We start from the raw sequence: 922,746 nt of genomic DNA, 5'->3' as shown, positions 1-922,746 counted from the left end.
GCTGCCCCCGAGGCCCGGGAGCGGCCGGACGGCGTGGAGTTCACGTACCGCCGCGGCGAGGGGTGGCTGTCCCGTACGACGGTGAGGTGCGACCCGCCGCCGGACGAGGTGACGCCGGAGGACCGTCCCGGGGACGGCGCCGGCACCGCCCGGCGGCTCGGGTGGACGCTGACCCTCCCGCCGCACGGCACCGCGGAACTGGCACTGCGCGTCGAAGCCCGCCCGCACGGCGCACCCGCCGTCGCGGACACCGCGACCCCGGCACGGGCCGCCGCCGAACTCCGCGCCGAAGTCGACGCGTTCACCCACCCGCCGGCGGAAGCGGACACCGCCCCCCTCTCCCCCGCCGAGCGCGCCGCGCTCCACGCCGCCTGCACGCACGGGCTCGCCGACCTCGCGCTGCTGCGCGTGCCCGCCGCCGGGCCCCGCGGCGAAGCGCTCTCCGTGCCGGGCGCGGGGATTCCGTGGTTCCTCACGCTCTTCGGCCGCGACTCGGTGCTGACCTCCCTCTTCGCGCTGCCCTACCGTCCCGCCCTCGCCCGCGACACCCTCCTGGCGCTCGCCGCCACCCAGGGCACCCGGCACGACGCCTTCTCCGCCGAGCAGCCGGGCCGCATCGCGCACGAGGTGCGCCACGGGGAGCTGGCCGCCTTCCGGCAGGTGCCGTACGGGCGTTACTACGGCTCCGTCGACGTCACCCCCCTCTTCCTCGTGCTGCTCCAGGCGTACGCCGAGGCCACCGACGACACCGCACTCGCCGCGCGGCTGGAGCCGCAGGCGCGGGCCGCCGCGGAGTGGATGCTGGGCGACGGCGGGCTGGCCGAGCGGGGCTGGCTGGTCTACACGCCCGATCCCGGCGGTCTCGTCAACCAGAACTGGAAGGACTCCGCGGGCGCGATCTGCTTCGCGGACGGCACCCAGGCCGAGGGGCCCGTCGCCGTCGCGGAGGCGCAGGGCTACGCGTACGACGCCCTCGTCCGCACCGCGCGGCTCGCCCGCGGCGTCTGGGGCGACGCCCCGTACGCCGACCGTCTCGACGCCCTCGCCGCCGGGCTGCGCGACCGCTTCCACCGCGACTTCTGGCTGCCCGCCCAGGACTTCCCGGCGCTCGCGCTCGACGGCCGCGGTCGGCAGGTGGACGCGCTCGCCTCGGACGCCGGCCACCTGCTGTGGTCCGGGATCCTGGACCGGGAACGCGGGGAGCGCACCGGGCGGCGGCTGCTCACCGGCGACTTCTTCTCCGGCTGGGCCGTGCGCACGCTGGCGGCCGGTCAACGGCCGTACCACCCGCTGTCGTACCATCGCGGGAGCTGCTGGCCGCATGACAACGCCGTCATCGCCCTCGGCCTGGCCCGCTACGGGCTCGGCGCCGAGGTCCGCGCGCTGACCCGGGGGCTGCTGGCCACCGCGGAGTCGCACGGCTGGCGGCTGCCGGAGGTGCTGGCCGGTTACGCACGCAGCGACCACCCGGCACCCGTACCGTATCCACACGCCTGCTCCCCGCAGGCGTGGGCGGCTGCCACGCCGCTGGCGCTGCTCACCGCAGTCTCCGGGGGCGGCGGAACCTGACGCCCGCCGCCTCCGGTCCCCCCACTTCCGCGTCCCGCACCGAGCCGACCCGCGGCCGGCCCACCGGCGGGGCGCGGCGACGCTGACCGGCCGGTCGCCGCGGCGCTCAGCGCCCGGCGGTCACTCCGCGTCCTCCGCGTCCTCCTCCGCCAGCATCGCCCGCGCCCGCGCGACCCGTACCGCGGCCGAGAGACTGGCGATGTCGTACGCGCCGTGGTGGCGACGCCCGTTGACGAAGAACGTCGGCGTGCCCGCGACCCCGCTGAGGTCCGCGGACTCGGTGTCCGCCGTGACCCGGCCCGCGCCGCTGCCGGCGTACAGGGACCGGCGGAACCGCTCGACATCCAGCCCCAGGTCCGCCGCGTGCTCCAGCAGGTCCCGCGGCGTCAGCCGGTCCTGTGCGGCGAGGAGCCGGTCGTGCATGGGCCAGAACGCGTCCTGCTCGGCCGCCGCCTCCGCGGCCTCGGCGGCGAGCTGGGCCCGCGGGTGCACGTCGGTGAGCGGCAGATGCCGCCAGACGTAGCGGACGTCGCCGAAGTCGGCGAGGAGTTCGCGTACGACGGGCTCGGCCCTGCCGCAGTACGGGCACTCGAAGTCGCCGTACTCGACGACCGTGACGGGCGCCTCCCGCGGGCCGCGGATGTGGTCGCGCTCGTGGTCGACGGGCACGGCGAGGTCCACGACGACGGGCGTGGTGCCCAGGAGCGCGCGGATGCGCCGCGGCTTCGGCAGCCGGGCGGTGGCGAAGGCGACGAGCGCGGTCACGGCGCCCGAGCAGACGACGGCGGTGAGGATCCCGATCTTCGCCTGGGCGAGCTGCTCACCGTGGAACGCCTTCGTGGCGATCAGCAGCGCGACCGTGAACCCGACGCCGGCGATCGTGCCCCCGCCGGCGACCGCCGCCCAGCCGACCGGCGGGCGCGTCCGGCCGCGGCTCAGCCGCGCCGTCATCGCGGTGGCGCCGAGGATGCCCAGCGGCTTGCCCAGCACGTACGCCGCCAGGATGCCCAGCGTCACGGGCGAGGTGAATGCGCGTGACAGCAGCTCGCCGCCGAGCTGGATGCCGGTGTTGGCCAGGGCGAACAGCGGCACGATCAGATAGCTGCTCCACGGGTGGTAGATCCGCTGCAGCCGCTCGTTCGGGGAGATCGCCGAGGCGATGCCCTGCCGCGCCTCCCGCTCCAGCTCCGAGGTGGGCTGCTCCCGGAACGAGCGGAACAGCCCGCTGGCCCGCTCCAGCTCGCTGCGCGGCGCGGGGTAGGCGTACGTGGCGAGCCCGATGAGCAGCCCGACGACGACCGGGTCGATGCCGGACTCCACGAAGGCGACCCACATGGCGACGCCGAGCAGCGCGTAGACGGCGCCGCGCCTGCTGCCGGCGGTGCGCAGGACCACGATCGCCGCGAAGAACACCACGCCGGCGAGCAGCGCGGGCCACGTCACGGAGCTGCTGTACACGAAGGCGATGACGGCCAGGGCGACGAAGTCGTCGACGACGGTGATGGTGAGGACGAAGGTGTACAGCCGCCGCGGGAACCGCTTGCCGAGGAGGGCCAGCACGCCGAGGGCGAAGGCGGTGTCGGTGGACATCGCGACACCCCAGCCGGAGGCGGAGGAGTCGCCGGCGTTGATGCTCAGGTAGATGAGCACCGGTACGAGCATCCCGGCGACGCCGGCGACGAACGGCAGCGTCATCCGGTGCCGTTCCCGCAGCTCCCCCATGTCGAACTCGCGCCGCGCCTCCAACCCGACGACCAGGAAGAACAGCGTCATCAACCCGGTGTTGACCCACTCGCGCAGGTCCATGCCGAGACTGCGGTCGCCCAGTTCGACGGACAGGTGGGTGTGCCAGAAGTCCGCGTAGCTGCCGGGTGCGGCATTCGCCCAGACGAGGGCGATGACGGCGGCGGCGACGAGGAAGGTGGCGCTGCCGCTCTCGGTGCGGATGAACGTCCAGCGGGCCGAGGTGGTCGGACCGTCCGTCGTCCGGTCGGCGGGTGGGGCGGCGTCCGGCTGCGGCATGTGCTCGGTCTCCCTCGTCTCGCGAACCATGGTCGGCGGGAGGAAGGGGGTGCCGCCGTGGCCGATAGTACGCGCCGCGCACCAGTGCCGGGAGTACGCACTTTCGGCACGGCGCCGAGGTCACGGCAGGTCCGGGGCCCGGGTATCCTCGGTCCAGCCCATGGTGCGCTGGACTGCTTTGAGCCAGTTGTTGTATTCGCGGTCGCGGGTTTCGGTGTCCATGCGGGGGGTCCATTCGGCGGCGCGGCGCCAGTTGGCGCGCAGGGCGTCGGTGTCGGGCCAGTAGCCGACGGCGAGTCCGGCCGCGTAGGCGGCTCCCAGGCAGGTGGTCTCGGCGACCAGGGGGCGGACGACGGGGGCGTCGAGGACGTCGGCGAGGGTTTGCATGAGGAGGTTGTTGGCGGTCATGCCGCCGTCGACCTTCAGGGAGGTCAGCTCGACCCCGGAGTCTTTGGTCATCGCGTCGACGATCTCGCGGGTCTGCCACGCGGTGGCTTCCAGCACCGCCCGGGCGAGGTGTGCCTTGGTGACGTAGCGGGTGAGGCCGGCGATGACGCCGCGGGCGTCGTCGCGCCAGTAGGGGGCGAACAGGCCGGAGAAGGCGGGTACGAAGTAGGCGCCGCCGTTGTCTTCGACGCTCAGGGCGAGGGTTTCGATTTCGGCGGCGGTGGAGATGATGCCCATCTGGTCGCGCATCCACTGCACCAGCGCGCCGGTGATGGCGATGGATCCTTCCAGGGCGTAGACGGCGGGTTCGTCGCCGATGCGGTAGCCGACGGTGGTGAGCAGGCCGTTTTCGGAGTGGACGGGTTCGCCGGCGGTGTTCATCAGCAGGAAGGTGCCGGTGCCGTAGGTGGATTTGGCTTCGCCCTGGGCGAAGCAGGTCTGTCCGAAGAGTGCGGCTTGCTGGTCGCCCAGTGCGGAGGCGACGGGGATGCCGGTCAGGGTGCCGGAGGCGGCGTGGCCGTAGACCTCGGCGGAGGAGCGGATCTGGGGGAGTACGGCTTGGGGGATGCCCATGGCCTGGCAGATGCCGGGGTCCCAGTCGAGGGTTTCGAGGTTCATGAGCATGGTGCGGGAGGCGTTGGTGACGTCGGTGACGTGGACGCCGCGGCCGGGGCCTCCGGTGAGGTTCCAGATGACCCAGGAGTCCATGGTGCCGAAGAGGATGTCGCCTGCCTGGGCGCGGGCGAGGAGGCCGGGGGTGTTGTCGAGGAGCCAGCGGATTTTGGGGCCGGCGAAGTAGGAGGCAAGGGGCAGGCCGGTGGCGGTGCGGAAGCGGTCTTGTCCTTCGGTGCCGCCGAGTTGGCGGCAGAGTTCTGCGGTGCGGGTGTCCTGCCAGACGATGGCGTTGGCGACGGGTTCGCCGGTGTTCTTGTCCCAGAGCAGGGTGGTTTCGCGTTGGTTGGTGATGCCGATGGCTTTGACGTCGGCGCGGGTGATGCCGGCTTTGGCGACGGCGCCGTCGACGACTTGCTGGACGTTGCGCCAGATCTCGGTGGCGTTGTGCTCGACCCAGCCGGGCCTGGGGAAGATCTGCTGGTGTTCCTTCTGGTCCACCGACACGATCCGGCCATCGGTGTCGAACACGATGCACCGGCTCGAAGTCGTCCCCTGATCGATAGCCGCAATGAACGGGCCGGGGCGCTGCGGGGAGGGGGCGCTGAAATCGTCGGTCACGGTCTGCTCCTGCTCCGAAACGTCGCATCGGTCGCCGGGACCGTGCCGCTGCGCCGGCACCCCGGCCCGTGGTGAGTACATGACCAGCGCGGAATCCCGCCGTCAACGACGCCCTGCCGACATTGTCGAACGAATCTGCTGCACCCCGCTTTCACCGGCGGGGCGCGGAGGCTTATGGTCGGCGCGTGCCAGGTCCGGTTCAGTCGGTTGAACGCGCGGCGGCGATACTGCACTTGCTGGCGCGCGGTTCCGGCCGCCTCGGAGTCAGCGAGCTGGCCGGATCGCTGGGCCTGGCGAAGGGCACGGTGCACGGGCTGCTGCGGACACTGCAGCAGGTGGGGTTCGTCGAGCAGGACCACGGCACCGGCAAGTACCGGATCGGCGACACGCTCCGCGACCTCCGCTCCGGCCACGTCGACGCCAACGAGCTCCGCTCCCGCGCCCTGAACTGGGCCGACGGGCTGGCCGCCAGAAGCCGCGAGGCGGTGCGCATCGGCGTCCCGGCCGACGGCCGGGTCCTCGTCGTCCACCACGTCTTCCGGCCCGGCGACCCGCAGCAGACCCTCGACGTGGCCGCGACGCTGCCGGCGCACGCGACCGCGCTGGGCAAGGTGCTGCTCGCGTACGACGTGAACGCCCCGGCGGCGGCGGGCGGCGAGCCCCCGGCCGCGTACACGCCCAGGACGCTGACCGCGCCCGCGGCGATCCTGGCGGAACTGCGGCGGGTGCGCGAGGCGGGCTGGGCCGGCGAGCACGGCGAACGGCGCCTGGAGGAGGCGGGGATCGCGGCGCCGCTGCGCGGCCCGGGCGGTCTCGTCGTCGGCGCGCTCGGCATCTCGGGACCGGCCGAGCGGCTCTGCGAGCGCTCCGGCATGCTGCGCGAGGACCTGGTGGGGCTGGTGCTCGGCACGGCCAGGTCGGTGTCGCGGGACCTGGGCGCGTCCCGCCGGTGACGGCCGCGCGGGACCGGGGAGACGAGACGGGCTGTCCGGGCGGGGCAGCCGGTACGGAGCGGGGGCGGCGTGGTGCAGCGGTACGTGATGTCGGTGGACCAGGGCACGACGTCCACCCGGTGCATCCTCTTCGACGCCCAGGGCCGGCTGGTCTCCGTGGTGCAGCGCGAGCACAAGCAGTACTTCCCGCGGCCCGGCTGGGTCGAGCACGACGCCGTGGAGATCTGGCGGAACCTGCGCCGGATCGTGCCGCGGACCCTGGCGGAGGCGGGCGCCGACGCCGGCCAGGTCGTCGCGCTGGGCATCGCCAACCAGCGGGAGACGACGGTGCTGTGGGACCGGCACACCGGCCGCCCGGCCGCCCGCGCCGTCGTCTGGCAGGACACCCGTACCGACGAGCTGGCCGACCGGCTCGCCCGGGACCCGCGCGCGGACCGGGTGCGCGCGCTCTGCGGGCTGCCGCTGGCCACGTACTTCTCCGCGCCGCGGATCCGCTGGCTGCTGGACTCCACCCCCGGGCTCCGGGAGCGGGCGGAGCGCGGTGACGTGCTGTTCGGCACGATGGAGAGCTGGCTGATCTGGAACCTGACCGGCGGGCCCGCGGGCGGGCTGCACATCACCGACGTCACCAACGCCAGCCGCACGATGCTGATGAACCTGCGCACGCTGTCGTGGGACGACGAGCTGCTGGACTTCTTCGGCGTGCCGAAGGCGATGCTGCCGGAGATCCGCTCCTCCACGCAGACGTACGGCACGACCACCACCGTCGTCCCCGGCATCCGCATCGCCGCGGCCCTCGGCGACCAGCAGGCGGCCCTCTTCGGCCAGACCTGCTTCGCTCCCGGCGAGGCCAAGTGCACGTACGGCACGGGCAGTTTCCTGCTGCTCAACACCGGCGAGACCCCGGCGGCCTCCCGGCACGGGCTGCTGACGACCGTCGGCTTCAAGATCGGGGACGAGCCGGCGGTGTACGCGCTGGAGGGCTCGATCGCGGTGACGGGGTCGCTGGTGCAGTGGTTCCGCGACGGGCTGCAGCTGATCGGCAGCGCGCCGGAGATCGAGACGCTGGCGCAGACCGTCGACGACAACGGCGGCTGCTACATCGTGCCGGCGTTCTCGGGGCTGTTCGCGCCGCACTGGCACAGCGAGGCGCGGGGCGTGATCGCCGGGCTCACCTCGTACATCACCAAGGGGCATCTGGCGCGGGCGGTGCTGGAGGCGACGGGCTGGCAGACGCGGGAGGTGGTGGACGCGATGAACGCCGACTCGGGTCTGGCGCTCTCCGGCCTGCGCGTCGACGGGGGCATGACGGCGGACAACCTGCTGATGCAGTTCGTCGCCGACGTCCTGGACGTGCCCGTCGTCCGGCCGATGATGGCGGAGACGGTCTCGCTGGGCGCGGCGTACGCGGCGGGGCTCGCGGTCGGCTACTGGCCGGACCTGGAGGGGCTGCGGCGCAACTGGCACCGGGCGGCCGAGTGGCTGCCGCGGATGCCGGAGAGCCGCAGGACCGCGGAGTACGCCAACTGGCGCCACGCGGTGGGCCTGACGTTCGGCTGGACCCGTCCTGCGGAGAGCCCGCCGCCGTCGGGGGCCGACGTGGTCGACCTGGTGCTGGCCGACCACCGCAGGGTGGAGCACCTGCTCAGCGCGCTGCGCAGCGAGGAGGCGGACCGGCGCGCGGTGCTGCACGAGCTGGCGGGGCTGCTGGTGGCGCACGTGGAGGCGGGCCGGGCGGCGGCGCGCTCCGGCGCCGGCTCGGCGGGATACGCGCTCTGCCCCGACGACGCCGGCCACGGCCCGGCGGCGGTCGCACGCGCCCTGCTGGCGCTGCTGCGCCTGGACGAGCCCGCGGGGCCGGAGTTCGACGCCGCACTGGACCGTCTGGGCACCGTCGCCGCCGGGCACATCGCCGCCGGGGAGCGCGTCCACCTCAACGCGCTGCGCCGCGGCGCCTCCGTGCAGGAGCGCGCCGTCCTGGGCCGCGCGTACGCCGTGGCGCGCGGGCGACTGCGCGCCTCCGGCTGCGAGAGCGCGGCCCGGGTCGCGGCGCTGGCGGGCGAGTCCGTGACGTAGCCGCGCACCTCCGTGGCGCTCCGGTCAGGCGCCGGCGGTGCCGCGGCCGGTGACGAGGTCGTCGAAGTCCCCTTCCTTGGCGGCCCGCAGGAACGCGGCAAGACCCGCGGTCCCGTAGACCAGCGCGGGGCCCTGCGGGTCCCGCGAGTTGCGGACCGCGACCTCCCCGCCGGACAGCCCGGCCAGCTCCACGCACTCGCCGTTGGGGTTGCTGTGGTGGCTCTTGCGCCACTCGACGTTCCCCAGCCGGCCCGCGGGCACACCGTTCTCGACCTGCATGGCTGCTCCTTCCCACTGATCTTTTGCGTACTGTACTTGCGTCTGTGCTTGCGGATGCACTTACAGATGAAATTTCATCCGGCGGTCACCGAGCGCTCGGAGCACAGTGGCGCACGGTGATCGAATCCGGCCGAACTGCCGTACGGGAGCAGGGAAAAGCCCCGCGGGCCGCGGGGTCCGGGGGGCTGCGAAGGAGGTGCGGGCGGGGGCCCGTCAGGTGGCGTGCAGGAGCTGCCGCAGGAACGTGTCGGTGTTCGTCAGCTCCGTGGCCGGCGCCGCCAGCCGGTCGACGGCCAGGCGGTGCCGCTCGACGTCGTCGGCGTCGTCGAGGTAGAGCGCGCCGGTGAGCTGTTCCAGGTACGCGATGTCAGGCAGGTCCGCCTCGGCGAAGCGCAGCAGCGTCACCGAGCCGGCCAGCACCGTCGCGGCGGAGGTGTGCAGCGGCACGACGTGCACCGCGATCTCCGGGAACTCCGCGCTGTGCAGCCGGATCAGATGGCGTATCTGCTCGCGCATCACCGCGGGGCCGCCCACGCTGCGGCGCAGCGCGCCCTCGTCGATGAGCTGCCAGCAGCGCGGCGGGTCGGACCTGGCGAGGAGCTGCTGGCGCCGCTCCAGCAGGTCGACGCGGCGGGCCACGGCGCCGGCGCTGTCGTCGGGGTACGTCAGCCGCGCGAGCGCGGCGGCGTAGGCGGGGGTCTGGAGCAGGTCCGGCACGCGGTGCGACTGGTAGCCGCGGATGAGCGTCGCGCCCTCTTCGAGCCCGAAGTACGTTTCCAGCCAGCGCGGCGTCAGATCGCCGTACTGCTGCCACCAGCCGGGGGTGTTGGCGCCGCGGGCCAGCGCGAGGTACGTTTCGCGCTCCCGGATGTCGGTGACCGCGTAGAGCGTCAGCAGGTCCGCGATGTCGCGCTCCTTGCAGCCGCCCTGGCCGCGCTCCAGCCGGCTCATCTTGGGCACCGAGGCCCGGATCGCCTGCGCCGCCGCGTCGAGTCCGACGCCGCGCCTGACGCGCAGCCTGCGCAGCCGGGAGCCGAGGACGATCCGCCGGATCGTGGGCCCGCCCCGGCCGGGGTCCACGCCGCCCCCGGGCAGCCGGCGCCCACCGGCCACCGGTAGTACTGACCCCGCCATCTCCCCTCCCCCGCCGGTCGGTTCACCATCCCGTCGCCAGCGCGGAATCATACCCGTCCGGGGCGTCTTTCCCGAACCTTCGTCCGGTTTTCGCCTACCGGATCGGACGTACGGACCCGTTGCGCCGAGCGGGCGGCGTACCGGAGGGGATCAGCTCTTCGCGCCCGGTTCGTCCACCGACTCGTGCCAGCCCCCGACGACGATCCGGGCGAGCCAGCCGAAGAACCAGAAGACCAGCACGCCGAAGAGCGAGGAGACCAGCACCGCCGCGAGCAACTGCTCGGACTGCAGCCGCGACTGGTAGAGGTCGATGAGCACCCCGATGCCGGGCTGCCCCTGGCGGAAGAAGAAGTCGCCGACGATGGCGCCGACCACGGACATCCCGGCGGCGATCCGCAGCCCGGTGAAGATGTGCGGCAGCGCGGCGGGCAGTTGGAGCTTCCACAGCCGGGTCAGCCGGCCCGCGTTCTGGAGCCTGAACAGGTCGTGGTACGAGGAGTCGGCGGAGCGGATGCCGAAGAGCGTGCTGGTGAGGATGGGGAAGAAGGCGATGATGACGCAGACGAGCACCCGGGTGGAGAACCCGTAGCCCCACCAGAAGCCGAAGAGCGGGACCAGGGCGAGGATCGGCGTCACCTGCAGCACGACGAAGTACGGGAAGAGGGAACGTTCCAGCCACCGGGCCTGGCTCATCAGGATCGCCATCGCGATCGCCCCGGCCGCCGAGATGAGCAGCCCGAGCGAGGCGACCTGCGCGGACAGCAGCAGGGCGTCGAGGAGTTCGGCCCGGTTGTCGCCGTCGAGGAACCCCACCCGCACCACGTCGTGCGGCGGCGGGAAGAGGAAGCGCCGGTCCTCGGCCAGCACCACCATGCTGATCAGGTACCACACGCCCACGGCGATACCGGCCACCAGCACGGCGGGCAGCCTCCGGAGCAACGGGCGCAGGTTCATGGCTTGACGGCCACCAGCGTGTAGGCGTTTCCCTCGGTACGGTCCGGGTGCCGGGGGCGCCAGCGGTGCGCGACCACCACGCCGGGGTCGACCGGCTCCCAGCCGTCGATGATCCGCTTCAGCTCGGCGCGGCTGCGCTCCACCATCGGCGTCGCGCCGCACGCCCACGCCTTGGTGAGCCGGCTCACCCGGGAGTCGAGTTCGGCGGATATCTGGGACGCGGCGAGGTAACTCCCCGAGACCACCCCGCGGCGGACGCGTGCCACCAGGTCCGCCGGGTCGTCCTCGTCGAGCAGGAAGTGGAGCAGCCCGACCATGAGCACGGCCACGGGCCGGTCGAGGTCCAGCACGGCGCGGGTGTCCGGGTGGGTGAGGATCAGCTCGGGCCGCCGGACGTCGCCGGCGAAGGCGGCGGTCAGGATCCCGTCGGTGTGCAGGGCCTGCATGTGCGCCACGGCGACGGGGTTGTAGTCGACGTAGACGATCCGGGTGTCGGGGGCGATGCCGTGCGCGATCTCGTGGACGTTGGGCATGCGCCGCTGCGGCAGGCCGCAGCCGATGTCGAGGATCTGGCGGATGCCCGCCTCCCCGACCAGGTAGCGCACGGCCCGTTCCAGGAAGAGCCGCTGGGCGCGTACGCGCATCTTCACGTCCGGCATGAAGGTGGCCTCGACCTCGTCCACCAGCGCGCGGTCCGGGCCGAGGTTGTCGCTGCCGCCGAGGTGGTAGTCGTACGTGCGGGAGGCGTGGGGGGCCGTGGGATCGGGCAGGGGCGACGTGCCGTGGGGCCCGTCGGCTATGCCGTTGTCGCTCATGTTCCTCTCCGCGTCGGCCGCGTACGGCCGTGGCTGTGCCGGCCCGCACCGCGGTGCGGGCCGGGAGGGCAGCGTACTCCACCGCGCCGCCGGGGCCCGCGGTGCGCGGTCCCGGCGGTCGGGCAGCCGGTCATCCGCCGTGTCCGATGGCGGTGTCGAGGAACTCGTTGGTCACGACGTCCGCGGGCTTCAGACCGTCCTTCACGGGCTTCTTCTGCTCGGCGAAGATCGGCTCGCCGATGTCGATGATCTCCTGGACCCGCCTGGTCTCGAAGTTCCCGACGGTGGTGTCCTCGCCCTCGGCGTCGTCCGAGGCGATCCCGAGCTTCTTCATCTCGCCGATCCCGTACTTCGCGATGCCCTCGGTGAGCACGTCGCCGCCCTTGTACTGCTCGGCGATGTCCACGATGGTGGCGATGGCCGCGTCCGGGTCGCGGAGGTAGTCGACCTGCGACTGCTGGATTACCGGGATCAGCTTCTCCAGGCAGGGCGCCAGTCCGGCCTTCGCCTCGGGGCGGACGACGAGGGAGGGCCCGTAGATCGGGTAGCCGGCCTCGTAGACGAGCTGGCCCTTGACGGGCTTCATCCAGTCGTCGATCTCGTTCTCGAACATGTACGGGTCCTCGGCCGCGTACCCGGAGGAGGCGAGCTTGCCGCCGGAGGCCACGAAGCGCGCGGGCGAGCCGTCGAAGGAGCCGTCCACCTGGTCCTTCTTGAGGATCCCGGTGCCGGTCAGATACTCCATGTACGTGTCGCCGCCGGAGTACAGCACGGTGGTATCGGACTTGCCGACGTCCTCGATGGTCTCGAACTCCGGGTAGGTCTCCGGGTCCCAGTAGATCATCGTCGGGTCCTTCTCCAGCAGCGCCAGCACCGCGGTGGTGGGCTGGGTGGCCGAGAGCTGGACGATCTCGTCGAAGCCGCCGACCACGCCGAGGTCGATGTCCTCGTCCGTGTACATCTGCGCGGAGGTGGCGGCGAAGCCGATCGCCGGGCCGCCGGCGCGCAGTTCGAGCGAGATGCCGGTGTCCTTGCCGCCTGCGACCAGCGGTGCGGTGGCCCGTTTGCGGTCCGCGTCCACCTCGGGTTCGTCGCCGAGGAGCGCGTACAGCGGGCCGAAGGCGGTGGCGTTCGGCAGCCACGACGTCTGCACGGTCACGGTCTCGGGGCACACACCGGCCAGGGAGCCCGCGCCGCTCTTCGCCGCGGGCGACGGCTCCTTGCCGCCGGCGTCGTCATCCCCGTCGTCTCCGCAGGCGGCGGTGGTCAGCAGCACGCCGGCGACGAGGGGCACGGCTAAGGAGCGCAGGTGACTCTTCAGGCGCATCGGGGGTTCCTCCGGTGGGGGTCGGGGGCCGATCGGTTCTTCGTACGGTGCTCAGCGGGCGGAGGCGCGCATGCAGGCGGACACCTCGGCCGCGATGCGGTTCAGCTCGGGGTCGTAGCGCAGGCTCTCGGTCCGCGGATAGCCGAACGGGACGGCGAACTCGCCGCAGACGCGCCCCGGCCGGGGGGACATCACCAGGACCCTGGTGGACAGGTAGACCGCCTCCAGCACGGAGTGCGTGACGAAGACGGCCGCGAACCGCTCGGCGGCGAAGAGCCGCAGCAGGTCGTCGTCCAGCCGCTCGCGGGTGATCTCGTCCAGGGTGCCGAACGGCTCGTCCAGCAGGAACAGCTCCGGCCGCAGCGTGAGGGAGCGGGCCAGGGAGACGCGCATGCGCATGCCGCCCGACAGCGCTCGGGGCCGGTGGCCGGCGAAGTCGGTGAGGCCGACCAGCTCCAGCGCGGCGTCGGCACGCTGGCGCCGCTCGGCGCGCGGGACGCCGCGCAGTTCGCCGAAGAGCTCGACGTTCGTGCGCACCGAGCGCCAGGGCAGCAGCGTCGGGTCCTGGAAGACGTAGCCGAGGCGGTCGGCGCGGGCGGCCACGGCGCCGGCGGTGGGCTCGACGAGGCCGGCGGCGATGCGCAGCAGGGTGGTCTTGCCGCAGCCGGAGGGGCCGACGATGGACACGAACTCGCCGGCGCCGACGTCGAGGTCGACGGGGTCGAGCGCGCGGGTGCCGTCGGGGAACTGCTTCTCGACGGCACCGAGGGAGAGGACGGGTCCCGTACCGGACACGGGTGCGGCCTCGTCGGCGTCGGCGACGGTCATGGGCCCACCTCCCGGCGCCCCGGCGGGTGGTCGGGCCGCCGGGCAGATTCCTGCACCGCGGCGGGCGCCGCGGGCTCGGGGCCACAGAGGCTACGGGATGGGAACGCGACCCGGTACGCGGGGTGCCCTCCGGGCGGCCGGCGGTGAAGAGGGCACCCCGGGATCCGGGTCAGCGCTTGTCGTGCGGGTGGCCCGGATGGGCGGTGTGCCGCCAGACGTCCAGCAGGCGGGCGGCCGAGCCGCCGATCGGGCCGACGGCGTCGGCGAGGACGTCCGGTGCGGGCAGCCGCGCGGAGGTGACGGCCGGCACCGCCTCCGCCGGGTCGTCGATGGTCGAGGAGCACACAGCCAGCAGGTAGTCCGGCACCGTCAGCCCGGCGCCGGTGACGCCGACCAGCGGCACGCCGACCGCCGCGACCAGCGGGAAGACCGTGCCCGGGATGCCGACCGCCGCCTCCGCCCGCGCCGACGCCTGGAGCGACGGCACGTCGCTGATCTCGTACGCGTCCCACAGCTTGGGGTTCTCGCGCGGGTGCAGGCCGACCAGGATCCGCTTGCCCGCGGCCCGCAGCTTCTCGGCCGCCGCGAGCAGCAGTTCGGTGCCGGGCGCGGCGCCGCCGGTGCCGTCGGGGTGCGTGACGCTGGTCAGGACGAGTACGAGGCCGGGCTCAGGACGGTGCTCCGGCAGCGTGTCGGTCTGCGGCGAGCCGACCGCCCGGATCCGGCGCCGGACGCCCAGGTAGCTCCCGAACGCACGCGCCTCGGCCGGCGAGGAGGAGGTGACGGCGCGCAGCCGGGGCCGCAGCAGCCCTGCGCCCGGGGCCTGCTGGGGCCCGAGGTAGGCCAGCGAGCCGGCCGCCACCGGCAGCCGCGGGAAGCGCGCGACGCACTCCAGCGGCCAGTCACCGGCGCCGGTGACGACCAGCAGATCGGCGCGCGGCGCGGCCTGCGGCGTGGTGACGGGCACGGGGTCGCCGGGCTGGACCCCCGAGGTGTCGGGGACGAGTTGGGTGATCCGCACGCCGCGCCGCGCGGCCTCCGCGAGCAGCGGCTTGACGTGGTACGTACCCCACGGCTCGTTCGTCGCGACGAGCACCCGCAACGGGCGCCCGGGGCCCCCGCGGCCGCCCGCGGCCGGCGCGGGACCGGCGCCGAGCGCGGCGAGCCCGGCGGCGCCGGCCGTCGCGGTGAGCCCGCGCAGCACCCGGCGGCGCGACGGCGCGGTCAGGGGCCCGGCGGAAGCGGCCGATCCGGCCGCGGCGGCGGGGACTTCGGGGACGTCCGGGGCTGCGGGGACTCCCGCGTCGTACAGGGTGGGCATGGGCGGCACGCTAGGCAACGCTGCGAACTCGCAGGTGAACGCGGCACGAACAGCTTCCCCGTGGCCCACCCCGCGACCTTTGGTCCAGACCTCTTGGCGAAAGGTCTGGACCAACTTACCTTGTGCCGCAAGCAGGCCCCCGGCCTGCCCGCGCAGCCCGGCGCGGGCGGCGGCCACATGACGCCGGGGCTGGTGTCGCAGGCGTGGAGCCACTTCGGCGGCGCCCTCAAGGGCCTGATGACCTGGTCGATCAACTGGGACGGCGCGCGCGGCTGGTCCTTCGGCGACAACGTCAAGTCGCTCCAGGGCCGCTGACCGACGCGCCCCGGCCGCTCGTCCCCCACGGCGAGCGGCCGGGGCGGCACAGAAGTCCAACCGGTGTCCGAAAAGTCCAATGGCTCTGCGCGCGGCGTCTGTTGTGCCGCGCCCCCCGGCGGGATCAGATGGATCTCATGCACGATCCGGCTCTCCCCGCCCACGAAGACCCCGCACCCGGCACCGGCACCCTGCCGCCGCGCGCGTGGTACGCCCGCTCCGACGCCGCCCGGCTGCCGCTGAACGGGGCCTGGCGCTTCCGGCTCTCCCCCACCGCCACCACCCACGACACGTCCTTCGCGGAACCCGGCCACGACACCTCCGGCTGGGACGAGATCGCCGTCCCCGGGCACTGGGTGCTCCAGGGCGGCGGCCGGCACGGCACGCCCGCGTACACCAACACCCCGTACCCCTTCCCGGTCGACCCGCCGCGGGTGCCGGACGGGAACCCGACCGGCGACCACCTGCACACCTTCGACCTGCCCGGCGGCTGGCCCGCCGCCCCGCTGCCCGCGGACGAGGCCGTGCTGCGCTTCGACGGGGTGGACTCGCACGCGCGGGTCTGGCTCAACGGCACGGAGCTGGGCGAGTTCAAGGGCTCCCGGCTGCCGCACGAGTTCGCCGTCGGCGCGCTGCTGCGCCCCGCGGGCAACGTGCTGGCCGTCCGCGTCCACCAGTGGTCGGCCGGCTCGTACCTGGAGGACCAGGACCAGTGGTGGCTGCCCGGCATCTTCCGCGACGTCACGCTGCTGCACCGGCCCGCGGGCGCCGTCCGCGACTTCTTCGTGCACGCCTCGTACGACCATGTGACCGGCACCGGCACCCTGCGCGTGGACTGCGCTCCCGGCGGCCGGGTCACCCTGCCGGAACTGGGCGTCGACATCGCCACCGGCGAGTCCGTCACGGTGCCGGCCGAGCCGTGGACCGCGGAGCTGCCGCGGCTGTACGCGGCCGAGCTGGCCACCGCGGGGGAGCGGATCCCGCTGCGGGTGGGCTTCCGCACCGTGGCCGTCGAGGGCGGCGTGCTCAGGGTCAACGGCCGCCGCATCCTGCTGCGCGGCGTGAACCGGCACGAGTTCCACCCCGAGCACGGCCGCGCCGTCGACGAGGCGACGATGCGCGCGGACGTGCTGCTGATGAAGCGGCACAACGTCAACGCCGTACGCACCAGCCACTACCCGCCGCACCCCGCGTTCCTCGACCTCTGCGACGAGCTGGGGCTGTGGGTGATCGACGAGTGCGACCTGGAGACGCACGGCTTCGGCGCCCTCGGCTGGCGCGGCAACCCCGTCGACGACGAGCGCTGGACCCCGGCGCTGCTGGACCGCGCCGCGCGCATGGTCGAGCGGGACAAGAACCATCCGTCGGTCATCATGTGGTCGCTGGGCAACGAGTGCGGCTCCGGCGCGGGACTGACCGCCATGGCCGACTGGATCCGCGGCCGTGACCCCGGCCGGCTCCTGCACTACGAGGGCGACCCGACCAGCCGCGACACCGACGTCTACTCCCGGATGTACGCCGACCACGACGAGGTCCGCCGCATCGGCGAGCGCACCGAGGACCCCCTCGAAGAACCGGCGCTGGACGCGCGCCGCCGGGCGCAGCCGTTCGTGCTCTGCGAGTACGCGCACGCCATGGGCAACGGCCCCGGCGGACTGGCGGACTACCAGCGGCTGTTCGAGACGTACGAGCGCTGCCAGGGCGGCTTCGTCTGGGAGTGGATCGACCACGGCATCGCCCACCCCGAGCTGGGCTTCGCCTACGGCGGGGACTTCGGCGAGGAGCTGCACGACGGCGCCTTCGTCTGCGACGGCCTGGTCTTCCCGGACCGCACGCCGTCGCCGGGGCTCACCGAGTTCGGCCACGTCATCCAGCCGGTGCGCATCGGTCCCGGGGACTCCCCGGGGCAGGCCGTCGTCACCAACCTGCACGACTTCGCCGGCCTGGACCACCTCGCGTTCTCCTGGTCGTACGCCGTGGACGGCGCGGAGACGGAGAGCGGGCCGGTGGCGGTGCCGCCGCTGGCGCCGGGCGAGAGCGCGAAGGTCGAGCTGCCCGCGCCCGGCGCCCCGCCCGCGGGCGAGGCGCAGTGGACCGTCACCGCGCGGCTCGCCGCGGACACCGCGTGGGCGCCGGCGGGGCACGTCGTGGCGCGCGGGCAGTGGTCCGCCGCGCCGCGCCCGCCGCTCGCGCGGCCCGCGGGGGCGGCGCCCGTACGCGACGACGCGCTGATCAGGCTCGGCCCGGCGGTATTCGACGCGCGGACGGGCGAGCCGCGGACCCTGGCCGGGGTGCCGGTGGAGGGGCTGCGGCTGGAGGTGTGGCGGGCGCCGACCGACAACGACCTCGGCGCCGACTGGCTGCCCGAGACGGAGCTGGCGCGGCGCTGGCGCAAGGCGGGGCTGCACCGGATGCGGCACCGGACGGACGCGGTGGAGACCGCGGACGGCGGGCTGACGGTCCGTACCCGGGTGGCGCCGGCGGCCACCGACCTGGGCCTTGCCGCCGAGTTCCGCTGGACCGCGGACGGGGACCGGGTGGCGCTGACCGTGTCGGTGACGCCGGAGGGCGACTGGCGGGTGCCGCTGCCGCGGCTGGGGATCCGCTTCGCGCTTCCCGCCGCGTACGGCGCGGTGCGCTGGTACGGCGGCGGTCCCGGCGAGGCGTACCCGGACACGGGCACGGCGGCGCTGCTGGGGCGCTGGTCGGCGAGCGTCGACGAGTTGCAGACGCCGTACGTGCGCCCGCAGGAGAACGGCGCGCGGGCCCGGGTGCGCTGGGCGGAGCTGACGGGCGCCGGGGCCGGTGCGGGGCTGCGGGTCGAGGGCGAGCCGGAGTTCGCGCTGACGGCCAGGCGCTGGACCACCGCGGAACTGGACGCCGCGACGCACCGCCCCGACCTGGTACCGGGCGACCGGGTGCACGTGACACTCGACCACGCCCGCCACGGCATCGGCTCGGCGTCCTGCGGTCCCGGCGTGCTGCCGCAGTACGAACTGGCGGCGCGCCCGGCGGCGTTCACGTTCGTCTTCTCCGCCGCGGAAGGACGCTGACGCGCGGGGCCCGCCCCGCCCGGATCCTCCCGGGCGGGGCGGGCCGGGGCGCCCGTCTTCAGGCCGGCGCCGCCGGCATCGCCGGCGGATCCGTCACCGCCGGCGGAGCCGTCACGGCTGTCAGAACAGCGAGTAGAGCAGCCGGTTCGGCGAACCGGTGCGCGGGTCCTGCACCTTGTTCGGCGTGGTGCCGTTCACGATGGCCTGGCTGACCTGGGCGGGGCTGGCAGAGGGGTTGCCCTGGAGGTACAGCGCGGCGACGCCCGCGGTGTGCGGGGTGGCCATCGAGGTGCCGGAGATGGTGTTCGTGGCCGTGTCCGAGGTGTACCAGCCGGAGGTGATGCTCACGCCGGGCGCGAACAGGTCCAGGCAGGTGCCGAAGTTGGACCACGAGGCGCGCCGGTCGGTGCTGTCCGTGGCGCCGACCGTGATGGCCTCGGGCACCCGCGCCGGCGAGTAGTTGCAGGCGTTCTGCGGGGTGCCGAAGATGTCGCCGTTGCCGGCGGCGATCGCGTACGTGACGCCGGCGGCCACCGACCGCTTGACGGCGTTGTCGAGTGTGGTGCTGGCGCCGCCGCCGAGGCTCATGTTGGCCACGGACGGGCTGGTGGCGTTGGCGGTCACCCAGTCGATGCCGGCGACGACGCCGGCGGTGGTGCCGGAGCCGCTGCAGTTCAGGACGCGTACGGCGACGAGCTTCGCCTGCTTGGCGACGCCGTACGTCTTGCCGCCGACGGTGCCCGCGACGTGGGTGCCGTGGCCGTTGCAGTCCTGGCCGTTCTGGCCGCCGCCGACGGTGTCGGTGCCGACCGAGGCGCGGCCGCCGAACTCGCCGTGCGTGGTGCGGATGCCGGTGTCGATGATGTAGGCGGTGACGTTCGCCGCGGTGGTGTTGTACGTGTACGTGGTGCTCAGCGGCAGGTCGCGCTGGTCGATGCGGTCCAGGCCCCAGGTGGCGTTGGTCTGGGTCTCCGCGGTCCGTACGACGGCGTCCTGCTCGACGTACGCCACTCGCGGGTCGCGGGCCACCTCGGCCGCCTCTGCCTTGCTCATCTCGGCGGAGAAGCCGCGCAGCGCGGTGCGGTAGACGTGCTCGGGCCTGACGTCCGCGGTGCCGGCCAGGTCGCGGGCCACGGAGCGGGTGTCGAGCTTGGCGACCTCGCCGTTCTTCAGCACGACGATCCACTGGCCGTCGACGGCCGTGGCGGCCGGGGCGAGCCGGAGGTCGCCGTCGGCGGGTGCGCTGTTCGCGCCGGTGCCGGCGGCCAGTTGGAAGCCGGCGGCGAGGCCGAGCGCGGTGAGCACGGTGGCCGCGCGGCGCAGGGGTGTGGGGGTGAGTCTCATCTCGTGCACCAGAACCTTTCGTTGACCGGATTACGGGCAATGAGGCGTAGTGCGGTGCGGGTGGCCCGCCCGGATACGGGCGGTGCCCCGGCAGCGTCTCGCACGCCGGACGCTGCCACAAGTGGCAGGTTCACGCCAAATAAAGGCGGAAGATCCTGGTGGCGGGCGTTGCGTGGGACGACCCGCGGGACTGACGGGGCCTCAGGTCGGTCGGCGGCCGGGCTCAGGCCGGTACGGGCCCGGCCGCCGCGGCGGCGGTGGCGAGGGCGTCGTGCAGTGCACGGGCGGCGGGCGGGATGGCCCGGGTACGGCTGCGCCAGAGCATCAGGTGCACGGCGGGGACGGCGGCGCCGGCGAGGGGCCGCCAGGTGACCGCGCCGTGCCGCTCCAGCGGATCGCCGACGACCCCGAAGTCCGGCAGCACCGTCGCCCCCAGCCCTTCGGCCACGAGGTGCTTCGCCGCGTCGGGGGTGTCGGCCGCGTACGCGGGCAGCGGCGGGCGGGCGGCCCCGAGGCGGTGCAGCAGCCGGTGCACGAGGCAACCGGAGCGCACCCCGATCAGCGGCTCGGCGAGCAGTTCCACGGCGCCGATCTCGTCCAGCTCCGCGAGCGGACTGCCGGGGCTCAGGCATACCACCGGACGGCCACGCAGCAGTTCGGTGTCGTGCAGGTCGGGGTACGGCTCCTCGCCCGCGAGCCGGACGACGAGCCCCAGGTCGAGCCCGCCCTCGACGAGCCCGCGGCGTACGGCGTCCTCGGCGCCCGCGACGATCTCCACCCCGGTCTGCGGATGGCCGGCCCGGAACTCCCGTACGGCCGGCGCCAGCAGCGGCGCGGCGACCGCGCCGCCGGTGCCGAGCCGGATCGACCGGCTGACCCGGTGCTGCTCGTCGGCGGCCCGCCGCAGCCGGTCCACGGCGTCGAGCACGGCGGCGATGTGCGGCAGCAACTCGCGCCCGGCGTCGCTGATCCGGGCCCCGGAGCGGCGCCGGTCCAGCAGGTCGACGCCGAGTTCCCGCTCCAGATTCCGTACGGTCTCACTGAGCGCCGGCTGCGACAGGTGCAGCGCTTCCGCGGCCCGCCGCAGAGAACCGAACCGGGTCACCGCGGCCACGTATTCCAGTTGCTGTATGCGCACCCCGACTCCCTGCTCCGCCGCAGGTCGAACACCCTAGCGCGGGCGGCGGGCGGGAATTCGGGCCGCGGCGGAGGCCGTGACCGTAAATCGGCGTATGGGGTTTCGGAAATAGGCCCGCGGGCGGCGGAAATGCCTTGTCACGAAGATTTGTGAACGAGGTATTTCGAGTCCGTGTCACCTCGGAACCGCGCACCCGCGATCCGCCCATCGGCCCGATTCCCCTGCCGGGGAACGGCCGCTGACCCACGGCGGGTTCCCCTTCTCGTGCGCTCCCGGGCCCGGCCCGGAGCGGAAAAGTGCAGTGGTACAGACCCCTTGACGCATTGGTCTAGTCCTTTTAACCTGCTCCGCAGCCTCAGAGGTGCCTGCCCGGGCGTGCACGCCCGGGCGGACGCGCACGTGCCCGCTCGATCGACACACCTCTACGGGAGGAATGATCGTGCCGTTCCCCAGTCGCGCGAGACGCACCCTGGCGGGCGTCGCCGCCGGGCTGGCCGGGCTCCTGCTCGGCCTCTTCCTCCGGCTATCTGCTGCGCCGCATGGAGACCTGCGACACGGCCGGGTACCTCGACTACGTCAACATCATGTCGTACGACCTGCACGGCCCCTGGAGCGAGTTCGTCGGGCCCAACGCCGCGCTCTACGACGACGGCAAGGAGTCCCCCGCCGGGTTCAACCCGATGTGGCACGCCAAGAACCTGGAGCGCGGCACCACGCCCACCCACCCGGGCGGCGGCGGGGGCGGCCCCGGCACCTGCACCGTGGCCGCCTGGGCGGGCGGGACGGTGTACAACTCCGGTGCCGAGGTCTCCCTCAAGGGCCGCGTCTGGCGGGCGAAGTGGTGGACGCAGGACCAGGAGCCCGGCCCCACCGCCGGTGAGTGGGGCGTCTGGCAGGACGTCAGGGCCTGCTGACCCCGGTCCCCCGCGGACCGCGGAAGGCCCGGCCCCCTCCGCCCGGGCCTTCCGCTCCGGCCGCGGCGGGCGCGTCACCCACCCCGCCACGCGCCCGCCGCCCCCGCTGCCGCCCGCGCCGTCACCGCGGGCGGCAGCGCCGTTCCCGCCGGGGGTCCCCGGCCCCGGTCCGCGCCCGTATTCCCGGATCCCGTGAATACGGGAATACGGGAATACGGGAATACGGAGCCCTCCTCCTGTTGTCGGCATGGGGAGCACCACACACACCGGAGACCAGGAGGACCACGTGGCGGCAGCGGACGTGACGGCACCCGACGCGCAGGACGAGATACGGGGCCGGGTGGGCGGCTCCGCCCCCGTGCCGCTGTCCGTGCTGGACCTGGCCACCGTGGGCGCCGGGTACACCGCGACCGACGCGCTGCGCACCGGGGTCGCGCTGGCCAGGATCGCCGAGGCGCGCGGCTTCCACCGCTACTGGGTCGCCGAGCACCACTCGATGCCCGGCGTCGCCTCCTCTTCGCCCGCCGTGATCCTGGCGCACCTGGCCGCGCACACGACGACCATCCGGCTCGGCTCCGGAGGCGTGATGCTGCCCAACCACGCGCCGCTCGTCGTCGCCGAGCAGTTCGGCACGCTGGAGGCGCTGGCCCCGGGCCGCGTCGACCTGGGCCTGGGCCGCGCGCCGGGCACGGACGGCGCGACGGCGGCGGCGCTGCGCCGCACAGACCGGCTGCGCGAGGGCGCAGAGGAGTTCCCGCAGCAGTTGGCGGAGCTGATCCGGTTCCTCGACGACGACTTCCCCGACGGGCATCCGTACCGCAGGATCCACGCGGTGCCGGGCCCGGTGCAGGGCACGGCGGCCGGCGGGGTGCAGTCGCTGCACCGGCCGCCGGTGTGGCTGCTGGGCTCGTCGATGTTCAGCGCGCGGCTCGCCGCGGAGCTGGGGCTGCCGTTCGCGTTCGCGCACCACTTCGCCGGGCAGCACACGGGGCCCGCGCTGGAGCTGTACCGCGAGGCGTTCCAGCCGTCGGCCGTGCTCTCGTCCCCGTACGCCCTGATCGGCGTCTCGGTCATGGCCGCGGAGGACGACCGGGAGGCGCGCCGGCAGGTCATGGCCGGAGCGCTGAACATGCTGCGGCTGCGCACCGGCAGGCCCGGTCTGGTGCCCTCGCCCGAGGAGGCGGAGTCCTACGGGTTCAGCCCGCTGGAGCGGGAGTTCGCCGACTCCTGGATCGGCAACGTGGTGCACGGCACCCCGGACGAGGTGACCTCCGGTCTCGACGACCTGCGCAAGCGCACGGGCGCCGACGAGCTGATGCTCACCACGAACGTGCACGGTCCCGCGGCGCGGCTGCGCTCGTACGAGCTGATCGCCGACGCCTACGGCATGCCCGCCACCGCGGCAGGGGAGAAGTAGCAGCGGCGGCGGAGAAGTAGCCGGGGCGGTGCCCGGAGCCCGGCCCCGTACGGGCTCCGGGCACCGCTCTCAGACGCCTTCGCCGAGCAGCGCGCCGGGGCGTTCCCGGCCGGCGGTGACGTCCACGCGCTCGCCGGTCTCCTCGTCCACGGCGCCGACGCGGATCACCGGCGGGCGCGGGCTGTCGAGACCGGCCTTCGCGTCCATCGCGAAGACCACGGACACCGGGCGGCCGGCGCCCTCGGCGCCGTCAGCACCGGTGTCGTGCAGGCCGGTGTAGCGCAGGAAGCGCCAGCCCTCGTCGTCCCAGTGCTCGCGCAGCCCGGAGCGGACGACGTGGGTCACCGTCTGCCACGCCAGCGAGCGTTCCAGCAGCTCGACGGAGCCCTCGACGGGCACCGCCTCGGGGTCGCCGCCAGGTCCCGCCCCGCCGTGCAGCGGGTGCCCGAAGAGCCGCAGCCGTAGCCGGCGCAGCGGCAGCCGGACGGCCCGGTCGGGGTCGCCGAAGAGCAGCCAGGCCAGCGCGGAGCCCGCGGCCAGCAGGCCGAGCGCGGCGCCCGGCCGGTCCCGTAGCGCCTCCCACCAGGGCCCGCCGGCCGGCGCCGGCAGACCGGCGGCCGCGAGTCCGTCGGCCAGCACGACCGCCCCGCCGGCCAGGACGAACCCGGCTCTGGCGAAGGCCCGTACGCCGATGGGCGCCTTGTCCCGCGCGGTGCAGCCGCAGGACGAGTCGGGCGCGGTGGCCCTGGCGTAGCCGAGGTACGCCGCGAAGCCCGCGCCCGCGAGCGCCGCGAGCGCCCCGGTGACCAGCGGCACCGGCAGCGCCACCAGCGCGAGCGCGACGAGCAGTTCCGCCGCCCCGACCGCGCGCAGCGCGGCCGTGGCGCGCGGCAGCCCGCCGAGCTTGCGCTCCAGCACGGTGCCCGACGCCTGCACGGGGGTGTTGCGTCCGAACAGCTTGGTGCTCCCGCTCCAGCCGAGCACGCCGCCGACCAGCAGTGCGATCATGCTGCCTCCGTCCTCGAAGTGGCCGCGGCGGTCAGTGCCCGACCGTGATCCTGGCGATGTCGACCGCCCCGTCCTTCGGCCGCCAGGCGCCGAGCACCAGCGCGTGCTGGCCCATCCGCACGCCCGACAGGTCGTCGGTGAGCGCGGCGCCCGCGTACGAGGCGGTGGAGCGGCCCGGGACGATGCGGCCGATCAGCTCGCCGCCGTGGTAGCCGAGCGCGAGCCGGTCCTTGCCGATGCCGCGGACGGTGACGTCGAGGTTGACGATGTTCACCCAGACCGCGTCGGCGGCGATGGTGCCGTCGGGCATCTCCAGGCCGCGGGCGTAGAGGCCGTCACCGGTCTCGACGTCGTCGGCGGTGGTGGGGTGGAGCTTCCAGATACTCGTGGCGTTGGTGAGCTGGATGCGGTGCCGTTCGCCGTAGGAGCCCTTGACGTGCAGCAGGGTGCCGCCGTCGATGCCGGTGATCAGGCCCTCGGCGAACGAGGTGGCGGCGACCGCCGGGTCGAGCGGCGGGGTGGGCGCCGCGAAGGCGGCGTCGGGGTCCACCGCGCCGAGCGCCGTGGCGCCGACGACGGTGGCGCCGCCGAGTGCGCTGGCGGACAGGAAGCGCCGCCGGTCGAACGTCGAGCCCGTTGCGTCGTTCATGGCCGCGCCTCCGTTCACTCGTAGATCCAGACGCCGGTCTTGCCGGAGCTGAGGCTGGCGATCTGGGAGTACGCCGCGGGCGTCAGGTCCAGGATGCGGTTGGTGCGGCAGACGCCGTTGCAGCAGGACGCCTCGCCGCAGAAGCTCTTGGTCCGCGGGCCGCAGTCGGTGATGGTGATGCAGACCGCCGCCTTGGAGCACTCCTGGACGACGCGCATGACGGAGCCGCAGCCGCGCCGCGGGATGCCGCCCTCGCCGCACAGGTCGGGCCGGGTGATGTCCCAGCACGCCGCGGAGGCGTTCGGCCAGGCGCCGTGGTTCGAGGCGGAGCGGCAGTTGCCGCAGGCGCCGCCGCCGGCGGAGCCGCAGGGGCCCCAGGCGGCGCCGCAGCAGAACCAGGTGGCCTCGCCGCGCCAGAGGTAGTTCGTACTGCAAGCCATGTGTTCGAGCTCCCTTCAGATTGGCCCGTACATGACAGTCCGAAGTGCCATGTGGGGGTGGCGTACGGGTACCGAGAGCCCGCCGGTCGGACATGGGTGGCGGACGGCCCGAGCGTGACGCGCCGCACACGGACCGTCAATCGGGCGCCGCGGCGCCAGTGGACCGGTCCTCTGGTGTAACCGCCGCGCAAGGCGCTCCGCACGGCCCCGGGCACTGCCCGTACGGCCCCCTGGCGCGCCCCCGCGGCGCGGGCCGCTCCCGCCCCCGCGTGCCGCCCCGCGCTCCCCGCGCGCCGCTCCCCCGCGCGGTGGGACGTGACACGATAGGGGCAACCGGCGGACCGAGCCGGGCAGTTGTGCCAGGAGCACGCAGGAGTACGGGAGAGGGGAGCCCGGTGACCGGTCTCAACAGGGGTGTCGGCAAGGTGGAGATCGCGCTGAAGTGGGACCCCAGCCCCCTCGGCGCGCCGCCCCACGACCTGGACCTGATCGCGGCGACGTACCGCGCCGACGACCCGCGGGGCGAGCCGGCCTACCTGGTCCACTTCGACAGCCGCTCCCCCGACGGCACGATCACCCTGCAGCGGCAGAGCCAGACCGGCCAGGGCTTCGGCGCCGACGAGGTGATGACGCTGGAGTTCGCGCGGATCGCCCCCGCCTACGGGCGCGTGGTCGTCGGCGTCGCGATCCAGCAGGGCGCCGGCCGGCGGACGTTCGGCGAGGTGGCGAGCACCGGCGTGCAGGTTCGCGAGGGCTACTCCGAGCTGGCCGCCGACGACTTCGCCGGGGTGGCGGACGCGACCGCGGCCACCGTCGCGGAGTTCGTCCGCGAGTCCGCCGGCACCTGGCGGTTCCGCCCGGTGGTGCAGGGCTTCGACACCGACCCCGCGTCGTTCTCGGCCCTCATGGGGACCGTGGCCGGCAGTTGACCGCCGGCGTCCGCCCCGGGGGATGCCACCGCGCCACGCAAGGCCGACGGTGGCACCCCCCGGGGCAGGCCCTAGTGCCGCCAGGTGCTGAGCGAGCCGGACAGCTCCGCCGCGGCGGCCACGACGCGCTCCGTGATGTGCTCGGCGCGCTCGTCGTCGATGCGGAAGTGCGGGCCCGCGACCGTCACCGCGGCGACGACCTTCCCGCCGACCCCGATCGGTGCGGCCACCGCCCACACGCCCTCGTCGACCTCCGCCTCGCTCTTGGACCACCCCTGCGCGGCCACGGCCTGCACCTCGGCCAGCACCGCGTCCCGCTCGGCGGCCGACGGCGCGGGGCGCAGCCGGTCGAAGTAGCGCTGAGCCCACGCCTCGCCCATCGCGGCGAGCAGCACCTTGGGCCCGGCGCCGCGGTGCAGGCTCATGATCTGCCCCGGCTCGAACGACAGCCGGATCGTGTGCTCGGGGTGGCTCATCTCCACGCAGGTCGCGAAGTCGCCCACGCGCCGGATCACCAGCGCCGCCTCGCCGGTGTCCTTGGACAGCCGCTCGACGAGCGGGCGGAGCACCTTGGAGACGGGGAACGCCTGCTCCGCGCTGCGGGCCAGCAGGAAGATCCGCGGTGAGAGCACGTACGTGCCGCCGCCGTTGTCCTCCACCATGTCCATCTCGCGCAGCAGCGAGACGAACCGGTACGCGGAGGGCACCGAGATGCCGACGGAGTGCGCGATCTCCTCCACGCTCAGCTCCGGCCCCTTCTCCGTGAAGAGGAGAAGGATCTTCAGCACCCTCCTGGCGCTGTCCACGCCGGGGGTCCGCTCCCGCCCTTCAGACACGATGCGCTCGCCCTTCTGTGCTCGTGGTGTGGCCCCGGGGGTGCGTCAGGCGGAGTACGTGCCGACGAGCCGGTTCTGCTCGATGACGCGATCGCCGTACGCGCTGAGGAACTCCTCACGCGACGGTTCGCCCGCGACCGGGGTGTCGAGGGCGTACACCCAGAAATAGTAGTGATGGGTGCCGTGCCCCGGCGGCGGCTGGGGGCCTGTATACGCCTTGTCGCCAAGGGAGTTGGGGCCTTCCCGTACGGTGCCCGCGGGCCCGGGGGCGGCCACCGCGGGTGCGGCCGGGTCGATGCCGTAGACCACCCAGTGGGTGAAGCCGTGCGGCAGCGGCGCGTCGGGGTCGTGGAGGATCAGCGCGAGTTCCGCCGTGCCGGCGGGCACTCCGGTGATCTCGACCTCGGGGGCGGCGTTGCCGTGGTCCGCGGCGTGCCGGTCCGGGATCCGCTCGCCGGGGGCGACGCCGCGGACGGCGACGGCGAGGTCCTTGATGTTCAGGGGCATGGGTCTGAACTCCTCTCGGTGGCGGGACGCGGGCGGGGTCGGCCCGTCGTCCGGTCGAGCATGCGGACGATCTCGTCCGCGACGGTCCGCGGGTCCTCCTCGGGCACGTAGTGGTCGAGCCCGGGGAGTTCGACGGCGCGGAAGTCGGGGCGCAGGGCCCGGGTGGCGGCGAAGGCGCGCGGGGAGACGATCGCGCTGTGCTCGCCGCGCAGCAGGGTGACGGGGACGCCGACGGCCCGGGTCTCGTCGGCGAAGTCGCGGCGCAGCCCGTCGACGGTGCGGACCATGGCCGCGGGGTCGGCGAGCGGGCGCAGCGTCCGGTCAGGGCCTGCCGGGGCGTAGCCGTAGCGGCGCCGGCGGCGTACGGCGTCGGCGGGCAGCAGGGGGTAGCGCTCGTGCAGGTACGTCTCGACGTCCGTGCCGGAGGCGAAGGTGCGGTCGCCGCCGCGTACCCGGGTCTCCAGGGCGTCGAGCACGGCGGGCTCGACGTACGGGGTGTAGTCGACGGCGACGACGCCGGCGACCACGTCGGGGTGCGCGGCGGCGAGCACGACGGCGTTGCGGGCGCCGAGGGAGTGCCCGGCGACGACCACCGGGCCGATCCCCAGCGCCCGGACCAGCGCGAGCACGTCGGCGGTGTACGCGGCGGCACCGTACCCGGCGGCGGGCTTGCCGCTGCGGCCGTGGCCGCGCTGGTCGACGGCCACGGTCCGTACCGTCCCGCCCAGGTGCTCGACCACCGGGTCCCAGACGCCCAGGCTGGCGGTCGTGCCGTGCAGCAGCACGACCGCAGGACCGGCGCCCGCGTCGCGTACGCACAACTCGACCTCCCCGGCGGCCACGAACGCCAGACCCGGCGGCGCGTCAGGGGGCGCGGCGGGGGTGGCGTGCGGCCCCGGCTCGGCCGGCTGCGGTGCGCGGTTCACGGTCGGCTCCCGTCCGCTCAGACCGGCTTGATCGCGGAGAGCGCCTTGCGGACGCTCACCAGTCCGTCGACGATGTCGGCGCGCTTGGAGGCGACTTCGCCCTCGCCGTACTCGTACAGGCCGCCGCCGGTCTTCATGCCGAGCTTGCCCTCGGCGGTCAGCTCGGTGACCAGGGAGGAGACACCGGTCTCGATGGACAGGTCACGGTTCAGGTAGGAGCCGACGGCCTGGTAGATGTCCAGGCCCGCCATGTCGACCAGCCGCATCGGGCCGATGACGGCGAGCTTGTAGCCGACGCCCCACTTCACGACGGTGTCCAGGTCGCGCTGGGAGACCACGCCCTCCTCGACGAGGGCCATGCACTCGCGCAGCACGGCGTACAGCACCCGGTTCTCGACGAAGCCGGGCACCTCCTTCTCGACCACGGCCTCGTAGCCGAACGCCTCGACGATGCCGACGAGGCGGTCCTCGACGGCGGCGCCGGTGCGCGCGCCCCTGACGATCTCGATCATCGGGATGAGGTGCGGCGGGTTGGACCAGTGCATGCCGATCAGGCGCTCGGGGTGGGCCATGTCCACCGCCATGTCGGAGATCGGGATGCCGGAGGTGTTGGTCGCGATGATCGCGTCGTCCCGCACCGCGGCCTCGACCTGGGCGAGCACCGTCTTCTTCAGCTCCAGTTGCTCCGGCACCGCCTCGATCACGAGGTCGGCGCCCGCCAGCGCCTTGGCCTGGTCGCGTTCGAAGGTGACGGAGCCGCCGGGGGTGACCGGCACGTCGAGGCGGTCGAGGTGCGCGACGACGCCGGCGCAGACCCCCTCCGCCCGCGCCAGGGCCTCCTCGCTCACGTCGAAGAGCCGTACGTCGGATCCGTAACGGGCGAGCAGCGCGGCGATACCGGGCCCCATGCTCCCCGAGCCGAGGACGGCGCTGGTGGTGGGAATGCTCACGATGGTTCCTTTCGTGCCGTGCCGCGGCGGCTGCTGCGGCCGCGGGGCGGGCTCAGCGGACTGCTCAGCGGGCGGCTTCGAGCCGGTCGAGCTTGCGGTTGAAGTACATCCAGTAGTTCTCGCGGGCGCGTTCGGGATAGATGCGGCGGTTCTTCTCGACGCTCTCGGCCGCGTCCGGCGGGTCGTACGGCAGGCCGGAGCCGGCCAGGGCGAGCTGGAAGGCGGCGGCCTTCTCCAGGAAGATCCCGGCGAGCGTCGCGTCGCGGACGTTGCGGCCGGTGAAGGAGGCGCCGTGGTTGGCCTGGAGCACGGCGTCGGCCTCGCCGAGCACGCGGGCGAGGTCCCGGCCCAGCTCCTGGGTGGTGATGATGTGGCTGGTGGCGTCGAAGCGCGGGACGCCGTGCTCGGCGAACCACACGCCGTGGTTGTTCACCGGCTCGATCCGGGCCCGGCCGGCGCCGAGGACGGTGGCCTGGAACGGGTGCGAGTGGCCGACGACGTTGACGTCGGGCCGGGCGAGCATGATCTCGGCGTGCAGCGGCCATTCGAGGTGGCGCAGACCCTGGCCTTCGAGGACGGTGCCGTCGAAGTCGATGAGGATGTAGTCGCCGGCCCGGACCTCCTCCATGCCGAGGTTGCCGCGCTTGAGCCACAGCCCGCGGCCGTGCGGGTCGCGGTAGGACAGATGGCCCATGGACATGTCGCCGTGGCCCTCCATCTCCAGGATCCGGTGGGCCCTGGCGAGGTTGTCGAGCACGTTGGCGACGGAGTCGTCCTGGGAGTACAGCGCATCGCTGGTCTGCATCGGGTTTGCTCCTTCTCAGCGGGCCTGGCCGGCCGCGGCCTGCTCACGCGCCTCGGCGGCGGTCAGGCCGCCGACGCGCTCGTGGACCCGGCCCCCGCTGGCGACGGCCACGCAGACGAACAGCTCGTCGGGGCGCGGCACATCGGGTACGGAGACGGTGACGGCGTCGTAGTGGGAGCGGACGTACACCTCGTCCTTGTACGCCAGCGGGATGTCCAGGGAGGCGCCCGCGGCGGCGGTCTTGGTCGCCGAGGAGATCCATGCCTCGCCGCCGCCGATCGCCTCGCGCAGCGCGTTGCCGAAGACGGTGGTGACGCAGGCGACGACGTGCTCCTGCTCGCCGGCGAGACCGGCGAGACCGCCCTTGCCGTAGCTCTCCACCGGGGCGCCGAGGAGGGCCGCGGCCCGCCGGCCGAGCGCCGTCCCCAACGCGGCGCTCGGCGCGGTGAGCGCGGACAGGTCGTCGGCGTACCGGCCGGCGAACGGGTTCCTGACGACGACGCCGCAGACCGCCTTGCGCAGCGGCACGGCCGCGACGGGGCCGTTCTCGTGCAGCGTCTCCTCGACCAGGCCGACCCACCGCCGTACCTGGTAGTCCTTCGTCACCTGCTCCTCGGGGGTCATCAGGGTCATCTCCTCTAGCTCCGCACGACGGACAGGGCGTGGCGGTTGGGGTTGGTCGGGTCGTACAGGGCGGTTTCGAGGTTCTCCAGCGTGAACTGGTTGCCCTCGGACATCGCGCGGGTGGCGGCGAAGTCGGCGGAACGGCGCTGGCAGCGGTCGGTGAACGGCCGCTCCAGCTCCTCCCACCGGGCCAGGGCCGCCTCGAGTTCGCCGTCGGCGGCCTCGGTGGCGGCGACCGCGAGGGTGTAGGCGTTGGCCATCGCGCAGCCGGCGCCCTGCGCCAGAGCGGGCGGCATGGCGTGGGCGGCGTCGCCGACGAGGGCGACGGCGCCGCGGCGCCACTCGGCGACGGCGGTGGTCTCGTAGCCGTAGTAGCGGGGGTCGGCGGCGGTGGCCGCGGCCTGGAGCACGGGGGTCAGCTCGGGGTACGCGGACGTCCACAGGTCCAGGTCGATGGGGGTGCGGCTGCCCTGTTCGTCCGCGCGGGGCGCGCCGAGGGCGAGGTACAGCTCGCGGTCGTTGCAGGGCACGTAGAGCACCCGCAGGTAACGGGGTTCGAGGTTCCAGAAGTCGATGACGTTGTCCCACTCGCCGGGGCCGAGTTCGGCCTTGTGGCGCGGCACGAGGAACCGGGTGATCCCGTCGCGGGACTTCCAGCGCTCCTGCTCGAAGCCTATGGAGTCGCGGACCTTCGACTTCACCCCGTCGGCGCCGACGACGAGGTCGGCGTAGAGCGTCTCGCCGGAGGCGAGGGTGAGCCGGCCGCGCGGGTCCGCGGCGACCACCTCGGAGCCGGTGCGGATCTCCACGCCGGCCGCGAGCGCGGCGTCCAGCAGGCACTTGTGCAGGTAGGGCCGGGTCATGGTGCGCCAGGGCAGGCCGCCGAAGTCCTCGTGGGACACGCTGGCGTGCTGGAAGCGGGTCTCGTAGTACGGGGGTGTCATCGAGTCGGCCATCACCGCCTCGTACGCGCCGATGGCCTTCAGCACCTTGAGGCTGTTGTGCCACAGGACGATGCCCGCCCCCTGCTCGCGCAGCTCCGCCCCCTTCTCGTGCACCCGCACCGACCACCCGCGCCGGGCGAGCGCCGCGGCGGCGGTCAGCCCCGCGAACCCGGCGCCTGACACCTCCGCGTGGCGCTTCCGCCTGTCAACCGTGGTTTCCATAGCTCCGCTCTCACTCGTCGTGCCGGCCGCCCGGGGGCGGCCGGCCGCGCCTTCAGTTGCCGGCGTCGTTCCCGGCACCGGATCCGGCGCCGGCCTTCGCGGCCTTCTCGACGAACTTCTCCTGGTGGACGTCCGCGACGCTGGGCGTGCTGCCCTTGAGCACGTCCTGGTCGGCGAGGGCGTCGATGGTCGCCTGCCACGCCTGCTTGTCCATGGCGCCCAGGCCGTGCTTCTCGGTGACGGCGCTGGTGAAGGTGTGGTCGATGTCCGCCTGGATCTGCCGCTCGAACAGGTCGGCCTTGTCGCGGGTCTCCGGGGAGGACTCGGCGAGGATCTGGGCCGTCTTGTCCGGGTTCTTCATCACGTAGCCGAACGCCTTGATGTAGGCGTTGGTGAAGCGCTGCACCAGATCGGGGTCGTTCTTGACCATGTCGTCGCTGGTGAACAGGCCGGAGCCGTAGGCATCGTAGCCGTGCTCGGAGCCGAGCAGGACGTCGAGCGAGCCCTTGCCGCCGGCCGCGTCCTCCAGTTGCGGCACCTCAGCGTCGATGTAGCAGGGGACGGTGTCGACCTTGCCCTGGATCAGGTAGTTCTCGTACGGCGGGGTGACGCTGACCTCCTTGAGGTCCCCGCGGTCGAGACCGTTGGCCGCGAGCAGCGCCTGATAGAAGAGGAAGGTGGAGCCGGCGGCGTGGATACCGACCGTCATGCCCTTCAGATCGTCGATCGACGTCAGCTTGTTCTTGTCCTTTACCGTGCACATCGCCAGCGGCGAGGTCTGGTTGACCGCCGCCAGGGTGGTGACGGGCACCTCCTGGGAGCGCGCGGTGACGAGTGACGGCAGGTCGGCGAAGCCGAAGTCGGCGCCTCCGGTGCCGACGATACGCAGCGCGTCGGGCGAGCCGGTGCCGGTCTTGATGCTGTCGACGTCGATGCCTTCGTCCTTGAAGTAGCCGAGCTTGTCGGCGACGTAGAACATGCCGTGGTTGCCGCGGAGTTGGTAGTCGAGCTGGATGGTGACCTTGTCGAGTCCGCCGGCGGCGGAGTCGCCTCCCGAGTCGCCGCCGCAGGCGGCGAGAAGAAGTGCCGCGGTCGTCGCGCCCGCGATACCGGCGACGGTTTTCCTACTCTTCCTGATTTTCTTTCCGGAGGGGAACATGATGGGCTCCTAGTGCAGGAGAGAATGCAAAGCCGGATTCAACGGGTGGTGTCGGCCGTGATGTGCGGGAATCGCTTGCGGAGCAGGAACTCAAGCAGCGACATCCCGTAATAGAGGATCAGGCCGAGCAGGGACACGAGGGTCAGGGCCGCAAACATGAGCGGGGTGTCCAGTTGCGTCGAGGCGAACTGGATGAGATAGCCGAGGCCGTTCTGGGCGCCGGAGAACTCCGCCACCACTGCGCCGATGACCGCGAGGGTGATCGCGATACGCATGCCGGCGAAGAGGTACGGCAGCGAGGTGGGGATCTGGATACGGGTGAGGATCTGGTTCCGCGACGAGCCCACGGACCGCATGAGCAGCAGCAGGTCCTGGTCGATGGCCTTGAGCCCGACGATCGTGTTCAGGGTGATCGGGAAGAACGTGATCACCACGATGAGCAGCAGCTTCGGCGCGAGACCGTAGCCGAACCAGAGGATGAAGATCGGCGCCAGGGCGACCTTGGGGACGACCTGGAAGAGCACGATCAGCGGGTAGAGGGCGCGCTCCAGCCAGCCGAAGCGGACGATGAGCACGGCGAGCAGCACGCCGATGGCGAAGCTGAGCAGGAAGCCGTACAGGATCTCCTGGGTGGTGACCCAGGCGGCGTCCCACAGCATGTCGCGCGAGCGCCACATCTCGGCCAGGAACTCGCTCGGCTTGGCCAGCTCGAAGCTGGAGATGCCGAAGACCTCGACGGCCAGCTCCCAGAGCAGGAAGGCGGCGACGAACACGGCGAGGCTGGGCCACGCCCGCCAGATCCAGGCGCGCACCGCGCCGCCGCGCCCGGGCCCGCCGCCGGGGCGGCGCCCGGCCGGCTTCTTCACGTCGTCCTGTGCGAGCACCATGTCAGACCGTCGCTTTCGGTTCCAGGTGGCCGCGCAACCGCCCCGTGTACTCGGTGAACACGGGGTCGTCGAGCACCTCGCGGGTACGGGGCCGGGGCAGGGCGACGTCGAGCGTCTCCAGGAAGCGCCCCCGGTCCAGGCCCATCACGTGCACGGTGTCGGAGAGGAAGACCGCCTCGGAGATGGAGTGGGTGACGAAGACGACGGTCTTGCCGGTCGTCGCCCAGATCTCGGCGAGCTTCAGGTTCATCTCGTCCCTGGTGATGGCGTCGAGGGCGCCGAACGGCTCGTCCATCAGCAGGATGGCCGGGTCCATGGCCAGCGCGCGGGCGATGGACACGCGCTGCGCCATGCCGCCGGACAGTTCGTGCGGCAGCTTGTCCTCCGCCGCGGCGAGGCCGACCAGCTCCAGCGCCCGGCGGGCCGCGGGGGCGGCCTCGGCGGCACGCTCGCCGGCGGCGATCTGCCGCAGCATGCTCGCGTTCTGCAGCGCGGACTTCCAGGGCAGCAGCGCGGGCCGCTGCGGTACCAGCCCGATGACGCGGTCCCTGACCGCGTCCCCGGCCGGCTGCCCGCCGATCCGCACGGTGCCCTCCGTGGGTTCGAGAATGCCGCCCAGAATTTTCAGCAGCGTGCTCTTGCCGCAGCCGGAAGGGCCGAGCAGCGTGACAAAGCTGCCGGGGGTGATGTCGAGGTCCAGGTCCTCCAGAACCGTCTGTTCCTGCTCGCGCCGAGCAAAACTCATCGCGATACCCTGCGCTGAAATCCCCATGGATTCCATGGAAAGCTCCTCTCCGCGCATCAGAGCGACACCGGAGTTGGCCGATCGGGTTATCACTATCTAAGAATGTGTTATCAAGCACGTTAGGCACGTCGCCCCGGGGCCGTCAAGAGAGGAAACATGGATTTCCCTCGGACGACCCAGCGCGGACACACGAAGGGGCGGCCGGTGCACCGGTGGTCACTCGGTGCACCGGCCGCCCCTCCGGCGCGGACGGCTCTGTACGGGCGGGTCTAGAGCGGGGTTTCCCGTACGTACCGCAGCCGCAGCCGCGCGTACGCGCCGTCGGCCGCGGACAGTTCCGTGTCGTCGTGCGGCCAGAGCCGGCGCGGCGTGCCGCCGGCCGGGCGGCAGGCCGCGGGGAGGGTGACGACGGCGCCGTCGCCGGCGGCGAACCGGCGCTCGGCGTCGTCCACCGCCGCGGTCAGCGCCGCGCCGCGCAGCCCGGCGGCGCGCAGCCGCGCCACGGTGGCGGCGCGGGTCTCGACGGTGCCCTTCCAGCCGCCGTCGAGGAGGGCGGCGAGGCTGGCGAGCGGGCGGGGTTCGAGGCGTTCGCAGGCGTGGACGACGAGGGTGGAGTCGCCGGCCACCTCGCTGAGGTGCTCGCCGAGCCAGCGCACCGGCAGGTCGCTGGTGGGCAGGGCCGGATCGACCCCGGGGTGCTCCGGGCAGGGCACGACCCTGAGCCGCACGTCGGGCAGTTCCTCGGGCGCGGGGGCGAGCAGGAGGCGGGCCTCGCGGCGCGCCATCCGCTCCACCGCGGCGTGTGGGGCGGGAGCCGTCGCCGCGGGGCCCGTGCGCTCGTACGCGACGGGTGCGCTCCCGTACGCCGCGGGCCTCTCTTCGTCCGGCGCCGGTACGCCCGCTCCGTACGCCGCCGTCCGCTCCCGCGCCGTCCGCTCCCGCGCCGACCGGCCCGCGGCGACCGCGCGCGCGGCCCACTCCGCCGCCGCCGCGCACCCCTCCTCGCCGAGGGCCGCCAGGTCGCCGGGGCGCAGCCCCGCGGTGATCCAGCTCCGCAGCGCCGCCGCGCGGGCGTCCTCGCGGACGCGCCGGTGCTCCGCCCGCTCGTCGCCGCCGTCCGGGGTGAGCGCGCCGAGGAGGTAGCCCGCGGCCCACACCTCCCCGGCGGGCTCCGCGGGCAGCGCCCGCGGCGCGGGTCCGGCCGCGCGGGCGGCGGCGGCGATCGTCTCGTGCGCCACGCCGAGCAGCGCCGACCAGGGACGCCACGGCCAGGTGAACGGCTGCTCCGCCGCCTCCTGTTCGCCGCTGCGCCGGATCCGTACGTGGCAGCGGGACCCGACGAGTTCGACGGCGTAGCCGAGGCCGCCGTGGCGCGCCGGGTCGGTCAGCTCCGGGCCGTCCCAGTGGGCGGTGGCGACGGGCCCGGCCGCGTGGGCGACGGCGAGCCGGATGCCGTGGTGGTCGTTGCCCGCGACGGACGGCCCGACGCCGTGGTCGAGCACGTGCGGCACCGGCGCCACCACGGGGATACCGCGCTCGGCGCAGAACACCGCGATGTGCTCGTCGTCGTCGCGGGTGTCGTCGGGGAACTCCGCGAGGTACGCGGCGAGTTCGCGCGCGGTGTCCGCGGGCAGCGCCAGGGCCAGCGACGGGACCCACTCCCACGGCGCCAGCCGCACCGAGGCGTAGCCGCCCACGGCCCCCTGCCGCACCCGGTAGGAGTTGTACGGCGACACCCACAGCACGCTCAGCGACACGGCCCGGTCCGGGTGCCGTTCGAGGAGCGCGGTGACGTGTCCGGCGAAGCCGGGGGCGAGACGGGCGTCGTCCTGCACCACCAGGTGGTGGGTGGCGCCGGGCGCGACCGCCGCCCACGCGACTTTCGCGGTGCGCAGCGGGCTCGGGAAGCCGCCGGGCTCGGGGTCCCGGACGATACGGGCCGGCAGCGGCGCGCACTCGGCGGCGACCCGCTCGGCGCCGGCGAGGCGCGAGGGGTGGCACATGACGACGGTGCTGAGCCGGACGAGCGGTCGCGTCATGCGAGCGCCGCCCGGCTCCGGCCCGTGGCACCCGCGTCGGCGGCCGATCCGGCGCGCGGTTCCGCCACCTCCGCCACGTCCGCCGCCTCCGCCGCCTCCGCCGCCTCCGCCGCCTCCGCCGCGCGGGCCGCGTCGGTGATCAGCGCCTCGAAACCCGTCAGCATCGCCTCCGCGGCCGGCTCGTCGATCAGACTGGTGTCCACGGTCAGCGACACCGGCATGAAGTACCGGCTGCTGTAGACGTGCCAGGCCACCGACGTCTCCGACTGCCGGCCGAGCGTCTGCCACTCGATGACCGACTTCTCCGGCCGCACACCCTCGTGTTCGCGCCGGTCCACCGACCGCGCCTCGGTGATCATGTCCCGCAGGTCGTTGTACCAGCAGGTGCGGTCCGTCGGCCGGCCGCGCCGCTCGTCCAGCCCGCGCAGGTCGGCCAGGAGCGCCGACTTGTCGTAGTACGCGTGGTAGTACGTCTTCATCGCCGCCTGCGCCGCCCGCCGGGCCAGCGCCTCGAACGCCGCGGGCCCCGCGCCGGGTTCGAGCCCCGCGTCGAGCGTGAACAGGCCCTCCAGCGTCACCGTGCTCACCGCCTCCCGCAGCGCGGGCTGGAACCGGTTGCTCACCATCACCTGGAACACGGCGCGGTCGTGCCGCGACTGCCGGGCCACCACCGCGGAGGCGGCGGCGAGCAGGACCGCCGAGGAGCTGATCCGCCAGCGCTCGCCGAGGGCCCGCAGCGCCCCCGGCAGGCTCGGCGAGGCGAGCACCGCCTGCCGGAACCGCGGGCGCGCCCCGGGCCGGCGCACGAACAGCCGCTCGGGCGCGTCGCGCAGGGACTCCACCCAGTGCCGCCGGGCCGCCGCGTCGCGCCGCCGGCCCTTCTCCGACGCCTGGAACCCCGCCTCCGCCAGCGGCTGGTGGCCGTGGCTCGCGGCGCGCAGCGCCGCGGGATCCGCGCCGCGCAGCAGCTCGGTCAGCGCCCGGTGCAGCAGGGCCAGGCCCATCGCGTCGGTGGCGACGTGCGCGAGGACGAGCACGGCGCGCACCGCCTTGCCGTCGACGCACACCAGCGCGGCGCGCACCGGCCACTCGCGGTCGTACGCGAACCGCACGGCGCGCCACCGGCGTTCCACGGCGTCGGCGAGCGCGGTGGCCGCCGTGTCGGCGTCCTCGGCGTCGAAGAGGTGCACGTCGAACGTGCCGCCGCCGTCGAGCTCCTGGTGCATCGCGCCGTCGCCGCCGACGCGGACGCGGGTGCGCAGCGCGTCGTACACGGTGAGCAGCCCGCGTACGGCCTCGACCGCGCGGGCAGCGGGGACGGCGGGCTCGACGGGCACCAGCACCTTGACGTTGGTGCCGTGGTCGTCGGGCTCGGTGTCGAGCATCGCCCGCCGGATGGCCCACTGGCCCCAGGTCACGGGCCCGCGGCCCGCGGGCGCTCCGGCGATGCCGACGGTGACGGCGCGGGCGGTGTGGCCCGCCACCTCGCTCAGTTCGGTACGCACAGGTCCCTCCAGTCACAACTGCGGTAGTCGATGCGGCCGGTCGTGCGGCCGGTGGTGGCGACCGCGGCGGCGTACCCCGGTCCGATCGGGAGGTCGGCGACGGCGTACCCGGCGCCCCCCACCGGCCGGGGCGCGCCGTACGCCGCCGGCGCGGCGCCGACGTCGCGGCGCAGGAAGTCCAGCAGCCGCCCGCCGGCGGCCTTCGCCCACGCCTCCTTGCGGGCCAGCAGCAGGCACAGCCGCCGCACCCGGGCGCCGCCCGCGGGCAGCGCGGCGAGCTGCGCCGCCTCGGCGGGGGCGAAGAACCGCCGGGCCAGCGCGAGCGGGTCGCCGTGCGGGTGCTCCGCCTGAAGGTCGACGCCGACGGGCACGGCGCCGCCGACGGCGACGAGGGCGCGCAGCCCCGAACGGGACAGGTTCCACTCGCAGCCGCGGCCCGCGCCGGTCAGCGCCGGCTTGCCGTACGGGCCCGCGGTCCAGCCGATCTCCTCGGGCGGCAGCCGCAGGTGGCCGGCGAGGAGCCGGCGGGCGGCGGCGTGCGAACGGAGCAGCGCCGTGCGGCGTACGGGGTCGGCGAGCCGTGCGGCGCGGGCCCGTTCGGCGTCGGTGAGCAGCACCGCGGCGGGGCCCGCCGTACCCGTGTCGCCGGACAGGTCGACGTCCCAGACCCGTACCGCCTCCCCTCCCCCGAACCCGCCCACCTAGGCCGCCTGCGCGGCGCGGCCGAAGCGCTGCCAGGCCGTGGCGAGCAGCAGCCCGCCGATGACGACGTTGCCGACGGCCAGGGCGGCGAAGTACGCCTCCGCGTGGTCCACGGCGCGCGCGAGCAGCCCGCCGCCGACGTTGACGGCGCCGAGATAGACGATGTCGTAGGCGAGGGTGATGTGCCCGTTGCGTACCTGCTGCAGGCTCATCGTCACCATGTTGAGCAGCCCGAACGCCAGCCAGCTCGGCGCGACGACCGTCAGGTAGTCGTCGGTGAACGCGGCCGTGCCGGCGTCGTCGCTCATCAGCCTGCCGAGCGGCCCGGCGAGCGCGAAACCGGCGGCGGCCAGGACCGCGTACACCATCAGCACGTACCGCACGCCCTCGCGCAGGACCGGCCGCAGCAGGTGGCTCTCGCCCGCTCCGAGGGACTGGTTCATGGTGATGGCGACGGCCGAGCCGAGCGCGATCGCGGGCGACAGGGACAGCACCTGGACGGCGTGCGCGCCGCCGTAGCCGGCCACGGCGTCGGAGCCGAAGTCCGAGAGCACCCACAGCGAGGTGTAGTTCATGCCGGCGATGAAGAGGTACGAGACCGCCACCGGCACCCCGACGGTGACCAGGATCCCCACCGTCTGCCTCGGCGGCTCGGCGGGACCGCCGAAGCGCAGCAGTCCGGTACGCGCCAGCAGCACCAGCCCCGACGTGAGGCCCACGACCGAGGCACCGGCGATGGACGCGGGCACGGCGAAGACGCCCATGTCCGCGTAGAAGCCGAGGAGCCACACCCCGAGGACCTGCATTCCGGCGACGGCGATGGTGATGACAGACGCCGACCGCGCGCTGCCCCAGCCGCGCAGCGTGCCCGCGACCACCGAGGTGAGGACGGCCAGCAGGAACGACGCGGCGACCAGCCGGGCGAAGAGCACGAAGTCGTCGTGCGAGGCGGCGTCGACGTCGAGCGTCTCGGCCATCTGCGGTGCGGCCAGCGCGATGACCGCGGCGGCGACGGCGAAGCAGCCGAGCGCGATGGCGCCGATGCGTACCAGCGGCGGCTGCGAGTCGTCTCCCGCGTCGGCGCCGCGGCGGCGGGCGGAGACGACCTGGCTGCTGATCTCGATCCCCTCCTCCAGCGCCAGGAAGAAGAAGGAGACGGGGATGAAGAGGGCGCGGATGTAGAGCGCGTCGCCGCCCATGTTGCCGAGCAGCGCCGAGATGGCGAACTGGGCGCCGAGGCCGGTGACGACGCCGAGGCAGATGGGGACGGCCAGACCGCGCAGCCTGGCGCGCAGGTCGCCGGGCGGGGCCGGGGCGGCGCCCGGGGCCGGGTCGCCGTGCTCCTTGACGTCAGTCATCGAGGATCCTGCCTTTCCGGTGGCCCAGGGCGAGGTTGAGCCGCTGCATGGTGCCGGTGCCCTCCATGAACTCGAAGGCCCGGGCGTCGCGGTGCAGCTTGTCGAGCAGCGGGTGTTCGAGCCGGGCGCCGGGGCCGAGGAGCCCGAGGGCGTACTCGGCGGTCTCCAGGGCGAGTTCGGCGGCCCGGTACTTGGCGGCCGAGGCGACGGTGCCGTCGCCGGGGTCGCGGTCGGCCTGCTCCGCGGCGGCCAGCACCAGCCGCCGGGTGCCGGCCAGCCGGCGCCGGAGCGCGTCCATGGCGTACGACTCGTCGGCGCGCAGCGTGCGGCGGTGGTCGGCGGCGTAGTCCCAGGCGGCCTGGGCGATGCCGAGGGCCATGGCGGCGACGACGGGGCGGGCGCGGTTGAAGGTGCGCATCGCGCCGACGATGCCGCGGCGGGTGGCCGACAGGTGCATGCCGAGGATGTCGGAGCGGGCCACGGGCACGCCGTCGAGGCGGATCTCGCTGAGCCCGATGGCGCGCATCCCGGTGGTGGGCAGCGCGGTGGCGGTGAAGCCGGGCCTGGTGGGCTCGACCAGCACGGCGACGACGCCGACGGGACCCGGCTTGATGCGGGCGAAAACGACGCCGAGGCCGGCGCGGACGGCGTTGCCGATGTACTTCTTGACGCCGCTGAGCCGGTACGGGGCCGGGGTGCCGGTCCCGGTCCCTGTCCCTGCCCCGGTCTCGGTCTCGGTGAGGGCGGTCGTCAGCGCCGTGGCGTCGGAGCCGGCGTGCGGCTCGGTGAGCGCGAAGAACGTCCAGGTGGGGCGGGCGGCGAGGGTGGTGTAGTAGCGCTCCTTCTGGTCGTCGTCGCCCAGTTCCTCGGTGAGCACGCCGGAGAGGGAGGGCCCGGGGGCGGCGACCATCAGCGCGGCGTCGCCCCAGGCGAGGCGTTCGTAGACGACGACGCGCTCGACGCAGGAGTGGAGGTGGCAGGGGCGGCCGTCGACGATCAGCGGGTCGGGGTTGTACGCGGGCGGGAGGCCGAGGAGGACGGGGAAGTAGGCGTCGTGGACGACGGGGTTGAGGGTCCGCGGGTCGGCGCCGGGCTCGTCCATGGCGAGGGCGGTGGCGCGGAACGCCCGCGCGTACTCCTCGACGGCGGCGCGGAGCCGCGCGGGATCGGGGGGCGGCGGCCGGTGCCTGGCAGGCGGCGGGGTGCGGGTCGGGGTCGTGGTCATGGGCTCACCTCGGTGGCGTGGTGGCAGGGCGCAGGCTCCGCGGCGACGGGATGGACGTCGGCCAGCAGGTCGACGGCGCGGGCGAGCCGCCCGGGCCCGGCGTCGAGATACCCGGCGGCACCGAGCAGCCGCAGCACGGCACGCTGCGCCCGTACGAGCGCTTCGGACGCGCGGGAGGCGCCTTCGGGCCCGGACGCCGGTCGGCGGTCAGGCCCGGCCGCGGATTCGCCGGGCGGTGCGGACCCCGCGGTCCCGGGTACGCCGTCGTCCGGGCCGTGTTCCAGCAGGAGGCGGGCCTCCAGGAGGTCCGCGGCGGCTTCGCCGAGCGTCGTGCGTACGGACGCGATGTCGGCCAGCACCTCGCCGCCCACCCGGCGGCCCGCCAGGTAGTCGGCCGCCGTGCGCAGCAGTTGCTCCGTGAGGCCGAGCCGGATCCACAGCACGCCCGTGGCCCAGGGTCCTGTGGTGCCGTCGCGGTGGCGCGCGTCGCGCCACACGCCGAGGTCGCCGGAGGCGAACTCCAGGGTGGCGACCGGCGCGCCGCCCGGCGCCTCGGCGGCGGCCAGCGGCAGCACGGCGTGCCCGCCGGGGCCCCAGGCTCGGGCGTCGGGGCCGAGTCCCGCGCGGAGTTCGGCGAGGGCCGGGGCCGGGCCCTCGGCCTTGGCGCGGGCGCGGCAGCGCAGCCCGAGCGCGGTGTCGAGCACCGGTCCCTGCTGCCGGGTCGGTCGTACGGTCACGTCCGCGCCTCCAGTGCGCTCTGCTGCGGGAACGGGGTGGCGGGCCGGCCGCCGGCGGGCACCGGCGTGAACAGCGCCCGGCAGTCGTAGCCCAGGGCCTCGTCCCGGTCGGCGACGGCGAGCGCGCCGCCCGGGTCGGCGGCGTACCGCAGCGCGGCCTCGTACCACGGCCGCAGCCAGCCGCCGGACCGCCGGCCGGGACGCCGGGCCGCGGCGGGCAGGCGGCGTACGGTCAGCCCGGCGAGGTGCGGCCCGGTGCCGGTGCCGAGCACGAGGACGGCCGCGCCGCTGCCCGGCGGCAGCGCGTACCCGGGCTCGGGAGGCAGCGTCGACTGCTCCATGACGACGATCGCGGCCCGCCGCGCCTCGCCGCCCGCGATCCGGCCGCGTGCGAGGCGCAGCGCGGTGAACGCCCCGGCCGCGCCCTGGTCGTTGACGCCGACGACCTGCGGCCGGCCGCCCAGCAGTTCGGCCAGCAGGCAGCCGGGCAGCACCCGCGCCTGGCAGTCCGGCACGGGGGTGACGGTGAGCAGCAGGTCCACGCCGCTGTCCCGGCCGCCGAGCACGCCGGCGGCGGCCGTCACGAGGTCCGGGTACGAGACCCGCTCGCCGTGCTCCAGCCAGGTGCGGTCGGGCAGCGGGCCGTAGACCGTCTCCAGGTCATCGGCGTACTCCCCCAGGTCCGCGGCCGTGGTGCCGCCGTGTCCTGCCGGCGGCGGGCCGACGGCGGTCAGCCGCTCCAGTGCGACGGGCATCGCCACCGCCTAGTACTACAGGGCTAGATTTTGATCATCTGGAGTGGCAATCGCCTCCGAAAATGATGGCGACGAGCTTCGGCCTGATGCTCACGACGCCAGATCGACCAGCGAAGCCCGAGGTCAACCAGGGTGCGAGCGGAACCGATCAAGTTGAACAACCGTCGAACCTCGGCGATGGTCAAGGCTGCGAGTCGGCGTGCGTGCACTCGTGGCCTCCTGGGCTCGTCCGGTCTTGCGGAGCCCTTTTTTCGCGACCCGCGCCATCGCCGCCAAGAATGCCAACGCCAGCATGGACATGGTGATGTGGCGATACCAGGCGTCGTACTTGCGCACCTGGTAGTTGTCCAGCCCGGCCTGCTGTTTCGCGGCCTCAAAGCACTCCTCGACCGGCCAGCGCAGTCCGATGACCGCGACCAATTCCGACAGCGATTCCTGGCGCGGGTTGTGGCAGTGGAAGTAGGAGATCTCTCCGTTGTCGATGTTGCGCCGGATCACATACAGGTGTCTCTCGCGCCCGGCGATCACGGCCCAGTCGTAGGTCCGAAACCCCTTCGCGCCGATACCGCAGGCGCGGCGCGTGAAGTCCCCCGGCCGCAAGCCGGCCGCCAGGACGTCCAAGCGGGTCGGGCAATCAGGGTTGGTGGTGACGCCCCCGGTGTTGATGTCGGTGGACTTCGGAACGGCCATGCAGTACGCGGTGCCGCCTTCTTCCAGGAATCTGCGCAGCCCGCGGTTCTGACCGAACTCCTCGTCCGCCGTGAACCACGAGAACGGCACCCCAGCCGCCACCGCGCGCTCGATCATGGCCTGGACCTGCTGCGGACGGGTACGGAAGACCACCTCGTCATCGATTCCCGCCTCGCGGCGGCGCTCGAAGTCAGCGCACCAGGACTCCTGCGGCAAATACAGCTCCCGATCGATCAGGACGCGGTCGCCGCTGCGGTTTGCGTAGGCCAGGAATGTCCCGATCTGGCAGTTATCGATACGCCCGAGGGAGCCGGAGTACTGGCGCTGGACCCCGGCCGACTTCCTCCTTTCTTGGCGAATCCGGTGGGATCGGCGATGAGCACGCCCCGGGGGTCCGCGAAATGTTCCATGGCGTAGTCGCGGGTCAGGTCCCGCAGCAGGTCCGCGCTCCAGGGGGTGAGATTCAAGAACCGCTGGAGCGCCTTGGGTTCCTTGGCGCCAGCGAACTCGGCAATGGTCCAGCCGTTCTTCCGCTGGAGCGGCGAAAGGAGCCCACGCAGGTACTGGTGGGCGTGCTCGCGGGATTCAGGGCGGTAGAACAGCGGACTGATCCGCTCGCGCAGCGCAGTGAACTCGCGCTTCCACACGGCTAATTCAGCACGGGTTACCGCGCCTTGCGGGAGATCTTGATCACGGGCTTGCGTCGCTGCCATGGACGAAGTCTCTCCCAACCCCATGATCAAGATCTAGCCCTGTAGTACTAGCCCGCCGCGCCCGGTCCCGCGGACGCCTCGATGAAGGCGCACACGGCGCCGACCGTCTCCAGGTGCTCGGGCTCCAGGGTCTCGGGGTCGATCTCGATGCCGTGGTCGTCCTCCAGCGTCATGAGGAGTTCGAGGACGCTGGTGGAGTCCAGGCCCAGCTCCTCGAAGAGCTTCGTCTGCGCGGTGGCCTCGCCGAGGTCCTTGCGCAGCACGACCTCCAGCGACTTGATGACTGTGGCCGCAAGGTCGGCCCGGGCCTCGTCGACGTGCGTGGTCATGCTCTGCCTCCTGAGGGGGAACGGTGGTGCACGCGTGCTTCAAACGGTGGTCGGGGCGGGGGGCTACGGCGCGGGGTCCGACTGCCGCTCCAGCAGGTCGTCGACGGTGTCGCGGCGCCGTACGAGACGCGCGCGCCCGCCGGCGACCAGCACCTCTGCGGGGTGGCCGTGGCTGAGGAACAGCACAGGCGACGCGCTCGGCCCGTACGCGCCGGAGCGGGCGACGGCGACGAGGTCGCCGGGCGCCAGGTCTGCGGGCAGGTCGACGGCCTTGCCGAGGGTGTCGTTGGGGGTGCACAGCGGCCCGGTGACGTTCCACGGAACGAGGGGTCCGCCGCCGCCGACGCGGTGCATGGGGAAGTTGCGGCGGAAGGGCGAGCCGATGCCGACGGCGGCCATGTGGTGGTTGGTGCCGCCGTCGCAGACGGCGAAGCGCTCGCCGCGCGACTCCTTGGTGTAGCGGACGCGGGTGAGGTACGTCCCGGCGGGCGCGGCGAGGTAGCGGCCCAGCTCCATCACCAGCCGGGTGTCCGGGTGCGCGGCGTGGAAGGCGGCGACGACGGGGGTGAGGCCCGCGGTCAGCTCGCCGGCGTCGAGGTCGCTCTCCGCCGCGTGGTACGCCACACCGAGGCCGCCGCCGACGTCGACCGTGCCGAGGACGAACCCGAGCCGCCCGGCGAGCCGTTCCGCCAGCTCCAGGATGCGCCGGGTGTTCTCCACGATCGCGGCGGCGGCGAGGATGCGGGTGCCCATGTACGCGTGCACGCCGGTCACCCGGACGTTCCCGTACCGCCGCAGGTCGGCCGGGGCGAGCGCGTCGAGCGCTTCCTCGTCGATGCCGAACTGCCGCGGCTTGCCGCCCATCGTCAGCCCGCCGCCCTTCAGCTCGAACGCCGGGTTGACGCGCAGCAGCACCTCGGCGGTGGTGCCGCGGTGGCGGGCCTCCTCGTCGATGACGGCCAGTTCGGGCAGCGACTCGGCGATCAGCCGGGCGCCTGCCTTGAGGCAGGCGGCGATCTCGTCGCGGCTCTTGCCGGGGCCGAGGAAGAGCATCTCCGCGCCGGTGGCGCCGGCGCGCTGCGCGGTGGCCAGCTCGGCCAGCGACGACAGTTCGAGGCCCGCGCCCAGCTCGCGCATGGTGCGGGTGACGGCGAGGTTGGGGTTGGCCTTGAGGGAGTAGAAGAGGCGCAGAGCCGGGTGCAGCCGCTCCCGCAGGCCGTTGTACTGGGTGCGCAGCAGGTCGGCGTCGTAGAGGTAGAGCGGCGTGCCGAACTCGGCGGCCAGGTCGGTGAGCGCGAGGCCCTGGCAGTGGGTGGCGGGGCTGGCGTCGGTCATCGTACGTCTCCGAACTCGGTCAGGCGCGCGGCCACTTCGGCATCCAGGGCGTCGGCCGCCGCCTGGCCGGGGGCGGCGAGCAGGAAGTAGAAGCGGCCGTCCGCCGGGGCGGCGGGGGGCGCTTCCGGGCCGGCGAAGGCGGCGTTGACGGTCGCGTGGTTGTCGGGGAGGGCGCCGCGCCCGGCGGCGCGGTCGAAGAGCAGCGGGCCGAGGGCGGCGGCGAGCCGGTCGAACGGGACGGGCGCGGGCAGCCGCACGTCGTACTGCCGGGCGAGGACGACCGCGTCCGCGGGCACGCACTGCTCGTGCAGCCGGGTCTGGTACGTGGACATGTTGTTCCGGGCGTTGATCTCCAGCACGGGCAGCAGCGAGCCGTCGGTCCGTACGAGGGCGTCGACGCCCACGGGGCCGTGGTAGCCGTCGGCGGCGAGCCGCCCGCCGAGGAGCGCCGCGGTCTCCCGCACGGCGGCGTGCTGCTCCGGGGTGAGCCGGGCGGGGAAGCGGTGGCCCTTGTGGACGCCGCCGGCCGTCAGCGCCTCCTTGACGAAGTCGAAGCGCACGGAGCCGTCCCGGCCCACGGTGAGGTGGTAGTTGAGGTCGGCGGCCTTGTCGGCCCACACCTCCACGACGACGGCGAGCCGGTCGTCCCCGGTACGTTCCGCGCGCCGCCGCACCATCCGCACCACCTGCTCCAGCCGCCGCGCCCGGTCGGCCACGACGATGCCCTTGCCGGAGACGCCGTACGCGTCCTTGACCCCGACGACGGCGCCGTCCGCGATCCGGGCCGCGGCCTTCTCCGCCACGGCCTCGAACTCCGCGACCGACTCGCACTCCCAGCCCTCGGCGAGCGGCACGCCCAGCTCGGCGGTGACCCGCCGGCTGTAGATCTTGCTGTTGACCCGCTTGGCGAGCGCCGCGGCGGGCAGCGCGGCGGCGAGCCCGGCGCGCCGGCACAGCTCCGCCTCGGCGGCGGACATCCCGTGCGGGAGGAGCCGGGCGGCGCCGAGCGCGCGCAGCCGGGCGAGCAGGCCGGGCGAGTCCAGCGCCTCCTCGGTGACGGGCACGGCGGTCCTGCACCGGTCGGTGACCTGGACGTGCGGCAGGTCGAGGCCCAGGCCGCGCAGATAGTCCAGATAGCCGGGGTCGGGCGCGGACTTGAGGACAACGTGGTCGCCCGCGCCGCCGAGCAGCAGAGCGAACTCGTCCATGCGGGCGACGACCGCGGAGGGCGCGTCGCCGCCGACGGCCGGCACGCCGGGCTCGCCGCGCGCCCAGTCGCGTTCGACCTCGATGTTGCCGAGCAGTACGAGCGGTGCGGCCGGGTCGCCGGTGCAGGCGCGCCGGACGCCGCTCATGAAGTCGTCGGCCGTCATGTCGTCCCCGTCTCTTGGCGTTCGTGGCGGTGTGCGTGGCAGTGCGCCCGCCGTCAGTGGCGGAACACCGCGGCCGCGAAGGTGGCGCCGAGCCCCACCGCGGCCATCAGGTAGCAGTCGCCCTGGCGGAGCCGGCCGGCGTCGCGCAGGGTCACGTAGTTGATGAAGGAGTCGGCGCCGAAGCAGTGCCCGAGCGCGGCGACGTTGTCCAGGCAGATGCGCGAGCGCGGGAAGTCCAGCAGTTGCGCGGCCTTGGCCCAGGAGATGCGGTTGACGTTGTGCGGCAGGATCCACGCCAGGTCCTCCAGCCGGATCCCGGCCGCGGCGACCGCCTCGCGGATCACGGTCGTCAGCCGCTCCGCGTAGCGCCGCTCGAACTCCTCGCCGCGCGGCGGCGGAAGCTTCACGTCGTGGTATTCGCCGAAGGTACGGGTGACGTAGCTGCGCAGCACGTCGCCGCCGCCGCCCGCCGACACCAGGCAGGCCGCCGACGACTCACCCATCACGGTGGTGCCCGGGATGAGCTGCGCGGTGGGCCAGTCGGCCTTCTCCCCCGCGACGACGAGCGCCAGCGCGTCGGGGTCGCCGTCCTCGGCGAGGAGCCGCCCGGCGAGGTCCACGGCGGCGAGTCCTGAGGAGCACGCCTGCTGGGTGACGGTGAAGACGGCGGCGTGCCCGAGGCCGAGTTCGTCGGCGGCGTCGTGCACGGGGTTCTGCGAGGCGCGGGAGCCGATGGGGATCGTGCGGGCGCTGACGACGTAGGACACGCGGTGCTCGTTGCCCGCGAGCGCGGTCAGCTCGCGGGCGGCGGCCACCGTCATCTCGCGCAGCCCCGCGCCGGGCGACATGCGGACGTCGCGGAGGCCGAAGTAGCGGTGGAACAGGGCGAGATCGCGGTCGCCGACGCCGAGGCGGGGGGCGAGGTTGGCGAGGGGCACCGACACGGGCGCGACGTGGGCGGCGACGTCGTACAGGGCGGTCATCGGGCGCTCCTTCCGGCGGTGGCGGTACGGGACGGGTGCGGCGGGCCCGGGGTCCGCCCCGGCTCCGCGGGGCGGGTGGCGAGCGTCGCCGCGACCCGTTTGTCGCGGGTCGCGAGCCCGGTGAACGCGAACAGCACCCGGCCCCCGTCGCCGACCGCCTCGCAGCGGGCCACCGTGCCGTCGGCGGCGGTGCGGTGGCGCAGGTCGACCGGGGCGGGGGCCTCGGCGAGCGCGGCGTCGTTGCCGGGGGCGAAGAGGTCGAACCGGTCGATGCGGACGGGCACGGGGACGGGCGTGTGGGCGGCGTCCTCGGCGGAATCAGCGGTAGCGGCGGTGGCGCGGAGGAGGCTGTCCATGGCCAGCGCGGGGAGGAGGAAGTCCCGTAGCGGGCCGAGGTGTCCGGGAGGCGGCAGGTGCAGCCGCGCGGAGCCGCCGGCGGGTCCCGTACGAAGCTCGCGGAGCGAGTCGAACATGCCGCGGAGCAGGACCGGGGAGGCGGCGAGCGCGTAGGCGTCGCGGGCGGGGACGAGGCCGTCCGCGGCGGGCCCGGGGTCGGGCCGGGGACCGTACGAGCCGTCGAGGAGGACCGTCATCCGGCTGTACTCCTGCGCCGGGATGGGCCCCCTGGGCGGTCCGGCGACGACCACCCGGACGCGTCCTGCCGTCTCCGCCCGCGCGGTGACCACCAGCCGCCGCGGCCACTGCTCCTCCGCCGCGCGCACGAACCGCACGAACAGCGCGTCCACGATGGCCACCGGCCGCCCGGCTCCGACCGCGGCGGCGGCCTCGGCGGCGATCTCCATGATGAACGTCCCCGGCAGGGTGGGCCGTTCGTCCACCCGGTGGTCGCGCACGTACCCGTGGTCGTCCAGCCCGAGCCGTACCTCCCAGACCCTGCCGCCGCCTTCGGCGGGCGCGCCGGGACCGCGGACGAAGGCCCCGCCGGGGGCCGGCGGCCACGTGCCGGCGGCGCGCAGCTCCGGCGCCGCGGCGGCGAGCATGCGCCACTCGGTCTCCCCGAGCCACACCGAGGTGCGGGGGTCGCTTCTGCGGTGCAGGAGTTCGGTGCGGAAGTAGCGGCGGCCGAGGGCGTCGTCGAGGTGGGTGAAGTTGTCCTCGCGGGCGAGGTACGCGTCCTGGACCTGGGTGTGCGTCACCATCCCGCTCTCGGTCCACAGGCCGGAGACCAGGGCGTGCACGTCGGCGCCGGAGGTGGCGCGGCCGTGGGCGGCGGCGTGGGTGAGGAACTCGTTGGCGGAGATGTAGTCGGCCTCGCCGGGCCGGGCCACGACGGTGGTGACCGAGCTGATCGCCAGCCACAGCGCGGGGTCGTGGGCGGCGAAGGCGGCGCGGAGGTTCAGCCAGCCGCGCACCTTCACATCCCGTACGGCCCGGAACTCCGCGGGCGTCTTGCGCCGCAGCGCCGTGGCCCGCTCGACACCGGCGCCGTGCACGACGACGTCGGCGCCTCCGGCCGCGGCGATCTCGGCGGCCACGGCCCGCAGCGCACCGGGGTCGAGCACGTCGCACTGCCGGTAGTGCACGCGGTCGGCGCCGTAGCGGGCGGCGAGCCGGCGGAGGGTGCGGCCGCGCTCGGCGGCTTGCAGCGCGCGGTTGTAGCGGCGGTTCAGGTCGGCGAGCTTGGCGCCGGGGTGCTCGGCCATCAACCGCCGCAGGGCGGCGGGCCGGTCGGCGGGGGGTGCTGCGGCGTCCGCGGGGCCGGGGGCGGGTCCTGAACCGAGCAGCCAGATCGCGGCGGGCCGGGACAGCCCCGCGAGCTGGTCCACGAGTTCTGCGGTGATGCCCCGCCCGCCGCCGGTGGCGACGACGACGGGCGCCCGCGGCAGCCGGGCCGCGGCGGGCCGGTCGCCGACGGGCGCGAGCACGGCTTCGGCCCGTACGCCGCGGCGGTGGTGGGCGACGGCGAGATGCCGCTCGACGGCGGACTCCCGGCTCAGCAGGCCGAGCCCGGCGGGCAGATCAGGGGCGTCGGTGACGACGCCGTAGACGAGCCCGCCGGGGAGATCGGCGCCGAGCGCCCGTACGAGCCCGGTGAAGAGCCCGGTGGCGGGGGCGGGCGCGGGATCGCCGGGGTCGAGGACGAGCACGGCGAAGGACCCGCGGTCGCCGAGGGGTTCGGCGAGGAGGTGGGCGGCGGCGAAGGCCAGTTCGTGCAGTTCGAGGGAGGCGGTGGGGAGGGCGTCCGGCGGGCCCGCGGGCCGGGGGGTGCCCTGGCGGTGCCTCGTGTCGAAGAGGACGCGTACGTGGCGGAGTTCGCGGCCCGTCAGGATGCCGGCCAGGTCCTCCGGGGCGTCGAGTACGTGCACGTCCGGCGCCGGCCCCGCCTGCGCCGCGCGCGGCGCCGCGACGACGCAGCCCGGCGGCAGTTCGAGACCGGCCGGCGCCGCCGGGGCGTTCGTCAGCACCAGGGTGCCCGGCGGGAGCGCGGGCAGCGCGGGGCGTACCTCGGGGCGGTCCAGGCGCTTCAGGCGCAGGACGTACGGGCGCAGGTCGCCGAGCCGGTCCGGGGCCGCGGGCGACTCCGGTGCGTAGGTGAGCGCGGGGGTGCCGGGCGCGGCCGGGGTCAGCTCCGCCGCCGCGTCGTTCGCGCGCACGGCGCGGTGCAGGGCGACGAGCCCTTCGGCGGCGTGGAAGTACGGCGCCGCGTCCGCCGCGTCCGGGGCCGCACCCCCGACCGGGCCGTGAGGAACACCGGGCCCGCCGGCCGCCGTCGGCTCCCCCGCCGCGGCCGTGTCCGCTCCCACGCCCGCGGGCGGCGAGACCCGCAGCTCCCCGAGCACCCGCAGGCCCCGCGCCTCCGCCTCCTGCCGGGGCATCAGGACCGCCGCTGCCGCCGTCTCCGTCGTGATCCCGCCCGCCGGGGGCGTCACCAGTTCCGCGGCCGCGGTCGTGCCGATCACCACCGCCGCGGAGAGCTCGCCCGTCGCGAGGTGGCGGCAGGCCGCCGCCAGGGCCGCGTGGGAGGAGTCCGGTCCGGCGTCCAGGGTCATGTTCGGGCCGTGCAGGTCGAGAAGCTGGGCCACGCGGGAGGCGATGATGTTGGGCATCAGCCCCGGCAGGGAGTCGCTGTTGCTCTCGGGCGCCAGCGCCCGTACGCCCGCCGTCAGCGCGGACACGTCCCCCTCGGCCCGCGCCTCGATGTCGTCCAGGTACGCCCGCAGCGTGCACGCCAGCGCCTGCCGCACCTGACCGCTGTGGCCGACGAACACCCCCGTACGGGCGAGGAGTTCCGGGTCGTCGTCCCACCCGGGCCGCAGGTCCAGCGCGCACCGCAGCGCCATGAGCTGGCTGCGGTCCAGCCGCTCCAGCACCGCGGGCGGCAGCCGCACTTCGAGCGGCGCCGGCGTGGCGAACGACGCGCCGAAGACGGGACCCGGCGACGGCGGCTCCAGGGCCGTCGTCGCCACGACCACGACCGGCGCCGGGTCCGCGGCCGCGGGGGCGGCCGGTCCCGGGCGGTCGCTGACGACGACGTGCGCGTTCGTGCCGCCGAAGCCCATCGCCGACACTCCCGCCGTACGGGCCCGGCCGTCCGGCGACGGCCGCCAGGACAGGGTCCGTACGGGAACGGTGACATCGTCGGCGACCGGTTCGGTGTAAAGGTGCTGCCCGGGGATCGCCTCGTGGCGGAGCGCGAGCAGCGCGTGGATGACGTTGACCGCGCCCGCCGCCCAACCGGTGTGGCCGATCAGCGACTTGTTCGACGTCAGCGTCCACCGCCTGCCGGGCGCCGCGGCGGCCAGCGCCCGCAGCTCCGCCTGGTCGCCGGCGGCGGTGCCGGTCGCGTGGGCGACGATCCAGTCGACGTCCTCCGGGCCGACGCCGGCCGCCGCCCAGGCCCGTTCGAGGGCGATCCGCTGCCCGGCGGGGTTCGGCGCGTACACCGCCTTGCCGCGCCCGTCGGACGAGCCGCCGAAGCCGCGGACGAAGCCGAGGACGGGATCGCCGTCCGCGAGGGCGCGCGCGTACGTCTTGAGCGCCACGACCGCGGCACCGTCCGAGAACAGCACGCCGTCCGCGCCGCGGTCCAGCGACCGCACGCGGTCGCCCCCGGCCAGCCCGTCGAGCTTCGCGAACAGCACCATGGTCTGGGCGTTGACGGAGTACGCGCCGCCGCAGAGCGCGACGTCCGCGCGGCCCTCGCGCAGCGCGCGCATGCCGAAGTCGAAGCTGTAGAGGGACGAGGAGCAGGCCGTGTCGACGACGACGGTCTCCACCGGGTCCGCGATGCCGGCCAGCGCGTCGCGCACGACGCGGTAGGGCGCGGTGTCGGCGAGGTCGTTCGAGCCGGCCGGGTAGAGCGCGGCCAGCGGTTCCGGGTCGGCGGCCGCCGGCCCGGCCAGCAGCCGGGCGCCGTGCCGCAGGAGGCTGTGCTCGGCGGCGTGGCCGCCGTCCGCGGTCATGCCGACGGCGGCGAAGGTGCGCGTACCGGCGTCAAGACGCACCCCGTCGAGCGCCTGGAGGACGCTGTGCCGCAGCCACCGGCCGCTCGGCTCGCGCTGCGCGGCGCGGCCGGCGGCGAGTTCGGCGCGCAGCCGGGGGTGGGGGCGCATGTCGTGGATGAAGCCGGAGGTGCGGGTGTACGTCTTGTCCGGCGCGGCCGGGTCCGCGGACCACAGCGCGTCGATGTCCATGCGGTCCCCTGGCTCGCTGAACTGCGGTACGCGGTCGCGCAGCAGGTCCCACAGCTCGTCGGGCGAGCCGGCGCCCGGCACGGCCAGGCCCATGCCGACGGCGACGATCGCCCCGGGGTCGGCGGGTCCCCCGGCCGCGAGCGACGGCAGCGAGCCCGCGGTGCGTACGGCGGCGTCCAGGCCGCGCGCCCGCAGCTCGGCCGCGGCGGCTTCGGCGGTGGCGCGGTCGGTGGCGGCGGCCTCGACGCGGTAGCGCGGCGGGCGGGGAGCGCCGCCCTCGGTGCCGTCAGCCATCGGCCCGTACGGCGGTCGCGGCGGTCGGGGCCGTGGTGCGGCCGGTCTCGTCGATGAGGCGGGCGAGGCCGCCGAGGGTGGACTGGAGGGCGAAGCGGGTGTCGTCGGCCACGTGGTGCAGGCCGAAGCGGTCGATCAGCGTGCTCAGCACCTCCATGCGCTTGAGCGAGTCGATGCCGAGGTCGCCTTCGAGGTCGGCGTCGGGGTCCATGGCCTCGACGGGGTACCCGAGCCGGTCGGCGTAGACCTGCTGAAGTGCGGCCAGCACGCCACCGCCTGCCGCGGGCGCCTTCGCCGGTACAGGGGCGGGCACGGCGGTACCGGGCACGGGTGCGGGGCCGGGCTCGTTCGCGGCAGGACCGGGTGGCACAGCCCTGGAAGGGGGTACGGGAAGGGCGGCCGGGTCCGGCGCCGGGCCGGACGCGGCGGACTCCGTCGCCCGCACGGTGGCGGGGCCGGGCACGGCGGCCGCCGGGGCCCCCGCCGCAGGCACGGCCGGCACCCCGGCCGGCACCCCGGCCGGTGCCACCGCCCCGGTGCCGGGCTCCCGGCCCGGCGCCACCGCCGGGTCCTCCCCCGTACCCGTCGCGAGCCACCGGTCCGCGGTCTGCGCGTCGTAGCCCACCGCCTGCCGCACCAGCTCCCCCAGCCCCGCGCGACCGCACTCCACCACCGACTCCAGCCCGTACGTCTGCAACTCGCGCAGCGCGGCGAGGAAGTCGACCGGCCTGGTCACCTGCGCGACCAGCGACGCCTTGACGTCGGTGTCGTCCGTGACGAGCCCGCCGAGGGCCGGCGAGTACAGGCGGCGCTGCGCCGGGCGTTCGGGGATGCCCTCGATCGCCGCCGCGAACTCGGCCTGGGCAGTGGCCAGCAGCGGGTTGTGGAACGGGTACGGCGCGGTGAGCCGGACGGCCCTTACGCCGAGGACGTCGGCGAGCGCGGCGAGGCGGCCGAGGGCGGCCCCGGGTCCCGAGACGACGACGTGCCGCGGCGCGTTGACGACGGCGAGCCGGGCGCCCGGCAGCTCCGCGGCGGCGAGCAGCGCGGTGGCGCGGCGGGCCGGCAGGGTGAGCGCGAGCATGCCGCCGGTGCCGGCGGCGGTGTGCTCCAGGGCGCGGGCGCGGTGGGCGGCGATGCGGGCGCCGTCGGCGGCGGTGAAGCAGCCGGCGTGGGCGGCGGCGGCCATCTCGCCCATGCTGTGGCCGAGTACGACGTCGGCGGGCGCGCGCAGGTCGACCTCGCGGGCGTACACGAGCGCCGCCGCGTAGATCGCGAGCTGGAGCGCGAACGGGTCGGTCTCGGCGAGCCGGCGGCCGTCCGCGGCGTCGGTACCGGCGTCGGTGAGCAGCGGCGAGACCGGGGCGTGGCCGAACTCGGCGGCGACTCCGTCGACGACGGCCAGCAGGTCGGCGACCGGGGCGCTCACCGGCCCGGCGAACGCGCCGGGCCGGTAGGCGCCCTGGCCCGGCAGCAGCAGTGCGGTTCTGAGATCCATCTCCGCCTCCCCTTCGCGTGGCGTGAGAACGGCAGCCGTGACCGCGGCCCCGTCGGCACGGGGGCGGCGCGTACGGCTGGGTGGTGGGTCAGTCGGCGGTGACGGAGAGGGCGCCGAGGCCCGCGATCCGGTGGCCGTGGACGGGGCCCGGCGGTCCCGCGACCGCGAGCGCGGGCATGCCCGCGGCCCGGGCGGCGCGCAGGCCGACGTCGGCGTCCTCGATCACGAGGCAGTACGACGGGGGTGCGCCGACGCGGGCGGCGGCGGTCACGTACCCCTCGGGGCTGGGCTTGCCGGCGGCGACGTCCTCGGCGCAGACCAGGACGTCCGGCAGCGGCAGTCCGGCCGCCGCCATCCGGCTGCGGGCGACGTTCCGGGTCGCGGAGGTCACCAGCCCCCAGCGGCGCGGGGGCAGGGCGTCGAGCAGCCGCGGGGCACCGGGTGCGGCGCGGACGCCGGCGGCGTCGGTGCAGGACAGGTGGTCGAACCAGGCCAGCTCGGCGTGCGGGTCGGCGTGCGGGGCCAGTTCGCGGATGACGTCGATGTCGCGGCGCCCGTGGGAGGCGCGGATGACCTTCTCGGGGTCGAGGGAATGGCGCCTCGCCCACATGCGGGTGTGGCGGTCCATTGCGGCCGCGGATTCCACCAGGGTGCCGTCCATGTCGAACAGCAAGGCGTGTACGTCGAGCGAGCGCGTCCTGCCGGGGTCGCCGACGTCGCGGAATCCCACATTCAGCAGGGAATGCGTGCTGCTCGCACCCGCCTTGGGGGTTTCTGTGAACAACTTGCCGGTAACCTTGCCCACCCGCGCGGGCAAGGGCGCTGCGCCTTCGTCGAGTTCGTTGCCGTTTCGTCCCGGCCGTTGCGCGGAGTCCACCGGAATCTCCACGCGTGCCGCCTTCCACATAAGTACCTGTCCGTTCGGTGCAAGGTGAACTTCAGGCCGTGCAGCGAGGGTTATGTGGTGCCGTGTCCAGAGTGTGACGAACAGTAGTCGGGCGGTGACCGGAGGCCATCGCACGTTCGGTTTTGCGTTCGAGCGAGCGTCATCGTACATGCAATCCGTTGGTCTGAACCATTCTTTTCCCGCAAAATATTTGCCGGATATGTCCGTACTCGGGGGGCAACGGCGGATGTTGCCCTTTTGGGCACCTGAAGTGCCCCCTGTGCAGGCGATGTTGCCGACGGGGGAGGACGCTCTACGATGACGGCGACCGGCTCGGCGAGCGTGACGCCCCGCGGAAAGGACCCGGACGACATGGCGCGGATAGAGCAGGGCAGGGTGAATGTCGACACCGGCCACGGATTCGTCCTCTTCCTGGTGGGCATGCGGATCAATTACCTCTGGAAGATGCACAAATGGTGGCCGGCGTTCACCGCGATGCCGAAACTGCTGGTGGAACTCGGCGAGGATCCGGAACTCGGGCTGCTGGGCAGCAGAATGAGCCGCAGGGGACGTACGATCACGGTCGTGCAGTACTGGCGGTCGGCTGCACACATCGAGGAGTTCTCGACATCGCAGGAACACCGGCACAGGTCGTACTGGAAGTGGTTCAACCGCGCCGTCGGCAGCGGCGGGGACGTCGGCATCTGGCACGAGCTGTACCACGTGCGGCCGGGTTCCTATGAGGCCCGCTATATCAACATGCCGGAATTCGGACTCGGCGCCGCTTTCGGCACGGAACGGGGCCGCAGAGCCGAACCGGAATGAGCCCTGGCGGCGCCGGACGTCACCGGATCAGGGTAATGCGGCGCCGCGTTCGCGGATTTCCCCGACGGTGTCCACGACCCCCGCGGACTCCACGGCCAGCGCCCCCGCGTGGCCGTTCCCCGGCACCAGATCGACCAGGTGCCAGCCCGGCACGGCGGTGGAGACGTCGTCCGCGTCGAGGGCGCGGCCGAGGCCCACGCCGAGCCCTTTGAGGTACGCCTCCTTGCGCGTCCACAGCCGCGTGAACGCGGCCGAGCGCAGCGCCTCGGGCGCCGTCAGGACCACCGCGCGCTCCGCCGGGTGCAGCCGCTCCACCAGGCTCGGCTCGGGCGGAACGGCCCTGACCGGCTCCACGTCGACGCCCACCCGGCCGGGCGCGACGGCGACGAGCACCAGCTCACCGCCGTGCGAGAGGGAGAACTCCGGGCCGCCCGCGGGCCGTTCGAGCACCGGCCGGCCGTGCGGCCCGCCGCACCGGGGGCAGGCGCGCCGGCCGAAGCGGAGCGCCGCGGGCGCGGTGCCGGTCATCTCGCCCAGCAGCCGGCGCAGCGCGGCGTGGGCCACGCCGTAGCGGATCCGGTCGGCCCGGCGCAGGAAGCTCGCGTGCCGCCGCCGCTCGGCGTCGTCGAGCGCCGACAGGTCCGGCTCGGCGCCTGGCCCGGCGTCGAACGCCCAGACCCGCGCGCCGGCGGGCAGCCCCGGCGGCGCGGCGGCGCCGGGCGTGACCCGTACGCCCGCGAAGGCACCGCCGGGCGCGTCCGCGCCCCGCACCGCCGCCCCGGAGCCGTCCGGGGCCGCGCCTCCGGCCGCGTCGGCGCCGCTCTCAACCGCGGCCGCAGCCGCGGCCCCAGCAGCCCCGGCCGCTTCCCCGGGTGCGCCCCCGTCCCGCTCCGGCGGCCGGGCTTGCGTGTGCTCCGCCATCGCCGTCTCCCCCCGTTTCGAACAGCCTCTCCGCGCCGCTGCGTTCGCGCCCAAGGACGCTCAGGCGTTGCTCAGCGCAGGCCAGCGTATCCGCGTCGTACACACCGATACGAGCAGTGCGGACGCGGCGACGGCGCCCATGCCCCACGCCAGCCCGGCCGCGCCCGCGATGAAGCCGATCGCCGCGGGCCCGCCCAGCAGCCCCGTGGTGCCCATCGACGCCACCAGGGACAGCGCGTCCGGGCCCTCCCGGGCCGCCGCGACGTACACGCACGGCGTCACGGCCGCGACGCCAAGACCGACGCACGCGAACCCGAGGAGCGCCGGCACCACCCCGCCCGCGAGCACCGCGACGGCGAGGCCCGTGCCCGCCAGCGCGCTGCCGAGCCTGACCACGGGGCCGTCGCCCCAGCGGGTGCGCCAGCCGTCGGCGAAGAGGCGGGCGACGACCATCATCACGGAGACCACCGCGATGCCCAGCGGCGCGATCTCCGGCGCCGCGTCGGCGACGTCCTCCAGGTAGAGCGTCGACCAGTCGTTCATGGCGCCCTCGGTGATGGTGCCGAAGGCCATCGCGCACCCCATCCACAGCGTGACGCGCGACGGCAGCCGCCACCGGCGGCGCTCCTTCTCCGGCTGCCGGAAGCCGTCCTCGGCGGGCAGCCCGGTGCGGGCGACGGCGAGCAGCGCGAGGAGCAGCACCGCGGCCACCGCGAAGTGCGCGGCCATCTCCTGGGTCGCGGTCTGCACGGCGGACGCCAGCAGCGCGGCGGCCAGCGACCCGGCACTGAAGGTGGCGTGCATCTTCGCCATCGCGGCGCGCTCGTAGATCTCCTCCAGCGCGGCGCCCTGCGCGTTCATCGCCACGTTCAGACAGCCGACCGCGACGCCGTCGGCCGCGACGACGACCAGCGCGACGGGGTAGTCGGGCGCGGCGGCGAACGCGGGCAGGAACAGCAGCAGGGCGCCGGCCGAGGCGAACGCGAGCCGCTTGGCGCCCATCGCCTTCATGAGGTGGGCGACCAGCGGGAAGGACACCGCCGCGCCCGCGCCGCAGGCCATGAGCAGCAGCCCCAGCTCGGTCGCCGTCAGATCCAGCTCGTCCTTGACCCGCGGCAGCCGGGACACCCAGGTGACGTACTGGAAGCCGAGGAAGCAGAAGAGTGCCGCGATGGCCACCTGGGCGCGGCGGAAGTCGTCGGGTATCCGCGGCATCGTCATCGGCCCGCTTCCCTGGACATGTAGACCGCCCACGGGCCGTAGCCGGCCGGGGGTGCCACGTCGTAGTGCGGACGGTAGCCGCGGCGGGTCCAGAACGCCGCGGTGCCGGCGACGGCGACGAGGGAGATCCGGCGGAACCGCCGGGCGCGGGCGGTGGCGGTGAGCCGGGCGAGCAGGCGCCCCGCGAGCCCGGCGCCGCGCAGGTGCTCGGCCACGACGATGTCGTGCAGGTGCAGGTTGTCGGTCGCGTGCCGGGACTCCTCCGCGCCGCGCAGCTCCGGGCAGCGGAACGCCGGGTACGGCAGCGCCAGTAGGTAGCCCTCGGGGGCGCCGTCGGCGTCCAGCACGAAGCAGGTGCCGGGCGAGGCCCGGCCGCGGGACTCCAGGGCCGCGCGGCCCTCGGCGAGCGCCCGGCCGGCGTACGCGCGGTCCTCCAGCGCGGCGATGGCGCCCCAGTCGTGCGCGGTGATGTGCCGGATGCGCACGTCAGCCGGCGCGCAGGCAGGTGTGCGGTAGCGGGCCATAACCGTTGAACCCCCGGGTCATGTAACTGACGGCGTACGCGCCGCTGGAGAGGATCCACACCGGATCCCCGGACGCGGCCGCCCTGGGCACCTGCACCGGTACGCGGCCCTCCGCCACGACGTCGTCGCTGTCGCAGGTGGGTCCGGCGACGACCGCCGGCACCAGCTCCGCGGCGGCGCCGTGGGAGGGGAACACCAGCGGGTACTGCAACTGGTCCACCTCGTACAGGCCGTTGAACTTGCCGCAGCTCAGGAAGAGCCAGTAGCCCCGCCCGCCGTCCGGGTGCCGGCGCGAGGAGAGCCTCGCGACGTGCGCCCGGATCGCGCCGTGGTCGGCGACCAGGTGCCGGCCCGGCTCGACGACGAAGCGCAGCGGGTCGCGGGCCGCGGCGCGCAGCCGCGCCATGCCGGCGCGGATCGCCGCGAACGTCTCGTCCAGCTCCGGCACCAGCGGCCGGCCGCGCAGGTCGCGGTAGCCGAGCGCGGGCAGGCCGCCGCCGAGGTTGACGTGGTCGAGGTGGATGCCGCGCCGGGCCAGGGCCGCCAGCACGTCCGCGAAGGTGTCGAAGGCGCGGCGCCACGCCGCGGCCGTCATCTGCTGCGAGCCGACGTGCACGGAAAGACCGGCCGGGGTGAGCCCCGCGGCCCGCGCCCCGGCGAGCACCCGCACCGCCTCCTCGGGCGTGCAGCCGAACTTCCGGCTGAGCCCCCACAGCGCGCCCTCGCCGGTGGTGGCCAGCCGGCAGAACACCCGCGCGCCGGGGGCGAGTGCGGCGATGGCCAGCACGTCCTCGGGGCTGTCGGTGGCGAAGTCGCGGACGCCGAGGCGGTGCGCGGCGAGGATGCCGCGGTCGGACTTGACGGTGTTGCCGTAGTGGATACGGGCCGCGGGCGCGCCGGCGCCGAGCGCCTGCGCGACCTCGCCGGGGCTGGCGGCGTCGAACCCGGCGCCCTTCTGCGCGAGCCGGGCCAGCACCTCGTCGACGGGGCAGGCCTTCATCGCGAACCTGATGTCGACGCCGGGCAGCCGGCGCCGCAGTTCGTCGTAGCGCTCCTCGATGCCGGGCAGGTCGTAGATGATCCGGTCGTCGTCCGCGGCGGCGAGGGCGGCGCGCAGCCGCGCGGTCACGGCGGCGGTCGTCGCGGGGGGCGCCGGCGGGGCCGGCGGGGCCGGCCGCGGGGGCCGTACCGCCGCGGTCACCGGGCGGTCCCCGGCACGTCCGTCGCCGCGCTCGCCCGTACCAGCGGCTCCCACGCGGCGATCAGCAGCGCGAAGTCGGCCATGTCGCGGGCCGCCTCCGCCGGCAGGTCCGGGGCGCGGGCGGCCAGCACGCCCGCGAACTCCGCGTATCTGCCGCCGAGTTTGCGGTACGCGATCTCCAGGGCCGTCAGCCGCATGACGTTCTCGTCGCGGTCGAGCCGGGCGCTGCGCGCGACCAGTTCGCCGACGGCGGCGGCGCGCGGGCGGTGCCGGTCGTCGAGGAGCGCGGCACCGGCGGCGGCCAGTTCGTCGTAGACGACGTTGAAGTAGCGCATCGACAGCAGGAACTTGGCGAACCGCATCTGGTAGGCGGTGAAGCCGGCGCCGGTCTTCCGCTCGTCGGTGTGGTAGTTGACGATGTGCCGGTTGTGCAGGACGCCGGGCAGGGTGGCGTCGTGGACGAGGTGGAGGAGGAAGTAGTCGCTGCCGATCGTGTCGGTGGCGGGCGGCAGCGGTACGGCCTCGTACACGCCGCGGTGGAAGGCGACGTTGCACATGTCGACGCGCATCGGGTCGACGGCGCCGAGGACGGCGTGGTCGCCGCCGAACGCCTCGGTGCCCGCCCCCTTGAAGGACTCCTCGACCAGCGCCCGCTTGTGCTCCTCCGGCCAGTGCGGCGGCGCCCAGAGGCTGACGACGTCGTGGTAGACGGCGGGGTCGAGGTCGTGGATCTCGGCGATGTCGACGGACATCTCGCCGACGAAGGAGGCGCCGACGAGCGAGACCGGCTTGTGGGCGTGCTGCGGGTTCAGCGCGTCGGTGTCGACCCGCCGGGCCGCGTCGGCGGCGGGCAGGCCGAGGGTGGCGAGTTCGTGGTGGACGGGGAAGACGGGCCGGCCGCCGGCGGTCTGGTAGCGGCTGTCGGAGTCCCGGCGGTGCACCGAGCGGCAGCCGAGGGCGGCGGCGAGGAGGAACGCGCGGTCGGTGCAGGCGCCGTACGACACGGCGTCGGGCAGCAGCAGGCGCAGCAGCTTCTCCGCGCCCGCGACCCGGGCGCGGCGGAGCACGGCGGCGAGGAAGGTACGCTGCTCGGCCTCGCCGAGGTGGTGGACGACGACCCCGGGCACGCGCGGCAGCCCCGCGACCGCGGCGGCGTGGCCCGCGCGGTCGCGGTCGGCGGCCGAGTCGAGGATCAGGAAGTGCACCTCGGCGCCGAAGTGGGCGGCGGCGTGGACGGCTTCCTCGTGGACGGCGGCGATGGTGGCCGCGCAGGCGCGGTTCGTGGGCAGCGTCAGGCAGATGCGTGCCACGGTTCCCCCGTCCGCTCCGGCTCCGCCCCGGCCCGGCCCTCGGCGGTCCCGCCGGGCGCGGCGTCGGGCGCCGGCCCGTGCCAGGAGTCGAGCCCGAGGAGCTTGCGGCCGAGGCCGGTCAGCGCGGCCGGTCCGTACCGCTCGGACTCGTGCCGCCGGGAGTCGCCGAGCAGGGTGGCGTTCCAGTCGGGGGTGCTCAGGGTGCGCCAGGATTCGACGCGCGAGCGGCGCAGCCGCTCGTGCTCCTCCAGGGCGGGCATCATCGCGAGGTACTGCACGGCGCGTACGCCGCTTTCCGAGGCGTTCGCGGCGACGCCGTGGGCCAGCAGCCCGTTCCAGATGAGCAGGTCGCCGGCGGCCAGTTCCGGGCGTACGACGGGGAACTCGGCACGGTCGGTGTTCGGCCGGATCGGGTCGCGGTCCGCGGGCTGGGCGAGCTTCCACTTCTCGAAGTCGCGGAACAGCTCGGGCGCGCACTGGAAGCCGCCGTGGTCGGGGCGGGTGTCGTTGAGCGCGATGATGCCCTGCACGCGCTGCGGGAGGACGGCGAGGGTGGTGTCGACGTCCCAGTGCAGCTCGATGTCGAAGCCGGTGTCGGTGGGCTCGATGAGGGTGCGGCTGCGGTTGCCGACGTTGGGCGGGTTGAGGTTCAGCCGGTCGAGCGTCACCCACAGCTCGTCGCAGTCCCAGACGTCGGCGAAGGCGTCGTAGACGCGGCGGGTCTGGCGGCTGTCCCAGATCAACTGGTGCTGGTACGCCTCGACGAAGCCGTAGACGTGCAGGTCGCGGTCGAGGTCGGAGCGGAACTCGCGGTCCTCGTACCAGGTCTCGGGGCGGTCGGGGTCCAGGCCCTGGAAGTCCCAGGCGAAGTCGAGCAGCAGGGCGGCGGCTTCCGCGGGTATCGCTTCCCTGACCACCACGTAGCCGTAAGTCTGCCAGTGGGCGTAGTCCTCGTCGGACAGCACGCGCAGCGGCCGGGACTTGCGGATGTCGCGTAACGGGGTGCGGGCGAGGTAGGACTCGCCGTCGGCGCTGAAGTACGGGGTGTCGGAAGCGGCACGGTAAAGGTACGGGCCGGGGTCGGCCATGGAACGTCCTCCAGAAGTGGAACTCGTTGCGTGCTGCCGTCACACCGCGCCGGTGAGGACCTCGGCCGCGGCGATGCCGGAGACGCGCGTGGCCCCGTGGGTCGACAGGTGCACGGCGCCGAGCCGGTCCTCGGCGGGCAGCCCCATCTCGACGACGAGCGCGTCGGGCCGCCGCCGCAGCAGGTCGGCCAGGGCCTGCCACATCCACGGGTGGCGGGCGGCGTCGCGGACGACGACGACCAGCTCGCGGCCGTCGGCCGGGCTCAGCGCCCGGCCGTCGAGCACGTCCGCGGCGCCGCCGGCGGCGCCGGTCAGCTCGGACTCGCCGAGGCGCACCGACGTGGTGCCGGGGCGCAGGGCGCGCAGCGGTTCCGCGACGCCCCAGGGCGTACGGCCGTCGATGGCGAGGCTGGTGACGGGCGAGAACTCGACGACGTGCGGATCGCCGGCGAGCGGGAAGCGGGCCGGGCCCGCCGGGTCGTGGTGGACCCGGACGGCGCGGCGGGCGGCGACGAGGCCGATCTCGTGGTGGGCCCCGTCGCCGCCGCGGGGGTCGCCGGCCGGGACGCCGCGGGTCAGCGCGGCGGACCAGGCGGCGAACTCGTGCACCCGGGCAGCGGCCTCCGCGAGCCGCTCCTCGGGCAGGCCGCCGTCGCGCACGGCGGCGACGATGGCGTCGGTCAGGTCGGTGGTGACGGACTCCTCGGCGTTCTCGCCGCCGACGCAGACGGCGTCGACGCCGCCGGCGAGCGCGCGGACGGTGGCGCCGTCGATGCCGTACAGGTCGGAGACGGCGCCCATCTCGATGCCGTCGGTGACGACGAGGCCGGTGAAGCCGAGTTCGCCGCGCAGCAGGTCGCGGAGGATGCGGGGGCTGAGGGTGGCGGGGAGGGTGTCGTCGTAGGCGGGGATGAGCATGTGCGCCGTCATGACGGTGCGTACGCCCGCCTCCATGGCGGCGGTGAACGGCGGCAGCGCGGTGCGGGCGATCTCGCGGGCGTCGGCGGCGACGTGCGGCAGGCCATGGTGGGAGTCGACGCTGGTGTCGCCGTGGCCGGGGAAGTGCTTGGCGCAGGCGGCGACGCCCGCGGACTGCAGGCCGCGGATCCAGGCGGCGGTGTGCCGGCAGACGAGGTCGGTGCGGGCGCCGAAGGAGCGGACGCCGATGACGGGGTTCTTGGGGTTGGAGTTGACGTCGGCGGAAGGGGCGTAGTTGAGCGAGACGCCCATGGCGTGCAGTTGGCGGCCGATGTCGTACGCGACCTGCTCCGTCAGCTCGACGTCGTCGACGGCGCCGAGGGCGAGGTTGCCGGGGCGGGTGGCGCCGGTGCCGGCCTCGATCCGGGTGACGTCGCCGGCCTCCTCGTCGATGGCGATGATCAGGTCGGGGTTCTCGGCGCGCAGCTCGGCGGTGAGGGCGGCCACCTGCTCGGGGTGGACGATGTTGCGGCCGAACAGGACCACGGACGCCAGGCCCTCGCCGATTCTGCGGCGCAGCCAGTCGGGCGCGGTCGTGCCCACGAACCCCGGCTGGAGAACCGAGTTGGCAAGCCGGGCGAGTTCGGGGTTGTTGGCTGCCATGGAGACCTCCGCGGGAGCAGGGGCGGGACGGCGGCCGCGGCGGACTGCGGGGCCGGGCGCGCGACGGGTGCGAGTGGGGTGGAAGGCGGGTCGGAAGGGGCTGACGTGGCGAGGAGAGGCTTGGTACAGACCAATGCCGGATACTGGCCTATACCAATCGGGAGTGTCAAGGAAGTCCGCGATCCGGGCGGAGACGGAATGCCCTGCTCCGCAACGGTGGGCGGCCGGGGGCCGACCTGCGGGTGGCCTGCGGACCACGCTCCGGCGGGGCCCCGGGCAGCGGCTCCTCGTACGACCACGCCACGTCCGTGCGTTCCGGCGTCCCCTCGCCGCCGTACGTCCGGTACGACGCGAAGCCCTTGTACGGGCACCCCGTGCGGGTCTGGACTCCGTGGCGTAGGTCGTGGTGGACGTGGTCAGGCGGGGCGGCTGACCGCGGGCCCGTCCGGCGAGGGCCGCGGGACTGCGGCAGCGGCGAGCCGGCGGGACAATGGGGGGAGGTGGCGCACGCGGCGCGTGCGCGTCACGGCAGCAAACCCGGAGGTGCCCCATGGCCGCCCAGCCCACCGACCCCGTCGTGGCCGCCTTCGTCGCGGCGCTCAACGCCGGCGACAGGGACGCGTTCTTCGCGCTCCTGACCGACGACGCGACCATGACCGACGACGGCACCGAGCGGGACCTGGCCGCGTGGACCGACAAGGAGATCTTCTCCGCCGCCGGCCACATGGACGTCGAGTCCGTCGCCCCCGACGGCCGGTCGCTCGTGGCCACGTACACGAACTCCACCTGGGGCGGCATGCGCACCCGCTGGTCCTTCACCGTCGACGGCGACCGCATCAGCCACTTCGACACCGGCCAGGCGTGAGCCTCCGCGCCGGGCGCAAACCTGCACCTGGTGGAGAAATCCTCCCAGGATACCCGTTTGCTACGGTGACGCCGTGGACGGCAAACCAGGGCTGCGCGAGCGCAAGAAGCAGCGGACCCGGGAGGCGCTCTCCGAGGCCGCGGTCAGCCTGTTCCTGCGGCACGGCTTTGCCGCGGTCTCCGTCGCCCGGGTGGCCGAGGCGGCGGAAGTGTCCAAGCGCACGCTCTTCGCGTACTTCCCGAGCAAAGAAGACCTCGTCGCACACCGCCTCGCCCATCACGAGACCGACGCCGCCCGCGCCGTACGGGACCGCCCGCCGCGCACCGCACCGCTGGCCGCGCTGCGCGAGCACGTCCTGCGCGGGCTGCGGGAGCGGGCCACGGCCACCGGGCTCGACGACCGGCCGGAAGTCCGCGCGCTGTACCGGATGATCCTCGACACGCCCTCGCTGGCGGCCCGGATGGAGCGGTTCAGAACCGGCGCGGAGCGCGCGCTGGCCGACGCGCTGCGGGAGACCGCGGCCGTCCCCGAGCCGACCGCGCGGCTGGCCGCCGCCCAGATCGTCGCGGTGCAGTGGGCGCTGGCGCGGGAGAACGCCGAGCGGATGGCGTACGGGGAGTCCGCGGACGACCGCTTCCCGGGCGCGGTGGCGGCCGCCGAGCACGGGTTCGCGCTGCTGGAGAACGGGCTGCGCCGGCTGCCGCGGACGCGCGGGCGCCGCCGCGGCCGCACGGGCTGAGGACCGGCTGAGGACCGGCGTCTACGACACGATCGCCATCTCGCGGGCGGTGTCGTTGAGCCGCCGGCCGCCGGTCTCCGTGACGGTCACGATGTCCTCGATGCGTACGCCGAAGCGGCCCGGCAGGTAGATGCCGGGCTCGACGGAGAAGCACATGCCGGGCACCAGCGGCTGCTCCTCGCCCTCGATCATGTACGGCGGCTCGTGGGTGGTGGTGCCGATGCCGTGCCCGGTGCGGTGGATGAAGTACTCGCCGTAGCCGGCGTCGTCGATGACCCGGCGCGCCGCCCGGTCGACGTCCTGGCAGGCGGCGCCGGGACGGACGGCGCGGAAGCCGGCCTCCTGCGCCGCGCGTACGACGTCGTGGATCTCCCGCTCCTCGGCGGTGGGTTCGCCGACGTGCACGGTGCGGGTGGTGTCGGAGCCGTAGCCGTGGACGAGGCCGCCGAAGTCGAGGACGACCATGTCGCCGTCCCGGATGACCCGTTCGCCGGCCTCGTGGTGCGGGTCGGCGCCGTTGGGGCCCGAGCCGACGACGGTGAAGTCGACCTGGGAGTGGCCGAACCGGCGCAGCAGCGCGGCCAGTTCCGCGGCGACGTCGGACTCCTTGCGGCCGGCGAAGCGCGCCTTCCTGATCTCCTCGTACGCGGCGTCCGCGGCGGCGCCGGCCGCGGCCAGCCGCGCCAGCTCGGCGTCGTCCTTGACGGCGCGCAGCATCGGCAGCCCGTCGGAGACGGCGACGTAGGCGGAGTCCGGCAGTTCGCGCTGGAGCCCGAGCAGGTGCAGGGCCCAGGCGTCGTCGCTGACGGCGTACCGGCCGCGGGGGTCGAGCAGCGGTGCGGTCACGGCGTACGGGCTGGTGCCGTCGGTCCAGTCGCGCAGGGTGAACGCCGGTCCGCCGGCCGCCTTGGCGGCGTCACCGGCCTCCAGCTTCGGCACCACCAGCACCGGATCCGCCCCGGGCGCGAGCACGAGCAGGGTGAGCCGCTCGGTGGCGGCGGGCGGCGCGTAGCCGGTGAGCCAGAGGAGGTCGGGGCCGGGGGCGACGAGCAGCCCGGCGAGCCCGGCGCCGGCGGCGGCGCGGGCGGCGTGCTGCATGCGGGCGCGGTAGTCGTCGGCGGTGAACGGGGCGAAGTCGCCGGTCATACGGGCTCCTCGGGGCTCTTCTGGGCTGGTCGGCGGGGTGGTCCTGGCTGCCATGAACGTACTCCCCGCACCGCCGTGATGCACGTAACGCAAGTCAACTTGCATTAGGGACCGCCCGGGTCGTACCTTAAAGCAAGACCTACTGCGTTAACTGGCTGGAGGCACCCCGATGGTTCTCACCCCGGACTTCTGGACGCTGTTCACCGTGTTCGCGGCCGGCGGCATGGCGCTCACCGCCGCGACCGCGGCGCTCGTCGCCGCCCTCCCCCGCACCCGCGCCGACCGGCCGGCGCCGCACTGACCTGCGCTACGTTGGCGGGATGCCGGAAAGCAGCCGCCAGCCCGCCACCGCCGCCCGCAGAACGGGCGGCCGCAGCGCCCGCGTCCGCGCCGCCGTGCTGCAGGCGACGGTGGACGTCGTCCTGGAGCGCGGCGCGGACGCGCTGTCGATCGCCGAGGTCGCCCAGCGCGCCGGCGTCCACGAGACGTCGATCTACCGCCGCTGGGGCACCAAGTCCGCCCTCGCCCTCGACGCGGTCCTCGACCGCACCCGCACCGACCTCCCCACCCCCGACACCGGCGCCCTCCGCACCGACCTCCTCGCCCTCCTCCACGACACCGCCGCCTTCGTCCGCACCCCGCTGGGCGGCCTGCTGCTGCGCATGGCGGTGCAGGAGGACCTCGCGGAGTACGAGGCGGCCCGCGACCAGTTCTGGACCACCCGGTTCGCGGTCGGCGCGACGGTCCTCGACCGCGCCGAGTCCCGCGGCGAACTCCGCCCCGGCGTCGACCGCCGCCTGGCCTTCGAGGCCCTGACGGGCCCGCTCCACACCCGCCTGCTGCTGACCCGCGAACCACTGGACGAGGCCTTCCTGGAGGGCACGGTGGACCTGCTGCTGGCGGGCATCGGCACCTGAACACCGGTGCGGCGACCGGCGGTTCTGCGACAAGGGCGGCCGGCAACGCGGAGGACACGCCCGGCCTCCCGCGCGATCACCCGGGCCGGCCGCGGCGCCGTGGTCAGGAGCCGGTCAGGCCGTGATCCCGTAAGAGACGCAGCAGCCTGTCGGCCTCGTCGTCCGCCTCCGCGCTGCGGTAGAGCGCCACCGCCCGCGCCGCGTGCCGTCGGGCGTCGTCGATGCTGCCCGAGGTCAGCGCGAGCAGGGTCAGCCCGGAGAGGGCCTGCGCGGCGCTCCGCGGGATGCCCGCGTCTTCGGCGATGCGCAGCACGGACTCGTACCGCTCGCGCGCCGCCGACAGCCGGCCCGACTCCCGCTGGACGTCGGCGGAACCGAGGAGGGCGCTCGCGCGCTCGTACGGGGTGCCGATCGCGCGGGCGATCCGCTCGGCCATGGAGAAGTGCAGCAGCGCCTCCCCGCGGCGGCCGCCGGCCGCGTACGCCCCGCCGAGGCCGAGGAGCGCGTTCACCTCCCCCAGGGCGTCCCCGGCGGCGCGGTGGCTGGTCAGCGCCCGGTGGAACGACTCCAGTGCCCGGGAGGTCTGGCCGGTCGCCTGGTAGACCTCACCCATGTTCGTGGCGAGTATCGCCAGGTCACGGCGGGCTCCGTGGCGCTGCATGAGGGTCAGCGACTGCTCGTAGTAGTCCAAGGCGGCCTCGAAGTGGCTCTGGAGACGGCGCAGATCGCCCAGGTTGTTCAGCGCCTGCGCCTCCCCGTACGCGTCGCCGAGCGCCCGTTGCAGGGCCAGCGTCGCGCGCGCGGTGCGCAGCGCCTCGGCGTGCTGCCCTCCGTGCAGGAGGGCGAGGCCGCGTACGTTCAGGCAGGCCGCCTCTCCGTGCCGGTCACCCGCGCCGCGGTACCGCACGAGGGCCGCGTCCAGGGCCCTGAGCGACTCCTCGCCGCCGCCCGCCGCGAGCTGGGCCCTTCCGGTCTGCAACAGCGCGTCAGCGTAGCCGAGTTCGTCCTCGCCACGGCGGAACTCAGCCAGCGCCTCGCGGGCGTTGCGCAGGGCCTCCTCCGGGTTCTCCTTGGCGAGCTGCGCCGCGCGGTCCACCAGCGTGCGGGCCAGGGTGGCGGTGTCGCCGCGGGAGCGCAGGACGGCGAGGGCCGTGTCGTAGAGGGCGGCCGCGGGCTTCCGGGCGCCCCAGCGCTCCAGGGACGGGGCGAGTACGTGCGGGAAGAGCGCCGCCGTCGCCGGGGACGCGGTGGCGGCGTGGGCGGCGGTGGCCAGGAGGTTGGCCCGTTCCACCGACAGCCAGACGGACGCCACGTCCGCGTCCGCGAACTGCGGTGCGTACGGGGAGACCAGGCCGGGCGGCAGCGGCAGGATGCGGTGGTGCGGGTGGGCGAGGCGGGTCGCGCGGTGGGCCGCGGTCAGGTAGTGGGCGGCGAGGCGGTCGAACGCCGCCTGGCGCGCGGCGGGTTGAAGGGCGTGGTGGCCGGCCTGGAGGCCGAAGGCGCGGGTGAGGTCGTGGAGGCGGTAGCGATCGCGTACGGGCTCGTCCAGCAGGTTGCAGTCCTGCAGTTCGTCGATGCTGCGCCGCGGCCCCGCCGGCGGCACGTCCGGCGCTGCGCCCACGAGCGCCAGCACCGCGGTCGGCGGGAGGTCGGGACCGGGGGCCAGGGCCAGGGCGCAGAGCATCTCCCGGGCCGGGGCGCTGAGTTCCTCGTACGACAGCCGGAAGGCGGCGGCCACCGCGGGGTCCAGTTCGTCGAGGGGGTCGGCGGCCTGGCTGAGCCGGTCGAGGAGGTGCGGGAGGTCCCAGGAACCGCGGTGCCGGAAGCGGCCGGCGAGCAGTTGGACCGCGAGCGGGTTGCAGCCGCAGGCGGCCACGACCCCGGCCAGCGTCGCGCCGTCGCCGGGCAGCCGGGCCGCGCCGACGACCCGCGTGAACAACTCCGCCGCCTCCGCCGCCGACAGCACGTCCAGGTGCAGTTCCTCGGCGCCGTCCAGCCGCAGCCGGTTGCGGCTGGTGACGATCGCCCGGCAGTCGGGCGAGGCGGGCAGCAACGGCTCGACCTGCGCGGCGTCGCGGGCGTTGTCGAGGACCAGGAGCAGCCGCCGGCGCGCCGTCCACTCCCGCCACGCGCTCGCGCGCTCGTCCAGCGTGTCCGGCAGCCTCGGTGCCCCGCACGTCTGCAGCAGCACGGCCAGCGCCTCGGCCGGGTCGTACGGCTGCTGCCCGCTGAAGCCGCGCAGGTCGAGGTAGAGCTGCCCGTCGGGGTACGCGCGGCCGAGCCCGTACGCGACGTGGACGGCCAGGCTGGTCTTGCCGACTCCGGGCATCCCCTGGATCAGGGTGAGCGGTAGCGCCCGCTTCTGCCGCCCGCCGTCCGCCGCCCGCGTGCCCGCGCCGTTGAGGAGCAGGCTCAGCTCGCTCGTCCGGCCGGTGAAGTCGTGGGTGTCGCGCGGCAGGTTGGTACGGGGCGCGGGCGTCACCGCCGCATCGACCGGGGTGCCGGCGGCGGGCGTCGGCGCGGCGAGCAGTTCGCGGTCCTGCTCCAGGATGCGCCGGTGCAGGTCGCGCAGCTCCGCGGAAGGCGCCATGCCCTGCTCCTCGTCGAGCCTGCGGTGCGTGGTGCGGTAGAGGTCGAGGGCCTCGGCGTGCCGGCCGCAGCGGTACAGCGCCAGCATCAGGGAGGCGACGAGCCGCTGGGCGAGCGGGTTCTCGGCCACCAACTCCCGTAACTCCCCGATCAGATCCGCGTGCCGGCCCGCCTCCAGCTCCAGCCGGATCCGCTGCTCCCGCACCCGGCGCAGCTCCTCCAGCAACCGGGCGCGGGTGGCGGTCGCCCACGTCCCCGGGAACTCGGCCAGCGGCTCGCCCCGCCACAGCGACTCCGCCGCGCGCAGCAGCCCGACCGCCCGCCGCCGCTCGCCCTGCGCGACGGCCGTCGCCGTCTGGGCCCGTAACTCCTCGAACCGCAGCAGGTCGACGCTCCCCGGCCGGACCCGCAGCCGGTACACGCCGGGCGAGGGCCGCTCCAGCTCGATCGCGTCCCGGTACGGCTTCAGCCTGCTGCGCAGCCGCGAGAGCAGGCTGTGCAGCGTGCCCTGCGCGCTCGGCGGCGGGGAGCCGTCCCAGACGCGCTCCGTCAGCGCCTCGGCGGTGACCGACCGCCCGCGCGCGTGCACCAGTACGGCCAGGACGCAGCGCTCCTTGACCGAACCGAGGTCGCGGCGCTGCTCGCCCTGCCAGAGTTCCAGCGGTCCCAGAGCCCGTAGTTCCACGCGTCGCTCCACCATCGACCCGCGGGACCTTCGCCCCGCGGTCGGATCCCCTCCGTGGTGGCGGCGCCCCGCCCGCACGCCGGGGACACCACACCATCGCCACGCCGGTACGGATGCACCAGGGGAGCGGGCCGGGGCGCACGGATGCGCGCCGGGCGCGCGAGGCCGTCCCGGCCGGAGCAGACGGACGGGGAGCGGCAGGGACCCGAAGCGAGCGGCCGCGCGCTGGTACACGTCCCCGCCGCACGGCCGAGGCGCGCCGCGCACGGCTCGGCGCGGCACCACCGGCTACCGGTGCCGCCGCGCCGACTCGACAGATAGGGTCAGACCGACAAGCCCGCGACGGGGCGCCGCAGGACAGGGCGCTGCACGGAACGCACCGCACGGCCCAGCACCCGCCACATCCACTGCCACGGGCCCCAGATGAAGGCGGCGAGGTCGTACCCGGCCCTACGGCGGCGGCTGGACGTGATGATCACGTGCGTCTCCTCGATATCGCGTAGCTGACCCACCGGGACCACCGGCGCGCCCGGGACGAGCAGCACCCTACCCGGCCGCACATTCGACGGATGCCGGTTCGACGCACTGATGAGCAAATCTCGGCCCACCTGTGCCCCTCAACTCGCCTACCCGCCCGCCGCCGGGGCCTCGAAGGCCGCCGTCAGCAACGTCGTGAGGCGCTCCACGTCGTCCTGGCCCGTCGGGTCCGCCGGGGGCGGGCCCGGGTGGAAGTCCGCGAGGGTGCCGGACTGGTGGAGGGCCAGCAGGCCGACCATGGCGCGGTAGCGGTACGCGACCTCGGCCGGCGTGAGATGGGGCAGCGCCGCCGTGAGGGCGGCCAGGTACTCGCCTTCCACCGGGGCGACTTCCGCGCCGAAGAGGCGGCGGATCGCCGGGTCCGGTTCGCAGACGACCCGGCCCAGGAAGCGGCGCAGGTCCGCGCCGCCCGCCCCGGGGTCGCCGACGTGCGCGCCGGTGGTGACGAAGGCGCGCACCAGGTCCGCCGCGCCCGGGGGGCCGGCGCGGGTGCGGAGTTCGTCGAGCAGGCGCCGGCGTTCGCCGTTGACGGCGGCCATCGCGCGTTCGACGACGGCGCGAAGCAGCCCTTCCTTCGAGCCGAAGTGGTAGTTCACCGCGGCCACGTTCGCCTCCGCGGCGTCGGTCACGGTGCGCAGGGAGGTCGCGGCGAACCCGTGCTCGGCGAACAGCCGCTCGGCGGCGTCGAGGAGGCGGGTGCGGGTGGCGGTGGAGCGTGGCGTGGACATCGTCGGGAGTTTAAACGCTCGCTTGAAGACGGCGACGATCCCGTGGTAGAGATTCAAACGATCGCTTCAATCGTTCGTTTGATGCTCCGGAGTGCCCCATGCCGCCACCCGCCGTCGGCCCCGGCCGCCGCACCGCCGTGCTCACCGTGATGTGCCTCGCCCTCGCCGTGGTCGTCGGCATGCTCGCCTCGTTGCTCGTGGCCGTGCCCGGCATGGCCCGCGACCTCGGGGCCACCGAAGCGGAACTGCAGTGGGTCATGAACGCGTACGGCGTCACCTTCGCCGGTCTCCTCCTCGCCGGCGGCGCGCTCGGCGACCGCTGCGGGCGCAAGGGCGTGCTCCTCACCGGGCTCGCCGTCTTCGGCCTCGCCTCCGGCGCCGTCCTGCTGATCGACGACGTGACCCTCCTCATCGTTCTCCGGGGTGTGGCCGGGGTGGGCGCCGCGCTGGTCATGCCGATGACCCTGTCGATCATCACGGCCGTCTACCCGCCGGAGGGCCGCGGACGGGCCGTCGGCATCTGGTCAGGCGTCAGCTTCGGCTCCGCGCTGCTGGCCGTGCTGCTCGCCGGCGGGCTGCTGGAGGCGTACTCGTGGCGGTCGGTCTTCGCCGTCAACGCCGGGCTCGCCGCCGTCGCCCTGCTCGCCGCCGCCGTGCTCGCCCCCGCCTCCCGCGCCGCCTCCGCCGCGCCGCTGGACGTCGTGGGCGCCCTGCTCTCGGTGACCGGCATCGGCGCGGTGGTCTTCGGCATCGTGGAGGGGCCGGAACGGGGCTGGGCGCACGGCGCGGTGCTCGGCGGCTTCGCCGTCGGGGCCGCGGCGCTCGGCGCGTTCGTACGGTGGGAGCTGCGCACCCCGTATCCGCTGCTCGATCTGCGGGTGTTCCGGCTGCCCGGCGTCTCGGCCGGGTCGCTGATCATCACGGCCGAGACGCTCGCCATGTTCGGGTTCTTCTTCCTCGGTCTGCAGTACCTCCAGGAGATCCTCGGCTATTCGCCCATACGCGCCGGGCTCGCGCTCGTCGCGATGGCCGTCGGCGCCATGGTCTTCTCCCCCGTCGCACCCGCGCTGGCCAAGCGGTACGGCATGGCCGTCGTCATCGGGCTCGGCATGGCGCTGATCGCCGCCGGGCTGCTGGTGCTGGCGGCCGTCGTCGGCGGCTCCGGGATCTGGGGCTTCCTCGTCGCCACCGCCGTCCTCGGCGCGGGCGTCGCCTTCGCCGCGACCCCGGCGACGGAGGCGATCGTCGCCGCGCTCCCGGACGGCAAGCAGGGCGTCGCCTCCGCACTCAACGACCTCACCCGCGAACTGGGCGGCGTCCTCGGCATCGCCGTCCTCGGCAGCGTCTTCAACTCCGCCTACCGGAGCGAGGTCGGCCGGGCCGCCGAGGGGCTGCCGGACGGTGCCTCCGGCACCGCCCGCGACTCGCTGGCCGGCGCACTGCGCGTCGCCGACGAGGTCGGGGGCGCGCGGGGCGCGGAGTTCGCCGGAGCGGCGCGGGAGGCGTTCAGCTCCGGGATGTCCAGCGCCCTCGTCGGCGGGCTCGCGGTCGTCGTCATGGGCGGCGGAGTGGCGGTCGCGCTGCTGCGGCGGGTCCGGTAGCGGGGTCAGGCAGCGGGCGGGGGCGGTCCTCGCGGGACGAGCACTGGGCCCCGCCCCCTTCGTACGGGCCGTCAGCCCTTGTCCCGCTCCGCCCGTACCACCGCCACCGGGCAGTCCGCGTGGTGCAGCAGCGCCTGGCTCACCGAGCCCAGCAGCATCCCGGTGAAGCCCCCGCGGCCCCGCGCGCCCACGACCACCAGCGACGCCTCGCGGCTCGCCTCGATCAGCGCCTCCCGGGGCCCGCTTCGCAGCACACGGCGGTCGACGGACACGTCCGGGTAGCGCTCCTGACGGCCCGCCAGCGCCTCGGCGAGCACGCGCTCCTCGTTCGCGGCCAGGTCGCCCGACCCGCTCGCGTACGGCGCCGCCGGGTCCTGCGGCGGCGGGAACTCGGCCCTCCACGGCGACCAGGCGTGTACGGCGACGAGGCCGGTGCCGCGCATCGACGCCTCGGCGAAGGCGAATTCGATGGCCGCGTCGCCGGACGGCGAGCCGTCCACGCCCGCGACCACCGGACCCTCGCGCGCCGGGTAGCCCTCGCCGCGTACGACGAGCACCGGGCAGTGGCCGTGCGCCGCCAGGTGCACCGCCGTCGAGCCCAGCAGCAGGCCGGCGAACGCGCCGAGCCCGCGGCTGCCGACGACGGCCAGCGCCGCGCCGCGCGACTCCTCCGCCATCACCGGCAGGGTGTCGCCGGTGACGACGGCGCCCTCCGCCTCGACGTCCGGTCCGGCCTCGCGCGCGTGCCGTACCGCCTCGGCCACCACCTGCTCCGCCTGGTTGCGCAGCCCGCCCTCGGGCGGGCCCATCGACGACGGCTCCAGCGGCACCCGCATCATCGGCCAGAAGAAGGCGTGCACGATGCGCAGCCCGGTGCCGCGCAGCCGCGCCTCGCGGGCCGCCACGGCGACGGCTTCCAGGCCCTCGGGAGACCCGTCGACGCCCACCAGCACCGGTGCACTCACCCTCGGCCTCCGTCCGCGCGCGCGGCGCGCGGGGCGCCGCTGGATCCACGTATGGTCACCAGGCTTGCCCACCGCCACCGGTCCCGCCAGCCGGCGGCGGGTGAGCGGGTGAGCGGCGCCGTCCCCGCCTCCGAGGCGTTACGGGCCCGGCGGCTCCCCCGCGTCAGTGCGCCGTCAGGGCCAGCGCCTCGTGCAGTTCCGCCGGGTCCTTCCGCACCCCGGGACCGGCCAGCCGGGCCGTGACCCGGCCCGACGTCAGCACCGTCACCGTGTCGGCGCACTGCGCGGCCGACGCCGGGCTCGGCGAGACCAGCAGCACCGCGAGCCCCTCCCCCGCCAGCGTGCGGACCAGGTCGAGGATCTGCCCCACCAGCACCGGCGCCAGGCCCTCCGTCGGCTCGTCCAGCAGCAGCACGCGCGGCGAGCCCAGCAGCGCGCGGGCCAGGGCGAGCATCTGCTGCTCGCCGCCGGACAGATCGGTGCCGCGGTGGGTGCTGCGCTCGCCGAGCCGGGGCAGCAGGTCGAGCACCCGTTCCGGCGTCCAGGGGCGGACGGCCCCGCCGTCGCGGGGCGGGCGGTGGGCGAGGCGGATGTGCTCGGCGACGGTCAGCCGGGCGAAGACCCGGCGGCCCTGGGGTACGAGGCCGACGCCGGCCCGGGCGATGCGGTGCGCCGGGCGCCCGGTGACGTCGCGCCCCGCGACCTCGACGGTGCCGGTGGCCGGGCGCAGCAGGCCGGCGACGGTGTGGACGAGGGTGGTCTTGCCGGCGCCGTTGTGGCCGACGACGGCGTGCACGCTGCCCTCGGGGACGTCGAGGTCGAGGTCGTGGAGGACGGTGCCGCCGTGGTAGCCGGCGGACAGCCCGGAGATGCGGAGCATGGGTCGGGTCACCTCTTGGCGCCGGTGTCGTGGGCGTCGGCGGCCTCCGGAGTGCCGGCGGGCGCCGGGGCGTCGGCCGTGGTGGCGGCGTCGAGGTACGCGCTGCGCACCTCGGGCAGCTCGAAGACCTCCCGCACTCGGCCGGAGGCCAGCACCCGCCCGGTCACCAGCACCGTGACCGTACGGGCCAGCCGCGCGACCACCTCGGTGTTGTGCTCCACCAGCAGCACGGCGATGTCGTCGTCCAGGGCGCCGAGCACATCGAGCAGCCGGACCACGTCCCGGTCGGTGAGCCCGGCGGCGGGCTCGTCGAGCAGCAGCACGCGCGGGCGGGCGACGAGCGCGGCGGCGAGGTCGAGCAGCCGGCGCTGGCCGTGCGACAGCGAGCCGGCCGGCCGGTCCGCCACCCCGGCGAGGCCCACGTCCGCGAGCCGCTCCGCCGCCGCCGCGGCCAGCCGCCCGCGGCGCGCGCTCCGCCGCCAGGCGCCGCGGCGCTCGGGGTGGTGCCGCCAGGAGGCGAGCAGCACGTTGTCGAGGACGGTCAGGTCCGCGATGGCGGTGGGCTGCTGGAAGCTGCGGGCCACGCCGAGGCGGCTGCGCCGCGCGGGTGCGGTACGGGTCACGTCGCGGCCGAGGAAGGCGATGGAGCCCTGGTCGGGACGCTCGGTGCCCGCGATGAGGTTGAGCAGGGTGGTCTTGCCCGCGCCGTTCGGCCCGATGAGGGCGTGCCGGGCGCCGACGGGCAGGTGGAGGGAGACGTCGTCGACGGCGGTGAGGCTGCCGAAGCGGCGGGTGAGACCGGCGAGTTCGAGGGCGGTGGATGCGGCGGCGGGTGCGGTCACGGGGTGCCCTTCCGTACGCGGGCGGCGGGGCCGGATGCGGTCACACTGCCGCCTTCCGTACGAGGAGCGGGGCGGCCGGCGGCGGACGCCGCCGTCCGGCCCGTACGACGGGCGGGACGGCCCGCGGTGCAGGCGGTCATGTCGTCCCCTTCCGTGCCCGGGCCGATGGGCCCGCCTCCGCCGGCTCCGGCGGATCCGGCGGCTCCGCGTCGCCCGGACTGCGCGGCGCGGGCAGCCGCCCCGCGGCGGCGCCGTCGTCCTCGCCGTCCGCGGCGACCACGCGGGGTGCCCCGGACACCAGCCCGGCGAGCCCGCGCGGCAGCAGGTAGACCGCCGCGACGAACAGCACGCCGAGCAGCAGCGGCCCGTGGCCCGGCCACGAACCGGCCAGCCAGTCGCGGGTGTAGACGATGAGCCCCGCGCCCACCAGCGCGCCGATCACCGACGTGATGCCGCCGATGACGGCCGCGAGCAGCGCGAGCGCGGCGATCTCGAAGCCGACGTCGGCCGGCGAGACGTAGCTCTGCACGGCGATGAGCAGCGAGCCGCCCGCGCCCGCGAGGGCGCCCGCGCCGACGTACGCCAGCAGCAGGTACCGCGTCACGGGGTGGCCCGAGGCGCGCATCCGCTCCTCCGCCTCCCGCGAGCCGGTGAGCAGCTTGCCGGCCGGCGAGCGCAGCAGCACCAGCGCCACGGCGACGACGCAGACGACGACCACGGCCGCGTACTGGTAGATCGCCAGCTCCTCGAAGAGCGGTTCGCCGCCCCAGAACGCCTGCGTGGAGGGGAACCCGGCGAGGCCGTCGGTGCCGCCGGTCACGGACTTCCACTGGCCGATGGCGATGGCGGTCAGCTCGCCGACCGCGACGGTGATCATGAGCACGGTCGTGCCGCGGGCGCGGATCACCGCGGGGCCCGTCACGACGCAGAACGCGGCGGCGACGGCGGCGGAGATCACCACCTGCACGGGCCCGACCGTCCAGTCGTTCTCGGCGAGTTTGGCGGTGGTGTACGCGCCGACGGCGAACGGCGCGGTCTGCCCGAGGGTGGGCAGCCCGGCGTAGCCGGTGACCACGGTGACGCTGACCGCGAGCAGGCCGAGGGCCAGGGCGTAGCCGGCGAGGGAGAGGGCGTACGCGTCGAGCATCGTCGGCAGCACGGCCAGCACGACGACCAGCGCGAGCAGCGGGCCGGCGGCGCGGACCGCCGTGGCGGCCCGCCCGGCGCCGGTACCGCCGGCAGCCGCCGCCTTGGCCAGGCGCGCCGCCCGCATCCCCCGCCAGGGCCACGGCACTTGCGCCAGCCTGCGGCGCAGCCGCTCCGCCGGGTCGGGCGGCGGGTCGGCGTCGTGCTCCGGGCCGTGCGGCTCGGCGAGCCCGCGTCCTGAGCGCAGGATCAGCACCACGGCCATCGCGGCGAAGAGCAGGTACGGCGCCCAGTCGGGGGCGACCGACACGCCCAGCGTCTGCACCTCGCCGACGCCGATGGCGGCGACCAGGGTCGCCCACAGCGAGCGGAGCCCGCCGAGGACGACGACCACGAGGGACAGCATCAGCACGGTGTCCCCGGTGCCGGGACCGGGGCCGATGATCGGCGCGCCGAGCACGCCCGCGGCACCGGCCAGTGCGCCCGCGGCGGCGAGCACGCCGGTGTGCACGACCCGGGGGCTGAGCCCGGTGGTGGCCAGCATCTCGGGGTCGTCGGCGGCGGCCCGTACGGCGGCACCCGCGCGGGTGCGGGTGAGCACCCAGGTGCCGGCCGCGGCGAGGACGACGGCCATGACGATGAACCCGAGCCGGTAGGCGGGGTAGCGGTGGCCGAGGAGGTCGACGGAGGTGTCCAGCGCGTCCGGGATGCGTACCGGCATCTCGTCCGCGCCGAACCCCTCCACGAGCAGGTTGCCGCCGATCAGCGCGAGGCCGAAGGTCAGCAGCGCCTGGTCCAGATGCCCCCTGCGGGCGAGCGGCGCCGTCGCCGCGGACAGCAGCGCACCCGCCGCGCAGGCGGCCGCGGTGCCGGCGACGAGACCGAGGACGAGGCCGCCCCAGGTCCCGTCGCTCAGCTCGGCGCCGGTGTAGGCGCCGACCGCGTACAGCGTGCCGTGCGCCAGGTTCAGCACCCCGGCGGTGCCGAACGCCAGGCTCAGGCCGGCGGCGACGACGAACAGCAGCAGCCCGTAGGCGACGCCGTCGACCGCCGGCACGAGCTGGGCATCGAACGCCCCCATGTCAGTCGCCGAGCGTGGCCAGGTCCTGGACCGTGACGTTGGAGAGTTGCTTGCCGTCCTTGCGGACCTCGCGCAGGTACCACTTCTGCACCGGCGCGTGCGACTTCTTGCCGAACGCCCAGATGCCGCGCGGGCTTTCGATCTGGCCCAGGCCGCCGAGGGCGTCGTTGATGGTGTCCGAGTTCACCTCGCCCTTCTCGGCGGCCGCGCCGATGGCCATGTCGAGCACGGCGGCGGCGTCGTACGAGGCCACGGCGTACCCGGTGGGCGCGGTGTCGTGCTTGGCGTTCCAGTCGGAGACGAACTTCCGGTTGGCGTCGTTGTCCAGGTCGGACACGTAGTTGGAAACGGACTGAATGCCCTCGCCCGCATCACCCTGGGCCTGGAGGATGCTGCCCTCGGTCAGCGAGCCGGAGGCGTACAGCGGCAGGTCGGCGACGTCGGACTGGGCGTACTGCTTGACGAAGTCGATCGCGGCCTTGCCCGCGTAGAAGGTGTACACCGCCTTGGCGTCGGACTGGGCGATGTCGGCGAAGTACGGGGTGAAGTTGGTCGTGTCGGGGAACGGCGTCCAGGTGGTCTCGCCGTCGGAGTTGGCCAGTTCGCCGCCGATCTCGGCGAAGGTGTCGGTGAAGCCGCCGAGCTGGTCGTAGCCGCCCTGGTAGTCGGGGCCGATCGCGTAGACCGGGCCGTCGACCTCGTCCTTGACGTACTGGGCGATGGCGGTGCCGTAGTCCTTCGACAGGAAGCTGGTGTGCCAGACGCGGGAGACGTCCTTCAGCTCCGGCCGGCCGTTGGAGCTGACCAGCGGGATCTTGTTCTGCTCCAGCATCGGCAGCACCGCCTGGTAGGAGCCGTTGGCGACGATGCCGGTCATCACGTCGACCCGGTCCTTCTTCACCAGCTTGGTGGCCGCCGGCACGGCGGTGGGCGGGCCGTCCCCCTCGTCGCCCACCGACAGTTCGACCTCGCGCCCGCCCAGCTTGCCGTTGTGCGTGTCCAGGTAGAGCTGGAACCCGTTGCGCAGGTCGGTGCCCACGGCCTCGTACGTACCCGAGAGGGCGGCCAGCAGACCCACCTTCACCGTCTCGTCGCCGGAGCCGCTGTCGCCGCCGCTGCAGCCGGCGAGGGCCAGCGAGACTGCTGCTGCTGTGGCGGCGACTGCCCGGGTTCTGCTACGGCCGGGGCGGCGTATGGATGCGTTGACGAACACGAAGGCTCCCGAGGGAAAAATGAGGGATGGGCTGGGGGTTGATCCGGGGGGGGTCGGGGGTGGGGCAGAAGGGTGGGGACGACGACACGCAGACGGACGACGGAGCTTGCGGCCGGGCGCGCGGGCGGGGTGAGGGGGTTCCCGCCCGTGCGGCGGCGTCAGGAAGCGGGCTGCGAGTCGCGCAGTTGCGGGCTGAGCGCGTCGCCCACCTGGTTGATCAGCTCGGACATCATGTAGCTGACCTCGCCGATGTCGGCGTCCCGGTTGGTGGTGACCAGGAGGGACGCACCGCTGGAGACCGCCATGGAGAACATGTAGCCGCCCTCCATGGCCGTCAGGCTGTGCTCGACGGGGTCGGCCTCGATCAACTGGGCAGCGCCGGAGAGCAGGTTGACGATGCCGGAGGCGATGGCTGCCAGCCGGTCCGCGTCGTCCTGGTCCACCCCTGTGAAGGCCAGGGCGAGGCCGTCCACGGAGACGGCGATGACCTGGGTGACCTCGGGGATCCGGCGGGCGAAGTCACTCAGCAGCCAGCTCAGGTCGGCGGTGGATGGGGTAGTCATCACGTGCTCCGTTGTGAGTCGTCGTCTTTTGCGGGCCGGGTACGGCCGCTGTTCCTGGCGGTACGGGCACGGCCTCCGTCGTCGTTACGGGGACGGCCGTCGCCGTTGCCGTCGCCACCGCTGCCGCCCGTACCCGCCGGGCGGCCGCGATCGGCGGCCCCTCCGGCTCCCTCACGGCGGCCGGTGCTCCTGCTGATGCCCTGGGTGTACGCGGCCAGCACGTCGGAGATCTGCCGGGAGTCCCGGCGCTTCGTGGGCGCCGCCTTCCGCTCGCTCCGGCCGCCCGGCTTGTTCTCCCCTTCGCGCTTGGGGAACCGCGGCCACTGGTCCGCCGGCTGGCGCATCCGCACGGGCAGCCCCGAGGGGCTGACGCCGGCGACGCGGTCGGCCGGGTCGTAGTCCGGGCCGAACGGCAGGTTGCGCCGCGCGCCACCGCCGTCTCCGGCCTCCGCCTCCCGGCTGCCCGGAGCGGCGCCGCCCGGAGCGGCGGCGCCGGGGGGCCCGCCGCGCGGGGTGGTGCCGCCAGGGGCGGCACCACCCGCGGCGGCCGCGTCGCGCCGGGGCGCGGCGGCGGCGACGGGCTCGTCCATCGGCTTGCGCGGTCCCGGCACACCGCGGGGGTTGGCGGCGAAGACGCTCGTCTCCCCCTCCACCAGCGGCCGTTCGCCCTCCACCATCGTCTCCTCCTCGACGGCCACGAGGACCGTCGGCGGGAGGGTGACCTCGGCGATGGTGCCGGGGCCCGCGGAGGAGCGCAGCTCGACCACGATGCCGTGCCGGTCGGCGAGCCGGGCGACGACGTGCAGACCCATGGACCGCACGGCGCCGACGCCGGTCTGCGGGTTGACCAGCCGGGCGTTCAGCTCGTCGCGGCGCTCGGGGGTCATGCCGACGCCCTCGTCGACGATCTGCACCACCGCGCGGTCCCACAGCCGCCAGACCGCCACGCCCACGTGCTTGTCGGGGGGCGAGAACCGGGTGGCGTTGTCGAGGAGTTCGGCGAGGATGTGCGCGAGGTCGTGCACCGCGCGGGCGGCGATGCCGATCCCCTGCTCCACGATCCCCATGGCGACGCGCTCGAACCGCTCGATCTGCTGGGCGGCGGCGACGACCACGGTGGCGCAGGGCGCGTCCGATTCGCGTACCCGGGCGTGTCCGTAACCGCCCATCACCAGCAGGTTGTTGGTGTTGCGCTCCATGCGGATGGCGAGGTGGTCGAGTGCGAAGAGGATCTTCATCCGCTCCGGGTCGGCCTCGTCGCGCTGGACCGCGTCCAGCTCGGACACCATGACGGAGGTGAGCTGCGCGCCGCGGCGGGCGACGCCGACCAGGGTCTCCGCGAACTGCTCGTGCGCGTGCGCCTGCTGGGCCGCGAGCCGTACCGCCTCGTGGTGGACGGAGTTGAACGCCTCGCCGACCTCGCCGATCTCGTCCTCGCCGGTGGTCTCCACCGGGCTGCCGGAGCTGTCGGCGACCTGTTCCGGTGTGGCGCCGCCGAGCGCGCCGGGCTGGGAGAGCTCGGTGACGATCTGCGGCAGCCGTTCCGTGGCCACCGAGTGCGCCGCGTTGCGCAGGTCGCGCAGCCGGCGGATGATCACGCGGCCGACCCGGAGCGCGAAGAGCAGCACGCCGACCAGCGTCACCAGCACCACGACGATCTCGATGACCGCCCACCAGATGAGCGTGGACCGTTCCTCGGTGACGTCCTTGTGCACGGCCTCGTTGACGCGGCGCTCCACCGAGCGCAGCTCGGTCAGCCGGTCGGCCGTGGCCTCCTGCCACTCGGCGGCGGAGATGCCGAGCTCCGCCCCGATCGGGGTGCGGCTGACCTGGTCCTGCATCCCCTGCGCGGGCAGGGTGCCGGAAGCGGAGAGCGCGTGTTCCAGCCACGCGCGCCACTCCTGCGGACCGAGGGCGACGAAGGAGCTCATCGTCTCGAAGAAGCCGATCTCGGTGGCGTCGAAGGTGCGCCGGGAGGCAGCGGTGAAGCCGCCGCCGTCCAACGCCCTGAGGACCACGACCTGTTGCTGCGCCGAATGCTCCTCGGCGCGCGCGAACGAGGCGGAGGCCCGGATCCGGTCGGCGATGTCGGCGTCGACGCCGTCGGCCTGGGCGATGCCGTCCCGGTAGTCGACGAGGTCGGCGATCGTGATCCGGTATCCGAACGCGAGCGCGGACAGCGTGCCGCTGCCCGAGCGCGCCTGGGCGCGCAGCGAGGGCAGTTCGGCCAGCGTGCGGTCGATCCGCTGTACGGCGAGGTCGGCGTTGTGCGGCAGGGAGGCGAGCTTCCTGCGCTTCTCGGTGTACTCCGAGATACCTGCGTCCGTGGCGTCTGTCGCCTTGCGGAACGTGGTGGCATCGCCCTGGGAGGCGACCAGCGCGGTTGCGGCAGCACGTTCGTCCTGCAACCGGGCGGTCAGCTCCGCGGCGGCCTCGGCGGCATCGACCATGTGCGCCAGCCTGTTGGCCTGGAACGCCTGGGTCGTCGCCGGCGCGAGTGCTCGCACGGAAAAGGCGATGGCCACCGCAAGGGGAACGGCGACCAGGAGGACGAGTCGACGGTTGATCTTCACTACGCAACCCCTACGTCGGGGTCATGACACAGTAAAGCTGACACGGGATTACCTTGCGATGGGGAGGGTGTGACATGTGGGGGTCGGTGCATCCATCGCTCCTGCTGAGGGTGGGCTGAGCGATGCGTCTGATGCTAAGTCGGAAGTATAAGTTACGGGCGAGTACAACATCAAAATATGCAAGAGGGAGATGCAATCTCTACCTCTGATCAAGCCGATTCGATCAGGTTCCGTCTGAAATTTCAGAGATGGGTGGGCAGTTCGAACGCCCGCGCGGTCAAGTCCGGGCCCCTCAGCCGCGCTTGAGCGGCTGCCCGCCGAAGCCGCTGCTGCGGTCGGGACCCCGGTTCTGCTCCTGCCACCAGGCGTCGAACTCCGGCTGCCCCATCTTCTGCCAGTCCGGGGTCTGTTCGACCTGGGCCCGGCCCAGCCGGCGGCCGAGGGCGACCATGGCGGCGCCGACGGCGGTGCGGTCCGCGTCGTACGCGGCGGCGATCTCCGGCCAGTCGCCCCCGGCGCGGCAGGCGGCCTCCAGCGCCGTGGCGTCCTGGAGCGCCTTGACGCTGCCGCCGCCGGTGTGCGGCCGTACGACGGTGGCGGCGTCGCCCGCGAGCAGCAGCCGGCCCACGGCGAGCCGCGGCACCTCCAGGTCGTAGATCGGCTGGATGAAAGAGTCCTCGGGCGCGGTACGCAGCACGCACCGGCCCCAGTACGGCGGGAAGTGCTCGGCGACCAGGTCGCGCAGGTACGCGGTGAGCTTCGCGGCGACCCGGCCCGGGGGCAGCGAGGTGGGGGTGCGCAGGTCGAGCAGCAGGTCGGGGTCGTCCGGCGGGACGGCGTAGAGCACCCAGTTCATCCGGAAGCCGCCGCCCGCGGCGGGGATGAGGTACATCATGCAGTGGCCGCCGGGGAAGACGACCACGCGCGCCTCGGCGCCGTCCGTCTCGGGGTCGCCCGCGACCGGGACCGAGGTGCCGCGCCAGCCGAGGTAGCCGGCGTAGTCGGGGGCGAGCCCGGGGAACATCGCCTCGCGGACCACCGAGCGGTACCCGTCCGCGCCGATCACCGCGTCGAAGCGCTCCTGGCGGCCGTCGGCGAGCTTGAGGGTGGCGCCGTCCGCGTCCTGCTCCACGGCGGTGACGGCCGCGCCCGTGTGGTACGTGACCGACTCGGGCACCCGGTTGCGCAGCTCGTGCCAGAGCGAGCCCCAGTTGTAGGAGCGGAACGGGAAGTGCTGCTCGGCGAACCCGTGGCCCAGCTCGGCGTCTCCGTCGCGGATCGTCCACACCCGGCGGTTCAGTCCCGACCAGGGCATCGACGAGTCCACGTACCCCGCGGCCTCCAGCTCCGCGAACCGCGCGTCGTGCAGGCCGATGCCCACTCCGCGGTCGCGCAGCTCGCCGCCGGCCCGCTCGAAGACGGTGACCCGCCCCGCACCCGCCCGCGCCACCGCCTGCGCCGTGGCGCACCCCGCGATGCTCCCGCCCACCACGGCGACGGAGTCCTCGTCCACCACGGTCTCCCCTCTGTTCCTCGGGCCGGCACCGCGACGCTCCGCGCCGGGCCGGCTCTCCCGCATGTCCGGGGCAACAACCTTCCCCAACGCGATCACCGCGTCAAGAGATCGGCGGGGCACCAACCGCCCCTGTGTGCGGCCGAGTCGGGACCGCGGGCCCGCTCGCGGACCCCGGGGATCGGGGTCACCCAACGGTTACTTAGGCTAGCCTTACCTACTCGGTTCCGGGTGGGGAGAGGAAGAGGTGGGGTGGCGGGTGGCTGTGCAGAAACCGTCGGGGCGGGACGTGCTGAAGGGCGCGATCGCGGGACAGCGGCGCGGTGTCGCGATCGGCTCGGTGCTGGCGGTCGGGCACCAGCTCGGTGAGGCGCTGGTACCGGTGCTCATCGGCATGGTCATCGACGACGCGGTCGCCGGGGACGACGCGGGCGCGCTGGTGCGCTGGCTCCTCGTGCTCGTCGCGGTGTACGTCATGCTCGCGCTGAGCTTCCGCCTCGGGGTCAAGGCGTCCGAGCGGGCCGCGGAACTCGCCGCGCACCGGGTGCGGCTGGAGCTGGTGGGCCGGGTGCTCGACCCGCGCGGCGGCGCCGAGCGCGGCCGGCTGCCCGGCGCGGTGGCGAACATCGCCACCGACGACGCCAAGCGCGTCGGCTACATCGTCATGGTGGTGACCGTCGGCGTCTCGGGGCTGGCGGGCGCGGCGGTCAGCGCGGTGGCGCTGCTGCTCATCTCCGTACCCCTGGGACTGCTCGTGCTGGTCGGCACGCCCGTGCTGCTGTGGCTGGGCCATCTGCTGAGCAAGCCGCTGGAGCACCGCAGCGCGGCCGAGCAGGAGCAGGCGGCCACCGCCTCGGGCGTCGCCGCCGACCTGATCGCCGGGCTGCGGGTGCTCAAGGGCATCGGCGCGCGGGACGCGGCCGTCGAGCGCTACCGGGCCACCAGCCGCGACTCGCTGGCCGCCACGCTGCGCGCCGCGCGCGCCGAGGGCTGGCAGAACGGCGTCGTGCTCGCGCTGACCGGCGGCTTCATCGCGCTGGTGGCGCTGGTCGGCGGCCGGCTCGCGCTCAGCGGCGACATCACGCTGGGGCAGCTCGTCGCGGCCGTCGGGCTCGCGCAGTTCCTGCTGACGCCGCTGCAGGTGTTCGCGTACGTCAACGCCGAGTTCGCCCAGGCGCGGGCGTCGGCGGCGCGGGTCGCCGAGGTGCTGGCCGCGGCGCCTGCCGTGGTGCCCGGCGACCGGCGGCTCGCGGAGCCGGTCCGCGGCGAACTGCGGCTGCGCGGCGTGGCACTCGGGGCGCTCACGGAGGTGGACATGGCGATCGCGGCCGGCGAACTGGTCGGGGTCGCGACGACGGAACCGGCCGCCGCGGAGGCGCTGCTGCGGTGCCTGGGCCGGATCGAGGACCCGGCGGCGGGGGTCGTGGAGCTGGACGGGGTCCCGCTGACGGGGCTCGACCCGGCGGAGCTGCGGACGGCGGTCCTGGTGGCGGCGCACGACGCGGACCTCTTCGCGGGCACGGTGGGCGAGAACGTCGCGGCGGCGGGCGCGGGGCAGGGGGATACGGCTTCCGCGGGCGGCGGACCCGCGGGCGGCGCCCGTACCGGAGCCGGCGGCGCGGGAGGCGACACCGGCCGTAACGGACCCGCGGACGGCGGCAAGGCACCTGCAGGCGCCGCCCGTTCGGGGCCCGAGCCGCCCGGCCGCGACCCCGGACCCGCGATGGCCGCCGCCGCGGCCGACGAGGTGTGCCGGGCACTGCCCCGCGGCAGCGGGACCGAGGTCGGCGAGGCCGGGCGCGCCCTCTCCGGCGGGCAGCGGCAGCGCGTCGCCCTGGCCCGCGCGCTGCACGCCGGGCGGCCCGTGCTCGTCGTCCACGACCCGACCACCGCCGTGGACGTGGTCACCGAGGCCCGGATAGCCGAGGGGCTGCGCGCCCACCGCGCCGGGATGACCACCCTGCTGGTCACCAACAGCCCCGCCCTGCTCGCGGTCGCCGACCGGGTCGTGTTCGTCGACGCCGGCCGGGTCGCCGCCGAAGGACCGCACGCCGGCCTCGTACGCGACGAGTCGGTCTACCGGGCGGCGGTGCTCGCATGACCGCGACGCCCGGCCCGTACGACGACACGCACGAGGGTCCCGACGGGCCCGGGGGCCGGCGCGGCGACGACGCCCGCGACCTGCTCCCCACCGCCACCCCCGCCCGTACCCGCGCAGCCGTGCGCGAACTGCTGCGCCCGCGCCGGGCACTGGCGTGGACCGCGTTCGCGATGATGGCCGCGGCCACCGCCGTCGGGCTGCTCACCCAGCCGCTGCTGGGCCACATCGTCGACCTGGTCACCGACCGGCGCGAGGCCGGCGCGCTCACGCTGCCCGTCGTGCTGCTGGTCGCCGTGGCCGCCGGCCAGGGCGTGCTGACCGCGATCGGCCGGACGATGGTCTCCCGGCTCGGCGAGACCGTCCTCGCCGAGCTGCGCGAGCGGTTCGTCGAGCGCGCGCTGCGGCTGCCGCTCGACCGGCTGGAGAAGGCCGGCTCCGGCGACCTGACCGCCCGCGTCACCCGCGACGTCTCCCGCGTCGCCGAGGCGGTCCGCGGCGCGCTGCCCCAACTCGCCTCCTCCGTACTGGCCATCGTCCTCACGCTCGGCGCGCTGGCGGTCCTCGACTGGCGCTTCCTGCTCGCCGCGCTGCTCGCGGTGCCCGTGCAGGCGTACACGGCCCGCTGGTACGTCCGCCGCGCGGTGCCCCTCTACGCGCGCGAACGCGTCGCCACCGGGGCGCAGCAGCAGCAGCTCCTCGACACCGTCAGCGGCGCGGCCACCGTGCGCGCGCACCGGCTGGAGGCGCTGCACGCCGGGCGCGTGGACGCGCGCTCGCGCGCCGCGGTGGACCTCAGGCTGCGCGGGGTGCGGCTGCTGATGGGCTTCTACAACCGGCTGCACGTGGCGGAGTACCTGGGGCTGTCCGCGGTGCTGGTGGCGGGGTACGTGCTGGTGCGCGACGGCTCTGCGTCGATCGGCACGGCGACGGCCGCCGCGCTCTACTTCCACTCGCTGTTCGGGCCCGTGAACGTTGCGCTGGTGCTCCTCGACGACGCGCAGGCGGCGACGGCGGGGCTTGCGCGACTGGTCGGCGTCGTGGACGCGCGCGAGCAGGCCCCGGCCGGCCGGCCGGGGCCCGAGGAGGGCCCGCGGCCCGCGGTCGGGGTGTCGGTCAGCGGGGTGTCCCACGCGTACGAGCCGGGCCGGCCGGTGCTGCACGACGTGGACCTGGAGCTGCGGCCGAAGGAGAAGGTGGCGCTGGTGGGCGCGAGCGGGGCGGGCAAGAGCACGCTGGCCAAGCTGCTCGCCGGCATCCATGTCCCGGCCGCCGGGCGCATCGACGTGGGCGGCGCGGCGCCGGACGAGTCGGGCCGCACGGTCGCGCTGGTCACCCAGGAGGTGCACGTCTTCGCCGGCCGGCTCGCCGACGACCTGCGGCTGGCCCGGCCCGGCGCCGGCGACGAGGAGCTGCGCGAGGCGCTGGCCCGGGTGGGCGCGCTTGGCTGGGCCGAGGCGCTGCCGGAGGGGCTGGACACGGTGGTGGGCGAGGGCGGTCACCGGCTGACGGCGGACCGGGCCCAGCAGCTCGCGCTGGCCCGGCTGGTGCTGGCCGACCCGCCGGTCGCGGTGCTCGACGAGGCGACCGCGGAGGCGGGCAGCCTCGGCGCGCGGCGGCTGGAGGAGGCGGCGGAGCGCGCGCTGGAGGGGCGTACGGCGCTGGTCGTCGCGCACCGGCTGAGCCAGGCCGCGGCGGCCGACCGGGTCGTGGTGCTGGAGGGGGGCCGGGTCGCGGAGAGCGGGACGCACGACGAACTGCGGGCCGCGGACGGGCCGTACGCGGCGCTGTGGCGGGCGTGGTCGGCGGGGCGCGCGGCGGACGCGGAGCAGGTCGCGCAGCGGGACCCGAAGCAGAACACGGAGCAGAACACGGAGCGGGACACGGACGGTGCCGGGCGCTCTGGGCCGTAGCGGACCGTACGGATCACGCCTGCCGTCGGCAGGGGTACGGGTACGGGCGGCGGGCCCGGTCCGTACCGCCGCGGCCCTCAGACGGGGTGCGGGCGGCGGGCGTCGAGCGCGGCGGCGGTCGTGACGGCGCGCCACGCCTGGTACCGGGCCGCCTCCAGCGCCACGTCGCCGGGCGGGCCGTCCCCGGAACCGTCCGGGACGGGCTCCGGGCTGCCGGGCGGCACGATGATGCCGCCCCAGTGGTAGAAGACGTTGGCCAGCGTCAGCAGTCCGGCGCCCCGCCCGCCGTGGGCGGTGTCGACGGAGGTGAAGGCGGAGTACACCTTGTCCGCGAGCCCGCCCGCGGACGACAGCGGTCCCGTGGTGTCGATGAACGCCTTCACCTGGGCGGACATGTTCCCGAGCCGCGTCGGGGTGCCGAACAGCACCACGTCGGCCCAGTCCAGGTCGTCGACGGCGGCCTCGGGCACCTCCGCGGTCTCGCCGCGGTGCCGGGCCCACTCGGGTCTCGCCGCTATCGCCGACTCCCCCGCCGTCTCCGGCACGCGGCGCAGCCGCACCTCCGCACCCGCCTTCTCCGCGCCCTCCACCGCGGCGAGTGCGAGGGTGTGCACGGTGCCGGTGGCGCTGTAGTAGATGACGGCCGCCTTGACGGGGCTCTCGGATTCCATGGTGGGCCTCTCACTCCGCGGTCCGGCTCGTGGATGGTTCACGATGGAGCACGCGCTTCCCCGGCGCGAGCCCTGTGACTAAGACGTACCGGCCGCCCCAAGTGTGAGACGGCGGCCCGGCCTCACAGTGCGGCGGCCCGTTTCGTCATACGAGGGAGACCTGTCGCACGACCGAGGAGCACCCGCACCATGACCACACCGTCCGCGCCGCAGCACGGCCGCCCCGACCCGGGGCCCGCCGGGATCGCGAGCAAGCGGCGGCGGCTGACCAACCTCGCCTACCGGCTGCTCGGCTCCCTGGCCGACGCCGAGCGGAGGTGGCCGGGATCGTCGGCCGGTCGCCCGCGGCGTGCCGGCAGTTGGCGTCGTCGGCCCGCCGCCGGGTCCGTACGGCGCGGCGGCCCGCGGCGGCGGAGCACCACGCCGCGCTGGTACGGGAGTTCCGGCGGGCCTGGGCGGCGAAGGACATCGGCGCCCTGGTCGGGCTGCTGGACCCGGCCGCGACGGCCTGAGCGCCGGTACGGGCCGGGGCCGTGGCCCGTACCGGCGCTCAGAGCACCCGCTGCAGCGCGCGCTCGCGGCGGGCGGCCACCTTCGAACCTGACTCGCGCCGCGCCATCCGGCGCAGCACCACCGGCGCCACCGCCAGGCCCAGCACCGCCCAGGCGCCGAGCACGCCCACCGTCTCGGCCTGCCGCCAGGAGTCGCCGATCTCCACCGCCACCGCCGCGTCGGGCAGCATCGCGGCGCGCATGCCGAGCCCGAGCCAGTAGAGCGGAAAGACCTGCGCGGTCCACTGCAGCCACTCGGGCAGCGCGGTGATCGGGTAGAAGATGCCGGAGATCCCGATCAGCGCGAGCACCGGGAGCTGGATCAGGCCCTGCGCGCGGGCGTCGCCGAACACCGAGCCCAGCACGGCCCCGACGGGCAGCGTCGCCAGCATGCCGAGCGCGACGATCCCCACCAGGTGGAGCCAGGCGCCGCCGTCGAGGTGCAGGCCGTCGACGAGGAAGAGCGCCGGGATCAGGAAGAGCGCGAGGTCGGCGAGGAGGCCGCCGGCGACGGAGACGACCTTGCCGACGAGGTAGCCGCCCATGCCGTTCGGGGTGGCCTTGGCGCGCAGCAGGGTGCCGTCCTCCCGCTCGGCGGTGAGCAGTTGGCTCATGGTGACCATGCCGAAGGACACGTTCATGCCGAGGATGCCGGGGAGGGTCAGGGCACCGAGCATGAAGCCGGTGGAGTCGAACTCCCGCCCGCGCAGGAACCACAGGACGCCCAGCATCAGCAGCGGCCAGAACAGGTGGCTGAACAGCTCGGCGCCGTTGGTGAACGACTGGCGCAGCTCGATGGCGCCGCGCCGCAGCCCGGCGCGCAGCATGCAGGCGTTCACCGGGCGCCGCCGTCCACCGCGCGCGGGGCCGCGCCTTCCGCAGCGTGGACGAGGGCGAGGTAGGTCTGCTCCAGCGACGCGCGCCGGACCTCCAGTTCGGCGATCTCCTCGCCGTGGCGCTCGAAGAGGCCGCGGACGAAGGCGGTGGAGTCGTCGGTGGCGTGGACGCGGGGCCGGCCGCGGTGGCGCCAGCGGACGCGGTCGGCGCCCGCGATGCGGCGGGCCAGCTCCGCGGGGGTGCCGTCGGCGATGACGCGGCCGGCGTCGAGGATGACGATGCGGTCGGCGAGGACTTCGGCCTCGTGCAGGTCGTGGGTGGTGACGAGCACGGTGGTGCCGGCGGCGTGCAGGTCCCGTACGAGACGGTGGAAGCCGCGCCGGGCGTCGGGGTCGAAGCCGGTCGTGGGCTCGTCGAGGAAGAGCAGGTCGGGGCGGCCGACGATGCCGATGGCGACGTCGAGGCGGCGGCGCTGGCCGCCGGAGAGGGTACGGATCTTCTGCCCGCCCCGGCCGCCGAGGCCGACGGCGTCGGCGAGTTCGCCGGGGTCCCAGGGGGTGCGGCCGACACAGGCGTAGTACGAGGCGAGGTGGGCGAGCAGTTCGCGGACGCGCCACTTGCCGTGGTCGCGCCAGGACTGCAGCACGACGCCGACGCGGGCGCGCCACCGCTCGTCGCCCTGCGCGGGGTCGGCGCCCAGGACGGTGACCTCGCCGGCGGAGCGGGTCCTGAAGCCTTCGAGGATCTCGATCGTGGTGGTCTTGCCGGCGCCGTTGGGCCCGAGGAGGGCGACCGTCTCGCCGTGCCGGACGTGCAGGTCCACGCCGTGGAGGACGTCCGCGGCGCCGTAGCGCATGCGCAGGCCCGCGACCTCGACGGCCGCGGCGGCGCTCATTAGAGGACCATCCCTTCTGCAGCCCTCACAGGTAGGGTTGTGACCTCTCGGTCCCGGCGGGTGCATGGCTTGTGGCGCGAGCCATTCGATGGCCACTGTGAGTTGTGCCAGCCCCGTCGGGCCGAGGCCGTCTGATCGGCATCAGGGACACGCCCCGCAGAGGGCCGATTAATGAGCTCCCGGCAGACGGTCTCACCACCGGGCAGGTGCTCCGCGCATGACACAGGAGTACGTCTTTCGTGTACATCGGATGGGACTGGGCGACCGAGACCCACGACGTGACCGTCATGGACAACACCGGTGCCCGGGTGGCCCGTTGGGAGTTCACGCACACCGAGGAAGGCATCGCCAGGACGCTGGCCAAGCTCGCGAAGTACGGCAGCCCGGCGGACCTGCCGGTGGCCATCGAGACCACCCGCGGCCTGGTCGTGGACCGGCTGCTCGAGGCCGGCCACCCGGTCGTTCCGGTGCACCCGAACGCCTTCCACGCGATGCGCCCGCGCTGGGGCGCCTCCAAGGCCAAGACCGACGCGGGCGACAGCCTCAAGCTCGCCGACTACCTGCGCACCGACGGGCACTTCCTGCCCCGTCTGGAGCCGACCGGGCAGGCAACGATGGAGTTGCAGGCCCTGACCCGGCAGCGGGCCGACCATGTCGCGGCCCGCATCGCGGCCGTCAACCAGCTCGCCGCCCTGCTGGACGCGCACTGGCCCGGCGGCAGGGCCGTCTTCTCCAGCCTCGACAGCGACATCGCCCTGGCGTTCCTGGACCGCTACCCGACCCCGGCCTCGGCCGCCAGGCTCACCGCCGGGCGGCTGGAAGCCTGGTGCAAGCGCCACAGCTACAGCGGCAAGCGGCCCGGCAGTGTCCTGATCGAACGCCTTCGCTCGGCTCCCCAGCCCGCATCCCGGCTCGGCGAGAGCGTGATCGAGCAGCTCGTCCGGGTCCAGGTCCAGCTGGTCAGGAGCATCCGGGCGACGATCCGGGTGCTGGATACGGCCATCGCCGACGCCGTCTCCTCGCACCCCTACGCGCCGCTCCTCGCGACCATGCCCCGCATCGGCACGATCAATCTCGGGCAGATCATCGGCGAGATCGGCCCGATCCTGGAACGCTCCCGCACCAGCGAACAGTTCATCGCCGAGACCGGCGTCGTTCCCGTGACCCGGGCGTCGGGCAAGTCCCGCGTGGTGAGCTTCCGCCACGCGGCCAACCGCCGTGCCCGACTGGCCATCGTCGGCTACGCCGACAACAGCCGGCACGCCAGCGACTGGGCAGCGAAGATCTACAACGACGCGCGAGCGGACCGCAAGCGCCATCCCCACGCCGCCCGCATCCTCGCCCGCGCCTGGCTGCGTGTGATCTGGGCCTGCTGGCGCGACGGAACCTGCTACGACCCCGACACCCACCGAGCCAACAACAAGATCAAACCCGATCCCGAGGCGAATCTGGCGGCATAGAGGTTGACTCAGGGAACTCACAGCGCCTCCCGTACGCGCGCGGCGAGGGCGGCCCGGTCGACGCCCGCGAGGTCCAGCGCGCGGGGCACGGTGCCGACCTCGGCCTGGAGGAGCGCGTCCAGCACGTGCAGCGGCGTGAGGTCCTTCTTGCGGTGGGCGCCGGCCATCCGGTCCAGGGCGAGCTTGAGCGAGGCGCCGAACTGCGGGCGGCGGCCGGGATCTGGGGTGGCGCGCAGGTCGAACGCGCCGGGCGCGACGCCCGCGGCGCCGAGGCTGTGCGCGAACTCCCGGTCCAGCGCGGCCTTCAGCTCCGCGCGGCCGAGGCCGGCGGCGGCCAGGAGGCGCTGCGGCTCGGTGCCGTCCTGGGCGGCGACCGCGAGCAGCGCGTGCCGCGCCTCCATGGCCGCGGAGCCGTCTTCGCGGGCCTCGTCCTCCGCGGTCAGGAGCACCGCCTGCAGATACCTGTCGAACGCGCTCATCCCCGCCTCCTCAGCGTCACGCCGGCGGCGATGAGCCGCTTGGCGTGCTTCTTGTGCACCGCCTGGCGCGTGACGCCGAGCGCCTCTGCGACCTGCGGCCAGCTCCAGCCGGTACGCATCGCCCGCTCCACGGCGGCGTCCTCCAGCCGGTCGGCTAGGCGGCGCAGGGCCGCGACCGCCGCCAGCGCGTCTGCCGGATCGTCGTCTGCCATACAGGCAACCTAGGTTGACTAATGGCGGATAGTCAACCCCGGTTGCTTAACACCCGGGAAGGCGGGCCCGCCTGTGCACACTCCTTGAACTCACCACGCCGCCACGGCCGTTGTGTGCGCATCCTCTTGACGGCGCGCCCCCGCGGGCGTAAACCGAATCAGGCGCGAGAGAGCGCTCTCTCTCGCTCGACCGTTCATTCCTTGAAGCCTGATCGAAGAGCCGACGACTCAGGAGACGTGACCCATGCGCGTACCCCCCACCGGTGACTCGCCCGCTCCGCCCGCAAGATCCGGCCCGTCCCGCCGCACCCTGCTCGCCGCCGCCGCGGCGGCGGCCGCGGTGCCGGCCACGGGCCTGGCGGTCTCCCAGGCGACCGCGGCGCCGCAGCGGTCCACGGCCCGGCCGCTCGCCGACCCGGACCTCGGGCCCAACGTGATCTTCTTCGACCCGTCCTCGCCCGATATCCAGGGCCGGCTGGACCAGATCTTCCGGCAGCAGGAGTCGGCGCAGTTCGGCACCGGCCGCTACGCGCTGCTCTTCAAGCCCGGCACGTACAACGGCCTCAACGCCCAGCTCGGCTTCTACACCTCGATCATCGGCCTGGGCCTCTCCCCCGACGACACGCACATCAACGGGGACGTCACCGTGGACGCCGGCTGGTTCCAGGGCAACGCCACCCAGAACTTCTGGCGCTCCGCGGAGAACCTGTCGCTCAGCCCCGTCAACGGCACCAACCGCTTCGCCGTCTCCCAGGCCGCCCCGTTCCGCCGCATGCACGTGCGCGGCAACCTCAACCTCGCGCCCGACGGCTACGGCTGGGCCAGCGGCGGCTACATCGCCGACAGCCGCATCGACGGCACCGTGCAGCCGTACTCGCAGCAGCAGTGGTACACCCGCGACAGCAGCATCGGCGGCTGGCTCAACGCCGTGTGGAACATGGTCTTCTCCGGCGTCGAGGGCGCCCCGGCGCAGTCCTTCCCCGACCCGCCGTACACCACCCTGGACACCACGCCGATCTCCCGCGAGAAGCCGTTCCTCTACCTCGACGGCGCCGAGTACCGCGTCTTCCTCCCCGCGCTGCGCCGCAACGCCCGCGGCACCACCTGGGGCGGCGGCAGCCCGCAGGGGCAGTCACTGCCGCTGTCCGACTTCCACGTCGTCAAGCAGGGCGCGACCGCCGCGAGCATCAACGCCGCCCTGCGGGAGGGCAAGCACCTGCTGCTCACGCCGGGCATCTACCACGTCGACGCGCCCCTCGCGATCGAGCGGGCGAACACCGTGGTGCTCGGCATCGGCTACCCCACGATCATCCCGGACGGCGGCGTGCGTGCCATGACCGTCGCCGACGTCGACGGGGTACGCCTCGCCGGCTTCCTGCTGGACGCCGGGCCGCAGAACTCCGACGTGCTGCTCCAGGTCGGCCCGGACGGCTCGGCCGCGGACCACGCGAACAACCCGACGACGCTCCAGGACGTGTTCATCCGCATCGGCGGCGCGGGCCCCGGCAAGGCGACCACCAGCATGGTGATCAACAGCCGGCACGTGGTCGTCGACCACACCTGGGTGTGGCGCGCCGACCACGGCGACGGCGTCGGCTGGGAGACCAACCGGTGCGACTACGGCGTCGTCGTCAACGGCGACGACGTGCTGACGACCGGGCTCTTCGTCGAGCACTTCAACAAGTACGACGTGCAGTGGAACGGTGAGCGGGGCCGGACGATCTTCTTCCAGAACGAGAAGGCGTACGACGCGCCCGACCAGGCCGCCATCCAGAACGGCAGCCTGCGCGGCTACGCCGCGTACAAGGTCGCCGACGACGTCGGCCAGCACGAGGGCTGGGGCATGGGCAGTTACTGCTACTACAACGTCGTCCCGAGCATCGTGCAGGAGCACGGCTTCGCCACGCCGACGGGCTCCGGGATCAGGTTCCACAACATCATGGTCGTCTCGCTCGGCGGTCAGGGGCAGTACGCCCACGTGATCAACGACCACGGCGCGCCGACCTCGGGTACGTCGACGATCCCCTCCAAGGTCGTCTCCTACCCCTGAGCCGCACCGGCGGGTGCGCAGGCCCCGCCCCCGGTCACGCGGACGCGGGGGGGCGGGGCCGGGGTCGGGGGCCCCGCGGGCCCGGGGCTCAGGACGACTCGCGTACGACCAGCGTGGGGCGGAAGACCACCGAGGGCGGCGCGGCCGCGGGCTCCCTGATCTGCCGCAGCAGCAGCCGCGCCATCTCGCAGGCCATGTCCTCCACCGGCTGCCGCACGGTCGTCAGGGCCGGCTCCGACGCCTCCGCGGCCTCGCTGTCGTCGAACCCGACCACGCCCACGTCCTCGGGCACCCTGCGCCCGGCCCGCAGCAGCACCGGCACCACGCCGAGCGCCATCAGGTCGGAAGCGACGAACACCCCGTCCACGCCGGGGTGTTCCGCGAGCAGCCGGCGCATCGCGGCGGCGCCGCCCGTCCGGGTGAAGTCGCCCTCCGCCCACGGCAGTCCGGCCACGCCCAGCGCGGCGAGCGCGGCGCGGAACCCCTCAAGGCGCTCCTGCGCGGCCGGCATGTCCTGCGGCCCCGCCACCGTGCAGATCAGCCGCCGCCCCTGGGCGACCAGGCGCTCCGCGGCCAGCCTGGCGCCTGCGCGCTGGTCCACCTCCACGTACGGCAGCGCCGCCGCGCGGTTCGGGCGGCCGGCCAGCACGGTGGGCAGCGCCGTCTCGGAGAGCATCCGGGGCAGCGGGTCGTCGGGGTGCGAGGAGATGAGGACGACGCCGTCGACGTGTCCCTGGCGCAGGTACGCGAGCACCTGCCGGCGCGACGCGTCGTCGTCGGCGACCATCAGCACGGTCTGCATCCCGGCCGGGCGCAGCACCTGGAGCAGCCCGCTGAGGACGCGGCCGAAGTGCGGGTCGGTGAACATGCGGCCGATGAACGGCGTGGCGACGTGGCGCTGTTCGCGCTCGGAGACCACCAGCGCCACGGAGTCGGTGCGCCGGGTGACCAGGGAGCGGGCGGCCCGGTTCGGCGCGTAGCTGGTGGCGGTGATCGCCTCCTCCACCTTGCGGCGCAGGGCGGCGTCGACCGTGGGCGAGCCGTTGATGACCCGCGAGGCCGTCGCCCGGGACACCCCCGCCACCCGGGCCACGTCCTCCAGGGTGGCGGGGCGGCCGGGCGGCCGGGGTTCTGTTGCCATGCAGCCTTTATACCGTCCGGCGGACGGTGGTGAGAGAGCGCTCTCTCCCACGCCCGGGACCGTACACCTCCGAAATGTGACGCGTCCGACACCGCGGGCGGCGCCCGCCCGCCCCGGTGCCGCGGCGCTCCCGGGGGCGCCACCACGCGGCCCTGCCACGGGACTTGCGCGAGCGCGCCGACGACGCCACGCTACCCGCCTGCGACCCGGGCCCGGGCGCCGGTTCCGGGTTGCGGATGCAGCATCATGGGGTGAAGTGCGTAGCCGAGACGACAGGGCACGATGGGCGAGATGATGCAACCCGGCGATTTCATGATGGCCACGAGGAGCCGCGGCTACTCGCCGCAGCAGGTCGACCGCGTCGTCGGCGACCTGCTCGCCGAGCGGGAGGCCGCCGTACGCCACGCCAGAGACCTGGAAGCGCAGGTGGAGGCGAGCGGGCGGCATCTGGCACAGCTCCTCGAACAGGCCGCCGCGCTCGGCCCGCAGACGTACGAGTCGCTGGGTGAGACCGCCCGCAAGCTCTTCCTCGACGCCAAGGCCGAGGCGGACCGGGTGCTCGCCCGGGCCGCGGAGGAGTGCCGGGAGCTGAAGGAGGCCGCCCGCGCCGCCGCGAACGAGCGCGCCGAGGAGTCGGAGCGGCACGCCGAGCGCATGCGGGCCGACGCCGAGCAGCGGGCGCGGCAGCGGATCAAGCAGGCGCACGAGACCGCGGGGCAGATCGTCGCCGACGCGCAGCGGCAGGCGGACGGCGCCCGCGAGGACGCCCGCCAGCGCGCCCAGCAGGTGACGCTGGAGGCCGCCGCGCACATCGGCGCGCAGCAGGCGGCGCAGGCCGAGCGCGAGGGCAAGCTCTCCGGCGAGACGGGCTCGCGGCTCCAGGATCTGGAGGACGCGCTGGGGGCGGCGGAGCGGCAGGCCGAGGCGGTGCGCTCGGAGTATCTGCGGCGGCGCGACGGCAACGCGAAGTACGCGACCGGGCTGCTGCGCGAGGCGGAGCTGGAGGCGGCGGACCTGCGGGACCGGGCCTGGCAGGCCGCGGAGCGGATCGAGATCCGGGCGGCGGTGGAGCAGGAACGCTACGCCAAGCGCATCGAGGAGGCGCGGACGCGGCTGGCCGAGGCGCAGCAGTCGGTGGTCGCCATCGCGGACCCGGCCGGGCGGCGCCTGGGCCGGCCCCAGGACCGGCAGCCCCACGACAGGCAGCCCCAGGACCGGCAGCCGCAGGACAGGCAGCCCCAGGACCGGCAGCCGCAACAGGCCCCGCAGGCACAGCAGTCCGCGCACTCCCAGGAGGCCCGGCAGCCGCAGCCGCCCGCGCAGGCCGTGCCGCAGCAGCCGCAGCACCGGCCCCCGCCCGTGCCGCCGCAGCCGGCGCAGCAGCCCGTGACCGGGCAGCCGGGGCAGTAGCACTCCCGCCGCGCGGCCGGGCCGCGGGCCCCCCGGCGGGGCCCCGCGGGGTCATCGCTCGGGGACGAGCACCCCGGGGTTGAGGATGCCCGCCGGGTCGAGCGCCGACTTCGCGGCGGCGAGCGCCGCGGCGAACGGGTCGGGGCGCTGCCGGTCGTACCACGGGCGGTGGTCGCGGCCGACGGCGTGATGGTGCGTGATCGTGCCGCCGTGCGCCGCGATCGCCTCCGAGACCGCGGCCTTGATGTCGTCCCACTGCGCCACGGTGCTGCCCCAGCGTCCTGGCGCGATGACGCCGAAGTACGGCGCCGGGCCGTCCGGATAGACGTGCGTGAAGCGGCAGGTGACCACTCCCCCGCCGCCGGTGACCGCGCGGACGGCGCGGTGCGCGGCGTCGGTGACGGCGTGGTGGAGCGCGCCGAAGGCGTCCCAGGTGCAGGCGGTTTCGAAGGTCTCGGCGATCATGCCGTGCCGGGCGAGGGCGTCGCGCTGGTACGGCATCCGCAGGAACGCCGACCGCCAGGCCGCGCCCGCGCCGCCGCCGGTACCGCCGTCGGGACCCGGCCCGCCCAGCTCCCCGGCGCCGGGCCGCCCGCCCGGTTCCGTAGCACCGCCGGATTCGTCCCCTACGCCCGGCTCCCCCGGCGCGTCCGGTGCGCCGCCGTGGTCGCGGCACAGCTCCAGCGCCCGCGCGAGCCGATCGGCCACCGGGTGGTCCGCGGACTCGAAGCCCAGCACGAGCACGCCACCGCCGGTGCCGACTCCCGCGTTGACCAGGGCCTCGGCCGGGTCGAGCAGCCGGCAGTTCGCCGGGTGCAGGCCGCTCTGCGCGACCGCCCGGGTCGCCGCCACCGCCGCGGCGAAGTCCGCGAAGCGCACCGACGCCCGCGCGCGCCACCGCGGCCGCGCCTGGAGCCGCAGCCACGCCTCGGTGATCACCCCGAGCGCGCCCTCGCTGCCGAGGAAGAGCCGGTCAGGCGACGGGCCCGCGCCTGAGCCCGGCAGCCGGCGGGACTCGCCGGTGCCGGCCGGCGCGACCACCCGCAGGGACTCCACGAGATCGTCGATGTGGGTGTGGAGGGTGGCGTAGTGGCCGCCGGCGCGGGTGGCCAGCCAGCCGCCGAGGGTGGAGAACTCGAAGGACTGCGGGAAGTGCCGCAGCGCCAGCCCGTGCGGGCGCAGTTGCGCCGCGAGATGCGGCCCGTACACACCCGCCTGGATGCGGGCGGCGCGGCTCGTCGCGTCGACCTCCCGCACGGCGTCCAGCCGCGCCAGGTCGAGGGTGACGGCCGGGCGCCCGTCCGTGAAGCGCGGCTCGACGCCGCCGACCACGGAACTGCCGCCGCCGTAGGGGATCGCGGCGACGCCCGCGCGGGTGCACCAGTCGAGCAGGTCGGCTACGTCGCGCTCGTGGCGCGGGCGGGCGACGAGGTCCGGCGGGTGGCGCAGGTCGCCGTGGAGGTTGCGTACGACGTCGCGGAACGCCTTGCCGTGCGTGTGCGCGGCGCGGTCCGCGGGGTCCGCGGAGCAGAGGCGGGCCAGCGCGGCGGGCGGCTCGACCCGGGGCGAGGGCAGGCCGAGGGCGGTGACGGGCGGGGGCGGGTGGTCGACGGGCTCGGCGCTCGACAGCAGCCGCACCCGGTCGAGCAGCGCGGCGAGTTCGGCGCCCCGCACGGCGTCCTCGACGGTGCCCCAGCCCCACCAGGATCGCGTCATACGCCCCTCCTTCCCCCGCGCCCGGGGCCGAATCCGGCCCCATCATGGCTGGAATTCCCCCCACGTGATCACCCCTTCAGGCGTTTCCGCGGTCTTGACAGCCGCCGCGCGACGGCGGCGCGGCATAGCCTCAAACGACGATCGACTGCCGGGGGGCAGGGTGTTACCAACAAGGGGCACCGCACGGTGACAGCACCGTGCCATCTGAAGGGGATGACGTGACGCACTTCCGACACGACGGCGGTTCCGCATTTCCGGATCCGCCGCCGTACGGCATCATTGCCGTCGCACACGTGGTCCGGTCCCCCCAGGTCGTCGCGCTCGAAACGGGGCCGGCGGCCTCTGACCCGGAGGCCACGATGCCGCAATCGGACGCCCTTTCCCAGGCGGGTGCGCTCTTCACAGGACCGGACGGAACGGTGCGTTCACTGGCGGCGGCGGACGGCGGACCCTGGCGCGGGCCCACCGTCGTCGCGCCCGCGGGGAGTTGCCGTCCCGGCGCCCCGGTCGGGCTGGCCCACCGCGCGTCCGCGGGCCGGCTGGACGCGGCGTACGCGGGCAGGGACGGGTCGATTCAAGTCATGTCGTCCGTACGGGGCCGGGGTTGGCACGCCCCGGCGGCGGTCGCCCCGCCGGGGACCTGCCCGCCCGGCGCCGCCGTCACGCTCGCGCACCAGCGGACGAGGGACCAGTTGGACGCCCTGTGCACCGGCGCCGACGGCGCGGTGCTGACGCTGTGGGCCCCGGACGGCGAACCGTGGCGTGGGCCCGCGCCCCTCACCCCGCCCGGCACCTGCGCGCCCGGCACCGCGGTCGGGCTGGGCCGGAGCGGTCCCGCCGAGCGGCTGGAGGCGGTGTTCGCGGGTGCGGACGGGTCCGTACAGGCGCTGTGGGCGGACGTCGACCACCCGTGGCACGGGCCCGCCGTCCTCGCCCCGCCCGGCACCTGCGCGCCGGGTACGGGCGTGACGCTCGCGTCCCAGGTCGACGCCGGCCGGCTGACCGCGCTGTTCACCGGCACGGACGGCGCGGTGCAGGTCATGTGGGCCGACGGCGGCGGCCGGTGGACCGGTCCCGAGGTCGTCGCGCCCGCGGGCAACTGCGCGCCCGGCTCGCCGGTGTCGCTCGCGTACGGGAAGTCCGCGGAGCGGCTGACCGCGGTGGTCGCCGGCGTCGACGGCTCGGTGCTGGCGCTGTCGGCGGCCGGCGAGGCGGGCTGGCGCGGTCCTGTGACCGCCGCCCCGCCGGGCATGTGCGCGCCGGCGACCGCGGTCGGCCTCGGGCACCGGGCGGCGGCGCAGCGGCTCGACGCGGTGTTCGCCGGCGCGGACGGCGCGGTGCACGCCGTGTGGACGCTGCGGGACGGGAGCTGGCGCGAGCCGGAGGAGATCGCGCCGCCGGGGACCGCGGCGCGCGGGGCGGCCGTCGCGCTGACCCACCGGGGGCCCGTGCCCGGCGCGTGAGGGCGCCGGTACGCCTCGCGGCCGGGCACGGCCGCCGCCGCTGGGCACCCGGGGCCGCCGTACCCCGGTCCGGGCACCCGAGCCACCCCGGGCGCCGGCAGGCCGCCGCGAAGGCGAAAACGGGCCGGTCCGCGTCCGGTTGGCCGCCGCCACGGCCGCGCGGCGCCCATTCTCCCGCGTACGCCCCGAAATTGGCGCAATCAGGGCACAGTCCTTCTCGGTAATCTGCTAATTCGCATTACCGCTGCTGCAACACCCCTTGACGGCCTTCCGCGGGCAGCTCTAGGTTCCTCGCACAGCAGTCAGGCAATACGCATTAGCTACCCACTGTGAAGGCCCCGACTCCCATGTCAGAAGCCCCCGGCAGGCTCACCCAGCGCGACATCGCCCGGCTCGCCGGCGTCAGTCAGACCACGGTCTCGCTCGTGCTCAACGACCGCCCCGACGCCGCCCGGATCGCCCCCGAGACCCGCGAGCGGGTGCTGCGCGTGATCCGCGAGACCGGCTACGCCGCCGACCCCATGGCCCGCCGGCTGACCAAGCAGCTCAACCAGATACTCGGGGTCTTCACCTACGAGCCCGTCTTCCCCAGCACCAGCGCCGACTTCTACCACCCGTTCCTGCGCGGCATCGAGGAGAGCGCCGAGCGCAGCGGCTGCGACCTGCTGCTCTTCACCTCCGCCCCGGTGACCGCCGGGCAGCGGCGCATCTTCCACGAGAACAACCGGCTCCGGGTCGCCGACGGCTGCGTGCTCCTCGGCCGCGAGATCCCGCACGAGGAGCTGAGCCGGCTGGTCGCCGAGCGCTACCCCTTCGTCTGCGTGGGCCGCCGCGACGACGCCGACGGCGGGCCCGTGCCGTACATCGGCGCCGACTACGTCTCCGCCACCGCCCGGCTCGTGCAGCGGGTGCGGGCGCTGGGGCACCGGCGGCTGGCGTTCGCCGGGCCGGGCGCGGGCGCGGAGTCGTCCGACGACCGGCTCACCGGGTTCCGGCAGGTGGCAGGCCCCGGCGCGCCGCACCTGGGGGCGCGCGGGGAGCCGGCCGCCGAGCAGTTGGAGCAGTTGCTCGACGCGGGGGTGACCGCGGTGTTCGTGGAGTTCCTGCACGACGCGGTCAAGTTGTACGAGGCGGCGGCGGCCCGCGGCCTGGACGTACCGCGGGACCTGTCGATGCTGGCGCTCGGCGACCCCACCGCGCCGGTGGACCCGCCGGTGGACTTCACCGGCTTCCGGCTGCGCCGCACCGAGATGGGCCGGCAGGCCGTCGACCTGCTCACCGGCATGCTGCACGGCCGGGCGGAGCACACCCGCCGGCTGCTGGACTGCCGCCTCGTCGAGGGCGTCACGCTCGCCGCCCCCGCCCGCTGACACCCCCTGCCCGCGACCCACCCCTGCCCCACCTCCGACTCAGCACCCCAGGGAGACCCATGCACGCGGACGTCCTCGTCGTCGGCGGCGGCACCGGAGGCGTCGCTGCCGCGCTCGGCGCGCTGCGCGCCGGCCGCTCGGTGATCCTCACCGAGGAGTACGAGTGGCTGGGCGGCCAGCTCACCAGCCAGGCCGTGCCCCCCGACGAGCACACCTGGATCGAGCAGTTCGGCGCCACCGCCTCGTACCGGGCGCTGCGCGACGGCATCCGCGACTACTACCGCCGCCACTACCCGCTCACGGCCGCCGCCCGTGCCAAGCCGGACCTCAACCCGGGCGCCGGGCATGTCAGCCGGCTCTGCCACGAGCCGCGGGTGGCCGTCGCGGTGATCGACGAGCTGCTGGCCCCGTACCGCGGCGCCGGCCGGCTGACCGTGCTGCAGCCCTACCGCCCGGTGGCCGCGGAGACGGACGGCGACCGGGTCGCCTCGGTGACGGTCGAGCGCCCCGGCGGCGGCGAGCCGCTGGTGCTCACCGCGCCGTACGTGCTGGACGCCACCGAGACCGGCGAACTGCTGCCGCTGACCGGCACCGAGTACGTCACCGGCTTCGAGTCCGGTGCCGAGACCGGCGAGCCCAGCGGTCCCGACGAGGCGCAGCCGCTCAACATGCAGGCGGTGTCGTACTGCTTCGCGGTCGACCACGTCGACGGCGACCACACCATCGACCGGCCCGCCTCGTACGGCTTCTGGCGCGACTACGAGCCGGAGTTCTGGGGTGCTCCGCTGCTGTCCTGGCGGGCCCCGCACCCGCGGACGCTGGAGCTGGTCGAGCGCGAGTTCACCCCGAACCCGGGTGACGATCCGCTCGCCGTCGTCGCCGACCAGCGGCGCAGCGGCGGGGACACGAACCTGTGGACGTTCCGCCGGATCGCCGCCCGCGACCAGTTCGCGCCCGGGGCGTACGCCAGCGACGTCACGCTCGTCAACTGGCCGATGGTGGACTACTTCGAGGCGCCCGTGGTCGACGTGCCCGACGCCGCGGCCCGGCTGGCGGAGGCCCGCGGGCTGTCGCTGTCGCTGCTGTACTGGATGCAGACCGAGGCCCCGCGCCCCGACGGCGGCACCGGTTTCCCCGGACTGCGGCTGCGCGGCGACGTCACCGGCGGCGGCGCGGACGGGCTGGCGATGGCCCCGTACATCCGCGAGTCGCGGCGCATCCGGGCCGAGTACACCGTCGTGGAGCAGGACCTGTCGCTCGACGTGCGCGGCGGCAAGGGCGCGGTGAGCTACCCGGACTCGGTCGGCATCGGCATGTACCGCATCGACCTGCACCCCTCCACCGGCCGCGACACCTACATCGACGTGCCGTCCAGCCCGTTCGAGATCCCGCTCGGCGCGCTGCTCCCGCGGCGCACGGAGAACCTGCTGCCCGCCGGCAAGAACATCGGCACCACCCACATCACCAACGGCTGCTACCGCCTGCACCCCGTCGAGTGGAACATCGGCGAGGCCGCGGGACTGCTCGCGGCCCACTGCGTCGCGCACGGCCTCACCCCCCGCGCCGTACGCAACACCCCCCGGCTGCTCCAGGACTTCCAGCGCACCCTGACCGCCCACGGCGTCGAGCTGCGCTGGCCCGACATCAGCGGCTACTGACCGACGGTCACCGACAGAACCGACATCCGAGGAGGCACCCGCATGTCTTCGCCATCACGGCTTCGCACCCGGCCCGGCCGGGGAACCCTCGTCCGCGGCAAGCCCGTCGCCCTCGCCGCCGCCGGCCTGCTCGCGCTCACCGCGTGCGGCGGCTCCGACGGCGGCTCCGGCTCCGACGGCGGCCCGGTCACGCTGCGCATGACCATCTGGACCGGCAACGAGGAGCATCTGAAGCTCCTGAACGGCATCGCCGCGGACTACCGCAAGCAGCACCCGGAGGTGAAGGAGATCAAGTTCGACACCCTGCCGGTCGAGAGCTACACCACCGCGCTGACCACCCAGATAGCCGGCGGCAAGGCCCCGGACCTGGCCTGGATCTTCGAGAACTCGGCGCCCGACTTCGTCGCCTCCGGCGCGCTCGCCGAGATCGAGGACGACAAGGACGTGCTGCCGGCGGCGAAGAAGCTGTGGCAGCACGAGGGCAAGCTCTACGCCTACCCCTTCTCCACCTCCCCGTTCGGCGTCTTCGTCAACACCGACATGCTGAAGGACGCCGGCCAGCCCGCCCCGGCCGAGCTGATCGAGCAGGGGAAGTGGACCTGGGAGGAGGTCGCAAAGGTCGGCGGCGCGGTACGGGACGAGACCGGCGAGGCCGGCATGGTCATCGGCGACTTCGACTACAAGCTGTGGGACAACCTGGCCACCGTCTGGGACGGCTGGGGCGCCGAGCCCTGGAGCGAGGACGGCAAGACCTGCGCGTTCGACGCCCCGGAGATGACCGAGGCGATGACGTTCCTGCACGACGCGATCTTCGCCGAGGAGGCGATGCCCGCGCCGGGCACCACCGCGGACTTCTTCTCCGGCGAGGCAGCGATGACCGTCACCCAGATCAGCCGGGCCTCCCTGCTGGACGACAGCTTTGCCTGGGACTTCGTGCCGCTGCCGGAGGGCCCCTCGGGCTCGTACGACGTGATCGGGCAGGCCGGCCTCGGGGTGCTCGGCAACGGCGACAACGTCGAGGAGGCCGTCGACTTCCTGACGTTCATGACGAACGAGAAGAACTCCGCCGCCCTCGGCCGCTACTTCCCGCAGGCCCGCAGCTCCCAGCTGGACGCGGACACCCTCGCCAAGAGCAACCCGCAGCTCAAGCCCGCGCAGCTCGAAGAGGTCGTCATCGGCGGCATCGAGAACGGCAAGGTCAAGCCCACCCACACCAACCAGGCCGAGCTGTTCGACGCCGTACGCGCCGCGCTCGACCCGCTGTGGAAGCCCGACGCCGACGTGGCGAAGACGCTCCAGGACGTCTGCTCGGCGATCCAGCCGCAACTGGAGAAGTGACGGCGCCGCCATGGCGACCCTGGAACGCGCCCGGGCCAAGGCGGCGGACCCGCGCCCGCGCGGGGAGGGCTCCCGGCGGCCCTTCTGGACCGCCCGCCGCCGGGACCAGCTGGCCGGCTACCTGTTCATCGCCCCGCAGTTGCTGGGCAGCGTCCTGTTCGTCCTGATCCCGCTGGTCCTGGTCTTCTGGTACAGCTTCCACGAGTGGAACGTGCTGGCCGGGAGCTTCCACGGGGTCGGCGCGGACAACTACCGGGCGCTGGCCGACGATCCCAAGCTGCCGGGCGTGCTGCGCGCCACCGCGTTCTTCTCCGCCGGCCTGGTGGTGCTGAACCTGAGCCTCGCGCTGGCGCTCGCGGTGCTGCTCAACCAGAAGCTGCGCGGCAGCATCGTCTTCCGCACCCTGTTCTTCTCGCCCGTGGTGGTCTCGCTGGTCGCCTGGACGATCGTGTGGGGCTTCCTGCTGCAGAAGAACGGCGGCATCAACGCCGGGCTCGACCTGATCGGCGTCGAGGGGCCCAACTGGCTGCGCGGCGAGACCTCGTCGATGATCTCGGTGGTCGTCGTGCAGGTCTTCAAGAACGTGGGGCTGAACATGGTGCTGTTCCTGGCCGCGCTGCAGGGCGTGCCGCGGGAGCTGTACGAGGCCGCCACGGTGGACGGCGCCGGGCGGTGGCGGCAGTTCGTGCGGATCACGGTGCCGCTGATCAGCCCGACGATCCTGCTGACCTCGATCATCACGGTGGTCGGCTCGCTGCAGGTGTTCGCCCAGATCGCGGTCCTCACCCAGGGCGGCCCGGGCAACTCCACCACCGTCCTCGTCTATTACCTCTACCAGCAGGCGTTCGAGTTCCACCACTTCGGCTACGGCGCGACGCTCTCCGTGCTGCTCTTCGTCATCGTGCTCGTGCTGACCGTCGTGCAGTGGCAGATGCGCAAGAAGTGGGTCTTCCATGAGTCATAAGCTGCCCCGGCGCGCCAGGCTCGTGCTCTACGGGGTGCTGCTGGTGCTCCTCGTCCCGTTCGTCTTCCCGACGTGGTGGATGGTGACCTCGTCGCTGAAGCCGGCGAGCGAGATCTTCGCGTTCCCGCCGTCCCTCTGGCCGGACAACCCCGGGTTCGGCGCGTACGAGCGGGTCTTCGACCTCCAGCCGTTCGCGCAGCAGTACTGGAACAGCATGTACATCGCGGTGGTGGTGACGATCGGCACGCTCGCGGTGTCGTCGATGGCCGGCTACGCCTTCGCGCGCATCCGCTTCCGCGGCCAGAACGCGCTGTTCCTGGTGGTCCTCACCGGCCTGCTGATCCCCAGCGAGGTCACCATCGTGCCGCTGTTCCAGATGTTCAACGACTGGGGAATGACGGACACCCACTGGCCGCTGGTCCTGGTGCCGATCCTCGGCGCGCCGAGCGTGCTGGCGACGTTCATCATGCGGCAGTTCTTCATCACGCTGCCGGCCGAGCTGGAGGAGGCGGCGCGGATGGACGGCCTGGGCCGCTTCGCGATCTACTGGCGCATCGCGCTGCCGCTGGCGCGGCCGGCGCTGGCGGCGGTCGGGATCTTCACGTTCCTGCACAGCTGGAACCTGTATCTGGAGCCGATCGTGTACCTCTCCACGCCGGAGAAGTTCACGCTGCCGCAGGCGCTGACGCAGTTCACCGACGCCTACGGCGGCCCGATGTGGGACGTGCAGCTCGCCGCGGCGTCGCTGACCGCGCTGCCGGTGCTGGCCGTGTTCGTCTTCGCGCAGCGCCAGTTCGTGGAGGGCCTCGCACACACCGGTCTGAAGTGACCGCCTTCCCTTCCCGTACGTCCCCTCCTGCCGCAGGAGCCGCAACCGCGGTTCTGGTCCGGTGGTGAACAGGCGTCGTTCAGGTCCGTGCCATCCCGCGGCCACGGTTGATCAGCACAGTGCCGCTGACACCACGTCTCGCGGACGGAGTTCCCATGGACCGGACAGCGGAAGAGGCCGGCGGGCAGCGCGCCCGCCTCGACAGACGCGCACTGCTCCAGACCGGGCGGCAAGGGCCCGGACCGCGGCGCGATCCTGACCACGGCGGCGGGCGCGCCGCTCAACAGCGAGAAGTTCACCTCCGGCTACACGATCGAGACGTTCGTGAAGCTGCCGGAGCCCTTCGAGGGCGACCACGCCTGGATGGGCATCCTGAGCTGGGAGGGCCGCAACGGCGACGCGGGCAAGACCACCGGCCGGTCCCCGGACGAGCCGACGTGCAGCCTGAATCTCTCCCCCGAGCGTTTCCTCCAGTTCGTCGTCTACCCGCACCGGCAGGACGCCGACCCCACCTCGTGGAGCCACACGCTGCCGGTGGGCCGCTGGATGCACCTGGCGGTCGTCAACGACGGCCGCCGCACGATCGTGTACGTGGACGGCTCGAAGATCGCCCGCAACCCCACCCGGCGCTCCACCGGCATCGCCACCCTCGGCAAGCCCTTCGTCATCGGCGCCACGCAGTTCGACGAGAGGTTCGGGCAGGGCTTCTACGGCTGGATCGGCGACACCCGCGTCGTGGCCGGGGCGCTGTCCCCGCGGGACTTCCTCGCCCCCGCCGCCCCCTGACCCGGCGGCGCCCGGCGGCGGGTGCGGAATCACGGTCCGGGGCGTTTCCTGCGCGCAGCCCGTAGGCTCGGGGGGCAACAGCAGGCAGGAACCGCGTATGACCCCGTTCGACAAGCTCAGAGCCCGGCTCGCCCGCATCGTGCGGCGGGTCGGGGAGGCCGCGCCGCCGCGGGACGCCGTCGTCCTGCGGTGGCTCGCCTTCGTGGTCGCGTCGCTCGCCACGGCGGTCCTGGTCATCGCGGGTACGGCCCGCTCCACCGTCGCCGACGCGGGCTTCTACCGGGCCGCGCTCGACCGGGAGCACGCCTACGACCGGCTCTACGACCAGGTGCTGGTCGACCCGGAGGCGTCGGGCGTCACCCGCGACCTGCTCGCCCGGCTGCCCGTGCCCGAGGCCGTCATCACCTCGAACCTCAAGACGGTCCTGCCGCCGAACACCGCGCGGGCCCTGGCCGAAGACGTGATCGGGGACGCGGTGGCGTACCTGCGCGGCGAGAAGGACGACCTGACCCTGGAGGTCGACCTGCGGCCGGTGCTCGACAACCTGGGCGCCGTGGGCAACGTCCACTTCGCCGACGTCGTCGCGAACCTCCAGGACAAGCCCGCCCCCGACTACGCCTCCTTCCAGTCCGACCTGGGCGAGGCCGTGAACCGGATCGCCGACGGCGAGCGCCCCGAGGGCCTGCCGACCCTCGACCTCACCGAGGCCCAGGTGCGGACCGCCACCGACACGGTGCTGCGGGCCGTACCCGCGGACGAGCGGGCGGAGCTGCGCCCGCGGCTGCTCGCCTCGCTCGGCGTCGGCGACCTGGCCACGGCGCTCGCGGAGGTCGGGCCCGCGCTCTTCTCCGGGCGGGAGGAGACCGCGGCGTCCGCGCTGCGGAACACGGCGGACGGGGTGTCGTGGGACCTGGCCTCCGAGTTCGACTCCGCCGGCGACGAGCTGCGCCCGGCGCGCGAGGCCCGCTCCTTCACCAAGCTGGGCCTCGGCTGGGTACAGACCGGCGCGGTCCTGCTGGGGCTGGCCTCCCTGGCGGTGCTGTGGCGGTACGGGCCGCGCGCCCCGGGCCGCAGGCTGGTGCGCATCGGCGGGGCGCTGGCGTGCGGCGGCGCCCTGACGTTCGTGCTGGCGCTGGTGGTGCGCGGGATGGTCGGCGGCAGCGTCGCCGCCGCGCCGGGGAACTGGCCGGACTCCGCCGCCCGGCTCCTGGCCGACGTGCAGCGCACGGCGCTGGACCGGCTCTACACGGTCGCGCTGACGACGGCGGCGGTGCCGCTGACGGCGGGGGTGCTGCTGGCCGCAGGGGGCTGGCTGTGGCACCGCAGGGCGACGGCGATCGCCGCGGCACGGACGGCGGCGGCCGAGCGGGGCGTCGAGGCCCCGGGGGGCGCCGGGGCGGAGACCGGGAAGAGCGCGACCGCCGAGCCCGGGGCCGGGGAGCACGGGACACCGGAGACCGGGGAGCCGGGCGCGGAGAAGCCGGAACCGGGGGAACCCGGCGGGCCCGTACCGGCCCCGCCCATGCCGCCGCGCTACCGCTGGGGTGCGGTCGGCGTCGTCGTCGCCGCGCTGGCCGGGGCCGTGTTCGTACCCAACGCCTTCGGCGGCGAGTCCGACCGCCGCTGCAACGGGCGCGAGGAGCTGTGCGAGCTGCGCTACGACGAGGTGGCCCAGCTCGCCTCGCACAACGCGATGGCCACCTCCCAGGACCGCTTCATCGCCCCCTTGCAGGACCCGTCGATCACCGGCCAGCTCAACGACGGCGTCCGCGCCCTGCTGATCGACACCCACCGCTGGGAGACCCCGCCGGAGATCACCGAGCGGCTGGCGGAGTCGGACTTCACCCCGACCATGCAGCGGCAGATCCGCTCCGTGCTCAACACCGTCGACCCGCCCCGCAAGGGCACCTGGCTCTGCCACGCCGTCTGCCGCGGCGGCGCGCTGCCGCTGGTCCCGGAGCTGGAGAAGATCGGCGACTGGCTGGAGCAGAACCCGTCGGACGTGGTCACGCTCGTGGTCCAGGACGGCATCAGCGGCACCGACACCGCCGCCGCGATGCGCCGGGCCGGTCTTGAGGACGTGGTCTTCACGCCGGACGACGACCCGGACGAGCCGTGGCCGACGCTCGGCGAGATGATCGACCGGGACCGGCGCCTGGTGGTGTTCGCGGAGAAGGCGGACGGCCCGGCGCCCTGGTACCGCAACTTCTACCGGTACGGCATGGAGACCCCGTTCGCGTTCCGTACCCCCGAGGACATGACGTGCGCGCCGAACCGCGGCGGCGACGACAAGCAGCTCTTCCTCATGAACCACTTCATCACCAACAGCGGCGGCAGCCGCCTGGACGCGGGCCGCATCAACGCCCGCGACTTCGTGCTCGACCGGGCCCGCGAGTGCGAGCGCGCCCGCGGCCGGCCGGTGAACCTGGTCGCCGTCGACTACGCCACGATCGGCGACGCCCGCGGCGCCGTGAACGCCCTCAACGACGAACGCATCGCCCGCCACGAGGACTGAGCGGCACGGCGGACCGGACGGCAGAAGGGGGCTGACGGCGTACGGGTGGCGTGCCGGCGCCTGTGTACGCCGTCAGCCCCGGTCCGGCTCCTCTCCCCCGGCGGTGGCCGCGGCGTGGTGCGCCAGGGCCGTCGCCGTAGCGGCGGCCGCGACGAGCGCCACCAGCGGCGGGACGAGGAGGAGCAGCGAGGCCGTCCAGCGCAGCGAGGCCCACAGGCCCAGCAGCGCCAGCGACGGGGCGGCGAGGAACCGCGTCGGGTGGCGGGCGACCAGGTGCGCGGCGCAGATCCACAGCAGCCGGCCGCGCAGCGCCGGCCGGGCGGCGCCCAGGGACAGCGCGGCCGGCAGGGCGAGCAGCCCGGCCACCGCGCACGCGCCCCCGGCGGCGAGCGACGGCAGCAGCCACGGGCTCTGCGACTGCTGCCACAGCGACAGCGCCGTCAGGAACGCCGCCGCCGGCACCGCGGGCACCAGCGTCTGCGCCGCGCCGAACCGCCACGGCGCGCGCAGTCCGCGCCCCCAGTCGCAGAGCCCCGCCTCGCCGTCCGCGGCGATCCGGTCGGCCGCGGCGGTGAGCGCGGCCAGCCAAGGGCCGGTGAGTACGGCGACGACGAGTACGGAGACGGGGGTGACGCCCGGCGCGAGGAGGACGGCGACGGTGCCGGCGGCGCAGACCGCCGCGCCCGCGAGGGACAGCGCCGGCAGGCTCGGCCAGGCGCCGCGCAGCACCCGCCGCAGCACGTCGTCCTCGGCGGCCGGCGACGGCGCCGGAGGCGGAGGCGGAGCCGGCGCCGGAGTCCGTGCCGGAGCCGGCGCCGGAGCCGGCGTGCCCGGCGCGGCCCGGGCCCGTACCGCGGCGGCGGGTGCCGCGGCCTCGTACCGGATCCGCCCGGTCCGCGGGACCGCCGTCGCGTGCCGCCTCATCCGCGCAGTCCCGCCTGCGCGATGCTCGCCACGAACGAGCGCTGGAAGACCAGGAACAGCGCCAGCACCGGCACCACCACCGCCGTGATCGCCGCGAACACCACCACCGGCGAACCGCCGTGGCTGGCCTGGAGGGTGACCAGGCCCACCGGCAGCGTCATGTTCTCCGGGGTGCTGAGGAAGATCAGCGGGCCGAGGTAGTTGTTCCAGACGGCCTGGAACGTCAGGATCGCCATCGCCGCGAGCGCGGGCCCTGACAGCGGCACGATGATCCGGAAGAGGATCCACAGGTGCCCGGCGCCGTCGATGCGCGCGGCCTCGTCCAGTTCGCGCGGGATGGTGTTGAAGTACTGCCGGAAGAAGAAGATCGAGAAGACGTTGATCAGCGCGGGCAGCCACAGCGCGGGCAGCGAGTCGATGAGGCCGAGGTTGCGCATCAGCACGAAGACGGGGATGACCGTCATCTGCGCCGGGATCATCAGCGCGCTGAGCAGCACGAGGAAGATCCCGTCCCGGCCGCGGAAGGTGAGCCGGGAGAAGGCGTACGCGGCGAGCACGCTGACCAGCAGCGAGCCGACGGTGGCGATCACCGCGACCTGGAGGCTGTTGAGCGCCATCCGGCCGAACGGGATGGCGTCCGGCACGGCGGCGAAGTTGTCGGTGGTGAAGGGCTTGGGGATCCAGTTGGGCGGCAGCTCGAAGGCCGCCTCCTCCGCCGTGAGGCTCTGCACGACGAGCCAGACCAGCGGGGCGATCATGACGAGCCCGAAGGCGACCAGGAGGAGTTCGAGGAGCAGGTGGGCCGGGCGTACGCGCCGGCGGCTGCGGATCCGCACGGTCACTGCTGGTGCACCCACTTCCGCGAGCCCCAGAACTGCAGCAGCGTGACGGCCATCATGATCACGAAGACCAGGATGGACACGGCCGCGGCGTAGCCGATCTGGAAGGACTGGAAGCCCTTCTGGTAGAGGTACATGACGATGGTGATGGTCGAGTTCTCCGGCCCGCCGTCGGGCGTGATGATCTGCACGGGGTCGAAGATCTGGAACGCCCCGATGAAGGTGACGACGGCGGCGAAGAAGATCGTCGGGGACATCATCGGCAGGGTCACCCGCCAGAAGACCTGGTGCGGCCGGGCGCCGTCCACGCGCGCCGCCTCGTGGAGTTCGCGCGGCACGGTCTGCAGCCCGGCGAGCATGATGACGAAGGTGAAGCCGATGGTGTGCCAGAAGTCGATGGCGATGACGGCGGGCAGCGCCCACGCCGGGTCGGTGAACCACTCCGGCGGCTGGACGCCGATCTCGCCGGCGTAGTGCGTGACGAGCCCGAACGTCGGGTCGAGCACGTACTTCCAGAGCAGCGCGACCGCGGCCCAGGAGATGACGAACGGGAAGAACAGCGTGGTGCGGACGAAGTACGAAAGCGCCCTGTTCATCATCCGGTTGACGCCCATGGCGAGCAGCAGCCCCCCGCCGAGATGGGTGACGACGGAGGCGAAGGCGAAGACGAAGGTGTTGGCCAGCGCCTCGTAGAGCAGCGGGTCGGAGAACATCTCGGTGAAGTTGCCGACGCCGTTGAACTCGGCGGGGGTGAGCATGTCCCAGCTGAAGAAGGCCAGCACGATGGCGACGACGAACGGCCCGGCCACGAAGGCGAGGAAGAGCAGCAGTGCCGGGCTGAGGAACGCGTACCCGACCCACTCGCCGCGCCGGAACCGGCCGCCGCCGCGCGCCGCCTGGCGCGGGGCGGCGGCCCGCCGCTTGGGCCGGGCCTGGGTCAGGGTCACAGCAGCCCGCTGAGCTTGTCGTTCGCGCTGCCCAGGGCCTCGGCGGCGGGCTGGTTGCCGAGGATGGCCGCCTGCCAGCCCTGGGTGATGGCGGCCTGGGCCTCCGCGCCGCGCTCGGGCGACGGGATGGGGGTGCCGTAGCCGAGGGCGGCGGGCAGGTTCTCGGTGCCGGCCGGGGCGTCGTCGGTGAACGCGGGGCCGGCGGCCACCGAGTTGCGGGCGGGGATGTTGGTGCCGCCGGAGGAGGCGTAGAAGGTGGACGCCTCCTTCGACATCATCCACTTGAGGAACTCCCAGGCGGCGTCCTTGTTCTTGGAGGCGCGCAGGATCGGCCAGCCGTCCCAGCCGACGGTGGCGCCGGCCTTGGTGTTGCTCGGCCAGGGCACGATGCGCACGGAGTCGGTGAGCCCCAGCCGGCGCATGTCGAGCGTGGCCCACCGGCCGGCGCCGAAGGTGGCGAGCTTGCCCTTCTGGAGCTGGCCCGCGGCGTTGAAGTTGCCGCCCGGCTTGGGCGAGAGTCCTTCGTCGATGAGGCTCTTGACGTACTCGGCGGCCTCGACGGCCGCGGGACTGTCGAACGTCGCCTCGTCCCAGGCGGCGTTGTGGGTGCTGGCGCCGTTGGTGAGCAGCCAGGGCATGATGTCGAGGAACGGGAACGCGAAGCCCGCGGGCAGCAGGAACGCGCCGGTCTTCGCCTTGATGCGCTCGCCGGCGGCGCGGAAGTCGTCCCAGGTCCACTCGGCTTCGGGCAGGTCGACGCCGGCGTCGGCGAAGACCTTGGTGTGGCAGTACAGGACCGAGGTGTTGTAACCGCCGGGTATGTAGTACGTCTTGCCGTCGGTGGAGCCGTAGGTCTCGGTCCACTCCCTCAGCTTGGGGTCGGTGTCGGAGAAGTAGTCCTCGACGATCTTCTTGTCCCTGTCCAGGTACGGGTCGAGGGGTTCCAGGAGACTCTTGGAGGCGAACAGCCGCTGGCCCTCGGTGGCGACCTGGACGATGTCGGGGACCTTGCCGCCGGCGATCTGGGTGGAGACGGTGTTGGCGAAGTTGCCCCAGGTCCCGGCGGCGATGCCGCGGGCCTTGATCTTCACCTTCGGCTTGGACTTGTTGAACTCGGCGAAGAGCGCGTTGAACGCCTCCTGCTGGGTGGCGTCGCCCAGATACACGAGGTCGAGCGAGGACGAGTCCCCCGACGCCGACCCCCCGCACGCCGCCAGGCTCCCCGCGGCGGGCGCGGCGAGCGCCGCCGCGCCCAGCGACCGCAGCACCTGACGGCGCGACATTCCTCCCGGTCCGACCCAACCCATTGCGGCTCCTCTCGCTGGTCCTGCGCCGGTTTTCGGCAGCGCGGACTTTTCGGCATGTACGGGCGGAACAGGGCGTGAAATCGATTTCTTACCTGATGGCCAGCCATGCAAGCAGCGCGTCACCGCGGGGGTCAAGAGGCGTGCACGCGCAATCGCCGTAAGGCTGCCGCGGGGGGCGACGGGACGGGCGTCCGTGCCGTACGGGGGCGGTTACCCCCGTCCGTACGGACCGGGAGCCCCTCCCGTACGAGCCGGGCGCCCTTGTCCGTACGGGCAGGGCGTCCCCGCTACGCGGGCGGCGGCGCGGCGGCGTCCCCCGCGCCCGCGGCCGCGGCGCGCAGCCGTACCGCGAGCGGCCCCCCGCTCCCCTCCGCGACCGACTCCCACACCGCCTCCGCCGCGGCCCCGTCCGGTCCCGCCGTGACGTGCACGACCCCCACGTGCCCGCCGGCCACGACCGGCCAGCGGCCCGGCAGCGGGTCGAGTTCGACCGTCCCGGCGCCGGCGTCCACCACGGTCCGCGGCCACGCGTGCGCCAGCCCGAACGAGGCCATGGAGCGCACGTAGTGGTTGCCGCACTCCACCTCGTTGAACGGGTTGCGCACCCGGCCGTCGTAGCGGTCCCGGACGTCCGCCACCACGTGCTCCGCCGCCTCCCTGTCGCCCTGCGCGGCGAGCCCGAGGGCCGCGGTGTACTCCACGCCCGTCCACACCTCGTTGCAGTACGGAAACGGTCGCGTCGGCCGGCCGCCGTGCGGATACGTGCAGTTCAACAGCCCGTGCTCGTCGCCGAGCGCGAAAGTGCGCACATGGTTCATGTGCGAGTGGAAATCCCCGCGGTGGTTGTGCCGCAGCACGTTGCGCAGCGCGGTCCTGGTGTGCGCGGGGTCGAGCCGGTCGTCGAGGCCGCAGAGCACGGCGTACGTGTGGCCGGCGAGCTGGTCGCCCATGCAGCCGGGGCCGATCTGCAGGTCCGGGTCGACGAGGTCGTCGGAGCCGACGTCGGGGTTGTCGCCGTCGTAGCGGATGCGCAGCCCCTCGGCGATGTTGTCGGCGGAGCCGGCGGGCAGCACCTTCTGCTCGTAGTACGCGCCGTTGAACAGCTCCGCGTCCGTCCTGGCCGCGCCGCCGGCCAGCACCTCCGCGCAGGTGGCGGCGAACGCGTGGTCGCCGAGGGCCCGCGCCATCCGCTCGCAGGCGGCGAGCGCGGCCAGGTACCAGGACTGGTTGACGCCGCTCGGCCCGTAGTACTCGACGTCGCTGGTGCTGTGCTGGCAGCCCTCCATCAGCCCGTCGCGGTCCGCGTCCCAGCCGAGCGGGATCCAGGCGAACTCGAGCGCCCGGCGCGCGCCCGGCCACAGCGCCGCCAGCAGGTCGTCGCGCCCGGTCAGCCGCCAGGTGCGGTAGAGCCGGACGAGGGCGCCCATCTGCCCGTCGGCGGCGGCGATCCGCCAGCCGGTGCCCTCGCGGTCCAGCGGCAGCCCGGCGCGGAAGCTCATCATGCCGCGCTCGTCCAGCGCGTACGCGAACTCGACCTCGCGCATCGTCCAGGCCAGGTCGGGGAAGAGCTGCTCCAGCGCGTACTGGTAGTTCCACACGTGCGTGCAACTGCCGTGGCAGCTCCCGTGGTCGGGGTTGCCGCCCTCCCAGGCCAGGAAGGTGCCGTCGGCGATGCGGAAGCAGGTCGGCGTCTTCAGCACGGCGGCGTTGGAGAGCACCGCGTCCCGGACGGCGGGCGGCAGGCTGGAGGTCGTGACGGCCTCGACGTAGGCGCGGGTGCGGCGCTCGTGGTCCGGCAGCCGGGGCGCGAGGCGGCGGACCACGTCGGCGGCGTCGGTGTAGCGGGTGGCGTAGTGGTTGCCGACGGTGTCGGCGCTGTGGCCGTAGTCGGGCGGGCCCTGGAAGCGGTGGCTCCAGCCGCGGCGGTGCGGGAAGTGCCAGGCGACGACGAAGGTGAACTCCCGCTCGGCGCCCGCCGGGAGGCGGTCGGAGACCACGAGGGAGCCGGTGGGCACCCGGGCGCCCTCGGCGGGCTCGGCCAGCCGGCCGTCCGCGGCGAAGTCGTCCCAGAAGTCCAGCAGCGAGTCGCCCCAGGAGCGGCGCGCCCAGGTCAGCCGGTGGCTGGTGACGGGTCCTTCGAGTGCGGCGAGCGCCAGCGTGCCCCAGCTCTCGTCGCCCTCGGCGACCTCGGTGGTGTGGCCGGAGAGCACGGTGGCGCCGTCGAGTTCGACGAGGCGGAAGGCGTTGCCCGCGGGCAGGCCGCCGGTGTGGCGGCGGCCTGCGACGTGCTGGAGGTTGCCGCAGACGTCGACGGCCAGCTCCTCGGCGCCGGTGTTGCGTACCGTCACGCGGTAGACGAGGGCGGGGATGCCGCTGGCGTCGGCGTCGCCGGGGACGAGCGGGTTGAAGACCCGTACGGTCGCCGCCACCGGCAGCTCCGGGTCGGTCAGCCGCACCTGGCCGAAGGGGTAGGCGGCGGCGAACTCGCCCTCGCGGAACCGGGGCAGGCCGTGCAGCGCGGACGGGCTGCCGCCGTGGCCCGCGTACTCGCCGGGGAGCAGGGCCGATTCGAGGACGCGGGTGAAGGACCCGGCGGCGCCCTCGGCGCGCAGGCAGAAGAACGAGTCGGGGGTGAAGCCCTTGGCGGGCCGGTTGAACAGCTCCCAGTCGAGCAGTTGGCCGCGCCCGCCGAAGCCGATGGAGCCGGTGCCGATGCCGCCGACCGGCATGGCGATGCGGGCGAGCCGGTCGCCTCGGTAGCGGCGTACCACCGGCCAGGGGGTGTCGTGCATGGTTCCTCGTTTCCTCGGGTGCCGGTGCGGACGCCCGGGACGTACGCCCCCCGTGTGCGCGGCGTACGTCCCCCGGGCGCCCGCTGGTAGGGGACCGTATCCGAAATCGATTTCATCCGGCAGGTGCCGTACGCGGACGATCGGGGCCCGGTGCGAGGGGACCGGAGGCGGCGGGGGCGGGTACGAGTGGCCGGTTCCGTTCGGTTACCGCCGCACCGCTGACGGGTCCTGGCCGCCGTCCGGCGTCCCCGTGCGGGGACGGCCGTGGGCCGGGACGGTGAGCACCACCTGCGTGCCGCCGCCCGGGGCGCGCGTGACGTCCAGCGCCGCGCCGACGAGCAGGGCCCGTTCGCGCATGCCGCGGATCCCGGCGCCCTCGCGGGCGGCGCCCACCCCGCGGCCGTCGTCCGCGACCCGCAGTTGCACCGCTGCGCCGGTGCGCACGAGGCTCAGCTCCACCCGGTCCGCCGCGGCGTGCCGTACGACGTTCGTCAGCGCCGCCTGCGCGACGCGGTAGAGCACCAGCTCCACGTCCGGGTCCAGCGCCGGCAGCTCCGGGTCGAGGCGCCGCTCCACCCGCATCCCGGTGTGCCCCGCCAGGTCCGCACCCAGCGAGGTCAGCGCGCTGACCAGGCCCAGGTCCTCCAGCACCCCTGGCCGCAGCCGCCGGGCCAGCCTGCGCACCTCCTCCAGGCTCTCCCTGGTGGTCTCCTGCGCCCGCCGCAGGTCCTCGCGGAGCGCCTCCGGCGCGCGCTCGCCGGCGCGCTTCAGCTCCAGCAGCACGGTGGTCATGCTCTGCCCGACCTCGTCGTGCAGCTCCTGCGCGATGCGCCGCCGCTCGGCCTCCTGCGCGGAGAGCGCGCGCCCGGTGCTTGCGGCGCGCTCGGCCTCCAGCCGGTCGAGCATGGCGTTGAACGTGCTGATGAGGTCGGCGACGTCGCCGGTGCCCGGCACGGTGAGCCGCTGGCCGGGGCGGAGCAGGTCGACGGTGGCCATCAGCCCGGTGAGGCGTTCGAGCGGGGCGAGCCCGACGCGCAGCAGGGCGGCGTTGGCGACGAGCATGACGCCCATGCCCGCCACCAGGACCACGGCCTCGGCGAGCAGGACCGACGCGGAGACGGTCACGGGCGCCAGCATCAGCACGCCCGTGGCCGTGCCGAGCACCAGGGCGTTGAGCCCGAAGATCCGCCAGAACAGGGACACGGGGCGGGGCCTCCTAGGTTCGTGCAGTGCGTACCACTATGTGCGATCGGCGGGCGGCGACCGCCGGCGGGCCGGACGCGGGAGGGGTTCACGAGGTCGTAGCAAGCGGTTACTTTCCGGAGGGACGGCTCGTACGGCTCCGGAGGAGGCAGCGCCATGGGTCTTGCAGGAAGCGGCCGGCGGCCGCGTCTCGTGCTCCTCGTCGCGCTGCTCGCGACGCTCCTCGCCGGACTTCCGGCGCTGCCCGCGGGTGCGGCGGCGCCGCCCCCGTCCGCGCGGGTCGTGCCCGTCGACTGGCGGGACTTCGACGAGGGGCCGCCGCAGGGCGCGGACGCCGCGCGGCTGCGCGCGATCCTGGTCAACGCCAACCGCTATGCGCTGACGACCTGGTACGACGACCGCTTCGGGGACCAGGGCGACGAGGGCCTGCTCGACCTCGGCGGCACCGGCGAGCACCGGGTACGCCCCGTCGCCGCCGAGGCGTTCGCGCTCGCCGCCGCGCTGGCCACGGGCGCGTACGACGCGGAGGGCACCGGCGTCGCGGAGCCCCGGGCCCGCGCGACCGCCGTGCGCCTGCTGACCTCGGTGGCCGGGCACCACCGCGCCACCGAGGCGGGCGGCTGGGGCGACGCGTGGCAGAGCGCACTGTGGGCGGCGATGGCCGGCTTCGCCGGCTGGCTGCTCTGGGACGACCTGGCGCCCGCGGAGCGGGAGTGGGTGCGCGCGATGACCGAGTACGAGGCGGACCGCTTCCGCGGCTACGACGTGCCGTACTGGAAGGACCGCGACGGCGTCGAGCAGACCCCCGGCGACAGCAAGGCCGAGGAGAACTCGTGGAACGCGATGCTCCTCCAGGTCGCCACCGCGATGATGCCAGGACACCGCAACGCGCCCGCCTGGCAGCAGGCGAACCTGGAGCTGATGATCTCCGCCTTCGCGCGCCCCTCGGACCTCGGCAGCCGCCGGGTGCTGCACGGCAAACCCGTGTCCCGCTGGGTCGGTGGCTGGAACGCCGAGGAGGACGGCCTCGTCGTCAACCACGGCATCGTCCACCCCGACTACATGGCCACCGCCGTGCAGAACACCCACGCGGTCCTCACCTCCGCGCTCGCCGGCGAACCCGCCCCGCGCGCGGCCCTGCACAACTTCGACGTCGTCTACGCCGCCCTCGCCGACCGGCGGTTCACCAGCCCGCCGTACGCCGCCCCCGGCGGCACGATGTACGTGCGCGGCTCGGACGAGATCTACTTCCCGCAGGGCACGAGCTGGGGCCCGTCGCGCCGGATGGACTTCGTCGCGATGGACGTGGTGGCGCGCGAGCTGCGGCTCGACGGCCGGGCGAGCGCCGGCGGCGCGTACTGGGAGCGGCTGCACGCGGGCCGGGCGCTGGCGATGCAGGAGCGGCACGCGGACGGGCGGACGTACGCGCCCGAGGACGCGGACCCGTACCAGGGCCGGGAGGAGTGGGTGGCGATGCACGCGGGCTGGGCGTATCTGACGCGCTGGCTGGTGCACCAGGACGCGGTGGAGATCACGAACAGGGCGTACGCGGGCGGAAGCTGAGCCCGTCCGCCCGTCCGCCCGTCCCCACCGGCCCGTACGGGCCGCGGGCTACGGGCCGGCCGGCGTCGCCAGCACCGCCAGCACCGACTTCGTGACCACGTCGGAGACCTCGTCCGGCGCGATCTCCAGCCGCCCGGCGCGGACCTCCTCCGCGGCACCGTGCAGGATGTGCTGCACGACGCCGACGAGCCAGGCGGTCGGCATGTCGGTGCGGAAGACACCCTGGTCCCGGCCGCGGCGGACGAGTTCGCCGACGCGCGCCGCCGGACCCTCGTGCAGCTCCCGCACCCGGCCCGCGGGCAGCACGCCCTGGGCGGCGGTCAGCAGCGCCGCCGACTCGGCGACCAGCGCCCAGCTCGACACCAGCAGCCGGCGCATCGCCGCGTACGCGTCGCCCGCCAGATCCACCGCCGCCAGCGTCCTGTCGCCGTCCTCCACCGCGTCCCTGAGCGCCGCGTCGACCAGGTCGGCGCGGGTCTTGAAGTGCCCGTAGAGCGTCATCCGCCCCACGCCCGCGGCCTTGGCGATGTCGTCGGTGGTCGCGGCGGGATCGGAGCGCAGCTCCTCCCGGGCGGCGGCGACGATGCGGGCGATGCTGCGCTCGGCGTCGGCCCGGCGGCGCGGGCGCACGCCGGCCCGGGGGCGGGGGGAGGCGGTCATGCGGGCCAGCTTAACTCGTACGGGAATGTTTGCGTTACAGTCCTCGGTTAGAACTCGTACGTCAACGTACGAGATAACAGGAGGGCAGTGATGACTTCGCACGAGGTCGGGCACACGACCAAGGAAGGGCGGCACCCCGCCCGCTGGCGCATCCTCGGCTTCCTCGGGGTCGCCCAGCTCATGCTGATCCTGGACGTCACCGTGGTGGCCATCGCGCTCCCGCACATCGGGTCCGACCTCGGGCTCGGCCGTGCGGCGCTGACCTGGACGGTCAGCGCGTACACGCTGACGTTCGGCGGGCTGATGCTGCTCGGCGGGCGGATCGCCGACCTGATCGGCCCCAAGCGCGTGGTCCTCGCCGGGCTGCTGGTCTTCACCGCGGCGTCCCTGACCACCGGGCTCGCCGAGTCCGGCGGCATGCTCGTCGGCGGGCGCATCGCGCAGGGCGTCGGCGCGGCGCTGCTGTCGCCCGCGGCGCTGTCGCTCGTGGTCACGCTCTTCGAGGGCGAGGAGCGCAACAAGGCCCTGGGCATCTGGTCCGCGCTCGGCGGCGGCGGCGCGGCGCTCGGTGTCCTCCTCGGCGGGCTGCTGACCGCGGGCCCGGGCTGGCCGTGGGTCTTCTACGTCAACGTGCCCATCGGGCTCGTCATCGTCGCCGTGCTCGCCGTGCTGCTGCCGAACCGGCCCGCGCCCGCGGAGCGGTCGCGGGTGGACCTGCTCGGCGCGGCGCTGGTGACCGCCTCGACGGCGACGCTGATCTACGGGCTCATCGACGCCGGCGAACGCGGCTGGCTCACCGCCCGCACCGCCGGGCTCGTCCTGCTCGCGGCCGTCGGCTACCTGCTGTTCACCGTCTGGCAGCGGCGCGCCCGCAGCCCGCTGATGGACGTGCGGCTGCTGGCCCGGCGGCCGGTGACCACGGGCGCGTTCCTCATCCTGATGGCGACGGCGCTGATGGTGGCCGTGTTCTTCCTGGGCACGTTCTACTACCAGCACGCCCGCGGCTACGGGGCGCTGCACACCGGGCTGCTCTTCCTGCCCGTCGCGTTCGCCGCGATGCTCGGGGCGGACCTCACGGGCCGGCTGATCGGCCGGACGGGCGCGCGGGCACCGGCCATCGCCGCGCTGACCGCGGCGGCGGCCGGGCTCGCGGTGCCCGCGGTCTCGATGCGGCCGGTGACGGTCGCGATCGGGGTGACCGTCGCGGCGCTGGGCACGGGCGCGATGTTCGTGGTCGCCTCGGCGACGGCGCTGGGGCAGGTGGCGCCGCACGAGGCGGGGATCGCCTCCGGCATCGTGAGCACCTTCCACGAGTTCGGCGCCTCGCTGGGCGCCGCGGTGGTCTCCAGCGTGGCGGCGGCGAGCCTCGTCGGCAGCACGCTGGAGGGGTTCACGGAGGCGTTCACGGTGGCGGCCGTCGCGGCGGCGGTGTCGGCGGCGGTCGCGGGGGCGCTGACCCCGGCGCGGACGGCACCGGCGGCCGCGGAGCCGGCGGCCTGAGCGGGCCGCCTGAGGACGGGGGGCGGCGGGGTGCGGCCACGGGGCCGTACCCCGCCGGTCTCCCGGCGGGGCAGCACGCGGGCCGGGCGGTTCGCCGGCCCGCCCGCACTCCGGTCCGCTCGCGCCCGGCGCGGCGTCAGGGTTCGATCAGGCCCGCGCGGATCGCGTACCGCGTCAGCTCCAGGCGGTCGCGCAGGCCCAGCTTCTGCAGCAGGTTGGCCCGGTGCCGCTCCACCGTCTTGGCGCTGATGACCAGCAGGTCACCGATCTCCTTCGAGGTGTGCCCCTCGGCGACGAGCTTCAGGATCTCCTCCTCCCGCTCCGTGATCGGCCGGGCCGGCAGCGGGTCGCCCTGCCGGGCGCGGTCGAGGTAGCGGCGGATGAGGGCCGTCTCGGCGCCCGGGTAGATGAACGGCTCGTCGCGCAGCGCGGCCCGGCACGCCTCGACGAGGTCCCGGTCCGCGACGGACTTCGGCACGTAGCCCGCGGCACCGGCCTTCAGCGCCTCGAAGAAGTACTGCTCGTTGTCGTGCATCGTCAGGATGAGTATCCGCAGCCCCGGCCGTACGCGGCAGAGCTCGCGCGCCGCCTGCAGTCCGGTCAGCCGGGGCATCGCCACGTCCAGGATCGCCAGGTCCACGGCCACCGACCCGTCCCGGGCGAGCGCGACGGCCTCGGCGCCGTCGCCCGCCTCCGCGGCGACGGTCAGGTCGGGTTCCGCGTCGAGGATGAGCCGGATCCCGCGGCGTACGAGGGCGTGGTCGTCGGCGAGCAGGACGCGGGCCTTGACCGCTCGGTTCATTCGCGGGTTCCCTGGGGACGGTGGACGCAGCGGGCGGGACCGGGCCTGACCGGGGCTGCGACCGGCGGAGACGAGGGCTGTCCCGGCACTGATGGTGGCCCGTCCGAGGCCGGGCTGTCCATCCGTGCTGACACCCATGTTCCCGCCGTACGACGGGATGGCACGATATCCGCTGCGTCGCGCGGGGGATCGGCCGCCCGAATCCCAGGGGCAGCGGACGCGCGACATTCAGCGGAAGCCGGAAAGGGGACGGGCCGTGCCTGCTCCAAGGATGAGCACCACGCCACTGCCGGGCATCGGCGTGAAGTACGACCTCACCACTCGTGCGCAGAAGAAGCACCTGTCGGTGATCGCGCACCGGGACGGCACCCGGTCGATCAACGTCTACCGCTCCGACGACCCGGACGCCTGCATGCAGTCGCTGCATCTGAACGGCGCCGAGACGGCGGCCCTGATCGACGCGCTCATGCCCTCCCATCACAGCCCGAACCTGCTGCACACGACCGACCTGGGGCTGGTCGCCGAGCGCGTCGAGCTGTCGGCCACGTCGTACTGGAACGGCCGGGTGCTGGGCGAGACGAGGATCCGTACCGAGACGGGCGCGTCGATCGTGGCCGTGCTGCGGCGCGCGGAGGCCATCCCCTCCCCCGCCCCCGACTTCCGCTTCGCCGGCGGCGACACGCTCATCGTGATCGGCACCCGCGAAGGCATCGAGGCGGCCGCGGCGCTGCTCGGGCGGGAGTGAGCGCTTGCACTCCTACGCGGTCTTCCTCATCGAGTTCGGTGCGATCATCCTCGGACTCGGTCTGCTCGGGCGGTTCGCGGGCCGCTTCCAGTTCTCTCCCATCCCGCTGTACCTGCTGGCCGGGCTCGCCTTCGGCGAGGGCGGGCTGCTGCCGCTGGGCGCCAGCGAGGACTTCGTGGCGATCGGCGCCGAGATCGGCGTCATCCTGCTGCTGCTCATGCTGGGCCTGGAGTACACGGCCAGCGACCTGGTCTCGAACCTCAAGACCCAGTACCCCGCCGGGGTCGTCGACTTCACGCTCAACGCCCTGCCGGGCGCGATCATGGCGCTGCTGCTGGGCTGGGGCGGCGTCGCCGCCGTGGTGCTGGCCGGCGTCACCTGGATCTCCTCCTCCGGCGTCATCGCCAAGGTCCTCGGCGACCTCGGCCGGCTCGGCAACCGCGAGACGCCGGTGATCCTCAGCGTGCTGGTCCTGGAGGACCTGGCGATGGCGGTGTACCTGCCGATCGTCACCGCGCTGGTCGCCGGCGTCGGCATCGCGCAGGGCAGCGTCACGCTGGCCATCGCGCTGGGGGTGGCGGGCGCGGTGCTGTTCATCGCCGTCCGCTACGGGCGGCTGATCTCCCGCTTCGTCTCCAGCGACGACCCGGAGAAGCTGCTGCTCGTCGTCCTGGGGCTGACGCTGCTGGTCGCCGGGCTCGCGCAGCAGCTCCAGGTGTCGGCGGCGGTGGGCGCGTTCCTGGTGGGCATCGCCCTCTCGGGCGAGGTCGCGGAGGGCGCGCACAACCTGCTCAGTCCGCTGCGGGACCTCTTCGCCGCGGTGTTCTTCGTCTTCTTCGGCCTGCACACCGACCCCCAGTCGATCCCGCCGGTGATCCTGCCGGCGCTGGCGCTGGCGGTCGTGACGGCGCTGACGAAGATCGCGACGGGGCACTGGGCGGCGAGCCGCGCCGGGATCTCGGCGAAGGGCCGCTGGCGGGCGGGCGGCACGCTGGTCGCGCGCGGCGAGTTCTCCATCGTCATCGCGGGGATCGCGGTCACCGCCGGGGTCGAGCCGGAGCTGGGGCCGCTGGCGACGGCGTACGTGCTGGTGCTGGTGATCGTCGGACCGCTGGCGGCGCGGTACACGGAGCCGGTCGCGCTGCGGGTGACGGCGTGGCGCGAGGAACGGCAGGCGGAGCGCGAGGCGGTCGCCGCCGAGGCGGCGGACGCACAGGCCGGCTCCGCCGGGGGCGAGGAGGCGCACGCGGAGGCCGGTACGGCCGAGGCGCCGCGGCTGCCGGCTCAGCGGGGCGAGACGGCGCCGGCGGAGGACGAGCGTTCGCCGGGCAGCGGCGGCGTGTAGCGCAGCAGGACCAGCGCGGAGTCGTCGTCGAGTTCGCCGCCGCAGTAGACGCGCATGTCGGCGTTGAGCGCGGCGAGCACCTCGGCGGGCGGGGCGTCCGGGCCCAGGCAGGCGGCGTAGCGCGGGGCCAGCGGGTAGAACTCGTCGGCGGCGTTGCGGGCTTCCAGGACTCCGTCGGTGACGAGGAGCAGTTCGTCGCCGGGGGCGAGAGTCAGCTCGGTGGTCCACGTGGGGGCGCCGCCGGGCGTGGCGGCGACGGGGTCGATGGCGGGGTCGGTGGCGGAGACGACGCCGGAGTAGTCGGGGCCGCCGGATTCTCCGAGGTCGTCCGCGCCGTGGTCCGGGCGGTCTGCCGGGGCGGGGTCCCGCAGCAGGCCGAGGCCGAGCGGGGGGTGGGCTGCGAGGGGTGCCTCGCGCACGTCGCCCGCGACAGTGCGGACCAGGGGTGGCGGATGCCCGTACGACAGGAGGGTGCAGCGGCCCTCCGTGGTGACCTCGACGAGCAGCACGGTGACGAAGTCCTCAGGACCCGCCTCGCGCAGCACGCTGTGCTCCATCCGCCGGGCGATCAGCGGCAGATTGCGCTCGTCGTGCGCGACGGCCCGGAAGACGCCGAGCGCCACGCCGCTGATGCGCACGGCGGGCAGCCCTTTGCCGCGTACGTCGCCGATCACGGCCCGCAGGCCCGAGCCGGTGTCCACGATGTCGTACAGGTCGCCGCCGACCTGCGCGTCGTGTGCGGCGGAGGCATAGCTGGCGGCGACCGCGAAGGGCCCGATGCGGACGGGCGGCACCGGCAGCAGCGCCCGCTGTGCCACATCCGCGATCCGCTGTGCTCGCGCAAGCCGCGCTTCGCGGTCGACGCGCACCGCCTGGAGGACGAGCCCGAGCCCGGTGGCGCCGATGACGGCGATGAACCGGGCGAAGAACCGGGCCTGCCCGGCGTCGTGGTTGTACCAGCTCAGCAACGCGCCCAGCGCCACCCCGAGCGCCCCGGCGGCAACGACGGCGCGCCGCCCGCCGTTCACCGCGACGAGCACGGGGATGACGGAGAACAGTGCCCCGAGCGACTGTCCCCGGGCGGTCACGAGGTCGGCGAACGTGATGACGACGAAGAGCGCCGCCACGAACCACCGGGACGAAACGAACGTGGCGACCGACATCTCCCCAGCATGCGCGGCGGATCCCCACCCCGGGGGGACGGCCCGCCGGGAGGTACCCCCAGCGGCGGGCGCGGCGGCGGCCCGGCAGGCTACAGAACGGGGCCCGCCCGACGGCCGGTCGGGCGAGGGACCGGCGGGGAGGGGTGCGGTGGGCGTCACTCCGGTGGGCGAGGGGTGCCCGCGTTCAGGTGCAGGCGGGTGCCGGTGAAGCGGGCGCGCATGCGGCGGTCGTGGGTGACCACGACCAGCGCGCCCGCGTAGCCGGCGAGCGCCTGCTCCAGTTCCTCGACGAGCGCCGGCGACAGGTGGTTCGTCGGCTCGTCCAGGAGCAGCAGGTCGACCGGCTCGGCGACGAGCCGGGCGAGGTCGATGCGACGGCGCTGCCCGTACGACAGCTCCCCCACCCGCAGCCGCAGGTCCGCCGGGCGGAAGAGGCCGTACGACAGGAGTTGCGCGGCGTGCTCGTCGGGGGTGCCGGGGCGGTCGGCGGCGAACGCCCGCAGCACCGTGGCGCCGGGCGGCCACGCGGTCTCCTCCTGCCGCAGGTGCCCCACCCTGCCGGGCACCCGCACCGTCCCGGAGTCCGGCCGCAGCTCACCGGCCAGCACCCGCAGGAGGGTGGTCTTCCCGGCCCCGTTGGGCCCGGTCACCAGCAGCCGCTCGGCGCCTCCCAGCCGCAGCGAGGACAGTCGCAGCCGGTCCCCGACGACGACGTCCGCCAGTTCGGCGGCCGGTACCTCCGCGGCCGGCTCCGGGCCGGCCGGGGTGCCGCCCCCGTCCGCGACGGCCGCGCCGTCACCGGCGGCCGGCGCCGCGCCGGGGCCGCCGGACTCCAGCCGGGCGCGGAACACCAGCGGCTGCGGCGGTGCCGGGACCGGGTTCGAGGTGAGGCGGGCCACGCGCTCCTTCGCGTTGCGGATGCGGACCGCGGCGCCGTGGGCCCTGCTGCGGGTACGGAACGCACCGTGGCCGAAGACCGCCAGCGGCTGGGACCGCGGGATGGCCGCGAGGCGGGTCGCGGCGGACTCGGCGAGGCGGCGGTTGCGGGCGAGTTCCGCCCGCCACTCCTCGTACTCGCGCAGCATGCGGGCGCGTTCCGCGGCCTTCGCCGTGAGATAGCCGTCGTAGCCGTCGCCGTAGCGGGTGACCCGGCCGCCGTCGACCTCCAGGACCGTCGTCGTCAGCCGCTCCAGGAACAGCCGGTCGTGGGTGACCGCGACGACCGTGCCGCGGTGCGCGCGCAGGTGGTCCTCCAGCCAGGCGACCGCGCGGTCGTCCAGGTCGTTGGTCGGCTCGTCGAGCAGCAGGACCTCCGGGCGGGCCGCCAGGGTCGCGGCCAGCGCGAGGCGGGAACGCTCACCGCCGGAGAGAGTCCCCAGGCGGCGGTCGCGGGCGAGGGCGGGGAGGCCGAGGCCGGCCAGGGCGGCGTCGACGCGGGTGTCCGCGCGGTACCCGTCGCGGGTCTCGTACTCCTCGACGAGCCGCCCGTACGCGGCCAGCGCCGCGTCCAGCGGCGCGCCCTGCGCCGCTCCGGCGAGCCCCGACTCGGCCCGCCGCAGCTCCGCTTCGAGCGCGCGGAGTTCGGCGAGCGCCGCGTCGACCGCGTCCTGGACGGTGGCCTCCGGCGGCAGGTCGAGGCTCTGTGGCAGATAGCCGAGGCCGCCGGGGGTGACGAGGGTCGTCTCGCCCGACTCGGGCCGGGTCCGGCCGGCGAGGAGGCGCAGCAGCGTGGACTTGCCGGAGCCGTTGTCTCCGATGACGCCGGCCTTCTCGCCGGGGCGGACGGTGAGCGTCACGTCGCCGAGGACGACGCGCTCGCCGTAGCGCTTGGTGACGGTGTGGAGGGAGAGTTGTGCGGTGGTCATGAGGTCGATGCCCCTGTTCCCGGCCGTGGCCGCTCGCGACGGATCGAGGACGGGTCCGTGCACGAGAGCGCGCCGCGGCGCCGCGCGGAAGGGCGGGGGAAGCGGGACTCGCGCACGGACGGGCGCGACGGCACGCGGAGCGTGGCTCTACGCGGTCGTGCGCCCGGCGGCGATCACAGAGTTCCCATGCGGTCAACGTACGGCACCCCACCCGGCCATGGCAACGTCATTCTCCGGCGCGGCCGGGAGCCCTGCGCCCTTGTAGAGTTCACGACGACGACGCGATGCCGCTCCGGTGTCCGGCGGCGGAACCGCCGGACACCGGAGCGGCATCCGTATGGGTGGCCGCCGCGCGGCGTTCGGCACGCCGGCCGGGTGGCCGCGGAGGGCAGGGGTGGGAGTCATGGTGTATGGAAGACGCGTGCGCCGCCGGGGCGTTCCGGCGGCGTTAGCCGCGATGCTGCTCGCGGGCGCCGCGGCCTGCGACAGCGGCGGCGAGCCGGAGGGGAAGGCGACCGCGGGCAAGAGCGCGACGGCGGACGGCGATACGGCGCCGACGCGGGCGCCGCGGCCCGAGGCCGACCCCGGGAAGGTCCCGCGCACCGCGGCCGAGGCCAGGCGGCTGGTCCAGGACGTCCTCGCCGAGCCGGAGCACTTCGGCCCCGACACGGTGAAGGCGACGCCGTACGAGAGCGATCCGGCGCGCTGGACCGTGCTCGCCGAGGACTGCGCGTGGCGTACGGAGGGGCTGCCGGACGACGTACTGGCCACGCGCACCCGCTACTTCGAGATACCCGCCGCGGGCGGCAAGGGGCCCATCGAGGTCTCCGCCACCGTCACCGTGCACCGTACGACCCTCGACGCGGCGTGGGAGCAGGCGCGGATGCTGGAGGAGGCGGTCGGCTGCCCGGAGCAGACGCTGCGGGCGGGTGAGCGGCTGACGGGCCTGACCTCGCTGGCGCTCGCGTACGGCGAGGGCGCCAACGAGACGAGCGACGACTCGCTGTCGGAGCGCGGCGAGTGCGTCAGCGACAGCCGGGGCGGGCCGTACCCGTACACGTGGGACCAGTCGACGTTCGGCCCGGTGGTGGTCGGCGTGTCCGTCTGCGCCGGGGAGAAGACCGCCGCCGGGGACGTGGCCGGCATGAGCGTCGAGCCGCTGGTGATGATGATGCAGCGGGCCCAGGAGGCGATCGCCGGCGAGGACCCGGGAGACGCGGGAACCGGCTCCCCGGGGACGAAGGAGGGCGACTGATGGAGCAGTTGCTCCCCTCGGACCCCGCGCACCTCGGCGGGAACCGGCTGCTGGGCCGGCTCGGCGCCGGCGGCATGGGCGTGGTCTACCTTGCCCGCACCCCGGCCGGTGCCCCGGCCGCGGTCAAGGTCATCCAGCCCGAGTACGCGGAACAGCCCGAGTTCCGGGCCCGCTTCCGCCGCGAGGCGGCGTCCGCCCGCCGGGTCGCCAGCCCGTGGGTGGTGCCCGTGCTCGACGCGGACACCGAGGCCGGCGCGCCGTGGCTGGCCACGGCGTTCGTGCCGGGCCCCTCCCTGGCCGAGGCGGTCGCCGCGTGCGGCCCGCTTCCCGACCACGGCGTACGGGTGCTGGGCAAGGTGCTCGCGCGCGCGGTCGCCGCGGTGCACGACGCCGGTCTTGTCCACCGCGACCTCAAGCCCGGCAACGTGCTGCTGGCGCTCGACGGCCCGCGGCTCATCGACTTCGGCATCGCCCGGCCCACGGCGGCCGAGGAGACGGAGCTGACGTCGGACAGCATGGTCGTCGGCACCCCGGGGTTCCTCTCCCCCGAGCAGGCGCGGGCGCAGCGGGTCGGCCCGGCGAGCGACGTGTTCTCGCTGGGGTGCGTGCTGGCGTACGCGGCCACCGGCCGGCCGCCGTTCGGCACCGGCGCCGCGGACGCGCTGCTGTACCGCACGGTGCACGACGAGCCGGATCTCGGCGGCCTCGCGGACGAAGGGCTGCGGGCGCTGCTCGTGCGGTGCCTGGCCAAGGAGGCAGAAGGGCGGCCGACCGCGGCCGAGTTGGACGCCGAGCTGGTCGCGGACGCGCCGGAGGGCGACATCGACTGGCTGCCGGACGCGGTGGTGCGGATGGTCGCCGAGCGGTCGGCGGAGATGCTGCGCCTGCCCGGCGTGGAGCCGACCGAGGTCTCGGAGCCGGCGGGGGACGCCGGCACGGCCGGCGGCCCGGACACCACCGTCGCCGCGGGGACCGCCCGCCCCGGCCGCCGCCGGGTGCTGGCGCTGGCCGGCGGCGCCGTGCTCCTCGCCGGGGGCGGCGGTGCCGCGCTGTGGGCGGCGCTGCGCGACGACGGCGAGCCGCCCGCCGAGGCGCGCGGCCCGCGCCGTACCCTCGGGCTGCACGCGGACCTGACGGGTCCCCAGAAAGCGGCCGGGGCGGCCCAGGAGCGGGCCGCGCGGCTGGCGGTGGAGCAGTTCAACGCCCGGAAGGACGCGCCGTTCACGCTGGAGCTGACCGTCGCCGACGACCGCGGCGACCCGGCCCGCGCGCTGACCGTCGCCCGCCGGCTCATCGGCGACCGCGACGTGCTCGCCGTCCTCGGCCCCACCGGCTACGCCTCCGCCCAGGCGGCCCTGGACGCCTACGAGGGCGCGGGGATGCCGCTGGTGACGGTCTCGGAGGGATCGTTCAGCGCCGCGCAGGCGGCGATCGCCGGGGAGCCGAAGGCGTACTTCCACGCCACCGCGCTCGGCGTGCGGGCCGCGTACACCACCGTGTTCGTGCTCCTCGGCCAGGGCGCGGCGAACATCGGCCTGCTGTCCGACCGGGCGGGCGCGATCCGGGCCTTCGAACACAGCACGATCGCGCACAACGCGGCGACGAGCGCGGAGCTGGGGCAGTATCTGCGCGTCGTACCCGCCGCCGCGGACGCCGGCGCGCTGGGCCCGGTGGTGGCGGACATCGTCGACCACGGCGTCGACAGCTTCTTCTACACCGGCACGCCCGCGCGCGCCGCGGCGGTCGCGCGCGAGCTGGCGAAGCGGGGCTTCGACGGGCCGCGGTTCCTCGACGAGCCCGCGGCCGGCGGCGCGTTCACGGCCGCGGCCGCCGACGCGGCGGAGGGCTGGCAGACGCTGACGCCGTACGTCGGCGCGGACGCCGATGCGGTACGGGACTTCGCCGCCGCGTACCGCAAGCGGTTCGACGGCGCGCCGGGGCCGTGGGCGGCGGAGGCGTACGACGTGACGCGGCTGATCGCCGACCGGCTGACCGCGCTCGCGCGCAAGAGCAGGCGCAAGCCGACGCGCGAGGCGCTGGCCGCGTCGCTGACCGCCGCCCGGTTCAAGGGGCTGACGACCACGTACAGCTTCGACGAGAGCAGGGAGATCGCGCAGGGGAAGATCCACCACTACCGCGTCGAGGACGGCCGGTTCGGCTACGTCGGCCCGGTGGCGCTCCCCGGCTCCTGACGGGGGGGCGGACGATGCGGGCGCTGCGCGCGGACGACCCGGACGAGCTGGGCGGGCACAGGCTGCTCGCCCGGCTCGGCGCGGGCGGCATGGGCGTGGTCTACCTGGCGCGCGCCGGCGACGGCACGCTGGTGGCGCTGAAGGTCATCCGGCCCGAGCACGCGGCGAACCCGGCGTTCCGTGCCCGGTTCCGGCGCGAGGTGCGCCTGGCGACGGGGCTGACGGGCCGCTGGGTGGTGCCGGTGACCGCGGCCGACGCCGAGGCCCGGGCGCCGTGGCTGGCCACGGCGTTCGTACCGGGGCCCGCGCTGGCGGAGGCGGTGGACGGGTACGGGCCGCTGCCGCCGTACGCCGTCGCGGCCCTCGGGGCGCGGCTGGCGGAGGCGCTGGCGGAGGTGCACGCGGCGGGGCTCGTACACCGGGACGTCAAGCCGGGCAACGTGCTGCTCGCGCTGGACGGGCCGCGGCTGATCGACTTCGGCATCGCGCACGACTCCGGGGCGACGGCGCTGACGGCGCCGGACGCGGTGATCGGGACGCCCGGGTACCTGGCGCCTGAGCAGATCAGGGCGGGCGGCCGGGCGGGGCCGCCGAGCGACGTGTTCGCGCTGGGCTGCGTGCTGGCGTACGCGGCCACGGCCCGCCGCCCGTACGGCATCGGCAACCCGGCGGCGGTCCTGTACCGCACGGTGCACGAGGCGCCGGACCTGACGGGTCTTGAGGTGCTGCCGCGGGAGCTGCGGGCGGCGATCACGGCGTGCCTGACGAAGGCCCCGGACGACAGGCCCACGGCGGCGGAGTTGCGGACGGCGCTGGCCGCGGAGGCGGGTGCCGCCGCGAGCCCGGCGCCGACCGACCCGTCCCCGGCGCCGGCGGAGGGACCCGTCGACCCGCGGGTCCCGGCGCCCCCGCCGCCGGACGCGGCCACCCGTGTCCTGCGGGACCGGGGGGCAGGAGAGGCCGGAGAGGCCGGAGAGGCCGGACCGGCGTCGGAGACGCTGCCGTACGAGGCGACGGAGGCCGCAGGGCACGGCGTGGCGGGCCGGTGGACGGAGACGGACGAACTCGCGGGTGAGCGCCGCGCGGTGGACGACGGGGGCGGTGCCGGGGACCGGGAGTCCGGCGGGGACGAAGACGCGGACGACTCGTCGGCCGCGGCGGAGCGGCCCGCGGCGGGCGCCGGTGCCGCGGACGGCGCAGGCGATTCGCGGCTCCCCCGCCCACGCGCCGCAGACCGGCCCGGGGACCGGGCGCCCCGCCTCCCGACCGCCCCGCCCCCCGCGCCCGTTGCGGGCCTGCCCGCCGACCCGCGTGACTGGCTGCCCTCGCCCGTGTTGCGCCTCGTTGCCGAGCGGTCCGCCCGGGCGCTCGACCCGCCGCCGCGGCAGAGCGCGCTCGCCGCCGCCGCGCCGCCCGGCGCGGTGGACACCACCGCCGCGGGCCGGCGCGGGCCCTCCCGGCGGCGGTTCCTCGTCGTCGGCGGCGCCGCGGCCGTGCTCGCCGCCGCGGGGGGCGGGGCGGCCGCGCTCTTCCGCGACGGCAAGAGCAGCGGTGAGGGCGGCGCTTCACCGCGCCCGCCCACCCACGCCATCGCCCTGCACGCCGCCCTGACGGGCGATCAGAGCGCCGTCGGCGTCGCCCACGAGCGCGGCGCCCGGCTCGCCGTGGCGCAGCACAACGCCCGCGACGACGCCCGCTACCGGCTCGCCCTCGTCCCGTACGACGACCGCGGCGACCCCGGCCGGGCAAAGGACGTGGCCCGCCAGGTGCTCGGCGAGCGGTCGGTACGGGCGGTGCTCGGCCCGACCACCGTCGGCACCCTGCGCGCCGCGGTCCCGCTGTACGGCGCGGAGTCGCTGGCCGCCGTGAACGTGTCGGTCGACACTGACGCGGCCGACGTGGGCTGGAGCGACGCGCAGTCGCTCGTCGGCACCCGGCTGTCGGGCGTGTACCACACGCACCCGGTCCTCGACTATCTGACGCGGGTGCGCGGCGTGGTCCGTACCGCGGTCGTGCAGGACGCCGCCGCGGGCGACGCCGTGCAGGGCGTGGTCGACACCCTGCGCGAGGCGCCGCCCGGGGAGGGCGAGGTGAGCTTCCATCCGGTGGCGGCGGCGGACGGGTTCGGTGCGGCCGTCGCCGCGGCGCTCGCGCGGCGGCCGGAGGCCGTCGTCTACGCCGGCGCCTCCCCCGGGCGCGCGGCGTCGTGCGCCCGCGCGCTCGCCGCGGCCGGCTTCGACGGGCCGCGGACGTCGTTCGAGCCGGTCATGCGGCCGGCGTTCCTGCGGGAGGCGGGGGCGGCGGCCGAGGGCTGGGTGTTCAGCGCGCCGTACACGGCGGCGGAGCAGGCGACGTCGAAGGCGGCCCGCGCCTTCACAGCCGCGTACCGCGAGCGCTACGACGCGCCGCCGCCCCGCTGGGCGGCCGAGGCGTACGACGCCGTGGGCCTGATCGCCGCCGCGCTCGACGCGCTGGGCGGCGGCGCGGAGATCGTGCCGGGCCAGGTCGCGGAGCGGATCGTGGAGGTGAGCTACGCGGGCGTGGCCAAGCCGCTGCGCTTCACCGCGGACCTGGTGCACATGCTGGAGCCGAACAGGACGGCGTTCCTGTACGAGGCCCGGGACGGCGCGTTCCGTTTCCTCGGCCGGCACGACCAGGTCACCTGATCATTCGAAACTTTCGTCCGCACGACCCCTCATTTGGATCTTCTCAACACTCGCCCGACGGACTCGCGCCGCCTCTCCAACGCGCATAACTTGCTGAACTGCGACGGCACTTACCCGACCTAGCGACACCCCGCTGCAATGTTTCGGAATCACGGTCGAAACTGTTGACACCCCCTCCCGGCGGTCCAACACTGACGCACGACCCGTTCGGCGCCACCCTGGCCCGGCGGCAGGCCTCCCGCCTGCCGCCATGAGGAGGAAGAATGAACACGAACGGCACCCCCCACGGCGTGAGCCGCCGGCAGTTCGTCGGCCGTGCCGGCGCAGTGGTCCTCGGCGCGTCCGCGGCCACGCTCCTGCCCGCCGGAGCCGCGCACGCGCAGACCATCACGACCAACCAGACCGGCACCCACAACGGGTACTACTACTCGTTCTGGACCGACGCGCAGAACACGGTCTCGATGACGCTGGGCAACGGCGGCAACTACAGCACCTCGTGGCGCAACACCGGCAACTTCGTCTGCGGCAAGGGCTGGAGCAACGGCAGCCGCCGCAACGTGAACTACTCCGGCAGCTTCAGCCCGTCCGGCAACGGCTACCTCTGCCTCTACGGCTGGACCTCGAACCCGCTCGTCGAGTACTACATCGTCGACAGCTACGGCACCTACCGGCCCACCGGCGAGAACCGGGGCTCGGTCAGCAGCGACGGCGTCACGTACGACATCTACCGGACGATGCGCTACAACGCTCCGTCCGTCGAGGGCACGAAGACCTTCCCGCAGTTCTGGAGCGTCAACAGGTCCAGGCGGGTGGGCGGCACGATCAGCACCGGCACACACTTCGACGCCTGGTCCCGGGCCGGGATGCAACTCGGCAACTTCAGCTACTACATGATCATGGCGACCGAGGGCTACCAGAGCAGCGGCAGCTCCAACATCAACGTCGGCTGACGCGAAGGAAGGCGCAGGAAAGCGAAGGAAGGCAGAGAGAAAGCGCCGCGGGACCGGCCCGCACCGAGCCGGTCCCGCGGCGTCATGGCCCCGCGCCGTCACTCCTTGATACGCGCCCGGATCCAGACCCCGGCCTCCTTCAGCACGCCGGTGCCCGTCCACTGGTTCCCGTCGCAGGTGCCCTCCTTGAACACCGCGCCCGAGCGGAAGTCGTCGGAGAAGTTCCAGTTGGTCCAGGAGATGCCCTTCTGCTTCATGAGGTCCAGGTACCGCTGCGACATCGCGAAGTCGTTCGCGCCCTCGCCCGCGTAGTCCTGGGTGCCGAACTCGGTGACGAACACCGGGAGCGCGTCGGCGGCGCGGGAGAGCGTCTGCAGGTACTCGTCCCCGTGCGAGGCGGCGTAGAAGTGGAAGGTGTACATGATGTTGTCGGCGTCGACCGGGTTGTCGATCACCTCGCGCTCGTCCGCCCCGTCCGAGACGCCGAAGGAGGACCAGGCGCGGGTGCCGACGAGGACGACGCCGTCCGGGTCGTGCTGCCGCACGACGGGGATGATCTCCTCGGCGTACCTCTTGACCGAGCCCCAGCCCACGCCGTTGGGCTCGTTGGCGATCTCGTAGAAGACGTTGGGCTGGTCCTTGTACCTGCTCGCCATGTCGGCGAAGAAGCGCTTGGCGAGGGCGGTGTTGGCGTTGGGGTCGCCGGGGCTGAGCATGTGCCAGTCGATGATCGCGTACATGCCGCGGTCTATCGCCTGGTCGACGACCCGCTGGGCGAGGGCGGTGAAGCGCTCGGGGTCGGTCTCGTAGCCGTCTTCCTGGACGTACGTGGAGACGCGCAGCACGTCCGCGTCCCAGTCCTGCGCCAGCGCGTCGAGGGAGCCGTCGGTGAGGCACTGCTCGTACCACTGGGTGCCGTGCGAGCTCATGCCGTTCAACTGGACCGCCTGGCCCTGCTCGTTGCAGAGCGTGGTGTCGCAGACCGCCAGCCGGCCGTTCTCGGCGACGGGCGAGCCCGCCGGGGCCGCGGCGCGGGCGGCGGCCTGGGCCGCGGTCGTGCCGCGGGCGTCGCGGCCGGTCGGTGCGGAGTCCTCGTCGGCTCCTGCGCTGAGCTGCGGGGTGAGGGCGAACAGCAGCGCGGCGGTCGCGACGCTGGCGGAACCGAGCAGGAGGGGCTTGGTCCTTCGCATGGGGGGTCTCCAGTTCTGGGGGGTCGTCCCATCCGGAGCGCAGATGGGCGTGGCCGGAAAGCTAAGGTCCCTTCCGCACGCCGTCAAGACTGGAAGGAAACTTTCCTAACCACGTCTGGAGAGCGGGCCGTTGGCCGGCTACAGCACGAGGTAGAACACCAGCGCCAGCGGCGCGACGACCGTGATGGTCAGCGCGATGATCCAGGCCGTGACGCCGAAAGTGCGGTCGTTGTCCATGCGGGCCTCCCTGGTGCAGCCGAGAACTCGGCCGAGAGGGGGGCGACGCCAGTATGCGCCGGATTGCGCGGGTGGTGGGGCGTTTTGCCCGAGCACATGTACGGCAAACGGGCCACGGACGGGGGGCGAATCGGCGGCGCGAACCGCAGCCTGCTTGCATAATCGTCGGCATCGAACTGGAGGGGAACGCCAGTGCCATCCGACGGATGTCCGCGGTGCTTCGCACCGCTCAAGGAGGACGGCAGACCGAGTTGCGCGTGTGCGGCGGACGCGGCGCAGCAATCGGATCCGCCGACGACCGGCAGCACGCCGACGACCGGGCAGCGCGCCGAGCGCCGGCTGATCAGACCGTACGTCATGCGCGCGACCGAGGCCGGCGGCGGGCAGGACGCGGACGGCGGGAGCGAACCGGGGCCCGGGACCGAGCTGTTGCCGGTGCCGCGCGCGGCGTTCCTGCCGCAGGTGGCGCCGGGAGACATGGTCACGCACATCGAGGCGGCGGAGCCGGAGCCGGATGACGCGGCGGGCGGAGGCGAGCACCGCCGCCGCCCCACCGGGCTGCTGCTCGCGGCCGGCGGGGCGGCCGCGGTGATCGCCGGGCTGGTCGTCACCGCCGGGCTGCTGACCGGCGGTTCGGAGTCGGACGACGCCGGCCCGGGACCGGCCCGGATCAGCACGGGCCCCTCGGGCGGCGGCGAGGCGGACGGCGGCCCGCTGGGCGACGACGAGGGCGGCGCACCGGCGGACGGCGCGGGCGCGCATCCCGACGACCGCGCCGGGCGCGACCGCGGCGGCGACGGGGACGCGCCCCGCGACGGCCGCCGGGACGCGGGCGACGACCACGCCGGCGACCTCGCGCCGGGCCGCGCGAACGGGCAGATCGGCTCGATCGCCCCCACCGCCCCGCCCGGAGACGGCACGTCCCACCCCCCGCAGTCCTCCTCCCCCACCGACGACGCCCCCGCCGTCCCCGTCCTCCCGCCGGTGCTCGGGCCCGGCGACTCGGGGCCCGAGGTGACCGAGCTGCAGCACCGGCTGCGCCAGGTCGGGCTGGGCCTGCTCCAGCCCGCGGACGGCGCCTACGACGACGGCGTACGCACCAGCGTGCGCACCTTCCAGTCGGTCAACGGCCTGGAGGAGGACGAGCGCGGCGTCTACGGTCCTGAGACCCGGCAGGAGCTGGAGTCGCGCACGGACGAGCCCTGAGCCCGACCGCGCCCGCGGGTCCGGCCCCTGCCGGCGGCCAAGGCCCGCGTCGGCCGCGGGGGTTGCCGCCCGGGTCGCCCTGCCTTAGATTGCGTTCACCATCTTGAACGATGGGTGACGACGTGAACAGGGGCCTGGACACGCGAGGGCGAGGAGAGGCCACCGTGGGTATACCCAGCGCCGGTCACGACGCCGCGGCGACCGCGGAATTCCGTGAGTTCTTCGAGCACCACTACGCCGAACTCGCCCGGCTGGCGAACTCGTTGAGCGGCGAGGCGGACGGCGCCGACGACGTGGCGGCCGACGCGCTGGCCGCGCTCTGGCACCGCTGGGACCGGGTGCGCGCCGCCGACCACCCGGCCGCGTACGCCCGCGGGGTCGTCGCCAACCTCGTCCGCAGCCGCATCCGCAGTGCCGTACGCGAACGCCGCCGCCTCGCCCTGTACTGGACCGGCGACCACGAGCACGCCGAAGGGCCGGACGTGCCGGCGGTCGTGGACGTACGCGAGGCGCTGCGCGGGCTGACGTTCCGCAAGCGCGCCTGCGTCGTGCTGCGGCACGCCTTCGACCTCTCCGAGCGCGAGACGGCGCACACCCTCGGCATCTCGGTGGGCACCGTCAAAAGCCAGACCGCCAAGGGCGTCGCCCAACTCGAAGCGGCGCTGGGCGGCGGGGCTCAGCCGCCGCCCGGCCGGGTGCGCCGCGCGTAGGCGCGGGCGGCGCGGGCCCGGTCGCCGCAGCGGGTGGAGCACCAGTGGCGGCGGCCGTGGCGCAGCAGGTAGCGGTTGCAGGGGCTGGAGCCGCAGCGGGTGAGGCGGTCGGCGTCGGGCGCGGTCAGCAGGTCGGCGGCGTCGGCGGCGAGGACGGCGAGGGCGCGGTCGAGGATCTCGTTGGTGGGGCACGGCGCCGCGCGGTAGGGGCCGTTCTTCTCGTCCCAGTACAGCAGCGCGGCCGTGGGGGCGCGGCTGAGCGCGTCGTTGACGGCGGCCAGCGCCGCCGGCAGGGCGGGCAGCCCCTCCGCGCGGGCGGCGAACAGCACCCGCAGATGCTCGCGCAGCGAGCGCAGTTGCGCCGCGCACATCTCCCGTATCCCGGCGTCCGCCGGGGCGAGGCCGTGCCCGGTGAGCCAGCGGTTGGCGCCGGCGGGGGTGCCGAGGAGGTCGGTGAACTGCCCCCCGGGCAGCGCCATGGCGCTGTTGACGAAGTCGAGCGAGGGGTAGTCCGCCGCCCCGGGGGCGGGAGTGGCGGTGAAGTCGCCGGTCGGGCTCTCGGGCATGCGTCTCATGGTACGGGTTGCCGCCATCCGTGAGGCAGGGCTATGGTCCTCACGGATAATTCAACTTCCATCCGTGAGGTTCTTCATGGCCGAAACCGGCACGCCCGCCGAGCAGTTCCCCGTACGCGTCCTCGGCGGCCCCACCGCCCTCTTCGAGTACGGCGGTCTGCGCTTCCTGACCGATCCCACCTTCGACGAGCCCCGCGTCTACGACGTGCCGGGCGGGTCGCTGACGAAGACCGCGCCCCCGGCGGCGGCGCCGGCGGGGCTGGGCCGTATCGACGTGGTCCTGCTCTCGCACGACGAACACCCCGACAATCTCGACGAGTCCGGCAGGGCGCTGCTCGCGGACGTCCCGCTGACGCTGACCACGCCCGGCGGCGGGAAGCGGCTGGGCGCGGGCGCCCGGGGGCTGGCCGACTGGGAGGCGGCCGAGCTGGACCGGCCCGGCGGCGGCACGGTCACGGTCACCGCCGTGCCCGCCGTGCACGGCCCCGAGTCGCGGGCGGTCGTGGAGGCGGCGATCGGGGAGGTCACCGGGTTCGTCCTGACCGGCGCGGGGCTGCCCGTCGTCTACGTCAGCGGCGACAACGCCTCGACGGCGGCGGTCGCGGAGACGGCCGGGCGGTTCGGCCCGGTGGACACCGCGATCCTCTTCGCCGGGGCACCGCGGGTGCCGGTGCTCTTCGGCGGCGAACCGCTGGTCCTGGACAGCGCACAGGCCGCCGAGGCGGCTCGGGTCCTCGGCGCCCGCCGGGTGGTCCCCGTCCACTACGACAGTTGGTCGCACTTCACCGAGGGCCGCGCCGAACTGGCCGCCGCCTTCGACGCGGCCGGACTGCGGGACCGGCTCGACTGGGGGCTGCGGGGCTGATCCCGCGGACCGTCCGGACGGGCGCGCCCCGGCCGGACGGTCCGGTCCTGCGCCGTCCGGCCGGGGCGGCCGTCCGGGCCGCCACCGGGCCGGGGGCGGGGGTCTTCCGGTCGTGATCCATACCCGTACCCCGCCAGCCGGACCGCAGGAGAGCGCCGCGTACCGTCGGCGCCGTACCGCTGCATCGCACATGCGTCGCATCCCGAGTGAAGGAACCCCAGGTGACCACGACCGCGCCCGCCGGGCCCGCCGTCCGCACCCGGGCTCGCGCCCAACGCCGGGCCCTGACCGTCCTGTTCGCCGCCCAGGTGCTCAGCGGCGCGGGGCTGGCCGCGGGAGTGGTCAACGGCGCGCTGCTCGCGCAGGACATGCTCGGCTCCACGAGCCTGGCCGGGCTGCTCGGCGCACTGGCCACCGCGGGAGCCGCGCTGGCGGCGGCCGTCGTCGGGCGGCTCTCCGACGCGCACGGCCGCCGCTCCGGACTGGCCGCCGGGTATCTGGCCGGTGCCGTCGGCAGCGCCGGGGCCGTCGCGGCGGCGGTGGCCGGCAGCTCTCCGCTGCTGTTCGCGGCGATGGTCGTCTACGGCGCGGGCACCGCCACGAACCTCCAGGCCCGCTACGCGGGCGCCGATCTGGCGGCGCCCGCGTACCGTGGCCGCGCCGTGTCCACCGTGCTGGTCGCCACCACGCTGGGCGGGGTGGCGGGTCCCAACCTGGCCGTGTCCGCGGGCGATCTGGGCGCCGCGCTCGGCGTCCCGCGGCTGTCCGGGCTGTTCCTCGTCTCGGCCGCCGCGTACGGCGCCGCCGCCCTGGTGCTGGCGGTGTGGCTACGCCCCGACCCGCTGCTGCTCGCGCGCGAACTCGACGCCGCGGAGCACGCCGCCGCGCCGCCCGCGGCGCAGCCGGGCACAGGTCCAGGGGCGGAGCCCGGCGCGAAGCCGGCGGCCGGGCGGCGCGGCCCGGGGGTGCTGCCGGGTGCGCTGGTCATGGTGGTCACCCAGCTCGTCATGGTCGCGATCATGACGATGACGCCGGTCCACATGCACGCCAACGGCCACGGCACCGCCGCCTCCGGCCTGGTCATAGCCGTCCACATCGGCGCGATGTACCTGCCGGCGCCGCTGTCCGGCTGGCTCGTGGACCGCCGCGGCCCGCTCGTCGTCGCCGTCGCCGCGGGGCTCGCCATGCTGGCCGCGGGCGTGGTCGCCGCCACCACCGCCGAGTCCACCGCCGTGTTCGCGGTGGCCCTCGCGCTGCTGGGGGTGGGCTGGAGTATGGGGCTCGTCAGCGGTACGGCGATGGTCACCAACGCCATACCGCCCGCCACCCGGGCCCGCACCCAGGGCCTGGTCGACGTCGCGATCTCGGCCGCGGGCGCCGGCGGGGGCCTGGCCTCGGGCGCGGTGGTGGCCGGCGCCGGCTATCCCCTGCTGACCGTGGGCGGCGGCATACTCGCGCTCGCCGTCGTGCCCGCGGCCGTCGCCGCGGCGGGCGGGATCAGCCGACGTTGACGCCGTAGTCGGTGGCGATGCCGTGCAGCCCCGAGGCGTAACCCTGGCCGACGGCGCGGAACTTCCACTCCCCGGCCCGCCGGTACAGCTCGCCGAAGACCATGGCGGTCTCGGTCGAGGCGTCCTCGCTCAGGTCGAAGCGGACCAGCTCGACGCCGTCGCTGCGGTTGACGACCCGGATGAAGGCGTTGCTGACCTGGCCGAAGTTCTGCCCGCGCAGATCGGCGTCGTGGATGGACACCGGGAAGACGATCTTCTCGACCTGCGGCGGGACCAGGCTGAGGTCCACGTTGATCGACTCGTCGTCGCCGTCGCCCTCGCCGGTGAGGTTGTCGCCGGTGTGCTCGACGGAGCCGTCCGGGCTGGTGAGGTTGTTGTAGAAGATGAAGTGCTGGTCGGACAGCACCTTCCCGGAAGCGCCGCACATCAGCGCCGAGGCGTCCAGGTCGTGCGCCGCGCCTGTCGTGGTGCGCACGTCCCAGCCGAGCCCCACGGTCACGGCCGTCAGCCCCGGTGCCTCCTTGCTGAGCGAGACGTTGCCGCCCTTGGCCAGGGAAACTCCCACGATCACCCCTCCACCTCTGATGTCCCTTCGCCAGCCTACAGGCGGTCGGCACACGTGCGGAGACCTTCTGTCGTACGCCGTACGGGACGGGGTCGGCCGGCCGCCCGGGGCGTACCGGCACGGCCCGCCGTCAGGTACGCGCCCGCACCGGCTCCCGCGGCAGGGCCAGCGCGGCGACGAGGACGGTGACAAGCAGGGCGGCGACGCAGCCCCAGGCGATGACCTGCCAGCCGGGCATGTGCCCGGCGAGCCGGCCGCCCTGGGCGTAGCCGGCCGCGCACAGCAGCAGCGCGCCGAAGAGAGAGAGGTCGCCGGTGCCCGGCAGGCCGCGGCTCTGGCTCAGCGTGAAGGCGAGGACCGCGAGGGCGCCGGTGCCGGCGGCGGTCCAGAACGTAGCCGACGGGCGGCGGCCGGTCAGCGCGGCCGAGCAGGCGGCGGTGGCCAGCGGCAGCACGCCGATGACGACGGCGGAGTGCGCGGTGGTCGAGGTCTGCAGCGCCAGTGTGGTCAGCCGGTGCCGCTCGACGCCGACGGCGTACGGGCCGGCCTGCTGGCCGAGGCGTTCGCCGCGACCCGCGCCCGGGTGTTCGTCTGCCAGCCGCTCTTCCACAACCCCGCCGGCGCCGTGCTGGCGCCCGGACGGCGCGCGGCCGTGCTCCGCACCGCGCGCGCCGCCGGGGCGTTCGTCGTCGAGGACGACTTCGCGCGCGGGCTCGCGCACGCGGACGCCGCGCCGTTGCCGCCGACGCTCGCCGCCGACGACCCGGACGGCGTGGTGGTGCACGTCCGTTCGCTGACCAAGGCCGCCTCGCCCAGCCTGCGGGTCGGGGCGCTGTCGGCGCGCGGCCCGGTGCTGGAGCGGCTGCGCGCGGTCCAGGTCGTCGACAGCCTCTTCGTGCCCCGCCCGCTGCAGGAGACCGCGCTCGAACTCGTCGGCTCCCCCGCCTGGGCGAGCCATCTGCGGGCGCTCGCGGGCGCGTTGCACGAGCGCCGTACCGCCGTGCTGGCCGCGCTGCGCGGCGAGTTGCCGGGGCTCGTACCGGACCGGCCGCCGCTCGGCGGCTACCACCTGTGGCTGCGGCTGCCGGACGGCACCGACGAGGCGGCCGTGGCCGCGGCGGCGCTGCGCCACGGCGTCGCGGTCACCGCCGGGGCCCCGTACTTCACCGCCGAAGCACCGGCGCCGCACCTGCGGCTGAGCTACGCGGCCGGCGCGGGCACGGCGCAGTTGCGCGAGGGCGTACGCCGGCTGCGCCGCGCGTTCCCTGCCGACTCGCCGCTCGCGGGCGGGGGTTGAGGGTACGCGGCGGCGGGACCCCGCGGCGTCAGCGGTCCAGCAGCTCGTCGATCTTCCGCTCCGCCGCCCGCCACGCCTGCGTGGGCGTCAGCTTCCCCTGCTCGACCGGCAGGATGCCCGCGTCGGTGATCTGCTGCTGGATCGGCTGGTCCTTCGCGCCGAGTTCGAGGGTCGGGATGCTCTTGGCGGCGATGGAGAAGATCTCGCCGGTCGGCGCGTCGTTGAAGTAGGGATGCGTGGCGTCCGCGACCTGCGGCAGCTCGTACGCGGCCTGCGAGCTGGGGAAGCTCGCCCGCTTCTCGAACAGCCTGGCCTGCTGCTCGGGCGCGGTCAGCCAGGCCGCGAGCCGGGCCGCCGCCTCCCGGTGCTCGCCGGCCTCGGGGACCGTCAGGAACGAGCCGCCCCAGTTGGCGGGCTTGGGCGCGGCGGCGATGTCCCACTTGTCGGCGGCCCCGGGGCCCGCCTTCTCCTGTATGTAACCCAGCATCCAGGACGGGCAGATGACGGTCGCGAAGCCGCCCTCGGCGAAGCCCTCGTCCCAGTCGGGGGTGAACTGCTTGAGCCGGGCCGTCATGTCCCCCTGCGCCGCCTGCATCGCCAGGTCCCAGGAGACCTCGACGGCGGGGCTGTCCTTGTAGATGGCCTCGCCCTCGCGGCCGAAGTAGCGCACGGGGAAGCTGCTGATCGAGCCGTTGTAGACGCCGGCGGCCGAGTCGACGAAGGCGGTGCCCGCCGGCGCGTTCGCCATGTAGTCCGCGCCGACGCCGAGGTACTTCTCCCAGTCGGAGAACCACAGCGCGGCGACCTCCTCGCGGTCGGTCGGCAAGCCGGCGGCGCGGAAGAGGTCCTTGCGGTAGCAGACGGCCATGGGGCCGATGTCGGTGCCGAGGCCGACGGTCTTGTTCTCGTCGGTGGTCGCCTGGTCCCATTTCCAGGGCAGGAACGCGCCCTCGTCGACACCGGTCGTGGTGCCGAGGTCCATGAGCCGGTCGGCGCGGGTGGCGACGACCTCGCTGATGTTGCCGACCTCGACGGCCTGGATGTCGGCGAGCCCGCGGCCGGAGTCGAGGGCGTCGCGCAGCGCCGGGTAGTACTCCTCGTTGCTGGGCGCGGCCTTCTCCACGATGGTGACGTCGGGGTAGAGCTTCTCGTACTCGTCGTAGAGCCCGGCCTCCTCGAAGCCGAAGACGCCGAAGACGCCGACCGTCAGCGTGACGGGCCCGCCGTCGCCGCCTCCCCCGCCGTCCGGCCCGGCGGCGGACGGGCCGTCGTCGAGCAGCGCGCAGCCGGCGAGGAGGGCGGCGGCCAGCGCGGCGGCGAGGGCGCGGGACCTGCGGGTGCGGTTGCTGGTACGTGGACGTGTGCGCATGGGACTCCCCCGGAAGCCGCCGCGCCCCCTCCCGGTGACGGGGCGCGGCGTGGCTTGGGAGCGTAGCGTGGGAGCGCTCCCGGGTCATCCCACGTGCACATCATTCGACTGCCGCGGGACGGTCAGTCCACGATCGCGCCGCAGGTGATGTTCAGCTCGGACGCCGTGATCGGCGCGGCCCGGTCGGAGGCCGCGAACGCGGCGGCGTTGCCGACGTCCTCGTACGTCGCCGTCCGGCCCAGCATCGTCGGCTCCACCAGCGAGGCGACCAGCTCGTCGCGGCCCTCGAAGCCCTCCGGGATCGACTCCGGGATCCCGCCGGTCTTCAGCCCGACGACGCGCACGCCGCGCGGGCCCAGTTCGGCGGCGAACTGCTTGCGCAGCATGTCGACGGCGCTCAGCGCGACCTGGAAGCCACCGATGAAGTAGTCGTGCATCGGGTCACCGACGCCGCCGAAGGTGAGCAGCACGCCGGACTTCTGCCGGATCATGTGCCGGGCGGCGGCCTTCGACGTCAGGAAGGTGGTGCGTACGGCGTTGTGGACGGGCGCTTCGAAGTCGCTCAGCGTCATCTCCGCCAGGGGCGTGCCCTGGATGTCGCCCACGGAGACGAGGTTGATGGAGACGTCGATGCTGCCCGCCTCCTTGGCCACGGCGTCGGCGTGCGCGTCGACCGCGGTCTCGTCCAGCGCGTCGACGACGGCCGTCGACACGGTCCCGCCGGCCTCGCGCACGTCCGCGGCAACGGCCTCCAGGCGCGCGGGGGTCCGGCTGGCCAGGTACACGGTGGCGCCTTCGCGGGCGAAGCCCAGCGCGACGGCGCGGCCGATGCCGCCGGCACCGTAGACGAGGGCGTTCTTGTCCTTCAGCAGCATGGTGATCCTCACTTGTCGAACACGGCTGTGACGGTCCTCAGTTGTCGTACGCGGTGGTGGCACGCGGTCGTCGCCGGGTCGTCGTCCTCAGTTGCCGAACGCGTGGCGGGCGCCGGTGAGCCAGGTGCGCCACCTGTCCTCCTCGCGCGCGGCGGCGCCTGGCGGGGCGCCGTACAGGCGGGCGAGGAGGTTGACCGAAAGCGGGGCGCCGGGGGCCATCGGGAAGCAGGAGAAGGCGTACAGCGCGGGGTACGGCTCGGCGGCGCGCAGCAGTACGTAGCCCGGGGTCCTGTCCTCGACCGTGCCGGCCAGCTCCGGTGCGCTCGCGGGGGTGCGGAACGCGGCCCCGGCGGGTGCCGCCGCGATGCCGAGGAGGCGGTCGAGGACGGCGGCGGCGCGGGGCCGTTCCGCGGCGGGCAGGCCGAGGCCGGCGAGCACGCCGACGCTGCCGGCCGGGCGGCCGGCGAAATGCGTCAGGTAGGCGCGCAGGACGGTCAGCGACATCCGCCAGCCCTCGCCGGCCCCCTCGACCAGGTCCTCCCAGCCCTCGCCGTCGCGGCGGAAGCCGTTGACGACGCGTACGACGCAACTGCCGCCGCCCGCGGCCTCCACGAGGAACTCCGTCGCCAGCGGCGGCGCGTCGGGGCCCGCGGGCTCCTCGTAGCCGAAGCGGTGCGGCGGGTCCCAGTCGGTGACGGTGGCGTGCGCGGTCTCGCCGTAGGGCTCGCGGCGCACGGTCATCGCGCCGCCCGTGGCGGGGTCGATGTCGGCGGGGAAGAGCCAGGCGGCGTGTCCTGGCCCGGTGGCGATGGCGCGCCACACCTCGTCGGGGGTGCCGGGGACCGTGATCTCGTGGCTGCTGAGGCGGGCGGTGGGGTCGTCCTCCGTCACGGCCGCTCGCCTCCCTCGGGGCCGTCCGGCGCCTCCGGTACGTCCGGCGCTTCCGACGCGTCCGTCGCGTCTGTCGCCTCCGGTGCCTCCGGTGCCTCCGGTGCGCCGGGGTCGACGCCCTTCGGCACGGGGTGGACGGAGACCGTCAGCCGCTGCCAGCGGCCGCCCGGCGCGGACTCGTCGTGGTACTTGGAGACCAGCCCGTTGACCGCGGCCGTCAGCTCCTCGGCGAACGCCGCCCGGTCGGCCGGCGAGCGGAACCGCACGGCGGCGTCCAGCCCGTAGACCGGCAGCCGCTTGCGTCCGCGTACGGCGTTACGGGCCATGCCGCCGACCTCCGCGACGACCCGCGCCGCCAGCGCGACGACGTACGCCGCCGACAGCCGGTCGCCGTCCGGCCGCGGCCCCCCGGCGGCGGCCCCGAGTGCCTCCGGGGAGACCACGTACCCGGCGGCGCTGGCCACGAGCTGCCGCTCCGTCAGCCCGCCCCAGACGCGGGTGCCGGCGACCTCCACGAGGCCGTGCTTCTCCAGCAGCCGCAGGTGGTAGTTGACCCGCTGCCGGGGCACGCCGAGCCGGCTCGCCAGGGCGGAGGCCGAGGCGGGCGCGCGCAGTTCCGCGAGCAGCCGGGCCCGTACCGGATCCAGGGCGGCGGCGGCCGAGGCCGGGTCCGCGATCACGTCGATGTCCTGCATGCCGCCAAGACTCCCCTTGACAAATAAATTTGTCAAGCGTTGAGCTGGGCACCCGCGCCCGATCGGGTACGCGGACACCCGGCCGGCGGCCCGGAATCCGGTTGCCGCGCGGGGAACGCCGCTGACAGGCTCGTCGCCATGAAGGACTTCACCGCCCCCGACGGGGCCGCGCTCGCCTACCACGACTCCGGTGGCGACGGCCCGCCCGTCGTCTGCCTGCCGGGCGGCCCCATGCAGTCCTCCGCCTACCTCGGCGACCTCGGCGGGCTGACCGCGCACCGCAGGCTGATCCGCCTCGACCCGCGCGGCACCGGCGCCTCCGCCACCCCGGCCGACCCCGCCTCGTACCGCTGCGACCGGCTCGTCGCCGACGTCGACGCGCTGCGCGCGCACCTCGGTCTTGCCCGCCTCGACCTGCTCGCGCACTGCGCCGGTGCCAACCTCGCGGTGCTGTACGCGGCCCGCCACCCGGAGCGCGTCGGCAAGCTCGCGCTGATCACGCCGAGCGTCGCGGCGGTCGGCATCGACGTCACCGCGGAGGCCCGGCTGACGACTGCGCGACTGCGGGCGAAGGAGACGTGGTTCCCCGGGGCGTACGCGGCTCTGGAGGACCTGACCGCCGGTTGCGGCGGCGAGCGCGGCGCCATCGCTCCGTTCTTCCACGGCCGCTGGGACGACGCGGCCCGCGCCCTGGACGCCGCGTCCGACGCGGACCGCAACGCAGAAGCCGCCGCCGCCTACGGCGCCCCCGGCGCCTACGACCCGCCCGCCACCCGCGCCGCCCTGGCCCGCCTCACCGCCCGCGCTCTGGTCCTCGCCGGCGAGGTGGACGTCAACTCGCCGCCCCCGGCGATGGCCGCGTACGCGGCCCTCTTCCCGGACGCCCGCTATGCCGTCCAGCCCGCCGCGGGCCACCACCCGTGGCTGGACGACCCGGCGCTCTTCACGGCGGCCACGGCGGCGTTCCTGACCGGCTCCCCCGCGCGGGCAGAGGAGTCCCCGGGGTGACGACGGAAGCGCGACAGGTCCGTGCGCGGCAGACCGCGGACACGGTCACCGTCTACCAGGCGTACGCGCCCGCCATCGCCGAACCGGCGCTGCGGGCGGGCACGTTCGTGCCGCCGTTCAAGCGCGAGCGGATGACGTGGATCAAGCCGTCGTTCCTGTGGATGATGTACCGGTGCGGCTGGGCAGAGAAGCCCGGCCAGGAGCGCGTCCTGGCCGTCGAGATCAGCAGGCGGGGCTTCGAGTGGGCGCTGCGCCACTCCTGCCTGAGCCACCACGACAGCCGCATGTACGCCACCCGGGACGACTGGCTGGCGGCGAAGAGGACCAGCCCGGTGCGGATCCAGTGGGACCCGGAGCGGGACATGGCGCTGCGGCCGCTGGAGCGGCGCGCGATCCAGATCGGGCTCTCCGGGCCCGCGGTCGGGGGGTACGTCGACGAGTGGATCCGCGGGATCGAGGACGTCACGCCGCTGGCGCGGGACGTGCGCGCGCTGCTGCGGGAGCAGCGGCGCGAGGAGGCCGCCGCGCTGCTGCCGCGGGAGGAGCCCTGCCCGCTGCCGGACGCCGTCCGGGCCCGCATCGGCGCCACGTAGGGGCGGCCGGCGGCCTGCTGTCCCGTGTGCGGCGGCCGGCGGCCTCCGGTCCCGTAGGGCCGCGGCCGCCGGTCCCGGTCAGCCCAGGATCAGGGGGAGCTTCGCCGCCAGAGGGCCGAGGGCGGTGCGTTCCGCTTCGGTGGGGGTGCGGCGGCCGGTGGCGATGAGGAGCGCGTCGGTGTCCGTGAAGGACTCCGGGAACGCCGCGCCCGCGATCCGCTCCAGCAGGGCCCGGGTGTCGGCCAGGCCCCCGGCGGGCGGTCCCGGCACGTGCGGAAGGTGCGCGGTCAGGTCGAGGTGGTGCAGGGTCCACTCCAGGACGTACGCCGCGAGGTAGTCGCCCGCGGTGAGGACCATGTCCTGCGTGCTCACCCGCAGCGCCGGGTCGGCGAGTTGCGCCGCCCGGCCCGCGGCGGAGCCGACGTCGTCGAGGTGGAACTTCAGCAGTGCCGGATCCTCGTACGCCGCCGCCAGCCGGACGGTGAGCGCGTCGAGGGGGTCCGCGCCGGTCGGCGGCTCGTCGCTCACGTGCCAGTAGCGCGCCGCGTCGACCGTCGGCTCGCCGTCGGCGGGGGTGACCAGGGTGATGAGCACGTCCTGCGCGTCGATCACCAGGTGGGAGGCGAGGTCGCGGACGAGCCAGCCGGTGCAGCCGGAGGGCTGCGCGAAGTCCTCGTCGCTCAGGCCGGCGACCGCCGCGCGCAACGCCGCCCAGGAGGGTACGAATTGATCCACCTCGGCAACGTAGTTCGCCCCCGCGCACCGGACAACTCGGTTTACCGGCGCGCCCCTCGCGGGCGCACCGGCTACGGCCGGAGGCTGGCGAATGCCTCCATGCGGCGCCGGTGGTAGTCCAGGTCCTCCTCGTCGTGCCGCACGCCCCGGGCCACGGCGAGCGCGAAGTACGCGCCCTCGCGCCGCAGCCGGTGCCGCATCAACTGCGTCAGCGACTCCTCGTCCAGCGCCTCGGCGGTGCCGCCCGCCTCCAGGTAGGCGTCGGCGAAGCGGCGCGCGTCCGCCGGGTTCTGGCAGAGCTCGTCGGCGAACTCCAGCGCCGCGCTGCCCACTTCCACCTCGGGCGGGGCGACGAGGGACTCGTCCCAGTCGAGTACGGCGACGATCCGCGCCGGGTCGTCGCGGTCGACGAGCAGATTGCCGTGGTAGTAGTCGCCGTGCAGGGCGTGCCGCAGCCGGGCGCGGGCGCTGAACCCGGCCAGCCACCTGTCCAGTTGCGGGTCGTGCAGCCGCGGGTCGTCGTACGCCACGTCGCCGGCGAGGCCGACTTCGAGGAAGCTCGGCTTCGGCCGGGGCGGCAGGTCCGCACCGGCCAGCGCGCGGTGCAGGCGGGCCAGCATGCGGGCCGCGGCGGTCGCGGAGCGGGGGTCGTCGCCGTCGGCCCAGACCCCGTCGACGTACGGCCAGAGCGACACCGCGCGGCCCTCGACCCGTACGACCGTGGCGCCGTCGTCCCGGCCCGGGACCGGCAGCGGGGCGACCGCCTCGGGGCAGCCGCCGGTCCGCGCGGCGACCGCGACGCGGTGGCACCACTCCGCCTCCGCGGTGTCCTTGTCGTACCCGCCGATCCGCACCACGTGTGCGCCGACCCGCCAGGCGGCGGACTCCTCACCGCCGTAGAGCCGTTCTGCGGGACCGGTGACGCCCGTCGCCTCCCGTACCGCCGCCGTCAGCGGCACCTCCACGAAGACCACGCCGTTCACCTGCCCCTTTTTGCACTTCCACGTCCTCTCCCCCGCATTCGATCACAGGGCGGCGCGGCGGCGCCGCGCCATTTCCCGGCCACGGAGCCGCCCCGCGCCCGCGGCCCGTAATCCCCTTGCGCCCCCGCGCCGCCGCTGGCAACCTGGCCGCCATGACTCCTCATGGAAAGGCGCACACCGCCTCCCTCTGGTGACCGCGGTGACCTCTGCGCGCGGGGCATCTCCCCGCTTCGACGGTTCACTTTCCTCTTCCCGCGAACGCCTGTCCCTCGCCGTCGCACTGCGCGACGACTGGCTGGGGCACGCCTTCTCCACCCTGCCCGCGGACCGGCCGGCGGCAGAAGCGGCCGTCACCGGGCTCTACGGCCTGGCCGGCGCGCCGCCACCGCGGTTCGTCTGGATCCCCTCCCCCGCGGCGGCCCCGCCGGCGCTACGGGAGGAGCAACCCGCCTTCGCCCGCCCGCCGCTGCGGGCCGCCGACGCACCCGCGCGGTGGGCGGACTGGCCCGTCGCCTCCCGGCTCGCATCGATGCTGTCCGCGCTGCGCACCCGGCTGGACCGGCGCGTCCCGCGCCCCTGGACTCTGGGGCACCGCCCGCGCCCGGCATGGCACCAGGTCGCGCACACCATGGCGGCCGAGGACGCACTCCGCGACGGGTACGCGCTGCGCGACATCCTGTGGACCGCCGTCCACGACCCGCTCGCCGCCACGCTGCTCGACGGCCCGCGGCCCGCGATCCGCACCGCCCTCCTCCCCGTCACCGACGCCGAACCGCGCGGGCTCACCTTCCACGGCCAGCACGACGCGCACTGGATCGGGCACTACGACATCCACGCCCGCCTCGGCCTCACCGCCTACCACGCCGCCGACACCCGCCAACTCGCCCTGTGGGCCGCCCTGGCCCGCGCCGCCGGCTGGTGGTGGCCCGGTGACGGGGTGTGCGTCGTCGCGGAGCGGCCCGCCGAGGTGCACACCGAGCCGCTGCCCGGCGCCCGCCACGGCGAACTGCGGCTGCACCACCCCGGCCGCCCCGCCGTCCGGTACGGCGACGGCGCCGAGGTGTACGCCCTGCACGGCACCGCCGTGCCGCGGTGGGTCGTCACGGAGCCGACGGTGGCGCGGATCCACCGCGAGCCGAACGTCGAGGTGCGCCGCTGCGCCATCGAGCGCATCGGCTGGGACACATACGTCGACCGGGCAGGACTGCACCTGCTCGCCGAGGCCCCCGACCCCGGCAACGCCGGGTCCCACCTGCACCTCTACCACGTGCCGCGGCGCGTGTGGGGCACACCGGGGCGCGTCCTGCTCGTCGTCAACGGCTCCGTCGAACCCGACGGTCGGCGCCGCCGGTACGGGCTGAGCGTGCCCCCCGGCATCGACGACCCCGTCGCCGCCGCCGGCTGGTCGTACGGGCTCAGCGGCCCGCAGTACGCACAGCTCGCCCGCCGCACCTGACGTGCCGCCTTCCTTCTCCTCTCACCGGCTTCCCTTCTCTCACCCCGAGGTGATGCACATGACCACGTCCGCAGCCGTGACCCTCGCCGACCTCACCGCCAGGACCGGCCTCGACGTCCTCGCCCACCTGGAGCGCGAGGTGACCATCCCCGTCGTCGCCGGCCTCCAGGCGCAGGGCGACCTCATCGTCGTACCGCTGGCGCTCCTCGACGACGTCACCGTCCCGCCGCACACCCGCTGGACGGCCGTCCCCGCGGGCGGCGTCGAGCTGCTGCGCGGCGCCGCCGGCGGCAACCCGCACACGCTCGTCGCCGACCCGGGCACCTGCCGCTGGAGCCGGCGCGTGAACGACCCGCAGCGCCTCGCCCTCGGCGTCCTCGACGCCACGGCGGTCGCGTACCTCATCCACCCGGAACACGGCGGTACGGGCATCGCCCCTGGCACGTACGTCATCAGGCGCCAGCGCGAACGGAGCGAGAGCACGGGGCGGTTGGGCAACCGGTTCATCGCGGACTGACGGCGGCCCCGCCCGGGCGGTACGCCCCGGGCGGGCCGTGGCCCCGCGCGGTCGGCCCCCCTGGCGTGACGGAACCGGACCGGTTCTGCCGTTCGGGACCCTTCGCCCTCTCGTTCCGGTACGGTCCTGGCTTCGGAATCGGCCCGTAGCACAGGGGTGAACCAGTGGCGGACGACGTCGGCGAGCTGATCGAGCGGCTGGCCCTGTGGCGGACCGGGGACGGCGGCTACGACGACGTGAGCCTCCGGGAGCAGGCGATCGTCGCGCTCCAGGAGCGGGGCCCCGAGGTCGTCCCCGTGCTCGTCGACCGGCTCGACGCCCTCCTCGCCGACCACGCCGCGCACCTGGAGCGGGTCGGGGCCGTCACCGCGGTGTGGGACGCCTGGTACGAGGAGGGTGACGCCCTCGTCGACGAGCACGGCGTGGGCAAGGTGTTCGAGCTGGAGCGCTACCGCACCGTCCCCAGCGACAGCCTCCCCCAGCGCGAGCCCCGGGACGAGCACTACCAGGACCCGTACGACCTCAAGCAGGGCCTCGTGGAGGCGCTGCGCCGCATCGGCGACGACCGGGCCGCGCCCGTCTACGGCCGCGCGCTGCGCGACCGGGCCTGCATCCACTACGCCGCGACGGCGCTGCGCGGCACGCACCTCGACGGCGCCGTGCCCGCGCTGCTCGACGCCGCCGCGAGCATCGAGCCCGACGACATGGCCTTCCCCGAGGTGCTGCGGACGCTGGAGCACTACGGCGCCACGACGGCGCAGGTACGGGCCCGGTTCGAGGCCGAGTCCGGGCCGCAGGCCCGGGTGAGCCTGATGCACGTGATGAGGAAGCTGCCCGGTGACGGCTCCGGCCGGCCGGCGGACGAGGAGATCGCCGACGCGCTCGTCTTCCTCGCGATGAGCCGGTCGGCCACGGACCGGTACGGGGCGATCAGGGAACTGAAGGCACTCGGCACGCTCGACGCCCTGCCGGGGGACCCGGCGGACCCGCGCGGCTCGTGGGACGCGGCCTTGGGCGGCGCCGTCATGGAAGCGCCGCCGCCCGCCGAGGCGGTCCACGCCGCGATCGTCCTCGCCGCCCACGGCAACCCGCCAGGACACGACGGCGAACTCCGGCGCCGGCTGCGGCACATGGCCGAGGACGCCCCGTCCGCGGCGCGCGCCGTCACCGCCCTGCTCGCCCGCGAGCCGCGGGCCCCCGACGCCGAGCTGGAGCTCGCGCTGCGGCTGGCCCTGCGGCTCCACCCCGACCGGGTGGCGGAGCACCTGCCGCTGCTCCGCGCGCTGCACGGGCTCACCTCGTACCCGCCGGGACGCGCCGGCGCGCTGCGCGCGCTGCGCCGCGACGGGATGCTGTTCGTGCTGATGCTGCACGAGGACCCGGTGCTCAGCGAGGAGGCATGGGCGGTCTTCGAGGACGTCGCCGAGCCGGCGGACCGGGAGCGGTTCGCCGAGTACGAGGCGCTGCGGCTGGGCACGTGGGGGCGGCTGGTGCGCAGGTTCAAGCGGCGTTGAGCGGTGGGAGTGTTGGCCGGATCCCTGAGTTTCTGGCGTCCGTGTCCCGGACGTGCGCGGGGCGTTGACTGTACGCACCACCCTGTCCGCCACACTCGCCGTGCTGCTGCCGGACGGGAGCGCGGCATCTCGCGGGTCAGCGGGGCGCTGCGTCCCCGCCGCCGTCATCCCCGCCCTCGCCGTTGCGGCCGGCCGCGAGGCGTGATCACGCCCACGGCGGCGCACGCGCGGGCGGTCGCGGAGGCCGGCGCGGACGTCGTCGCCGTCGACGCCACGGACCGCCCGCGGCCGGACGGCCGGGACGCGGCGGAGTCGTTCGAGGCGGTGCGGCGGGCGGGTAGGCTCGTGATGGCCGATGTCTCGACGTACGAGGAGGGGCCGCGGGCGGCCGACGCGGGCGCCGACCTGATCGGCACCACCCTCTCCGGCTACACCGACCGCTCCCCCGCCCCCGGCGCAGGTCCCGACCTCGCTCTGGTGGAGCGGCTGGCGGCGGCGGTGCGGGTGCCGGTGCTCGCGGAGGGGCGGATCGGGACGCCGGCCGAGGCGGCGGAGGCGCTGGCGCGCGGCACGTACGCGGTGGTCGTCGGCACGGCGATCACCCACCCGACAACGCTCACCCGCCGGTTCACCACCGCACTCGACGCCACCCGCCCCCGCGGGTGACCCCGCCCGGCACGGCCTGACGGTCGACGGATGACAACTGACAAATAACAGATGACTGTCACCGTCCGCGAGACAGCAGCACACGCACCGGGCGCCCAGCCCTCCTCAGCCGTCCGCCCTCAGCCTTCAGCCTTCAGCCTTCGCCCTAGACGACGCCCAGCTTGGCGGCGTCCGGGGCGAAGACCGTCATCCAGTGCGGGCTGAGCCGGTAGAAGACGACTTCCTCGTCCCAGCGGAAGGCGTTCTCGCCGTAGAAGTCCTTGAAGTACGCGAGCAGTTCCGGCCACTCGGGGTCCGGCTCCCCCTCCGCGGGGTTGAGGGCGATCGCGTCGCCGTGGGTGAACACGCCGAGGTCCTCGCCGCGCATGTGCGCCACGCTGGCCGCGGGGCGGGCGGTGAGGTGGCGGGCCTTGGCCGCGGTGCGGGCGGTGCCGAAGTACCAGGTGCCGTGGAGGAAGTGGCCGTCGGCGCCGCTGATGCGGGGTTCTCCCTTGGCGGTCACGGTGGACAGGGCGAGGGTGCACATCCCGGTGAGGACGCGGGTGAGCTGTTCCGCGGTGAGCGTGCGGTCGGTGTTGATGATCGAGCGGAGGTGGCCGGTGGAGCGGGCCAGGGAGGTGTCGAGGAGTTCCTGGAGGCGTAGGAGTTCTTCGGGGGTTTCGCGCATCCGGTCACCGTAGCGGGGCAGGTAGCCCTCGGCCGGGTGTTCGGGGGCGCGTCACATCGGCGTGTTCTCGCGGGTCAGATACATGACAGGGAACGGGGAGAGGACCGGCTGTGAAGAGTGAACACGACTGGCTGGCGGAGCGCTTCGAGTCCGATCGGCCCCGGTTGCGCGCGGTGGCGTACCGGATGCTGGGGTCGGTCCCGGAGGCGGACGACGCCGTCCAGGAGGCGTGGATCCGGCTCAGCCGCTCGGACACCAGCGAGGTGGAGAACCTGAGCGGCTGGGTCACGACGATCGTCGCCCGGGTGTCCCTGAACATGCTGCAGTCCCGCAGGTCCCGCCCCGAGGTGCTGGTGGACACGACGGACGCGGGCGATCCCCAGGACGAGTTGTCGCCGGAGGATCCGGAGGAGGAGGCGGTGATCGCCGACTCGGTCGGGCTGGCGCTCCTCGTCGTCCTGGACACGCTGACGCCGGCCGAGCGGCTCGCGTTCGTGCTGCACGACATGTTCGCCGTGCCCTTCGAGGAGATCGCGACGATCGTCGACCGCTCCCCCGCCGCGGCCCGGCAGCTCGCCAGCCGGGCGCGGCGCCGTGTGCAGCGGTCGACGCCGACCGCGCGGCAGGGGGAGGCTTTCGGTGTGTACGACGCCGCCGCCTCTCTCCCTTCGGGGAAGTCGGATCTGGCGACGGCGTTTCTCGCGGCGTCCCGGGAGGGGAATTTCGAGGCGCTGCTGGCGATGCTGGCGCCGGACATCGTGCTGCGTACGGATGCGGCGGCGATGCGGATGAGTCTGGAGGCCGGGCTGCGGGGGATGCATCCGATCACGGATGTGCCGGAGATCCGCGGTGCGGACGCGGTGACGCGCGTGTTCGCGGGCCGGACGTGGAATCCGGCTCCGGCGCTGGTCGATGGTGCGGCGGGGCTGGTGTGGCTGGTGCGCGGGCGGCCGCATGTGGCGTTCTGTTTCGCTACGGAGAACGGCAGGATCACGGCGATCGACATCAAGGCCGATCTCGGCGGTCTCGGCATCGTTTTCGAGTAGGCGCCCCGACTTCGGGGGCGAATGATAACAGGAACCTGCCACGGCCGGGCTCCTATCAGCCGTCCGAGGCCCGACCTAAGGTGTGTGCATGGACGAATCTACCGATCTCACCGAGCGGTTGCTGGATTTATCGCAAGGCTATCTGCGTACGGCCTCGTTGCACGCGGCCGCGGAGCTGCGGCTCGCCGATCTGCTGGCCGGGGGTCCGCGCGGCGCGGAGGACCTGGCGGCGGAGGCGGGGCTCGACGCCCCCTATCTGGCACGGCTGCTGCGCTATCTGGCGGCGTACGGGGTGTTCCGGCAGGAGGACGACGGCCGGTTCGCGCTGACGCCGCTGGCGCAGTTGCTGCGCTCGGATGTGCCGGGTTCGATGCGCTCGTATGTGGAGATGCACGGCCACGACATCTTCGTGCGGTCGGCGACGGGCCTTTCCGAGGCGGTCCGTACCGGCGGGAACCCGTTCGAGGCCGAGTTCGGGATGCCCTTCTACCAGTATCTCTTCGGCAACCGCGAGTTGGGCATGCAGTTCGACGCGAGTATGGCGTCGTTCTCGGAGGCGCTGAGCGATCAGGTCGCCGGCGCGTACGACTTCGGTTCGGCCCGCTCGGTGGTGGACGTGGGCGGTGGCCGCGGCGGGCAGTTGCTGGCGATTCTGCGGCGCAACCCGCATCTCGAGGGCACGCTGATGGACCGCGAGCCGGTGGTGGCGGGGCATGTGCTGGATGTGCCGGAGCTGGCGGGCCGGTGGCGCGCGGTGGGCGGTGACTTCTTCGCGGCGGTGCCGGAGGGCGGGGACGTCTACATCCTGAAGCACGTGCTGGCGAGCTGGCCCGACGATCAGTGCGTGCGGATCCTGGAGGTGTGCCGGGACGCGATGCCGGACGGCGGCCGGATGCTCATGGTCAACGCGCTGGTGCCGGAGGGGAACGAGCCGCATCCGGCGAAGGACGTGGACATGGTGATGCTGACGGTCCTGAACGGCAGGGGCAGGACGCAGGCGGAGTACGAGGATCTGATGCGCAAGGCGGGGCTGGTGCCGGGGCAGGTACTGCATGTCTCGCAGCACGCGGCGATCATCGAGGCGACGAAGGCCTGAGACCTGACGGCCGGGGCGCGCAGAAGGCGGCGCGGGCGGCCGGCGGCCCGGAGGGATCCGGGGCGCCGGCCGCCCGCGCCGTTCGCCGTGGTAGGGGCGTGGCGCCCGCGGGCGCCGCGCGCGGCTACGGCTGGAGGCGGACGGAGGTCCAGCCGTCGCCGTCGCGGTCGTAGCGCAGCCGCAGGTGGAGCCGGTCGGGGCGGTGGGCCCAGAACTCGATGTCGTGGGGCTGGAGCCGGTAGCCGTAGAAGCGCTCGGGGCGGTCGAGGGCCTTGCCGTCGGCGCCGAGGCGGGCGGCTTCTGCGCGCAGCGCCGCCGGGTCGGCCAGCGGTTCGCTCTGCCGGGAGGCCGCGGACATGGCGTGCAGCGGGACGGCCCGGGCCTGCCAGAGGCTGTCGGATTCGGCGGTGGGGACGGGTTCGACGGGTCCGGAGAGTTTGATCTGCTGGCCGGTCTCGCGCCAGTAGAGGAGTCCCGCGGCCCAGTTGTTCTCTTCGATCTCGCGGCCCTTGCGGCTGGTGGCGTGGCTGGTGAACAGTACGCCGCGGTCGTCGATGGCGCTGACGAGGACGATGCGCGAGGAGGGCCGGCCGCGTTTGTCTGCGGTGGCCAGTGCGAGCGCCTTGGGTTCGCGGACCTGTAGTTCGACGGCGCGGTCGAGCCAGCGCTGTACGAGGGCGACGGGGTCGGCGGGCGGGGCGTCGTACTCGGGGAAGTCCGCGTCGTTCTCGACGGTGAGGCTTTCGAACTTGCTGGTGTGCATCTGGTGCCTTTCTGCGGTGGCCGCCCGCCGGGCGTGCGGGGTCTAGAGGAAGAGGGTGCCGCGTCCTACGGTGACGCCGTTGCCGCCGACGTGCACGGCGTGGATCCGCTCGCCGTCGCCTTCGGCGGTGGCGAGCATCAGGGAGGGGCGGCCCATTTCGACGCCCTGGAGTATCTCGACCTGTTCGCCGTAGGCGGCGAGGCCGTGCCGGGCGAGGTGGATGGCGAGGGGGCCCGCGGCCGAGCCGGTGGCGGCGTCCTCGACGACGCCGTACGCGGGTGAGAACATCCGGGCGCGCCACTGCCGGCCCTGTCCCGCGAAGCAGTTGGCGGCCATGTCGGGGAACGCGGACAGGGCGCGGTGGTCGGGCCGCAGTGCGGAGAGCGCGGGGACGCTTTCGAGGCCGACGAAGACGTGCCGGGGGCCGTTGCGGTAGACCTCGACGGGGGCGACGGAGGTGTCGGCGCCGAGGGCGGCGAGGAGTTCGTCTGCTTCCGCGTAGGGCTCCCACACGGGGTGGGGCTGGCGCATGCTGACTTTGACGGCGCCGTCGTCGTCGGTGAGGTGGACGGGGATGACGCCCATCGCGGTTTCCAGGTGCAGTTCGTCCTGTTTGCGGGTCTCGCCGAGGGCGACGGCGGTGCCGAGGAGGGGGTGTCCCGCGAAGGGCAGTTCGTTGACGGGGGTGAAGATGCGGATGCGGGCGTCGCCGCCTTCGCCTGGCGGGAGCACGAAGGTGGTCTCGGAGAGGTTCATCTCCCGGGCGATGCGCTGCATCAGGTCGGGGGTGAGTTCCCTGGCGTCGAGGAACACTGCGACGGGGTTGCCGCTCAGCGGCTTGCGGGAGAAGGCGTCCACCAGCATGTAGTCGAGTTCGGGCATGTACGGCTCCTGACGGGCGGATTCGGGTTCGTGGGTGGCCCCGGGTGGCGGGGGTTCAGGTGGTGGGCGCCGGGTGGCTCACCGGCCGATCGCCCCGAGCAGGGCGTCGCCGATGAGCCGGGGTCCTTCGACGGTGAGGACGGATTCGGCGTGGAACTGGTAGGACGCGAAGTGCGGGCCGCGCAGCGCGTCGATCTGGCCGGTGGCCGGGTCGCGGCTGACGCGGACGCGGCCGACGTCGGGGATGTCGAGTGCGTCCGCGGGGCTGACGGCGGCGAAGGTGTTGTAGTAGCCGACGTGTTCGCGGCGGCCGAAGAGGTCGATGGCGCGCTGGACGCCCTGGTTGGGCCGGTCGCGGCGGACGAGGTCGAGGCCGAGGCGGAGGCTGAGCACCTGGTGGCTGAGGCAGACGGCGAGGAACGGGGTGCGGTCGCGGAGCAGTCCCGCGACGGCGGTGTCGAGCGCGGCGATCTTCGGGTCGGCGGCGGCGCGGGGGTCGCCGGGTCCTGGGCCCATGACGACGAGGTCGAAGCCGTCGACGGCGTAGGGCTCGTCGAAGCGGCGTACTTCGGCGGTGGGGCCGAGGGCTTCGAGCTGCTGGACCATCATGGCGGTGAAGGTGTCCTCGGCGTCGACGACGAGGACCTTCATGCCTTCCAGCGCGGGTACGGTCAGCGGGCGGGCGGCGGTGGCGGCGAGCCAGAAGTCGGCGATGCCGGTGTTGCGGTCGCGTAGCACGTCGCGGATGGCGGGGTGGTCGGCGAAGCCCGGGGTGCGGGGCGGGGTGCCGCCGGCGGGCTCGGCGGCCCGTGCCCCGGCGGCTGCGGCGGTCGCCGGGGTACGGGCGGCGCCGGCGGTGGTGTCCGCGGTGCCGTCCGCGCCGAGGGCGTCGAGCAGCGCGGCGGCCTTGGCGCGGGTCTCCGCCGCCTCGCCCTCCGGGGACGAGTGGCGTACGAGGGTGGCGCCGACGGAGAGTGAGAGCCGCCCGTCGTCGGCGATGTCGGCGGTGCGGATGAGGATGGCCGAGTCGAGGGTGCGGCTGCCGGTGGGCTCGTCGCTGACGAGCGCGGCGATGCCGCTGTAGTAGCCGCGGCCGTGGGGTTCGTGGCGGGCGATGACGCGGGCGGCGCTTTCGACGGGGCTGCCGGTGACGGTCGGCGCGAAGAGCGTTTCGCGCAGCACGTCGCGGATGTCGCGGGTGGTGTGGCCCTCGATGAAGTACTCGGTGTGGGCGAGCCGCGCCATCTCCTTCAGCGCGGGCCCGGTGACCCGGCCGCCGGCGGGGCAGATGCGGGACATCATCTTCAGTTCCTCGTCGAGCACCATGTACAGCTCGTCGGTCTCCTTGCGGTCGCGCAGGAAGGCGGTGAGGCCGTCGAGGGTGGGGCCGCCGGCGGGGTAGCGGTAGGTGCCGCTGATGGGGTTCATCACGGCGCGGCCCTCGTGGACGGAGAGGTGCCGTTCGGGGGTGGCGCCGACGAAGGTGCGGCCGTCGGCGTGGATGGCGAACGTCCAGTAGGCGCTGGGCTCCAGGGCGATGAGCCGCCGGAAGACGGTCAGCGCGGCGCGCGCGGGGTCGTCGCCGACGTCGGCGAGGAGGGTGCGCTTGATGACGAAGTTGGCGCCTTCGCCGGTGCCGATCTCGCCGGTCACGACGCGCCGTACGACGTCGGCGTACTCCTCGTCGGAGAGGTCGAAGCGGTGGCCGGTGAGCGCGGCGGGGGTGTCGGGGAGCCGGGCGAGGGTGTCGGCGAGCGGCACGGCGGCCTGCTCGGTGACGTTCATGGCGATGAGGGGCGCGCCGTCGTCGGGGGCGGCGAAGCCGCGTTCGGTGAGCTGCCGGTAGGGCACGACGAGGAGCGCGCGGTGGGCGGTGGCGGCGGGCGGTTCCGCGGCCTGGGCGGGCAGCGGGAGCCCGGCGAGGGTGCGGGGGTGGGTGACGTCGCCGAGGAGGACGTCGACGGTTCCCGGGGTGCCGCTCTCCGGGCGGTGCAGGAGGGCGTACGCGGGCGGGAGGGGCCCGGCCAGCAGCCGGTCGAGCAGCGCGGTGCCGGAGCCGGCGGCGTCCTGGCGGGGTCCGGGGGCGGTGGTCATGCGAAGATCTCCGCGCTCGGGACGACCATGCCGCAGCGCTGGGCGACGTAGTCGAGGGTCATGCGGTGCCGGTCGGCGGAGAAGTCGGCGACGGCGTCGGCGGCGAGGAACACCTGGATGTCGTGGGTGAACGCGTCGATGGCGGTGGCCAGTACGCCGACGTGGGCGTAGACGCCGCACAGCACGAGCTGGTCACGGCCCTCGGCGCGCAGCCGGTCGAGCAGCCCGGACTTGTGGAAGGCGCTGTAGCGCCACTTGGTGAGCAGCCAGTCGCCGTCGGCGGGGGCGAGTTCGGGGACGACCTCGCGGTCTTCCGGTGCGGTGCGCATGCCGGGGCCCCAGAAGTCGACGAGCAGGCCGCGCTCTTCGGGGGTCATGCCGCCGGGCTGTGCGGAGTAGGCGACGGGGACGCCGAGTCCGGCGGCGCGCTTGCGGAGCAGCGCCGCGTTGTGGACGAGCTGGCCGCGGACCGGTTCGGGGAAGGGGCGCAGGAAGAACCGCTGCATGTCGTGGACGACGAGCGCCGCGCGGGCGGGGTCGGGGGTCCACGCCGCGAGGTTGGCCGGCAGGGTCTCTGCCGTCGGCAGCTCGTACGGGTCGATGGCGGGTATGCCGACCACGGTGGGGCTCCTTTCAGGGTGCGCTGGGTGCGCGGGCTGAGGGGCGGGGCCGCGCCGCCGGGGCCGGGAAGGGCCCGGTGCCCGGGTGGCTGTCAGCGGGCCTCGGCCCACGCGGCGACGAGCCGGTGTGCCTGGCCGGGGTTGAGCCGGGGGTCGCAGAAGGTGGTGCGCCGGCCGGCGGAGCCGATGGCGGCCACGTCGGTGGCGCATTCGGTGACCGGGTCCGGGGTGGTCTCCAGGTGGAGTCCGCCGTTGGTGCCGCCGGCGGCGCCGACGACGTCGCAGAAGCCGTGGATCTCGGCGAGCATGGCGCCCATGAGGCGGGTCTTCAGCCCGTCGGGTCCTGTGATGGTGTTGCCGTGCATGGGGTCGCAGATCCATACGGCGGGGTGTCCTGCGGCGTGCACGGCCTGGACGAGGGCGGGCAGCCGGCTGGTGACGAAGCCGGCGCCCATGCGGGCGATGAGCACGAGGCGCCCGGGGCTGCGGTCGGGGTCGAGGCGGGCGGCGAGTTCGGTGATGTCCTCGGCGGTGGTGCCGGAACCGACCTTGCACGCCACGGGGTTGACGACGCCGGCCAGCAGCCCGACGTGGGCGCCGTCGGGGCGGCGGGTGCGCTCGCCGACCCACGGCAGGTGTGCGGAGGCGAGGTAGCTCGCTCCGGTGGCGGTGCGCCGCAGCATCGGCGTCTCGTAGTCGAGGAGCAGCGCCTCGTGGCTGATCCACACCTGTTCCGCGTCGGGGCGGCCGGCGTTGACGCTGTCGAGTTCGCGTACGACGGCCTGGGCGGCGCGGAAGCAGGTGAGGATGCGCCGCGGGTCGGGGCGGCGCGCCTGGGCGTCGGGCTCGGGGGCGTTGACCATGTGCCCGCGGTAGACGGGCAGGGTGGTGTCGCCGATCTGCTCGACGGGCTTGGAGCGGGGTTTGGCGAACTGCCCGGCCATGCGGCCGACGCGCAGGGCGGGGCGGCCGGTGATCCCGGTCGCGGTGCCGGCGAGCGCGTCGAGGAGCGCGCTCTTGCGCCGCACGTGGTACGGGGTGGACTCCGCGGGGTCTTCCGCGCAGTCGCCGGCCTGGATGAGGTGGGCGCGTCCCTCGGCGACGTCGGCGAGTGCGCGCCGCAGCCGCGCCGCGCCGTCGTCGGTGACGAGCGGCGGCGCGGCGTCGAGGGCCTCGCGTACCCGTCGCACCTGGCCGGTGTCCTCCCACACGGGTTGCTGGAGCGCGGGTCGTGCGTGGAAGTCCTGGACTGAGGTTGGCACGGTCTCCCCCTGCCGGGTGTGCGTGTCGAGGTTCGCGGGTGATGGGCCGGCAGCGGTCAGGTCGGGATGCCTTCGCGGCGTACCGAGGGCACTTCGATGCCCAGGGCGCGGAACTGCTGGCAGGGGTTCATGAACTCGCGCTGCTGCTTGATCTTGCCGTCCTCGAAGAGGAAGGAGTGCAGGAAGTGGTTGCGGTAGTGGCCGGGTTCGTAACCGGGGAAGAGGATCTTGCCTTCGCCGTCGCACTCCACCCAGAAGCGGTTGGGGTCCTGGGTGTCGAATATCTCGATGTTGATCCAGGCCCAGTCGGGGAAGCACTTCAGCGACCAGACGGCGTGCTCGCCGAGGGTGTCGCGGCCGCTGATGACGATGGGCTCGCCGGTTTCCGTGGTCCACAGGCCGCCGGTGCCGTCCTCGGTGAACAGCAGGTGCCGCTCCAGCCGGTCCTGGCCGCGGCAGTGCATGTACTTGTCGACGATGGCGCGGTTGTGGTCCCGTACCTCTTTATCTGTGGACATACGTGCTCTCGCTTCCCTTTTACGCTGAGGGCGGATGGGAGGGTATGGACCGTGCGGACTCCGTCGTCCTGAATACGGTCAACGGCCGCCGGGGACGTGGGTGTCGAACGCCCTTGCGGCACCGGCGGTTTCCATGGAATTCCCGGTTAGTGCAGCGAACAGGACCCGCGCGTCAGCGGGTCCGGGTGGAATTCCCGGCCGACCTGGGCGCGCCGCGGGCAAACCACTGCGCAGGTCGGGCACTCGGGATGTGGAGGTGCCGCAGTGGAGGTGCGGCCACGGTGGAAGATCGGACTGAAACACGCACCACCGGGTCGTGCCCCCCTTGCCCCTTGTACGGATCGGATCTACTCCAGCACCATATCCGCCCGCCGGGCCGTTTCAATACGCGCAAGCGACTCTGCGCGGATGCGTGGCAATGATTTGCCATTCTGATTCCGGCGGTATGTTCAATACGCCGCGCCGGCGTCGTGACGTGAATGTGCGCCTTCATAGAGTACGGGTCGAAAACCGCTGGGGCGGTCGTCACGGGGCCGGATCCCGCGGGCATTTGGGCGGGCGTGCCGCGGCGGGGCGCGGCCGGGCGTACGCGTGGGGCGTGGGCGTGCCCGCGGGGCGCACGGGGCGGACCGCTCCCGGGGCGGTCTTGCGCTTCGCCGCCGGGTGCCCAAGACTCCCCTACGACATGTCAGGGGCACGGCAAAAACCGGGCCGCTGACGGTGTGTCTCACGGGCCCGTCACTTCGGGCCCTGGTTTCCCCCAGACCAGAGGAGACATCTGTGAAGATTCCTCGCACCACCCCCACCGGGGCTTCCCGCGGCAAACTGCGGTTCATCACCGCGACCGCCGGCCTCGCCGCCGTGGCAGCGCTCGCGCTGCCCGCGGGTGCGAACGCACAGGAGGCCTCACCCTCGTTCAGCGCGGCCGAACTCCGGGCCGTCGACCAGGCGGTCGGCGAAGCGGACGTCGCGGGCAGCGCCTGGTACGTCGACCGCGCCAGCGACACCGTCGTGGTCACCGTCGACAGCACCGTCTCGAAGGCCGAGGTGGCCGAGATCACCGAGGCGGCCGGCGAACATGCCGGAGCCGTCGACGTCCAGCGCACCAACGGCAAGTTCACCAAGTACATCGCCGGCGGCGAGGCCATCACCACCGGCGGCGCCCGCTGCTCGCTCGGCTTCAACGTCCAGAGCGGCGACGGCACCAAGTACGCCCTCACCGCCGGTCACTGCACCAACATCGGCAGCTCGTGGTCCATCGGCACCAGGGCCGGCACCAGCTTCCCGACGAACGACTACGGCATCATCCGGCACTCCAACCCCGCAGCGGCGGACGGCCGGGTGTACCTGTGGAACGGGCAGTACCAGGACATCACCACCGCCGCCAACCCCTCGGTCGGCCAGTCCGTCCGGCGTAGCGGCAGCACCACCGGTCTGCACGGCGGGTCCGTCACGGGCCTGAACGCCACCGTCAACTACGGCGGCGGCGACGTCGTGTACGGCATGATCCAGACGAACGTCTGCGCCGAGCCCGGCGACAGCGGCGGCCCGCTCTTCGCCGGCAGCACGGCCCTCGGCCTGACCTCCGGCGGCAGCGGCAACTGCTCCTCCGGCGGCACGACGTTCTACCAGCCGGTCGTCGAGGCCCTGAACGCCTACGGCGTCAGCGTCTTCTAGCCCCGGAACAGCGCACGCGGCACACGGCACCTCGCCCCGGCCGGCACCCGCCGGCCGGGGTTCGCGTCCTCCCGCGGCCGGCGCGCAGGCCGGGCGGGGCGCTTCCCCGGGTCCGTTTCCGGGGCGGGCACGGTTCGTGCGCGGTCGGCGCGGGGACGCCGACGAACCGTGCCCCGGTGTCCGTACCGGCCACCGATGGGACTTCGAGCCGCGCCACGGGGGTGCCGTCCCGCGCGGCGGGCCTCGCTCACGTGCACTCGTGGGACGCGCCGGCGGCGCCGAGGAAGTCCGGGGCCGTCGCCATGGCCTCGGCGCGGTCGGCGATCACCCCGGCCGCGTCGGGCAGCGCCTTGAGGAGCCGGGCGAGCATCGTGCCCCGGTTGCCGCCGACGTCCACGACCCGCGAGGCGCCGGCAGTCCGGGCCGAGCCGCTCGCCGGCCCGGGACAGCCGGAATCTGCTCCTCGTCCCCGGAGAGCAGCCCGACGGCCATCCCCGCACGCGGCAGCCGGCCCGTGGCGTCCGGGTCGGTGCCCGCGTCCTTCGCGATGTCCTCCGGGGTGAGCGCCTTGCCCGCTAACCGGCCGAGGATGCCTCACTCGACGATCGCGACGGCGACGGGGGTGCAGAGGTAGCCCGAGAAGAGCTGGACCAACTGGCGGCCGGCGGCGTCGTTCTCGCCGTCGGTCAGGAAGTCGAGCACGGAGTACGCGCCGGAGTCGCCGGCGCCGTCGCCGCCGGGGCGGGGCCGCGGGTCGTCCGGGAGTGCTGTCGCCGCCGCCGCGGCCGCCTTTCTGGTGCTGGTCAAAACGTCCTCCTCGTGGATGTGTGGGATCTTGTCCGCAAGGTGCGGATTCCACGAGTTTCGACCCCGCGTCCAAGCCTTCGGTACATGTCGAACTGCCGTCGAACCGGCGCCGGCTAAGCGCTGCCGGTCACCGGACGGAAAGGGTGCACACGGAAATCCGGATTCCGCGCGCCCGGCCGTACGGAGGCCCGGCGTCCGCGGCGTACCGCCCCGCCGCTACGCGGCGCCCCCGGCGGCGGCCTCGCGGATCGCGCGGACCGCGGCGGTCGGGACGTAGTCCTCGGGCACGCCCTCGACAAGGATGATGTCGCCGTCGATGTGCCGCGAACGCAGCGGCGCCAGCTCCCGGTAGGCCGGCGAGTCCCACCAGGCCCGCGCCTCGGCGATGCCGGGGAAGCCGATCATGACCACGCCCCCGGGCCAGTCGCCCTCCTTCACCTCGTGCGGCGTGGCGTGCACGAGGAAGCGGCCGCCGTACGGCTCGAAGGTGGCCGGCAGCCGCTCGATGTAGTCGGCGACCTCCGGGTGGGGGGCGGCGTCCTGCAGCTTGGCGATGACGTAGGCGGTCATGGCGGTCCTTCCGTTCGCTCGCGCGGTCCGTACCCTGCCGATCTTCGCAGCAGGGCGGACCGGGGTCGATTACCCGCCGGGTAGGCGACCCCGGCACGCGGCGTGGGACGCGCCCGTCAGGAGGGGATCCAGTCCCGCTCGATGTGGGGGGTCTCGATGCTCAGCGCGCGCATGTGCTCGATCGGGTTGGTGTACTCGCGGCTCGCCAGGATCTGTCCGTCGCTGAGGGTGAAGCCGTGGATGAAGTGGTTGCGGTAGCGGCCCTGGGGATAGCCGGGGAAGCGGATGGTGCCCTCGCCCTGGCACTCGACCCAGATGACCGACGGGTCCTGCGTCTGGTAGATGTGCACGTCGTGCCACTGCCAGTCCGGCAGTACCTGCATCGACAACTCGCCGTGGCGCTTCAGCTTCTCGCGCCCCCTGACGACGATGGGCCGCCCCATGTCGGTGTAGAAGAGCGACGCGGTGCCCTCGTCGGTGTAGAGGGTGTAGCGGCGCAGCCGGGCCTCCGCGCCGGTCCGCATGTACTGCTCGACGGCCAGGAGGTTGCGGGCCCGCAGGTCGTGGTGGTCGGTGAACACCGGAGCGGCGGTGTCGGGTGGTCGGGACACGGACGGGGTCATGGCGTCTCCTGGCGCATGTGTCGGATGTGGTCGGTGGTGCCGTGGGGAGAAGCGCGTACGCCGCCGTGGGGGACGGCTGCGGACGTACGCGCGGGTCCCGCGGCCGGAAGCCGGAGCCGGCCCGGCCGGGGCGGGTGCGGGGATGCGTCGGAGAGCAGCCGGGGCCCGCCGGCGGACGCCGGCGGGCCCCTTCGGTCTCGACTCCGCGGTGTTCCCGTCGCCGGGACGCCGCGGGCACCGCTGCGTGCCCGCGCACCGAGTCCTCGTTCCGGCCGGGGCCGGTCGTGACCGGCGGCTCTACTCCCGGCGCGGCGGGGTGTAGGAGGGGCGGGAGTTGAGCTGCGCCACCTCGCTCTCGGCCTTCTTCCGGTACATCTCCATCATCTGCGTGACCCGGGCGCGGTCCCAGGTGTCGGGGCTCGTAGCCCGCTCCATGGCCCTGGCGGCCATGACGACGCCGTTGGCCTCCTCCAGACGGGTGCGCTCGTACGCGGCCAGCCCCGCCGGCACGTCCCCGTCCGCCCGCGCCAGCTCGTATGCGAGCACCCGCGCGTCGAGGACCGCCTGGGCCGCGCCGTTGCCGCCCGCCGGATACATGGGGTGGGCGGCGTCGCCGAGGAGCGTGACCCGGCCGCTGCCCCAGGCGGGCAGCGGATCGCGGTCGACCATGGGGTACTCCAGGACGTCCCCGGAGCGCTCCAGCAGGTCGCGCACGTCGAGCCAGCCCAGCGACCAGCCCTCGTAGTGCGACAGCACCTCCTTGAGCAGGCCCTCGCGGCGGTCGTCGACCGGGCCGTCGGCGGCCTCGGGCAGCAGGCCGGGCTCGGCGACCCGTACCAGGCAGACCCAGTTGGTGCGGTCCTTGCCGATCGGGTACGCGACGAGCGTCACGTCGCCGTCGCTCGCCCCGACCCAGGAGCGGCCGGTGAGGAAGGGCGGAACGCCCTCCGTCACGCCGCGCCACATCCGCTGGCCGGACCAGGCCAGCTCCCTCTCGTCGGGGTGCAGCCGGGCGCGGACCGTGGAGTTCAGCCCGTCCGCGCCGATCAGCGCGGCGGCTTGGAGGGTCTCGGTGGCACCGCTGTCGCGGTCCGTCACGACGACCTCGACGCCGTCGCCGTGCTGGGTGAAGTCGTGCAGCCGGGTGCCGGTGCGGACGGCGTCGGCGCCGAGCCGGCTGCGGACCTCGTCCAGGAGCATCAGGTGCAGTTCGCCCCGGTGGATGCAGTACTGCGGCCAGTCGGAGCCGGTCGCCTTGCCGCGGGGCTGGGCGAAGAGCTTGTTGCCTGACTTGTCGCAGAAGAAGTACTCGGCGGTGGGCACGCCGAGTTCGGCGAGTTCGTCGCCGAGGCCCAGTTCGGTCAGCTCGCGGACACCGTGGGTGAGGAGTTGGATGCCGACGCCGAGGGGTTCGATGCGGCGGGCGCTCTCGACGACGAGCGAGTCGATGCCGGCGGCGTGCAGGCTCAGGGCGGTGGTGAGCCCGCCGATGCCGCCGCCGGCGATGAGCACGGGAGCGGCCATCAGGAGCCTCCCCCGGTTGCGCCGGAACGCCGGGTGGAGGCGTTTCCGGCAGGTGCGGGTTCGTGGTTGCGGAGGTGGACGGACAGCGTGGCCGGGTCCTCGGGTTCGGTGCGTTCTCGGGTCTCGGTCATGCTCGGCTCCTTGTGCTCACTTGCTTTTCGGCCGGTTTCAGTCCGCGGGACGTACCCGGTCGGAAACCTGAGATGACATCTGGTAATACGAGGCGAGTTTGAAGAACTCCTCGCCTCTCGCCACCGTGCCGGCGTAGACGTAAGTCGGGTCGCCGCCGTGCACGGTCGGCATGTCGCGGGCGAACTTCCCGACCTCGGGCGCTATCCGGGACGGCAGCAGATCGGGGTCCGAGGTCCGGGTGGAGAAGCACATGCGCTCGATCCGGGTGGTGTCCCAGCCGAAGGTCGGGTACATGGCGTACGAGGTGCCGATGAACTCCAGCATGTGCTCACTCGGCTCCGGCAGCCCCATGCCGCGGAGGGTGGGGACGATGGCGTCCGGGCGCGTGTACTCGGAGGTGAGCCCGCTGATGTAGAGGTTCCAGCTGCGGCTGCGGTAGTCGACGCCGATGGCGGAGACCTTGCCGTCGAGACCGGCCCCGGCGAAGGAATCGGCGTGCTCGGCGAGGCCCGGCGGCATCGACGGCAGTTCGGCGAGCGCCTTCATGCTCTGCGGCTTGGCGAGCGGGAAGAAGGTCACCGCTTTCCGGAAACCACCGACGACGCCGAAATCCACGGCATAGGCGTCGACGGGAAAGCGGTCGCGGATCTCGGGGAAAAGCCCCGTGATCGCATGGTCGGTCTTGTCCAGCAGACCGCCGGCCACCGCGGCGGCATAGGGGTCGCCCGTCTCGGTGGGCAGGGTGAAGTCGAAGGCCAGCTCGCCCCGGTAACGCTCACCCGTCCCCATGCTGAAGATGATGTGGGCGTCGTCCCCGAGCCACTTGCCGAAGGTGTCCAGGGCCGGCCAGACCTTCTCCCGGGAACACGGCGCATCCACCAACCGGGAGGTCTCCTCGACGGCCGAATAGATGGTTTCCAGCTTGGCGGCCTCGGGCATTCTTCCCTCCAAGGGGGTCGACCTCGCTTTAGTCATCGGAACCGCAAATTCCTAGCCGTACTGCCCGAAGCAGGCGTGGGCAAGGGTGAACACCCCGCGGTCGGCCTGGGAACATGCCCGGATCCTCCCAGCTCCCACTTGCCTTTGACTTTACGTCGGCTTGGCGGCCGCTTGACACCAGCCTGAACCGCCGGAAAAGGAGGCGTGTATTCACCGGGGGTGTCCGGACGGGGACTATTCGTCAATTCCCGGCGGGCGGCCGCCGGAAGGCGGCGCATTCACGGCGGCGGGTCCGGACCCGCACCGCACGCGGACGGCCGCCGCCGGGGCGTCCCCGGCGGCGGCCGTCACCGCACGCGCCGTACCGGCGCGGTTCGTCTCACGCCTTGCGGAGCACCGCCCCGTAGGCGTCGCACGCGTGTCGCACCTCGCCGGCCGGGCGCCACTGGCTCACCGGAACCAGGCCCGGCTCGACCGGGGTCCAGGGCGCGAGGATCCGCTCCAGCTCCGCGCGGCCCCGGTCGATCAGCGGGTCGCTGGACCGGCGGAAGATCTCGATGACGTCCGGCACGCGCGGGTCGACGTCGGACGAGATGTGGTTGACCGACAGGAAGCTGCCCGGCACCACCGCCTCGTGGATCCGGGACACGATGGCCGCCGGGTCCTCCTCGTCGGTGATGAAGTGCAGGATGCCCGAGAGCAGGACGCCGACGGGCATCGTGAAGTCCAGGGTGGACCTGACGACTTCGTCGAAGAGGATGGTGTCCGGGTCGCGCACGTCGCCTTCGAGGGCCACCGTGTACTCGCCGTCGGCCTGGAGGGCCGCCATGTGCGCGACGGCGACGGGGTTCTTGTCGACGTACACGACCCGCGTGTCCGGCGCGATGCGGTGGGCGACCTCGTGGACGTTGTCGTAGATGTCCGTGGGCATGCCCCCGCCGATGTCGAGGATCTGCCGCACCCCGGCCTCGCCGACCCAGTACTCGACGGTGCGGTCGACGAAGAGCCGCTGCTCCCGCGTGAGCACCTTGAGGTCGGGCATGACGTGCTCGGCCTCCTCCAGCAGGTCGCGGTCGGCGTGCACGTTGTCACGGCCGCCCAGCACGTAGTCCCAGAACCGCGAGGGGTGGGCCTTGCGCGCGTCCGGCAGCGGCATTCTCCCCTCGCGCCCGGCCGGGTCCCCGTCAACCGTCATGTCCGCCTCCGTACCCGCAGCCACCGGTCTCACTCGCCGCCGAGCGTGATCGAGGTGTCGATGAACTCGTTGGTCACCAGGTCCTCGGGCGTCAGCCCGTCCTTGATCGGCTTCTTCTGCGCCTCGAAGACAGGACCGGCGACGTCGATCAGCTCCTGCACCCGCCCGGTGTCGAACTCGCCGACCGGCTTGCCGGGGTCGGCGACGAGGTCGAGGGCCTGCATCTGCTCCACCGAGTACTTCCCGACGCCCTTGGAGAACGGCTGGTCGGCCTTGAAGGCGTCGCGCAGCTCGATGACCTTGTCGATCACCGGGTCCGGGTTCTCCATCAGGTCGACCGCGCCCTGCTGGATGACGGGCACGAGCTTCTTCAGGCACGGCGCCAGCTCGGCCTTGTCCGCCGGGCGGATCATCGGCGAGGGGCCGGGGTTCGGGTAGTACTCGTACGCGAGCTGCGACTCGACCGGCTTGCCCCAGTCGGGCAGCTCCTCCTCGTAGATGTACGGGTCCTCGGTGGCGTACCCCGAGGTGGCGATGTCGCCGCCGGCGGCGACGAAGCGCGCCGGGGAGCCGTCGCCGGAGCTGTCGACCTGGTCCTTCTTCAGGATGCCCTTGCTGGTCAGGTAGTCCATGTAGGGCGTGGGGACGTAGACGACGGTGGTGTCGGTCTTGCCGATGTCCTCGATCGACTTCACGTCCGGGTGCTTCTCCGGGTCCCACATGATGACCTGCGGGTTCTTCGCCAGCAGCGACATCACCGCGAGCGTCGGCTGCTTGTCGGAGTTCTGGATCGCCTCGTCGAAGCCCTGGGGGATGCCGAGGTGGATGCTGTCGTCCGTGTACATCTGCGAGGACGTCGGGTTGAAGCCGATCGCCGGGCCGCCGGAGCGCAGCTCCAGCTTCACGCCGGTGTCCTTGCCGCCGGAGGCGACGAGCGGGGCGGTGACCTTCTTGGCGTTGGCGTCGACGTCCATGTCGTCGCCGAGGAGCTGGTACATGGCGCCGGCGGAGGTGATGTCCGGCCACCACGCCGTCTGGACCACGATCGTCTCCGGGCACTCCTTGCTCAGGTCCGTGGCGCCGCCGGCCTCGGCGGCCGGGGAGGCGCTGTTCTTGCCGTCATCGCTGTCATCGCCGTCATCGCCACCGTCGCCGCCGCAGGCGGCCAGCACGGACAGCATCGCTACGGCGGCGGCGAGGGGGACCGCCTTTCTACGCACGTGGTGCAGAGACATATGAGATCCATCGACGATCGGGCGGCCGGGGGCCGGTCGGGCTGACGGGGGTGCCGGACTGACTGATGCCTGATCATAGACATGCCTTCCGCGCGTACGTTCGGCGCGCTCCCCGGTCGAGTTCCTTTTGCAACGTGGGCGTTGGCGCGCCGGAGCCCCGTGTTCCGTACGGCGGCCCGCGTCAGCCGGGCGGCAGGGCGCGGCGGGCGTAGGCGCGGACGTCCGCGTCCGGGTCGGCGGCGACGGTGGCGAGCGCGGTGGCGACGGAGGCGCCGCCGTCCCGGTGCTCCAGCAGGGCGAGGACGGCCGCGCGGCGGACGTCGGCGTGCGGGTCGGCGAGCGCGCCGGTCAGGGCCGGTACGGCGCGCGCGGAGGCGGCGGCGCCGAGGGCGGTCGCGGCGCCCTTGCGCACCTCCCAGGCCGCGTCGCCGAGGGCGGTCGCGGCGGTCTCGTCGTACGGGGGCGGGCAGCCCGCGGCGGCCAGCGCCGTCAGCGCCCCGGCCCGTACGAGCGGGTCCTCGTCGCGCAGCAGCGGCGCGAGGGCCGCCGCACCGGCCGCGGTACCCAGCGCGTGCGCGGCGGCGACCCGCACCTCGCGCGCCGGGTCCGCGGCGGCGCGGGCCAGCGCCCCGGCGGCACCGGCGGTGGCCAGGGCCCGTACCGCCTGGAGCCGCACGGCCGGCTCGGGGTCGGCCAGCGCGGGCGCGAACTCCTCCTCCCCGCCGAGCCGCAGCGCGCGCAGCACCTCCAGCGCGGCGGCCCGCACCCCGGCGTCGGGCAGCCCGAGCGCGGGCAGCAGCGCGGCGCGCAGCGCCGGGTCCGCGGGCAGCACCTCCACCAGCTCGCGCAGCGCCGCGGCGGCCCCGGCGCGCACCGCCGCGTCGTCGTCGGCGAGCGCTTCGGCGAGCGCGGGGCCCGCGCCGGGCGGCGCCGCCTCGGTCAGCACGCCGACCGCGGCGCGGCGCACGGCGGCGTCCGGGTCGGTGAGGTAGGGCCGCAGCTCGTCGAGCGCGAACTGCTCCTCGGCGAGCGCCAGTACGCCGAGGATGCGCGGGTCGCCCGCGGGCGCGTGGGCCGCGGCCGGCTCGCGGCGCGCCACCGGCGCGGGCCCCGGCGCGGCTTCGCCGCCGGCCCGCGCGACGGCTTCGCCGCGGACCTCGCCGAGGTGCCGCTCGGGCCCGCCGCGCGGCTCGTACCCGGCGACCGGCACCACGTAGGGCTCGACCGGGCGGGCGGTGAACTCCATCGCGCCGGACGGCGACTTGCGCAGGTCCAGATGGTGCAGCCAGCGCTCGTCGTCGCGCTCCGGGTGGTCGGTGCGCCGGTGGTACAGGCCCCAGCGGGACTCGGTGCGGGCCAGGGAGGCGCGCGCGGCCATCTCGGCGCAGTCGCGGATGAAGGTGACCTCGGCGCAGCGCATCAGCTCGTGCGGCGTCCGCGCGCCCATCGCGGCGATCTCCGTGCGCATCCGCTCGAAGCTCTCCAGCGCCAGCGACAGCCGCGCGGCGCTCTTGGGCGGCGCCACGTAGTCGTTGACGAAGCGCCGCAGCTTGTACTCCACCTGCTGCTGCGGCGGGCCGCCGGCGTTGCGCAGCGGCCGGTAGACGAGTTCGTGCGCCTCGGCGAGCTGGTCCGCGGGCAGTTCGCCGCGGTACGCCTCGGCGCCCGCGGCGTCCGCGCCGGCGAGGTCGCCGAAGACGAAGGCGCCGATCATGTAGTTGTGCGGGACGCAGGCCAGGTCGCCGGCGGCGTAGAGGCCGGGGACGGTGGTGCGGGCGTGGGCGTCGACGCGTACGCCGGAGGCGGAGTGGCCGCCGCACAGGCCGATCTCGGAGATGTGCATCTCGACGTCGTGGGTGCGGTAGTCGTGGCCGCGGCCGGCGTGGAACGTGCCGCGGGTGGGCCGTTCCGTCGTGTGCAGGATCGACTCCAGCGCGGTCAGGGTCTCGTCGGGCAGGTGGCTGACCTTCAGGAAGACGGGGCCGCGGTCGGAGGCGACCTCGGCGGCGAACTCGGCCATCATCTGGCCCGACCAGTAGTCGGAGTCGACGAACCGCTCGCCGAGCCGGTTGACCTGGTAGCCGCCGAAGGGGTTGGCGACGTAGGCGCAGGCGGGGCCGTTGTAGTCCTTGATGAGCGGGTTGATCTGGAAGCACTCGATGCCGGTGAGCGCGGCGCCCGCGTGGTACGCCATGGCGTGCCCGTCGCCGGCGTTGGTGGGGTTCTCGTACGTGCCGTAGAGGTACCCGCTGGCGGGCAGCCCGAGCCGGCCGGCCGCGCCGGTGGCGAGGATCACCGCGCCGGCGCGGACGACGACGAACCGGCCGGTGCGGGTGTCGAACCCGGCCGCGCCCACCGCCCGGCCGCCCGCGGTGAGCACGCGGACGGGCATCACCCGGTTCTCGATGCGGATCCGCTCGCGCATCTCGCGCCGCCGCAGCCGCCGGTAGAGGACCTTCTTGACGTCCTTGCCCTCGGGCATGGGCAGCACGTACGAGCCGGAGCGGTGCACCTGGCGCACCGCGTACCGGCCCTGCTCGTCCTTCTCGAACTTCACGCCGTACGACTCCAGCCGGCGGACCATGGCGTGGCCGCGGGTGGCGGTCTGGCGGACGGCCGACTGGTCGACGACGCCGTCGTTGGCGCGGGTGATCTCGGCGACGTAGTCGTCGGGTTCCGCGCGGCCGGGGATGACGGCGTTGTTGACGCCGTCCATGCCCATGGCGAGCGCGCCGGAGTGGCGGACGTGCGCCTTCTCCAGGAGGAGCACGTCGGCGCCGCGCTCGGCGGCGGTGAGGGCGGCCATGGTGCCGGCGGTGCCGCCGCCGACGACGAGGACGCCGCAGGTGAGTTCGTCGGCGTCGCGGAGTTCCGGGACGGCGGGGGCGGGGGCGGTCACGGGGTCTCCAGGTCCTCGGCCGGAGCCGGATCGGCGGTCGCGGGGGCTTCGGTGGCGGGGGCTTCGGTGGCAGGGGCGGCGGCGGTCTCGCCGGGAGCCACGGGTTCTCCGGGATCCGCGGGGCCGGGTGCTCGTGATCCGGTCGCCGCGGAAGCGGACGAACTCCAGGTCGACGGGGCGGCCGTCGGACAGGTGGGTGAGCCGCTCCAGCATGAGCAGCGCGGCGCCGCGCGGCGCCTGGAGCACGGCGGCGGAGTGCGCGTCGGCGGTGACGGCCTCCAGGGTGATCTCCGCGGTGCCCAGGGGCTGCCCGGTCAGCTCCTCCAGCAGCCGGAAGATGTCGGTGTTCTCCAGGTCGGCGCCGAGGAGTCCGACGCCGATGTCCATGGGCAGGTACGTGAGGTCCAGGGAGAGCGGCAGCCCGCCGAGGCGGCGCAGGCGCTCCACGTACAGCACCTCGCCGCCCTCGGGCGCGCCGAGGCGCTCGGCGACGCAGGCGGGCGCGGCGACGGGGCCCGCGGTGCGGATCTCGTTGGTGACGCGGCCGTGCTCGTGCAGCGTCTCGGCCAGGCCCTGCAGCCGGTCGAGCCCGTGCGCGTACTTCTCCGCGACGACCACCGTGCCCAGCCCCGGCACCCGCTCCACCAGCCGCTCGGAGCGCAGCAGGTCGAGTGCCTGGCGCACGGTGTTGCGGGTGGCGCCGTAGTCGGCGCCGAGGACCGACTCGTGCGGGAGCACGCCGTCGGCGTACGCGCCGCCGAGCACCTGGCCGCGCAGCAGGTCGGCCAACTGCCGCGCCCGGTCGGCGCGCAGCCGGCGGCGCCGCGCGGCGGCCGTGCCGTGACCGCCCGCACCGCCGCCGGCCGGGCTCGGCCGGCCGGCGGCGGGCTGCTCTCTCAGGCGTGCTGCGGAAGGCATGACGGCACCATAGGCGCGCGCCGCGCGGAAGTGTGTTGCCGCAGTGTTGCGCCATCCCGAAGCACCCGCGGTACGGGCCTGAGCTGGGACGACGCCGGGCGGCTACGGACTTCCGCCAGCCCGGGGGGCCGCTAGAACGTCACGTCGCTGCAGAAAAAATAGATCTGGTCCGCGTGCGACGCCTTCCAGATGGTGTACACGATGTGGTGGCCGCTGCGGCCGGGCGCGCTGGCGTTCGCGGTGTAGTGGTTGGCGGGGCCGTACGGTCCCGCGGCGGCCACGCGCTCCAGATCGGCCCAGTCGAGCGCGTCGGTCTTCGCGTCGTAGCCCTGCCGGGTCACGTAGACGTAGAGGTAGTCGGCGCCGTGGTACGCCTGGTCGAGGACGTCGACGGTGAAGTTCGTGCCGAGGGAGTCGGTCTTCCACGGGCCCGGGGTGTCCATGGAGTCGTAGCGGCCGTCCTGGGTGCGGCCGGCGCTGCAGAGCTGGTTGTCGGGGATGTGGGCCTGGAAGTTGCCGCCGGTTCCCTCGCGGTAGAGGCCGTTCCAGTTCCACATGCCGTTGGTGTCGTGCTGCCACGCCTGCCAGCACATGGGGTCCTGCTGCTGCATGTCCGGGTTCTGGAAGTCGCTGCCCCAGCGCTGCCAGCAGCCGTAGTTGCGGGAGACGGGGTCGGCGGCGGAGCCGTGGGCCTGGGCGGTGCCGCCGGTCCAGGGCGTCAGCAGGAGCGCGGCGGCGGCCAGGACGGCCAGGAGGGCGCGGACGGGCAGGCTCCGCGCGTCGGTGCGATCGTTCGATGGCGATGACACTGCGACTCCTCCTCCGGGAGGGGGGTGGGGGACATGGGATTGGGAGCGCTCCCATTTCCCGGACCCTGCCCCGCAGCGCCCGTACGAAACCTGCGCGGCGATGAGTTGCGGTCCCCCGCTCCGTCCTACCCCCTGTACCGATCGACTGCCTTCCGAGGAGCGCATCATGACCGCCACGTACACCTTCGACGTCTTCAGCAGCCTGGACGGCTTCGGCGCCGCCGGCGGCGACTGGACCGGCTACTGGGGCAAGCAGGGCCCCGAACTGCTCGACCGCCGCCTCGCCCTCTACAGCGAGGAGCAGCGGATGGTCTTCGGCGCCCGGACCCACCGGCTCTTCGCGCAGATGATCGCCGACAGCTCCGAGGGCGACGACGTGCGCGACCCGTGGGTCACCCGGATGACGCACCTGCCGGCGACCGTCGTGTCGACCACCCTGACGGAGCCCCTCGACTGGCCGGACGCGACCGTCGCGCGCGGCGACGCCGTCGACGTGGTCGCCCGGATGAAGGAGGAGTCGGACGTGCCGCTGCGCTCGCACGGCAGCCTGTCGATGAACCGGGCCCTGATGGCCGCCGGGCTGGTCGACCGGGTGCACGTCACGCTCTTCCCGGTGATCACCGGGCGGTCCGGGATCGCTCCGATCTTCGAGGGCGCGGCCGACTTCGACCTCGACCTGATCGGGACCCGGACCCTCGACGGCTACATCCAGGAGCTGATCTACCGGCCCACCCTGCACGGCTGAGCCCGGCCGCCGCCCCGGCGGGGGTCAGAGCAGGTTCCGGCGCTGGGTGCGTACGACCTCCTCCGCCTCCGCCGCCGTGGCCACCGCGGGCGGTGAGCCCTCCAGCGGCAGGCCCGCCGTCTCCGTCAGCAGCGAGACGGAGACGATGCCGACGACGGCGAAGGCCATCGTGTAGTACGCCGCCGCCATCGGCGTGTCCAGGACGTGCACCAGCCCCTCGATGACCGCGGGGGTGGTGCCGCCGAAGACCGCGACGGAGAGGTTGTAGCCGATGGCCAGCGAGCCGTAGCGGATTTCCGTGGGGAAGAGCGCCGGCAGCGTCGCCGACATGGTGCCCTGGAGGCAGATGAGGCTGCCGCCGAGCAGCAGCATGCCGCCGAAGACCGCGAGGACGGACCCCTGCCGCACCAGGACGTAGGCCGGCGCGCTCACCACGAGGAAGCCGACCATGCCGATCATCAGCAGCGGTTTGCGGCCGATCCGGTCGTTGGCGCGGCCGACGAGCGTGACCACGGAGATCATCGCGACCATCGTGGCGATGACGACGGCGAGCTGCTCGGCGCGCGGCCAGTCCAGGACCTCCGTGAGGTACGTCGGCATGTACGTGAGCAGCATGTAGTTCGCCACGTTGTACGCCGCCACCAGCGCGATGCACAGCAGTATCGTCTGCCGCTGCCCCGCCATGATCCGCCGCAGCTCCCCCGGCGCCTGCTTCCCCTCGTCCTTCCCGCCCTCGGCCTTCCGGCCCAGGGCGGGCTCGGCCTCGCCCGTCACCTCCGCCACGGTGGCCCGGCCCGCCTCGGACTTCACGAAGGCGGGCGTCTCCTCCAGCCGCAGCCGCAGGTAGAGGCCGATCGCGCCGAGCGGGCCCCCGATCAGGAACGGGATGCGCCAGCCCCAGGAGGCCATGCCGTCCTCGCCGATGCCCGCGGTGAGCACGAGGACGAGCCCGGAGGCGCCGATGTAGCCGGCGAGGGTGCCCATCTCCAGGAAGCTGCCGTAGTAGCCGCGCCGCTTGTCCGGGGCGTACTCGGCGATGAAGGTCGCCGCGCCGCCGTACTCGCCGCCGGTGGAGAAGCCCTGCGTCAGCCGCGCGATGATGAGCAGCAGGGGCGCCCACAGGCCGATGGTGTCGTAGCTGGGGATGAGGCCGATGGAGAAGGTCGCCGACGCCATCAGGATCATCGTCAGCGCGAGCACCTGCTTGCGGCCGACGCGGTCGCCGAGCGGGCCGAAGAAGGCACCGCCCAGGGGGCGCACGGCGAAGGAGACCGCGAAGGTCGCCAGCGACAGTATCGTGCGGGTGCCCTCGCTGGCACCGGCGTAGAAGACGTCGCCGAGGGTGACCGCCAGGTAGGCGTAGATGCCGTAGTCGAACCACTCCATGGCGTTGCCCAGCGCGGCGGCGCGCACGGCGCGCCGGATCTCGGGCTCCTCGGTGACGGTGATCTCGCTCAGTCGCCACCGGGGCCGGAGCTTGGCCTGCGCCACGCGGAAGAGGAGGGGGTGGCGTCTTCGGGCCGCGGGATCCCGGGCCGTGCTGCCGTCGTTGTCCTGGGCCTCTGCGTCCATGAGATCCGGGGTACCACGCCGCCCGCCGCCATCGTCGTCAACGCGCCGCCACAGCCGCCGGTTCGGCCGCTGGAGAGGGCCGGGGCGGGCTCAGACGGCTCCTCAGTTCGCCAGGTTGACCTGATGCCGGATCTGGTCGAGCCCGAGGCCCGGGTGCGGCCTGCGCTGTCCCGGCACGCGCGGCTCGTCGCCGGCCGGGGCCGTCCACCAGCTCAGGCTGCCCTCCTCGACGGTGCGCAGCAGGATGCCCTCGCGGATCGCCCAGGGGCAGACGGTGACCACGTCGATGCTCATCAGCTTCATGGCGGTGTGCGCGACCACCGCGCCGGCCAGCGACTGCCGGGCTCGGGCCGGTGAGATGCCGGGCAGCCGGGCGCGTTCCGCGGCGGGCAGCCCGCGCAGTTGCTTGACGGCGCGGCGGAGGTCCTCCTGCGCCATCGTGCGGGGGACGAACGGGCCGTGCCGCCCGGGTGCGGCGCCGCAGAGGCGGGCGAGCTGCTGCATGGTGCGGGAGGTGACGACGGTGGTACGGGGCGCCTCCCAGCGGATGCGCGCGGCCACGTCGCGCAGCCGGTGGCGCACGTGGCGGCGTACGGCCTTGACCGCGGCGGGCGGCGGCGGGTCGTGCTTGCCGAAGAACTCGCGGGTCAGCCGGGCGGCGCCCAGCGGCAGCGCGACGGCGAAGTCGGGCAGCCGGCTGCGGCCGCAGGCGACCTCGAACGAGCCGCCACCGATGTCGAGCACTGCCATGGGCCCGGCGCGCCAGCCCATCCACCGGCGGGCCGCCAGGAATGTCAGTTCGGCCTCCGTCTCGCCGGGCAGCAGTTGCAGGACCACGTCGGTGCGCTCGCGGACGGCGCGGACGATGTCGCGCGCGTTGGGGGCGTCGCGTACGACCGCGGTGGCGAAGGCGAACGGCTCCGCCACCCCCCAGCGCCCGGCCTCCTCACGCGCGGCGCCCACGGCGGCGGCCAGCTCCCCGACCGCCCGGTCGCCGAGCCGCCCGTCGGGGCCGGCGAGCTCCGCGAGGCGCAGCTGCCGCTTGGCCGTGTGCAGGGGCAGCGGCACCTGGCCGTCCGCGTCCGCGACCACCAGGCGCACCGTGTGGGATCCCGCATCGATCACGCCGACTCTCATTCAGCCTCACGTACCCCATTCGGCGGCATTTTAGACATCCCTCCTCTTCCGACCCGGGTGTCCCCGGGCTCGCCGTACGCGCTCAGCGCAGGTCGGGGCGTACCCGTCGTCTCCGCCCGCGGCGCCACCGCCGCCCGCCCGGGAGGCGGTGGCGCCCGGCCTCATGCGTGCGTGAGCTCCCTGACCTGCTGCGCCGCGCCCTTGTCCAGCGCGCAGTGCACCAGCGCCGCCGTGAACCGCGGGAGCTGCGGCTCCCCCACGAGCCGGGCGAGCCGGGAGGGGTCCTCCGGCAGGCCCACCTTGCCGGCGCCCTGTACGACCTTGGCGTCGATGTACGGGGCGGCCTCCGGCCAGATGCCCTGGACCTCGCGCAGGAAGATCGCCGCGCCCGCGGGGCCGAGGCCCGGGAACCGCCGGAGCAGACTGCCCATCCGGGCAGTGTCGCCGTCCGCCTCGCGGCGCAGCCCTCGCAGGTCGCCGCCGTAGGTGTCCAGCAGCAGCCGGGCACCGTCGCCGAGCTGGGTCGCGGTGCTCTCGTCGTAGCGCCGGTAGCCGCCCTCGCCGAGGACCTCGACCCGCTGCCGCCAGGTGGCGTCGGCCATCCGCTGCGGACTGCCCATCCCGGCCTGGAAGAGCGCGCGGGCCGTGCTGACCGCGGCGCTCGCCCGGATCCGGGCGCTGAGCAGGCAGGAGAGCACGAGCAGTTGGTAGAGGGGCTGCGGGGTGTTGCGAAGCCGGATGCCCGCGTCCTCGGCGTACGTGGTCCCGTAGCCGTCCAGGAGAGCGTGCACCGTACGTTGCTGGTTCTGGGTCACCGTTCCGTCCTCCGGATTCCCGGTACCGCCGGCCGCGCGAGCCGCGGGACGCGGCGGCCCTCTCCAGGCAACTGTGCCATCGCGGCGCCGGGACCGCCCGCCGGGCCGTGGCCGGCGGCGGCCGATCTTGCGGGTGCCTCCGCGGTGTGCGACCGTGCGTGGCGCGCGTAGCCGAGTGGGTACGCGACGTGCGTACCCGAGAGAGGTGGCCGCCCGTGAAGTTCGGGGTGTCGACGTTCCTGACCGACGAGGGCATCGCGCCGGCGGTGCTCGGGAGGGCGCTGGAGGAGCGCGGCTTCGACGCGCTGTTCGTCGCCGAGCACACCCACATCCCGGTGGACCGCCGCTCGCCCCTGCCGGCCGGCGGCGAGCTGCCGCGGAAGTACTACCGCACGCTCGATCCGTTCGTGGCCCTGGCGGCGGTGGCCCCGGTGACCCGGAACCTGCTGCTGGGCACCGGCATCGCGCTGGTCGTGGAGCGGGACCCGATCGTCACCGCGAAGGAGGTCGCCACGCTCGACCTGGTCTCGGGCGGCCGGGTGGCCTTCGGCGTCGGCGCGGGCTGGAACCGCGAGGAGATGCGCAACCACGGCACGGAACCGCGCACCCGCGGAAGGCTGCTGGACGAGCGGATGCGCGCGATGATCGCGCTGTGGACGCAGGACGAGGCGGAGTTCCACGGCGAGTTCGTCGACTTCGACCCGGTGTTCTGCTGGCCGAAGCCGGTGCAGCGCCCGCATCCACCCGTCTACGTGGGCGGAGGCGGCGAGCCGGCCTTCGAGCGGGTCGCGGCGTACGGCGCGACGTGGCTGCCGAGCCGGGTGCCGGCCGGGGAACTGGGCGGGCGGATGCGGCGGCTGCGGGAGGTCGCGGGCGACGCGCCGGTGGTGCCGTACTCCGCGTCGCACGAGCCGGCGGCCCTGGAGACGTACGCGGAGCTGGGTCTTGAGCGGGTGCTGCTGGACCTGCCGACGCTGCCGGAGGCGGAGTCGCTGCGGGCGCTGGACGAGCTGGCGGCGGCGACCGCGGCGTACCGCTGACGCGGGCGGTACGGTCCGGAGCGCCGCCGGAACCGTAGGGGCCGCGGGGTCAGCGGGTGAGCCAGGCGCTGAGGCGGGAGAGCCGCGGGATGTGCTCGCGGTAGTCGCGGCTGCTGCGGTCGAGTGCCTCCAGCAGGCGGGCGGAGCGGTGTTCGGTGTCGAGTTCGTCGAGGACCCGGTTGACGTCGGCGAGGAGCGCTCCGTACAGGAACCAGTTCTCCTCGTCGCGTCCCACGGTCTCCAGGAGCAGCGATTCCACCCGGTCCCGTACGGCATGGGCCGCGGACAGGTCCGCCTCCAGCCGGCCGGCCGCGGTCTCGGCGCTCTCGGAGACCTCGGTCGCGACCAGTTGGGCGAAGCTCACCAGCGCGTCGCCGAGGTAGCCGAAGAGGTCCTGCAGCGCCGCGCCCGCGTCGCGCGGGAACAGCGGCTCGCCCTTCCGCCGGGCCTGCGCGAGGTCCGACAGGCTCCGGGTGAGGACGCGCAGCACCACCGCGCAGATCTCCAGCGTGTCGAGACCGGTGCGCAGGACCACCCGGTGCATCAGGCCCTCGCTCACCCGGGGGTTGAGCCGCAGGCTGTCCTCGGCGCGGCGCAGCGAGGTGTCGACCTCGCCGACGAACTCGTCCAGTTCGCGCGCCGCGTACAGCCGGTCGGCGGCGACCGACGGCGGGGTGACCTCGGTGAGCTGCTCCGTGCTGCGCAGCAGCAGGCGGCGCATGCGGCGGGCCAGGTCCTCGATGGCGTCGCCCGCGCTCTCCACCCACACCGGGGGCGCCAGCACGAGGTTGAACGTGAGGCCCACGACGGCGCCGGTGAGGGTCTCCAGGATCCGGGTGAACGCCGTGTCCCCCACGTGGGCGACGCCGAGGACCAGCATCGCGCTGATCGCCACCTCGGGCACGAACTCGCTCACCCGCACGATGCGCCCCGCGATCAGCGAGCTGAGGATGATGAGCCCGAGGCTCCACCAGCTCAGCCCGACCAGCGCGCTGAACCCGCTGGCGATCAGCACCCCGACCACGACGGCGGTGACACGCCGGATGCCGGTGGTGAGGGTGGCGTAGAAGGTCACCTGGACGACGAGCAGCGCGGTCAGCGGCGCCGTGAGCGGCTTGGGGCCGTTGGTGAGCTGGAGGGCGACGACGTACGCGAGGGTGGCGGCCATGGCCGCGCGCACCGTCTGCGCCACGGCGGGCGCGCGGAGCCGCTCGACGGTTCCGGCCAGGCGCGGGCGCCCCTTGAGGGCGTCGGCGGTGTACGACTTCAGCGCTCCTCCCGGTGGCGTCGCGCGCTGCGGGCGCCGCGGCGGTCCGCCGCGGCGCCGGTGATCAAGGCCAAGGTCTCACAGAGAGCGCCGCGGCCCGGCGCGCGGAGCCACCCGCTCGGGTCCGCGTAGGCCGAGGGGGTGGCGTGGGGGGTCCGGCTGGGGTCAGCCGCCGTCGGTGAGGACCGGGGTCTGCCAGGTGCGCCACTCGGCGAGGTTGCCGGGCTTCTTCGGCGAGATCCGGAAGACGCCGGGGGCGCTGCCCGTACCGCGCAGGAACGTCGCGATGCTCTCCTGCAGCGGCCCGCGCCACTCGGCCCGGGAGGCGCAGTGGGTGCCGTCCTGCACATCGGACCAGTAGCTGATGTTCCGGCCCGCGCCGAGCGCCTTGTAGACCTCCGCCCCGCCGAGCGCCGCGACGCTGCCGGACCGGGCGCCGAGCCGGTAGAAGGCGCCCTGCTTGTTGCTGCGCGGGGTGCCCTCGCGGCCCACGGCGTACGGGTCGAAGGTGACGGCGGCGGCGCCGGCGGCCTTGATGGCGGCGGTGTCCGCGCCGAAGCCGCCGTAGACGACGACCGCCGGGAACGGGCCGGTGCCGGTGGGCAACTCGACGCGGGCGGAGAAGCTCGCGCTGCGGCCCTGGTCGGAGCCGTTCACGGTGATCCCGGTCCGCGAGACGCTGCCGGTGACGCTCCCGGGCCTGGCCGGCTTCTGGCCGTAGACGGTGCGCTCGGCCAGCTCCCTGATCACGGCCCGGCGGCAGCGCCAGTCGGCCCTGGAGGTGACCCGGGTGCCGTCCAGCCACGCGAGTGGTCGGGTCCTGCGGAGCGGGTGGAAGCGCATGGGGGGGACCTCCAAGCCAGAACGGGAGCGCTCCCATGCGGCAGGAAGGGGTCAGTGGCGCGACAACAGTGGTTTCCAGCCGCTTTCGCGATCGCGTGCGAAACTTTCGCTACGGGAGATCAGCCGCCGATCACCGCGCTCGACGGCACCCGGTCCGCCGGCACCGAGAACACCGCGACGTACGGCCGCGGATCCCGGCACGCGCCACCCGCCCCCACCGGCCGCAGCCGCCGCGACGTGATCTCCAGCAGCAGGCCGTCGCCGCACCCCTGCCCCGCGAAGGCGAAGCGCCGCGCAGGCCCCGGCAGCTCCGAGTCGTACAGGCTCCCCAGTCTGCTCTCCAGCGCCGCGGTCGCCGCCGCCGGCAGCGGGCGTACGAAGGCGTCGAACTGGTCCGGCTGGCTGACCTCGGCCGCCCGCGGCGCACGCCCCCCGGCGGCACCGTCGAGCGGCGCGTACGCGAGGAGTTCCGCGGGTCCCGGCGGTCCTGGCGGGGCGCCGCCGATCCTCGGGTCCGCCCCGGCGTCGTCCTCCTGGACGGCGAAGACCGCGAGCACGTCCCACGGGCTGTCGCACGTCTCGTACGTCGTCGTATCGGTCAGCCGCGCCGCGTAGCCGGTGTTCTCGTCGTACGTCAGCACCGCGCCCCCGGCGCTGGTGCAGCCGCTGCTCCAGCCCGTGGCGACCAGGACCTCGGCGTCCAGGTCGCGGGCGAGCAGCTTCTCCTGCAGCGCGCCGCCGACGCTCTCCTGCGAATACCAGCCGGCGAACGCCCGCACGTCCGCCGGCGTCCGCAGCAGCGTGCGGACCGCCGCGAGTCCGTGCCCCTGCTCGAAGTGCACGGCCTCCGCCCCGGGCACCACCGTGCCGTCGGCGCCGTCGGGGCCGGAGACGGGTGCGCCGTCCGGTCCCGCCGCCGCCCACCACACGCAACCCGCGAGCAACGCGCCCACGACGATCGCCGCCGTGATCAACCACGTACCGCTGCGCGGCCGTACTGCACCTGCCGGAGCCCCCGTCATGCCGTCCCCCCTCGCTCCCCCGTACGCCTCTCGGACGGCGCCCCGCCCCACGCGGTTCCCCCGTTCCCCCGGACGGGTACATGCGGAACCTCAGCGTCCTGCGGAGGCGTTGAGAGACTGACCGCGGCACCGCGGTCTTCGGTACGACGACCGGAACCGACGAGTCGGGCGGTACGCCCGCAACCCGAGGTGGCATTTCAGTGTCGATGTTTGATCGGATCAAGGACCAGGCCAAGGGCCTTCAGCAGTCCCGTGGCGGAGCGCGGTCCGGGAGCCAGGGCTCGACGGGCTCGGGCGGTGGTTCCAAGGCCCAGCTCGTGAGCATGTTCAAGTCGCAGCTCAGCTCGATGAAGACGGAGCTGAAGAGCGGCGCGTACCGGGACGCCACCATGGCGGTCTGCGCGCTCGTGGCGGCGGCGGACGGACACGTGCACCCCGCCGAGCGGGAGCGCATGGAGTCGATGATCATGACCAACGACGTGCTGCAGAACTTCCCGCCGGAGCAGTTGCGGCAGCGGTTCACCAAGCACCTCGACCGGCTCACGGTCGACTTCCAGTCGGGCAAGGCGGAGGCGCTGCAGGAGATCGCCAAGGCCAAGAAGAAGGCGGCGGAGGCGCGGGCGGTGATCCAGACCGGGTTCGTCATCGCCGGTGCCGACGGCCACATCGACCCGGCCGAGCAGCAGGTGCTCCGCGAGGCGTGCTCGGTGCTCGGTCTCGCGCCCTCGGAGTTCGGCATCTGACGCCGGACGCCGGGTGGTTCGCGTGCCTCGTACGTCCCGGGGGCGTACGAGGCACGCGTTGCTTTCAGGTCCCGGTGAAGCGGGCCCGCCACAGGTCGCGGAGGAGCGCGATCTCCGAAATGTGGTGGATGAACTCCAGGTTGCCCGCCCACAGCACCTCGACGTAGGCGTTGTCGGCGTCGGACGCGTACGGATACTGGGAGAAGCCGACCGTGTCCAACTGCTCCTCGGTGACGGTGGCGACGCTGTCGCGCCAGCGGTCGGCGTCCTGCCAGAACCGGGCGACGGCCAGCTCGGCGGAGGGCGTGAAGCCGACCAGCAGCTTCGGGTCCCGGCGCCGCTCGCCGAAGGTCCACTCCCAGCCGCCGGCGATGCCCGAGTGCAGGTGCCCCAGCCGCCACGCGATGGTGGGGACCGGGGCCTCGTCCGGCTCCAGCGGGCCGGTGTGGGCGAGGACTTCGCGGACCCGCTCGACGCTCACGTCCCAGTCCCGGGCCACCTTTTCCAGCGACATACCCTCGGCGACGTCCTGCGCCACCCCGGCGTACTCGCTGTCGGGGATGTCCGCGGCGCCCTTGTCGAGCACCCACTCCCCCGGCCCGTACGCCCGTGGCGTGACCGCCTCCGACCGGCGCCGCACCGACCAGCCGCCGCGCCGCCCGCCCTACGGGCGAACGACGCGAGATCGAAGACAGACCCTAGCGGCCGCCGGCCGCGGAGGGTGACGGGATTTTCCGGGGGGCGGGGGTGCGGTCAGCCACGGTACGCCTCCAGCAGCCGCAGCCACACCTCGCTGATCGTGGGGTACGACGGGACCGCGTGCCACAGCCGGCTGACCGGCACCTCCCCGACGACCGCGATGGTCGCCGAGTGGATCAGCTCCCCCACGCCGGGACCGACGAACGTGACGCCGCGCAGGATCTCCTCGTCCACGTCGACGACCATGCGCGCCCGCCCGCGGTAGCCGTCCGCGTACAGCGCGGCGCCCGCGACCGAGCCCAGGTCGACGTCCACCGCGCGCACCCGGTGCCCGGCCCGTTCCGCCTCGGCCAGCGACATCCCGACGGCCGCGGCCTCCGGGTCGGCGAAGACGACCTGCGGGACGGCGCCGTGGTCGGCGGTCGCGGCGTGCGCGCCCCACGGGTCCGACTCCAGCAGCGGCACGCCCTGCGCGCGGGCGGCGATGGCCGCACCGGCGATGCGCGCCTGGTACTTGCCCTGGTGGGTCAGCAGCGCGCGGTGGTTGACGTCCCCGACCGCGTACAGCCACTCGCTGCCCTCGACCCGCAGGCTGTCGTCCACCGCCAGCCAGGAGCCGGGCTCCAGGCCCACGGTCTCCAGGCCGAGGTCGTCGGTACGGGGCGCGCGGCCGGTGGCGAAGAGGATCTCGTCGGCCTCGATGGTGTCGCCGGCGTCGGTGGTCGCGAGGACCGTGCCGTTCTCGCGGACCACGGAGGTGACGGAGGTGCCGGTACGTACCTGGGCGCCCGCCTCGGTCAGCGCCTCGGTGACCAGCTCGCCGGCGAAGGGCTCCATGCGGTCCAGCAGGCCGCCGCCGCGGACGAGGACGGTGACCCGGGAGCCGAGCGCCTGCCAGGCGGTGGCCATCTCGACGCCCACCACGCCGCCGCCGACGACGATCAGCCGCCCGGGGACGACCGCGGAACTCGTGGCCTCCCGGCTGGTCCACGGCTTGACGTCATCGAGGCCCGGCAGCCTGGGCAGCAGGGCGCGGCTGCCGGTGCAGACGGCGACGGCGTGCCCGGCGGTCAGCGTGCGCACCACGCCGTCGGCGTCGGTCACCTCCACGGTGCGCGGCCCGGCGAGGCGGCCCCGGCCGCGGTAGAGGTCGGCGCCGATGCCGTCGAGCCAGGCGACCTGGCCGTCGTCCTCCCAGTGGGAGGTGAACGCGTCCCGGCGGGCGAGGACGGCGGCCGCGTCGAGGTCGCCGGCCACCAGGCCGCTCACCCCGGGGAGGCGGCGGGCGTCGGCGCGGGCGAGCACCGGCCGCAGCAGGGCCTTGCTGGGCATGCAGGCCCAGTACGAGCACTCGCCGCCGACGAGTTCACTCTCGACGACCGCGGTGGACAGGCCGGCCGCGCGGGTGCGGTCCGCCACGTTCTCGCCCACGGGACCGCCGCCGATGACCACCACGTCGTACGCAAAGGATTCCGTTTCCGTCATGGGGTCAGTGTGGCTGGTGGGTACGCGGGGGCGGCACAGCGGCCCTGTGGGGTGTGTCGCCCGGCCGCGGTACGCGCCGCGCGTACGGCGCCGGTCAGCGGCCGTGCAGCAGGCGGGTCAGGAACTCCGCGGCGTCGGTGCTGGTGCTGGTGGCCGCGGCGAGGTTGTCCAGCGCCAGCCGGTAGCGGTCGACCTCGCTGGGCTTGTCGATGCGTACGGTGCCGGAGAGCTGGTCCAGGCAGACCACGTCCGGCAGTTCGGGCTCGGCGAACCGCAGCATCGTCAGCGGCTGCGCCACCGCGGCCGTGCCGCCGGCCGCCAGCGGCACCACGTCCAGCGTGACCGTGGGGTGTTCGAGGTGCAGCCGGAGCAGGTGCTGCAACTGGCCCTCCATCACCCCCGGGGCGCCGACGGAGCGCCGCAGCGCCGCCTCGTCGAGCAGCACCCAGCAGCGCGGCGGGTCGGCGCGGGTCAGGGCCTGCTGGCGGCGTTCCAGCAGGTGCAGCCGGCGCTCCACGGTCTGCACCGGGTCGCGCGGGAAGCCGAGCTGGGTGATCGCGCGGGCGTACGCGGCCGTCTGCAGCAGGTCCGGGATCCGCTGGGACTGGTAGCTGCGGATGACGGTGGCGGCCTCCTCCAGGCCGAGGTGGGTCTCCGCCTGACTGGGTATCAGGTCGCTGTACTCCTGCCACCAGCTCGGCGCGTTGGCGCCGCGGGTCAGCGCCGCGAACTCGTCGAGCACGTCCTCGTCGGTGACGCCGTAGAAGTCGAGCAGCGCCGCGACGTCGTGGTCCTTGCAGCCGCCCTGGCCCAGTTCCAGCCGGCACAGCTTGGCGACCGAGGCCCCGATCTGGCGGGCGGCCGCCTGCAACTGGATGCCGCGGTCCTGGCGCAGCCGGCGCAACCGGGAGCCGAGGACTGACCTGCAGACGGGCCGGCCGCCGCGCTCGTGTTCGCCGGCGAGCGGGATCCCGGGGTCGTGCACTGCCGCCGTGGGCACCGTCATCGGTCCTCCGCAGGCGATGGTCCTTCGCCGTCGAGACTCACGCTACCCGCGGTAGCGTAACGCGCCACAGGGGGCAAAAGCGCACCTTGGCCCGATCTTTGCGAGCGGGAGACATGCCCGCGGCGGCAACACGCGGCGGCGGCACGCCCGCCGCCGCGGGCCGCCGCCTACGGCTTCCGGCCGACCCCGCCCAGGACCGCCAACTCCACCGGGCTGCCCACCTCCACCGGCTCGGGCCGCCACAGCGGGCAGGACACCACGCCGGGCTCGACCAGCTCCATTCCGTCGAGGTAGCCGGCGATCTGCGCCTCGCTGCGCAGGTGGTACGGCACGGCGCCGGTGGCGTTGTAGCCGGCGATGGCGCGGCTGTACTTCTCGTTCCCTTCGACGCCGTCCCGTATCGCCAGGTAACTGCCGGGCGGCAGCGGGTCCATCAGCCGCCGCACCACCGACCTGGCCTGCTCGTAACCGTCGACGTGCGCCAGGATGCCCATGAGGATGACGGCGACCGGGCGGTCGAGGTCCAGGGTGCGCGCCGCGCCCGCGAGTATCGCCTCGGGGTCCTCGACGTCGGCGTCGATGTACGCGGTCGCGCCCTCGCCGGTGCTGGTGAGCAGGCCGCGGGCGTGGGCGAGGACGAGTTTGTCGTTGTCGACGTAGACGATGCGGGAGTCGGGGGCCGCGCGCTGGGCCACCTCGTGGGTGTTGTCCGCGGTGGGCAGCCCGGTGCCGATGTCGAGGAACTGCCGTACGCCCGCCTCCCCGGCGAGGTGGCCGACGACCCGGCGCAGGAACTGCCGCCCGCTGCGCGCGAGATCGACGATCTCCGGGAAGACCTGCTGGAACCGGGCGCTGGCGGTGCGGTCCGCCTCGTAGTTGTCCTTGCCGCCGATCCAGTAGTTGAAGATCCTCGCCGAGTGCGGCACCGAGGTGTCGACGACCACCCGCTGCGTGCCGTCGTGGAAGGTTTCCTCTGACATGGTCTCCACCGTCCGGGGTCGGGGGCGCGGCCCGGACAACGTAACCGAGGAGGAGCCCGCCGTCACCGGCGCCCGCGGGCCCGCCCGCCCGCCCGGCGCGGTGGCCGGGCGGCCGGTCACGCCCCGTCGCCCGCGATGCTCCGGGACATCGCGAGGTGGCTCGCCAGCAGCCCGCCGTCCACCGGCAGGCTGACCCCGGTGATCCATGCCGCGTCGCCGGAGGCGAGGAACGCCACCGCCCCCGCGATGTCGTCCGGTTCGCCGACCCGGCCCAGCGGGTAGTGCTCCTCGACCCGGGCAAGGACCTCGGGCCGGCCGGCCCAGACGGCGGTGCGCACGGTGCCGGGCTCGACGAGGTTCACGCGCACGCCGCGCGCCGCGCTCTCCACGGCCAGGGTGCGGGTCAGGGAGACGAGCGCGGCCTTGGCGGCGCTGTACGCGTGCTCGCCGTAGTGGCGTTCGGCGTTGACCGAGCCGATGTTGACGATCGCGGACCGGCCCGGGGCGGCGGCCAGCAGCGGCAGCGCCGCGCGGGCGCAGCGCGCGGCGCCGTGCAGGGTGACCTCGAAGTCCTCGTACCAGTCGGGCTCCTGCCAGTCCTCGAAGCGCGGCGGGTCGCGGTGGACGGCGTAGGCGTTGTTGACGAGGACGTGCAACCCGCCGAAGGACTCGGCCGCGTACGCGACCGCCGCCCGGACCGCCGCGCCGTCCGTCACGTCGCAGGCGAGCGCCACGGCCGTACCGCCTGCTGCGCCTATCGCGGCGGCGGCCCGCTCGGCGCGCTCGCCGTCCCGGTCGGTGACCAGCACGCCCGCGCCCTCCGCGGCGAAGCGGCGGGCGACCGCCTCGCCTATCCCCTGTCCGGCGCCCGTGACCAGCACCCCGTATCCCTCGAATCGCTCCACCGGACCAGGTTAGAAGGCCGGTCTGACACGGCCTCGCCTCGCGTGGCGGCGGGCCGGCAGCGGCGCCGCCGCCCTCCTGCGGGCCACCGCGCCCCCCTTCCTCGCCTTCGTCCTCGCCCTGGGACTGGTGGTCCGCGCGGTCGTCGACAACGGCCTCGGCGCGGCCCTGGGCCGGCTGGTGCCTTCGGGCACGGGACTGCTCGCGCTGCTGGGAACGGCGGCGCTCGCCGCCGTGCCCGCGAACGTGATCAACAACCTGCCCGCGGTGCTGGTGCTGCTGCCGCTCGCGGTCCCGTCGGGCCCCGCCGCCGTGCTGGCGGTGCTGCTGGGCGTGAACATCGGCCCCAACCTCACCTATACGGGCTCGCTCGCCACCCTGCTGTGGCGGCGCGTGGTGCACGCACACGACGCGGAGGTGGAACTGAAGGAGTTCACCCGCCTCGGCGTGTACGCCGTACCGGCGGCCCTGGGCGCCGCGGTGCTGGCACTGTGGGTCTCGCTGACCGTGATCGGAGGAGGGTGAGCCGTGGCCGTGGTGGTGTGGATCGTCGAGGGCACCTGGCCCGCCTGCGTGGCCGCCGCGGGTGCGCACGCGCCCGAGGAGGCCGAGGTCGTCCTGCTGCACGTCGCCCCGGCCGACGTGCCCGGCGCGGCGCACGGCGCGCTCGCCGGGCTGCTCGGGCGTGGCGGGCCCGCGCCCGGGCGGCCGGGGCGCGAAGGCGCAGGACCCGACCCGGGCGAGCGGGTGGCGCGGCTCGCGGACGCCTCGGCCGACGAGCTGCTGGCCGAGGCCGCGGCCCGGCTGGGCCGGCCCTGCACCCTGGCCAGGCGCACGGGACGGGTCGAGCGGGAGGTCGTCGCGGCGGCGGCGGACGCCGAGTTGCTGGTCGTCGCCAGGGACGGCGACCGCGCGCACCTGGGCCCGCGCAGCCTGGGCCCGGCGAGCCGCTTCGTCGTCGACCACGCGCCGTGCCCGCTGCTGCTGGTGTGGCCCGAGTCCGCGCCGAGCACGGCGACGCTCCCGCCGCCTCCGCCGCCCCCTCCCGGCCCGTGAGCGAGCCGGCTTACGCGTCCTCGCCGTAGAGGCGGGCGATGTCCTTCGAGTCGAGCCAGCCGCTGTACGCGGGCGACTGCGGCCAGCCCTCGGGCGAGTCCTGCCACTCCTCCTGCCGCCCGTACGGCAGCACGTCGATGAGCGGGAAGGTGTGGCTCAACTGCTCGGTGCCGCGGCCGCTGGAGTGCCAGGTGCGGTAGACCGTGTCGCCGTCGCGCAGGAAGACGTTGAGCGCGAACCCGCCGCCCTTCGGGGCGTCGACGTCGGCGCCGAACGGGCTGTTGGCGGTGGAGTACCAGGTCATCTGGTTGCCGACGCGCTTCTTGTACGCCAGCGCCTGGTCGATCGGGCCCTGCGTGACGATGACGAACCGCGCGTCGTACGGGTCGAGGAAGCCGAACCGGGTGAACTGCGCGGTGTAGCTCGTGCAGCCGCCGCACTGCCACTCCTTGTCCTCGAACCACATGTGGTTGTAGACGATGAGCTGCGACTTGCCGTCGAAGACGTCCACCAGCCGGACCGGCCCCTCCGCACCCTCCAGGGTGTAGTCGGGCATCTCGACCATCGGCAGCCGGCGCCGCTGCGCGGCGATGGCGTCCAGCTCCCGGGTCGCGGCCTTCTCGCGGACGCGCAGCGCGTCCAGCTCGCGCCGCCAGGTGTCGGTGTCGACGACGGGCGGCATTGCGTGGGCGGTCATGGTGCTCCTCCGACGTTCAGGGATTGCCTCTCCGTACGGATAGACCGGCTGACCCGGCGGAACTCATCGCTCGGCGCGATGGCACTCGGTCACGTACGGCATCTCACCCGGTCGCGCCACCGCGAGGAGGGCCCGTACCCGGTCCAGCAGCCGCTCGCGTACGGCGGGCGCCAGGGTGATCACGTAACTGCGGGAGGCGACCATGTCGCGTCGTGTCAGGCGTCCGCCGGGTGCGACCGGGCGGACAGCAGCCGGAGGGCGTCGGCGGAGGCGGGGTCGTCCGGGGTGTAGACCTCCAGCCGGTGGTCGGGGCTGTCGGGCTGCAGCCAGACCTGGTAGCCGACGTCGAGCGCGCCGACGGTGGGGTGCCGCAGCCGCATCGTGCCCACGGTGCAGTCGGCGACGTCGCCCGCCGCCCACAGCTCGGCGAAGTCCGCGCTGCCCATGGCGAGTTCGCCGATCAGCTCGGCGAGGCGGGCGTCGGTGGGGTAGCGGCCCGCGGTCAGCCGCAGGTACGCGACGTGGATGCGGGCCAGCTCCGCCCAGTTGGCGTGCTGGTCCCGTACGAGCGGGTCGAGGAAGAACATCCGGGGCACCGAAGGCCGGCGGGCGGGGTCGCCGGGGGCGTCGAAGTCGGCGTGCTCGGCGACGAGCGCGTGCCCGGTGCGGTTCCAGGCCAGCACGTCGCCGCGGCGGCCCAGCACGACGGCCGGCGTCGTCTCGGCCAGGGACGTCAGCAGCGCCAGCACCCGGGGGTGCGGCTTCTCGGGCGCCGGCCGGACCAGCCGCGGCGCGGCCGGGCGGCGGGCGAGGTTGTGCAGGTGGGCCGTCTCGGCCGGGTCGAGCCGCAGCACCCGGGCCAGCGCGTCGAGCACCTGCCGGGAGGCGGTGCCTGCCTGCCCCTGCTCCAGCCGCGTGTAGTACCCGGCGCTCACCCCGGCGAGCTGCGCCAGCTCCTCGCGGCGCAGGCCCGGCACCCGGCGGGCGGCGCCGTAGGTGCCGAGTCCGGCGGCGGCGGGCGTGACACGGCCGCGGCGGGTCTTCAGATACGCCCCGAGGTTCTCCAGCTCCATGGTGCCGAGGCTACGTCGGGGCGGGCGCGGGTGCGGCGGCCCCGGGTATCCCTGCCGGGTGTACCCACGGTGCGGGGATGGCTGGCGGCCGGGCGCCGGAGCACCGTCGTGGCCATGGACGTACAGCGGACTTCTCCCCCTCCCGCCCCCGGCCCGCGGGCGTGGCTCGGCCTGCTCGTGGTGCTCGGCCCGGTGCTGCTGGTCGCGATGGACGGCTCGGTGCTGTTCCTGGCGATGACCTCGATCTCAGCGGAGCTGTCGCCGTCGGCGGACCAGGCGCTGTGGATACTCGACGGCTACGGGTTCGCGGTCGGCTCCCTGCTCATCGCGTTCGGCGGCATCGGCGACCGGTACGGCAGGCTCCGGCTGCTGCTGACCGGGGCGGCGGTGTTCGGCGCCGCCTCGGCGGGCGCGGCGTTCGCGCCGTCCGCGGAGCTGCTGATCGCGTTCCGGGTGCTGATGGGCGTGGCCGGCGCCACGCTGCTGCCCTCCGCGCTCGCGGTGCTGAGCGAGCTGTTCGCCGACGCGCGGCGGCGCGCGCAGGCCATCGGGATCTTCGCGGCGGCCTTCGCCGCGGGCTTCGCGATCGGCCCGGTGGTGGGCGGGCAGTTGCTCGCGCACTTCTGGTGGGGCTCGGTGTTCCTGATCAACCTTCCGGTGGTCGCGCTGTTCCTGCTGCTGGCTCCGCGGCTGCTGCGCGAGGTTCGTGCCGGCGGGCAGGGCCGCGTCGACGTGCCGAGCGTCGTGCTGTCCGCCGCGGGGATCCTGCTGGCCGTCTACGGGATCAAGCGCGCGGCGGCCCACGGTCCCGCGGCCGTCCCGCTGGTCGCAGCCGGCGCCGGCGTCGCCCTGCTGTGGTGGTTCGTACGCCGCCAACTACGGCTCGCGCACCCGCTGATCGACCTCCGGCTCTTCCGCGACCGGGTGTTCGCGATCGCGGCGGTCACCGGGCTGCTGCCGCTGGCGGCCTGGTCGGCGGTGGCGTACCTGGGCGGCATCTACCTGCAGTCCGTACGCGGGCTCGGCGTCTTCGACGCGGCCCTCGTGACGCTGCCCGGCGCGCTGGTGCTCACGGTCACCTGCGTCGTCACCCCGGCGGTGGTCGCGCGCACCGGCACCCGGGCCGCGCTGCTCGCCTGCCACTTCGTCATCGCCGGCGGGCTGCTGCTGCTCCTGCCCACGGGGGTCTCGGGCGGCACGGGCTGGTACGTCGCGGCCACCGTCGTCGCCGGCGTCGGCTACGGCATCTCGTTCAGCGTGGTCGCGGACACCGCCGTCGCCGCGGTGCCGCCGGAGCGCGCAGGTTCCGCCGGGGCGATCGCCGAGACGAGCAACGAACTCGGCAACGCCCTCGGGATCGCGCTCCTCGGCTCCCTGGCGGCGCTCGTCTTCCGGCTGCGGGGTCCTGACCTGGCCGGGACGCTCACCGAGACGTTGCAGGCGCCGGGGATCACGGCGGCGGCGGCCGGTCAGGCGGAGTCCGCGTTCGTCACGGGGCTGCACGCGGCGGCGCTGGTCGCGGCGCTGCTGCACGCGGCGCTCGGGCTGTTCACGCTGCGGCACCTGCCGCGCCGTCGCCACCCCGCGCCGCCGCTGCCCGCAGCGCTTCGCTGACCAGCGGCCGCAGGTGCGCGTACGCCCAGGCGGCGAGGGTGGTGGGCGTGGTGGTGAGCACGTCGCGCGGCTGCTCGGGGGTGAAGTCGCGGGTGCCCGCGGCCATGCCGGCGACGGCCTCCACGGCGCCCGGCGGCAGCCCCGCCGAGCCCAGCGCGGCGCGTACCTCGTCGTCGCTGACGGCCTCCACCCGCACCGGGCGGCCCAGCGCCCCGGTCAGGATCTCCGCGACCTGGAGGAAACTCAGGTCCTCCGGCCCGTGCACGGCCTGGACGACGCGCCCCTTCCAGTCGTCGGCGAGCAGCCGCGCGGCGGCGACGTCGCCGATGTCGCGCGGGTCGACCCACGCCATGGGGCGCTCGGGGCGGAACTGCGTGGTGAGCACGCCGCGGGCCAGGTCGTCCAGGGAGAGGAGGAGGTTGCTGAAGAAGTAGGCGCAGCGCAGGTGGAGGGTGTCGGCCCCGGTGGCGTCGAGGCTCTCCTCGATCCGGCCGAGCGCGTCGATGTGCCCGGCTCCGCCGCGCAGTTCCGCCCCGATGCTGCTGAGCAGCACGACCCGCGCGACGTCACCTGCGCGCGCGGCGTCGACGAGTCCCGCGGCGGTCCGCTCGGAGGCCGCGTTCGGATCGGGGTCGGTGTCCGGGGTGGGGTCGACCCAGAAGACGGTCCGGGCGCCGGCCGTCGCCTCGCGGACGAACGCCGTGTCCGTCATGTCGCCGGTGCGTACGTCGACGAGGGCGCGGGTCGCCGGGTCGAGGCGCGCGGGGTCGCGGACGAGCGCGCGGGGGCGTACACCGGCCTGGAGCAGGAGGCGGACGACGCGGGATCCGACGCGGCCGGTGGGAGTGGTGACGACGATGGTCATGGGAGGGTGCCTCTCGTTTGCCGGGCTCCCCGCCACCGTAGGAAGGAAGGAGGACAGTCCCGGACCTCCTTCGCCCGGCGTGGACGCGTGATCGCCGAATGGGCGAAGGTGGTGGCGGCACAGATCGACCGGAGGTCCGGAGCATGCGGCTCACCCGCACCCACCGCGCGGCGGCAGGCGCGCTCTGCGCGCTCGTACTCGCAGCACTGACGTCATGCGCGGAGGACACGTCGCAAGCGAAGCCCGAACCCTCGCGGGCCGCCGCCACCCCTTCGGCGTCACCGGAGCCGTACGTCCGTGAACTGGCGGCTCTGGAACGCGCATACGGCGCACGGCTCGGGGTCTACGCCGTCGACACGGGAACGGGGCGGAAGGTCGCGTACCGGGCGGGCGAACGCTTCCCGTACGCCTCGACGTTCAAGGCGCTGGCCGCGGGCGTCGTGCTCCGCACCCACTCGGCGGCGGAACTGGACCGGGTGATCACGTACTCCGCGGACGACCTCATCGCCCACTCCCCCGTGACGGAGAAGCACGTCGCCACCGGCATGACGCTGCGCGACCTGTGCGAGGCCGCCGTGCGCTACAGCGACAACGCCGCCGCCAACCTGGTCCTCGCCGAACTCGGCGGCCCGGCGGGCATGGACGCCGAACTGGAGGCCCTCGGCGACGACGTCACCCGCATGGTGCGCGACGAACCGGAGCTGAGCCGCTGGACCCCGGGCGACACCCGCGACACGAGCACGCCGCGCGCGCTGGCGGAGGACCTGCGCGCGTTCGTCCTGGACGACGCCCTCGACGAGCCCGAGCGCGCCCGGCTCACCACGTGGCTGCGCACGAACACCACCGGCGACACCCTGATCCGCGCGGGGGTGCCGGCGAACTGGACGGTCGGCGACAAGACCGGCACGGGCAGCACGTACGGCGCCCGCAACGACATCGCGGTCCTCTGGCCGCCGGACCGCGCCCCGATCGTCCTGACCCTCATGACCAACCGCAAGGAGCGGCACGCGGAACCCGACGACGAACTCCTGGCGGAAGCGGCGTCCGAGGTCGCCGCGGCCCTCCCGCCCGGCGACGGCCCCTCCGCTCAGGGATCGCCTCGCGGCACGCCGTAGCGAACGCCTCGGCCGTCCCGTGCCCTACTCCCGGCCCAGCACCGTGTCGGCGCCGCCGGGCCAGTCGCCGGCGGTGCCGCCGATCCAGGCGAAGGAGGCACCGGTGACACCCGCGGCCGGGGCCGCCTCCCGGTCGAGCAGCGTCACGCGCACCCCGAGGCGCGCCAGGTGGTACGCCACGGAGGCACCCACGACCCCCGCTCCGACGACCACGACACCGTCCCGCGGCACGCTCGGGCTCCCGGACACCATGCGACCACCTCCCCCGCAGTGTCGCATCCGGGCGCGGGGCCGCACCGCCGTTCGCCCGTCCGCGTGCCCGTGCGGGGGCGAACCGGTGTGTCAGTGCCCGCTGTTAGCCTCCGGCAATGACCTTAGGGGCCCTTGAGAGAACACTGCGGGAACGCCCGGACGACCTGGCGTCCTGGCTGGTCTACGGCGACCGGCTGAAGGAACGAGGCGACCCCCGCGCGGAGCTGATCCGGCTGGCGGACCGGCTGGCGCGCGTCGCTCCGGGCGGCGGCCGGAAGGCGGTCGAGCGGGAGATCGACGCGCTGGTGGCGGAGCACCGGGAGAGCTGGGACGCGGAGCTGCCGGAGGGGGTCAGCGCCCGGGAGCGGCGGCACGGGTTCGCCACCGCGATCGCCGTCGAATGGAACGACGACGCGCCCATGCTGATCGAAAAGGCCCTGCGGGTCGCGCCGTTCGCGACCGCGCTGAAGATCGTGCCGCCGGAGACGGACCCGGCGGAGTTCGACTACTGGGACGACGACACGGACGAGGACGGCGAGCCGCTGCCGTCCGCCGAGGTCGAGGCGGGCACGCTCGCGACGCTCGACCTGGCCTCGTTCACCTCCGTCGACCTGTCCTATCTCCGCGTCGGGGCGCTGGGCGCCAAGGCGCTGGCGGTGTCCTCGTACTTCCGCAGCGAGGCGGCCGGGGGCCAGACCCTCGCGGCACCGGCGGCGCCCGGCCGGATCGGCGTGCTCGACCTGCGGTACTGCCACGTCGGGGACAGCGGCCTGGCCGCGCTGGCGGCCAACCCCTTCTTCACCGGCGTCCGCCGCCTGCACCTCCAGCACAACGCGCTCACCGCAAAGGGGGTGCGCGCCCTGCACGCCTTCGGCGACCTCACCGAACTCGATCTGCGTTACAACGAGATCGGCGAGGAGGGCGCCGAGGCGCTGCTCGCGGCGCCGTTCCTCGGTTCGCTCACCCGGCTGCTGCTCTACGCCGCAGACGTCGGCGAGGCCGGCGCGCGCCGGCTCGCCGCCGCACCCCGACTCCCGCCCGTACTGCGCAGTTATTGGAGGAGCGTGTGAGCACCGAGCTCCGCGACCGGTTCTTCGCCCTGTCCACCGCCGCCGGGCGGGCGCCCGCGGAGGAGGTCGACCGGTATCGTGCGCTGGTCGACGCCACCGACGCCGAGCCCACCGCCGTGCTCGACGGGCTGGCGGTCTCCTGGCATCCGACGGCCCGGTTCAAGGCGGTCCGCTTCGTCGACGCCGAACGCATCGACGCGGGCGTGCGCGACCTGTTCGCGCGGCCCAGCGAGGCGGCGCCGTATCTGGCCGCGGTCTTCGCGGACCCGCGGGAGATGTCGTTCCGTACGTACGAGAACATCCTCCCGCTCGACCGGCTCTTCGCCGACGCCGGGCTGGAGTTCGAGCTGAAGGACCGCACGGAGTTCGCGGAGGGGGCGTACTCCTTCTCGATCGGGCTGCCCGCGGCGGCGCGGGCGCGGCTGGCGGGCCTGGACGACCTCGACCTCTACGTGCCGCCGCTCAACAGCGGCTCCCGCGGCGGCGACCGCTTCATCTTCCACTCGGCGCTGCTCGCCGAGGCCCTCACCAAGGCGGTGGCGGGGGCCATGCCCCGGGCGCGGCTCGACGGCTTCGCGCACGTCAACCCCGTCTTCCGGTGCAACCGCTTCGAGCCGGACGACGCCAACTTCCACCGCCACCGCGACACCCCGTACTACGACCGGTCCCGCGGGCACGTCTCCCGCTACACCGTCCTGCTGTACCTCACCGGCGGCACGGGCAGTCCCGCCCTGGACCTGACCGGCGGCGCCGGGCTCACCGACATCGCCCCCTTCACCTGCGTGATCTTCGACCAGCGGTACGAGCACGAAGGCGCCCCGTACCTCGAAGGGCGCAAGGTCTTCCTGCGCACGGAGCTGGTCTTCACCGAACCGGACGCCGCGCACGACCCGGAGATCGGCGCCCTGTTCGCCAAGGCGTGCTACCTGACCGGCGAGAGCGTCTTCGCGCCCGAACTCGCCCGGTACGCCGACGACTACTACAACCGGGTCGCCGCGGCGCACTGGAGCGGCGACCTCGGCGCGGGCGCGGCCGGCGAGCCGTTCCTGCACAAGCGGTTCCGCGGGCTGGACTTCGTCGCCAACGGGCACGACTTCTGGTTCCCCGCGTCCGGCGGTCTGTCGCCGGCCGCGTGCGCGGCGATCACGCTGCTCGACTACTTCAACTGCAAGGTCGGCGACAAGGCGTTCCGCGCGGCGTGCGAGACGACGGTGGTCGAGGCCGAGGGCACCGACTGGATACCGGCGTTCCTGGAGGAGAGCGGCGGCACGTCACCCCTCGCGCCGTTCGACAAGAGCATGCTGTTCCCGGAGCCCGAGGAGCCGGCCACCGAGGACATGCCCGACTGCGCGTGCGGCATCTGCGACGGCGGCCTCCTCGGACCGCACTTCGACACCTCGCGCAACGCCGACGTCATCGGGCACTACGTCCAGGCGCAGGACGCCGCCAAGGCTGAGGTGCTGCCCGCACCGGTGATGATGCTCGGCGAGGACGTGGTGCTCGACCCGGACCGGTTCGTCGTCGAGGGCAACCGCATCCACGTGCTGGGCAGCAAGGCGCCGGAGCCGGTCAACTTCGCGTCCTGCCAGGGCGGTCCGCCGGTGCCCCCGGCGAAGGACTTCGTCACCACAGCGGCGACCGTGGACGTGGCGCACTTCCTCGTGCCGCCGATCCTCTTCACCGAGCACGACGGCCTCTTCCACCTGAAGTTCGACTTCTTCCGCAACTCCTGGACGGTGGACCACGAGCAGTCCACCGTCGCGGTGCCGATGATCCGCCCGTTCGGCGAGGACGACATCGACGAGAACTGGGAGGACCACTACTACGACGACGAGGACGAAGACGACGAGGACGACGAGGACGAGAAAGAAGAAGAGGAGGAGTAGGCGGGGGCGGCGGCCAGTTCGCCCATGCGGGCCAGGGCGGCGATCCAGAAGCGCTGGCGCGCCTGCGCCTGGCCCACGAGGTAGGTGGCGCGCAGCTTGGGCGGCAGGTGCGGCAGCAGCCGCGCCACCACGTCGAGGTGCCGTTCGAGCTGCGACACCTCCGCGTTGGAGAACACCTGGTGCACGAGGTCGGTGTCGTTGGTGCCCTCTGCGGACGTCTCGACGGCCGCCGCCAGCCGGGCCTGCCAGCCCGCCAGGTCGGCGGCCAGCTCCGCCAGCCCGATCTGCGGCCGCTCCGCCAGCCGCGCCTCGAGGCCGGAGAGCGGCACCGGCGCGTACTCACCGTCGCCGAGGTAGATCAGCCCCTGCTCCAGCGGGATGTCGGCGCGGTGCAGCTTGATGAGCCGCTCCAGGGTGCGCTTGGTGACCCAGTCGCGGCCCTCGTCGTCGATGTCGTTCTTCCACCATTCGAGGACGGTCTCGGCGGTCTCGCCGTACGTCGAGATCAGCCACTCGTTGGCCGGGATGTCCTCCGGCTGCACCTCGTAGCTGACCGTGAACCGGCTGGCCTGGGCCACGTTGTTGCTGCTGACGAGCATCTTGCGGCCCAGGTGGTACGGCGGGTTCTGGAGCGCCACCTGCGCGCGCAGCCCGGGCAGCTCGCGGCCCGCGAGCGTCCACTCCTGGGTGATCTCCATCAGCTTCGCGTACGTCGCCTTGTCCTTGGGCCGGTTGTACTCGTCCCAGATGAGCACCTTCGGCTCCGGGTCGAGCAGCGACCTGGCGAGCATCGCCTCCAGCGCGCCGTCCGCGGTCGGCACGGGCACGCACAGGTCCTCGACGTTGGTCACCGGCAGCGAGAAGTACACCGGTTCGCGGCCGGTCTCCTCCCGGGCGACCTGCTTGGCGATCTCCGTCTTGCCGCAGCCGGGCGGCCCCTGGAGCAGCACCGCCCAGCGGTGCGCCGCGGCGGCCCTGAGGATGCGGCGGACCGGGTCGGTCACCGCGGCGGGGTTGGCCGCGCCGACCGCCGCCGCGATGGCGTCGAGCACTTCCTCCGTACGGTCCCGGCCCGGCGCGCCGCCGGCGCCCTCGGTGCCGGTCTCGACCAGCGCCAGCCGGCGACCGTTGTGCAGCGGCAGCCCCCAGGCCAGCGGGAAGCCGGCGCGGGCGCAGTCGAGTACGTGCTGGAGGGTGCGCGGCGAGAGCAGGCCGCGCAGGTGCGGGTCGAGGGCGGCCCACTGCCGGAACACCTCGCGCAGGTCCCAGTCGGGGAACCGGGCGGCCAGCGCGTACCGCCACGCGGTGTCGTTGGCGGACAGCCGGAGGGTCACCATCCGGTCCAGGATCGCCAGGTCGGAGCGGCGCACGCTGGTCTCGGCCAGCGACTCGTTGTCGGTGAGGAACACCCCGACGCAGCCCAGCTCGCGCAGGTCGTACTCGCCGAGGGTCCAGTTGCAGGCCATCTGCATGAGCTGGGACTGGACGGTGTTGCCCGCCTGGAGGGAGTCGTCGACGAGGAGGACGAACGGGGTGCCGGGGGTGAGCTGGCGCATCACGAGCTGCCGCAGGGCCAGTTCGCCGCTGCGCTCGTCGCGTACGGGGGCGTTGATCAGCAGGTCGTCCGGGGCGAGGTTGGCCGCGGGCAGGACCACCAGGCCGGTGCCGGGGTAGCGCTTCGGCACGTACGAGACGAAGGTGGACGTCTTGCCGATGCCGTGCTCACCGAAGATCTGCCCGGTCTGGCCGGTGGCGATCATCGCGTCGATGAACTTCTCCAGCTTGGCGGTCGGCCCCTCCAGCGGCGGGTCCGGGTACGTGGCGTTCGCTCTCCACCGCCGGCCCGCGGCGGGCGGCTCCGGCGATATCGCGGCAGACGGTGTCGCGGCGGGCGGTGTCGCGGCGGGCGGTGTCGCGGCGGCCACTAGGCGTTTCTCCTCTGCTGTCGTTCGGATGTGACCCGGTGGCAGGCCATCGGGCGGTGGTGCCGCTCCGGCCAGTCGTCGCCGCCGTCGGTGATCAGCCAGATCCAGCGGTCGGGGTCGGCGGGGGTGACGTGGGGCGCGTAGCCGTCGGTGACGACGATCACCGCGTCGGGCTCGTGCGGGAAGGGCTTCCCGGCGACCTCCAGCCGGCCTTCTGCGTAGTCGACGACGCATCGGAAGTCCGTGCCGCCGCCGCCCGCCACCCGCTCCCCGGGCACGAACGGCATCACGACGCCGTCGAAGGAGAGCCAGTGGCTCTCCACCCCGTCCGTCTGCCCGACCAGCGTGGTCAGCCACTCGACCACCGTGTCGGGCATCGACCCCGAGGTGTCGAACGCGACAAGCACGACCTTCGTACGCTCCGGGCCGCGGCGGGTGAGCATCGGCTCGTGGCCGAGCGCGAGGACGATCGCGCCGTGCTTCTTCGGGTAGACCAGCCGTTCGCTCTCGGTCAGCTTGGAGGCGAGTACGTCGGTGAGCCACCGCTGCCACCAGTCGACCCGGCGCGTACGGGGCGTGCTGCCGCGCAGCTTGTCGAGACCGAGGCGGCCCCACAGCCGGCTGAACCGCTCGCCGCCGTCCGCGGTGCGGTCGGCGAGGCCGAGCAGTTCCTCGCGGGCCGACCGGCCGCCGCGCAGCGCGGACTGCATCACCTCGCGCAGCACGTCGTCGCCGACCTGCCCGACGGTCTCGGGGTCCAGCGGGACTTCGCTGCCGGCAGGGCCGCCTGCGAGGTGCACGCAGTAGCCGGACCGCGGTGTGTCGTGCGCCTTCATGCGGCGCAGTTCGCCGTAGACCGTCAGGTCGGTGCGGATGAACTCGTGGTACGGCAGCGGGGCCAGCCCCTGCCCCCGCAGGTCGTCCCGGTACGCGCGGTACACCGCGTCCGGGTCGACGCCCACCGGCTCGGGCGGGCCGCCGCCTTCCGGCACCGCCTCCGGTAACGCGGTGCGGCCCAGCCGGCGCTGCGCGACGTGGTTGATCGCCACCTCGGCGGCGAGCGTGAACACCGGGTCGGAGCGCAGCTCCTCGTCCACGTACAGGTGCCGGTGCATCAGGTGCCGCGCCTCGTGGAACAGCACGAACTTGACGCCCTCGAAGTCCAGCGAGGCGAAGAAGTACGGGTTGTAGAGCAGCGCGCAGCGGCCGTCGCCGGTGGCCGTGACGGCGGCGGTCGGGATCGCGGTGGTGGCGAGGTGGCGGTGGCACTTCGTGTAGAGCCACGAGGCCACGACGCTCTGCCCGGTCCCGAAGTCCAGCAGCGCGGCCTCCTTGCGGCGCCGCGCCTCCGCCACGACCTCCGGGTCCGCCGGCTCCTCCGCGGCCGCCGCGGCGGCCGCGGCCGGCAACCGCCGCAGGTCGGGCGCGCCGTGCGTGCCCCGCCCGTCCCCCTGCACCAGTGGTCTCCCTCGCCGCTCGCGGGCACGCTACAGGCCGCGGCGCGGGCGGCGTGCGGCGGGTTCAGAGCATGCCCGCGCAGAGTGCGAAGCCGCGTTCCGTGAAGGGCCAGTAGGTGTCCGAGCCGGGTGGGCAGGTCTGCGGTTCCGCCAGCGGCTCCACGCCGGTGATCCGGTACATGCGGTTGTCGATCTCGGGGATCTCGGTCTTGCTGCAGCGCGTCACGGACAGGAGGCTCGCGGCGCTCTCCGACATGTCGTCGGCCGCGTAGAGGCCGGGGAAGCACTGCCCCACCCGGAACTGCCGCGCGACGCAGACCGCGACGGCGGCGTCGCTGTAACTTCCGTCCACGGGTTCGTAGTCGACGGAGAACTCGTCGCGGGCCTCGCTGCGCGGGCACACCGGGTCGGCGAAGGTCTCGGTCCAGCGGAGCGAGGTCACCTTCATGTACGCCTTGTCAGAACCGCAGGGCACGGGGTCCAGCTCCTCCACCCCTGACCACGGGTCCCACATGGCCATGTTGCGGTCGGCGGGCTGGCTGATGCTGAGGCAGTCGCCCTTCTCCACCCCGGCGATCTCGTTCCTGGGCGGGGTGGCGACGGGGGTCGGGGTGGGGGGCGGCGTCGGGTCCTGCGCGGCGGGCGTACCCGCCGCCGGGGAGGCGGGCGGGGCGGAACCGCGGGTTTCGGGGGCGTCGTTGGGGAGCCGGTCGATGAGGAGGGCGACGACGACGCCGAGGCAGAGCAGGACCGTGAACACGGCGAGCCTGGCCGGTGCGCGGGAGGGCAGCAGCGGCGCGGTGGCGGCCCGTTTGCCGCCGGTACGGACCGGGGTGGGCGCGGTCGTCGCGGCGCCGGGATCGCCGGGACCGGGGGCGTCGGCGCGCAGGGGGAGGGTGCCGGTGCCCGTCGCGGCGGCGGGAGAGGCGCCGGGCACGCCCTCCGCGGCCGGCGCGGCCTGCTCGGACGGCGCGGCCTGCTCCACCGGCTCGCCCTGCTCGGACGGTTGGGCCTGCTCGGACGGTTGGGCCTGCTCGGCCTGTTCGGCCCGCGCCGGCGGCTCCGGCGGCTCCGGCGGCTCCGGCGGCTCCGGCGGGCCGGGCGGCCGGGCCGGTGGCGCCGGTTCCGGGCGGGCGTCCGCCAGCATCGGGGCCGTCTCCGCCTCCGCCGCCGCGGCGGCACCCGTGCGCCCGTACGCGGCGATCCGCTCCCGCCACTCCCCCGGCAGCAGCCCGGCGCCGCCGACCGCGCCGGGCGCGTCGGCGACGCGGGCGGTCAGGTCCCGTAGCAGCTCCCGCACCGCGGGCCGGTCGGCGGGCGCCAGGCGGAGGCAGGGGCGGATCAGGTCGTCCAGCTGCGGGGGCAGTCCGGCGAGTTCGACGCGCGCCTCGGCCACCCTGACCAGCAGTTGCAGCGGCTCGCTCTCGGGGTACGGCGGGTGCCCGGTGGCGAGGTGGAAGAGCGTGGCGCCCAGCGCGTACACGTCGGACGCCGCCGTGCTGGGCTCGCCGCGGGCCTGCTCTGGCGAGGTGAAGGCGATGGTGCCCAGCGTGACCTGCGTGCGGGTGAGGTCGGCGGCGTGCGCGATGCCGAAGTCGACGACCTTCGGTCCTGCCGGGGGCAGCAGCACGTTCGACGGCTTGACGTCCCGGTGGACGACGCCCACGGCGTGCAGCGCGAGGAGCGCCTCGGCCACGCCCGCGCCGACCCAGCCGACCACCGCGGGGTCGGTCAGCAGCCCGCAGTCGCGGACCAGTTCACCGAGCGAGGGGGCGGCGACGTATTCCGTCGCCATCCACGGCACCGCCGCCTCCGGGTCCGCGTCGATGACCGCGGCGGTGTGGGGGCCGCCGGCCCGGCGGGCGAGCGCGATCTCGCGGGCGAACCGCGCGCGCTCCGCCGCGCCCAGCGGCGCGGTCTCGGAGAGCAGGGTCTTCACCGCAACCGGCCGCCCGGCGGGCGAGCGGGCCAGGAACACCTCGCCCATGCCGCCGCGGCCCAGGAGCCGCAGCACCTCGTACGGGCCGAACCGGTCGCCGGGTCCCGCCCCTTCGCCCGCGCTCACGCGATCACCTCCGTGCAGATGGCCCGGGTGCCGCTCTGTACCTTCCAGGCGTCGGCGCACACGCCGTCGTCCGCGGCGGACGCCGGGTGGACGGCGGTCACGCGGGCCAGTTGCTCGAAGATCCGCGACGGGCTTCCGCCCGAGCAGTCGGTCCGGGACGCGAGGTTGGCGGCCCAGCGGCGCGAGGAGGAGACGGCGTAGCCCTCGTCGCGTTTGCCGCCGACGTACTCCCGGACCGGGAAGCAGTCGCCTACCTGGAAGTTGCGGTCCAGGCAGAGCCCGGTGCCGAAGTCGAGCAGCGACCACTCCACGCTGTCCGGGCCCCCGGTGCAGTCGTCGGACGTGCCCCCGGACTTGCCCGTGACGACGGTGGCGGCGCGGGGCGAGTCGCAGGGGACCTTGTCGGGGGCGGCCTTCTCGGGCTCGAAGCCGACGACGGCGTAGTGGACCGTCAGGCAGTCGCCCTTGCGCGAGGAGTCGATGAGCTTGGCGCTCGCCACGTCCTCCTTCGTTTCGAGTGCGGCGTACGGGTCCTCGGGCTCTCGGTCCGCCTCGTCCTTCCCCGCCTGGCCGCCCTTCCCGTCCCGGCCGTCGGGGTCTGCCGCGTCGTCGGCGGGCGGGTCGCGGTCCGCGGCGCCGTCGGCGTTCGCCCCGTCGTCCGCGGCCGTCGGCGGGAGCTTCCGGCCGTCGTCGTCCGCCAGGGCGACGAGCACGATCGAGGACGCGGCGACGGCGACGACCGCGGCGGAGGCGACCAGCCACGTCAGCCGGCGGCGCCGGCGCGGGGGCCGCGCGGGCGCCGGTGCGGCCGGGGCGCCGCCGGGCGCCACCGCCGTACGGGCCACGTCACCGGCGCCCCGGGTCCGGTCCGTACCGCCGGACTCCGGGCCCGCGGACTCCGGGCCCTCCGGCCCCGTACCGCCCGCTTCCGCGCCCGGTGCCGCGCCGTCCTCGCCCGCTTCCCGCTCCCGGATCGCCGCCAGCCACTCCCCCGGCAGCCAGTCCCCGCCGCCCGCCGCGCCCGGCCGCGCCGCCAGCCGGGAGCCGAACTCGGCGACGACCGCCGCCGCGTCCGGCCGCTCGGCGGGCTGCGCCCGCAGGCACGGCAGCACCGCGTCCGCCAGTTCCGGCGGCAGCCCGGTGAGATCCTGCTCGGCTCTGGCCACGCGGGGCAGCAGCCGGAAGAAGTCGGCGGTGTCGGCGTACGGCGGGCGGCCGGTGACGAGGTAGAACACCGTGGCGCCCAGCGCATAGAGGTCGGCGGCCGGCGTGCTGGGCTCGCCGCGCGCCTGCTCCGGGGCGCTGAAAGCGACGCTGCCCAGGCTGACCGTGGTGCGGGTGAGGTCGGCGGGGCGCGAGATGCCGAAGTCGATGAGGCGCGGTCCCGCCACGGGCAGCAGCACGTTCGACGGCTTCAGGTCGCGGTGCACGATCCCCTCGGCGTGCAGCGCCGCGAGTGCCTCCGCCGTGCCGGCCGCGACCCACAGCGCGGCGTCGGCGGGCAGCGGGCCGCGAGTGCGGACCAGTTCGGCCAGCGACGGGGCGGGCACGTACTCCGTCGCCATCCACGGCACCGCCGCGTCCGGGTCGGCGTCGACGACGGCCGCCGTGTACGCCCCGCTGACCCGGCGCGCCAGGGCGACCTCGCGGGCGAACCGGCGCCGGGCGTCGTCGGTGACCGGGCCCCCGGAGTCCACCGTCTTGACCGCCACCGGGCGGCCGGCGGCGGAGCGCGCCAGATACACCTGCCCCATGCCGCCGGCGCCCAGCCGTCTGACGATCCGGTACGGCCCGACCTCGGCCGGCGCCGCCTGCGGCACGCCGACCGGTGGTTCCCCCGTCATCCCCGGCACTCCCCCCAAGTCGCCCCGGCGCACGGCCCGTTCGGCGCGCGCCGGGAGCAGGCTACCCGCGCGGGCGCGGGCGGCGCCCGGCCCGGACCCCTCTCGGACGCGGGCATCCCGACCGGCGGTTGCGCACCGCCCGCGCCGACGCGCGGCGGCCGTCCCACGGGCCCCGCGAGGGGCGGGCCGCACCAGCGGCCACGCGGCGAGGGCCGCCCCGCTCCCGGCGGGGCGGCCATCCGGCCGTCAGCCGCAGAACTCGGCCTCCAGCGCCGCGTTCTCCCGCTCCTGGGCGCCCCAGTCGCCGTTCCGGTTCACGGTGAGCACGTGGCGGCCGTCGCGGGTCGCCGCCGCCCGGGACAGGGAGCCGGGCACCTGTCCGCCGTGGCCCCAGACCGTGACTCCGCAGGAGAGCCGGTCGGACCGGATGCCGAGGCCGTACGCCGCGGTGGATGCGCCGCTCGCACCCGACTCCTCCGACTCGATGGGCACGGTGGTGAGCATCTGGTCCACCTGCTCGCGGGGCAGCAGTTCCCCGCCGAGCAGGGCGGCGTAGAAGCGGTTCAGGTCGCGGGTGGTGGAGATGACCTGCCCGGCGGACCAGGCGACGGTGGGGTTGAACTCGGTGACGTCGTGGACCGGGGCGTTCGGGTCCTCCTGGTAGAGCTTGGAGTAGTGGCGGCCGTGGGGGCGCGGCACCGCGGCGGAGGAGCCGGGCACGGAGGTGGCGCGCAGCTTCAGCGGCTCCAGGATCCGCCGGCTGACCTGGGAGGCGTAAGTGTCGCCCGTGGCGCGCTCGATGACCATGCCGGCGAGGATGTAGTTGGTGTCGGAGTACTCCCAGCCGGTGCCCGGGGCGAAGAGCGGCGGGTGGGACAGGCCGATCTCCACCAGCTCTTGCGGGGTGGCACCGTCGTAGCGGTGGACGAGGAAGGATTCGCCGGTGAACTTGGCGAGGAAGCCCTCGTCGCGGTTGTAGTTGAAGATCCCGCTGGTGTGGTTGAGCAGGTGGCGCACGGTGATCTCGCGGCCGTCGTTGCCGTTGCCGCGTACGACGCCGGGGAGCCAGCGCTCGACCGTGTCGTCGAGCGAGAGCACCCCCCGCGCGTCGAGTTGCAGCAGCACCGTGGCGGTGAACGTCTTGGTCAGGCTGCCCACCCGGAACCGGTCGCGGTCCCGGCGCGGCTCGCCCGTCGCCAGGTCCGCCACCCCGGCCTCTCCCGACCACCGCTGCCGCCCGTCGCGTACCGCGGCGAGCGCGCCCGGCGTGCCCTCCGCGACGATGGCGTCCAGCGCCGCCTGCGTGCCGTCGTGCCCGGCCGGTAACCCGGCGTTCTGCTGCCCGGCGTCCAGCGCGGCGGCGGGTGCGATGCCGCCCGCGACCAGCGCCCCCGCCGCGGCGAGCAGCGCCCAGCGGCGCCCCGTCGCACGTATGCCGTCGGTCATGTCGATCCCCCTCGGTCAGGTACGGCCCGCGGCGGTCGCCGCGCGCCGTTGACCGCAGTCAACCGGCGCGGCGGTCCCGAGGCGTCAGGGATCACCCCCACCCCGTCCCGGACGGCACCCCCAGCGACCCCGGGACTTGCATACCCCCCAGGGGTAGTGTTATATCTTCCTCGCATACCCCCAGGGGGTATCCACTCAGAGGAGGCGTACTGCCATGTCATCCGTCAACCCCCGCCGCTGGTGGGCACTGCTCGTGCTCGCCACCGCGCAGTTCATGGTCATCATGGACACCTCGATCATCGGCGTCGCGCTCCCCGAGATGCAGCGCGACCTGGGCTTCTCGCCGGGCGATCTGCAGTGGGTCTTCAACGCCTACGTCGTCGCCTTCGGCGGTCTGCTGCTCCTCGGCGGCCGGCTCTCCGACCTCTTCGGCGCCCGGCGCGTGTTCGTCACCGGATGGGGCGTGCTCATCGCCGGCTCCGTGGTGGCCGCGGCGGCGCAGAGCGCGGCGGTCGAGATCGCCGGGCGCGCCGTACAGGGCGTCGGCGGGGCGCTCATCGCGCCCTCCGCGATGACCCTGCTGATGATCCTCTTCAGCCACGACCCGCGGGAGCTGGGCAAGGCGCTCGCCCTCTACGGCGCCGCGGCCCCGGCCGGCGGCACCGCCGGGGTGTTCCTCGGCGGCGTGTTCACCGAGTGGCTGAGCTGGCCGTGGATCTTCATCATCTACGTGCCCATCGGCATCGCCACCCTGCTCGCCACCGGCCTGCTGCCGTCCGTCCAGCCCCGCCGCGGCGGCGTGGACGTACTCGGCGCCGGCGCCGTCACCGCCGGGCTCGCGCTCGCGGTCTTCGCCGTCGTCCGGGCCCCCGAGGTGGGCTGGGGCGACGCCGCCACCGTCGTCCAACTGGCCGGCGCCGCCGCCCTGCTGGCGCTCTTCCTGGTGATCCAGCGCACCGCCCGGTCGCCGCTCATGCCGCTGGGCGTGTGGCGCACGCCGCGGCTGGCGTCCGCGAACCTGGCCATGGTGCTGCTCGGCGCCGCCTGGATCCCGATGTGGTACTTCCTCAACCTCTACCTCCAGCAGGTCCTCGGCTACGGGGCCTTCGCCTCCGGCGCCGCGCTGCTGCCCATGACCGGGCTGCTGATGGTCGTCATGACCCTGCTGTCCGCCCGGCTGCTCGGCCGGTTCGGCCCCAAGCCGCTGCTGGCCGGCGGGCTGCTGACGCTGGCGGCCGGGCTGCTGTGGCTGTCGGCGGTCGAGCCCACCGGGTCGTTCGCGGTCGACGTCCTGCCCGCCTCGCTGGTCGCGGCGCTGGGCATGTCGCTGGCGTACATCCCGGGGCTGATGGCCGCGATGTCCGGCGTCCCGCAGGAGCAGGCCGGGCTGGCGTCCGGCATCGTCAACACCACGTACCAGGTGGGCTCCGCCCTCGGCCTCGCGGCGCTGACCGCGCTGGCCACCTCGCAGGGCGCCGACCGCCTCGGCGACCTGCCGGCGCTCACCGACGGGTTCAGCGCCGCGTTCACCGGGGCCGCCGGGGTGGCGGCCGCGGGTGCGCTGCTGACCGCACTGTTCATGGGCCGCCGCGGCAGCCGTCCGGCGGCCGGCGCCGCCGGGGCGGACGCGGGTGCGGGTGCGGGTGCCGAGGAGGTACGCCTCTGACGGCCGGCCGCCGCGCCGCGTCACCGGGGTACGGGTCACGGTTCGCCGCCGCACGGCGGGGCCGTGGCCCGTACCCCGCACGCGTGCTCGGGAGGAGTCCCGGGACCGGCGCAGTACAACTGAGCAGGCGGCGGTGACCGGACGGACACGGACCGTACCGGCCGGATCCCCTCCACCCGCACCGGCGGGGGACGGGCCGCGCCAGCCGCGCGCGCAACCGGGCATCCGGCCCGGCCGCGCACCGACCGCGAGGAGGACCCGTGCCCACCGACTCACGAGTGTTCGCCGAAGGCAGCCGCGCCCTGCGCTACACGCTCGCCGGGATCGTGCTGCTCGCCCTCGTCTACGTCGCCGGCGTCTTCGCCTGGGGCGGGGCGGCCTGGTCCACCGCGCCCTTCCGCGGCGCGGCGGAAGCGCGCGAGCGCACCGTGGGCTCGGGCGAGTTCCGCATCTCCACCTATGAGGAGTTCTTCGACCTGTGCGCGGCGGTGCAGACGAAGGAGGACGAGATCGGCGCGCTCCAGGACGAGCTGGACACCAAGCCGTCCGAGTACCGCACCGATCAGATCACCACCTCCCTCACCGCGCTGCGCGCCGCCCGGTCCGAGCTGGTCAACGACTACAACGCCAAGTCCCGGCAGGAGCACCGCAAGGCGTTCAAGGACGCCGGGCTGCCCGCCGAGCTGAGCACCGACGCGAAGGAGACCTCGTGCGCCGCCTGACCCGTATCCTCACCGCCCTCACCGCGACCGCCGCCCTCGCGTTCACCGCCGCGGCCTGCACGGACGACTCCTCCCAGGCCCAGGAGTCGCGGACCAAGCAGTCCGGCTACGACCGGCTCGTCCAGCGCCAGCCGGCGGACGCGATGCGGTACTCCCCGACGCGGGAGACCATCAACAAGTGGGTCGACAACTGGGAGAAGCCCGGGAAGCTGTCGTACGTCTACCTGCAGAACGCCAACGGCGAGTACGGCTACTTCGTCCTCGAAGGGCTGCCGGTCTCGTACTGCGCCATGCTCACCCCGCCGGAGGAGGTCGACTCCTCCCAGAGCGGCATGGTGACGAAGACGGCGCCCGGCATGGACGGCGTCTACTACTCGGGCGGCCAGTGCAGCGCGTACTACGGCTTCGACGCCACCACCGGCGCGTACATGGAGTTCACCATCGGCAGCAACCAGAGCTTCTTCCTCTACGACAAGCCCATGACGCTGCCGGAGTTCCGCGACGCGACGCCGCTCGGCCAGACCCGCATCGAGGACGGCAAGGTCCAGCGCTAGGGTCGTCCGGCAGCGCTCCCTGGCCTGGGCGCAGATCCAGGACCTGCGGATCGAGCCCAACCCCGGCGCCGGCACCCAGAGCCATGCGCCGGAGGTGCTCACCTGCGCCTACGGGCCGGACGGCAGCCGGCTGCAACTGCCGTACCTCGACGACCGCCACGTCGACGTCGACCGCGAGGTCGCCGCGCTGCGCGCGCACTGGGAGCGGCTGCGCGGCGCGGGCTGGGCGCAGGACCCGGCCGCCGCTGCCCGGATCGACCGGCTGGTCGCCCGGCGTTCGGCGATGGTGGTGGGCTTCGCCTGCACGTTCGTGTCGTTCATCCCGCTGGTCGCGCTGATGCTCGTGCCGCTGTTCGTGAGCCTGCCGGAGATCTTGGAGACCGTCCTCGCGCCGTACACCGTCATGGGCGCCGGGCTGCCGCTGGTCTTCGCGGTGACCGCGGTGCTGTCGTACCGCCGGCAGCTTGGCGCGCTCAACGAGGCGCGCTGACACGGCCGTTCGCCCCTCCCCCGCCCCGGTGCGCCGCCCCAACGAGTGAACCCCGAACACCCCGCCTCACGCAGACTCTGCGGTAGAACTACGTAGAGCTACATATGCTCATCATCCGGTGAGGGAGTCCCATGACATCGCCCTGCGACCCCAGGTACGCGTCCGCCGGTGATGTGGGCGCCGCCCTCATGCTGATCGACTCCCAGCTCAAGGGCATCCGCGACGGCAGGACCGGGACGGACGCCGAGCAGCGGGCGCTCGTCGGCCGGCTCACCGGCGCCACGGGCCCGAAAGGCGTCGACGACGTGCTGGACGGCACGTGCACGCTCATCTTCATGTTCATGAAGTGGCTGCGCATGGCCCACGAGGCGCAGCAGAAGGACGTCGTGGAGTACGTGGTGCCCAACCTCGTGGCGTCGCTGCGCATGATGCCCGCGAGCATCCGCGCCGAGACGATCCCGACCATGGCGGGGCTGCTCGTCGCGGCGGGCACGGGGCTCAGCCCCAGCCTGTGGCGGCGGCAGTTCGGCGACTGGTCGCGGGACGAGATGAACCCCCTGGAGGCGACCGCCCTGCTGCTCGCCGAGTACATCAACCGCCTCACCGACGACCCGGACTTCGCCACCCGCATGATCAGCGAGACCTTCGCGGACACCGACGACCGCTGACCGCCCGCCTCCTCATCCCAACTCGCCGCGGCGGCACGTCAGATACGCGATCTCGGCGGTGTTGCCCGCCAGCTCGATCGCCCGGTCGTACGCCGCGCGCGCCGCGCCGCCGCGGCCCAGCCCCGGGCGGGCGCCCTCTCACCTCTTCCACGAACGCCGCCGCCCGGATCCGACACCGATCCCGTCGTGACTTGCCGAACAGCGACGCTACCGCCGCGATGAGCACATCCCGCGCAGGTGCGAGCGCGAACCGTCACCGGGCCCGCGGCCGGCCGTCCCGGCCCAACTGGGACACCATCGTCAACGTCTGCAAGGTCATCGTCGCCGTCCTCGGCATCGTCGTCCTCATCATCGGCGGACCCCTCGCGTGGGTCTTCCTCGCCGCCGCCCTCGTCGTCCTGGCCGACACGCTCTACAAGTACATGAACGGCCAAGCCTCCCTGTGGGACGTCGCCTTCGCCGCGCTGGACTGCATCCCCGGCATGAAGGGCCTCACCACCCTCGGCGGCCTGGCCAAGGGCCTGAAGGGCGGGCTGAACGCGCTCAAGGGTCTGAAGTCCATGAAGTCCGCCGTCCTGGGGCTGGCCAAACGCGGCGGCGACATGCTCGCGAGCGGAGCCAAGGGGGCCTACAACCGCCTCAAGAACGTCATCCGCGGCTGTGGTGACCCGGTGGACATGGCGACGGGAAAGATGTTCCTGACGCAGACCGACGTCGAGCTGCCGGGTGCGTTGCCGCTGGTGTTCACCCGTCGGGCGGAGTCGGGTTACCTCGCCGGCCGCTGGTTCGGCCCCACGTGGACCTCCACCGCCGACCAGCGGGTGGAGGTCGAGGACGACGGCGTGGTCCTCGTCTCGGAGGACGGGCTGCTGCTCAAGTACCCGCATCCCGCCGGCACCGATGAGGACGTCCTGCCCGAGGAAGGTCCCCGCTGGCCGCTGCGGCGCCTGGAGGGCGGCGGCTACCGCGTCACCGACCCCGTCAGCGGCCGCACCCGCCGCTTCGCGCCTCCCGCGGACGACGACGTCCTCGGCGCCGGCGTCGCCCGTATCGAGCAGGTGTCGGACCGTGACGGCCACACCCTCGACTTCGGCTACGACGAGGACGGCGCCCCCGCCGGTATCCGGCACTCCGGCGGCTACCACATCAAGGTCACCACGGCCGGGGACCGCATCACCGCCCTGGCCCTCGCCGGCGCCGCCGACGACGGCACCGACGTCACCGTCAAGAGCTTCGCCTACGACGAGGACGGCAACCTGACCGAGGACGTCAACTCCTCCGGTCTCCCGCTGCGCTTCACCTACGACGAGCGGCTGCGCATCACCTCGTGGACCGACCGCAACACCCGCCGCTACACGTACACGTACGACGAGCACGACCGCTGCGTCGCGCAGCGCGGCGAGTCCGGCGTCCTCGCCCTCGTCCTCGCCTACGACGGCTCCGATCCCGCGTGGCCGGGCGCGCGCATCACCACGCTCACCACCCCGGAGGGCGCCACCACACGCTTCGTGATCAACGAGAACACCCAGGTCGTCGCCGAGATCAACCCCCTCGGGGCAATCTCCCGCACCGCGTACGATGCGCACCACCATGTCGTCTCCGAGACTGACCCCCTCGGCCACACCACCCGTTACACCAACAACCCGGCCGGCCAGCCGACCCGGGTGGTCCACCCGGACGGCACCGAGTCGGAGCTGACGTACTCCGAACTCGGCAGGCTCACCTCACTCCGGCTCACCGACGGCGCCAGTTGGTTCTGGCGGTACGACTCCCGGGGCCGGGTCGTGTCGGTCACCGACCCCGCCGGGTCCTTCACCAGCTACGAGTACGACGAGTTCGGCCATCTCGCCGGGATCACCGATCCACTGGGCCAGTCGACGCACGTGAAGTGCGACGCCGCGGGGCTGCCCCTGACCATCGCCACCTCCGCCGGCCACCGCATCGTCCGCCGCCACGACGCCTTCGGCAGGGTGACCGAGGTGACGGACCAGCACGGCGGGGTCACCCGGCTGCGCTGGACGGTAGAGGGCAGACTCGCCGTCCGTACCGGGCCCGACGGTGCACGGGAGACCTGGGAGTACGACGGCGAGGGCAACTGCGTCGGCCACCGCGACGCGCAGGCCGGCGCCACCCGCTACGAGTACACCCACTTCGACCTCCTCGCCGCGCGTACCAACCCCGACGGGGCGACGTACCGCTACACCTACGACCCGCTGCTGCGACTGACCGCGGTGGCCGACCCCGAGGGCCGGGAGTGGACGTACGAGTACGATCCGGCCGGAAACCTCACCGCCGAGACCGACTTCCACGGCGTCCGCATCACCTACGGCCACGACGCCGCGGGGCGGATGTCCTCGCGAACCAACCCGCTCGGCCAGACCGTGGAGTTCGAGCGGGACTGGACCGGCCAGATCGTGGCCAAGCTCGTGGACGGCGCCCCCACGACGTTCGCGCATGACCCGCTCGGCAGGCTCCTGCGGGCCACCGCCCCCGGCTGCGACCTGCAGCGCACCCATGACGCCCTCGGCCGGCCGACCACCGAGACGGTCAACGGCCGCACGCTGACCCTCGCGCACGACGCGATCGGACGGCCCACGGAGCGCGTGACGCCCGGCGGCAGCCGTTCCCGCTACGGCTACGACGAGACGGGGCAGCGCACCGCGGTGGACTTCGCCGGCCACGTCATCCGCTCGGCCTTCGATGCCACAGGCCGCGAGACGACGAGGGCGATCGACGACGGCCTCCTTCTGGACAGCGCCTGGGACGCGGCCGGCCGCCTCGCCGAGCAGCGGGTGCACACCCCCGCTGACGACGTGCTCCGGCGCCGGTACGGCTACCGCGGCGACGGCCACCTCGTCCACGTCGAGGACGACCGCGGCTCACGCCGCTTCCGGCTCGACCCCGTCGGCCGGGTCACCGGCGTCGAGGCCGCCGGCTGGCGCGAGGAGTACGCGTACGACCCCGCCGGGAACCAGACGCGGGCGTCCTGGCCCGAGGGGTGGGCCCCGGACGCCCAGGGGGCCCGTGAGCTGGACGACGGCCGCCTCGTCGGCGCGGGCCGGATCCGCTACACGTACGACGCCGCCGGACGCGTCACCGTACGCACCAGGACCCGGCTGTCGCGCAAGCCGGAGGTCTGGCGCTACGAGTGGGACGCCGAGGACAGGATCAGCGCAGTCACCACCCCCGACGGCACCGTCTGGCACTACCTCTACGACCCGTTCGGCCGCCGCCTCGCCAAGCGCCGGATGACGCCCGACGGCTCCGCGGTCGCCGAGGAGACCCTGTTCACCTGGGACGGGAACACCCTGGTGGAACAGACCACGGTGACCGCGGGGCAGCCCCATCACACCACCCTGACCTGGGAGTACGACGGGCTGCAGCCCGTCGCGCAGGCGGAGCGGCTGACGGCGGCCGCCACGCAGGAGGAAGTCGACTCCCGCTTCTTCGCCATCGTCACCGACCTCGTCGGAACCCCGGCCGAACTGGTCGATCCGCACGGGCGGGTCGTGTGGCGGGCCCAGCACACCCTCTGGGGCCACACCCGCTGGCCCGCCGACTCCGCCGCCTACACCCCACTGCGCTTCCCGGGCCAGTACTTCGATCCGGAGACCGGTCTCCACTACAACTGCCAGCGCTACTACGACCCGGACACGGCGCGTTACGCGAGTCCGGACCCACTCGGGCTCACCCCGGCACCCAACCCGTACGCCTACGTCCACAACCCGCACACGTGGTTCGACCCGCTGGGTCTCACCCCGTGCTTCATCGGCCCGCTCGACCACGTGGCCCTCGGCCGCAGCACGCGCGGCGGTCTCCAGGTGCAGGACTTCGCCGAGGTCGTACAGGCCCGGCACTTCATGGATCCGGCGTTCGCCGCCACCTGGCAGGACGAGGTGGTCAACGCGATCGCCAGGGTGGGCCGCGGCGAAGGCCGCATCTCCTTCATGCTCGACGGCCTGCCCGCCGCGGGCGGCGGACCGGCGCGCGCGCTGAACCGTGCGCTCAACGACGCCGGCGGCCTGCACCTGGCGGACGACGCGTTCGCCAACGGGCGCATCTTCGCGACCCAGTGGGAACTGATCCAAGTCCACAAAGCCGGCCTGATGGATAAGGTCGACTTCTATCGCTGGAACAGAAAATTCGACGAATGGAGGCCCGTGACGTGACGACCGAACGGCGGGAAGAAGCGGAGCCCGAGTTCCGGGACGAGCGTCACTTCGGGCTGCTGGTCTACCGGCCCACCTACCCGTGCGCGGTCTTCCGCGGCACTCCGCCGCTGGAAGACCTCGACGTGGACGACACCCTTGTCGTACGGGACATCCTCTTCTCCGACCTGTGGCGGATCTCCAGTTGGAACGACCTGGGTCCCGTGCATCTGCGCCGGGCCGCGCCGCCGGAGCGGGCGGCGCTGGAGGGCAGGCTCGGGGAGATCCGGGCGGGACACGAGATCTACCTGCTGGAGGCCGGGTCGGTGGAGACGTACGTCATCGCGGGCGGTGTCACCTGGGCCGACTACGAGCTGGAGTCGCCTCTCCGGGAGAGCCCGTTGCTCGAACGGGTCGCGGACCGCCGGCCTCCCGTCGACGGAGTCATCCGGTACGGGCGCTGACGGCCCGGCCTACCGTCGTGGCGGGCGGGACGGCCACCAGGTCTTCTCGCCGAGGAGGGTGACCGCGGCCGGGATCAGCAGGGAGCGTACGAGGAAGGTGTCGATCAGGACGCCGATCGCCACCGCTATGCCTACCTCGGCGACCGTCACGTCCGGGATCTGGCCCAGGGCGGCGAAGGTGCCTGCCAGGACCAGGCCCGCGGCGGTGATGACGCCGCCGGTGGCCGTGAGGCCGCGGTGGACGGCCTCGTGGGTGGGGGCGTGGCGGCGTTCCTCGCGGACGCGCTCCATCAGGAAGATCGTGTAGTCGACGCCGAGGGCGACGAGGAAGACGAAGATGTAGACGAAGAGGTCCGCGGCCACGCCGCCGAAGCCCATCACGTGGTCGAAGACCAGCGTCGCCAGCCCCAGCGAGGCCGCGAACGACAGGACGTTCGCGGCCATCAGCACCAGCGGAGCGACCAGGGAGCGCAGCAGCAGGGTGAGGATGACGGCGACGGCGAGCAGCACGAGCGGGACGATGCGTCCGGTGTCGTCCAGGGCCGCACTGCGGTAGTCGAGCTGGACGGCGGGGGTGCCGCCGACGAGAGCGCCGTCGGTGACGCGGGCGAGGTCGAGGCGGAGTTGGCGGATGGTGTCACGGGCCGCGTCGCCGTACGGGTCGGCGTCCAGTTCCACGCGCACGGTGGGCCGCCCGGCGACCGGGTCGCCGGGTTCGGCGGAGGCGACCCCGGGCAGGGCGGCGGCGGTGCGTTCGGCGGCGCGGAGGGTGCCGGGCGCGGCGTCGGCGGGCAGGACGACGGTCAGGGGTGCGGAGACCCCGTCGGGGAAGTGGGCGGTGAGCACCCGCTGCCCCGCGGCGGACTCGGCGGACGGCGGCACCTTGTCCAGCGGGTCGGCGGAGGTGTGCAGCCCGGTCAGGCCGACCGCGCCGGCGGCCAGGGCCAGGGTGGTGAGGACCGCGTAGCGCAGGGGCCGTCGGACGACGCGGCTGCCGAGCGCGCTCCACATGCGGTGGCTGTCCGCGCCGCGCGGCTTGCCGGGGTACGGGCTGCGCGGCCACAGCAGCCAGCGGCCCGCGCACACCAGCAGGGCCGGCAGCAGCGTGAGCATGGCGAGCAGCGCGACGGCGATGCCGGACGCGGCGACCGGGCCGAGGCCGCGCAGCCCGGCGAGGTCGGCGACCAGCAGGCACAGCAGGCCGGCGACGACCGTACCGGCGCTGGCGACGATGGCGGGGGTGGTGCGGCGCAGCGCCTCGGCCATGGCCTCGTGCCGGTCGGGGTGGCGGGCGAGTTCCTCGCGGTAGCGGGCCAGGAGCAGCAGCGCGTAGTCGGTGGCGGCGCCGAAGACCAGGACGATGAGGATGGCGGAGGAGAGGTCGGTGACCGAAAGGCCGGCCCTGGCGAGCCCGTACGCCGCGCCGCGGGCGGTCAGCACGGCGGCCAGTGCGGCGAGCAGCGGTACGAGCCACAGCACCGGGCTGCGGTAGGTGAGCAGCAGCAGGACCGCCACGATCACCATGGAGGTGAGCATGAGCGCCGCGTCCACGTCGCCGCCGCTGTTGTCGACGCCGAGAGCGGCCTCGCCGGCGACCTGGACGCGCAGGCCGGAGCCGCCGATGCCGTCGAGCGCGGTCCGCAGCGCCGCCACGCCGTTCTCCAGCCGCTCGTCGTCGGCGTGTTCGGGCTGGATGCGTACGGGGACGAGTGCGGCCCGGCCGTCGTCGGAGACCACCGGCGCGCCGGGCTGCCCGACGCCCGGGGCGTCGACGGCGGTCAGCGCCGTGCGGCCGGCGGTGACGGCCGCGCGGTCGGCGCCGGTGAGCGGTCCTTGCTCCCGGCTGAAGACGACGAGGGCGGTCTCGCCCCGCGGGTGGTCGGCGTCGGGTTCGGTCAACTCGGCGACGACGCTGGACTCGTAGCCGCTGGGCAGGTACGCGGCGGCGTCGTCGCGCTGGACGTCGCCGAGCCCGGCGGCCAGGACGGTGCCGGCGGCGGCCAGCGCCAGCCACACGAGCACCACGAGCCACTTCGTCCGCCGCAGTGTCCGGCCCAGCCGGGTGGGACCGGGAGGCGGCCCGGGGTGCGGCCCCGGGGGCGGGGCGGGGTCGTTCGGGATCTTCGCGTTCGCTGCCATGAGGCCATTGAGCGCGAGGCGGGCCCGCGCGGGCATCGCCGCCGCGAGCCCATCGCCCCGCGTCCGTCTCACTCTCAGGGACCAGTCGGAGCCGCCGCGGATCGCTCCCGCGGACGGCGCGGGGCCGCGTGCCGGCCCCGTACGCTCGGGACGATGACCGCGACGCCCGACACCCCCGCCCTGCTCGCCGCCGCCCGCCCCGGGTCCGTGGCGGCGCTGGAGGTCGCCGTGGTGGCGGCGGCGCTGGCGCCGGCGTTCCTCGACCAGGCCACCACCGACAGCTCCGCCGCCGGCTGGCTCGCCCTCGCCGGCTACGGCCTCGCCGCCGCCCTGGGCCTCGCCGTACGCAGGCGCCGCCCGCTGGCGGCGCTGACCGGCGTGCTGCTCGCGCTGATCGTCACCGAGGTGGCCTGCGCGTGGGCCGAGGTGGGCCTGACCCCGCTGGCCGTCCTGCCGCTGGCGTTCGCGCTGTACGCGGCCGGGGCCCACGCGCCGCCCCGGCACTCCGCGCTCGCCCTGGCCGGCGGCGCGGCGCTCGTCGCCGTCGCCGTGGTGGTCAACCACGCCACGGCGGCCGACGACTGGCGCGGCGGCTCCGACGTGCTGGCCGTGCTCGCGCCGCTGCCCGCCGCCTGGGCGCTGGGGCTGGCCGCGCGCGGCCGGCGCGAGGAACTGGCCGCCGCAGAGCGGCGCGCGGCGGACGCCCAGCGCGAGCAGGCGCTGCGCGCGGAGCGGGCGGCGGCGGCCGAACGGGTGCGGATCGCCCGCGACATGCACGACGTCGCGGCCCACTCCCTCACGCTGCTCGTGCTGCACGCCGAGACGCTGCGGGCGCGCTCCGGCGAACTGCCGGACTGGGCGCGCGAGGGCATCGACGCCGTCGCGAGCGCGGGCCGGCAGGCGACCACGGAGATGCGCGACATGCTGGGCGTCCTGCGCGACCAGACCGGCGAGGCGGCCCCGCGCAGCCCGGCGCCCCGGCTCGCCGACGTGCCGCGGCTGGTGGCGGCCGCGGAGCGGGCGGGCGGCCTGGTGCGCCTGGAGATCGGCGAGTCGGCCGCCGCGCTGCCGCGTCCCGTGCAGCTCGCCGCGTACCGGCTGATCCAGGAGTCGCTGACCAACGCCCGCCGTCACGCGCCGGGGGCGGAGGTCGAGATCCGGGTCGGCGCCGACGCGCGCGGCACCCGGGTACGGGTCGATTGCGGCCCGCCGCCGCCCGGCCACACCCCCTCCCCCGGCAGCGGCGTCGGCCTCACCGGGCTGCGCGAGCGCATCGCGGCCCTCGGCGGCGACCTCACGGCGGGCCCGGTGGCGGACGGCCGCTTCGCCGTCACGGCCACCATCCCGGCGGCGGTCCCGGCGGATTCCTCGGTGGCGCCTTCGGCCGTCCCCCCGGCGACGTCCCCGGTGGGAGGGACCGTTGGTGCCGAACGCTGACCCCGGGGCCGCCCCCGTGCGCGTCGTCATCGCCGACGACGAGCGCGTCGTACGCGACGGGCTGCGCCTGATGCTCGAAACCCGCCCCGGCTTCACCGTCGTCGGCACCGCGGGCGACGGCGACCACGCCCTGCGGCTGGCCCGCGATCTCGCGCCGGACGTCCTCATGCTCGACGTGCGCATGCCGGGCCACGACGGGCTGTGGGTGCTGGCCCGGCTCGCGGAGCACGGGCTTCTGGACCGTACGCGGGTGCTGATGCTCACGACCTTCGACATGGACGAGTACGTGGACGAGGCCCTCACCGGCGGCGCCGGCGGCTTCCTGCTCAAGAGCGCGTCGTACGAGCAGATCACCGCCGCCGTCGAGGCCACGGCCGCCGGGGACGGCGCGCTGAGCCCCAGCGTCGCCCGCCGACTCATCCACAGCTACGCCGCCGACCGCCGCACCCGCCGCACGGGCCTGGACCTCGTCGCCGGCCTCACCCCGCGCGAGCACGACGTCCTCACCCTGATCGGCGAGGGGTTGAGCAACGCCGAGATCGCGGCCCGCCTCGTCGTCTCGGAGCACACCGTGAAGAGCCACGTCAGCCGCCTCCTGGCCAAGACCGGCTGCCGCGACCGCGCCCAGGCGGCCCTCCTCGCCCGCCGTATCGACTGACGCGGACCGGCCCGGCGTCCTGCGCCGCCGTTCAGTCCGCGCGGCGGAAGCGGAACACCGCGTCACCCGGGGCGCCGGCCGGGGTGGCCTGGAGGGTGTCGCCGTCGACCCGGACGTCCAGGCTCACCGGCACGTTGACGGTGACGCACGAACCGGCGCCGGCGAAGGCGATCCGGAAGCGGTCGTCGCCGGTCGCCTCCACGGTCGCGCCGCCGCACAGGCTCGACGGCGGCGTACCGAGCGTGGCCTTGCCGCCGTCGACGCCGATCGTCGCGTTGTCCGCGAAGTGCGCTAAGCCCGCGGGCTGCGCGCCGTCGGCCGCCCACTCACCGGTGACCGGGTCGAGTTCGTCGGACCCGGAGAACCCGGCGGGCAGAGCGATCACAAGGGCACAGCCCGCCGGGATTCGGCGCATCGGAAACCCCCCACAAGGTCACGGCCAGCCTACGCGGGGTCATCGCTCCCGCGGCACGCTGATCAGCGTCTGCTGGCCGTTGGCGACGAGCTTGCGTACGCCGTCGGCGCGGTGCCCGAAGACCTCAAGACCGCACACCGTCAGGGTGCGCCCGGACTTCAGCACCGTCCCCACCGCCTCCAGGTGTTCGCCCACCGCGGGTGCGAGGAGGTTGATCTTGTACTCGACGGTGAGCACGTCGGCGTCCTCGGGGAAGAGCGTGTACCCGGCGTACCCGCCCGCGCTGTCCGCGATCGCGCTCGTGGCGCCCGCGTGGAAGTAGCCGTGCTGCTGGGTGACTTCGGGCCGCGCGGGCAGCACGATGTGCACGCGGCCCGGCGCGATCAGGGTGATCCTCGCCCCGAGATGGCGCATCAGCCCCTGCCGGTCGAAGCTTTCCCGCACGCGCTTCTGCACCGCCGGGCTCGCTTCCCCTGACTGCGACTCGTCCTCCACGGATCTCCTCCCGAAGCGGCGCGGCCGCCGGCTCTTCCCCGACGGCCCCGAGCGGTGGGCAGCGTATCGACGCCGCCCCTTGTCAGATGCCATTCCCACGTGAGAATCCACAGAGACACTCACCTCACGGACCGCAGGAGCGCCGTATGACCTCTTCGCACCGTCTGTCCCGCCGCCACCTCCTCGGCTTCTCCGCCGCCGTCGGCGCCGCCTCGGTACTCGGACTGCCGGCCGCCGCCCGGGCTGCCGGTACGGCCGCGGCCGCCGGCGGGGTCGTGCCCATCGACTGGACCCGGCTCGGTTCGTACGGCGCCGACGACGCCGCCGGACGGCGGGTCAAGGCGATCCTGGCGGGCAGCGCGCGCTATCTCATCGGCCCCTGGTACGCCGGGACTTACCGCTCGTACCTCCCCGACGGCTACATCGACCTCCGCGGCACCGACGAGCGCGCCATCCGCCTGCCCGCGATGGCCGCGGTCGCCGCCACCACCGCGCTGGTCACCGGGGTCTACGACCCGCGTACCCTCTCCGCCGCCAACGCCACCATCCGCACCCGCAACCTGATCCGCACCATCGCTGCCCGGCACCTGGCCAACAACACCAATCCCGCCACCCGTTGGGGCAACGTCTGGCAGAGCGCCCTGTGGGCGTACTACACCGCCCTGGCCGGCTGGCTCTTCTGGGACGAGCTGGACGACCAGGAGCGCGGCCACCTCGCCGCGATGACGGCCTGGGAGGCGGACCGGCTCACCACCGGCAACGACGTCTACCTCATCGGCACTTCCGGCGAACAGCTCTACGAGAAGCGCCGCGACGGCACCGCCGTCACCCCCGGCGACAGCAAGGCGGAGGAGGACAACTGGAACGCCGCCGTCCTCTCGCTGGCCGAGGCCATGATGCCGGACCACCCGCGCGCGGCCGTCTGGGCCCGCCGCAACATCGAACTCCTGCTGGCCGCCGCCGCCTGCCCCGCGGACCTCACCGGTGGCGAGACGATCAACGGCATCGAGCTGTCCACCTGGCTCCAGGGCACGAACATCGCCGACGACGGCACCCTGGACAACCACCACATCCTGCACCCGCTCTACATGGTCGCGTTCGACCAGAGCCTCTACGAGGGCTTCGTCTACGGCCTCGCGGGGCGCGCCGCACCGCGCGCCGCCCTGCACAACATCACCCGCGTCTACTCCGCCCTCGTCGACCTGCCCTTCCCGGCCCCCGACGGCACCATGAAGACCATCTACCAGCCGCGCAGCGGCGAGATCTACTACCCCGAGGGCAACGACTGGGGCACCCACTTCCCCTTCTACTTCGGCAACTTCGACCTGCTGGTCTCCCTCACCGCCCAGGACACCGGCATCGACCCGGCCGCCGCCTCCTGGGAGCGCCTCCACAACGAGGAGCAGCTCGGCATGATGGCCCGGTTCGACGACGGCCGCACGTACGGGGCGTCCGGCGAGAACACGTACTACGGGCGCGAACACCGCATCGGCGCGATGGCGGGCCAGGCGTTCCTGACCCTCCACCTCGCCAGAAAGGACAAGCTGCGCTTCACGTAGCTCGGGCGCTGCGGGGTCTGAACGGGCCCCAGCAGTCCGATACATCGGACCTATCATCCGCAACCCGCCACCCCTAAGAGAAGTCTGCCGGTGCGCTGCCCATTGACATCCGATGTATCCGTTCCTACCTTCCGGGTCATCCGATGAATTGGAGCTGCGATGCACACCCCTCGCCCCCGCACCACGCGGAGAGTCACCGCACTGCCCCTGCTCGTCGCCGCCGCACTCGCCGCCGCAGCGCTGCCCGCCGGCGCGGCCGCCACACCCGCCGCCGCGCCGCCCGCCAGCGGGCCCGGGACCGATCACGCCGTGGACGACCCCTTCACGTCCGAGCGGACGAGCTGGTTCCGGCAGGACCGGTTCGGGATGTTCATCCACTTCGGCGCGTACTCCAACCTGGAGGGCGAGTACACCCGCCCCGACGGCAGCGTCTGCCGTGACGCCGAGTGGATCAAGCGGCAGTGCACCATCCCGAACGAGGAGTACGAGAAGCAGGCCGCGACCTTCAACCCCGCCGACTTCGACGCCGAGGCCGTCGTCGGGGCGGCCAAGGACGCCGGCATGCGCTACATCGTCATCACGTCGAAGCACCACGACGGCTACGCGATGTGGCCGACGAAGGTCAACTCGTGGAACCTGCGCGACCACTCGGCGTTCGACAAGCGCCGGGACATCATGGCCGAGCTGAAGACGGCCGCGAAGAAGGCCGGCATCAAGCTCGGCTTCTACTACTCGATCTGGGACTGGCACGACCCGGACTTCGCCGACCCGGCGACCTTCCCGCGGTACGAGAAGCGCATGTACGCCCAGCTCAAGGAGCTGGTCGACACGTACGACCCCGCGCTGCTGTGGTTCGACGGCGAGTGGGCGACGGACAGGCCGCACAACCCCTGGACCGCGCAGGACGGCGAGCGCCTGGAGACGTACCTCCGCGGGCTCGACCCCGACCTCATCGTCAACAACCGGATCGGCAAGCGCCGGGTGACCGACGGCGACTACGGCACCCCGGAGCAGGAGATCCCCGGCGCGCCGGTCGACGGGCAGCTCTGGGAGTCCTGCATGACCCTCAACGGCCACTGGGGGTACGCCCGTTACGACGAGAACTGGAAGTCCAGCGCCTCGCTCGTACGCAACCTGCTCTCCACCGCCTCCCGCAGCGGCAACTACCTCCTCAACGTCGGCCCCGACGCCCGCGGGCGCATCCCCGAGCCCTCCGTCCAGCGGCTCGGCGAGATGGGCGACTGGCTGCGTACCGCGGGCCAGGGCGACGCCGTCTACGGCGCCGGGTTCGGCGGGCTGGTCGAGCAGCCCGACTGGGGCTTCGTCAGCCGCAAGGGCGACAAGCTCTACGCCGCCGTCACCAAGTGGCCCGCCGGCGGCGGCTCCCTGCACCTCAAGGCCCGTACGGACATCGACGTGACGTCGGCCCGCGTGCTCGGCTCCGACCAGCAGGTCACCGTCACCGAGGCCGGCGACGGCTTCGACCTCACCCCCGCCGGCAGCGCCACCAACGACGCCGCCACCGTCATCGAGCTGACCGTCGACCCCGGCCCGACGGCCGCACCGGGCCGCGGCACCGGCCTGAAGCAGGAGGTCTACGACAACCCCGCGCTGACCGGCACGCCGAAGGTCACCCGCACGGACGCGGACATCAACCACTCCTGGAAGTACACCGGTTCACCGGCGGAGAACATCCCGGCCGACGGCTTCAGCGTCCGCTGGACCGGCGGCGTCGAACCGCGTCGCTCCGAGACGTACACCCTGACCACGGTCTCGGACGACAACGTGCGCGTCTGGCTCGACGGCAAGCTCGTCATCGACAACTGGACGCCGCACGACATCAGCGTCGACAAGGCCCAGGTCGACCTCAAGGCGGGCACCCGCCACTCCCTCAAGGTCGAGTACGCGGAGCAGACGGGCGACGCCCACATGAAGCTCCTCTGGTCCAGCCCGGGCCAGGACCAGCAGATCATCCCGCAGCAGCAGCTCTACCCGAACTGACCGCCGCAACCCGGGAAACGCCCCGAGGGACGCCCCGCCGGGACCACCGGCGGGGCGTCCTACGCCCTTGCCATCCACGAGTTCGGCAAGCTCCACACGGCCTCGCCCTGACGCGCGGCACCCTCGTGCCGATCGTTTCAGGCGCCGCTATCGTGGTTGGCGATGGTATGCCGCACTTGGGGGAGATCTCGTGGGTCACCGTCCCACCGACTGGCACATCCTCGACCTGGCTGACGATCCCACGCCGGGGGATCCGGAGCGGGTCAAGCAGTTGGCACGTGAGTTGCATGACTTCGCCGATGACGTGGCGGATGCGTTGCGGCAGATCAAGGGCATGGCCGGTGAGGACGCGCTGCTGCGGTGGGCGGGGAAGACGGCGAAGGCGTTCCTCGCTGGCCCTTGCGCCGTACCGACTCCGGCGACTACACCGTCTCAATCCCCTCAGCGGTGAGACGCGCCACTTCACCGCACCCGATCCCGACGGGCTGGCCCTCCTTCGTCAGATATCGGACCGCAACGGCCACACCATCGCGCTCCCCGCGCTCGCCGCCGAGTTGCACCCCAGCGGTACCGTGCGGGTCATGGCCGGTATGTCCTTTCGGGTGAATCCGGAACGGGGACGGCATGGAAGCGGCCGGCAAGCGTCACGGCCGCCGGGGGGCGCCGGCGAGGGCGAGCCCCGCCGCCGCGGCACGCAACTCCGCGACAGAACCCGGCAGTCCACCCACGGGCCACTCCCTTCCCTGTCCCCGACCCTCGCGTCGGTGTCCCGCACCAGGATGGGCCCGGTCCTCCCCGCGGGGAGGACCGGGCCCGGATCGGGCGCGGGCTACAGGCCCGTGTCGCAGCAGCCGTCGCGGCGCATGAGGCGGCCGACGTCCAGCCAGTCCACGTCGGCGCGCGGGGTCGCCCGCGGCTCGAAGGACCGCACCAGGTCCTCCTGCGCGAACGGCCTGCCGCCGCGCAGGACCGACTCGGTGCGCACCAGGGTGGCGAAGTCCGTGAACGGGTCGCCGTCGATCACCGTCACGTCGGCGTACTTGCCCGGCTCCAGCGTGCCGAGGTCCTTCGCCGCGCCGAAGGCCCGGGCCGGGAGCACCGTGGCGGTGCGGAGCGCCTCGGTCGCGGAGAGGCCCGCGCGGTGCAGGGCGCGCAGGGCGAGGTGGAGGTGGAGGCCCACGGGGACGAGCGGCTGGTCGGTGCCGAGGGCGACGGTGCCGTCCGCGGCCAGGATCCGGCGGTAGACGTCCGTCTCCGTGGCCAGGGTCCGCAGCTCCGCCTCGCTGGGCGGCTGCCCGGCGCGCTGCGTGACGGCCGCGGTGTCCCACGGCGGCATCAGCACCGTCACCCGCGGGTCCGCGGCCAGCGCCGGGTCGGCGCCGAGCAGCGGGAGCGCGGTGAAGGGGGTGGCGATGAGGTGGAAGTCGCCGGTGGCGGCGTAGATGTCGACGAGATCGGCGTACGCGCGCCCCGAGGCCGTCGTCGCGTGGCCGAACTCCAGCCGCTGCGTGGCCTGCAGATGCGTCGTCAGGTCCTGGCCGAGCTGGATGCCCGGCGAGCACAGGTGGCTGCCGCTGCGTACCCCCAGCCGCTCGTGCGCGAACGCCGCCGCCTCCGTCATCACCCAACCGGGCGCGCGCACATACGTCTTGACGAAGTCCCAGTCGAGCCCTTCCGCCCGCGCCAGCGAACGCCGCAGCCCGGCCCGGGTGCCGTGGGCGCGGCCCATGCTGTACGCGACGCGCGCGCCGTCGAGCAGTTCGCCGGTGGCCAGCAGCCGGGGGCCCGCCAGTTCGCCGGCGTCGGCTGCCTCGCGGATGCGGGCCTGTTCGTAGGCGAAGCCGCCCAGCGACACGGTGGTGGTGATGCCGTACGCGAGTTGCAGCGCGGTCTGCCGGCCGCCGTAGGTGGACTGCCAGGGGTGGATGTGGGCGTCCCAGAGCCCGGGGATGACGGTGCGCGCGGAGGCGTCGACGCGGCGCTCCGCGGGGCGGCCGGCGCGGTGCGGTTCGACGGCGGTGACGCGGCCGCGGCGGATGACGATGTCGGCGTCGTCGCGTACGGCGTCGGAGGTGCCGTCCCAGAGCCGCCCGGCGTGCACGACGGTGTCGGGGGCGACGGGGCGGCGGTAGTCGAGCGGGATGCGGACCGTACGGGCGGCGCCGGAGGCGACGTCGGCGATGCGGACGCGCCCCGCCGACAGGTACGCCACCCGCCCACCGTCGCCGGAGAACGACGGGTGGTCGGCGGCCTCGTCGGTCAGTTGCCGCGGGTCGCCGTCGGGGGTGCCGTCGGGCCGTACGGGAAGCAGCCACAGCGCGGACTCCGCGACCACCGCCAGCCACCGGCCGTCCGGCGACCAGACGGGTCCCGAGTCGTAGCGGTCGGAGATCGAGGTGTGCGGGGCGACGGGGTGGAGGCGGGCGGCGCCGGTGGCGGCGTCGACGATGCGGATGAGGTTGTAGCCCTCGCGGAAGCGCTGGTTGAGCCGGTTGCGGTCGCAGAGTGCGAGGTAGCGCCCGTCCGGCGACCAGCTCGGCCGGCCCGGCAGCCCGCCCGCGCCCAGCGGCGCGGCGAGCACCTTCTCCGTACCGGAGCCGAGGTCGGTCACGACGAGGTTGCCGGTCATGTCGACGCACGCGAGCCGCGTCCCGTCCGGGGAGAGCGCGGGGAAGACCCGGCCGCCGTCGGCGAGTACGGTCTCCTCGCCGGAGTCGAGGTCGCGGCGGCGGACGGCGAAGAGTCCTTCGCGGTCGTCGGCGTAGACCAGGCCGCGGCCGTCGGGGGTCCAGACGGGGGCGAGCACGTAGCGGGTCTTCTCCGCCTGGAGGACCTTGCGCGGCTTGCCGCCGCCGGTGACGTCCGCGGTCCAGAGCGCGCCGAGGGCGCAGAACGCCAGGCTGCGGCCGTCGGGCGACAGCGCGGGCAGGTGGACGGCGCGTACCCGGCGGACGCCGCCGTCGGCGAAGTCGTACGCCTTGGTGCGGTACCGCGGGCGGTCGACGGGCAGCGCGGCGGCGAAGGGGATGGTCTCCGGCCTGGCGGGGGCCGCGGGGTTCACGATGCGGAACTGGCCGCCGGCGGTGAGGAGCAGTGCGTCGCCGGAGATCCAGCGGGGCGGTACGGGCGACACGTCCGCGTCGCCGAGGTCGACGGGCGCGCCGTCGACGACGAGCGTGCACGACGCCGAAGGCGCGGCGGTCGTACGGAGATACGCGAGCCGGCCGCCGGGGCCGACCGCCGGGGTCATCACCTGCGCCTCGGTGGTCTCCGTGTGCTCGGTACGCACCTCCCCCGGCCCGTCCGCGGCCACGGAGGCGACGGTGCGGGCCGTGAGCGTGCCGCCGGCGCCGACCGCGGCGCGGACGAAGAACACCCGCGCGCCGTCCGGCGACCAGGCCGGGTCGAAGTCCTCCCAGGCGCCGCCCTGGTGGGGACCCTGCTGGTCGGGCAGCCCGGTGGCCTGGGCGAGTTCGCCGGTGGCGACCGTGAGGATCCAGATGCGGTACGGGCTGCCGGCCACCGGGTCGCCGCCGCGCTCCGAGCAGAACGCGATGCGGCTGCCGTCGGGCGACCAGGCGGGCGCGCGGTCGTCGTGGGGCCCGTCGGTGAGCTGGGTGAGCCCGGAGCCGTCGGGCCGCAGGGTCCACAGGTGGAAGCCGCCGCCGCGGTAGGCGCACACGACCAGGCGGCTGCCGTCGGGCGCGAACTGCGGGCGGTTGGGCTCCAGTCCGGCGGTGGTCAGGGCGGTCGCCTTGCCACCCTTTCGAGGGATCGACCAGAGGACGTTCTGCACTTCGGCGACGAGGCGGTCGCCGGCCGGGGCGAGGGTGGCGGAGCCGTTGGTGGCGGCGGTGAAGGAGAGGGTGCCGGCGGCGCCGCGCGGTGCGGCGGCGGCCGGGGTGTCGAGGACGGCGCCGGCGGTGGCCGCGGTGGCGGCGGCCGTGGTCTGGAGGAAGCGGCGGCGGGAGAGGTCGGAGAGCTCGGCGTCCAAGGGTCCTCCCGGGACTCGTACGGTACAGGAGCAGTACGGGACGATACGGAGGAGTTCAGGTCAATACGGGCCGATCGAGCGGGCGATCCTGTGGAACGCCCGCCCGTCAGTTGTACGCCGCGGAACGCAGGTGTTGTAGACCGCCACCGGTGCCCGTGGGGCGGATGATGTCCCGGCACCCGGCCGCTCCCGGCTCCCGGTGGAGATCGGGCGGCGACTTGCGAATACCCCCTAGGGGTATTAACCTCAGGCGAGTGAGTGCGGCACACGCCCCTCGCGTTCCACCTGTCATCCCGGAGGAAGAACCATGAGCGAAGGCAACTCCTGCTGCTCCACCGACGGCAGTTGCGGCGGCGGCTCCACCACCGAGGCCGCCCCGCAGACCGGCACCGTCTTCACCGTCAGCGGCATGACATGCGCGCACTGCGAGGCGTCCGTCACCAAGGAGATCTCCGCCCTCCCCGGCGTGACCTCCGTCAAGGCCGACGCCGCCACCGGGACGGTCTCCGTCCGGGCGGGCACCGCGCTCGACGACGCGCAGGTGCGCGGCGCGGTCGAGGAGGCGGGCTACGAGCTGGTGGGCCGGGCCTGATCCGCACCGCGGGCCGGGCGGTGATCCCCACCGTCCGGCCCGCGACCGTTTCCCCCAACGCCGGAGCGCGCACCCGCGCTTGACGCGGCCTCCCGCACGCGAAACGCTAACTTCCTTAACGGCTACCGTCGCCCCGGCCCGGTTCCCGGCCGGCGCCGCGACTACGATGAGGCCGCGCCGATGCCGCGGCCCACCGCCGGGCCGGGCCCGAAGGGAGCGAGCGTGCGACGTCTGGGTGAGCTGGAGGCGGAGATCATGGAACGCCTCTGGGGCTGGGGGCGGCCCGCGACGGCGCGCGACGTCCTCGCGGATCTGAACAAGACGCGCCCCCTCGCCTACAGCACGGTCAAGACCGTCGCCGACATCCTCCACCGCAAGGGCGTCCTCCGGCGCGCGAAGAACGGCAGGGCCTGGGTGTACGAGCCGACCCTGACCCGCCAGGAGTACACCGCCGCGCTGATGCAGGACGCGCTCGGCAGCAACCCCGACCCGGCCGGCGCCCTGATGAGCTTCGTGGAGCAGATGTCGACGGCGGACGTCGACGCGCTGCGCTCCGCCCTGCGGTCGGCGAAGCGGCGGCCCTGCCCGTGACCACCGTCCTCGCGCTGGCCGCTTACGCCGCCCTCGCCGGGGCGGTGGCACCGTACGCGCTGGCCGGGGCGCGGTGGGCGTACCGGGCGCCGAAGGCCGCGGTGGTCGTCTGGCAGGGACTGATGGCGGCGTTCGTCGTCACCGCCGCGTCGGCCGGCTACCAACTGGCCCTCGCCGAGCAGCACATGCACGATGGCCTCGTCGGCCTGCTCGGCGTCTGCGGCCTGCCCCGGGCCGCCACCGGCGGCCCCGCGCCGACCCCGGCGGACGCCCTGCTCATGCTGCCGCCGCTCGTCGTCCTCCTGGTCCCGACCTGCTGGCTGCTGCACTGCCTGCGGCAGACGGGACGCGCGCGGCGCCGCTCCCTCGGCATGCTCGCGCTCGTCGGCCGCCAGGACCCGGAGTACGGGGTGACGGTGGTGGACCACCCCGCCGCGGCCGTCTACTGCCTGCCCGGCAGGTCCCGGCGCATCGTGGTGACGCAGGGCGCGCTCGACGCGCTGACCGACGCGCAGTTGCGCGCCGTACTGGCCCACGAGCGCGCGCACCTCGACGGCCGCCACCACCTGCTGCACGCCACCACCCGCGCGTTCCAACGCGCCTTCCCCGGCCTGCCGCTGGCCCGGCTGGGACGCGAACAGACCGCGCTGCTGCTGGAGATGATCGCGGACGACCGCGCGATGTCGGCGCACCCGCGCGACGTCCTGGCGACCGCGATGTGCGAGGTCGCGGCGGGCCAGGCCCCGGAGGCGGCGTTCGGCGCCGGCGGCCCGGGGGCGCTGATCCGGCTGCGCCGGATGCTGGCGCCGCAGCACAAGCCGCGCCGCGTCACCGGATGGAGCCTGGTCGCCGCCTCCCTCGCCGCACCGTTACCGCCGCTGCTGCTGGCCTGCGCCCCGGCGCTGGGCTGACCTGCGGACGGCGCCGCCGGCTCCGTTCACCACCACCCCCGCCCGGCCGGGGTGTCACAGACCTCCGCTAAGGTGATTAGCGCAAAACAGCCGACGGCCAGAGGTCGAGCCATGCAGAGGAGAGTTCGTGCTCCGTTCCCCGGGTCGCGAGGCGCCCGACAGCCAGCCCGCCGGCCGTTACCGGCCCCCGCTGCTGGCGGGCATCGCGGCCGCGGCCGTCGCGGTCGTCTTCGGCTTCCTCTACGTCATCGGCCTGCTGGCCGGCGGTGACGACATACCCTCGGGAACCCGCGTGCTCGACCTCGACATAGGGGGCATGAGCCGTGCGGAGGCCCAGGAGAAGCTGGAGCGGAACCGGGCGGAGCTCGTACCGGACCGCCTGCCCGTGCGCATGGGCGACGAGGCCGGCGAACTCGACTCCCGGGCGGCGGGCGTCACGCTGGACGCCGAGGCGACCGTGGACGACGCCGCGCAGTCCGGCTCCGGCCCGCTGACCGTCATAGGCCGGCTCTTCTCCGGGGGCGGCGATGACGTCGACCCGGTGATCCGCGTGGACGGGGAGAAGGGCCGCGCGGAGCTCGCCTCCCTCGCCGAGTCGTACGACCGCAAGGTGCGCGACGGCTCGATCGCCTTCCACGGCGGCGAGCCCGCGGCCGTGCAGCCGCGCGCGGGCAGGTCGCTCGACGTGGACGGCGCGCTGGCGGAACTGGAGGACGCCGCCCCGGACCGGGAGGACGACCCGCTGGTGCTCCCGGTGCGCGAGGTCGAGCCCGCGGTCGGCGCGGAGGAAGTCGACCGCGCCCTGGCCCGGTTCGCCGCTCCGGCCATGTCCGGGCCGGTCACGCTCACCGTCCGGGGCGGCGGGGAGATCGAGATAGCCCCGGAGGTGCTGGGCGAGCACCTCGCGATGGAGCCGGACGACGCGGACCGGCTGACGCCCCGGCTCGACGGCCGCGGGCTCTTCCGCGCGCCCGAGGTGGCGGCCCAGATCGGACAGGTCGGCGGGGAGGCCGAGAACGCCAGGCTGCGCTGGGACGGCGAGCGGGTCGTGGTGGCCGCCGAGGCCACCGAGGGCCGCGAGATCACGCCGACGGCGCTGGCGAAGGCCGTGCTTGAGCTGCTGCCCGAGGAGGGTACGGACGCCCGTACGGGGCCGGTGGCCGCCCGGGTCGACCAGCCGCAGCTCACCGGCGAGAACGCCGGCGAGCTGGGCATCAAGGAGCAGATGTCCAGCTTCACCGTCGAGTTCCCGCCCGCCCCGTACCGCACGCAGAACGTCGGCCAGGCCGCGAAGCTGATCGACGGCTCGGTCGTGCTCCCGGACGGTACCTGGAGCTTCAACGACACCGTGGGCGAACGGACGGAGGCCAACGGGTTCGTGGAAGGGATCATGATCCTGGACGGCAAGTACACGCGGGCCACCGGCGGCGGGGTCTCGGCGGTCGCGACCACCGTCTTCAACGCCGCCTTCTTCGCGGGCGTCGACTTCGAGGAGTACGGGGCCCACTCGTTCTACATCGAGCGCTACCCGGAGGGCCGGGAGGCGACCGTGGCCTGGGGCAGCCTCGACCTCAAGTTCCGGAACGACTCGGGCAACGCCATCTACGTGGCGGCGAGCGCCACGGAGGACTCCGTGACGATCTCCTTCCTCGGCACCAGGAAGTACGACGAGATCGAGTCGGTCAAGGGTCCGCGGACCAACGTGGTGGAGGCGGGCACCCGCAAGGGCGACGCGGACTCCTGCGAGCCGCAGACCCCGCTGGAGGGCTTCGACGTCGAGGTGGAGCGGATATTCAAGTCCGGCGGCCGGGAGGTCGACCGGGAGACGTTCAACACGACGTACACCCCGCGCGACAGCGTCACCTGCGAGTGAGCCCGCGCCCGGCGCGGCCGGCCGGCGGGTGGCCGGTCAGCGGGTGAGCGGTCCGCCGAGGAGGTCCAGGACCGGCCCCGCGGTGACGCCGAGGGCGACGGAGGCGGCGGCCGTGGCGTACGCGGTCAGGGCGGCGGACCGGACGAGCGGCTGCGGTCCGGGCCCGGCGGCGGTGGCGAACGCCGGGCGGATCCAGCGCAGATAGTAGAAGAGGGACGCCACGGTGTTGACCGCGGCGAGGACGGCGAGCCAGAGGTAACCGCCGTCGACGGCCGCGGTGAAGACCTCCAGCTTGCCGAGGAAGACCGCGGTGGGCGGGGTGCCCAGGAGCCCGAGCAGGCAGACGGCGAGGCTGAGCGCGAGGCCCGGGTGGGCGCGCAGCAGGCCGCGGTAGTCGGCCAGGGTGCGGGCGTGCGGCAGGGCGCAGACGACGGCGAAGGCGCCGAGGTTCGTCACCGCGTAGCCGGCGAGGTAGAACAGCAGCGCCCGCTGGGCCCCGTCGGCGCGGGTGGCCACGGCGACGGGCAGGAGCAGGTAGCCGACCTGGCTGACGGTGGAGTAGGCGAGCAGCCGTTTGACGTCGGTCTGGAAGAACGCGGCCAGGTTGCCGAGCGTCATGGACGCGGCGGCGAGCACCGCGACCAGTTCGTCCCAGGGCACGTCGGTGCCGGCGAGCGGCACGGCGGCCAGCCGGTAGAGCGCGGCGAGCGCGCCGACCTTGGGCAGGGTGGTGAGCAGCGCGGCGGCGGGCGGGCTGCTGCCCTCGACGGCGTCGGGCACCCAGAAGTGGCCGGGCACGGCGCCGGTCTTGAAGAGCAGCCCGGCCAGCAGCCCGACGGTGCCGGCGGTCACGAGGACGGCCGGGGCGCCGGGCAGCGCGTCGCCGAGCGCGGGGTACGCGCTGGCGCGGCCGGCCGCGTACAGCACGGTGATGCCCGCGAGCATGACGACGCCGAGCAGGGCGCCGGTGACGAAGTACTTCAGCGCCGCCTCGGTGCCTGGAGCGTCCTTGCGGAAGCCGGCCAGGGTGTACGAGGGCACGCTCGCCAGCAGGTACGCGGCGGCGAGCAGCAGCAGGTCCTGGGCGCCGGCGAGCATCAGGGCGCCCAGGGCGGCGAGTTGGACGAGGACGTGGAACTCGCTCTCGCGCGCGTCGCCGCGGAACGGGGCGAAGCCGAGCAGCAGCACGGTCAGGGTGCCGGCGAGGATGACGACGCGGCCGGTCGACGTCACGGTGTCGACGGCGAAGGCACCGTCGAAGGCGGCCATGGGCCCGCCGCCCGCCGCCACGGCCGCCGCGGCGATCCCCGCCGTACCCGCCGCCAGGCCCAGCGCGCCGACCAGCCACTGCCGCCGCCGCGGCAGCCAGGCGCCGAGCAGCAGGCCGAGCACGGCGGAGCCGGCGAGGAGCACCTCGGGCAGCAGGTCGAGCGGGTTCTCGTTCATGCCGTTCGCCGTCCCGCTCACCGGGCGACGAGCTCCAGCACGCCGCGCGAGAACGGCTCGATGACGTCGAGGACGAAGCGCGGGAAGACGCCGAGCACGACGGCGAGGGCGAGCAGCGGGACGATCGCCGCCGCCTCGTGCGCGCGCAGGTCGCGGAACGGCCGCGGGGTGCCGGGCGCGTCGGGCAGCCGCAGCGGGCCGAGGAAGATCCGCTGCAGCGCCCGCACCAGCAGCGCGGCGGTCAGCAGGATGCCGAGCACCGCCAGCGCGGTCGCCACCGGACGCGGGCCGAGGCTGCCGGCGAGGATCTGGAACTCCGCGATGAAGCCGGAGAACCCGGGCAGCCCGAGAGAGGCGAAGACGGCGACGCCGGTGAGCGCGGCGAAGACCGGGGCGCGGGCCGCGACGCCCGAGTAGGCGCCCATGGCGTAGGTGCGGCCGCGCTCGTGCAGCACGCCCGCGAGCAGGAACAGCGCGCCGGTCAGCAGCCCGTGGCTGACCATCTGGTACGTCGCCCCGGTCACGGCGAGCCGGCGGGCGGCCACGGTGTCCTCGCCCAGCGCGGCGGCGGCACCGAGGGCCAGGAGGATGTAACCCATGTGGTTGACCGAGGTGTACGCGATCATGCGCTTGAAGTCCGTCTGCGCCAGGGCCACCAGCGCCCCGTAGAGCACGGAGACGACGCCGACGACCACGAAGACGGCCGCGTACGTGCGCCACGACCCCGGCAGCAGCGGCATCGCGATGCGCAGGAACCCGTACGTGCCCATCTTCAGCAGCACCCCGGCCAGGATCGCGGAACCGGCCGCGGGGGCCTCGGTGTGGGCCGGCGGCAGCCAGGTGTGGAACGGCACCGTCGGCGTCTTGACCGCCAGGCCGAGGCCGATCGCCAGCAGCACCAGGGCGCCGTAGCCGGACCGCCCGGCCAGCGGGTTCTCCTCGGCCAGCGCGACGATGTCGAACGTGTGCGGCGTGGCGGCGAGGTAGAGGCCGATGAAGCCGAGGAGCAGCGCGAGCGACCCGGAGAAGGTGTAGAGGAAGAACTTCTGCGCGGCGCGTGCGGCGCCCGGGTGGCCCCAGCCGGCGATGACGAAGTACATCCCGACGATCGACAGGTCGAAGAAGACGAAGAAGAGGATGAGGTCGAGCGAGGCGAAGAGGCCGAGGCAGGTGGTCTCCAGGAAGAGGAAGAGGGCGGCGAACTCCCTTACCCGGCGGGTCTCGCGCAGCGCGTACAGCGCGCAGGCCGGGAAGAGGACGGCGGTCAGGGCCAGCAGCGGGAGCGACAGGCCGTCGACGCCGATGTGGTAGCCGATTCCGGCGCTGGGGATCCAGCGGGCGTTCGTCTCGTACTGGATGCCGCCGCCGTGGTCGTAGCCGAGCCACAGCGCGACGGTCAGCGCGAGGACGGCGGCGGACACGGCGGCCCAGGCGAGGAGGAAGACCCGGCGGCCGGCGGCGCGCGGTACGCACAGCAGCGCGCCGGCCGCGGCGGCGGGGAGGAAGACGATGGCCGTGAGCACGGGGGCGGTCACCTCACGAGGACGAAGACGGCGGCGAGGACGGTGAAGGCCGCGATGGCCTGGGCGAGGTAGGTGTGCACCTGGCCGGTCTGCGGGCGGCGGGCGAGCCGGCCCAGCGCGCGGCTCAGGGAGCCGACGCCCTCGACGGCGCCGTCGACGGCGGCCTCCGCACCGCGGTTGACGCCGCCGGCGAGCCGGACGGTGCCGCGGGCGAGGCCGTCGACACCGCGGTCGAGCACCCGGTCGTCGAAGGCGGCCAGCGCGGCGGCGAGGCGGCGCACGGGGCGTACGAGAAGGGCGCGGACCGCGGCCTCCAGGCCGAGCCAGCCGGACGCGGCGGCCGTGAGCCGTGCGGGCAGGGGGCTGCGCCGGTCGCCCCACGCCCAGGCGCCGGCGGACGCGGCGAGGGCGAGGGCGGCGGAGAGCGCGAACTCCCAGGCGTACGGGGCGGCTTCGCCGCCCGCGCCGATCCGGTCGGCGACGGCGGCGCGCGGCCCGGGCAGGGCGAGGACCGCCAGGGCGGCGACGGCGAGGACGAGCGCGGCGAACGCCGCCGCCTCGGACGCGGGGAGGGTGCGGGGGCCGCGGTCCGGTGGCCCGGCTCCGCCTCCTCCGGCCGCCGCCGCGGGCGGTGCCGGGGCCGGTGTCGGAGCCGGGAGGTGCGCGGGTTCGGGCGGGCGCCATACGTACCAGAGGGCCTTGACGGCGTAGACCGCCGAGACGACGGCCGCCGCCAGGCCCGCCGCGTACAGCGCCGGGCTGTGCTCCAGCACCTCGGTCAGCAGCACGTCCTTCGCCGCCCACAGCGACAGCGGCGGCACCCCGGCCAGGCTCAGGGCGGCCACGGTGAACGCCGCGCCCGCGATCCGGTCCCGCCGGGCGGCGCCGCGCAGCGCGGGCAGCGTACCGGCGCCGAACGCTGCCAGCCAGAAGCCGGCCACGAGGAACGCTAGGCTCTTCGCCGCGGCGTGCGCCATGAGTTGCAGGGTGCCGCCGGTGGTCGCGCTCGCGCCCGCGGCGAGGACCATGAGGCCGATCTGGGCGCAACTGGACGCGGCGAGGAGCTGCTTGAGGTCGCGCTGCGCCACCGCGACCAGGCCGAGGGCGAGCGCGGTGGCCGCGCCGGTCCAGGCCACCGCGTCGTCGCCCCAGCCGGAGGCGGCGAGCAGCGGCTGCAGCCGCAGCAGCAGGTACGCGCCGGCGACGACCATCGTCGCGGAGTGCAGCAGCGCCGAGACGGGGCTCGGGCCCTGCATGGCGCGTGACAGCCAGAAGCTGTACGGGAGTTGGGCGGACTTGCCCAGGGCCGCGGCGACGACGCCCGCGGTCAGCAGGTGCAGCCAGGGGGCGGGCACCTCGTGCAGCCGGTCGAGCGCCAGACCGGACGCCGGACCGGCGGCGAGGGCCGCACCGGCGGCGAGGTAGAGCCCCAGGTCGGCGGCCCGGGTGGTCAGGTACGCGACGCCCGCCGCCTCGGCCCGTACCTGATCGCGCCACCGGAAGCCGATCAGCGCCCAGGAGGTGGCGCCCATGAACTCCCAGCCCATCAGCAGCGCCGGCAGGGTCGTGGCGGTGACGGTGACCAGCATGGCGCCGCCGAACAGCAGCATGAGGCCGAAGAAGCGGGCGCGCGGCTGCCCGGCGCCGACGTCGCCGGCGCTGTGGACGAGCACGGCCAGGGTGACGGCGGCGACGGTCACCGCCATCGGCCCGGACAGCCCGTGCGCGCCGAGCCCGAACGGCAGCCCCGCCAGCAGCGGCGCCCGTACCTCCGTCGGGGCCGCGGCGGCGTAGACGGCCAGGGCGAGGGCGGCGGCGAAGGCCGCGACGGCGGTGGCGGGCGCGTACCGGTCGGCCCTGCGCCCGGTCGCGGCGAGCAGCGTCCCGGCGGCGAGCGGCACGGCGACCAGCGCCCACAGCGCCGCGCTCACCCCTTCAGCTCCGCGGCGTCGTCGGTCATGTCGACCTCGCGGGTCCGGAACAGGGCCGTGACCACGGCGAAGCCGACGGCCATCTCCACCGCCATCACGGTGACGGCCAGCACGACGAGCACCTGCCCGTCGGTGGCCGCGGGCGCGACGAAGTGCCAGACCGCGGCGGCGGCGAGGATGACGCCGCCGAGCATCAGCTCCAGGCCCATCATCACCATCACGACGGACTGCTGCGAGAGCGCGCCGAACAGCCCGACGCAGAACAGCGCGGCGGCCACGAGCAGGACCGGCTCCAGCGTCACCGGCGCACCCCCGGGCGTACGGGATCGGCGGGGCGGCGGGCGCGCAGGTCGTCGCCGAAGCGGTCGTACCGGCCGCGGCCGGTGGCGAGCACGACGGTGGCGACGATGGTGGTGAAGAGCGCGAGGCCCAGCGTCATCATCGTCAGCATGTGCGGGCCCATCAGCGACTCGCCCAGGGCCATCGTCGGGTCGTCGTCGGGCTTCCCGCGCCGCCCCGGCCAGGGGCCCAGCAGGATGCCGGCGGCCAGCAGGACGAAGAGGGCGGCGCTGACCGCCGCCGCGCCCCGCTTGTTGTGCAGCATCGACATGGGCAGCAGCCCGCCCGGGTTCATCATGAACATCACCATGAACACGGCCATGATGGACATCTCGATCGTCATCATCAGAATGACGACCACGCCCAGGTAGTCGAGGCCGAGCCGGAGGACCAGGCCGCCGACGCACAGGAGGGACAGCAGCAGCGCGTACGTCGCCCGGGCCATGGAGTCGAAGCGGAACACCATGGCCCCGCTCACCACCGCGGGCACGGCGAGCACCCAGAACACCACGTCATCGGGCATCGGTCCGGCCTCCTTCCCTCATCGGTCGCTCATCAGCCCAGGACGACGATGGCGACGGCCAGCGCCTGCAGCAGGGTCAGCGGCACGAGCACCATCAACGCGAACTCCAAGTAACGCTCCATACGCAGCGTCGGCAGCAGCCGCCGCCCGGCCACCAGCAGGCCGAGCACCGCGGCCGTCTTCAGCAGGGTCCACGCCCACGCCGGCAGCCACGGCCCGTGCCCGCCGCCGAGGAAGAGCGGCACGCTGAACCCGGCCGTGACCACCAGCAGCAGCCACCGCCCGCCCAGCAGCACCAGCCGGTCCACGCCCGCGTACTCGGCGGCCGCACCGCCCGCGGCGTCCCGGCCGAGGGGGTGCTCGAACGGGCCCCAGAAGGCCATCGCCAGCGCGCTCAGGAGAAACACGGCGAACGCCACCGGCATCCACACCGCGAACCACAGCCCCCGCTGGGCCGCCACCACCTCGCCGACCCGCAGCGACTCCGCGCCGAGCGCCGCGGTGGTGAGCGCGAACATGTGCGGCAGCTCGTACGCCAGGCCCTGGGCGAGGAAGCGGTAGCCGCCGACCAGCGACAGCGCCGAGTTCGGCCCCCAGCCGGCCAGCCACACCGCCGCCCACGCCAGCGCCTCCATCGCGTTGAACCACACCACGCCCACGACCGGATCCGTGACGGCCCGGAACCCCCACGGGAGCACGGCGCCGGCGAGCACGGCGGCCACGGGGACGAGCGCGATCCCGATGCGGCCGAGCCACGGATCGTCCGCGGTCGTACGCCGCGGCTGCTGGCCCAGCAGCCGCAGCCCCGCGCGCAGCGGCGCCGGCGCGGCGCGCAGAGGGCGGCCCTGGCGGCCGCCTTCCGCCGCGGCGGCCAGCACGGCGTCGAAGCCCGCGACCAGGGCCGCCGCGGCGACGAGGGCGAACGGCAGCAGCACGACGGCCCACACGGGCGCGGTGTCAGCCACGGACGGCCACCGCCACTTCGTCGAGGTCGGGATCGAGGCTGGCCACGATCACGCGGGCGGACGTGAACTCGGCGCCGCGCAGCAGGTCGGGCAGGACGTCGAGGAGCGCCTGCGACGGCGGCCGCGGGCCGTCGAGCCGCCCGCGCGGGCCCTCCAGGCCGTACAGGGCGAGGGGCCGGTCGTCGTCGACGCCGGCTGCGCAGCGCGCGGCCTCGTCGAGCCAGGTGAGCAGCCGGTCGTACGCGTCACCGTCCGCGGCCAGCGCGGGACCGGTCACCCCGGACCGGCGCGCCCGCACGGCGGGCAACGCGCCGAGCCCGGCCGTCAACTCCCGCAGCACGCGCGACCGCCGCACCCGCCGCGCGAGCCGCCGCAGTCCCGCACCCCACTCCTGGACCGGCGCCCCGTCGAGCACGGCGTCGCGCAACCGGCGGGCGCGGGCGGCGGGATCGGGCCACCCGGAGACGGCGAGCAGCCGCGCGATGCTGTCCAGGTGCGCGGCGCAGCACCGCCGCTGGGCGGCGCCGCGCACGACGTCCTCGCCGCGGGCCGCCCGCAGCCACGGCTCGTCCCAGTACGGCAGTGCCTCCGCGGCGGGCGTGGTGGTACGCACCTCCGCGTGCTGCACGACGTCCCCTTGCAGGGCGACGTCGAGCACGAGCCCGGCGGGCCAGTCGGCGAGCGCGGGCCCGAGCGGCAGGTGCAGCCGGTCGAGCCGGAGCCCGTCGCGGTCGTCGGCGCGTTGGGCCATGGGCAACCCGGCGACGGGTCCGACGTGAGGGAGATGCGCCGCGTGAGCATCGTGCGCGCCGTGGCCCCCGGGGCTCCCGTGGGTGTCGTGGCCGCCGGGGCTCTCGTGGTCCTCGTGGTCGCCATGGCTCTCGTGGTCCTCGTGACCCTCGTGGCCGGGTTCGCCTCCGTGGCCGCCGTGGTCCTCGTGACCGCCATGCCCCGCACCTGGCCGTCCGCGCGCGGCGCCCTCCCCCGGGCCCCCGTGACCGGTCATGCCCCCGCTGCTGCCACCGGTGGGCGCCGCCAGCGTCCGCAGCAGTCCGTCCAGCGCCGTCTCGACGCCCTCCGCTCCGGTCACCGCGGAGCGGGACTTGGGATACGGGATCTGCCGCCAGAGCGCGTCCGTCCACTCCCCCGCCCCGGCGCCGCCCGCCCCGACGACCAGCAGCGCGCTCGCCGCCGCCGGGCTCGCCGCCACCGGCCAGCCACGGCGCCGCAGCCCCGCCTCCACCGCGAGCCGCGTCTCCGTACCACCGGGGTGGACCGCCAGCAGGACGGCGGGATGCCTGGTCCCCATGCGGCGCAGCGCTTCCCTCAGGCCCATCGCAGCGCGCCCTCGCGCCGGGCGTAGACGACGGCCGCGAAGAGGATGCCCAGGAAGAGGAACATCTCGACCACCGCCGGCGTGCCCACCTCGCTGACGACGCGCACCCACGGGTACATGAAGAGCAGTTCCATGTCGAACGCCAGGAAGATCATCGTCACGGGATACCAGCGCACGTGGAACCGGGAGAACGCGTGCTCCGCGGGCGGCAGTCCGCCGCTGAACGGCCCCGACTCCAGCGCCCCCGGCTCGCCCCGCAGCCACGCGCCCAGCCCGTGCAGCGCCGCGACCCCGCCGACCACCACGCCGAGCAGCACCGCCACCGGCTCCCATACCGCCACGCCGAGCATCATGCCCGACACACACCGTCACCGCCGGACGCCACGGCCGACGGCGGAGGGTGACGCGCCGTCATCTCAACGGATAGGCACAACGGTCGCGCCGGGGCGGGCGTTCAGGTCCGGTGCGGGCCCGTCGTGACGTAGGCGTAGCTGAACCCCTCGCCCTCGCGGGGCTCGCGGGTCCAGGACCGGGTGGTGAAGGTGGGGAGTCTGCCCTGGGTGAGCGCGAAGCGCGGGAGTGAGAGCCCGAGTTCGGCGTGGAGGGTCGTCAGCACGCGTGCTTCGCGCTCCTGCTCGGTGTCCTCCGGGCGGAACAGCCGGGCGGGGTCCAGGGCGTCGGGTATCGCGCCGGAGCGCTCGGCCTTCGTGCCTCGTACGGTGAACGCCCAGAGCTCCTCGCCCTGTTCGGCCACGGACAGGTGGAACGCGGTCGGGCGGTCGGCGGAGTGGCTCGTCGGTTCGCGCCAGACCACCACCGCGCGGCCGGCCGCGGAGGCGGCCGCCGCCGGCGAGCGGAACAGGCCGGTCAGACGGCGGTGGGAGCTGACGTCGACGGCGAACGCCCAGCCTTCGGCGGTGCGGCCGAGGGCGACCACGGGCCGGTCCTCCCAGAGTTCCACGCCCTCCCGCTCGTGCGGACCGGGTGCTCCCCAGGATGCCGTGCGCGGATCCGTGGGCGCACTCAGCCCGGCACCCTCTTCGCCGATCAGGGCGGGCAGGCCGGCGGGGTCCGCCCCCTCGATCCAGACAGCGCGGTATCCGTCCCACGGCTGCTGCCGGTTCGCCGCGCGCTCCGCCAGCCAGGCGAGGCCCGGCGGGTCGAGGTCGGGCACCGGCTCGGGGGCGGGTCCGCTCTCCCCGGCCCGCGGGGTCGCCCGGATCTCCCGTCCGCGCTCGGGGGTGACCAGCGGGCCCAGGACGGTGTCGGCGAGCAGGCCGACCGGGGCGATCAGCGAGGGCCCCGGCGCCTCCCACGACGGCAGCGCGCCGCGCAGAATCCGCCACGCGTCGTCGGTGAGCCCCCAGCGGGCCGCCTCCCGGGCCTCGGCGACGGCCCGGCCCCAGGGGCCGGTGGGCGCGTAGACATGGGTCCCGTTCCGCACCGCGTGCAGGACCGCCTCGGCGGTCTCCCGGTCGACGCCGCGGGCGACCATCATCCGGAGCCACTGGTCGTCCCCGTCCCGCCGTCCGTCCCGCCCCTGCGTCACGGCCTCCGCGGGCAGCAACTCCGGCTGGTAGCGGGGGTCGGCCACCAGGTCGCCGTAGGCCCGCGGACTCCGCGGCGCCCCCATGTGCTGGAGCTGGTTCAGCAGGACGGCGCTCCCGGGCCGGCCGTAGGACGCCGCCTCTTCGAGCAGGGACACCGCCTCCTCGTACCGCCCGCGCAGCGCCAGCCGGCGGGCGTCCTCCACGCGGGCGTCCTGGGCGCGGGTCGTCGCGTTCACGAAGTCGGCGCGCTCGGCCCGGTCGCGGTGGAAGCCGCGGTACATGGCCTCCATGTACGCGCGGAACGACGGGTAGCGGTCGGGCTGTTCGCCGCTCCAGCCCCGGTAGAGGTAGAGCGCCCACTCGCCGTCCCGGCCGACGTCGCCCGGATCGAGCAGCGCGTGCGAGATGTCGGAGTCCGTCTCCAGCCGCAGCGCCCGCCGCCACATCCCGGCCAGCAGCACATCCTCCGCGCGCGGATCGTCGCCGAGGTGCTCCTCGTACGCGGAACTCTGGTCGTACGGATCCCGGAACCAGTCGATCTCCGCGGCGCCCCCGAGCTGATAGACCCCGGCCGTCTGATCGACGTGCCACCCGTCGCTGACGGCCAGGAACTCCCGGTACGACTCCGGCAGCCGCAGCCCCAGCCGCTCCTCGGCCGCGACGATCACCGCCTCCGCCGCCCCGGCCCGCCCCCGCACGAAGCGGGCCTCCTCACCGCCCTCGTCGTCCTCTTCCTCGTCCGCCCGCGGAACCCACTCGTCCTGCCAACGCCCAAGGAACCCGTGCCAGTCGAAACCCTCGCCGCTCATGCCCGGGATACTGCCACCCGGCACTGACAGCCCGGCCGCCGTCGGCGTCCCGCTCCGTCGCGCTCAGCTCGGGTCGATGTGCAGGGGCGCGGGCTCGATCGCCCAGTCGAGCGCGAAGTCGGCGACCTCTTCCCAGCCGTCCTCGCCACAGGTGTAGTGGCTGCGGCCGGGGAACTTCCGGTAGGCGACGATGGCGCCGCCGTGCTTCTCGTTCTTCCGGTAGTTCTCGTGCTGCACGGCCGGCGGCAGGATGCGGTCGTTGCCGCCGGCGATGAACAGCAGGGGCGCCCGGTCGCGGTCGGCGAAGTCGTAGGCGGTCGCCGCGTGCGGCGCGAGGTTGGCGAAGCCGCCCTGGAAGAGGATCCGGCCGGAGACGGGGACCGCGTAGCGGTCGTAGACGGCCTTCGACTCCTCCTCGCTCAGGTTGTTCGTGAACGCGTGGTGGAACTCCTTCTCGGTGATCGGCACCGCGCGGTTCTTGTTGGCCGGGTTGTGCAGGACCGGGAAGGTGGCCCTGATCTCACTGACCGGCAGCGCCCGGATCCCCTTGACGGGCGCGCCGTCGATGGACACACCGACCGCGCCGTACCCGGCGCCGAGGAGAAGCTGCACGAAGGTGCCGCCGAACGAGTGGCCGATGAGGGCCGGCCTCGTGTCCAGCGCCGCCACGACCCCGGCCAGGTGGTCGAAGACCTCGCGCACGCCGAGCCCCGCCAGCGGCGAGGGGTCGCGGCGCAGCGCCTGGACGCCGGCCTCGCCCGGCTCGATCCCCGGGTAGCCGGGCGTGATCACCTTCAGGCCGCGCTGCTCGTAGCGGGTGACCCAGTGCTCCCACGACAGGGGCGTCATCCAGAGGCCGTGGATGAGTACGACCGTGTCCGGTGGTGATGCGGTCTGGTCCATCGTCCCGTCCGATCTCTCCGGCGGCGGCGTGCGCGCAGGCTCTCACGCAGGAGACTTCAGACTATTCGGACATCACGGGAAGCAGGGTCAGCGATTCGCCGCGAGCCGCCGGCCCCCGCTCCGGTCTCGGTCACTTCCGGGGAAGGAGTGCGCCGGTCAGGTGGCCGTAGGCCACGTGGCAGTGCAGACGCACCCCGGACAGCAGGGCGTCGTCGTTGCTCCCTGCGGTTGTGCACGGCCGGCACGTCCTGCAGATAATCCACGGTGGCCGTGCACCCGTACGCGGCCGCCGTCTGCTCGGCAAGCGTGGTGAGCCGCCTGCGGACGTCGCCCATGTCGGCCAGCGGGCCCAGGTGCATGCCGAACGCCATCGTCGGCACCGGGTCGTCACACGCACGTCGACACTCCAGAACCGGCAGCCATGGCAGTCCCCTCCGCGAGCTGGGCCCGCCCCGTTCCGGCGGGCCCACCACTGCGCATATTAGAAGGGGCCACTGACATCGCCGGCGCCGCCGGACGAGGGAAGGTGACGGGCCGTCAGCCGCGTCCCGGCCCCGGCAGAGGTCGAGTTCGCCCGCGGGTCACCAGCCTTTGAAGTCGTAGCCTTCGGCGGGTTGCCCGTAGCGGTCGTATGTTCGTAGCTCGTCCGGATCGACCCCGCCTTCCGGTCCGGCGGCTGTGAACCAGTGCCCCGTCGACCCTGCAGCCTTGACCAGCTCCAGCTCTGACACGGTGCCGTTCTCCCACGTGATCTCCGCCCGGTCGACCCCTTCGGGCAGGTAACCGTAGAGCAGCTCGACCGTCCTCGCCTCGGCGTCCTTGCTCTCGTTGCCATTGCCGTCGAGGTTGGTGCCATCGACATGGATCTCGTCGTCGCGGCCGGTGAGCACCTCTCCCTGCCCGGCCGGACCGCGCGGGTTGCCGTTCTCCGAGAGGTAGAGGAAGTACCAGGACTTCCCCGGCCGGTAGGGCAGCTCGTCCTCGCCCTTGACCGGCGGGTAGTTGGCGCCGTTCTCGACCTCGAACGGCAACTCCGTGTCGCTCTCGTACATCGCCCGGACCTGGTCCCAGACCTCGTCCTGGTCGGCCGCGGCCGCCCAGACGTCGACCTCCACCCGGAAGTCGTAGCCGCCCGCCGAGCCCTCGCCCAGTACCGCGTTGGACGGCCGCGTCACCCCGGCCTGGCCGGGGGACGAACTCCCCGGCGGGACGACGATCGCCGTCGGCTCCCGCATCCCGCCGGACTCGGGCAGCGCTCCCAGCCCGACGGCGAGGAGGCCCCCCGTGGCCAGGGTGGTCGCGCCCAGCGCCAGCCTTCTGCCGGTACGCCGGCGGCGCGCCGCACGCAGCACCGCGGCGGCCGGAACCGGGGTGATGACCACCTGATCCGCCGCTGCCGCGAGCCGCTCCGGCAGAGCTGTGTCGATGCCCTCTTCGTGCACGTCACTCACCTCTCTCGGCCGCCGGCGCGCTCGCGGGTGCCGCCCGTCCGCTCCCTCGGGACGAGCGAGACGCGCAGCTTGGCGAGGCCCTTGGCGGTCTGGCTCTTGATCGTTCCCGTCGAGCACCCCATGGCCGCCGCCGCCTCGTCCACGCTCAGGTCCTCCCAGTAGCGCAGCACCACGGCCTGCCGCTGCCGGGGAGGCAGCGCGAGCAGCGCCGGCAGCAGCGCCAGGCGGTCGTCCGCCTGGGCGATACGGTCCGGCCCGGCCGGTGGCGATTCCCCCGCGCCGCCGCCGCTCTGCCCGCTCGGCAGCTCGGCACGCCGGCCGGAACGGAACCGCCGCGCATAGGCGTTGAAGAGGATCCTGCGCACGTACGCGTCCGGATCCTCGGCGCGCGTCACCCGCCGCCAGGCGACGTACGCGCGCTCCAGCGCGGTCTGCGCGAGGTCTTCCGCGGCGTGCTGCTCCCCGGTGAGCAGGTACGCCGTACGCAGCAGCCGCGGCCACCGGCTCGCCATGAAACTCTGGAAATCGGTGTCCCGCTCACTCTGCTTGGCAGTCATGGGCACTCCCTTCACCCCTCACAGAGTCCAGGGAGCCCGATCCGCGTTGCCCGGCCACGGGGACGAGTTCTGCAACGCCCTCTCAGCTTGTGCTTTATCCACCGGCTTCGAACGGCGTCCCGTACGCGGTCACTCGGTAGGGGATTCACCGGACGTGGTCACGGCCTTCGGCTGATCCTGTGCTCCGACCAAGGATGCACTGACCAGCACAAAGGCCGTGGGGGAACGAGTTTGCTGCATCACGAAGCCGGGCGGGGCCCGTTCGCGCTGGCGTCACACTTCCGGGACGACTTCTTCGACTGCCTGACCGTCCGCGGGGACGCGCTGTTCGAGCTGGCCGACGCGCTGTTGTGCAAAGACGGTCCGGTAACCGCACCGGTGGACCTGACCTTGACGGCCGAACACCGGCGCGGGCACGGCGCGATGTACTCCGCGCTGAACCGCGGGGAGATCGACGTGCCCCGGCTGCGGCAGGTACTGGCCGGCCTGCCACAGCCCAGGGCCGCCGACGGGCGCCTGGTCCTCGCTGTCGACGTCACCCACTGGCTCCGCCCTGACGCCTCCACCAGCCCAGAGCGCCTGTTCTGTCACGTCTACGGCCGTAGCGGCCGGTCCTCGGACCAGTTCGTGCCGGGCTGGCCCTACTCCTTCGTGGCCGCGCTGGAGACAGGCCGCACATCCTGGTGCCAGCTCCTGGACGCTGTCCGGCTGGGCCCGGCCGACGACGTCGCCGAGGTCACCGCCGCCCAGGTCCGCCGGATCGTCGAGGACCTGATCGGCATGGGCCGCTGGAAGACCGGCGACCGCGAGGTCCTGGTCGTCTTCGACGCCGGCTACGACGCCCCGCGCATGGCCCACCTCCTGGCGGGGCTCCCGGTGGAAGTCCTCGGGCGGATGCGGGCGGACCGCGTGATGCGCCGGCCGGCGCCCTCCCGGGAGGAGTTCCACCTCGCCCACCCCTATGGCGGGCGTCCACCGAAGCACGGCGGGGAGTTCCGCTTCGCCAAACCGGAGACCTGGGGTGACCCGGACGCGGCAACGGTGCAGGTCACCGACCGCTACGGCACCGCCCGCGCAATGGCCTGGAACCGCATCCACCCCAGGCTGACCACTCGCTCCGCGTGGATCGACCACACCGCCGAGCTCCCCGTCATCGAGGGCACCCAGATCCGGCTCCAGGTCGACCGCCTGCCCGGCGGGAACGATCCCCTCCCGGTCTGGCTGTGGTCCTCAGCCACCGGCCTGGCCGGCGACGACATCGACATCCGCTGGCAGGCGTTCCTCCGCCGCTTCGATCTGGAGCACACCTTCCGGATGATCAAGCAGACCCTGGGCTGGACCCGCCCTAAGCTCCGGGCCCCCGCGGCCGCCGACCGCTGGACCTGGCTCGTGATCGCCGCCCACACCCAGCTCCGCCTCCTTCGTGAGGCAGCCGGGGATCTCCGCCACCCCTGGGAACGACCCGCTCAGCCCGGCCGTCTGACCCCGGCCCGAGTCCGCCGGGGGTTCAGAAACCTCCGCCCGCACTTGACCTGCCCGGCTCGTGCACCGAAACCCTCCCGGCCAGGCCCCGGCCGCCCTCCCGGCTCCAAGAACCGACACCCCGCCACCCACCACAACGTCGGCAAAACCGCCAAACGGCCCGAGAGCATCAAAGAACGATCACGGACCGGTGGATAAAGCACAAGCTCAGCCGGCCGGGGCCGGCGTGGCCGACGGGCGCCGGTCTCGTCTGATCAGGCCGAACACCCACGAGTCGGAGACCTCGCCGTTGACGACGCAGTCCTCCCGCAGCGTCCCTTCGCGGACGAACCCGACCTTCTCCAGCACCCGGGCGGAAGCCGCGTTGCGCGTATCGGACTCGGCCTGGACCCGGTTCAGGTCCAGGGTGTCGAACGCCCACCGCAGCACGGCGTGTGCCGCTTCCGTCGCGTAGCCGTGGCCCCACGTTGCAGGGTCGAGGCAGTAGCCCAACGACGCGCTGCGGTGGTCCGCGTCGAATGCGGTCAGACCGCACCAGCCGACGAAGGCGCCGTCGGACGCACGGTCGATGGCCACCCGCGCCCCGGTGCCTTCCTCCGCTATGGTCCGGCACCTCGCGAGGAAGAGCCCGGCGCGGGCGGGTTCGGTCCACGGCGGGGAGTCCCAGTAGCGCATCACGTGGGTGCTGCTGTGCAGCGCGAAGAGGGGGTCCGCGTCGGCGTCGGTGAAGGGGCGCAGGCGCAGCCGGGCGGTGTGCAGCATGGGAGTGGCCAAAGTCATGCGGACCATCTTGCGTCCTCGTGGAGCGGGCAGCGCACCGAATATCCGCGGGACGACCGGCGCCCCGGGCGCACGGCGCGGGAGCCTCCGTACAGAGCAGTCCAGCGGGCGCGCCGGGCGGGGAGCCGTCAGGCTGGAAAGATATGAGAGGCGTGTGCGGTTCCCCCAGGCCCCGGCGCCCTCTGCGCTGGGCGGTCACCGGCGCCGGAGCCGTGGTCGCGGCCGTCCTGACCGTGCTGGCCCTCACCGGGAACCTGCCCTTCGCCGCCGCCCCGGATTCCGGCGAGCGGTCGCCGAAGGCCGCGGCCGATCCGTACGCTCCGGCCAAGGCGCTGCGGCCCGCCATCGTCGGCCGCAAGCAGTGGGGCGCCGATCCGCGGCTCCTCGACCAGAAGCCGCGCTACGCGGACTCCGTGCACGCAGTGGTCATCCACCACACCGGCCACCTCAACGACTACGACTGCTCGGAGAGCCCTCAGTACGTACGCGACATGTACGAGGCACACGCCGTCGGCAAGGGCTGGGGAGACCTCGGCTACAACTTCCTCGTCGACCGGTGCGGCACGGTCTTCGAGGGCCGGCTGGGCGGCGTGGGCCGCGCGGTGGTCGGGGCGCACACCCTCGGCCTCAACAGGGGCACGACCGGAATCGCCGTGATCGGTACGTTCCCGGAGGGCGTGCCCGTACCGGAGCCGCTGCGGAAGTCCCTTGCGGTGCTCATCGCCTGGAAACTCGGTCTCACCGGGATCGCCCCCACCGCCCGTACCCAGGTCGTCTCCACCAACAGCAACACCCGGTTCGCCGAGGAGGGCTCCATCTCGGTGCCGGCCGTCCTCGGCCACATCGACGCGTACGAGACGAGCTGCCCGGGGGAAGCGCTCGTCCGGCTGCTGCCGACCCTCAGAAAGGAGGCGGCCCAGGTGCAGAGCAAGGCGAAAGTTCTGGTCAAGAAGGACGCCGGACAGGCCGGAAGCAAGAAGGCGAAGGGCCAGGCGCGGCGGGCTCCCGGCAGCCACGCCCGCTCCGGGGGCACCGCCGGAGGCGCCTGACCAGCCGCCGTTCACCTGGCCCTGTGTCGTCAGCGCCTCTCGGGGACAACGGCGACAGGACACTTGGTGAGCCGGGCCCTCGGGGATCGACGGCGCAGGTGCCGCCCGAACGGGTTCGGTCTGTTCGCCGTCCGGGTGAGAGTCCGGCGCGGACGGGCAGGTTCCCCTGCCGGAGTGGTAGCTCGAACTTGCTCACCGGCGCGTGGCCCGTACGCTGTCCCGGCCCCGGAAGGATCGTCATGAACCGTTCGCCGTATCTCGTCAGTGACGTCATGACGCATACGGTCGTCGCGGTCGGGCCTGAGGCTTCGTTCAAGGAGATCGCCGAGGCGATGCGGAAGTGGCGGGTCAGCGCGCTGCCCGTCCTGGAGGGCGACGGCCGGGTCACCGGCGTGGTGTCGGAGGCCGATCTGCTGCCCAAGGAGGAGTACCGCGACAGCGCGCTGTCCGTGGCGGACCGGGACCGGCGGCCGGAGGGCATCGTGAAGGCGGGTGCGGTGGTCGCGCGCGACCTCATGACCACGCCCGCCGTCTCCGTACGGGCCGACGCCACCCTCGCGGAGGCCGCGCGGGCCATGGCGCTGCGGCGCCTGAAGCGGCTTCCGGTCGTGGACGGTGAGGGGCACCTGACCGGCATCGTCAGCCGCGGCGACCTGCTGAAGGTCTTCCTCCGGTCCGATGAGGACATCGCGGAGGACGTGCAACGGCAGGTCCTCGACCCGCTGTTCCCCCTCGGCGGGGCCACGGTGCACGCACAGGTGGACAAGGGTGTCGTGACGCTCTCGGGCTGGTTCCGCAACACCTCGCTGGTGCCGCTGGCGGCGCGGATGGCGCGGGCGGTCGAAGGCGTCGTGGACGTCGGGTTCCGGCTGGAGCGACCCGACGGCGCGCCCGCCGGGGACGGGCAGCGGGGCCGGCGGGGGGCGGCCTCCCCGGGGCACGAGGGAGACGGTCCCGGGGACACGACCGCGCCACCGCCCGCGGAGCCGACGTGACCGGACCGGACGGGTTCGCCGCCTCCGCCGCGGCGCCGATCCGGGTCTTCCTGCTGGACGATCACGACGTGGTACGGCGCGGGCTACGGGAGCTGCTGGAGGACGAGCCCGACATCCGGGTGGCGGGAGATGCCTCGACGGCCGAGGAGGCCGTGGCCCGCGGCCCCGCGCTCCGGCCCGACGTGGCGGTCCTCGACGTCAGGCTCCCGGACGGCGACGGCATCGCGGTGTGCCGGGAACTGCGCTCCCGGATGCCGGACCTCCCCTGCCTGATGCTCACCTCCTTCGACGACGACGAGGCGCTGCTGGACGCGATTCTCGCGGGAGCCGCGGGCTACGTACTCAAGCAGATCAAGGACTCCGACCTGGTCGCGGCCGTGCGCACGGTCGCCTCGGGGCAGTCGATGCTGGATCCGACCACGACGGGCCGGCTGCTGGACAGCCTCCGGGGCGAGCCCGAGGAGTCCGGGGAGGAAGGGCCGCTTTCCGGCCTCGCGCCCCGGGAGCGGGAGATCCTCGGCCTGATCGGCGAGGGACTCACCAACCGGGAGATCGGCGAGCGGCTCTATCTCTCGGAGAAGACGGTCAAGAACAACATCTCGCGGCTGCTGAGCAAGCTCGGCGTGGAGCGCCGCGTCCAGGCCGCCGTGATCGCCTCGGAGGAGGGCGTACGGCCGGACGGCGACGGCACCCGGGGCCGCTGACCGGGCCCGGGCGGGTGCCGGCCCGGGGTCATCGACGGGTCAGGGGCACCCACCACGTCACACACGTGCCGCCCTCCCGCGGAGCGGTGACCGAGAACCGTCCGCCGAGCCTCTCCGCGCGATCGGCGAGGTTCGCGAGTCCGCTGCGCCGGCCGCCGCGCGGCATGCCCACCCCGTCGTCCCGTACGGACAGCGTGGCCGTGCCGTCGGTCACGGTCAGGACCACCTCGGCGGCGCTCGCCCGGGCGTGCCGGCCGACGTTGGTGAGCGCCTCCCCCAGCACCGCCCGGACGGCGTCGGCGACGTCCGCGGGCACGTCCGTGTCGATGAGGCCCTCCAGGCGGAGGGAGGGGGTGAACCGGAGCACCGGCACGGCGTCCTCCACGGCCCGGACGACGTGGGCCCGCAGGCCGCCGCCCGTCGTCCCCCGCCCGGTGCGGAGGCCGAAGATCGTCGAGCGGATGATCCGGGTGGTCTCGTCCAGCTCGTCCACGGCGCGCAGCAGGCGGGCCCGGGCTTCCTCGTGGTCGACGAAGCGCAGCGCGCTCTGCACCGAGATCCCGGTGGCGAACAACCGCTGGATCGCGAGGTCGTGCAGGTCCCGCGCGATGCGGTCGCGGTCCTTCAGCAGGGCGACCTGTTCGGCGTCGCGCCGGCGATCGGCGAGTTCCATGGCGATCGCGGCCTGCCCCGCGAAGGCGAGCAGCGGACCGGTCTCCACCTCGGTGAACACGTCGAGCGGATCGCTGCGTGCGAGCAGGAGCACGCCCCTGACCCCCTCCTCGGCGACCATGGGGACGGCCACCGCAGGTCCCGGTCTCCGCGCGCCGGGCGACCCCGCCGTGATCCGCGGATCACGGGAGAGGTCGGTGCTCGTGATCGGTTTCCCGGCCTCGGCGGCAGCTCCGGCGAACGATCCGCGGCGGGGCAGGAGCATTCCCTGGTACGTCTCCGCCTCCTTGCCGGAGGCCAGGGCCACCCGCAGCCGTCCTGAGGCGCCCTCGGCCAGGGCGAGGACTCCGAGGTCCGTCCGCAGAATGCGGCGGGCCCGCTCGACGATCATCTCCAGGACGGCGGGTTCCTCCAGCCCGGAGAGCAGTCCTGCGGTGATGTCGGCGGTGGCCTCAAGCCACCGTTCGGTGAACCGCGACGGTTCCCGCCGGCGTACCAGCTCGCCCGGCCGACGCCAGTACGGGCTCACGCTCTGTTCATTCACGGCCCCTCCGTGACACGTCATTCGTGCCCTTTTCTCAGATTAGCGCCAGTTTTGACGGCCTGCCCCCGGAGCACGCATGTCACTATGAGTGACACTCATCCCGTCTCCGGCCGGTCCGGCCACCCCCGCCGGGAAGACCGGTGTGCCCGATGGTCCCGGCGATGAACCCGTACGGCTCTCGTGGGCCGTGCCGCCGCCGCGGCAAGCTGAAGGGGCGGCGTGGCCAATGCCGCGACGCTCTTCCGTGACCGGGCTGCGCTTGTGACCAGGCCGCCCGGTCGGTTCCCCCCGGGGAGGCAGCAATGACAACGCGGCACGTGGTGGTCGGCGTGGACGGCTCGGACCCGAGCATGGCGGCGGTCCGGTGGGCGGCGGCGGAAGCTGCCGCGCGCCGGATCTCTCTGCGTATCGTCCACGCCGAGGCGTCGTCCACGAGTAGCCGGCAGGCCGCCCCGGGCGGCTCCCTGCACGAGGAGTGGGTCCGGGACCGGATCGCCACCGCATGCCGCGAGACGGCGGAACGGTATCCGGAAGTGGAGATCAGCGGTGGTGCGACGTCGGAGACGGCGGTGAAGGCACTTCTGGACGAGGCGCAGGACGGAGAACTTCTCGTCCTGGGGTCGCGAGGCATCGGTGCGGCCTCGGGATTCTTCACCGGAAGTGTGGCGTTGCCGGTGGTTGCGCACGTCACCGGACCCACCGTCCTCGTACGGGAGGACTGGCACCCGGACACCGCGGACAGCGAGCTCCCCGTGGTGGTGGGAGTGGATCTCGACCACGGGTTCGACCCCGTGCTGGAGTTCGCTTTCGCCGCCGCCCACCGGACGGGCAGCCCGCTCCGGGTCGTCCACATGTGGCGGCGCTCGTCCATCTACGCCTACCCGTCGGCACTGCCCGACCCGAAGGTCGGCTCCGATCTCAAGGCCGTGGCACGGGAGAACCTCGACTCCGCCCTCGCCGGCTGGCGGGCACGCTATCCGGAGGTGGAGACGGAGCGCGTCCTGCTGGACGGCGAGGTGGCGCCGCGTCTGCTGGAACTGGGCGCCGGCGCCCAACTGCTCGTCGGGGGACGCCGTACGCACAGGCACCGGATGTTCCCGACGCTGATCGGCCCGGTGACGCACGCCCTGATGCACCACGCCGCCGCGCCCGTCGCCGTCGTCCCGCACGAGTGACCACCCCGAACGTGGGAGGGAAGATGCAGCACCGCAAAGTCAGCGATCTGATGACGCGGGATGTCGTCAGCGCCCGTTACGACACCCCGTTCCAGGAAGTCGCCCGCCTGCTGACGGAGAACGAGATCGCCGCGCTCCCCGTGGTCGACAACGGCGGCCGGCCCGTCGGCGTGGTGTCGGAAGCCGATCTGCTGCGCAAGGCCAGTGACCGGCCCGGTACCGACGGACGGGTCCCCCTGCCCCCTCTCGAAGCGTGGGAGCGCGCCAAGGCGGAAGGCGCGCGCGCCGAGGAGCTGATGTCCGCCCCCGCCGTCTGCGCGCACCCCGACTGGAACGTCGTCGAAGCCGCCCAGCTCATGGAGGTGCAGCACATCAAGCGACTGCCGGTGGTGGACGACGTGGACCGGCTGCTCGGCATCATCAGCCGCCGGGACCTCCTGCAGATCTTCCTCCGCAAGGACGACGCCGTCCGGGAGGAGATCGAGCACGACGTCCTGCAGGACACCGTGGGCCTGGCGCCCGCCCAGGTGTCGGTCGACGTGGACGGCGGCCGGGTGACGTTGCAGGGACTGGTGGAGAGCAGGAGCCTGATCCCGATCATCGTGCGGCTCTGCACCTCCGTGGACGGCGTGGTCGGCGTCACGGACCGCCTGTCCTTCCGGGTGGACGATGTCGGCCGCACTCCGCTCCGGGCCTGAGCCCGCACAGAAGGGGCCGCCGGCGGCGCTCCGGGGCTTCGGTGCCGTGCGGGCCGGTCAGGCATCGGGAAGCCGGAGCCGGCGGGATTCGCCCGGCTCGACGGTGACGGTGCGGTCCGGGCAGGACGAGGGTCAGCGGTGGCTCTGCTGACTGCGGGACGTCGACATGGAGCAGGCCGGCGCGCAGGCGCAGCTCGATGCCGCGGTGGCCCCGGTGGCTCAAGCGCAGCACGTACTCGGACATCTGCGGCATCGGCACGGGGTCGAGCCACAGCGCGTCCTCGCGGATCGCCAGTCCGGTCAGGCCGCGCCGACGGCGGCCACGATGGTGGCGGGGTCGTCGTCACGGATGCCCCGGCACACACCACCCGGCCCACGGGGTCGTAGCCGGTGCCCTCGACCGTGGCCTCGCCGCGCGGCGTCCACAGGTGCTCGGCCGCCACCCGGCCCTCGGTCAGGGTGCCGGGCCCGTCGGGATGGGCGCCCGCGCCGCGCACTGCTGCGCTCCCGGTCGGCGTGATCGCCCCTCCGGCCGCCGCCCGAACGCCGCAGTCCGCGGTTGTCCGAGCAGGAGGAAGAAAGGGCACAGTGCGCTGGACATCCGCTGCCGGAGCCGCGTCGCGGGCGACCGGCGGAGCCGGCCGGCGGCGGGTGCGTCACCTGCCCGGCGCTCCCGGCTCCTGCCCGTCGTCCGTGATGCGGCGTCCGGTGATGCGCGTGGGCCGGATCGAGACCCACATCTCCCGTCCGCCCCCGGCCCACGGTGCGGCGTGGGCACCCTCGGCCAGTCTCCTTACGGCGTCGGAGTCGGTCACTACCCGCGCAGGTCCGACGACCAGCACGCTCCAGCCCTGGCCCATGGCCTCGTCCAGGTGGTCGACCTCGAAGGCGACCTCCGATCCCACGGCTGCCGCCGGAGCCGAGTCCGGCGCGGTCCGGTAGGCGATCGCCTCGTCGACGACCTCGTAGTTGACCGGAACCACCGCGGGGCCCTGCGGTGTCGAGACCGCCACCCGCCCCACACCGGAGGCGGACAGCAGACGGCGGCACTCGTCGGGGCCGAGGTCCCGTAGCCGGGGGTGCTGCAGCGCCTGCCCCTGGCCGGGCGGCCAGTCGATGCCGCCGCCGCGCAGCGCGACGGGGGTCGTGCCCAGCACACCGGCCAGGCGGGCGAGGCAGGCCGCCGTCGGGTCGGCCGCCTGTTCTTCGAGGTATGCCAGGTATTCCGGCGCCATTCCGGCGCGGTGGGCCGTCTCCTCCCGGGTCAGCCCCCGGCGTCTGCGCTCCGCGGACACGCGGCGGCCGATGTCACCGGGATGGGGCGGCCTGGCGGGCGGGGTCACGCTCGGCTCAGCGCTTGTCCGCTCTGCCGCGCGGTCCGTACGCGACCGGCCGGACTCGGGTTCACCCCCTGGCGGGTGTCCGGGGCCGCGGACGTGTGCGTCGGGCCCGGGATAGACGAGGGTCACCTCGTCCGTGTCCGACCAGCGCACCTCGTAGGGGGGCGTGCCATCCGCATGGCGGACCCCGATGATCTCGCCATCGCGTCTGGCGGCTCCGGTAGCAGGACTCTCCACCACGAGTCGATCGCCTGGTTCAGCTCGCATGATCGCCACCGCCTCCTCGCCATGCTGCCGGGGCCGGCGGTCAGCCCTCGATCTCGATACGCCGCGCCCCGGCCTTCTCGGCCTTCGGAACGCGGATGGTGAGGACGCCGTTGGTCAGTTCCGCGCTGACGTGACCGGTGTCCGAGTTCGACGGCAGACTGGCGTGGTAGTCGAACTCCCCGACATGGCGGCCTCGCCGCCGGACCACGCCGGTGCGTTCCTTCTCCCGGATCTCGCCGTGCACGCCGATCTCGGAGTCGGTGATCTCCACGGTGAGGTCGTCCTTGCCCACCCCGGGAAGCTCCAGCTCCACCAGGTAGGCGTCCTCGGTGTCCTCGATGTCGGCCAGCGGTACCCAGGCCCCGGGAGTACCGGGTCCGGGTACGGCCGGAACGGCGGACTGCACGAGGCGGTCCAAGCGGCTGTGCAGGTCCTCCATCTCGCGGAACGGGTCCCACGTCTGGAGGGCCCCGCCGCTACGACGGACTGGCTTCGTCATCGGTCGGCCTCCTCACATCCGGTCCGGGGACGGCCAGCCGTCGCCCGGGCGCGCATCCCGCCCGGAGGCCGCGACCGCCTCGACGTCACGCCGGGCGACGTCCATCAGTTGCCGGCCGAGGTCGTCGAGCGCCCGGCCGGCGGCCAGCTCGTCACCGATCTCGGGCACGTCCGGGTCCGCGGGGTTCCTGTGCGCGTCCCCGTGCCCGGTGAACCTCCCGGTCGCGGTGTCCAGCTCCACGCGCGCCTTCGTCGTCCCCGCCTCCTCGAAGAGATGGAGGCCGACGTTCCATTTCACGGTGTGCGTCATCGTCTTCCCTCCGCGTCTCGGCGCGGAGCGCGGAATCGCAAGCGCGCTCCGCTCGTGCTCTCGCCCCCGGTGGGAAAGCACCTCTCCCTCCACCGTGTGACGGTGGCCGCACCGATCACAGGGCCGAAGGTCCCCGCCGCCCGACCACTCGGCCCCGTGATCACGCCGGAGCCGTCAGCCGGGCGGCTGCCGCCGGTACGCCTCCGCCAGCCGCCCGGCCATCAGGTGCTGGTTCCAGAGCTGTCCCGCGTCGTTGGGCATCGCCGCGTCGTACAGCGCCAGACGGGCCTCCGTGGGCACCCGCCACAGCCTGTCGCAGGCCTCGGCCGCCTCGGTCACCTTCAGCCCCAGGACGGCGCGGGTCTCCGGCGACAGGCTCTTCCCGGTGTGGACCCCTCTGGTGTCGACGCCGGGCAGGCCGGTCAGCCACAGGGCCGCCTCCGCGCGGTCGAGGCCGGCGGCCTTGGCGAGGTGGGCCGCCGCGTCGGGGTCTAACGGCAGCGGTTCGCGTCGCTCCAGTTCGTCGGCCAGCCGGCGCAGCCGCTTGACCGTGCCCCATCCCCGGGCCACCGGCCGGATGCCGACGAACCCCTCCGGCCGGGGCATGTCGCCCCGCTGCAGGAACGCCTTGATCCGGTAGTTCCTGCCCGCCTGCGTGCGGGACCAGTCGCCGAAGTGCATGGCGATGTCGAGCGGCAGCACCTTGCCCTCCGCGGTGGACCGCGCCACCGGGGGATCCTCGTCCCCGTCCTCCCCCGGGTCCAGCAGGCCGCGGTGCAGCGCCGGATCGGTCAGGGGCGAGGCCGCCCAGAAGCGCAGCAGCGCGATCACCGCCGCGCGGTACGCGGCCGGGGTGACGGCACTGGCGGCGCGGACGCCGAGGCCGCCGATGCGGCCCGCCAGCTCCGTCCAGTCGTAGTGACTGCCGTGCACCGCCCAGTGGGCCATGGCCGTCTCGCCGTCGATCGAGCCGGCGAGGAACGCCGCGGCCAGCTCGATCTGCCGGACCGTACCGCCGGTGCCCTCCGGGTAGTAGCTGACCAGCCCGTCCAGGGCTCCCTCCAGGTCGGGCTCCGGCACCTCCAGCAGCCGGGGGGTCTGCCGGTCGAGCACTTTCAGCAGCCGGTCGCGGTGCTGTATCCGGCGGTCGGTCTCCTGGAAGAATCCGGTGAGGCCGTCGAGGAGCAGCTCGTGGCGGACCTCGGGCAGCAGGGCACCGAGGGTCTTCCGCAGCTCCGCCGCGGAGGTGGCGGTCGCCGCCAGCAGTGCCCGTACGGTGTCCTCCGAGATCTCCCGCAGCGCCCGCGAGCCCGGCAGGTCACGAGGCGTCAGGAAGTGCCAGAACGCCTTCGGCGGCATGCGCCGCGTGCCTGCGGCCATCGGGGACGGGCGGTTGACGATCCAGTCCTGGTCCATCATGTAGACCCGCCAGTGGGCCGTGCCGGTCTCCGGGTCGCGCGCGGTGACGTCGTAGCCGCCGTCCAGCAGCAGCGGCCGGTCGGAGCCCGGCACGTCGAGGAGCCCCCAGGGGAAGGGCGGCTTGGAGGACCAGCGGCCGTGCGGCAGCGAACCGGTCATCGGGAGAGCGATGCCGTGAGCGCCGTCGACGCGGTGGTAGCGGACCTGTCCCGTCACGCGGTCGTAGGCGACCCGGAAGCCCAGGTGGGTGCCGTCGGTGCCGAGCGGGGTGGTGGCGGTGCCGGTGGCGACCGGGGCCAGCGACGAGTGCTCGATCAGCCAGCCCTCGTTCCCGCTCAGCAGGGACGGATCGAGGAACGCGGGCAGGCCGGGCTCGCCCAGTTCCCCGGTGGCCGGGTCGATGGGGCGCACGACCAGGGACTCCTTGTCCACGCCGGTGTACCACCAGTACGTGCGGCCGTCGTGGAACATGTGCCCCTCGGGGCCGACCCGGCGTTCGCCCACGGTCAGCAGCCGGTGGCCGGTGAACCGGCGGGCGCGGGGCCCCAGGAACGTGTAGCCGGAGCGGGTCTTCTCGCCGTACCGCCACTTCCACGAGGTTTCGTGCTCCGTGTGGATCTCGGCCGGCGCGCCCGACCAGTACACGCTCTGGTCCTGGTTGACGGCGTGGAAGACCTGGAACTCACCCTGGGAGAAGAGCGCGCGGACGTCGTAGTTGAACCGGGCGGCGCCCTTCGGCACCACCAGCCGGTGCTCCGCGATCCGGCCGCCGGGGCCGATCGCGATGGCCTTGCGGCGATCGTGCACGGACAGGATGGGCCAGCTCGCCTGGCACCAGTTGTCCTCGCCCTTCAGCTCGGCGGCGGCCGTGTCCAGGGCGTCCCAGCCGAGTTCGTCGAGGATGCCCGCGCGGAGCGTCCTGGTCAGCGGGGCCACGAGGTCGACGGCGGCCAGCCGGTCCAGCAGGCCCGGCACTTCCGCCACCGCCCGCCGGGACAGCGTGCCGTAGAGCCAGTCGAACGCGTCGAGCGCGCTCTGCAGCGCGCCGGACGCGGCGCAGTCCAACCGGTCGTCGACGATCCTGCGCAGGAAGGGCCGCAGCGGCTCGATCGTCCACGCCCGCTGCCAGCGCTCGTCGGACCACTTGTCCTGGAGGAGGGAGCGGACCAGCGGGCCGTCGAACCGCTCGTCGGCGGTCAGCGCCGCCAGGTCGACGCGGCCGTGCTCCCACCAGTGCCCCAGCAGCAGCTTCGGATCCGGGTCCGGCACCGGGATGCCGGCCGCCAGGCAGCCGCCGATGACCGCGGCGTCGATGCGGTACTCCGCGGCGTTGCCGTCGCCGAGGCGCAGCGGGCCCTCGTCCGGGCCGATCCGCGCGGCCAGGCGGGGCAGCAGGTCCAGCAGCTCCTGGGGTGCCCTGGGGGGACGTTCGTCGGATCCGCGGTAGCGGCGGAGCATCGCGGTCAGCCACCGGCCGGTGTCCGTACCGAGGTGGCCGAAGGCGTCCGCCTCGTCGAGGAAGGCGATCCACCAGGCGTCCATCTCCGAGTACGGGAGGTCGGCCAGTTGCCACACGAGCCGCCGCTGCACCGCCTCCGACGTGGCGACGGCGGCGAGCCAGGCCTTGCGCTGCGAGGTCCAGAAGCCGTCCGAGGCGCGCCAGAGCGCGGGCGCCTCGACGAGGGCTTCCAGTACGGACCCGTGTTCCGCCGCCACGTCGAGGCCGGCCGCCTTGGCGAGTTTGGTGAGCTGCTTCAGCATGTCCGGCCAGGGCGGCAGGCCGCCGAGGGTGCGGCGTACGGCCAGCTCGCGCAGCTCCCGGTAGGCGGCGACGGGGTCGTCCGGGCGCTTGCCGAGGTCCGCGACGTACGTCTTGATGTCCTTGACCGACAGGGCCCCGGCGAGGGCGAACTCCAGGAAGACCGCGCGCTGTCGGGCCGGGTCGACGGCCGGCAGGTGCCGGTCGGCCTGGCGGGCCCGGCCGAACATCATCGCGGCCTGCCGGTGCCGGCCTGCGGCGACGAACGCCCGGCCGACCTGCTCCCAGTAGGCCGGGAGGTGGGAGTCCGGCAGCGTGGTGGCGATCTGGCCGTAGAGGTCGAGGGCGGGGCCCGGCTTGGGCCGGGCGAGCCGCTCGGCGCGGGCCATCTCGGGCGCCGCCGCGAGGGCCGCGTCGGCGTGGGCGGGGTCGTGGAGCACGGCCCACGCCGGGTAGCCGGGCTCGCGGCGGTATCCGGCGGACACCGGTGGGCCGGCGTCGGGGGCGGAGAACCCGGCGGCGGCCAGCACCCGGTCCTCGCCGGGCGCGGCGGCCTGTCCGCTCAGCCGGACCACGGGGCGGGCGCCGAGGAGCGGGTGGGTGTAGCGCCGAGCGGTGACCGGCTCGCCGCCGGGGGTGCCGGCGGGCGCCAGGCCGGTGTCCAGCGCGATCCGGTCACCGGTCATCGGTCGTCCTTCCCGCGTGGATCAGCTCTGCCATACGTACGCCTTCCGACCAGGCCACGGGGCCGACTTCGGCCAGCCGGACGGGCCGTTCCGAGGCGTCCACCCACAGCAGCCGTCCGGTGCTCGCGGGCAGGCCGATATCGTCCGCCCCCAGCCAGTAGCGGGCCTGCAGACCGACGCCGCCCTCGGCGATGCGCACCGTCGCGAACCCGCCGCGCATGACGAAGCCGTACCGGGCGGCGCGGGCGGTGGCGTGCCGCAGCTCCGCGAACTCGCCCCCGGCGTAGGCGTCGAGGCCGGTGGCGCCGGGCTCCGCGCCGTCCGGCCGGTGGTGGATCTCGCGGGCGAGCTGCGGGATGCCCTGCGTTTCCGCACGGTCGTCGAGCAGCGCCCGCCAGCGCTCCGCGTCGGAGAGCAGCACCGGATGCGGCAGGGATACGGGGCCCACCGGTGGGGTGTGCGACATACCGTCCCCGGCCACTAAGCCGGTGCGTCCGTCCTCACCCACCTCCGTCAGCAGGCCCGTCCGCCCGCCGACGACCACCACGAGGTGCTCCAGCACGGAGCGCCAGCCCGGGTCGGGCCACACGCGGGCCAGCAGGGCGGCGGGCACCGGTATGCCGATCAGCAGCCAGGACTCCACGGTGGCCCGGCACTCCTCCTCGTGCCGCACCAACCGGTCGCGCAACTCGGAGAGTTTCCCGCCCGTCGAGCTGCCGCGCACGGCTCTGGGGACCGACGGCAGCAGGCGGCCGTCGGACTTGCGGCATCGGAGGGTGGTTCCGTCCAGAGCCAGTTCGTGGTCGTGGGTGGCGGGATGCCACACGAGAGAGGTCGACATGCCCCGCATCGTGCCAGCCGCCTGTGACAACCATCCCGGGCCCGTGACGATCAGCCGGGGCGGGGGCGGGGCAGGCGCTCAGCCCCGGGCTTCCAGGAGCGCGCCGCGGAACTCCGCCGCGCTGCCGAAGCCGATCTCCGGGTCCTCGGTGAGGGCGTGGTCGATCACCTTCGCCAGCCGCTCCGGCACCTCGGGGCTCCGGCGGCGGATCGGTACTGCGGGGCTGTCCAGGACCACCCGCCACCGGTCGGCGCCCGCCGGGAAGTCGCGCGGGGTGGAGCCGGTGAGCATGTAGTACAGGCAGGCCGCCGCGGACCAGACGTCGACCGCGGGGCGGGCGCGCTTGAACTGGAGCACCTGCTGCCGGGAGACGAACGACGGGCTGCCCGCGCTGGTGCCCGTGTGCGTCAGCCCGCTCAGCCCGGCGGCGTCGAACGCCTTCGCCAGCCCGAAGTCGCCGACCTTCGCGACACCGCCGTCGAGGAAGATGTTGCGCAGGCTCAGGTCCCGGTGGACGAGCCCGCGGACCGCGAGCGGGCGGCCCTGCCGGTCGTACGCGCGGACGTCCGCCTGGTGCGCGTACGCCAGGCCGTCCAGCACCTGGAGGGTGATCCCGACCGCCTGGTAGTCCGGCAGCCTGCCGCCCCGCCGGTGGACGAGCCCGGCGACGTCGCCGCCGTCGCAGTAGTCCATGACGAAGAAGTAGATCCCGTTCCAGCAGCCGTGGTCCTGCAGCCGTACGAGATGGGGGTGGCGCAGCATCTCGACCGTCGACATCTCGCGCAGGAACCGCGCCCTGGCCGTCTCGCTGCCCGCGGCCCGCGGCAGCATCACCTTGAGCGCGCACAGTTCGTCGGTCTGGTGGTCCCGGGCGAGGTACACGGCACCCATGCCGCCCCGGCCCAGTTGCCGCTGGACGGTGTAGCCGCCGAACAGGTGCAGCCTCCTGGTGCCGTCGTCGGCGACCTGGAGAAGCTGCTCCATGACCCGCTCCGGGTCGCCCTGGCATGCGCCGCAGAGCTCGTCCACGGCGGGCTGGGCGGTGCGCTCGGCCGCGAGCCGGCTGCCGCAGGCGGCGCAGTTCCGGTCCTCGCCCGGCTGCGACCGCGGCTGCGGTTCCGGCGCCGACCGCGACGCCGGCTCGGGCTCCGGTCCGGGTCCCGGAGTGGTTTCGTGCACCGACGTCGGCCGCGTCGTACGGCACATCACGCAGCGGTCGCCGACCTGCTCCGCGCCGATCGCCTTGCCGCAGGTGGCGCAGCGGGCGGGGACGCGGATGCCGACGCGCAGCCGGACGTCGCCGAGCCCGATCTCGTCCTCGTCCTTCAGCACCCGCTCGGACGACAGCAGCCGGTCCGCACCGGGCGGCGGGCGGCCGGCGTCCCGCTGGCCGATCTTCTCGCCGTTCACGTAGGTGCCGTTGGCACTGCCGAGGTCCCGCACCCGCACGTCGGGCGGGTTGATGTCCAGCAGGCAGTGGTGCCGGGAGATCCCCGAGTACTCCTCGTCCTCGGGAAGCTGGAGCGTGCAGCCGTCCGCCCGGCCGACGATGCACGTCGTGCGCTCGTGGAACTCGTACGTCTTGCCGTGCAGCGGTCCCTGGAGCACCGTGAACGCCACCCGGGCGGAGCCGCCGCCCCGGTCCTCGCCGGCCGGCGGCCGGTCCGGGAGCAGCGCGCCGGGCAGGTCGGCGACGCCCATGTCGGCGGCGAGGGCCGCCCACGGCGGGGACGGGGTCTCCAGGACGGCCGCCAGGAGGTGGAGCAGCCCGACCGCATCGTCGCGCTGCTCCTCCGCCAACTCCTCCGCCCGGTAGAACAGCTCACGTGCGGCGGCACCGCTGTCCGGCATGCCGTCGCTCCGGGGGCTCCGGTCCGGCCGTGCCACCAGGGCGCGGAGCCGGCGCCGGAAGGCCGCGGTGTCCAGCCCGGCCCGCTCGAAGGCGGCCCTGAGCCCCGCCAGTTCCGCGGCCAGGTCCGCGGCGGGATCCTGCTCGGCGTCGGCCACCGGCATCTCGCACGCCTTGCAGATCCCCAGCAGGAAGTGCACCGGCTCCGCCTCGTCCGCACCGCCCATGGCGGCTTCGCCCAGGGCGAGCATCACGGCCAGGCCGACGCCGCCGCTGTAGGGAGCAGTGGTCACCGGGCACTCCCGTCGCCCTGCGCCAGCGCCCGGAGCCCGCCGGCCACGCCCAGCTCGGCGGCCAGCTCGCCCCAGGGCGGGGCGGGCAACTCCAGCAGGGCCCGCAGGAGTTCGGTCAGGCCCACGGCCGCGCCCGCGCCGGAGGCCCGCTCCCCCAGCTCCTCGGCCCGGCGGAAGACCTCGCGCGCGGCCGGGGTACGGTGCATGACGCCGTCGCCGGAGCCGGTGGGGCGCGCGGCGGGGCGGGCGAGGCTCGTACGCAGCCGGCGGCGGAAGCGGGTGATCTCCAGTCCGGCCCGGCGGAACCGGCCGCGCAGCTCGTCGAGTTCGTCGAGCAGCGGCGGCAGTGTACGGATCAGGGCGGCGGCGGGTCCCGGCAGCTCACCGTCACCCAGCTTGCAGACCCCGAGCAGCAGGTGCGCCGGCTCGATCCCGGGGGCGTGCCCCAACGCGGCCTCGGCGGCGGCTAGCTGCCAGGCGAGCATGACTCCGGGCGAAAGCAGGGGGGCGGGTCCTGCCGCCGCCGCGCGGTGTTCACCGGCGGGGCCGCCCGGGCGCGCGCCGTCCTTCGGGCGCGGGCGTACGCCCTCCTTCGGGCGCGGGCGTACGCCCTCCTTCGGGCGCGGGCGTGCGTCGGCCCTCAGGCCCGAGCGCTCGTCGGCCTTCGGACGCTCCCCGGGGCCGCCCATCGCGCCCGCGAGCCCGCCCAGCACGTCCGCAAGGTAGCCGGGACCCGGCAGGGGCCCCTTCTGGATCTGGGCCGCACACTCCAGCGCCTCCTGGTACCGGCCCAGGGTGGTGAGCACCCTCGCCTTGGCGGTGAGCGCCTGGTGGTAGCCCGGGTAGCGTGCGAGGGCCTCGTCCAGGCAGGCAAGCGCCTCCTCCCGGCGGCCGAGTGAGCTCAGGGTCAACGCCTTGTTGAGCAGCGCCCAACCGTCGCCCGGGGCCACGGTCAGCGCCTTGTCGAACCACGTCAGCGCCTCCTCGTGCCGGTCGAGTTCGTCCAGCACCACGCCTCTGCGGATGTACAGGTCACGGTCGCCGGGCAGGGGCTTCGCCGGCTCCGGCGCCACCCGGCGCGTGACGATCTCGTACACGGCCTGCAGCTCGCCCCGCACGCTGCGGAAGCTGCGCGGCCGCCGCTGCGGTTCCGGTTCCACGCAGGCGAGCACCAGCTCCCGCAGCCCCGCCGGGAGGTCGTCCGTGTCCGACCGCGCCCTGATGTGCTCGGCCGCGACGCTGCCGCTGACGGGCAGGTCGCCGGTGACCATCTGGTAGAGCAGCACGCCGAACCCGTAGATGTCGGTGCGCACGTCCACCCGCGCGCCGTACCTGGACTGCTCGGGCGCCCGGTAGTTGCGGGTGCCGCCCGGCACCATGTAGATGGCCCGCACCGCCGGCTTCAGCTCCGGCAGCCGGCCGCCCATCGCCTGCGCGGGGCCGAACACCTGGGCCAGCCCGAAGTCCGTCACCTTGAGCGTGTCGTCGGCGGTGACGAGGCAGTTGGCGGCCTTCACGTCCCCGTGCACGATGCCGAGGGTACGTCCCGCGTACTCCATCGCGTCGCAGAACTGCAGGCCGAAGCGGAGCGCCCGCGCCAGGTCGAGCGGTCCCGCGGCGAGCGCGGCGCCCAGGTCCCCGCCGGAGACGTACTCCAGCAGCAGGCAGTGGTGGCGCTCGACCCGTTCGACCCACAGCGCGGTGACGATGTGCGGGTGCCGGTCCAGCATCATCCAGGTCTTCGCCTCGTTGGCGAAGCGCTCCCGGTCGTCCTCGCTCCACGGCCGCGGGATGTTGAAGGTCTTGAGTACGTAACGCCGGTACCCGACGCGGTCGAAGAAGCTGCTGCGGCCGGCCGGCTCCACGATCGACACCGCACCGTGCGCGCCCATCCTGCGCTCCAGCACGCGGTACGTGTTGTCCGCGCTGCGCACGACCTGCCCCAGCTCGAAGGCGTGGCGTAACGCCGGCCTGGCTGGCAGGCCGGCGAGCGCAGCCGCGGCCAGCGGCGAGGTCGGGTCGAGCCGGCCGGCGTACTCGTAGATGCGGCGGGCGACCTCGGGCCTGCCGGTCTGCTGGAAGCACTCGCCCAGCGCGAGGTGCGCGGCCACCAGCTCCGGGCGCAGGCACACGGCCTCACCGAGGGCCTCGATCGCCTCCTGGACGTTCCCCGCCGCCAGGGCACGGGTGCCTCTGTCGTGGAGACGCTCGTAGCCGTCCCCGGAAGAAGGCGCGTCGCGCACGCGCGTTCACCTGCCTCACACGCTTCATCGGCGGCGCCGCTGCCGCGCCTGGCGGGGCTGCCGCCGGGTTCTGGCGGACTGCTCGAGTGCCGAGCGGACATCCTCGCGGTCCGGGGCCAGTTCGAGCGCACGCCGCAGCAGCCCCGTGGCCTCGGCGCGTTGCCCGCCCCGCTGACGGTAGCGAATCTTCGCGAGCAGGACGATGGCGTCCACGTCGTTCGGACGGAGCGCGCGCGTGACCGCCAGGCGCTCGGCGGCACTCTGCCACTGCTGCGCGCGGGCCAGCGCGACCGCCTGGTTGAAGTACTCGTCGGCGAGGGCGGCGACCTGCGCCAGCGGGCGCAGGTCGCCCCGGCACACCGGGCACTCGGGCGTCAGCGCGGCCAGCGCCCGGCCGCACAGCGGGCAGTCGATCACGGCCACCGGTTACCTCCCGCCGGCCTGGGGCAGCCGGGGCCAGATCACTCCGGGTTCGCCGACCTTGATCTCTTCCATCCAGCGCTCGATCCGGGCGGCCAGCGGCTGCAGTTGGCTGCGGTAGATCCCGGCGAAACGGCCGACGGCCTGCGGGTCCTCCGTACCGACGCTGCCCACCGCCTCGACGACCCCGGCCACCTCGGCGCGGAACTCCTCGGTCCGGCCCCGGTAGCGCCCCTCGGTGAGCTGGTCGATGTCCTGGAGCGCGCGGTCCAGCTCCTCCAGCTCCCGGTAGAGCATGAGCTGGATGTTCGCCGGGCTCGGGGGCGGCTGGTCAGCCTGGAACCTCGCGCGTACCGCCGTGCACCGGTCCTCGACCGCCTGGTTGATGCTGTGCCAGTCCATGCTGTTGCCCGACTGGTACGCCGCGAGCCCGGCGGCGCGCAGCCCGGGGATGCTCTCCCGGTGCTGCTGGGCCTCCCTGGCGTCGAGGCGCGCGAGGTCGTCGCAGAGCGCGGCCAGCTCGACCAGCTTGTTCTCGAACTCCGGCATCGGCGGGTGCATCGGGTCCGCGCCCGGGAGCCGGATGTTGCCGAGCAGGGTCTCGGCCTCGCGCAGCTTGTGGTGGCTCTTGGCCCGGTCCTGGCGCTGGTTGAGCAGCGCCGTGCACTCCTGGAGGAGCGCGTCCAGCCGCGGTCCGTACCGCATGGCGTCCTCCGGCCTGGCGACCGCCCGCCGCTCCTGCCAGCCGGACCTGACCTCCAGGTACTGCTGCTGCAGCTCGTCCCAGGAGGGCACGTGTTCCCGCGGTACGGAGATCACCGCCCGGCCCTGCGCACCGACCGAGGGGATCCGCACCTCCGCCTCGATCGACCAGTCGGGCCGGAACTCCAGCTCCAGTTCCAGCGGGGTGCCGGCGGGCAGCGTGCTGGGCAGGCCGTCGACGTCCACCTGGCCGATGGGGATGAGCCCTTCGTGCAGCCGGACCCGCAGCAGCACCCCCTGACCCGCGGTCTCCAGCAGGAAGTCGGTGTGGTGGGGCAGCTTGGTCCCCGCCTCGGCGATCCGGTACGGGCCCTCCGCCAGCTCCACGAAGAAGTCGTGCGCCAGCACGTCGCCCTCGTCGGTGGGCGGCGGCTCGTGGCCCGGCGCGACGGTGATCTGCCGGCTCTCGATCTCCTTTCCGCCCGCGACGACCGTGATCGTCAACTCGTTGTCCCCGTCGTGCAGCGCGACGTCGTCGAAGACGAACCTGCCCTCGGCGTCGGTCTCCTGCCGGTGGCTCTGGACGCCGTCTCCTGAGCGCAGCAGGACGTGCAGGTCTCCCGGCGCGGGGGTGTGCTCGCCCGGGTGGACCCGGCCGGTGATGTCGGTCGCGGGCAGGGTGGCCGTCACCTGGTCGATTTCCAGGACGCCCTGCCGGACCCCGGCGGCGCCGGCCTTGATGCCGGCGCCGACCGCGACGCACAGGTCGGGGTCGATCAGCCGCGGCTCGCGGCCGAACCTCTCCCGCAGCAGCCGGCTGATCATCGGCACCCGCGACGAGCCGCCTACCAGGACGATCTCGTCGAGGTCCGCGGGGCCGAGGCCCGCCCGCTGCAGCGCGGCGTCGCAGTGGTCGAAGGTGCGCTGCACGTCCTGCCGGATCAGGTCCTCGAACTCGGCACGGGAGAAGGGCAGCTTGATGGTCATGGGGATGCCGGCGCGGTCCGCCTCCCCCTCCACGTAGATCTCGGTCTGCGTCTCCCGGGAGAGGAAGTGCTTCTCGGCCTCCACCCGGACCAGCAGCCGGGCGAGCAGCCGGGCCTCCTCCGGTTCCTCCGGGTCGAGCCGGAGGTCGTACGCGGGCCGCTGCTCGGCCATCCAGCGCACGACGGCCTTGTCGAACTCGTACCCGCCCAGGTAGCGGTCGCCCTCGAAGGCGAGGTGCTCGAAACCGGACTCCGGGCTCCAGGTCACGACGGACACGTCGAACGTCCCGCCGCCCAGGTCGTACACGAGGAAGGTCCGCGGCCCGTCCGGCTGCTGCTCGTGGGTGGACATCAGGGCGGCGGCGAACGGTTCGATGAGGGTCTCCACCTTCGCCAGGCCGGCGTCGAGGCCGGCCTGCACCGTCTCGTTCTTCGCCCGCATCTCGAAGTACGCGGGCACGGTGACGACCGCCTGGTCCACCGGGGCCTGAAGGACCTCCTCCGCGAGGGCCTTGAGCCGGCGCAGCACGTACGTGGACGCCTGCTGCGGCGTCAGGGAGGCGTGTCCCGCGGTCACCCGCTGGTCGGTGCCCATCGTGCGCTTGAAGAACATCGCGGGCGGCGGCTGACCGTCGTACTTGACCTTGCTCTTGGCCAGGCTGCCCACGACGGGCGTGCCGTCCTCCTCCAGCCACACCACCGACGGGGTGAGGGGCGCCTGGTAGGCGTCGGTGACGATCAGCGCGCCGCCGACCGGCTTCAGCCGCCCGGTTCTGATCAGCTCCTGCTTGCCCGGGATGTCCGCGTCGGCGGGCACGGCGACGAGGCTGTTCGTGGTGCCGAGGTCGATTCCGATGGTGAGGCTCACTCCTGCTCCCCCTCCCTCTCCTGCTCTTCCCGTTCTTCCTGTGCTTTTCGCTCGCTCTGCCCGCCCTGCTCGCCCTGCTCGGCTTGCTCGGCTTGCTCGGCTTGCTGTTCGGGGACGGCCGCGGGGACGGCCAGGTACACGCGCGCCCGCTGGGCCAGCTTGCCGTCGGCCATCAGCAGTCCCGGCTGCAGCGTCTCGGCCACCACCGCCCGCTCCAGGCCCGCCCGCTGCTCCGAACCCACCACGTCGGCCCACATCCCGACCTCCTCGTACGGCTCACCCGCCGGGTCGAGGTAGCGCGCGCCCGAGCCCTCCAGGGCCTTCGCCAGCTTGGCCGTGAGGGACGGCAGCGGGTCGGCCGCGGTGGCCGGGGTGACGCCGTGCAGCCCGTGCAGCGCGTTGGCGACGTCCCGCGCGAAGTGCTCGAACGCGCTCTTGTGCTCGCCGGCCTGCCGGTGGGTCTCCGCCACCGCCGCGTCGGCGGCCTGTGCCCGCTCCCGCAGCAGCCGCCACACGACGCCCTGCGGGGGCTCCGGCCGGGCGGCGAGGAGGCGCTCCTGCTCGTCGATGCGCATCGGGTCAGCGGGCTGCGTCATCGGCCCGCTCCCGCTCCACCGGCCGCTCGGGCCGGTGGGTGCACAGCTCGGCGAGGAGGCGCGCGGCCGGGTCCTTGATGCGCTCCTCCGCGGCGTTCACCTCGGCGACCCGCAGGGTGCGGCCGAAGAGCGGATAGCGGTCGGCGCGGCGCTCGATGCGCTGCCGCCGCTTCCTGATGTGGTTGCGGATCTCCGCCCGCCCGCTGACCTCCGGGCTGAGCGCGAGTACCTGGAAGGGGGTGGCGCGATAGGGGTTGTGCCCGTCGCGCCATGCCCACGGATTGTCAGTCATGCCTCATCTCCCCTGGTCGGCTGGGGCTCCGGATCGAGAGCAGGTTCTCGAGCGAGCGGACGAAACTCTCCAGCTCCGGATCGGCCGCCGTGTACTCCCCCGCCTCGTCGAGGAGCCGGCGGGCTCCGGCCAGCTCCCGGTCGCCGATACCGAAGGCCGTGAGCAGGAACTGCGCCGACAGCGCGCTCAGCCACGCCCGGTACCGCGGCAGCACGGTGTTCCGCAGCTCCTCGACCTCCGCGTAGCGGGGATCGTCGCCCAGCTCCGGGTACAGCTTGAGCGCCGTCTCCACCTGCCGGCCCGCCCGCCCGGCGGCACGCCTGGCCTCTTCCACCTCGGCCCGCGAGCCCAGCGAGTCCGGCGACGGCGGGGACGTACCGAACGCTCCGAACGACCGGAGTGCGAGGAGGAATTCGTGCCGCGCCAGCTCCTTCGCCAGCTCTCCCGAGGGCGGCCCGGCGAGGGCGAGTCCGGGCCGGACGAGCCGGTCCACGCGGCCCAGCAGTTCGTCCATCCGCCGCGCCGCGTACGGCTCGTCCCGCAGCCGCTCCATCCAGCTCCTGCCGGTGAAGAGCACGGCGCGCAGGAGGCCGTGGCCGGCCGGGTCCAGGAGCAGCCAGGTCTCCAGGGTGTCGAGCGTCTCCCCGAACCTGCCCTCGGCGACGGCCTGGGGGACGCCGCCGAGCACGTCGCGCACCAGGTCCGCGCGGGCCTCCGCCACGATCGCGGCGGGGAACCCGGAGCCGGTCACGAGCCGCACGTGCCTGCGTGCGCGGCGCGGGTCGGTGAGCCTGAACCGGGCGGCGAGGGTCAGATGGGGCTCCAGCAGGTTGCGCGGCAGCCGGGCGCGCGCCTCCTCGACGACGTCGCCGGGCACCGGGACTCCCATGGCACCAGTGAGCCGCTCGTACGCCCGGCGCCAGAAGCCCGGGTCCCCGTGCAGCGAGGCCCAGTGGCGCAGGGCCTTCTCGAAATGGCCGAAAGCGGCGTCGTCGCCGGCCGCCTCCAGGTCGTACGCGCGGGCGTGGTGCGCGATCGCGAGGTGGTGGACGACCTCGGTGTCCGCGCCGTCCGCCAACTCCTCCTCCCAGCGCCGGACCGCGGCGCTGGTCCAGGGGTGCAGCTCCCCGTCCTGCCGCAGCGCCTCGTACGCGGACGCGGGCGCGGGCGCTGCGGCGGTGACCAGCCCGGACAACTCCTCCTGCAACCGCTCCAGTTCGCCGGCCAGCCGCTCCAGCTCGGGCTCCGCCGTCATCGGCCGGCCCCCTCCCCGCTCCGGCGGGCGAAGCCGCGTCCCAGCTCGGTGCCGGCGAAGGCCGTCGCCATCGCCCGGAAGGTCGCCGGGCACCGGCGCCTGCCCAGTCCCTCCATCGCCAGCGCCCGGGCCTCGCCGCCGTCGTCGCGGCGCAGCGCCGCCTCGGTCGCGAGGGCATAGACCTCGGGGACCATCGCGGTGTCGGGCAGCGCCCGGTTGAGGTCGAGCGCCTCCCGGCGCAGTTCGTCCGCGAGGTCGAGGTCGCCGCGCCGCAGCGCTCCGCGGAGGTGTTCCGTCAGCGTCTCCAGCCGCTGCCTCGGCGTCGGGGCACGGGGCGGGGGCGACCCGGCCGGGGCGTCCAGCGCGCGCAGGAGGGCGCCGGCGTCCGGGTACCGGTCGGTGGCCAGCGGGCTCAGCGCCCGCATGACGACCGCTTCGAAGGGGTGGTCCCGCACCTGCGGGTTGCGGGTGCCCGGCGGCTCCGGGTCGCGCAGCTTCAGCCGTACGAGCGTGTCGGTGTCGGGGGCGGTGACCTCGTCCGGCGCGGCGGCGCGGAGCTGGTCCTGGTGCGGAAGGCGGCCGGTGAGCATCTGGTAGCAGATGAGGCCGAGCGCGTAGACGTCGGCCTCGGGGCCCGCCTCCTGCAACTGCAGCACCTCGGCCGGTACGTACCACACCGTTCCGCCGGCGGCGGGGGCGCGGCGCAGCAGCGCGCTGACGCGGCGGGCGAGCCCGAAGTCGCCGATCTTCAGCGATCCCGACGCCGAGACGAGGATGTTGCCCGGCTTCAGGTCCAGGTGGACGACGCCCCGCCCGTGCAGGAAGGCGAGGCCCTGGCAGAGCTGGCGGGCGTAGTCGCGCACGGTCTCGACGGGGAGCTGGCCGCCGCGCAGCCGCCAGGCGAGGTCGCCCCTGGCCAGCTCCGTCACCATGTACGGACGGGCGGTGGCGCCGCTCTCGACGCCGGCGTCGTGGCAGGTGAGGAAGCGGTCCCGGACCACCGGATCCGGGCACTTCTCCACCACCTCGATCAACTGCAGCGCCTCGCCGAGCAGTTCGGACACGGGTACCGCGCGCTCGGCGTGGAAGAGCTTGACGCCCACCTGCCGCAGCGTGTGGCCGAGGACGCGGAGTTCGGCCCGGTGGACCGTGCCGAACATGCCCCGGCCGAGCTTCTCGTGCAGCAGGTAGCGACCGTCGAGCAGTTCAGCCACCGGCGTTCACCACCGACAGCCGCTCGCCGTCCACCACGATCCGCGCCCGCGCCACGGACTCGCCGCGTGCGTCGGCCTCGTCCAGCAGCCGCAGCAGCGGCGGGAAGACACCGTCGATGTAACGGTTCACGCCGCGGGCGGCCTCCTGGCCGCGCCGGGTGACCGCCAGCTCCGCGATCCGCGCGGGCACGTCCTGCTGCCAGTACAGCTCCACGCCGAGCTGGGTCCCCACCTGGGCGGCCTGCCGGCGCAGCCCGCCGAGCGCGATGGCTTCGAGCTGGTCCTGCCGGAACGCCTCGAAGAGGATCACCTCGTCGATCCGGTTGAGGAACTCGGGCCGGAAGAACCCCTCCATGATCCGCCGCATGTGGGCGGCGTCGTCAGGACCTTCGCCGGCGCCGTACCCGTACGGATCCGGGCCGCCCCCCGGACCGGTGGTGCCGAGGTTCGAGGTGAGTACGATCACCGAGTCCCGGGCGTCGCGTACGGGTCCCGCCGGGTCGCTGATCTGCCCCTCGTCCAGCAGCCGCAGGAGCGCGTCGAGCACCCTGCCGTCCGCCTTCTCGACCTCGTCGAAGAGCAGCACCCGGCGGGGGTTGTCGCGGAGCCCGTTGGTGAGCTTGCCCTCGCCGAAGCCGACGTAGCCGGGCGCGGCGCCGATGAAGTTGTTCATCGACTCCTTGGTGTTGAACTGGCCCATCTCGAAGAAGAGCACCTCGTCCTCCGACCCGTACACGACCTTGGCGAGCACGCGGGCGGCCAGGGTCTTGCCGGTGCCGCTCCGGCCGCAGAACAGGAACCTGCCCAGGGGCCGGTCCTGGAGCCGCACTCCGCGCCGGAGCGACCGGGTGATCATTTCGAGGGAGGGGGTGAGGCGCTCGATGACCGACTCCCGCCCGACGAGGCGCTCGTGCATCCAGGCGAGCGATTCGTGCAGGGGCGGCATGTCCGCCCGGGCGTCCGCATCCGGCTCCTGCGGCACGTGCTCCTGGTAGAGGGTGTCGGCGAAGCGGCGCAGCCGGGTGATGTCGATACGGGTGCCGCGCAGGAACCCCGCGGCCAGGCCGACGGGGGTGTCGAGCAGTGCGGCGAGCAGGTCGCGTTCGGCGACCAGCTCGCCGCCGCGCTGCGCGGTGACCGCGGCGGCCTTCTCCAGCGTGCGCGCGAGCGGTTCGTGGACGCCGTCGCGGGTCAGCGTCACCCGGGCCCCGGACGGGGCGGGTGCGCCGGAGGGGCCGGCGCCGTTGCCGGTGAGGGACGCGAGCTGCGTGCGCAGGGCGCGTACGTCGTGGCCCAGGAAGCCGCACCCCTGCTCGACCAGGCCGTTGGACACGGCGGCCATGGCCTGCAGCAGGAGCGTGGTGGGCAGCGGGACGGCCTCCGCACCGCCGCCCTGCGCGGCCAGTTCGGTCAGCCCGGCCAGCACCCGCCGTGCTCCCGGGCTGAAGCGGTCGAGCAGCAGCCGGCCGTCGTCGCCGAACACCTCGCGCGGCGCGGCCGGTTCGGCGCGCAGCTCGCCGATCGCACGGTCGAGGTCCACCCGGCCGTACTCGACGAGCAGTTCGGCTGCGGCGGGCTCCAGGCGGGCGAGGGCGGCGGCCAGCAGTTGCCGCTCGCCGGCCCCGGCCGGCAGCGCGCCGAGCAGCTCCCGGGTCGCCGGGGCGGCCGTCCCCGCGGTCAGCGCCGTCGGCGGCAGCCCGGTGCGCGGCGGGCTCTTCGCGCGCAGCGCCTCGACGAACGCCTCCACGGGGATCCCGCTCCTGTCGAAGAGCCGCGCCGCCTCGCTTCCCGGCATCCGGGCGAGCGTGATCACCAGATGGGACGGCTCGACCCGGGCGGCACCGGTCTCGACGGCCGCTGCGACGGCGCCGACGAGGCCGTCGGCCGCCGCCAGCAGCGCCGGATCCAGCCGGTCGATCCCCAGGTTCTCCAACGCCACGCCTTCCCAGAGCACTTACCCGAGGTGAAGCGCCTCGTCCGTACGGCCCGATCGGGCCTCCGACAGTGTTATATCTAGTTACACCTAGTTATACCTACGCCTTCTCGGGACCCTTCCCGAAGCGGACCCGGCAGTCCGGTCGGAGCACCAAGCGAGTCAGGGCGGGTGGGATGCGCGAAACCATCGATATCGGGATCGAGTTGGGCAACACCGGCAGCGCCGTCGCCATGGCCGAGGACGGCGGTGCCCGCGTCCTGAGGAACAGCGAGGGCCGGGACCGGACGCCGTCCGCGGTGTCCATGCCGCGACCGGGAAAAACCCTCGTCGGCCGCGCGGCCCGCGAGCGGGTGGCGGCGTCCCTGGAGGACGCGCACGCCGGGTTCGTGCTCAGGCTGGGCGCGCCGGGCGACGCGTACCGCTTCCCCCGCGCGGGCGTCACCCGCACCGCCGAACAACTGGCCGCCGACGTGCTGAAGTCGCTGTGCCGGGACGCCGCCCACGAGCGGGGAGAGCCGCGGGCCGCGGCCGTGATCACCGTCCCCGCGTCGTTCACGCCGGAGCAGCACGACGCCGCCCGCAGGGCGGCAGTGCTGGCCGGGCTGAGCGAGGACTGCCCCCTGCTCCCCGAGCCGGTCGCGGTCGCGCTCGCCTACGGTGCCGACGGCACCGCCCGCCGCGGCCACCGGCTGGTGTTCAGCCTGGGCAGCAGCGGCTTCACCGCCGCACTCGTCGGAGAGCGGCACGGGGAACTCCGGCTGCTGGGGCACGTGGGAGCCCCGCACCTGGGTGGCGGGCACATCGACCGGGCCATCGTCGACGAACTGCTCACGCCCGCCGTCGTACGCGAACTCGGGCTGCGGGACTTCGCCCGCGGCAACAGGCGGTGGCGGACGAACTTCGCCAAGCTCAACGCTGCCGCGGAGGCGGCCAAGATCGAGCTGTCGCGGGCCGCGGAGGCGGCGGTCACCGTCGATCTCAGGGTCGACGGCGGCGAGGAGACGTACTGGGACTACACCCTGACCCGCGGCGCCCTGGACGACCTCGCCCGGCCGTCGTACGCGCAAGCCGTCGCGCTGTGCCGGCACCTGCTGGCCGAGAACGCGCTGCGCCCCGAGGACGTCGACGGGCTGCTGCTCGCCGGTGGCGCCACCCTCGCCCCGGGGCTGCGCGAGCTGCTGGCCGATCCGCGCGAGGGTCTCGGCATCCGGGTCGACCACAGCCAGGACCCCACCACCGTGGTCGCCCGCGGCGCCGCCCTCCGCGCCGGCACCGTACCCCTGCCCGCGGCCTCGCCGGCCCTCGCCCGGGACGAGATCGCCGGTCTGCTGCGCGAGACCAGGGACGCGCTCGGCCGCTGCACCGGGCTGCTCGACCAGGCCGGGACCGGGGCGCCCGGCCGGCTCCGCGCCGCGGTGGCCCTGTTGCAGGAGACCGTCGGCCGGCTCGACGACGACCTCAGCCGCGGCGGCGCGGCCGGATGGCACACCTCCCCCCGCTCCCGCACCCGTGCCCTCACCCTGCTGCGCCGGCTCCGGGACCGGCTGGGGGAGCTCCACGGCGCGCTGACCGGGAACGCCGGCGGTGAGAGCCGGAGACCGGCACCCCTTGGGACCGGTCCCGGACCGGGCCTGCCATAGTCATGCCCCGACCGACCGACGGGGCCCCTTCAGCCGACACGAGTGGGTGAGGACCGTGCAGCAGCGCTACCCGCGGGACCGCGTGGCCGACTGGTGGCGGCAGTGGAAGCATCCGCGGGAGTTCCGCGTCGCCCCGGAGCGGCTGAACGCCGACCAGCGCGAGCAGGTCGCCTCCCACCTGACGTCGCTCGACGCCGCGCTCGCCGATCTCGCCGCTGCCAGAACCGCCGCCCGCGAGGCCGCCGTCGCCGCGCCGGACCCCGCGGCGGAGTTCGACACCGGCCGGCTCGCGGAGGCGGCCACCGGGGTGTGGAAGGCGCAGCGCAAGCTGGACCAGCAGGACGCCGTGCCGCAGAAGACCTCCAGGCAGATCAGCAAGAGCGTGCGGACGGCGCGCGAGGCGCTGCAGGAGGGCATCGAGCTCAAGATCAGGGACCACGACGGAGAGGACTACGACCCCGGCCTTCCGCTGAAGGTCCTCTCCTTCGAGGACGACCCGTCCCTCACCCGCGAGGTCGTCCTCGAAACCTTCAAGCCCACGATCCACTTCCGCGGCGACCGCATCCAGATGGGCGAGGTCGTCGTGGGCAGGCCGCCTCGTCACTGACTCGCATGCGCCGCCGGCCGCCGGACCGGCAGGGAGACCAGATGCGTGAAACCATCGACTTCGGAATCGACCTCGGGACCACGAACAGTGAGATCGCGGTCTTCGCGAACGGCAGATCCCGGATCATCAAGAACAACGAGAACTGGGACTACACCCCGTCCGCGGTATGGATGCCCAAGCCGGGGATGATCCACGTCGGCCGGCGGGCCCGCGAGCGGGTAGAGGCCGATCCGGACGACGCGCACGCCGAGTTCAAGCTCCAGATGGGCCTTGAGGACGCCGCGTTCGCCTTCCGCCGGGCGGGCGTCTCGCTGACGCCCGAGCAGCTCTCCGCCGAGGTGCTGAAGTCGCTGCGCCGGGACGCCGCCCACGATGTGGGGGAGCCGCCGACCGCGGCCGTGATCACCGTTCCCGCGTCGTTCGCGCTGAACCAGTCCAACGCCACCAGCAAGGCGGCGGCGCTGGCCGGGCTCGGCGAGGAGTGCCCGCTCATCCACGAACCGAACGCCGCCGCGCTCGCCTACGGCGTGGACAACGCCGCGGAGTCCGCGTACTGGATGGTCTTCGACCTGGGCGGCGGCACGTTCGACGCGGCGGTGATGAGCAAGCGGGACGGGGAGCTGCAACTCCTGCAGCACGCCGGCGACCCGCACCTGGGCGGCAAGAACATCGACTGGGCCATCGTCGAGGAGTTGCTCGCGCCCGCCGTCGTACGCGAGTTCGGGCTGCGGGACTTCGCCCGCGGCAACCATCAGTGGCGGACGAACTTCGCCAAGCTCAAGGCGGCCGCGGAGGCGGCCAAGATCGAGCTGTCGCGGGCCGCGGAGGCGGAGCTGTTCGTCGACCTCAAGGTCGACGGCGACGAGGAGACGTTCTCGTACACCCTGACCCGCGGCGCCCTGGACGACCTCGCCCTCCCCGTCTACACCCAGGCCGTCAAGCTCTGCCGGGAGGCGCTGGCCCAGGGCTCGCTGCGTCCCGACCACATCGACCAACTGCTGCTCGTCGGAGGCGCCACCCTCGCCCCCGGGCTGCGCGAGCTGCTGGCCGACCCGCGCGAGGGCCTCGGCATCCGCATCGACCACAGCCAGGACCCCACCACCGTGGTCGCCCGCGGCGCCGCGATCTTCGCGGGCAGCGTACGCCTCCCGGCACCGCCGCAGCGCCCCAGCGCCGGCGCGTTCACCGCCGAGCTGATCTACGAACCGCAGTCGCTGGACACCACCGGGATCCCCGTCGCCGGCAAGCTGCGCAGCGCCGACCCGGTGGACTGGACGCGGTACAGCGTCTCCCTGCACAGCCCGGGAGGGAACTTCGAGGGCGGGCAGGTCGCCCTCGACGCGAACGGCGGCTTCTACACCACCGTCGCCATCGAGGCGGAGACCACGACCCGCTTCACCGTGGAGCTGACCGACGCCGCCGGAGTCCGCCAGAAGCTCACGCCGGACACGCTGTCCCTCACCCACACCCGCACCCTGCCGGCGGGTCCCGTCCTCACGCACTCGCTCGGCATCGGCAAGTACGACGGCACCTACGGCCCGATCGTGCGGAAGGGGGCGACCCTGCCGGTCCACGGCAGCAACAAGTACCGCACGACCATCGCCCTGACCCGTACGGACCCCGACGCGGTCATCCGCATCCCCCTCCTGGAGGGCGAGGAGCCCGACGCGAAGAACAACAAGGAGGTGGGCGTGGTGTCGTTCCGCCGCGCCGACCTGCGCTACGACCTCCCCGAGGGCAGCGAGGTCGAAGTGACCTACGAGGTCGGCACCATCGGGCAGGCCAAGGCCCTCGTGGAGACGATGGACACGGAGTTCGAGGCCGACGTACGGCTCCAGGGCGCCCAGCCGGAGCACGGGGAACTGGTGGCCGGCCTGCACCGGCTGGAGCAGCGGGTGCCCGAACTCGGGGTACGGGCCCGGGAGTCCGGGTCCTCGGGTGCCGACGCCGTCCTCCGGGAGATCTCCGACGACATGGGACGGCTCCGCAAGCAGGTCGACAACGCGGTCACCGACCCGGGCGCCGCGCTGGAGTGCGACCAGCGCCTGCGGAAGCTGCACGCACGGCTCGACGATGTCGAGCGGGAGTCCATCGAGGTCCCGCGGCTGATGCTGAAGCTGGGAGACGCGCTCAAGGAGTGCGAAGGGCTGCTCCGGCGCGGCGGCGGCGCGGCCGAGCGGCAGGAGCTGGAGCGGCTGCGCGGCCTGGTGAACCGGGCCATGCAGGGCGGCGGCCACCGCGTCGCCGAGCTGGAGCGGCTACTGACGCAGGCGCGGGAGCTGTACGTGGAGATCCTCAACAGCAGCGGCCAGTTGGAGTACAAGATCTTCGAGGAGCTGTCGGACAGCCGCGGCCTGATGACGCCGCGCGCCAAGGCGGATGCCGCGCTCGCCGAGGGAGCGCGCGCCTATGCCGCGCGGGACCGGTTCGCGCTGGGAGACGTGAACCGGCGGCTCTACGCGATGCTGCCCGCGCACGCCAGGGACGCGCACACCGATGGGGCACAGGCGCCCCGGCCCGGAGGGGTCCAGTGACATCGACGGAACCCGCCAGGCAGCCGCTTCCCGGGTCCCGGCCTGAGCCCGCCGGCGACACGGCGCTGCGGGTCGAGCTGACCGTGGCCCGGGCCGCCGCCGCGGCCCGGGCCGGCGATCTGGACGCGGCGCTGCGGGAGCTGGCCGGGAACGACGACCCGGCGGTCACCGGCCACCGGGAGGTGGCGGACCTGCGGGCCCGTATCCACGCCCAGCGCGGCGACTGGGACGAGGCGGAACGCTGCTGGCGGCAACTGCTCGACGACCACCCGGACGACCGGTCCGCCACGGCGGGACTGGACCGGATCAGGCGGTTCCGCCGTACGGGCCCGATGGCCGCGTTCGACCGCAGGCGCCACCGGCTCCTGCCCGCCGCCGCCGTCGTCCTGTGTGCCGGGGCGGTCACGGCGGCGGCATGGGCGCTCCCCGGCGGCCCGGACGGCGACTCCGGGGACCGGCCGGCCGACGTCTCGGCGTCGGCGGCCGGGGCGGACAAGCGCGCGGAGAAGGACGTACGGCAGGAGCTGACCGCGGAGCGGGAGCGCACCGCGGCCGCGGCCGAGGCGCGCCGGGAGGAAGCGCTCGACGCCCTCACGGACGCGGTCCGTACGCCGGGGATCCGGACGGTGCGGCACGAGGACTCGGTGGAAGTGGTCTTCGAGCAGGGCCTGTTCTCCCGGGCGGCGGAGCTGACGGACGCCGGGGCCGCGGATCTGGCCCGGCTCGGCGAGGTCCTCGGCCGGTCCGAGGACGTGCGCATCGAGGTGCTCGGGCACATCGCCGACGTGCGCGAGGCGCCCGCGACCGGCGGATCCGACACCTCCGTGTGGCGGGCCATGGTCGCCGCCCGTGTGCTCAGCGACGCCAGCGGCCGGCCGCTCACGGCCTTCTCCATCGCCAGCGCCGAGCAGCGGGACGCCCCGTACGAGACCGACGCGCAGAACCGCACGGTCACGGTCATCCTCACCCCGCGCACCGCCTCGTGACACGGCGCACGCGCCGTCGACCCAGCAGCCCAAGGAGGTTGCCTTGCAGAGCGGCACCGCACCGGTAGCCATGGAGCGCCTGCGCGAGCTCACCGGCCTGGAGCTCTACCAGCGCAACGCGTTCAGGCTGACCGGCCTCCCGACCACCGCGACACGCCAGGCGATCCGCCGGTGCAGGCAGCAGATCAACACGGCCGTACGCGCCGGGGTGGACATCCCCGCCGTGGGCGAGCTTCCCGTGCCCGGCCGGCGGAGCGCGGAGCAGTACGGCGCGGTGTTCGACGTCATCGACCATCCGCAGCGCCGGATAGTCGACGAGCTGTTCTGGATCTGGGACGCCCCGGACGGCGCCTGCGGCTGCGACCCCGCGCTGCACGAGGCGCACGACTCCGCGGTACGGGCCCACGCCTGGGCCCTGGACGAGGAGCTGGGCGGCCGTGCGGCGCCCTCCACGGGCGAGCCGAGCTGGGGGGCCGCCGCCGCGGGCTGGCAGCGCGCGCTCGAACACCCGGGCTTCTGGGGCCACGTGAAGCACCGCATCACCGCGCTCGACGACGTCAGGATCGGCCTCGCGGCCGTACCCGTCCTGGAAGGCGAGGTACACCGCACCCTGGTCGCCCCCATGGCCGAACTCGCCACCGGGGCAAGCGCACCCCACCGGATGACGGCGCTCTTCGGGGCCTGGTCCTGGGCCGGGGGAAACCTGCTGGACCAGGCGGTCGAGGGCCGGATGGAGCCGGTGCTGGAGGCCGTCAGGACCGCGCTGGACCGCGCCCGCGAGCTGCACGCCGAGGACCCCGCGGCCGCGGCCTCGATCGTCGAGAGGGAGGTGCTGCCGCGGCTGGACGGCCTGCGCGCCTTCGACGGCGAGGGCATACGGCGCTCCCTCGCCAAGGTGAGGGAACGGACGGCCCTGCTGCTCAACAACTGCGCCATCTCCACCGACGGCGGCACTCCGCTGCCCGCGGCGGCAGCGGCCCGGCTGCTCGACCTGGCACTCGGGCTGACCGAGACCGAGGAGACGCGCGAACTCGTCGCGGACAACCGGCAGCATGTGGAGTACCTGGCAATCCTGCCGGCCATGGACAGGGCGCACACGCTCCTGGAGGAGGACGAGCCCTGGAAGGCCGCGGAGGCGCTGCGGAAGGAGGTGCTGCCGCTGCTCGCCGAGCTTCGTACGAGCAGTGACAAAGGGGCACGGGACATGGCGGCCAAGTTCACCGACGGGGCCGCGATCCTGCTCAACAACTGCGCCCTGGCGCTCGCCGGCGACAGCTCGCCCACCGCCGTACGCACGCGTGCCGAGTTCCTCGACGAGGCGCTGAAGCTGGCGGAGACCCGGAGGACCCGCAAGCTCGTCAAGAAGAACCGCCGCCAGGCCGCCCGGATCGCCCGCATCGCCCCGTACTCCGACGCGTTCAGGCTCGCCGTGTCCGGCCTGGAGCGCGGCCAGCGGCTGCTGCGCGACAACAAGCCGGGCCGCGCCGCCGCGGAGATCGAGAGCCATGTGGTGCCGCACATCGACATGCTGGCCGAGTGCAGGGTCCGCAAGCTCCGGCGGCCCGCGGCCAACCTCGTCGACCAGACGGCGATCCTGCTCAACAACTGCGCCCTGGCGCTCGACCCCGTCAAGACGTCCCCGGGAGAGAGCAGGCGGCTCCTGTCCGTCGCGCACCGGGTGGCCAGGAAGCGGAAGACGCGCGCGCTCATCATGAGGAACAGCGACGCGTCCTACACCACGTATGCGGACCACCGTCTGGACGGCCTCCCCCCGTCCGTACAGCAGTTGATCCGGCGGCTGCCGCCGGAGCAGCAGGCCCGGTACCTGTCGCAACTCCGCGACCGATGGTGAGCGTTGTACAGCCGTGATCTGTCACGGACAACCCTGACCGTATCCGCGCGGTCATTCGCCGAGACCGCGGCGGCCCGGGCCAGGCCGGGACGGCTGCTGGCCGCGCTGCCGGTGGAAGCGGTGACCGAGTACCTCACCGAACACCCCCTCGGCCGCGGCCCGGTGCCCCGGCAGCGGGTGCACGCGGCCGTGGACCGCACGCTGGAGGTCTGCGCCGGCTACGAGCCGGGCGACCCGTCGGCCACCGGCATCCGCAACCACCTGGCCCTGGCGCTGACCCGCTGCGGGCGCTGGGAGGAGGCGCTGCGGCAGTTCGAGCTGATCGGCACGGACGTACGGGAGCTTCCGTGGGCGTACGTGGACGGGGAGAACGAGGTGCGGGGCTTCGCGGACGAGCGGGAGAACACCCGGGTGCAGGTGGCCAAGGCGGTGCCGTTCTTCTCACGGCTACCGCCCCGCGGCCTAGCGCCGTGCGGGTCGTGCGGGTCGTGCGCGTCGTGCACGTCGTGCGCGTCGTGCGCGGGGCGTCCTGCGGGCGTGCCCCGGCGCCCGCCGTAGGACAGAAGGGCCGACGTGCGTGACACCCGTCCCCGGGCCGCCCGTCATGACCGGTCCGGCTCGTCCTCGTCGGTACGGTCGCGGGCGCCGCCCGGGTCCGGTGCGGCGCCTTCGCGGGTGTCCGTGCCTCGGTGCCTGGTGAGGTCGCGTACCGACGCCTCCAGGCTCTTGACCTGGTCGGCGAGGACGGGCCCGGCGGGACCCGCCCTCTCCCGCAGCAGCGACTCCACCTGCACCAGCCGCCAGGTGACGTCGCCGAGCCGCTCCCCGAACCCCGCGTCGCCGCCCTGTTCGGCGAGCAGCAGCCGTTGCAACTGCTCCGCCTGCACGGCGAGTTGCCGGTTCTTGCGGTGCAGCTCCAGGAAGACGTTGACCTTGGTGCGCAGGATCCAGGGCTCGATGGGCTTGGCCAGGAAGTCGGCGGCGCCCACCGCGTAGCCGCGGTAGGCGTAGTCGGGGTCGATGCCCTGGCCGGTGAGCAGGATGATCGGGACGTCCTTGGTCTGGTCGAGGCGCTTGATGTTCGCGGCGGTCTCGAACCCGTCCATCCCCGGCATCAGTATGTCGAGCAGGACGACGGCGAACTGCTGGCGCAGCATCGCCTTCAGGGCCTCCTCGCCGGAGTGGGCGAACACCACGCGCTGGCCGAGCGGACCGAGCACCGCCGCGAGCGCGATCAGGTTCTCCTCCATGTCGTCGACGATGAGGATGCTGGCCGGGTCCGGGGCGGGCGGCGGCGGGGCGGCGGCAGTCGTCATGCGGCCCGTCCCGGTGCCGTCGGGTCGTCGCCCCGCGAGTCGCCGGCCGAATCGCCGGCCGGGCCGCCGTCCGCGGCCCGGTCGCCGCCCGCCTGCCGGTCGTGCGACTCGAGCTGTTCGTAGATCGCCGTGAGCAGCCGGTCGACGTTGACCGGCTTCGGGACATAGCCGTCCGCCCCGGCCTCGATGGCCTTCTCCCGGTCGCCCGGCATGGCCTTGGCGGTGAGGGCGATGATCGGCAGACCGGCGAGGCGCGGCGTGGCACGGATGGTCCTGATCACCTCGTAGCCGTCGACCTCCGGCATCATGATGTCCATCAGCACCAGCGAGATCTCCGGGGAGCGGTCCAGGACGTCGAAGCCCTCGCGGCCGTTCTCGGCGTACTTCACGGAGATTCCGACCCGGCCCAGCATGTGTGTCAGGGCGAACACGTTGCGGATGTCGTCGTCCACGATGAGCACGTGCCGTCCGGTCAGCACCCGGCCGGGGCGGCCGCTGAGCCACTGCCTCAGCCGCGTCGTCTCGGGCCAGGTGTCCGTCCGTTCCCGGTCCGCGGGGCCCTCCGTACCCGCCACTTCGGGAGTCACCGCCTCGGCGCCCGCCGCCTGCGGCCCCGGTGTCCGCGCCGTGGTACGGGCCGCCCCGCCCTCCGCGGCGGCGGGGGCGCGGACCGCCGGCGTCGCCCGCTGCGCCTCGCCCCGGCCGTCCCGCGGTCCGCGGCGGTCCGCGCCCGCCTGCCTCTTCCCCGGCCGGCGCGGCTCCGCCGGTTCGAGCGCCGGCGTCGCGCTCCCCGAGGCGGCCGCCAGCGCCTTGCCTGGCAGTTGCGCCGGTACGTAGAGGGTGAACCGCGAGCCCACGCCCTCCTCGCTCTCCGCGTCGATCCGCCCGCCGAGGAGGCCGGCGATCTCCCGGCTGATGGACAGGCCGAGCCCGGTGCCGCCGTACTTGCGGTTGGTGGTGCCGTCGGACTGCTGGAACGCCTCGAAGATGACGTCCAGCTTCTCCGCCGGGATGCCGATGCCGGTGTCCTTCACGGAGAACGCGAGCACCGTCTCCGCGTCGCGCAGCGTGTCCTCCGCGAACTCCTCCGACGGGACCCGCTCCACCCGCAGCTCCACCCCTCCCCGGCTGGTGAACTTCACCGCGTTGGACAGGAGGTTGCGCAGCACCTGCTGGATGCGCTGCTGGTCGGTGTGGAGCTCGGCCGGCACGTCGTCGCCGACGGTCACCTCGAATCCCAGCCCCCGGTCGACCGTCAGCGGCCGGAACGTGGCGCGTACGTAGTCGAGCAGCTTGGCCAGCGGGATCCGCTGCGGGCGTACGTCGATCCGGCCCGCCTCCACCTTGGACAGGTCCAGGATGTCGTTGATGAGCTGGAGCAGGTCGGAACCCGCCTGGTAGATGGTGCCCGCGAACTCCACCTCCTGGTCGGACAGCCGCCCGTCGGCGTTGTCGGCGAGCAACTGGGCCAGGATCAGCAGGGAGTTCAGCGGGGTGCGCAGCTCGTGCGACATGTTCGCCAGGAAGTCCGACTTGTACTGGGACGACGTGGCCAGCAGCGACGCCTTCTCCTCCAGCTCCGCGTTGGACCGCTGCAGCTCCTCGGAGCGGGTGCGCAGCTCGGAGGTCAGGCGCTGCGACTGGGACAGCAGCGCCTCGGTGCGGGCGTTGGCGAGGATGGTGTTGAACGAGACGCCGATGGTGTGCGCGAACTGGTCGACGAACGTCAGCTGGATCTCGTTGAACTTGCTGAACGACGCCAGCTCGATCACGCCCAGCAGCCGGTCCTCGAACAGGATCGGCAGGATGAGGATGCTGGAGGCCGGGGCCGAGCCCAGACCGGACTCGACGGTCACGTAGTGCTGCGGGGCGTCCTCGATCAGGATCCGCTCCTTCTGCTGCACGGCCTGGGCGATCAGCCCGCGGATCGGGGACTCCGACTGGAGGTCCTCCCGGCCGCGGCCGCCGACCCCGTAGTCCGCGATGAGTTCCAGGCCCTCGCCGTCCGCGGCCGTGGAGTCGACCCGGAAGAACAGCTCGGAGTGCGCGTTCACCAGCGGTGCCAGTTCGCGCAGGATCAGGTCGGCGACCTCCACCATGTCGCGGTGGCCCTGCATCAGTCCTGCGATGCGGGTCAGGTTGGACTCCAGCCAGTCCTTGGTGCGGGTGGTCTCGCGCAGGTTGGACACCATGCGGTTGACGTTGTCCTTCAGGTCGGCGACCTCGCCCTGCGCCTCCACGGTGACGGAGCGCGACATGTCGCCCTTGGCGACCGAGCTGGCCACCTCGCCGATGGCGCGCACCTGCGTGGTGAGGTTCAGGGCCAGTTCGTTGACGCCCCTCGTCAGCCGCTTCCAGTTGCCCGACACGCCCTCGACCCGCGCCTGACCGCCCAGGCGGCCCTCGCTGCCCACCTCGCGCGCCACGCGGGTCACCTCGGAGGAGAACGACGACAGCGTGTCCACCATGGTGTTGATGGTCGTCTTGAGTTCGAGGATCTCGCCGCGGGCGTCCACGTCGATCTTCTTCGAAAGGTCGCCGTTCGCGACCGCGGTGGCGACCTGGGCGATGTTCCGTACCTGCGACGTCAGATTCGACGCCATGAAGTTGACGTTGTCCGTCAGGTCCTTCCACACCCCCGAGACCCCGTGCACCTGGGCCCGGCCGCCGAGCTTGCCCTCCGTGCCGACCTCGCGGGCCACCCGGGTGACCTCGTCCGCGAAGTCGCGCAACTGCTGCACCATGCTGTTCACGGTGGTCTTGAGTTCGAGGATCTCGCCGCGGGCGTCCACGTCGATCTTCTTCGAAAGGTCGCCGTTCGCGACCGCGGTGGTCACCAGGGCGATGTTCCGTACCTGCGACGTCAGATTCGACGCCATGAAGTTGACGTTGTCCGTCAGGTCCTTCCACACCCCCGACACGTCCCTGACCTGCGCCTGGCCACCGAGGTTCCCGTCGGTGCCGACCTCGCGGGCCACGCGGGTCACCTCGGAGGAGAAGGCCGACAACTGATCCACCATGGTGTTGAGCGTCGTCTTGAGTTCGAGGATCTCGCCGCGGGCGTCCACGTCGATCTTCTTCGAAAGGTCGCCGTTCGCGACCGCGGTGGCGACCTGGGCGATGTTCCGTACCTGCGACGTCAGATTCGACGCCATGAAGTTGACGTTGTCCGTCAGGTCCTTCCACACCCCCGACACGTCCTTCACCTGCGCCTGGCCACCGAGCATGCCGTCGGTGCCGACCTCACGGGCGACGCGCGTGACCTCGTCGGCGAACGCGGACAACTGGTCCACCATCGCGTTCACCGTGCTCATGAGCTGGCGGATCTCCCCGCGGGCGTCCGCCGTGATCTTCTGGCTGAGGTCGCCGCGCACCACCGCCGTGGTCACCTGGGCGATGTTGCGGACCTGGGAGGTGAGGTTGGACGCCATCAGGTTGACGTTGTTCGTCAGGTCCTTCCACACCCCCGACACGTCCCTGACGTGCGCCTGGCCACCGAGCATGCCGTCGGTGCCGACCTCACGGGCGACGCGGGTCACCTCGTCGGCGAACGCGGACAACTGGTCCACCATGGTGTTCACCGTGAGCTTCAGCTCCAGCAGCTCCCCCGCGGTCTCCACCGTCACCTTGCGGGTCAGGTCGCCACTGGCCACCGCGGTGGTCACGGCGGCGATGTCGCGCACCTGCCGGGTCAGCCGGGAGGCCATGGTGTTGACCGCCTCGGTCACCGCGCGCCACGAGCCGGACAGCCCCCGCACGCTGGCGCGGCCGCCGAGCCGGCCCTCGGTGCCCACCTCGTGCGCCACCCGCATCACCTCGCCGGTGAACGTGGACAGGTGGTCCACCACGCGGTTGAGCCCCACCCCGAGACTGCGCAGGTCGCCGTGGAGCTGGCGGGTACCGACCCGTAGCTCCATGTGCTGGTTCAGGTCCCCCTCCGCCACCGCCTCAAGCACCCGGGTGGCGTTCGTCATCGGCAGGGCCAGGGCGTCGAGCAGGTCGTTCGCGTCGTGCACGATCTGGGCCCAGTCGCCCTGCCCGGTGCTCGCGGAGATCCGCTCGTCCAGTACGCCCTTCCGTGCCACCACCCCCCGCACCCGGCCCACCTCGGAAGCCAGGTGCTCGTTGCGGGCGGCCACCCGGTTGAACGCCTCGGCCACCTCGCCCAGCAGGCCCTCGCCGTCCTCCGGCACCCGCGCCGAGAAGTCGCCGTCGCGCAGCGACCTGAGCGCGATCAGCAGCGGGCGCAGCTCGGCCGTGGGCACCGACTGCTCGTCACGATCCTCCATCACGCCCATCCCTGCGCGCTCCCTGCATGGCCTGCGGCCGGGCGGACGCTCCGGAACCGCTCCTCACCTCAAGAGGGTTTTGTCTACTATATTAGGTTTTGTCGGAATGAGGGTTTGAGACGCATCGGGCCCCCTCCCCACGGCACCGGCAGTCACGCAGGCAGGAGCCATTTGTGCAGGCCGTCTCTTCGGGCAGGCCCGGCGGGCAGGACGGGTCCGGCGTCCGTAAGGCACTTCCGGCCGACCGGCGGTCGCCGGCCCGGGCCCGTGCGTTCGTGCGCGCCGTGATCACCGAGCGGGCGCTGGCGACCTCCTCGCTCGGCCCGCGCACCGAGGAGCTGACGGACGACGCCGCGCTGCTCGTCGGCGAACTGGTCACCAACGCGCTGATCCACGCCGGCACCCCGATGGAGCTGCTCTGCCGGGTGGAGACGGACCCGGAGTCGGACGACGCGCTGACCGGCGCCCGGATCGACGTGTACGACCGGCAGCCGACCGCCACCGTGCCGGGCGCCACCGACGGCACGGGCACCGGTCGCGGCCTGGGACTCCAGATCGTCTCGACCCTCGCAGACGCGTGGGGGGTCACCTACCGGCACACCGAGAAGGCGGTGTGGTGCCGGCTCACCCTCCCCGCCCCGGGCGAGACGAAGGTGCCGGTCGGCCCGCTCAGCCCGGTGCTCTACCAGCAGCTCCAGGCCACGGAGCTGGCCCACCCCCTCGCGCGTACCGAATACCGCGGCCAGGCCGGGGGCGGTGGGGGCGGCCGCGGCGGGACGCTGCTCGCGGAGGCGAGCGAACTGCTGGCCGGGCAGCTCGACGAGAACATGGTCGCCGCCCTGGCCACCCAGCTCATGGTGCCCCGGCTCGCCGACTGGTGCGCCATCTGGCTGCTCGGGGAGGACGGCGAGATGCGGCTCACCAGCGTCTGGCACGCCGACGAGCGGCGTATCGCCCCGCTCCGCGGCGACCTGGAGCCGGAGGCACCGCCGCCGAAGCTGTGGACCACGGGCACCCCCTGGCCCTGGCCGCAGAGCGCCGGCACGGAGGACGGCGGGTCGGCGCTGGCGTTCTCCCTGGTCTCCGGCGGGACGTACCGCGGCACCCTGCTGATCGGGCAGGCGGGACCCCCCGAGATCACCGACTCGGCCGCCCACATCGTGGAGGACGTCTCCCGCCAGGTCGCCCAGGCTCTGGTCACCGCCCGCCAGTACACCCGTCAGACGAGCATCAGCCGGGCCCTCCAGCGCCGCCAGCTCCCGTCCACGCTGGGCAGGCTGCCCGGCATGGAATCGGCGATCGTCTACGAGCCCCACGCCAGCGGACAGACCGTCGGCGGCGACTTCTACGACCTCTTCCCCACGGGCGACGGCCGCTGGTGCTTCCTCCTGGGTGATGTGCAGGGCAAGGACGTCGAGGCGATGTCGGTGACCGGCCTGACCCGCCATCTGGTGAGGCTGCTCGCCCGCGAGGGCCACGGCGTGGAGTCCGTGCTGCGCTGGCTGAACGCGATGATGGCGGAGGACGCCGCGGAAGCGGTGAGCGCCAGGGGGGAGGCGGCCCGGCCCCGCTTCCTCAGCATGGTCTACGGGGAGCTGACCCCCGACCCGAGCGCGGGCGGCGCCCAGTGCCGCCTCGCCAGCGCCGGCCATCCGCTGCCGCTGCGGATGACCGCCGAGGGGGAAGTGGGCTCCGTGGTCCGCTCCCAACTGCTGCTCGGCATCGACGAGGACGCCGAGTTCAGTGCCGACACCTTCCGGCTCGCCCCCGGTGAGACCCTGCTGTGCGTCACCGACGGGGTCACCGAGCGGCGCGACGGCCAGCGCCTCCTCGACGACGACAACGGCCTCGCCGCGATCCTGCGGGACTGCGCGGGCATGGGCGCGATGGCGGTGGCCGAACGGGTCCGCCAGGCCACCCACGACTTCAGCCCCGAGCCGGTGGAGGACGACCTCGCCGTGGTGGTGCTGCACGCGGAGGCGCCGGCGCGGTGACCCGCGGCCGCGCGGTGCTGCGACCCGGCCCGGCGCGGGCTCACGGGGCGGCCGGGGGGATGTTCTGGTTGAGGTGGAAGACGTTGTGCGGGTCCCAGACTCCCTTGAGCGCGGTCAGCCGGGCCAGTTTGGCGGCCGGGAAGGCGCGCCGGATGCCGCGGTGCCCGTCGTCGGCGGTGAGGGAGTTGACGTAGACGCCGTTCGCGTACGGAGCGAGCGCCGAGCCCGCAGCGCGGGCGGCGGCCATCCGGGCGTCGTCCTCGGCCTCGTCCGTCCAGCGCGATCCGGCGCCGAACTCGAACATCGTGCCGCGGTGGCTGAACGCCGCGTCGGCGTCGGGGACGTCGGCGATGGCCCCGCCGTGCGCCTGCAGCCCGACCCCGGGCAAGCCCGTGCCGGAGCCGGCACCCCGCAGGTCCGTCGCCCCGCGCAGCAGGAACCGCTCGATGGCCGGGGCCGGGAAGTCGCGCAGGTAGTGGGCGGCGGAGTAGCGGCGGTAGGCGTGCCCGCCGCTGGAGTCCATGCTGGTCTGCAGCTCCAGGTACGACGGCGTGGTGATCCGCGTCGCGACGGGCCGGCCGAGCGCGCGCAGCGCCGGCAGCAGCAGCCGCCCCCGCTCCGGGTCGCCGACCCACACGAACCCGACGGTGGCCACCGGACCGCCTCCCGCCGCGCCGTCGGCGACGGAGGCCGAGAAACACGCCTCGCGCGGCGCGACGGCGTTCAGATCCCGCCAGCCCTCCAGCACCGGCACGGCGTCCTCGGCGGGGAAGTCGAACTCGGCGACCAGCGTCCGCGTGCCCGTCCGGTGCAGCCGGAACTCGAACTCGGTGACGACGCCGAAGTTGCCGCCGCCCCCGCGCAGCCCCCAGAACAGCTCCGGGTGCTCGGTGCTGCTCGCCGTCACGATCTCGCCGTCCGCGGTGACCACGGTGTACGACTCGACGTTGTCGCACGCGAGCCCGTACTGCCGGGCCAGCCACCCCATGCCGCCGCCGAGGGTGAGCCCGCCGACGCCGGTGTGCGAGACGTTCCCCGCGGTGGTGGCGAGGCCGTACGGCTGCGTGGCCCGGTCCAGCGCGCCGAGCAGCGCGCCACCCTGGACGCGGGCCCGCCGCCGCACCGGGTCGACGCGCACGCCGCCCATGGGGGTCAGGTCGATCATCAGGCCGTCGTCGGGAACGGCGAATCCTGCCACGTTGTGCCCGCCGCAGCGGACGCCTGTCTCCAGGTCGTGGTCGCGGGCGAAGCGCACCGCGGCCTGCACGTCGGCGGCGCTCGCGGCCTGGACGACCATCCGGGGACGGCGGTCGACCATGGCGTTCCAGACGGTACGGGCGGAGTCGTACCCGGCGTCGCCGGGGGCGAGGAGCCGGCCGTCGAGGCGGGCGGCGAGGCGGGAGAGGGAGTGTCCGGTGCTGGTAAGGGTGCGTGTCGCTGTCGTCATGCTCCGAGCCTGACGCGGATCGGTACCCACGGTAAGGTCCGATTCCATGCCCCGAATTCGGACCAATTCCAGCACTGCCGAGGACCTGCTCATCGAGCTGGACCGGGACCGCACCCGCGCCGAGCCGCTGCACCGGCAGGTCGCGGCGTCGATCCGGGAGAGCGTACGGGCCGGCCGGCTGCGGCACGGCGCATCGCTGCCGCCCACCCGCACCCTGGCCGCCGGCCTCGGGGTGTCGCGCGGGGTCGTGGTCGAGGCGTACCAGCAGCTCGTCGCCGAGGGCTATCTGACCAGCCGCGCCGGCGGCTACACCCAGGTCGCGCTGGAGCGGGGCGGCGGCGCAGGCGGCGCCCACGCCGCGGCCCCCGTCGCCCCCGCGCGGGCGCAAGGCGCGGCGCCGGCCGTCGACTTCGGGTACGGGCACACCGACGTCTCCACCTTCCCCCGCGCCGCGTGGCTGCGCTCGGTGCGTACCGTCTTCGCCACCACGCCCAACGAGCGGTTCGCCTACCTCGACGGCCGCGGCGTCCCCGAGCTGCACCAGGCCCTGGCCGACTACCTCAACCGCGTCCGCGGCACCTCGGCCCGGCCCCGGCACACCGTGATCTGCAGCGGGTTCGGCCAGGGCGTCTCGCTGCTCGTCCAGATCCTCGCCGCCCGGGGCGCCCGCCGGCTGGCCGTCGAGGACCCGTCGCCGGACGACGACGCCCGCCCGCTGGCCGCCGCGGCCGGGCTGGACGTCGTGGGCATTCCGGTCGGTCCCGACGGCATCCGCGTCGAGGAGCTGGAGAAGGCCGACGCCGACGCCGTGGTGCTGACGCCTTCGCACCAGTGGCCGACCGGCGGGGTGCTGTCCGCCGCGGCCCGCGCCCGGGTGATCCGCTGGGCGCAGCGGCGCGGGGCGCTGGTGATCGAGGACGACTACGACGCCGAGTACCGCTACGACCGCGCGCCCGTCGGCGCCATCCAGGGGCTCGCGCCCGACCACGTCGTCTACTGCGGTACGGCCAGCAAGACCCTCGTACCCGGGCTGCGCCTCGGCTGGATGCTGGTGCCGCCGCACCTCGTGGACGACGTGGCACGGGCCAAGCTGCTCGCCGACCGCGGCTCGTCGGTCATCGACCAGTTGACGTTCGCCGACTTCCTCGGCCGCGGCGAGTTCGATCGCCATCTGCGCCGCATGCGGCCCGTCTACCGCCGCCGCCGCGACGCCCTGCTGGCGGCGCTCGACGCCCATCTGCCGGAGCTGACCCCCTCCGGCGTCGCGGCAGGACAACACGTGGTGGCGTGGCTGCCGCCGGACCTCGACGAGGCGGCGGTCGTCGCCGCGGCGGCCCGCCGCGGCGTCGCGCTGCGCGGCGTCGCCCGCTACCGCCTCGACCCGGCCGGACCCGGCGGCCTGATCTTCGGCTACGCGACGCTCTCCGGGCGGGCCATCGCGTCAGGCATCGCCACCCTGGCCCGCGCGGTCGCGGACGTCCGCGGCTCGCAGGGCGCCGCCCCGTAGGCCGCCGCCGCGTTTGACCTTGTCGCGACGTCAGCGTTTCTCCTGGTGACAGCGGCCGGCGCGGCCGGCCACCGTCTCCGAGGAGGAACTTCATGGGTACGTCTCCAAGCCACCGCTCCGGCCAGGCCGCCGTCGAGCTGCTGCGCGACGCGTTCGCCGCCCTCAACCGGAAGGACCTCGACGCGGGCACCGAGATGCTCACCGAGGACTTCGTGATCAACATCGCGGGGATGCCGTTCCAGATGCACGGCCGTGACGCCTGGCGGCAGAACGTGTCGGTGATGCGCACGGCCTTCCCCGACTTCCAGGTCCGGATCGAGGACATCTTCGGCTCGGACGACCGCGTCGCGGTCCTGCTCACCATGCGGGGCACGCACCAGGGCGAGTTCCGGGGCATCCCGGCCACCGGCCGGCGGGTGGAGTACACGAGTGCGGAGCTGTACCGCGTCGCGGACGGCAGGATCGCCGAGGAGTGGATCTACTCGGACACGGAGACGCTGATGCGGCAGCTCGACGGATCCGACGGATCCGACGGATCCGACGGGGCCGACGGGGCCGACGGGGCCGACGGGGCCGGCGCCCCGGACGCGTAGCCACTTCGCGAGCCCTGCCCGGGAGCCCGCCGGCTCGCTTGCGGCCGGCCGGGGTGACGGGCCGTTGTGCTACGTCTGCTGCGCCGGCCTCCTCAGCACTTCGGTCAGGGCCGAGATGCTGTGCTCGGCGTGGCCGGCCGCGGCCGCCCTCTCCACCAGGTCGTGCAGCGGGGCGAGCCAGGCGGTGTCGACGTTCGTCTCCTTGGTCAGTTCCTCGTCGTGGGCCGCACCCTCGACGAAGAGGCCGACCGAGGAGGCGGCATCGCTGTAGTCACCGCTGTCGATTTCCCTGGCGTAGACAGGCAGGAGGGACTTGATCATGTCCAGCCACTTTTCGCTGAACCGCACCATGCTCGCCGCCTCCAGCCCGCGGGACTGGACGGCGGCGGCGCCCTGGAAGAAGCCGGTGAGCGCGGGCAGCAGCATGGCGCCCACGGCCATCTCGTACAGCGCGGCGAGGTCGGTCTCGTCCCCGAGGTGGACGGTATCGCCGCCCAGGACTTTCAGCGTCTTCTCGTACTCGTCGAAGACGGTCCTGTCGCCGCTGTAATACAGCAGCGTGTCCGGTGCTCCCACTGCGGATGGCACGTTCTTGACCGCCCCGGCCAGAAACCGGGCGCCGCGGCCGGTCGCCCACGAGTGCAGGGCGCGGGCGCCGGCGGGTGAGCCGCTGTTCAGCGTGACGAGGGCACGCCCGGAGAGCGCCGCCGCGGCCCGGTCAAGGGCAGAGCGCGTGTCCTCGAAGGTGGTCAGGCAGGTGATGACCAGCGGGCTTGCCTCGACCGCGCTCTCCACCTCCGGGGCGTGGACGGCTCCCCTGGCCACCAGCGGCGCCGCCTTGGCGGGGGTGCGGTTCCACACCGTCGTCGGGTATCCGGCGTCGACGAACGCTTCGGCCAGAGCCCGGCCCATCGCCCCCAGCCCTACGATCGTCACGGGTGTGCGGTTGTCCGCGGGCATGCGTCACTCCCATCAGTGGTCGGGTGTATGAGAAATCACCGAATCGCGCCTCGAATCCGTCTCCGGCGCGGCACCTTCTATCCTGGGCCGCCACGCACATTCCCTCAAGTACCTACAATTCTGTTGGGTACCCACACTTTTGTCAGGGAGCATCGATGGCCAAGCGGACTTACATCTGTGGACTCGACGCCGCCATCGCGGTCATGGGCGGGAAGTGGAAAGGGCTGATCCTGTTCGCCCTCGGTGAGGGCGGGCCCCTGCGCTTCGGGGAGTTGAGGCGATCGGTGCCGGGCATCAGCGAGAGAATCCTGATACTTCAGCTCCGGGAGATGGAAGCCAGCTCCCTGGTGCACCGCGAGGTTTATCACCAGGTTCCGCCCAAGGTGGAGTACTCGCTGACCGAGTTCGGCAGTTCACTCAACGCGGCGCTCGCACCGCTCGGCGAGTGGGGCGAGGAGCACATGGAACGCATCGAGGCCATTCCCTAGGGCCTCTCCGACGGGTTGCGTGCCGACAGCAGTTGACCGCGGGGCGTATCGCCGCAGGAACGAGGTTGAGCGAACGATCAACGCGCTCAAGGGATTCCGTGCCGTGGCCACTCGTTGCGACAAGCGGGCCTACGTGTTCCACGGCACGGTCGCCGTCGCCGCAATCCGCCCATGGCTACGCTCATGAACAGCTCACGGCGTCAACGTGCCGGCCAGGATGCGCAGCCCAGCCGCCTGATCGCCGGTCCAGCTGAAGGCGGCGTCCGAGCTGCGCATCCGACCCCACAGGAGCAGCACGAGCTGTTCCGCTGTCGCCGCAAGCGTGGCCACGGCAGTGCCAGGGCCGTACACCCAGGATGTCCCGGTGTCCGTCGCGTGCAGACGCAAGGCGCGCTGCGGGCGATGCGCTCGTCCCCGGGCTATCTGCCTTGGTGCCATCGTGTCGAAGACCTCGGCCACGCCTTCGCCGGCCAGGATCGCGTCGAGCGATCGCGTGAGGCCCAGTGCGTTCTCGGCATCCCAGCGGTGAACGAGCGCCTCCAGCGCACGGCGCCGCTGCCAGAAGCCAACCGTGTGCGGCGGATGGAAGGTCCAGGCGCTCGCACTCGGGTCGGTGTCGAGGGCCTTGAGCAAAGTCGCTGAACTCTCCTCGAACCACTGCACCAGCCCTTCGGGATCACGCGGAGCCGGAGTGGCCTGGTAGTTGCCGCGTTGCTCGGTAACTGCGGCTGCCGCCCATAGATTTGAGCTGCCCAGGTGCTCAGCCAGATCACGGAGCGTCCACTCGCCGCAGTGCTCGATGGGTACAGACAGGTCACCGTCGAGGCATGCGCGGAACGCGTCGAGTTCGTCACTCAGGTGCTGAAGCAGAGAATCCGGGTCCATAACCAGCGAACCTAACTCAGCCCTCTGACATCGCGATCCGGACCCGACCCGTCGGACAGGCCCTGGCCCGCGGAGGTCGGTGCCTCGGGGCGCCGAATCGGAGGTGCCGGGCGGGTCGTTAGCATCTGCGTCTCTCAACGGGGGTGACGCGGTGATCGAGACGTTGTTCCGTACCGAGGACGTGCCGGCGGAGGACCGGGGGGAGGCGTGGCGCGAACACGTCTCCCGGCTGCACGCGCCGCTCGACCTGGCCGGCCGTCCCGTCGCCGACTACTACGCCGAAATGCGCCAGGCAGGGCCGCCGTGTCCCCTCGGCGGCCCTGCCGCCGTGCACGGTGGCGTACGCCGCCGTAGTGGGCCATGCGCCGCCGGCATGCCCGTCGACGCACTCCCGGGCAGGGAGGGGAGCACAGGCCGCGGCGGCCCGACACGCCGTGTCCCGCGGTCTCTCCCCTAGGATGACGGGCGTGGGACCTGCGGAGATGCCCGGGGATGCGCCCCGTCGGCCGCTACACCAGGATGGGGATCCCGACCGGTACGAGCCGGAGACGCTGGGAGTCTCGGCGGACGGCAGGGTCGAGACCGCCCTTCGCGTCGCCCAGCAGTACTACCTTCAGCGCGCGACCATGGGCGCGATCGCCAAGGAGCTGGGGACCTCGCGTTCCACGGTGTCCAGGCTGCTGAGCTACGCCAGGGACGCCGGGCTGGTGGAGATCCACATTCACCGTCCCCAGCCCCGGGTGAACGTGGTGGAGCGGCGGTTGCGGGAGCAGTTCGGCGTCCGGGCGCACGTGGCCCGCGTCCCCGCCGCCGCCACCAACGTCGAGCGACTGGAGCTGACGGCCATCCAGGCCGCCCGGGTGATCAACTCCGTCTTCGACTCCGACATGGTCATCGGCCTGTCCTGGGGCACCATGGTCAACGCCATCAGCCGGTGTCTGATCCCGAAGCCGATCCACAACTGCCAGTTCGTGCAGTTGAACGGCGCCGGCAACTCGCGGGCCACCGGCACCCACTACTCCCATCAGATGTTCTCGGCGTTCGGCGCGGCCTTCGACGCCGTCGTCCAGCAGTTGCCGGTGCCGCTGTTCTTCGACTCCGCGGAGACCAAGCGGGCGCTCTTCCGTGAGCGCGTGGTGCGCAGGGTCACCGAGCTTCAGCAGACCGCCGACGCGGCCCTGTTCAGCGTGGGAACGGTGGCCGACGGGATGCCGAGCAGTCCCTACATGGCCGGCTACTTCCTTGACGAGTCCGACTTCGCCTCCCTCGCCGAGGACGAGGTGGTCGGCGACATCGCCACGGTCTTCATGCGCTCCGACGGGAGCCATCACGGGGTGCGTCTCAACGAGCGTACGAGCGGCCCCGACCTCGACCGGCTCCGGGACGTGGGCCACCGGATCTGCGCCGTCTCCGGCGACCACAAGATCGCTGCCCTGCGCGCCGCCCTCGCCGGGGACTACATCACCCAGTTGGTGATCGACGAGCGCACCGCCGTCCTCCTGCTCGACGGCCTCGCCGCGCCGTCCGCCTGACCGCACCGCGCCCTCAACTCCCCACCCGCCCACCGCAGGTGCCAGTACGCGCTGGTCAGACGCACAATCGACTCACGCTGCACATGTGTGCACAGCACTGGTGAAACGTGCACGGCAGCAGGCATGGTGGCGGGCACCACCGGGCCCGTGAGCCGCCAGAAGAAGCGGGCCCCTCTCCCGTACCCCCTGTCACGGAGGTCTGTCCACCATGCCCAGCCACACGTACACCCGTCAGCTCCCGGTGGGTGTGCCCACCGACGTCCTCGTCGTGGGGAGCGGGCCCTCCGGGCTGGGCGCGGCGCTGGCCGCCGCCCGCAACGGGGCCTCGGTCCGCCTCGTGGAGCGGTTCGGGTTCCTCGGGGGCAATCTGACCGCCGGTCTCGTCGGCCCCTGCATGACCTCCTTCTCGCTCGACGGCACGACCCAGCTCGTCCGCGGGATCTTTGAGGAGTTCGTCCAGCGCATGGTCCGGGTGGGCGGCGCGGTGCACCCCTCCGAGACCCGTTCCGGCAGCCCGTACTCGGGCTTCATGGTCTACGGGCACGAGGCCGTGACCCCCTTCGACCCGGAGGCGGCCAAGGTGGTCGCGCTCGACATGTGCGAGGAGGCCGGGGTCGAGCTGCTGCTGCACACCTTCGTCGCCGATGCCCTCACCGAGGAGCGCCGGGTGACCGGTGTGGTGGTGGGCAACAAGAGCGGCCTCGGCGTGCTCCCCGCCACCACGGTCATCGACTGCACGGGGGACGGGGACGTCGCCGCCCGCGCGGGGGCGGGCTTCGACCTGGGCCGGGACGGGGACGGCCGGATGCAGCCGATGACCCTGTTCTTCCGGGTGGGGGACGTCGACGACGACGCGGTACGGGCCTATCAGGACGCGCACCCCGACGAGCGGTTCCCCTTCCAGGGGCTGGTGGAGCAGGCGAGCGCGGACGGCTCCTTCACCCTCCCCCGCCGGGGCATCCAGTTGTTCAAGACCCTGGAGCCGGGAGTGTGGCGCATCAACACCACGCGGGTCCTGGGACTGGACGGCACCGACGCCGACGACCTCACCACCGGTGAGATCACGGCCCGCCGCCAGGTCGTCGAGCTGATGCGGTTCTTCCGCGAGCGGCTGCCCGGGATGCGGGACTGCAAACTGCTCGACACCGCCGCCACCATCGGAGTCCGGGAGACCCGGCGCGTACGCGGCGAGCACCTTCTCACCCTCGACGAACTGACCTCGGGACAGCCCTTCGACGACACCATCGCGGTGGCCGGCTATCCCGTCGACATCCACAGTCCGACCGGGCCGAACGGCCCCTTCGACGACGGCATCCCGCCCACCGCCAACATCTACGAGATCCCCTACCGCAGCCTCGTTCCCCGCGACCTGGACAACCTGCTGCTGTCGGGGCGGTGCGTCTCGGCGACCCACGAGGCACTCGCCGCGATCCGGGTCATGCCCCCGTCCTTCGCGATGGGCGAGGCCGCGGGGGTCGCGGCCGCTCTCGCCCGGCGCGACGGGGTGCTCCCCCGCGCCGTCGACGTGCCCGAGCTCCAGCGCCGGCTCCTCGCCCAGGGTGCCTACCTGGGCCCCCGTTTCGAGTCCGCCCCCCTCCGCTGACCGTGCCGCTCCGGCCCGCACACCCTGAACGAAGGGACACGCCATGATTCGTCGCGTTGTGAGCGCCAGCACCGTGGGCACCGCCCTGGAGTGGTACGACTTCATGCTCTTCGGGACCGCCGCCGCGCTGGTCTTCGACGAGGTCTTCTTCCCCGGCCACGACCCGATGGTGGGGACGTTGTCCGCTCTCGCCACGTTCGCCGTCGGCTTCTTCGCCCGGCCGTTCGGCGGCCTGCTCTTCGGTCACTACGGGGACCGGATCGGCCGGAAGAAGGTCCTGGTGATCACGCTCTGCCTGATGGCGGTGGCCTCCACCCTCATGGGCCTGATCCCCAGCTACGACAGCATCGGCGTCGCCGCCCCCGCACTGCTGGTGTTCCTGCGCATCCTCCAGGGACTCGGCGCCGGAGCGGAGTACGCCGGCGGGGCGCTGATGGCGGCCGAGCACGCACCGCCGCGCAAGCGCGGTCTGTACGCGGCCATTCCGCCCACGGGCAACGGGGTCGGCGTCATTCTGGCCGCCGCCGTCTTCACCCCGTTCACCATGCTCCCGGACGACCAGTTCACCACCTGGGGCTGGCGGATCCCCTTCCTGCTCAGCATCCTGATCCTGCCGGTGGGCCTGTACATCCGTATGCGCGTGGCCGAGACACCCGCGTTCGACCAGACCAGGGAGCAGGGCGGGCGGACGTCGACGCCGGCTCTGGACCTGGCCCGGAACGAGCCGAGGACGCTGCTGCGGTGTCTGCTCACCAACATCGGTCCGAACGTCGCGACCTACGTGCCGAGCGTCTACGCCCTCACCTATATCGAGGACGACCTGGGCATGGCCGCCAGCGTCGGCACCATCGGGCTCCTGATCGCCAACTCCGTCAAGGTGGTCACCCTTCCGCTGTCCGGGGCGCTCTCGGACAGATGGGGCCGGAAGCCGGTCTTCGCGTCGGGAGCGGTGCTGTGCGCCCTCCTCGCGTTCCCCTTCTTCTGGCTGCTCGACACCGGCCACTCCTGGGTGGTGTGGATCGCGATGACCCTGATGCTCACCTTCGCCAACGACCTGATGCTCGGTGCCCAGGCGGCGATGCTCCCCGAGCAGTTCGACACCCACGTGCGGTACACGGGCGTCGCGGTGAGCAGGGAGTTCGCCGCCGCGGTCGCGGGCGGCACCCTGCCGTTCATCGCGGCCGCCCTGACCGCGGTCACCGGCGGCACGTGGGCACTGTCCACACTGATGGTCTTCATGTGCGTGCTCTCGCTCATCGGGGTGTCCGGCCTCCGGGACGGCCGGGAGCTGTCCTTCGTCGAGGAAGGCCCCCGGCTGGACAAGGAGACCGCCTCCGCGACCTAGCCCGGCAGTTGCCCGGTAGGTGGGGAGTCCGCCCCGGCAGCGCGGCGGCAACCCTCAGCCGCGGTCCGTGAGGACCCGGCGGCCGTCGGGGTGGCGGTGGGTGCGGCCGGTCTCGTCGAGGGTTTCCAGGAGAGGGATCGCGACGCGGCGGCTGACGGCGAGGGCGCGGGCGGCCTCGCCGACCGTGAACGGCTGGGGCAGCCCGGCGAGTTCGCGGGCCGCACGGCCCACGGACCCGGCGGGGAGGTGGACCGGACCCACGCGCTCCAGCTTGCCGCGGCGCACCAGGAGGCTCAACGCCTCGGCATCGAGGCCCAGTTCGTCCAGACGCCGGCGGGTGGGGGCCTGGAACGGGGCGGACCGCAGCTCGTCCAGCAGCCGCTTCAACCCGGCGGCGACCGCAGCGGGCAGCCGGTCCGCCTCGTCGGCGCGGTACAGCCTGCCGTCGCGCAGGATCAGTTCGGCGCCGGACACGCCGGCCAGGGCGTCCCAGGTGGTGTCCGGCGGCAGGGCGAGGAGCTGACGGGCCCGGGCGACCGGCAGCCCCGGGTCGACGGGGTGGGCCTCGGCGTGTTCCCGTACCGCCGCGGCCAGGGCGGCGCCCAGCCGTTCCGCGTGCCCTCGGCCGAGCAGCCAGCGTTCGCCGGCCGCGTCCACGGCGTAGCCCTGCGCGGCGAGCCGGCCGCGTTCGCCCAGGCCGACGGCGGCCAGCCGGACGGCGGGGTCGGTCGGCTCGGCGATGCCGGCCAGCAGGCGGGCGCGGGTGGCGGCGGCTCCCCGGCCGGTCAGCGGGGGCGGCTCCGGGTCCAGCACCGTCGCGCCGACCAGCAGCCGGGAACCCGGGTCGCGCAGCAGCAGCCGGTCGCCGACGTGGAGCGGCAGCGGCGTGCGCAGGGCGAGGCGGGCGGCGTCCGGGCCGAGCGGCCGCAGCCGCGCGCTGGTCGCGGCGGTGCCGCAGTGGACCAGGGGTTCGGCCGGCAGCCGGGGAGGTGCACCGCCGTCGTCCGTACCGCTCGTCGGTTCGTAGCGGATGTCCACGAGGTCCGTGGTCCACCAACGCCCGGGGGTGAGCAGCGCGTTGCCCCTTCGGACCTGATCGGCGGCGATGCGGCGGAGGTTCACGGCGACGCGGGCGGGGCCCGTCACCCGGGGAACCGCGTGGCCGAGGCTGTGCAGGCCGCGCACCTGCACGGTGCGGCCGGCGGGGGCGAGGTGCAGGGTGTCGCCCTCGGCGAGGGTTCCGGCGGAGAGGGTGCCGGTGACGACCGTACCGGCGCCGGGCATGGTGAATGCCCGGTCCAGCCACAGCCGTACGGGGGCCGCCGGATCGGGCGGCGGCCGGGCGGCGGCCAGCGCGTCGAGTTCGCGGAGAAGCCGGTCGAGCCCCTCGCCGGTGCGGGCGCTGACGGCGACGGCGGGCGCGCCGGCGAGGCCGGTCCCGGCGGTCCGTTCCACCGCCTCGGCGAGGGCCGGCCCGGGGTCGGCGAGGTCGGTGCGGGTGACGGCCAGCAGCCCGGTGCGTACGCCGAACGCGTCGAGCGCGGCGAGGTGTTCCGCGGTCTGCCGGCGCCAGCCCTCCTCGGCGGAGACCACCAGCAGGACGGCGGGCGCGGTGGCGATCCCGGCGAAGGTGGTGGCCAGATAGCGGTGGTGGCCGGGCACGTCGACGAAGGCGAGGGCGCGCCCGCCGGGCGCGGTGGTCCAGGCGAAGCCGAGGTCGAGGGTGAGGCCGCGCCGCCGCTCCTCGGTGAGCCGGTCGGGGTCGGTGCCGGTGAGGGCGCGTACCAGCGTCGACTTGCCGTGGTCGACGTGGCCGGCCGTCGCGATCACCAAGCCGGGAACCGCGGTCACGCCCCCTCCGGCGGCGGGGCCACCGCGGCGAGGACGGCGGCGAGCAGTGTCGCGTCGTCCTCCTCGGGAACGGTCCGCAGGTCGAGCAGCAGCCGGTCGCCGTGGACGCGGCCCACGACGGCCGGGTCGCCGGTGCGCAGCGGCCCGGCGAGGGCGGTGGGCAGCGCGACGGCGGCGCTGGGCAGGGTGACGCCGGGCGCTCCCCCGCCGCCGACCCGGGCATCGCTGGGCACCGCCTCGGCGGCGACGCCCTGTTCGGCGAGCCCGGCCGCCAACGTCCCGGCGCGGGCGCCGAGTTCGGCTTCGCGGGCCGCCAGGGCCCGTACCACCGGGGGCCGCGGACCGAGAACGGTGGCCTCCAGGGCGGCGAGGGTCAGTTTGTCGACACGCAGCGCGCGGGCCAGCGGGTGGGTGCGGAGCCGTTCGACAAGGTCGCGCCGGCCGAGCAGCAGGCCCGCCTGCGGGCCGCCGAGCAGCTTGTCCGCGCTGGCGGTGACCAGCCCTGCACCCTGGTCGAGGGAGGTGGCGGCGTCGGGCTCGTCCGGCAGCGCGGGGTGTGGCCGCAACAGCCCGGAGCCGATGTCGTGGACCAGCGGTACGCCCAGCGTGGCGAGCCGGGCGACGGGAACGGAGGAGACGAAGCCGGTGGTCAGGAAGTTGGACGGGTGCACCTTGAGGACGAGCCCTGTGCCGGGGCCGACGGCACGCGCGTAGTCGTCGAAGTGGGTGCGGTTGGTGGTGCCGACCTCGACCAGCCGGGCGCCGGTGCTCTCCAGCAGTTCGGGGAGGCGGAAACCGTCGCCGATCTCGACCAGCTCGCCCCGGCTGATGACGATCTCGCGGCCCCCGGCGAGGGCGGTGGCGGCCAGCACCAGTGCGGCGGCGTTGTTGTTGACCAGATGGACGGCCTCGGCGTTCGGGACGGCCTCGGCGAGGGCGGCGAGCGCGCCCCTCCCCCGCCGGGCACGGCGCCCGTCGCCCAGGTCGAACTCGACATCGGTGGCGCCGGAGGCGGCCCGTAGCGCCTCGGTGGCGGCCGGGGAGAGCGGCGCGCGGCCGAGGTTGGTGTGCACGACGACGCCGGTGGCGTTCACCACCGGGCGCAGTGAGGTGGCGTTCCGGGGCAGGGCGGCGACGGCCGCGTCGGCGGCCTCTTCGGGGGCCAATCCGCCGTTCCGCACCCGGTGCTGGGCCTCCGCGACCGCGCGACGGACCAGAGTGCCCCCCAGCCGCCCTGCGGCGTCGGCGAGCCGGGCGTCGGCGAGCAGGGCGTCGGTACGCGGAACGCGGCGTCTGGTGTTCGTCAACGCCGGCCTCCCCGGTGGCGTCCCCAACAGCGTCGGAGCTTCCTGGCGGAGGCGTATGGGAATCGAACCCACCCGGCCGGGGTGCCCGACCGCATCGGTGTTGAAGACCGTGAGGGCCACCAGGCACCCGCCCGCCTCCGGCAGGGAGTCTACGTCCCCGCAGGACGCCCCTGTCCCCTGTCCGCGCAGGGGCGTTCGGGCGTAACGTCCGGCGGATGACCGTTCGACTGACCCAGTACGCGGGCGGCGGTGGCTGCGCCTGCAAGATTCCCCCCGGCGAACTCGACACCCTCGTCTCCTCCCTGAACCGGACGGGCAGCCGCCCGGAGGATCCGGCCGCCGAACTGCTGGTGGGCCTGGAGGGCGGCGGAGACGACGCCGCCGTGGTCCGCCTCGACGGTGAGCGGGCCATCGTCACGACGGCCGACTTCTTCACGCCGGTGGTGGACGACGCCTACGACTGGGGCCGGATCGCGGCGGCCAACGCGCTCTCCGACGTCTACGCGATGGGCGGCACCCCGTGGGCGGCGGTCAACCTCCTCGCCTGGCCCGGGGACACGCTGCCGATGGAGCTGGCCGCCGAGGTGCTGCGGGGCGGCCGTGACGTGGCGCACGCGGCGGGCTGCCAGGTCTCGGGCGGCCACAGCGTGACCGATCCGGAGCCCAAGTACGGGATGTCGGTGGTGGGGATGGTCCACCCCGAGCGGATGCTACGGCTGGACGCGGCCGAGCCGGGGCAGGCGCTGACCCTCACGAAGCCGCTGGGCAGCGGGGTGCTCAACGCCCGGCACAAGGCGACCGGGGAGGTCTTCCCCGAGGCGGTGGCCGTGATGGCCGCGCTGAACCGGGACGCGGCGACCGCGGCGGTGGCCGCGGGCATCCGGGCGGGCACGGATGTCACGGGGTTCGGGCTGCTGGGCCACGCGTACAAACTGGCGCGTGCCTCCGGCGTGACGCTGGCGATCCACGCGGCGGCCGTTCCGCTGCTGGCGGCGGCCGGGCCGGCGGCGGTGGACGGCTACGTCAGCGGCGGCACCCGGCGGAATCTGACGTGGGTCGAGCCCTGGGTGGACTTCGGTGCACTCCCCGAGGTGGAACGGCTGCTGCTCGCCGACGCACAGACCTCGGGAGGGCTGCTGCTGGCCGGCGAGGTGCCTGGACACCCGGTGATCGGCGAGGTGCTGCCGGCCGGCGAGTCGCCGGTGGTGGTACGCGGCTGAACGGCGCGGCTCCGGGAAGTGAACGACCTGGCTTGTATGTACACCGTCATTCTACCCGGGTAGAGTTGACCGCCGGTCAGCGCAACAGGTTCGGGACACCGTGCTACGGGAGGACCACGTGGCGTCATCCACTGCCGTCGAGCACCGCGCGTTGGACGGTATCGCGTACCGCCTCGCCGCCGACCTCGACCTGACGCGGCCCGCGACCTCCGTCGTCGAGGTGATCGCCGACGGCCGCCTCCTCGAACTCACCGCCGGGCCCGCCGACTTGGCCGAGTCGGTGGCCGCGTCGCTGGGGATCACCAGGTTCGACAGCGAACTCTCCTTCCAGGGCGGCACGCTGCGTACCGCCACCACCAGCGAGTACGACGCCCAGGCGCAGCAGGTGGAGAACCCGACGCTGGTGGTCTGGCAGGGCCGGCGGTTCAGCCTGATCACCCGGCTCTACCGGGCCGCGCTCGCCGACGTGCTGCTGCTCCTGCGCACCCTCGGCATCGCCGAGCACTCCGACGGCATCACGCTCACCCCGGACGCCTCCGCCGGCACCCGCCTGGCCCGGCCGGCCACGGTGCTCAAGGAAGTGCCGACGCTCGGCCTGGTCGAGATGAGCCGGCCCACCCGCGAGCACACCGTGCAACTCCCGCCCTGGCAGGGCGCGTCGGTGACCTCGGGCGAGCTGTTCCGCGACTCGCTCTCCGACGGGCGCCCGTTCTTCGTGCTCTCCGGCGAGGAGGTGTGGGCGACCATCGTGCCGCTGGCCGACACCACCGCCGACCGCGTGCCCACGCTGGTCGATGCGCTCGACCTGCGGGCCGTGGGGTGACGTCCCTGCTCGCCGCCACGGCAACGGGCGTGGTGCTGCTGGCGCTGCTCGCGGGCGGCGCCGCGCACCTGAGCCGGCCCGCCGCGCTGCCCGGCGCGCTGACCGCCCACCGGCTGCTGCCGCGGCGCGCCGTGGTGCCGGCCGCGCGGGCGGCCACGGCGGCCGAGAGCCTGCTCGCCGTCGCCGGCGTCGCCGCGCTGCTCGCCGGCCACCGCGCCGCGCTCGCCGCCGTGCTCGGCGCCGCCGCGCTGGTCTTCGCCTGCTACGCCCTCTACACCGGGTACGCCCTGGCGGCCGGGCGCGGCGGCCCCTGCGGCTGCTCGCGCTCGGACGTCCCCCTGAGTTCCTGGGTCGCCGGCCGGGCCTGGGCGTTCGCAGGACTGGCCGCCGTCGGCGCCGCGCTGGCCGCGGGGGCCGGCGACCCGCCCGAGGGCCCGGCCGAGTGGACCACGGCGGCGCTGGCCGCCGTCACCCTGGCGGCCCTGCTCTGGGTGCTGCCGGCGGCCATGGTCCGACCCGCCGCGACCGCACACACACCGGCCCGCAGCGGCACCGCCCCAGCCGTCGAAGGAGGCCACTGACCGTGGACTTCACCACCAGCGCCCTGATCCTGTCCTGGGTCGCCATCGCCCTGCTCGCCCTCGTGGTGTCCGGGCTGGTACGGCAGGTCCACCAGCTCTCGCGGGGCGCAGTGGTCCGCTCCCCCGGGCGGCTGGGCGTGACGCCGGGCAGCGCCGCGCCGCACGCGGACGAGCTGCTGGCCGCCGACCGCGAGACGCTGCTGCTCTTCCTCAGCGCCGATTGCCGCACCTGCGCCGAGGTGCTGGCGGCGGCCGGCCGCCTCGACGGGCCGCCCGCGGTGCGCGCCGTCTACGCCGGTGACGCGCCTCCCGCCACGGAGGCCGGCGTGCCGGTCACAGGAAACCGGCCCGACCTCTTCACCGCCTACGACGCGATCGCGACCCCGTTCGCCGTGCTCGTCGGCACCACCGGGCGCGTCGTACGCAGCGAGCCGCTCGGCTCCGCCGACGCGCTGGGCGACCTGGTCGCCGCAGCCCCCCACCACACCAGTCAGCCGAGGAGCGCGTGATGACCACCCTCGACGAGGTTCCCCAACTGCGCCGCTCCGGCGCCGCCGACCGGCCCACCCGCCGCCGGAGCACCTCCTCGCTGCCGAGCCTGGCACCCCGGCGGCGCACCGTGCTCCAGTCGGCGACGGTCGTGGGCTTCGCCGCCCTCGGCGTCTTCGGGGCGGCCAGGGAGGCGTACGCCGACGGCTACGACATCTGGGAGGGTGCGTGCCCCTCCTACGCCTCGGAACACGACTGCTCCCCGGGCTGCGGCCCGAGCACCGTGCACGCCGCCGCCTGTGAGACGAGCGGCCCGCACGAGGGCTTCCACCGCAACGACGGGGTGACCTGGACCCTGCGGCCCAACCAGTGCTACTCCGGCTCCTACGACGGCTGGCTGTGGGCGTTCAGCGGCGCGTGCGGAGCCTGCGGCTGCGGCATCGAACGGCGCTGCCACGACGGCTACTTCAACTCCGGCTCCGGCTGGGTGCGCTCCATCTGCCGCTGGACCACCGACTGCGGCTGCGAGGGCGCCGTCACCTGGCCCACGCTGCGGGACGGTGCGCGCGGCCCGGACGTGTACACGGCCCAGCACCTCCTGGGCTTCCGCGAGTTCCCCACCGAGCCGGACGGGATCTTCGGGCCCGACACCGCGACCGCGGTCAGCGGCTTCCAGGAGGCCCAGGGTCTGCAGCCGACCGGCACGGTCACCGCGACCACCTGGACCCACCTGGTGGCCACCGTCCGGCAGGGCGACTCCGGCGCCGCCGTCAGCGCCGCCCAGCGCCAGCTCGTGAAGCACGGCTACCCCCTCACCGTGGACGGCAAGTTCGGCGCGCTCACGGCGACCGCGACCCGGGAGTTCCAGCGGGGCGCCGGACTGACCGTCGACGGCGTCGTCGGCCAGCAGACCTGGCGCACGCTCGTCGGCGGCGCGTGACGTGGGCCGGGTCGGTACGGGACCGGCCAGACCGGCGTGGCGCGGCCGGCTGACCGACCCGGCGGTGCCGATGCTCGTGCTCAGCAGCGGTGCGGTGGCGGCCGGCTGGTACGGTCCCCTGCTCACCTGGACGGTCCTCGGCGGGCTGGCCGGCTACTCGCTCTCCGGCTCCGTTTGAACGCGGAACAGCGCGCACGCGCTTGCCTCGCCAGGTTGGCGGGCCGTTCACCGACAGACCACCGTGCTGGGGGTCTTCTCCACCGGGCTGCTGCTCGGCGCCCTGCTCTCGGCCACCGTGCTGTGGCTTGCGTCCGGGCTGGTCACCCCCGTCCCGGCGGACTGGCGCGCGGGGGCGACGGCCGCCCTCGGGCTGCTCGCCGTCGCACGCGACGCAGGCATGCTGCGCCTGCGGCTGCCGCAGAACGCGCGGCAGGTGCCGCAGGACGTGCTGCAACGCCATCTGGCGCGCGGCGCACTCCAGTTCGGGTTCGAGATGGGCACCGGGGTGCGGACCTACGTGTCGGCGAGCCTGCCGTACGCCCTCGCGCTCGGAGTGCTGCTGGCCAACGACGCGGGCGTGGCGCTGGCGGCCGGTCTGGGCTTCGCGCTGGGCCGCGCGGCCACCCCGGCCCTGCGGTTCGCCTCCGGCACCGGCGAGGAGTGGGACGACCGGCTGCTGACCCGCCTCCCCCTCCTCAAACTCGGTGCCGCGACGGTCGCGACGGCGGCCTGGGCGGTGCTGGCCCTGCGAGGGTAGACACCGCCGCATTGCCCCGATTTCTCATTCTCCGCGACGGGGCGGAAGCATTGCTTGCACTGCGCGCGATTACGCCATTGCGGTCCGTGACGAAAATCGGAACGACGCCATCCGGAAAGTTGCACGACGACGGCAACGCGCGGATCTTCATGAGGCAACAGACGTTTGCAACCGCCGGGCACCGTCGGTAAATTCTCGGCACCTCACCCAACCCATCCGTGGCTGAACGTGCGTACACGCAATTTGTTCCAAGAGCTGTCGGGGTAACGGATATGAGCGCAACGCAGTACAGGAACACCCGTGGAGAGGCATGAGCCGGGCCTGTAGTTGAGTGGTCCATCATTCGTAAATCTACGGGGGAAGATTTTACGTGAACGATTCAGGCTTTCCGGACCTGCGGCTTCCGGCCGCTCGGCAGCCGAAATGGGAAAACCCTCGTCAACTCGCCCCGGTCCGCAATGTCCCCTCGGTCACCGATTCCCTGATCGCCCCGCGCGTCCTGCCCGCCCACCGGGGGCGCATCGTCTCGGTCCGCGCCCCCTCACCGACGCGTGCGAAGGGGTTCTGACACGATGAAGATGGAGATCGCCTGGTGGGATCTCAAGGGTTCCCCCGCCACGGTCGAGAGCCTCAAGCAGCATCTGAACGAGGACGGTGTCGTCCACAACTGGCAGGCCGTCGAGGGGCTGCGGGAGAAGTTCTGGATCGCCGACCCGGACGGCCAGCGCTGGGGTGCGGTCATGGTGTGGGACGGCGAGCAGCCCGCCTCGCTCCCCGAGAACCTGGCCGCCTCCCTGGTCGGTTCCCCCATCACCCACCGGGACCGCTTCGAGGTGCAGGCCACGGCCCGGGGCGCGGGCGCCGTCCGTATCCGTGACTCCTCGCACCGGTACGTCGTCGTCGACGCCTTCGCCACCCAGCCGCTCTCCGGCAGTCCGGTCGCGGTGTTCTTCGACGCGGCGGATCTGACGGACGAGCAGATGCGGCGCATCGCCAGGGCGATGAACCTGTCCGAAGTGGTGTTCCTGCTGCCGCCGCGGGCCACGGACGCGGATGTACGGGTGCGGATCTTCACCCCCGACGACGAGATCCCGTTCGCCGGGCACCCGCTGCTCGCCACGGCGGCCGCGGTCGCGCTCGACCTGCGTACGGACCGGCTGCGCTTCGAGACGCAGACGGGTGTCGTGCCCTTCAGCGTCGACCGGACTCCCGCGGCCCAGTCCGGCGGAGGCGTGGCGTACGTCTCCATGGAACAGCCGATCCCGGTCTGGGAGCCGTACGAGCACGCCGAGGCGCTGCTCAAGGCACTCGGCATCACCGCCTCCACCCTCCCGGTGGACATCTACCGCAGCGGTCCCCGGCACGTGTTCGTCGGACTTCCCGACGCGGCGGCGCTCGCCGGGCTGCGCCCCGGCCACCGGGCGCTCGCCGCCTTCCCCGGCATGGCCGCCACGTGCTTCGCCCCCGAGGGCGAGCGGTGGCACGCGCGGGCGTTCTCGCCCGCCCACGGCGTCGCCGAGGACCCGGCCACGGGTTCCGCCGCCGGCGCGCTCGCCATCCACCTCGCGCGGTACGGCCTCGTGACGTACGGGAAGACCGTGGAGATCCACCAGGGCGGCCACCTCGGCGGCCGCCACTTGGTCATGTTCGCCGAGGCCACCGTCGCGAGCAGCGGCGAGATCGACCGCGTGCGGGTGAGCGGCCACGGCACGGTCGCCGCCGAAGGCACCATCCACGTCTGAGGGAGCACCATGAGCACCATCCGCGACAGGCTGCCCGGAACGTCCGGCCCGCACCACGGCGTCCCGGCAGAGCGCGCTCCGTTGCCCCGCCCTCAGCGACTCGCCGGATACCGGCGCACGCCGGAGACCGCCGCCGGACGGCAGGCCGTCAGGATCCACCCGTGAACCACGCCGTTCCCTTGTCCAGCACGAGCCGAAAGGCCACTATGCCCAGGAAACCGACCCACCTCGACTCGATCGTCATAGGCGCCGGATTCGCCGGTATCTACATGCTGCACAAGCTCCGCAACACACTCGGCCTGAACGTGCGGGCCTTCGAGCGGGGGACCGGTATCGGGGGCACCTGGCACTGGAACCGCTATCCGGGCGCGGCCGCCGATGTCGACAGCATCGCGTACCGCTACTCCTTCGACTCCGACCTGCTGCGGGAGTGGAACTGGAAGACCCGCTACGCGCCCCAGCCGGAGATCCTGGCCTATCTGGAGCACGTGGTCGACCGGTACGACCTGCGCGACGACATCCAGCTCAACACCACGGTCGAGTCGCTGGCCTACGACGAGACCTCCGGTCTGTGGACCGTACGGACCGACGGCGGCGAGGAGTTCACCGCACGCTACGTCGTCGGCGCGCTCGGGCCGCTGTCGACCGCGAGCTTCCCCGACATCGAGGGACGGGACGGTTTCACGGGCACGCAGGTGCACACCGGCGCCTGGCCCGAGGACCTCGACATCACCGGCAAGAAGGTCGGAGTCATCGGCACCGGCTCGACCGGAACCCAGTTCATCGGCGCCGCCGCCAAGATCGCCGAACACCTCACGGTCTTCCAGCGCTCCGCGCAGTACGTCGTCCCGGCCGGCGACGGGCCGCTCAGCGACGAGTTCATCGAGGACTACCGGAAGAACCACAAGCAGTTCTGGGAGAAGGCCTTCAACTCCCGTGTCGCCTGCGGTTTCGAGGAGAGCCAGATCTCCGCGATGAGCGTCTCCGCCGAGGAACGCGAGCGCAAGTTCCAGGAGAGCTGGGATGCGGGCAACGGGTTCCATTTCATGTTCGGCACCTTTGCCGATATCGCGTTCAATCCGGAGTCGAACGACGCCGCCGCCTCGTTCATCAGGTCGAAGATCAAGGAGATCGTGCGGGACCCGGAGACCGCGCGCAAGCTCATGCCGACCGACTTCTACGCGAAGCGGCCGATCTGCAACACCGATTACTACGAGACCTACAACCGCGACAACGTCACGCTGGTCTCCACCAAGGAGAACCCGATCGTACGGATCACCCCGGCCGGCGTGGTGACCGAGGACGGCACCGAGCACGAGCTGGACGTGCTGGTCTACGCGACGGGTTACGAGGCCATGCAGGGGAGTTACAACCGGATCGACATCCGGGGCCGCGGCGGTGTCTCGCTCAGGGAGTACTGGGGCGAGGAGCCGAGCAGCTACCTCGGCATGGCCGTGAACGGATTCCCGAACCTCTTCACGGTCTTCGGCCCCAACAGCGTCTTCTCCAACCTGCCGCCCGCCCTCCAGACGCAGGTCGAGTGGATCGCGGAGACCATCGACGCCGCCCGCTGGCGCGGGGCCGGCACGGTCGAGGCCACCGCCGCCGCGGAGAAGGAGTGGACCGCCATGTGCCGGGAGATGGCGGAGCACAGCCTGTTCGCGCAGACGGATTCCTGGATATTCGGCTCGAACATCCCCGGAAAGAAGCGGCGCACCCTCTTCTACTTCGGCGGCATCGCCGCGTACCGGGAGAAGCTGGGGGAGATCGTCGCCGCGGACTACGAGGGCTTCACGCTCGACGGCGAGGTCTCGCTGACCGCGACCTGACGGGCGGGCCGCCCGCGAGCCGACGGGCTTTCGGGGTGGGCGTCCGGCGTTGACTCGCCTCTGCGCGGCGCATGCGAGTCAACGGGCGTCCTGCCCACCCAGGCCGCCTCACCCGGCCCCCCCCGTCACACCCACCGCACAGACCCGCAAGACCCACTCCGACGACGAGAGAAACGGACCATGCCGAAAGCCGACGCTCCTCCGCTGAGGGCACAACTCGACGCCCTGCTCACCGACTCCGACGGGCCATCCGGCCAACGCCCTCCGCTGGCCACTCGCGTGCGGTACGCATGTGTCATCCGGCGATTCGAGTTCCTGCCGGTCATCCTCACCGTCTCCTTCGCACCGGCCCTGCTGGCCGCGCACGAATGGTCGGACGTCTACTCGCTCAACACGCTGCTGGGCGTGCTCTTCTCGGTCTCCGGCATGCAGATCGGGAACATGACCAATGCCCTGGCGGACCGCGAGCAGGACGCGCTGTACAAGTCCCGGCAGTCCGAGGCCATCTACGGCCTGGGGGTCTCGCGGGTCGTCGCCCACATCGCCGTATCGACGGCCGTCAACTGCGCGCTGGCCGTGTTCCTCGCCATCAGGACCGGGCACTGGGACCTGCTGCCGCTGGCCGTCTTCGTCGGGCTCCTCGGCTTCCAGTACTCGGTTCCCCCGCTGAAGCTGAAGGGCGCCGGCGCCTGGCAGCTCCCCACCCTGCAGCTCAGCCTCGTGTTCCTGCCCGGCCTGTTCGTCCTGCGCTCCTCCGAATACGCCGTGGAATGGGGCAGCGTCGTGGCCCTGGCGGGTTTCGCGCTGCTCTTGGTGTCCCTCTTCGTCACCAGCCACGCCGAGGACTACATCGAGGACGAGAAGTTCGGGATCAGGACCTACACCGTCGCCTGGGGACTCACCAAGACGATGTACATCCAGTCCTCGATGCTGCTCGTGGGCGCCCCGCTGCTCATCGTCTCGGTGTGGGTGACCTTCGGGTTCTCCTGGGCGTTCGTGCCGTGGATCGCCGCCTGGCTGGTGAGCCAGCGGCTCCTGTACACCGTCATCCGGGACGTCAGCGACAACACGCACGAAGCGGCGATCGAGGCGCTGCACAAGAAGTCGCTCATCGGTCCCTACCACGCCGCGCTGATGGGCTGGGTCACGGTGCTCCTGGCGGTCTTCGTCCTCATCGGACGGTGACCACCCGGCGGCCCCCCACGTGTCGTGAGCTACGCGCAGGGGCGCAGCCCTGCGGACGTCCAGGCCACCGTCCCGGTCCTCACCGCTCCCTGACCTTCCCCACAGAAATCCCCGCACAGCCGCTCATCCGTAGAGAAAGGTGGCAGCCGTCATGACCGAAACAGCTTCCCCCGGCATCGTCATCGCCGGGGCCGGGATCGGAGGACTGGCCGCCGCGCTGGCTCTGCACGCCCGCGGCCTGAGCGTCACCCTGGTGGAGGAGGCCGAGGAGATCCGGCCGCTCGGTGTCGGCATCAACATCCAGCCCGCGGCGATCGGCGAACTGACCGCACTCGGGCTGGGCGAGAAACTGGCGGCCACCGGCATCGCCACCCGCGAGCACCGCTACCTCGACCACAAGGGCACGACCGTGTGGTCCGAGGCACGCGGCATCGCCGCGGGCAACGACTTTCCGCAGTACTCGATCCACCGCGGCGAGCTGCAGATGATGCTGCTCGACGCGGTGCACTCACGCCTCGGAGTCGACGCCATCCGTACGGCGACCCGGGTGCGGGGCTTCGAGCAGGACGCGGACGGCGTACGCGTCCACATCAGCTCGCACTCCGGGGGCGAGTCCACTCTCGAAGCCGACGCCCTGATCGCCGGGGACGGCATGCACTCGGTCATCCGCGCGCAACTGCACCCCGAGGGGTCTCCGCTGCGCCGGACCCCCGTACGGATGTGGCGCGGCCTGACCGAGATACCCGAGTTCATCGACGGCAGGACGATGATCATCGCCTCCGACGACCGGAGCAACCGGATGGTGGCGTACCCGTGTTCGCGGCCGCACGCCGAGCGCGGCAAGGTGCTCCTGAACTGGGTGTGCCTGGCCGCGGACCCGGACTGGCAGGGCGAAGTGCAGCTCAGCCCCGGTAGGTTCGAGGACCTGCTGCCGCACTTCGCCCACTGGGACTTCGGCTGGCTCGACATCCGCGCGGCTCTGGAGTCGAGCGGGCAGCTCATGCACCACGTGATGGCCGACCGCGACCCGCTGCCCTCCTGGGGCGAGAACCGGGTCACCCTCCTGGGCGACGCCGCCCACCCGATGTACCCGATCGGCGCCAACGGCGGCACCCAGGCCATCCTCGACGGCGTCGCCCTGGCGACCGAACTCGCCGACGCCGGCGGCGACGTGCCGGCCGCGTTCAAGCGGTACGAGAGTGTCCGGCTCCCGGCCGCCAACGCGATCGTCGAGGCCAACCGCAGCATGGACCACTCCGAACGCACCCTGGCGGAAAGCTCCGTCGACGAGATGGCCGCGGGTCTGGAGACCATCACGACCGACTACCAGGATGTCGTCGACCGCGCGTCGGCCACCCGGCACTGACGGCACACGCGGGGGCCGCCGGCGGCCCCCGCCGGCCTGACGGAACGGCTCGCCCCTACGGCATCGCCGCGGGGGCGAGCCCTTCGCCGTTCCGTCATAAGGCGAAGCCGGGGCCGAAGGTGCGGCAGCGGCGCAACGCCGCCCGGCTCTGGGCGATGAGGTGCAGCCTGTTCACCAGACGCTCCACCTGGCGGTGCAGTTCGGCCGGGTTGAGGCACGGATACACGTCGGCGAGGATCGCCTGGTCCTCCGGGGTCACGCAGCGGTGACGCTTGGTGCGGCGGTACGGGGTCGCCGTCTCGAACTCCTTGCGGCCGCCGCCCTGTCCGCCGCCGGGGAGCGAACGCTGCTGGGGGTAGAAGTAGTTCGTCAGCCGTGAGAGCGCGGCCCAGATCTCGTTGAGGAGGGCCTGTTCCCCCGGGGAGTCGTAGTGGTGGTCGCCTGCGAGTTCGTGCAGCATCCGCCAGCTCTGCTGGCCGACGTGGTTGCTGCCGCGGCCGACCGGGCGGGCATGGGTGAAGGTCACCCGCCGCTGCCGGCACCAGCGAAGCAGGGCCCCGTCGATCTCGGCGCCGTGGCTCCCGCAGTCGAGTCCGAGCACCGGGAAGGGCAGGTTCTTGGCGACCCCGTCCAGGGCGAGGGGTATCTGGCCGACGCCCCCGACCGTCCGGATCTCGGTCCAGCCGGTGGCGATGTCGGTGGCGGCCACGGTCAGCAGGCAACTGCCGCTCGCCGTACCGCCGTCGTGGCGTACGACCGCGATCTCGAAGAACCCGGGGTGGCCGTGGTCCCACTCCGTCCAGGTGACGAGCGGGAGTTCACCGCGCGGCCGGGAACCGGGCCGCAGCCGCGGGGCGGTTCCGGAGGACTGCCGGTACGGGGCGAGACGGCGGGAGATCGTCGCTGCCGACATGGACATCAGCAGCTCGGCGGACTCGTCGTCGATGGACAGCTCGTGGTGACGGCGCAGCACCGGCACCAGCTCGGGAAGCATCGGCGCCAACCGCTTGCCCGCCGGCCGGTCGAGAATGGTCCAGCACAGCGTCAGCGCGGCGACGACCTCCGCGTCGTACTTCCGGCGCTGCGGGGGGCGCCCCAGCTTGGGACGTGCGGCGTTCAGAAGCGCGTTGCGGGCGTGGCTGCGGTGCCAGCCGGTCGCCGCACACACCTTGTCGAGGATGAGGGTCTTCTCCTGCTTGTCGGCCCGGGCGTAGCAGATGGCGTAGGTGTGGGCGAGCGCCCTGCGCTCGGCGAGCGTCGCCGCGGACTCACCGGGCGGCGTACCCGACTCAGGCGGGACGACGGCCGGCCGGTCCCGGGCCGCGGCGGTCGGCACCAGCAGCGCGTTCAGCAACAAGGGCACCGCCGGCCGTCTCCGGACCGCCCTGGCCTCCGGGCCTTCATCCGTGGAACTTCCCGTTCCGATCCGGACCTTGTCCTTGACTGCGCTCATGACTCTGCCCTCCGAAGGCTTCGCCCCCCTGGCGAGGCCCTTCAGCAAATCGTCGAATGAGCGCAAAGCCCTGCGTTGACAACTTCTCCAAACTTCCCGCGCAATTTCTTGCGTGTGGAAACGCCTCGGCAGTGGTGCCCCCCAGATTCGATCACGTTAGGTAAGAATAGATTCACCGTCAGCAAGCGGAATCGTCCGGATCGGGCGCGCCAAACATGTCTGAACTAGCGCGTCTTATCGGGCAATCGGCATACGTTTCGCTTCAAGAATGAGATCGATAGGGAAAGCGGTATGCAGGCACCGGGGCGCCGCGCCTCGTCGGTGACGCCGAGCGTCACTTCGGCTGCGGGACGATGCGGTACGTCGCCCCGGCTCTCGTCGGCAGCGTGAGGACGTCGCCGTCGGTGGAGAAGCCGGCGGGCCTGCCGTTGTCCCGGTAGACCCGGACCTTCCCGCGGAACGCCTCGTGTCGCAGCACCGCTTTCCCGCCCTTGGCAGAGGCCAGCCGGATCTCCGTGGGGCCGCCCGCGCGCCACGTCGCACCCACCGTGAACGCGCCCCGGGCCTTCAGCCCGTCCACGCTCCCGTCCCCCCAGGCGCTCGGCAGCGCGGGCAGGACGTCGATCGTGCCGAGGTGGCTCTGCAGCAGCATTTCGGCGATCCCGGCGGTAGCGCCGAAGTTGCCGTCGATCTGGTACGGCGGATGTGTGTCCCAGAGGTTGGGGAGAGTGCTCTGCCCGAGCTGCTGGGTGAGCAGCTTGTGCGCGCGATCGCCGTCGAGGAGCCGCGCCCAGAAGTTGATCTTCCACGCCTTGCTCCATCCCGTGCCGTCGTCTCCGCGGGCGTTCAGCGAGACCTTGGCGGCTTCGGCGAGCTTCGGCGTGGTGGTCGGAGAGATCTGCCGGCCGGGGTGGACGGAGAACAGATGCGAGACGTGCCGGTGGTGCTCGTCCGGGTCGTCCATGTCGGCCTTCCACTCCTGCAACTGCCCCCAGGATCCGACCCGCAGACCCGGGTCCAGCTTGTCCAGGACGGCGGTCGCCCGCTTGGCGAAGGCCCTGTCGCCGGTCTTGGCGGCAGCCTCTGCGGTGTCCGTGAAGAGGTGCCAGAGGATCTGCTGGGACATCGACGCGCCGGCGGTCGCCGGACCGATCTCCGGGGAGCGGCTGGGGGTGGCGACCAGGGTGCCGTCGGACGGGTCGGTGCGCAGGTTCCCGATCCAGAACTGCGCCGCCTCCTTCATCACCGGGTAGGCGACCTCGGTGAGGTAGTCCTTGTCGAGGGTGAAGCGGTAGCGGTCGTAGAGCTGGTCCGCGAGCCAGGCGCCGGACTCGGGGAAGAAGTACGCCGGGTGGTCCCAGGCGCCGGTGTGCCCGTAGATGTTGGAGGCGTGGTGGGCGACCCACCCCTGCCCGACCCCGAACATCTGCTTCGCCGTCACCCGTCCGGGCTCCCGCAGACCGTCGACGTACGCGGACAGCGGCTCGGCCGTCTCGGCCAGATTGGCGACGTCGGCCGGCCAGTAGTTCATCTGCAGGTTGATGTTGAGGTGGTAGTCCGCCTGCCAGGGCGGGGCCTCCATGTCGTTCCACACCCCCTGCAGGTTCGCCGGCAGCGAGCCCGGGCGGGAGGAGGCGGCCAGCAGATAGCGGCCGTACCGGAAGAACAGCTCCTCCAGCGCGCGGTCGGCCGCCTCCGGCCCTTCGCCGTACCGGCTCAGCAACTCGTCGGTCGGCACATCGGGCATCTCTCCGCCGAGGTCGAGCGTGACCCGGTCGAAAAGCTCGGCGTGGTCGGCCTCGTGGTCGCGCAGCAGCGCGCCGTAGCCCTTGGCCGCCGCGTCGTCGGCCAGCGCGGTCACCCGGGCGTGCGGGTCCTTGCCCCGGTAGCGGGGGTAGTCGGCGGCATAGTCGGTCCCGGCCGCCAGAACCAGCGTCACCTCGTCGGCATCCCGCACGCTCACCGTGCCGTCCGCCCCGTCGGTGCGGGAGCCGCCCTCGTTGAGCACCTGAAGCTGGGCCTCGTACGCCAGGCCGTTGCTGTCGAGCGCGCCGCTGACGGTGATCCGCCCGTCGCGGGCCCCGGCCGCGCTCGTCCGGTTGGCCGGGACGCCGATCCGGGAGGTGAGGTCCACCTGACCGGGCCGGTCGGCGCTGATGCGGGCGACGATGACGCCGTCTGCCGCGGTGGCGAAGTACTCGCGGGTGAACCTGACGTCGCCCGACCGGTAGGAGACCCCGGCGACGCCCCGGCCGATGTCCAGCTCCCGGCGGTAATCGGTAACCGGCGCCGCCTGATCGGGGAAATCGAGCCGCAGGTCGCCGAAGCTCTGGTACGCCCCGAAGCGGCGGTGCCGGGGCGAGTCGGACGCGTGGCCGAGCTTGTCCCGCACGTACTCCGGGGACACCTGACCCTCGTCCTGGATCCGCTGCCGGACCTCTTCCAGCGCGCCCGGCCGGGGCTCGTCCCAGTTGCCGAAGTTGTAGCCGGACGCGCCCGGTCCGCCGGTCCACAGCGTCTTCTCGTTGAACTGGAGGCGTTCGGCCTCGACACCGCCGAACACCGACGCACCCATGGCACCGTTGCCGATCGGCAACGACCGCTGCTCCCAGCCGTCATGCGTATCCGGGGCGGGCTCGTCGTACCAGAGAACGGAACCGGGGCCGGACCCGGCCGCCGCGGCATGCGCGGCCGGGACATCGGATAGCGGTGAGGGATCGACCGCGGCTGAGGGGATGGTGAGTGCCGCGCACAGCGCGAGCATGCTCAGTCCGGTCACGGTGCGTCTGCCCATCTGGCTGCTCCCCACACCTGGATACATCGGAGGTGTTTCGGGAGTGTAGCCAGCGGTCGTCGAATCGAACACCCCTTGCGTCCGGGTGAGATCGGATGTCTGTGGTGCGCTCGTCGCACCTCTTCCTCACCGCACGCAGAAGACCGGCGGCAGCGTACGCGACGGGCCTTTCGGTCGGCTTTCGCGCCGGTGCGCAACGCTCTCTCCCACGATCCGAACCAATCACCCGCGGAGGATGACGTGACCCCGAACCCCGATCGACGCCGCCTGCTGCGCGGCACCGCCGCTGGCGCCCTGCTCACCGGCATCGCCACGACGGGTGCGCTCACTCCCCTCCCGGCTCATGCGGCGCCGACCCGGACCGGCGCCGATCGGCACCGTGACCGGGTACTGCAGGTGGCGAACGCGGCGATGGACGCCTTCGACCGCGGCTGGCGCACCGGGGACTGGTCACGGTTCCTGGCGATGCTGACGGACGACTTCGGCTTCTGGTTTCCGGAGAGCCCTGCCCGCGGACGGTTCGAAGGAGGCGCGGGCCGACAGGCGGTGGCCGAGTGGACGGCGTTCCACGCCGCCAACGGCAACCGCGTCCTCGGCACGCGCCGCCGGACCACCGTGGCCGGGGACAGAGTCTTCTACGAGTACGACTCCGTGGGTGCCTCGGAGAACACTGCGGCCTACCGGAACTGGGAGTTCATCGTCATAGAGGTCAGCGGCAACCGGATCCGCGCCTTGCAGGAGTACTGGGGCGACGCCCGCCCCACCGCCGGCGGCGCCGTCGGCGCCCCGTAGGACCAGCCGAACCTCTGCCGGGAAGCGGGAAGTGACCACCGCCCCGAGAGCCGCTCTCACCGCGCGGTTCCCGGGGTGACGCAGTTCAGGCCGAGCGCGCGGATGAGGACGGGACCGGGCGCCCCGGACAGCCGAGAAGCCGCTCCCTGTGCAGCAACGGCTCGACCCACCCGGTGGTCGCCGCCGCCGCGCCGCCGCCGGTCTCCGGCACGCGTTGTCCGGCGTTGTCCCTACCGCCGGTGCAGCACCTGCACCGCCGGGGTGTCGCCGCCGCCGATCAGGGGGAGGAACAGCGCGGTGTCGCGCAGCGGGCGGAACGGGAGGTCGGTGCCGGCGGGCAGCGCCTCGGGCTCGCCGCCGGCGAGGTCGACCTGGACTCCGGTCTGAGGGCCCTCCGTCTCCTCCGTCACGTACCCGTAGCCGATCCCGTCGTTGGTGACGGAGAGCAGGTGCATCTCCTTGCGGTCGCCGTCACCGGCCACGCAGACGCCCTCGCCGGTCTCCAGGTCGAACGCCGCCGGACCCGCCGTCGCGTAGCGGCCGTCGGGCGACACCGACAGCTCCGGCGTCCCGCCGGACGCCCGCTCCCGTAGGCTCCCCTGCTCTGCGACATCCTCCGCGTCGCAGTCCACCTGTGCCCGGAGTTCCCCCGTCCGCGCGTCGTGCACCGACCACTTCCACCGGGCATCGAGCCCGGCCTCACCGACCCGCCACACTGCGGCCACATGCGCGGGGGAAGCGGCCGTCACCCGGCCGTTGATCTCGTCGCCGTACGGGTCCTTCCACACCCCTTCGGGCGCGAAGTCCTCGTTGAACCAGCGCCCCGGAATCCCGAAGCCACCGGTCTCCATACTCACCACGGGCCCTTCGCCACCCGCCCCGACGACCTTCCCGCCGCCGATGCACGACGCCGGGCCGCACTGCGGCATGTCCAGGTCCTCGTAGCCGAATGCGGTGCGCTTGCCGGTCGTCAGGTCCACGGACACGCCGTAGGTGTCCGAGCCGACGGGCTCCCAGGTGACCAGCGCCCCGTCACCGCCGTCGCGCACCTGCACGCCTGACGGGGCGTCGACCGGCACCGAGACCTGCCGCGCGGGAGCCGTCCCGTCGCCGGAGCCGTCCGCGGGGAAGACCGCCAGGCGCACGACCTCCTTGCCGTCGTGCAACTCGTCCTTGCCCTCCATACCGTGGGCCCACACCACGATGTACTCGCGGCCGTCCTGCTCCACCGTGGCCACGCTCGGGGCCTCCGCCGCCCCGTCCGCCGACGGCTCCTCGACCGGCGACGGCGGGGTCCAGGACTTGCTCGACCAACGCAGCTCGCCGGAGCCGGCGTCGCGGGCCTCGACGGTGAAGCCGCCGGAGGAGCCGAGGAGATATGCCACCGTGTCCGCCCGCGGCGCCACGGTCACGGGCATCGCCGGGGCGGTCGACCCCGCCATCCACTCCAGCGGCTGCGACCAGCCCTTGCCCTTGTCGTAAGCCTTCGGCACCGGCGCCTCTCCCACCGGCCCGGCCGCCTGCCCGCCTTCCGCCCCCGCCTTACCCGAACCGCCGGAGCCGTCCTCGTCGCCCCCGGAACCGGACCCGCAGCCCGTGATCAGACCCAGAACCGCCACGGCCCCGACCACCGACACCACTCGCATGTGCTCCCCCACGATCCATCGATCCCACCGGTACAGCCGGCCACCCTACAGATGACGATCAACCGGCGGAGAGGCGACCACCAGGCCACAGACTGACCGAATACCCCACCCGTCGCCGGCATGGCCCTCACCTGTTCGACGAGTAGACCGATCGTCGTGCGCGTCGGCTGGTGTACGGAGGCGAACGGTTGAGGTGTTGATGTGGTGGCCGTGTGCTTCCAGGAGCGGGTGGACCTCCTGTTTCGCGCGGCTGATGGTCATGGCGGTGACGCCGAAGAGTTGGCCGAGGAGGTCCATGGAACAGTCGCACTGCGCGAAAGGGGGCCGCGGTCCCGCCGGTTCCGGCCGTCATACACGGAGACAGCCGGCGGCGCGCTCCCAAGCTCGTGGTTCGCTCGGACTGCCGACAAGAGTTCTCTTGCTCAGGCGGTCGGTCAGGGCACCAGCACGATCTTGCCGAGGGTGTGGCGGCGCTCGAGTTCCCGGTAGGCGTCCCGGACCTGCTCCAGGGGGTAGGTGCGGGCGACGGGGACCTCGAGATCGCCGTCGGCGATCCGGGCGGCCAGCTCCGCCAGCACGTCCGCGCTGGCCCCCTGGGCGTTGCCGTCGGTCCTGGTGCCGTAGCGCTGCGCATCTGTGTGGTTGATGATGGTATCCACCCGTTCGGGCCGGACGCCCAGGTCCTCGACAGCCATCCGGACGTAGTCGGCGCCGAATGTGTCGATGAACGCGTTCGGGGCGCCGTCCCCCGCGGCCTGCCGGACGCGGTCGGCGACGCCCTCGCCGTACGCGACCGGGGTGATGCCGTGCGCGGCGAGCCAGTCGGAGTGGTGCGGGCCGGCCAGGCCGATCACGGTGGCACCGGCGCTGCGGGCCAGTTGCGCGGCGAGCGTGCCGACGCCGCCGGCCGCACCGGCGACCACGACGGTGTCGCCCGGTCCGGCGCCCACCGCCCGCACCGCGGCGTAGGCGGTGGTGCCGACGACAGGCAGGGCGCCGGCGGCCTCCCACGGGACGCCCGGCGGCCGCGGCGTGACGTTGGCGGCCGGCACCGCGACGTACTCGGCGTGACTGGCACGGCGGTCGGTGTACCCGATCACCTCTTCTCCGACGGCAACGTTCCGTACCCGCTCACCGCGTTCCTCGACGACGCCGGCCAGGTCGCTGCCCTGGCCGGAGGGGAACGTCGCCGGCCACATCGCGTCCAGCAGGCCCTCCCGGATCGCGCTCTCCCCCGGGTTGATGCCGGCGGCCCGCACCCGGACCAGCACCTCGTCCGGCCCGGGGACCGGACGTTCGACATCCACGACCCGGAGGACATCCACGTCGCCGTAGCCATCGAACCTCACCGCGCGGGGCATGCCGGCCTCCCTGGTCAGCCACGGTCGTCGTGCGCACAGAGGGCGCATGCAGCCACTGTGGGCCGACGCCCGCAATCGCACCACTCGACGGCCACCGCCCGGCTGTACGTTCATCCGACCAGCCGAACGTACATGGACGGCTCCGGTCGAAGGTCGCGACCTGGAAGTCGGTGTCACGGCCTGGCCATCAGGCCGAACCGGGGCCTGGGAGGAGGTCGACGTCGTCGGCGTGCATCGGCTCACCGCAATGACTGCAGCGCGGGTCGACGTGGCCGATCTGCCCGCAGGCATGGTGGCGGTACAGGACGGGGGGCCCGGCCTCGCCGGCGAGCCAGCGGTCGCCCCACCGTGCCATCACCATGAGCATCTCGACGAGGTCGGCGCCCTTGTCGGTGAGGTGGTACTCGTAGCGGGGGCGGGCGTCGTAGGGCAGCCGTTCGAGCACCCCCTGTTCGACCAGGTGGTGGAGCCGTTCGGTGAGTACCTTGCGGGAGATCCCGAGGTCGGCCTGGATGTGGTCGAAGCGGCGCACCCCGGCCCACACGTCGCGCAGGATCAGCGGCGACCACGGCTCGCCGATCACGTCCAGGGTGCGCGCGATGGAACACGCCATCTCCCCGAACCGCGTTCGCTGCATGGCAGCAATCTATCAAGCGGAGTTCCCTTACGGAACCCAGAGTGCTACCTTCCTCAGCGTCTCTTGAAGAAACCTCGAAAGGAGGGCCGGTGACATTCATCAGGCGGTTCGACCACGTCGGCATCACCGTCGCCGATCTCGACGCCGTGACGGCGTTCTTCGTCAGCCTCGGTCTGGAGGCCGATCGGAAGATGGCCGTCGAAGGCGAGTTCCTGGACACGGTGATCGGCATGACCGACGCCCGCACCGAGATCGTCATGCTGCGACCGCCCGGCGGAGGTACGACGCTGGAGCTGTCGAGCTTCACGCGGCCGGACCACCTTCCGGGTTCGCCTGCCGCGCCGGCCAACGAGTTGGGCCTGCGCAACGTCGCCTTCGAGGTGCACGACCTCCAAGCCGCGGTCGACCATGCCGCGGCCGACGGCTACGGCCTGGTGGGAGGCATCGGCGAATACGAGGGCGGGTGGCGGATGGCCTACGTCCGCGGGCCCGAAGGAATCATCGTCTCGCTGGCCGAGCGCATCGAGAAGTAAGGAGACATCATGAGCACGACCGTGACTGACGAACGGATTCGGGCTCTGGCCGCGACCGCGAAGCCCTACAGCGTGGCGCTCCTTCACTGGGGGCCGGAGCGAACCATGGACGGCGCGGATGCGATCGAACTCGAACACCAGCGACGCATGGTGTCGCTGCGCGCTGAGGGGGTGATCGCGATCCTGTGCCCGGTTGCCTCCGACACCGTGGCCGGCGTCGCGATCACGACCGTGCCGGCCGAGGAAGCCGCGGAGATCATGGCCGGGGACCCCTGCGTGCGAGCCGGGATGATGCGCTGCGAGGTTCACCCGTGCCACGGCTTCCCCGGAGACGCCCTCCCCGCATGAACGACCCGGCCAGGGCAGTCAGCACCTGCCCGCGAACCGGCGACAGGTCGCCCCGCTGCACACATCACCGGGTACGTCCGTTCGCCGAACCGTCGCCCGCTCCCCGGCGGGTGGCCCGGCGCGGGTCGGCCGCCGGGTGGCGGACCAGGCTCAGCAGTACCAGCGCGCACAGGGTCGCTCCCACCGCGACCGCCGCGAGTACGGTGCCCACCGCGAGGTGCTCGAAGAGCACGCCCGCCGTCCCGTAGGCGATCGGGCTGGCCACGAAGACGGCGGCACCGAACAGAGGAATCACGTGCGGGCGCAGGTCTTCCGGTGGTCGCAGCGTCAGCAGCGCGACGGCGGGCGCGGTCACTCCGGGCAGGAACATGCAGCCTGCTCCGATCGTGAGGGCCGCCGTGACGGCAGGCTGGTCCCACGGCAGCAGCCAGAGCATGGCTGCGGCGCCGGCACCGCCGCACGCCGCGAAGTGCACCGGTGGGATCCGGCCGGCCAGCCGGGCGACGACGACGGTGCCCACCGCGGTTCCCCCGCCCCATGCGGCCATCAGCCAGCCGACCACATGCGGATCGGAGTCGTAGCGGCTCTTGGCCATCACCGGCAGCGCGAGCAGCACCACGGGCATGAGCAGGCCGTATCCGAACGCGGCGAGCGACATCCGCCTCAGCACCGGGTCCCGGAGGACGAAGGACAGGCCCTCACCCATCTTGCTCACCGACATCGGCTCCGGAGTCCGCTTGCGGCGCGGCAGCCCGAGCAGGAGCACCGCCGAGACCGCGAACGTGGTGGCGTCCACCCACAGCACGTGGAGCGGGCCGAACCCGGCGATCAGGAAGCCGGCGACCGCCGGGCCGACCAGCCGCGCCGTCGAGGTCGCCGTCTCGAACAGGGCGTTGGCCGCGGTGACGACCCGCTCGTCCGTCCCGAGGGTCTCGACCAGCAGCATCCGCTGGGAAGGCAGGTAGGCCGACGCGACGCAGCCGAGGAGGGCCACGATGACCAGCAATGCCCAGAACGGCAGCGCCCCCGCCAGGTACAGCGTGGGCACCGCCGCAATCAGGACCGCGCCGACGGCGTCGCCCACGATGGACACGCGGCGGGCACCCCACCGGGCCACCAGCAGGCCGGCGGGCATGCTCAGCAGCGGCACCGGCAGGATCTGGATGACGAACACCAGCCCCATCCGCGCCGGCGAGCCGGTGGTCGTCAGGACGAACCACGGCAGCGCCAGTGTCGTCATCTGGGTGCCGATCGAGGAGACGAACTCCGCGACGATGACCCTGCGGAACTGCCCGCTCCGCATGGGCGAGCGCTTCGCCGGCGCGGTCGTGGTCACCGGGCGGCCCGTACCGGGCCGCCGGGGCCGCCGCGGCTGCCCGTCACCACGCCACCGGCAGCCGGTGCACGCCGTAGACGGTCATGTCCGAGCGGGTCGGGATCTCGTCCGGCTCCGCGGCCAGCCGCAGGTCAGGGAACCGCCGGAGCAGCGTGGTGTAGCCGATACGCAGCTCCAGGCGGGCCAGTTGCTGCCCGAGGCACTGGTGGATGCCGTGGCTGAAGGTGAGGTGGCCGATCTCGCCCTGAGTGACGTCGAGCCGGTCCGGGTCCGGGAACTGGTGGGGGTCGCGGTTCGCGCTGGGCAGATGGATCAGCACCGTGTCCCCCTTGCGCAGGCTCAACCCGTCGAGTTCGACGTCCTCGGTGGCGGTGCGCTGCACGCCTACGTGCACGACGGTGAGGTAGCGCAGCAGTTCCTCGACCGCGCCCTCCATCAGCGACTCGTCCGCGCGCAGCAGTTCCGTCTGGTCCGGATTGCTCAGCAGCGCGTACGTGCCGAGCGACAGCATGTTCGCCGTGGTCTCGTGCCCGGCGACGAGCAGCAGCAGTGTGGCGCCGACCGACTCCGGCAGGCTGATCTCCTCCCCCGACACCAGCACGCTCAGCACGTCGTCCGCCGGCTCGGCCTTCTTCCGTGCGAGCAGCTCACCGGTCAGCTCGACGAGGTCGCCCAGTGCCTGCTGCACCTCCTGCGGCTCGGCGTCGAGACTCAGCAGCTTCTCCGAGTCGCCCTCGAAGCGGTCCCGGTCGGCGACCGGTACGCCCAGCAGTTCGCAGATCACCTGCGAGGACACCGGCACCGCGTAGTCCGCGACCAGGTCCGCGGGCGCCCCCTTGGCGAGCATCGCGTCGGCGTAGTGCGCGGTGATCTCCTCGATCCGCGGCGTGAGCAGGCGCATCCGGCGAAGGGTGAACTGACCGGCGAGCTGCCGCCGGAAGCGGGTGTGGTCCGGCGGGTCCATGTGCTCGAACAGGCCGGGGATATCGGCCTCCAGGTCCGCCGCGCGGTTGGACGGGAACGCCAGGTGCTTGTTCGTCGGGGCCGAGCTGAACCGCTTGTCGGACAGGATCGACCGGCCCAGCTTGTAGCTGGTGACGAGCCAGCCCTCGTACCCGTCGGGGAAGGTCATACGGGAGACCGGGCCCTGGGCGCGCAGCGCCTCCGGTGGGTCGAACGGCCGCTCCCGGAGCGTGGGCAGCCCGTTGCCGAGGGGGCACGTCGCATCGTCAGTCATGTCTACCTTCAATCCGCCGTCGTCTGACGGCTCCGATGGATGGGTGTCGAGCCGGTCGGATGGCACCTACCGGTCGCCGGACCCCTCGCTCTCGCCGGCCCGGACCCGGTCGCGGAGCTGCGAGACGGTGAGCCCCGGGTGCCGCGTGACGAGCTCCAGTACCCGCGGCCACTGCCGCACCAGCGCGCCCATCACCGGCGGCGCGATGCAGTCCGGCGAGTACACCCACAGGCCGCGCAGTTCGCCGGCCACCTCGCGGGCCACGAGGTAGAGGTCGACGTTGTGCGGCTCGATGGCGGCGATCAGCTCGGGAAGCGGGGTTTCGTCGCCGATCCGTACGTCCAGCGGCGTCACGTCGAGCCCGTCCAGGGCCAGCGTGGTGCTCGGTACGCCGAGGAGGTTGAGCATCACGCGCAGGGGCAACTGGTTGCCGTCCCCGATGACGCCGTCGTGGATCAGCGCACGCATCGGTACGTTCTGATAGGCGTACGCGTCGAGTTCGGCCTGGAGGACCCGCTGAGCCAGCTCGCGGAAGGTCGGGTCGTCCGCCATCCGCGACCGGTTGAGGATGACGTTGATGAACGGGCCGACCATCGATTTGGTTTCCGGTCGTTCGCGCCCCGCCAGCGGGTGGCTGACCGCGATGTCCGTCGCGTCGGAGTAGCTGTACAGCAGTACGTGGAACGCGGACATCAGCATCATGAACAGGGTCACGCCCTCGCGGCGGGCGGCCTCCCGTACCGCCGCCATGGCCTCGGCACCGATCACGGTGGCGTGGCTGTAACCCTCGACGCAGTCGTCGAGCTGGTGGGCCGGCGCGTGGAAGCCGAACGTGCGCGCCGCGCCGTCCAGTTCCCCGCGCCAGTGCTCGATGTGCTCGTCGAGCGCTCCGGCGGCCAGCAGATCCTGCTCCCACGCCGCGTAGTCCAGGTGCTGGGCCGTCACCTCCGGGAGCTTCGGCTGCCGCCCGGAGGAGTGGGCCGCGTACAGCTCCGACAGCTCGTCGACGATGACGATGAAGCCCCAGTGGTCCACCAGGATGTGGTGGGCCACGAGTACCAGCGCGTGCTCCTGGTCGGTCAGGCGCACGAGCAGACCGCGGACGAGGTTCCCGTCGCCGATACGGAACGGCCGCTCCGTCTCCGCGGTGAGCAGCTCGCGCAGCTTCTCGTGCTGGGCCTGCCCCCGGTGCGCACGCAAGTCGACGGTGTCGATCGGCCACGCGGAGGGGCCGTCGGCGAACTGCCGGGTCGCCGAGCCCTGCCCGACGTACCGGGTGCGCAGGATGTCGTGCCGCCGCACCAGGTCGTCCAGCCCGCGCCGCAGTGCGGCGACGTCCAGTTCGCCGCGTACCCGCCATGCGGTGATGACGCCGTGATGCGGGTGGTCGGGGCCCACCGGCTGCAGCAGGAACTCGAGCTGGCCGAAGGACAGCCCGGCGCCGTCGCCGCGATCGGCCTTGGGCAGAGGGGCGTACAGCAGGTCGGCCGCATCGACGGCGGTGGCGCGCTCCTCCTCCTCACGGGCCGGCTCGACCTCGCCGGCCTCGATCGCGCGGGCGCACCGGGCGACGGCGCGCAGGGCGTCGAACCAGGCGTCCGCCAGCTCGCGTACCTCGTCCGCGGTGAGGAGTGACGCCGCCCAGCTCCAGTTGGCCACGAGCTGCGGGCCGCCTGGGCCGTCCTGCGTGACGGCGTTGACCTCCAGGGGATGGAGCAGCGGCCGGACCCCGGTGGTGCCGGGCGCGCCGTCGTCACGCAGCGGCATCCACGGCTTCTCCTCGTCCGTGACGGGCACGCGGCCGAGGTAGTTGAACAGCACCTGCGGCGCGGGGAGCGCGGCGAGCGCCGGCGCGGTCCCCGGGACCGGATAGCGCAGCAGCCCGTAGCCGAGGCCGTGTTCGGGGATCGATCGCAGTCGCCTGCCGGTGTCCGCGACCGCGGCCGCCAGCCCACTGCCGGCCCGGGTCATCTCGTCCCAGGTCAGGCCCTCGAAGTCGAGGCGGACGGGGTGGACGCTGGTGAACCAGCCCACCGTGCGGGACAGGTCGACGCCCTCGACGAGGTGCTCGTGCCTGCCGTGGCTCTCCACGTCCAGCAGCACCGGTTCGTCGCCCGCACCCGTCCGGCGGGCGCGCCATCGCTGCAGGGCGAGCCCGAACGCGGTCAGCAGCACGTCCTGGACGCCGCGGCGGAACAGCGCGGGCGCCTGACCGACCAGCATCGCGGTCTCCTCGACCGCCAGGGTCACCGACAGCCGCCCCTCCGTGCCGGTGACGTCGCGGTCCGGGTCCAGCTCCCCGGCCACCAGCGGCGCGGCGTCCCGCAGGACACCCTCCCACAGCGGCAGTTCGGCGCGGTGGCGTGTGGTGCTCGCGGCGGAGGTGACCCGGGTCGCCCAGCCCCGCAGCGACGTCGCCACGGGAGCGAGGTCCGGTTCGCGCCCCGCGGACACCGCGTCCCACGCGGCGGCGAGGTCGGTCAGGAGGATCCGCCACGACACGCCGTCGACCGCGAAGTGGTGCACGGCGAGCAGCAGTCTGCCCGCCCGGCCCGTTCCGGCGTCGAACCACACCGGCTGGAACACGGCGCCCGCGGCGGGGTCGAGCCGGTGCTTGGCGGCGGCGGTCTCCTCGCCGATCAGCGCCCGCGCGGCCGCGTCGGTCAGCCCGCCGGTATCGACGCGGCGCAGGACGTCAGCGACCCGCACCGCCCCGGGCTCGTCCGCGTACAGCGACCACTGCCCGTCAGGGCCGGTCACCAGTCGCGTGCGCAGTGCGTCGTGCCGGTCGACGACCGCCTGCAGCACCGTGGTCAGCCGGTCCTCGTCCACGTCCACCGGCAGGCCGACGGTCGCGGACAGGTCGAAGCCGACCACCGAGCCGCCCAGTTGCCGCTGCCGTTCCATCACGGGCAGCAGCGGGATCTCGCCGGTGCCGACGTCCGCGACGCTCGCGGGGGCGTGCTCGCCGGCCGGCCGGGCGACCTGGGCGATGCCGGCCACCGTCTGGTGCACGAACACGTCCCTGACGGTGAACACCAGCCCGGCCGTGCGGGCCTGCGCGACGAGCTGGGTCGCCTGGATGCTGTCACCGCCCAGGTCGAAGAACCCGGCTTCGGCGCCGACCTCGGGCACGCCGAGCACCTCGGCGTACACGGCTGCGAGCGTCCGCTCGGCCGGTGTCGACGCCGCCCGGGAACCGGTGCCGGGGCCGAGGTCCGGCGCGGGCAGCGCGCGGCGGTCGATCTTGCCGTTACCGGTCATCGGGAACGCGTCGAGCACCATCACCACGACCGGCACCATGTACTGCGGCAGCCGCTCGGCCACGAACGCCCGCAACTCGGCAGGCTCGGGGCGGGCGCCCTGGGCGGGCACGACGTAGCCGACGAGGTCCTTGCCTCCGGACGGTTTCTCACGTACCACCACCGTGGCGCCGGCCACAGCGGGGTGAGCGTCGAGGGCCTTCTCGATCTCGCCCGGTTCGATGCGGAAGCCGCGGATCTTGACCTGGTCGTCGGTCCTGCCGAGGTACACGAGCCGGCCGTCCGCGCGCCGGCGGACCAGGTCACCTGTCCGGTACATGCGCGTGCCCGGTGCTCCGTAGGGGCAGGCGACGAACCGCTGGGCGGTCAGCCCGGGTTGCCCGAGGTAGCCGCGGGCCAGACCCGTTCCGGCGAGGTACAGCTCGCCGGGGACGCCGGCCGGCACCGGCCGCAGCCGCTCGTCGAGTACGAACGCCCCGGTGTCGTCCATCGGTGTGCCGATCGGCACGATGCCGTCGGCCACGTCGCGGGTCGTCTGCCGGACGGCGAACGTCGTCGTCTCCGTAGGCCCGTACACGTGCGTGAGCGAGGTCCGCGGCCACGCGGCCAGCGCCTTGGCGAATGCCAGGGGTGAGTGGGCCTCGCCGCCGGTCCACACCTCGGCAACCCCGGCCAGCGCGGTCGGATCGCGTTCGACGAGCAGGTTGAAGAGCGCGGTCGTGAGGAACACGGCGGTGACACGGCGTTCGCGGATGGTACGCACCAGAGTGTCGGGATCGAGTTCACCGGCCGGTGCGACGACCACCTCACCGCCGGACAGCAGCGGCACCCACAGCTCGTAGGTGGAGGCGTCGAACGCGGGCGGGGAGTGCATGAGCACGCGCGTGTGGTCGCCGCGCCGCCACGCGTGGTCGGCGGCGAGGCTCGCCACGTTCCGGTGGGTGACCGCCACGCCCTTGGGCCGTCCGGTGGAACCGGAGGTGTACATGACGTAGGCCACCCGGTCAGGACCGCCCGGAGGCGCGAGGCCGACGACGCCCTCCGCGGCACCCTCGCCGGCGGAGGGTTCGGCGCCCACGTCGAGCACGTGCACCCCGTCGGGGACGGGATGTTCCGGCCCCTCCCCCGCGACGAGGAGCACGCGCGCCCCGGTGTCAGCCATGATCAGCCGCATGCGGGACCCGGGATAGCGGGGGTCCAGCGGCACGTACACACCGCCGGCTTTGACCACGGCGAGGATCGCCACCGGCAGCCGTACGGAACGCTCCATCAGCAGGCACACCGCGTCTTCCGCGCCGCCGGTGCCGATCCCCAGTTCGCGCAGCCGCACGGCGAGCCGGTCCGCGGCGGCGGCCAGCTCGGCATACGTCAGCCGCTCGTCGCCGTCGCGGACCGCGACGGCGTCCGGGGTGCGGGCCGCCTGCGCCTCGAACAACTCGGGCAGCGTGGCCACGGGCGCCTCGCCGACCGGGCCGTTCCCCTGTTCGAGCACGCGGTGCCGCTCGGCCGGGGTGAGCAGGTCGACGTCGCCGATCGGCCGGTCCGGGTCGCCGATCATCGCCACCAGCACCTGGCGCAGCCGCTGCGCCATGGTGCGGATCGTCTCCTGGTCGAAGACGTCGGCGTTGTACTCGATGCCGCCCTCGATGCCGCCCGGCGTGCCGTCGGCCGACAGGCGCTCGTGGAGGAGGAAGACCAGGTCCATCCTCGCCGTGCCGGTGCCGATCACCATCGGCTCTGCCTCGACCCCGGGCAGTGCCAGGTTCTCGTCGGTCACGCTCTGCCAGGAGAGCATGACCTGCACGAGCGGATGGTGGGCCATCGACCGGGCCGGCCGCAGGCTGTCGACGAGGGCCTCGAACGGGATGTCCTGGTGCGCGAGCCCCTCAAGGGTCCGCTCCCGCACCTCGTCGAGCAGTTCCCGGAACGTCTGGCTGTCCGAGAGCTGCGTACGCAGCACGAGGGTGTTGGCGAAGAAGCCGACCAGGTTCTCGGTGGCCTGGTCGTCCCGGCCCGCGGTGGCCACGCCGACGGGTATGTCCGTGCCGGCGCCGAGACGGCGGAGCAGCACCGCCAGCGCCGTGTGGAGAACCATGAACATGCTGACGTCGCAGCCGCGGGCCAGGCGGGCCAGACCGTCGTGCAGGTCCGCGTCCCACCGGAAGGTGTGGGTGTCCCCGTCATGCGACGCCTCGGCCGGGTGCGGCCGGTCGACCGGGAGGGCGATCCGCTCGGGCAGGCCGTCGAGTGCGCCGCGCCAGTGGTCGAGCTGGCGCGACCACGTGCTCTCGGGGTCGTCCTGCGCACCGAGGTACCGGCGCTGCCACAGGGTGTAGTCGGCGTACTGCACGGGCAGCGGCGCCCACTCGGGCGCGTGGCCGGCCAGCCTCGCGCGGTAGGCGACTGCCAGGTCGTGCCGAAGTGGCGCCAGCGACCAGCCGTCGGCCGCGATGTGGTGGACGACGACCGCCAGTACGTGAGTGCCGGCGCCGGCCGTGAACAGCTCCGCGTACAGCGGGATCTCCGAGGTGAGGTCGAAGGGGTGCCGTACCGCCGCTGCCACCGCGTCGTTCAGGTCGCCGGCGTCGACCTCGGTCACCGGCAGTGCCGGTCGCGCCTGTTCGGGGGCGAGGACATGCTGGCACGGCACCGCTCCCGTGTCCGGGAAGACGGTCCGCAACGACTCGTGGCGTGCGACCACGTCGGCGAGGGCGGCTCGCAGGCAGTCCACGTCCAGGGCTCCGGTGAGGCGCAGCACCACCGGAAGGTTGTACGTGGGCGAGGGCCCCTCCATCTGGTGCAGGAACCACAGCCGCCGCTGGGCGAACGACTGCGGCAGCGGATCGGCCCGGGGCATACGTGCCAGCGCGGGCCGCGCGTCGCCGCCGCCGTCCCGCAGCACCTCGGCCAGCCGGGCCACGGTCGGCTTCTCGAACAGGCCGCGCACCGGCACCTCGACGCCGAGGACGGCGCGGATCCTCGCGACCAGCCGGGTGGCCAGCAGCGAGTGCCCGCCGAGGTCGAAGAAGTTGTCGTCGATGCCCACCTCGGGCAGGTCCAGCACCTGGGCGAACAGCGCGCACAGGGCCTTCTCCTCGGCGTCGCGGGGCGCGGCGTACGCCGCGGCCGTGCGGGGCCCCCGGCCCTCCTCGGGCGCGGGCAGCGCGCCGCGGTCGGTCTTGCCGCTGGGGGTACGCGGCAGCGCGTCGAGGAACACGAACGCGGACGGAACCATGTAGGCGGGCAGCTTGTCGTTCAGTGCGGCCCGCAGGCGGCGGCTCAGCTCGTCGACCGGGCCGGCTGCCGGGTCCGGTACCAGATAGGCGACCAGGCGCTGGTCGCCGGGCCGGTACTCGCGGACCACCACCACCGACTCTTTGACCAGCCCCTGCCACATCAGCACCGTCTCGATCTCGCCCAGCTCGATCCGGTAGCCGCGCAGCTTGACCTGGTGGTCGAGCCTGCCGAGGTAATCGACTCTGCCGTCCACCCGGCGCCGTACCAGGTCCCCGGTGCGGTACAGGCGGTCGGCCAGACCGGACTCGAAGGGGTTGCCGACGAACTGCTTCGCCGTCAGCTCCGGCCGGTCGAGATATCCACGCGCCAGCCCGTCCCCGCCGATGCACAGCTCGCCGGGGACACCCGGCGGCACCGGGCGGCCTTCGGGGTCGAGGATGTGCACCTCGGTGTTGGCGATCGGGCCGCCGATGGTGATCGTGTCGTCCACGATCCGGGTGCCCAGCGAGTAGATCGTGGTCTCGCTCGGACCGTACATGTTCCACAGGTCCACGCCCTTGGCCAGCAGCCGGCGCGCCAGGTCGGGCGGCAGCGCCTCGCCGCAGATCAGCCCGCGCAGCCCCGGTCTGCCCGGCCAGCCGGCGTCGACCAGCATCCGCCACGTGGACGGGGTCGCCTGCATCATGGTCGCGCCGGTGGCGGCCATCTCCTCGGCCAGCAGCCTGCCGTCGGTGGCCACCTCCCGGGTGGCGAGCACCACCCGGGCGCCTTCGACCAGGGGGAGCAGCAGTTCCAGGGTCGCGATGTCGAACGACAGCGTGGTGACCGCGAGCAGGCTGTCGTCGGAGTCGATCCCCGGCCACTGCTTCATGGCCCAGAAGAGGTTGCGCAGCGCGCGGTGCGGCAGTTGGACGCCCTTGGGGCGGCCGGTCGAGCCGGAGGTGTAGATCACGTAGGCGAGGTCCGCGCCCGCGACCGGCTCGCCGAGCACCTCGGCCGGCTCTGCCGCGATCTCGTCGCGCAGTTCGTCCACGCAGAGCGTGGTGGCGCCGGATTCCGGCAGGCCCGGTACCACCGAGCGCTGGGCGATCAGGACGGGCAGCCCGGCGTCCTCGATCACGAACGCGATGCGGTCGCTGGGCAGCTCCGGGTCGATCGGCACGTAGGCGCCGCCGGCCTTGAGCACGGCCAGCACCGCGACGACCATGTCGAGCGAGCGCTCCAGGCAGATCCCGACCATCACGTCGCGACCGACGCCGAGGCGTTTCAGCCTGCGGGCGAGCTGGTTCGCGGACGCATCAAGCTGGGCGTAGGTGAGCGTCTCGCCCTGGCAGTACACCGCCTCGGCGTGCGGTCGCCGCGCCGCCTGCTGCTCGATCCGCTGGTGGGTGAGCAGTTGGTCGGGCCACTCGCTGCGGGTGTCCGCCCGTTCCCTGCGCTGCTCGCGATCCTCTTCCCCGGTCAGCAGTGCGACGTCCAGGATCGGCTGCTCCGGGTCCGCGAGCAGGTTGTCCAGCAGCACCTTCAGGTGGCCGGCCATGCGGTCGATGGTGGCGGCGTCGAACAACTCGGTGTTGTACTCGAACCAGCCGCTGAGTTCGTCGCCCTTCTCGAACACCTGCAGTTCGAGGTCGAACCGCGCGGTGGAGCCCGCTACCTCCATCAGCTCCAGGCGCAGCCCGCCGGCTTCGAAGTCGGGCATCGGGATGTTCTGGAAGACGAACGACACCTGGAAGATCGGCGACCTGGACAGGTCCCGCTCCGGGTGCAGCTCCTCCACCAGCCGCTCGAACGGCACCTCCTGGTGGGCGAAGGCGCCCAGGGCCGCGCCGCGTACCCGGCCGAGCAGTTCGGTGAAGGACGGGTTGCCGGAGACGTCGTTGCGGATCGCGAGCGTGTTGACGAAGTAGCCGATCAGCCGCTCGACCTCGGTCTGGCCGCGGTTGGCCACGGGCACGCCGACGACGACGTCCTCTTCCCTGCTGTACCGGTGCAGCAGCACGACGTAGGCCGCGAGCAGAGTCATGAAGGGCGTGACGCCGGCACTTCGGCTCAGCTCGCGTACGCCGTCCATGACGGCGGCGGACAGGTGGAAGGGCCGGGAGCCGCCGGCCGTGCCCAGCACGGCGGGTCGCGGCCGGTCGGTGGGGAGCTCCAGGATGGGTGCGGCGCCCTGGAGCGCCCCCTTCCAGTATTCCAGCTCGGCCGCCATTCCGGGTCCCGCCAGCTTCTTGCGCTGCCAGGCCGCGTAGTCGGCGTACTGGACGGGCAGTTCCGGCAGCGTGGCCTCGGTGCCGGTGAGGTAGCCCTGGTACAGGGCGACCAGTTCGCCGAAGAGCACCGAGGTCGACCACAGGTCGGCGACGATGTGGTGCATCGTGAGCAGCAGAACGTGCTCGTCGGGGGCCAGCCGCAGGAACCTCATCCGCATGAGCGGCCCGGTGCCCAGGTCGAAGGGCCGGGCGAACTCCCGACGCGCCAGCTCTTCGATGCCCGCGGCGCCGCCCGGGCCGCGCAGGTGCCCGCACTCCTCGACGGTCAGTTCCAGCTCACCGGCGTCGTGCACGACCTGCACCGGCTCGCCGTCGACCTCGTCGAACGTGGTGCGCAGCGACTCGTGCCTGCGGACGATCTCGGCCAGGCTCCGGCGCCAGATCTCCACGTCCAGCGGGCCGTGGAGCCGCACCGCCGCCGGGATGTTGTAGGCGGCGCTGCCCGGGTTGAGCTGGTCCAGGAACCACATGCGCTGCTGGGGGAACGACGCGGCGAAGCGCCGCGGGCGCGGCGACGGGCGACCGCCGTCCTTGCGGCGCAGCCGCTCCGCCAGGAGTTTGCGCTTCTGCTCCGCCGTGAGGCTGGTCAGGTCGATCTCGGTCATGCGCGAATCTCCTGATCGTTGGTCTCGGCGGCGGAACAGTCGAATGCGAGGTACCGGTGGGGGGAATCGCTTGCTCAGGGTTTTCTGTTTTTGCGATCGCCTTGCCGCGTAAGGGAATTGCGAGCGCGCGATGCATGCTGGCACCAGGTGAAGCGGCCAGTCCACCGTCGTCATACACCGCGGTCCGAGCGAGGGCCGGGTGTTCAACTGTCCGCTGCGGCCAGTTGAACGCGTTTCTGCCGCCACCGGCGGACGGTGGGTTATTCTCTGCCGTTCCGGATCTCTCGGCCGGGAGGAATTACCGGGTCAGGGAGTTCGGGTGGCAGGCACGGGAAAGCCGACCGCTTCCGCAATGACGGCCATGACGTCGCCGGCGGGTTGAAGGAAGAAATGTCCCCCCGGCAGCAGGCGCAGGCCGGCGTCCCCGTCGGTCTGCCGGCGCCAGCCCGCCAGGTCGGGTACGGGCACGAGCGGGTCGTCGGCGCCGCCGAGCACGGTGAGGGGGACCGGCAGCGGCGGCTCGGGGCGGTACCGGTAGTTCTCCAGCGCCGAGAAGTCGGCCCGGATCGTGGGCAGCATCAACCTCATCAGCTCGTCGTCCTCAAGCAGTTCGCGCGGTGTGCCGCCGAGCCCGCGCAGTTCGTCGAGGACGTCGGCGTCGGACGCCCGGTGCACCGGGGGCCGGGTGCGGGGGACGTCGGGCGCGGCGGTGGCGGACACGAACAGATGGACGGGCAGGGGTCGTCTGCAGCGGCGCAGTGTCCTGGTCAGTTCGAAGGCGAGCAGGCCGCCCATGCTGTGGCCGAACACCGCGAAGGGCCGGTCCAGATGGGGGGCCAGTGCTTCGGCCAGTGCCCCGGCGAGCTGGGGCAGCCTGGTCATGGGCGGCTCCAGGATGCGGCCGCCGCGGCCGGGCAGTTCGAGCGGACAGATCTGGATGCCGCGGGGCGCCAGGTCGTGCCAGTCGCGGTAGGCGGCGGCGCTGCCGCCTGCGTAGGGCAGACAGAACAGCCGGACCGCGGCCTCCTGTCCGGGCTCGTTGCGGCCGAACCACGGGTTGCGCACCTTTCCGTCCTCCTTCGTCTCGCGGCCGGGGGGGCCGGGCGGACCGCCGTTCAGTCCGTCAGGCTCAGGGCGCCCGAAGGACAGCGACGCACCGCGTCCTCGGCGTCCTTCAACTGCACGTCCGTCGGTACGGACCGCAGCAGCACGACTGTTCCGTCCTTGTTCGACTGGTCGAACAGCTCGGGTGTGGTCAGGGCGCACATACCCGAGCCGACACAGGTGTCGGTGTCGGCTTCGATGCGCATGGTCGGCATCCTCCGGTTCACGAGGGGCGGGGGTCGGCGGCGGGGGCGGCGGGTCAGGTGGCCATGCCGCCGTCGATGGTGAAGGTGGCGCCCGTGAGGTAGCCGGCCCGCTCCGAGACCAGGAACGACACGAGGTCGGCGACCTCTTCCGGGCGGCCGAGCCGGCCGAGAGCGATGCGCTGCTCGAACCGCTCGCGGATGTCGGGTTCCAGGGCGAGCACGGGGCCGGTGGCGATGAAGCCCGGTGCGACGGTGTTGGCCCGGATGCCGTACCGGCCGACTTCGCGGGCCAGGGACTTGGTGAAGCCGACGATCCCGGCCTTGGACGCGGCGTAGTTGGTCTGTCCCGCGTTGCCGTGCAGACCGGCGACGGAGGACAGGGTGACGATCGCCCCGCGGCGGCGTTCGACCATGTCCCCGACCACGGCGCGGCAGACGTGGAAGACGCCGTCGAGATTGGTGCGCAGCACCTCGTGCCAGTCCTCGTCCTCCATCAGCTTCAGGGGCTGGTCGCGCAGCACGGCCGCGGAGGTGACGGCGGCACGCACGGGCCCGAGGGTGTCCTCGACGGAGTCGACGAACGCCTCGACGGCGTCGGGGTCGGCGACGTCGGTGCGCCGGACGAGGGCACGGCGGCCGGTGGCGGAGATCTCCTTCTCCACCTCGCGGGCGGCGGAGTCGTCGGACGCGTAGCAGACGGCGATGTCGTAGCCGTCGCGGGCGAGTCGCAGGGCGACGGCCCGTCCGATGCCGCGTGAGCCTCCCGCCACCAGTGCGACGGGGTTCGGTGAACGGTCACTCATTCGCGCTCTTCCGGGTCGGGGCGCCGGTGACGCCGTCGTGTCGGTCGGGGGCATGGGGTCCGCTCACGCCTCGTCCCCCTCCGCGGCGAGCAGTTCGCGCAGCCGGGCCTCCACCTCGTCGTCGGTGAGGTGTGCGAGCTCGTCGAGGTCCGCGCCGTCGGCGTCGTCCCGGGCCAGGACTTCGATCGCGTCGTCCGTGCCGCCGGCCGGGGCGCCCGCGCGGGAGTCCAGGACTTCGACCGTGTGGGCGACGGTGGGCCGTTCGAAGAAGGCCCGCAGGTCGAGTTCGGTGCCGAGACGGGACTTCAGCCGGGTGCCGATCTGCACGGCGGCCAGGGAGTGGCCGCCCAGGGCGAAGAAGTCGTCGTCGACGCCGACCCGGTCCAGGCCCAGCACCTCCTGCCACACGTCGGCGACGGCCTGTTCACGGGGCGTGCGGGGGGCCGCGTAGGGGGTCGGCAGGTGGGGGCGTGGATGGGTGGCGCCGGGCAGCGCCAGCTCGTCCATCTCCCGGGCCAGCAGCGCCGGGGTCAGGGAGCGGGCCAGGTCGCGGACGGCGGTGAAGTCGCGGTGGGAGACGACGAGGTGGCCGGGCAGATCCGGGGCGGCGAGGATGCGGGCGAAGGCGTCCTTGCCCTGCTGCTCGGTGATGCCCTCGGCCAGGGTGCGCAGGATGCCGGCGCCGGCCGGCTCGTCGGCGCCGTCCCCGCCGGTGCCGTGGCCGGGCGCGGGCGGCTCGGCGGCACGGGCGATCTGGTCGCGCAGACCGTCCAGGTCGTTGATGCGCTTGATGGTGAAGTCGCCGATGCGGACGAGGACCCGGCCTTCGGGGTCGAGGATCTCGATGTCGCACGTGCTGGTCTCGCCCGTGGCGTCGGCGGACTCCTTCAGCTCGACATGGGCGTGGACGGTGCCGGTCAGGCCGTGATGAAAGCGCAGGCTCCGGTAGCTGAACGGCAGATAGTAGGTGTCGGGCGCGTGCACGCGGGCGGTGCCGCCGGCCGCGTCGAGCAGCGCCGGGTGCAGGAGGTAGCGGTCGAGGTCGCCGTGGAACTCCTCGTCCAGTCGCAGCGTGGCCATGACCCGGCGCGGGCCGACCGCGATCTCGCGCATGCAGTTCCAGCGCGGCCCGAAGGAGAACTCGATGGGCCCGCCCTTCTGGAACCGGTCCAGGCCGAGGCCGAGCGTGATGGACTCCCGGGTGTCGAGGACCTCCTTCACCTCGCAGGCGGCGCGGAGTTCGGAGAGGTCGCGCACGGTGTCGGGTGCGCGTTCCGGAAAGGAGACGGTGCCGCTGGCATGGTCGTGCCAGGCCGCGGCCCCGGGCGCGCCCGTCCGGCTGCGTACGAGGAAGTGCCAGTGGCCGTCGCGTTCCTCGACGGTGGTGAAGACCTCGCGGGTCTGCCCGTCCGGCACGACGACGGGGATCGTGTACTGCACGTCGCCGATCTCGATGTCTCTCCCGGCGGCCTGCTCGGCCACGGCGGCCCGGACCAGTTCCAGGTAGGCGGTGCCCGGAACGAGCCCGTGTTCCTGGATGCGGTGGTCCCGGACGATCCAGCTGTCGGCGGTGCTGAAGACGGTGGCGTACGTACGGGACGTGGGGGTGCTGCGGACCAGGCGCTGGATCAGTGGGTGGCCGCCGGTCCCGGCGCCGGGTGCGGCACCGAAGCGGGCGCCGAGGCCGGCGGCCATGCCGACCTCGTGCCAGGTGTCCCAGCCGACGGCGGTGACCGGGACGGCGGTCTCGCGGCGCTTCCACTGGGCGAACGCGTCGAGGAAGGCGTTGGCCGCGGCGTAGTCGCTCTGGCCGGGTCCGCCGAGGACACCGGTCACCGAGGAGCACAGCAGCATGAAGTCCAGGTCGTCGTCGCGGCAGGCACTGTCCAGCACGAGCAGACCGCGGGTCTTGGCGGCGAGCACGTGGTCGGCGTCGGCCGGGGACTTCGTGGCGATCACCCCCCGGGAGGGGCTGCCGGCGGCGTGCACGACGCCGTTCAGCGGGCCCGCGGCCGCGCGGAGTTCGCGTACCGCTCGCTGCGTCTGCTCCTCGTCGGTGATGTCGGCGCGGAGGAGGTGCACGCGGGCACCGAGGTCCTGGATGCGCCGTAGCCGCAGGATGCGCAGGCTGTCCGGGTCGTTCTCGCCGTGGGCGGCGAGGTGGGCGTCCCAGTCGCCGGGCGCGGGGAATTCGGACCGGCCGAGCAGGGCGAGTACGGGCCGCTCGGCCGTGGCGGCGATGTGCTCGGCCATGGCCAGGCCGAGGCCGCCGAGCCCGCCGGTGACCAGGTAGACGCCGCCGTCGCGGAGGCCGGTGCCGTCGGTCCCGAGGGGGGCGGCGGCGAAGGTGCGGCGCCACCAGTGACGGCCGCGCAGGGCGAGTTCGGGTTCCTCCGCCGTCCCGGTCAGGGCGGTGAGCAGGGCGCGTACGGCTGCGTCATGGGGGGCGCGGGGGTCGGTGCCGGTGACGTCCAGGACGCGGCAGGCGGTGTCGGCGGTCTCCTGGGGGATGACGGTGGCGGCGCCGAGCAGCAGGGCGTGCTCGGGCCGCAGCGTTTCCTCGCCGGTGACGTCGTACACCCCGCGGCACACCACGTCGACGGTGGCGGGCGCGGCGGGGCGCTCGCCGGACGACAGTGCCTGTGCGAGTGCCAGGAGGCTGTCGAAGCCGGTGCGGCGGGCGGCCTCCAGCCGCTCGGGGGTGGGCGGCTCCCCCGGCGGCGGATCGCCGGCGGGGTCTGCCGTGGTGCTCCACAGGTGGACGAAGCGCAGGCGGGCCTCGTCTCCGGCTGCGGCGAGCCGCCCGGCGAGGGAGGAGACGAGCGCGGTCAGACCGTCCCTGTCGGCCGGGTCCACGGTCCAGGCGTCGCCGGCTCCTGCCAGGCCCCCGCCCGCGGTGACCCGGACGACGTGGTCGCCGGCGGCGGCCAGACGGTCGGCGAGGGCGTCGCCGAGAGCGAGGCCGGCGCCGAGCACCACCCAGAGGTCGCCGGTGGGCCCTGTCGCGCGCGGGGCGGGCAGGGTGAGCCGCCGCCAGCCGGGGGCGTGGAACCAGTCGTCCGCGGTGGTGGCAGCAGGTTGGCTGCCGCGGGATGTCCCGGCGGGTTCGACCCAGAACCGGCGGCGCTGGAAGGCGTAGCCGGGCAGCCGGAGCGGCGGGTGCCGGTCGTCTCCCTGGACGGCGGCCCAGTCCACTGCGGCCCCCGCGCTCCACACGGCGCCGAGGTTCGTCATCAGGTGCGCGTCGTCACGGGTGTCCTGCCCGGGGTGCCGCAGTGACCCGGCGGCGGTACGGCCCGGGGTCCAGGAACGGTGGGCACGGGCGAAGTCGGCGAGGGTCCGCCCCGGGCCCACCTCCAGCAGCACCAGCGCGGGGTCGGCGAGCAGGACGTCGAGGGCGTCCCGGAACCGTACCGGCTGCCGCAGGTGGGTGCCCCAGTACTCGGGGCTGGTGGCCTGCTCGTCGGTGATCCAGGTGCCGGTGACGTCGGAGAGGAACGGAATCGCCGGGGGGTGCAGACTGACGCTGCGCACCTCGTCGGTGAAGGGCTGCACGACGGGATCCATCGCCGGCGAGTGGAAGGCGTGTGAGGTGTGCAGCCGGCGGCACCCCACGCCTTCGGCCGTGAGCCGTCGTTCGAGGTCGTCGACGGCCTCGGGGTCCCCGGAGACCACGCAGAGCGCGGTGGAGTTGACGGCGGCGACGGCCAGGCCGTCGCCGAGGCGGGCCGTGGTCTCCTGCTCGGGCAGGAAGACGCTGAGCATGGCGCCGCCCGGCGTCTTCTGGACGAGCCGGCCGCGGGCGGCGACGAGGCGTACGGCGTCCTCCAGCGAGAACACCCCCGCGAGGCAGGCGGCGACGTACTCGCCGACGCTGTGTCCTGCCATGGCGCGCGGCTGGACGCCCCAGGACTGCCACAAGCGGGCGAGGGCGTACTCGACGCAGAACAGCGCGGGCTGGGCGAAGCCGGTCAGCCGCAGCCGTTCACCGGCGTCCTGCCCGGTCCGCGGGTCGTCCTGGGCGAGGACGAGGGCGCGCAGGTCCTCCTCCAGGTACGGGGCGAAAAGGGCCGCACAGCGGTCGAACTCGGCGGCGAAGACCGGTTCGCGGTCGTGCAGACCGCGGGCCATGCCGGGGTACTGGGCGCCCTGCCCGGGGAAGAGGAACGCGACCGGAGCGCTGTCGGGCGCGGCGACGGCGGACTCCGCATCGACCGCGAGCAGCCGCAGCGCGGTGACGGCCTCCTCGCTGGTGCGGGCGACGGCGGCGGTGCGGTGGGGGAAGCGGGCACGGCGCCGGGCCAGGGTGTGGGCCACGGCGTCGAGCGGGGTGCCGGGGTGGGCGCCGAGGTGGTCGGCCAGGCGTCCGGCGGCTTCGGCGAGAGCGGGCGCGGACTTCGCGGACAGCGGCAGCAGTCGCGCCGGGGGCTCGGCGGTGGCGGAGCCGGTCGGCCGGTTGCCGTCGGCGTCGCCGGCCGGCCGGTCGGCGGGGGCCTCTTCGAGGACGACGTGGACGTTGGTGCCGCCGATGCCGAAGGAGCTGACGCCGGCTCGCCGCGGCTCGGCCCGGCGCGGCCAGGCCCGCAGGTCGGTGTTGACGTAGAAGGGGCTGGTCTCCAGTTCCAGGGCGGGGTTGGGCCGTTCGTAGTGCGGAGTCGGCGGGATGGCCTCGTGTTTGAGGGCGAGGACGGTCTTGATCAGGCCGGTGACGCCGGCGGCGGCGTCGAGGTGGCCGACGTTGCTCTTGACCGAGCCGAGGGCGCAGAAGCCCCGGTCCTCCGTACCGGGGCGGAAGGCGCGCGTGAGGGCGGCGATCTCGATGGGGTCGCCGAGCGGGGTGCCGGTGCCGTGGGCCTCCACGAAGCCGACGGTGGCCGGGTCGATATCGGCCAGCGCCAGCGCCTCGGCCACGACGTCGGCCTGGCCGTCGACGCTCGGTGCGGTGTATCCGGCCTTCAGAGAGCCGTCGTTGTTCATCGCGGTGGCCAGGATCACCGCGTCGACCCCGTCACCGTCGGCGCGCGCGTCCGTGAGCCGGCGCAGGACGACGATGCCGGCGCCGTTGCCGGCGACGGTTCCGGAGGCGTCGGCGTCGAAGGCACGGCACGTGCCGTCCGGGGACAGGATGCCGCCGGGCTCGTAGGCGTAGCCCGCGCGCAGGGGCGCGGAGACCGAGACGCCGCCGGCCAGCGCGATGTCGCACTCGCCGTTGACCAGGCTCTGGCAGGCCAGGTGTACGGCGGTCAGCGAGGTGGAGCACGCGGTCTGGACGGTGACGGCCGGCCCGGTGAGATCCAGTTTGTACGCGACCCGGGTGGCCAGGAAGTCCTTGTCGGAGGCGAGCAGCACCTGGTACATGCCGGCCGCGTCGCGGACCTGGTCGTTGTTCATGAGGTTGAACAGCAGGTACGAATTGAGTCCGGCGCCGGCGAACACGCCGATACGGCCGTCGAAGCCGGCGGGGTCGACCCCGGCGGATTCCAGGGCCTGCCAGGCGCATTCGAGGAAGACCCGGTGCTGAGGGTCGAGGAGTTCGGCCTCGCGGGGGCTGTATCCGAAGAACCCCTCGTCGAACAGGTCCGCATCCTCCAGCACCCCCTTGGCCCTGACGTAGTCGTCCCGGGCCAGGAGCGCCGGGTCGACGCCGGAAGCGGCCAGTTCCTCGTCCGAGAAGGCCGTGATGCCCACCCGGCCCTGGGCGAGGTCGGCCCAGAACGTCTCCACGTCACCGGCGCCCGGGAAGCGGCCCGCCATGCCGATGACGGCGACGCGGTCGAGGTCCTGCCCCCGGTCCTCGCCGGGTGCGCGGGTCGGGTCCTGCTGTGGCTGTGACACTTCGATCACCTGTCTCCGCGGGAGGAAGCCCGGCGCTCGGCCGCCTGTTGCCGCCGGCTGCGGGACTGACGACGGTTTTCCGCACGCTGCCTGGCTCCGTGCCCGGCGCTCTCGGACCCGGTGCGGGGGCCGCCGAGGTACGCGGCCAGGGATCCGACGGTGGGGTGCTGGAACAGCTCGACCATGGTGAGTTCGTGACCGAGGCCGGCGAGCAGGCGGGTGCGGAACTCGGCCATGAGCAGGGAGTGGCCGCCCAGATCGAAGAAGTTGTCGCGCGCTCCGACGCGCTCGACGCCGAGCAGGCCGCGCCATATCTCGGCGAGCGCGTGCTCCAGGCCGTCCTCGGGTGCGACGAACCGGGCTTCGAGGTCGGGGCGGCCGGTGCGCGGTTCGGGGAGGGCCTTGCGGTCGGCCTTGCCGCTGGCGGTGAGGGGCAGTGCGTCGAGCGCGGTGAAGGAGGCCGGGACCATGTACTCGGGGACATACTCCCGCAGGTGGGCGGCGAGATCGCCGGGGGTGGGCGCCGCAGCGCCGGCGGCGGTGACGTAGGCGGCGAGGCGGACGTCACCGGGGGCGTGCTCGCGCGCGACCACGACGGCTTCGCGTACGGTGCCGTGCCGGGTCAGGACCGCTTCGATCTCGCCGAGCTCGATGCGCTGGCCGCGGAGCTTTACCTGGTGGTCGAGGCGGCCGAGGAACTCCAGCGCGCCGTCGGCTCGGTACCGGGCGAGGTCGCCGGTGCGGTAGATGCGGGCGCCGGGCACGAAGGGATCGTCGGTGAAGCGCTCGGCGGTCAGGTCCGGTCGGTTGAGGTAGCCGCGGGCCAGGCCCCGGCCGCCGATGCACAGTTCGCCGGGGACCCCGGCCGGGACGGGCCGGCCCCGGCGGTCCAGGACGTACATGCGGGTGTTGGCGATGGGGCGGCCGATGGGCACCGGCCGGGGATCGGCTCCCGGACGGCAGTGCCAGGCGGTGACGTCGATGGCGGCCTCGGTCGGTCCGTACAGGTTGTGCAGCTCGGCCCGGTGGAGGTCCAGGAAGCGGTCGTGCAGGGCGCGGGGCAGTTCCTCGCCGCTGCAGAAGACGCGGCGCAGCCCGGCGGACTTCTCCGGGGGTTCCGTGAGGAAGAGCTGGAGCATGGACGGCACGAAGTGGACGGTGGTGATCCGGTCGGCGGCGATGGTGTCGGCGAGGTAGGCGCTGTCACGGTGACCGCCGGGCCGGGCCACGACGAGGGTCGCGCCGGCCATCAGCGGCCAGAAGAACTCCCACACCGACACGTCGAAGGAGAACGGCGTCTTCTGCAGCACCCGGTCGGTGGCGTCCAGGCCGTAGGCGTCCTGCATCCACAGCAGCCGGTTACGCAGGGCGGCGTGGACGTTCATCACCCCCTTGGGGCGGCCCGTCGAGCCGGAGGTGAAGATGAGGTACGCCAGATCCTCGCCGTCCACCGCGACACCGGGGTCGTCCGGGGACTGCACGGCCAGCTCCGCGGCGAGATCCTCCACGCGCAGCACGGGGCAGTCGAGCGCGGGCAGCCGGTCCGCCAGGGCACCTTGTGTGAGGACCACCGGCGGCCGGGCGTCGTCGGCGATGGCGGCGAGCCGGGCGGGCGGCAACTCGGTGTCGAACGGCACGTACGCCGCACCGGCCTTGAGGACCGCGAGCAGCGCGACGACGAGGTCGAAGGAGCGCTCCATGGCGACGCCGACCAGGGCGTCGCGGCCCACACCGCGGGCCCGCAGGAAGTGCGCGAGGCGGTTGGCGCGCCGGTTCAGCCCCGCGTACGTGAGGGAGGCGCCGGCGTACCGGACGGCCTCGGCTTCGGGGGTCCTGCGCGCCTGCTCCTCGACACACTCGTGGACCAGGCCGTGGGGCCATGTCCTGTCGGTGGCGTTCCACTCGGTGAGGAGGCGGTGTCGTTCCCCCTCGTCGAGCAGGTCCAGGTCGTCGACGGGAGTGCCGGGCCGGGCGACGACCTGCTCGACCAGGCGGTGGAAATGGCCGGCGAGGCGGACGATGGTGGACTCGTCGAACAGGTCGCGGTCGTACTCGAACCAGCCGGTGACCCCGCCGTCGGTGTCGAACGCCTGCAACTCCAGGTCGAAGCGGGCGCCTTCGCTCCTGACCTGGAGCCGGGTGAGGCGGGCGCCGGCCATCGCGAGGGTGGGCACGGGCTCCCGGCCGTAGCTGAAGCTGACCTGATAGACCGGGGGCCGGCTGAGGTCGCGGGGGATGTTGAGATCGGCGACGATCAGCTCGAAGGGAACGTCCTGGTGGGCGTACGCGCCCAGGCACGCGTCCCGGACGCGGGTGAGGACCCGCGTGAAGTCGGGGTTACCGGACAGGTCGGCCCTGAGGGGCAGGGTGTTGACGAAGTAGCCGATCAGCGGCTCGACTTCGGCGCGACCGCGCAGGGCGGTGGGCACGCCGACCACGATGTCCTCCTGGCCGGTGTAGCGGTGCAGCAGGATGTGGAAGACGGCCAGGAGCGCCATGTACGGGGTGGCGCCGTGCCGGCCGGCCAGCGCGGCCAGTTCGCGGATCAGGGCCGGCGGCAGGTCGACGGGGACGGAGCCCCCGTTGAAGCCCTGGGCAGCGGGCCGGGGGCGGTCGGTGGGCAGGTCCAGCACGGTGGGCGCGCCGGCCAGGGCGCCGCGCCAGTACGCCAGATCCCGCTGCCAGCCGCCGTCGTCGAGCTGCTGGTGCTGCCAGGCGGCGAAGTCTCCGTACTGGACGGCGAGGTCGGGCAGCGGCGAAGGCGCGCCGGCGGCGAACGCCTCGTACAGCTCGGACAGTTCGGCGAGGAAGACCTCGGTGGACCAGCGGTCGGAGACGAGGTGGTGCATCGCGACGACGAGCACGGACTGCTCGGGTCCCGTGCGCAGCAGCCGGACGCGCAGCAGCGGGCCGGTGTCGATGTCGAAGGGTTCGGCGAGGGCGTCGTCGATCCACTTCTGACGGTCGGCGTCGGTGTACCCCGGGCCGCCGAGGTCGGTGTCCGGGATGTCGACGGCGGGACCGGGGTGGACGACCTGGACGGGGGTGCCGTTGCGGAGCTGGAAGGTGGTGCGCAGGGCCTCGTGGCGGCGGACGATCTCGTGGACCGCCGCGCGCAGCAGGCCGGTGTCGAGGTGGCCCTCGATACGGACCGCGCCGGGCACGATGTAGCCCGGGTTGCGGGGCCGGAGCTGTTCGAGGAACCAGGTGCCGCGCTGCAGGACCGCGAGGGGGAAGGTGTCCTCGGCGGGTGTCCGCTCGGCGAGCAGGGCGTCGAAGCGGGCGCGCTGCTCGGGAGTGAGGGCGGCCAGCTTCCGGGTCAGCTCGTCGTCGGTCACCGCGGTCCCTCCGGGCCGGAGGTCTGTGCGGCGGGGCCCTGGGACGGACCGGTGAACTCGGCGAGCAGGGCGGCCGCCGCGTCGGCCGCCCGGGGCACGCGCCGGATCGCGGCCGGTGCCCCGGGACGGTCGGGCGTGGTATCCGTCTCGGAGTCGCCGCCGGTCGCAGCCAGCTCCTTGACGAGGCGCTCGGCGACGCTGCGGATGGTCGCGCCGCCGAGGAAGTCGGTGATCTGCAGGGTGAGGCCGAGCCTGTCCTGGATCTCGTTGCGCAGTTCGACGGCCATCAGGGAGTCCAGGCCGAACCCGGTCAGCGGCTCGTCCAGGCCGACGTCGCCGGAGGCGGAGCCGAGGACGTCCTTGACGCTCAGCACGAACCGGGCGGCCAGGGTGTCCAGTTGCTCGGGCTCGGCCAGTCCCCGGAGTTCGGTGGCGGTGGGGATGCGGCTCGGGCGGCGCCGGCTGCGCGAGGAGCGCCGGGCGGACCGGGCGGGGCGGGTACGGGAGTCGTCCCCCGCCTCGGCGGTGCTCTCGGCGGCGGGCGCGGCCGGCCGGTCCCCGTGCCAGGGCCGGGGTGGCTCCCAGCAGCGGGTCGGTTCGAAGGGGTAGGTGGGCAGCGCGGCCTTGGTGCGGGTGTAGTCGCCGTCGAACCCGTGCCAGTCGATGTCGACACCGGCCGCGTACAGCTCGGCGACCGTCTCCAGCAGCACCTCCCAGTCGTCGTGCTTGGGGCGCAGGCTGGGCAGCAGCAGGTCGTCATGGTCGGGCGGCAGGGCGTCGCTGACGACGCCGAGCAGGGTCGGGGCCGGGCCGACCTCGACGAAGGTGTGGTGGCCCAGGTCGCGCAGGGTCTGCACGCCGTCGGCGAAGCGCACCGTGTCCCGGACGTGCCGGCCCCAGTAGTCGGCGCCGGGGACCTGCTCCCATGGCCACAGCTCGCCGCTGACGTTGGAGACGAGGGGGATGCGGGGAGCGGAGAACGCGATCTTGTCCGCGGCGCGGCGCAGCGGCTCGACGGCGGGCTCCATCAGCGGCGAGTGGCCGGCGGAGGCGATGTGCAGGGGCTTGGCCTTGACGCCGCGGGCGGCGAAGGCGGCGCAGACGGCCTCGACCAGGTCGCGGTCGCCGGAGATGGTGGTGCTGGCCGGACCGTTGACCGCGGCGACGGCGATCCGGTCCGGGTGCGCGGCGATCTCGGCGGCCACCTCTTCCTCGGGAGCGAAGACCGCGGCCATGGTGCCCGGCAGCGAGTGCTCCTGGATGACGCGGGCGCGTTGCACCGTGAACGCCAGCCCGTCCGCCGGCGACATCACGCCCGCGACGCATGCGGCGACGCACTCGCCGAAGCTGTGGCCGAGTACCGCCGCGGGGGTCACCCCCCAGGAGCGCCACAGCTCGGCCATCGCGTACTCCACCGCGAAGGTCGCGGGCTGGGCGTACGCCGTCTCGTTGATCTGCCGGTCCTCGGGGTCGTCGGGGAAGAGCACCGACAGCAGCGGGCGGTCGAGCAGCGGTTCGAGGATCCGCGCGCACTCGTCGATGCTGCGCCGGAAGGTGGGCTGGGTGTCGTAGAGGACACGGGCCATGCCGGGGCGCTGAGCGCCCTGCCCGGTGAACAGGAAGACCACGTCGGAACCGCGGGCCTCGCCGAGCGCCAGGCCGGGTCCGATCTCGCCGCGGAGGAAGCCGGCGAGGTGGCCGGCGACTTCCTTGCGGGTGGTGCCGACGGCGGCGAGGCGGTGACGGAAGTGGGTGCGGCCGACGGCGGCGGAGTGGCACAGGTCGGCCAGCGGCGTGCCGTCGCCGTCGGCGAGCCGGTCGGCGTACCGGCGGGCGAGAGCGGTCAGCGCCGTCTCGGTGCGGGCGGACAGGGCCAGGACGTCGGCCGGACGCCGGTGGTCCGCGGGCCCTGGCGCGGCCGACGGCGCCTGCTCCAGGATCATGTGCACGTTCGTGCCGCTGAGGCCGAAGCTGCTCACGGCGGCGGTGCGCGGGCCTCCGGTCTCCGGCCAGGGGGTGACGCGGGTGGGTACGTCGAAGGTGGTGCCCTCGAAGGAGATGTTGGAGTTCAGCCGGGTGAAGTGCAGGTTGGGCGGGATGGCTCCGTGGGAGACGCACAGGGCGGCCTTGATCAGCCCGGCGATACCCGCCGCGGCCTCCAGGTGGCCGATGTTGGTCTTGACGGCGCCGAGGTATACGGGCGCGCCGTGGTCGCGCCCGTACACCTCGGCGAGGGCCCCCGCCTCGATCGGGTCGCCGAGGCGGGTGCCGGTGCCGTGTGTCTCGATGTACCCGACGTGCTCGGGCCGGACCCCGCCGGCGGCCAGGGCGCGTCGGTACACCCCCACCTGCGCGGCGCCGTTGGGCGCGGTGATGCCGGCGCTGCGCCCGTCCTGGTTGACCGCGCCGCCGCGTACGACGGCGAGGATCCGGTCCCGGTCGCGTACGGCGTCCGAGAGCCGTTTGAGCACGACGACACCGCAGCCCTCGCCGCGCACGTAGCCGTCGGCGGCGTCGGAGAAGGTCATCGCCCGCCCCTGCCGGGACACCGAGCCGAACTGCGACTGGGAGATCAGCAGGACCGGGGACAGCACGACGTTGACGCCACCGGCCAGCGCCATGTCGCACTCCCCCGTACGCAGGCTCTGGCATGCCTGGTGGACGGCGAGCAGGGAGGAGGAGCACGCCGTGTCGACGGCGAGGTTGGGGCCGCGCAGGTCGAGGAGGTAGGAGATGCGGGCCGGGATGAAGCTGGCCGCGGCGCCCGAGCTGGTGTACGCGGTGACGTCCTCGGGGTGGCGGATCCGGGAGGTGACGTGGTCCGAGCTGGCGGTGCCCATGAACACGCCGGTGTCGCTGCCGGCCAGGCCGGAGGGCGCCTGGCCGGCATCCTCCAGGGCCTCCCAGCACACTTCGAGGGTCAGGCGCTGGTGGGGGTCCATCGCCAGCGCCTCGCGCCGGGAGATTCCGAAGAAGTCGTGGTCGAACCGGTCGAGACCGTCGATGAACGCGCCGGAGCGGGTGTAGATCTTGCCCGGCTTGCCGGCCTCCTCGTCGTAGAAGGCGTCGTGGTCCCACCGGTCGGCGGGGATGTCACCGACGGCGTCGACGCCGTCGGTGAGCATCCGCCAGTACGTGGCGGTGTCGGTGACGCCGCCGGGGAAGCGGCAGCCGACGCCGACGACGGCGACGGGCTCGGTGCGCGCCCGCTCGTACTCCTCGATCCGGCGCTGCAGGCGCTCCATCGTCAGGTAGGCGTTCTTGAGCGTGTCGGCCGACACCAGGGTGCGTTCCGGTGAGGTCATCGCCGACCCCCTTCGTCGATCTGCTTCGTCTTGGCCAGCAGGAGCGCCTCGAGGTCGGTGGTGGACATCGCGTCGAGGTCGGGCGGGGCGCTCGTCGGGAGCGCGCCAGCGCTCCCCCGGTCACCGGGGAGCGGAGCGGGTGGGTCGGACACGGCCTTCCCGGCGGTGCGTTCGGGGGCCGTTCGCCCGGGTTCCAGCTCGACGTCCATGCGCTCGGCCAGATACGGCACCAGGGCGTCGATGGTCGGAAAGCGCCAGGCGATGGTCGAGGGCAGTTCCACCCGGAGCGAGGACACCAGCGAGTTGCGCAGTTCCAGGGAGAGCAGCGAGTCGAACCCCATGCTGTTCATGGGGGCGCTGGTGTCGATCCTGCCGGGCTCGGCGCCCACCACGCGGGCCGCGACCGCCCGGCAGTGCTCGGTCAGAACGGCCCGGCGGCGGCGGCCCGGCTCGACGGAGAGCAGTTGACGGCGAACCTCGCTCGTGGCCGGCCGGCTGGCCGGGGACTCTCCGGGCACGTCCCCGAGCAGGGTGCCGAGGAGACCGCCTCCCGGGCGGTCGCGCAGCTTGTCCCGGTCCAGGGGCAGGACGCAGACCTGGGCGGCGTCGGTGCGCAGCAGCCGGTCGAGGGTCGCTATGCCGTCGCCGGGGCTGATGCTCCCGATGCCGCGGGCGGCGAGGACACCGCCGCGGTCGGGGCGGGCGGCGAGGCCGATGTCCGACCAAGGACCCCAGTCGATGCTGAGCGCGGGCAGTCCACGGGCACGCCGGTGGTGGGCGAGGGTGTCGAGAAGGGCGCTGGCGGCGGCGTAGTTGCCCTGGCTGGCGGAGCCGAGCACAGCGGCGGCCGAGGAGTACAGCACGAAGAAGTCCAGTTCGCGGTCCGAGGTGGCGTGGTGCAGGTGCCAGGCGGCGGTGGCCTTGGGCGCGGCGACCGAGCGGAACCGCTCCCGGTCCAGGCCGGTCAGCAGGCCGTCGTCGAGGACTCCGGCGGCGTGCACGACGCCGGCCAGCGGCGGCATGGTGGCGTCGATGCGGGCGAGGACTTCGTCGAGGCTGCCGCGCTGGGACACGTCGGCACTGACGACGGCGACCTCTGCGCGGTCGCGCAGCTCGGCGACGGCCCGTTCGGCGGCGGCCGAGGGGGCGTTGCGGCCGGCCAGCACGAGGTGGCGGGCGCCCGCCCCGGCCAGGTAGCGGGCGGTCTCCAGGCCCAGCGCGCCGAGCCCGCCGGTGATCAGGTAGGTGCCGTCCGGGCGTACGGGAGCCGCGTCCGGAGCGGTGGTGACCCGCTCGTGGGGATCGGGCCGCAGCACCAGCTTGCCGGTGTGCCGCGCCTGCGCCATGGCGCTGAACGCGGCCGGCGCGTCGGAGAAGGGGTGGGTGGTGACGGGCAGAGCGGTGAACTCGCCGCCGTCGAAACCCTGGACGATGTCGGCGAGCAGCCCGGCGATTTCCTCGGGCCGCTCGCGGATGGTGCGTTCCATGTCCACGGCGAAGAAGGCGCGGTTGTCCTTGAAGAGCTCCAGCCCGACATGGCTGTTGCCGTAGACGTCCCGCTTGCCGATCTCGACGAACCGGCCGCCCGGCGCCAGCAGCCGCAGGCTGCGCACCAGGGCCTCGCCGGTGGCGGAGTTGAGCACGACGTCGACACCACGGCCGCCGGTGCGTTCGGTGATCTCGTCGGCGAAGGCGAGGGTGCGCGAGTCCATGGCGTGCTCCACGCCGAGGCCGCGCAGCAGTTCGCGCTTCTCCTCCGTACCGGCCGTGGCGTAGACGCGGGCGCCGCGGCGCCGGGCGACCTGCAGCGCGGCCAGTCCGACCCCGCCGGTCGCGGAGTGGACGAGCACGGTCTCGCCCCGGCGCAGCCGGGCCAGGCGCTCCAGGGCGTGGACGGCAGTGAGGAAGGCGACGGGTACGGCGGCGGCCTCGTCCTCGCCGAGGGAGAGCGGCGCGGGGGCCACCAGTTCCTCGACGACCGTGGTGAACGCCGCCATGCTGTGCGCGCCGACCGCGATCACCCGGTCGCCGACGCGGTGACGGGTCACGCCCTCGCCGACGGCGACGACGCGGCCGGCGCATTCGGCGCCGAGCGGGACGACGCCCTTCGCGCCGGGGTAGGTCTCCAGGGCCTTCAGGACGTCGCTGAAGTTCAGGCCGGCGGCGGCGACCTCGATCTCCACCTGGCCGGGTCCCGGCGGCGTACGGTGCCACCAGGTGGCTCCGACGCTCGCGAGGCGGCCGGGGTGGGCCGCGAGCAGCCGGTGGTTGCCGTCGCGCGCCGCGTCGAAGACCCAGGCGGGCTTGGCCTCCGGGGCCGCTTCGGCGGGCGTCCACCGCTGGAGTGCGGGCGTCAGGCGCTCGCCGTGGCGCAGGGCGACCTGGCCGTCGTCGCCGGGGCGCAGCACCTCTGCCAGGAGCAGGTCCGTTTCGCCGGCGGGGCGGGCGGGGTCCAGGTCGACGACGGTGGGGCGCAGTTCGGCGTGCTCGGCGCCGATCACGCGGGCCAGTCCCCACAGCGGCGCCTGGCCGACCGACAGTTCGTCGCCCGCGGCGGCCCGCTGGGCGCCGCGGGTGAGCAGCACCAGTCGAGGTGCGGGGTCCTGTCCGGTGCGGGCGATCTCCTGGACCAGGTGCAGGGCGGGCACGGTGGCGGCGTCCAGGACGGCGAGCAGCCGTGCGGGGCTGTCGTCCTCGGCGAGCGCGGCGTCGAGGGCCCAGGCGTGCACGATGCCGTCGGGGCGGACGCCGTCGGCGGCCAGGTCGGCCAGGAGTGCGGCGACGTCCTCGCGCCGCTCGGCATCCAGCACGTAGTGGGCGGGGGCGGATCTGCCGTAGCCGGGACCGGGGGTGACGGTGACGCAGGTGCCGCCGCGGGCGCGCAGTCCGGTGACGAGCGCGTCGCAGGTGCCGCCGGCGTCGGCGAACACCAGCCAGGTGCCGGGCTCCGCGCCGGCCCCGGCCTCGGCCTGCCCGGGGGTCTGCCGCCAGTCGATGTCGTACAGGGCCTCCGCGAGCGGGTCGGCGGAGGTGTCGCCGTCCAGGGGTTTGAGGGCGATGCCCGTGACCTCGCCGACCGGTGCGCCGGATGCGTCGTAGAGCATGACGGTGGCGTCGGTGATCTCCTCGGCACCGGGTTCCGGTGCGGTGGCCGCGGCGTACGCCCAGCAGGGTTCGGCCCGCTCGGCGTAGAGGGCGAATCCGCCGACGCGTACCGGCAGATAGGTGCTGGTGACGGCGTCGACCCGGCCGGTGGGCGGCGCCAGGGCGGCCATGAGGGTCTGCAGCGCGCTGTCGAGCACGGCCGGGTGCACCGGGTGCTCGCCGCGGTCCGATGTCAGGGCGGCCCGGTCGCGCAGCCGGGCCACGGCCTCGCCGGGGCCGCACCACAGCTCCTCGACGCCCTGGAAGGCCGGCCCGTACGCCAGCCCTGCCCGGTGCAGCGCGGCGTAGTGGGCGTCGGTGTCGACCGGGGTGGCGCAGCGTTCGCGTACGGCGGCCAGCGGTTCGCCGCCGGGGTCGGGCGTGCCGCGGCGGAAGGCGCCGTGGGCGGCCTCGGTCCATTCGTCGTCGCCCGTGGTGCGGGTGAACAGCCGCAGCGAGCCGGTATCGGCGGTCTCGGGGACGAGGACGAGTTGCAGGGTGGCGTCCTCGGCGTGCTCGGGTACGACGGTCAGCCGGCTGAAGTGGACGTCCGCGAGAGCGGCCGGGCCGCCGAGGTGCTCGCGCGCCGCCGCGAGCCCGGCGTCCAGGACGAGCGCGCCGGGCAGGGCGGGGCTGCCGCCGACCTGATGGTCGGTCAGATAGCCGAAGTCGTCCAGGGCGACCGGGGCGGACCAGTGGGCGGCGTACGGGGGCAGGGCGGACCGCACGGCGGTGCGGAGGACGGGGTGCCCGCGGTGCTCGGGCCGGTAGCGGGTGTGCTCGGCGTACCAGAAGCGGGTGCGCTGCCACGGGTAGGTGGGAAGGTCGGCCATGGGTGCGGCCGGGCCGTACACCCGGGTCCAGTCGACGTGGAAACCGGCGGTGTAGAGCCGGCCGAGTTCCGCGCGGACGGTGGCGCGACCCGGCCGGTCGCTGCGCAGGGACGAGACGGCGACCGTGTGACCGTACGACGACAGGCGCTCGGTGACGGCTTCGGTGAGCATCGGGTGCGGCGACATCTCGACGAAGACGTCGTGGCCGGACTCGGCCAGCGCGCCGACCGCGGTGTCGAACAGCACCGGCCGGGTGAGGTTGGACGCCCAGTACTCGGCGTCCAACCGGTCGCCGTCGACGGGCTGTCCGGTGACGGTGGAGATCATGGGGACGGTGCCGGTGCGCGGACGCAGGTCCGACAGCCGCCCCCACAGCTCCTGTGCGACGGGCTCCATCAGGGGGCAGTGGGAGGCGAATTCGACCGACTCCAGGACGCGGCAGTACAGGCCCTCTTTCTGAAGTGCCTCGGCGAGCGTCTCGACGGCGGTGCTCTCCCCCGAGTAGACGGTGGAGCCGGGGCTGTTGCCCGCCGCGATCCACACCTGTCCGGGACGTTGTTCGGCGAGGATCTCGCCGGCCCGTTCCAGACCGATGCCGACGACCGCCATCCTGCCCCTGCCGGTGGCACTGTGCAGGGCTGTGCCGCGGTGCAGCGCGATGACCAGAGCGTCCTCCAGCGTGATCGCACCCGACAGGTGTGCCGCGGCGATCTCACCGACGCTGTGGCCGACGACGGCGGCCGGTTCGACGCCCCAGGAGCGCCAGAGGGCGGCGAGCGCGATCTGCACCGCGGTGAGGGCGGGCTGGCCGACGGCGGTGTCCTGCAGGCGGGATCCGGCGGGGTCGGCGGTGAGCTGGTCCAGCAGTGACCAGTCGGTGTGCCGGCGCAGCAGGCCGTCGCAGCGTTCGACGACCGCGCGGAACACCGGCTCCCCGTCGAGCAGGTCTGCTGCCAGGGGCCACCACCGCGGGCCCTGGCCGGAGAAGACGAACACCGGCTTGGGGCGCCAGCCCACGCGCCGGACGCCGCTCGACAGGCCGGGGGCGTCCGCGCCGCGGCCGAACGCGAAGAGCGCGGTGCGCAGTTCGTCCGCCGACGAGCCGGTGCAGGCCAGCCGGTGTTCGTGGTGGGTGCGGCGGACCGCCGCGGCGGCGGCGAAGCCCCCCAGGTCGAGGCCGGGCGCGGCGAGCTTGTCGGCGTAGTCCGCGGCGAGGTCGCGCAGGGCATGTTCGTCGCGGGCCGAGACGGTCAGCAGGACGGTGCCGTCCACCGGGTCCTGCCGGGGCGCGGGGTCGGCGGCCGGGGGTTGCTCCAGCACCAGGTGGGCGTTGGTGCCACCGAAGCCGAACGAACTCACTCCGGCCCGTGCGACGCCGTCCTCGCCGGCCGGCCAGGGCTGGAGGGTGTGGGCGACCCGAAGGGCGAGATCGTCGAAGGGAATGTGCGGATTCGGCTCGCGGTAGTGCAGGGTCGCCGGCACGGTACGGTGGCGGACCGCCAGTGCCGCCTTGATCAGCCCGCCGATGCCCGCGGCGGCCTCCATGTGCCCCAGGTTGGACTTCACCGAGCCGATCAGGCACGGCCGGCCGGGATCACGGCCCTCCCCGAGGACGGCACCGAGCGCCTTGGCCTCGATCGGGTCGCCGAGCGCCGTACCGGTGCCGTGGGCCTCGACGTACCCGATGTCCGCGCCCCGCACGCCGGCGTTGCGGTGGGCGGCACGCAGCACCCCTTCCTGGGCCTGCGGATTGGGCGCCATGAGGCCGTTGCTGGCGCCGTCCTGGTTGACGGCGCCGCCGCGGATCACGGCGTACACGGGGTCCTTGTCGGCCAGGGCGCGGCTCAGCGGTTTGAGTACGACGACACCGGCGCCCTCGGAGCGCACGTATCCGTCGGCGCGGGAGTCGAACGGCTTGCACCGGCCGTCCGCGGACATCGCGCCGGCCTTGCTGAAGTTGATGGCGAAGGCCGGGGAGAGGACGAGGTTGACCCCGCCGGCGAGGGCCAGTTCGCAGTCACCGCGCTCCAGGCTCGCGCAGGCCTGGAGGACCGCGACGAGCGAGGAGGAGCACGCGGTGTCCACCGCGAGGCTGGGGCCGCGCAGGTCCAGCAGATACGACAGGCGGTTCGCGGAGATGCTCAGGGCGCTGCCGGTGCCGGTGTAGGGGTCGATGGCGTCGAGGTCACGCAACTGACCGGTGGCGTAGTCGAAGGTGGAGATGCCGACGAACACGCCGGTGGGCGATCCGGCCAGCCGGTCGGAGGGCATCCCGGCGTTCTCCAGCGCCTCGAACGCCACTTCGGCGAGGAGGCGCTGCTGCGGGTCCATGCGGGTGGCTTCCTGCCGCGAGATGCCGAAGAAGCCTGCGTCGAACCGGTCGACGCCGTCGAGGAATCCACCCCAGCGGCTGGTGGTACGGCCGGGGGCGGCGGGGTCGTCGGAGGTGTACTGCTCGGCGTCCCAGCGGTCCGCGGGCACCTCCGTCACCGCGTCCCGGCCCTCGGTCAGCAGCCGCCAGAAGTCATCCGGGCCGTCCACGCCGCCGGGAAAGCGGCAGCCGATGCCGACGATCGCGACGGGGTCGGGCGCGGTGGCGGGGCGGGCGCCGGGCTCGGTGCGGCCGGCGGGCCGCTCGTCCGTTGCGGCCGGTGGCGCGGGAATCGCCGCCGGGACACCGCCGGCGAGGTGCTCGGCGAGCTTGGCGGGGGTGGGATGCTCCCACACCACGGTCGGCGCGAGCGGCACTCCGAGCCGTTGCTCGAGGTCGCCGACCATGGTGACCATGTCGACCGACCGCAGTCCGTATCCGGCGAACGGAAGCCCGGGGTCGACGGCTTCGGCCCGGCCGCCGGTCGTGGCGGCGAGCATCTCCCGCAGCCACTGCTCGATCTCGGCCGCCCCCGGGGCGGTCCGGCCGGTGCCGTTCGCACCGGCCCGATTGTCCGCCGACCCGGGAGCGCCCGCCCGGCCGTCCCGGTCCGCTTCGTCCGCCCGCCACTGGGCCAGCGGTTTCAGGGTCCCGCCGAGCACCGCGTCCAGGCACGCCTGGCGCTGGAGCTTCCCGCTGGAGGTCTTCGGTACGGTCCCGGGGCGTGCCAGCGCGACGAGGAACGCCTCCAGGCCGTGCTCGCGTGCGATCTCGGCCCGGATGCCCGCGATGATCCGGGCGCGGTCCTCCGGCGAACGGCTCCCCCGGTACTCCTGGACGACGATCAGCCGCTCCTCACCGTCGAGGTCACGGGTGCCCGCCACACCGCAGCCCGACCGCAGGCCGTCGTCGACGGCCTCGACGGTGCGCTCGATGTCGTGCGGGTAGTGGTTGCGGCCCGCCACGATGATGACGTCCTTGATGCGGCCGGTGACGTAGATCTCGTCGCCGTCGGTGAAGCCCAGGTCGCCGGTGCGCAGGAACGGGCCCTCGCCGCTGCCGGTGAGCCGGGCGCCGAAGGTCTCTTCGGTCTCCCGCGTACGCCGCCAGTAGCCGCCGGCGATGCTCCGCCCGGCGACCCACAGTTCCCCGATCCGGCCGTCGGGCAGCGCGGCGCAGGTCTCCGGGTCCACCGCCACGACCCGCTGGTCGGGCAGCGAGGTGCCGCAGCCCGGCAGGATCCGGGCGGCCTCGCCGGGTCCGGCGTCCTCGGCAGCGCCGGACAGCAGTCCGCTCACCCGCAGCGTTCTGCTGGGCGGTTCGGCGCCGGGGTCGCCGGTGGAGACCAGCAGGGTGCCCTCGGCCAGGCCGTAGGAAGGGGCATGCGCCGACGGCCGGAAGCCGCAGTCGGCGAACGTGCGGGAGAAGCGCTCCATCGTCTGCTGCCGGACCGGCTCGGCGCCGTTCGCGGCGACGCGCCAGGTGCTCAGGTCCAGGGTGCGCCGCTCCTCCTCGGTCACCTTCCGGACGGCGAGGTCGTAGGCGAAGTTGGGCGCCGCGCACGCGGTGCCGCCGGCTTCCGAGATCGCCCGCAGCCAGCGCAGCGGGCGCTTGAGGAAGGAGAACGGCGACATGAACGTCACCGGGAAGCCGGCGTAGGCGGGGGTGAGCAGACCGAAGATCAGCCCCATGTCGTGGAACGGCGGCAGCCAGCTCACCATGTGCTGGTCCGGGTCGTCGGCGAAGAACCGGCGGTTCATCCCCGCGATGTTGTGCAGCAGGTTGCCGTGGCTGACCATGACGCCCTTGGGGCGGCTGGTCGAACCCGAGGTGTACTGCAGGAAGGCGACGTCGTCGCGGACCGATCCGGGGTGGCGCCAGTCGTCGGCGGCGGCCGGGGCGAGATCGTCGACGGTCAGCCAGGCGATGTCCCGCAGCGCGGGGGCGTGTTCGGCGAAGCGGTCGGCCAGGGCGACGGTCTCGGCCGGGGCGAGGATCACTCCGGGATCGGCGTCCTCGATGACCCCGGTCAGCCTCGGCAGGGTACGCATCAGGAAGGCCGGGTCGGGCGGGTAGACGGGCACGGCGAGGACGCCGGCGTACAGGCAGGCGAAAAAGGAGGTCACGTAGTCCAGCCCCGCCGGGCACATGATCAACGCCCGCGCACCGGCGGGAACGCGCTCCCGGAGCGCCACGGCGATCGCGCGGGCCCGTAGGTCGAACGCGCCGTTGGCGAGGCACTCCGGCTCGCCCTCGCCATCCACGAGGAACCGGAAGATCCGTTGCTCCGGGTGCTCCTCGAAGACCGTGCGGAAATGGTCGACAAGCGACTCGGAATCGCGTCTCAGCATCCGACTGCCCTCTCACGTGCTCGACTCAGGCGCGCCTGCCCGCGGAGCGAGTACGGGCCGGCGGCGTGAAATCACCGCGCTTCCGTACCGTTCCGAAAAGAGCGAGCACGGTCCGAAGCATCACACCGCCGCTTACTCAGCGGGCGGTGAATTAAATCCGGCCGAACCGGCCGGCACATTTCCCAAGCGGCTCTCATGACTGGCGAGTCAGCCTCCAGGAAGCCCCCTGACCCGTCAAGAAATGCCGAACCACGACGGCTGCGTGCGCTGTGTTCAACTGACTTTCCCGGTCAGTTGAACACCGCGGGGCCGCCCCGGCGGCCACGGGACCGCCATTCCGCCACGTCGCTTCCGGGCCGGAACGGCTGGACTGCGCCGTCCGCCGAGTGCCAGCATGAACCGCGCGCTTGCCCTGACAATTCGGCAGGGCGACGGCGAAACGGACATCCGTAGCGGCTCGAATACTTCCCTGCGGGAACCTCGCATCACCCACGTTCTGCGGTGCTCGCGGAGTAAACCGGAAAGAGGGCTGGAGTCATGGAAGAGATCCTCGACGCGATCATCGCGGGCGCACCGGGCGACGTGGGGCACCTTCGGGTGCCCGACTTCTACCGGGGCGTCACCCTCCACGCCGACGAGGTGACGATGTTCGACGGGGTGGCGAGCGGCGACAAGGATCCGCGCAAGTCCCTGCACCTGGAGGAGGTGCCGACGCCGCAGCCGGCCCCCGGTGAGGTGCTGGTCGCGGTGCTGGCCAGCGGGATCAACCACAACACGGTGTGGTCGTCGATCTTCGAACCGCTGCCGACATTCGGGTTCCTCTCCCGCTACGGCAAGGCTTCGCCGCACGGCGCGCGGCACGACCTGCCCTACCACGTCCTCGGCTCGGACCTCGCCGGGGTGGTGCTGCGCTGCGGTGAGGGAGTGACGCCGTGGCGGCCCGGGGACGAGGTGGTGGCCCACTGCCTGTCGGTCGAGCTGTCCCACCCCGACGGGCACGCGGACACCATGCTCGATCCGGAGCAGCGGATCTGGGGGTTCGAGACGAACTTCGGCGGCCTGGCCGAGCTGGCGCTGGTCAAGGCCAACCAGCTCATGCCCAAGCCCGGGCATCTGACCTGGGAGGAGGCCGCCGCCTCCGGGCTGGTGAACTCCACCGCGTACCGCCAGCTCGTGTCGGCCAACGGCGCCCGGCTCAAGCAGGGTGACACCGTGCTGATCTGGGGCGCGTCCGGCGGCCTCGGCTCGTATGCCACGCAGCTCGTGCTCAACGGCGGGGCGACCCCGGTGTGCGTCGTATCCAGCCCGGAGAAGGCCGAGGCGTGCCGCCGGATGGGCGCGGAGCTGATCATCGACCGGAGCGCGGAGGGCTACCGGTTCTGGAAGGACGAGCACACGCAGGACCAGCGCGAGTGGCGGCGGTTCGGCACCCGGCTCAGGGAACTGACCGGTGGCGAGGACCCGGACATCGTCTTCGAGCACCCGGGGCGGGAGACCTTCGGCGCCAGCGTGTACGTCGCCCGCCGCGGCGGCACGATCGTGAGCTGCGCGTCCACCTCGGGCTTCCAGCACACGTACGACAACCGCTACCTGTGGATGCACCTCAAGCGAATCGTCGGAACGCACTTCGCCAACTACCGCGAGGCGTGGGAGGCCAACCGGCTCATCGCCCAGGGGCGGATCCACCCCACGTTGTCGGAGGTGGTTCCGCTGGAGCAGACGGCCCAGGCCGTGCACGTCGTCCACCGCAACCTGCACCAGGGCAAGGTCGGCGTCCTGTGCCTGGCACCCCGTGAGGGGCTCGGGGTCACGGACCCGGAGCTGCGCGCGCGCCACGAGACCGCGATCAACAGGTTCCGCACCGGGCGGGTGCCGGCTGCCGGGTGAGTGCGGCTCCGGCACGGAAGAACGCCGGCGGGGGCGGGCCCCGCCGCACCCGGACCCGCCCCCGCCGACCTGTCCCCGCCGACCTGTCCCTGCCGGGTCACACCTCGTCGAGGGCGACTCTCAGCGTTCCAGGCCGCATGTCGGTCCAGTTGCTCTCGACGTACTCCACGCACTGTGCCCGTCCCGCCGGGCCGTGCACCGACTCCCATCCGGCCGGCACATCGCTGAGCGCCGGCCACAGTGAATACTGGCCTTCTGAGTTGACCAGCACGTGGTATCGCGCGTCGGGGACGTCGAACGCGTTGACCGTATCCGTCATGGCTTCATGTCCTCTCACGTATTCCGGCCTGCCCGGGGGTGCGTCAGGCTCAGGCGCCCGGTGACAGTCGCCGCAGGCCCCCGGCCTCCGGCGCCGCGTCCTCGGACTGGGCCCGGCGCACCCGGACTTCGGCGGCGAACTGCAGCCACCTGTCGGCGCACAACTGGGCTGCGTGCGCCACGTCGACGGCGCGGTGGGCGGGGACACCCGCCACCAGGTCGCGCCACTCCTCGTCCGGCACCTGGTGCGAACTCAGCAGGCGCAACAGCGCCCGGCCGGTCTGCGACATGCGCAGCGACGGATCTCGCCGCATCCGGGCCAGCACGTTCTCGAAGCTCACCCCGGACCGGTCGGGCACGGGCACGGTCCCCGAAGCCGTCGGCCCGGGCGCGGCCACCGCGGCGCAGTCCGCCTCGGCGGCCCGTAGCTTGGGAGGCACCGGGTCCAGGCCCATCCGCATACGGTTGCGTACGTCGCGGGCGGTGGCGAGGGCGACCCCGGCCCTGCTGGCGATCTCCCGCAACGAAGCGGTGGGGAACTCGGCGATGACCTGGCTCGCGGCGATCCGACCGGACGCGCTGTTGAGCGGGCGGACGCGGCCGTCCCGGCCGACGCGCAGGGACAGGTGGGCCACCGGCACGTCGACGGCGCCGCGCAGCGCCCCCACCGCCCCCGGGGACAGGCCCGTAACGGACGCTATCCGCCGGTCCGACCAGTGCGGGTGACTCTCGATGATGCGCCGCGCGGCCGCGTTGCGGTCCTTCCGGGACAACGGTAGTCCGTGCTTGGCGTTGAGCTCCACGGCGAGCACGAACACGTCTTCCGCCGCGCCCTCCACGAACCAGCCCTCGATGCGGTGCTCACCGCGCAGACTCGCGGCGCGCAGCCGGTGCATGCCGTCCACGACCTGCATGGTGGAGCGGTTGACGACGATGGGGGGTAAGGGTGCATCCGACTCGGCAAGTATCCGCGCGTGTTCTTCGATCTCGCCCGCCAGGCGAGGTGAGTCGGCGGGCAACAAGGAACTGATGAGAAAAGAGTGAGTATCGCGGGAGACAAGTTGCTCATGGAGCATTTCGGACACGTAGCCTCTCTTGGCACTTCCGTGAGCACGACAACAAGGACATTCCCGGGCGCGCCCATGAACCGGCAGAGAATCCTTACCACTGACGAAGTCCTGAATCCCTCCTCCGTCCTGACGGCATATGCATTCAACGCGCCACGCCGCCATGTGATCGATGAGCGTGTCAACAAACCGACCTCCGCACCCGTCCCGACAGGGTCCGCCCGTCCACGTGCCCGCCTCCGAGCGCTCCGCCGAGCCTCGGCAGGCTACATCGGGAAGGCAACGTGCGAGGGAATGCCGTGACGTTCGGGATCTTGTTCCGTTTACGAGCGTTTACATGGCTTGATATCGATAGGCGCCGGAGTCGTCAAGCAGGCAGGGCAAGCGCTCCGGCCAGAACGCCCGCACAATCATCAGCCGCCACCGGGAAAAGCGGTACGCCGGGCACGCAGGACAAATTTCTGCCATCCATGGCCTACGTTCTTTGTAAAATTCTCGCAATGTTCACGACATTTGAAGGACCGGGCCGGGCTGCCGGTGCCTCACGGCGCCGTACGTGGCGTACAGCGTGGGCGCGCGCCCTGCTCCGGGCAGCCGGCGGGGCCGGAGAACCCCCTCCGCGGTGTCCGCCCATCCTGAACCACCGCGCAGGACACATGAAGCAGGGCCGGGTTCGGGCGGAATTGCCCAGGAAGGGCCGTTCGGCTCCAAGGGCCCCGGGTCCTGGGCTTCTTACCGCAGCCACACGATGTTCCGGAGCCCTTCCGCGAGGACCGCGTCTGGCCCACCTGCCCGCCCCGCCTTCCGCCTTGCCGCTGATACCGGGCCGACCGACCCCGAGGCGGTATTCCGGCAGTCGAATCGGCTCAGGCACGGGTGCCGCGTTCCCCGGATGACGTGCGAGCGCGGACGAGCCCCGCCCCGCGGGACGTGAAGTGCGGCGGGGCGGGGCGGGCGGGGTCAGTCCGTGTGGAAGGAGTGGACCGTGGTGGAGCGGTAGGTGTCGCCGGGGCGGAGGACCGTGCTGGGGAACGACGGCTGGTTCGGGGAGTCGGGGAAGTGCTGGGTCTCCAGGCAGAAGCCGTCGCCCTGACGGTAGACCCGGCCCGAGGCGCCCGCGAAGGACCCGTCGAGGAAGTTGCCGCTGTAGAACTGCAGGCCGGGCTCGGTGGTCCTGATCGTCATCGTGCGGCCCGAGGACGGCTCCCAGACCGTGACCGCCCGCTCCGGGGCGCGGGTGATGCCCTTGTCCAGGACGAAGTTGTGGTCGATGCCCCTGCCGTACAGCAGTTGCTCGTGGCCGTCGCGCAGGTCCGCGCCGACCTCCTTCGGCCGGCGGAAGTCGAAGGGGGTGCGCGCGACCGGGGCCAGCTCGCCGGTGGGGATGAGACCCTGGTCGACAGGGGTGTAGTGGGATGCGGCGATCTTCATTTCGTGGCCGTAGACGTCGCCGCTGCCCTCGCCCGCGAGGTTGAAGTACACGTGGCTGGTGAGGTTCACGACCGTCGGCGCGGAGGTGGTGGCGGCGTAGTCGATCCGCCAGTCGCCGTCTGCGGTGAGGGTGTAGTCGACCCGGGTGGACAGTGCGCCGGGGTAGCCCATCTCGCCGTCGCCGCTGACGTAACGCAGGGTCAGGCCCACGCCCGCCGCGGAGGTGAACGGCTCGACGTCCCACACCCGCTTGTCGAAGCCCTTGTCGCCGCCGTGCAGGCTGTGGTCCCCGTCGTTGAGCGGTAGCTGGTACGTCCGGCCGTCGAGGGTGAAGCGGCCGCTGTCGATGCGGTTGCCGTAGCGGCCGATAAGCGCGCCGAAGTACGGGCTGAGGGCGACGTAGTCGTCGAGGTCGTCGAAGCCCAGCGACACGTTCGCGTACCCGCCGCGGCGGTCGGGCAGTTCGAGGGACTGCACGATGCCGCCGTAGGACAGCACCCGTATCCGGGTACCGCCGTTGGCCAGCGTCCAGCGGTCCACGCCGGTGCCGTCGGCCAGCCGGCCGAACGGCTCGCGGAAGGGCAGGGTCGGCCGGCCCGCGGTGTGCGCGGCCGCCGGGGCGGCGAGCCCGGCGGCGGCCAGGCTGCCGGCCGTAGCCGCCAGCACGGAGCGTCTGCTCGTGGTCGGGGTCATGGGGATAACTCCTCGTCAGCGAAAGTTCGGGGTCGGGTCATACGCATCGCGGGCCTGCACTTCGCTCCGCGCTTGTTCCAGATGCCGAAGCCCACCGGCGCCGCCCACACCGGCCCCTTGACGACCTGCTGGTACTCCGTGCCCAGGCCGACCGGGGACGGCCGTTGTCCCGTACCCCGGCACCAGGGCGACGATGAACTCCGCCGGTGTCGCCCCCAGCTCGGACATCCCGCCGGATCGGCCGCCCTGGCTCCCGCGGCACGAGGGCACGGCGGGACTCAGTCATCGGGGTTCCTCTTCTCCCAGCCCTCCGCCCACAGGTCGAAGTGCGCCCGCTGCTGGGGGAACTCCGCCGCCGCGTCGGTGTCCAACTCCACCCCCAGGCCCGGCGCCTCGGAGCGCGTGAAGTAGCCGTCGACCACCTCGGGAGCGCCCTTGACCACTTTCTTGATCTCCGCGTCGGCGAAGTCGTTGAAGTGCTCCAGGACCTTGAAGTTGGGGGTGCAGAAACCGACTTGCAGGGAGGCAGCGGTCAGCACCGGGCCCCCGACGTTGTGCGGCGCGAGCAGCACGTAGTGGGTCTCGGCGGTGGCGGCGAGTTTGCGCGTCTCCAGGATGCCGCCGACGTGGCCCACATCCGGCTGCACGATGTCCGCGGCCTGGCTCTCGAACAGCTCACGGAACTCGATCCGGTCGTGGATCCGCTCACCTGTCGCCACCGGCACGTCCACCCGCTCGGCCACCTTCGCCAGCGCCTTGAGGTTCTCCGGCGGCACCGGCTCCTCCAGCCACGCCGGCCGGAACGGCGCCATCTCGCGCGCCAGCCGCACCGCCGTGGCCGGCGAGAAGCGGCCGTGCATCTCCAGCATCAGCTCCGTCTCGTCGCCGACGGCGTCGCGTACCGCCTCGATGAGGGAGACCGCGTAGCGGGATTCGGCGTGGTCCAGCTCTAAGCGGCCGGCGCCGAAGGGGTCGATCTTCAGCGCCCGGTAGCCGCGCTCGACCACCCGGCGGGCGGCCTCGTGGTACGCCTCGGGCGTGCGCTCGGTGGTGTACCAGCCGTTGGCGTACGCCTTCACCCGGTCGGTCACCGCCCCGCCGAGCAACTGCCACACCGGCACGCCCAGCGCCTTGCCCTTGATGTCCCAGCAGGCGGTTTCCACGCACGCGATCCCCGACATCACGATCTCGCCGGCCCGGCCGAAGTCGCCGTACTTCATCCGGCGGACCAGATCCTCGATCGCGAACGGGTCGGAGCCCGCGATGTGGTTCACCTCCGCTTCGCGGAGATAGCCGACCAGGGCGTCGGTGCGGCCCAGCATCCGGGTCTCGCCGACCCCGGTCAGGCCCGCGTCGGTGTGCACCTGGACGTAGGTCAGGTTCCGCCAGGGGGTGCCGACGACGTGCGTGCTGATTCCCGTGATGCGCACGGCAGGTGGCTCCTTCATCCGTTCGAGATTTCGGCAGGCGTTCGAAATACTGGCGAGACAGTAAGGAGGTGCGCGTCGGCTGTCAACGGTCAGCGCACGGCGAACTCGTCGACCGTGGCCGAACGGTGTTGCTCACCCGGCGATCCAACGAGCTTGTGCCTGGTTGGCGGTGAGGCGTCGGAGATGACGGGGTGGCTCGATGTTCACGTCTTGCGTTCCGACGTGAGGCCCGCGGTCTGCTGGCGGGACAGCAGTCCGCGACGGCCTGGACGGTGTGACCCGTGTGCTCGCGGGCGACCCGCGTCGGTGCGGCCGCCGTTCAGGTGCTGGAGCGTGCGACCAGGTGGGTGGGGAGGATCAGGGAGCTGGGGTCCTCACCCGCGATGAGCCCGGCGAGCATGCGTGCCATCTCGTGGCCCAGGGCCTCGATGGGCTGATGGACCGTGGTCAGCGACGGTTCGGCGATCTGCGCGATGTCCAGGTCGTCGAAGCCCACGACCGCGACATCGGTGGGCACCGCACGACCCGAGCCGCGCAGCGTGCGCAGCGCGCCGGCCGCCATGTTGTCGTTGGCGGCGAACACCCCGTCCAGTTCCGGTTGCCGCTTCAGCAGTGCTGCCATGGCGGCGGCGCCGCTGGGTTCGGTGAAGTCTCCGTACTCCGGCGGGAAAGGCTGCAGTCCGGCGAGGATCACGGCCTCCCGGTAGCCGCGGTGACGCGCACGGCTCACCTCGGTGTCCGGCAGCCCGCAGATCATGCCCACCCGCCTCCGTCCGCAGGCGAGCAGGTGCTCTGTGGCCTGGCGTGCGCCACCGGCGTTGTCGACGTCCACGTACCACGGCGCGTCGAATCCCGCCGGGCGACCGCCGAAGACGACCGGGACCTCCGTCTCCCGGGCGAGGTGGAGCACGGGGTCGTTCTCCCGGACGGCCATGAACATGGCGCCGTCGACTCCCCGGGCGCGCAGGAGTTCCGCGAGACGCCGTCGGCTGCGCTCGCTTGCCGCAAGGCACAGCATCAGGTGCAGGTCGGCCGCCTCCAGAGCGCCGGAGGCACCGACGATCACCTTCGCGAAGAACGGGTCCGCGAAGATCGACGGAGCCTCGCCCGAGATGACGAGAGCGACCGCGCCTCTCTGCCGGGTGGCCAGCGCCCGCGCCGTCGTGTTCGGCACGTAGTCGAGTTCCCTGATGGCCCGTAGGACTGCCGCACGCTTCGCGGGGCTGACGTGGGGCGCGTTGTTGAGCACCCGGGAGGCCGCCGAGCGGGAGACGCCGGCACGCTCGGCCACTTCGTCGAGTGTGGGCTGCCGGCGCGGCACGTCTGTCATGGATCCCGGGGCCTCCGAACCGTGGTGGCGAGGACGCCCCCCGTAGACCGGGAGCGCTTCCAGTCCTGGGACCCTAACGACTGCCCGCCCTCCGGTGAAGAGTGGCCGCGCGCCAACTCTTGACAGGTTCCCATCAGCGCCCACACGATGACCGGTAGCACTCGCGAATCTCTGCCACAAAATGGGAGCGCTCCCAATACCAGCGCTCCCGTGCGCCACTCGTGCTCGGAGTGCGGCAGTTCGACATCGTCGCACCTTCATGCCGCGGGCTCAGGACGAAAGCCTCGCGGCGTTCCCTTCATGAATGAGGTTCACCGATGCGCAAACTCATACGCGGGGCGGTGGCGGCGCTCCTGGCTCTGCCGCTGTTCCTGGCGTCGTCTCCGTCCGCGCAGGCGGCGCCCACCCCGCTCGCCATGACCAGCGGCTTCTACGTCGACCCGAACTCCAGCCCCGCGGTCTGGGCGGCCGCCAACCCCGGAGACGGCCGGGCCGCCGCGATCCGCACCTCCATCGCCGGTACCCCCATGGCCCGTTGGTTCGGTTCCTGGAGCGGCGACATCGGCTCCGCCGTGGGGTCCTACACCGGAGCGGCCCAGGCGGCCGACAAGCTGCCGCTCCTCGTCGCGTACAACATGTACGGCCGTGACGCCTGCGGTGGGCACTCGGGCGGTGGGGCCGCGTCGCCGTCCGAGTACGCCAGGTGGATCGACTCCTTCGCCCGCGGTATCGGCAGCCGTCCGGCAGTCGTCGTCCTGGAGCCCGACGCCCTCGGCGACTACAGCTGCATGTCCCAGGCGCAGATCGCCGAGCGGCAGAACATGCTCACCAACGCCCTCTCGCAGTTCCGGTCCAGCGCGCCGAACGCCTGGGTCTATCTCGACGCGGGCAACCCCCGCTGGGTCGACGCCTCGACCATGGCCCAGCGTCTGCACTCCTCCGGGCTCAGCCTCGCCAGGGGCTTCTCCCTCAACGTCTCGAACTACTTCACCACCTCGGAGAACGTGTCGTACGCCGGCGGCGTCAACCAGGCACTGGGCCAGCGCTACGGCTACAGCAAGCCGTTCGTCGTGGACACCAGCCGCAACGGCAACGGCTCGAACGGCGAGTGGTGCAACCCCGGCGGGCGCAGGATCGGCACGCCCACCCAGCAGGGAGGCGGCGCCGAGATGCTCCTGTGGGTCAAGACCCCGGGAGAGTCCGACGGCAACTGCGGAGTCGGATCAGGCTCCACCGCCGGGCAGTTCCTGCCCGAGGTCGCCTACAAGATGATCTACGGCTACTGACGCCCGGCGCCGGGGCAAGCCTCCCGGTCCGTGCACGGGCCCGCACGCCCGGGCCGGCACCACCCGCCGAACACCGGACAGCCACAGGCGAGCACCCGTCCCGCGGCGAGCGGGACTCCCGCGGGACGGGTCCGCCGAAAGGAGCCGCAAATGCTCACCCGATCACGAAGGCGACTGGCCCGCCTGCTCGCGGTGACGGCCGCGGTGCTGGCGCTCTCCGCCGCCGCGCCCCACCAGCCGGTGGCCCAGGCCGCACCCGGCAGCCCGGCCGTCACCCCGCCACTGGGCTGGAACAGCTGGAACAGCTTCGGCTGCGGCGTCACCGAGGACATGGTGCGCCAGGCGGCGGACGCCATGGTCAGCTCGGGCATGCGGGACGCGGGCTACGAGTACGTGGTGGTCGACGACTGCTGGTTCGACCCGCAACGCGACGCCCAGGGCAACCTGCGCGCCCACCCGGCGAAGTTTCCCAGCGGGATGAAGGCGCTCGGCGACTACATCCACAGCCGCGGCCTGAAGTTCGGCCTCTACCAGGTACCCACCGAGCGCACCTGTGCGCAGCGCGTCGGCACGTTCCCCGGCTCGACCGGCAGTATGGGACACGAGGTGCAGGACGCCCGTACCTTCGCCTCCTGGGGCGTGGACTACCTCAAGTACGACTGGTGCTCGCCCGCGGGCACGCGCGACGAGCAGGTATCCCGGTTCTCCCTGATGCGCGACGCCCTGCGGGACACGGGCAGGCCCATCGTCTACAGCATCAACCCGAACAGCTTCCACGCGATCACCGGCTCCACGTACAACTGGGGCGAGGTCGCCGACCTGTGGCGTACCACCGAGGACCTGCTCGACATCTGGCAGAACGGCAACGTCAACAGCTACCCGATGGGCGTCGGCAACGTCGTCGACGTCAACGCCCCGCTCGCCGCCCAGGCCGGCCCGGGCCACTGGAACGACCCGGACATGCTGGTCGTGGGCAGACCGGGGCTGTCGCTGACCGAGTCGCGGTCGCATTTCACCCTGTGGGCGCTGATGGCCGCGCCGTTGATGGCGGGCAACGACATCCGCACGATGTCCGCCGACGTCAGCGCGGTGTTACGCAACCAGCGGCTGCTGGCGGTGAACCAGGACCCCCTGGGCGCCGGCGGACGACGGGTCCGCGACGACGGCGCCACCGAGGTGTTCGCGAAGCCCTTGTCCGACGGCTCGGTCGCCGTCGGGCTGTTCAACCGCGGCAACGGCACCGCCACCGTCAGCGCCTCGGCCGCACAGATCGGCCTGACCGGCGGGGCGTTCACGCTCACCGACCTGTGGACCGGCGCCACGTCGGACACGAGCGGCCAGATCACCGCGAGCGTACCCGCGCATGGCGTGACGGCGTTCCGGATCACCGGGGGCGCGCCGCTCGCCGCCGAGACCTCCCGGATCCGCGGTAACGGTTCCGGCCGCTGCCTGGATGTGGAGAACTCCTCCACGGCCGCAGGCGCCGCCGTCGTGATCTGGGACTGCCACACCGCCGCCAACCAGCTCTGGACGACGTGGGCCGGCGGAGAGATCCGCGTCTTCGGCGACAAGTGCCTGGACGCCGAGAACCAGGGGACCGCCAACGGCACCCGGGTGATCACCTGGACCTGCAACGGCCAGGACAACCAGAAGTGGACCTTCGCTGCCGACGGTTCGATCCGCAACGTGCACGCCGGACTGTGCCTGGAGGCGAGCGGTGCGGCCACCGCGAACGGCTCGCGGCTGGTCCTGGGGGCCTGCGGCGGCCAGGCACACCAGCGGTGGACCCGTAGCTGACCCCGATACGACGGAGGAGGCCGACCCCCCATGTCCGACCCACTGCGGCCCTGGAGCCGCCGGAGCATACTGACGGCCGCCACCGGGCTGGCCGCCGCGACCGCGCTGCCCCTCGCACACCCCGCACATGCCCGGCCGGCCGCGGCATCCCCCGCCGCGGCGGCCCCACTGGCGACGTACACGAACCCCGTCCTGTGGCAGGACTTCGCGGACATCGACATCATCCGCGTCGGCGACACCTACTACTACTCCGCCTCGACGATGCACTACTCGCCGGGCGCGCCCATCCTGCGCTCCTACGACCTGGTCAACTGGGAGTTCGCCGGGCACTCGGTGCCGGTGCTCGACTTCGGGAGCAAGTACGACCTGAACGGCGGCCGCGGCTATGTCCGCGGCATCTGGGCCTCCTCCCTGGGCTACCGCCCGAGCAGCCGCACCTTCTACTGGGTGGGCCAGATCGACTTCGCCCGCACCTACCTCTACACCGCCACGTCCGTCGAAGGTCCCTGGACCAGACACGCCTCGCTCGGCGAGGTCTACTACGACGCCGGCCTGCTGTTCGACGACGACGACACGCCGTACGTGGCCTACGGCAACACCGCCATCCACGTCGCCCGGCTCGCGCCGGACGCGCGCACCCAGGTCCGCTCCCAGCAGGTGTTCACTACCCCGTCGAGCGTCGGCACGCTGGAGGGAGCCCGCTTCTACAAGATCAACGGGAACTACTACATCTTCCTGACCCGTCCGGCCAACGGCCAGTACATCCTGAAGTCCAGCTCCGGCCCCTTCGGTCCGTACGAGATGCGGCAGGTGCTCCTCAACCTGCCCGGACCGATCGCCGGCGGCGGAGTGCCGCACCAGGGCGGCCTGGTGAGCACTCCGGACGGACAGTGGCACTACATGGCCTTCGTCGACGCGTACCCCGGCGGCCGGGTCCCGGCGCTCGCCCCGATCACGTGGACCTGGGACGGCTGGCCTGTGCTGCAACTCGTGAACGGCGCCTGGGGACAGGCGTACACCGCACCGCTGCCCCCGCGCCCCGTCGCGCCGATGACGGGCACGGACACCTTCCAGGGCAGCCGGCAGCGGCTTCAGCCCGCTCGGGCCCGCCTTCACGCTCAACAACGCCTGGCAGTTCTTCATGGGCTACCGCTACGCCGTCTTCAACCACGCCACCAAAGCGCTCGGAGGAAGCGTGCGGGTGGCGCGATTCGAGTTGGCGGCCCCGTGACCCCGAGACGCGGAGGCGACCACGAAGGGGTTCACAGACGTGATCGGTGTTCTTCAGACTGACAAGTCGGGAACGATTTGGTAAGACAGGTTCATGTCAATGAATCGACGGTCGTTCATGGGTGCGGTCGCGGCGGGCGCGGCCCTGGGACCGAACGCGGGCACGGCCGCGGAGGCACTGGGCCGCGAGGGCGCGCGCTTCGGTCCCGCCGGGCCGCGGGACGAGGACTACGACGGCTCCGACATGTGGCTGCGCTACGTGCCCGTCCGCGATCCGCACCTGCTCGGACAGTACCGGCGGCAGGTGACCGCCGTCGTCGTGGAGAACGCCGACCGGAACGCTTCGTACCGCCACACACCTGACCTGCGTATGGCTCCGGGATCGACCGAGCGGCTGATGGCATCGACCCTGGAAGCGGCCAGGGAGGAGCTGGTCCGGGGCCTGAGCGGGCTGCTGGACCGGCCGGTGCGGGCACTCCCGCGGCCGGGGGACGTCCTGCCCGACGGCGCCGTCGTCGTGGGGACGCCGGAGAGTTCACAGGCCGTGCGCCGGTTCCTGCCGGCCGGCGAGCTGGAGCGCGTGGGCCGGGACGGCTTCGTCATCAGGTCGGTCTCCCAGGGGCGCCGGGCGTTCACCCTCATCGGGGGCACCACCGAAGTGGGCGCACTGTACGGCACGTTCGCCTTCCTGCGGCGTATCCAGACGCACAAGCCGATCACTGGACTGGCGCTCACCGAGACTCCGAGGGTCGCCAACCGGCACCTGAACTACTGGGACACCGAGCGTCTCTACGCCGGCAACGACGAGCCGGGAACGGGCGGGCTGCACGGCGAGAACGGCGCGATCTTCAACTTCGCGGCGACCGGCGCCAGTGCCCCGCTGAACCTGCCGGTCGTCCTCGACCGCTACCTCGTGGCGGCGCGGGCGATGGCTTCCGTCGGGATCAACGGGATCACCATCAACAATGTCAACGCCGACAACTCCTACCTCACCCCCGCGTACATCGCCCAGGAGGCCGCGCTGGCCGACGCGCTGCGGCCGTACGGGATCAGGCTCGCCCTCTCCATCCGCTACGCGGCGCCCCTGGACGGCCGCTTCGCACCGGACACGCTCACCGAGGAGCAGATGGCGCCCACGGACGCGGACTTCCGGGCCTGGTGGACCCGGAGGGCCCGGCTGATCCAGGAATCCGTACCTGATTTCCTCGGTTTCACCGTGAAGGCCAACTCCGAGGGCCAGCCGGGCCCTCAGGACTTCGGCTACGACCACGGAGACGGCGCCAACGGCATGGCGACCGCGGTGGCACCCCTCGGCCTGAAGATCTACTGGCGGACCTTCGTCTACAACCCCGACGTCGACAGCGACCGGCTGAAGCGCGCCTACCTGGAGTTCGGTCACATCGACGACGAGGCCCAGCCCGACGGAACCACCGGCCGCTTCCTGGACAACGTGTTCCTCCAGACCAAGAACGGTCCCCTGGACTTCCAGGCCAGGGAGCCCGTCCACCCGATGTTCGGCCGGATGGAGAACACCAACCAGGCCCTCGAACTCCAGATCACCCAGGAGTACACCGGCCAGAACCGGATGCTCTGCTTCCTGGCCCCCATGTGGGAGGAGATCCTCAAGACCGACACCCACGCCACGGACGAGCGGGGCCGGCCCCTCGACAGGCGCCTGGTCGGCCACGTCGTGGACGGAACGGCCCAGGGCCACTCGGACACCGCCGTCGTCGGCGTGGCCAACCTGGGCAACGCGGACAACCTGACCGGACACCACTTCTCCCAGGCGAACCTGTACGCCTTCGGCCGCCAGTCCTGGGACTGGACCGCGGACTCCGCGGACATCGCCGTCGACTGGGTGCGGATGACCTGGAGCAACAGCCGGAGCGTCGTCGACGCGATCGTCTCCATGATGATGGGCTCCTGGGAAGCGCTGGTGAGTTACCAGACTCCCCTCGGGATCGCACACCAATTCACCGCCGACGTCCACTACGGCCCCGGCCCCTCGGAATCACACCTCCCGCGCGAGGACTGGAACCCCGTCTACTACAACAAGGCGGACAGCGCCGGCCTCGGCTACGACCGCTCCCCCTCCGGAAGCAACTTCACCGCCCAGTACTCCCCCACCCTGGAAGCGGCCTACGGAGACATCGACACCGTCCCCGAGAACCTCATGATGTGGTTCCATCACGTGCCCTGGGACCGCCCCATGAGCAGTGGCAGGATCTTCTGGGACGAACTCGTCCACCACTACTACTCGGGTGTCCGGTACGTCAGCGGCATGCGCCGAACCTGGGACTCGCTGGAACCCTGGATCGACGCCCGCCGGTTCGCCGAGGTCAGGGCCAAGCTGGCGCTCCACGAGACGGACGCGGCCGACTGGCGGGACACCTGCGTGAGTTACTGGCGGCGGTTCAGCGGCAGGGACGTCCGCGTACCACCGGACTGAACCGCACCCGGCTGCGTGCACGGGCACCGCGGCTGCGGTGCCCGTGCACGCAGCCTAGCCGGTCGGCCCCGCGTTGGAGATCACGTCGCGGGCTCCGGCGGGGATGTCGCCTACGTTGAAGGTGACGTTGTCGCGGGCGACGTTGCCGCGCTGGCCGTCGACGATGCCGGTGATGGCGGGGTTCGTCGTGTAGTTGCCGACCAGGGTGAGGTCGCCGGTGCGGTTGCCGTTCTGGTTGTTGGCGTGCGCCCACTGACCGGCGCTGCCGACGAAGACGTTGCGGCCGCCGCTGAGGTAGCGGGAACCCTCGTCGAAGTACAGGCCGAGTTGCCCGCTGTTCTCACAGTAGTTCTCGTCGACGACGCCGCCCGGGATCGCGGAGAGGCTGTAGATGCAGCCGGCGTCGAACATCGTCTGCACGACGTTGCGCACGTGGTTTCCCACGACGCGCACGTCACGCAGCGTCGTGGGAGTCTGGTAGACCGGCTGGAAGTCGTAGAGCCCGCGGTTGACGTACTCCGGGCTGCCGCCCGGATCGTTGGCACCCCAGCCGTAGCCGATCCCGATGCCGGTGTAGGGCATGTCGGAGACGTAGTTGTGCTCGATGGCCAGTCCGGAGACGTAACTGGCGAAGACGCCGTCCTGGTCGAGGTATTCGAGCGCCGTGGAGTGGATGCGGTTGTTCCTGATCAGGATGTCGCTGTTGGTCATGCGCGGGTCGGACGGATGGTGTGCGTCCGGGCGTACCCCGCCCGCCACGATGCCGCCGCCGGCGCTCGCGGTGAAGGTATTGCCCACGACCGACACGTTTTTCGCGCCCAGACCCACCCCGGTGCCGTGCGCGTTGGCGTCGTTGCCGATGCCGAGGCCGACGGAGCCGAGGTTGACGAAGCTGTTGTCCTCGAAGGCGATGTCCTCGGCCGCCGACACCTGCACCGCCCCGGGGGCCTGTGCCCAGTTGTTGCGGGCACCCTCGAAGCCGCGGCAGCCGACCGCGCACGAGGTGAAGGCGTCGGACGGCCTGTGGGGCTGGACTCCGGTGATGAACGCGCCCGTCTGCTGGTTGGCGTAGCCGTTGGGGCTGCCGGGGTGCAGCCAGGTGGTGCCGGTGAAGGTCAGCCCTTCGAACCGGAGGTTGCGGGCCGGCTCGTCGTAGGTGCCGCCGACCTCCAGCAGGGATTCCAGCCGCGGCAGCTCGACCTGCGCGCGTTGCAGGTCCTGCCCCGGAAGCGGCTTGTAGAACAGCGTGCCGGCGGTGGTGTCCAGGTACCACTCACCGGGCTCGTCGAGGAACCGTTTGGAGTTCAGCAGGGAGAACACCGGGGTCCGGAACGGGGACTGGATGGTGTCGTACCCGTAGGTGTTGTTGTCCCAGGCGGGTTGCTGCATGACGACCTTCGAGCCGGAGATGCTCTGTACGGGGGCGAACCGGTTAGTGAACGAGAGCTTCGCCTGGAGTTCGATGCGCCCCTGGTCGGGCAGGGTGGCGAGGTAGGCGAGGTCCGGGTTGTCGAGGCTGAAGCCCGTGGCGTCGAGCGTGATGTCGGACCGGGACAGCCCGGTCCGCGCGCGCTGTGCCGGTACGCCGTCGACGTAGAGCTGCCGGCTGTCGAAGCCGGTGCCGACGTCGGCCTTGTAGATGCCCGTCGCGGGGTCGTCGAGCTCCCAGTCCGTGACCGGTTCCGCGCCACTCAGCACGGCTTCCGCTCCCGGTGCGGCCGTCCAGGTCACGGTGTGTCCGTCGCGGCCGGAGTCGGCGGAACCGAAGCGCAGCGGGGAACCGAGGCGGTGGATTCCCTTCAGCAGACTCACCCTGACGTCACCGTCGCCCCGGCGGGCGAGGTCCTGTGCCCGTCGCTGCGCCTCCGCCAGGGTCTGCAACGGCTGCCCGGCGGTGCCCGGGCCGTCGTCGGCTGCGCGGGGACTGCCGGTCGGCGCCACGACGAGCGTGTGCTGCCGGGCTGCGGCAGAGGATTCGGCGGGCAGGGCGGCGAGCAGTCCGGCGGCCAGGGCCGCGGCTGCCGCCGCGGCGCTTGTGCGTGCGTACCGTGAGCGGAGTGGGGGCATGGCCACTACCTTTCGTCGCGGCGGGGGTTCAGGGCTGAGCGGTGTGCGGCACATCGTCGGGACGATGCGGCGGTCGGGGCCCGGGACGTTCGGGAGGGTCACCGGCGAGGGGGCTGCGGTGGGCCACGGCCAGCAGCCGCCGTCCGGCGTACTCGGGCCGGACGGCGGGACCCTCGTACGCGGCGGTGGGCGGGGGTCCTGCCGCCGCCGCAATCGTCTTCTCGTCTACCTCGATGCCCAGGCCCGCCTGGTCGCCGAGGACGAAGGCACCGTCCTCGACACACAGGTCGAAGGAGAGGCCGACCGGCTCCTGAAGGTTCTGCAGTTCGCTTGCGAGGTGGTTGGGCAGGGCTGTGGCGGCGTGCAGCAGGGCGACCGGAGAGCCGCCGATCGGGCTGACCGGCAGGTCATGGGCGTGAGCCAGGGCTGCGACCCGTAGGAAGTGGGTCACGCCCCAGCCCGCCGCCGCCTGCACGATGTCGACCGCGCCCCGGACCAGAAGCGGGCGGTACTGTTCGAGCCCGGTGAGGTTCTCCCCGCTCGCCACCGACGCCCGGATCCCTCGTCCGACAGCGGCCAGGCCCTCGGCGTCCCAGCGCCGGACGGGCTCCTCCACCCAGCTGAGGTCCAGGGTCTGCTCCAGCTCACAGACGTGGCGGACCGCCTGCTTGCGGGTCCAGCACTCGTTCGCGTCGAGCATCAGGGCGGGCCGCATCCCGCGTCCGGCCCGGGTGAGCATCTCCCGTACGAGGGTCAGGCGGTCGCGGTCCCGCTCGATGTCGAGGCCGCCCTTGAGCTTGGCGGCCCGCAGGCCGCGCTCGGCGTAGACCTGGTAGACCGCGGCCAGGTCGTCGTCGCTGAGGGCGATGTCGAGTCCGGAGGCGTAGGCGGGGACTGTTCGGTCCCGTCCGCCCAGCAGGCGCCACAGCGGTTCGCCCGCGGCCTTCGCCTTGATGTCCCACAGGGCGGTGTCGAATGCGCCGATGGTCCCGAAGACGGCGCCGCTGTGGCCGGCCTTGAACGTCTGCCGGATCATGCGGTCGTAGAGCGCGGTCACGCAACGGGGGTCCTCGCCGTCCACGGCGGCGAAGACGGCTTCCGCCGCGGTGTGGGATCCCAGTCCTGCGCCGGTGATTCCGGCGTCGGTGTCCACCAGGATCACCGGCACCGGCGTGATCCCGTCGGTGAGTACGCCGTTGGCGTCGCCGACGGGCCGGCCCCAGTCGTGGAAGGTCGTCAGCGTGCGATATCCGGTGATCCGCATGTCAGCCCTTCGTGGCGCCGGCGGTGATCCCGTCGGCGATCTGGCGCTGGAAGAAGAGGTAGATCACGAGGACCGGGAGTGCGGCGATCAGCACTCCTGAGGCGAAGGTGGGGATGTCGTCGGAGTACTGTCCGCGCAGTGAGGTGACGCCCACCATGAGGGTGCGGTGTTCGGCGGACGGCATCATCAGCAGGGAGATGAGTACGTCGTTCCAGCAGAACAGGGCGTTGAGGATGCCGACCGACAGCAGTGCGGGACGGCCGATCGGCAGCATGATCCGCCGGTAGACGCCGTACAGCGTGTTCCCGTCGACGCGGGCGGCGTCCACGATCTCGCGCGGGATGCCGGTGTAGTAGCTCGTCATCAGGAAGATCGTGAAGGGGAGGAACTGCGCGACGTAGGCGAGGATCAGCCCGGGGTAGGTGTCGATGAGGCCGGTGTCGGCCATGACCTGGGCGAGCGGGACCATGACCACCTGGAACGGCACGAACAGCGCCGCGAGAAAGCACAGGAACAGTGCTCGTGAACCCCGGAACCGCAGATGGCTCAGTGCGAAGCCGGCCATCGATCCGATCAGCAGGAGGAGCGCGACGGCCGACGCCACCACGATGACGGAGTTGACGAAGTACCGGCCGAGCCCGACGCTCGTCCACGCCGTGGCGATGTTGTCCCAGCGCAGGGAGTCCGCCGGGGAGAACCGGTCGAGGATGTAGTCGCGGCGGGACTTCATGGCGACGTTGGCGGTGAAGACGAGGGGGTAGACCGTCGCGAGGGCGAGAGCCGCCATCGGGACGGCGACCGCCCAGCGCCTCGCGCGGGGGAAGCGCATCAGTGCTCCCTCCCCGCGCGGCGGAGCAGCCCGATCTGGACGAGCCCCACCACGAGCATGATCAGGAAGAGAACCGTCGAGGCGGCCGAGGCGAGCGCCGGGCGGTTCATCTGCCCCTGCTGGATCCAGATGTAGTACTCCGGCAGGTAGGTCGATCCCTCCGGTCCGCCGCTCGTCATCACGTAGAGCAGACCGAACATGGAGGTCAGCATCCCGATCATGGTGGTCACGAAGACGAACTGGATGGTGCGGGACAGGCCGGGGACGATCACGTGCCGGATGACCCGGGCGAGCGACGCACCGTCCACGCGGGCGGCGTCGAGGAGGGTGGTGTCCAGCGTGGAGAAGCCGGCGAGGAAGACCACCAGGGCCATCCCGAACGTCGCCCAGACATGCACGCCGGCGACGGTGAACATGGTGACGTCCGGATCGCCGAGCCAGTCGACGGGACCGATGCCGGCCGTTTCCAGGAGGGAGTTGAGCGGACCGTCGAAGGCGAGCAGGAGGTTGAAGATCGCGCCGACGATCACCGGCGAGAGCACGGCCGGGAAGAAGTAGACGCTCCGGAAGAGCCGGTGCCCTGGCACACGCAGGAAGATGAAGGTCGCGAGCATGCCCGGGATCGCCACCGCCACGGGGAGGAGCAGCACCAGCAGTCCGACGTTCTTCAACGCGGTCCGGAAGAGCGGGTCGTCGAAGAGTTCCGCGTAGTTGTCCAGGCCGACCGCGGTCCCGTCGAGGACGCCGTCGCCGGTGAAGGAGAAGTTGACGCCCAGGAGCAGCGGCCACAGCCGAAGCGTCCCGATGATCAGGACGGCCGGGGCCACCAGGACGTAGGGCGCGAGGCGCTCCGCACGCTGCGCGCCGACAGCACGCGGAGACTTCGTCCCCGCGCTCGCACGGCGTGCGCGCCGCAGGGTCTTCGTCCTGCCGGTCCGCTCGGCACCGGCCCGGCCGGCCGGCGGCTGCGCGTCTCCGAGCAGCACGAGGTCAGCCCTTCCGGTCGGAGTCGGCCAGTTGCTTCAGCGCGTCGTCGATACTGGTCGATCCGCTCAGGATCTGCTGCGACAGCCTCCCCATCAGTTCCAGCGTCTCGGTGGACAGCGCGACGTGCAGCGCGGGCTTGCCTGCCCCGATCTCCGACGTGATCGCCGAGAGGGCCGCTCCCCCGTCCGCTACGTCGATGGTGGTGTCGGACACGACCGCGCCGGCGTCGGCGTAGAACGCCTGGAGAGCGTCTGTCGAGGTCAGGGAGCGCACCAGGTCTGCGGCCAGGTCCGGCTTCTTCGTCCACTTCGCGACCGCGTAGCCGATTCCGCCGTCGTACGGGAGACAGGGCTCGGCGTCGGTCTCGGCACGCGGGGCCTGCATGACGCCGATGTCGTCCGGGTCCAGGAACTCGCCGAAGTCCTTCCAGTGCCCGACGTCCGACATCAGCCCGACGATGTGGGCTGCCTTGCCGGACTGGAAGAGGGCGAAGGCGTCGTTGAACAGTGCGGTCGAGTTGACCCCGTCGTTGTTCAGGCCGGCGGCGTCGGCCTCCTTCCAGAGTTCGAAGATCCGCCGCACGCGGGGGGAGTTCCAGTCCCGGTCCCCGGCGGTCCAGTCGTCGTACTCGCGGGGGGTGAGGACCCCTGGCCCGAGTCCCGAGAGGAAGAACTGGATACCGAAGCCCTCCTTGTTCCCGAGCGAGAGACAACTGGCCTCCGTCGCCTCGGTGATGGCCTCGCAGTCGTCGGTGAACTCGCGCCACGTGGTCGCCGGGTGATCGGGGTCGAGTCCGGCTTCTTCGTAGAGCGCCTTGTTGTAGTAGAGGGGATGGCCCTGCAGCGTCACCGGTGCGGCATAGGTCTTGCCCTTCGCGGTGAAGGCTTCCCAGCCGGCGAGCCGCTGCCTGTCCTCGGTGAGGTAGTCGTCAAGGGGAAGGAGGGCGTCTGCGCGGTCGCGTATCTGGCCGCCGCCGTTGAAGAGCATGACGTCGGGGCCCTTGCCGGCCTGAATGGCCGTGCCGAGCAGGGTGTAGTACTGGTCGAAGGGCTGGGCCACGAACTCGACCGTCACATCGGGGTGCTGCGCGGCGAAGTCGGCTTTCGCCTCCTCGATGTACGAGGCGGCCGTCTCCTCTCCGGACTTCCAGTCCCAGACCACGAGTTTGTCGTCGGCGGCGCCGGACGACGAGCCGGAGCCTGCGCTGCCGCAACCGGACAGCAGTCCTGCGACAAGGACGACCGACCACCGTGCTGGCCGCTTCATGTCGATCACTCTCCGTTGCTGCCGGAAGACGGCGGGCCATCGCCGATGACTCGGAAACGTAACTCGTATGACGTATTACGTCAATCCCTCGTCACGTATGATGACCGCCTAGTCATGGCGCCGCGTCGTCGCGGGGCCGCCGGAGGAACCATGACGACACCCCAGCCAGCAGCCCGGAGCATTTCCCCGCCCCCCACCTGGGCACAACGACCGGCGAGCCTCGCCCGGGCGGTCACGGCCGAACTGGTCGGACGTATCGTCCGCGGGGAGCACCCGCCGGGGACGCCGCTGCCCCCCGAGCCCGCTCTCTGCGAAACCTTTGCCGTGAGCCGGACCGTGGTCCGGGAAGCCGTGAAGGTGCTGCAGGAGAAGGGGCTCGTACAGGTCCGGCAGGGTTCCGGAACCATGGTGACCGCCCCGGCGGCGTGGAACATGCTCGACGAGCAGGTCCTGACGGCGAGCATCGCCCAGGACGAGAGCCTGGAGATCCTCGACGACCTCGTCGTCACGCGGCGCCTGCTGGAGTCCGACATGGCCAACGTCGCCGCCAGGCTGGCCACTCCCGAAGTCGTCGACCGGTTGCGCACGCTGGTGGACCGGATGGACGAGCTGGTCGACGACCATGTCACGTACGCCGAGCACGACCGTGCCTTCCACGACGTGATCATGCAGTCGTCGGGGAACCGCATCGCTCGTGGAGTGGTGCGCGCCCTGGAGAGTCAGGTCGTCAACACCGCGCGGTACATGGGGCATCCGGAGCGTGCCATGTGCGTCGCGTCCAACCGCGGCCACCGGAACATCTACGAACGCATCGCCGCCCACGATCCGGGCGGCGCGGCCGAGGCGATGTTCACGCACATCACCGAAGCCTGGCTCGTCCGGCGCAGCGCACCGGGCGACCCCGTGCGGCTGGACCGTTAGCGGGAGCCCCCGGCCAGAGGCCCGCGCCGATCCGGTGGGCCACGCCCGCGGGCGGGCGCGCGGGCGTTCACGCGTCCTCTCCGCTACGCCGCGCCCCCAGGGGGCTCGCACGATACGTGTGCCCCGGCCGAGCGGCGAACTCGATCAGATCCGGCTCGGTCTGCTCGGGCCGCACCGGATCGCCACCGGTCAGATCGAGGACCTCGTAGCCGCCGCGGAACATCTGGCTGCGCACTTTCACCGCTCCTTCGCGGTCAGGTGTGAGGGAGAGCCGCGTGGCCCGGCCGCCGGTCCACGCGGCGCCGACCGTGTAACCGCCGCGTCCGCGCAGCCCCTCGACCGTCCCGTTGGGCCAGGCCGGCGGCAGTGCGGGCAGCAGGTGCAGTTCGCCGTGGTGGCTGTGCAGCAGCATCTCGGCGATGCCGGACGTCGCGCCGAAGTTGCCGTCGATCTGGAACGGCGGGTGCAGGTCGAACATGTTGGGCGCGAGCCTGTCCGGTGTCACGAGGTCGCGGATCAGGTCGTGGGCCCGGCCGCCCTCTTCCATGCGCGCCCAGAAGTTGATCTTCCAGGCCAGTGACCAGCCCGTTCCGTCGTCGCCGCGCAGCTCCAGGGTCCGGCGGGCGGCCTCGAACAACTCGGGTGTGCCGCGCTTGGTGATCTGGTTGCCGGGGTGCAGACCGTAGAGGTGCGAGATGTGCCGGTGGGAGCGCTCGGTCTCCGTCCAGTCGTAGAGCCACTCCTGGATGTTGCCGCGGGCGCCGACCCTCATCGGGGCCAGCCGCTCCCGGGCCGCCAGGACCTGCCCGCGGAAGTCGGCATCCACGCCCAGGATCTCGCCGGCCCGCGCGCAGCCGTCGAACAGGTCACGGAGGATCTGCATGTCCATGGTGGGGCCCGCGCAGACGGAGGCGTTCGGGTGGTGGGCGAGCTCCGGCGAGTTGGACGGGTTGGTGACCAGCCATCCCAGGTCCGGTTCGGCCACCAGCGTGTCGAGGAAGAACTGCGCGGCACCCTTCACCGCGGGGTAGTGGGCACGCAGGAAGTCGACATCGCCCGTGTACTGATAATGGTCCCAGATCATGGTGGCAAGCCACGCCCCGCCGGTCTGCCACATACCCCAGAACGCCCCGTCCACGACGGATGTCCCCCGCCACGCGTCGGTGTTGTGGTGCGTGACCCAGCCGCGGGCGCCGTACTGCGCCTGTGCCGTGCGGGCGCCGGTCACCGTGAGGTCGTCGATCATGTCGAACACCGGCTCGCAGCACTCGGAGAGATGCGTCGAGCCGGCCGGCCAGTAGTTCATCGGCAGGTTGGCGTTGAGGGTGTACTTCGAGTCCCAGGGCGGGGCCATCTGCTCGTTCCAGATGCCCTGGAGGTTGGCCGGCTGGGTGCCGGGCCGCGAGGAGGAGATCAGCAGGTACCGGCCGTACTGGAAGAGCAGCGCGGAGAACTGGGGGTCGTCGGCACCGCCGTGCTGGGCGATCCGGACGTCTGTCGGCTGATCGGCCGCCCCGGTACGGCCGAGGTCGATCGTGGTCCGGCCGAACAGCTCCTGGTAGTCGGCCACATGCCGGCTGCGGAGGTCGTCGTACGCGCTGCCCTGTGCGGCGTCGAGGTGCTTGCGGGCGATGCCCCGGTAGTCGCCGCCCACGTTCTGGTAGTCGACGTAGCTGGTGCCGACGGAGACCAGCAGCGTGACGCTGTCGGCGCCGGCCACCCGGAGCGTGCCGCCCGAGCCGGATACCGTCCCGCCCTCGGCAACGGCTCTGGCCAGCGCGAGGAACCGCACCGAGCCGGCGATGCCCTCCATGCTGCCCGAGATCCCTTCCAGCGCGATCGTCGTTCCGTCGGGGCTGGATGCCGAGGCGCTCTGCGGGCTGGCGAAGGTGGCCGTGAACGCGATCGAGCCGGGCGCATCGGCGGTCAGGCGCATGACAATAACCTGGTCCGGTGCGCTGGCGATCACCTCGCGGTGGAACCGCACGCCGTTCGCCACGTAGGTCACCGCGGTGGTCGCGGTGGTGAGGTCGAGCCACCGTCGGTACCCGGACGTTGCACCGCTGCCGGGCAGGGTGAGGGTGAGGTCGCCGACAGGCTGGTAGGCCAGTTCTCCGGCCGGCCGCCCGAGCATCGTCCGGTCGATCAGCGACTGCGCCTGTTCCCACTGGCCGTCGAAGACCAGTTGCCGGATCTGCGGCAGGGCGTCGGCACCGCCCGGGTTGGCGGGGTCGTAGGGACCACCCGCCCAGAGGGTGTCCTCGTTGAGCTGGAGCCGCTCGGTGCCGACGTTCCCGAAGACCATGGCGCCGAGGCGGCCGGCCCCGACCGGCAGCGCACGCAGCCAGTCCGAGCCCGCCGGTTCGTCGTACCACAGCGCCAGGTCGTCGACCGCCCGTACCTCCGGGGGTGCGGCCGAGCCGGCACGGGCGGCAGCCGTCCATGGGACGGGCATCATGACGGCTCCGGTGCCGGCCGCGCCGAGCCTGATCATTTCCCTGCGCGTCAGTCTCCGCATCCTGATCCTCCACTGAGTCCTGGCAGAGTCCCGGCGGTTCCCTCGTCGCCCGGGCGACCTGGCGGGCGACGGTGACGCCGCGCCGACGGCCCCCGGCCGGCACGGCTCAGTACGGCGAAAGGCACGGTCAACGCAGCCTCAGCGGGCCTGCGACGCCGCGTACGCGACACGCGCCCGCAGCATCCGGTGAATCCGGGCCCGCATCCGGTCGGGCCGGGCCTGTCCGATGGCACTCACCACCGGCCACCTCCGGTCCGCCGATGACCTCATCGGGCGTGACACGCGGCAGACATTAAATGTCCGAGGACACCCACGCAACCCCTCTCACGCAGACTTCGACCACGCAAAAGGGAAGCACCTCTCTTTACGCACCTGATACACCGGATCTCACCGCGTGGGACCACGCTCCATCGACGGCTCGACTACCTGGACATCAGATGTATCGTGCTTCGCATTACCCAGAAGGCCGAGGCTGGAGGCCGAGCGATGTCACTGACCGACAAGGCGATCAGGCGCATTCGGGAGCTGATCGCTTCGGGAGAGCTTCCGCCGGGTGCGAAGCTGCCGCCGGAGCAGCAACTGGCCGCGGAGCTGGGCCTGTCCCGGGGGCTGATGCGCGAGGCGGTCAAGGCGCTGGTCGTCGCACGGGTGCTGGAGATCCGCAGGGGCGACGGCACGTACGTCACGACCCTGGAGCCGAGGGTGCTGCTCGAAGGGCTGGGCTCCGCGGTCGAACTCCTCCAGGGCGACACCCTGCTGGAGCTCACCGAGGTGCGCCGGCTCTTCGAGCCGGTCGCCACCGGTCTGGCCGCCACCCGCATCTCGGCCGGCGAACTCGCCGGGGTGGCCGGACATCTGGCCGCCATGCGTGCGGCCAGGGACGACGTCGAACTGCTCAACAAGCACGACGCGGCCTTCCACCAGGCCGTCGCCTCCGCCACGGGTAACCAGACGCTGGCGAGCCTGCTGGAGGGAATCTCCGGCCGGACGGTGCGGGCCCGGGTCTGGCGCGGGATGGTCGACGGGGACGTAGCCGACCGGACACTCGCCCAGCACCAGGAGATCTACGACGCGCTCGCCGCCGGAGACGCGGCGCTCGCCGAGGCCGCCGCGCTCATCCACGTCAGCACCACCGAGGCGTGGCTCCGCAGACATCTCACGCCCGCCGCACAGGACGCGTCGCACCCGGAGGCCGGCGTGTGAGGGTGCAACTGGCGCGCGGCGAGGACGGGCTTGGCGCCGAGGTTCCTGATACGGCCACGATCGCCGCGCCGGTGCACCGACCCGGAGCCCGCGACCCGTTGACGCCCTGCGACGGCACCCGTCCGCAAGCACGGCACCTGATCCCGGCTCGAAAATTTCGACTGGGGAACCGAATCATTTCAGCGAAGGGGTTGACGCACCGCCTTCACCCCCTCACCATCCTTGTCTGAGAGTTCGACCATAGTTCGATATATCGAACACTCGGGGCCTCTTCGGCCTGCGTGATCCCGCAGGCCGCCGCGCACGACAGCACGCGCACAGCCAGTTCTTTCGTTCCGGTGAGGCTCTCCCCGCATGTCCGGGCTCTCGGACAGTTCGAGGAACACACGACGCCTGCGTGGCGGGCCCCCGGCTGAGCCGCGATGGAGAACCCCCATGCCTCTGTCGAACCACCGCCGACGCCGGCATCCGCTACGGGCCGCAGCCACCGTCCTCTGCGCTCCGGCAGTGGCCTTGTTCGCAGTCCCCGCCGAGTCGTCCCCCCTGCGCCGGTCCGCCTCGGCGACGGGCGCCTCCGCGGCCGTCCGGCAGGAGCTGCCCCCCTGGCGCCCGGCACCGGCCGCCCAGACCGACGCCGCCTGCTGAACCACCCCGGGACGCCCCGGCACGTCGCGCCCCGGCGTCCGCCTCCCAGATCCCTTCCCCCCCCACAGGAGTGTCTTCGTATGTCCATGAAAAGGCGCACGGCTCTGAGTGCCCTGCTGGGCCTGGGTATAGCCGGAACGACGGGCGCCACCTCCCCGGTCGGCGCCACACCGGCCGTCGGCCATCCGACCCGCCGTCCCGCCCTCCTCCGGCAGGCACCGACCCAGGAGTTCGCCCTCGGAGTCCGGCAGTTCGAGTGGAGCCGCGGCAACCGCCGGCTGTTCACCAAGATCTTCTACCCGGCCACCGGCTCCCCCGGCGGCAACCCCGTGCCCGACGCCCCGCTCGCCGACGGCGTGTTCCCCGTCGCCCACTGGAACCACGGCGCGTACGGCAACTCCGACTCCTACGCCTCGCAGACGCACGCGATAGCGTCCGCCGGCTTCATCTGCCCCGCCCCCTCGATCAGCGACAACACCAACATCGGCTCCGTGTACGGAGGCGAATGGTCGAAGGACGTCTCCGAGGTCATCACCCGGACCCTGGCGCTGAACGACGCCTCGGGCAGCCCCTTCGCCGGACACATCGACACCGCGGCCGGCGTCGGCGTCTCCGGCCACTCGATGGGCGGCATGACCGTCCACGGCCTGCTGACCAAGTGGCCGGACGACCGGATCAAAGCCGCCGTCCCGGTCGCCTGCGTGGACATGGGCGACCCGGCGGGGCTGGACGCCAACGTGCTGTTCATCCACGGCGACCGGGACCCCACCTGCCAGTACGGCCTGGCCCGCCAGGCATACCAGGAGCTGCCCGCCCCCAAGGCGTTCCTCACCCACGTCGGCGCGGACCACGCCGCGTATCTCAACCCGGGCTTCCCGACCTTCGACCAGACCCAGAACACCCTCGTGGACTGGTTCCGCTGGAGCCTGTACGGCGACGAGGCCGCCCGGGACCGCCTCCCGGCCGACGCCTCCGCCAACGGCACCCGTTGGGAATCCGTCCTCGCCTGAAGCACTCGTCCCGGTGCGCGGCCCTCATCCGCACCGCCCGCACCGCCATCACCGCGGACAGACGTCCGACGGCGCCTGTCACCCTCCACCGGAGATCAAGGAGCAGTCATGCTCAACACCTCACGCATACGGCCTTCGCGCCGCCGCGCCTGGTCGGCCGCCGCGGCCGTCACGTCGGCCGGCCTGGCGGCGACCGGCCTCCTGGCGTTCCCCGGCAGCGCCCACGCCGCCGACACGCTCGGCGCCTCGGCGGCCGAGAGCGGACGCTACTACGGCGCCGCCGTGGCGCCCAACCTCCTCGGCGAAGCCAACTACGCCGCCACGCTGAACCGTGAGTTCAACAGCATCGTCGCCGAGAACGTCATGAAGTGGGATGCCACCGAGCCCAGGCAGGGTCAGTTCACCTTCCAGGGCGGGGACCAGCTCGTCGCCCACGCCCAGAGCAACGGCATGTCCGTACGCGGCCACACCCTGGTCTGGCATGCCCAGCAGCCCTCCTGGGTCAGCGGTCTGACCGGCAACAACCTGCGCCAGGCGATGCTCAACCACATCGACGGGGTCGCCGGTCACTACGCCGGGAAGATCGACTCCTGGGACGTGGTCAACGAGGCGTTCGAATGGGACGGCAGCCGCCGCCAGTCCAACCTCCAGCAGCAGATCGGCAACGGCTGGATCGAAGACGCCTTCCGCGCCGCCGACGCCACCGACCCCGGCGCCACGCTCTGCTACAACGACTACGGGACCGACGGCGTCAACGCCAAGAGCGACGCCATCTACCGCATGGTCCAGGACTTCCTCGCCCGCGGCGTACCCATCGACTGCGTCGGCTTCCAGTCCCACCTCGACTCGAACTCCAACCTCGGCAGCTACCGGCAGAACCTGCAGCGCTTCGCCGACCTCGGCGTCGACGTGCAGATCACCGAGCTGGACATCGGCGGCTCCGGCACCGCCCAGGCCAACGCCTACCGCACCGTCACCGAGGCATGCGTGGCGGTGTCCCGCTGCACCGGCATCACCACCTGGGGCATCACCGACAAGTACTCGTGGCGCGGCCAGGACACCCCGCTGCTGTTCGACGGCAACTACCAGAAGAAGCAGGCGTACACCGCCGTCCTGGAAGCCCTGAACAGCGCTCCCTGACGTCCGGCGTACGCCGTCCACACGGGGCCGGGCCGCCCTGCAGAGCGCAGGTCGCGGGGCGGCCCGCCCCGGCACGAAGAACGCCGGTTCGCCCGCTCCCAGACGATCCCCCACACACCTCGGCCAGGCCCACGACGGCACGGAACGGCGCCGCGGGCCGCCCTACGGAGGGTTCACATGCCCAGCCACTTCAGAAGGTATCTCGCGGCGGCGGTCTGCCCGCTGCTCGTCACCGCAGGCGCCGCCACGATGCTGTCGCCGGCCGCGGCCGAACCTGCCGGGACGGGCGACACCCGGCAGGCGCAGTTCCAGCAGGTGACCCTCGCCAAAGGCGCGACCGAGATGGGTGAGCCGATGGCGCTGGCCGTGCTGCCCGACCGCTCGGTGCTGCACACCTCGCGCGACGGCACCGTGCGGGTCACCGACCCGCAGGGCACGACCAAGGTCGCGGGCAGGCTGAACGTCTACACCCACGACGAGGACGGCTTGCAGGGGGTCGGCATCGATCCCGGCTTCGCCGCCAACCGCTTCGTCTACCTGTACTACGCCCCCGCGCTCGACACGCCGCCGGGGGACGCACCGAGCACAGGTTCGGCCGCGGACTTCGAACCGTTCGACGGCGTCAACCGGCTCTCCCGGTTCGTGCTCAAGGACGACGGCACCCTCGATACCTCCACCGAGAAGACGATCCTCGACGTGCCGGCGAACCGCGGCCAGTGCTGCCACACCGGGGGCGACATCGACTTCGACGCCGAGGGCAACCTCTATCTCTCGACCGGCGACGACACCAACCCCTTCGGCTCCGACGGCTACACCCCGATCGACGAACGCGGCAACCGCAATCCGGCATTCGACGCACAGCGGTCGGCGGGGAACACCAACGACCTGCGCGGCAAGATCCTGCGGATCAAAGTCGCCGACGACGGCTCGTACGACATCCCGGACGGCAACCTCTTCGCACCGGGAACACCCCGGACGCGGCCCGAGATCTACGCCATGGGCTTCCGCAACCCGTACCGGATGAGCGTCGACAAACAGACGGGTGTCGTCTACGTGGGCGACTACGGCCCGGACGCCGGGTCCGCCTCCCCGGGCCGGGGCCCGGGCGGCATGGTGGAGTTCGCCCGGGTGCCCGGCGCGGGCAACTACGGCTGGCCGTACTGCGTCGGCGACAACCGGCCCTACGTCGACTACGACTTCGCCACGGGCGCCTCCGGCCAGGCGTTCAACTGCTCCGCGCCTGTCAACAACTCGCCGAACAACACCGGCCTGAGCACCCTTCCGCCGGCCCAGCCGGCCTGGATCCCCTACGACGGCGGTTCCGTGCCGGAGTTCGGCAGCGGCACGGAGTCCCCCATGGCCGGCCCCGTATACCGCTACGAACCGGACCTGGACTCGGCGGTCAAGTTCCCGCAGGAGTTCGACGGTGACTTCTTCGCCATGGAGTGGGGCCGCCGCTGGATCAAGAACATCGCCGTGAACGCCGACGGCAGCCGCGGCGCCATCGGCGGCATCCCGTGGTCCGGAACCCAGCCCATGGACGCGGCCTTCGGCCCCGACGGCGCCCTGTACGTCCTGGACTACGGCACCGGCTGGTACGCCGGAGACCAGAACAGCGCCCTGTACCGCATCGAGAACGTCCCCGGGGCCGCAGAGTCACCAACGCAGGCGGGCTGACCAGGCACGACCTGCACGGCACCCGGACCAGCCGGCGCCGGGCCGGGCACTTCGCCGCCCGGATCGGCGTCGAGACGACCACCATGGAAGGGAACATCCACATGTCCGAGCTCCCGACCCGCCGGACGCTCCTCGGAGGAGCCCTGGGTGTCGCGGCGCTACCGGTCGTGACGGCTCCGGGCGCCGCGGCACTGCCGCTGCCGGCCCCGGGCCCGTCCGCGGCTTCCGGCGACCCGTACGAAGTCCTCGTCTTCTCCAGGACGGCGGGCTTCCGGCACGACGCCATCGACGAGGGGATCACCGCGCTCCGGGAACTGGGAGCGGAGAACGACTTCCAGGTGACCGCCACCGAGGACGCCACCGCGTTCACCGGCGACAGCCTCGCGCGCTACAAGGTGGTCGTGTTCCTGAACACCACCGGCGACGTGCTCGACGCCGCCCAGCAGGCGGCGTTCGAGGGGTACATCGCGGGCGGTGGCGCGTACGTCGGGGTCCACTCGGCCGCCGACACCGAGTACGACTGGCCCTGGTACGGCGAACTGGTCGGCGCGTACTTCCACTCCCACCCGCAGATCCAGAACGCCACGGTCGTCGTCGAGGACCGGACGCACGACGCGACAGCCCACCTCGGAGCGACCTGGCAGCGCACGGACGAGTGGTACAACTACCGCACCAACCCCCGCGCCGGCGCCCACGTGCTGGCTTCGCTCGACGAGTCCAGCTACAGCGGCGGCACCATGGACCGCGACCACCCCATCGCGTGGTGCAAGGAGTACGCGGGGGGTCGCTCGTTCTACACGGGCGGCGGGCACACGGCCGAGTCGTACGCCCAGGCGGACTTCCGGCGCCATCTGCTCGGCGGCATCCGCTGGGCCGCGGGCACCGCAGGACCCGGCATGTGACGCCCGGCGGACCCCCCGGATTCGCCGGGGGCGCCCGGGCCGGGATCCCGTGCCCACGTCGGCGCCGTCCACCCGGCCGGTAGCCATGAGGCCGGGTTGGCCTGCGGTAGTTCACCCACGAGCAGTGCGAATGTTTCGATATCGACAACGAATCATGCGAGAAGGGTTGACCCCGTTCGCCGGCTCCCTATCATCCACACTGCCCGATACTTCGATCCTCGTTCGATATCACGAACCGATCGACGTCACCCGGACGTGCATCCACACCGCAACGGCCGTCGAAGACCGAGGACTGACTCCGGGCACCGCAGTCTCGCTCGGATTTCGCACGGGCCGCTACGAACTGCACCACATGGACAGTCCGGGCAGCCTCTGACCGGGCCGACCGGAACCGCGTGCTCAAAGATGAGGAGGTTCCCATGCGCAGACGAAGTTCCAGCCGCAGACACCCGTTGGTGGTGCTCGCCACTGCGGTTGCGGTCCTGATCGCGTTGGCGCCGGCGATCGGCGCCGGCCCGGCTCAGGCGGCAAGCAGCGGCGCCTTGCGCAGCGCCGCATCCAGCAAGTGTCTCGACGTGTCGAACGCCAGCCAGACCGACGGTACGTACCTGCAGATCTGGGACTGCTCGGGCGGGACCAACCAGCAGTGGACGCACACGGACAGCAACCAGTTGACCGTGTACGGAAACAAGTGCCTGGACGTTCCCGGCCATGCCACCACCCCCGGTACCCGGGTACAGATCTGGTCCTGCAGCGGCGGTGCCAACCAGCAGTGGCGGGTGAACTCCGACGGCACGATCGTGGGCGTGGAGTCCGGGCTGTGCCTCGACGTCACCGGCGGCGCTACGGCCAACGGCACGGCGGTGGTGCTCTGGACGTGCAACGGCGGCAGCAACCAGAAGTGGACCGGCCTGTCCGGGACACCGGGCGACGCGTGTGCGCTTCCTTCGACGTACCGGTGGTCGTCGACGGGTGTGCTGGCGCAGCCGGCGAACGGGTGGGTCTCGCTGAAGGACTTCACCAGCGTGGTGCACAACGGCAGGCACCTGGTCTACGGGACGAAGGTGGAGGGGTCGTCGTACGGCTCGATGGCGTTCAGTCCCTTCACGAACTGGTCGGACATGCCCTCGGCCGGCCAGAACGGAATGAACCAGGCCGCGGTGGCACCCACGCTGTTCTACTTCGCGCCCAAGAACGTCTGGGTGCTGGCGTACCAGTGGGGTTCGTGGCCCTTCATCTACCGCACGTCGAGCGACCCCACCAACCCCAACGGCTGGTCCGCGCCGCAGCCGTTGTTCACCGGCAGCATCTCCGGCTCCAACACCGGCCCGATCGACCAGACCCTGATCGGTGACGGCCAGAACATGTACCTGTTCTTCGCCGGTGACAACGGCAAGATCTACCGCGCGAGCATGCCGATCGGGAACTTCCCGGGCAACTTCGGCTCGTCGTACACGACGATCATGAGCGACTCGACGAACAACCTGTTCGAGGGAGTGCAGGTCTACAAGGTCAAGGACCAGAACCAGTACCTCATGATCGTGGAGGCGATCGGTGCGAACGGGCGCTACTTCCGCTCGTTCACCTCATCCAGCCTCGGCGGTTCGTGGACCCCGCAGGCCACGAGCGAGAGCAACCCCTTCGCGGGCAAGGCCAACAGCGGTGCCACCTGGACCAATGACATCAGCCACGGCGACCTGGTCCGCAACAACCCCGACCAGACCATGACCATCGACCCCTGCAACCTGCAGTTCCTCTACCAGGGCAAGTCCCCCAACGCAGGCGGCCCCTACGACCAGCTTCCCTGGCGGCCGGGCGTCCTCACCCTGCAGCGCTGACCCGCCTGGTCCGCGGTGATCACGATGCGCCGCGGACACCGGCAGGCCGGGACCCACCACTTCGAGGAGCCCCAGCCGCGCGTCGGCTGGGGTTCCTCCTTCCGTGTTCTGGCCCGGGATCACCCGTCGGCCGCGGCACGCGGGCCTGGCGGTGCCGTCGAGGCGCGTGCCACCAGTTCCGTGGCGAGTTCGATGTGGTGGGAATCCACTTTCTCGCCGTTGGCCAGGCGGAGGGCGGTGCGCAGGGCGACGCCGCCCATCTCCCGTAGCGGCTGGCGTACGGTCGTCAGCGGCGGCGACGCCGTCCGGGCGAGGAGCGTGTCGTCGAAGCCGACCACGCTGAGGTCCTCGGGGATGCGCAGGCCGCGGGTGCGGGCGGCCTCGATGACGCCGAGGGCGATCTCGTCGTTTCCCGCGAATATCGCCGTCGGTTGCTCTTCCAGGTCCAGCAGTGCCGCGGCGCCGGCCAGGCCGGCCTGGTACGTGAATTCTCCGGGCCGGACGTAGGCGGGGGGCACGGGTGCTCCCGCCGCCTCCATGGCGGCGCGGTAGCCGTGCGCGCGGGCCTGGTTGCAGGCGGCCATGGCCGGTCCGCCGAGGTGCGCGACGCGGCGGTGGCCGAGGGAGAGCAGGTGCTGAGTCGCGGCCAGGCCGCCGGCGAAGTTGGTCGCTCCGACGCTGTTGACCCGGTTGTGCGGCAGGTGCAGCGGGTCGAGCACGACCGCGGGGAGGCCGGCGCGGGCCAGGGCTTTCAGGTGCGCTTCGGTGTAGACGCTGGTGACCCCGATGAGGGCGCGGCGGCCGGCTGTGACCAGGTCCCGGGCCCAGTGCGGGGCATGGGACGACGTGCCGATCACCACCGAGGCCCCCAGCTCGGCGGCCGCGTCGGCGATGCCTTCCACCGCCTCGGCCACGTACGGCCTGAGGCCGCCCGCGAACTGCACTTCGATGGTCGGACTCTGCGGACCCTCGGTGTGGCGGAACACGGGTGCGAAGTAGTCGTGCCGGTGCAGCAGTTCCAGCACCCGGGCGCGCGTCTGCGGCGCAACGTCGCTTCGATCGTTGACCACTTTGGATACGGTCGCGACCGAGACCCCCGCCGCCCGGGCGATGGTCGCCAAGGTGGTGCGCCTAGCGTCCGTCGGCATCGGCTTCTTCCCCCTGCTGTCTGTCCACCGGAGTCGTGAGCCGCCGGTCGTGCCCGACCACACGGGTGGGGCCGGTCAACCGTACGGTAACCCGGCAGGGGAGATCCGCCGCGGAGGTGCCGAGGAGCACCTCGACCTCCCCGGGTTCGACGATCCGCCGCAGGTCCCGGCCGGCGAACGCGGTCCGGTCGGCATGCACGTGGAACCGGACCCGCGCGCTCGCGCCCGGCTCCAGCCGGACCGGGGCGAAGCCGGTCAACTGCCGGGCCGGTCGGGTCACCTGGGCGACGAGGTCGCGCAGATACAACTGGACGACCTCGTGGCCGGTCCTGGCACCGGTGTTGCGTACCCGCACCGATACGGCGAATTCACCGTCGGTGGGTATCTCGGTCGCGCTCACGCGCGGTTCTTCGACCTCGAACGTGGTGTACGACCTGCCGTATCCGAAGGGGAACAGCGGCGTCGGGTCGATGCTGCTGATGCCGTGGGTGTTGCCGCCGAGCGGTGGCTGCAAGTACGTGCCGGGCTGTCCGCCCGGCCGGCGGGGGATCTGCACCGGCAGCCTGCCGGCGGGCTGGACCCGGCCGGACAGCACACCGGCGATCGCCGCCGCGCCTTCCTGGCCGGGCATGAACGCCTGGACCAGACCGGCGGCGTGGGGATGCACCTCGCCCAGGGCGTACGGGCGGCCGGAGACCACCACCACGATCACGGGTGTCCCGGTGGCGTAGAGCTCCGCGAGCAGGTCGGCCTGCACGCCTGGCAGCCGCAGATCCTCGGCGTCGCAGCCCTCGCCGGACGTGCCGTTGCCGAACATGCCCGCGCGGTCACCCACTACCGCCACGCACAGATCCGCTTCGCGGGCCGCGGTCACCGCGGCGGCGAAGCCGGAGCGGTCGTCGCCCGACACCTCGCACCCCGGCTCGTGGCGGATCCCGGTGTCCGGAAGTTCGCGGCGCAGTGCGTCGAGGACCGTCGGCGCCGCCACGCCGAGGCCCAGGCCGGGATGACGGGGCAGGACGTGGTTGGGGAAGGCGTAGCAGCCCATGAGGGTACGCGAGTCGTCGGCGCACGGCCCGATCACGGCGAGCCGGCCCGGCGCGGTACGTCCGGCGCCGAGCAGCGGCAGTGCGCTGCCTTCGTCGAGCAGCACGACGGATCGCTCGGCCAGTTCCCGGGCCAGTTCCCGGTTCTCCGGTGAGTCCAGATCGACCTCGGCGGCCCCGGCGACCGAGCCCTCGGGCGTCCAGCCGGGATCGAGCAGCCCGAGCTGGACCTTCTGGGTGAGCAGACGGCGGACCGCCCGGTCCACCAGGGACTCGGGCAGTTCGTCCCGGCCGATGCGTTCCATGAGGTGCCGGCCGAAGCCGACGGTGTCGGGAAGTTCCACGTCGATGCCGGCGCTGAGCGCCAGTACCCCCGCCTGCTCGGTGTCCGCGGCCACCCCGTGCATGCCGGCGAGAAACGCGACCGCCCCGTAGTCGGAGACCACGGTGCCGGTGAAACCCCAGTCGCCGCGCAGCAGATCGGTCAGCAGCCAGGAGTCGATGCCCGCCGGGACCCCGTCCACCTCGGAGTAGGCGTTCATCACGGAGCGGGCCCCGCCCACCGCGATCGCCGTCTCGAACGGCGGCAGCATGACGTCCGTCAGCTCGCGGCGGCCGAGGGGCGCCGGCCCGTGGTTGCGGGCGGCGCGGGACGCGGAGTACCCGGCGAAGTGCTTCAGGGTGGCGATGACGCCGGCGCCCTCCAGGCCGGCGACGTAGGCGGCGCCGAGCATCGAGACCAGGTAGGGATCTTCCCCCATGGTCTCCTCGACGCGGCCCCACCGGTAGTCACGGACCACGTCGAGGACCGGGGCGAGACCCTGGTGCACGCCGACCGCCCGCATGTCCCGCCCGATCGCGGCACCCAGTCGTCGCACCAGATCCGGATCGAACGTCGCCGCCCACGCGAGGGCCGCGGGATAGACCGTGGCGCCGTAGGTGGTGAACCCGGTGAGGCACTCCTCGTGGACCAGCGCGGGGATGCCCAACCGGGAGCCCCGCAGGACCGTGTGCTGCGACCTGACGAGCTCGGCGGCCCCCTCGACCGCGGTCACCGGCCGGCTGCCGTACACCCGGGTGAGATGGCCGAGGCCGTCCCGGCTTGCCTCGGCCAGGGGGATGCTCCCGGACTCGAACACCTCCTGGATCGGCGCCACGCGCTGTCCCCCGGCCCGCTCGTCGCCGCCTTCCCTCGCGCGCGCCGTGTCGTTGCCGATCCAGCGGCTGCCGAGCTGCGCGACCTTCTCCGCCAACGTCATCTCGGCCAGCAGGGCGTCGACCCGGTCCGGCACGGGCAGCGCCGGGTCCCGCCAGCGGTGCGTGCCCCAGCCCGTCACCGGTTGTGATTCAGCCGTGGGCATCGCGCACTCCTCTGCATTCATTCCGCGGATCGCGAAACTTTTTCGACCCGGGTCGGGATACGTCGAGGTCACCTCCACCCGAGCGTACGCGTACAGACCTTGCCCTACAACGGACTTACGCATGCCTTGACAGCCACAAACCCGATACCTAACTTGCACCCACGAGGCGCAACGAAATCAGAAGTTTCGAAAAGTTTTCATCCATGGCCCGCCGGAAGCTGACGGCCCTCTAGTGCGGAGAACACACATGGAGATCCACCTATCTCGTCGTACCCTCCTCGGCCTGGCGGCCGGTGTGCCGGCCTCCGCGGCGCTCGCCGCCTGCGGCTCATCCGGTCCCGGCAAGGGCGGTGGCGGCGGCACAGCCACGTACTGGCACCTGAGCGGGCAGCCTCAGGAAGGCGTCAGGACCGGAGCGGTGGAGCGGTTCAACGAGGCCGCTTCCCAAGGGCGGATCGAGGTCACCACCTTCGAGAACGACGCGTACAAGACGAAGATCAAGACCGCCATCGGGGCCGGGAAGGCGCCCACCATCATCTGGGGGTGGGGCGGTGGCACGCTGCGCAGCTACGTGCAGGCCGGCCAGGTCGACGACCTCACCCCGTGGTTCGACGAGAATCCCGAGGTCAAGAACCGGCTCTTTCCGTCCTCGTTCGGCGCGGCGACCGTCGACGGCAGGATCTACGCGATGCCGTTCGAGAGCGTCGAGCCGATCGTCCTGTTCTACAACAAGAGGGTCTTCGACGACGTCGGCGTGGAGCCGCCCCAGTCCTGGGACGACATCATGGCCCTAGTGCCCGAGTTCAACGCGGAGGGCATAGCGCCGTTCTCCCTCGGCGGCCAGTCCCGGTGGACGAACATGATGTGGCTGGAGTTCCTGTTCGACCGCATCGGCGGCCCCGAGGTGTTCCAGGCCGTCTTCGACGGCGAAAAGGACGCCTGGTCCCACCCGGCCGCCATCGACGCGCTGACCAAGGTGCAGGACCTGATCAAGGCGGACGGATTCATCAAGGGCTTCTCCTCGATCACCGCGGACTCCAACGCCGACCAGGCGCTCCTCTACACCGGCAAGGCCGCGATGATGCTGCACGGCTCCTGGTCGTACGGCATCCAGCAGACCGAGGGCGGAGACTTCGTCTCCGGCGGCGGCCTCGGCTTCATGAACTTCCCGCCCGTCGAAGGCGGCAAAGGCGATCCGGGCAACTCCGTCGGCAACCCCGCCCAGTACCTGTCCATCTCCTCGAAGGCCAGTGCCGAGCAGAAGAAGATCGCAAAGGACTTCTTCGCCACCGGCGTCCTCACGGACGACGAGGTCAAGGAGTGGATCGACACCGGGGCGGTGCCGATCGCGAAGGGCTCGGAGAAGCTGCTGGCCGCATCCGAGAGCGCCGAGTTCCTGCAGTTCGTCTACGGCATCGCCAGCAACGCGAAGACGTTCGGCCAGTCCTGGGACCAGGCGCTCAGCCCGACGGCCGCCGAGACGCTGCTGGACAACATCGCCAGGCTGTTCCAGTTGTCCATCTCGCCACAGCAGTTCACCGACAACCTCAACGAGGTCATCGGCAAGTGAGCACCCTCACCGGTTCTACGGGGCGCAGGGACCGGCGCGGCATCCTGCCCTGGCTGGCCGTGCCGGCGCTGCTGTTCTTCGTCGGCTTCGCCGTCATCCCGCTCGTCGGCGTCCTCCTGCTGAGCTTCACGACCTGGGACGGCATCGGCGGCATCCACCCGTCCGGGCTGACCAGTTGGCGTGCGGTGCTCACCGACCCCGGGCTGCCGCACGCCCTTTGGGTGACGTTCCTGGTGATGGCCGTGTCCTGGGCGGTTCAGACACCGGCGAGCATTCTGCTCGGCACGTTCCTCGCCGGCCGCCAGCGCTACCGCGCGGTGCTGAGCCTGGTCTACTTCGTCCCGCTCCTGCTCAGCTCCGCGGCGATCGCGGTCGCGTACAAGGCGCTGCTGGACCCCAACTTCGGGCTGGGCGCCGGGCTGGGGACCGAGTGGCTCAGCAAGGACTGGCTGGGGCGCCCGTGGCTCGCGTTCGGCGTCGTCGTCTTCATCGTCTCCTGGCAGTTCATCCCGTTCCACTCGCTGATCTACCAGGGGGGCGTCCAGCAGATCCCCCGGTCGCTGTACGAGGCCGCGGCGCTGGACGGCGCCGGACGGATCCGCCAGTTCTTCAGCATCACGCTGCCTCAGCTCAAATACACCATCATCACCTCGTCGACGCTGATGGTGATCGGGTCGCTCACCTTTTTCGACCTCATCTTCGTCCTGACCGAGGGCGGCCCCGGAGACGCCACCCGGGTCCTCGCGCTGGACATGTACAAACGGGGCTTCCAGGCCAACCTGATGGGGCCGGCCAGCGCCATCGCGGTCGTCCTCGTCCTCATGGGTCTCGCCATCGCCCTGCTGCTGCGCCGGCTCGGAGGCCGGGACGCCGGTGAGAGCCAGCTCGAGGGAGCCTGACATGACCGCCACGCTGACCGAGCCGCAACCGCAGAAGACCACCCCGCGCGAGCGGCGGCAACGCCCCGGTCCGAGCGCCCCCCGGCGCAACTGGCTCGGCGGTCTGGCCGGATGGCTCTGGCTCGCCGTCGTCGTCGTGCCCCTCTACTGGATCCTCATCACCAGCCTCAAGGCCCAGAGCAACTACTACGCGAGCAACCCGCTGGCGCCGCCGAGCGAGCCCACCCTGGACAACTACGAGCTGGTCCTGGAGTCCGACTTCCTCAGCTACTTCGTGAACAGCGTCGTGGTCACCGCGGGCGCCGTGGTGCCGGCGGTGACGGTCTCCTTCATGGCGGCCTACGCCATCGTGCGCGGCTGGCGCATGCGGTTCCTGCGCGTGGTGAACGGGCTGTTCCTCATGGGCCTCGCCATCCCGCTGCAGGCGACGGCGATCCCGGTCTATCTGATCATCATCAAGCTGCATCTGTACGACAGCCTGCTGGCCCTGATCCTGCCGTCGATCGCCTTCGCCATCCCGCTGTCCGTGCTGATCCTCGCCAACTTCATCCGGGACGTGCCCAAGGAGCTGTTCGACTCGATGCGGGTGGACGGGGCCACCGAGTGGGGAACACTGTGGCGCCTGGCGGCGCCGCTCACCCGGCCGGCCATCCTCACCGTGACCATCTTCAACGCGCTGACCATCTGGAACGGATTCCTGCTGCCGCTGATCCTCACCCAGAGCCCTTCCCAGCGGACGTTGCCGCTCGCACTGTGGACCTTCCAGGGCGAGTACGGGGTCAACATCCCCGCGGTCCTGGCAGCCGTCGTCCTCACCACCCTGCCCCTGATCGTCCTGTACGCCTTCGGCCGCCGGCAGTTGCTCAGCGGTCTGACCGCCGGATTCAGCCGGTGAGCCCGACCGGCCGGCTCCGCTCCACGGCGCCCGGCGGTTCGAGCGGAACACCTCCTGTGCGTACGTACGACAACCCGGTGATCAGCGGGTGCCACCCCGATCCGAGCGTGTGCCGGGTCGGCGGCGACTACTACCTGGTGTGCTCCAGCTTCGAGTACTTCCCCGGAGTGGACCGAGGACGGCTGGCCCGTCGTCGCACCCGTTCCCGAGAGCCACACGGCACCGGGCGGTGCCTGGCACCCCGTTCCGGCCCTGCCCACCCGCGACGACTTCGACGTGCCCGCTCTCGCGCCGCACTGGGTCTCCCCGTTCGCCCGCCCTGAGGGCTCCTGGTCGCTCACGTCGCGCCCCGGCTGGCTGGCGCTCGACGCCACCGGCGCCACCCTCGACCGCCCCGGCTACACGTTCGTCGGCCGCCGCCAGCAGCACCACGACTGCCGCGTCACCGCCGCGATCGACCCGGGCGCGGGACGCGGCGGCCCCAGCGTGCGCCTGGACGAGGCCCACCACTACGAACTGGAGGTCGGGAACGGAGAGGCCGGTGTCGTCGCCCGCATCGGTCCACTGCGCCAGACCGCGGCCAGCCGACCGGTCCCGCCCGGGCCGCTGACCCTCACCGTCGCGATCCGCACGTCCCGCCTCGTGCCCGCGTCGCCCGAACTCACCGGTGCCGCGGCCACCGGACCGGACACCATCGCCTTCTGGCTCGGCGATCCCGGCGCCCCGGGCGCCCGGCTCCTCGCCGAACTGAACGGGCGCTACCTGTCCACCGAGACCGCCTGCGGCTTCACCGGCCGCGTGATCGGGATGTACGCCACCGAAGGCACGGTCGCCTTCGACTGGTTCGAGCACACCCCGGCTTCGCCGCCCTCCTCTTGACCTGATGCGCCGGCCTTTCGGCGCCGGCCGATCCGTTTACAGCCCGGATGAGGAGCGCTAACCTTGGGAGCGCTCCCAAACGTATGACGTCTGCTGGCCGGCACGCACACGGGCGACCCACGCCCCGACGGAAAGGGAGAAACAGATGAGATACAGATCCCTCTTGATATCCCTTGTGGCTGCGGCACTTGTCGTCATGGCCGCTCCCGGCACGGCGCTGAGCAGCAGTCGCGACGCAGGCACGTCGCCCACGAGTGTGGGTGCGGCCGCCCCGACCGCCGGATGCGGCCAGGCTCCGACGCTGACCAGCGGTACGCACACGATCTCCAGCAGCGGCCAGAACCGCAGCTACATCCTCAGGATCCCCGCCGACTACGACAACACCCACCCCTACCGGTTGATCTTCGGAATGCACTGGCTGGGCGGCACCGCCAACGATGTCGACTCGGGTGGATCCGATGGGTACAACTGGTCCTATTACGGACTCAGGCGCCTGGCGGACAGCACGAACAACGGCACGATCTTCGTGGCGCCCCAGGGCCTCAACAACGGCTGGGCCAACTCCGGCGGTCAGGACGTGACCCTCGTCGACGACATACTCCGGGAGATCGAGGCGGGCCTGTGCGTCGACACGGCACAGGTCTTCTCCGCGGGTTTCAGCTACGGCGGCGCGATGTCGTACGCCCTCGCCTGCGGCCGGGCGACGGTCTTCCGCGCGGTGGCGGTCTACTCCGGCGCGAACCTCAGCGGCTGCAGCGGCGGTACGCAGCCCGTCGCGTACATGGGGCTCCACGGCCTCAGGGACAACGTGCTGCCCATCTCTTCGGGACGAGGGCTGCGCGACACGTTCGTCAGGAACAACGGCTGTACCCAGCAGAACCCGCCCGAGCCGGGGCAAGGGAGCCTGACGCACATCGTCACCGCCTACTCGGGGTGCAAGAGCGGGTATCCCGTCGTATGGGCCGCGTTCGACGGAGGTCACGACCCCGGCCCCATTGACGGGTCCACCGGTGGCGGCTGGCGGACCTGGACGTCGGGAGAGGTGTGGAAGTTCTTCACCCAGTTCGACTCGTCCACGCCCCCCACGCCCGCCGGCGGGCAGATCCTGGGCGGGCAGTCAGGTCGCTGTATCGACATCCCCGACTCCACCACGGCCAACGGCACCCAGGCGCAACTGTGGGACTGCCACGGCGGCACCAACCAGCGGTGGACCTACACCGCCGGCAAGCAACTCATGATCTACGGCAGCAAGTGTCTGGACGCCTCCGGGGCGGGGACCGGCAATGGCACGGCCGTGGTGATCTGGGACTGCCACGGGCAGACGAACCAGCAGTGGAACATCAACGCCAACGGCACCATCACGGGACTGCAGTCGGGGTTGTGTCTCGATGCCAGCGGCACGAACACCGCCAACGGAACGAGGATCCAGCTGTGGAGCTGCGGCGGCGGAGCCAACCAGCAGTGGAGTCTGCAGAGCTGACACACGCTCTCGGGGCCAGGCACCCGCCGTGCCCGGCCCCGAAGCGGGCCAACACCCGAGGGGACAGGACGTACGCGCGATCAGGACTGCCGAGAACCGGAGGAACGATGAAGAAGGTGCTTGTGCTCGTCGGCGACGCGGCCGAGGAACTGGACGCGATGTACCCGATCTTCCGTATGCGCGAGGCGGGCTATCAGGCGGACGTCGCGGCGTTGACGCGTAGGGACGTACAACTGGTGATCCACGATTTCGAGCCGGACTCCGACGCGTACACGGAGAAGAACGGGCGCAGGCTCCCCGTCGACCTGGCCTTCTCGGAGGTCGATCCGACGGGGTACGCGGGCTTGGTCATCCCCGGTGGTCGTGCTCCTGAGTACATCCGCCTCGACGCCGACGTCCGTCGCATCACGGAGTACTTCTTCGCCCGGAACCTGCCCGTGGGCACGGTGTGCCACGGACCGCAGGTGCCGGCGGCCTACGGCCTCCTGAAGGGTCGCAAGACGGCTGCGTTCGGGCCCCTGGCCGCGGACATGGAGAACGCCGGCGCGACGGTCGTCGACGAGCCCGACGTCGTCGACGGGAACATGGTCTCCTGCCGGGGCTGGCCGGATCTGCCGGAGTGGTCACGGGCGTTCGTGTCGGTTCTCGAACGCTCCGCCGGCCCTGCCTGACCGCCGGCGCATGAGCTTTCCCGTGGGTGGCGGCGGAGCTGCACCGGCTCCTGACGACCTTCCTGGAGGAACCATGGACGACTTCGCGATCCCGCGCACACGCACCCGGGTGATCTGACGCGCCTGCCCTCAGAACGCGGTCGACGCCCGGACCCATCCGCTTGCGAAAGACACCTTCCCTTCTCCGACCGGCAATGCCGGAGCCGCATTCCACTCGAGAGGCCCCCCACATGAAGGAACGACACCGCACACGCCCACGCACCCTCGTGGCGCTGGCCATGGCGCCACTGCTCGCGGCCGGCGCCCTGACGGCGACCGCGTCCCACGCCGAGGCCGCCGAGGCCCGGGTCCTGCTGTTCACCAGGGCCGTCGGCTACGTCCACGCCTCCATACCGGCCGGCATCCGGATGTTCCGGGAGGAGGCGGCCGAGCAGGACATCGAGCTTGTCCAGACCGACGACCCGGCCGTCTTCAACGACGCCGAACTCGCCGGGTTCGAAGCCGTCGTCATGCTCCAGAACTCCGGCATGGTCTGGGACACCGCCGAACAGCGTCAGGCCATGCAGGACTACGTCACCGGCGGCGGCGGCGTGGTGGCCATCCACAACACCCTCGACGCGGGCATCGAGGGTGAGTTCCCCTGGTGGGACGAGACCATCAACGGCGGCGCGCACATGCCCGCCCACGCCGCCGGCATCCAGAACGGCACCGTCCACGTCGAGGACCCGGACCACCCCTCCACCCAGGATCTCCCCGCGTCCTGGACCAGGCCCGAGGAGTGGTACAACTTCGCCCCGAACCCGCGGCCGAACGTCCACGTGCTCGCCACCGTCGACGAGTCGACCTACGACCCGGGCGAGTTCGCGATGGGCGACGACCACCCCATCTCCTGGTGCAGCGTCGACTCCGGCGGGAAGGTCTGGGCCACCGCCATGGGACACGATGCCGCCGCCTACGCGGAGGAGGACTTCCGCAAGCACGTGATGGGCGGCGTGCAGTGGGCGACGGGCAACCAGCCGGGAGAGTGCGGGGAGCCCGCACCCGACCAGGCCACCTTCGAGAAGGTGACGCTCGACGACGGCACCCTCGATCCCATGGAGCTGGACGTCGCACCTGACGGCCGTGTGATCTACATCCAGCGCGGCGGCGCGGTGCGCATCTTCGACCCGGCGACCCGGTCCACCACGACCGCCGGAAACCTCAAGGTGTACACCGGCGGTGAGGACGGGCTCATCGGACTGGCCCTCGACCCCGGCTTCGCCACCAACAACAAGATCTACCTCAACTACTCCCCCGCCGACAGCGCGGCAGACGTCAACAGAGTGTCCGGCTTCACCCTGCGGGGGAACACTCTGGATCTGTCGAGCGAGCAGAAGGTGATCGACATCCCCGCCTACCGGGACCGGACCTACCCGGAGCCCGGCCACACCGGCGGCAGCCTGGAGTTCGGCCCGGACGGCACCCTCTACATCGGCACGGGCGACGACACTGCGCCCAACCTCGACCCGGCCTGGCGGGGCTACGCCCCACTGGACTGGCGCGCGGGTCATGAGATGCAGGACTCGGCGCGCACGGCCGGCAACACCAACGACCTGCGTGGCAAGATCCTGCGCGTCCAGCCCGCCAACGGCGGCGGATACACCATCCCCGACGGCAACCTCTTCCCGGTGGGAACGGCGAACACCCGCCCCGAGGTCTACGCCATGGGCTTCCGCAACCCCTTCCGCTTCTCCGTGGACCCCGCCACCGGCGCCGTACACATGGCCGACTACGGCCCCGACCGCCACGGCACCACCGACAACCGCGGCCCCGCGGGAATGGGCGAGTACAACGTCATCACCGAGCCGGGCAACTACGGCTGGCCCTTCTGCCACGGCAACAACGAGCCCTACGCTCCGTACAACCCCGACAACGGCCGGGTCGGCCCGAAGTTCGACTGCGCCAACCCCGTCAACGAGTCCCCCAACAACACCGGTCTCACCGAGCTGCCGCCCGTCCAGAAGCCCGACATGTGGTATGGCTACGACGCCTCACCGGAGTTCCCCGAACTCGGCACGGGCGGTATCGCCCCGATGGCCGGACCCGTCTACCGCTTCGACGCCGGCAACCCTTCCAGCACCAAGTTCCCGCAGTCGTTCGACGGCTCGGCGTTCTTCTACGAGTGGGACCGCAACTTCATCAAGGAGATCCGCTTCGACGGGAGCGGCGACCCGGGGGCCGTCAACGCATTCATGTCCGGCACCAGGTTCATCAGGCCGATGGACATGACGTTCGGCCCGGACGGCGCGCTCTACCTCCTGGAGTGGGGCAGCTCCTTCGGGGGCGGCAACAACGACTCCGGCCTCTCTCGCATCGACTACCGAGGGGCCGCAAGCGCCGGAGCCTAGGGTGCCGGCCGGCTGGCCGGCACCCTCGCTCCACCCAGCAGTCGGGCGGCCCGGCGGCTCTCGCCGGGCCGCCCTGGTGTGCGGGTTGAGCCGAGTCCGCGGCCTACGCGGCGTTGCCGATCTCGCTGCGGGCGGCGGCACGCCTGATGTCACGGGCTTCCGGCCCGGTGATCACCCCGTCGTCCATGAGCGCGGCAGTCACCTCCCGTACGTGCCCGCGGAATTCGCCCGGGCTGCTCCACGGCTGTTCGTCCAGGATGCGGTCGTTGATCGTGCATCCGCCGCCGGCCTCGTAGTTCGTCACCCCGCTGTCGACGTCGCCGACGACCACCGTCGCCCGCGGATCGGGAGTGGCGCACTCCCCCGGCTGGCTTGCGGACGTGCCGAACTCCATCCAGTTGACCCGCACCTGACCATCCGGGAAGACGAGGTGCAGCGGGAACGTACCCTCGGTCGGCTTCAGGTCCAGCGTCACGTTCTGCCAGGTTGCGGCGGCCTCGGCGAGCACGATGCGCGCGTCGTTGCCCTGTCCGGACGTGTCCACGGCCGTGGCGCCGTCCTTCTCGTCGAACTGGTACCAGGCGACGTCGCCGCCACCGGCGTCGCCGCCGGGGCCGGCGGTCAGCGACCGGATCTCGTTCTGCGTCAGGGCCCGGTCGAAGACGTTGAAGTCGTCGACAGCGCCGTTGAGCAGCGGGTCCGCCGTCCACTGGGAGTCGCCGATCCAGTTCTGCGTGGTGGGGCCCAGATCCGACGGGTTCAACGTGATGTTGTCATTGGTTCCGATCGGCTCTCCGTTCAGGTACAGCGTTCCCGTCGTGCCCGACAGCGTGACCGCGACGTGCTGCCAGCCGTCGGTGGGCAGCGGCTGCGAGCCGTCGATCTGCTGCTCGCCGGAGCCGGTCGTGATCGCGAATCTGAGGTTGCCGCTGCCGCCGGCGCTCGGCGTCAGGAACATGTTGTTGTCGGTGCCGGAGCCGAAGTCGAAGACGCGGGCCCATGTCTGGTCGCCGGACCAGTTCACCCACGCGGAGGCGGTGAAGTCCTCGGCATCCTCGACGATTCCCGTGGGCAGCTCCACCTTCTCCAGCTGACCGGACCCGTTGAGCCGGACGGCGCTGCCGAAGCCCTCCGGGCCGCCGGACCGCGGCACCTCGACGCTGCCCTCGATCTGCGCGCTGCCCAGCAGCTCGCCGTCGGGCGCACCGCGCCGTACCTCGACCGTGGCGTCCCCGGCCGCCGCCGCACGGAGCGTCACATCGCCGACGCCGTCGAGGTTGTAGGGGTCGTACGACGCCCAGGCGCCACCCCCGGCGGTGATCGCCTCACCGCCTCCGGTCTCCTCGTCGTTCGCGCCGCTGACGCCGACCCCCGACGAGTCGCTGAAGTGCTCGACCTCCTTTCGCGTCTGCTGCAGGAAGTGCGTCACCCCGCCGGTGAGCGCGGGGGCACCGGCCTCGCCACCGAGGTCGGTGTAGCCGGCCGTCACCGTCAGCGCGATGTCCGCGGCTTCGCCGTGGTCCGCGTCGGTCTGGGTGGCGAGTACGCCTTCGCACCCGTTCTGCACCTCGCCCGGATGCACGTGCGCGTTGCCGCCCTCATCGTGGTAGAGCCCTTGCTGGACGGTCACGCGCTCGCAGTCGATCGCGTCGCCTGAGCCGTCCTCGGCGTCCGACACCGAGACTCTGAAGGGGATCTCGTCGCCCCAGTCGAAGACCTGGCCGTTGTGCGGCAGCTCGATGGTCACCTCGGGACGGGTGTTCCCCGCGGTGATCGTGATGTTGGAGCTGCTGGAACGTCCCGACGGGTCGCTGACCGTGAGTTGCGCGGTGTACTCGCCGGGCTCGGTGTAGGTGTGGGTCGGGTCGGGTTCGTCCGATGTCGTGCCGTCACCGAGGTCCCAGGCGTACGTCAGTTCGTCGCCGTCCGGGTCGTGGCTGCCCTCGCTGGAGAAGGCGACGTCCAGCGGAGCGGGCCCGGAGTCCTTGTCGACGGCGGCCTTCGCGACCGGGGTGCGTGCACCCTTGGTGTAGTTGATCTTGTAGAGGCCGGAGTCCGGGTTGACGTTCGCCCCGCCGTAGTTGAAGTCCATGCCCCACTCGATCAGGTACATCGCCCCGTCCGGCCCGAACTCCATGTCGTGCGGGCTGCGGAAGAGGGTGTTCGGCATGAACTGCTCGAAGCTCTTGTAGTTTCCGTTCTCGTCCAGTCGGAGCGCGCCGATCCACTTGCGCGACCATTCCATGACGAAGACCGCGTCGTCGTAGTACTCCGGGAACTGCCCGTCTCCCAGCAGTTCCGGGTCGTAGTGGTACACGTCGCCGGCGTACGCGGAGCGCCCGCCGCCCTGGGGGAGCTCCGGGAACTGCGGCGACTGCCCGTACGGGTACCAGACGAAGGCGTCCTTGGCCGGCGGGACGGTGTCCAGGCCGGTGTTGAACGGGGACGTGTTGGCGGGGCCGTTCTCGCAGTCGAAGGACTCACCCGGGGTGCCGGAGGCGAAGTCCCACTCGCGGTACGCCTGGTTGTCGGCGATGCAGTACGGCCAGCCGTAGTTGCCGGCCTCGCGGATCTGGTTCCACTCGTCGTAGCCGCGCGGGCCGCGGTCGGCGTTGTCGCTGCCAGCGTCGGGACCGACCTCGCCGGCGTAGACCCAGCCGGTCTCGTCGTCGACGGCGATCCGGAACGGGTTGCGGTGGCCCATCGTGTAGATCTCGGGCCGTGTCTTCTCTGTGCCGGGTGGGAACAGGTTGCCCTCCGGGACCGAGTAGGTGCCGTCGTCCTCGGGTCTGATCCGAAGGATCTTGCCGCGCAGGTCGTTGGTGTTGCCGGAGGTGCGCCGCGCGTCGTAGGAGTGCTTGGCGTCCTCGCTGGTCTGCTCGTCGTGGACGCGCCCGTCGATCGGGGCGAAGCCGTCCGAGGCGAAGTGCGCGGTGTCGTCCCCGGTGGAGATGAAGAGGTTGCCGTCGGGGCCGAACCGCATCGAGCCGGCGGAGTGGCAGCACACCTCCCGCTGGTGCGGGATCTCAAGGAGGACCTTTTCGGATTCCATGTCCAGGGTGTCGCCGTCGGCGGTGAATCTGGAGACGTGCTGTACCTCGGGCGATGGTGCGCTGTAGAAGAGGTAGACCCACCGGTTCGTCTCGAAGTCGGGATCGAGGGCTATGCCCAGCAGGCCGTTCTCGTTGCCGCGGTGGACCGGGATCTGTGCGGCGACTTTCACGGCGCCGTTCTCTGGGTCGTAGAGCTTCACCGTGCCGCCCAGCTCGACGTAGAAGACACGCCCGTCGGGGGCGACGGCGAGCTCCATCGGGTTGGCGGTGTTGTCGTCCAGCGCGACCTTCTCGAAGGAAGACTCCGTAGGGGGCCCTTCGCGCGGCTCACCGCAGTCGCCTTCGGCGGCGCCCGCCGCCCACTGGATGCCGCCGAGGAGGTGCCGGCGCAACTGCGGCTCGTCGTAGTGTTCCGGCTGGTGGCCCAGCGCGGTGTACCAGGTCCGGCCGCCGTCGTAGTTGGAGCACCAGGCGATCGGGTGGTCGTCGCCCATGGCGTCCGGTCCCGGTTTGTACGTCGACTCGTCCAGCGTGGCGAGGACGTGGACGTTCTCACGGGGGTTGGCGGTGAAGTTGTACCACTCGTCCTCGCGGACCCAGGCGGCCGGCAGTCCGGCGGTCGACGGATGTGCGGGGTCCTCTATCCGTACGGTCGCCTCCTGGAACTGGTCGGCGCCGGAGGGGTGGCTCTTGAAGAACGCGCCGCCCATGAGATCGGACCACCAGGGCCAGTCCGTCTTGTCCATGTTCGACGACGAGTGCAGCCCGACGAATCCTCCGCCGCGCTGGATGTAGCGCTCGAACGCGTGCCGCTGCCCGGTGTCGAGGGTTTTCTCACCGTCGGTGAAGAAGGCGATGGCCTCGTACCGCGCCAGCCCTTCGTCGGTGAAGACCGAGGCATCCTGTGTCTCGGTCACGGTGAAGCCGTTTTCCTGGCCGAGCTGTTCGACGGCCGCGAGGGCGGACGGGATCGAGTCGTGCCGGAAGCCGGTCGTCTTGTGGAAGAACAGCACGTCGTATTCCTGCTCGGCGTCCTGTGCCGCGCTGGTGGCCATTCCTGGAAGGAACGAGACCAGGAAAGCCATCACCACCGTGAACAGGGCATATCTATGGCGTTGTCGCATGGTCCTCTCCGTCGCTTCGTGGCGAGTGCAGACAGAAGAAATCAAGGGGTGCGGTGGCGCCCGGCGGACAGCCCGGCGAGGAAGGACAGCCCGTCGACGGCGATCGCGTCCTGGCTCGGCGCCAGTGCCCGCCAGATCGAGGCGGCCGTCGCGATCGTCTCGTTGTCGCCGGTGAACGACTCGATCACGAGCGGCCCCCGGTAGCCGGCCTCGTCGAGCGCGGTGAGGATGCCCGGCCAGTCGAGGTGGTCCGCGCCCGGAGCACCCCGGTCGTTGGCGCATACCTGGACGTGGGCGATCCGGTCGCCCGCCCTCCGGATGGCCGCCGGGATGTCCTGCTCCTCGATGTTCATGTGGTAGACGTCCAGGGCCACACCGCAGCCTTCGGCCGGCAGCCCGGCCAGCGCGTCCAGTGTCTGGTCGACGGTGTTGACCACGCTCGTCTCGTACCGGTTGAGGGGCTCGACCGCCACGGTGACGCCCGCCGCACGCGCATGCTCGACCACCGGGGCGAGGCCGTCCCGCACCTGCTCGTAACAGGCCCGCCGCTCCGCGTCGTCCATCCGCCAGGTGCGCCCCACCGAGGCGTAGAGCGGGCCCGCGACGACCGGCGAGGACACGGTGGCCGACGCGTCGACCACGCGCCGCAGGAGATCCTGCGTGGCGGCGATCGTCTCCCCGCCGGCCGCTACCAGCTCGCGCCCCGGTCCCATCGCCACGACGAGGGTGGCGGACAGGCCGAGCGAGTCGAGCAGCTTCGCCGCCCGGCCGGGATCCCAGTCGCCGACGTTCTCCACCGGGAGCTCGATCACGTCGAAGCCCCACTCCCGTACGCGGGGAGCCAGCTCGGCCAGCCGGCGGTCCGTCAGGGGCGAGGTCCACACCCAGGTGTTGACCCCGAACGTCCTTGTCGCCTTCATCGGTTCTCCCATCGCGATTCCCTTCGTCCACCGCACGGCCGGGGCCGGACCTCTCATCGGAGTGCGCGGCCGGCGCCGCCGACACCGAGGTACCTGTGCTGCAGGTCCGGCCGGTTGAGCAGTTCGTCGCCGGTGAACTCGGCCTCCAGCCGGCCGGACACCATGACGAGCTGGCGCCGGGCCATCCGGACCGCGGCGCGCAGGTTCTGTTCGACGACGAGTACGGCCACCCCCTCGTCGACGAGGTGGTGCACGACGTCGACGAGGACGTCGACGATGGTCGGAGCCAGCCCTTCGGACGGCTCGTCCATCACGATCAGGTGCGCGTTCAGCAGCAGTGCCCGTCCCACGGCGAGCATCTGCTGCTCGCCGCCCGAGAGCGCGGCACCGCCGTGCTTCTTGCGCTCGGCCAGCCGCGGGAACAGCTCGTAGACCGCCTCGGGGGTCCATCGCCTGGCGCGTGCCCGCCTGGCCAGCATGGCCAGGTGCTCGTCGACGGTCAGCGACGGGAACAGCCGCCGGCCCTGCGGGACGTAGGCGATACCGGCGCCTGCGATCTTCTCCGGCGTCCGGCCCTCGACCCGCTCCCCGCGCAGCCGGACCTCCCCGCCCGACGCCGGCAGGAATCCGACCAGGGTGTCGCAGAGCGTGGTCTTCCCCATGCCGTTGCGACCGACGATCCCGACGGCCTCGACGCCCATGCTGAAGCTGAGTTCCTCCAGGACCACGGAGGCGCCGTAGCCGGAGCGCAGCCGGCGAACGTCGTGAAGGGGGGCCGTGCTCATACCGGTGCCTCCGTGCCCAGGTAGATCCGGTGGACGTGTGGATCACCGCGTACCTGGGCGGGGGTTCCGGCCGTGACCTGCTGCCCGTCGGCCATCACCACCACCCGCTGGGCGATGCGGAATGCCACGTAGTAGGAGTACTCACTCGGCAGGTAGGCGGGCGAGAACGCGACGACGGTGCCGTACAGCAGCGAGCCGGCCGCGGCACCCCGGAGCGAGCCGAGGCCGCCGACGATGACGACGACGAGCGAGTTCAGCAGCCAGTTTCCGTCGGTGCCGGGCGCGGCTCCGGCGAAGGAGGCCCCGAGCACACCGCCCACCCCGGCAAGGAACGATCCGACGAAGAACGTGATCGCGAAGACCAGCTTGATGTTGATGCCGAGTCCGCGCACCATCTCGCGGTCGTCCACGCCGGCCCGTATCACCGTCCCCATGCCCGTCCTGGTGAGCCAGAGCCACAGCAGCATGCCGACCAGCACGGCCACGCCGAGGATGAACAGACGGGTGACGGGGTAGCGCTCGCCCTGGACGGAGAAGAAGTGGGTGATCGCGCCGGGCCAGACCATCGTCTGGGCCAGCCCGCCGAACTCTCGCAGCATCTGGTCGGCCAGGACGACCGTGAGGGCCAGCGTCATCAGCGCCTGGCGCAGTTCCTGGCCCTCGTTCCACTGCAGGAAGAGCTGCTGGATCGCCAGGCCGGCGACGGCCGCGACGCCGGCGCCGGCCAGCATCGGCACCAGCCAGTCGAGCACGCCGACCTGTGCCGGTTCGATGTTGCGTGACTGGCCGAACATCGCCTCCTGCACGCGGATGGCGAGGTACGCGGCGAGCAGGAACAGCGAGCCGTGCGCCATGTTCACCGTGCGCATCAGACCGAAGATCAGGGTGAAGCCGGACGCCGCGACGAACAGGAGCCCCGCGAAGGTGACCGCGTCCAGCACCGTGACGAGGAACTTGCCCGGGTCCTCCGCCGCAGGTCCGGCCGGTGTGCCGTCGGCGAGGAAACCCACCCACACGGCAACGGCGGTGACGGCCAGGCCGACGGCCCAGACCGGCAGCCTGCGGAGGGCCGTGCGCCCACGTGGTGCGGAGTGCCCCGGCCCGCGCCGCGGGCTCGCGTTCGTACGGGGGCTCCCCTCTTCTGCATCGTCGTGTGCTGCCTGTGGTGGGTCGATCCGGGCAGGCTTCATCCGTTCCTCCCGTTGCTCGGTGCCGTGAAGCGGCGCGTGTTCTGGTTCGCTCGGGCGGGCACACCGCACGTCGCCTCACGCGCCCGGTCGATGCATCCGCCGCCGGTCAGTTCGCGGCGGATCCCTGCTCGCGGAGCTCCTCGTAGTCGGGGACCGCCACCCGCGCTCCCCCCTCCATCGCCGACGCGTGCGCGCAGATGCCCACGGACGTCCAGTTCGCCGCGGTGACCTCGTCGATAGCGGACGCCCGCTCCTCGACGATGCTCCGGATGAACTCGTGTGCCAGATGCGGGTGCGAGCCGCCGTGGCCGCCGCCCTGGACGAAGGAGAGGTGCTCGTTCTCGTCGTCGTAGACGCCACGCGTCGTGAACGGAGCGATCTGAGGCGGCAGTCGGTGCGCGAAGTCCGGGATCCCGATGCTCTTCGGGTCCTCCCCGGTGTGCAGCACATGCCCGGAACCCTGCGTCTGCTCCCATTCGAAGCTCGCCCGGCTCCCGAACACCGTGAAGCTCTCCACGTACTCACGCGCCGTCTCGAAAAGCGAACGCGCGATCTCGGCACCGACGGGTGTACCGCGGAGGGTGATCAGGGCACTTTCGACGGCGAACGGTGAACCGTACTTCTCGGCGAGACGCGGGGAGATACGGCCGGAACCGATACACACGACGCTCTCCGCCAGCGCCCCGGCGAGACTCAGCACCGGACTCACCGCGTGCGTCGCGTAATGCATGGGCGGCAGGCCCTCCCAGTACCCGGGCCAGCCCGCCATTTCCTGGTAGTGGGCGCCGCGCAGGAACTGGACCCGGCCTATTGTGCCGTTCGCCACGAGATCGCGGACGTGCAGGAACTCGCGGGAGTAGACGACTGTTTCCATCATCATGTACTTCAGGCCCGATTCCCGGACAGCGGCGACAATCTCCCGGCATTCGTCGAGCGTCGTGGCCATCGGCACCGTACACGCGACGTGCTTGCCGGCCCGGAGCGCCGCAACGGTGTGCTCGGCATGTTCCGGAATCGGGGTGTTGATGTGGACGGCATCGATGCCGGGGTCCTGGAGCATCGCGTCGAAGCCGGTGAACCGGCCCGGGATACCGAAGTGATCGGCGACGTGCGTCAGCGCCGTCTCGGTGCGCTGGCAGACAGCCACCAACTCGGCATCGGGATGGGCCTGGTAGATGGGGATGAACTCGGCACCGAATCCGAGGCCGGCAATCGCCACCCGTACCTTCTGCGTCATCGTTGACCTCCCATGGCCGTGTAGATTACGAACGGCGGCGGAGACCAAGCCATGCGTTATCCCGCAGTCTGGCTTAGAGTTTTTACATGCCCGCCCGCCAGACACGTCACGTCGCGCTGCTGGTCGAAACCTCGAACGCCTACGCCCGCGGTGTGCTGGTGGGCGTGAAGAAGTACGTCGAGGCCCACCCGGGCTGGTCGATGTATCTCGCCGAGCACAGCCGCCACGAGACCGACTTCTCCTGGCTCGAAGACTGGCAAGGACACGGCGTACTGGCCCGCATCGAAAGCGCCGAGACCGCTTCTTTCATCCGGCGGCTCGGTCTGCCCACCGTCGATCTCAGTGCCGCCCGGCTCGTGCCCGAACTACCCGGCGTCGAGACCGACGACGGCACGATCGCGCGGTGGGCCCTCCGGCACTTCGAGGAACGCGGACTGCGGCACTTCGCCTTCTGCGGCGACGAGAGATTCGGCTGGTCCCTGAAGCGCGGCGCCTGGTTCGCCGAGCACGTGCGCGAGCGCGGCTCGGTTCCGCGGGAGTTCCGGATGAAGTCCACGGGCATGCGCGCCGCCGACCGCGAACTCCTCGCGGAATGGCTGCGTGGCCTTCCCAAACCGGTCGGTGTCTTCGCTTGCTATGACATTGCCGGTCAGGAAGTGCTGGAGGCCTGCAAGACCGCCGACCTGGCGGTGCCCGACTCGGTCGCCGTCATCGGTGTCGACAACGACGAACTCATCGGGAACCTCACGACCCCGCCGCTGTCGAGCATCGAGCCCGACACGACGCGGACGGGATATCTCGCCGCCGAGCTCCTGGACCTCATGATGCAGGGCCGCGCCCTCGAACCGGGCCTGCGCCTGATCGAACCGACCCGCCTCGTCACCCGGCAGTCCTCGGACATCCTGGCCGTGGACGACCCCCTCGTCGCCGAGGCTCTGCGGTTCATCCGCGACCGCTCGGACCAGAATCTCGCGGTAACCGCCGTCCTCAGGCATATCGGGCTCTCCCGACGCGCACTCGACCACCGTTTCCTTCGGAGCCTCGGCCGGACCGTCCACGGCGAGATCGTGCGCGTCCGGGTGGCCCACGTCGCCGAACTGCTGTCCTCCACGGACTGGACCCTCCAGCAGATCGCCCAACGACTCCGCTTCAGCCATTCCGAGTACATGAGCGTCGTGTTCAAGAAGCACACCGGCAAGTCACCGGGCCAGTACCGCCGGTCGGTGAACGGATCCGTCGCCCGTCAGGCTTTCTGGAGCGAGTAGAAACACGAGTCGGTGAGGTGTGCGGCGCCTCCTCGCCGCGCACGGCCGGTCTCCACCCGGTCCGTTCACGCCGGGCCCGGGTCACGCGGTGCCGCGGGCAGCCACACGCGCATGGTGGCGGGACCGCGCTCCGCCCAGCGGTGATAGGGGGTCAGCGGCAGCTCCCTCGGAGGCCCCGGGGACGCCGCCGGCCCGGGCTCCGGCGCGTAGGGCCAGGCCGGCTCCGCCTCCGGGGCCTGCCGGGGCGCGGGCACGGCCCGGGCCAGGACGGTGCCGTCACGCTCCACGGGCGGGGCGCTGGTGTCCAGCAGGACGTCGTCCAGGCTCAGTCCGTCCGGCAGGTCGGTCGACTCGGCGCAGTACACGAGCGGTCCGCGCTCGACGGCGACGCTGCCGCGCAGGGCGTCGATGCGGCGGTCCGGCCAGGTGAAGCGGGGGGTGACGGGGAGGTTCAGGCGGATGTCCTCGCCCGGCACGAGTACGCGGTCGACCACCACCGAGCCCGGGGCGGCGGGGCGTTGCCGGCCACCCTCGTGGAGCACCGCGCCCCGCGCCCACCCGGGTACCCGCAGCCGCAGGGCCATCGCGCCCGCGGGCGCGTCCACCACCCGGACCGTCACCGGTCCTTCCGCCGGGTACGCCGTCTCCACCTCCACGGCCACCGTCCGGCCGTCGCCCAGCTCGGCCGCGATCCGGCCGCTCGCGTACTGCAGCAGCGTCAGCTCCCGCCGCCCGGCCGTGGCCAGGTAGGTGTGCCAGGAGGCCAGGGTGCGGGCGACGTTGGTGGGGCAGCACGAGACGTCGAACCAGGCCGCCCGGGTGCCGCCCTCGGCGCGCGGGCTGACCTCCCCGTCGGCGGAGAGGCCGGGCCCCTCGCCCGCGGTGCGCTGCTGGAGCGGGTTGGCGTAGAAGAACGCCCGGCCGTCGGCGCTCGGAGAGGTGGCGACGACGTTGAAGAACGTGCGCTCCATCAGGTCGGCGTAGCGCATGTCGCCGGTGGCAAGGTGCAGTCGCCAGGACACCATGACCGACGCGACGCCCGCACACGTCTCGCAGTAGGCACGGTCGGGCGCAAGCTCCCAGTCGTCGCCGAAGCCCTCGTCCCGGTGCCGTGAGCCCATGCCGCCGGTCAGGTGCGTGCGGCGGGCGACCGCGTGGGCCCACTGCCGCTCGACGGCGGCGATCAGTTCCCGGTCGTCACGCTCCACGGCCACGTCCACGGCACCGGCCGCCAGGTAGAGCTGGCGCACGGCGTGGCCGCGCCAGCGGTCGGCCTTGCGGACGGGCACGTCGTCCTGGAAGTAGCCGGCGCCGCCGATGCCGAACGGCACCGCCAGGGTGCGGTGGCCGCGGCGGTCGAGGAAGAGCTGCGCCTGGTCGGTGTACGCGGGCTCGCCGAGGGCGCGGCCCAGCTCCGCGAGGGCGGTCTCGATCCCGGGGTGGCCGCAGACGCCTTTCAGCCCGTCGGGGCCGAAGGCGGCGCAGACGTGGTCGGCGGCCCGGCGGGCGACGGCGACGAGTTCGTCCTCGCCGGTGGTACGCAGCCGGGCCACGGCGGCCTGCAGCAGATGCCCGGTGCAGTACAGCTCGTGGCCGAACTCCAGGTCGCTGTAGCGCGGCGGCCGGCCGGGGTGCCCGTAGCAGGTGTTGAGGTAGCCGTCTGGGTCCTGGGCGCGGGCGATACGGGCCGTCAGCCGCCGTACGGCCGCGCCGTGAACGGGGTCGCCGGTGCTGCCGTACTCCCACGCCAGCGCCTCGATGAGCTTGTAGACCTCGGAGTCGGCGAACGACCAGCCGGGCCGCTCGGGCCCGGTCGTACCGTCGGCGACACGGTCGAAGTTGGCGAGCCAGCCGAGCCGCTCCATCCACCGCTCGCAGTGCGCCAGCGTGGCCGCAGCGTTGGTCCGCTGCAGGTTCTGCCAGAATCCGCGGCCGGTGGGCGTCACCTCCGCCAGGCCCAGGGGACGCCGTCCGCCCCCGCTCGGGACGACCGGCCGGCCGCCCTTCGGATCGGTGCCGCCGGTCGCCTGGGCCACCTGCGCGTTCTCCTTCATGCGGTCGCCGCCGAGCCGGTCGCGCGCAGCGGCACGCCGGCGCCTTCGCGGGTGAAGACGGGGATCCGGTCGAGGGGGGCGGCGGCCGTGACCGTGCTCCCGCCGTCGTACGTCCGGCCGGTCGCGGCGCAGACCCAGCGGGCGCCGGCCGGCAGGTACACCTCCCGGGCGCGCTGCCCGGCCTCGGCCACCGGCGCGACGAGCACGTCGGGGCCGAAGAGGAACGCGTCGTCCACGGTCCACGCGCGCGGGTCGTCCGGGTGGTCGAGGAAGAGCGGTCGCATCGGCGGCAGCCCGGTGCGGGCGGCGACGGTCATCTGCTCGTGGAGGTACGGACGCAGCCGCTCGCGCAGGTGCAGGAGCCCGGCGATGATCCCGTACGCCTCCTCGCCGTAGGACCAGACCTCGTTGGGGCCGCCGGTCTGGGCGTACGAGGTGGGGGTGCGCGGCTCGCGGTCGCCGTGCAGCCGGAACAGCGGGCAGAACACGCCGAACTGGAACCACCGGATCATCAGCTCCCGGTACGCGGGGTCGCGGGCGTCGCCGCCGTGGAAGCCCCCGATGTCGGTGGTCCACCACGGGATGCCGGAGACGGCGACGGACAGCCCGGCCCGTATCTGCCGCCGCAGCGACTCCCAGGTGGCGGGGATGTCGCCGGACCAGAGCGCGGCGCCGTACTTCTGCGCGCCCGCCCACGCGGAGCGGCACAGCAGCACGGTCGGCCCGGCGCCGTCGGCCGCCATGCCCTCGGCGAAGAGGCGGGCGTTGTCGCGGGGATAGACGCCGGCGACCTCGGCGCCCGGACCGGCGTAGAGGGCGAGGTTCTCCGGCTGGGCGGGGTTCAGCTCGGGCTCGCAGGCGTCCAGCCAGAAGACCCGGATGCCGGCGTCGCGGTAGCCGCGCCGGATCCGCTCCCACACGTACGCCCGTGTCTCGGGGTTGGTCGGGTCGTAGAAGGCGACGGGCATGGGCACGGCCATGCCCTTGTCCTGGATGGTCTGGTGGAACTCCACGCCCTGCGCGGTGCCGGCGAGCAGGCCGCGGTCGCGGTAGTCGGGCCAGGACTCGGCGAGCGGCGAGACGGTCGGCCAGACGGAGACCATCAGCTCCACGCCCTGCTCTGCCAGTTCTTCGACCATCGCCCGGGGATCGGGCCACTCGGCGGGATCGAAGCGGTGGTCGCCCATCGCCGGCCAGTGGAAGTAGTCGGCGACGATCACGGACAGGGGCAGGCCGCGGCGGCGGTGCTCGCGCGCGACGGCGAGCAGCTCGTCCTGGTCGCGGTAGCGCAGCTTCGACTGCCAGAAGCCGCTGGCCCAGCGCGGCAGTTCGGGGGCGTGCCCGGTGGCGTCGGCGTACCGGGCGAGGATCCCGGCGGGCGTCGGCGCCGCGGTGAGCCAGTAGTCGATCTCCCGGGCGCGGCCGGCCTGCCACCGGGTGGCGTTCTCCGCGAACTCGGCGCGGCCGACCGCGGGCAGGTTCCACAGCAGTCCGTAGCCGCGGCTGGAGAGCGCGAACGGGATGGACACCTCACCGTTGCGGTGGACGAGGTCCAGGGCCAGGCCCTTGAGGTCGAGCCGGCCGTGGGTGCGCTGGCCCATGCCGTAGAGCCGCTCGCCGGCGTACGCGGTGAACTGCTGGCGGACTTCGTACGCGCCGGTGCCGTCCCCGCGGAAGACGCGGGCGCCGGGCAGCCAGAAGTGCTCGCGGCTCTCGGCCAGCAACTCCGCGCCGGTGCTCGTGCGGGAGAAGGCGAGCAACGGCTCGGGGTACGCGGCGCGGCGGTCGAAGCCGGCCGTCACGGTCAGCTCCCCGTGGACGAGGACGGCGCGGTCGCCGTCGACGGTGATCCGCGGCGGTGCGGGCGACGGCGGCGGCTCGCCGAGAGCGCCGTGGCTCTCCGCCGGGAGCCGGAAGGGCGCCGCCCGTACGCGGACGCCGTCGGCGCCCCACGCCTGGACGGTCAGCACCTCGTGCCGGTGGCGGATCTCCAGAGCGGTCCGGGTCGGTCGGAAGCTCACCATGTACGCGTGTTCCTCACAGGTTCGGTCCTCGTGGCGTCATCTGCGTCAGTCCTTGACGGCGCCGGCGACGACGCCGCCGGCGACGAAGCGCTGCGCGACGACGAGCAGCACGGCCGCGGGGACGGACGCGACGACGGCGGTGGCCATGATCGAGTTCCATTCGGTGGTGTGGTTGCCGATGTACTGGTAGATGCCGAGGGTGATCGGGATCGCGTCGGCGTTGCGGCTGAGGGTGGAGGCGAAGACGAAGTCCGACCACGCCCACAGGAACGCGAACAGCGACACGGTCAGCAGTGCGTTGCGGCTCAGCGGCAGGACCACGGAGACGAACGTCCGCCAGGTGCCCGCGCCGTCGATCCGCGCGGCCTGCAGCAGCTCGGCCGGGATGCCGGACATGAAGGCGGTCAGCACCATGACGCCGAAGGGGACGGCGATGGTGGAGTCTGCGAGGATCAGGCCCCAGACGGAGTTGAGCCAGCCGAGCCGCACGTAGACGGCGTAGAAGCCGATCGCCATGACCACGCTGGGGATCATCTGCGCGACCAGCAGCAGGAACCCGACCGCGCCCACGCTGCGCGGACGCAGCCTGGCCAGCGAGTACGCGGCGGGCGCGGCGACGGCGAGGGTGAGCGCGACGCAGCCCAGGCCGATGCCCAGGCTGGTGGTCAGCGCCGGCATCTGGTCGCGCAGCACGTCGGCGTAGCCGGCGAAGGTGGGGTTCCGGGGGAACCAGTGCGGCGAGTCGGCCCGCATGTCCTCGGTCCTGGTCAGCGAGACGTTGACCATCCAGTAGACGGGGAAGAGCATCACTGCGGTGAACAGGATTCCGAGCGCGGTCCTGCCCCGGCTGCCGCGCCGGGTCCGGTGCCTGGTCACGATGCCTCCCACCGGCGCGCCCGGCCCTCAAGGCGGATGTAGAGGAGGCCGAAGGCGAGCGCGATGAAGATGAGCAGGTTGCCGACGGTGGCGGCGGGCGAGAAGTCGGGCAGCCCGGTGCCGAACGCTTCGCGGTAGGACCAGACGGCGAGCGTGGTGGAGGAGGTGCCCGGCCCGCCGGTGGTCATGATCCAGATGACGTCGACCACCTTGAGCGTGTAGACGAGGCCGAGCAGCAGGGTGATCGCGGAGACCGGGCGCAGCAGCGGGAAGGTCACCCGCCGGAACTGCTGCCAGGCGCTCGCGCCGTCCAGCGCAGCCGCCTCGTACAGCTCGTCCGGGATGTTCTGCAGCCCGGAGTAGAGGATGACGAGGTTGAACGGGATGCCGAGCCAGATGTTCGCGATGATCACGGAGGTGAGCGCCCAGCCGGGGTCGGTCAGCCAGTTGATCTGCCCGATGCCGAACGCCTCCAGGGCGGAGTTCACGATCCCGTTGTCACTGTTCAGCATCCAGGACCAGGTCGATCCGGAGACGATCAGCGGCAGCAGCCACGGCACCAGGAACATGCCGCGCAGCAGTCCCGACAGCCGGAAGCCGTTGCGGAAGAAGACCGCGAGCGCGAGACCGATGGCGTATTGCGCGGCGATGGAGACGAAGGTGAACAGGAGCGTGTTGCGCAGCGCGGGGACGAAGGCGTCGGCGCCGATCACGTCGCGGTAGTTGGCGAGCCCGGTGAACTCGGCACCGCCCTGCACGAACGAGCGGACGGTGTACTCGTGCAGGCTGAGGTCGACGTTCCGGAAGAGCGGATAGGCGTAGAAGGCCAGCAGGTAGACGAGGAGCGGGGCCAGAAACGCGCGGCCGGCCCAGCGGACGGAACGCTCCTGCGCGGTCCGCCCTCCCCGGCGCCGGGCGGACGGCTCCGCCGGGCCGGACGCCTCGGGGCCGGAGCCCGCTGCCTGCGGCGCGGTCGTGGTGGTGGTCTCCATGGTGCGGCTCCCGGCGCGGCGTCAGCCGCCGACCTCGTCCTCGGCTGCCGACTGCGCTTCGCGCAGGGCGTCCTCGGGGCTCATGGACCCGCTGAGCGCCTTCTGCACGGCGGTCCAGAGCTGCTCGGAGATCTTCGGGTAGTCGGTGCCGAGGTTGTCGCTGGTCCGGCCCCGGGCGGAGCGCACGGCCTCGGTCCACGGCTTGAGCCCGGCGTTCTTCGCGAGCAGTTTCTCCTGGCCGGCCTGCGTCGGCGGGATGTAGTACGCGAAGGTCGTCGCGGTCTCCACCATGCCCGCGGGCGTGGTCATGCACTCGACGATCTTCTTGGTGACGTCGTAGCGGGAGGTGTCGTCCTGTACGGGGGCGGTGATGAACTCGCCGCCCGTGGGGGCCGGGGCCGCACCGCCGTCCTTGCCGGGGATCTGCACCACACCGGTCGGGAAACCGGCCTCCGCGGCGCTGTTGACCTGCCAGGTGCCGTTGACGGCGAAGGCGAAGTCGCCGGTGAGGAACTCCTCCCAGGTCGTGTTCTGGGAGTTGTTGATCACCGAGTCGGGCGCGTAGCCCTCCTCCAGCCAGCCGGTCCACAGCTCCAGGGCCGAGACGGCCTGCGCCGAGTCGAGGTCGCGCAGTTCCGCGCCCGCGCCCCAGAACCAGGGCAGGAACTGGAAGGAGCCCTCCTCGGTGTTGGTGCCGGCGAAGGTGATGCCCTTGTGCCCGGCGTCGGTCGCCTTCTCCAGTGCGGCGGTGAGCGATTCCCAGTCCTCGACCGAGGCGGGATCGACGCCGGCGTCGTCGAGGACGTCCTCGTTGTAGTAGAGCGCCAGTGTGTTGGCGCCGATGGGGATGCCGTACGCCTTGTCGTCCACGACCCCGGCCGCGAGCAGGTTCTCGTCGATGCCGGACGTGTCGAGCCCGAACTCGTCCGTGGTGGTGAGCATCCCGCTGTCGGCGAGGGTGGAGACGGCCGGGTTGTCCAGCAGGATGACGTCGGGCGAGGTGCCCTCCTGGGCGGCGAGCAGCGCCTGGTTCGTCAGGGCGGAGGTGTCGTACGCGGTGCGCTTGATGGTCACCCCCGCCTCGTCGCCGCAGGCGGTCACGCGCTTCGCCCAGTCCGAGGACTTGTCGTGCTGCGGATAGGGGTCCCACCAGGTGTACGTGTCGCTGGACTGATCGCCGCCGGTGCCGCCGGTGTTCGACGAGCAGGCGGCGGGCGCCGTCATGACGAGGAGCGCGGCGCCCAGGACGCCGGCGGCGCGGACGGGGGCGGGCAGGGATATCACGGTGTTCCTCCTTGGGCACGTGCGGTGCTGGGGTCCGCGGGCGGGGCTCCGGTGCTCCCGCGGTCGACGAGTTCGGGCGGCACGAGCCGCAGCACGTGCGGTTCGTCCCGGGCCCCGGGGGAGACGAGGCGGCTGACGAGCTGGCGCACCGCCAGCGCGCCCAGCAGGTCGGGGGCGGAATCGATGGAGGAGAACGGCAGCGAGAAGGTGCGGGCGAACTCGTCGGAGTAGCGGCCGATGACCGACAGGTCCCGCGACACCTGAAGGCCGCGCGCGTGCAGCACAGAGGGCAGGGCCGCGGCGGCGGCCTCGTTGTTCAGCAGGAGCCCCGTCGCGGCCGGGTGCGCGTCGAGCAGTGCGCTCAGGTGCCGGCCGACGTCGGGCTGGCGGGAGAAGCCGAAAGCCGCGTGCAGGCGGATGCCGCGGAACCGCGCCTGTTGCACCACGGCGTCCTGCAGCCGCCACACGTACGCGCCGCCCCGCTCGATGACGTGCTCGGGCTGCGATACGAGGATCAGCTCGCGGTGGTGCAGCCGGTGCATGTGGTCGACCATCGCCCGGCCGGCGGCCTCGAAGTCGAGGTCGAAGACGTCGACGCCGGTGGGGTCGCCCGGCAGCCCGACGAGCGCCCCGGGCTGGGGTGCGTTGCGCAGCAGCGGCAGCCGGGCGTCGTCCTGCGCGACGTTGAGCAGGACGACGCCGTCGACCATGCGGGAGTCGGTGATCCGGCGCAGTGCCCTGGCCCCGTCCGCCTCGGTGACCAGCAGGGTGTCGTAGCCCAGCTCGCGGGCGGTGTCGGAGACGCCCAGCATGTACTGGAGCATCGCCGGGGCGAACTCGTCCTCGTGGAACTGGGCGAGCAGCCCGAGGACCATGGTCTCCGCGGTGGCCAGGGCCCGGGCGCCGGCGTTGGGCGTGTAGCCCAGTTCCCGCGCGGCGTCCGCCACGCGCTGCCGGACCTCGGCGGAGATGGACCGCTTGCCGGACAGCGCGTACGAGGCGGTGCTGCGGGATACGCCGGCCGCGTGCGCGATGTCGCCGATGGTCACCACTCGGACTCCCCTGCTGGATGTGCTGCGGGCTACGGCTGCTCGACCGCGTACGGCGCGAGCGTGATCTTGTCGAGGACGGGCGCGTACTGCGAGCGCAGCAGCACGCCCGGCCAGGTGTCGGAGGCGTAGGACTCGCCGTCGAAGTTCGGTAGTTCCTCGGCGCGGAAGGCGATGGTGTTGTCACCCTGCTCCAGCCGCACCGGCACGGTCAGCTCCCAGAAGTTGTTCTCGTGGAACGAGTGCGGGAACGTGACGCGCCGGGTCTCGCCGCCGTTGACGGACACGTCGGCGTGCCGGACGAGCGGGTCGGGGTTGTAGTGGGTGGCCTCGGACTGCTCGGGGTTGGCGTAGCGGACGCGCATGGCGTACAGGCCGGCCGTGTCGGCGGTGACGCGGAAGGAGGCGGTGTTGCCGTTGCCCGGCTCGCCGCCGACGCCCTGCACCGCCTTGCCGCCGTCGGCGAGGGAGAAGTCCGCGACCTCGGCGGAGCCGGCGAGTTCGGCCGCCTCGGCCTGGTACTCGCGCGGCTCCAGCGCTCCGCTGCCCGGGGTGACGGCGAGGTGGTCGATGAGCGCGGAGCCGGCGGTGCCGGTGACGGTGACCTTGTTGACCCCGCCGGAGAGTGAGACGGCCACCTCGCCCGACGCCTGGGTCACGTTCTGCACGTCCTGCCCGTTGACGGCGAGCCGGGACCGCCCCTCGCCGAGCGTGGCGACGTCGAGGCGGGCCTCGGCGTCGGCCTCCGAGTAGACCCAGAAGGTCGCGCTCTCGCCCTCGGCGAGCCGCGCCGCGCCGGAGCCGGTGGTGCCGCCGTCCTGCGGCAGGTCGTACACGGGGCCGCCGCCGTCGAAGGCGGCCAACTCGCCCTCGTAGACCGCCTGGCCGGCCGTGGGGGCGGGGCGGGAGAGGGTGATGCGGTCGATGATCGCGTCGCCCTTGGTGGCCCCGGTGCCGTCGAGGCTCCGGGCGGCGAGGGAGACGGTGTGCTCGCCCTCGGTCAGCTCGACGGTGGTGTCGGCATGGTCCCAGACCACCCACTTGTAGCCGAGCGGCAGGTGCAGCTCCTGCTCGTCCTCGCCGTCGACGCGGAGGAAGACGTTGGTCGGACCCTGCTCCGCGACGAGGTCGTAGCTGTTCAGGGAGTTGGCGAAGACACCGAGGTCGTACGTGCCGTCCGCGGGCACGTCGACGGTGAAGTCGAGCCGGACGTCGGAGCCGGTGCGCAGGCCCCCGACGTTGTAACCACCGGAGGTGTAGAACTTGGACACCTCCTGCGGCGAGCCCTCGGGGCCGTTCAGGCTGTAGCCGGAGCCGGTGTGCGCGGCGTCCTCGGCCTCGTAGCTGCCCTGCCAGACGGTGCGCGGCGGTGACGCATCCCCGCCGCTGCCGCCCGGTGCCAGGACGATCTCGTACGCGGAGGACTCCTTCAGCTCCGGCAGGTCGCCGCCGAAGTCGAACTCGACGGCGCCGTCCCGGACGTCGGCGTCCCCCTCGGCGACGGGGTCGGGGCGGTCGGAGTCGCCGACCTGGCCGGTCCAGGGGATCTCGCGGACCCAGGCGTGGACGGTGTCGCCGAAGACGGCGGCGGGCACGTTGTCGAACCGGACGCGGCCCGGGCCGTCCGAGCCCCCGAACAGTGCCCGCGCCTGCCGCTTCTCCTCATCCAGCGTGGCGACGCCCTGCATGGTGTAGTTCTCGCCGGGCGACGGCGGGGTGACCTCGACGGTGTGGCCGGACATGGCGCCGTAGGCGTTGAACAGCCACCACTGGCCGTTGCCGCGGTTGGACTGCACGGCGGAGTCGGAGATGTTGCCGTCGATGTTCCAGTACGCCATATCGGCGTCGACCTTCGACTCCTCGATCGCGGAGATCCACTGGATCATCTGGCCCGGCACGGAGGTGTGGTAGTTGAACGCGTACTCGTTGACGTTCACGGGCAGCGGCGTCTTCTCCTCGTACGCGGTCCCCGCGAAGACGTCCTTCTCCCACTCGCGGTACTTCGCCACGCTCGTGCGCACCTGTTCGGGGTGGCTCAACTCGTGCCAGGTGACGACGTCGGGCACCGTGCCGGCCTCGACGGTGTGCTCCAGGAAGCCCTTGATCTGGTCGTAGAGGATGCTGGTGTTGGGGCCGGCGATACGGGCGCCGGGCATCCTGCCCTTGATCAGCCGGTAGAAGTCGTCCCAGGTGGCGAAGTAGGCGGTGGGGTCGTCGAGCCAGGAAATGCGGTCGTAGCTCCACTCGCCGGTGCCGAACATGTTGCCCTCGGGCTCGTTGAACGGCACGAAGACGATGTTGTCCTGGTACTCCTCGGGCAGTTCGAGCACCTGGTCGACCTGCTTGGCGATCTTCTCGCGGTAGATCGAGACCTTCTCCCCGGGGGTGTCGCCCTCCCACTGGTAGGGGAAGCCCCGGTGGATGTCGGTCATGTAGATGTACACGTCGCCGTCGGTGGAGTCCGCGAGCGGCTTGACCACTTCGAGCGCGTCGGCGCCGGGGTGCTGGGGGCCGTCCTGGGCCTTGGTCGAGACGGTCCGGAGTTCCATGCCCTCGATGAGGTTGTTCGTCGGTACGTCCTGGCCGTAGAGGCCGTAGAGGGTGCCGGCGGCGCCACCGTGGAACGCGCCCGTGCCGGCGGCCAGATCGATGCTCAGCTCCTGCTCGCCGGCGGTCGCGGCGGGCGTCCCGAGGCCCGAGGCCAGCAGCCCGGCGCCCGCGGCGACGGCCAGTGCGTGACGCAGACCGGGGCGGGGCCGTTTCGCTCTCGTATGCACCATCGTCACTGCTCCTGTGAGTTGCCCGGTGGGGGGGCGAACCGGTTCGACAACGAGAACTTCGTCGAACCGGTTCGACAACGTTCTGTTCGACATCTCAGACGTGATTCGGGATCTCGTGCGGCAGAATGCTCGCTCCATCGGTGCGAGTCAATACGCCTCACACACATCCGCCGTCAGGACGCCGGGGCGGGTACTGCGAGCCCGCACCGGCTGAACCGGGTCCGGTGGTGCCGCACGTCGACCGGCACCACCGCGGGCAACCGGGCCGGGCCCTGGCCGGGACCCGCGTCGTGGCCAGGGCCGTTTCCCGCGCGGCCGGAGGCGGTAGCCCGTAGGTCTACCGGGCCGCCGGCCTCCCTGTCGCTGTCGTGGCCCGGCCGTCGCGTTGCCGGCTGCCGCACGAGGCCGACCGGCGTCGTTGCCGATAAAGGGCCGGATCGCGGGACACCGGGACTGGTCATTCAGGTCAGGCGGATGACGTTCCAGGACATGGGCTCCAGCACGGCCCGCAGGACCCCGTCCGACAGCGCCGTGCCCTCCGCCCCGTGCGGGGTGACACGGTCGGGTTCGGCCGGGGTGTTGCGGGCCTCGGGGTCGGTGTCGGACAGCACGCTGTGCTCGGCGAGGCCGGTCACGTCCATCCCGTGAACGGCGATCTCCACCGGGAGTTCGGCCTGCTGCGCCCGGTTGACCGCGAAGACCGTGACGGCGCCGCTCCCCTCGTCCCGTACCGCCGTCGCGTGCAGCAGCGGGACCTCGCCGTATCGGGCGGTGTCGTACGTCGGCGACTCGGCACGCACCTCAAGGACTGTGCCGCGACCGTGGCGCGCCGCCTGCGCGAAGGGGTGGAACGTGGTCTGCCGCCAGGCGGTGCCGCCCGGCTCCGTCATGATCGGTGCGATGACGTTGACGAGTTGCGCGAGGCAGGCCAGCTTCACCCGGTCCGCGTGCCGCAGCAGCGCGATCAGCAGCGAGCCGACGACGACGGCGTCGGTGACGGTGTAGTTGTCCTCCAGCAGCCGCGGGGCCTCGGCCCACTCCGGCGGGTTCCGGTCGAACTCGGCGTGGAAACGGCGCTGGTACCACACGTTCCACTCGTCGAAGGAGAGGTTGATCCGCTTCTTCGACTTCAGCCGGGCCCGTACGTGGTCGCAGGTGGCGACGACGTTGTCGATGAAGGACTCCATGTCCACGGCCGAGGCCAGGAAGGAGTCGCGGTCGCCGTCCACTTCCTCGTAGTAGGCGTGCAGGGAGATGTAGTCGACCAGGTCGTAGCACTCCGTGAGGACCGTCCTCTCCCACTGGGCGAAGGTCGGCATCGCCTGGTTCGAGCTGCCGCACGCGACCAGTTCCAGGCCCGGGTCGATCTGGCGCATCGCCCGCGCGGTCTCGGCGGCCAGCCGCCCGTACTCCCCCGCGGTCTTGTGGCCCGTCTGCCACGGTCCGTCCATCTCGTTGCCCAGGCACCACAGCCGGATGCCGTACGGCTCCTTGCTCCCGTGCGCGATACGGAGGTCCGCCAACGCGGTGCCCCCGGGGTGGTTGGCGTACTCCTGCAGCTCGATGGCCTCGGCGACGCCCCTGGTGCCGAGGTTGAGTGCCAGCACCGGTTCGCAGCCCGTCTTGCGGAGGAAGTCGGCGTACTCGCGGAGCCCGAACTGGTTGCTCTCCGTGGTCCGCCAGGCCGGGTCGAGGCGGCGCGGCCGGTCCTGCCGGGGGCCGACGCCGTCCTCCCACTTGTAGCCGGAGACGAAGTTGCCGCCTGGGTAGCGGACGGCGGTCACCCCCAGCTCGCGGATGAGGTCCAGGACGTCGGTGCGCAGTCCGGCCGGGTCGGCGGCGGGGTGGCCGGGTTCGTAGAGGCCCGTGTAGACGCACCGGCCGAGGTGCTCGACGAAGGACCCGAACAGCCGCGGGCCGGCCTCCCCCACGGTGAAGGCGGGGTCGAGGGTGAAGCATGCGGTGGCGCTCATGGGTTCCTCTCTGTGGCTGCCCGATTCCGTTCGCTGCACGGCTGGTGTCACTTCCCCGCGAGGCCGGTGTGCGCGACGCCGCGGACGATCTGGCGCTGGAAGACGGCGAAGACCACCAGCAGCGGCAGTCCGGCCATCACCAGGGAGGCCATCACCTGGGAGTAGCGGACGCCGTAACTGGACTGGATGTTGACGAGGCCCACCGGCAGCGTCATGCCGTTCGGGTCGGTGGTGACCAGGAAGGGCCAGAGGAAGTTGTTCCACGTGTGGATGAAGACGAAGATCGAGACCGCGGCGAGGACGGGCCGGGACAGCGGCAGCACGATCGTGAAGAACACGCGCCAGCGCCCGGCGCCGTCGCAGAAGGCCGCCTCCTCCAGCTCGCGCGGCACCCCTTCGAAGAACTTCACCAGGATGAACACCATCGCGGGCACGGCCACCTGCGGCAGGATCACGCCCCAGTAGGTGTCCACCAGGCCGAGCGCCGCCATCTCCGCGAAGAGCGGCGCCATCAGCACCTGCGGCGGCACCATGATGCCGGCGAGTACGACCGCGTAGAGCACCTTCCGGCCGCGGAATTCGGTGCGCGCGAACCCGTACGCCGCCATGGCGCACAGCAGCACGGTCAGCAGGGTGGTCATCACCGAGATGTAGAGGGTGTTGAGCATCCAGCGGGGGATGTCGCCGGCCGCCCACACCTTGTCGTACGCGTCGAAGGTGACGCTGGAGCCGATCCAGGTGAGCGGGGTCTCGACCTCTTCGCCCATGGGCTTGAGCGAGGTTGCCAGGGCGTAGGCGAGCGGCAGCACCCAGGCCGCGGCGAGGACGAGTGCGGCCAGCAGCATGGCGACGCGGCCCCGGGTCCAGCGCGGCCGCCGGCCGCCGCCCCTGGCGCCGGCCGAGGCGGGCGCGGCGGAGGAGACCGGGTCCGGGCGGGAGGTGTCGGCCGCTGCGCTCATGAGGTGCTCTCCTGCCGTGTCCTGCGGGCGAGGTGCAGGTGGATGAGGGAGACGATGACGATCAGGGCGAAGAAGATGTACGAGGCGGCGGAGGCGTAGCCGATCCGGTAGCCGGTGAAGCCCTCCTCGAAGACGTACAGCAGGGTGGTCCTCGTGGCGCCGTCCGGCCCGCCCTGGGTCATGATGTAGACCTGGTCGAAGATCTTGAGCGAGGCCAGCAACTGGAGGATCACCACCACTCCCGTGGTGCGCCGCAGCATCGGCAGGGTGATGTACCACAGGCGCTGCCAGGCGCTCGCACCGTCCAGCTCGGCCGCCTCGTAGAGGTGCTGCGGGATGGACTGCAGCGCCGCGAGGTAGAGCAGGAAGTTGAAGCCCACGGTCCACCAGATCGTGGTGATGACGATGGAGAGCATCGCGTACTGCGGGTCGGTGAGCCAGCCGATGCCCGGGTGCAGGCCGAACTCGGCGAGCACCTGGTCGGCGAGGCCGAAGTCGGCGGGATAGATGATCCACAGCCACAGAAGCCCGACGACGCCGGAAGGCAGCAGATAGGGCGCGAACCAGCTCAGCCGCCACAGCCAGTCCACGAACCGCAGGCCGTGCGCGAGCAGGGCCATCACCAGGCCGAGCAGCACCAGCGGCACCGTGGACAGGAGGGTGAACCAGACGGTCTGCCACAGCGCCTCCCACATGTCGGGGTCGGAGAGCGCCTCGGTGTAGTTGTCGAACCCGACGTACTCGCCGCCGCTGCCGGTGATGTTGTCGCTGGTCAGGCTCATCTTGATGCCGAGCACCACGGGCCAGACCAGGAAGAGGGCGTAGAGGGCGAGGAAGGGCGCGACGAACATCAGCCCGTGCTCGAAGCGGCTGTGCCGGATGGCGGTGCCGCCGGGTACGGGTACGGGCGCGGGGGCGCCGGGTGCGTCGTACGCGGCGGTGGTGTCCCGCTCGGTCCGCGTGGGAGCGGTCATGCCTGATCACCTCCCGGGGCCGGGACGTCGCCGAGCGGACTGGGCGTGTCCAGCAGCTTCTTCAGGCCCGCCGTCGCCTCGGCCAGGGCGCTTTCTGGCGTACGGGACCCCGTGAAGACCCCGGAGAAGATGTGTCCCAGCTCCAGCCACATGAGGGAGGCGGACCCGGCGAACCAGGCGGGCGGGTCGAGTGCGACGTAATCGATCACGTGGCGGTACTCGGACTGCGGCTCCAGCTTCAGGTAGGCGGGCTTGCTGAGCGTGGGGGTGTACGCGGGTATGTGCCCGCCGCGGGCCCAGTCGGCCGAGTGCGTGAGCATCCAGGCGACGAACCGGTGGGCCGCGCGGTTGCGCTCCCCGCCGCGGTCCTCCTGGTGCGGCAGGACGAAGGAGTGGGAGTCGGCCTGGGCGGCCGGGCGGCCGAAGAGGTTCGGCACCGGGGCCATGGAGAACGGCAGCTCGGTCTCCAGATACGTGCTGACCTCCCAGTCGCCGTTGAGGGCCAGGCCCGTCTCGCCCGCGTTGAAGATCCCGACGCTGCCCTGGTAGTCGGCGATGCGGACGGCGAGTCCTTCGTGGGTGAGCATGCGCATGAACTCCAGCACGCGCAGGGCCTTGTCCTCGTCGAGGGTGAGGCGGGTGCCGGTGCCGTCCAGCAGGGTGCCGCCGGTCTGCGCGTAGAAGGTGGCGAAGACCCGGGCCGGGCCTGCCGCGTCGGCGCCGGTGGTCTCCATGACCAGCGGCGGCCGGCCGGTCACCCGGCGGATCGCGCGCAGCGCGTCGACGAACTCGCCGGCGCCTTCCAGGGTCTTGATCCGCCCGTCCGCCCGCAGCAGCCCCGCCTGTTCGCAGATCTCGGTCTGGTAGTAGAGCACGAGGGGGTGGGTGTCGAGCGGTACGGCGTACTGCTTGCCGCCGATCGTGCCGCGGTCCCAGATCTCCGCCGGGAAGTCCCCGGGGCGTACTCCGTACTCGGCGAGCAGGTCGAGGTCGAACGCGTCCAGCAGCTTTCCGGGACCGAAGCCCGGCAGCCGCGCCAGGTGCAGCACCGCTACTTCGGGTGCCCGTCCCCCGGCGCCGGCCATGCCGAGCTTGGTGTAGTACGGCGCCCCCCACTCCAGTTGGGCCGCGTCCAGTGCGATGCCGGAGTGCTCGGCTTCGAACGCGTCGAGCATCGCCTGCATGGTGACGCCGTCACCGCCGCCGAACAGGTGCCAGTAGCGCAGCGGCGTCTTGCCGGACGCCACGGAGGAGGGCGCGGCACAGCTCGCCGCGCCGACCGCGCCCGCACCGGCGAGCGCGACGAGCCCGGCGAGCCCCGCGGCCGAGCCGAGCAGACGCCGACGGCTCGGTGGTGGAACGGAGGGAACGGGCGGAACAGGAGGCGGTGGGGGCATGAACGGCTCCTTGCCGGAGGCGGGTTGGTTCGTAATCTCGAACAACGACCGGCTTTCCGGACGGAACGTAGGCTCGAAGCGTGTCCACGTCAATGCCGGAGCACAGCCAATCCCTCTCGGCCCGCTCTGCGCCCGCCACGCTTCCGCGCCGCACCCGAGCGGCAGACCCCCGGCGCCACCCGCCTCCCCCGCCCCGGGCTTGCGGGGCGGAGGAGGCTCAACTGAAGCTGTGCCGACGGCCGACTCGCGCGCACAGGCCATCAAAATCTGGGAGCGCTCCCGATTGGGGACTTGCCACCGCCTGTCACAACTTCACACAGGGTGGGAGTCAGCGGCAGTACGGCCGCGGTGCCGGCTCGATGTCCCGGAGAGTTGCCGAGGCACCTCGTGCGCGTTGCCGCCCCCCGTGGCCGACCGGCCCGCCGAACCCGGCGCCCGGCCTTACCCGTGGGCCCATCGCTGGTTGGCCCCGCCGGAGCAGGTCTCCAACTGCAGCAGCGCCCCGTTGGCCGTCGAGGAGCCGGCGACGCCCAGGCACAGCCCCGACTGCGCCCCGGTGACCGTGCCGTCGGCATTGACGTTCCACTTCTGGTTGCCTCCTCCGTGGCAGGTCCAGATGATCACCGCCGTGCCCGCACCGGTCCCGGCGCCCTCGGCGTCCAGACACCGGCGTGACGCACCGGCGTAGACTGCCAGTTCGCCGGCCGAGGTGCGGGTCCACTGCTGGTTGGCTCCGCCCCAGCAGTCCCAGATCTGCACCCGGGTGCCCGGTTCGGTCGACTGGTCCGGCACGTCGACGCATTTGTTCGCCCCCACCGCCCGCAGCTCGTCGCCTTCGCCACCACCGCTGCCGGCGTTCAGCGCGTCGAGGACGGCGTGGTACGCCTCCTTCTTCTGGTAGTTGTTGTCGAAGAGCAGCGGGGTCTCGGAGCCGCGCCAGGAGTACCGGTCGGTGATGCCCCACGTGGTGATGCCGGTGCAACGGGCCACGGCCATGCATGCCTCGGTGACCTGCCGGTACACGTTGGCCTGGGCGGAGCCGGAGCCGCCGACGTCCAGCTCGGTGATCTGCACGTCGACGCCGAGGTCGGAGAAGCGCTGCAGGTTCGCCCGGTAGCTGCTCATGTCGGAGTTCGAGCCGAGGTGGCTCTGGAAGCCCACGCAGTCGATCGGCACGCCGCGGTTGAGGAAGTCGGCGGTGGCCGGGGCGGCCGCCTCCGGCGCAGCCCGGGCCCGCGCTCGGAGACATTAAATGTCTGGCGGGAAGGGCGCAAGCTTACTTTCACCAGGCAGGGAAGAATTGCCGAAACATGGCGTCGTAGGCGATGAGTTCAAACAAGCAAATAAGGAGTTATAACGTATTTGAACTGCCGCCATAGAGGATCTTGCGGGCAGAGATCAATCTCCGCCCCCAGCCTCGACGAGCAAGACATCAGATGTATAGCTCTCCCGCTCCTCGATCGCGAGGTCACCACATGAGTCCGACACGCCTGATCCGCGACCTCGGCAGGGCGCTGTTCCGGGCCATGGTCACCCCCGCCGGCCTACGACTCCAGCTCCCCTGACACTGCGGTCACGACCGAAGACCGTGCGATGAGATCGGCCATCGCGCTCTGGAAATCGTCGCGTCGTTGCGGGCTCCATCCGGCGGTCAGCTCGTCGAAGATCCGCTCCTGCCATGCGTGGGCCTCCCGCAAGGCGGTGTGCCCGATGGAAGTGACAGCGGCCTCACGTCTGCGGCCGTCCGATGGTGCCGTGGTCATCGTCACGTAGCCGGCACCAACGGCGCTCTTGATCAGACGCGACGCGCCACTCTGATCGATACCGATCTCATCCGCGACCGCGTTCACCGTCGCAGGCTCGTCACGGCCCACCAGTGCCGCGACGGCCTCCGTCACCAAGACGAGCCGCCCCAGGTCGGCGACAGAAGCGTCGCCAGCGGTTGAACGACGCGACCAGTGCCGCACGAAGGCGAACAGGAGTTGCCCCGGCCCTGGCGCACTCATTCGGTGGCGGCCATCTCACGACAGAGGTACGCCAGGTCCAGCGCCGACCTCAAGTCCGGCAGCCGCAGCGCGGCCGTGACCTTGCCGTCCGCAACGCGGAACACCGTCGCCACCCGGGTCGGGGACTGGTTCTCCGGCCACGTCGCATCTTCCTCGACCACCATCAACCGCTCGCTGACCGGGTGCCACGAGCGCGGCACCAGCCGGATGCCGGACCGCTTCACCCAATCAGCGAACTGGTCCGGCGAGATCGGCCCTGCCCCCTTCGGCCCGAGAACGACGACCGGGTCGCCGACGGACGCCGCCGAGCGACGCAGATCACCAGCGTTCACGCCTGCATGCCACTCGTTGACGGCCTGCTCCACTATTGATTCCACCACCCAAGTGTATGCGAATCGCATACATGTGCCGCGACCCCTGCCCGGTCAGGGCGCAGTCATGACAGGACGATTCCCGTCACGCTCAGGGAAACGGACAGGGCTCCGGCCATCGCCGTGCGGCCGGTCTGCCCCGTCGGCCGTCAGGTGCCGGGCGCGCTGATGCTCTCGGCCATCTCGTCGAGGAAGTCCTGTAATTCCGGTCCCGAGCCCGTCGACGCCGGCAGGAAGCCGGAGAGCACTGCGGTGATCGCAGGCCCCGCCTTGACCGAGCCGCTGCGTATCAACACGATCAGGATGATCCCCATCATCAGTACCACGGACAGTGAGATCGCCACGCCCTCATCACCCCTAAGTCGTCTTTTCGCCGCCCAGGGCACCCACCGCCCGCGCACCCTGGTGGCGTATCGAAGTCGCGCGGGTCGCCGAAGCGAGAGTGTCCGCTGTGGATTTGTGTCGTGCCGGGACCCGTCGGAAGGTGTCCTCGCGACCGGTGCTGCGCTGTATGGCCGACGAGTGCCGCGTTCCAAGTCTGTTGGAAGGCGGCGGCCGGCGGCGCAGGGCCGTGGCCGGAGGCGTACAACGCAGTGGGCATCGGTTTCAGGCACCGCGCTTGTCGGCGAGGACCGGACTCTGGTCATCGGCCGGGGGCGAGGCCGCCTGCGGATCCACGGGGAGATACGCGACGACATCCACGAAGCATTCCTCACCCTCGGATGCGCACTCATCTGCTGGCGACGCCTGAAGTCATTGCGATAAGAGTTCTAACGCACGCTCGCGCCGATCTCCTCGTCGTCCGGGGCTTTCGGGTCCCCGAAGTCGCGGGGCCCGTACGAGCGTGCCGCGCCTGCCGGCCACCCTTCCTGCTGCGCCGGATAGATCCAGAGAGCACCGGCGAAGCCTTCCGTACGCGGGGCGCCGATAGCCAGGTCCGCCTTCCCGTCGCCGTTGGTGTCGCCCATCCGTACGGCGTCGCCGAAGCGGTTGCCTATCGTCTCGCCGCTGTCGCGCGGCGCCTCCGCGGACGAGGACGGCTCCTCGGCAACGCGGGCGCCGCGGCCGGTGAGCCCCTTGGAGCCGCCGTGCAGCACCGTGACGGTGCTCTTCCCCTTCTCCCCTCCCCCGTCGTCCGCCTCGACGGGCGTGCCCACCGCCACGTCGGCATAGCCGTCACCGTTCGCATCGCCCGCGTCCAGGGCTGTACCGAACTGGCTGTGCTCCTCCTTCTCGCCCGGTACGCCAGGTGAATCCTGGTCGAGTTCACTGTGCCGGCCGGGGTCGGGCCCGTGCTGGGAGCCGTGGAAGACCTCGACGGGCCCGGACACCGCGGAGTCGGGTGCGGAGCCCTTCGGGAAGCGGCGCAGGACGAGGTCCGCCTAGCCGTCCGCATCGACGTCCCCGACGGTCGCGGTATCGATGCCGGGCAGACGCTCGGTGTCGGGCTCGCGGAATCCCTCGGGGCCGCCCGCCGCATAGCTGGTCTCGACCTCGCCGCCGCCCATCCCGTCGTCCTCGGTGGCGTGGGAGCTGACCAGGTCGTCGGTACGGTCCCCGTTGAGGTCCGCGGCGAAGGCGCCGACGAGCTGGTCGGTGTTGCCGGGATCGGAGAAGGCGGCCGGGACGGCGGCCGAGCCCGAGGAGGCCCCGTCGCGGCTGAACGGCCCCTTGAGCAGGCCGCGTTCGCTGCCGATCCGTACGACCAGGTCGGTGTGCCCGTCGCCGGTGAAGTCGCCGGCGACGAGAGGATCGTCGCCGTTGGTGCTCTGGTAGTCCTTCGGGGTGCCCTTGAGGTACGTACCGTCCGAGAGCCCCTTCGACGAACCCCAGAGGACGACCAGACCCGCGTGCGTGCCCTCGGTGCCCTTGCCCTGCACACTCACCGAGGCCACCAGGTCCGTATAGCCGTCCGCATCGACGTCACGGGGCACGGTGACGTCGGCGAACGACACGCCCTTGCCTTCCCGCCCCGGGACGCCGGGGCTGTCGAGGTCCAGACGCTGGCGGCGCACCTTCTCCTCGTCGTCGCCGCCCGAGCCGCCCTTGCCGGAGCCGTAGGCCACGGACACCGCGCCACCGAACTCGCCCGTGGCGTGCACATCCTGCACGCCGTCGTCGTCGAAGTCCGCGACGGGCGCGGTCTTCGCCGGGCCGCGGAGAGCTTCGCGGTGCGGCTTCGGCTTCTCTTCAGATCCGCCGAGCACTCCCCACGCGACGGGAACGGCCCCGGTCACGGCAACAGCCACGGCCACGGCCGCGAAGCCGAGGCGGCGGCGCCAACGCCGCGCCCCCGCTCTGCCTTCCGGGCTCTCCGGTCTTCCGGGGCTCTCCGGGCCGTCCGGTGCTGCCGCTTCCGTTCGGCCACCGTGGGGTTCGGGGTCGGCTACGTCGCCGGGCGGGGGCACGAGCACTCCTCCTAATGCCGGTTCAACTGCGGGGGACGCAGGAGTGAACGAGCCGAACTGCCATGCAGTTCCTGCGAGTTGAGCCCGCACCTCGCAAGCCCGCCACGCGTCGTGGTGGGAGCGGCATGTCAGAGAGCGGCACGCATCAGTTCGATCTGCCGGAACCCTCAACCGGTCTCAACTGACCGTTCTTCCGCCACCGGGCCCGTACGGCTCGTCCGTAGATGTTGGTGCCTGCCACGCGGTCCAGCTCGGCCCCCGTCGGCCTGCGGCCCCGTGCTCGCTCGCGTTGTGGACCACATGATCTGCTCAGCAGTGGGCCGAGGCTCCTTCGGACGGGCGGCGTGAGTAGCCGCCGCCTCACCCCGGTCGCTGTGACCGTTGCCGAGTCCTCTGCTCTCCGGGACCGGCTGGGTCCCGGTCGGCTCTCGGGGGCGGGTGCGGTGAGCGAGAAGCTCCACCGAGAGCAGCAGGGCGACCGCGGGGCCACCCGGCAATCAGGATCTCCAGCCAGCCGAGAGTCGGGGCGGCGGAGATGTTGGCGGCCAGTGACACCGCAATCCCCAGTAAGAAAGCAGCCCAGACAACACACCGCATGCGCCGACTGGCGTTTACAACGGCTCACACAATGACCTGGCCTGACCATCCGAACCACTGCTGGACGTACCGTCCACACGTACGACGTGCTGGCGGAGCGGGCACCATTTCTCGTTCACAACACCACCTGCCCTGAAGGTCTCCCGGATTTTTCTGGCGATTCTAGGCTCACTCCCGAGCAAGCCGCAGAGAAAGTTGCTGGGGCTCAGGCAGGGCGTGGGCAAGTACCTGCGCCGCTGGGGTCTGTCGTTCCAGCGGCCGGACAAGCGGGCCGTGGAGCAGGACGCGGAAGCGGTGCGCGTCTGGCATGAGGAGAACTGGCCGGCGATCCGTGCGAAGGCGAAGGCCGAGGGCGGCGAGGTGCTCTTCGCCGACCAGGTCGGCATCCGCTCCGACCAGGTCACCGGCCGCACCTGGGGCGCCAAGGGGTGCACCCCCGTCGTGCGCCGCACAGGCAACCCCTTCTCCGTGAACGCGATGTCCGCGATCAGCACGAAGGGCCGCATGCACTTCATGGTCTTCACCGAGACCTTCGACGCCGACGTCATGTGCCGCGTCCTGGACCGCCTCGCGGGCCACTTCGACCACAAGGTCCACCTCGTCCTGGACGGACACTCCGCTCACCGCTCCCGCAAGGTCCGCGACTGGTTCGACGACCATCCTGACCGGATCGAGCTGCACTTCCTGCCGTCCTACTCGCCCGAGCTGAATCCCGACGAGCTGGTCAACGCCGACCTCAAGCGGAGTCTGCCCATGTACAGCCGCGCGCGTGACCAGGCCCAGCTCGCCGCCGAAACCCGCCGGTTCTTCCACCGCCGCCAACGCCAGCCGCACATCATCCGCGGCTACTTCGGCGGCCCGCATGTTCGCTACATCCTTGAATAGAACCCTTTGAGTTTCGGATCAATAGCAGCAGGAATGTGTGTTCTTCCAGCTCAAGGGCCTGTTCAGGCACTCTTACGACAGATGGAAGGACGGTAGGCCGAACTATCAGCCTGCCTGATCGACGCGCAGAGCGTGAAAGCCAGGTGCGGGTCGACATCGGCTACCGCCAGCACCTCGTCGAGTACGCCGCCGCCCTCGGCATCGACACGGAAATCACTCAACGCAGGCCCGGGATCAGAGGGTTCGCCCCGGCCACCAAGCGGTGGACGGTCAAGCTTATGATCACCTGGCCACGCCGGGCCGCGGCGGCCATGCACAGGGGGAGCCCAGGGAGTCGCAGAGCACCGTCGAGATCTCGCCGAGTGCGCGCAGATGGTCCGCGCCGATCGGGTCAAGTACGAGCCGGCGGACGGCCTCTAGACGAGACCGAGGAGCATCCCGCCGAACGGGACCCAGGGCTCCAGCTCGGTCGGGGCGAGCCAGGACGTGTCGCCGTCCGGGGATGTCTCGTCCGTCCTGGCCGACACCGTAGCCGGTTGACTTGAGACTTCAAGCATGAGCAAGATGGGCCGAGACAGTTGACATCTCAACTACGGAGCAGGTCATGAGTGTGAAGATCGCGATCATCCTGGGTAGCACCCGTCCGGGCCGTAACGGCGAGGCCGTCGCCAAGTGGGCCCAGGAGATCGCGTCTCAGCGCGACGATGCGGAGTTCGAACTCGTCGACATCGCCGATTTCAAGCTGCCGCAACTGGATGAGGCCGTCCCCGCGTCCCTGGGCCAGTACGCGAACGCCCACACCCAGGAGTGGGCGGAGAAAGTCGCCTCCTTCGACGGCTACCTTTTCGTCACCCCCGAGTACAACCACTCGACCTCCGGCGCGCTGAAGAACGCCATCGACTTCGTGTACGGCGAGTGGAACAACAAGGCCGCCGGCTTCGTCAGCTACGGCAGCGTCGGCGGCGCCCGTGCTGTCGAGCACCTGCGTCTGATCATGGCCGAGCTGCAGGTGGCGACCGTACGAGCTCAGGTCACGCTCTCCCTCGCCACGGACTTCGAGAATCATTCGGTGTTCACGCCCGGTGACCACCAGATGACGGCCCTGGACACCACACTCGACCAGCTCGTGAGCTGGACGAAGGCCCTGCGGACGGTCCGCACCGAAGCCTGACCTAGTGTCATGAGTCGTTAATTCGCTGGCAGTATGCGGTGAGGGTGTCGAGGATCTGGTCGGCGGTCTTGGTCCAGACGAACGGCTTGGGGTCTTTGTTCCACTCGTTGATCCATTGCCGGATGTCGCGCTCAAGTTCGGTGACACTCCGATGCGCGGACCTGCGGAGTTTGCGGGTGGTCAGTTCGGCGAACCAGCGCTCGACGAGGTTCAGCCAGGACGCGGAGGTCGGGGTGAAGTGCAGGTGGAAGCGTGGGTGGCGGATCAGCCACTTCTTCACTGCCTCTGTCTTGTGCGTGGCGTAGTTGTCGAGCACCAGGTGCAGGTCGAGGTCCTTGGGGACCGCGGCGTCGATGGTTTTCAGGAAGCGGAGGAACTCCTGGTGGCGGTGGCGGCGGTAGTACTGCGCTATGACCGACCCGGAGGCGATGTCCAGGGCCGCGAACAGACTGGTCGTGCCGTGGCGTACGTAATCGTGCGTCATCCTCGCCGGCGTCGCCGGCGCCATGGGCAGCATCGGCTGGGTGCGGTCCAGCGCCTGGATCTGCGACTTCTCGTCCACCGCGAGGACCAGGGCGTTCTTGGGCGGAGCCAGGTAGATCCCCACGACGTCGCGGACCTTGGTCACGAACTCCGGATCCGTCGACAACTTCCAGGTCTCGACGGCGTGGGGCCTGAGACCGAAGGCCCGCCAGATCCGGGAGACCGCCGACTGCGACATGCCGGTCGCCTGCGCCATCGACCGCGTCGACCAGTGCGAATCCCCCGACGACGGCTTCTCGTCGAGGGTCTTGGCCACCAGGGCCTCGATCTGCTCGTCCGTGACCTTCCGCGGCGGCCCCGGACGCGGCCTGTCCGTCAGACCCTCCAGCCGGTCAGCGACGAAACGGGCCCGCCACTTGCGTACCGTCTCCCGCGAAATGCCCAGGCCATCCGCAACCTGCGCATTCGACAGACCCTCCGCGCAGGCAAGCACGATCCGAGACCGGAGCACCAGCGACGCAGCAGCGGTCCGCTTCCTCACCCAGCCCTTCAACACCCGGAGTTCATCATCGGACAGCACCACCGGCAACGGCTTCGGACCAGGCATCACCCCACCCTACAACCGCCAGCGAAACCACGACTCAGGACACTAGGGTGTTCTGTCCGGGGAAGTTTGTGAACCCTGGGACACGTAGGCGGTGTTCTTGGAGTGAGGGAGGACCTCCGGGTTGGACGTGGGTCACCAGAACCCGCACCACAACACGGAAGGTCCTTCTGTCACACCGTAATGCCCCGCTGAGCCGACTGACCGACTTCGCCTGGCCACCACTGGCTCGCTGAGAACGCCGCGAACATCGAGGTGGGCGGACCCGCTACCGCCCGCAGGCCATTCCCCGAGAATTCTGCTCTTCCGGCGGACACCCTTCCACCGCTCCGGCGGGCTGGCCGCCTCTACTTGTCATGAAGCGGCGGGACGGGGTGCTTGCTCATGACCGACACGCGATTGAACGCATTAATGGTGACCGCCACCCAGATCGCGGCTGAGATCTGGTCTTCGGAGAGAACCTGTCGGGCGGCCTCGAAGGCGGATACCCGGGTCGCGGCGTCTACCGGATCGGTTGTGGCCTCGGCCAGCGCCAGGGCGGCTCGCTCCGAGGGAGTGAACAGTTCGGTGTCCCGCCATGCGCTCAGGATTCCGAGTCGCTGCGGTGATTCACCGGCACGCAGGGCCGCTCTGGTATGCGCGTCGAGGCAGTAGGCGCAGCCGTTGAGTTGCGATACGCGGAGGTTGATGAGTTCCACGGTGGTGCGCTCGAGCCCGGCCTCGGAGGCTGTTGCTCGGACCGCCTCCGAAACCTGCACCAGGGCATGGAAGGCCTTGGGGCTCTGTTTGTCGATGAAGATCCTGCGGGGTGGTGAACTGCGGGTGTGGTCGGTCACGTCGGGGCCTCCTTCGGGCCATACTCGGAGTGGCCCGGCCTTGTGCGAGTGCTGTGGACATGCACCTGACCTGTGGCATTATGGTTGATGTAACAACCAGATTTTATGTGAGGTGCTCTCGATGAGCAACGCGGAAACCGACGCCACGGCTCTACGCGGCGGTGCGCTCGTCGAAGGCGACCGGCCGACAGGAGCCTCCAGGGTCGATGTCCTGTCGGCGCGTGAGGTCCCTCTCGGGGGTCCGCGTGCGATGCGCGTGCGGCGGACGTTGCCCCAGCGGAAGCGCACACTCATCGGCGCCTGGTGCTTCGCCGATCACTACGGCCCGCACCAGGTCGCCGTCTCGGGAGGCATGGACATGCCCCCGCATCCGCACACCGGACTGCAGACAGTGAGCTGGCTGTTCAGCGGAGAGCTCGAACATCGCGACACCCTCGGCACCCACGCCATGGTCCGGCCCGGCGAGATGAACCTCGTGACCGGCGGATACGGCATCGCCCACTCAGAGGTCTCCACCCCGGACACCGCCGTCATCCACGGCGTCCAGTTGTGGGTCGTGCTGCCCGAGGAACACCGCAATACCGCCCGGGACTTCCAGCACTGCGTACCCGAACCCACGCAGGTCGACGGGGCCGAAATCAGGGTCTTCCTGGGCTCGCTCGTCGGCCGGACCTCCCCGGCCCGCGCCTTCACGCCGCTGCTCGGCGCCGAGATCGTCATCGAACCGCACGTGACGCTCACTCTCGCCGTGGACGCGACTTTCGAGCACGGCCTCCTTGTGGACAGCGGGGACGTTCGCCTGATCGACACTGTGCTGCGGCCTGCCGAACTCGGCTACGTCCCTCGCGGCGCGGACACCCTGACGATGATGAACGAGACCGATGTCCCAGCGCGGACCATCCTTCCCGGAGGCCCCCCTTCGGGGAGGAGATCGTCATGTGGTGGAACTTCATCGTCCGCAGCCACGAGGACATGGTGAAGGCCCGCGAGGACTGGGAAGCCTCCTCCGACCGCTTCGGCGTCATCGAGGACTTTCCCGGCGGCCCTCTGCCCGCACCGGCCCTGCCGAACGCCGTCATCACACCGCGCCGGAACCCGCCGACCCGCTGACCTCCCTTACGAAAGGCACACCATGAGCAAGTCCTCCACCACCACGGTCGTCGCGCGTGTGGACTCCGATCGCCGATACGAGATTCTGGTCGACGGCCAACGGGCCGGTCTGACCGCCTACCGTGACCTGGGCGTGCAGCGTGTCTTCTTCCACACGGAGATAGACGAGGCCTTCGCTGGCCAAGGGCTGGGCCCGCAGCTAGTCCAGCAGGCACTCGTCGACGTGCGCGCATCCGGGATGCGGATCGTCTCGGTCTGCCCCTACGTCGCCAAGTTCCTCAAGCGGCACGACGAGTTCGCGGACATCACCGACCCGGTCACGCCCGACGTCCTGCGGTGGCTGAAGGCCCAGCTTGGCTGAGTGACGTTTCTCAGCCTCTTTCATTTCCAGGTTGTTGTTGAGGGCGAGGGTGGCCTTGGTGATGGAGCCGATGCGGCTGGGCTGAGCGCCATTGTCCGGCCTGCCCCATGGTGCCCCACATCAACCCGCTTCACCAAGACCATCTCGCTGAGAAAACCTCACTGTCCTTCTTCAGAGAGCGTCACGGCGTGGCCACAGTTCTCCGGTCCGACCGAGGTGCTTCTGGTGTTCTGTTACGAGTGCTCAAAAAGTCTTGTCGGAGCAGGGGTGGCGGTAAGCACGCGAAGCTGGTCGGCGTCGACATTGGCTCCGAAGGCGGGGGTTCCGGGCTCGAGCCGGACACCCGCTGAAAGGTCGCCGATGGCGAGTGGGTCGAATCCGAGAGTGTCGATGAGCGCAGACACTACGGCGAGATCCTCGGGCGAGTCACCGGCGATCGCGATGGCCTTGCGTCCGAGGCCGCCGGCTGGACGAGCCCCGTCTTCGAGGTCGTGGTAGCCCATGTGGTTGAGGGCTTTCACGACACGTGCGCCGGTCAGGAACCGCTGAACGACTTCGCTCGATGAGGTGTCGGGCGGAAGGATTGCGTCGCGGGGACCATCGACCTCCCACCAGTGGTTCATCGTGTCGATGACCAGCTTTCCCTCCAGCTTCCGGACTGGGAGGTCGCGGTGTTTGCCGAGCGGGAGAGCCAGGACCACCACGTCGGCGGCATCCGCCGCCTGGGCCGGCCACACGGCGGTCGCTCCGGGGGTGAGGATTTTGGCCGTAAGCGCGATCTTGGAGGGGTCACCGGACCCGGAGATCAGGACTCGATAGCCGGCGGCGACCGCCAGGCGCGCCAGGACGGTGCCGACTTTCCCGGCTCCCAGGATCCCGATAGTGGTGACAGGGTTGGTCATCGCGTCGCTCCCGCCGTGGCCGCGGGCTGCTCGGCCAGAAGTTCGCGGACCCGAGGGATGACTTGGGTGCCGTACAGCTCGACCGAACGCAGGCGTGCGGAGGCTGAAACGGTGCCGGCGGCGGAGTAAATCATGTCGAACCGGCCCGCGTTCAGCACCCGGATGGCATGGGCGATCTTGGCCGCGACCGTCTCAACCGAGCCGACATACAGCGACCCGCGGTCCACCTCGGCGTCGAATTCCTCCCGGCGGAGCGGCGGCCAGCCGCGCTGCGCCCCGATCCGGTCGCGGATATCCCTGTACCCAGGGTAGAAGAGCTCCTTGGCTTCTTCGTCAGTGGAGGCAACGAAGCCGGGCGAGTGCATCCCGACCGGCTGTGCGGTCGTGCCGAACTCCTCGCTGGCACGCCGGTACAGCTCCACGTAGGGAGCGAACCGGCCAGGAGAGCCGCCGATGATTGCGAGCATAAGCCCGAAGCCATATTGAGCGGTGCGGAGCACGGAATCCGGTGTCCCGCCAACTCCCACCCAGGTCTTGAGGCGTCCCGAATCGGTCTTCGGATACACGTCTGCATTGCGCAGGGCAGCTCGCGTGGTGCCTTCCCAAGTGACCGGTTTCTCGTCCAGGAGCCGATAGAAAAGATCGATCTTCTCCTCGAACAGCACCTCGTAGTCCTTCAGGTCGTACCCGAAGAGCGGGAACGACTCGGTGAAGGAACCGCGTCCGAGGATCACCTCGGCGCGGCCGTTGGAGAGCGCGTCGACTGTGGCGAACCGCTGGAACACCCGCACCGGGTCGTCCGAGGACAGCACTGTCACGCCCGAGGAGAGCCGGATGCGCTTCGTGGCCGTCGCGATGCCCGCCAGTACCGTCTCAGGGCTGGAGATCGCGTACTCAGGTCGGTGATGCTCGCCCAACGTGACAATATCGATACCGACCTGGTCGGCAAGGACCGCTTCGGTCACCGCGGCGCGGATCGCCTGCGCGTGCGAGACGATCACGCCCTGGTCGTTTCGGGGCCGGTCTCCGAAGCTGTCGATACCGAACTCGATTTGTGAAACATCCGTCGTGTTCACTTCGCTCAACGCTTTCGTTGTGTCGGGGTGTCGGGGTGTCGGGGTGTCGCGGTGCGTGGTTCGTGACGACCGGGCGGGACGTCCGTCCCGGGCGACCTGCGAGAGTTCCCTGCCGCTCAGGTCCCGCGTGTTGTCATCCCCGGCCCGGCAGTTCGCGCCCAGACGGGAGGGAACTTGTTCGCCGAACGGTCGGATGTCCTGCTTCGCCGTCCCCTTGGTCACCCACGCCACCCCCGCCGATCTAGTTGACACGTAAACCATGCCACCCTATGGTTTACACGTCAACTAAATCTGGCGTGGTGGGTGTATCTGCGCATCACCCGTCGGGTCGCCCCCTGTTGACAGCCCGGCGGGGACATCGCGCAGGCAACGCCGGTCCGCAGGACGTACGTGATGCCGGCGAGGGCGGCCCGGACCGAAACGCGAAGCCACCCCGAGACGCCGACCGTCGTTCGGGAAGCGGGCGGCAGCAAGGGGCGCCTCCCGCTCCCACAAGGTCATCAGGAACGAGATCGGCACGCATTGCGGGGACCCTGCCGACCACGATCAGCGAACACAAGACTCGCACCTCGACTCATCCTGAAGCGATCAGCAAACGTGGACGACTTGTCGGTCTCGGCTACTTGGAGGCCCGCCGAGGCGAAAAAGTTCCGTCCCACCGGAAGGGGTCGTCTTCTAGCGCGGAGCGGTCCCATTGTCCGCGCACTGCGGCGGCTTCGTAGGTTGTGTGGAGAAACTCGGCGACAGCGCGGTCAGGGTCGGGCGCGGCGCGGACGGCCTCGTAGGGCAGAAGGAACTGCTTGAACTCAGAACTGAAGTAGGCGCCTTGGGGGCTGACCGGGTAATCGGCGAACCCATCAGGTTCGGGGTAGGCGTAGGCGTAGAAGGCGCCTTCCTCTCCGCCGCCAGGCCAGAACCCACAGCTCGACAGTTCCCGGGAGTAGCCCTCGACCATCACCCAGTCCCCGCAGTTGGGCGCGCCGCCGGGGTGTGCGGGAGCCGACCGCCCGGAGAAACGGGTGCAGGCGAGATCCATCGCTCCCCAGAAGAAGTGCACCGGGCTGACCTTGCCGACGAAGTGCGACCGGAACTCGCCCATTACCCGGTTCGCCTGCAACAGCTGGCGCCAGAATAGGGCAGCCGCTTCACCGTCGTAGGAGGCGTGGTCATGGTCCTCGGAAAAGGGGATCGCCGGCTCGACCTCGTTGGGGTGAGGATGGATCGGGGCATCGATCCCGAGCTCATCGAGCGTGTACAGGATCCGGGTGTAGAACTCGGCGACTGGCATGGGTCGGAGCGGGAACCTTCGCGCACCGCCGTCGCTGCTGCGGACTTCGAGTTGGTGGCCGACGAAGTCGAATTCGATCTCGAAGGCCCCGGCGCGGTACGGAATGGCCGACGTCGTCAACCCACGAGAGCTGACATACAAGGTCACCTGCCACCAGTGGTTGACCAGGGGTGCGTGGGCCATCCGAATCTTGCCCACGATCTGGGTCCACATGTGCAGAGTGTCGCGGGTGGCGGTCCAGTCCGAGACCCGGAGACTCGGCCAGTTCGTCGTTGGTGTGGTCATCGCTTCTCACATCCTTGGCAAAGCTTGAGAGGTTGTCGGTCGCTGCGACACGTAGATATCGATCGGCGGGGAGACGGACCGCCTGGGGAACCGGCGGACCCCGGGGCTGGCCATCCCGGAGCTGTAGGTGGCCTGCGGTATTCGGAGGGCGTTGCCGGAGCGGCAGCCGGCGTCCCAGGCCGAGCGCTGGTTGCCATCGGCCGGGAAGCCACCGGTGCCACGGATCATCGACGTGAGGTGGAGCAGCCTTGTCCGACCGGGCCCACGGCCGCTTCTTCGGTCGAACATCTCGGGCAGTCTTGGACGCAATCGGCGGCATGGAGGCAGCGCCTGGCATCGAAGGTCACCGTGGTCGGCTCCGCCTTGTATGCCTTCTTCTAGGATTCGCCGCTCGTGCCCGCCTCCATCACTGCCGTGCTCGGCTTCTCAGTCACTAACCTTGCGAGCTGAAGGAGGAACGCGACATCCTCCGCAAGGCGGCCCGGCATTTCGCAGGGGAGACGCGCCGGTCGGCGGCGTCATCGAGAATCCGGCTTCGTCGCTGAGTAGGCCCGGGGCGCGGTGCCGGGATTGCTCCCGGTCCGTTTCCCCGGACCTCTCGCCGAACCCGCCGTGCGCCTCTCGACGCAACGGGCTCTCCACGGTCTCTGCCGTCAGACGGTCTCGCAGGTCCATGGGGTGGGGATCGTGTTGCCGCGGTAGCGATACCGGGTGACCGGGATCGCGCTGATCTTCCGCAACTCGATCTCGCCCGCGCTGATCGGCCGCCACCGCCCGGTGGGGGTGGTGAGCCGTCTGCGGACGTCCGTCCAGTTCCAGTGATGCCGCTCTTGCAGCAGCCGGACGACTCGCCACCAGACGAGGTTGTCCAGGCTGCTGAAGGTGCGCTTCGCGACGGCATGCCTGAAGTAGTTGGCCCATCCGTGGGTGACCTGGTTGAGGTTCACCAGGACCACGGCCAAGTCCTGCTGCGACGTTCTGTGGGTGAGGGTACGGATCTTCGCCTTCACCGACCGGAGAGGCCGGTCGGCGATGAAGGTGTAGACGTACCACTTGTCCGTTCCGCGTACGCGGCGCCACTGGATGTGGAACCCCAGGAAGTCGAACCCCTCGCTCAGATGCACCAGCTGGGTTTTGGCTTCCGAGAACCGCAACCCCATCGGTGCGAGGACCTGGGCGACCTCCTCGCGCAGTGCCTCGGCGTCCTGCCTGGTCCCCTTGACCAGGACGACGAAGTCATCCGCGTAGCGGACCAGCCGCCACGAGGGCAGGCCCTTGGCACTCCGCCGTTCACGCCGACCGCTGGTGGACAGCTCCCCGTCCGGCTCCCATGCCCGGTGCAGGTGCTCATCAAGCGCCGACAGGGCGATGTTCGCCAGGAGAGGGGAGACGATGCCCCCTTGCGGCGTGCCGGTGAACGTCTCCTGCTGTTCCCCGAGCTCTGTGAGGAGCCCGGACTTCAGGAACGCCTTCACCAGCGCCAGCACCCGCTTGTCCTTGACCCGGCCCCGGACACGGTCCATCAGCGCGACGTGGTCGAGCTCGTCGAAGCACGCCGCGATGTCCGCGTCCAGCACCCACCGATAGCCGTGGGTGCCATAGAAGTGGATCTCGGCAATCGCGTCCTGGGCCCGCCGCTTGGGGCGGAAACCGTAGGAGACCGGCTTGAAGTCGGCCTCGAAGATCGGCTCCAGCACCAGCTTCAGCGCGGCCTGGACGACCCGGTCGGCGATCACGGGAATCCCCAGCCGCCGAACCTTCCCCGACCCGCCCGGCTTGGGAATCTTGCGCTCCCGCACCGGCAGCGGCCGGAACGAGCCCAGCCTGAGCTGGGCCCGTAGGTCGTCCAGGAACCCCGGGACCCCGAATCGCTTCTCGACGTCGGCGGCCGTCAGGCCGTCCACGCCGGGAGTGCGGGCGCCCCGGTTGCCGGCGACCCGTTCGAACGCCACGATCAGCGTCGCCGGGTCATGCACGAGGTTGAACAGATCATCGAACCGGCGACCAGGATCGGCCACCGACCAACGGTGAAGCTTGGCCTGCATCTCCGATACCCGCTGGCGTGGACCCACCGGGTCCGCCTCCAGCAGAGCACTGCTGTTCAGCGGTGCGTCTTTCGGCATTGCAGCCTCCTTCCCTTCTCGATACCGCTGCCGCCCTTCCCCATGTGCGCGGGCTTTCCCCGGCTCGGAGTACTACGGCGGCTCCGCCCCACCCGGACCGTTCGGCTGTCGATGCACCTATCCCCAACCGGGCACTGGCCGTGCACGACCGGGGAGTTGAGAACGGGTGGTTCCCGTGTTCACTGTGATTCGCTCGTTGGAGTAGGAGCCCGACTGTGTCCCTGCGGCATCGCCACGAGTACGCCGTAGACCTTCCTCGTGGCCTCCCGACCGGCTTCGAAACACCGGCCCAGGAGTTCCCCGCCGCCACCAGGCGACGAGTGCGCACCGCTTCCGGCCCAGATCCGCCAGGTTCGAGCCGGTGTAGTCGTTAAGAGACGTAAAGACGCCGGTTCCTCGCGTACTCCTCTCCATCCCGCTCGCCGGACCCGCACCATCTGGCAGTACTGGCACGTCCCGGCTTTGTCAGGGCCGCTCCCGCCCTCCCCGGCATCACCCGGATCAGGCTGCCCTCAGCTCCACATCCCTGCTACGACAGGTCAGCGGTGAAGGTCTCTCACCTCCACACGAATCACAGCGCCTCACGGCGCAATTCGAAGACGAGCCAGGCGCGAGGGCCGCCGCGATCCTTCCCCCTGTGGCCAGGGCTCCTTCACCCAGCCGGCCACCGCCGCCTCGTTGCGCTCCATCGCGCGGCGGGCCGCGACCTGGCAGCTCCAGCCGCGCCGTCGCAGCAGCGCGGCCACGCCCTGGACGGTGTAGCACTTATGGAGGCGGCGTCCGATGAAGGTCTTGATGCGCGACAGGGTCCAGGTCTGGTCCGGCCAGCCGTGCGCGAGGGCGCCCTTGGCCGGCTCCGCCTCCAGCACGATGAACAACTCGTCGCTCAGCAGCGGCCGTGACGCCGGTCCCTTGGATGCAAGGGCTCGTGTTCCGCCCTGTGACCGGGACCTGCGCCAGCGCTGCACCGACCGCACGCTGATCCGCAAGCAACGGGCGATCACCGCATTGTCATCGCCGGCCCGGAACCGCGCTCGGCCGCCCCGAGTCGCAACCCCTCACGGAAGGCCCGCCGCTGATCGGTCAACCCGACTCCTTGCGCGTACCTCACACAACCGGCATACCGCCGGGAACATGAGGCGCCAGCCCGCAGGACACCCCGCTTTTAAGTTGAGTAGACTGCCCTCATGGAGGTACCACCGCGCTGGCTCAACCCGGAAGAGAAGGCTGCCTGGGACAGCTTCATCCGTATGCAGGAGACGCTCGTCGGACGGCTCTCCCGCCGCATCCAGGCCGACTCCGGGATGTCCGCCTCCGACTACCTCGTGCTCGTCAGCCTCACCGAAAGAAGCGACGGGCGTATGCGCTTCTTGGATCTGGCCAAAAGCGTGGAGTGGGAGAAGAGCCGAATGTCCCATCAGGTCACGCGGATGGCGAAACGCGGGCTCGTGGCCAAGGAAGAATGCCCCGACGACGGACGCGGAGCATTCATCGTCGCCACTCCGGCCGGCCACAAGGCGATCGAAGCGGCCGCACCCCCGCACGTCGAGCACGTCCGCCGACTGTTCATCGATGCCCTGACCCCGAACCAGCTCAGCACACTCTCTCGGATCTCCAAGCGTGTCCTGGACCACATGGAGAAGCAGCCGGACTGACCGGGCGAGGGGACGCGACTGCCTGATCACGGGAGGTCAGCCCTGCGCCGGCACGGCGACGACGTCCTGACGCGCGGGCTACCAGCCGAGTTCGCGACGGACGCGCTCACCGCTGAACCACTGGTCAGGGATCAAAGGCCAAACATCCCGCAGGCCTCCTCAAGGCGCCAGATGGTGCCTCGTGCCAGGAACTCCGGCCGCGCGACAGCCGCCTAGTACTCCAGTACGGTTTCGTGATCCACGGCTGGAGGGTGCGGCAAGTCGTCACGGCGACGTGTCCCTGGAGCGGCAGACGCTGTCGGATGCTGCTCGCATCCACGGTTCCGCTGGCCTGCCGTTGGTTGTGCGTCCCGGGCATCGGAGAACTTCCTGCATGACCACAGGAGTTGAGGAATCCTGGGTGCCCGTGACCGAAAATACGAGTGAAACGGCTCCGGATAGTGAGGTCAGGGCGCTCCTTCGGGTCTTGGACGGGCAGCGCCGCCACGTTCTCGGCATCCTTGACGGGCTCGACGGGGAGGCTCTGCGACGGCCGGTGCTGCCATCCGGATGGCACTGCCTGGGGCTGGTCCAGCACCTCGCGCTGGACGTTGAGCGTTTCTGGTTCCGTGCAGTCGTCACCGGGGACCAGGAGATCATCCGCGGCCTGACGAGCGCCGACGAAGCTTGGAACGTGCCTCCGGAAGCGCGGGCCCTTGACGTGCTCGACGGATACCGGCAGGAGGTAGAGCTCTCCGACGCCATCATCACCACCACCCCTGCTGACGCCGTCCTGGCCTGGTGGCCTCACGACCTGTTCGGCGAACCGCATCTGCACACCCTGCGCGACGTCCTGTTGCACGTCATCACTGAGACTGCATGCCACGCCGGCCATCTCGATGCGGCACGAGAGCTCATCGACGGCCGGCGCTGGTTGGTGCTGACCTAGCACTGCGGTCCAGCTTCATGATCTCGTATCAGGGTCGGCCGGGAACGGGTACGACCACCGCGTGATCACCGGGGGTTGTGTGGACTCCTGAAGATCGTACGGTGGCCGCGGGCCATAGCGAAGGCCCTGCCCGTTGGCGGGCGATGTTCGAGCAGGTCATGGCCCGGATTGCTGGCCGGTTCGGGCGAGTTGAGCCCCGGGCCGTGGCCCGCGCCTACCTGCTCGGGCTTCTGTCAGGCGTCGAGCGGAAGAACTGCCGGCAACTGGCCGAACGCGCGGGCCATGCCCGGCCCGGGCCGATGCAGCGCCTGCTGCTGCGCCCGCTGGGACGCAGATGCGGTCCGCGACGACCTGCGGGCCTACGTCGCCGACCGTCTCGGCGCCGACGGCGCCGTTCTCGTGGTCGACGAGACCGGCTTTGTGAAGAAGGGCCACTCCTCGGCAGGGGTACAACGCAGTACACCGGTACCGCAGGACGCATCGAAAACTCCCAGGTCGGCGTGTTCCTCGCCTACGCCGGCAGCCGAGGACGGGCCCTGATCGACCGACGGCTCTACCTCCCGGAAAGCTCCCGGCCCGATGACCTTGAACGCCGCAACGCGGCCGGGATACCCCCGACCGTGCAGTTCGCCACCAAGCCCCGCCTGGCCGCGGAAATGGTCACCGCCGCGCTGGACGCCGGGATCACCGCACCGTGGGTGACCGGCGACGAAGCCTACGGCCAGGACCCTCAGCTACGCGCCGCCCTCGAGGCTCGCGGCATCGGCTACGTCCTGGCAGTCGCCTGCCCGACCCGGGTGAAGATCAACTACGACCGCACCCTTGTCCGCGCGGACACCGTCGCCAGCCGCCTGCCCGCCACCGCCTGGCAGCGGCACAGCGCCGGCAACGGCGCGAAGGGACCGCGCTACTACGACTGGGCCTGGGTCCCCATCGGCACCGGCAGCCACCGGCACCTGCTCATCCGCCACAACCGGTCCACCGACGAACTCGCTTTCTACCTGTGCTGGTCACCCACCGAAGTACCCCTGTCCGAACTGGTCCACGTCGCCGGCATCCGCTGGATGCGTGGAGGAATGCTTCCAAGCCGCCAAGGGTCAAGTCGGCCTCGATCACTACCAAGTCCGACACCGGACCTCCTGGCACCGGCACATCACGCTCGCCATGCTCGCCCTGGCCTTCCTGACCGCGATCGCCGCCGACACGGCACCACGGCGGCCCGCCGATACCCACTTGCCCGCCGACAGCAGCGATCCGATCACACTGACCGTGCCAGAGTTCCGTCACCTCCTGGCCGCCGTCTTCCACCCACCAGCCATGACAGCGGCCAGGCTGCTGGACTGGTCCAGCTGGCGCAGACACCACCAGGCAACAGCCCGAAGAAGCCACTACCGACGACGGGCCGTCGACGAATCTGCAGGGTAAATCACGAAACCGTACCGGAGTACTAACGGGCTCTTCGCAGCTGAGGGTGTAGTGCCTGACGGGCGATGCTGACGCACTTCAAAGTGCCTTTTGTAAGCTCTCCCTTACTCACTCATGATGGTGTTACGCACTACTAGTGAGGTGACAAGATGGTTGAGCAGCCAACTCAATCCGAGGGATCGCAGGTCGTCATCGAGGTGTGGTCTGACCTGGGCTGCCCGTGGTGCTATGTCGGAAAGCACCGACTCCAGACTGCGATCGCGCAGCGTCCGGACGCGGATCGGTTCGAGATCGTAATGCGGTCGTTCGAGTTGGACCCGGGCGCGCCGCACGAGCCGGAGGAGAACGAAAAGAGCTTCCTCCGTGCCCACGGCGGCACCGCCGTCGACGTCCTCCAGGCCGAGCGCCAGATGCAGACCCTCGCACGCCAGGAGAGGCTCGAGTACTCGCTGAACCGCCTGAACGCCAGCACATTCGACCTGCACCGCGTCGTCCAGTACGCCAACGACCAGGGCCGCGGGTTCGAGTTCTTCTCCACCGTCCAGGACGGCTTCTTCGCCGGCACCCTCAACCCCCACGACCCGGCCACCCTCGCAGGCGTCGCGGAGGCAGTCGGACTGGACGGGCGGCGAGCCCGCGAGATCCTCGCGAGCAGCGAGTACGCCGACCGAGTGCGCGCCGACCGCGACGAGGGCCTGGAGCTGGGCGCCGCCGGCGTCCCGTTCGTCGTCCTCGACCGCCGGGTGGCCGCCCCGGGCGCCCAGAAGGTCCCTGTCTACGGCCAGCTGCTGCAGCAGGTGGCCGGGCCCGTGCCGAGTGAGCGTGTGTCATGAGCCGGGCGAAGGACGGCTCGAGATCGTGGCGGTCCCCTCCGGCGGGTGGTGCGATCCTGCTACCGGCACGTGCTCCAACGACGCCGACGACGGGGCGTCGAGCGTGGAGACGAGCAACGAGAACGCCGCGGGCGATGTGCCCGGCGCTGCGCAGCGATGAGCACCACCGACGGCTCAGCCTGCCGACGCGCTGACCGATGTCTTGCCACGGCCGACTCCGGTTAGTTCGCTGGCGGCCCGGTTGCTGGCGATCTCACTGTGGTGGGCGGCGGCCCAACCAGCCATCGCCGTCACCGCATCCAACAGGGACCGCCCCAGGTCCGTCAGCTCGTACTCCACTCGCGGCGGGATCTCGGGGTACGCGGTCCGCGTGATCAGTCCATCTCGCTCGAGGCGCTTGAGGGTCTGGGTCAGCATCCGCTGGGAGATTCCCGGGATGCTCGCCTGCAAGTCGGAGTAGCGCAGCGAGCCGGTGCTCAGGGTGCTGATGACCAACACTGTCCACTTGTCACCGATGCGATCGAGCACCTCACGGATGAAGGCGCTGTCCTCTGGCCACGCCTGGCACGGACCACTGATCTGTCGCGCTGACGCCATCGCACTCGCCTCTCATCTGGTGTGTAACCGCACTACCAGTATGTAACACGTCGGCGAACCACACACCACTCCACGACAACGACTCGCTCTGGTCGATCACTGAAGCGCGCTCTCACGCCACTACTGAAAGGAAACACCCACCCATGTCGTACCTGCTTTACATTGACTCCTCCGCGCTCGGCGAGGCCTCGGTCTCGCGCCAGGTCGCCCAGTCCTTCCTTGAAGGCTGGGACGGCAAGGTTGTCCACCGCGACCTCGCCGCAGCACCCGTGCCCCATCTCAGTGCTGCCGGCATCACCGCCCGCGTCACCGATCCCGCCCATCACACCGACGAGCAGGCTGCCGCAGCCGCATTGCAGGACGAGCTCATCAAGGAGTTCCTCGGCGCCAGGGCCTACCTGTTCACGGTACCGATGTACAACCTGTCGATGCCGTCGGTGTTCAAGGCCTGGCTCGACCAGATCATCGTCTTCGGTCGCACATTCAGGCCGTCCCCGGCTGCCGGACGTCCGGCGGTGCTGATCTCCGCCCGAGGTGGCAGCTACGGTCCCGGCGCCCCCAACCACGGCTTCGACTACGTCGTGCCCACCACTGAGGCGGTGCTCGGACGAGAGGAACTGCTGGGACTCGATGTCGCCACCGTGGTCCCCGAGCTGACCATGGCCCCCCACACACCGTCCCTGGCGGAGCTTCTCCCGATGCACGAGGCATCCATGGCCGACGCCCACGACCGTGCTCGTGAGTTCGCCGCGACGATCGCTACCGCGACCGCCGCCTGAAACCCCCAACGGTCACGGACCACACCACCCGCGACGGCGCTGAGCAGCCCTACGCCCTGACGGGACGCTCGAAGAAAGGTCGCGCAGCCGATCCAGAACTTCACGACTTGTCTGACACCCGTGCCGGTCCCGACCTGACCACGTTTGCTCGGCTCGACGAACTCGGCCTCGAAGCCACCGGCCAACGCCTCGGACCCGACCGCCTAGTCCTCGCGTGCCGGGTCGTCGAGCCCGACCCCACTGTTGGACATGGTCGAGGGTCGCTCCAAGCAAGCATTCAAGACTTGGCTCGCCAGCCGCCCTGATGCCTGGCGGGACAACGTGGAAGTCGTCGCGATGGCCGGGTTCACCGGCTTCAGGACCGCCACCGTCGAAGAACCGCCCGACGCTGTCGCGGTCATGGACCCGTTCCATGTCGCAAGGCTGGCCGGCGACGCACTCGACCGGTGCCGAAGACGCCTCCAAGTGGCGATCCACGGATACCGCGGGATGAAGAACAACCCCCTCTACAGCGCTCGCAGGACCCTGCACACCGGAGCTGACTTGCTCACCGACAACCAGAAGGACCGACTGTCCGCGCTGTTCGCCGACGATGCCCACGTCGAGGTCGAGGCCACCTGGAGCGTCTACCAGCGGTAGATCGCTGCCTACCGCACCGCCGACCGGCGTCACGGTCGAGAGCTGACGGTCCAGCTGATCGAGTCCATCAGCACCGGCGTACCGAAGGCCCTCACCGAGGTCATCACCCTGGGACGGACTCTGAAGAAGCGCGCCGCTGACATTCTGGCGTACTTCGACCATCCCGGGACCAGCAGCGGGCCGACGGAGGCGATCAACGGTCGGCTCGAGCACCTGCGCGGATCCGCGCTCATTTCCGCAACCTGGCCAACTACGTCGCAAGATCGCTGCTCGATACCGGTGGGTTCAGGCCGTAACTACACCTTCGATTGTGAAAAGCCGCTCAATTTGTGATCAAGATCTCTCCGATCTTCTGAGCTGAAGGTACGACTGGAACGCAAGTAAGTCGGGGCAGAGATCGATTTCTTGGGGAGGGCCGGCGGTGACAGAGTTCGTTCGCTGGATGGATGGTCTGGAGGAACACGCGGCGCGGGCCCTGCCTGCTGACATCTACGGCTACTTCCGCCGGGGCGCTGGTGCGGGCATGAGCGCGGCGGAAGCGAGTGAAGCCTGGGACCGTCTGCGGCTGCGGCCGCATGTGCTGCGCGATGTGTCTGCCTGCGATACTTCGACCACGGTGTTGGGCACGTCTGTTAGCACGCCCGTCCTCGTTGCCCCGAGCACGTTGCAGCGCAGGGCGGATCCGGCGGGCGAGGCTGCGACCGCGCGCGGTGTCGCCCGCGCCGGGTCGCTGCTGGCGGTGACCTCGAATACGGCGATTCCGTTCTCGGACCTGCCGGCGAGTGGAGCGCCGTGGTGGGTGCAGGTGTATGTGGCCCGGGACCGGTCGTTGACCGTGGAGGTGCTGCGGCGGGCGAAGGCCGCCGGGGCGCGGGCGGTTGTTCTCACGGCGGACACCCCGGTGATCGGCTCGCACGGCAAGCCCGGTGCCCAGGTGGCCGACTTCGTCCAGCCGGACGAGTTGTACGGCAACATGACCGGCTTCCCTGCCCCGGAGGCGGCCGAGCATGCTCCCGACCTCACCCCGGAGGTCATCGGCTGGTTGCAGGAGCAGACCGGACTACCAGTTGTGGTCAAGGGAGTGCTGCGGGGCGACGACGCCGGCGAGTTCGCGGCGGCGGGCGCCTCCGGGCTGCTGGTCTCCAATCATGGCGGTCGGCAGTTGGACGGGCTGGTGCCCACGGCCTGGGCACTTTTGGAGGTGGTCAATGCGGTCGCTGGCACTGGCACGGAGGTCTACGTGGACGGCGGGCTGCGCCGGGGCACCCACGTGTTGTCTGCCCTCGCGCTCGGGGCCCGCGCGGTTTTCATCGGACGGCCGGTGCTGTGGGCGCTGACCGTTGCGGGGGACGCGGGAGTGGCCCGGCTGGGTCGGCGAACTCACGAGGGAACTCGCCGAGGCGATGCGCATCGCGGGCACCCCCTCGCTGGGCCCAGTGGAATGCGATTTGCTCTGGGCGCCTCCGATGCGGTCAAGGAGTCAAGCTGCCACCGCGAGACAAGGTTCGGGTCGGGTGGGGAACGCAGTGCTTTCGTCGTAATGGACGCGTTTGGTGAGGCAGTGGTGGAGGCAACCGATCATGCGGTTGAAGAGGTTACGGAGAGCCGAGATGTGGCGGCGCATCCAGAAGATCCCGAAGGCGTTGGCCGCACCGGGGATGATCGAGCTGATCCACGCGGCGCGGGTGGACGGGGCCGGGTTCTTCCGCCAGTGGTGGACGGTGAGGCTGCCGGTGCTGCGCCCGGGGCTCGCGTTCCTGGGCATCTTCACCTTCTTCCACGTCTGGAACGACTACCTCTGGCCACTGATCGTGATGACCGACCCCGGCAAGGTGACACTCCAGGTGGCCGTGCAGCAGCTCAACGGCGTCTACACCACCGACCAGTCGATGGTGATCACCGGGGCGCTCCTGTCGGTGATCCCGCTGATCGGGGTCTTCCTCATCGGCGCACGGCACTTCATCGCCAACCTGGGCGCGGGCGCCATGAAGTTCTGAAGTCGGCTCCGCCCTTCACAGAGAGGTGTTCGCTCCATGCACGACATCCCGAACCGGACTCCCCGCACGGCCGAAACGGTCCGCTGGGGGGTCCTGGGCACCGGCGGGATCGCCGCACGCTTCGCCGGCCAGTTGCCGCGCTCGCGCACCGGCACGCTGGCAGCCGTCGGCAGCCGCTCCCCCGCCTCCGCCCGCGACTTCGCCAAGCGCTTCGCCGCACCGCGGGCGCACGGCTCGTACCAGGAGCTGCTGGACGACGACACCGTCGACGCGGTGTACGTCGCCACGCCCCACCCGCAGCACGTCGAGTGGGCGGTGCGGGCCGCCGGGGCCGGCAAGCACGTGCTGGTCGAGAAGCCGATGGCGGTGCGCAGGGCCTGGGCCACCGCCGTCATCGAGGCCGCGGTACGAGCCGACGTGTTCCTGATGGAGGCGTACATGTACCGCTGCACCCCGCAGACCGCGAATCTGGTGGAGCTGGTCGAGGACGGAGCCGTCGGCGAGCTCCACCACATCCAGGCGCAGTTCTCCTTCGGCGGCCCCGGATTCGACGCCGGGCACCGGCTGTTCGACAACGCCCTGGCCGGCGGCGGCATCCTGGACGTCGGCGGCTATCCGGTCTCGATGGCCCGACTGCTGGCCGGCGCCGCAACGGGCGCGCCCTTCGCCGACCCGGAGCACATCACCGCCGCCGGAACCGTCGGCCGCACCGGCGTGGACGAGTGGGCGCTGGCCACCTTGCACTTCGCCGGCGGGCTGACCGCCCAGGTCGCCACCGGCATCCGGCTCGCCGACGAGAACCGGGTCCGGATCTACGGCTCCCGCGGTTTCCTCGACGTACCCGACCCCTGGTTCTGCGGGGACGGCGAGCCCACCAGCCTGGTGCTGCACCGGGTGGGCGAGGAACCGCGGGAGATCCGGATCCCGCCGGCGCACATCTACGCCGCGGAGGCCGACACCGTCGCCGGCCATCTCGCCGACCGCCAGGCCCCGCAGATGAGCTGGGCCGACACCCTCGGCAATCTCGCCGTCCAGGACGCCTGGCGGGCGGCCCTCGGCCAGGCTTACGACAGCGAGCGCGACGACGCCCCCGTGCCCACCGCCTCCGGCCGGCCGCTCGCCCGCCGCGCCGGCGCCGCGATGACCCACGCCCGCATCCCCGGCCTGGACAAGGACATCTCCCACCTGGTCATGGGCGTCGACAACCAACCGGACCAGATCCACGCCTCGGTCGTCTTCGACGACTTCTTCGAGCACGGCGGCACCGCCTTCGACACCGCGTACCACTACGGCGGGGGACGGCAGGAGCGGCAGTTCGGCCGGTGGATGGAGGACCGCGGGGTCCGCGACGACGTCGTGGTCATAGGCAAGGGCGCGCACACGCCGCACTGCGACCCCGCCTCGCTCAGCCGCCAGCTGGAGATCAGCCTGGAGCGGCTGCGCACCGACCACGTCGACATCTACTTCCTGCACCGCGACAACCCCGACATCCCCGCGGGCGAGTTCGTGGACGTCCTCGACGAGCACCGCCGAGCCGGCCGGATCGGCGTGTACGGCGGCTCCAACTGGAGCCCGCAGCGGGTCGACGAGGCCAACGCGTGGGCGCGCCGGAACGGGCGGCAGCCGTTCACCGTGCTCAGCAACCACCTCAGCCTGGCCCGCGCGTACGCCGTGCCGTGGGAGGGCTGCCTGCACGTCAGCGACCCGGAATCGCAGGACTGGCTGCGCGAGCGCGAGGTGGCCCTGTTCCCGTGGTCGAGCCAGGCACGCGGGTTCTTCACCGGCCGGGCCGGCCCTGAGGACACCGGCGACGCGGAGCTGGTGCGCTGCTTCTACTCGGACGAGAACTTCGCACGCCTGGACCGCGCCCGCAAGCTCGCACGCGAGCGCGGCGTCCACCCCACGGCGATCGCCCTGGCATGGCTGCTCCACCAGCCGTACCCGGTCTTCCCGCTGATCGGTCCCCGGCAGGTCTCGGAGACACGTACCTCCCTCCCGGGGCTGGGCATACGCCTCTCCGCGCAGGAGGTCGCCTGGCTGGACCTGCGCGAGGAGGAGTAGCGTCAGACGGTTCGTGGCGTGAGGGTGACGGGCTCGCAGAGTCCGGCGTCCCGGCGCAGGTCGCGGAGGTCTCCGCGAGCGCGTCACCGACACCGCGCACACCGGATTGCTGTCAACCGCCGCCAACACCGCTCATGATGGCGCTGATGATGCCCTGTTGAGTCACGGTGTGAGCACGCCGGTCGAACAGACCGAACCCGTACTGGCCGTTTACACCGTTGTCCCAGTAGACGCTGACCTGGCCGTACTTCTTGGCTGTGGCCGCCAGGGTGTACGCAAAGTCAGCGCGGTACGTGTTGTTCATCGAGTCGAACGACGACTTGTCGATCGCCCCGTATTCACCGACGACTACCGGATACCCTTTCGCGACGAATCCGTCATACATCTTCTTCAACTGCGCGTCCAGATATTCCTCCTGACCCCAGGTGGACGTCTTTGACGGATCGGTCGCGGCCGGGCCCCACTGCGTGATGTTGCCGGTTTCCTCTCCGGTGAAGTCCCACGGATCGTAGTAGTGCACGGAGATCATGATCCGGTGCTCGTCGCTGGGGATGGAGGGTGATCGATACTGGTCGGTCGGGAGCTCGAACCCGTAGTTGCCCGCGGTGTAGTCGATGTTTGTGTTCCAGCCGGGGACGAGCAGCCATCGTGAGCTGTTGTTGCCCCCGGTCCTCCGCACCGTGTCCACGAAGATCTGGTTGTAGTCGTTTATGTTCGCATAGCACGGTTGCGTCGGTTGGCCGTATTGGCCGTCGAACTCTTCGTTCATGGATTCCAGGATCAGGCGCTGGTCGTAGCTCTGGAACTTCGACGCGATCTGTTGCCATACCTTCTGGTACTTGTCCTTGATCTCCGCCTGAGCGGGCGAGTCACAGATCAGCCAGGAGCCGTCGATCGTCTTGTAGCCGTCGCCGTGCATGTTGATCACCACGTACATGCCCCGGTTGTAGGCGTAGTCGACGACTTCCTGAACTCTGTTCAGCCAGGACGGGTCGACCGTGTAGCCCGGGCCAGGCCCTACGTTGCGCAGGTAGGAGACCGGGATCCGGATTGTTTTGAATCCTGCCGCCTGCACCTTGTCGATGAGAGCCTGAGTCACCGTCGGGTTGCCCCACGCCGTTTCACTGGGAAACCCGTTGATGTTGGCTTCGAGCTGGTTCCCAAGATTCCAGCCCGCACCCATGTCGGCAACAATCTGCGAAGAATCTGACTGAGCCGCCGTGCCGGCAGACGCCTGACTAGCCGAGCCGCCGCATATGGCTGCGGCGACTGCCAGTAACACGGCAACGAGGACGGTCTTGAACCTCATGGTTTTTGCAGCCATTGGCTTTTCCTCTCTTCCAGTCTTGAGGTGCCAAAAACCAAGGTGCACGACTTCCGGCGCTCGTCGAATGCGTCATCGAAGCGCTTCGATGACGCATTCGACGAGCGAACCCGGTTCCCCCCGGGAGAGAGAGTAGAGTCACATCGCGGCCATGACAACATGCATCACACCGGAGAAGAACACGCCATCAGGAGCTTGCGGAAGACCTGCACTGACGTGAGAGTTCCCGGCGAATTTCGGTCCGGCCGTTCTCCAGGACCCGCCCCCTTTCGGTTGCGAAGAGTCGTCGGCACCGTGTCGGGCATCGCCCGCCCCGTCACCCGAGCGGCACCCCCTTCAGGTCTCGTGTCAGTACTGCGTGGTCGAGTCCGGGTTGCCGTGGATGAAGAGGATCTTGGTGGAGACCGAGGCGGCAGGGTTGCCCCGGAGTTCGCCCGGACCGGGGCCGAGGGCATAGCCGGGGCCGGAGGCTTCCGGCTCGGCCGCACCGACGACGACACCACAGTGCATCGCACCGGCACCCGGAGTGCGGGCCGTGTCGGCCGGCCCGCACCCGGTGGGTTGTCGTCAGCGGACGTCGATGCGGGGTTGCGACGGCGTGCTCATACCGTTGCCGAGGAAGAAGCTCGGGTGCGGCGGCTGGTTGTAGGCGGTGTTCTGCCATGCGACGGCGACTCGGTACTGTGCGTCGTGCATCAGGGTGTACATCCGCCGGTCCGTCTGGATGGGGGTGGCGTAGATGCGCAGCGCGGCGTTGTCGTCGCGTGGGAGGATGATCTCCTCGCGCCAGTCGCCGAAGAGGTCGCCTGAGAGTGACGGGGTTGCCTTGGTGCCGTTGATGGAGTGGGCGCCGGAGGCGGTGAGCAGGCGGGTGTCGCCGCCGGTGCCGTACTTGTCGACGTGGTTTCCGTCCAGCAGTTCCCGTACGGGGTCGGCGTCCCACCAGGCGAGGAAATTGTAGCTGCCGGGGTTCCGTCCGACGTTGCTGCCGGAGGCGTTGAGCAGATTGCCCAGGCCGGTCCCCGAGCCCCAGAACTCGCCGCCCGCGTTGCCGGCGTAGATGTCGCCCGCCACGCCGCGGGCCGGGCCCTCGCAGCCGCAGGTGTTGTTGCGCTGCATGAGGATCGAGCCGTTGTTGGCATCGCGCAGCGTTGCGGAGGCCCCGGAGCTCTGCTCGTGGATCTGCCAGATCTCCTTGCCGGTCCGGCCGGGCACGAAGTCGCCGACGTGCAGGGCGTCGCCGTGGGCGTAGAAGTTCGTGGTGTATCGGCCGGTGCCGTTGGCGTTGATGGTCATGCCGCCGTAGATGACTTCGTCGGTGCCGTTGCCGTCGACATCGGCGATGGACAGCGAATGTGCACCACGCCCGGTCCACTGGTTGCCGGCGTTGCCGGAGTCGAACTTCCAGCGCATGGTGAGCTGGCCGCCGCGGAAGTCCCAGGCCGCGACCGTGCTCTTCGCGTAGTAGCCGCGGCCCATGATGAGGGTGGGCCGCTGCCCGTCCAGATACGCGGTGCCGGCCAGGAACCGGTCGCCGCGGTTGCCGTAGTTGTCGCCCCAGTCGTTGATGTTGCCGCGCGCGGGCTGGAAGTCCACCGTGGACATGGCGGCGCCGGTGAGCCCGTTGAACATCGTGAGGTACTCCGGGCCGGTGAGGATGTATCCGGAGGAGTTGCGGTGGTCCGCGCTGGCGTTCCCGATCACCTGCCCGGTGCCCGAAACGGTGCCGTCGCCGGTCTTGACCGCGAGTTCCGCGCGACCGTCACCGTCGTAGTCGTAGACCTGGAACTGCGTGTAGTGGGCTCCGGCCCGGATGTTGCGGCCCAGGTTGATCCGCCACAGCCGTTGCCCGTCGAGCCGGTAGGCGTCGATGTAGACGTTGCTGGTGACGCCGGATTGCGAGTTGTCCTTCTGGTCGTTGGGGTCCCACTTGAGGAAGATCTCGTACTGTCCGTCACCGTCGACGTCGCCGACGCTTGCGTCGCCGGCGGTGTAGTTGCTCCCCGGCCGGGAGATCGGCACGTCCAGGTAGTTGCCGCCGGCGAAGCGCAGCGAGGGCTCGGACGCCGGCTGCTCCGCCCCGTCCACGACGGCGCGGACGGTGTACGAGGCTTCTGCCGGCGCTCCGGCGTCGAGGTAGTTGGTGGAGTTGGTGATCGGCGAGGCGTTCACCTTCGTCGAACCGCGGTAGACGTTGAACCCCGTGGACGACGGCTCGGTCCCCAGCAGCCGCCAGGAGACCAGGTTGCCCGACCCGGAACGCACGCTGACCAGGCCGCGGTTGAGGTCTTCCATCTGCTTGCCGGGGGGCGCGGTGCCGCCGGCCTCGACGTCGAGGTAGTCCACGTTGGCCAGGCCCGCGGCGGTGGTGGGGGTGAGCCGGATGGTGTTGCTGCCGGCGTTGACGGACACGGTCAGGGTCTGGGTGACCCAGGTGGTCCAGGCACCGGTGGGACCGAAGCCGCCGGCCGCGTGGGCGACCGCGCCGTTGACGGACACGTCGGCGGGACGGCCCGCGGTGGTGCCGTTGGCGTAGCGGATGGAAATCGTCGCCGTACCCGCGGTGGAGGCGGTGACGGTGAATTGCGCTCCGGCGCCGACAGCGTTGTCTGCGTTGCAGAATCCGCTGCCGGAGTATCCGGTGTGGTTGGACTCGATGACTCCGTCGCAGGTGGCGGGTGCCGTTTCGGCCTCGTAGCGGGTCGGTGCCGCGGACACCGCCGGGGAGGTGACGGCGCCGGCACCGGCTGACGCCAGCGTGATGCCGAGACAGAGCAGCACGGCTCGCAATCGGGATGCGCGCATGGGCTGTTCTCCAACTGGTCTGGTCGGATACAGGGGGATTCGCAGGTCGTACGCGGGATCTCCGGCAGTCGTGACGCGCCCCGAGGCAGCCGGTACGGCAAGGGCATGCAGTCTGCGGGATGAGCCCTGCGGGTGTCGTGGCACGCCCCGAGTAAGCCGGTGTGGCAAGGGCGCGCGGTCTGCGGGATGGATCGTGGCCTTGCGAGTGCGGGCCGGCGCCGGAAGCGGCGGGGCGACGGCCTGGCCGTCGATCGGGCGCGTGGGAGCCGGTTCCGCATTGGTGCTGGCTTGCTCTGCACTACCAGGCCCCTACGACGCATAGATTGCCGTCAGGTCACACAAGTGTCAACCACGCCTGAGTGCGGCACCCTCGAACGCAGAACATTGCGGGGGGCAAGGGATGGCTTTGTTCACGACTTCCGACAGCGCTTATTCACGACTCCGGGAGGCGCCCTCCGGCCGGCAGGGGCGATGTTCACGAGAACGGGAGGCACCCGGCCGCAGTCGGCAGCGGCTCGGAGCTTGCTGCGGTCTGCGCCCGTAGCCAGCGCTTTTGTCCCTGGCTCCCGAGGAGCCGCAGACGGCATCCCACCAGTCGCCAACGAGCTGCTGTCCGTTCTCATGAACATCCGGTGCGGGACGTGCCTCCCGAACTGCTGTCGAAACGCTGCTCTGCGACGTGAACAGAGCCACAAGGGATTTGACTCATGTACAGGCCAGATGCTGCTGGCGTGGTACAGATGCGGCCGGGCGGAAGGAGGAGGCCCCTGCGTGCGGACATTCCCGTGTGAGTGCCGCGCGTACGAGAATCTCCTCACCCCCGGCAACTCGCAGAGAAGCCTGCCGTCCCGACACCCTGAGGAGCCGACGCCCAAGCACGAACTGTCCGCGAACATCGAATTACTGTTCCAGGAGTACGGGAAAGGAGACGCCCACGTCGCCCGGCGGCTTGAAGCCGCCGCGGACATCGGACTGCCGGCCGTGGAGATCTGGGGCTGGCGCGGCAAGGACATCGACCGACTCGGCCGGACACTCCGGGCGACGAACACCATCCTGCAGACGATGTGCGTCGAGCCGATGGGAACGCTGGTCGATCCCGCGATCCACGAGACTCTCCTCGGCGCAGTCGTCGAGTCGGCTGCCGTCGCGCAGTCCTTGGCCTGCCCCCCCGGGGTGTCACGATCCGAGCAGCACGCGTCCATCGTCAGCGCCCTGTGGCGGCGGTCGTACTCGGCCTCCTCGACCCCTGGCTGCTGGCCGCCGCCCTCGCCGCCGCGGCGGCGCTCCTGGCGCACTCGCTCCTCGGGACCGCCGGCCGCGCGGCGCGCGGTGAAGTCACCAGGGCCGCGACCGCGCGGCTGTCCGCCGGCGCTGTGGACACCGTCGACGGTCTGCGTGAACTCCTCACCCACGGCGCCCTGGACCGGCGCCGCGCGCAGCTCACCGCAGTCGGGCGCCGGCTCACGGACGCCCAGCGCACCGAGGCGGGGCACGAGGGCGCCTTCGCCGCCGTCCAGGACGTGCTGATCGTCCTCGCCCTCGTCGGCGTCGCGGCCGGAGCCGCCACCACCGGCGACGACCGGCTGCACGGCGCGTGGGCACCCGCCGCCCTGGCCCTCGCCCTGTCCGTGCTGTCTCCGGTGGCCGCCGCTGCCGACGCGCTACGCCAGGCCGGCACCCTGCGCGGCGCCGTCGCCCTCGTCGGCCAGGACACGGCACTCTTCCACGGCACGCTGCGCGACAACCTCCATCTCGCCGCACCCGGCGCCGACGACAGTCAAGCAGCCAGTTCGCCGCCATGGCCCCGCTGTTCGAACACCACGGGGTGCGGTTGTGGCTACCCGAGCTGGGCGGTGCCGTCGACCCCAACCTGGCCGAGCACGAGGAACTGATGATCCTGCTGGGCATCCTGTCCAAACGGGAGATCGCCCGCGCCCGGCTGCGCGCCCGGACCGCCATGACCGTCCGGGCCCGCGAGCAAGGACGCTACCTCGGCGGCCGACCGCCCTACGGCTACCGACTCGCCGACGCCGGCCCGCACCCGAACCGGGCCTGGGCACGCCGCGGCGCCCGCGCCCAACGCCTCGAAGCCGACCCCACCACCGCACCGATCGTCTCGTGGATGTTCGCTCAGCGACGCGCGGGCAAGAGTGCCGCGCGTATCGCCCGCGCTCTGAACGATGCGGCGGTGCCGTGTCCGTCGGCGGCCGACCCGGACCGCAATCCGCACCGCAGCGGTGGCCGGTGGACGCTGACCGCGGTCGGCGCGGGCCTGGCCAACCCCCGCTACACCGGCCGACAGATGTGGAACCGCCAGCGCACCGACCACGAACTCGTCGACCCGGCCAACACCGCCCTCGGCCACCGCCACATCCCCCGCTGGAACCCACCGCAGGACTGGATCATCTCCCGCCACCAAGCCCACCCGGCTCTGGTCCGCGAGGCCGACTTCGTCACCGTCCAGGGCACGCGGGCCACCACCACTGCGCCGGGGCGCAAATACCTGCTCGCGGGGCTGCTGCGCTGCGCGGTGTGCGGCCGGCGGATGGACTCCTGCTGGTCTCACGATCGCCCGGCCTACCGCTGCCGCCACGGCCGCACCAGCGCCGACTCCGCCCCGGACCGGCCCCGCAACAGCTACCTCCGCGAGGACCACGTCCTGGCCCACCTGCCCGCCCTGCTGCTCCGCCTCACCACAGACGACGAGCCGACCGACCCCGAAGCGGCAGCCGCCCGGCTGCGCGCCGAGGACGTGGCACTGACCTACGACCCGGCGGACCGGACCCTGACCGCCGGCACCCAGAGACGAGAAAGGATCCGCATCGGCTGACCAGCGCCCCCTCCACCGCCAGGGACGGGCACAGCAAAATGCACCCGTCCCTCACTCCAGGTGAGGCCCGGGTGCCGATCACGCCTGCCCACGAACCCGCGAGCGCGGGGCAATAGTGTGTCCGAGGGGCGAGTTGACCACTACACCCACGCCCTCGCACGGAGAACATCACTGGCCTTGCGCTGATGCCCTTCCGTGCCGATTCCATCGGCTCGCCAGATGAAGGCAACGACAACCCTCGATCGCCCGTACGGGTGACCGAGGGTTGCCCCCCTTCGGCAAGCGGGGGCGAGCGGGCACACCACGGCCATCCGCTGTTCTCGTGACGGCACCGGTGGACGCAGCCGACGCCGGTGCTGGTATCCAGGAGGATCAGCTCGTCGACGTCCGGATGGGTAACGCGCGTGAGGGCGGCCGGTCGGCGTACGGCTGCGGGACGTCCAATTCGACTGCGGCGCCGAGCCCATCCTGCGCGGCGTGGCCCGTTGCACGCTCGCCCTGCTCGGCGCCTCCGGCGCCGGCAAGGCCAGCGCGCGGCCGCACCTGCTGGCCCGCTTCTGGGACCGCACTCATGCACCGTCGAACTCCTGCCCGCCGACGGCGGCGACCCCATCGACGTACGCCCCCCCGCACGACCGAAGTCCCGCTACACTCCCGCCGCCCGGCGAAAAGCCAGGTCAGACAGTGAAATCCTGCTGGAGTGCTAGCTCACCGTCCGTCGGAACCACATAGCCAGGCCCTCCACCACCAGCACGGTCGCGAACACGAGCAGCATCACCGTGGTCACGACCCCGAACTCCAGCACCCTGGAGGCGTTCAGAAGCTGGAAGCCGATGCCTCCTGCCCCCACGATGCCCAGCAGTGTTGCGGCACGGATGTTGACGTCCAGCTGGTAGAGAACGTGCCCGACCAAGGCCGGTGCGGCCTGAGGCAGCGTGGCCGACACGAACACCTGCCACCGGCCCGCCCCGGTAGCCCGCAGCGCTTGCTCCACTCCGCCGTCGACCTCTTCCAGGGAGTCGGCCACCAGCTTGCCCAGCAACCCGATCGCGCCGACGCCCAGCGCGAGCGAGCCGGCGACCGCACCCAGTCCGGTGATCACGACAAAGACAATGGCGAGCACCAGCTCCGGAATGCCGCGAATAAAAACGATCAATGTCCTGAACGCCCCGGTCGTGAACGGTGAAGGGGACACGTTCCTCGCGGCCAGGGCTCCGACCGGCAGAGCGAGCACCGTCCCGATCAACGTCGCAGCGAGGGCGATCTTCACCGTGACCCACAGGTCGGCCAGCAGCGTAGGGAGGATGCTGCCTGTTTCGGGGGGCCAGAACAGGCCCAGCGCGTGCGGCAGGTTTCCCAGGCCGGTGAAGAACTGTCCCGGCCCCAGACCGGCCGCGACCACACAACCCGTGACCGCGGCGAAAGACACCGCCGCGTACACCGTGCGCCGTACTCGCCGCCCGTCCCAGGGCATGCCGACCTGCATCGTGCTCCGTTGTTGTGCCGGCCGCGACTGGCCGTCACCGACGGGCGGCGGCTTCCGCAACCCAGGCACGGCAGACGAGGAAGTGTGGGACCGGCCGGCTGACCGCCGCGACCGCCGCTCCTGACGGGGCAGCAGCCCTCGGCGCAGGGCTCCGGACAGCAACTCCGCAAGAACGCACAGAACGAGCACCACCAAGGCCAGAGCCATGGCACGCGGGTAGTCCAGCTCGCGCAGCGACGAGGCGATGGCAAAGCCCAGACCATCGACCCCTACAAAACCAAGAACCACCGAAATCCGCAGATTGATGTCGAAACGGTGCAGCGCGTTGGCCGTGAACGACGGCAGTACCTGGGGCAGCACGCCGGTCGCCAACTGCTGGAGACGGCTGGCCCCGGCAGCCCGCACCGCGGTGCGAGGCCCTTCGTCGATCTGCTCAATGGCATCCGCGTACATCTTGCCGACCATGCCCACCGAATGAAGACCCATGGCGAGTACGCCCGCCATCGCACCAAGGCCGAACACCCTGAAGAAGACGATGGCCAGCACCACATCCGGCACCGCACGCGCCAGCACGATCAGCCCACGTGCCCCCAGGCGGCCGGCCCGGGTCGGAGTAGTGTTGCCCGCGGCCAGTATTGCAACCGGAACGCTGATGACCACCGACAGCAGCGTCGCGCAGACCACAATCGCCAAAGTCTGGCGGGCAAGCCGAAACAGTTCCTCCCAGGGTGGGAAGTCCAGCGGCAGCGCACGGCCAAGGAAGTCGACGGCATTTCCGGCACTGTCCACCAGCGTCGCCACGTTGATCTTCAGATCGGCGAACGCCCACAACGACAGAACACACAAGGCCAGCATGGTGAACGCCGCCGCCGTGCCCAGTGGCGTCGGCCGCGCCGCGACCCGCGCCTTGCCCTCCCGCACCGGCGCGGGCCGGGGAGGATCGGGAAGCGTCACCTGGTTCATCCGGTAGCCGCCAGCACCGCCGCGGCATCAGCCCCCACCCCGGCGTACACCGCCATCACCTGATCACGCTTCAAGCCCTTGACCGGCGTGTCCAGGACCATCCTGCCCGCACGTAACCCCACCACCCGGTCGCCCCAGGACAACGCCAGGTCCACCTGATGCAGACTGCACACCACGGTCAGCTGCCGCTCCTGGCTGATGTCCCGGATCAGTTGCATGATCTGTGATGAGGACTCCGGGTCCAGGGAAGCAACCGGCTCATCGGCCAGAAGGATCTCCGGACGCTGCATCAGCGCCCTTGCCACCGCGACCCGCTGCTGCTGGCCGCCGGAGAGGGTGTCGGCGCGCTGCAGTGCCTGGGCACTCAGGCCGACCCTTTCCAAGTGTTCCAGAGCCTCGAACCGAACCTTTTTCGGGAACGTGGGCAGGCCGAGCCGAGGCCCTCGCAGCGTGCCGAGTGCACCGGTGCACACGTTCTCCAGAACAGTCAGACTGCGCACCAGGTGAAACTGCTGGAAGATGAATCCGACCCTTCGCCGAAGTTGCCGGAGCTCCTTGTTGCGTGCGCGGCCCACGTCGGTGCCCAGAACGTTCACGGTGCCGCTCGTCGCCTGATGGAGTCCGTCAATGTGCCGCAGCAGGGTCGACTTCCCGGACCCGGACAGTCCCAGCAGGACGACGACTTCTCCGGCCTCGATACTCAGCGACAGGTCATCCAGGGCCTGGGTGTCCGCACCGAAACGCTTGCTCACCTCACGGAACTGTATGAGCCCGCCCGGCTGGAGTGCCGTCGTCAACTCTGGCACTGCTCGTCCTTGGTGGTGGCGCACACCTTGCGGACGCCGTCATACATGGCGTCGCTCACCTTCGTGAAGCCCCAGTTCCCCTGGTCACCGACCGAGCAGACCGTCGTGCAGAAGCCATTTTCCTTGAGGTAGTCGGCGTTGGCCTTGGTCTGCAAAGCGGTGACGATTTTGTTCTTCAGTCCGGAATCCAGCTCATTGCTGACCGCGGCCGGCGAGCCCGGCACGATCTCGGACTTCCAAATGGTCTCCACCGCACCCGGCTTGATCTGCTTCTTGTCGATGAGCTGGTGTTCCACCATCACGTCGTAGGCGAATCCCATATCACACTGACCACTGACCACCGACAGAACGGACGCGTCGTGGCCACCGGCCATGACCGGCTTGATGTCCTTCTCGGGATCCACCTCGGCCTCGATGAACCCTGCGGACGGATACAGGTACCCCGAGGTCGAGTTCGGCTCGACGAAGCAGACCTTCTTGCCCTTGGCGTCTGCCAGGCTCTTGATGTCGGAGCCCGTCTTCACGAAGCCGTAGGAGCGATACCCGGGCTTCGCGCCCTTTTCCGTGACCAGCGCGGCGGCGGGCTCGATCTTCACCCCGGAGTTGAGAGCCAACACGTAGGTGAAAGGCCCGTAGACAGCGATGTCGATCTTCCCGGTCCGCTGGCCCTCGATGATGGCCGCGTAGTCGGTCGCCTTCTGGAAGGTGATCTTCTTGCCTGTCTCCTTCTCCAGCATCGCGATCACACCGGCGAAGCTCTGCTCCAGTGTGGTGGAGTCCTCGGTCGGGATAGTGGCGAAGACGAGACTGTCAGGGTTACGAGCACCCCCCTCATCCTTACCGCCCTTGTCGGCGGCGCTCGATCCGCAAGCGGTCACCAGGAGGGCTGAAAGAACCGTTGCGGCGCTCAGAATCTGCCGGGTGCGAGTAGACATAGGTGGAGATCTCCTCTGCGCCGGCGGCCGGTGCGCGTGGCACACCAGCCGTCGGTTACGTAGTGAGTCGGGGATGAACGGAAGGGAAGAGGAAGGGGATCTGGCGTCGTTGTCGGCCCCGGGAATTACGGGAGGCCGGACGCCGCCTGCACGGCCCGTGCGAACCGGTCGCGCATGTTCTCCGGCGAGTGCGTGGCGGTCGCCCGCGGCGGCATCGGCCCCGTGCGGGCACGGGTCGGGACCAGGATCAGGTGCGGGCCCGGGCTGTGGAGGGCACGGGTGACCTGCTCGCGAACCTGCTCAAGGCTTCGACAGCGTTCCGCCGTTGCATAACCCGCAGCCCGCGCCACCTCCTCGATGGACGTACCAGCGGACGTGGTGGATTGCCCGCCGGTCGACTCGTGGATGCCGTTGTCCAGCACGATGTGCACCAGATTGCCGGGTGCCTGGTCGCCGATCGCCGAGAGCGCACCCAGATGCATCAGCGCGGCGCCGTCGCCGTCGAGGACGAAGACCGGGGTCCGCGGTTGCGCCAGGGCAACCCCCAGGGCTATGGACGAGGCGTGTCCCATGGAGCCCTGCATGTAGAAATTGCGCGGCCTGTCATCGAGACCGAACAGCTCACGCCCGGTGAAACCAGTGGTGGCGATCACCGGCGCTTCGCCGGCCAGCTCGCTGACGAGGCTCACCACCTCCCCGCTGTGCTGCCTGGCCTCGACCGTGCTGTCCTCGGCAGGAGGGCACTTGCCCACGGCGCCCTTCTCCACGAGAACAAAGGGTGCCTGCCCTTTGGACACTGCGGCCTCGGCCTCATCCAGGATGCCGCCGAACTCCTCGTGCGAGGTTTCCGCCCGCAGGATCCAGCGCGGCAGGCCAAGCATCTCCAGGAAGGGCTGGGTGATGCCGCCCATCACTTCGTGCTGGGGTTCGTCCTGGGCGGGGTCCGGCCACCCGCGAAGGCTTACGAACGTCAGTACCGGTATGCGGTAAGTCATCACCAGTGATGTCAGGGGATTGACCAGATTGCCCAGCCCGGAGTTCTGCAGCATCACGTAGCAGCGCTCACCCGCCAGCGCCGCTCCGACCGCGACGGCCACGGCGTTGCCCTCGTTCGCGGTCGGGGTGTAGCGCCCGGGAGTGCGGCTGAGATGGGCGATGGGCCCTCCGAAGAAGGAACAGGGGACACCACTGGCCCTGGCGAAGCCGTGCCGTTCCAGTTCACCGCAGAAGATGTCCGCCTCGATCACCGCCTGCCTCCTTCGGCTAAGCCGGCCGTCTGGCCGGTGGAGGATGTCTGAGCGGCGGAAGTGACCGCGCCTGGCCCGGACGCCCAGCCAGGGCGTGCGTCGATGGCCACGACCGCACAGGAGATGGATGTGCCGCCCCCGTGGGCGACAATCAGCACGTGGTCACCGGGTCCCACCTCGCCGGTCGCTACGAGATGCTCCAGACCGATGACCTGGTCGTTCACCGTGAGGTGGCCGAACTGGCGGCCGTACTCGAGCAGACCCTTGTCAGAACTGACTCCCATCGGGTCCAGGATGACCTTCAGGTAGCTCTCCAGGCCGGTGAAGACATGCGCCACACGCGTGACCTGCTCCGGGGTGATTCCGGCCTCGGCCATCGACCGCAGGGCGAGTTCGGCGCGCAACTCGCCCTGGCGGCTGACGACTTCGGCGACAGTGTTTCCCAGATCGTCCCCGAACGAACTCAGCCGCTCGCGGAAGTCGACCCGTTCCCCTCCGGCGCTCTCGGGGGAGTAGATCGGTTCCTTGCCGCGGTAGAGCTGTTCCAGCTCCGGTGTCGATCCGGAATTGATGGACAACAAGCGTGCGAAGCCACCCTGTTTGGACAGCACCACCGCCGATCCGCCGTCCCCGATCACGCCGTTCTGAAGCCCGAACGCCCACCGGTTGAAGTCCGGCCTGCCCGAGTTGTCCGCCCCGGTCAGAAGAGCCCCCGAGCCTTCCGGCTGCGCCATCAGGTACGAGGCGGCCATTTCCATTCCGCCGATCAACCCACTGCACGCCTGCCAGATGAGGAAGGAAGGAACGTCACGCTGTGTGACATGGTGCAGAACGTACTGATGAGGAGACCAGCCCAGTGGGCCCTGCGGCCAGCTGTGCGCGTGGATGTGAAGACTGAGGCCCGCTCCGTCCTGCCCGGCCCGCTCCATGGCCTCACGGGCGGCGTGGACCGCCATATCCGGGGCGGAGATGTCACCCGCTACAGCCGCGCCGGTCCAGCCGAACCACTCGTAGTCCTCCTCCGAGTAGAGGCCCTGTTCGACGGCCTTCTCCGCACTCATGATCTCCGGGAGGTACGTTCCCAGGCCGGCGATGTGGATTCCAGGTGTTTTCACAGCTCAGCACCTTCTGTGTCCGCGTCACGAGTGTTGCTGCCGATGTGGTCGATGATCTTGTTGAGGGTGCCGCCCTTGAGGAGGAGGGTGACGGGGATATCGGTCTGGTGGGTCCGTTCGATGCGTGCGCGGAGTTCGACCGCCATGAGGGAGTCGAGGCCCATGCGCTTGAGGGGGGTGGTGGGCTTGACGCGGCTGGTCGGCAGTTTCAGGACGCTCGCGACGGTGGCCGTCAGCTCCTCCAGCAGAGCGTCCTCGTCCGTTCCGGTCGGCGGTGCGGGTTCGGCCTTGACGGCGGCGGTGACGGGAGCCTTCGGCGTCGGCTCGACGGCCCTGGGCTTCACGGGCGCGGGTGCGGCGCTGATCGGTTTTGTCGGTGTCGGAACACGTACCTGATCTGCGGTCGGTATGGGGGGCGCGTTGCTGCCGATGTGGTCGATGATCTTGTTGAGGGTGCCGCCCTTGAGGAGGAGGGTGACGGGGATGTCGGTCTGGTGGGTCCGTTCGATGCGTGCGCGGAGTTCGACCGCCATGAGGGAGTCGAGGCCCATGCGCTTGAGTGGGGTGGTGGGTTTGACGCGGCTGGTCGGCAGTTTCAGGACGCTCGCGACGGTGGCCGTCAGCTCCTCCAGCAGCGCACCGTCATGCACACCGGTACCGGCAGCCGGCGCCACAGGCGATGCCGGAGTCACGACCGGCGAACTACGCGCTGCTTTCCTCACCGGCGAAGCAGGCTCCCGCACGGCAGGCTGCACCGCAGCGGACGCCGCGGGACTGGACGTCACCACTCGCTGCTCAGCGACCGGCGCCTTCCCCGACAAGGGGCCCGCTTCGCCCTGCGCCAGCCCCCGGAACTGCGGAGTCGACGCCAGAGCGGGGTATGCCTGCGCCCACACGGGCCAGTCCACCCGGAGCACGGCCGCCTGGTCACACTGATGCTGCAGAAGATGCTCCAGGACGGCCAGCCCCTGCGAGGGGGTGAAGTGCTGCATGCCCTGCGGAACAACGTCCCGTTCATCCTCCTGGGCCTTGCGCGCCATCATGCCCACGCCGCCCCAGAACCCCCAGTTGACGACAGACGCCGCCTGGCCGCTCTGCAACCGGTAGTGCGCCAGAGCGTCCAGGAACGCGTTCCCCGCCGCGTAGGCGCCGAGCAGAGGTGAGCCGAGCAGAGCCGACCCGGACGAGAAGAGGACGAAGAAGTCCAGCCGCTGCTCCCGGGTCAATCGGTGAAGAGCCCATGCGCCTGACACCTTCGAGTGCAACGCGGCGCTGATCTGCGGCGACTCGAGATCCCGCACCAGCGTGTAGTCGATCGTCCCGGCGACGTGCAGCACCCCACGCAGCCGCGGCAGATCAGCCGCCTCACGCTCCGCAAGCACCATCCGCATGGAGTCAAAATCCGCGGTGTCCACAGCGGCGTACTCCACCTCGACACCGCGCCTGGCCAGCGACCGAAGGAGCGACACCTGCTCATAACCTGGGTCGGTGGGCAGTAAGCTCCCCCATTCCTCCAACGGCGGCAGAGCAGTGCGCCCCGTCAGGAGCAGGTGCCGGGCTCCTCGGTCCGCCAGCCACGAAGCGACACGGCCTCCGATTCCTCCGAGCCCACCGGTGACGAGATAGGTCGCATGGGCAAACACCGAGAAGTCGGCCTTTTCCGCGTCGCTCTCATGGGCGGTGTGCTCAGAGAGCGCAACGACGACCGAACCCGTTCCCCCCTGCACGGCCTGGGCTTCCCTCAGGGAGAGTTCCGTGAAGCCGGCCGTTCGCAGGACCCCCCGCTCCGCGAGCTCACAGACCCGCCTCAGCGCCGTACCCAGTTCCTGCGGAGCGCGGGAGAACAGCTCTGCGAGCTCGACAGTGTGGAAGGCGCGGTTGTGGGAGAAGTCCTCGGCAGAGAGATGCCCGGGCAAGGAGCCGAACGTGGCACTGCAATCCACGTAGCGTCCGCCCGGCCTCAACTGCCGAGCGGTTGACGCGTTCTTCCGACCTGATCCCGAGGTCACCAGCACATCCAGATCCCGGGCTTCGCTGGAGACCACGGTGGACCCCAGGGCTGTGGCGACCTTCGCGGCGGCGTCGGCCAGCTCGCCCGTGGTGTCGTCGACGGCAACCCGCTCCGATGTGGCCACACGTGCCACATCGTGCAGCGCGCGGTATGCGGTGACGAAGCTGCGCGGCAGCGTGGCTGCCTGGGCCGCCGTCAGGTGGGCAGGCTTCGACACCACGACGGAGGCCGGGACGGTCACCGTACCGGCGAGCGGCCCCCGCACCAGAGCGAGGACGGTGTCGCCGGTAACAACTCCGTCAGCGCCGTCCCCGACTGCTGCGACGACGCCTGCGCACCCCCACATGAACGCGGGATCGGTCAAACGGTTGGCGTCTCCGGCGCCGATGCCGCCGTGGCTGACCTCGATCACGACATGACCCGCCGGAGCCCCGGCAGCTTCTACGGCGCCGACTTCCTTGCGGACCAGGCGGGCAGCCAGCCGCCGGCCGTCACGCAAGCAAACCTGGGATTCGCCGTCCGCATGCAGCAGGTGCGTGAGAAGAGCATCGACGCTGGAAGGGGCGTCGTCGAGATCGACCAGGCTCGTCTGCCAGTCCGGATGCTCGATGGCCAGCGTGCGGCCCAGCCCCCATATCGGGGCCTGGAACGGAGACTTGACCCGGTCCTGGCGCTGTACGAGCTGCGCCGAGCGCGTCACCAGCCACAACCGTGGTGGCCGGTCATGGTGTGCCTCTGCCAGTGCCTGGGAGAGGTGCACTGCGCTACGGCAGGTCAGGTCTTCGGCCCGTTGGATCTCCGCATCGTTCGCATCGCCCGAGACGGTGGCGTCCAGGCTCCACATGTGGACGATGCCGCGGATCGTGGAGTCCTGGCTTGTTTCCATGAGGATCTTGGCGAGGTCATCACGTGAAGCCGGGTCCACTCGATGCCGGTCCGCACCGGTCGTCGCGTACCCGCGGGCGGCGGTGACGACGACGACCCGCTGGCCCATTCTCTGCAGCCCCTTGACGACATTGCGCCCGATGTGGCCGGAGTCCGTCAGCACCACCCACGTTCCGTCCTGCTGAACAGCAGGTGTCGTCAGGGGCGCTGCCGGCGTCCACTGCAACTCATACAGCCAGTCGCCGGGTTCGTCCTCCTCGTCAGCGTCCGGTGCGGATGCCAGCGGAGTTGGAGCGTGCCCCTGGAGGTACTGCAGGCGCAGGCCGGTCATATCGGCCACCAGGGCTCCGGTTTCGTCGAGGATGCGGACGTCGCCCGTGAACGAGTCTTCGCGTGCCTCCGGTTTCAGAACGCAGTGACTCCAGAGCTGGGTGCCCGGCCGCCGGAAGATCCGGACCTGGTCGATGCCTCCCAGGACGAACGCGTGGTCCTGTCCCTCTTCGATGTCCGGCCGGGCCGCGACGAGGGAGTGCGCCGCTGCGTCCAGAACAGCCGGGTGGAAACGGTGAGCGTCCCAGTCGGCCAGCACGGACGAGGGGCCGGCCAGACGTGCCAGGGCCTCGCCGTCGGCCATCCAGACGTCCTCCACGGCCTGGAACGCACCGTTCCACTGATTGCCGCGCGCCGCGTGCCAGGGGTAGAACACGGTCTTGTCCTGGTGCCGGCCTGCGCGGGACCTGATGTGGGCGACAGCCTCGGCGGTGTCGGCGGGTACCGCACACGGACTGACCGTGGCCTCGGCGTGCAGGACCCACGGGGACGACGACGATGCCTGGCTGTGGACCTGCAGGGAGTACTCGGGAGCAGAACCGGTCAGGGTCAGGGTGACGCGGACCTCGGCGGCGCCCTCGTCCAGGAACAGTGCTTCGCGGTAGCGGATGTCGCGGACGGAGACCGGTGCGTCCCCGTGGATCTCTGCCGCGGCCGCTGCGGCGAGCTCGATGTACGCCGTGCCCGGGAAGATGACGGAGCCTTGCACCTGGTGGTCATCGAGGTAGGCGTTGCGTGCCCGGTCGATGGGTCCCTGCCACGTGCGTGTCCCCGAAGGAGCGGGGACTGTTGCGCCCAGGAGCGGGTGGGTGTGGACGACGCCCGGGGGAAGATCTGTTTCCTCAAGACCTTCCGCGGGTGCACCGTCGGAGGACGTCGGCTCCTGAGTCTCCTCGATCCAGTGCTGGACACGCTGCCACGGGTAGCGGGGCAGTGGGACGAAGCGGCCTCCGCCGGTGACCTTCTCCCAGTCGAAGGCGACATTCGCGGTGTACAGCTTGGCCACAGAGGTGAGGAGCGATTCCCGCTCGTCGTCGTCCCGACGCAGGGAGCCGACGGCCGTGCTCGGCTGCCCGTGAGCCTCAGCCGTAGCAGCGATCGCGGAGGCCAGGACGGGGTGGGGGCTGATCTCCACGAAGACGGTGTTTCCCGTGTCCAGTTGAGTGCGTACGGCATCGACGAAGTTGACCGGTTCGCGGATGTTGCGCGCCCAGTACTCGGCATCCATCTGGGAGCCGTCGATCGTTTCGCCGAGGAGGGTGGAGTGCAAGGGGATGGTGCCGGCCTGAGGGCTCAGCTGCTTCAGCTCGGACAGCAGGTCTGCGCGGATGGCGTCCATCTGCGGCCCGTGGGAGGCGTAGTCCACGTTGATCCAGCGGTTGAACACGTCCTGCTCGTCGAGCTTGGCCAGGATCTCTTCCAGCGCCTGGCGGTCCCCGGACAGCAGAGTGGAGGTGGGACTGTTGGCAGCCGCGATCGCCACGGAGTTCTCGTAGCCGGCGATGGCTTCGCTCGCCTGCTGTGCGGACTGTTCCACCCAGGCCATCGTGCCGTGACCGCTCAGGCGCCGGGCCATCCGGCTGCGCCGGCAGATCACTGCGCCGGCGTCCGCCAGCGACAGCGCACCACTGATGTAGGCGGCGGCTGCCTCGCCCATGGAGTGACCGATCACGACGTCGGGCTCCACTCCCCAGGAACGCCACAGCTCGGCCAGAGCGATCTCCATGGCCCACAAGGTGGGCTGAATGACGTCCACACGGGCGAAGCGCTCGGTGTCGTCGCTGTTCAGCAACTCGATGACCGACCAGCCGTTCTCGTGGCTGATCACACCGTCGCAGGCCCTCATGGCCCGCTCGAACACCGGCTCCGTGGCCAGGAGCTGCCGTCCCATTCCGATCCACTGCGATCCCTGACCGGGGAAGACGAACACGACGCGGGGGCGTTCCTCCTCCACGTAGAGAGCCGAAGCCGAACCGTGCGCTTCGCCGTCTTCGGCGAACTCCCGCAAAATGGCTGCAGCTTCGCCGCGAGAGGCCACGACCATGGCCAGCCGGCAGTCGAAGTGGCTGCGCCGTTGCAAGGCGCTGTAGGTGAGGTCCTGCAGGGACGGCGCGGACGGACCCTCGTCGTCCAGAACGTCGGCCCAGGCGCCGGCCAGCTCCATCAGCGCCTCAGGGCCGACAGCCGACAGAGCGAGCAGATGCGTCCCCGGCTTCTCGGCGCTGCCGCTCTTCTGCGCGGGACGGGGTTCCGGCGCCGACAGCACCACGTGGGCGTTGGCTCCGGTGAGACCGAAACTGCTGACTCCAGCCCGGTGAGGGCGGCCGCGGTCAGGCAGGGGCGTGTACGTGCTCGGCAGCCGCACCGGCAGGGTGTCCCAGGGGATGGCCGGGTTGGGCGTGTTCTGGTGAAGGTTCGCGGGCACCGCGCCGTGCTCGAGACTGAGCACGGTCTTGATGAGGCCGGCCATACCGGCTGCGGCCTCCGCATGGCCGATGTTCGTCTTGGAGGAGCCCACCAGGCACGGCTGGTCGACCGGACGGCCCTGTCCCAGGACCTGCCCGAAGACTTCCAGTTCCACCTTGTCGCCGACGCTGGTGCCGGTGCCGTGCGCCTCAAGGTAGTCGATCTCGGCCGGGCTGATGCCCGCCTGCTCATAGGCACGCAGCAGGACGTCACGCTGCCCTTCGACTCCCGGTGTGACCAGGTAGCCGCTGCTCTGCCCGTCATTGCCGATCGCGCTGCCCAGGATGACCGCCCTTACCCGGTCCCCGTCGGCCCGGGCCTGGGACAGCGACTTGAGAATGACGACGCCCACCCCGTCACTGCGTACAAAGCCGTCGGCCGATGCGTCACCGAACTTGCAGCGCCCGTCGCTCGCCAGCATCCGTGCACCGGAGTAGACAGTGCCTTCCTCCGGCAGGAGCACCACGTTGGCTGCGCCGGCCACCGCCATCGTGGTCTCGCCCGACCGGATCGACTGGGCGGCCATGTGCACGGCCGTCAGTGAGGACGAACAGGCGGTGTCCAGGGTGACGCTCGGGCCACGGAAGTCGAAGGAGTAGGCAACGCGGCCCGAGGTCATGGCGCGGGCGGCAGCCCCGATCAGTCCGTAGAACTCGAGGTCCTGGGGGTTCTGGTACTGCATGTGCCAGTAGTCGCCACCGAGCTGGCCCATGTAGACACCGGTGTTCGATCCTCCGATACGGCCCAGGTCCTGCCCGGCATCCTCAAGGGCGTCGTAGGTGGTCTCCAGCAGCAGACGCTGCTGGGGATCCATGCGGGACGCTTCCCGGGGCGAAATCCCGAAGAACTCTGGGTCGAACTCCTGGATCCGTTCCAGGAAGCCGCCCCACTTGCTGCTGGTCCGGCCCGGCGAACTCGGGGACGGTTCGAAGATGGCCTCGACGTCGTAGCGGTCACGCGGTACCTCGCTGATCGCGTCGGTACCGGCGCGCAGTTGATCCCAGAACGTGTCGATGTCCGGCGATCCGGGGAAGCGTCCGGCCATGCCGATGATCGCGATCGGCTCGGCCTGCTCGCGGCGCTTCCCGTCCGTGCCACCCTCAGCGGCGCGATCTGAGTTGGTCTGCATGGTCAGTCCTTGTGTTCAGCTCGGTTGCCGGCTCCACTCAGCAGCGAGGGGGCCGACATGACGGAAGGGGCCTGAATGCCGAGAAGGTCCAGAACTGTCGGCGCAACGGCAGGCAGCGTGAGGGACTGCGGAGACAGATCGGCGGCCAGACGCCGGCCATCGGGGTCGGCAAGAACGAACGGCACCGGGTTGTGGGTATGACCGCCGTACGGACGCACCGTGCCGTCGGCCCCGGTCTGGATCATCTGCTCCGCGTTGCCGTGGTCCCCGACCAGAACGACCCACCGCCCGTGCCCGGCTGCCGCCTGACAGATCCGGCCGACCGCCTCATCAGTCACCTCGGCGGCCCGGACAGTGGCCTCGTAGTCGCCGGTGTGCCCGACGACGTCGATGTTCGCCAGGTTGGCGATGACCAGCGGGATGTCCGGACTGGCGGATGCCGCGATGACCTGGCCGGTGACCTCGGCCAGATTCATCTGCGGATGCTCCACGTAGTGCGGACCGAACGCGCTGGGCACCCTCTGGTGCTGCTCGCAGGGGCGTTCCGCCGTCGAACGCCCGTTGATGAAGAACGTGACGTGCTCGAACTTCTCGTGCTCCGCGATCCGCACCGAACGCACACCGAGCTCATCAAGGACATCGGCCAGCCCGCCGGAGGCGTCAGCGCGCTCAACGAGCGTTTCCAACGGCGTGTCCGTGTCGTACTGGGCGAGGCTGAGCAGACGCACCCGCGTGCGCCCGCTGGACTCCAGACGTTCGTACAGCAGGTCGACCAGCGGCGTGGTGCGGTCGCTGCGGAAGTTCGCGAACAGCACGGTGTCGCCGTCCACGATGCCCGGATAGGCGGGGCCACCGTTCAGCACCGTGGAAGCCGTCCAACCGTCGCCTTCGCTTCCCACGGCAGCGGCCTCGTCCGGTGCGGTGCGCTCGCCGACGGCGTCGGCGATCAGACCGGCGGCGCGCTCGGTGAGGTCGCGGCGGCCGCTCTTGTCCATGGCGTAGTTGCGGCCGATCACCGTGGCAATCGTTCCGGTTCCGGCCGTATCGGCCATCTTCCGAAGACGCCGCAGGTAGTCGGCCGCTGTTCCGTCGGCGACATCCCGTCCGTCGGTGATCGCATGCAGCCACACCTGGCTCAGTCCCGCGTCGGCCGCTGCGCCCAGCAGCTCACCGATGTGGGACAGGTCCGAGTGAATCCGGCCGTCCGAACAAAGGCCGACCACGTGCAGCGCCCGGCCGGATCCGGCGAGGCGGCCACACGCTGCCGACAGGACCGCGTGCTGACGCAGGGCGCCGGATTCCGCCTGCCGGTGTACGAGGAGGCTGTCGTACGCCAGTGGCCTGCCGGCTCCCATGACGAGGTGGCCGATCTCGGAGTTGCCGACGACACCCTCGGGCAGGCCGACGGCGATGCCGGAAGCCTGGAGGAGCACGCTGGAGCAGCGGGCCCGCAGTGCGTCGAGATGAGGGGTGGAAGCTGCGGCGACGGCGTTCCCCGGACCGGGCGCTGCCTCGCCCCAGCCGTCGAGGATGAGGAGGATGCCGGGTGAGAGGGTCACGAGGCATCCTGGTCGAGCTCGGCAAGCCGGTCCCAGAAGGTGGGGAACGACTTGGTGACGCAACCCGGGTCACGGATGATCACGCCGGGGGTGCGCAGCCCGCAGATCGCGAACGCCATCGCGATGCGGTGGTCGTCGTAGGTGTCGATCACCGCTCCGTGCGGCCGGCCGCCTTCGACGGTCATGGTGTCCTTGGTGGTGCGGACCGTGACGCCCATCTTGGTCAGTTCGGCTGCGACGGCATCGATGCGGTCGCATTCCTTGAACCGCAGGTTGCCGATGCCGGTGATGTGCGTCGTGCCCTGGGCGTAGGCGGCCACGATGGCGAGGGTCGGCACCACGTCGGGCATGTTGACCATGTCGATCTCGATGCCGGTGAGGTTGTCCGACCCCTCGAAGGTGATGCTGTCGCCGGTGACATCGGCCTTGCAGCCCATGCTCACCAGTGCCCGGACCAGGTCGATGTCGCCCTGGACGGAGTCGCCGCTGATACCGGGAATGGTGACGCGCCCGTCGAGGATGGCCGCGGCTGCCAGGAAGTACGACATGCCGGAGGCGTCCGGCTCGACGGTGACATCACCACCGGTGTACCGCTGGCCGGCGCGGACGGTGAACGAGCGGTAGCCCTGCCGCTCGACCTGAACGCCGCGGGCCGCCATCGCGGCGACCGTCATGTCCACGTACGGCTTCGACAGCAGCTCACTGATGAGGCTGACCTCTACGTCCTCACGGGCGTACGGGGCGCTGATCAGCAGACTGCTCGTGAACTGACTGCTGACGGTGCCGTGCATGTACGTGGTGCCGCCTACCAGGGAAGGACCTTCTACGGAGATCGGTGGACAGCCGTTGCCCCGCAGTTCGAGCGCCGGGACGCCGAGCGGGTCGAGCGCGTCCAGGAGGTGCCCCATCGGGCGCTCCTGCATCCGTTCCGAACCGGTCAGAACGGTGGTGCCGTGGGCGAGTCCCGCCATCGTGATCAGCAGGCGTATCGGGGTACCGGCGTTGCCCATGTTGATCTCGTCCGCCGGTGCGGTCATCTGCTTGCCGTTGGGCGTGACGGTGACGGTGTTCGTGGCCTCGTCGATGTCGACGGTGACGTGACCGAAGGCGCGCAGAGCATCGGCGAGCAGCAGGGTGTCCTGCGACAGCAGTGCGTTGTGCAGCGTGGTCGGTTCGCTGCTGAGCCCTGCCATCGCCAGATGCCGGTTGGTGTAGCTCTTGGACCCCAGCACGGGAACCGTGGCATTCACGCTCTTGACCGGGGTCACTTCGTACTCGGCGAGGTCGAGGATCGGATTCTTCGGCAGTCCGGTCATGATGTGTGCTCTCCTCCGTCTGAAATGACCCGGGATACAGGGGAGTTGCGTACTACACGTCGGCGCGGTGGACCTTGTGCTGAGCGGCTTGAGCGCGTGGCCGGACCACAAGGAAGTCCACGTTCACGTGAGCGGGTCGCGTGACTGCCCATGCGATGACATCGGCGATGTCGTCGGCGACCAGAGGCTGGTCGACCCCGGCGTACACGGCGGCCGATCTGGTGTGGTCGCCGCGATAGCGGTTGAGGCTGAACTCCTCGGTGTGGACCATCCCCGGCGCGACTTCGACGACCCGTACGGGGCGGCCGCACAGTTCCATGCGCAGAGTTCCGGCCAGCGCGTGCTGGCCGTGCTTGGCCGCGCTGTAACCGCCGCCCCCCTCGTAGACGGTGAACGCGGCGGTCGACGACAGCACGATGACCGTTCCGTTGCCGCTGCTCACCAGGAGCGGGAGCAGGGCCTGTGTCACCTGCAGGGAGCCGAGGACGTTCGTCTCGTACATCACCCGCCAGTCCGCCGGGTCCGCCTCCTCCACCTCTTCGGTGCCGATGGCACCGCCGGCGTTGTTGACGAGGACGTCACAGCGCTCGAGCCTCAGCCCGAAGGCCTTGACCGCAGCCACGTCCGTGACGTCGAGGACCTGGACAACGGCCTGGCGGCCGCGTGCCTCGACCTTCTTGGCAACCGCCTCAAGGCGCTCTTGGCGGCGTCCGACCAGCACCAGGCTGTAGCCCTCGTCCGCCAGGCGTACCGCGGTAGCCGCCCCGATTCCGCTTCCGGCGCCCGTGACGACGGCGACCAACGTGGCAGCGGAGGCGGAGGTCACGACGCCCCGGCCGCAGTCGGCTCGGTGAACGAGTCGGGAACGGGGGCGCTGCCGGCCGGGAACGCCCCCAGCCAGACCACGCTTCCGGGCGCCAGTGTGCAGGTGAGCCGAGCGCCGTCGGCCTCCCTGCTCTCCATCCTGCCGCTCAGGAAGACGACGGGCGTGCCCCATTCCTGTGCCTGCGGAAGCAACTCCGCCGGGGAGAACCCACGGGGCTCCGGCGAGATGTTCTGCACGCTCACGATCCGAACTTCGCCCGCGGCACTGGAACGCGTGACCGCCCGCAGGCCGGCACCGGCCTCGACCTGCTTGAACTGCGAGTCGGCGGTGAACGCGGCCAGTGTCTGCGGATCGTTGCGAACGCTGTTGAGAGCCTGCTCGTACTCGACGATGTCGACGTCGGGCGCACCGGCCACGGGGGCGGTGAAGTCAGGCACGGGGACGCCGGCCTTTTCGTATACAGCGGTCACGAATCCCGCCACGACCGGGTGCACTGCGCCCGGGGCGCTGGAGAGTTCCGGCTGGAAGAGACAGGCGACGTAGAACGGGTGCCCGGTGATTTCCAGGGCACGCGGGGCATCGCGGTTGTCCCAGCCGCTGAACTGGACATCACCCTGAGTGGCGGCGTCCAGGAACTCTTTCACCATGCCGTAGTCGCACTGCAGGATCTCCTCGATCTCGGTGCGCCCCCCGTACATGGCCGACAGCCGTGATCCTTCGCGAAGGAACAACGGAACCCAGTTGTTGTTGTCGGCGGTGCAGGTGGGGGGCAGGATCAGCTTCTCGATCGGCGCGATGTCGTCGCCGAGCTCGGCGGTCTCCGGCAGGTGCAGCACGTTCTGCGCGTACTCCAGCACGGCGCTGTAGAAGCCGCCGCAGGTGCCCAGCAGCGGCAGCCCCGCTTCACGAGCGTGACGCAGAGCGCGATGGACGCCCTGCTGTGCGTGGTAGGGGGCGCCGGGAACGACCCAGATGCCGTCGTAGACCGAGAAGTCGGTGGAGTCGTCGATGTGCCTGGTCGGTATCCACCGGGCGTCGACTCCCAAGGCGGGAAGCAGCGGTTCGATCCGGGGGTGGGCCGGCTCCTCGTGGTTGTACTGGTCTCCGACTAAGGCCAGCAGCGGCCTGCGCGCAGCGGACACGGGTTCTCCCTCTTGTGGGCGTGACGGCATCACGCTGCGCGGCGGAACGCAGCGTCGTCGGTTTCAGGACATATGGCTACGGCCGGTCGGGGACGCGACGCGGCACCAGAACTCGCCCTGTCAGCAACACGGCTCGCAGAGCGGTGAAGAGCGGCGCACACGGCAGCAGGGGACCGGCGGACCGCAGTACGGCGAACACGATATCGATGAACGCCGAAGCAGTGGCCGACACTAGGAGCGCTCCGACGGGTATGTCAACCACTCGTCCCTGCACCGCAGATGGAGGTGCAGGCGCTCCCGCAAGTGCCCAGTGCGGGCGGGCGGCCGAATCGCATGTCATCCGGCAGTGGAAGCGAAATGAGGGGTTGCGTCTCTGCTTCGACACATGTCAAGTTAGAAGCATGTCGATGTCGGACCGGTCGGAAGTTGATCAGAACAGGACAGTTCCGCAAGGTGAGATAACGGCTGACGGCCTGGCGGCAGACGCTTCCGGGGCGCGGACCACTGACGGGGGAGAGATCATGGGCACGCACACACCTGGCCAAGTCCTCGATGAGGCTTCGCCGATGACTCTTGCGCTGTGGGCCAGGCTTTCCTGCTGACCCTTCGCCGTGTTCGGTCCGGCGCCGGGTCAGCAGGGGCGCGACGTCAGACCTTGGTCACACGGCACGCAAAGCACTTGTAGGCCTGTTGACCCGAGAGGTTGTCGTAGAAGCGGTCGTCCAGCAGAACGTTGGCCGGCTCGTAACGGGAGGCACCAAAGACATCGCCGACGGATTGCGCCGGGCCGAACGTGTTGGGAACGAACACGGTGTCCTGGCGGATCCCTTCCCACACCAGAGCATGTCCTGTCACCGAGCCCCGTGGGCTCTCGACCTTCACCTCGTCCCCGTCGGCTATGCCGTTCAGCCTCGCTGTGCGGGGGTGGATCTGAATGAACCGGACGCCGTTGAGCTGCTTGCCGGTACGCGTCCAGTGCGTGACTTCGGCGAAATGCACGACGCTGGGCCGTCCTGTCATCCCCATCAGCGGGAAGTTGCGGTGAACCGCATCGCTGCCCTGCACACCCAGGACCACCGGGTGGGTCACGGCGCGCGGAGTCAGGGGGTTGGGCACGAAACCCTCCTCGAAACGCACCGTGGGATGCGCCCCGGTGACCTCCGGGTGGGTGTAGAAGACCGGAAGTGCGCCGTGGCCCGAAGCCTTCAGGCCGGACTCCAGTTCAGGCGTGGTGATCTCCACCTTGCCGCTCGGCGTCAGGAACCGCTTGCCCCGGTGTGCGGGGGACAAAGAGGCCGCTGCCTCGTACCAGCTGGGGTGGTCGGCGAACAGCGTGCTCACTCCAGGGTGCTGGTCGGTGGGGCACGGCCAGCGCAGTGGTTCGGAGCGCTTCCTCAGGCGGGCGCGGCTCATCCCGCCCATGCCGGGGGTGTGCTCGACGAAGTCGGCCCACAGGTTCGCATAGCTGTCCCATCGTGCGGGGAAGGCCTTCGTCCACTGACCGGCCGGCCGTCGTGTGTCCAGCCGTGCCATGGTCCGTGCGAGCTGGACCCAGATCTCCCAGTCGGGCTTGGACTCACCGACCCGCGGCACCGCCTGGTCCTGCCACCGGATGGCGCGGTCATCGCGGCGCATGTAGACGCCGTCCATCTCCAGACCGCTGCACACGGGCAGAATGATGTCGGCGTAGTAGGCCGGCTCCTCCATGAACAGCCCGGTGTAGACGTAGAAATCGAGCTGCTCGAACGCCTCGCGGACCTTGGTGGTGTTCGACGAGGAGACCAGCGGATTGCCCTGGGTGATCACCGCCTTGAGACGGTAAGGCTCCCCGGTGAGAATCGACTCGGCGAAGTAGTCCGGCCCCACGGGCAACGCCTCCCGCACCTTGGGCAACGCCCCATCGAGGGCGGGCAGCTCCAGCGCGCCGGGCCAGGTGTTGTGCATGAAGTTGCAGCCACCCCCCGGGACGCCGATGTTGCCGGTGACGGCGGCCAGGAACGCCAGAGTGCGGTAGGTGTCGAACGCGCCGAGCTGGTGGGAGATTCCCGCGTTGCAGAAAATCGCGGCCGGACGAGCACTCGCGTACTCCTCCGCCATCTCGATGATCGTGGTCTCTGGTACCCCGGTCACCTCAGAGGCCCACGCGGGCGTGTAGCCGTGCTGCGCGAGGTGACGCTCGAGTTCGGTGAACCCCGCCACCCAGTCCTTCACGAACTGGCGGTCGTACAGGCCGTTACGGATAATGTGATCCAGCATGGCCAACACCAGCGCGTAGTCGGTGTGCGGCTTGGGGGAAACCCACCGGTCGGCTTTCGTGCCTGTCGGGGTGAGGCGGGGGTCCACGACAGTGAGGGTCGCCCCGGTCTCCTCCCGCCGGCGCAGCAGGAACTCGAAGGTGACCGGATGCGTTTCGGCCTGGTTCGTGCCGAGGAACAGCAGATGCCGAGCGGCACCGAGATCCTGCTTGCCGGTTGCGGCGTCCACCCCGTAGCCGTTGGTGAAGTTCCCCATGCCGAAGGTCGTGGCCAGGGCATTGCCGCCGGCGTCGTTGCAGACGGGGCCGACGTCGATGTTGTTGGGGCTTCCGAGCAGGGCGAAGAGACGAGCGATCACGGCGGTAGTGCCCTGGGGCATCCTGCCCGTGGCCCGGTTGGCGATGGTGTGGGCCTGCCCGGTATCGCGCAAGTGCAGGAGGCGGCGGGCAATCGTCTCCAGCGCCTCGGTCCAGCTGATCTCCTCGAACCGGGACTCGCGCGATCCCTTCGGGCCCGACACGCGGCGCAGAGGGGAGGTCAGACGGGCCTCGTTGTAGACCAGTTCGGGCATCATCTCGGCTTTGACGCAGATGCTGCCGTCCTGGACCGCATCCTGCTCCTCGCCGCGGATGCCGATGACGCGGTCCGCCTTCAGATCCACGTGCAGCCGGCAGTTCGCGTTGCAGAACTGGCAGGCGGTGGCCACCGTCCGGTCAGGAGTAAGTGCGGCCGAGCCGTCGGTGAAGTCGATGCTGCGCATGGTGGGTCGACCGGTGCCCGGTACGCGCGTAGTGCCGCGCGCTGCCGTGTTCGTCTGCGCCTGGGCTGCGGCCTGCTGGGCCGGTACGGCTCCTGCGGTGCCCAGAGCGGCGGCGCCGACGACGATACTGCGGCGCGATATGCGTGTGCGGTGCTCCATCGGTGGGTCGTTCCTTTCGGCGCCTGTGGGAAGACGTGGCAGAGCCCGGTGCGGGCGCGTGACCGCGCCCGCACCGGGTCCGGACTACTTGGCGGGAGTGTCCGCCTCCGGTGCGAGTGCGGACTCGGAAGCGGCACTCGGCTGCGGCGTGCGCCGCTTGATCAGGACGACGACGACACCTGCCAGCGCGACGGCAGCGGCGAAGATGAGCCCGGGACGGAACTGGTCGAGGACGTCCTGTGCCGAAAGCTGTGCGCCGTCGGCGCCGTCCATGGCGATGATGGCGGTGGTGACCGCCAGGACGACAGCTGCACCGATCTGCCCGCTCGCCTGCAGCATGCCTGCTGCCAGACCTTGCTCGTGGGGCTCGACACCGGTCACCGCCTGCACGTTGGCGCAGGGGAAGACGAACGCGAATCCGATACCCACCAGAACGACGGTGGGCAGGATCAGGGACACGTACGCCGGGTCGGTGGTCAGCCGCAGCAGCAGAATGAACCCGATCGCCTCGGCGGACAGGCCGAACACGATGAGCTTGGCTGTCCCGAAACGAGGGATGAGCCGGCCGGCCACGGGGGCGCCGAAGGCGACGATGAGACCGATGGGCAGGAGCGCCAGAGCCAGCTCGAGCGGGCTCCATCCCAGCGTCCCCTGGAGGTAGAGCGTCATGAGGAACTGGAAGCTGAAGTAGGAACCGAGCAGGGCGATGAACGAGAAGTTCGCCCTCATGAGCGCACCTCGGCGGAACACCCGCAGAGGCACCAGCGGACTGTCCACCTTGCGCTCCACAGCGACGAATGCCCCGAGGAGAACCACCACACCAACGAAGGACAGCAAGGTCCGCGAAGCTCCCCAGCCCACCTCGGGCGCGTTGACCACGGTATACACCAGCAGCAGCAGGCCCGCAGTCATAGTGAGAGCACCGAGGAAATCGTAGCGGCCGCGGGCGTTGGGCCGGTCGCGGGGAACCAGGAAGATGCCGACGACGAGTGCGCCGAACGCGATGGGGACGGAGAACAGGAACGTCCAGCGCCAGCTCAGTCCGGTCATCAGACCGCCGATGACCAGACCGGAGGAGAACCCAGAAGCGCCGAACGCGGTGTAGATGGCGATGGCCTTGTTGCGCTGCTTCCCCTCGGGAAAGGTCGTCGTGATGATCGACAGCCCGGTGGGGACGGTGAACGCGGCGGCGACGCCCTTGACGAACCGGGTGGCGATGATGAGAAGCCCGTCGTCGACCAGCCCGCCGATCAGCGAGGCGATGGCGAACACTGCCAGCGAGACAAGGAAGACCCTTCGGCGTCCCACCAGGTCGGCGGTGCGGCCGCCCAGCAACAGCAGGGCGCCGTAGCCCAGCAGGTAGCCGTTGACGATCCACTGCAACTGGGCGGTGTCCAGGCCGAGGTCGGCACCGATCTCGGGCAGGGCCACACCGACGAGCGTGACGTCCAGACCGTCCAGGAGCAGCGCCAGACACAGGACGGCCAGGAGTGCCCGTTGCCTGGCGGACCAGCGCACTTGAGGTTCGGAAGCGGCAGAAGTCATGGCAGGAATCGCAGCTCTCTGTGGAATGAGAAGGGGTCAGTGGGAGGCGGTGTCCGGTGCTGCGCAGCACGAGGGCGTCGGCGCGGTCGCGGAGGTCAGTTCGCCGGAATAGCCGTGCAGGGAACCGCTGGCGAAACCCTGCGGGGCGGCCGGAGTGCTGCAGCAGTCCGCATCCGAGCTGTCCGGGAGGTCGGTCGAGCACACGCCGGTTTCCGGCAGGTCCAGCTCGACGGCGTCGGCCGCCGCGCGGTCGCCTGCCAGTGCCGCGGCGATCGAGCGCACCTGCTCGTACCCCGTCGCCAGAAGGAAGGTGGGGGCGCGCCCGTAGCTCTTGACGCCGGCGATGTAGAAACCGGGCTCCGGGTGCGCCAGCTCGCGCTCGCCGTGGGGCGGGACGGTTCCGCAGCTGTGGTTGTTGGGGTCGATCAGCGGACCCAGGGCGGAGGGCGCCTCCACCGCGGTGTCCAGGCTCAGTCGCACCTCGCGCAGCATGTCCAAATCGGGCCGGAAGCCGGTGGCGGCGACCACGGTGTCCGCCTCCACCGAGCGAGGGCCATCGGCGGTCACCGCGTGTACGGTCACCGCCCCGCCCCCTCCGCAGCAGCCGTCGCCGGTCTCGAACCCTGTGATCGAGAACTGCGGCACCAGGGTGATCACACCGAAGTCGACGAGGCTCTTCAGCCGGCTGCCGAGAGCTCCGCGTGCGGGCAGTCCGTCAGCGTCGCCCCCGCCGTACAGCCGGTCGGCACGGGCGCTGCGGATGGCCCACGTGATCGAGGTTCCCGGCTCGCTCTCGGCCAACTCCGCGAGCGCCAGCAGGGTGTTGGCCGCAGAGTGGCCCATCCCGACGACCAGAGCGTGCTTGCCTGCGAAACGGGCGCGCTCCTTGCCCAGCACGTCGGGCAGCGGCCCGCTCAGGAAGGATGCTGCCGCGCTTTCCCCGGCGGCGGGCAGGCCTGCCGCGCCCATGGGGTTGCGCTGCCCCCAGACGCCGGAGGCATCGATGACCGCGTCCGCCCTGATGTCGCTGACGGCGCCGGACGTGTCGGTGGTGCGCACCAGGAATGGGCGGTCCTCGCGGCCGGCACTGCGGACCTTGTCCAGTCCGTCCCGCGTCACCCCGACCACCTTCCGGCCGGTGTGGATGCGCCCGCTGAGCGCCGCGGTGGACGCCAGGGGGAGCAGGTAGGACTCGATGAGCTCGCCCCCGCTGGGCAGTGCCTCGGGATCGGGCGCCTGCCAGTCCGTCTGCTCCAGCAGACGACGGGCTGCGGAGTCCACGTTGTAGCGCCAGGGCGAGAACAGCCGGATGTGGCTCCAGTAGGCGACTGCGCTGGCCACGTGCTCACCGGCTTCGAGCACGACCGGCTCCAGGCCGCGTTCCACGAGGTGGGCGGCTGCGGCCAGGCCCACGGGTCCGGCTCCGATCACGACGACGGTCCTGCCCTGGCCGTTTGCGCTCTCCGGCATGGATTTCTTCCTTCAGTGAGGATCTGGAGGCAGCGAGAAGCGCGCCCCTCCAACGAACAAGCTTTACGATTAATACCAGCATGCTTTGGTGATAGCAATGAGATGTGGTTCAATGGCGCCATGGGACGTGAACTGGACATCGAGCTGTGGGACGTGTCGACGCTGCCCACGGCTTCGGAGCGCGCCCGGCGTCTGGCACCGCTCCTCAAGGCACTGGCAGACGAGAACCGGCTGACTCTCATGCTTTTGCTGGCCGAACGAGCACGGTCGGTGCGCGAGCTCACAGACGCCAGCGGCATGTCGCAGACCCTCGTCAGCCATCACCTGACCCCGCTGCGCGAGCAGGGCCTGGTGCTTGCGACACCCAAGGGGCGCAGCAACATCTACTCGCTGTGCTGCGACGCTCTCGTCCAGCCCGTCCAACTCCTGGCCACGCTTGCCTCGCTCAGCCCGCAGAGCACCGAATGCTCCAGCACCGCCCCAGGCAACGAGAACTGTTCCCAGCCGGAGTCTGCTCGCTAGTACCCGACCATGTGACGCCGTGTCCCTGACGGGCCCGGCGAGGGGAGAAGTTTGCCCGATGGCTGCCATGACCCATCAGGTGCAGCAGCGCGTCCAGGAGGCCCTCGACCGCCTGGTCGCGCAAGGACGAGAGACCGGCCTCCAGGCCGCCGCCTACTTCCAGGGCGAACTGGTGGCCAATGCCGCAGCGGGCACCGCGGACCCGGCCGCGGACAGGCCCCTGACCCCGGCCACCCTCATCCACAGCTTCTCCACGGCCAAAGGCGTCACCGCGACCCTGGCCCACGCCGCTGCCGCGCGCCACGGACTCGACTACGACACCCCTGTGGCCGAGTACTGGCCGGACTTCGCAGCACACGGCAAAGAACGCATCACCCTCCGGCACGTCCTGACCCACACCGCGGGGGTACCGCACCTGCCGGCCGACACCGTCCCCGCCCACATGACCGACTGGGACGCGATGTGTGCACGCATCGCCGGCCTGACCCCTTTGTGGGAGCCCGGAACGGCGATGGGATACCACGGCTGGACCTTCGGCTGGATCCTGGGCGAGGTCGTCCGCCGGGTCACAGGGCTTCCGCTCTCCGCAGCCCTGCGCAGCTACGTCTCCGGCCCTCTCGGCGTCGAGGACTCACTGTTCTTCGGCCTGCCCGGCAGTGAACACCACCGTACGGCCACCCTCGTGGACGGCGGATGGGACGCCGCGATCGCCTCGCTGCCCGACTCCGCGGCCATCTTCACCGCATCCCCGCGACCCGTCGCCGCAGGCACCGAACTCGGCAACCAGAAGAACTACCTCAGCGCCCACATCCCCTCGGCCGGCACCATGACCGCAGCCGCCGTCGCCCGCATGTACGCAGCTCTTCTTACCGATACCGACGGCATACACCTCCTGCCCGCCAGCACCGCCAAGGAGGCCGCCCGGCAGGCCGTCTCCGCCGAGGACCGCATGCTCGGCCACCCGAGCCCCAAGACGCTCGGCTACTTCCACGGCATTACCTGGGCCGGCGGCTCACCCCAGTCCTTCGGCACCACCGGCAGCGGCGGCAGCGCCGCCTTCGCCGACCCCACGCACGGCATCGCCTTCGCCCTGACCAAGAACCGCCTCACAGCGGACTCCCACGCCGCACACACCGTCGCCGCAGAGCTCTACTCGGCCCTCGGCCGTACCGCCTGACCCCAACCCGCCCGCAGCGCCGCCCCCACACCGGGTGACGAGCGCCGATTCGTCATACCCAGCCAAGGAGCCACGACCATGACATCCTCCGCCAACACTCCGGCCGACACCGCGAGCCCGGCCTGCTGCGGTGCCCCCGCAGCCGCCCCGACCCCGCAGAACACAGCAGCCGAGCAGCAGCCCCGTGAGGTACTCATCATCACCGACAGCTGCTGCAACCCCGCCGCGGCACCCGCCGAAGAGCGTGCGGTCAAAACCGTCACCGAGGCGATCACCGCCACCGGATCGCCCGCCCGCACACGACTCGTCTCAGCCACCGAAGCACTCGCGGGCGCACTGAGCCCCGAAATCCTCGCCGAGATCCAGAGCCAGCTGGTACGCGGCACCGCCCAGCCTCCCATGGTCATGATCGCCGGTCAGATCGTCGCCAGCGGGAACTTCACCCAAGAGGAAGTCGAGGCCGCCCTCGCCGGAACCAGCGCGTGAGCACCGCACCGCACGTGCGGCCCGACATCGCACTCGTCGGCGTACGCGGCACCACGGAACCGCAGACCGGCAGCAACCTTCTGCGCCCGCTCGGTGATCGCATCATCGAACAGAGCCCGCACCACCACACCACCTACACCGAACTCGCATACCCCGCCACCTTCGACTTCGCCGCCAGTGTCGGCCAAGGAGTGAGGGCCCTGGCCGACCTCCTCAACCAGAGCACAGCCACAGCACCCCACCGCCTGCACGTCCTCATGGGCTACTCCCAGGGCGCCTGGGTCATCGGCGAGACGCTCCTGCCCCCCTCACAGCGCACCGCAGGCCAGGATGCCGCCGAACTCTCACCCGGGGCGGCAGCCCGAATCAGCGCGGTCCTCCTCTACGGAGACCCCCGCTTCACCGACGGGGAACCCTTCAACAGGGGCACCTTCGAACCCGGTCGCCAAAGCGACAACCCCCGCCCGCCAGGCCAGCTGAAGAACTGGCAGGACCGGCTCCAGAACTACTGCGCCCAAGGCGACCTCGCCTGCCAGGGCAGCGGCGGCACCTACTTCGCCCACCTGGCCTACCTCACCAACGAGATGCCCGCACAGGGCGCCGCGTTCGCTCTCGAAAGACTCGCCGCCGACCTGACACAGGGAGAACTCCGTTGAGCTGGAACTTCATGGAACCCGCCAGCCGCAAGAACCTCGACCAGATATGGCGGCGCGAAGCCGACACCATGCTGGCCCTGGCAGCCGACCCCGCCCACTGGGAATCTCCCACCGCCGCCGGGCACTGGCAGGTCCGCGACGTCATAGCCCACATGGCCGACACCACCGCGGTCTACCTCAACTCCTTCGCCGCCGCCCGCGGCAAGGCAGACCCCGTCGGCCCTCTCAACGTCCGTGACATGGCACGCATCATGGACGAGGACGCCCTCGCCCTGCGCAACGTCGCGCAGGACGAACTCCTGGCCCGACTGCGCGGCCTCCTCGACGAAATCCTCCAGGTGACCGGTGAGCTCTCCGACAGCGAGTGGACCGAACTCCTCGTACCGCACAAGTACATGGGCCCCGTTCCTGCCTGTTTTCTGCCCATTTGCCAGGTCCTCGACTACATCGTCCATACCTGGGACATCCGTGAAGGCCTCGACGACTGTCACGTGCTGAACGCCGATGCCGCCGACATCCTCGTTCCCGTCTGCTTCCTGATGTGGCAGAACACCAGCGACACCACCGGCACCGAACCCTTCAGCATCGGCATCCGCGTCACCACGGGCCCCCATGCCGGAACCACACGCGCCGACATCACCGGCGACGGAATAGCCTTCACCCCCGGACCCGTCGACGACCAGCACACCGTCCTGGAATTTGACCCCGCCAGTCTCGTCCTGGCCGCCTTCGGCCGGGCCAACACCGGAACCTGCCGGGGAGACCAGCGGCTCGCCGGACGCTTCCTCAACATCTTCTATCGCATCTGAACGGGAACCGGGCCCGACATGACCACGACGACGAACATCCTGGAGCGCGCACGCGCCTTCGCCCACCACGAACTGGTCGGCCAGGAGGAGTACCTCGACTCCTTCGACACCGCACCGCTGCCCCTCTACAAGACCTTCCACGAACAAGGCCTCTCCAACTGGTGGATAGCCCCCCAGCACGGCGGCCGCGGACTCACCCTCGAAGACAGCGTCGACATCGTCTCCGAACTCGCCTACGGCGACGCCGGAGCCGCCTTCACGCTCTTCATCTCCATCCTCGGCACCACCATGGTCCAGCTCTACGGCAGCGAGGAACTCCAGGCCCGTTACCTTGCCGCCATGGCCCGCACCGGCGGCTTCTGCGCCACCCTCGGCAGCGAAGAAGCCGCAGGCAGCGAACTCGCCAGGATCACCACCACCATCGCCCGGGACGGCGGCGACGTCGCCGTCAACGGCACCAAGTACTTCTCCACCAACACGGGATTCGCCGACTTCCTGATCGTTGTCGGCCGCTCGGCCGAAGACCCCAGCGACTTCATCGCCGTCCTCGTCCCGGCGGGCACACCCGGAGTCCACATCACCAAACGCTGGGAAATGATCGGCCTACGGTCATCCGGCACCTACGAGGTCAGCCTCATCGACTGCCGGGTCCCCGCAGCCAACGTCCTTCGGGGTCCGGGCCTGCGCCTGCTGGAGGTGGCACTCAACGCCAGCCGGATCCTCATCGCCACCACAGCCCTCGGCGTCGCACGCCGCATCCGCGACATCAGCATGGACTACGCCGAGGACAAAACTCTCCAGGACGGCTACCTCATCGACCACCCCGTCTTCATGAACCGGCTGGGAAAGATGGAAACCCAGATCGACGTCATGAAGAACCAGTGCCGAGCCGCTGCCCGCGAATTCGACACCCTCATGGCGCGATCGGACGCAGCCGACGCACTCGTCCAGCGCGGCACCCTGCGCTCGGCCCTCGCGGCGAAAATGTACTGCGGCCAGGCCGGATGGGAGATCGCCAGTGCCGGATCCGAGATGTTCGGTGGCCTCGGCTTCACCACCGACCACATCATCGGCAAACTCCTGCGGGACATCCGCTATGTGTCGATCGTCGAAGGCGGAGACCCCGTTCTGCAGGAACTCATGTTCAACCGCTACGTCCTGCCCGAACCCAAACGCGGCTGACCCCCAACGCCACGCACGGACCCCTCGTGGCGGCGGCGCGCCCACCGCCGTCGCCACCCCGTACGGGCGCCGCCCTGCGCCGTCCCGACCCGCGTGGCGAGGGCAGCACCCGCTGGTCCGCCTGAGGCTTCAGTGACCGAAACTCACTGGTTGTTGCTACACGTTGACCAATGTAAATATAGATCTATGTCGAACCTGAAGATTCTGGACGTGGCACCCCTGCCACAAGGAACTGACATCTGCATCCCCAACCCTGCCCCAGAAGCTCTGGGGCAGCAGAAGGCGGAGCAGATAGCCGCCATGTTCAAGGCCCTGGGGGACCCCGTTCGGCTGAGGCTCTTTTCCAACATCGCCTCGCACAGCGCCGGAGAGGTATGTGTCTGCGATATCGCTGACGTCGGGGTCTCTCAGCCGACCGTGAGCCATCACCTCAAGAAGCTCCGCGAGGCGGGCCTGCTCGCTTCGGAGCGCCGTGGAACATGGGTGTACTACAAGGTCGTCCCCAGTGCGCTTGCCCCCCTCGCGGAGATCTTGTCCCTCACGAATCAGCAGAGCGTCCCTCAGTCGGCCTGCTGCCAGTAGGCGGGAGCGCAGCGCATCGGCCGGCCTCGTTGTGGACCGACGGACCCGGCACTGCTGCCGGGACAGCGACGCATCGGAGCGCTCGCGCGATGAGTGGTTCGCAGGCTGCGGATCTCCACGCGACCACGTCTCGCTCCCTCTCCGCCTCCTGCGCCGAGGAGCCGTAGCGATCGGCCGGCCTGGGTGGGTCAAGGGAGGCCGAGGAGTTCCGCGATGGCCGTGGCGGCGTCGCGTGCGGGACGGCCGACGCCGATGAGGGTCGCGGAGGCCGGGCCGGTCCGGTTGCCGTAGCCGAGAAGGTGGAGGTGCGGCTCCTCAAGCGCCCGGGTGCCCGTGGTGGGGATGTGCCCGCGGGGCCCCCGCATAGCGAGCGGCGCGAGGTGGGACAGCGCGGGGCCATTCGACGCCGGTCGCGGTGAGCCGGCGGAACATCGGCTGTGCCCTGAGGAGTCCGGCGTCGCGCGCCTCGTGTACGGGCCGCATGACGACGATGTCGCCGAGTGAGGCGACGCAGGTGGTAGCCGGCGGCGAGTCCGGCCTGGCCGCCGCCGGTGACGACCACGTTGACGCGTGGTCACCACGGCGCAGCCCCTTTCCTCGCACCGCTGCCCCGCCGTGTACCGCGGAGCAGCCGAACCATGCCGTACGACCGGCTAATTGACCTGCGCCGCGGTGAACTTCTTGCGCCAGGCGAGCGAGACGTACACCAGCGCCACCAGCACCGGAACCTCGATCAGCGGACCCACGACACCCGACAGCGCCTGGCCGGACGTGACGCCGAAGGTGGCGATGGCGACCGCGATGGCGAGCTCGAAGTTGTTGCCGGCGGCCGTGAAGGCGAGCGTGGCGGTGCGGTCGTAGTTCAGGCCGATCGCCTTGCCGAGGAGGAACGTGCCGAACCACATCACCGCGAAGTAGACGAGCAGCGGGAGCGCGATGCGGACGACGTCCAGCGGCTGCGAGGTGATGGTCTTGCCCTGGAGCGCGAAGAGAACGACGATCGTGAAGAGCAGGCCGTAGAGGGCCCAGGGGCCGATCTTCGGCAGGAACTTCGCCTCGTAGGACTCGCGGCCCAGTTTCTTCTCGCCGATGCGGCGGGTCAGGAACCCCGCGGCCAGGGGGATCCCGAGGAAAATGACGACGTTCAGCGCGATCTTCCACATGGAGATGTCGAGATGTTCGCCGTCGCCAAGGCCGAGCCATCCGGGCAGCAGGTCGAGGTAGAACCAGCCCAGGACGCCGAAGGCGATGACCTGGAAGACGGAGTTCAGCGCCACCAGGACGGCTGCGGCTTCGCGGTCGCCGCAGGCGAGGTCGTTCCAGATGATGACCATGGCGATGCAGCGGGCCAGGCCGACGATGATCAGACCGGTCCGGTACTCCGGCAGGTCCGGCAGGAAGAGCCAGGCCAGCGCGAACATGAGTGCCGGGCCGAGGACCCAGTTCACGACCAGCGACGAGGCCATCAGCTTGCGGTCGCCGGTGACGGCGTCGAGCTTGTCGTAGCGGACCTTGGCCAGGACCGGGTACATCATGATCAGCAGGCCCACGGCGATCGGCAGCGAGATGCCACCGATCTCGACCCGGGCGAGCGCGTCGTTCAGCCCGGGAATCAGCCTGCCGAGCCCGAGGCCGAGTCCCATGGCGATCAGGATCCAGACGGCGAGGAAGCGGTCGAGGGTCGACAGCTTCGCGACGACCGAGGGGGGCTCGGTCGTCGCGGGCGCCTGGGTGGGGCTCACGGACAGGCCCTCTTGTTCTCGCCGGCGGTACGGGCTGATTCGGCCAGGTCGGCGAACTGGCCGGCAAGCTGGGCGATGGCGTCCGGGCACAGCTTGTAGTAGGTGAAGCGCCCGCAAGGCTCGGTCTCCACGACGCCGGCCTCGCGTAGCACTCTCAGGTGGTTGGAGAGATTGGTCTGACGGGCACCGGTTTCCTCGACGAGGTGGGTGGTGCAGAGGGTCTCGCGGGCGAGCAGGGTCACGATCTGCAGGCGCAGGGGGTCGCCCAGCGCCCGGATCAAATCAGTGTCGACTGACGTCATCATGCACTGATACTCTCACATCAGTGGTGACTGACACCATCGGGCGCTGATTTCATTCGTGCCTGATTTCGGTCGTGAGACAAGAGAGACTGCCGTGTCCGAGAAGCCCTCCGTCCTGTTCGTCTGCGTCCACAACGCCGGCCGCTCCCAGATGGCCGCCGCATGGCTGTCGCACCTGGCCGGGGACCGCGTCGAGGTCCGTTCCGCGGGTTCCGCCCCTGCCGACCAGGTCAACCCCGCCGCCGTCGAGGCCATGCGCGAGGTTGGCATCGACATCACCGCCGAAGCCCCCAAGATCCTCACGGTCGACGCGGTCAAGGCGTCCGACGTCTGCATCACCATGGGCTGTGGCGACACCTGCCCCGTCTTCCCCGGCAAGCGCTACCTCGACTGGACGCTGGACGACCCGGCCGGCCAGGGTGTCGAGGCCGTACGCCCGATCCGTGACGAGATCAAGAAGCTCGTCGAGAACTTGATCGAGGAGATCGCCCCGGCGAACCCGGAGCAGACCGCATGAGCGAGATCGGCGAGGTCGTCATCACCGCTCCGGCCCCGCCGGATACACCGCCGCTCTCTACGCCGCCCGCGCCCAGCTGAAGCCCCTGGTGTTCGGCAGCTCGATCTTCGTGGGCGGCTCGCTGACCACGACGACCGAGGTCGAAAACCTCCCGGCTTCCCGGACGGTGCCGACGGTCCGGTCCTTATGGAGAACCTGCGAGCCGAGGCCGAGAAGTTCGGCGCCGAGATGGTCGACGACGACATCGTCTCCGTCGACCTCACCGGAGAGGTCAAGGAGCTCACCGACTCCGAGGGCACCGTCCACCGCGCCAAGGCCGTGATCATCGCGACCGGATCCGGCTACCGCAAGCTCGGCCTGCCGAACGAGGAGGAGCCGTCCGGCAGCGGTGTCTCCTGGTGCGCCACCTGTGACGGGTTCTTCTTCCGCGACCGCGACTTCGTCGTGGTCGAGGGCGGCGACACCGCCATGGAAGAGGCAACCTTCCTGCCCCGCTTCACCCGCTCCGTCACCGTCGTCCACCGCAGCAGGGCTCGACGCCGAGCGCTACCTCGCCGCCCTCGCCGACAAGGCCCCCGATCTGGTCGTGACTTGAGGTAGTGGGGTGCACCGAGTCGGTCGCAGGCAAGCTTCAGTAGCAGCTGGTCAGGAGACCGCAGCAGTACGCGGCGTCGACTCCTGCTGCTCCAGGCTCACCGTGGTGTCGCACAGCCGCCCCACCTGTGCCGGGTCATGGGAGACGATCAGGACGGTGCGGTGTCCCCGGAGAGCGGCTACGGATTCCTCGACGATGTCGCGGCTCCGTTCGTCCAGCGCGCTGGTGGGTTCGTCCAGAAGGAGCGCTGCGGGTTCCAGCGCCAGCGCCCGGGCGAGGCAGAGCCTCTGCCGCTGCCCTGCGGATAGCGTCTGGGCGGGAGAGTCGAGTCTGTCGCGCACCTCTTTCCACAGTCCCGCCTCACGCAACGCCTGCTCGGCCCTGTCATGCAGTGCTTCCCGTGCCACTCTCCTCACGTGGCGGATCCCGAAGATAGCGTTGTCAAGGACGCTGCCTCCGAAGACGACCGGTACCTGAGGGACGAGTACGATCTTGGTTCTCAAGTCGGCGTCGCCCTTGCGATGCTCGATCCGACGTCCCAGCACATGCACATCTCCGTCTCGTACCAGCCCGTTGGGAAGCAGGTCGACCAACGCGCGCAGCACCGTGGACTTGCCCACGCCCGAAGGGCCGCTCAGGCCGGTGGTCGTCCCGTGCCCGAGCTCTAAGGAGACGGGCCCCACAAGGGTCCTCTCACCATCGCGCACCCGGAGCCGGTTCGTGACTATCACGTTGTCCATCGCTCTCCTTCGAGGCGGTTGCGCAGCGCGACTGCCACGCTGAGCAGTACTGCGGTGATCAGCACCAGGACCATGGCGCTTCCCCACGCCTGTGCCACCGCTTGTGGGTCTCCGGAGTCCTGGGACAGGGTGAAGATGTGCGTCGGCAGCGCCTGGACCGGAGAATCGACGATGCCGTCCGGGAGGGCGGGAGCTCCGAAGAAGACCGTTGCGGTGAACAGCAGGGGGGCGGTCTCTCCTGCCGCTCGGGCCAGCCCCAGCAGCAGGCCGGTGACCGTGGCCGGCCACGCGAAGGGGACCACGACGGAGCGGATGAACTGTGCGCGTGTCAGCCCCAGCGACAAGGCGCTTTCGGTCAGTTCGGGAGACATGCTTCGTACTCGGCTCGCGGTGGTGAGCGCGACAATGGGTACGACGACCGGGACCAGGACGATGGCACCGGCCAGCCACGATCTTCCCCACCCCATCGTGCTGGACAGGATGACGAACCCGGCCAGTCCCAGAAGGATGGTCGGTGCCCCACCGACGACCACGGTCATCGTCTGGAGCAGGCGCGCGGTGCGTTCTGATGCGTGGACACCCATCAGAATCCCGGCACCGAAGCCCAGGGGCAGTGAGATCAGTCCTGTGGTGGCGATCAGAAGCAGAGTCCCCACGATCTGGTCGCGTACGCCTCCGCCCGCGGCGCCGGTCGCGGAGGTGAACCAGAACGACGGGTTGAAGGCGCTGCTGCCCCGGGTGGCAAGGAGCGCGAGCATGGCCACCAGCACCGCCGTCGGCAGCAACAGTGCTCCCAACCGCAGCGCGGCGATGAGCCGGTCCTGCTGCATGCGCATCCGTGCTGCCGGCCGGTAGGAGGCGCGTCGGCTTTTCACCGTTCGCGATGCGCCACGGGTTCCGAACACGGTCGCGGCGGCCACGAGCGCCAGAAGGATGATGCCCAGTCCGCACAGGGCGGCGAAGTACGGGCCTGAGGTCCCGGCCAGCACCGGTTCAGGACCGGCGAGCTTCGTGGTCAGCGTCTGTCCGGGGTGGACCAGCGAGTCGAGGAACTCGCCGAATGTCGTGGGAAGTCGTCCGTCAGCCCTTCCCACGACCAGGAAGACCGCGATGGCCTCACCGAGTGCCCGAGCCAGGCCGAGCAGAACAGCCGCACGCATCGCGGGTTTCGCGAGAGGGAGGACCGCGGACCGGATGACCTCACGCCGTGTCAGCCCCAGAGAGGAGGCCGCCTCGCGGTAGCGGTCCGGGACTGCGGCCAGAGCATCCACGCTCACGGCCACCACTGTTGGTGTGATCATGACTGCGAGCACGATGCCTGCAGCCAGCAGGCTGTCTCCGCCCGGCACGTCTGCCATCCGCGCGATGACGGGCCGGATGATCAAGATGCCGATGAGACCGTAGACGATCGAGGGGACGGCTGCGAGCAGTTCCACGCACAGGCGCAGCGGGCGCGCGAGACGCGGCGGAAGGTACTCCGACAGGGCCACCGCCGCTGCCCAGCTGACGGGCACGGCGATCGCGAGAGCGGTCAGACAGACGACGACGGATCCGTAGATCATCGCCAGTCCGCCGAAGGCAGAGTAGGTCGGGCTCCACGAGGGATCCGTGAGCAACTCCGGCCAGTCGACTTCGCCGCTGCCGAGGCCCGCGCCGAGATACCCCACCAGGACTACGAGGACGGCCGCTACGGACAGCGCGCCTGTGAACACCCAGCCCCAGATCCATCGCGACGGGCGGGGGCGGGGCGCTTCGTCCGGTGGGGCCGGCTGACGCACCAGCGTCTTGACGGCCACCGGTTACTTCCCGATTTGCTTGAGCGTCAGGTAGCCGTGCTTGGACAGCAGCGTCTGCCCCTTGTCCGTCAGGATGTAGTCGATGAACTCCTTCGCCGTTCCCTTCGGCTCACCGTTGGTGATCATGTACAGGGGCCTGGACATCGGATACTTCCCTGACGCGACGTTCTCGGAACTCGGGGCGATTCCGTCCAGGGTCACCGCGGCCAGGTCGTTGTGCCCCTCGATGAAGCCGGTGGAGAGAGGCGCGACGGCGCCGGGGGTGGACTTGACCTTGTTCCGGGTCTCGAGGTTGCCTCCCACGATGGCGAAGTTGCCGGACTCCGGCGGGGGCGGCGGCTTCCCGTCCCCGTAGACGTACTTGTCCAGCACCTCACGGGTCCCGCGGCCCGGCTCCTTGTCGTAGACGAAGACGTTCAGGTCCGGCCCGCCGACCTCGGACCAGTTCGTGATCTTTCCCTCGAACAGGCCGCGGACCTGGTCCGCGGTCAGGTTCGTCACCCCTGCATCCGCGACCTTCTTGGTGACGATCACACCGACCGCGTCCGAGCCGATCTGAGTCGTGACGAAGTCGGTACCGGCGTGTGCCGAGCGGTCTTCGTCCGACAGGGGCTTCGAACTCAGCGCGATGTCTATCTGACCCGCGCCGAGTTGGGCTATGCCGCCGGCGGATCCGCCCTGCGTGGCGACGGTGATGTCGAGCCCTTTGGCCTTCAGAGCCTCGGCCGCATCAGCGGCGACCGGTGCCACCGTGGTGGATCCGCTGGCCTGCATCGCCCCGGTCCCGCCTGCTTCGTCGGCGCAGGCCGTGACGAGCGACGCGAGCACCAGAGTGGCAGACGCCAGTCGCCCGTAACCGCGCCTCCTGCTGCCGATCACCGTGGACGGTTCCGTGTGCCGGGTATGGCCGTTGAATATCAATCGGGGCTTGCGTGACATGCGAGGTCCCCTCGTGACAGCCGCTAATTCGAGAGGAGTCTAATCAGACTCTCGCGCCCCATGGAACCCTTGACCAACTCCCCCTCGTTGCAACGCTGTTGACAGAAACTTGCTCCGGGGTACGCCGCGACTTCACTTACTGTTCGATCCAGACTGGCATAATTCGGGCTAATGAGGACGTCAGGGCGACCGGGTCGTGAGCGTGGTCGCCCGCATGCTGGTACTGGAGTGACGATCTCTCAGGTGGGGCCTGTGGTGTCGCGATCGACGGGACGGCGGATTCGCTGGCGGAATCCTGATGTCGGTGGCCCCCACTCCGGTCGGTGTCTCCGGCGCCCGCTGATCGCGGGCGCCGTGCGTCACCTTCAGGGATGGGCTCTTGCCTCACTGGTCGGCGTCGGGGCCTTGACGACGCACACCTCCCGCGGCTCCTTTCCGAGGCCGGGGACCCACACCTTGCCCTGTAGTACGTAGCAGCACGAAAGCGCCGGCGCAGCTACGCGAACCTCGCGTTGGTAGATCGCCAGCACCTCGTCGGTGTGGCTGGACTGAAGCGGCACGATGACGGTCCGCGTCGTGCCGACTTAAGTGGGCACGGTATGACTCCTCGGGCTCGGGCCAAGGATCAGGTCCTGGCTTCCGCAGTCAGAAGCTGCCCCATCGCGGCCAGCACGCTGGGTTCGACACGGTAGTAGACCCAGGTGCCCCGGCGCTCAGACGCCAGCAGTCCCGCCTCTTTGAGGCTCTTCAGATGGTGGGACACGGTGGGCGGAGAGACACCGACGTCGGAGATGTCGCATACGCATGCCTCACCACCCTCGTGGGAGGCGACCGCGGAGAACAAGCGGAGACGGACCGGGTTGCCGAGGGCCTTGAACATCCTGGCGGCCACCTCGGCCTCTTCGGCTCGGTACGGACGCTCGGTGAGCGGTGGGCAGCATGGCTCTATGGATGGCTCAATCATGAGCGATGACCTGGGATTCGACATGTATCGATGTTGACATGCGTCTAATTATGGCCGAGATGCGGGAGGCGGGACAGAAACGGCCATCACGCGCGGGGCGCGGAAGAGAAGCACCCATACCGGGCCATCCGCCCCTCGGCAGCCGAAACATCGAACCCCTCCCCCATGCGTGCGATGGCGATGGATTCGATAGATGCCTATGTTGACGCTCATCGAAACAGATGGCAGGCTGAAGGTGCAAGGTCATTGACGAAGGTCGAATCAATAGGGAGTCGCCGTGTCTGCGCCGCTCGCCAACGCGCCCGCCACGCTTCCGACCGTGGTGATCGGAGCCGGCCCCATCGGGCTGGCCGCCGCCGCCCATCTCACAGAGCGCGGCATCGAACCTCTGGTTTTGGATGCCGGGCCCGTCGCAGGCAGTGCTGTACGCGAGTGGGGGCACGTGCGGCTGTTCTCCACCTGGTCCGAACTCGTCGACCCGGCCGCCGAAAAGCTCCTGGCCCCGACTGGCTGGACCGCCCCCGATGGCGCCGCCTACCCTTCCGGCGCGGACTGGGCCGAGCGGTACCTCCAGCCCCTCGCCGACGTCCTCGGCGACAAGGTGCGCTACGGCGCGACCGTCACGGGCGTCTCCCGGCTCGGGCGCGACCGTCTCGTCGACGCCGACCGCGGGCAGCAGCCCTTCACCGTCCGCGTCACACTCGCCGACGGCTCCGAGCAGCGGATCCTCGCCCGCGCCGTGATCGACGCCTCCGGCACCTGGTCCACCCCCAGCCCCATCGGCGCCGACGGACTGCCCGCCCTTGGCGAACACGCCGCCTCCGCGCGGGTCTCCTACCGCATCCCCGACCTCAAGGACCCGGCCGTCCGAGCCCGTTACGCCGGCCGGCGCACGGCCGTGATCGGCTCCGGTGCCTCCGCGTTCACCGCGCTCGCCACCCTGGCCGACGTCGCCAAGGAAGATCCTGACACGCACACGACGTGGATCCTGCGGCGCGGCATCAGCGGCGCGACCTTTGGCGGCGGCACCGCCGACCAGCTGCCTGCCCGTGGCGCGCTCGGCCTCGCCGCGAAGGCCGCCGTCGACCAGGGACACGCCGACGCCGTCACCGGCTTCCGCACCGAGACCATCGAACCCGCCGAGGACGGACGCCTGGTACTGACAGGCGAGGACGGACGCCGACTCGACCCGGTGGACGAGGTCATCGTCCTGACAGGCCTGCGCCCCGACCTCTCCTTCCTCTCCGAGATTCGCCTCCGTCTCGACGAGCGTCTCCAGGCGCCGGTCGAACTGGCGCCGCTGATCGACCCCAACCAGCACTCCTGCGGCACCGTCTACCCGCACGGACACCGCGAGCTGTCCCATCCCGAACCCGGTATCTACCTGGTCGGCATGAAGTCCTACGGCCGCGCCCCCACCTTCCTCGCCATGACCGGATACGAGCAGGTCCGCTCCGTAGCGGCGGCCATGGCCGGCGACACCGAATCCGCCGACCGCGTCGAACTGACTCTCCCCGAGACCGGAGTCTGCGGCGGCGCCGGGCTCTTCGACGACCCCGCCGGCACGGAGCAGAGCGACGGCGGGGGCTGTTGCGCACCGGAACCCGCACTCGTGTCGATCGGCGTCACCACTGCGGCCGAAGGTGAGCAGGACTCCGGCAGCTGCTGCTCGTGACCGAACTTCACGTCCGCGGGCCGCGACCGGAACGAGGTGTCGATCATTGCTGCGCCGAGTCGGATACGAAGACCGGCTCGGCGGAGGTGGACGGGCAGGACGGCCGGACAGTTGGTTCACGGCGTACCGCGGCGACGTGGCCGCGGCGGCGGTGGTGCCGGAGGGCGGCCACGGCAGCGAGGCGGCGGGCCCGGTGGTGAGCGCGGTGCTGGCGGCGGGGTGAGCACGGGGCGCGCGGCCCGAACGGCATCGGCGGCGGGACGAGCGCGGGGCTGGCTCGTCCGGCGCGGGCTCCAGTGCTACGCGCCCGGCCCCCAGGCCGTCCCGCGCAGTGCGAGGAGGCTCGGGGTCGCGCCACGGAAGCGTGCACTCGACCGCGGGGAATCGGCGCAGGTGCGCTCCGACTCGGCTCCGAAGATTTGGTGGAACAGGTACATCACGGGTCTTGTCGCCCTTCGCGAGCCAAAAATATGGACGACCGCGCTCGTCCCAGCGCACTTGGCGTCGTACGTGAACAAGGCCGAGCTTGTCGTCGAAGTCGTCTTCGCTCAGGCCGAAGACCTCACCCTGGCGCAGGCCGAGCCCGAGTCCGAGATCAAGGGCTATCCGGTGGCGTTCCTGGAGACCTTCGCGTACGGCGTCGACACTCGATCGGACCCAGGCATTGGCCTTGCGTTTCGTGTGTTTGGGTTTCTTGACGGTCCGATGTGCCTCGCACGGGTACTTGAGCAGCCGCCCATCGTCCACCGCAGCGGCGAAGATGAGGCTGAAGTGGCTCCAAGTCACTCCCGCGGTGGCACTGTCCACCCGAGCGAGAAGTGCGGCCTTGTAGGTGCGTAGGGCGGCAGCGTCGATGTCGCGGGGTAGGTACTCGCCGAGCAGCGGGAGGATGTGTCGCCAGATTCGGCTCCGCATGGCCCGCGTGTCGAGGGCCTGTCGGTACGTTGCGGCCACCAGTGCTCTTCGAGCAGCGCGGCGTGCCGCCCCTGCTGTCAGCCTGACCTACACCGGTCTACCTTCTGCTACGGACCGGGCACGTGGCAGAACATGGACCGGGCGGCGTTGCCGTCAGCTCCTCGGAAGCCCGCCACCACCGGCGGACACCGCAGCAAACCGGAACGCACACCCATCTGTGCAATTGAATTCGATACATGTCAACATAGGTTCATAGATGTTGAATCTTGGAGAAGATGTCATGTCGCACGCCGCTCCGCCCCTTGCTGCACTCTCCCCTTGCTGCCCGCCCCTGAACGAACGCCCCCTGACGGCGGGCGAAGCCGAGAGAACCGCTGCCATGTTCAAGGCCCTGGGAGACCCGGTCCGGCTACGGTTGTTCTCGGCTGTCGCCTCCCACGAGAACGGTGAGGCGTGTGTCTGCGACATCTCCGATGTAGGCGTCTCCCAGCCAACGGTCTCCCACCACCTCAAGAAGCTCCGCGACGCCGGGCTGCTCACCTCGCAGCGCCGAGGGACATGGGTGTTCTACCGGGTCGAGCCCTCCGTGCTCGCCGCCATGCGGCAGATGCTGGGACGCTACTGAGAAGCCCTCGTTCTCACGGTAGCCATCCACGCTGCCCGGCGCGCACTCCTGCCTCGAACCGGCTGCGGGCGTCGAGCCGTGCCAATTGGCGCGACACCATGCGCCGTAGCCTGCGCAGGCTCACCTCCAGGCGACGGGCAGCCACCTCGTGGGGCCCCCAGCAGGACGACGTACGCGCGCACACCGGATCTCTCACGACGCAGAGCCGCCACGCCCGCGCTCGACTTGCAGCGCCCGGGCCAATGTCTCCGTCGCTTCCGTAGTGACCCGGTAGTACACCTGGGTCCCGCGACGCTCAGAGGACAGGAGGCCCGCCTCGCGGAGCTTCTTGAGGTGATGGCTCACCGTCGTCCGTGCGACCCCGACGTTGGACACCTCGCACACGCAGGCTTCCGCACCCGGTCGCGCCGCGATCTTCCACAGCAGTTGTAAACGCACCGGGTCACCCAGCGCTTTGAACATGCGGGAGACCTGCTCGGCTTCCTCCTCGGTCAGCGCTCGCTCGTCCAAGGGTGGGCAGCACGGTATCCCGGTGCCCGTGGCGGGCGCGTCGAGTGCGCTTGTGTTCAGCATGCGTCTACATTGACAGTCATCGAATCAACTGGCAAGGTCATGTTGCCGACGTGCTCAGCCGACTGGGCTGCCCGCTGCCCCGAAGGAGAGCTGTGCGAGCCGAGGACGCGGTGCCCAATGCAGGGCCCGGCAAAGTCCAGGCCCCGCTCCGCCGCGCCTGCGGCGCGAGCGGGCCGCTCCGGCAGAGTGTCCTTCCCGCACTGTGTGTCACAGAGATCGTCAGCTGGGGTGTCCTGTACTACGCCTTTCCGGTACTCGCTCCGCAGATCAGCCAGAACACCGGCTGGTCGAGCCCTTCAGTGGCCGCGGCCTTCTCCGGGGCACTGATCGTCTCGGCCCTCGCCGGGATCCCTCTCGGTAGAGTCCTGGACCGGCGTGGTCCCCGGAAGATCATGACAGGCGGCTCGCTGCTCGCTGCTCCCGCCGTCGTCGCGGTAGCTCTCGCCCCGAGCCTCCCGCTGTTCACCATCGCCTGGCTGGTCTGCGGCCTGGCCATGTCCGCCACCCTGTATCCGCCCGCTTTCGCCGCATTGACCGGATGGTTCGACGGAACGCAGCGTACGGGCGCCCTGACGACCGTGACGCTCGTGGCGGGACTGGCGAGCACGGTCTTCGCCCCTCTGACAGCAACGCTGGCAGACCACATGAGCTGGAGGACCACCTACCTGGTCCTCGCCGCCGTCCTCGCAGTGGTAACCGTGCCGCTGCACGCACTGTGTCTTCGAGCCCCGTGGCCGGCACGTTCCGGCCACGCCTCAGCCGATCTCAGCGCGGCAGCCGGTAGACGGCCGGAGTCGGCTGTGGCGCGAACCCGGCCGTTCCTCGTCCTCGGGCTCTCCATGGCTCTGGCTTCGTTCGCGTTCGCCGCAGCCGTCGTCGCCACCGTGCCGCTGCTGACGAACCGCGCTCTTTCGTCGGAGGCAGCGGCCTGGGCGCTGGGCCTTGGCGGCGTGGGGCAGGTGCTGGGGCGCCTCGGGTACGCAGCCCTCGTCCGCCGCGTCGGTGTGCGCGCCCGCACGGTGCTCGCGTACAGCCTGGGCGGACTCACCACCCTGGCCCTGGGGATCGTGCCGGGACCGATGCCTTTGCTGATCGCTGCGAGCATGGCGGCCGGCACCGTACGAGGCGTGGCGACCCTGCTGCAGGCCACAGCGATCACTGACCGGTGGGGGGCGCAGTCCTACGGCACCCTGAGCGGCCTGCTGTCGGCGCCTGCCGTCGCCGCCACCGCTCTGGCCCCGTGGGCCGGTGCCGGCCTGGCCGTTCTCCTGGGCGGCTACCCCGCACTGTTCGCGCTCCTGGCCAACCCCCGCTACACCGGCCGACAGGTGTGGAACCGCCAGCGCACCGACCACGAACTCGTCGACCCGGCCAACACCGCCCTCGGCCACCACCGCAGGACTGGATCATCTCCCGCGAGAAAGCCCACCCGGCTCTAGTCAGCGAGGCCGACTTCGTCACCGTCCAGGGCATGCGCGCCACCACCACGACGCCGGGACGCACCTACCTGCTCACCGGGTTGCTGCGCTGCGGCCTCTGCGGGCGGCGGATGGAGTCGTGCTGGACCAACGGCCGCCCGGCCTACCGCTGCCGGCACGGCCACACCAGCGCCACCCGCCCCGGCACGGGCCGGCCGCGGAACACCTACATCCGCGAGGACCGCATCCTGGCCCGCCTACCCGCCTTGCTGCTGCGCCTCGGCCACCCCCGCACCGGGGACCACTCCCCCGGCGACCCCTCCGCTGAGGCGGGGGCGGACTGGCTGCGCGCCCAGGGCATCGCCCTGACCTACGACCCGGCGGACAGTTCCCTGACCGCCGGCACCCCGACGAGAGAAAGGATCATCATCGGCTGACCTTCACGCCCGCTGACCAGCACCGGGACCGGCCACAACGCAAACGCCCGTCCCTCGCCTGGGCGAGACACGGGCGCCAAACCAGTATGCCGTCATTTCAGCAGATATGTACAAATAGCGTGTCCGAGGGGGGACTTGAACCCCCACGCCCTTAACGGGCACTAGCACCTCAAGCTAGCGCGTCTGCCATTCCGCCACCCGGACCGGGTTGCCGTGCCGCGGCAGAGGGCCGCGCGGCACGGCCAACGATACCAAGGATTCGGGGGCCGTTCGCACCAGTATTTGGTTACGGTACGTGGCCGCCGGTTGCGGGTGGTGACGGAGCCGGGCCCCGGCCCGCCGGTGGGGCGGCGGGCCGGGGGGATTCGGGCGAGGCGGGCGCAGGGGCCGGGAGGGGCAGGGAGGGGCCGGGGGTGACCGGGGGTGACCGGGGGTGACCGGGCCGGGGTGGGGTGGTCAGGCGCGGAGGTGGTGGAGGTGGGTGGCGGAGCGGCGGGCTGTGGTGAGGGAGCCGGCCGGGTTCGTGTCGGGGCTCACCGCGTCGTCGCGTTCGACGAGCCAGTTGTGGTACTTGCGGTACCCGCCGCGGGTGACGGTGCCGATGAAGCGCTGGTAGTCGATGTCCCCGTCGCCCACGTCGGTCATGTGGTAGCCGTCCTGGGAGGCCGCGTCGTGCTCGCCGTCCTTGACGTGGAACAGCGGGAAGCGCCGCGGGGCGGCCGTGATGTAGTCCAGCGGGTCGAACGGCGCCGGGGTGCCGTCCGGGCGGACGCTGAAGCGGTGGACGCCGGTGTAGGCCCAGTAGATGTCCATCTCCATGAACACCAGGTCCGGGTCCGTCTCCGCCAGCATCAGGTCGTAGATCCGCACCGTCGGGTCGTCGCTGCAGAAGCCGAACTCGTTGCCGTGGTTGTGCTGGTAGAACCGCAGGCCCCGGCGGCGGGCCGCCGCGCCGTAGACGTTGAACTCCGCCGAGGCGCGCTTGACCCCGTCGACCGTGGTGCCGTAGCGGAAGGGGCCGTCCCAGGTGCCGACGTACGGCAGGTCCAGGGTCTCGGCGTCGTCGAGGACCTGCTCCAGGCTGGTGGCGAAGGAGTAGCCCGCCGGGTCGCCGACGTGGTACGCGACGTGGCTGCCGATGCCGCGCAGGCCGTGGTTGCGGGCCAGGCGGCGGAGCTGGGGCAGGGTGAGGGGGCCGTTGCCCTGGGTGTAGCCGGCGTACTCGACCTGGTCGTAGCCGTAGCGCTCCAGGGCGTCGAAGACCTTGGCGAAGCCGGCCGTGCCGATCTGGTCGCGGAGGGTGTAGAGCTGGATGCCCAGGTTGCCCCGGGGGACAGCCGGGCGGCCGTGGCCGCCGCCCTGCGGCTGCGCGGCGGCGTCGGCGGCGCCCGCGGTGCCGGCGATGGCCGCCGCCGTGGTGCCGGCCGCGACGCCGAGGAATCTGCGTCTGTTGAGGGCGTGGTCGAGTTCGTCTCTGTTCTTGGTGGACATGGCAACGCTCCTTGACGGGGATCGGCTAGTCGAGACCGGCGAGCGACAGCAGCAGGGACTTCACGTCGGTCGCCGGTACGGGTCCCGAGGTCGCCCCCGGCCGGGTGGTGAGCAGCACGGGGCCGTCGCGCTCGTCGTCCGGGAGGCGGCCGTGGGTACCGCGTACCGGGGCGGGGTCGAGCGGGACGACGGCCAGGCGGTAGCGCATGCCGGCCTTCTTGCGGGCGATCGCGGAGACGGCCCGCAGACGTACGTACGGGTCGGTGGGGTCCATGAAGAGCTCGGCGGGGTCGTAGCCGGGCTTGCGGTGGATCTCGACGAGCTGGGCGAAGTCCGGGGCACGGTCGTCGTCGAGCCAGTAGTAGTACGTGAACCAGGCGTCCGGCTCCGCCACCGCGACCAGTTCGCCGGCGCGCGGGTGGTCCAGGCCGTGGGCCTTCTTGCCGGAGTCGGAGAGCACGTCGGCGACCCCGGGCAGCTTGGTGAGGATCTCCCGGGTGGCCTCGATGTCGGCCGGGTCGCGGACGTAGACGTGCGCGATCTGGTGGTCGGAGACCGCGAAGGCGCGCGACGCCCACGGGTCCAGGTACTCCATCCCGTCCTGGGTGTAGACCTCCAGCAGCCCGGCCTTGCGCAGCGCGCGGTTGACGTCCACGGGCGTGGCCGCCTGCGTGATGCCGTACTCCGAGAGCACCACGGTCTCCGCGTCCGCCGCCCTCGCGTCCGCCAGCAGCGGCGCCAGCGCGTCGTCCAGCTCGCGCGCGGCGGCGTGCGAGCGCGGGTCGTCGGGGCCGTAGCGCTGGAGGTCGTAGTCGAGGTGCGGGAGGTAGACGAGGGTGAGGTCGGGGCTGTACGCGTCGAGGATGTGCCGCGAGGCGTCGATGATCCACTGCGAGGAGGCGATGCTCGCCGTCGGGCCCCAGTAGTTGAAGAGGGGGAACGTGCCGAACGCGGCGGTCAGTTCATCGTGCAGCTCCGGCGGCCGGGTGTAGCAGTCGGGCTCCTTGCGGCCGTCGGCGTAGTAGACGGGGCGCGGGGTGACGATGTAGTCGGTGTCCATGCCCATCGCGTACCACCAGCAGACGTTGGCCACGGTGTAGCCGGGGTACGTGCGCCGGGCGGCCTCCCACAGCTTGTCGCCGCCGACGAGGGCGTTGTGCTGGCGCCACAGGAAGATCTCGCCCAGCTCGCGGAAGTACCAGCCGTTGGCGACGATCCCGTGCTCCGCCGGCGGCGCGCCGGTGAGGATCGTCGACTGCACGGTGCAGGTGACGGCGGGCAGCGGCGGCGTCAGCGCGCTGTTCGAGCCGGCGTCGGCCAGCGCGCGCAGGTTCGGCATGTGGTCGAGGAGACGCGGCGTGAGGCCGACGACGTCGACGACGACCAGCCGCTTCGGGGGCGTCATGGCAGCTCCTTCAGGCCGAGCGAGGTGAGCAGGTCGCGGGCGACGGACAGTTCGGCGGCGATGCCGTCGGCGAGCTGTGCGCGGCTGCGCGGCCGCAGGTGTGCGGGCAGAGCCTGCCAGGTGTACGTCTCCACTTCCAGGTGTCTCGTCAGCGGGGCGGGCCCGCCGACGAGGCGCGCCAGCGTCTCTTCGAGCACCGGCGTCGTCGCCGTCAGCGGCGGCTCCAGCGGCGCGTGCAGCGGTACGTGGAAGTGGGCGCGCCACGGGCCGTCGTCGGGGAGACCGCCGGCCAGGGCCTCGTCGAGGTCGTCGGTGGCCCGTACGGTGCCGTCAGCGGCGCGGATCCGGGTCTGGTGCAGGAACCGCGGCTCCGCGAAGGCGGCCAGCGCGGTCCGTACCCCGGGATCCGCGGGCCGGTCGGCCACCAGGGCCGCCGACAGCTGGGACTTGACGATGGGCAGGCCCGCGCCCGTGATGCCGGCAATGGCGGTGGCCGGGTCCTCGAAGGACGTGGCCAGATGGCAGGTGTCGACGCAGACGCCGATACGCGCCGGCGGCGGTGCGCCCTCCGCGGTGAGCGCCGCGACGGCGTCGGCGGTGGTCTCGACCGTGCAGCCGGGCTCCGGCTCCAGGCCGACGCGGATGGAGCGGCCGGTCAGTTCCTCGATGGCGTCGAGGCGCGCGGCCAGGGTGCCGAGTGCCGCCAGCGACGCCTTGCGTGCGGCGTCGTCGAAGTCGGTGCGCCAGGCGAGCGGGAGGGTGGAGATGGTGCCCTCGGTGACGTCGTCCGGCAGCAGCGCGGCGAGCAGCCGGGCCAGCTCGACGGTGTGGTCCAGGCGCTCGGGCTCGGTCCAGTCGGGGCGGTAGACGCGGTACTTGACGACCTCGTCGCCGAACCCCTGGTACGGGAAGCCGTTGAGGGTCACGGCCTCCAGGCCGCGCTCGTCGAGCGTCTTCTTCAGCCGGCGCAGCGCGGCGGGGTCGGAGCCGAGGGTGCGGACGGCATCGCGCGCGAGCCAGAGGCCGATGCCCAGCCGGTCGCGGCCGAGCCGGCGGCGCACCGGCTCGGCGTGGTCGCGCAGTTGCGCCATCACCCCGTCGAGATCCTCGGCGGGGTGCACGTTGGTGCAGTACGCGAGATGGACGAGGGAGCCGTCGGGGTGTCGGAAGCGCATGGGTCAGCTTCCCCCTCGCAGGATGGAGTTCCCTTCGTACGTGGCGCCGCCTGCCTCCGGCTTCTCCGGCTCCAGCTCCAGCCGGCCGCTCTGGCCGTAGAACTCCACCGGGTTCTGCCAGAGCACCTTGTCGACGTCGGCGTCGGTGAAGCCGGCGGCGAGCATGGCGTCGGCGGTCTTGCGGGTCTTGAGCGGGTCGCTCTTGCCCCAGTCGGCGGCGGAGTTGACGAGCATCCGCTCGGTGCCGTACTCGCGCAGGATGCGGACCATGCGGTCCTCGTCCATCTTGGTGTCGGGGTAGATGGAGAAGGCCGCCCAGCAGCCGCTGTCCCGGGCGGCGGCCACCGTCGTCTCGTTGAGGTGGTCGAGGATCACGCGCTCGGGCGCCAGCCTGGACTCGCGGACGACGTCGAGCGTACGGGCCAGGCCCGCGGCCTTGTCGCGGTGCGGCGTGTGCACCATGGCGGGCAGCCCGTGGTCGGCGGCCAGCTCCAACTGGGCGGCCAGCGCGTGGTCCTCCTCGGGGGTCATCGAGTCGTAGCCGATCTCGCCGACGGCGACGACGTGGTCCTTCAGCAGGTAGCGCGGCAGCTCGTCCAGGACCGGCAGGAGGCGCGGGTCGTTGGCCTCCTTGGGGTTGAGGGCGAGCGTGCAGTGGTGCGCGATGCCGTACTGGGCGGCGCGGAACGGCTCCCAGCCGAGCAGCGAGTCAAAGTAGTCGTAGAAGCTCTCCGGGGAGGTACGGGGCTGCCCCAGCCAGAAGGAGGGCTCGACGAGGGCGCGCACGCCCGCGTCGTACATGGCGGCGTAGTCATCGGTCGTGCGGGACGTCATGTGGATGTGCGGGTCGAAGATGCGCATCACACCTCCTTGCGGGTCAGGGCGAGGATCCGGTCGAGGTCCGCCGGCACGGCGCGGCCGGCGGCCGTCCGCTCGCGGGCGTAGTCGTCGAGCATGCGGGCGAGTTCGCCGTCGCCCGCGGCGCGGTCGGCGAGGCCCGCGATCTCGTCGGCGGGTACGCCGGTGAACAGGCACTTGAGGACGGCCTGCCGCCAGGCGTGGTCGCCCAGGTGCTCGGCGGCGTACGGGCCGAGGGCGGCGGCGACCAGGCGGGTGTCGTTGGTCCGCAGCGCGTCTTCGATCAGCGGTACGGCGCCGGGGCCGAGGCCCAGGTGCGGCAGGGCGCGCAGCACGGCCCGGCGTTCCGCGGCGTCCCCGCGGTCGTAGACGCGGGTGGCGACCTGCTCGTCGGCGCGGGCGGCGTGCAGGATCAGCACGCGTACGGCGTCGGCGGCCCCGGCGCCGGCACGGCGGCGCGCGGCGGCGAAGTGGGCCTCCCAGGCGAGCAGTCCCGCGCTGGGCCCGGGGGTGCCGGCGGCGGCGTCGGCGAGCGCGGCGGCGAGCCACTCACGGGCCTCGGGCGCGAGACCGGCCTCGACGGACGCGCGCAACGCGGCGACCGTCGCGACCGCCGGGGCGGGGTCGGTAGCGGGTGCGGCGGGGTCGGGGGTCACCACTGCGCGGCTCCTTTCACTCGGGTCACGGATGCGGCACGCGGCGCGCGGGTCCCGGCGTGCCGCGCGGCGGCGACGGCGGGTTCGTACGGGCGGCCGGGCACGTTCGGAAGGCTCAGCACGGCACCGACCCCCTCGCCCGCGCCTCTTCCTCCGCCGCGCGCAGGAAGCGGATGGAGCTGCTCGCCAGCTCAGGACCGGCGTGCGAGTGCCGGGGCAGCTCGACGCTGATCAGGCCCTGGTAGCCGGTGGTCTGCAGGGCTTCGAGCACCGACGGGAAGCCGATCTCGCCCTCGCCGAACGGCAGATGCTCGTGCACGCCCCGGCACATGTCCTCGATCTGCACGTGGGCGAGCCAAGGCGCGGCGGCCCGTACGCAGTCGGCGGGCAGCGCCTCCTCCAGGCACTGGCAGTGCCCGATGTCGAGGGTCAGCGCCAGCGCCGGCGGGTCGTCCAGCTCCCCGCGCAACCGGTGGAACCCGGCGAGGTCGTACAGCAGATGGCCGGGCTCCGGCTCGATGGCCAGCGGCACGCCGGCGGCGTCCGCGGCCTGGAGCACCGGGGTCAGCTCCTCGCCCAGCCGCTTCCAGGCGTCCGGCTCGGAGACCCCGTACGGGCGCGTGCCGCTGAAGCAGTGCACGGCGTTGGCGCCCAGCTCGGCGGCGACGTTCACGGCGGTGCGCAGCAGCCGGGAGCGTACGGCGCGGGCCTCGGGGTCGGGGTCGAGCAGGGTGGGGTGGTGCTTGCGGCGCGGGTCGAGGACGTAGCGGGCGCCGGTCTCGATGGTCACCGCGAGCCCGTGCCGCGCCAGCAGCCGCCGCACGGTGGCCGTGCGGGCGGGCAGGTCGGGCGCGAGCGGGTCGAGATGCATGTGGTCGAGGGTGAGCGCGATGCCGTCGTAGCCGAGGTCGGCGAGGAGCGCGACGGCGTCGGTCAGCCGCAGGTCGGTGAGGCCGTTGGTGCCGTAGGCCAGGCGCAGCCGGCTCATGTGGGGCTCACCTTCCGCGCGAGCCGGCGGGCGACGGGCACGAGGGCCAGCAGCGCGGCGGCGCTGCCGGGCGCGCCGGCACGGGCGGCGAGGGCGGACTGCAGCGGGATCATGGCGCGGATGCCGCCGCCGACGGCGCGCTGGGTGAGCTGCGGGCTGGGGTTGAGCGCGGCGTGCAGGTACGGGCGGACGGCGGTGGCGGCGTACGCGCCGGCGAGCAGGTCGCCGGGGGTGAGCGCCAGCCGGGGTCCGCCGGGTGGCGGGGCGCCTTCTGCCCGGGGGTGCGGATCGGGCTGCGGATAGGGGTCGTTGCCGCGGCGCAGGGTGGCGGCGACGGCGGTGGTGACGGCGAGGCCGACGAGCGGGACGGCCGTCGACCCGCCCTCGACCTCGCGGCGGGAGACGACGGTGACCGCGTAGGTGTGGACGCCGAGGAGGACGGCGGCGGCGAGCGGTCCGTCCGCCCAGCCGGTGCCGTCGCCGCCCTGGAGGTGGCGCAGGGCGGACGCGGCGGTGCCGGCCGGCGGCGCGGCGGCGTACCCGCCGCCCACGGCGGCCGGCGGCGCGGCCCTGCGGGCGGCGCGGGCCTCCGTGGCCGCGGCGCCGAGGAGCAGGTCCAGGGTGCGGGCGGCGGCCATCGCGGCCGGGCCCGCGGGGGTGTTCTTCAGCTTCAGGTCGTACGCCCACACCGCCCCCGCGAGCGCGGTGGCGAGCGCGAGCGGCCTGCGGCCCGCGGCGGCGGCCAGACCGAGGCTCGCCGCGGTCAGGGCGGCGGCGGCGGTCAGCGCGGCGCGGGGCGTGATCCGGCCGGAGGGCAGCGGGCGGTGCGGGCGCTCGACGGCGTCGACGTCGCGGTCGGCGTAGTCGTTGAGCGCCATGCCCGCCTCGTAGAGGCAGAGGGAGGAGCCGATGGCCAGCGCGGTGCCGCGGTTGGGCCGCAGCCCGGCGGCGGCGGCGCCGGCGAGGGCGTCGCCGGGGACGGTGAACAGCGCGGAGACGCGGAGCAGTTCGACCCAGGCGCGCACCTGCGCGGCAGGCGACGCGGGCTGCTTGCGCCCCTGGGCGCTGCGCGCCTCCGGCTCGATCGGCCCGGCGGTACGCGGCCGGCGCAGCACGGCGCCGGGGACGGCGGCGGCGAGCAGCGCCACTCCCCCGGCCACGGCGGCGACGGGCCCGCGGCCCGCCGGTGCCGCGCCACCGTCCCGCCGTACCCGCGCGGCCACCCCCGCGGCAGCCGCACCCACAACGACCCCGGAGACGGCGGCGGCGACCGGCACGGCCCGCCGGCGCCGGACCGCGGCACCCGCACCCAGCGCGAGCACCCCGGCGACGCCCGCCACCGCGGCGGCGGGCGAGGCGCCGCGGCCCCGCGCGGCGGCGGCGGCGCCCAGGACTCCGGCCCCGGCCGCACCGGCGCCCGCGCCCAGCGCGAGCAGCCGCATGCCGCCCCGCCGCCGCACCCGCTGTGCCGCGCTCATCGCGCGACCCGCAGGCGCTCCGCGACCGACAGCAGCTCGCGCCACTGGTCGGCGAGCCCGGGCGGGCCGCCGTCCGGGTCCTTGAAGAAGAAGCCGAGGCCCGGCACGGGACCCGACATCCCGGTCTCGTGGGCGCGGGCGACGATCCGGACGAGGTCGAGGACCAGCGGTGCGGCGAGCGCGGAGTCGCAGCCCTGCCAGATGGTCTGGAGCACCATGCGGGTGCCGAGGAAGCCGTCGAAGACGACGTGGTCCCAGGCGGTCTTCCAGTCGCCGAGGGCCGGGACGTCGTCGATGTGCACCTCGCCGTCGACGCCGGCGCCGAGGGAGTCGACGAGCACCCGCTCCTTGCCGACGTTCTTGGCCGCCGCGGCGGCCGGGTCGCCGGCGAGGTTGGCGCCGTCGCCGCCGCCGAGGAGGTTGGTACCGGACCAGGCCCGTACCTCCAGCGCGCGCTGGAGGAACATCGGCGCCAGCACGGAACGCAGCAGGGTCTGGCCGGTCTTGCCGTCGCGGCCCGCGTACGGCAGTCCTGAGGCGGCGGCGAGCTCGCGCAGCCGCGGGTGGTGCATGCCGGTGGAGGGGGTGAAGTTGACGTACGCGCAGCCGGCCTTCAGGGCCGCCGCGGCGTAGCAGGACGAGGCGGGCAGCGCGTCGCCGGCGGCGACCGGTTCGGTGGAGGCGACGTTGACGACGACGGCGCGGGCGAGGTTGCGGCGGCGGACGAAGTCGGTGATGTCGGCCGCGTAGGAGTCGATCAGCGCCTCCTCGTCGTACGGCTCGCCGGGCTCCGGGCCGCCGTTCCGTATCTCCTCGTCGGCGGCGGCCAGTTCGGCGGCGACGGCGGCGGGCAGCCCGTGCGGGAGCACGCCGCCGGCGGCGAGTTCGTCCGCGCGCTTGGGCAGCGGCGTGCAGGCCACGTCGTGGCCGCCGAAGACCAGCCGGCCGGGCGCCGGCAGCCCGCAGCCGGCGAACGGCGCGGTCTCGGTGACCATGCCGGCCGCGGGGTGGAGCCCGGCGGCCAGGGCGGCGCAGCCGGTGATCACGGTCGTGGCGACGGAGCCGCGGGCACCGATGAGCCAGACGCCGGTATCGGCCGTCGCCGGGTTCGCCGGTTGCGGCGCTGTGTCTTGTCTGTGGACCGTCACGGCTGCTGCCTCCCACATGTGTTCAGTTCACCTACACGGTGCGCCCGTGGGCGGGAGGCGTCGTGCCCTCCCGCCCACGGCGTTCACGGGAGATCCTTCACCAGGATGTTGCGGAACGACACCTGGTCGTCTGCACCGTGGTTTTGGATCCCGATGTGTCCGTCCGCAAGGCTGCGGGCGGGGTCGGTGTTCGTGAAGTCGTTGATCTTCACGTCGTTGAGCCAGATCTGCAGGTGCTCACCCTCGACGCGCAGTTCGAAGGTGTTCCACTCGCCGGGCGGGTTGAGCGCCTCGTCGCGCGCGGCGATGTCGGCGGACTGGAAGCCGTAGACGGCGCCCGTGGTCCGGTCCGGGGAGTCGGTGGCGTCGATCTGGATCTCGTAGCCGTTGTTCACGGCCGACCAGGGGTCGTCGGAGGGCGGGAACCCGATGAAGACGCCGGAGTTGTCGTCGCCCTCCATGCGCCAGTCGAGCTTGAGGGAGTACGAGCTGAACTGCCTGGCCTCGTACCACAGCATGCCCATGCCGCCCTCCGAGGTCAGGGTGCCGTCCTCCAGGCGGAACGAGCCCGGCCCGGCCTGCTTCCAGCCCTCGGTGGAAGTGCCGTCGAAGATCGGAGTGTAGTCGCTCTCGGCAGAACTGCAGTCCGATTCGACGGCCCCGGCGGCGTACTGGATGCCGCCGAGCAGATGGGTGCGGAACTCGGGCTCCGCGTACGACTCCTTGGTGTGGCCGAGTCCCGTGTAGAAGGACCGGCCGCTCTCGTAGGTCTGGCACCAGGAGATGGGGTGGTCGCCGCCCATGTTGCCGCCGCTGTACGAGCCCTCGTCGAGGGTCGCCAGGACGCGGGCCTGCTCGCGCGGGTTGGTGCGGTAGTTGTACCACTCGTCGGTACGCACCCACTCGTCGCCCAGGTGCGCGGTGGCGGGGTGGTCGTGGTCCTCGACCTTGACCGTCGCCTGCTGGATCTGCGGGTGCGAGTCGAAGTACGCGCCGACGAGGCCGCCGTAGAACGGCCAGTCGTACTCGGTGTCGGCGGCGGCGTGCACGCCGACGTAACCGCCGCCCGCGCGCACGTAGTCCTCGAAGGCCCGCTGCTGCTTGGCGTTGAGTACGTCACCGGTGGTGGAGAGGAAGACGACGGCGTCGTACTGCTGGAGGGTGCCGGGCGTGAACACGCCGGCGTTCTCGGTGGTGTCGACGGTGAAGCCGTTGTCGGCGCCGAGCTGCTTGATGGTCGCGATGCCGTCGGGGATGGAGTCGTGGCGGAAGCCGGCGGTCTTGGAGAAGACGAGCACGTGCTCGCCCTCCGTCTTCTTCGCCGGCTTCTCGGCGACGGCGGACGTGTTCATGGCCAGGGTGGTGAGCACGACCGCCGCCGTCGCGAGGGCGAGGCGTCCGGGAGCTTTCATGGGGCGCTCCTTGAGGGTCTCGTCGGGTGGGACGCCCCGCCGGCCGGAGCCGGCGGGGCGGTGGGGGGAGCTATCCGGTGGTGAGGGTGAAGTCGTCGACGTCGTACAGCGCTTCCGTACCGCTGCCGGCGAAGACGAGGTAGAGCTTCGTGGTGCCGTCCGGGGCGCCCGACAGGGTCGCCGTGACGTCCTGGAACGTGTCCCATCCGCCGGTGACCGGCACCTCGGTGGAGCCGAGGAGCGTCCCGTCGGGGGCACCCGCGCGCACCTCCAGGGTGCCGCCGGCGCCGGCGGAGGAGATCCGGGCGGTCAGCCCGGTGACGTCGGACAGGACCCAGGGCTCGAAGGCGATCCAGTCGCCGGCGTGGATGTCGCCGACCGTCTTGCCGCCGTTGGCCGCCGGCTTGTTCTGCGGCGCGACCCCCCGGGAGCTGTCGTAGTGCTCGGCCTGGCGGTGCTTGGGCTGCAGCTTGGCCTGGTCGGTCCCGGTCAGGGCGCCCTGGCCGCCGCCTCCGCCGTCGGTGTACGTGGCGGTGAGGCCGCCGTAGAGGTTGGCGTTGGGGTCGTGCTCGCCGTCCGCGGCGGTCTTCAGGGTGCCGCTGCAGCCGTTGGCGCTGGTCATCTCGTGGCCGTGGGAGTCGTGGCCGAGGATGTAGGCGACCCGGACCTTGCCGCAGTCGACGGCCTCGTCCTCCGGGTCGGCGACGGTGACCTCGAAGGGCACGTCGTCGCCGAAGGAGAAGGACTGGCCGTCCCGCGGCAGGTCCAGGGTCACGGTGGGCGCGGTGTTGCCGACGGTGATCTGCACGTTGGCGCTGCCGGTGAGGCCGTCGGGGTCGGTGGCGGTGAGGGTGACGTTGTACGTGCCGTTCTCCGCGTACGTGTGCGCGGGGTCGGCCTGGTCGGAGGTGGCGCCGTCGCCGAAGTCCCAGGAGTACGTCAGCTCGGTGCTGTCGGGGTCGGTGGTGCCGGCGGAGGAGAACTGCACGGCCAGGGGCGCCTGCCCTGAGGTCTTGTCGGCGCTCGCCTCGGCGACCGGGGAGGCGCCCCCGGTCATGTTCTCGATGCGGTAGAGGGCGGAGTTCTCGTCGCCGCCGAAGTAGCCGGTGCCGTAGTCGAGGACGTAGAGGGCGCCGTCGGGGCCGAAGTCCATGTCCATGACCTGGGTGCCGGACCAGGGGAAGTCGTTGACGGCGGAGACGGTGCCGTCGTCGCCCTGCTCGATCCGCTTGATCCACTTGCGGCCGAACTCGCCGGCGAAGAAGTTCCCTTCGTACGCGGCGGGGAAGGCGACCGCGGAGCCGTCGTCGACCTCGTCCTGGCGGTAGACCGGGCCGCCCATCGGGGACTCGGAGCCGTTGCCGAACTCGGGGACGGAGTTGCCGTCGTAGGGGATCCAGGCGGGCTGGGCGGGGGGCAGTTCGGTCAGGCCGGTGTTGTGCGGCGAGTTGTTGACGGGCGCGCCGCAGTCGAAGGCCGCCCCGGAGGCGCCGGAGCCGAAGTCGTAGTCCTTGTACGCGTCGTTGTCGCCGGTGCAGTAGGGCCAGCCGAAGTTGCCCGCCTCGGTGATGCGGGCGAACTCGACCTGTCCGGCGGGCCCGCGGGTGTCGCTCGCGGTGCCGGCGTCGGGCCCGTAGTCGCCGACGTAGACGGTGCCGGTGGGCTTGTCGACGCTGAGCCGGAAGGGGTTGCGGAAGCCCATGGCGTAGATCTCGGGGCGCGTCTTGTCGGTGCCGGGCGCGAAGAGGTTGCCGTCCGGGATGTCGTACGAACCGTCGGCGTTGACCTTGATCCGCAGGACCTTGCCGCGCAGGTCGTTGGTGTTCCCGGCGGAGCGCTGGGCGTCGAACGCGGGGTTGCGCGTGGCGCGCTCGTCGATGGGCGTGTAGCCGTCGGAGGCGAACGGGTTGGTGTCGTCCCCGGTGGAGAGGTAGAGGTTGCCCTGGGCGTCGAAGTCGATGTCGCCGCCGACGTGGCAGCACAGGCCGCGGGAGGCGGGCACGTCCAGGACCGCCTTCTCGCTGCCGGTGTCGAGGGTGCCGTCGTCCTTCAGGACGAAGCGGGAGAGCCGGTTGACGCCGTCGAACGGCGCGAAGTCGGCGGCGCTGCCGTCCGAGGGGGCGTCGCCCGCGGGCGTGTCCAGGGGCGGGGCGTAGTAGAGGTAGACGAACCGGTTCTGCACGAAGCCCGGGTCGACCCCGACACCTTGCAGGCCCTCCTCGTCGTGGTTGTACACGGCGAGCTTGCCGGCGACCCTGGTCGTGCCGGCGGCGTCCGTGAGCCGTACCGTGCCGTCGCGCGAGGTGTGCAGCACGGACCGGTCGGGCAGCACCGCCATGGTCATCGGCTCGCCCATCTCGGGCTCGCCCTTGGCCAGCGTCACCTGCTGGAACTCCGCCGCCGCCGGGGCCTCGTGGTCCTCGCCCGGGTGCGCGGCGCCGGTGGCGGACGTGCTCAGCACGAGGGCGGGCACGGCCAGCAGGGCCGCCACCGTCCTCGTGAGCGTTCTCCGGATCTTTCTGGTGTGCACCTGATCTCTCCTGCCGAGAGTGGGGGGTTTTGTGTCAGGGACATCACAGGAACGTAACCGTCTTTTGCAGGATAGAGAAGCCCTTTGACAGAACTTCAGTTATCTTCATCCTTGATAAGGACAAAGTGCCCCCCGGACATGGCGGAGCGGCCCGGCGGCGGGTGCCGCCGCCGGGCTGCGCTCCGCGCCGCTGCGGCGGTCAGTCGCCTCCGAAGGCGGCGTCGAACGACGTCTGCGGAGGCTCGAAGTCGAGGGCCTTGAGCGACCGCAGCGCCTCCGGCGCGCCCTGTAGCCGGTCCATGCCGGCGTCCTCCCACTCCACCGAGATGGGCCCCTCGTAACCGATCGAGCGGAGCATCCGGAAGACGTCCTCCCACGGCACGTCGCCGTGGCCGGCCGAGACGAAGTCCCAGCCGCGGCGCGGGTCGCCCCAGGGCAGGTGCGAGCCGAGCCGGCCGTTGCGGCCGTCGAGCCGCTTGCGGGCCTCCTTGCAGTCCACGTGGTAGATGCGGTCCTTGAAGTCCCACAGGAACCCGACCGGGTCGAGGTCCTGCCAGACGAAGTGGCTGGGGTCGAAGTTCAGCCCGAAGGCGGGCCGGTGGCCGACCGCCTCCATCGCCCGGTGCGTCGTCCAGTAGTCGTACGCGATCTCGGACGGGTGCACCTCGTGCGCGAAGCGCACGCCCTCGGCGTCGAACACGTCGAGGATCGGGTTCCAGCGGTCGGCGAAGTCCTGGTAGCCGCGCTCGATCATGTGCGGCGGGACCGGCGGGAACATCGCCACCAGATGCCAGATCGACGAGCCGGTGAAGCCGACGACGGTGTCGACGCCGAAGGCCGCCGCCGCCCGCGCGGTGTCGGCGATCTCGGCGGCGGCCCGCTGCCGGACGCCCTCGGGCTCGCCGTCGCCCCAGATCCGGGCCGGGAGGATGGCCTGGTGGCGCTCGTCGATGGGGTGGTCGCAGACCGCCTGGCCCACCAGGTGGTTGGAGATGGCCCAGCACTTCAGGCCGTACTTCTCCAGCAACTGGTGGCGGCCGTCGAGGTAACCGGGCTCGTTCAGGGCCTTGTCCACCTCGAAGTGGTCGCCCCAGCAGGCGAGTTCGAGGCCGTCGTAGCCGAAGTCGCGGGCCAGCCGGCAGACCTCCTCCAGGGGGAGGTCCGCCCACTGACCGGTGAACAGGGTGAAGGACCGGGGCATCGTGTGCTGCCTCTTTCTCCGGAGTACCTCCGGGGGTGGTCGGCTGATCCGGGTGGGGTCAGGTGGCTTGGCCGGCTTGCACCACGGGCGTGAAGACGGCGTTCTTCTCCGCGCTCTCCTCCACGGCCGCCAGCACCCGCTGGACCTGCAGCCCGTCCGCGAAGGACGGCGCGGGCTGCGCGCCCGTGGCGATGGCGTGGACGAGGTCGCGGGCCTGGTGCACGAAGGTGTGCTCGTACCCGAGGCCGTGGCCGGGCGGCCACCACGCCTCCAGGTACGGGTGCTCCGGCTCGGTGACCAGGACCCGCCGGAAGCCGGCGGTCTCGGCCGGCTCCGCGTGGTCGTGCAACTGCAGCTCGTTCAGCCGCTCCAGGTCGAAGGAGAGCGAGCCGTGCTCGCCGTTCAGCTCCACCGACAGGGCGTTCTTGCGGCCCGCGGCCATCCGGCTGACCTCGAAGGACGCCAGCGCGCCCGAGGCCATCCGGCCGGTGAACAGGGCGGCGTCGTCCACCGTGACCGCACCGCGCTCGCCGCCGCCGGCCGCCGCGCCGGAGAGCCCCGCCGCCGCGGACGGCAGCGGCCGCTCCTTCACGAACGTCTCGGTCTGCGCCGAGACGCCCACGAGCGGCTCGCCGGTGAGGAACTGCGCGAGGTCGACGATGTGCGCGCCGAGGTCGCCGAGCGCCCCGGAGCCCGCCTTCTCCCGCTGCATCCGCCAGGCGAGCGGAAACTCCGGGTCGACGAGCCAGTCCTGCAGGTACGTCACACGCACGTGCCGCAGCGCACCCAGCCGGCCGCGGGCGATCAGCTCGCGCGCGTACGCCAGGGCCGGCACCCGGCGGTAGTTGAAGCCGACCATGGCGAGCTGCCCGCGCTCCCGCGCCCGCGCTGCGGCGTCCACCATCGCCTCGGCCTCGGCGACGGTGTTGGCGAGCGGCTTCTCGCACAGCACGTGCTTGCCCGCCTCCAGCGCGGCGATGGCGATCTCCGCATGGCTGTCCCCCGGCGTGCAGACGTCGACGAGCTGCACGTCGTCCCGGGTGATGAGCCGGCGCCAGTCGGTCTCCGCGGCGGCCCAGCCCATCTTGCGGGCCGCCGCGGCCACCTTGTCCTCGTCGCGGCCGCAGATCGCGGCCATGACGGGAGTCAGCGGAAGGTCGAAGACCCGGGCGGCGGTCCGCCAGCCCTGCGAATGGGCCGCCCCCATGAACGCGTAGCCGACCATGCCGACGCCGAGCGCGGGTGCGGTCGTGTCGTGGGACATAGAACTCCTTGTCAGTAGGCTGCTTCCGGCGCGCCGCAGCGGTCGTTCCGGCAATTCCGGGCGTGCGGCTCCTGGCGCTGGATTCCCGTCAGTTGAAGCCGGTCGGCAGGTACTGGTCGATGTTGTCCTTGCTCACGACGGCGGAGTACAACGTGATCGACGCCGGGATCTCGAACTCGGCCATGCCCGAGACGCCCTTCTGCTGGCCGAGGGCGCGCGCGAGGTCGATCGCGGACGCGGCCATCGTCGGCGGGTACAGGACCGTGGCCTTGATCACCGAGTCGTCGGCCTTGATGGAGTCCATCACGGCCTTGGAGCCGGCGCCGCCGACCATGATGAACTCGTCGCGGCCCGACTGGTCGATGGCGCGCTTGACGCCGACGCCCTGGTCGTCGTCGTGGTTCCACATGGCGTCGAACTCCGGCACGGCCTGGAGCAGGTCGGACATCTTGCGCTGGCCCGACTCGACGGTGAACTCGGCGGCCTGCCGGGCCACCTTCTCGATGTTCGGGTAGTTCTTCAGCGCGTCGTCGAAGCCCTTCGTGCGCTGCTGGGTCAGCTCCAGGTTGTCCAGCCCGGCCAGCTCGACGACCTTCGCGTTGCTCTTGCCCTTGAGCTGCTCGCCGATGAACCGGCCGGCGTTCAGGCCCATGCCGTAGTTGTCGCCGCCGATCCAGCAGCGGTACGCCTGCGGGCTGTTGAAGATCCGGTCCAGGTTGATGACGGGGATGCCGGCCCGCATGGCCTTCAGCCCCGCCTGCGTCATCGCCTTGCCGTCGGCCGGCAGGATGACCAGGACGTCGACCTTCTTGTTGATCAGGGAGTCGACCTGGCCTATCTGGGTGGCCGTGTCGTTCGAGCCCTCGGTGATGTCGAGGGTGACGTCCTCGTACTTCTCCGCGCGCGAGCGCGCGTTGTCGTTGATGGCGTTGAGCCAGCCGTGGTCGGCCTCGGGGCCGGCGAAGCCGATGGTGACCGGCTTGCCGGGCTTGTCGTCCGAGACGTTCGCCTGCTGCTGCTCGGAGCCGCCGTCGTCGTCGCTGTCGTCATTGCTGGTGCAACTGGTGAGGAAGGCGGCAGCCGAGACACCGGCGGCACCGAAGAGCATGTTTCTACGGCTGAAAGGCGATTCTGGCATGTGGGTACGACCCTTCATTGCGTCGAGGATTTACGCGAAGTGTGGTGCTGGATAAGGACGGCGGCGACGATGATCGCGCCCTTGGCGATCTTCTGTACGTCACTTTGCACGTTGTTGAGCGCGAAGAGGTTGGTAATGGTGGTGAAGACGACCACGCCCAGCACGGAGCCGATGATGGTGCCCCGGCCGCCGCTGAGCAGGGTGCCGCCGATGATCGCGGCCGCGATGGCGTCCAGTTCGTACAGGTTGCCGTTGGTGTTCTGGCCGGAGCCCGCGAGCACGATGAGCATGAACGCCGCGATGCCGCAGCAGAGCCCGGACAGGGCGTACAGCAGCAGGCGCTGCCGCTTGATGTCGATGCCGGCGAGCCGGGCGGCCTCGGGGTTGCCGCCGACCGCCACGGTGCGGCGGCCGAAGGTGGTGCGGTTGAGCAGCACCCAGCCCAGGGCGGAGACGCCGAGGAAGATGAGCACCAGGTACGGGATGCCGAGGATGCGGGCGTCCGCGTTCCCGAGGTCCAGCACCGCGTCGACCTCGACGATCTGCGTCTGGCCGTCGCTCATCTGCTCGGCGAAGCCGCGCGCGGAGGCGAGCATGGCCAGCGTGGCGATGAACGGCACGAGGCTGCCGTACGCGATGAGCACGCCGTTGACCAGGCCGCAGCCTATGCCCACGGCTACGGCGCAGAAGAGCATGCCCGTCAGGCCGTAGTCCTGCGTCGCCTGCGTCGTCGCCCACACCGAGGCGAGGGCGACGATGGCGCCGACCGACAGGTCGATGCCGCCGCCGATGATGACCAGCGTCACGCCGATGGTGACCACGCCGATCGCCGACGACTGGGTGAGGATGAGCCGGAAGTTGTCGACGTCCAGGAACTGGTCGGGCTTGGTGAGGGCGCCGACCGCGACCAGCAGGCCGAGCACGCCGACCAGCGCCAGGAGTCTGAAGTCCAGATGGCTGTGCCAGGCGGCGGCGTTGCCGTTCCCCTGGGGCTTCTCCGGCGCCGGGGCGGAGAGCGAGTCCGATTTGCTCAACACTTACGAGGTCCCTTCCATGACGAGGTCGAGCACCCGGTGCTCGTCGAGATTCCGGGCCGGGGCGGTGTGCACGACCTGGCCCTCGCGGAGTACGAGGACCCGGTCGGCGAGGCCGAGGACCTCGGGGAGTTCGCTGGAGACGAGCAGGACCGCGACGCCTTCGTCGGCGAGCCTGCGGATGAGCGCGTACAACTCGGCGCGGGCGCCGACGTCCACGCCGCGGGTGGGCTCGTCCAGCAGCAGCACCCGGCAGTCGCGCAGCAGCCAGCGCGCGAGCACGGCCTTCTGCTGGTTGCCGCCGGAGAGCGTGCGGACGGGGGCGTCGGGGTTGTCGGGGCGCAGCGAGAGGTCGCGTACGGCCTGCCGCGCCGCGGACCGCTCCCCCGACCGGTCCAGCCAGCCGCCGGTCGAGAAGCGGGTGAGCGAGGAGATGGAGACGTTGCGGCTGACGGACTCCGTCATCAGCAGCGCCTGCGCCTTGCGCTCCTCGGGGGCCAGCCCGATGCCCGCCTTGACGGCGGCGGTGACGCTCCCGGGGCGCAGCGGGCGGCCGTCGACGAGCACCCGGCCCGCGGTCGGCTTGCGGGCGCCGAAGACGGTCTCCAGGATCTCCGAGCGGCCGGAGCCGACCAGGCCTGCGAGCCCGACGATCTCGCCGGGGGCGAGCTTGAGGTCCACCGGCGCGAACTCGCCCTCCCTGGCGAGCCCTTCGAGGGTGAGTACGGGGTCCTTGCCCGCGCCCGGCGCCTCCGGCCGCTCGGGGAAGACGTGCGCGACGTTGCGGCCGGTCATCAGGGTGACGATCTCGTTGGTCGACGTGCTCTGCGCGGGCAGCCCGCGGGCGACGGCGCGGCCGTCCTTGAGCACGGTGACGCGGTCGCCTATCCGGCGGATCTCCTCCAGCCGGTGGGAGATGTAGATGACGGCGACGCCCTGCGCGGTGAGGTCGGCGACGATCCGGAAGAGGTTGTCGACCTCGTCGGGGTCGAGGGCGGCGGACGGCTCGTCCATGACGATGAGCTTCACGTCGTGGGAGAGCGCCCGGGCCATGGAGACGACCTGCTGGCCGGCGGCGGAGAGGTCGCCGACGATGGTGGACGCGGAGATCTCCGGGTGGCCGAGCCGGGCCAGCAGGTCCTGGGCGGCGGTGTGCGCCTCGCGGGCCTTGATGAACCCGCCGGAGGAGCGCTCGTGGCCGAGGAAGACGTTCTCCGCCACCGACAGGTGCATCACCAGGTCGAGTTCCTGGTAGATGGTGGCGATGCCCAGCCGCATGGCGGCGACGGGCGACTTCAGCGCGGTCTCGTCGCCCTGCCAGACGATGGTGCCGTCGTCGGGCTGGTGGGCGCCGGCCAGGACCTTGATGAGGGTGGACTTGCCGGCGCCGTTCTGGCCGAGCAGGCAGTGCACCTCGCCGGCCACGACGTCGAGGTCGACGCCGTCGAGCGCGCGGACGCCGGGGAAGGACTTGGTGATCCCCGTCATGGTGAGCAGGGGTGTGGCGGGGGTGGGCGGCGTATCTGACGTAGGCGCCATGTACGGATCTCCTCGGCGGTGCTCCGACTGCGGCTGCGCAGGGGCAGGTTGGGCAGGGCGGAGCGCAAACGGGCGGGTTCACCGGGCGGTGCGGGTGGTGCGGTGGGAGTGGTCGGAGGGCAGCGGCGTGGTGCGGGGGCCTGCGCGGGCGGTGCCGCGGTCGGCCGGGGGTGCTGCGGGGTGGTACCGGGTGCGGGTGGTGCTCTTGGTGCCTGTGGTGCTGGGGTGGTGCGTGGGTCGTACGGGGTGATGCGCGGGTGGTGCGGGCCTTACGTGTGGTACGCGGATGTCCGCGCCCGGCGTCAGGCGGGCGAGAACAGGTGGTCGCTGGTGAGCCGGGCGGCGCCGATCACGCCCGCGGTGGGGCCCAGCTCGCCGAGCACGATGGGCAGGTTGCCGGTCGCCAGGGGCAGCGACTGGCGGTAGACCTGGGTGCGGATGGCGGCGAGGAGCGTGTGACCGAGGCCGGTGACGCCGCCGCCGATGACCACGAGCCCGGGGTTGAAGAAGCTGACCAGTCCTGCGATGACCTGGCCGGTACGGGTGCCGCCCTCGCGGATGAGGTCCAGCGCGACCGCGTCGCCCGCGGTCGCCGCCACGGCGACGTCCCTGGCCTCCAGCTCGCCGGTCTCCTCCAGCCGGGCGGCCAGCTGCGCGGAACGGCCCTCGCGGGCGGCGTTCTCGGCGTCCCGGGCGAGGGCGGAGCCGCCGAAGTACGCCTCCAGGCAGCCGCGGTTACCGCAGGCGCACGGGCGCCCGTCCACCTCCACCTGGATGTGGCCGATGTCGCCGGCGCTGCCGTTCGTCCCGCGGTAGACCTCGCCGCCGACGAGGATGCCGCAGCCGATGCCGGTGCCGATCTTGACGTAGAGGAAGTCCCGTACGGCACGGGCGACACCGGCGTGCTGCTCGCCCTGGGCCATGATGTTCACGTCGTTGTCGACCATGACGGGGCAGCCCAGCTCCTGGCTGAGCGCCTCGCGGACCGGGAAGCCGTCCCAGCCGGGCATGATCGGCGGCGCGACCGGCACACCCTCGGGGAAGCGGACGGGACCCGGGACGCCGATGCCGGCGCCGTCGAACCCCTCCGCCACCCCGGAGGCGCGGAGCTTGGCCGCCATCGCCAGCGCCTGCTCGAAGACCGCTACCGGGCCCTCGCGCACGTCCATGGGCTGGGTCAGATGACCGAGCACCTCCAGCTCCGCGTTGGTGACCGCCACGTCGATGGAGGTGGCGCCGATGTCGACGCCGAGGAAGCGCAGCGAGGGCGCGAGGCGGATGTTGTGCGACCTGCGTCCGCCCCGTGAGGCGGCGAGGCCGTCGGCGACCACGAGCCCGGTCTGCAGCAGCCGGTCGATCTCGACCGCCAGCTTGGACCGGGACAGTTCCACCTGATCGCCGAGCTGCGCCCGGGAGTTCGGCCCGCCGTCACGCAGCAGGCGGAGCAGTCGCGCCTGGTGCGCGTTCGCGGGCCGAGCTGTCATGCGCCTCACGCCACTCCTCCCCGGCCTCGCGTACGTCGTTCTCGTACGCCGTTGTCGGCTTTCCACGGGGAACGTAGCAGTGCTTCGCCACTGAGGGAAGAAGTTCTGCAGGAATCGGTATCTACTTTCTCCACCATCAGGACAAAGATAGGGTCGCGGTCGGCGGCGTACGCTGACCGGCATGGGTCGGGTGACGGTGCGGCGTCCGGTGGTGCGGGTGCGCGGAGGGCGGGTGGACCGGCGGGCGGACACGCTGGTGGCGGAGGAGCCGCTGGAGATCCGGCTGGGGGGCCGGGCGTTGGCGATCACGATGCGGACGCCGGGTGACGACTTCGCACTGGCGACGGGGTTCCTCGTGAGCGAAGGGGCGCTGGCGCGGGGTGCGGAGCTGGCGTCGGTGACGTACTGCGCGGGGGCGGTGGACGGTGCGGAGGGCGGGAACACGTACAACGTGGTGGACGTGCGCCTGGCCGCGGGGGTGCCCGTGCCGGACGTCTCGCTGGAGCGCAACGTCTATACGACGTCGTCGTGCGGGCTGTGCGGGAAGGCGAGCCTGGACGCGGTCCGTACGACGACGCGCTGGCCGGTCGCCGACGAGGGCATGCGGCTGAGCCCGGACGTCCTGGCCGCGCTGCCCGACCGGCTGCGGGCCGGGCAGCGGGTCTTCGACCGCACCGGGGGACTGCACGCCGCCGCCCTGTTCACCCCGGAGGGAGAGCTGATCGACCTGCGCGAGGACGTGGGCCGCCACAACGCCGTCGACAAGCTGATCGGCCGGGCGTTGCAGCAGGACCGCCTCCCGCTCTCCGGCACCGTGCTGATGGTCTCGGGGCGCGCCTCCTTCGAACTGGCCCAGAAGGCGGCGATGGCCGGCATCCCGGTGCTGGCCGCGGTCTCCGCGCCGTCGTCCCTGGCCGTCGACCTCGCCGCCGAGACCGGCATGACGCTGGTCGGCTTCCTGCGCGGCGACACCATGAACGTGTACGCAGGCGAACACCGCATCGCGCTCTGACGCTCCGCCGCGGGTAGACAGTGTCCACCTCCGTGGTAGACACTGTCTACCATGACCGCGGACACCCGCGCGCGCCTGCTGGAGGCCGCGCTCGAACTGCTCGACGAGCGAGGCGTCGACGCCCTCACCCTGCGCGCCATCGCCCGGCGCTGCGGCGTCTCGCACGGCGCTCCGCTCAAACACTTCCCGCACCGCGCGGCGCTGCTGTCGGCCGTCGCCACCCAGGGCTTCCGCGAGTTGCAGGACTGGGCCGGCGAGGCGCTGGCGAAGCTGCCGCCGGACGCGAGCCCGGCCCGGCGGCTGCGTACGGGCACGCGCGCGTACGTGGAGTACGCGGTGGCCCGGCCCGAGATGTTCGCGCTGATGTTCCGCCGCGACCTGCTCGACCCGCACGACCGCGAGCTGGGCCGCGCCTCGCTCGGCGGCTTCGAGAACCTCGTCCGCCTCGTCGAGGCCCGGCAGGCCGAGGGCTGGCGGGCCGACGCGGACCCGCGGCTGCTCACCGGCGCGCTGTGGTCCGCCCTGCACGGCACCGCCGAGCTGTGGTCCTGGGGCTCCCTGCCGCTGGCCACCGGCGCGGCGACCATCGACGACGTACTCGACGGCCTCTGCGAGGCGTTCGAGATCGGCCCACCCACCGCACGACGAAAGCGAACCACGCCATGACCACCACCTCTCCCCCGGACTTCGACCGGGAGACCGCCGTCCACGCGCGCCCGGGCGAGCCCGGTACGTACGACGCGGACCTGCCCGGCGCGTGGAAGGTCGGCCAGGGCATCAACGGCGGCGTGCTGCTCGCGGTCACCGCCCGCGCGCTGGCCGCCGAACTCGCCACCCCCCGCGACGACCGCCCCGGCCACCCGGACCCGCTGTCGGTCTCCGCGTACTACCTCTCCACGGCCACCGCGGGCCCGGCGGTCGTCCGCACCGAGACCATCCGCCGCGGCAACTCCGTCTCCCACGGCGGCGCGGAACTCCTCCAGCAGGAGGACCCCGCCGCCGCCCCGGCCTCCCGGCTGCGCGTCCTGGCGGCCTACGGCACCCTCGCCGACCAGCCCGACGACGTCAGGACCTCCGCGAAGCCCCCGGCGCTGGCGCCGGTGGAGCAGTGCATAGGCAGTCACGCGGCCCCGCCGGAGTTCCGGGCGGAGTCCCCGATGCTCACCCGCGCCGACCTCCGCCTGGACCCGTCCTGCGTGGGCTGGGCGGTCGGCGCGCCGTCGGGCCGGGGCGAGATGAAGGGCTGGTTCCGCCTGCCGGAGGACCGCGACCCGGATGCGATGCTGCTGCTGATAGCGGTGGACGTCCTGCCCCCGGTGAGCTTCGACCTGGGCGTGATCGGCTGGGCCCCGACGCTGGAACTGACGGCCCACATACGCGCAAGCCCGGCACCGGGCTGGCTCCGGTTGATCCACACGACCCGCAACGTGGCGGGCGGCTACATGGAGGAGGACGCGGAGATCTGGGACTCCACCGACCGCCTGGTAGCCCAGTCCCGCCAACTGGCCCGCCTCCCCCGGCAGTCCTGACCGGGGCCCGCCCACGGGGGCCGGCACTTCGGTCGGACATCGCTGCCCGAGCTGGTGGGTTTCGTTGCGCCAGCCCTGGTGGGGAGGGGTGAAGCCCGTTTGAGGGACGGGGAGTCGGTGCCGGTGTTCGCGCCGGCCCCGCCCTGCTCTCCCGCCATGTCCGGCGGGCCGGGGCGGGGTTGACACACTGCGTCATGTCCATGACTGTCGAGGCCGTCGGTGACGCGCATCTCCGTTCCGGGGGCGCAGCGCCGAGGACTGGCCGCCGACACGGAGGTACGTGGATGGGGGAGCCGACGTTCGGACTCCTGGGGCCGCTGCGTGTGTGGGCCGGAGGTGTCCCGATCCGGATCGGGGGGCCGAAGCCGAGGGCGGCGCTCGCCACGCTGCTGCTGCAGCCCGGTCGCTTCGTCTCCGTGGACGTGCTGACGGAGGTGCTGTGGCCGGGCGGGGCGCCCCCGTCGGCCGTGGCCAACGTCCGCACGTACGTGCGCAACCTGCGCCGGGCACTGTCCGCCGCGGGGATCTCCGCCGCGGGGCTGCGGACGGAGCCGTCCGGATACGCGTTCGACGTCGGGCCGGACGACGTCGACATGCTGCTCTTCGAGCGGCACCTCGACCGGGCTCGCGCGGCCCGCGACCGGGGCGACGACGTCGCCGCGCTGCACGACTACGAGACGGCGCTCGGCCTCTGGCGCGGCGGCGTACTGCAGGACGTACCGGCCAGTGTGGTCTGGGACCCCGGTGTCACCAGGCTGGAGGAGCTGCGGGCGACCGCGGTCGACGAGTGCCTCGGGGTCCGGCTGCGGCTGCGGGACTACGCGCTCCTCCTCGCCGAGCTGCGCTCCCGGCTCACCGAGGATCCGCTGCGGGAGGATCTGTGGCGGATGCTCGTACGGGCGCTGCACGACTCGGGCCGTACGACCGAGGCCCGCTCCGCCTACGCCGAGGCCGAGCGCGTCCTGGCCGCCGAACTCGGCACCGAGCCGAGCAGGCCGTTGCGGGCGGTCGGCGAGGAGGTCAACGGTTACGCCGGTCGGCGCCGCGCGGTGGCGGTCACACCCGTGTACCAGTTACCCATGGACGTACCGGACTTCACCGGCCGGACGGCGGAGATCGCCGCACTGGAGAAGCTGCTGTCGGCGGCCGACCGGCAGCCGGTCGTCGTGGCGATGTCGGGCCCGCCGGGGTCGGGGAAGTCCGCGCTGACGGTGCACGTGGCGCACCGCGCCCGCGCGGCGTTCCCCGACGGCCAGCTCTTCGTCGACCTCGGCGGGCTGAACGACCGGCCGCGCGACCCCGCCGACGTCCTGGCCGAGATGCTGCGCGGCCTCGGTGTCGTCGACAGCACCGTCCCCGCCGAGCGGAGCGAACGGGCCGCCCTGCTCCGCTCGCGCCTGGCGCAGCGGCGCTTCCTCATCGTTCTCGACGACGCGGCCGACGGCGCGCAGGTACGCCCCCTGCTGCCCGGCACCGGAGGCTCGGCCGTGCTCGTCAGCTCCCGCCGCCGGATGCCCGACCTGCCGGCGCACCACTTCTCGCTCGGCGAGCTGAAACAGGAGGAGGCCCGCGCCCTGCTGGGCACGGTCGCCGGACCGGACCGGCTGGTCACCGACGCGGCCGGCGCGGACCGGGTGCTCGCCGGCTGCGGCTCGCTGCCGCTGGCCGTACGGATCGCCGGGTCGCGGCTGGCGAGCCGGCGGTCGTGGACCGCGGCGACGCTAGCCGATCTCCTGCAGGACGAGCGCGGGCGGCTCGACCAACTGCAGGCGGGCGAGCTGGAGGTGCGGGCGAGCGCGGAGCTGAGCTACCGGCACCTGCCGGAGGCTGCGGCCACGGCCTTCCGCGCCTTCGGCCGGCTGCCGGCGGGGGCGGTGGGCGGCTGGCTCGTGGCCGTCGCCATGGGCGGCGCCGCCGACGACGCCGCCGAAGCGCTGGCCACTCTGGCCGACAGGCACCTGATCGAGGCCGTGGGGACCGACGCGCTCGGATTGCCGCGCTACCGCATGCACGACCTGCTGCGCTGCTACGCGCGCGAGCTGGCCGACGCGGACACCTTCACGGTGCGCCGGCGGCAGCAGCTCCGTATCGTCGACGCCCTGACCGCACTCGCGCGCGCCGCGAACGGGGCGATGCCCACGCGGTTCCTCGGCGTCTTCGGTGCGGCGGCGCATCCTGCCGGGGCGGGCACGGAGATCACCCGGGCCGTACGGGCCGCGCCCGTCGAGTGGTTCGAGACCGAACGCCGGATCCTCGTCGCCACGGTGGAGTCCGCGCTGCGGCTCGGCCGCGTCACGCAGGCCGCCGACCTCGCGCTGGAGCTGGCGAGCTTCTTCGACCTGCGCGGCTACTACGGCGACTGGCTGCGCACGCACCAACTGGTGCTCGACGCGATACCGGCCCCGTCGGACGCGCGGGCCGCGGCGCTGCTCCGTAACATCGGGCAACTCCACCTCTACCGGGACCGTTACGCCGACGCACTCGACTCCTTCGTCTGGGCACGCGCGATATTCGGGGCGGTCGGCCACCCCGCAGGCGAGGCGGTCGCGGCGGCCGGAGAGGGATCCGTACACCGGATCCTGGGCGACCTCGACGCGGCGCTGGCGACGTTCACCGACACGCTGAGCGGGTTCCGGGAGGCCGGCGACCGGCACGGCGAGGCGGTCGCGCGCAACGCGATCGCCTCCGTATGGCTGGAGCGCAAGAACCCGCGAGCCGCGGCGTCGTGGCTGGACGGGGCGCTGGAGCTGGCCCGGGACCTCGGCGACCGCCACCGCGAGGCGCAGGTCCGCCGCCGCATCGCCGTGCTGCACGATCTGCGCGGCGAACCGGACCTGGCGCGGGCGGAGCTGGAGCGGGCCCTGGACATCTTCTGCGACCTCGCCGACACGCACTGCGCCGCCTACGTGCAGGAGAGCATCGGGGAACTGTGCCTGCGCCGCGGCAACGCGGGCGAGGCGTCGGCGCTGCTGGCCGACGCGCTCGCCGTCCAGCGGCAGTTGGGCGACCGGCGCGCGGAGGCGAGTCTCGCCTGCCTGCTCGGTGAGCTGCACCGCGCGACGGGCAGGGTGCAGACCGCGCGGCACTACTTCCACCGCTCACTGTCCACCTGGCGGCGGCTGGAGGCGCACGACCGGGCCGAGGTGGTGCACGCGAAGCTGCGGGCGCTGCACTCCGGCCCGGGATGACGCGCGTAGAGCGAATGCGGCGGGAAGCAGTCGCATTCGCTCCACGCGGGCACGTCAGCAACCGTTCGTGCTCTTCAGCCGCCGGTCGAGGTAGTCGTACCAGGTGACGCCCTGGACGACCGCGACGACGACGGAGCCGTTGTGGATCTGCTCGTAGTGCAGGTGGGGGGTGAAGTCGTAGATCGCGGACGTGGCGCCGACCTTCCCGATCACCTGGCCCCGCTTCACCTGCGCGCCGCGCCCGACGGTGCGCTCCTTCAGATGCGCGTACCGGGTCCGCCATCCGTCGCCGTGGGCGATGACGATGGTGTTGCCGTAGCCGTCGCCGGTGGAGTAGTACGACGCGACGACCGTGCCGCCCGCGCTGGCGAGCACGCGGCGGCCGAGGTCGTCCGGGGTGCCCTGGGCGTTGTAGTGGTTCCAGTCGATGGAGTGCGCCGGGCCGTGCCCGCGCCAGTTGTTGCCACGCCAGACCTGGCCGCAGATGAACGGCATCCTGAAGCCGGGCCGGGCCAGCGGCGCCGCCGTCTCTGACGACGTGCCGGCCTGGGGCGCCGCGGCGGCGACCGGCGTCGCGACGGCCACGACGGCGGCCACGCTCACCGCGGCGAACAGTCGGTGGAATCGTCTGCGCATGGTTCTCCCCTTCTCGTCGGTGACCCGGCGATTGAAGGGGGCGTCGATACAAAGCGGATACACAAGGGCGGGCGGTTCGCATACGGTCGTCACCGTGGTCATGGCGACGAGGCGAACGCGCACACTGATCGCGCCCGCCGCGCTGCTCGCGGTGGTCCTGACCGCGTGCGGCGGCGGCCCGGACGAGGCGACCGGCCGCGACGAAGCGCGAACTCCCCCGTCTCGGAGCGCCGCCTCGCCCGAGGCCGTCTGCGTACGGCTGATCACGTACTGGGCCCACGACCAGCTCGGGCCCGGTGGCGGCAGCCAGTCGGACTACCAGGGGAAGGGCCTGTCCGACGGGCAGAACACGATCCTGCTCGACATCGTGGAAGAGGCCGCGAAGGAGCGGCGTGCGAACGGCGCCGCCGCGGCCCGGCGGCTGGTCGACAGCGAGGTACGGAAGCGCTGCGCCGAGCGGTACGACGAGGGGAACGCCGGCGCCCCGTCCGCGGGCTGGCCGCAGTAGTGGCCCCGGCGGTGAGGGATCCGTCCGCTGCCGGTGACGCCGGCGTTCCGATCCGCCCCCACGCCGGCTGACCCGGCGCGGCGGGGTGTGGGCCCCGTTGCGGCGGTGGTACGGATGGCGTCGTGGAGTGGTTTTCGTCTGAGGGGTACTGGCTGAGCCGGCTGGTTTTCCAGCGCGGGCTCGCCCTGCTGTACGTCGTCGCCTTCGTCGCCGCGGCGCGGCAGTTCCGGCCGCTCATCGGTGCGCGCGGCATGCTGCCCGTGCCGCGGTTCACCGCGCGGGTGCCGTTCCGGCGATCGCCGAGTCTGTTTCAGGTGCGGTACTCCGACCGGCTGTTCGCCGGGGTCGCCTGGGGTGGTGCCGCCCTGGCGGCCGCCGTGGCCGGTGGGGCGGCGGATGCGGTGCCGTTGTGGGCGGCGATGCTGCTGTGGGCGGTGTTGTGGGCGCTGTATCTGTCGATCGTCAACGTCGGGCAGGCGTGGTACTCGTTCGGCTGGGAGTCGCTGCTGCTGGAGGCCGGGTTCCTCGCGGTCTTCCTCGGCAACGACACCGTCGGCCCCCCGGTGCTGGTGCTCTTCCTGCTGCGCTGGCTGCTCTTCCGGGTCGAGTTCGGCGCCGGGCTGATCAAGATGCGCGGCGACCGGTGCTGGCGCAATCTGACCTGCCTCTACTACCACCACGAGACCCAGCCGATGCCCGGGCCGCTGAGCTGGTTCTTCCACCATCTGCCCCGGCCCCTGCACCGTGTCGAGGCCGCCGCCAACCACGTCGCCCAACTGGGCCTGCCCGTCCTGCTGTTCACCCCCCGGCCGGTCGCCTCCTTCGCCGCCGCCGCCATGGTCGTCACCCAGCTCTGGCTGGTACTCTCCGGCAACTTCGCCTGGCTCAACTGGATCACCATCCTCATCGCCCTCACCGCGATCGACGGACGGCTCGTCGCCGACCACACCCCGCTGCCCGGGCCGCCCGAGTTCGGCGCCACGCCGATCTGGTTCACCGTCGTCGTCTTCGCCGCGACCGCCCTCGTGCTCACGCTGAGCTGGTGGCCCGCCCGCAACCTGCTCTCCCGGCGGCAGCGGATGAACGCCTCGTTCAACTCCCTCCACCTCGTCAACACCTACGGCGCCTTCGGCAGCATCACCCGCGTACGGCACGAGATCGTCGTCGAGGGCACGGCGGACACCCGGCCCACCGAGGCGAGCGAGTGGCGGGAGTACGGGTTCAAGGGCAAGCCCGGCGATCCGCGGCGGCTGCCGCGGCAGTTCGCGCCGTACCACCTGCGGCTCGACTGGCTGATGTGGTTCGCGGCGCTCTCCCCCGCGTACGCGGAGCGGTGGTTCGGCCCGTTCCTGCTGCGGCTGCTCGACGGCGACCGCGACACCCTCCGGCTGCTGGCCCACAACCCCTTCCCCGACACCCCGCCGGGCAGCGTCCGCGCGCGGCTGTTCCGGTACGAGTACACCGGCTGGGCCGAGCTGCGCCGCACCCGGGCGTGGTGGCGGCGGGAGTTCGTACGCGAGTACGCCCCGCCCGTGACGGCCGGGGAGCGGAGCGGCCTCAGCCCGTGAGCCGCTGCAGCCCCACCACCCGCAGCAGTTCCAGCCGCTGGTGCGACTCGCTGCCCGGCCGCGCCGTGTAGACGACCAGCCGCTGGTCGTGCTCCGGGTTCAGCAGCACCTCGCAGTCCAGCTCCAGCAGCCCGACCACGGGGTGGATGAACCGCTTGACCTCCCGGCGACGCACGGCCACGTCGTGCGCCTCCCACAGCGCCGCGAACTTCGCGCTGCGCGCCCGCAGCCGCCGCACCAGGGCGGCGACCCGGGCGTCGTCCGGCCGCCGGGCGAGGGTGGCGCGCAGGTCGGCGACGGCGGCGCGGGCGGCGTGGTCGCGGTCCTCGGGGGGCAGGAACTCGGGGGCGGCGGGCTCGGTGAAGTAGCGCCAGACGATGTTGCGCTCGTCCCCGGAGCGGACCGCGGCGTCCCCGGACAGCGCCCGGGACAGGGCGTTCTGCGCGAGCACGTCGCCGCAGTCGCTGAGCACCTGCGCCGGGGTGTCGGTGAGCCGGTCGAGGATCAGCAGCAGCCCGGGGCGTACGTGCGCACCCGCGCCGCGGGCGCGCGGCGGCTCCTCGCCGGCCAGATGGAACAGGTGGTCGCGCTCGTCGTCGCTCAACCTGAGGCCGCGGGCGACGGCGGTGAGCATCTGCCGCGACGGACGGGAGCCGCGGGCCTGTTCGAGCCGCGTGTAGTGGTCGGTGGACATCCCGGCGAGCTGCGCCACCTCCTCGCGCCGCAGGCCCGGGGTGCGGCGCCGCGCCCCCGGCGGCAGGCCCACGTCCGCGGGGGTGAGGCGGGCGCGGCAACGCCGCAGGAAGTCGGCCAGCTCGGTTCTGTCCACGCTCCCAGCGTGCCTCGCCCGCCGGCGCCCAGCCAGGGACGGCCGGTCCCCGGATAAGGCCGTCTCTCCCGCCGCGGGCGGCCCGGTCGCAGGCTGGCGGAGAAGGCAAGGACACGAATATGGGGACGGAGAGATCATGAGTGTGCTGGTGACGGGGGCAACGGGCAAGGTCGGGGAGCGGCTGGTGCCACGGCTGCTGCAGTGGACGGGCGGCGGTGGGGTGCGGCTGCTGGTGCGCGACACCGAGCGGGCCGCCCCGTTCGCCGGGCTCGGCGCGGAGGTCGTCGTCGGCGACCTGCGCGACCCGGACGACCGGCGCAAGGCGCTGGCCGGCGTACGGGACGTCGTGCACGTCGCGGCGGCGTTCCGCGGTGTCCCGGACGAGGAGGCGTACGCGGTCAACCGGGACGCGACGCTCGCGCTGGGCACGGAGGCGGCGGACGAGGGCGTGCGGCGCTTCATCTTCACCAGCACGAACCTCGTCTACGGCGCCGGGCGCGGCCGGCCCGCGGTGGAGACGGACGAGCCGCGGGCGGACGGCCTGCTCACGGGCGCGTATCCCCGGGCGAAGGCCGAGGCGGAGCGAGGGCTGCTGGCGCTTCACCGCGAGCGCGGCCTGGATGTGCGCGTCGCGCGGCTGGCGTTCGTCTACGGGGACGGTGACCCGCACATCGAGGAGGCGCTGCGCCTGTTGCCGGACTGGGCGGCGCACCAGCGGATGCAGATGGTGCACCACGCCGACGTCGCGCAAGCGCTATGGCGGCTGCTGCGCGTCCCGGGCGCCGACGGGCGGATCTACAACGTCGCCGACGACGCGCCGGTAAGCATGGTGGAGCTGCTGCAGCTGGTGGGCGCGGAGATCCCGGAGGGGATGGCGGAACGGGCCTCGGACGACCCGTGGCACGGGGTGGTCTCGAACCTGCGCATCCGCGACGAGCTGGGCTTCCGGCCGCTGTATCCGTCGCTGTGGACCGCCCGGGACGCGGGCGCGCTGTAAGAGGCGTGCCGTAAGAGACGAGCGGCAGGGCCCGGTTCGTACGGGAGCACCCCCCGGGGCGTACGAACCGGGCCCCGCGCTCCGCCGCACCGCGCACTTTCCCCGTCCCCGCCCCGCACCCCCGCGGGCCGCGCCATGCTGGACCCGCCACTCGTTTCCCGACGATCCGCCGGACGTGCGCCCCTCGCAGAGGTTCCGTGCAGAGGTGATGGAGGACCGCAGATCAGCGGCCTTCTCCGGTACGGTCGCCGCGCCGGGCGCCCCACCGTCTGAGGAGAGTAAAGCGTTGCGCGAGTTCACCGTGCCTCCCCTGGCAGACGCACCGAAGTCGGGGGGGCTGGCGGACGCGGTCTTCCAGCGGGCCGCGCAGGATCCCGGGCAGATCGCCTTCGCCCGCAAGGTCGACGGCGAGTGGCGGGACGTGACGATAGGGACGTTCCGCGACGAGGTGCTCGCCCTCGCCAAGGGGCTGCTTGCGGCGGGGCTGCGGTTCGGCGACCGGGTGGGGATCATGTGCAGGACCCGGTACGAGTGGACCCAACTGGACTTCGCCCTCTGGTCGATCGGCGCCCAGGCCGTGCCCGTCTACCCGACCTCGGCCCCCGACCAGGCGTACTGGATGCTGCACGACGCCGGCGCCGTGGCCTGCGTGGTCGAGAGCGCGGACCACGCGATGACCGTCGGCTCGGTGATCGACAAGCTGCCCGGGCTCAAGCTGCTCTGGCAGATCGACGAGGGCGCCATCGACGAGCTGACCGCCGCCGGCGCGCATCTCGACGACGACGTGGTGGAGCGGCACCGCCTCGCCGTCACCCCGGACTCCGCCGCCACCGTGATCTACACCTCAGGCACCACCGGCAGGCCGCGCGGCTGTGAGCTGACCCACGCCAACTTCATGGCCGAGGCCGACAACATCCTGCTGCGCTACGAGGCCCTCTTCCGCCCGTACCAGGGCGAGCCCGCCGCGACCCTGCTCTTCCTCCCCCTCGCGCACGTCTTCGGCCGGATGATCCAGGTCACCGCGGTCCGCGGCGGGGTCAAGCTCGGCCACCAGCCGGACCCGTCGGCGCCGGTGCTGCTCGCGGACCTCAAGACGTTCCGGCCCAGCCTCATCCTGGCCGTACCGCACATCTTCGAGAAGATCTACGCCGCCGCCCGCCGCAAGGCCGAGACCGAGGGCCGGCTCGCGGTCTTCGACAAGGCCGCCGACGTCGCCGTCCGGCACGCCCGGGCCCGCGAGGACTCGTCCTTCGACGCGGGCCGCGGGCCCAGCCCGGCGCTGCGGGTGGAGCACCAGGTGTTCGACAAGCTGGTGTTCGCCAAGATGCGCGCGGCGCTCGGCGGCCGGACGCGCTTCGTGTTCTCCGGCGGCTCGGCGATGCAGCGCCGGCTCGGGCTGTTCTTCGCCGGCGCCGGCATCACGGTCATCGAGGGCTACGGCCTGACGGAGACCACCGCCGCCGCGGTCGCCAACCCGCCCGAGCGCCCCCGCTACGGCACCGTCGGCATCCCCATCCCCGGCATCACCGTCTACATCGCCCCCGACGACGAGGTCTGGCTGCACGGCCCGCAGGTCTTCAGCGGCTACATCGGCGACCGGCCGGGCGCCGCACACGCGCTGCGCGACGGCTGGCTGGCCACCGGCGACCTGGGCAGCCTCGACGAGGACGGCTATCTGACGATCACCGGCAGGAAGAAGGAGCTGCTGGTGACGTCGAACGGCAAGAGCGTCTCGCCGGTGCCGCTGGAGGAGCGGGTGCGGGCGCACCCGCTGGTCTCGCAGTGCCTGGCGGTCGGCAACGACCGGCCGTACGTCGCGGCGCTGGTCACCCTGGATCCGGACGGCGTGGCGCACTGGCAGCTCATGCGCGGCCGGCCGTCGATGACCCCGTCCGAGCTGGTCAGGGACGGGGAGCTGGAGGCCGAGATCCGGCGGGCGGTGGTGGCGGCCAACACCCAGGTGTCGCCGCCGGAGTCGATCCGGACGTTCCGGATACTGGCCGTGCAGTTCACCGAGGAGCACGGGCTGGTGACGCCGTCGCTGAAGCTGAAGCGGAAGGCGATCGAGAAGGCGTACGCGAACGAGGTCGAGGCTCTTTACCAGACGTAGGCCCGGTCCGGATGGTGATCGAGGGAATGCCACGGCGGCCGATCGCGGTTAGCGTCGGGAGGGCGAACCGCCTGTACGAACTTTTCGACGAAGAGGGATGCATCCCACGTGAGCAACGTTCCGACCATCACCCTCAACAACGGCGTCGCGATGCCGCAGCTCGGCTTCGGCGTCTGGCAGGTGCCCGACGCGGAGGCCGAGACCGCGGTGCGCACCGCGCTCGACGCCGGTTACCGGAGCATCGACACCGCGGCAATCTACGGGAACGAGGCGGGCATGGGCAAGGCCCTGACCGGGTCCGGCCTCCCGCGCGAGGAACTGTTCGTCACCACCAAGCTGTGGAACTCCGAGCACGGCTACGACGCCGCCCTGCGCGCGTTCGACGACTCGCTGCGCCGGCTGGGCCTGGACCACGTCGACCTGTACCTGATCCACTGGCCGGTGCCGGCCAAGGACAAGTACCTGGAGACCTGGCGGGCCCTGGAGAAGCTCTACGCGGACGGGCGCGCCCGCGCCATCGGCGTCTCCAACTTCCAGCCCGCCCATCTGCAGCGGGTTCTGGAGGAGGGCAACGTCGTCCCGGCGCTGAACCAGGTCGAGCTGCACCCGGACTTCGCCCAGGCCGACGTGCGCGCCTTCCACGCCGCGCACGGCATCGCCACCGAGGCGTGGTCGCCGCTGGGCCAGGGCAAGGGGCTGCTGGACGAACCGGTGCTGCGGGAGCTGGGCGAGAAGCACGGCCGCAGCCCGGCGCAGATCGCGCTGCGCTGGCATCTGCAACTGGGCAACGTGGTCATCCCCAAGTCCGTCACCCCGTCGCGGATCCGGGAGAACATCGACGTCTTCGGCTTCGAGCTGGACGACGCCGACATGGCCGCCGTCGCGGGCCTGGACGCGGGCAACCGCATCGGCGACAACCCCGACGACGTGAACTGACGTGCCCCGCCCGCAGATCGCCGGTCGTCCCGCTCGGAACCGTTGCACCCGCAACCGCGTCTGAGGGGGCGACCGGAAGTCGATCACCGAGGGGGAGTCAGATGGCTGCACGGGGCGGACGTGAGCTCGACTGGGACGGCTGCTTCAACGTACGCGACCTCGGCGGGCTGCCCGCGGCCGGCGGCCGCCGCACCCGGCCCGGCGCGCTGGTGCGCGCCGACAACCTGGACGGGCTGACCGGGGCGGGCTGGGCCGCCGTCGCGGACCACGGCGTACGCACGGTGATCGACCTGCGCAACGCCATCGACCACCGGCCCCGCCTGCCGCGCCCGGAGGGCATCGGGCTGGTCCGGGTGCCCGTGGACGAGCTGGCGGGGAACGTGCGCTGGTGGCGCGAGTGGGGCCACCTCGAAGGGACCCCGCTGACCTGGGCCGCTTATCTGGAGTACGTCCCGAAGGTGGCGGCGTCCGTCGTCCGCGAGGTCGCGGCGGCCCCGCCGGGCGGCGTCGTGGTGCACTGCACCGCCGGCCGGGACCGCACCGGCTTCGCCTCGTTCGTGCTGCTGACGCTCGCCGGGGTGGCGGCGGCCGACATCGCCGCCGACTACCTGCTCAGCGGGCCCAACCACCGGCGGGCCGCGGCCGCCCTGGGCCACCCGGACCAGACGCTGGAGATCGCCGAGATCCAGGCCCGCTCGGGCCGTACCGCCACGCAGGTCATCACCGACACGCACGCGACCTTCGACGCGGCGGCGTACCTCGCCAAGGCCGGGCTGCCGGACAACGCGGTCGCCGCGGCCCGGGAGCGGCTGCTCGCCCCGGGGTGAGGCGGCGGGGCGTCAGCTCGCGCCGTGCTCCGGGGCGACGGCCTCGATCCGGCGCGCGAGGTCGAAGTCCAGCTCGGTGACCCGGCCGCCCACGCTGTGGGTGTTGACGGCGACATCGAGGGTGTTGTAGCCGAGCGTGAGCATCGCGTGGTGCCCCAGCTCCTCCTGGATCCGGGAGACGTCCGCGACCATCGCCGCGGCGGGCGGATGCGAGTCGAAGCGGTACGTGCGCGACAGCAGCTCCCCCTCGGCCACGGACCAGCCCGGCAGCCGGGCGAGACGGTCCTCGGTGTCCTGCGGGGAAAGCGGTTCGACGGCCATGCGAGGGGCTCCCTTCGCGGCGGGGCGGTTCCCGGCCGACAGTACCCCGCGGGACTCGGTTACCGTCGATGACATGACGACCCCCGGTCTCCCCGTCACCCCAGGTACGCCGACCGGCGGCACGCCCCGTACCGGCGGCCCCGACGACGGCGCCGCCACCGCGGGCGCCCTGCTGCGCAACTGGCGGGAGCGCCGCGGGCTGAGCCAACTGGAGCTGGCGCTGCGCGCGGACTCCTCGGCGCGGCACATCAGCTTCGTCGAGACCGGCAGGTCACAGCCGAGCCGGGCGATGGTGCTCAAGCTCGCCGAGCACCTGGACATGCCCGTACGCGAACGCAACGCGCTGCTGCTCGCCGCCGGCTTCGCGCCGCACTACCCCGAGACGCCGCTGGACGACCCCGCGATGGCCGAGCTGCGCCAGGGCGTCGAACAGCTCGTCGCCGCGCACGAGCCGTTCCCCGCGGTGGTGGTGGACGGCGCGTACAACGTGGTGGCCGCCAACCGCGGCATCCTGCTGGTCCTGGACGAGGTGCCGGAGGAGCTGCTGCGCCCGCCGCTGAACGCGATGCGGCTGACGCTGCACCCCGACGGGCTGGCGAAGAAGATCCGCAACCTGCCGCAGTGGCGCGCCCATCTGCTGCACCAGATGGACCGCCAGCTCTCGCTGGTGCGCTCGCCCGCGCTGAAGGAGCTGTACGACGAGGTGGCGGCCTATCCGCTCCCGCCGGAGGCGGGGGACGAGGAGGTCGAGGAGGTCGGCGGCCGGGCCCCGTTCGCGCTGCCGCTGCGGGTCGCGCACGACGGGCACCTGCTGTCGTTCGTCTCCACCATCTCGACCTTCAACACGCCCATGGACGTGACGGTTTCGGAGCTGGCGCTGGAGACGCTGCTGCCCGCGGATCCGGAGACGACGAAGTACCTGCGCCAGCAGCTCGGCTCCTGACTTACCCGATCGGGGCCGGACGGTTCCCACCCACAAGCTTTCATAAACCTTTAGTAGGGCTTTATTTGACGGAAGATCCGCCGTCGCGCAAGATCGGCGTGAACTGCCGGTCCCTTCCAGCGCGCCGGCGCCCGAAGGGAGCCCGTCAATGGCCAGCCGTCGCGAAGTCCTTGCCACCTCCGCTGTCGCCGTCGGCGCGACAGCCTTACCGCTGTCCGCCGGCGCCCCCAACGCCCGCGCGGCGGTCGCCGACCCCGACCCGACCCGGCCGCCGGGCCGCGGCCCGAACGTCGTCCTGATCGTCCTCGACGACCTGGGGTACGGCGATCTCGGCTGCTACGGCTCGGAGTTGATCGACACCCCGCACCTGGACCGGCTCGCCCGCCAGGGCACCCGCTTCACCCAGGGCTACTCCGGCGCCCCCGTGTGCAGCCCCTCCCGCGCCGCGCTCCTCACCGGCCGCGTACCGCCGCGCACCGGCGTGCGCAAGGTGCTCAGCCGGGACGACTCGCAGGGGCTGCGGGCCGCGGAGAAGACGCTCCCCGGCTATCTGCGGGACGCGGGCTACCACACGGCCGCCATCGGCAAGTGGCACCTCGGCCGGCTCGACGAGAACCACCCGTCGCGGCACGGCTTCGACTCGTACTTCGGCGTCGACGCGATGTTCTCCGAGGACTCGTACCCCACCGAGATCTGGCGCGACGGCGCCCCGGTGGGGACCCTGCGCGACGACGCCGACCTGGCGACGCTGACGCGCCGGTTCACCGACGAGGCGATCGACGTGATCGACCGCGCCGGGAAGCGGCCGTTCTTCATCTACCTCGCCGAGACCATGCCCCACCTCCCGCTCGCCGTGGAGCCGGAGTTCGACGGCATCTCCCGCGGCGGTCTCTACGGCGACGCCGTCGAGTCCGTCGACCACCACCTCGGCCGCCTCTTCCGCGCCCTGGCGGACCGCGGCCTCGAACGGGACACGCTGGTCATCGTCGCCAGCGACAACGGCCCCTGGTTCGAGGGCTCCACGGGCGGGCTGCGCGGCCGCAAGTCCGGCTGCTACGAGGGCGGGGTGCGGGTGCCGTTCCTCATGCGCTGGACGGGCACCGTCCCGCGCGGCCGGGAGTCGCACCAGGTCGTGTCGTTCCTCGACGTGCTGCCGACGCTCTGCGGCCTCGCCGGCGCGGTGCCGGACCCCGGGGTGAAGCTCGACGGCACCGACCTGCGCCCGGTGCTGCGCGGCGAGCGGCTGCGCGAGCGCCCGCCGGTGCCGTTCTTCCTCGGCCGGCACGCGGCGGCGGTACGCGACGGCCGCTGGAAGCTGCACGTCCGGCGGGCCGGGCGGAACCAGCGCTTCCTGCCCGAGCTGTTCGACCTGGAGGCCGACCCGCGCGAGGTGGCGAACGTGGCCGCGCGCCGGCCCGAGGTCACCGAGCGGCTGCGGAAGTACCTGGCCGCGCTGGAGGAGGACGTGGCCGCGGAGCGCCGCCCGGCGGTGGCGCTCACCGCGAAGCCCCCGCTGTTCGCGGGCCGCGCCAACACGCTGCGGGTACGGCTGTCGCGCGCGCTGCGGCCGGAGGGCGGCGGCGGCAAGGCCAAGGTCTCGGTGACGGTCGCGGTGCCGGAGGGGTGGACGGCGACGACCGTGCGGAAGGCCGTCGACCTGACCGCCGCCCCGGTGGTCGAGATCGACGTCACCCCGCCGCCTTCGGCGGGTGCCCCCGCCGGACGGCTGCGCGGCCACCGGCTCACGCCCCTGGTCGTCGTCGACGGCCGGACCGTGACCGGCGCCGACGTGCAGGTGCACGCCGTGCCGCACGGCCGCGACGCGGCCCTCGCGCTCGACGCGGGACCCGAAGGACGACCGGCGCTGCCCTCGTACCGCCATCTGACCCCCGCCACCGCCTGGGACCGGGCCGCCGGGTTCGGCTGGGTCTCCGCGCCGCCGCAGTCCCGCGCCCACGCGGGACCCGACCCGCTGCGCCGCGGCGTGGTCCGCGACCGGTCGGCGGCGGTGCTGCGGCTGCGGCTGGCCGCGGGCCGGCGCCGGATCTCGCTGCTGCGCGGCGACGACAAGCGGCCCACGCACGGCTTCACGGTGGCGGCGGACGGTGAGACGGTGATCGCTCCTGGCCCGCGGCTGCCCGCGGGGGCGTACCGCTGGGAGGAGTTCGTCCTCGACGGCGGGCCCGAAGGACGGACGATCGAGCTGGGGCTGAGCGGCACCGGGGGCAACAGGTGGACGCTCGTGGCGCTGGTGGTGCACTGACCCGGGCACTCCGCCACACCCCAGCCGGGCCCGTACACCGGTGCCGCGGTGACCGCCCAACGCGGCCACCCCGCCGCTGACTTGCCCGAATGGCACCCGGAAGTCCCCTCCCGTGCACCTTCATAAACCTGTAATACGCTCTTATTTGACGCAGGGGCCGCCGAAGTCCGAGGATCGGCGGCACCTGCCGGTCTCCCTACGCGCCGGCGTCCGAAGGGAGTCCGTCTTGGTCAGCCGTCGCGATGTCCTCGCAGGATCGGCAGCGACGCTCGGTACGAGCGCGTTATCCGTCTCGGTCGGCGGGCTCCACCCGCAGACCGCGGCCGCACAGCCCGCCCGGCCCGCGGGCGGCGGCCCGAACGTCATCATGGTCCTCCTGGACGACCTCGGCTACGGCGACCTCGGCTGCTACGGCCACCCGCTGATCCGCACCCCGCGGCTGGACCGGCTCGCCCGCCAGGGCACCCGCTTCACCCAGGGCTACTGCGCCGCCCCCGTGTGCAGCCCCTCGCGCGCCGCGCTCCTCACCGGCCGCGTACCGCCGCGCACGGGCATACCGGACGTGCTCAGCCGGGACGACGCGCACGGTCTCGGCACGGCGGAGCGGACCCTGCCCGAGTACCTGCGCACCGCGGGCTACGTCACCGCGGCGATCGGCAAGTGGCACCTCGGCCGGCTCGACGCCCACCACCCGGCGCGGCACGGCTTCGACTCCTTCTTCGGCGTCGACGCGATGTACACGGCGGACACGTACCCCACCGAGGTCTGGCGCGACGAGCAACCCGTGGAGACGCTGAACAGCGACGCCGATCTGGCGACGCTCACCCGGCGCTTCACCGACGAGGCGATCGACGTCATCGACCGCGCCGGCGACCGGCCGTTCTTCATCTACCTCGCCGAGACCATGCCCCACCTCCCGCTCGCCGTGGAGCCGGAGTTCGACGGCATCTCCCGCGGCGGCCTCTACGGCGACGCCATCGAATCCGTCGACCACCACCTCGGCCGCCTCTTCGACGCGATCGCCGAGCGCGGCCTGGACCGGGAGACCCTGATCGTCGTCGCCGGGGACAACGGCCCCTGGTTCGAGGGCTCGTCGGGCGGGCTGCGGTCAAGGAAGTTCGAGGTCTTCGAGGGCGGCGTGCGGGTGCCGTTCATCGCCCGCTGGACGGGCACCGTGCCGCACGGCCGGGAGTCGGACGATGTGGTCTCCTTCCTCGACCTGCTGCCGACGGTGTGCTCGCTGGCCGGCGTCGAGCCGGATCCCGGCGTGCCGCTGGACGGCACCGACCTGACGGCGACGCTGCGCGGCGCGCGGCTGCGCGAGCGCGCACCGGTGCCGTTCTTCCTCAGCGCGCGGGCCGCCGCCGTACGCGACGGCCGGTGGAAGCTGCACGTCCGGCGGCGCGGCTCGGACCAGCGCTATCTGCCGGAGCTGTACGACCTCGACGCGGACCCGCGGGAGTCGGTGAACCTGACGGCGCGGCAGCCGGAAGTGACCGCGCGGCTCCAGGAGTTCCTGACGGCGCTGGAGGAGGACATCGCGCGGGAGCAGCGCCCGCCGGTGGAACTCACCGCGGACCTGCCGCTGTTCGCGGACCGCCCCAATGCCGTACGGGTACGGCTGACCCGCGCGCTGCGCCCCGGCGGCGAACCCGTCGCGGAGGTGACGGTGTCGCTGGCGGCGCCCGGCGGCTGGGCGACGACGACCGTACGGGAGGTCGTGGACCTCGACACCGACCCGGTGCTCGACGTCGAGGTCACCCCGCCCGCCGCGGTCGCCGCCCCCGCGGGGCGGCTGGCGACGTACGAACTGACGCCCCGCGTCGAGATCGACGGCCGGACCGTGACCGGCGAGCCGGTGCGCGGCTACGCCGTGCCGCACGGCGACGACGTGGCCCTCGCGCTCGACGCGGGCCCGGCCGGCTCCCCGGTCACCCCCTCCTACCGCGCCCTGACCCCCGACTCCTCCTGGACGGAGGAAGCCGGCTACGGCTGGGCGGGCGGTGTGCCGGCACCGATGTCCCGCGACCGCGGCGCCCCCGACGTGCTGCGCCGCGACATGGTCAACAACCAGCCCGCGGCGCTGCTGCGGCTGCGCCTGCCGGCCGGGCGGAGCACGGTCTCCGTGCTGCGCGGCGACGACGGCTACGCCACGCCCGGCATCGTCGTCGCGGCGGACGGGACGGAGGTGCTCGCACCGGGACCGCAGGTGCCTGCGGGCGCCTACCAGTGGGAGGAGTTCGTCCTCGACGGCGGGGCGTCGGGCCGGGTGACCGAACTGCGCGTCGGCGCGCCGGACACCTCGAACTGGAGGGTCGTGGCGCTGCTGGTGCGCTGACACGGCGACGGGCCGCCGACCCGGCGAGCGCCGGGGCGGCGGCCCGTAGGTCCGGGCGGGTCAGTGCCCGGTGGCGGCCCGGAGGCCGCGCAGCAGCCCGTACTGCACGACGGCGAAGCCCAGCACCACCGCCGCCTGCAGCGGGATCCACACGTACCCCGCGGTGGTCGGGTCGAGGACTCCGGTGACGAGGACGACGACGCTGGCCACCGCCCACGCGATGTTGATGTCGACCACCAGCGCGACCAGACGCGCGGGCGGCACGGGCTTGCGGGCGAGCCAGGCGACGTCGGCGGCGTAGACGACGAGCACCGCGCCGAGCACGAGCAGCAGCCCGCGGTCCACGCCCAGGAGGTCGGAGACGGGCCCGGAGAGGGCCAGGTACGCCAGCCCGTTGCCGCCGGTGACGACGGCGTCGAGGCCGAGCCAGCGGCGGAGCGTGATCTGCGGGGTGGAGGCGGCGGTCGGGGAGACGGCTGCGGACATGACGGATCACCCTCCGGACGACGTAGGTACTGGTCAGAGCCGGAACCCGGGCCGGAGTGCGCCGGTCCGGGCTCCGATGCCCCTACGGTGCCCGCCCCCGCTCCGCACGTCGATTACCGGCGAGGTAATGGTGCGTCTGCCCCTCCCCGCCCCTTCCCTCCAGGTCAGGAGAATGGCGAAGGGAAGGGATGCGGGTCAGGGAGCCATTCAGGGAGCCACGGCGCCAGTCCCTACAGGTCAGCGGCGCGGCCAGGTGCCTTGGGACGATCGGGCTTCAGGATCTCGTCCATGGCTTCGGCCCCCTCGGTGATGACCGGGCGCAGTTGCTTACGGTAGACCGTCTCGGTGGTGTTGGTGCCGCTGTGTCCGACCACACGCGCGATGACCTCGATCGGCATACCGTGATCCGAGAGCAGGGACACGAAGCTGGTTCGCAGCTCCCGCGTCGTCCACTCATCCGGCGAGGGGAAGCCCGCATCCTTGAGGAGCGATCGCAGGTTGCGCCTGACATTCGTGGACGTGCGCGGCCCGCCATCGGGATCGGGGAACACCAACTCATCGTCGGACCACGTTCGGCCCGCAGCGTGGTACTCCTCTTGTTGCCGCGCGCGGTGCGCGTCCAGGACGGCGGCGGCTTGGTACGGCATCGTCAGTGAGCGGCGGCTCTTGCGTGTCTTGGTGTCCCCCTTGCGCCGTACGGATCGCCACACGTCGATGTAGGGGCGGGCGTCGCCTTCTGACGACGTGTGCACGTGTGCCCACGTGAGAGGACGCTCCTCCTCCGTACGTACACCCACGAGTAGGGCGAGCACGACGTAGGCGTGGATCCATGTGCCCTGTTTCGCGCGCAGGACCGCATGTGCCTGTTCGAGGGTGAGGGACTTGCTGGGCCGACCGGGTTGCCCTTCCGGCAGTTCCACGAGTTCGGCCACGTTCCGCACCACCTGCCCGCGTCGCTGTGCGTGCCTGATGGAACGGCGGAGGATGGCGAGTACCCGTTTCAGCGATTCGTGCGCCAGGACGCTGGCCTTGCTCTCCAGCCAGGCATCCAGCTCATCAGCCTCAAGCTCTCGGAGCTTCGCCTTGCCCAGGTCCGCGATTACGTGGTTACTGGCGAGGCTGCGGTACGTCTTGACGCTTTCCGCATCGCGCCCCTTCAGTCCATTAGAGAGCCAGCTCATCACCGCCTGTTCGACTGTCAGGTTCGCCGGAGCCTTCAGGCCGGCGTCGAGTTCCCTCTTGAGGTCTCGCAGCTTGCGCCGGACTTCCGTGCGTGTCTTGCCATAGACCTTGGTGCGGCGGCGTGTTCCGTCTGGCGCGTACCCGAGGGAAACGGCCCCCACGAAACGGTTCTTGGACTTGTCCCAGTAGATCGAATCCTCACCGTTAGCCGCCTTGCGACCCTTCTTCGGCGTCTCGGTCATTGTGCGTTGTGCCTCCATAGGGCAGGGCCGCGCCGTGAACGGCGCGGCCCTGCTGGGGGTTGTCGGGTGAGGCTCAGGCGGCCTGTGCCTCGTTCTTGAGGAGTTCGACGTACCGCTGGATGTACTCCGGCGGCACGAGGCGGCGGCGGCCGATGCGGACGGTCTGGAGGCGTCCGAGTCGGATCTCCTCGTACACCGTCGACCGGCCGATGCGGAGAGCCTTGGCGGCCTCTTCGGGCCGATAGAGGAGCTGTTCGGCAGGTTCAGCAGCAGTGCTCACGCGGCTGTGCCTCCTCGGCGCGTTCGGGGCGGGAGAGTTGGCGCGACATTCCTCTGAGACGCGACTCATCGGCACTCAGCGGCACTCAGAGAGGGCTTGAGACGCGATGAGTCGCGTCTCAGGCAAATGTGGTCCGGACGGCTTCAGCGTGATCCCCGTGTAGGTGACCACCTGCCGGCCGTACTCGTCGCGGGGTCGGGAGCGGCTGAGCTGCGGGACCACGGACAGCAGGTTGCGGCCGAAGACCTGTTTGGTGCCGGGGCGGACGCCGTTGTCTTCGGCCCACTCCCGCCAGACGGTCCACAGGGCGTCGACGGGGACGCTGCATGTGGGTCCGGTGGTGCAGCGTTCGCGGACGAACGCGCTGGTGGGTGAGGCGGTGTCCTGCATGGTGGTGACCGCTTCGCGGCTGGATGCCGGTTCGGTGATCCGGCCGGTGTGCTGGAGGCTGGCCAGGCCGTCGAGTGCCCAGTTCAGGATGCCGGGCATCTCGGCAATGAGCCGGTCGAAGAGGGTGGGGTCTTCCTTGCCCAGCCATGAGACGCGCATGTTGAGCAGTACGAACCGTCTGGCGATGACGCCGGAGGAGTCGCCGAAGTGCGGCAGTTCGTTGGAGAGGATCACCAGCCGCGTCGGGAGCTTCCCGGTCCACACTTCGCGGTATTTGCGGTCGATGTCGATGGTGTCTTCACCTGAGATCGTCAGCAGTCGTTCCACGACTTGGGTGTTGTCGTTGCCGGACAGCCGGGCGTCGGAGATGACCGCGAGCGGCTTGCCGATCAGGGTGGACAGGCCGAAGTTCGTGCCGAGTCCGGCCAGGGTCGGCCCGGCAAGGTTCTCCTTGCCGACCAGCTCTTTCAGCACGCGGGCGATGGTGCCCTTCCCGGAACGCGACGGGCCGACCATGAGCAGGATCTTCTGCTGGTCGGTCCGGCCGGACAGGACGTAGCCGAACCACTGCTGAAGCGCGGTGATGGCGTCGGGGTCCTCCGGCCAGATCTGCGACAGGAAGTGATGCCAGGTCGGGGCGGTCGCAGTGGGGTCGTAGGGGAAGGGCACGGACACGAGGTTGAAGAACCCCGGGGTGTGCGGCAGCAGAGCGCGGTCGGCGATGCGCAGCAGCCCGTTCTCACACGCCACGATCGGCCCGCCGTCCTGCCCGCCCTGGCCGTCGAGCCATACCGGCGCGTCTACGTCGGTGGGCAGGAGGGTGATGGATCCGAGGGCGTCGAACAGGTTGCTGATCTTCTGCTTGGTGGGGGCCCAGGCGCGTTCCTCGGTCTCGCCGTCCTTCGTCGGCACCTGGTAGACGACGTGTTCCAGCCGCTCGTACATGGCCTTGCGGACCTGGGCTTCGTCCAGCTCGCGCCAGCAGGCACCGGTCCAGCGCATCCACGAGCCGCGCCAGCGCCGGCACACAAGCTGTCCGCTCTCGCCCTGCCAGTCGGGCAGGAGTCGCCGGGCGACGGCCAGCGGGTTCGACGGCGCGGGGAGTTCCTCGGGGTCGCGCGGGTCATGGTCTGTCGCGTTCATGCGGCTGTCCTCCCTTCGGAGTTGCGTAGCGGGCAGGTGTCGCGGTGGGCCGTGTGCGCGTCGATGAGCGCCAGCACGCGGGTCAGGCCGATGGCGCGTTGGTCCCAGCCGCACCGGCACACCGACCGGGCCGTGGGCACGGCACGGGCGGGAGCGGAGATGTGCAGCCAGGCGACCGCGTAGCGGCCGTCTCCGGCCGCGTTGTCGGCCTGCGACGGCTGCGGGGGAAAGACTGAAGGGACGCCCTGACGGGCGACACCCTGTCGGGCGCCAGCGTCAGCCTGTACGCCGGTCTGTCCCGCGTCCTGCGGCCGGGTGGTGGGCTTCTGGAGGCATTCCAAGGGGGGATCGGGGCGGGGCGTCACAGCGCCTCCCTGGGTCGTGCTTTGCGCAGGGAGGCGTCCAGGGCACTGCGGATGGTGGCGCGGCACTCGGCAGCGGTCAGACCGGCGGACTCCCCCGCCCATTGGAATGCTTCCTCCACCGCGTCCCGGGTGAGGTCGCCCCACGCGATGAACCGGCCCAGCTTGAACGCGGACAGGTTCAGCGCGTGGTTCCGCTCCCCCTCCGATGCGGCGACCACGACCCGCTGTTCGCGCTCCAAAGCGGCCAGCGCCGCGCGTGAGGCACTGCGCACGACCGGCGCGGGCGGCGCCGCCGCCGGGCGGGTGTCCTGCCGCAGCAGCGCGGCCAGCCAGCCGGGCAACGGCGCGGGTTCGCGGTCATCGGTGAGGGCGTAGGCGCGGCCGTGAACGATGCTGCCCGCGGCCACGACGTAGCCGCCCCATGCGCGGGTGTCGATGTTCTCCCCGAGCTTGCCCGCCGTGTTGCTCAGCCGCAGCCCGTCTGGCGCGGTGAAGTACCGGTGTTCTCCGCCGCTGGCGGTCCGCAGCGTGAACGTGGCGGGTACTGGCTGGCCGGTGCGCTCGCAGAGCGCCTGGAAGGTCGCCGCGCCGGCAGGCGCGTCGCTCTCGTCTTTGGTCACGTCGAGGTCGATGACGACCAGCCCGGCCGGGCCGGTCGCGACCCCGACGTTGAACGGCGCGGCCTGCCAGCACGCGGTGATACGCGCCGGGTCGGTGGTGGCGCGCTCCTGCCACTTCACGTGGCCCCGGGCGCAGATCCCGGTTCGGGGGCAGCGTGCCTCACCGTGCAGTGCCGGCGGCTTGCCGCCGGGACGGAGGGGGAAGACGGGCCAGCCGCGTTCCGCTGCGGCGAGTGCGGCGGCGAGCAGGGCTCGCGGTTTGTCGTCGGGTTGGGTCATGCTGGAGTCCTCCAACAGGTCCGATTGGGGCTGGTTGGCCGGGGCGACCGCGCATCTTTGGCGAGAGAAGCGGTCGCCCCGGGCGTATTCAGGCGATGTCCAGCGCGAGCTGGGCAGGGGCGGGGCCGGTGGTTGCCGGGGCGGCTTCGGCGGCCAGCAACGTGCGGTAGGCGTGTACGGCCTGGTGGATGACGACGCCGTTGCCCAGGATCTTGAGCTGATCGGAACGGGACAGGCCCAGGTCCATACCGGTGACCCAGCCGGGATCGGCGCCCATCATCCATTCCACGAACGCCGGGGACAGGCGGCGGTTGCCGCGGGTGCCGGGTTCGGTCGGCTCCGGCGCGGGACGTTCGAGGACGGTCTCCCAGCGGTGGATGGCGGGGCCGTAGTCGGTGCCGTTGGTGGCCACCCACCGCCCGTCCAGGCGCACGGCCTGGCCGGGCAGGTAGTAGCGGCCGGTTGCATCGCGCTGGTTCGGGCCGCCGTGCGGCCCGTCCGAGGCTTTCGGGGTGGGCAGCAGGTTGACGACCACCTCGTTCAGCGGCCGGGAGTTGGTGCCCAGCAGGTTGGACGCGCCGGACTTCCAGTCGCGGGCCGCCGGGGTGGGAAGCAGCGTCACGGCGGTGCGCAGGTTCATCCCGCCCTTGCGCTTGGGCGAGACGCCGGGGCCGCCGGTGCCGTCTGCTGCTGCCGGGGTGGGCAGCAGCCTCAGCCGTCCGCCGTCTGCGGGGGCAGCAAGAAGACCACTTCGTCCTCCAGCGTCGGCCCGTGCCCGCCCGCCTTGCGCTTGTCCGGGTGCTGCGGTCCGCCGTTGCGGCCCAACTGCGAGGTCGGGGTCTTCAGCAGCGGGATACGCGACGGCGAACCAGCGGTCCCGGCGGTGGCAGGCTCCGACTTCGGGATCTGAAGCTCGTAGGCACATCCACCGCGCGTCGTACCCGCACGCGGCCAGGTCCGCGGCGACGACACCGAGTCCGCGGCTTCGGATGGCGGCGACGTTCTCCAGGAACACGAGCCGGGGTCGAAGGTGGCGAACGGCTTGGGCGATGGTTTTCCAGAGTCCGGAGCGGTCACCGGCGATCCCTCCCCGAGGTCCGGCATTCGAGATGTCCTGGCAGGGGAAACCGGCCGTCAGCGACGCCGGACGCGGCATGCCGGCGGCCAGCGCCGCCCAGTCCACCGCGGTGATGTCACCCAGGTTGTGAGCCCGTGGCAGGCGTTCGGCCAGCAGCCTGGATGCGGCCGGGTCCCTCTCACCGACCACGGTCGTGGTCAGCCCGGTGACGGCTTCCACGGCCAGGTCCAGCGCGGCGGAACCGGTACACAGGCTGACGTTGCCGCCGTCCGGCGGCACGGCAGGGTCATGGGTCATGCTGGAGTCCTCCAACAGGTCCGATTGGGGCTGGTTGGCCGGGGCGACCGCGCATCTTTGGCGAGAGAAGCGGTCGCCCCGGGCGCATTCAGGCGCCGGGGTGGTCGGCGCAGTTGCACTGGTAGTCGAGCCAGCAGCAGTTGGGGCATCGGCCCTCGGTCAGCAGCGCCGCGAAGCGCTTCGCCTCCTCCTGCGCGGCGGCGTCGAGGCGGCGGGCGGCGGCGTGCAGCTTGGCCTCCAGCACGGCCGGGGGCGCGGTGGTGAAGTCGTGCAGGGCGACGGCAGCGGCGATGATGACGTCGCACAGTTCGTCGGCCACGTCGCGGGCCGTGTGGGTGGTGCCCTTGCGCGGGTTCTGACCGGTCATGCCGACGTACGCGGCGGCGGCTTCCCCGGCTTCCTCGCTGACCTTCAGCAGCCGCATCGCACGCTCGTGTTCGGCGGTGCCGTTGGCCTGGTCCAGCGTTGCGGCGATCTGGGCCGCGACCGGCCACAGAGAGGTGATGGTCTCGATGGCGAGTGCGGCAGCGGCGGCGATGTTGCGCGGGTCGTCGTGGACGATGCCGCCGTCGCCGGTCGTGCACCGCTCGTAGACGGCCAGGGCGATGGCCTCCATCAGCGGGTCCCCGTCAATCCAGGCGGCAGGGCGGTCGGGCGCCGTGATGTCACTCATGGTTGAGTCCTCCGGGTGTCTAGAACGGGGGTTCGTTGCTGTAGCCGTTGGCGGCCCACGGGTCGCGGTCACGCCGGAAGTGGCGGATCACGGGCCACAGGCGCGGCGGCAGCGCGGTCCACCGCGGCAGGGGCAGCAGCGTCCAGCGACGGCCGGAGTTGAAGCAGTCGCAGGGCTCCCAGTCGGTGCCCGCGTACTCGCCGGTCTCGGGGTCGCCGTAGTCGTAGGCGATGCCGCCGTTCCCGTCGCAGTCCGAGCAGTCGGGCCGGGGTGTGTCGGTGAGTACGAGCGCGTGGCGGGGGCAGCCGGTCCGCTCGATACGCAGTCGCATGGGTGTCGTTCTCCCTTCAGTGCCGTTCGCGGGTGAGTCGCAGGGTGATGCCGCCGACCCCGAGGGGTCCGGCGGCGCCGGCGATGACGGTGGCGGCGTGGGTGGCCGCGTCGAGCAGCGCGCACACCGCCACGACCAGCCCCCAGCAGCCGGCCGCCGCCGCAGCGGCGATGGCGACGGGGATGAGTAACCGGCGCCACGGCACACCGTCGCGGGTCGCGGTCGGGACGGTGATGATGATGGGCTGGCCGGTTGCCTGGGCGCGTTCGTAGGCGTCGGCGGGGATGTGCGGGGCGAGGTTTCCGGGCGGGTCGCGGTGCTGCATCGGGTGCTCCCTTCGCGGTGTGCTGCTGGGGTTGGGGCACCTGTCATCCGGCCTGTCAGGTGTCTGTCACCTGTCACCTGTCTGTCACCTGTTCTCGCAGGTGACAGACCGGATACAGGCACGAACAGACCCCCGAAGCGGGGTGTGCTTGGCTGAGTGACAGGTGACAGACAGGCCCCGGGGCGCGGTCAGTTGCCGGGGGCGTGGCGATGGTGGACGTAGCGGGCTTTGCTGCCCTCTCCGACGCGGACGATCTCGCCGGATTCGGCCCACTCCTTCAGCCATCCCTGGATGACCGGCCGCCGGGTTCCGTGAGTACCGGCGAGCGCTCGTTCCATCGCGGATGCGCCGGTGCCGTCCGGTCCGGCAGCGATGATGAGCATCAGCGCCGCCTTGCGCGCCGCACCCTGCGCCGGCTCCGACGCGGCGCGGTACGACAGCGACAGCCCGCCGTCCTCACCCGCCCCCTCCGTGGGCTCCTGCGGCGCGCGGGCGTCGGGGGTGCCCGGTTCGTCGGTGGTGGCGAAGGCGGCGTCGATCTCGGCGCGGAACCGCGCCGCCAACGCCTCTTCATCCACCGTCCCGCCCGCGGTGGGCTTGCGGTAGGACAGGTTGAGCCCAGCGGGCCGCTCCTGGCCCGCGTCGGCGCCCGGGGTGTCCGGTGTGGCGCTGCCGGCCGCGGGGGTGGTGGTGTTCCACAGCCATCCGGCGCGGTCGTCGTTCCAGCGGTCGGCGTAGTCCTCCCCCGCGGCGTCCGCGGATGCGGCGTCGAGGAGCGGGTGGCGGTCGCTGGTGGCCAAGGTGACTTCGCGGGCCATGCTGGGGGCGGTCTTCCACCCCTTGAACGGGGTGGGGGCGAAGCCGTCCGCGCCGGCGGCGCCGATGATGCCCGCGCCCTTGGCCTTCAACTGGCTGGCGTCGGCCTTGACCCTGGTGAACAGCTTCGCCGCGTTGTTGCCCGCCGACTCCCCCGAGGTGAGCGCGACACCGACCGGGGAGAACTTGCGGACCTCGGTGTTGCCCAGGGCGGACGTGTTGCCGTCAACCGCGGTCAGCACCAGCCGCAGCCCCATGGCCCGGGTCGTGCGCATGATCTTCTTGACGTTGGCCTGCACGTCCTTCATCACCGGGTCCCGGAACGACGGCGCGGACAGCAGTTCCGCACCCTCGTCCACCACGATCATGATCTGCGGAAGCTGCGGAGAGATGGGCAGGAGCGTGGTGTCCTGCGCGTCCATCAGGTCCTGATAGGCGTGCTGGCGTGCCGCGTTGATGGCCAGCGCCGCCCGCAGCATGCGCTGTGCTTCCTTGGGGGTGGAGGCCACCCAGTCCACCGCCGGCCGCGTCCCTGCCGGAGCCGCGGGCCGCCCGGCAGGCGGGGGCATCTTGCCGGCGGCTTCGAGGGCGGGGCGGATCCACGGGCGTGCGCTGGCGCCGGCTTTGAAGTCGATGACCCAGGTCAGTACGTCGGTGCAGCGGGCGAAGCCGGCCAGCACCACGTCGACGAAGGTGGACTTGCCGGATCCGGGCGGGCCCAGGATCAGCGCGCACGCCTCCCGCAGGAATACCTGCACCGGGTCGGAGTTGGGCAGCAGCCCCCACGGGATCCCCGTCAGCAGGGACAGCGGGGCGTAGTCGGTGGGGTAGGTGTAGGTGCGGTCGATGACGTTCTCGGTCGCGATGTCGAGCACCACGCGGCCTTGCCGGTCGCCTTCTTCGACGTGGATGGCGCAGCCCAGCGGCAGCCGGGCGTCCGCGGCCAGGCCCTTGGCCTGGTTCTGGATCTGCGTCCACACCGCCCCGCCGGCGGGCAGTTCCGCGGCGAGGCTGAAGCCGGCGCCGGTGGCCCACATCTCGACGGCGAACACGCTCACCTGCACCCCGCTGACGCGGTGGATGCGCTCTTCCCACTCGGTCGCCAGCGCGAGGCGGTCGGCGTTCAGCTCCCGGTACAGCTCCTTGGCTTCCGCGGACATGCGCTCTTCCTCTGCGGCTTCCTCGTGCACTGCCGCATGGCTGGCCATGGCGCCGACGCCGACCCCGAGCGCGGCCAGGGATCCGGCCGCGGCCCACTGAAGCGGGCCCGTGGCCACAGCCCAGGTGGTCCAGCCGCCGGCCAGCAGCCATGAAGCGCAGCGGGTGACCAGGGTGCGGCCGGTCAGCTTCCGCCGCACGCTCACCCCGACACCGTGCCCGATCGCGCCGGCAGCGCCGATGGCCATCGGCCAGCCCGGCGGCATGCTCGTGGCCGCACCCAGCAGCGCGACCGCCCCGGCACCCGTCGTGGCTGAGATGGCGCCGCTGACGGGGCCGTGGGGGACGGACCAGTCCAGCGGCAGCCTGCCGCCCGGCTTGTCCTTACCCGAACGCCGCCGCCGCGGCGCCGGCTCCTTGACGAGGGAGTGCGCACCGGCGGGGTGGTTGCCGCGGGTGCTGGAGAGGTTCAGTCCGTGCTCACTCATCCGCATCTCCTTCACGCGGGGAAGCAGCAAGGCCGAACCCGCATCACCTGCGGATTCGGCCTTGCTGCGGCGACTGCCCGAAGTGGGGCAGGGGCCCGGGGGTTCAGTTGTCCTGGTTGTTGGTGGTGTCCCACATGGCCTCGCCGGTGCGGGGCTCTTCGTGGCGGCGGATGTCGTGCTCGTGAACCTGCTGCGCGGTCTCCGCTACCTCCTCGGCGGCGTCCACGGCGCGCTTGAGGTGCCGGTAGACCTCCTCCAGTCCCTCGCCCACGATCTTGTCCAGCGGGAATTCCTCGTCGGACTTCTCCGCCAGGATCTTGAAGGTGTTCGAGATGCTGGTCAGTGCGGCGGGCATCCCGGCCAGGGTGCTGATCACGTGCATCGCCCCGTCCGGCTCGTACGCGCCCGCGGCCTCTTCCATCTCCGACGCCGACGCGTCGAACAGGAACCCCGGGGTGCTGGTGTCGGCCATGTCGTCTCCCTTGGTCAGATCAGCCCAGTCCAGTGCGGTGTGATTGCGCGGTGCCCGCGGCACCCGGTCCAGCAGCCGCCTTCCCCCGTCGTCGGGGTCGGCGTGCTGGCGCTTCTCGAACTCCTGCCGCGCACGCTGGTCGCGGTCGGCCCGCTCTTCGCGGGCGCGGCCCATCAGCCGCCACCACAGCCGCCGACCCGGATACATCAGCCCCGACCAGCCCAACCGCCGCCCGATCGGGGTGGTGAGCATCCCGAGCAGCCCGACCGGCGCGACCAGCGCCGCCGCCAGGGCGCCGCGTCCCCAGTACCGCAGGCGCGAGCGGCGCAGCTCCGAGCGCATCGCGCGGCGGGCGACCGCCCGGCGGCGGGCCTGCCGGGCACGCTCCACGCGTCCGGCCGCGGCGCGGTCGCGCTGCGCCCGCCACCCGGCACGCGCCCCCGCCAGAGCGCCACGCAACCGGCCCGGACGGCGGTGACCTGCGGCCTTGTTCGCGCGGATCGAAGACGGCGAGCGAAAGGACCGGCCGCCGTTGTTGGTGCGGCGGGCGTCGGCCAGGCGGCGGCGGGCCGCCGTGTCCGAGCGACGCCGCGCGCTGCGCGACGGAGCCGACGTAAGCCGGTCGCTGCGCGCTCCGCGCAGCGCGGACAACCTCCCCCGCGTACCGTCCGCCCGCGAGGTGCTGCCGGCGCGGTCCTTGCGTCCGAGGGACCACGGCGTACGCCGCCGCGACCCACCCGGGCCGCCGCCCGCGCCGCGCCCGCGTCCGGCGGATGTGGAACGGTTCTTCGTCCCCCCGCCGGCGCTCCCCCTGCGGGTCGTCGGCGCGGGCGTGGTGCGGCGGGTCTGCCGCGGCACCGTCCCGCCCCCAGCCCGGCGGGAGCGTCCGCCGCCCGACCGGCCCCGGCCCGAACCCCACATGCCGCCGGCCGAGCTTGCCGACCGGCGCGGGTTCGTACGGCTGGTGCCGCCTGCAGAGCTGGTGTTGGTGCGCCGGGGACGCTGGCGAGTGTTGTTGTGCTGGCGCATGTGGGCGGCGACCGCGCCGGTTAGCGCCGCCCCACCCAGGGCAGCCGCCGCCGCGATGGGCCCGGCGGCCAGGGAGGCGGCGGAAGCGAGTCCGACCATGGTGTTGCCGGTCGTGACCGCCAGCGGCACCGCCGGGATTCCACCGCGGGTGTGCGCCGCCGGCTCCCGGCCGGACGCCGGCTGCCCGCGCTGCGGCGGTGGCGGCGAAGTTGCGCCCGGGGTGGGCGCGATCGGGGTCGTCTGAGTCACGATGGTTCTCACTCCTTCACGGAGTCGAAGGGCCCGGCCGCGTGCTGTGGAAGGTCGGCGGCCGGGCCCGGGTGTGAGCGGAAGCTCAGAACTGGTCGGGGGTCATGTCGAAGAACAGGACGGTGAAGGTCTCGGTCCCCATCTCCTGCGCGACCACCGAGCGGATGACGCTGTAACTCGCGGTGCGGGTGTGCCCGGGGTGTACGTCGATGGGGCCGTCGTACGTGCCCTGACGGCCGCCGGCTGCCTGAGCGGTCATGATCCAGTGATGCCGCACGGGCGCCCGAAGGGTGGTGGGGGCCGTCTGCTCGGTCTGCGTGGACACTGCTGATCTCCTCGTCTGGTTGGGATGTTCAGGCGGCGTGCTGAGGTTCGGGGTAGGCGCAGGTCACGCACATGCCGAGGGAGCGCGGGATGCAGTAGCCGGCGTCCCGGCCGCAGGCCGGGCAGGTGCGGCGGGCGCGCATCGCCAAGGCGAGCGCGGCCCGCTTGCGGGGGGTCATCGGCCGTACCGGCTTGGCCAACTCCCAGCGGTAGAGGTAGGCGACCAGCGGCCCGCGCTTCTTGCGCGGGCGCATGAGCTGAGCGGCGATGTCCTGCCCGCCGGGCCGCAGCCCACGTGCGCGAAGCTGGCGCCGGGTGGCGTAGCCCTCCGGCGCCAGCTCCCACGGGAAGGTCGGGATGCCGAACCGTTCGCCACTCGGGTCGTAGCAGTCCGCGAACGCGACGGACATCAGGACACCAGCCGTCCGTCACGGGCCTCTTGCAGACGGGCGCTGACCCAGCCCACGGACCACCCGGTGTGCTGCGCGATCTGCCGAACGGAATGCCCAGCAGCAGCCCCCGCGCGCACAGCCTCAACCGCGTCGGGCTCGTTCATCTTCGCCAGCGCGATCGTGTTCACCGGCTTGCGCCGGGGCGCCCCGGACGGCTTGGTGAGGCGTTCACGCCCGGCAGGCTCAGGGTGTTCACGGACCTGCCGTTCGCGGTGTTCACGCTGCTCGCGCTCCACCTGTTCACGGCGCTCCCGCTCGGAGCGTTCACGCTCCTCACGGGCCAGTTCGTAGGCGCGCTGTTCCTGGCGCTCGCGCTCTAGGCGTTCCGTCTCCTCACGGTGCAGCCGCGCTTCATGCTCGCGCTGTTCACGCCGCTCTGCGGCCTCCCGCTCCGCGCGCTGCTGCTCCAACCGCGCTTCATGCTCGCGCTGTTCACGCTCGCGCCGGTCGGCATCGGCCTGGCGCTGTTCACGCTCCTGCCGGGCGGCGTGTTCATACTGCTCGCGTTCGATGCGTTCACGCTCGCGGTGTTCACGCTGTTCACGGTCGATGCGTTCAAGCGCGGCGGAGATCGCGCGGCGGTAGGCAAGCCCGGCTTCGGCGGTGACGATGAGCAGCGTCGGTGCGACCGCGTGAACAGCCACCCCGACCGCATCGCCCTTCAAAGCGGAATGCCCGACGTTCAACGCCAGGGTCATGATCCCGGTCAGCCAGCGCAGGACCGCCGGCCACCTGCCGGCCGTCCCGCCCAACCGCGCAACCGTCGAGTCCAGCCGCACCACGATCACCACGGCAGCGTCGACAACCAGCGGCAGAATCGGCGCTGTCCACTCCCACCCCGCCGGGGCGACACCGCGAACCAGCGGCGTCACGGTCAGCACCGAGAACAGCATCGCGCCCAACGTGATGCCCCACGTGCCCACCGACAGCGTGCGCTCAGCCGACCGGATCTGCCCCGGGCTCATCGTGGAGAAGTTCATGCCGCACCCCCCACCGGCGCAGGCACGGGGGCGTAGGCAACGAGTTCCACCTGCGCGCCGGCGTACTCGGCCAACGTGCGCAGCACCCGGGTATGGCCGTTGGCCTGAAGGTGGAAGGTCACCGCGTCGGGGTCGATCCCGAGCGCATCCCGCCACCCCTCGAAGGCCGCGAAGCTGTACCGCTCGTCATCCCGGCCGTGCAACGTCAGCTCCACCCGCATCGGATAGACGCTCGACAGGTGCACATCCGGAGCGGGTAAGTGCGAGAAGTCGGCGGCCAATAGCCGCAGCGCCCGCACCGCCACCGACAGCCCGTCCATCGTCAACGCTCGGCTCATGCCGCACCCCCGGCGAACGAGGGGTTCGTCAGGCCGGTCAGGGCGGCGATCTCGTCGCCGGTCAGCCGGTCGCGCTCGTTCAGGGCCCGGGCCACGGTGCGGATCTCGTGCCACAGGTGGGTCACCTTGCGGCGCGCCATCCCGCGCACCATGCCCCACGACTTGCCACCCTCGGGAACGTGGTCGCGACCAAGCACGATCCCGTGCCGCGCCAGCGTGTCCACGGCCAGCTCCCGGTCATGCTCAGCAGCGCATGCCGCGGCGCTCTCGGGGGTCCACAAGCCGTAGCGCAGCAGGTATTCCACCTGGGCAAGCGACCCGGCCGCGCCCATCGCAGCGAAGTGCCACGGCGAGATGTTGTTCGCCTCGTGCCCGGTACGGCCGGTCACCCTCCAACCGCCCTCTTCCGGGCGCCAGGCGATGACCTCGGCCTCCGTGACTCGGATGCCGTAGGCCAGCGACAGCACCGCATGACCCGCCTCATGGAAGGCCATCCCCAGCCGGGTCTGCTCGTAGCTGAGCGAGACGTTGAAGCACGCCCGCTGCCTGTCGGTGTGATCTGCCAACTCCGCAGCCGAAGGAACCATCGTCCTCATGCCGCACCACCCGACGTGCGGGCGGCGCGGCGGTTGGCCACCGTGCGGCCGGCGGCCAGCACCCGGTTCCGAGCGCGGCGGCTGCGCTGGTTGTCCATCTCGTTCCGCGGACGGTCAAGGGCGATGATCTGCGCCTCGATCAGGTCGATTCCCGCGAGGATCTCGGGCATCTCCGCCTCGATGGCGTCCAGCTCCGCGTCCGTGGGCTCCATCCACGGCTCGAACGCGGTAACAGCGTCCTGAACAGTGACAACATGGTTCATGGGTCGTGTTCTCCCTAGCAGTGGATACGGCCCGAACAGCGCCCCCGGAGTAGCCGCTCCGGGGGCGCCCGCCGTAGGGGTTGAGAAAGCGGCCAGCAGGGCGCCGACCACCGGCTTTGCGTTGAGCGAGGGAAGGGGCGCCCCGGGCGGGATTCGATCCCGCACCCTCACGGCATGGATGCCGGGGCGGTGGTGCGTGCTGGCGCTCAGCGAAGGATCGGGTACGCCTCCATCAGCCGCGACCACGCGCACGCACGTCGTCCTCGGACCGCTTGTTCTGCTCCGCGTTCTTCCGCGACAACTCCTGACGCTCCGCTTCTGTCAAACTCGTGACCACAGGTGCCTCCCAATCAGGTGCCTGCCGCACGGCCCCGGGTGGCAGCCCGGGGCCGTGCACTCTGGTGCCGGACTCTCCAGCTCCCCGCGCTCCCGCCCCTCCGCACGCCCATTCGGTGGGCCGCGGACGAGGCGGGAGAGGCAGCCGACGCAGCGGACCTGGAATCGGTCGGCTGCGGCGAGGTCCTTGGGGGCGTGGCCAACGGCCACGCGATGGGCGTCTTTTCGAGAGGGGCAGACGGGGCCCGCGATCTTTGCCCTTGTCTCACCTGTGCGTGCGGATCACGTGTCCGCCCCGGTAAGGGGCGGCATGGGAAGAAGGTGCGTACGAGTCGCACAGGCAGGGCCTACGGCTTGTCGCTGTTGCCTGATCCCGGGTCACCAGAGGACGCCACCTCTACAGCGCCCCTCCGCAGATCTCTTGCTCGGAGGCGCCGGCGCGTCATGGCTCCGGGTGCATCTGTTCAGTTGAGAAGGAACCTGCGCTTCTCTCAGGGGCCCCGGGGCCGGGGCACCTTCAAGGCGTTGCAGTACCTGTTTTACAGGTACTGCAACTGAGGGTCAAGCGCACCGGCCGAACTTCCTGGTCTTCTGCCGGGACTTCTTGGTGCACCATCAGAATCGGTGCAGGTCAGGGGAGTTGGTCACCTCATACGTGGACAGCCAAGGTAGATCTCGCTACCGTCGAGAGGTCCCTAGAAGTCCCCTCGGGGGTGTAGATGTCCAACGAGCGCCTACGGTCGGCTCTCTTAGCGCAGAACATGACTGTGCAGCAGCTCGCAGAGGCGATCGAGGTGAACCCGAAGACCGTCGAGCGATGGATCACGAAGGGCAAGGTGCCGTACCGGCGCCATCAGTACGCCACCGCGTCTCTGCTCAAGGTCGACGTGACGACGCTGTGGGACGATGCGCGCGCGGTCGACAGCGCCACCGACCTGTGCAAAGCGGAGATCCTTACGGCGTATCCCCACCGCCATGTCGTCCCGACGGACCTGTGGCGGCAGATGTGCGAACGCGCAACGCGGCAGATCGACATCCTCGTCTACGCAGGCATCGGCCTAGCGGAAGATCCGCGCTTCTTGTCGGCCCTCAAGGCGCAGGCGCGGAAGGTCGACATTCGCGTTCTCATGGGCGACCCCGAGTGCGAAGCCGTCATCCGTCGCGGGGTTGACGAAGGACACCGCATCATGGACGGCAAGATCCGCAACGCACTGGTCAACTACCGCCCGTTGTTCACCAGCCACCCCGAAATCGCCTTCCGGCTGCACGACACCGTGCTCTACAACTCGGTCTACCGTGCGGATGACGAGATGCTCGTCAACACACACGTGTACGGTATCGGTGCCTACCTGGCCCCGGTGCTTCACCTGCGGCGACTCCCCGGCGGGGGACTCTTCGACACGTTCGCCAACAGCGTTCAACAGACCTGGGAAGGCGCAAGGCCAGTGACCGAGCACGACATCACAGGAGCGTGAGGCATGGGACGCATCGACTACCTTCACGACCCCGACGCCCCGCCGGCCAACTCCGTGGTGCCCTCCGTCGTCGCGTTCGTGCAGAACGACGCGGGAGAGGTGTTGATGATCCAGCGATCCGACAACGGCCGCTGGGCTCTGCCTGGCGGCGGGCACGACGTAGGCGAGTCGATCTCTGACACTGTGGTGCGTGAAGTCTGGGAAGAGACGGGCATCAAGGCCGAGGTGGTCGACATGTCCGGGATCTACACGGACCCTGGGCACTTGATGCAGTACGACGACGGTGAGGTTCGTCAGCAGTTCAGCATCTGCTTCCGTGCCCGACCGGTCGGCGGTGAGGTGCGCACCAGCAACGAGACGACACAGGTCCGCTGGATAGACCCAGCGGACCTGTCACAGCTCGACATCCACCCCACGATGCGGCTTCGAATCGAGCACGCCGCGGATCGGACGCGGAAAACTCCCTACATCGGCTGACGCTTCCCGGCCGCAACCCGATCGAGAACGCGCGATGTGCTCGCCAGGATCTCGGGCTCCGCTCGCCGGATGAACGTTCCGATCAGGCTTTCCGGCCCGTACCGTCCGGCGATCTCATTCACTCGGTCGATGGGATTCGTGGGGGTACCGTCCGGGGTGGTGTTCATGTCGCAGAAGCACAGGGCGTCGTTCAGGTGGGCGCGCTCGCGCGGGAACTCTTCCAACTCGGCGCGCAGGCCGCGCGCATCCGCTTCCATCCATGCGCAGGAGTGGTGCGCAACCAGGTTCACAACCCGTTCGTCGGCGTTGGCCACATCCCGGAGATAGCGGGCACCGTCGAGCGGATGGAAGCCCGTCTTGGCCAGGTCCGGTGAGTATCCAATGTCGTGCAGGACAGCAGCCGCTTCCAGCAGTGTGGCATCCGCTCCGAGCGCTGGCGCGATGACCCGCGCCCGCTGTGCCACCCCCTGCGAGTGCGCCCACCGGCGCGGCAGCGGATCGGCAAGCAGTGACTCGGCGAGGGGATAGGCCCACTCCACCAGGTTCGACAAGCTAACCCTCCTTCTGAACCGGTGCTGCGCGGACGGTCCGCGCCTTGCCTTGCCCTGCGCTCGCCAGCACGCCTGCGGCTTCTAGCTTGTCGAGCGCCTTGGTCACGGTGGGGCGTGATACTCCGAATCGCCCAGCCAGAGCGGAGGCACTAGGGAATGCGGCCCCTGCTTCGAGCCCATCAGCCGTGATGATGTCCGCGATGCGTGCGTCGAGCGGGCGGCGGTCGACCTGCTCGTCAGCCCGGATGACACGCCACCGGCCGCCCGGCACCGGTTCCGCCACGCCTTCCTTGCGGAGCACGTCGAACGCACGGAGTACGACTCCGCGTGAGACCTGGCGACGCTGTATGAGGTCTGCGACCGCCGGCAGCCTCGTCATCTCTGGGTCGGCCGCAATCTGGGCCTTCACCTCCGCCGCGATCTCCAGGAAAGTCCCTCGGGGGCTCGCCTGCGCCACTCGTTTCCCCTTCTGTTCGCCCAAGTCAAGCTCTATGTCTTGCGACAAGGGTGGCACGTCCAGGTGTCAGCGGGGAGCGGGGAGCAGGCGTCTGACGCTGGTCGTGCGCGTACCAGGGGAGCCACTGAGGGAGCCACGCAGGGCGACACGGGGCGGACTCCGATGGACGGGTACGGACGCCGGCCGTGCCGAGCAGGAGGACCCGTTCGCCCTCGTCGCCCCCGCCCCGAACGGCGTCATTACCGGCGAGGTAATGGCCGGCTCCCCACGGTCCGGATCCCGGGCGGGCGACCTGCCGGTTTCGGCGCTATTGCGGTGCCGCGTCCGTGGCCCTACGTTTCCGGAGGCGGCCCGTGCCCGGCCTGAGATGAGACGGCGATGGAACTGGAACTGCGGCATCTCAAGCTCGTGCGCGCCATCGCGGAGACGGGGAGCCTCACCCGGGCCGCCGGCCGCCTCGGTCTCGCGCAGTCGGCGATCAGCGCGGACCTCATCGGCTGGCACCCGGAGTCGCCGGCGGCGGGCACGGCCCCCGCCGTGCTGATGTACGCGCGGGCGGCGCACGCGGAGGCGGCGCGGCGCAACCCGGTCTACGCGAAGTGGCTCGCCACCCACCCCGGGTACGGCACCGCCGGCTGACGGGCCGCCCGGCCGGCTGACGGGCCACCGGTCGCGGTCACCCGGCGTGCTGGTCCTCCGCCACCGGCTCCGCGCGCACCCCGGCCGCCGCCGCCCGGCGCACGACCGGGCCGCCGCACTCGCCGATCCACCGGCGCAGCACCCGGTGCACCGATTCGGCGCCCGCCAGCGTCTCCCCCGCCGGCACCGGCGGCGTCAGCCCCTCGGGCCAGAACAGGAACGCCCGGCTCTGCTCGCCGCCGAGGCCGCCGTGCGAGCCGATCTGGTCCTCGAAGGCGTGCACGGTGCCGGTCTGCGGGTCGTACGAGGAGTTGACCATGATGTCCGCGGCGTGCGGGAAGCGCGCGGTGCGCAGCACCGTCCCGGCGGCGCCGGGCCCGAAGGGCAGCAGCGGGTCGATGCCGACGACCTTGCCGGTCTCCAGGTGGTGCTCCGCGCCGTCGGCTCCGAGGACCACGGGACCGTGCTCCTCGGAGCGCACCAGCACGAAGCCCACCCCGGGGTGCTCCGTCAGCGCCGGCAGCAGCGCCGGGTGGCGGCGCTCGATCGTCTCCCGGCTGGCCACGCCGGGCAGTTCGGGGAACGACACCAGGCCCAGGTTCCCGGAGCCGAGCACCACGGGCTCCAGTCCGCGGCGCCCTTCGCCGTCGTGCCCGTCCTCCGGGCGCTCCGGCCGGCGCAGCGCGGCGCGGGCGGCGGTGCGGGCCTCGGCGCCGCTCCTGGTCTTGCCGACCCGCCGCGAGACGGGCAGCCCGCAGCCGGCGCGTACCAGGTCCTGCAGCGTGAGGCCGTACGCGGCGGCGAACGTCGGGCCGTGGCTCTGGCCGTGGTCCGACAGCAGCACGATCCGGTACGGGCGCGGGGCGTGCTCGGCGGCCTTCGCGATGAGCGCTATCGAGCGGTCGATGCGGCGCAGCACCTGCTGGGTGTCCCGGTGCTGCGGCCCGGCGTAGTGCGCCACCTCGTCGTACGCGACGAGGTCGGCGTAGACCGCCGTGCGCCCCGCGAGCATGTCCCCTATGACGGAGGCCACGACGACGTCCCGGGAGACGACGGTGGCGAAGGCGCGGACGAACGGGTACAGCCCGCCGCGGCCGACGCGCGGCGTCTCCTGGCGCAGCCGGGAGCGCAGCGACTGGAACACCTCGCGGGCGGCCTCGGCGACGAAGGAGGCGAAGGTGCGGGAGGCGTTGGCGGGGTCGGAGAAGTAGGCGAAGTACCCGGCGCGGGAGCGGGTCTTCTTGTTCCGCCGGACGGCGACCGAGAGCACCAGGGCGAGCTGGGTGGCGCCACCGGTGAACAGGTTGCCGCGGCTGGCGGTGTCGCCGGGCTCGCCGGTGGCCAGCAGCCCGCCGGGCGCGGCCGGATCTGCGGCGCGGGCGGCGGCCCGGCGCTCCAGCTCCTGCGCGGTGGAGGGATGGCTGCAGACCATCACCTCGCCGGTCTCCTTCTCGTACCAGCGGAAGGCGGGCACGTCCTCGTTGGTGCCGTGCAGGATGCCGAGCTGGCTGGCGCCCGTCTGGCTGGACCAGTCGGTGCGCCAGGGGATGAGCCGGTGGCTGGTGCCGTGCCAGGAGGCGACGGTCTCCATCACCGGCGGCAGCCGGTGCGCGAGCAGCCGCTGCCCGCCGAGGCTGCGCCCGCCGGCCCGCTCGCGCTCCTGCAGCGCGGCGTGCAGCACGTCGTGGCCGACGCCGTCGAGCTGGAGGAAGACGATGCCGGGGGCGGCGTCGGGGGACACCGCGGGCGCGCCGCGGCGGTACGCGAGCCGGGCGAGCCGGCGGCGGTACGCGCCGTCGTCGCGGACGGTGAGCGCGGTGCTGGTGGCGGAGGACGCGGCGGACATCACCGCGGCGACGACGACGGCGGTCTCCGGGTTGGCCTCGCCGCGTCCTGTGGGGTTGAGGCTGAGCGCGATCAGCAGCAGGGAGCCGTTGAGGAAGAAGACGAGCAGGCCGAGCACGAACGCGGGCACCAGCAGCAGGGCCCGGACGAGCACGGGCCACACCAGCGCGGAGAGCACGCCGAAGACGCCGGCGCCGACGGCGGCGGTGACGGCGATGTGGGTGGCGCTGTCGCCGCCGGGCGCCTGGAGCCGGAAGTCGGGCAGGGCGCCGGCGAGGATGAGCATCGTCACCGTGCCGACGGCCCAGACGACGACGATCCGGCCGAGGCCGCGGGCGGCGGCGCGGCGGCCCTTGCGCGTGGCCGCGGCCCGCAGGGCGGTCAGGCCCGCGCGGGAGCCGGGTCCTGGGCGGGTGTCGGTGCGGGGCGGGGCGGCCTCGTCCGTACGGGATGGGCGGTCCGCGTCCGTACGGAGCCGGTCGTCCGGCTCCGCTCCGGAGTCGGGGGCGGGCTCCGCGCGGGACCGGGGGTCCCGCTCCGTACCTGACTCGGGGCCGGGCCGCGTACCGGACTCGGGACCCGGCTCCGTGGGGGACTGGGGATCCGGGTCCGTGCGGGACCCGGCGTGCGGCCCGGACCGGGGGTCCGGGCCGGGTCTGGTGCCCTCCCCCGCGCCCTCTCCGGACGCGGGCTCCTCACCCGGTCCGGAGTACCCGCCGGGCGCCTTCCGCGGCTCTGCCATGCGCTGTCTCACCTCCGCTCCTGTCGTACCAGCCTTCCACAGCCGGGCGGCAACCCGTTCCGCCCGGCGCCGCGGGGCCGCACGGGGCGCGCGGGACGCCGTACCCTCGGTGAGGCCGGAGCTGGTGGTGGCGGCGGAGGGAGCGGGCGTTGCCGGTCGAGATCACGTGGTGGGGGCATGCCACCGCGACCGTGCGGGACTCGGGGGTACGGGTGCTGACCGACCCGCTGTTCGTACCGCGGCTGATGCACCTGCGGCGGCGCCGCGGCGCGCTGCCGCCGCCCGCGGCCGCGATCGCCGACGTCGTGGTCGTCTCCCACCTGCACTCCGACCACCTGCACCTGCCGTCCCTGGCCAGGGTCGCGCCCGGCACCCGGCTCGTGGTGCCGCACGGCGCCCGGGGCGCCGTCCCCGGGCTCGGGCGGCTCGCCGGGTCGCGCGGACTGCAGGTGACCGAGGTGCGCCCGGGGGACGAGGTCGCCGCCGGGCCGCTGACGATACGCGCCGTGCCCGCCGCCCACGACGGCCGCCGCTGGCCGTACGGGTCGCGCACCGCGCCCGCGCTCGGCTACGTCTTCGAGGGCGAGGCCCGCACCTACTTCGCCGGCGACACCGGCCTCTTCGACGGCATGGCCCGCGCCGTGGGCGCGTGCGACGTGGCGATGCTGCCCGTCGGCGGCTGGGGCCCGTTCCTCGGCCACGGGCACCTCGACCCCGGCCGCGCCGCCGAGGCGCTGGCGGAGCTGGCGCCGCGCGCTGCGGTGCCGGTGCACTACGGCACGTACTGGCCGATCGGCATGGACGCCGTCCGGCCGCACGAGTTCCACGCCCCCGGCCACGACTTCGTCCGCCGGGCCGCGGCACTGGCGCCCGGGGTGGCGGTGCACCGGCTGGGGCACGGCGAGGGCATGCGGCTGGAGGCGGCCCGTTGAGGGTGCCGAACGCGCCGCCCGGGCTGCTCGCCGCCGCCCGGGACGTGGCCCCCGCGCAACAGGCCGTGGGCTACCCGTCGCTGTTCCTGCTCGTGCTCGTCGGGTCGCTGGTGCCCGTGGTGCCGACGGGCGCCGTGGTCAGCTCGGCCGCCGTCGTCGCCTTCCACCACGAGGCCGCGTACGCGCTGCTGCTGGTGTTCGGCACCGCCTCGATCGCCGCCTTCCTCGGCGACGTCGCGCTCTACTGGCTGGGCAGCCGCGGCGTCCGCTCGCGCAACGGCTCGCGCTGGCTGGACCGGCTGCGCGACCGGGTCGCCCCCGAGCAGCTCGCCCACGCGCAGCGGAGGCTGGAGCAGCACCGGATCTCGGTGCTCGTGCTGTCCCGGCTGCTGCCGGCCGGGCGGATCCCGGTGATGCTGGCGTGCCTGCTGGCGCGGATGCCGCTGCGTACGTTCGTACGCGGCAACTTCCCGGCCTGTCTGGCGTGGGCGGCCACGTACCAGTTGATCGGCATCCTCGGCGGCTCGCTCTTTCCCGAGCCGTGGCAGGGGGTGGCGGCGGCGGTGGCGCTGACGGTGCTGATCAGCGTGGCACCGCCGGTGTGGCGCCTGCTGCGCGGCCATCGCGGCCGGGGGCAGGGCGCGTAGCGCTTTCGCGGCCACGCGCCCCGCGTACGCGCCGTACGCCCCGTGCCGCCTTCACAGCACCCGCGACGCGCCCACCGGCAGGTCCCACAGCTCCGCCCGCGGCCGGCCCGTACGCTCCCAGGCCGCCCGCACCCGCCGCAGCGGCTCCAGCGGCGGCTCCGACGAGAGCAGGAACGTGCCGAAGTGCATCGGCGCCATCCGCCGCGCGCCGACGTCGCCGCAGGCGCGCACGGCCTGCTCGGGGTCCATGTGCACCGGGCCCAGCATCCAGCGCGGCGAGTACGCGCCGATGGGCAGCAGCGCGAGGGCGATGCCGGGCAGCCGGCGGCCGATCTCCTCGAAGAAGTGCCCGTAGCCCGTGTCGCCGGCGAAGTAGACCCGCCGGCCCGCGCCGTCGGTGAGCACCCAGCCGCCCCACAGCGAGCGGCAGGTGTCGGTCAGCGTGCGCTTGCTCCAGTGGTGCGCCGGTACGAAGTCGAAGCGCACCGGCCCGCCGGGCGCGGGCAGTTCCGCGGCCTCCCACCAGTCCAGCTCGGTGACCCGGGTGAAGCCGCGGCGGCGGCACCAGCGGGCGAGCCCGGCGGGCACGAACAGCGGGGTGGTGCGCGGCAGTCGCTTGAGGGTGGGGCGGTCGAGGTGGTCGTAGTGGTTGTGGGAGACGACGACGGCGTCGACGGGCGGCAGGTCCTCCCAGCGCACCCCGACGGGGGTGACGCGGGCGGGGGTGCCGAGGATCCGCCGGGACCACAGCGGGTCGGTGAGCACGGTCAGGCCGCCGATGCGCAGCACCCAACTGGCGTGCCCGGCCCAGGTGACGGCGACGGTGGCGGGGCCCGCGGCGGGCAGCGGCCCCGGCTCGTAGGGCAGCTCCGGGATCTCTTCGAGGGTCCTGGCCGACGGGCGGAACTGGCCGGTGCGGGCCAGCCGGGCGAGCATGCCGATGCCGGGGAGGGGGGCGTTGAGGCGGTCGGTGAAGGATCGCGGCCAGCGGCGGATCTCGCCGAGCGGGCGCGGTTCCGTGGCGGAGCGCTCGGTCGGTGCGGCGGGTCCTGCGGCACCCGTTCGCTCTGACTGGCTGGTCAACGGCGGGCTCCCGTCAGCTCGGTGAGGGCCGATCCGAGGGACCTCAACGCCTCGGCCACCTGCGGCCATTCCGCGGGGTCCGGCTGCTCCTCCCCCGCGGTTCCGGGGGCGGCGGGGGCGGCCGGGACAGGCGCGGCGGCGGGGGTCAGGGTGGTCGCCGCGGCGGCGGGCGGCCGGGCCTGCGCCGAGGCGAGGGCGGCGGCGTGCGCGCCCCCGGCGTCGCCGAGCAGCGGCGCGGTCGCCACCCGCAGCCGCAGCGCGGTCAGGTCGTCGCCGAAGCGCTGCGCACCGGCGACCGCGCGGGCGCGGGCCCCGGGGCCGAGCGCCCGGACGACGGCCCTCTCCAGGTCCACGGCGTCCACGACGCCGCCGCGGGCCAGGTCCTGGCGCAGGGCTGCGAGGTCCGCGTACACGTGGTAGCCGGCCTGGGGCGGGCGGACCAGCGCGCCCGCGCCGGTCAGCACGTCCCGTACGGCGGCGGTGAGCGCCGTGTGCAGCCGGACGGCGGCGGCCAGCCGGCCGGTGACCGCGGGCGGCTCGGCCAGCGCCGCCGCGGCGGCGGCCTCGACGGGCGGCGGCAGCGGCGGCACAGCGGTGCCGAGCACGGCCAGCGCGGCGGCGTGCAGCGCGGCGCCCGCGCGGGTGGCGGGGAAGCGGGCGACGGCGGCGGGCCAGCCGGGCGGGGTGAGCGTGCCGCCGAGGTCGGCGAGGACGACGACGTCGTCGGGCAGCATCTCGGCGGGGCTGACGAGCACGGTGGCGTGCGGGTCGTGCAGCGTGTCGCGGTACGTCTCGTCGCTGACGACGAGCAGCCCCTCCCGGGCCGCCGCCTCGCACGCCTCGTGCACCAGCTCCGGCGGCGGCACGGTGCCGGTGGGGTCGTCGGCGACGGAGAGGACCAGCAGCCGCGGGTCGCCGCCCTCGGCCCGTACCCGCCGCACGGTCTCCAGCAGCGCGAACGGGTCGGGGGCGCCGCCGGATTCCGCGGTCGTGGGCACGCGGTGCACGGCGCGGCCGAGGATCGCCGGCTGCGCCGCGTACCAGGACGCGGACGGCCGGGGCAGCAGCACCTCGCCGCCGACGGCGGCGACCACGGCGAGGAGCAGCGCGGGGCCGCCGGGTGCGGCGGCGGTCTGCCCGGGGTCCGTGGCCAGGCCGCGGCGGTGCCAGTAGCCCGCGGCCGCGGCGCGCAGCTCCGGGCCGCCGCCGGGCGGCCCGAGGGCGGCGGTGGCGGCGCCGGCGAAGCCGTCGACGAGCTCTGCCGGAGGTGGCAGACCGGCGTCGGGGACGGCCTGCTGCATGCGCCACCTCCCGCCGTCACGCGCCCGTCGGGCGCTCACAAGAGTGCGAATCTCTCCCACTGTCCCAGATCGGGCGGCCACCGGGGCGGTGCGCTGCGCGCCTGGTCAGGTGAGGTGCGGCCGGGCGGGGGCGGCGGGGCGGGCGGCGGGCGTACGGCCCGGCGCCCGGCCCGTACATCCGGTACGGCCCGTCCGGCACGCGTCCCTTGCGCACGGTCCCTCAGCCGCGCTCGCGCGCGCCCTCGCGGGTGCGGCCGAGCGCGACGGAGCGCTCGGGGTGCCGGCTCAGGTACTCGCCTTCGAGCTGCGCCATGCGGGTGTTGTGCATGGCGAGCGCCGCCGCGGACCCGTGCAGCAGCGTGTCGTGGCGGGTGCGGTGGATGGTCTCCAGCTCCCTTATCAGTTGCTGGTCGGTCAGCCGCGCGGGGGCGATGCCGCCCCGGCGCCGGTCGCTCTCGCCCATCTGCGGCTCTCCTTCGCGCCGGCGGTCTCCGTCTCCCAGGATCGGGCAATCCGGGCCCCGCTGCTACCCGGGAGACGCGCCCAGGTTCGCGGAGCCCACTTCTGCTGCCCGTATAGCAAGACGATACTTCTCGTCATACGAGACCGGAGTTACGCTGCCGCCATGGCCGTTTACACGCATGGACACCACGACTCGGTGCTGCGCTCGCACCGCTGGCGCACGGCCGCCAACTCGGCGGCGTACCTGACCGGCGAACTGCGTCCGGACATGCACGTCCTCGACCTCGGCTGCGGCCCCGGCACGATCACCGCCGACCTCGCCGCCCTCGTGCCCCGGGGCGGGGTGACGGCGGTGGACGCCCAGGAGGGGATCCTCGCGCAGGCGCGCGCCGCGGCGGCGGAACGGGGCGTGGCGAACGTGGAGTTCGCCGTCGCCGACGCCGAGGCGCTGGACTTCCCGGACGACTCGTTCGACGTGGTCCACGCGCACCAGGTGCTCCAGCACCTCGCGCACCCCGTGCGGGCACTGGAGGAGATGCGCCGGGTGTGCCGCCCCGGCGGGCTCGTCGCCGCGCGGGACGCGGACTACGCGGCGATGACCTGGTACCCCGACGTGCCCGCCCTGGACGACTGGCTGGACACCTACCGCCGGGTGGCCCGCGCCTCGGGCGGCGAGCCGGACGCGGGGCGGCGGCTGCTGGGCTGGGCCCGCGAGGCGGGGTTCGAGGACGTCACGGCCTCGGCGGGCGCGTGGTGCTTCGCGACGGCGGAGGAGCGCGCGTGGTGGAGCGAGTCGTGGGCGGACCGCACGGTGGCCTCGTCGTACGCCCGCCTGGCGGTCGACGGCGGGCACGCGGACGCCGCGGCACTGGCGCGGATCGCGGCGGGCTGGCGGGAGTGGGGCGCGGCGGCGGGCGCGTGGTTCGCGGTGCTGCACGGCGAGGTGCTGTGCCGGGTGCCGTGACGGTGCGGCGGGCCCGGCGCGTACCCGCGCCAACGGCCCGGCGTCCGGGCGGGCTTCGCCGCCCCTAGACTCTCCCCATGGAGATCCTCGGCACCTCACTGCGCATCTGCGTGGACGACCTGGAGTCCGCCGTCGACACATACGAGAGGCTGACCGGCGAACAGGCGCAGCACTTCTCGCAGGCGGGCGTCTCCGTCGCCGCGGTCGGCTGCTTCCTGCTGATGTCCGGTCCGCCGCAGACCCTCGACGTGCTGCGCAGAATCACCGCGACGCTGGCGGTCAAGGACGTCGCCGAGGCGTACGCGACGCTCCGGTCGGTCGGCGCGGAGATCGTCGCGGGCCCGTCGGAGACGCCGATCGGACGCAACATGGTGGCGCGCCACCCCGACGGCAGCATCTTCGAGTACGTCGACCGCCGCCGCTGACCCGCCCCGCCGACCGCTACCGCGGGGGCCCGCCGATGCCGGTCATCTCGACGGTCAGGGCCCAGCGTTCGTGGTCCCGCCAGGCGCCGCCGATGAACAGGTAGTCGGGCGAGAAGCCCTCCAGCCGGAAGCCGGCGCGCTTGGCCAGCGCGATGGAGGCGGCGTTGCCCGGCTGGACGTTGATCTCCAGGCGGTGCAGGCCGAGGTGGGTGAAGGCGTGCCGGACGACGAGGCCGATGCCCTCGGACATGAGGCCGCGGCCCGCGTACGGGACGAAGGCCGCGTACCCGAGGGCGCCGGAGAGGAACGCGCGGCGCACGATGGCGTTGATGTTGACGAAGCCGGCGAGGGCGCCCGACTCCCGCTCGCAGACGAGGAACCCCTCGGTCTGCGGCTCGGTGAGCCGCTCCAGGTAGGCGCGGAAGTCGGCGGGGGTGGCGGGCGGGGACAGCCACGGGTGGTGGAGGTCGGCGCTGGCCCGGGCGCGGGCGAGGAACTCCTCCTCGTCCGCGGGGCGCGGGGTGCGGATCGCGGTGCGCGCGCCGGCCGCGATGACGTCGTTCTCGGGCACCGGGCGAGTGTACGCCCGCCGCTGGTCAGGGGTTCGGCTGGACGAACCGCAGCCGGTTGCCGAACGGGTCGGTCAGCTCCAGGATCGTGCCGATCCCGGCGTCCTCTTCGAGTCCCGGCTTGAGGTACGGGTAGTCCTTGGCCTTCAGCTCGGCGTGCAGTTCGCCGGCGCCGTCGACCTCGACGTAGACCGTGGCGCCGGGGCTGGCGTCGCCGTGGTGCTCGCTCAGGTGGAGGGTGAGGTCGCCGCGGGAGACCTGCATGTAGAGCGGGAAGCCGTCGGCGAACCTGTGCTCCCAGTCGACCGTGAAGCCCAGGTAGTCGACGTAGAACTCGCGGGCCTTGGCGATGTCGAAGATGCGGAGGATCGGTGCGGTACGCCGGAAGAGGACAGTCATGTCTCCACTATGCCTCCGCCGCCAGCCGCTCGGCGAGACGGCGCATCTCGTCTCCGACCAGGTAGTGGCCGGGCAGCCCGGGGATCTCGACGGGGCGTCCGGCGGGGCGCCGGGGCGGGTGGCGTATGAGGTGGCCGAGGACGCGGGCGGCGAGCGCGGGGTCGTCGGGCGGGTCGCCGAGGACGTAGTGGTAGGCGTTCGGGCGCCAGTGGGGATAGCGCTCGGTGAGGCCGACGATCAGCGCGGGCGGACGGCGGCGGTACGAGGCGTACGGCTCGGCGTAGTACGAGGTGCGGCGGCCCTCGGCGACGTTGCACGACTCGCAGAGCAGGCCGCGGACCAGCCCGGAGACGTGGTGGTGGTCGACGACGAGCCGGGACGGGCGCAGCCCGCAGACCGCGCACCGGCCGTCCTGCCACCGCCGTATCGCGGCGAGTGCCCCGCCCGGACCGGCGGCGGGCACGAGCGCGGGTGCGACGTCCCCGGCCCGGGCGGCGGCGGGTGCGCGGGCCGCGCCGCCCGGCGCGCCGGGCGGCGTCCACTCGTGGCAGGCGGGGACCTCGCGGCCCGGTGGGGTGCTGCTCATGGTCCCGACGCTACGGCCCGCCACTGACATCGGCCGCCGCGCGCGGCCCCTCCGCCCGCAGCAGCGCGACGAGTTCGTCCACGTGCGCACGGCGGGTGAGGAACCCGTTGACGTTGATCCGCAGCGCCCGCCGGCCGTCGAGCACCGTGGTCGCCAGCCACGCCCGGCCGCCGCGCTCGACGCGCTGCTGGAGCGCGCGCTGCACGGCGTCCTGCGTCGCGGCCGGCGCGTCCCGTACCGCCGCGGGCAGATAGCGCACGCAGCACACCGCGGTCTGCACGTCGCCCACCGGCTCGAAGCCGTCCGCGGCGGCCAGCTCGGCGGCGAGGTACCGGGTGAGGTCCAACTGCCGTTCCACGATGCGCCGGTAGCCGTCCCGGCCGAGCCCCGCGAGGGCGGCCCATAGCTTGAGCGCGTTGGCGCGGCGGGTGCCGAGCTGGCCGAGGCGGAAGAAGTCGAGCGGGCCGTCGTCCGGGAGGCCGTCCGGGGTGCCGTCCGCCGGGCCGCGTTCCCCGCCCCGGCGGTCGTCCAGGTACGCCGGATCGGTGTCGAAGGCGTCGCGCAGCACCCGCGCGCCGTCGCGGATCAGCAGCGCGCCGCAGGAGAACGGCACGAACATCCACTTGTGCGGGTCCAGCGTCGCCGAGTCCGCCCGCGCCACGCCCCGCAGCAGCCCGCCGTGCGCCGCGGAGAACGCCAGCGCCCCGCCGTAGGCCGCGTCGACGTGGAACCACAGCCCGTACTCCGCGGCCACGTCCGCGAGTTCGTCCAGCGGGTCGACGGCGCCGGAGGAGGTGGTGCCGGCCACGCCGACGACGCAGGCCGGCCGCAGCCCGGCGGCGAGGTCCCGCTCGACGGCGGCGCGCAGCTCGCCGACGCGGACGCGGAAGCGTGCGTCGGTGCCGACGCGGCGCAGGTTGTCCCGGCCGATCCCGAGCATGTCCACGCCCTTGACCAGCGAGAAGTGGGCCTGCTCCGAGGCGTACACGCGAAGCCGCGCGGAGCCGAGGCCCGCCGTGGCCGCGGTGCCGGCCGCCGCATCCCTGGCGCACTTCAGCCCGATGAGGTTCGCCTCGGACCCGCCGCTGGTGAGCGTGCCGAACGCGCCGTCGCCGTAGCCGAGCAGGTCGCACAGCCAGCGCAGGACGCGCTCCTCCAGCGCGGTCGCCGTCGGCGACTGCCGCCAGGCGGCGGCGTTCTGGTTGAGCGCGGAGCACACCGCGTCGGTCCAGACGGCGACGGGCAGGGGCGCGGGGTTGAACAGGCCGAAGTAGCGCGGGCTGGAGATGTGCGTGGCGTCTTCGACGACGTCGCGGGCGAGCGCGTCGAGCAGTTCCAGCGCGTCCGTGCCCCGCTCGGGCAGCGGCCCGGCGAAGCGCTCGCGCAGGTGCTCCGCGGTGGCGCCGGAGCAGACGGGCAGGCCGTCCAGTGCGGCGGCGTAGCCGGCGACCAGCCGCGTCGCGGCGGTGCCCAGGCGCCGGTGCTCGGCGGCGAGCGCCGCCGCGGTGAGGTCGTCGTCGTGCATGGATACGTCCATGCAGCCGATCTTCACAAGGGGTCCGACGACAGGGAAGGGGCGACTTTCCGATGAGAAGACATAGGGTTTGCCTATGGCGGTGTCGTTGGAGGATCTGCGGGTGTTCCGGTCGGTGGCCGCGGCCGGCAGCTTCGGCCGGGGCGCCGCGCGGCTGCGGCTGAGCCAGCCCGCCGTCAGCGAGCGGATGGCCCGGCTCGAACGCGACCTGGGCCGCCCGCTGTTCCTGCGCGGCGGCCGGGGCGTGCGGCTCACCGCGGCCGGGGAGCGGCTGCTGCCCTACGCCGAGCGGTGTCTCGCGCTCGCGGAGGAGGCGGTCGCGGTGGTACGGGCCGAGCCCGGCCGGCCTCGGGTGCGGGTCGCCCTGCACGCCACGTTCGCGCCGAGCGTGGTGCCGCGGGTGCTCGACGCGCTCGCGCCGCTGGACGTCGAGGTCGCGTGCACGGACGCGCACAGCGAGGAGGTGGTGCGCGGGCTGGCCGACCACACCGTGGACATCGGGTTCGTGGTGCCCGGACCGTATCCGCACACCCTGACCGTGGAGCCGTTCCTGACCGATCCGGTCGTCTGCGTCGCCCGCCCCGGGCACTCGCTGGACACCGGAGGACCGCTGCGGATCCGGGACCTGGCCGCGTATCCGGTGGCCTGTACGACGTGGGGCGACGGCGCGGCGCGCTTCCTCGACCTGCTGCGCGCGGCCCCCGTGCCGGCCACCGGGCTCCACCCCGTCTCCCCCGCCGAGACCGTCGCGAGCCTGGCCCGCCGCGGCAGCCACGCCGGGATCCTGACCCGCTCCACGGTGGGTCCTGACCTGGCCGCGGGGTCGCTCGTCGAGTTGCCCGTCACCGACCTGCCGCGCTGGGAGCTGACCCTCGCCCTGGCCCACCGCGCGCAGGACGCCGCCACCGCCCCCGTACGGGCGCTGCGCGCGGCGCTGCTCGGCGCCGGCTGAGACCGCGGGGCACGCGCGTCACCTGCGGCGGTGGAGCATCCACCCCACGATCATGCCGATCACCGCCACCGCAAGCAGCGCCAGCCACAGCGGCGTGGTGACCTCCCAGAACAGCAGTTGGATGCGGGTGCGGCGGGTGTTCTGGAAGATGAACGCCAGGCCGAGGGCGGCCAGCACGAGCGCGGCCACCCGGCGGGCCGTGAGCGCCTGCCGGGGGCCGCCCGTCCGTACCGAGGTATGAGCCATGAGCCCAGCCTGCTCCCCGCGGGCGGGATCGCGCCCGGCGGCCGGGCCCGTTCGGGCGAACGCCGGCGGCGGCTCAGGCGAGCCCCGGGGCGTCGAGGGTGAGGGTGCCGGCGTCCGCGTCGAGGACGGCGGGGACGCCGAGCGGGACGGTGAGGGCGGGGACGCCGTGTCCGAAGTCCAGACCCTCCAGCACCGGCACGCCGAGGTCGCCGAGCCGGTCGGCGAGCACGGCGCGGACGTCCTCGTACGGGCCGGAGTCCTCCCAGGTGCCGCAGACGACGCCGGCGACGCCGGTCAGCCAGCCGCTGCGGCGGAGCTGGGTGAGGATGCGGTCGAGCCGGTAGTCCTCCTCCGCGACGTCCTCGATGAGCAGGATGCCGCCGGCGGCGCCGGCGCGGGCGCCGGCGGTGCCGAGGCCGGCGGCCAGCAGGCTGACGCAGCCGCCGAGGGTGACGCCGCGGGCCAGGCCCGGGACGAGGGCGCGGGCGCCGGGGCTGGTCAGGCGCTGCACGGTGGCCGGCTCGAAGAGGGTCCGGCGCAGGTGCTCGCGGGTGGTGTCGTCCGCGGCGAACGGGGCCCAGGCGGGCATCGGCCCGTGCAGGGTGGCCACGCCGAGGTGGGTCGCGATGGCCTCGTGCAGGGCGGTGGCGTCGCTGAAGCCGACGTAGACCTTCGGTCCCGCGGCGCGCAGGGCGGCCCAGTCGACGTGGTCGAGCATGCGGTGGGCGCCGTAGCCGCCACTGCCGGAGAAGACCGCGGCGACCTCCGGGTCGCACCAGGCGCGCTCGAAGTCGCGGGCGCGGGCGGCGTCGTCGGCGGCCAGGTAGGACAGCGTGTCGTGTTCGCCGTACGCGGTGGGGTGGACGACGACGTCGAGACCCCAGCCGCGCAGCACCTCGACGCCGGCGTCCAGTTCCCTGCGCGGGAACCCGCCGCTGGGGGCGACGACCGCGACCCGGTCGCCGGGGCCCAGCCGGCGGGGGCGGACGAGCGCGGCTGCGGACCCGGTGCCCGGGGCGGCCGGGCGGGCGGTCGCGGCGGCGGGGGGCACGGGCGCGCCCAGGTCCACGACCGGCACGTCCGGCGCCGCGAAGCCGAACGCCTGCGCGTACAGCGACAGCTCGGCCTCCAGTGCCCGGATCAGGGTGTCGGCGCGGCGGAAGCCGTGGCCCTCGCCCTCGAAGGTCACGTACGCGTGCGGCACGCCCCGGCCGGCGAGCGCCGCCAGGAACCGCTCGGACTGCACCGGCGGGCAGATCACGTCGTCCAGCCCCTGGAGCAGCAGGAACGGCGCGGTGATCCGGTCGGCGTGGTGGACCGGGGAGCGGTCGCGGTACCGCTCGGGCACCTCGGCGAGCGGGCCGACCAGCGACTCCAGATAGCGGGACTCGAAGTCGTGGGTCTCGTCCGTGGCCCAGCCGGCGAGATCGAGGATGGGGTAGACGATCGTGCCGCACGCGTACAGCCCCTCGGCCAGCGGCGAGGTGAGGGACGCGGCGGTGGTCCAGCCGCCCGCGCTGCCGCCGCGGATCGCGAGCCGGGCCGGGTCGGCGGTGCCCTCGTCGGCCAGCGCGCGGGCGACGGCGGCGCAGTCCTCGACGTCCACGACGCCCCACTGCTCGCGCAGCCGCTCGCGGTAGGCGCGGCCGTAGCCGGTGGAGCCGCCGTAGTTGACCTCGGCGACGCCGATGCCGCGCGAGGTGAAGTAGGCGATCTCCAGGTCGAGCACCAGCGGTACGTGCCCGGTGGGGCCGCCGTGCGCCCAGATCACGTACGGCGGCAGCTCGTCCTCGGGGCCGGTCAGCTCCGGGTGGTGCGGCGGGTAGACGTGGGCGTGCACCTCGCGGCCCCCGGGGCCCGCGAAGGTGCGGGACACCGGCCGCGGCAGGTAGTCCGGGTCGACGGCGTCGCGGTGGGCGTTGCCCGCGACGCGGGCGTAGCCGGTGGCGGTGTCCAGCTCCACGACCTCGTACCCGGTGACGGGGCTCGCGGCCAGGCCGAAGACCCGCTCGCCGGTGACGGCGAGGGCCGCGGCCCAGTTCGACCAGGGTCCCGGCACGTCGGCCAGCTCGCCGGTGCCGGGGTCGAGGACGCCGAGGCGGGTGCCGCCGGCGCCGTGCAGGGTGGCGACGAGACCGCCGCCGAGGACGGCGAACCAGCGCAGCCCGACCTTCCACAGCGCGTCGGCGAACTCCTCGGGCAGCGGGCAGAGTTCGGTCGTCACGGCGGTGGCGGGGTCGACCCGGTGCAGGTTCCACCAGCCGCTGCGGTCGGTGGCGGCCACCAGCGTGCCGTCCGGCAGCCACTCGGCCTGCGCGACGGACTCCGCCTCGGAGCCGGTCTGGGCGCCGAGGACCGTGGTGACCCCGGCCAGCCGGCCGTCTCCGGTGACGTCGGCGACGCGCAGCTCCGTGCCGTCCCAGGGCATCTGCGGGTGGTCCCAGGCGATCCAGGCGGCCTGCCGGCCGTCCGGGGAGAGGCGGGGGCCGGTGACGAAGCGGTGCCGGTCGTCGGTCAGCTCGCGCACGGCGGCGCGGTCGGCCGCCGCCGAGCCGTCCAGCGGCACGGCGGCGAGCACGCGGCGTACGTCGGTGGGGGCCTGCCCGGTGAACTCCTCCAGCACGCACCACACCTCGCCGCGCTCCGGCAGCACGACCGCGTCGCACCAGCGCAGCCCGCCGCCGACGGCGGAGACGGGGGTGAGCGGGCGCGGCTCGCCGCCGCCGTCCGGCTCGTACGCGTACAGCCGCTGGTCGGCGAAGTGGGTGAAGACGATCAGCGGACCGCCGGTGGCGCGCGGGGCGCCGGCCCAGGGCCGGCCGCCGTACTCGATGACCCTGTTGCGCACGTTCCACGGCGGGGGCAGCACCGACTCCTCGGTGCCGTCCGGGCGCAGCCGCACCAGCGCCCGGCGCCCGCCCTCGCGCGGCCGCGGGGCGGTCCACCACACCTCGTCGCCGACGGCGTCCAGATACTCCGGGCGGCCTTCGTGGCTCGCGGCGAGGGCGGCGGTCAGGGGGGAGGGCCAGGAGCCGTACGGGGCGGTGGTCACGGGCGGCGTCGTCTCTTTCCGCTGGTGGTCGAGGCGCCGGCCGCTCTGGCCGGCGCGCTCGCTGGTCGTTGGCCGCTTCCGCGCGGCTACCCGGGGCGGTGTGCCGTCAGGCCGATCTGAGGAAGTCGTCCAGCACCCGCACGCCGAAGTGCAGCGCGTCCACCGGCACCCGCTCGTCCACGCCGTGGAACAGCTCCTGGTAGTCGAATCCGGCGGGGAGCTTCAGTGGCGAGAACCCGTAGCCGGTGATGCCCAGGCGGGAGAACTGCTTCGCGTCGGTGCCGCCCGACATGCAGTACGGCACGACGTGCGCGCCGGGGTCGAAGCGCTCCAGGGAGGCGCGCATCGCGGCGTAGAGGGGCGCGTCGACGGGGGCGGTGAGCGGCACCTCGCGGTGGCTGAACTCCCAGTCCACGTACGGTCCGGTCAGCTCGTCGAGCGTGCGGGCGAACTCCTCCTCGCCGCCGGCCACCATCCGGCCGTCGATCTGGGCGGTGGCGCTGCCGGGGATGACGTTCACCTTGTAGCCGGCTTCGAGGACGGTGGGGTTGGAGCTGTTGCGCACGGTGGGCGCGACGAGGGCGGCGGCCGGGCCGAGCTTGCCCAGCAGCGCGTCCACGTCGAAGGCGGGGTCGTCCAACTCCTCAGGGGCGACCTCGACTCCATAGGCCGCGGCCGTCTCGACGAGCGCCGCGCGGACGGTGGGCGTGAGCCGCACGGGCCAGCGGTGCTCGCCGATGCGGCCGACGGCGGCGGCCAGCCGGGAGACGGCGTTGTCCGCGTTGACCTTCGAGCCGTGTCCCGCGCGGCCGCGGGCGGTGAGCCGCAGCCAGGCCGTGCCGCGCTCGCCGGCGGCGACGGGGTAGAGGCGCAGGCCGTTGCCGGCGTGGAAGGTGAAGGCGCCGGATTCGCTGATGCCCTCGGTGCAGCCGTCGAAGAGCGCGGCGTGCTCCTCGGCGAGATAGCCGGAGCCGTACTCGGCGCTGGCCTCCTCGTCGGCGGTGAAGGCGAGCACGATGTCGCGCCGGGGGCGGACGCCGGCGCGCGCCCAGGCCCGTACGACCGCGAGGACCATCGCGTCCATGTTCTTCATGTCGATGGCGCCGCGGCCCCAGACCACGCCGTCCCGGATCTCGCCGGAGAACGGGTGGACGCTCCAGTCGGCGGGCTCGGCGGGCACCACGTCGAGATGGCCGTGGACGAGCAGCGCGTCGGCACCGGGGTCGGTGCCCTCGATGCGTGCCACGACGTTCGTCCGGTCGGGGGCCTTCTCCAGCAGGGTGGGCTCGATGCCGGCCCCTGCGAGGCGCTCCGCGACGTACTCCGCGGCCTGGCGCTCCACGCCGTCGCCGCCGCCGTGGTTCGTGGTGTCGATGCGGATCAGGTCGGAGGTGAAGCCCACCACCTCGTCCAGCGCGGCGTCATCCGGGCCCGGGTGCGGGGCAGCCGGGGCGTGCGGGGGGGCGTCAGCCATACTGCTCCTCCACCGCGGCCGAGACGAGCGTGGTGACCGCCTTGAAGCAGCGGATGCCCTCGTACATGGTCTCCGTCGTGTACGCCACGCGCCGCTCGCCGGTCGGCGCCACGCCCGGCACCACCGTGGCCGCGCCGGCCAGATGCTCCGCGTCGAACTCCAGCTCCACCGTGAACGGGCCGCCGCGCACCGGCTCGGCCCGCACCGCGAGCGCCGCGCCCTCGGTGGCCGCGGCCCGGATGTCCGCCGCGGTACGGGCCGGGGTGCGGCACACCGCGGCGTACCGCGAGACGTAGTCCTTGACGGCGACGCCGGGGGCCGCGGGCGCGTACCCCTTGGCGTCCTCGACGGTCTTGTCGTCACCGGTGACGAGCACGACGGGGACGCCGAACTCGGCGACCACGTGCGCGTTCAGCAGGCCCTCGCTGGCCCGCACGCCGTTGAGCCAGACGCCCGTGATGGAGTTGGCCAGGTAGGTGTGCGCGAGGACCCCTTCCGCGCCCGCGCCCGTGTGATAGCCCACGAACGCGATGCCGTCGACGTCGCCGTGCTGGACGCCCTCGACCATGGACAGCGACTTGTGCCGCCCGGTGAGCATCTGGGCGCGGTCGTCGATCCGCTCCAGCAGCAGATTGCGCATCGTCCAATGCGCCTCGTTGACCAGCACCTCGTCGGCGCCGCCGGCGAAGAAGCCCTCGATGGCGGCGTTGACGTCGGATGTGAACATGGGCCGGCAGCGCTCCCACTGCGGGCCGCCGGGGAGCACGTCGGCGGGCCACGTGACGCCGGTGGCCCCCTCCATGTCGGCGCTGATCAAGACCTTCATGCCGAGCCACGGTACGCGGTCGGACGAAGCGGTGAAACCCCTGTGGATACGTACAGAGGTCCAGACCACTCCAACTCCCCCGGAACGCCCCGCGACCAGCCACTTCGACGACGGTCCCGGCCCTCCGCCAGCCGGAGGAAGCACGCTCGCGACGACCGGCGCCACACCCCCGGCGAACGCGTCCCGGCGCGGGTCTCCTCCGCCCGGCCGGAGCGCCGGCTAGTCGCCGTGGCCGAGCTGGAGATCGCGTTCCGTACGGCCGCCGCCCTCCACGCGCAGCACCGTGGCCACCGGCGGGTACCCCGCGGCGATGACGGTGTACTCACCGGCCGACAGGTCGACGAAGCGGAACGCGCCGTCCGGGCCGGTGGTGCCGGTGTCGACGACGTTGCCCGCGGCGTCCAGGAGCGTGACCCTGGCGTCCTCCACCGGCCGGCCGCCGAACGCCCGTACGGTCCCGCGCAACACCGCGCCGCCGGCCAGCTCGACGTCCTGCCGGGTCTCCCGCGCCGCCTGCACCGAGACCGGCAGCGCCGCGGGCCGGAAGCCCGGCGCGGTGGCCGCCAGGGTGTACTCGCCGGCGACCAGTTCGCCGATCGCGTACGAGCCGTCGTGGCTGCTGCGCGCCGAGGCTACGACCTCCCCGCGCGCGTCCGTGAGCGTCACGACGACGTTCCCCAGCGGCGTGCCGTCGGCCGCCGCGACGGTGCCGCAGATGCGGCCCGCGCCGCCGAGCACGAGGTCCAGTTCGACCGGCCGGTCCCCGACGGTGACCGTGACGGCCTGCGGCTGGTGCCCGCCGGCCGCGGCCACCAGGACGTACGAGCCCGCGCCCGGGGTCGGCAGCACGTACCGGCCGTCGTCGCGGCTGGCGTCGCGGCCCACCTGGCGGCCGGCGCCGTCGATGAGGGTGAGCGCCGCACGCGGCACGGTGGTGCCGTCCTGGTGCTGCACGCTGCCGCACACCGGCACGCCGGCGCCCGCCGGGACGGTGCCGCGGGCCGCGGGCACGGTGGTGTCGACCCCCGGGTACTCGTCCGTGGCGGGGCCGGGCCCCGAGTGGTTCTGGGACACCAGTGGTCTCTCCTTCAGCAGGAACGCGAACACCACGCCGAGGACGAGCACGGGCACCAGGTACAGGAAGATGCCCGGCATGGCCTCGGCGTAGGCGCGGATGTAGCCGTCGCGCAGCTCGGCGTCGAGCGCGTGGACGGCCTCGGGGGTGATCGACTCCGCCTCCGGCAGCGTGGCGCCGGGGGGCGGCGGGGGCAGGGTGCCGGCCAGTTCGTCGGCCAGGCGGTCGAAGAAGAGGGTGCCGAAGACGGCCGTGCCGACCGAGCCGCCGATCTGCCGGAAGTAGTTGTGCGCGCTGGTCGCGACGCCCAGGTCGGCGGGGCGCACCGCGTTCTGCACGGCGAGGATGAGCACGGGCAGGACGAGCCCGAGGCCGATACCGAGGACGGCCATCCAGATGCTGTACGAGAGCTGCGAGGTGTCCTCGTCCAGCCGGGAGAGCAGCCACATGCCGACGGCGGCGACGGCGCAGCCGGCCACCGGGTAGGGGCGGTAGCGGCCGGTGCGGGTGATGAGCTGGCCGGAGGTGATGGAGGCGGCGACGGTGCCGATCATCATCGGCAGCATCAGCAGTCCTGACTCGGTGGCGCTGGCGCCGTCGACCATCTGCAGGAAGGTCGGCAGGTAGCTGGCGGCGCCGAACATCGCCACCCCGGTCACCACCCCGACCAGGGAGGTGACGTTGAAGATGCTGTCGCGGAAGAGCCGCAGCGGCATGACGGGTTCGACGGCGAAGTGCTCGACGACGAGCAGCAGGACGGTGGCGGCGACGGCGCCCGCGCCGAGGCCGAGGATGACGTCGGAGGTCCAGTCGTACTCCAGGCCGCCCCAACTGGTCAGCAGCACCAGGCAGGTGGAGGCGGCGGCGAGGAACAGCCCGCCCAGGACGTCGAGCCGGGGCCGGGCCGCCGGCTTGGGCAGCTTCAGCACCAGTCCGGTCACCAGCAGGGTGACCAGGCCGAAGGGCACGTTGAAGTAGAAGCACCAGCGCCAGGACAGCTCGTCGGTGAAGAACCCGCCGAGCAGCGGTCCCGCGACCGAGGCGAGCCCGAAGGAGGCGCCGATCAGGCCCATGTACCGGCCGCGTTCTCGGGACGGGACGATGTCCGCGATGATCGCCTGCACGCCGATCATGAGGCCGCCGGCGCCCAGTCCCTGGACGGCGCGGAACGCGATGAGCTGGTCCATGCTCCGCGAGGCCCCGGCGAGGGCGGAGCCGACGACGAACACCACGATGGAGAACTGGAAGACGCCCTTGCGGCCGAAGAGGTCGCCGAGCTTGCCGTAGATCGGCAGACTGATGGTGGACGTGAGCAGATAGGCGGTGATCGCCCAGGACATCCGGTCCAGGCCGTGCAGTTCGCCGACGATCTTCGGCAGCGCGGTGGCGACGATCATCTGCTCCAGCGCGGCGAGGAGCAGCGCGAGCATCAGGGCCGGGAACACCAGCCGGACGCGCCAGGGGCTCAGCTCCCCGCCGTCGCCGGCCCCGGCCTTGGCGCCGCTCCCGGCCGGATGTCCGCCCTTTCCGGTACGTCCCGGCCGTCGCGCGGGCTCCGCCGGTCCCGCCACCGGGCCGGCCGCGGGCACGGTGACCGGCTCGTCGTTCACCAGGGTCGTCCCCACGTGCCAGCTCCCCATCGTCCGCCTGCGCCTGACCATTCTTCGCACCGCCCAAGATCCGGGGGCAAACGGGATTCACCCCCCGTACGGCGGCGCGGGACCGCGCCAACTCTGGTGCGCGGGGCGCCGATCGGGCGCTCATCAGCGGCTTTCGCGACGGACCCGCGGAGCCGGGGGCGTACGGGCGCGCGGCGGGAATCCACCCGAACCGGCGAGCCGCGCGGCGCCGCGTCCGGCGCGGCGTTGACCGGGATCACCCGATCGAGGACTCGACGCGAAGGGAACGCGTGTTCTATTCTTGGCGTCAGATCAACGGGAGGTGCCGATGCGCTGGGAGAATCTGACCGACGAGGCCGCCGACGGCGGCGCGGCCACGGGGGCCGCGCCGCCCGCCCTCTTCGGCACGGCGGCCGTCGTGACCCGCACCTTCGACACCCCGGAGTTCCGCGGCATCACGTTCCACGAGGTGCGGGCCCGCTCGATCGTCAACAGGGTGCCGGGCGCGTCGCGGATGGCCTTCGACTGGACCGTGAACCCCTACCGGGGCTGCAGCCACGCCTGCGTCTACTGCTTCGCCAGGAAGACCCACGGTTACCTGGACCTCGACACCGGCCGCGGCTTCGACTCGCAGATCGTGGTGAAGATCAACGCCCCGGAGCTGCTGCGCCGCGAGCTGGCGAGCCGCCGGTGGCGCGGCGAGCACATCGCCATGGGCACGAACGTCGACTGCTACCAGCGGGCCGAGGGGCGCTACCGGCTGATGCCCGGCATCCTGGCGGCGCTGCGGGACTTCGCCAACCCGTACTCGATCCTCACCAAGGGCACGCTCATCCTCCGCGATCTGCCGCTGCTCAAGCAGTCGGCCGAGGTCACGCAGGTCGGGGTGGCGGTCTCGGTGGGCTTCCTGGACGAGGAGCTGTGGCGGACGGTGGAGCCGGGCACGCCCGCACCGCAGCGCCGGCTCGACGTGGTGCGCACGCTCGCGGAGCACGGCATCGGCTGCGGGGTGCTGATGGCTCCGGTGATCCCGTTCCTCAGCGACTCCCCCGGGCAACTGCGTGCCACAGTGCGGGCGGTGGCGGAGGCGGGCGCCACGTCGGTGACGCCGCTGGTGCTGCATCTGCGGCCGGGCGCGCGGGAGTGGTTCATGGCCTGGCTGGAGCGCCACCACCCGCATCTGGTCCGGCGCTATCGCACGATGTACGCGGGCGGGTCGTACGCGCCGAAGTGGTATCAGCGCCAGATCACCCGCCAGGTCCACGAGTACGCGACCGAGCTGGGCATAGGCCCGTCGGCGCCCGGCATCGCCCGCCGCATCGAGCCCGAGGAGGGGCCGGGCGCGCCGCCGGAGGGCCCGGAGAACACGCAGTTGACGCTGCTCTGACGCCGGTTCGCGGCGCTACGCCGCGAGCCCTGGCCGTACCGCCGCGCCCGCGGCCCGTGGCGCACCGCCCGTGGCCCGGGCCGGCCCTGGCCGCGCGCCGCCTCACTGCGACGGGGTGCGCGGGCCGATGCGGGTGATCGCCGCCGTGGCCGCGCGCCACAACTGCGGGAAGCCGAGCGCCTCGGAGAGCGCCGGGATCGCGCGCGGGTCGCCCAGCTCGCCCAGCCCCTCGACGCAGGCGGTGGCGATCGGCCAGTGGTGCTGCGGCTCGCGCACGAGCCGCTGCAGCGTGCTGATCAGCGCGGGCGCCGACTCCGGCGCGCGCAGCCTGACCAGCAGCCGGATGGCGTGCAGCGCGTACGCGGTGCGCAGCGGGTTCGTCGCCAGGGCCGCCGCCGCCCGCGCGGTGCGCGGGTCGCCGAGCCGGGCCAGCGCGCACGCCGCGCTCTCCGCCCGTACCGGATCGCGGTAGTTGAGCAGCAGCACCAGCGTCTCGAACGCCCGCCGGTCCCCCGCCGTGCCCAGCGCGAAGGCCGCCAGCTCCCGGGCCCACAGCGGCTCGCCCGGCAGTTCCAGCACACGCGCCAGCTCCTCGTGGGCGGTGGTCGTGCGCTGCCGCGCGAGCGCGGTCATGTGCTCGAAGCGGGCCCGCGCCGGCGGGTCCTCCAGCCTGCCGCGGATCCGTTCGGTGAGCGCCAGATACTCCTGGTCCATGCCTCGGCCCCCTGCCTCGCCGGCACTCAGGGTACGTACCCGCCACCGGTCGGTGGCGGGCTCGTCGATCGGGGTTCACTCCATGTGTGCCCCGGCTGACGGGTACATTCCCTGATTCGCCCTCTGGCGCCCATGGTTACTCACGAGTTAAGCTCGCGGGACGAGCAGCACCCCTGCTCGGGCGGTCTGGTGACGCAGCCGCCGAGAGCTGAAGTCGGTTCGGCAACTGACAGCACGCGCGACGGGCGCCCCCGGTGCCCGTGGCGAGGACGCCCGGCCCCGGGACAGGGCCGGCCGCGGATCTCGCCGCGCGCGCCCCGCCGCCCCGCGCGGATCTCGCCGCGGGCCCCCGCGCCCCGGCCCCGACGCCGTGCGCGTGCGGCCCCGGACCCTCATCTCCCGCGTCACGACTGGAGTCCCGCGATGGACCGCAGCCCTGTCCCCGAGTCCCCCGAGTTCCCCCCGGTTCCTTTCCCCACCGTGGCCGTCGTCGGCCTCGGCACGATGGGCACCGGCCTGTGCGAGGTGCTGGCCCGCGCCGGGCGCGAGGTCGTCGGCGTCGACGTCAGCGCGGCCGCCGCCCGCGGCTGCGTCGCCGCGCTGGAGCGCGCCACGGAGCGCGCCGTGGCCCGCGGCCGGCTCGCCGAAGGCGATCGCGCAGGCGTCCTGGCCCGGCTGCGTACGTTCCCCGACCTGCGCGCCGCCGCGGACGCGGACCTGGTCATCGAGGTCGTGCCCGAGTCGTACGAGATCAAGCAGCAGGTCATCGCGGAACTGGACGGCATCGTCCGCCCCGGCACGGTGCTCGCCACCGGCACCAACGCGCTGTCCGTCACCCGCCTGGCCGCCTCCTCCGCCCGCCCCGAGCGCGTCCTCGGCCTGCACTTCTTCACCCCGGTCCAGGCGATGCGGCTGGTGGAGGTGGTCTCCTCCGTGCTCACCGAGCCGGCCGCGGTGGCGCAGGTCACCGCGCTGGTACGGGAGTTGGGCAAGGAGCCCGTCGCGGTCGGGGACCGCCCCGGGTTCATCGCCGACGGGCTGCTCTTCGGCTATCTCAACCAGGCCGCGGCGATGTACGAGTCGCGGTACGCCACCCGCGAGGACATCGACGCGGCGATGAAGCTCGGCTGCGGCCTGCCCATGGGCCCGCTGGAACTGCTCGACCTCATCGGCGTCGACACCGCGCGCACGGTGCTGGAGGCCATGTACACCGCGTCGCAGGACCGGCTGCACGCACCCGCGCCCGTCCTCGGCCAGTTGACCGCCGCCGGGCTGACCGGCCGCAAGGCGGGCCGCGGCTTCTACGCCTACGACGCCCCCGGCAGCGGCACCGTCGTGCCGGACGCCGCGCCCGCCGCCGCGGCAGCACCGGGCGCCCCGCCGCGGCCCGTCGAGGAGATCGGCGTGGCCGGCTCCGGCACGATGGCCAGCGGCATCGCGGAGGTCTGCGCCCGGGCCGGGTACGCGGTCACCCTCGCCGCCCGCAGCGCCGGCAAGGCGGCGGCGGCCAGGGCCCGGGTCGCCGCGTCGCTTGACCGCTCCGTCGCCAGGGGCCGCCTCGGCGCCGCCGACCGCGACGCCGCGCTGGCCCGGATCACCCCCGCCGGCACCCTGGACGCGCTGGCCGGCGCCGGCCTGGTGGTGGAGGCCGTCGCGGAGGACCTGGCGGTCAAGCGGCAGTTGTTCGCCGCCCTGGACGAGGTGGCGCGGCCCGGCGCCGTACTGGCGACCACCACCTCCTCGCTGCCCGTCATCGCCTGCGCCGCCGCCACCTCGCGCCCCGAGGACGTGGTCGGCATGCACTTCTTCAACCCGGCGCAGGTGATGAAGCTCGTCGAGGTGGTGCGCACGGTCCGTACCGCGGACGACGCGCACGCCACCGTCCGCGCGGTCTGCGCCACGCTCGGCAAGCACCCCGTGGACTGCGGCGACCGGGCCGGGTTCATCGTCAACGCGCTGCTGTTCCCGTATCTCAACAACGCGGTGAAGATGGTCCAGGAGCACTACGCCTCGCCCGACGACATCGACGCCGCGATGAAGCTCGGCGGCGGCTACCCCATGGGCCCCTTCGAGCTGCTGGACGTCGTCGGCCTGGACGTCTCGCTGGCCATCGAGCGCGTGCTGCACCGCGAGTTCCGCGACCCCGGCCTCGCCCCCGCGCCGCTGCTGGAGCACCTGGTCGCCGCGGGCTGCCTGGGCCGCAAGACGGGCCGCGGCTTCCGCGAGTACGCCGCCGCCCGGCGCTGAACCCCCGCCGGCAGGGCGCCGCCCGCCGCTCCCGGAATTGACGGCGATCCGGGGGCCACGCATGGAGTACGTTCCTTACATGTCCCAGCCTGCGAAGCCCAGCCGTTCGAACTCCAGCACCCAGCGCCTGAAGATGCGCCGCGACATCGCGGCCGCCGCCATGGAGCTGTTCGCGACCAAGGGCTACGAGGCGACGACAGTGGACGAGATCGCCGCCGCGGCGGGCGTGGCCCGCCGCACCTTCTTCCGCCACTTCCGCTCCAAAGAGGAGGCGATCTTCCCCGACCACGACGACACCCTGGAGCGCGTGAAGGCCGTCCTGGACGCCGCGCCGCCGCACGAGTACCCGCTGGACACCGTCTGCCGCGGCATCCGGGAGGTCATGCGGATGTACGCGGCCCAGCCCGCGGTCTCCGTCGAGCGCTACCGCCTGACCCGCGAGGTGCCCACGCTGCGCGAGCGCGAGATCGCCTCGGTCTCCCGCTACGAGCGGCTCTTCACCCGCTATCTGCTGGGCCACTTCGACGAGGGCGCACACCAGGACGGCGACGACGGCCCGCTGCTCGCCGAGGTCGCCGCCTCCGCGGTGGTCACCGCGCACAACCACGTGCTGCGCCGCTGGCTGCGCGCGGGCGCGGAGGGCGACGTGGAGGGCCAGCTCGACCGCGCCTTCGCGGTGGTACGGGCCAGGTTCACCGGCGTCGGCCAGCCGCAGGGCCCCGCGGGCCTGGCCGCGGTGGAGGCGGGCGCGGCGGGTGCTCCGGCGGTCGTCACGGCGGGTGGCGGGGGCTCGGACGTGCTGGTCGCGGTGGCCCGTACGGACGCGCCGCTGAGCGAGGTCATGCGCACCATCGAGAAGGCGCTGAAGAAGAGCTGAAGGCGAGCTGACCAGGGGTTTCACCCCGTCTCGGGCTCCCCGGCCGCTACCGGCCGGGGAGCCTTCGCATGCTCATCCGTGCACCGCCGCGAACACTTGAGAGAGATTTTTGGCACCGAGTGTCTTGCAGCTTGGCACGCCGTGCCATACGGTACGGGATATCCGGGTGCCCGGCGTACGCGACCACTGCGCGCGCCGGCTGTCCCCGCAAGCCCCCGGCTCGCGCACCCGGTCCGCGCCTCGTCACAGGCGCGGGGCGCCACCGCGCCCGTACCGCGCACACCGGCACCGCCGGAGCCGAACCGCCTCGCGCAGGCCGCACAGCTCTCACCCCCGACGTTCCTCAAGCGTCCCCGACACGCTTCGCCGGAGGCAGCACCATGAACGAGATACTCGCCGCGATCCAGGCACCCGACAGCACGGCCGCCGACTTCGCCTCCCTGCCCCTGCCCGAGTCCTACCGGGCCGTGACGGTGCACAAGGACGAGACGGAGATGTTCGCAGGGCTCACCACCCGGCAGAAGGACCCGCGCAGGTCGCTGCACCTGGACGAGGTGCCGGTGCCGGAACTCGGCCCCGGCGAGGCCCTGGTGGCGGTCATGGCCAGCTCCGTGAACTACAACTCGGTGTGGACGTCGATCTTCGAGCCGCTGTCCACCTTCGCCTTCCTGGAGCGCTACGGCCGCCTCTCCCCCCTCGCCCGCCGCCACGACCTGCCGTACCACGTCATCGGCTCCGACCTCGCCGGCGTGGTGCTGCGCACCGGACCCGGCGTGGTCGCCTGGCGGCCGGGCGACGAGGTGGTGGCGCACTGCCTGTCGGTGGAGCTGGAGAGCGCCGACGGCCACGACGACACGATGCTCGACCCCGAGCAGCGCATCTGGGGCTTCGAGACCAACTTCGGCGGCCTGGCGGAGATCGCGCTGGTGAAGTCCAACCAGCTCATGCCCAAGCCGGACCACCTGTCCTGGGAGGAGGCCGCCGCCCCCGGGCTGGTCAACTCCACCGCGTACCGCCAGCTCGTCTCCCGCAACGGCGCCGCCATGAAGCAGGGAGACAACGTGCTCATCTGGGGCGCGAGCGGCGGACTCGGCTCGTATGCCACGCAGTTCGCGCTCGCCGGCGGCGCGACGCCCATCTGCGTGGTCTCCAGCCCCGAGAAGGCGGAGATCTGCCGCCGGATGGGCGCCGAGGCGATCATCGACCGGCGCGGCGAGGACTACCGCTTCTGGCGCGACGAGCACGAGCAGGACCCGCGCGAGTGGAAGCGCTTCGGCGCGCGCATCCGCGAGCTGACCGGCGGCGAGGACGTCGACATCGTCTTCGAGCACCCCGGCAGGGAGACCTTCGGCGCCTCCGTCTACGTCACCCGCCGCGGCGGCACCATCGTCACCTGCGCCTCGACCTCCGGCTTCGTGCACGAGTACGACAACCGCTACCTGTGGATGTCGCTGAAGCGGATCATCGGCTCGCACTTCGCCAACTACCGCGAGGCGTGGGAGGCGAACCGCCTCGTCGACAAGGGCCGGATCCACCCCACCCTGTCGAAGACCTACCCGCTGGCCGAGACCGGCCAGGCGGCGTACGACGTCCACCGCAACCTGCACCAGGGCAAGGTCGGCGTGCTCTGCCTCGCCCCCGCCGAGGGCCTGGGCGTACGGGACGAGGAGAAGCGCGCCGCGCACATCGACGCGATCAACCTCTTCCGCGGCGACCCCGCTCCGGGGAGGCAGCCGGCCGCGGCACCCGGCCTGCCGGGCGCGCCGGAGCGGTCCTTCGAGCACGCCGGGAACGTGTGATGGCGGCCAAGGACCGGCCCTGGCTGATGCGCACCTACGCGGGCCACTCCACCGCCGAGGCGTCCAACGAGCTGTACCGGCGCAACCTCGCCAAGGGCCAGACCGGCCTGTCCGTCGCCTTCGACCTGCCCACCCAGACCGGCTACGACCCCGACCACGTGCTCGCCCGTGGCGAGGTCGGCCGCGTCGGCGTCCCCGTCTCGCACCTGGGCGACATGCGCCGCCTCTTCGCGGGCATCCCGCTGGAGCGCACGAACACCTCCATGACCATCAACGCCACCGCGATGTGGCTGCTGGCGCTCTACCAGGTGGTCGCCGAGGAGCAGGGCCTGGACGAGGCGGGCGTCGCGAAGCTCGCGGGCACCACGCAGAACGACATCGTCAAGGAGTACCTCTCCCGCGGCACGTACGTCTTCCCGCCCGGCCCCTCGCTGCGGCTGACCACCGACACCATCGCGTACACGGTCGGGAAGATGCCGAAGTGGAACCCCATCAACATCTGCAGCTACCACCTCCAGGAGGCGGGCGCGACGCCGGTGCAGGAGATCGCGTACGCGATGGCCACCGCGACCGCCGTCCTGGACGCGGTCCGCGACTCCGGCCAGGTGCCGCCGGAGAAGCTGGGCGACGTCGTCGGCCGGATCTCCTTCTTCGTCAACGCCGGGGTCCGGTTCATCGAGGAGATGTGCAAGATGCGGGCGTTCACCCGCATCTGGGACACCCTCACCCGCGAGCGCTACGGCATCGAGGACCCCCGGCAGCGCCGCTTCCGCTACGGCGTGCAGGTCAACTCCCTCGGCCTGACCGAGGCGCAGCCGGAGAATAACGTCCAGCGCATCGTGCTGGAGATGCTGGCCGTGACGCTGTCGAAGGACGCCCGCGCCCGGGCCGTGCAGTTGCCCGCCTGGAACGAGGCGCTGGGCCTGCCGCGCCCGTGGGACCAGCAGTGGAGCCTGCGCATCCAGCAGGTGCTGGCGTACGAGAGCGACCTGCTGGAGCACCCCGACCTCTTCGACGGCAGCCACGTGGTGGAGGCGCGGGTGGCCGAGCTGGTCGAGGGCGCGACCGCCGAGATGGCGCACATCGAGCGGCTGGGCGGCGCCGTCGCGGCGGTGGAGTCCGGCTATCTCAAGGCGCGGCTCGTGGCCTCGCACGCCGAGCGGCGGGCCCGGATCGAGTCGGGCGAGGAGAAGATCGTCGGCGTCAACTGCCATACGGAGACCGAGCCCAGCCCGCTCACCGCGGACCTGGACGCCGCGATCACGACCGTCGACGCGGACGTGGAGGCGCGGGTCGTCGCCGCGATGCACGAGTGGCGGCTCTCCCGCGACGAGCCGCGCGTGCAGCGGGCGCTGACGGCGCTGAAGGCCGCCGCGGCGGGTACGGCCAACCTGATGCCCGCCTCCCTGGAGTGCGCCCGCGCCGGCGCCACCACCGGCGAGTGGGCCTGGGCGCTGCGCGACGTCTTCGGCGAGTTCCGCGCCCCCACGGGGGTCGGCGGCGCGCCGGTCGCCGTCCCGGCCGCGGAGACGGGCGGGGAGGCCGAACTCACCACCGTACGGGACCGGGCCGCGGGCACCGCCGCGGAGCTGGGCAGCGGGCGGCTGCGGCTGCTGGTCGGCAAGCCGGGCCTCGACGGGCACAGCAACGGCGCCGAGCAGATCGCCGTACGCGCCAGGGACGTCGGCTTCGAGGTCGTCTACCAGGGCATCCGGCTGACGCCCGAGCAGATCGCCGCCGCCGCGGTCGCCGAGGACGTGCACTGCGTCGGCCTGTCCATCCTCTCCGGCTCGCACGCCGAACTCGTCCCCGACGTCCTGGACCGGCTGCGCCGGGCGGGCGCGGGCGACGTGCCCGTGGTCGTCGGCGGCATCATCCCGGCGGCGGACGCCGAGGCGCTGCTCGCCGCCGGGGTGGCGGCCGTGTTCACCCCGAAGGACTTCGGAATCACGCAGATCATCGGCCGTATCGTCGACGAGATCAGACTGGCGAACAAGCTGGACCAGGAGGTCCCCGCATGAGTAGCCCTGTGTCAAGCCGTTGTTGGTTGGTCTTGGTTGAGGAGGGTCTGGAGGGCTCTGTGCCGGGTGGGGTCGTAGGCGATGCTGTCTTGCCAGCAGTGCCAGATGACGAAGAGCCAGGCGCGGGCGAGGATGCGGACGGCGTGTGGGTGGTCGTGTCCGCGGGTTCGGGCGCGGTTGTAGAGGCTGGCGGCCCAGGGGTTGGCGTGGCGGGAGTCTGCGGCGAAGTCGCAGACGGCGTCGCGGAGCTGTTTGTCGGCGGCCCAGCGGAAGCCGACGTGTCTGGCTTTGCCGGACTGTCGGGTGGAGGGGGCGACGCCGGCGAGGCAGGCGAGGGCTTCGGGGGTGGGGAAGCGGGCGCGGCAGTCGCCGATCTCGGCGAGCAGCCGGGCGGCGCGGACGGTGCCCGAGCGGGGCAGGGTGGTGAAGATGTGGGCGTCGGTGTGCAGGGCGAGTTGCTCGGCGATCTGCCGCTCCAGAGCGGTGATCTGTGTGTTCAGGCTGGTCAGTACGGTGAGCATGGCGCGGGTGATGTGGGCTTTGGCGGCGCCGTCGTCGCCGGTGGCGCCTCTGGGGGCGTCCAGGAGCCGCTGGTGCAGCACGGCGGGCCGGACGCGGCCGCAGTAGCCCACGCTCTTGAGCCAGGCGGCCAGCCGCCTCGGCGAGAGCCAGTCGGCGCGGTCCTGGCAGTCGAACCGGTGCAAGAACGCCAGGCTGATCGCGCTGTCGATGTCCCGGAAGAGACCGACCGCGCCGGGGAAGCAGTTCTGCAGGTGGGCGCGCAGCTGGTTGGCCAGCGCGACCCGGTGGCCGACGAGGTCTCTGCGGGCGCGGCAGGTCTGCCGCAGCGTGACGGTCGCCGGGCTGTCGGGCAGCAGCGGACGCAGCCGGGCCCGGTCGGTGCGCAGCGTGTCGGCCAGGACGAACGCGTCGAACCTGTCGTCCTTGTTACCCGCCGACCCGTACCGGGAGCGCAGGTTCTTCAGCTGGTTCGGGCTGATCACCACCACCGTGAACCCGGCGTGAAGGAGCGCATCGACGACCTTGCCGTCACCGCGCTCGATCGCCACTTCGGCCGCTTTGGCCGCCTGGAGCTTGCGGACCAGATCCCGCAGCCCCGGGCCGGTGTGCGCGACGGTGAACCGCTTGACTGCCCGTCCGGCGGCATCGACGACCGCGACCGCGTGATCATCGTTCGCCCAGTCGAGGCCCGCGGTCACACCGTTCGGTGCTACCGCCGGCAGGCTTGTGCTGGCAGACTCCATGTCAGCCTCTCCGCTGCTAGACCCAGTGGGGAGGCACCCTCGTATCGGTGCCGGAGCGTGTCTGCCAGTCCGCTCACTGTTCGGCGCTCGACGGCGCTCAGCCCTGTCGACGGTCTCCACGCCCCGGGCAACCGCCGGATCCCGCAGAACTCATGCCGGACGTCATCAACGCGTCGAGCGAGCAGGGCGGTAACCCGGCGGCACCTCGGGTGCATCAGCGGTCACACGACCACCGACACAAGGATGGTGCACCAGTGAGCCCCGCCCCCACCCCGTCCGCCGACCGCCTCCGGCCGCGGCGTTCCTGCCTCGCCGTTCCGGGGTCCAACCCCCGGTTCCTGGAGAAGGCGCAGGGGCTGCCCGCCGACCAGGTGTTCCTGGACCTGGAGGACGCTTGCGCGCCGCTCGCGAAGCCCGAGGCGCGGCACACCATCGTGAAGTTCCTCAACGAGGGCGACTGGAGCGGCAAGACGCGGGTGGTGCGGGTCAACGACTGGACGACGCACTGGACGTACCGCGACGTCATCACCGTCGTCGAGGGCGCCGGGCCGAACCTGGACTGCCTCATGCTGCCGAAGGTCCAGGACGCCGGGCAGATCACCGCGCTCGACCTGCTGCTCACCCAGATCGAGAAGACGATGGGCTTCGAGGCCGGCCGCATCGGCATCGAGGCGCAGATCGAGAACGCCAGGGGGCTGGTCAACGTCGACGCCATCGCCGCCGCCTCGCCGCGGCTGGAGACCATCGTCTTCGGGCCCGCCGACTTCATGGCGTCGATCAACATGAAGTCCCTGGTCGTCGGCCAGCAGCCGCCCGGCTACACGGCCGACGCCTACCACTACATCCTCATGCGGATCCTCATGGCCGCCCGCAGCCACGACCTCCAGGCCATCGACGGCCCGTACCTCCAGATCCGCGACGTCGACGGCTTCCGCGAGGTCGCGGGCCGCGCCGCCGCGCTCGGCTTCGACGGCAAGTGGGTGCTGCACCCGGGCCAGGTCGAGGCCGCCAACGAGGTCTTCTCGCCGTCCCAGGAGGACTACGACCACGCCGAGCTGATCCTCGACGCGTACGACTACTACACCTCGGACGAGGGCGGCAGGAAGGGCTCCGCGATGCTCGGCGACGAGATGATCGACGAGGCGAGCCGCAAGATGGCCCTCGTCATCTCGGGCAAGGGCCGCGCCGCCGGCATGACCCGCACCACCGCCTTCACCCCGCCGGAGGGCTGACATGCAGTTCGGACGCACCTACGAGGAGTTCGAGCCGGGCGCGGTGTACAAGCACTGGCCGGGCAAGACCGTCACCGAGTACGACGACCACCTCTTCTGCCTGCTGACCATGAACCACCACCCGCTGCACCTCGACGCCCACTACGCGGGCGAGACCACCGACTTCGGCCGCAACGTCGTCGTCGGCAACTACGTGTACTCGCTGCTGCTCGGCATGTCCGTGCCGGACGTCTCCGGCAAGGCGATCGCCAACCTGGAGGTCGAGTCGCTGAAGCACGTGGCGCCCACCTTCCACGGCGACACGGTCTACGGCGAGACGACCGTGCTCGACAAGTGGAGGTCGAAGTCGAAGGACGACCGCGGCATCGTGCACGTCGAGACCCGCGGGCACAAACAGGACGGCACCCTGGTCTGCGTCTTCCGGCGCAAGGTGATGGTGCCCACGGAGGCGTACGTCCGGGAGCGCGGCGGCGAGCAGCCGGGCCGCCCGGCGCCGGCCGAGCGCGGCGGGGAGCGGTGATGGGACGGCTGGCGCAGACGGAGGGGCTGACAGAGGTCCAGCGCGAGATCGTCGCCACGGTCCGCGACTTCGTCGACAAGGAGATCCTGCCGGTGGCCACCGACCTGGAGCACCGCGACGAGTATCCCGCGCAGATCGTCGAGGGCCTGAAGGACCTGGGCATTTTCGGCCTCATGGTCCCGGAGGAGTACGGCGGTCTCGGCGAGTCGCTGCTCACCTACGCGCTGTGCGTGGAGGAGATCGCCCGCGGCTGGATGAGCGTGTCGGGGATCATCAACACGCACTTCATCGTGGCGTACATGATCAAGCGGCACGGCACTCACGAGCAGCGGGAGCACTTCCTGCCGCTGATGGCCGCCGGCGAGGTGCGCGGCGCGTTCTCGATGTCGGAGCCCGGGCTCGGCTCGGACGTGGCGGCGATCACGTCCAAGGGCGTACGGGACGGGGAGAGCGGTGACTACCTGCTCACCGGACAGAAGATGTGGCTGACCAACGGCGGCACGTCGTCGCTGGTCGCGGTGCTCTGCCGGACGGACGAGGGGCTGGGCCCCGAGGCGCCCGCGCACCGGTCGATGACGACGTTCCTGGTGGAGAAGGAGCCGGGGTTCGGCACCGTGAAGCCGGGGCTGACCATCCCCGGCAAGATCGACAAGATGGGCTACAAGGGCGTCGACACCACCGAGCTGATCATGGACGGGCTGCGTGTCCCCGCCGACCGGGTGCTCGGCGGCCCCGAGGGGGCGGGCCGGGGCTTCTATCAGATGATGGACGGGGTGGAGGTGGGCCGCGTGAACGTCGCGGCGCGCGGCTGCGGCGTCGCCCAGCGTGCCTTCGAACTCGGCGTCGGCTACGCACAGCAGCGGCACACCTTCGGCCGGCAGATCGCCCGGCACCAGGCGATCCAGTTCAAACTGGCCGAGATGGCTACCAAGGTCGAGGCGGCGCATGCGATGATGGTGCGAGCGGCACGCAAAAAGGACACCGGAGAACGTAACGACCTAGAGGCGGGAATGGCCAAATATCTCGCTTCCGAGTACTGCAAGGAAGTCGTGGAAGACGCGTTCCGCATCCACGGCGGCTACGGCTTCTCCAAGGAGTACGAGATCGAGCGCCTCTACCGGGAGGCACCGATGCTTCTCATTGGCGAAGGTACCGCCGAGATCCAGAAAATGATCATTGGACGGCGACTACTGGAGGAGTACGGGTCCCAGGCGTGAAGGGCTGCTTCAGGGGCAGGCGGCAAGGGTGACGTGGCAGTCGGCCACGGGTCCCTGCGGGCGAAAGCTCGCTTCGGCTTGCCGAGTTGCCGGTGCCAACCGATAGCATCCCCGACAAGCCGCCGTCCCCCATCACCGCGGCCCCCTCCCGCTACGAAGGTCAAACATGCCCCACAGCCCAGATAACGTTCCGCGCCGCCGGATCCGCCTGGCGCGCGGCGCATCGCCGTGGCTCCTGCCGACCTTGGCCACCGCCGCCGTCACCGCCGTCCGCGCCCGCCGCAGCGGGCGCTGGCCCGACCGGCTGGCCGCCGTGCCCCCCGCCGCGCTGGCGGCGGGCATGCTGTGGTTCTTCCGCGACCCCGACCGCGAGATCGCCGAGGGCCGGGTCATCTCCCCCGCGGACGGCGTGGTGCAGAGCATCATGCCGTGGCCCGACGGCCGCACCCGGGTCGCGATCTTCATGAGCCCGCTGAACGTGCACGTGAACCGCGCCCCGCTGGCCGGCACCGTCCGCTCCGTGGAGCACGTCCCGGGCGGCTACGTCCCGGCGTTCAACAAGGAGAGCGAGAACAACGAGCGCGTCGTGTGGCACCTGGACACCGAGCTCGGCGACGTCGAGATGGTCCAGATCGCCGGCGCGGTCGCGCGCCGCATCGTGCCGTACGTGACCGGCGGCACCAAGGTCGAGCAGGGCGAGCGGGTCGGGCTGATCCGCTTCGGCTCCCGCGTCGACGTGTACCTGCCGCAGGGCATCGCCCCCGGCGTGGACGTCGGCCAGGCCACCACGGCGGGGGTGACTCGCCTTGACCGTGATTGATCCGGAGACGAAGGCCGGCTGGGTCCCCGAGGTCGACGAGGACGACGACGACATGCCGCTGTCCACGCGGCTGTCGATCGCCGACACCCTCACCCTGGCCAACGCGACCTGCGGCTTCCTCGCCGTCTACTTCACCACCACCGGCGTGCTGGTCCCGCACCTGGCGGGCGAGGACGCCGGCGGTATCGCCCGGCACAGCGCCGCCACCGCCGTGATCCTCATGCTGCTCGCCTCGGTCTTCGACCTCTTCGACGGCCTGGTGGCGCGCAAGCTGCGCAGCTCGGCGATGGGCGCGGAGCTGGACAACCTCTCCGACCTGATCAGCTTCGGGCTGGCGCCCGCGTACTTCGTGCTGGTCTACGGCATGGTCGCCGACGACGCGCACCAGCGGGTGTCCACGGTGGCCGCGGTCGCGGTGGTGCTGGCGGTGGTGCTGCGGCTTGCCCGGTTCTCCTGCGTCACCGTGCGGGACGGCGTCTTCCAGGGCATGCCGAGCCCCTTCGGGGCGCTGACGGTGATCTCGGTGGTGCTGCTGGAGCTGCCGTTCGTGCCGACGCTGCTGGCGATCGTCGGGGTGGCCTGGCTGATGGTGAGCCGCGTGGAGTACCCCAAGCCGCGCGGGCGACTCGCGGTGGCCACGCTCGTGTGGATCTTCATCAGCATGACCTGCCTGGGCGCGTGGGCGTTCGACGCGCCGAACGGGCAGTTGCTGCTCCAGACCGGCTGCGCGCTGCAGATCGTGACGGCCGCGACCATCCCGCTGTTCGCCACCGCCCGCCGGGTGAACACCTTCCGCGTCGGCCGCCGCGAGGCGCGCGCCGCCGCACAGGGCTGAGCGGGGCCGCCGAGGCTCTTCGCGGGTCCTGGCTGGGCTCCACGGTCCGGCAGGGCGCGCCCGCGGGCCGCGGGGCCCGTAGCGTACGAGAACGACCGGCGCCGCGTCCGGGGGATCGCTCCCCCGGGCGCGGCGGCTTTTCCGGCCTGCCCGCCCTGGATCGGGGTCAGACGGGCTGCCAGGCGGGGACGTTCGGCGTCTCCCAGCCGGCGCTGTCGGCCCGGCTCCGCCGCATCGAGCGGGTGGCGGGCGGCGAGCTGTTCACGCGCACCCCGCGGGGCGTACAGCCCACGCCGCTGGGCGAGTTCGTGCTCTCCAAGGCACACCGGGTGCTCGGCGAGATGGAGGCGCTGGCGGCCGGCGCCCGCGCCGCTGCGGCGGGGCCGCTGCGGCTGGGGAGCATCGTGCCGGTGATGCTCGGCGCGCTGGTCGCGGAGCTGGACGAGCTGCTGCCGGGGCGGCAGACGACGGTCGACGGCGAGGACTCGGTCACGGCGCTGACCCGGCTGCTGGGCTCCGGCCACTACGACGCGATCCTCTACGGCGAGGTCCCGGCAACGCCGCGCGGTCCCGGCGGAACAGGCGGGGGCGCTGTACCGGGCGGCGGCGCGGGCGTATGTGGCGGGGTTGGCGAACAACCCGCGGTACGGGGCGTGGTGGAAGGAACACCCGGAGGTACACCCGGAACGGACGTGAGGGGGCGGGAGGGGTGCCGCCGGGGGCCGGGGGACGTATCCCGAAGGCGGTCCGGGACGCAGCCGTGATGACGAGTCGCTTGGCGATGCCACCGCCGGATCACCCGATTCCGGTGACGGGACCACTACCGGGCTCCCTTCATCGCCTGGGTGCCGATAACCGCGAGAAGGGTGGCGGCCGCCGACACCGACGGCACCGCCGACGCCGCCGAGTTGCGCGCAGAACTCGGCCGTGTCCGCGCGCTTGGCGTGCATGTCGACTCTGTGCCGTATGTCCGCTTCAGTGACGGGACGGTCCTCGAAGGCGCGCAGCCGGAGGATGCCTACCGCGCGGCGCTGACCGCGCTCACGCCGGCCGGATGACGTTCCGGGGGCCCGGGGCGGAGTCCCGGATTCGGGGAGGGGCGGGTACGGGGAGACCCCCCACCGGTCACACGTAGTCGCGGGCCAGGGTTTCCGCCACCGACTCCAGCAACGGGCCCGCGTTGCGCATCGAGCACTCCACGTCCGGTTCCACCGCGGACAGCGCGTACGCCCGCTCGATCCCCGCCCCCCGCAGCGCCGTCTCGTCGATCGACAGCCCCCCGCACACCGCCACCACCCGCTTCCCCGCCGCGCGCGCCGCCGCCGCCACGCCCGCCGGGGCCTTGCCGTGCAGCGTCTGGCGGTCCAGCGAGCCCTCCCCCGTGATCACGAGGTCCGCCCGCGCGACCGCCGCTGCGAAGCCCAGGACGTCGAGCAGCACCTCGATGCCGGGCCGGAAGACCGCGCCGAGGCCGATCAGCGCCCCGTAGCCGATGCCTCCCGCCGCCCCCGCGCCCGGTTCCCGCGCCAGGGCGGCCGCCCGCGGCCCCACGGCCTCCTCCAGCACCCGCACGTAGTGCGCCAGCGCCGCGTCCAGCGCCTCGACGTCCGCCGCGCTCGCGCCCTTCTGCGGGCCGTAGACCGCCGGTGCTCCGGTCGGGCCGGTCAGCGGGTTGTCGACGTCGCTGGCGAGGATCAGCTCCACGGATGCGAACCGCGGGTCGATCCCGCTCAGGTCCGCCCGCGCGAGATCCGCCAGCGGCCCGCCACCGGGGCCCACCGGCGCCCCGTCCGCGTCCAGGAAGACCCCGCCCAGCGCCGCGAGCATGCCCGCGCCGCCGTCCGTGGTCGCGCTGCCGCCGACGCCGAAGACGATGCTCCGCGCCCCGGCGTCGAGCGCCGCACGCAGGAGTTCGCCGCTGCCGTACGTGGTGGCGGTGCGCGGCGCGAAGTGGCCGGGGGGCAACAGTTGCAGCCCGGACGCCTCGGCCATCTCGACGACGGCGGTGTCCTCGCGCAGCGCGTACGCCGCGGTGACCGGTTCGCCGAGCGGCCCCGTGACCCGTGCCTCGCGGCGCTCGAAGCCGGCCGCCAGCGCCGCGGCCACCGTGCCGTCGCCGCCGTCCGCGACGGGCAGGGCCTCGACGGCGAGGCCGGGCGCGACCTTGCGCAGCCCGGCCGTCACCCGCTGGGCGACCTCTTCTGCGGTGAGGGAGCCCTTGAACTTGTCGGCCGCGATCAGCACCCGGGTCACCGATCCGTGCGTCACTTGCCACCCCTCGCTCTGGTCCTGGTCACGCCGCTGCGACCCTATCCGCAAGCCCCCCGGATTGCCCATCGGGCCCGGGGCCGGCGCTTTCGCCGGCCCCGGGACCGTACGGCCGCGGCGGCAGGGGCTCTCAGCCCTCCCGCCGCTCCAGCGCGAGCAACTGCTTCTTGCGGTCGATCCCGCCCCCGTATCCGGTGAGGCTGCCGTTCGCGCCGACGACGCGGTGGCAGGGGACGATGATCCCGACGGGGTTGCGCCCGTTGGCCATGCCGACGGCGCGGGAGGCGGCGGGGTTGCCGACGCGCTCGGCGAGTTCGCCGTAGGAGATCGTCTCGCCGTACGGGATCTGCCGCAGTTGCTCCCACACCCGCTGCTGGAACGGCGTGCCGGCCAGGTGCAGCGGCAGGTCGAAGCCGGTGCGCTCGCCCGCGAAGTACGCCGTGAGCTGCGCCGCCGCCGCCGCGAACGGCGGGTCCGCGGGGTCGGCGGGGGTGCCGAAGGTCTCCTCGGCGGGGCGGTGGCGCTGGTCGGTCATGTAGAGCCCGGTGAGGCTGTCGTCCTCCGCGACGAGGGTGAGGGGTCCTACGGGGCTGTCGACTGTGGTGTGGGTTCGCATGTCCTTCACTCCGTGGGCATCAGGTTGATCGGGTGGTCGCCGGCGGGCGGCGCCGCCCAGAGGTACTGCACGGCGTACGCGCGCCAGGGCCGCCAGGCGGCCGAGTGGCGGACGAGGGCCGCGGGGCTGCCGGGCAGGCCGAGTCCTGCGGCGGCCTTGCGGACGCCGAGGTCGGTGGCCGGAAAGGCGTCGGGGTCGCCGAGGGCGCGCATGGCGACGACCTCGACGGTCCAGGGGCCGATGCCGGGCAGCTCGGCGAGCTGGTGGCGGGCCTGCTCCCAGTCGCTGCCGCCGCCGAGGTCGAGATCGCCGGCGGCCAGGGCGGCGACGAGCGCGGTGAGGGTGGTGCGCCGGGACTGCGGCATGGCCAGGGCGGCGGGGTCGAGTCCGGCGAGGGCGCCGGGCTCGGGAAAGAGGTGGGTGAGGCCGCCTTCCGTGTCCTCGATCTCCGTCCCGTACGCGGTGACCAGCCGTCCCGCGTGGGTGCGGGCGGCGGCGGTGGAGACCTGCTGGCCGAGGACGGCCCGTACGGCGAACTCGGCGCCATCGGTCGTACGCGGCACGCGCCGCCCGGGCGCCTTGGCGATCAGCTCGGCGAGCTGCGGGTCGCGGGCGAGCTGCTCGTCGACGGCGACGGGGTCGGCGTCGAGGTCGAGCAGCCGGCGGCAGCGGCTGATGGCGATGGCCAGGTCGCGCTGGTCGGTGAGGGCGAGGCGGGCCGAGATATAGGGATGAGGGCCGGGCACGGGGGTGAGCGAGGCGATGCCGTGCCCGTACGGGAGCCGCAGCGTGCGCCGGTACGCGCCGCCGCGCCACTCCTCCACCCCGGGGACGGCGGTGGCGACGAGGTGGCCGAAGAGGTTGTCGGGGGTGAGCGGCTGCCGGAAGGGCAGCCGGAGACTGATGACGCCGGGGGCGCCGGTCCCGGTGCCACCGCTTCTGCCGCCGGTGCCGGTCACGCCGGTCGCGCCGGTCGCGCCGCCCGTCCCGGCGCGGGTGCGGGCGGCGCGGCGGCGCAGCTCGGTGGGGGCGAGGGCGAAGACCTCCTGGACGGTGTCGTTGAAGGTGCGGATGGAGGAGAAGCCCGCGGCGAAGGCGATGTCGCCCATGGGCAGCGGGGAGGTCTCGATGAGGACGCGCGCGGTCTGGGCGCGCTGGGCGCGGGCGAGCGCGAGCGGTCCCGCGCCCAGCTCGGCGCGGAGCTGGCGCTCGATCTGCCGGGCGCTGTAGCCGAGCCGGGCGGCGAGCCCCTCGACGCCGTCGCGGTCGACGACGCCGTCGGCGATGAGCCGCATGGCGCGGGCGGTGAGGTCGGCCCGGTGGTTCCACTCGGGGGAGCCGGGGCTGGTGTCGGGGCGGCACCGCTTGCAGGCGCGGAAGCCGGCCTGCTGGGCGGCGGCGGCGCTGGGGTAGAACCGCATGTTCTGGGGCTTGGGCGGGACGACGGGGCAACTGGGCCGGCAGTAGATGCCGGTGGTCAGCACCCCGGTGAAGAACCAGCCGTCGAAGCGGGCGTCCTTGGACTGGACGGCCCGTACGCAGCGCTCCGTATCGGTGAACATGTCTCCAGCGTCGTCCACCGCGAGGGCGAAAGCTAGCGAGAATCCGACATGACGGTGCGGCGGCGGTACGGCTCCGCCGACCCGGGCGCGCCGCCCGTCAGCGGGACCGCGTCAGCGTGCGGAAGACCGCGCGGGCCGCGTTGTGGCCGCCCATCCCGTGCACGCCGGGCCCCGGGTACGTGGACGAGGAGCACAGGAAGACGCGGGGGTGGACCGTGGCCCACGGCACCCGGGCGAGCCGCGGGCGCATGAGGGTCTGCATGCCGGAGAACGCACCGGAGGCGATGTCCCCGCCGACGTAGTTGGCGTTGCGCGCGGCCAGTTGCGGCGGTCCTGCGGTGGCGCGGGCCAGCACCAGGTCGCGGAAGCCGGGCGCGAAGCGCTCCAACTGCCGCTCGATGGCGTCGGTGGCGTCACCCTCCCAGCCGTTGGGCACGTGCCCGTAGACCCAGAAGGTGTGCTTGCCCTCGGGCGCGCGGGTGGGGTCGACGATGGTGGGCTGGCAGGTGATGAGGAACGGCACGGCGGGCGCGACGCCGTTCACGGCGGCGTCGAGGGCCGCGCCGATCTCGCCCTCGGTGGGTCCGACGTGCACCGTCGTGGCGCGCCGGGCCTCCTCCGAGGTCCACGGCATCGGCCCGTCCAGGGCGTAGTCGATCTTGAACACGGACGGTCCGTAGCGGAAGCCGTCGTACGCGCCGCCGAGCCCGGCGATGCGCGCCAGCGCGGTCGGCGAGGTGTCGAAGACGTACGCGCGCGCCGGCGGCAGCTCGTCCAGCCGCTTGACCTCGATCCCGGTGTGGATCTCGCCGCCCAGCTCGCGCAGGTACGCGGCGAGCGCGTCGGAGATGGCCTGCGAGCCGCCGCGGGCCACCGGCCAGCCGACGGCGTGGCCGGCGAGCGCGAAGGTCAGCGCCATGGCCGCGGTGATCGGCGTGTGCAGCGGCGCGATCGCGTGCGCGGCGAGGCCGGCGATCATGCCGCGGGCGTGCGCGCCCTGGAAGCGGCGGTTCAGCAGCGAGGCGGGCATGGCGAGCTGGCCGAGCCGCAGGAGGGTGACGGGGTCGCGGGGCACGGAGCGCAGCGAGGCGGTGAAGAAGTCCCACGACAGCGTCTCCCACTTGCCGAGGAACGGCTCGACTAGCCGCCGGTAGACGCCCGCGTCGCGGGTGCCGAGCGACATCGCCGTCTCGCCCACGGAGCGGGAGAGGACGGCCGCGGAGCCGTCGGGGAACGGATGCGCCATGGCCAGTTCGCCGTGCACCCACGCCAGGCCGTGCTCGGCCAGCGGCAGTTCGCCGAAGACCGGGGAGCCGATGCCGAAGGGGTGGGCCGCGGAGCAGGGGTCGTGCCGGAAGCCCGGCAGGGTCAGCTCGGCGGTGCTCGCCCCGCCGCCGATGGTGTCGCGGGCCTCGAAGACCTCGACCGTGAAGCCGCGTCGGGCGAGTTCGACGGCGGCGGTCAGCCCGTTGGGCCCCGCGCCTACGACCACCACGTCGACCAGCGTCGTCATCCGCCTCGCCACTCCCGTCGTCGCTGACTGGGGTCAGGGCTCTTCCGGTGGAACAGTCCCGGGCCTGCCGCCCCGCGCCGGCCTGATCCCGGCAGCAGGACCCTAGGGCGCCGCCCCCGGTACGCCTCGGCCGGGTCCGGCCAGCAGGGCAAGGATATGACGCGCCGTTTCCGCGTCCCGCGCCGCGGTGAACGGAAGCGCGTTGCCGCCGGCCACGCGGAACGGCTCCCCCGCGACCGTACCGCTGGCGCCGCCCGCCTCGGCGACGAGCAGCAGGCCCGCGGCGTGGTCCCAGGGCTTCTCCCACGAGAACGCCACGGCGTCGATCTCGCCGCGGGCCACGGACAGGTAGTCGTGGCCGGCGGAGCCGCAGGGCCTGGCCCGTACCCCGGGGACGTCGAGGCGGGCGAGCGCCCGCTTCTCGGCGTCGGTGGTGAAGTCGTGGTGGGAGACCGCGACGTGCAGCTCCTGCCCGGGCTCGGGCACGCCGGAGTGCAGTTCCTCGCCCCCGACGACGTACGCGCCGCCGCCGCGGCGGGCGACGGCTATGAGGTCCTTCGCCGGCAGGTACGTCCAGGAGGCCAGCACCTCGCCGCGGTGGGCGAGGGCGACGAGCATGCAGAAGCCGGGCTCGCCGCGGACGAACTGCCGGGTGCCGTCGACGGGGTCCACGATCCACACCGGCGCGTCCTCGCGCAGCGCGGCGAGCCGCCCGGGGTCGGCGTGCGTCCCCTCCTCGCCGACGAGCACGGACCCGGGCAGCAGCGCGGTCAGGCTGCGCTCCAGGTGCAGCTCGGCGTTCCGGTCGGCGACCGTGACCAGGTCGTGGGGGCCGTCCTTCTGCACGATCTCGTCGGCACTGAGCTGCCGGAAGCGGGGCATGACCTCCTCGGCCGACGCCTTGCGCAGGGCGTCCTCGACGCGGTCGAGGGCGTCGGCGGAGGCCAGGAAGTCGTCGATCATATGTCCATCGAACCACGCGGCAGCCCCGGACGCGGATACGGAGAGGATGCGCAACTCGGACTACTCCTCACCCGCCCCGCCCACGCCGGCATCCCGGTCTCCGACCTGAACGCCCCGATCTGGCGCGCACGGCGCCCACGACCGCCGCCCGCAACGTCGGTCAGACGCCGGCACCCTGTGACATGCGCCACAACACGACACTTTCCATTAGGTAACCACTTTCCTCATGAAAGTAGCTTGAGGGCAAACGAAAGACATCCCAGGAGCGTAGATGTCAACCAGTAGCCAGTTCCGCGTGATGCGACCAGGCGGTTGCCTCGTCGTAGCGGGTGCCGGTTTTGAGGCATCCGTGGAGGATGCCGACGAGCCGGTTGGCGAGCTGGCGCAGGGCGGCGTTGTGGCCCTTGCCCCGGTCGCGTTGCCGCCAGTAGTAGGCGCGCGCGTTGGACGAGACCTTCAGCGTGCTGAATACCTGGGTGAGCAGGGCGTCGATGAGCCGGTCGTTGTGGACGAACCGGGCCAGGGCGACCTTCTTCTTGCCGGAGGCGCGGGTGATCGGGGAGGTGCCGGCGTAGTTCTTGCGGGCCTTGGCCGAGGTGTAACGGTCGGGATCGTCGCCGAACTCTGCGAGCACCCGGGCGCCGAGGACGACTCCCAGCCCGGGCTGGGAGAGGATGATCTCAGCGGCCGGGTGCCGCCCAAAATGCGCCTCGACCTGCCCCTCCAGGGCCTTGATCTGGGTGTTCAGAGTGGTCAGGACCGCTATCAGCGCCGTGATGGACGCGGCGTAGGCGGCGGCGACTTCCTCGGGCTGGCCAAGGTGCCGCTCGCGCAGCGCCGCCTGGATCGAAGCCGCCTTGACGGCCACGTTCTTGCGGCGGGCGCGCTTGAGCGAGGCACTGATCTGGCTCACCGTCAGCTTCGCGGCCTGGGCCGGAGTGGGCGCCTTGCCGAGCAGCTCCAGCGTGTCGGAAGCATCCAGGTCGTCGAAGGCGGCCAGCGCGGCGGGGAAGTAGTCGCGCAGCGCGTGCCGCAGCCGCTGGGTGTGCCGGGTGCGTTCCCAGATCAGCGTCTTGTGGGTGCGGGTGACCACCTTGACGGCCTCGGCCTGCGCGGAGTCTGCGGCCACCGGCCGCAGCTCGTGGCTGTGTGTGCGGACCATGTCGGCCAGCACGTGCGCGTCGCCCGGATCGCTCTTGGCTCCCGAGACCCCGAGCCGGTCACGGAACCGGGCGGCCTGCAGCGGGTTGACGGCGAGCACCGTGTACCCCGCCGTGACCAGCGCCCGCACCCACGGGCCACGGTCGGTCTCGATCCCCACCACGACCTCGGCCCCGTCGGCGGCCTCTCCTGCCGCCTCGCCCACCAGCGCGTGCAGCCGGACCATCCCGGCCACTCCCTCGGGCAGCCGTGCCCTGGCCAGCCGCCGCCCCGCGGAGTCCATCACCTCGATGTCGTGATGGTCCTCGGCCCAGTCGTCCCCCACGAACAGTCGCGACGGTCCTCCCGCTCTCGATGCCGATCACCTTCAGCAGCCTGCCGGAGAACCATCAGCGACCTAATCAAGCAGTGCTCACGCCCAGGTGCGGCGGGCACGACATCCCATCAGCGATCAACTCTCCGGGCCGAACGGCAGGGGCACGGTCTTTCGTCAGGACTCGCGAGTCCAGGAAACCAGAGTGCTCACCTGCCGCCGGCTACCACCTGGAGTCTGCCGCACGGCCGACTCCCAGAACTGATTAGGAGGCCACGATGCCCATCCAGCACGGTCTGACGCGTCGCCCCGGACCCAAGCCCCGCACCGGTCCGGCCATACCGCACCAGCAGTTGAGCCAGAACTCCCCGGCCCCTCTCCAGGAGCTGCTGTGGAGCTGCATGCTCACCCTGGCCGCCACCACCGCCGGCCCCAGCGGCATCTCCATGCCGGACACCCGAGCCCTGCACCTCACACCCGAAGCGGCCGTCGGCCCGGCCGAGGCTTTCCTGGTCGGCACCGAATTCGCCCACCTGCACGGCGCCGCGGACGGCAGCCTGCACCTGACCCTCCCGGAAAGCGCAGGGGAAGAAGTGGTCACCGCCGGCTGGGGCGAGCTTCATCCACTCGCCAGGCACGGACACCGAGCGCCCACCCTGATGATGATCTTCGGCCCGCGCGACGAGGGAGAACTCGACATCGTCTGGGAGATGGTCCGCCGCAGCCACCACTACGCCACCACCTGAGGAAGAAGCAGCGCTATGCGCGCTTCGAGATTGAAATCAAGCTCTACGACAAACAGATGGCGCCGCTGGACACCCTGACCGTCCGGCAGGACACGGTGCTCGGGCCGGACCTGTTCGTGGTCCGGCTGACCAGGCGACTGCCGGACGGCACCATCGACGCGTACGAGGACCGCGGCAGCATGGATGCCCACGGCGCCGTGGTCGGGACCACCGGATTCGGCGGCACCCTCCAGGGACAGACCCTCCCGAACGGAGCGACCCATCTGTGGGGTGAGGGCGGTGCTGCGTCCTTCACCATGGTCGCCACTCCAACGGCGCAGGATCACTACCGCTGCCTGCGAAGGATCGAGGTCCACCGGCCAACGCGCTTCGGAGTGGACCTGGTACCCGGCGTCTACTACATGACCACCGAGGATTCCCTCCAAGAGGTCGCCGAGGACGCGCCAGCGGAACTGAATACGCCGCTGAACGGTTGAGCGCCCGGCGTGCCGCGGCTGCGTGCGCATGAGGTGTGCAGCCGCGGCATCACCGTGGGTCGCTGTACGCGGCGCGGGCCGCGAGCACCTGGTCCATGTGCTCCTCCGACCACTCCACCATTGCCTTGAACACCGGTCCGAGGGTGCGCGCCAGGTCCGTCGCCTCGTACTCGACCCGGGGCGGCATCTCCGCGTAGTACGTGCGCGTCACCAGACCGTCCGCCTCCAACTGCCGCAGCCGCTGCGTCAGCACCTTCGGCGTGATCTCCGGCAGCAGCGCCTGCAACTGCGAAAAACGCAGCCTGCCATGGTGGTTGAGCGTCCACAGAACCGTCGTCGTCCAGCGGCCGAAAACCAGCTCAGCCATCGGGGTGATAGGGCACGGATCCAGCCCCGCCCGCTCCTGTAGCCGCGCCTCTTCCGGGTGACTCACCGCAGATAGGGTGCGTTCGGACACGGCCGCCCCCTCGCTCGTAGCTATCCTCAAGAAATCTAGTATACCTATACTAGGGCCTGTCCGACGGCACCTGGGAGAAGGTTCTGCGCGCGGTGCAGACCTGTGAACCGCTCGACCTTGCCGTTGGTCTGGGGCGGGTAGGGGCGGGTGCGCTTGTGGGTGATCCCGGCCGCTGTCAGGGTGTCGCGCCTGTCGCGGGAGCGGTAGCAGGAGCCGTTGTCGGTCAGGACCCGTTCGACGGTGATCCCTGCCTGGGTGAAGAACGCCTGGGCGCGGGTCCAGAATGCGGCTGCAGTCTCCTTCTCTCGTCGGGCAGGATCTCGCTGCAGGCCAGCCGGGAGCGGTCGTCGACACCCGTTGTACAGGTAGCTGCAGCCGACAGACTGTTGCCGCGGGCGTCGAGGGTCTTGCCCGGTGTGCGGGTGCGGTGGCGCTGGCCGGCCCGCCGGACGGTCGGGCTCGGGCAGCACCTACTGGCGGGAGAGTCCGGCCGGATCGATCGCGACCGGGAACGGGTCGTTCAGGTGCGTGGTCGCGCCCGCGAGTGCGGTCGTTCGCTCCACGTACCGGCCACCTTCCAGCTCGTGGACGACGAGTATGGGAGCCGGATCGAACTCGAGTCGCCAGAAGTGCGGGATGGCTGCCTCGGCGTAGAGCATGGGCTTGACCTTGCGGTCCATGGTGCGGTTGCCGGGGGAGACGAGTTCAACGACGAGTTGGACCGCCTCGATGTCGATGGTGACGGGATCATCGGCGGTGGCGCCGGCGTCGGCCACGACCAAGTCGGGCGCCACCAGGCCGGACGGCAGGACGACGTTCACGCCTTCCAGGATCTCCACCGGCGCGCCGACGGCACGGGCGGCCGTGTCCAGAGCGACATGAAGGCGGAACGAGGCCCGCTGGTGGCGGATGCCGGGTGCGGGGGACATGATGAGGGACTCCCCCAGCAGTTCGTAGCGCATGGTGCGGTCTTCGGGCAGGGCCAGGACGTCGGCGACGGTCCAGGGCCCTGTGTGGTCGCTGGCAACGCTCATGTCCCCTTCACCTCCTCGTCCACCCACCGGACGCCGATGCCCCCGGCAGGCGGTACACGGCCAGCATACGGGCCCACTCACCTGCCGCCACGGGTCTGACGCCCACCGGCACTTGACGAGTGGAATGCCCGTTCAGCGCGAACTCGAACGACTGCGCGAAGTCGGAGGCGGAGCCGGAGAACGCTGCCGTGTTGGCTGACTGGTGGAGTGTTGTTGACCTTCCCGAGCGGGGTCCCGCGACCCCGAGTGACCCATCGGCAGATACTCCATCGCAGTACGATTACTATTCGGCAGCGGCCCCGGTGCTCTGCTGTCAGAGTAGAGCGGCGGATAATACGAAGGAGGAGGCCCTGATGTCGGATATACGGGCAGGGTGGCCCGACTTTCCGGATTCACGAGACTGTCCCGACCCAGCGGAATCACCCCAAGCGCGTTCTGCACCTGTTGCATCCGGTTCCAGTTTGCTCGATAGCCAGGGTCGAATCTCAAGCCGTCAGCACTGAGATGCAGGTCGCTCAGCCTTTCCTGGTGAGCGGAATCCCTTACGTCGGGCCTTATCCTGTCTGCATCTCGATACCAGTCACGCTCTGTCCTTAGCCAGGCGTCCGTCAGCCCGCGCAGCTCCCGCCCCCGAGCCTGACGCCGACGCTGACTTGTTTCAGGATTTATTTCATTCATGATCTGATTATGCATGTTATGCAATGCAACGAAATTTCTCTCAAGTCCAGCCCAGCGAATCTCAAGACCGATCAATCGCGCGCTGACCGGATTCACCAGACTGTCCCGATCCAGCGGGGTCACCCCAAGCGAGTTCTGCACCGTTTGTATCCGGTTCCAGTTGACTCGATGGCCAAAGCCGGATCTCCAATCGGGAGCCCTGACAAGCATGTCGTTCAGCCCTGCCTGGTGAGCAGGATCCGTTACGTCGGACCTTACCCTGCCTGCATCTGCATACCAGTTACGCTCTGTCAGCAGCCAGTCGGCCGTCCGCTCGTACAGCTCCCGCCCCTGAGCCTGACGCCGACCCTGACTTGTTTCAGGTCTTATTTCATTCATGATCTGATTATGCATGTTATGCAATTCAACGAAACTGCTCTCAAGTCCAGCCCAGCGAATCTCTAGACGGTTCAATCGCACGCTGACCGGTATCAGTTGCCCCCACTCAGTCAGACCCGCCCCGGACGGACCCGCCCCGGACGGGCTCTCTTGTTGTGATTGCCCCTCGCCACCCGGGGGCGGATTACCCCAAGTGGGCTCTGGTTTCGACATTATGTCTACCTCGCCCTTCCCTTCCGCCTGCTGCGAGGAAGCCGCTCCACAGGAGTCGAGACACCTTTCAGCAGCGGGACAGCGCCCAGCCGTCAGTCGAACGTCGCACAGTCCACACGTGATAACGCATCAGCTGCCCATCTGGTTCAAGACTGGACGGCCGCGCCGGCATCTCGGTCTCCGACCTGAACGCCTACATCGCGAGCAGGGAGGGGCATGGCCCCGGCCTGCCCCGCCGTCCCCGCGCGCCTGTCACGGACGGCGCGGCGGCATGGTGCTGCCGCGCACGACGAGTTCGGTGGGGAGTTCCACCCGGGTCTGTGCCAGCGGTTGCCCCTGGGCCAGCTTGACCGCCATCGCCGCGGCGGTGACGGCCATCTCGGTGAGCGGCTGGTGCACGGTGGTCAGCGGCGGCACGGTCCACTGCGCCGGGCGCAGGTCGTCGAATCCGACGACGCTGAGGTCCTCGGGGATGCGCAGCCCGGCCTCCGCGGCGGCCTGGTACACGCCGAGCGCCAGCGCGTCGTTGCAGGTGAAAATGGCGGTCGGCGGAGCGGGCAGGCGCAGCAGCTCCCGTCCGTGCCGCAGGCCGTCCTCGGCCCGGTAGTCGCCGAGGCGGACGAAGGCCGGGTCGACGGGCACGCCCGCGGTCTCCATCGCGGTCCGGTAGCCGTCCACCCGGGCCCGGCTGGCGAGGGCGTTTTCCGGCCCGGTGATCACGGCGATGCGCCGGTGCCCGAGCCCGAGGAGGTGGCGTGCGGCCGACAGGCCGCCGTTCCAGTTGGTCGCGCCCACCGACGGGGACGCGTGAGCCGGTTCCCCGTTGGGATCGACGAGGACGAAGGGGATGCCACGGCTGCGCAGCTGACCGCTCTGGCTGTCGGTGAGTACGGAGTACACCTCGATGATGCCGGCCGGGCGCCGGAACAAGACGTCCTCGACCCAGCCGCGCCCGGGTGTCAGGCGGCCCTGCAGCTCGGAGAGCACCACGGCGAGCCGGTGTTCGCGCGCCACCTGCTGGACGCCCTTGATGATCTCGATGTGGTACGAGTCCCGGATCTGGCGGAAGACGAGTTCCAGCACGGCGGCGGGGCGGGCGGCCCGCTTCCGCCTGCGGTGACCGTGGGCGCGGATGATCTCCTCGATCTGGGCGCGGGTGCCGCGGGCGACGTCCGCCCGCCCGTTGATCACCTTGGAGACCGTGGCGACGGAGACCCCGGCGTGCGCGGCGATCTCCGCGGTGGTCAGCGGCCCGGTGGCCGGGCCGTCGCCTGGGAGGCTCATGCCTGCTGAGGACATGCCACGAGTCTAGTGGTCATGTCTTCGAACTTTTCGAGATGGCCGATGTGGCGAGATCCCCACAGATTCGCGCCTTGACGCGCGAGCAAGCTCTTTCTATATTCACGGCACTTCACGGCAAAGGCTCGAAAATTTCGATCGGTGCGGGATCGATCCGGCCGACTCTCACCCCCCACGACACTGGAGAAGATCATGACTTCACCCACCGTGAGACATCGCCGGCGCCGCTGGTGACCGTACGCCGTACTGGCGGCGGCGGTCGCCCTGTGCGGCTCACTGCTGGGCCCGCGGGCACTGTCCGACGACGCCACCGCCGCCGCACCCGCGGTCCAGGAGTGGCCGGACACGCCGGACGGCTTCGCCTCCACCGACGGCGGCACCACGGGCGGCGCCGGTGGCGAGACCGTCACCGTCACCGGCTTCGAGGACCTTGAGCGGTACGCCACCGCCGAGGAGCCCTACGTCATCCGGGTCGGCGGGGCGATCGAGTACCCCGAGAAGGGCCACGAGGTGCGCGTCGCCTCGAACAAGACCATCGTCGGAGCCGGCACCGAGGGGGAGATCGTCGGCGGCGGCTTCTTCCTCGCCGAGGGCGTCAGCAACGTCATCATCCGCAACCTCACCATCCGCGACACCCGGATGCCCGACGACGACCCCGGCGACGACTCCTACGACTACGACGCCATCCAGATGGACACCGCCGACCACGTCTGGATCGACCACAACCGGCTGGAGCGGATGAACGACGGCCTGATCGACAGCCGCAAGGACACCACCAACCTGACGGTGTCCTGGAACATCATCAACGAGAACAACAAGACCTTCGGTATCGGCTGGACCGACAACGTCACCGCCCAGATGACGATCCACCACAACTGGTTCAGCGACACCAACTCGCGCAACCCGAGCACCGACAACGTCGCCAACGCCCACCTGTACAACAACTACCTGCAGAACACCGGCAGCGGCAACTGGTCCCGGGGCTCGTCGAACTCCGTCATCGAGAACAGCTACTTCGAGGGCGTCACGGACCCCCTCATCAAGGACGACAACGCCCAACTCGTCGACAACGGCAACATCTTCGCCGACTGCGAGGGCGACCAGCAGACCGGCGGCGAGGGCTTCGACCCCCGTTCGTTCTACGAATACACCCTCGACCCCGCCGAGGACGTCCCCGCCATCCTGAAGGACGGCGCCGGGCCACAGCCCGACATCGGCGGCTGAAGCGCCAGGCCACGGGCCGGGTCATGACGGACAGGACAGGACAGCACCGTGCGGAGCCGACCCGGCCCGTACGGTGCTGCCCGCAACTAGGTGACTCTACGTAGTTGTTTGATTTCATATCGTGTTCACTTCGGTTAGTCTCGACACGTCCGTACCAGGGACCACCGGGGGTAGCACCGTGTCGCAACAGCCACGTGAACTGACGCCGTTCCGCTCGAACAGGGACTTTTACGGAGCCGAGCTGCGGCGCCTCCGTACCGAGATGGGCCTGTCCCTCGAAGACCTGGCCGGGAAGGTCCCGGCCAGCCGCGCCCACCTCTCCCGGGTCGAGACGGCCCAGGTGCTGCCGCCGCCCGGACTCTCGCCGTCGCTGGACGAATTCTTCGACACCGGCGGCTACTTCGCCCGGCTGGAGAAGCTGGTGCGCCAGTCGCTGGAGGTACACCCCGCGCAGTTCCGGCGCCGGATGGAACTGGAGCGCAGATCGCGCCTCATCGGGCAGTACGCGGGGATGATCGTGCCGGGTCTGCTGCAGACCGCCGCCTATGCCCGGGCGATCTTCCGCGCCTACAACCCGGACGCCTCGCCGGAGGAGATCGAGGACAAGGTGGCGGCCCGGCTGGGCCGCCAGGAATTGCTGCACGCCGACACCCCGCCCGACTACGCGTGCGTCGTCGACCAGGCGGTGCTGGTCCGGCCGGTCGGCGGACCGGCCGTGATGCGCGAACAACTGGCCCGGCTCGCCGAGGCGGTGGACACCCCGTCGACCACCGTGCAGCTGCTCCCGGGCGCACACGGGGAGCATGCGTTGATGGGCAGCGGCGCGCTCACGCTGATGACCCTCGACACCGGCCTTCCGGTCGCCTACGAGGAAGGCATCGACACCGGAACGCTGCTTGAGGGTCCGGCAGGCGTCACCGCCCGCCAGCGGGCATACGATCTGGTGAGGTCCTACGCGCTGTCTCCCACCGAGACGGCGGAGTTCATCCGATCGGCGATGGAGGAGCTGCCGCATGAGCACCACTCCTGACCTCTCCCGCGCGGAGTGGGTCAAGTCGAGCTACAGCAACGGCGCGGGGGGCGACTGCGTCGAGTGGGCACCGGCCACCGCGGCCACCACCGGCACCGTCCCCGTCCGCGACAGCAAGGACCCGCAGGGGCCCGCGCTCGTCTTCCCGGCGGACGCTTGGAGTTCGTTCGTGAGCGCGGTCAAGTCCGGCGAACTCCCGCCCGCCTGACGAAGGCGGCCCCGCCCCGCCCCGACGGCGGCGTCTCCCCCACGCAGGAGACGCCGCCACCTACCGGCCGCGCCGCGCACCGCCCGTGGAAGGTGACGAGATGGGAAAGACGTCGAACCGCAAGGAAAAGCGCCGGAAAGGGAAGAGGAACCGGAAGCGGACGACGAATCCCGGCCTGCCGGGCACGTGTTTCACATGCCACGGGTCTGGGACAGTCACCAGGGAAGCGCCGTGGTCAGGTAGCGGTGTGGCCTTCTATCCCTGCACGACGTGCAACGGTCGCGGAGTCGCTTGAGCAAGCCAGAACAGCCGATCAGCGCGGCGCTGCCCCGCCCCTACTGGCCCCGGCTGTGACCCCCTTCCCGCGGCCCCGGCATCAGCAGATCCCCCGCGTGAGACCCCGCCGTCCCACGTCCGAGGGCCGAGCGATCACCGGGGCCGCGGGGGGCACGGGGAAGAGAAATCCGCGGCACGGATCGGGGGCGGCGGCCTTACCTTGGGCCACGTCCACGACGGCAAAGGACGGCGGGCGGCGGGCGCTCCGGCCGCGGCGGCGCGGCGCGACCAGCCGAGTTCACCTCGCGCGCCCGGCTCATCGGAGACCAGACGGTGCGGCTTGGCCCCACCCGGGCCTGGTTTCCGCTCGGCGTTTTATCACACCGACTCAGGGCACGGTGGGGCTGGCGAGGTACACGTGACAGATGCGGGCTCGCTGCTCCTGTGGCCCACAACGGTGTGGGGTGACGAGCTGACGCGGCCGATGGCGGATGGCGACCTGAGCGGAGACCTCGATGAGTTCACGGCACCCGGTCGACACCGACATGCGCAGGCGCACGATGCTGATTTCCGGGATCGCCGGTGCGCTGGCGCTGGGCGCGCCGGCCCGGGCGGCGAGGGGTGAGCCGGACCGACCGGTCAACATCCTGTTCGCGATCACGGACGACTGGGGCTACCCGCATGCCGGCACCTACGGTTCCCAGGCTGCGCGGACGCCGACCTTCGACCGGCTCGCCGCAGAAGGCGCGCTGTTCACACGCGCCTTCTGCGCGGCCCCCTCGTGCACGCCGTCGCGGAACGCGCTCCTCACCGGCCAGGCGCCGCATCGCCTCGGGGCGGGAGCGAACCTGTGGTCCGAACTCCCGGCCACCTTCGATGTGTACCCGGACCTCCTCAAGGAGGCGGGATACCGCATCGGGCGAATACGCAAGGGCTATGGCCCCGGCGTGTTTCCACAGTGGCCGCACGACCCGGCGGGCCCGGGCTTCCCGTCGTTCGGCGAGTTTCTCCAACAGCAGCCGGAGGGGACGCCGTTCTGCTTCTGGTTCGGCTCCTCCGATCCACACCGACCGTACGACCCCGAGCTGGGCGAGCAGTCCGGCATCGACCCGGCCTCCGTGGACGTCCCGCCGTATCTCCCGGATACGCCGGAGGTCCGCGCCGACGCCGTCGACTACCTGGCCGAGGTGCAACGCTTCGACCGCGAGGTCGGAGATGCCCTGCAACTCCTGGACGAGCGTGGGCTCGCCGAGAACACGATCGTGGTGATAACCGGAGACCACAGCTGGCCCTGGCCACGGGCCAAGACCAATACCTACGATGCCGGTACGCGCGTGCCGCTCGCGATTCGCTGGCCGGGCCGGGCCGCCCCGGGAACAGTGATCGATCGCCTGACGGTGCTGAGTGATCTCGCTCCCACCTTCCTCGACGCCGCCGAGCTGCCCACGCCGCCGGCGATGACCGGGCAGTCGCTGCTGCCGGCGCTCTCGGGCACAGCCGCCCAGCGCGAGTTCGTCGTCATCGAGCGCGAGCGACACTCCTTCGCCCGGGAGGGGAATCTCTCGTACCCCGTCCGCGCACTACGGACGCACAGGTGGCTGTATATCCGCAACTTCTTCCCGGAGCGCTGGCCCGCCGGCGACCCGCAGCCACCCTCGCCCGACCGTGGGATCTTCGCCGACATCGACGCGGGCCCCACCAAAACACAGCTCCTGGAGAACCGGCACCGGCCGGAATTCACCACGGCATTCCACCTGGCCACCGGCAAGCGGCCCAAGGAGGAGCTCTACGACCTCGAGTCCGATCCGCACAGCCTGCAAAACCTCTCGGACCATCCCGAATGGGCCGCGGTGAAGACCCGGCTCGGGGAGCAACTACAGGACTGGATGCTCCGAACCGACGACCCGCGCGCCGTCGACCCACGGACCGAATTCTGGGACAACGTCGAATACCACGGGTAACCCTCGCGCCCACCGGGGCGGGTCGGCGAGGGCGGCACAACCCTGCGGGACAGCTTCCGCGCAGCGCGGGGTTCGGCCCGGCGGCCCTACCCTGGGTGCATGTCCACGACGGCGGCGGGTAACGGGCGGCGGCCGCTGGTGGCGATCCTCAGCGGGGCCGGGATCTCCACCGACTCCGGGATCCCCGACTACCGCGGGCCGAACGGCGTCTGGCGGCGGGATCCGGAGGCGCAGAAGCTCGTCACGTACGAGTACTACATGGCCGACCCGGAGATCCGGCGCCGGTCCTGGCTCATGCGCCGCGACGGCGCCGCCCGCGACGCCCGCCCCAACGCCGCGCACACGGCCGTCGCCGACCTGGCCAGGGCCGGGACGCCGGTGCGGGTCGTCACGCAGAACGTCGACGGGCTGCACCAGCGCGCCGGGCTGCCCGAGCGCAAGGTGCTGGAGCTGCACGGCTCCTCCCGTACGGCGGTGTGCACCGCCTGCCCGTGGCGCGGGCCGATGGCGGAGACACTGCGCCGGGTGGCGGACGGGGAGGCGGATCCGCCGTGCCGGGAGTGCGGCGGGATCCTGAAGTCGGCGACGGTGATGTTCGGACAGCCGCTCGATCCGGAGGTGCTGGCCACCGCGGTGGCGGTGGCCGAGGCCGCGGAGGTCTTCCTGGCGGTCGGCAGCAGCCTCCAAGTCCAGCCCGCGGCATCGCTCGCGGGCCGGGCCGCGGCGGCGGGGGCCCGGCTGATCGTCGTCAACGCCGAGCCCACGCCGTACGACCACCTCGCGGCCGAGGTGGTCCGCGAGCCGATCAGCGAGGCGCTGCCGCCCCTGCTGGCCGGGCTGTGACCGCCTTGCGCACGCCTGACATCAGCAGGGTGTAGAGGATCAGCGACGCTCCCAGGCCCACCGCCCAGCCGTAGTCCGCAAGCGGCTTCAGGAAGGGGATCAGGCCGTCCTCCGGGTACGGGCCTGACGCGCCCTCGTCCGTGTGGGAGCCGCCTACCGCCAGGAGGGCGCCGATCGCGAAGGCCAGGATGCCGCGCCAGTTCCAGCCGCCCCTGTACCAGTACGCGCCGTCGCGGCGGTACAGGTCCGGGAGGGTGAGGACGGTGCGGCGGACCAGCCAGTAGTCGGCTATCAGGACGCCCGCGACCGCGCCCAGCAGGCCGCCGTAGGTGCCGAGCCAGACGAAGATGTAGATGTCCGGGTTGGCGATCAGCTCCCACGGGAACATCAGCATGCCGGCGGTGCAGGCGATCAGCGATCCGGTGCGGAAACTGATGGCCTTCGGCGCCATGTTGGACAGGTCGTACGCCGGACTGACCAGGTTCGCCGCGACGTTCGTCGTCAGCGTGGCGAGGAGGATGACGAACAGGGCGAAGGCGATGCCCAGTTTGGTGTCCATTTGCGCGGCCAGCTCCGCGGGCTCCCAGATGGGTTTGCCGTACACCGCCTGCGACCCGGAGGTGACGAGCACGGACATCAGCGCGAACGCGGCCATCGTGGTGGGCAGGCCGAGCGACTGGCCCCAGATCTGCGCGCGCTGCCCGGCCCCGAAGCGGGTGAAGTCGGGGATGTTCAGCGACAGCGTCGACCAGAAGCCGATCATGCCCATGAGCGCGGGGAAGAACACCTTCCAGAACTCGGTGCCCCAGCCCAGCTCGGACGGCTCGTCCAGCAGCGGGCCGAAGCCGCCGGCCTGGTCGGCTATCCATATCAGCAGCGCGACCGCGCCCGCGAGCATCAGCGGCGCGGCCCAGTTCTCCAGCTTCTTCACCCCCTCCATGCCGAAGAGGATGATGCCGATCTCGATCAGCCAGAACAGCACGAAGCAGAGCCACTGCGGCCACGGATAACCGCCCCACGAGCCGGCCTCGACCCACCAGCTCCCGGCCCCGATGATCTTCCCGGCCAGGAAGTAGATCGCCTGGCCGCCGATCCAGGTCTGGATGCCGAACCAGGCGCAGGCGACGACGCCCCGCAGCAGCGCCGGCAGGTTGGCGCCCACCACGCCGAACGACGAGCGGGCCAGGACCGGGAAGGGGATGCCGTACTTGGGGCCCGCGTGGCCGGTCAGCAGCATCGGCAGCAGCACGATGACGTTCGCCAGGGCGATGGTGAGGACGGCCTGCTTCCAGTCCATGCCCAGCGCGATGAGGCCCGCGGCCAGCGTCCAGGTCGGCACGTTGACCGCCATGCCGACCCAGAGCGCGGCGAAGTTGTACGTGGTCCAGGTGCGCTGCGCGGCCGGTACGGGGAGCAGGTCGGCGTTGGCGTAGCGACTGGTGCCGAGGTCGTCGGCGGGGGCGAGTTCCACCCTGCCGTCGGCCGGCGGCTGCGGGGAGGACGGTGAGGCGGCGTCCGCGGTCATCGTGCCCCCTCAGGCCAGCGCCGGGATGACGTACTTCCCGTACGCGTCGATGGTGGACTCCTTCGCGTCGTGCATCGCGTAGATCGCGAACTGGTGCACGCCCAGCTCCCGCAGCCGGTGCAGCTTCTCCAGGTGCGCCTCGACGGGGCCCAGGATGCAGAAGCGGTCCACGATGTCGTCCGGGACGAAGTCGGTGGAGGGGTTCCCGGCGCGGCCGTGGTGGGAGTAGTCGTAGCCCTGGCGCTGCTTGACGTACGCCGTGAGCGCCTCGGGGACGACGTCGGAGTGCTCGCCGTAGCGGTCGACGAGGTCGGCGACGTGGTTGCCGACCATGCCGCCGAACCAGCGGCACTGCTCACGCGCGTGCGCCAGCGCCTCGGGGGTGCCGTCCGTGACGTACGCGGGGGCGGCGACGCAGATCGTCAGGTCGTCCGGGTCGCGGCCCGCCTGGGCGGCGGCGGTGCGTACGGCCTTGACCATGAACTCGGTGAGGTACACGTCCGAGAGCTGGAGGATGAAGCCGTCCGCGACCTGCCCGGCGAGCGCCAGCGCCTTCGGCCCGTACGCCGCCATCCACACCGGCAGCCGCCCGTTCTCGACCCACGGCAGCCGCAGCGTCGTGCCGGACTCGCGGTCGACGACGGCCTCGCGGCCTTCGGCGAGGTCGCGGATGACGCGGATGGCGTCGCCGAGGCGGGCCAGGGTGTTGGGCGGGCGGCCGGCGACGCGCATGGCGGAGTCGCCGCGGCCGATGCCGCAGACGGTGCGGTTGCCGTACATCTCGTTGAGGGTGGCGAAGGCGGAGGCGGTGACCTCCCAGGTGCGGGTGCCCGGGTTGGTGACCATGGGGCCGACGGTGAGCCGGTCGGTGTGCTCCAGGATGCGGCTGTAGATGACGTACGGCTCCTGCCACAGGACGGTGGAGTCGAACGTCCAGCCGTAGCGGAAGCCGTTGTTCTCCGCGCGGCGCATGAGGCCGACGACGGCGGATGCGGGCGGGTCTGTCTGCAGCACGAGTCCGAAATCCACTTCGGCCCCCTTTGGTCGCGATGCCGGAGGTGTGGGTCTGGTGGCTGGTTCTACAGGAACTGGCAGGTACCGCGCGGGATGTACTGGCCGTGTCCCGCGTGGCCGGTGAACTCGCGCGCCTTGAGGACGGTCTCGCCGCGGGAGAGCACGGTCTCGACCCGGCCGGTGATCTCCTTGCCCTCGTACGCCGAGTAGTCGACGTTCATGTGGTGGGTGGCGGCGGAGAGCGTCTGGCGGGCCTCGGGGTCGTAGATGACGATGTCGGCGTCGGAGCCGGGGGCGATGGTGCCCTTGCGGGGGTAGAGGCCGAACATCCGGGCCGGGGTGGCGCAGGCGATGTCGATCCAGCGGCGGCGGGTGAGGTGGCCGTCGAGCACGGCCTGGTGGAGGAGATCCATCCGGTTCTCCACGCCCGGGAGCCCGTTGGGGATCTTGGAGAAGTCGCCGCGGCCCAGTTCCTTCTGGTCCGCGAAGCAGAACGGGCAGTGGTCGGTGGAGACGACCTGGAGGTCGTCGGTGCGCAGCCCGCGCCAGAGGGCGGCTTGGTGCTCGCGGGGGCGAAGCGGCGTGGAGCAGACGTACTTCGCGCCCTCGAAGTCCGGCTCGGCGAGGTTGTCGGTGGACAGGAAGAGGTACTGCGGGCAGGTCTCGCCGAAGACCGGCAGGCCGGCGTCGCGGGCCTGCGCCAGCTCGGCGACGGCCTCCTCGGCGGAGACGTGCACGACGTACAGCGGGCTGCCGGCGACCCGGGCGAGCTGGATGGCGCGGTGCGTGGCCTCGGCCTCCAGCAGCACCTTGCGCACCTCGCCGTGGTAACGCGGGTCGGTCTTGCCGGCCTTGAGGGCCTGTTCGACGAGGACGTCGATGGCGATGCCGTTCTCGGCGTGCATCATGATCAGCCCGCCGTTGCCGGCGGCGCGCTGCATGGCGCGCAGGATCTGGCCGTCGTCGCTGTAGAAGACGCCGGGGTAGGCCATGAACAGCTTGAAGGAGGTCACGCCCTCCTCGACCAGGCCGTCCATCTCCTTGAGCGTGTGCTCGTTGACGTCGGAGAGGATCATGTGGAAGGCGTAGTCGATGCTGCACTGGGCGTCGGCCTTGGCGTGCCAGGCGTCCAGGCCCTCGCGCAGCGCGCTGCCCTGTTTCTGTACGGCGAAGTCCACGATGGTCGTCGTGCCGCCCCAGGCGGCGGCGCGCGTGCCCGTCTCGAAGGTGTCCGAGGCGAACGTGCCGCCGAAGGGCAGTTCCATGTGCGTATGGGCGTCCACCCCGCCGGGGATGACGTACTTTCCGGTGGCGTCGAGTACGGCGGCGCCCTGGCGCCAGCCGGCGGCGGCGTCGCTGCCGTGTGCGGCGAGGGCGGTGACGCGGCCGTCCTCGACGAGCACGTCGGCGTGGATCTCGTCGGCGGCGGTGATGACAAGACCGCCGGTGATGACTGTACGGCTCACGGCCTCTGCTCCCTTCCGGCGACGGACGTCACCAGGGGTCTACACCCGTAGAGTCGAGCTGCGTGCGAAGACGGTAGAAGCATGGCACCGTGCTCGGCAATACCGCGGCAGGCGCCCGTCGCCACCGCGTGGCGCGGGCCGCGCACTCCGGCCGTGCCCACCGCACGCCGTACCCGTCCGTTCCGCACGCCTTTCTTCGTGACAGCGGTGACTACTGCGGTGCCGCGTTCGGCACCGGCGGGCACGCGCGAGGAACTGCTGGAACGCTCGCCCTTCTCCCGCGAACCGACCGGCGCCCGAAGGCCGGCCGCGCGCTCCCGCGCCGCGGCCGGCCCTCGTACGTGCGAACTCCGCGTCAGCCGCCGGTCTCCGCGTCGGCGGCGTGCAGGGCCCGTTCGAGCACGGCCGCGCCCTCCTCCGCCTCCGCGACGGTCAGGGACAGCGGCGGCGCGATGCGCAGCGTCTCGCCGGCCTTGCCGCGGCCGACGAGCAGGCCGCCCGCGCGGGCGTGCTCCAGCACCGCCGCGGCGTGCCCGGGGGTGGCCAGCTCGATGCCGATCATCAGGCCCCGGCCGCGTACCTCGCGCACCGAGGCGAGGCCCGCCGCGGCGGCCCGCAGCCGCTCGATGAGCAGGCCGCCGACGCGGCGGGCGTTGCCCTGGAGGTCGTGCTCCAGGACGTAGCCGAGGTTGGCCAGGCCCGCGGCCATGGTGACCGGGCTGCCGCCGAACGTGGACAGGGAGTTGGCGTCCAGGCAGTTCATGATCTCGGCGCGGGCGACGACGCCGCCGATGGAGGCGCCGTTCCCGATCCCCTTGGCGAAGGTGAGCATGTCCGGCGGGCCGTTGTCCGCGTGCGCCTGCCAGCCCCAGAAGTGGTCGCCGGTACGGCCCCAGCCGGACTGCACCTCGTCGGTGATCCACAGGATCCCCTCCTCGGCGAGCACCTCGCGGAACGCGGCGTACAGACCGTCGGGCGGGGAGGTGAAGCCGCCGACGCCCTGGACGGGCTCGGCGATGAGGGCGGCGACGCCGCGGGTCTGGGAGAGCATGTCGCGCAGGTCTGCCACGCAGGCGTCGATGAACGCGGCGTCGTCGAGGTCGGCGAAGGGGCCCGCGGTGCGGATGCCGCCGTGGACGTAGAGGGTTTGCAGCGGGGAGAGGCTGGTGGGCGACCAGGCGCGGTTGCCGGTGATGCCGACCGCGGTGAAGGAGCGGCCGTGGTAGCTGTTGCGCATGGCCAGCACCTGGTTGGAGCCGCGGTACGTGCTCGCCAGCAGCAGCGCCGTGTCGGTGGCCTCGGTGCCGGAGGTGGTGAAGAAGACCCGCGCGTCGGGGATGCCGGACAACTGCGCGATGCGCTCGGCCAGCTCCACCATGGGGCGGTTGAGGTAGAGGGTGGAGGTGTGCAGGATGCGGCCGGCCTGCTCGGCGACCGCCTTGGTGACCTCCGGGAGGGCATGGGCGGTCATGGTGGTGAGGATGCCGCCGAAGAAGTCGAGGTAGCGGTTGCCCTCGGCGTCCCAGACGTGCCGGCCCTCGCCGTGGGTGATCTCGATGGGCTCGGCGTAGTAGAGCGCCATCCAGTCGGGCAGGACGGCCCGGTGCCGGGCGAGCAGATCGCGGTGTACGCCGCCGCCGTTCGCCGCGCTCACGGCTGCACCAGGTCCCCGTACGCGTCCGGGCGGCGGTCCCGGTAGAAGGCCCATTGCTGGCGGACCTCCTCGATCATGCCGAAGTCCAGGTCGCGCACCACCAGTTCCTCCTCCTTGTCGCTCGCGACGTCGCCGACGAACTGGCCGCGCGGGTCGACGAAGTAGCTCGTGCCGTAGAAGTCGTTGTCGCCGTACTCCTCGATGCCGACGCGGTTGATGGCGGCGATGAAGTACTCGTTGGCGACGGCCGCCGCGGGCTGCTCCAGTTGCCACAGGTACGCCGACAGGCCGCGGGAGGTCGCCGACGGGTTGTAGACGAGCTGGGCGCCGCCGAGGCCGAGGGCGCGCCAGCCCTCGGGGAAGTGCCGGTCGTAGCAGATGTAGACGCCGACCTTGCCGACGGCGGTGTCGAAGACCGGCCAGCCGGCGTTGCCCGGCTTGAAGTAGTACTTCTCCCAGAAGCCCTTGACCTGCGGGATGTGGTGCTTGCGGTACTTGCCGAGGACCGTGCCGTCGGCGTCGATGACGACCGCGGTGTTGTAGTAGAAGCCCTCCTGCTCGATCTCGAAGACGGGCACGACCACGACCATGCCCGTCTCGCGGGCGAGCGCCTGCATCCGTACGACGGTCGGCCCGTCCGGTACGGGCTCGGCCCAGCGGTAGTGCTCGGGCTCCTGTACCTGGCAGAAGTAGGGGGCGTTGAAGACCTCCTGGAAGCCGATGATACGGGCGCCGCGGGCGGCGGCGGCTCTCGCGTGCTCCTCGTGCTTCGCGATCATCGACTCGGTGTCGCCGGTCCACGTCGCCTGGACGAGTGCGGCGCGTACAACGTTGGCCATGGCTGCTCCTCGGACGGGACGCCGGAGGCTCTACGCACGTAGAAGCCGGGCGGATCTCTGAACGTAAGTCGCCGCGGTGGCGCTGGCAAGAGCGGCGCACCGAACGCCGGCGGGCCGGAACGGGCCGGGTCAGGCGGATTCGGGCGCGCCGGGCAGGCCCGCGGAGCGCATGGCATGGGCGAGCCGGCGGTGCCGCTGGGCAGGCCCGCGGCGGGCGGCGGCGCGCAGCAACTGCGGCACGAGCCGGCCGGGATCGGCCCCGGCCAGCTCGACGGCCTCGTCGGTGCTGCGGGCGCCGGCGAAGGCGTCGAGCAGTTCCTCCGACTCCCGGTCGCGGCCCGCGCGGTGGAGGGCGGAGAGGATCGCGGCCAGCTCGGGTACGGGCCGGGCGGCGGCGTGCCGGACGAGCTGCAGCGCCTCGCGCGAACGCCCGGCGGCGGCGAACGCGTCCGCGGCCCCGGTCAGCCGCTCGGGGGGCAGCGCGGCGGCCTCCCACAGCAGGGTCGCCACCTCGGCGCTGCCGGCGGTGCGCTCCAGCTCGGCGGCGAGGTCGGGCAGCGCCTCAGGCGGGCCCGCCACGGCGGCGCTGAGCCGGGCGTACGCCTCGCCGGTGCGGCCCGCGTCGCGCAGGGCGGCCACGGCGGCGGCGGTCTCGCCGGCGAGCCGTCGCGCGGCGGCGCGCCGGGCGGCGGCGCGGTCGGCTTCCGCGGCGTCCTTCCGGCGCCGCCCGCCGCCGCCGGACCCGGCGCCGGCGAACCGGGCGCCACGGGGCGGCGGTACGGAAGGCACGGCGGCGGCACCCGCGGCGGGCTCCGGGGCCCCGGCCTCGGGCGGGCCGCCCACGGCGGGCAGCACCGGCGGCGGCGCCGAAGCGGCGCCCGCGAACCGGGCGCCGCGGAGTGCCGCCGGGGGCGGTGGCACGGGCTCCCCCTCCGCCGCCTGCCGCGCCAGCGCCTCGATCCGGCCGCGCAGTTCCGTACAGCGGGCGGACGCGCGGGCGGCGTCGTCGCGCACCCAGGTCAGCTCGTCCTCCAGTTGCTGCGCCGTCCAGGGGTTGCGCTCCACCGCCAGCCGCTCGCGCAGCCGCTCGGCGCCGTCTTCCGCCGCGCGGTGCTCCGCGAGCCGGGCGCGCAGCACCGCGGTCAGGGTGGCGCGGTCGGGCCGGCGGGCGTCGTGGGCGGCGACGGCGGCGCGGTGCAGGTCGCGGGCGCGCGGCAGCGCCGCGTCCGCCGCGCGTCGGCCGCCGTGCTCGGCGAGGTCGTGCAGGAGCGACTCGACGACATCCCACGGGGGCAGAACGGAGCCGTCCAGGCAGGCTCGCAGCCCGTCGGGATCGCCGCGGCGAAAGACTCCGTACCAGCCGAACTCTTCGTCCAGCCATCCCGTGATCTGCCGCAAGAATCGTGCGAATTCCGCCATTTCCGGCGGCAGCGATTGTTCCGCCACGGCGGGCATTCGACACCCGCTTTATTTCGTCCGCGCTACGGGGGCTTTGCGACGGTGGTAAACGGAACCCGATGGACGGCGGCCTCGAACAATGTTGCGGACGACCGCTAGCATGCCCCGTCATGAGCGAACCCATCCTCGTCCTCGTCTCGGCCGCCGCCGGCCTCGTGGTCGGTGCCGCACTCGGGTGGTACGCGCGCGGCGCCCTCGGCGGGCGCCGCCACCGACGCCGGGAGCGCTTCTTCGGGCTGCCGCGCAACTCGGAGGCCCTGGTGGTGGTGAACCGGGACGCCGGCGGCGGGGACTGGAGCGTGGCCAAGCACGACGCGCTCGCCCTGCTGGAGCTGTCCGCGGTGATCAAGTCCTGCGGGGCGCACGCGCAGGTCGTCGCGCAGGACACCGCGCAGCAGACGTTCGGCGACCGCACCGAGTTCTGCGTCGGCACCCCGATATCCAACCGCCGCATGGCCGCGCACATGCAGTCCCTGCTGCCCGGGGTACGGATCAACACCGACCCCGAGCCGGGCCCCGACCGCGGTGCGTTCGCGGTGGGCACGGAGCGCTACCGGCTGGAGAACGGGGTCAGCGAGCACGTGCTGCTGGCCCGGCTGTCCGCGGGCCAGGAGGCCAGGCCGGTCTTCCTCTCCTGCGGCCAGCGCTCCATCACCAACCAGGCGGCGATGCGCTATCTGGTGAAGAACGAGAGCCGGCTGAACCGGAAGTACGGCAGCAACTCCTTCGTCCTGCTGCTGAAGGTCGTCAACTCGCAGTCGTACGGACCCGATGTGGTGGAACTCGTCGGGGACGTGACCAAGCAGGCGCAGACGCCGCTCGCCCAGCCGGCCGGGAAGCACGGCAAGTCGTGACCCAGCCCCGCCGCGCCCGCGCGGCCGGAGCGCGCGCCCGGCGGCCGTCGCGACGATGGTGCCGACCTAGGTACGCATTCGCTCCCTGAGTACCTAGCCTGTCGGGCGAGTTGCGGGAGAGGAGCCCCGGGTATGGGCGACGCCAAGCCGGTGTACCAGCGCATCGCCGACGATCTGCGCGAGCGGATCGACGGCGGCGAGCTGTCCGTGGGGGCGCAGATCCCGTCGCGCTCCCAGCTCAAGCGCGCGTACGCGGCGAGCGACCAGACCGTCGACCGGGCCGTGCGGGTGCTGAAGGCGGCCGGCTACGCCCAGGGGCAGTTCGGCCGCGGCGTGTTCGTCGCCGACCGCACCCCCGTGGGCAGCCTGCTGCGCAGCACGGGCGCGGTCGACTCCCCCTTCGCCGCCCGGCTCGTGCCCGAAGGGGTGGCGCTGACCTGGGAGGCGGTCTCCACGCCCGCGCCCGCGCCGCGGGAGGCCGCGCGCCGGCTCGGGATCCCGGCGGGTGACCGGGTGATGTGCACGCAGTACGAGTACCTGGCCGACCGCAAGCCGGTGCAACTGGCCGTGAGCTGGGAGCCGCTGGCCCTCACCGACGGCACCGACGTGGTCTTCCCCGAGCGCGGCCCGTACGCCAGGCGCGGCGTCCGCGGCCGGTTCGCGGCCATCGGGATCCGGGTGGTACGGGCCAGGGAGCTGGTCGGCTCGCGGTCGGCGACGACGGCGGAGGCGGAGGCACTGGGCTGCGCGCCCGGGCAGTGCGTGACGACGGTGGAGCGCACGCACTACGACGAGCGCGGCCGGGCGGTGGAGACCTCGGAGGCGGTGGTGCGGGCCGACCGCTGGCGGCTGGAGTACGACATCGCGTTCACCGGCTGACGGGCAGGACCGCCGCGCGCGTCAGCCCTCCGCGACCTCGGCGTACATCTGGGACAGCTCCGGCGCCCCGTTCGCCGCCCACTCCGCGCCGATCTCCAGCACGTCCATCTCCCGCCCCGAGGACAGCCGCACCACCGGCGCCCCGTCCTGCGAGTCGATCACCCACTGCGCGCCCGCGATCGTCCGTACGATCACCGTGCCCAGGTAGAGACCCGCGTCGCTGCCCAGCCAAGGCGTGATCTCCGGGTCGTCCCGCCAGCGCGGCAGCAGTTGGTCCAGCTCCTCCAGCGACCGCGGGGTGTCGTCCAGCTCGACGCCCGCCGACTCCGCCTGGACGCGCAACAGTTCGCATTCGCTCAGCAGCTCGGTGACGCCCTCCTGGTCGACCGACGCGTCCGGGTGCGACGTCCGCTGCTCACGCCCGGAGCCGTGCCGTCTACGCCAGTTGTCGAGGAAGGAGATGTTCATGCCCCCAGCCTCGCATCCGGGCAGGCGGCAGCACCACAGGCGCGCGGATCCGATTCGCTCACCAGGTGTTTCCCGGAACGCCGTCTTGACCGTTCACCCGTGTCTCTTTAGCTTCATTGCGCCCCCCTGAGATGACTGGTCATGTCGAGACGCCGAACCGGGACCCGGAGGGCCACCTTGCGGATTCGCCTCGTCACCACCGCCACCCTGCTCACACTCGCCGCCACCGCCGTGCCGGTGGCCGCCCAGGCCGCCGAACGGTCCGGCGGGCCGCAGCCGTTGGCCGAGCTCTTCGACAACACCGCCGTCAGCGACGACGCCGACCCCGGCGCCGCGGACTTCGACGGCGCGGGCAGCTCCCTGTCCGCCCGGGACCTGGCCGCCGCCGGCTGGACGCCCGGGCGCAAGCTGGACATCGACGCGGCCGGGCTGCGGCTGCCGCGCTACGGCCGCGGCGCACCCGACAATGTCGTCGCCGACGGCCAGTCCGTCGCGCTGCGCGGCAAGGGCAACGCCGTCTCCCTGCTCGTCGCCGGCTCCACCGCGGGCGGCCCGGGCACCGGGGTCTCCGGCACGGGCACCGTGCGGTACGCGGACGGCAGCTCCAGCCCGTACCGCCTGACCGCGCCTGACTGGCGCGCCGGGCCGCTCACCACCAAGGCGCTGGCCCTGCCGCGGCTCAACACACCCGAGGGGCCGCGGGCCGAGGCCACCCGGCTGTACGCGGTGACCGTGCCGGTCACCCGCGGCAAGCGGATCACCTCGCTCACCCTGCCCGACGACCCGGGACCCGAGTCCGACCTGCACGTCTTCGCCGCCTCCGTACGGGCGGAGGCCACCGGCTGGACCGGGAGCTGGGCCGCCAGCACGTCCGGCTACACCGCCGTGGGGCCGTGGACGGACCGGACGCTGCGGCTCGTGGTGCACGCCGGCACGGGCGGCGACCGCACCCGCGTGCGGCTGGCCAACACGTTCGCCGCGTCGCCAGTGCGGTTCGGGCAGGCGACCGTCGCCGTGCAGGGCGAGGGCGCCGCGACCGCGGGCCGGCCGGTGCCGCTGACGTTCGGCGGCAAGACGGGCACGACGGTCGCCGCCGGCGCCGAGGCGGTCAGCGACCCGGCCCGCTTCACCGTGCCGCCCGGGTCGAACCTGCTGGTGAGCATCCACCTGCCGGAGACCGTCAGCGCCGCCCCGGTGCACGCGCTGGCCATGCAGACCTCGTTCATCAGCGCCGACGGCAGCGGCAACCGCGCCGCCGACACCGGCGCCGGCGCCTTCACCGGCACCATCGGCACCTGGCCGTTCCTCACCGGCATCGACGTCGGCGGCGGCCCCGGCTCCGTCGTCACGCTCGGCGACTCCATCACCGACGGGCACAGCTCCGGCACCGGCACCAACCAGCGCTGGCCCGACGTGCTCGCCGGCCGGCTGCGCGCGCAGGACGACGTGCCCCGCTACGGCGTCCTCAACCAGGGCATCTCCGCCAACCGCATCGTCACCGACCGGTACAAGGGCGACGGCGTGAGCAGCGACGTCGGCGGCGTCAGCGCCCAGCACCGGCTGGAGCGCGATGTGCTGGCGCAGACCTCGGCCCGTACCGTCGTGGTCTTCGAGGGCATCAACGACGTGCGCGCGGGCACCAGCGCGGACGAGGTGATCGCCGGGCTGCGCAGCATCTCCGAGCGGGCGCAGGCCCGCGGACTGCGGGTGGTGGCCGCGACCATCGCGCCGTGCGAGGGCTACGGCGACTGCAGCCCCGCGGTCGACGCGCGGCGCACCGCGGTCAACGAGTACATCCGCGCCAACGCCACCGGGGCGGACGCCGAGTTCGACGCGATGCTCGACTTCGACGCCGTGCTGCGCGACCCGGAGCGGCCGCAGCGGCTGCTGCCCGCGTACGACAGCGGCGACCACCTCCACCCCGGGCCCGCGGGGCTGAAGGCGGCGGCGGACTCGATCGACCTGGCGCTGCTCGTGCCGCGCTCGTAGCGCCGCGCGTCACACCCGGCGCGTGCCGGCCTCCAGGCCGGTGACGGCCTAGAGGCCGAGGTCGACGACGACGGGGGCGTGGTCGGACGGGTTCTTGTCCTTGCCCGGCCGCCGCGCCTCCCGGTCGACGTACGAGTCGGTGACGGCGGCGGTGAACGCCGCGTTGCCGTAGACGTGGTCGATGCGCATGCCCTTGTTCTTCTGGAAGCCGAGCTGGCGGTAGTCCCAGAAGGTGAAGGGGATGTCGTACTTCAGCGCGCGCGGATAGACCTCGGCGAGGCCCGCGGACTTCTGCAGCTCGTCGAGGGCCGTGCGCTCCGCCTCGCTGACGTGCGTGTGCCCGTCGAAGAGGGAGATGTCCCAGACGTCCTCGTCCTTCGGCGCCACGTTGTAGTCCCCGAGGAGGGCGTACGGCCGCTCGCCCGGGGCCTCTTGCGCGGCCGTCGCGCGCAGGGCCTCCAGCCAGCGCAGCTTGTACGCGTAGTGGGCGTGCCCGACGTCGCGGCCGTTCGGCACGTACAGCGACCAGACGCGCACAGGACCGCACGTCGCGCCCAGGGCGCGAGGCTCGGTCGCGCCGTCGTACTGCGGCTGGTCGGGCAGGTCCACGGTGACGTCGGCCAGGCCGACCTTGGAGACGACCGCCACCCCGTTCCACCGGCCGTCGGCGCGGATCGCCGCCTCGTACCCCAGGTCGGCCAGGGCGGCGCCAGGGAACGCCTCCTCGGTGCACTTCAGCTCCTGGAAACACACCACGTCGGGCGCGGTCTCCTCAAGCCACTGCAGGATGCGGGGCAGCCGGGGATTGATGCCGTTGACGTTCCACGTAGCGATGCGCACAGCCATGCCCACAACCTACCCCGCACCTCTGACACCGGGCCCCGGGCTCCCGTCGCCCGGCCCTGACCCCTCGGTCCCCGGGGGCGGGAGGGCTACACCGTGAGGGTCGTGCCCCGTTCGAGATGGAAGTGCTCCGCGCCGGCCACGCCCGGGCCGTTCGGGCCCAGCATGCGGCCGTAGAGCTGCGGTGCGAGGTCGGAGAGGAGCGCGTCGTGCACGTCGACGGCGCGGCGGGGGGCGACGGCGCGGACGTAGTCGATGACTTCGGCGACCTTGTTCCACGGCGCCATCACCGGCAGCAGCAGCGTCCCGACGTCCCGGTCCGGCACGGTCAGCGCGTCGCCGGGGTGGAAGACGGTGCCGTCCACGACGTAGCCGACGTTGGTGATCCGCGGGATGTCCGGGTGGATCACGGCGTGCAGTTGGCCGTGCACCTCGACCTCGAAGCCGGCGGCGGTGATCACGTCACCCTCGCCGACGGTGTGCACCCGCCCGGGGAACGCCGCGGAGACCTGCTCCGCCACGCTGCGCAGCGTCCACAACTGCGCCGCCGGGTTGGTGTCGAGCGCGGCGCGCAGCCGGCCCTCGTCGAAGTGGTCGGGGTGCTCGTGCGTGACGAGGAGGGCGTCCGCACCGACCGCCGCGTCCGGCTCGCTGTACCCGCCGGGGTCGATGACGAGCACCGCGCCGTCCTTGGCCAGCCGGACGCAGGAGTGCCCCTTCTTCGTCAATTCCATGATGCCGGTGACAACTCCTCGTCAGTACTCCGTCGTGGACACCGTACGCACCACGAGGTTCTCGGGGTCCGCGGTGTTGACGACGATGGACACGTCCGGGCGCGCGCCGGGCTGCTTGAGCTTCAGCCCCGACCAGTCCCCCTCGGTGAAGTCCCAGCCGACGGTGTCCGCCTGCGCGGGGGTGATGGGGTTGAGCCCGTCCTTCAGTCGCGGCAGGGGCCGGACGTCCGAGCGCGAGAAGGTCGTCTCCAGGTACTCGTCCACGGACTCCTGCGGGGCGGTGAAGTCGACGTACAGGGCGCTGTCGTGCAGCGCGTTCTGCTCGTAGTAGCGGATGTACTCGGCGCCGCCGGGGACGGGCACCTGGTAGATGCGGCGCAGCAGGCGCGGCGGCCAGCCGGGCTCCATGTCGGTGAAGGCGGCGCGCTCGGCCTTGTCGCGGCCGCTCTCGCGGCTCTGCTGGGTGGAGATCCAGCCGTAGACCAGCGGGATGCCCACGAGCAGGGCGATGGCGAGGTACGCCTTCCAGGAGCGGGCGACGCGGCGTGGGGGGCGGTGGGGCATGTGCCCATTGTGGGCGGGCTCTGGGTCATGGCGGCGCACCGGACGCTCGCCGGAGTCCTGCAGGGTCACTTGCCGACCACCTGCGCGAACCGCTCGTAGCGCTCGACCCGCCGCCGGTTGGTGCGGCGGAACCTGCGGGCCACCAGACGGGCCAGGTCGGCGGCGCCGACCAGCCCGGCGTCGTTGCCGAGGCGGGCGCGTACTATCCGGGCCTCGGGCCGGTAGCCGCGGCCGGTGAGGCTGCGGCCGAAGGCGTCCTGGGCGGGCTTGATCAGCAGGTCGTCGGCGGCGCTGACGCCGCCGCCGATGACGAAGCAGGAGGGGTCGAGGGCGGCGGCGAGGTTGGCGATGCCGACGCCGAGCCACTGGCCGATGTCCTGGAGCAGCTCTATGCACATCGCGTCGCCCTCGCGGGCCAGCTCGGTGATAAGCGGGCCCGTGATGTCGCCGACGTTGCCCTTGACGCGGTCGATGATCCCGTACGCGACCGGGGACTCGGCCGCCGCCAGCTCGCGGGCCTCGCGGACCAGCGCGTTGCCGGAGCTGTACTGCTCCCAGCAGCCGCGGTTGCCGCAGGGGCAGCGGTGCCCGCCGGGCACCACCTGCATGTGGCCGAACTCGCCGGCCACCCCGTACTTGCCGCGCTTGACCTGGCCGTCCTCCAGGATGGCGCCGCCGATGCCGGTGCCCAGCGTGATCATGACGAGGTAGTCCTCGCCGCGGCCGGCGCCGAAGCGCCACTCCGCCCAGGCGGCGGCGTTGGCGTCGTTGTCGACCATCACGGGGACCCGCAGCCGCTCGGAGAGCGCGTCGCGCAGCGGCTCGTTCCGCCAGGACAGGTGCGGGGCGAAGAGCACCCGGCTGCGGTCGGCATCGATCCAGCCGGCCGCGCCGATGCCGACGGCGTGCACGTCGTGGCGCTCGGAGAGGTCGAGGACCAGCTCGACGATCACGTCCTCGACGACCTTCGGGCTCTTGGACTTGTCGGGTGTCTCGGTGGTCGCGCGCTCCAGGATGTGCCCGTCGGCGTCGACGACGCCGGCGGCGACCTTGGTGCCGCCGATGTCGATGCCCACGGTGGGCACCCGGGGCGCGGTCAGGTGCGAGCGCCGCTCGCGGTGGCTCACGCTGCGCAGCACGGTGGCGCGGGCGGTGCTGCCGTGCGGTGTCCTCTCGGCGGCCGTCACGGGCGCTCCCCTCGCCCGGGCCGGGGATGCGGCTCGGTGGGTGCGGGTGATCGCAAGGGGTGGCCCCTTCCCCTGTCGGGAGTCGCTGACGTGTGCCGATTCTGCCTCACGGGCCCCCTCCCTCGCACGGCGGAGTGGACAGCGGGCGGCGGCGGGACCGCGCGCCGCCGCCGCGGGGTGCGGCGGCGGCCACGGCGTACGGCGTCGGGCGTGGTCAGGCCCGTTCTCCCCGCTCCGGCTAGGGTTTTTCCCGCTGCAGCTCGTGGCTGAGCTGCTCCAGCTCGCTGCCGCCGGCCATCTGCCTGGTCAGCTCGTCCAGGGTGATGCCGGCACGGGCGTGGCTGCCGGCCATGGCCCCGCGCTTGAGCAGGATGAACCGGTCGCCGACGAGGTAGGCGTGGTGCGGGTTGTGGGTGATCAGCACGACGCCGAGGCCGTGGTCGCGGGCGGCGGCGACGTACTTCAGCACCACGCCGGACTGCTTGACGCCGAGCGCCGCGGTCGGCTCGTCCAAGACCAGCACCTTGGCGCCGAAGTAGATCGCCCGGGCGATCGCCACCGACTGCCGCTCGCCGCCGGACAGGGTGCCGATGGGCTGGTCCACGTCCCGCAGGTCGATGCCCATGCGCAGCAGCTCGGCGTGGGTGGTGGCGCGCATCTTCTCCACGTCGAGCCGGCGCAGCGGGCCGCGGCCGAGCGTCGGCTCGGAGCCGAGGAAGAAATTGCGCCACACGGGCATCAGCGGCACCACGGCGAGGTCCTGGTAGACGGTGGCGATGCCCCGGTCCAGCGCCTCGCGCGGGTTCGACAGCCGGGAGTCCCGGCCGTCGATGCGGAAGCTGCCTGCGTCGTGCTGGTGCAGCCCGGAGATGATCTTGATGAGGGTGGACTTGCCCGCGCCGTTGTCGCCGAGCACGCAGGTGATCTCGCCGGGGTGCACCTGGAGGGAGACGCCTTCGAGCGCGCGGATGTTGCCGTAGTACTTGCTGACGTCCGCCAGTTCCACCAGCGGCCGGCCCGCGGCGGCCCCGGCGGCCTCCCCGTCCGCGGGCTTCCCGCCCGCGGCCGGGCCGCCCCCGGCCGTGTCGTCCGTGGCCTTCGTCATCTGGCCGCCTCCGCGCGCTTGCGTACCCAGGAGTTGAGGATCGTGGCCAGCAGCAGCATCGCGCCGAGGAAGAACCAGAACCAGTCCGAGTCCCACTGCGCGTAGACGATGCCCTGCTTGGCCATGCCGAAGATCAGCGCCCCGATCGCGGCGCCGATCGCCGAGCCGTAGCCGCCGGTCAGCAGGCAGCCGCCGATCACGGCCGCGGCGATGTAGTGCAGCTCGAGACCGCGGCCCTCCGCGGACTGCACCACGCCGGAGAACGAGAACAGCAGGTGCTGCCCGGAAATCCAGGCCGCCACCGCGACGCCGAGGTAGAGCCCGATCTTGGTGCGCTGCACGGGGACGCCGACCGCGCGGGCCGCGACCTTGCCGCCGCCGACCGCGAAGATCCAGTTGCCCCAGCGGGTGCGCAGCAGGATCCAGGTGGCCAGCGCGACCAGGGCGATCCACCACAGGATCGTCACCCGCACCTTGAACGAGCCGACGTCGATCGACGAGGCGAACAGCACCCGCGCCGACTCGAAGCCCTGCATGTCCGAGATGGACTTCGTCGAGACCGTGCCCTGGATCCTCTTGGTGATGCCGATGTTGGCGCCCCACAGCATCAGGTACGTGCCCAGCGTGATGATGAAGCTGGGCAGCCCGGTGCGGACGAGCATGTAGCCGTTGAAGAAGCCGACGGCGAGGGTGACCAGCAGGGAGACGAAGACGCCCACCCAGACGTTGGCGGTCATCTCGTACGCGAACATCGTCGACGTCAGCGCCGCCGAGGTGACCAGCACGCCCGCCGACAGGTCGAACTCGCCGCCGATCATCAGCAGCGCCACCGGCACCGCCATGATGCCGATGGTGGAGGCCGCGTACAGCACGGTGTCCAGGCTGGACAGGAAGCTGTCCGCGATCACGGCGAAGAAGAGGAAGACCGCGACGGCGCCGATCACCGAGCCCAGCTCGGGCCGGCCGAGGAGCCGGTGCAGCGGGGAGGCGTGCAGCAGGCGTTCGTCCGGCGCCTTCGGAGCCGGGTCCGCCGGGAGGGTGGCGGTCATCGGGTGCCGCGCTCCGTGAACTTCTTCAGGTCCGGGGCGTCCTCCTCGGTGACGATGGCGGGACCGGTCAGCACGGTCTGGCCGCCGCCGATCACGTTGCCGTTCGTCTCGTACAGCCACAGCTCGTCGACCGCGAGGTAGCCCTGCAGGTAGGGCTGCTGGTCCACGGCGAAGCTGAGCTGCTTGCTCTCCAGCGACGCCGCGACGGCCGCGTTCAGGTCGAAGGTCGCGACCTCCGCCTTGCTGCCGGAGGCGTCCTTCGCCTCGACCGCGGAGGCGGCGACGTCCGCGTTGAGGGTGACGACCGAGTCGATGCCGCCGTCGGCCTCCAGCTTGGCCTGGATCCCCGAGAGCACCGCGGGCTTGCTCGCGCCGTCCACGGTCAGGTTCTCCACCGAGCCCGAGAAGGTCTTCTTCACGCCGGCGCAGCGCTGCTCCAGGCCGACGTTGCCCTGCTCGTGGATGACGCAGACGGCGTTCTTGCGGCCGCGCTCGTTCAGCTCCTCGCCGACCGCCTCGCCGGCGACCGACTCCTCCTGGCCGATGTGGCTCAGGGCCCCGTACTCCTCGGAGAACTCCGCGCCGGAGTTGATCGTCACCACCGGGATACCGGCGTCCACGGCCGCCTGCACCGCGCCCTTCATCGCCTCCGGCTTGGCGAGCGTGACGATGATGCCGTCGACCTTCTTGTCGACGAACGTCTGGACCAGCCGCGCCTGCTCGTCGTCCTTCTCGCTGTTGGCGTAGAGGAACTCGACGTTGTCCTTGGCCGCGGCCTGCTTGGAGCCGCTCTGGACGATGTCCCAGAAGGTGTCGCCGGGCGCCGAGTGGGTCACCATGGCTATCTCCATGCGGGGCGTGTTCACGCCACCGCCGCCGCCCCCGCCGCCGTCGTTCTCCTCGGCGTCCTTGCCGCCGGAGTCGCTGCAGCCCGCCGCGGCGACCGCCAGCAGGGTGGCCGTCGCCACCGCCGCGAACACGCGCGTGCTACGGGCCATACGGCTGCGCGCCATCTGGGTACCCGCCTTTCTTCCCTGGTCGTCCCCCGCCGCCCGCGTGGCGGCTGGAGGTGTTCTAGCCGGGGGCGGGGGCCGAGTCAATGCCTTGTCCGATCATTCTGACCCGCGGCTACCCGCGAGTCACCCCGTGGGTCCCCGCCGGCTCAGCCCCGGTCGAGCAACTGGAACTCGAAGCTGTAGCGCGAGGCCCGGTAGAGGTGCGAGCCGAACTCCACCCCGCGCCCCGTGTCGTCGTACGTGAACCGCTCCATCGTCAGCACCGCCGCGCCCTCCTCCTCGCCCAGCCGCTCCGCCTCCGCGGCCGTCGCGGGCCGGGCGCCGACCCGCTGGCGGGCGCTGTGCAGCGCGATGCCGGCGGCGCGCAGCACCCGGTAGAGCCCCGTCGACTCCAGCTCGTCCGCGCGCAGCCCGACCAGCTCGGCGGGCAGGTGGTTGCAGAGCACGGCGACCGGCTCGCCGTGGGTCAGCCGCAGCCGGTCCACCCGGACGACGTCGGTGCCCTCGGCGATGCCGAGGGCCGCGGCGACGTCCGCGGTGGCCTTGACCTCGGCCACCCCCAGCACCCGGGTGGCGGGGCGCTGCCCGGCGGCTTCCAGGTCGTCGTAGAGGCTGGTCAGGCCGAGCGGGCGGCGCACCTGGCTGTGCACGACCTGGGTGCCGATGCCCCTCTTGCGTACGAGCAGCCCCTTGTCGACCAGCGACTGGATGGCCTGCCGCACGGTGGGCCGGGACAGGCCGAGCCGGGCCGCCAGTTCGATCTCGTTGCCGAGCAGGCTGCCGGGGGTCAGCGCCCCCTGCTCGATCGCCGCCTCCAGTTGCTGGGACAACTGGAAGTACAGCGGGACCGGGCTGCTGCGGTCCACACCGAGCCGGAGGGCCGGGACGGGGCCTGTGCCGCGCTTCGTCACGCTCCGGAGCGTAACGGTCGGGCCGGGCCACCGGAAGCCTTCACGTCAGGTTGTCCTGACAATTGACAATCCCGCTGGCCACGGGAGATTTTGAGGCCATGCGCATCGGACTCCTCGGCACCGGCAGGATCGGCGCCTTCCACGCGGCCGCGCTGCGGCGGCACCCGGACGTCACCTCCCTCGTCGTGACCGACGCGGACCCGCGCCGGGCCGCCGAGGTCGCGGCCCTTACGGACGCGGAGGCGGTCGCCACGCCCGCCGACGCGCTGGCCGCGGGGGTGGACGCGGTGGTGATCGCCGCCGCCACCGCCGCGCACGCGGACCTGCTGGGCGCGGCGGCGCGGGCCGGTCTGCCGGTGTTCTGCGAGAAGCCGATCGCCGTCGACCTGGCGGGCACGCGGGCCGCGCTCGCGGAGGTGGCGGCGGCCGGGATCGTGCTCCAGATGGGCTTCATGCGCCGCTTCGACGCGGGGTACACCGCGGCCCGCGAGGCGGTGCGCGGCGGGCGCCTGGGGCGGCTGCACACCGTACGGACCGCCACCTCCGACCCGGCGCCGCCGCCGGCCGCGTACCTGCCGCTGTCCGGCGGGCTGTACCGGGACTGCGTGATCCACGACGTCGACGCGCTGCGGTGGGTGACGGGCCGCGAGGTGACCGAGGTGTACGCGGCGGGCTCGGACGCGGGCCCGGCGATGTTCCGCGAGGCCGGCGACGTCGACACCGCGGCGGCGCTGCTCACCCTGGACGACGGCACCCTGGCCACCGCGACGGCGACCCGCGTCAACGGGGCGGGCTACGACGTGCGGATGGAACTGGCGGGCGAGCGCGACCAGATCGCGGTGGGCCTGGACGAGCGGACGCCGCTCACCTCCGTCGAACCGCGCGCCCCGGCGCAGGCCGGCAAGCCGTGGCAGGGCTTCCTGGAGCGCTTCGGCCCGGCGTACGAGGCGGAGTTGGCGGCGTTCGTCCGGGTGGTCCGCGGCGAGCTGGCCAACCCGTGCGACGGCGCGGAGGCGCTGGCGGCGCTGCACGTGGTGGAGGCGTGCGAACTCTCGCGCCGCGAACGCCGCCCGGTCCGGGTCGCGGAGATCACGGACGCGCCGTAGGGGCGTCGGGCCGCCGCCCCGGCGGGCGTTGTCAGGCCGGGGTGAGGCGGGAGAGGAGGTCGGTGGCGCGTTTGGCGACCTCTTCGCGGTCGCCGCCGGAGAGGGCCGAGCCCATGCCGACGGCCACCGCGCCCGCGGCGATCCAGTCGGGGGCCTCGGCGATCGAGATGCCGCCGGTGGGCAGCACCGCGGCCTGCGGCAGCGCGGCCCGTACGTCCTTGACCCAGCCCGGCTCGTGCGCCGAGGCCGGGAAGAGCTTCATGACGTCCACGCCCAGCTCCAGCGCGCGCACCATCTCGGTGGGCGTGGCGACGCCGGCGAAGACCGGGATGCCGTAGCGGTGCGCGGTGGCGACCACACCGGCGTCGAGGTTGGGCGCGACGAGGTAGCGGGCGCCGGCGTCGACGGCCAGCCGCGCCGAGGCGGCGTCGAGGACCGTACCGGCGCCGATGACCGCCTCCGTGCCGACCTCGCGGCGCAGCGAGCTGACCAGCTCCAGCGCGAAGGGCGTGGTCAGCGAGATCTCCAGACTGCTGATCCCGGCGGACAGCAGCGAGTCGGCGGTGGCGGCGGCACCGTCGTAGGTGTCGCTGCGGACGATGGCGACGACCCGCTGTTCCAGCGCGGCCCGGGTGATCTCCCAGCGGTACACGGTGTTTCCTCCGGCTGTTCTCTCTGGGCGTCTCTGGGCGTCTCTGGGCGTCTCTCCGGGCGGTGCCCGGTGCTGCGTTGCTCAGGGGCGGGTGCGGCCGTACGCCTCGTACGGGCCTGGTGCTCAGCGGTGGACCGAGTCGCCGCCCGCGGTGAACGCGGCGAGCGCGCGGTCCCGGGCGGCCGCGGTCGGCAGCCCGTCGGTGTCGGTCACGGTCTGGATGACGAGGGCGGCGACGCAGGCGCCCTCCGCGAGCGCGCGGTCCAGCGGGAGGTCCCGCAGCCGGGCGGAGAGGAACCCGGTGGCGAAGGCGTCGCCGGCGCCGACGGGGTCGGCGAGCCGCACGTCGTACGGCGGCTGGTCGACGCGCTCGCCGGCGGCGGTGAGCGCGGTGGCGGTGTGGTCGGCGCGCTTGATCACGACGGTGTCCGTACGGCCGCGGAGCAGCCGCGCGGCGGCGTCGTCGGCGGGCTCGCCGGTCAGCGTCTCCAGCTCGTCGTCGCCGGTGAGCAGCAGGTCGGCCTCGGCGAGGAGGGGGCCTACGACCTCGGCCCAGCGCTCGGGTCCGGCGAGCTTGCGGCGGACGTTGGGGTCGAAGGAGACCAGGGCGCCGGCCGCGTGGGCGAGTTCGATCAGCTTGACCGTGGCCTCGGCGGCGGACGGCGACAGGATCGGCGTGATGCCGGAGATGTGCAGCACCCGCACGCCCTCGACGACCTCCGGGCTGATGTGCTCGGGGGCGAGGCGGGAGGCGGCGGAGCCGGCGCGGTAGTACTGCACGTCGATGGCGCGCTGCGGGTGGCTGTCGCGGAGCAGCATGCCGGTGGGCGCGTCCGGGTCGACGTCCGCGTACGACACGTCCACGCCGTCCGCGCGGAGTTGGGCGAGGACGGCCTCCCCCGCGGGGTCGGCGCCGACGCGGCCGAACCAGCGGGCCCGGTGCCCCAGCCGGGAGAGCCCGGCGGCGACGTTCGACTCGGCACCGCCGATGGCGCGGCGGAAGTTCACGGCGCGCGCCAGCGGCATCCCGGGCTCGGCCAGCATCAGCAGCATGGCCTCGCCGCAGGTCAGCACCTCCGGTGCGGGTTCCGCCATCAGGTCCTCCACGGTGGTGGCGCACGTTCGTGCTCCGATTCGTGCTCCGAACGTTATCCCGGGCGGCGCCCGCGCCGGTATGGCGGGGGGCACAGCGGCGGCCCCGGTACGGGGCCCGTTCGGGGCGCCGGGGACGACGTGAGTCCATGCCGGAGCGCGGGTAAGTCCATTGCCTCCGGGGCGGGTCGGGGTGACGCTCGACGCTGAGTGACGTGTGCACTACACCCCCGAGATCCCGGAGGTTCCGGATGCCCGTCCCCCGCCCGGCCGTCGTCGGCGCCGTACTCCTGGCCCTGGGCTTGAGCCCCCTCGCCGCCCCGCCGGCCGCCGGCGCGCCACCGCCGCCGGCCGGGGCCGGCGACATCAGCCCGACCCCGCGCTCCGTCGAGGCGCGGGCCGACAGCGTCACCGTGACCCGCACCGTCACCCTCGTCACCGGTTCCGAGCCCGACGGGCCCGCGCTCGCCGTCGCCGAGAAGGCGCTGCGGGACGCGGGGGCCGAGGACGTACGGCGTACGGCGACCGCCCCGGACGAGAGCCGCGGGCTCACCGTCTACCTCGGCGGCCCCGACGCCAACCCCGCCTCCGCCGCCGCCCTCGGGGCCCTCGGCGTCGAGGGCCCCGCCGGGCTGCCCGCCGACGGCTACGTCCTGGCCGCCGGCACCGCGGAGCCGGCCGGCGGCGCCCCCGGCGGCGACGGCATCGTGCTGGCCGGCACCGACGCCACCGGCACCTACTACGCCGCCCAGAGCCTGCGCCAGCTCCTCCCCCACCGCGACTCCCCCGGCACCCGCGTCGCCGGCACCGCCGTCCGCGACTGGCCCGGCACCGGCTGGCGCGGCGCCATCGAGGGCTTCTACGGCGTCCCCTGGTCCCACGAATCGCGCCTGGACCAGCTCTCGTTCTACGGCGAGCACAAGATGAACATCTACGTCTACTCGCCCAAGGACGACCCGTACCTGCGCGAGCGCTGGCGCGAGCCGTACCCGGCGGACGAACTCGCCCGCATCGCCGAGCTGGTCGAGCGCGCCCGCGCCAACCACGTCGAGTTCACCTACGCCCTCTCCCCCGGCCTGTCGGTCTGCTACAGCTCCGACGCGGACGTACAGGCGCTGAACGACAAGTTCCAGACCTTGTGGGACATCGGGGTCCGCACCTTCGCCGTGCCGCTGGACGACATCAGCTACACCGACTGGAACTGCGCCGCCGACGAGGAGCGCTTCGGCACCGGCGGCGGCGCCGCGGGCGCGGCCCAGGCGCATCTGCTCAACCGCGTCAACCGCGAGTTCGTCCGCACCCACGACGGCGCGGAGCCGCTGCAGATGGTGCCGACGGAGTACTACGACACCACCCCGTCCCCGTACAAGAAGGCGCTCGCCGAGCAGTTGGACGAGGACGTGCTGGTGGAGTGGACCGGCATCGGCGTCGTCGCGCCCGTGATGACCGTCGCGCAGACGCGCGACGCCCGCGAGGTCTTCGGCCACCCGATCCTGACCTGGGACAACTACCCGGTCAACGACTACGCGCAGCAGCGGCTGCTGCTCGGCCCGTTCAACGGCCGGGAGAAGGGGCTGCCGGGCGAGCTGGCCGGGATCACGGCCAACCCGATGAACCAGGCCGCCGCGTCGAAGATCGCGCTCTACACGGTCGCGGACTTCGCCTGGAACGACGCCGCGTACGACGCGCGGGAGTCCTGGGCCGGGGCGCTCGCCGAGCTGGCGGGCGGCGACCGGCGTACGACCGCCGCGCTCCGGGCCTTCGCCGACGCCTCCTACGGCTCGGCGCTCAACCCCGGGCAGGCGCCCGAGCTGTCGGCGGCCATCGCCGCGTACTGGGACCGCGGCGAAGAGGACGCCCTGGACGACGCGCTGGCCGCCCTGGAGGCCGCCCCCGGCGTGCTCCGCGACCGGCTGCCCGACCGGGCGTTCGTCGAGGAATCGGGTCCCTGGCTGGACGCCACCCGCGACTGGGGCACCGCGACCCGCACCGCCCTGCGGATGGTCGAGGCCGCCCGCGACGGCGACGGCGACCGCGCCTGGCGGCTGCGGCAGCAGTTGCCGGAGCTGGTGAACCAGGCCAAGTCGCACATCTACACGGGGCTCGGCGGGCGCGAGGTGAAGGTCGTCGTCGGCGAGGGCGTGCTGGACGCCTTCGTCGCGGACGCCGCGGCGGCGCACGACCGCTCGCTGGGACTGCCCCCGCGGCCGAAGGGCGCGACGAACCTCGGTACGTACCAGGGCAACACCGTGGACCGGATGACGGACGGCGACGGCTCGACGTTCTTCTGGAGCGACGGTGCACCGCGCGCCGGCTCGTGGGTGAGCGTGGACCTGCACGGCGAGCGGGAGATCGGCGAGGTCACGCTGGCGATGGCCAAGTCCGGCAGCCCGAACGACTATCTCCAGCAGGGCGTGCTGGAGTACTCGGCGGACGGCGAGACGTGGAAGGAGCTGGCGGCGTTCTCCGGTACGCCGGACGTCGAGGCGACGGCAGCGGAGGGCACGAAGGCGCGGTACGTGCGCGCCAGGTCGACGGCGGGGCAGGGCAACTGGCTGGTGGTACGGGAGTTCACCGTCGCCGGCGGCGCCTCGGCCACGACGGCCGGCGGCCCGCCGGCGGCCGACGGCAGCTCCCTGGCCGCCGCCGCGGACGGCGACACCGCCTCCGTCTACCGCGCCGCGCGGGCGCCGCAGGCGGGCGAGTCGCTGGACATCCGCTTCGCGGAGCCGCGCGCGGCGGAGTCCCTGGTCGTGCTCCGCCCGCAGAGCGCGCCGGACGCGGGCGCGACGGTGCAGATACGCAACGAGCCGGACGGCCCGTGGCGTACGGCGGGCACGCTGGCCGGCGCGTACACCGAACTCCGCGTACCGGGCGGGGCGGTGGCGGAGGTCAGGCTGCGCTGGTCGGGCGGCGGGGCCGTGCCGCAGATCACGGACGTGGGGGTGGTCGGAAGCTGAAGCGCGGCGGCGGCCCGGCAGCGAGCCGGATCGGCAGCCGGGCCGCCGCGGCCGCTGTGCCCGCTCCCCGGCGGCCGCATGGCCGCAGGTCCGCGACCGCAGGTCGCCGAGGCGGCAGAGCCGCCCGGCGGCCCCGGCGCGTCTCCCTCAACCGCCGCCGCACTCCGAGGGCGTCAGCCCTCTCACCCGTCCCCGTCCCCGTCCCCCTCCGGCGTCAGGCTCCCGTGCAGCCGCAGCCGCGAAATCCCCCCGTCCGGATGGATGTCGATACGCGCGTGGGTGCCGACCGCCGTCGCGGGCAGCACGAAGCGGTGGTTGGTGTCCGGCTGGAGGCGGGTGCGGGGCAGGATCTCGGTCCACTCGCCCGCGGAACCGTCCCGTACCGACACCGCCGCCCAGCCCGCCGCGTTGCCCTTCAGATACGCCGTGTCTATCTCCACCGCGCGGATCTCCCCGCGGCCCGCGAGCGCGTAGCGGATCCAGTCGTGGCCGGTGTCGCGGCGGCGCCGCGTCTCCCAGCCGTCGTCCATCTGCCGCGAGCGGCCCGGCCGGATGGTGTTGACGGGCGGGGAGTAGAAGCGGTCCGAGGCGTCCTCGACGCGGCCGCCGTGCTCCAGCGCGACGAGGTCGAAGGTGCCGAGCGCCGCCAGCCACGCCGGGTCCGGGACGACCTCGCCGTGGACGCGCAGCCGCGCGATGCCACCGTCGGGGTGCTGGCGCAGCCGCAGATGCGTGAACCGCCGCCCCCCGGCGATTGCGAAGCCGTTCGCGGCGTGGCCGCCGACCGCCGTACGGGGCACCAGCTCCGTCCACCGCACACCCGCCGCGAGCAGCGCATCGGGCGACGGCGCGCCCGGGACCTCCGCGCCCTCGACGCTCACGGACTGCGGGTGGTTGCCGCGGAAGTGAGCGGTGTCGACGACGATGCCCCGTACGACACCGGGGGCGCCGAGGCGTACCAGCGCCCAGTCGTGGTCACCCGCCGCCGGGTGCGGGGCCTCGGCGGAGGCGCCGCGGCGGCGCCTGGTCTCCCAGCCGTCCATGACCTTGCCCTTGTGGCCGAACGCCGCCGGGTCGAACTCCGCCCGCTCCGGCCGCAGCAGGTTCTCGCGCGGGGCGAAGAACTCGTCGTTCGCGGCGATCACCGCGCCGCCGAGGCGCCGGTCGGCGAGGTCGGGCAGGGCGGCGAAGGCGAAGTCGGCGGTGCGGTAGTCGGCGTAGGGGTCGCCGCCGCCGTACGGGGCGGCGGCGCCGGTGAAGCGGGTGATCTGGGCGGTCATGCCTGCTGCTGCCTTTCGTCCCGGTCGGTACGGCCGAGGAGCCGGCCGCGGGGTTCGGTGTGCACGCCGCCGTGGTGGATGCGGCGGCCGCGGAGCCAGGTGGCGCGTACGACGCCGTGGAGCCTGCGGCCCGCGTACGCGGTGACGCGGTTCCTGTGCTCCAGGCCCGCGGGGTCGACGGTGAAGGCGGCGTCGGGGTCGAGGACGGCGAAGTCCGCGTCGCGGCCCGGCTCGATGGCGCCCTTGGCGGTGAGCCCGGCGAGCCGGGCGGGGCCCGCGGCCATCCAGCGGGCGACGTCGGCGAGCCCGTGGCCGCGGCGGCGCGCTTCGGTCCAGACGGCGGGCAGGCCGAGCTGGAGGGAGGAGATGCCGCCCCAGGCGGTGGCGAAGTCGCCGGTCTTCAGGTCGGCGGTGGCCGGGGAGTGGTCGGAGACGACGCAGTCGATCGTGCCGTCGGCGAGGCCCGCCCACAGCAGGTCCCGGTTGCCGGCCTCCCGTATGGGCGGGCAGCACTTGAACTCGGTGGCGCCGTCCGGGATCTCCTCCGCGGTGAGGGTGAGGAAGTGCGGGCAGGTCTCGGCGGTGACGGGCAGCCCGGCGCGGCGGGCGGCGGCCAGGGCGGGCAGCGCGTCGGCGGAGGAGAGGTGCAGGACGTGGACGCGGGTGCCGTGGCGCTGTGCCAGCGCGACGACCCGGGCGACGGCCCGGTTCTCGGCGGCGCGCGGGCGGGAGGCGAGGAAGCCGGCGTAGTCGGGGCCGGGGACCTGCGGGGCGCCGTCGAGCACGTCGGGGTCCTCGGCGTGGACGACGAGCAGCGCGCCGAGGCGGGCGGCCTCGGCGGCGGCCCACTCCAGGTCCGTACCGGCGAGCCGCGGGAACTCCTCGACGCCGGACGGGGAGAGGAAGCACTTGAAGCCGAAGACGCCGGCGGCGTGCAGCGGCGCGAGGTCGGCGGTGTTGCCGGGGATCGCGCCGCCCCAGAAGCCGACGTCGACGTGCGCCCGGGGGCGGGCCACGGCCTGCTTGACCGCGAGCGCCTCCGTGTCGGTGGTCGGCGGCAGGCTGTTGAGCGGCATGTCGATCAGGGTGGTGACGCCGCCGGCGGCGGCGGCCCGGGTGGCGGTGGCGAAGCCCTCCCACTCGGTACGGCCGGGGTCGTTGACGTGCACGTGGGTGTCGACGAGGCCGGGGAGCAGCGCGTCGTCGCCGCAGTCCGCGGCGCGGGCGCCGGGCGGCGGGGCCGTGTCGTACGGCAGCACGGCGGTGATCCGGCCGCCTGCGACCGCGACGGCGGCGGGCCGCTCGCCCTCGGGGGTGACGACGCGGCGTGAGCGCAGCACCAGTTCGGCGTCCGGCACCCGGTCTCCTCTCGGCGGCCCGCAGTTTCAACGTTCTGTTGAAATGCACTGTCGCCGCGGGTGCCCGCCCTCGTCAAGGGCCGGTTCGGGGGCGGTTTGGCGGATTCCACATGCTGAAAGCCGGATTCCGGACCGTTAAGCTGCGGTCGCACCCGTACGGAAGGAACCGCGAACGTGCCCCGCAGCACCGATGAGCCCAGGCCGCCCGCAGGCGGCGGCGTCCAGTCGCTGGAGCGCGCCTTCGACCTGCTGGAACGGATGGCCGACGCGGGCGGCGAGGTGGGGCTGAGCGAGCTGGCGGGCAGCAGCGGGCTGCCGCTGCCGACCATCCACCGCCTCATGCGCACCCTGGTCGCCACCGGCTACGTACGCCAGCAGCCCAACCGGCGCTACGCGCTGGGCCCGCGGCTGATCCGGCTCGGCGAGAGCGCGTCCCGACTGCTCGGCACCTGGGCGCGGCCGCATCTGGCGCGGCTGGTGGAGGAGACCGGCGAGACCGCGAACATGGCGCTGCTCGACGGCGACGAGGTCGTGTACGTCGCGCAGGTGCCGTCGCGGCACTCGATGCGGATGTTCACCGAGGTCGGGCGTCGGGTGCTGCCGCACTCCACCGGGGTGGGCAAGGCGCTGCTCGCGCACCTGCCGGACGAGGAGGTACGGGCCCTGCTGGCCCGTACCGGCATGCCGGCGGCGACCGAGAAGACGATCACCTCGGCGGACGTCTTCCTCAAGGCACTGGCCGCCGTCCGCGCGGACGGCTACGCGGTGGACGACAACGAGCAGGAGATGGGCGTGCGCTGCCTGGCCGCCGCGGTGCCGGACGCGCCCACGGCGGCGGCGGTCTCGATCTCCGGGCCCGCGGGCCGGGTGACCGAGGCGGCGACGGAGCGGATCGTGCCGGTGCTCCAGGAGGTCGCGCGGGAGCTGTCGGCGGGTCTGACGGACGCGAACGCGGGCGCGGACTGACCGCGCGGCGGGACGGCCCTTCGTGACGCGACACACCACAGGGAACGGGCACTTCGGATGAACATGACCGCCGGACCCCCCGGCAGCGGCCCCGCGGTCGCCGGGCTGCTGCTCGCCGCGGGCGGCGGACGGCGGCTCGGCGGGCGGCCCAAGGCGCTGCTGCCGGCCGGTCCTGCCGGGCGACCGCTGGTGGAGCGGGCGGCCGGAGTGCTGCGGGCGGCGGGCTGCGGGCCGGTGCACGTGGTGCTGGGCGCGGCGGAGGAGGCGGTACGGGCCCGAGCGCGGCTGGCCGGCTGCGTACCGGTGTCCAACCCGGACTGGGAGTCGGGCATGGGCTCGTCGCTGCGCGCGGGTCTGGCGTCGCTGGAGCCGACGGCCGCCGCTGCGGCGGTGGTGCTGCTGGTGGACCAGCCGCGCGTCGGGCCCGCGGCGGTCGCGCGCGTGGCCGCCGCGTACGCCGCCGGGGGCGCGGAGTTGGCGGCGGCCACGTACGACGGGGTGCGCGGCCACCCGGTGCTGCTGGGCCGCCGGCGCTGGCCGGAGGTCGCGGCGGGCGCCACCGGCGACCGGGGCGCCCGCGACGTGCTGGCCCGCGCGGCGCGCCGGGGCGAGCTGGCGCTGGTGGAGTGCGGCGACGTCGCGGCGCCCGACGACGTGGACACGCCCGCGGATCTGGCGTTGCTCGACGAGCCGCGGGCAGGCCGGCACTGAGCGCCACCGGGCGCGTACCGAAAAGCCTCTCGACGTCAACAGACCGTTGAACTTCCGGGATAAGGAAACTATTCTCCACAGGCCAGAAGGTTCGGAATTCGCTTCCGGCCGCCCACGCCACGTTCCGCTGCGCCCGGCACCCCGTGCCGCCAAGGAGTGACAGCCATGTCCGCAGTCGTCGCCGCCGCCGAGCCCGCGCCCCGCCAGGACGAGGTCCTCACCGACGCCGCCCTCGCCTTCCTCGGCGAGCTCCACCGCCGGTTCATTCCCCGCCGCGACGAACTCCTCGCCCGCCGCGCCGAACGCCGCGCCGGCATCGCGCGCACCGCCACCCTCGACTTCCTCCCCGAGACCGCGGCCGTCCGCGCCGACGGCACCTGGCGCGTCGCCCCCGCCCCGCCCGCGCTGGAGGACCGCAGGGTGGAGATCACCGGCCCCACCGACCGCAAGATGACGATCAACGCCCTCAACTCCGGCGCCCGGGTCTGGCTCGCCGACTTCGAGGACGCCTCCGCGCCCACCTGGGAGAACGTCATCGGCGGCCAGGCCAACCTCATCGACGCCTACGAGCGCCGCATCGACTTCACCGACCCCGCCTCCGGCAAGTCCTACGCCCTCCGGCCCGCCGCGGAGCTGGCGACCGTCGTCACCCGGCCCCGCGGCTGGCACCTGGACGAGCGCCACCTCACCGTCGACGGCCGCCCCGTGCCGGGTGCGCTGGTCGACTTCGGGCTCTACTTCTTCCACAACGCCCGGCGGCTGCTCGACCTCGGCAAGGGCCCGTACTTCTACCTGCCGAAGACCGAGTCGCACCTCGAAGCGCGCCTGTGGAACGAGGTGTTCGTCTTCGCCCAGGACTACTGCGGCATCCCGCAGGGCACCGTGCGGGCCACCGTCCTGATCGAGACCATCACCGCCGCGTACGAGATGGAGGAGATCCTCTACGAGCTGCGTGACCACGCCTCCGGCCTCAACGCCGGCCGCTGGGACTACCTGTTCTCGATCGTGAAGAACTTCCGCGACGGCGGGGCGAAGTTCGTGCTGCCCGACCGTAACGCGGTCACGATGACGGCCCCCTTCATGCGCGCGTACACCGAACTCCTCGTCCGCACCTGCCACAAGCGCGGCGCGCACGCCATCGGCGGCATGGCCGCCTTCATCCCCTCCCGGCGGGACCCCGAGGTCAACAAGGTGGCGTTCGAGAAGGTCAAGGCGGACAAGGACCGCGAGGCACACGACGGCTTCGACGGCTCCTGGGTCGCGCACCCGGACCTGGTGCCCCTCGCCACGGAGTCGTTCGACGCGGTGCTCGGGGAGCGGCCGCACCAGAAGGACCGGCTGCGCGAGGACGTGTCCGTGGCCGCCGCCGACCTGATCGCCGTCGACTCCCTGGAGGCGAAGCCGACGTACCCGGGGCTGGTCAACGCCGTGCAGGTGGGCATCCGTTACATCGAGGCGTGGCTGCGCGGCATGGGCGCCGTGGCCATCTTCAACCTCATGGAGGACGCCGCCACCGCGGAGATCTCGCGGTCGCAGATCTGGCAGTGGATCAACGCGGGCGTCGTCTTCGACGACGGCCAGGCGGTGACGGAGGAGCTGGTGCGGCGGATCGCGGCGGACGAACTCGCGGGCATCCGCGCGGAGCTGGGGGCGGAGGCGTTCGCGGCGGGGCGGTGGCAGCAGGCGCACGACCTGCTGCTGCAGGTGTCGCTGGACGCGGACTACGCGGACTTCCTGACGCTGCCCGCGTACGAACTGCTGGACTGACGGGCGCGCCCCGGCTGCCGGGACCCTCTGGCGGAGCGGGGTCCTTACGTGGTCGCATGCTGACATGACCGACGAGACACACGACTCCCCCGACTCCGGCGACTCCGGCGCCGCCGCCCGCGCGGCCGTCGCCGGCCGCTTCCGCGTGCTGCTCGACGACCTCGATCGGACCTCGGGGACGGCCGTCGCGGACGCCGCCACGCTGATCCTGGACGCCGTCGCCGCGGGCGGCCTGGTGTACGCGGCCGGGGCCGGGCACTCGCTGGCGATGGTCTGCGAGACGTTCTACCGGGCGGGCGGGCTCGCCTGCGTACGGCCCGTGTGGGACCCGGAGATCCTGCCGCTGAACGGCGCGACGGCGAGCACCGCCGCGGAGCGGCGGCCGGGCTCGGGGCGGGCGACGGTGGAGCGGGTGAAGCCGGGTCCGCAGGACGTGGTGGTGGTCTTCTCCACCAGCGGCCGGAACCCGTATCCGGTGGAGATCGCGCAGGAGTGCATGGCGCGGGGGGTGCCGGTGGTGGCGGTGACGTCGATGGCGGCGTCGGCGAGCGCGACGGCGCGGTCGAGCACGCGGCTGGCGGACCACGCGACGGTGGTGCTGGACACGCGGGTGCCGCCGGGCGACGTGGTGCACCCGCAGGAGTCGCCGCGCACGGCGGCGGTGTCGACGGTGCTGGGGGCGTACACGTGGGCGCTGCTGCTGGCGGAGCTGGACGAGCGGGCGGCGGCGCGGGGGGTGGAGCTGCCGCGGTGGGTGAGCGCGAACGTCCCGGGCGGGGACGAGGCGAACCGCCGCAACTTCACCCGCTACGGGGGCCGCGTCCCGGAGCTGTAGCGGGGGCGGGGGCGGGGCCCCCGGTCCCGGCCGGGGCCGTCCCCCCGGCCGGGAGTCTGTGGTTCCCCCTCAGTCCCCGCTCGCCAGCCGCGCCAGTCTCCTTGCCTCTTCCCTCGTGGCCGCCGCCACCGACTCCTCGTCGACCGTCACCAGCCGGCCCTCCTCCACCACCGGCTTTCCGTCGACCAGCGACAGCGTCACCGGCGCCGGGGCGCCCAGGACCAGGGCCGCCACCGGGTCCGCGATCGAGGCGTGGGCCAGGCCGTCGAGTTTCCACAGCACCAGGTCCGCCAGCTTGCCCGGCTCCAGGGAGCCGATCGCGTCCGCGCGGCCCAGGACCTGGGCACCGCCGTACGTGGCCAGGCGCAGAGCCTGGCGGGCCGTCAGGGCCTTCTCCCGGTGCGCGCCCAGCCTGTTGATCAGCAGCGCGTTGCGCAGTTCCGTGTGGAGTTCGCCGGACTCGTTCGACGCGCTGCCGTCCACCCCCAGGCCGACCGGGATGCCCGCCGCCAGCATGTCCGGGACGCGGGCGATGCCCGCCGCCAGGCGGGCGTTGGACGACGGGCAGTGGGCGACGCCCGTGCGCGTGCGGGCGAAGGCGGCGATGTCGGCGTCGGTCATGTGGACGCAGTGGGCCATCCACACGTCGTCGCCCAGCCACCCCGTGGACTCGAAGTAGGCCGTCGGGCCCATCCCGAACCGCTCGTGGCAGAACTTCTCCTCCTCCACCGTCTCGCTGCCGTGCGTGTGCAGCCGCACGCCCTTGCGGCGGCCCAGTTCCGCGCCCTCGCGCAGCAGGTCCGTGGAGATGGAGAACGGCGAGCAGGGCGCCGCCGCGACCTGCACCATCGCGTCGTACGACGCGTCGTGGTGCGCGTCGATGACCGCCTCCGTGCCCGCCAGCGCGCCGTCCAGGGTCTCGACCGCGAAGTCCGGCGGCAGCCCGCCGGACGTCTCACCGAGGTCCATCGAGCCGCGGGCGAAGGTGAAGCGCAGGCCCGTCTCGCCCGCGGCGCGGATGATGGCGCCGGAGAGGTCGCCCGCGCCGCGCGGGTAGACGTAGTGGTGGTCCATCGCGGTGGTCACGCCGCCGCGCGCGAGCACCGCCAGCGAGCCCTGCGCCGCCGCGTGGCACATCGGCTCGTCGATGCGCGCCCAGGTGGGGTAGAGGGCGACGAGCCAGTCGAAGAGGTTGGCGTCCTGGGCGAGGCCGCGGGTGAGCCACTGGTAGAAGTGGTGGTGGGTGTTGACGAGTCCGGGCGTGGCCAGGTGTCCTGCGGCGTCGATCCGGCGCGCCACGCCGGCGAGCCCGGCCGGCGCCGGGCCCGCGCCCACCGACTCGATCCGGTTGTCCGCGACGACGACGTGCCCGGAGGCGTACTCCGTGCCGGCCGCGTCCACGGTGGCGATCGCGCAGTTCTCGACGACGGTGCGGCGTGCTGCCATGGGGTCCTCGGCTTCCTTCACCGGCGGCGGGGGGCCGGCGGTCAGAGGTTGGTCATGTCGTCGGGGATCCGGGCGTCCGCGCCGGCGCGCAGGACGGTCGCCTCGATCAGACCGTACGGGCGGTCGGCGGCGAAGTAGACGGCGCCGTCCGCGGCGTCGTTCTTCAGCCCGAAGGGCTCCAGGTCGACCCGGAAGTGGTGCTTGTTGGGCAGGGAGAAGCGGATCTCCTCGATCTCCGGGCGGTGTTCGACGACCCGCGTGCCCATGGCGTACAGGCTCTGCTGGAGCGAGAGCGAGTAGGTGTCGGCGAAGGCGGTCAGGAGGTGCTTCGCGGTCTGCTCGTACGACTCGTCCCAGGCCGGCGGCTCGGCGCCGGCACCGGCTATGCCGGTCCAGCGGTGCCGCCACCAGGCGGAGACCTCGGTGGCGAGGATGCGGTCGTAGTCCTCCTGGAGCGTCGTGTACGCGTCCTTGGCGTAGCCCCAGAACTCCGAGGCCGTGGTGTTCATGACCACCAGGTCCTTGAGCCCGCCGAGTACTTCGAAGCGCTCGCCGTCGTAGGTCACCTGGGCGACGCGGGTCTCCCGGCCGCCGCGTACGAAGGAGTGCCGGGCGGGGGCGTCGATCCGCTCCCAGGCGTACTCCTCGACGCGGATGCGGGCGCGGTGGATCGGCTCCTGGGTGCCGGTGAAGTGCCGGGCGAGGTGGACCGCGAACGCCTCGGGGGACTCGATGCCGTACCGCTTGGCGAAGGCGTAGACGGTGTTCTTGGTGGTGTCGGTGGGGAGCACGTGGGTGTTGGTGCCGGAGTAGTGGACCTCGTCCATGTCGCCGGCCAGCGCGACCGAGACGTTGAGGTCGCGGACGTGGTGGGTGTCGCCGTCGCGGGTGACCTTGACGACGCGGGTCTCGGCCTTGCCGTACTGGTTGCGGCCGAGCACCGCGGGGCGCGCGGCGCGCGCGGGCTGGGGGCGGTCTGCCATCTGCTAGCTCCCTCGGTATACGGAGTAGCCGAACGGGGTGAGCAGCAGCGGCACGTGGTGGTGCTCGCCGGAGGCGACGGCGAAGACCACCGCCACCTCCGGGAAGAACGCGCCGCCGTCCCGGTGCGCGGGGGCGTCCTGCCGGTCCTCGGCTGCCGGTTCGCTGAGGTACGGGCCGGTGGCGAAGACCAGCCGTACGTGGGTGGTGCCCGCCGGCAGCGCCGGGAGGTCCCGGACGCGGCCGTCGGCGTCGGTGGCGGAGGCGGCGTGGGCGGTCCAGCCGCCGGCGTCCCCGTCGCCCGTACCGCCGGTTCTGACGGAGAGTTCGACGGCAACCCCGGCCGCGGGGCGGCCGACGCTGGTGTCCAGGATGTGCGTGGAGACGGAGGTGGCGCCGACGCTCATGGTCAGGCTCCTTCTGCTTCGACGAGGCGGGTCAGCCGGATACGGTTGATCTTGCCCAGCTCGCCGCGCGCGATCTCCCGCTCCCGCTCCGGCGCGTTGCCGAGGCGCGCGCGCAGCGCGTCGCGCATCCGTACGGCGCCGAGGCCGGTCGCGCAGATCAGGAAGACGTGCCCGAACCGCTCCTGGTACGCGAGGTTCAGCTCCCGCAGCTCCGCCCGCAGCTCCTCCGGCGCCCCCGCCACGCCCCGCTGCTCGCGCGCCGAGGCCGGGTCGCCCGGCGCCGGCCGGCCGATGGGCGGGTGCCCGGCCATCGCCTCGGCCAGCCCCGCGTCGTCGAGCGCGGCGAGCGCCGCCGCGGCGGCGGCGTACAGGTGCGTGGGGTCCGGGTAGGGGCGGCCCGCGGCCACGGCCGCGATCCAGGGTTCGGCCGCGCACACCTCGTGCAGCAGCGCGGCAACGGCCTGCTCGTCGGCGGAGTTGAGCCGGGCGAGGCCCGGCGGAACGCGCGAAGTCACAGCCGCAAGCTATGAGCCCCCGGCGCATCGCGTCAACAGTTTGTTGAATTTTCCGGGTCAGCCGCCCTCGGGCGGCGGGCCCTGCCTGGCTTCCCTGTTCAGGTAGTTGTAGATGGTGAACCTGCTGACGCCCAGCGCGCCGGCCACCGTCTCCACCCCGTGCCGTACGGAGAACGCGCCGCGGGTCTCCAGGACCCGTACGACCTGCTGCTTCGCCTTGCGGTCGAGCCGCGCGAGCGGCACGCCGTGGCGGCGCTCCAGCTCCGCGAGCATGTGGTCGAGCGAGTCCGCCAGATGAGGCAGCCGCACCGCCACCGTCGGGCGGCCCTCCCAGGACAGCACGACGTCGTCGCCCTCCGCCGCCTCCGGCGGGACCATCTCCCCGCCCATCGCGTCGACCAGCGGCTTGACCGCGGCGACGAACGGGTGGTCCGCGGGCACCGTCATGCGCCGGCCTTCCCCGGCTCCTCCGACGCGCCCCCGACGACGCTCACCTGCAGCGAGATCCGGGTGGCGCCGGACGCCAGCGATCTGCGCAGCAGTTCGTCCACCGCATCGAGCACGACCTCCGCGCCGCCCTCCGCACTGTTGCCGAACGGGCCGACGTCGACGGCGTCGAGATCCGCCGACTCCACCAGATCCCGGGCCGCCACCGCGTGCGGCGGTAGCTCCTCCAGGTCGAACGGCTCGGTCGTGAACTCCACCCTGAGTCGCATCCGAGCAGCATACGTGCCCGGTCACGGCTCTGGCGCACCACCCGGCCGCGCCGCCGCGGTCGGTGGTGCCGGGCTGTGCCTCCGTCGCTTCCGTCGCTTCCGTCGCTCTGCACGGGAGGACCATAGAGAGCACGGGGTGCCGTACGCCTCCTTCCCGAGTAGGTCATCCTCACGCACGACAGGCGCCGCAGCACGTTCGGTGACATCCCGGGCCCCGGTTACTCCGGGTTCGTCAGGGTTGGGCGAGCGGGGGCGCCGGCGGCAGTTCGACGGTGACGCGGAGCCCGCCGGCGGAACGCGGGGTGAGGGTGAGCGTGCCGTCGTGCGCGTGGGTGAGGGTTTCGACGATGGCCAGGCCGAGGCCCACACCTGCGCGGTCGCTGTGGACGCGCTCGGTGCCGCGCTGGAACGGCTCGGTGAGCGTCGGGGCCAGCTCCGGGGAGATGTGCTCGCCGGTGTTCTCGACGGTCAGCACCGCACCTGTGTGGTGGACGCCGGTGTGCACCCAGACGACTCCCCGCTCGGGCACATTGTGGACGATCGCGTTGTGCACGAGGTTCGTGGTCAACTGCAGCAGGAGCGCCGGCGACCCGAAGGCCGGGGTGATGTCGCCGGAGGTCTCGATGGTGACACCGCGCTTCTCGGCGAGCGGGAGCAGCGCCTCGGTGGCCTCTTCCGCGAGCAGGGACAGGTCGACGTGCTCCCGGGTGAAGGACCTCTGTTCGGCACGGCTGAGCACGAGCAGCGCCTCGGTGAGGTCGATCGCGCGGGCGTTGACGGTACTCAGCCGGTCGACGAGCCTGCCGGGCTCGCGGGTCGGATCGTTGCGGGCCACGTCGAGGAGCGACTTCGAGATCGCGAGTGGCGTACGCAGCTCGTGCGAGGCGTTGGCCGCGAACCTCCGCTGCTCGGCGACGTGGGCTTCGAGCCTGGCGAGCATCGTGTCGAAGGCGTCGGCGAGTTCGCGGAACTCGTCGCTGCGGCCCGGCAACCGGATCCGGTGGGAGAGCGATCCGTTCGTGGCCATGCGGGTGGCGTCGGTGATGCGCGTCAGCGGAGCGAGCATGCGGCCGGAGAGGATCCAGCCGCCCAGGAGGCCGAACCCCAGGAGGAACAGCATGACCGCGGCGGCGGTGGGGGCGAAGCCGCGTACGAAGGCGGTGCCCGGCGTCGCCCTCCACGCCCCCTCCGCGTTGGTCTGCAACCACCCCTCCCGCACGAGGAACAGCCCTATGGCGGCGAGCAGCAGGGCACCCGCGAGCATGAGGAATCCGGCGTAGCTGAGGGTGAGTTTGACGCGAACGCTCAGCCCCGGCCGCCTATTCACGGCCACGCCTCTCCCGTCCGGCACCGGCTAGCGCATCGGCCGCCGCCGGACCGGGCCGGCCCTCGACTGTCAGAACGTGCATGGCACTCATGCTAGGAGTCGGGGCATATCGTCCAGATATCGAAAACCGCCCGCATCGGGCGGCGGGTCCGGGACCTACCTGCGGGTAGCATGTCGTCGGCGTATCGAAAACCCCATACGTGCGGACAACACCGGGCCGTCTTGACTGGCTGCATGTCCTCCAGCGAGCCGGGCCGAACCGCGCATCGAGAAGGGCCGGGAGTCCCGGGCCCGAGCCTGACCGTCCGGCCGATCACCGCCGCCGAGCACCTGGCGTTCGTACGGCGGCAGCGGTCGGCCAGCTTCCTGCAGACCCCGGCGTGGGGCCGCGTCAAGACGGAGTGGCATAGCGAGTCCCTCGGCTGGTACGACGGCCGGGAGCTGGTCGGCGCCGGGCTCGTCCTGCACCGCCCGGTGCCGCGGCTCGACCGTTTCACGCTGGCCTACCTGCCGGAGGGCCCGGCCGTCGACTGGACCGGCGAGATCGACGCGTGGCTCGACCCGCTGGCCGCCCGGCTCAAGGCACACGGCGCGTTCGCGATCCGGCTCGGCCCTCCGGTGCGTACCGCCACCTGGAACGCGGACCAGGTCAAGGAGGGCATCGCCGACCCGGGCGTCAAGCGGCTCACCGAGGTGTCCGGGCACTGGGCCGACCCGGTCGGCACCCGCGTGGCCGGCCGGCTCCGGGACGCCGGCTGGCTGCCGCAGAGCCCCGAGGACGGCTTCGGGACCGGGCACCCGCAGTTCAAGTTCGAGATCCCGCTGACCGGCAGGACCGAGGACGACCTGCTCGCGGGCATGAACCAGCTCTGGCGCCGCAACATCAAGAAGGCGGCCAAGGCGGGGGTCGAGGTCACGGTCGGCGAGGGCCCCGAGGACCTCGCGGCGTTCCACGACCTGTACGCCCACACCGCCGAGCGCGACCGCTTCACGCCGCGGCCGCTGGGCTACTTCGAGACCATGTTCGCCGCGCTGAGCGCCGAGGACCCCGAGCGCATCAGGCTCTATCTGGCCCGGCACCGGGGCGACCTGGTCGCCGCCGCCGTCCTGGTCCGCGTCGGCGCCCACGCGGTGTACGCCTACGGCGCCTCCTCCACCGAACACCGCGACGTGCGCGGCTCCAACGCCTGCCAGTGGGCGATGATCCGCGACTCGCTGGCGGCCGGCTGCGACGTCTACGACCTGCGCGGCATCACCCCGACGCTGGACGCAGGCGACCCGCACATCGGGCTGATCCAGTTCAAGACCGGCACCGGCGGTCAGGCCGTACGGTACGTCGGCGAGTGGGATCTGCCGCTGCGGCCGATGGTCTACCGGGCCTTCGACCTCTATCTGAAGCGGCGCGAGTCCCGCAGGCGGCGGGGGCGGCACTGATCTCCCGGCTCGCCCCACCCGCTACCTGAGGGCGGCGGCGACCTCGTCGAGTCCCGCCCCGCGGGACGCCTTGACGAGCACCACATCGCCTGAGCCAAGGTTGCCGCGCAGCCAGTCGACGGCTGCGTCGTTGCCGGCCAGGGCCACCGCCCGCTCCCCCGCGCCGTCGGCGATCGGCCGTGCGGCCTCGCCGACCGCGAGCACCAGGTCGGCCCGCGAAGCGGCGTACGCGCCGACGGCCCGGTGCGCGGCCCGGCTCTCCTCGCCCAGCTCCAGCATCTCGCCGAGGACGGCGATGCGGCGCCCGCCCTCGATCGCCGACAGCGCGTCGAGGGCCGCGCGAGTGGAGTCGGGGTTGGCGTTGTACGAGTCGTTGAGCAGCGTCACGCCGCCGGCGAGGTCGCGCAGTTCCATGCGCCACTTCGACAACGACGCGGTGGCGAGCCCCTGCGCGGCCACGTCGAGGGGAATTCCGGCCGCAAGTCCCGCCGCCGCGGCAGCGGACGCGTTCAGCGCCTGGTGCGCGCCCACGAGCGGCAGCGCGACGCGGGCCGAGGCGTCGGCGGTCCGCAGCGTGAAGGACGGCCGGCCGCACGCGTCCAGCGCCAGGTCGCGCACCCGCACGTCGGCGTGCTCCGCCCGGCCGAAGGTGAGCACCGGGCCGTCGGTGAGCGAGCGCATCGCGACGACCCGCGGGTCGTCGGCGTTGAGGACGGCCGTGCCGCCGGGCGCCAGCCCCTGCACCAGCTCGCCCTTGGCCGTGGCGATGGCCGCGCGCGAGCCGAACTCGCCGAGGTGCGCCTGGCCGACGTTGAGGACGACGGCGATGTCGGGCGCGACCAGGCCGGTGAGCGCCGCGACGTCGCCGATGCGGCGGGCGCCCATCTCCAGCACGAGGAACCGGGTGCCCAGGTCGGCTCGGAGCATGGTCAGCGGCACCCCCAGCTCGTTGTTGAGCGAGCCGAACGTGGCGGTCGTCGGCGCAGTGCCCGACAGGACGGCCGCCAGCAGGTCCTTGGTGCTGGTCTTGCCCTGAGAGCCGGTCAGTCCGAACACGGTCAGCCCGCGGCGCAGCCGGGCCACGACGTGGGCGGCAAGTCTCTGCAACGCCGCCTGGACGTCCTCGACGACGACGGTGGGCAGCGGCGTGGGCCGGGAACCGAGCACGGCCACCACGCCGGCCCGGCCGGCCTGCCCGGCGTAGTCATGGCCGTCGACACGCTCCCCGGCGACGGCGACGAAGAGGCCGCCCGGTTCGGCCTGCCGCCCGTCGAGGACGGCCGGGGCGGTCACCGTCACGGCACCGTCGCCCTCGACCGTCCCGCCGACGACCGCGGCGATCTCGCGGAGGCTGAGCGGGACGATGCCCGCGCGACGCGGGAGCCGGGCAGCGGGAGTGAGACCGGAGAGGTAGAGGTAGGAAGAGGCTCGTTCGCTGTGGGTCACGCCTCCAGTCAAGGAAGCGCGGTGTTGCGGGCGCGTATGCGGATTTCGATATGCCGACGATATCCCGCCCGCCGATACCAAGCGGTAACATATCGCCGGGATATGGGAAAGAGGATACGCCCCGGCAACACCGCGTCCCGTTGGCTGTAGGCATGACCTACAGCGAACCGCCGGCCGTCACGGCGGGTATCACCCTCTACGGCTGCGGGCGCGACGAGGAAACGCTGGTCCGCGAACTGGCGCCGCGCCTGGGCGTGGTGCCGACCCTCACCGCGGCGGCCGTCTCGGAAGCCAACGCCGGGCTTGCGCACGGAAACCGGTGCGTCAGCGTCGACCACAAGACCCGGATCACCGGTCCCACTCTTCGTGCGCTCAGCCGGGTCGGCGTCGCTTACCTCTCGACCAGGAGCATCGGATACAACCACATCGACGTCGAGTACGCGGAAAGCGTCGGAATCACCGTGGAAAACGTCGCGTATTCGCCGGACAGCGTGGCCGACTACACCCTGATGCTCATGCTGATGGCGGTGCGGCACGCGAAATCCACCCTCCGTCGCGCGGATGTCCACGACTACAGGCTGCAGGACGTACGCGGGAGGGAACTGCGCGATCTGACCATCGGGGTCGTGGGGACGGGACGCATCGGCGCGGCGGTCATCGACCGGCTGCGGGGCTTCGGCTGCCGGATCCTGGCCCACGACACCCGCTCCGGCACCGCCGCGGACTACGTTCCGCTCGACGAACTGCTGCGGCTGAGCGACATGGTGACGCTCCATACACCGCTCACCCCGGACACCCACCACCTCCTCGACCGCCGGCGCATCAAGTTGATGAAGCACGGCGCCGTCATCGTCAACACCGGACGGGGTTCACTGCTGGAAACCGAGGCCCTGCTGCCGGCGTTGGAGGACGGCAGGCTGGGCGGCGCCGCGCTGGACGTCCTCGAAGGCGAGGAAGGAATCTTCTACGCCGACTGCCGGGACAAGCCCCTCGCCACCGGTCCGTTGCCGCGGCTCCAGGAACTTCCGAATGTGCTCATCAGCCCGCACACCGCGTACTACACGGACCACGCCCTGAGCGACACGGTCGAAAACTCCCTCACCAATTGCCTTGCATTCGAAAGCAGGAATCAGCGTGGCTAGACTGAAGGTCGGCATCCTCTTCGGCGGCAGCTCGGAAGAGCACCCCGTCTCCGTGAAATCCGCGCAGCAGGTCGCCCGGAGCCTCGATCTCGAAAAGTACCAGCCGTTCTATGTCGGGATCACGGAGAGCGGCGCCTGGAAGCTCTGCGAAGGACCCGGCCCGGACTGGGAGAACGGCAATTGCCGGCCTGCGCTGCTGTCACCCGACCGCAGCGTGGGCGGACTTCTCGTACTGGAGCAGGGGCGGTACGGCACGATCGGCCTGGACGTCGTCCTGCCCGTGCTGCACGGCAAGCTCGGCGAGGACGGTGCGATACAGGGGCTGCTGGAGCTGACCGGCATCCCCTACGCCGGCTGCGATGTGCAGAGTTCCGCCGTGTGCATGGACAAATCACTTGCCTATCGCGTCGTCAGGAGCGCGGGAATCGCCACGCCGAATTTCTGGACCGTCACGGCGGACGACGCCGTCGACCCCGGCCGGCTGACGTATCCCGTATTCGTCAAACCGGCCCGTTCCGGCTCGTCCTTCGGAGTCAGCAAGGTTTCCGGTCCCGCGGAACTTCCGGATGCGGTGAAGACCGCACGGCAGTACGACTCGAAGGTGCTGATCGAGGAGGCGGTGGCCGGCAGCGAGGTCGGGTGCGCCATTCTGGGCAACGATCCGGATCTGATCGCGGGCGAGGTGGACCGGATCGCACTGTCGCACGGCTTCTTCCAGATCCATCAGGAGGCGGACCCGGAGAGCGGTTCCGAGAACTCCACCCCCATCGTGCCCGCCGACATCCCGGCGGAGTCGCGCTCGCTCGTCCGGGAAACCGCGAAGGCCGTGTACCGCGCCCTGGGATGCAGGGGACTGGCGCGGGTCGACCTGTTCCTCACGCACGAGGGAGAAGTGGTCCTCAACGAGGTCAACACCCTTCCCGGCATGACCTCCTACAGCCGGTACCCGAGGATGATGGCGGCCGCGGGGCTGCCGCTCTCCCAGGTGATCGACCGGCTGATATCGCTCGCCTTGACGGGACATGCCCGGTGAACGAGGACTTCGCCTTTCTGGACGAGCTTGTACCGGGGCTGCGATGGGATGCCAAGTACGCCACCTGGGACAACTTCACCGGGAAGCCGGTGGACGGATACCTGGTCAATCGCATCGCCGGCACCAGGGCCCTGGGCACGGCCCTGGGCAGGGTGCGGGAGAAGGCGGCGGCCCGCGGCTTCGGCTTGCTGCTCTGGGACGGCTACCGCCCGCAGCGGGCGGTGGACTGCTTCCTGCGCTGGTCGGAACAGCCGGAGGACGGACGCACCAAGCAACGGCACTACCCGAACATAGGGAGAGCCGAGATGTTCGAGCGGGGTTATGTCGCCGCCAGGTCGGGCCACAGCCGGGGCAGCACCGTCGACCTCACCCTCTACCATCTCGGCACCGGTGAACTCGCCCTCATGGGGGGTGACCACGACTTGATGGATCCCCGCTCACACCACGGCGCACCGGGGATCACGCAACGCGAGGCGAGAAACCGCGCACAGCTCCGTTCCCTCATGGAGACGTGCGGCTTCAGCTCCTACGAGTGCGAGTGGTGGCATTACACGCTGAACGACGAGCCTTACCCGGACACCTATTTCGATTTTCCCCTCGCGTAGGGCCGCCGTCCGCGGCAGTCCGCACCACTCGCCGCAGAACGCCCGGAAGCCCCGACCCACCTGCCCCGACCCGCCGGAGCCCTCGACCACGGATCGCCGGCCGGCGCCTTGACAGTGCTCGCACCGAACCGGCAGAGTTTCCGTTATTCAGAAGGACACTTCCGAGATACGGAAGGAGCGCGGACCCCTCATGGGCTTCGGCGACCAGCGCTTCACAGTGAACCTCTCCCTCCTGTTCACCGAGCTCCCGCTGCTCGAACGCCCGGCCGCGGCCGCCGCGGCCGGCTTCGACGCCGTCGAGCTGTGGTGGCCCTGGCCCGACGCGCCCGTCCCGGAACAGGCGGAGCTGGACGCCCTGCGCACCGCGCTGGACACGGCCGGCACCCGGCTGACCGGGCTCAACTTCTACGCCGGCCGGCTGCCGGGACCCGACCGCGGCGCGCTCTCCGTACCCGGCGCGGAGTCCGAGCGGTTCCGCGCGAACCTCGACGTCGCCGCCGGCTTCGCCGCCGCCACCGGCTGCACCGCGCTCAACGCCCTCTACGGCAACCGCGTCGAGGGCGTCACCGCCGCCGAGCAGGATCTGCTCGCGCTGGAGAACCTGGTGCTCGCCGCCCGCGCGGCCGACCGGGCCGGCGCCGTCCTGCTGATCGAGGCGCTGAACGAGCCCGAGTCCCCGCACTACCCACTGCTCGACGCGGCCGCGGCGGTCGCGGTGGCCGACAAGGTCGACGCCTCCTCGGGCCTGGGCAACGCCCGCTTTCTGATGGACCTTTACCACCTGTCGATGAACGGCGCGGACCTGGAGCAGGTCATCGACGCCCACGCGGGCCGCACCGGACACGTCCAGATCGCCGACAACCCCGGCCGCGGCGCCCCCGGCACCGGCACGCTGCCGCTGGCCGCGCTGCTGGACCGGCTCGCCGCCGCCGGGTACGACGGGCACGTGGGCCTGGAGTACAAGCCGGGCGACCGGCCGAGCGCCGAGTCCTTCGGCTGGCTCCCCCGCTGACCCGCCGACCGCCGCCCGCGCGTCCCGTACCCCCCGCCTCCGCGCCTCCGGCCAGAGCAGAAAGGCACCACCCCATGACCACCAACTCCGCGGCCCCCGGGGCCGGTCTGCCCGCGATCGCCTGGATCGGCCTCGGCATCATGGGCTCCCCCATGTCCGAGAACCTGATCGCGGCGGGCTACCAGGTCACCGGCTACACCCTGGAGCAGGACAAGCTCGACCGGCTGGCCAAGGCCGGCGGCACGGCCGCAGGGTCGATCGCCGAGGCCGTCGCGGACGCAGACGTGATCATCACGATGGTCCCCGCGTCGCCGCAGGTCGAGGCCGTCGCGTACGGGCCGGACGGCATCCTGGCGCACGCCAGGAGCGGCGCGCTGCTCGTCGACATGTCCTCGATCACCCCGCAGACCTCCGTGGATCTGGCGAAGAACGCCGCCGAGCGCGGGATCCGGGTGCTCGACGCCCCCGTCTCGGGCGGCGAGGCCGGTGCGGTCGAGGCGGTGCTGTCCATCATGGTCGGCGGCGAGCAGGCCGACTTCGAGCGGGCCCGGCCGGTCTTCGAGGCGCTGGGCCGGACGATCGTGCACTGCGGCCCGCACGGCGCGGGCCAGACGGTCAAGGCAGCCAACCAGTTGATCGTCGCGGTCAACATCCAGGCGTGCGCCGAGGCCGTGGTCTTCCTGGAGAAGTCCGGCGTGGACCTGGCGGCCGCGCTCGACGTCCTCGGCGGCGGCCTGGCCGGCTCCACCGTGCTTGCCCGCAAGAAGGACAACTTCCTGGGCCGCGACTTCCGGCCCGGCTTCCGCATCGACCTGCACCACAAGGACATGGGCATCGTCACCGACGCCGCCCGGAACGTCGGCGCCGCGCTGCCGGTCGGCGCGGTCGTCGCCCAACTCGTCGCAGCGCTGCGCGCGCAGGGCGACGGGGGCCTGGACCACTCCGCGCTGCTGCGCGGCGTGGAGCGCCTCTCGGGCGGCGAGGTCTGACCCGTACACCGTACGAGGACGCAGACGCAGACTCAGACGCAGACACAGGTGGCAGAGGAAGGCCCTCGCCCCCCCGTCCGGGGCGAGGGCCGTCCGCTCGCGGGTAGCCGCCGTCAGCTCTTCAGCGGCAGGATCGACGTGGGGGCGTGCCACGGCTCGGTGGCCAGGTCCTCCCACTCGCGGACGTCGCTGATGTCCGCCGTGGTGCTCATGGAGATGTTGGTGATCCGCTCCAGGATCGCCTCCACCACCACCGGCACCCGGTGCTCCGCCGCCAGCTTCCGCGCCTGGGCGAACGCGGCGCCCAGCTCGCCCGGCTCGGTGACCCGGATCGCCTTGCAGCCCAGCCCCTCGGCGACCTTGACGTGGTCGACGCCGTAGCCGCCCAGCTCCGGCGAGTTGACGTTCTCGAACTCCAGGTTGACCTGGAAGTTCATGTCCAGGCCCAACTGGGCCTGCCGGATGAGGCCGAGATAGGAGTTGTTGACGAGCACCTGCACGTACGGGATGCGGTGCTGCGCGCCGACCGCCAGCTCCTCCACGAGGAACTGGAAGTCGTAGTCCCCGGAGAGCCCGACGACCAGGGCTTCCGGGTCGGCGGTGGCGACGCCGAGGGCGGCGGGCACGGTCCAGCCGAGGGGTCCTGCCTGGCCGCAGTTGATCCAGTGCCGCGGCCGGTAGACGTGGAGCATCTGGGCGCCGGCGATCTGGGAGAGGCCGATGGCGGTGACGTAGCGGGTGCCGGGGCCGAACGCCTTGTTCATCTCCTCGTAGACCCGCTGCGGCTTCATCGGCACGTCGTCGAAGTGGGTACGGCGCTGGAGCCGCGCCCTGCGCTCCTGGGTGGCGGCGGCCCACGCGGCGCGGTCCGGCAGCCGGCCGGCGGCCTGCCGTTCGCGGGCGACCTCGGTGAACTGCCGCAGCGCGGCGCCGGCGTCGGAGGCGATGCCGTAGTCGGGGGCGAAGATCCGGCCGATCTGGGTGGGTTCGACGTCGACGTGGACGAAGGTGCGGCCCTCGGTGTAGACGTCGAGCCGGTAGCCGGTGTGGCGGTTGGCCCAGCGGTTGCCGATGCCGAGGACGAAGTCGGCGGCGAGGAGGTTCTCGTTGCCGTACCGGTGGGAGGTCTGGAGCCCCACCATGCCCGCGTTGAGCGGGTGGTCGTCGGGGAGGGCGCCCCAGCCCATCAGGGTCGGTACGACGGGGGTGCCGGTCAGCTCCGCGAACTCCACCAGCTCCGCGCAGGCGTCGGCGCCGATGACGCCGCCGCCGGCGACGATCAGCGGCCGCTCGGCGGCGCACAGCATCGCGACGGCCTTCTGGGCCTGCGCCCGGGTGGCGGCGGGCCGGTGCACGGGCAGCGGCTCGTACGTGTCCGGGTCGAACTCGATCTCGGTGAGCTGGACATCGGTGGGCAGGTCGACGAGTACCGGCCCGGGGCGGCCGGAGCGCATCAGGTGGAACGCCTGCTGGAAGACGCCGGGCACCTGTGCGGCCTGGAGCACGGTGGTGGCCTTCTTGGTGACGGGGGTGGCGATCGCCGCGATGTCGACGGCCTGGAAGTCCTCCTTGTGCAGCACGGGCGTCGGCGCCTGTCCGGTGATGCACAGGATCGGGATCGAGTCGCCGATCGCCGAGTACAGCCCCGTGATCATGTCGGTGCCGGCCGGGCCGGAAGTGCCGATGCACACGCCGATGTTCCCCGCCCGGGCGCGGGTGTAGCCCTCGGCCATGTGCGAGGCGCCCTCGACGTGCCGCGCGAGCACGTGCCCGACGCCGCCGGCCGCCCTGAGGGCCGCGTAGAACGGGTTGATCGCCGCCCCCGGGACGCCGAACGCGACCTGGACGCCTTCCTTCTTGAGGATCTCCACCGCCGCGCGCGCGGCTGTCATACGAGGCATCGCGTGCACCTGCTTCTTCCGAACTTTTCCGTATTACGGAATTTGAGTTTTGCTATATGGAAGCAATCTAGAAGCGGGTCAAGTCGGCGTCAAGAGCCGGATTCGTAAGGGATGCTGGAGTGCGGAACCCACCACGCGGCCCAGAACCAGGAGCACTTCCCATGCCAGAGAGCGTGCCGGTGCGCTGCCCGGCCTGCCGGCGCGAGCACGCGTACACCCCGAGCACGTTCCCCTGCGCCTGCGGTGCCCCGCTGACGCTGCCGCTGCTGCGCGGCGGGGTGCCGGTGGAGCTCAAGCACCGCACCTGGCAGGACTCGTGGGTGACGGTGCGCTGCCCCGTCTGCGACCGGCGCGACGACTGGCCGCGGCCGGAGCTGTCCTGCGACTGCGGCGCGGTGGTACGGCTGCCGGTGGCCCCCGTGCAGTCCCGCCGCCCCCGGCCCGCGGCGCCGCCGCCGCCCGCACCGGCGGCCGCGCCGCCCGCGCCGGCCCCGCCCGGCCCCCCGCCCCGGCCGGCGGCGGCGGCGGCGCAGCGTCCCGCGTTCCGCCCCGTGACCATCCGCAACACCGGCGACGCGGTGACGGCCGCCGCGCAGTACCTGCGCTGGCTGGGCTTCACGGACCTGGTGAAGAACGAGGACCGGCCCGCCTCCGGCGTCGACGTGCGCGGCGCGGGCGTGGTCGCCCACGTCGACCCGACGACGACGCCCACGGCGCTGCGGCACGTCGAGTGCGTGTGGCTCAGCGGTCTGAACGCCTCGGCGCTCGCCGTCTTCTTCTCCCTCGCCGGCTACACCCGCGAGGCCCGTACCCGGGCCGACGAGCTGCGGCTCCCGCTGTACGTGATGGACCTCACGGGCACTCCCCAGCCGGTCAACGACCCGGGGGACGAGCTGATCCGCACGGGCGCCGCACGGCGCGGCTGACGGACGCGGCCCGGGGCGGCGACCAAAGTATGCGGGCGGGCCGCCGCGGTCGTACGAAGGTCTCGACGCCGTCCTCGGGGGGCGCCGCAGCGGGCGGACGACCGTAGATTGGCCGGTATGCCCCGTACCGCCTCCGAGACCCGCGCCGCCGGCAGCACCCGGCGGGACCGGCTCGCCGACGCCGGTCTCGTCCTCTTCGCCGGGGCCTTCTCGTTCCTGTCCGCCGACTCCGTGCTGCCGGAGGACGGCACCGGCGTCTCGGAGAACGTGCTCTTCGCCGAGGCGCTGGCCGCGGGAGCGGCCTGCCTGGCGCTGCCGCTGCGGCGCCGCTGGCCGGTGCCGCTCGCGGTGGCGCTGCTCGTCGCCGACTCCTTCGGCCACTTCTTCATCGGCCCGACGCTGGTGGCGGTCTTCACCGTCGCGGCGCACCGCCCGCTGCGCGCCACCGGCTGGATCGCCGCCCTCGTCTCCGCCCGGCTCGTGGGCTTCCTCGCCAGCGTCCCGGACCCGCAGGATCCGCGGACCGGCACGGGGGTGGCGTACTTCTCGCTGGTCACGGCGGCCGTGGTCTGGGGCCTCTACCGGCGCTCGCGCCGCCAGCTCGTCGCCTCGCTGCGCGAGCGTGCCGAGCAGGCGGAGGCCGACGCGGCGCTGCGCGCGGAGCAGGCGCAGCGGCGTGCCCGGGAGGAGATCGCGCGGGAGATGCACGACGTGCTGGCGCACCGGCTGTCGCTGCTGAGCGTGCACGCGGGGGCCCTGGAGTTCCACCCCGGCGCCCCGCCCGCGGAGGTCGCCCGCGCGGCGGGCGTGATCCGCGACAGCGCGCACGAGGCGCTGCAGGACCTGCGGGACGTGATCGGCGTGCTGCGCGCACCGGCCGACTCCGGCGCGGGCGCCGGGCGTCCGCAGCCGACGCTTGGAGACGTGGACCGGCTGGTGGCGGAGGCGGGCGAGGCGGGCATGCGCATCGCGTACGAACCGGACGTCGCCGCTCCGGAGGCGGTCCCGGCGGCGACGGGGCGCACGGCGTACCGCATCGTGCAGGAGGGCCTGACGAACGCCCGCAAGCACGCGGCGGGCACGAAGGTGACGGTGACGCTGACGGGCAGCCCGGAGAAGGGCCTGACGGTGGAGGTGAGCAACCCGCTGCCGGGCGCGGCCGGGGAGGCGGACGGGCCGCGGACCGCGACGGTCGGGACGGGCGGGCAGGCCGCCGCCGGGCGGGACGGGTCCGGCCGCGCGGCGGCGGGCGCGCGGCCGGCGGCCGGGCGGGGTGCAGGTGCCGCCGCCGGCCGGCCCGCAGTACCGGCCCTCGCGGCGAAGCCGCGGGGCGGGCCCGGCGGCTTCGCCGGGGCGCCCGTCGCGGTGCCGGGACCCGGCGGCCTGGGCAACGGCCCCGGCGTCCGCCCAGGCGCGGGTGCCACCGGCCCCATCCCCGGGGCCGGGCAGGGCCTCATCGGGCTCGCGGAGCGCGCCGCGCTGGCCGGCGGGCGGCTGGCGCACACGGCCGACGGCGACGGCTTCCACCTGCGCGCCTGGCTGCCGTGGGGCCGCCCGTCCCGTACGGAATGAGCCTCCGGCGCTCCCGCTAGGGTGGGCGCGTGCCCGACCAGACCGCCGATCCCGCTCCCCGCATCACCGTCCTCCTCGTCGACGACGACCCCCTCGTCCGGGCCGGGCTGCGGCTGATGCTCGGCGGGGCCGGCGACATCGACGTCGTGGGCGAGGCCGCGGACGGCGGCGAGGTGCCGGCGCTCGTGGCCGCGCACGCGCCCGACGTCGTGCTCATGGACATCCGCATGCCGCACCTCGACGGCCTCGCCGCCACCGAGGCACTGCGGCGGCGCGCGGAGCCGCCGGAGGTGCTGGTGCTGACGACGTTCCACACCGACGAGCACGTGCTGCGGGCCCTGCGCGCGGGCGCCGCGGGGTTCGTCCTCAAGGACACCCCGCCCCGGGAGATCGTCGCGGCCGTGCGCAAGGTCGCCGCCGGCGAGCCCGCCCTGTCGCCCGCGGTCCTCCAGCAGCTCATCGCCCAGGTCTCCGGCGCCGGCACCGAAGGACCGGCGCGGGCCGAGGAGGACGCCCGCCGCCGTCTCGCGGCGCTCGGCGAGCGCGAGCGGGAGGTCGCCGTGGCGGTCGGCCGCGGCCGGTCGAACGCGGAGATCGCCGCCGAGCTGTACATGAGCGTGCCGACCGTGAAGACCCACGTCTCGCGCATCCTCACCAAGCTCGACCTCAACAACCGCGTGCAGATCGCCCTTCTCGTCCACGACGCAAGGGAATCCTGAGCGGTCCGTGGTGTTGTACGGATCGTGGACATCCCCCTCTCCGTGCTCGACCGGTCACTGCGGCGCAAGGGCCAGGACCCGGCCGACGCGCTGCGCCGCACCGTCCGCTTCGCGCAGCAGATGGAGGGGTACGGCTTCCGCCGCTTCTGGGTCTCCGAGCACCACAGCGTCCCCGGCGTCGCCGGCTCCGCGCCGACCGTGCTGGCCGCCGCCGTCGCCGCCGCCACGTCCCGGATCCGGGTCGGCACCGGCGGCGTGATGCTGCCGAACCACCGGCCGCTGGTCGTCGCCGAGCAGTTCGGGGTGCTGGGCTCGCTCTTCCCCGACCGGATCGACATGGGCCTCGGCCGCTCGCTGGGCTTCACCGACGGCATCCGGCGCGCGCTGGGCCACGGGATGGCGGACGCGGGGGACTTCGGGGCGGCGCTGGCGGAGACGCTGCGCTGGTTCGAGGGCACGCAGCCGGCGTACCCGGGGGTGCACGCCGTACCGGCGGAGGGGCTGCGGGTGCCGGCGTACGTACTGGCCATCGACGGCGGCGCCGACATCGCCGCCGCGCACGGGCTGCCGCTCGTGATCGGCGCGGGCCGGCGCCCGGAGAAGCTGCTGCGGGCGGTCGAGCGCTACCGCGAGGCGTTCACGCCCTCGGCGCAGCAGGCCGCGCCGTACGTCGTCGTGGCGGTCGCCGCCGCGGTGGCCGACACGGCGGAGCAGGCCGCCGATCTGCTGCTGCCGGAGGCGTGGGCGACGGTCTGGTCGCGCACCCGCGGGGAGTTCCCGCCGCTGACGCCGGCGGCGGAGATACGGGCCCGTACGCTCACCGAGCGCGAGGCCCGCTATCTCGACGAGGCCCGCCAGTCCCAGGTGTCCGGCACCGGGGAGCAGGTGGCCGCCGCCCTCGGCGACCTCGTCGCCCGCAGCGGCGCCGACGAACTGCTGGTCTCCCTGCACACCCCCGACGAGGACGCCCGGCTGGAGTCCTTCCGGCGGCTGGCGGAGCTGAAGCTCGCGGCGCCCGCGGCGGGTTGACGGCCGGCTACAGCTCCACCGCCTCCCCCGGCCGCGGCAGCCGCAGCCGGTGCCCGAGCCCCGCCGCGTCGAAGGCGGCGACCAGCGAGTCGGCGCCCTGCGTGAAGTGCCCCCAGTGCTCGAAGTGCAGCGGCACCACGTCGTGCGCCCCCAGCACCGCGGCCGCGGCGGCGGCGTGCTCGCTGGTCAGCGTGAGGTGGGCGGCGCCGAGCAGCGGGGTCTGTGCGGCGCCGGCGAAGAGCACGGCGATGTCGACGGGGCCGAGGCGGGCGGCGATCGTACGGACCACGTCGAGCGAGGCGTTGTCGCCGCTGACGTAGACCGTGGGCAGACCGTCCCCGGTGAGTACGAACCCGGTGACCTCGCCGGTCAGATGCCCGGTGCCGGGCGGGCCGTGCTGCGCGGGCACGGCGGTGACGCGGACCGGTCCTACGGCGTACGACTCCCATGCCGGCAGCGCCCGCACCGGGCCGCGCAGCCGCTCCGCGGCCGACGCCGTGGAGAGCACCAGCGGCGCGGCGGCGGCGCACTCGCGCCCGGCCCGGTCGAGGTTGTCGGGGTGCTGGTCGTGCGAGAGCAGCACCGCGTCGACCGGACCGAGGTCGGCCGGGGCTATCGCCGGGCCCGCGGTCTTCACCAGCCGCCGCCCGCCCACGGGGTACTCGCCGGGCGGGTCGAACGTCGGGTCGGTCAGCAGCCGGACCCCGCCGAGCCGGAGGAGCGCGGTGGGACCCCCGACGTAATGCAAGATCGTCATGGCAGTCCCAAGTACCCGCGGGCCGCCGCTATTCCGCAGCACTGAACTGCTCCCGCAGCTCGACCTTCCGCACCTTCCCGCTGACCGTCATCGGGAACTCCTCCATGATCCGCAGATGCCGCGGGATCTTGTAGTGCGCGAGCCGGTTCTCGCAGTAGTGGGCCAGCTCGCGCCGGGAGAGCGCGTGCCGCGGATCGCTGAGGACCACGCAGGCGAGGATCTCCTCCCCGTACGTCTCGTCCGGCACGCCCACCACCTGCACGTCGGCGATCTTGGGGTGGGTGTGCAGGAACTCCTCGATCTCACGCGGGTAGACGTTCTCGCCGCCCCTTATGATCATGTCCTTGATCCGGCCGACGATCTCCACGCAGCCGTCCGCGCGCATCCGCGCCAGGTCGCCGGTGTGCATCCAGCGGCCGGTGTCGATGACCTCGGCGGTGCGCTCGGGCTGCTCCCAGTAGCCCTGCATGACGCTGTAGCCGCGGGTGCACAGCTCGCCGGTGGTGCCGCGGGGCATGGTGACGCCGGTGACCGGGTCGACGACCTTGACCTCGATGTGCGGCAGGACGCGGCCGACGGTGGCGGTGCGGCGCTCCAGGTCGTCCTCGCGCCGGGTCTGGGTGGCGACGGGGGAGGTCTCGGTCATGCCGTAGCAGATGGTCACCTCCGCCATGTGCATCTCGTTGACCACCCGCTTCATCACCTCGACGGGGCACGGCGAGCCGGCCATGATCCCGGTGCGCAGCGACGTCAGGTCGTAGAGGGCGAAGTCGGGCAGGGCCAGCTCGGCGACGAACATGGTGGGCACCCCGTACAGCGAGGTGCAGCGCTCCTGCTCGACGGCCGCGAGGGTGGCGGCGGGGTCGAAGGAGGGCCCGGGAATGACCATGCAGGCCCCGTGGCTGGTGGCCGCGAGGTTGCCCATGACCATGCCGAAGCAGTGGTAGTACGGGACGGGGATGCAGACCCGGTCCTGCTCGGTGTAGCCCAGCGTCTCGCCGACGAAGAAGCCGTTGTTGAGGATGCTGTGGTGCGACAGGGTCGCGCCCTTGGCGAAGCCGGTGGTGCCGGAGGTGTACTGGATGTTGACCGGGTCGTCGCAGGACAGCAGCGCCTCGCGCTCGCGGACCCGCTCCGGGGGCACCTCGCGGCCCGCCTCGATCAGCCGGCCCCAGCCCGCGTGGCCGATGTAGAAGACGTTGCGCAGGGCGGGGCAACTGCCGCGTACCTGCTCGACCATCCGGCGGTAGTCGCTGGTCTTGTGCGCCAGCGAGGCGACCAGCAGGGAGATGCCGGACTGGTTGAGGACGTACTCCAGCTCGTGCACCCGGTAGGCGGGGTTGATGGTGACCATCACCGCGCCGATACGGGCGGAGGCGTACTGGACGAGCACCCACTCCGGGCAGTTGACCGCCCAGATGCCGACGCGCTCGCCCTTGGCGACGCCGCGGGCGAGCAGCCCGCGCGCCACCTCGTCGACGGCGGCGCCGAACTCGGCGTAGGTCCAGCGGCGCCCGGAGGCCACGTCGACCAGGGCCTCGCGGTCGGGGTGGGCGGCGATGGCGCGGTCCAGGTTGGCACCGATGGTGTCGCCCAGCAGCGCGGTGGTGCCGGTGCCCCCGGTGTAGGACGGCTCTGCGGTCATGTGTGGTCCTCCTCGCGGTACTCGTCGGCGGATCCGGCGGCGGTCGCCTCGCGCAGCTGCACGCGGCGGATCTTGCCGGAGACGGTCTTGGGCAGGTCGGCGAACTCCAGCCGCCGGACGCGCTTGTACGGGGCGAGCACGGCGCGGGAGTGCGCGAAGATCGCCTCCGCGGCGGCGGCGCCCGGCTCCCAGCCGGCGGCGAGCACGACGTACGCCTTGGGCACGGCGAGCCGCACCGGGTCGGGCGCGGGCACGACGGCGGCCTCGGCGACCGCCTCGTGCTCCAGCAGCGCGCTCTCCAGCTCGAAGGGGCTGATCTTGTAGTCGCTCGCCTTGAAGACGTCGTCGCTGCGCCCGATGTACGTGAGGTAGCCCTCGGCATCGCGGGCGCCGATGTCGCCGGTGCGGTAGTAGCCGTCGGCCATGGCCTCGGCGGTGCGGGCCGGGTCGCCTTCGTAGCCGGTCATCAGGCCCACGGGGCGCGCGGTCAGGTCGAGGCAGATCTCGCCCTCGTCGGCGGGCTTGCCGCTGACGGGGTCCAGGAGCACGACGTCGTATCCGGGAGTGGGACGGCCCATGGACCCCAGCTTGACGGGCTGCCCGGGGGAATTGGCGATCTGCACCGCGGTCTCGGTCTGGCCGAAGCCGTCCCGTATGGTCAGGTTCCAGGCCCGCCTGACGGCCTCGATGACCTCCGGGTTGAGGGGTTCACCTGCGGCGACGGCCTCGCGCGGCGGGGTGGCGAGAGCGCTCAGATCCGACTGGACGAGCATCCGCCAGACGGTGGGCGGGGCGCAGAAAGTTGTCACGCCTGCGCGGGCCATGGCGCCCAGCAGCGCCCCGGCGTCGAAGCGCGTGTAGTTGTACAGGAAGACCGTCGCCTCCGCGTTCCAGGGCGCGAAGAGGTTGGACCAGGCGTGCTTGGCCCAGCCGGGTGAGGAGATGTTCAGGTGGACGTCGCCGGGGCGGATGCCGATCCAGTACATCGTCGCCAGATGGCCCACGGGGTACGAGACATGGGTGTGCTCGACGAGCTTGGGGAGCGCGGTGGTGCCGGAGGTGAAGTACAGCATCAGGGTGTCGTCGGCGTCCGTCGGCCCGTCCGGCGTGAAGCTCGCGGGGGCCTCGTACGCGTCCTCGTACGGGAGCCAGCCGGCACCGCTACCACCGACCGAGATGCGGGTGTAGTCGCCGGGCACCTCGGCGAACTTGGCCTCGTCGGCGGCCCGTACGAGCACGTGGGCGGCCCGGCCGCGCTCGATGCGGTCGGCGAGGTCGGCCGGGCCGAGGAGGGGCGTGGCGGGGATGACGACGGCGCGCAGCTTCATCGCGGCGAGTGCGGTCTCCCACAACTCGGCCTGGTTGCCGAGCATGACGACGATCCGGTCGCCGGCCCGCACACCCTGGGCGCGCAGCCAGTTCGCCACCCGGTTCGAGCGCTCACTCATCCGGGTGAAGCTCAACCGCGTCTCGCGGCCGTCTTCCTCCACGATGTGGAGGGCCGTGCGCTCGTTGCCCTCGGCGATGGCGTCGAACCAGTCGAGTGCCCAGTTGAAGTGCTCCGGCCTGGGCCAGGAGAAGCCCGCGCGGGCGGCGGCGTAGTCCTCCCTCCGCGCCAGCAGAAAGTCCCGCGCGGACCGGAAGTCCGCGGTCGGATTCGATGCCGTCACATGTCCTCCTCGTACGGCGGCGGCTCGCTAGCATCGTGCTGCGAGTGACCTACGCCTCACTACCCCCGTACGGGGGTGCCCTGCCGCCGGCCACGCCGGCGATCCCCCGTCAGCACCAGGGAGCGAGCGACATGCCGGAGACCGCGGACGCAGCGGAGGTGCGCGGCGCGCTGGCCCGGCTGCGCCGGTTCGGCGGCGTGCCCGTCGCCTTCGGCGGGCTGCTCACGGACGGCGGGCGCAAGCTGCGGATCAGCGAGCTGAGCGGGACGGTGACGCTGTCCCTCCAGGGGCTCGGGGTGGCCACGGGCAACGGGCTCGGCGGCAAGGCCATCGCCTTCTCCCGCCCCTGCGCGGTGACCGACTACACCACCTCCCGCGCCATCAGCCACGAGTACGACGGCCCGGTGGGCGCCGAGGGCCTGCGCTCGGTGCTGGCCGTGCCCGTCGTCGTACGCAGCCGGGTGCGGGCCGTGCTCTACGGCGCACTGCGCGACTCGCTGCCGCTGGGCGACCGGTCGCTGACCGCGGCGGTGGAGACGGCCCGCCACCTGGAGCAGACCCTCGCCGTACGCGACGAGGCCCGTCGGCTCCTCGCCGTCGCCACGCCCACCGCGCAGCGGGCGGCGGACCCCGCCGCCTGGGAGAACGTCCGCACCGCGCACCGCGACCTGCGCACGCTGGCGCCGCGTATAGCCGACGAGGAGCTGCGCGCGGAACTGCTGGCGCTCTGCGACCGGCTGGCCTCGGCGGCCGTCACCGTCGCCCCGCCCGCCGGCGCCGGGCCCGACCGGACGGTGCTGGCGCCGCGGGAGCTGGACGTGCTGGCGTGCGTCGCGACGGGCGCGACGAACGCGGCGGCGGGCGAACGGCTGGGGCTGCGGCCCGAGACGGTGAAGAGCTACCTGCGCTCGGCGATGCGCAAGCTCGGGGCGCACACCCGGCTGGAGGCGGTCACGGCCGCCCGCCGGTCGGGGCTGCTGCCGTAGCCCCCGAGGTCTCGCGGGCAGGTCACTCCCGGTGCGCGACGACGTTCACCACCTGACCGTTGGGGTCGCGGACGAAGAACCGCCGCACGCCCCACTCCTCGTCGGTCAGCGGGTGCACGATCTCGGCGCCCGCGGCGCGCATCGCCTCGTGCGCCGCGTCGACGTCCGCGACCTCGATGCTCATGTCCGGCTCCACGGGCGCGGAGGCGTCCCGCTCCATGAAGATCAACTGCGCGGTGGGGTTGCCGGGCGCGGCGAGCGCCATCACCCACCCCAGGTTCATCACCTCCTCGAAGCCGAGACGCTCGTAGAACGCGCGGCTGGCCTCGAAGGACTCGGTCTTGATGTCGGGTACGACCCTCCTGATGCTCATGCCGCGGAGGCTACCCGCCGGCGGTGACAGCGCCGGGCCAGGCCGCTGCCCTGAAGCGTCCGCGCGCCGGGGGGAGCGTCCGGTGGGCGGTCGGGGGCGCCGGACGGGCGTCGGGGGCGCACGCGTCCGGGCATACCGCGCACCGCCGTACGGGGGCGGCGGCCCGTGTGCGTCAGGGGCGCATGGCAGCACGTGCCTCCCCGAGGGCGACGTCGCGGCGGCGAGGCGGGAAAATGGACCCGTGGCCGATCACCCCATCCTGAGCTGGATCGCGGACGGGCGCGCGCAGACCGCCCGCTGGTACGCCGCGGGCGGCACCCCGCCGCCGCGGCGCGTGGTGCCCGCGGACGACCGGATGTGCGCCGACATCGCGTACAGGCTGGTGTGCGAGGGCACGGCCGTGCTGTGGCAGGGCGACTACCACGGCGGGCGCCAGCTCCTCGCCGCCCTTGGCCGCCGCATCGACCGTCGCGCCACCCGCCGCGGCCGGCGGCCGGCCGCACCGGCGGGCGGCCGGGCGACCGGCCCGGCGGACGCCTTCCACCGGCACCGGCAGGCCCAGGGCCACCGGGCGCGGGTCCTCGGCATGCTGCTGGTCCCGCTCGAACCCGGTCCGCGGGGCCCGGCCGTGCCGCTGCGCCGGGCGCCCGACGTGAGCGAGGCGGCGACCGAGGCGTACGGGCCGGTGACCGAGCCGGGCGCGGTGGCGCTGCGCGAACTGCTCGGCGCGGTGGGGGCTCACGAGTGGCGCCGCAAGGGCGTGGACATACCGGCGCTGGGCGCCCGGGTGCACCCGCACTACGGGGTGTTCTCGCCGGTGCGCGGCGAGTACGTCGACCTGGTGGCCGAGGCCCCTTTGCCGGCGAAGTCGCTGGCGTTCGACGTGGGCACCGGGACCGGGGTGCTCGCGGCGGTGCTGGCGCGCCGGGGGGTGGAGCGGGTCGTCGCCACCGACACCGACCCGCGCGCGCTGGCCTGCGCCCGCGACAACGTCGACCGGCTGGGCCTGGCCGACCAGGTCGAGGTGGTGGAGGGGAACCTGTTCCCGCCGGGGCGCGCGCCGCTGGTCGTCTGCAACCCGCCGTGGCTGCCCGCCAAGCCGACCTCCGCGCTGGAGCACGCCGTCTACGACCCGGGCGGGGGCATGCTGCACGGCTTCCTCGCGGGTCTCGCGGCGCATCTGGAGCCGGGCGGCGAGGGCTGGCTGGTGCTCTCCGACCTGGCCGAGCACCTGGGGCTGCGCGGCCGCGGGGAGCTGCTCGCGGCGATCGAGGCGGCGGGGCTCCGGGTGGCGGCCCGCCACGACACCCGCCCCCGGCACCGCAAGGCGGCCGACCCGTCGGACCCGCTGCACGCGGCGCGGGCGGCGGAGGTGACGTCGCTGTGGCGGCTGACGGTGGCGGAATGAGAAGGGCCGACTGAGGGGGGAGTGAGGGGGTGCGGCGGGGCGCGAACGGGCGGCCGCGCGCGGAGGTTGTCCGGCATGTGGGCACGGCGCCTCCCGCCGCACCGCCGTCGCGACGCCTCTGACCGGCGGTTGTTCCGGGAGGTTCCCCTGGGGTGGTCTCGCATCGCGGAACACGGGTGCCAGCGGGGGCAGGGCCCCGTACCGTCAGAGTGTGGACACCTCCGGACCCGCCCTCGCTCCCCGACGCCGACCTCAGTTGTACGTTCCCGTGGAGCACGGAAGGAGCGGGATGCGGCTGCGGATGTTCCGTACGCCGCTGGGCACGCGCACGGCGGTGGCGTTCACGAGCCAGGCCGCGCTGGTGCGCGCGCTCGGTCCCGAGCAGAAGTGGGTACGCCTCGGGGAGCCGGCGCTACGCGCGCTGACCGCACCGCTGGGCGCCGAACGGATCACCGTCGACCCCCTGCTCACCGCCCGCCGGCCGTACGCCCACTTCACCCCGCCCCGGGCACAGGGCGAGCCTCGCCCCCAGCAGCGCCCCGCGCCGCCGGCCGCCCCGACGCCGCAGCAGCCGGCGACCCACTGACGGGCGTCGCCGCCCGCGCGCCTGGACGGTCCGCAGCTCCGGCGGCTGCCCGGGGCCCGGCGTCTCCTTCACCCCTTCCGCTACCCACGGCGGCGGGACCTGTCCGGCAGTCGGGTCGTGAGGCCGCCCCACTCCCCGGGGACCGCGCGGGCACCGCGGGACCGGCTGAGGGAAGATCGAGGGCCGGAGGCGACGACAGGGGACACGGTGGGGACGCTCGACGGACAGCGCGAGAACGCCGGCGGCGGGAAGGCGCGGGACCCGGCGAAGCGCGGCGGCCGCGCGGGCGCGGCAAGCGCCGCTGACGCGAGCGACCCGGCCGGTGCCGCGGACCGGCCGGACTCACCGAAGAACGGGACCGCGCAAGGGCCCTCACAGCACAACGGCCGCGCGGGATCCGTAGGTGCTCCGGGCGTGGACACGGTCCCCGGCTCCGCACGGACGGACAGCGGAAGCGCCGGCCACGCCGGGAACGCGCCCGGCCCTGGGCCACGGGGCACGATGGGGGCTGAGGATTCTGCTCAGCAGCACGGCGCCGAGGGCGCCGCCCAGCGCTCCTCGCGCCTGCGACTCGCCCTTGTCCTCGCCGGGGGGCTGCCCCTGCTGCTCGTCTCCGGGGTTCTCGGATTCCGCGTCGCCGGAGGCGACGGCCCGACTCCGCTGCCGCAGCTCGCCGCCTTTCTGCCCTGGCTGTTCGTGCCCGGCGGCATCGGGCTGCTGCTGATGGGGCTCGCCCGCAGCCGGGCCGGTGTCGTGTGGGCGCTCGTCGTGGTCGCCGGGACCGCCTGGTTCGTACGGCCCTACGAATCCGCCGCGGAGCCGCCCTCCTCTCCGCCCAGGGAGGAGTTCCGGCTGCTCTCCGCCAACCTCAGGTTCGGCGACGCCACCCCCGCCCTGCGCACCGCGCTGCGCGCGTACGAACCGGATATCGTCCTGGTCCAGGAGTGCGACAGCCGCTGCGTCGAGGCCCTGCGCGGTCCGGCGCTGCGGGCCGCGTACCCGTACCGGGTCATCGACGGCGGCGATCCCGCCGAGGGCTCCGCCATCCTCAGCAGGTACCCGCTGACCGAGGAGCCCGGCGTGCCCGGCACGCTGTCGATGCCCGCGGCCACCGCGCGCGTCGCGGGCGAGCGGGTACGGCTCCAGGTCGTGCACCCGATGCCGCCGACGCCCGGGTCCATGGACGTCTGGCGCACCGAGCTGGGGCGCCTGCGGGACGCCGCCGCGGCGCGCGGAGAGGTGCCCACGGTCTTCGGCGGCGACTTCAACTCCTCGCAGGACCACGCGGCGTTCCGCGACATCCTCGACACCGGCCTGCGGGACAGCGCCATGCTGCTCGGCCGCTCGCGCACCCCCACCTGGCCGGCGTCGGCGACGCCCCTCTTCGGCGCCCAGATCGACCACGTGCTGGTGAGCGACCGGCTGAGCCCCGCCGGGATCGAGTTCCCCGAGCTGGCCGGGACCGACCACCGCGCGGTGCTCGTGGAGCTGCAGTTGCGCTGAGCCGTGGCCGGCCGACGGGCAGGACGAGGCCGTCGAGTGCGGCTACGTCACGGCCAGGACCCCGGCGGGCTGAGACGTCTCAGGCCACGTCACCGATCCGGCCCGCCGCCCCCCGCTCCCGGTGGATCGGGGTGTGCGCGCCCGTCAGCGGCACCCCCGTGCCGCCCCTGCGGGCCGCGACGATCTCCCCGGCGATGGAGACCGCGACCTCCTCGGGCGAGCGGGCGCCTAGGTCGAGGCCGATCGGCGAGCGCAGGCGGGCGAGTTCGAGGTCGGTGACGCCCGCCTCGCGCAGCCGCCGGTTGCGGTCCAGGTGCGTGCGGCGCGAGCCCATCGCGCCGACGTACGCCACGGGCAGCCGCAGCGCGGCGGTCAGCAGCGGCACGTCGAACTTGGGGTCGTGCGTGAGCACGCACAGCACCGTGCGCCCGTCCAGCTCCCCCGCGGCCAGCGCGTCCGCCAGGTACTCGTGCGGCCAGCGCACCGCCACCTCGTCGGCCTCCGGGAACCGGCGGGCCGTGGCGAAGACGGGGCGGGCGTCGCAGAGGGTGACGTGGTAGCCGAGGAACTTGCCGATGCGGACCAGCGCGTGCGCGAAGTCGATCGCGCCGAAGACCACCATCCGCGGCGCCGGCACGCTCACCTCCACCAGCAGCGTCACCGGCTCCCCGCAGCGCGCCCCCGCCGCGCCGACCGACACCGTGTCCGTACGCCCCGCGTCGAGCAGCGCGGCGGCCTCGGCGGCGGCGGTGCGCTCCAGCGCGGCGCCGTCCCAGTCGGGCAGGCCGGACAGCGGGCCCGCGAAGCGGCCGTCGTACGTACCGTCGGGGCGTACCAGCAGCGCCTGCCCGACCAGCGCGGCCGGGCCGCCGACGACCCGCGCGACCGCCGCGGTCTCGCCCTCCGCGGCGGCGGTCACCGCCCTACGGAGCACGCCGCCGGCCGTGACCGGCGTGACGAGGATGTCGATCTCCCCGCCGCAGGTGAGCCCCACCGCGAAGGCGTCCTGGTCGGAGTAGCCGAAGGTCTCCAGGACCACCTCGCCGGTTTCGAGGACCTCCCGGCACAGCTCGTACACCGCGCCCTCGACGCAGCCGCCGGACACGCTGCCGACCGCCGTGCCCCCGGCGTCCACCGCCAGCGCGGCGCCCGGGCCGCGCGGCGCGGAGCCGCTGGTGCCCACGACGGTGGCGACGGCGAAGGGACGGCCCTCCGCGCACCACCGGGCGAGGTCGGCAGCGATGTCCAGCATGCTGATCAGCTCCTCACAAGGCCGCTGGTCCTATTTGACACCCATCCACTGCTCGATCGGATGCAGCGCGAAGAAGACGACGAACACGGCCGTCAGCACCCACATGAAGGGGCCGGGCTCGCGCCACTTGCCCTGGGCGGCCCTGATCGCCGTGTACGAGATGACGCCGGCGGCGACGCCCGCCGTGATGGAGTACGTGAACGGCATCAGCACGACCGTCAGGAACACCGGCACGGCCACACCCCGGTCGGCCCAGTCCACGTGCCGCGCGTTCGCCGTCATCATGGCGCCGATGACGACCAGCGCCGCGGCGGCCACGTTGCCGGGCACGATCTGCGCCAGCGGGGTGAACAGCAGCCCCAGCGCGAACAGCAGCCCGACGACGACGCTCGAAAGCCCGGTGCGGGCACCCTCGCCGACGCCGGTCGCGGACTCCACGAACACCGTCTGCCCGGAGGCCCCCGCGGCGCCGCCGACCGCACCGCCGGCGCCGTCGATGAACAGCGCCCGCGACAGCCCCGGCATCCGGCCCTTCTCGTCGGTGAGCTTCGCCTCCGTACCGACGCCGATGATGGTGGCCATCGCGTCGAAGAACCCGGCCAGCACCAGCGTGAAGACGATCATGCCGACGGTCATCACGCCGACGTCGCCCCAGCCGCGGAAGGACACCTCGCCGAGGAGAGTGAAGTCCGGCGTGGACGTGACCCCGCCGGCCGGCAGTTCCGGCGCCCGGCCGTTCGCCCACGCCTCCGGCTTGAGGTCCGCGACCGCGTTGACGACGACCGCGGCGACCGTGCCGGCGACGATGCCGATGAGGATGGCGCCGGGCACGTTGCGCGCCTGGAGCATGAAGATCAGCAGCAGGGTGAGGCAGAAGACGAGCACGGGCCAGCCGCGGAGCTGGTCGTTCACGCCGAGGGTGACGATCTTCGCCTCACCGGCCTGCACGAAGCCGGCGTTCACCAGGCCGATCAGCGCGACGAACATGCCGATGCCCATGGTGATGGCGTGCTTGAGGGCCAGCGGGATCGCGTTCATGATCATCTCGCGCAGCCCGGTGACGGCCAGCAGCATGATCACGACGCCGTACGCGACGCACATGCCCATCGCCTGCGGCCACGTCATCTGCGGCGCGACCTGGCTGGCGAGCACGCCCGAGACGCTGAGCCCGGCGGCCGCGGCCAGCGGCACCTTGCCGAAGAAGCCCAGCAGCAGCGTGGTGACCGCGGCGGCCAGCGCGGTGGCGGTGATCAGTCCTGACGGGGCGAGCACGTTGCCCGCCGCGTCCTCGCCGCCCAGGATCAGCGGGTTGAGCAGCAGGATGTAGGCCATCGCCATGAAGGTGGTGAGCCCGCCGCGCACCTCGCGCGCGACCGTGGAGCCGCGCCGGGATATCCCGAAGTAGCGGTCGAGCCACGAGGTGCGGCCGGAGGGGGCGGTGCCGGGTGGGCAGGACGGCGCTTCCGCGCGCCGGTCGACGGAGGACTGGGTCATGCGTTCTCCCAAGGTTCACAGGGGCACCCGCGATCGCGGGATTTGGGATGGGTGGTGCTGCACGACCCGGGGGACGGCCCGAGGCGAAGGCGGAACTGCTGGTGCGGTGGTGCCGTTTCAGGTGGGCTTCAGGTGGGTTCAGGTGCGGTTCAGGTGCCGGTGAGATGCTCCGGCCGTACGGGGGCCTTGGTCAGGGCCAGTCCTGTGGCCTGGCGGATGGCGGCGAGCACCGCCGGGGTCGCCGAGAGCGTGGACGCCTCGCCGACGCCCCGCAGCCCGTACGGCGCGTGCGGGTCGGCCAGTTCGAGTACGTCGACGGGGATGGCCGGGGTGTCGAGGATGGTCGGGATCAGGTAGTCGGTGAACGAGGGGTTGCGCACCCGCCCGGTCGCCGGGTCGACCACGATCTCCTCCATCACCGCCACGCCCAGGCCCTGCGTGGTGCCGCCCTGGATCTGCCCGACGACGGACAGCGGGTTGAGCGCCTTGCCGACGTCCTGGGCGCAGGCCAGCTCGACGACCTTGACCAGGCCGAGTTCGGTGTCGACCTCGACGACCGCACGGTGCGCGGCGAAGGAGTACTGGACGTGGCCGAAGCCCTGTCCCGTCTCGATGTCGAAGGGCTCGGTGGGCCGGTGCCTGAAGGGCAGTTCGACGTCCACGGGCGGCTCGCCGTCGAGCACGTCCGCCAGGCCGGCGAGGACCTCGCCGCCGTCCGTGACGACCTTGCCGCCCTCCAGCAGCAGTTCGGCCGTCGCCCACGCGGGGTGGTACGTGCCGAGCTTGCGCCGGCCGAGGGCGAGGACCTGCTCGCGCACCGCCGCGCAGGCGTTCCGCACCGCGCCGCCCGTCATGTACGTCTGCCGGGAGGCGGAGGTGGAGCCGGCGGAGCCGACCCGGGTATCGGCGGGGGCGATGACCACCCGGGCGACGCCCAGTTCGGTGCGGGCGATCTGCGCCTGCACGGTGATGCCGCCCTGGCCGACCTCGGCCGCCGCGGTGTGCACGGTGACCACCGGCTCGCCGCCGACGGCCTCCAGCCGCACCCGGGCGGTGGAGAAGTCGTCGAAGCCCTCGGAGAAGCCCACGTTCTTGATGCCGACCGCGTAGCCGACGCCGCGTACGACACCCTCGCCGTGGGTGGTGTTGGACAGCCCGCCGGGCAGCGCCCGTACGTCCGCGGCGCCGCCGGCGCTCTCCCACTGCCGCTCCGGCGGCAGCGGCCTGGCCTGCACGCGACGCAGGATCTCCGCGACCGGCGCCGGGGAGTCGACCTGCTGCCCTGTCGGCAGCCGCGAGCCCTGCGACATGGCGTTCACCTTCCGGAACGCCACCGGGTCCATGCCGACCGCCGCGGCGAGCCGGTCCATCTGCGCCTCGTACGCGAAGCACGCCTGGACGGCGCCGAAGCCGCGCATCGCGCCGCAGGGCGGGTTGTTGGTGTAGAGCCCGACCGCCTCGATCTCGACGTCCTCGACGACGTACGGGCCCATGGACAGCGACGCCGCGTTGCCGACGACGGCCGGGGTGGAGGAGGCGTACGCGCCGCCGTCGAGGACGATGCGGCAGCGGGCGTGGGTGATCCGTCCTTCGGCGGTGACGCCGTGCTCGTAGCGGATCCTGGCCGGGTGGCGGTGCACGTGGCCGAAGAAGGACTCGAAGCGGTCGTAGACCATCTTGACCGGCTTGCCGGTGCGCAGCGCCAGCAGGCAGGCGTGGATCTGCATCGACAGGTCCTCGCGCCCGCCGAAGGCGCCGCCGACGCCGGAGAGCGTCATGCGCACCTTCTCCTCCGGCAGCCCGAGGACCGGCGCGATCTGCCGCCGGTCGGCGTGCAGCCACTGGGTGGCGACGTACAGGTCGACGCCGCCGTCCTCCGCGGGTACCGCGAGGCCCGACTCCGGGCCGAGGAACGCCTGGTCCTGCATGCCGAACTCGTACTCGCCGGTGACGATGTGGTCCGCCCTGCGGGCGGCCGCGGCGGCGTCGCCGCGGACGATCGGCTGGCGGTGGACGATGTTCGGGTGCGGTACGTGCCGCGCGTGGTCGTCGGTGCGGTCGGGGTGCAGCACCGGCGCGCCGGGGGCGAGCGCGGACTCCTCGTCGGTGACCAGCGGCAACTCCCGCCACTCGACCCGGATCTTCGCCGCCGCCCGGCGGGCGGTCTCGGGGTGGTCGGCGGCGACCAGCGCGACCGGCTCGCCGTGGTGGCGCACCCGGCCGGCGGCGAGCGCGGGGGTGTCGGCGATCTCCAGGCCGTAGTTCTTCTGCGCGGCGGGCAGGTCGTCGTACGTGAGCACGGCGTAGACCCCGGCCTGGGCGAGGGCGGCGGAGGTGTCGACGGCGACGATCTCGGCGTGCGCGTACGGCGAGCGCAGCGTGTGGCCCCAGATCATGTCCTCGTGCCACAGGTCGGAGGAGTACGCGAACTCCCCGGTGACCTTCAGCGTGCCGTCGGGGCGCAGCTCGGACTCCCCGATGCCGCCGGCGGTCTGCGAACCCTGGGTGAGGCTCGTCGGGATGCGGGTGACGTCGGACATCAGGCCCCCTCGCCCCGGCGGGCGGCGGCGAGCCGGACCGCGTCGAGGATCTTCTCGTAGCCGGTGCAGCGGCACAGGTTGCCCGACAGGGCCTCGCGGATGTCGGCGTCCGACGGCGCCATCGGCCAGGGGCAGCGCTCCAGGAGGTCGTCCGCGGCGACCAGCAGACCCGGGGTGCAGAAGCCGCACTGCACGGCACCGGCGTCGACGAACGCCTGCTGGACCGCGGAGAGACCGTCCCCCGCCAGCCCTTCGACCGTGACGACCTCGCGGCCCTCGGCCTGCCCGGCGGCGACCAGGCAGGCGCACACCGGCACGCCGTCGAGCCGTACCGTGCAGGAGCCGCACTCCCCCTGCTCGCAGGCGTTCTTCGAGCCCGGCAGACCCATCCGCTCGCGCAGCACGTACAGCAGGCTCTCGCCCTCCCAGACGTCGTCGGCCTGCTGCTCGCGGCCGTTGACGGTGAACCTCACCCGCATCACGCGGCTCCTTCCGCTCGGGTGGCGCCCGCCGCGCCCCGGCGGTACGACTCCCAGGTCCAGCCGAGGGTGCGGCGCGCCATGACGCCGACCGCGTGCCGGCGGTAGCGCGCGCTGCCGCGCACGTCGTCGATGGGGTTGCAGGCGCACGCCGCCAGCTCGGCGAACTGCCGGGCGAGCGCCGGGGGCAGGGCCCGGCCGCTGTCCCAGTGGCCGCCCTCGGCCAGGGCCGCGTTCAGGAACTCCTCGGCGGCTGTGGCGCGCACGGGCGTCGGCGCGGCCGAGCCGATGCCGGTACGGACCGTGCGGGTGTCGGGGTGCAGCGCGATGCCGAAAGCGCACACGGCGATCACCATGGCGTTGCGGGTGCCGACCTTGGAGAACTCCTGCGGCCCGGTGGCCTTCTTGACGTGCACCCACTTGATCAGCTCGTCGGGCGCGAGCGCGTTGCGCTTGACGCCGGTGAAGAACTCGTCGATGGGGATCCGCCTGCTGCCGCGTACGGACTCCGCCTCCACCTCGGCGCCCGCGGCCAGCAGCGCCGGGTGCGCGTCGCCGGCCGGGGAGGCGGTGCCGAGGTTGCCGCCGACGCCGCCGCGGTTGCGGATCTGCGGGGACGCCACGGTGTGCGCCGCCCGCGCCAGACCCGGCAGCGCCCCGCCCAGCTCCGCCACGATGCGCGCGTACGGGACGGAGGCCCCGAGCCGCACGGTGCCGGCGCCCGTCTCCCACTCCTGCAACTCGCCGATGCGGTTGAGGTCGAGCAGGTACTCCGGGCGGCGGTGGTCGAAGTTGATCTCGACCATGAGGTCCGTGCCGCCCGCGATCGGTACGGCCTCCGGGTGCTCGGCCTTGGCGGCGAGCGCTTCCGCCCAGCTTGCGGGGCGCAGGAAGTCCATGGATCCTCTCGGCTTTCCCTCGAAAGAGCGGGTACGTGCTTGACCTGTTGACGGAACGTGGCCCAAGTACACAGAAACGCCGCCGTCCGGGTGCAGTCACGGAAAACATGAAGCAAGGGGCAGGCCAGAACCCGGTTCTTGTAGATTCGAACGAAGTCCGGGGCATCCTTCCCCTGCGGGACATCCCACGACGACCGCCCGGCGACCCGCGCGCACGGGCGGGGGCCGACGCACGACCGACAGCAAGGGGACGCGCATGAGGCTGCGGGCACTCCTGGACTCCGAGGCGCTGGGCCTGCGGCTTCTCGGCGGCGCGGACGAGCTGGACCGCACGGTGCGGGGCGTGATGACCACCGACCTGACGGACCCGAGCCGCTATCTGTCGGGCGGCGAGCTGGTCCTCACCGGGCTCGCCTGGCGGCACGGGCCGCAGGACTCGGAGCCCTTCGTACGGATCCTGGCCGCGGCCGGCGTCGCCGGGCTCGCGGCCGGCGAGGCGGAGCTGTCGGGCGCGGGGGTGCCGGAGGACCTGGTGCGCGCGTGCGCGCGGCACCGGCTGCCGCTCTTCGCGGTGGACGAGGACGTCGCGTTCGCCACCATCACCGAGCACGTCGTACGGCAGGTCTCCGGTGAGCGGGCCGGCGATCTGGCGGCCGTGGTCGAGCGGCACCGCCGGCTGATGTCGTCCGGGCCCGCGGGCGGCGGCCCCGAGGTGGTGCTCGACCTGCTCGGCTCCGATCTGGACCTGCGTGCGTGGGTGCTCTCCCCCACCGGCCGGCAGATCGCCGGCACCGCGGCCGGTGCGGCCGGGGGGCGGCTGCCGGCGCAGCTGCGGGCGCAGTTGGCCGGCGAGCACCTCGGGGCGCTGCGCGGCGGCCGGCCGGGGCCGCACCGGGTGACGCTGCCGGTGGCGGGCGGAAGCGTGACGTACTCGCTCTTCCCCGTCGGCGGGGGGCGGGACCTGCGCGAGACGGTGCTCTCGGACTGGCTGCTGGCGGTGGAGGCGGACGCCGGGGAGTGGCCGCCGGAGCGGCTGGACCTGGTGCACGGCGTCACGCAGTTGATCGCCATGGAGCGGGAGCGGCGCGACGCCGCGCGGTCGGTGCGGCGGCGCCTGGCGCAGGAGGTGCTGGAGCTGGTGCAGGCCGGTGCGCAGCCCGCGGAGATCGCGGCCCGGCTGCGGGTGGCGGTGCCCGTGCTGCTGCCGGGGACCGGGGCGGCGCCGCAGTGGCAGGTGGTGGTAGCGCGGGTGGAGTGGGAGGTTCCGTACGGGCAGCCGGGGATCGCGGGCGGTCCCGTGGCCCAGGCGATGCTGGAGGAGATGCTCGCCGGCGGGGACCGGGACCCGGCCGAGCGGATCGCGGTCGCGCACACCGGCGACGAGGCGGTGGCGCTGGTGCCGCTGCCCGCGGTCCCGGCGCGGGCGGCGGACGGGGCGCCGGAGGCGGGCGGCGCGGACCCCGGCACGGCGGGCGGGCGGGCCCGCAAGGGCGCCGCCGAGGGTACCGGGACCGGCCGCGGGCGCTCCGGCGGCCCCGGCGCGGTGGGCGGCGGGGTGGCCGGCGCCGCCGGGCTCCGCGCCGCGGCGCTGCTCGCCGCCGTACGGGAGCCGCTGGCCCGCGCGCTGGCCGACGACGGCCGGCTCACGCTCGGCATCAGCGCCGCGGTGCACTCCTCGGAGGGGCTGCGCGGCGCCCTGGAGGAGGCCCGGCACGCGCGCCGGGTCGCCGCCGCCCGGCCGGGCAGCGTGTGCGCCGCGGGCCACGAGGAGCTGGCCTCGCACGTGCTGCTGCTGCCCTTCGTCCCCGACGACGTACGCCGCGCGTTCACCGCCCGGCTGCTGGACCCGCTGCGCGCGTACGACCACCGCCACCGGGCGGAGCTGGTGACGACCCTGGAGGCGTTCCTCGACTGCGACGGCTCCTGGACCCGCTGCGCGGCCCGCCTCCACCTGCACGTCAACACGCTGCGCTACCGGGTGGGCCGGATCGAGCAGCTCACCGGCCGGGACCTGGCCCGGCTGGAGGACAAACTCGACTTCTTCCTCGCCCTCCGCATGCGCTGACCGCCGCCGTCCGCGATTCCCGCCCGCCGGCGCTACGTCCGAAGGCGCCGGCGCACGCGAGGCGTCAGCGCCGCCGTGCACTCCCCGCAGGGGCCGCGCGGCACCCGGAGGAGGCCCCGGCACACCCGCCGGGTCGCCGCCGCCAGGCCGGGCAGCGCGTCCGCCGCGGGCCACGAGGAGCCGGCCCCGCACGTGCTGCGGCTCCACGCACTGAACGATTGCGTCCGCGCCGTGCGTTCGCGCGCGTCGTTCCCGTGTTGCGGGCAATACGTTGGCCAAGATCTTGTGAAGTCGTTCACGCAGGCCCTTGGCCCAGGGCAGACTTCGTGCTGAGATTCGACTCACACTGGGCTGCGTTGATTCTTGTTGTTCCTTGGCTCGACGGCGCGTTGGGGAGGCAAAAGTGGCGGATACCGCCATGGCACGGTCGGAATCGGTGATGTCGGAGGATCCGCTGGAGCGGGCGATCTGGCGGCTGCGCTCGCGCGGCTGCTGGGACGACGCCGCGGCGCTCCTCGACGACGCCGCCGGGACCGACGCCGAGGCGGCGCGGCAGCGCGCGGCGCTGCTGGTCGAGCAGTGCATGTTCACGGCCGCCGGCTGGGAGCGCGCAGAGGACGCGGTGCGCAACGCGGAGGCGCTGTCGATCGACGGGGAGAACCGCGGCGTCACGGCGTGCGAGCGGGGCTATCTCGCGTACGCCTCGACGCTGTTCCAGGAGCGCGACCGCTCCGACGAGGCCCGCGCGGCGCTCGGCCGCGCCGCGGCGCTGCTGGCGCCGGCGTCGCCGTACCGGCCGATGCTCGACTTCCGGCGCGGTCTCGTCGCCCAGCACCTGACGAAGAACGCGACGGCGGCGCTGGCGGCGTTCCGCCGCGCCCACGCGGGCGCGGTGGAGCAGGGCGACCTGCTGCTGTGCTCGTTCACCTGGCGCCACCTGGCCTCGCTCGCGGCCGACGCCGGCGACCTCGCGGAGGCGCGGCACGGCTTCCGCGAGTCGCTGCGGCTGCGCGAGGAGGTGGGCTACCTGATCGGCACGGCGCCGGCGCTGATGGCGCTGGCCGACGTGGAGTCGGAGCCGGAGGCGGGGCGGCTGCGGGCGGAGGCGACGCGGCTCGTGCGGCTGCTGGACGGGGTGCCGTCGTGGCTGGCGGAGCAGTTGGGCGAGGAGCCCCGGCGGGTGGCGGCGGTGGAGTGACGCGGCCCGCGGGGTCCCGGCGAGCGGCCGGGCCGACGCGTGGCGAAGGGGTGTTCGGCCGTAAAGACAGTCCATTTCCGGCCGTCTTCACCGCCCGTACCCGCGGCTACGCGCGCGCCGCCGCGTCCCGCTCCCGGTGCACCGCGACGCCGGCGACGACCAGCGCGATGCCCGCCGCCTCCGCCGCGCCCGGCACCTGGCCGAGGACGGCCACGCCCATGAGCGCCGCCGTCGCCGGCAGCAGCGACAGCATCAGCGCGAACGTCGCCCGCGGCACCCGCGCCATGGCGAGCTGGTCGCACACGTACGGGATCACCGACGAGCACACCCCCACCCCGAACGCCGCCGCCAGCAGCACCGGCGACGTCACGGCCGCCGCGCCCTGCGCGAGCCCCGCCGGCGCCGCGACCACCGCCGCCACCAGCATCGCCGCGCCGAGCCGCCCCACCCCGGACGCGCCGCCGTCGGCCGCGAGCCGGTGGCCGAGGACGACGTAGAGCACGAACAGCGCGCAGTTGCCGAACGCCAGCGCGAGCCCGAGCGGTTCCGCGACCAGGTGCACGTCGGTCAGCAGCGCGACACCCGCGAGGACCAGCGCCAGCGCGGCGACGTTCCGCCGGGTCCTCACCCCCGCCGCGGCCAGCACCACGGGCCCCAGGAACTCCACCGCCCCGACCGTCCCCAGCGGCAGCCGCTCAAGGGCCAGATAGAACGTGCAGTTCATGGTGGCGAGCACGGCGCCCATCGCCATCAGCAGCCGCCGCTGGTACGGCGTCGCCGCCCGCCAGTCGCGCCACGGCCGCCGCCAGACGGCGAAGACCAGGGCCGCCGAGGCGATCCGCAGCCAGGCGACGCCGAGGACGTCGAGGCGGGCGAAGAGCAGGACGGCGCACGCCGGGCCGAGGTAGTGGAAGACCGCGGAGGAAACGAGGAACGCCGGCGGCGGCACCCGCTCGGCGGCCAGGGCGAGCCGGCCGCCGGAGGCGGCGGCGGGGCTGCGGGGCAGGGAGTCGGCCACGGGGGAATCGTCGCAACGGCACGCCTCCGCGGGCCATGGCGAACCGGAAAGCCCGGCGGCGGATCGCTTTCCGCTCCGGGGTACGAAACGGGCGCCTCCCGTGCCAAGGTGAAACGGTGGACGCACTCGACCGCTCGATCCTGACCGAACTCGACGCCGACCCCCGGCTGTCCATGGCCGAGCTGGCCCGGCGCACCGGCGTCTCGGTGCCCACCGCCCGCGAGCGGGTGCGGCGGCTGGAGGAGTCCCGGGTGATCCGCGGCTACCGCCTGGACGTCGACCCGGCCGCCCTGGGCTACCCGGTGGCGGCGTTCGTCCGGGTCCGTCCCGGGCCGGGGCAGTTGCCGCGGATCGCGGCGCTCGCGCGGAGCCTGCCGCAGGTCAGCGAGTGCCACCGGATCACCGGCGAGGACTGCTTCCTGCTCAAGGTGCACGCGACGGACCTCGACACCTTCGAGGAGGTGCTCGACCGCTTCCTGCTGCACGGGCAGACGACGACCTCGATCGTCCAGTCCACGGCGGTACCGCCGCGGACGCCGGGGCTCGGCGCGTACGCGGAGGAGAGCGACGGCGGCGCCGGGGCGCGGGGGCGGGTTCCGTAGCTGCGGCTAGGGTTGCCGGGCGTGGACCTCGATGCCGTACGCACCTTCGTCGCCGCCGCCGACACCGGCCAGTTCCAGGAGGCGGCGGCTGAGCTGATGCTCACCCAGCAGGCCGTCTCCAAGCGCATCGCCGGGCTGGAGAAGGGCCTCGGGGTGCGGCTGTTCACCCGCACCGCGCGCGGCGCGAAGCTCACCATCGACGGCCAGGCGTTCCTGCCCCACGCCCGCGCGCTGCTCCAGGCCGCGGAGCGGGCCGCGGCCTCCGTACGGCCCGGGAGCCGGGCGCTGCGCGTGGACGTGGTCGGGCGCCGGGTCGCCACCGCAGGGCTGCTGCGCGACTTCCACCGCGCGCACCCCGAGGTGGAGCTGGACGTCGTCACGGTCTACGGCGGCGGCCCCGCCGTCGACGCGGTACGCGACGGCACGATCGACGCGACCTTCCGCACCCTGCCGCCGCCCGGCCGGAAGCTGCCCGCCGGCATCGCGGTCGGGTACGCGATGTACGAGCCGGTGCAGCTCGTCACCGGCCCGGCGCACGAGTTCGCCGGGGCCCGCTCCGTCAGCCCCGCGCAGCTCGCCGGGCACCGGATCTGGATGCCGGGCAACGCGCCGGGCACCGAGTGGGCCGCGTACTACGAGGACATGGCCGCGGAGTTCGGCTTCGTCATCGACGCGGTGGGCCCCGACTTCGGCGTCGAGAGCCTGCTCGACACCATCGCCGAATCCGCCACGGTGGGCACCTTCCTCAGCGAGCGGACCCCGCTCGTCTGGCCCGTCGACTACGACCTGTGCCGCATCCCCCTGCTCGACCCGACCCCCGTCTACCCGCACCTGCTGCACTGGCAGACCGACAACGCGCACCCCGGCCTGGCCCTGCTGCGCGACTACGCCGCCGCCCGCGGCCCGCGGCACACAGCCGCGGACCCCACCGGAACCTGGGCCCCGGCGTGGTCCCGCTGACCGCCTGAACGCCGCCCGCGCCGGGTGGCTACTGCTGTCCGGCCGGCGTGAAGCGGACCGCGTCCGCGACCACGTAGCCGTCGGTGGCGTCGTTGCGTATCCGCACGCTCCCCGCCGCCCCCGCGGCGAACGTGTGCCGCCCCAGCACCACCCACTTCCCGCCGCCCGAGCGCTGGTCGACGGTGTACGTCGTGGTGCCGCCGGTCTCCGGTGGTGAAGTCGATGCCGGCGCGGGTCATCAGGTCGCCCTCGTACGTCGCGTCCACGAACATCCGGCCGCCGTACGCGCGGCCGTCGTCGGTAACGAGGCGGCGGATGGGGCCGCCGCGGCGGTCGACGGAGCGGAGCCGGGCGCCGAGGACCACGGGAATGTCGTGCTCGGCGAGCAGGTCCGCGAAGACCTCGGAGGCAACGTGCGGTTCGAAGGTTTGACTTGCTCCTCGGGCTGAGGCCCAGGCATTCTGGCCCTCCCTCCCGAAGCCCATGCCGCTAGGCGGCACAAGCTTCGGGAGGGAGTCCGTGGCTTCCTGCTTCGTTGCGCTGTGCCAGAACGGGTTCTGGTCTTATCGGCGCTCCACAGGCTGATGCCGCCAGTCCGGCGGCCTTTTTCACGTTGCGTGCGGAGTTGACGTCCCGGTCAAGAAGAACTCCGCAGGCGGGGCAGGTCCATTCCCGAATGTGGAGGGGTTTGAGCCCGTCCACATGATCACAGTACGAGCAGGTCCGACTGGCCGGCACGAACCGGCCAATCTTGATCAGGGTGCGCCCGTACCGTTCGGCTTTGTAGGCGAGCATGGCCACGAACTGCGACCAGCCCGCATCGTGAACACTCTTGGCCAGTCTGGTGCGTGCCAGTCCGTTCACCGCCAGGTCCTCCACGCCGATGGCTTGGTTCTCGCGGATCAGCCTTGTGGAGAGCTGGTGGTGAAATTCACGGCGCGCGTCGGCGACTCGGGCGTGCGCGCGGGCGACCTTGAGACGGGCCTTCTCCCGGTTCTTGGATCCCTTCTGCTTGCGGGACATCTCCCGCTGGGCCTTCTTCACCTTCTTCTCCGCGCGGCGCAAGAACCGCGGGGAGTCGATCTTCGTGCCGTCATCGAGGATCGCGAAGTGCGTCAGCCCCAGGTCGATTCCCACGCTGTGGTCGCTGCCGGACATCCGGGCTGCGTCCGCGGCCGGGCCCGTGTCGATGACGAAGGAGGCGAAGTATCTCCCGGCCGCGTCCTTGATCACGGTGACGGAGGTGGGGGTGGCGGGCAAGGTGCGCGACCACTTCACCTTCACAGCCCCGATCTTCGGCAGGTTCAGCCGTCCGCTGCCGGTGATCGACCAGCGGGCGTTGGCGGTGAACCGGATCGACTGCCGGGCATCCTTGCGGGACTTGAACCTCGGCGCCCCCAGTCTGCGCCCCCTGCGCTCGCCCCTGAGGGAGGCGAAGAAGTTCTTGTAGGCCGTCTCGGCATCGCGCAGGGACTGCTGGAGCACGACCGCGGAGACCTCGCCCAGCCAGGAGCGGGCCTCGGTCTGCTTTGCCCGGGTGATCAGGCGCGTGGACAGCTCCCCGTCCTTCGGGAACGGACGTCCCGCCGCCCTGGCGTCCTCGCGGGCGCGCACAGCGTCGTTGAACACGACGCGGGCGCACCCGAACGCCCGTGCCAACGCGCCGCGTTGGGCGTGATCCGGGTACAGGCGAAAACGGTACCGAAGGCGCATGAAAGCCACCGTACATACGTTGACCACGCGGGAAATGCAGGAGATCAGAACTGGCCGGACCTGCCCATTTGCGACGCATGTGAACTGGGTCTCCGCGGGCCAGCTCGTTCACGGACGATCACCTGTGCGTGTGGAGGGAGATCATGCGGCCGGCACACCCGGCGGTAGAACTCCAGGGCCAGGCCGCCGATGGCGGAGGTGTTGCCGGTGTCGGTGGCGCCGAGGCCGCTGGTGGTGAGGCCGCCGATGTGCCGGGTGGGCTCCAGCACCACGGCCGTGCCGCCCATCCGGCGCATCTGCACGGCGGCGATCACCCCGGCCGAGGTGCCGCCGTAGACCACCAGGTCGGCCCGGACGGGGCCGCGGCCCCCGGCGTACGCCATCGGGCCCAGGGCGGGCAGCGCGAGACCCGCGCCGCCCGCGGCCAGCAAACCACGTCGAGAAAGCGCTTTCTCTGCCATGGTTCCGGAGTGTGCCCGCGCCCCGGAGGGACGTCAACGCATCCGTACGCCCGGATCCCAGTCGGCCGGCAGCGCCGCCGGCACGGCGAAGCCGGCGCCCGCGACGGGCACGAACTCCCCGTCCCGCGCCGACTTCTCGACCGCCGCCATGGTCTCCAGCACGTGCTGCGCCAGCTCGCCCGAGGCGCGGTGCGGCTCGCCCGCGGCCAGCGCCCTGGCCATGTCGAGCACGCCCATGCCGCGCCCCGCCGTCGCGCCCGCCGCCTCGATCTCCGTCCACTCCGCCGAGCCCGCGGGGCGCAGCCGCAGGGAGCAGTCGAAGCGGTTGGGGTCGGGCAGCGCGAGGGTGGCCTCGGTGCCGGTGATCTCCACGAACCCCTGCCGGTTCAGCGGGGAGTCGAAGCTGACCACCAGCGAGGCGGTCTGGCCCGCGGCGTAGTCGAGGAGCGCCGCGACATGCGTGGGCACCTCGACCGGGAACTCGGCGCCCGCCTTCGGCCCGGAGCCGATCACCCGGGTCTCGCGCGCTGTGCGGGCCACCGCCGCGACCCGCTCGGCCGGGCCGAAGAGCGTGGCCAGACAGGTCAGGTAGTACGGGCCCATGTCGAACAGCGGCCCGCCGCCCCGCAGGAAGTAGAACTCGGGGCTGGGGTGCCACGACTCCGGGCCCGGGGTCTGCATCAGCGCCAGACCGCTCAGCGGCACCCCTATCGCCCCGTCGTCGACGAGCCGGCGCGCCGTCTGCAGCCCGGCCCCGAGGAACGTGTCCGGGGCGCAGCCGAGCCGCACGCCGGCCCCGGCGGCCCGGGTGACCAACTCGGCGCCGGAGACGGGGTCCAGGGTCAGCGGCTTCTCGTTCCACACGTGCTTGCCGGCGTCGATCGCCGCCGCGGCCACGTCGTGGTGGGCGGCGGGGAGGGTGAGGTTGACGACCAGCTCGACGCCGGGGTGGGCGAGGGCGTCCCGAGCGCTCCCGTGCGCCGGTACGCCGTAGGCGGCGGCCTGCGCGGCGGCGCGCTCGGCGTCGAGGTCGGCGCAGAACAGCACGCGCAGGTCGGGGAAGGCGGTGAGGTTCGTCAGGTACTGGTCGCTGATCGTGCCGCAGCCGACGACGGCGACGCCCAGGGGCTCTCCTGCGGTCATCGGCGCTTCCCCTCCAGCCATTCGAGGCTCTCGCGGACGGCGGTGAGCATGTCGGTGGCGCAGGCGTCGAGTTCGACGATGTGCCGGCGGGCGCCCGCGCCGGCGGCCAGCACGGCCTCGACGGGCATCCGGCCGGCGCCGACGGCGGTCATCGGGTCGTCCTTGGTGACGGGCCCGTCCTTGATGTGCAGGTGCGTGACGCGCTCGCCGAGGCGGCCGAGCAGCGCGGGCACGTCCTGGCCGCCGACCGCCGCCCAGTACGTGTCCACCTCGAACTGCACCGGGGCGTCGAGCCCGGCGAGCAGGTCGGCCAGCACCTCCAGCGCGGGGACGCCGCCGACGTGCTGGGACAGCTCGAACTCGTGGTTGTGGTAGCCGAGCGCGAGGCCGTACCCGGCGGCGCGCTTCGCGGCCTCGGCCAGTTCGCCGGCCACGGCACCTACCCCCTCGGCGTCGGCGAAGCGCTCCGGCGGCAGATACGGCACGAAGACGGTGTCGGCGCCGACCGTGCGCGCGCCCCGGAAGGCGGCGTCGGCCTGCTCGGGCCCGGCGAGCAGGTGCGCGTGTACGGAGCCGGCCGTGAGGCCCGCGGTGTCCAGGTCGGCGCGGAGGGCCTCGGGGTCGGTCAGCACGTCGTAGCACTCGACCTGGCGGTAGCCGAAGCCGGCAAGGGCGGCGAACGTGCCGGGGCGGTCGGCGGCGATCTCGTCGCGAACGGTGTAGAGCTGCACGCCCAGGGACGGGCTCATGGTCTCCTCCGGCGATCGTTTTCGACAATTTTTCGCTCGCCAGTTGACGCTAGAAGCCGGGCAGAGCCCCGTCAACACCCTTGACAGCGTCGGAAGTCGGCGGTCAGGCTGGCCGAAGTTTTCGAAAAGGACTCCGCCATGCCGCCCGAACAGGCCACCCTCAGCGACATCGCCGCCCGCGCCGGCGTCTCGGTGTCGACCGTCTCCAAGGTCCTGCACGCCCGCACCGACGTCGCCCCCGCCACCCGCGAGCGCATCGCGAGGCTCCTCGCCGACCACGGCTACCGGCCGTCCCGCGGCGCCGGCGTCGTCGACCTCGTCATCGGCAGCCTCAACAGCCCGTGGGCGGACGCACTCGTCACCGGCGCGGTCGAGGCCGGCGCCGAGGCCGACTGCCGGATCGTCATCGACAGCGTGCCCGACAGCGCCGACATCCTGCGCCACACCCTGGAGCGCATCATGGCGCGCGGCAGCGACGGCGTCCTGCTCGTCCACCAGGTACCGGCGCCGGAGACCCGCGCGCGGCTGGCGGCCAAGCGCATCCCGCTGGTCACCATCGACCCGCCGGCGGAACCGGGCGCGGGCGTACGCTCCGTGGGCTGTACGAACTGGCAGGGCGGCCTCGCCGCAACCCGCCACCTCATCGAGCTGGGCCACCGCCGCATCGCCACCCTCACGGGGCCGCTGACGATCTGGTCCGCCCGCGCCCGCTTCGACGGCTACCGCGCCGCGCTGCTGGAGGCAGGGCTGCCGGTCGAGGAGGAGCTGATCCGCAACGCCGACTTCTTCGCGCCCGACGGCCGCGCCGGGGCGCTGGCGCTGCTCGACCTCCCCGAGCCGCCCACCGCGGTGGTCGCGGCGAACGACGGGCAGGCGTTCGGCGTGCTCCAGGCCCTGGCGGAACGGAGGTTGCGGGCGCCGGCGGACATGAGCGTCACCGGCTTCGACGACACCCCGGTCGCCGCCTGGGCGGCACCGCCGCTGACCACCGTCGCCCAGCCGCTGGAGGCGATGGCGGCCACCGCGTTCCGGATGCTCCGGCTGCACGGCGAGGGCGGTGCGGCGCAGCCCGAGCAGGTGGAGCTGGCGACGACGCTGACGGTACGCGCCTCCACCGGCCCGCCGCCGGGCCGCTGAGCCCGGAGCGCACGTCCCCGCGTCCGCCGCCGGATACGTTCCGTACGCGCCGCACCGCTCTTCCCCCTACGCCCCCACGCCCCCGTCCGCACCCGCACCCCCGCACCCCGCACCGCCGTCACGACCGACTGGAGCATCCCCATGGCCCTGTTCGACCTCCCCCTCGCCGAGCTGCGCGGCTACCGCCCCGAGCGCGAGGAGCCCGCCGGCTTCGACGACTTCTGGACCCGCACCCTCGCCGAGGCGGAGGACGCGGCGGGCGGCCTGGCGCCGGAGTTCCGCCCGTACCCGACGGGCCTGACGGCGGTCGACGTGCACGACGTGTCCTTCGCCGGCTGGGGCGGCCACCGCATCTCCGCCTGGCTCGTCCTGCCGCGCGGCGCCGACGGGCCCGTGCCGTGCGTCATGCACTACATCGGCTACGGCGGCGGCCGCGGGTTCCCGCACGACCACCTGTTCTGGCCCGCCGCAGGACGCGCCGTCTTCGTCGTCGACACCCGCGGCCAGGGCGCCGCCCACCGCAACAACGCCGGCTCCACCCCCGACCCGTACGGCACGGGCAACGCCCAGAGCCCCGGCTTCATGACCCGCGGCGTGCTCGACCCGGAGGAGTACTACTACCGCCGGGTCTTCACCGACGCCGTGCGCGCGGTGGACGCCGCCGCCGCGCACCCGGCGGTGGACGGCGACCGGATCGCGGTCAGCGGCGGCAGCCAGGGCGGCGCGATCGCCACCGCGGTCGCGGGGCTGCACCCGGGGGTGCGGGCGGCGATGATCGACGTGCCGTTCCTCAACCACTTCCGCCGGGCGGTGACGATCACCGACAAGAACCCGTACCAGGAGCTGGTCCTCTTCCTGGCGACCCAGCGGGACGCGGAGGAGCGGGTGTTCCGGACGCTCTCGTACTTCGACGGGCTCAACTTCGCGGCGCGCGCCCGGGTACCGGCGCTGTACTCCGTGGCGCTGATGGACGAGGTGTGCCCGCCGTCGACGGTCTTCGCGTCGTACAACCACTGGGGCGGGCCGAAGGACATCGAGGTCTACCCGTGGAACGGCCACGAGGGCGGTGGAAATGACCACCGCGTGACCTCGCTGGCCTGGCTGCAGGTGTAGCGGTCCGCAGCGGTCCGGGGCCTACCGCGCGGCCCGCGGCCGTACGCCCCGTCAGGGCCGTTCCGGGGCACCCAGCAGCTCCCGCAGCACCGCCTCGGCCGCCGCCGCGTCCCCCGCCGCCAGCGCGTCGACCAGCGCCTGCCGGCGGTCCTGCGCGGCCGCCGGGGGCCGTGCCCTGGTCCGCAGTTCGCCCGCGACGCGGGCCAACTGGCGGTTGCCGGAGAGCGCCACCAGCGCCTCGTGGAACTCCGCGTCGTCCCCGGTCAGCCTGCTCAGCGTCTGCCGGCACTCGGGCGGTAGCCCGGCCGCCAGCCGGTGCAGCAACGGTACGAGGAGCAGCGCGCGCACCTCCGCCAGCTCGGCCAGGTCGCGTGCGCTGGGCGCGAGGATCCGGAAGCCGCGGTTCGGCAGTATCTCCACCGCGCCCTCCGCGGCGAGTTGCTGCATGGCCTCGCGCACCGGGGTCGCCGAGACGCCGAACCGCTCGCCCAGCGCGGGCGCGGAGTACACCTCGCCCGGCCGCAGTTCGCCGCCGGCCACCGCGGCGCGCAGCGCGTCGAGCACCTGGCCGCGTACGGAGTGCCGGCGCACCCCGGCCGGGGCGCGGCGCCGGCCGGGTACCGCCGGCGGGTGCGGCACGTCCTCCACTGTTTCCCCCGATTCGCGACAGAAGTACGCCCGCTGGGCGGCGCTCGGGCCCCACGGTAACCCGGTGCCCCTTGCCCCTTCCCCGATCAAGCGGGTTAAGGTTAGCCTTACCTCAACCCGCCGACGGGTCGAGAACACGCCACGCCCCGCCGAGCCCAGGGTGGTCACCGCACGATGTCCGCGCCCGCAGTGCCCCAGCCGCTCGCCGACGCCGGAGCCCCGCCCGCGCGGCCCGCCGGCACCCCGGTCACCGCGGCGTACGCGCGGCTCACCGAGGTGCTGCCGTTCCTGTCCTTCACCGAACTCGGCCCCGCGGACCCGCTGCCCGCAGGACCCGGCTGGGTGGCCGCCGCCGACCTGGCCGCCGGCGGCCCCGCCCTCGACGACTTCCTCGCCTGGGACGCCGAGCAGGTCCGCCGCACGTACGGCGAGGACGCCCGCCCCGACGTGGTCGCCAGCTTCGGCCTGCACCGCTACGCCTGGTCCGCCTGCCTGCTGGTCACCCTCCCCTGGTTCCTGCTGCGCCGCGTGCCGCGCATCCCGCCGGCCGCCGTGGCCCTGCACCGCAACGCCGACGGCAGCCGCATGCGCCTGGCCGTCCACGGCGGCGCGTTCGCATGCCTGCCCGACGACCCGGCCGCGGGACTGCCCGGCGCCCGCGTCGTCGCCGGCGAGGAGGCGCTGCGCGCCGAGGTGCGGACGGCCGTGGCCGAGCATCTGGAGCCGGTGCTCGCCGCGTTCGGGCCGCGGATGCGCCGCGGACCGCGGGCGCTGTGGGGGATGGCGACGGACGAGATCGTCGAGGGCCTGTGGTACCTGGGGGACCTGCTGGGCGAGGAGGAGCGGGCGATGGCCGAGACCGGGCAGCTCCTGCCCGGCACAGGACCGGCCACGGCCCCGTACGCCGGCGGCGCCGCCTTCCGCACCCTCACCGGGCCCGCCGGGCAGTCCCTGGCCACCCGGGACCGGGCGAGCTGCTGCATGTACTACACGCTGCGGCCCGAGGACACCTGCGTGACCTGCCCGCGCACCTGCGACACGGAGCGCGTCGCCCGTCTCGTCGCAAGCTCTTAGCACAGAAGCCATCCCATTGAGTGGCTGATTTCGTTTCCTCCGGAATCGCGCTGGAATTCCGCGAGTATCGGTCCCCGAGTCACCCGTCATCTGGCGAGGCAAGGGACATCCGATGGGATTCAACGGGATACCGCTGAGCTGGGCCCTCCCGGCCGCCGTGCTGCTGCTCGGCGTGCTCGCGGCCATTGCCGTGGTGGTCCGCGGCCGGCAGAAGGCCGACGAGCCCGCGGACTCCTGGGAGGCCGGCGAGCAGCGCCGGCGCCGCAAGGAGGCGATGTACGGCACGCTCGCGTACGTCCTGCTCTTCTGCTGCGCCGCGGTCGCCGCCGCGCTCTCCTTCCACGGCCTGGTCGGCTTCGGCCGGCAGAACCTGGGCCTGTCCGGGGGCTGGGAGTACCTGGTCCCCTTCGGGCTCGACGGCGCCGCGATGTTCTGCTCCGTCATCGCCGTACGCGAGGCCAGCAACGGCGACGCGGCGCTCGGCTCCCGGCTGCTGGTGTGGACGTTCGCGGGCGCGGCGGCCTGGTTCAACTGGGTGCACGCGCCGCGCGGGACGGGCCACGCGGGCGCGCCGCAGTTCTTCGCCGGCATGTCGCTGTCGGCCGCGGTGCTCTTCGACCGGGCGCTGAAGCAGACCCGCAGGGCGGCGCTGCGCGAGCAGGGGCTGGTGCCGCGGCCGCTGCCGCAGATCCGGTTCGTACGGTGGCTGCGGGCGCCGCGGGAGACGTTCCGCGCGTGGTCGCTGATGCTCCTCGAAGGCGTACGCACACTGGACGAGGCCGTCGACGAGGTGCGTCAGGACAGCAGGGACGAGGCGCGCAGGCGGGCCGAGGAGCGCGAGCAGGCCCGGCTGGAGCGGGCCCGGCTGAAGGCCCTCGGCAAGCACCAGCGCGCGCTGGCCCCCGGCGAGCTGACCGCGGCGCGCGCCGAGCCGCAGGTGGCGCTGACGCCGGAGCCGGTCACGGAGGCGGCGCGGTTCCCGCTGCGGTCGCGCTCGGCGCCGGAGAGCCGGCCTGCGGTGGCCGGCGGGCCGTCCGGCGGCCAGCCCCCGGCGAAGTCCGTCGCCGCGGCCGCGGGCCAGGACGACGCGCTGGCGGCCCCGCTGGACACCCTGGAGCAGAAGCTCACGGCGATGGAGAACCAGTACCGCTGACGGTGCTCCCGTGACGATCGAGGTGGTGGGTCCTCTTGCCCGGTCGGCCGCGCGCAGGTTAGGCAGATCACAGCGACGACTGTGAGGAGCCGCGATGCACGACGACCGACTGCTGGCAGAGGGCCGGCTGGACCGCGCGCTGCGCCAGTTCATCCGACCCGCCCAGTACACCGAACGCGTCCCCCTGGAGCTGTCGGTGTGGCACCGGCCGGGTGAGCCGGTGCCGGCGGACGAGGCACTGAAGATCCCCCCGGAGGAGTACGAGCCCTTCACCGTCGGCACCGCCTGGGGGCCGCCGTGGTCGACCAGTTGGTTCCGGCTGACCGGCACCGTGCCCGCGGGCTGGGCGGGGCGGCGCGTCGAGGCGGTGATCGACCCCGGGTTCGGCACCGAGATGCCCGGGTTCCAGGCCGAAGGGCTCGTGTACGACGCGGCCGGGGCACCCGTCAAGGGCGTGCACCCGCGCAACCGCCATGTGCCCATCGCCTCCCCCGCGGCCGGCGGCGAGCCCGTACGGCTGCTGCTGGAGGCCGCCGCGAACCCCGCCGTGCTCCAGGACTTCACCCCCACCCTGCTCGGCGAGCTGCGCACCGCGGGCGACGCGCCGCTGTACACCTTCCGCTCCGCCGACCTCGCCGTGCTCAACGAGGACGTGTGGCACCTGATCCTCGACATCGAGGTGCTGTCGGAGCTGATGCACGAGCTGCCGGTGGACCGCGGCCGCCGGCACGACATCCTGCACACCCTGGACCGCATGCTCGACGTGCTCGACCTGCACGACGTGCCCGGCACGGCCGCCGCCGCCCGCGAGGTGCTGGCCCCGGCGCTGGCGCAGCCCGCGGCGGCCAGCGCCCACCGCGCGTACGCCGCGGGACACGCGCACATCGACTCCGCCTGGCTGTGGCCGCTGCGCGAGACGGTGCGCAAGGCGTCGCGGACGTTCGCGAACGTCACCGAGCTGGCGCTGTCGGGGGACTACCCGGAGCTGGTCTTCGCCTGCTCGCAGGCGCAGCAGTACGCCTGGGTCAAGCAGCACCAGCCGCAGATCTACGAGCGTATCCGCGCCGCCGTGCAGACCGGCCAGTTCGTGCCGGTCGGCTCGATGTGGGTGGAGTCGGACGCGAACATGCCGGGCGGCGAGGCGCTGGCGCGGCAACTGATCCACGGCAAGCGGTTCTTCGCCGAGGAGTTCGGCGTGGACACGCAGGAGGTGTGGCTGCCCGACTCCTTCGGCTACACCGCGGCCTTCCCGCAGCTCGCGCGGCTGGCGGGGATCCGGTGGTTCCTCACCCAGAAGCTGTCGTGGAACCAGACCAACAAGATGCCGCACCACACCTTCTGGTGGGAGGGCATCGACGGCACCCGGGTCTTCACCCACTTCCCGCCGGTGGACACGTACAACGCCACCATGCACGCCTCCGAACTGTCGCTCGCCGAGCGCAACTTCGCCGACAAGGGGCGGGCGAGCATGTCGCTGGTGCCCTTCGGGTACGGCGACGGGGGCGGCGGGCCGACGCGCGAGATGCTGGAGAAGGCGCGCCGGCTGCGCTCGCTGGAGGGGTCGCCGCGGGTGGAGGTGGCCAACCCGGCGGCGTTCTTCGCGGCGGCCGAGGAGGAGTACGGGGCGGCGGCGCCGGTGTGGTCAGGCGAGCTGTACCTGGAGTTCCACCGCGGTACGTACACCAGCCAGGCCGACACCAAGAGCGGCAACCGGCGCAGCGAGCACCTGCTGCGCGAGGCGGAGCTGTGGGCGACGGCGGCGGCGCTGGCGGATCCGGCGTACGCGTACCCGTACGAGGAGCTGGACCGGATCTGGAAGACGGTGCTGCTGCACCAGTTCCACGACATCCTGCCGGGCTCGTCGATCGCGTGGGTGCACCGCGAGGCGGCGCAGACGTACGCGGCGGTGGCGGAGGAGCTGGCGGGGCTCACGGCCGCGGCGGTGGCGGCGCTGGGCGCCGCGGGCGGGGACGGGTTCGCGGTGCTGAACGCGTCGCCGTACGACCGGGGGGAGGTCGTGGAGCTGGCCGCAGGGGAGGCCACGGCGCTGCCGCCGGAGGCGGTGACGCAGCCGCTGGGCGACGGCCGGTCGCTGGCGCGGGTGAACGCCCCGGCGCTCGGGGCGGGTACGGCGGGCGCGGCGGCAGAGGCCGAGGTGTCGGCGGTGCGCGACGGCGCGCGGGTCGTGCTCGACAACGGGCTGCTGCGGGTCGTCGTCGACGGCGACGGGCTGGTGGCCTCCGTACGCGACCTGACCGCCGGCCGCGAGGTGCTGGCGCCGGGCGCCCGCGCCAACCTGCTGCAGCTCCATCCGGACCACCCCAACCAGTGGGACGCCTGGGACATCGACAAGTTCTACCGGCGCACCCGCACCGACCTGGTGGACGCCGAGTCGGTGGAGGTCACCGAGTCGGGGCCGCTGCGCGCGGCGGTGCGGGTGGTGCGTACCACCGGCAGGTCACGGATCGTGCAGGACATCAGCCTGGCCGCGGACAGCGGGCGGCTGGACTTCACCACCGAGGTCGACTGGCGGGAGGAGGAGAAGGTCCTCAAGGCCGCGTTCCCGCTGGACGTGCACGCGGACCGGTCCACGTCCGAGATCCAGTTCGGGCACGTGCACCGGCCGACGCACGCCAACACGAGCTGGGACGCCGCGAAGTTCGAGATCTGCGCGCACCGCTGGCTGCATGTGGGCGAGCCGGGGTACGGCGTGGCGGTGCTCAACGACGCCACGTACGGCCACGACGTGACGCGCGAGGCGCACGAGGCGGGCCTGGGCACGACGGTGCGGCTGACGATCCTGCGGGCGCCGAAGTTCCCGGACCCGGAGACGGACCTCGGCGTCCACCGCTACCGCTACGCACTGCTGCCGGGCGCGGACGTCGGCGCTGCGGTGGAGCAGGGCCTGGCGCTGAACCTGCCGCTGCGCACGGCGCGTACGGCGGCGCGGGCGCCCCTGGTGTCGGTGAGCGACCCGGCGATCACGGTGGAGTCGGTGAAGCCGGCGGAGGACCGGAGCGGTGACGTGGTGGTCCGGGTGTACGAGTCGCGCGGGGGGCGGGCGTCGGGGACGCTGACGACGTCGTTCGCGGTCGGTGACGTACAGGTGACGGATCTCCTGGAGCGCCCGCTCGACTCGTCCGACGCGGAACGGGAGGAGGGCGGCGGGGTGTCGCTGCGGCTGCGCCCCTTCCAGATCCTGACAATGAGGATGCGGCCCGTACGGTGAGGTGAGGGGGCCCGGCCCGCGCCGGGCCCCCTGCTCAGCTCTCCCAGAGGGCGGCGGCAGTACGATCGTCGGCGAAGCCCTTGGCGCGCAGTTGGACGTCCCCGAGGAACGCCGCGAGCCCGGGCGGCGCCTCCTCGCCCCGCCACCGCTCCCCCAACTCGGCCGCCAGCCCGGGCGCGCCGCGCAGCGGCTCCGCGAACCCGGGGCTGCACAGCAGCAGTACGTCGCCGGGCTTGCCCTCCGAGGCGCGGAAGGCGAACGGGGCGGGCTCTCCGGGGCCGGGGGTGTCCACGAGCGCGCCGAAACCGGGCGGCGGCGGACCGGCGGGAGCGGAGCGCTGCGGCTGGACGCCGAGGTCGACGGTGAGCCGGGGATCGGCGGGGGGCTGAGAGGCCGGGGGCTGGGCCTGCGGGGCCTCGTCCTCCGGCGGGGCGGGCTCCAGGTCCTGCCACTCGTCGCCGCGCAGCCGGAAGAGACCGCCGGGTCCGGTGCCGAAGAACACCCGGGTGCGGCAGCGGGGGTCGGCGGACAGCAGCAGGCAGCGCAGCCCCGCGGTGTACCCGGCGGGATCCACGCCGAACTCCTCGGCCTGCGCGCGCATCAGCCCGTACGTCCGCCCGGTCAGCCGGTGCAGCCCGCCCTTCAGGGCGGCGCGGCGCCCGGTCCTGATGTCCTCGGACAGCCGCGCCCGGCTCCTGCCGACGGCCTCGCCCATCCACCGCACGAGCGAGTCGGCGGCCCGGTCCGTACGGGCCACGCCGCGCGCCCCGGTCGCGACGGCGACGAACACCAGCGCGTCCTCGCCGCCGCCGAACCGGGCGGTGAGGAGCGCGTCACGGCGCTGCTCGCCGCGGTAGCGGGGGCTGTCGCCCCGGGTGGAGACGGCCCGCAGCGTGAAGGACCCGTACCGCGCCCCGTCGAGCACGGTGTCGGGCACCAGATCCGCCAGCGCCCCGGGCGCCACCTCGGGCAAGGTGGTCGGCTCGGCCTCGTAGGTGGGCGGCCCCCCACCGACGAACTCGCCGCCGCGGCGGGCCCAGTCGGCGTCGGTGAGGGTGTCGGTGACGGACACCTGGCGCAGTCGCATGGTGGAGGTCGGGGGTTCTTCGGTGTCGGGCTGCGGTGCGGGGGTGGCGTGTTGGGCCGGGGCGGGCGCCGAGACGGAGGGCAGGGGTTCGGGCGCGGCCGGTTGCACTGGAGCCGGTGGCCCGGAGGCGGGGGGCGCGGTGTGCGCAGGGCCGGACTCGGCCGCGGGCGGCTCCGGTTGCTCGGCGGCGGCGGGCTCCTGCGGGGCAGGGTGCGGAGCCGGTGCGGGTGACTCCGGCGCCTCGGGGGCCCGTTGCCCCGCCGCGGGCGCCGCGACCTCACCGAAACCGGCCTCCACCACCTCCGGCACCGCGGGCGGCTCCGCCGCCGGGGCGGGCTCCGGGGGCCCGGACGGCGCAGCTTGGGCGGGGGGAGGCTCTACGGCATCCACCGAGTCCGGCAACACCGCGTCCGCCGGGGCGGGTGTGTCGCGTAGGTCTGCCCCGGGCTCCTCCTGGTCCGGCAATGCCTCATCCGCCGGGGCGCGTTCGGCCGTTTCCCGCGGGGACGGCGGCGAAGAAGCGCTCGCCGCGCGGTCCACCGAGTCCCACCACGGGGCGGGCTCTCCCGCCGTCGGCCCGGGAGGCTCTACCGGCTCCGGCTCCGGCTCCGGCTCCGGCTCCGGCTCCCGCTCCGGCTCCGGCTCCCGCTCCGGCTCCCGCTCCGGGACGCGCTCGGACGGTCGCGGGGCCGGCCTGTCGTCCTCCCGCAGGCCCGCGAACACGTCGTCCGCCCAGCCGCGGCCCGCCGGCTCCTCGCGCTCCGTGAAGCCCGGGACCCCCGCCACCGACGGCGCCGGGGTCGAAGAGGCAGGCGGCGGCGGGTAGTCGGGGTCCTGCATCTGGTCGTACGGCTCCGCCGCCGACGGCCGCGGCGGGCGCGACGACCCCGCCGCCCCCGGCGGAGCCGCTCCGGGTGGAGCCGGGTCCGCCTCCTCATCCACCGCCCGCGTCACCGACGCGAAGCGGTCGTCGAGGGTGTCCCCTGCGCGCTGCGGGCCCGTGTCCGGTACCCCCTCCTCGTACAGGTCGTGCCACCACTCGTCCTCGGTGCGGCGTTCCCCCGCCGTCTCCCCCTGGCGATCCATGCTCCCTATTGTTCCCCGCCGCCCCTCGCCGCAAGGGCCGGACCGGCAAGATCACGGCAAGGGCCTTCCACCCGACCCACCGGTACGGTCAGGATGTGCAGGTGCTCGGTGCCATCGGACTCGACGACGTACAGGAGACGGCCTACCGCGCGCTGGTCGCACTCGGCGCCGCCGACGTCCCCGAGCTGGCGCGGCGGTTGACGCTGCCCGAGCCGGAGGCGGTGCGGACGCTGCGGCGGCTGGAGCAGCACGGGCTGGCCGCGCAGTCGTCGGCGCGGCCGGGACGCTGGGTGGCGGCGCCGCCGTCGGTCGCGCTGGGGGCGCTGCTGATCCAGCAGCGGCACGAGCTGGAGCGCGCCGAGCTGGCCGCCGCCCTGCTCGCCGAGGAGTACCGCGCGGAGGCCGGCGAGCCCGCCGACGTACACGACCTGGTCGAGGTGGTGACCGGCGCGGGCGCGGTGGCGCACCGATTCCTCCAACTGCAGCTCGGCGCCGAGCAGGAGGTGTGCGCGCTGGTCACGCGGGAGCCGCTGGCCGTACGCAGCCAGGACAACACCGCGGAGGAGAAGGCCGCGGGCCGCGGCGTGCGGTTCCGGGTGGTGCTGGAGCGCTCCCGGCTGCTGGCCCCCGGCACGGTGGCCGAGGCGGCGGAGGCGCTGCGCCGGAACGAGGAGCTGCGGGTCGCGGACGTGGTGCCGACGAAGCTGGTGATCGCCGACGGCGCGACGGCGATGGTGCCGATGTTCGCCGAGGCCGGCGAGCCGGCCGCGCTGGTGGTGCACGCGAGCGGGCTGCTGGAGTCGCTGACGGGCCTCTTCGAGAGTCTGTGGCGGCAGGCGCTGCCCCTTCGGCTGATCACGGGCGGCGCGGCGGTGGTGGAGCAGGCGGCGGACGGGCCCGACGCGGTGGACCTGCAGATCCTCGGCCTGCTGCTGGCGGGGCTCACGGACGCGAGCGCCGCCAAGCAACTGGACCTGGGGCTGCGGACCGTACAGCGGCGCGTGAAGCGGCTGATGGAGATCGCCGGGGTGCACACGCGGCTGCAGTTGGGCTGGTACGCGCACGAACGCGGCTGGTGCGCCGAGCAGCCGTCCTGAGCCCACCGGCGAAGCCCTCGGCCCTCGACACCTGGCGTCAACGCGCCACCGGGTGCCATGCACGGCATCGCGGTACCGTTGCCGGGTGGCCTCCCGCCCCGACGTCTCCATGGCCCAGCGCAAGCGCCAGCTCGTCGCCGACGAGCTGAGCGAGGCGGCGCTGCAGTTGCTGGCGTCGAAGGGGTTCGACGCAGTCACCGTCGACGCGATCGCCGCCACCGCCGGCGTCTCCAAGCGCACGTTCTTCCGGTACTTCGCCTCCAAGGAGGACGTGGTCGTCCATTTCCTGGCCGGCCTGGGCACCGGCATGCGCGCGGCGCTGGCGGCGCGCCCGGGCGGCGAGCGGCCTTCGGCGGCGCTGCGGCAGACCGTCTGGACCGCGCTGGCCACCTTCGCCGACCAGTCCGACAGGGCGCTGCGGGTAGTCCGGCTGGTCCTCGCCACGCCCGCCCTGCGGGCGCGTCTGCTGGAGCACCAGGACCGGTGGCGCGACGACCTGGCGGCGGAGCTGGCCCGGCGCCTGGGGCCCGCCCCCGGCACCGACCTGTACCCCCAACTGGCCGCCGGGATGGCGCTCGGCGCCTTCGACACCGTGCTGCGGCGGTGGAGCGGCACCGACGGCGCCGAGGACCTCGCCGGGCTGACCGACCGGGCCTTCGCCACGCTGGCCCCGGCCCTGGACGCCGCCGCCGGGTGAGCCGCCGCGGCGGATCACCCCGCTGACGTACGGCGGCACGCGCCCGCCCGCGGGCCGGGGCGACGCCCCGGTTGCCGCGCCCGCCCGCGCCCTGCCTCAGCCTCTCCCCTTACGCACCCGAGCCTCGCGCTCCGCCGCGTCGCGGCGCTTCCAGTCCCGCCGCCGGTCCGCCTGCACCCGCAGGTCCGTGCGGGCGGCGATGCGGGCGTTCTCGCGCTGCAGCTTGCGGTAGCTGTCCAGGCGGCGCGGGTGCAGTTCGCCGTCCTCCAGCGCCGCGAGCACCGCGCAGCCCGGCTCCGCGGTGTGCGTGCAGTCGTGGAAGCGGCAGCGGGCGGCCAGTTGCTCGATCTCCGCGAAGACCTGGCCGAGCCCGTCGTCCGCCTCCCACATGCCGACGCCGCGCAGGCCGGGGGTGTCGATGAGGACGCCGCCGCCGGGCAGCGGCAGCAGGTCGCGGGCGACCGTGGTGTGCCGGCCCTTGCCGTCCGCGTCGCGCACCTCGTGGACGCGCTGGGTGTCCTCCCCCAGCAGGGCGTTGGCCAGCGTGGACTTCCCGGCGCCCGAGGCGCCGAGCAGCACGGAGGTGCCGGTGGACAGCGCGGCGGCCAGCTGCGGGACGCCCGCGCCCGTGGCGGCGCTGACCGGGAGGACCGCGGTGCCGGGCGCCAGCTCCTCGACGTCGGCGACGAGATGTCCGAGGACGACGGGGTCCTCGACCAGGTCGGCCTTGGTGAGCGCGACCAGCGGTTGCGCGCCGCTGGACCAGGCGAGGGACAGCAGCCGTTCCAGGCGGGCCGGTTCGATGTCGGCGGCGCTCGCCGCCGCCAGCGAGACGGCGATGACGGCGTGGTCGACGTTGGCGGCGATGACCTGGCCCTCGGAGCGTTTGGACGACGCCGAGCGCAGGAAGGCCGTGCGGCGCGGCAGCAGGGCCCGTACGGCGAACCGCTCGCCCGGTTCGAGCGCCGCCCAGTCGCCGGTGCAGGGCAGCCGGGTGAGGTCGGCTGTCCGGCCGGCGGCGCGGTCGGCGGCGGCGAGGCGGGCGGTGGTGGCGCGGACGGGTCCGGCCTCGGTGAGGGCGATGCAGGAGCCGCGGTCCACCCGCGCGATACGGGCCGGGATCAGTCCTTCGGACTCGTACGGCGCGAAGGCGTCGGCGGCGGCCTCATCCCAGCCGTAGGCGATCAGGCGGTGCGGTGCGGGGAGGTGTGTCAACAGAGCGACCCTTCAGAAAGGAGCGGGCGTGCGGCTGTCGTGCGGGGACTGCGCCCCTGACGGCTTCGGTCATGGCCCTCACCTCCCTGGTCGATACCGGTCACGTGGTGCGCTGAAAGCGTATGCAGCCACGCACGTGTCCCGCCACGGGTTTTCCCCGCCGTCGCGGGCCCCGGCGCCGCGGGGCGCCCGCCGCGCTCGTCCGGCGGGGCGCGGCGATCGGCGGCATGCTTGTGCGCAGGGAGCGTCGCCGGGCGCGGCTCCGCTCCCGTACCCCCCAGCCTCCGCGACATGGACCGAGGTGACCGACGTGGCGTCCAACGAGGAGGTCGCCGCGCTCCTTCAGGAGTACGCCGACCTGCTGTCCATCACCGGCGGCGACGCCTTCAAGGCGCGCGCCTACGAGCGCGCCGCCCGCGCCGTCGCCAACCACTCCGCCGACGTGGCCGGGCTCAACGCCAAGGAGCTCAAGGAGATCCCCGGAGTCGGCGCCTCCATCGCGGGCAAGGTCGGCGAGTACCTGCGTACGGGCCACATCGCGGCGGTCGAGGAGGCCCGCGGGCGGATCCCGGCCGGGGTCCGCGAGCTGATCGCGATCCCCGCGCTCGGCCCGAAGCGCGCGCTGGTCCTGTACGAGGAGCTGGGCGTGTCCTCCGTCGACGAGCTGGCGACGGCCATCGGCGAGCACCGGCTGCGCGACCTCAAGGGCTTCGGGCCCAAGAGCGAGGAGAAGCTGCTCCACGGCATCGACCTGCTGCGCTCGGCCACCGGCCGGATCTCCGTCGACACGGCGCTCGCGCTCGCCGACGGCATCGTCGCGCGGCTGTCCGCGGTGACCGGCTGCGAGCGCTGCGCGTACGCGGGCTCGCTGCGCCGCCGCCGCGGGACCGTGGGCGACCTCGACGTGCTCGCCGCCGCGGCCGACTCCGCGCCGCTGATGGCGGCGTTCACCGGGCTGCCGCTGGTCGGCGAGGTCATCGGCTCCGGCGAGACGAAGACGAGCATCCGCACCACCGGCGGCGTCCAGGTCGACCTGCGGGTGGTGCCGCCGGGCGCATGGGGCGCGGCGCTGCTCTACTTCACCGGCTCCAAGCAGCACAACATCCGCCTCCGCGAGATCGCCGTGCGCAAGAAGCTGAAGCTGTCGGAGTACGGGCTCTTCCACGCCCGCAGCGAACGCCGCATCCGGGTCACGACCGAGGAGGACGTCTACGCCCGCCTCGGCCTGCCCTGGATCCCGCCGCCGCTGCGCGAGGACCGCGGCGAGATCGAGGCCGCGGCCGACGGCGGGCTGCCGGAGCCGGTGACGGAGGACGACCTGCGCGGCGACCTGCACACCCACACCGACCTCACCGACGGCATCGACACGCTGGAGGCCATGGTCGAGGCCGCGCGGGAGCGCGGGTACGCGTACTACGCGATCACCGACCACGCCCCCGAGCTGCGCATGCAGCGCATGACCAAGGAGAAGATGCTCGCCCAGCGCGAGACGGTGGCGGAGCTGGACGCCCGCTACCGGCGGCGCTCGGACGGGCTGCGGCTGCTGCACGGCACGGAGCTGAACATCGCGCCGGACGGCTCGGTCGACTGGCCGGGTGAGTTCCTGGAGACGTTCGACATCTGCGTGGCCTCGGTGCACTCGCACTTCACCCAGCCGAAGGACGAGATGACCCGCCGCTTCCTCGCCGCGGTCGAGAACCCGCACGTGCACGTCATCGGCCACCCCACCACCCGCAAGGCCGGCAAGCGGCCGGCGGTCGAGGCGGACTGGGACGCGGTCTTCGCGGCCTGCGCCCGTACGGGCACGGCGCTGGAGGTCAACGCCCACCCCAACCGGCTCGACCTGCCGGACGAGCTGATCCTGCGGGCGCGTAGCCACGGCGTGAAGTTCGCCGTGGACAGCGACGCGCACTCGGTGCCGGACCTGGCGAACATGCGCTACGGGGTGGGCATCGCGCAGCGCGGCTGGCTGACGCCTGCGGAGGTGATCAACACCTGGCCGCTGGCGAAGCTGCGCCGCTTCCTGCGGGCGAAGGGGAAGTGACGGGCGGCGCTCCGCGCGCTCACTTCACCTCGTGCCGCTCGCTCTCCCCGTGCCGCTCACTCTCCCCGTGCTCTGCGGACGCCCCCGGCCCGCCCGACCGCCGCCGCTCCGACGGCCCGGGCGGCTCAGGCGGCCCGGGCGGCTCAGGCGGCCCGGGCGGCTCAGGCGGCCCGGGCGGCTCAGGCGGCTCAGGCGGCCCCAGCGGCCGGTCCTTCGCCCGGGACCTGCGGTCCTCCTCCGCCGCCTCCTCCTCTTCCTCCGCCCACTCCGGCTCGGGCTCCCGCGCCCGCTCCTCCGCCGAGGCGTCCCCGTCGAGCCCGCGCAGGCGCGCCTGCCGCTCCGCCGAGGCCGCCGCGACCAGCCGGGCCGCCGCCTCCTCCCGGGCGCGGGCGGTCTCGGCGCGGCCGGTGGCGGTGGCGACGGACGGCCAGACGCGGTCGAACGCGGCGTTGACCGCCGCGCCGACCAGCACGGCGAACGCCGACACGCCGAACCAGAGCAGCACCGCGACGGGCGCGGCCAGCGATCCGTAGATCGTCGGGCCCTCCACCGCGTTCAGCAGGTAGAGCCGCAGCAGCACGCTGCCCAGCAGCCACATGCCGAGCGCCACCAGCGCCCCCGGCAGGTCCTCGCGCCAGGGCGAGCGCACGGGGACGGCCGCGTGGTAGAGCGTCGTGAGGAAGGCGACGGACAGCACCACGACGACCGGCCAGTACAGCACCCGTACGGCCGTCTCGCTCCACGGCAGCAGCTTCACCACCGCGTCCGGCCCCGCGACCATCAGCGGCAGCGCGACCACGCCCATGACCAGTGCCACGAGGTACAGCCCGAACGCCAGCAGCCGCGTCCTGACGATGCCGCGGTGACCTTCGAGCCCGTACATGATCGTGATGGTGTCGATGAAGACGTTCACCGCCCGCGAGCCCGACCAGAGCGCGAGCGCGAAGCCGAAGGAGATCAGGTCGGGGCGCCCGCCGCGGGTGACGTCGTCGAGCAGCGGGCGGACGATCTGGTCGACGCCCTTGGCGGTCAGGACCGTGTCGGAGGCGTCGATGATGTTGTGCCGGATGGTCTCGACGTCGATGAGCCACTGGTCGAAGTAGCCCAGCAGACCGAGGAGGCCGAGGAGCAGCGGCGGCAGTGACAGCAGGCTGAAGAACGCGGCCTCGGCGGCGAGCCCTATGACGCGGTGCTGCATGCAGGAATTGATCGTGTCCTTCAGCAGCAGCCAGGCCACCCGGCGCTTGGGCAGGTTCTGGTACAGGGTGCGGGCCCGGCCCAGCCGGCCGCGGGGTTCGCCGCGTCCGCCCTTTTCCGCACCCGTTTCCCGTTCTGCTCCCACCTGCCTACCGTAGCTGTCATGGCAGCAGGTACTCATACGGTGACGAATCAGGCACCACCCCTGGTCGGCTACGACGTCTACGCCGCCGACGCGGCCCTCACCGAGGCGGTCGAGCGGTACGTCGCGCCCGAGCGGCACGCCGAGGCGGACGCGGAGCTGAGCGAACTCGGCCGGGCGGCGGGCTCCGCCGAGGCGCAGCGGTGGGGCGTCGAGGCGAACGCCTCGCCGCCCGTGCTGCACACCCACGACCGCTACGGCCACCGCCTCGACGAGGTCGCCTTCCACCCCTCCTGGCACCGGCTGCTCGCGCGCGGCGTGGCGGCCGGGCTGACGGATGCCTGGGGGCGTCCTGACGGACACGTGCGGCGGGCGGCCGGGTTCCTGGTGTGGACGCAGGCCGAGGCGGGGCACGGCTGCCCGCTGTCGATGACGCACGCCGCCGTCCCGGCGCTGCGCGCGCAGCCGGAACTGGCGGCGGTGTGGGAGCCGCTGCTGACCTCGCGGGTGTACGAGCCGGGCCTGGTGCCCGCCGCCGCGAAGGCGGGTGCGCTCGCCGGCATGGGGATGACGGAGAAGCAGGGCGGCTCGGACGTACGGGCCAACACCACCCGAGCGGAGCCGGCCGGGGACGGTGCGTACGCCCTGACGGGCCACAAGTGGTTCTGCTCGGCGCCGATGTCGGACGCCTTCCTGGTGCTCGCGCAGACGCCGGCCGGCGCCGGATCCGGCGCGCCGACCTGCTTCCTGCTGCCGCGTGTGCTGCCGGACGGCAGCCGCAACACCTTCCTGCTCCAGCGGCTCAAGGACAAGCTCGGCAACCGCTCGAACGCCTCCGCGGAGGTCGAGTTCGACGGCACGACGCTCGCCTGGCGGGTCGGCGAGGAGAGCCGCGGAATCCCGGCGATCATCGAGATGGTCGCCGCCACCCGGGTCGACTGCGCGACCGCCGCGGCGGCCGTGATGCGGCAGGCGGTGGCGCAGGCCGTGCACCACTGCACGTACCGCGCGGCGTTCGGCGGGGTCCTCGCCGACAAGCCGCTGATGCGGAACGTGCTGGCGGACCTGGCGCTGGAGTCGGAGGCCGCGACGGCGCTGGCGCTGCGGCTGGCGGCGGCGTACGACGCGGGCACGGACGAGGAGCTGGCGTTTCTGCGGCTGGCGGTGCCGGCGGCGAAGTACTGGGTGACGAAGCGGTGCACGCCGGTGGCGGCGGAGGCGCTGGAGTGCCTGGGCGGCAACGGGTACGTGGAGGAGTCGGGGATGCCGCGGCTGCTGCGCGAGGCGCCGCTGAACTCGATCTGGGAGGGCTCGGGCAACGTCCAGGCGCTCGACCTGCTGCGCGCGCTGCGGCGGGAGCCGCGGGCGGTGGACGCCGTACTCACCGAGATCGGCCGGGCCCGCGGCGCGGACCACCGGCTGGACCGGGCGGTGAAGGACCTGCTGACCGAGCTGGCGGACCTGGCGGGCGTCGAGACCCGGGCGCGCCGGCTCGCGGAGCGGCTGGCGCTGGTGCTGCAGGGGGCACTGCTCGTACGGCACGCGCCCGCGGCGGTCGCGGACGCCTTCTGCGCCTCGCGGCTGGGCGGCGAGTGGGGTGCGGAGCTGGGGACGCTGCCGCACGGGCCGGACCTGCGGGCGGTGGTGGACCGCGCCCGGCCGGTGCCCGCGGTCTAGGCCCCGCCTGGGCCACAGACCCCGGCGGGCGGGAGTACGCGACAGCGGAAGGTCCCTCCCGCAGGGTGGGGAGGGGCCCTTCCGCTGTGTCAGGGCGTCGGAAGCGGTGCCGCGCCGACTCGGCACCCCCTCCGCTCGTCAACCCGGCTCCCACTCAACTCCTCGCGCACGCGCGTACGCAAAGGTTGCACTCCGTTGCAGCTTGCTGTTGCGACATGATCGGTTTGGTCCAAGAGGTGGGCGAATGGGCGGTGGCGCGTGCACCATTGACCCCGGACCGGCTGAACGGACGGGCCAGCGGGGAGTGTTGTGCCGGAGAGTGCGGATGCGGGCGGCAGCGGGCGGGGGCACCGGCAGCGGAGCCGGGCGCGCGGCCCGCGGGCCGGCTGGGGGCGGGCGCTGACGGGCGGCGGCACGGGCGGCCGTACGGGCGGCGGGCGGGCCGCCGAGGCGTACGCGGTCCCCCTGCCGGAACTGCCGCCGGCCGCCCACGTGCCGCGCGAGCTGATCGGCGACTCATGGCGCCGCGCGGAGGAGCGCGGCCTGGACCGCAAGGACGGCAGGCCCCGGCGGGTGGGCGTCGCGGAGCTGGAGTGGCGGCGGCGTACGGCGGGCGTCGGCGTCCTGCGCGAGGTGCTGCGCGACGGGCTGATCCCGGCCGAGGAGAGCGTGCCCGAGCACGTCGTCGTGGTCACCGATGCCGACGGCGTGGTGCTGTGGCGGGAGGGCGAGCGCGCGATGCTCAAGGCGGTGAGCCGCATCGGCCTTGCGGAGGGCGCGAGTTGGAGCGAGGACTCCGCGGGCACCAACGGCATCGGCACCGCGCTGGCGACCGGCCACCCCGTCGGCGTCTACGGCGACGAGCACTTCCTGCGCCACTGCCGCAGGTGGAGCTGCGCCGCCGCGCCGCTGACCGACCCGCGCGACGGGAGGCTGCTGGGCGTGGTCAACCTCACAGGACCGGCGCGCACGATGCCGACGATCTCGCTGGCGTTCGTCACCGCCGTCGGCCGGGTCGCGGAGGGCGAGTTGCGCGACCGGCACTGGACGGCGATGGGGCGGCTGCGGGCCGTCGCGGCGCCCGTACTCGCCGGCATCGGCGGCCGGGCGCTGGCCGTCGACGAGCACGGCTGGGCGGCGGCGGCCACCGGGATGGTGCCGCCGGAGCGGGTGGCGCTGCCGAAGGCACCGGCGTCGGGCGAGTGCGTGCTGCCGGGGCTCGGGCGGTGTGCGCTGGAGCCGCTGCCGGGCGGCGGGTGGCTGGTACGGGTCGAGCCGGAGGGGTCCGCGTCCGCGCCGACGCGGGTGGTGCTGGACCTGACCCGGCCGGCGTCGCCGCACCTGGTGGTGCTGGGCGGTGCGGGGCGGTGGTCGCAGCAGGTGAGCCCGCGGCACGCGGAGTTGCTGTATCTGCTGGCGGTGCACCGCGACGGGTTCAGCTCCACGGCGCTGGCCGACGCGCTCTTCGGCGACCCGGAGCGCACCGTGACCGTACGGGCGGAACTGTCCCGGCTGCGCCGGAAGCTGGGCGGGCTGCTGGCGCACCGGCCGTATCGTTTCTCCGACGAACTCGACGTCCAGCTCCTGCTCCCCAGCCGCCCCGCCGACCTCCTCCCCCGGTCCACGGCCCCCGCGGTGCTGGCCGCCCGCCGCTGAGTTCGCCCGCGCGGGCTATGATCACCCGCCCACGCGTCTGCAGGGGAGGAAGCGATGCCCGCCGGGCCCGCGACCAGTAACACCGTCTACGAACCCGTCCCCCTCTGGGCGAGGATCCCGCACGGGATCTGGCTCAGGGAAGCAACCTCGGTGGCCGTCGACTCGGCCGACCGCGTCTACGTCTTCAACCGCGGCAACATGCCGGTGCTCGTCTTCGACCCCGATGGCAACGTTGTCGACATGTGGGGCAACGACACCCCGTACCTCGGCACCGAGCTGTACGAGGACCCGTACGGCAACATCCAGCCGCGCTGGCGCGGCTGCCGCTTCACCCGGCCGCACGCGGTCACCGTCGACCACGACGACCACCTCTGGCTCGTCGACGACATCGGCAACACGATCACCAAGACCGACCGCACCGGCACCACCCTGCTGACCCTCGGCACCGGCGAGCCCAGCGGCTTCCAGAGCGGCAAGCCCTTCAACCGCCCCACGGACGTGGCGATATGCCCGCGCACCGGCGACGTCTTCGTCAGCGACGGCTACGGCAACTCCCGCGTCCACCACTACGACGCCACCGGCCGCCACCTCGCCTCCTGGGGCACCCCCGGCACCGACCCGGGCAGCTTCAGCCTCCCGCACGCGCTGACGCTCGCGGACGACGACGCGGTGGTCGTCTGTGACCGCGAGAACCACCGCGTCCAGGTCTTCTCCCGCACCGGCGACTTCCGCACCACCTGGCACGCCCACAAGGCGGTGGCCGTCTGCACCACGGGCACGGGCCCCGACACCCGCCTCTACGTGGCGGAACAGGGCCCGCCCCCGATCCAGCACGGCGTCCCCGGCATCGGCCACAAGATCCGCGTCTTCGACACCGCGGGCCACGAGATCACCCGCTTCGGGGCGGACCTCCCCGGCGAGTCCCCGGCGAGCTTCAACTGGCTGCACAGCATCGCGGTCGACTCGGCGGGCGACGTCTACGCTGCGGAGGTCTCGTACGTCGAGGTCGGCAGCAAACTGACCCCGCCCCGCGAACTGATCAGCCTCCGCAAGTGGCGCCGGGTGCCGGGCTGACCAAGGCACAACGTCTAGCGCGCGGCCCCGAGCTTCTCCGCGACCCGGTCGCGGAGAAGCTCGTACTCCTCGCGCAGGCGGACGATCTGCGGCGGGCGGGCGACGACCATGCCCTCCGTGACCGTCTCCTCCGGGCCGAACTGCTCGCGGGTGAGGTCTATCTCCACGCCCAGGCCCAGGCGGTTCCACCAGTGGTAGTCCGTGCGCTGCCCGTCCACCAGCACCTCGCCGCGCAGCAGCTCGCCGCCCAGCAGGTCGTTGACGACCATGGCGGTCACGCCGCACTGGTCCCGGGCGGGATTCCCGGGCGTCCAGTACTCCCTGAACTCGGGGGTGCACGTGTCCGGGCCCCAACTGCTGCGCACGGCACGCTCGATGTCGGTGAGAAGCAACGGCGTCATACCGGCATCCTCACGCCCGCCACTGACAACGCCGCCCCGAAGAGGGCACGGGGTGTTACGCGGACAGCGGCAGCGGCTCCGCCGCGCACGCCTCGTCGTAGCGCCGCGCCAGCAGCAGCGCCAGCTCCGGCGCCGCCCCCAGCACCGGCGCGAGCACGTCCGCCCGCGCCTCGGTGGCGCCCCGCACGATGCGGTCGGGCAGGAAGCCCGGGGCGATGACGTACGGCGCCACCGCCACCCGCTCGGCGCCGTCCGCGCGCAGCGCGCGGACGGCATCGGCCGTACGGGGGGGTGCCGCGGAGGCGAACGCGGGCCGCACGGCGCACCATCCAGCGGTACGCCGCCACTCCCGCGCGGTCTCGGCGACGCTCGCGATCGCCTCCGGGTCGGAGGAGCCCGCCGCGGCCAGCACGACGCCCGTGCGGGCCCGCTCCGCGGGCAGGTGCAGCCCCGCCGCCGCCATCCGGCGGTCCAGCGCCGCCGTCAGCAGCGCGTCCGGGCCCAGCACGCCGCCCTGCACGACGCGCAGCCGCGGCAGCGCGGCCCGTACCTCGTCCAGGACGGCGGGGATGTCGGATTTGGCGTGGAAGGCGCGGGCCAGCAGCAGCGGCAGCGCCACGACGTCCCGTACGCCCTCGTCGTACAGCCGCCGCAGCGCCCGCGGCACCCGCGGGGCGCAGTGGTCCAGATAACAGGTCTCCACCCGCGCGTGCGGCCGCGCCGCCGCCACCCGCGCCGCGAGCGCGGCGACGGTGGCGGCGTGCCGCGGGTCGCGGCTGCCGTGGGCGACGATCAGCAGTACGGGGTGCATGGCTCGCAACGCTAGGACGGTCCGGTTGGGGCTCGGTTGGGTCGCGGCGGGATCAGACGTTGATGCCGCACTCGGTCTTGGCGAACCCCGCCCAGCGTCCCGCGCGGGCGTCCTCGCCGGGGGCGACGCGGCGGGTGCAGGGCGCGCAGCCGATGGAGGGGTAGCCGTCGGCCAGCAGCGGGTTGGTCAGCACGCCGTGCTCGGCGACGTACGCCTGCACGTCCGCCTCGGACCAGCGGGCGATCGGCGAGACCTTCACCTTGCGCCGCTTGGCGTCCCAGCCGACGACCGGGGTGCCGGCGCGCGTCGGCGACTCGTCGCGGCGCAGGCCCGTGGCCCAGGCGTCGTACGCGGCGAGGCCGTCCTCCAGCGGCTGCATCTTGCGCAGCGCGCAGCACAGGTCGGGGTTGCGCTCGTACAGCCGCGGGCCGTACTCGGCGTCCTGCTCCGCGACCGTCAGCCGGGGCGTGAGCGAGACGACGTTCACGTCCATGACGGCGGCGACCGCGTCGCGGGTGCCGATGGTCTCGGGGAAGTGGTAGCCGGTGTCGAGGAACAGGACGTCCACGCCCGGCATGGCACGGGACGCCAGGTGGGCGACGACCATGTCCTGCATGGACGAGGTGACGCAGAAGCGCTTGCCGAACGTGTCCGCCGCCCAGCGCAGGATCTCCAGCGCCGGGGCGTCCTCCAGTTCGCGGCCGGCCCGCTCGGCAAGCGCCGCGGTATCGGTATCCGCGTCTTCGATGACCGTCATCGGTTGTGGTTCCCTCCATCGCTGTCGGGACGCAGGCCGTCGGCCAGCAGCCCGAGGAACGAGAGCGTGAAAGCGCGATTGCAGGACCTGCACTCCCACGCGCCGTGCCCCTCTTCGGACGGGCGCAGGTCCTCGTCGCCGCAGTACGGGCAGTAGAACGGCGCCGCCCGCCCGCTCACTTGAGGTCCTCCTCGCCGGCCCGCGCGGCCCACTGCGCGAACCGCTCGCCCTCCTCGCGCCCGGCGGTGTAGCGGGTGAGCACGCGCTCGACGTACTCGGGAAGCTGCGCGGCGGTGACCTTCAGGCCGCGCACCTTGCGGCCGAAGCCCGGGTCCATGCCGAGGCTGCCGCCGAGGTGGACCTGGTAGCCCTCGACCTGCCGGCCGTCCTCGTCGGTGACGAGCTGCCCCTTGAGACCGATGTCCGCCACCTGGATACGGGCGCAGGAGTTGGGGCAGCCGTTGAGGTTGATGGTGATCGGCTCGTCGAAATCGGGCAGCCGCCGCTCCAGCTCGTCGACGAGCGAGGCGCCGCGGGCCTTGGTCTCGACGATCGCCAGCTTGCAGAACTCGATGCCGGTGCAGGCCATCGTGCCGCGCCGGAACGCCGACGGTTCGACCTGGAGGTCCAGCGCCGCCAGCGCCTCGCGCAGCGGCTCGACCTGGTCCTCCTCGACGTCGAGGATGAGCATCTTCTGTTCCACGGTGGTACGCAGCCGGTCGGAGCCGTGCTGCGCCGCCAGCTCGGCGATCTTCGTCAGCGTGCCGCCGTCGACGCGGCCGACGCGGGCCGCGAACCCCAGGTAGTAGCGGCCGTCGTGCTGCCGGTGCACCCCGATGTGGTCGCGCCAGCGCTCGGCGGGCACCGCGGGCGGCGGGCCGTCGGGGAGCGTGCGCAGCAGGTACTCGTCCTGAAGCACCTGGCGGAACCTCGAAGGGCCCCAGTCCGCGAGCAGGTACTTCAGCCGGGCCCGGTTGCGCAGCCGGCGGTAGCCGTAGTCGCGGAAGATGGCGACGACGCCCTCGAAAACGTCCGGTACGTCCTCCAGCGACGCCCAGGCGCCGATCCGTACCCCCAGCTTGGGGTTGGTCGACAGGCCGCCGCCGACCCAGACGTCGAAGCCCGGGCCCAGCTCCGGGTGCTCGACGCCGACGAAGGCGACGTCGTTGATCTCGTGCACGATGTCGAGCTGCCGCGAGCCGGAGATCGCGCCCTTGAACTTCCGGGGCAGGTTCGAGTACGCCGGGTTGCCCACCACGCGCCGCTGGATCTCCTCCAGCGCCGGGGTGCCGTCGATGATCTCGTCCGCCGCGATGCCGGCGACCGGGGAGCCGAGGACGACGCGCGGGACGTCGCCGCACGCCTCGGTGGTGGAAAGGCCCACCGCCTCCAGCCGGCGCCAGATCTCCGGGACGTCCTCGATCCGGATCCAGTGCAACTGGATGTTCTGCCGGTCGGTGAGGTCCGCGGTGCCGCGGGCGAACTCCTGCGAGATCTCGCCGATCGTCCGCAACTGGGTGACCGTCAGCCGGCCGCCGTCGACGCGGACGCGGAGCATGAAGTGCTCGTCGTCCAGCTCGTGGGGCTCCAGGACCGCCGTCTTGCCGCCGTCGATGCCGGGCTTGCGCTGGGTGTACAGCCCCCACCACCGCATCCGGCCGCGCAGGTCGGCGGGGTCGATGGAGTCGAAGCCGCGCTTGGAGTAGATCGTCTCAATGCGTGTCCGCACATTGAGACCGTCGTCGTCCTTCTTGATCTGCTCGTTGCCGTTGAGCGGCGTGAAGTGGCCGGCGGCCCACTGGCCTTCGCCGCGGTGGCGGCCCGCCTTGCGGCGACCGGCCGTCGTGGGGCGCGAGGAGGAGTTAGCCATGACAGGGGTGTCCTTAAGGCAAGCGGAGGAGCCGGCCATGGGCGCGTACGACCCTGATGGACCTGCGCAAACGGTTCTTCGGCAGGGCGGCTGTACAGGGGCGCGGGCGTGCGTCCGCGACGGTGGGGACGGCTGGGCGGCGGCGGGAGGTCGGCGGTGCTGTGACTTTCAGCCCGCCGGACAGATGGCGCTGGACATACGGCCGAGATCGACGTGACGCCGACTCACCAGGGCGACTCCAGCTCGGTCCATGGAGAGAGCGTGGCATGGGGTGCCGCGGATCGTCCACAGTAATCCACCATGCGGACAGTCCGGTCTTGCTATTTGGACACCGGGGTTTGCGGCCCTATTTCTGCGGTCCGCCTGCCGCGGTGTCCTCGGTGCGTACGTCGAAGATCCGGAAGCCGCGGCGCCGGTAGTTGTCCAGGGCGTGCGGGCCGTCGTCGCTGCAGGTGTGCACCCACACCCGGCGCGTGGGCGGCCGCCCGGGCCACCGCTCCGCCAGGTCCCAGGCGCGTGCCGTGCCGACGGAGAGCAGGTGCCCGCCGATGCGCCTGCCGCGGAACGCGGGCAGCAGCCCGAAGTACGTGATCTCCACCACCCCGTCCTGCTGCCCCTCCAACTCCAGGTAGCCGGCGGGCGTCCCGCGCTCGTACGCCACCCACGTCTCGGTCCCCGGCTGCCCGACGAAGGCGCGCCAGCGCTCCTCGTCCCACACCAGCCGGTCCGTCCACGACACGTCGGCGCCGACGGCCCCGTAGAGATAACGGTTGAAACCCGGGGAAGGGATAGCGGCGCGCACGACGGTCAGCTCGCCGGCCGCGACGGTCGCCGGTGCGGCCGCCGGGGTGAGATCGTCCGCGGCGGTCTGCTCCAGTGACCAGGTGGTGAGGGCGGTGCTCTCCATAGGGGAATCAGACCACGGCGCACGGTGCCTTGCGGAGCCGGGTGCGGTGCAGGAATCTGCCTCACGACCCCTTGCCCGCGGGTGGGCGCCGCCCGTAGCTTATGGCAAGCGCTTTCTGTGGCCTTGGCCACTGTCGTAGCACCGCACCAGGAACCACTCGGCACCACCTGGCACCACCCTCACTGCACGACCGCAGGACGACCTTCGGGACAGGCCGCCACGGTCACCCGCCCGGACGCCACCCGGGCCGGTGCCGGGAGCCGTTCCACCGTCCGCAAGAACCGCACCGGCGACGGCCACGTGTTCAACCTCGATTGGATGCATCTCGAGTGACAACGGCACAGGACGACATCAAGGCGCCCGCCGCCGTCCCGACCGCTCCCGAGCGGACGGGGCGGCGCGGAGCGCGCCTCGGCAACCAGCTCGCCGCCTTCGGCTCCGCCGTGTGGCGGCCCCTCATCGTGCTCGCCGTGATCGGCCTCGTCTGGTGGTTCGTCACCGCACGGGAGATGGTCGAGCGCTACCTCGTCCCCACCCCCGGCTCGGTCTTCGAGGTCATGTGGGAAGACCGCTCGATGCTGGCGGAGCACACCTACGTGACGCTGTACGAGACGGTCATCGGCTTCCTGCTGGCGGCGCTCATCGGCATCGCCTCGGCCGTGCTCATCGTCTACTCCAAGACCGCCGAGCGCTCCCTCTACCCGATCATCCTCTTCGCCCAGGTCATCCCGAAGATCGCCATCGCACCGATCCTCATCGTGTGGTTCGGCACCGGGCTCTCCCCGAAGATCATCCTGGCGGTGCTGATCGCCTTCTTCCCCGTCGTCGTCTCCGGCGTCGCCGGGCTGCGCGACACCGACCCCGAACTGCTCGACCTCTCCGCGACGATGGGCGCCAGCAGGTGGAGCGTCTTCGTCAAGGTGCGCTTCCCCGGCGCGCTGCCGCAGCTCATGGCCGGGCTGAAGGTCGCGGTGACCCTCGCCGTGGTCGGCGCCGTCGTCGGCGAGTTCGTCGGCGCCAGCGAAGGGCTCGGCTACATCCTGCTGCTCGCCAGCGGCAACCTGAACTCCGCGCTGCTCTTCGCGGACCTGATCCTCATGTCGGCGATCGGCGTGGTGCTGTTCGTCGTCATCGAGGTGGCCGAGTCCCTCCTCATCCCGTGGCACGCCAGCCGCCGCGAGGGCTCCAGCGTGACCATGGCGACGACCTGAGCGGAGCCCCTTCCCGCCCGTTCGCGGCCATGGCACCGCAGCCCGTATCCCGCAGTACCGGACCACCCAGGAAGGCAACGACATGAAACGCACCGCGGCGACACTCACCCTGCTGAGCGCGCTGCTCGCCGCCGCCGCCGGCTGCGCCCCCGACACGTCGGACGACGACGGCGGCGACTCAGGCGGCGACGGCAACGGCAAGAAGGTCACGCTGACGCTCAACTGGGTGCCGTACGGGGAGCACGCCGCCTTCTACTACGGCGTGGAGAAGGGCTTCTACGCCGACGAGGGCATCGACCTGGAGATCAAGCCCGGCAACGGCTCCGCGGCCACCATCCAGCAGGTCGCGCAGAACAAGACCGACTTCGGCTGGGCCGACACCCCGCCGCTGATGGCCGGCATAGGCGAGGGCATGGGGGTCAAGAGCCTCGGGGTCTACCTCCAGAAGGGCCCGTCCTCCGTGCAGTTCGTCTCCGACGAGAACATCAAGGAGCCGGCCGACCTGGAGGGCAAGACCGTCGCGGGCACGCCGGGCGACGCGATGTACGCCACCTTCCCCGGCTGGCTGGAGGCCAACGACGTCGACCCGTCGAAGGTCAAGGTCGTCAACGTCCAGCCCGCGGACAAGATCTCGCAGCTCGCCGCCGGCAAGGTCGACGCCATCATGGGCTTCTTCCACGACCAGGGCCCGACGATCGAGAACACCACCGGCGAGACCGTCGACTACATCCTCTTCTCCGACTTCGGCATGAACGTCCTCGGCACCGGCATCGTCGCCTCCGACAAGATGCTGGCCGACGACCCGGAGCTGGCCAAGGCGTTCGTCCGGGCCACCACGAAGTCGTGGCAGGAGGTCGAGGCCAATCAGGAAGAGGCCGTGAAGATCATGTCCGAGGCCGCGACCGAGCCGCCGCCGGACAACGTGCTCGCCAACCAGCTCAAGGACACCCTGCCGCTGCTGCAGGGCGACGGCGGCGGTATCGGCGTCAACTCCGAGGAGTCGTGGCAGGAGACTATCGACCTGCTGTCGGACGGCGGGATGCTGAAGGAGGCCAAGAAGCCCGCCGACTACTGGGACGCGTCGTACGCCGCTAAGGGGTGAGCAGTGCCGCAGCTCGAACAGAAGAAGACCGCCGCGACCGACGCGGCGGCGTCCGCAAGCATCGACATCCGCGATGTGACCTGCACCTTCACGACGAAGCGCAGTCGCACCACGGCGGTCGACGGGGTCTCGATGCGGATCGAGCCCGGTGAGTTCGTCTCCATCCTCGGCCCTTCGGGCTGCGGCAAGTCGACCCTGCTCAAGATGATCGCCGGCCTGGTGCTGCCGACGACGGGCCAGGTCAGCCTGCTGGGCAAGCAGGTGACCGGGCCGCAGCGCAACATCGGCTTCGCCTTCCAGCGGGCCGCGCTGCTGCAGTGGCGCGGGGCGCGGAAGAACATCCTGCTCCAGGCCGAGATGCGCGGCATGGACAAGCAGACCGCGGCGCGCCGGGCCGACGAGCTGATCGAGCTGACGGGCCTGAAGGGCTTCGAGGAAGCCCTGCCGCACGAGCTGTCCGGCGGCATGCAGCAGCGGGTGGCACTGTGCCGCGCGCTGCTGCACGAGCCGCCGGTGCTGCTGCTCGACGAGCCGTTCGGCGCGCTGGACGCGCTGACGCGGGAGCACCTGAACGTCGAGCTGAACCGCATCTGGCGGGAGACGGGCACGACCATCGTGCTGGTCACCCACTCCATCTCGGAGGCCGTCTACCTCGGCACCCGGGTGGAGGTCATGAGCGCCCGCCCGGGCCGGATCATCGAGACGATGCCGGTGGACCTGCCGGCGGCCCGGGACTACGGGAAGGTCATGTCGGCGCCGGAGTTCGAGACCCTGGCGGCCCACATCCGCGGCCTCCTGGGCGGCGCCCACTAGCCCGCCACCGGTACGACGCCGCCGCCCGGGGCCCGCGCATCACGGGGCCCCGGGCGGCGGCGTATCCGCGCTCGCGGCAGATTTAACAAACGCTTCATATTGTTTCGGAATTACGTCGGCAATTCCGTTTCCGGGCAAGGGAATTGCGCGTGCGGCCGCATCTCTGCGATCGTGCGTGCATGCCCACCGACCAGCGCTTCTTCGCCCGCCACCACGTGGACTTGGTGCGCGTGGCGAGCGCGCTGTGTCCCCGCGGCCGTCCGTAGACGGCCGCACCCGGGTGTACGCCGCGGGTGCTCGATTCCGAACGGGCCCTTTCCGCCCGCTCACTCAGCCCGCCCCCGTACGAACCCCGGAACGAGGTCTCCATGTCCACCCCGCCGACGCTCTCCCCCGCGCCGCCCACCGCCGCGCTCGCCGAGCTGGTCCGCGCCTTCGCCGGCCGGCCCGACCGCTGGCGGCCCGCGGTCCGCTTCGACGCCGCGGCCCGCTTCCACACCCGGCTGGAGGTGACCGGCGGCCACGAGGTCTGGCTGCTGACCTGGCTGCCGGGACAGGGCACCGAGGTCCACGACCACGGCGGCGCCGCGGGCGCGTTCACGGTCGTCTCCGGGGTGCTCACCGAGCGCAGCTTCCCCGCGCCGCCGGCCGCGCCGCGGGCGCGGGAGCTGGCCGTGGGCGGGCTGCGCTCGTTCGGGCCGCGGTACGTCCACGAGGTGGTCAACAACGGGACGGCACCGGCCGTCAGCATCCACGCCTACGCGCCGGCTCTGTCGGCGATGTCGTACTTCGCCGAGCTGCCCGGCGGCGCCCTGCGCCCGCTCCGTACCGACCCGGTGACCGACTGATGGCCGCCGCCGGGGCCCCCGGGATCGACGCCGCGCTCGCCGCCGTACGCGCCACGCTGGACCGCCTCACCCCCCGGCAGGCGTACGCCGCCCTCGCCGAAGGCGCCGTCCTCGTGGACACCCGGCCCGAGTTCCAGCGGCGCGCCTCCGGCACCGTGCCGGGGGCGCTGCTGGTGGAGCGCAACCACCTGGAGTGGCGCTGCGATCCCGCCAGCGGCGCCTCGGTGGCCGAGGCCACCGGCACGGGGGTGCACTGGATCGTCATGTGTGACGAGGGATACGCCTCGTCGCTGGCCGCCGCCTCGCTCAGGTCGCTCGGCCTGACCCGGGCGACCGACCTGATCGGCGGCTTCCAGGCGTGGCGGGCGGCCGGGCTGCCGGTCACGCTCCCGTAACGCCTCACCTGCACAAAGGCGTGCAAAGGCGTACGAAAACCCGGCCCGTATGCCGGGCGATTCGTCCACGCCTCAAGAACCCCCTTGACCGAGCCGCCCCGATGGGCTTATCCCTACTAAGTCAATAGGGATACTCGGAAAGACGATGTTGAATCCCGGAACCACCCGAGAGGATGACCCTCCCGTGTCTGCACCACGCCGCCGCCGCGCGGCCATACGCCTGCTCGCCGGCACCGCCGCCCTCCCCCTGCTCGCCCTGACCGCCTGCGGTTACGGCTCCGACAGCGACGACAAGGGCGACGACGCGGCCCCCGCCGCCCAGGGCGAGAAGATCGGCGGTCTCGACGAGATCAACATCGGCTTCTTCGGCAACGTGACCCACGCGACCCCCCTGGTCGGCCTCGGCGACGACGGCCTGATCACCAAGGAGCTGGGCGGCACCGCCGTCAAGCCGCAGATCTTCAACGCAGGACCGTCCGCCATCGAGGCGCTCAACGCCGGCTCCGTCGACATGACCTGGATCGGCCCCTCCCCCGCCATCAACGGCTACACCCAGGCGGACGGCCGCAACCTGCGCATCGTCGCGGGCGCCACCTCCGGCGGCGCCTCGCTGGTCGTCAACCCCGACAAGATCAAGTCCCTGGACGACCTGGAGGGCAAGCGGATCGCCACGCCGCAGATCGGCAACACCCAGGACGTGGCCCTGCTCAACTACCTCGCCGGCGAGGGCCTGGAGGTCGACCCGCAGTCCGGCAAGGGCGACGTGCTCGTCATCCGCCAGGACAACAAGGAGATCCCGACCACCTTCCAGCAGGGCGGCCTCGACGGCGCCTGGGTGCCGGAACCCACCGCCTCCAACCTGGTCGCCAAGGGCGGCGAGGTGCTGCTGAACGAGAAGGAGCTGTGGGACGACGGCAAGTTCGTCACCACCCACCTGATCGTCTCGCAGACGTTCCTCAAGGACCACCCCTACGTGGTCGAGGCCGTCGTGCGCGGCTCGGTGAAGACCAACGCCTGGATCAAGGACAACCCGGACGAGGCCAAGACCCTGGTCAACGCGGGGATCGAGGAGTACTCGGGCAAGCCGCTGCCCGACGAGGTGCTCGACCGCGCCTTCGGCGACATCGAGGTCACCGACGACCCGCTCGCCTCCACCCTCGGCGACCAGGCCGACCACAGCGTCAAGTCGGGCCTCCTCGACGAGGCGAAGACCGACGGCATCTACGACCTGTCCATCCTCAACAAGGTGCTCAAGAGCGAGGGCCGGCCCGCCGTCGACGACGCCGGCCTCGGCGTCAAGTAGCTCTGCCCGCCTCACCTCCGGGAGGTGCAAGAGATGTCCACCGCCATCACCGACGACGCCCCGGCCGGCTCCGCGCAGGCCGGGGACGGGCCCGCGGCCCGCATCACGCACGTGTCCAAGACGTTCGGGCGCCCAGGGGCCCAGCTCCTGGCGCTCGACGACGTCACCGTCGACGTCGCGCCCGGCGAGTTCGTCACGCTGCTCGGCGCGTCAGGATGCGGCAAGTCCACCCTGCTCAACCTGGTCGCCGGCCTGGACGCGCCGACCGCCGGGACCATCGAGATACCCGGCGGCCAGCGCCCGGCGCTGATGTTCCAGGAGCACGCGCTCTTCCCGTGGCTGACCGCGGGCAAGAACATCGAGCTGGCGCTGAAGATGCGCGGGCTCGCCAAGGCCGAGCGCCGCACCGAGGCGGAGCGCCTGCTCGAACTCGTCCGGCTGGGCGGCGCGTACGGCAAGCGGGTGCACGAGCTGTCCGGCGGCATGCGCCAGCGCGTCGCGCTGGCCCGCTCGCTCGCGCAGGACAGCAGGCTGCTGCTGATGGACGAGCCGTTCGCCGCGCTCGACGCCATCACCCGCGACGTCCTGCACGACGAGCTGACCCGCATCTGGGCGGAGACGAAGGTCTCCGTGCTCTTCGTCACCCACAACGTGCGCGAGGCCGTCAAGCTCGCCGAGCGCGTGATCCTCATGTCCTCCCGCCCCGGGCGCATCGCCCGGGAGTGGACCATCGACATTCCGCAGCCGCGCCGGATCGAGGACACCGAGGTGGCCAACCTCTCGCTGGAGATCACAGAAGAGCTGCGAGGGGAGATCCGCCGCCATGGCAAGCACTGACACCACCGGCAGCACCGGCACGTCCGGCGCCTCCGGGGCGAAGTCCGGCGCGAAGTCCGGTGAGGACTCCGCCGCCGGCCTCGCCGGGCTCGAAGCGGGCCTCGACGCCCTCGACACCAGGACCGCGGCGCGTACCCCGCTGCGCCAGGTGCTGCTCCAGAAGGTGCTGCCGCCGATCATCGCGGTCGCCCTCGTCGTGGCCGTCTGGCAGTTGCTGTACGTCCTGGAGGTCAAGCCCGACTACCAGTTGCCGGGCCCCGGCCAGGTCTGGGACGCGCTCGCCGACCAGTGGTACGAGGGCACGCTCTTCGACGTCATCTGGACGAGCCTGTCCCGCGGCGTGCTCGGCTTCCTCATCGCCATCGCCATCGGCACCCCGCTCGGACTGATCGTCGCCAAGGTGCCGTTCGTGCGCGCCGCGATCGGCCCGATCCTCACCGGGCTGCAGTCGCTGCCGTCCGTGGCCTGGGTGCCGGCGGCCATCATCTGGTTCGGCCTCACCCCGTCGATGATCTACGCGGTGGTGCTGCTCGGCGCGGTCCCGTCGATCGCCAACGGGCTGGTCGCCGGCATCGGCCAGATCCCGCCGCTGTATCTGCGCGCCGGCCAGGTCATCGGCGCCACCGGCCTGCACGGCGTACGGCACGTGCTGCTGCCGGCGGCGCTGCCCGGCTATCTGGCCGGGCTCAAGCAGGGCTGGGCGTTCTCCTGGCGGTCGCTGATGGCCGCCGAGATCATCGCCACCTCCCCCGATCTCGGGGTGGGCCTGGGCCAGTTGCTGGAGACCGGCCGCGGCTACCAGGACATGGCGATCGTGCTGAACGCGATCCTGCTGATCCTGATCGTCGGCGTCGCCATCGAACTGCTGGTGTTCGGCCCGCTGGAGCGCCGGGTGCTGCGCAACCGGGGGCTGCTCGTGACGCGCTGACCGCGAGCCTTCTCCCCTGAGAACCCGCCGGGGACCGCTCCGGGCCTGAACTCAAGGCCCGGAGCGGTCCCCGGCGTGATGCGTGTAAGGGACATGACTCCTCCGGGGTGGGGTTATCCCCCCTTCTTCCGGTGGAGCTGAGCACCATCGGGTTCACCAGCCAGCACGATGGGGTCCGCGCCCCGCCTTCTCTAGCGTCGTATCGGCAGGTGGGGGCAGTGTGCCGCCGCCGCGCACGAGGGAGAAGGACGATGGGGGCACCGAGAGCGCCGAGGCATACGAAGCGGCGTCAGGGCGTCGCCGCGGCCGTCGGCGGCTGGAGCGTCACCCACCGCTGGGCCGCGGTGGGTATCTGGGTGTTGTTCGTGGTGCTGGCGACGGTCGCCGGCTCCGCGGCGGGGCGGGCGGAGGTCAGCGACAGCGAGGAGGTCCCGGGCGAGACCGGGCGGTCCGCGAAGATCCTGGAAGACGCGGGCGTGGACGAGCCGGTCGGGGAGAGCGTGCTCGTCCAGTCGCGGCAGGGCGGGCCGAAGGCGTCGGCGAGCGAGTTCCGTACGGCCGTCGAGGACGTCGTACGGGCCGTCGAGGGCACCGGCGAGGTGACGGACGTCGTCTCGCCGTACGAGAGCGACACGATCTCCGCGGACGGACGCTCGGCGCTGGTCCAGTTCCGGATGAAGGGCGACCCGGAGACCGCGGCGGACCGGGTGGAGCCGGTGACCGACGCGGTCGCGGAGGTCCAGGACACGCACGGGTCGCGGGGCCTGCTGATCGAGGAGATCGGCGGCGCCAGCATGGAGAAGACCTTCGACGACGCCTTCGGCGAGGACTTCAAGAAGGCGGAGTACTCGGCGGTGCCGATCGCGTTCGGCATCCTGCTGATCGTCTTCGGCGCCTTCGTGGCCGCGCTGCTGCCGATGGTGCTGGCGATCACCGCGATCGTGGCCACGATGGGCCTGATGGGCGTGGTGAGCCACGTGCAGCCGATGAGCGACGTCGCCGACTCGGTGATGCTGCTGGTGGGGCTGGCCGTCGGCGTCGACTACTGCCTGTTCTACCTGCGCCGCGAGCGCGAGGAGCGGGCCAAGGGCCGGGACGCGCGGACCGCGCTGGAGATCGCCGCCGCCACCTCCGGGCGCGCGGTGCTGGTCTCCGGTATCACGGTCATCGTCGCGATGTGCGGCATGCTCTTCACCGGCCTCGCCGACTTCGCGGCGATGGGCGTCGCGTCGCTGATGGTGGTCGCGGTGGCCATGGTCGGCTCGGTGACCGTGCTGCCGGCGATGCTGTCGCTGCTCGGCGAGCGGGTCGAGAAGGGCAGGGTGCCGTTCCTGGCGCGGCTCAAGCGCGGCAAGACCAACGCCGGCGGCGAGAGCCGGGTGTGGCGGGCCGTGCTGACGCGCGTGCTGCGCCGGCCGAAGGCCGCGGTGATCGTGGCCACCGGCGCGCTGGCGGCGATCGCCCTGCCGGCGGTGGGCATGAACACCGCGAACCTCACGCTGGACCAGGAGTTCGGCGACTCGCTGCCGATCGTGCAGACCTACGACCGGATCAACGAGGCGTTCCCCGGCGGCTCCGACCCCGCCGAGGTGGTCGTCAAGGCCGACGACATCAACGCGCCCGAGGTCCGCAAGGCCATCGTCGACTTCGAGGAGCAGGCGCTGGACACGGGCGCGTCCAAGGGCCCGATCGACATCCAGGTCTACGACGAGAAGAACGTCGCCATCATCGAGGTGCCCCTCGTCGGCGGCTCCGACCAGGACAAGGCGGAGAAGAGCCTCGCGCTGCTGCGCGACGAGATCCGGCCGGTGACGCTGGAGGCGGTGGACGGCGTGGAGGCGCCGGTCGGCGGCCAGGTCGCGGGGAGCAAGGACTTCAACGACCAGCTCGTCGGCGCGGTGGTGCCGGTCTTCCTCTTCGTGGTGGCCTTCGCCTTCCTGCTGATGCTGATGGCCTTCAGGTCGCTGACGATCGCCGTCACCTCGATCCTGCTCAACCTGCTGTCGGTGGGCGCCGCGTACGGCGTGCTGACGATGGTCTTCCAGCACGGCTGGGGCGCGGGCCTGGTCGGCGCCGAGGGCGTCGGGGCGATCGTCGCCTGGCTGCCGCTGTTCCTCTTCGTCATCCTCTTCGGGCTGAGCATGGACTACCACGTGTTCGTGGTCTCGCGGATCAAGGAGGCGCGGGCGCAGGGGCGGAGCACCGCCGACGCCATCTCGCACGGGGTGATCACCACCGCGGGCGTGGTGACCAGCGCGGCCGTCATCATGGTCGCGGTGTTCTCGATCTTCGGCACGCTGTCGATGCAGTCCATGAAGCAGATGGGCGTCGGCCTGGCGACGGCCGTGCTGATCGACGCGACGATCATCCGCGGCGTGCTGCTGCCCGCGGTGATGGCGCTGCTCGGCGAGCGCAACTGGTACTTCCCGAAGGCGCTGCGCCGGCTGCCCGACCTGGAGCACGCCGAGCCGCAGCCGGTACCGATGGGTAGCGTTCCGCCGCCGGTTCCCGCAGACTCTCCGTTGGTCGAAGGGAGCCGCCGATGAACCTGCCGTTCGGCAACTACCAGAACGAGATCTATCTGAACGGGCTGGCGGACGAGCTGCCGCCGTTCACCACCGACCTCACCGCGCTGGAGCAGTCCGCGCGCGAACGGCTGGCGGACGGTCCGTTCTGGTACGTCGCGGGCGCGGCCGGCTCGGGCGCCACCGCCCGGGCCAACCGGTCGGCGTTCGACCGGGTCCGCCTCGTCCCGCGCATGCTGACCGGCGCCACCGAGCGGAGCCCCGCCACCACCGTGCTGGGCACCGCGCTCCCCGCGCCCGTACTGCTGGCGCCCGTCGGGGTGCAGTCGATCGTGCACCCCGACGGCGAACTGGCCACGGCCCGTGCCGCCGCCGCCCTCGGCATCCCGATGGTGATGTCCACGGCCTCCTCGTACACCATCGAGGAGGTCGCGGAGGCGAGCGGCACGGGCCCGCGCTGGTACCAGCTCTACTGGCCGAACGACGACGAGGTGTGCGCCAGCATCCTGGCGCGCGCCCGCGCGGCCGGCTTCACCGCCCTCGTCGTCACCCTCGACACCTGGACGCTGGCCTGGCGCCCGCGCGATCTCGACGCCGCCTACCTGCCGTTCATCCGCGGCGTCGGCACCGCCGTCGCCTTCTCCGACCCGGCGTTCCGCGCGGGGCTGGAGAAGCCGCCGGAGGAGGACCTGGGCGCTGCGGTGCTGCGCTGGGTGCCGATGTTCACCGGTACGGACCGGACGTGGGACCGGCTGCCGTTCCTGCGGGAGCACTGGGACGGGCCGATCCTGCTCAAGGGCGTCCAGCACCCGGACGACGCCCGCCGGGCCGCGGCCGCGGGCATGGACGGCGTCGTCGTCTCCAACCACGGCGGCCGGCAGGTCGACGGCGCGGTCGCGTCGCTCGACGTGCTGCCGGAGGTCGCCGAGGCGGTCGGCGACCGGGTCGAGGTGCTCTTCGACTCGGGCGTACGGACCGGGGCCGACGTGCTCAAGGCCCTGGCGCTGGGCGCGCGTGCGGTGCTGTACGGCAGGCCGTACGCCTACGGCCTCGCGCACGGCGGCGAGGCGGGCGTGACGCACGTGCTGCGCAGCCTGCTCGCCGACCTCGACCTCACCCTGGGGCTGTCCGGTCACCGCTCGGTGCGCGAACTGGGCCCCGGCGACGTGCGGCGGCTTCCGGGCTGATGGCCCGCAGCGCGTAGCCCACGGCGGTGGCGGCGACGTAGCTGAGGACGGCGTACACGGCGCCCGGCATGGCCATCGCGGTGCTGTCCAGCAGGGTGGGGCTGATGGCGATGGTCATGGCCAGGCCCACGTTGTGCATGCCGATCTCGAAGCAGCACGCCACGGCCTGCGGGTGCGCCGCGCGCACCAGCCGGGTGGCCCCGTAGCCGACGGCCAGCGAGACCAGCGTGAACAGGAACGTGATCGGCCCGAGGTCCACGAACGAGTCGGCGATCCGGTCCCGTTCCGCCCAGGCCACGCCGACGATCACCAGGAAGAGCCCGAAGAGGGACGCCGCCCGCACCGGCCGGTCGATCCGCTCCCTGACCCGCGGGGCGCGGGTCCTGGTCAGCATGCCGAGCCCGACGGGGATCAGCACGATCGCGAACACCTGGAGGATCTTGTCGTAGTTGAGCCCGAGGGAGTCGCGGCCGACGTCGAAGTACTCCAGTGAGAAGTTGACGATCAGCGGCAGGGAGAAGAGCGAGAGCGCCGAATTGACGGCGGTGAGCGTGATGTTGAGGGCGACGTCGCCGCCGAAGAGCCGGCTGTAGTAGTTGGCGACGGCCCCGCCGGGCGACGCGGCGAGCAGCATCATCCCCACCGCGTACGCGGGCGCCAGGTCGAAGGCGAGCACCAGCCCGAAGCAGGCGGCGGGCAGCAGCAGGACCTGGCACAGCAGCGCGACGGCGACGGCCCGGGGGTGGTGCTTCACCCGCCGGAAGTCGGCGAGCGTGAGGCCCAGCCCGAGGCCGTACATGATGACGGCGAGGACGACGGGCATCATGACGGTCGTTACCGGGGAGTTCACGCGCACCAGACTGCCGGGGCGCACGGCGCGCTGTCCATGCCGGAAGTGTCTCGTTAATTCGATGGCGCCTCCGCTTGCGCCCGGCCCAGGATGGCGCATGCTCACGACACTCCTCGCCTTCCTCGGGGCCTGCACGCTGATCGCCGCCACGCCGGGACCCAGCACGGTCCTGATCATCCGCAACTCGATGCACAGCCGCCGCGCCGGGATGATGACCGTCCTCGGCAACGAGACGGGCGTCTTCCTGTGGGGCGCGGTCGCCGCGTTCGGGCTCACGGCGCTGCTGGCGGCCTCGCAGATGGCGTACGACGTGATGCGCTGGGTCGGCGCGGCGGTGCTGGTCTGGTTCGGGGTGCAGGCGCTGCGCGCGGCGCGGCGGGGGGCGGTGGCGGAGTTCGCGGACCGGGCGGGGCCCGAGGTCACGTCGTGGCGGGCGTACCGCTCGGGGCTGCTGCTGAACCTGGCGAATCCGAAGGTGGGCATCTTCGCGATGTCGTTCCTGCCGCAGTTCGTGCCCGCGTCGGCGCCGCAGTTGGCGACGACGGTCGCGTTCGCGGCGCTGTGGGCGGTGTACGAGGTCGGCTGGTACGCGGTGTACGTGTGGTTCGTGGGGCGGCTGAAGGGGCTGCTGTCGCGGGCGGGCGTGCGCAAGCGGCTGGAGCAGGTGTCCGGCACGGTGCTGGTGGCGCTGGGGCTCCGGCTGGCCGTGGAGCACTGAGCGGGGCGCGTGGGCGCGTTGGTGGGCGGGCGCGTTGGTACGTGGGAGGCGTACGGGACGGAATGCGACCCTGACCGGAACGTTACGCGCCCGTGCACCGCGCGCCGCAGACTCGTGCGCCATGTACGTGCGCTCAGGCGGCGCCCTCGCCGCATCGGGACGGATACTCGCGGCCGTCGGTCGGGTCGGCCTGGGGTACGTCGCCGGCGACGTGAACGGCGACGGGACGGACGACCTCGCCACGTCCCACGCCCCGAGCGGCGACGAGGGCGAGGTCGCGGTGCCCCTGGGCGGCGCCGGCGGTCTCGCCGTGGACGGCACGCAGGTCGTCGTGCCACAGGACGTGGGGGCGAAGCCGGGGCTGCGCCGGAACGCGGACCACTTCTTCGGCTGGCAGCTCTACCTCGCCGACCTCGACACGGACGGGGACGACGACCTGGTCGTCGGCACGTTCCGCGCGGGCGACCCGCCGGAGGAGTCCGGCTACTGGATCTTTCGGGGCACGCCGGAAGGCATGTCGGTGGCGGACCGCGAGTTCGTCACGACCGAGGACGCCGGATAGCGCGTATCCGGTGCTACGCGCGGTGCGAAGGAGCGACGGGGAGGTACCCCAGGTCCACAGGACCGCCGCGCGGGGCGGTGAGCAGGCGGGCCAACGGCGGCGGCCACAGCGGCTCGTACGGCTCCGCCACCTCCGCCGGAGACCACCACCGCCAGCCGAGGATGCGGTCCTCCGAGTGCCGCGCGACCGCCTCCGCGGTGGGCTCGCGGCGCGGCCCGGCGGCCAGGTAGATGTGTTCGTGCTGGCGCACCGGCACGCCCTGCCGGGTGAAGTCGTGCACCCAGGTGCACAGCAGCTCGCCGGCCGCGACGTCCGTCCAGCCGGTCTCCTCGTGCAGCTCGCGCACCGCGCCCGCGCGCGGGCTCTCGCCGGGGTCGAGGCCGCCGCCGGGGGTGGCCCAGTGGATGCCGGCCTCCACGTCGTCGTAGCGGAACATGAAGATCGCGCCGTCCGGGTCGAGGAGCGCGAGGCGGGCGGCGCGGCGGGGTGTGCGCATGCGGCCGAGCCTAACCGCTGTGGCCGGTGCGCCGATCATTTGTCACGGGTACGTACGGGAACGGAAGCGTACTGGACACCCGCCGTCGCCCAGCCCGACAATTCGAAGGTGTCAGGCTCCGACCACCCCACGTCTTCCTCGTTCCCCATGTATCCGGCGGGGACCCCGCGCGTCTCCGACGAAGAGCGGGACAGGGCGATCGAGTTGCTGCGCGACGGCGCGGCCGAGGGCCGGCTGTCCCAGGACACGTTCCTGGCCCGCGTGGACCTGGCGTTCGCCGCCCACTCCCATGAGCAGTTGGCGGCTCTGACCGCCGATCTGCCGCCGCGCGAGGGGCGGTTGACGCGGGCGATCCTCGGCACGGTCGCCAAGGCGTCGTCGCTCGGGGTGCGGGTGAAGCAGGCGTGGCAGGCGGAGCGGCTGCCGCCGCTGATGCTCCCGGCGCCGGGCACGCTCCCGCTGCGCATAGGGCGGGATCCGCGCAACGGGCTGCGGCTGATGGAGGAGACGGTCTCGCGGATGCACGCGGAGCTGCGGTGCGCGAGCGGGGTGTGGCTGCTGCGGGACCTCGGCTCGACGAACGGGACGTTCATCAACGGCCGCCGGCTGACGGGCGAGGCGCCGGTGCGGCCGGGCGACCAGTTGGGCTTCGGCCACACCCGGTACCTGCTGACGCCCCGCTGACCCCGCCGCCCGCGCCCAGCGGCCGGGTGCGCTGCGCGCCGTCGGTCCGCTCGACGAGCACCTCGATGCCGGGCTCGCCGCGCAGCTTCCCCGCGTACCGCTCGCGCAGCTGGGCGAAGACCGGGCCGAGCGACGGGTACTTCTCCTCGCTCAGCGTCCTGCCGTCCGCGTCGACCGCGACCACCTGCGGGGTCCCGCCCTCCCGGGTTTCACCAGCCGGTGGTTGGCCGGCAAGCGCCGGGTGCACGACGGAGGGGTCCCAGTCGACCAGCGGCCTGCCGGTCGTCCGGCCGCGTACGACCGTCGGCTCGGAGTCGTACGTCCACGTCTTCGCGTGGCCCTCGGCCACGATCCGCGCCGTCACCGAGAACGGCACCGTGGCGCCCCGGGCCGCGCCCGGCTCCAGCGTGACCTTCCGCACCAGGGCGTCCGTGAGGTACGCCCCGAGCACCGGCTGTGCCTCCGCGGCGTAGTCCGTCAGCCGGGCGGCGGCGCCGGGGCGCCGGTCGGCCCGGGCGGCGAGGAAGTCACGGGCGGTGGTGCGCACTTCGGCCGCGCTGGGCGGTCCCGTCGGCACGTCGGGGCGGTCGTCGCCGCTGGCGAGCGCCTGGTAGATGTGGGTGACGCCGAACACGGCCAGTGCGGCCATCCCGGCGAGCACCGGGCATAAAACTGCTTTGGCTCCGGTTCGCATGCGCGTCCCCCGGCTATCGAGGCCCCTCCCCCGGGCCGCCCACGACTCTACCCGCGGCCTCCGACACTCCGCGGTTGCACTGAACCAGGGTTGAAGTTCTAGCTTTACGGGGCAGGCCGCCGCACCCGGCCGCGCACCACGAGACGGGAGAACCCGATGGACATGCAGGCCACCGCCTGGCAGTCGCTCCACAGTACGGTCACCGCGCAGCGGGACAAGCGCCCGCTGTCGCGGGCCGGGCTCGGCCGGATCTGGCGGTTCGCCCAGCCGCACCGGCGCCTGCTGAAGTGGTTCTTGCTGCTCAGCGTGGTGACCGCGGCACTGGCCGTGGCCACGCCGCTGCTCGCCGGCCGGGTCGTGGACGCCATCGTCAGCGACGCCGACCGGGGCCGGGTCGTCTCCCTGGCGCTGCTGATCGCCGCCATCGCCGTCGCCGAGGCGGGGTTCGGGCTGGTGGCGCGGTGGCTGTCGGCCCGTATCGGCGAAGGGCTCATCCTCCAGCTGCGCACCGCGGTCTACGACCACGTGCAGCGCATGCCCGTCGCGTTCTTCACCCGCACCCGCACCGGCGCCCTCGTCAGCCGGCTCAACAACGACGTCCTCGGCGCCCAGCGCGCGTTCAGCAACACCCTCTCCGGCGTCGTCGGCAACCTGGTGACCCTGCTGCTCACGCTCGCCGTCATGCTGCGGCTCTCCTGGCAGATCACCCTCCTCGCGCTCGTGCTGCTGCCCGTCTTCGTGCTGCCCGCCCGCCGCATGGGCGCCCGGCTCGCCCGGCTGCAGCGCGAGGCCGCGGGCCACAACGCCGCGATGGGCACCCAGATGACCGAGCGGTTCTCGGCGGCCGGCGCCACGCTCGTCAAGCTGTACGGGCGGCCGGAGCGGGAGTCGGCGGAGTTCCGGGAGCGGGCGGCGCGCGTACGGGACATCGGGATCCGCACGGCGATGGTGCAGACGCTCTTCATCACCGCCCTCACCCTGGTCTCCGCGCTCGCCCTCGCGCTCGTCTACGGCCTCGGCGGCTGGTTCGCGCTGCGCGGCACCCTGGACGCGGGCTCCGTCGTCGCCCTCGCCCTGCTGATCACCCGGCTGTACGCGCCCCTGACCTCGCTGGCCGGGGCGCGGGTGGAGGTGATGAGCGCGCTGGTCAGCTTCGAGCGGGTCTTCGAGGTGCTGGACCTCAAGCCGCTGGTCGCCGAGAAGCCGGACGCGCGGGAGGTGCCGGAGGGCCCGGTGGCGGTGGAGTTCGACGGGGTGGACTTCGGCTACCCGGCCGCCGACAAGGTGTCGCTCGCCTCGCTGGAGGAGGTCGCCGTGCTGGACACCAAGGCCGGCGCGCAGGTGCTGCACGGGGTGTCGTTCCGCGCGGAGCCGGGCCGGATGGTCGCCCTCGTCGGTTCCTCGGGCGCGGGCAAGTCGACGATCGCGCAGCTCATCCCGCGGCTGTACGACACGGACGGCGGCACGGTCCGTCTCGGCGGCGTGGACGTCCGCGACGTGTCGGCCGCCTCGGTGCGGGCGACGCTGGGCATGGTCACCCAGGACGGGCATCTCTTCCACGAGTCGGTCCGCGACAACCTGCTGCTGGCGCGGCCGGACGCGAGCGACGCCGACCTGTGGGACGCGCTGCGCAAGGCGCGCCTTGAGGAGCTGATGGCGGCGCTGCCGGAGGGTCTGGACACCGTCGTCGGCGAGCGGGGCTACCGGCTGTCGGGCGGCGAGCGGCAGCGGCTGACGATCGCCCGGCTGCTGCTCGCGGAGCCGCGCGTGGTGGTGCTGGACGAGGCCACCGCGCACCTGGACTCCACGTCGGAGGCGGCGGTGCAGGAGGCGCTGGCGGAGGCGCTGGCCGGGCGCACGGCGGTGGTCATCGCGCACCGGCTGTCCACGGTGCGGGCCGCGGACCAGATCCTGGTGGTGGAGGCGGGCCGGATCGTGGAGCGGGGCACGCACGCGGAGCTGCTGGCGGTCGGCGGGCGGTACGAGGAGCTGTACCGCACGCAGTTCGCGGAGGACGGCGGGGCCGGGGAGCTGGTGGCGCAGGAGGCGTAGGACGGAGGCGTACGGGGACGGGGGCGCGGGCCCGTACCGGCGCGCGGCGTACGGGCCCCGCGGGCACGGCGGCGGTGGGGTGGCGTCAGGCGACCGGGTCCGGCTCGGGGACGGGTGTGTCAGGCAGGTGGCGGCGGGTGCGCACCGGCGAGAAGTACAGCGGCAGCGCCGCCACCGCCAGGACCACGGCCCCCGTCCACAGCGCCGCCCCTACCCCCGCGAACTCCCCGATCACCCCGGAGAGCGCCGAGCCCAGCGCGACAGAACCCATCAGCAGGAAGCGGAAGGTGGCGTTCATCCGGCCCAGCAGCGCGTCGGGCGTCAGCCCCTGCCGCAGGCTCAGCCCCAGCACGTTGTCGATGCCGATCTTCACCGACACCAGCGCCATCCCCGCGGCCCCCGCCACGCACAGCCACGGCGGCCGGCTCAGCAGCGGTACGAGCAGCGCCGCCGGCGCCACGCACAGCCCCGCGGTGGCCAGCGTCCACCCGCACCCCCGCCGGGCGGCGAGCGGCCGGGCGAGCCGGGCACCGACGAAGGTGGCGGCGCCGCAGAGCACCCAGTAGCCGCCCAGCAGCCAGGCGGGCAGCCCGAGTTGGCGGACGAAGAGCACCGGGACCATCGTGTTGACGGTCTGCGCCCCAAGGTTGGCGAGCGCGGCGCCGAGCGCGAGCGAGCGCAGCTCGCGGCTGCCCAGCACATGCCGCAGCCCGTCGCGCATCTCGGCGGCCAGCCGGCGCGAGGCGGCGGGCGCCGACGGCGTGCGGCGCGAGGTACCGCCGCGGATGCCGGTGAGCGATACGGCCGCGGCGAGGTGGCTGACGGCCTGCGCCGCGACCGCGACCGGCGCCGTCAGCACCTCCACGAGCAGCCCGCCCACCCCGCGGCCGGCGACGCTGCCGACCGCGTACAGGCTGACGACGCCCGCGTTCGCCCGCACCAGCGCCTCCCGCCCGACCACCGCGGGCAGGCAACTGTGCGAGGCGACGTCGAAGAAGACCGTGGCGCAGCCGGCCAGCAGCACGGCCGCGTACAGGTGCGGCAGCGTGAGCATGCCGAACCACCAGGCCAGCGGCACGGCGGTGAGCAGCACGACCCGCGCCAGGGCGGCGGTCACCAGCACCGGCACGCAGCCGAGCCGGTCGACCCACACCCCGGAGGGCAGGCCGATCAGCAGGTACGCGGAGGTGCCGAGCGCGGCCAGCAGGCCGATCTGACCGGGGCTCGCGCCGAGACCGAGCGCCACCAGCGGCAGGGCGAGATGGCCGACCTGGTTGCCGATCTGATCGGCGGCGGTGGCGGCGTACAGCCGTCGGAAGGCGGGCACGCGCCAGGGGGATGCGTATGCCATGGAGGGAGCTTGCCGTGCCGCCGGGGCGGGGGGAAAACGGAGCGCGTTCGTCCCGCCCCGGGGACCCCGCTAGCGGTATGCTCCGCCCTTCGCACCCGGCGGCGGGGGTGCGGCGTCGCGCGCGGCCAGCAGCGGCAGGACGTCCGCGACCAGCTCCAACTGCAGCCGCAGCGCGTCCCGCGGGGCGGCGCGCAGCACGGCGCGCATCAGGTCGGTGGCGCCGGCGGGGGCCTTGAGGTCGTCGAGGTGGCGCTGGCAGGTGCCGAGGTCGAGCGAGGGGTTGGGCAGGTCGTTGGCCGCCCAGAGGGTGCGGATCAGCTCGTTGGTCATCACGGCCGCCGCCCAGCCCGTCTCCACGGCGTCGCCGCGCTGGCGGACGGCCTCCATCTTGGGTACGACGTGGGTCCATAGCTCGGCGTAGTGCGCCTTGACGGGTGCGGGGGTGCGGTAGCCGGCGTGGATGGTCGCGGCATCGGCCATGAGCTGGGCCACTGCGCCGTCGGGGTCGTGCAGCAGTACGCCGTCGAGGAAGGCGTAGCCCCAGGACTCGTCGCCGACGCGGTGCGGGGAGAAGCAGGAGCGCCACTGCTCGGCGGTGCGGGGCACGAGGTCGACGGGCAGCGGGCGGCGGCGGGACCGCCAGGGGGCGCGGCGTACCGGGTCGAGGGCGGTGACCACGAGGACGTCGAGATCGGAGTCGGGGCGTCCGGTGCCGCGGGCGAGGGATCCGGACAGCAGGACGCCGCGGACGTCGGGGTCCGCGCGCAGTTCCGTCAGCACCACCTCGAGCACCGTGCGGTGCAGGGAGGTGGGAAAGGCAGCGGTGGTCAATCTCGCTCCCGGGTCCGGCCCAGGCGGGAGCGTAGCAGCCCCTGCACCGAGCGTGCGGGGCCGGGGCCGGGAAACGGTGTGCGCGGGCGATGGGCGGGCGGTTAGGGTGGGGACTGAAGTGCATCCGAGGCAGGGAGACGCCGTGGGCACGCTGATCGTGTGCGCCGGGGACCACGCAGGTCCGTGGCGCGCGCTCTTCTCCCTCGTGCCGTATCGCCCCCGCGTGGTCCCGGCGCCCTGACCGGCAGCCCGGGACGGCTTTCCCGCTGAGCGACTCCGTCGCAGGCCCCGCGATCATCGCGCGCTGAGCGCGCCCGCCGGGCCTTTCCCGCCACGTTCACGTGCCCCGCCGAGGGCCGACGTCGCGCTGCCCGGCCAGGGCCATCCGCCAGTCCAGGAACGCACTTCTTTCCGGAAGGACGGCAGGCTGTGGCCCGCTCTCACCGACGCATGTCCGCACGCGCGGACTCCGATACGAACCGTCGCGCCGACGCCCGCGCGACCACGGGCGGCAACGCCCGGACGAACCGCCGCCGCGGCTCCCCGGAGGAGGGCCGGGGCACCGGCCCCCGGGGCGGCGGCCGTTCCCGGTCCCACTCGAAAACCCTCTCCCTCTCCCAGAACTTCCTGGCCGGACCCGCCGTCGCGCGGCGCGTGGTGCGGCTCGCGGCGCCGGAGGCCGGCGGCGGGCTCGTCGTCGAGGTCGGCGCCGGCACCGGCACGCTGACCGAGGCGCTGGCGCCGCACTGCCGGGAGCTGATCGCCTACGAGATCGACCGCCGGCTGCTCCCCGGCCTGCGCACCCGGTTGGCCGTCCACCCCCATGTCCGCGTCGTGGGGCAGGACTTCCTCACCGCCCGGCCGCCGCGCGAGCCGTTCGCGGTGGTGGGCAACGTCCCGTACGCGCGGACCTCCGAGATCGTCGACTGGTGCCTGCGCGCGCCGCGGCTGGAGTCGGCGACGTTCGTCACCCAGGTCGAGTACGCCCGCAAGCGCACCGGGGACTACGGGCGTTGGAGCCTGCTGACCGTGCGCACCTGGCCGTGGCACGGGTGGCGGCTGCGCGGTCGGGTGCCGCGGGCGTCCTTCCGGCCGGTGCCGCGGGTGGACTCGGCGGTGCTGCGGATCGACCGCCGCGGGGAGCCGCTGCTGCCGCGGGGCGAGGAGGCGGCGTACCGCCGCATGGTCGAGACGGGCTTCGGCGGCGCGGGCGGCACCCTGTACGCATCCCTGCGCCGCGCGGGCTACCCGACGGCCCGCCTGACGGCGGCCTTCCGCAGAGCGGACCTCCCGAAGACCACGGTGGTGGCCTACGCCACCCCGGCCCAGTGGCTGACCCTGCACAAGACGCTGCACTGACGCCGGGCTGAACGGGGGGCCCGGGCAGCGCGGCAACGGCCCCCGCCCGCAAGGCAAGGCGACGCTGTTGGTTTATTCGGGGGGCTGGTCCTACTTCGCCCCGTCGAGCATGGGCTCGGCGGGGCGAAGTGCTGCGAAGTGGCTGGTGCGGGTGCGGGCCCGGGGTGTGTCGGTCAGGTGGGCGTCGATGCGGGCAAGGTTGATGGCGGCGCCGGTGAGCTGGTGCTGGAGGCTGGTCTTCGCGAGACCCTGGTAGCGGGATCTGCGCAGGCCGCAGCGTCCGACGGCTTGGGAGATGGTGCCTTCGACTCCTGCGCGGATCTTGTAGTGGTCCTTCCAGGTGTCGGTGTCCTGGTCGGCGCGGGCCTGGCGGAGCGCTTCGTGTTCTTCGCGGGGCCGCAGGGTCAGGCGCCGGCCGATGCTGGAGGTGGTGCACTGCTCGTGGACCGGGCAGGGACGGCACTGGCTGGCGTTGAAGCGGACCCGGATCACCGGGGTGCCTTCGGGCGAGCGGTCGGGGTTCCAGCGGCGGGTGGTCTGGCCGCCGGGGCAGGTGACCTGCTCGCCCGCCCAGTCGATGGTGAAGTCGTCGCCGGTGAAACCGCTGTTCGCGGTGGACTGGTGGCTGATGACGCCGGCGACCGGCCCGGTGAGCGTGACGCCGTACTCGCGGCGGGCGTGGACCAGCAGGTGTGCGTCGACGTATCCGGCGTCGACCAGATGCTCGCCGGGCAGGCGGCCCGCTTCGGCAAGCTGGGCGTGCACCGTGTCGGTCATCGAAATGTCGGGGACGGTGGCGACGGTGGTGGCCACGTTCGTGATCAAGTTCGGGACGTCCGGCTCGCAGGTCTCGGTGAGGTGGACCTTGTATCCGTCCCACAGGGTGTCGCGTTTGACGCTGCCGCGTGCCTCGGTGTCATAGGGTGTGACCAGGCGGTTTGCGCCCGGCGGCCGGTCTTTTGGGTCCCGTCGCCTCACCTCGCCCTCCACCTGGTGGAAGTGCTGGACCCAGACCTGGCGCAGGGTTTCCACCCGCTCCAGCGTGCGCAGTCCGTCGGGTGCCCGGGGGCCGAAGACGGCTTCGAGCAGTCGTGTCCCGTCCGTCCCGATCCGCAGGCCCATCTCGTCCCGCCTGGCACGGGACTTGGGGAAACGGGAGTCCTCGGCCCTGGTGGCGTAGTGCTTGAACCAGTCCGGTTCCGCGACTTCGCGCAGCCAGCCGGGGGCGGCCTGGGCGATCTCGTTGAGCGCCGATCGCAGGGTCTCGGTGACCAGCTCCAGCCAGCACAGTTGCCGGGCCGCGGCCTGCACATGCGTGGAGTCGGTCCGTGCCCGGCCTGTGGTCTTCAGCAGCCCGCTTTCCCCAGCCGCGGCCAGGATGCCGTCCAGCACCCGCCGCCCGGCTTCCGCCCCGACCAGACGGTCCCGGAACTCCGAGAGCACCGAGAAGTCGAACCCGGGATCACCGAGGTCCAGTCCGAGGGCGTACTTGAAATCGATCCGCGCCCGCACCGCCTCCGCCGCCTGCCGGTCGGTGAGCCCTTCCACGAACTGCAACACCAGCACGAGCGCCAGCCTGCCCGGTGACCAGGCAGGCTTCCCCCGCGCCGGGAACAGGTCCGCGAACTCCTCATCACCAAACAGCGGTCCCAGCTCGTCCCGGACCCGGATCGCCAGACTGCCCTTCGGAAACGCGGCTCGCGCCACCCGCACCGTCTCCGCCGGAATCTCCTCAGACCCCTTCGGCTGCATCGACATGCGCACCCACCCCATACGACAACGTCGGCCTTCAAGACCACAACCGGGTCCTGAAGGCCGACGTCACGCGAGCCCCCGAATAAACCAACAGCGTCGCAAGGCAAGGCGGGCGGGGGCCGGTTGTCTGGTGTCCTCCGGGAGCAACCGCGCTCTGCTGTCACTCCCCCGCCCCCCAGCCGGGGGGCCGGCGTCGACTCCCCTGCCGCGCCGGGCGCTCCCCCTCCGCTACGCCACCGCCCCGTCCGGCCCGTAGCCCCTCTTCGGCACCGGCTCCGCCGCCGTCGCGTCCGGCACCGGGGCCGACGCCGCGTCGCGGGTCTGGCGGGCGAGCCACTGGCGGTAGCCCTCCGCCCGCTCCGCGTGCCAGCCCGCCTGGCCGCGGTGCAGGTCCCACGCGCCGGCCGACGCCACGTCCCCGTACCGCTCGGCTATCGCCACCGCCAGCCGGACCGCCGCCAGCGCGTCCTCCGCGGCGTCGTGCGCGCGGCCGAGCACCACCCCGTACTCCACACAGACCGCCTCCAGCGTCCTCTTGCCCTCCCGGAACGGGTCCACCGTCCGGTCCATCGCGTACGGATCGATCACCGGGCCCTCCTCCCCGCCGCCCAGCCGCTCGCGCATCGACGCGAGCCCGTGGCGGCGCAACTCCGCTGCCAGCAGCGTCAGATCGAACGTGGCGTTGTACGCGACGACCGGCACGCCGCGCTTCCAGTGCGCCGCCAGCGCGTCCGCCACCTCGTCCGCGACCTCCGCCGCAGGACGGCCGTGGGCCGTCGCCCGCTCGTCGGTGATCCCGTGGATCGCGGTCGTCTCCGGCGGCACCGGAACACCCGGGTCGGCCAGCCACTCCCGCCTGCGGGCCGGGACGCCGCGAACAGCCTCCACGACGGCGGCGGAGACGATCCGCGCCTCCCCCGGGTCCGTCCCGGTCGTTTCCAGGTCGAAGCCGACCAGCAGCTCCCCGTACCACCCCATGGGCGCCCTCCCTGCTCCGTGGCCAGTGACTCCACACTCTCACCCGCCACTGACATACCGGACCTGCAGATTCCGGATATCGGGGAGCGTTCAAGGCGCGTAGACAAGGGACTTGCGGAAGGGGCGCGGAGGAGGGTGCGGACGAGCGCGCGGCGGCCGTCAGGAGACCGGGCGCGCGTCCGTCCAGAAGCTCTCGAACTCCTCCCGGTACACCTCGAAGAGCCCCGGCTCGCCGCCGCCCTCCCCGTGCACCAGCTCCCGCCGCGCCGCCCGCAGCACCAGCGCCGGCGCCTCCGCGCCGCGCGCCCGCCGCAGGTACGTCTGCACCACGCCGAGCCCGTCCGGCCGGTCGCCGTTGATCAGGTACGCCGTGAACCGCGGCGTCTCGTCGAAGACCCGGATCTCGAACGACCCCGCCGCGTCCCCGCCGCCCTGCGGGCGCAGCCGCGACCGGACGCGGCGCATGTGGATGATGTTCGTCTCCACCGCCCGCGCCAACTCGCCCCGTTTCATGCCCAGTTCGCGCTCCCGCCGGCGCACCGTGCTGCTCGCCGGGTTGAGGAAGAGCAGCCGGATCCGGCAGCCGCCCTCCGCGAGCCGGCCCAGCCGGCGGCCCGAGTAGTTCTGCACCAGCAGGTTGAGCCCGATGCCGATCGCGTCCAGCCGCCGGGCGCCGCCGAAGAGGTCCTCCGCGGGCAGCGCCCGCTGCAGCCCGACCCGGTCGGGGTGGACGCCGACCACGTCCGCGTACCGGTCGCCGACCAGGTCCTCCACCGCGTCCACCGGCAGCCGGTCCGCGGACGGCGGCTGGTCGTCGGCGCCGAGGAGGCGCAGCAGCCGGCTCGCCGCGCGCTCGGCCTGCGCCAGCACAGTGCCGGAGAGCGCGCGGTTGCGGGAGACGACGTTGCGGGCGACCTCCAGTTCGTCGAGCGCCAGCTCCAGGTCGCGGCGGTCGTCGAGGTACGGCTCGAAGCACGGCCAGTGCTGCACCATCAGCTCGCGCAACTGCGGCAGCGTCAGGAAACTGATGACGTTGTCGTCGGCGGGGTCCAGCAGGTAGCCCTTGCGCCGGCTGACCTCCCGCACCGCGACCGCCCGCTGCACCCACTCCTGGCCCGCCGGACCCGCCGCGGCGACGACCCAGTCCTCGCCGTGCACCGGCTCGTAGACGGGGCGCAGCACCGAGGCGACGACGGAGCGCAGCCGCTGCTCGACGACGTTCAGCCAGATATACGCCCGGCCCGCGCGCGCCGCGCGGGTGCGTACCTCGTCCCAGTCGTCCTGGCCCCAGCCGATCTCCGCGCCGATCTCCATCGGCCGGGCCAGCGACACCGTCCCGGGCGGCGGTGGCGCACCCGGTGGCGGCTCGGTCGAGCCGCCGCCCCCGCGGCCCTCATCCTCGGGACCGCCTGCCGGGGGCAGCTCAAGACCGCCCGCACCCACGCCCGTACCGCCTTCCGCGCCCAGCTCCACGATCACGGCAGCGTACTGCCACGACCCCCGGGGCGCATCCTGATCGAGCCAGGGGTAACCCAACTGCCGCGCCGTGTTCCGCGGTTGTCACCCGGGCGGGCGCCGGGCGGGCGGCGAACGACCCGCGAACGGCCCGCGGACGACCGCCAAGTGCCCCCGGACGGCCCGCGGACGACCCTCCGGTGGCCCGTCGCGCCGCTTACGCCCCGCCGCCGGGCGGCACTTGGGCGGTCGCCGGCCGCCCGCCCCACAGGACGCCGGCGAGCAGCCCGGCGATGTTCCAGGCGTCGTCCACGCCGCGGTGGTGGGTGCCCTCCAGCTCCCGGCCGGCGTGCGCCAGCGCCTCGGCCATGCCCAGCTCGCGGCCGAGCCCGTGGGCGAGCGCGTAGAGCGTCTTGGCGTTCACGTGCCGCCGGCCGAAGGGGTACGCGACCTCCCCGGCCGCGCACTGCCGCTCGAACTGCCGCCGGTCGTAGTCCCCCCAGCTCGCCCACACCCGCTGCCGCGCGCCGTGCTCGCGCCGCAGCAGCGCGCACGCCTCGGCGAACGGGACGCCGGCCGCGACCTGTTCGGGGGTGAGCGTGGTCAGCCGGGTGCAGAAGTCGCTCACCTCCGAGTGCTCAGGACGTACCAGCACCGACCGCCGCGAGAGCCGCTGCCCGGTCCGCACCTCCAGTTCGCAGAGCCCGATCTCGATGATCTCCGGGCTCATCCCGGCCGGCGGCGGGCCCTCCCAGCAGGTGGCTTCGACGTCGACGACGAGGACGCGGTCGAGGAGTTGCGTGGTCATGCGGACCAGCCAAGCACGCGGGGCCCGTGCGCCGCGCGGCGTTTTCGGGCGGCGGGGCCGGCGCCGGACAGCGCCGCCGCCGCTTCCATCGCGGCGCGTTATGGGAAGTTGTGATTACCGCCGACTCCCGGTTTCCGGAATCCTGACGCCTGGTACTTCCCTGGCCCTCCACACGCGGGCCCACCCGAACCCGCGTGCCTGAAGGAAACGAGGAACCTTGCGAATAACCAGGACACTCCCCACACTCGTCGCTGCGCTGCTGGCCGCCCTCGCCTTCGGCACCACCGCAGTCGCCGCGGACCACTCGTCCGCCCGCGGCGGCGCCGACGTCCCCGCGGCCGCCCAGGCCCGTACGCCCGAGGGGCCGCCGTCCACGAAGATCATCGGCGGCGGCTACGCCCAGAGCGGCCTCTGGGCCGCGCGCCTGTTCTCCAACGGCCGTCAGACGTGCAGCGCGTCGATCATCGCGCCCACCTGGATCCTCACCGCCAAGCACTGCGTCAGCGGCGGCGGGCTGTCCTTCCGCATCGGCAGCCTCGACCAGACCAGCGGCGGCACCCTCGCCAACGGCGTGCAGACCTACACCCACTCCTCCGACCTGGCGCTGGTCCGTCTCGACCGGTCCGTCTCCACCACGTACGCCACGCTCGGCCAGCCCGGTTCCGTGACGGTCGGCCAGAACGTCCAGGTCTACGGCTGGGGCGCCACCTCGCAGTGCGGCTCCGAGATCAACTGCCAGTCCCAGTACCTGAAGGTCGCCAACGTCACCGTCACCGGCGGCTGCACCGACGCCTACGGCGGCAACGCCATCTGCGCCCGGCGCGGCGACGGCATCACGGCCGGCGGCGACTCCGGCGGTCCGATGATGGCCAACGGCGCCCAGGTCGGCGTCGCGTCCACCAGCGACCGGCAGACCACCACCGCGTACACGAACGTCACGCGGTACCGCTCCTGGATCCAGTCGATCGCCGGTGTCTGAGGCCCACCCGCCGCACGGCACCTGAAGCCGGACGGATGCACCCGGTCCGTACGCCGGCACGCCCGGACCGGGCGCATCCGTCCACTCACCGCCCACCTGCCCCGCCTGTCCCGCCTGACTACGCGCGGGGCGGGTGGGCGGACCCCTTCGTGGGGACGGCCACCTCCTCCCCGGCCCTCACCGCGCGGCGCTCCGCCGCGGACATCCCGACCGCGGCGGGGTGCCGCTATGTCCAACTGACAATCGCTTGCCCCCTTCCGGTCAGGGACGAAAGACTGGGCGCCATGACCGCATGGAACGACCGGTTCGACCTGAGTGACGCCAGGTGGCGCAAGACCAGTTACAGCGACCGCACGGGGACCGCCTGCCTGGAGGTCGCGGACGGCTTCCACCCCGCTCTGGTCCCGGTGCGCGACAGCAAGGACCCGCACGGCCCGGCGCTGGTCTTCACCGCGACCGCCTGGGAGGCGTTCGTGGACGGCGTGAGGTCGGGGGACTTCGAGGCGTAGCGCGCGGGAGGGGAGCGCGCGGACGGCCGCCGACGGGAGTGCACGGCAGGACACCCGGCAGACGCGCGCGGTCCGGCGGGCGGCAGGTAGCGTGCGTACGATGAACGACGCCGCGCACTCCCCCGATCTCCCGCCGGCCCTCTTCCCGCCCGATCTGCCGGTCCTCAGCGAGATGCGCGTGCACGCCTCCGGACGCGCCTGGCTGGCAGAACTGCCGGACCTGGTCGAGAAGTTGCGTGCGCGCTGGTCGCTGCGGCTCGGCGCCCCGTTCAAGGGCGGAAGCTGCTCCTGGGTGGCCCCGGCGCGGCTGCCGGACGGCACGGACGCGGTGTTCAAGGTGACGTGGCCACACCGCGAGGCCGCGGGCGAGGCCGAGGGCCTGCGGATCTGGGGCGGCCGCGGCGCCGTACGCCTCCTGGCCCACGACCCCGGCCACTACGCCCTGCTCCTGGAGCGCTGCAAGCCGGGCAACGCACTCGGCACGGCCGACGAGCTGGGCGCCGAACACCGGCTGCGGCTCGGCGCGGAGGTGCTGCGCGAGCTGTGGAGCGCCAAGGTGCCGCAGGACTGCGGTCTTGAGCGGGTCGCGGACGTCTGCGCCGAGTGGGCCGACCTCCTGGAGGAGCGGATGGAGCGGCTGCGCCCCGGCTACGACGCGGGGCTCGTCGCTCACGGCGCCCGGCTGCTGCGCGAACTGCCCGGCGGCGCCCGGCGCGAGGTGGTCGTCCACGGCGACTTCAACCCCGGCAACATCCTCGCCGCGGGCCGCCGCCCCTGGCTGGCCATCGACGCCAAGCCGATGACCGGCGACCCGGGCTACGACCCCTTCCCCCTGCTGGAGCAGATCGACGACCCCTTCGCCACCGCCGACCCGGCGCGCACCGTCACCGCCCGGCTGGCGCTGCTCGCCGGCGAGTTGGGCGAGGACACCGGGCGGCTGGCGGCGTGGGCGGTGGCCCGGCGGGTGGAGGCGGCGCTGTGGAGCGCGGAGCACGGGGACGTGGCGGGCGGCGCGGGGGTGCTGGGCGAGGCGCGGCTGGTGGCGGAGGTCGCTGGGGTGTAGGTGCTACGGGCCCGGGGTGCACCTCCGCGTACGGCGGGCCCGTAGCGGCGGACCCCGAGCAGCGGGACGCCGCGGACCGGTCGGGCCGCGGCGCGGTGACCGCTCTACGTCAGCGGTGCGTTCGGCCCGTCCGGGCGGCCGCGGCGGCCCTCCAGCACGGCGAGCGACAGCTCGGCGACCCGGTCGTCGTCCAGCCGCCGGCAGCCCTCCGCGGTGACGGTGTAGACGAGGGGGTAGATCCGGCGGGTGGCGTCGGGGCCGCCGGTGGCGCTGTCGTCCTCGGCCCCGTCGTAGAGCGCCTGCACGGCCATCGTCACGGCGTCGTCCCGGCTCATGCCCTCGCGGTACAGCTTCTTCAGCGCCCCGCGCGCGTACACCGAACCCGAGCCCGTCCCCCCGAAGCCCTTCTCCTCCGCGCGCCCGCCGGTGATGTCGTACGAGTAGATCCGCGCGGTCCCGCTGCGCGGGTCGTACCCGGCGAAGAGGGGGACGACGGCGAGGCCCTGCAGGGCGGGGCCGAGGTTGTCGCGGATGAGGGTGCCGAGGCGGTTGGCCTTGCCCTCCAGGGAGAGGGGCACGGTCTCGATCTTCTCGTAGTGCTCCAGCTCCAGGCGCAGCAGCCGGACCATCTCCTCGGCCATGCCCGTGGATCCCGCGATGCCGACCGCGGAGAACTCGTCGGCCGGGAAGACCTTCTCGAAGTCCCGGTGCGCGATCATGCCGTTGCCCAGGGTGACGCGGCGGTCGGCGGCGAGGAGGACGCCGTCGGCGTAGGAGGCGGCGACGATGGTGGTGCCGTGGGGGATGTCGACCGCGGCCGCCCCGGTGCCGGCGCCGGGGAGCCGGCGGTGGGCGGGGAGCTGTTCCGGGGCGTGGGCGGCGAGGAAGTCCACGAACGACGACGAGCCGGGGGTGAGGAATTCGGGCGGCAGTTGCTCCACGGCGGTTCCCTTCGTCGACTCTTCGATCCGTCCGGCCGTGCGGGTCCGTTCGCCCGCGACGGCCGCGGGCCGCAGCCGGGCGCGTACCGCTCGGGCACCGTCCGACCCTACCCGTACCCCCGCGGGAGCCACCGGGTGCCGCATTCTGCGCCCGCGACCTGAGCTTCGGGCAGTGTTCATCTCACGTCTGCCACGTGGCCAAACCGGGCGTCGGCGGCTGCGGAACAGTCGCACCCTGTTCGCACGAACCGGGAGCACGATGAAGAGTCCGCGATCCAGACCGTCCCGCCGGGCGCGGGCAGAACAGGCGCTCGCGCTCGCGGAGTGCGCCCGCGTGTGCACCGGATACCTGGCCGGGCTGACGGCCGAGGAGGACGCCGCGGCCCCGCCGCCGCCCAGCGTGGGCCCGGGGCCCGCCCGTACGGCCCTGGTGGCGGCGCTCGGCGAGCTGCTCGGCACCGCCCCGCCGCCGCGCCGCGAGCCGGTCGGCGCGGAGCTGTTCGACACCCTGCTGCGGGCCGGCGACCGGGCGGTGGAGACGGGCGGCGAGCGGGAGTTGCTGCTGGCGGTGGCGCTGGCGGACACCGGCGTCTCGCTGCGCGCGAAGTCCCGCGCCGCGTGGCGGCTGCGCGCGCAGGCCCTGGACGCGCTGGGCCACGCGGCGGCGGCGACGGAGGCGTACGAACGGACGCTGGCGCTCGGCAGCACGCACCCGGAGACGCCGGTCCTGCTGTCGATGGCCCGCGAGAAGCGCGAGTGCCTGGCGACGGCGGTGGGGCTGTTCCCGGCGGACACGGCCGGGGGCCGGGAGACGGGAGAGGGCCCGGAGACCGGCGAGGGCCCGGAGACCGGCGAGGGCCCGGAGACCGGCGGGGGTCCGGAGACCGGCGGGCCGGAAGCCGGAGCCGCATCGGCCGCCCCCGCCGCCGGGCCGGCGTTCGCCGCGGCCGTCGGGGCCGCGGCGATGCCCGGGGTCGTGCGGGAGGCGTTCACCGCGTACGTCACGGAGCAGATGAGCCGGTACGGGGCCGGGGACGCCCGGGTGCGCGAGCTGGCCGGGGTGTACGGGACGTACTGCCGGATCCTCGACCAGGGCCGCATGGCCGATCCGCTGCTCGCGGGCGCCCGCCCCGTCGGCGTCGCCGACTTCCGCGGCCTCGTCGCCGGGAAGACCGCCTGCGTCGTCGTCGGGTCCGGCCGGTTCGAGGAGGCCGGCGAGTACGAACTCGTCGTCCGCTGCGACGACTTCCGCGGCGGCGAGCGCGCCGACGTGCACGCCGTCGCCGATCCGGCCTGCGAGTCGTGGCACCGGCCCGCCGGCGTCCGGCTGCTCTTCGCCGACCCCGGCGAGACGTGGCGGGAGACGGTCAGGCGCGCGGTGCCCGGCGCGCAGGACGGGCTCGGCGACGCGTCGCTGCGCCGCCCGCTGCAGGACCCGGCGCTGCTCGGCGACGGGGGCTGGGGGCCGGAGACCAGCGCCGCGTTCACCGTGCTGCGGCTGCTGGACCACCTCGACGTCAGCCCGCGGCTCGACGTCCACGGCGCCGGCCGGCTGCGGCCGGAGGAGCGCCGCTGGATCACGTCCCGGGCGAAGGACCGTACGAAGACGAGGACCGCCCTGCGATGATCCCTTCCGCCCCCCGCTCCCCCGCCGCCGCCCCGGCGTCCCTCGCTTCCCGCGCGCTATCCGGCCCGGTCCCGCCCCGGCCCGCCGACGCCGCCCGCCCCGCACCGGCCGCGGCGGCGGCCGCCCGCCGCGCGCCCCGCGTCGCCTTCGTCTGCCGGGCCGACGCGGCCGACCCCGGGCACGCCGCCGGGCTGCCCGCCCTGCTCCGCAGCCTCGCCCTGGCCAACCCCGGCGTCTGCGAGGACTTCCTGCTCCGCCACGACGGCCTGCCGGACGACGTCCTGGCCGCGGCCCGCCGGCTGCACCCCCGGATCGTCGAACTCCCCGCCGGGAGCGGCGAGGCGGGGGCCGCCCCGGACGCGTACGACGACCTCACCGGCGCGTACGACGACCTCATAGAACTGCACCCCCGCTGGCTCGTGGCCGCCGACCTCGCCGTCCTGCGCGACCCGTCCGACGAGACCCGCGCCCGCTACGAGCTGACCGACGAGCGGTTCTGGCGCGCGTACTGCACCCTTCCCGCCCACCGCCAGCACCCCGACCTGCTCCTCCACTACGGCCCGCCCCTCCTGCGGCTGCGGCCCACCACGGACCTCGCCCGCCGCACCGCCCTCGGGCTGCGCACGATCGGCGCGTACGAGGAGGCCGTGGAGGCCCTGTCCGCCGCCCGCCCGCAGGCCGACCAGCCGCGCTTCCACGACGCGATGGGCACCGCGCTCATGGCCGTCTCCCGCTACGACGAGGCCGAGACCCACCTGCTGCTCGCCGCCGCGGCCCCCGAGCTGGCGCCGAAGGCGTTCAGCCAGCTCGCCCGGCTGGCCTGGCTGCGCGGCGACGAGGAGCGGTCGAAGGCATACGCGCGCGAGGGCCTGGACGCCGAACCGACCAACCGCACCTGCAAGGCGCTGCTCCAGGGCGGCTACGGGCTGCCGGAGTTCGCGGCGCACCGCGGGGAGGCGTCGGTCGTCTCCACGCAGCTCGCGCACGCCGCCGCGTACGCCACAGGACAGGAGAACGCCGGCGACAAGATCCTCCCCGAGGCCGTCCGGCTCTGCTTCGGCCAGGACCCCTCCGCGCGCCGGTGGCACCCGGTCCCCGTGCACCGGCTCTTCGACGAGGAGGCGCTGGCGGAGGTCAACGCGCGCCGCGGGCTGGTCGTCGGCGGCGGCGGGCTCTTCCTGCCCGACACCTGGCCGAACGGCAACAGCGCCTGGCAGTGGAACGTACCGGACGAGCTGCTGGCCCGTATCGACGTGCCGCTGGCCGTCTTCGCCGTCGGCTACAACGTCTTTCCCGGCCAGTCCTACCGCCGCAGCCGCTTCCGGGAGAGCCTCGCGGCGCTGGTGGAGCGGTCGGCGTTCTTCGGGCTGCGCAACCGCGGCTCGGTGGAGCGGGTGCGCGAGCTGCTGCCGGAGCGGCTGCGCGACCAGGTCGCGTACCAGCCCTGCCCCACCACCCTGACCCGGCTGCTGCAGCCGGGCTGGGACGAGGCCGAGGTGGAGCGCGCCGACACGGTGCTGGTCAACTGCGCGTACGACAGGGCGGGGATGCGCTTCGGCGACGGCTATCCGCGGTTCCTGGACGCGATGGCGCGGACGGTGCGGGCGCTGCGCGAGCGGGTGGACGTGCGGGTGGCGGCGCATATGACGGCGGACGAGCAGTTCGCGCACGACCTGCGCCGGGAGCACGGGATCGCGCTGCCCGTGGACGCGCTGTACGACCTCGGGAACGACGGGATCCGCGCCGCGTACCGGCGGACGCGGCTGGTGATCGGGATGCGCGGGCACGCGGGGATGATCCCGTTCGGCTGCGGCACGCCGGTGCTGAGCCTGGTGTCGCACCCGAAGCTGGCGTACTTCCTGGCCGACATCGACCGCCCGGAGTGGGGTGTGCGGGTGGACGACGAGCGGCTGGCGGAGGTGCTGGTGGAGCGGGCGGAGGCGGTGCTGGACGACCACACCGCGGCGGTGGCGGACGTGCTGGACCGGCAGCGGATGCTGTGGAAGGTGACGCGGGAGAACCTGGCGGGGCTGCGGCCGGCGCTGGGGCTGCAGGGGGAGACGCCGTAGGCGGCGTGTGGAACCGCCTGGGGCGCGGTGCGGAACGCCTGGTTCGGGGTGGGAAACGCCTGGTCGCGCGGGGCCGGGCCCGGTTAGATTCCGGGCATGAGGATACGTACAGGAGGCCCCGCCGACGTCCCCGCCACGCTCGCGCTGCTCGACGGCGCGGTGGCGTGGCTGACGGGGCAGGGGCGGAGCGACCAGTGGGGCACGGAGCCGTTCTCCGGCCTGCCCGAGCGGGTGGCGCAGATGGAGGAGTACGCGCGCGACTTCCTGGTGCGGGTGGCGGAGACGCCGGAGGGCGGGGTCGCGGGGGTCTGCGTGCTCGCGGACGAGCCGCAGTCGTTCGTACCGGCTGCCGGGGAACCGGAGGTGTACGTCCGGCTGCTGGTGACGGACCGGGCGCTGCGCGGCGCGGGGGTGGGCGCGGCGCTGGTCGCGGACGCGCGGGCGGAGGCGGTGCGGCGGGGCGTGGGGCTGCTGCGGGTGGACTGCTTCGGGGGCGGCGACGGGGCGCTGGCGCGGCAGTACGAGCGGCTGGGGTTCACGCCGAGCGGGACGTTCGCGGTGGACCGGCCGGGGCGGCCGACGTGGCCGGGGCGGCTGCTGGAGATTCGTCTTTGAGGCGTACGTTCCCCTTGATGCGGCCCGGGCGGAACAGACATTCGGTGGCGACTTGGGAAACTTGTTCGAGGCCGTGTTGAAGAAGGGACCCATGGGTCAGTACCGTCCGTGTGCGTGGATGCAAACGAGCGAATCCGGGCGAGTTTTGCCCGAGTTGAACGCAGAGCCGACCATGTCGCCAAGTATTTCTATTCGCATCTGTTTGCCCGCAATCCGGGGGTCCGCGAGCTGTTTCCCGCGGACATGTCCGAGCAGCGTGACCGCCTCTTCGCCGCCCTCACCCACGTCGTACAGCGCCTCGACGACCCGGACCTGCCCCGCTACCTCGCGACGCTGGGACGCGACCACCGCAAGTTCGACGCCCGCCCGGAGCACTACGCGGCGGTCGGCGAGAGCCTGATCGCGGCGCTGCGCTTCGGGCTGCCGAACACCTGGGACGAGGAGACCGAGCAGGCGTGGCTCGGCGCGTACAAGATCCTCTCCGAGGCGATGATCGGCGGCAGCGAGGAGGCCGACAAGCAGCAGGCGCCGCGCTGGTGGGACTGCCGGGTCGTGGCCCGCCACCAGGCCGCCCCGGGCGTGACGGTCCTCACCCTCCTCCCGGACCGGACCCTGCCGTACGCCGCGGGGCAGTTCGTCAGCGTCTCCACGCCGAAGGTGCCGCGGGTGTGGCGCCCGTACTCCATTGGCTGCGCCCCGCGCGCCGACCGCACCATCGACCTGCACGTCAGCCGGGTCGACGGCGGCCTGCTGAGCCCGGTGTTAGTGGATCGGACGGCCCCCGACGACACCCTCCGCCTGGGCGCCCCGGCGGGCACGGCGGTGCTTCCGAAGCGCGCGGGCCAGCCGGTGACGTTCATCGCGGCGGGCACGGGCTGGGCCCCGATCCGCGCCCTGCTGGAGGAGATGGTGCGCCGCTGGACCCCGACCACGGCCCGGCTGTTCCTGGTCGCCCGCAGCCCCGCGCACCTGTACGACCCGGAGGCCGTGGACGCGCTGCGGAAGCACCACTCGTGGGTGGACGTCACGGTGATCACCCCGGAGGGCATGGAACGCCAGGGCGCGACGGCCCACCGCCTGGAGGCTGCCATGTCGGCCCACAGGGACTGGCAGAAGCACCGGGTGTACGTGTCGGGTCCCGCGCAGTTCATCGCGGAAGTACGGGAGTTGGTACGGGGGTACGGCACGCCACCGGAGCAGATCGCCCACGACCACGTACCGTCGCCGGAGCGGGGCGGCCGGGAGCCGGGCCACTCGGGGTGGTTCTTGCACCCGTCGCAACCGCAATGGATCAACCCGGCGGACCGCTGAGGAGGGGCGGGTAGTCCGGGGGCACATGCGACTTCGCGAGTGCCAAGGACGGGGGCTGGGGCGGCTGGGACTGCTGGGGGTGCGGCGGGGGCCAGCACGGTGCCGGGCGGACCGGGTGATGGGCAGTGCCCCGCGGCGGGGCGAAAGCCGGGGTCGGGCGGCCCCGTGCACGCAGGCACCCGGCGACGGGCGCAGCGACAGCCGGCCGCCGGGCAGACCGGCCCGCGGAGGGCACCGGCCGGCGGGCGGAAGCCGGCGCCGGGGGCGGCAGCGCGGTAGCCGCCGGCTCTCGTCGCCGGACTGCCCGGCGTCGTGGGGAAGGCGGGCGTCAGGGTGGGCGATCTCGTATACGAACGGCCCGACGTGGATTTTTGAGCATCGGGCCCCACCTCGCCCGACAACCGCCTCCCCGAAGGGCCCGGCTCCGGCCCCAGCGGCGATCACACACAACACTCGGCGCCCGCCGGCACCCAGAACCGACCCACCCGGGGAAGCAACGACCAACTCCCCGCCGCACGACGTTGCATCCGCCCGGCGATCGCCCGCGGGAACCCTCTCCGCGCCGGCCGGAGCGGAGAATATGGGCCATAACTCGCGGTAACACCCCCGGATCCGGGCCGAATCGGGCCCCGGAGCCCGAGTTTCGCCCGGCGACACGCACGCACCGCCCGGTCGACGCCGCACAGACACCCGACGCAGTTCCCCCCGAAGAGGTCCACCGCGCGGACGTGGGTCACGCCAACCCCGTAGCGCCTGCACCTACGCATGACCCGGGCCCGCCCCCGTACGATGCTCCCCTCCGTCAGCCCCGCCACCGGCCCACCCCACGCACCACCGCCGGCCCGACGCCGTACCCCCGCGGCCGCCCGGCCACCCGATCGCCGCAACCACGCCGCCGCAGGCACCCCGCCTTCCCCGCCACCCGATCGCCCCGCCCAGGTATCCCCCGCCCCCGGGCCCCGCCGAGTATGACCCCAGCGGGATTTTCTCCACAGGAGGCGCGTGTGACGGGCAGCGACGGCGAAGAAGACAGCGCCGCTGGCGACGAGGTCTACCAGCCCTACGCCTCCGGCGCGCCCGGGGACGGGGCTCAGGACGACGAAGGGCTGCTGCCGCCCGAGGACACCCTCGACGGGTTCGTCGACCCCCTCGAAGAGGGCTACTCCCCGCCCGAGAGGCCCCGCGGGGTCGAGCACACCGGCGTCACCGCCGCAGAGCAGCGCCGGGGTGAGTCCCTGGACGAGCGGCTCGCCGAGGAGATCCCCGATCCGCCCGTCCTCCCCGACGACGACGGCCTCGGCGACGCCGCCGACACCGACGGCGAGCTGATCGACGACGAAGTCGGCGATCGCCGCGCCGGCCGTCTCGTCGCCCCCGACGAGGGCGCCCACGACGACGAGGAGAAAGACATGATCGCCTCGGACGCGGGCATCAACGGCGCCGCCGCCTCCGCCGAGGAAGCCGCCGTCCACATCGTCAACGGCGAAGACGAATACCAGGACGAGTACGCAGACGGCGAAACCCGCTCCCCCGACGACCGGCCCTGAGCCCCCCTCACTCGGGGTGGGCCACCAGCACCTCCACCCCGTCCGCCTGCAGCGCGTCCAGGTCCGCCGGCGGGATCCCCGAGTCGACGATGACCAGGTCGAAGGCCGTCACCGGGGCGAGTTGGTACAGGCCGCGGCGGCGGAACTTCGTGTGGTCGACCAGGAGGATCTTGCGGGCGCACGCCTCCATCAGCGCGCGTTTGACCGCCACCGTCTCCTGCGACTGGTGGTAGCAGTGGCCCCGGGTGATCGCCGTCGTGGAGGCGAAGAGGGTGTCCGCGTACAGGCTCGTGACCGCGTCGACCGTGCGCAGGCCGAGGAAGGCGTCGTACGCGGGGTAGTACGTGCCGCCCAGCGATATCAGCTCGATGCCCGGGCTGCCGGCCAGGACCTGCGTGACCGGCACGAAGTTGGTGATGACCGTCAGCGGCGCCTGCTGGGTGAGCAGGCGGGTCAGGGCCAGGGCCGTGGTGCTGTCGTCGATGATGACCGACTGGCCGGACTTGACCAGCGGCAGCGCCGCGCGCGCCAGGGCGTTCTTCTCGGCCGTCATCGCCTGGGTGCGGTGGCGGACGTCGCCGTGGAAGGCGGTCGAGGGCTGGGCGGTCGCGCCGCCGCGGACCTTGCGGAGCCAGCCTCTGCTCTGGAGGTGGTCGAGGTCCCGGCGGATGGTCATGGGGGTCACGCCGAGTTCGTCGGCCAACTGCTCGATGCGGACGAAGCCTTCGTCCACGACACGGCCTTTGATACGGTCTCTTCGCTCCCGGGGCTTTCGCCCGCTCATGTCGGCCGGCTGCCGGGTCTCTGCCCCCATGGAAACTCCTGTTCTCTTTCTGTGAAGTGAACATTCCCGTATCCGGACGCCGCGCACCACTCAGGGCTGCGTACACGACCGATGGCGACGCGACTGCCTGCGCTGTCATAGCCCCCCACCGCACCGGCCATCGACTCGATGTTAACCACCCCTGATCGAGCGAACACTCAAAGGGGTGCATTACCGGGGTCCGTTGTTCATTTTCTGAGGCCCGTTGACACGAATGAAACATCCGAGTTTCGTGTGCGTCGCCTTCCAAGCGCCCGGCAGGCGCCCACCAAGGCCACAACCCCGAGGGCACAGCGCAGAGCGCACAGCGCCCCCGCGCCCCACCGCAGCCGGCGCCCACGAGCAAGGACACGAGCAAGGAGTGGAACATGAGACGACTGGCCAGTTTTGCTCTCGCCGGCATCCTCGCCACCGGCGCACTGACCGCCTGCGCCGAGGAGCCCGGCAGTTCGGGTGACGACGGCGAGGGCGGCGGCACCGGGGCGGGGAAGGTCGCGTTCCTCATGCCCGACCTGGCCTCCACGCGCTACGAGCAGTACGACGCCCCGCTGTTCAAGAAGCGGATGGGCGAGCTCTGCGACGAGTGCAAGGTCATCTACCAGAACGCCGACAGCGACGCCGCCCTCCAGCAGCAGCAGGCCAACTCCGCCATGGCGCAGGGCGCCAAGGTCATCGTCCTGGACCCGGTGGACTCCGAATCCGCGGCGACCATCGTGCAGACCGCGCAGTCGCAGGGCGTCAAGGTCATCGCGTACGACCGGCCGATCCCCACCAAGCCCGCCGACTTCTACGTCTCGTTCGACAACGAGGCCATCGGCGAGTCCATCGGCCAGTCGCTCGTCGACCACCTCGACAAGGAGTCCGCCGAGGGCGGCATCCTCCAGGTCAACGGCTCGCCGACGGACGCCGCCGCCGGGCTGATCAAGAAGGGCATCCACAACGCCGTCGACGACAGCGGCTACAAGCTGCTCGCCGAGTACGACACCCCCGACTGGTCGCCGGAGAAGGCCCAGCAGTGGGTGAGCGGCCAGATCTCGCAGTACTCGGGACGCATCGCCGGCGTGGTCGCCGCCAACGACGGCACCGGCGGCGGGTCGATCGCCGCGTTCAAGGCCGCCGAGGCCCAGGTCCCGCCGGTCACCGGCAACGACGCCGAGCTTGCGGCCGTTCAGCGGATCATCGCGGGCGACCAGTTCAACACCATCTCCAAGCCGATCAAGACCGTCGCCGAGGCTGCCGCCGAGGTCACGTACGCCTTCATGCAGGGCGAGAAGCCCAAGGCCGACACCCAGCTCTTCGACACGCCGTCCCAGCTCTTCGAGCCGACCGTCGTGACGCAGGAGAACCTCAAGGAGGTCATCTTCGGCCCCGACGGCGTGCTGAAGGCCGAGGACGTCTGCACCCGCGAGTACGCCAAGGACTGCAAGAGCCTCGGGATCGGCTGACCGTACGCGGCCTCCGCACCCGGCGAACTCCGCACCCGGCGAAACGAAAGGAAAAGGGTCACGATGACAGCCCCCGCCGCCCCGGCCGCGCCCACCGTGCTGTCCCTGCGCGGCGTCAGCAAGCAGTTCGGCGCCGTCGCCGCGCTCACCGGCATCGACCTCGACGTGGCCGCCGGCGAGGTGGTGGCCGTCGTCGGGGACAACGGCGCCGGCAAGTCCACGCTGGTGAAGATCCTGTCGGGGGTCTACACCCCCGACAGGGGCACCATCACCTTCCACGACCGGGAGGTGTCGCTCGGCTCCCCGGCCGACGCGCAGGCCATCGGCATCGCCACGGTCTTCCAGGACCTGGCGCTCTGCGAGAACCTCGACGTCAAGGCGAACCTCTTCCTCGGCCAGGAGCTGCGCCCCTGGATGCTGGACGACGTCAGGATGGAGACCCGCTCCTGGGAGCTGCTGCGGGAGCTGTCGGCCCGTATCCCCACCCTCGACGTGCCGGTGGCCGCCCTCTCCGGCGGCCAGCGGCAGACGGTGGCGATCACCCGGGCGCTGCTGGGCAAGCCCGAGGTGATCCTCCTCGACGAGCCGACCGCCGCACTCGGCGTGGCGCAGACGGCCGAGGTGCTGAACCTCATCGAGCGGCTGAAGGGCAACGGCCTCGGCGTCGTCATGATCAGCCACAACATGGACGACGTGCGCGCCGTCGCCGACCGGGTGGCGGTGCTCCGTCTCGGCCGCAACAACGGCGTCTTCGACGCCTGCACCGTCACCTCGGAGCAGGTCGTCGCCGCGATCACCGGCGCGGTGGACAACGTGGTCGCGCAGCGCGCGGCCAGGAGAGCCGCGGCCGGCGAACCGCGGCCGGACGCGGCGACGCGGAATGAGCGGAAAGAGAAGGAACTGCCGTGACATCCCTGGACACTCCGCCGGGCAAGACCACCGACCTGCAGGACGAGCGGCTGACGACGCCCCAGGGCATCGGCGACAGCGTCCGCGCCGCGATCCGCCGCACCCGCGACGGCGACCTGGGCATGCTGCCCGTCGTCGCCGGCATCGTGGTCATCTGGACCATCTTCCAGTCGCTGAACCAGACCTTCCTGTCCAGCACCAACCTGGTGAACCTCACCTTCGAGATGGTGCCGCTCGGCGTCATCGCGCTGGGCATCGTGTGCGTGCTGCTCGTCGGCCAGATCGACCTGTCGGTCGGCTCGGTCAGCGGCGTCTCGGCCGCGGCCACCGCCGTCGTCATGGTCAAGCACGAGCAGCCGATGGTGCTGGCACTGGCCGTCGCGATCGCCGGCGGCTGTGTGATCGGCTGGCTCTACGGCCAGATACTGAACCGCTTCGGCGTGCCCAGCTTCGTCGTCACCCTGGGCGGGCTGCTGGCCTTCCTCGGCGTGCAGTTGTGGCTGCTGCGCGACCAGAACGCGATCAACATCCCGTTCGACTCGCCGCTGGTGAAGTTCGCGCAGGTGTGGTTCGTGCCCGAGGCGCTGGCCTACGTCTTCGCCATCGCGGCGGCCGGCGGCTTCCTCGCCGTGGGCTGGGTACGGGCCCGCAGCCGGCGCCGCGCCGGGCTGTCGTCCGCGTCGATGCAGTGGCTCGGGCTGCAGGCCGGGCTGCTGGCCGCGGCGCTGCTGTTCACGGTCTACTACCTGAACCGCACCCGTGGCGTCCCCTGGATGTTCATGCTCTTCGTCAGCCTGGTGCTGATGGTGCACTACGTCCTCACCAAGACGAAGTTCGGGCGGTCCCTGTACGCGGTGGGCGGCAACGCGGAGGCGGCCCGCCGGGCCGGCATCGACGTCCGCGCCGTCTACACCTCCGCGTTCGTCATGTGCTCCGCGCTGGCGGCGACCGGCGGCGTGCTGGCCGCGGCGCGGCTGGCGGCGGCGAACCAGTCGACCGGCACCGCGGACGTCAACCTCAACGCCATCGCCGCCGCGGTCATCGGCGGCACCAGCCTCTTCGGCGGCCGCGGTTCCGCGTTCGCGGCGCTGCTGGGCGTGCTGGTCATCCAGTCGATCTCCAGCGGTCTGACGCTGCTCAACCTCGACTCCTCGTACCGCTTCATCATCACGGGCCTGGTGCTGCTCGTCGCCGTCGCCCTGGACTCCGCGGCCCGCCGGTCGCGGCAGGCACACGGAAGGGGCTGACGACATGGGGGAAGCGGACCTGACCGCCCTCGCGATCGACGCCGGCACCACCGTCGTCAAGGTCGTCGGCTACGGCCCGGACGGCGCGGAGCTGACGGTCGCCCGTCGTCCGACGCGGGTGACGCGGCCCCGGCCCGGCTGGGCCGAGCAGGACATGGCCGACGTGTGGGACGCGGTGGCCTCCGCCGTACGGGAGGTGGTCGCCGCGCTGCCCGCGCCGCCCGCGTTCGTCGCGGTGACCGGGCAGGGCGACGGGGCCTGGCTGATCGACGGCGAGGGCCGGCCCACCGGGCCCGCGGTGCTCTGGAACGACGGCCGCGCCGCCGGCATCGTCGGCGACTGGGAGCGGGACGGGACCGTGGACGAGGCGTTCCGCATCTGCGGCTCGCGGCTGTCCACGGGGATGCCGAACGCGGTGCTGGCGTGGCTGCGCGCCCACGACCCGGACCGCCTCGCCCGCTCCCGGCATCTGCTGACCTGCGGGGGCTGGCTGTTCTACCAGCTCACCGGGCAGCCCGCCGTGGACGAGTCGGAGGCCGCGGCGCCGTTCCTGGACATCGCCGACCGCACCTGGTCGGACCGGCTCTTCGAGCTGTACGGGGTGGAGTGGGCCCGCGAGCTGCTGCCGCCGCTGCGCGACGACGACCACCGCGTCACCCCGCTCGGCGCCGCCGCCGGCGCCGGGACCGGGCTGCCGGAGGGCATCCCCGTGGTGCTCGCCCCGTACGACATCTGCGCCACCGCGATCGGCTCGGGCGCGGTCAGCGCGGGCCGCGCGTGCACCATCCTCGGCACCACGCTCTCCACCGAGATCGTCACCGACGCACCTCCCGCCCACGGCCCGTCGGACACCCCGGTGGGCATCACCGTCCCGCTCGGCGTGCCCGGCCACTACCTGCGCGCCTTCCCCACCATGAGCGGCGGCGACATGCTCGACTGGGGCGCCAGGCTCCTCGGTCTGTCCTCGGCCGCCGAGCTGATGGAGCTGGCCGAGCGCGGCTCCGCGGACACCGCCGGGGTGCGGTTCATGCCGTACCTCTCCCCCGCCGGCGAGCGCGCGCCGTTCTTCGACCCGGCCGCCCGCGGCTCGCTGACCGGCCTGTCGCTGGACAGCGGCCGCGAGGACGTGGCCCGCGCGGTGGTGGAGGGGGTCACCCTGGCGATCCGCGACTGCCTCGCCGCCTCCCCCGCGGAGCCCGGCCTGCTGACGCTCAGCGGCGGCGGCACCCGCAGCGGGTTCTGGATGCGGCTGATCTCCGACGTCACGGGCGTGCCCGTGGCGGTCCCCGCCGACACCGAGATCGGCGCCCGCGGCGCGTGGCTGACCGGCGCCGTCGCCACCGGCAGGGAGCCGGACTTCGCGACGGCGGCGGCGCACCAGGTGCGTATCGCCGCGTCGTACGAACCGGACCCCGCCCGCGCCGCGGACGGCCGCTACGCCGAGTTCCTGGAACTGCGCGAGCTGCACCGGCCGGTGTGGGCGCTGGGCCGGGAGCGTACGGCCGACGGGAACGGATCCGCGCACTCCGGTGGAGCCGGCGCATGACCCACCCGGCTCCGGACGCCTGGCTCGGCATCGACCTGGGCACACAGGGCGTCCGCGCGGTGGCCGCCGACTCCGCCGGGCACCTGCTCGGCGCGGGCACGGCCCCGCTGACCAGCGACCGGCGCGACGGCCGCCACGAGCAGGACCCGGACGAGTGGTGGCGCGCGGTCTGCGCCGCGGTCGGGCAGGCCCGCGCGGCGGGCGCGGACCCGCTCCGGATCCGGGCGGTGGCCGTCGACGCCACCTCCGGCACCGTCACCCTGACCGACCGCCGCGGGCACGCCGTCACGCCCGCGCTGATGTACGACGACGGGCGTGCCGCCGCCGAGGCCGAGAAGGTCAACGAGGCCGGCGAGGCGCAGTGGACCCGGGCCGGCTACCGGCGGATGCAGCGCTCCTGGGGGCTGCCGAAGCTGCGCTGGCTGCTCGACCGGCATCCGCGGGCCGCCGCGGACGGCTGGCGGCTCGCCCACCAGAACGACGTGGTCAACCGCCGGCTCGTCGGCCACGACGTACCGGCCGACACCAGCAACGCGCTCAAGACCGGCGCCGACGCCGCCACCGTGACCTGGCCCGAGGAGGTCTTCGCGGAACTGGGCGTCCCCGCCGAGGTGCTGCCGGGGCTGGTGCCGCCCGGGACCGTGCTCGGGGAGGTCTCGGCCGCCGCGGCGGCGGAGACCGGGCTGCTCGCAGGCACCCCGGTGGTCGCCGGGATGACCGACGGCTGCGCCGCCCAACTGGGCTCCGGGGCCACGGCGGTGGGGAGCTGGAACTCCGTCATGGGCACCACGCTGGTGCTCAAGGGCGTGACCGCGGAACTGGTCCACGACCCGGCGGGCGTCATGTACTCGCACCGCTCGCCCGCGGGCACCTGGCTGCCGGGCGGCGCGTCCAGCGTCGGGGCCGGGCTGGTGGCGCGGGAGTTCGCCGGTGCCGACCTGGACCGGCTGACGGCCGAGGCGGCGGAGCTGCTGCCGACCGGGCTGCTGCGCTATCCGCTGGTCTCGCCCGGGGAGCGGTTCCCGTTCGTCGCGCCCGACGCGACGGCGTTCCGCAGCCGGGAGGCGGCGGGCTCGGCCGAGGACTTCGCGGCGCTGCTGCAGGGGGCCGCGTACGTCGAGCGGCTCTGCTTCGACTACGCCGACCTGCTGGGCGCGCCCGCCACCGGGGCCATCGTGCTCACCGGCGGCGCGACCCGCAACCCGGTGTGGAACCAGCTCCGCGCCGACGTCCTGCGCCGCCCGGTGACGCTGCCGCGCCACGCGCAGCCGGCGCTGGGGATGGCCGTCCTGGCGGCCGCCGCCCTCGACGGCACCGACTCCCGCACCGGCTCCGGCGACGCCGCCGGCAGCCCCGCCGCGGGCGGCGCCCTGGACCGCGCCGCCGCCGCGATGGTCCGGGCCGACCGCACCGTCGAGCCCCGCGACCCGTACCGATCCGCCCACGACGAGGGCTATGTCCGGCTCGTCGACCTGCTGGCCCGGCGCGGCTGGCTGCCCGAGGTCGTCGCGGCCCACGCACGAGAGAGGACCGCGTCATGAGCCTCAACGTCATCTTCGTCCGGCACGGGGAGAGCGTCTGGCACGACGAGAACCGCTACGCCGGCGCCACCGACATCGACCTCACAGAACACGGCCGCGACCAGGCCGCCGCCCTCGCCGACTGGGCGGCACAGGCGGGTCTGACGGCCGTGTGGTCCTCGCCGATGCTCCGCTGCCGGCAGACGGCGGCGGGCAGCGCGGCGGCCGCGGGGCTGCCGCTGCACCTCGACCCGCGGCTGCGCGAGCTGGACTTCGGCGTCGCCGAGGGGCTGACCCGGGCCGAGATGCGCGAGCGGATGCCCGAGGCGGTGGCCTCCTTCGAGGCCGACCCGGTGGCCAGCCACTTCCCCGAGGGGGAGGACCCGGCGGCGGTCGTCGAGCGGTACGTCGCCTTCCTCGCCGACCTGCGCGCGGAGCACGACACCGATGCCCAGGGCAACGGAGAACAGGGCAACGGCAAGAAGAGCGACGGCAAGAAGAGCGACGGCCGGATACTCGTCGTCGCCCACTCCACCGCCATCCGGCTCACCCTGTGCCGGCTGCTCGACCTGCCGCTGCGCGACTACCGCCGCCGCTTCCCCCACCTGGCCAACTGCGCCCTCAACGAGCTGGTCCTCAGCGACGGCACGCCCTCGCTGCTGACGCTGAACCGCCCCGTGACCCCCGGAGTCCCCGCGTGACCACCATCCTCGCCGCCGGCGACCACTTCGTCCGCAACGACCTGCTCCGCGACCGGCTCCGCCCGGTCGCCCCCGACGCCGACGTCCGCGAACTCACCCTGCCCTGGCCCGTCGAGCCGTTCGGCCCGGTGGCCGAGGTCCGGGAGGCGTCGGGCACGGAGGACCAGCTCATCGAGGCCCTGGACGGCGTCGGGATCTGCGTGACGCAGATGGCGCCGCTGACCGAGCGGATCCTCGCCGCCAGCCCGGCCCTGCGGCTGTTCTGCGTCAGTCGCGGCGGCCCGGTCAACGCCAACCTGGACGCCGCCACCCGTCACGGCGTCGCCGTCACCTACGCCCCCGGCCGCAACGCCACCGCCACCGCCGAGCACACCGTGGCCCTGATGCTGGCCGCCGCCCGCCGGGTCCCCGCCACCCACGCGGACCTGGCGGCCGGCACCTGGCGCGGCGACTACTACCGCTACGAGGCCGTCGGCCCGGAGCTGGAGGGCAGCACGGTCGGCATCGTCGGCTACGGCGCCATCGGCTCCCGCGTGGCCCGTATCGCCCGCGGCTTCGGCGCCCGCGTGCTCGTGGCCGACCCGTTCGCCGACGCGGCGGCCGTCGCGCCGGACGAACTGGTCGAGCTGCCCGAGCTGATGAACCGTTCCGCCTTCGTCACCGTGCACGCCCGCGCCACCCCGCAGACCGAGGGGCTGATCTCCCGCGAGCTGATCGGCCTCATGCCCGCCGGCGGCGTCCTCGTCAACTGCGCCCGCGGCTCGCTCGTCGACTACGACGCGGTCTGCGACGCCCTCGACGAAGGCCGGCTCTTCGGCGCCGCGTTCGACGTGTTCCCCGTCGAGCCGCTGCCCGCTGACTCGCGACTGCCCCGTACCCCGGGCGTCGTGATGACCCCCCATCTGGCCGGCGCCAGCCGCCAGACCGCCCACAACGCGGCCGGCATGGTCGCCACCGAGGTCGGCCACCACCTGGCCGGCCGGCCCCTGATCCACTGCGCGAATCCGGAAGTGCTCACCAGATGAACCCGTGGAAAGGAACCCGCATGCGCGGCAAGTACCGTACGGCCAGAGCGGCCGTCGTCGCCGGCATAGCCGTCCCCGCCCTCCTGCTCACCGCCGCCCCGGCAGGCTTCGCGGCCGCCACCGCACCCGCCGCCGCCCCCGCGGCCAAGCCGCTCCCGCCCAGCCTGCCCACCCACATCGAAGGCGGGGCGTGGCCGACGAGCCACGTCCAGGGTGTCACCGTCGACACCGAACGCGGCTTCGTCTACTGGTCGTTCACGCAGATGCTGGTCAAGACCGACCTCGACGGCAACGTGATCGGCACCGTCGAGGGCCTCACCGGGCACCTCGGCGACATCGACCTCAGCGACCACGACGGCCGCGTCTACGGCTCGCTGGAGTACAAGGCGGAAGAGGCGTTCTACATCGCCGTCTTCGACGTGGACAAGATCGACCGGGTCGGCATGAACGCCGAGACCGACGGTGTGATGACCGCCGTGCACCTGGACGAGGTCGTCGAGGACTTCACCGCCGACATGAACGGCGACGGCGTCTTCGACGGCGACACCGCGAACACCCCCGACCACCGCTACGGCTGCTCCGGCATCGACGGCGTCTCCTTCGGCCCGGAGTTCGGCAAGCGCGGCGGGGTGCAGAAGCTGATGGTCGCGTACGGCGTGTACTCCAACACCGCGCGCGCGGACAACGACCACCAGGTGGTCCTGGAGTACGACGTGCGCGACTGGCGCCGCTACGAGCGCCCGCTGTCGCAGGCAGAACCGCACCGCAGCGGCCCGAAGCGGACGGACGGCAAGTACTTCGCGTACACCGGCAACACCACCTACGGCGTGCAGAACCTCCAGTACGACCCGTACACCCGCAACTGGATCATGGCGGTCTACGACGGCGTGAAGGAGGGCTTCCCGAACTACTCGTTCTTCACCGTCGACGGCTCGAAGAAGCCGGTGCGCGGCGAGATCAGGGGCCAGGCCGAGCCCGAGGAGGGCAAGCTGCTCACGCTGCGCGACGCGGGCCTGAACGACCCGGCGACGGGCGTGCGCGGCTGGGAGTTCCACGGCAACTACGGCATCGACGCGCTGGGCGACGGCCGCTACTACGTCGCCGAGGGCCGGGCGGTGACCGAGGACGGCGTGCGCAAGCAGGAGGGCGAGGTCTACCTCTACCGCTGGACGGGCGAGGCCCCGACCCCGTTCGAGCGCGTCGAGGAGTGACGCGGGGCGCTCTCGCGCCTCCCGGGCCCGCACGTATCGGGGGCGGGCCCGGGAGGTTCCCGGCGGTTACTGCCCGGTGGACTCACCGGCGGGCAGCAGCCGCAGGGAGACGGAGTTGATGCAGTAGCGCTGGTCGGTCGGCGTCGGGTAGCCCTCGCCGGTGAAGACGTGGCCCAGGTGGGAGCCGCAGCGGGCGCAGCGCACCTCGGTACGGGCCATGCCCAGCGAGCGGTCCTCCAGCAGCTCGACGGCCTCGCTCTGCGCCGGGTCGTAGAAGCTCGGCCAGCCGCAGTGGCTCTCGAACTTCTCCGTGGAGCGGAACAGCTCCGCGCCGCAGGCCCGGCACTCGTAGACGCCCTCGGTCCTGGTGTCGGTGTACTCGCCGGTAAAGGCGGGCTCGGTGCCCGCCCGCCGCAGCACGCGGTACTCCTCGGGCGACAGCTCCGCGCGCCACTGCTCGTCCGGCTTGTCGACCTCGTATGTCATCTCAGCCCTCCAGTCGGGACAGGATCCGGGGTCCCAGCTCGGTGACGTCCCCTGCCCCCATGGTGAGAACCAGATCACCGGGCTTCGCCATTCCGGCGACCAGGCCGGGGACGGCGGCCATGTCGGGCGCGAAGGTGACGTCCGCGCCCTGCGCGCGGGCCGCCTCGATGATGATGTCGCTGGTCACGCCGGGGATGGGGTCTTCGCGCGCGGGATAGATGCCGAGCACCAGGGAGGCGTCGGCGAGCGCGAGGGCCTGGCCCATCTCGGTGCCCAGCTCGCGGGTGCGCGAGAACAGGTGCGGCTGGAAGACGACGAGGATGCGGCCGGAGCGGCCGCCGTGGCCGTCGTCCGCGGCGGCCCGTACGGCCTCCAGGTCGGCGCTCATCTCGGTGGGGTGGTGCGCGTACGTGTCCACGACCCGCACGCCCCCCGCCGTGCCCTTGGGCTGCAGCCGCCGGCCGACGCCGGTGAAGGACGCCAGCGCCGGCGCCAGCTCCGCGGCGGGCACGCCGGCCGCGGCGCCGGCGGCCAGCGCCGCGACGGCGTTGTGGGCGTAGTGGCGGCCGGGGACGGAGACGCCGAAGGTGAGCTTCGCGCCGTCGACCACCACGGTGACCTCGCTGGCCAGACCCTTCGGGGTAACGGAGAGCACGCGCGCGTCGGCGTCGGGCGACTCGCCGTAGGTGACGGTACGCACGCCGCTCGCGGCCAGCCGGCGGGTCAGCTCGCGGGCGCCCGGGTGGTCGGCGGAGACGACGAGGGTGCCGCCGGGGACGATGCGGGCGGCGAAGGTCTCGAAGGAGGCGTAGATCTCCTCCAGCGAGGCGTAGTTGGCATGGTGGTCCAGCTCGACGTTGAGGACGATGGCGACCTCGGGCGCGTACTTGTGGAAGCTGCGGTCGCTCTCGTCCGCCTCCGCGACGAAGAGGTCGCCGGTGCCGTGGTGCGCGTTGGTGCCGGGAGCGTCGATGTCGCCGCCGATGGCGTACGACGGGTCGCGGCCGAGGGTGCGCAGGGCGACGGCGAGCATCGAGGTGGTCGTCGTCTTGCCGTGGGTGCCGGCGACGGCGATGGGGCGCAGCCCGTCCATGACGGCGGCGAGCGCGTCGGAGCGGTGCACGACGGGCAGCCCGCGCGCCCGGGCGGCGGCCAGCTCGGGATTGTCCTCGCGGATGGCGGAGGAGACGACGACGGCGCTGGCGCCGGGGTCCAGGTGCCCGGCGGCGTGGCCGAGGTGCACGACGGCGCCCAGCTCGCGGAGCGCGGCGACGGTGCCGGACTCGCGGGCGTCGCTGCCGGCGACGGCGGCGCCGCGCTGGGCGAGGATCTTCGCGATGCCCGACATACCGGCGCCGCCGATGCCGACGAAGTGCGGACTCTCCAGCGTGGGCGGGATCCCCGGGGTCATGTGGTGGCGCCCTGCCTTCCTGGCGGGTTCGGGTGGGACGCGACGATTCTCGCACCCCGCACCGACAATCCGGTGCCACCGCCGGGTGCGGGCGGCACGCGGCCCCCGCCCCCCCCGGCGCGCGGCCGGGTTCAGCCGGCGTGCGCGAAGAGCTTCAGCACCGGCACGCCGACCTTGTGCCGGGCCCGGGAGGCCCAGTCGCGGTGGAAGAACTCCTCCACCAGGTGCGGCGCGGTGAGCACGATGACCTCGTCGGCGCGCGTCTGCTCCACGACGGACTGCAGCAGGTCGAGCGGGTGCTGGTCGACGATCTCCCCGACCGCCTCCGCCCCCTTCTCGCGCAGCGCCTTCAGGGAGTGCTCCAGCGCCAGCTTGGCGGTGGGCAGCGCCGCGTGCCCCTCCGGCTCGTCCGACTCGCGGACCGCGTCCTCCAGCTCTCCGAGGGCCACGTCGTCGAGCGCCCGCAACAGCACTCCCTGGTCTCCGCGGGGTTGCAGCAGCACGACGAAGCTGACGGGCTCCTGACCGTGGAGCGTGGTGACCATCTCCACATCCACGGGTGCGAGCGGCTTCTCGATCATCAGGACGGTGGTGAACACGATGAACGCCCTTCTTCCGCACAGGCACACAGACCACGTCAGAAACGATCCTGCCGACTCAGTCTGCCCCAGCACGGATAAGCGGAACGTGATATTCCGCAGATTGTCAGAACCGACGGTAACGCGTGAACAGGAAGCCGGCCTCCTCCATGACCGACTCCAGGCCGAGGCCCAGCGGCTCCGCCGCCGGGGCGGTGGCGTGCATGATCCGGGGCGCGTCTCCCAGCGCCACCCGGGGTGCCAGGGTCAGGCACAGCTCGTCGAGCACCCCCGCCCGGGCGAAGCGGCCCAGCGCCGAGGGGCCGCCCTCCGTCAGCAGCCGCCGGTGCCCGCGCTCCGCGAGCGCGGCGACGGCCGCCGCCGGGTCTGCGCCCCGGCCCTCCCCCGCGACCACGACCTCCGCTCCCGCCGCCCGGGCCGCGGCCACCCGCTCCGCGGGCGCCTGCGCGCCCGTGAGCAGCAGCGTCGGCACGGCCGGTGCGGTGAACAGCGGCAGCGAGAAGTCCAGGTCGAAGGAGGCGGTGAGGACCGCGACGGGCGGCGCGGGGGTCTGGCCGGCCGCGGCCCTGCGGGCGGCGAACGCCTCGCGGACGCGGGCGGGCCTGTACCCCTCCAGGCGTACCGTTTCTGCACCCACGACCACCACGTCCGCCAGCGCGCGCAGCACGCCGAACAGACGCATGTCCGCCGGGGACGACAGCGGCTGGGAGCGCCCGCAGAAGGCCGCGGCGCCGTCGACGGAGCTGACCATGTTGGCCCGTAGCCAGACGTCGTCCCCCGGGGGGTATGCGTAGGCGTCCGCGAGCTCGTCCAGGGACCACTCACGGTCGGCGAGGGCGGACGGATCTGCGGGTACGGGCAGCAGGCGACGCATATGCGGCAGTGTGGCACGACGTACTGGTGTACGGCTTGCCGAGGCGCCGACCGTACAGTGAGAACGTGTCCCCTTCCGCCTCCACCTCCACCGCCGACACGCCCGGCGGCATAGCCCCCGGCGCGCTCACCGGCCGCGAGCCGCGCGTGCCCGCCGAACGGCTGGTCGCCGAGCTGGTGCCGCCGCCGCGCTTCGACGCGGTGCGCTTCTCGACCTACGTGCCGGACCCGGCCCGTCCCAGCCAGGCGGAGGCCGTACGCGTCCTCGCCGCCTTCGCCGCCGGGCTCGGCGGCGGCGCCACCGCGGTGGGCGGCCGGCGGCCCTGGTGGCGGCGGGCGCCGAAGGAGCCCGCCGGGCCGCGCGGGGTGTATCTGGACGGCGGCTTCGGCGTCGGCAAGACGCACCTGCTGGCCTCGCTCTGGCACGCCACCGAGGCGGCGCCCGGGCTGAAGGGCTTCTGCACCTTCGTCGAGCTGACGAACCTGGTGGGCGCGCTCGGCTTCCAGCAGACGGTACGCACCCTCGGGGACCACCGGCTGCTGTGCATCGACGAGTTCGAGCTGGACGACCCCGGCGACACCGTGCTGGTCTCCAGCCTCCTCGGCAAGCTCGTCGACTCCGGCGTCGCGCTGGCCGCCACCTCCAACACCCTGCCGGGCAAGCTGGGCGAGGGCCGCTTCGCCGCGGCCGACTTCCTGCGCGAGATACAGGGCCTGGCGGACCGCTTCCGCCCGCTGCGCATCGACGGCGACGACTACCGCCACCGCGGCCTGCCCGCCTCCCCCGCCGGCTACGCCCTCACTGGCGGGGGTACCCCCACCTCCGCCCCGCTGACCGACGCGGCCGTCACCCGCGCCGCCCACACCGTCCCCTGCGCCACGCTCGACGCCTTCCCCGACCTCCTCGGCCACCTCGCGCGGGTCCACCCCAGCCGCTACGGCGCGCTGACCGACGGTGTCCGCACCGTCTGCCTGACCGGCGTGCGGCCGGTGGCCGACGAGGCGACGGCGCTGCGGCTCGTGGTGCTCGCGGACCGGCTGTACGACCGGGAGATACCCGTGCTCGCCTCCGGCGTGCCGTTCGACCGGCTCTTCGGCGACAACATGCTCGCCGGCGGCTACCGGAAGAAGTACTTTCGCGCGATATCCCGGCTCACCGCGCTGGCCCGCGACGCCCGCCCTGACGTGGAAAAACGGGACACCCCGGACGACTCCGCGACGGCCGGCGGCAGCGGCGGCACACCGCCGCCACAGGAGTAGACCCTTCACACACCTCTCACCTGGTTCACTTTCAGTTCACTGAGTGGTACACACGGTCGGGTCACCGTTTTCCTGTCCGTCAGCAGGGAGTTGGTCTTTCCGCATGGCTGCAACACGACGTCAGGTTCTCGCCCGTACCGGCGCGCTGGGCGCCGGCATCGCCTTCACCGGAAGTGTCTCCGAGCTGTACGCCGGCACCGCCGCCGCGCATGCCCCGCAGGACGCCGGCTACGGCCCCCTCGTCCCCGACCCCAACGGCCTCCTCGACCTCCCCGCGGGCTTCGAGTACCGGGTGCTCTCCCGCGAGGGCGACCAACTGCTCTCCGGCGAGGGCGCCGTGCCCAGCAACCACGACGGCATGGCCGCCTTCCGCGCCCGCGGCGGCGGTGCTGACGTACTGCTCGTCCGCAACCACGAGAACCGCCCCACCGCAACCCACCGCGTCCCCGCCATCGACGGCCTGACGTACGACCCGATGGGCATGGGCGGCTGCACCGTGCTGGAGGTCGGCCGGGACGGCGAACTCGGGGGCGAGCGCGTCGGCATCGCCGGCACCGCGGTCAACTGCGCCGGCGGGCCCAGCCTCTGGGGTACCTGGCTGACCTGCGAGGAGACCGAGGACAAGGCCGGCACCAACGGGTACACCAAGGACCACGGCTTCATCTTCGAGGTCGACCCCGTCGACCCGCACGAGAGCGGCGCCGTGCCGCTCACCGCGATGGGCCGCTTCCAGCACGAGGCAGTCGCCTTCGACCCGTCCAACGGCGTCGTCTACGAGACGGAGGACGCCTTCCAGCACCCGTTCGGGCTCTTCTACCGCTTCCTGCCGAAGAAGCCCCAGGGCGGCCTCGGCTCCCTGCGGGCCGGCGGCGAACTGCAGGCCATGCGGGTGCCGGACGTGCCGGACCTGTCGGTGGTCGAGGAGATCGGCACCACGTTCGACAACGTGGAGTGGATCGAGGTCCCCGACCCGCTGGCGGCCCAGACCCCGATCCGCCACCAGGACTTCGGGCGCCCCATGTCGCACGCGCAGAAGCTGGAGGGCTGCTACTGGGGCGGCAACGCGGTGTACTTCGTCTCCAGCTTCGCCAAGTCCTCCGAGGGCTCGGGCGGCGACCACTTCGGCCAGGTGTGGCGCTACACCCCGCGGACCAACGAGCTGAAGCTCGTCATCCGCTTCGGCCCCGACCACGGCGTCGACACCCCCGGCGAGTCCCCGGACAACATTGCCCTGTCGCCGTCGGGCGGCCTGTTCCTCTGCGAGGACGGCGGCGGCGAGCAGCACGTGTACGGCGTCTCGCGGCGCGGCGAGGTCTTCGCGGTGGCGCGCAACCGGCAGAACACGGGCAGCGCGGAGGACCCGGAGTACGGCGAGTTCGCCGGCGTCACCTTCTCCCCGAACGGCCGGACGATGTACGTGAACTGCTACGCGCCCGGCACCACGTTCGCCATCACCGGCCCCTGGCGGTAGCCCGCCCGGCACGTACGCGCACGCAAGGCGGCATCGGCACGGCGCCCGGCGCCGGCCCGGCGGAGGACCGGTTCCACCCGGTCCACCGCCCGGGCCGGCGCCGCGGCGTGTCGTACCCCGTTCACCCGGGCGCTCGCTCCGGCGCGCGTGCCCCCGGAAGCGCTCTTACGCTCCCCCCATGATCGACTTCCGGCGCCCGCGCCCCGCCCGCGCGGCCCTCGTCGCGCTCCTCGTCCTCTTCCTCCCGGCGTGCGCCGAGCCGTCCGCGCCCTCGGCACCGGTCCGCGCGCCCGCGGCCCGGGAGCACAGCGACCACCCGGCCACGTACGGGACGGCGCGATCGCCGCAGGAGCCGGAGGGCGGGACCCGGGGCGGGACCCTGCGCGAGGCGCGCGGCGGGGCGCGGGGGAAGGCGCGCGGGGAGGCCAAGGCGGCCCGCGCGGGGCTCGCGCCGGTGTGGCGGCACGGCGCGCGCCGGGGCACGGGCGGCAAGCGCGTCGCGCTCACCTTCGACGCCGACATGATGGCCGACCAGCACGACCGTGCCGACGCCGGCGAGCAGTTCGACAACCCCGGTCTCATCGCCGCGCTACGGCAACTGAAGGTGCCCGCGACCGTCTTCATGACCGGCACCTGGGCCGCCCGCTACCCCGGCCAGGCCCGCGCCATCGGCCGCAACCCGCTGTTCGAGGTGGCCAACCACTCCTACAGCCACCGCGCCTTCGCCACCCCCTGCTACGGCCTGCCCGAGGTGGACCCCGGCACCATGCGCGCCGAGGTCGAGCGGACCTTCGCCGAGCTGCGCCGCGCGGGCGTGCCGGCGCCCGTCCCGTACTTCCGCTTCCCCGGCGGCTGTTACGACGACGCGGCGCTGCGCGCGCTCGCCCCGACGGGCGTGACCGCCGTGCAGTGGGACGTCCCCAGCGGCGACGCGTTCGCCACCGACCCGGGCGCGGTGGCGGAGGAGGTGCTGACGCGGGTGCGGCCGGGTTCTGTGGTGGTCCTGCACGTCACGCGCAGCGCGGCGCCGGTCACGGAGCAGGCGGTGCGCGAGATCGTGCCGGAGCTGCGCCGGCGCGGCTACGGGTTCGCCAAGGTCTCCGAGCTGATGGCGGCGCGCTGAGGCCCGTACGGGACAGGCCGCGGCGGCACCGGAACCCTCACCCCCGCCGCGGCGTCCCGGGTCACCCGGTGGGCGCCCCCGCGCCGGTCTCGCTCGGCCGCACCACGACGAAGCCCTCGCCGTCCAGCCGGAGCTGCATGACCTCGCCGGAGCCGCCGCGGATCATCGACCCGAAGCTCTGCGAGCGGTGCAGCCCCGTCTGGAGCTGGGTGCTCCAGCCGACGACGGCGTCGGTGTCGACGAAGACCGGGTAGCCCGGCGAGACGGGGATGACGATCGGGGTGCCGTCGCAGACCACGCCCAGCCGGCCCTGGCCGGTGAACACGCTGTTGAACAGCCCGCCGCCCGCCATGCCCGCGCCCTTGACCACCTTGATGTCGTACGACAGCGACGAGTCGAAGCACAGCACGTTCCGCCCGTTGAGCGTGAGGCTGTCGTTCGGCTGGTCGAAGTCCAGGATGAAGCAGTTGGCCGCGCTCAGCGCGAACCAGCACTCGCCCTGCCCCTTCACCGACATGAGCGCCAGGCCCTCACCGGTGACCGCGCGCTTGAGGAACTGCCCCGCCCCCTGGCCCTTCTTCTCGAACTGCAGATTGCCCCGGTAGGCGATCATCGCGCCCTGCCGGGCCAGGCACTCGCCGTTGACGGCGTACTTGATCGACTTGGCGTTCTGCAGAGTCATGCCGACCTGCGTCGCAGGCTCGGCCATGTTTTCCTTAGCGAACAAATCACTGCGCATACGGGCATGATCCGCCGGAATCCCTCCCTCCGCCAAGCAGGCTGCGCCCCTGGCACACTTGATCGTGTGACCAGCGCCGAGACCAGCCCCTTCCAGCACGAGGCGGTGAGCCGCGACGACCTGCCGCAGTTCGTCCTCCCCCTCGTCGTACGCATCGAGCGCGCCGCCCCGCCCACGCGCACCGACGCCCTCCAGACGGCGGCGCGGGCGGTGCTGGTCCTGCTGGCGGACGAGCGCTGCGCGGGCGAGGGCCCGTGGGCCCAGGCCGTACGGGACTGGCAGGACGCCAGGATCCGCAAGGTGGTGCGGCGCGCGCGGGGCGCGGAGTGGCGCCGCGCGGAGGCGCTGCCGGGGATCACGGTGACGTCGGCGACCGGCGGGGGCGCTCCGGAAGGCCCGGCGCCTGAGCCCGGCGCCGCCGAGGTGCGGGTCTTCCCGCCCGTACCGCTCGACGGCTGGCCCAAGGACCTCGCCCGGCTCCAGGTCTCCGGCACCGACCTCGACGACCCCGAGCCCCCTCCCCCGCCCCCGGCAGGCGTCCCGGTGCTGTGGCTGGCGACGAGGCTCGGCATGACCGCGGGCAAGGCCATGGCCCAGGCGGGCCACGGCGCCCAACTCGCCTGGTGGGAGCTGCCCGACGAGGACCGCGCGGCCTGGCGCGCCGCCGGCTTCCCCCTCGCCGTCCGCACGGCTGCACCGGAGCACTGGGCGGAGCTGGTCGCGAGCGGGCTGCCGGTGGTCAGGGACGCCGGGTACACGGAGATCGCCGCGGGCAGTTGCACGGTCGTCGCCGACCACCCCGCGCTGCGTACCGGCTGACCCGCGGCCGTACGGGCACGCGCGCGCAGGACACACATCGCGGTGCACGCGCGCGTACGGGCACGGGTGCGGCCGGCGGCGCTACTCCGTCGCCACCCGTACGCCCAGCGCCACCAGCGTGCCGCCGAGCAGCGTCTCCTGGATCCGGCGGGCCCGGCGCGAGCGCAGCAGACGGCGCACGCGCCCGACCGCGAGCGCCGTCAGCCGCCGTCGGTCTCCCGCGCGTCCTCCGCGACGGCCGCCGCCGCCTTGCGCGCCGCGACCAGCACCGGGTCCCACACCGGCGAGAACGGCGGCGCGTACCCCAGGTCCAGGGCCGTCATCTGCTCCACCGTCATGCCCGCCGTCAGCGCCACCGCCGCGATGTCCACGCGCTTGCCCGCGCCCTCGCGGCCGACGATCTGCACGCCGAGCAGCCGCCCCGTGCGCCGCTCCGCGAGCATCTTCACGTGCATCGACGCGGCCCGCGGGTAGTAACCGGCCCGGCTGGTCGACTGGATGGTCACCGTCACGTACTGCAGGCCCACCTCGCGCGCCTGCGCCTCCAGCAGACCCGTACGGGCGATCTCCAGATCGCACACCTTGCTGACGGCCGTGCCCACCACGCCGGGGAACGTGCCGAAGCCGCCGCCGACGTTGCGGCCGATGACCTGCCCGTGCTTGTTGGCGTGCGTGCCCAGCGGGATGTACCGCTCGCGGCCCGACACCAGGTCGAGCACCTCGACGCAGTCGCCGCCCGCCCACACGTTCTCCTGCCCCCGCACCCGCATCGCCAGGTCCGTCAGCAGCCCGCCCGACTCGCCCAGCGGCAGCCCCGCCTCCCGCGCGAGCCCGGTCTCCGGGCGCACCCCGAGGCCCAGCACGACGACGTCCGCCGGATACTCGCCGTTCGCCGTGGCCACGCCGCGCACCTCGCCGTCCGTGCCGGTGAGGATCTCGGTGACCTCGGCGCCGGTGACGATCCCGATGCCGTTGCCGTTCATCGCCTCGTGCACCAGGGTGCCCATGTCGGGGTCGAGGGTGTTCATGGGCTGTTCGGCGCGCTCCAGGACGGTGACGTGGATCCCGCGGTGGCAGAACGCCTCCGCCATCTCCACCCCGATGTACCCGGCGCCCACCACGACCGCGTGCCGCACCTGCTGCTTCTGCAGCCGGTCCAGCAGCTCCTGGCCGTCGTCCAGGCTCTGCACCCCGTGCACCCCGGGAGCGTCGATGCCGGGCAGCGGCGGGCGCAGCGGCCGGGCGCCGGTGGCGATGACGAGGTGGTCGAAGCCGTGCCAGCGCTCCTGCGCGCCGGCCTCGTCGTCGAGGGCACGGGTGCGGACGCACTGCCGGTCGAGGTCGATCTCGGTGACCTCGGTGCGCATCCGCAGGTCGATGCCGCGCGCGCGGTGCTCCTCCGGGGTACGGGCGATGAGCTGGTCCCGCTCGGGGACCTCGCCGCCGACCCAGTACGGAATCCCGCAGGCCGAATACGACGTGAACCGGCCGCGCTCGAACGCGGTGATCTCCAGCTCGTCCGGCGTCCGCATCCGGCGCGCCTGCGACGCCGCGGACATGCCCGCCGCATCGCCGCCGATGACCACCATCCGCTGCTTGGCCCCCATGACGCTCCCTTTCGTCGCCGTGCAGGACACGCTACGACGGGTTACTCCGGCTCGCCGCCCTGGGGTGTCGGCTGCCCGGGGAACGGACTGGGCGGCGGGGTGACGTGCCGGCGCGGCAGCCGGCCGCGCAGCCACCGCCAGGCCAGGGCGAGCAGGACGAGGAGGGCGGCGAAGGGCAGCGACGCGGAGACGGCGATCAGCACCCCGCGCAGCCCGGTGACGAAGGCGTCCCAGCCGCCGGCCAGCGCGTCGGCGACGCCGGTGCCGTCATCCTCGTCCGCCGGGGGCGCGGCGGCGGGCCTGCGCAGCTCCAGGGTGATCGTGCCGAGCGCGGTGCGCTCCTTCAGCGAGGACTGCTGGGCGAGGAGCGCTTCCAGGTCGGCCTGGCGGGTGCCGAGTTCCCCCTCCAGGGTGACCACGTCAGCGAGTTTCGTGGCGTCGTCCATCAGGTCCCTGATGCGCGCGACGCTCGCGCGCTGGGACCGCACCCGGCTGTCGACGTCCACGACCTCGTCGGTGACGTCCTTCACCTCCACGTCGCGGTCGACGACGCGGCCCAGCTCTGCGAGGTCGCCGAGAACGGCGTCGTACCCCTCTGCGGGGACCCGCAGGGTGAGCCGGGCGCGCGCGGGGGCGCCGGGCTCCTGGCTGGTCGACTCGTCGCCGACGTAGCCGCCGGCGCCCTCGGCGAGCGTGCGGGCGGAGTCGGCGGCTCCGGCGAGGTCCTTGGTGCGTACGGTGATCTCGGCGGTGCGGACGAGAGCCTGCGGCGCGAGCGTGACGCCGTCGGCGGCGGTGGCTCCGCCTCGCGGTGCGCGCGAGTCGGCGGAGTCACCGGCACCGCCGGCGTCGACGCCGGCGCCCTCGCGCGGTGCCGCCCCCTGCGCCTTGGCGTCGTCCCGGGCGGAGTCGGCGCCGGCGGAGTCCGCCCCGCTGCCGGAGCAGCCGCCGACGGCGAGCACGGCGGCGAGCAGCGCGGCGGCGAGCGCGGGTCTGGTCCTGATACGTGCGGGCATCGTCGAACCCCCCTGGTGTCGGGTCTGTGCTGCTTCGACGGGGCGGCGGGGGCGGAGGTTCGGAATGGCGGGTCCCGGAAGGGTCACGATCGGACTACGCGGAGGGCGCGGTGCGGGCGGGCGCAGGCGCGGGTGGATGCCTGCGAGGGCTTCCGTGGCGCCCCGCGGGCTCGTTCGCGGTCGCCTCCGGGGTCGTACGCGGGGCGTCGGTGCGGGATATCCACAGGCTCGTAGGGCGTGTGGGCGGGGTCTGAGACAGTGGCTTGCATGAGCAGCGCACAGCCCGCGGAGCCCGGGCCGCCCAGGGTCGTCGTCATCGGCGGCGGCATCGCCGGCCTCGCCGCCGCGCACCGGCTGCTGGCCGGCGGCGCGCGGGTCACGGTGCTGGAGGCCGGGACCCGGCTCGGCGGCAAGCTGCACGCGGGCGAGCTGGCCGGCGTGCCGGCCGACCTCGGCGCGGAGGCCCTGCTGGCCCGCCGCCCGGAGGCCGTCGGCCTCGCCCGCGCGGTGGGGCTCGCCGACGCGCTGCAGCCGGTGGCCGCGGGCGGCGCGGCGGTCTGGACCCGCGGCCGGCTGCGGCCGCTGCCCGGCGGCCAGGTGATGGGCGTCCCCGGGGACCTGGACCGGCTGGCGGCGGCGGAGGTGCTGTCGCCCGAGGGCCTGGCGCGGGTCGCCCGCGAAGCGGAGCTGCCGCCGGCGGAGCCGGGCGAGGACGTGGCGATCGGCGCGTTCGTCGCCGAACGGCTGGGCGCGGAGGTCACGGATCGGCTGGTGGAGCCGCTGCTGGGCGGGGTGTACGCGGGCGACGCGTACCGGCTGTCGATGCGCGCCGCGGTCCCGCAGTTGTTCGCGGCGCTGCGCGAGGAGCGGACGCTGCTGGGCGCGGCGCGGGCGGTGCAGTCCCGCGGCGCGGCGGCGGGCACGTCGCAGGCGCCGGTCTTCATGGGCATCGAGGGCGGCATCGGCCGCCTGCCGGCGGCGGTGGCGGAGGCGGTGCGGCAAGCGGGCGGCGAGATCGTCCTCGGCACGGAAGTCGCGTCGCTGGAGCGCCGGAAGGGCTTCCCCGGCCCCGCCCCCGCCCGCTGGCGGGTCCTCGCCGGGGGGCGGGCCTACGACGCCGATGCCGTCGTGCTCGCCGTGCCGGCCGCCGCTGCCGCGCGGCTGGTGCGGGGGGTCGCGCCGCGGGCCGCCGCGGAGTTCGACGGGGTGCGGTACGCCTCCATGGCGCTGATCACCCTCGCCCTCCCCCGCCGGGAGGCCGAGGCCCAGTTGCCCGCCGGGACCGGCTTCCTCGTGCCGCCGGTCGACGGGCGGACCATCAAGGCGTCGACGTTCTCCTCCGCCAAGTGGGGCTGGGCCGGCGACGACGACATCTTCCTCCTGCGCACCTCCGTCGGCCGCATCGACGACGACAAGACCCTCGAACGGGACGACGCCGACCTCGTCACCGCCTCCCTCGACGACCTCCGTGCCGCCACCGGGCTCGACGCCCGCCCGGTCGCGAGCCGCGTCAGCCGGTGGCGCGGCGCCCTGCCGCAGTACGAGGTCGGGCACGACGCCCGGGTGGCGCGCATCCGCGGCGCGCTGCCCGCCGGGCTCGCGGTGTGCGGCGCGCTCTACGACGGCGTGGGCATCCCTGCCTGCATCGCGAGCGCGCACCGGGCCGCCGACGAGCTGCTGGGGCGCCCTGGGACAATGACCGCATGAGTGACGCAACCCCCCCGCCGGCCGACTCGCCCGCGGCTCCGTCCCGCTCCGCGAACGCCGGCAAGAAGGCCAAGGACCTCAACGAGGTCATCCGCTACACCCTCTGGTCCGTCTTCCGGCTCCGCGACGCCCTCCCCGAGGACCGCGCGGGCTACGCGGACGAGGTGACCGAGCTGTTCGAGCAGCTCGCCGCGAAGGACGTCGTCGTGCGCGGCACGTACGACGTGTCCGGGCTGCGCGCCGACGCGGACGTCATGATCTGGTGGCACGCGGAGAGCTCGGACGCGCTGCAGGAGGCGTACAACCTCTTCCGCCGCACCCGCCTCGGCCGCGCCCTCGCGCCGGCCTGGTCGAACATGGCGCTGCACCGCCCCGCCGAGTTCAACAAGTCGCACATTCCGGCGTTCCTCGCGGACGAGACCGCGCGCGCGTACGTGAGCGTGTACCCGTTCGTCCGCTCCTACGACTGGTACCTGCTCCCGGACGAGGACCGCCGCCGCATGCTCGCGGATCACGGCAAGATGGCCCGCGGCTTCCCGGACGTACGGGCCAACACGGTGCCCTCGTTCTCCCTCGGCGACTACGAGTGGATCCTCGCCTTCGAGGCCGATGAACTGCACCGCATCGTGGACCTGATGCGCCACCTGCGCGGGTCCGAGGCGCGGCTGCACGTCCGCGAGGAGGTGCCGTTCTACACCGGCCGCCGCAAGCCGGTCGCGGAGCTGGTCGCCTCCCTCGCCTGACGCCGGCGTCCGGCGGCCTGAGCCCCGCCACCCCGGCCCGGCGCGCCGGCCTCAGCCGACCGCCGGGCCGCCCGCCCCGGGCGCCGCCGACCGCTTCCCGCCCCGCTCCGCCTTCGGCTCCGGGCGCGGTGCGCAGCTCACGTCGCCGGGCGTGCGGCCCGTCAGCAGGTACGTGTCGACGTGCTTGTTGACGCAGCCGTTCTCGCCCCCGGCGAGCCCGTGCGACCCGGCGTCCTTCTCCGTCACCAGGTCCGCCGAGCCGCCCAGCCGCCGCGCGAGTTCCCGCGCGCCGTCGTACGGCGTGGCCGCGTCGCGCTCGGCGGCGAGAAGGAGCACCGGCGGCAGCTCGCCGGCGTCGGTGCGGACGTCGAGCGGCTGCTGCCGCGGGCCGGTCCAGAACGCGCACGGCAGGTTCATCCAGGCGTTCTCCCACGTCTCGAACGGCGCCACGCGCGCGAGCCGGCTGTTGTCGCGGTCCCAGGTCTCCCAGTCCGTGGGCCAGGGCGCGTCGTTGCACTCGACGGCGGTGTAGACGGCGTTGCCGTTCTCCTCCGCCTCGTTGTCCGACGGGTCGTCGGCCGCGAACTCCACCAGCGTCTTCGGTTTGCCGTCCAGGTAGTCCGCGAGCGCGGTGGCGGCCTGCGGCCAGTACCCGTCGGCGTACGCCGCCCGCAGGAAGCCCGCCTGCAACTGGGCCGTGCCGATCCGCCCGCCGGCCGGCTCCTTCTCGATCGTCTCGCGGGCCCGCTCGTACGCCGCCGCCACCTCCCACCGGGTGCGGCCGAGGTGGTAGACATCGTCGTGCTTGGCGACCCACCGCTGCCAGTCGGCCCAGCGCTCCTCGAACGCGGCGGACTGGCGCAGGTTGTTGCCGTACCAGATCTGCCGCGGGTCGGGGTCGACCGGGCTGTCGAAGACCATGCGGCGCACGTGGTCCGGGTAGAGCGCGGCGTACAGGCTGCCGAAGTAGGTGCCGTAGGAGGCGCCGAGGTAGGTGAGCTTGCGCTCGCCGAGCGCGGCGCGCAGCACGTCGAGGTCGCGGGCGTTGTTGAGGGACGTGTAGTGCCGCAGGCCCGCGATCTTCGCGCAGCCGTCGGCGTACGCGCGCGCCTTCTCGACCCGGGCGCGCTTCTCGCGCTCCGAGGGGCGCTCGGAGGTGTTCGACGGCGTCTTCACGAACTCGTCGGGGTTCTGGCAGGACAGTGCGCCGGAGCGCTCGACGCCGCGCGGGGCGTAGCCGACGAAGTCGTACACCTCGGCCAGCCGCCGCCACTCCGGCGACCGGCTCAGCAGCGGGAAGTACGTGCCGGAGCCGCCGGGGCCGCCGGGGTTGAAGACGAGCTTGCCCTGCCGCTCGGCGCGCGGTCCCGTGGCGCCGATGTGGCTGACGGTGAGCTTGAGCTGCCTCCCGCCGGGGTCGGCGTAGTCCAGCGGGACGGCGACGGTGCCGCACTCGATGGGCGCCGGCAGCCCTTCGGCCGCCGGGCAGGGGCCGTAGTCGACGCCGGCCTTCGCGGCGCGGGCGGCGGCGACGGCGACCCCGCGGGCCTCGGGCCCTTCGGCCGCCCGGAACACGGGGGCGGGGGTCCCCGAGCGGGCGGCGTCGGCGGCGGGGGCCGCGGCGAGGCCGGTGAGAGCGAGCGAACCGAGGATTCCGTACAGCACTGCTGCTCTCACGAAGGGCCCTTCCGGCGTGACGAGGCGTGGCGAGGCGCGATGAGGCGTGGCGAACGGTCGCGCGGAGCGGCGTGCGCGACGGGGAGAATGGAGGGTAAAAGTGATAATTCTTGGCGGAGTTGCTGATGTAAAGGACCCCGGCGGGGGTGTCGCGGTGCGCGTCAGCCGAGACAGGGCCTAGCGCGCGAGCGCGGCGCGCATCTCCGGGTCGGGGAGCGCGGCGGGCCCGTGTACGGCGAGTCCGGTGAGCAGCGAGTCCGCCTCGTCGAGGGTGGCGAGCAGCCCGCGGCCGTCGGGCGTGGCCCAGCGCGTGTAGTCGCCGACCTCCAGCCGGGCTATCGCCAGACAGCCGCAGACCAGTATCAGCGGCAGCACGAACCAGCCCGCGATCGGCTCCTGCTCGGGCGCCCGCAGCGCCAGCGCGGCGGTCCCGGCGCCGAGCACCACCACCCCCGCGATCCGTACGTGCCGCACCGCGGCGCGCACGGCGGACCGGATCGGCGCGGGCACCGCGAGCCCGGCCGCGGCGAGGCCGTCGTCCAGGTCGCGCAGCGCGTCGGCGGAGGAGGCGGCGGCGCGGATGGCCGGAATCGTGTTCTGCCCGCCGGGCCCGGCGGCGGCGATCACCGCGCGCTCGACGGGGTCGCGCCCCTCGGGCGCCACGACAGTCGCCCAGCCGGTGTGCGCGAGCAGCAGCCGCCGCTCGCGCGCCAGCGCGACCAGGGTGACGTCGACGACCCGCCGCGGCCCGCCGGCGAGGAAGGCGGCCTCGTACAGGGTCAGCTCACGCGCCCCGCGGACCTGCGCCGGCTCGGGCTCCGGCTGTGCCGCGGCGACGGAACCGACGAGCACCAGGCGCCCGCACGTCAGCAGCGCGGCCGCCCAGGCGACGAGCGCGAAGCACACCCACATGGCGGTGTTCTACGCGATCGGGGGCACAGGGCGCCAGCCCTATCTTTCCGAACGCGGCCGTGATAGCGGGGTGTTGCGGACCCGTAGCCGACAGCAAGCCGTACGGGCCGACCGGCCTGCGGGAGGCAGGCGGGACTCAGCGGGCCGAGGACTCGTGCACGTACTCCACGAGCCGCGTGAGCGCGTCCGGGTCCGTCGTCGGGAGCACCCCGTGGCCGAGGTTGAACACGTGCCCCTCCAGCCCCGCCGCCGCCTCCAGCACCTCGCCGGCCTTGGCCTCCATCGCCTCGCCGGGCGCGAACAGCACCGCCGGGTCGAGGTTGCCCTGCAGCGCCTTGCCGGGGCCGAGGCGGCGCGCCGCCTCGTCCATCGGCACCCGCCAGTCGACGCCGACGACGTCGGCGCCGGCCTCGCCCATCGCGGTCAGCAGTTCGCCGGTGCCGACGCCGAAGTGGATACGCGGCACGCCGTACTCGGCGACGGCCGCGAAGACCTCGGCCGACGCGGGCAGCACCGCGCGCCGGTAGTCGGCGGGGGCCAGCGCGCCCGCCCAGGAGTCGAAGAGCTGCACGGCGGAGGCGCCGGCCTCGATCTGCACCCGCAGGAACGCCGCCGTGATGCCCGCGAGCCGGCCGACCAGCTCGGCCCACAGCTCCGGGGCGCCGTACATCATCGCCTTGGTGTGCTCGTGGTTGCGCGAGGGACCGCCCTCGACCAGGTAGCTGGCCAGCGTGAACGGCGCCCCGGCGAAGCCGATGAGCGGCGTGGCGCCCAGCTCCTCCGTCAGCCGGCCCACGGCCTCGGTCACGTACGGCACGTCGTCGGGCTCCAGCGGGCGGAGCTGCGCGAGGTCCGCGCGGCTGCGGATCGGCTGGGCGACGACGGGACCGACGCCCGGTTTGATGTCGAGGTCGACGCCGATGGCCTTGAGCGGCACGACGATGTCGCTGAAGAAGATCGCGGCGTCCACGCCGTGCCGCCGTACGGGCTGCAGCGTGATCTCGGTGACGAGGTCGGGCCGCCGGCACGAGTCGAGCATGGCGATGCCCTCGCGCAGCCGCCGGTACTCGGGCAGCGACCGGCCCGCCTGCCGCATGAACCACACGGGTGTGTGCGGCACTGGTTCGCGCCGGCACGCGCGCAGGAACGCGGAGTCGGCGGCGGGACCCGCGGGGGCGGTGGCCGTGGAAGCGGCACCGGCGGTGGACGTGGCGGAGGGGCGGGGGGCGCTGTCGGCACTCACCCCAGCATCTTCGCACGCGCGTGGGAGTCGAGATCCGGCCACCCGGGTGTCCCGCAGCGCTTCTGCACGCCGCGCCCCCTAGTCTTCCGGGCATGGTTGCGGCTCCTGGACACCTCGTCGACGAACCCGATGGCCCCCCGGAAGGCCGGCCGGGGGGCGGAGCCCTGCCGCCCCCGTTCCGGCGGGCCGTCGAGGCGCTCGACTCCGCTGCGGTACGCCCGGAAGTGACCCTGCAGGCGACGCGGGCGCCGCGGGGCATCGCCCCGTTCGCGTACGCCCTGGAGGCGGATGTCGACGAGGACGCGGGGGAGGACGTCGAGCCGGCAGACGGCCGGCTGGTGCTGCTGCACGACCCGGACGGGCAGGACACCTGGCGCGGTACGTTCCGCTTCGTCACGCTGCTGCGCGCGGAGCTGGAGCCGGAGATGGCCGCGGACCCGCTGCTGCCGGAGGTGTGCTGGTCCTGGCTGACCGGCGCGCTGGACACCCGCGGCCTGGGCTACGGCGAGCCCAGCGGCACGGTCACGCGCGCGTCCTCGCACCACTTCGGCGGGCTGGCGGAGCGCGGCACCACGACGAAGATCGAGATCCGGGCGTCCTGGACGCCGCAGCCGTCGCGCGCGGCCGGGGACGGCGCCCCGGACGCGGCGGCGCACCTGGCGGCGTGGGTGGAGATGCTGTGCCAGTGCGCGGGCCTGCCGCCGTCGGCCGCGCCGCCGGCGGCGGCGGAGCCGGACGCCGCGCCGATCGTGCCGCTGCCGCAGCGCCGCGGCTCGCGCCGGCGCTGAGCGCGCGGCCCTGAAGGCGGGCGGCCCCGGAGACGGACGGAGCATGCGGCGGGGCCGTCGGGGCGTACGGCTCAGCAGGGTCGGGGGCCGCCCGCACCCGCCCGGAGGGCGGCGACCGGCCGCGTGCCCCGCAGTCGATCGCCCATCCGAATTGTCCGTTTTTTCCTCACTAATTCGTGATCATTGCCTAAAGCCCCTCCGAGCTCCTGCCGAAGACGTGAGAGACCTTCCGTACGCGGTCCGTACGCGACACGGAACGTCCCGGCTCTCCCAGCCGGCCCCGTCCCCGCACACCGTCTGGAGGGACCTGGTGTCTGTTCTCCTCGAGCAACCCACAAGCCTGGTCGCCTACCGCCCCAACAAGCCGACGGCCATGGTCGTCGTGGCCGACCCCCGCGTGCGCTCGACCGTCACCCGCCATCTGTGGGCGCTGGGCGTGCGCGACGTGATCGAGGCGTCGTCCATCGCGGAGGCCCGCCCCCGGATCGCCAACCCCCGCGACATCTGCGTCGCCGACGTCCACCTGCCCGACGGCTCCGGCCTCACGCTGCTCTCGGAGGCGCGCTCCGCGGGCTGGCCCAACGGCCTCGCGCTCTCCGCAGCCGACGACATCGGCGCCGTACGCAATGCCCTCGCGGGCGGCGTCCGCGGCTACGTCGTCACCGGCACCCGCACCAGCATGGGCCTGCCCACCCGCCCCAACGCCGCGCACATCGGCGCCGCCGCGGGACGGCTGCACCACCGCCGCCCACCGGGCTCCCCCGGCGCCGGCGGCCACTCAGGTCCGCCCGGACATCCCGGCGGTTACCGCGAGCTGTCCGGCCGCGAGGTCGAGGTGCTGCGGCTGGTGGCGGAGGGCCAGTCGAACAAGGCCATCGGCGTCTCGATGGGGCTGTCCGCGCTGACCGTCAAAAGCCACCTCGCCCGTATCGCGCGCAAGCTCGGCACGGGCGACCGCGCCGGCATGGTGGCGGTGGCGCTGCGCACCGGGATCATCCACTGACCGGGGCCCGGTAACGGGCCCTCTCCAGGCAGCCGCGCGGCGCCCGTCGACGTAACGTTCCGTCGACGGGCGCTGTCGTGCACGACTCACAGATACCCTTGACACGTGACCGACGCCCAAGAGACCGCAGCAGAGGACAGACTCCCCGCACCCGGAGCACCGACTTCCGGATCGGCGCCGGTCCCCCTTCTCGATCCCCGCGAGGGCATCCCGCCCGTCACCGCGGACCCCGAGGCGCTCGCCGAGGTCGTCCGCGCGTTCGCCGGGGGCAGCGGCCCGGTCGCCATCGACGCGGAGCGCGCCAGCGGCTACCGCTACGGGCAGCGGGCGTACCTCGTGCAGTTGCGCCGGGAGGGCGCGGGCACGGCCCTGGTCGACCCGGTGGCCTGCCCCGACCTCTCCGGGCTCGCGGCGGCGATCGGCGATGCGGAATGGGTTCTGCACGCCGCGACCCAGGATCTGCCGTGTCTCGCCGAGATAGGCATGCGTCCTGGCGCGCTGTTCGACACGGAGCTGGCGGGGCGGCTGGCGGGCTTCCCCCGGGTCGGGCTCGGCGCGATGGTCGAGAACGTCCTCGGGTACGCGCTGGAGAAAGGCCACTCTGCCGTCGACTGGTCCACCCGGCCGCTGCCCGAGCCGTGGCTGCGCTACGCCGCGCTCGACGTCGAGCTGCTGGTGGACCTGCGGGACGCGCTGGCCGAGGAGCTGACGGCGCAGGGGAAGCTGGAGTGGGCGGAGGAGGAGTTCGCGGCGATCGCCGCGGCGCCGCCGCCGGAGCCGCGCCGGGACCCCTGGCGGCGTACGTCGGGCATGCACAAGGTACGGCGCAGGCGCCAGCTCGGCACCGTACGGGAGCTGTGGACGGCCCGGGACCGCATCGCGCAGCGGCGGGACATCTCGCCGGGCAAGGTGCTCGCGGACACCGCCATCGTGGAGGCGGCGCTCGCGATGCCGACGTCCACGCGGGCGCTGGCCGCGCTGCCGGGCTTCGGGCACCGCATGGGCCGGCGGCAGCTGGAGCAGTGGCTCGCCGCGGTGGAGCGCGCCCGCGCGCTGCCGGAGTCCGAGCTGCCGCAGCCGGGCCTGCCGCTGAACGGCCCGCCGCCGCCGCGCGCGTGGGCGGACAAGGACCCGGCCGCGGCCGCACGGCTGTCAGCGGCGCGGGCGGCGGTGACGGCACGCGCGGAGGAGCTGGGCCTGCCGCAGGAGAACCTGATCGCACCGGACACGGTGCGCCGCATCTGCTGGGAGCCCCCGAAGGACCCCACGGAGGAGTCGGTAGCGGCAGCCCTGACCAACCTGGGCGCCCGCCCCTGGCAAATCAACCAGGTCACCCCCCTCCTGACAGCAGCGGTCAGCAACTGACCAACGCGGCGGGAGCACCCCGGGCACGGCGTGGTCCTGATCGGACGGCGTGAGTGGCGCTGCCGCGCGGCCGACCGGCCCGGGAGCGGTGTGAGGCCCCGGCAACCGCCAGTCCCGCCGCCCCGGGCCCCCGGTATCGTCCGCCCGGTGAGGGTGCTGTGCGGCACAACTCCGGCAGGCCGCTGGGCACCGCCTGTTACCCGTGAGTAGCATGGGGGGCGAGCCGTGCCGTCCCCCGCGGGCCGGTGCCGCGTGAACCCGCATCCCCTCCGGAGGAGAGCCCGTGCCTCGTACCGCAAGGGACGTCGTCTTCGTCGACGGCGTCAGGACCCCGTTCGGCAAGGCGGGCCCGAAGGGCATCTACCACGAGACCCGCGCCGACGACCTCGTCGTCAAGTGCATCCGCGAGCTGCTGCGCCGCAACCCCGCCCTCGATCCCGCCACCGTCGACGACGTCGCCATCGCCGCCACCACCCAGATCGGCGACCAGGGCCTGACCATCGGCCGCACCGCCGGCATCCTCGCCGGGCTGCCGCCGACCGTGCCCGGGTACTCCATCGACCGGATGTGCGCCGGCGCCATGACCGCCGTGACGACGACCGCCGCCTCCACCGCCTTCGGCGCGTACGACATCGCCCTGGCCGGCGGCGTCGAGCACATGGGCCGGCACCCGATGGGCGAGGCCGTGGATCCCAACCCGCGGTTCGTCTCCGAGAAGCTCGTCGACGAGTCCGCCCTCTTCATGGGCATGACCGCGGAGAACCTGCACGACCGCTTCCCGCACCTGACCAAGGCCCGCGCCGACGAGTACGCGGTGCACTCCCAGGAGAAGGCCGCCAAGGCGTACGCGAACGGGCGGATCCAGGCCGACCTGGTGCCCGTCTCCGTCCGCCGCACCAACGCAGAAGCCGGCGAGACCGGCTGGGGGCTGGCCACCCAGGACGAGCCGATGCGCCCCGGCACCACGCTCGCGAACCTCGCGACGCTGAAGACCCCCTTCCGCGCCCACGGCCGGGTCACCGCCGGCAACGCCGCCGGGCTCAACGACGGCGCCACCGCCTCCCTCATCGCCGCCGAGGACGTGGCACGCGCGGCCGGGCTGCCGGTGAAGATGCGGCTGGTGTCGTTCGCCTTCGCCGGGGTAGAGCCCGAGGTGATGGGCGTCGGCCCGATCCCGTCCACCGAGAAGGCGCTCGCCAAGGCGGGCCTCGGCATCGGCGACATCGGCCTGTTCGAGATCAACGAGGCGTTCGCCGTGCAGGTGCTGGCGTTCCTCGACCACTTCGGCATCGCCGACGACGACCCCCGCGTCAACCAGTACGGCGGCGCCATCGCCTTCGGCCACCCCCTCGCCTCCTCCGGCGTGCGGCTGATGACGCAACTGGCCCGGCAGTTCGAGGAGCAGCCGCAGGTGCGGTACGGCATCACCACCATGTGCGTCGGCTTCGGCATGGGCGGCACGGTCATCTGGGAGAACCCGCACTTCGAGGGGGCAGGCAAGTGAGCAGCAGCACCGTGGAACTTCTCAAGGGCGCGGCGGAGCGCTTCCCCGACGAGGTCGTCACGCAGGCGCACGTACGCCACCTCGACCTGCCCGGCGGCGCGGGCCGGTTCGCGCTGATCACCCTCGACAACGGCTTCGACCACACCAAGCCGACCACCTTCGGCCCGCAGTCGCTCGCCGGCCTCGACGCCGCGCTCGACCAGGTCGAGAAGGAGGCCGCGGAGGGCGGGATCGTCGGCGTCGGCATCACCGGCAAGCCGTTCATCTTCGCCGTCGGCGCCGACCTCAAGGGCGTCGAGGTGCTCGGGCAGCGCGACGAGGCGCTGGCCATCGGGCGCGGCGGGCACGAGGTGTTCAAGCGGCTGGCCGACCTCGGCGTGCCGACGTTCGCGTACTACAACGGCGCCGCGATGGGCGGCGGCGTCGAGATCGGGCTGCACTGCACGTACCGCACCGTCTCCACCGCCGTGCCGGCGTTCTCGCTGCCGGAGGTCTTCCTCGGGCTGGTGCCCGGCTGGGGCGGCTGCACGCTGCTGCCGAACCTGATCGGCGCGGACCGCGCGGTCACCGTCGTGATCGAGAACAGCCTCAACCAGAACCGGCAGCTCAAGGGCAAGCAGGTCTACGACCTGGGGATCGCCGACGCGATCTTCGAGGGCGCCGACTTCCTGGAGCAGTCCCTCGCCTGGACGGGTGCCGTCCTCAGCGGTGAACTGGAGGTCGTACGCTCGGACATCGACCGCGGCGAGGCGTGGGACGCGGCGATCGAGCGCGGCCGCGCCGTCGCCGACGACAAGGTGCACGGCGCCGCCCCGGCGGCGTACCGCGCGCTGGACATCATGGCCGCGGCGAAGAACGGCGACCTGCGGCAGGGCTTCGCGGCCGAGGACGAGGCGCTGGCCGACCTGATCATGGGCGGCGAACTGCGGGCCGGGATCTACGCCTTCAACCTCGTGCAGCGGCGCGCCAAGCGGCCCGCCGGGGCGCCGGACAAGAGCCTCGCCCGGCCGGTCACGAAGGTCGGCGTGGTCGGCGCGGGGCTGATGGCCTCGCAGTTGGCGCTGCTGTTCGTCCGCCGGCTCGACGTGCCCGTCGTGCTCACGGACATCGACCAGGAGCGGATCGACAAGGGCGTGGCGTGGGTCCACGAGCAGATCGACATGCTGCTGCTGAAGGGCCGGGTGAACCAGGACGCGGCCAACCGGCTCAAGGCGCTGGTCACCGGGTCGCTGGACAAGGCCGCGGCGTTCGCCGACGCCGACTTCGTGATCGAGGCGGTCTTCGAGGAACTCTCTCTCAAGCAGCGGATCTTCGCCGAGCTGGAGGAGGTCGTCCCGCCGACCGCGATCCTCGCGACGAACACCTCGTCCCTGTCGGTGACGGAGATGGCCGCCGGGCTCAAGCACCCCGAGCGGGTCGTGGGCTTCCACTTCTTCAACCCGGTGGCGGTCCTGCCGCTGCTGGAGATCGTACGGGCCGCGGACACCGACGACGCCTCGCTGGCCACGGCGTTCGCCGTCGCCAAGAAGCTGAGGAAGTCGGCCGTGCTGGTCAAGGACGCCCCGGCGTTCGTCGTCAACCGCATCCTGACCCGCTTCATGGGCGAGGTGCTGGGCGCCGTGGACGAGGGCACGCCGGTGGAGGTCGCGGACGGGGCGCTGGCGCCGCTGGGGCTGCCGATGTCGCCGATCGTGCTGCTCGACCTGGTCGGCCCCGCGGTCGCCCACCACGTCGCGGGCACCCTCGCCACGGCGTTCCCCGACCGCTTCGCGCAGTCGGCGAACCTGGGCCGGGTCGTGGAGGCGGGCAAGCGGACGCTGTACGTCCATGACTCGGGCAAGCCGGAGCTGGACCCGGAGGTGGCGGCGCTCTTCCAGGTCGGCGACACGGTGCTGACGGAGGAGCAGGTACGCGACCGGGCGCTGGACGCCATCGCGCAGGAGATCCGGCTGATGCTGGACGAGGGCGTCGTGGCCGAGGCGCAGGACGTCGACCTGTGCCTGATCACCGGCGCGGGCTGGCCGTTCCACCTGGGCGGCATCACGCCGTACCTGGACCGGGCGGGCGTCAGCGAGCGCGTCACGGGCCGCCGGTTCCTGCCGCCGGGCGTGGCGAGCGTCCCGGAGTAGCGGTACGTCACCCGTGCCCCGGCCGCCGGTGCGCGGCCGGGGCACGTTCGTGTCGTACGGGCGTGGGAGGCTGGGCGGCATGGACGCACCCCTCCCGCTGCTCGTCGTGGACGCCGCCAACGTCGTCGGGTCGGTGCCCGACGGCTGGTGGCGCGACCGGCACGGGGCGGCGGAGCGGCTGCGCGACGGCCTCGTGCCGTACGCCTCGGCGGGCGTGGCGGGGCTGCCGGGTCCGGTGGAGGTGGTGCTCGTGGTCGAGGGCGCGGCCCGCGGGGTGGCGGAGGTGCCGGGGGTACGGGTCGTGGCGGCGGACGGCAGCGGGGACGACCGGATCGTGGCGGTCGTCGCGGAGGCGGCCGAGCGGGATCCGGAGCGCCGCGTGCTGGTGGTCACGGCGGACCGCGCACTGCGCGACCGCGTCCACCGCCACGGCGCGGCCACGGCGGGCCCGCGTACGGTCCGGCCCGTCTGACGCCCGCGGCACGGGCGGGCGGGCACGGGCAGGTGCGGACACACGGCGAAGGGGCGGCCCGCAGGAGCCGCCCCTCGTCCGCCGTTGTGGCACTCAGTCCCCGACGACCTTCGACACCCTGCCTTCCCCGGTGCTCTGGGCCGCGATGTCCTCGCCCGCGCGCCGGTCGAGCCGGGCGACCAGGCCGGTGACCTGGCGGGCGATGTCCGGGGCCGTCAGGCCGATGTCCGCCAGGACCTCCTTGCGGGAGGCGTGGTCCAGGAAGCGCTCCGGGATGCCGAAGTCGCGCAGCGGGATGTCGACGCCCGCGTCGCGCAGCGCCTGCGCGACGGCGGAGCCGACGCCGCCGGTGCGGATGTTGTCCTCGACGGTGACGACCACGCGGTGCCGCTCGGCGAGCGGCGGCAGCGCCGCGTCGACGGGCTTGACCCAGCGCGGGTCGACGACCGTCGTCGTGATGCCCTGCTTGTCGAGCAGCCCGGCGACCTCCAGGCACATCGGCGCCAGCGCGCCGACGGAGACCAGCAGCACGTCGGGGCGCTCCGCGCCCTCGGTGCCGGCCGCCGGCTCGTGGAGCACGTCCATGCCGCCGATCCGGCCGACCGCGGGGACCGCGGGGCCGACGGCGCCCTTGGAGTAGCGCACGACGGTCGGGGCGTCGTCGACGGCGACGGCCTCGCGCAACTGGGCGCGTACCTGGTCGGCGTCGCGCGGGGCGGCGATCCGCAGCCCGGGGACGACCTGGAGGATCGACATGTCCCACATGCCGTTGTGGGAGGCGCCGTCGCTGCCGGTGACGCCGGCCCGGTCCAGGACGAACGTCACCCCGCAGCGGTGCAGCGCGACGTCCATCAGCACCTGGTCGAACGCCCGGTTGAGGAAGGTGGCGTAGACGGCGAAGACCGGGTGCAGGCCGCCGGTGGCCAGGCCGGCGGCGGAGACCGCGGCGTGCTGCTCGGCGATGCCCACGTCGTAGACCCGGTCGGGGAAGGTCTCCGCGAACTTCTGCAGGCCCACGGGGCGCATCATCGCGGCGGTGATCCCGACGACGTCGGGGCGCTCGCGGCCGATCCGCACCATCTCGTCGGCGAAGACGGAGGTCCAGTCGGCGCCGCCCGCGGCCACCGGCAGGCCGGTGTCCGGGTGGATGACGCCGACCTGGTGGAACTGGTCGGCCTCGTCCTGGCGCGCGGGCAGGTAGCCGCGGCCCTTCTCGGTCAGGCAGTGCACGATGACGGGGCCGCCGAAGCGGCGGGCGCGCTGGAGGGCGGACTCGACGGCGGCGATGTCGTGGCCGTCGATGGGGCCGACGTACTTCAGCCCCAGGTCCTCGAACATGCCCTGCGGCGCGATGAAGTCCTTCAGGCCCTTCTTGGCGCCGTGCAGGGTCTCGTACAGCGGCTTGCCGACGACGGGCGTACGGTCCAGCAGCTCCTTGCCGCGGGCGAGGAAGCGCTCGTAGCCGTCGGTGGTGCGCAGGGTGGCGAGGTGGTCGGCGAGGCCGCCGATGGTGGGGGCGTACGAGCGCTCGTTGTCGTTGACGACGATGACGAGCGGGCGGTCCTGGGCGGCGGCGATGTTGTTCAGCGCCTCCCAGGCCATGCCGCCGGTCAGCGCGCCGTCGCCGATGACCGCGACGACGGCGGCGTCGCGGCCGCGCACCTCGTTGGCCTTGGCCAGGCCGTCGGCCCAGCCGAGGACCGTGGAGGCGTGGCTGTTCTCGATGACGTCGTGGTCGGACTCGGCCCGCGAGGGGTAGCCGGACAGGCCGCCCTTCTTCTTGAGCTTGCCGAAGTCCTGGCGGCCGGTGAGCAGCTTGTGCACGTACGACTGGTGGCCGGTGTCCCACAGCACCCGGTCGCGGGGCGATTCGAAGACCCGGTGCAGCGCGATGCTCAGCTCCACCACGCCGAGGTTGGGGCCGAGGTGGCCGCCGGTGCGGGCGACGGATTCCACCAGGAAGGTGCGGATCTCCGCGGCCAGCCGGTCGAGCTGCTCGGGACCGAGCCGGTCCAGGTCGCGCGGTCCCTTGATACGGGCCAGCAGTGCCACCCGTGCCTCCTTGCTGTCGCAGCCTGCCTTCGGGCCGTACGGCCCCGGGCCCCGCCGTCCGTGCGGACGTGCCGGGCCCGAAACGTCCGGTCGAGTCTAATGTTCCCGATGTCCGGTCGCTGATCCGACAGTGCGATGTATGCCACAGGTCCGCAACACCTACACCCCCGTACCAGGATCGGTACGGGGGTGCGGGCGGGTGGCGGGCGGGACGGCGGTCAGGCGCGTCCGGCCGTTTTCTGGGTGCGGCGGGAGACGGAGTCGATGACGACCGCCGCCAGCAGCACCGAGCCGGTGATCATGTACTGCACCGGGGCGTCGATGCCCTTGAGCGCCAGGCCCGACTGGATGGACATGATGACCAGCACGCCGAGCAGCGCGGACCAACTGCTGCCACGGCCGCCGTAGAGGCTGGTGCCGCCGATGACGGCCGCCGCGATGGCGTTCATCAGCAGCGTGCCGCCGCCCGCGCCCTGGTTCGCCGCGGCGATGGTCGACGTCATGAACAGGCCGCCGACCGCCGCCAGGGTGCCGGAGACGGCGAAGACCGCGATGCGCATCAGGTCGACGTCGATGCCCGCCCGGCGGCTGGCCTCGACGCTGCCGCCGAGGGCGAAGATCCGCCGGCCGAAGCCGGTGCGGCGCAGCGTGAAGTCCGCGCCGACGACCACGATGAGGAAGATGAGCAGCGCCAGCGGCAGGCCCTTGTACTGGTTCAGCACGTACGCCGGGACGTACGCGAGCACCGCGAGCACGGCCGTACGCAGGATGATCTCGCTCAGCGGCCGCGACGGCACCCCGGCAGCCTCGCGCCGCCTCGCCCCGAAGTACGCGGCGGCGAAGTAGCCGCCGACGGCGATCGTGGCCACGCCGTAGGCGGCGGCGACGTCGGTGAAGTAGTACGTGGTGAGCTTGCCGACCACGCCGTCGGAGTCGATGTTGATGGTGCCGGAGCTGCCCAGGATGTAGAGCATCAGGCCCTGCCAGCCGAGCAGCCCCGCGAGGGTCACGACGAGCGGCGGGACGCCGATCCGGGCGAAGAAGAAGCCGTGGAAGGTGCCGGTCGCGGTGCCGACCAGGATCGCGAGGATGATCGCCGGGACTTCCGGCATCCCCTCCTGGACGGCCAGCACGGCGAACACCGCGCCCGCGAGCCCGCTGACCGAGCCGATCGACAGGTCGATCTCGCCGAGCAGCAGGACGAAGATGATGCCGACGGCTATCAGCCCGGGACCTGCGATGTCGATGGAGATGTTCGACAGGTTCTGCGCGGACAGGAAGGCGTCGTCCAGGCCCTGGAAGATCGCCATGATGAGGATCAGGCCGACGATGACCGGGACGGAGCCCAGCTCACCGCCGCGCATGCGGCGCTTGAACTCGGTCAGATAGCCGGCGAAGCCCTGCTCGCGGACGACCAGCCGGGGGTCGACGGCGGTGACGGCGCCCTTGGCGACCCCGGGCGAGGACTCGGCGGGCGGGCTGTCGGCGGGTGCGCCGGACTTCGCCAGGTCGGGCTTCGCGGAGTCCTTCTTCTTGATCCCCTCGGTGCTCACTTCGCTGCCTCCGCACTTCCGCGCGCCGAGCGGCGCGTCACGGCGTTGTCCGTGGCGCCCGTGATGGCGGCGACGATCTCTTCCTGCGTCGTGGTCGCGACGTCGAAGACGCCGTTGTTACGGCCGAGGCGCAGGACGGCGACCCGGTCGGCGACGGCCTTGACGTCCTCCATGTTGTGGCTGATCAGCAGCACGGCGTGGTCGCGCTCGCGCAGCCGCTCGACGAGGTCGAGCACCTGGGCGGTCTGCTCGACGCCGAGGGCGGCGGTGGGCTCGTCGAGGATGACGAGCTTGGGGTCGCCGAGGAGCGAGCGGGCGATGGCCACGGTCTGCCGCTGGCCGCCGGACAGGGAGGCGGTGGGGATGCGGACGCTGGGGATGCGGATGGACAGGGTGGTGAGCAACTCGCGGGCGCGGCGCTCCATTTCGACCTCGTCCAGGACACCCGCGCGGCGGATCTCGCGGCCGAGGAAGAGGTTGCCGACGACGTCGAGGTTGTCGCAGAGCGACAGGTCCTGGTAGACGGTCGCGATGCCCAGGTCCTGGGCGTCGTGCGGCTTGTGGATACGAACGGGGCGGCCGCCCCACTCGATGCGGCCGTCGTCGATGGCGTGGACGCCGGCGACGGTCTTGACGAGAGTGGACTTTCCGGCGCCGTTGTCGCCGACGAGGGCGACCACTTCACCGGCGCGGACCTCGAGATCGACGTCGGTGAGTGCCTGGACGGCACCGAACCGCTTCGAGATCCCGCGCAACGCCAGCACGGGCGTAGCGGACACGTGAACCATCTCCTACAGGGGGATAGGGCGTGGACAAGATGAGGGCCCGGGTGCCCGGGGCCCCGCCGGCAGCGGGAGTGGGGTGGCGGGGCCCCGGGCACGCGGGTGGCTGGTGGCCGGCTCAGCGGCTCACTGCAGGCCGGCGTCCTTGCAGGCGGACGCGAACTTGCCCGCGCAGATCTCCTCGATCGTCCACAGGCCGTCCTTGACGACCGTCTCCTCGATGTTGTCCGTGGTCAGCGCGATCGGGTCGATGAGCACGGCGGGCACGCCCTGCTCGGACTCGCTGTCCACCGTGCCGGTCGCGACGGAGTCGACCTTCTCGCCGCGGGCCAGCTTGACGGCCATCTCGGCGGCGGCGTCGGCCTCGGGCTTGTACGGCTTGTAAACGCTCATGTACTGCTCGCCGGTGACGATGCGCTGCACGCCCGCCAGCTCCGCGTCCTGGCCGGTGACCGGCGGCAGCGGGTCGAAGTCGGCGGCCTTCAGGGCGGTGATGGCACCGCCCGCCATGCCGTCGTTGGCGGCGTAGACACCGATGATCTTGTCCTTGCCGACCGAGGAGATGGCGCCCTTCATGTCGGAGTTGGCGTTCTCCGCCTTCCACTCCTTGACGTCGTACTCCTTGCCGACCTTCACCTTGCCGTCGAGGACGGAGTGCGCGCCCTCCTTGAACATCGCGGCGTTCGGGTCGGTGACGGAGCCGTTGAGCATGACGACTTCGCCGTCCTTGGCCTTGTCGCCGAGCGCCTCCAGCAGGGACTCGGCCTGGACCTGGCCGACCTTGTTGTTGTCGAAGGAGGTGTACCCGCTGATCGGGCCCTCGGCCAGGCGGTCGTACGCGACGACCGGGATGCCGGCGTCGTCGGCCTCCTTGACGCTGGAGGCGACCGACTTGTAGTCGACGGCGTCCAGGATCAGCGCGTCGACCTCCTGCGTGATCATGGTGTCGACCTGCTGCTTCTGCGTGGTCGCGTCCTGCTTGGCGTTGTTGTAGATGACCTTCGTGCCCGGGGCCAGCTCCTCGATCTTCTTCTCGATCAGCGGCCGGTCGAAGTCCTCGTAGCGCGCGGTCTGGTCCTCCGGCAGGAGGAGACCTATCGTCAACGGCCCGTCGTTCTTCTTGTCGCCGCTGCCGGAGTCGTTGTCGGCCTCATCGGCGCTGCCACAGGCCGCGATGCCGACGGTCATGGTTACGGCGGCCAGTGCGACTGCCGCACGGCGCAGATAGGTGTGCACGGTCGAACCTCCCTGACGTGGCCGCGCCTTCGCGGCCGAGGTGTGAGGTAGTCAACTCGCCCGTAACCATGTCGTCAAGAAGTAAATGCTTAACGAGAAGGATACGATCGTCTGGTTTCTCTATGTGAACTCATCCGTCTGTGAGAACGGGCGCGAGGACCGGCACGGCGCCGTCAAGGATCGAACGGTCGCCCATCTCGCTCAGCACCAGTGCCAGCGCCCCGAGCACCTCCGCGCGGCTGCCCAGCGCCCCGGAGGCCAGGGCGAGCTGGCGGGCGGCGCTGGGGATCGCGTAGCGCGCGACGGACTCCCCTATGGGCTGCAGGATCAGCTCCCCGGCCTCGGCGAGATCGCCGCCGAGGACGACCCGGCTGGGGTTGAGCAGGTTGCACAGGCTCGCCACGCCGCTGCCGATGTGCCGGCCGACGTCGGCGATCACCCGGCGGCAGCCCGGGTCGCCGTCCCGCGCGAGCTGCACCATGCGCTCCACGGTCAGCCCGGGGCCGTGGCTGGCCTCCAGCAGGCCGAGGATGTAGCGGCCGGCGGTGAACGTCTCCAGGCAGCCCCGGTTGCCGCAGCGGCAGACGGGACCGGACTCGTCCAGCGTGATGTGCCCTATCTCGCCGGCCGTGCCGCCGGGGCCGCGGTAGAGCTGGCCGTTGATCACCAGGCCGGCGCCGACGCCGCTGGCGACCTTGATGTACGCCACGTCCTTGGCGCCCCGGCCGCTGCCCCAGACCAGCTCGCCGAGGGCGCCGAGGTTCGCGTCGTTGTCGACGTAGACCGGGACGCCGAGGCGGGACTGCAGGTCGTCGCGCGGGTTCGTGCCGGTCCAGCCCGGCAGGATGGTGGTGGAGCCCAGCACGCCGGTCTCGGTGTCGATCGGCCCCGGCACCCCGAGGCCGACGCCGACGACCTTGTCCGCGGGCACGTCCGTGGCCCCCACCAGGCGGCTCACCAGCGCCTCCGCACGGTCCAGGCCCTGGGTCGCCGACGCGTCCACGTCGATCGGCTCGGACTCCTCGGCGAGCACCTGGTGCGCCAGGTTGCCCACGGCCACCCGCAGGTGCGTGTGCCCGAAGTCGACCCCGACGACGATCCCGGCGTCCCCGCTGAGGGACACCGCCCGCGCGCGCCGCCCGCCCGCGGAGGTGGGCGTGACGCTGACCGTGCCGCTCTCCTGGAGCTCCCGGACGATGTTGGAGACCGTCGCGGCCGACAGCCCGGTGCTCCGCGCGATCTGCGCCTGCGTGAGCGAACCGGACAGTCGCACGGCGCGCACGACGCGCTCAAGATTTGCCCGGTGCAGCGAGGACTGCGAGCCCGGAGTCTCCACGGCCATCCACTCCTGGTTCGGCGGGCGACACGACGGCCCCCCACCTCCCGGGCCACGCCGATGGGACCCGGATCGCCTACAACTTGTGAAGTCTAGGCTTGACGCCCATGGTTACCGCCGTCAAGACCTTGACGGCGTGACTATTCCGTAACCCGCACAGATCCACGTCACCGGGACCGTCGCCGCCGCCCCGCGGGCCCGGACTCCCGGCGGACCGGGCGAGGCCGGCCACCGCCCGCCGGGCGCCGGGCGGGCCGCGTACCTACGTAACGGCTATGTCGCGAACTGGCAGCAGGCGGTGGTCCGTCCGGGACGTGGCTCGATAACGTTGCCCCGAACATGACGCGCGGGGGACGCACAACCGCTCGGGAGACCGAACGCTCCGAGCCCTCACCGGACCTCTCCCTGCCGCAGTCAGCCTGACGACGCTGGGAGTTGGTCATCGATGCGGCACCGCACCCTCGGCCGGGTGACGGCCACAGCCCTCGGCGCGGCGCTGCTGCTCACCGCCTGCGGCGGCTCGGACGACGGCGGCGGAGACGAGATCGTGGGCGCGAAGAACAACACCTCCGAGTCCCCCAGCGCTCCCGCGGAAGAGGACCCGGACGCCCCCGCCTTCACCTTCCCCGACGACCTCAAGGCAGACGTGGAGCCCGCGGACACCGGGGACGAGAAGAAGGACGCGGTGCTGCGCGACCAGGGCTACGCGCTCAGCGCCATGGTGGAGAGCTACGGGCGGCAGAAGGCCACGGCCAACTTCGAGCAGTACTGGCAGGATCCGGCCTACACGACCTATGTGCAGGACTTCGAGCGCTTCGCCGACGAGGGGCAGCGCATCGCGGGCACCGGGCGGTACTTCGACCGCGAGGTCAAGCAGGTCAAGGCGGTACGGCGCTGGTCGTGTTCTGCGAGGACCAGAGCGACGGCTACGTCGTCGACGCGGAGACCGGCAAGAGCGTGGGCGCCGAAGGCGGCGAGAACGACGCGGTGATGCGGCTGTACCGGCAGACGCTCACGCGCACGGACGACGGCACCTGGAAGGTGACCGAGTCCGACTGGACGGAGGGGGACGGAACATGTCGGTGAGCTCGGGGAGCGGGGCGGTCATACGCCGCTCGGGGATGGGCCTCGCCGCCGCGGTCGGCGTGACCGCGATGCTGCTGACCACCACGCAGCCCGCGTACGCGCAGGGCGGCGGCTGGGGCACCGGCGGAGGCGGCGAGTCGGACGGCGCCGACGGCATCGGCGCGGTCAGCCAGGTGAAGATCACCTCGACCGGCGGCGACCCCTCCGCCCCGCCGATGACCCCCGTCCAGGGCAACTGGACTCCCCCGCCCTGCTGGTACGAGCCGGTCAGGACCTCCGAGGAGATGGCGGAGTGGGGGCCCGGCACCTGGACGAACCCGGAGAGCGCGCAGGCCGACTGGATCCGGGAGTGGGAGGACAAGGAGTGGAACAAGGACAAGGACGGCGCCTGGTGGGACGTCGTCTACAACCCGGACTTGAGCAGGGACGAGGCGCTCCAGGCGTGTGACATCCTCCAGGGAAATCCCTTCTGGGTGGACCAGGGGGACGTGCCGGAGGACGGTCCGAGCATCAGCCCCGAGATGCTCGCGGAGATCGCCTACAACGCGACCAAGCTGCCCGCCCCGCCGGTGAAGCTGAAGCCGGACCTCGCGCTGCAGAAGGTCAACCTGCCGGTGCACGCCACGTTCCAGAGCGACACCGGGCTCCAGCGGGTGGCGACCACCGCCAGCGTCGACCTCCTCGGCGTGCAGTTCGCCGCCACCACCGTGGCCACGCCCAAGAAGCTGCGGATCGACGCCGGCACCGAGTACGCCGAGCCGGAGTCGTGCACCTACGACCTCAGCGGCGGCGGCGCGGGCGGGTACGACGTCGACACCGAGGACGCCGGCTGCAACGTGACGTACCGCAAGTCCTCCGGCGAGGGCACCTACGCGCTGGAGGCGTCGCTCACCTGGGAGGTCCACTGGACCGCCTCGGCGAACCCGGACGGCCCGCCGGAGCCGGGCGACCCGCAACTGCCCGAGGGCATGTCCTCCGGCACGTACGACGTGACCGTCAAGGAGATCCAGACGGTCGTACGCTGAGCGCCGCGCGGAGCGGCCGGTGCGGTGGACCCGCACCGGCCGCTCCGCGCTTACCGCACCGCGTCCTGCGTCACCGCGCCCTACTTCACCGCGCCCGCCGTGAGCCCCGACTGCACCTGGCGCTGGAAGATGATGTACACGATCAGGATCGGCAGCGCCGCCATCACCAGCCCCGCGAAGAGCCTGCCGTAGTCGGAGCGGTAGCCGGCCTGGGCGAAGAGCAGTCCGATGCCCTGGGTGAGCACGTAGTCGTCCTCGTTGCCCTGGTTGAGCGCGAAGGGCAGCACGTACTGGTTCCAGTGCCCGAGGAAGTTGAAGATGCCCACGCTGATCAGGCCGGGTTTCGCCATGGGCAGCATCACCTGGAAGAAGATCCGGGTGTGGGAGGCCCCGTCGATCTCCGCGGCCTCGGAGACAGACGAGGGCAGGGTGCGGAAGAACGTGGTCATGAAGAAGATCGTGAACGGCATGGAGTACGCGATGTACACCATGATCAGCCCGTGCCGGGTGTCGAGCAGGGAGAGGTTCTTCATGACGAAGAACAGCGGCACGAGCGCCATCACCACGGGGAAGGCCATGCCGCCGACGAAGGTGAAGTAGACGATGCGCGCGCCCTTGAAGTCGAACCGGGCGAGCACGTACGCGGCCATGGACCCGAAGAGCATGGTCAGCGGCACGGAGATGGCCACGATGAGCAGGGAGTTGGCCGCGTACCGGCCGATCCGCGCCCGGCTCCAGGCGTTGGACCAGTTCGCCCAGTCGATGCTGCTGGGCAGCCCCCACGGGTTGGCCAGGATGTCGCCCGAGTCCTTCAGGGCGTTCATCAGGGCCCACACCAGCGGGCCCGCGGCCAGCACGGTCCACAGGATCAGGAAGCCGTGCGAGAAGACGTTGAGTACGGCGCCTTCGATCTTCTTCCGCGGCTCCAGCAGCGGCGACCGCGACGTGTCGTCCGCCACGTCCGCCTTGTCGAGCGCGGGTGGGCGGTCGGTGGGTTCCGCAGTGGTCATGACCTGGCCTTCCGGATCGTGCTCTGCACTCGATGCTCGCTACCCGATGCTCAGTACTCGACGCGGTCGCGGCGGCGGCCCACGGACAGCGCGGCCACGGCGAGGATCATGGTGAGGATGAACAGCGCGACGCCCATCGCCGCGCCCCTGCCGGCCTGCAACTGGCCGAAGCCGGTGTTCCAGAGGTAGACGCCGAGCACCATGGTGGAGTCGTCGGGTCCGCCCGGTCCCTGGGTGATGATGTTGACGACGGCGAACGACTCCGCGCCGAGCGCCATGATCCCCATGTACACCCAGCCGGTCTGCACGGTGTCGCGGATGAGCGGCAGGGTGATGCGGAAGAAGGTCGACGCCCGGCTGGCGCCGTCCAGCAGCGCGGATTCGTAGATCTCCTTGGGGATCTGCCCGATGGCCGCGGAGAACAGGACCACGAAGAACCCGACCATGGCCCAGCACATCACGATCATCACGGCCCACAGCGCGAACTTCGAGTCCGCCAGCCAACCGCCGTTCGGCGACAGCGCCTCGGGCAGGACGGGGTCGAGCAGACCGACGTCGGGTTTGAAGATGTAGCCCCACAGCGCGGCGATCACCGCGATGGACAGGGCCTGCGGAAAGAAGTACACGATCTTGTACATCTTGGCGCCGCGGACCCCGGAGACCGCCTCGCCCTTCTGGTGCCGGCCGCCGACGGTGACCATGAAGGCGAAGAACAGGCCGAGGCTGAGCGTCACGAACGGGACGGCGAGGGCGAGGATCAGGTTGTTGCGGACGGCGGCCCAGAAGGTCGAGTCGTCCAGCAGCCTGGAGTAGTTCTCGAACCCCACCATGTTGAAGTCGCTGCTGACACCGGTCCAGTCGGTGAGCGAGTAGTAGAAGGTCTGGATGAACGGCGAGATGACGAACACCGCGTACAGCCCGAGGGGGACGATGAGGAATCCCGTGACGAAGCGGTACTTGAGGTAGGTCCGGTACCGCGGAGAGCTGCGGAAGCTCGTTTTCCGCGGTGTGCCGGGCACCGGCCGCCCGGTGGCTTTCCCGGGCTCCCCGACTTTCGTCACGGCAAGGCCGTCGTCCGTCATTCCGGCGCCCCCATCTCGCTCGCTCACCGACTGGATCCGCCGTTTCAGTGCTTGTACTTCTTGATGCTGTCGTCCTGGGCCGTCTCGTCGGCGATGCCCTGGATCTTGTCGATGGCCTCGGCGGGCTTGATGCCGCCCTTCATCATGTCGCCCCAGACGAAGACGATCTTCTCCCGGTACGGGGTCGGGTACCAGTCGGGGAACCGGGGGTTGAGGAAGTTCTCACCGGCGCCGTCGAGGAGCCCGACGGCGGTGGTCAGCCCGGTGCCGAGCTGGAGGCCCTCCTCGGAGCCCTCGACGCAGGCCAGCGACGACACCAGCTCGGTGAAGCCCGCCGCGGACTTCTTGCTCAGCATGTTCCGCAGGAACTCCATGGCGCCCACGGAGTTCTTGCCTTTCGCCGGCACGATGAAGGGCTCGCCTGCCTGCGCCCAGATGGTCTCGAACGGCATCGCGTCGGAGCTGTCGAGGTTCGGCGACGGGGAGACGGTCATCTGGAAGTCGGGGGGCGTGGTGTCCTTGGACTCGTTCTCCACCCACGAACCGTTCGGGATGAAGATGCAGTTGCCGCGCTCGGTCCAGTCGGTCTGGACGTCGGTGTGCGTCTTGCCGGGCGAGTTCTTCAGGACGTAGCCCTTGTCGTACAGCTCGTAGTGCGCCTCCATGACGCCCTTGACGGCGTCGTGCTTCCAGGCGTTGGGTTCGAGGTTGTCGATCGCGTCGAGCACCTCGACGCCGCCGACCTTGCCGATCATCGGCAGCATGCTGAAGCCGAGGTACTGGGGGTAGACGCCGGTGTACGCGAATCCGGCGATGTTCTGCTTCTTCGCGTCGGCGCAGATGGCGAGCATGTCGTCCCAGGTCTTCGGGTACTCCCAGCCGTTGTCGTCCAGCAGCTTCTGGGAATACCAGAGCCCGAACACCGAATAGGCGATGTTCATCCGGTAGACCTTCTCGTCACCGTACTGACCCATCTCGACGGTGCCGTCGCGCAGGGTGTCGCGGACCGTCTTGTTCGGGTCGTCGATGGACGGGGCGTCGAGCAGCGGGGTGAGGTCCGCGAGCTGCCCCTGCGTGATGAGCGCGGGCACGTCCATGGCCTCGTCGCCGGAGTTGTTGATGAGGTCCGGCGGGTCGCCGGCCGCCATCCGGCCCTGGACCTTCGACTGGATCTTCTCCGTCGAGCCGGTCTTCACCTTGCCGAAGTTCTTCTGGTACGCGGTGGCGTCGTCGTCGACGTACTTCGTACCGAAACCGCCGTCGAACATCAGTACTTCGAGTTCGGCGTTCTTGTCCACACCAAGCGGGTTCTTGTCGGTCTTGTCGCCCTTCGCACCGCCGCCGTTGTCGTCGTCGCCACCGCTGGCACACGCCGACAGCGCACTGACGGTGGGGACGGAGATCAGACCGAGGGCCACGGCCCGCTTGATCAGATCGCGGCGACCGACATGCGAGTTGGATCCCATGCTCAAGTCCTCACTCTCTCCAGGACTCAGGCGGTGTACCGGATCCCCGTTGGGACGTGCCTCATGGTGCAGGAGCCGATTACCGCGGTCATCTGTTACGTGAGTGGTGCAGGGTGGTGCGCCGGAGGGTGGGGGTGCCGCCGGGTGCGGACAGGTATAGTCCACTCGGCGCCGCCTTATCAAGATCGAATACAAGGTTCACCAAGAGTATTTCCCGACTTGAGACCTGCGGGAAACGCGCCGGAGCCCCACCCGCACCCGGCCGGCCGGACCACCCGCCACGCAACCCCCCAACTGCCATTGGTCCAGCCTTTTGGAGCCCTCGTTCCGCAGCTCCGGGCTCCGCCCGGGGCAGCCCGGAATGTCCCGATCAGCGCCAGGTCCGTACGTCCACGAGGGTGCCGGCGCGGAGATCGACGCGGCCCCGGACGTCGCCCGCGCGAAAAACCCCGCGCCCTCCCGGAGGGAGGCGCGGGGTTTCCGTCTGGCGGTGAGGGGTCAGTCGCGGATGAGGGAGCGGAGGACGTACTGCAGGATGCCGCCGTTGCGGTAGTAGTCCGCCTCGCCGGGGGTGTCGATCCGTACCACCGCGTCGAACTCCACGCCCGTGTCCGTCGTCACCTTCACCGTCTCCGGGATCGCGCCGTCGTTCAGGGCCGTGATGCCGGTGAAGGTGAAGGTCTCCTCGCCCGTCAGGCCCAGCGACTGCGAGGTGGCGCCCGCCGGGAACTGCAGGGGCAGGACGCCCATGCCGATGAGGTTCGAGCGGTGGATGCGCTCGTACGACTCGGCGATCACCGCGCGGACGCCGAGCAGCGCCGTGCCCTTGGCCGCCCAGTCGCGCGACGAGCCGGAGCCGTACTCCTTGCCCGCCAGCACCACCAGCGGGGTGCCGGCCGCGGCGTAGTTCTGGGCCGCGTCGTAGATGAAGGAGACCGGCGCGTCCGCACGGGTGAAGTCGCGGGTGTAGCCGCCCTCCGTGCCCGGGGCGATCTGGTTGCGCAGCCGGATGTTGGCGAAGGTGCCGCGGATCATGACCTCGTGGTTGCCGCGGCGGGAGCCGTAGCTGTTGAAGTCGCGGCGGGTCACGCCGTGCTCGGTGAGGTACTTGCCCGCCGGGGTGTCCGCCTTGATGGCGCCGGCCGGCGAGATGTGGTCGGTGGTGACCGAGTCGCCGAGCAGGGCCAGCACGCGGGCGCCCGCGATGTCCTCGACCGGCGCCGGGTCCATGCCCATGCCCTCGAAGTACGGGGGCTTGCGCACGTAGGTGGACTCGGCGTCCCAGGCGAAGGTGTCGCCGGTCGGGATCGGCAGCGCCTGCCACTGCTCGTCGCCGGCGAAGACGTCCTGGTACGACTCGGTGAACATCTCCTCGCCGATCGCGGCGGCGACGACCTGCTCGACCTCCTGCTCGCTGGGCCAGATGTCCTTCAGGTAGACCGGCTTGCCCTCCTTGTCCGTGCCCAGCGGCTCGCGGGTGATGTCGGTCTTCATGGTGCCCGCGAGCGCGTACGCGACGACCAGCGGCGGCGACGCCAGGTAGTTCATCTTCACGTCGGGGTTGATCCGGCCCTCGAAGTTCCGGTTGCCGGAGAGCACCGAGGTGACGGCCAGGTCGTGCTCGTTGACGGCCTTGGAGATCTCCTCCGGCAGCGGTCCCGAGTTGCCGATGCAGGTGGTGCAGCCGTAGCCGACGAGGTTGAAGCCGAGCTTGTCGAGGTACGGGGTGAGCCCCGCCCGGTCGTAGTAGTCCATGACGACCTTGGAGCCCGGCGCGAGCGTGGTCTTCACCCACGGCTTGCGGGTCAGGCCCTTCTCCACCGCCTTCTTCGCCAGCAGCGCCGCGCCGACCATGACGGACGGGTTGGAGGTGTTGGTGCAGGAGGTGATGGCGGCGACGGTGACGGCCCCGTGGTCGATCTCGTACGTCGTGCCGTCGGGCGCGGTCACCGGGATGACGCGGGTCGGTACGCCGTTGGAGGAGGCGGGGGCGTCGGAGGCGGGGAAGGACTCCTTGCCGGGCTCGTCGGCGTCCTCGACGTAGTTGCGCACGTCGAGGCGGAACTGCTCGGCGGCCTTCGACAGCTCGATGCGGTCCTGCGGGCGCTTCGGCCCGGCGAGTGACGGCACCACCGTGGCGAGGTCCAGCTCCAGGTACTCGGAGTACTCCGGCTCGTGCGCCGGGTCGTGCCACAGGCCCTGGGCCCTGGCGTACTCCTCGACCAGGGCGAGCTGCTGCGCGTCGCGGCCGGTGAGCTTCAGGTACGTGATCGTCTCGGCGTCGATCGGGAAGATCGCGGCGGTGGAGCCGAACTCCGGCGACATGTTGCCGATCGTCGCCCGGTTGGCCAGCGGGATCTGGCCGACGCCCGCGCCGTAGAACTCGACGAACTTGCCGACGACGCCGTGCTTGCGCAGCATCTCGGTGATGGTCAGCACCAGGTCGGTGGCGGTGGTGCCGGTGGGCAGCTCGCCGGTGAGCTTGAAGCCGACCACCCGCGGGATGAGCATCGAGACGGGCTGGCCGAGCATCGCCGCCTCGGCCTCGATGCCGCCGACGCCCCAGCCGAGCACGCCGAGGCCGTTGACCATGGTGGTGTGGCTGTCGGTGCCGACGAGGGTGTCGGGGTACGCCTTGCCGTCGCGGACCATGACGACGCGGGCCAGGTGCTCGATGTTCACCTGGTGCACGATGCCGGTGCCGGGCGGGACGACCTTGAACTCGTCGAACGCGGTCTGCCCCCAGCGCAGGAACTGGTAGCGCTCGCGGTTGCGCCCGTACTCCAGCTCCACGTTGACCTGGAAGGAGTCCGGGGTGCCGAACTTGTCGGCGATCACGGAGTGGTCGATGACCAGCTCGGCCGGGGCCAGCGGGTTGATCCGGGCGGCGTCGCCGCCCAGGTCCTTGACGGCCTCGCGCATGGTGGCGAGGTCGACGACGCAGGGGACGCCGGTGAAGTCCTGCATGATCACGCGGGCCGGCGTGAACTGGATCTCCCGGCTCGGCTGCGCGTGGGAGTCCCAGCCGCCCAGGGCCCGGATGTGGTCGGCGGTGATGTTCGCGCCGTCCTCGGTGCGGAGCAGGTTCTCCAGCAGCACCTTCAGGCTGTACGGGAGCCGGGCGGCACCGGGCACCTTGTCCAGCCGGAAGATCTCGTACGACTCGCCGCCCACCTGCAGCGTGCTGCGGGCGTCGAAGCTGTTCGCCGACACGACAGTCTCCTTCGTCATTCGCGTTCCACCGCAATCCTGCCGCTACGTCCGAAGCGGGGCGACTTGAGGGTGGCACCTTCGGCAGATATCTCGATGTCGAGATAAACCTTACTCCATGGCTCCGCCGAGGTGCTCACCCGTGTCGGGTACGGGACGGGGGCCGCCCCGCCGCGCCCCCGGTGGTACCGCAAGGGTTGACCCGGTCGGGTCAGACCGGCTTGCGGGCCACGCCGCCGTACATCGCGATGTGCGAGTTCGGCACCGACTCGCCGATGCCGTCCGGCCGCCAGTGGTGGACCAGGGTCACGCCCGGGTCGATCGGCTCCAGGCCCGCGAAGAACCGCTCCGCCTCGGCCCGGTCGCGGATCTGCAGCGGGATGCCGCGCTCGTTGTACTCGCGGCCGACGCCCGCGACGCGCTCCGGGTCGGTGTCGCCGGTGAAGACGGTCAGCGCCAGGAAGCTGCCCGGGGCCAGCGCGCCCAGCAGCCGGGCGACGATGCCCTGCGGGTCGTCCTCGTCGAGGATGAAGTGGACGATGGCGATGAGCGACAGCGCGACCGGCCGGTCGAGGTCGAGCACCTTGCGCAGTTGGGGGTCGCCGAGGATGGACTCGGGGTCGCGCAGGTCGGCCTGGATGTAGCCGGTCCTGCCCTGCTCGGTGCTCTGCAGCAGCGCGCGGGCGTGGGCGAGGACGATGGGGTCGTTGTCCACGTACACCACCCGGCACTCCGGGGCGACCTCCTGGGCCACCTCGTGGAGGTTCGGCGGTGTCGGTATGCCGGTGCCGATGTCCAGGAACTGCCGTACGCCGTAGTCGCGGGCCAGCGTCCTGGTGACCCGGTGCATGAAGACGCGGGTCTGCTTCATGGAGGTCGGCAGGCTGGGCCAGGCGCGCACCGAGGCGTCGCCCGCGGCGCGGTCGGGGGCGAAGTTGTCCTTGCCGCCGAGGAGGTAGTCGTAGACCCGCGCGGAGTGCGGGCGGTCGGTGTGCAGGTCGATCTCGGGCTCGGCGTCGCCGGGTAAGGGGTTCATGGTGTGCGGTGCACCTTTCTCGTCGTATGCCGTCGTCGTACGCGGTCGTCGTACGCGGTCGTCAGGCCGGACCGTCCGGACGGACCGTCAGGCCGGGCACGTGCCGTCCTGCCCCTGGAACGTCCGGTACAGCCGCGGCCGGTCCGCGTCCTCCGGGCGCGGGTACTCGATCACCGGGACCGGCTTGCACACCGGCCAGTTGTCCTTCTCCACGTCGAAGCCGAACTGCCCGCTGGCGCCGTGCACGCAGTCCTGGCACGGGTCGCCGCCCGCGACCACCTTCATGTTGGTGATGGTGTTGTAGACGTCCAGCTTGGACGGCAGCCGGTCGGACTCGCCCCCGTCCGGCCGGTTCAGGTCGTCGAGCGCGGTGCCGACGGCCTGGGCGAGGACGGTGAAGGCGTCGTGGTGCATGATCGCGTACCCGTCGTCGAGCGCCTCCCCCGGCAGCCCGCTGACCTTCGCGAACCCGGTGGCGAAGGTGGTGAAGCGCTCGTCGGCGCCGTCCCCCGCCCGCCACGAGGGCGCGTCCGTCGCCGAGGCGCCGACGGTGACGACGCGGGCCTCGGCCATGTCGGCCCGTACCTGCTCGTTCGTCAGCCCCTCGGGCAGGCCGGTCGCCACCCGCAGGATGCGGATCTCGGCGTCGAAGTCGTCGCACTCCGGCTCGTCGGACAACTGGGTGATGAGATACGGCAGATCGGAGTCGCGGCCGGCGTAGAAGACCGTGTCGGCCTCCAGCCGGCATATCCCCCGCGCGGCCGGGGAGAAGCGGCGCGGCGCGCCCTTGTAGTCGCCCATGATGCCGACGAAGGAGGAGCTGCGGTTCTCCAACTGGTACTCCTCGCCGAACGCGTCGCGCATGTTGTCGCGGGTGTTGGCGACGTAGTCGTCCTCCTTGCGCGAGTCCCACACGAGGTAGCCGGAGGGCTTGCCGGGCCTGGCGCCCGGGTGCCCTTCGAGGTAGTCGGCGAGCGCGGCGACGGACTCGGTGTTGGACGGCGCGGACTTGAACAGGGTGTCGGCGCTGATCTCCGGTGAGCTGAGCACGCCGCTGACGGCCGGTATGTCGGCCCTGGACAGCGCGACGGCCGCGTCCTCGGTGTCCCGCTCGCTGTTGGGCAGGCCGACCACGCCGACGAGCGGGGAGTCCTCCCTGGTCGGCGCCTTGCCGGTGGTGAGGGCGGCGAGCGCGTCGACGGCCGGCCGCCACTGCGAGAGGTCCTTGCCGACGTTGGCCAGCAGGAGCTGGTAGTTGACGCCCTGGCCGCGGTTGGCCGCGAGCTGCGCGGTCAGCACGCCGGCGAGGGTGTTCTGGACGACCTCGGGGGTCATGGCGCTGGACTCGGTGGCGTTGAACGGCATCATGAGCCCGACGCGCACGTACGGTTCGCGGGCGGAGCTGTCGTCGTCCTCCCAGCCCGCGCGGACCCGCTCGTTCTCCGCGCCGATCTGCCGTACGAGGTCCGCAATCCGCTCGTCAGGACCGTCCGCGCCCGGCGCGAAGGCCGGCGACGCGGCGGTGGCGTCGGCGACGCCGACGCACTCCTCGCCGTTCGCCGACTCCACGAGCCCGTCGCCGCACGCCCCCTCGCCGCCGAGGCCGAGGACCACCAGCACGGTGGCCGCGGTGATCGCGGCGACGGTCAGCACCCCCAGGATCGCCTTCTCGGCGCGGCCCAGCGGCCGGCTAAGGAATGGCATGGCCCCTCCCCTCCTCGCCGCCCTCGCGGCGTTCCACGGCCGAGTCCGGTGTGCGCGGTTCCTTGAGCGCCGCCGGCCAGTCCTGCGACGCGGCGTACAGCGCCCTGCCGCCGGTGGGGTGCTCGAACGACAGGAAGTCCAGCTCCCGCCCGATCCGGCCGCGCAGGTGCGCGTCGGGTACGGACAGGGGGTCGGCGGCGTACCAGACGGCGTGCAGCAGCCGGTTGACGGACCGCGCGACGGAGTCGGCGCCGGCCAGCGTGCCGTCCCGCTCCCCCGACGCCGTCGCCCGGCACACGTCGGCCCAGGCGGGGTCGGGCGGGTGCGGGGCGCGGGCGATGTGCCACAGGTCGGTGAGCCAGCGGTCGGTGGCGGGCCCGTGGAGGGTCTCGGCGAGCCAGCGGGCGGGCTCGGCGGATCGGCCCGCGGCCAGTTCGTGGTGCCGGGCGGTGGCGTGCTCGCCGCGGTCCTCGTGGTGCCGTTGCAGCAGCTCGTGCAGCTCCGGCCAGGGCTGCGGCGGGTCCGTGGCGTCCGCCGGGCGGCGGCGCAGCTCGTCGACGAGGACGGCGCGCAGGAAGTCGTCGCCGACGAAGGGGCGCCCGGGCTGCGGCCACCGCTCGTCGCGCAGGTGGCTGCGTGCCTCCTCGACGGCACCTGCCTGGTGGTCCCTGGTCAGGTACGCGGCGGCCAGCGCCCGGGCCGCGGCGGCGTCCTGCGCGACGGACAGCAGCACGAGGTACGAGCTGAGCCCCGCGTCGGGGACGAGCGCGGCGAGCATCAGCTCCGTCACGTGCTCCCCCGCGAGCCGCAGCCGCGTCAGCTCGTGCGGCTCGACGGCCGCGGGCTCCGGCGCGGCGTCGAGGGCGTCGTAGAAGATCCGGCAGCCCAGCGGGCTGCCGCCGGTGAACCGGTGCACGGCGCGGGCCACTTCCTGGCGCACCGCCCGCTCCTCGCCGACGTGCATCATCGACAGCAGCTCGTCGGAATCCAGCGGCGGCAGCAGCAGGGTGACGAGCCCGGCGGCCGGGTCGCCCGGCTCGCCGCCGCGGCGCCATTCGCGCAGCCCGGGGACGTTCGCGGCGGTCCAGCGGGCCGCGCCGGCGTACCGGTCGCCGCGCGGCTCCCCGAGCGTGGCGGCGACCACGACCAGCGGGTCGGGCCGCTCGGCCGCGGTGACGCGCCGGGCGAGCAGCAGGTCGAGCAGCTCGGTGCCGGCGGCGGTGTGGACGTTGTCGAGGAGGGCCAGCGGGCGGGGCGCGGCGTTGAGGTGGCGCCATCCCGTGTACGCGGCCCGCAGGTCCTCCAGCAGCGCCTCGACCAGGTGGACCTCGATGCGGCGCCGCATGCCCTCGCCGAGGTGGAAGGCGCGGCACAGCGCGGTGAGCACGTGGTTGTCGTCCTGCTGCGAGGTGGGTACGTCCGCCAGCCCCTCGTACCACTGGCGCACCGCCCGGTTCTCCCGGAAGCCGAGGTACCGGTCGGTGAAGAGCTGGACGCTCGCGGCCGCGACCGGTCCCAGCTCGTCGGTGCCCCAGCCGCCGATGCGGTCGAGGACGTCGCCGGGCCAGTTGCGGGCCCGCTCCGGGTTCTTCTCCAGCCCGCAGTCGGTGAGCAGCGCCTCGACGCGCTCGCGGGCGCACGCCTGCTCGTCCAGCTCGCCGCGGTGCCAGGCGCTGACTGCCACCAGGCCGGTGAGCAGCCGGGGCAGCCGCAGCCGTCCGAAGCCGGGGCAGTGCGCGCTCAGGCCGCGGGCCAGGCCGGTCAGCAGCTCGGCGACGGGCGAGGTGTGGGAGACGGCGGCGTCGTCGTCGCGGACGCCGGCGCAGTCGACGGCGGCGACCGGGACACGGTCGGCGTACGCCTCGCGCAGCGCGTCCAGCACGGCGGTGCGGCCGCTGCCGTGGCCCCCGTGGAGGAGCACGGTGGGCACCTCGCCGCGCGGCTCCTGCCGTACGGCCTTCCGCTTCGTGTGGTGCAACCCCACCATGCGGGGCACCAGTTCGCGCAGCACGGCATCACGTCCGTACAGGGTCAAGCTCCGCTTCCCTCCCGTTGCGCGACGGCGTCCCGGCTACCCGAGCATGCCGCCGACCTGTCGTGCCATGTCGAGCAGCAGTTGGCGTCCTGTGGTGTCAGGGGCGCTCGTCAGCTCCTCGCGGATCCGGTCGACGAGCGCCCGCAGCCGTCCCGGCCGGCCCTCCTCGGCCGCGCGGCGCAGTTCGTCCCCCTGCCGCAGCAGGTGCCGCAGCCGCTCCTCGTCGAGGCCGAGCCGGGGGCCCAGGCCGGCGAGTTCGTCGGCGAGCGTGCCGGCGTAGGTGACGGTGCTGTTGCTGATGAAGGTGACCGGGCCCTGGATCGTGTCGATGCGGTACGTGGACTGCCGCTCGCGCTCCTGGCGCAGGAACTCGGCGAGGCCGGTGCCCGCGTGGCCGCAGTCCAGCCCGCGCTCGGTCAGCTCGGCCCGCCCGGTGACCACGTCCCCGTCGATGCCGTCGCCGGTGAGGCCCAGCAGCCCCGCGGCCCGTAACGAGCGGGCCGCGGCGAGGACTTCGCCGGCCCGGAGGGCGTCGCCGTGGAAGAAGACGTGGTCGGCCACGAAGAAGTCGCGCAGCAGCAGCGCCTCGTCGCCGCGGTGCTCGAACGCCCAGCGCAGCACCGCGTTCTCGGCGTACTCCTGGCGCGCCCCGGGGTCGCGGCGCTCGCGCTCCAGGCGCAGCGCGCGCCGGTGGCCCTCCGGGCGCAGGGAGGTGTCGGCGGGGGTGTGCTCGGGCCAGCGGTGGACGTCCACCAGGCCGCGGTCCGCCAGCGCGGCGATGACGGCGGAGACGCCGAGGGGCGGCTTGTTCTGCTCCAGGCCGAAGGCGGCGGTGCGCACGGGCACGTCGGGGCGGTGGCCGGACTCATGCAGCAGCCACAGGAGCAGGCGCGCCTCGTAGCGGCCGAGCTCTGTCCTGCCGTGTGCCATCGATGCGCAACCTCTGTTCTGCGTGCGGCGGTTGGGGGTGCGCATGAATCTACCTACGATGCCCGCCGGTCACCAGTTCGTAGCGGTGTGCGGTGGCCGCACTGCGGCCGTCTCGTAGCAGGACCGCGACCTGCGCGGGCGGTTCCGGGCCGTGTCACGGCAGCACCGCGATGCCGTCCAGCTCGACCAGCGCCTCGGTGTCCCAGAGCCGGGTGACGCCGATGAGGGCCATCGCCGGGTACGTGTCGCCGGCCAGCCGGCGCCAGATGCGGCCCAGTTCCGCGGCGTGGGCGCGGTAGTCCTCGGGGTCGGTGGCGTAGACGGTGACGCGGGTGAGGTGGTCGGGCTCCCCCGCGCACGCGCCGAGCGCGGTGAGGAGGTTGCCGAGGGCCTGCTCGAACTGGGCGGGGAGGGTGTTGCCGACCACTCGGCCGGCGCCGTCGAGGGCGGTCTGGCCGGCGAGGAAGACGAGGCTGGAGCCGGTCGCCATGACGGCGTGGCAGAAGCCGGAGGGGCGGGCGAGGGAGGCGGGGTTGACGCGGTGGACGGACACGGCGGCGGAGTCCCTTCGGTGGTTCTGCGGCGGTTCCTGCGGGGCGGTCGGGAGGCGTACGGCGCCGGTGGCCCGGGGCCGTACGCCCGCGGGTCAACGGCGGTACAGCTCCTTGGCGATGATGCTCCGCTGCACCTCCGTCGCCCCCTCGTAGATGCGCGGTGCGCGCACCTCGCGGTACAGGTGCTCCAGCAGATGCCCGGCCTCCAACGCCCGGGCACCGTGGATCTGCACCGCCGCGTCGACGGCCGCCTGCGCGGTCTCCGTGGCCAGCAGCTTCGCCATCGCCGCCCGCCGGGCGACGTCCGGCGCACCCGCGTCGTACGCCGAGGCCGCCGCGTACACCAGCAGCCGGGCCGCCTCGACGCGGGTGGCCGTCTCGGCGAGGGAGTGCGCGACGGACTGCAGGTCCTTCAGCGGCCCGCCGAACGCCTCCCGCCGCCCTGCGTGGTCCAGTGCCGCGTCGAGCGCCGCCTGCGCCATGCCGACGGCGAACGCGCCGACGGAGGGGCGGAAGAGGTTGAGCGTCGCCATCGCGGTACGGAAGCCGCCGTCGACCTCGCCGAGCACGTCGGCGGCGGTGACGGGGACGCCGTCGAAGCGCAGGGTGCCGATGGGGTGCGGGCTGAGCATGGTGAGCGGTTCGCCGGTCAGCCCGGGGCGGCCGGCGGGCACGAGGAAGGCGGTGACGCCGCGGGCGCCGGCGTCCGGCGTGGTGCGGGCGAAGACGGTGGCGACGTCGGCCTCCGGGGCGTTGGAGATCCACTTCTTCTCGCCGGTCAGCCGCCAGCGCCCCGGCCCGTCCGGCTCGGCGGCCAGCCGCAGCGCCGCCGCGTCGGAGCCCGCCTCCGGCTCCGTCAGCGCGAAGGCGGCGACGGCGCGCCCCGCCGTCACCTCCGGCAGCCAGCGCTCCCGCTGCTCGGGCGTCCCGGCCTGCACGACGGGGTACGCGCCGAGCCCCTGGAGCGCGAGCGCCGTCTCGGCCTCGGTGCACTCGCGGGCCAGCGACTCGCGCAGCAGGCAGAGCGTGAGCGCCGAGACCGGCCCGGCGGCGGGGAACACCCGCGTCAGCAGGCCGGGTTCGCCGTCGTCGCCCGGGGCGCCGAGGGCGGCGAGGAGCGGCCGGTTGACCCGTCCTGGCGCGCCCGCCGCGGCCAGCGGGCGCAGCCGCCGCGCGGCGAACGCGCGCAGCTCGGCGCACCACGCCTGGAGCCCGGGGTCGAGCGCGAAGGGCTGCGGCGGCGGCTGCTGGTGCGGCTGCGACGGCTGCTGCTGCGCCATGCGGTGCTCCTCTCCCGGCGGCGCGGCGTCCGGTGCGCGGCCAAGGCGCGTCCGGTGCGCGTACGGGCCCGCCCCGGCGGGTTATCGCGGACTGTTGACTGTCGTCACGCCAACGCTACGCTCCTTGGGGTACCGCAGGGCAGACCTAGGGCCTGTCGTCGATCTCCCGTCTGCGGCTGGGGGTACCGCCCACGTGCGCGCAGCGCGCTGTGGGGGAGCCTGGCACGCACGCTCGCTGCGTTGTCGGGACCGACCGAATAGGCCCACTATGCGGACGACCCTCCGCCTTGCGATCGCACGCACCAGACGCCGCGCCGCCCGCCCTACGGGCGAACGACGCGAGATCGACGACAGGCCCTAGGGGGCGTACGCCATGCAGCTCAAGCCTTCCGCCCACGCCGACACCTTCGCCCGCGACCACCTCCCGCCGCCCGGGCAGTGGCCGGACCTGGTCTTCCCGCTCCCCGGCCTGCGCTACCCCGACCGGCTCAACTGCGGTGCGGAGCTGCTCGACGCCACCGTCGAGCGGTTCGGCGCCGGCCGCCCCGCCCTCCACACCGCGGCCGGCGAGTCGTGGACGTACGGCGAACTGCAGCGCCGCACCGACCGGATCGCGCACGTGCTGACCGACGACCTCGGCGTGCTGCCCGGCAACCGCGTGCTGCTGCGCGGGCCCACCACGCCCTGGCTGGTGGCCTGCTGGCTTGCCGTCATGAAGGCGGGCGCGGTCGCCGTCACCGTGCTGGCCGCGCAGCGCGCCCACGAGCTGCGGGGCATCTGCGAGATCGCGCGGATACGGCACGCGCTGTGCGACGCCCGTGCGCTCGACGACCTGACCCGGGCGGAGGTGGCGGATCTGACGGTGGTGCCGTACGGCGGCGGGGAGCCCGGCGACCTTCTGCGCCTCGCCGACGCCAGACCCGACACGTACGCCCCCGTGGAGACCTCCGGGGACGACGTCGCGCTCATCGCCTTCACGTCCGGCACCACCGGCCGGCCCAAGGGCTGCGTCCACTTCCACCGCGACGTGCTGGCCATCGCCGACACCTTCTCCGCGCACGTGCTGAAGCCCCTCCCCGACGACGTGTTCGCGGGCAGCCCGCCGCTGGGCTTCACCTTCGGCCTCGGCGGCCTCGTGGTCTTCCCGATGCGGGCCGGCGCCTCGGCGCTGCTGCTGGAGCAGGCCGGGCCCGACCGGCTGCTGCCCGCGGTCGCGGAGCACCGGGTGTCGGTGCTGTTCACCGCGCCGACCGCGTACCGGGCGATGCTCGACAAGCTCGGCGGGTACGACATCGGCTCGCTGCGCCGCTGCGTGTCCGCGGGCGAGAACCTGCCGGCGGCCACCTGGCAGGAGTGGCGCGAGCGCACCGGGCTGCGGATCATCAACGGCATCGGCGCCACCGAGATGCTGCACATCTTCATCTCCGCCGCCGACGACGACGCCCGCCCGGGGACGACGGGCGTGCCGGTGCCCGGGTACGAGGCGCGGATCGTGGACGCGGCCGGGGCCGAGGTGCCGGACGGGGAGCCGGGGCTGCTGGCGGTACGCGGGCCCACGGGGTGCCGGTATCTGGCCGACGAGCGGCAGCAGGAGTACGTGCGGGGCGGCTGGAACCTCACCGGCGACACGTATGTGCGCGAGCCCGACGGGTACTTCCGGTATGTGGCGCGTGCGGACGACATGATCATCTCGGCCGGGTACAACATCGCGGGACCCGAGGTCGAGGACGCGCTGCTGCGCCACCCGGACGTGCGGGAGGCGGCGGTCGTGGGCCGTCCTGACGCGGAGCGGGGCACGGTGGTGGTGGCGTACGCGGTGCTGCGCGAGGGCGTGGTGCGGGGTCCTGAGACGGAGGCGGCGCTGCGGGAGTTCACGAAGGGCGAGATCACGCCGTACAAGTGCCCGAAGGAGATCCTCTTCACGGACGCGCTGCCGCGGACGCCGACGGGGAAGCTGCAGCGCTACCGGCTGCGGGAGGAGCAGGCCGGGCGGCCGGCCGGGAATCGCTAGAGTGATCGAGTGCCAGCCGAACGAACCCCGCGGTCCCTGATCGTCAGCTTCTACGGCGCGTTCGGCCGCGGCGAGGACGCGGGCTCCGGGCGCGTGCCCGTGGCGGCGCTGATCCGGCTGCTGGGCGCGGTGGGCGTGGACGCGCCCGCGGTGCGCTCCGCGGTCTCCCGGCTCAAGCGGCGCGGGCTGCTGGTGCCCGTACGGCACGAAGGGGAGGCCGCGTACGCCCTGTCACCGTCCGCCCGCACCCTCCTCGACGACGGCGACCGCCGCATCTACCGCCGGGAGGCCCCGGCGGGCCCCGGCGACTGGCTGCTGGCGGTCTTCTCCGTGCCGGAGTCGGAACGCCGGAAGCGCCATCTACTGCGCTCCCGGCTGGCCCGGCTGGGCTTCGGGCAGGCGGCCCCGGGCGTGTGGATCGCCCCGGCGCACGTCGCGGAGGAGACCCGGCACACGCTGCGCCGCCTGGAACTCGCCGCGTACGTCGACCTCTTCCGCGGCACCCACGAGGGCTTCACGCCGACGCCGGAGGCGGTGGCGCGGTGGTGGGACCTCCCGGCCACGGCGAAGCTGCACGAGGCGTTCCTGGACGCCCACGAGCCGGTGCTGGCCAGGTGGTCCGCCGGCCCGGCGGCGGAGCAGAGGGCGGAGCGGACGGCGGGCCCGGACGCGTACCGCGACTACCTCCTGGCCCTCGACACCTGGCGCCACCTCCCCTACGCCGACCCGGGCCTGCCCCCCGAGGTCCTGCCCCAGGACTGGCCGGGCGCCCGCGCGGCGGCGGTCTTCGCGGCCCTGGACGACCGCCTGCGAGCCCCCGCGTCGCGGTTCGTCCGCGCCACCCTGCACGCGCCGTGACCGGCCGGCCGGCGCGATGAGCGGCTGAACCCCCGCATCCCCCGCACCGGCCATGCCCGAATTGCGGGGGTTCGGTGGCGTGGCGAAGATGAATGCGGTGCTGCCGCGCGTCTTCGCGGCCGCGCGATCCTCTCGTCATGCCTCTCCGAATCGCCGGGCGGCGGTCCGCCCTCGGCTGCTCCCGCGGGAAGGGAAATCCGGACATGCCGGTTTGCACGACGCGCGACGGTGTCGACATCTTCTACAAGGACTGGGGCACGGGGCGCCCCGTGGTGTTCATCCACGGCTGGCCGCTGAACGGCGACGCCTGGCAGGACCAGCTCAAGGCCGTGGCCGACGCCGGCTTCCGCGGCATCGCGCACGACCGGCGGGGGCACGGTCGGTCCACGCCGGTCTTCGACGGGTACGACTTCGACACCTTCGCCGACGACCTGAACGATCTGCTCACCGATCTGGACCTGCGGGACGTCACTCTGGTGGCACATTCCATGGGCGGCGGTGAGCTGGCCCGCTACATCGGCAGGCACGGCACCGGGCGGGTGCGTTCCGCGGTGCTGCTCTCGGCGATCCCGCCGCTGATGCTCCAGGGCCCGGACAATCCCGAGGGCGTGCCGCAGAAGGTCTTCGACGACATCAAGGCCGGGATCCTCCACGAGCGCTCGCAGTTCTGGAAGGAGACGGCCGTCGGCTTCTTCTCCGCGAACCGCGAAGGCACCAAGGCGACCCAGGGCAACAAGGACGCCTTCTGGCACATGGCCATGGCCGAGACCCTCGAAGGCGGAGTCGCCTGCGTCGACGCCTTCGCGGCCACCGACTTCCACGAGGACCTCGCGAAGTTCGACGTCCCGACCCTCGTCGTCCACGGCGACGACGACCAGATCGTGCCGATCGACGCCACCGCCCGCAAGACCGCCGAGATCGTCCGGGACGCCGAGCTGAAGGTCTACGAGGGCGGCAGCCACGGCATCGCCCTCGTGCCGGGCTTCAAGGAGAAGTTCAACCAGGACCTGCTGGCGTTCCTGCAGAAGTGACGCCCCCGAACCCCCCACCCGGAGCAGCGCGATGAGCGACCCGAGCAGCACCGACAACACCGGCGCCCCCGTCGAGAGCGACCAGTACTCGCTCAGCGTCGGCGCCGACGGCCCGATCCTCCTCCAGGACAGCTATCTGATCGAGAAGATGGCCCAGTTCAACCGCGAGCGCGTCCCCGAGCGGGTGGTGCACGCCAAGGGCTCGGGGGCGTACGGGACCTTCCAGGTCACGGGCGACGTCAGCGAGCTGACGAGGGCCGACGTCTTCCAGCCCGGCCGCCGCACCCGGATGCTGGCCCGCTTCTCGACCGTCGCGGGTGAGCAGGGCAGCCCCGACACCTGGCGGGACCCGCGCGGCTTCGCGCTGAAGTTCTACACCCGCGACGGCGTGTACGACATGGTGGGCAACAACACGCCGGTCTTCTTCATGCGCGACCCCAGCAAGTTCCAGGACTTCATCCGCTCGCAGAAGCGCACCCTCGACTCCAGCCTGCGCGACAACGACATGCAGTGGGACTACTGGACGCTCTCGCCGGAGTCGGCGCACCAGGTGACGTACCTGATGGGCGATCGCGGCATCCCCAGGACGTACCGGCACATGAACGGCTACAGCTCCCACACCTACCTGTGGACCAACGCCGCCGGCAAGCGCACCTGGATCAAGTACCACTTCAAGACCGACCAGGGCGTCGGGTACCTCACCGACGCCGACGCCGCCGCGCTGGCCGGCGAGGACGCCGACTTCCACCGCCGCGACCTGGCCGAGGCCATCGCCCGCGGCGAGGCGCCGTCGTGGACGCTGTACGTGCAGGCGATCCCGTACGACGACGCGCCGGACTACCGCTTCAACATCTTCGACGTCACCAAGGTCGTCCCGCACGGCGACTACCCGCTGACCGAGGTCGGCCGGATGACGCTCGACACCAACCCCGAGGACTACTTCGTCCACATCGAGCAGGCCGCTTTCGAACCCAGCAACCTGGTGCCCGGCATCGGCCCGTCGCCGGACAAGATGCTCCAGGCCAGGCTCTTCTCCTACGCCGACACCCACCGCTACCGCATCGGCACCAACTACGCGCAACTGCCGCCCAACCAGTCGGAGACCGAGGTCCGTTCGTACGCCAAGGACGGCGCGATGCGCTACCACCCGCCCAACGTGGCCCGCCCCTACGCGCCCAACTCCTACGGCGGCCCGGCCGCCGACGAGGAGCGCTCCAACCACCCGCCGCGCTGGACGGTGGACACCGCGGAGATGGTCCGCGCCGCCTACACGCTGCACGCGGACGACGACGACTTCGGCCAGCCGGGCACGCTGGTGCGCGACGTCATGGACGACGCCGCCCGCGACCGCCTGGTCGGCAACATCACCCGGCACCTGCTGAACGGCGTCAGCCAGCCCGTGCTGCAGCGAGCGGTCGCGTACTGGCGCAGCGTCGACCTGCGCACCGGCGACCGGGTCGCCGCCGGCGTCCGGCAGCGCTGACGCCCCCCGCGGCGGACGGGGCACACCGGCCCCGCCGGCAGCCCGCGCTCAGCCGCCGTCCAGCGTCAGCCGCGGCTTCGGCCCGTCGGTGCGCCCCGTCGGCGGCCTGCGGCTGCCCGCGCGGTACGGGGCGGGCCACGGGGCACCCGGTCCTGTGTAGCCCTGCTCGGCGGCGGCGTGCAGGGTCCAGTGCGGGTCGTAGAGGTGGGGGCGGGCCAGGGCGCACAGGTCGGCGCGGCCGGCGAGGATCAGGGAGTTGACGTCGTCCCACGAGGAGATCGCCCCGACCGCGATCACCGGGATCCCCGTCTCCGCGCGGATCCGGTCGGCGTACGGCGTCTGGTACGAGCGGCCGAACGCCGGCTGCTCGTCGGCGACGACCTGGCCCGTGGAGACGTCGATCGCCGCCGCGCCGTGGGCGGCGAACGCGCGGGCGACCGCGACCGCGTCGGCCGCGGTCGTGCCGCCCTCGGCCCAGTCGGTGGCGGAGATCCGTACGGTCACGGGGCGGTCGGCGGGCCACGCGGCCCGTACCGCGTCGAAGACCTCCAGCGGGTAGCGCAGCCGGGCGTCGAGGTCGCCGCCGTAGGCGTCGGTGCGGCGGTTGGTCAGCGGGGAGAGGAAGCCGGACAGCAGGTAGCCGTGCGCGCAGTGCAGCTCCAGCAGGTCGAACCCGGCGCGGGCGGCGCGGTGCGCGGCGGCGGCGAACTCCTCGCGGATCGCGTCCATTCCGGCGCGGTCGAGCGCGCGCGGCGTCTGGTTCAGGCCCGCGCGGTACGGCAGCGGGGAGGGGGCGACGACGGGCCAGTTGCCCTCGGGCAGCGGTTCGTCGATGCCCTCCCACATCAGCTTCGTGGAGCCCTTGCGGCCGGAGTGGCCGAGCTGGATGCCGAGCGCGGCGCCGGGCGCGTGGCCGCGGACGAAGTCGACGACGCGCCGCCAGCCGGCCTCCTGCTCGTCCGACCACAGTCCGGTGCAGCCGGGGGTGATGCGGCCGCGGGGACTGACGCAGACCATCTCGGTCATCACCAGACCGGCGCCGCCCAGTGCGCGGGCGCCGAGGTGGACGAGGTGGAAGTCGCCGGGCAGGCCGTCCTCGGCGACGTACATGTCCATCGGCGAGCACACGACGCGGTTGCGCAGCGTCAGGCCCCCGAGGGTGTACGGCGTGAACATCGGCGGCGTGCCCTCCGCCACCCCCGCCTCGCGCTCCACGGCGGCGACGAAGCCGGGGTCGCGCAGCCGCAGGTTGTCGTGGGTGATACGGCGGCTGCGGGTCAGCAGGTCGAACGCGAACTGCCGCGGCGGGCGGCCGAGATGGCGCGCCAGGTCCTCGAACCACTCGCGGCTGGCGTGCGCGGCGCGCTGGGTGGAGGCGACGACGGGTTTGCGCTCGGCCTCGTACGCGGCGAGCGCGGCCGGCACGTCCGGCTGCTCCTCGACGCACGCGGCGAGCGCGAGGGCGTCCTCGACGGCGAGTTTGGTGCCGGAGCCGACGGAGAAGTGCGCGGTGTGGGCGGCGTCGCCGAGGAGGACGACGGCGCCGCCGCCGGGCGAAGGCTCGTGCCACCAGCGGTCGTTGACGACCGTGCGGAACGCCGTCCACTGCGAGCGGTTGCCCGTCAGCGGCCGGCCGCCGAGCGCGTCGGCGAAGTACGCGGCGCACCGCTTGGCCGTCTCCTCCTCGCCGCAGGCGTCGAGCCCGGCGCGCCGCCAGACCTCCTCGCGCATCTCGACGATGACGGTGGAGGCTTCCTCCGGCGAGACGGCGTACGGGTAGCCGTGCAACTGCATGACGCCCGCGTCGGTCTCGACGATCTCGAAGCGGAAGGCGTCGAACGCGAACGGCGCGGACAGCCACACGTACCGGCAGCGGTGTCCGGCGATCCGGGGGCGGAAGACCTCGGCGTGCGCCTCGCGGGTGGCGCTGTTGACGCCGTCGGCGCCGACGACGAGGTCGTGGCTGCGGGCGAGTTCGGCGGCGGGCGGCGCCTCGGTACGGAACCGCAGGCCGACGCCGAGGTCGCGGCAGCGCTGCTGGAGCACCGCGAGCAGCCGGCGGCGGCCGAGGGCGGCGAAGCCGTGGCCGCCGGAGCGCTGCACGGTGCCGCGGTGGACGATGTCGATGTCGTCCCAGCGCACGAACTCCCGTTGCAGCGCGGCGTAGACGGCGGGGTCGGCGTGCTCGATGCCGCCGAGGGTCTCGTCGGAGAGCACGACGCCGAAGCCGTACGTGCTGTCCGGTGCGTTGCGCTCGTAGACGGTGACCGCGCGGGCGGGGTCGAGCCGCTTGAGGAGCGCCGCGGCGTACAGCCCGCCGGGCCCGCCGCCGATGACCGCGGCCCGCACGGCGCTCAGCGCCCCTGCCAGGCGGGGGGCCGCTTGGCGGTGAACGCGGCGTGGAACTCGGCGTAGTCGGCGCTGTTCATCAGCAGCGCCTGGGTGGCGGCGTCCATCTCGACGGCGGCGGCCAGCGGCATGTCGAGCTCGGCGGTGAGCAGCGCCTTGGTCTGCGCGTACGCGAGCGTGGGCCCGGCGGCGAGGCGGCGGGCCAGCGCCTGGGCGGCCTCGTCGGCACGGCCCTCGTCGGCGAGTTCGCTGAGGAGGCCGATGCGTTCTGCCTCGGTGGCGCGCACGGCGTCGCCGAGCATCAGCAGCCGGGTGGCGTGGCCGAGGCCGACGACGCGGGGCAGCAGGTAGGCGGCGCCCATGTCGCCGCCGGAGAGGCCGACGCGGGTGAAGAGGAACGCGAAGCGCGCGGAGTGGTCGGCGACGCGGAAGTCGGCGGCGAGCGCGAGGACGGCGCCGGCGCCTGCGGCGACCCCGTGCACGGCCGCGACCACCGGGAACGGGGCTTCGCGCAGGGCCCGTACGACCTGTCCCGTCATGCGGTTGAAGTCCAGCAGCCGGCCGGTGTCCATGGCCAGGGTGGCGCCGATGATCTCGTCGACGTCGCCGCCGGAGCAGAAGCCCCGGCCCGCGCCGGCGAGGACGAGCGCGCGGGTGCCGCCGGTGCGGGCCAGCTCGGCGATCAGGTCGCGGAGGTCCGCGTACGCCTCGAAGGTCAGCGCGTTGAGCTTCTCGGGGCGGTCGAGCGTGACGGTGAGGACGCCGTCGTCTTCTGTGACCCGCAGGTGCTCCCACTGCTCGGTGCGGCCGGCGGATCCGGTGAACGGGCTCATCGTGCGCGGCCCCTGTCTGCAGACGGTGGCGGGCGGTGGCGGTAAGCCGAAGTTATCACTCGTACGTGACTGTCGTCACGACCGCGCGATACGGGACCGGGGCACACGGGTCCCGCCGAACGGCCCCGGGGAGCGGGAGTCCGGCGGGGCGGGGCGGCGGGCGTCAGCCCAGGGTGGCGACCATGAGCGCCTTGATGGTGTGCATCCGGTTCTCCGCCTCGTCGAAGACGACGGAGTGCGCAGACTCGAAGACCTCGTCGGTGACCTCCAGCGACGTCAGCCCGTGCCGCGCGTGGATCTCCCGGCCGACGGCCGTGCCGAGGTCGTGGAAGGCGGGCAGGCAGTGCAGGAACTTCACGTCCGGGTTGCCGGTGGCGCGCAGCACGTCCGTCGTCACCGCGTACGGGCGCAGCGCCGCGATCCGCTCGTCCCACACCTCCTGGGGCTCGCCCATCGAGACCCACACGTCGGTGGCGACGAAGTCGGCGCCGGCCACGCCCTCGGCGACGTCGGCGGTGAGGGTGATCCGCGCGCCGGAGGCGGCGGCGAGCCGGCGGGCCCCGGCGACGACGGCGTCGGCGGGCCAGTACGCCTCGGGCGCGACGATGCGCACGTCCATGCCGAGCAGGGCGGCGGTGACGAGGTAGGAGTTGCCCATGTTGAAGCGGGCGTCGCCGAGGTAGGCGTACGCGATCTCCCCGACCGGGCCCGGGCGGTGCTCGGCCATCGTGAGCACGTCGGCGAGCATCTGCGTGGGGTGCCACTCGTCGGTCAGGCCGTTGTAGACGGGCACGCCCGCGTACGCGGCCAGCTCCTCGACGGCCGACTGGGCGGCGCCGCGGTACTGGATGGCGTCGAACATCCGCCCCAGCACCCGCGCGGTGTCCTTCACCGACTCCTTGTGGCCGAGCTGCGAGCCGGCCGGGTCCATGTACGTGGTCGACGCGCCCTGGTCCGCCGCCGCGACCTCGAACGCGGCGCGGGTGCGCGTCGAGGTCTTCTCGAAGACCAGCGCGACGTTCTTCCCGGCCAGCCGCTGCCGCTCGGCGCCCGCCCGCTTCGCCGCCTTCAGCTCGGCGGCCAGCGCCAGGAGGTGGTGCAGCTCCTCGGCGGTGTAGTCCAGCTCCTTGACGAAGGTCCGGCCGGTGAGGTCTATCGCCATGGTTCCGCGCTCCTGAGACTCTATGCGTGCGAACGCATCACTATACAGACCGGCTGGTGGGCGCGGTCCAGTACTACCGTCGCGCTTATGACGCGTACCCGCGTCGCCGGCGGTGGTGCACAGGACGCCTCGTTCGGCTTCCGTCAGCTTCCGTTCGCGGCCGAGCGCGCCGGCTGCCGTGCCCGGTTCCGGAACTGTGCGGGCGACGAGCCGACCACGCGGCGGAACGCGGTGCTGAACGCGCTCTCGGACAGGTAGCCCGTGGCCCGTGCGAGCTCGGAGATCGACATCGTGTCCCGGGCGAGGGCGTCGCGGGCGAGGCTCATGCGCCACTGGATCAGGTACTCCAGCGGGGGGACCCCGACGTGGCTCTTGAATGCCTGGGCGAACGCGGAACGCGACATGTGGCTGATCTCGGCGAGTTCCCTGAGGCTCCAGGAGTGGGCCACGTCCGCGTGCACGGCGCGCAGCGCGGCACCGATGCCGTCATCGTTGAGGGCACCCAGCCAGCCGGTGGGCCGGTCCGTCTGGCCGGCGTGGGCGCGCAGCATGTGCACGAGCAGGATCTGCGCGAGGTGGTTCTGCACCAGCGGGCCGCCGGCGGCGGTGACGCCGACCTCGGTGGCCAGGAGATCGATCAGTTGCGCGAGCCGGCTGCCGTGGGGATCGGCCACGCGGACGATCACGAGCGGCGGCAGGAGATCGGTCAGGAGCGCCGCGTTCCGCTCGTCGAACCCGATGTGCCCGACGCAGAGGTAGAGGTCCTCCTCGGACTCCGGCCCGATCCGCACGAACCCGTCTTCCGCACCCGCCAGTACGGGCTCCGCCGGGCGCGGGCGGGCGTCGAGCGAGGAAGCGAGCACGTAGGGCGGGGGGTTGCCCAGCATGAAGGTGTCGCCCGCCCGCAGGAGCACCGGCTCGTGCCCTTCGAGGATGAGCCAGCAGGTGCCGCGCACGAGGCCGCCGACCCGCACGTGCAGGAACGGCTCGAAGCGCAGCGCCCACTCCTCCGTGGCCCGGAGGCTGGGCCCGATGACCGTGCGGGGCCGGAGCAGGCCGATCGCGTCGGCCACGGGATCCCTGAATCCGAGCACCGCACACCTCCTGGACGATACGTAATGAAGTCCGGACTCTGCATCATGGATCGTACTCCACTCATCCCGCAGTATCGATGTCGCAGGTGAAAAGGGAGCACACGAGCACAGCCCGGACACCGGGCGAGGAAGGCAGCCATGTCCGACTTCGACATTCGCGAGTTCTACGACCGCTACTGCGAGGCGCTCAACGCGCATGAGTTCGACCGCATGGACGAGTTCGTCGACGAGTCCATCCTCTCGCACGGCGAGCCGGCCACTCGCGCGGACGTCGTCGCGGCACTCAAGAGCATCACCGACGCGGTTCCCGACATGTACTGGGAGATCAAGGAGGTGGCAATCCACGGCGAAACCCTGGCCTGCCACTCCGTCAACCACGGCACCCCCACCAAGGAGTGGCTCGGGGTGGCCCCCACTGGCGCTCGTATCGAGATCGACGAGTTCGCCCTTTACCGGATCCGTGACGGGAAGTTCGTCCAGATGTCCAACGTCCACGACGCCGAGGCCCTGAAGAAGCAGCTCGCGGGCTGAATCCCGAGCTCCCGGCACCGACGACGCCTCCTGGACGATGCATAAAGAAGTCTGGACTCTGCATTATGGATCGTACGCCGCTGCTCCCGCAGTATCGAAGTCGAACGGATCGGCATCGAGACAGTGAGGGAGACACCCACATGGGACAGCTCGAAGGCAAGACCGCGGTGGTCACCGGGGGCAGCACCGGTATCGGTCTGGCCACCGCCGTACGGCTGGCGGACGAGGGGGCGCACGTGTTCGTCACCGGGCGGCGCGAGGCCGAGCTGGAGGCCGCCGTCAAGACCATCGGAACCGACCGGGCCACGGCGGTGCCCGGCGACATCGCCACGATGGCCGACCTGGACCGGCTCTACGACGCGGTCCGGGCCCGGGGCGAGGGTCTTGACGTGCTCGTGGCGAACGCGGCGATCGGCACGTTCGTGACGCTGGAGCAGACCACCGAGGAGCACTTCGACCAGACCTTCGCGGTCAACGTCAGGGGGACGCTCTTCACCGTGCGGAAGGCGCTGCCGCTGCTCAACGACGGGGCCTCGGTCGTCCTGGTCGGCTCGACCGCCGGCGACCGCGGAGTGGAGGCGTTCGGCGCGTACGCGGCGTCGAAGGCGGCGGTCCGGTCCTTCGCGCGGACGTGGTCCAACGAGCTGAAGGACCGCGGCATCCGGGTCAACGTCGTCTCGCCGGCATGGATCGAGACCCCCGGGGGCACCGCCGCCTTCGGCGACGAGGAGACCGCCCGGGCCGTCAAGGAGAACGTCGCCGCGACCGTGGCCAAGGGCCGCATGGGCCGGCCCGAGGAGGCCGCCGCGGTCGTGGCCTTCCTGGCCTCGGAGCAGAGCAGCTACGTCGTCGGCGCGAACCTCTACGTGGACGGAGGCACGAACCAGATCTGAGCACGCACCACACGGTGGGTGGCATCCGCAGCGCCCTGGTGCCATGCCGCTGCCGTCCGGGCCGGGCCGCGCCCGGACGGGGGCCGCGTCCGGGTCTAGACCGGGTCGCGCTCGACGGGGCAGCTCATGCACCGCGGGCCGCCCCGGCCCCGGCCCAGCTCGCTGCCGCGGATCTCGATCACCTCGATCCCCTGCTTGCGCAGGAACGTGTTCGTGGTCGAGTTCCGCTCGTATGCCACCACCACGCCCGGCTCCACCGCCAGCACGTTGCAGCCGTCGTCCCACTGCTCCCGCTCCGCGGCATGCACGTCCTGCGTCGCCGTCAGCACCCGGATCCCGTCCAGGCCCAGCGCGGCGGCGATGGCGTTGTGCATGTGCTCCGGCGGATGGTCGGTGACCTTCAGATCGTCGCTGCCCGAGCCGGGCTCGATCGTGTACGAGCGCAGCATGCCCAGGCCCGCGTACTGCGTGAACGTGTCGCCGTCGATCATCGTCATCACCGTGTCGAGGTGCATGAACGCCCGCGCCTTCGGCATGTCCAGCGCGACGATCGTCCGCGCGGAGCCCGCCGCGAACAGCCCGCGCGCCAGCAGCTCCACCGCCTGCGGCGTGGTGCGCTCGCTCATCCCGATGAGCACGGCGCCGTTGCCGATGACCAGCACGTCGCCGCCCTCGATGGTAGACGGGTAGTCCTCCTGGCCGCCGGACCAGACGTGGAACCCGCCCGACCGCGGTCCCGCGAACAGCGGGTGGTGCTTGTAGATCGCCTCGAAGTGGACCGTCTCGCGCTGCCGGGCCGGCCAGCGCATCGCGTTGATCGACACCCCGTCGTAGACCCAGCAGGAGGTGTCCCGGGTGAACAGGTGGTTCGGCAGCGGGCCGAGGAGGAAGTCGTCCGGGTCCATCACGTGGAAACGCACCGACGCGGGCTCGGCGAACCCGTCCAGGTACTCCCGCTTCGTCATCCCGCCGACCAGCGCCTCCACGAGCGCAGCGGAGTCCATGGACTCGAAGGTGGACCGGAGCTTCTCGGTGGCGAGCGGCCCGTACTCCTTCTCGTCGAAGACCCGGTCGAGGACCAGCGCCCGCGCCTCGGGGAGGTTCAGGGTCTCGGCGAGCAGGTCGCCGAAGAGGTGCACCTGCACGCCGCGGTCGCGCAGCACGTCGGCGAAGCCGTCGTGCTCCTCGCGGGCCCGGCGGACCCAGAGCACGTCGTCGAAGAGGAGGGCGTCCTTGTTGCGGGGCGTGAGCCGCTTCAGCTCCATGTCCGGCCGGTGGAGTATCACGCGGCGCAGGCGACCGGCCTCGGAGTCGACGCGGAATGAGGGCGCTGGCATGAGATCAGACTGCCACGCGGGGCGACGCGGGGCAGCGGTTCGGGATCAGTGACGGGAGCGGGGCGGGGGCGGGGCGGGGGCGGGCTTCCGGGCGGGGGTGTGGCGGGCCCGCGGTGGTGGTGCGCGGGCCCGCCCGTCTCACAGCCGCGGGTCCACCGGCTCCGACTCCAGCGCCAGCACCGCGAACACCGCCTCGTGCACCCGCCACAGCGGCTCCCCCGCCGCCAGCCGGTCCAGCGCCTCAAGGCCCAGCGCGTACTCGCGCAGCGCGAGGGAGCGCTTGTGCCCCAGGTAGCGGCTGCGCAGCCGGGTCAGGTTCTCCGGCCGGGTGTACTCCGGGCCGTAGATGATCCGCAGGTACTCCCGGCCGCGGCACTTGACGCCCGGCTGTACGAGCCGGCCCTCCCCGCTCCGTACGAGCGCCTGGAGCGGCTTGACGACCATGCCCTCGCCGCCGGCCGCCGTCATCTCCTGCCACCAGGCCACGCCTGCGGCCACCGACTCGTCGTCACCGGTGTCGACGTACAGCCGCCCGGTGCGCTGGAGCAGGCCGGTGGCGTCCTGCGCCACCAGCCGGTCGAGCAGGGCGAGCTGGACGTCGTGCGGCTCGCCCGCCAGGCTCCGGCCCTCGGTGGCGAGGAGCTGGAACGGGGCCAGGCGCACGCCGTCGAGGCCGTCGACCGGCCAGCAGTAGCGGCGGTACGCCGCCGAGAACGACTCGGCGTCGGCGGCCCGCTCGCGCTGGCGGTCGAGGAGGGCGGCGAGGGCGGTGCCGGGGTCGGTGCCCGCGGCGGAGGCGGGGGCGGTGCCCGCGACGCTTGCAGGGTCGGTGCCCGCGGCCGGTGCCGCGGGCGCGGTGGCCGCCAGGCGCGTCCGCGTCGCCTCCAGCGCCGCCAGCGCACCCGGGAACACCGCCCGCGACGCCGCGCCCACCGCCGCGTACTGCTGCCGCAGCAGCCCGCCCGCCTTCAGCGACCACGGCAGCAACTCGGCGTCGAGCAGCAGCCAGTCCGTACCCAGCTCCTCCCACAGCCCGGCCGCCGTCGCCGCGTCGCGGACACGGGCGAGCACCTGCTCGGTGCGCTCGGCGCCGGAGAAGAACGGGCGGCCCGTGCGCGTGTGCAGCGCGCCCGTCACTCCCGCGCCCGGCGGCAGGCCGAAGCGCTTCTCCGCCACGCCCGCGTCCCGGCACACCAGCGCCACGGCGCGCGAACCCATGTGCTTCTCCTCGCACACCACCCGCGCCACGCCGTCCGCGCGGTACGCCGCGAACGCCTCCGCCGGGTGCTCCAGATGCCCCTCCTCGGCGGAGGTGGCGGTCGGCGCCATCGTCGGCGGCAGGTAGAGCAGCAGCCGCGGGTCGACCGCGAAGCGGCTCATGACCTCCAGAGCCGCCGCCGCGTTCTCCTCCCGTACGGCGACGCGGCCGTGCCGGCCGGTCTCCACGACGCGGCGGCCGTGCACGTCGGCGAGGTCCAGCGGGCGGTCGCCGGCCGTTCCGGCCAGTGCGGAGTCCGTACCGGCGGCGCCGGCCGCGAGGGGCTTGACCGGCTCGTACCAGACGCGCTCGGCCGGGACGTCGACCAGTTCGCGCTCCGGCCAGCGCAGCGCGGTCAGCTTGCCGCCGAAGACGCAGCCGGTGTCGAGGCAGAGGGTGTTGTTGATCCACGACGCCTCCGGCGTCGGGGTGTGGCCGTAGACGACGGCGGCGCGGCCGCGGTACTCCTCGGCCCACGGGTAGCGCACCGGCAGCCCGTACTCGTCGGTCTCGCCCGTCGTGTCCCCGTACAGCGCGAAGGACCGCACCCGGCCGGAGGTGCGGCCGTGGTACTTCTCCGGCAGGCCGGCGTGGCTGACGACGAGCCGGCCGCCGTCGAGGACGTAGTGGCTGACGAGCCCGTCGACGAACGTCCGCACCCGCTCGCGGAACCCGGGCTCCGCCGCCTCCGCGCGCTCCAACTGCTCGACGGTCTCGGCGAGGCCGTGCGTCAGCTTGACGTTGCGGCCGTGCAGGAGGCGGCCCAGCTTGTTCTCGTGGTTGCCGGGCACGCACAGCGCGCTGCCCGCGGCGACCATGCCCATGACGCGGCGCAGCACACCGGGGCTGTCCGGGCCGCGGTCGACGAGGTCGCCGACGAAGACCGCCGTACGGCCCGCGGGGTGCACCCCGTCCTCGTATCCGAGGCTCGTCAGCAGCGTCTCCAGCTCGCTCGCGCAGCCGTGCACGTCGCCGATGAGGTCGAACGGTCCTGTGAGGTGTGCCAGATCGTTGTAGCGGCGCTCCAGCACGACGTGGGCGGCGTCGATCTCGTCCGTGCCGCGCAGGTGGTGCACGGCGCGGAAGCCCTCGCGCTGCAGCCCGCGCAGGCCGCGGCGCAGCTCGCGGCGCTGCCGCGGGATGACGTGGGCGCCCATGGCGGCGCGGTCGGGGCGGGCGGCGTTGCGCTCGCGGCAGACGCTCTCGGGGACGTCGAGGACGATCGCGACGGGCAGCACGTCGTGCTCGCGGGCGAGCCGGACGAGCTGGCGGCGGGCCTCGGGCTGGACGCTGGTGGCGTCGACGACGGTGAGCCGGCCTGCGGCGAGGCGCTTGCCGGCGATGTAGTGGAGGACGTCGAAGGCGTCGCCGGAGGCGGACTGGTCGTTCTCGTCGTCGGCGACGAGGCCGCGGCAGAGGTCGGAGGAGAGGACCTCGGTGGGCTTGAAGTGCCGGCGGGCGAAGGTGGACTTGCCGGATCCCGTGGTGCCGATGAGGACGACGAGGGAGAGGTCGGGGACGCCGAGGCGGCGGGCGGCGGTGTCGGATGCCGGGGTGGTGTCGCTCATGACGCCTCCTTCGGGGTGTGGGTGGGGGCGGTCGTTCCGGTGGTCGTGCCGGTGGTTGTTTCGGTGCGGGCGCCGGTCCTGGTGAAGACCGCGAGCTGGGTCGGCGGGCCGACCTCCGGGTCGTCGGGGCCCACGCCCTCGTAGGCCACCGCGTAGCCGAACCGTGCCGCGACCGGCCCGGCCCAGGCGCGGAACTCCGCCCGGGTCCACTCGAAGCGGTGGTCCGCGTGCCGGACGTGGCCGGCGGGCAGCGACTCCCAGCGCACGTTGTACTCGGAGTTGGGCGTCGTCACGACCACCGTCGCGGGGCGAGCGGAGCCGAAGACGGCGTACTCCAGGGCGGGCAGCCGCGGCGGGTCGACGTGCTCGACGACCTCGCTCAGCACGGCGGCGTCGTAGCCCGCGAGCCTGCGGTCGGTGTACGTGAGCGCGCTCTGCAGCAGCGACACGCGCGCCGCCTGCCGCTCGCCCATGCGCTCCAGCCGCAGCCGGCGGGCGGCGGCGGCGAGGGCCCGTAGGGACACGTCGACGCCGACGATCTCGGTGAACCGCGGGTCGTTCAGCAGCTCCTTGACCAACTGGCCCTGGCCGCAGCCGAGGTCGAGCACCCGGGCCGCGCCGGCGGCGCGCAGCGCCTCGGCGATGGCGGCGCGGCGCTGCACCGCGAGCGGCACCGGCTTCTCCTCGGTGTCGGTCGCCTCGTCGACGGCGTTGTCCAGCTCCTCGGGCTCGGCGTCGTCGGACTCGGCGAGGCGGGCCAGCTCCAGCCGCTCCAGCGCCTCGCGCGCCAGCGACCAGCGGCGGGAGAGATACCGGCCGGTGATGAGGCGCTGCTCGGGGTGGTCCTCCAGCCAGCCCTCGCCGGCGCGCAGCAGCTTGTCGACCTCGTCGGGGGCGACGCCGTAGTGCTTGGCGTCGTCGAGCACCGGCAGCAGGACGTACAGATGGCGCAGCGCGTCGGCGAGCCGCACCTCGCCGTCGAGGACGAGGGACACGTACCGCGAGTCGCCCCACTCGGGGAACTCGGGGTCCAGCGGCACGGCATCGGCGGCGACCCGCCAGCCCATGGGCGCGAAGAGGCGGGCGACCAGCTCGGGGCCGCCGCGGGCGGGGACGGCGGGGACCTCGATGCGCAGCGGGAGGGGCTGGGCGGCGCGCTCCGGGTGGGTGCGGCTGACGCCGGTCATGGCGGTGCGGAAGACGCGGCCGAGCGCGACGGCGAGGAGGGAGGACGCGGCGTACGGCCGGTCGTTGACGTACTGCGCGAGGGCGGAGTCGGGGCTCTTGCCCTTGCCGCCCTTGCCCTTGCCCTTCGCGGCGCGCACGAGGCCGACGGGGTCCACGTCGAGGAGCAGCGCGGCGGTGCAGCGAGCGGGGTTCGCCTCGGGGTAGAAGACGTGGGCCGTGCCGCGCGAGGTGGCGAACTCCTGCGCCTTGCCGGGGTGCTTGTGCAGGAGGAAGCCGAGGTCGGTGGCGGGCGCGGCGTCGGTGCCGGTCGCGGTCATGGTCAGGAACACATGAGCGAGTATTTCGTGCGGGGTGGGGCGCGGGCCATCGGGTTTCGGTGGGGTGGGGGCGCGCGAGCGGCGCTCACCGCGTAGAGCAGTGCTCGCCCGCGCGCGCAGTCCTCACCGGGCCGTGCCGCTCCCGTGCAGTTCCGCCGCCAGCGTGGCGATCGCCTGCGGCCCGACGCGGCAGCAGCCGCCCAGGGCGGCGGCGCCCGCGTGGCGCCAACCGGCCGCGGCCGGGGCGTCGAACGAGCCGGGGCCGCGCCAGGCATGCGTCTCCGCGTTCCAGGTCTCGCCGCTGTTGGGGTACGCCAGCACCGGCTTGCCCGTGACGCGCCCCGCCGTCTCCACCGCGTACGCGACGTCCTCCGGCGCGCAGCAGTTGACGCCCACCGCCGCCACCCCCTCGTCGTCCGCCGCGACCGCGAAGGCGTCCGCCAGCGGCTCGCCCGCCCGGGTCGCCCCGCCCGCGACCGTGTACGTCAGCCACACCGGTACGCCGAGACCCGCCGCCGCCCGCAGCAGCGCCGTCGCTTCCGTCACACCCGGGACCGTCTCCAGCGCCAGCACGTCCGGCTCCGCCGCCGCCAGCACCTCCAGCCGGGGCCGGTGGAAGCGCTCCAGCTCCGCGACGCCCACCCCGTCCCCGTACCGGCCGTGGTACTCCGAGCCGTCCGCCAGCATCGCCCCGTACGGGCCCGCCGACGCCGCCACCCACACCGGCCGGGGCGCCTCGTCCGCCACCCGCCGGGCCAGCGCCACGCTGCTCGTCAGCAGCCGGGCCGCCTCCGCCACCCCGACGCCGCGGCGCGCGAAGCCCTCGAACGTCGCCTGGTAGCTCGCCGTCAGCAGCACGTCCGCCCCGGCCCGTACGTACGCGGCGTGCGCGGCCTCGATCTGCGCCGGGTCCTCCGCGAGCACCCGGGCCGACCACAGTGCGTCGCGAAGGTCGCAGCCCTGCGCTTCGAGCTGGTTCGACAGGCCCCCGTCGAGCACCAGCGGCGGGCCGCCGGCCGCGGCCCGCCCGACCGCCTCCGCGAACGACGAGACGGGTCTCAACGCCCCTCCCCCGGCTCCGGATCCTGCGGCGCAGGGAACCGCTTCTCGTTGCGCTCGATCTTCGCCGCCAGCGCCGCCAGCGGGTCCACCCCCACCGCCGAGCAGAACTGCAGCAGGTACGACAGCACGTCCGCGACCTCGTCCGTCACCCGGTTCGCCGCGTCCGGTTCCGCCATGATCCGCGCGGACTCCTCGGGCGTCAGCCACTGGAAGATCTCCACCAGCTCCGCGGCCTCCACGCTCAGCGCCGCGGCGAGGTTCTTGGGGGTGTGGTACTGCTCCCAGTCCCGTGCCGCGGCGAACGCCGCGAGCCGCTTCTGCAGTGCCTGCACGTCGTCGCTCATGCGCCCCTGTCTACCACCCGGGCCGACGGTGAAGTCGCCCGCCGGCGCTCAACGAGCACGGCCACCTGGACGACCGGTGGCCCGACGAAGAACTCTTCGCCGCCGGCGTCCACACGATCCTGGGAGCGGTGACCCATGACGCTGCTGCGCGTCGAACTCGACGCCGACCGTGACCGTGCCCGGCGCTTCGACGCACGCGTCAGGCGCGGCGAGCCGTATCCGAAGGAGCGTCGACTCGTCATCGACGAGGCGTGGGCGCGCGGGTACACGCCCACCGGCAAGGTGACCTACCGGGGCATCGGCCAGGGGCAGCCGCCCACGCTCAAGTTCGACGTGGAGGTCGACGTCTCGACGTGAGGCACGGCGGCGCACGGTGCGGGACGGCGGCGCGGCGGCACGGTACGGCGGCGCGGCCGACGTCGCCGCACGGCCGCGACGGGCACGCGGCGACCTCGGCCCTAGTACACCCAGCGCCGGAAGCCCGACTCGGCGTCGACCGTGTTGCCCGTGATCGTCGCCGCGTCGTCGCCCAGGAGCAGCGCCACCACGGCCGCCGCCTCGTCCGGGGTGTTCCACGTGCCGCGGGGCAGCGCCCGGCCCACCTGGGCGGCCAGTTCGCCGGTCGCCCAACCGGTGTCCGTGGGACCGGGGTTGATGCAGTTCACGGTGATGCCGCGGTCGACGAGGGCGTCCGAGAGCGTCAGCGTCAACTGCTGGAGCGCTCCCTTCGTGGCCGCGTACGGGATCTCCTGGCTCATCGGTGCCAGATGCTGGCCGGAGGTGAAGAGCACGACCCGGCCGCCGCCCCGCTCCTTCCCCGCCGCCGCGTCGTACTGCGCCGCGTACGCCTGCACGAGCAGCAGCGTGGCCCGGACGTTCACCGCCCAGCACAGGTCCAGTTCGGCGGCCGTCAGCCCGTCGAGGTCGTACGTGGAGCTGCGGGCGTGGTTGACGACCAGGGTGTCCACCATCCCGTACCGCTCCCCCGCCGCGGCCAGCAGCGCGGCGGGGGCCTCGGGTTCCGCGAGGTCGGCGTGGGCGTAGGCGAGCCGGTCGCCCTCGCCGCCGAGGGCGGCGGTGACGGCCGCGGTGCCGCCGCGGTCGGCGCCCCAGGGCATCTCGTCGTCGTGCGGCGTCCAGCCGTGCGCGAAGACGCGCGTGCCGTCGGCCAGCAGCCGGCGGGCGATGGCGAACCCGATTCCCTGCTCGCGGCTCACGCCGGTGACCAGTGCGGTCCGGCCCTGGAGGGGCATGTGCACTCCGTTTCGCATCGTTCGTGGGGGCGTCTCACCGGAGTCGGCGGCTCCCCATGATCAGGCACACCCCCGCCGGCCCCGCAACGCCTTTTTCCACGACCTGACGACTGACAGTTTCCGACATCTGACATCCGTCAGTCGCCCTCCGTCATTCCTCCGCCTTCGCTCCCTCCCCCTGCGGCCCCGTCCGCTCCCGCCGCTGCGGCAGCGGCACCGCCGTGGCGCACTCCGCCTCCGCAAGCGACGGGTCGCCGACCGAGCCCAGCACCCGGATGTGGCCGCGCGCGCCCATCCGTCCGGACAGCGCCACGAGTTCCCTCGCCTGCCGGGCGTCCAGGCTCCGGTCGAGCCCGTCCGCCAGGACCGTCAGCACCTGGCGGGCCGGCAGCACCTCCGAGGCCGGGTCCACCGCCAGCACCCCGGGGCCGGTGAGCAGGACCAGCGCCAGCGCGAGGTAGCGCAACTCGCCGTCGCCCAGGGTCTCGACCGGGGTGCTGCGCCGGCCCGGTTCGCGCAGCAGCACGGCGCGGACCAGCCCGTCCCCGTATTCCTCCGTCGTCAGGTCGTGGACCGGGCCCGCGCAGCCGCCGCGCAGGGCGTCCACGAGGGCCGCGTGCCGCAGGCTGCACTCGTCGCGTACGCGGCGCAGGACGGCGGGGAGGTTGCGGCTGTCGGGGGTGAGTTGTTCGCCGCCGATGGGCACGGCCGTGGCGGCGCGCATCAGGGCGGGGTGCGGGTCGCAGGGGTAGACGGAGCGGAGGGCGAGGACGGCTTGTTCCGCGGCGGCGAGCACGAGTTGTTCGCCGTCCGTGCGGCCGCCGATGCGGAGCGGTAAGAGGGCGGTGCCGAGCCGGTCGTCGGGGAGCGGGGCGCGGGTGACGGGGGCGGGGCCGGTGTGCCAGGAGGCCTGGACGCGGTCGCGGCGGGGGTCGCGGAGTGCGGTGGCGAGCAGGGTGTGTCCGGCGCCGGTGAGGCGTTCGCCGACGATGCGGAGTTCGGGTTCCGCCTGTACGGCGACGTCGAGTCGTACGTCGCCGAGGGGGCCGCGGACGGTGCAGCCGAGGCGGACGCCGCGGCGTCCTGCGGCGTCGGGTTTGGCCCGCTGCGGTACGCAGGCGGCGACGCCTCCCGGCACCGGGGCGAACGCCTCTTCCAGGGTGGCTCCGGCGCCGAGTCTGGCCAGTACGCCGCAGGCTTCCAGGGCCGCGGTCTTGCCGCTGCCGCTGCCGCCGGTGAGCAGGGTGACGGGGCCGAGGCCGAGCCGGGTGCCGCGGTGCGACTTGAAGGCGGAGACGTGGAGTTCGCCGAGGGTGGCGCGGTCGGTGTGGGGGTGGCGGCCGGTGTGGGCGGTGCGCAGGGTGGTGTCCCGCGGCGGGTCGCGCAGGAGGTCGCGGGGGGCGCGGGGAGGGTGCCCGGTGGGGGAGGTCATGTTCCCGGACGCTATTGAGCGCGCCGTCAGCGGAACCGTTCCGGCAGCGGCACCTTCGCCCGAACGGGCGAGCCCCCGCGGATCCGCGGGGGCTCGCCCGTTCGGGCGCGGTAAGGACGTCGTGCCGGCGGTCGGTGAGCGGCGACGCCGTCAGCGGCTGGCGACCGGTTCGACTTCCGTGCCGAGGGGGGCGAGGAGGAAGACGTTGCGGTCGACGCGGTGCATGCTGCTCTGGATGCCGAAGGTGACGCCGCTGGCGAAGTCGAGGATGCGTTTGGCCACGTCGATCTCGGCGCCGGTGAGGTCGAGCAGGACGGGGACTTGCGCTATCAGGTATTCGGCGACGCGCCGGGCGTCGGCGAAGACCTGGCAGCGGATGACGACGAACTGCCGCTGGTCGGCGTCGACTTCGGGGTCGTCGAGGGCTTGGTGCCCGGTCCAGGAGGGCCATTCGTTGCCGCGCAGGGGGACGACTTCGGCGAGCCCCTGCCACTGCTCGTCGGTGACGTCATGTCCGGTCAACGTGCCTCCTCTGCGGTTCCGCGTGCTCCCGGTGCGGCCATCGGGCGATTCTATCGATGGGCCGAACAGGTGACCGCGGAGGGACACACGGGAATCCGGGTTTTTACGTCCCGGGCGACCCCGAGGTTCCGCTCGGCCCGTCTCAAGCAAATCCGAGGATTGACTTGGGTGTTGGGCGCGGCGGACGATCGGGCGGGATCCCCCAGGCGGCAACCCGGCCGGGTCCGTACGCCGTGCGGCCGACGGCGTGCGGGGTCCGGCCGGGTGCCGACCGCCTGTGCGTTCCGGTCGCGCGGGTCAGTCGCGGCGGTACTGGGCCGGGGAGTTCTTCGTCGCCTCGTCCTCGTAGCTGCCGGTCGTGCCGCGGTCGACGTGGAAGGTGGTGAGCGTGGTGACGGGCGAGTCCGGGTCGCGGCGGTCGCCGATGACGCGCATGTGGGCGGTGAAGCGTTCGGGGGTGACGTCGTAGACGTCGATCCCGGTGCCTCCGGGCCCGGTCTCTGCGTCGCCGTTGACGACGAGGTTCACGCCTGCCTCCCTGGTGCTCGGGGTGGGGGGCGCAGGTATCACAGCAGCGGCGGGTGAACCTGCGGAAGACGTGCGGCGAATGGTGCCGGGCGCGGGTGCGGCACGGGTGGTGCCGGTCAGCCGTCGAGGAGGTGCCTGCCGCGGGCGGTGAGGCGGTGGACGACGTGGGGTCCTGCGCGTTCGCTTTCCGCGAGTCCTGCGCGGCGCAGCACGGTGAGGTGGCCGCTGACGGAGGAGGCGGGCATGCCGAGGCGGGCGGCGATGCCGCCGGTGGTGGCGGGGGCGGGGGTGGGGGTGAGGGCGGCGAGGACGCGGGCGCGGCTGGTGCCGAGGAGTGCGGCGAGTGCGGTGTCGCGGTGGGGGGCGGGGCCGGTGGCTGGGGGCGGGGCGGGGTTGCTGCCTACGGGGTGGACGACGACGGGTGGGAGTCCGGGGTCGGCGAGGGCGACGGGGGTGGTGTGGCAGAAGTAGGAGGGGATGAGGCGGAGTCCGCGGCCGTGCAGGTGGAGGGTGGAGTCGACGGGATAGGGGGCGGTGAGGACGGGGTCGGTCCAGGTGAAGGGTTCGAGGGTGGCGAGGACGGCGGGGAGGCCGGCTTCGAGTGCTTCGAGTTGGCGGGCGCGGTCGGCGGCGACGGTGGCTTCTATTTCGCTCCAGTCGGGGGCGACGAGGTGGTGGTGGAGGTGGTGTAAGGCGTCGGCGAGGTCGGCGAGTACGGTGCGGTCGCCGGCGGCGAGGCGGCGGGTCCAGGAGGGCAGGGGGCGGTGCCGGGCGGCGAGGCGGATTTCGCGGGCGAGGCGGGTGGCGGGGGTGGCGCGCAGGGTGCGCAGGGCGGCGGTGATGCCGTCCTCGGATTCTGCGGGGGTGAGGAAGTCGGGGAAGTAGGTGGCGTCGGCGGGTGCGATGCCGTTGACGAACCGGCAGGTGCGGCGCAGGTCGTGCTGTTGCAGCCGGTGGCGGGCGCGGCGGTGCCAGGGGCGCAGCCGGGCGGGGAGGCGGGGTGCGGGGGTGTACGCGACGTGCAGCCCGAGGATCGCCTCCCAGATCGGGTCGGCGGTGCGCGCGAGCTGGACGTGGCGGAAGTCCCGGTCATTGAAGTGGACATGAAGCTTTCCGGCCATACCCGAGGGTAACCACCCGCGGCCTGCGCTGTCTCCGGCGCGACCGCTCCCGTTCCGGCCGCGGTGGACTCGGGTTTTCGACGGTGGCGGAAAACCCGTGCGGCGCGGGGGTCCAGGGGTGCCTACGATGCGTCGCCGCACGGCCAGCACCTTCGCGAGCAGCTACGGAACACGGGAAGGAGCCAGATGCGGCGCACACCAACACGGAGCCGGTGGCGCAGGGTTGCGCTGACCGGCGCGATCTGCGCGGCCGCCGTCGCGCACCCGGCGTATGCCGGGGCGGCGGCCGGCGGCACGGCGGAGGCCGGCGGCCCCGCGCCGGCCGCCACGTGGCGGGCGGACCTCGCGGACGTCGGCGCGGACGACGTCAACGTCCGGTACGTACAGGGCGATCTGCGGCTGCGTTCGCAGACCGCCGCACCCGCGTCCCTGCGGTCGGTCCCCGGCGAGGGCAGCCAGGTCCTGGCCCCGGAGCGGCTCGACCGTCCCGTCAACCGGGTACGGGCCGAGCTGGACGCCCGGGTCCCCGCGGGCGCCGAGGTCGCGGTCGACGTCCGCGGCCGGGCGCCGGACGGCGGCTGGACCCAGTGGCTGCCGGCGGGCGCGGATGCGGCGGAGGCGGCCCGGCTGCCGTTCGCGGTCACCGAGGTCCAGGCCCGGCTGACGCTGCGCGCCTCCGGCACCGGCGGCACGCCGACGGTCCAGGGGCTGCGGCTACGGGCCGACACCGACGCGGCGCCGCGTGCCCGCGCCGCCGCGGCCCCGCTGACGTACCGGCTGTTCGCCACCCGCGAGGGCCTGGTGGGCGGCACGACCGCCAACGGCCATGTCATCCAGCCCAACGACCACTTCGTGGCCCTGCCGTCGCGGCGCGGGCTGTCCCCGAAGGGCAGCGCCGAGTACTCGGTGCAGGTCTGCGGCCCGGCGCGGTGTGAGACGGCGCCGGTGTGGGACGTGGGGCCGTGGAACACCAAGGACGACTACTGGAGTCCGCCGTCGGTGCGCGAGTCGTGGCGGGACCTGCCGCAGGGCATGCCGGAGGCGCAGGCGGCGTACCAGAACGGCTACAACGGCGGGCTTGACGAGTTCGGCCGCCGGGTCGCGAACCCGGCGGGCATCGACCTGGCCGACGGCACGTTCTACAACGTCGGCCTGAACGACAACGGCTGGGTCGACGTGACGTTCCTGTGGACCGGCGACCAGACCGGCACCCGGTTCCCCACCTGGGGCACCGACGTGCGGGTCCGCCAGGCGTCGAACACCTCCTCCGCGGTGCTGACCACCCTGCCAGGGCCTACGCAGGTGCGGGTGGAGTGCCAGGAGCGCGGCGAGCAGATCACGTACGACGGCCACACCAACGACGCCTGGGCCTATCTGCCCGACTACGGCGGCTACATCTCCCACATCTTCATCGACGTCGCCGACGCCTGGCTGCCGGGCGTCCCCGAGTGCTGAACGCGCCACCCCCACTCCCTCCACCCCCACCGAAGGAGGCGCTCCGATGCCTCGCAGACCCCACTCCCCCGCCCCCGCGCCCGCGCCTGCCCCCGCTGCCGGTGCCGGTGCCGCTGCCGCGCGCCGGCCGGCGCGGCGGGCCGCGGCGGTCGTCGTCGCCGCGCTGCTGACACTGCTGGGACTGACCGCGGCGGCGCCGGCGCAGGCCGACCCGGGCCCCATGCTGGCGCCGAACTTCAAGGCGCCGTTCCCCTGCGGCCAGCAGTGGACGTACAGCCACCACAGCGCCGAGGTGCGCCGCGCGCTGGACTTCATCCGCTCCGACGGCGGCACCACCGCGGGCACGCCGACGGTCGCCTCCGCCGCGGGCACCGCCACCCGGCACTACCAGGCGGGCGGCGCCGGCAACTACATCGTCATCGACCACGGCGGCGGCTGGAAGACGTACTACTTCCACCTGGCGTCGTTCTCCGTCGCCGACGGCGCCTCGGTCGGGCAGGGCCAGCAGATCGGCGTCACGGGCAGCACCGGCAACTCCTCCGGCGCCCACATCCACTACGAGCAGCTCCTCAACGGCGTCGGCCAGGACATCCGCATCAACGGCTCCGCGCTGCCCTATCCCGGCTCGTACGGCCAGTACCACCTGCGCAGCGACAACTGCGGCAACACCAACTTCACCACCTGGGGCAGCGACGTCCGCGTCCGCGCGGACGCGCGTCTCAGCGCCCCGGTGGTGACGACCCTGCCCGGTCCGACGTCCGTGTTCGTCGAGTGCCAGAAGCAGGGCGATGTGGTCAACGCCGAGGGCTACACCAACGACTGGTGGAGCCGGCTGCGTGACCAGCGCGGATTCATCTCCAACATCTACATCGACCATCCGGACGCGAAACTCCCGGGCGTACCCCTCTGCTGAACCCTCACGGACCCGCAGGGGCCGGCGTCCCGCGCCGGCTCCTGCGCCGGGTCCCGCGTCACCAGGGCGGCGGTTCGCCGCCCTCCGGGCCCCCGTCCTGGCCGCGATCCTCGCCGCGTCGTCTACGGGCCACGCCCGCCAGCGCGATCGCGACAGGGGCGAGGAACGCCGCGGCGAAGACGCCCGCCAGGACCGCGCCCGGGATGTCGGGGAACGACTCGGCGTTTCCGGTGGCGAGGAAAAGCACGACGACGATCAGCATCCCGAAGACCAGCACGCGCACCGCGGTCCTGCCCCACCACAGCGCCTCGACCACGGAGTTCTGATCGCGTGCGGAAGCGCCGGCCCTGGCCCGCGCGGTCCCGGCCACCTCCGGCCGCGGCGTCCAGTCCGCGCCGCGGTGGCGCTCCCAGACCTCGCGGATCACCTCCACCTCGCGGTGGGCGCTCAGGATCCGGGTGTCGATGACGTTCGGCAGGCTCACCCTGCGGCCGTCGCGGTGGTAGACCACGACGCCCATGACGGGACGCTTGCGCTGCGCCGACGCGGGCTCGTTGTGCTCGAGTTCGACGGCGACGAGGTCGGCCCAGGCGAGCCGCCTGGTGCGCAGCCAGCGCAGGGTGAGGCCGTCGTCGCCGACGACGGTCACGCCGCGGACGACGCAGAAGGCGAGCAGGAACAGGGCCAGCGCGGCGGCGCAGAACGGGATCGCCACGGCGCCGGGCGCGTCGGCGCCGATGACCAGCAGGAGTCCGAAGAACGCGAACAGCCCGCCGAAGACGGCGCACAGCAGGGCGAGGAAGATCATCGATCCGAGGTGGCCGCGGTACGTGCGCACCCGGCCCCCGCCACCCGTCGTACCGGCCATCGCGCACCCCGTCCCGTACCGTTCCCGGCCTTCCCCACCCGCACAGCCCGCACAGCGCCGCGGTCCGCGGCGGGCCGCCGCGGGGCGCTGCCGCCACCGCGGGCGGTCCGAGCGTAGAGGGTAGGGGCCGCGCCCGGGGAGGGCACCCGGGCGCGCGCGTCCGCTACCGCCTAGCGGCGGCGCGGGCGTAGCGGGAGGCGAGCGCGTGGTACGCCTCCTTGGGCTCCCAGTGCCAGGGCGACTCCGGGTCGCCGGGGGTGTCCTGGACCGGCTTGACGATGGCGTAGCTGACGGTGTCGAAGAGGTCCCAGTCGACCTCGTCGTCCTGGGCGGCGGCGTAGCTGAGTTCGCCGCCGAAGACGGACCGGCCGACGGCGGCGGCGCGGGCGGTGAACTCGTCAAGCTTGCGCTGCATCTCGACGGGGTCGAAGGTGCCGTTCTGGATGTTCTCGATCCGCTCCAGGACGTTCGCGCCCCGGCCAGGAACCGCTTCCGGCTCAACCCCCGTGCCTGCACTCCCCGTCCCCGCACCTGCGCCTCCCGTGGCTCTCACCGTCACCGCGACCGGCAGCCTGCGCGGGCAGGACGGAACGGGAGAGCTGGTCGAGTCAGGTGACCAGTATGGGAACCGTTCGAGGAACGGTCACATTGACCGCATCACGAACGCAGCTGGAGTCCGTTTTCGTTCAGGAGTGGGCGACTTGCTGAAGGTATCGGTCCGCTCATCGCAGGAAGTCGAGCAACAAGCGGGTCATCTCCTCCGGACGCTCCTCGAAGATCCAGTGGCCGCTGTCTGGGACCACCTCATCCCTGACGTCGGTCGCGTACCGGCGTACCTGGTCGGATACGGCCTGGCCGAGGCTGTTCTCGGCGCCGACGGCGAGCACCGGCATGGCCAGTGGCCGTTCGGCGAAGGCGCGGTTGTCGGCCACGTCCTGGTCCAGAGTCCTGAACCACTCGAAGCTGGCTCGCAGATGGTCCGGGTCCGCGAGGTGCCGGGCATACTCGATGACGGCGCCGGGGTCGACGGCCCGCTCATGGCGGACCGCCATCGCGCCGATGAATTTCTCCACCCACACCTGCTCCCGCCCCTGGATCATCGCTTCCGGCAATCCGTTGGCAAGGCTGAAGAACCCGAAGTTCCACATGCCCGGTCCGGCCGGGGTGAGCGACGGGAACCGGTAGATGCCCGGGTCAGGGATCGGCGCCTCACTCAACACCAGTGCGGCCACGCCGTCGCGGTATTGCGCCGCGTAGGCGTAGGCGACCATGCTGCCGATGTCGTGACCGACCAGCCTGATCTCCTGCTCAAGGCCGAGGTCGGTGAGCAGGGCCCGAAGATCCTGAGCCATCGTCCTCTTGTCGTAGCCGCCCACGGGTGCACTCGAACCACCCGCGCCTCGCAACGACGGCACAATCACGGTGAAGTGTTCGGCAAGCCTGGGGATGACCGCTCGGTACTCGTACCAGGTCTGAGGGTAGCCGTGGAGCAGCACCAGCGTTGGTCCGTCGCCGGACCGCACATACTCGACGACCTGTCCGTTCACATGCGCTTCGCGAGGCGAAAAGGGGGCCATGGGGCGAACGTACGCGGGCCCGCAGGCACCGCCGCTCCCACCGGGGCGCGTCGCTCGGCGGATTGGTCCGCTTGTGTGACCTGCCGATGCCCTGGGCACGGACCTGGTCGCGCTAGACGTCGTGGTCGTGGCCCCGGTCGGCGGACAGCGAGTCGGGCTTGCGACGGGGACGACCGAGCCGGCGCGACGCTCACCGATTTCGCCCTGGCGGCGGTAGACGGCCGTACCCAGGTCGTGGCGGCGGGCCGGCAGCGGCTCCTCGTGGGAGATCCGAGGTCCGGCGAGTGGGGAGAGGAGCTCACCGTGCCCGGTGGCGAAATCGTGTGCCTCGACGCCGGCACCGTGCACGGGGTCCCTGTCGCTGTCACCGGGGCCGAGGACGGCACCATCTGCGTCTGGGACCTGGCAGAACGTCGGCTGCTGGGCAGGCCGTTCCAGAAGTACCATCTCGAGGTGTTCGGGGTACGGCTGACCCAGCTCCACGGTCGCCCTGTGGTCATCAGCAGTGGCAAGTGCAGTTCCGTCGACGTCTGGGAGATTCCGTCGTAGGGAGGTGACGCTGCCCAGCCGGTCATAGCCGGTCATCGATGGCGGCGAGAGCACCCCGAGGAGGTGGAGCGCCGACCAAGTGCGGTGCCTGGCAGCGTTGTCGTACTCCACCGGTACGCTCGGGCCATGAGCGTTTCCCTCTACTACACCGCGAGCCGGCCGGTGCCGCTTACGGCGACCGAGACGGCCGCTGTCGAACGCATCGTTGCCGCCCACGTGTCGTCCTTCCCGTACGAGTACGAGGCATGTCTCCATCTCTACAGCGACGGTGGCGTCGGGCCGGGCGAGATCGTGGCGGGGTCCACCAAAATGCCGCGGGACCTCGGCCGCGTACTGCCGGTGATCACCCATGTGCTGGACTCAGTAACCGAGCTGCGCCGCGCTCTGCCGGGAGCGGAGTGGCGCGTGCACCTGGACGACAGCGATGTCCCGTGGCACGAGGACGAGGGCTACGCCTTGCCCCGCATGCGCGATGCGGACCTCATAGCCAAGCTCGGCGGGCCGTGAGCGGACTGCCCCGCGAACGGGCTTCGGCCGTGCGGGTCCACCGGCTGTCCTGCCGGAAGATCGCCGCCTTGGTTGGCGTTGCGCAGGCTGTCGGTCCCCATAGGTACGCTCCCACGCATGATTCCCAAGAGCTTCTACGATCTGAGGTTCGGCGTGTCTCCCGGAGCTGCCAGGAAGGACGCACACCACATCTGCGGCAGCCTTGACGAGGTCAAGTCGGCTCTGGATTTCGAACTTGAGGCGTCCATCAACGTCTGGCTGCTCTTCGCCTACAGCAGCGGTGCCGATGTGGCCTTGGACGTGTATCAACAGGGGGAAATGGCCGAGTCGATAGACCTGCATCCGTTCATGACGGTCCGGGTCGAGGGGTACCCGGACATCACCTTCCTGGGGCGGGGCAAGCCGACCGGCTACGCCGCGGGCTCGGACGACCCCGACTCGGTGGAGATGGCCCTTGCCGAGGGGCTTCCAGACTACGAAGCAAGAATGCGGCCTCGACGCCGGGCGTCGCGGCGCCCGTGCGGCCGGGGGGCGGCCGCACGGGCGGGGGTGTTTCAGAGGTCGACGGCCTTGGCGAAGGTGACGAAGTCGGCCCAGGCCGCGGGGGTCACGGAGAGCTGACCGCCCTCCCGGTCCTTCGTGTCACGGACGAGGACAGCCTGCGAAGTGACGGCGATCTCGATGCAGTTGTCGGCGTCGCCGCTGCTGTAGCTGCTCTTGAACCAGTCCGGTCCGATGCTGCTCATAGGTCTCCTCGCATCTGCTCCAACAGCTCCACGGTAGCCTCGTGGCTGAGCGCCTGGGAACTGAGCTTCCGGTACCGCTGCTGCAGAATACCCACGTCGGTCAGGTTGCTGATCAGATTGCTCGACCGCTGTCCCTCGGAGTAGCCAAGCCACTTGTGGTCGACGGTCTCTGCGAGGTAGATGGAACCGGCTGACCCGACATGATGCGCCGCGCGAAGCGGCATCACCTGGATCTCGATGTTGCGCCGTTTGCCCATCGCCAGAAGGTGGTCGAGGAGGGTGCGGGTGACCTCCTTCCCGCCCATGTGCCGCTCCAGAAGCGCCTGCTCGATGATGAAGCCGAAGTACGTGTTCGGCCGCTCATCGAGGACGGCCTGCCGCTCCAGCCTTGCCGCGACCCGCTGCTCGATCTGCTCCTCGACCAGAGGGGGAAGTACAGATTCGAACAGAGCGCGGATGTACGACTCGGGCTGCAACAAGCCCGGCACGACCCGGCACTCGTACGCGTACAACGTGACCGCTTCCTTCTCGATCACCGCCCAATGCCTGAACCGCGACGCCAGGCCCGCCTTCCTCGTCAGGCTCAGGCGCGTCTCCCTCAGCAGCCTCGCCGCCAGCGGGCCCAGGACCTCCTCTGCCAGCTTGTCCAGGTCCCTCGGCGGGAACCGGCCTCCCCGCTCGATCTTGGAGATGTGTTCCACCGAGTACCCCAGGCCCTCGGCCAACGCCTCCTGCGTCAAGCCCGCCTCGTCCCGGAGCACCTTCAGCATCGCCCCGAAGGTCTTGAGATTGTCCGCCGCCTCCGACTCGCCCCCGTACAGGCTGACGTTGCCGACTTTCCCCATGTCCGGCCACCTCTCATGTGTCACTGCCGGAACTCCGGCACCGTCATGATTACCGACCGTGACTATTCCAGTCCAGTGAGTAACCCGCCCAACCGGCTGTTGGGCGGGTCCTGTACGGGTTCGTCAGCGCACCTTCAGCGCGTCCAGCAGCATCGGCAGCGAGGCGTGCAACTCCCGCTCCCAGTACGCCCAGCGGTGGGTGCCGGGACCGTAGAGGTTGGTGATCACCTTTTTTGCGCCGACCCGCTTCAGCTCGTCGGCCAGCGCCTGGTTCTGCCTGTTGAAGTCCGCCTCCAGGGCGTCCCTGGCGCCGGGCGGGTCGAGCGGGCCCGCCGTGCCGTCGCCGCAGGAGAGGTAGACCGGCGTCGACTTCAGCTTCTTGGCCAGGTAGTACGGGTCGTGGGCCTGCCAGATGGCGCGCTGGTCGACCGGGTCGCCCCAGACGCGGCGCGGGTCGTCGCCCTGGCCGCCGAAGAAGCCCATGATGCGGTTGACCGACTCGTCGTTGAGCAGCGGGTGCGCGGCGCCGGAGTAGGCGGCGGCGGCGCGGAACATGCCGCGGTGGCGGGCCGCGTACATCAGCGCGCCCTGGCCGCCCATCGACAGGCCCGCCACCACGCGGTTGGAACTCGCGCCCCAGTCGCTCTCCAGCAGCCGGCGCAACTCGTCGGTGTGGAAGGTCTCCCAGGCCGGGTCGCCGCCCGCGCCGAAGTTCCACCAGTCGCTGTACCAGCCGTTCCAGCCGGCCTCGGGCATGACGACGAGGACGTTCCGCAGGTCGTCGGTGTCCTCGACGTCGGTCGCCGACGTCCATGACGTGTAGTCGCCGCAGCAGCCGTGCAGCAGCCACAGGGTGGGCCAGTTCTGGCCGGGCTTCTCCGGATCCCAGCCGTCGGGGGTCAGCAGGCGTACGGGGACGGTGCGGCCGCCGAGGGCGGGGGACCGTACGGACAGGTCGACCAGGCGCTCGCCGACCTGCTCGACGCCGACGACCTCGGCGTCACCCCGGGGGCCGCCCTGTGCGGCGGCTTCCGCGGGGCCTTCCGGGGTGGCTGCGGCGAGCGTCGGGGCGGCGGGGACGAGGGTGAGGAGCAGGGCGGTCAAGATGAGGAGCAAGCGGTTTCTCACGGTCTGAACTGCTGTCATGGCGGCTCCCGTTGGTGGTGTGGGTCGCTGGACGTGCGTGTTCGGACGTGCGTGTTCTCGGAGCAGGAAGCGTCGTCAGCGGCTCTCCGGCAGGATCAGCAGCGCGTCGCCGACCGGCCGCTCCCCCGCCGCGTCGGACGGGTCGTTGATCACCTCGCCGCCGACGGCCATCGTGGTCGAGCCGCCGCCGTCGAGGTTCACGGCGTCGCGCAGCCCCAGGGCGCGGGCGACGTCGGCGCTCTCGGGGATGCTGAGGCCGAGGGAGTCCGTGGCGCGGCCGTCCGCGGTGACGAGGACGGTGCGGCCCGCGGCGTCGACGCCGGCGAGGGTGCGCGGGTTCCGCTTGTGCATCCAGCCGTAGGAGAAGCTCGGGTTCGCCGGCTGGACCATGCCGTCCGCGCCGGGCGTGACGTGCGTGCGGCCGTCGCGGACGAGTTCGGGGCCGCCGTTGACGACGGCGGTGCCGGGCGGGGTGGCCAGCGGGCGGCCGCGGTCGTCGCGCAGCCCGTGGCGTATGCGCAGTTGCTCGCCGGGGCGGGCGAGGGCGGCCAGCTCCGCGGCGTGCTCGCCGGTGGCCTGGACGGAGGCGCCGCCGGCCGGCAGCGGGCCGCCGCGCGGGGAGCGCACCTCGGCGACCAGGCCGCGGGCGTCGAGCACCGCCTCGGTGCCGTCGCCCGCGGGGGTGCGGGCCCCGTACTCCTCGGTGAAGGCGACGACTTCGTCGTCGTCGGTGCAGGTCACGTCGTGCCGCGGAAGGGCGGTCGGGGTGTCGTCCGCGGTGCCGCCGCAGTTGCGGATGAGGCCCGGTACGCGGTCGATGCCGTCCAGCGGCAGCGCGCCGCCGCGGGCGGTGACGCTGCCCTGCCAGCCGAGGCGGGTGACGCTCGTGCCGCGGGCGGAGTCGTGGAGCACGAGCGCGGGCCGGGTGCCGACGGACTCACTGAGCACGCGGCCGTCGTAGACGCCGACGCCCGCGGGGTCGCCGGGGGCGCCGGCCTTCGGGTCGAGGACGAAGAACCCGGCGTTGACCCCGGCGGTCGCGCCCGCGGCGGCGGCGAGTTCGCTGGTCTTCTCGCGGTTCTCCAGGTCGGGACCGTACGAGGCGGTGAGCCCGCCGCGGAAGGTGCGCGGGTCGACGGTCAGCACGTCGACCCGCCAGGTGCCCCGCACGCCGGGGTCGCCGTCCCAGCCGGTGTACGCGGCGGAGCCGGCGTATCCCGCGGCGACCAGCCGGGCCCGTTCGGCGTTCGCGGCGGCCTGCCCGTCGAACGAGCCGACGCGGACCCGCCAGCCGAGGGTGCCCCCGGCGAAGTCGGCGACCGCGGGCGTCGTGACCTCCTCGGCGCGGGCGGCGAAGCCGGCGCCGGTGAGCTTCGCGGCCAGTTCCTCGGCGCTGGCCCGGTCCCGCAGGGCGGCGGGGGGCGCGTCGGGGTCGGGCGATCCTGCGCCGCCGGGGATGGACACCTCGACGGTCCAGGGGAGTTGCGGGCTGCCGGCGCCGCGCACGATGCGGGTGAGGGTGACGCCGGGCTGCAGCGTCTCGGTGGTCCTGGTCTCGGTCAGGCCGGTGTCGCCCAGCGGCAGGGGCTTCGCCGCCGCCGGGGAGGCCGGGGCGGAGGGTGCGGACGACGCCGGCACCGACGCCGCCGATGACGTCATCGCGGCAACCGAGGCGAGGAGCGCCAGGACCGTGCCCGCGCCGAGCAGTTTGCTGTTCACGAGGACCTCTCCGAGGTGACGCACGAGGCGGCCCCGCCGGCACCAGGAGTGCCGGCGGGGCCGGTGGACCAGCCTCAGCAACCGTGAGCGTGATCGAGACCGCCGTCAAGACGTCGGGGACAACTACCCCCCGCCGTCAGCGGCTCCGGTGGGTGCGTACGTAGTCGAACTTCGCGACCGCTCCTTCCTTGTTCATCGACACCAGCCCGATCTGCAGCCGCTCGTCCCCGGGCAGCGTCCACACCCCGTTGTGCACCCAGGTACGGCCGTCGCGGCTGGTGGCCGCGCGCACCTCGTGCTCGCCGTTCTCGGCGTCGTGGTGGTACGACAGCCGCAGCCACATGGTGTCGGCGGTGGGGCCGCCGAACATGGGCGCGTTGGCGACGGGCGTCGGCGGCGAGGTGGTGGGGCGGCCGCCTTCCTTGCCGAACTCGCTGACGTCGAGGACCGTGCCGCCGCCGCGGTTCAGCGGCAGCGCGGAGTGGGTCATCTTGAAGTACTTGTCGTCGTCGGCGTAAAGGAGCAGTCCGGCCTGCTGGTTGGGCTGGGCGGGGTCGAAGCCGAGCTTCGCCGTCACCGTGTAGTCGCCTTCGGGGGCGTCCCGCAGCAGTACGGAGGCGGTGTTGTTGTTCAGGTGCAGCTCGCCGTTCTGCGTGGGCCAGACCAGTTCGCCGCCGTCCGCGGTCACGCCGGGTGCCGGGCCGCGCAGCCACCGCCACGGGGAGCCGGGCTCGGTGCCGGGCACGGCGGCGGAGTCGAACTCGTCGCCGTAGCCGGGCAGGAGACGGCCCGTGGCCGGCTCGGGTACGCGCTGGGTGACCGGCTCGTAGAGCCGTGCCGCGCCGACGTTGTCGGCCGCCGCCCCGCCGCCGCGCGCCGCGGTGCCGACCGCGCCGGCCCCGGTGGCGGCCCCGGGCAGCTTCCGCTCGTGGGCGGCGACGGCGTCGCGCAGCCGGTCGCCGCTGACCTCGACGGTCATGCGGCCGCCGCGGATCTCGACGGTGACGTTGTGCCAGGAGTCCCAGTCGTACGAGGCGGGCAGCGGCGTCACCTGCTCGCCGTGGCTGCGGCCGCCCACGACGACGTCGGTGACCAGCGCGCCGCGCGCGCGGTCGAGCCAGGCGGTGGTGTGGTTGCGCGGATCGCGGTAGGCGAGGGTCAGGCCCGCCGCGCCCTCGGCCGAGGTCACCCGCAGGTCGGCCTCGGCGCGCAGGTCGCGCGGCGCGGTGTCGCCGGTGACGAGGAACGCCGTGCCGTCGCCGCCGCCGTGGGTCGCGTACGGGCCGGAGTCGGCGTCGTCCGCCACCGACCAGCCGCCGGTGCCGGCGCCGTCGGCGCGCCAGCCGTCGAGGGAGCCGCCGGCGAAGGTGCCGCCGGCGTCCCAGTCGGTGACGGGGGCGCGCTGCGGGCCCTCGGAGGGCCCGGCGCCCGCGCGGACGACGGGCCAGCCGCCGATCCAGTCGAGCCGGTCCATGAGCATCGGGCGCCGGGTGAGCTGGCGGTCGGGCAGCTCGGGGAAGCGGTCGAGGTCGGGGTTGTCGGCGGGGATGCCGTGGTAGACGAGCCAGTCCTGGCCGGCGAGGTCGGTGGTCAGCCCGTTGTGTCCTGGGCCGATCCAGCGGTTGCCGTTGGCGCCGAGGACGATGGCGCCCTTGCTGGTCGGCGCCATCAGGTCGACGCCCTCGTCGTCGCGGAACGGCCCGGTGGGGCTGGTGGAGCGGCCTGCCTTGACCTGGTAGCCGCTGTACGCGCCGTCGCAGCAGCCGGCGTCGGAGTAGAAGAGGTAGTAGTGGTCGTCGCGGCGGACGACGAACGCGCCTTCCATGCGCCGGCCCTGGGCGACCTTCGTCACCTCGCCGGTGATGCGGGTCCGGTCGGCGTTCATCTCGGCGACGCAGAGGATGTCGTAACTGCCCCAGTACAGATACGTCTTGCCGTCGCGGTCGGTGAACTGCGCCTGGTCGATGCCGCCGGTGGGGCAACCGCTGGGCGCGGGCAGCACGGGCCCGGTGTCCGTCCACGGTCCGGTCGGGGTGGGCGCGGTGGCGCCGCCGACGGTGTCGCGTCCCGGGACGGAGTAGTAGAGGGTGTAGCGGCCGTCGTTGTAGCGGATGTCGGGGGCCCACAGCCGGGAGCCCCGGTGCCACTCGGGCTGGGTCTCGGGGGTGAAGACCTCGCCGGCGTACTCCCAGTTCGCCAGGTCCCTGGACCGCAGGATCGGCAGCATCCGCTCGCCCTGCTCGCCGCCGGTCTGGAACACGGGGTTCTGGGTGCCGTAGGAGTACCAGTAGCCGTCCTTGCCGCGGATCGTCACCGGGTCGGGGAAGGTGTCGACGACGCCGTCGGTGACCGGGTTGGTGTACGTCCCGGGGGCGCTCTTCTTTTCCGGTGCCGACGCCGGGGCCGACGCCGGGGCCGACGCCGGGGCCGACGCCGGGGCCCGGGCGGGTGCCGGGTCCGGGTCCGCGGCCGTCGCCGACGACAGCGGCAGCAGTCCCGCGAGGAGCGCGCACAGCAGCAGCGCGGTCCGTGTCCACGTCCGTCTCATGCGGTGGTTCCTTCCGGTTCGAATGCGCTGAGGGTCGGGTCGTAGTCGAGGGCGCCGACGTCGTACATCGGCGTCATCCAGTGGTAGAAGTTGTCGCCGCGCTCGCGCAGCAGGTCGTACAGCCGGCGCAGCATCCGGCGGCGTACGGGGAGCATCTCGGGGTGCGCGTAGCGGTTGGTCAGCTCGTGCGGGTCGGCGTGCAGGTCGTACAGCTCGTTGACGGACTCGGGGTTGACGACGAGCTTGTAGCGCTCGTCGCGGATCATGCGCTGCGGGTACGGGAAGTGGTGGCCGTGGAACTCGGCGAGCAGCTCCGCGGGCCACTCGGGGTGCTCGCCGCGGACCAGCGGCAGCAGGCTGCGGCTGTCGACCGCGGGCGCGGTGTCGCATCCTGCGAGGTCCAGGATGGTGGCCGTGCAGTCGGTGAGGGTCACGAACTCGTCCCTGACCTGCGGCGGGGCGCCGGGGACGCGGACGATGCCGGGGATGCGGTAGATGTCCTCGTACATCGCCGGGCCCTTGTCGTGGAGCCGGTGGGCGCCGGTGAACTCGCCGTGGTCGGCGGTGAAGAACACGGCGGTCTCGTCGGTGAGGCCGAGTTCGTCGAGGCGGGCGAGGATGCGGCCGATCTGCCGGTCGATGAGGGTGACGTAGCCCCAGTAGACGGCGATCAGCTTGCGGGTGACCTCGATGGGGAGGGTGTCGAAGGTCCAGTGCGCGCTGTAGTTGCGCTGGACCGCCGGCTTGCCCTCGAAGGTCTCGGCGATGGACTGCGGCAGCTCGACCAGATCCGGGTCGTACATGTCGTAGTACTCGTCGGGCAGCAGGTAGGGCAGGTGCGGGCCGAAGAAGTGGGTGGCGAGGAAGAAGGGGCGGCCGGTGGCCGCGTAGGCGTCCAGGTGCTCGATGGCGCGGGTGGCGAGGTAGTGCTCGAAGGTGGCCTCGGCCGGCTGGTGGAGGCGGGCCGCGAGCAGGTTGCCGGGGTTGCCGTTGGGGGTGGTGCCGCGTACCGGATCGGAGATCCGGTACGGCGGCAGCCCCCGCTCGTCGAGGTAGGCGAGGTAGTCGGGGTGGTCGACGGGGTTGTGCCAGCCGGGCAGGTCGGGCCCTTCGAAGCCGTAGGAGGCGGCGTTGCGGTGGGTGCCGCCGTGCCACTTGCCGATCAGCCCGAGCTGGTAGTCGCGCTCGGCGAGCGCGCCGGGGAAGGTGAACGCGTCGTCCCGCAGGTCCTCCAGATAGCCGACGTTGCGTTCGTAGTTGGCGAGCAGCCGGTGGCGGAACGGCGCCTGTCCGGTGAGCAGGCTGGCGCGGGCGGGGGTGCAGATGGCGGTGGGGGTGTAGCACCTCCCGAACCGGGTGCCGGTGGCGGCGAGCCGGTCGAGGTGGGGGGTGGCGACGTGCGGGTTGCCGTAACAGCCCAGGGTGTCGACGCGGTGCTGGTCGGTCATCAGGAACAGCAGGTTCACTCTTGCCCTTTCGAGGAAGCCCCGGCGTTCGGACCGGGGAGGAACCGAATCCTCATCCCGGCGTCGGGGGACGGCGCAGCGTCATAAGCGGCGGAGGGGTTGTCAGTGGCTGCCGGTAGGTTGCGTGCATGAAGCTGGTAGTGCAGGTCAGGTTGCTGCCGACGCCCGAAGAGGCGTCGGCACTTCAGCGGACGCTGCACGCCTGCAATGCCGGGGCGAACCGGGCCTCTGCAGTGGCGTACTCGACGGGCAAGCGGTCGCGTAACGACCTGCAGAAGGAGGTGTACGCCGAGCTGAGGGCAGACTTCGGTCTGTCTGCCCAGGCCGCCGTCAGGACCTTGAAGAAGACAGTGGATGCCTACACCACCCTCAAGGCCAACGTGCGGGCGGGAAACCTCGGCCCGCTCGGTTCGAAGCGCAGAGTCAGGGCCGAGTCGAAGCCGATCGTGTTCCGCCCGGACGCGGCGCAACCCTACGACGACCGGATCCTGTCCTGGCAGCACGACGCCCGCACGGTCAGTATCTGGACCACCGCCGGGCGCCTGAAGGGCCTGTGTTACGCCGGGCATCCGGAGCAGGTGGCGCTGCTGGTGAAGTACCGCAAGGGCGAGAGTGATCTCGTGCACCGTGCCGGGAAGTGGCTGCTCCTCGCCGTTTGTGAGGTGCCCGAGCCCACGGTGTCGGAGCCGAGAGGCTGGGTCGGTGTGGACCGGGGCATGGCGAATCTGGCCACCACCAGCGACGGCACCAATTACCAGGGTCGTCGCCTTGGGCGCTACCGGCGCTGGCGGGCCCGTAAGAGGGCGGAACTGCAGGCCAGACAGACCCGCAGCGCGTCCCGGCGGGCCAAGCGGATGGCCCGCCGGGAGACCCGGCATGCCGCCCACACCAACCACGAGATCAGCAAGGAGATCGTGGCCGTCGCACAACGCACCGGACGCGGCGTCGCCGTCGAGGACCTCGGCGGAATCCGCGAACGGGTACGGCCTTCCCGCGACCAGCGGGCCGCGCTCTCCTCCTGGCCGTTCCGACAGCTCGGTGAGTACCTGGCGTACAAGTGCCGCCGGGCCGGTGTGGCGTTTCTCGAAGTCGACGCCCGCCATACCTCGCAGCGCTGCCCGCGCTGCGGCCATACCGAGCGCGGCAATCGGCCGACCCGGGATCACTTTCGTTGTCGTCGGTGCGGGCTCGCTGGCCCGGCCGACCACGTCGCCGGGGTCAACGTGCGTGAGCGCGCACGCCTGGCGTGGGGCTTCGTCAACAGTCCCGCACTGCAAGAGACCTAGCACCTCCTCTCCTGTGGTGGATGCGACCCGTGGCCGTCCTGTCGTAGGGGGCAGCCGGGAGCGCGAATCGGTGTGAAGACCAACCAGGCCATCAAGCCCGACCCTTCAAGACCGAGAAGTTGACTTGGCGGACGCCTTCGTGTAGAGGTCGCCGAGGTAGTACTCCGCCGGGTCGGGGGCCTGGTCGAGCTGGCCGGTGCCGACGAAGAACTCGGCGAGGTCGTTCAGCCAGCCGCCGACCGTGCCGTCCTCGGTCTTGGCGACGAGGTCCTTGGTGGTCAGCAGCTCCTGGTTGGCGGCGTCGGCCTTGACCTTCTCCTCGTCGAGCTTGAGCATCGCGGCGGTGTCGGCGACGGACTCCTCGGGGTTCTCGTAGCGCCAGTCGTTGGCCTTCTGGAGCACGCCGACGACCTTGGTGGCCAGCTCGGGGTCGACGCCGGTGCCGGCGACGAAGGCGTTGGGGAAGTAGCCGTTCTCGAAGTCGCGGGTGCTGGCGACCTCTTCGAGGTCGGGGACCTTGGCCTTGATCTCGTCGATCATCGGGTACCAGAGGCCGGCGCCGTCGATCTGGCCGGAGGAGAACGCGGAGACGATCGTCGCGGGGTCCATCGGCACCTTCTCGACGTCGTCGATGGACATCCCCTCCTCCTGGAGGGCGAGGCCCAGCGCCATGTCGCCGGAGGTGCCCTCGGGGACGCCGACCTTCTTGCCCTTGAGGTCGGCCAGGGAGGAGATGCCGGGCTGGGCGATGACGCGGTCGGCGTAGCCGAGGGTGTTGACGGCGATGACGTCGGCCTTGCCGGAGGCGGGCAGCCACATGGCGCCGGGGCCGATGTAGCCGAAGTCGAGGTCGCCGGCGCCGAGGGCCTGGATCTGGATGGGGCCGTTGTTGAAGACGGAGACCTCGGCGTCGAGGCCGGCCTCCTTCCACAGGCCCTGCTTCTCGGCGATCGCCAGCAGGCTGGCGCCGTTGTAGTCGTTGATGTAGCCGAAGCGGACGGTGGAGCCGTCACCGCCGCCGCCGCTGTCGTCGGAGCAGGCGGCGACCGGGAGTGATATGAGCGCTACGGTGAGTGAGAGGGCGAGGGTACGGCGGGTCGCGCGCATGCGGAGTGGTCCTTTCGGGGTGTGCTGAAGTCCTGTGAGGTGTACGGGCGTCGGGGTGCGGGTCAGGCGGCGGCCGGGGCGGTGCCCTGGTGGTAGACGGAGTGCCAGACCTCGTTGCGTATCCGGCCGAACTCGGGTGACAGCCGGATCTCCTCGGTACGGGGGTAGGGCAGGCCGACGTCGACGATCCGGTGGATGCGCCCGGGGCGGGCGGCCATCACGACCACCCGGCTGGCCAGGTAGACCGCCTCGTCGACGTCGTGGGTGATGAACATGACGGTGCGCTTGTCCTGGCTCCAGGTGTCCAGGAGCTGGTCCTGCAACTGCACCCGGGTCAGCGCGTCGAGCGCCCCGAACGGCTCGTCCATCAGCAGCACCTGCGGGTTGACCGCGTACGCGCGGGCGATGGCGCAGCGCTGCTTCATGCCGCCGGACAGGGTCTTGGGCAGCGCGTCGGCGAAGTCGGTGAGGCCGACCAGCTCGATGGCGCTGTCGGCCCGCTTCCTGCGCTCGTCCGCCGCGAGGCCGGCGAGCTTCAGCCCGAACTCGACGTTCCGCCGCACGGTCAGCCAGGGGAAGAGGGCGTACTGCTGGAAGATCACGCCGCGGTCGGGTCCTGGCCCGGTGACGGGGCTGCCGTCGACCAGCACGTCGCCCGAGGTGGGTTCCGCGAGCCCGGCGGCCATGTTGAGCAGCGTGCTCTTGCCGCAGCCCGAGGGGCCGACGACGGTGACGAACTCGCGGTCGGCGATGTCCAGGGACACCCCGTTCAGCGCGGTGAAGTCGGTGCCCTTCATCGGGAAGGTCTTCACGACGTCCCGGAAGGAGATTTTCTCGGTCATCGGCGCTCCTGCCAGCCGGTGAGACGCCGTTCGGCGAGCAGCAGCAGCCGGTCCATGACCAGGCCGAGCACGCCGATGGTGATGAGTCCCACGAAGATGGTGTCGAGGTCGTAGTAGGTCTGGGCGTGCTGCATGCGGAAGCCCAGGCCCTCCTGGGCGGCGATCAGTTCCGCGGCCACCACGGTGGCCCAGGCGGCGCCGAGGCCGATGCGCATGCCGACGAGGATGAACGGGGTCGACGCCGGGATCACGACCTTCAGGAAGATCACGCGGTCGGAGGCGCCGAGGACCCGGGCGGCGTTGATGAGCGTACGGTCCACGTCGACCACGCCCTGGAAGGCGGCGACGACGCACGACAGGAACGCCGCCAGGAAGATGACGAAGACCTTCGGGGTCTCGCCGATGCCCATGAGCACGATCGCCAGCGGGATGAGCGCCAGCGGCGGGATGGTGCGGAAGAACTGGACGTACGGCTCCAGCAGGCCGCGGGCCGTGGGGTACCAGCCCATGAGGAAGCCGACGGGGATCGCCAGCGCGGTGCCGAGCGCGAAGCCGGTGAAGACGCGGCGCAGGCTGGCGAGCAGGTCGTCGGCGAGGGTGCCGTCGGCGATCAGGTCGCCGGCCTTCTGCGCCACGGCGAGCGGCCCGGGCAGGCTCTCGACGTTGAGCGCGGCCAGCACCGCCCAGAGGGCCACGCCCGCGGCGAGGGCGATGACGTTCAGTACGAGGGAGCGGACCTGGCCGCGCCGCTCGCTGCGGCGCGTGCGTGGCCGGGCGGCCCGCTTGCGGGGTGTGGTGATCACGGCCATACGTACCTCGTTCGTCTCACGCGTCGTCCTGGGGACCGGCGTCTGCGGGGTAGTGGGAGAGCAGGGGGGACTCGTGCAGCACCAGCGCGATGGCGCCGAGCGCGCCGCCGGTGGCGCCGAGGGTCGCGGGGCGCAGCACCACGCGGTCGCGGGAGGCGGGCATGATGTGGGCGCCGAGGGCCTTCTCGATGGGGCCGGTGAGCGCCTCGCCGGCGCGGGCGAGTTCGCCGCCGATGACGATGACGCCGGGTCCTATGGCGTTGCAGACGGCGGCGAGCACGGCGCCGATGTGGGCGCCGGCGACGGCCAGGACGGCGCGGGCCGCGGGGTCGCCCGCGGACAGCGCGGCGGTGAAGGCGGCGAGGTCGTCGGCGCGGCCGCCGGCCGCGCGGTAGGCGTCGAGTACGGCGCCGACGGAGGCGACGGTCTCCAGACAGCCGGCGCCGCCGCACTCGCAGGGCGCGCCGGCCGGTACGGCGGTGACGTGGCCGAGTTCGCCGGAGAGGCCGAACGCGCCGCGGTGCAGCGAGCCGCCGACGATGAGCCCGCCGCCGACGCCGTGCGAGACGCGCAGGTACAGCACGTCGGCATCGTCGGCGGCGGCGCCCCAGGTGGCTTCGGCGAGCGCGGCGAGGCGGGTGTTGTTGTCCAGGAGTACGGGCACGCCGAAGCTCTTGCGCAGCAGGTCCGACAGCACGTCGAGGCGGCGGTCGCCGGCGGTGAGGTCGCCGGGGGCGCCGATGGGGCCGACGACGCCGACGCCGATGGCGTCGAGCGCGCCGAGGCGCAGCACGCCGCCGGTGAGGGTGCCGACGAGCCGCTCCGCGAGCCGTACACGCTCCTCCCACGACAGGTCGGGGGCGTGCTGCTCGCTGGCGGAACCGACGATCTCGTGGGCGACGTTGACGGCGGCGACGTGGACGGCGCGGCGGGCGAAGTCGATGCCGAGGGCCTGCCCGGCGTCGGGGTTGAGGGAGAGCTTCTCCACGGGCCGGCCGCGCCGCCGCTCCTCGGCCAGCGGCACGGCGGCGACGACGGCGCCGCTGGCGATGAGGTCGCCGACGATGTCGTAGAGCGTGGTGCGGGACAGCCCGCAGCGGGTCCCGAGTTCGCCGCGGCTGAGGGGGCCGTGCTTGCGCAGCAGGGAGAGCACGAGCTCTTCGTGCTCGCGGCGGAGGCGGGAGAGGGGGCCTGCGGAGGGGTGCATGGCCGACAGCATGGGGACGCCCCGAGTTTTTCGTCAACAGGTCGGAAAAAAGAAACACAGGGCCGCAAGACTCCCGTCACAAAACTCCGTTGCGGCTGCTGCACGATGGATCTTGCGTGACCTGCGGCGATGCTCCGGGGCGCGGACCGGGCGGTGACTGCGGCCCGACCGGATTATTTTTCCGGCCTGTTGACGAAAATCTTCGGGCGTTCGCATGCTGTGCGCCAGGCTGCCGCCGGCGCGAGCGGCACGACGAGGGAGGACGAGAGAAGATGACCCACTCAGCGAGCGGTTCGTCCATCGGCCGGCGGTCCCTGCTGGCCGGCGCCGGCTCCGTGGGAGCGGCGGCGGCGCTGGCGCCCGTACCGGCGTCCGCGGCGCCGCGGTCCGCAGATGCCGCAGGTGCCGCCGATGCCGCCGGTGCCGCAGCCGTCCCGGCGGCCGGGGGCGGCAGCGGCAACGCCTCGGGGAACTGGCCGGACCCCGAGCCGTACGGGCTCGCCGACACCCGCGCCGACCTGTGGCCGCGCGACGACAACTCCTTCGTGCTGCCGCTGGAGTTGCGCCCCCGCGACGAGGAGCGCGGTGTGGTGTGGATGCGCGACACGTACGTCAACTGCTTCTCGGTCGACGGCCGTCCGCTGTACGTCGCCACCGGCACCACGCGCGTCCCCGGGCTGGAGACCGCGAGCCCGTGGAACGACGGGATCTTCGTCTGGACGGCCCGCTCCCTGCGCGGCCCCTGGAAGCTGGCGGACACCACCGGCATCCGGCCGGACGCGGAGAAGGGCAAGGTGTGGTCGCCGGAGTTCGCGGGCGAGAACCGGCCCGGGCGCACCGTCGTCGCGCCGTGGCAGGAGTACTGGCACGACGACATGTTCGGCAAGCGCGCCAACGCCTGGGCGCCGGAGGTGCACTACTTCCGCGGCCGCTGGTACATCGTGGCGTGCATGGGCGACCACTCGCGCCTGGTCGGCTCGTTCATGCTGGTGAGCGAGAGCGGGGTGGAGGGACCGTACCGGCTGGTCGAGGGCAGTCTCGACAAGCCGTTCGGCGATGTGGTCAAGGGCGGCCCGTCGTTCATCGAGCCGGGCGCGTACCACCACATCGACGGCAGCCTCTACAGCGAGGGCGACGACGCCTGGCTGGTCCTCCACAACGACCTGTACGCGAAGTTCCGCGACGACATGGAGGACATCGTCCCGGCGACGAACCTGCCGCGTTTCGAGCAGCAGCGCTACTCCCCCGAGCCGTATCTGGAGGGCGCGTACGTCTTCAAGCACCGCGGGAAGTACTTCCTGCTGCACGCCGCGTGGGACCGGGCCTCGCTCGACGCGTACGGCAGCACGCGGCACGCGTACGAGCCGGGCGGGGCGGGCCGCGTGCAGTACCAGTACGACGCGGTGGTGGCCGTCGCCGACCGCTTCGAGGGCCCGTACTCCAGGCGCTGGACCGCGGGCGTGGGCGCCGGGCACAACAACTTCTTCGCGGACGCGGGCGGCCAGTTGTGGGCGACGTTCTTCCGCAACCCCAACTTCGGCTACTGGGCCGACCCCGCGCGCATCGCCGACGCCGCGGTCCCCGGCGTCGTACGCCTGGAGTGGACCGGCGGCCCCGACGGGCGCATCTACGTGCAGCGCCGCCGGGGGCGCACGGCCGCGGACTGACCGCACTCCCCCCGCTCCCCTCCCGGCCCGCGGTGATCGCCGCCAGGGGCACGGCGCGCGGCGGACCGGTGGCAGACTGGCACCGGTCCGCCGAAGGAGCCCGCAGTGTCGATGATCAAAAGCCTCCGCCACGTGGTGCGCAGGACACCCCGGCGCACCGTGGACCTGAGCCACCACGCCCGCTCGCCGCTCGGCAGCGCGGTGGTGAACTGCGTGTCGTACCTGGACGGCGCGCGCCTCCAGCAGGGCAACTGCCCGGCCGCCGAGGCACTGCGGCAGGTGCGCAGGCGCGGGCACGGCTTCGTGTGGATCGGGCTGCACGAACCGCGGCAGGAGGAGTTCGCCGGGCTCGCGGACCTGTTCGGGCTGCATCCGCTGGCGGTGGAGGACGCGGTGCACGCGCACCAGCGGCCCAAGGTCGAGCAGTACGACGACACGCTCTTCGCCGTCTTCAAGACCGTGCGCTACGTGGAGCACGCGGAGCTGACCGCGACCAGCGAGGTCGTCGACACCGGCGAGCTGATGGTCTTCGCAGGACCCGACTTCGTGATCACCATCCGGCACGGGCCGCACGGCTCGCTCGGCCCGCTGCGCGAGGCGCTGGAGGCGGCGCCCGAGCAGCTCGCCCAGGGCCCGGCGGCGGTGCTGCACGCGATAGCCGACCACGTCGTCGACGACTACCTCGCGGTGACCGACGCGGTGCAGCGCGACATCGACGACGTGGAGTCCGCCGTCTTCAGCGAGCACGCCCGCAGCGGCGACGCGGGCCGGATCTACCAGCTCAAGCGCGAGCTGCTGGAGCTGCGCCGGGCCGTCGCCCCGCTGGACCGGCCGCTGCAGCGCCTCGCCACCCGTCCCATACCGCACATCGCACCGGGGATCCGGGCCTACTTCCGGGACGTGGCCGACCACCTGCAGCGGATCACCGACCAGATCACGTCGTACGACGCGCTGCTGGACTCCATCCTCCAGGCGCATCTGGCGCAGGTGACCGTGGCGCAGAACGAGGACATGCGAAAGATCACGGCATGGGCGGCGATCATCGCGATCCCGACCATGGTGTGCGGGGTGTACGGAATGAACTTCGACCACATGCCCGGGCTGGAGTCGGTCTACGGGTATCCGGCGACGCTGCTGGTCATCGCGGTCGCGTGCTACGTGGTGCACCGCGGGTTCCGGCGCAACGGCTGGCTCTGAGGCTCCGTAGCGCGGCTCTGGGACAGGTGTCCGGATCCCGCGGGCGGGCGCCACTCCGATCCGTTACGAAGTTGGCGTCCTTCTTGACTTAGAATCTGTCCACCGTAGGATCGGAGTCGGCGACAGCCACAGGAAACAGGAAGACCTCGTACGGCAGGAGACGAAGACTCCGACATGCGCGTACGCCGCCGTTTCGAACCGCACGGCTGCCCGGAGCCCGGTTCGAGGGTCGCGTCCAGGCGTAAACCGGCCACTTGGCACGGTTCACGTCCGGCTGCCCCGGCGCTTCCGCACTTCCTCCGCCCCGCGGCCCCCGAGCACCGCACCCTCAACCGCATGGTCCGGAAGGATTTTCATGGCCGACAAGCCTGAAGCACACGTCACCGACACCAACCCGGAGGGGGCGGCAGGCTGCCCCGTCGCGCACGGCCGCGCCCCCCACCCGACCCAGGGCGGCGGCAACCGCCAGTGGTGGCCCGAGCGCCTCAACGTGAAGATCCTCGCCAAGAACCAGCCCGCCTCCAACCCCCTCGGCGAGGACTTCGACTACGCCGAGGCGTTCCGCAGCCTGGACCTGGCCGCGGTCAAGCGGGACATCGCCGAGGCGCTGACGACCTCGCAGGACTGGTGGCCGGCCGACTTCGGCAACTACGGCCCGCTGATCATCCGGATGGCGTGGCACAGCGCCGGTACGTACCGCATCCACGACGGCCGCGGCGGCGCCGGCTCCGGCCAGCAGCGCTTCGCCCCGCTGAACAGCTGGCCGGACAACGGCAACCTCGACAAGGCCCGCCGGCTGCTCTGGCCCGTGAAGCAGAAGTACGGCCAGAACCTCTCCTGGGCCGACCTCATGATCCTCTCCGGCAACGTCGCGCTGGAGTCGATGGGCTTCGCCACCTTCGGCTTCGCCGGCGGCCGCGCGGACGTCTGGGAGGCCGAGGAGGACGTCTACTGGGGCCCCGAGACCGAGTGGCTCGGCGACAGCCGCTACAGCGGCGACCGCGAGCTGGAGAACCCGCTCGGCGCCGTGCAGATGGGCCTCATCTACGTCAACCCCGAGGGCCCCAACGGCAACCCCGACCCGATCGCCGCGGCCCGCGACATCCGCGAGACCTTCCGCCGGATGGCGATGAACGACGAGGAGACCGTCGCCCTCATCGCCGGCGGCCACACCTTCGGCAAGACCCACGGCAACGGCCCCGCCGACGCCGTGGGCCCCGCCCCCGAGGGCGCCCCGATCGAGGCCATGGGCCTGGGCTGGATCAGCACCCACGCCAGCGGCAAGGGCGGCGACGCGATCACCAGCGGCCTTGAGGTCACCTGGACCGACACCCCCACCACCTGGGACAACAGCTTCTTCGAGATCCTCTTCGGCTACGAGTGGGAGCTGTTCAAGAGCCCCGCGGGCGCCCATCAGTGGCGGCCGAAGGACGGCGCCGGCGCGGGCACCGTGCCCGACGCCCACGACCCCGCCAAGCGGCACGAGCCGCGGATGCTGACGACCGACCTGTCGCTGCGCTTCGACCCGTCGTACGAGCAGATCTCGCGGCGCTTCAAGGACAACCCCGCGGAGTTCGCGGACGCCTTCGCCCGCGCCTGGTTCAAGCTCACCCACCGCGACATGGGCCCGAAGGTGCGCTACCTCGGCCCGGAGGTGCCGGCCGAGAACCTGATCTGGCAGGACCCGCTGCCCGAGGTCACGCACGAGCTGGTCGACGCGGCGGACGTCGCGGCGCTGAAGGCCAAGGTGCTGGAGTCCGGCCTGTCGGTCTCCGAGCTGGTCTCCACGGCGTGGGCGTCGGCGTCGACGTACCGCGACAGCGACAAGCGCGGCGGCGCCAACGGCGCCCGCGTCCGGCTGCAGCCGCAGATCGGCTGGGAGGTCAACGAGCCGGACCGGCTGGCGCGGGTGCTGCGCACGCTGGAGGGCGTGCAGGAGGAGTTCAACGAGGCGCAGTCCGGCGGCAAGCGGATCTCGCTCGCCGACCTGATCGTCCTCGCCGGCGCCGCGGGCGTCGAGAAGGCGGCCGGGGACGGCGGCGTCGAGGTCCAGGTCCCGTTCGCCCCGGGCCGTACCGACGCCACCGAGGAGCAGACGGACACCGAGTCCTTCGCCGCGCTGGAGCCGGCCGCGGACGGCTTCCGCAACTACCTGGGCAAGGACACCCGGCTGCCGGCCGAGTACCTGCTCCTCGACCGCGCCAACCTCCTCAGCCTGACCGCCCCGGAGATGACGGTCCTCGTCGGCGGCCTGCGCGTGCTGGGCGCCAACTACCAGCAGTCCGCCCAGGGCGCGCTGACCGAGGCCCCGGGCACGCTGACGAACGACTTCTTCGTCAACCTGCTCGACCTGGACACCACGTGGGCGTCGGCCAACGGCGACGGCCAGCTCTTCGAGGGCCGCGACCCGGCCACCGGCGAGGTCAAGTGGACGGGCACGCGCGCGGACCTGGTGTTCGGCTCGAACTCGGAGCTGCGCGCGGTGGCGGAGGTGTACGCGAGCGACGACGCGAAGGAGAAGTTCGTGCACGACTTCGTCGCGGCGTGGGACAAGGTCATGACCCTGGACCGCTTCGACCTGAACTGAGTCCGGTCCATTCCGTTCCGACCCGCCCGGGCCGGCCTCCTTGCTCGTGAGGGGGCCGGCCCGGCGGCTTTCGAGGCCACGGGGACCTGCTCGCCGCGGCCTTCCGGACCGGCGGCTGACGCCCTCTGAGAGCCGGGACCCGGTTGTGCGGAGCCGTTACGCGGCCATCGTCACCGACGTCCGGGCGAGGGCCGGGGTGCGGCGGGTGCGGCGGGTGCGGCGGTCGTCGGCGAAGACGACGGCGCGGAGGACCGCGAAGCGGCCTATGCCCGCCAGGGCCGACGCGGAGAGGTAGACGGCCTGTTCGGTGACGACCGGGGGGTTCACCTGCACCGCGTGCAGCGCCAGCAGCGCGGCGGTGGTGAAGGCGTAGCAGACGGCGACCGTCAGCGCCGACTGGAGGTGGACGCGCCAGCCGCCGCGCTCGCTGCGGAACGACACCCGGCCGTGCAGCTCGGTGGCCAGCAGCGTCGAGACCACGGTGATCAGCGCGTTGGCGACCATCATCGGCATGGCCCCGTCGAGGAGCACGAGCGCACCGCTGGAGGCCAGTCCGACGCCCCCACCGCAGGCCACGAACCGGGCGAAGGCCGCGACGGCCGGGCGGCTGGGGAGCTGAATCACGGTGTCCTCCGAGGTCGGTGCGCACCGCCGTTGCGATGACATCCTCGAAGTTACGGATCATCCGGGCCCGGCACGATCCGGGTTCCCCCCGGCCTTGGTAGGGGTTACCCCCCCTCCGCCCCTGAGGGCTGGACTCCCCCTGCGGTAGCGGTCAGGGCCACCGCACCCACTGGTCCCGCCCCGAACCCGCCCTCCTACCAGCGCAGTTCCCCGTCTCGTCCTGAAACGTCCCGATCGGCGCGCCGAGGGTCGGTTCAGTGGATGACGTCGAAGATGTTCTTCTGGATGCCGTTGGCGTACGCCTCGGCGGCGACCAGCTTCAGCTTCTGGGTGTCCTTGGAGGTGTCGCTGTACAGGCGCTTGCCCGCGCCCAGCAGCAGGGGGAAGACCAGCAGGTGGTAGCGGTCGATGAGGCCCGCGTCCGCCAGGTGGTGGTTGAGGGTCGCGCTGCCGTGGACGATGATCGGCGCGCCCTCCGTCTCCTTCAGGGCGGCGATGTCGTCGAGGGAGCGCAGGATGGTGATGTCGCCCCAGTCGGTGACGAGGTCGTCCTCGGCGAGGGTGGTGGAGACGACGTACTTCGGCAGCACCTTGTATCTGGCGAACTCCTCCATGCCCGGCCACACCGGGCTGAACGCCTCGTAGCTGACGCGGCCCATCATCAGCGCGCCGGCCTCCTCCTGCTCCTCGCCCTTGAGCGCGTACGCCTCGGGGAGGAACTCGGTCTCCTTGAAGGTCCAGCCGGAGTTGCGGTAGCCGGGCTCGCCGCCCGGGGCCTCCATGACGCCGTCGAGGGAGACGAAGGCGGTGCTGATAAGAGTGCGCATGGTCGGTCGCTCCTGATCCGGTGATGGCTGCGGCGGGGTGGCCCCGCGCCGCTTGCGGTCATCCGTTACGACGGCACCGACACCCGAAAGTCATCGCTCGCCGCGCGCCTGCCTTGCCGCAGCCCAGGTTCAGCAGCCCCGCTTCAGTAGCGCAGCACCGCCGCGATGCGGTCGTGGTCCGCGAGGGCGTCGTCGGGGACGAAGGTGACGTCGGCGCCGGTGTCGAGGGCCTGCTCGACGATCTCGTCCACGATGTCGTGGCGGGCCTCTGGGTCGTCGTCCTCGGCCGGGACCAGGTGGTCGTCGTCGGCCGAGCGCACGGTGATGCGGTAGTTCTCCTCGACGACCAGGCGGTGGACGCGGCCGTCGGTGACCTTCGACCAGACCTCGTCCACGCCGCCCGCGAAGGCCCGGCGGCCCCGGGCGTCGTCCAGGGCGGCGATGGCCGCGGCGGCGTGCTGGCGCGCCTGCGTCTCCCGGGCCGGGGCGACGGTACGGGCGACCGCGTCCGGCGGGCCCTGGGCCAGGCCGCCGTGGGGGATGTGGACGGCGGTGGCGGAGGCGGTGCCGGTGTCCGCGAGGAGGGCCAGGGCGGCGTCCGCGCCGGTGGCGTAGAGGGGCCGGGGGTCCTGGGCGAGGACGGTGTGCAGCGCGGCGTCGGCGTCGCGCAGGAAGGTGCGGACCTCCTCGTCGCGGAACGTGCTGGGCGTGTCCCCGATCCGCTCCTCCCGCTCCGCGTCCGGGTTGTCCACCGTCCTGGTCATCGGGAAGCCCCCGGCGGTGGCCTCGGTGACGCGCTCACCCGAGCCGCTCCACAGGGTGACGCGGTCGGCGGCCAGGGACAGCACCCAGTACGGGCGCTGCGCCGCGTAGGCCGCCACCAGGTTGCGGGTGAGGAACGAGTCGGCAAGCACGACCCGTTCGGGGACGGTGCGCGGGAGGGCGAACACGTGGTGCTCGGCCACGGTGGCGAAGATGACGAGGCCGTCGAGCGCCAGGGAGAGGTCGGTCTCCTCGACGGCCGCGGCGAGCTGCGCGCGGGTCTCCTCGCGGGCGGCGCGGGTCACGCCGGGGTCGCGGTCGAGCTGCCGCTCGGCCTCGGCGAGGACGTTGCGCAGCCGTACGGAGTCCTCGGCGTTGCGGGGCGCGCGCCGGTGCGTGGGCAGCGTGAGCGACACGGCGGGGTACGGGCGCCGCTCGCGCAGCTCCGCGAGCGCCGTGGGGGTGAGCGAGGTGTCCATCGTGCCTCTCCAGGTCCTTCGGCCGTCGGTGCGGCGGGGGTCAGGGCCGGTTCAGGGCCGGTTCAGGGCTCGGGGGTCGGAGCCCGGGGGCGAGTGCCGGGTCAGGGGCGCTCACCCGCGCCGCGTACGACGGCGACCGGGCAGTGCGCGTGCTGCAGGAGCGCCTGGCTGACCGAGCCGAGGAGCAGCCCGGCGAAGCCGCCGTGGCCGCGGGCGCCGGTGACGAGGAGGCCGGCGTCCCTGCTGGCCTCGATGAGCAGTTCGCGGGCCGAGCCCTCGACGGCGGTGCGTTCGACCCGTACGTCCGGATACGACTTCTCGGCACCCGCCAGCGCCTCGGCGAGCACCCGGTCGCCCTCCGCGGCCGGTCCGTGCGCGGCGGCCCCGGCCGGCTCGTCCCGCCGGGGCGAGTACCTGGTCCAGGCGCTCCACACGTGCAGCGCCACGAGCCCCGCGCGCCGCCTGGCCGCCTCGGCGAAGGCGAACTCGACTGCGGCGGCCCCGGCCGGGGAGCCGTCGACCGCCAGCAGCACGGGACCGCCGGGTCCTGCGCCGCCGACGCGTACGACGAGCACGGGGCAGTGGCCGTACGCGGACAGATGGACCGCCGTCGAGCCCACGAGCAGCCGGGAGAACGCGCCGAGGCCGCGGCCGGCGACCACCGCCAACTGCGCGGTCTTCGTCTCCCTGACCAGGACCTCCATGGCCTCCCCGGTCACGACGTCCCCGTGGACCTTGACGCGGGCCTCCGTCTTGCGGGCGTGCGCCACGGCGTCGTCGACGGCCTTCTCCGCCTCCTTGCGCAGCGCGGTGTCCCCCGGGAGCATCGCGGCGGCGCCGGGGTAGGCGCCGAAGGCCGGCCAGAGGAACGCGTGCACGACCCGCAGGGGGCACCGGCGCAGCTTCGCCTCGCGCGCGGCGACCGCGACCGCGTCGAGGCCCGCCGCGGAGCCGTCCACGCCCACGACGACCGGCGCAGTCTCCATCCCGCCACTCTCCGTTCCCGAGCGCCACACGCCTCACGCGGGCCGCACACCAGGGGTTCTGACCCGAGCCTGTGCCACCCGCGCCGGACGCACCAGCGCTGCGCCCGCAGTCGGGTGACCACCCCCCGGGGAGCAGCCTGCCTGCGGCGACCCGGCCCGGGAGGCGACGACCGCGAGAATCAGGGAGTGCGGTCCCGGTGCTCCGTGGCAACCGCTACGGGGCCGCGTTCATCAGGTCCAGGGCGCTCTGCTGGCGGGCCGCGTCCGTCTTGTCCAGCGGGCCGTACCAGCGCAGGCCGTACTGGTCGAGCGCGTTGCGGTCGGCGGCGTGGGCGCGGGCTGCCTGGCGTGTGAGGTAGGCGGTGTACGGGTGGTCGGGCAGGGCGGCGTTGAGCTTGCCCAGGCCGCGGACGTGGGCGCCCTTGAAGGACGGGCCGTCCGCGCCGCAGTCGCCCGACTCGCAGGGGTCGCGCAGGATGCCGTCCGCGGTGTGCAGCGACGGCGCCGTGGTGGCGGCGTCGGCGAGGCGGCGTGCGGTGGTCAGGAGGGCGTCCTCGCCGGTGGCGCGGTGGAGTTCGGTGAGGGCGCCGAGCAGCACGCCCTGGTTGTACGACCAGACCGGCTGGCCGTTGTTGCGGCAGGTGCCGAGGTCGATGCCGTCGTTGACCAGGGAGGAGCCGTTGATCATGCCGGTGCCCTGGAACCAGCTCCAGCCGTCGCGCGCCCGCTTCAGATACGCGGTGTCGCCCGCGATGCGGTTGTGCAGGGCCGCGTTGAGGTGGATGTAGAGGGAGTTGGAGATGGCGTTCTTGTACGTCTTCGCCTGGCTCCACCACACGCCGCCGCCGCAGCGGCCGTCCCAGTACGCGGCCATGTGGTCGGCGTCGGCGCGGGCGGTGTCGAGGTAGCGGCGGTCGCCGGTCAGGTCGTACGCGGCGATCCAGGCCAGGCCCCACCAGCCGGTGTCGTCGATGTAGTCGTTGCGGAACTGCCCCTGGTGGGCGCCGAGCTGGCGGTCGTAGGTGTGCGCGATGGCGTACTCGTAGCTGCGCATGCCGCTGACGCGGATGTTGTCGATGACGGCGGTGAGCGCGTTGGCGGAGTTCCACCAGCCGGTGGTGGCGAAGAGGCCGGTGGCCTGGTCGTAGAAGGACATCTGCGCGGTGGCGGCGGCGGTTCTGCGGTCCCAGGCGTTCCAGGTGCTGCGGGCCCAGGGGGTGCAGGCGATGTCGGGGCGGTCGGCGGCCTTGCCGCAGGCGCGCAGGGCGCCGACGCCGCGGTTCGCCCAGTCGTCGACGTTGTACATGCCGGTGCGCCAGCCGCGCTGGCCGGCCGGGATGCTGGTGTTGCCGAGCCGGCTGCCGGAGGCCCAGGTGCGGCCGCCGTCGAAGGAGCGGTCGAGCCAGACCTCGTCGCCGGGGCTGCCGTTGCCGATCGTCGCCCAGCCCATGGCGCTGTCGTCGTCCACGTGCAGCGCGAAGGTGCGGGAGAAGAGGGTGGCGGTGACCGCGGTGCGGTCACGGGTGGCCAGGGCGGGGTCGCGGGCGTCGCAGTAAACGTTGCAGATCCGGGCGAGTTCGGGCGCGGCGGATGCGGGCTGCGCCGCGGATGTGGGGGCGGGGACGGCGGCCAGGGAGCCGGCGGCCAGCGCGGCCGCCGCCGTCAGCGTCGCTAAGCGCTTCATATGCACCACGGTGACCGGATGTCATGTTTCCGTCAATGACTTCGGTCCCGGGTCTGGAAGACGCGCCCGGGTGGTGGTGGCGGTGGTGGCGGTGGCGTGCGGCTCTCGTCGGCGAACTTCCCGGGCAGCTTCGTCCGCCACATCAACTCCGAGGTGTGGCTGGCCCGGCAGGCGCGGGCCACCCCTGGGACAACCCGGCGACCTTCACCGAGGACACCACCTGGGCGGTGGCGGCGCCCTGGACACCGTAGGGCGGTGCCACCGTGAGGCGGTGCCACCGCAAGGCGGAGCCGGCCGGGGAGAGCCCCGGCCGGCACGTCGGCGGACCGTCCCCGGTCAGGCGATCTTCATCGTCGCCATCATGCCCATCGCGGAGTGGTCGAGCATGTGGCAGTGGTAGACGTACGAGCCCTGGTGGGTGTCGAACGTCGCCTGGACCTTGACCGTCTCGTTCGGGCGCAGGTTGACGGTGTCCTTCAGCCCCGCCTCGCCCGGGCCCGGCGGCTGGCCGTCGCGCTCCAGGACGCGGAACTGGACGAGGTGCATGTGGAAGTTGTGCCACGCGATCTGGTTGAGGTTCTTGATCGTCCAGATCTCGCTGGCGCCGAACCGGATCTGCTGGTCCACCCGGGCCGGGTCGTACAGCTTCTCGTCGATGTACGCCTGCGGGCTGGGCCGGCCGTCCTCGTCCATCCGCAGGGTGACGGTGCGTTCGGCGGTCGGCTGCGGCAGCGGCGGCAGCTCGCGCAGCACGTCGGGCACGCGGCTGCTGTCCTTCGCGGTCCTGACGATGTCGAAGCGCAGCACCTGGCCGACGAGTTCGGGGGTGCCGAAGCCGCCGGTGTTCTTCAGCACCACGCTGCTGCCGACGGCGTAGCGGGAGAAGTCGATGACGATGTCGGCGCGCTCGGCGGCGGACAGCGGGATGGCGGTGGTGCGGTACGGGCGCGGCAACAGCCCGCCGTCGGAGCCGATCTGGATCATCTCGCTGCCGTCCTCCAGCCGCAGCTCCATGAAGCGCTGGTTGGAGCAGTTGAGCAGCCGGATGCGGTACTTGCGGGCGGCGACCTGGACGTACGGGTACGCCTTGCCGTTGGCGATCATCGTGGAGCGCTGCCGGTCGCCCATCGTGTAGTGCAGTCCTGTCGTGTCCACGTTGGCGTCGCGGATGGCGATGGGCAGGTCGTACTGCCCGGTGGGCAGCGGCAGCGCCTCTTCGATTTCGTCGGTGATGAGGTACTGGCCGGCCAGCCCGCGGTACACGTTCTCGGACTCGATGTGGTGGGCGTGGTCGTGGTACCAGAGCGAGGCGTGCGGCTGGGTGTTGGGGTAGTAGTACGTACGGTCGGCGCCCGGGGCGATGGTCTCCATCGGCTGGCCGTCGTGCTGCGGCTCCACCTCCCCGCCGTGCAGGTGCACCGACACGGGCACGTCGAGCCGGTTGCGCTGCTGGATGACGACGGGCCGGCCGCGGCGCGCCCTGATCAGCGGGCCGGGGAAGCTGCCGTTGAACGTGAGCACCTGCGACTGGACGCCGGGGATTATCTCCGCGGTGGCCGGCTGCATCGTCATGACGTAGACGTCGACGCCGCCGCCCGTCGACACCGGCGACAGCACCGTGGGCCGCGGCATGGGCTGGGTGAAGGGCGTGACCGCGAGCGCGGCGTTCGCCGCCCGCTCCCCGCCGGCGGGCTCGGCCCCGGCCGGTGTGGTCACCAGCGGCACTAACGCCGCGCCGGTCACCCCCGTGCACGCCGTTGCCATACCCGCAGCGAGCACCCTGCGCCGACTCACCATGAAAATTGCCTCCATCGAACTGTGAACTTGTGTGCGCCCCGGATCGCCGGATCGCCACGGCGCTGTGACGGACGGGGACCAGGGGCGCGGGAGGGATGAGGGTCGTGGCGTCCAGACGGTCCCGAGGCCGTGTCACCCGGGCCGTGGACAGTCCGTGCGGTCACCGGTGCGGGCCGGGTCCGGGAGCCTTTGGGCCCGGCCCGCAACGGGTTCTGCGGGATCCGTAACGGATCGACAGGGAGGTGTGAGCGACTCGCACCTCACGTCGGGAGTATGGGTCGCCCCACTTGGGACTGACTTGATTTCATGCAGGAGGGATGGCGGCAAAGCCCGAAGCAGACTGATTTATTCTTCAACGAAATGAACGCGGGCCGAGGGTGGCCGCGCGCGGGATCCGGTCGGCGTGACGGCCGCGGGCGGCGCTCCGCCGCAGGCAGGCTGCGGGGTGAGCGGCCCGCCGCCCGGCGGGCGGCCCCGGTGGCCCCGGCGGAACACCTGCCTCCGCCCACCCGCGGGCGCGCACTTCTTGACGACCTCTTTACTCACCGTTGGGCGGGCAGGCGGTGCGGCAGCGGGACCGCGGCGCCCCGCCGAGGGGCCGACCACGCAGGCGGTGCGCAGGATGAGCGCCGTCTTCGAGCGCGAGCTGTTCGGCGGTACGGGAGGGAGCAGCTCGCCGCCGCCGACATCCCGCCCCTCTCCCCCGAACTCCAGGCCATGCTCGACGGCTTGCGCGGGAGCGACCCGGCGGCGCTGCCGCCGGCGGCGGTCGCGCTGCTGTTCAGCGCGTGGGGGCACATGCACGGGCTGGTGGTGCTGGAGGTGTTCGGCCACACCGCGTTCCCCGGCGCCCACCGCGCCGAGCTGTTCCGCCTGTCGATGCACAACCTGCTCACCGACACCCACCGCCGCATCCCGGACACCCCGTAGCGCCGACGCGGCGGTTCAGGCGCCGGAGTCGGCGGCGGCGTCGGCGGCGTCGGCGGCGTCGGCGGTGTCGGCGGTCCAGCCCTCGGCGGCGGCGAGGGCACGGGCCGTGCGGACCAGCGCCGCGAGAGCGGGGGCGTCCTGCGCGCCGCGGTGGACCAACTGCAGGGGCACGGGCGGCAGCGGGTCGGTGAGGGTCAGGCGGGCGGCGGCGGGGAGCAGGTGCTCGGCGACGGAGCGCGGCAGCAGCATGAAGCCGTCGGCGAGGACGCCGAGATGGTTGCGCAGGCCGGGGACCGGGTTGTGCCAGACTGCGAAGTCCTCACCGGTGCTGCGGGCGGCGGCCAGGACCGCGTCGTGGTAGTCGGGGGCCAGGTCGCGGGCGAGGAAGCGGAAGGTCTCGCCGCGCAGGTCGCGCAGGGCCACCGTACCGCGGCCGGCGTGCCGGTGGCCGGCGTGCACCACGGCCACGTACTCCTCGGCGCGCAGCGTCAGCGACCGGCAGTCCCGCGGGGTGGGCAGGTGGCGGCCGAGCGCGGCGTCGAGCCCGCCGGTGCGCAGGCCGTCGACGAGTCCCGGGTCCCAGGACTCGACCGCCTCCACGGTCACCTCCGGGTGTGCCTCGGCGAGGGCGGCGAGGAGCAGGGGCATCTCGGAGTGCGCGGTGGTCGGCCCGTAGCCGACGCGCAGGGTTCCGGTGGCGGTGCGGGCGGCGCGGCGGGTGACGGCGACGGTCCGCTCGGCGGCGGCCAGCGTCTCCCGCGCGGCATCGACGAACGCGTGCCCCGCGCCGGTGAGCCGGGTCGGCCGGCGCTCGAAGAGGGCGACCCCCAACTCGTCCTCCAGTTGCCGTATCTGGCGGCTGAGCGGCGGCTGGGCGATGTGCAGCCGCTCGGCGGCGGCCTGGAAGCCGCCGGTCTCGGCGACGGCGATGACGTAGCGCATCAGGCGCAGGTCCAGCGACATACCTTCAGGGTATGTGCCCAGACCAAACCGGTCTGTGCATTCGTCCCACGTCCCGACTTACGCTCCGAGCGGCAAGTGCCCCGCCACCGATGGGAGTTGGCCATGACGACCGACGACAGCTCGACGACAGCGACCCGCGGCACCACCCGGCGCCGCGTGCTCCAGGCCACCGGCGGCCTGGCCGTGGCGGCGGCAGCGGCCGGCGCCGGGACCGCGGCGGCGCAGGGGCGGCCCGCCGCACCCGGGCCGCGGGAGCTGATCACCCGGGAGGTACCGGGCACCGGGGAGCGGCTGCCGGCCGTCGGGCTCGGCACGTTCACCACCTTCGACACCCTGCCGGACGCGCCCACCGGCCACATCGCCGAGGTGGTCAGGCGGTTCTACGAGGCGGGCGGCCGGGTGGTCGACACCTCCCCGCTCTACGGCGCCGCCGAGACGAACACCGGGGCCGCCCTCGCCGGCTTCCAGGACCGGGTGTTCCTGGCCGACAAGATCTGGTCCACCGGCGACTTCCTGTGGGACGAGGGCCACGCGCTGGCCAGTCTGGAGCGCTCCATGGAACGCCTCGCGCGCGGCCGGCCGCTGGATGTCGTACAGGTGCACAGCCTGGTGAACATCGACTGCGTCCTGCCGATGCTGCACGCCTGGAAGGCCGAGGGCCGCATCCGCGCCATCGGCGTCACCCACCACGAGCCCGCCTACTTCGACGTGCTGGCCGACTGGATCGAGCGCGGCGACATCGACTTCGTCCAGGTGCACTACTCCGTACGCACCCGGGCGGCGGAGGAGCGCGTGCTGCCGGCGGCGGCCGACAACGGGGTCGCGGTGCTGGTGAACATGCCGCTGGAGAAGGGGCGGCTGCACCAGGTGGTGGGCGACCGGGAGGTGCCCGGCCTCGCGACGGAGTTCGGGGCCGCCAACTGGGCGCAGTACTTCCTCAAGTGGGTCCTGGGCCACCCCGCCGTCACCGCCGTGCTGCCGGCCACGTCGAACCCCGACCACCTGACCCAGAACGTCGGCGCCATGCGCGGCGAGCTGCCCGACCGCGCGACGCGCCTGCGGATGGTGCGGCACCTGGAGCAGGTGCCGGGCTTCGACGCCCTGCCGACCGCCCCCTGGTATCCGGGCAAGTCCTACCCGGGCCTGGTCACCCGCGCCCAGTCGGGGATCCGCGGGCGCAGCCCCTGGTGGCCGCCGGTGCCGACGGCCTGACGCCGCTCCGCTCGCGGCCAGGCCGCCCGCGTCCCCGACCGCCTGAACGGGGACGCGGCGGCGCCGGACGCCGACCGGGGTGCCGCGTGGTGGTCAGGCCGCCGTCTCTCCCTCGATACGGGCCCGGTCGGCGGCCAGTTCGGCTTCCAGGCGTGCGGCCTCCTCGTGCTCCCCCGACGCACCGAGGTGATAGGCGTGCTCGCCGCGGACGACCAGGGTATCGGGGTGATCGGGCCCCTGGACGCGGGCAAAGTCGGCGGCGACCCCGGCCAGCAGCCGGGCCGCCCCGGCGTGCTCCCCCGACGCACCGACGTAACAGGCATGGCGGTAGCGCGCTCTCAGGGTGCCGTCGTGGTCCGCACCCACGACGCGCGCCCAGTCGGCCGCGACCCCGGCCAGCAGCCGCGCCGCCTCGGCGTGCTCCCCCGCCTCGCCCAGCTCACACGCGCTGAGGTGGCGGGCCAGCAGGGTGTCGTAGTGGTCGGGCCCCTGGACGCGCGCGCGGTCGGCGGCCAGTCCGGCGTGCAGGCGTGCGGATTCCCTGTGCCCGCCGGCCGCGCCGAGTCGAGAGGCATGGCCCGCGCGCGCGTTCAGGGTGTCGTAGTGGTCGGGACCCAGGACGCGTGCGCGGTCGGCGGCCAGCTCCGCGTACGCGCGTGCGGCCTCCGCGTGCTCCCCGGCCCCGCCGAGATGGTGGGCCAGGCTGCCGCAGGCGGCCAGGGTTTCGGGGTCGTCGGGGCCCCGTACCCGGGACAGGTCCGGGATCAGGTCCGCCAGCAGACGGGCGCCTTCCGCGTGGTCTCCCGCCTCGCCGGCGTAGTGACCGTGGAGCATGCGGGCGACCAGGGTTTTTGCGTGGTCGCGTCCGTGCACGCGGATGCGGTCGTCGAGGAGGACGGCGAACAGGCGTGCGGCCTCCGCGTAGTCCCCCGTGTGCGCGAGGTTACAGGCGTGGAGGTGGCGGGCGAGCAGCGTGTCGGGGTGGTCGGGACCCAGCAGGCGTTCGGAGTCCGGGACGACATCGGCCAGCAGGCGCACGGCTTCCTCGTGGCCACCGGCGTTGCCGACGGCCTCGGCGTGGCTCCGGCGGGTGGCCAGGGTGTGGTGGTGGTCCGGTCCTATCCGGCGTACGAACTCCGGGACGAGTTCGGCCAGCAGACGCGCGGCCTCCGCCTCCTGGCCGGAATCCGCGACGGCGATCGCGTGCTGCTGCCGGGTGTAGAGCACGTCGCGATGGTCGGGCCCCTGCACACGGCTGCGGTCCGCGACGACGTCCGCCAGCAGGCGGGCTGCCTCCTCGTGCTCGCCCGACTTGCCGACCTTGAGCGCCTGCCGGTGGCGGCGGTTCAGCGCGCGGGGGCGGTCCGCCCTCGGTACGCGACCGGACGTGGCAGCGGCGGCGGGCTCCGGTTCCGGCTCAGAGGGCTGCTCGCCCGGCTGTGTGGGTTCATATGGCGGGGGTGCGGTCATCGTGGGCGCGTCGTGCGGAGGCGGCGGGGCGCCGTCGGGCTCGGTGGCGCGCGCGGTACCGGGCACGGCGCGGGCCTGGATGAGGGTCTGCACGGCCTCGGGCCACGGCGGCGCGGCCGGGAAGTCGTCGCCCGGGTCCCACTCCGCCGCGATCAGGCCGAGGAGTTCCGCGGGGATGGGCCGGTCGTCGGGGTTCTTGGCCAGGCACGCGGCGACGAGGGTACGTACCCGCTCCGGCACCCCGTCCAGCTTCGGTTCCGCGGTGACCACCCGGTGCAGGATGCCCAGGGGGGTGCCGTGCCCGAACGGCTCGACGCCGCCGGCGGCGTACGCCAGCACGGCGCCGAAGGAGAAGACGTCGCCGGCCTGCCGGACCTCGCCGTCCCCGGCCTGCTCCGGGGACATGAAGCCCGGTGTGCCGATCGTCGCGCCGGTCCCGGTCAGCACGGTGCCGTCCAGGGCCCGGGAGATCCCGAAGTCGATCACGCGCGGGCCGTCGGCGGCCAGCAGCACGTTCGCCGGCGTGAGGTCGCGGTGGAGCAGCCCTTCGGCGTGGATGGCCTGCAGTGCCTCGACCAGCCCGGCCGCCAGCGGCCACACCGAGTCCTCGGGCAGCGGGCCAGCAGCGGCCACGGCCTCGGCGAGGGAGGGGCCGGGCACGTACAGCGTGGCGATCCACGGCGGATCGTCCTCCGGGCCCGCCGCCATCACCGGCGCGGTGTACGCGCCGCTGACCGACCGCGCGGCGGCCACCTCCCGGCCGAACCGGCGCCGGAACTCGGGCTGCCGCGCCAGATGGGCGTGCACCACCTTCACCGCCGCGGCCCGCCCGCCGGGCGACCGGCCGAGGAACACCTCCCCCATGCCGCCCGCACCAAGGCGGCCACGTAGCACGAAGTCACCGACCCGCGCGGGGTCGTCAGCCGCCAGCGGCTCCACAGCGCTCCTCCCTCCGTGCCGGACCACACCCTCCGGCACTGCTCGCCCCCTACCCAACCACCAAGATGCCACCAGTAGTTGACCTCGGTGGCAGGCACGCGCGAATCGCCGTTGTGGACGGGGACCCGTCCCGAGTCCGGGGCGATACGGTGCGGGCGGAACCCCGGCACGGCGGGAAGGAGCGGGCATCGTGGGACGTGCGCGGCGGGGCGTGGCCGGGCTCGTGCTGGTCGCGGTCGCCTGGCTGGCGGGGCCCGCCGCCTGCACCGGGGGCGACGGGGACGTGTACAGGCGCGGAGGCGGGAGCGCGGGCGGGGACGCGAAGGCGTCGGGCCCGTCCCCCTCGCCCGATCCGCTGCCGCGCACACCTCCGCCGCCGGCGCACCAGGTCGTCCGGAGCGCCGAGGAGGTCTGCGACTTCACGGAGCCGTTCGAGGCCGGCAAGGTGAAGGCGTACCTTCCCGGCGGCCCGGCCTACAAGGGTCCCGGGCCGCATCCGGCCGTGCTGTTCAAAGACGACATCGCCGTCGACGAGAGCGAGCCGCCCCAACTGCCGGGCGACTGGACGGCGGACTTCGCGAACGACGACACCCAGCTCGTGGTCTGCCAGTACGACGACAACAGCCACGACAGCCGCACCGTCGGCACCTGCACCTACCTCGGCGGCTCGCACAACACGGGCGACGGCGTGGTCGACGTGGAGAGCGCGCGCTACATCTTCCGGGTCTTCGAGGCCGCCACCGGCGAGTTGGTGACGAAGTTCGCCCTGGACGGCACGACGAGTCCCGCGCAGACGTGCCCCGACTCGGCCTTGTATCCGGCCACGGACTTCCAGTTGGTGACGAGCGAGGCGCTCGCCGACCGGCTCCGCCCGTTCGTGGCGGGCCGCCGCTGACGCCGGTGACCGCCGCGGGGCCGCGGGGCCGGCGGTCGCCGGTGCCGTTCCGCACGCGGCCGGCCGTTACGGGAACGGGCGCGGGGGGCCGCGCCCGTTCCCGTCCGCGCTCAGATCCTCAGGACAGCAACTGCTTCCACACCGTCGCGTCCAGCTCCCGGCCCGACGGCGCCCGCCGCCCGCGCCCGCGCAGCGCATCGACGGCCTTCGCGACCTCGCCGCCCGACCCGGCGCGCCCGCGCGGGGTGATCAGCGGCCAGATGTCCGCGCCGAGGTAGCCGGTCTCGTCGTTGCGCTTGTGGAACTCCGCCGAGCAGGAGTGCCGCTCGACGCCGCCGTCCTCGGCGAGCTTGGCCACGGCCCGCTTCGTCTCCGGGCCGAAGAGCCCGTCGGCGGGCAGCCCGGTGAACCCGCGGGCGCGCAGCAGGTGCTGCGCCGCGCGCACCGCGGGGCCGCTGTCGCCGGGGCGCAGCAGCGGCCAGACGGCCGTCCGCTCGGGCTTCGGGGCGCCGAGCACCCCGGCCACCGCGTCGCGCAGCTCCGGCAGGCGGGCGTAGAGCACGTCGCCGGGGCACTCGGTGGAGTTGAAGTCGCGGTGGCCCATGATGTTCTCCACCGGCCGCCCGTACTGGCCGGCGATCCAGGCGACCATCGCGACGAGCGAGTCCCACAGCGCGGTGGGCACGTCGACGTCGGTGTAGAGGCCCTCGTTCTCGATGCCGATGACCTCGCTGTTGCGGCCGCCGACGTTGGCGCCCTGCACGTGCTGGGTGCCGCCGCGCACGACGCCCAGGCTCTCGTGCCGGCCTTCGAGGCAGTATCCGCCGCGGCTGATGGTGAACTGCTGGCCGGTGTCGCCCCATCCCTGGGTGTCCATGTGGAAGTTCTGGATGGACCGGCAGATTTCCATGGCGTGTTCGAGCGAGTAATCCTCGCTGTTGCCCGGTTCCGCGGTGTGGTGGACGGCGATGTACGTCGGCACGTGGTCGAGGACGACGATGTCGGTCGCCGGCGGTCGGGCACCCCATTCCGCGGTGCCGTAGATACGCGGCTCGGGCGCCGCGAGCGCACGGGCGCCGCGCGGCGGGGCGGGGGCCGCGCCGGGCGCGGCCGTGGTCGCTGAGCTGGGCGTGGCGTGTGCGAGCCCCGCAGCGCCGAGGCCGAGCGCGCCGGCCGCGGAGGCGGTCAGTCCGCCGCGCAGCAGGGCGCGGCGGTCGAAACCCGGATGTGCTGCCATCCTGGTCTCCTTCTTCAGGTGGGGGGTGGATGTGGGGGGATCAAGGATTGTGCGCGCGCTGTCCGGTCGGCCATGAAAACACCCGGGACATGCACACGACAACCCCTGAGTAACAACGGCCCCTATTCCACGGGGAATTGGGGTCAACTCCCGCGTCAAAGGGCCGACCAATGAAAACGACGATACGCGAATAGCGATGACGCCCGTCGCCGCCTCGCCGGGCGCGGGGTAGCCTCTCGCACGACTGTCGAGGAGGTCCGGTGGTACGCGAACAGGCAGGCCGGGTGCTCGGGGCCAATCTGCGGGCGCTGCGCGCCCGGGCGGGGCTTTCCCTCTCCGGGCTGGCGCGCGCCTCCGGGATCGCCAAGGGCACGCTGTCGCAACTGGAGTCGGGAGCCGGGAACCCCACCATCGAGACGGTGTTCAGTTTGTCGAACGCTCTGGGGGTGCCGGTGTCCTCGCTGCTCACCGAGCGCGAGGACCCGGACGTGCTGCTGGTGCGCTCGGCGGGCCTCGAAGTGCTCAGCAGCAACGCGGTCGACCTGCGGATGCTGCGCCGGATGGACCTCACCGACACGGTCGTCGAGCTGTACGACCAGCGGGTGCGCCCCGGCGAGGTGCAGCACTCGGCGGGCCACCCGGGGCGCGAGCACGTCGTCGTCACCTCCGGGCGGCTCCGGGTGGGCCCGCCGGAGGCGCCGTACGAGCTGGGCCCCGGCGACTACGTCTGCTTCCCGGCCGCCGCCCCGCACGTCTACGAGACCGTCGGGGGCCCGGTGCTCTCGGTACTGATGCTGGAGTACCCGGCCGCCGCGCACCCGGTCCCGCCGGTCGCCTCGTGCGCCGTGCCGGCGCCCCGACAGAACGCACATCCCGTCCCCGGAACAGGGGCTTGACCGCGGAGCGGCGCCCTCCATACGCTCGTTTCCGTTCGTTTTAATGAACGGAGGTGGCGGCAGGTGGCGTACGACGTCGTGGTCGTGGGGGCCGGTGTGATCGGCGCGGCCTGCGCCGAGGCGCTGACCGCCGCCGGGCTCTCGGTGGCCGTGCTCGACCGCGGCGCCCCCGCGAGCGGCACCACCGCCGCGGGCGAGGGCAACGTCCTGGTCTCCGACAAGGCGCCGGGACCCGAGCTGGCCCTCGCCCAGCACTCCCGCCGCCGCTGGCCCCACCTGCTCGCGGAACTGCGCGACCTGCTCGGCCCGCGCCGCGCGGAGGCGGAGTGGGAGGCCAAGGGCGGTCTCGTCGTCGCCACCGCGCCCGCGGCGGCCGGCGCGCTCGCGGACTTCGCCGCGGCCCAGCGCACGGCGGGCGTCCGGGCGGAGCCGGTGACCCCCGCGGAGGCCGGGGCGCTGGAGCCGCACCTGACCGCGGACGTCACGGCGGCCGTCCACTACCCGCAGGACGGCCAGTTGCAGCCGGTGCTCGCGACGACCGCGCTGCTGGCGGCGGTACGGGAGCGGGGCGGGCGGGTGCGCGCCGGCGTCACCGCGCACGGGGTCGTGACCGGTGCCGGGGGCACCGTCACAGGCGTGCGCACCGACCGCGGCACGGTGCCGTGCGGCGCGGTCGTCAACGCCTGCGGGCCGTGGGCCGGCCGGTTCGCCGCGGCGGCGGGGGCGCCGGTCGCGGTGCTGCCGCGGCGCGGGCTGGTCCTCGTCACCGCCGCGCTGCCGGCGGGCACGGTGCGGCACAAGGTCTACGACGCCGACTACGTCGGCGCGGTCGCCGGCGGCACCGCCGGCCTGCAGACGTCGACCGTCGTGGAGGCGACGCGGGCCGGAACGGTGCTCGTCGGCTCCAGCCGGGAGCGGGCCGGCTTCGACGAGACGGTGCGGGTGGCGGTGCTGCGCGAGCTGGCGCGCAAGGCGGCCGGGCTGTTCCCCGTGCTCGCCGGGGTGCCGGTGATCCGCGCCTACGGCGGCTTCCGGCCGTACGTCCCCGACCACCTGCCGGTGATCGGCGAGGACCCGCGGCGCCCCGGGCTCTGGCACGCGACGGGCCACGAGGGCGCGGGCATCGGGCTGGCGGCGGGCACCGGGCAGTTGCTGGCGGACCTGTTCACGGGGCGGGCGCCGGAGGTGGCCGCGGAGCCGTTCCGGGTGGACCGGCCGGGGGTCATGACGGAGGCGGAGGCGGCGGATGAGTCGGCGTAGGCGGGGGCGGGCGTGGCTCGGCGGCGGGGCCGGTGCGGGAGGCCCGTCGCGGGACCGTGCGGCGGGGGCCGCCGGGGAGCGTCCGGGTGTGGCCCCGGCGGGCCGGGACGGTGAGTCGATGATCGTGCGGGTCGACGGGGAGGAGCTGGTCACCGAGTCGGGGCGGACCATCGCCGGACTGCTGCTGGCGCTCGGCCGGGTCTCGTGGCGCACGACCCGCGGCGGCGGCCGGCCGCGTGGCGTCTTCTGCGGCATCGGCGTCTGCCACGACTGCCTCGTGGTCGTCAACGGAGCCGCCGACGTCCGCGCCTGCCAGCGCCTCGTCCGCGACGGCGACGACATCCGCACCCAGGACGGCGCGGAGCTGCCTTCGTGAGCGGGCCCGGGGTGGAAGGACCCGTCGTCGTCATCGGCGGCGGGCCCGCCGGGATGGCCGCCGCCCGGGCCGCGGCCCGGCTCGGCGTCCGCGTCCTGCTCGTGGACTCCGGCGCGACGCTCGGCGGGCAGTACCACCGGCAGAACTCCCTTGCCGGCCACGACCGGTTCACGCTGCCGCCCGGCGTCGAGCATCTGCCGCACACCGTCGTCTGGGCGCTGGAGCCCGTGCCGGAAGGCGGGCACCGGGTGCACCTGCGCACAGGACCCGCCGACGGCCCGGGCCGTACCGGGCGCACCGTCGGGACCCGCGCGCTGGTGCTGGCCACCGGGGCGTACGACAGGGCGCTGCCGTTCCCGGGCTGGGACCTGCCCGGCGTCTACACCGCGGGCGCCGCGCAGGCGCTGGCGAAGGGGCAGGGCGTACGCGTCGGCGAGCGGGTCCTGGTGGCCGGCACCGGCCCTTTCCTGCTGCCGGTCGCCGCATCGCTGACGGCGGCCGGAGCCCGGGTGGCCGGGGTACTGGACGCCGCCGAGCCGGTCACGGCCTGGCTGCGCCGGCCCGCCGACGCCGTCGCCGGGTGGCGCAAGTCCGGCGAACTCGCCGGGTACGCCGCGCTCCTGGCCCGCCACCGCATTCCGTACCTGCGCCGCACCGCCGTCGTCGCCGCGCACGGCACGGACCGCGTGGAGGCGGTCACCACCGCGCGCCTCACCCCCGGCTGGGAGATCGTGCCGGGCAGCGAGCGGCGGGTGGAGGCCGACGCGGTGTGCGTCGGCTTCGGGTTCGTACCGCAGCTGGAGACCGCCCTCGCCGCCGGCTGCGCGCTCGACGGCGGGTTCGTCGCGGTCGACGCCGCGCAGGCCACCTCGGTGCCCGGGGTGTTCGCGGCGGGCGAGCTGACCGGCGTCGGCGGCGCGGACCCGGCCGCCGCGGAGGGCGAGGTCGCGGGCGCCGCCGCCGCGAAGCTCCTCGGCGCCCGCCCGTCACCCCCGGCGGCGGCGCTGCGCCGGGTACGGGCCGGGCGCAGGTTCGCCGCCGCGCTGGCGCGGGCGTACCCGGTGCGGGACGGGTGGCGCACATGGCTGGCCGACGACACCCTCGTGTGCCGCTGCGAGGAGGTCACGTACGGCGAGCTGCGCCGCTCGGTGCAGGAGCGCGAAGCGCTCGGGGTACGGGCCGTGAAGCTGGTCAGCAGGGCGGGGCTCGGCCAGTGCCAGGGCCGCGTGTGCGGCCCCAACGTCGCCTGCCTGACGGGCGTGCCGGACGCGGCGGCGTTCGCGCGCCGCCCGATCGCGTCGCCGGTGCGGCTGGGCGAGCTGGCCGAGCCGCCGCCCGCAGAACCGGAGCCGGGAACGTGACCGTCCCCGTACCGCCACACCGCCCTTTCAAGGAGGCCGCCATGCCGCACGACACCCTGGACAGAGCCGTCCCGGCCCACCCGGCGGGGGTGTGACATGCGCGCCTCCCGCTACTTCACGGCCGTCGACTCGCACACCGAGGGCATGCCGACCCGGGTGATCACGGGCGGCGTCGGGGTGGTGCCCGGCGCCACGATGGCCGAGCGCCGCGAGTACTTCGCCGAGCACCTGGACGACATCCGGCAACTGCTGGTGAACGAGCCGCGCGGGCACGCCGCGATGAGCGGCGCGATCCTCCAGCCGCCGACCCGGCCGGACGCCGACTACGGCGTGCTCTACATCGAGGTCTCCGGGCTGCTGCCGATGTGCGGGCACGGCACGATCGGCGTGGCCTCGGTGCTGGTCGAGACCGGGATGGTCACGGTCACGGAGCCGGTCACGGAGGTCCGGCTGGACACGCCGGCGGGGCTGGTGACCGCCCGGGTCGCGGTCTCGGGCGGCAAGGCGGAGTCGGTGACGTTCCGCAACGTGCCGTCGTTCGCGCTGGAGCTGGACTCGGCGGTGGAGGTGCCGGGGCTGGGGCGGGTCACCTACGACATGGCGTACGGCGGCAACTTCTACGCCATCCTGCCGATCGAGAGCCTGGGCATCCCGTTCGCGAAGGCGGAGAAGGAGCGGATGCTGACCGCGGGCCTGGCGATCATGGACGCGATCAACGAGCGGAACCGTCCTGTGCACCCGGCGGACCCGGGCATCTCGGGCTGCAAGCACGTCCAGTTGACGGCGCCGCCGGCCGGCGGCTCGGCGGACGCGCGCAACGCGATGGTCATCCACCCGGGCTGGTTCGACCGCTCCCCCTGCGGGACGGGCACGTCGGCGCGGATGGCGCAGTTGTACGCGCGCGGGGAGCTGGAGCTGGGCGCCGACTTCGTCAACGAGTCGCTGCTCGGCACGCTGTTCACGGGCCGCCTGGAAGCCGGGACGGAGATCGCCGGCCTGCCCGCCCAGATCCCCACGGTGACGGGCCGCGCCTGGATCACCGGCATGTCCCAGTACCTCCTGGACCCCGACGACCCCTTCCCCGCCGGCTTCACGCTGTAGCGCCCGGGGCCTCCCGCCGCGGGAGGGCTCCCGCCGCGGGAGGGCTCCCGGGCCCTCCGTCCTACGGTGCCGGTGGTGGCGCCCGGACCGCCGGGCGCACCGAGGCGGAGGAGCGTGGCATGGCACGGCGGTGGAAGCTCGGCGCGGCGGCGATGGCCGCGGGCACGGCACTGCTGGTCGCGGGGTGCACCGACCCCCCGACCGACTCCAGCGAGATCGTCACCTTCACCGACGGGCACGGCCGCGTGTGCACGGGCTCCGTCGTCGTGGACCGGGAGCAGAGCGAGGGCACCGACTACGAGATCACCGGTCTCGACTGCGAGTACCCGCCCGAGGGCCGGAGCCCGGGCCCCGACTCGTACCGCCCCCTGCCGCAGCGGGAGTCCGACTAGCGGAGGACGCGACCGGACCGGCCGGGGCACCCGGCCGGTCCCGAGGTCTCCCCGCGGGGTGTCGGTGGCGGGGCATAAACTCGCCCGATGAGTTCCACCGAGGCGCTGCAGGTCCTCAGCAAGGTCTTCGGCTACGAGTCGTTCCGCGAGGGGCAGCAGGAGATCATCGACCATGTCGTGGGCGGCGGCGACGCCCTCGTGCTGATGCCCACCGGCGGCGGCAAGTCGCTGTGCTATCAGATTCCCGCGCTGGTCAGGCCCGGTACCGGGGTGGTGATCTCGCCGCTCATCGCGCTCATGCAGGACCAGGTCGACGCCCTGCGCGCGCTCGGCGTGCGGGCCGGGTTCCTGAACTCCACGCAGGATCCCGACGAGCGGCGGATGGTGGAGGCCGAGTTCCTCGCCGGGGAGATCGATCTGCTCTATCTGGCGCCCGAGCGGCTGCGGGTGGAGTCCACGATGCGGCTGCTCGACCGCGGGACAGTCGCGCTGTTCGCCATCGACGAGGCGCACTGCGTCGCGCAGTGGGGGCACGACTTCCGGCCCGACTACCTCGCGCTGTCCGCGCTCTCCGAGCGCTGGCCGGACGTGCCGCGCATCGCGCTGACCGCGACGGCGACCAAGGCGACGCACGCGGAGATCGCGAGCCGGCTGCAACTGGAGCACGCGCGGCACTTCGTGGCCAGCTTCGACCGGCCGAACATCCAGTACCGCATCGTGCCCAAGCGGGAGCCGAAGAAGCAGCTCCTGGAGCTGCTGCGCAGCGAGCACGCGGGCGACGCCGGCATCGTCTACTGCCTGTCGCGCAAGTCCGTGGAGGACACCGCGGACTTCCTCGTACGGAACGGGATCGACGCGCTCCCCTACCACGCGGGGCTGCCCGCGGCGACCCGCGCCGAGCACCAGTCGCGGTTCCTGCGCGAGGAGGGCATGGCGATCGTCGCCACCATCGCGTTCGGCATGGGCATCGACAAGCCGGACGTGCGCTACGTCGCCCATCTCGACCTGCCCAAGTCCGTGGAGGGGTACTACCAGGAGACCGGCCGGGCAGGACGCGACGGGCAGCCGTCCACCGCGTGGCTCGCGTACGGGCTGCAGGACGTGGTGCAGCAGCGCAAGCTCATCGACGGCTCCGAGGGCGACGACGCGCACCGGCGGCGGGCGAGCGCGCACCTCGACGCGATGCTCGCGCTCTGCGAGAGCGTCGACTGCCGGCGCTCGCAGCTGCTCGCGTACTTCGGCCAGAGCGGATCCCCCTGCGGCAACTGCGACACGTGCCTCACGCCCCCCGAGTCGTGGGACGGCACGGTCGCCGCGCAGAAGCTGCTGTCCACGGTGGTGCGGCTGCGGCGCGAGCGGCGGCAGAAGTTCGGCGCCGGGCAGATCGTCGACATCCTGATGGGCCGCAAGACGGCCAAGGTCATCCAGCACGACCACGACTCGCTCTCGGTCTTCGGCGTCGGCGACGATCTGGCGGAGCACGAGTGGCGCGGTGTCGTACGGCAGTTGCTCGCGAAGGGGCTGCTGGCCGTCGAGGGCGACTACGGCACGCTGGTGCTCACCGAGGAAGCCGACGAGGTGCTGTACCGGGGCCGCAAGGTGCCGCTGCGCACCGAGCCCAAGCGGGCGGCGAAGGCGGCGAAGGCGAAGTCCGGCTCCAAGCGCGCCGAGGCCGTCGACCTGCCGGCGGAGGCGGCGTCGCTCTTCGAGCGGCTGCGCGCGTGGCGGGGTGCGACCGCGAGGGAGCAGGGGGTGCCCGCGTACGTGATCTTCCACGACGCGACGCTGCGGCAGATCGCCACCGAGTGTCCCGGCTCGCTCGCCTCGCTGGGTTCCGTCAGCGGCGTCGGCGAGAACAAGCTCGCGAAGTACGGCGAGGCGATCCTCCAGACGGTCGCGGAGGACGACGCGGGGTGAGGGCCGCGGGGTGACGGACGGCCCGCGCCTCAGGGCGTGCCGCCCCAGTCCAGCAGCCTCGCCGGGTTGGCCACCGTGACGGCGTCGGCCAGCGCGTCGCCGCCCTCGGCCGCGACGCGCGGGAGAAAGCGGCGGGGCAGGTAGTCCAGGCCCGGCATGCCGCCGTACGCGCGGTAGCGGCTGCGGCGGGCGACGTCGCCGCCGAGCAGCAGCCGGTCGGGACCCGCGCGCTCCGCCGTGGCGAGCAGGCAGCCCAGCACGGTGGAGTCGGGGTGGCTGCGGTGCCGGGCCATGCCGTCGTAGCCGAGGTACGCGCCGGCCGCGCACAGCTCCGCGTGCAGCCCGGGGTCGGGGTTGCGGTCGGCGTGCGCGAGGACGACCCGGTGCGCCGGCACCCCGTGCCCGGCCAGCTCCGCCAGCACCTCGAACGCCGCGCTGCCGTACTCCAGATGCACCATCACCGGCGCCCCGGTGGCCCGGTGCGCGGCGCCGGCCGCCGCGAGCACCCGGTGCTCGAACGGGGTGAGCGACCAGTACCCGGCGCCCGCCTTGACGATCCCGGCGCGCACGGCGGGCCCGGTCCGTACCGTCAGGTCCGCGTCGGCGTACATGCCGTCGGTCAGCTCGGCGGTGAAGAGGCCGGCCAGTTCGGCTTCGGTGAGCGCGAGCAGCGGGTGTCCCGGCGCGTAGTGCGGCTCGCGGTGGGCGCCCGTGGTGTGCACGACGTGCAGCCCGGTGGCCCGCGCGATGCGGGCGACGCCCGCCGGGTCGCGGCCCAGGCCCACCGGGGTCGCCTCGATCATCGCCGTGAAGCCGGCCGCCCGCAGAGACGCGGCCTCCTGCCCGCTGCGCGCCTCGTCGTCCAGTTCGTCGCCGGGCAGCAGCGGCGAGACCTGGAAGAGGTGCTCGTGGTAGTCGGTCCGCCCGAGCCGGTCCGCGGGCAGGTCGCCGAGGACCGTGCGGACGCTCACCGTACGGCCTCGGCGGCGGCGGACAGCCGGTCGACGGTCGCGGCGTCCAGGGTCAGGCCGAACACCTCCGCTATCACCTGGGACCAGCCGTGGATGAAGTACCGCCAGCCGTCGACGACTTCGAGATCCCGCTCGGCGGCCTGGGCGCGGGCCGCGTGCAGGAAGGGCAGCGCGCCGCGATAGTTCAGCTCCCACGCCACGGCCCCGCGCGGGAACCGCGCGGGGGGCGACAGCGGCGATCCCGGCCGGTCCTTGCCGAGACCGGTGGCGTTGACGACGAGGGTGCCGGGCGGCGCCGCCGCGAGCAGGTCGTCGGCGTGGCCCTCGGTGACGACGGTACGGAGCCGGGCGGGGTCCGCGCCGCCGCGCCGGAGCACGTCGGCCAGCTCGGCGAGCCGGTCGGCGGAGCGGTCGGTGCAGACGATGCGGGCGGGGGCGTCGGGGCGGCGGGCGAGGTAGTAGCTGATCGCGGTGCCGGCGCCGCCGGCGCCCAGGCACAGCAACTCCCCGCCGGTGGCGGCGAAGTGTCCGGGCGCGAGGAACTCCTCGATGGCCAGGCCCGCGGTCAGCGGGTCCTTGGCGTGGCCGATGAAGCGGCCGTCCCGTTTGGAGACGGAGGACACCTCGCCGCAGAGCCTGGCGAAGTCGTCCAGCTCGTCGAAGAGGTCGGCGGCGGCCCGGTACACGCCTATCTTGTGGGTGGTGATCAGCGCGCCGAGCAGCAGCGGATCGCGCCTGATCCGCTCGGCGACCGCCCGGTAGCGGCCGGGTTCCGCGTCCGGCGGCAGGTCGAAGCCGACGAGCCGGGCGGTGGGCAGGCCGAGGAGGCGGGCCCACTCGGGGAAGATCCGCATGATGGACGACTCGCCGGTGCTGACGCCGACGAAGGCCATGGCCGCCGTGTCCGCGGCAGTGCCGGTGGCGGCGCCGGTCGGTGCGCTCAACGGACCGCCTCCGCACCCGGGTCTGCGGGGCCGGCCGGGTCTGCGGGGCCGGCCGCGGCACCGGAGCCGTCCGCGTCGGACGTCGCGGCGCGGACCTTCGCCAGCGCCGCCGCGAACGCCCGGGCCCGTACCGTCAGCGAGTCCCAGCGCCCCGCGGCGATGTGCGCCGCGGAGGCCAGCTCGCCGCCCGCGCCGACCGCCAGCGCGCCGGCGCCGAACCACTCCGCCAGGTTCCCGGCGGAGACCCCGCCGGTCGGCACCAGCGGCACGTCCGGGAACGGGCCGCGCAGCGCACGGAGATAGCCCGGGCCGCCGAGGGAGGCGGGGAAGACCTTGACCGCGTGCACGCCGAGCGCGGTGGCGGTCATGACCTCGCTGGGGGTCAGGGCGCCGGAGAGCACGGGCAGGCCCGTGTCCAGCATGGCGGCGGCGAGTTCCGGGGTGGTGCCGGGGCTGACCAGGAACGCCGAGCCGGCGTCGGCCGCCGCGGCGGCCTGCGCGGGGGTGAGGACGGTGCCCGCGCCCACCAGCGCCCGGGGGTGGCGGGCGCGTACCTCGGCGATGACCGCGGGCGCGTCGGGCGTGGAGTACGTGATCTCGATGCCGGTGACGCCGCCTTCGATCAGCGCCGCCACGGCGGCCAGGGCGCCGTCCGGAGTGGGGGCGCGGAGGACGGCGACGACGCCGGCGCGGCGCAGGCCGGCGAGCGGGGACGGGGGCGCGGCGGGGTCTGCGGGGGGCTGCTGGGTGGTCACGGTGCGCTCTCTTCGGTGGCGGGTACGGGCAGGGGTACGGGGTGCGCGGGCTCGCGTCCTGCGAGCACGTCGAGGACGGCCCGTACGGCACCCGCGCCCATCCGGTCCACCGCCTCGACGGTCTGCGCGCCGAGGTGCGGCGTGAGGACCACCCGGTCGGCGAACTCGGCGGCCAGCAGCGGGCTTTCCGCGGCGGCGCCGCCCTCGCCCGCGAGGGTGTCCGCGGCGTACGCGGCCAGCCGGCCGTCCCGCAGCGCCGCGGCGACGGCGTGCTCGTCGACGAGGTCGGCCCGCGCCGTGTTGACGACGATCAGCCCCGGCCTGGCCCCGGCGAGCCACCGCTCGTCGACCACCCGGGTGCCGCCGGGAGCGTGCAGGCTCACCGCGTCGCACCGCCCGGCCAGCTCCGCGAGCGGCGTCCGCCGGACGCCCAGCACCTCGAAGACCACCGGGTCCAGGTACGGGTCGTGCCCCAGCACCTCGGTGCCGAACCCGGCGGCGCGCCGCGCCACCCCGCGCCCGACCCGGCCGAGGCCGACGACGCCCAGCGTGAGGGTGCCCAGCTCCCGGCCGCGGCGCGGCTGCCAGAACCCGGCCCGCACCGCCCGGTCGCCGGCGGCGACGCCGCGCAGCGCGGCGAGGAGCAGCGCGATGCCGAGGTCGGCGACGGCATCGCTGTTCGCGGCCGGGGTGTTGGTGACGGTGACGCCGCGGCGGGCGGCGGCGGCCAGGTCGACGCTGTCGACGCCGACGCCGTAGCGCGCGACGACCTTCAGCCGCGGTGCAGCGGCCAGATGCGCGTCGGTGACGGGCGCGGTGCCGGCGATCCAGGCGACGGCACCGGCCAGCAGCGGGGCCAGCTCGGCGGGGTCGTGGACGGTGGAGCCGCGCACCACGCGCAGCCCGGCGGCGGCGAGCTGGTCCTCGACGGGCGCGCTGCCGCTGCCGAAGGACCGCGAGGTCACCAGCACCACGGGGGCCGTGCCTGCGGCGGTTTCGGGTGTCCCGCTCATCGCTTCTCCTTCGCGAACCACGGTTCCAGCCGCTCGTACGCCTCCAGGAACAGCGCGTGCCGCCGCCGGTAGTCGGCGTGCCGCCCCGGGTCCGGGGTGAACTCGGCGGTGACGTCGGACAGGTCGCGGGCGACGGCGAAGCCGTCGACGAGGCCCGCGCCGACGCCCGCGGTGACGGCCGCGCCCAGGCTGTTGGCCTCCTCGACGATGCTGCGGCGGCGCACGGTGGCGCCCCAGACGTCGGCGAGGATCTGCAGCCACAGGTCGCTGGCCGCGCCGCCGCCGATCGCGTCGACCCGGTCGACCGGGTGCCCGGCCTCGCGGAACGCGCCGACGCAGGTGGCGAGGTTGAACGCCACGCCCTCCAGCACCGCGCGGGTCAGATGGGCCTCCTCGTGGTGGCGGGTGAGGCCGAGGAACGCGCCGGCCGCGGCGGCGTTCCAGTACGGGGAGCGCTCGCCGAGCAGATGCGGCAGGAAGTACAGGCCCGCGGTGTCGGCGTCGGCCGCGGCGGCGAGCAGTTCGGGGAAGCGGTCGCCGCCCTGGCCGGGACGGAGCACCTCCGCCACCCAGTCCAGCGACGCGCCGCCGGCCTGCATGGTCGCGGTCGGCACGTAGCGGCCGGGGACGACGTGGTCGAAGGTCATGGTGCGCATCCGCGGGTCGTGCAGCGGCCGTTCCGCGGAGAGCGAGACCCAGGAGGACGAGCCGAGGTAGGTGTACGCGCCGTCCGCGGGGTCGATGACCCCGGCGCCCAGCGCGGCCAGCGGGCCGTCGCCGCCGCCGAGGACGACGGGGGTGCCGGCGGCCAGCCCGGTGGCCTCGGCGGCTTCGGGGAGCAGGGGTCCCGCGACGGTGGTCGACGGCACGATCTCGGGGAAGAGCGCGGGGTCGATGCCGGCCGCGGCCAGCACCTCGGCGGACCAGGCGCCGGCGGGCTGGTCGTAGGCGTTGGTGCTGGAGGCGTCGGAGCGGTCGGTGGCCAGCACGCCGGTGAGCCGGTGCACGACGTAGTCCTTGGCCAGGCAGACGTGGGCCACCCGGGCGAAGGTCTCCGGCTCGCGGTCGCGTACCCACATCACCTTGGTCAGCGAGTAGGTGGGGTGGAGCTGATGGCCGAGCAGGCGGTACGCCCGCTCGGCACCCAGCGCGGCGGTCAGCCGGCCGGCCTGCTCCTGGCTGCGGTGGTCGGCCCAGATCAGCGAGGGCCGCACCGGGCGGTACGCGGAGTCGAGCAGCACCGCGCCCATCATCTGGCCGCTGAACCCGACGGCGGCGACCTCCCCGGGGCGTACGCCGGTGTGGTCCAGCAGCCGCCGGGTGGCGGCGCACACGGCCCGCCACCACAGCTCGGGGTCCTGCTCGGCGACGCCGCCGGCGCGGAAGTCGGTGCCGTAGTGCTCGGTCAGGGCGGCGACCGGGGTGCCGTCGTCGGCGTGCAGCGACGCCTTGTCGCCGGTGGTGCCGAGGTCGTGCGCGATGATCATGGTGCCGCTCGTTTCTTCGGGGTCGGCTCACCGGCAGTCTCGTTGCCCGCGGTCCCCGGATCCGGTTGCGCCGTGCCGCCTGCCGGTACCGGCTCGCCCGGCTGTCCCGGGCCCCCGAGCGGCGGCGCGTCCGCGACCGGCCTGGCCTTGCCGCCGCGGCGGAGGTTGTGGATGTGCTCGGTGGCGACGGCGGCGAGGATCAGCACGCCGATGACGATCTGCAGCCAGAAGGGGTCGATGCCCAGCAGCGTGCCGCCGTTGTTGAGCATGCCGACGACCAGCGCGCCGACGAGCGCGCCGAGCGCGCTGCCCTTGGCGCCGAAGAGGCTGGCGCCGCCGATCACGCAGGCGGCGATGGCCTGGAGTTCGTAGCCGTTGCCCGAGGTCGGCACGCCGTTGCCGAGGCGGGAGGCGAGGAGCACGCCGGCCGCGGCGGCGAGGGTGCCGGACAGCACGTACGCGCTGACGAGCACGCGGCGTACGGGCACGCCCGTCAGCCGGGCGGACTCGGCGCTGGAGCCGACGGCGTAGACGTACTCGCCCCAGACCGTGCGGCGCAGCAGCAGCGCGAAGAACACCGTGATGAGCACCATCAGCCAGGTCAGATGGGAGATGCCCAGCAGGCTGCCGCCGCCGATCTCGGCGAAACCCTCGGGCAGCGGCTGTACGGTGCGGCCGTCGCTGAGCAGCAGGGTCGCGCCGCGGGCGGCGCCCATCATGCCGAGCGTCACGATGAACGGCGGCATCTTGAGGAACGCCACCAGCAGGCCGTTGATCAGCCCGGCGGCGGCGCCCACGAGCAGCGCGAGGAGGACCGCGCCCACGATGGGCAGTCCGCCGCCGGTGTCGTAGACCACCTTGGCCGCGACGATGCCGGACAGGCCGACGACCGAGCCGACGGACAGGTCGATGCCCGCGGTGAGGATGACGATGAGCTGGCCGACGGCGATGATCGCGAAGATGGACACCTGCCGGCCGAGGTTGTCCAGGTTGGTGCCGGTGAGGAACGACTCGGTGGACATGGTCAGCGCGAAAGCCAGCACCAGCAGCACGGGTATGCCGCCCGAGGTGCGGCCCAGCACCTGGCCGAGGCGCAGGATCTCCCCGTCGGCGGGCTGCCGGGCGGGGCGTTTGCCGAACTGGATGCCCTTGGACGTGCCGCCGCCGGCGGCGGGGGCGGTGGCTCTGGCGAGGTCGGTCATCGGTTCTCCAGGGACGGTGCGGAAGGTTCGGCGGGTCCTGGCCGGCCGGCCGCGGGGGCGCCGGCGGCGGGGGGCGCGGCGGCCGGGCCCACGGGGCTCGCCAGCCGCAGCACGGCCTCCTCGGTGGCCTCCGCGGCGGGCAGCGAGCCCACAAGACGGCGCTGGCGCACCACTTCGACGCGGTCGCACAGGCCCAGCAGTTCGGGGAGGTAGGAGGAGACGACCACGATCGCCAGGCCGTCCGCGGCCAGTTCGGCGATCACCTGGTAGATGTCGGCCTTGGAGCCGACGTCGACGCCCTTCGTGGGCTCGTCGAGCAGCAGCACCTTGGCGCCGGTGGCCCGCCAGCGGGCGACCAGCGTCTTCTGCTGGTTGCCGCCGGAGAGCGAGGAGACCGGGTCGCTCCAGTCGCCGAGCTTGATGCGCAGCCCGGCGGAGGCGGCGGTGACGTGCTCGCGCATCCGGCGGCGGCGCAGCACCCCGAAGGTGCCGGTGCGCGGCAGGCTGGCGATGGCCACGTTCTTCTCGATGCTCAGGCCCAGCAGCAGCCCGGACTCCTTGCGGTCCTCGGGCAGCAGCCCGAGCCCGGCCCGGGCGGCGGCCCGCGGGGAAGTCGCGTTGACGCGGCGGCCGTCGACCAGGACCTCGCCGCCGAGCACCGGGTCGGCGCCGAAGGCGGCGCGCAGCAGTTCGGTGCGCCCGGAGCCGAGCAGCCCGGCCAGGCCGACGACTTCGCCGCGGCGCACGGTCAGGTCCACCGGCGCGGGGAAGCCGGCGGGGCGCAGGCCCCGCAGCTCCAGCCGTACGTCGCCGGGGCCGGGGCGCTCGCCGGGGTACAGGTTCTCGATCCGGCGGCCGACCATCGACTGCACGAGGGAGTCCTCGTCGTAGTCGGACATCGGCCGGGTCTCGACCACCCGGCCGTCGCGCAGCACGGTCACCCAGTCGCCGACGGCGAACATCTCCTCCAGCCGGTGGGTGACGTACAGGACGGAGACACCCTCGTCCCGCAGCGTGCCGATGCGGGCCAGCAGGGCGTCCGCCTCCTGCGCGGACAGCGCGGTGGTCGGCTCGTCGAAGACGACGAGCCGCGCGTCCTGGCCGAGCACCCGGGCGATCTCGACCAACTGCCGGGTCGCGGTGGTCAGTTCCGACACGCGCGTACGGGGATCCAGGTCGGCAAGACCGACGCGGGCCAGTATCTCCCCGGCCTGCGCGCGCTGCCGGCGGCGGTCGACCCAGCCGGCCCGTCCCGGCATCCCGAACATGCTCAGGTTGCTGGCCACGGTCAGCTCGGGCATCAGGCTCAGCTCCTGATACACCACGCCGATGCCGGCGGCGCGGGCCTCCGCGGGGGTGACGTGGGCGCGCATCTCGCGGCCCCGCACCCGGTACGCGCCGCCGTCGCGGGCCACCGCGCCGGTCAGCACCTTGATGAGGGTGGACTTCCCGGCACCGTTCTCGCCGGCGAGGCAGTGCACCTCGCCCGGCGCGATGTCCAGGTCCACGGCGGCCAGCGCCGTCACGGCGCGATAGCTCTTACCCACGCCCCGCAGGCTGACCACGGGGCTCGACTCGGGGGTTGCCATGACCGGCCCTCAGCCCTTGGTCTTGGGCGGGTTGAGCAACTGCTCGTACTGGGCCTCGTCCACGGTCGACTTGTCGATGACGACGGCGCCCGGGTCGAGCCGGACCGGCGGGGTGCCTTCGCCGGCGGCCATCGCGGCCTCGACGACGCCCTGGTAGCCGAAGAAGAACGGGTTCTGGACGATGATCGCGTCGATGGACCCGTCGCGTACGCCCGCGATCTCCGCGGGGTCGGAGTCGAAGGCGACGACCGCGACGCGGTCGCCGGCGTTGCGCTCGGCGACGGCCTTGGCGGCGCCGGTGCCGGAGGTGTTGTTGTCGGCGAAGACCCCGGCCAGGTCGGGCGTCGCGGTGAGCGCGTCGTTGACCTGGGAGACGGCCTTGTTGAGGTCGTTGTCGTTGACGGAGGTCTGGATGATCTGGGCGTCGGGGCACTTGGCGGCCAGGCCGCTCTTGAAGCCGTTGAACCGGTCGACCAGGACCTGCTGCCCGGAGGCCGAGCTCTCGTGCAGGATCTTGCCGTTCTTCTGGCCCTTGTCGGTGAGCAGTTCGCACATGCGCACGCCGGCCTGTTCGCCCGCCTTGACGTTGTCGGTGCCGATGAAGCCCTCGGCCTCGGTGGTGATCGCGTTGTCGACGGTGATCACCTTGATGCCGGCGTCGCGGGCCCGGTCCACCGCGCCGTTGAGCGCGGTGGAGGAGTTCGAGGCCAGCACGATGGCGTCGGCGCCCCGGGAGATGGAGTTCTCCACCAGGCTGACCTGCTCCTCGATGTCGGTCTCCGAGGTCGGGCCGAAGAGCCCGAGGTCGATGCCGAAGTCGTCGCCCGCCTGCTTGGAGCCGGCGAGCATCGACTGCCAGAAGTCGGAGTCGGTGGCCTTGGTGATGACGTCGACCTTGGTGCCGCCGACCGCGGCGCCGCCGCCCGACGAGGAGCCGGAGTCGTCGAACGCCGCCTTCCCGGCGGCGACGCCGCCGGCCGCGAAGACGACGGCCAGCGCGGCGGCCACCCCCGAGGAGACGAAACGGATGCGCGCCATGGCTACTCCTGGTTGCTAGGGGACGTGCTGGGGGACGAAGCGGTGAAGGGGACCAGCAGCGGCGGGGCGCCGTCCGGGGCGCGCCGGACCCGGTAGCCCATGCCGTGGTCGAGGACCCAGCCGTAGTCGTGCCCGGCGTTGCCGGGGTAGACGGCCAGGAAGCGGTACGGCTCGTCGCCGGTGTTGACGCTGCGGTGCGCCCAGCCCGGCGGGATGTAGCCGATGGCGCCCGGGTACATGTCGATCCACCGCGGCCGGTCGCCGTCGAAGAGCAGCAGCCCGCCGGTGCCGGCGAGGCCGAGGTAGATCTCGCCCTGCGGGTTGGGGTGCTGGTGCCCCTTGGTCATGTGGAACTCGCCGCCGACCGCGCCCGGCCGGATCGTGGTGATCGACTGCGGCAGCTCCCCCTCCGCCTCCGGCACGGGCGAGGAGGCGACGTCGTACACGACGGGGTCAGCGCCGTCCCGTACCGCGGCGCGCCAGGCGTCGCCGTCGGCGAAGAGGCCGTCGAGATCGGACATGCGCCGGGTGAGCACCGGGCCCGACGGGCTCATGCCGCCGGCCCGCGGATCGAAGGTGATGAGACTCGGCTCGATGGGGGGCGATGCGTATGACGGCACCGTGGCCTCCTGGGGTCGTGCGGGGTACTTCCGGAGGGGCGTCAGCGTGACGACCTGGCCATTTGACATCCTGTACGGTCAGGATGTCAAGGGTCCCCGCAGCGGCCCTCCGCACCCTCCCGCAGACGCGTCGCGGCCGGCCCGCTCGGGTGAGCAGACCGGCCGCGTGGGTCGTGCCGGGTCCGGGCGTACGGGTCCCGTACGGCCCGGGGGCGTCAGTCGGTGACGATCATCAGGGGGCGGGGCGGGGCGCCCTGCCGGCGGGAGAGTTCCACCTCGAAGCGGCTGCGGTCGCCGCGGTGGAAGGCGACGAAGCTCTCCACCGGGCGGCCCTGCTCGCCGACGCTGACGCTGCGCAGCACGAGCACCGGGGCGCCCCGGTTGACGCCGAGGCTGCGGGCCAGCTCCGCGGAGGCCACCGCCGCCTCCACCGAGCGCCGGCCCTGCACGAGACGTACCCCGAACCGGCCCTCCAGCAGGGCGTACAGCGACTCCTGGGTCAGGTCCTCGTCGACCAGCCCCGGGGCGACCTCCTGCGGGACGTGGGTGATCGTGAGCACCCACGGCTCCTCCTCGACGAACCGCAGCCGCTCGATGACGATCACCGGATGCCCCGGCGGTACGTCCAGGGCCCCCGCGACCTGCGCGTCCGCCGGGACCACCTCGAGCCGGCGGACCTGGCTGCGCAGGTGGCCGCCGCGGGCGGCGACGTCCTCGTACAGCCCGGTGAGGGACTGGACCAGGCCCTCGGGGGTCTTGGGGTGGGCGACGAAGGTGCCGCGGCCCTTGATCCGCTCGATGACCCCTTCGGACTCCAGCTCGGCCAGGGCCTGGCGGACGACCGTCCGGGAGACGCCGTAGCGTTCGCACAGCTCGTGGTCCCCCGGCAGCCGGTCGCCGGGCTTCAGCTCGCGGCCCTCCATCTCGCCCAGGAGAATCTGCTTGAGCTGGTGGTAGAAGGGGAGCAGCGACGAACGATCGATACTTGACTGCATGTCATGAGAGGATAACAACCCTCTCGGCACGACCGCCCGCCGGACGGCGCCCTGACCCCTGTCCCTCTCCCGCCGTCCTCCTCAGCCGGCCGGCACGGATCTTCAGGTCGGTGAAGCCGGCGCTGCCCGCCCCACCGGGCCCGGATGAAGCACGCCACGCCCACAAGAACCCGGCCCCGGCGCGCAGCACGGTGACTGCTTGCCGGGGCCGGGGCGGCGCGCGGGACGGGGTCCGTGCGCGACGGGCTTGCGTGCCTCGGGCTGCTCGGCCCGGGGGCGTCAGACCTTCCAGGGCATCTCGAAGCCGAACTTGTACAGGTAGATACCGAGCAGTACGCCGCAGATCACCAGACCGATCACGGTCAGGATCACGTTCCGCCGGCGGACCTTCGGGTCCAGGGCGCGCTGCGCGGCCTCCGTGACCTTCCGCTTCGTCCAGTGCAGGACTATCTGCGCCCACACGAACTCCGTCGCCCACACCGCCATGCCCGCGAAGATCACGAGCCAGCCGGGGCCCGGCAGCGGCAGCAGGATGATGCCGCCGATGACGATCGCCAGGCCCACTATGAAGACCCCGACCTGCCAGCTCAGATGCAGCGCACGCGAGCGCTGGATGAAGTGCGGCGCCTTGGACCCCCACGTCCGGTGCTCCGGGGCGTCCGGCTTCTCCGGCTCGTCCAGCTTCGCCACCGGAGCGTCGGTGCCCGCCTTGTCCATCCTCTTGTCCCCCTGATCGCCACGCTCGACATGCATGGAGACACGTTACGGGGTGAGCCGCCCCCCGCCGTCCACCTGGCGGACCGTCATGCCGGGGGCGCCTCCTTCCCAGGGTGTACGCGCCCTCCCCGCGGTCGGGAGGGCGCACTCTTCAGCCTCCCTGGCCGCGCCGGCCATGGCCTGGTTCACGATCCTGCCCATCGCATTCATCCACGCCGCCCCATCGGCACTGCCCCCGAGCGGTCCCACGCGGCCGCCGGAGTCGGAGAGGAGCGGCGGACAGCCCATGAGCACGATCTGCGCGCCGGCTCGGCGGGCGTGGCGGCGTACGCCCTCGGTAGCCGTCCTCGGCGTCGGCCACCAGCACGCGGAAACCCGGCGCGTCGCCGGAGGTGGTCCACGCTCGGTCACCGGACGAGCGGTAGCCGTCCCCCAGCACGCCGGGCCGGCCGTCGGGGGCGATCCGGTCGGGGCGGTCGTCAGGTCCGGCCGCCGCCACGGACGCCGGCGTGCCGCGGCCCGTGGGCCGTGGGCCGTGGGCCGTGGGCCGTGGGCCGTGGGCCGTGGGCCGTGGGCCGTGGGCCGTGGGCCGTGGGCCGTGGGCCTCGAGGGCGACGACGGCCGGCAGCAGCGGTCTCCGCCGGCGTCGAAGGTTCCTCATGTGTCAGGTTCCCCGCCCTCAGTTGCAGGTGTTCGCGGTGCGGACGGCGTCGATGAGAGCCTTGTCGGAGTCCTTGGAGTTCTTCATGATCGCGACGACCTTGGAGCACTGAGGGTACTTCCAGTGCAACCCGGTGTAGACCGGCCCCGCGTACTGGCTGAAGTCCCCCTGGTCCGTGCGGCATTCCGGGTTTTCGAGGGTGTATTCGCACGTCCGGAGCCGCATGTACTTCGTGCTGCCGGTGTTGTTGTCGAAGATCATGCAGTAACGCCAGTTGCCTCCGGACGTCTTCTTCGAATAGCGGAACAGCGTCCCCAGCCGATAGCCGTCGTACGGAAGCTGCTCAGCCCCGATGACGTTGTAACCGTCGCCGCACCGCGTGGCCATCGTCTGCACCGCCTGCGGGTCCTCGGCGGCGATCCGCCGTGTCTCCTCGTCCGCCTGAGGCGCGACCAACTCAACGGCCGCGTCGGCGGTGGACGCCTGCGCAGACCACGTTCCTGCGGGAGTGAGCCCCCCGACGCCCACCGCGAGAGCCGCACCAACGGTCGCGCCGGCCTTCACCCACTTCATGCCGCCTCCCCATCTTCCGATTCTTCGGCTTCATTCCGTTCATGACTGAACGGACAGACGCTAAACGGGGCGGAGTCCGGCGGACAACGTGCACGCTGCGCAGCCGGGACGGGCCGGCTGGGCACGATGCACAGATTCTCACCGGGTATGGAGATGTCTTTCATTGATGACCGGCCGCGCCCCCTTCCGCGACGGCCAGGGGCCCGGACGAGGTCGTAGATGCCGAAGCCGCTGTCGAGAAGGTCCCGATTGAGCAGGATCTCGGCGGGGCGCAGCCGTGTCCTGACGGTGTTGCGGCTGATCCCGAGGTCACGGGCGGCGCGCCGGGCATCGGCGTTGGCGGCCACCCAGGCCCGTGCGGTGGTCCGCAGGGTGCCGTCCAGCGGGTGCAGGAAGGCCGCCGCCCAGGCCCTCGCGGGCTGCGAGCGGCTCAGCTCGCAGACCGGGGGCGCGGTGCCGGCGCCGGCGTCACCGACGCCGGGGGCGGCGGCCGGAGGCTGGGGATCGGCGAGGGCCAGGGCGAGGTGGAGCAGGGCCCGGGAGACCACCTCGTCGAGATCGAGGCCGAGCAGGCGCTCCGCACGTCTGAGGTGGGCCGCGACCGTGTTGCGGCTGACGCCCGGGAACGCCGCGCCGCCCGCGCCGGCCGCTGGCGCCGCCTCGGTGCGGCTGCGCCGCTCGGCGCTCGACCTGCTCGCCGCCGCTCGGCTCTCCCGGGCTGCGCGCCGGCCAACCGCGCCGGCTTCAGCGGCTGTTGCTCCCGTGGCCGCGCGGGCTTCCCCGGTGCCGGACTTTTCCCGGTTGCCCGCGGCGGAGCCGCGAGCGCTTGACGCGGTCACGTCGCGCGGATAGCGTCCGCCAAGGCGTTTTTAGCAAGCGCTTACTGGGATCGTGAAGTCCTCTTCGGGCAGGGGAGATGACGCAATAATGCGCAAGCACAGCGGGAGCGTTGCCGCGCGGGTCGTCGCGGCGGCCGCGGCGCTGGCCCTGACCGCACTCGCGGCGGGGCCGGTGCAGGCGGTGCAGGGTGGGGACACGGCGGACGGGGAAGAGCGGGGGGCTCCCGTCGTGTTGCCGGCGCTGGGGCCCGACCTCGTCGCGTACTACGACTTCGGCCATCCGGTCCGCGGCAACCCCGCCCTCGAAAGCGACCGCGGCCGCTCCGGCACCGACATCGAACTCGTCAACGGCGGCGGGGCCATGCGCGTGCCCGACAGTGCCTTCCCGGGCGCCGGGTCCGCGCTGCAGACCGCGCAGGTCTCCCCCGCCACCGCCGGGAACGACGACTGGAAGGCCGGCATCTACCGCCCCGGCGGCGTGCCGAGCATGCGCGCGTTCAACGGGGCCCAGTCCGCCACCGTCATGGGCTGGTTCAAGATGACCGGCGACAACCCCTCCCCCAACTCCAACACCGCCGACCCCGGCGACCGTTACGGCGCCGTCGGCCTGGCCGGCGTGCTCTCCGGCAACTCCGACGGCCACGGCGTACGGGCCCTGCTGGAGCTGATCGAGGTGAACGGCGAGATGCGGCTCGTGGCGCTCGGCCGCCGGATCGACGAGGGCGCCTCGCAGACGTTCGCCGCCGCCGAGGACTGGCGCCGGCTGCTGCCGCCCGACGAGTGGGTCTTCCTGGCCGCGACCTTCGACTACTCCGACGGCACCATGGCGCTCTTCCGCAACGGCGAACGCCTCGACGGCTTCTACACCAACCCCGGCGACCCCTGGCAGGTCGGCGGCCCCGGCGAACACCGCACCTCGCCCACCGACCCCGCGGGCATCAAGATCGGCGGGAGCTTCCCGCAGAACACCCGCGAGGGCAATCCCTGCAACTGCCGCATGGACAGTTTGATGTTCCTCGACCGCGAGCTGACCGGCAGTCAGGTACGGGCGCAGTACCGGCTGATGGTCGCGTCCCGGCCCTGAGCCGCCACCCGGCCACCCGGCTACCCGGCCCTCCGGTCACCCCTTCCCGTACGCCGTCCGCCGCACCACGCGCCCGCGCACCCGCACCGTCAGAACGGAGCCCGGCATGCCCCTACCCACCCGCCGAAAGCCCCGCCTCCTCGCCCCCGCGCTCGCCGCCGCCGTGGCCGCGACCGCCTTCCTCACCGCCCCCGCCGAGGCCCGCACCGAGCCGACCGCCGCGCCGGGCGCGACCGCGGGCGCCGCCGCGCCCGGCGACTCCCTCCTCCCCAAGCCCGTACCCGCCAAGCTCGGCCTCGTCGTCGAGGAGTACGCGCAGTTCCCGAAGTCCGAGCCGACGCCCCCGCCGGACGACCCGCGGCTGATGCGGCACGCCCGGATCAACGCGCTCGCCGAACTCCCGGACGGGTCCGGCCGCAAGGCGGTACCCGACCTCAACGGGAAGCTGTACCTCGTCGAGGACGGCGAGCAGCCCCGCACCTACCTCGACGTCGGCGCCACCTTCGCGCCGCAGTTCTTCTCCGGCAAGGGCCTCGGCCAGGGCTTCGGCTACGCGGCCTTCCACCCCGACTTCGCGCGCAACGGCATCTTCTACACCGTGCACACCGAACTGGCCTCCACCACCGACAAGCAGCCGGACCTCACCCCGCAGCCCAACACCGGCTACCACGGCATCATCACCGAGTGGACCGCCGAAGACCCGGCCGCCGGCACCTTCTCCGGCACCCGCCGCGAGGTGCTGCGCCTCGGCTTCAACGGCCGCATCCACGGCATCCAGCAGATCGCCTTCAACCCCACCGCCCGCAAGGGCAGCGCCGACTACGGCAAGCTGTACCTCGCCGTGGGCGACGGCGGCACCGGCGTGCGCACCACCGAGCCGCAGGACCTCGCGCTGCCGCACGGCAAGCTGCTGCGGATCGACCCGCGCGGCAGCAACAGCGCCAACGGCAAGTACGGCGTGCCCGCCGACAACCCGTTCGCCGACCGCCCCGGTGCCCTCGGCGAGGTCTACGCGTACGGCTTCCGCGATCCGCACCGCTTCAGTTGGGACACCGGCGGCAAGCACCGGCTGTACCTCGGCCACATCGGCGAGCACGCCATCGAGTCCATCTACGAGGTACGGGCCGGGGACAACCTCGGCTGGAGCGAGCGCGAGGGCCCGTTCGTCTTCGACAAGAACCCGGCCGACCCGTGCGACGCGTACAAGCCGCTGCCGCCCGACGACGACACGTACGGTTACACCTACCCCGTCGCCGCCTACGACCACGACCCGCCGGCCGACTGGAACTGCACCTCCGACGTCGGCCGGGCCGTCTCCGGCGGCTTCGTCTACCGCGGTGACGACCTGAGCCAGCTGCGCGGCACGTACCTCTTCGGCGACCTCGTGGACGGCCGCGTCTTCGGTACGAAGACGAGCGAGATGAACCGCGGCGCCGAGATGGCGACGATCCACCAGCTCAGGCTCTTCGACGGCGCCACCGGAAACCTCGTCACGGCGCAGGACCTGGCCGGCGACACCCGCGTCGACCTGCGCTTCGGACAGGACTCGGCGGGCGAGCTGTACCTGCTGGCGAAGGCGAACGGCAAGATCTGGAAGGTCACCGGCACGCGCGGTCCCGCGCTGCCGTAGCCGAAGGAAGGCCGGCCCGTACGCAACGGGCGCGGGCGGCGGTCCGGGGAACCGGGCCGCCGCCCGCGCCCGTTCCGGGGTTCCGGGACGGACACCGGCCAGACGGCGGCCGAACTCCCGTCGGCGCGGACCGAATTCCCGGCGAATTCTCCCCGGCGGCCGTCCGCGCGGGCAACATCCGCAATTGCTCCAGCATGGGTAGTGCCCACTACCCGATCGAGCAGTGGACCGGCGGCTGAACGCAGGTCTAGCCTCCTTGATCAGTGTGCAATTCCACTGCCGAATACGACGCGCCCATTTGCGGATCCAGCCCACGCACGAACAAGGAGATCGTCCGGTGGCGAAAGTGACACGGCTGCGTAGCCGGCGCCTGGGATACGCGGTGGCCATCGCCACCGCGGCGGCGCTGACGGGGACCCTGACGAGTGCGGTGCCGGCGTCGTCGCAGGACGACGGCTTCGACATCGACCATGACAACGTGCTGATGGAAGTCGTGTATCCGAAGTTCCAGCGGGTGTCGCGCGAGGAGAGTTCCGGCCGCGCGGTGTCGCTGACCGTGGACCACGCGATGCTCATCGAAATGCCGTGGTTCGACGCCATCGCCCCCTTTCACCCCACGGCGAAGGGCATCTTCTCCGATATCCCGCGGCGCCCGGAATCCGAGCACACGACGCGCAACCAGAACATCGCGGTCACGTATGCGGCGTTCACGTCGCTGAACGCCCTGCTGCCGGAGTACAAGGACCGGTGGATCGAGATGATGGACGCGGCCGGTCTCGACCCCGGCGCCACCGCGGAGGACCCGACCACGCCGAGCGGCATCGGCGTCCTCGCGGCGAAGAACGCGCTGGCGGCGCGGCAGGACGACGGCAGCAACCGGGACGGCGGCATGGGCGGCCGCAAGTACAACAAGAAGCCCTACTCGGACTACACCGGCTACAAGCCCGTCAACTCCGCCTACGAGCTGCGCAATCCGTCGCGCTGGCAGCCGGGCACGTCCTCGACCCGGGACGTCTACAAGGACCAGCAGTTCGCGACCCCGTACTACGGCAGGGTGAAGCCGTTCACGTACGACAGCCCGACCGAGTTCAAGGTCTCCCCGCCGGTGAACAGCGACCACCACAACCGCCCCGCCTACCAGCGCCAGGCGGACGAGGTGCTCAAGGCGTCGGCGAACCTCACCGACGAGCAGAAGATGACCGCCGAGCTGTTCAACGACAAGGTGCTGACCTTCGGCCAGTACGCGGGCACGCCCGTGGTGCTGGCGGGCAAGCTGAACACCGAGCAGACCGTGCACTACATCACCATGTCGGACGTGGCGTTCATCGACGTCACCATCGCGACCTGGCACTACAAGCGCAAGTACGACTCGGTGCGGCCGGGCACCGCGATCGGGTACCTGTACGGGGACCGGAAGCTGACCGCGTGGGGCGGGCCCGGGCAGGGCACCGTCGACGACATCACCGGCCGCGAGTGGCAGGGCTATCTGGACTCCGTCTCGGCCGACCACCCCGAGTACCCGTCCGCCAGCTCCGCGCTCTGCCTCGCCTTCGCGGCGCAGGTGCGGCAGTTCACCGGCAGCGACCAGATCAAGGTGACGGCCAGCTTCCCGAAGGGTTCCTCGCTGGTCGAGCCGGGCGTCACCCCGGCCGCGGACGTCTCGCTGCAGTGGAACAGCTGGACGGAGTTCGCCGACGACTGCGGCGAGAGCCGGATCTGGGCGGGGGAGAACTTCCGGTCCTCGGTCGAGGCCGCGGAGCAGTACGCGCCCGAGATCGGCGACATGAGCTACGAGTTCGTCCAGCGCAAGCTGAACGGCGGCTGAGCGACCGCGGCGCGGAAACGGCGCCGGCCGCCGGCGGGTGGTCTCCACCCCGCCGCGGCCGGCGCCGTTCGGTACGGGGCCGCCGCCGGGAAGGCCGTACGGACCTTCCCGGCGGCGGCGGTCGGCGGACCGGGCGCCAAGCGGGCCGGACGTCAAGAGGACCGGCGTCGGCGGACCGGCCGTCAGCGGCCCTGCGCCGCGCCCCGTACGCGCCGCACCACCACCGCAGCGTCCACGGGCGCCTTGTTGCCGCGCCACGCCACATGGTGGTCGGGGCGGAGCAGCACGAGGTCCCGCTCCCACAGCTCGCGCGCCCGCGCGTCCCGCACCACCGTGTGCCGGACGGGCACGCCCTGCGCGGCGGCGGCGCGCAGCAGCGGCCCGGCGCGGCCGTCGCCCGCGAAGTCGACGAGGGTGAAATCCGTGGCGAAGAGGTCGAACAGCGGCGTCCCGTCCGCCAGCAGCACGCTGGGCGGGCGGCTGCCGGGCCAGGTCGTCGGCGTGTACGCCTCCGGCGTCCAGCGGGGCGCCGGGCCGTCCTCGTGGCAGACGACGGGCGAGTCGTCGTAGCGGTAGCCGAGTTCGACGCCGCGGTACTCGTTCTCGCCGCGCTCGCGGTCCAGGAACTCCGCCACCGCGGCGGGCGGGACCCCGTCGCGCAGCAGGCCGCCGGCCTTCATGTGCACGCCGATGTGCCGGTGCGAGGTGCGCATGTTGCGCAGCCCGACGGGGCGGCGGTCGGTCTCGTAGCTGTCGAGCAGCGCGGGGCCTCCGGTGTGCCGGACCAGGGCGGCGACCTTCCAGGCGGCGTCCATCGCGTCGCCGATGCCGGTGTTCATGCCGTACGCGCCCGTGGGGAACATGCGGTGCGCGGCGTCACCGGCGAGCAGCACGCGCCCGGCGCGGTAGCGGTCGGCCAGCATGAAGCCGGGGCGCCAGCGGGAGGTCAGCAGCACCTTGTCGATCTTCAGCTCGGTGCCCAGGGTCGCCAGCAGGAAGGCCGCCGGGTCGGCGGGCGGGGTGGCGAACTCGTCCGGGTGCGCGCCGTTGACGTGCGCGGTCCAGGTGTCCTTCTCGTCCTGGGCGATGACGACGTAGCGGAAGGCGAAGTAGTGCCAGAACGGGCCGTGCCGGTGCAGGGAGGCCAGGTCGCGGCTCTTGAAGTGCACCATGAACGCGCCGGGCAGTCCGGGGACGCCGAAGCCGTCCCCGCCGATGCCGAGGACGGCGCGGACGCGGCTCGACGCGCCGTCGCAGCCGATCACGTACCGGGACCGGATCCGGATCCGCTCGTCGGTCATGACGTCGCGCAGACTGCTGGTCACGCCCTGGTCGTCCTGGGTGAGGGTGTCGAACCGCAGTCCGGGGCGCAGGTCGACGAGGTGGCTGCGGCGGCAGTGCGCGCGCAGCACGGGCTCCAGGTCGGTCTGGGAGATCCGCTGGCCGGGTTCGACCGGCCGGGTGCCGTCGTCGTGCGCGGCGATCCGCCGCCGCTCCTCGTCGACGGAGGGCAGCGCCCAGGTGGTGAGCGGCCGGCCGGCCAGCCCGGTGGACCAGATGACGTCGGCCGGGTGCCGGGGGGCGACGCCGGCGGCGCGGACGGCGTGGGCGAGGCCGAGCTGGCGGAAGAACTCCATGCTGCGGGCGTTCACGTAGTCGAGCTTGGGGTGGACGGAGGTCTCGAAGTCCTGGTCGGCGAGTACGCACCGGACGCCCCGGCGGGCGAGCGCCAGCGCGGTTGCCATGCCGACCGGGCCTGCGCCCACGACGAGTACCGGTGCCGGATCCACGGTTGCCTCCCCAGGCGTGTGGGGCGGCACCCGGGCCGCCCCACACAGTCGCGGTTGTCGTTCGGTCGTGGCTCAGCGCGCTCGGGCGGCGGGGCCGCCCGGCGGGCTCAGCGGGCCTCGCTGTGCGTACGGGGCTGGTTGCCGCGGTCGTCCGGGCCGCCGGGGCCCCGGCCGTTGGGGTGCTGCCCGTTCGGCGAGCCCGCGGGCGCGGCCGCCGCGCCGCGGGCGGCGTCCTTGCGGGCGCCGGGTGCGAGGCCGCCGGTCAGGGCGCGTACCTGCATCTCGGCGAAGGCCGCGTCGTCGCGCTCCTTGCTGGCGATCGAGCCGAGGTAGCCGAAGAGGAAGCCGGCGGGCACGGTGATCAGACCGGGTTCGATGTCGACGAACTTGAAGTCGTGGCCGGGGAAGATGGCGTCGTCAGGGCCCGTGACGCCGTTGGAGAAGATCACCAGGAAGAACAGCAGGGCCGTGCCGCCGTAGACGATCCACTTCAGCCCCGAGGTGTTGAACCGGCGCCAGAAGAGGGCGTAGACGACGGCCGGGAGGATCGCGGTGCCGGCCAGGTCGATGGAGGTCGGGATGAAGATATGGGTGCGCACCGGGAGCATCGCGACGCCGATGAGCACGGAGACGACGCCGATCCGCACGGTGTTGCGGCGGATGTCCTTCAGCTCGTCGGCCGGGGACGGCTTGCGGCCGCGTACGACGTTGAGGTCCTTGGTGACGCAGGTGACCGCGTTGATGAGCAGGGCCGCATAGACGCCGACGATCGTCAGCAGGGCGATCGGCGCGAGCACCCCGACCATCACCTGTCCGCCCAGTTCGTCTACGAGCTTGGGCAGGCTGATGTCGCGGTGGGCCTTGATCACGCCGATCCGCTCGGAGCCGAGCACCGCCACGGAGGCGAAGCCGACGACGGCCATGCACAGGTAGATGCCGACGACGATCATCGACGCCCAGCCGGCGGAGCGGCGCGCGTCCTTGCCGCTGGTGGTGGCGAAGTTGCGCATGAAGAGGAACGGGATGGCGGCGACGCCGACGGCGACGCAGAAGAGCTTGGAGAGGTGGACCAGCCGGTGCTGGCCCTCGCCGAACTCGCGTCCCGGGCCGAGCAGGTCGTAGCCGGCGGGTACGTCCTTGCGGTTGGCCTCGGCCTTGTCGAGGATGTCGAGGACGTTGAGGTTGAACTTCGCGAGCACCAGGCAGGTCAGCACCAGCACGACGGTGAGCGTGAGGATCGCCTTGAACACCAGCAGCCGGGTGACGCCCGGCATGCCGGCCATGGACGCGTACAGGACGGTGACGAGCCCGACGACCAGGACCGAGAGGCCCAGTCCCACGACGTTGTCCAGCGCGAACCAGCGGTTGAAGATGAAGGCGATCGCCGCGAGGCTGATGATCGTGAACATCCCGTAGATCAGCAGGGTGACGACCGCCGCGGCCTTGCGCGCCTGGCGTTCCTCCGCGCGCATGGCGAAGATGTCACCGAGGGTGTGTCCGCCGAGGTTGCGTACGGGCGAGGCGAAGAGCAGCACGCCGAGCACCATCGAGGTGGTGAACGCGGTCAGCAGCATCGCGGCGTCGTAGCCGTTGAGCGCGATATGCCCGGTGATGATGAACAGGGTGGAGTACATGAGCGGCGCGGACGCCAGCGCGATGGCGTTCTGTACGGGCCCGATCCGCCGGCCGGCGATGAGGAAGTCGTCGGAGGTGCGCACGCTGTCGCGTGCCGCCCTGACGACGAAGTACACGGCGACGGCGGCGGCTATCGTCGCGGGTATCGCGATCCCGTTCGCCGCCCAGGTGTTGTCGATGGGCGGCGGCGGGTCGGCGAGGATCGTGCTCATCGCGGCTCTCCTTCCAGTTCCGCCCGGACCTGGTCGGTCAAGGGGTCGAGCCGGTTCGCGGCGTAGCGCAGATAACTGGCGCAGACCGTCACGACGACGACGAACGTCAGGAACATGAAAAGCAGACCTACGTTCACGGGGCCGCCTATCTCCTGCCGGAAGAATCCGGGGGCGAATGCGGCCAGCGACGTCCCGATGAACCACCATCCGAAGAAGAGGACGCTCGCCCGGATGAGGAAGGAATTCGTCTTACGCTGCAGGGTTTTGAACCCGGCGCTGCCGTGTACGGCGACATAGCGGTCGCCGCCCGCCGGCGAGTCCGTCGAACTCATGACACCTCCTTGACAGGGACGCCGGGACGCGGACGTCCTGACGTGGCGGTCACATTGCATTCTCGGGCGCCGTACACCGGCGGGCATGACCCATTCACGCGGTCTTCCGGCGCGGTACGCGAATTGGCGTGACCCCGCGGCGGATTCACGTGTTCGGGGGGCTTCTCCGAAACACCGGAGAGGCGCCGTCAGAGGAGGACGTCGCCGCCGTCGATGTTCAGGTTGACGCCGTTGATCGCGCGGTTCTCCAGCAGGAACGTGAGGGCGTGGGTGCAGTCGCGCATCGTCACCGGCCGCTTGGTGAGGGCCTTCTCCTCGGCGGCGGCGCGCGCGGCCGGCTTGTCGCTCCAGAACGGGGTGTCGGCGACGATGCTCGGGTGCAGGGCGTTGACGCGGATCGGCGACAGCTCGAACGCCAGGGTCCGCACCAGCGCGGCGATGCCGCCGTTGGCGGTGGTCACGGTGGTGGAGCCCGGGTACGGGCGGTGGCTGGCCAGGCCGCCGAGCAGCACGGCCGCGCCGTGCTCCGGCATCCGGGGGGCGAGGGCGTGCAGGACGGCGGTGTATCCGGTGAGCTTCACGGTGAGCAGCCGGGTGGCGTCCGCGGGGCGGTAGTCGCGCACGGTGTTCTGGTCCCGGTCGAGCGCGGTGAGCACCAGGTGGTCGACGCGCTCGACGCCGGCCAGCGCGGCGATGGCGGCCTCGGGGTCCGCCAGGTCGAGCGCGAGCCCGCGGGTGCGGCCGCCGATCTCGTCGGCGGCGGTCTTGGTGCGGTCCTCGCCGCGGCCGGTGATGACGACGTCGCTGCCGCGGTCGGCGCAGGTCTGGGCGAAGTGCCGCCCGATGCCCGACGTTCCGCCGACGACGACGACGTGAGTGCGGTCCGACACGGTGGTGTTCCCTTCCTCGGTGGCCGGTGGTGCCGGCGGCGTCAGACGTGCAGGGAGGCGCCGCCGTCCACGTACAAGTCGTGCATCGTGACGTGGCCCGCCTGGTCGGAGACCAGATACGCGACGGCCTCTGCCACGTCCCGCGGCTGGGCGAGCTTGTGCAGCGGTATGCCCACGCGGAACTCGGCGGGCATGCCCTCGACGACCTCCCGCAGCTCCGGGTCGCCGTCGTGCATCGCGCGCAGCATGGGCGTGTCCGTCGAGCCGGGCGAGACGACGTTGCACCGGATGCCGTGGCCCGCCAACTCCAGGCCCAGGCAGCGGGTGAACTGGGCGGACGCGGCCTTGGAGGCGGCGTACGCGGCCATTTCGGTACGCGGCACGCCCGCGGCGTTCGACGCCACCGTGACGATCGCGCCGCGCCCGCGGCGGATCATCCGCCGCGCCACCGCGCGCGAGACGTGGAACACGCCGCCCGCGTTGACCGCGAGGGTCTCGGCCCACTGCCGGTCCCGCAGCTCGACGACGCGGCCGGTGTGCATGACGCCGGCGGCGTTGACGAGGATGCCGACGGGCCCCAGCTCGTCCTCGACGCGCGCGACGGCCGCGTCCACCGCGGCGCTGTCGGTTACGTCGAGGTCGTAGCCGCGCGCCCGCACGCCCTCGGCCGCCAGTTTGGCGACGACCGTGGCGAGCTTCTCCGCGTTGCGGTCGGCCGCGGCGACGTGCGCGCCGGCGGCGGCCAGGGTCGTGGCCACGGCCGCGCCGATGCCCTGTGCCGCGCCGGTGACCAGGGCGACGGTCGACTCGATTCCGGTCAGTTCCATCATCAGCTCCTGCCGGTCGTGGCGACTGCCTGCTCGGCGTCGTAGCCGAACAGCCACTGGTGCCGGTCGAGACCCGGTTCCGCGAGGGAGCCGGTGTCGCGGCGGCGCTGGGCGGCTCCGTCGGCCAGGTGGAAGGTCTCGGCGTTGGCGCGGGACTGACGCTGGATCCGGGTCGTACGGGGCAGGCGGAGCTCCTCGTAGCGGCGTACGGCGGCGCGCAGTTCGTCCCGGCCCGCGGCGGGTCCCGTGTCGGTGAGGCAGCGGGCGAGGACGACGGCGTCCTCGATCGCCTGGTTCGCTCCCTGGGCCTGGAACGGCAGCATCGGGTGGGCGGCGTCGCCGATGACGGCCACCCGGCCCCAGCCGAGCCGGTCGATGCCGTCGCGGTCGTGCAGCGCCCATCTGCTCACCGCCCCGGCCGCGTCGAGCAGCCCGACGACGTCCTCGTGCCAGCCCTTGTACGCCTCCCGCAGCCCCTCGGCGTCGCCCCGCGCCGACCAGGACTCGACCTCCCAGGCGGCGGCGGGCACGGTGGCGCCGAAGCTGATCTGCCGGCCGCCCGAGACGGGGTAGCACACGCAGTGCTGGTCGGGACCGAACCACAGCCGCACCCGCGGCTCGCCGAGCAGGTGGGGCACCCGCTCGGCGGGCACGAGGCCGCGGTAGATCGTCTGCCCCGAGTAGCGCGGCCAGTCGGCGACGAACCACTCGCGCACCGCCGAGTGGATGCCGTCCGCGCCGACCACCGCGTCGGCCGCGACCGTCCGCCCGTCGGCCAGGTGCAGCCGCGCCTCCGCCTCGTCCTGCGTGACGGCGACCAGCCGGGCGCCCAGGTGCAGCCGGCCGGGCGGCAGGCAGGACAGCAGCGCGGCGTGCAGGTCCGCGCGGTGCACGGTGTAGTACGGCGCCCCGAAGCGGCGCAGGCACCTGTCGCCCAGCGGGGTGCGCTGGAGCATCAGGCCGTCGTCCCAGCGCCGCATCTCGATCGCCTCCGGGACGACCGCGGCGGCCCGCAGCCTGTCGCCGAGGCCCAGGCGGCGCAGCAGCCGGGTGGCGTTGGGCGCGACCTGCACGCCCGCGCCGACCTCGGCCAGTTGCTCCGCCTGCTCGTAGACGTGGCACTCCGCCCCGCCGCGGCGCAGGGCGGCGGCGAAGGCGAGGCCGGCGATCCCGGCGCCGACGACGGCCACCCTCATCTGCGACATGCCTTCCTCCTCAGTAGTAGAGGAGCGCTTTGCTCCAGTCCTCGTCGGGGCCGAACAGACTGCGCGGCTTGACCACGTCGGGCATGTTCGTGAGCGCGTCGCGCGGGATCAGCGACCCCGGCGGCAGCCCGGTGACGTCGGCGTCGACACCGAACTCGGCGCGTACGGCGGCGGTGAGCGCCGCCTCGGCGTGCACGCGGTGCTCGGGCGGCACCTCGATCTCGACGCGCAGCGACACCGGTTCGGCACGGGCGCGCCAGAAGTACACGCCGTAGGTGTCGGGGAGGGAGAAGACGACCTCCTCCAGCCGGTGCTGGGTGACCCGCGCGTCGCCGACGCGGTGGCCGAAGGCGGCCCGGCCGAGGACGCGGACGGTGGGCAGGTGCCAGCCGCAGGCGCAGTCGTCGTACGCGACCTCGACGTCGTCCTCCAGGTTGTAGCGCAGCAGCGGCATCGCCTCGCGGTACAGCGGGGTGACGACGAGCTGCCCCGCGCCCTCGGCGGCGACGTTCCCGGTCTTCGGGTCGTACACCTCGAAGAGCGCCCGGTCGGCCCAGAGATGCATGCGCCCGTACTCGCACTCGCCGGCGAGGCTGCCGGTCTCGGTGGAGCCGTACTCCTCGATCACCGGTACCCCCCACAGCCGGCTGATCCGCTGGCGGCGGGCGGTCGTCAGCGGCTCGCCGCCGACGAACAGCGCGCGCAGCGCGGGGAAGTCGGCGCCCGGGCGGTGGCCCGCGGCGGTGGCGGCGGCGGCCCAGATGAGGCATTCGGTCGGCACCGACCAGGTGAGGGTGACGTCCAGGTCGTGCAGGGTGCGCACCACGCGGGCGTACGGCATCGCCAGCGACCGGTTGTCGCCGGGCACGACGGTGGCGCCGTGCAGCCGGGCGGCGGCGTGCGCGAGGTGGCCGGTGAGCAGCAGCGCGTACGGGGTGCGTACCAGGAAGACGTCCGCGGCGGAGATGCCGATCCACTTGCGGGCGAAGCGCTCGGCGAGGTCGAGCCAGTCCTCCTGGGTGTAGTACGAGGGCGTGGGCCGGCCGGCGGTGCCGCTCGATTCGTGGTACGTCGCCAGGCGCTCCTTCGGGACGCCGAGCATGCCGTACGGGTAGTTGTCCCGCAGGTCCTGCTTGGTCGTCAGCGGCAGGTCCGCGAGGTCGGCGGCGGTCGCGGGCAGGGTGGCGGCGCCGGCCAGGTGAGGCCGGTAGAAGGCCGAGCGGGCGGCCCAGGCGACGGTCTGCGGAAGCTGCTTCTCCTGCAGTCCGCGCAGTTCCTCGGGGCCGTTCCACTGGCCGATGTGCGGCAGGCTCGCCGGTGCGTCGGTCACGGTTTCTCCTCCCCCAGTAGTCGGTGTGCGTTCTCCCAGGCGATCTGCCGCCACTGCGCGGGCGGGGTGGCGATCGCCGTGAACTTGGCGAGTTCCACGGCCGGGTGCTGGAGCGGGTACTCGGAGCCGAACACCACGCGTGCGGCGCCGAGCCGGTCGATCGCCGCCTCGGCCACGCACGTGTAGCCGCCGGAGGTCTCCAGCAGGATGTTGGGCTCGTCGCGGATCAGGGCGAGGGCGTGGAAGTCGATGTTGCCGACGCCGCTGTGCCCGAGCACGAAGTCGGTCCGCGGGAACCGGCGGGCCAGGGTGACGAGGTCGGCGACGCCCGCGCCGGGGCGGGCGATGCACACGGTGTAGACGGGGTGGCCGCTGTCGGCGGCGACCTCCACCAGGGCGGTCACGCGCGGGTCGGTGAGCGCCACGCCGTGCACCGCCGGTGAGACCTCCAGGCCGCGGAACTCCGCCGCCCGCTCGCGGTACGCGCCGGGCGGGCGGTGCGGGTTGCCGAACCAGAACGGCACCAGCCGCCCGTCAGTACCCGCGCAGGCCGCCAGCACGGCGTCGTTGTCGGCGTCGGTCTCGACGTGCCCGCCGTCAATCAACTGCCGGGCGAGCGTGTCGAGGTCGATCGTGCCGCCCGCGCAGACCACCGCGCGCGCCAGGCCGCAGTCGTCCAGCGCCGCCAGCAGCCGCCCGGCGGCGCCCGGCCGGGGCGCGAGGCGTACGTGGAAGTCCAGCACGGGCTGTGCGGTCATCGCGGTCCCGCTCACTTCTCGATGCAGAACTCGTCGATGGGGTAGCCGACGTGCCGCTGCTCGACGGGCAGGTACCCGAGGACCTTCGTGCCGGGGGTCAGGTCGGTGACGTTGAGCACCTCGCCGCCGGGCCCGAGGACCCGTACGTGCCAGTCGTCCTGCACGATGAGGTTGACCGTCACCCCGGACGGCGCGACCGCGTCGATGGCGAGCAGCGGCCGCGTCTCGATCTTGACCCGGCCCACGGTGACCACGCGGGTCTTGCCCGCGGAGTCGACGGCGAGCACCTTGCCGCCGGAGGACAGCTCGCTGAGGTAGTTGGTGCGGCCCTCGGCGGAGAGCGTGTACGAGTGCAGCGCGCCGGCGTTGACGCGGAACGGGCGGGTCGGCATGTACGGCAGCGGGTGGGTCTCGCTGCAGCACAGGATCATGCCGGTGGAGTGCGAGCCGACGAGGATCCCCTCGTCCAGCCGGAAGTTGGTGCACGTGTCCACGCACGCCCGCTCGCCCATGCCGACCCGGCGGATGCCGGTGACCTCCAGCTCCACCAGCGACAGGTCCGCCGCCTGCGTGACCGCGGCGGCCTTCAGCTCGGTGGCCTCGCCGGGCGCGCGCGGGGCGAGCATCACGCCGTCGGAGCCGTGTTCGAGGACGCCGAAGACGATCTCCGCCTCCTCCACGTCGGCGACCCGGGTGACGATGCTGCCCTCGGCCCCGGCCGCGGCGGCGAGCACGATCTCCAGCGGGATCTTGGTGGGGTCGCGGAAGTCCAGCAGGCTCCACCGGTCGTGCCGCGCGGCGCGGCAGGCGTCGTCCAGGCTGGCGGCGTCGGTGATCTCGACGTAGCGGCCGAACTCCACGCCCGCGTGGGCGTGGGCGAGGGCGGCGGGGTCGCCGTGGCGGGCGGGGTCGACGATGACGAGGTCGGCGGGCTCCAGCTTCTCCGGCAGCGGCCTGCCGAGCGGGAAGAGCACCTTCTTCACCGTCGGGGGCAGCGGCTCCAGGTCGGCGGGGTCGGCGGCCACGATGGCGTCGACCCGCTGGTGGATGGCTTCTTCGACGATGGCCTCCTTGGCCCCGTCGGCGGCACGGATGTCCAGCCAGCACAGCTTCACGGATCTCTCCTCAGAGCGGTCGGTCGGCGGGGATCGGGCGGAACGGGCGGGGCGTCACGGGGTGAGGGCGAGCCGGTTGCCGACGCCGGTGCCGCCCGGGGCGCCCCCGGCCGCGTGCACCAGCCGGGCGATCGACGCGGCCATCCGGCCGGGCTTCTCGGCCTGGAAGACGTTGCGCCCCATCGCCACCCCGGCCGCGCCGCCGTGCAGCGC

At 72.9% G+C, this 922,746-nt stretch carries 744 protein-coding genes, 2 tRNA genes and 36 pseudogenes (2 of these 782 running past the window's edge); 316 read left to right on the top strand and 466 right to left on the bottom strand.

Annotation, left to right across the window (positions count from 1 at the left end; translation table 11 throughout):
• A protein-coding gene (locus tag OG946_RS33505; RefSeq protein WP_326799694.1) for an amylo-alpha-1,6-glucosidase crosses the window boundary here: on the top strand, positions 1-1,569 show its 3' portion. It extends 420 nt beyond the left edge of the window; the window shows 1,569 of its 1,989 coding nt (coding positions 421-1,989); its start codon lies off the left edge, out of view; it ends in the stop codon at positions 1,567-1,569.
• A 120-nt stretch (positions 1,570-1,689) separates the two neighbouring features.
• Here the strand turns inward: OG946_RS33505 and nhaA are convergent, their stop codons facing one another.
• Together nhaA and glpK (OG946_RS33495) are read right to left on the bottom strand one after the other, a co-directional pair.
• Positions 1,690-3,591, bottom strand: coding sequence for a Na+/H+ antiporter NhaA (nhaA, locus tag OG946_RS33500; RefSeq protein ID WP_326799693.1), 1,902 nt, complete (start codon positions 3,589-3,591; stop codon positions 1,690-1,692).
• Between the two features lie 120 nt (positions 3,592-3,711).
• Positions 3,712-5,352 (bottom strand): glycerol kinase GlpK, encoded by a 1,641-nt coding sequence (gene glpK / locus OG946_RS33495; RefSeq protein WP_326799692.1) that lies wholly within the window; start codon positions 5,350-5,352, stop codon positions 3,712-3,714.
• 104 nt (positions 5,353-5,456) lie between these two features.
• Here glpK (OG946_RS33495) and OG946_RS33490 point away from each other — a divergent pair, with 104 nt between their 5' ends.
• Positions 5,457-6,224: an IclR family transcriptional regulator gene (locus OG946_RS33490; protein ID WP_326799691.1), complete on the top strand. Its 768-nt coding sequence runs from the start codon at positions 5,457-5,459 to the stop codon at positions 6,222-6,224.
• Between the two features lie 69 nt (positions 6,225-6,293).
• Positions 6,294-8,300, top strand: coding sequence for a glycerol kinase GlpK (gene glpK, locus OG946_RS33485; RefSeq protein ID WP_326799690.1), 2,007 nt, complete (start codon positions 6,294-6,296; stop codon positions 8,298-8,300).
• 24 nt (positions 8,301-8,324) lie between these two features.
• On the opposite strand, the gene OG946_RS33480 is transcribed toward glpK (OG946_RS33485), so the two are convergent.
• The 7 genes from OG946_RS33480 to OG946_RS33450 all read right to left on the bottom strand — a co-directional run bounded on the left by OG946_RS33480 (position 8,325) and on the right by OG946_RS33450 (position 14,958).
• The gene (locus OG946_RS33480) at positions 8,325-8,579 is read right to left on the bottom strand and encodes a DUF397 domain-containing protein (RefSeq protein ID WP_326799689.1); all 255 of its coding nucleotides are present in this window, start codon (positions 8,577-8,579) and stop codon (positions 8,325-8,327) included.
• A 213-nt stretch (positions 8,580-8,792) separates the two neighbouring features.
• A complete protein-coding gene (locus OG946_RS33475; RefSeq protein WP_326800442.1) occupies positions 8,793-9,692 on the bottom strand; it encodes a DUF5753 domain-containing protein in 900 nt (299 codons plus the stop codon).
• 171 nt (positions 9,693-9,863) lie between these two features.
• Positions 9,864-10,652: an ABC transporter permease gene (locus OG946_RS33470; protein ID WP_326799688.1), complete on the bottom strand. Its 789-nt coding sequence runs from the start codon at positions 10,650-10,652 to the stop codon at positions 9,864-9,866.
• Between the two features lie 11 nt (positions 10,653-10,663).
• The gene (locus OG946_RS33465; RefSeq protein WP_326799687.1) at positions 10,664-11,482 is read right to left on the bottom strand and encodes an SAM-dependent methyltransferase; all 819 of its coding nucleotides are present in this window, start codon (positions 11,480-11,482) and stop codon (positions 10,664-10,666) included.
• A 130-nt stretch (positions 11,483-11,612) separates the two neighbouring features.
• Positions 11,613-12,809 carry a hypothetical protein gene (locus OG946_RS33460; RefSeq protein WP_326799686.1) on the bottom strand — a complete coding sequence of 399 codons (1,197 nt, stop codon included), beginning with the start codon at positions 12,807-12,809 and terminating at the stop codon, positions 11,613-11,615.
• A gap of 51 nt (positions 12,810-12,860) precedes the next feature.
• Complete coding sequence (locus tag OG946_RS33455; RefSeq protein ID WP_326799685.1) at positions 12,861-13,637, bottom strand: ABC transporter ATP-binding protein; 777 nt, start codon at positions 13,635-13,637, stop codon at positions 12,861-12,863.
• A gap of 169 nt (positions 13,638-13,806) precedes the next feature.
• Entirely contained in the window at positions 13,807-14,958 is a 1,152-nt protein-coding gene (locus OG946_RS33450) for a hypothetical protein (RefSeq protein ID WP_326799684.1), read from the bottom strand.
• A 129-nt stretch (positions 14,959-15,087) separates the two neighbouring features.
• Between OG946_RS33450 and OG946_RS33445 the strand changes: the two are divergent.
• Together OG946_RS33445 and OG946_RS33440 are read left to right on the top strand one after the other, a co-directional pair.
• Positions 15,088-15,273 (top strand): annotated as a pseudogene (locus tag OG946_RS33445) (chitinase); the annotation flags it as partial.
• A 128-nt stretch (positions 15,274-15,401) separates the two neighbouring features.
• Entirely contained in the window at positions 15,402-18,326 is a 2,925-nt protein-coding gene (locus OG946_RS33440; protein WP_326799683.1) for a glycoside hydrolase family 2 TIM barrel-domain containing protein, read from the top strand.
• A 120-nt stretch (positions 18,327-18,446) separates the two neighbouring features.
• Here the strand turns inward: OG946_RS33440 and OG946_RS33435 are convergent, their stop codons facing one another.
• Both OG946_RS33435 and OG946_RS33430 read right to left on the bottom strand, forming a co-directional pair.
• On the bottom strand, positions 18,447-19,679 hold the full coding sequence (locus OG946_RS33435) for a S8 family peptidase (RefSeq protein WP_326799682.1): 1,233 nt from the start codon (positions 19,677-19,679) through the stop codon (positions 18,447-18,449).
• A 214-nt stretch (positions 19,680-19,893) separates the two neighbouring features.
• Positions 19,894-20,808, bottom strand: a complete 915-nt coding sequence (locus OG946_RS33430) for a LysR family transcriptional regulator (protein WP_326799681.1) — start codon at positions 20,806-20,808, stop codon at positions 19,894-19,896.
• 500 nt (positions 20,809-21,308) lie between these two features.
• On the opposite strand from OG946_RS33430, the pseudogene OG946_RS36270 reads away from it, so the two are divergent.
• The 3 genes and pseudogenes from OG946_RS36270 to OG946_RS33420 all read left to right on the top strand — a co-directional run.
• Positions 21,309-21,497, top strand: a pseudogene (locus tag OG946_RS36270) (glycosyl hydrolase family 18 protein); the annotation flags it as partial.
• Entirely contained in the window at positions 21,489-21,722 is a 234-nt protein-coding gene (locus tag OG946_RS36265; protein ID WP_442814658.1) for a carbohydrate-binding protein, read from the top strand. The pseudogene OG946_RS36270 and the gene OG946_RS36265, both read left to right, overlap by 9 nt.
• A 247-nt stretch (positions 21,723-21,969) precedes the next feature.
• A complete protein-coding gene (locus tag OG946_RS33420) occupies positions 21,970-23,139 on the top strand; it encodes an LLM class flavin-dependent oxidoreductase (RefSeq protein ID WP_326799679.1) in 1,170 nt (389 codons plus the stop codon).
• Positions 23,140-23,208: 69 nt separating this feature from the next.
• On the opposite strand, the gene OG946_RS33415 is transcribed toward OG946_RS33420, so the two are convergent.
• From OG946_RS33415 to OG946_RS33405, 3 genes are read right to left on the bottom strand one after another with little or no spacing between them, the layout of a single operon-like run.
• A complete protein-coding gene (locus OG946_RS33415) occupies positions 23,209-24,147 on the bottom strand; it encodes a MauE/DoxX family redox-associated membrane protein (protein WP_326799678.1) in 939 nt (312 codons plus the stop codon).
• Between the two features lie 31 nt (positions 24,148-24,178).
• Positions 24,179-24,796 (bottom strand): cell wall protein, encoded by a 618-nt coding sequence (locus OG946_RS33410; RefSeq protein WP_326799677.1) that lies wholly within the window; start codon positions 24,794-24,796, stop codon positions 24,179-24,181.
• A gap of 14 nt (positions 24,797-24,810) precedes the next feature.
• Positions 24,811-25,236 (bottom strand): rare lipoprotein A, encoded by a 426-nt coding sequence (locus OG946_RS33405; protein WP_047019184.1) that lies wholly within the window; start codon positions 25,234-25,236, stop codon positions 24,811-24,813.
• A 395-nt stretch (positions 25,237-25,631) separates the two neighbouring features.
• Between OG946_RS33405 and OG946_RS33400 the strand changes: the two genes are divergently transcribed.
• Entirely contained in the window at positions 25,632-26,165 is a 534-nt protein-coding gene (locus OG946_RS33400) for a TerD family protein (RefSeq protein ID WP_326799676.1), read from the top strand.
• Positions 26,166-26,236: 71 nt separating this feature from the next.
• Here the strand turns inward: OG946_RS33400 and OG946_RS33395 are convergent, their stop codons facing one another.
• The 25 genes and pseudogenes from OG946_RS33395 to OG946_RS33275 form a co-directional block, all read right to left on the bottom strand.
• Positions 26,237-27,001, bottom strand: coding sequence for an IclR family transcriptional regulator (locus OG946_RS33395; RefSeq protein ID WP_326799675.1), 765 nt, complete (start codon positions 26,999-27,001; stop codon positions 26,237-26,239).
• A 45-nt stretch (positions 27,002-27,046) separates the two neighbouring features.
• Positions 27,047-27,508, bottom strand: coding sequence for a YbhB/YbcL family Raf kinase inhibitor-like protein (locus tag OG946_RS33390; protein WP_326799674.1), 462 nt, complete (start codon positions 27,506-27,508; stop codon positions 27,047-27,049).
• Positions 27,499-28,434 carry an alpha/beta fold hydrolase gene (locus tag OG946_RS33385; protein WP_326799673.1) on the bottom strand — a complete coding sequence of 312 codons (936 nt, stop codon included), beginning with the start codon at positions 28,432-28,434 and terminating at the stop codon, positions 27,499-27,501. Before OG946_RS33385 ends, OG946_RS33390 begins: the two co-directional genes overlap by 10 nt.
• 17 nt (positions 28,435-28,451) lie before the next feature.
• Positions 28,452-29,384: a 3-hydroxyacyl-CoA dehydrogenase NAD-binding domain-containing protein gene (locus tag OG946_RS33380; RefSeq protein WP_326799672.1), complete on the bottom strand. Its 933-nt coding sequence runs from the start codon at positions 29,382-29,384 to the stop codon at positions 28,452-28,454.
• Positions 29,385-29,448: 64 nt separating this feature from the next.
• Complete coding sequence (locus OG946_RS33375) at positions 29,449-30,189, bottom strand: class II aldolase/adducin family protein (protein WP_326799671.1); 741 nt, start codon at positions 30,187-30,189, stop codon at positions 29,449-29,451.
• A gap of 15 nt (positions 30,190-30,204) precedes the next feature.
• Entirely contained in the window at positions 30,205-30,822 is a 618-nt protein-coding gene (locus OG946_RS33370) for an amino acid synthesis family protein (RefSeq protein ID WP_326799670.1), read from the bottom strand.
• 5 nt (positions 30,823-30,827) lie between these two features.
• The gene (locus tag OG946_RS33365; RefSeq protein WP_326799669.1) at positions 30,828-31,979 is read right to left on the bottom strand and encodes an FAD-dependent oxidoreductase; all 1,152 of its coding nucleotides are present in this window, start codon (positions 31,977-31,979) and stop codon (positions 30,828-30,830) included.
• 52 nt (positions 31,980-32,031) lie between these two features.
• Complete coding sequence (locus OG946_RS33360) at positions 32,032-33,138, bottom strand: ABC transporter substrate-binding protein (protein WP_326799668.1); 1,107 nt, start codon at positions 33,136-33,138, stop codon at positions 32,032-32,034.
• 38 nt (positions 33,139-33,176) lie between these two features.
• Entirely contained in the window at positions 33,177-34,025 is an 849-nt protein-coding gene (locus OG946_RS33355) for an ABC transporter permease (RefSeq protein WP_326799667.1), read from the bottom strand.
• A gap of 1 nt (position 34,026) precedes the next feature.
• A complete protein-coding gene (locus tag OG946_RS33350; RefSeq protein WP_326799666.1) occupies positions 34,027-34,770 on the bottom strand; it encodes an ABC transporter ATP-binding protein in 744 nt (247 codons plus the stop codon).
• Positions 34,771-35,039: 269 nt separating this feature from the next.
• Entirely contained in the window at positions 35,040-36,809 is a 1,770-nt protein-coding gene (locus OG946_RS33345) for a hypothetical protein (protein ID WP_326799665.1), read from the bottom strand.
• A complete protein-coding gene (locus OG946_RS33340; protein ID WP_326799664.1) occupies positions 36,806-38,314 on the bottom strand; it encodes a condensation domain-containing protein in 1,509 nt (502 codons plus the stop codon). The genes OG946_RS33345 and OG946_RS33340 overlap by 4 nt, the downstream gene beginning before the upstream one ends.
• Complete coding sequence (locus OG946_RS33335) at positions 38,299-39,015, bottom strand: 4'-phosphopantetheinyl transferase family protein (RefSeq protein WP_326799663.1); 717 nt, start codon at positions 39,013-39,015, stop codon at positions 38,299-38,301. Before OG946_RS33335 ends, OG946_RS33340 begins: the two co-directional genes overlap by 16 nt.
• On the bottom strand, positions 39,016-40,374 hold the full coding sequence (locus tag OG946_RS33330) for an MATE family efflux transporter (RefSeq protein ID WP_326799662.1): 1,359 nt from the start codon (positions 40,372-40,374) through the stop codon (positions 39,016-39,018).
• Positions 40,367-41,599 (bottom strand): acyl-CoA dehydrogenase family protein, encoded by a 1,233-nt coding sequence (locus OG946_RS33325; protein WP_326799661.1) that lies wholly within the window; start codon positions 41,597-41,599, stop codon positions 40,367-40,369. Before OG946_RS33325 ends, OG946_RS33330 begins: the two co-directional genes overlap by 8 nt.
• A complete protein-coding gene (locus OG946_RS33320; RefSeq protein WP_326799660.1) occupies positions 41,596-42,336 on the bottom strand; it encodes a hypothetical protein in 741 nt (246 codons plus the stop codon). Before OG946_RS33320 ends, OG946_RS33325 begins: the two co-directional genes overlap by 4 nt.
• Entirely contained in the window at positions 42,333-43,091 is a 759-nt protein-coding gene (locus OG946_RS33315; protein WP_326799659.1) for a hypothetical protein, read from the bottom strand. Before OG946_RS33315 ends, OG946_RS33320 begins: the two co-directional genes overlap by 4 nt.
• A gap of 243 nt (positions 43,092-43,334) precedes the next feature.
• Positions 43,335-44,494, bottom strand: a pseudogene (locus OG946_RS33310) (IS701 family transposase); the annotation flags it as partial.
• Between the two features lie 47 nt (positions 44,495-44,541).
• A complete protein-coding gene (locus OG946_RS33305) occupies positions 44,542-44,823 on the bottom strand; it encodes an acyl carrier protein (RefSeq protein WP_326799658.1) in 282 nt (93 codons plus the stop codon).
• Positions 44,824-44,886: 63 nt separating this feature from the next.
• The gene (locus OG946_RS33300) at positions 44,887-46,158 is read right to left on the bottom strand and encodes a type III PLP-dependent enzyme (protein WP_326799657.1); all 1,272 of its coding nucleotides are present in this window, start codon (positions 46,156-46,158) and stop codon (positions 44,887-44,889) included.
• A complete protein-coding gene (locus OG946_RS33295; RefSeq protein WP_326799656.1) occupies positions 46,155-47,531 on the bottom strand; it encodes a hypothetical protein in 1,377 nt (458 codons plus the stop codon). The genes OG946_RS33300 and OG946_RS33295 overlap by 4 nt, the downstream gene beginning before the upstream one ends.
• Positions 47,532-47,584: 53 nt before the next feature.
• Positions 47,585-48,514 (bottom strand): 3-oxoacyl-[acyl-carrier-protein] synthase III C-terminal domain-containing protein, encoded by a 930-nt coding sequence (locus tag OG946_RS33290; protein WP_326799655.1) that lies wholly within the window; start codon positions 48,512-48,514, stop codon positions 47,585-47,587.
• On the bottom strand, positions 48,511-53,463 hold the full coding sequence (locus OG946_RS33285; RefSeq protein WP_326799654.1) for an SDR family NAD(P)-dependent oxidoreductase: 4,953 nt from the start codon (positions 53,461-53,463) through the stop codon (positions 48,511-48,513). Before OG946_RS33285 ends, OG946_RS33290 begins: the two co-directional genes overlap by 4 nt.
• The gene (locus OG946_RS33280; RefSeq protein WP_326799653.1) at positions 53,456-54,961 is read right to left on the bottom strand and encodes an acyltransferase domain-containing protein; all 1,506 of its coding nucleotides are present in this window, start codon (positions 54,959-54,961) and stop codon (positions 53,456-53,458) included. The genes OG946_RS33285 and OG946_RS33280 overlap by 8 nt, the downstream gene beginning before the upstream one ends.
• A gap of 88 nt (positions 54,962-55,049) precedes the next feature.
• Positions 55,050-55,691 (bottom strand): HAD-IA family hydrolase, encoded by a 642-nt coding sequence (locus tag OG946_RS33275; RefSeq protein WP_326799652.1) that lies wholly within the window; start codon positions 55,689-55,691, stop codon positions 55,050-55,052.
• A gap of 474 nt (positions 55,692-56,165) precedes the next feature.
• On the opposite strand from OG946_RS33275, the gene OG946_RS33270 reads away from it, so the two are divergent.
• Complete coding sequence (locus OG946_RS33270) at positions 56,166-56,672, top strand: DUF4188 domain-containing protein (protein ID WP_326799651.1); 507 nt, start codon at positions 56,166-56,168, stop codon at positions 56,670-56,672.
• 27 nt (positions 56,673-56,699) lie between these two features.
• Here the strand turns inward: OG946_RS33270 and OG946_RS33265 are convergent, their stop codons facing one another.
• The 8 genes from OG946_RS33265 to OG946_RS33230 form a co-directional block, all read right to left on the bottom strand.
• Positions 56,700-57,593 (bottom strand): 4'-phosphopantetheinyl transferase family protein, encoded by an 894-nt coding sequence (locus OG946_RS33265; RefSeq protein WP_326799650.1) that lies wholly within the window; start codon positions 57,591-57,593, stop codon positions 56,700-56,702.
• Between the two features lie 60 nt (positions 57,594-57,653).
• Positions 57,654-58,808, bottom strand: a complete 1,155-nt coding sequence (locus OG946_RS33260) for an MFS transporter (protein WP_326800441.1) — start codon at positions 58,806-58,808, stop codon at positions 57,654-57,656.
• A gap of 2 nt (positions 58,809-58,810) precedes the next feature.
• Positions 58,811-59,338 (bottom strand): GNAT family N-acetyltransferase, encoded by a 528-nt coding sequence (locus tag OG946_RS33255; protein ID WP_326799649.1) that lies wholly within the window; start codon positions 59,336-59,338, stop codon positions 58,811-58,813.
• Positions 59,301-60,467: a type III PLP-dependent enzyme gene (locus tag OG946_RS33250; protein ID WP_326799648.1), complete on the bottom strand. Its 1,167-nt coding sequence runs from the start codon at positions 60,465-60,467 to the stop codon at positions 59,301-59,303. Before OG946_RS33250 ends, OG946_RS33255 begins: the two co-directional genes overlap by 38 nt.
• Positions 60,468-60,535: 68 nt before the next feature.
• The gene (locus tag OG946_RS33245; RefSeq protein ID WP_326799647.1) at positions 60,536-61,849 is read right to left on the bottom strand and encodes a DUF6271 family protein; all 1,314 of its coding nucleotides are present in this window, start codon (positions 61,847-61,849) and stop codon (positions 60,536-60,538) included.
• Positions 61,831-62,937, bottom strand: coding sequence for a phytanoyl-CoA dioxygenase family protein (locus OG946_RS33240; protein ID WP_326799646.1), 1,107 nt, complete (start codon positions 62,935-62,937; stop codon positions 61,831-61,833). The genes OG946_RS33245 and OG946_RS33240 overlap by 19 nt, the downstream gene beginning before the upstream one ends.
• 39 nt (positions 62,938-62,976) lie before the next feature.
• The gene (locus OG946_RS33235) at positions 62,977-64,518 is read right to left on the bottom strand and encodes a glycoside hydrolase family 3 protein (protein WP_326799645.1); all 1,542 of its coding nucleotides are present in this window, start codon (positions 64,516-64,518) and stop codon (positions 62,977-62,979) included.
• A gap of 166 nt (positions 64,519-64,684) precedes the next feature.
• On the bottom strand, positions 64,685-64,990 hold the full coding sequence (locus tag OG946_RS33230) for a DUF427 domain-containing protein (protein WP_326800440.1): 306 nt from the start codon (positions 64,988-64,990) through the stop codon (positions 64,685-64,687).
• 78 nt (positions 64,991-65,068) lie between these two features.
• Here OG946_RS33230 and OG946_RS33225 point away from each other — a divergent pair, with 78 nt between their 5' ends.
• Together OG946_RS33225 and OG946_RS33220 are read left to right on the top strand one after the other, a co-directional pair.
• Positions 65,069-65,383, top strand: a complete 315-nt coding sequence (locus OG946_RS33225; RefSeq protein WP_326799644.1) for a nuclear transport factor 2 family protein — start codon at positions 65,069-65,071, stop codon at positions 65,381-65,383.
• Between the two features lie 73 nt (positions 65,384-65,456).
• The gene (locus tag OG946_RS33220) at positions 65,457-66,122 is read left to right on the top strand and encodes a TetR/AcrR family transcriptional regulator (RefSeq protein WP_326799643.1); all 666 of its coding nucleotides are present in this window, start codon (positions 65,457-65,459) and stop codon (positions 66,120-66,122) included.
• A 21-nt stretch (positions 66,123-66,143) separates the two neighbouring features.
• Here OG946_RS33220 and OG946_RS33215 read toward each other — a convergent pair whose 3' ends face one another.
• Positions 66,144-67,268, bottom strand: coding sequence for an aminopeptidase P family protein (locus tag OG946_RS33215; protein ID WP_326799642.1), 1,125 nt, complete (start codon positions 67,266-67,268; stop codon positions 66,144-66,146).
• Positions 67,269-67,437: 169 nt separating this feature from the next.
• Between OG946_RS33215 and OG946_RS33210 the strand changes: the two genes are divergently transcribed.
• Together OG946_RS33210 and OG946_RS33205 are read left to right on the top strand one after the other, a co-directional pair.
• Positions 67,438-67,569: a hypothetical protein gene (locus tag OG946_RS33210; protein ID WP_267898172.1), complete on the top strand. Its 132-nt coding sequence runs from the start codon at positions 67,438-67,440 to the stop codon at positions 67,567-67,569.
• 19 nt (positions 67,570-67,588) lie between these two features.
• On the top strand, positions 67,589-68,185 hold the full coding sequence (locus OG946_RS33205; RefSeq protein WP_326799641.1) for a TetR/AcrR family transcriptional regulator: 597 nt from the start codon (positions 67,589-67,591) through the stop codon (positions 68,183-68,185).
• Between the two features lie 103 nt (positions 68,186-68,288).
• Here OG946_RS33205 and OG946_RS33200 read toward each other — a convergent pair whose 3' ends face one another.
• From OG946_RS33200 to OG946_RS33190, 3 genes are all read right to left on the bottom strand, one after another.
• Positions 68,289-71,459 carry an AfsR/SARP family transcriptional regulator gene (locus OG946_RS33200; protein ID WP_326799640.1) on the bottom strand — a complete coding sequence of 1,057 codons (3,171 nt, stop codon included), beginning with the start codon at positions 71,457-71,459 and terminating at the stop codon, positions 68,289-68,291.
• 323 nt (positions 71,460-71,782) lie between these two features.
• A complete protein-coding gene (locus OG946_RS33195; protein ID WP_326799639.1) occupies positions 71,783-71,938 on the bottom strand; it encodes a hypothetical protein in 156 nt (51 codons plus the stop codon).
• Positions 71,939-72,085: 147 nt separating this feature from the next.
• Complete coding sequence (locus OG946_RS33190) at positions 72,086-72,724, bottom strand: TetR/AcrR family transcriptional regulator (RefSeq protein WP_326799638.1); 639 nt, start codon at positions 72,722-72,724, stop codon at positions 72,086-72,088.
• Positions 72,725-72,822: 98 nt separating this feature from the next.
• Between OG946_RS33190 and OG946_RS33185 the strand changes: the two genes are divergently transcribed.
• Positions 72,823-74,325 carry an MFS transporter gene (locus OG946_RS33185; RefSeq protein ID WP_326799637.1) on the top strand — a complete coding sequence of 501 codons (1,503 nt, stop codon included), beginning with the start codon at positions 72,823-72,825 and terminating at the stop codon, positions 74,323-74,325.
• A gap of 71 nt (positions 74,326-74,396) precedes the next feature.
• On the opposite strand, the gene OG946_RS33180 is transcribed toward OG946_RS33185, so the two are convergent.
• From OG946_RS33180 to OG946_RS33145, 8 genes are all read right to left on the bottom strand, one after another.
• Positions 74,397-75,290, bottom strand: coding sequence for a universal stress protein (locus OG946_RS33180; RefSeq protein ID WP_326799636.1), 894 nt, complete (start codon positions 75,288-75,290; stop codon positions 74,397-74,399).
• A gap of 163 nt (positions 75,291-75,453) precedes the next feature.
• Positions 75,454-76,170: an ABC transporter ATP-binding protein gene (locus OG946_RS33175; protein ID WP_326799635.1), complete on the bottom strand. Its 717-nt coding sequence runs from the start codon at positions 76,168-76,170 to the stop codon at positions 75,454-75,456.
• An 8-nt stretch (positions 76,171-76,178) separates the two neighbouring features.
• Positions 76,179-77,012 carry an ABC transporter ATP-binding protein gene (locus OG946_RS33170; RefSeq protein WP_326799634.1) on the bottom strand — a complete coding sequence of 278 codons (834 nt, stop codon included), beginning with the start codon at positions 77,010-77,012 and terminating at the stop codon, positions 76,179-76,181.
• 136 nt (positions 77,013-77,148) lie between these two features.
• Complete coding sequence (locus OG946_RS33165; RefSeq protein WP_326799633.1) at positions 77,149-79,239, bottom strand: branched-chain amino acid ABC transporter permease; 2,091 nt, start codon at positions 79,237-79,239, stop codon at positions 77,149-77,151.
• 1 nt (position 79,240) lies between these two features.
• On the bottom strand, positions 79,241-80,452 hold the full coding sequence (locus tag OG946_RS33160) for an ABC transporter substrate-binding protein (RefSeq protein WP_326799632.1): 1,212 nt from the start codon (positions 80,450-80,452) through the stop codon (positions 79,241-79,243).
• Positions 80,453-80,610: 158 nt separating this feature from the next.
• On the bottom strand, positions 80,611-81,015 hold the full coding sequence (locus OG946_RS33155; RefSeq protein WP_047019156.1) for a roadblock/LC7 domain-containing protein: 405 nt from the start codon (positions 81,013-81,015) through the stop codon (positions 80,611-80,613).
• Positions 81,015-83,522 carry a sensor histidine kinase gene (locus tag OG946_RS33150; RefSeq protein WP_326799631.1) on the bottom strand — a complete coding sequence of 836 codons (2,508 nt, stop codon included), beginning with the start codon at positions 83,520-83,522 and terminating at the stop codon, positions 81,015-81,017. Before OG946_RS33150 ends, OG946_RS33155 begins: the two co-directional genes overlap by 1 nt.
• Positions 83,523-83,880: 358 nt before the next feature.
• Entirely contained in the window at positions 83,881-85,101 is a 1,221-nt protein-coding gene (locus OG946_RS33145; RefSeq protein WP_326799630.1) for an FAD-dependent monooxygenase, read from the bottom strand.
• 259 nt (positions 85,102-85,360) lie between these two features.
• Here OG946_RS33145 and OG946_RS33140 point away from each other — a divergent pair, with 259 nt between their 5' ends.
• Both OG946_RS33140 and OG946_RS33135 read left to right on the top strand, forming a co-directional pair.
• Positions 85,361-87,202: an ABC transporter ATP-binding protein gene (locus tag OG946_RS33140; RefSeq protein ID WP_326799629.1), complete on the top strand. Its 1,842-nt coding sequence runs from the start codon at positions 85,361-85,363 to the stop codon at positions 87,200-87,202.
• Positions 87,199-89,112 (top strand): ABC transporter ATP-binding protein, encoded by a 1,914-nt coding sequence (locus tag OG946_RS33135; RefSeq protein ID WP_326799628.1) that lies wholly within the window; start codon positions 87,199-87,201, stop codon positions 89,110-89,112. The genes OG946_RS33140 and OG946_RS33135 overlap by 4 nt, the downstream gene beginning before the upstream one ends.
• A 77-nt stretch (positions 89,113-89,189) precedes the next feature.
• Here OG946_RS33135 and OG946_RS33130 read toward each other — a convergent pair whose 3' ends face one another.
• On the bottom strand, positions 89,190-89,783 hold the full coding sequence (locus tag OG946_RS33130) for a flavodoxin family protein (RefSeq protein WP_326799627.1): 594 nt from the start codon (positions 89,781-89,783) through the stop codon (positions 89,190-89,192).
• Positions 89,784-90,094: 311 nt separating this feature from the next.
• Here OG946_RS33130 and OG946_RS33125 point away from each other — a divergent pair.
• Positions 90,095-90,292, top strand: a pseudogene (locus OG946_RS33125) (RNA polymerase subunit sigma-24); the annotation flags it as partial.
• Positions 90,293-90,333: 41 nt separating this feature from the next.
• Here the strand turns inward: OG946_RS33125 and OG946_RS33120 are convergent.
• Together OG946_RS33120 and OG946_RS33115 are read right to left on the bottom strand one after the other, a co-directional pair.
• A complete protein-coding gene (locus tag OG946_RS33120; RefSeq protein ID WP_326799625.1) occupies positions 90,334-91,173 on the bottom strand; it encodes an ABC transporter permease in 840 nt (279 codons plus the stop codon).
• The gene (locus OG946_RS33115; protein ID WP_326799624.1) at positions 91,170-92,066 is read right to left on the bottom strand and encodes an ABC transporter ATP-binding protein; all 897 of its coding nucleotides are present in this window, start codon (positions 92,064-92,066) and stop codon (positions 91,170-91,172) included. Before OG946_RS33115 ends, OG946_RS33120 begins: the two co-directional genes overlap by 4 nt.
• Before the next feature lie 239 nt (positions 92,067-92,305).
• On the opposite strand from OG946_RS33115, the gene OG946_RS33110 reads away from it, so the two are divergent.
• Positions 92,306-93,526: an IS110 family transposase gene (locus OG946_RS33110; RefSeq protein WP_326796008.1), complete on the top strand. Its 1,221-nt coding sequence runs from the start codon at positions 92,306-92,308 to the stop codon at positions 93,524-93,526.
• Positions 93,527-93,543: 17 nt separating this feature from the next.
• On the opposite strand, the gene OG946_RS33105 is transcribed toward OG946_RS33110, so the two are convergent.
• Positions 93,544-94,005: a Clp protease N-terminal domain-containing protein gene (locus OG946_RS33105; RefSeq protein ID WP_326799623.1), complete on the bottom strand. Its 462-nt coding sequence runs from the start codon at positions 94,003-94,005 to the stop codon at positions 93,544-93,546.
• On the bottom strand, positions 94,002-94,217 hold the full coding sequence (locus OG946_RS33100; RefSeq protein WP_101420395.1) for a hypothetical protein: 216 nt from the start codon (positions 94,215-94,217) through the stop codon (positions 94,002-94,004). Before OG946_RS33100 ends, OG946_RS33105 begins: the two co-directional genes overlap by 4 nt.
• Before the next feature lie 244 nt (positions 94,218-94,461).
• Between OG946_RS33100 and OG946_RS33095 the strand changes: the two genes are divergently transcribed.
• Positions 94,462-96,267, top strand: coding sequence for a coagulation factor 5/8 type domain-containing protein (locus OG946_RS33095; RefSeq protein WP_326799622.1), 1,806 nt, complete (start codon positions 94,462-94,464; stop codon positions 96,265-96,267).
• An 88-nt stretch (positions 96,268-96,355) separates the two neighbouring features.
• Here OG946_RS33095 and OG946_RS33090 read toward each other — a convergent pair whose 3' ends face one another.
• A complete protein-coding gene (locus OG946_RS33090; RefSeq protein WP_326799621.1) occupies positions 96,356-97,408 on the bottom strand; it encodes a LacI family DNA-binding transcriptional regulator in 1,053 nt (350 codons plus the stop codon).
• 291 nt (positions 97,409-97,699) lie between these two features.
• On the opposite strand from OG946_RS33090, the gene OG946_RS33085 reads away from it, so the two are divergent.
• Positions 97,700-98,818, top strand: a complete 1,119-nt coding sequence (locus OG946_RS33085) for a hypothetical protein (RefSeq protein WP_326799620.1) — start codon at positions 97,700-97,702, stop codon at positions 98,816-98,818.
• Between the two features lie 51 nt (positions 98,819-98,869).
• Here OG946_RS33085 and OG946_RS33080 read toward each other — a convergent pair whose 3' ends face one another.
• Complete coding sequence (locus OG946_RS33080) at positions 98,870-100,534, bottom strand: FAD-binding oxidoreductase (protein ID WP_326799619.1); 1,665 nt, start codon at positions 100,532-100,534, stop codon at positions 98,870-98,872.
• A 359-nt stretch (positions 100,535-100,893) separates the two neighbouring features.
• On the opposite strand from OG946_RS33080, the gene OG946_RS33075 reads away from it, so the two are divergent.
• From OG946_RS33075 to OG946_RS33040, 8 genes are all read left to right on the top strand, one after another.
• A complete protein-coding gene (locus tag OG946_RS33075) occupies positions 100,894-101,997 on the top strand; it encodes a hypothetical protein (protein ID WP_326799618.1) in 1,104 nt (367 codons plus the stop codon).
• 347 nt (positions 101,998-102,344) lie between these two features.
• Positions 102,345-103,367, top strand: coding sequence for a LacI family DNA-binding transcriptional regulator (locus tag OG946_RS33070; protein WP_326799617.1), 1,023 nt, complete (start codon positions 102,345-102,347; stop codon positions 103,365-103,367).
• Between the two features lie 59 nt (positions 103,368-103,426).
• The gene (locus OG946_RS33065; RefSeq protein ID WP_326799616.1) at positions 103,427-105,025 is read left to right on the top strand and encodes an FAD-dependent oxidoreductase; all 1,599 of its coding nucleotides are present in this window, start codon (positions 103,427-103,429) and stop codon (positions 105,023-105,025) included.
• Between the two features lie 42 nt (positions 105,026-105,067).
• Positions 105,068-106,363 (top strand): ABC transporter substrate-binding protein, encoded by a 1,296-nt coding sequence (locus OG946_RS33060; protein WP_326799615.1) that lies wholly within the window; start codon positions 105,068-105,070, stop codon positions 106,361-106,363.
• 10 nt (positions 106,364-106,373) lie between these two features.
• Entirely contained in the window at positions 106,374-107,327 is a 954-nt protein-coding gene (locus OG946_RS33055) for a carbohydrate ABC transporter permease (RefSeq protein WP_326799614.1), read from the top strand.
• Positions 107,317-108,156 (top strand): carbohydrate ABC transporter permease, encoded by an 840-nt coding sequence (locus OG946_RS33050; protein ID WP_326799613.1) that lies wholly within the window; start codon positions 107,317-107,319, stop codon positions 108,154-108,156. The genes OG946_RS33055 and OG946_RS33050 overlap by 11 nt, the downstream gene beginning before the upstream one ends.
• 252 nt (positions 108,157-108,408) lie before the next feature.
• Entirely contained in the window at positions 108,409-108,942 is a 534-nt protein-coding gene (locus OG946_RS33045) for a LamG-like jellyroll fold domain-containing protein (protein WP_326800439.1), read from the top strand.
• A 97-nt stretch (positions 108,943-109,039) separates the two neighbouring features.
• The gene (locus OG946_RS33040; protein ID WP_326799612.1) at positions 109,040-111,457 is read left to right on the top strand and encodes a hypothetical protein; all 2,418 of its coding nucleotides are present in this window, start codon (positions 109,040-109,042) and stop codon (positions 111,455-111,457) included.
• 72 nt (positions 111,458-111,529) lie between these two features.
• On the opposite strand, the gene OG946_RS33035 is transcribed toward OG946_RS33040, so the two are convergent.
• The 6 genes from OG946_RS33035 to OG946_RS33010 form a co-directional block, all read right to left on the bottom strand.
• Complete coding sequence (locus OG946_RS33035; protein ID WP_326799611.1) at positions 111,530-112,381, bottom strand: hypothetical protein; 852 nt, start codon at positions 112,379-112,381, stop codon at positions 111,530-111,532.
• Entirely contained in the window at positions 112,378-113,223 is an 846-nt protein-coding gene (locus OG946_RS33030) for a carbohydrate ABC transporter permease (protein WP_326799610.1), read from the bottom strand. The genes OG946_RS33035 and OG946_RS33030 overlap by 4 nt, the downstream gene beginning before the upstream one ends.
• The gene (locus tag OG946_RS33025) at positions 113,220-114,167 is read right to left on the bottom strand and encodes a carbohydrate ABC transporter permease (protein ID WP_326799609.1); all 948 of its coding nucleotides are present in this window, start codon (positions 114,165-114,167) and stop codon (positions 113,220-113,222) included. The genes OG946_RS33030 and OG946_RS33025 overlap by 4 nt, the downstream gene beginning before the upstream one ends.
• Positions 114,164-115,450: an ABC transporter substrate-binding protein gene (locus OG946_RS33020; protein ID WP_326799608.1), complete on the bottom strand. Its 1,287-nt coding sequence runs from the start codon at positions 115,448-115,450 to the stop codon at positions 114,164-114,166. The genes OG946_RS33025 and OG946_RS33020 overlap by 4 nt, the downstream gene beginning before the upstream one ends.
• 311 nt (positions 115,451-115,761) lie before the next feature.
• A complete protein-coding gene (locus OG946_RS33015) occupies positions 115,762-118,266 on the bottom strand; it encodes a GH116 family glycosyl-hydrolase (RefSeq protein ID WP_326799607.1) in 2,505 nt (834 codons plus the stop codon).
• 204 nt (positions 118,267-118,470) lie between these two features.
• Positions 118,471-119,469, bottom strand: a complete 999-nt coding sequence (locus OG946_RS33010; protein WP_326799606.1) for a sensor histidine kinase — start codon at positions 119,467-119,469, stop codon at positions 118,471-118,473.
• A gap of 156 nt (positions 119,470-119,625) precedes the next feature.
• Here OG946_RS33010 and OG946_RS33005 point away from each other — a divergent pair, with 156 nt between their 5' ends.
• A complete protein-coding gene (locus OG946_RS33005; protein WP_326799605.1) occupies positions 119,626-121,032 on the top strand; it encodes a hypothetical protein in 1,407 nt (468 codons plus the stop codon).
• 48 nt (positions 121,033-121,080) lie between these two features.
• Here OG946_RS33005 and OG946_RS33000 read toward each other — a convergent pair whose 3' ends face one another.
• Complete coding sequence (locus OG946_RS33000) at positions 121,081-121,692, bottom strand: TetR/AcrR family transcriptional regulator (protein ID WP_326799604.1); 612 nt, start codon at positions 121,690-121,692, stop codon at positions 121,081-121,083.
• Between the two features lie 90 nt (positions 121,693-121,782).
• Between OG946_RS33000 and OG946_RS32995 the strand changes: the two genes are divergently transcribed.
• Complete coding sequence (locus OG946_RS32995) at positions 121,783-123,192, top strand: MFS transporter (protein WP_326799603.1); 1,410 nt, start codon at positions 121,783-121,785, stop codon at positions 123,190-123,192.
• Positions 123,193-123,328: 136 nt separating this feature from the next.
• Here OG946_RS32995 and OG946_RS32990 read toward each other — a convergent pair whose 3' ends face one another.
• Positions 123,329-123,994 carry a response regulator transcription factor gene (locus OG946_RS32990; RefSeq protein ID WP_326799602.1) on the bottom strand — a complete coding sequence of 222 codons (666 nt, stop codon included), beginning with the start codon at positions 123,992-123,994 and terminating at the stop codon, positions 123,329-123,331.
• Positions 123,995-124,265: 271 nt separating this feature from the next.
• Between OG946_RS32990 and OG946_RS32985 the strand changes: the two genes are divergently transcribed.
• On the top strand, positions 124,266-124,739 hold the full coding sequence (locus OG946_RS32985) for a cation:proton antiporter regulatory subunit (RefSeq protein WP_125938217.1): 474 nt from the start codon (positions 124,266-124,268) through the stop codon (positions 124,737-124,739).
• 4 nt (positions 124,740-124,743) lie between these two features.
• Entirely contained in the window at positions 124,744-126,084 is a 1,341-nt protein-coding gene (locus OG946_RS32980) for a cation:proton antiporter (RefSeq protein WP_326799601.1), read from the top strand.
• Here the strand turns inward: OG946_RS32980 and OG946_RS32975 are convergent.
• Positions 126,024-127,247: a PP2C family protein-serine/threonine phosphatase gene (locus OG946_RS32975; protein WP_326799600.1), complete on the bottom strand. Its 1,224-nt coding sequence runs from the start codon at positions 127,245-127,247 to the stop codon at positions 126,024-126,026. The genes OG946_RS32980 and OG946_RS32975 overlap by 61 nt on opposite strands.
• Positions 127,248-127,402: 155 nt before the next feature.
• Complete coding sequence (locus OG946_RS32970) at positions 127,403-129,112, bottom strand: ABC-F family ATP-binding cassette domain-containing protein (RefSeq protein ID WP_326799599.1); 1,710 nt, start codon at positions 129,110-129,112, stop codon at positions 127,403-127,405.
• 403 nt (positions 129,113-129,515) lie between these two features.
• Here OG946_RS32970 and OG946_RS32965 point away from each other — a divergent pair, with 403 nt between their 5' ends.
• The 4 genes from OG946_RS32965 (at position 129,516) to OG946_RS32950 (ending at position 136,175) form a co-directional block, all read left to right on the top strand.
• The gene (locus OG946_RS32965) at positions 129,516-130,367 is read left to right on the top strand and encodes a hypothetical protein (protein WP_326799598.1); all 852 of its coding nucleotides are present in this window, start codon (positions 129,516-129,518) and stop codon (positions 130,365-130,367) included.
• Positions 130,367-132,559, top strand: coding sequence for a bifunctional serine/threonine-protein kinase/ABC transporter substrate-binding protein (locus OG946_RS32960; RefSeq protein ID WP_326799597.1), 2,193 nt, complete (start codon positions 130,367-130,369; stop codon positions 132,557-132,559). The genes OG946_RS32965 and OG946_RS32960 overlap by 1 nt, the downstream gene beginning before the upstream one ends.
• 14 nt (positions 132,560-132,573) lie before the next feature.
• Positions 132,574-135,225, top strand: a complete 2,652-nt coding sequence (locus OG946_RS32955; protein ID WP_326799596.1) for a bifunctional serine/threonine-protein kinase/ABC transporter substrate-binding protein — start codon at positions 132,574-132,576, stop codon at positions 135,223-135,225.
• A gap of 263 nt (positions 135,226-135,488) precedes the next feature.
• A complete protein-coding gene (locus OG946_RS32950; protein ID WP_326799595.1) occupies positions 135,489-136,175 on the top strand; it encodes a glycoside hydrolase family 11 protein in 687 nt (228 codons plus the stop codon).
• 98 nt (positions 136,176-136,273) lie between these two features.
• Here the strand turns inward: OG946_RS32950 and OG946_RS32945 are convergent, their stop codons facing one another.
• Complete coding sequence (locus tag OG946_RS32945) at positions 136,274-137,365, bottom strand: glycoside hydrolase family 5 protein (protein WP_326799594.1); 1,092 nt, start codon at positions 137,363-137,365, stop codon at positions 136,274-136,276.
• A 594-nt stretch (positions 137,366-137,959) separates the two neighbouring features.
• On the opposite strand from OG946_RS32945, the gene OG946_RS32940 reads away from it, so the two are divergent.
• Together OG946_RS32940 and OG946_RS32935 are read left to right on the top strand one after the other, a co-directional pair.
• Positions 137,960-138,808, top strand: coding sequence for a peptidoglycan-binding domain-containing protein (locus OG946_RS32940; RefSeq protein WP_326799593.1), 849 nt, complete (start codon positions 137,960-137,962; stop codon positions 138,806-138,808).
• A 164-nt stretch (positions 138,809-138,972) separates the two neighbouring features.
• Entirely contained in the window at positions 138,973-139,518 is a 546-nt protein-coding gene (locus OG946_RS32935; RefSeq protein ID WP_326799592.1) for a SigE family RNA polymerase sigma factor, read from the top strand.
• Here OG946_RS32935 and OG946_RS32930 read toward each other — a convergent pair.
• Positions 139,485-140,084 (bottom strand): CGNR zinc finger domain-containing protein, encoded by a 600-nt coding sequence (locus OG946_RS32930; RefSeq protein WP_326799591.1) that lies wholly within the window; start codon positions 140,082-140,084, stop codon positions 139,485-139,487. The two genes, OG946_RS32935 and OG946_RS32930, sit on opposite strands and share 34 nt — an antisense overlap.
• Before the next feature lie 85 nt (positions 140,085-140,169).
• Here OG946_RS32930 and OG946_RS32925 point away from each other — a divergent pair, with 85 nt between their 5' ends.
• Together OG946_RS32925 and OG946_RS32920 are read left to right on the top strand one after the other, a co-directional pair.
• Positions 140,170-140,958, top strand: coding sequence for an MBL fold metallo-hydrolase (locus OG946_RS32925; protein ID WP_326799590.1), 789 nt, complete (start codon positions 140,170-140,172; stop codon positions 140,956-140,958).
• Between the two features lie 221 nt (positions 140,959-141,179).
• Positions 141,180-142,469, top strand: a complete 1,290-nt coding sequence (locus OG946_RS32920) for an MFS transporter (RefSeq protein WP_326799589.1) — start codon at positions 141,180-141,182, stop codon at positions 142,467-142,469.
• On the opposite strand, the gene OG946_RS32915 is transcribed toward OG946_RS32920, so the two are convergent.
• Together OG946_RS32915 and OG946_RS32910 are read right to left on the bottom strand one after the other, a co-directional pair.
• Positions 142,456-143,034 carry a TerD family protein gene (locus OG946_RS32915; RefSeq protein WP_047020586.1) on the bottom strand — a complete coding sequence of 193 codons (579 nt, stop codon included), beginning with the start codon at positions 143,032-143,034 and terminating at the stop codon, positions 142,456-142,458. The genes OG946_RS32920 and OG946_RS32915 overlap by 14 nt on opposite strands.
• A 145-nt stretch (positions 143,035-143,179) precedes the next feature.
• A pseudogene (locus OG946_RS32910) lies at positions 143,180-143,545 on the bottom strand (EamA family transporter); the annotation flags it as partial.
• Here OG946_RS32910 and OG946_RS32905 point away from each other — a divergent pair.
• Positions 143,546-144,331: pseudogene (locus OG946_RS32905) on the top strand (aminotransferase-like domain-containing protein); the annotation flags it as partial. It lies immediately after the preceding pseudogene.
• A gap of 28 nt (positions 144,332-144,359) precedes the next feature.
• On the opposite strand, the gene OG946_RS32900 reads toward OG946_RS32905, so the two are convergent.
• The 4 genes from OG946_RS32900 to OG946_RS32885 all read right to left on the bottom strand — a co-directional run bounded on the left by OG946_RS32900 (position 144,360) and on the right by OG946_RS32885 (position 148,161).
• On the bottom strand, positions 144,360-145,700 hold the full coding sequence (locus OG946_RS32900; protein ID WP_326799588.1) for an ABC transporter substrate-binding protein: 1,341 nt from the start codon (positions 145,698-145,700) through the stop codon (positions 144,360-144,362).
• A 122-nt stretch (positions 145,701-145,822) separates the two neighbouring features.
• Positions 145,823-146,575 carry an SDR family NAD(P)-dependent oxidoreductase gene (locus OG946_RS32895; RefSeq protein ID WP_326799587.1) on the bottom strand — a complete coding sequence of 251 codons (753 nt, stop codon included), beginning with the start codon at positions 146,573-146,575 and terminating at the stop codon, positions 145,823-145,825.
• Positions 146,576-146,662: 87 nt separating this feature from the next.
• The gene (locus OG946_RS32890; RefSeq protein ID WP_326799586.1) at positions 146,663-147,466 is read right to left on the bottom strand and encodes an SRPBCC family protein; all 804 of its coding nucleotides are present in this window, start codon (positions 147,464-147,466) and stop codon (positions 146,663-146,665) included.
• Positions 147,463-148,161: a helix-turn-helix domain-containing protein gene (locus OG946_RS32885; RefSeq protein WP_326799585.1), complete on the bottom strand. Its 699-nt coding sequence runs from the start codon at positions 148,159-148,161 to the stop codon at positions 147,463-147,465. Before OG946_RS32885 ends, OG946_RS32890 begins: the two co-directional genes overlap by 4 nt.
• Positions 148,162-148,299: 138 nt before the next feature.
• On the opposite strand from OG946_RS32885, the gene OG946_RS32880 reads away from it, so the two are divergent.
• Positions 148,300-149,169, top strand: coding sequence for an alpha/beta fold hydrolase (locus tag OG946_RS32880; RefSeq protein ID WP_326799584.1), 870 nt, complete (start codon positions 148,300-148,302; stop codon positions 149,167-149,169).
• Entirely contained in the window at positions 149,166-149,762 is a 597-nt protein-coding gene (locus OG946_RS32875; protein ID WP_326799583.1) for a DUF4291 domain-containing protein, read from the top strand. The genes OG946_RS32880 and OG946_RS32875 overlap by 4 nt, the downstream gene beginning before the upstream one ends.
• Before the next feature lie 78 nt (positions 149,763-149,840).
• Here the strand turns inward: OG946_RS32875 and OG946_RS32870 are convergent, their stop codons facing one another.
• Together OG946_RS32870 and OG946_RS32865 are read right to left on the bottom strand one after the other, a co-directional pair.
• Positions 149,841-150,497 carry a maleylpyruvate isomerase N-terminal domain-containing protein gene (locus OG946_RS32870; RefSeq protein WP_326799582.1) on the bottom strand — a complete coding sequence of 219 codons (657 nt, stop codon included), beginning with the start codon at positions 150,495-150,497 and terminating at the stop codon, positions 149,841-149,843.
• 71 nt (positions 150,498-150,568) lie between these two features.
• Positions 150,569-151,480, bottom strand: a complete 912-nt coding sequence (locus tag OG946_RS32865; RefSeq protein WP_326799581.1) for a phosphotransferase enzyme family protein — start codon at positions 151,478-151,480, stop codon at positions 150,569-150,571.
• A 199-nt stretch (positions 151,481-151,679) separates the two neighbouring features.
• Between OG946_RS32865 and OG946_RS32860 the strand changes: the two genes are divergently transcribed.
• The 4 genes and pseudogenes from OG946_RS32860 to OG946_RS32845 all read left to right on the top strand — a co-directional run.
• Positions 151,680-152,936: a DUF6745 domain-containing protein gene (locus tag OG946_RS32860; RefSeq protein ID WP_326799580.1), complete on the top strand. Its 1,257-nt coding sequence runs from the start codon at positions 151,680-151,682 to the stop codon at positions 152,934-152,936.
• Between the two features lie 58 nt (positions 152,937-152,994).
• Complete coding sequence (locus OG946_RS32855; protein ID WP_326799579.1) at positions 152,995-153,453, top strand: hypothetical protein; 459 nt, start codon at positions 152,995-152,997, stop codon at positions 153,451-153,453.
• Between the two features lie 164 nt (positions 153,454-153,617).
• On the top strand, positions 153,618-154,967 hold the full coding sequence (locus OG946_RS32850; RefSeq protein WP_326799578.1) for a hypothetical protein: 1,350 nt from the start codon (positions 153,618-153,620) through the stop codon (positions 154,965-154,967).
• Positions 154,968-155,168: 201 nt separating this feature from the next.
• A pseudogene (locus tag OG946_RS32845) lies at positions 155,169-155,633 on the top strand (N-acetylmannosamine-6-phosphate 2-epimerase); the annotation flags it as partial.
• Positions 155,634-155,778: 145 nt separating this feature from the next.
• On the opposite strand, the gene OG946_RS32840 reads toward OG946_RS32845, so the two are convergent.
• The gene (locus tag OG946_RS32840; protein WP_326799577.1) at positions 155,779-156,300 is read right to left on the bottom strand and encodes a pyridoxamine 5'-phosphate oxidase family protein; all 522 of its coding nucleotides are present in this window, start codon (positions 156,298-156,300) and stop codon (positions 155,779-155,781) included.
• Between the two features lie 164 nt (positions 156,301-156,464).
• Here OG946_RS32840 and OG946_RS32835 point away from each other — a divergent pair, with 164 nt between their 5' ends.
• Positions 156,465-157,346: a sigma-70 family RNA polymerase sigma factor gene (locus OG946_RS32835; RefSeq protein ID WP_326800438.1), complete on the top strand. Its 882-nt coding sequence runs from the start codon at positions 156,465-156,467 to the stop codon at positions 157,344-157,346.
• 88 nt (positions 157,347-157,434) lie between these two features.
• On the top strand, positions 157,435-158,442 hold the full coding sequence (locus OG946_RS32830; RefSeq protein WP_326799576.1) for a methyltransferase: 1,008 nt from the start codon (positions 157,435-157,437) through the stop codon (positions 158,440-158,442).
• A gap of 124 nt (positions 158,443-158,566) precedes the next feature.
• On the opposite strand, the gene phzG is transcribed toward OG946_RS32830, so the two are convergent.
• From phzG to OG946_RS32800, 6 genes are all read right to left on the bottom strand, one after another.
• Positions 158,567-159,205: a phenazine biosynthesis FMN-dependent oxidase PhzG gene (phzG, locus tag OG946_RS32825; protein WP_326799575.1), complete on the bottom strand. Its 639-nt coding sequence runs from the start codon at positions 159,203-159,205 to the stop codon at positions 158,567-158,569.
• 42 nt (positions 159,206-159,247) lie between these two features.
• Positions 159,248-160,087 carry a PhzF family phenazine biosynthesis protein gene (locus tag OG946_RS32820; protein ID WP_326799574.1) on the bottom strand — a complete coding sequence of 280 codons (840 nt, stop codon included), beginning with the start codon at positions 160,085-160,087 and terminating at the stop codon, positions 159,248-159,250.
• Positions 160,088-160,165: 78 nt separating this feature from the next.
• Positions 160,166-162,181: an anthranilate synthase family protein gene (locus tag OG946_RS32815; RefSeq protein ID WP_326799573.1), complete on the bottom strand. Its 2,016-nt coding sequence runs from the start codon at positions 162,179-162,181 to the stop codon at positions 160,166-160,168.
• On the bottom strand, positions 162,178-162,801 hold the full coding sequence (locus OG946_RS32810; protein ID WP_326799572.1) for an isochorismatase family protein: 624 nt from the start codon (positions 162,799-162,801) through the stop codon (positions 162,178-162,180). Before OG946_RS32810 ends, OG946_RS32815 begins: the two co-directional genes overlap by 4 nt.
• Positions 162,802-162,893: 92 nt before the next feature.
• Complete coding sequence (locus OG946_RS32805) at positions 162,894-164,063, bottom strand: 3-deoxy-7-phosphoheptulonate synthase (RefSeq protein WP_326799571.1); 1,170 nt, start codon at positions 164,061-164,063, stop codon at positions 162,894-162,896.
• Positions 164,064-164,119: 56 nt separating this feature from the next.
• Positions 164,120-164,581 carry a PhzA/PhzB family protein gene (locus OG946_RS32800; protein ID WP_101420450.1) on the bottom strand — a complete coding sequence of 154 codons (462 nt, stop codon included), beginning with the start codon at positions 164,579-164,581 and terminating at the stop codon, positions 164,120-164,122.
• Positions 164,582-165,361: 780 nt separating this feature from the next.
• On the opposite strand from OG946_RS32800, the gene OG946_RS32795 reads away from it, so the two are divergent.
• Positions 165,362-166,258, top strand: coding sequence for a S1 family peptidase (locus tag OG946_RS32795; protein WP_442814557.1), 897 nt, complete (start codon positions 165,362-165,364; stop codon positions 166,256-166,258).
• Positions 166,259-166,505: 247 nt separating this feature from the next.
• On the opposite strand, the gene OG946_RS32790 is transcribed toward OG946_RS32795, so the two are convergent.
• From OG946_RS32790 to OG946_RS32735, 12 genes and pseudogenes are all read right to left on the bottom strand, one after another.
• Positions 166,506-166,655, bottom strand: a complete 150-nt coding sequence (locus OG946_RS32790) for a hypothetical protein (protein WP_326799570.1) — start codon at positions 166,653-166,655, stop codon at positions 166,506-166,508.
• Between the two features lie 197 nt (positions 166,656-166,852).
• On the bottom strand, positions 166,853-167,065 hold the full coding sequence (locus OG946_RS32785; RefSeq protein ID WP_326799569.1) for a hypothetical protein: 213 nt from the start codon (positions 167,063-167,065) through the stop codon (positions 166,853-166,855).
• Between the two features lie 216 nt (positions 167,066-167,281).
• On the bottom strand, positions 167,282-167,635 hold the full coding sequence (locus OG946_RS32780) for a DUF1330 domain-containing protein (protein WP_326799568.1): 354 nt from the start codon (positions 167,633-167,635) through the stop codon (positions 167,282-167,284).
• A 116-nt stretch (positions 167,636-167,751) separates the two neighbouring features.
• The gene (locus tag OG946_RS32775) at positions 167,752-168,258 is read right to left on the bottom strand and encodes a PhzA/PhzB family protein (protein WP_326799567.1); all 507 of its coding nucleotides are present in this window, start codon (positions 168,256-168,258) and stop codon (positions 167,752-167,754) included.
• A 297-nt stretch (positions 168,259-168,555) separates the two neighbouring features.
• Entirely contained in the window at positions 168,556-169,782 is a 1,227-nt protein-coding gene (locus OG946_RS32770; RefSeq protein WP_326799566.1) for an FAD-dependent monooxygenase, read from the bottom strand.
• Positions 169,782-169,913: a hypothetical protein gene (locus OG946_RS32765; RefSeq protein ID WP_326799565.1), complete on the bottom strand. Its 132-nt coding sequence runs from the start codon at positions 169,911-169,913 to the stop codon at positions 169,782-169,784. The genes OG946_RS32770 and OG946_RS32765 overlap by 1 nt, the downstream gene beginning before the upstream one ends.
• A gap of 37 nt (positions 169,914-169,950) precedes the next feature.
• Positions 169,951-170,853 carry an aromatic prenyltransferase gene (locus tag OG946_RS32760; protein WP_326799564.1) on the bottom strand — a complete coding sequence of 301 codons (903 nt, stop codon included), beginning with the start codon at positions 170,851-170,853 and terminating at the stop codon, positions 169,951-169,953.
• 379 nt (positions 170,854-171,232) lie between these two features.
• Positions 171,233-172,048 carry an SAM-dependent methyltransferase gene (locus tag OG946_RS32755; protein ID WP_326799563.1) on the bottom strand — a complete coding sequence of 272 codons (816 nt, stop codon included), beginning with the start codon at positions 172,046-172,048 and terminating at the stop codon, positions 171,233-171,235.
• A gap of 29 nt (positions 172,049-172,077) precedes the next feature.
• The gene (locus OG946_RS32750) at positions 172,078-173,283 is read right to left on the bottom strand and encodes a hypothetical protein (protein WP_326799562.1); all 1,206 of its coding nucleotides are present in this window, start codon (positions 173,281-173,283) and stop codon (positions 172,078-172,080) included.
• Positions 173,284-173,464: 181 nt separating this feature from the next.
• The gene (locus tag OG946_RS32745; RefSeq protein WP_326800436.1) at positions 173,465-176,182 is read right to left on the bottom strand and encodes a fumarate reductase/succinate dehydrogenase flavoprotein subunit; all 2,718 of its coding nucleotides are present in this window, start codon (positions 176,180-176,182) and stop codon (positions 173,465-173,467) included.
• A 132-nt stretch (positions 176,183-176,314) separates the two neighbouring features.
• Positions 176,315-177,100: pseudogene (locus OG946_RS32740) on the bottom strand (GntR family transcriptional regulator); the annotation flags it as partial.
• 131 nt (positions 177,101-177,231) lie between these two features.
• Positions 177,232-177,909: a lytic polysaccharide monooxygenase gene (locus OG946_RS32735; protein WP_326799561.1), complete on the bottom strand. Its 678-nt coding sequence runs from the start codon at positions 177,907-177,909 to the stop codon at positions 177,232-177,234.
• A gap of 166 nt (positions 177,910-178,075) precedes the next feature.
• On the opposite strand from OG946_RS32735, the gene OG946_RS32730 reads away from it, so the two are divergent.
• A complete protein-coding gene (locus tag OG946_RS32730) occupies positions 178,076-178,654 on the top strand; it encodes a dihydrofolate reductase family protein (protein ID WP_326799560.1) in 579 nt (192 codons plus the stop codon).
• A gap of 24 nt (positions 178,655-178,678) precedes the next feature.
• Here the strand turns inward: OG946_RS32730 and OG946_RS32725 are convergent, their stop codons facing one another.
• The 3 genes from OG946_RS32725 to OG946_RS32715 form a co-directional block, all read right to left on the bottom strand.
• Positions 178,679-180,226 (bottom strand): MFS transporter, encoded by a 1,548-nt coding sequence (locus tag OG946_RS32725; protein ID WP_326799559.1) that lies wholly within the window; start codon positions 180,224-180,226, stop codon positions 178,679-178,681.
• 102 nt (positions 180,227-180,328) lie between these two features.
• Positions 180,329-181,363, bottom strand: a complete 1,035-nt coding sequence (locus tag OG946_RS32720) for a Ppx/GppA phosphatase family protein (RefSeq protein WP_326799558.1) — start codon at positions 181,361-181,363, stop codon at positions 180,329-180,331.
• A 161-nt stretch (positions 181,364-181,524) separates the two neighbouring features.
• On the bottom strand, positions 181,525-182,178 hold the full coding sequence (locus OG946_RS32715) for an endonuclease (RefSeq protein WP_326799557.1): 654 nt from the start codon (positions 182,176-182,178) through the stop codon (positions 181,525-181,527).
• Positions 182,179-182,393: 215 nt separating this feature from the next.
• Between OG946_RS32715 and OG946_RS32710 the strand changes: the two genes are divergently transcribed.
• Positions 182,394-183,218 (top strand): LLM class F420-dependent oxidoreductase, encoded by an 825-nt coding sequence (locus OG946_RS32710; protein WP_326799556.1) that lies wholly within the window; start codon positions 182,394-182,396, stop codon positions 183,216-183,218.
• Between the two features lie 49 nt (positions 183,219-183,267).
• On the opposite strand, the gene OG946_RS32705 is transcribed toward OG946_RS32710, so the two are convergent.
• From OG946_RS32705 to OG946_RS32695, 3 genes are all read right to left on the bottom strand, one after another.
• Complete coding sequence (locus OG946_RS32705; RefSeq protein ID WP_326799555.1) at positions 183,268-184,386, bottom strand: FUSC family protein; 1,119 nt, start codon at positions 184,384-184,386, stop codon at positions 183,268-183,270.
• Positions 184,387-184,650: 264 nt separating this feature from the next.
• Entirely contained in the window at positions 184,651-185,328 is a 678-nt protein-coding gene (locus OG946_RS32700) for a glucuronyl esterase domain-containing protein (protein WP_326799554.1), read from the bottom strand.
• 119 nt (positions 185,329-185,447) lie between these two features.
• Positions 185,448-186,350, bottom strand: coding sequence for a hypothetical protein (locus OG946_RS32695; RefSeq protein ID WP_326799553.1), 903 nt, complete (start codon positions 186,348-186,350; stop codon positions 185,448-185,450).
• Between the two features lie 206 nt (positions 186,351-186,556).
• Here OG946_RS32695 and OG946_RS32690 point away from each other — a divergent pair, with 206 nt between their 5' ends.
• Positions 186,557-187,093, top strand: a complete 537-nt coding sequence (locus tag OG946_RS32690) for a tellurite resistance TerB family protein (RefSeq protein WP_442814656.1) — start codon at positions 186,557-186,559, stop codon at positions 187,091-187,093.
• Positions 187,094-187,157: 64 nt separating this feature from the next.
• Here OG946_RS32690 and OG946_RS32685 read toward each other — a convergent pair.
• The 5 genes and pseudogenes from OG946_RS32685 to OG946_RS32665 form a co-directional block, all read right to left on the bottom strand.
• Positions 187,158-187,745: pseudogene (locus tag OG946_RS32685) on the bottom strand (DinB family protein); the annotation flags it as partial.
• 101 nt (positions 187,746-187,846) lie between these two features.
• Positions 187,847-189,277, bottom strand: coding sequence for a dihydrolipoyl dehydrogenase family protein (locus OG946_RS32680; protein ID WP_326799551.1), 1,431 nt, complete (start codon positions 189,275-189,277; stop codon positions 187,847-187,849).
• Between the two features lie 94 nt (positions 189,278-189,371).
• Positions 189,372-190,283 carry a helix-turn-helix domain-containing protein gene (locus OG946_RS32675; RefSeq protein WP_326799550.1) on the bottom strand — a complete coding sequence of 304 codons (912 nt, stop codon included), beginning with the start codon at positions 190,281-190,283 and terminating at the stop codon, positions 189,372-189,374.
• 167 nt (positions 190,284-190,450) lie between these two features.
• Positions 190,451-191,263, bottom strand: coding sequence for an SAM-dependent methyltransferase (locus tag OG946_RS32670; protein ID WP_326799549.1), 813 nt, complete (start codon positions 191,261-191,263; stop codon positions 190,451-190,453).
• Positions 191,264-191,379: 116 nt separating this feature from the next.
• Positions 191,380-192,168 (bottom strand): SDR family NAD(P)-dependent oxidoreductase, encoded by a 789-nt coding sequence (locus OG946_RS32665; RefSeq protein WP_326799548.1) that lies wholly within the window; start codon positions 192,166-192,168, stop codon positions 191,380-191,382.
• 64 nt (positions 192,169-192,232) lie between these two features.
• Between OG946_RS32665 and OG946_RS32660 the strand changes: the two are divergent.
• Positions 192,233-192,691 (top strand): annotated as a pseudogene (locus tag OG946_RS32660) (ArsB/NhaD family transporter); the annotation flags it as partial.
• A gap of 3 nt (positions 192,692-192,694) precedes the next feature.
• Positions 192,695-193,222 carry a universal stress protein gene (locus OG946_RS32655; protein ID WP_326799547.1) on the top strand — a complete coding sequence of 176 codons (528 nt, stop codon included), beginning with the start codon at positions 192,695-192,697 and terminating at the stop codon, positions 193,220-193,222.
• Positions 193,223-193,232: 10 nt separating this feature from the next.
• On the opposite strand, the gene OG946_RS32650 is transcribed toward OG946_RS32655, so the two are convergent.
• From OG946_RS32650 to OG946_RS32640, 3 genes are all read right to left on the bottom strand, one after another.
• A complete protein-coding gene (locus tag OG946_RS32650) occupies positions 193,233-193,919 on the bottom strand; it encodes a DUF899 domain-containing protein (protein WP_326799546.1) in 687 nt (228 codons plus the stop codon).
• Positions 193,920-193,982: 63 nt separating this feature from the next.
• Positions 193,983-194,123, bottom strand: a complete 141-nt coding sequence (locus tag OG946_RS32645) for a hypothetical protein (RefSeq protein ID WP_326799545.1) — start codon at positions 194,121-194,123, stop codon at positions 193,983-193,985.
• A gap of 11 nt (positions 194,124-194,134) precedes the next feature.
• The gene (locus OG946_RS32640; protein WP_326799544.1) at positions 194,135-194,992 is read right to left on the bottom strand and encodes a helix-turn-helix transcriptional regulator; all 858 of its coding nucleotides are present in this window, start codon (positions 194,990-194,992) and stop codon (positions 194,135-194,137) included.
• A gap of 108 nt (positions 194,993-195,100) precedes the next feature.
• Here OG946_RS32640 and OG946_RS32635 point away from each other — a divergent pair, with 108 nt between their 5' ends.
• Positions 195,101-196,606, top strand: a complete 1,506-nt coding sequence (locus tag OG946_RS32635; RefSeq protein WP_442814555.1) for an MFS transporter — start codon at positions 195,101-195,103, stop codon at positions 196,604-196,606.
• Here the strand turns inward: OG946_RS32635 and OG946_RS32630 are convergent.
• Entirely contained in the window at positions 196,542-197,471 is a 930-nt protein-coding gene (locus OG946_RS32630) for an NmrA family NAD(P)-binding protein (protein ID WP_326799542.1), read from the bottom strand. The genes OG946_RS32635 and OG946_RS32630 overlap by 65 nt on opposite strands.
• A gap of 143 nt (positions 197,472-197,614) precedes the next feature.
• On the opposite strand from OG946_RS32630, the gene bla reads away from it, so the two are divergent.
• Positions 197,615-198,586, top strand: coding sequence for a class A beta-lactamase (gene bla / locus OG946_RS32625; protein ID WP_326799541.1), 972 nt, complete (start codon positions 197,615-197,617; stop codon positions 198,584-198,586).
• A gap of 24 nt (positions 198,587-198,610) precedes the next feature.
• Here bla and OG946_RS32620 read toward each other — a convergent pair whose 3' ends face one another.
• Positions 198,611-198,838, bottom strand: a complete 228-nt coding sequence (locus OG946_RS32620; RefSeq protein ID WP_442814554.1) for an FAD-dependent oxidoreductase — start codon at positions 198,836-198,838, stop codon at positions 198,611-198,613.
• Between the two features lie 116 nt (positions 198,839-198,954).
• Between OG946_RS32620 and OG946_RS32615 the strand changes: the two genes are divergently transcribed.
• Positions 198,955-199,908 (top strand): TIGR02996 domain-containing protein, encoded by a 954-nt coding sequence (locus OG946_RS32615; protein WP_326799540.1) that lies wholly within the window; start codon positions 198,955-198,957, stop codon positions 199,906-199,908.
• A complete protein-coding gene (locus OG946_RS32610; RefSeq protein WP_326799539.1) occupies positions 199,905-201,794 on the top strand; it encodes a hypothetical protein in 1,890 nt (629 codons plus the stop codon). The genes OG946_RS32615 and OG946_RS32610 overlap by 4 nt, the downstream gene beginning before the upstream one ends.
• Here OG946_RS32610 and OG946_RS32605 read toward each other — a convergent pair.
• The 5 genes from OG946_RS32605 to OG946_RS32585 form a co-directional block, all read right to left on the bottom strand.
• Positions 201,731-203,719 (bottom strand): ATP-binding protein, encoded by a 1,989-nt coding sequence (locus OG946_RS32605; RefSeq protein WP_326799538.1) that lies wholly within the window; start codon positions 203,717-203,719, stop codon positions 201,731-201,733. The genes OG946_RS32610 and OG946_RS32605 overlap by 64 nt on opposite strands.
• Positions 203,719-205,176 (bottom strand): DUF2201 family putative metallopeptidase, encoded by a 1,458-nt coding sequence (locus tag OG946_RS32600; RefSeq protein WP_326799537.1) that lies wholly within the window; start codon positions 205,174-205,176, stop codon positions 203,719-203,721. The genes OG946_RS32605 and OG946_RS32600 overlap by 1 nt, the downstream gene beginning before the upstream one ends.
• Positions 205,177-205,240: 64 nt before the next feature.
• Positions 205,241-207,241 carry a serine/threonine-protein kinase gene (locus OG946_RS32595; RefSeq protein ID WP_326799536.1) on the bottom strand — a complete coding sequence of 667 codons (2,001 nt, stop codon included), beginning with the start codon at positions 207,239-207,241 and terminating at the stop codon, positions 205,241-205,243.
• Positions 207,238-209,085: a serine/threonine-protein kinase gene (locus tag OG946_RS32590; RefSeq protein WP_326799535.1), complete on the bottom strand. Its 1,848-nt coding sequence runs from the start codon at positions 209,083-209,085 to the stop codon at positions 207,238-207,240. The genes OG946_RS32595 and OG946_RS32590 overlap by 4 nt, the downstream gene beginning before the upstream one ends.
• A gap of 246 nt (positions 209,086-209,331) precedes the next feature.
• Positions 209,332-210,531, bottom strand: a complete 1,200-nt coding sequence (locus tag OG946_RS32585) for a serine hydrolase domain-containing protein (protein WP_326799534.1) — start codon at positions 210,529-210,531, stop codon at positions 209,332-209,334.
• A 214-nt stretch (positions 210,532-210,745) separates the two neighbouring features.
• Between OG946_RS32585 and OG946_RS32580 the strand changes: the two genes are divergently transcribed.
• The 7 genes from OG946_RS32580 to OG946_RS32550 all read left to right on the top strand — a co-directional run bounded on the left by OG946_RS32580 (position 210,746) and on the right by OG946_RS32550 (position 219,243).
• On the top strand, positions 210,746-212,197 hold the full coding sequence (locus tag OG946_RS32580; protein WP_326799533.1) for an MFS transporter: 1,452 nt from the start codon (positions 210,746-210,748) through the stop codon (positions 212,195-212,197).
• A gap of 260 nt (positions 212,198-212,457) precedes the next feature.
• Positions 212,458-212,919 carry a hypothetical protein gene (locus OG946_RS32575; RefSeq protein WP_326799532.1) on the top strand — a complete coding sequence of 154 codons (462 nt, stop codon included), beginning with the start codon at positions 212,458-212,460 and terminating at the stop codon, positions 212,917-212,919.
• Entirely contained in the window at positions 212,907-213,473 is a 567-nt protein-coding gene (locus OG946_RS32570; protein WP_326799531.1) for a hypothetical protein, read from the top strand. Before OG946_RS32575 ends, OG946_RS32570 begins: the two co-directional genes overlap by 13 nt.
• A gap of 94 nt (positions 213,474-213,567) precedes the next feature.
• Positions 213,568-213,963 carry a hypothetical protein gene (locus OG946_RS32565; RefSeq protein ID WP_326799530.1) on the top strand — a complete coding sequence of 132 codons (396 nt, stop codon included), beginning with the start codon at positions 213,568-213,570 and terminating at the stop codon, positions 213,961-213,963.
• 131 nt (positions 213,964-214,094) lie between these two features.
• Positions 214,095-214,631, top strand: a complete 537-nt coding sequence (locus OG946_RS32560) for a hypothetical protein (protein ID WP_326799529.1) — start codon at positions 214,095-214,097, stop codon at positions 214,629-214,631.
• Between the two features lie 218 nt (positions 214,632-214,849).
• A complete protein-coding gene (locus OG946_RS32555; RefSeq protein WP_326799528.1) occupies positions 214,850-218,800 on the top strand; it encodes an RHS repeat-associated core domain-containing protein in 3,951 nt (1,316 codons plus the stop codon).
• Positions 218,797-219,243, top strand: a complete 447-nt coding sequence (locus OG946_RS32550; protein WP_326799527.1) for a hypothetical protein — start codon at positions 218,797-218,799, stop codon at positions 219,241-219,243. The genes OG946_RS32555 and OG946_RS32550 overlap by 4 nt, the downstream gene beginning before the upstream one ends.
• 9 nt (positions 219,244-219,252) lie before the next feature.
• Here OG946_RS32550 and OG946_RS32545 read toward each other — a convergent pair whose 3' ends face one another.
• On the bottom strand, positions 219,253-221,382 hold the full coding sequence (locus OG946_RS32545; RefSeq protein ID WP_326799526.1) for an MMPL family transporter: 2,130 nt from the start codon (positions 221,380-221,382) through the stop codon (positions 219,253-219,255).
• 153 nt (positions 221,383-221,535) lie between these two features.
• Between OG946_RS32545 and OG946_RS32540 the strand changes: the two genes are divergently transcribed.
• Together OG946_RS32540 and OG946_RS32535 are read left to right on the top strand one after the other, a co-directional pair.
• Entirely contained in the window at positions 221,536-222,819 is a 1,284-nt protein-coding gene (locus OG946_RS32540; protein WP_326799525.1) for a sensor histidine kinase, read from the top strand.
• Positions 222,806-223,477: a response regulator transcription factor gene (locus tag OG946_RS32535; protein WP_326799524.1), complete on the top strand. Its 672-nt coding sequence runs from the start codon at positions 222,806-222,808 to the stop codon at positions 223,475-223,477. The genes OG946_RS32540 and OG946_RS32535 overlap by 14 nt, the downstream gene beginning before the upstream one ends.
• A 31-nt stretch (positions 223,478-223,508) precedes the next feature.
• Here OG946_RS32535 and OG946_RS32530 read toward each other — a convergent pair whose 3' ends face one another.
• Both OG946_RS32530 and OG946_RS32525 read right to left on the bottom strand, forming a co-directional pair.
• Positions 223,509-223,862, bottom strand: a complete 354-nt coding sequence (locus OG946_RS32530; protein WP_326799523.1) for a hypothetical protein — start codon at positions 223,860-223,862, stop codon at positions 223,509-223,511.
• 69 nt (positions 223,863-223,931) lie between these two features.
• Positions 223,932-224,387, bottom strand: coding sequence for a PaaI family thioesterase (locus tag OG946_RS32525; RefSeq protein ID WP_326799522.1), 456 nt, complete (start codon positions 224,385-224,387; stop codon positions 223,932-223,934).
• Positions 224,388-224,533: 146 nt separating this feature from the next.
• On the opposite strand from OG946_RS32525, the gene OG946_RS32520 reads away from it, so the two are divergent.
• The 3 genes and pseudogenes from OG946_RS32520 to OG946_RS32510 all read left to right on the top strand — a co-directional run.
• Entirely contained in the window at positions 224,534-225,946 is a 1,413-nt protein-coding gene (locus OG946_RS32520; RefSeq protein ID WP_326799521.1) for a hypothetical protein, read from the top strand.
• Between the two features lie 159 nt (positions 225,947-226,105).
• A complete protein-coding gene (locus OG946_RS32515) occupies positions 226,106-227,947 on the top strand; it encodes an alpha-L-fucosidase (protein ID WP_326799520.1) in 1,842 nt (613 codons plus the stop codon).
• Positions 227,948-228,137: 190 nt separating this feature from the next.
• Positions 228,138-228,335 (top strand): annotated as a pseudogene (locus tag OG946_RS32510) (putative T7SS-secreted protein); the annotation flags it as partial.
• A 441-nt stretch (positions 228,336-228,776) separates the two neighbouring features.
• Here the strand turns inward: OG946_RS32510 and OG946_RS32505 are convergent.
• Complete coding sequence (locus OG946_RS32505; protein ID WP_326799518.1) at positions 228,777-231,941, bottom strand: amidohydrolase family protein; 3,165 nt, start codon at positions 231,939-231,941, stop codon at positions 228,777-228,779.
• 307 nt (positions 231,942-232,248) lie between these two features.
• Between OG946_RS32505 and OG946_RS32500 the strand changes: the two genes are divergently transcribed.
• From OG946_RS32500 to OG946_RS32485, 4 genes are all read left to right on the top strand, one after another.
• Positions 232,249-232,533 carry a heavy-metal-associated domain-containing protein gene (locus OG946_RS32500; RefSeq protein ID WP_326799517.1) on the top strand — a complete coding sequence of 95 codons (285 nt, stop codon included), beginning with the start codon at positions 232,249-232,251 and terminating at the stop codon, positions 232,531-232,533.
• 222 nt (positions 232,534-232,755) lie between these two features.
• Positions 232,756-233,124, top strand: a complete 369-nt coding sequence (locus OG946_RS32495; protein WP_326799516.1) for a BlaI/MecI/CopY family transcriptional regulator — start codon at positions 232,756-232,758, stop codon at positions 233,122-233,124.
• On the top strand, positions 233,121-234,035 hold the full coding sequence (locus tag OG946_RS32490) for a M56 family metallopeptidase (protein ID WP_326799515.1): 915 nt from the start codon (positions 233,121-233,123) through the stop codon (positions 234,033-234,035). Before OG946_RS32495 ends, OG946_RS32490 begins: the two co-directional genes overlap by 4 nt.
• Before the next feature lie 127 nt (positions 234,036-234,162).
• The gene (locus OG946_RS32485) at positions 234,163-235,908 is read left to right on the top strand and encodes a VanW family protein (protein ID WP_326799514.1); all 1,746 of its coding nucleotides are present in this window, start codon (positions 234,163-234,165) and stop codon (positions 235,906-235,908) included.
• A 36-nt stretch (positions 235,909-235,944) separates the two neighbouring features.
• Here OG946_RS32485 and OG946_RS32480 read toward each other — a convergent pair whose 3' ends face one another.
• The 12 genes from OG946_RS32480 to OG946_RS32425 all read right to left on the bottom strand — a co-directional run bounded on the left by OG946_RS32480 (position 235,945) and on the right by OG946_RS32425 (position 249,241).
• On the bottom strand, positions 235,945-237,354 hold the full coding sequence (locus OG946_RS32480) for an NADH-quinone oxidoreductase subunit N (RefSeq protein ID WP_326799513.1): 1,410 nt from the start codon (positions 237,352-237,354) through the stop codon (positions 235,945-235,947).
• Positions 237,355-237,371: 17 nt separating this feature from the next.
• Complete coding sequence (locus OG946_RS32475; protein WP_326799512.1) at positions 237,372-238,877, bottom strand: complex I subunit 4 family protein; 1,506 nt, start codon at positions 238,875-238,877, stop codon at positions 237,372-237,374.
• Positions 238,878-238,885: 8 nt separating this feature from the next.
• Positions 238,886-240,808 (bottom strand): proton-conducting transporter transmembrane domain-containing protein, encoded by a 1,923-nt coding sequence (locus OG946_RS32470; RefSeq protein WP_326799511.1) that lies wholly within the window; start codon positions 240,806-240,808, stop codon positions 238,886-238,888.
• Positions 240,805-241,110 (bottom strand): NADH-quinone oxidoreductase subunit NuoK, encoded by a 306-nt coding sequence (gene nuoK, locus OG946_RS32465; RefSeq protein ID WP_326799510.1) that lies wholly within the window; start codon positions 241,108-241,110, stop codon positions 240,805-240,807. The genes OG946_RS32470 and nuoK overlap by 4 nt, the downstream gene beginning before the upstream one ends.
• Positions 241,107-241,670, bottom strand: a complete 564-nt coding sequence (locus OG946_RS32460) for an NADH-quinone oxidoreductase subunit J (RefSeq protein ID WP_326799509.1) — start codon at positions 241,668-241,670, stop codon at positions 241,107-241,109. Before OG946_RS32460 ends, nuoK begins: the two co-directional genes overlap by 4 nt.
• A gap of 32 nt (positions 241,671-241,702) precedes the next feature.
• Positions 241,703-242,635, bottom strand: a complete 933-nt coding sequence (locus OG946_RS32455; RefSeq protein WP_326799508.1) for an NADH-quinone oxidoreductase subunit H — start codon at positions 242,633-242,635, stop codon at positions 241,703-241,705.
• Positions 242,628-243,971 carry a hypothetical protein gene (locus OG946_RS32450; RefSeq protein ID WP_326799507.1) on the bottom strand — a complete coding sequence of 448 codons (1,344 nt, stop codon included), beginning with the start codon at positions 243,969-243,971 and terminating at the stop codon, positions 242,628-242,630. Before OG946_RS32450 ends, OG946_RS32455 begins: the two co-directional genes overlap by 8 nt.
• The gene (locus OG946_RS32445; protein ID WP_326800435.1) at positions 243,962-244,324 is read right to left on the bottom strand and encodes an NADH-quinone oxidoreductase subunit A; all 363 of its coding nucleotides are present in this window, start codon (positions 244,322-244,324) and stop codon (positions 243,962-243,964) included. Before OG946_RS32445 ends, OG946_RS32450 begins: the two co-directional genes overlap by 10 nt.
• 101 nt (positions 244,325-244,425) lie before the next feature.
• Positions 244,426-246,330: an SMI1/KNR4 family protein gene (locus OG946_RS32440; RefSeq protein WP_326799506.1), complete on the bottom strand. Its 1,905-nt coding sequence runs from the start codon at positions 246,328-246,330 to the stop codon at positions 244,426-244,428.
• A 63-nt stretch (positions 246,331-246,393) separates the two neighbouring features.
• A complete protein-coding gene (locus OG946_RS32435; RefSeq protein ID WP_326799505.1) occupies positions 246,394-247,233 on the bottom strand; it encodes an alpha/beta hydrolase in 840 nt (279 codons plus the stop codon).
• Positions 247,234-247,814: 581 nt separating this feature from the next.
• Positions 247,815-248,675 carry a hypothetical protein gene (locus OG946_RS32430; protein ID WP_326799504.1) on the bottom strand — a complete coding sequence of 287 codons (861 nt, stop codon included), beginning with the start codon at positions 248,673-248,675 and terminating at the stop codon, positions 247,815-247,817.
• A 5-nt stretch (positions 248,676-248,680) separates the two neighbouring features.
• On the bottom strand, positions 248,681-249,241 hold the full coding sequence (locus OG946_RS32425; RefSeq protein ID WP_326799503.1) for a SigE family RNA polymerase sigma factor: 561 nt from the start codon (positions 249,239-249,241) through the stop codon (positions 248,681-248,683).
• 231 nt (positions 249,242-249,472) lie between these two features.
• Here OG946_RS32425 and OG946_RS32420 point away from each other — a divergent pair, with 231 nt between their 5' ends.
• A complete protein-coding gene (locus tag OG946_RS32420; RefSeq protein WP_326797746.1) occupies positions 249,473-250,921 on the top strand; it encodes an NF041680 family putative transposase in 1,449 nt (482 codons plus the stop codon).
• Positions 250,922-250,930: 9 nt separating this feature from the next.
• On the opposite strand, the gene OG946_RS32415 is transcribed toward OG946_RS32420, so the two are convergent.
• On the bottom strand, positions 250,931-251,503 hold the full coding sequence (locus OG946_RS32415; protein ID WP_326799502.1) for a GNAT family N-acetyltransferase: 573 nt from the start codon (positions 251,501-251,503) through the stop codon (positions 250,931-250,933).
• Between the two features lie 212 nt (positions 251,504-251,715).
• On the opposite strand from OG946_RS32415, the gene OG946_RS32410 reads away from it, so the two are divergent.
• The 3 genes from OG946_RS32410 (at position 251,716) to OG946_RS32400 (ending at position 254,251) form a co-directional block, all read left to right on the top strand.
• Complete coding sequence (locus tag OG946_RS32410; protein WP_442814553.1) at positions 251,716-252,552, top strand: peptidoglycan recognition protein family protein; 837 nt, start codon at positions 251,716-251,718, stop codon at positions 252,550-252,552.
• Between the two features lie 239 nt (positions 252,553-252,791).
• Positions 252,792-253,547 carry a CBS domain-containing protein gene (locus OG946_RS32405; RefSeq protein ID WP_326799500.1) on the top strand — a complete coding sequence of 252 codons (756 nt, stop codon included), beginning with the start codon at positions 252,792-252,794 and terminating at the stop codon, positions 253,545-253,547.
• Positions 253,544-254,251: a response regulator transcription factor gene (locus tag OG946_RS32400; protein WP_326799499.1), complete on the top strand. Its 708-nt coding sequence runs from the start codon at positions 253,544-253,546 to the stop codon at positions 254,249-254,251. Before OG946_RS32405 ends, OG946_RS32400 begins: the two co-directional genes overlap by 4 nt.
• Before the next feature lie 28 nt (positions 254,252-254,279).
• On the opposite strand, the gene OG946_RS32395 is transcribed toward OG946_RS32400, so the two are convergent.
• The gene (locus tag OG946_RS32395; RefSeq protein ID WP_326799498.1) at positions 254,280-255,467 is read right to left on the bottom strand and encodes a sensor histidine kinase; all 1,188 of its coding nucleotides are present in this window, start codon (positions 255,465-255,467) and stop codon (positions 254,280-254,282) included.
• A 302-nt stretch (positions 255,468-255,769) separates the two neighbouring features.
• Here OG946_RS32395 and OG946_RS32390 point away from each other — a divergent pair, with 302 nt between their 5' ends.
• Both OG946_RS32390 and OG946_RS32385 read left to right on the top strand, forming a co-directional pair.
• The gene (locus tag OG946_RS32390; RefSeq protein WP_326799497.1) at positions 255,770-256,642 is read left to right on the top strand and encodes a universal stress protein; all 873 of its coding nucleotides are present in this window, start codon (positions 255,770-255,772) and stop codon (positions 256,640-256,642) included.
• Positions 256,643-256,665: 23 nt separating this feature from the next.
• Positions 256,666-257,340, top strand: a complete 675-nt coding sequence (locus OG946_RS32385; protein ID WP_326799496.1) for a CBS domain-containing protein — start codon at positions 256,666-256,668, stop codon at positions 257,338-257,340.
• Here OG946_RS32385 and OG946_RS32380 read toward each other — a convergent pair.
• The 15 genes from OG946_RS32380 to OG946_RS32310 form a co-directional block, all read right to left on the bottom strand.
• Entirely contained in the window at positions 257,282-257,584 is a 303-nt protein-coding gene (locus tag OG946_RS32380) for a hypothetical protein (protein ID WP_326799495.1), read from the bottom strand. The genes OG946_RS32385 and OG946_RS32380 overlap by 59 nt on opposite strands.
• Before the next feature lie 412 nt (positions 257,585-257,996).
• Positions 257,997-258,947 (bottom strand): DUF1918 domain-containing protein, encoded by a 951-nt coding sequence (locus OG946_RS32375; protein ID WP_326799494.1) that lies wholly within the window; start codon positions 258,945-258,947, stop codon positions 257,997-257,999.
• Positions 258,948-258,987: 40 nt separating this feature from the next.
• Positions 258,988-259,446, bottom strand: coding sequence for an Hsp20/alpha crystallin family protein (locus tag OG946_RS32370; protein WP_326799493.1), 459 nt, complete (start codon positions 259,444-259,446; stop codon positions 258,988-258,990).
• Positions 259,447-259,458: 12 nt separating this feature from the next.
• Positions 259,459-259,755 carry a DUF1876 domain-containing protein gene (locus OG946_RS32365; RefSeq protein WP_326799492.1) on the bottom strand — a complete coding sequence of 99 codons (297 nt, stop codon included), beginning with the start codon at positions 259,753-259,755 and terminating at the stop codon, positions 259,459-259,461.
• A 174-nt stretch (positions 259,756-259,929) separates the two neighbouring features.
• Positions 259,930-263,619, bottom strand: coding sequence for a hypothetical protein (locus tag OG946_RS32360; protein ID WP_326799491.1), 3,690 nt, complete (start codon positions 263,617-263,619; stop codon positions 259,930-259,932).
• Entirely contained in the window at positions 263,609-264,460 is an 852-nt protein-coding gene (locus tag OG946_RS32355; RefSeq protein ID WP_326799490.1) for a DUF4132 domain-containing protein, read from the bottom strand. Before OG946_RS32355 ends, OG946_RS32360 begins: the two co-directional genes overlap by 11 nt.
• Positions 264,461-264,538: 78 nt before the next feature.
• Positions 264,539-266,602: a protein kinase domain-containing protein gene (locus OG946_RS32350; protein WP_326799489.1), complete on the bottom strand. Its 2,064-nt coding sequence runs from the start codon at positions 266,600-266,602 to the stop codon at positions 264,539-264,541.
• Positions 266,599-268,845, bottom strand: coding sequence for a protein kinase domain-containing protein (locus tag OG946_RS32345; RefSeq protein ID WP_326799488.1), 2,247 nt, complete (start codon positions 268,843-268,845; stop codon positions 266,599-266,601). The genes OG946_RS32350 and OG946_RS32345 overlap by 4 nt, the downstream gene beginning before the upstream one ends.
• 24 nt (positions 268,846-268,869) lie before the next feature.
• The gene (locus OG946_RS32340) at positions 268,870-269,268 is read right to left on the bottom strand and encodes a hypothetical protein (protein ID WP_326799487.1); all 399 of its coding nucleotides are present in this window, start codon (positions 269,266-269,268) and stop codon (positions 268,870-268,872) included.
• A gap of 3 nt (positions 269,269-269,271) precedes the next feature.
• Positions 269,272-271,821, bottom strand: coding sequence for an Hsp70 family protein (locus tag OG946_RS32335; protein ID WP_326799486.1), 2,550 nt, complete (start codon positions 271,819-271,821; stop codon positions 269,272-269,274).
• A complete protein-coding gene (locus OG946_RS32330; protein ID WP_326799485.1) occupies positions 271,818-272,417 on the bottom strand; it encodes a hypothetical protein in 600 nt (199 codons plus the stop codon). Before OG946_RS32330 ends, OG946_RS32335 begins: the two co-directional genes overlap by 4 nt.
• Complete coding sequence (locus OG946_RS32325; protein ID WP_326799484.1) at positions 272,401-272,709, bottom strand: hypothetical protein; 309 nt, start codon at positions 272,707-272,709, stop codon at positions 272,401-272,403. Before OG946_RS32325 ends, OG946_RS32330 begins: the two co-directional genes overlap by 17 nt.
• On the bottom strand, positions 272,702-273,964 hold the full coding sequence (locus tag OG946_RS32320) for a hypothetical protein (RefSeq protein WP_326799483.1): 1,263 nt from the start codon (positions 273,962-273,964) through the stop codon (positions 272,702-272,704). The genes OG946_RS32325 and OG946_RS32320 overlap by 8 nt, the downstream gene beginning before the upstream one ends.
• Entirely contained in the window at positions 273,961-275,178 is a 1,218-nt protein-coding gene (locus OG946_RS32315; protein WP_326799482.1) for a serine/threonine-protein kinase, read from the bottom strand. The genes OG946_RS32320 and OG946_RS32315 overlap by 4 nt, the downstream gene beginning before the upstream one ends.
• Entirely contained in the window at positions 275,171-277,132 is a 1,962-nt protein-coding gene (locus OG946_RS32310) for an AAA family ATPase (protein WP_326799481.1), read from the bottom strand. The genes OG946_RS32315 and OG946_RS32310 overlap by 8 nt, the downstream gene beginning before the upstream one ends.
• 155 nt (positions 277,133-277,287) lie before the next feature.
• On the opposite strand from OG946_RS32310, the gene OG946_RS32305 reads away from it, so the two are divergent.
• From OG946_RS32305 to OG946_RS32280, 6 genes are all read left to right on the top strand, one after another.
• A complete protein-coding gene (locus OG946_RS32305) occupies positions 277,288-278,754 on the top strand; it encodes an Hsp70 family protein (RefSeq protein ID WP_326799480.1) in 1,467 nt (488 codons plus the stop codon).
• A gap of 55 nt (positions 278,755-278,809) precedes the next feature.
• Complete coding sequence (locus tag OG946_RS32300; protein ID WP_326799479.1) at positions 278,810-279,361, top strand: hypothetical protein; 552 nt, start codon at positions 278,810-278,812, stop codon at positions 279,359-279,361.
• A 41-nt stretch (positions 279,362-279,402) separates the two neighbouring features.
• Positions 279,403-281,895, top strand: a complete 2,493-nt coding sequence (locus OG946_RS32295) for an Hsp70 family protein (RefSeq protein ID WP_326799478.1) — start codon at positions 279,403-279,405, stop codon at positions 281,893-281,895.
• Positions 281,892-282,881 (top strand): tetratricopeptide repeat protein, encoded by a 990-nt coding sequence (locus OG946_RS32290; RefSeq protein ID WP_326799477.1) that lies wholly within the window; start codon positions 281,892-281,894, stop codon positions 282,879-282,881. The genes OG946_RS32295 and OG946_RS32290 overlap by 4 nt, the downstream gene beginning before the upstream one ends.
• Positions 282,882-282,924: 43 nt before the next feature.
• Positions 282,925-284,733: a hypothetical protein gene (locus OG946_RS32285; protein WP_326799476.1), complete on the top strand. Its 1,809-nt coding sequence runs from the start codon at positions 282,925-282,927 to the stop codon at positions 284,731-284,733.
• A gap of 120 nt (positions 284,734-284,853) precedes the next feature.
• Entirely contained in the window at positions 284,854-285,291 is a 438-nt protein-coding gene (locus tag OG946_RS32280; RefSeq protein WP_326799475.1) for a hypothetical protein, read from the top strand.
• 44 nt (positions 285,292-285,335) lie between these two features.
• Here the strand turns inward: OG946_RS32280 and OG946_RS32275 are convergent, their stop codons facing one another.
• Positions 285,336-286,049: a response regulator gene (locus OG946_RS32275; RefSeq protein WP_326799474.1), complete on the bottom strand. Its 714-nt coding sequence runs from the start codon at positions 286,047-286,049 to the stop codon at positions 285,336-285,338.
• Complete coding sequence (locus OG946_RS32270) at positions 286,046-290,338, bottom strand: HAMP domain-containing protein (protein WP_326799473.1); 4,293 nt, start codon at positions 290,336-290,338, stop codon at positions 286,046-286,048. The genes OG946_RS32275 and OG946_RS32270 overlap by 4 nt, the downstream gene beginning before the upstream one ends.
• Before the next feature lie 275 nt (positions 290,339-290,613).
• On the opposite strand from OG946_RS32270, the gene OG946_RS32265 reads away from it, so the two are divergent.
• The gene (locus OG946_RS32265) at positions 290,614-292,332 is read left to right on the top strand and encodes a SpoIIE family protein phosphatase (protein WP_442814551.1); all 1,719 of its coding nucleotides are present in this window, start codon (positions 290,614-290,616) and stop codon (positions 292,330-292,332) included.
• A 40-nt stretch (positions 292,333-292,372) separates the two neighbouring features.
• On the opposite strand, the gene OG946_RS32260 is transcribed toward OG946_RS32265, so the two are convergent.
• Positions 292,373-293,779, bottom strand: a complete 1,407-nt coding sequence (locus OG946_RS32260) for an FAD-binding oxidoreductase (RefSeq protein WP_326799471.1) — start codon at positions 293,777-293,779, stop codon at positions 292,373-292,375.
• Positions 293,780-293,825: 46 nt separating this feature from the next.
• On the opposite strand from OG946_RS32260, the gene pdxR reads away from it, so the two are divergent.
• Together pdxR and OG946_RS32250 are read left to right on the top strand one after the other, a co-directional pair.
• Complete coding sequence (pdxR, locus tag OG946_RS32255; protein ID WP_326799470.1) at positions 293,826-295,286, top strand: MocR-like pyridoxine biosynthesis transcription factor PdxR; 1,461 nt, start codon at positions 293,826-293,828, stop codon at positions 295,284-295,286.
• A 92-nt stretch (positions 295,287-295,378) separates the two neighbouring features.
• Positions 295,379-295,879 (top strand): ester cyclase, encoded by a 501-nt coding sequence (locus OG946_RS32250; protein ID WP_326799469.1) that lies wholly within the window; start codon positions 295,379-295,381, stop codon positions 295,877-295,879.
• A gap of 69 nt (positions 295,880-295,948) precedes the next feature.
• On the opposite strand, the gene OG946_RS32245 is transcribed toward OG946_RS32250, so the two are convergent.
• Positions 295,949-296,839 (bottom strand): NAD(P)-dependent oxidoreductase, encoded by an 891-nt coding sequence (locus tag OG946_RS32245; protein WP_326799468.1) that lies wholly within the window; start codon positions 296,837-296,839, stop codon positions 295,949-295,951.
• Between the two features lie 155 nt (positions 296,840-296,994).
• On the opposite strand from OG946_RS32245, the gene OG946_RS32240 reads away from it, so the two are divergent.
• Together OG946_RS32240 and OG946_RS32235 are read left to right on the top strand one after the other, a co-directional pair.
• Positions 296,995-297,327 carry a winged helix-turn-helix transcriptional regulator gene (locus OG946_RS32240; protein WP_326799467.1) on the top strand — a complete coding sequence of 111 codons (333 nt, stop codon included), beginning with the start codon at positions 296,995-296,997 and terminating at the stop codon, positions 297,325-297,327.
• Between the two features lie 40 nt (positions 297,328-297,367).
• Positions 297,368-297,514: pseudogene (locus tag OG946_RS32235) on the top strand (IS5/IS1182 family transposase); the annotation flags it as partial.
• Positions 297,515-297,519: 5 nt separating this feature from the next.
• On the opposite strand, the gene OG946_RS32230 reads toward OG946_RS32235, so the two are convergent.
• The gene (locus OG946_RS32230) at positions 297,520-298,212 is read right to left on the bottom strand and encodes a maleylpyruvate isomerase family mycothiol-dependent enzyme (RefSeq protein WP_326799466.1); all 693 of its coding nucleotides are present in this window, start codon (positions 298,210-298,212) and stop codon (positions 297,520-297,522) included.
• A 467-nt stretch (positions 298,213-298,679) separates the two neighbouring features.
• Between OG946_RS32230 and OG946_RS32225 the strand changes: the two genes are divergently transcribed.
• The 3 genes from OG946_RS32225 to OG946_RS32215 all read left to right on the top strand — a co-directional run bounded on the left by OG946_RS32225 (position 298,680) and on the right by OG946_RS32215 (position 302,692).
• Positions 298,680-299,744, top strand: coding sequence for a sugar-binding transcriptional regulator (locus OG946_RS32225; RefSeq protein WP_326799465.1), 1,065 nt, complete (start codon positions 298,680-298,682; stop codon positions 299,742-299,744).
• Between the two features lie 208 nt (positions 299,745-299,952).
• The gene (locus tag OG946_RS32220; RefSeq protein ID WP_326799464.1) at positions 299,953-301,347 is read left to right on the top strand and encodes an FAD-dependent oxidoreductase; all 1,395 of its coding nucleotides are present in this window, start codon (positions 299,953-299,955) and stop codon (positions 301,345-301,347) included.
• 58 nt (positions 301,348-301,405) lie between these two features.
• Positions 301,406-302,692: an MFS transporter gene (locus OG946_RS32215; RefSeq protein WP_326799463.1), complete on the top strand. Its 1,287-nt coding sequence runs from the start codon at positions 301,406-301,408 to the stop codon at positions 302,690-302,692.
• 54 nt (positions 302,693-302,746) lie between these two features.
• Here the strand turns inward: OG946_RS32215 and OG946_RS32210 are convergent, their stop codons facing one another.
• The 3 genes from OG946_RS32210 to OG946_RS32200 all read right to left on the bottom strand — a co-directional run bounded on the left by OG946_RS32210 (position 302,747) and on the right by OG946_RS32200 (position 305,989).
• Positions 302,747-304,543 (bottom strand): SelB domain-containing protein, encoded by a 1,797-nt coding sequence (locus tag OG946_RS32210; protein ID WP_326799462.1) that lies wholly within the window; start codon positions 304,541-304,543, stop codon positions 302,747-302,749.
• On the bottom strand, positions 304,540-305,850 hold the full coding sequence (selA, locus tag OG946_RS32205; protein ID WP_326799461.1) for an L-seryl-tRNA(Sec) selenium transferase: 1,311 nt from the start codon (positions 305,848-305,850) through the stop codon (positions 304,540-304,542). Before selA ends, OG946_RS32210 begins: the two co-directional genes overlap by 4 nt.
• A gap of 43 nt (positions 305,851-305,893) precedes the next feature.
• Positions 305,894-305,989: transfer RNA gene (locus tag OG946_RS32200), tRNA-Sec, on the bottom strand.
• A 76-nt stretch (positions 305,990-306,065) separates the two neighbouring features.
• Between OG946_RS32200 and selD the strand changes: the two genes are divergently transcribed.
• The 11 genes from selD (at position 306,066) to OG946_RS32145 (ending at position 316,782) form a co-directional block, all read left to right on the top strand.
• On the top strand, positions 306,066-307,070 hold the full coding sequence (gene selD / locus OG946_RS32195; protein WP_326799460.1) for a selenide, water dikinase SelD: 1,005 nt from the start codon (positions 306,066-306,068) through the stop codon (positions 307,068-307,070).
• A 118-nt stretch (positions 307,071-307,188) separates the two neighbouring features.
• Positions 307,189-307,893: a hypothetical protein gene (locus OG946_RS32190; protein ID WP_326799459.1), complete on the top strand. Its 705-nt coding sequence runs from the start codon at positions 307,189-307,191 to the stop codon at positions 307,891-307,893.
• Positions 307,890-308,474 (top strand): MauE/DoxX family redox-associated membrane protein, encoded by a 585-nt coding sequence (locus OG946_RS32185; protein WP_326799458.1) that lies wholly within the window; start codon positions 307,890-307,892, stop codon positions 308,472-308,474. The genes OG946_RS32190 and OG946_RS32185 overlap by 4 nt, the downstream gene beginning before the upstream one ends.
• 2 nt (positions 308,475-308,476) lie before the next feature.
• On the top strand, positions 308,477-308,983 hold the full coding sequence (locus tag OG946_RS32180; protein ID WP_326799457.1) for a hypothetical protein: 507 nt from the start codon (positions 308,477-308,479) through the stop codon (positions 308,981-308,983).
• On the top strand, positions 308,983-309,903 hold the full coding sequence (locus tag OG946_RS32175) for a peptidoglycan-binding domain-containing protein (RefSeq protein WP_326799456.1): 921 nt from the start codon (positions 308,983-308,985) through the stop codon (positions 309,901-309,903). Before OG946_RS32180 ends, OG946_RS32175 begins: the two co-directional genes overlap by 1 nt.
• Before the next feature lies 1 nt (position 309,904).
• Positions 309,905-310,081, top strand: coding sequence for a hypothetical protein (locus tag OG946_RS32170; protein ID WP_326799455.1), 177 nt, complete (start codon positions 309,905-309,907; stop codon positions 310,079-310,081).
• A 63-nt stretch (positions 310,082-310,144) separates the two neighbouring features.
• A complete protein-coding gene (locus tag OG946_RS32165) occupies positions 310,145-310,660 on the top strand; it encodes a hypothetical protein (protein ID WP_326799454.1) in 516 nt (171 codons plus the stop codon).
• Positions 310,661-311,232: 572 nt separating this feature from the next.
• Entirely contained in the window at positions 311,233-312,402 is a 1,170-nt protein-coding gene (locus OG946_RS32160; protein WP_326799453.1) for a PhzF family phenazine biosynthesis protein, read from the top strand.
• Between the two features lie 206 nt (positions 312,403-312,608).
• Positions 312,609-314,231: a flavin-containing monooxygenase gene (locus OG946_RS32155; RefSeq protein WP_326799452.1), complete on the top strand. Its 1,623-nt coding sequence runs from the start codon at positions 312,609-312,611 to the stop codon at positions 314,229-314,231.
• Positions 314,232-314,411: 180 nt separating this feature from the next.
• Entirely contained in the window at positions 314,412-315,416 is a 1,005-nt protein-coding gene (locus OG946_RS32150; protein ID WP_326799451.1) for a UbiA family prenyltransferase, read from the top strand.
• A gap of 151 nt (positions 315,417-315,567) precedes the next feature.
• A complete protein-coding gene (locus OG946_RS32145) occupies positions 315,568-316,782 on the top strand; it encodes an FAD-dependent monooxygenase (protein ID WP_326799450.1) in 1,215 nt (404 codons plus the stop codon).
• Between the two features lie 94 nt (positions 316,783-316,876).
• On the opposite strand, the gene OG946_RS32140 is transcribed toward OG946_RS32145, so the two are convergent.
• Positions 316,877-318,145: a hypothetical protein gene (locus tag OG946_RS32140; protein ID WP_326799449.1), complete on the bottom strand. Its 1,269-nt coding sequence runs from the start codon at positions 318,143-318,145 to the stop codon at positions 316,877-316,879.
• A 424-nt stretch (positions 318,146-318,569) separates the two neighbouring features.
• A complete protein-coding gene (locus OG946_RS32135; protein WP_326799448.1) occupies positions 318,570-321,029 on the bottom strand; it encodes a glycoside hydrolase family 95 protein in 2,460 nt (819 codons plus the stop codon).
• Positions 321,030-321,269: 240 nt separating this feature from the next.
• On the opposite strand from OG946_RS32135, the gene OG946_RS32130 reads away from it, so the two are divergent.
• Positions 321,270-321,821, top strand: a complete 552-nt coding sequence (locus OG946_RS32130; protein WP_326799447.1) for a nuclear transport factor 2 family protein — start codon at positions 321,270-321,272, stop codon at positions 321,819-321,821.
• Between the two features lie 230 nt (positions 321,822-322,051).
• Here the strand turns inward: OG946_RS32130 and OG946_RS32125 are convergent, their stop codons facing one another.
• The 3 genes from OG946_RS32125 to OG946_RS32115 all read right to left on the bottom strand — a co-directional run bounded on the left by OG946_RS32125 (position 322,052) and on the right by OG946_RS32115 (position 325,465).
• On the bottom strand, positions 322,052-323,314 hold the full coding sequence (locus OG946_RS32125) for a hypothetical protein (RefSeq protein ID WP_326799446.1): 1,263 nt from the start codon (positions 323,312-323,314) through the stop codon (positions 322,052-322,054).
• 587 nt (positions 323,315-323,901) lie between these two features.
• The gene (locus OG946_RS32120; protein ID WP_326799445.1) at positions 323,902-324,828 is read right to left on the bottom strand and encodes an NADP-dependent oxidoreductase; all 927 of its coding nucleotides are present in this window, start codon (positions 324,826-324,828) and stop codon (positions 323,902-323,904) included.
• Positions 324,829-325,015: 187 nt separating this feature from the next.
• On the bottom strand, positions 325,016-325,465 hold the full coding sequence (locus OG946_RS32115; RefSeq protein ID WP_326799444.1) for a winged helix-turn-helix transcriptional regulator: 450 nt from the start codon (positions 325,463-325,465) through the stop codon (positions 325,016-325,018).
• A gap of 89 nt (positions 325,466-325,554) precedes the next feature.
• Here OG946_RS32115 and OG946_RS32110 point away from each other — a divergent pair, with 89 nt between their 5' ends.
• Both OG946_RS32110 and OG946_RS32105 read left to right on the top strand, forming a co-directional pair.
• The gene (locus OG946_RS32110) at positions 325,555-325,998 is read left to right on the top strand and encodes a VOC family protein (protein WP_326799443.1); all 444 of its coding nucleotides are present in this window, start codon (positions 325,555-325,557) and stop codon (positions 325,996-325,998) included.
• A 9-nt stretch (positions 325,999-326,007) separates the two neighbouring features.
• Positions 326,008-326,346: a hypothetical protein gene (locus OG946_RS32105; protein ID WP_326799442.1), complete on the top strand. Its 339-nt coding sequence runs from the start codon at positions 326,008-326,010 to the stop codon at positions 326,344-326,346.
• A 64-nt stretch (positions 326,347-326,410) separates the two neighbouring features.
• On the opposite strand, the gene OG946_RS32100 is transcribed toward OG946_RS32105, so the two are convergent.
• The 10 genes from OG946_RS32100 to OG946_RS32055 form a co-directional block, all read right to left on the bottom strand.
• Positions 326,411-327,682, bottom strand: a complete 1,272-nt coding sequence (locus OG946_RS32100; RefSeq protein WP_326799441.1) for an MFS transporter — start codon at positions 327,680-327,682, stop codon at positions 326,411-326,413.
• Between the two features lie 43 nt (positions 327,683-327,725).
• Complete coding sequence (locus OG946_RS32095; protein ID WP_326799440.1) at positions 327,726-328,919, bottom strand: cytochrome P450; 1,194 nt, start codon at positions 328,917-328,919, stop codon at positions 327,726-327,728.
• 66 nt (positions 328,920-328,985) lie between these two features.
• On the bottom strand, positions 328,986-338,297 hold the full coding sequence (locus OG946_RS32090) for a non-ribosomal peptide synthetase (protein WP_326799439.1): 9,312 nt from the start codon (positions 338,295-338,297) through the stop codon (positions 328,986-328,988).
• Positions 338,298-338,603: 306 nt separating this feature from the next.
• Positions 338,604-339,362: a thioesterase II family protein gene (locus OG946_RS32085; protein ID WP_326799438.1), complete on the bottom strand. Its 759-nt coding sequence runs from the start codon at positions 339,360-339,362 to the stop codon at positions 338,604-338,606.
• Positions 339,363-339,412: 50 nt separating this feature from the next.
• Positions 339,413-339,607 (bottom strand): ferredoxin, encoded by a 195-nt coding sequence (locus OG946_RS32080; protein WP_326799437.1) that lies wholly within the window; start codon positions 339,605-339,607, stop codon positions 339,413-339,415.
• 53 nt (positions 339,608-339,660) lie between these two features.
• Positions 339,661-340,410, bottom strand: a complete 750-nt coding sequence (gene fabG / locus OG946_RS32075; protein ID WP_326799436.1) for a 3-oxoacyl-ACP reductase FabG — start codon at positions 340,408-340,410, stop codon at positions 339,661-339,663.
• Positions 340,411-340,473: 63 nt separating this feature from the next.
• Positions 340,474-346,245, bottom strand: coding sequence for a type I polyketide synthase (locus OG946_RS32070; protein ID WP_326799435.1), 5,772 nt, complete (start codon positions 346,243-346,245; stop codon positions 340,474-340,476).
• 5 nt (positions 346,246-346,250) lie between these two features.
• A complete protein-coding gene (locus OG946_RS32065; RefSeq protein ID WP_326799434.1) occupies positions 346,251-349,583 on the bottom strand; it encodes a non-ribosomal peptide synthetase in 3,333 nt (1,110 codons plus the stop codon).
• Positions 349,580-352,888, bottom strand: coding sequence for a type I polyketide synthase (locus tag OG946_RS32060; RefSeq protein ID WP_326799433.1), 3,309 nt, complete (start codon positions 352,886-352,888; stop codon positions 349,580-349,582). The genes OG946_RS32065 and OG946_RS32060 overlap by 4 nt, the downstream gene beginning before the upstream one ends.
• A complete protein-coding gene (locus tag OG946_RS32055; RefSeq protein ID WP_326799432.1) occupies positions 352,885-361,587 on the bottom strand; it encodes an SDR family NAD(P)-dependent oxidoreductase in 8,703 nt (2,900 codons plus the stop codon). The genes OG946_RS32060 and OG946_RS32055 overlap by 4 nt, the downstream gene beginning before the upstream one ends.
• Before the next feature lie 537 nt (positions 361,588-362,124).
• Here OG946_RS32055 and ccrA (OG946_RS32050) point away from each other — a divergent pair.
• A complete protein-coding gene (ccrA, locus tag OG946_RS32050) occupies positions 362,125-363,474 on the top strand; it encodes a crotonyl-CoA carboxylase/reductase (RefSeq protein WP_326799431.1) in 1,350 nt (449 codons plus the stop codon).
• 97 nt (positions 363,475-363,571) lie between these two features.
• Here ccrA (OG946_RS32050) and OG946_RS32045 read toward each other — a convergent pair whose 3' ends face one another.
• The 5 genes from OG946_RS32045 to OG946_RS32025 all read right to left on the bottom strand — a co-directional run bounded on the left by OG946_RS32045 (position 363,572) and on the right by OG946_RS32025 (position 369,743).
• A complete protein-coding gene (locus OG946_RS32045) occupies positions 363,572-363,793 on the bottom strand; it encodes an MbtH family protein (RefSeq protein ID WP_326799430.1) in 222 nt (73 codons plus the stop codon).
• A gap of 49 nt (positions 363,794-363,842) precedes the next feature.
• Complete coding sequence (locus tag OG946_RS32040; RefSeq protein ID WP_326800434.1) at positions 363,843-364,688, bottom strand: hypothetical protein; 846 nt, start codon at positions 364,686-364,688, stop codon at positions 363,843-363,845.
• Positions 364,689-365,819: 1,131 nt separating this feature from the next.
• Positions 365,820-366,983 carry an aldose epimerase family protein gene (locus OG946_RS32035; protein WP_326799429.1) on the bottom strand — a complete coding sequence of 388 codons (1,164 nt, stop codon included), beginning with the start codon at positions 366,981-366,983 and terminating at the stop codon, positions 365,820-365,822.
• Between the two features lie 278 nt (positions 366,984-367,261).
• Positions 367,262-368,413 carry a mandelate racemase/muconate lactonizing enzyme family protein gene (locus tag OG946_RS32030; protein WP_326799428.1) on the bottom strand — a complete coding sequence of 384 codons (1,152 nt, stop codon included), beginning with the start codon at positions 368,411-368,413 and terminating at the stop codon, positions 367,262-367,264.
• Positions 368,414-368,732: 319 nt separating this feature from the next.
• Complete coding sequence (locus tag OG946_RS32025; RefSeq protein WP_326799427.1) at positions 368,733-369,743, bottom strand: LacI family DNA-binding transcriptional regulator; 1,011 nt, start codon at positions 369,741-369,743, stop codon at positions 368,733-368,735.
• Between the two features lie 317 nt (positions 369,744-370,060).
• On the opposite strand from OG946_RS32025, the gene OG946_RS32020 reads away from it, so the two are divergent.
• The 4 genes and pseudogenes from OG946_RS32020 (at position 370,061) to OG946_RS32005 (ending at position 376,505) form a co-directional block, all read left to right on the top strand.
• Positions 370,061-371,029, top strand: a complete 969-nt coding sequence (locus tag OG946_RS32020) for a glycoside hydrolase family 6 protein (protein ID WP_326799426.1) — start codon at positions 370,061-370,063, stop codon at positions 371,027-371,029.
• A 150-nt stretch (positions 371,030-371,179) separates the two neighbouring features.
• Entirely contained in the window at positions 371,180-372,826 is a 1,647-nt protein-coding gene (locus tag OG946_RS32015; protein ID WP_326799425.1) for a glycoside hydrolase family 27 protein, read from the top strand.
• Positions 372,827-372,856: 30 nt separating this feature from the next.
• A pseudogene (locus OG946_RS32010) lies at positions 372,857-373,906 on the top strand (glycoside hydrolase 43 family protein); the annotation flags it as partial.
• Positions 373,907-374,150: 244 nt separating this feature from the next.
• Positions 374,151-376,505 carry an alpha-glucuronidase family glycosyl hydrolase gene (locus tag OG946_RS32005; RefSeq protein ID WP_326799424.1) on the top strand — a complete coding sequence of 785 codons (2,355 nt, stop codon included), beginning with the start codon at positions 374,151-374,153 and terminating at the stop codon, positions 376,503-376,505.
• A gap of 54 nt (positions 376,506-376,559) precedes the next feature.
• Here OG946_RS32005 and OG946_RS32000 read toward each other — a convergent pair whose 3' ends face one another.
• The 5 genes from OG946_RS32000 to OG946_RS31980 all read right to left on the bottom strand — a co-directional run bounded on the left by OG946_RS32000 (position 376,560) and on the right by OG946_RS31980 (position 382,918).
• Positions 376,560-378,572 carry a right-handed parallel beta-helix repeat-containing protein gene (locus OG946_RS32000; protein ID WP_326799423.1) on the bottom strand — a complete coding sequence of 671 codons (2,013 nt, stop codon included), beginning with the start codon at positions 378,570-378,572 and terminating at the stop codon, positions 376,560-376,562.
• Positions 378,573-378,600: 28 nt separating this feature from the next.
• Complete coding sequence (locus tag OG946_RS31995; protein ID WP_326799422.1) at positions 378,601-379,836, bottom strand: mandelate racemase/muconate lactonizing enzyme family protein; 1,236 nt, start codon at positions 379,834-379,836, stop codon at positions 378,601-378,603.
• A gap of 1 nt (position 379,837) precedes the next feature.
• Positions 379,838-380,665 carry a carbohydrate ABC transporter permease gene (locus OG946_RS31990; RefSeq protein WP_326799421.1) on the bottom strand — a complete coding sequence of 276 codons (828 nt, stop codon included), beginning with the start codon at positions 380,663-380,665 and terminating at the stop codon, positions 379,838-379,840.
• Positions 380,665-381,495 carry a carbohydrate ABC transporter permease gene (locus OG946_RS31985; RefSeq protein WP_326800433.1) on the bottom strand — a complete coding sequence of 277 codons (831 nt, stop codon included), beginning with the start codon at positions 381,493-381,495 and terminating at the stop codon, positions 380,665-380,667. The genes OG946_RS31990 and OG946_RS31985 overlap by 1 nt, the downstream gene beginning before the upstream one ends.
• A 160-nt stretch (positions 381,496-381,655) precedes the next feature.
• A complete protein-coding gene (locus OG946_RS31980; protein WP_326799420.1) occupies positions 381,656-382,918 on the bottom strand; it encodes an ABC transporter substrate-binding protein in 1,263 nt (420 codons plus the stop codon).
• Between the two features lie 45 nt (positions 382,919-382,963).
• Between OG946_RS31980 and OG946_RS31975 the strand changes: the two genes are divergently transcribed.
• Positions 382,964-383,839 carry a FadR/GntR family transcriptional regulator gene (locus OG946_RS31975; protein WP_326800432.1) on the top strand — a complete coding sequence of 292 codons (876 nt, stop codon included), beginning with the start codon at positions 382,964-382,966 and terminating at the stop codon, positions 383,837-383,839.
• Positions 383,840-383,906: 67 nt separating this feature from the next.
• Here the strand turns inward: OG946_RS31975 and OG946_RS31970 are convergent, their stop codons facing one another.
• Positions 383,907-386,357 (bottom strand): glycoside hydrolase family 95 protein, encoded by a 2,451-nt coding sequence (locus OG946_RS31970; protein ID WP_326799419.1) that lies wholly within the window; start codon positions 386,355-386,357, stop codon positions 383,907-383,909.
• A 486-nt stretch (positions 386,358-386,843) separates the two neighbouring features.
• On the opposite strand from OG946_RS31970, the gene OG946_RS31965 reads away from it, so the two are divergent.
• From OG946_RS31965 to OG946_RS31935, 7 genes and pseudogenes are all read left to right on the top strand, one after another.
• The gene (locus OG946_RS31965; RefSeq protein ID WP_326799418.1) at positions 386,844-387,560 is read left to right on the top strand and encodes a FadR/GntR family transcriptional regulator; all 717 of its coding nucleotides are present in this window, start codon (positions 386,844-386,846) and stop codon (positions 387,558-387,560) included.
• A gap of 507 nt (positions 387,561-388,067) precedes the next feature.
• Positions 388,068-388,205, top strand: a complete 138-nt coding sequence (locus OG946_RS31960) for a hypothetical protein (RefSeq protein WP_326799417.1) — start codon at positions 388,068-388,070, stop codon at positions 388,203-388,205.
• 80 nt (positions 388,206-388,285) lie between these two features.
• Positions 388,286-389,215: an alpha/beta hydrolase gene (locus OG946_RS31955; RefSeq protein WP_326799416.1), complete on the top strand. Its 930-nt coding sequence runs from the start codon at positions 388,286-388,288 to the stop codon at positions 389,213-389,215.
• A 108-nt stretch (positions 389,216-389,323) separates the two neighbouring features.
• A complete protein-coding gene (locus OG946_RS31950; RefSeq protein ID WP_326799415.1) occupies positions 389,324-390,355 on the top strand; it encodes an endo-1,4-beta-xylanase in 1,032 nt (343 codons plus the stop codon).
• 177 nt (positions 390,356-390,532) lie between these two features.
• A pseudogene (locus OG946_RS31945) lies at positions 390,533-392,003 on the top strand (PQQ-dependent sugar dehydrogenase); the annotation flags it as partial.
• 130 nt (positions 392,004-392,133) lie between these two features.
• Positions 392,134-392,913 (top strand): annotated as a pseudogene (locus OG946_RS31940) (ThuA domain-containing protein); the annotation flags it as partial.
• Positions 392,914-393,353: 440 nt separating this feature from the next.
• Entirely contained in the window at positions 393,354-394,772 is a 1,419-nt protein-coding gene (locus tag OG946_RS31935; RefSeq protein ID WP_326799414.1) for a non-reducing end alpha-L-arabinofuranosidase family hydrolase, read from the top strand.
• A gap of 119 nt (positions 394,773-394,891) precedes the next feature.
• Here OG946_RS31935 and OG946_RS31930 read toward each other — a convergent pair whose 3' ends face one another.
• Both OG946_RS31930 and OG946_RS31925 read right to left on the bottom strand, forming a co-directional pair.
• A complete protein-coding gene (locus OG946_RS31930) occupies positions 394,892-395,920 on the bottom strand; it encodes a LacI family DNA-binding transcriptional regulator (protein ID WP_326799413.1) in 1,029 nt (342 codons plus the stop codon).
• Complete coding sequence (locus OG946_RS31925) at positions 395,904-398,327, bottom strand: glycoside hydrolase family 3 N-terminal domain-containing protein (protein WP_442814545.1); 2,424 nt, start codon at positions 398,325-398,327, stop codon at positions 395,904-395,906. Before OG946_RS31925 ends, OG946_RS31930 begins: the two co-directional genes overlap by 17 nt.
• Positions 398,328-398,574: 247 nt before the next feature.
• Here OG946_RS31925 and OG946_RS31920 point away from each other — a divergent pair, with 247 nt between their 5' ends.
• The 8 genes and pseudogenes from OG946_RS31920 to OG946_RS31890 all read left to right on the top strand — a co-directional run.
• Positions 398,575-399,897, top strand: coding sequence for an extracellular solute-binding protein (locus OG946_RS31920; RefSeq protein ID WP_326799412.1), 1,323 nt, complete (start codon positions 398,575-398,577; stop codon positions 399,895-399,897).
• Positions 399,894-400,796, top strand: coding sequence for a carbohydrate ABC transporter permease (locus OG946_RS31915; RefSeq protein WP_326799411.1), 903 nt, complete (start codon positions 399,894-399,896; stop codon positions 400,794-400,796). The genes OG946_RS31920 and OG946_RS31915 overlap by 4 nt, the downstream gene beginning before the upstream one ends.
• A gap of 1 nt (position 400,797) precedes the next feature.
• The gene (locus OG946_RS31910; protein ID WP_326799410.1) at positions 400,798-401,691 is read left to right on the top strand and encodes a carbohydrate ABC transporter permease; all 894 of its coding nucleotides are present in this window, start codon (positions 400,798-400,800) and stop codon (positions 401,689-401,691) included.
• Positions 401,688-401,813, top strand: a pseudogene (locus OG946_RS36260) (hypothetical protein); the annotation flags it as partial. The gene OG946_RS31910 and the pseudogene OG946_RS36260, both read left to right, overlap by 4 nt.
• Positions 401,814-401,847: 34 nt before the next feature.
• Positions 401,848-402,570: pseudogene (locus OG946_RS31905) on the top strand (glycoside hydrolase family 43 protein); the annotation flags it as partial.
• 145 nt (positions 402,571-402,715) lie between these two features.
• On the top strand, positions 402,716-404,050 hold the full coding sequence (locus OG946_RS31900; RefSeq protein ID WP_442814543.1) for a ricin-type beta-trefoil lectin domain protein: 1,335 nt from the start codon (positions 402,716-402,718) through the stop codon (positions 404,048-404,050).
• Positions 404,051-404,157: 107 nt separating this feature from the next.
• On the top strand, positions 404,158-404,721 hold the full coding sequence (locus OG946_RS31895) for a DJ-1/PfpI family protein (protein WP_326799409.1): 564 nt from the start codon (positions 404,158-404,160) through the stop codon (positions 404,719-404,721).
• Between the two features lie 230 nt (positions 404,722-404,951).
• Positions 404,952-407,081, top strand: a pseudogene (locus OG946_RS31890) (ThuA domain-containing protein); the annotation flags it as partial.
• 130 nt (positions 407,082-407,211) lie between these two features.
• Here the strand turns inward: OG946_RS31890 and OG946_RS31885 are convergent.
• From OG946_RS31885 to OG946_RS31865, 5 genes are all read right to left on the bottom strand, one after another.
• Positions 407,212-411,216, bottom strand: coding sequence for a ThuA domain-containing protein (locus tag OG946_RS31885; protein WP_326799408.1), 4,005 nt, complete (start codon positions 411,214-411,216; stop codon positions 407,212-407,214).
• A gap of 110 nt (positions 411,217-411,326) precedes the next feature.
• Complete coding sequence (locus tag OG946_RS31880) at positions 411,327-412,205, bottom strand: sugar phosphate isomerase/epimerase family protein (RefSeq protein WP_326799407.1); 879 nt, start codon at positions 412,203-412,205, stop codon at positions 411,327-411,329.
• A 53-nt stretch (positions 412,206-412,258) separates the two neighbouring features.
• Positions 412,259-412,990, bottom strand: a complete 732-nt coding sequence (locus OG946_RS31875; RefSeq protein WP_326799406.1) for an ABC transporter ATP-binding protein — start codon at positions 412,988-412,990, stop codon at positions 412,259-412,261.
• Entirely contained in the window at positions 412,987-414,180 is a 1,194-nt protein-coding gene (locus OG946_RS31870; RefSeq protein ID WP_326799405.1) for a branched-chain amino acid ABC transporter permease, read from the bottom strand. Before OG946_RS31870 ends, OG946_RS31875 begins: the two co-directional genes overlap by 4 nt.
• 106 nt (positions 414,181-414,286) lie before the next feature.
• Entirely contained in the window at positions 414,287-415,417 is a 1,131-nt protein-coding gene (locus OG946_RS31865) for a Gfo/Idh/MocA family protein (RefSeq protein WP_326799404.1), read from the bottom strand.
• 86 nt (positions 415,418-415,503) lie between these two features.
• Between OG946_RS31865 and OG946_RS31860 the strand changes: the two genes are divergently transcribed.
• Positions 415,504-416,682: a XylR family transcriptional regulator gene (locus tag OG946_RS31860; protein WP_326799403.1), complete on the top strand. Its 1,179-nt coding sequence runs from the start codon at positions 415,504-415,506 to the stop codon at positions 416,680-416,682.
• Positions 416,683-416,747: 65 nt separating this feature from the next.
• Here OG946_RS31860 and OG946_RS31855 read toward each other — a convergent pair whose 3' ends face one another.
• The 18 genes and pseudogenes from OG946_RS31855 to OG946_RS31765 form a co-directional block, all read right to left on the bottom strand.
• The gene (locus OG946_RS31855; RefSeq protein ID WP_326799402.1) at positions 416,748-418,736 is read right to left on the bottom strand and encodes a glycoside hydrolase family 127 protein; all 1,989 of its coding nucleotides are present in this window, start codon (positions 418,734-418,736) and stop codon (positions 416,748-416,750) included.
• Positions 418,733-420,760 (bottom strand): glycoside hydrolase family 31 protein, encoded by a 2,028-nt coding sequence (locus OG946_RS31850; protein ID WP_326799401.1) that lies wholly within the window; start codon positions 420,758-420,760, stop codon positions 418,733-418,735. The genes OG946_RS31855 and OG946_RS31850 overlap by 4 nt, the downstream gene beginning before the upstream one ends.
• Positions 420,761-420,805: 45 nt before the next feature.
• On the bottom strand, positions 420,806-421,567 hold the full coding sequence (locus tag OG946_RS31845) for a carbohydrate ABC transporter permease (protein ID WP_326800429.1): 762 nt from the start codon (positions 421,565-421,567) through the stop codon (positions 420,806-420,808).
• Positions 421,568-421,632: 65 nt separating this feature from the next.
• Positions 421,633-422,628, bottom strand: coding sequence for a carbohydrate ABC transporter permease (locus OG946_RS31840; RefSeq protein ID WP_326799400.1), 996 nt, complete (start codon positions 422,626-422,628; stop codon positions 421,633-421,635).
• A 21-nt stretch (positions 422,629-422,649) separates the two neighbouring features.
• Positions 422,650-423,912: a sugar ABC transporter substrate-binding protein gene (locus OG946_RS31835; RefSeq protein WP_442814541.1), complete on the bottom strand. Its 1,263-nt coding sequence runs from the start codon at positions 423,910-423,912 to the stop codon at positions 422,650-422,652.
• Positions 423,909-424,961, bottom strand: a complete 1,053-nt coding sequence (locus OG946_RS31830) for a LacI family DNA-binding transcriptional regulator (protein ID WP_326799399.1) — start codon at positions 424,959-424,961, stop codon at positions 423,909-423,911. Before OG946_RS31830 ends, OG946_RS31835 begins: the two co-directional genes overlap by 4 nt.
• 32 nt (positions 424,962-424,993) lie before the next feature.
• A complete protein-coding gene (locus tag OG946_RS31825; protein WP_326799398.1) occupies positions 424,994-427,741 on the bottom strand; it encodes a cellulosome protein in 2,748 nt (915 codons plus the stop codon).
• Between the two features lie 461 nt (positions 427,742-428,202).
• Entirely contained in the window at positions 428,203-429,714 is a 1,512-nt protein-coding gene (arfA, locus tag OG946_RS31820; protein WP_326799397.1) for an arabinosylfuranosidase ArfA, read from the bottom strand.
• 47 nt (positions 429,715-429,761) lie between these two features.
• Entirely contained in the window at positions 429,762-430,673 is a 912-nt protein-coding gene (locus OG946_RS31815; protein WP_326799396.1) for a carbohydrate ABC transporter permease, read from the bottom strand.
• Positions 430,670-431,647: a carbohydrate ABC transporter permease gene (locus OG946_RS31810; protein WP_326799395.1), complete on the bottom strand. Its 978-nt coding sequence runs from the start codon at positions 431,645-431,647 to the stop codon at positions 430,670-430,672. The genes OG946_RS31815 and OG946_RS31810 overlap by 4 nt, the downstream gene beginning before the upstream one ends.
• On the bottom strand, positions 431,644-432,984 hold the full coding sequence (locus OG946_RS31805; protein ID WP_326800427.1) for an extracellular solute-binding protein: 1,341 nt from the start codon (positions 432,982-432,984) through the stop codon (positions 431,644-431,646). Before OG946_RS31805 ends, OG946_RS31810 begins: the two co-directional genes overlap by 4 nt.
• Before the next feature lie 501 nt (positions 432,985-433,485).
• Positions 433,486-433,860: an RICIN domain-containing protein gene (locus OG946_RS31800; protein ID WP_326800426.1), complete on the bottom strand. Its 375-nt coding sequence runs from the start codon at positions 433,858-433,860 to the stop codon at positions 433,486-433,488.
• Positions 433,861-433,917: 57 nt separating this feature from the next.
• Positions 433,918-434,232 (bottom strand): annotated as a pseudogene (locus OG946_RS31795) (endo-1,4-beta-xylanase); the annotation flags it as partial.
• A gap of 356 nt (positions 434,233-434,588) precedes the next feature.
• Entirely contained in the window at positions 434,589-435,050 is a 462-nt protein-coding gene (locus OG946_RS31790; protein WP_326799394.1) for a MarR family winged helix-turn-helix transcriptional regulator, read from the bottom strand.
• Positions 435,047-435,415, bottom strand: a complete 369-nt coding sequence (locus OG946_RS31785; RefSeq protein WP_326799393.1) for a hypothetical protein — start codon at positions 435,413-435,415, stop codon at positions 435,047-435,049. The genes OG946_RS31790 and OG946_RS31785 overlap by 4 nt, the downstream gene beginning before the upstream one ends.
• A gap of 155 nt (positions 435,416-435,570) precedes the next feature.
• Positions 435,571-435,765 carry a hypothetical protein gene (locus OG946_RS31780; RefSeq protein WP_326799392.1) on the bottom strand — a complete coding sequence of 65 codons (195 nt, stop codon included), beginning with the start codon at positions 435,763-435,765 and terminating at the stop codon, positions 435,571-435,573.
• A 426-nt stretch (positions 435,766-436,191) separates the two neighbouring features.
• Positions 436,192-436,752, bottom strand: a complete 561-nt coding sequence (locus OG946_RS31770; protein WP_326799391.1) for an FG-GAP repeat protein — start codon at positions 436,750-436,752, stop codon at positions 436,192-436,194.
• A gap of 51 nt (positions 436,753-436,803) precedes the next feature.
• The gene (locus OG946_RS31765; RefSeq protein WP_326799390.1) at positions 436,804-437,658 is read right to left on the bottom strand and encodes an FG-GAP repeat domain-containing protein; all 855 of its coding nucleotides are present in this window, start codon (positions 437,656-437,658) and stop codon (positions 436,804-436,806) included.
• A gap of 963 nt (positions 437,659-438,621) precedes the next feature.
• On the opposite strand from OG946_RS31765, the gene OG946_RS31760 reads away from it, so the two are divergent.
• Entirely contained in the window at positions 438,622-439,311 is a 690-nt protein-coding gene (locus tag OG946_RS31760) for an IS630 family transposase (protein ID WP_442814540.1), read from the top strand.
• A gap of 604 nt (positions 439,312-439,915) precedes the next feature.
• Positions 439,916-440,482: an NADPH-dependent FMN reductase gene (locus OG946_RS31750; protein WP_326799389.1), complete on the top strand. Its 567-nt coding sequence runs from the start codon at positions 439,916-439,918 to the stop codon at positions 440,480-440,482.
• 7 nt (positions 440,483-440,489) lie between these two features.
• Here the strand turns inward: OG946_RS31750 and OG946_RS31745 are convergent, their stop codons facing one another.
• Both OG946_RS31745 and OG946_RS31740 read right to left on the bottom strand, forming a co-directional pair.
• A complete protein-coding gene (locus OG946_RS31745) occupies positions 440,490-441,572 on the bottom strand; it encodes an IS630 family transposase (protein ID WP_326799388.1) in 1,083 nt (360 codons plus the stop codon).
• A 344-nt stretch (positions 441,573-441,916) separates the two neighbouring features.
• Positions 441,917-442,405, bottom strand: a complete 489-nt coding sequence (locus OG946_RS31740) for a carboxymuconolactone decarboxylase family protein (RefSeq protein ID WP_326799387.1) — start codon at positions 442,403-442,405, stop codon at positions 441,917-441,919.
• Between the two features lie 121 nt (positions 442,406-442,526).
• Here OG946_RS31740 and OG946_RS31735 point away from each other — a divergent pair.
• A pseudogene (locus tag OG946_RS31735) lies at positions 442,527-443,515 on the top strand (pirin family protein).
• 22 nt (positions 443,516-443,537) lie between these two features.
• A complete protein-coding gene (locus tag OG946_RS31730) occupies positions 443,538-443,876 on the top strand; it encodes a GNAT family N-acetyltransferase (RefSeq protein ID WP_326799386.1) in 339 nt (112 codons plus the stop codon).
• Positions 443,877-444,109: 233 nt separating this feature from the next.
• On the opposite strand, the gene OG946_RS31725 is transcribed toward OG946_RS31730, so the two are convergent.
• The 5 genes from OG946_RS31725 to OG946_RS31700 all read right to left on the bottom strand — a co-directional run bounded on the left by OG946_RS31725 (position 444,110) and on the right by OG946_RS31700 (position 450,419).
• A complete protein-coding gene (locus tag OG946_RS31725; protein ID WP_326799385.1) occupies positions 444,110-444,778 on the bottom strand; it encodes an NADPH-dependent F420 reductase in 669 nt (222 codons plus the stop codon).
• The gene (locus OG946_RS31720; protein WP_326800425.1) at positions 444,775-445,854 is read right to left on the bottom strand and encodes an LLM class flavin-dependent oxidoreductase; all 1,080 of its coding nucleotides are present in this window, start codon (positions 445,852-445,854) and stop codon (positions 444,775-444,777) included. Before OG946_RS31720 ends, OG946_RS31725 begins: the two co-directional genes overlap by 4 nt.
• A 619-nt stretch (positions 445,855-446,473) precedes the next feature.
• Positions 446,474-447,427 (bottom strand): DUF5996 family protein, encoded by a 954-nt coding sequence (locus tag OG946_RS31715; RefSeq protein ID WP_326799384.1) that lies wholly within the window; start codon positions 447,425-447,427, stop codon positions 446,474-446,476.
• A 653-nt stretch (positions 447,428-448,080) separates the two neighbouring features.
• Positions 448,081-449,550 carry a group II intron reverse transcriptase/maturase gene (gene ltrA / locus OG946_RS31705; protein ID WP_326799383.1) on the bottom strand — a complete coding sequence of 490 codons (1,470 nt, stop codon included), beginning with the start codon at positions 449,548-449,550 and terminating at the stop codon, positions 448,081-448,083.
• A 581-nt stretch (positions 449,551-450,131) separates the two neighbouring features.
• Positions 450,132-450,419 carry a helix-turn-helix domain-containing protein gene (locus OG946_RS31700; protein WP_326800424.1) on the bottom strand — a complete coding sequence of 96 codons (288 nt, stop codon included), beginning with the start codon at positions 450,417-450,419 and terminating at the stop codon, positions 450,132-450,134.
• A 318-nt stretch (positions 450,420-450,737) separates the two neighbouring features.
• Between OG946_RS31700 and OG946_RS31695 the strand changes: the two genes are divergently transcribed.
• From OG946_RS31695 to OG946_RS31680, 4 genes and pseudogenes are all read left to right on the top strand, one after another.
• Positions 450,738-451,205: a MarR family winged helix-turn-helix transcriptional regulator gene (locus OG946_RS31695; protein WP_326799382.1), complete on the top strand. Its 468-nt coding sequence runs from the start codon at positions 450,738-450,740 to the stop codon at positions 451,203-451,205.
• A 400-nt stretch (positions 451,206-451,605) separates the two neighbouring features.
• Positions 451,606-452,133, top strand: coding sequence for a DinB family protein (locus tag OG946_RS31690; RefSeq protein WP_326799381.1), 528 nt, complete (start codon positions 451,606-451,608; stop codon positions 452,131-452,133).
• 143 nt (positions 452,134-452,276) lie between these two features.
• A pseudogene (locus OG946_RS31685) lies at positions 452,277-453,558 on the top strand (IS701 family transposase).
• A 149-nt stretch (positions 453,559-453,707) separates the two neighbouring features.
• A complete protein-coding gene (locus OG946_RS31680; RefSeq protein ID WP_326799380.1) occupies positions 453,708-454,391 on the top strand; it encodes a DsbA family oxidoreductase in 684 nt (227 codons plus the stop codon).
• A 174-nt stretch (positions 454,392-454,565) separates the two neighbouring features.
• Here OG946_RS31680 and OG946_RS31675 read toward each other — a convergent pair whose 3' ends face one another.
• On the bottom strand, positions 454,566-454,919 hold the full coding sequence (locus OG946_RS31675) for a winged helix-turn-helix transcriptional regulator (RefSeq protein WP_326799379.1): 354 nt from the start codon (positions 454,917-454,919) through the stop codon (positions 454,566-454,568).
• 212 nt (positions 454,920-455,131) lie between these two features.
• On the opposite strand from OG946_RS31675, the gene OG946_RS31670 reads away from it, so the two are divergent.
• The 3 genes and pseudogenes from OG946_RS31670 to OG946_RS36255 all read left to right on the top strand — a co-directional run.
• Positions 455,132-455,767 carry an FMN-dependent NADH-azoreductase gene (locus OG946_RS31670; protein WP_326799378.1) on the top strand — a complete coding sequence of 212 codons (636 nt, stop codon included), beginning with the start codon at positions 455,132-455,134 and terminating at the stop codon, positions 455,765-455,767.
• Positions 455,768-455,992: 225 nt separating this feature from the next.
• Positions 455,993-456,702 (top strand): annotated as a pseudogene (locus tag OG946_RS31665) (ISL3 family transposase); the annotation flags it as partial.
• Positions 456,703-456,848: 146 nt separating this feature from the next.
• Positions 456,849-457,718, top strand: a pseudogene (locus OG946_RS36255) (alpha-hydroxy acid oxidase); the annotation flags it as partial.
• A 168-nt stretch (positions 457,719-457,886) separates the two neighbouring features.
• Here OG946_RS36255 and OG946_RS36250 read toward each other — a convergent pair.
• A pseudogene (locus OG946_RS36250) lies at positions 457,887-458,024 on the bottom strand (IS110 family transposase); the annotation flags it as partial.
• Positions 458,025-458,070: 46 nt separating this feature from the next.
• Here OG946_RS36250 and OG946_RS31660 point away from each other — a divergent pair.
• Both OG946_RS31660 and OG946_RS31655 read left to right on the top strand, forming a co-directional pair.
• A pseudogene (locus OG946_RS31660) lies at positions 458,071-458,403 on the top strand (carbohydrate ABC transporter permease); the annotation flags it as partial.
• 36 nt (positions 458,404-458,439) lie between these two features.
• Positions 458,440-460,464, top strand: a complete 2,025-nt coding sequence (locus OG946_RS31655; RefSeq protein WP_326799377.1) for an aldo/keto reductase — start codon at positions 458,440-458,442, stop codon at positions 460,462-460,464.
• A gap of 112 nt (positions 460,465-460,576) precedes the next feature.
• On the opposite strand, the gene OG946_RS31650 is transcribed toward OG946_RS31655, so the two are convergent.
• From OG946_RS31650 to OG946_RS31640, 3 genes are all read right to left on the bottom strand, one after another.
• Positions 460,577-461,788 carry a glycoside hydrolase family 5 protein gene (locus tag OG946_RS31650; RefSeq protein ID WP_326799376.1) on the bottom strand — a complete coding sequence of 404 codons (1,212 nt, stop codon included), beginning with the start codon at positions 461,786-461,788 and terminating at the stop codon, positions 460,577-460,579.
• Positions 461,789-462,136: 348 nt separating this feature from the next.
• A complete protein-coding gene (locus OG946_RS31645) occupies positions 462,137-462,298 on the bottom strand; it encodes a hypothetical protein (RefSeq protein ID WP_326799375.1) in 162 nt (53 codons plus the stop codon).
• Positions 462,299-462,355: 57 nt separating this feature from the next.
• Positions 462,356-464,593, bottom strand: a complete 2,238-nt coding sequence (locus OG946_RS31640; protein ID WP_326799374.1) for a rhamnogalacturonan lyase family protein — start codon at positions 464,591-464,593, stop codon at positions 462,356-462,358.
• A gap of 1,214 nt (positions 464,594-465,807) precedes the next feature.
• Between OG946_RS31640 and OG946_RS31635 the strand changes: the two genes are divergently transcribed.
• Positions 465,808-466,485, top strand: a complete 678-nt coding sequence (locus OG946_RS31635) for a hypothetical protein (protein WP_326799373.1) — start codon at positions 465,808-465,810, stop codon at positions 466,483-466,485.
• A complete protein-coding gene (locus OG946_RS31630; RefSeq protein ID WP_326799372.1) occupies positions 466,392-467,423 on the top strand; it encodes a recombinase family protein in 1,032 nt (343 codons plus the stop codon). The genes OG946_RS31635 and OG946_RS31630 overlap by 94 nt, the downstream gene beginning before the upstream one ends.
• A 703-nt stretch (positions 467,424-468,126) precedes the next feature.
• Here OG946_RS31630 and phnE read toward each other — a convergent pair.
• The 13 genes from phnE to OG946_RS31565 all read right to left on the bottom strand — a co-directional run bounded on the left by phnE (position 468,127) and on the right by OG946_RS31565 (position 491,828).
• Positions 468,127-469,872, bottom strand: a complete 1,746-nt coding sequence (gene phnE, locus OG946_RS31625) for a phosphonate ABC transporter, permease protein PhnE (protein WP_326799371.1) — start codon at positions 469,870-469,872, stop codon at positions 468,127-468,129.
• Complete coding sequence (phnC, locus tag OG946_RS31620) at positions 469,869-470,624, bottom strand: phosphonate ABC transporter ATP-binding protein (RefSeq protein WP_442814538.1); 756 nt, start codon at positions 470,622-470,624, stop codon at positions 469,869-469,871. The genes phnE and phnC overlap by 4 nt, the downstream gene beginning before the upstream one ends.
• 41 nt (positions 470,625-470,665) lie before the next feature.
• Entirely contained in the window at positions 470,666-471,613 is a 948-nt protein-coding gene (locus OG946_RS31615) for a phosphate/phosphite/phosphonate ABC transporter substrate-binding protein (RefSeq protein ID WP_326799369.1), read from the bottom strand.
• Positions 471,614-471,738: 125 nt separating this feature from the next.
• A complete protein-coding gene (gene aepY / locus OG946_RS31610; RefSeq protein WP_326799368.1) occupies positions 471,739-472,860 on the bottom strand; it encodes a phosphonopyruvate decarboxylase in 1,122 nt (373 codons plus the stop codon).
• A complete protein-coding gene (locus OG946_RS31605) occupies positions 472,857-473,975 on the bottom strand; it encodes a ketoacyl-ACP synthase III family protein (RefSeq protein WP_326799367.1) in 1,119 nt (372 codons plus the stop codon). Before OG946_RS31605 ends, aepY begins: the two co-directional genes overlap by 4 nt.
• Positions 473,972-480,796, bottom strand: coding sequence for a polyketide synthase (locus OG946_RS31600; RefSeq protein ID WP_326799366.1), 6,825 nt, complete (start codon positions 480,794-480,796; stop codon positions 473,972-473,974). The genes OG946_RS31605 and OG946_RS31600 overlap by 4 nt, the downstream gene beginning before the upstream one ends.
• A 2-nt stretch (positions 480,797-480,798) precedes the next feature.
• A complete protein-coding gene (gpmI, locus tag OG946_RS31595) occupies positions 480,799-482,355 on the bottom strand; it encodes a 2,3-bisphosphoglycerate-independent phosphoglycerate mutase (protein WP_326799365.1) in 1,557 nt (518 codons plus the stop codon).
• The gene (gene aroA, locus OG946_RS31590) at positions 482,352-483,671 is read right to left on the bottom strand and encodes a 3-phosphoshikimate 1-carboxyvinyltransferase (RefSeq protein WP_326799364.1); all 1,320 of its coding nucleotides are present in this window, start codon (positions 483,669-483,671) and stop codon (positions 482,352-482,354) included. The genes gpmI and aroA overlap by 4 nt, the downstream gene beginning before the upstream one ends.
• Positions 483,672-483,723: 52 nt before the next feature.
• Positions 483,724-484,473 carry an SDR family oxidoreductase gene (locus OG946_RS31585; protein WP_326799363.1) on the bottom strand — a complete coding sequence of 250 codons (750 nt, stop codon included), beginning with the start codon at positions 484,471-484,473 and terminating at the stop codon, positions 483,724-483,726.
• A 20-nt stretch (positions 484,474-484,493) separates the two neighbouring features.
• On the bottom strand, positions 484,494-485,639 hold the full coding sequence (locus tag OG946_RS31580; RefSeq protein WP_326799362.1) for a hypothetical protein: 1,146 nt from the start codon (positions 485,637-485,639) through the stop codon (positions 484,494-484,496).
• A gap of 648 nt (positions 485,640-486,287) precedes the next feature.
• Positions 486,288-488,654, bottom strand: coding sequence for a molybdopterin-containing oxidoreductase family protein (locus OG946_RS31575; RefSeq protein WP_442814655.1), 2,367 nt, complete (start codon positions 488,652-488,654; stop codon positions 486,288-486,290).
• Positions 488,655-488,897: 243 nt separating this feature from the next.
• A complete protein-coding gene (locus OG946_RS31570) occupies positions 488,898-490,358 on the bottom strand; it encodes an MFS transporter (RefSeq protein WP_326799360.1) in 1,461 nt (486 codons plus the stop codon).
• Between the two features lie 36 nt (positions 490,359-490,394).
• A complete protein-coding gene (locus OG946_RS31565) occupies positions 490,395-491,828 on the bottom strand; it encodes an FAD-dependent oxidoreductase (protein WP_326799359.1) in 1,434 nt (477 codons plus the stop codon).
• Between the two features lie 120 nt (positions 491,829-491,948).
• Here OG946_RS31565 and OG946_RS31560 point away from each other — a divergent pair, with 120 nt between their 5' ends.
• The 7 genes from OG946_RS31560 (at position 491,949) to OG946_RS31530 (ending at position 497,242) form a co-directional block, all read left to right on the top strand.
• On the top strand, positions 491,949-492,350 hold the full coding sequence (locus OG946_RS31560) for an ArsR/SmtB family transcription factor (RefSeq protein WP_047020512.1): 402 nt from the start codon (positions 491,949-491,951) through the stop codon (positions 492,348-492,350).
• 58 nt (positions 492,351-492,408) lie between these two features.
• Positions 492,409-493,527: a serine hydrolase domain-containing protein gene (locus OG946_RS31555; RefSeq protein WP_326799358.1), complete on the top strand. Its 1,119-nt coding sequence runs from the start codon at positions 492,409-492,411 to the stop codon at positions 493,525-493,527.
• A 78-nt stretch (positions 493,528-493,605) separates the two neighbouring features.
• The gene (locus OG946_RS31550) at positions 493,606-494,013 is read left to right on the top strand and encodes a hypothetical protein (protein ID WP_326799357.1); all 408 of its coding nucleotides are present in this window, start codon (positions 493,606-493,608) and stop codon (positions 494,011-494,013) included.
• Entirely contained in the window at positions 494,010-494,669 is a 660-nt protein-coding gene (locus tag OG946_RS31545; protein ID WP_326799356.1) for a cutinase family protein, read from the top strand. The genes OG946_RS31550 and OG946_RS31545 overlap by 4 nt, the downstream gene beginning before the upstream one ends.
• Positions 494,666-495,478 (top strand): maleylpyruvate isomerase family mycothiol-dependent enzyme, encoded by an 813-nt coding sequence (locus OG946_RS31540; RefSeq protein WP_326799355.1) that lies wholly within the window; start codon positions 494,666-494,668, stop codon positions 495,476-495,478. Before OG946_RS31545 ends, OG946_RS31540 begins: the two co-directional genes overlap by 4 nt.
• A gap of 18 nt (positions 495,479-495,496) precedes the next feature.
• Positions 495,497-496,660 carry an acyl-CoA dehydrogenase family protein gene (locus OG946_RS31535; RefSeq protein ID WP_326799354.1) on the top strand — a complete coding sequence of 388 codons (1,164 nt, stop codon included), beginning with the start codon at positions 495,497-495,499 and terminating at the stop codon, positions 496,658-496,660.
• Positions 496,661-496,846: 186 nt separating this feature from the next.
• Positions 496,847-497,242, top strand: a complete 396-nt coding sequence (locus tag OG946_RS31530; protein ID WP_326799353.1) for an ArsR/SmtB family transcription factor — start codon at positions 496,847-496,849, stop codon at positions 497,240-497,242.
• A 188-nt stretch (positions 497,243-497,430) separates the two neighbouring features.
• Here OG946_RS31530 and OG946_RS31525 read toward each other — a convergent pair.
• The 3 genes and pseudogenes from OG946_RS31525 to OG946_RS31515 all read right to left on the bottom strand — a co-directional run.
• Positions 497,431-497,752 (bottom strand): annotated as a pseudogene (locus OG946_RS31525) (pyridine nucleotide-disulfide oxidoreductase); the annotation flags it as partial.
• Between the two features lie 143 nt (positions 497,753-497,895).
• Positions 497,896-498,984 carry an ACR3 family arsenite efflux transporter gene (gene arsB / locus OG946_RS31520; protein ID WP_326799352.1) on the bottom strand — a complete coding sequence of 363 codons (1,089 nt, stop codon included), beginning with the start codon at positions 498,982-498,984 and terminating at the stop codon, positions 497,896-497,898.
• Entirely contained in the window at positions 498,981-499,289 is a 309-nt protein-coding gene (locus OG946_RS31515; RefSeq protein WP_326799351.1) for an ArsR/SmtB family transcription factor, read from the bottom strand. The genes arsB and OG946_RS31515 overlap by 4 nt, the downstream gene beginning before the upstream one ends.
• Positions 499,290-499,380: 91 nt before the next feature.
• Here OG946_RS31515 and OG946_RS31510 point away from each other — a divergent pair, with 91 nt between their 5' ends.
• Positions 499,381-499,803 carry an arsenate reductase ArsC gene (locus OG946_RS31510; RefSeq protein WP_326799350.1) on the top strand — a complete coding sequence of 141 codons (423 nt, stop codon included), beginning with the start codon at positions 499,381-499,383 and terminating at the stop codon, positions 499,801-499,803.
• Positions 499,800-500,343 (top strand): annotated as a pseudogene (locus OG946_RS31505) (NAD(P)/FAD-dependent oxidoreductase); the annotation flags it as partial. The gene OG946_RS31510 and the pseudogene OG946_RS31505, both read left to right, overlap by 4 nt.
• 105 nt (positions 500,344-500,448) lie before the next feature.
• Here OG946_RS31505 and OG946_RS31500 read toward each other — a convergent pair.
• From OG946_RS31500 to OG946_RS31480, 4 genes are all read right to left on the bottom strand, one after another.
• A complete protein-coding gene (locus OG946_RS31500; RefSeq protein WP_326799349.1) occupies positions 500,449-501,138 on the bottom strand; it encodes an ATP-binding cassette domain-containing protein in 690 nt (229 codons plus the stop codon).
• On the bottom strand, positions 501,126-502,934 hold the full coding sequence (gene pstC / locus OG946_RS31495; RefSeq protein ID WP_326799348.1) for a phosphate ABC transporter permease subunit PstC: 1,809 nt from the start codon (positions 502,932-502,934) through the stop codon (positions 501,126-501,128). Before pstC ends, OG946_RS31500 begins: the two co-directional genes overlap by 13 nt.
• 3 nt (positions 502,935-502,937) lie before the next feature.
• Positions 502,938-503,873, bottom strand: a complete 936-nt coding sequence (locus tag OG946_RS31490) for a phosphate ABC transporter substrate-binding protein (protein WP_326799347.1) — start codon at positions 503,871-503,873, stop codon at positions 502,938-502,940.
• 625 nt (positions 503,874-504,498) lie between these two features.
• On the bottom strand, positions 504,499-504,861 hold the full coding sequence (locus OG946_RS31480) for an ArsR/SmtB family transcription factor (protein WP_326799346.1): 363 nt from the start codon (positions 504,859-504,861) through the stop codon (positions 504,499-504,501).
• A gap of 253 nt (positions 504,862-505,114) precedes the next feature.
• Here OG946_RS31480 and OG946_RS31475 point away from each other — a divergent pair, with 253 nt between their 5' ends.
• The 4 genes from OG946_RS31475 (at position 505,115) to OG946_RS31460 (ending at position 508,052) form a co-directional block, all read left to right on the top strand.
• On the top strand, positions 505,115-506,512 hold the full coding sequence (locus OG946_RS31475) for an NAD(P)-binding domain-containing protein (RefSeq protein ID WP_326799345.1): 1,398 nt from the start codon (positions 505,115-505,117) through the stop codon (positions 506,510-506,512).
• A gap of 46 nt (positions 506,513-506,558) precedes the next feature.
• Complete coding sequence (locus OG946_RS31470) at positions 506,559-506,735, top strand: hypothetical protein (protein WP_326800485.1); 177 nt, start codon at positions 506,559-506,561, stop codon at positions 506,733-506,735.
• 287 nt (positions 506,736-507,022) lie between these two features.
• Positions 507,023-507,352: a hypothetical protein gene (locus tag OG946_RS31465; RefSeq protein WP_326799344.1), complete on the top strand. Its 330-nt coding sequence runs from the start codon at positions 507,023-507,025 to the stop codon at positions 507,350-507,352.
• Between the two features lie 355 nt (positions 507,353-507,707).
• Complete coding sequence (locus OG946_RS31460; RefSeq protein ID WP_326799343.1) at positions 507,708-508,052, top strand: ArsR/SmtB family transcription factor; 345 nt, start codon at positions 507,708-507,710, stop codon at positions 508,050-508,052.
• A 13-nt stretch (positions 508,053-508,065) separates the two neighbouring features.
• On the opposite strand, the pseudogene OG946_RS31455 reads toward OG946_RS31460, so the two are convergent.
• Both OG946_RS31455 and OG946_RS31450 read right to left on the bottom strand, forming a co-directional pair.
• Positions 508,066-508,200: pseudogene (locus OG946_RS31455) on the bottom strand (LuxR family transcriptional regulator); the annotation flags it as partial.
• 44 nt (positions 508,201-508,244) lie between these two features.
• The gene (locus OG946_RS31450) at positions 508,245-508,625 is read right to left on the bottom strand and encodes an ArsR/SmtB family transcription factor (RefSeq protein WP_326799342.1); all 381 of its coding nucleotides are present in this window, start codon (positions 508,623-508,625) and stop codon (positions 508,245-508,247) included.
• Between OG946_RS31450 and OG946_RS31445 the strand changes: the two genes are divergently transcribed.
• The gene (locus tag OG946_RS31445; protein WP_326799341.1) at positions 508,565-510,064 is read left to right on the top strand and encodes an MFS transporter; all 1,500 of its coding nucleotides are present in this window, start codon (positions 508,565-508,567) and stop codon (positions 510,062-510,064) included. The genes OG946_RS31450 and OG946_RS31445 overlap by 61 nt on opposite strands.
• 32 nt (positions 510,065-510,096) lie before the next feature.
• Entirely contained in the window at positions 510,097-510,480 is a 384-nt protein-coding gene (locus OG946_RS31440; RefSeq protein ID WP_326799340.1) for a zinc ribbon domain-containing protein, read from the top strand.
• 120 nt (positions 510,481-510,600) lie between these two features.
• Here the strand turns inward: OG946_RS31440 and OG946_RS31435 are convergent.
• The 17 genes from OG946_RS31435 to OG946_RS31355 form a co-directional block, all read right to left on the bottom strand.
• Positions 510,601-510,684 (bottom strand) — tRNA-Leu (locus tag OG946_RS31435).
• A gap of 252 nt (positions 510,685-510,936) precedes the next feature.
• Positions 510,937-511,971, bottom strand: coding sequence for a sugar phosphate isomerase/epimerase family protein (locus OG946_RS31430; RefSeq protein ID WP_326799339.1), 1,035 nt, complete (start codon positions 511,969-511,971; stop codon positions 510,937-510,939).
• A gap of 25 nt (positions 511,972-511,996) precedes the next feature.
• A complete protein-coding gene (locus OG946_RS31425; protein ID WP_326799338.1) occupies positions 511,997-513,376 on the bottom strand; it encodes an alkaline phosphatase family protein in 1,380 nt (459 codons plus the stop codon).
• On the bottom strand, positions 513,373-514,551 hold the full coding sequence (gene eboE / locus OG946_RS31420; protein ID WP_326799337.1) for a metabolite traffic protein EboE: 1,179 nt from the start codon (positions 514,549-514,551) through the stop codon (positions 513,373-513,375). Before eboE ends, OG946_RS31425 begins: the two co-directional genes overlap by 4 nt.
• A 3-nt stretch (positions 514,552-514,554) precedes the next feature.
• Positions 514,555-515,412 carry a TatD family hydrolase gene (locus tag OG946_RS31415; protein WP_047018833.1) on the bottom strand — a complete coding sequence of 286 codons (858 nt, stop codon included), beginning with the start codon at positions 515,410-515,412 and terminating at the stop codon, positions 514,555-514,557.
• Positions 515,412-516,068: an EboA domain-containing protein gene (locus OG946_RS31410; protein WP_326799336.1), complete on the bottom strand. Its 657-nt coding sequence runs from the start codon at positions 516,066-516,068 to the stop codon at positions 515,412-515,414. The genes OG946_RS31415 and OG946_RS31410 overlap by 1 nt, the downstream gene beginning before the upstream one ends.
• A 112-nt stretch (positions 516,069-516,180) precedes the next feature.
• On the bottom strand, positions 516,181-517,053 hold the full coding sequence (locus tag OG946_RS31405; protein WP_326799335.1) for a sugar phosphate isomerase/epimerase family protein: 873 nt from the start codon (positions 517,051-517,053) through the stop codon (positions 516,181-516,183).
• On the bottom strand, positions 517,050-518,531 hold the full coding sequence (locus OG946_RS31400; protein WP_326799334.1) for a UbiA family prenyltransferase: 1,482 nt from the start codon (positions 518,529-518,531) through the stop codon (positions 517,050-517,052). The genes OG946_RS31405 and OG946_RS31400 overlap by 4 nt, the downstream gene beginning before the upstream one ends.
• Positions 518,528-519,679 carry an inositol-3-phosphate synthase gene (locus tag OG946_RS31395; RefSeq protein ID WP_326800423.1) on the bottom strand — a complete coding sequence of 384 codons (1,152 nt, stop codon included), beginning with the start codon at positions 519,677-519,679 and terminating at the stop codon, positions 518,528-518,530. Before OG946_RS31395 ends, OG946_RS31400 begins: the two co-directional genes overlap by 4 nt.
• A gap of 83 nt (positions 519,680-519,762) precedes the next feature.
• The gene (locus OG946_RS31390) at positions 519,763-521,091 is read right to left on the bottom strand and encodes a ThuA domain-containing protein (protein ID WP_326799333.1); all 1,329 of its coding nucleotides are present in this window, start codon (positions 521,089-521,091) and stop codon (positions 519,763-519,765) included.
• Positions 521,092-521,161: 70 nt separating this feature from the next.
• Positions 521,162-523,621, bottom strand: coding sequence for a PQQ-dependent sugar dehydrogenase (locus OG946_RS31385; protein ID WP_326799332.1), 2,460 nt, complete (start codon positions 523,619-523,621; stop codon positions 521,162-521,164).
• A 199-nt stretch (positions 523,622-523,820) separates the two neighbouring features.
• Positions 523,821-524,822 (bottom strand): sugar phosphate isomerase/epimerase family protein, encoded by a 1,002-nt coding sequence (locus tag OG946_RS31380; RefSeq protein ID WP_326799331.1) that lies wholly within the window; start codon positions 524,820-524,822, stop codon positions 523,821-523,823.
• A 58-nt stretch (positions 524,823-524,880) separates the two neighbouring features.
• Positions 524,881-526,086, bottom strand: coding sequence for a Gfo/Idh/MocA family protein (locus OG946_RS31375; RefSeq protein WP_326799330.1), 1,206 nt, complete (start codon positions 526,084-526,086; stop codon positions 524,881-524,883).
• 88 nt (positions 526,087-526,174) lie between these two features.
• Entirely contained in the window at positions 526,175-527,224 is a 1,050-nt protein-coding gene (locus tag OG946_RS31370; RefSeq protein ID WP_326799329.1) for a substrate-binding domain-containing protein, read from the bottom strand.
• 14 nt (positions 527,225-527,238) lie between these two features.
• Positions 527,239-528,261, bottom strand: coding sequence for an ABC transporter permease (locus OG946_RS31365; RefSeq protein ID WP_326799328.1), 1,023 nt, complete (start codon positions 528,259-528,261; stop codon positions 527,239-527,241).
• On the bottom strand, positions 528,262-529,797 hold the full coding sequence (locus tag OG946_RS31360; protein WP_326799327.1) for a sugar ABC transporter ATP-binding protein: 1,536 nt from the start codon (positions 529,795-529,797) through the stop codon (positions 528,262-528,264).
• A gap of 302 nt (positions 529,798-530,099) precedes the next feature.
• On the bottom strand, positions 530,100-531,281 hold the full coding sequence (locus OG946_RS31355; protein WP_027746150.1) for an ROK family protein: 1,182 nt from the start codon (positions 531,279-531,281) through the stop codon (positions 530,100-530,102).
• Positions 531,282-531,462: 181 nt separating this feature from the next.
• Between OG946_RS31355 and fdhD the strand changes: the two genes are divergently transcribed.
• The 4 genes from fdhD (at position 531,463) to OG946_RS31335 (ending at position 537,010) form a co-directional block, all read left to right on the top strand.
• Complete coding sequence (gene fdhD, locus OG946_RS31350; protein ID WP_326799326.1) at positions 531,463-532,293, top strand: formate dehydrogenase accessory sulfurtransferase FdhD; 831 nt, start codon at positions 531,463-531,465, stop codon at positions 532,291-532,293.
• A 51-nt stretch (positions 532,294-532,344) separates the two neighbouring features.
• On the top strand, positions 532,345-532,959 hold the full coding sequence (locus tag OG946_RS31345; protein WP_326799325.1) for a TetR/AcrR family transcriptional regulator: 615 nt from the start codon (positions 532,345-532,347) through the stop codon (positions 532,957-532,959).
• Positions 532,956-533,822 carry a thioesterase family protein gene (locus OG946_RS31340; protein ID WP_326799324.1) on the top strand — a complete coding sequence of 289 codons (867 nt, stop codon included), beginning with the start codon at positions 532,956-532,958 and terminating at the stop codon, positions 533,820-533,822. Before OG946_RS31345 ends, OG946_RS31340 begins: the two co-directional genes overlap by 4 nt.
• A 284-nt stretch (positions 533,823-534,106) precedes the next feature.
• Positions 534,107-537,010 carry an AfsR/SARP family transcriptional regulator gene (locus OG946_RS31335; RefSeq protein WP_326799323.1) on the top strand — a complete coding sequence of 968 codons (2,904 nt, stop codon included), beginning with the start codon at positions 534,107-534,109 and terminating at the stop codon, positions 537,008-537,010.
• A gap of 54 nt (positions 537,011-537,064) precedes the next feature.
• On the opposite strand, the gene OG946_RS31330 is transcribed toward OG946_RS31335, so the two are convergent.
• Positions 537,065-537,646, bottom strand: a complete 582-nt coding sequence (locus OG946_RS31330; RefSeq protein ID WP_326799322.1) for a M23 family metallopeptidase — start codon at positions 537,644-537,646, stop codon at positions 537,065-537,067.
• A 100-nt stretch (positions 537,647-537,746) separates the two neighbouring features.
• Here OG946_RS31330 and OG946_RS31325 point away from each other — a divergent pair, with 100 nt between their 5' ends.
• Positions 537,747-538,154: a hypothetical protein gene (locus tag OG946_RS31325; RefSeq protein WP_326799321.1), complete on the top strand. Its 408-nt coding sequence runs from the start codon at positions 537,747-537,749 to the stop codon at positions 538,152-538,154.
• Between the two features lie 122 nt (positions 538,155-538,276).
• On the top strand, positions 538,277-539,722 hold the full coding sequence (locus OG946_RS31320) for a lipase maturation factor family protein (protein WP_326799320.1): 1,446 nt from the start codon (positions 538,277-538,279) through the stop codon (positions 539,720-539,722).
• Here OG946_RS31320 and OG946_RS31315 read toward each other — a convergent pair.
• On the bottom strand, positions 539,712-540,551 hold the full coding sequence (locus tag OG946_RS31315) for a helix-turn-helix transcriptional regulator (RefSeq protein WP_326799319.1): 840 nt from the start codon (positions 540,549-540,551) through the stop codon (positions 539,712-539,714). The two genes, OG946_RS31320 and OG946_RS31315, sit on opposite strands and share 11 nt — an antisense overlap.
• Before the next feature lie 136 nt (positions 540,552-540,687).
• On the opposite strand from OG946_RS31315, the gene OG946_RS31310 reads away from it, so the two are divergent.
• The 4 genes from OG946_RS31310 to OG946_RS31295 all read left to right on the top strand — a co-directional run bounded on the left by OG946_RS31310 (position 540,688) and on the right by OG946_RS31295 (position 545,421).
• Positions 540,688-541,548, top strand: a complete 861-nt coding sequence (locus tag OG946_RS31310) for an NAD-dependent epimerase/dehydratase family protein (protein ID WP_326799318.1) — start codon at positions 540,688-540,690, stop codon at positions 541,546-541,548.
• A gap of 286 nt (positions 541,549-541,834) precedes the next feature.
• Positions 541,835-543,658, top strand: coding sequence for an AMP-dependent synthetase/ligase (locus tag OG946_RS31305; RefSeq protein ID WP_326799317.1), 1,824 nt, complete (start codon positions 541,835-541,837; stop codon positions 543,656-543,658).
• 108 nt (positions 543,659-543,766) lie between these two features.
• Positions 543,767-544,594 carry an aldo/keto reductase gene (locus OG946_RS31300; protein WP_326799316.1) on the top strand — a complete coding sequence of 276 codons (828 nt, stop codon included), beginning with the start codon at positions 543,767-543,769 and terminating at the stop codon, positions 544,592-544,594.
• Between the two features lie 101 nt (positions 544,595-544,695).
• Complete coding sequence (locus tag OG946_RS31295; RefSeq protein ID WP_326799315.1) at positions 544,696-545,421, top strand: tyrosine-protein phosphatase; 726 nt, start codon at positions 544,696-544,698, stop codon at positions 545,419-545,421.
• Between the two features lie 12 nt (positions 545,422-545,433).
• On the opposite strand, the gene OG946_RS31290 is transcribed toward OG946_RS31295, so the two are convergent.
• Positions 545,434-545,742: a 4a-hydroxytetrahydrobiopterin dehydratase gene (locus tag OG946_RS31290; protein WP_326799314.1), complete on the bottom strand. Its 309-nt coding sequence runs from the start codon at positions 545,740-545,742 to the stop codon at positions 545,434-545,436.
• A 73-nt stretch (positions 545,743-545,815) separates the two neighbouring features.
• On the opposite strand from OG946_RS31290, the gene OG946_RS31285 reads away from it, so the two are divergent.
• The 3 genes from OG946_RS31285 (at position 545,816) to OG946_RS31275 (ending at position 551,286) form a co-directional block, all read left to right on the top strand.
• On the top strand, positions 545,816-546,685 hold the full coding sequence (locus OG946_RS31285; RefSeq protein ID WP_326799313.1) for a helix-turn-helix domain-containing protein: 870 nt from the start codon (positions 545,816-545,818) through the stop codon (positions 546,683-546,685).
• Positions 546,686-546,833: 148 nt separating this feature from the next.
• Positions 546,834-548,948: a sulfatase-like hydrolase/transferase gene (locus OG946_RS31280; RefSeq protein ID WP_326799312.1), complete on the top strand. Its 2,115-nt coding sequence runs from the start codon at positions 546,834-546,836 to the stop codon at positions 548,946-548,948.
• Positions 548,949-549,174: 226 nt separating this feature from the next.
• The gene (locus OG946_RS31275; protein ID WP_326799311.1) at positions 549,175-551,286 is read left to right on the top strand and encodes a sulfatase; all 2,112 of its coding nucleotides are present in this window, start codon (positions 549,175-549,177) and stop codon (positions 551,284-551,286) included.
• 60 nt (positions 551,287-551,346) lie between these two features.
• Here OG946_RS31275 and OG946_RS31270 read toward each other — a convergent pair whose 3' ends face one another.
• From OG946_RS31270 to OG946_RS31190, 17 genes are all read right to left on the bottom strand, one after another.
• Positions 551,347-551,772 (bottom strand): hypothetical protein, encoded by a 426-nt coding sequence (locus OG946_RS31270; protein WP_326799310.1) that lies wholly within the window; start codon positions 551,770-551,772, stop codon positions 551,347-551,349.
• Between the two features lie 230 nt (positions 551,773-552,002).
• Positions 552,003-553,196 carry a site-specific integrase gene (locus tag OG946_RS31265; protein WP_326799309.1) on the bottom strand — a complete coding sequence of 398 codons (1,194 nt, stop codon included), beginning with the start codon at positions 553,194-553,196 and terminating at the stop codon, positions 552,003-552,005.
• Between the two features lie 73 nt (positions 553,197-553,269).
• Positions 553,270-553,476 carry a helix-turn-helix domain-containing protein gene (locus tag OG946_RS31260; protein ID WP_326799308.1) on the bottom strand — a complete coding sequence of 69 codons (207 nt, stop codon included), beginning with the start codon at positions 553,474-553,476 and terminating at the stop codon, positions 553,270-553,272.
• A 75-nt stretch (positions 553,477-553,551) separates the two neighbouring features.
• A complete protein-coding gene (locus OG946_RS31255) occupies positions 553,552-555,009 on the bottom strand; it encodes a DNA primase family protein (protein ID WP_326799307.1) in 1,458 nt (485 codons plus the stop codon).
• Positions 555,010-555,370: 361 nt separating this feature from the next.
• The gene (locus OG946_RS31250) at positions 555,371-556,273 is read right to left on the bottom strand and encodes a bifunctional DNA primase/polymerase (RefSeq protein WP_326799306.1); all 903 of its coding nucleotides are present in this window, start codon (positions 556,271-556,273) and stop codon (positions 555,371-555,373) included.
• 88 nt (positions 556,274-556,361) lie between these two features.
• Positions 556,362-557,663, bottom strand: coding sequence for a DNA cytosine methyltransferase (locus OG946_RS31245; RefSeq protein ID WP_326799305.1), 1,302 nt, complete (start codon positions 557,661-557,663; stop codon positions 556,362-556,364).
• 73 nt (positions 557,664-557,736) lie between these two features.
• Positions 557,737-558,321, bottom strand: coding sequence for a hypothetical protein (locus OG946_RS31240; protein WP_326799304.1), 585 nt, complete (start codon positions 558,319-558,321; stop codon positions 557,737-557,739).
• A 19-nt stretch (positions 558,322-558,340) separates the two neighbouring features.
• Entirely contained in the window at positions 558,341-558,652 is a 312-nt protein-coding gene (locus OG946_RS31235) for a hypothetical protein (protein ID WP_326799303.1), read from the bottom strand.
• A gap of 16 nt (positions 558,653-558,668) precedes the next feature.
• On the bottom strand, positions 558,669-558,977 hold the full coding sequence (locus tag OG946_RS31230) for a hypothetical protein (RefSeq protein WP_326799302.1): 309 nt from the start codon (positions 558,975-558,977) through the stop codon (positions 558,669-558,671).
• 188 nt (positions 558,978-559,165) lie between these two features.
• A complete protein-coding gene (locus OG946_RS31225; RefSeq protein WP_326799301.1) occupies positions 559,166-561,439 on the bottom strand; it encodes a hypothetical protein in 2,274 nt (757 codons plus the stop codon).
• Positions 561,440-561,542: 103 nt separating this feature from the next.
• Positions 561,543-562,301 carry a hypothetical protein gene (locus OG946_RS31220; RefSeq protein ID WP_326799300.1) on the bottom strand — a complete coding sequence of 253 codons (759 nt, stop codon included), beginning with the start codon at positions 562,299-562,301 and terminating at the stop codon, positions 561,543-561,545.
• A 973-nt stretch (positions 562,302-563,274) separates the two neighbouring features.
• Positions 563,275-563,514: a hypothetical protein gene (locus tag OG946_RS31215; RefSeq protein ID WP_326799299.1), complete on the bottom strand. Its 240-nt coding sequence runs from the start codon at positions 563,512-563,514 to the stop codon at positions 563,275-563,277.
• Positions 563,515-563,542: 28 nt separating this feature from the next.
• Positions 563,543-563,923, bottom strand: coding sequence for an RRQRL motif-containing zinc-binding protein (locus tag OG946_RS31210; protein ID WP_326799298.1), 381 nt, complete (start codon positions 563,921-563,923; stop codon positions 563,543-563,545).
• Positions 563,923-564,930, bottom strand: coding sequence for a DUF2637 domain-containing protein (locus tag OG946_RS31205; protein ID WP_442814654.1), 1,008 nt, complete (start codon positions 564,928-564,930; stop codon positions 563,923-563,925). The genes OG946_RS31210 and OG946_RS31205 overlap by 1 nt, the downstream gene beginning before the upstream one ends.
• Positions 564,931-564,941: 11 nt before the next feature.
• Positions 564,942-565,283, bottom strand: a complete 342-nt coding sequence (locus OG946_RS31200; RefSeq protein ID WP_326799296.1) for a hypothetical protein — start codon at positions 565,281-565,283, stop codon at positions 564,942-564,944.
• Positions 565,280-565,849, bottom strand: coding sequence for a hypothetical protein (locus tag OG946_RS31195; RefSeq protein ID WP_326799295.1), 570 nt, complete (start codon positions 565,847-565,849; stop codon positions 565,280-565,282). The genes OG946_RS31200 and OG946_RS31195 overlap by 4 nt, the downstream gene beginning before the upstream one ends.
• Before the next feature lie 26 nt (positions 565,850-565,875).
• Complete coding sequence (locus OG946_RS31190; protein WP_326799294.1) at positions 565,876-566,142, bottom strand: DUF6284 family protein; 267 nt, start codon at positions 566,140-566,142, stop codon at positions 565,876-565,878.
• Positions 566,143-567,239: 1,097 nt separating this feature from the next.
• Between OG946_RS31190 and OG946_RS31185 the strand changes: the two genes are divergently transcribed.
• Positions 567,240-567,953, top strand: a complete 714-nt coding sequence (locus tag OG946_RS31185; protein ID WP_326799293.1) for an XRE family transcriptional regulator — start codon at positions 567,240-567,242, stop codon at positions 567,951-567,953.
• 3 nt (positions 567,954-567,956) lie between these two features.
• Positions 567,957-568,430, top strand: a complete 474-nt coding sequence (locus tag OG946_RS31180; protein ID WP_326799292.1) for an NUDIX domain-containing protein — start codon at positions 567,957-567,959, stop codon at positions 568,428-568,430.
• On the opposite strand, the gene OG946_RS31175 is transcribed toward OG946_RS31180, so the two are convergent.
• A complete protein-coding gene (locus tag OG946_RS31175) occupies positions 568,418-568,981 on the bottom strand; it encodes an HD domain-containing protein (protein ID WP_326799291.1) in 564 nt (187 codons plus the stop codon). The genes OG946_RS31180 and OG946_RS31175 overlap by 13 nt on opposite strands.
• A gap of 1 nt (position 568,982) precedes the next feature.
• On the bottom strand, positions 568,983-569,438 hold the full coding sequence (locus tag OG946_RS31170) for a GntR family transcriptional regulator (RefSeq protein ID WP_326799290.1): 456 nt from the start codon (positions 569,436-569,438) through the stop codon (positions 568,983-568,985).
• A 378-nt stretch (positions 569,439-569,816) separates the two neighbouring features.
• Here OG946_RS31170 and OG946_RS31165 point away from each other — a divergent pair.
• A pseudogene (locus tag OG946_RS31165) lies at positions 569,817-569,930 on the top strand (helix-turn-helix domain-containing protein); the annotation flags it as partial.
• A gap of 184 nt (positions 569,931-570,114) precedes the next feature.
• On the opposite strand, the gene OG946_RS31155 reads toward OG946_RS31165, so the two are convergent.
• A complete protein-coding gene (locus OG946_RS31155) occupies positions 570,115-572,664 on the bottom strand; it encodes a phage holin family protein (protein ID WP_326799289.1) in 2,550 nt (849 codons plus the stop codon).
• A gap of 149 nt (positions 572,665-572,813) precedes the next feature.
• On the opposite strand from OG946_RS31155, the gene OG946_RS31150 reads away from it, so the two are divergent.
• Together OG946_RS31150 and OG946_RS31145 are read left to right on the top strand one after the other, a co-directional pair.
• Complete coding sequence (locus tag OG946_RS31150; protein ID WP_326799288.1) at positions 572,814-573,596, top strand: MBL fold metallo-hydrolase; 783 nt, start codon at positions 572,814-572,816, stop codon at positions 573,594-573,596.
• Positions 573,597-573,598: 2 nt separating this feature from the next.
• A complete protein-coding gene (locus OG946_RS31145) occupies positions 573,599-574,243 on the top strand; it encodes a DedA family protein (RefSeq protein ID WP_326800422.1) in 645 nt (214 codons plus the stop codon).
• A gap of 51 nt (positions 574,244-574,294) precedes the next feature.
• On the opposite strand, the gene OG946_RS31140 is transcribed toward OG946_RS31145, so the two are convergent.
• The 3 genes from OG946_RS31140 to OG946_RS31130 all read right to left on the bottom strand — a co-directional run bounded on the left by OG946_RS31140 (position 574,295) and on the right by OG946_RS31130 (position 577,090).
• The gene (locus OG946_RS31140; RefSeq protein WP_326799287.1) at positions 574,295-575,326 is read right to left on the bottom strand and encodes an MBL fold metallo-hydrolase; all 1,032 of its coding nucleotides are present in this window, start codon (positions 575,324-575,326) and stop codon (positions 574,295-574,297) included.
• Positions 575,323-576,627 carry an aminotransferase class I/II-fold pyridoxal phosphate-dependent enzyme gene (locus OG946_RS31135; protein WP_326799286.1) on the bottom strand — a complete coding sequence of 435 codons (1,305 nt, stop codon included), beginning with the start codon at positions 576,625-576,627 and terminating at the stop codon, positions 575,323-575,325. Before OG946_RS31135 ends, OG946_RS31140 begins: the two co-directional genes overlap by 4 nt.
• Before the next feature lie 220 nt (positions 576,628-576,847).
• Positions 576,848-577,090, bottom strand: coding sequence for a DUF6158 family protein (locus OG946_RS31130; protein ID WP_101420675.1), 243 nt, complete (start codon positions 577,088-577,090; stop codon positions 576,848-576,850).
• 162 nt (positions 577,091-577,252) lie between these two features.
• Here OG946_RS31130 and OG946_RS31125 point away from each other — a divergent pair, with 162 nt between their 5' ends.
• Together OG946_RS31125 and OG946_RS31120 are read left to right on the top strand one after the other, a co-directional pair.
• Positions 577,253-578,053 (top strand): methyltransferase domain-containing protein, encoded by an 801-nt coding sequence (locus OG946_RS31125; RefSeq protein WP_326799285.1) that lies wholly within the window; start codon positions 577,253-577,255, stop codon positions 578,051-578,053.
• Positions 578,054-578,130: 77 nt separating this feature from the next.
• Positions 578,131-578,478, top strand: a complete 348-nt coding sequence (locus tag OG946_RS31120; RefSeq protein ID WP_027770346.1) for a VOC family protein — start codon at positions 578,131-578,133, stop codon at positions 578,476-578,478.
• 16 nt (positions 578,479-578,494) lie between these two features.
• Here the strand turns inward: OG946_RS31120 and OG946_RS31115 are convergent, their stop codons facing one another.
• The 4 genes from OG946_RS31115 to OG946_RS31100 are packed head-to-tail and all read right to left on the bottom strand — an operon-like array spanning position 578,495 to position 581,569.
• Positions 578,495-579,049, bottom strand: coding sequence for a GNAT family N-acetyltransferase (locus OG946_RS31115; RefSeq protein ID WP_326799284.1), 555 nt, complete (start codon positions 579,047-579,049; stop codon positions 578,495-578,497).
• Between the two features lie 25 nt (positions 579,050-579,074).
• Positions 579,075-579,446, bottom strand: a complete 372-nt coding sequence (locus tag OG946_RS31110) for a glyoxalase superfamily protein (protein WP_326799283.1) — start codon at positions 579,444-579,446, stop codon at positions 579,075-579,077.
• Between the two features lie 7 nt (positions 579,447-579,453).
• A complete protein-coding gene (locus tag OG946_RS31105) occupies positions 579,454-580,032 on the bottom strand; it encodes an endonuclease domain-containing protein (protein WP_326799282.1) in 579 nt (192 codons plus the stop codon).
• Between the two features lie 10 nt (positions 580,033-580,042).
• The gene (locus OG946_RS31100) at positions 580,043-581,569 is read right to left on the bottom strand and encodes a pyridoxal phosphate-dependent decarboxylase family protein (protein ID WP_326799281.1); all 1,527 of its coding nucleotides are present in this window, start codon (positions 581,567-581,569) and stop codon (positions 580,043-580,045) included.
• A gap of 73 nt (positions 581,570-581,642) precedes the next feature.
• On the opposite strand from OG946_RS31100, the gene OG946_RS31095 reads away from it, so the two are divergent.
• Positions 581,643-582,518: a LysR family transcriptional regulator gene (locus tag OG946_RS31095; RefSeq protein WP_326799280.1), complete on the top strand. Its 876-nt coding sequence runs from the start codon at positions 581,643-581,645 to the stop codon at positions 582,516-582,518.
• A gap of 18 nt (positions 582,519-582,536) precedes the next feature.
• On the opposite strand, the gene OG946_RS31090 is transcribed toward OG946_RS31095, so the two are convergent.
• From OG946_RS31090 to OG946_RS31070, 5 genes are all read right to left on the bottom strand, one after another.
• Positions 582,537-582,764 (bottom strand): LapA family protein, encoded by a 228-nt coding sequence (locus tag OG946_RS31090; protein WP_326799279.1) that lies wholly within the window; start codon positions 582,762-582,764, stop codon positions 582,537-582,539.
• Positions 582,765-582,837: 73 nt separating this feature from the next.
• On the bottom strand, positions 582,838-585,816 hold the full coding sequence (locus OG946_RS31085; protein WP_326799278.1) for a prolyl oligopeptidase family serine peptidase: 2,979 nt from the start codon (positions 585,814-585,816) through the stop codon (positions 582,838-582,840).
• Between the two features lie 106 nt (positions 585,817-585,922).
• Positions 585,923-587,290, bottom strand: coding sequence for a M20/M25/M40 family metallo-hydrolase (locus tag OG946_RS31080; protein ID WP_326799277.1), 1,368 nt, complete (start codon positions 587,288-587,290; stop codon positions 585,923-585,925).
• On the bottom strand, positions 587,283-588,116 hold the full coding sequence (locus OG946_RS31075; RefSeq protein ID WP_326799276.1) for a M55 family metallopeptidase: 834 nt from the start codon (positions 588,114-588,116) through the stop codon (positions 587,283-587,285). The genes OG946_RS31080 and OG946_RS31075 overlap by 8 nt, the downstream gene beginning before the upstream one ends.
• Positions 588,117-588,335: 219 nt before the next feature.
• Entirely contained in the window at positions 588,336-590,831 is a 2,496-nt protein-coding gene (locus tag OG946_RS31070) for an MFS transporter (protein ID WP_326800421.1), read from the bottom strand.
• A 307-nt stretch (positions 590,832-591,138) separates the two neighbouring features.
• Here OG946_RS31070 and OG946_RS31065 point away from each other — a divergent pair, with 307 nt between their 5' ends.
• Complete coding sequence (locus tag OG946_RS31065; RefSeq protein WP_326799275.1) at positions 591,139-592,197, top strand: Rv2578c family radical SAM protein; 1,059 nt, start codon at positions 591,139-591,141, stop codon at positions 592,195-592,197.
• Between the two features lie 102 nt (positions 592,198-592,299).
• Here OG946_RS31065 and OG946_RS31060 read toward each other — a convergent pair whose 3' ends face one another.
• Positions 592,300-592,911: a HEAT repeat domain-containing protein gene (locus OG946_RS31060; RefSeq protein WP_326799274.1), complete on the bottom strand. Its 612-nt coding sequence runs from the start codon at positions 592,909-592,911 to the stop codon at positions 592,300-592,302.
• A 423-nt stretch (positions 592,912-593,334) separates the two neighbouring features.
• Between OG946_RS31060 and OG946_RS31055 the strand changes: the two genes are divergently transcribed.
• The 4 genes from OG946_RS31055 to OG946_RS31040 all read left to right on the top strand — a co-directional run bounded on the left by OG946_RS31055 (position 593,335) and on the right by OG946_RS31040 (position 599,855).
• Positions 593,335-595,158, top strand: coding sequence for a 3-hydroxyacyl-CoA dehydrogenase family protein (locus OG946_RS31055; protein ID WP_326799273.1), 1,824 nt, complete (start codon positions 593,335-593,337; stop codon positions 595,156-595,158).
• Between the two features lie 79 nt (positions 595,159-595,237).
• Positions 595,238-596,035 (top strand): TetR family transcriptional regulator, encoded by a 798-nt coding sequence (locus OG946_RS31050; RefSeq protein ID WP_326799272.1) that lies wholly within the window; start codon positions 595,238-595,240, stop codon positions 596,033-596,035.
• A 380-nt stretch (positions 596,036-596,415) separates the two neighbouring features.
• Positions 596,416-597,834 carry a crotonyl-CoA carboxylase/reductase gene (ccrA, locus tag OG946_RS31045; RefSeq protein ID WP_326799271.1) on the top strand — a complete coding sequence of 473 codons (1,419 nt, stop codon included), beginning with the start codon at positions 596,416-596,418 and terminating at the stop codon, positions 597,832-597,834.
• The gene (locus OG946_RS31040) at positions 597,834-599,855 is read left to right on the top strand and encodes a protein meaA (RefSeq protein WP_326799270.1); all 2,022 of its coding nucleotides are present in this window, start codon (positions 597,834-597,836) and stop codon (positions 599,853-599,855) included. The genes ccrA (OG946_RS31045) and OG946_RS31040 overlap by 1 nt, the downstream gene beginning before the upstream one ends.
• Positions 599,856-599,866: 11 nt before the next feature.
• On the opposite strand, the gene OG946_RS31035 is transcribed toward OG946_RS31040, so the two are convergent.
• Positions 599,867-601,120: an IS110 family transposase gene (locus OG946_RS31035; protein ID WP_326799269.1), complete on the bottom strand. Its 1,254-nt coding sequence runs from the start codon at positions 601,118-601,120 to the stop codon at positions 599,867-599,869.
• A gap of 254 nt (positions 601,121-601,374) precedes the next feature.
• Here OG946_RS31035 and OG946_RS31030 point away from each other — a divergent pair, with 254 nt between their 5' ends.
• The 7 genes from OG946_RS31030 (at position 601,375) to OG946_RS31000 (ending at position 606,802) form a co-directional block, all read left to right on the top strand.
• The gene (locus tag OG946_RS31030) at positions 601,375-602,352 is read left to right on the top strand and encodes an HpcH/HpaI aldolase/citrate lyase family protein (protein WP_326799268.1); all 978 of its coding nucleotides are present in this window, start codon (positions 601,375-601,377) and stop codon (positions 602,350-602,352) included.
• A gap of 1 nt (position 602,353) precedes the next feature.
• Entirely contained in the window at positions 602,354-602,872 is a 519-nt protein-coding gene (locus OG946_RS31025) for a MaoC family dehydratase (RefSeq protein WP_326799267.1), read from the top strand.
• Entirely contained in the window at positions 602,872-604,089 is a 1,218-nt protein-coding gene (locus OG946_RS31020; RefSeq protein WP_326799266.1) for an acyl-CoA dehydrogenase family protein, read from the top strand. Before OG946_RS31025 ends, OG946_RS31020 begins: the two co-directional genes overlap by 1 nt.
• A gap of 166 nt (positions 604,090-604,255) precedes the next feature.
• Positions 604,256-604,909: a phosphatidylserine decarboxylase gene (locus tag OG946_RS31015; RefSeq protein ID WP_047018782.1), complete on the top strand. Its 654-nt coding sequence runs from the start codon at positions 604,256-604,258 to the stop codon at positions 604,907-604,909.
• Positions 604,896-605,744 carry a CDP-diacylglycerol--serine O-phosphatidyltransferase gene (gene pssA, locus OG946_RS31010; protein ID WP_078898493.1) on the top strand — a complete coding sequence of 283 codons (849 nt, stop codon included), beginning with the start codon at positions 604,896-604,898 and terminating at the stop codon, positions 605,742-605,744. The genes OG946_RS31015 and pssA overlap by 14 nt, the downstream gene beginning before the upstream one ends.
• 242 nt (positions 605,745-605,986) lie before the next feature.
• A complete protein-coding gene (locus OG946_RS31005) occupies positions 605,987-606,508 on the top strand; it encodes a hypothetical protein (RefSeq protein ID WP_326799265.1) in 522 nt (173 codons plus the stop codon).
• A 102-nt stretch (positions 606,509-606,610) separates the two neighbouring features.
• Positions 606,611-606,802 carry a hypothetical protein gene (locus tag OG946_RS31000; RefSeq protein WP_326799264.1) on the top strand — a complete coding sequence of 64 codons (192 nt, stop codon included), beginning with the start codon at positions 606,611-606,613 and terminating at the stop codon, positions 606,800-606,802.
• A 67-nt stretch (positions 606,803-606,869) separates the two neighbouring features.
• Here OG946_RS31000 and OG946_RS30995 read toward each other — a convergent pair whose 3' ends face one another.
• From OG946_RS30995 to OG946_RS30970, 6 genes are all read right to left on the bottom strand, one after another.
• Positions 606,870-607,997, bottom strand: coding sequence for a glycerate kinase (locus OG946_RS30995; protein ID WP_326800420.1), 1,128 nt, complete (start codon positions 607,995-607,997; stop codon positions 606,870-606,872).
• Between the two features lie 145 nt (positions 607,998-608,142).
• The gene (locus OG946_RS30990) at positions 608,143-608,628 is read right to left on the bottom strand and encodes a methylated-DNA--[protein]-cysteine S-methyltransferase (protein ID WP_326799263.1); all 486 of its coding nucleotides are present in this window, start codon (positions 608,626-608,628) and stop codon (positions 608,143-608,145) included.
• A 5-nt stretch (positions 608,629-608,633) separates the two neighbouring features.
• The gene (locus OG946_RS30985; protein ID WP_326799262.1) at positions 608,634-610,190 is read right to left on the bottom strand and encodes an AlkA N-terminal domain-containing protein; all 1,557 of its coding nucleotides are present in this window, start codon (positions 610,188-610,190) and stop codon (positions 608,634-608,636) included.
• A 97-nt stretch (positions 610,191-610,287) separates the two neighbouring features.
• Entirely contained in the window at positions 610,288-611,703 is a 1,416-nt protein-coding gene (locus OG946_RS30980) for a phytoene desaturase family protein (protein WP_326799261.1), read from the bottom strand.
• 102 nt (positions 611,704-611,805) lie between these two features.
• Positions 611,806-612,666: an inositol monophosphatase family protein gene (locus tag OG946_RS30975; RefSeq protein WP_326799260.1), complete on the bottom strand. Its 861-nt coding sequence runs from the start codon at positions 612,664-612,666 to the stop codon at positions 611,806-611,808.
• A gap of 274 nt (positions 612,667-612,940) precedes the next feature.
• Positions 612,941-614,158 carry an IS110 family transposase gene (locus tag OG946_RS30970; protein WP_326800419.1) on the bottom strand — a complete coding sequence of 406 codons (1,218 nt, stop codon included), beginning with the start codon at positions 614,156-614,158 and terminating at the stop codon, positions 612,941-612,943.
• Between the two features lie 260 nt (positions 614,159-614,418).
• On the opposite strand from OG946_RS30970, the gene OG946_RS30965 reads away from it, so the two are divergent.
• Both OG946_RS30965 and OG946_RS30960 read left to right on the top strand, forming a co-directional pair.
• Entirely contained in the window at positions 614,419-614,886 is a 468-nt protein-coding gene (locus OG946_RS30965; protein WP_326799259.1) for a luciferase domain-containing protein, read from the top strand.
• A 56-nt stretch (positions 614,887-614,942) separates the two neighbouring features.
• Entirely contained in the window at positions 614,943-615,362 is a 420-nt protein-coding gene (locus tag OG946_RS30960; RefSeq protein WP_326799258.1) for a hypothetical protein, read from the top strand.
• A 49-nt stretch (positions 615,363-615,411) separates the two neighbouring features.
• Here the strand turns inward: OG946_RS30960 and OG946_RS30955 are convergent, their stop codons facing one another.
• From OG946_RS30955 to OG946_RS30940, 4 genes and pseudogenes are all read right to left on the bottom strand, one after another.
• Positions 615,412-615,729: a winged helix-turn-helix transcriptional regulator gene (locus tag OG946_RS30955; RefSeq protein WP_326799257.1), complete on the bottom strand. Its 318-nt coding sequence runs from the start codon at positions 615,727-615,729 to the stop codon at positions 615,412-615,414.
• A 194-nt stretch (positions 615,730-615,923) separates the two neighbouring features.
• Positions 615,924-616,177, bottom strand: a pseudogene (locus OG946_RS30950) (DDE-type integrase/transposase/recombinase); the annotation flags it as partial.
• A 112-nt stretch (positions 616,178-616,289) separates the two neighbouring features.
• On the bottom strand, positions 616,290-616,853 hold the full coding sequence (locus OG946_RS30945) for a Uma2 family endonuclease (protein WP_326799256.1): 564 nt from the start codon (positions 616,851-616,853) through the stop codon (positions 616,290-616,292).
• Positions 616,854-618,374: 1,521 nt separating this feature from the next.
• A complete protein-coding gene (locus tag OG946_RS30940) occupies positions 618,375-619,421 on the bottom strand; it encodes a LacI family DNA-binding transcriptional regulator (protein WP_326799255.1) in 1,047 nt (348 codons plus the stop codon).
• A 510-nt stretch (positions 619,422-619,931) separates the two neighbouring features.
• Between OG946_RS30940 and OG946_RS30935 the strand changes: the two genes are divergently transcribed.
• The 5 genes from OG946_RS30935 to OG946_RS30915 all read left to right on the top strand — a co-directional run bounded on the left by OG946_RS30935 (position 619,932) and on the right by OG946_RS30915 (position 624,963).
• Positions 619,932-620,645 (top strand): pectate lyase family protein, encoded by a 714-nt coding sequence (locus OG946_RS30935; RefSeq protein ID WP_326799254.1) that lies wholly within the window; start codon positions 619,932-619,934, stop codon positions 620,643-620,645.
• Between the two features lie 178 nt (positions 620,646-620,823).
• Entirely contained in the window at positions 620,824-621,675 is an 852-nt protein-coding gene (locus OG946_RS30930) for a helix-turn-helix domain-containing protein (RefSeq protein WP_326799253.1), read from the top strand.
• Positions 621,659-621,883 carry a DUF397 domain-containing protein gene (locus OG946_RS30925; protein WP_326799252.1) on the top strand — a complete coding sequence of 75 codons (225 nt, stop codon included), beginning with the start codon at positions 621,659-621,661 and terminating at the stop codon, positions 621,881-621,883. The genes OG946_RS30930 and OG946_RS30925 overlap by 17 nt, the downstream gene beginning before the upstream one ends.
• Before the next feature lie 791 nt (positions 621,884-622,674).
• Positions 622,675-624,120, top strand: coding sequence for a sulfatase family protein (locus OG946_RS30920; protein WP_326799251.1), 1,446 nt, complete (start codon positions 622,675-622,677; stop codon positions 624,118-624,120).
• A 99-nt stretch (positions 624,121-624,219) separates the two neighbouring features.
• Positions 624,220-624,963: an SIR2 family NAD-dependent protein deacylase gene (locus OG946_RS30915; RefSeq protein WP_326799250.1), complete on the top strand. Its 744-nt coding sequence runs from the start codon at positions 624,220-624,222 to the stop codon at positions 624,961-624,963.
• On the opposite strand, the gene OG946_RS30910 is transcribed toward OG946_RS30915, so the two are convergent.
• The 6 genes from OG946_RS30910 to OG946_RS30885 form a co-directional block, all read right to left on the bottom strand.
• Complete coding sequence (locus OG946_RS30910; protein WP_326799249.1) at positions 624,926-626,488, bottom strand: NCS1 family nucleobase:cation symporter-1; 1,563 nt, start codon at positions 626,486-626,488, stop codon at positions 624,926-624,928. The genes OG946_RS30915 and OG946_RS30910 overlap by 38 nt on opposite strands.
• A gap of 9 nt (positions 626,489-626,497) precedes the next feature.
• Positions 626,498-627,517 carry a TIGR03842 family LLM class F420-dependent oxidoreductase gene (locus OG946_RS30905; protein ID WP_326799248.1) on the bottom strand — a complete coding sequence of 340 codons (1,020 nt, stop codon included), beginning with the start codon at positions 627,515-627,517 and terminating at the stop codon, positions 626,498-626,500.
• A gap of 50 nt (positions 627,518-627,567) precedes the next feature.
• Complete coding sequence (hydA, locus tag OG946_RS30900) at positions 627,568-628,968, bottom strand: dihydropyrimidinase (RefSeq protein ID WP_326799247.1); 1,401 nt, start codon at positions 628,966-628,968, stop codon at positions 627,568-627,570.
• Between the two features lie 355 nt (positions 628,969-629,323).
• Positions 629,324-630,550, bottom strand: a complete 1,227-nt coding sequence (locus tag OG946_RS30895; protein ID WP_326800418.1) for an aspartate aminotransferase family protein — start codon at positions 630,548-630,550, stop codon at positions 629,324-629,326.
• 68 nt (positions 630,551-630,618) lie between these two features.
• On the bottom strand, positions 630,619-631,461 hold the full coding sequence (locus tag OG946_RS30890) for a nitrilase-related carbon-nitrogen hydrolase (RefSeq protein WP_326799246.1): 843 nt from the start codon (positions 631,459-631,461) through the stop codon (positions 630,619-630,621).
• A gap of 129 nt (positions 631,462-631,590) precedes the next feature.
• Positions 631,591-632,859: a hypothetical protein gene (locus tag OG946_RS30885; RefSeq protein ID WP_326799245.1), complete on the bottom strand. Its 1,269-nt coding sequence runs from the start codon at positions 632,857-632,859 to the stop codon at positions 631,591-631,593.
• Positions 632,860-633,029: 170 nt separating this feature from the next.
• On the opposite strand from OG946_RS30885, the gene OG946_RS30880 reads away from it, so the two are divergent.
• Positions 633,030-633,773: a hypothetical protein gene (locus OG946_RS30880; RefSeq protein WP_326799244.1), complete on the top strand. Its 744-nt coding sequence runs from the start codon at positions 633,030-633,032 to the stop codon at positions 633,771-633,773.
• 132 nt (positions 633,774-633,905) lie between these two features.
• On the top strand, positions 633,906-634,652 hold the full coding sequence (locus OG946_RS30875) for a GntR family transcriptional regulator (RefSeq protein ID WP_326799243.1): 747 nt from the start codon (positions 633,906-633,908) through the stop codon (positions 634,650-634,652).
• A 21-nt stretch (positions 634,653-634,673) separates the two neighbouring features.
• Here the strand turns inward: OG946_RS30875 and OG946_RS30870 are convergent, their stop codons facing one another.
• Positions 634,674-635,120, bottom strand: a complete 447-nt coding sequence (locus OG946_RS30870) for a DUF6278 family protein (protein WP_326799242.1) — start codon at positions 635,118-635,120, stop codon at positions 634,674-634,676.
• A 177-nt stretch (positions 635,121-635,297) separates the two neighbouring features.
• Here OG946_RS30870 and OG946_RS30865 point away from each other — a divergent pair, with 177 nt between their 5' ends.
• Positions 635,298-637,109: an SGNH/GDSL hydrolase family protein gene (locus tag OG946_RS30865; protein WP_326799241.1), complete on the top strand. Its 1,812-nt coding sequence runs from the start codon at positions 635,298-635,300 to the stop codon at positions 637,107-637,109.
• Between the two features lie 48 nt (positions 637,110-637,157).
• Here OG946_RS30865 and OG946_RS30860 read toward each other — a convergent pair whose 3' ends face one another.
• The 8 genes from OG946_RS30860 to OG946_RS30825 form a co-directional block, all read right to left on the bottom strand.
• Positions 637,158-637,949, bottom strand: coding sequence for an exodeoxyribonuclease III (locus tag OG946_RS30860; RefSeq protein WP_326800417.1), 792 nt, complete (start codon positions 637,947-637,949; stop codon positions 637,158-637,160).
• 92 nt (positions 637,950-638,041) lie between these two features.
• Positions 638,042-638,686, bottom strand: coding sequence for an MBL fold metallo-hydrolase (locus OG946_RS30855; protein ID WP_326799240.1), 645 nt, complete (start codon positions 638,684-638,686; stop codon positions 638,042-638,044).
• A 21-nt stretch (positions 638,687-638,707) separates the two neighbouring features.
• The gene (locus OG946_RS30850) at positions 638,708-639,250 is read right to left on the bottom strand and encodes a hypothetical protein (RefSeq protein WP_326799239.1); all 543 of its coding nucleotides are present in this window, start codon (positions 639,248-639,250) and stop codon (positions 638,708-638,710) included.
• Positions 639,251-639,315: 65 nt separating this feature from the next.
• Positions 639,316-640,437 carry an ROK family glucokinase gene (locus OG946_RS30845; RefSeq protein WP_326799238.1) on the bottom strand — a complete coding sequence of 374 codons (1,122 nt, stop codon included), beginning with the start codon at positions 640,435-640,437 and terminating at the stop codon, positions 639,316-639,318.
• 238 nt (positions 640,438-640,675) lie between these two features.
• The gene (locus tag OG946_RS30840; protein WP_326799237.1) at positions 640,676-641,542 is read right to left on the bottom strand and encodes an ATP-binding cassette domain-containing protein; all 867 of its coding nucleotides are present in this window, start codon (positions 641,540-641,542) and stop codon (positions 640,676-640,678) included.
• A complete protein-coding gene (locus tag OG946_RS30835) occupies positions 641,539-642,591 on the bottom strand; it encodes an ABC transporter permease (RefSeq protein WP_326799236.1) in 1,053 nt (350 codons plus the stop codon). Before OG946_RS30835 ends, OG946_RS30840 begins: the two co-directional genes overlap by 4 nt.
• The gene (locus OG946_RS30830) at positions 642,588-643,589 is read right to left on the bottom strand and encodes a sugar ABC transporter substrate-binding protein (RefSeq protein WP_326799235.1); all 1,002 of its coding nucleotides are present in this window, start codon (positions 643,587-643,589) and stop codon (positions 642,588-642,590) included. The genes OG946_RS30835 and OG946_RS30830 overlap by 4 nt, the downstream gene beginning before the upstream one ends.
• A gap of 164 nt (positions 643,590-643,753) precedes the next feature.
• A complete protein-coding gene (locus OG946_RS30825) occupies positions 643,754-644,518 on the bottom strand; it encodes a GntR family transcriptional regulator (protein ID WP_326799234.1) in 765 nt (254 codons plus the stop codon).
• Between the two features lie 98 nt (positions 644,519-644,616).
• Between OG946_RS30825 and OG946_RS30820 the strand changes: the two genes are divergently transcribed.
• The gene (locus OG946_RS30820) at positions 644,617-645,624 is read left to right on the top strand and encodes a Gfo/Idh/MocA family protein (protein WP_326799233.1); all 1,008 of its coding nucleotides are present in this window, start codon (positions 644,617-644,619) and stop codon (positions 645,622-645,624) included.
• Positions 645,625-645,655: 31 nt separating this feature from the next.
• On the opposite strand, the gene OG946_RS30815 is transcribed toward OG946_RS30820, so the two are convergent.
• Together OG946_RS30815 and OG946_RS30810 are read right to left on the bottom strand one after the other, a co-directional pair.
• Entirely contained in the window at positions 645,656-646,276 is a 621-nt protein-coding gene (locus OG946_RS30815; RefSeq protein WP_101420724.1) for a bifunctional 4-hydroxy-2-oxoglutarate aldolase/2-dehydro-3-deoxy-phosphogluconate aldolase, read from the bottom strand.
• A gap of 123 nt (positions 646,277-646,399) precedes the next feature.
• Positions 646,400-647,371 (bottom strand): sugar kinase, encoded by a 972-nt coding sequence (locus OG946_RS30810; protein ID WP_326799232.1) that lies wholly within the window; start codon positions 647,369-647,371, stop codon positions 646,400-646,402.
• A gap of 248 nt (positions 647,372-647,619) precedes the next feature.
• Between OG946_RS30810 and OG946_RS30805 the strand changes: the two genes are divergently transcribed.
• Entirely contained in the window at positions 647,620-650,328 is a 2,709-nt protein-coding gene (locus OG946_RS30805) for a beta-N-acetylglucosaminidase domain-containing protein (RefSeq protein ID WP_326799231.1), read from the top strand.
• 182 nt (positions 650,329-650,510) lie between these two features.
• Here the strand turns inward: OG946_RS30805 and alc are convergent, their stop codons facing one another.
• Together alc and allB are read right to left on the bottom strand one after the other, a co-directional pair.
• Positions 650,511-651,608 (bottom strand): allantoicase, encoded by a 1,098-nt coding sequence (gene alc, locus OG946_RS30800; protein ID WP_326799230.1) that lies wholly within the window; start codon positions 651,606-651,608, stop codon positions 650,511-650,513.
• Positions 651,605-652,966: an allantoinase AllB gene (gene allB, locus OG946_RS30795; RefSeq protein WP_326799229.1), complete on the bottom strand. Its 1,362-nt coding sequence runs from the start codon at positions 652,964-652,966 to the stop codon at positions 651,605-651,607. Before allB ends, alc begins: the two co-directional genes overlap by 4 nt.
• Before the next feature lie 174 nt (positions 652,967-653,140).
• Between allB and OG946_RS30790 the strand changes: the two genes are divergently transcribed.
• The 4 genes from OG946_RS30790 (at position 653,141) to OG946_RS30775 (ending at position 657,245) form a co-directional block, all read left to right on the top strand.
• On the top strand, positions 653,141-653,932 hold the full coding sequence (locus OG946_RS30790; protein WP_326799228.1) for an IclR family transcriptional regulator: 792 nt from the start codon (positions 653,141-653,143) through the stop codon (positions 653,930-653,932).
• Between the two features lie 63 nt (positions 653,933-653,995).
• Entirely contained in the window at positions 653,996-654,643 is a 648-nt protein-coding gene (locus tag OG946_RS30785; RefSeq protein WP_326799227.1) for a nucleotidyltransferase family protein, read from the top strand.
• Between the two features lie 165 nt (positions 654,644-654,808).
• Entirely contained in the window at positions 654,809-656,410 is a 1,602-nt protein-coding gene (gene aceB / locus OG946_RS30780; RefSeq protein WP_326799226.1) for a malate synthase A, read from the top strand.
• A gap of 64 nt (positions 656,411-656,474) precedes the next feature.
• Positions 656,475-657,245 (top strand): sugar isomerase domain-containing protein, encoded by a 771-nt coding sequence (locus tag OG946_RS30775; RefSeq protein WP_326799225.1) that lies wholly within the window; start codon positions 656,475-656,477, stop codon positions 657,243-657,245.
• A gap of 69 nt (positions 657,246-657,314) precedes the next feature.
• Here the strand turns inward: OG946_RS30775 and OG946_RS30770 are convergent, their stop codons facing one another.
• From OG946_RS30770 to OG946_RS30740, 7 genes are all read right to left on the bottom strand, one after another.
• Positions 657,315-658,691 carry an 8-oxoguanine deaminase gene (locus OG946_RS30770; RefSeq protein WP_326799224.1) on the bottom strand — a complete coding sequence of 459 codons (1,377 nt, stop codon included), beginning with the start codon at positions 658,689-658,691 and terminating at the stop codon, positions 657,315-657,317.
• 41 nt (positions 658,692-658,732) lie between these two features.
• Entirely contained in the window at positions 658,733-659,674 is a 942-nt protein-coding gene (pucL, locus tag OG946_RS30765; protein ID WP_326799223.1) for a factor-independent urate hydroxylase, read from the bottom strand.
• A gap of 3 nt (positions 659,675-659,677) precedes the next feature.
• On the bottom strand, positions 659,678-660,079 hold the full coding sequence (gene uraH / locus OG946_RS30760) for a hydroxyisourate hydrolase (protein ID WP_326799222.1): 402 nt from the start codon (positions 660,077-660,079) through the stop codon (positions 659,678-659,680).
• 2 nt (positions 660,080-660,081) lie between these two features.
• The gene (uraD, locus tag OG946_RS30755) at positions 660,082-660,594 is read right to left on the bottom strand and encodes a 2-oxo-4-hydroxy-4-carboxy-5-ureidoimidazoline decarboxylase (RefSeq protein WP_326799221.1); all 513 of its coding nucleotides are present in this window, start codon (positions 660,592-660,594) and stop codon (positions 660,082-660,084) included.
• Between the two features lie 57 nt (positions 660,595-660,651).
• Complete coding sequence (locus tag OG946_RS30750; RefSeq protein WP_326799220.1) at positions 660,652-661,041, bottom strand: helix-turn-helix domain-containing protein; 390 nt, start codon at positions 661,039-661,041, stop codon at positions 660,652-660,654.
• Positions 661,038-661,310, bottom strand: a complete 273-nt coding sequence (locus OG946_RS30745) for a hypothetical protein (RefSeq protein WP_326799219.1) — start codon at positions 661,308-661,310, stop codon at positions 661,038-661,040. Before OG946_RS30745 ends, OG946_RS30750 begins: the two co-directional genes overlap by 4 nt.
• Before the next feature lie 232 nt (positions 661,311-661,542).
• Positions 661,543-662,637 carry a sensor histidine kinase gene (locus OG946_RS30740; protein WP_326800416.1) on the bottom strand — a complete coding sequence of 365 codons (1,095 nt, stop codon included), beginning with the start codon at positions 662,635-662,637 and terminating at the stop codon, positions 661,543-661,545.
• 234 nt (positions 662,638-662,871) lie between these two features.
• On the opposite strand from OG946_RS30740, the gene OG946_RS30735 reads away from it, so the two are divergent.
• Positions 662,872-664,071, top strand: a complete 1,200-nt coding sequence (locus OG946_RS30735; RefSeq protein ID WP_326799218.1) for a lipid II:glycine glycyltransferase FemX — start codon at positions 662,872-662,874, stop codon at positions 664,069-664,071.
• A 21-nt stretch (positions 664,072-664,092) separates the two neighbouring features.
• Here OG946_RS30735 and OG946_RS30730 read toward each other — a convergent pair whose 3' ends face one another.
• Positions 664,093-665,436 (bottom strand): UDP-N-acetylmuramoyl-tripeptide--D-alanyl-D-alanine ligase, encoded by a 1,344-nt coding sequence (locus OG946_RS30730; protein WP_326800415.1) that lies wholly within the window; start codon positions 665,434-665,436, stop codon positions 664,093-664,095.
• A gap of 233 nt (positions 665,437-665,669) precedes the next feature.
• Here OG946_RS30730 and OG946_RS30725 point away from each other — a divergent pair, with 233 nt between their 5' ends.
• The 5 genes from OG946_RS30725 to OG946_RS30705 all read left to right on the top strand — a co-directional run bounded on the left by OG946_RS30725 (position 665,670) and on the right by OG946_RS30705 (position 670,298).
• The gene (locus OG946_RS30725) at positions 665,670-666,659 is read left to right on the top strand and encodes a D-isomer specific 2-hydroxyacid dehydrogenase family protein (RefSeq protein ID WP_326799217.1); all 990 of its coding nucleotides are present in this window, start codon (positions 665,670-665,672) and stop codon (positions 666,657-666,659) included.
• Positions 666,652-667,692, top strand: coding sequence for a D-alanine--(R)-lactate ligase VanA-Sc (gene vanA-Sc, locus OG946_RS30720; protein WP_326800414.1), 1,041 nt, complete (start codon positions 666,652-666,654; stop codon positions 667,690-667,692). Before OG946_RS30725 ends, vanA-Sc begins: the two co-directional genes overlap by 8 nt.
• Positions 667,689-668,297, top strand: a complete 609-nt coding sequence (gene vanX / locus OG946_RS30715; RefSeq protein WP_326799216.1) for a D-Ala-D-Ala dipeptidase VanX — start codon at positions 667,689-667,691, stop codon at positions 668,295-668,297. Before vanA-Sc ends, vanX begins: the two co-directional genes overlap by 4 nt.
• Before the next feature lie 190 nt (positions 668,298-668,487).
• Positions 668,488-669,309, top strand: coding sequence for a TIM barrel protein (locus OG946_RS30710; RefSeq protein WP_326799215.1), 822 nt, complete (start codon positions 668,488-668,490; stop codon positions 669,307-669,309).
• Positions 669,310-669,383: 74 nt separating this feature from the next.
• Entirely contained in the window at positions 669,384-670,298 is a 915-nt protein-coding gene (locus tag OG946_RS30705; RefSeq protein ID WP_326799214.1) for a 2-hydroxy-3-oxopropionate reductase, read from the top strand.
• Positions 670,299-670,411: 113 nt separating this feature from the next.
• Here OG946_RS30705 and gcl read toward each other — a convergent pair whose 3' ends face one another.
• On the bottom strand, positions 670,412-672,190 hold the full coding sequence (gene gcl, locus OG946_RS30700) for a glyoxylate carboligase (RefSeq protein WP_326800413.1): 1,779 nt from the start codon (positions 672,188-672,190) through the stop codon (positions 670,412-670,414).
• A 170-nt stretch (positions 672,191-672,360) separates the two neighbouring features.
• Here gcl and OG946_RS30695 point away from each other — a divergent pair, with 170 nt between their 5' ends.
• The 4 genes from OG946_RS30695 (at position 672,361) to OG946_RS30680 (ending at position 676,445) form a co-directional block, all read left to right on the top strand.
• Complete coding sequence (locus tag OG946_RS30695; protein ID WP_326799213.1) at positions 672,361-673,125, top strand: hypothetical protein; 765 nt, start codon at positions 672,361-672,363, stop codon at positions 673,123-673,125.
• 117 nt (positions 673,126-673,242) lie between these two features.
• Positions 673,243-674,697, top strand: coding sequence for a sensor histidine kinase (locus tag OG946_RS30690; RefSeq protein ID WP_326799212.1), 1,455 nt, complete (start codon positions 673,243-673,245; stop codon positions 674,695-674,697).
• Between the two features lie 29 nt (positions 674,698-674,726).
• Positions 674,727-675,416, top strand: a complete 690-nt coding sequence (locus tag OG946_RS30685; RefSeq protein WP_326799211.1) for a response regulator transcription factor — start codon at positions 674,727-674,729, stop codon at positions 675,414-675,416.
• A 24-nt stretch (positions 675,417-675,440) separates the two neighbouring features.
• The gene (locus OG946_RS30680; RefSeq protein ID WP_326799210.1) at positions 675,441-676,445 is read left to right on the top strand and encodes an MsnO8 family LLM class oxidoreductase; all 1,005 of its coding nucleotides are present in this window, start codon (positions 675,441-675,443) and stop codon (positions 676,443-676,445) included.
• Positions 676,446-676,452: 7 nt separating this feature from the next.
• Here OG946_RS30680 and OG946_RS30675 read toward each other — a convergent pair whose 3' ends face one another.
• From OG946_RS30675 to OG946_RS30665, 3 genes are read right to left on the bottom strand one after another with little or no spacing between them, the layout of a single operon-like run.
• Complete coding sequence (locus tag OG946_RS30675) at positions 676,453-677,202, bottom strand: MBL fold metallo-hydrolase (RefSeq protein ID WP_326799209.1); 750 nt, start codon at positions 677,200-677,202, stop codon at positions 676,453-676,455.
• Between the two features lie 28 nt (positions 677,203-677,230).
• Entirely contained in the window at positions 677,231-678,847 is a 1,617-nt protein-coding gene (locus OG946_RS30670) for an AMP-binding protein (RefSeq protein ID WP_326799208.1), read from the bottom strand.
• Entirely contained in the window at positions 678,844-680,517 is a 1,674-nt protein-coding gene (locus OG946_RS30665) for an AMP-binding protein (RefSeq protein ID WP_326799207.1), read from the bottom strand. The genes OG946_RS30670 and OG946_RS30665 overlap by 4 nt, the downstream gene beginning before the upstream one ends.
• Before the next feature lie 131 nt (positions 680,518-680,648).
• On the opposite strand from OG946_RS30665, the gene OG946_RS30660 reads away from it, so the two are divergent.
• Entirely contained in the window at positions 680,649-681,503 is an 855-nt protein-coding gene (locus OG946_RS30660) for a helix-turn-helix transcriptional regulator (RefSeq protein WP_326799206.1), read from the top strand.
• Between the two features lie 22 nt (positions 681,504-681,525).
• On the opposite strand, the gene OG946_RS30655 is transcribed toward OG946_RS30660, so the two are convergent.
• Complete coding sequence (locus tag OG946_RS30655; RefSeq protein WP_326799205.1) at positions 681,526-681,876, bottom strand: VOC family protein; 351 nt, start codon at positions 681,874-681,876, stop codon at positions 681,526-681,528.
• A 241-nt stretch (positions 681,877-682,117) separates the two neighbouring features.
• Here OG946_RS30655 and OG946_RS30650 point away from each other — a divergent pair, with 241 nt between their 5' ends.
• The 3 genes from OG946_RS30650 to OG946_RS30640 all read left to right on the top strand — a co-directional run bounded on the left by OG946_RS30650 (position 682,118) and on the right by OG946_RS30640 (position 685,373).
• Positions 682,118-683,284, top strand: a complete 1,167-nt coding sequence (locus OG946_RS30650) for a class I SAM-dependent methyltransferase (RefSeq protein ID WP_326799204.1) — start codon at positions 682,118-682,120, stop codon at positions 683,282-683,284.
• A gap of 289 nt (positions 683,285-683,573) precedes the next feature.
• The gene (locus OG946_RS30645; protein WP_442814526.1) at positions 683,574-683,870 is read left to right on the top strand and encodes an SAV_915 family protein; all 297 of its coding nucleotides are present in this window, start codon (positions 683,574-683,576) and stop codon (positions 683,868-683,870) included.
• Positions 683,871-684,371: 501 nt separating this feature from the next.
• Positions 684,372-685,373: an endonuclease/exonuclease/phosphatase family protein gene (locus OG946_RS30640; RefSeq protein WP_326799202.1), complete on the top strand. Its 1,002-nt coding sequence runs from the start codon at positions 684,372-684,374 to the stop codon at positions 685,371-685,373.
• A gap of 79 nt (positions 685,374-685,452) precedes the next feature.
• Here OG946_RS30640 and OG946_RS30635 read toward each other — a convergent pair whose 3' ends face one another.
• The 5 genes from OG946_RS30635 to OG946_RS30615 form a co-directional block, all read right to left on the bottom strand.
• Positions 685,453-686,625, bottom strand: coding sequence for an XdhC family protein (locus OG946_RS30635; protein ID WP_326799201.1), 1,173 nt, complete (start codon positions 686,623-686,625; stop codon positions 685,453-685,455).
• Between the two features lie 30 nt (positions 686,626-686,655).
• Positions 686,656-688,119, bottom strand: a complete 1,464-nt coding sequence (locus OG946_RS30630; protein ID WP_326799200.1) for an NCS2 family permease — start codon at positions 688,117-688,119, stop codon at positions 686,656-686,658.
• Positions 688,120-688,268: 149 nt separating this feature from the next.
• Complete coding sequence (gene pucD / locus OG946_RS30625; RefSeq protein WP_326799199.1) at positions 688,269-690,659, bottom strand: xanthine dehydrogenase subunit D; 2,391 nt, start codon at positions 690,657-690,659, stop codon at positions 688,269-688,271.
• Positions 690,659-691,138 (bottom strand): (2Fe-2S)-binding protein, encoded by a 480-nt coding sequence (locus OG946_RS30620; RefSeq protein ID WP_326799198.1) that lies wholly within the window; start codon positions 691,136-691,138, stop codon positions 690,659-690,661. The genes pucD and OG946_RS30620 overlap by 1 nt, the downstream gene beginning before the upstream one ends.
• On the bottom strand, positions 691,138-692,037 hold the full coding sequence (locus OG946_RS30615) for an FAD binding domain-containing protein (RefSeq protein WP_326799197.1): 900 nt from the start codon (positions 692,035-692,037) through the stop codon (positions 691,138-691,140). Before OG946_RS30615 ends, OG946_RS30620 begins: the two co-directional genes overlap by 1 nt.
• Before the next feature lie 256 nt (positions 692,038-692,293).
• On the opposite strand from OG946_RS30615, the gene OG946_RS30610 reads away from it, so the two are divergent.
• From OG946_RS30610 to OG946_RS30600, 3 genes and pseudogenes are all read left to right on the top strand, one after another.
• Positions 692,294-694,102: a PucR family transcriptional regulator gene (locus OG946_RS30610; RefSeq protein ID WP_326799196.1), complete on the top strand. Its 1,809-nt coding sequence runs from the start codon at positions 692,294-692,296 to the stop codon at positions 694,100-694,102.
• Between the two features lie 48 nt (positions 694,103-694,150).
• Positions 694,151-694,330, top strand: a pseudogene (locus OG946_RS30605) (PucR family transcriptional regulator); the annotation flags it as partial.
• A gap of 190 nt (positions 694,331-694,520) precedes the next feature.
• Entirely contained in the window at positions 694,521-695,300 is a 780-nt protein-coding gene (locus OG946_RS30600) for a hypothetical protein (protein WP_326799195.1), read from the top strand.
• 106 nt (positions 695,301-695,406) lie between these two features.
• Here OG946_RS30600 and OG946_RS30595 read toward each other — a convergent pair whose 3' ends face one another.
• Positions 695,407-696,318: an EamA family transporter gene (locus OG946_RS30595; protein WP_326799194.1), complete on the bottom strand. Its 912-nt coding sequence runs from the start codon at positions 696,316-696,318 to the stop codon at positions 695,407-695,409.
• A 116-nt stretch (positions 696,319-696,434) separates the two neighbouring features.
• Here OG946_RS30595 and OG946_RS30590 point away from each other — a divergent pair, with 116 nt between their 5' ends.
• Both OG946_RS30590 and OG946_RS30585 read left to right on the top strand, forming a co-directional pair.
• Complete coding sequence (locus OG946_RS30590) at positions 696,435-696,920, top strand: Lrp/AsnC family transcriptional regulator (RefSeq protein ID WP_326799193.1); 486 nt, start codon at positions 696,435-696,437, stop codon at positions 696,918-696,920.
• A 21-nt stretch (positions 696,921-696,941) separates the two neighbouring features.
• The gene (locus tag OG946_RS30585) at positions 696,942-697,880 is read left to right on the top strand and encodes a LysR family transcriptional regulator (RefSeq protein ID WP_326799192.1); all 939 of its coding nucleotides are present in this window, start codon (positions 696,942-696,944) and stop codon (positions 697,878-697,880) included.
• Between the two features lie 28 nt (positions 697,881-697,908).
• Here OG946_RS30585 and OG946_RS36245 read toward each other — a convergent pair whose 3' ends face one another.
• The 6 genes and pseudogenes from OG946_RS36245 to OG946_RS30560 all read right to left on the bottom strand — a co-directional run bounded on the left by OG946_RS36245 (position 697,909) and on the right by OG946_RS30560 (position 701,946).
• Positions 697,909-698,028 (bottom strand): golvesin C-terminal-like domain-containing protein, encoded by a 120-nt coding sequence (locus OG946_RS36245; protein ID WP_442814525.1) that lies wholly within the window; start codon positions 698,026-698,028, stop codon positions 697,909-697,911.
• 82 nt (positions 698,029-698,110) lie between these two features.
• Positions 698,111-698,365, bottom strand: a pseudogene (locus OG946_RS30580) (FAD-dependent oxidoreductase); the annotation flags it as partial.
• Between the two features lie 4 nt (positions 698,366-698,369).
• Positions 698,370-699,593 (bottom strand): RNA-guided endonuclease InsQ/TnpB family protein, encoded by a 1,224-nt coding sequence (locus tag OG946_RS30575; RefSeq protein ID WP_326799191.1) that lies wholly within the window; start codon positions 699,591-699,593, stop codon positions 698,370-698,372.
• A gap of 44 nt (positions 699,594-699,637) precedes the next feature.
• On the bottom strand, positions 699,638-700,054 hold the full coding sequence (locus tag OG946_RS30570) for an FAD-dependent oxidoreductase (RefSeq protein WP_326799190.1): 417 nt from the start codon (positions 700,052-700,054) through the stop codon (positions 699,638-699,640).
• A 33-nt stretch (positions 700,055-700,087) separates the two neighbouring features.
• A complete protein-coding gene (locus tag OG946_RS30565) occupies positions 700,088-701,197 on the bottom strand; it encodes a Gfo/Idh/MocA family protein (protein WP_326799189.1) in 1,110 nt (369 codons plus the stop codon).
• Complete coding sequence (locus OG946_RS30560; RefSeq protein ID WP_326799188.1) at positions 701,194-701,946, bottom strand: sugar phosphate isomerase/epimerase family protein; 753 nt, start codon at positions 701,944-701,946, stop codon at positions 701,194-701,196. Before OG946_RS30560 ends, OG946_RS30565 begins: the two co-directional genes overlap by 4 nt.
• 138 nt (positions 701,947-702,084) lie before the next feature.
• On the opposite strand from OG946_RS30560, the gene OG946_RS30555 reads away from it, so the two are divergent.
• Together OG946_RS30555 and OG946_RS30550 are read left to right on the top strand one after the other, a co-directional pair.
• The gene (locus tag OG946_RS30555) at positions 702,085-703,083 is read left to right on the top strand and encodes a LacI family DNA-binding transcriptional regulator (protein WP_326799187.1); all 999 of its coding nucleotides are present in this window, start codon (positions 702,085-702,087) and stop codon (positions 703,081-703,083) included.
• Positions 703,084-703,224: 141 nt separating this feature from the next.
• A complete protein-coding gene (locus OG946_RS30550; protein WP_326799186.1) occupies positions 703,225-704,196 on the top strand; it encodes an acetylxylan esterase in 972 nt (323 codons plus the stop codon).
• Positions 704,197-704,247: 51 nt separating this feature from the next.
• Here OG946_RS30550 and OG946_RS30545 read toward each other — a convergent pair whose 3' ends face one another.
• Positions 704,248-704,835, bottom strand: coding sequence for a GntR family transcriptional regulator (locus OG946_RS30545; RefSeq protein WP_326799185.1), 588 nt, complete (start codon positions 704,833-704,835; stop codon positions 704,248-704,250).
• Between the two features lie 183 nt (positions 704,836-705,018).
• Between OG946_RS30545 and OG946_RS30540 the strand changes: the two genes are divergently transcribed.
• The 3 genes from OG946_RS30540 to OG946_RS30530 all read left to right on the top strand — a co-directional run bounded on the left by OG946_RS30540 (position 705,019) and on the right by OG946_RS30530 (position 710,300).
• On the top strand, positions 705,019-705,918 hold the full coding sequence (locus OG946_RS30540; protein ID WP_326799184.1) for a (2Fe-2S)-binding protein: 900 nt from the start codon (positions 705,019-705,021) through the stop codon (positions 705,916-705,918).
• 112 nt (positions 705,919-706,030) lie between these two features.
• Positions 706,031-707,071, top strand: coding sequence for a DUF2637 domain-containing protein (locus tag OG946_RS30535; protein ID WP_326799183.1), 1,041 nt, complete (start codon positions 706,031-706,033; stop codon positions 707,069-707,071).
• Positions 707,072-707,165: 94 nt separating this feature from the next.
• The gene (locus OG946_RS30530) at positions 707,166-710,300 is read left to right on the top strand and encodes an alpha-mannosidase (protein ID WP_326799182.1); all 3,135 of its coding nucleotides are present in this window, start codon (positions 707,166-707,168) and stop codon (positions 710,298-710,300) included.
• 34 nt (positions 710,301-710,334) lie between these two features.
• Here the strand turns inward: OG946_RS30530 and OG946_RS30525 are convergent, their stop codons facing one another.
• Entirely contained in the window at positions 710,335-712,473 is a 2,139-nt protein-coding gene (locus OG946_RS30525; protein WP_326799181.1) for a protein phosphatase 2C domain-containing protein, read from the bottom strand.
• A gap of 101 nt (positions 712,474-712,574) precedes the next feature.
• Here OG946_RS30525 and OG946_RS30520 point away from each other — a divergent pair, with 101 nt between their 5' ends.
• A complete protein-coding gene (locus OG946_RS30520) occupies positions 712,575-713,570 on the top strand; it encodes a helix-turn-helix domain-containing protein (RefSeq protein WP_326799180.1) in 996 nt (331 codons plus the stop codon).
• A gap of 109 nt (positions 713,571-713,679) precedes the next feature.
• The gene (locus tag OG946_RS30515; protein ID WP_326800412.1) at positions 713,680-714,267 is read left to right on the top strand and encodes an acyl-CoA-like ligand-binding transcription factor; all 588 of its coding nucleotides are present in this window, start codon (positions 713,680-713,682) and stop codon (positions 714,265-714,267) included.
• A gap of 96 nt (positions 714,268-714,363) precedes the next feature.
• Here OG946_RS30515 and rsgA read toward each other — a convergent pair whose 3' ends face one another.
• On the bottom strand, positions 714,364-715,482 hold the full coding sequence (rsgA, locus tag OG946_RS30510) for a ribosome small subunit-dependent GTPase A (RefSeq protein ID WP_326799179.1): 1,119 nt from the start codon (positions 715,480-715,482) through the stop codon (positions 714,364-714,366).
• A 301-nt stretch (positions 715,483-715,783) separates the two neighbouring features.
• Between rsgA and polX the strand changes: the two genes are divergently transcribed.
• The gene (polX, locus tag OG946_RS30505) at positions 715,784-717,526 is read left to right on the top strand and encodes a DNA polymerase/3'-5' exonuclease PolX (RefSeq protein WP_326799178.1); all 1,743 of its coding nucleotides are present in this window, start codon (positions 715,784-715,786) and stop codon (positions 717,524-717,526) included.
• Between the two features lie 19 nt (positions 717,527-717,545).
• Here polX and OG946_RS30500 read toward each other — a convergent pair whose 3' ends face one another.
• Positions 717,546-718,904: a YihY/virulence factor BrkB family protein gene (locus OG946_RS30500; RefSeq protein WP_326799177.1), complete on the bottom strand. Its 1,359-nt coding sequence runs from the start codon at positions 718,902-718,904 to the stop codon at positions 717,546-717,548.
• On the opposite strand from OG946_RS30500, the gene OG946_RS30495 reads away from it, so the two are divergent.
• The 3 genes from OG946_RS30495 to OG946_RS30485 all read left to right on the top strand — a co-directional run bounded on the left by OG946_RS30495 (position 718,887) and on the right by OG946_RS30485 (position 723,272).
• Positions 718,887-720,542, top strand: coding sequence for an acyl-CoA dehydrogenase family protein (locus tag OG946_RS30495; RefSeq protein WP_326799176.1), 1,656 nt, complete (start codon positions 718,887-718,889; stop codon positions 720,540-720,542). The two genes, OG946_RS30500 and OG946_RS30495, sit on opposite strands and share 18 nt — an antisense overlap.
• A gap of 309 nt (positions 720,543-720,851) precedes the next feature.
• Positions 720,852-722,198, top strand: a complete 1,347-nt coding sequence (locus tag OG946_RS30490; protein WP_326799175.1) for a helix-turn-helix domain-containing protein — start codon at positions 720,852-720,854, stop codon at positions 722,196-722,198.
• 54 nt (positions 722,199-722,252) lie between these two features.
• The gene (locus OG946_RS30485; RefSeq protein ID WP_326799174.1) at positions 722,253-723,272 is read left to right on the top strand and encodes a peptidyl-alpha-hydroxyglycine alpha-amidating lyase family protein; all 1,020 of its coding nucleotides are present in this window, start codon (positions 722,253-722,255) and stop codon (positions 723,270-723,272) included.
• 14 nt (positions 723,273-723,286) lie between these two features.
• Here the strand turns inward: OG946_RS30485 and OG946_RS30480 are convergent, their stop codons facing one another.
• The 7 genes from OG946_RS30480 to OG946_RS30455 form a co-directional block, all read right to left on the bottom strand.
• Positions 723,287-723,673, bottom strand: coding sequence for a YunG family protein (locus OG946_RS30480; RefSeq protein WP_326799173.1), 387 nt, complete (start codon positions 723,671-723,673; stop codon positions 723,287-723,289).
• A gap of 55 nt (positions 723,674-723,728) precedes the next feature.
• Entirely contained in the window at positions 723,729-724,484 is a 756-nt protein-coding gene (locus OG946_RS30475; RefSeq protein ID WP_326799172.1) for a sirohydrochlorin chelatase, read from the bottom strand.
• Positions 724,485-724,536: 52 nt separating this feature from the next.
• The gene (locus OG946_RS30470; RefSeq protein WP_326799171.1) at positions 724,537-725,241 is read right to left on the bottom strand and encodes a phosphoadenylyl-sulfate reductase; all 705 of its coding nucleotides are present in this window, start codon (positions 725,239-725,241) and stop codon (positions 724,537-724,539) included.
• On the bottom strand, positions 725,238-725,420 hold the full coding sequence (locus OG946_RS30465; protein ID WP_326799170.1) for a hypothetical protein: 183 nt from the start codon (positions 725,418-725,420) through the stop codon (positions 725,238-725,240). Before OG946_RS30465 ends, OG946_RS30470 begins: the two co-directional genes overlap by 4 nt.
• A complete protein-coding gene (locus OG946_RS30460; RefSeq protein WP_326799169.1) occupies positions 725,417-727,111 on the bottom strand; it encodes a nitrite/sulfite reductase in 1,695 nt (564 codons plus the stop codon). The genes OG946_RS30465 and OG946_RS30460 overlap by 4 nt, the downstream gene beginning before the upstream one ends.
• A 168-nt stretch (positions 727,112-727,279) precedes the next feature.
• On the bottom strand, positions 727,280-727,363 hold the full coding sequence (locus tag OG946_RS36240; RefSeq protein WP_367648462.1) for a putative leader peptide: 84 nt from the start codon (positions 727,361-727,363) through the stop codon (positions 727,280-727,282).
• A gap of 94 nt (positions 727,364-727,457) precedes the next feature.
• A complete protein-coding gene (locus tag OG946_RS30455; protein ID WP_326799168.1) occupies positions 727,458-728,018 on the bottom strand; it encodes a GNAT family N-acetyltransferase in 561 nt (186 codons plus the stop codon).
• A gap of 329 nt (positions 728,019-728,347) precedes the next feature.
• Here OG946_RS30455 and OG946_RS30450 point away from each other — a divergent pair, with 329 nt between their 5' ends.
• The 10 genes from OG946_RS30450 (at position 728,348) to OG946_RS30405 (ending at position 739,167) form a co-directional block, all read left to right on the top strand.
• Positions 728,348-729,229, top strand: a complete 882-nt coding sequence (locus tag OG946_RS30450; RefSeq protein ID WP_018836963.1) for an ABC transporter permease — start codon at positions 728,348-728,350, stop codon at positions 729,227-729,229.
• An 82-nt stretch (positions 729,230-729,311) separates the two neighbouring features.
• Complete coding sequence (locus OG946_RS30445) at positions 729,312-730,331, top strand: ABC transporter substrate-binding protein (RefSeq protein ID WP_326799167.1); 1,020 nt, start codon at positions 729,312-729,314, stop codon at positions 730,329-730,331.
• A 3-nt stretch (positions 730,332-730,334) separates the two neighbouring features.
• Complete coding sequence (locus OG946_RS30440; protein ID WP_326799166.1) at positions 730,335-731,144, top strand: ABC transporter ATP-binding protein; 810 nt, start codon at positions 730,335-730,337, stop codon at positions 731,142-731,144.
• Positions 731,145-731,512: 368 nt separating this feature from the next.
• Positions 731,513-731,992, top strand: a complete 480-nt coding sequence (locus tag OG946_RS30435; RefSeq protein ID WP_326799165.1) for a cysteine dioxygenase — start codon at positions 731,513-731,515, stop codon at positions 731,990-731,992.
• Positions 731,992-732,387 (top strand): rhodanese-like domain-containing protein, encoded by a 396-nt coding sequence (locus OG946_RS30430; protein ID WP_326799164.1) that lies wholly within the window; start codon positions 731,992-731,994, stop codon positions 732,385-732,387. Before OG946_RS30435 ends, OG946_RS30430 begins: the two co-directional genes overlap by 1 nt.
• Before the next feature lie 184 nt (positions 732,388-732,571).
• Positions 732,572-733,690: an ABC transporter substrate-binding protein gene (locus tag OG946_RS30425; protein WP_326799163.1), complete on the top strand. Its 1,119-nt coding sequence runs from the start codon at positions 732,572-732,574 to the stop codon at positions 733,688-733,690.
• Positions 733,691-733,723: 33 nt separating this feature from the next.
• Positions 733,724-734,527 (top strand): ABC transporter ATP-binding protein, encoded by an 804-nt coding sequence (locus tag OG946_RS30420; RefSeq protein WP_326799162.1) that lies wholly within the window; start codon positions 733,724-733,726, stop codon positions 734,525-734,527.
• Positions 734,514-735,455 (top strand): ABC transporter permease, encoded by a 942-nt coding sequence (locus OG946_RS30415; RefSeq protein ID WP_326799161.1) that lies wholly within the window; start codon positions 734,514-734,516, stop codon positions 735,453-735,455. The genes OG946_RS30420 and OG946_RS30415 overlap by 14 nt, the downstream gene beginning before the upstream one ends.
• Positions 735,456-735,706: 251 nt before the next feature.
• Positions 735,707-738,001 carry an MMPL family transporter gene (locus tag OG946_RS30410; RefSeq protein ID WP_326799160.1) on the top strand — a complete coding sequence of 765 codons (2,295 nt, stop codon included), beginning with the start codon at positions 735,707-735,709 and terminating at the stop codon, positions 737,999-738,001.
• Positions 737,998-739,167 carry an alpha-hydroxy-acid oxidizing protein gene (locus OG946_RS30405; RefSeq protein WP_326799159.1) on the top strand — a complete coding sequence of 390 codons (1,170 nt, stop codon included), beginning with the start codon at positions 737,998-738,000 and terminating at the stop codon, positions 739,165-739,167. Before OG946_RS30410 ends, OG946_RS30405 begins: the two co-directional genes overlap by 4 nt.
• Here OG946_RS30405 and OG946_RS30400 read toward each other — a convergent pair.
• The gene (locus OG946_RS30400) at positions 739,094-740,017 is read right to left on the bottom strand and encodes a bile acid:sodium symporter family protein (protein ID WP_326799158.1); all 924 of its coding nucleotides are present in this window, start codon (positions 740,015-740,017) and stop codon (positions 739,094-739,096) included. The two genes, OG946_RS30405 and OG946_RS30400, sit on opposite strands and share 74 nt — an antisense overlap.
• Before the next feature lie 97 nt (positions 740,018-740,114).
• Here OG946_RS30400 and OG946_RS30395 point away from each other — a divergent pair, with 97 nt between their 5' ends.
• Both OG946_RS30395 and OG946_RS30390 read left to right on the top strand, forming a co-directional pair.
• A complete protein-coding gene (locus OG946_RS30395; RefSeq protein WP_326799157.1) occupies positions 740,115-740,735 on the top strand; it encodes a LysE family translocator in 621 nt (206 codons plus the stop codon).
• Positions 740,736-740,856: 121 nt separating this feature from the next.
• Positions 740,857-741,297 (top strand): hypothetical protein, encoded by a 441-nt coding sequence (locus OG946_RS30390; protein ID WP_326799156.1) that lies wholly within the window; start codon positions 740,857-740,859, stop codon positions 741,295-741,297.
• 13 nt (positions 741,298-741,310) lie between these two features.
• Here the strand turns inward: OG946_RS30390 and OG946_RS30385 are convergent, their stop codons facing one another.
• The gene (locus tag OG946_RS30385) at positions 741,311-741,793 is read right to left on the bottom strand and encodes an NUDIX hydrolase (RefSeq protein WP_326799155.1); all 483 of its coding nucleotides are present in this window, start codon (positions 741,791-741,793) and stop codon (positions 741,311-741,313) included.
• 147 nt (positions 741,794-741,940) lie between these two features.
• Here OG946_RS30385 and OG946_RS30380 point away from each other — a divergent pair, with 147 nt between their 5' ends.
• Positions 741,941-742,477 carry a DUF1707 and FHA domain-containing protein gene (locus OG946_RS30380; protein WP_326800411.1) on the top strand — a complete coding sequence of 179 codons (537 nt, stop codon included), beginning with the start codon at positions 741,941-741,943 and terminating at the stop codon, positions 742,475-742,477.
• Here OG946_RS30380 and OG946_RS30375 read toward each other — a convergent pair.
• A complete protein-coding gene (locus OG946_RS30375; protein ID WP_326799154.1) occupies positions 742,386-743,126 on the bottom strand; it encodes a hypothetical protein in 741 nt (246 codons plus the stop codon). The genes OG946_RS30380 and OG946_RS30375 overlap by 92 nt on opposite strands.
• A 201-nt stretch (positions 743,127-743,327) precedes the next feature.
• On the opposite strand from OG946_RS30375, the gene OG946_RS30370 reads away from it, so the two are divergent.
• The gene (locus tag OG946_RS30370) at positions 743,328-745,223 is read left to right on the top strand and encodes an ABC transporter ATP-binding protein (RefSeq protein ID WP_326799153.1); all 1,896 of its coding nucleotides are present in this window, start codon (positions 743,328-743,330) and stop codon (positions 745,221-745,223) included.
• A gap of 85 nt (positions 745,224-745,308) precedes the next feature.
• On the opposite strand, the gene OG946_RS30365 is transcribed toward OG946_RS30370, so the two are convergent.
• Positions 745,309-746,574 carry an MFS transporter gene (locus tag OG946_RS30365; RefSeq protein WP_326799152.1) on the bottom strand — a complete coding sequence of 422 codons (1,266 nt, stop codon included), beginning with the start codon at positions 746,572-746,574 and terminating at the stop codon, positions 745,309-745,311.
• 69 nt (positions 746,575-746,643) lie between these two features.
• Entirely contained in the window at positions 746,644-747,405 is a 762-nt protein-coding gene (locus OG946_RS30360; RefSeq protein WP_326799151.1) for a nucleotidyltransferase domain-containing protein, read from the bottom strand.
• A gap of 450 nt (positions 747,406-747,855) precedes the next feature.
• Between OG946_RS30360 and erm the strand changes: the two genes are divergently transcribed.
• The gene (gene erm / locus OG946_RS30355) at positions 747,856-748,764 is read left to right on the top strand and encodes an ErmE/ErmH/ErmO/ErmR family 23S rRNA (adenine(2058)-N(6))-methyltransferase (protein WP_326799150.1); all 909 of its coding nucleotides are present in this window, start codon (positions 747,856-747,858) and stop codon (positions 748,762-748,764) included.
• 90 nt (positions 748,765-748,854) lie between these two features.
• On the opposite strand, the gene OG946_RS30350 is transcribed toward erm, so the two are convergent.
• From OG946_RS30350 to OG946_RS30335, 4 genes are all read right to left on the bottom strand, one after another.
• Complete coding sequence (locus OG946_RS30350) at positions 748,855-750,522, bottom strand: IS1182 family transposase (RefSeq protein ID WP_326794802.1); 1,668 nt, start codon at positions 750,520-750,522, stop codon at positions 748,855-748,857.
• 225 nt (positions 750,523-750,747) lie between these two features.
• Positions 750,748-751,497 (bottom strand): exonuclease domain-containing protein, encoded by a 750-nt coding sequence (locus OG946_RS30345; protein ID WP_326799149.1) that lies wholly within the window; start codon positions 751,495-751,497, stop codon positions 750,748-750,750.
• A 159-nt stretch (positions 751,498-751,656) separates the two neighbouring features.
• Positions 751,657-752,940, bottom strand: a complete 1,284-nt coding sequence (locus tag OG946_RS30340; protein WP_326800410.1) for an SAV2148 family HEPN domain-containing protein — start codon at positions 752,938-752,940, stop codon at positions 751,657-751,659.
• Between the two features lie 229 nt (positions 752,941-753,169).
• Positions 753,170-753,760, bottom strand: a complete 591-nt coding sequence (locus tag OG946_RS30335) for a 3'-5' exonuclease (RefSeq protein WP_326799148.1) — start codon at positions 753,758-753,760, stop codon at positions 753,170-753,172.
• A gap of 217 nt (positions 753,761-753,977) precedes the next feature.
• Here OG946_RS30335 and OG946_RS30330 point away from each other — a divergent pair, with 217 nt between their 5' ends.
• The 3 genes from OG946_RS30330 (at position 753,978) to OG946_RS30320 (ending at position 756,311) form a co-directional block, all read left to right on the top strand.
• Positions 753,978-754,739: a S1 family peptidase gene (locus OG946_RS30330; protein WP_326799147.1), complete on the top strand. Its 762-nt coding sequence runs from the start codon at positions 753,978-753,980 to the stop codon at positions 754,737-754,739.
• A 284-nt stretch (positions 754,740-755,023) separates the two neighbouring features.
• The gene (locus tag OG946_RS30325) at positions 755,024-755,248 is read left to right on the top strand and encodes a DUF397 domain-containing protein (RefSeq protein ID WP_326799146.1); all 225 of its coding nucleotides are present in this window, start codon (positions 755,024-755,026) and stop codon (positions 755,246-755,248) included.
• Positions 755,249-755,348: 100 nt separating this feature from the next.
• On the top strand, positions 755,349-756,311 hold the full coding sequence (locus tag OG946_RS30320; protein WP_326799145.1) for an aminoglycoside phosphotransferase family protein: 963 nt from the start codon (positions 755,349-755,351) through the stop codon (positions 756,309-756,311).
• Positions 756,312-756,415: 104 nt separating this feature from the next.
• Here the strand turns inward: OG946_RS30320 and prcB are convergent, their stop codons facing one another.
• The gene (gene prcB / locus OG946_RS30315; RefSeq protein ID WP_326800409.1) at positions 756,416-757,279 is read right to left on the bottom strand and encodes a proteasome subunit beta; all 864 of its coding nucleotides are present in this window, start codon (positions 757,277-757,279) and stop codon (positions 756,416-756,418) included.
• A 232-nt stretch (positions 757,280-757,511) separates the two neighbouring features.
• On the opposite strand from prcB, the gene OG946_RS30310 reads away from it, so the two are divergent.
• The 5 genes from OG946_RS30310 (at position 757,512) to OG946_RS30290 (ending at position 764,421) form a co-directional block, all read left to right on the top strand.
• Positions 757,512-758,879 (top strand): tetratricopeptide repeat protein, encoded by a 1,368-nt coding sequence (locus tag OG946_RS30310; protein WP_326799144.1) that lies wholly within the window; start codon positions 757,512-757,514, stop codon positions 758,877-758,879.
• Positions 758,876-760,948 (top strand): polysaccharide pyruvyl transferase family protein, encoded by a 2,073-nt coding sequence (locus OG946_RS30305; protein ID WP_326799143.1) that lies wholly within the window; start codon positions 758,876-758,878, stop codon positions 760,946-760,948. The genes OG946_RS30310 and OG946_RS30305 overlap by 4 nt, the downstream gene beginning before the upstream one ends.
• A gap of 159 nt (positions 760,949-761,107) precedes the next feature.
• Positions 761,108-761,563, top strand: a complete 456-nt coding sequence (locus OG946_RS30300) for a GNAT family N-acetyltransferase (protein ID WP_326800408.1) — start codon at positions 761,108-761,110, stop codon at positions 761,561-761,563.
• A 108-nt stretch (positions 761,564-761,671) separates the two neighbouring features.
• Positions 761,672-762,874, top strand: a complete 1,203-nt coding sequence (locus OG946_RS30295; protein WP_326799142.1) for a globin domain-containing protein — start codon at positions 761,672-761,674, stop codon at positions 762,872-762,874.
• Positions 762,875-763,878: 1,004 nt separating this feature from the next.
• Positions 763,879-764,421 (top strand): DUF5709 domain-containing protein, encoded by a 543-nt coding sequence (locus tag OG946_RS30290; RefSeq protein ID WP_326799141.1) that lies wholly within the window; start codon positions 763,879-763,881, stop codon positions 764,419-764,421.
• Positions 764,422-764,428: 7 nt separating this feature from the next.
• On the opposite strand, the gene OG946_RS30285 is transcribed toward OG946_RS30290, so the two are convergent.
• Entirely contained in the window at positions 764,429-765,205 is a 777-nt protein-coding gene (locus OG946_RS30285) for a DeoR/GlpR family DNA-binding transcription regulator (protein WP_326800407.1), read from the bottom strand.
• A gap of 407 nt (positions 765,206-765,612) precedes the next feature.
• Between OG946_RS30285 and OG946_RS30280 the strand changes: the two genes are divergently transcribed.
• The 8 genes from OG946_RS30280 (at position 765,613) to OG946_RS30245 (ending at position 774,848) form a co-directional block, all read left to right on the top strand.
• On the top strand, positions 765,613-766,689 hold the full coding sequence (locus OG946_RS30280; RefSeq protein WP_326799140.1) for an ABC transporter substrate-binding protein: 1,077 nt from the start codon (positions 765,613-765,615) through the stop codon (positions 766,687-766,689).
• Positions 766,690-766,752: 63 nt separating this feature from the next.
• The gene (locus OG946_RS30275; protein WP_326799139.1) at positions 766,753-767,598 is read left to right on the top strand and encodes an ATP-binding cassette domain-containing protein; all 846 of its coding nucleotides are present in this window, start codon (positions 766,753-766,755) and stop codon (positions 767,596-767,598) included.
• Positions 767,595-768,845 carry a sugar ABC transporter permease gene (locus OG946_RS30270; protein WP_326799138.1) on the top strand — a complete coding sequence of 417 codons (1,251 nt, stop codon included), beginning with the start codon at positions 767,595-767,597 and terminating at the stop codon, positions 768,843-768,845. Before OG946_RS30275 ends, OG946_RS30270 begins: the two co-directional genes overlap by 4 nt.
• A gap of 4 nt (positions 768,846-768,849) precedes the next feature.
• On the top strand, positions 768,850-770,391 hold the full coding sequence (locus OG946_RS30265) for an FGGY-family carbohydrate kinase (RefSeq protein ID WP_326799137.1): 1,542 nt from the start codon (positions 768,850-768,852) through the stop codon (positions 770,389-770,391).
• Entirely contained in the window at positions 770,388-771,932 is a 1,545-nt protein-coding gene (locus tag OG946_RS30260) for an FGGY-family carbohydrate kinase (protein ID WP_326799136.1), read from the top strand. The genes OG946_RS30265 and OG946_RS30260 overlap by 4 nt, the downstream gene beginning before the upstream one ends.
• Positions 771,929-772,612 (top strand): histidine phosphatase family protein, encoded by a 684-nt coding sequence (locus OG946_RS30255; RefSeq protein WP_326799135.1) that lies wholly within the window; start codon positions 771,929-771,931, stop codon positions 772,610-772,612. The genes OG946_RS30260 and OG946_RS30255 overlap by 4 nt, the downstream gene beginning before the upstream one ends.
• Complete coding sequence (locus OG946_RS30250) at positions 772,609-773,637, top strand: 2-hydroxyacid dehydrogenase (RefSeq protein ID WP_326799134.1); 1,029 nt, start codon at positions 772,609-772,611, stop codon at positions 773,635-773,637. The genes OG946_RS30255 and OG946_RS30250 overlap by 4 nt, the downstream gene beginning before the upstream one ends.
• 20 nt (positions 773,638-773,657) lie before the next feature.
• Positions 773,658-774,848: a hypothetical protein gene (locus tag OG946_RS30245; protein ID WP_326799133.1), complete on the top strand. Its 1,191-nt coding sequence runs from the start codon at positions 773,658-773,660 to the stop codon at positions 774,846-774,848.
• 66 nt (positions 774,849-774,914) lie between these two features.
• Here the strand turns inward: OG946_RS30245 and msrB are convergent, their stop codons facing one another.
• The 4 genes from msrB to OG946_RS30225 form a co-directional block, all read right to left on the bottom strand.
• Positions 774,915-775,334, bottom strand: a complete 420-nt coding sequence (gene msrB, locus OG946_RS30240) for a peptide-methionine (R)-S-oxide reductase MsrB (RefSeq protein WP_326799132.1) — start codon at positions 775,332-775,334, stop codon at positions 774,915-774,917.
• Position 775,335: 1 nt separating this feature from the next.
• Positions 775,336-776,745 (bottom strand): UDP-N-acetylmuramate--L-alanine ligase, encoded by a 1,410-nt coding sequence (gene murC / locus OG946_RS30235; protein ID WP_326799131.1) that lies wholly within the window; start codon positions 776,743-776,745, stop codon positions 775,336-775,338.
• Between the two features lie 131 nt (positions 776,746-776,876).
• Positions 776,877-777,344: an indole-3-glycerol phosphate synthase gene (locus OG946_RS30230; protein ID WP_326799130.1), complete on the bottom strand. Its 468-nt coding sequence runs from the start codon at positions 777,342-777,344 to the stop codon at positions 776,877-776,879.
• A 106-nt stretch (positions 777,345-777,450) separates the two neighbouring features.
• Positions 777,451-778,218, bottom strand: a complete 768-nt coding sequence (locus OG946_RS30225; protein WP_326799129.1) for a dihydrofolate reductase family protein — start codon at positions 778,216-778,218, stop codon at positions 777,451-777,453.
• A gap of 65 nt (positions 778,219-778,283) precedes the next feature.
• Here OG946_RS30225 and zapE point away from each other — a divergent pair, with 65 nt between their 5' ends.
• From zapE to OG946_RS30210, 3 genes are all read left to right on the top strand, one after another.
• The gene (gene zapE / locus OG946_RS30220) at positions 778,284-779,477 is read left to right on the top strand and encodes a cell division protein ZapE (RefSeq protein ID WP_326799128.1); all 1,194 of its coding nucleotides are present in this window, start codon (positions 778,284-778,286) and stop codon (positions 779,475-779,477) included.
• A gap of 103 nt (positions 779,478-779,580) precedes the next feature.
• Positions 779,581-780,948: an alkaline phosphatase PhoX gene (locus OG946_RS30215; protein ID WP_326799127.1), complete on the top strand. Its 1,368-nt coding sequence runs from the start codon at positions 779,581-779,583 to the stop codon at positions 780,946-780,948.
• 178 nt (positions 780,949-781,126) lie between these two features.
• Positions 781,127-782,071 carry a polysaccharide deacetylase family protein gene (locus tag OG946_RS30210; RefSeq protein ID WP_326799126.1) on the top strand — a complete coding sequence of 315 codons (945 nt, stop codon included), beginning with the start codon at positions 781,127-781,129 and terminating at the stop codon, positions 782,069-782,071.
• Positions 782,072-782,132: 61 nt separating this feature from the next.
• On the opposite strand, the gene OG946_RS30205 is transcribed toward OG946_RS30210, so the two are convergent.
• Positions 782,133-782,810, bottom strand: coding sequence for an AIM24 family protein (locus tag OG946_RS30205; protein WP_326799125.1), 678 nt, complete (start codon positions 782,808-782,810; stop codon positions 782,133-782,135).
• A 66-nt stretch (positions 782,811-782,876) separates the two neighbouring features.
• Between OG946_RS30205 and OG946_RS30200 the strand changes: the two genes are divergently transcribed.
• Positions 782,877-783,629 (top strand): peptidyl-tRNA hydrolase, encoded by a 753-nt coding sequence (locus OG946_RS30200; RefSeq protein ID WP_326799124.1) that lies wholly within the window; start codon positions 782,877-782,879, stop codon positions 783,627-783,629.
• Positions 783,630-783,829: 200 nt separating this feature from the next.
• Here the strand turns inward: OG946_RS30200 and OG946_RS30195 are convergent, their stop codons facing one another.
• Both OG946_RS30195 and OG946_RS30190 read right to left on the bottom strand, forming a co-directional pair.
• Positions 783,830-785,236 (bottom strand): FAD-dependent oxidoreductase, encoded by a 1,407-nt coding sequence (locus OG946_RS30195; RefSeq protein WP_326799123.1) that lies wholly within the window; start codon positions 785,234-785,236, stop codon positions 783,830-783,832.
• Positions 785,237-785,277: 41 nt separating this feature from the next.
• A complete protein-coding gene (locus OG946_RS30190; protein ID WP_326799122.1) occupies positions 785,278-786,252 on the bottom strand; it encodes a DUF4349 domain-containing protein in 975 nt (324 codons plus the stop codon).
• A 267-nt stretch (positions 786,253-786,519) separates the two neighbouring features.
• Here OG946_RS30190 and hemG point away from each other — a divergent pair, with 267 nt between their 5' ends.
• Entirely contained in the window at positions 786,520-787,959 is a 1,440-nt protein-coding gene (gene hemG, locus OG946_RS30185) for a protoporphyrinogen oxidase (RefSeq protein WP_326799121.1), read from the top strand.
• Positions 787,956-788,702, top strand: a complete 747-nt coding sequence (gene hemQ, locus OG946_RS30180) for a hydrogen peroxide-dependent heme synthase (RefSeq protein WP_326799120.1) — start codon at positions 787,956-787,958, stop codon at positions 788,700-788,702. The genes hemG and hemQ overlap by 4 nt, the downstream gene beginning before the upstream one ends.
• 51 nt (positions 788,703-788,753) lie before the next feature.
• Here the strand turns inward: hemQ and OG946_RS30175 are convergent, their stop codons facing one another.
• The 3 genes from OG946_RS30175 to hemE form a co-directional block, all read right to left on the bottom strand.
• Positions 788,754-790,379, bottom strand: a complete 1,626-nt coding sequence (locus OG946_RS30175) for an alpha/beta hydrolase (RefSeq protein WP_326799119.1) — start codon at positions 790,377-790,379, stop codon at positions 788,754-788,756.
• A 177-nt stretch (positions 790,380-790,556) separates the two neighbouring features.
• Positions 790,557-791,291: a TIGR04222 domain-containing membrane protein gene (locus OG946_RS30170; protein ID WP_326799118.1), complete on the bottom strand. Its 735-nt coding sequence runs from the start codon at positions 791,289-791,291 to the stop codon at positions 790,557-790,559.
• A 136-nt stretch (positions 791,292-791,427) separates the two neighbouring features.
• On the bottom strand, positions 791,428-792,435 hold the full coding sequence (hemE, locus tag OG946_RS30165) for a uroporphyrinogen decarboxylase (protein ID WP_326800406.1): 1,008 nt from the start codon (positions 792,433-792,435) through the stop codon (positions 791,428-791,430).
• A 191-nt stretch (positions 792,436-792,626) separates the two neighbouring features.
• On the opposite strand from hemE, the gene OG946_RS30160 reads away from it, so the two are divergent.
• From OG946_RS30160 to OG946_RS30135, 6 genes are all read left to right on the top strand, one after another.
• Positions 792,627-793,322 carry a DUF3000 domain-containing protein gene (locus tag OG946_RS30160; protein ID WP_326799117.1) on the top strand — a complete coding sequence of 232 codons (696 nt, stop codon included), beginning with the start codon at positions 792,627-792,629 and terminating at the stop codon, positions 793,320-793,322.
• 310 nt (positions 793,323-793,632) lie between these two features.
• Complete coding sequence (locus OG946_RS30155) at positions 793,633-794,325, top strand: response regulator transcription factor (protein WP_326799116.1); 693 nt, start codon at positions 793,633-793,635, stop codon at positions 794,323-794,325.
• 105 nt (positions 794,326-794,430) lie between these two features.
• A complete protein-coding gene (locus tag OG946_RS30150; RefSeq protein WP_326799115.1) occupies positions 794,431-795,690 on the top strand; it encodes a ribonuclease D in 1,260 nt (419 codons plus the stop codon).
• Positions 795,691-795,973: 283 nt separating this feature from the next.
• Entirely contained in the window at positions 795,974-797,194 is a 1,221-nt protein-coding gene (locus tag OG946_RS30145) for a thiolase family protein (protein ID WP_326799114.1), read from the top strand.
• Positions 797,191-799,323 carry a 3-hydroxyacyl-CoA dehydrogenase NAD-binding domain-containing protein gene (locus tag OG946_RS30140; protein WP_326799113.1) on the top strand — a complete coding sequence of 711 codons (2,133 nt, stop codon included), beginning with the start codon at positions 797,191-797,193 and terminating at the stop codon, positions 799,321-799,323. The genes OG946_RS30145 and OG946_RS30140 overlap by 4 nt, the downstream gene beginning before the upstream one ends.
• 79 nt (positions 799,324-799,402) lie before the next feature.
• On the top strand, positions 799,403-799,795 hold the full coding sequence (locus tag OG946_RS30135; protein WP_326799112.1) for an NTP pyrophosphohydrolase: 393 nt from the start codon (positions 799,403-799,405) through the stop codon (positions 799,793-799,795).
• 93 nt (positions 799,796-799,888) lie between these two features.
• On the opposite strand, the gene dxs is transcribed toward OG946_RS30135, so the two are convergent.
• The 5 genes from dxs to OG946_RS30110 all read right to left on the bottom strand — a co-directional run bounded on the left by dxs (position 799,889) and on the right by OG946_RS30110 (position 806,754).
• On the bottom strand, positions 799,889-801,847 hold the full coding sequence (gene dxs, locus OG946_RS30130) for a 1-deoxy-D-xylulose-5-phosphate synthase (RefSeq protein ID WP_326799111.1): 1,959 nt from the start codon (positions 801,845-801,847) through the stop codon (positions 799,889-799,891).
• 218 nt (positions 801,848-802,065) lie between these two features.
• Entirely contained in the window at positions 802,066-803,400 is a 1,335-nt protein-coding gene (locus tag OG946_RS30125; RefSeq protein ID WP_326799110.1) for a sugar ABC transporter permease, read from the bottom strand.
• The gene (locus OG946_RS30120) at positions 803,397-804,188 is read right to left on the bottom strand and encodes an ATP-binding cassette domain-containing protein (protein WP_047018641.1); all 792 of its coding nucleotides are present in this window, start codon (positions 804,186-804,188) and stop codon (positions 803,397-803,399) included. The genes OG946_RS30125 and OG946_RS30120 overlap by 4 nt, the downstream gene beginning before the upstream one ends.
• Before the next feature lie 120 nt (positions 804,189-804,308).
• On the bottom strand, positions 804,309-805,418 hold the full coding sequence (locus OG946_RS30115; protein WP_326799109.1) for an ABC transporter substrate-binding protein: 1,110 nt from the start codon (positions 805,416-805,418) through the stop codon (positions 804,309-804,311).
• 130 nt (positions 805,419-805,548) lie between these two features.
• On the bottom strand, positions 805,549-806,754 hold the full coding sequence (locus OG946_RS30110; protein ID WP_326799108.1) for an ROK family transcriptional regulator: 1,206 nt from the start codon (positions 806,752-806,754) through the stop codon (positions 805,549-805,551).
• Between the two features lie 445 nt (positions 806,755-807,199).
• On the opposite strand from OG946_RS30110, the gene OG946_RS30105 reads away from it, so the two are divergent.
• Positions 807,200-807,745 (top strand): hypothetical protein, encoded by a 546-nt coding sequence (locus OG946_RS30105; RefSeq protein WP_326799107.1) that lies wholly within the window; start codon positions 807,200-807,202, stop codon positions 807,743-807,745.
• A gap of 85 nt (positions 807,746-807,830) precedes the next feature.
• Positions 807,831-808,865, top strand: coding sequence for a hypothetical protein (locus tag OG946_RS30100; protein ID WP_326799106.1), 1,035 nt, complete (start codon positions 807,831-807,833; stop codon positions 808,863-808,865).
• A gap of 80 nt (positions 808,866-808,945) precedes the next feature.
• Here the strand turns inward: OG946_RS30100 and OG946_RS30095 are convergent, their stop codons facing one another.
• From OG946_RS30095 to OG946_RS30050, 10 genes are all read right to left on the bottom strand, one after another.
• Positions 808,946-809,875 carry a carbohydrate ABC transporter permease gene (locus tag OG946_RS30095; RefSeq protein ID WP_326799105.1) on the bottom strand — a complete coding sequence of 310 codons (930 nt, stop codon included), beginning with the start codon at positions 809,873-809,875 and terminating at the stop codon, positions 808,946-808,948.
• Between the two features lie 50 nt (positions 809,876-809,925).
• On the bottom strand, positions 809,926-810,957 hold the full coding sequence (locus OG946_RS30090; protein WP_326799104.1) for a carbohydrate ABC transporter permease: 1,032 nt from the start codon (positions 810,955-810,957) through the stop codon (positions 809,926-809,928).
• Between the two features lie 44 nt (positions 810,958-811,001).
• Entirely contained in the window at positions 811,002-812,423 is a 1,422-nt protein-coding gene (ngcE, locus tag OG946_RS30085) for an N-acetylglucosamine/diacetylchitobiose ABC transporter substrate-binding protein (protein ID WP_326799103.1), read from the bottom strand.
• Positions 812,424-812,921: 498 nt separating this feature from the next.
• The gene (acnA, locus tag OG946_RS30080; RefSeq protein WP_326800405.1) at positions 812,922-815,636 is read right to left on the bottom strand and encodes an aconitate hydratase AcnA; all 2,715 of its coding nucleotides are present in this window, start codon (positions 815,634-815,636) and stop codon (positions 812,922-812,924) included.
• Positions 815,637-815,844: 208 nt separating this feature from the next.
• On the bottom strand, positions 815,845-816,669 hold the full coding sequence (locus OG946_RS30075; RefSeq protein ID WP_326799102.1) for an SAM-dependent methyltransferase: 825 nt from the start codon (positions 816,667-816,669) through the stop codon (positions 815,845-815,847).
• A gap of 87 nt (positions 816,670-816,756) precedes the next feature.
• On the bottom strand, positions 816,757-818,373 hold the full coding sequence (locus OG946_RS30070; RefSeq protein ID WP_326799101.1) for a hypothetical protein: 1,617 nt from the start codon (positions 818,371-818,373) through the stop codon (positions 816,757-816,759).
• Entirely contained in the window at positions 818,360-820,408 is a 2,049-nt protein-coding gene (locus OG946_RS30065) for an ATP-binding protein (protein WP_326799100.1), read from the bottom strand. The genes OG946_RS30070 and OG946_RS30065 overlap by 14 nt, the downstream gene beginning before the upstream one ends.
• A gap of 36 nt (positions 820,409-820,444) precedes the next feature.
• Positions 820,445-821,338, bottom strand: a complete 894-nt coding sequence (locus OG946_RS30060) for a hypothetical protein (protein ID WP_326799099.1) — start codon at positions 821,336-821,338, stop codon at positions 820,445-820,447.
• Positions 821,339-821,492: 154 nt separating this feature from the next.
• A complete protein-coding gene (locus OG946_RS30055) occupies positions 821,493-821,891 on the bottom strand; it encodes a RidA family protein (RefSeq protein WP_326799098.1) in 399 nt (132 codons plus the stop codon).
• Positions 821,892-821,984: 93 nt separating this feature from the next.
• Positions 821,985-823,172, bottom strand: coding sequence for an acyl-CoA dehydrogenase family protein (locus tag OG946_RS30050; protein WP_326799097.1), 1,188 nt, complete (start codon positions 823,170-823,172; stop codon positions 821,985-821,987).
• Positions 823,173-823,545: 373 nt separating this feature from the next.
• Here OG946_RS30050 and OG946_RS30045 point away from each other — a divergent pair, with 373 nt between their 5' ends.
• From OG946_RS30045 to OG946_RS30030, 4 genes are all read left to right on the top strand, one after another.
• Complete coding sequence (locus OG946_RS30045; protein ID WP_326799096.1) at positions 823,546-825,183, top strand: AMP-binding protein; 1,638 nt, start codon at positions 823,546-823,548, stop codon at positions 825,181-825,183.
• Positions 825,184-825,192: 9 nt separating this feature from the next.
• Positions 825,193-826,041, top strand: a complete 849-nt coding sequence (locus OG946_RS30040; RefSeq protein ID WP_326799095.1) for a PaaX family transcriptional regulator — start codon at positions 825,193-825,195, stop codon at positions 826,039-826,041.
• 203 nt (positions 826,042-826,244) lie between these two features.
• Positions 826,245-827,072 (top strand): alpha/beta fold hydrolase, encoded by an 828-nt coding sequence (locus OG946_RS30035; protein WP_326799094.1) that lies wholly within the window; start codon positions 826,245-826,247, stop codon positions 827,070-827,072.
• A gap of 31 nt (positions 827,073-827,103) precedes the next feature.
• Positions 827,104-828,555 carry a catalase gene (locus tag OG946_RS30030; protein WP_326799093.1) on the top strand — a complete coding sequence of 484 codons (1,452 nt, stop codon included), beginning with the start codon at positions 827,104-827,106 and terminating at the stop codon, positions 828,553-828,555.
• 48 nt (positions 828,556-828,603) lie between these two features.
• Here OG946_RS30030 and OG946_RS30025 read toward each other — a convergent pair whose 3' ends face one another.
• The 4 genes from OG946_RS30025 to OG946_RS30010 form a co-directional block, all read right to left on the bottom strand.
• Entirely contained in the window at positions 828,604-830,904 is a 2,301-nt protein-coding gene (locus OG946_RS30025) for a bifunctional salicylyl-CoA 5-hydroxylase/oxidoreductase (protein WP_326799092.1), read from the bottom strand.
• Positions 830,905-830,909: 5 nt separating this feature from the next.
• Positions 830,910-831,737 (bottom strand): enoyl-CoA hydratase family protein, encoded by an 828-nt coding sequence (locus tag OG946_RS30020; protein WP_326799091.1) that lies wholly within the window; start codon positions 831,735-831,737, stop codon positions 830,910-830,912.
• Positions 831,738-831,900: 163 nt separating this feature from the next.
• A complete protein-coding gene (gene argF / locus OG946_RS30015) occupies positions 831,901-832,899 on the bottom strand; it encodes an ornithine carbamoyltransferase (protein WP_326799090.1) in 999 nt (332 codons plus the stop codon).
• Between the two features lie 143 nt (positions 832,900-833,042).
• Complete coding sequence (locus tag OG946_RS30010; RefSeq protein ID WP_326799089.1) at positions 833,043-833,993, bottom strand: AraC family transcriptional regulator; 951 nt, start codon at positions 833,991-833,993, stop codon at positions 833,043-833,045.
• A 138-nt stretch (positions 833,994-834,131) separates the two neighbouring features.
• On the opposite strand from OG946_RS30010, the gene OG946_RS30005 reads away from it, so the two are divergent.
• A complete protein-coding gene (locus tag OG946_RS30005; RefSeq protein ID WP_326799088.1) occupies positions 834,132-834,524 on the top strand; it encodes an ester cyclase in 393 nt (130 codons plus the stop codon).
• A gap of 140 nt (positions 834,525-834,664) precedes the next feature.
• Complete coding sequence (locus tag OG946_RS30000) at positions 834,665-835,417, top strand: SDR family NAD(P)-dependent oxidoreductase (protein ID WP_326799087.1); 753 nt, start codon at positions 834,665-834,667, stop codon at positions 835,415-835,417.
• Between the two features lie 95 nt (positions 835,418-835,512).
• On the opposite strand, the gene OG946_RS29995 is transcribed toward OG946_RS30000, so the two are convergent.
• The 5 genes from OG946_RS29995 to OG946_RS29975 all read right to left on the bottom strand — a co-directional run bounded on the left by OG946_RS29995 (position 835,513) and on the right by OG946_RS29975 (position 842,491).
• Positions 835,513-836,754, bottom strand: coding sequence for an arginine deiminase (locus OG946_RS29995; RefSeq protein ID WP_326799086.1), 1,242 nt, complete (start codon positions 836,752-836,754; stop codon positions 835,513-835,515).
• 138 nt (positions 836,755-836,892) lie between these two features.
• Positions 836,893-839,580 carry a polynucleotide kinase-phosphatase gene (locus OG946_RS29990; RefSeq protein WP_326799085.1) on the bottom strand — a complete coding sequence of 896 codons (2,688 nt, stop codon included), beginning with the start codon at positions 839,578-839,580 and terminating at the stop codon, positions 836,893-836,895.
• Positions 839,577-841,097: a 3' terminal RNA ribose 2'-O-methyltransferase Hen1 gene (locus tag OG946_RS29985; RefSeq protein ID WP_326799084.1), complete on the bottom strand. Its 1,521-nt coding sequence runs from the start codon at positions 841,095-841,097 to the stop codon at positions 839,577-839,579. The genes OG946_RS29990 and OG946_RS29985 overlap by 4 nt, the downstream gene beginning before the upstream one ends.
• 111 nt (positions 841,098-841,208) lie before the next feature.
• Positions 841,209-842,147, bottom strand: coding sequence for a homocysteine S-methyltransferase (gene mmuM, locus OG946_RS29980; protein ID WP_326799083.1), 939 nt, complete (start codon positions 842,145-842,147; stop codon positions 841,209-841,211).
• Positions 842,144-842,491: a nucleotide pyrophosphohydrolase gene (locus OG946_RS29975; protein ID WP_326799082.1), complete on the bottom strand. Its 348-nt coding sequence runs from the start codon at positions 842,489-842,491 to the stop codon at positions 842,144-842,146. The genes mmuM and OG946_RS29975 overlap by 4 nt, the downstream gene beginning before the upstream one ends.
• A gap of 135 nt (positions 842,492-842,626) precedes the next feature.
• Between OG946_RS29975 and OG946_RS29970 the strand changes: the two genes are divergently transcribed.
• Positions 842,627-842,848 carry a hypothetical protein gene (locus tag OG946_RS29970; protein ID WP_326799081.1) on the top strand — a complete coding sequence of 74 codons (222 nt, stop codon included), beginning with the start codon at positions 842,627-842,629 and terminating at the stop codon, positions 842,846-842,848.
• A gap of 101 nt (positions 842,849-842,949) precedes the next feature.
• Here the strand turns inward: OG946_RS29970 and OG946_RS29965 are convergent, their stop codons facing one another.
• The 5 genes and pseudogenes from OG946_RS29965 to OG946_RS29945 all read right to left on the bottom strand — a co-directional run bounded on the left by OG946_RS29965 (position 842,950) and on the right by OG946_RS29945 (position 847,347).
• Positions 842,950-843,744, bottom strand: a complete 795-nt coding sequence (locus tag OG946_RS29965) for an SDR family oxidoreductase (RefSeq protein ID WP_326799080.1) — start codon at positions 843,742-843,744, stop codon at positions 842,950-842,952.
• A 151-nt stretch (positions 843,745-843,895) separates the two neighbouring features.
• Positions 843,896-845,176 carry an AAA family ATPase gene (locus OG946_RS29960; protein WP_326799079.1) on the bottom strand — a complete coding sequence of 427 codons (1,281 nt, stop codon included), beginning with the start codon at positions 845,174-845,176 and terminating at the stop codon, positions 843,896-843,898.
• A 150-nt stretch (positions 845,177-845,326) separates the two neighbouring features.
• Positions 845,327-845,698 carry a cell division protein SepF gene (locus OG946_RS29955; RefSeq protein ID WP_326799078.1) on the bottom strand — a complete coding sequence of 124 codons (372 nt, stop codon included), beginning with the start codon at positions 845,696-845,698 and terminating at the stop codon, positions 845,327-845,329.
• 297 nt (positions 845,699-845,995) lie between these two features.
• A pseudogene (locus tag OG946_RS29950) lies at positions 845,996-846,178 on the bottom strand (alkaline phosphatase D family protein); the annotation flags it as partial.
• A 164-nt stretch (positions 846,179-846,342) separates the two neighbouring features.
• Entirely contained in the window at positions 846,343-847,347 is a 1,005-nt protein-coding gene (locus OG946_RS29945; RefSeq protein WP_326799077.1) for a winged helix-turn-helix domain-containing protein, read from the bottom strand.
• Between the two features lie 186 nt (positions 847,348-847,533).
• Here OG946_RS29945 and OG946_RS29940 point away from each other — a divergent pair, with 186 nt between their 5' ends.
• On the top strand, positions 847,534-848,802 hold the full coding sequence (locus OG946_RS29940; RefSeq protein ID WP_326799076.1) for a hypothetical protein: 1,269 nt from the start codon (positions 847,534-847,536) through the stop codon (positions 848,800-848,802).
• Between the two features lie 46 nt (positions 848,803-848,848).
• On the top strand, positions 848,849-849,715 hold the full coding sequence (locus OG946_RS29935) for a peptidoglycan DD-metalloendopeptidase family protein (protein WP_326799075.1): 867 nt from the start codon (positions 848,849-848,851) through the stop codon (positions 849,713-849,715).
• Between the two features lie 58 nt (positions 849,716-849,773).
• Here OG946_RS29935 and OG946_RS29930 read toward each other — a convergent pair whose 3' ends face one another.
• The 3 genes and pseudogenes from OG946_RS29930 to OG946_RS29920 form a co-directional block, all read right to left on the bottom strand.
• Positions 849,774-850,583 (bottom strand): hypothetical protein, encoded by an 810-nt coding sequence (locus OG946_RS29930; protein ID WP_326799074.1) that lies wholly within the window; start codon positions 850,581-850,583, stop codon positions 849,774-849,776.
• A 163-nt stretch (positions 850,584-850,746) separates the two neighbouring features.
• A pseudogene (locus OG946_RS29925) lies at positions 850,747-851,079 on the bottom strand (abortive phage infection protein); the annotation flags it as partial.
• Positions 851,080-851,305: 226 nt separating this feature from the next.
• Positions 851,306-852,160, bottom strand: a complete 855-nt coding sequence (locus OG946_RS29920) for an alpha/beta fold hydrolase (protein WP_326799073.1) — start codon at positions 852,158-852,160, stop codon at positions 851,306-851,308.
• Positions 852,161-852,463: 303 nt separating this feature from the next.
• Here OG946_RS29920 and OG946_RS29915 point away from each other — a divergent pair, with 303 nt between their 5' ends.
• From OG946_RS29915 to OG946_RS29905, 3 genes are all read left to right on the top strand, one after another.
• Entirely contained in the window at positions 852,464-852,709 is a 246-nt protein-coding gene (locus OG946_RS29915) for a hypothetical protein (RefSeq protein WP_326799072.1), read from the top strand.
• A gap of 126 nt (positions 852,710-852,835) precedes the next feature.
• Entirely contained in the window at positions 852,836-853,216 is a 381-nt protein-coding gene (locus tag OG946_RS29910; RefSeq protein ID WP_326799071.1) for a hypothetical protein, read from the top strand.
• A 117-nt stretch (positions 853,217-853,333) separates the two neighbouring features.
• Positions 853,334-853,837, top strand: a complete 504-nt coding sequence (locus OG946_RS29905) for a hypothetical protein (RefSeq protein WP_326799070.1) — start codon at positions 853,334-853,336, stop codon at positions 853,835-853,837.
• Here OG946_RS29905 and OG946_RS29900 read toward each other — a convergent pair.
• The 6 genes from OG946_RS29900 to OG946_RS29875 all read right to left on the bottom strand — a co-directional run bounded on the left by OG946_RS29900 (position 853,771) and on the right by OG946_RS29875 (position 861,686).
• Positions 853,771-853,962, bottom strand: a complete 192-nt coding sequence (locus tag OG946_RS29900) for a DUF397 domain-containing protein (protein WP_326799069.1) — start codon at positions 853,960-853,962, stop codon at positions 853,771-853,773. The genes OG946_RS29905 and OG946_RS29900 overlap by 67 nt on opposite strands.
• A complete protein-coding gene (locus tag OG946_RS29895) occupies positions 853,959-854,807 on the bottom strand; it encodes a helix-turn-helix domain-containing protein (protein WP_326799068.1) in 849 nt (282 codons plus the stop codon). The genes OG946_RS29900 and OG946_RS29895 overlap by 4 nt, the downstream gene beginning before the upstream one ends.
• A gap of 123 nt (positions 854,808-854,930) precedes the next feature.
• Positions 854,931-855,953: an alpha/beta hydrolase gene (locus OG946_RS29890; protein WP_326799067.1), complete on the bottom strand. Its 1,023-nt coding sequence runs from the start codon at positions 855,951-855,953 to the stop codon at positions 854,931-854,933.
• Between the two features lie 75 nt (positions 855,954-856,028).
• Positions 856,029-857,672 (bottom strand): phosphodiester glycosidase family protein, encoded by a 1,644-nt coding sequence (locus OG946_RS29885; protein WP_326799066.1) that lies wholly within the window; start codon positions 857,670-857,672, stop codon positions 856,029-856,031.
• Positions 857,673-857,808: 136 nt separating this feature from the next.
• On the bottom strand, positions 857,809-860,220 hold the full coding sequence (locus OG946_RS29880) for a family 43 glycosylhydrolase (protein WP_326799065.1): 2,412 nt from the start codon (positions 860,218-860,220) through the stop codon (positions 857,809-857,811).
• Positions 860,217-861,686 carry a sulfatase-like hydrolase/transferase gene (locus tag OG946_RS29875; RefSeq protein WP_326799064.1) on the bottom strand — a complete coding sequence of 490 codons (1,470 nt, stop codon included), beginning with the start codon at positions 861,684-861,686 and terminating at the stop codon, positions 860,217-860,219. Before OG946_RS29875 ends, OG946_RS29880 begins: the two co-directional genes overlap by 4 nt.
• A gap of 128 nt (positions 861,687-861,814) precedes the next feature.
• On the opposite strand from OG946_RS29875, the gene OG946_RS29870 reads away from it, so the two are divergent.
• Positions 861,815-862,972, top strand: a complete 1,158-nt coding sequence (locus OG946_RS29870) for an RNA-guided endonuclease InsQ/TnpB family protein (RefSeq protein WP_326799063.1) — start codon at positions 861,815-861,817, stop codon at positions 862,970-862,972.
• A gap of 105 nt (positions 862,973-863,077) precedes the next feature.
• On the opposite strand, the gene OG946_RS29865 is transcribed toward OG946_RS29870, so the two are convergent.
• From OG946_RS29865 to OG946_RS29850, 4 genes are all read right to left on the bottom strand, one after another.
• Positions 863,078-864,079, bottom strand: coding sequence for an aliphatic sulfonate ABC transporter substrate-binding protein (locus OG946_RS29865; protein ID WP_326799062.1), 1,002 nt, complete (start codon positions 864,077-864,079; stop codon positions 863,078-863,080).
• A gap of 62 nt (positions 864,080-864,141) precedes the next feature.
• On the bottom strand, positions 864,142-864,921 hold the full coding sequence (locus tag OG946_RS29860) for an ABC transporter ATP-binding protein (protein ID WP_326799061.1): 780 nt from the start codon (positions 864,919-864,921) through the stop codon (positions 864,142-864,144).
• Positions 864,918-865,730 carry an ABC transporter permease gene (locus tag OG946_RS29855; RefSeq protein ID WP_326799060.1) on the bottom strand — a complete coding sequence of 271 codons (813 nt, stop codon included), beginning with the start codon at positions 865,728-865,730 and terminating at the stop codon, positions 864,918-864,920. The genes OG946_RS29860 and OG946_RS29855 overlap by 4 nt, the downstream gene beginning before the upstream one ends.
• A 16-nt stretch (positions 865,731-865,746) precedes the next feature.
• Complete coding sequence (locus OG946_RS29850) at positions 865,747-866,949, bottom strand: ROK family transcriptional regulator (protein WP_326799059.1); 1,203 nt, start codon at positions 866,947-866,949, stop codon at positions 865,747-865,749.
• Between the two features lie 260 nt (positions 866,950-867,209).
• Here OG946_RS29850 and OG946_RS29845 point away from each other — a divergent pair, with 260 nt between their 5' ends.
• From OG946_RS29845 to katG, 3 genes are all read left to right on the top strand, one after another.
• The gene (locus OG946_RS29845) at positions 867,210-868,604 is read left to right on the top strand and encodes a family 43 glycosylhydrolase (RefSeq protein WP_326799058.1); all 1,395 of its coding nucleotides are present in this window, start codon (positions 867,210-867,212) and stop codon (positions 868,602-868,604) included.
• A gap of 111 nt (positions 868,605-868,715) precedes the next feature.
• Positions 868,716-869,801: a magnesium and cobalt transport protein CorA gene (locus tag OG946_RS29840; RefSeq protein WP_326800404.1), complete on the top strand. Its 1,086-nt coding sequence runs from the start codon at positions 868,716-868,718 to the stop codon at positions 869,799-869,801.
• A gap of 355 nt (positions 869,802-870,156) precedes the next feature.
• Complete coding sequence (katG, locus tag OG946_RS29835; RefSeq protein WP_326799057.1) at positions 870,157-872,388, top strand: catalase/peroxidase HPI; 2,232 nt, start codon at positions 870,157-870,159, stop codon at positions 872,386-872,388.
• A 156-nt stretch (positions 872,389-872,544) separates the two neighbouring features.
• Here the strand turns inward: katG and OG946_RS29830 are convergent, their stop codons facing one another.
• The 5 genes from OG946_RS29830 to OG946_RS29810 all read right to left on the bottom strand — a co-directional run bounded on the left by OG946_RS29830 (position 872,545) and on the right by OG946_RS29810 (position 877,750).
• Positions 872,545-873,012 (bottom strand): hypothetical protein, encoded by a 468-nt coding sequence (locus tag OG946_RS29830; RefSeq protein ID WP_326799056.1) that lies wholly within the window; start codon positions 873,010-873,012, stop codon positions 872,545-872,547.
• A gap of 254 nt (positions 873,013-873,266) precedes the next feature.
• Entirely contained in the window at positions 873,267-873,839 is a 573-nt protein-coding gene (locus OG946_RS29825; protein WP_326799055.1) for a dihydrofolate reductase family protein, read from the bottom strand.
• 143 nt (positions 873,840-873,982) lie between these two features.
• A complete protein-coding gene (locus OG946_RS29820) occupies positions 873,983-875,080 on the bottom strand; it encodes a baeRF3 domain-containing protein (protein WP_326799054.1) in 1,098 nt (365 codons plus the stop codon).
• A 101-nt stretch (positions 875,081-875,181) separates the two neighbouring features.
• A complete protein-coding gene (locus tag OG946_RS29815) occupies positions 875,182-876,066 on the bottom strand; it encodes a universal stress protein (protein WP_326799053.1) in 885 nt (294 codons plus the stop codon).
• Positions 876,067-876,280: 214 nt separating this feature from the next.
• Complete coding sequence (locus OG946_RS29810) at positions 876,281-877,750, bottom strand: glycoside hydrolase family 76 protein (RefSeq protein ID WP_326799052.1); 1,470 nt, start codon at positions 877,748-877,750, stop codon at positions 876,281-876,283.
• A gap of 84 nt (positions 877,751-877,834) precedes the next feature.
• On the opposite strand from OG946_RS29810, the pseudogene OG946_RS29805 reads away from it, so the two are divergent.
• A pseudogene (locus tag OG946_RS29805) lies at positions 877,835-878,001 on the top strand (AbfB domain-containing protein); the annotation flags it as partial.
• A gap of 85 nt (positions 878,002-878,086) precedes the next feature.
• Here the strand turns inward: OG946_RS29805 and OG946_RS29800 are convergent.
• Positions 878,087-879,547 carry a multicopper oxidase family protein gene (locus OG946_RS29800; RefSeq protein ID WP_442814523.1) on the bottom strand — a complete coding sequence of 487 codons (1,461 nt, stop codon included), beginning with the start codon at positions 879,545-879,547 and terminating at the stop codon, positions 878,087-878,089.
• A gap of 586 nt (positions 879,548-880,133) precedes the next feature.
• On the opposite strand from OG946_RS29800, the pseudogene OG946_RS29795 reads away from it, so the two are divergent.
• Positions 880,134-880,477: pseudogene (locus OG946_RS29795) on the top strand (WHG domain-containing protein); the annotation flags it as partial.
• Between the two features lie 15 nt (positions 880,478-880,492).
• On the opposite strand, the gene OG946_RS29790 reads toward OG946_RS29795, so the two are convergent.
• Positions 880,493-881,440, bottom strand: coding sequence for a LysR family transcriptional regulator (locus OG946_RS29790; protein WP_326799051.1), 948 nt, complete (start codon positions 881,438-881,440; stop codon positions 880,493-880,495).
• Positions 881,441-881,542: 102 nt separating this feature from the next.
• On the opposite strand from OG946_RS29790, the gene OG946_RS29785 reads away from it, so the two are divergent.
• A complete protein-coding gene (locus OG946_RS29785; protein WP_326799050.1) occupies positions 881,543-882,652 on the top strand; it encodes an aldo/keto reductase in 1,110 nt (369 codons plus the stop codon).
• A 93-nt stretch (positions 882,653-882,745) separates the two neighbouring features.
• On the opposite strand, the gene OG946_RS29780 is transcribed toward OG946_RS29785, so the two are convergent.
• Complete coding sequence (locus OG946_RS29780) at positions 882,746-885,061, bottom strand: serine/threonine-protein kinase (RefSeq protein WP_326799049.1); 2,316 nt, start codon at positions 885,059-885,061, stop codon at positions 882,746-882,748.
• A gap of 190 nt (positions 885,062-885,251) precedes the next feature.
• Here OG946_RS29780 and OG946_RS29775 point away from each other — a divergent pair, with 190 nt between their 5' ends.
• Positions 885,252-885,956, top strand: a complete 705-nt coding sequence (locus OG946_RS29775; RefSeq protein ID WP_326799048.1) for a hypothetical protein — start codon at positions 885,252-885,254, stop codon at positions 885,954-885,956.
• A 118-nt stretch (positions 885,957-886,074) separates the two neighbouring features.
• Here OG946_RS29775 and OG946_RS29770 read toward each other — a convergent pair whose 3' ends face one another.
• The gene (locus OG946_RS29770) at positions 886,075-887,193 is read right to left on the bottom strand and encodes a peptidoglycan recognition protein family protein (RefSeq protein ID WP_326799047.1); all 1,119 of its coding nucleotides are present in this window, start codon (positions 887,191-887,193) and stop codon (positions 886,075-886,077) included.
• A 260-nt stretch (positions 887,194-887,453) separates the two neighbouring features.
• Between OG946_RS29770 and OG946_RS29765 the strand changes: the two genes are divergently transcribed.
• The 7 genes from OG946_RS29765 (at position 887,454) to recQ (ending at position 894,496) form a co-directional block, all read left to right on the top strand.
• The gene (locus OG946_RS29765; protein ID WP_326799046.1) at positions 887,454-888,089 is read left to right on the top strand and encodes a helix-turn-helix domain-containing protein; all 636 of its coding nucleotides are present in this window, start codon (positions 887,454-887,456) and stop codon (positions 888,087-888,089) included.
• Positions 888,090-888,152: 63 nt separating this feature from the next.
• The gene (locus OG946_RS29760) at positions 888,153-889,349 is read left to right on the top strand and encodes an NAD(P)/FAD-dependent oxidoreductase (RefSeq protein WP_326799045.1); all 1,197 of its coding nucleotides are present in this window, start codon (positions 888,153-888,155) and stop codon (positions 889,347-889,349) included.
• A gap of 118 nt (positions 889,350-889,467) precedes the next feature.
• Positions 889,468-889,725: a (2Fe-2S)-binding protein gene (locus tag OG946_RS29755; RefSeq protein ID WP_326799044.1), complete on the top strand. Its 258-nt coding sequence runs from the start codon at positions 889,468-889,470 to the stop codon at positions 889,723-889,725.
• Positions 889,722-891,086, top strand: coding sequence for an FAD/NAD(P)-dependent oxidoreductase (locus OG946_RS29750; RefSeq protein WP_326799043.1), 1,365 nt, complete (start codon positions 889,722-889,724; stop codon positions 891,084-891,086). The genes OG946_RS29755 and OG946_RS29750 overlap by 4 nt, the downstream gene beginning before the upstream one ends.
• 96 nt (positions 891,087-891,182) lie before the next feature.
• Complete coding sequence (locus OG946_RS29745; RefSeq protein ID WP_326799042.1) at positions 891,183-892,187, top strand: proline racemase family protein; 1,005 nt, start codon at positions 891,183-891,185, stop codon at positions 892,185-892,187.
• Positions 892,188-892,306: 119 nt separating this feature from the next.
• Positions 892,307-892,579: a hypothetical protein gene (locus OG946_RS29740; RefSeq protein WP_240662519.1), complete on the top strand. Its 273-nt coding sequence runs from the start codon at positions 892,307-892,309 to the stop codon at positions 892,577-892,579.
• An 87-nt stretch (positions 892,580-892,666) separates the two neighbouring features.
• Positions 892,667-894,496, top strand: a complete 1,830-nt coding sequence (gene recQ / locus OG946_RS29735) for a DNA helicase RecQ (RefSeq protein WP_326799041.1) — start codon at positions 892,667-892,669, stop codon at positions 894,494-894,496.
• Between the two features lie 29 nt (positions 894,497-894,525).
• Here recQ and OG946_RS29730 read toward each other — a convergent pair whose 3' ends face one another.
• The 13 genes from OG946_RS29730 to OG946_RS29670 all read right to left on the bottom strand — a co-directional run bounded on the left by OG946_RS29730 (position 894,526) and on the right by OG946_RS29670 (position 907,900).
• Entirely contained in the window at positions 894,526-895,467 is a 942-nt protein-coding gene (locus tag OG946_RS29730; RefSeq protein ID WP_326799040.1) for a phosphotriesterase family protein, read from the bottom strand.
• Positions 895,464-896,411: a shikimate dehydrogenase family protein gene (locus OG946_RS29725; RefSeq protein WP_326799039.1), complete on the bottom strand. Its 948-nt coding sequence runs from the start codon at positions 896,409-896,411 to the stop codon at positions 895,464-895,466. Before OG946_RS29725 ends, OG946_RS29730 begins: the two co-directional genes overlap by 4 nt.
• Positions 896,408-897,166, bottom strand: a complete 759-nt coding sequence (locus tag OG946_RS29720) for a bifunctional 4-hydroxy-2-oxoglutarate aldolase/2-dehydro-3-deoxy-phosphogluconate aldolase (protein WP_326799038.1) — start codon at positions 897,164-897,166, stop codon at positions 896,408-896,410. The genes OG946_RS29725 and OG946_RS29720 overlap by 4 nt, the downstream gene beginning before the upstream one ends.
• Entirely contained in the window at positions 897,163-898,179 is a 1,017-nt protein-coding gene (locus tag OG946_RS29715) for an NAD(P)-dependent oxidoreductase (protein WP_326799037.1), read from the bottom strand. The genes OG946_RS29720 and OG946_RS29715 overlap by 4 nt, the downstream gene beginning before the upstream one ends.
• Positions 898,176-899,666 carry a xylulokinase gene (locus OG946_RS29710; RefSeq protein WP_326799036.1) on the bottom strand — a complete coding sequence of 497 codons (1,491 nt, stop codon included), beginning with the start codon at positions 899,664-899,666 and terminating at the stop codon, positions 898,176-898,178. Before OG946_RS29710 ends, OG946_RS29715 begins: the two co-directional genes overlap by 4 nt.
• Positions 899,663-900,868, bottom strand: coding sequence for an ABC transporter permease (locus tag OG946_RS29705; protein WP_326799035.1), 1,206 nt, complete (start codon positions 900,866-900,868; stop codon positions 899,663-899,665). Before OG946_RS29705 ends, OG946_RS29710 begins: the two co-directional genes overlap by 4 nt.
• The gene (locus OG946_RS29700) at positions 900,865-902,415 is read right to left on the bottom strand and encodes a sugar ABC transporter ATP-binding protein (RefSeq protein ID WP_326799034.1); all 1,551 of its coding nucleotides are present in this window, start codon (positions 902,413-902,415) and stop codon (positions 900,865-900,867) included. Before OG946_RS29700 ends, OG946_RS29705 begins: the two co-directional genes overlap by 4 nt.
• Before the next feature lie 51 nt (positions 902,416-902,466).
• Positions 902,467-903,495, bottom strand: coding sequence for an ABC transporter substrate-binding protein (locus tag OG946_RS29695; protein WP_326799033.1), 1,029 nt, complete (start codon positions 903,493-903,495; stop codon positions 902,467-902,469).
• 2 nt (positions 903,496-903,497) lie between these two features.
• The gene (locus tag OG946_RS29690) at positions 903,498-904,115 is read right to left on the bottom strand and encodes a glucose-6-phosphate isomerase family protein (RefSeq protein WP_326799032.1); all 618 of its coding nucleotides are present in this window, start codon (positions 904,113-904,115) and stop codon (positions 903,498-903,500) included.
• 215 nt (positions 904,116-904,330) lie between these two features.
• On the bottom strand, positions 904,331-905,110 hold the full coding sequence (locus tag OG946_RS29685; protein WP_326799031.1) for a GntR family transcriptional regulator: 780 nt from the start codon (positions 905,108-905,110) through the stop codon (positions 904,331-904,333).
• Between the two features lie 279 nt (positions 905,111-905,389).
• Positions 905,390-905,827, bottom strand: a complete 438-nt coding sequence (locus OG946_RS29680) for a TIGR02611 family protein (protein ID WP_326800402.1) — start codon at positions 905,825-905,827, stop codon at positions 905,390-905,392.
• Between the two features lie 679 nt (positions 905,828-906,506).
• Complete coding sequence (locus OG946_RS29675) at positions 906,507-907,061, bottom strand: hypothetical protein (RefSeq protein ID WP_326799030.1); 555 nt, start codon at positions 907,059-907,061, stop codon at positions 906,507-906,509.
• Positions 907,058-907,900: a helix-turn-helix domain-containing protein gene (locus OG946_RS29670; protein ID WP_326799029.1), complete on the bottom strand. Its 843-nt coding sequence runs from the start codon at positions 907,898-907,900 to the stop codon at positions 907,058-907,060. The genes OG946_RS29675 and OG946_RS29670 overlap by 4 nt, the downstream gene beginning before the upstream one ends.
• An 88-nt stretch (positions 907,901-907,988) precedes the next feature.
• Here OG946_RS29670 and OG946_RS29665 point away from each other — a divergent pair, with 88 nt between their 5' ends.
• The 3 genes from OG946_RS29665 to OG946_RS29655 all read left to right on the top strand — a co-directional run bounded on the left by OG946_RS29665 (position 907,989) and on the right by OG946_RS29655 (position 912,439).
• Positions 907,989-908,984 carry a hypothetical protein gene (locus OG946_RS29665; protein WP_326799028.1) on the top strand — a complete coding sequence of 332 codons (996 nt, stop codon included), beginning with the start codon at positions 907,989-907,991 and terminating at the stop codon, positions 908,982-908,984.
• A gap of 106 nt (positions 908,985-909,090) precedes the next feature.
• Positions 909,091-910,614, top strand: a complete 1,524-nt coding sequence (locus tag OG946_RS29660; RefSeq protein ID WP_326799027.1) for a PQQ-dependent sugar dehydrogenase — start codon at positions 909,091-909,093, stop codon at positions 910,612-910,614.
• 337 nt (positions 910,615-910,951) lie between these two features.
• Positions 910,952-912,439 (top strand): vanadium-dependent haloperoxidase, encoded by a 1,488-nt coding sequence (locus tag OG946_RS29655; protein ID WP_326799026.1) that lies wholly within the window; start codon positions 910,952-910,954, stop codon positions 912,437-912,439.
• A 182-nt stretch (positions 912,440-912,621) separates the two neighbouring features.
• On the opposite strand, the gene OG946_RS29650 is transcribed toward OG946_RS29655, so the two are convergent.
• The 10 genes from OG946_RS29650 to OG946_RS29605 form a co-directional block, all read right to left on the bottom strand.
• Complete coding sequence (locus OG946_RS29650) at positions 912,622-914,229, bottom strand: FAD-dependent monooxygenase (RefSeq protein WP_326799025.1); 1,608 nt, start codon at positions 914,227-914,229, stop codon at positions 912,622-912,624.
• A gap of 107 nt (positions 914,230-914,336) precedes the next feature.
• A complete protein-coding gene (locus tag OG946_RS29645) occupies positions 914,337-916,076 on the bottom strand; it encodes a solute symporter family protein (RefSeq protein ID WP_326799024.1) in 1,740 nt (579 codons plus the stop codon).
• A complete protein-coding gene (locus OG946_RS29640) occupies positions 916,073-916,408 on the bottom strand; it encodes a DUF485 domain-containing protein (RefSeq protein ID WP_326799023.1) in 336 nt (111 codons plus the stop codon). The genes OG946_RS29645 and OG946_RS29640 overlap by 4 nt, the downstream gene beginning before the upstream one ends.
• A 188-nt stretch (positions 916,409-916,596) precedes the next feature.
• Entirely contained in the window at positions 916,597-917,298 is a 702-nt protein-coding gene (locus tag OG946_RS29635; RefSeq protein WP_326799022.1) for an SDR family NAD(P)-dependent oxidoreductase, read from the bottom strand.
• A 41-nt stretch (positions 917,299-917,339) separates the two neighbouring features.
• Positions 917,340-918,125, bottom strand: a complete 786-nt coding sequence (locus OG946_RS29630; RefSeq protein WP_326799021.1) for a 2,3-dihydro-2,3-dihydroxybenzoate dehydrogenase — start codon at positions 918,123-918,125, stop codon at positions 917,340-917,342.
• Positions 918,126-918,127: 2 nt separating this feature from the next.
• A complete protein-coding gene (locus tag OG946_RS29625) occupies positions 918,128-919,330 on the bottom strand; it encodes an FAD-dependent monooxygenase (RefSeq protein ID WP_326799020.1) in 1,203 nt (400 codons plus the stop codon).
• A gap of 10 nt (positions 919,331-919,340) precedes the next feature.
• Positions 919,341-920,660 (bottom strand): phenylacetate--CoA ligase family protein, encoded by a 1,320-nt coding sequence (locus OG946_RS29620; RefSeq protein ID WP_326799019.1) that lies wholly within the window; start codon positions 920,658-920,660, stop codon positions 919,341-919,343.
• On the bottom strand, positions 920,657-921,418 hold the full coding sequence (locus tag OG946_RS29615; RefSeq protein ID WP_326799018.1) for an amidohydrolase family protein: 762 nt from the start codon (positions 921,416-921,418) through the stop codon (positions 920,657-920,659). The genes OG946_RS29620 and OG946_RS29615 overlap by 4 nt, the downstream gene beginning before the upstream one ends.
• Positions 921,419-921,429: 11 nt before the next feature.
• Positions 921,430-922,533, bottom strand: coding sequence for a 3-dehydroquinate synthase II (locus OG946_RS29610; protein ID WP_326799017.1), 1,104 nt, complete (start codon positions 922,531-922,533; stop codon positions 921,430-921,432).
• 54 nt (positions 922,534-922,587) lie between these two features.
• Positions 922,588-922,746: the final stretch of a 2-amino-3,7-dideoxy-D-threo-hept-6-ulosonate synthase gene (locus OG946_RS29605; protein WP_326799016.1), read on the bottom strand. The gene runs 666 nt beyond the window's last position; the window shows 159 of its 825 coding nt (coding positions 667-825); the start codon falls outside the window, past its right edge; it ends in the stop codon at positions 922,588-922,590.

Source organism: Streptomyces sp. NBC_01808 (genome assembly GCF_035917395.1).
GTDB lineage: Bacteria > Actinomycetota > Actinomycetes > Streptomycetales > Streptomycetaceae > Streptomyces.
This window is presented reverse-complemented; position numbering and strand designations above follow the sequence as displayed.

Coding starts and splice junctions, on each gene's coding strand:
- hemQ (WP_326799120.1), top strand. CDS start 787,956: ATGAGTGACGCAACCCCCCCGCCGGCCGACTCGCCCGCGGCTCCGTCC.
- OG946_RS32925 (WP_326799590.1), top strand. CDS start 140,170: ATGGCCGAAACCGGCACGCCCGCCGAGCAGTTCCCCGTACGCGTCCTC.
- OG946_RS33345 (WP_326799665.1), bottom strand. CDS start 36,809: ATGACGCGACCGCTCGTCCGGCTCAGCACCGTCGTCATGTGCCACCCC.
- OG946_RS30670 (WP_326799208.1), bottom strand. CDS start 678,847: ATGACCGCAGAGCCGTCCTACACCGGGGGCACCGGCACCACCGCGCTG.
- OG946_RS29970 (WP_326799081.1), top strand. CDS start 842,627: ATGACGCTGCTGCGCGTCGAACTCGACGCCGACCGTGACCGTGCCCGG.
- OG946_RS31570 (WP_326799360.1), bottom strand. CDS start 490,358: ATGACTTCTGCCGCTTCCGAACCTCAAGTGCGCTGGTCCGCCAGGCAA.
- OG946_RS30105 (WP_326799107.1), top strand. CDS start 807,200: ATGCGGCACCGCACCCTCGGCCGGGTGACGGCCACAGCCCTCGGCGCG.
- OG946_RS31110 (WP_326799283.1), bottom strand. CDS start 579,446: ATGACTGTCCTCTTCCGGCGTACCGCACCGATCCTCCGCATCTTCGAC.
- OG946_RS30620 (WP_326799198.1), bottom strand. CDS start 691,138: ATGCGGGTGAGGTTCACCGTCAACGGCCGCGAGCAGCAGGCCGACGAC.
- OG946_RS30000 (WP_326799087.1), top strand. CDS start 834,665: ATGGGACAGCTCGAAGGCAAGACCGCGGTGGTCACCGGGGGCAGCACC.
- OG946_RS33135 (WP_326799628.1), top strand. CDS start 87,199: ATGACCGCGACGCCCGGCCCGTACGACGACACGCACGAGGGTCCCGAC.
- OG946_RS31990 (WP_326799421.1), bottom strand. CDS start 380,665: ATGCGCTTCCCCCGCGCGAGGCGCTGGGCGGTCGCCGTCCCGATGGCG.
- OG946_RS31995 (WP_326799422.1), bottom strand. CDS start 379,836: ATGCGGATCACCGGATATCGCACGCTGACGACCTTCCACGACTGGGGC.
- OG946_RS30630 (WP_326799200.1), bottom strand. CDS start 688,119: ATGACCCAGTCCTCCGTCGACCGGCGCGCGGAAGCGCCGTCCTGCCCA.
- OG946_RS32330 (WP_326799485.1), bottom strand. CDS start 272,417: ATGACGCAGCCCGCTGACCCGATGCGCATCGACGAGCAGGAGCGCCTC.
- OG946_RS30205 (WP_326799125.1), bottom strand. CDS start 782,810: ATGCGCAGTGATTTGTTCGCTAAGGAAAACATGGCCGAGCCTGCGACG.
- OG946_RS32555 (WP_326799528.1), top strand. CDS start 214,850: ATGAGCACATCCCGCGCAGGTGCGAGCGCGAACCGTCACCGGGCCCGC.
- OG946_RS32520 (WP_326799521.1), top strand. CDS start 224,534: ATGACCTCTTCGCACCGTCTGTCCCGCCGCCACCTCCTCGGCTTCTCC.
- OG946_RS33095 (WP_326799622.1), top strand. CDS start 94,462: ATGCGCGTACCCCCCACCGGTGACTCGCCCGCTCCGCCCGCAAGATCC.
- OG946_RS31155 (WP_326799289.1), bottom strand. CDS start 572,664: ATGGCAGAGCCGCGGAAGGCGCCCGGCGGGTACTCCGGACCGGGTGAG.
- OG946_RS30890 (WP_326799246.1), bottom strand. CDS start 631,461: ATGGCCAACGTTGTACGCGCCGCACTCGTCCAGGCGACGTGGACCGGC.
- OG946_RS31695 (WP_326799382.1), top strand. CDS start 450,738: ATGGAGGTACCACCGCGCTGGCTCAACCCGGAAGAGAAGGCTGCCTGG.
- OG946_RS30615 (WP_326799197.1), bottom strand. CDS start 692,037: ATGGACTTCCTGCGCCCCGCAAGCTGGGCGGAAGCGCTCGCCGCCAAG.
- OG946_RS32880 (WP_326799584.1), top strand. CDS start 148,300: ATGAAGGACTTCACCGCCCCCGACGGGGCCGCGCTCGCCTACCACGAC.
- OG946_RS31815 (WP_326799396.1), bottom strand. CDS start 430,673: ATGAGCGCAGCGGCCGACACCTCCCGCCCGGACCCGGTCTCCTCCGCC.
- OG946_RS31565 (WP_326799359.1), bottom strand. CDS start 491,828: ATGCCGGAGAGCGCAAACGGCCAGGGCAGGACCGTCGTCGTGATCGGA.
- OG946_RS31530 (WP_326799353.1), top strand. CDS start 496,847: ATGTCGAACCTGAAGATTCTGGACGTGGCACCCCTGCCACAAGGAACT.
- OG946_RS30225 (WP_326799129.1), bottom strand. CDS start 778,218: ATGCGTCGCCTGCTGCCCGTACCCGCAGATCCGTCCGCCCTCGCCGAC.
- OG946_RS30925 (WP_326799252.1), top strand. CDS start 621,659: ATGAGCACCACTCCTGACCTCTCCCGCGCGGAGTGGGTCAAGTCGAGC.
- OG946_RS29710 (WP_326799036.1), bottom strand. CDS start 899,666: ATGATCATCGCGCACGACCTCGGCACCACCGGCGACAAGGCGTCGCTG.
- OG946_RS30385 (WP_326799155.1), bottom strand. CDS start 741,793: ATGCGCACACCCCGCCGCGCCGCCCGCCTCGCGCTCCTCGACCCGGAC.
- OG946_RS30255 (WP_326799135.1), top strand. CDS start 771,929: ATGAGCCTCAACGTCATCTTCGTCCGGCACGGGGAGAGCGTCTGGCAC.
- OG946_RS32725 (WP_326799559.1), bottom strand. CDS start 180,226: ATGGACGCAGAGGCCCAGGACAACGACGGCAGCACGGCCCGGGATCCC.
- OG946_RS31225 (WP_326799301.1), bottom strand. CDS start 561,439: ATGAGTGAGCACGGACTGAACCTCTCCAGCACCCGCGGCAACCACCCC.
- OG946_RS33090 (WP_326799621.1), bottom strand. CDS start 97,408: ATGGCAACAGAACCCCGGCCGCCCGGCCGCCCCGCCACCCTGGAGGAC.
- OG946_RS29880 (WP_326799065.1), bottom strand. CDS start 860,220: ATGAGACGGACGTGGACACGGACCGCGCTGCTGCTGTGCGCGCTCCTC.
- OG946_RS33305 (WP_326799658.1), bottom strand. CDS start 44,823: ATGACCACGCACGTCGACGAGGCCCGGGCCGACCTTGCGGCCACAGTC.
- OG946_RS31715 (WP_326799384.1), bottom strand. CDS start 447,427: ATGACCACACCAACGACGAACTGGCCGAGTCTCCGGGTCTCGGACTGG.
- OG946_RS29910 (WP_326799071.1), top strand. CDS start 852,836: ATGAGCGTTTCCCTCTACTACACCGCGAGCCGGCCGGTGCCGCTTACG.
- OG946_RS33375 (WP_326799671.1), bottom strand. CDS start 30,189: ATGCAGACCAGCGATGCGCTGTACTCCCAGGACGACTCCGTCGCCAAC.
- OG946_RS33205 (WP_326799641.1), top strand. CDS start 67,589: ATGCCGGAAAGCAGCCGCCAGCCCGCCACCGCCGCCCGCAGAACGGGC.
- OG946_RS30810 (WP_326799232.1), bottom strand. CDS start 647,371: ATGGCGGAACCCGCACCGGAGGTGCTGACCTGCGGCGAGGCCATGCTG.
- OG946_RS31015 (WP_047018782.1), top strand. CDS start 604,256: ATGCCCCACAGCCCAGATAACGTTCCGCGCCGCCGGATCCGCCTGGCG.
- OG946_RS30170 (WP_326799118.1), bottom strand. CDS start 791,291: ATGTGGGTGTGCTTCGCGCTCGTCGCCTGGGCGGCCGCGCTGCTGACG.
- OG946_RS31430 (WP_326799339.1), bottom strand. CDS start 511,971: ATGTCCACCAAGAACAGAGACGAACTCGACCACGCCCTCAACAGACGC.
- OG946_RS33270 (WP_326799651.1), top strand. CDS start 56,166: ATGACGGCGACCGGCTCGGCGAGCGTGACGCCCCGCGGAAAGGACCCG.
- OG946_RS31640 (WP_326799374.1), bottom strand. CDS start 464,593: ATGCGCGCATCCCGATTGCGAGCCGTGCTGCTCTGTCTCGGCATCACG.
- OG946_RS31910 (WP_326799410.1), top strand. CDS start 400,798: ATGACCGCCACGCTGACCGAGCCGCAACCGCAGAAGACCACCCCGCGC.
- OG946_RS32730 (WP_326799560.1), top strand. CDS start 178,076: ATGACCGCCACGTACACCTTCGACGTCTTCAGCAGCCTGGACGGCTTC.
- OG946_RS32095 (WP_326799440.1), bottom strand. CDS start 328,919: ATGACTGACGATGCGACGTGCCCCCTCGGCAACGGGCTGCCCACGCTC.
- OG946_RS31630 (WP_326799372.1), top strand. CDS start 466,392: ATGGCCCCGCTGTTCGAACACCACGGGGTGCGGTTGTGGCTACCCGAG.
- OG946_RS29785 (WP_326799050.1), top strand. CDS start 881,543: ATGACGACCGACGACAGCTCGACGACAGCGACCCGCGGCACCACCCGG.
- OG946_RS30460 (WP_326799169.1), bottom strand. CDS start 727,111: ATGGCTAACTCCTCCTCGCGCCCCACGACGGCCGGTCGCCGCAAGGCG.
- OG946_RS30705 (WP_326799214.1), top strand. CDS start 669,384: ATGACCACCAACTCCGCGGCCCCCGGGGCCGGTCTGCCCGCGATCGCC.
- OG946_RS30540 (WP_326799184.1), top strand. CDS start 705,019: ATGTCCGCGCCCGCAGTGCCCCAGCCGCTCGCCGACGCCGGAGCCCCG.
- OG946_RS30915 (WP_326799250.1), top strand. CDS start 624,220: ATGTCCACGACGGCGGCGGGTAACGGGCGGCGGCCGCTGGTGGCGATC.
- OG946_RS32960 (WP_326799597.1), top strand. CDS start 130,367: ATGGAGCAGTTGCTCCCCTCGGACCCCGCGCACCTCGGCGGGAACCGG.
- OG946_RS31105 (WP_326799282.1), bottom strand. CDS start 580,032: ATGAGCAGCACCCCACCGGGCCGCGAGGTCCCCGCCTGCCACGAGTGG.
- OG946_RS31055 (WP_326799273.1), top strand. CDS start 593,335: ATGGACCGCAGCCCTGTCCCCGAGTCCCCCGAGTTCCCCCCGGTTCCT.
- OG946_RS31375 (WP_326799330.1), bottom strand. CDS start 526,086: ATGTCCCACGACACGACCGCACCCGCGCTCGGCGTCGGCATGGTCGGC.
- OG946_RS30005 (WP_326799088.1), top strand. CDS start 834,132: ATGTCCGACTTCGACATTCGCGAGTTCTACGACCGCTACTGCGAGGCG.
- OG946_RS32815 (WP_326799573.1), bottom strand. CDS start 162,181: ATGACCACCGCCCCCGGACCCCGCCAGGACGCCGCCGGCTCCGGCACC.
- OG946_RS32585 (WP_326799534.1), bottom strand. CDS start 210,531: ATGACCGACGGCATACGTGCGACGGGGCGCCGCTGGGCGCTGCTCGCC.
- OG946_RS32885 (WP_326799585.1), bottom strand. CDS start 148,161: ATGCAGGACATCGACGTGATCGCGGACCCGGCCTCGGCCGCCGCCGCC.
- OG946_RS32390 (WP_326799497.1), top strand. CDS start 255,770: ATGACAACGCGGCACGTGGTGGTCGGCGTGGACGGCTCGGACCCGAGC.
- OG946_RS30245 (WP_326799133.1), top strand. CDS start 773,658: ATGCGCGGCAAGTACCGTACGGCCAGAGCGGCCGTCGTCGCCGGCATA.
- OG946_RS29680 (WP_326800402.1), bottom strand. CDS start 905,827: ATGGACAAGGCGGGCACCGACGCTCCGGTGGCGAAGCTGGACGAGCCG.
- OG946_RS29715 (WP_326799037.1), bottom strand. CDS start 898,179: ATGAGCGGGACACCCGAAACCGCCGCAGGCACGGCCCCCGTGGTGCTG.
- OG946_RS31425 (WP_326799338.1), bottom strand. CDS start 513,376: ATGACGCCCCCGAAGCGGCTGGTCGTCGTCGACGTCGTCGGCCTCACG.
- OG946_RS31210 (WP_326799298.1), bottom strand. CDS start 563,923: ATGTCCGTCGCGTTCGCGGACTGCTACGACCCGAGTGGCGAACGGTTC.
- selD (WP_326799460.1), top strand. CDS start 306,066: ATGACCGTTCGACTGACCCAGTACGCGGGCGGCGGTGGCTGCGCCTGC.
- OG946_RS31670 (WP_326799378.1), top strand. CDS start 455,132: ATGTCGTACCTGCTTTACATTGACTCCTCCGCGCTCGGCGAGGCCTCG.
- OG946_RS33265 (WP_326799650.1), bottom strand. CDS start 57,593: ATGGCGGAGCACACGCAAGCCCGGCCGCCGGAGCGGGACGGGGGCGCA.
- OG946_RS32690 (WP_442814656.1), top strand. CDS start 186,557: ATGTTTGATCGGATCAAGGACCAGGCCAAGGGCCTTCAGCAGTCCCGT.
- ltrA (WP_326799383.1), bottom strand. CDS start 449,550: ATGCCGAAAGACGCACCGCTGAACAGCAGTGCTCTGCTGGAGGCGGAC.
- OG946_RS29865 (WP_326799062.1), bottom strand. CDS start 864,079: ATGCGCGCGACCCGCCGTACCCTCGCCCTCTCACTCACCGTAGCGCTC.
- OG946_RS30160 (WP_326799117.1), top strand. CDS start 792,627: ATGGTTGCGGCTCCTGGACACCTCGTCGACGAACCCGATGGCCCCCCG.
- OG946_RS32440 (WP_326799506.1), bottom strand. CDS start 246,330: ATGAGCGGCGAGGGTTTCGACTGGCACGGGTTCCTTGGGCGTTGGCAG.
- OG946_RS32270 (WP_326799473.1), bottom strand. CDS start 290,338: ATGGAGGATCGTGACGAGCAGTCGGTGCCCACGGCCGAGCTGCGCCCG.
- OG946_RS33255 (WP_326799649.1), bottom strand. CDS start 59,338: ATGGCCCGCTACCGCACACCTGCCTGCGCGCCGGCTGACGTGCGCATC.
- OG946_RS30195 (WP_326799123.1), bottom strand. CDS start 785,236: ATGGGGGCCAAGCAGCGGATGGTGGTCATCGGCGGCGATGCGGCGGGC.
- OG946_RS31870 (WP_326799405.1), bottom strand. CDS start 414,180: ATGAAGCCTGCCCGGATCGACCCACCACAGGCAGCACACGACGATGCA.
- OG946_RS31555 (WP_326799358.1), top strand. CDS start 492,409: ATGGCTGCCATGACCCATCAGGTGCAGCAGCGCGTCCAGGAGGCCCTC.
- OG946_RS31095 (WP_326799280.1), top strand. CDS start 581,643: ATGGCGGTGTCGTTGGAGGATCTGCGGGTGTTCCGGTCGGTGGCCGCG.
- OG946_RS29755 (WP_326799044.1), top strand. CDS start 889,468: ATGATCGTGCGGGTCGACGGGGAGGAGCTGGTCACCGAGTCGGGGCGG.
- OG946_RS31090 (WP_326799279.1), bottom strand. CDS start 582,764: ATGGCTCATACCTCGGTACGGACGGGCGGCCCCCGGCAGGCGCTCACG.
- OG946_RS33015 (WP_326799607.1), bottom strand. CDS start 118,266: ATGCACGACACCCCCTGGCCGGTGGTACGCCGCTACCGAGGCGACCGG.
- OG946_RS33360 (WP_326799668.1), bottom strand. CDS start 33,138: ATGTTCCCCTCCGGAAAGAAAATCAGGAAGAGTAGGAAAACCGTCGCC.
- OG946_RS32375 (WP_326799494.1), bottom strand. CDS start 258,947: ATGCGAGCTGAACCAGGCGATCGACTCGTGGTGGAGAGTCCTGCTACC.
- OG946_RS32780 (WP_326799568.1), bottom strand. CDS start 167,635: ATGACCGCCTACGTCATCGCCAAGCTGCAGGACGCCGCCCCCCACCCG.
- OG946_RS30550 (WP_326799186.1), top strand. CDS start 703,225: ATGGCCCTGTTCGACCTCCCCCTCGCCGAGCTGCGCGGCTACCGCCCC.
- OG946_RS29665 (WP_326799028.1), top strand. CDS start 907,989: ATGCGCAAGCACAGCGGGAGCGTTGCCGCGCGGGTCGTCGCGGCGGCC.
- OG946_RS32900 (WP_326799588.1), bottom strand. CDS start 145,700: ATGCGCACACGTCCACGTACCAGCAACCGCACCCGCAGGTCCCGCGCC.
- OG946_RS31955 (WP_326799416.1), top strand. CDS start 388,286: ATGTCCATGAAAAGGCGCACGGCTCTGAGTGCCCTGCTGGGCCTGGGT.
- OG946_RS30525 (WP_326799181.1), bottom strand. CDS start 712,473: ATGGATCGCCAGGGGGAGACGGCGGGGGAACGCCGCACCGAGGACGAG.
- OG946_RS30390 (WP_326799156.1), top strand. CDS start 740,857: ATGTACGTGCGCTCAGGCGGCGCCCTCGCCGCATCGGGACGGATACTC.
- OG946_RS33440 (WP_326799683.1), top strand. CDS start 15,402: ATGGATCTCATGCACGATCCGGCTCTCCCCGCCCACGAAGACCCCGCA.
- OG946_RS30655 (WP_326799205.1), bottom strand. CDS start 681,876: ATGAGCATCAGGAGGGTCGTACCCGACATCAAGACCGAGTCCTTCGAG.
- OG946_RS31415 (WP_047018833.1), bottom strand. CDS start 515,412: ATGCGCATCTTCGACCCGCACATCCACATGACGTCCCGCACGACCGAT.
- OG946_RS33240 (WP_326799646.1), bottom strand. CDS start 62,937: ATGGCCGACCCCGGCCCGTACCTTTACCGTGCCGCTTCCGACACCCCG.
- OG946_RS29905 (WP_326799070.1), top strand. CDS start 853,334: ATGATTCCCAAGAGCTTCTACGATCTGAGGTTCGGCGTGTCTCCCGGA.
- OG946_RS31810 (WP_326799395.1), bottom strand. CDS start 431,647: ATGACCGCTCCCACGCGGACCGAGCGGGACACCACCGCCGCGTACGAC.
- OG946_RS33040 (WP_326799612.1), top strand. CDS start 109,040: ATGACCCCGTTCGACAAGCTCAGAGCCCGGCTCGCCCGCATCGTGCGG.
- OG946_RS30690 (WP_326799212.1), top strand. CDS start 673,243: ATGCCCCGTACCGCCTCCGAGACCCGCGCCGCCGGCAGCACCCGGCGG.
- glpK (WP_326799692.1), bottom strand. CDS start 5,352: ATGTACTCACCACGGGCCGGGGTGCCGGCGCAGCGGCACGGTCCCGGC.
- OG946_RS31255 (WP_326799307.1), bottom strand. CDS start 555,009: ATGAACGCGACAGACCATGACCCGCGCGACCCCGAGGAACTCCCCGCG.
- OG946_RS32020 (WP_326799426.1), top strand. CDS start 370,061: ATGCGCAAACTCATACGCGGGGCGGTGGCGGCGCTCCTGGCTCTGCCG.
- pucD (WP_326799199.1), bottom strand. CDS start 690,659: ATGTCCGACGTCACCCGCATCCCGACGAGCCTCACCCAGGGTTCGCAG.
- OG946_RS30435 (WP_326799165.1), top strand. CDS start 731,513: ATGTCCACCCCGCCGACGCTCTCCCCCGCGCCGCCCACCGCCGCGCTC.
- OG946_RS32055 (WP_326799432.1), bottom strand. CDS start 361,587: ATGCTGAGACGCGATTCCGAGTCGCTTGTCGACCATTTCCGCACGGTC.
- OG946_RS33260 (WP_326800441.1), bottom strand. CDS start 58,808: ATGCCGCGGATACCCGACGACTTCCGCCGCGCCCAGGTGGCCATCGCG.
- OG946_RS30710 (WP_326799215.1), top strand. CDS start 668,488: ATGGGCTTCGGCGACCAGCGCTTCACAGTGAACCTCTCCCTCCTGTTC.
- OG946_RS30325 (WP_326799146.1), top strand. CDS start 755,024: ATGACCGCATGGAACGACCGGTTCGACCTGAGTGACGCCAGGTGGCGC.
- OG946_RS32650 (WP_326799546.1), bottom strand. CDS start 193,919: ATGACCGCCCACGCAATGCCGCCCGTCGTCGACACCGACACCTGGCGG.
- OG946_RS30920 (WP_326799251.1), top strand. CDS start 622,675: ATGAGTTCACGGCACCCGGTCGACACCGACATGCGCAGGCGCACGATG.
- OG946_RS31840 (WP_326799400.1), bottom strand. CDS start 422,628: ATGGAGACCACCACCACGACCGCGCCGCAGGCAGCGGGCTCCGGCCCC.
- OG946_RS30990 (WP_326799263.1), bottom strand. CDS start 608,628: ATGCGAACCCACACCACAGTCGACAGCCCCGTAGGACCCCTCACCCTC.
- OG946_RS30070 (WP_326799101.1), bottom strand. CDS start 818,373: ATGCCATTCCTTAGCCGGCCGCTGGGCCGCGCCGAGAAGGCGATCCTG.
- katG (WP_326799057.1), top strand. CDS start 870,157: ATGGCCGACAAGCCTGAAGCACACGTCACCGACACCAACCCGGAGGGG.
- OG946_RS30735 (WP_326799218.1), top strand. CDS start 662,872: ATGTCCTCCAGCGAGCCGGGCCGAACCGCGCATCGAGAAGGGCCGGGA.
- OG946_RS33100 (WP_101420395.1), bottom strand. CDS start 94,217: ATGGCAGACGACGATCCGGCAGACGCGCTGGCGGCGGTCGCGGCCCTG.
- alc (WP_326799230.1), bottom strand. CDS start 651,608: ATGACCGCCCAGATCACCCGCTTCACCGGCGCCGCCGCCCCGTACGGC.
- OG946_RS31200 (WP_326799296.1), bottom strand. CDS start 565,283: ATGAGCCGAGCGTTGACGATGGACGGGCTGTCGGTGGCGGTGCGGGCG.
- OG946_RS32260 (WP_326799471.1), bottom strand. CDS start 293,779: ATGACGACAGCGACACGCACCCTTACCAGCACCGGACACTCCCTCTCC.
- ngcE (WP_326799103.1), bottom strand. CDS start 812,423: ATGGGATCCAACTCGCATGTCGGTCGCCGCGATCTGATCAAGCGGGCC.
- OG946_RS33370 (WP_326799670.1), bottom strand. CDS start 30,822: ATGACCCTGATGACCCCCGAGGAGCAGGTGACGAAGGACTACCAGGTA.
- OG946_RS31950 (WP_326799415.1), top strand. CDS start 389,324: ATGCTCAACACCTCACGCATACGGCCTTCGCGCCGCCGCGCCTGGTCG.
- OG946_RS33035 (WP_326799611.1), bottom strand. CDS start 112,381: ATGAGGCGGCACGCGACGGCGGTCCCGCGGACCGGGCGGATCCGGTAC.
- OG946_RS29940 (WP_326799076.1), top strand. CDS start 847,534: ATGCGGCGCACACCAACACGGAGCCGGTGGCGCAGGGTTGCGCTGACC.
- OG946_RS31360 (WP_326799327.1), bottom strand. CDS start 529,797: ATGGCGCCTACGTCAGATACGCCGCCCACCCCCGCCACACCCCTGCTC.
- eboE (WP_326799337.1), bottom strand. CDS start 514,551: ATGCGCTTCCGACACCCCGACGGCTCCCTCGTCCATCTCGCGTACTGC.
- OG946_RS33005 (WP_326799605.1), top strand. CDS start 119,626: ATGGGTCTTGCAGGAAGCGGCCGGCGGCCGCGTCTCGTGCTCCTCGTC.
- OG946_RS30820 (WP_326799233.1), top strand. CDS start 644,617: ATGCGCATCGGACTCCTCGGCACCGGCAGGATCGGCGCCTTCCACGCG.
- OG946_RS30875 (WP_326799243.1), top strand. CDS start 633,906: ATGGGCGACGCCAAGCCGGTGTACCAGCGCATCGCCGACGATCTGCGC.
- OG946_RS31790 (WP_326799394.1), bottom strand. CDS start 435,050: ATGAGTGCGCCAGGGCCGGGGCAACTCCTGTTCGCCTTCGTGCGGCAC.
- OG946_RS33290 (WP_326799655.1), bottom strand. CDS start 48,514: ATGACCGCCCTGTACGACGTCGCCGCCCACGTCGCGCCCGTGTCGGTG.
- OG946_RS32160 (WP_326799453.1), top strand. CDS start 311,233: ATGAAGATGGAGATCGCCTGGTGGGATCTCAAGGGTTCCCCCGCCACG.
- OG946_RS33175 (WP_326799635.1), bottom strand. CDS start 76,170: ATGCTCCGCATCTCCGGGCTGTCCGCCGGCTACCACGGCGGCACCGTC.
- OG946_RS29870 (WP_326799063.1), top strand. CDS start 861,815: ATGAAGCTGGTAGTGCAGGTCAGGTTGCTGCCGACGCCCGAAGAGGCG.
- OG946_RS31615 (WP_326799369.1), bottom strand. CDS start 471,613: ATGTCTACTCGCACCCGGCAGATTCTGAGCGCCGCAACGGTTCTTTCA.
- OG946_RS30020 (WP_326799091.1), bottom strand. CDS start 831,737: ATGAGCCCGTTCACCGGATCCGCCGGCCGCACCGAGCAGTGGGAGCAC.
- OG946_RS32415 (WP_326799502.1), bottom strand. CDS start 251,503: ATGACTTTGGCCACTCCCATGCTGCACACCGCCCGGCTGCGCCTGCGC.
- OG946_RS30395 (WP_326799157.1), top strand. CDS start 740,115: ATGCTCACGACACTCCTCGCCTTCCTCGGGGCCTGCACGCTGATCGCC.
- msrB (WP_326799132.1), bottom strand. CDS start 775,334: ATGACATACGAGGTCGACAAGCCGGACGAGCAGTGGCGCGCGGAGCTG.
- OG946_RS31680 (WP_326799380.1), top strand. CDS start 453,708: ATGGTTGAGCAGCCAACTCAATCCGAGGGATCGCAGGTCGTCATCGAG.
- OG946_RS30965 (WP_326799259.1), top strand. CDS start 614,419: ATGCCCATCCAGCACGGTCTGACGCGTCGCCCCGGACCCAAGCCCCGC.
- OG946_RS30210 (WP_326799126.1), top strand. CDS start 781,127: ATGATCGACTTCCGGCGCCCGCGCCCCGCCCGCGCGGCCCTCGTCGCG.
- OG946_RS31935 (WP_326799414.1), top strand. CDS start 393,354: ATGCGCAGACGAAGTTCCAGCCGCAGACACCCGTTGGTGGTGCTCGCC.
- OG946_RS29640 (WP_326799023.1), bottom strand. CDS start 916,408: ATGAGTTCGACGGACTCGCCGGCGGGCGGCGACCGCTATGTCGCCGTA.
- OG946_RS32355 (WP_326799490.1), bottom strand. CDS start 264,460: ATGTCGACCTCTCTCGTGTGGCATCCCGCCACCCACGACCACGAACTG.
- OG946_RS30100 (WP_326799106.1), top strand. CDS start 807,831: ATGTCGGTGAGCTCGGGGAGCGGGGCGGTCATACGCCGCTCGGGGATG.
- OG946_RS32985 (WP_125938217.1), top strand. CDS start 124,266: ATGAGCACCACGCCACTGCCGGGCATCGGCGTGAAGTACGACCTCACC.
- OG946_RS29855 (WP_326799060.1), bottom strand. CDS start 865,730: ATGGCCGTGATCACCACACCCCGCAAGCGGGCCGCCCGGCCACGCACG.
- OG946_RS32250 (WP_326799469.1), top strand. CDS start 295,379: ATGGGTACGTCTCCAAGCCACCGCTCCGGCCAGGCCGCCGTCGAGCTG.
- OG946_RS31750 (WP_326799389.1), top strand. CDS start 439,916: ATGAGTGTGAAGATCGCGATCATCCTGGGTAGCACCCGTCCGGGCCGT.
- OG946_RS32370 (WP_326799493.1), bottom strand. CDS start 259,446: ATGACGAAGCCAGTCCGTCGTAGCGGCGGGGCCCTCCAGACGTGGGAC.
- OG946_RS30515 (WP_326800412.1), top strand. CDS start 713,680: ATGGCCCAGCGCAAGCGCCAGCTCGTCGCCGACGAGCTGAGCGAGGCG.
- OG946_RS31310 (WP_326799318.1), top strand. CDS start 540,688: ATGAGTGTGCTGGTGACGGGGGCAACGGGCAAGGTCGGGGAGCGGCTG.
- OG946_RS32305 (WP_326799480.1), top strand. CDS start 277,288: ATGCGCGAAACCATCGATATCGGGATCGAGTTGGGCAACACCGGCAGC.
- OG946_RS32750 (WP_326799562.1), bottom strand. CDS start 173,283: ATGTCTCTGCACCACGTGCGTAGAAAGGCGGTCCCCCTCGCCGCCGCC.
- OG946_RS30535 (WP_326799183.1), top strand. CDS start 706,031: ATGGGATTCAACGGGATACCGCTGAGCTGGGCCCTCCCGGCCGCCGTG.
- OG946_RS30035 (WP_326799094.1), top strand. CDS start 826,245: ATGCCGGTTTGCACGACGCGCGACGGTGTCGACATCTTCTACAAGGAC.
- OG946_RS32220 (WP_326799464.1), top strand. CDS start 299,953: ATGCCCAGCCACACGTACACCCGTCAGCTCCCGGTGGGTGTGCCCACC.
- OG946_RS33185 (WP_326799637.1), top strand. CDS start 72,823: ATGCCGCCACCCGCCGTCGGCCCCGGCCGCCGCACCGCCGTGCTCACC.
- OG946_RS29800 (WP_442814523.1), bottom strand. CDS start 879,547: ATGGTGAGTCGGCGCAGGGTGCTCGCTGCGGGTATGGCAACGGCGTGC.
- OG946_RS31880 (WP_326799407.1), bottom strand. CDS start 412,205: ATGAAGGCGACAAGGACGTTCGGGGTCAACACCTGGGTGTGGACCTCG.
- OG946_RS32945 (WP_326799594.1), bottom strand. CDS start 137,365: ATGCGAAGGACCAAGCCCCTCCTGCTCGGTTCCGCCAGCGTCGCGACC.
- OG946_RS33050 (WP_326799613.1), top strand. CDS start 107,317: ATGAGTCATAAGCTGCCCCGGCGCGCCAGGCTCGTGCTCTACGGGGTG.
- OG946_RS31340 (WP_326799324.1), top strand. CDS start 532,956: ATGACCACCACCTCTCCCCCGGACTTCGACCGGGAGACCGCCGTCCAC.
- OG946_RS31900 (WP_442814543.1), top strand. CDS start 402,716: ATGAGATACAGATCCCTCTTGATATCCCTTGTGGCTGCGGCACTTGTC.
- OG946_RS32545 (WP_326799526.1), bottom strand. CDS start 221,382: ATGGCAGCGAACGCGAAGATCCCGAACGACCCCGCCCCGCCCCCGGGG.
- OG946_RS31335 (WP_326799323.1), top strand. CDS start 534,107: ATGGGGGAGCCGACGTTCGGACTCCTGGGGCCGCTGCGTGTGTGGGCC.
- OG946_RS31120 (WP_027770346.1), top strand. CDS start 578,131: ATGGAGATCCTCGGCACCTCACTGCGCATCTGCGTGGACGACCTGGAG.
- phnE (WP_326799371.1), bottom strand. CDS start 469,872: ATGAACCAGGTGACGCTTCCCGATCCTCCCCGGCCCGCGCCGGTGCGG.
- OG946_RS31460 (WP_326799343.1), top strand. CDS start 507,708: ATGTCGCACGCCGCTCCGCCCCTTGCTGCACTCTCCCCTTGCTGCCCG.
- OG946_RS31265 (WP_326799309.1), bottom strand. CDS start 553,196: ATGACCGAGACGCCGAAGAAGGGTCGCAAGGCGGCTAACGGTGAGGAT.
- OG946_RS29645 (WP_326799024.1), bottom strand. CDS start 916,076: ATGAGCACGATCCTCGCCGACCCGCCGCCGCCCATCGACAACACCTGG.
- OG946_RS31270 (WP_326799310.1), bottom strand. CDS start 551,772: ATGTCCGCAGCCGTCTCCCCGACCGCCGCCTCCACCCCGCAGATCACG.
- OG946_RS30350 (WP_326794802.1), bottom strand. CDS start 750,522: ATGTCGATGCAGCCGAAGGGGTCTGAGGAGATTCCGGCGGAGACGGTG.
- OG946_RS31390 (WP_326799333.1), bottom strand. CDS start 521,091: ATGAAAGCTCCCGGACGCCTCGCCCTCGCGACGGCGGCGGTCGTGCTC.
- OG946_RS33225 (WP_326799644.1), top strand. CDS start 65,069: ATGGCCGCCCAGCCCACCGACCCCGTCGTGGCCGCCTTCGTCGCGGCG.
- OG946_RS36265 (WP_442814658.1), top strand. CDS start 21,489: ATGTGGCACGCCAAGAACCTGGAGCGCGGCACCACGCCCACCCACCCG.
- OG946_RS31645 (WP_326799375.1), bottom strand. CDS start 462,298: ATGCACTGTGGTGTCGTCGTCGGTGCGGCCGAGCCGGAAGCCTCCGGC.
- OG946_RS29860 (WP_326799061.1), bottom strand. CDS start 864,921: ATGACCGAGAAAATCTCCTTCCGGGACGTCGTGAAGACCTTCCCGATG.
- OG946_RS32560 (WP_326799529.1), top strand. CDS start 214,095: ATGACATCGCCCTGCGACCCCAGGTACGCGTCCGCCGGTGATGTGGGC.
- OG946_RS32615 (WP_326799540.1), top strand. CDS start 198,955: ATGACCTTAGGGGCCCTTGAGAGAACACTGCGGGAACGCCCGGACGAC.
- OG946_RS29825 (WP_326799055.1), bottom strand. CDS start 873,839: ATGCGCACTCTTATCAGCACCGCCTTCGTCTCCCTCGACGGCGTCATG.
- OG946_RS30645 (WP_442814526.1), top strand. CDS start 683,574: ATGCGGCTGCGGATGTTCCGTACGCCGCTGGGCACGCGCACGGCGGTG.
- OG946_RS31850 (WP_326799401.1), bottom strand. CDS start 420,760: ATGGTGAGCTTCCGACCGACCCGGACCGCTCTGGAGATCCGCCACCGG.
- OG946_RS32435 (WP_326799505.1), bottom strand. CDS start 247,233: ATGGACCAGACCGCATCACCACCGGACACGGTCGTACTCATCCACGGC.
- OG946_RS31450 (WP_326799342.1), bottom strand. CDS start 508,625: ATGCTGAACACAAGCGCACTCGACGCGCCCGCCACGGGCACCGGGATA.
- OG946_RS32500 (WP_326799517.1), top strand. CDS start 232,249: ATGAGCGAAGGCAACTCCTGCTGCTCCACCGACGGCAGTTGCGGCGGC.
- OG946_RS33130 (WP_326799627.1), bottom strand. CDS start 89,783: ATGGAATCCGAGAGCCCCGTCAAGGCGGCCGTCATCTACTACAGCGCC.
- OG946_RS30455 (WP_326799168.1), bottom strand. CDS start 728,018: ATGGAGAGCACCGCCCTCACCACCTGGTCACTGGAGCAGACCGCCGCG.
- OG946_RS30955 (WP_326799257.1), bottom strand. CDS start 615,729: ATGGCTGAGCTGGTTTTCGGCCGCTGGACGACGACGGTTCTGTGGACG.
- OG946_RS29930 (WP_326799074.1), bottom strand. CDS start 850,583: ATGGCCGGTACGACGGGTGGCGGGGGCCGGGTGCGCACGTACCGCGGC.
- OG946_RS32105 (WP_326799442.1), top strand. CDS start 326,008: ATGAGCACGACCGTGACTGACGAACGGATTCGGGCTCTGGCCGCGACC.
- OG946_RS30880 (WP_326799244.1), top strand. CDS start 633,030: ATGAGCGAACCCATCCTCGTCCTCGTCTCGGCCGCCGCCGGCCTCGTG.
- OG946_RS30910 (WP_326799249.1), bottom strand. CDS start 626,488: ATGACCGCGGACGCCGCCTCACCGTCCTCCCCGCAGCCGCCGGCCGAC.
- OG946_RS33410 (WP_326799677.1), bottom strand. CDS start 24,796: ATGAACGACGCAACGGGCTCGACGTTCGACCGGCGGCGCTTCCTGTCC.
- OG946_RS31295 (WP_326799315.1), top strand. CDS start 544,696: ATGGCTGCACGGGGCGGACGTGAGCTCGACTGGGACGGCTGCTTCAAC.
- OG946_RS30745 (WP_326799219.1), bottom strand. CDS start 661,310: ATGCGACTCAGGGTGGAGTTCACGACCGAGCCGTTCGACCTGGAGGAG.
- OG946_RS30975 (WP_326799260.1), bottom strand. CDS start 612,666: ATGATCGACGACTTCCTGGCCTCCGCCGACGCCCTCGACCGCGTCGAG.
- phzG (WP_326799575.1), bottom strand. CDS start 159,205: ATGCACACCAGCAAGTTCGAAAGCCTCACCGTCGAGAACGACGCGGAC.
- OG946_RS31875 (WP_326799406.1), bottom strand. CDS start 412,990: ATGAGCACGGCCCCCCTTCACGACGTTCGCCGGCTGCGCTCCGGCTAC.
- OG946_RS33215 (WP_326799642.1), bottom strand. CDS start 67,268: ATGACCGGCGACTTCGCCCCGTTCACCGCCGACGACTACCGCGCCCGC.
- OG946_RS29960 (WP_326799079.1), bottom strand. CDS start 845,176: ATGACCTCCCCCACCGGGCACCCTCCCCGCGCCCCCCGCGACCTCCTG.
- OG946_RS29900 (WP_326799069.1), bottom strand. CDS start 853,962: ATGAGCAGCATCGGACCGGACTGGTTCAAGAGCAGCTACAGCAGCGGC.
- OG946_RS32895 (WP_326799587.1), bottom strand. CDS start 146,575: ATGCTGCTGAAGGACAAGAACGCCCTCGTCTACGGTGCCGGCGGCATC.
- OG946_RS30555 (WP_326799187.1), top strand. CDS start 702,085: ATGCCGCCCGAACAGGCCACCCTCAGCGACATCGCCGCCCGCGCCGGC.
- pucL (WP_326799223.1), bottom strand. CDS start 659,674: ATGGCAGACCGCCCCCAGCCCGCGCGCGCCGCGCGCCCCGCGGTGCTC.
- OG946_RS31240 (WP_326799304.1), bottom strand. CDS start 558,321: ATGAGTGACATCACGGCGCCCGACCGCCCTGCCGCCTGGATTGACGGG.
- OG946_RS32800 (WP_101420450.1), bottom strand. CDS start 164,581: ATGTCCACAGATAAAGAGGTACGGGACCACAACCGCGCCATCGTCGAC.
- OG946_RS32360 (WP_326799491.1), bottom strand. CDS start 263,619: ATGACCGGTGACCGGATCGCGCTGGACACCGGCCTGGCGCCCGCCGGC.
- pdxR (WP_326799470.1), top strand. CDS start 293,826: ATGCCCCGAATTCGGACCAATTCCAGCACTGCCGAGGACCTGCTCATC.
- OG946_RS31980 (WP_326799420.1), bottom strand. CDS start 382,918: ATGAAGCGGCCAGCACGGTGGTCGGTCGTCCTTGTCGCAGGACTGCTG.
- OG946_RS32965 (WP_326799598.1), top strand. CDS start 129,516: ATGGTGTATGGAAGACGCGTGCGCCGCCGGGGCGTTCCGGCGGCGTTA.
- OG946_RS32855 (WP_326799579.1), top strand. CDS start 152,995: ATGACCACGTCCGCAGCCGTGACCCTCGCCGACCTCACCGCCAGGACC.
- OG946_RS29770 (WP_326799047.1), bottom strand. CDS start 887,193: ATGGCAGCACATCCGGGTTTCGACCGCCGCGCCCTGCTGCGCGGCGGA.
- OG946_RS31865 (WP_326799404.1), bottom strand. CDS start 415,417: ATGACGCAGAAGGTACGGGTGGCGATTGCCGGCCTCGGATTCGGTGCC.
- OG946_RS30785 (WP_326799227.1), top strand. CDS start 653,996: ATGACCGCCGGACCCCCCGGCAGCGGCCCCGCGGTCGCCGGGCTGCTG.
- OG946_RS31100 (WP_326799281.1), bottom strand. CDS start 581,569: ATGGACGTATCCATGCACGACGACGACCTCACCGCGGCGGCGCTCGCC.
- OG946_RS31745 (WP_326799388.1), bottom strand. CDS start 441,572: ATGCCTGGTCCGAAGCCGTTGCCGGTGGTGCTGTCCGATGATGAACTC.
- OG946_RS31575 (WP_442814655.1), bottom strand. CDS start 488,654: ATGCGCAGCATCGACTTCACCGACGGCTCGGCCGCACTTACTCCTGAC.
- OG946_RS29820 (WP_326799054.1), bottom strand. CDS start 875,080: ATGGACACCTCGCTCACCCCCACGGCGCTCGCGGAGCTGCGCGAGCGG.
- OG946_RS33415 (WP_326799678.1), bottom strand. CDS start 24,147: ATGATCGCACTGCTGGTCGGCGGCGTGCTCGGCTGGAGCGGGAGCACC.
- OG946_RS33075 (WP_326799618.1), top strand. CDS start 100,894: ATGCCGCAATCGGACGCCCTTTCCCAGGCGGGTGCGCTCTTCACAGGA.
- OG946_RS31235 (WP_326799303.1), bottom strand. CDS start 558,652: ATGCGACTGCGTATCGAGCGGACCGGCTGCCCCCGCCACGCGCTCGTA.
- OG946_RS30280 (WP_326799140.1), top strand. CDS start 765,613: ATGAGACGACTGGCCAGTTTTGCTCTCGCCGGCATCCTCGCCACCGGC.
- OG946_RS30830 (WP_326799235.1), bottom strand. CDS start 643,589: ATGGCCCGTAGCACGCGCGTGTTCGCGGCGGTGGCGACGGCCACCCTG.
- OG946_RS31050 (WP_326799272.1), top strand. CDS start 595,238: ATGTCCCAGCCTGCGAAGCCCAGCCGTTCGAACTCCAGCACCCAGCGC.
- OG946_RS32115 (WP_326799444.1), bottom strand. CDS start 325,465: ATGCAGCGAACGCGGTTCGGGGAGATGGCGTGTTCCATCGCGCGCACC.
- OG946_RS31860 (WP_326799403.1), top strand. CDS start 415,504: ATGCCCGCCCGCCAGACACGTCACGTCGCGCTGCTGGTCGAAACCTCG.
- OG946_RS30050 (WP_326799097.1), bottom strand. CDS start 823,172: ATGGCGCAGCAGCAGCCGTCGCAGCCGCACCAGCAGCCGCCGCCGCAG.
- OG946_RS32240 (WP_326799467.1), top strand. CDS start 296,995: ATGGCCAAGCGGACTTACATCTGTGGACTCGACGCCGCCATCGCGGTC.
- OG946_RS32295 (WP_326799478.1), top strand. CDS start 279,403: ATGCGTGAAACCATCGACTTCGGAATCGACCTCGGGACCACGAACAGT.
- OG946_RS32955 (WP_326799596.1), top strand. CDS start 132,574: ATGCGGGCGCTGCGCGCGGACGACCCGGACGAGCTGGGCGGGCACAGG.
- OG946_RS31515 (WP_326799351.1), bottom strand. CDS start 499,289: ATGATGACGTCAGTCGACACTGATTTGATCCGGGCGCTGGGCGACCCC.
- OG946_RS29630 (WP_326799021.1), bottom strand. CDS start 918,125: ATGGAACTGACCGGAATCGAGTCGACCGTCGCCCTGGTCACCGGCGCG.
- OG946_RS30835 (WP_326799236.1), bottom strand. CDS start 642,591: ATGACCGCCACCCTCCCGGCGGACCCGGCTCCGAAGGCGCCGGACGAA.
- OG946_RS32590 (WP_326799535.1), bottom strand. CDS start 209,085: ATGACGGGGGAACCACCGGTCGGCGTGCCGCAGGCGGCGCCGGCCGAG.
- OG946_RS29660 (WP_326799027.1), top strand. CDS start 909,091: ATGCCCCTACCCACCCGCCGAAAGCCCCGCCTCCTCGCCCCCGCGCTC.
- OG946_RS31535 (WP_326799354.1), top strand. CDS start 495,497: ATGACCACGACGACGAACATCCTGGAGCGCGCACGCGCCTTCGCCCAC.
- OG946_RS33450 (WP_326799684.1), bottom strand. CDS start 14,958: ATGCCCACCCTGTACGACGCGGGAGTCCCCGCAGCCCCGGACGTCCCC.
- OG946_RS30375 (WP_326799154.1), bottom strand. CDS start 743,126: ATGGCCGCACTGGCCGTGTTCGGCGTCACCCACATCTACCAGGCGCTC.
- OG946_RS30320 (WP_326799145.1), top strand. CDS start 755,349: ATGAACGACGCCGCGCACTCCCCCGATCTCCCGCCGGCCCTCTTCCCG.
- OG946_RS33210 (WP_267898172.1), top strand. CDS start 67,438: ATGGTTCTCACCCCGGACTTCTGGACGCTGTTCACCGTGTTCGCGGCC.
- OG946_RS30485 (WP_326799174.1), top strand. CDS start 722,253: ATGCCCGCCGGGCCCGCGACCAGTAACACCGTCTACGAACCCGTCCCC.
- OG946_RS32720 (WP_326799558.1), bottom strand. CDS start 181,363: ATGAGAGTCGGCGTGATCGATGCGGGATCCCACACGGTGCGCCTGGTG.
- OG946_RS33405 (WP_047019184.1), bottom strand. CDS start 25,236: ATGGCTTGCAGTACGAACTACCTCTGGCGCGGCGAGGCCACCTGGTTC.
- OG946_RS29975 (WP_326799082.1), bottom strand. CDS start 842,491: ATGAGCGACGACGTGCAGGCACTGCAGAAGCGGCTCGCGGCGTTCGCC.
- OG946_RS32755 (WP_326799563.1), bottom strand. CDS start 172,048: ATGACGGTTGACGGGGACCCGGCCGGGCGCGAGGGGAGAATGCCGCTG.
- OG946_RS29895 (WP_326799068.1), bottom strand. CDS start 854,807: ATGGGGAAAGTCGGCAACGTCAGCCTGTACGGGGGCGAGTCGGAGGCG.
- OG946_RS30430 (WP_326799164.1), top strand. CDS start 731,992: ATGGCCGCCGCCGGGGCCCCCGGGATCGACGCCGCGCTCGCCGCCGTA.
- OG946_RS32975 (WP_326799600.1), bottom strand. CDS start 127,247: ATGTCGGTCGCCACGTTCGTTTCGTCCCGGTGGTTCGTGGCGGCGCTC.
- OG946_RS30675 (WP_326799209.1), bottom strand. CDS start 677,202: ATGACGATCTTGCATTACGTCGGGGGTCCCACCGCGCTCCTCCGGCTC.
- OG946_RS30415 (WP_326799161.1), top strand. CDS start 734,514: ATGGCAAGCACTGACACCACCGGCAGCACCGGCACGTCCGGCGCCTCC.
- OG946_RS32320 (WP_326799483.1), bottom strand. CDS start 273,964: ATGACGGCGGAGCCCGAGCTGGAGCGGCTGGCCGGCGAACTGGAGCGG.
- OG946_RS33235 (WP_326799645.1), bottom strand. CDS start 64,518: ATGGCAGCCAACAACCCCGAACTCGCCCGGCTTGCCAACTCGGTTCTC.
- OG946_RS30405 (WP_326799159.1), top strand. CDS start 737,998: ATGAACCTGCCGTTCGGCAACTACCAGAACGAGATCTATCTGAACGGG.
- OG946_RS32035 (WP_326799429.1), bottom strand. CDS start 366,983: ATGACCCCGACCACGAGCAGACGCTCCGTGCTGGCGGCTACGGCCGGC.
- OG946_RS32700 (WP_326799554.1), bottom strand. CDS start 185,328: ATGCGCTTCCACCCGCTCCGCAGGACCCGACCACTCGCGTGGCTGGAC.
- OG946_RS31825 (WP_326799398.1), bottom strand. CDS start 427,741: ATGGTGCATACGAGAGCGAAACGGCCCCGCCCCGGTCTGCGTCACGCA.
- OG946_RS33390 (WP_326799674.1), bottom strand. CDS start 27,508: ATGCCCCTGAACATCAAGGACCTCGCCGTCGCCGTCCGCGGCGTCGCC.
- OG946_RS32230 (WP_326799466.1), bottom strand. CDS start 298,212: ATGGACCCGGATTCTCTGCTTCAGCACCTGAGTGACGAACTCGACGCG.
- OG946_RS32760 (WP_326799564.1), bottom strand. CDS start 170,853: ATGCCCGAGGCCGCCAAGCTGGAAACCATCTATTCGGCCGTCGAGGAG.
- hemG (WP_326799121.1), top strand. CDS start 786,520: ATGAGCAGCGCACAGCCCGCGGAGCCCGGGCCGCCCAGGGTCGTCGTC.
- OG946_RS32930 (WP_326799591.1), bottom strand. CDS start 140,084: ATGCCCGAGAGCCCGACCGGCGACTTCACCGCCACTCCCGCCCCCGGG.
- OG946_RS30635 (WP_326799201.1), bottom strand. CDS start 686,625: ATGCTGGACATCGCTGCCGACCTCGCCCGGTGGTGCGCGGAGGGCCGT.
- OG946_RS31020 (WP_326799266.1), top strand. CDS start 602,872: ATGGGACGGCTGGCGCAGACGGAGGGGCTGACAGAGGTCCAGCGCGAG.
- OG946_RS32025 (WP_326799427.1), bottom strand. CDS start 369,743: ATGACAGACGTGCCGCGCCGGCAGCCCACACTCGACGAAGTGGCCGAG.
- OG946_RS32840 (WP_326799577.1), bottom strand. CDS start 156,300: ATGCGCGAAACCCCCGAAGAACTCCTACGCCTCCAGGAACTCCTCGAC.
- OG946_RS32940 (WP_326799593.1), top strand. CDS start 137,960: ATGCGCGCGACCGAGGCCGGCGGCGGGCAGGACGCGGACGGCGGGAGC.
- OG946_RS33365 (WP_326799669.1), bottom strand. CDS start 31,979: ATGGAAACCACGGTTGACAGGCGGAAGCGCCACGCGGAGGTGTCAGGC.
- OG946_RS30470 (WP_326799171.1), bottom strand. CDS start 725,241: ATGACGGTCATCGAAGACGCGGATACCGATACCGCGGCGCTTGCCGAG.
- OG946_RS30640 (WP_326799202.1), top strand. CDS start 684,372: ATGGGGGCTGAGGATTCTGCTCAGCAGCACGGCGCCGAGGGCGCCGCC.
- OG946_RS30895 (WP_326800418.1), bottom strand. CDS start 630,550: ATGGCGCTCTACTACGCCGAGCCCATCGAGATCACCCACGGCGAGGGC.
- OG946_RS33000 (WP_326799604.1), bottom strand. CDS start 121,692: ATGACCGCCTCCCCCCGCCCCCGGGCCGGCGTGCGCCCGCGCCGCCGG.
- OG946_RS33060 (WP_326799615.1), top strand. CDS start 105,068: ATGTCTTCGCCATCACGGCTTCGCACCCGGCCCGGCCGGGGAACCCTC.
- OG946_RS33330 (WP_326799662.1), bottom strand. CDS start 40,374: ATGACTGACGTCAAGGAGCACGGCGACCCGGCCCCGGGCGCCGCCCCG.
- OG946_RS31040 (WP_326799270.1), top strand. CDS start 597,834: ATGGCGGCCAAGGACCGGCCCTGGCTGATGCGCACCTACGCGGGCCAC.
- OG946_RS33465 (WP_326799687.1), bottom strand. CDS start 11,482: ATGAGCGACAACGGCATAGCCGACGGGCCCCACGGCACGTCGCCCCTG.
- OG946_RS31440 (WP_326799340.1), top strand. CDS start 510,097: ATGCGCGCCACCACCACGACGCCGGGACGCACCTACCTGCTCACCGGG.
- OG946_RS32060 (WP_326799433.1), bottom strand. CDS start 352,888: ATGACCTCACCGGAACGCACCCTGGTGTCGGCCGACACGCTCAAGAAC.
- OG946_RS32620 (WP_442814554.1), bottom strand. CDS start 198,838: ATGGTGTCCGGGAGCCCGAGCGTGCCGCGGGACGGTGTCGTGGTCGTC.
- OG946_RS33315 (WP_326799659.1), bottom strand. CDS start 43,091: ATGCCCGTCGCACTGGAGCGGCTGACCGCCGTCGGCCCGCCGCCGGCA.
- OG946_RS31930 (WP_326799413.1), bottom strand. CDS start 395,920: ATGCCGACGGACGCTAGGCGCACCACCTTGGCGACCATCGCCCGGGCG.
- OG946_RS30075 (WP_326799102.1), bottom strand. CDS start 816,669: ATGAACCCCTTACCCGGCGACGCCGAGCCCGAGATCGACCTGCACACC.
- OG946_RS32950 (WP_326799595.1), top strand. CDS start 135,489: ATGAACACGAACGGCACCCCCCACGGCGTGAGCCGCCGGCAGTTCGTC.
- OG946_RS31405 (WP_326799335.1), bottom strand. CDS start 517,053: ATGAGCCGGCTGCGCCTGGCCTACGGCACCAACGGCCTCACCGACCTG.
- OG946_RS29850 (WP_326799059.1), bottom strand. CDS start 866,949: ATGCTGTCGGCCATGCACCCCTCCGCAGGCCCCCTCTCCCGCCTCCGC.
- OG946_RS30265 (WP_326799137.1), top strand. CDS start 768,850: ATGGGGGAAGCGGACCTGACCGCCCTCGCGATCGACGCCGGCACCACC.
- OG946_RS30495 (WP_326799176.1), top strand. CDS start 718,887: ATGGCAGCAGGTACTCATACGGTGACGAATCAGGCACCACCCCTGGTC.
- OG946_RS31655 (WP_326799377.1), top strand. CDS start 458,440: ATGCACGACATCCCGAACCGGACTCCCCGCACGGCCGAAACGGTCCGC.
- OG946_RS30190 (WP_326799122.1), bottom strand. CDS start 786,252: ATGCCCGCACGTATCAGGACCAGACCCGCGCTCGCCGCCGCGCTGCTC.
- OG946_RS33480 (WP_326799689.1), bottom strand. CDS start 8,579: ATGCAGGTCGAGAACGGTGTGCCCGCGGGCCGGCTGGGGAACGTCGAG.
- OG946_RS30445 (WP_326799167.1), top strand. CDS start 729,312: ATGAAACGCACCGCGGCGACACTCACCCTGCTGAGCGCGCTGCTCGCC.
- OG946_RS31600 (WP_326799366.1), bottom strand. CDS start 480,796: ATGCAGACCAACTCAGATCGCGCCGCTGAGGGTGGCACGGACGGGAAG.
- aceB (WP_326799226.1), top strand. CDS start 654,809: ATGTCCGCAGTCGTCGCCGCCGCCGAGCCCGCGCCCCGCCAGGACGAG.
- OG946_RS31125 (WP_326799285.1), top strand. CDS start 577,253: ATGGCCGTTTACACGCATGGACACCACGACTCGGTGCTGCGCTCGCAC.
- OG946_RS31970 (WP_326799419.1), bottom strand. CDS start 386,357: ATGCGGAGACTGACGCGCAGGGAAATGATCAGGCTCGGCGCGGCCGGC.
- OG946_RS30770 (WP_326799224.1), bottom strand. CDS start 658,691: ATGGCAGCACGCCGCACCGTCGTCGAGAACTGCGCGATCGCCACCGTG.
- OG946_RS30480 (WP_326799173.1), bottom strand. CDS start 723,673: ATGACGCCGTTGCTTCTCACCGACATCGAGCGTGCCGTGCGCAGCAGT.
- OG946_RS32445 (WP_326800435.1), bottom strand. CDS start 244,324: ATGATGCTCGGCGTGGCGGTATGGGAGCCGGTGGCGGTGCTGCTCGGC.
- OG946_RS30940 (WP_326799255.1), bottom strand. CDS start 619,421: ATGTCCTCAGCAGGCATGAGCCTCCCAGGCGACGGCCCGGCCACCGGG.
- OG946_RS31885 (WP_326799408.1), bottom strand. CDS start 411,216: ATGGCCACCAGCGCGGCACAGGACGCCGAGCAGGAATACGACGTGCTG.
- OG946_RS31355 (WP_027746150.1), bottom strand. CDS start 531,281: ATGACAGCTCGGCCCGCGAACGCGCACCAGGCGCGACTGCTCCGCCTG.
- murC (WP_326799131.1), bottom strand. CDS start 776,745: ATGACCCCGGGGATCCCGCCCACGCTGGAGAGTCCGCACTTCGTCGGC.
- OG946_RS30980 (WP_326799261.1), bottom strand. CDS start 611,703: ATGACGACGCTGGTCGACGTGGTGGTCGTAGGCGCGGGGCCCAACGGG.
- OG946_RS31725 (WP_326799385.1), bottom strand. CDS start 444,778: ATGACCAACCCTGTCACCACTATCGGGATCCTGGGAGCCGGGAAAGTC.
- OG946_RS31560 (WP_047020512.1), top strand. CDS start 491,949: ATGGGACGTGAACTGGACATCGAGCTGTGGGACGTGTCGACGCTGCCC.
- OG946_RS30725 (WP_326799217.1), top strand. CDS start 665,670: ATGACCTACAGCGAACCGCCGGCCGTCACGGCGGGTATCACCCTCTAC.
- OG946_RS31025 (WP_326799267.1), top strand. CDS start 602,354: ATGCAGTTCGGACGCACCTACGAGGAGTTCGAGCCGGGCGCGGTGTAC.
- OG946_RS31965 (WP_326799418.1), top strand. CDS start 386,844: ATGTCACTGACCGACAAGGCGATCAGGCGCATTCGGGAGCTGATCGCT.
- OG946_RS30570 (WP_326799190.1), bottom strand. CDS start 700,054: ATGGCAGAGAAAGCGCTTTCTCGACGTGGTTTGCTGGCCGCGGGCGGC.
- OG946_RS30500 (WP_326799177.1), bottom strand. CDS start 718,904: ATGAGTACCTGCTGCCATGACAGCTACGGTAGGCAGGTGGGAGCAGAA.
- OG946_RS32175 (WP_326799456.1), top strand. CDS start 308,983: ATGACCACCCTCGACGAGGTTCCCCAACTGCGCCGCTCCGGCGCCGCC.
- OG946_RS32640 (WP_326799544.1), bottom strand. CDS start 194,992: ATGGAGCTGGAGAACCTCGGGGCGTATCTGAAGACCCGCCGCGGCCGT.
- OG946_RS29995 (WP_326799086.1), bottom strand. CDS start 836,754: ATGCCAGCGCCCTCATTCCGCGTCGACTCCGAGGCCGGTCGCCTGCGC.
- OG946_RS30805 (WP_326799231.1), top strand. CDS start 647,620: ATGCCCGTCCCCCGCCCGGCCGTCGTCGGCGCCGTACTCCTGGCCCTG.
- OG946_RS32405 (WP_326799500.1), top strand. CDS start 252,792: ATGAACCGTTCGCCGTATCTCGTCAGTGACGTCATGACGCATACGGTC.
- OG946_RS33070 (WP_326799617.1), top strand. CDS start 102,345: ATGTCAGAAGCCCCCGGCAGGCTCACCCAGCGCGACATCGCCCGGCTC.
- OG946_RS31925 (WP_442814545.1), bottom strand. CDS start 398,327: ATGCCCACGGCTGAATCACAACCGGTGACGGGCTGGGGCACGCACCGC.
- OG946_RS29790 (WP_326799051.1), bottom strand. CDS start 881,440: ATGTCGCTGGACCTGCGCCTGATGCGCTACGTCATCGCCGTCGCCGAG.
- OG946_RS30095 (WP_326799105.1), bottom strand. CDS start 809,875: ATGACCACTGCGGAACCCACCGACCGCCCACCCGCGCTCGACAAGGCG.
- OG946_RS32765 (WP_326799565.1), bottom strand. CDS start 169,913: ATGACCGAGACCCGAGAACGCACCGAACCCGAGGACCCGGCCACGCTG.
- OG946_RS29920 (WP_326799073.1), bottom strand. CDS start 852,160: ATGGCCCCCTTTTCGCCTCGCGAAGCGCATGTGAACGGACAGGTCGTC.
- OG946_RS32015 (WP_326799425.1), top strand. CDS start 371,180: ATGCTCACCCGATCACGAAGGCGACTGGCCCGCCTGCTCGCGGTGACG.
- OG946_RS32325 (WP_326799484.1), bottom strand. CDS start 272,709: ATGACTGACAATCCGTGGGCATGGCGCGACGGGCACAACCCCTATCGC.
- OG946_RS29615 (WP_326799018.1), bottom strand. CDS start 921,418: ATGACCGCACAGCCCGTGCTGGACTTCCACGTACGCCTCGCGCCCCGG.
- OG946_RS32540 (WP_326799525.1), top strand. CDS start 221,536: ATGACCGCGACGCCCGACACCCCCGCCCTGCTCGCCGCCGCCCGCCCC.
- OG946_RS32450 (WP_326799507.1), bottom strand. CDS start 243,971: ATGGGCCTGAGGGAAGCGCTGCGCCGCATGGGGACCAGGCATCCCGCC.
- OG946_RS30365 (WP_326799152.1), bottom strand. CDS start 746,574: ATGGCATACGCATCCCCCTGGCGCGTGCCCGCCTTCCGACGGCTGTAC.
- OG946_RS29740 (WP_240662519.1), top strand. CDS start 892,307: ATGGCACGGCGGTGGAAGCTCGGCGCGGCGGCGATGGCCGCGGGCACG.
- OG946_RS29815 (WP_326799053.1), bottom strand. CDS start 876,066: ATGGAGACTGCGCCGGTCGTCGTGGGCGTGGACGGCTCCGCGGCGGGC.
- OG946_RS30475 (WP_326799172.1), bottom strand. CDS start 724,484: ATGCACCCCGTACTGCTGATCGTCGCCCACGGCAGCCGCGACCCGCGG.
- OG946_RS31500 (WP_326799349.1), bottom strand. CDS start 501,138: ATGGACAACGTGATAGTCACGAACCGGCTCCGGGTGCGCGATGGTGAG.
- OG946_RS33065 (WP_326799616.1), top strand. CDS start 103,427: ATGCACGCGGACGTCCTCGTCGTCGGCGGCGGCACCGGAGGCGTCGCT.
- OG946_RS30090 (WP_326799104.1), bottom strand. CDS start 810,957: ATGACGGACGACGGCCTTGCCGTGACGAAAGTCGGGGAGCCCGGGAAA.
- OG946_RS32675 (WP_326799550.1), bottom strand. CDS start 190,283: ATGACGGTGCCCACGGCGGCAGTGCACGACCCCGGGATCCCGCTCGCC.
- OG946_RS30135 (WP_326799112.1), top strand. CDS start 799,403: ATGGACGCACCCCTCCCGCTGCTCGTCGTGGACGCCGCCAACGTCGTC.
- OG946_RS33300 (WP_326799657.1), bottom strand. CDS start 46,158: ATGACCGACGCCAGCCCCGCCACCCACTGCCAGGGCCTCGCGCTCACC.
- OG946_RS32150 (WP_326799451.1), top strand. CDS start 314,412: ATGCCGAAAGCCGACGCTCCTCCGCTGAGGGCACAACTCGACGCCCTG.
- OG946_RS33105 (WP_326799623.1), bottom strand. CDS start 94,005: ATGAGCGCGTTCGACAGGTATCTGCAGGCGGTGCTCCTGACCGCGGAG.
- OG946_RS32120 (WP_326799445.1), bottom strand. CDS start 324,828: ATGCCCCGCGCGGTGAGGTTCGATGGCTACGGCGACGTGGATGTCCTC.
- OG946_RS30530 (WP_326799182.1), top strand. CDS start 707,166: ATGCACGACGACCGACTGCTGGCAGAGGGCCGGCTGGACCGCGCGCTG.
- OG946_RS31285 (WP_326799313.1), top strand. CDS start 545,816: ATGACGACCCCCGGTCTCCCCGTCACCCCAGGTACGCCGACCGGCGGC.
- OG946_RS29990 (WP_326799085.1), bottom strand. CDS start 839,580: ATGAGCGACACCACCCCGGCATCCGACACCGCCGCCCGCCGCCTCGGC.
- OG946_RS30335 (WP_326799148.1), bottom strand. CDS start 753,760: ATGACCACGCAACTCCTCGACCGCGTCCTCGTCGTCGACGTCGAAGCC.
- OG946_RS33155 (WP_047019156.1), bottom strand. CDS start 81,015: ATGACTACCCCATCCACCGCCGACCTGAGCTGGCTGCTGAGTGACTTC.
- OG946_RS30275 (WP_326799139.1), top strand. CDS start 766,753: ATGACAGCCCCCGCCGCCCCGGCCGCGCCCACCGTGCTGTCCCTGCGC.
- OG946_RS30985 (WP_326799262.1), bottom strand. CDS start 610,190: ATGTTCACCGATACGGAGCGCTGCGTACGGGCCGTCCAGTCCAAGGAC.
- OG946_RS30695 (WP_326799213.1), top strand. CDS start 672,361: ATGCCAGAGAGCGTGCCGGTGCGCTGCCCGGCCTGCCGGCGCGAGCAC.
- OG946_RS31845 (WP_326800429.1), bottom strand. CDS start 421,567: ATGCTCTTCCCCGTCTACTGGATGGTCAACGTCTCGCTGACCAGGACC.
- OG946_RS30600 (WP_326799195.1), top strand. CDS start 694,521: ATGGCACGGTCGGAATCGGTGATGTCGGAGGATCCGCTGGAGCGGGCG.
- ccrA (WP_326799431.1), top strand. CDS start 362,125: ATGGAAGAGATCCTCGACGCGATCATCGCGGGCGCACCGGGCGACGTG.
- OG946_RS29965 (WP_326799080.1), bottom strand. CDS start 843,744: ATGCCCCTCCAGGGCCGGACCGCACTGGTCACCGGCGTGAGCCGCGAG.
- OG946_RS32970 (WP_326799599.1), bottom strand. CDS start 129,112: ATGACCACCGCACAACTCTCCCTCCACACCGTCACCAAGCGCTACGGC.
- OG946_RS30045 (WP_326799096.1), top strand. CDS start 823,546: ATGCAGCTCAAGCCTTCCGCCCACGCCGACACCTTCGCCCGCGACCAC.
- recQ (WP_326799041.1), top strand. CDS start 892,667: ATGAGTTCCACCGAGGCGCTGCAGGTCCTCAGCAAGGTCTTCGGCTAC.
- OG946_RS32005 (WP_326799424.1), top strand. CDS start 374,151: ATGTCAATGAATCGACGGTCGTTCATGGGTGCGGTCGCGGCGGGCGCG.
- OG946_RS30855 (WP_326799240.1), bottom strand. CDS start 638,686: ATGGAATTGACGAAGAAGGGGCACTCCTGCGTCCGGCTGGCCAAGGAC.
- OG946_RS31400 (WP_326799334.1), bottom strand. CDS start 518,531: ATGAGCGCGGCACAGCGGGTGCGGCGGCGGGGCGGCATGCGGCTGCTC.
- OG946_RS30945 (WP_326799256.1), bottom strand. CDS start 616,853: ATGAGCGTTGCCAGCGACCACACAGGGCCCTGGACCGTCGCCGACGTC.
- OG946_RS30305 (WP_326799143.1), top strand. CDS start 758,876: ATGATCCCTTCCGCCCCCCGCTCCCCCGCCGCCGCCCCGGCGTCCCTC.
- OG946_RS29845 (WP_326799058.1), top strand. CDS start 867,210: ATGACCCACTCAGCGAGCGGTTCGTCCATCGGCCGGCGGTCCCTGCTG.
- OG946_RS33085 (WP_326799620.1), top strand. CDS start 97,700: ATGATGCAACCCGGCGATTTCATGATGGCCACGAGGAGCCGCGGCTAC.
- OG946_RS33325 (WP_326799661.1), bottom strand. CDS start 41,599: ATGACCACGACCCCGACCCGCACCCCGCCGCCTGCCAGGCACCGGCCG.
- OG946_RS31380 (WP_326799331.1), bottom strand. CDS start 524,822: ATGCCCCGGTCCTTCACCCTGTTCACCGGTCAGTGGGCGGACCTCCCC.
- OG946_RS32680 (WP_326799551.1), bottom strand. CDS start 189,277: ATGACGGAAACGGAATCCTTTGCGTACGACGTGGTGGTCATCGGCGGC.
- OG946_RS29625 (WP_326799020.1), bottom strand. CDS start 919,330: ATGTCGCAGATGAGGGTGGCCGTCGTCGGCGCCGGGATCGCCGGCCTC.
- OG946_RS31065 (WP_326799275.1), top strand. CDS start 591,139: ATGCGCTGGGAGAATCTGACCGACGAGGCCGCCGACGGCGGCGCGGCC.
- OG946_RS32830 (WP_326799576.1), top strand. CDS start 157,435: ATGGACGAATCTACCGATCTCACCGAGCGGTTGCTGGATTTATCGCAA.
- OG946_RS32365 (WP_326799492.1), bottom strand. CDS start 259,755: ATGACGCACACCGTGAAATGGAACGTCGGCCTCCATCTCTTCGAGGAG.
- OG946_RS30775 (WP_326799225.1), top strand. CDS start 656,475: ATGACCGACGAGACACACGACTCCCCCGACTCCGGCGACTCCGGCGCC.
- OG946_RS29685 (WP_326799031.1), bottom strand. CDS start 905,110: ATGCAGTCAAGTATCGATCGTTCGTCGCTGCTCCCCTTCTACCACCAG.
- OG946_RS30560 (WP_326799188.1), bottom strand. CDS start 701,946: ATGAGCCCGTCCCTGGGCGTGCAGCTCTACACCGTTCGCGACGAGATC.
- OG946_RS30960 (WP_326799258.1), top strand. CDS start 614,943: ATGGCGCCGCTGGACACCCTGACCGTCCGGCAGGACACGGTGCTCGGG.
- OG946_RS30380 (WP_326800411.1), top strand. CDS start 741,941: ATGTATCCGGCGGGGACCCCGCGCGTCTCCGACGAAGAGCGGGACAGG.
- OG946_RS30215 (WP_326799127.1), top strand. CDS start 779,581: ATGGCTGCAACACGACGTCAGGTTCTCGCCCGTACCGGCGCGCTGGGC.
- OG946_RS32820 (WP_326799574.1), bottom strand. CDS start 160,087: ATGCCCGAACTCGACTACATGCTGGTGGACGCCTTCTCCCGCAAGCCG.
- ccrA (WP_326799271.1), top strand. CDS start 596,416: ATGAACGAGATACTCGCCGCGATCCAGGCACCCGACAGCACGGCCGCC.
- OG946_RS30750 (WP_326799220.1), bottom strand. CDS start 661,041: ATGACGGTGCCCGCGGACCACCCGTTCGTCGCCGCGGTCAAGCCGCTG.
- OG946_RS31895 (WP_326799409.1), top strand. CDS start 404,158: ATGAAGAAGGTGCTTGTGCTCGTCGGCGACGCGGCCGAGGAACTGGAC.
- OG946_RS32425 (WP_326799503.1), bottom strand. CDS start 249,241: ATGACTGCCAAGCAGAGTGAGCGGGACACCGATTTCCAGAGTTTCATG.
- OG946_RS31550 (WP_326799357.1), top strand. CDS start 493,606: ATGACATCCTCCGCCAACACTCCGGCCGACACCGCGAGCCCGGCCTGC.
- OG946_RS31135 (WP_326799286.1), bottom strand. CDS start 576,627: ATGCAGCAGGCCGTCCCCGACGCCGGTCTGCCACCTCCGGCAGAGCTC.
- OG946_RS32275 (WP_326799474.1), bottom strand. CDS start 286,049: ATGACGACTGCCGCCGCCCCGCCGCCGCCCGCCCCGGACCCGGCCAGC.
- OG946_RS31250 (WP_326799306.1), bottom strand. CDS start 556,273: ATGACCCAACCCGACGACAAACCGCGAGCCCTGCTCGCCGCCGCACTC.
- OG946_RS29745 (WP_326799042.1), top strand. CDS start 891,183: ATGCGCGCCTCCCGCTACTTCACGGCCGTCGACTCGCACACCGAGGGC.
- OG946_RS30030 (WP_326799093.1), top strand. CDS start 827,104: ATGAGCGACCCGAGCAGCACCGACAACACCGGCGCCCCCGTCGAGAGC.
- OG946_RS31205 (WP_442814654.1), bottom strand. CDS start 564,930: ATGAGCCCGGGGCAGATCCGGTCGGCTGAGCGCACGCTGTCGGTGGGC.
- OG946_RS31480 (WP_326799346.1), bottom strand. CDS start 504,861: ATGTCGAATCCCAGGTCATCGCTCATGATTGAGCCATCCATAGAGCCA.
- OG946_RS33455 (WP_326799685.1), bottom strand. CDS start 13,637: ATGACCGTCGCCGACGCCGACGAGGCCGCACCCGTGTCCGGTACGGGA.
- OG946_RS32480 (WP_326799513.1), bottom strand. CDS start 237,354: ATGAACGAGAACCCGCTCGACCTGCTGCCCGAGGTGCTCCTCGCCGGC.
- OG946_RS31070 (WP_326800421.1), bottom strand. CDS start 590,831: ATGGGGAGCTGGCACGTGGGGACGACCCTGGTGAACGACGAGCCGGTC.
- OG946_RS32705 (WP_326799555.1), bottom strand. CDS start 184,386: ATGGCCGCCACCCTCGCGTACGTCGTCGCCCTCCAGCTCACCAACGGC.
- OG946_RS31975 (WP_326800432.1), top strand. CDS start 382,964: ATGACTCGGAAACGTAACTCGTATGACGTATTACGTCAATCCCTCGTC.
- OG946_RS32515 (WP_326799520.1), top strand. CDS start 226,106: ATGCACACCCCTCGCCCCCGCACCACGCGGAGAGTCACCGCACTGCCC.
- OG946_RS32080 (WP_326799437.1), bottom strand. CDS start 339,607: ATGCGCATCGAAGCCGACACCGACACCTGTGTCGGCTCGGGTATGTGC.
- OG946_RS30610 (WP_326799196.1), top strand. CDS start 692,294: ATGAGGCTGCGGGCACTCCTGGACTCCGAGGCGCTGGGCCTGCGGCTT.
- bla (WP_326799541.1), top strand. CDS start 197,615: ATGCGGCTCACCCGCACCCACCGCGCGGCGGCAGGCGCGCTCTGCGCG.
- OG946_RS33280 (WP_326799653.1), bottom strand. CDS start 54,961: ATGGATCTCAGAACCGCACTGCTGCTGCCGGGCCAGGGCGCCTACCGG.
- OG946_RS29890 (WP_326799067.1), bottom strand. CDS start 855,953: ATGACAGCAGTTCAGACCGTGAGAAACCGCTTGCTCCTCATCTTGACC.
- OG946_RS31920 (WP_326799412.1), top strand. CDS start 398,575: ATGGAGATCCACCTATCTCGTCGTACCCTCCTCGGCCTGGCGGCCGGT.
- OG946_RS32670 (WP_326799549.1), bottom strand. CDS start 191,263: ATGTCAGAGGAAACCTTCCACGACGGCACGCAGCGGGTGGTCGTCGAC.
- OG946_RS30285 (WP_326800407.1), bottom strand. CDS start 765,205: ATGAGCGGGCGAAAGCCCCGGGAGCGAAGAGACCGTATCAAAGGCCGT.
- OG946_RS32630 (WP_326799542.1), bottom strand. CDS start 197,471: ATGACCATCGTCGTCACCACTCCCACCGGCCGCGTCGGATCCCGCGTC.
- OG946_RS30410 (WP_326799160.1), top strand. CDS start 735,707: ATGGGGGCACCGAGAGCGCCGAGGCATACGAAGCGGCGTCAGGGCGTC.
- OG946_RS31080 (WP_326799277.1), bottom strand. CDS start 587,290: ATGGCTGACGCCCCCCCGCACGCCCCGGCTGCCCCGCACCCGGGCCCG.
- aroA (WP_326799364.1), bottom strand. CDS start 483,671: ATGACCGGACTGCCGAAGAATCCGATCCTCGACCTCGCCGAGTACGAA.
- arfA (WP_326799397.1), bottom strand. CDS start 429,714: ATGAGCGCCACCGCATGCTTCACCCTCGACCCCGCCTTCACCGTGGGG.
- OG946_RS29935 (WP_326799075.1), top strand. CDS start 848,849: ATGCCTCGCAGACCCCACTCCCCCGCCCCCGCGCCCGCGCCTGCCCCC.
- OG946_RS29695 (WP_326799033.1), bottom strand. CDS start 903,495: ATGGCGCGCATCCGTTTCGTCTCCTCGGGGGTGGCCGCCGCGCTGGCC.
- OG946_RS31180 (WP_326799292.1), top strand. CDS start 567,957: ATGGGACGCATCGACTACCTTCACGACCCCGACGCCCCGCCGGCCAAC.
- OG946_RS32990 (WP_326799602.1), bottom strand. CDS start 123,994: ATGAACCGAGCGGTCAAGGCCCGCGTCCTGCTCGCCGACGACCACGCC.
- OG946_RS33295 (WP_326799656.1), bottom strand. CDS start 47,531: ATGACGGCCGACGACTTCATGAGCGGCGTCCGGCGCGCCTGCACCGGC.
- OG946_RS31330 (WP_326799322.1), bottom strand. CDS start 537,646: ATGCGCAGACGATTCCACCGACTGTTCGCCGCGGTGAGCGTGGCCGCC.
- OG946_RS31490 (WP_326799347.1), bottom strand. CDS start 503,873: ATGTCACGCAAGCCCCGATTGATATTCAACGGCCATACCCGGCACACG.
- OG946_RS31035 (WP_326799269.1), bottom strand. CDS start 601,120: ATGGAGTCTGCCAGCACAAGCCTGCCGGCGGTAGCACCGAACGGTGTG.
- uraH (WP_326799222.1), bottom strand. CDS start 660,079: ATGAGCGTCGGCGCCACCTCCGTCTCCACGCACATCCTGGACACCAGC.
- OG946_RS31075 (WP_326799276.1), bottom strand. CDS start 588,116: ATGAAGGTCTTGATCAGCGCCGACATGGAGGGGGCCACCGGCGTCACG.
- OG946_RS29810 (WP_326799052.1), bottom strand. CDS start 877,750: ATGAAGCGCTTAGCGACGCTGACGGCGGCGGCCGCGCTGGCCGCCGGC.
- argF (WP_326799090.1), bottom strand. CDS start 832,899: ATGGCGATAGACCTCACCGGCCGGACCTTCGTCAAGGAGCTGGACTAC.
- OG946_RS29840 (WP_326800404.1), top strand. CDS start 868,716: ATGATCAAAAGCCTCCGCCACGTGGTGCGCAGGACACCCCGGCGCACC.
- OG946_RS30850 (WP_326799239.1), bottom strand. CDS start 639,250: ATGCCCCACCGCCCCCCACGCCGCGTCGCCCGCTCCTGGAAGGCGTAC.
- OG946_RS31370 (WP_326799329.1), bottom strand. CDS start 527,224: ATGCCAGAATCGCCTTTCAGCCGTAGAAACATGCTCTTCGGTGCCGCC.
- OG946_RS30345 (WP_326799149.1), bottom strand. CDS start 751,497: ATGGGGTGGTACGGGGAGCTGCTGGTCGGCTTCGACCTGGAAACGACC.
- gcl (WP_326800413.1), bottom strand. CDS start 672,190: ATGACAGCCGCGCGCGCGGCGGTGGAGATCCTCAAGAAGGAAGGCGTC.
- OG946_RS33115 (WP_326799624.1), bottom strand. CDS start 92,066: ATGAGCGCCGCCGCGGCCGTCGAGGTCGCGGGCCTGCGCATGCGCTAC.
- OG946_RS32775 (WP_326799567.1), bottom strand. CDS start 168,258: ATGACCCCGTCCGTGTCCCGACCACCCGACACCGCCGCTCCGGTGTTC.
- OG946_RS31855 (WP_326799402.1), bottom strand. CDS start 418,736: ATGAAGGAGAACGCGCAGGTGGCCCAGGCGACCGGCGGCACCGATCCG.
- OG946_RS33055 (WP_326799614.1), top strand. CDS start 106,374: ATGGCGACCCTGGAACGCGCCCGGGCCAAGGCGGCGGACCCGCGCCCG.
- OG946_RS30660 (WP_326799206.1), top strand. CDS start 680,649: ATGCCGGAGACCGCGGACGCAGCGGAGGTGCGCGGCGCGCTGGCCCGG.
- OG946_RS29675 (WP_326799030.1), bottom strand. CDS start 907,061: ATGAAGTGGGTGAAGGCCGGCGCGACCGTTGGTGCGGCTCTCGCGGTG.
- OG946_RS36240 (WP_367648462.1), bottom strand. CDS start 727,363: ATGGACCGAGCTGGAGTCGCCCTGGTGAGTCGGCGTCACGTCGATCTC.
- OG946_RS31345 (WP_326799325.1), top strand. CDS start 532,345: ATGACCGCGGACACCCGCGCGCGCCTGCTGGAGGCCGCGCTCGAACTG.
- OG946_RS32245 (WP_326799468.1), bottom strand. CDS start 296,839: ATGCCCGCGGACAACCGCACACCCGTGACGATCGTAGGGCTGGGGGCG.
- OG946_RS32155 (WP_326799452.1), top strand. CDS start 312,609: ATGCCCAGGAAACCGACCCACCTCGACTCGATCGTCATAGGCGCCGGA.
- fabG (WP_326799436.1), bottom strand. CDS start 340,410: ATGAGTGACCGTTCACCGAACCCCGTCGCACTGGTGGCGGGAGGCTCA.
- OG946_RS30370 (WP_326799153.1), top strand. CDS start 743,328: ATGGACATGCAGGCCACCGCCTGGCAGTCGCTCCACAGTACGGTCACC.
- OG946_RS33190 (WP_326799638.1), bottom strand. CDS start 72,724: ATGTCCACGCCACGCTCCACCGCCACCCGCACCCGCCTCCTCGACGCC.
- OG946_RS30840 (WP_326799237.1), bottom strand. CDS start 641,542: ATGACGAAGGCCACGGACGACACGGCCGGGGGCGGCCCGGCCGCGGGC.
- OG946_RS32000 (WP_326799423.1), bottom strand. CDS start 378,572: ATGCCCCCACTCCGCTCACGGTACGCACGCACAAGCGCCGCGGCGGCA.
- OG946_RS30310 (WP_326799144.1), top strand. CDS start 757,512: ATGAAGAGTCCGCGATCCAGACCGTCCCGCCGGGCGCGGGCAGAACAG.
- OG946_RS30870 (WP_326799242.1), bottom strand. CDS start 635,120: ATGAACATCTCCTTCCTCGACAACTGGCGTAGACGGCACGGCTCCGGG.
- OG946_RS32380 (WP_326799495.1), bottom strand. CDS start 257,584: ATGTCCGAGTACGTGCTGCGCTTGAGCCACCGGGGCCACCGCGGCATC.
- OG946_RS32995 (WP_326799603.1), top strand. CDS start 121,783: ATGACTTCGCACGAGGTCGGGCACACGACCAAGGAAGGGCGGCACCCC.
- OG946_RS32045 (WP_326799430.1), bottom strand. CDS start 363,793: ATGACGGATACGGTCAACGCGTTCGACGTCCCCGACGCGCGATACCAC.
- OG946_RS32770 (WP_326799566.1), bottom strand. CDS start 169,782: ATGGCCGCTCCCGTGCTCATCGCCGGCGGCGGCATCGGCGGGCTCACC.
- OG946_RS31650 (WP_326799376.1), bottom strand. CDS start 461,788: ATGGCTGCAAAAACCATGAGGTTCAAGACCGTCCTCGTTGCCGTGTTA.
- OG946_RS33460 (WP_326799686.1), bottom strand. CDS start 12,809: ATGCGCCTGAAGAGTCACCTGCGCTCCTTAGCCGTGCCCCTCGTCGCC.
- OG946_RS33020 (WP_326799608.1), bottom strand. CDS start 115,450: ATGTCGCGCCGTCAGGTGCTGCGGTCGCTGGGCGCGGCGGCGCTCGCC.
- OG946_RS32695 (WP_326799553.1), bottom strand. CDS start 186,350: ATGACGGGGGCTCCGGCAGGTGCAGTACGGCCGCGCAGCGGTACGTGG.
- OG946_RS33080 (WP_326799619.1), bottom strand. CDS start 100,534: ATGACGCGATCCTGGTGGGGCTGGGGCACCGTCGAGGACGCCGTGCGG.
- OG946_RS33350 (WP_326799666.1), bottom strand. CDS start 34,770: ATGAGTTTTGCTCGGCGCGAGCAGGAACAGACGGTTCTGGAGGACCTG.
- OG946_RS29945 (WP_326799077.1), bottom strand. CDS start 847,347: ATGGCCGGAAAGCTTCATGTCCACTTCAATGACCGGGACTTCCGCCAC.
- OG946_RS31190 (WP_326799294.1), bottom strand. CDS start 566,142: ATGAACCATGTTGTCACTGTTCAGGACGCTGTTACCGCGTTCGAGCCG.
- OG946_RS31230 (WP_326799302.1), bottom strand. CDS start 558,977: ATGCAGCACCGCGACCCGCCCGGAAACCTCGCCCCGCACATCCCCGCC.
- fdhD (WP_326799326.1), top strand. CDS start 531,463: ATGGGTCGGGTGACGGTGCGGCGTCCGGTGGTGCGGGTGCGCGGAGGG.
- OG946_RS32090 (WP_326799439.1), bottom strand. CDS start 338,297: ATGACCGAGATCGACCTGACCAGCCTCACGGCGGAGCAGAAGCGCAAA.
- OG946_RS31060 (WP_326799274.1), bottom strand. CDS start 592,911: ATGGACCAGGAGTATCTGGCGCTCACCGAACGGATCCGCGGCAGGCTG.
- OG946_RS32385 (WP_326799496.1), top strand. CDS start 256,666: ATGCAGCACCGCAAAGTCAGCGATCTGATGACGCGGGATGTCGTCAGC.
- erm (WP_326799150.1), top strand. CDS start 747,856: ATGTCCGCACGCGCGGACTCCGATACGAACCGTCGCGCCGACGCCCGC.
- OG946_RS32645 (WP_326799545.1), bottom strand. CDS start 194,123: ATGGTCGCCTCCCGCAGTTACGTGATCACCCTGGCGCCCGCCGTACGC.
- OG946_RS33165 (WP_326799633.1), bottom strand. CDS start 79,239: ATGGGGGCGTTCGATGCCCAGCTCGTGCCGGCGGTCGACGGCGTCGCC.
- OG946_RS32145 (WP_326799450.1), top strand. CDS start 315,568: ATGACCGAAACAGCTTCCCCCGGCATCGTCATCGCCGGGGCCGGGATC.
- OG946_RS32040 (WP_326800434.1), bottom strand. CDS start 364,688: ATGCACCGGCTGCGCGCCGCGAGTCTGCGCGGTGAGCACCGCATCGAG.
- OG946_RS31290 (WP_326799314.1), bottom strand. CDS start 545,742: ATGGCCGTCGAACCGCTTTCCCCGCAGGACACCGAGGACCGTCTCGCC.
- OG946_RS31730 (WP_326799386.1), top strand. CDS start 443,538: ATGAGCAAGTCCTCCACCACCACGGTCGTCGCGCGTGTGGACTCCGAT.
- OG946_RS33420 (WP_326799679.1), top strand. CDS start 21,970: ATGGGGAGCACCACACACACCGGAGACCAGGAGGACCACGTGGCGGCA.
- OG946_RS33355 (WP_326799667.1), bottom strand. CDS start 34,025: ATGGTGCTCGCACAGGACGACGTGAAGAAGCCGGCCGGGCGCCGCCCC.
- OG946_RS31280 (WP_326799312.1), top strand. CDS start 546,834: ATGGCCAGCCGTCGCGAAGTCCTTGCCACCTCCGCTGTCGCCGTCGGC.
- OG946_RS31185 (WP_326799293.1), top strand. CDS start 567,240: ATGACTGTGCAGCAGCTCGCAGAGGCGATCGAGGTGAACCCGAAGACC.
- OG946_RS30565 (WP_326799189.1), bottom strand. CDS start 701,197: ATGACCGCAGGAGAGCCCCTGGGCGTCGCCGTCGTCGGCTGCGGCACG.
- OG946_RS30260 (WP_326799136.1), top strand. CDS start 770,388: ATGACCCACCCGGCTCCGGACGCCTGGCTCGGCATCGACCTGGGCACA.
- nhaA (WP_326799693.1), bottom strand. CDS start 3,591: ATGCCGCAGCCGGACGCCGCCCCACCCGCCGACCGGACGACGGACGGT.
- OG946_RS33285 (WP_326799654.1), bottom strand. CDS start 53,463: ATGGCTGACGGCACCGAGGGCGGCGCTCCCCGCCCGCCGCGCTACCGC.
- OG946_RS31130 (WP_101420675.1), bottom strand. CDS start 577,090: ATGGGCGAGAGCGACCGGCGCCGGGGCGGCATCGCCCCCGCGCGGCTG.
- OG946_RS29705 (WP_326799035.1), bottom strand. CDS start 900,868: ATGACCGACCTCGCCAGAGCCACCGCCCCCGCCGCCGGCGGCGGCACG.
- OG946_RS30120 (WP_047018641.1), bottom strand. CDS start 804,188: ATGGTTCACGTGTCCGCTACGCCCGTGCTGGCGTTGCGCGGGATCTCG.
- OG946_RS32135 (WP_326799448.1), bottom strand. CDS start 321,029: ATGGGCAGACGCACCGTGACCGGACTGAGCATGCTCGCGCTGTGCGCG.
- OG946_RS30575 (WP_326799191.1), bottom strand. CDS start 699,593: ATGCGCCTTCGGTACCGTTTTCGCCTGTACCCGGATCACGCCCAACGC.
- OG946_RS31325 (WP_326799321.1), top strand. CDS start 537,747: ATGGCGACGAGGCGAACGCGCACACTGATCGCGCCCGCCGCGCTGCTC.
- OG946_RS30420 (WP_326799162.1), top strand. CDS start 733,724: ATGTCCACCGCCATCACCGACGACGCCCCGGCCGGCTCCGCGCAGGCC.
- OG946_RS32460 (WP_326799509.1), bottom strand. CDS start 241,670: ATGCCCGATGACGTGGTGTTCTGGGTGCTCGCCGTGCCCGCGGTGGTG.
- OG946_RS30060 (WP_326799099.1), bottom strand. CDS start 821,338: ATGGCACACGGCAGGACAGAGCTCGGCCGCTACGAGGCGCGCCTGCTC.
- OG946_RS32580 (WP_326799533.1), top strand. CDS start 210,746: ATGTCATCCGTCAACCCCCGCCGCTGGTGGGCACTGCTCGTGCTCGCC.